The organism is Pseudomonas asplenii (genome assembly GCF_900105475.1).
GTDB classification, from domain to species: domain Bacteria; phylum Pseudomonadota; class Gammaproteobacteria; order Pseudomonadales; family Pseudomonadaceae; genus Aquipseudomonas; species Aquipseudomonas asplenii.
The window spans coordinates 2,287,627-3,210,372 of sequence record NZ_LT629777.1 but is presented as its reverse complement, the minus strand read 5'-3'; the positions used below and the strand labels follow the sequence as shown (position 1 = coordinate 3,210,372).

Here is a 922,746-nt window from a genome sequence, read left to right as displayed (position 1 = left end):
ACGGTCCTTGAGTTCGACCAGCAGACGCTCGGCGGTCTTCTTGCCCACGCCCGGAACCTTTACCAGCGCCGAGGTATCCTGGGCCGACACGCAACGCACCAGTTCATCGACTTCCAGGCTGGACATCAACGCCAGCGCCAGCTTGGGCCCAACGCCATTGAGCCGGATCAGCTCGCGGAAGAAGTCACGCTCACGCCGACCGACAAACCCATAGAGTAACTGGGCATCCTCGCGCACGACCAAATGTGTGTGCAGCGTCAGCGGTTCACCGACCGACGGCAGACGGTAGAGAGTGGTCATGGGGACCTCCACCTCGTAACCCAGGCCATTCACATCAAGGATAAGGTGCGGCGGCTGTTTTTCAGCCAGAGTGCCGCGCAAGCGTCCAATCACGTATCAGGTCCTTATTTTCGGCCAGGCCGATGGCTGATGAACAGAACGATAGACCCGCCATCATCCGGCAAGAGGCTCTATCGGCAAGCAAAATTGTTTAAGCTGATGATGCTATCAGAGGCGCAAGCGGCCGCCACGCGTCCTTGCCGCCCCCAATCCGTGGGGCAAAAGGCTGGAGCGCGTGTGAGCATGACACAGGGCAATCGCCAGGGCATCGGAGGCATCGACCTGGGGCTTGGCGGTCAATTTGAGCAGATGCATCACCATCATCATCACCTGCTCCTTGTTCGCCCCGCCGGTACCGGCAACCGCTTGCTTGACCTGCGTCGCGGTGTATTCGGCGATTTCCAGGTTTTCCTCGGCACCGGCGACAATCGCCGCGCCCCGGGCCTGACCGAGCTTGAGCGCCGAATCGGCGTTCTTCGCCATGAACACCTTTTCGATCCCCATCGTCACCGGGCCGTAGGTCTGAATCACCTCACGCACACTGCGGTAGACCACCTGCAAACGCTCATGCAGCTCGCCACTGCCGGTCCGGATACAGCCCGATGCCACATAGACGCAACCACGCCCGGTATCACGCACCACGCCGTAACCGGTGATCCGCGAACCTGGGTCGATACCAAGAATAAGAGTCATAACGCCTGCGGTTTGATCGGAGAAAGCCTGCCAATGGCGCGCAGTATCCACTGTATATGCATGCAGGTCGATAGAGTGCTGCCAGGAGGATATTAGCTCAACCCGCCATCAGCGCGAGTGAAGCCCCTGTAGCCCAGGGGCTTGCGTCGCTCAGCCGAGCTGTTCCAGCACTGCCTGAGGGATATCGGCGTTGGAATAGACGTTTTGTACATCGTCCAGGTCTTCGAGCATATCGATCAGTTTCAGGACTTTTTCCGCCCCATCGAGATCGAGTTCGGCACTGGTGGTCGGCAGCATGACGATTTCCGCATCACCGGCCTTGAAGCCTGAGGCTTCCAGGGCGTTACGCACGGCATAGAAACCGGCGAACGAGGTGAAGACATCGATGGAGCCGTCTTCGTTGGTCACCACGTCGTCGGCATCGGCTTCCATCGCCGCTTCCATGAGTAAATCCTCATCGATGCCTGGCGCAAAGGAAATCTGCCCCTTGCGCTCGAAGAGATAGGCCACCGAACCATCGGTACCGAGGTTGCCGCCACACTTGCTGAAGGCATGACGCACAGCAGCAGCGGTACGGTTGCGGTTGTCGGTCATGCACTCGACCATCACGGCGACGCCGCCCGGACCGTAGCCCTCGTAGCTCAGTTCGACCATATCGTCGGTGTCGGCGTTGCCGGCACCCCGGGCCACCGCGCGATCAATGATATCGCGGCTCATGTTGGCCCCCAGGGCCTTGTCCAATGCCAGACGCAGGCGCGGGTTGGAACCCGGATCTCCACCACCCTGGCGGGCGGCGACGGTCAGTTCACGAATCCACTTGGTGAAGATCTTGCCCTTCTTGGCATCCTGACGTTCTTTGCGGTGCTTGATGTTCGCCCACTTGGAATGACCCGCCATAACTCGCTCCGATGCTCTTTGAAATATTGCCGTAAAACATTGCCCGCCGCGCCGTCGGCGCCGACCGGCAAACAGAAATTTCGAACCGTATAAAAGAAAGGGCGCATCCGAGGATGCGCCCACCAGAACCGAGTTACTCGGCTTTGGGTGTTTCGCGCAGACGGATATGCAATTCGCGCAGTGCCTTGGCGTCCACCAGACCTGGCGCCTGGGTCATGACACAGGCCGCACTCTGGGTTTTCGGGAAGGCGATCACTTCACGGATCGACTGGGCGCCGGTCATCAGCATCACCAGGCGATCCAGACCGAAGGCCAGGCCACCATGGGGTGGAGCACCGTACTTCAGGGCGTCAAGCAGGAAGCCGAACTTCTCTTCCTGTTCCGCCTCGTTGATGCCCAGCAGACGGAACACAGCCTGTTGCATTTCCTTGCGGTGGATACGGATCGAACCACCACCCAGCTCGGTGCCGTTCAGCACCATGTCGTAGGCACGCGACAGGGCAGTGGCCGGGTTGGCCTCCAGCTCTTCAGGCGTGCACTTGGGTGCGGTGAACGGGTGGTGCAGCGCGCTGAAGCTGCCGTCGTCGTTCTCTTCGAACATCGGGAAGTCGACGACCCACATAGGCGCCCACTCGCAGGTCAGCAGGTTCAGGTCGTGACCGAGCTTGATGCGCAGCGCACCCAGAGCTTCGCTGACGATCTTGGCCTTGTCGGCACCAAAGAACACGATGTCGCCATCGACCGCACCGACGCGATCGAGGATCACGTTCAGGTTGGCTTCAGGGATATTCTTGACGATCGGCGATTGCAGACCGTCAACACCGGCCGCGCGCTCGTTGACCTTGATGTACGCCAGGCCCTTGGCACCGTAGATGCCGACGAACTTGGTGTAGTCGTCGATCTGCTTGCGCGGCATGCTCGCCCCGCCAGGAACGCGCAATGCGGCGATACGGCATTTCGGGTCGTTGGCCGGGCCGCTGAACACCTTGAATTCGACTTCCTTGAGTTGGTCGGCAACGTCAACCAGTTCCAGCGGGATACGCAGGTCAGGTTTGTCCGAACCGTAGCGACGCATCGCCTCTTCGAAGGTCATGTGCGGGAATTCGCCGAATTCCAGATCCAGCACTTCCTTGAACAGGTTGCGGATCATGCCTTCGGTCAGGCCCATGATGTCTTTTTCATCGAGGAAGCTGGTCTCGATGTCGATCTGGGTGAACTCAGGCTGGCGGTCGGCACGCAGGTCTTCGTCGCGGAAGCACTTGGCGATCTGGTAGTAACGGTCGAAACCGGCCACCATCAGCAGTTGCTTGAACAGTTGCGGCGATTGCGGCAGGGCGAAGAAGCTGCCGGCGTGGGTGCGGCTCGGCACCAGGTAATCGCGGGCGCCTTCCGGGGTCGCACGGGTCAGGATCGGCGTCTCGACATCGAGGAAGCCGTTCTCGTCCAGATAGCGACGAATGCTGGTGGTCATGCGCGAGCGCAGGCGCAGCTTCTCGGCCATTTCCGGGCGGCGCAGATCGATGAAACGATAGCGCAGGCGGGTTTCCTCGCCGACGTCGGAGTATTCGTTGAGCGGGAACGGCGGGGTTTCCGCTTCGTTCAGCACTTCCAGCTCATAACCGAGCACTTCGATGGCGCCGGATGCCATGTTGGCATTGCCGGCACCGGCCGGACGCAGGCGTACCTTACCGGTGATCTTCACCACGTACTCGCTGCGCACACGATCGGCAGCAGCGAAGGTGTCGGCGCGATCCGGGTCGAAAACCACCTGGGCCAGGCCTTCGCGATCACGGATATCGAGGAAAATCACCCCGCCATGGTCGCGACGACGGTGGACCCATCCGCAAAGGGTGACTTCCTGGCCTTCCAGGCTCTCGTTCAGTTGGCCGCAATAATGGCTGCGCATCATGGTCGTGGTTTCACTTCTCGTAATTCGAATTCGGTGGAGGTCTAGCACACCGCAGTGCCTTTGGCGTGCAGGAGCCCGCTCGTGTCGCTCATTTTCAGTCGGCTTTGTCGCCACCGGCCAGGTTTTTCTTGGCGCCGGTCTTGAAATCGGTTTCGTACCAGCCGGTACCGCTGAGGCGGAAGCCTGGCATCGACAGCATCTTTTTCAGCTCTGGCGCCTGGCAGGCAGGACAATCGACCAGAGGGGCGGCGCTGATTTTCTGAATGGCTTCCAATTGATGACCGCAGGAAGCGCATTGGTAGTCGTACATGGGCATGGGGCGTCTCGACAATCAGATAACGACATCACTGCTGCCCGAGCCCAGAGTCGGGCCATGCAGCAAAGAGCGGGATTATATCTGTTAAATCGAGGCTTTGCAGCCGTAGACCGGTCATCGCGCTCCCTTCAGTCGCCTGGCCCGCAACGACCCGCGACTGGCGGCCCGCGCAGCGCGCATTCAGGTCGAATGCCGCAAACCACCCAACGTCAGAAGATGCACCATGCAGACGACACGAATGAGACCACTGAAGTTCTTCACCCCTCCGTAACGCAGATGCACCTCCATATCGACATTGGACAACAACGCATTGACGGTGCACTGGTTGATACCGGCCATATCGGCCAACACTTTCCAGTACACCTCTTCAAGGCGCAAGCAGGTTGCAAATCCGTTCAGACGAACAGACCGCGAAACCGGCTTGGCCAAGCCGATATCAAACTCCAGCAACATCGGCTCGGTCCTGGCCTTGCGAAATAGACCGGACTCGCCCAAACATTGATTCAACTGCACCATCTTCCTCGCACTCCGTCGCTGTACGCCCTTGAATAAGGCGCTCTTGGAAAATCTCGCTTACATAAAACCGTAAGCAAAATTCCTTATCCAGCAGACCGGACCATGGCCTGCGTAGGATGAAGCGACGAGAAAACGCGGAACGTCGGCGCAACGTAGCAAGAACCACTACTGCCGCGTGTCACGAGCACGCAGCACGGGGAATCGCACGAATGAGCCTGCGGCTCACCCGTACGCGCTCCATCACTCTTCCAGCAAGGCCCGCAGCATCCAGGCAGTTTTTTCATGAACCTGCATGCGCTGGGTCAGCAGGTCGGCGGTCGGCTCATCACTGACCTTGTCCAGCAACGGAAATATTCCACGCGCGGTACGCGTGACCGCCTCCTGTCCCTGCACCAGTTGCCGGATCATTTCCTCGGCACTCGGCACACCCTCTTCTTCCTTGATGGAAGACAGACGGGCATAGGTCGAATAGGTACCCGGAGCCGGAAAGCCAAGTGCCCTGATGCGTTCGGCAATCAGGTCCACGGCCAGCGCCAGCTCGTTGTACTGCTCTTCAAACATCAAGTGCAGCGTCCGAAACATCGGGCCACTGACGTTCCAGTGGAAGTTGTGGGTCTTCAGGTAAAGCACATAGGTATCCGACAACAGACGGGAAAGTCCTTCGACGATGGACTTGCGGTCTGCTTCGCTGATACCGATATCAATAGCCATATACATCCCCTTGACATGATTGAAGTCGCACCCGGAAGGTGTAGGACCACTCTAGCAAGACTCGTCGCCACATGCAGCATCGGGCACCCCGTCCCAGAGCCCTCGCCGAAACCCGCCGATACCGCTCAAGCCGTTGATTTGAGAAGGTCCCGGCTTTGCTGTTAAATAGAGGGCGTGTCGTCGCGACGAATATTGGCGCGGCGCATAGGCTGGTAGACACACGTGCCCAACGCCTCACTTTTTTCTCAGAAGCGAACCGTGGGTTGCCAGCTCTTCCTTGCTATCAATCTTGAGTGAGTCAATCAAAATGTTGAAAATCGTCCATCTGCTAACGGGCGCTGTCGCCCTGCTGCTCTCCTTTATACCTAGCCTGCGATCCGAAGCACTGCCTTACCTGCAACAACCCGATGCGCTTTACCTGGCATTCTTCGGCTTGCTCAACCTGATCCTCGCGCCAGTGATTCCCTACTGGAACAAAGGTCCTCGCCACCAACTGCAAAACCTGGTCAGTGCCCTGCTGATCGTCGCGGTCGCTCTACAGATCCTGGTGCTGCTTGCCCCCCTGTCAATGATCGCCGGCCAGCCTGCCGTCCTGCTGAGCCTGGCAGCCGCGGTGATCGCCGTGCTTGTGCATCTGGCGGTCAGCTTCTATAAATCCTCGCCATCCAGTGCTGTGCACAACTACGACATGAGCAACCGCGATACCGGCACCGTGAAGTGGTTCAACACCTCCAAGGGCTTCGGTTTTATCTCGCGCGATTCTGGCGATGATATTTTCGTGCACTTTCGCGCCATTCGTGGCGAGGGCCACCGCGTACTGGTCGAAGGCCAGCGTGTGGAGTTTTCGGTGATGAACCGGGACAAGGGCCTGCAGGCCGAAGACGTGGTTGCTGCATCGCCACGTCGCTGACAATTTTTGCCCGCTCGAAAAAAACCGCGATGCCGTCATACGGCTCGCGGTTTTTTCATGCCTGCACAGCAGCAGTCCGCCGTGTCAGTAGTGCGGCGGCGGCGCTTCATCCTCGGCGATGCCGAATTGCCCCATCATTTCCTCATGACGTTTGAGCAAGGCGGCCATCTGCAATTGCAGACGCTCCACTACCCGTTGCTGCCCGACCAGCACGTCGTTCAACGACTGGATAGTGTCATCCTGAAACGCCAGGCGGGTTTCCAGCTCGGTCACACGATCTTCAAGATTCATGACTGGGCCTGCACATAGGAAAAACCTTCGGCCAACACCGCGCCCAACTGTGCACGGATCACGGCGACCTCAGCCTCGCCATAAGGCTTGGCCGGATGCCTGCCCCAGACAGGAGCAGGCCAGGCCGCATCGCCCTGATGACGGGCAATCACATGCATGTGCAGTTGGGCAACCACATTCCCCAAGGTCGCGACATTCATCTTGTCCGCCTTGAAAGCCTGCTTGAGGGCGTGGGCCAGGCTACTGGTCTCATGCCACAACTGCGCCTGATCCGCTGCATCCAGTTCGAAGACCTCGCTGATACCGGCGCGCCGTGGCACCAGGATGAACCAGGGGTAGTTCGAATCGTTGGATAACAGCAGGCGACACAACGGAAAGTCGCCCATCGGCAAAGTGTCTTGTTGAAGACGCGAATCGAGAACGAACACCGTACACACTCCTGCTTGACTGATTTTCTCGTCCGGGCCGGCAGTTCGAAAACCCACACACCCGGAACAGACCAGGAGGATACCCGCCTTCGCCCTCCAGTTCACTGCACACCGGCAGACAGCAGCAAATGAACACGCCAAACCTGCGCCCCCTGGTCCGGACGAAAGCCCCCAGCCCCGCCTTGCACCATTACGGACGTGATCTGCACCGTTCTCACTCGGCGATGGGAAAAAACACCTGTGGATCATCAAAACGTCATCTTTTCCTGAAAACCTTGCCTGATGGGCAATGCCGCCCTCGTAAGGCCAGTCACCAGAAAGCACGTTTTTCAGGGCAAGTGTATGAGCCGCAACAGCGAGCCGACAGTTTTGCACCAAAACCGCCCAGAGCGACTACTCTTGGTGCACCTTTTATCCACCGGCTACCCAGAAAACGGTGTGAACCGGTAACGTTTTTGGCTTTTTTCAGGTAATCAAGGGATTAGCAGCACAAAGAAAAGTAATACGTCAACCCTCATGGGAGAAGCTGCCGACCCCAGATTTTATAAGGGTTTCAGCGTGACCAGGCAGTCACGGAAATATTTTCTGCCTATTTTCCCATTTTGTGCATGCTTGTTGCATTGCTTCACGGACAGTCGCCACAGAGGGCCTGATCGGACGCTGAAGCTCCGCGACACGGTAACAACGCAATACAGTGCAGCAATGAGCAGGTCGGTGCTTGAATATGGGGTTTTCTTATCTATGCTCAGGCGTTTCACCCCGATGCCGAAGTTGTACAGCCAATAAAAAAAGCTGTGTATTTGCGACATGGAGCGAGCTTTTTGCGACACGCTCGTAAAGAAGCCGCAAGGATAGGTGAGCAAGTATCGCCAAGTTTGTCAGCGTGATATAAGTTTGCGCCGACACAAAAAGAAAGAGCCGCCCAGATAAAAATACAGGTGGGACGGCAGTACTCTTCCTAAAAACCAAAGGAGCAAATCACGATGCGCGTGATGAAGTGGAGCATGATCGCCCTGGCCGTTTCGGCAGCAGGCACTCAATTGGCAATGGCCGAACCTTTCGTTACCGACCAGGCTGATGCCAAGGGTTTCGTTGAAGGCGCTTCGGCAGGTGTGGTTCTGAAGAACTACTACTTCAACCGTGACAAGAAAGGTGCAGGTAACAACGACTCGATCGACTGGACCCAAGGTGTTCTTGGCAAGTTCAGCTCGGGCTACACCCAAGGTCAGGTTGGTGTGAAGGTCGAAGGTTTCGGCGATGCCGGCTTTAAGCTTGACGGTACCGACGACCAGGCAGGCTCTCAGAACCTGAGCCGCAAAGCCAACGGCGACAACAACAACAGTTTTGGTAAAGCAGGCGCTGCAGTTGCTGTCCGCATTTCCAAAACCGAGCTGAAGTTCGGCGACCAGACCCCTAGCACTTCTCCTGTATTTGCAGTGGGCGGTAGCCGCCTGTTCCAACAGACCGCTCGTGGTTTCCAACTGCAAAGCAGCGAAATCAAAGACCTGGATCTTGAAGCAGGTCACTTCTACGCTGGCAGTAGCCAGGACCAAACGGCAATGGATCAGCAACTGCGCGCCGCCTATGCCAGCAAGCTCGGCCTTGGTAAGGCAAACGCAGGTGCAAACCTTGATGTCAAGAGCGCCGACTACCTGGGTGGTAGGTACTCCATCAACCCAGACCTGACAGTTTCGCTCTACGGTGCCAAATTCGAGGATCTGTGGAATCAGTACTACGCCAACGCAAACTACACCCTGGCGATGGCTGACAAGCAATCCCTGAACTTCGATTTCAACATCTACCGCACAACCGATACCGGCTCTGCGCTGGCTGGCGACATCGCCAACACCACCTACTCGTTCGCGACCGCCTACTCCTTCCTGAACGCCCACACCATTACTCTGGCCTACCAGAAAGTGCATGGCGACACGCCGTTCGACTACGTCGGCGTCGGCAATCGCGTCGACCGTGGCGGCGACTCCATCCTGCTCGCCAACTCGATCCAATACTCCGACTTCAACGGTCCTGGCGAGAAATCCTGGCAAGTACGTTACGACCTGAAAATGGCCGAATACGGTATCCCAGGTCTGAGCTTCATGGCTCGTAACATCCATGGCTCGGGCATCGACGGCACCCACGCCGATCCTAATGGCTCCTACGCTGGCATGTACGGCAAAGATGGTCGTCACTTCGAGACCAACCTTGAAGCCAAGTACGTTGTTCAAGCTGGTCCTCTGAAGGACCTGTCCTTCCGTGCTCGTCAAGCATGGCACCGTGCTAACGGTGACGAAGGCGAAGGTAACATCAACGAGTTCCGCCTGATCACCGAGTACCCACTCGACCTGATGGCTATCGCGAAGAAGTAATTAGCGATACTCGTTTGAAGAAAGGCCCATCCTCGGATGGGCCTTTTTTATTGCGTTAAAGCAAAAAAACCATCGCCAGCTACTTAGTAGCCAGCTAACAAAATAGTCCATTGAATCCAAAGGCAATTCCACTATTGTCATGCAACTGATACAAATCAGCGCCAACTACTACCGCTCCTGACATGATTAAAATACTGACAATAAAAAAGGGACCCTCTCAGGCCCCTCTTATTGATATCTGACTGTTTGGACAGATATCGATCGACTTACTTCGTCGGTGTCTCCTGCATTACCCGGATCACCCGCTGTGGAAACGGAATATCGATTCCAGCCTCCTTGAGACGATCCCGGGCATGCTCATTGAACTTGAACATCAGGTCCCAGTAATCGGCAGTCTTCACCCACACCCGCAGGGAAACCGTGATCGAACTGTCGCCCAGTGCCGAAACCACGGCAGCCGGTGCCGGATCGGCGAGCACCCGCTCATCCTTGGCCAGCTCCAGCAGCACCTCGCGAGCCTTCTGCAGATCAGCCTCGTAGTCCACCCCTACATCGAACACCAATTTACGCGTTGCCTGGCGGTTGATGTTGGTGATGATCCCGTTCGACAGGTTGCCGTTGGGCATGATCACCGTCTGGTTGTCGCCGGTCCGCAGGATGGTGTGAAAGATCTGGATGCTGTCGACCGTACCGGTAACGCCTTGTGCGGTGATCGTGTCACCGATGCGGAACGGCCGGAACATCAGGATCAACACGCCACCGGCGAAGTTCGCCAGGCTGCCCTGCAACGCCAGGCCGATGGCCAGACCCGCGGCACCGATGGCGGCGACGAAAGACGTGGTCGCCACACCGATCATCGACGCGACGCTGATGCTCAGCATCACCTTGAGGGCAATGTTCAAAAGGCTGCTGATAAAACCCTGCAACGCCAGATCCGCATTGCGCAAGGCCAGCAACTTGCCCAGCTTACCGGTCAGCTTGTTGATCAGCCACCAGCCGACGGCCAGGGTGACGACCGCCAGCAGTACCCGGCTGCCGTATTCCATGATCATCGGAATCCAGGCCTGGGAGGCCTTGATGAGATGATCCATTTCTGCGTTCAGGTCCATTGTTCTCTCCTGTTATCGTGCGATTGCCCGGCGAAACGATCATTGCCCGTGAGTTCAATCGTTTCTGCCGCGCCTGGGCCCTCCGACGCCGATAACTTCCAGAGGTTCCCTGGCGGACCGGATCAGTCGCGGAAGTTGTTGAATTGCAGCGGCATGTCGAACTCCTTGGCCCGCAGGTTGGCAATTGCCTCCTGCAGATCGTCACGCTTCTTGCCCGTGACACGGACCTGCTCACCCTGGATGGCCGCCTGCACTTTCAGTTTGGCCTCCTTGATATGCGCAACGATCTTCTTCGCCATTTCCTTGTCGATCCCTTCCTTGAAGGTCGCTTCCTGCTTCATCAGCTTGCCGGAAGCATAGGCATCCTTGACCTCAAGGCATTTCGCGTCGATCTTGCGCTTGACCAGGGCCATACGCAGGATCTCCAGCATCGCTTCCAGCTGGAACTCGGCCTCGGCGGTCATGTTGACGGTCAGGTCCTTGAACTCGAAGGAACCCTTGCCCTTCAGGTCATAACGACGGTCCAGCTCCTTGACGGCGTTCTCGACGGCGTTGGTGACTTCATGTTTGTCCAGCTCGGATACCACGTCGAACGACGGCATGTGATTTCTCCAAATTTAATCTTGGCGCCCCCGATACCGATGGAGCGCGCCTGGTTTGACGGTTAAAATCCGCCAGCATTATAACGGTTCTTACCACTCATTCACTGACGAGCCCCCCATGCCTAACCCGGATCTGAGCATTTTGCTGGTGAGTGATGGCCATCTGGTGAGCAGCGCCTTTGGCAGCAGCCTCCAGCGCGCGGGATATCAGGACATACGCCAGGCCAACGATGCCGTCCTGGCACTCGAGCAAATCGACCAGCGGGCCGCCAGTGTGGTGGTTTGCGCAGGAGAGGCCGGACTGAAGCTGGCGGAAAAGGTCAGACAACGCGACGAGATGAACGATCACTACACCTATATGTTGCTGATCAGTGCGGAACCGCCGCTTAGCCTGCTCGACGATGCTTCGCACAATGATATCGACGACCTGATCGCTCCCGAAGATCTCGAACGCCTGCTGTTGACCCGGGTGCTGGCCGCCGACCGTCAATCCCGCACGCAGCAGCGGATGCGCCAGGAAAACCGCCTGCTGCGCCAGAACATCGCCAGCCTCGAACAGCGCAACCTCGTCGACTCCTTGACCGGCCTGGGCAACTCCCGCTACCTGCGCCAGAAACTGACCGACAGCCTGCGCCAGGTCCAGGCACGTGGTGGCGCCATCTGCTACCTGTTGATCGGGGTACAACAGGCAAACGAGTTGCAGCGCGAATACGGCAACGACTTCTACGACGAACTGCTGCAAGGCGTCGCCCGTCGCCTGCAGCAACTGGTACGGCCACTGGATGTGTTGGCACGCCTGGACGACCAGCATTTCGTGCTGATGACCATGCCCCCCGACCTGCGGGATTGCGCCCCCAGCAGCTTCAAGCGCCTGTATGAAGGCTTGAACCTAAAACCCTTCATGACCAATGCCGGGCCCATCGAACTGAAGGCCGGCATCAGCCTGGTGGGACTGGACAGTAAATGCCTGCCACTGGACCAGCAGACCCTGTTCGATGAAGCCGCTCAACTGCTGGCCCAGTCCTACTCCGATGGCGTAGTCAGCGCCAAGCGCCTGCCGGCCCGTAGCTGATGAGCAGCACCTGGCATGTCCTCGGCGCCGGTAGCCTGGGTAGCCTGTGGGCTACGCGCCTGGCACGGGCCGGGCTACCCGTCAGGTTGATCCTGCGGGACTCGGCCCGGCTGGCAGCCTACGAAGCCGGCGGTGGGCTGACCCTGGTCGAGCAGGATCAGGAACAGCGCTTCGCCATCCCCGCGCAGACCTTCGATGCCCACGAGCCCATCAACCGCCTGCTGGTCGCTTGCAAGGCCTATGATGCGCAGGCCGCTGTAGCCCGACTGCTGCCACGGCTGAGCGATGACGCGCAACTGATCCTGCTGCAGAACGGTCTGGGCAGCCAGGACGCCGTCGCGGCATTGGCTCCTGGAAAGCGCTGCATCTTCGCCTCCAGTACCGAAGGTGCGTTTCGCCAGGACGACTGGCGCGTGGTGTTCGCCGGGCACGGATTTACCTGGCTGGGTGATATCGTTCGTCCCCAGCCACCCGCCTGGCTGGAAGATCTGACCCGCGCGGGCATTCCCCACGAATGGAACACCCAGATCCTGACACGCTTGTGGCGCAAACTGGCGTTGAACTGTGCCATCAATCCACTCACGGTCCTGTATGGCTGCCGTAACGGTGGCTTGACCGAGCACCACAGCGAAGTCGCCACCCTGTGCGCCGAATTGACGCAGCTGCTGGAATGCTGTGGCCAGCCCGCGGCCGCCGAGGATCTGCACAGCGAAGTGCAACGGGTGATACAGGCCACGGCTGCGAACTACTCCTCCATGTATCAGGACGTCGCCCAAGGCCGGCGTACCGAAATCAGCTACCTGTTGGGCTACGCCTGCGCAGCGGCGACCCGTCATCAGTTGAACCTGCCGCATCTCGAGCAATTGCGCGAACGACTGGTCACGCACCTCGCGACCCTCGGTTTGCCAAGCGACTGATTAGATCGAGACTGATAGATCGATGATCTCCCTGGCTGCACCTGCCGGTGCGGTCTGTCGAACGCAACTCACCTTACCCGCTCAACTGGCACTCCTTGGCAAAAGCCCGCGGTATAAATCGACGGTTTGATACACTCAGTCACGACGGTGGCCGATCGCGATCCGCCGCTCTTCCTACCCAGCCAGACAGGACCCGTGATGCCCCTGCGCCAGCGCCTAGAAAATCTCCCGGTCGGTCAGAAACTCCTCGCAGCGCTGCTGGTCCTGCTGGTTACCGTGATGCTGGTAGCCAACCTGACCTTTATCAGTGCGGCCTACTGGATCTCCCAGGAAAGCATGGCACCGCAGGCCCTGCAGACCATCGGTCGCCTGGTGTCGAATCCAAACCTGGCCAGCCAGGCCCTGGAATCACCGGAAAACGCCGAAAACCTGCTCAAGGAACTCAACACCTATTCGCCCCTGCGGGCCGCTGCCATCTATGACGGTAGAGGCGAACGGCTGGCCCAGCTGCAGCACAGCGACCGCCTGAAACTGCCGGAACGCTACCGGCACATCGAGGCCTGGCGGCTGACCGAATTTCGCAGCAACCAGGTCATCGACATGCCGCATCCCGGACAAGCGCCCGGGCACTTGCTGCTGGTAGCCAGCAGTGAACTGCCGGTGGCGTTCTACACCGGAACCTTTACCGCCAGCCTGGGCATCCTGATCTTCAGCATCCTGCTGTGGCTGATCATCGCCCGGCAGATCAAGCGACTGATCACCCGGCCCATCCATGAGCTCGAGGAGCTGTCGCGCCAGGTCACCCGCGAGGAAAACTATTCGCTGCGCGCTTCCCGAGGCAATCACGACGAGATCGGTAGCCTGGCTGAAGCCTTCAACACCATGCTCTCGCGCATCGAAGCCCGCGAACAACAGCTCAAGCGCGCGCGCGACGAATCTCAGGCGGCTTATGACCAGGCCCAGGGGCTGGCCGAGGAGACCCGGCATACCAACCGCAAGCTCGAACTGGAAGTTCAGGTGCGCAGCAAGATCGAGAAAAAACTCACCGGTTTCCAGAACTACCTCAACAGCATCATCGACTCCATGCCGTCGGCGCTGATCGCCCTCGACGAGCAGTTGTACGTTACCCAGTGGAACCAGGAGGCCAGCGCTCTTTCCGGGACCCGCCTGGACGAGGCACTGAACCAACCGATATTCCTCGCCTTCGAACCGCTCAAACCCTTCCTGCCGCAGCTCAAGGACACTGTCGAACAACACAGTGTGGCGAAGATCGAGCGCGTCACCTGGGTCAAGGACGATGAAGCCCGTCACTACGCGCTGACTTTCTACCCGCTGATGGGCGGCGCCGGGCGCGGCGTGGTGATCCGGATCGACGACATCACCCAACGCCTGTCCCTGGAAGAGATGATGGTGCAGTCGGAAAAGATGCTCTCGGTGGGTGGGCTGGCCGCCGGCATGGCCCACGAAATCAACAACCCGCTGGGCGCGATCCTGCACAACGTACAGAACATCCGCCGCCGGTTGTCCTCGGAGTTGCCAAAGAACCTCGAATACGCCGAACAGGCCGGCATCGACCTCAACACCGTCAACCAGTACCTCAAGAGCCGCGAAGTACCGCAGTTGCTCGATGGCATCCAGCAGGCCGGCGCCCGGGCAGCGAAGATCGTCACCCACATGCTCAGTTTCAGCCGGCGCAGCAAACGGGAAATGGCCCCCTGCGACCTGCCGGCCCTGATCGACCAGGCCGTGGAGATCGCCGGCAACGACTTCGACCTGGCCATCGGCTTCGACTTCAAGGGCCAGGCCATCATTCGCCAGTTCGATCCGTTGCTCGGTCCGGTTCCCGGCACCGCCAACGAGCTGGAGCAGGTCTTGCTGAACCTGCTGAAGAACGCCGCCCAGGCCATCCACCAGCGTAACGACGACCGTGAACCCGGGCGCATCACCTTGCGTACCCGGCTGAACCCGCCATGGGCGGAAATCCAGGTCGAGGACAATGGCATCGGCATGTCCGAAAGTATCCGCAAGCGCACCTTCGAACCGTTCTTCACCACCAAGGAGATTGGCCAGGGCACAGGACTGGGGCTGTCGGTGTCCTATTTCATCATCACCAACAACCACAAGGGCCAGATGGAAGTGCAGTCGACTCTCGGCCAGGGTACTTGCTTTACCCTGCGCCTGCCGTTGGCCAGCAACCAGGCCCAGCTTCCCGAACTCAATAAAATGGAGCCGTAACCATGGGTTTTCGCCTGTCGAAGATTTACACAAGGACCGGTGACACCGGTGAAACCGGGCTGGGCGACGGTCGTCGCGTGCCCAAGGACCACCCACGGATCGAAGCCATCGGCGAGGTCGACAGCCTCAACAGCCAGTTGGGCCTGCTCCTGGCGGGACTCGCGGAACTGGTGGTGATCCATCCGGAACTGGAAGAAGTGATCGAGGTGCTTTCACCTTGCCAACACCGCTTGTTCGACCTCGGTGGCGAGTTGGCCATGCCGGAGTACCAGGCGCTGGATAAAAGCGAAATCGAACGATTGGAAACGGCTATCGACCGCTGGAACGAAGAACTCGGCCCCTTGGAAAATTTCATCCTGCCGGGTGGTTCGATGCTGATAGCCCAGGCCCATATCTGCCGCAGCACGGCACGCAGCGCCGAACGCCGCTGCCAGCAACTCAATGCCGTGGAACCGTTGGGTAGCGTGGGACTGGCCTATATCAATCGACTGTCGGATCTGTTTTTCGTGACGGCCAGGCTGATTGCACGGCGCGAGAAGATTGCCGAGATATTGTGGGAAGCGGCCAAAAAGCCGGTCTCCCACTGACCTCCGTCTGCCTGCTTCTCCTGTAGGAGCCGGGCTTGCCCGCGAAGCTTTATAGTGGCCACACTGCCGCCCTCGCAGGCAAGCCTTGCTCCTACAGGGGCTTGTGCCCACACTACCTCGCTGTGGAAGCCATCAGCTCGGCCAGAACGCCCGAATACCGGCCACACCTTGCGCCCCGGTTTCCCAGGCACGCGACAACTCGGCAGGCCCTACCCCGCCCAACAGGTACACCGGCTTGTTGAAACCGGTCATCAACTGCTCGGCCTGTTCCCAGCCCAGGGGCTGCGCATCCGGGTGAGTCTGGGTCGGTTGCACCGGCGACAGGGTGACAAAATCCACCCCCATCTGCTCAGCCAGCGCCAGTTCCTCGGCATCATGGCAGGACGCAGCCAACCAACGCTCCCTAGGGAGCGGACGACCGGCGCTGGCGTATTTGCGCAGTTGCGCCGCAGTGATATGCCAACCGGCCGAAGGGAAATCCCCCAGCCATTCGAACGGCCCCTTGAGCATCAGTTGCGCCTTGCCGGCACACAACCCGACCGCATCGACCGCCAGGTCGCGGTACTTCGGATCGAAACCATTCGGTGCCCGCAGCTGGACCAGCTTGATACCGCCAGCAATCGCCTTCTGGATACCTTGCAACAACTGCGCAGTTTCCAGTCCCTCCGGGGTGATCAGGTATTCGCCCGGCAAGCGGGCAGCAGCGATGATCGGCTGATTGGCCGCAGGGAATTCATAGTTCACCAACTCCCGCGCCGTGACCCACGCCAGCGGCTGGCCTTCAGCACCATGAGGCTCGCCGGTAAACGCAGAAACCTCCCAGACATCCAGCAACACCTGCTTGTCCGAGTAGTCATGCCGCACCTTGATCAACGGGCGAGCCTGAGTAACCACGATGCCCAACTCTTCCTGCAGCTCGCGAGCCAGTGCCACCGGGACGGCTTCACCCTCCTCGACCTTGCCGCCGGGGAATTCCCAGAGGCCGCCCTGGTGCTGGGAGTCGGCACGCCGGGCAATCAGAATCCGCCCGTCGCTGCCTCGAATAACGGCCGCAGCTACATGTACGCGTTTCACGCTGAAAGCTCCTTTAAATCTGCCGTTGGTCACGGACACCCAGCCTGGACTCGGTGTCCGTGACAACCCCGGCTGAGGGTACTTACGTACGGTATTCCGCGTTGATCTTCACGTATTCGTGGGACAGATCGGTGGTCCAGATGGTTTCGCTGCAATCGCCGCGACCCAGCTCGATACGGATAGTGATTTCTTCGCGGGACATCACCGCCGATCCCTGCTCTTCGGTGTAGGTCGAAGCACGGGCGCCACGGCTGGCAATGCACACCTCGCCGAGGAACACATCGATCTTGCTCACGTCCAGGTTCGGCACGCCAGCACGCCCCACCGCCGCGAGGATACGTCCCCAGTTCGGGTCGGAAGCGAACAGCGCCGTCTTGATCAGCGGCGAGTGCGCGACGGTGTAACCCACGTCCAGGCATTCCTGGTGCGTACCGCCACCATTGACTTCGACGGTGACAAATTTGGTCGCGCCTTCGCCATCACGGACGATGGCCTGGGCCACTTCCATGCAGACCTCGAACACCGCCTGTTTCAACGCGTTGAACAGCGGGCCGCTGGCTTCGCTGATTTCCGGCAGATTGGCCTGGCCGGTAGCGATCAGCATGCAGCAGTCGTTGGTCGAGGTGTCGCCGTCGATGGTGATACGGTTGAACGACTTGTTGGCGCCGTCGAGCATCAGGTTCTGCAGCACTTCGCGAGAAACCTTGGCATCGGTGGCGATGTAGCCAAGCATGGTCGCCATGTTCGGCCGGATCATCCCGGCGCCCTTGCTGATGCCGGTCACGGTGACGGTCACGCCATCATGCTGGAACTGACGGCTGGCGCCCTTGGGCAGGGTGTCGGTGGTCATGATGCCGGTGGCGGCGGCTGCCCAGTTATCCACAGACAGATCGTCCAGTGCCGCCTGCAAGGCGCCTTCGATCTTCTCGACCGGCAGCGGCTCGCCGATCACGCCAGTGGAATATGGCAACACGACATCCGCCTCGACGCCCGCCAGCTCAGCCAGCTTGGCACAGGTGCGTGCAGCGGCGACCAGGCCAGGCTCGCCGGTGCCGGCGTTGGCGTTGCCGGTGTTGGTCAGCAGGTAACGCACCGGTCCTTGCACACGTTGCTTGGCGAGGATAACCGGCGCCGCACAGAAGGCATTCAGGGTGAACACGCCGGCCACCGTGGAGCCTTCGGCGCAACGCATCACGACCACATCCTTGCGCCCGGGGCGCTTGATTCCGGCCGAGGCAATACCGAGTTCAAAACCGGCAACCGGGTGCAACGTTGGCAAAGGACCAAGACCAACAGCCATGAATGCGCTCCTCTCAAAGGGATATCCACTGTCGCCACAACGGACAGTGTTTCAAATGGAAAAACGCCGCGACGGCTGATGCCGGTCGCGGCGCAGGTGTTTCAGTGTCCGGCAGAAACCTTAGCTGATCTGCCCGTGACAGTGCTTGTACTTCTTGCCCGAACCGCAGTAGCACAGTTCGTTGCGACCCAGTTTCTGTTCATTGCGAACCGGAACGCCGGCCAGAGCGACATCGACCTCTTCACCCTGCGGCTCGCTGTCCGACGCTTCCAGACCAGGGGCCTCGGCGTGCTCGAAGTGCATGCGCTGAGCCAGGGCCTCGGCCTCTTGACGCAGACGGGCTTCCTCTTCTACCGGGTCTTCGCGGCGAACCTGAACATGAGACAGCACGCGGATCGAGTCGCGCTTGATCGAATCCAGCAGTTCGGAGAACAGCGTGAACGACTCGCGCTTGTACTCCTGTTTCGGGTTCTTCTGTGCATAACCACGCAGGTGGATACCGTGGCGCAGGTGGTCCATGGTCGACAGGTGGTCTTTCCACAGGTCATCCAGGACACGCAGCACGATCTGCTTCTCGAAGGTGCGCAGGGCTTCGGCACTGGCCTGCTCTTCCTTCTCGTTGTAGGCCGCCAGCAGCTCGTTGAGCAGCTTCTCGCGCAGGGTTTCCTCGTACAGGTGATCGTCTTCGTCGAGCCACTGCTGAATCGGCAGTTTCACACCGAAATCGTTCTCGATGGCCGATTCCAGGCCCGCCACATCCCACTGCTCCGGCAGCGACTGTGGAGGAATATGGGCACTGACCGTGGCGTTGAGCACGTCCTGGCGGAAGTCGGCGATGGTCTCGCCAATATTGTCGGCAGCCAACAACGTGTTACGCATGTGATAGATCACTTTACGCTGTTCGTTGTTGACGTCGTCGAACTCGAGCAGTTGCTTGCGGATATCGAAGTTGCGACCTTCGACCTTGCGCTGGGCCTTTTCGATGGCGTTGGTCACCATGCGGTGCTCGATCGCCTCGCCCGGCTGCATACCCAGGGCCTTCATGAAGTTCTTCACCCGATCGGAGGCGAAGATACGCATCAGGCTGTCTTCCAGCGACAGGTAGAAGCGGCTGGAACCGGCGTCACCCTGGCGACCGGCACGACCGCGCAGTTGGTTGTCGATACGGCGCGATTCGTGACGCTCGGAAGCGATCACCTGCAGGCCACCCGATTCGAGCACTTGCTGGTGACGCTTCTGCCAGTCGGCCTTGATCTGGGCGATCTGCTCCGGTGTCGGATTTTCCAGAGAGGCGACTTCAACTTCCCAGTTACCCCCCAACAGGATGTCGGTACCGCGACCAGCCATGTTGGTGGCGATGGTCAGCGCACCCGGACGACCGGCCTGGGCGATGATTTCCGCTTCCTTCTCGTGGAACTTGGCGTTCAGGACCTTGTGCTCGATGCCCTTCTGCTTAAGCAGGTTGGACATGTGCTCGGAGGTCTCGATGGTCGCGGTACCCACCAGCACCGGACGGCCCTGCTTGAGCGACTCCTCGATGTCGGCAATGATCGCCGCGTACTTCTCCTCGGCGGTCAGGAACACCAGGTCGTTGTAGTCCTTGCGCGCCAGTGGCTTGTTCGGCGGGATCACCATCACCGACAGACCGTAGATCTGATGGAACTCGAACGCTTCGGTATCGGCCGTACCGGTCATGCCGGACAGCTTATCGTAGAGGCGGAAGTAGTTCTGGAAGGTGGTCGAAGCCAGTGTCTGGCTTTCGGCCTGGATATTGAGGTTTTCCTTGGCTTCGATGGCCTGGTGCAGGCCCTCGGACAGGCGACGACCCGGCATGGTACGGCCGGTATGTTCGTCGACCAGAACCACCTGGCCGTCCTGCACGATGTATTCGACGTTGCGGTTGAACAGTTTGTGCGCACGCAGACCAGCGTAAACGTGGGTCAGCAGGCCCAGGTTGTGCGCCGAATAGAGGCTCTCGCCCTCGGCCAGCAGGCCGACCTGGGTGAGCATTTCCTCGATGTACTGGTGACCGGCTTCGTTCAGTTCGACCTGACGGGTCTTCTCGTCGACGGTGAAATGACCTTCTTTGGTCACCACGCCCTCGACTTCCTCGACGTGCTGGGTCAGGCGCGGGATCAGCTTGTTGATCTCGGTGTACAGGCGCGAGCTGTCCTCGGCCTGGCCGGAGATGATCAGCGGCGTACGGGCTTCGTCGATCAGGATGGAGTCGACTTCGTCGATCACTGCGAAGTTCAGCTCACGCTGGAACTTCTCTTCCACGCTGAACGCCATGTTGTCGCGCAGGTAGTCGAAACCGAATTCGTTGTTGGTGCCGTAGGTGATATCGGCAGCGTAGGCGGCACGCTTCTCTTCCGGCGGCTGGAACGGCGTGACCACGCCGACCGTCAGGCCGAGGAACTCATACAGCGGACGCATCCAGTTGGCGTCGCGACGGGCGAGGTAGTCGTTCACCGTCACCACGTGCACGCCCTTGCCGGACAGGGCATTGAGGTAGACGCCCAGGGTTGCCACCAGGGTCTTGCCTTCACCGGTACGCATTTCGGCAATCTGGCCTTCGTGCAAGGTCATGCCGCCAATCAACTGCACGTCGAAGTGGCGCATGCCCATGACACGCTTGCCGGCCTCACGGGCCACGGCGAAAGCCTCAGGCAGAAGCTTGTCGAGGGTTTCACCTTTGGCTATGCGGGCCTTGAACTCTCCGGTCTTGGCGCGCAACTGCTCATCCGAAAGGGCCACCATTTGCTCTTCGAAGGCATTGACGATCTGTACCGTCTTGAGCATGCGTTTGACTTCACGCTCGTTCTTGCTTCCAAAAAGTTTCTTTAACAAAGGCGCAAACATATCGGCAGGTTCTTCCACACATAGGGATGGAGGGCGGCCCCAAGAGTCGCCCGAGCAGCCCTCATGGCCGCATGCGAACGAGTATTCTACCCGGAAACGGTGGTGAGAAAAGTGGCGTTATTCCACGATGCTGGCACAGCGCTTTTACGGGGCCACTCTAAAATAAGGTCTTTTTCCCGAACTTCAAGCCATCAAGCCCGGAACTAGGGTGCAGACTTTAGGGGCAAAGGCGGCCCGCATCAATGGGGACCGGCTGTGGCGATGGTTTCTGCTACCATGGCAGCTCTGTTACCTAAGGTGTCTGAATCATGGCATTTCGCCCCCTCCCAGCCCGGGCGCCCGCCGTCCTGCTTCGCGAAGCCAAGCCACTGAAGGCGATTTTCAGCCACGCCCAGCGCCTGGCGCACCTGCAGCGCCTGGTCGATAGCCAGTTGCAACCCGCCGCCCGCGAACACTGTCACGTGGCCTCGTGGCGTGAAGGCAGCCTGCTGCTGATCGTCACCGACGGGCACTGGGCGACACGCCTGCGCTATCAGCAAAAACGCCTGCAACGGCAATTGCAGGCATTCGAGGTGTTCAGCGGCCTGACCCGCATTCTGTTCAAGGTGCAGCCGCCGACGGTCAGACAAGGAGCGGTGGGCCACACCATGGACCTGTCCGTGAATGCCGCACAGACCATTCAGGAAACGGCCGAAGGCATCAGCGACCCGAAACTGCGTGCCGCCCTCGAACGCCTCGCCAGCCACGCCCGCCCCAAGACCTGAGACCTCAGCGCCGCTTGCTGCCGCCGAGCAGCGACCCCATCAGGCCGCGCACCAGTTGCCGCCCCAACTGATTGGCGGCCTGACGCACGACGGACTTGAGCGCCTGCCCGGCCGCCGAACCGAGAAACTCCCCGGCCTTGTCCGCCAGGCTCGGCTCTTCGGCTGCCGGCGTGCCGGCAGGAGATTGCGGCTCGTCAACCGGAGCCTTGCGAGCCAGCAGGATCTCATAGGCCGACTCACGGTCGATGGGCTTGTCATAACGCCCCAGTAACGGCGAACCGGCGATCAGCGCGGCGCGCTCGGTCTCGCTCAACGGACCTATCCGTGATTGCGGCGGCGCGATCAGCACCCGCCTGACCATTTCCGGCGTGCCCTTGTCCTGCAAGGTGCCCACCAGCGCCTCACCAATCCCCAGTTGGGTCAGGACCGACAAGGTATCGAACGCCGGATTGGGACGAAATCCTTCGGCGACTGCCCGCAGCGACTTCTGCTCCCGCGCGGTGAACGCGCGCAAACCGTGCTGAATACGCAACCCCAACTGCGCCAGGATGCTGTCCGGCAGATCACCGGGTGACTGAGTGACGAAGTACACCCCGACGCCCTTCGAGCGAATCAACCGGACCACCTGTTCCAGACGCTCCTGCAAGGCTCTCGGGGTGCCGGCGAACAGCAGGTGTGCTTCGTCGAAGAATAGTGCCAGCAACGGTTTGTCGGCGTCGCCACGCTCGGGCAACTGCTCGAACAACTCGGCCAGCAGCCACAGCAGGAACGTCGCATAGACCTTGGGCGCCTCATGCACCAGACGACTGGCATCGAGCAGATGAATCCGCCCACGACCGTCGGCGGCCGGTTGCAGGATATCCTCCAGTTGCAACGCGGGCTCGCCGAACAACGCCTCGGCGCCCTGCTGTTCCAGAGTTGCCAGGCGTCGCAGCAGTGCCTGGCTGGAGCCGGTAGTCATCAGGGCCGCATCCTCACCCAACAGTTGCGGGTGATCCTTCAGATGATTGAGCAGTGCCTTGAGGTCCTTCAGATCCAGCAACAACAACCCTTCGCGATCGGCCACTTTAAAGGCCGCATACAAGGCCGCCTGCTGGCTGTCCGTCAGTTCCAGCAATGCACCGATCAGCAACGGCCCCATTTCGCTCAAGGTCGTGCGCAGCGGATGACCGGACTGCCCGTGGATATCCCACAAGGTAATCGGATAGCCCCTAGACTGATAGTCAAGCCAAGGCATTCCAGCGATCCGTTCGGCAATCTTGCCCTGCGGATTGCCCGCCGCCCCGAGGCCGCAGAGATCGCCCTTGATATCGGCTGCGAACACCGCGACGCCGGCCTCGCTGAACGCCTCCGCGAGCCGCTGCAGGGTAACGGTCTTGCCGGTTCCGGTCGCACCGGCGATAAGCCCGTGACGATTGGCCAGGCGCAAGGCCTGAGCAACGGCCAGACCGTCCGGGCCGGCACCCAGCACAAGTTGTGAAAGATCGTTCATGTCATCTCCCCCGGTTGATTGTCGAGCCTGCCCAACTGAAAGCGAGGGGTGCCGATCCGGGCAGTCATCTACACCGCGACCCGGTCTTCCCCTGGGGAGCAAAGGCATTATCAGCTTAGGCTCAATCTCGCCCGGTGCACGCAACCTTCCATCGCCCGCCGGGGCACTGCAAGCTCAACGGGAACCTGCATCGCACCCGGCTCCCGGACACGACAAAGCGCCACGCCTTGGCCTGGGGTAATTAAAAGAGGCATATCGGGGGAATGTCGGGAGGCCACGCAACCGCGTTCAAGGCTTGGGCTTTTGCGCCTCAGGCTCTTCCTGCAGTTGCTGCCACAGCTCGGCGGCACCGGGAAACTCGGTGCCATCCTCGCTGCTCATGGCGTCGGGGTCATAACGGCTGAGACAGCCTTCGCCTACGGTGGGCGGTGCCTTGGAGGTTGCCTTGTCGAGTGGATCGCTCATCACCAAACCTCCAGGCCCGCCTGCGGGCTATCAGAACACCACAGTCTTGTTGCCGTGCACCAGCACACGGTCTTCCAGGTGGTAACGCAAGCCACGAGCCAGCACCATCTTCTCGACATCACGACCGAAACGCACCATGTCCTCGATGCTATCACTGTGGCTGACCCGAACCACGTCCTGCTCGATGATCGGACCGGCATCCAGCTCTTCGGTCACGTAGTGGCAGGTTGCACCAATCAGTTTCACCCCACGCATCGAGGCCTGATGATAGGGCTTGGCACCGACGAACGACGGCAGGAAGCTGTGGTGGATGTTGATCACTTTGTGGGCATATTCCTGGCACAACTGGGGTGGCAGGATCTGCATGTAGCGCGCCAGCACCACGACGTCAGCGGTGTGCTGCTTGACCAGGCGAGAGACTTCGGCAAATGCCACAGCCTTGTCCTGCGGATTCACCGGTACATGGTAATAAGGAATACCGTGCCATTCGACCATGCTGCGCAGGTCGTCATGGTTGGAAATCACACAGGCGATATCGCAGTCCAGTTCATCGCTGTGCCAGCGGTGCAGCAGGTCGGCCAGGCAGTGGGATTCGCGACTGGCCATCAACACCACGCGTTTTTTCTGCTCGGTGTCGGTGATGCGCCAGGTCATGGAAAACTCTTCGGCGATCGGGGCAAATGCCTCGCGAAAAGCCTCCAGGCCAAAGGGCAGGCTGTCGGCACGAATTTCGTGACGCATGAAGAACCAGCCACTCTGATTGTCGGAATGATGGCTCGCTTCGGTGATCCAGCCGTTGTAAGACGCCAGAAAATTACTGACTTTGGCAACGATGCCAACGCGGTCGGGGCAAGCAATCACCAGCCGGAAAGTGCGCATGAGGGGGAAACTCCAGAACTTCGCAAAGGCCGCCATTCTAGCGAGTACGCAACAAAACTGCAGTATTCCTTGCAAGACCGCCCCAACCCGACACGAGCCAGGCCCGGCCTGAGACACTCGCGAACACTGCGCACGGCAGTTGCGATAGTTTGCCAGGCCGGACGTGCGACTGTTTTCAAGGCACTCAGGCACAACATCTAAAACGGACACATCGGCATTCGAAAAGTTTAAAAAACCAAATGCAACAAACATTATCTTAATTGTTTACTTGTACAGTTTGTCTGACTATTATTAGAGCACTGTCCTGTCATACACGAATCACATAAGGTAGTCCTCATGTCTCTGATCAACAAATATCGCGCCACAGAAGAAGCTATCAAAGAACTGCAAGCCCAGATGGCTGCGATGGAAAAAGACGGCGCCCTGAAAAAAGAAATGGAATTCGAAGAGCAACTGCGCGCCCTGCTGGCCAAGCACGGCAAATCGCTGCGCGATTGCCAACTGATCCTCGACCCGCACGCCAAGGAAAAAGCCCCACGTGGCGCCGCAGTGAAAACTACCGGCACCAAACGTGCGCGCAAGGTCAAACAATACAAGAACCCGCACAACGGCGAAGTCATCGAAACCAAAGGTGGCAACCACAAAACTCTGAAAGAGTGGAAAGCCAAGTGGGGTGGTGATGTGGTTGAAAGCTGGGCCACTCTGCTGGGCTAAGCGAAACACCCGTCGCAGCGCTTTGCGCGACCTTCAAAAAACGCCAGTTCGCTGGCGTTTTTTTATTACCTAAGATTTCTCCTCCCGCGTGTTCAATCCAGCTGAATGTTAAAGCGGGCGCACAAATACTGTGCATGCTGCTGCCATTCCCCCAGCACTTGCGCCTGCTCGGGCGTGGCATTGGGGAAACTGCTGGCGAGTGCTTCGTGAAATTGCGCCAGGGTATTCGGTGCCCCCCAGCTCGCCTCACTCAAGCGCTGCCGGCAAAATTTCCGCCAGCGTTCTTGCTCTTCTTCACTCAAGCTCTCGGGAAAGTTACGGGCCCGATAACGGAAGAGTAATTCAGGCAGGCGCTCATCATCGAAAGGCCACGGCTCCCGAGCCAGTTGCTCCGGTCCACAATTGCGGACTTGTTCACATAACCGACGATCCCGATCGCCGAGAAAACCGTCGTATAACTGCTGCTCCGGGTCTTCGCTGGGAGTGAAGTCCTGCGCCGCATAAATCGCCTGGACTTTATCCCGCCAAACTTCCTGTGCGTCATTGAGTCGCAGGCGATGCGCTTCATAAAGCGCCATGTCCAGGTGCAGACGCTGCTGATCTGGCTCGCGCAAAACATTCATCGGCGCCACCACCGGGCAGCGGTTGACGTGAATCAACTTGAGGGGCACCGGCAATTGCCCATCGGCCATATCCTCGCGGCGCGTGTAGAGATGCCGGCGCAGCGATTCGGCATCGAGTTCCAACAGTGGCTGCGGATCCTCATGCAGGTCGCAGACAATCAGTGCATTGCGGTTGCTCGGATGCCAGGCCAGTGGCAAGACCACTCCCAGGTAATGACGGGCGGCGGAAAAACGCCCGGAAATATGCACCATGGGTTGTAGCAGGCGAATCTGGTCGAGCACCCTCTGCTTGCTGCGCAACTGGAACAGCCACTCATACAACCGCGGCTGGCGCTCACGAATCAGCCGCGCCAGGGCGATGGTCGCCCGAACATCGGACAAGGCTTCGTGGGCGTGACCATGATCGATGCCATTGGCTGCGGTCAGTCGCTCCAGCCTGAGCGTCACCCGCCCATCCTCCTCGGGCCAGACGATCCCCTCCGGCCGCAGAGCGTAGGCGGCGCGCACCACGTCGATCAGATCCCAGCGACTGTTACCGCCCTGCCATTCACGGGCATAAGGGTCGAAGAAGTTGCGATACAGACTGTAGCGCGTCACCTCATCGTCGAAACGCAAGGTGTTGTAACCGGCACCGCAGGTACCCGGCTGCGCCAGTTGGGCGTGCACCCGAGTCATGAAATCGGCCTCATCCAGCCCCTGACTGGCCAGTAGCCCCGGAGTGATACCGGTAATCATGCAGGCTGCCGGGTGAGGGAGAATGTCCTCGCTGGGCCGGCAATAGAGGTTGATCGGTTCGTCGATTTCGTTGAGTTCGACATCGGTACGGATGCCAGCCACCTGCAGGGCGCGATCGCTGCGCGGATTGATCCCGGTGGTTTCGTAGTCGTACCAGAAGAGGGAGGTCACGGCGGACTCCTGAATACCTGAATAAAAGACCGGAGCAGTCTAGGCGCTCGACCACCCCTCGGGCCAGACGCCCGCCATAACTTATCGATGCAACCGGTTACAGGGCTCGGCGAGCAGAGTTCGGTTGCGTCGCCTCGCTGTGCTGGCTAGGATCAGGCGATCATGTGCCAGATCTCACGCCAGACAAGGAATGCAGCGCTGCAAACACCACTGGACACCCGCTACCAGATTGAAACCCCGGAAGGCATCGACCTGCCCCTGCGCCCGGCCGGACTGCCGGTGAGGGCAGTTGCCTTCGCCATCGACCTGGGCGTGCGCGGCATGATACTCGGTGTCCTGCTGTCGTTGCTGGCGCTATTGGACAAGCTCGGCGCCGGACTCGGTTCGATCCTGATGTTCCTGGTCAGTTGGTGGTACATGGTGCTGTTCGAAGTGCTCAATCAAGGTCGTTCGCCCGGCAAGCAACTGATGGGGCTGCGCGTGGTGCATGACGACGGCACGCCGATCGGCTGGTCCGCCTCGCTGACCCGCAATCTTCTACGCTTCGTCGACATGCTGCCGTTCGGCTATTGCCTGGGGGCACTCAGTTGCCTGCAACATCCAACCTTCAAGCGCCTGGGCGACCTGGCTGGCGGTACCCTGGTGATCTACCGCGAACAGGCGGTGACACGCCCCGTCCTGCCTGACGCCACGCCACGTACCGCCGTATTCGCCCTGCGCCTGAACGAGCAGCGCGCCGTGCTGAGCTTTGCCGAGCGCCAGGGCGAACTGTCCGCCGAGCGGGTCGACGAACTGGCTGGCCTGCTGGCACCGGCGCTGCGAGTGCCGCCCTCCCTGGCAGTCACCGAACTGAATGGTATCGCCCGTGGCCTGTTGGGGCCGACATGAAACAGGGTCTTTTCGAAAGCCGCCACCAGCCGGAGTGGCAACGTTTTGGCGAGTTGCTCGAGCAGCTTGAACGCGGCAAGGCCAAGGCCGATGCGAGCACGGAATTTCCCGCGGCCTACCGGCGGCTGTGCAATCAACTGGCTCTGGCTCAGGAACGCGGCTACAGCAGTCATCTGGTCGACCCGTTGCAACAGCTTGCCCTGCGCGGCCATCAGCAGCTTTACCGGCACCGCAGTCGCCTGGGCAGCCAGTTGCTGGGCTTCATCCTGGCCGGTTTTCCCCGTCTGGTACGCCAGCAATGGCCGTTCGTCGTCGCGGCCAGCCTGCTGTTTTTCGGCAGCCTGTTGCTGACCGGCGTGCTGGTCTACCTGTTTCCCGATCTGGTCTACAGCATCGTCAGCCCGCAACAGGTGGCCGATATGCAAAGCATGTACGACCCAGACGCCAGTCGACTGGGGCGCACTGCCGCCAGAGCCTCTAGCGAAGACTGGGCGATGTTCGGCTACTACATCATGAACAACATCGGCATTGCCTTCCAGACCTTTGCCGGAGGCTTGTTGTTCGGCCTGGGCAGTGTGTTCTTCCTGCTGTTCAACGGCCTGACGATCGGTGCGGTGGCCGGCCACCTGACCCAGATCGGCTTCGGCCAGACCTTCTGGTCGTTCGTCATCGGCCATGGCGCTTTCGAGCTGACCGCCATCGCGCTGGCCGGTGCCGCAGGACTGCAGTTGGGCTGGGCGCTGCTGGCACCCGGTCGCCTGACTCGCGGTGAAGCCCTGCGCCTGGCGGCGAAGGCCAGCATCCGCATGATCGTCGGCGTCATCCTGTTGCTGCTGATCGCCGCGTTCATCGAAGCCTACTGGTCATCCATGGTGCGACCGAGCCACCCGGTCAAATACCTGGTGGGCGGCGGCCTTTGGCTACTGGTCATCGGCTACCTGGTCTTTGCCGGACGGAACCGCAATGCGCCTGACTGACGCCAGTGTCGCGATCCGCCCACGCAGCACCTGGGAAGCTATGGACCTGGGCATCCTGCTCGCACGGCAGCACCGTGGCTTGCTGATGACCAGTTGGGCGATTGTCACCCTGCCGGTTTTTGCCTTGCTCAGCCTGCTGCTCTGGGAACACCCGTCGATCGCCATGCTGCTGTTCTGGTGGCTGAAACCGGCCTTCGAACGCCTGCCCCTGCACATCCTCTCCAAGGCCCTGTTCGGCGACACCCCCACGTTGAAACAGGCGCTGCTGGCCTGGCCACGCCTGCTCAAGCCACAACTGCTGGCAAGTCTGACCTGGCGCCGACTGAGCATGAGCCGTAGCTTCACCCTGCCCGTGCAGCAATTGGAAGGACTCGCCGGACAGGCCCGTCAGCAGCGCCTGCAAGTACTGCTGCCGCAGGCGAGCCGCGGTGCCCACTGGTTGACGCTGATCGGCGTGCATCTGGAGTCGGTGCTGTGGATCGGCTGCATGGCACTGTTCTATCTGCTCCTGCCGCGCCAGGTCGAACTCGACTGGGACTGGCAAAAGGTGGTGTTCGCAGCCCAGCACGACTGGTGGTGGCTGGAGCACCTGACCAATCTGTTCTACGCCCTGGTCCTGGTTGCCTGGGAGCCGATTTATGTGGCCTGCGGCTTCAGCCTTTACCTCAACCGACGCACGGTACTGGAGGCGTGGGACATCGAATTGATCTTCCGCCAACTGCACCAGCGTCTGTTGCCGGTCCTGGCCTGCCTGATGATCGCCACCCTGCTGCTCGGCGGCTCCGCCACGAGCATGGCTGCCGAGCCGCCAGCACCGAACAGCCCACGCCTGCTGCAGCAACCGTTGACTAGCCAGCAGGCCCACGACTCGATCAGGACGCTGCTGGATTCGCCACCGTTCAAGAACCGCGAAACCATCACCCGCTGGCGCTTGGCCCAAGCTCCCGAAACACAACCACAAAAGACCGCACCCGGCTGGCTGCAGACGCTGCTCGGCCAACTCGACAATCGCGTCTTCGGCCGGCTGGCCGATGGCCTGTCGGTACTGCTCTGGGGCCTGATGTTTGGCCTGATCGCCTGGCTGGCCTGGCGCTACCGCGACTGGCTACAGACCTTTGTCAGCCGACGACCGAATACGCCGGCAACACCGCGCGCCGATGCCCCGGCCCAACTGTTCGGACTCGACCTGGGCGCCGACAGCCTGCCCGTTGATATCGCCGCCAGCGCCGAAGCGCTCTGGTCCAGCCAGCCGCGCGAGGCCATGAGCCTGCTCTATCGCGGCCTGCTGAGTCGCCTGTTGCATGATTTCCAACTGCCGCTGAAAAGTGCCGATACCGAGGGCCAGGTCCTGGCGCGGATCGCCCACCTGCAGCATCCAGAACTCCAGGTCTTCAGCCAGCACCTCACCCACTACTGGCAGGACCTTGCCTACGGCCACCGTCTGCCACCCGCGCACGTGCAACAGACGTTGTGCGATGACTGGCGCCAGTTGTTCGGTCCAGAGGTGCACCGATGAAGCGCCGCCCGATCGTACTCGGTGCCCTGTTGGCAAGCGTTCTGCTGCTCGGCCTGGGTGTCTACCTCTATCGTCTGGCCGAGCCCTATCCGGTGGTCATCGATCATGGACCTTCGCCCGAGGCCCGTGCCTACCCCTATCTCGCGGCGGAAAACTTTCTACGCGAACGCGGCCTTGAGATCAGGCACACCAACGACCTGCGCATTCTGACCACGCTGGATCCCCGTCACCAGACCCTGATGCTGCTCGGCGAACGCTCGCGCATGACCCCACGCCAGGCCGACCAGTTGCTCAACTGGGCCAGGGCGGGTGGACGCCTGCTGTTTGTCGCCGAAGCCCTCTGGGACCCCAAACAGGGGCGTAGCGGCGACCTGCTGCTGGACCGCGTGCAACTGCGCCAGTCGCTGAGCAAGAACCTCAAGGGTGACGGCCCGGAACCCGAAGACAAGTACTACCCGCAACTGACCCGGATGTACCTGGAGGATGAAGAAGCCCCCGCCTACTTCAGCTTCGACACCGCCTTTCATCTGTCCGACCCGAAGAATCTGGTGCAGTCCTGGGCCAACAGCGCCACCTCCACCCACCTGATGCAGATGAACTACGGACTGGGCTCGATCACTGTGCTGACCGACGCCGAACTCTGGACCAACGCCGCCATCGGTCGCTACGACAACGCCTGGCTGCTCTGGTATCTGAGCCAGGACAGTGCTGTCACCCTGGTATTCAACACCGCCCACGACAGTCTGCTCAGCCTGTTGCTGCGTTATTTCCCCCAAGCGCTGGCCGCGTTAGCCGCGCTGATCGCATTGTGGTCATGGCATGTCGGCCTGCGCCACGGCCCGCTGCAGGCGCCAGCCCCGAAAGCCCGCCGGCAACTGCAGGAACACCTGCGCGCCAGTGCCGACTTCCTGTTGCGCCGCAGTGGTCAGCAGGCCTTGCTGCGGGCCTTGCAACAGGACATCCTGCGCCGTGCCCGCCGACGTCATCCCGGTTTCGAAAAGCTGGCTGTCGCCGACCAATGGCAGGTACTCGCCCGCCTGACGCGCCAACCCACCAGCGCCATCAGCCAGGCCTTGCACCCACGCCCCAAACGGCGACTGTCCAGTGCTGACTTCAGCCGCCAGGTCGCCCACCTGCAAACTCTCAGGAATGCCCTATGAGCGAACACCCAACGGAACCGTCGCCGGCGGTCGAAGTCGACGCCCAAGCCCACGCCCAGCAGCAACGTCAGCGCGCCAGCCAACTGGTCCAGACGGTGCGCCATGAGCTGCAAAGAGCCCTGATTGGCCAGGATGCGGTGATCGACGATGTGCTCACGGCGCTGATCGCCGGCGGCCATGTCCTGCTCGAAGGCGTTCCCGGGCTGGGCAAGACCCTGCTGGTGCGTGCGCTGGCCCGCTGTTTCGGCGGCGAATTCGCGCGGATCCAGTTCACCCCGGACCTGATGCCCAGCGACGTCACCGGGCATGCTGTCTACGATCTGCAGACCGAGCAGTTCAAACTGCGCAAGGGGCCGTTGTTCACCAACCTGTTGCTGGCGGACGAGATCAACCGGGCACCGGCGAAAACCCAGGCAGCCCTGCTCGAAGCCATGCAGGAGCGCCAGGTCACCCTGGAGGGACGCGCCCTGCCCATCGCCCAGCCGTTCATGGTGCTGGCGACACAGAACCCGATCGAACAGGAAGGCACCTACCCCCTACCGGAGGCCGAACTGGACCGTTTCATGCTCAAACTGCGCATGGACTATCCCGCCGCCGAGCAGGAGTTGGACATGGTCCGCCAGGTCACCCGCTCGACCAAAGCCGATATGCTCGACGTGCAACCGTTGCGCAGCGTGCTGCAAGCCAAGGATGTACTGGTCATACAACGGATTGCCAGCGACCTGCCGCTGGACGAGCAGGTCCTCGATTATGCCGTGCGCCTGGCCCGGGCGACCCGCAGCTGGCCTGGCCTGACGCTCGGTGCCGGTCCTCGCGCCTCGATCGCCCTGGTGCGCGGAGCCCGTGCCCGTGCGTTGTTGCGCGGTGGCGAGTTCGTGATCCCGGACGACGTCAAGGGCTGTGCCCTGGCCGTGTTGCGCCATCGTGTGCGTCTTTCCCCGGAACTGGATATAGAAGGCCTGTCGGTCGAGCAGGTGCTGCGGCAATTGCTCGACCAGGTCCCGGCACCACGCCTGTGAGCGGACTCGCGCGATGAAACCTTCACGGTTGCTGCTGGCCTGGCTGGGCGCTTTGCTCGGGCTCGGCATTCTGCTCGGAGCACTCAAGGCGCTGAACGTCGGGCTGCCAGACAGCCTCGATTCGATTGGCTGGGGCCTGCTGCTGGCACTGTTGCTGCTGGCCGCGCTGGATGCGGTCCGTTTGCAGCGCCTGCCTTCGCCCCGCCTGCAACGGCGGGTACCCACCAGCCTGGCGCTGGGCCGCTGGGGTGAGGTGCGCATCGAGTTGCAGCACGATTACCCGAGCGAACTGCGCCTACAGGTGTTCGACCACGTCCCCGAGGGTCTCGGGTTCGAGCACCTGCCGCAAGCCATCGCCTTGCAGCCCGGAGAAAAGGCCGAGCTGGGCTACCGCGTCCGCCCCGTACGCCGTGGACACTTCAGCTTCGAGCGCTGCGAGGTCGAATTGCCGAGCCCGTTGGGCCTCTGGTCCGGGCGGCGTTACCTGACGCTCAGCGATACGAGCCGGGTCTACCCGGATTTCGCCCGTTTCTACGGGGCCCGCTTGCTGGCTGTGGATAACTGGCTCAGCCAGCTCGGTGTACGCCAACGCCAGCGGCGCGGTCTGGGACTGGAGTTCAACCAGTTGCGCGAGTTTCGCGAGGGCGACAGCCTGCGCCAGATCGACTGGAAAGCCACCGCCCGGCAACGCACGCCGATTGCTCGCGAATATCAGGATGAACGCGATCAGCAGATCATCTTCATGCTCGATTGCGGACGCCGGATGCGCAGCCAGGATGGTGAACTGGCGCATTTCGACCACGCGCTCAATGCCTGCCTGCTGTTGAGTTATGTAGCCCTGCGCCAGGGCGACGCGGTCGGTCTGAGCACCGTTGCCAGCGATCAGCCGCGTTTCCTCGCGCCGCTCAAGGGCCAAGGCCTGCTCAACGTCCTGCTCAATGCCGTCTACGACCTGGACAGCAGCCAGCGACCAGCGGATTACCAGGCGGCAGCCAGCCAGGTACTGGCCCGACAAAAACGCCGCGCCCTGGTGGTGCTGGTCACCAATCTGCGCGATGATGACGATGAAGAATTGCTCACAGCGGTCAAGCGCCTGGGCCGCCAACACCGGGTGCTGGTGGCCAGCCTGCGCGAGGAAATCCTCGACCAGCTATGCCAGAGCCCGGTCCAGACACTGGCCGAGGCCCTCGCCTACTGTGGCACGGTCGACTACCTGAATGCCCGGGCCAGCCTGCACGAACGCCTGGTCGCCCACGGCGTCCCGGTACTCGACACCCGCCCGAGCGAACTCGGCGCCGAGCTGGTCAGCCGTTACCTGAGCTGGAAAAAGGCCGGCACCCTCTGAGGCGGGACGGCTACGCCGAGGCCTCCAGCGGGTAGAAGCTGAAGTAGTGCTGCAACGCCTCCACCAGCTTGTGATACGCCTCGGGCGGTTCGTGCAGGACGAAACCGGAGTCGTAATAACAGGGCGTCGCCTCTTCATGGGACCACAGGCAACGGGCATTCAGGTCGATGAACTGAATAGTGTCGTCAGGGCCGGGAAGTTTCAGTTGCAGTTCAAAATCCGCATTCACCAACAACGGCAATTGGCTGATCAGCATCAGCCCCTTGTCAGAAACATTGCCCAGATAACCAATGGGCTTGTCGGTGAAACGGTTGAACACCTTGAGGAAGTACGGCAATTGGTGCCGCTCGATTCGACGGTCGGTAGGCATGTTGATAATCGCTATACAAGACCATTAAGCATGGCCGCGCTAGTGCTTCGGAACAGGACTGACAGGCCCTGCTCTCCCTTGGCCTCGGCGCGACGGCAGTCTATCGCTGCTTCGCATAACCTCTACCGAGCCATGGTTTTCAATTCAAACGAATTGATAAAACTGAAACCATACCCTCGAACTTTAGCTGAAAGCTGGCAGAGAGCCAGTTCTTATTTCATTTGTCATCACAATGGCGCCGGACGCGCCTGCGCGGGTACCGCAGCATCGGTATGCCCCAACTGGCGCAGCGTTTCCAGGCGAGCCTGGGCACGGTAGGCGTACTCGCTGTACGGGTACTGGGTAATGATGAAGCGATAGGTCTGTACCGCGTCGACGAACAACTTCTGGCGCTCCAGGCACTGGCCGCGCAGCATCGACACTTCCGGCTGCACATACTGCCGGGTACGGCTTTCGCGGTCCACCTGGGACAACTGCAGCATCACGTCTTCGCAATTGCCACGGTCATAGGAACGGTAGGCATTGTTCAGGTGGCTGTTCATCGACCAGCGGGTGCAACCGACAACACTGGCTGCCAAGGCTAAAACGAGCAAAATTCGCATGGGTATCTCCTGTTCTTGGCAGTGTATCGACCCGTTGGCGAAAATCTTCAGAGTGTTCGCCAAACAACATATCCGAAAAAAACTTCTTCGCTGAAAAGTAGTGCAAATGAACAATGACTACAGCACGGGACCATAGTAGCCTCTCGTTGCGCTTGAACTCAGGAGTCTCTGCATGTCCGTTCGTCGTACAAAAATCGTCGCCACACTGGGCCCGGCCAGCAACTCGCCGGAAATTCTGGAACAGCTGATTCTGGCTGGCCTGGACGTCGCCCGCCTGAACTTCTCCCACGGCACCCCAGACGAGCACAAGGCTCGCGCCAAGCTGGTCCGCGATCTCGCCGCCAAGCATGGGCGCTTCGTCGCGCTCCTGGGTGACCTGCAGGGTCCGAAGATCCGTATCGCCAAATTCGCCAACAAGCGTATCGAGCTGAAGATCGGTGATCAATTCACCTTTTCCACCAGCCATCCGTTGACCGAAGGCAACCAGCAGGTCGTCGGTATCGACTACCCGGATCTGGTCAAGGACTGCGGCGTGGGTGACGAACTGCTGCTCGACGACGGTCGCGTGGTCATGCGTGTCGAGACTGCGACCGAGACTGAACTGCGCTGCATCGTGACCATCGGCGGCCCGCTGTCGGATCACAAGGGCATCAACCGTCGTGGTGGCGGCCTGACCGCTCCAGCCCTGACCGAAAAGGACAAGGCCGACATCAAGCTCGCCGCCGAAATGGAAGTGGACTACCTCGCAGTGTCCTTCCCACGTGACGCCGCCGACATGGAATACGCCCGCAAGCTGCGCGACGAAGCCGGCGGTACCGCCTGGCTGGTGGCGAAGATCGAACGCGCCGAAGCCGTGGCCGACGACGAAACCCTCGACGGCCTGATCCAGGCCAGTGATGCCGTGATGGTTGCCCGTGGCGACCTCGGCGTGGAAATCGGCGACGCCGAACTGGTGGGTATCCAGAAGAAGATCATTCTGCACGCACGCCGCCACAACAAGGCAGTGATCGTCGCGACCCAGATGATGGAGTCGATGATCCAGAATCCGATGCCGACCCGTGCCGAAGTGTCCGACGTCTCCAACGCCGTGCTGGACTACACCGATGCGGTCATGCTGTCGGCCGAAAGCGCCGCAGGCGCCTACCCGCTCGAAGCGGTGCAGGCCATGGCGCGCATCTGTGTCGGCGCGGAAAAACACCCGACCAGCAAGAGCTCCAGCCACCGCATCGGCAAGGTCTTCGAGCGTTGCGACCAGAGCATCGCGCTGGCGGCCATGTACACCGCCAACCACTTCCCGGGGGTCAAGGCGATCATCGCCCTGACTGAAAGCGGCTACACGCCGTTGATCATGTCGCGGATCCGCTCCTCCGTACCGATCTACGCATTCTCCCCGCACCGTGAAACCCAGGCCCGCGCGGCGATGTTCCGTGGTGTCTACACCGTACCGTTCGATCCGGCTTCGCTGCCACCCGAGCAGGTCAGCCAGGCAGCAGTCGACGAATTGCTCAAGCGCGGCGTTGTCGAACAAGGCGACTGGGTGATCCTGACCAAGGGCGACAGCTACCACACCATCGGTGGCACCAACGGCATGAAGATCCTGCATGTCGGCGATCCGATGGTCTGATTGACCTCACGCAGCACCCAAGCCTCGCCGCATTCTGCCGCGAGGCTTTTTTATTCCCGGTGTGACGCCGGCCAAGCTGCTCAGGCAAATCCTGTAGGCTTTTTCTCTTTTCCCTGTACTGCCCACACACAGCCCTCCAGGCAGGTTAGCCTTGTTCTCAGCAACGATCTGGCAACCAGAATGCAACAGAGAGAGCACACTCATGAAGGATCGAAACAGCCATACCCTGGCCCGCCCCTCCCTGGACCGCCTCATGGACCCGCGCATGATTGGCCCGACGCTGGGCGGCGCCTGTCTGGCCAACATGCTCTTTCCAGGCCTGGTAAGCGCCTTGGCAGGCGCACTGGTGGGAGCATTTGCCGCCTTTCAGACAACCGCAACGCTCTGATCACCCTACCCAAGGAAGGGTTATATGCCATTGGACCAGACCCGCTGCTCGATCCTCATCGGACTGACTTTCATCGCCCTCTATCTGGGACACGCACTTTACCATCGACGACCGGCAGACCTGATCCATGCCGTGATCATCATGACCGCCTCGTCAGGCGTGGTCAGCGCCTTCATTCTGGGGACGCTGGGTTTCTTTTCCAGCAGGGAGGAGTTGGGCATCCTGCAGGAACAGAAAGGCAATCTGTTTGTCGGTGCCCTGGCACTGACCTGGGTCTCGGTCACCTCGACCTATTCAAGTGTCATGCAGCCCAGGCGCCAGGCAAAGTCTCCCAAGCCAAACTGACAAGCGGTCTCAGCGTCTGATCAAGAACCCTGAAAGCGCCGCAGTCGCGCCTGTCATATCGACTTTCTGGTCATGGGCTCTGCACTCGCGCAGAGCGGACGATGCAAGGCAGGACTCAACCGCGCTGCACGAACACGTCGGCCAATAGCTGATTACGCGGCAACCCAGCCAGGTACAGACGCCGGGCAAAGGCTTCGACACTGGCCGGAGCACCACAGAGCAGAGCCAGGGTTTGCCGGGAGGCGACCCGCAGTTTCGCCAGAAATTCCGGCAGCTCGGTAGCACTCAGGCACTCGACCGTCAGATTGGCATGGCTAGCGGCCAAGGCCGCCAGCTCGGTAGCCAGGTAATGCTCGCTACGGTCATGAGCCAGGTGTACCAGCCGCAAAGGCCCGCCATGTCCCTGCCGCAAAGCCTCACGCAGCACGCCCCACAACGGCCCAAGACCGGTACCGGCCGCCAGCAGCCATAGTGGCCTGGCGTGCCAGTCGGGGTCGTAGTGCAAGGCACCACCACGCAACTCCCCGAGACGAATCACTTCACCCACACTGAAACGCCGGGCCGCGTCGCAGAATTCGCCGGGCTGGCGGCAATCGAGATGGAATTCCAGATAACGATCTTCCTGCGGCAGGCTCGCCAACGAGTAGGGACGCGCCACGCCCTGTGGCGTCCACAGCACCAGGTGCTGACCAGCACGATAACGCAAGGCATGTTCCGCAAGAACGCGCAGGCGCAGTACCGTCGGACTCAGCCAGTCGACCCCTGTGATATGGGCCAACATACCGTCACGCCGGGGATCGAAGACTTCCAGATGCAAGTCCTCATGCACCTGACACTGACAGGCCAGACGCCAACCACGCTCACGCTGCTCAAAGCCGAGGGCATCGGGCTGACGATCCTGCGGCTCACCCCGCAGGCAGTGGACCAGGCAGGCGTGACAACTCCCGGCCCGGCAACTGTAGGGAACGCTGACCCCGGCCTGATTGAGGGCATCGAGCAGATTGCTGCCCGCAGCCACCGACCAGACCCGCTCGCCAACACGCAACTCAGGCATCGCTGAGTTCCCAGGCGGCACAACAATGATTGCGGCCATCGCGCTTGGCGCGATAGAGCGCCTGGTCGGCACGCTGCAAGGCAGCGTCGAGATCGTCGCCCTCGCAGATCAACGTCATGCCCACCGACAGGCTCAGGTTGCCCACCGCCAGTTCCCCCAGATCGACCTGGCTAAAAGCCTGGCGCAAGCGTTCACAACAAGCGGTCAGGCGATCCGGATCGGCGTTGGGCAGCAATAGCACGAACTCCTCTCCCCCGTAACGCGCCAGCACATCGCCCTCGCGCACGCAGCCACCGGCCACACGGGCAAAAGCCTGCAATACCTGATCGCCAGCCGCATGCCCGTGGACATCATTGATACGCTTGAAGTGATCGAGGTCGATCAACGCCAGGCCATGTACCGTGTCTGGCTTCATCAATTCCAGCTCGCGGGACGCCAGGCGCAGGAAATGCCGACGGTTGTACAGGCCGGTCAACTCATCGGTGGCCACCAGGTCTTCCAACTGGCGCATCATGCCGCGCAAGGTGTCCTGGTGCGCCTGCAAGGCGAAGCGCCGCTGACGCATGCGCAGACGCGACGCCTGCACGTAGCTCGCATACAGGCACAACCAGGCCAGCACCACGAACAGCACGCCCACCTGCAACGCCGCCAGCCCCGGATCAGGCAGGCGCAACTGATAACCTTCCCAGAGATTGAGTGCGGCAAAACTGAAGAACACCAGCACCGCACAGCGCACAAATTTGCGCCGAGGCAGATGAAACAGGCCGAACAACAAGACCAATGGATAGAACACCAGGAACGTGCCGCGCGCATGCTCAAGACTGGCCATCATCCAGGTCTGCCAAGCGAGCCCCAGCAGCACCTGGAATTCGGTCAGGCTGGGGTCACGAAAACGCAGGTTGCGACCGCTGAAAAACAGCCAGCCGAGCACAACCTGACTGGCCACCACCAAACCGGTAGTGACCAGACCCATGGTCACGCTGGCACGGTAGTAGCCGGCAAGAATCGCCGCCCAGACCAAAAGCAATGCCAGCACGTAGGTGCCGGCAGCCAGGCCAAAACGTTTGCGTAAAAGACTCTGTATGGCTTTATGGGTCAATCTATGACTCACCGTGCGCTGAGGGCTCATGGGACTTCCTTCCCGTACAGGCCACTTGCCACTCTAGTGATCCGGATCAAAAATGACCATTCAATTTTCCAACTTATACAGCCTTTATCATACGTCCACGCAAGAACGGTGCCGACGATCACCCGACCATGGTTTGTCCACGGACGGATGTGCCCGACAGCCTGGCAGGTTATACTGCCGCGCCTTTTTTGTGCCGGTCACGCGTGTCCGGCTTGCCTCAAAAGATGTTTTCGACAGACCAGATGTAAAAGGTCGCAAACACCTTACTTAAATGTTCCCGTCTTTATAGAGGAGCGCGACCCATGACCGTGATCAAGCAAGACGACCTGATACAGAGCGTTGCTGACGCCCTTCAGTTCATTTCCTACTACCATCCCGTGGATTTCATCCAGGCCATGCACGAGGCCTACCTGCGGGAAGAGTCGCCAGCCGCCCGTGACTCCATGGCGCAGATCCTGATCAACTCGCGCATGTGCGCCACCGGACACCGGCCAATCTGCCAGGATACGGGGATTGTCACCGTATTCGTCCGCGTCGGCATGGACGTGCGCTGGGACGGTGCCACCATGGGCCTGGACGACATGATCAACGAAGGCGTGCGTCGCGCCTACAACCTGCCGGAAAACGTCCTGCGCGCCTCGATCCTGGCCGACCCGGCCGGCAGCCGCAAGAACACCAAGGACAACACCCCGGCGGTCATCCACTATTCCATCGTCCCGGGCAACACCGTGGAAGTGGACGTGGCGGCCAAGGGCGGCGGTTCCGAGAACAAGTCGAAGATGGCCATGCTCAACCCGTCCGACTCGATCGTCGACTGGGTCCTCAAAACCGTCCCGACCATGGGTGCCGGCTGGTGCCCACCGGGCATGCTGGGCATCGGCATCGGCGGTACTGCCGAGAAGGCGGCGGTGATGGCCAAGGAAGTGTTGATGGAGTCCATCGACATCCATGAACTGAAAAAACGTGGCCCGTCCAATCGCATCGAAGAAATGCGCCTGGAACTGTTCGAGAAGGTCAACCAACTGGGCATCGGCGCCCAGGGCCTGGGTGGCCTGACTACCGTGCTCGACGTCAAGATCATGGACTACCCGACCCACGCCGCGTCCCTGCCGGTGTGCATGATCCCCAACTGCGCCGCCACCCGCCATGCGCACTTCGTACTCGACGGCTCCGGCCCCGCCGTGCTGGAAGCACCACCGCTGGATGCCTACCCGGAAATTGTCTGGGAAGCCGGCCCGTCGGCTCGTCGCGTCAACCTCGACACCCTGACGCCGGAAGACGTACAGAGCTGGAAGCCGGGCGAAACCGTCCTGCTCAACGGCAAGATGCTCACCGGTCGCGACGCCGCGCACAAGCGCATGGTCGAAATGCTCAACAAGGGCGAAACCCTGCCGGTGGACCTCAAGGGTCGTTTCATCTACTACGTCGGCCCGGTTGACCCGGTGCGTGAAGAAGTCGTCGGCCCTGCCGGTCCGACCACCGCCACGCGCATGGACAAGTTCACCCGCCAGATCCTCGACCAGACCGGCCTGCTCGGCATGATCGGCAAGTCCGAACGTGGCCCGACCGCCATCGAGGCGATCAAGGAACACAAGGCCGTCTACCTGATGGCCGTGGGTGGCGCTGCCTACCTGGTGGCCCAGGCGATCAAGAAATCCAAGGTCGTCGCCTTTGCCGAACTGGGCATGGAAGCGATCTACGAGTTCGAGGTCAAGGATATGCCGGTGACCGTCGCCGTCGATGCCAAGGGCGAGTCGGTGCACATCACCGGCCCGGCGATCTGGCAGAAGAAGATCAGCGACAGCCTGGCAGTGGAAGTGCAATAAGCCCTTTCGTTGCAGGTATGAAAACGGCCCGGTTGATCCGGGCCGTTTTTTTGCCCGGAAAAAGATTCCGGGCAACGACCAGTGGCCTGTACAAAACAGCCACACCGGCCACTAGAACGCGTTGCGGAAGATCTCCTCGATCTGCCGCTGATCCGCCACCCGCGGGTTGGTCAGGCCGCAGGCATCCTTGAGAGCATTGGTCGCCAGTACCGGGATGTCTGGCAACTTGGCACCCAGCTCGCGCAGGCCGGCAGGGATTTCCACATCCCTGGACAGGGAACGAATCGCCACGATGGCAGCCTGGGCGCCCTCCTCCGGGCTCAACCCGGCAACGTCGGAGCCCAGCGCCCTGGCCACATCGCTCAGGCGTTGCGGGCAGACCGAGGCGTTGAACGTCTGCACATGGGGCAACAGCACGGCATTGCACACACCATGGGGCAAGTCATAGAAACCGCCCAACTGATGCGCCATGGCATGCACATACCCCAGGGAGGCGTTGTTGAACGCCATGCCCGCGAGGAACTGCGCATAGGCCATGTTTTCCCGAGCCTTCAGGTCGGCACCGTCGCGCACCGCCAGCCGCAGGTTGGCGCTGATCAGCTCGATGGCCTTGATCGCGCAGGCATCGGTGATCGGCGTCGCCGCCGTCGACACGTAAGCCTCGATCGCATGGGTCAGCGCATCCATGCCGGTCGCCGCCGTCAGGCCCTTGGGCATGGCAACCATCAGCGCCGGATCGTTGACCGACATCAGCGGCGTGACATTGCGGTCGACGATAGCCATTTTCACGTGGCGCGACTCGTCGGTAATGATGCAAAAACGGGTCATCTCGCTGGCGGTACCGGCGGTGGTATTGATCGCCACCAACGGCAACTGGGGTTTGGCCGAGCGGTCGACACCCTCATAGTCACGGATGTGCCCGCCGTTGGTGGCACACAGGGCGATACCCTTGGCACAGTCGTGGGGCGAGCCACCACCCAGCGACACCACGAAATCACATTTGCCCTCCTTGAGGGCCGCCAGGCCCTGCTCGACATTGGCAATGCTCGGGTTGGGCTTGGCGCCGTCGAAGATCAGCGAATCGATATCGCGTACCGCCAGGGCATCGGCGATGCGTGCCGCCACACCCGCCTTCGCCAGTCCGTTATCGGTCACGATCAATGCCTTGCGAAATCCCTGGTTGCGGATAGCGTCCATCGCTTCGTCCAGGCAATCGATGCCCATGATATTCACGGCCGGAATGAAAAATGTACTGCTCATGGCGAATCCTCTTGGCATTGACCGGGGCTGCCTGCCCCGCGATGAGCACAGCATCGACCGCCTGCCTCATCGTGTTGTTGATCTGGCTCAATGCCCGGTCGTGATAAAGTCGCCGTCTGTCCACCTTCTGCCTTGAGACGACGAATAGCGATTATGGAATTCCAGGAATTTGACGGCGAACTTGAAGACTGGAACGCCATGCGTGCCGACACCCCGTTCACCGGCCTGTTGATCGGCAACGGCGCAAGCCTGGCGGTGTGGCCCGGTTTTTCCTATGACTCCTTGTTCGAGAACGCCCAGCACACGAAAAATCGTCCGCTGGGGCTGAGCGAACTGGCCGTATTCAAGGCCCTGGAAACCAGTAACTTCGAACAGGCGCTCAGCGCACTGAAGAGCACCATCAAGGTCAACGCCGCGCTGTCCATCAGTTCGTCGTCGCCGCGCAATCGCTACTTCGCCATCAAGGAAGCGCTGATCCATGCCGTGCGCGCGGTACACATTCCCTGGAAGCGGGTGCGGCCCGAAAGCCTGGCGCTGATCAACACCGAACTGGGTCACTACCGTACGCTCTATTCCAGCAACTACGACCTGCTCAACTATTGGGCGATCATGCAGGCCCCCCAGGCGTTCCAGGATCTGTTCTCGAGCGACGAGGCGACGTTCGACCTGGGCCACACCGAGACCCAGGGGACGCGGATTCTGTACCTGCACGGCGGCTTGCACCTGGTGAAGAACCTCGATGGCAGCACGCGCAAGCTGCTGTCGTCGGAAAGCACCCTGCTGGGCAGCTTCGCAGTCAACGCCCTGGGCGACGTACCGTTGTTCGTCAGTGAGGGCAACGCCGAAGACAAACTCAAGGCGATCCGTCACTCGGACTACCTGTCGTACTGCTACGGCCAGCTATGCCAACATCAGGGCGCCCTGTGCATTTTCGGCCACAGCCTTGGCGAGCAGGACCGGCATATCGTCCAGGCCCTGCGCGACGCAGGCATCAAGACCCTGGCGATCTCGATCTACCCACGCAGCCAGGCATTCGTCCAGCACCAGAAGCGCCACTTCGCGAAACTGTTCGCCGGCCATGGGGTGACCTTGCGCTTCTTCGATGCCAAGAGCCACCCACTGGGCAGCCCCGAACTATTGGTCACGCCTGAAGACTGAAGCGAGCCCCACAAGGGTCAGACCAGGGACTCGTCGATCACCAGCACCAGCTTGCCCGCCACCTGGTTGCCGGCCAGTTCGGTGAACGCCTGCTCGGCATCGCGGACCGCAAACACCTTGGCCAATTGCGGGCTGAGGCGCTTATCGGTAAACAGCGGCCAGACATGCTGATTCAGATCGCTGAGCAGATCGGCCTTGAATTGCGCGTCGCGACTACGCAAGGTCGAGCCCAGCAACTGGATACGCTTGGCCAGGATCTTCGCCAGATCGAGCTGGGTTTCCCGCCCGCCCATCAGGCCAATCAGTACCCACCGCCCGTCAGCTGACAAAAGTTTCACGTTGAGGTCGGCGTAGTTCGCGCCCACCGGATCGAGGATCACATCGAACGGCGCGAAATCGTTCAGGCCATCGATATCGTCACCGCGTATCGCCCCACCCTGGGCGCCCAGCGCCTCGCAATAGGCCAGCCGCTCAGCCGACCCGACGCTGACCCAGCAGGGGTTGCCGAAGGCCTTGCACAACTGGATAGCCGCCGAGCCGACACCGCTGGCACCGGCATGCAACAGCACTTTTTCACCCGGCTTGAGCCCCGCCAGTTGGAACAGATTCAGCCACGCCGTGGCGTAGACCTCAGGCAGTGCGGCCGCTTCGACCAGGCTCAGGCCCTCGGGCACCGGCAGCACATGGCGACCGTCGACCACCACTTCCTCGGCCATGCCGCCACCGGCAAGCAGCGCACAGACCCGATCGCCGACCTGCCAGGACGAACCGGCGCCCACTTCGACAATCACCCCGGAACACTCCAGGCCCAGCACCTGGCTGGCACCCGGCGGGGGCGGATAGAGCCCGGCCTTCTGCAACAGATCGGCCCGATTCAGCCCCGCAGCCGCCACGCGAATGCGCACTTGTCCCACATCACAGCCCGGATTCGGCTCTTCAAGCCACTCCACCTGACCTTCAACGCCTTGCAATGCTTTCACAGTGCCTCCATAGTGAGTCTGGACTGAGCCCGGAGCAGTAGCACCGGGCTTTCTTGCATTATGCGACCGGTCCGAGGTCCGTGCGAAACCCACAAAAGCGGTTTGGCACGTAGTCCCACGGAACCGGCGACTTTAAAGACGGCCTAATATGCGTGATCAATTGTCCCCGCGTCGACTCAGCATGAAGCATTTGTTCCCCGGCACTGCACTTGCCCTTTTCATCGGCCTTGGCGTTTCCACGTTCTCGGGCAACACGTTCGCAGCCAATAGCTGGGACAATCTTCAGCCCGACCGTGACGAGGTGATTGCCAGCCTGAACGTCGTCGAATTGCTCAAGCGCCATCACTACAGCAAGCCGCCGCTCGACGCCGCACGCTCAGTGATCATCTACGACAGCTATATCAAGTTGCTCGACCCGTCGCGCAGCTACTTCCTGGCCAGTGACATCGCCGAGTTCGACAAGTGGAAGAGCCAGTTTGGCGACTTCCTCAAGAGCGGCGACCTCAATGCCGGTTTCACCATCTACAAGCGCTACCTGGATCGGGTCAAGGGTCGCCTGGACTTCGCCCTCGCCGAACTGAACAAGGGCGTCGACAAGATCGACTTCAATACCCACGAGACCCTGCTGATCGATCGCAAGGATGCTCCGTGGCTCAAGAGCACCGCCGAACTCGACGACCTCTGGCGCAAACGCGTCAAGGACGAGGTACTGCGCCTGAAGATCGCCGGCAAGGACTCCAAGGCGATCCAGGAACTGCTGGTCAAGCGCTACAAGAACCAGCTGGCGCGCCTGGATCAGACCCGTGCCGAGGATATCTTCCAGGCCTACATCAACACTTTCGCGATGTCCTACGATCCGCACACCAACTATCTGTCTCCAGATAGCGCGGAAAACTTCGACATCAACATGAGCCTGTCCCTTGAAGGCATCGGCGCCGTGCTGCAAAGCGACAACGACCAGGTCAAGGTCGTACGCCTCGTGCCATCGGGCCCGGCCGACAAGACCAAGCAGGTTTCGCCGTCCGACAAGATCATTGGTGTTGCCCAGGGTAACAAGGAAATGGTCGACGTGGTCGGCTGGCGCCTGGATGAAGTGGTCAAGCTGATCCGCGGTCCGAAGGGCTCCGTGGTCCGCCTGGAGATCATTCCGGCGAGCAACGCACCGAACGACCTGACCAGCAAGATCGTCTCCATCACCCGCGAAGCGGTCAAGCTCGAGGACCAGGCCGCGAGCAAGTCGATCCTGCACCTCAAGCAGGATGGCAAGGACTACAAGCTCGGGGTGATCGACATTCCAGCCTTCTACCTGGACTTCAAGGCGTTCCGTGCTGGCGATCCGAACTACAAGAGCACTACCCGCGACGTCAAGAAACTGCTCGGTGAGCTGCAGAAGGAAGGCGTCGATGGCGTGGTCATCGACCTGCGCAACAACGGCGGCGGCTCCCTGCAGGAAGCCACCGAGCTGACCAGCCTGTTCATCGACAAGGGCCCGACCGTGCTGGTGCGTAACGCCGACGGCAAGGTCGACGTGCTGGAAGACGAAAACCCCGGTGCCTTCTACAAAGGCCCGATGGCGCTGCTGGTCAACCGCCTGTCCGCCTCGGCCTCGGAAATTTTCGCCGGCGCCATGCAGGACTACCATCGTGCCTTGATCATCGGTGGCCAGACCTTCGGCAAGGGCACCGTGCAGACCATTCAGCCGCTCAACCATGGCGAACTGAAACTGACCCTGGCCAAGTTCTATCGCGTATCCGGGCAGAGCACCCAGCACCAGGGCGTACTGCCGGACGTGGATTTCCCATCGATCATCGACACCAAGGAAATCGGCGAGAGCGCACTGCCGGAAGCCATGCCGTGGGACACCATCCGTCCTTCGATCAAGCCGACAGCAGATCCGTTCAAGCCATTCCTGGCGCAGCTCAAGGCTGATCATGAAGCCCGTGCGTCGAAGGATGCGGAGTTCATCTTCATCCGTGACAAGCTGGCACTGGCCGAGAAGTTGCTGAAGGAAAAGACCGTGAGCCTGAACGAGGCCGAACGTCGCGCCCAGCGCAACGATATCGATGCCAAGCAACTGGCCATGGAAAACGCCCGTCGCAAGGCCAAGGGTGAAGATGCGCTCAAGGAACTCAAGAAAGAGGACGAAGACGCTCTGCCACCGGACCCGGACAAGAAAACCAAGCCGGAAGACGACGCCTACCTGAGCGAAACCGGGCGTATCCTGCTGGATTATCTGCGTCTGAGCAGTGCAGTGGCCAAGCATTAAAAGATGATCGCAATTTAGTTTGATTGCTCTTCGGAGCGTCATCAAACAGTCATCATTCTGTCGTGAAATAAAGGACTGGGCGCGTTTTCCAAACCGGGAATCGCCTCCGGTCCTTTTTCATTGACAGAGACTGCCATGACCATGACCGAACAGCTGAACGCCTTGAGTTCAATCCTGGCTCAGAGTGGTCTGCACAGTCTGTTCCAACCGATCATTTCGCTGTCCGAGAGACGTATCGTCGGCTATGAGGCACTCAGCCGCGGGCCCTCCAACAGCCCCCTGCACTCGCCCATCAGCCTGTTCGCCGTAGCCCGCCAGGCCGGCCGCCTGAGCGAACTGGAAATGACCTGCCGACTCAGCGCCTGCCGTCGTTTCAGCGAGCAGAAACTGCCTGGCAAGCTGTTCCTCAACGTCTCCCCCGAATCCCTGCTGGAACCGACCCACCAACCGGGCCGCACGCTCCAATTGCTGCAGGATTTCGGTATCAATCCCAGCAACGTGGTCATCGAACTGACCGAGCAAACCCCCACCGACGATTTCCAGATGCTGCAGAACGCCCTGCATCACTACCGCGACATGGGCTTCTCGATCGCCCTGGACGACCTGGGTGCCGGTTACTCCAGCCTGCGTCTGTGGTCGGAACTGCGCCCGGACTACGTCAAGATCGACCGACACTTCATCGACGGTATTCATCAGGACGGGCTCAAGCGCGAGTTCGTCGGCTCCATTCTGCAAATCGCAAAAGCCTCACGGGCTCAGGTGATCGCCGAAGGCATCGAACTGCCGGAAGAACTCGCGGTACTGACCGAGATGGGCGTCGACCTGGTCCAGGGCTACCTGCTCTGCCGCCCCCAGGAACAACCGCCGCAGGATGCCCATGCGCTGCTGCCCAAGTTGGAAAACACCTCCATTGCCCTCGGTGAAGATGGCAGCGACCTCAGTGCCTTGCTCAAGGAACAACCGGCGGTGACGCAGAACACCGCCACGGCAGCGGTACTGGAAGCCTTCCGGCGCCAGGCCAACCTCAACTCCCTGGCCGTGCTGGACGAACAGAATCGCCCCTGTGGCATCGTGCACCGCCATTCGTTGTCGGATGCACTGCTCAAGCCGTTCGCCACCGATCTGTTCGCCCGCAAGCCCATCAGCCGGTTGATGAGCGATGACTTCCTGGCCGTGGAGCAGAGCCAGTCGCTGCAACAGGTCAGCCGGCTGCTGACCAGCCGTGCCCGGCAACGCATCGAGGAAGACTTCATCATCACCCACAATGGCTGCTACCTGGGCCTGGGACGGGTGATCGACGTACTGAAGCTGATTACCGAGCTGAAGATCCAACAGGCCCGCTACGCCAACCCGCTGACCCTGCTGCCCGGCAACGTGCCGATCCAGCAGTGCCTGGCGCGCCTGCTGCAACAACAGCGCGAGGCGGTGATCTGTTATGTGGATATCGACAGTTTCAAGCCCTTCAACGACATCTACGGCTATGGCCGGGGCGATGAGGTGTTGTTGTGCCTGGCGCAATGCCTGAACGAACGGGTCGATCCGAGCCGTGATTTCGTCGGTCACATCGGGGGCGATGACTTCCTGCTGGTGCTTGGCTCGGAGGATTGGCAAAAGCGCCTGAATCACCTGATCGATGACTTCCAGAACCAGTGCCGACGCTTCTATCGTGCCGAACACCTGGAAGCCGGCTGTTTCATTGCGTCAAACCGCCAGGGCTTGCGCCAGGAATTTGCCTTGCTGTCGCTGTCCATCGGTGCAGTGCACCTGAAGCCGCAGTCCTGCAGTCTGCTGGATGCCAGCCAACTGGCGGAACTGGCCTCCCAGGCCAAGCACCACGCCAAGAACGTACCGGGCTACAGCATCCATGTGATCGACAGCAGCGAAATCACCTCGCTGGATGACAGCGCCTAAAGCCTCCTGGTACACGAGCCCGTCGCGACAAGATCAGGCCTCGGCCGACTCGGGATAATCGTACTCGAACACCCGTACCACTTCCGAAGCATGCCAGGACGCCGCCGCCACACCATCGGAGGGACCGGAAAAACGTCCCAGGCGCTCGACACATTCGAAGAACCCCGTGCGCGGCAGGCGGCTGGCACCCTGGCTGATCACCAGGGAACTGCGCAGCGGCTGCTCGGCCTTGGCATCCAGGGCGGCCAGGTGCTCCAGTGCCGCCGTCAGGGTCTGCATGGCCGGGCTGGGCAACTGCAGGCGCTCTAGCAACGCCCTATAGGTCAAAAGATGGCGCTGCCGGCGGGCCTGGTCGAGTTCTCCCAACAGGCCCTCCCAATGCTGACGACTGATGCGCACGCTCACGATGCATCCCTCCACCCGGCGACACCCAACTCCCAGGCCAGGCTGCGGCGAATCGCTGCATCCGGCTCACGTTCACCACTTTCGATCAGTCCCAGGTAAGAAGGACTGATACCGACGGTCCTGGCCAGTACCTCGATCGCCAGCCCCTTGGCTTCGCGCAGGCTGCGCAACTGATCGAACGTCGGCATGTCGGCAGACGCTTGCGCAGGAGGCGTATCGGAGGAGGTTGGCGAGGGGGATTGGCCATGCAAGCCGGCAGCCTTGAGCAAACTCTGGTACTGAGCCCAGGGCAGAACCGCATATTCCGGTTCGCCGTCGCGTGTAATTATTTGAAGATCCATTACTACACCCCGTAGGACGATTACACATAGCGAGTCAGCACTTTCCTAGTAACTGCATATTAACAGCCGCCAGGGTCGCTAGTGTGCTTGATCTTCGAACAGGGGGGACTCAGGTCAACTTTTATCGTCGCGCTCGAGCTGCAACTGCTCTGCGGTATCCGGCAGACGCTCGACCACCACCAGATGCTCGGGCACCTGACGTTCACGCCAGGCGCGAAACGCATTCAACTCCTGGTCCAGAGCGTTCATCACCCAAGCCAGTACCGCGATATCGTCGAGCATGCCGAACACCGGGATAAAATCCGGGATCGCGTCGATCGGACTGAGGAAATACATCAGGCCCGCCACCACGACGACCATCGACTTGGCGCTGATCGCACGGTACTCGCCGCGCCAGTAAGCCAGACAGAGTACCTGCAAGAGTTTCAGGTCCTCCTTGAGCTTGCCTAACCGCCCCCCTTGCCGGGCACTCTTGCTCGCAACCGCGAACAACAGCGTAGGCAGACGCCCACGAAGCAGCAAACGCTGGGCCAGGGGGAGGAAACGCGCGAAATTCCAGGGTGCTTTCATCATCACTCCAGCAATCGGACGTACAAGGTTATCCACACAAATTGTGGATAACCTTGTGAACAGAGCCGCATTTCACAGCTGAAAGCCCCGTAGCACAAGGGCCAGACTCAGATCGGGCGTTTTTTACTCACTAAAAAAACCCATTATTTCATTGACTTGGCGACAGTCTACCCATACGCCTATTAGCTCAATGTTAAGACTGTTGCCGACAGTGTATGTTCGATTTGTTGCAGGTGATCATGCCCTGAAACGACAACGCCCCGTAGGACGGGGCGTTGGGATCAGCAAGCGCAGGATTACTTCGCGGCTTTCTCGGCCGGCTTGACTGCAGGTTTTGCTGCATCATCAGCCTTGGTCGGATCCTTGATCGCCAACAGTTCCAGGTCGAACACCAGAACCGAGTTGGCCGGAATGGCCGGGCTCGGGCTCTGTGCGCCGTAGGCCAGGTCAGCCGGGATGAACAGCTTGTATTTCTCGCCCACGTGCATCAGTTGCAGACCTTCGACCCAACCTGGGATCACACCGCTCACCGGCAGGTCGATCGGGCTGCCGCGATCCACGGAACTGTCGAAGGTGGTGCCATTGGTCAGCTTGCCGGTGTAGTGAACGGTCACCACGTCGGTAGGCTTGGGCTGAGGGCCGTCAGCTTTCTTGACGACTTCATACTGCAGGCCGGAAGCGGTGGTCACGACGCCAGGCTTCTTGCCGTTTTCCTCGAGGAATTTCTTGCCGGCAGCTGCCGACTCTTCGCTCAGCTTGGCCATGCGCTCTTCGGCACGCTTCTGCAGCGCGGCGAACGCCTCGACCAGATCTTCGTCCTTGAGCTTCTGTTCTTTCTTGCCGATGGCATCTTCGATACCTTGGGCCACGGCCTTGGAGTCCAGGTCGTCCATACCTTCCTGAGCCAGGCTCTTGCCCATGTTCAGGCCGATACCGTAGGAAGCTTTTTGCGCCGGGGTTTTCAGCTCTACGCTGGAGTGCGAATCGCAGCCCGCGAGTACCAGGCTAACCAGGGCCACCGCCGCCGCCAACCGATGCTGTTTCATGCTATTTCCTTGTTCATGCGCCTAAAGGGCGATCGAATAAAGTCGCGAGCTTATCAGGCGGCCGCGACCAATGGCTACCGGCATCAGAGCCGAAAACCGTCGATAAGTTCAGGTCAGCAAAGCATTTTACACAGCCCTGACAGTCTGTTTACGTCCAGCAGAACCGGCTTTGCGCCAATCGGGCCAGCATGGCCGGCCATCACGGCTACTTGATGCCGGGCAACAGCTCAGGCATAAGAGCATGACAACTCGACAGGGATCGTTATCTTGCGCATTTTTTACCGTGTGTTACTGGCTCTGATATTGCTGCTTGGCTTAGGCCTCGCGGTGATCCTCTACTACATCGCCAACCCGAAACTGCCGGCATACAGACCGGCCGAACAGGTGCATTACCTGGAGCAGTGGAGCGCGGCCGATCGCCAGACCTTCTACTACACGCCCCAGGGTACGCAGGTCAAAGGCCTGCGCTACGAGTGGTTCACCGCACTGGAACTGCCCTTCTCCGAGCAACGCTTCGCCGCGCCGGAATATCTGGGACGTTTCGGCTTCCTGGTCGATCCCCGTCAGCAGGCCACGGCGGACAACCCCGGCAATCTGCCGGTCGGCTTTACCCGCCACCAGAACCCCGGGAGCGGCGAACAGTACCTGGATATCACCTGCGCCGCCTGCCACACCGGCGAACTGCGCTACAAGGGCCAGGCCCTGAGGATCGACGGCGGTTCAGCCCAGCATGTGCTGCCCTCCAGCGTACCGACGGTACGTGGCGGCAGTTTCGGCCAGGCGCTGGTCGCCAGCCTCGCCGCCACCTATTACAACCCGTGGAAATTCGAGCGCTTCGCCCGCAAGGTCCTGGGCAACGAATATGACGCCCGCCACGCTGAACTGCGGGTCGCGGTGAAACAGTCGCTCGATACCTTCCTCCATGTCGCCTGGAACGATACCCATCGCGGCCTCTATCCGACCCTGGAAGGTCCGGGTCGCACGGACGCCTTCGGCCGGATCGCCAACGCCAGTTTCGGCGACGCCATTTCCGACAAGAACTATCGGGTCGCCAACGCCCCCGTGGACTATCCGCAACTGTGGGACATCTGGACATTCGACTGGGTCCAGTGGACCGCCTCGGCTCAGCAGCCCATGGCCCGTAATGTCGGCGAAGCGCTGGGCGTCGGCGCCACCCTGAATTTCTTCGATGCCAACGGCCAGCCGCTCCAGGGGGATGCCCGCTACCCATCCAGCGTACGGGTGCGCGATCTGCACAAGATCGAAGAAACCCTGCAACGCCTCAAGCCACCGACCTGGCCCGAGGCACTGTTCGGCAAGGTCGACCTGGCCCGAGCCGCCCAGGGCCGTGCGCTGTTTGGCGAAAACTGCGCCGGTTGCCACGTCCCCTCGGTCAGCGAGGAAAACGGCCGGCCAGTACAACACCTGACCAGCATCCCGCTGGCCACGATCGGCACCGACCCGAACACCGCAAACAACATCGCCGACCATCGTTATGATCTGAGCGCACTGCAATGGGATCCGGCGGAACTGGCCACGCTGCCGGTCGAGCTGCATCCAAAGACGGACCAGCCGCTGGACCTGACGCAACTGTCGGTCGCCAAGGGTCTGGCCTATGTCACCGCATTCGTCGAAGCGCGTGCCTATCGCGATGCCGGGGTGACGCCGGCCGAACGCCCGCAACTGGATGGATTCGGCCTGCCGATCGGCGTACTCGAACAACGCGCCTACAAGGCACGGCCACTGGCCGGCGTGTGGGCCACGCCGCCGTACCTGCACAACGGCTCGGTGCCAAGCCTCTACCAGTTGTTGTCGCCGCAGGATGAACGCTCCAGCACCTTCTATCGAGGCACCTTCGAATACGATCCACGCCACCTCGGTTATCGCCAGAAGGCTTTCGAGAACGGCTTCCTGTTCGACACCCGAATCAGCGGCAACCACAACAGTGGTCATGAATTCCGTGCCGGCAAGCGCGGCAATGGCGTGATCGGCCGGCTGCTGCAACCCGAGGAGCGCTGGGCTCTGCTCGAATACCTGAAAGTGCTGGGCGGCCCGCTGGAGCAACAGTTGCCATGAACCCTTGCCCTGACGACCCGATTGAAAGGAAATTTCCATGCTGAAGCGACTCTGGCTGCGCCTCGGCGCCTTTCTCGGCAAGAGCCTGCTGCTCCTGGTTGGCCTCGGCCTGCTGGGCTGGGCCATCGCCACTGGCTGGTACGCCTGGCGTCATAGCGGGCCGGTGTCGACGGTCGAACAGGTACCAAGCGATGAAGCGGCCAGGACCCAGGACATCATCCAGACCGCCGTACGCATCGTCGACCAGCACCGTGAAGGCACCCGCTACCTGCGCGATGCCCACGCCAAGGCCCATGGCTGTGTGAATGCCGAAGTACAGGTCCTCGATGGCCTGGGCAGCGATCTGCGCCAGGGCGTGTTCGCCGAACCGGGCAAGACCTGGCAGGCGCTGATTCGCCTGTCCAACGGCAACGCCTACCCGCAGTTCGACAGCATTCGCGATGCCCGTGGCATGGCGATCAAGCTGATGGATGTGCCCGGCAAACAGTTGCTGACCGGGCAACAGGGTCGCCACGAACAGGACTTCGTGATGTTCAACCATCCGAACTTCTTCGTCAGCGACGTCGCCGAATACCAGCAGAACATCGCGGCCCAGGCCGACGGCAAGAAGGTCCTGGCATTCTTCCCCAGTTGGAATCCCACCGGCTGGCAGATTCGCCACCTGTTCATTGCCCTGGCCACCCTGGCCCCGGCGCCGAAAACACCGATGCAGACGACCTACTTTTCCGTATCGCCCTACAAGTTCGGCAGCGCCAATGCCAAGTTCCGGGTCGCGCCCGACCCACAGAACTGCCCACCGTACGAGTTGCCCAAGCAGAACGAAGACCTGCCGAATTTCCTGCGCTCCGCACTGGTCCAGCAGTTATCCACAGATCGGGTACCCGCCTGCTTCGTACTGCAGGTCCAGCGCCAGAACGCCAACCACTACATGCCGATCGAAGACACCAGTGTCGAATGGAAAGAAAGCGACGCGCCCTTCGAGACCGTGGCGCACATCCGCATCCCGGCGCAGGACTTCGACACGCTGGAACAGAACATCGCTTGTGACAACCAGTCATTCAGTCCGTGGCACGGCCTGGAGGCCCATCGACCGATTGGCGGGATCAACCGCCTGCGCAAGGCGGTGTATGACGCGGTCAGCGATTACCGGCATAGCCGTAACGCCGAGCGATAGGATTAAGGCTGGGCGGTCCGTGGTGCTCACATCACGCCGCTCAATGGCGCAGCAATTTGCGCAGCGGCACGCCATCCTTGAGCACCGGTGATTTGATCACGATGTAGCTGAAATACTTGGAGATACCGATATTCTTGTCCAGGAGGCTTTCGACCACTTCCTGGTAGTGCTGGATGCTGCGGGTCATGAAGCGCACCAGGTAGTCGTAGCCGCCACTGATCAGGTGACATTCCAGCACTTCGTCCACCAGGCGGATATTGGACTCGAACTTGGCGAAGTCTTCGCGCTTGTGGTCACTGAGGGTGATTTCGGTAAACACCGTGACCGAGTCGGTGATCTTCGCCAGATTCAAGTGCGCCTTGTAGCTGGAGATATACCCGGCCGACTCCAGCCGCTTGACCCGTTGCAGGCAGGGGCTGGCCGACAGGCCCACGGCGTCGGCGAGACTGACATTGGTCATCCGGCCGTCTTTTTGCAGTTCAACCAGAATGCTGATATCGATCCGGTCGAGTTTGACTTGTCCTTCCATCGCGTACCTCTTGACTGCCGTTTGCCAGACAATCTTCTAGCAAATTCAGCGCCGTAAAGACAACTGATGCTGTGCAACCAGATCCGCCATGCTGTTGATGCAATACTGCGCCGCGCAAGGTGAAGGCTGCCGAGCCTGTTGGCGACCGATCAGACAGCGATCCAGCGTCCCGATTACGCCGACCGACGATCGGGTCACATGCAGCACCGGCTGCAGATCCTGCGCCTGCGTGTTCAGCCATTGCGGGTCTTCGGCCAGGGAAATGAAATCTTCTGGTGCAATCCCCAGCCGTTCGCACAACACGCTGCGATCCTGCGCATCCCGGTCGCCACGCACCAGCAAGCGATAGAACTTGCGCAGATACAGCATAGCCCCCGGTGCGTCCTCGAACAGCGACCAATTGCCCGCCGATCGGGCAAAGCTCATGCCCTCCTCCCAACTGGCGTGCACGCCCCAGCGTTCGGCGAGCTGGCGATGGGCGAAACACAGCACGCCACTCAAGCCCAATTCCGCAAAGCGCGGGTAGAGTGCGGCGATCACGGTGCTGTATTCATCCAGCACCTGCTCCCTGGAGGCCTGCCCGCCACGGCTGTCGAGCAGCGGTTGCAAGGCGGCCCATACCCCCGAATCGCGGTCTACCAGCACTTCATCGCAATCAATCAGCAACGTTCGGTAATCTGTCAGTCCCATGCGGGTCAAGCCTCCAATGATGCAGTTCACCCTGAACAGGCACAGGCTCAGTTCAAGACCCGTGCCAAGGCCGCGTCCAGAATCTTCACGGCTTCGTCGACCTGGGCCTCGGTGGTCACCAATGGGGCGAGGAAGCGCAGTACGTTGCGGTACACACCGCATTTGATCACCAGCAAACCACCGGCGCGGGCTTCGTCGATCACCCGTTGGTTGAGGTCGGCATCCGGCGTGTGCGCCGGGTCATCCTTGACCATCTCGATCGCCAGCATGAAGCCGGTGCCGCGTACGTCGCCGATGCGCGGGTAGCGTGCCTGCAAACCGAGCAGCCCCTGACGCAGGCGTTCGCCGAGCACTTGGCTGCGCGCCAGCAACTGCTCCTGTTCGAACGCCTCGATCACTGCCAATGCCGCCGCGCACGCCAAGGCATTACCGCCATAGGTGCCGCCCAGGCCGCCGGGCAATGGCGCATCCATGATGTGGGCCTTGCCAACCACACCGGACAATGGCAAGCCACCCGCCAGGCTCTTGGCCACGGTGACCAGATCCGGCTGGATATCCGCGTGCTGGAAGCCGAACCAATTGCCGGTACGACCGAAACCGGTCTGGATTTCATCGAGGATCAACACGATGCCGTGTTTGTCGGCCAATGCACGCAGGGCCTGAAGAAACTCGCGCGGCGCGCTGAGAAAACCGCCATCGCCCTGCACCGGCTCAATGATGATCGCCGCTACCCGCTCCGGCGCCACCTGGGTCGCGAACAACTCATCCAGGGCCTTGAGGGCCAGCTCGCTGGTCACACCACGATAGGCGTTCGGGTACGGCGTGTGGAACACCTCCGGCGCAAACGGCCCGAAGTTCTGCTTGTAGGGTTGGCTCATGCCGGTGAGCGTGGTGCCCAACAGCGTGCGGCCGTGAAAACCACCCCGAAAGGCGATCACCGCCGAGCGGTTGGTGTGGGCACGGGCAATCTTCACCGCATTTTCCACCGCTTCGGCGCCAGAGGTGAAGAACGCCGCTTTATAGGCCTCCTGCCCACCGATCATTGCACACAGACGCTGTGCCAGGTCGAGGTAAGGCTGGTAGGCCACCACCTGGAAGCATGCGTGGGAGACCTTCTGCAACTGGGCCTGTACCGCTGCCACCACCTTGGGATGGTTGTGACCGATGTTCAACACGCCGATGCCGCCGACAAAGTCCAGGTAGCGCTTGCCATCCACATCCCACAACTCGGTGCCCTGGGCACGGTCGATCACCAGCGGATGCGCGGTAACCAGCCCACGGGGTACGAATTGCTCACGCTGACGGAGCAAATGAGGGGTTTCGTCGACTTTGCTGTTCATGGTTTTTCCCATCGTGAGTGCGGCAACCCAGAGGTGGTTGCGATGCTGTCCAGAGTACGGTGTGCGAGCAATCAACTACGCCGAACTTGGCCCGTGAGAAATGCGGATCGACTGTTTTGCACGCGCCTTTCAACAGATCCTGCGCCGGGCTTTGGGCGATCATGAGCATCTCCTTTCATCCAGCAGGAAATGCCCATGGCCTTGCTCTACAAAGCTGACCCGGTGCGCGGCCAACACTGGCAGGCACTGTTTGCCGAACACGCGCCCGATATCGAATGGCGCGCCTGGCCGGACATCGGCAACCCCGATGACATCGAGTACCTGGCGGCCTGGCAGGCACCGGATGATCTGCAGCGCGTGCTGCCCAACCTCAAGGTGTTGTTTGCGCTGTCGGCCGGGGTCGACCAATTGGACCTGTCGCGCCTGCCGCCAGAACTGCCGGTGGTGCGCCTGCTCGATCCTGGCATCACCCGTGGCATGTGCGAGTACGCCAGTTGGGCGGTGCTCAGCCTGCACCGGGACATGCTGCGCTACCGCCAGCAGCAGGTTGCACGCTGCTGGCAAGCGCACCTGTTGCAGCCGGCGATGAACCGACGCGTGGGAGTGATGGGCCTGGGCACACAGGCCCAGCAGATTCTGGCGACCCTGGCACCACTGGGGTTTGCCTTGTCGGGCTGGGCGCGCAGTGCCCATCAGTTGGCGGGCGTGGACTGCTACGCGGGCACGGCGCAACTGCCGGCGTTTCTCAGCCAGTGCGACATTCTGCTGTGCGTGCTGCCGTTGACCGAGCAGACCCAGGGGATTCTGAATCGCCAGTTGTTTGCACAACTGCCGCAGGGCGCGGCACTGATCAACATGGGTCGTGGCGGGCATCTGGTGGAAGAGGATCTGCTCGACGCACTGGACAGCGGCCAACTCAGTGGTGCCGTGCTCGATGTACTGCAAGAAGAACCGGCGCCAACAGAGCATCCGTTCTGGGCGCACCCGCAGATTGTGTTGACGCCGCATATTGCCGCGATGACCCAACCGGCGAGTGCCTTCGGGGTGCTACTGGAAAATATTCGACGCTTTGAGCGGGGTGAACCCATGACGGGTGAAGTGGATCGCCACAAGGGTTATTGAGGCAGGGGAATCTCAACGTGGGAGCCATCGCTCCCACCTTGAGAAGGTGCTCGCTCTAGCGCGGGAGCCTTTCGCTAATCGCCTGTCCCACCTCTTGTGTAGAGCGCTGTCCCCCCAGATCCGGCGTCACCACCCCGTCTGCAATCACGACTTCGATCGCCCGCAGAATCCCATCATGGGCCGCGCGATAGCGCTCATCTCCATTGCCCAAAAAGTCCAGCATCAAAGCCCCCGACCAGATCATCGCAATCGGGTTGGCGATGTTCTGTCCATAAATATCCGGTGCCGAACCATGCACCGGCTCGAACAACGACGGAAAACGCCGCTCGGGATCAAGATTGGCTGACGGGGCAATGCCAATGGTGCCCGCACAGGCCGGCCCCAGGTCGGACAGGATGTCGCCAAACAGATTCGACGCCACCACCACGTCGAAGCGATCCGGTTGCAACACAAAACGTGCGCACAGGATGTCGATGTGCTGCTTGTCCCAGCTCACGTCGGGATAGTTCGCCGCCATCAGTGCGGTGCGTTCGTCCCAGTACGGCATGCTGATGGAAATCCCGTTGGACTTGGTCGCCGCCGTCAGCTTTTTACGCGGGCGGGTCTGGGCCAGCTCGAAGGCAAACTTGAGGATGCGGTCCACACCACGCCGGCTGAACACCGACTCCTGCAGCACGATCTCATGCTCGGTGCCTTCGAACATCTTGCCGCCCACCGACGAGTATTCGCCTTCCGTGTTCTCGCGAATCACCATGAAGTCGATGTCTCCCGGCTCACGCCCGGCCAGCGGACAGGGCACGCCCGGGAACAGCCGCACCGGGCGGATATTCACGTACTGGTCGAAGTCGCGGCGGAACTTGAGCAGCGAGCCCCACAGGGAAATATGATCCGGCACCTTGTCCGGCCAACCGACAGCCCCGAAGTAGATGGCATCGAAGCCCTTGAGCTGCTCGAACCAGTCGTCGGGCATCATCTGCCCGTGTTCCAGGTAGTAATCGCAGTGAGCCCAGTCGAGCACTTCGATGCTCAGATTCAGGCCCCAGATTTTTGCCGCCTGTTCCAGGACCCGCAGCCCTTCGGGCAACACTTCCTTGCCAATGCCATCACCGGCAATCGCGGCGATTCTGAATGCTTTGCTCATGGTACCTCCCCGCTAGTTCAAACCGCCAATGTGGAAAGCCTTGACCTCAAGGTACTCATCCAGCCCGTACTTGCTGCCCTCACGTCCCAGGCCTGACTGTTTGATGCCGCCAAAGGGCGCCACTTCCATGGAGATAATTCCGGTGTTGAGCCCGACCATGCCGAATTCCAGGGCCTCACCGAAGCGCCACGAACGTTGCAAGTCCTGAGTGAAGTAGTAGGCACCCAGGCCATATGGCGTGGCATTGGCCAGGGCCAGCGCCTCGGCCTCATCAGTGAAGCGCATCAGCGGCGCCACCGGGCCGAAGGTTTCTTCATTGGCCAGCAGCATGCCGGCGTGGCAGTCGCCCAGCACCGTGGGCTGGACAAGCTGGCTGTCACCTGCGGGGATTGCGCCGCACAGTAACGTCGCACCCTGGCCCAGGGCATCATCGATATGCCGAGCCACCTTGCTCACCGCCGCCGGGTTGATCAACGGGCCGATCGTCACGCCCTCTTCCAGGCCGTTACCGACCTTGAGCTTGCCCACCTCTTGCACCAACCGTGCGGCGAAACGTTCGTAGATACCCGCCTGCACCAGGATGCGGTTGGCGCACACACAGGTTTGCCCGGCGTTGCGAAACTTGCTGAGCATCACCCCGGCCACCGCCTGCTCCAGGTCGGCATCGTCAAACACGATAAACGGCGCATTGCCGCCCAGCTCCAGGCTCAGGCGCTTGATATGCTCGGCACTCTGGCGCATCAGCAGGCGGCCGACCGCAGTGGAACCGGTAAAGGAAATCTTGCGCACCGCCGGGTTGCCGGTCAGCTCCTCGCCAATGCCGGCCGGCAACCCGGTGACGACATTGAACACCCCGGCCGGAATGCCGACGCGCTCAGCCAGCACGGCCAGGGCCAGGGCCGACAGCGGCGTGAGGTCCGAGGGTTTGACGATGATCGGGCAACCGGCGGCCAGGGCCGGAGCACACTTGCGGGTGATCATCGCGTTGGGGAAATTCCACGGCGTGATGGCCGCACACACGCCCACCGGTTGCTTGAGGGTCAGCAGGCGGCGATCACCACTGGGCGCCGGCATGGTTTCACCATAGATCCGTCGTGCTTCCTCGGCAAACCATTTGACGAAGCCGGCGCCGTAGCGCACTTCGCCCTTGGCTTCATTGAGCGGCTTGCCCTGCTCCCAGGTCATGATCAGCGCGAGGTCGTCGAGGTTGTCGAGCATCGCCTGGTACCAGCGCTCCAGCAACGCCGCGCGTTCGGCGGCCGGGCGAGCGCGCCAGGCGGGCCAGGCCCGTTCGGCGGCCTGGATGGCACGACGGGTATCCGTAGCGTCCATGGCCGGCACCCGGGCCAACAGGTGGCCGGTGGCGGGATCGTGGATGTCCAGGGTCGCGCCGCTGTCGGCGGCGATCCACTGGCCATCTACATAGGCGAGTTCAGCCAACAGGCTGGGGTCTTGCAAGCGAGTCGTGAGCATGGTCGAGATCCTGATCCGAGACACGCTCCAGTCTAGGGAGGTGCCACGGACGAGGATGCCGAAAGCACGGTTACAGCAGCGTGCCGTGCTGAAATCCGCCGCAGGACGGCAGGCTCTGCTAGGCCTTCAGCGAACCCAGCAAACCGTGCAAAAAGCGTTCGCCGGCCTCCATCTGGCTGATCTCGATAAACTCATCGGGTTTGTGCGCCTGCTCGATGGAACCCGGTCCGCACACCACTACCGGTACATCCAGGCGCTGCTTGAACAGACCGCCTTCGGTGCCGAACGAGACCTTGGAAGTGCCGGTGCCCGGCGCGGCGAACTGCTTGAGAAAACGTACGGCTTCGACGCTGGGGTGGGTATCGAGGCCCGGATAGACATTCACGGTTTCGATCTCGATGGCCGCCACACTGGACAGTTTCTGCGCCTCCCGCACGATCGTCTCAGCGCGTTCGCGCATCTGTTCCAGGAACTGGTCCAGGTCATCGGCCGGCAGGTTGCGCACTTCAAAATCCAGGGTGCACAGGTTGGGCACGATATTCAGCGCCTTGCCGCCGACAATCTTCCCCACATGCACGGTGCTGTAGGGCACGTCATAGTCGTTGTCCTGAGCGCCATGGTGTTGCAATTGCTGCTGGCTCTCGCGCAGGGCGGCGATAAAGTCGCAGGCCACGTGGATGGCGTTGACCGAACGCGGTGCCAGCGACGAATGAGCCTCCAGGCCCCGACAATAGGTACGGTATGAGCCCTTGCCCTTGTGGCCCAGCACAAACTGCATGTTGGTCGGCTCACCGATCACACACAGAAACGGCCGCACGGGCGCCAGGTGCAGCACGTCGAGCAGGCGCCGCACGCCGACACAACCGATCTCCTCATCGTGGGACAACGCCAGTTGCAGCGGGCGGTTCAGCGTGTGCTCGGCTGCATCGAGCATGGCGTCGATGGCCAGGGCGATAAAACCCTTCATGTCACAGCTGCCACGCCCGTAGATGCGTCCGTCCTGCACGGTCGCGGCGAACGCGGGAAAGGTCCACGCCTGCCCCGCCGCCGGCACGACGTCGGTGTGCCCGGAGAGCAAGACGCCGGGCTGGTTCTTGGGACCGGTGCTGGCGAACAGGTTGGCCTTGTGGCCGCTCTCGTCCTTGACGATCAGCGACTCGATACCGTGGCTCAGCAGCAGGTCGCGCACGTACTCGATCAAGGCCATGTTCGACTCGGACGACACCGTGTCGAACGCCATCAGTTTTTTCAGGATTTCCAGTACACGGGGTTTCATGAGGCCTGGCTCCATTGGGCGGCAGAAAGGGCAAAGCGCGTGATGGAAAATGGCGCGATCGGCGTGCTGGTGCTGCCGGTGGTGAGCAGTTCGGCCATCACATCCCCGACCCCGGGGCCGAGCTGAAAGCCGTGACCGCAAAAACCAAAGGCATAGAACAATCCATCGACCTTGCCGCTGGCGCCCATCACCGGCAGCGAGTCCGGCAGGTAGCCTTCGATGCCGCTCCACACACGGATGATATTGAGGTTCCCCACGCCCGGCAGCAGGCGGCGCATCTGGCTGATCTGGTTGAGGATGCTGCGGGGTTCCACGTAGGCACGACGGTTGAGCATGTCCGGTTTGCTGCGGTAACCGCCGCCAATCACGATATTGCCCCGGGGAATCTGGCGGAAGTAGATCACCTCTTCAGGGATCTTGGTGTACACACCGATGACCGTCGGCAACGCGTAGGGTACCGGCTCGGTCACCGCCATCTGCGGGCCGTGGGTGTCCAGGGGCACGGGCTCGCCGAACTGTGCCGAGAGTTTCTGGCCCCAGGCGCCGGCGGTGATCAACAGCTGTGCGGCCTGGAACTGGCGGCCATCGGTGGTGGTGACGTGAAACTGCCCATCGACCTTTTGCACCTCGGCCACTTCGGTGCGCTCTTCAATCCGTGCCCCCAGGCGAATGGCGGCACGGGCAAAGGCCGGCGCTGCCAGGCGCGGGTTGGCATGGCCGTCATGGGGGGCGTAGGAGCCGCCCTTGACGTCCGGGCCGAGGAAGCCGAAGCGTTGATGCAGCTCGGCGCCGCTATAGATTTGCAGGTCCAGTTGCTCCGCCTCCGGGGCGGCGGCGTAGGCTTGCAGTTCAGCGATTTCATCTTCGCGATAACACACGCGCATGTGCCCGCTGGGGATGAACTCCAGATCGTCGTCGATCAGCTCCGGCAGGCGCTTCCACAACGCCCAGGAGCGGTTGGCCAGAGCCAGTTGACCGAGAAAGCGACCTTGCCGCCGCACGTTGCCGAAGTTGACGCCGCTGGCGTACTGGCCGATCTGATCGCGCTCCAGCAAGATCACCGACTGGCCGCGCCGACGCAGGAAAAACGCGGTGGCCGCGCCCATCAGCCCGCCGCCAACAATCACCACATCTGCTTTTTGCACGCTCATGAGCCTGCCTCCTCGGTGAGCATCGACAAGGGTTTGACCGGTGCCTGGCCGCGCTGGCGGCCCACCTCCTGCACCGGTACGCCGGCTTCGGCGGCAATCACTTCGGCGCCGGCCTGGGAACAATAACGCCCCTGGCAACGGCCCATGCCGACCCGGCTGAATGCCTTGGCGCGGTTGACTTCGCAGGCCCCCTTCTCGTTCACGGTACGGCGCAATTCACCGGCGCTGATCATCTCGCAGCGGCACACAATGGCGCTGTCGGGCAGCGCCTTGGCCTGCTCGCCGGGCCATGGGAATGCCTGGGCCAGGCCGAGACGAAACTGGTCCATTACCGCCAGAGCCTGTTGCTGTTCATCCCGCAGGCCGGTGTCCAGCGGTTGCTCAAGGTCTTCCAGCAGCGCCAACGCCACCAGACGCCCAGCATGCTCGGCGGCATCGGCACCGCGAATCTTCGCGCCATCACCGGCCGCATACACGCCCTTCACCGACGTGCGGCCGACGTCATCGGTGGCCAGCCACCATTGGCTGGAGGCCTGATCGAACGCCATGGCGCAGCCGGCCAGATCCCCCAGTTGGGTTTCCGGACGCAGGTGATAACCCAGCGCCACGGCGTCGGCCTGTACCGTCTCGGTCCGTCCGTTGCCGGTGCTGAACCGAACGCCCATCACGCCGTTGCTCGCATCACCCATCACCTGCAACGGTTTGATCCCCAGGTGCACCGCGACCTTGGCGCGGTACAACTGAGCCAGCAGCCTGATTCCGGTGAACAGCACACCCGGACGCGCCAGCAGCTTGGGCAAGGCTTTGATGCGCAGGCTCAAGGGCGAGGTATCGAGCACCGCCGCCACGTTCGCGCCGGCCTTCACGTATTGGCTGGCGACCAGGTACAGCAACGGCCCGCTGCCCATGAAGAGCACCCGATGGCCGATGGAAACGGCCTGGTTTTTCAAGGCGATCTGCGCCCCGCCCAGGCTGTAGGTACCTGCCAGTTGCCAGCCGTCAATGGGCATCAGGCGGTCGGTGGCACCGGTGCAGAGGATCAGCGCATCGTAGTCCACCGTAGTGTGACGGCCCTGGCTCACACAGCACAGTTGCCCTGGCGTGAGGTTCCACACCAAGGTGTCGGGGCGGTAGTCGATGGCTGCGCGCAGGCGGTCGAAACTGCGGTGCAGGTCATGGGCCTTGGCGGCTTCGCTGCCGTAAAGGGTCGCGTAGTCGCGGGTAAAACCTTCGGGCTGACGACGGTAGATCTGGCCACCGTCGCGGCGGTTTTCATCAATCAGGATCGGTTTGATCCCGGCCGCCAGCAAGGTTTCGGCGCAACGCACACCCGCAGGCCCTGCGCCCACGATCACTACCCGTGCAGTGGCCATGTTGCCTCCGGTTGTGTGGTTACGATGTCCAGCCCGTCACGGACTTCATTGGAACAGGCGCGCAGACGTTCGCCGCTGCGGGTCCACACCCAGCAGTCCTGGCACGCGCCCATCAGGCAGAAACCGGCGCGACGCCCACTGTCGAATTCCGACTGGCGCAGCGCATTGCCCTGGGTCAGCAGGGCGACCATCAGGGTGTCGCCCTGCAGGGCTTCGACGGCTGCGCCATCCACGGTCAGGCTGACCTTCGGCCGGCCCTGTTCGGCCAGCCTCACAAAACGCCCTTTCATGCATAGGCTCCCAGGGTCATGGCATCAACGCCCTGCTGGGTATTCAGCAAGTTGGCGCTGTCGTGGTGACAGAGGATTTCACTGCCGTTGTCCAGACGGCGCCGGGTCGGCGCGGTGCGGTTGCACAGGCCGTCGACGCGCACCGGGCAGCGATTGAGGAAGGTACAGAGTTCCGGCACATTGGCCCGCTCGCCTATCGCTGGCAGCGAGTCGCCTGCCGTGCCACAGGTTTCCAGCCAGCCTTGGCGCAACTCGGGCACCGAGTGAATCAACAGGTCGGTGTAGGGGTGGTACGGTGGCTCGGCAAACGACTCCCGGCTACCGGCCTGCACCTTGTGGCCGCTGTACATCACCACAATGTCATCGCACAGTGCGCGCACGGTGGAGATGTCATGGCTGATAAACAGGTACGACACCCCCAGTTGCTGACGCAGGTCGCGCAGCAGTTCGAGGATCGCCGCACCCACCACGGTGTCGAGGGCTGAAGTCACTTCATCGCACAGGATCAGGTCGGGCTTGGCCGCCAGGGCCCGGGCCAGGTTGACCCGCTGCTTTTGCCCACCGGACAGTTCATTCGGGCGCCGTTCGGCGAGGTTGCGTGGCAGGCGTACCAGGTCGAGCAGTTCGCCAATGCGCGTTTGCAGCGCCGCGCCTTTGAGGCCGAAATACATTTTCAACGGCCGACTGATGATGTTCGCCACGCTGTGCATGGGGTTGAGCGCGGTGTCGGCGTTCTGGAACACCATCTGGATGCGGCGAAATTGTTCCGGGGTCCGCTCGGAGAGGCTGCCGCCCAGCGGCTGGCCGTCGAAGGTCAGCCCGCCGAGAGCCGGGGTCAGCAGTCCGGCCACTACACGCGCCAAGGTGGACTTACCAGAGCCCGACTCGCCGATCACGCCAATGGCCTGACCACGGCGCACAGTGAGGTCGATGTCTTCAAGGACCCGAATCAACGGCATGCCTTGCAGATTCTTGTTGCCGTAGCCGGCAGTGAGGCCGGTGATGGTCAGTAGCGGTACATCTTCGGCGATGCCGCAGGGCGGACGAATGCTGGTGTCCGGCCGGGCGGCAGCCAGCAGACTACTGGTGTAGGCGTGGCTTGGGGCCTTGAGCAGCGACGCCGTGGCGCTTTGTTCGAGGATCTGCCCGCCATTGAGCACCACGATCTGGTCGGCCATTTGGGCCACCACCGCCAGGTCATGGGAGACATACACCGCCGTGGCGCCGCGTTCGCGTACCACACGCTTGAAGGCGCGCAGTACGTCGATCTGGGTGGTCACGTCCAGCGCGGTGGTCGGTTCGTCGAGTATCACCAGCAGCGGGTCGCTGATCAGCGCCATGGCCGCCATCACCCGTTGCAGTTGGCCGCCGGAGACCTGATGCGGGTAGCGGCGGGCGATACGTTCGGGGTCGGGCAGGGCCAGGTCGCGAAACAGTCCGATGGCCTTGGCCTGCAGCTCGGCGCGGCTGCCCAGGCCATGGATCAACGCGCCCTCAATCACCTGGTCGATCAGCCTTTTGGCCGGATTGAATGCCGCCGCCGCGCTTTGCGCGATATAGGACACGCGGTTACCGCGCAGACCCTGCAGTTGGTTTTCGCTCAACGCGAGCATGTCGTGCTCGCCAACCTGCACCACCCCGCCAGACAAACGACAGCCGCGCCGTGCATAGCCCAGCAATGCCAGGGCAATGGTGGTCTTGCCCGAACCGGACTCCCCGATCAATGCCAGCACTTCACCTTTTTCCAGGGAAAAGCTCACACCCTTGACGATTTCCACCTCGCCGCGCTCACCACAGGCGACCACGCGCAAGTCTTCGACGCGAATCAACTCAGTCATTTCAATGGCCTCCCGTGCGTCGACTACGTCGGGTCGACAAATAGTCGATCAGCAGATTCACGCTGATGGTCAACGTACCGATGGCAAGCGCCGGAATGATGATGGCCAGCGCACCCTGGTTGAGGCCGCCAATATTTTCCCGTACCAGTGAGCCGAGGTCGGCATCCGGCGGTTGTACGCCGAGACCGAGAAAACTCATGCCGCTGAGCAACAGCACGATGTAGCCGAACCGCAGGCCCAGGTCGGTCAATACCGGGTTGAGCATATTCGGCAGGATTTCCACGCACGCCACATACAACCGGCGCTCGCCACGGGTACGTGCGACCTGCACGTACTCCAGGGCTTCGATGTTGACCGCCATGCTGCGGGCAACGCGGAACGAACCGGGGATATAACTGATGACGGCCGTACAGATCAGCAACGTCACCGATGAGCCGAAGGCCGAGACCATGATCAGCGCCAGCATCTTGCTGGGGATCGAGATGAAGGCGTCCATGATGCGGCTGATGATTTCGTCCAGCCACTTGGGCGAGACCACCGACAACAGCGCACAGCCAGTCCCGAAGGTGCTGGCCAGCAACGCTGCCACCAGCGACAGGCCGACGGTGAAGCGCGCGCCGACCATGACCCGGCTGAGCATGTCACGGCCCAGGTAGTCGGTGCCGAACGGATGCGCGAGGCTGAAGCCTTCGAAGATGTTATCGGACACCACTTCGCCCACCGGATGGGGCGCCAGCCAGGGACCGAACAACGCCACCAGCAGCCAGACGACGCATACCACGCCACCCAGCAGACCCAGCCAGGAAGGACCACTGGATACCTTGGCAAGTGCCAGGGCGGAGGAAACAGGCTTGGACTTCGCAATGAGAGGGTTCATTGGTTTCTCAGCCTCGGATTGGACAGGATCGCGCACAGGTCGGCGAGCAGCACCAGACCCAGGTAGGCCGCACAGAACAACATGGTGCATGCCTGCACCAGCGCCATGTCGCGGTTGGTCACGGCATCGACCATCAAGCTGGCGATGCCGGGGTAGTTGAAGATGGTTTCAACGATCACCACCCCGCCCAACAGGTACGACAGACTCAGGGCGATGGCGTTGGCAATCGGCCCGATCGCATTGGGCAAGGCATGACGCAGCACTATGCGGATCGGGCTGACGCCTTTGAGGCGGGCCATTTCCACATAAGGGCTGTCGAGCTGGTCGATCACGGCGGCACGTGTCATGCGCGCCATTTGCGCGACGATGACACAGCACAACGTCATTACCGGCAAGGCATAGGTACGCAGAAACTCCAGCGGTGAGCTGACGTCGCTGGCATACGACAGCGCCGACAACCAGCCGAGGTTGACGGCGAAAATCAGCACCGCCAGGGTCGCCACCAGAAACTCCGGCACCGCGACCATGGCCAGGGTGATAAAACTCAGGCAACTGTCGATGCGCCCGCCTCGGCCCATGGCCGAGCCGATGCCGAGTACCAGTGCCACCGGCACCGACACCAGCGCGGTGACACCCGCCAGCATCAGGGTATTGGGCATCCGGCCCGCCATCAGTTCACCCACCGGCATGGCGTTGGATACCGACACGCCCATATCGCCGGTGAGCAGGCTCATCAACCAGTGCAAGTAACGCAACACACCGGGCTGGTCCAACCCCAGTTTCAGGCGCAGCGCCGCCACCTGTTCAGGGGTCGCGAACTGGCCAAGGGATTGTTGCGCCGCGTCCCCCGGCAGTACCGCCGTGATCGCGAACACGACCATGGACACGATCAACAAGGTCACGGCACCGGCGCCGAGGCGCCGGCCGATCAACCACAGTGTATTGCTATTCATCGCACCGCCCTCCTCACGCGTCCAACCAGACCTGCTCGGCGAACATGTAGCCCATGAAGCCGCCCAGCGGGTTACTGTCGTAGCCCTTGATGCGTTGGTCTACGCCGTCGATGTTGCTGATGAACACCGGGATACCGATACCGGCGTGGTCATGCACCAGGGTCTGCATGTCGGCGTACATTTTGGCGCGTTTGGCGTCGTCGGTTTCACCGCGTGCCAGCATCAGCAACTGGTCGAACTGATCGTTCTGCCAGCCGGACTCGTTCCACGGCGCCTTGGATTGGAAGAACTGCGAGAACATCACGTCGGCGTTCGGCCGTGGGTTGATGTTGCCGAAGCTCAACGGGTGCTTCATCCAGTGGTTGGACCAGTAGCCGTCGCTGGGCAGTCGATTCACATCCAGCTTGAGCCCGGCCTGTTTCGCCGATTGCTGCATGAGCACGGCGATATCCACCGAACCGGTCGCGGCGGGTGACGCCATCAGCGGCATGGTGATGCTTTCCATGCCGGCTTTTTTCAGCAGGAACTTGGCTTTTTCCGGGTCGTAGACCGTCTGCGGCAGGTCGGTGTTGAAGTAGCGCGAACCGGGGGCAATCGGTTGGTCGTTGCCGACCACGGCAAAGCCACGGAACACCGCAGACTTGACCTGTTCACGGTCCAGCAGCAACTTCATGGCCTGAGTGAATTCCGGGCTCTTGCCAGGCAACTGGTCCTGGCGAATGATCAAGTCAGTGTAGTTGCCCGAGGGAGCATCGACGACACGGTGTTTGGCACTGGCCTTGATCCGCGTGGTGGAGCGCGGGTTGACCTCGTTGATCATGTGCACGTCGCCCGACAGCAGCGCATTGACACGCGATGGCTCGTCGGCAATGGCGATGAATTCGATTTCATCGAGGTACGGCAGGCCCGGCTTCCAGTAATTCTTGTTGCGCACCGCAATCGAACGCACACCGGGCTTGAATTCGCCGACGGTGAACGGCCCGGTGCCGATGCCTTTGTTGAAGTCGGTCGTGCCCTCGGGAACGATCAACAGGTGCGATACCGCGAGAATCGACGGCAGCTCGGCGTTGGGGGCGCTGAGACGGATCTGCACTTCGTTGGGTCCGCTCGCCTTGATCTCGACGAACTGCTCAAGCAGCGCCATGACTTTTGAGCCGGTAAGCGGATCCTTCTGGCGACTCAGGGAGAACACCACGTCGGCAGCGGTCAACGGCTTGCCATTGTGGAAAGTCACGTCCTTGCGCAGGGTGATGGTCCACAAGGTGGCGTCGCTGTTGTCGATGCGCTCGGCCAATTCCAGTTGCGGCACCAGATGCTTGTCGAAGCGAGTCAGGCCGTTGTAGAACATGAAGTGGCGCACGTAATCGGTGGACAGCGCGCCCTTGGCCGGGTCGAGGGTATCGGCGGTGGAGCTGGACATGCCGGCCACGCGGATCTTGCCCCCAGGCTTGCCCTTGCCCGTCGTGGCGGCTTCATCGGCAAACAGCTTGCCGGCAGCGCCGAACAGGCTGCCCGCACCGGCGGCGGCTACACCGGCAATGCCGAGCATTTGCAGGGCGTTGCGGCGCGACATACCACGGTTGAGACCCTCGAATACTCGCAGGCTTTCCTGGCCGGAGATAAGCTCGGGGGTGTTTTTATTGTCAGTCATAAAGGCTACCTGTCGATAATCGGAAGAATCGAGTGCTCACGGATGTCCGGAGCGTCCTGGAAACACAAACGACGGTGACGCAACAACGGCAACTCAGTGCAAATAGTCCTGGAATCGATAGTAGGCGCCCACAAACGGCAGGAACCAGGGTTTGCCGAAATGCCCGGGAATCGCCGGCCACTCCAGTTCGCGCCAGGGGTTCGCCGCTGCATTACCGGCCATCACCTCGGCCATCACCTGGCCCATGTGCACCGACATCTGCACGCCATGGCCGCTGTAGCCCATGGAGTGGAATACGCCGCCCTGCTGGCCGGCGCGGGGCAGGCGGTCGGACGTCATGTCCACCAGACCACCCCAGCAATAGTCGATCTTCACCTCCGCCAATTGCGGGAACATGTTCAGCATCGCCGCTTGCAGCACCTTGCCGCTTTTGACATCGGAAACGCTGTCGGACATGGCAAACCGCGCACGTCCGCCAAAGAGCAGGCGGTTGTCCGGGGTCAGGCGAAAGTAGTTGCCGATGATGCGGCTGGTCACATAGGCGCGCCGCTGCGGCAACAACTGGTCGATCAGCGCCTGGGGCAAGACTTCGGTGGCGATGACAAAACTGCCCACCGGCACGATACGTCGGCGATACCAGCCGAGGTCGCCATGCTGGCAGGCGCCGGTGGCCAGCAACACTTGCCCGGCATGCAGCGAGCCCTTGGCGGTGTTGACCTGATAGCCGCCAGCCTGGGCCTTCCAGTCCTTGACCTGGGTATGTTCGTAAATCATCGCGCCCCGCCGTGCCGCCACTTCGGCCAAGCCGACTCCAAAACGGCCGACATGCATCTGCACGCCGTTGCGTTGCAGCAAGCCGCCATGGAACTGCGTCGAGTTGACTTCCGCATGGGTCTGTTCAGCGCTGAGCAATTCGACGTTGGCATCCACCTCCTGGCGGATCAGCTCACAGGTGCGGGCCAGGCCTTCGTAATGCATCGGCTTGGCGGCGAGCTTGAGCTTGCCGTTGCGTACCATGTCGCAGGCAATGCCCTCCTGCTCGACCAGCGAAACCACCGTTTGCACGGCACTTTCATAGGCCTGGTAATAGGCACGCGCCTTGGCCGCACCGAGGCTGGCGTGCAACCCGGCGTAATCCTGGGCGACGCCGGTATTGCACTGCCCACCGTTGCGTCCCGAGGCTTCACCGATCACCCGGCCGGCGTCGAGTACCACCACACTGGCCCCCTTGAGCGCCAACGCCCGCGCCGCCGCCAGGCCGGTAAATCCGCCGCCGACCACCGCCACATCGACCTGCCTGGGCAAGTCGCCCAACTGGGCACCGGTAAACACCGGTGCGGTGTCGAGCCAATAGGATTCGCTGCCCATGTCCTGCCCCTTGTGTGCGTTACAGACCGACCAGCGCCGGCAGCCCACCGATATCGGTGATCTGCTGGTAACCGTAGAAGGCATTGCCCGGCACTTCATGGCCGCGGGCAACGAACGCCTTGTTTTTGATCTTCATGTCATGGGCCGGCATCAGGTCATAACGAAAGCTTGAAGACACATGCAAGATGTCTTCCGGGCCGCAACCCAGATTGTCGAGCATGAATTCGAAGGCTGCCAGGCGCGGCTTGTAGGCCTGGGCCTGCTGAGCGGTGAACACCTTGTGGAACGGCGCGCCGAGCTTTTCAACGTTGGACATGATCTGTGCGTCCATGGCGTTGGAAAAAATCACCAGGGGAATCTTGTCGGCAATCTTCGAAAGACCGGCCGGCACATCCGCATGGGGACCCCAGGTCGGCACGGCGTCGTAATACAGCTGACCTTCCTCGCGGTAATCGATACCCCAGCGTTTGCAGGTACGGGCCAGGGCGGTCTTGAGGATTTCGTCGTACGGGCGCCAGTCACCCATGACCTGGTCGAGACGGTAGGCCGAGAAGTCCTTGACGAACTGGTCCATCTGTTCAGGCTTGATGCGATCGGCGAACAGCTCGCGGGTCATCGTGCCCATATGGAAATTGGTCAGCGTGCCGTAGCAGTCGAACGTAATGAATTTGGGACGAAGAAAGCTCATTGAATGCGGTCCTGAAGTTCGTTGAGTGTGACAAGCGTTCGCTGCCCTGGCGGTGCACCGGCCTCGTTGCAGCACGAGTTCATTACACCACTGTGAAATCAGCATATGCCGTCTAAAAAGACCTGCACTCAATACAAACCACCGTTTTGATGACCGGGCTCAGCAGACTTTGCGGTGCGCGCCAGGCTTGGGCAGGGCCAATGTTTGTGCGCGTTAACAGGGCTTTTACGGCCGGGAGGCTCAAGGATGAGGGATGTGGGCGGCAGAAAGTTTGGCTGGGGGGGAGCCCAACCCCTGCCCGCTATTCAGGTCATTGAGAGGGGCTCAAAACGCCCCTGGCATTTGCTGCTGCCCCTCCCCCCCAATTAAGTAGTAACTGTGGCCCCTCCCCCTCGCTGTCCGAGGAATCTACCGAATATCCATGCCCCCCTTGCCAGCCTTTAAAGCAGATGGGATACAACCCTCCTCGCGCTGAAAAACGACGCTCTCTGGAGGTTCGCCATGCCCGCTCTGCCACACCCTTCTTATATCTATCGCCCAATGACCGTCGCCGACCTGCCCGCCGCTCACGACCTGTCGGTGCAACTCAAATGGCCCCACCGTCTGGAAGACTGGGCGATGTTGCAGCAGGTCAGTGAGGGGTTCGTGGTGCTGGATGGCGAGCGGCTGATCGGCAGCGCGTTCACCTGCCCCCAAGGCGACTACGCCACCATTGGCCTGGTGATCGTCAGCAATGATTATCAAGGCCAGGGCATCGGCCGCCGCTTGATGGAAATGGCCATTGCCGCCTGCGAGTCACGCACGCCGATCCTCAATGCGACCCTCGCCGGTGCGCCACTGTATGCCAGCCAAGGCTTTGTCGAGTTCGGTCACGTGCAACAACATCAGGGCCAAGTGCGGGTACCCGCACTGCCGGCGCTGGCCGAGGGCGAAACCTGCCACGTGCTTGACGCCAACGAGCCCACGGCGCTGCTCGCGCTCGCCAACGCGGCCAGCGGGCTGGACCGCCGCGAGGTGTTGCGCAACCTGCCGGTAGAGCACGCCGTGGGTATCGAGCGCGACGGCCAGCTACGCGGCTTCGCGCTGTTGCGCCCGTTTGGGCGTGGACGCTGCATCGGCCCGGTAGTGGCCGAAAACATCGAGCAGGCCAAACACCTGATCGCTCTATTGCTGGCCCAACTGCCGGACGCCTTTGTCCGCATCGATATTCCCGTCGCCTGCGGCCTCAGCGACTGGCTCGAACACGCCGGCCTCAAGCACGTCGACACCGTCGCGCAGATGGCCCTGGGCACACCGCCCCAGGCCAGCCAAGGCGTCCACCCCTTTGCCTTGATCACCCAGGCGATCGGCTGATTTTCCTACTGGAGCACTCCCCCATGTCATCTCCCCGTATCCTGCTGTTGGCACGCGCCGACGGCAGCCACGTTGCCACTTCCTTCAACACCCGCGCCTTGAGCGTCCTGGACCCGTTCGGCGACACCCGTCAACTCGCCTGGCTGGGCGACGATGGCGTATCTGCAGGACTTGTGCGGTTCAGCGGGGAAACCGTGATCGAAGACTTTCCCCACAGCGAAACACTGGTGGTTCACGCAGGGCATGTGGTGCTCAGCAGCACAGACCAGACAGTGCAATTGGATGTCGGCAGCAGCGCGGTGATCGGCCGTGGTACACGACTCACGGTGCAGGCGAGCGCAGGCAGCGAATGGGCCTTCTGCGCAGTCGACCAGGCCAATGCCCCCGTCTGTCCGGGTCTGACCCCACTCGATCCGCACACCCGGCTCAACCCTTCCGCCGCGCCGGAACCGCAGATCCTGATCGGACCCACTCCACAGTGCCGCGCGTTCAACCTGTTCGACGATGCAGTGACCGAGCTGCGGGTCGGCATCTGGGACTCGACGCCCTACGCCCGACACGGCCGTCCGCACAAACTGCATGAATTGATGCACCTGCTCGAAGGCAGCGTCACCCTGCAAGACAACGAGGGTCAAGCAGTCACGGTCAATCGCGGGGACACGGTGTTCGTGGCCAAGGGCGCGCCGTGCGCCTGGATCAGCACGGTCTATGTACGCAAGGTCTACGCAGTGAAATAAACGCCCGATCAGGCTTTCAGCGCCTCTTCCAGAAACGCCACCAACGCCTCTACACGCGGGCTGCGTAGTTTGCGCGACGGCACCAGCAGGATGACCGGGGCGCTGTCAAAGCTCCAATCGGCCAACACGCGCACCAGGCTGCCGTTGGCCACGGCGTCGCTCACATCCCACTGCGAACGCAGCACCAACCCCAAGCCTTGCTCGGCCCAGCGCCGGGCAACGCTGCCGTCGTTGCTCAACAACGCGGGCTCCACGCGCAGCGTCTTGCGGCCCTGGCCCTTGCGCAGGTGCCACAGCGTGACGTCTTCATCATTTTCGCGGATGCAAATGCAGCGATGGGAGACCAACTGCTCCGGCGAGGAAGGCACACCGTGCACTTGCAGATAGGCCGGGCTGGCGCACAACCAGCGCTCGTTTGGCGTGAGTGGCCGCGCGGTCCACAGGCTGTCATTGAGATGACCGATGTGAATCACCGCATCGCTGTCATGACGATCAGGCCAGGGCGTCTCGCGCAAATCCAGATGCAGGCGCAGTTGTGGATGCATTTTGGCAAACCGCGCCAACAGTGGTGCGATGCGCTGGCGACCAAAACCAAATGGCGCCGCCAATCTCAAGGTGCCCGTCAGCGTCTCGTCCTTTCGCCTGAACGAATCCGGCAGCGCCTCCAACTGCTCCAGCAACAGCGCACTTTCTCGCGAGAACCGCTCACCATCGGCCGTAAGGCTGAGCCGCCGGGCATCACGATTGGCCAGGGTCAGCCCCAGCAATGTTTCCAGTTTGCGCAGGCGCATGGAGAGCGCCGGCGGCGAGACATTCAGGGTCCTGGCAGCGGCACTCAATGATTCGGAGCGGGACAAGGCGACAGCCAGACGCAGGTCTTCGATAGAAATCATTCAGTTTTACTTAATGATTGATTCGCTTTGATTTAACCACAAGTTAAAGACCGCTGAGTAGAGTGCAGCCTGTCCCCAGCCCTGCGAGTTCTGCCATGTCCACGCCGATTGCTTGCCTCGACACACCTGCCGCCCTCGTCGATATCCCCCGAATGCAGCGCAACATCCAGCGAATGCAACAGCGCATGAAAGACCTGGGCGTACGTTTGCGCCCGCACATCAAGACCAGCAAATGCCTGCCGGTGATCCACGCACAAATGGCCGCAGGCGCCAGCGGCGTCACGGTTTCCACCCTTAAAGAAGCCGAGCATTGCTTCGCCGCCGGCATCGCCGATGTGTTCTATGCCGTTGCCATGGTACCGGGCAAACTCCCCCAGGCCCTGGCCCTGAGACGTAAAGGCTGCAACCTCAGCCTGCTGACCGACAGCGTTGCAGGGGCCGAGGCCATCGTCGCGTTCGCACGCCTGCACGACGAGCGCTTCGAGGTATGGATTGAAATCGATTGTGACGGCCATCGTTCCGGCCTGGCCGCGCAAGCCCCTGCACTGCTCGACGTCGCGCGTATCCTCGACGGCGGCGGCCTGCAACTGCGCGGCGTGATGACCCACGCCGGCTCCAGTTACGAGTTGGACAGCCTTGAACCCCTGCAGGCGCTGGCGGAACAGGAACGCATGCTCTGCGTAAGCGCCGCAGAAAACATCCGCGCCATCGGGCTGGCGTGCCCCGAGGTCAGTATCGGCTCAACCCCCACCGCCCTCTCGGCGCTGAACCTTGCGGGCGTCACCGAAGTACGTGCGGGCGTGTATGTGTTCTTCGACCTGGTCATGCGCAACATTGGCGTGTGCCAGGCCGACGAGTTGGCGCTGAGTGTACTGACCACGGTCATCGGCCATCAGCAGGACAAAGGCTGGATCATCACCGACGCCGGCTGGATGGCCATGAGCCGTGACCGCGGCACGCAACGCCAGCGCCAGGACTTCGGTTATGGCCAAGTGTGTACCGAAGCGGGCGCCTGGATCGACGGAGCGCTGGTCACCGGAGCCAATCAGGAACACGGCATCATCAGCATGGAGGCTGCCCAAGGTGAAGCGCTTGCCACACGTTTTCCCATCGGCAGTCGGCTGCGCATCCTGCCCAACCATGCCTGTGCCACCGGCGCGCAGTTCCCGGACTATCATGCCGTGGATGCCGATGGCACGGTCCACACCTGGAGTCGCCTGCATGGCTGGTAATCACATCCACTCGATTTTCAGCCCCCACGCGGCACCACCGGGCGGGCACTATGCCCAGGCGGTCGCACACGGGGGCGTGTTGTATGTGTCAGGACAACTGCCGGTACGCGCCAATGGCGAGCACAGCAACGGTGAGCCGTTCGAGGTTCAGGCTTCGATTGCCCTGGATAACCTGATGGCGATCCTCGGTGAAGCGGGCCTGAGTCAGCGTGACCTGCTCAAAGTGACGGTGTACGTCGTCGGGATAGAACACTGGCCCGCCTTCGATCAGATTTACGCGCGCTACCTGGGTGAACATAAACCGGCGCGCGCCGTGGTGCCCGTGCCGGTGCTGCATCATGGTTACCTGATCGAAATCGAAGCGGTGGCCCGTGTCGCCCAGGAGCAACCTTCATGATCCCGCAAAAAAGCGACGTGCTGATCATCGGCGGCGGCATCATGGGCGCATCGTCGGCGTTTTTCCTGCGCCGACGCGGTTGCTCGGTCACCCTGCTGGAACGCGACCAGATCGGCCAGTACGCCAGCGGTGTCAATTTCGGCAACGTACGCCGCCAAGGCCGCTACCTGGGGCAACTGGAACTGGCCAATCGTTCGTGGGCGCTATGGAAACGCCTGCCGGAACTGATCGACGATGACCTGGAATTTATCCCCAGCGGCCACATGCGCGTGTGTTATCGCGATGATGAAATCGCCGAACTCGAAGCCTACGCCGCCGCGCCGGAAGCCGCGCAACTGGACCTGAAAATCTATCGCGGCGCCGAGTTGCACCGACGCTTCGGTTTCCTCGGCTCAGAGGTGCGAGGCGGCTCCTATGCGCCCCATGACGGCCATGCCAACCCCCGCCTGGCCGCACCAGCGTTTGCCCGCGCCGCCCGGCGCCTCGGCGCACGAATCGAGGAAAAAACCGAAGTCGCGGACGTGGAAAAGGTCAATGGCCTGTTCCACGTCACCACCACCGACGGACAACTGTTCGCCGCAGAGCAACTGTTGATTACTGCCGGCGCCTGGGCCGCCCGCTTGTCCGAGCGCTTTGGCGAACCGGTGCCGCTGGAGCCCAACGGCCCGCAGATGTCGGTCACTGAACCGGTGCCCTATGCCTTGCCCACCGTGATCGGCGTGTTCACCAAAATCAAGGAAGAGGTCATCTACTTCCGTCAGATCCCGCGCGGCAACATCATCATCGGCGGCGGCAACCGCTGCACGCCGGACATGGTCAACCGACGGGCGTATTTCAAACCCGAAAGCCTGCTCAACCAGATGCGTCAGATGAAGCGCCTGCTACCGGGGGCCGAGAAACTGAACATCATCCGCGTGTGGAGCGGCATCGAAAGCTACACCCCCGATTCCCTGCCGGTCATGGGCCCCAGCGGCAGCGTGGACGGGCTGTTTTATGCCTTCGGTTTTTGCGGCCACGGCTTCCAGCTAGGCCCGGGCGTGGGGGATGTGATGGCCGAACTGATCAGTACCGGGAGCACCAGCACCTTGATCAGTCCGTTCGATATCCGGCGGTTTACCCAACCCTCGATGGTCACTGCCAACCTCCCCACTACAGGAAAACTGATATGAGCCACCCATACGTGTATCGCAAGGTCAGCGCCGCCGACATGCCTGCTGCCCACGCACTCTCCATGCACCTGAAATGGCCTCACCGCGAGGAAGACTGGGCCATGGTACAGCGCACGTCCGAAGGCTTCGTCGCCGAACATGACGGTGCCTTGGTAGGCGTCGCGTTCGCCTGCCATCAGGGGGCCTATTCTTCGATTGGTCTGGTGATCGTGAGTGATCAGCACCAGGGCAAAGGTATCGGACGCCGCCTGATGAACCTGTGCCTGGATGCCGTGGCCCCGCGCACGCCCCTCCTCAATGCCACCGAGTCAGGTGCGCCGTTGTACATCAGCATGGGTTTCGTCGAGTTTGCACGCATCCAGCAACATCAGGGCGTGCCGCAGGCGCCTGCGCCCATCCCCTCGACACCTCACACAGCGTGTCGCGTATTGAGCCCGGCCGATTATCCGAAGGTGATCGAACTGGCCAAAGCCGGCAGCGGCCTGGACCGCACCGGGGTACTCAATGACCTGCTGCCGGCGGCCGAGCAGGTGGTCGGCATAGAGGTAGAAGGACACCTCAAAGGATGCGCCCTGCTGCGCCGATTTGGTCGTGGTCATCTTATTGGCCCCGTGGTTGCACAAGACCAGGACCAGGCCCGACAGTTGATTACCCATCTGCTGCAGTCGATCCCCGGCGCCTTCGTGCGCTTCGACATCCCCACCGAGTGCGGGTTGGCCGAATGGCTGGAGAGCCTGGGACTGCCGTGCGTGGATAAAGCGCCACGGATGGTGCGGGGTATGCCGCCGCAACCCAGCGACGGCATCAACCAGTTTGCGCTGGTGACGCAAGCCATCGGCTAACGGCCAGATTCAGCAGATTATCCCTTGCAGGGTTGAAGAACGGCATCTTTGGGCTGGCACCTTTTGCTAGGTTAGCGATACATCGGGCCGTGCTGTACGCAACGCCTATTTACGCTCCAGGGAGCCAGTTGGATGACCACACACACATCGATCAACGACAGCCTTGATCCGCAAACGTCTCAGCAGTTTTACATCGATGGCCGCTGGGTGAACCCGGCCATTTCGGCCAGTTTGCCGGTGGTCAATCCGGCCAGTGAAAAGGTGGTTGCCCAGGTGGCGTGCGGGTCTGCCGAGGATGTCGACCGGGCCGTGGCTGCCGCACGGGCGGCGTTGGCCGGTTGGTCTGCGACCCCTGCCGAGTCAAGAGCGCAGGTGCTGGGAAAAATCCACGAACTGATCATCGAGCGCAAAGAGCAGCTTGCGCAGGCGCTCAGCCTGGAAATGGGCGCGGCCATCAGCTTCGCGCGAGCGATGCAAGTGCCGCTGGCGGCCGAACATGTCCGGGTTGCCCGTGACCTGCTGTCCACTTATCGCTTCCAGACCCTTGAAGGCAGCACCGCAATCGAGCGCGAGCCTATCGGCGTGTGCGGTCTTATCACACCGTGGAACTGGCCGCTGTATCAAATCACCGCGAAAGTGGCCCCGGCCATCGCCGCCGGTTGCACCGTGGTATTGAAACCCAGCGAACTGTCACCGCTGAGCGCCCTGCTGTTTGCCCAACTGGTGCATGACGCCGGCCTGCCGCCCGGCGTGTTCAACCTGGTGAACGGCAGTGGGGCCGAGGTCGGTGCCGCCATGGCGGCACACCCGGATATCGACATGATTTCAATCACCGGCTCCAACCGTGCAGGCGCGCTGGTTGCACAAGCCGCCGCCCCGACGGTGAAACGCGTCACCCAGGAGCTGGGGGGCAAGTCCCCGAATGTAATGCTGCCTGATGCCGACTTCGCCAAAGCCGTGCCGCTGGGAGTGATGTCGGCGTTTCGCAACGTAGGGCAATCGTGCAGTGCGCCAACCCGCATGATCGTGCCCAAAAGCCGCCTGGCCGAGGTCGAAGCCCTGGCTGCCGCCACGGCGAATGCACTCATCGTCGGCGACCCGCAATCGGAAGCCACCCAGTTGGGCCCGATTGCCAACGAAGCCCAGTTCAATCGCGTCCAGGCGATGATCCAGGCAGGCCTCGACGAAGGCGCCAAACTGGTCTGCGGTGGTCCCGGACGGGCGTCCGGTTTTGACACCGGCTTCTATACCCGGCCGACCGTTTTTTCCGAAGTGAGCAGCACCATGCGCATTGCCCAGGAGGAAATCTTTGGCCCGGTGCTGTGCATCATTGCCTATGAGACGCTGGATGAAGCGGTCGCCATCGCCAACGATACCGTGTATGGGCTCGGCGCCCATGTCCAGACACAGGATCTGGCGCTTGCCCGTGCCGTCGCTTCGCGTATTCGCGCAGGGCAAGTGCACCTGAACTATCCCGCCTGGGACCCGATGGCGCCCTTCGGTGGTTACAAACGTTCGGGTAATGGCCGCGAGTACGGCGTGCATGGCTTTGAAGAGTTTCTGGAAACCAAGGCCATCGTTGGCTTTGGTCGATAGAGTACAAAGGCCGTTGCATGCGGCAATGGCCTGCACGCAACGGCCTCGGCTTCAGCTCAAAAATCTGCCACTTTGCCCCAAGCGGACATTTGAAAACGGTCCGGATGATAGGGCAGTGGGTCCACGATGGGGGTCATGCCGCTGACGATATCGGCAATCAGATGGCCCGCACCGGGACCGATACCGAAGCCATGTCCACTGAACCCGGCCGCCAGTACCAGCCCAGGCAGGCTGGCCATCTCACCGATGCCTGGAACACCATCCGGGGTACTGTCGACATAACCGGCCCAGGCCGCCTTGATCGACGTGCCGCTCAACGCGGGCATCAGTTCCACCGCGCGCTTATAGGTCAAGGCAACGGTCGAGGCGTCAGCGGCAGGATCGAGAATTCGCATTTTTTCCATCGGCGTGGGCTGGTCAAGACGCCAGCGCTTCCAGCTTTCGTGGCCGGCACGCCAGCCATCCAGGCCACCAGGTGCAAGGTTGCGCCAGCGGCGTTGAAACATCGGCAGAAATTGCATGGAAAAACCCAGCAACTGCGGGGTGATGTCGACCCGGCCGCGGCCGCTGATCGCCAGCGTGTAGCCGCCGTCGGAGCGACGGGTCATGGACGCGCTCGTGGTGTGCAGAGCACTGGGAAGTTCCTGGCTGGGGGCCGTGACCGAAAGTACGGTCTGACGAATCGTCGCCTGCGGAAAACGAATACCGTACTGGCGACAGAACGACGATGCCCAGGCGCCTGCGGCAAGCACCGCGATCCTGGTACGAATGGTGCCTTTTTCGGTCACCACCGCCGACAATCGACCGCCTTCGGTCTCCACGCCACGCACCGCGCAATCCTGATGCACGCTGCTGCCCAGCGCCATAATCGCGCGCGCGACGGCCGGTGCCGCATGGGAGGGGAAGGCGATACCGTCGGTGGGTGCGAACACCCCGCCTTTCCAGGGTTTGCCGGTTGCCTTGCCGCGCTCGGCGGCTTGTTCGGCGGTGAGCATCTGGGTCGGGACATTGACCGTGCGCGCAAACTCGCCCCAGCGCGCCCACCCTTCCAGTTCCTGATCGTTGTTGCTCAGGTAGAGCAAGCCGCACCGCGTAAAACCGGTATCTTCACCGGTTTGCTTGGCGAACTGCTCCCACAGTTCCAGGCTTTTGGTGGCCATCGGCAACTCACGCGCATCGCGGTTCTGCTGACGGCACCACCCCCAGTTACGGCTTGATTGCTCGGCGCCTATGCGGCCCTTTTCAACCAACGCGACCTTCATGCCGCGCCTGGCCAGGTAATAGGCGGTAAATGAGCCGATGATGCCGCCGCCGATCACGACCACATCGGCCTGCGCCGGCAGGTCGGCGCAGGTTTGCACGGAAATTAAAGGTGCTGGCATGTTCTAGGTATCCATAGGGGTCAGACGTGACCTGAGACTAAAGCGATAGGCCGCCTGGTCCTTGATGAACGGCTCCATTCGCTCAACCGGTACGCCATCGGCAAACAGCTCGCACGTCAGGGCTGCGGTTTTGAAAGGGGTCAGCGTGCCGTAGCAGTCGAAGGTCATGTACCTGGGGCGAAAAAAGCTCATGAAGGCGGTCCTGAATGAGTAATGAGGTCATGACGGCGTAAGCCGCTGCCGTGTGCCTGGCATCGCCTCCTCATGGATTTATTACACCACCATGAAGCCGTGCATAAACGGGTAAAACAGAGGGTCACTGGGTACAAACCACCGTTTAACAGGCCCGCCCCGGCAGACTTTGCCGAAGGCCGCCGGGGGCGCAGAGTTGCCGTCGCAACAATCCTGCGATGAGGACCCCAAGCCAAGCGTCGCCGACCATGAGCACTTGATCGTGTGTCTGCGCAGCCGTGACGTTGAAACAGCCCGCACAGCCGTTGTAGAACATTGGGAGGATTCAAGCAGCAAGTGGCTACGCGCACAGTTCGAACGGCAACCATCGCGGTGAGCGGCGTGAAACCGCTCTCTGGCGACATGACTGCAAACGGCTCAAGGCGGTGCCAGCGGCGTACTTGAATGTGTACTTGAAACCGTGGCGGGAGATGGATTCCAGCAGAATCCAGAAACGCAAAAAGCGGCACAAGGCCGCTTTTTGCGTGGCTTCCAGGCGTTCAGTAGGCCTTGGAAGCAAATATGGCGCAGCGGACGGGACTCGAACCCGCGACCCCCGGCGTGACAGGCCGGTATTCTAACCGACTGAACTACCGCTGCGCGTAACACTGAAACGAATGGTGGGTGATGACGGGATCGAACCGCCGACCCTCTGCTTGTAAGGCAGATGCTCTCCCGGCTGAGCTAATCACCCTTCGCTTCCGGTGTGGGCGCATTATGCCACAAAAAAACCATAAAGCACTGATTTAAATAAAAAAATTTAAATTCTGGATTTCCTGCACACCAGACAGCAAAAAGCCCGCACTGGGCGGGCTTTCCGTGATGACCTGGCGTTCAGTGGTCCAGATCATCGAATATGGCGCAGCGGACGGGACTCGAACCCGCGACCCCCGGCGTGACAGGCCGGTATTCTAACCGACTGAACTACCGCTGCGCGTAACACTGATAACGAATGGTGGGTGATGACGGGATCGAACCGCCGACCCTCTGCTTGTAAGGCAGATGCTCTCCCGGCTGAGCTAATCACCCTTCGCTTTCGGTGTGGCGCGCATTCTACGGAGCACTCCCCTCTCTGGCAAGCACTTTCTTTAATATTTTTTTCAGGCCTTCCAAAGACTTAGCAGAGGGTTGGCCTATCGGGCCACGAAGAGAATAATGCCCTCCTTTGTCTAAAGGAGAGATTCGCCCCATGTGGTTCAAGAACCTGCTGATCTACCGCCTGACCCAGGATCTGCCCTTTGACGCCGAGGCCCTGGAGGCCGCGCTGGCGACCAAACCGGCCCGCCCCTGCGCAAGCCAGGAGTTGACCACCTATGGCTTCGTCGCGCCATTCGGCAAGGGTGAAGACGCTCCACTGGTACATGTCAGTGGCGATTTCCTGCTGGTTTCGGCCCGCAAGGAAGAACGTATCCTGCCGGGTAGCGTGGTGCGTGATGCCCTGAAGGAAAAGGTCGAAGAGATCGAAGCCGAACAGATGCGCAAGGTCTACAAGAAGGAGCGCGACCAGCTCAAGGATGAAATCATCCAGGCTTTCCTGCCTCGCGCCTTCATCCGTCGCTCGGCGACCTTCGCCGCGATCGCCCCGAAACAGGGCCTGATCCTGGTCAACTCGGCCAGCCCGAAACGCGCCGAAGACCTGTTGTCGACCTTGCGCGAAGTACTCGGCACCCTGCCGGTACGCCCTCTGACCGTGAAGATCGCACCGACCGCAGTGATGACCGACTGGGTCAAGACCCTCAAGGCAGCCGAGCACTTCTTCGTCCTCGACGAGTGCGAACTGCGCGACACCCAGGAAGACGGCGGCATCGTCCGCTGCAAGCGCCAGGACCTGACCGGCGAAGAAATCCAGTTGCACCTGAGCACCGGCAAGATGGTCACTCAACTGGCTCTGGCCTGGCAGGACAAGCTGTCCTTCGTGCTCGACGACAAGATGGTGGTCAAGCGCCTGAAGTTCGAGGACCTGCTGCAGGACCAGGCCGAACAGGACGGCGGCGACGAGGCCCTGGGCCAACTGGATGCCAGCTTCACCCTGATGATGCTGACCTTCGGCGAGTTCCTGCCGCAGTTGTTCGACGCCCTGGGCGGCGAGGAAATCCCGCAGGGGATCTGACCTCTGCCCGGTAGACGCCAGCCGGGCGGCGCTCCGCTGGCTGGCGATGGCGGTGCCCTGTAGGCGCCTGGCTTGCCAGCGAAGCTTTTCAGCGACCTCACGGGCCCCTTCGCCGGCAAGCCGGGCGCCTACAGGTACATTGCACATAACAAGGAAAACACCATGCGCGCACTGGCCGCCCTGAGCCGTTTTGTCGGTAATACCTTCGCCTACTGGGTGCTGATTTTCGCCGTGTTGGCGTTTCTGCTGCCCGGCGGGTTCATCAACCTGAAAGTCGCCATCGTGCCCCTGCTCGGCCTGGTGATGTTCGGCATGGGCCTGACCCTCAAACTCGAAGACTTCGCCGCAGTCGCCCGCCATCCCTGGCGTGTGGCCCTGGGCGTGGTCGCCCACTTCATCATCATGCCCGGCATGGCCTGGCTGCTCTGCCAGATCTTCCACCTGCCGGCGGAAATCGCCGTCGGCGTGATCCTGGTAGGCTGTTGCCCGAGCGGTACCTCCTCCAACGTGATGACCTGGCTGGCCCGTGGCGACCTGGCGTTGTCGGTGGCGATTGCCGCCGTCACCACCCTGCTCGCGCCACTGCTGACGCCTGCGCTGATCTGGCTGCTGGCCTCGGCCTGGTTGCCGGTGTCGTTCATGGAGCTGTTCTGGTCGATCCTGCAGGTGGTCTTGCTGCCGATCGTGCTGGGTGTGGTTGCCCAACGCCTGCTGGGTGAGCGGGTGCGTCACGCGGTCGAGGTGTTGCCACTGGTTTCAGTGGTCAGCATCGTGATCATCGTCGCAGCGGTGGTTGCCGCCAGCCAGGCGAAGATCGCCGAGTCGGGGCTGCTGATCATGGCGGTGGTGATGCTGCACAACAGTTTCGGCTATCTGCTGGGCTATTTCACCGGACGCCTGTTCAAGCTCCCCCTGGCCCAGCGCAAGTCGCTGGCCCTGGAAGTCGGCATGCAGAACTCCGGGCTCGGCGCGGCCCTGGCCAGTGCGCACTTCTCGCCACTGGCGGCGGTGCCGAGCGCGCTGTTCAGCGTGTGGCACAACATCTCCGGCGCACTCTTGTCGAGCTGGTTCCGCCGGATGAGCGACGGCCAGGAGCGCCAAGCAGCCGACTGAGAGAGACTTGTTCCCCGGATGGAGAGTGTGCAATAAAATGCGCAAGGCAGGGACGACCTTGCGGCTCACTCGAGCAATTCAATCCGGGGACGGCCCCATCAACTGATGGAGGCTCACATGTCCTGGATCATTCTGTTTTGCGCCGGTCTGTTTGAAATCGGCTGGGCCGTTGGCCTGAAATACACCGATGGCTTCAGCCGTCCGCTCCCCACCGTGCTCACCATTGGCGCCATGGCGATCAGCCTGGGCCTGCTCGGCCTGGCCTTGAAAGAGCTGCCGCTGGGCACCGCTTATGCGGTGTGGACCGGTGTCGGTGCGGTGGGCACGGTAATCGCCGGGATCATTCTGTTTGGCGAATCCATGGCCCTGATGCGCTTGGCGAGCGTGACCCTGATCCTCGCCGGACTGATCGGCCTGAAGGTCTCCGCTTCCTGACACATCGCCCTGTAGGAGCCTGGCTTGCCAGCGAAGAGGCCGGCAAGATCGCTGAAAGCTTCGAGGCGCTGCCGCGTCCCGACAAGCCCCGCTCCTACAGGCCCCCTACCTCCCTCTAGCGACGGGCCATCCCCCGCAACTGCAACACCTGCTCACGCAGCTTCGACGGCAGCGCCGATTCGGCAGCCACCGCCGGCCCGGCCACCAGCGTCACCCGCGACCACAGGCGCCGGAAGAAACCCTTCTGCGGGTCCCGGCTGAAGAAGCTGCCCCACAGCCCCTGCAGCGCCAGAGGGATCACCGGCACCGGAGTTTCCTCGAGCACGCGCATCGTGCCGCCCTTGAACTCATTGATCTCACCGTCGCTGGTCAGCTTGCCCTCGGGGAAGATGCACACCAGTTCACCGTCCTTGAGGTACTCGGCGATTTTCCTGAAGGCCTGCTCATAAATCTCCTGGTCCTCGCCACGTCCGGCAATCGGAATGGCGCCCGCGGTGCGGAAGATGAAATTGAGCACCGGCAACTTGTAGATTTTGTAGTACATCACGAAACGGATCGGCCGCCGCACCGCGCCGCCGATCAGCAGCGCATCGACGAACGACACGTGGTTGCACACCAGCAACGCCGCGCCTTCGTCGGGAATCAGCTCGAGGTTTTTGTGCTCGACCCGGTACATGGAATGGCTGAGCAGCCAGATCATGAAGCGCATGCTGAACTCGGGGACGATCTTGAAGATGTAGGTGTTGACCGCGATGTTCATCAGCGACACCACCAGGAACAGCTCCGGAATCGACAGCTTCGCCACGCTCAGCAGCAGGATCGAGACAATCGCCGAGACCACCATGAACAGCGCGTTGAGAATGTTGTTCGCGGCAATCACCCGGGCCCGCTCGTTTTGCGCGGTACGCGACTGGATCAACGCATACAGCGGCACGATATAGAACCCGCCGAAGACACCCAGTCCCAGGATATCGAGCAGCACCCACCAGGCCTGATGGTGATGCAGCAATGCCAGCCAGTCATTGGCCTGGACGTTCTGCGGCAGATTGCCCGAGTGCCACCACAGCAGCAGCCCGAACAGGGTCAGGCCGAACGAGCCGAACGGTACCAGACCGATTTCCACCTTGCGCCCGGACAGGCGCTCACACAGCATCGAGCCGGTGGCGATGCCCACCGAGAACACGGTGAGAATCAGCGTCACCACGCTTTCATCACCGTACATCCACTCCTTGGCATAGGCGGGAATCTGCGTCAGGTAGATCGCGCCGACGAACCAGAACCAGGAGTTGCCGACGATCGAGCGCGAAACCGCCGGGGTCTGCCCCAATCCCAGACGCAGGGTGGCCCAGGACTGGCTGAAGATATTCCAGTCCAGGCGCAGTTCCGGGCTGGCCGCCGCCGCCCGAGGAATGCTACGGCTGGCCAGATAGCCGAATACCGCTACCAGCACAATGGCAGCGGAAACGAGGGTCGCGTAGTGCGCCGAGGACATCATGACCCCAGCGCTGATAGTCCCGGCCAGGATCGCCAGGAAGGTGCCCATTTCCACCAGGCCGTTACCGCCGACCAGTTCGTCCTCATGCAACGCCTGGGGCAGAATCGAATACTTCACCGGGCCGAACAACGCCGAATGGGTGCCCATGGCGAACAGCGTCAGCAGCATCAATGACAGGTGATCGAACAGGAACCCCACCGCACCGATCGCCATGATGGCGATCTCCGCGAGCTTGATCACGCGGATCAGCGAATCCTTGGCAAACTTCTCGCCAAACTGCCCGGCCAGGGCCGAAAACAGGAAAAACGGCAGGATGAACAGCAAGGCGCAGAGGTTGACCCATATGCCTCGCTCACCGTCGATGCTCAGTTTGTAGAGGATGGCGAGAATCAGCGACTGTTTGAAAACGTTGTCGTTGAACGCGCCGAGCGACTGGGTCACGAAGAACGGCAGAAAACGCCGGGTACGCAACAGACTGAACTGCGAGGGGTGACTCATCTTCCAGGGTCCTGAGTGGCGCCGAGAGCGGCTTTCTTATTGAGAGGCGGATCACCGCTCCAGGCCACAACCTTACCTAATCCTGAAGATTTATTTCACCATTCCTGCAATACAAGGCGAGACAAACAGCTCGCCTCTATAAGCCCCCCGCAGTGTCCGCGTACCCACGATCAGCCACAAAACAGTGAGCAACCCCACCAGCAGCAGGCCAAAACCGTTGAAAAAGCCCAGGTGCAGGCTGCTGCCCAGCTTCAGGGTCGCCAAGGAGTAGACGCCCAGGGGAAAGGTGAATCCCCACCAGCCGAGATTGAACGGAATGCCGCCGCGCAGGTAACGCAAGGTGATCAACAGCGCCATCAGCATCCACCACAGGCCAAAGCCCCAGAGGATGATCCCGGCGACCAGCCCCAGGCCACCGGCGATCTCCCCCACGCCCGGCAACCCATTGGCGGCAAACACCGCCGACGAGTCTGCCCCCAGCAACAGCATGCCCAACGCGCCAGTGCCGATCGGCCCCAAGGCCAGCCAGCTCGACGCCGCCATGCTTTCATGGGGCAGTTTGTGCAATGCCATGCGCAACAGCAGGATGGCGAGGATGCTGAAGGCCACAGGCACCGAAAAGGCCCAGAGCACGTAGCTGGTGATCAGCACCTTGAACTGCAGCGCCGTGTCGCTCAGATGCGGTGCCAGCAGCGCGCCACTGGCCGCCGCCACTTCCGCCGCCACCACCGGCAACAGCCAGACCGCCGTCATCTGGTCGATACTGTGCTCCTGGCGAGTGAACATCAGGTAGGGAATCAGTACCCCGCAGGCCAGGGACATCGCCACATCAATCCACCACAGCAGCTGGGCGATGCGTACCGCCTCCTCGCCCCACTGCGGCACACCGAACAGCAGGAAGCCGTTGATGATGGTTGCCAGCCCCATGGGAATGGTGCCGAAAAACATCGAGACCGTTGAGTGACCGAAGATCCGCCGAGCCTCATCGAAGAACAACACCCAACGTGCGCCATAGAGCATGCTGAACACCCCGAACAGCAGGATGTTGAACAGCCACAGGCCCTCGGCCACAGCATGCAGGCCCGGTACCTCGATGGGCAGTTGCGCCAGAGCCAGGGCCAACACCCCGGTGCCCATGGTTGCGGCGAACCAGTTGGGGGTGAACTGGCGAATGACTTCAAGGGGGTGCGGTAAATGGCTCAAGGGCCGCAGTCCGGGTTTGACGCTGTGGGTACAGATTTGCATGGCTGGCTCCTGTCCTCAGGTGAGGTTGAAGCCATCATAGAACCGCATCGAATATCTATATAACGGGTATTATCTCTATAACTTATCTATTTTAAAGATATTAATCAGAGACTCCCTTCGCTTTCGACCACCAACACCCGCGCCGGCCCCTGCGGCTCGGCCAGATGTTCGCAACCGATAGCCGCGTAAAAGATATCGCCGCTTTCCAGCATTACGGCTTGCTCGACGCCGTCCTGGCGATAGCGCATGCGCACCCGGCCATCCAGCACCACGAACACTTCCTGACCCTCGTTGACGTGCCAGATATAAGGCTGGTCGGTCCAATGCAAGCGCGTACTGATGCCATTCATGCTGGCAATATCCAGCGCCGCCCAGGGACGCTCGCCAGTGAACTCACGACTGCGGATGACCTTCATGGCTGCAGCCTCGCTTGCTGGTTGGACGCCGGAATCGACGAACGGGACAAGGACACGCCCTGCGCCACCGCCGATAACCACTGCGCCGTACTGACGACGGCGGCGAAGCGGCTATGGAACACCACACTGAAGACCCGATGGATTTCCTCGGCGCTGGCCCGCCCCGCTTCGTTGGCGTAGGGCAACGAGCCGGTGGCATCCGAGAGGAACTCGACTGCCAGACCACGGTGAGTGGCCTCGAAGACGGTCGAGGCGTTGCAGTTGTGGGTCATGTAGCCGACCACGCTCAGGGTGTCGATCTCATGTTGCGCCAGCCACTGGGCCAGGTCGGTGCCGGCAAAGGCGCTGGGCAGGGTCTTGTTCACCCGATGCTCATGCCGGCGCGAGGCAACCACCGAATGCAGCTCCCAGCCCGGCGAACCGATCGCGAACAACGGCGACGTCGCCGGCGTATCGTTCTGCACGACCACCACCGGAATGCCTGCGGCATTGGCCGCATCGATGGCCATGCCGATATTGGCCAGTGATTCGCTGACCGGCGGATATTCGATCAGCAGGTTGCCGCTGACGTATTCGTTCTGCACATCGATGACGATCAGCGCACGACGGGGGGCTTGGGACATGGCTCTCACCTGGTAACGGGTTCGGGAGCCCATGATTGCGCGCCCCCGTGAAACGCATAAGTGGCCTGAAAGACAATATTCGATAAGATCAGGCCAAACCTGTTCAGTCGAGAACACTTCGATGACCACGATCCATATCGCCGTGATCGCCTTCAACGGCATCAGCCCTTTCCATCTGTCCGTGCCGACTCTGGTGTTCGCCGAGCAACGCGAAGGCATCGACATGCCGCGCTTTTCCCTCAAAGTCTGCGGATTCGAGGACGGCCCCCTCAGTACCGCCGCAGGTTTCGATATCCAGGTACACCACGGGCTCGAAGTGCTGGAACAGGCGGACGTGATCATCATGCCGTCCTGGCGCGACACCGAGGAGCGGCCACCCGAGCCCCTGCTCGAAGCCTTGCGCCAGGCAGACGCCAAAGGTACGCGGATCGTCGGCCTGTGCCTGGGGGCCTTCGTACTGGCCGAGGCCGGGCTGCTGGACGGACGCAAGGCCACCACCCATTGGAATTGGGCGGCGGCCTTTACCCGACGCTACCCACGGGTGCTGCTCGATGCCGATGTGCTGTATGCCGAATCCGCTCATCTGCTGACCTCGGCCGGCACTGCCGCCGGCCTCGACTGCTGCCTGTACCTGATGCAGCAACTGTGCGGTGCCGAAGTCACGCACAAGGTGGCTCGCAGACTGGTGGTCGCGCCTCACCGTTCAGGTGGCCAGGCCCAGTTCATCGAACGCCCCATCGCCCTGGCCGGCGAGCAGCACCGCATCGGCCAACTGCTGCAATGGCTGGGAGAGCATTTCACCCATGACCACTCCCTCGACGAGCTGGCGGAACGCGCGGCCATGAGCCGCCGCTCACTGACCCGGCACTTCCGGCAAATAACCGGAACCACCATTGGCCAGTGGCTGCTGGCGCAACGTTTGAGCCACGCCCAGCGTCTGCTGGAGAGCAGTGCCCAAAGCATCGAAACCATCGCCCTGGAAGCCGGGTTCGGCAGCGCCCTGTCGTTGCGCCAGCACTTCAATGCGTCACTGCGTATTTCACCGTCGGCCTATCGGGCACAATTTGTCGGGCGCTGATCCAGGACGTTGCGGTTTCCACCGGAGGCTCGACCGCGCCGGACAAACCGCGAGAAAGATCCCACTGGTATTCCCCGCGCAGCCAGGCGACATCCAGCACCGGCTCCATACCCGGCAGCGCTCGCCTGATGTCGTCGCCACGTAGCAACAGATTACGCATGATCGCGAAACGCGCCCGGCTGATATGCCCGCCAGAACCATAAAAGGCGGGCCTGCCGAGCCTCGCCGCGACACCGGTGTCCCCCCCGAACCAGCCGACGGCGATACCCAGGCGCGCCATGATGAAAGGGTGATCCCTGAGAATCGAGGCACAGACCTCTACCAGTGCGATAAAACCCTGCACCGCCAGGTCCATGGACTCCAGGCCATGGAGTACGGCGATACGCCAGCCGATAGAGGCTCTGCGCCGACCGCTCAACAGGCAGTCGATGCATTCATGGGCCAGCAATACCCGCCGCCGCGGGTCCGGCTCCAGCAGCATGGCTTCGCGCAGGGTATGGAAGGCGTAGGCCAGCGGCACAGCCCCGCGTGGCCGCATCGCCGCCGAGGGCAGGACATGCCGCAATTGCCGACTGATACCCGGCAGCACACCGGCGCCCAGCAGCAACACCGCCTGCCGAGGCAAGGGTTGCGCGGCGATCTCAAGGACCAGGGTGAAGGTTTGCGAAAGATCCGCGCCAGCGAACTGGCGCGCAAAGTGATCGGCGTTCAGCGGGAACGTCCGGGAGGTGGAGGCAGACATGAGCGTCCTGAAGCATACGGATAATGGATCTGCCACAGGATGACCGGGCCCTGCTACCCACGACTTTCAATTAGCGCTCATCGCCCCGCTGCTCAGAGGTTGTCGTTTCAGGCAACACAGGTCCTGGTCGAACGTTGCAAACGCAACGCCAACAGGGCACCCAGTGACAGCAGGATCAGTACAGCGCCATACCCTTGCGTCGTGACGATCAGGCCCAGACTGCGACTGAGATTGCCCGCAAGGAACGCCGGCATGCAGAAGGCCAGATAGCTGAGCACATAAAACGTCGACATCAGCCCCGCCCGCTCATGGGGCAGAGCCAGCGGCACGACACTGCGTAGCGCCCCCAGAAAACCGGCGCCGAAACCACTGCCGGTGATCAGCGTAGCGACGAAGAACAATGACAGGCTCGCCTCATGCACCGCGAACAGCACCAGCATCACCCCCACCGCCAACAGGCCCGCCCCCAGTTGCAGAATGGTCTGCGCTGCCCGTTCACGCAGACTGTAAATGGCCAGGGCACCGCTCAGGGTAAGCATCGCCACCAGGCCACCACCGACCAGGTTCGAAGTCGAACCGGTGACCGTCCGCACCAATGAGGGCGCCAATGATGAATAGAAACCACCGACCATCCATACCGCGATATCGACCGGCAACGACAACCACAGGGCCCGCCGGGCCTGTGGGGGCACTTGCAGGGTCGGCCGCAGGGACGCCAGCGCCCCCGGCTGGGCGCTGACGCTTTCCGAAAGGCGCCAGACATACAGGGCCTGGAACACCAACAAGGCAAGCAGCAACTCATACACCAACTGCATCGGTCGTGGGCAAAACTCCACCAGCAGACTCGCCCCCAGGCCTCCACAGGCCATGCCCAGCAATGGGGCCAGGCTATTGACCAACGGTCCCCTGCGGTTATCACGATCCAGCAGGGCCGCGCCGAGTACGCTCGTCGCCATGCCCGTGGCAAAGCCTTGCAATACTCGGGCGGCGATCAACAGCGGTATGCTGTCGGCGACGATAAACAGCCCCATGGCAATGATTTCCAGCAGCAGCGCTCCGAAGATGACCGGCCTGCGCCCCAGGTAATCGGACAGGGAACCGACTGTCAGCAAGGCTGCCAGCAAGCTCAATGCATAGACGCCGAAAATCAGGGTCAGGGTCGCGGCCGAAAACTCCATCGCCTCCTGATACAAGTGATACAACGGGGTCGGCGCGCTGGACGCGGCGAGAAACGTCAGCAAGACCATCGACAGGAAAACCAGGCCGGACCGGTTTGAGACAGACGCGTCAGCAGGGTTGGACATGCACACACTCCACAAAAGCTAATATTTTGCTTTTGTTCAGTGTGCTATCGGATTCCGCTTAAAGCAAATTCTTTGTGTTAAGGTTTTATCCATGGCGATAAAAGAAAGCATCCGCCCCGGTGGCCGCAGTGCCCGGGTACAGGAATCGATTCATGCGGCCGTCCGTATGCTTCTGGAAGAACAGGAGCGTTCCAGCATCACCGTTCCACAAATCGCCAGTCGGGCCGGCGTCACTCCCTCGACCATCTATCGACGCTGGGGCGATCTCTCTGAACTGCTGGCCGACGTCGCCCTGGCACGCATGCAACCGGATCGCCCGCCGCTGGATACCGGCAGCCTGCTCGGCGACCTGCGCGCCTGGGCCGAACAGTATCTGGATGAAATCAATTCACAGCCTGGACGCACCATGATGCGCGACGTGCAGAACAGCGCGTCCAGCCCCTGTTATTGCGTGGAAATTCTCAGCAGTCAGTTGCAGGTCATCCTCGACCGCTACCGACAGGACGGCCAGCCCCACCCCACGGTCGATCAGTTGATCAACCTGATCGTCGCCCCGACGGTGTTTCGCGTTCTGTTTTCCGATACACCGCTGAGCGTCGAACAATTGCACCAGCAGATCGACATCGCTCTCGGCGGCTGAGCGGCAAACTGCGACACTCGGCCACGCTGCGACCTTGGTCGACACTGACGCCGTCCGGGCATCGTGCGAGACTGTGATCCCGGGGCCGGACCGCCCTCGGGATGTCTTTTGCCGGGAGTTTCCATGTCGTTGTCCAGCGGGCTGATCGCCGCCGTCGCCCTGGCCTATATGGCCATCATGTTTGCCATTGCCTTTTATGGCGATCGCCGTAGCGCGCCATTGCCGCCACGGATGCGCGCCTGGGTGTATAGCCTGTCGCTGGCGGTCTACTGCACCAGTTGGACCTTCTTCGGCGCGGTCGGCCAGGCCGCCGACCAGCTCTGGGCCTTCTTGCCGATCTATCTGGGCCCGCTGCTGTTACTGGTGTTCGCGCCCTGGGTCCTGCAGAAGATGGTGCTGATCAGCAAGCAGGAAAACATCACCTCGATCGCCGACTTCATCGCCGCCCGCTACGGCAAATCGCAATCGCTGGCGGTGGTGGTGGCGCTGATCTGCCTGGTCGGGGTACTGCCCTACATTGCTCTGCAGCTCAAGGCGATCGTCCTCGGGGTCAACCTGCTGATCGGTGCCGGGGCCGATGCCATGGGCGTGCGGGCACAGGATACGGCGCTGATCGTCTCGCTGGTGCTGGCCCTGTTCACCATCCTCTTCGGCACCCGCAACCTCGACGCCACGGAACACCACCGCGGCATGGTGCTGGCGATCGCCTTCGAATCCCTGGTCAAGCTGATGGCCTTTCTCGCCGTCGGCGCCTATATCACTTACGGCGTCTACGACGGTTTCGACGACCTGTTCGACCAGGCCAGGACCTCGGCGCTGCTGGCCGAGTACTGGAAGGAAACGGTCAACTGGCCGTCCATGGTGGTGCAGACCGGTGTGGCGATGATGGCGATCATCTGCCTGCCTCGGCAGTTCCACGTGACCGTTGTGGAAAACATCGACCCCCAGGACCTGCGGCTGGCCAAGTGGGTGTTCCCCGCCTACCTGATTCTCGCGGCGCTGTTCGTGGTGCCGATTGCCCTGGCTGGGCGGATGATGCTGCCGGCCGAGGTCCTGCGCGACTCCTATGTGATCAGCCTGCCACTGGCCCAGGCGCACCCTTCCCTGGCGTTGCTGGCGTTCATCGGCGGCGCCTCGGCAGCCACAGGGATGGTGATCGTCGCCAGCGTCGCGCTGTCGACCATGGTCTCCAACGACATGCTGTTGCCCTGGCTGCTGCGCCGGACCAACTCCGAGCGGCCGTTCGAAGTCTTCCGCCACTGGATGCTGTCGGTGCGCCGAGTGAGCATTGTCGTCATCCTGCTGTTGGCTTATGTCAGCTACCGGCTGCTGGGTTCCACCGCCAGTCTGGCGACCATCGGCCAGATCGCCTTTGCCGCCGTCACGCAACTGGCGCCGGCGATGCTCGGCGCGCTGTACTGGAAACAGGCCAACCGCCGCGGGGTGTTCGCCGGGATCGCCGGCGGTACCTTCATCTGGTTCTACACCCTGGTCCTGCCGATTGCCGCCCACAGCATGGGCTGGTCGCTGAGCAGTTTTCCGGGCCTGGCCTGGCTGCATGGCAACCCGTTGGGCGTGCCGATTTCGCCACTGACTCAGGGTGTGGTGCTGTCGCTGGCCGGCAACTTCACCCTGTTCGCCTGGGTCTCGCTGCTCTCGCGCACCCGCGTCTCGGAGCACTGGCAGGCAGGGCGCTTCATCGGTCAGGAAATCAGCGCCCGCCCCGGCGCGCGCCCGATGCTCGCGGTGCAGATCGAAGATCTGCTGACCCTCGCCGCGCGCTTCGTCGGTGAGGAGCGGGCACGCCAGAGCTTCATCCGCTTCGCCTATCGCCAGGGCAAGGGCTTCAACCCGAATCAGAACGCTGACAGCGACTGGATTGCCCACACCGAAAGACTGCTGGCCGGTGTACTGGGCGCCTCCTCGACCCGCGCGGTGGTCAAGGCGGCCATCGAGGGCCGGGACATGCAGCTCGAAGACGTCGTACGGATCGCCGACGAGGCCTCCGAGGTGCTGCAGTTCAACCGTGCGCTGCTGCAAGGCGCCATCGAGAACATCACCCAGGGCATCAGCGTGGTCGACCAGTCGTTGAAACTGGTGGCCTGGAACCGCCGTTACCTGGAACTGTTCAATTACCCGGACGGGCTGATCAGCGTCGGCCGGCCGATCGCCGATATCATCCGTTACAACGCCGAACGCGGCCTCTGCGGCCCGGGCGAGGCCGAGGTCCACGTCGCCCGCCGCCTGCACTGGATGCGCCAGGGCCGCGCCCACACCTCCGAGCGGCTGTTTCCCAACGGCCGGGTCATCGAACTGATCGGCAACCCGATGCCGGGCGGGGGTTTTGTCATGAGTTTCACTGACATCACCGCGTTCCGCGAGGCCGAAAAGGCCCTGACCGCCGCCAACGAAGGCCTGGAGCAACGGGTGGCCGAACGCACCCATGAACTGTCGCAACTCAACCAGGCACTGACCGAGGCCAAGGGCAACGCCGAGTCGGCGAACCAGTCCAAGACCCGCTTTCTCGCGGCGGTCAGCCACGATCTGATGCAGCCTCTGAACGCTGCCCGCCTGTTTTCCGCTGCGCTGTCGCATCAGGAGGACAGCCTGTCCGACGAAGCCCAGCAACTGGTACAACACCTGGACAGCTCGCTACGCTCGGCCGAAGACCTGATCAGCGACCTGCTGGATATCTCGCGCCTGGAAAACGGCAAGATCACCCCGGACTCGAAGCCATTCGCGCTCAACGATCTGTTCGACACCCTGGGCGCGGAATTCAAACTGCTGGCCCAGGAACAGGGCATCAAGTTCCGGGTTCGCGGCAGCCGCCTGCTGATCGACAGCGATATCAAGCTGCTGCGACGAATCCTGCAGAATTTCCTGACCAATGCCTTCCGCTACGCCAGGGGACCGGTGCTGCTTGGCGTGCGCCGGCGCGGCGAGCAGTTATTGCTGGAAGTCTGGGACCGAGGCCCGGGTATTCCCGAGGACAAGCGTCAGGTGATCTTCGAGGAATTCAAGCGCCTGGACAGCCACCAGACCCGCGCAGAAAAAGGCCTGGGGCTGGGCCTGGCGATCGCCGATGGCCTGTGCCGGGTGCTCGGGCACCGGTTGCAGGTGCGCTCCTGGCCAGGTCGTGGCAGCGTCTTCAGCGTCAGCGTACCGCTGGTGCGGCAACCGCTGGCGGCAGCTGACAGCCGTGCGCAAACCCCGCCCCAACCCATGAGCGGTGCGCAGGTACTGTGTATCGACAACGAGGACAGCATCCTGATCGGCATGCACAGCCTGCTCAGTCGCTGGGGTTGCCAGGTGTGGACCGCACGCAACCGCGAAGAATGCGAGGGATTGCTGAAACAGGGTATTCGCCCGCAACTGGCGCTGGTGGACTATCACCTCGATGACGGCGAGACCGGCACCGAGTTGATGGCCTGGCTGCGCACACGGTTGAACCAACCGTTGCCCGGCGTGGTGATCAGTGCCGATGGCCGGCCGGAAACCGTCGCGCGGGTGCATGGGGTCGGGCTGGATTATCTGGCCAAGCCGGTAAAACCGGCGGCCCTGAGAGCACTGCTGAGCCGGCACCTGACGCTTTAAGCCGGCCCGCCTTCCCCCCCATCGTCGGCATCGGTCATCGCCCGCTCCAGCAGGTCGGCGGGCAGGCTCTTGCTCGCACGGGCGCCCAGCAGCTTGAGCTGTTCGCTACGACTGATCAGATTACCGCGTCCTTCTGTCAGCTTGTTGCGCGCCGCCGCGTAGGCCTTGTCCAACTGCTGAAGACGGTTGCCGACCTCGTCCAGGTCCTGGATGAACAACACGAACTTGTCATACAGCCAACCGGCCCGCTCGGCGATTTCCCGGGCGTTCTGGCTCTGGCGCTCCTGTTTCCACAGACTGTCGATCACCCGCAGGGTCGCGAGCAAGGTAGTCGGGCTGACAATCACGATCTGTCGGTCGAACGCCTCCTGAAACAGGTTCGGCTCGGCTTGCAAGGCCGCCGAGAAAGCCGCCTCGATCGGCACGAACAGCAGAACGAAATCCAGGCTGTGCAGGCCCTCCAGGCGCTTGTAGTCCTTGCCGGACAGGCCTTTGACATGATTACGCAGCGATAGCACATGCTGCTTGAGCGCAGCCTGGCCGATCACCTCGTCAGTCGCGCCGACATACTGCTGATAGGCCGTCAGGCTGACCTTGGAGTCCACCACCACCTGCTTGTCCCCTGGCAGCAGGATCAGCACGTCCGGCTGGAAACGCTCGCCATCGGGGCCCTTGAGGCTGACCTGGGTCTGGTACTCGCGGCCTTTTTCCAGGCCGGCATGCTCGAGTACCCGCTCCAGAATCAGCTCGCCCCAGTTGCCCTGGGTTTTCTGGCCCTTGAGCGCCTGGGTCAGGTTGGTGGCTTCATCACTCAGGCGCAGGTTCAACTGCTGCAGGCGTTCCAGTTCCTTGCCCAGGGAAAAACGCTCACGGGCCTCGGCCTGATAACTTTCCTCAACACGCTTTTCAAAGGACAGGATGCGCTCCTTCAACGGATCGAGCAGTTGCCCGAGTCGCTCCTGACTGCTTTGCGCGAAACGCGCCTCGCGCTCATCGAAGATCTTCCCGGCCATCTCGGCGAACTGGGCCCGCAATTCATCCCGCGAGCCTTGCAGATCGTCGAGCCGCTGCTGGTGGCTCTCTTGCTGCTCACGCAGTTCGGCGCTCAGCGACGCCACCTGCACATCGAGACGGCGCAGCTCGACTTCCTTGCCGTTACGTTCGAGATTCCAGGCGTGGGCAGCGTCCCGGGCATTGTCGCGCTCGATCTGCAACAACTCGACCTCACGTCGCAGCGCCGCCAGTTCCGCCTGCTTGGCGGCATTGGCCTGCCCGAGGTCACTGACTTCGTCGCGGCAGGCATCCAACTGGGCATTGAGCCCGTCCTGGGCCATTTGTGCGTTGGCCAGACGCTCCTCCTGCATCGCCTGCTCGGCCTGCGCCGCACTGCTGCGCCGCTGCAACTGCCAGGCGAACGCCAGCAAGGGCAACGCCGCCCCGGCCAAACCGAGCAACAGACTGGTCAGATCCAACGCCATCAAGAACTCCCGCCCAACACCGGACTAAAGGGTCAAGGGTAGCGAACGCGCCACCCCAGGGACAGCTCAGTCTTCGAGCAGACCCAGTTCGCGCCGTGCCACCGGATCACCAGCGCGAGCCGCCTGACGCAACAGGTCGTGACCAATACGCCGCTCGCGGGAACTGCCGCAATCACGACACATCAACTGCCCCAGGCGCCGCTGGGCCAGGACCACGCCCTGACGCGCCGGTTGTTTCAGCAGGCGTCCGGCGAAATGCTTGACGCTGGGGTTTTCGCCCAGGCTCGGGCTGTCCAGCAACCAGAGCGCCACGCGCAGCGAAAAGCGCTTGGGCGTGGTTGCAATCGTATTGGACGAAGATGGAGAGGATGAGGTCGAACGAAACTTCATATCAGGTAGTAGGGCAAATCGCAGGGCGCGCCACTCTACTCTTTTTTCGACGAAGGTAAAGTCGAAAAAACGTCACATGCCCGAGCTAGAGCAAGCGCTTGGGACAATCCACAGAAGCTGTGGATAACTCAGTGGACAACCCCCCTTTAAGCCTCGCAAAGCCCCATGGAACGGGGCCCGCAGTCAAACTGTCGATTTTTTCACCAATAAAAAAAGACGATATTTTTCATTGACTTGTATTTCCAATACAGGCATTCACGGGCCCGGAGAACGAGATGAGCACGAGGAGACAAGCCGGTCCAATAATGTGCACAAGTGAAGCGTGCACCGTTATATCCGCGCACCTTTTTTGCACAAGCAGAGGAAACAGGGCCTGGCGACAAACAGAATGCCCAGCGCCAAATGCCTCCCTATCGAGCAGATCGCCAACCACAGGGCAGCCACCTGGGGATCGACCACGATCTTCCGTTTTTTTTCAAATCCCTCTTCCCTTTCAATGCTCAACAAGCTACTATCCGCCTCGTTAGTACCAAGCTGAAAGTCAATTCTGGTCGAATAAATCCCTTGATCTGCCCCTTCAAAGAAGCCGGCGACTGAAAACAGGGAACGACCACCTCGATGGTTTCCAGGTAAAACTTGCGCGAACACAGCCTTTGACTCAATAGCAAAGGGTGTTGCCAATAATTTTTCTCTGACCGAACCAACCTGCAAATTGATCAGGATCTTCACCCCGGGCCCAGAACCTTTGCCCGTGTCGTGATTGCCTGCCCTCCTGAGTACCTACCTGCCAGCCGCGCCACTTATATTTCAAGCGCTGCAAACTGGCTGCCTTGTTCCAGTCAGGTTCTTTTTCCGGCCAATGGTGGCCCGGCATTACTGGAACGTTTTAATGTTGCACGGTTCAGATACCGTGTCATTTGTAGGAACACCAATAATTATGTCGACTCAAATTCACACCCAAGACGCCATTCGCACACTGGCCGACGCCTTTGCTCCAATGAACTGCCTGATCATGGCCGCCCGCAAAGGCTGCTTCAGCTTCACACTGGTCAACGAACACGGGATCGCTCGCCACAGCGAACGTCTTTATCCTGACCAGTACTCGAGCGCCGAACCCCTGCAGGCGGTAATCGAACGCACCCGCCAGGCCTTGATTGCCTGAGTTTCGGACGAACGGCAAGACATCAGCCCCGCCCTACAAGCGGGGCTTTTTATTGTCTGAAATTTCGCAATTTTGCTGACCAGCCTAATCGCCAATAAATATATGAGTTTTAAGTGCGAGTTTTAAATATTTTAAAAACAGGCCTTTACAGCAAAGATATGACACTACACTTCAACTCAAGCGACCCGGGTCGCTTCCGGCAGACCTGATCGATCCACTGCTGCCAAGCGCCAGGTCTCGCCGGCCGACTACCAGATAACGAGCAGTCTTGAGGGTGCCATGGGTATTGCCGCGAGGGAATTGCGCCTCTATGTGATTCGCCCGACCCTGATGTACCTGGGTCGTCACAGTCAATGCGCAGAAGCCCTGCTGCTGGGCATCGCCGCCAGCCAATCGGACCTGGGCTCGGCCCTGCACAATCGCAGCGGTCACGGCCTGTATCGAATCGGCGAACGCCGCCACGCCGAACTCTGGGACCACTACCTGGCCCAAGACCCGGAACTGGCCAGCCTGGTGCGCGGCCTGGCCAGCCAACATGCCTTTCTGAGCAGCCCGCATCTCGAACTGACCGTCAACCTGCGCTATGCCACCGCCATTGCCTGGCTGCTGATCGAACAACAGCAACTGCGACTGCCGGCCATAGACGACCTGATCGGAATGGCGCGGATCTGGCGACAGACTTTCCAGCCACAGGGACGTTTACGCGACTTCACCCAGGCCTGGAAAAATTGTGACTCATCGGTCAATTTTGTCGCTTGCTAGTCATTCAACATCGAATTCAGAAAAACCTGACGATTCTGGTTGGATTGTCCTACAAAACCGCTCTATCTCCTGCGATACAGCCTATAGCGCCAAAGCAAAAATGTTGGTAATTTTCGCCTCGGTGATCACCACGGAGTTCTAATAATGAAAAAAGTAATGCTCAAGACCACACTCAGCCTCGCCGTTACCCTGGCATCCACCCAACTGTTCGCGAGCGGCTTTGCTCTCAACGAACAGAGTATCAGCGGGATGGGTACTGGTTTTGCGGGTCGATCGTCCGCTGCCGATGATGCAAGCACTGTCTATGGCAACCCTGCCGGTATGTCCCGTCTTGCGGGCCAGCAAATTACTGTCGGCGCTGCGTCCATTGATGCAACCACCGATATCAAGGATGCAAGCGGCCGCTACAGCGGCACCAACAAGGGCGACATGGTGCCGTTCACCACGGTTCCAATGCTGTTTTACACAAACCGCCTCAACGACAACTGGGCAGTCGGTTTCGGTGCCTATGCACCGTTCGGCCTGGTAACCAACTACGAAAGCAACTTCCAGGGCCGCGCTTTTGGTAGCAAGAGCGAAGTCAAGGTCGTCACCTTGCAGCCAACCATCAGCTACGCCTTCAACGACAAGGTGTCGATCGGTTTCGGTCCGACCATCAACCGTATCTCCGGTGAGCTACAATCGGATATTAGGCTCAGCCCATTCCTGCCGAACGACACCAATGTCAAGATCAAGGGTGATGACACAGCTCTGGGCTTCAACGCAGGTATTCTGGTCCAGGCGACCGATACCACCCGCGTAGGCCTGACCTATCACTCGAAGGTGAAGTACAAGCTTGAAGGGCATACTGACATTACTCCAGGTGCCGGTACTCCAGGTGCTCTTCTACAAAGTGCTCGCTATGACGCTTCGCTGAAAATCGAAACGCCTGAATCGTACGATCTGTCGGTCACCCAGGATATGAACGATGCCTGGAAGCTATATGCAGGTGCCACTTGGACTCGCTGGAGTCGTCTGAAAGACATCACCGTCAACAATGAAGGTGTCACCGCAGCCTCCCCGGTTGGAGTGGCACCAGCACTGTTCGGCTCTATCAGCGAGCCACAGAATTGGCACGATACCTGGGCTTATGCCGTAGGCACTTCGTACCAGTTGAACAAGCAATGGGTAGTTCGTACTGGTCTGACCTTCGACCAGTCGCCAACCAACAACACTGATCGTTCGCCACGCATTCCGACCGGCGATCGCACCATCCTCAGTGCGGGCCTGGGGTACGCCATTAGCGATAACCTGACCATTGATGCAGCGGTCTCCTACCTGAAGGAAGAAGATGTTACCGTCAACAAGAGCAACACTCTGAACAACTACAGCGCCAAGTACGAAAACAGCGCGTGGGGCTATGGCCTGGGCGCAACGTACAAGTTCTGATCCGCAGAGAGCCTGAACGGCTTATCGGTTAAACAGAAAAAAACCCGCCTCGGCGGGTTTTTTAATGGCTGTGTTCTCAGGGTTTCGAAGCAATCGCCTTTTCCACCGCCTCGATCAACTCCGGACTATCCGGCTTGGTCAGGCTGGAAAAATGCGCGATCAACTTGCCCTGGCGATCCACCACATACTTGTAGAAATTCCACTTCGGCGCCCCGCCCTGCTCGCCCAGGACCTTGAACAGATGCACCGCATTCTCGCCCCTGACCACCTGCGGCTCGGTCATGGTGAAGGTGACACCGTAGTTCACGTAGCAGACCTTGGCCGTCTCGGCACCGTCCTTGGACTCCTGCTTGAAGTCATCGGACGGCACACCGATCAATTCCAGCCCCTGCCCCTTGTAGCGCTGATACAGCGCCTCCAGCCCCTTGAACTGAGGTGCGAAGCCGCAGAAGCTGGCGGTATTGACGATCACCAGCGGCTTGCCGGCGAACTTCTGGCACAGATCGATGGACTCCTTGGCTCGCAACTTGGGTAACTGTCCCTGCAACAACGCGGGACAATCGGCCGCTGCGGCAGCCCCCGAAAAAGCCAGCAAAACCGTAGGCACCAGTAACCAGCGCATCGCCATATCCTGCATCCTCAGGTAAAGAACTCACTCTACGACGTTACTCGCCTGCGCGCTGCCCTAGCAAGCCTCCCCTAACAAACGCCCATGCCCAGTTGCATCAGCGCCAGGCCGCCACGATGCCAGCCCCACCAGGCGAGTACCAGCAAGAGCGCCAGAACGGCCAGGGCCAACACCTTCGACCACAGCGAACTCACGCCGCCCCCGCTTGCGCCTGAAGACGCGCCACTGGCCGCTCGCGGACCGGCCAATTCAGGGCCGCCGCCAACAGGCTCAGGAGAATTGCCACCTGCCAGATCAGGTCGTAGCTGCCCATGCGGTCATACACCACACCGCCCAGCCAGCCGCCGAGGAAGGAGCCCAACTGGTGGAACAGGAAAACTATCCCACCCAACATGGAAAGGTTTCGTACCCCAAAAAGGGTCGCCACGGTACCGTTGGTCAACGGTACGGTCGATAGCCAGAGAAAGCCCATGGCCATGCCGAACAGATAGACACTGGTCTGGGTTACCGGCAGCCAGAGAAACAGCCCGATCACCGCTGCCCGGGCCAGATACAGGGCGGTCAGCAGGCGCGGCTTGGACATCCGTCCGCCAAGCCAGCCGGCGGTGTAGGTCCCGAAGATGTTGAACAGGCCAATCAGTGCCAGCACCGTGGTCCCGACACTGGCCGGCAGATGCTGGTCCACCAGATAAGCCGGCAGGTGCACACCAATGAACACCACCTGGAAGCCACAGACGAAAAATCCGAATGCCAGCAACCAGAAGCCAGGATGCGCACAGGCTTCGCGTAACGCCTCAGCCAGCGTCTGCTCGCCGGCCAGGACCGGCAGTGGCTGGTCCTTGAGCATGGCCACCAGTGGCACGATCAGCGCCACCAGCACACCGAGTACCAACAAGGCCGACGACCAGCCCAGCCAGCCGATCAGTCCCAGGGTGCCCGGCAACATCGCAAACTGGCCGAACGAGCCGGCAGCACTGGCAATGCCCATGGCAATGCTGCGCTGCTCGGGTGCGACAGCCCTTCCGACCACGCCGAGAATCACCGAGAAGGAAGTCCCCGAGAGGCCGACGCCAATCAGCAGGCCGGCGCTCAGCGACAGGCTCAAGGCCGAATCGGACAGCCCCATGAACACCAGCCCAAGGGCGTACAGCAGGCCGCCGACCAGCACCACCCTGGCCGCGCCGAAACGGTCGGCCAGCGCCCCGGTAAAGGGCTGTGCCAGCCCCCAGATCAGGTTCTGCAAGGCAATGGCAAAGGCAAACACCTCACGCCCCCAGCCGAACTGTGCACTCATCGGCGGCAGGAACAGGCCGAAGCCATGCCGTACCCCCAGCGATAACGCCAGAATCAGCGCACTCCCGAGAAGAATCCAGCCGCTGCTACGCCAGAGCGATGTCATTATTGTTCTCCGATAACGGGTATATACCCGCTTTGATTCAAATGAAGGCGATTACTCGCCATCTGCCAGTTCATCCAACAACGCCAGCAAGGCGGCGCGCTTTTCATCACCGAGCCGCTCGGCCAGGCGCTGCTGCGCCGCCTCCCAGGCGGGAAAGGCCTCATCCAGCCGCTGAGCCCCCAATGCCGTCAGACAGACCAGGCGATTACGCTGGTCCGAGCCCTCGCTCATCTTCACCAGGCCCTCGCCTTCGAGTACCCGCAGATTACGGCCCAGGGTGCTGCGGTCCAGCCCCATCGCCTCGGCCAGTCCTGAAATACTCGGTTTATCCAGACGCCGGAGATTGCACAGCAAAGAATACTGCGCAACGTTGATCCCGAAGCCGTCAAGAGCGCCGTCGTAATGCCTGCTGACGCCACGAGCGGCGCGACGCAGGCTGATGCATAAGCAGTCTGTGGATAACATGATGCGTGTATATACCCGTTACTTTTGAAATACAAGTTCAATCAATACTCACAGGCACCCGGGACGTCTCTCAGAGCAGTGCCAACCCGACCAGCACCGTCATCTCCAGCAATTCCAGCAGCGCTCCGGCGGTATCGCCGGTCGTACCGCCCAAGCGCCGCATCATCAGGTGTCGCAACCAGCAGAAACACCCCGTCGCCAACAACAGCGCAACCGCCCCGTGCCATCCTGCCAGCACCAGACAGGCCAGGGCGCTCACCAGCAACACCTGCCAACCGGTACGCCGCGGCAGATGATCGGCCAGTGCCTGGCCCAATCCGCCAGAGCGCACATACGGCGTCACCAGGAACAGGCCCAACAACGCAGTGCGCCCGATCAGCGGGGCCAGGATCAGGGCGAAGGTCTGCTGTTGCTCGATCAGCGCCAGCAAGGCACAGAACTTCAACAGCAGGACCAGGACCAGCGTCACCACGGCAATCGGCCCACTGCGCGGGTCCTTCATGATCGTCAGCGTCCGCTCCCGATCACCAAAACCGCCCAACCAGGCATCGGCGCTGTCAGCCAGCCCATCCAGGTGCAGACCGCCGCTGAACAGCACCCAAAGCGTCAGCAGCAAGGCGGCATGCAGCATGGGTGGTGCTGCCGACAACAGCCAGTCGACCCCGTACAGGCCGCTGCCCAGCAGCAGGCCAACCAGTGGATACCAGAGCAACGAACGCCCCAACTCCTGGGGTTGCGGCATGCCTGGCAAGCGAATCGGCAGACTGCTGAGAAACTGCAGGGCAATCCAGAACGGCAGCAGACTCACTGCAGCTCCTCCAGCCGACCCTCAACCGACACCTGCAAGGTGAACATCGCACCGTGTGCCACTTCGACCTGCAGCAGTTGCTCGCGAGGCAATCTCCGGGCCTGGGCCAGCAGCAGCTTCATCACCCCACCATGACTGATGAGCAATACCCGTTCGCCCGCGTAGCGCTGCTGCAAACGTGCCACTGCCGCCAGCACCCGCTCGGCAAATTGCGATACCGGCTCACCTTCCGGCGGAGTGAACCCATAAGGGTCAGTCCAGAAGCGCCCCAGGGCTTCGGCATCGGTCTGCATCAACGCCGCCGCGCTCTGTCCTTCCCAGGTTCCAAAATGCAGCTCCTGCAGATCCCTTTCCAGCTCGACGGGCAACCTGAGCCGTTCGCCCAGTTCCTCGGCAAACCGGGCACAACGCTGCAGGGGCGAACTCACCAATCGGCGCCAGGGACCACGCCCCAACACCGCCTGACGCATCTGCTCCCAGCCCTGGTCGGTCAGGGCATCGTCCAGGCTGCCGCGCAGGCCACCGCCTTGTTCGGTTTCGCCATGGCGCAGCAGGTCCAGATGCAGCGTGGTCATGCCGGCCGATCCGCCACTGCCGCTTCGGCAAAGGTCGCCATCTGGCCGTGCAGGTCACAGGCCAGGCGCACCAGTGGCACCGCCAACGCCGCGCCGCTGCCTTCCCCCAGGCGCAAGTCCAATTCCAGCAACGGCTCGGCCAACAGGGTTTCCAACACATGCCGATGACCCAGCTCTGCGCCACGATGACCAAAAATCAGCCAGTCGCGGCAGCCAGGATTCAGCCGCACCGCGACCATCGCCGCCACGCTGCAGATGAAACCGTCGACCAGTGCCGCCACGCCTTCCTGGGCACAGGCCAGATAAGCCCCGGTCAATGCCGCGATCTCGAAGCCACCGAAGCGCAACAGGGCCTGCAAAGGCTCGCTGGCCTGCCCGGCATGCAACGCCAGCGCCCGCTCGATCACCTGCGTCTTGCGACTGATCCCCGCCGCATCCAAACCGGTGCCCGGACCGGCAAGCAGGCTCGCCGGGCAGCCGAGCAAGGCGCACGCCACCGCGCTCGCCGAGGTGGTATTGCCGATACCCATTTCACCGCCGATGAACAGCTCGCTCCCGGCCGCCACGGCACGCCGCACGCTGTCACGCCCGGCCTCCAGCGCAAGCCGGCCCTGGGCCTCGGTCATCGCCGGTCCCTGGGTGAAGTTCGCGGTACCCGCACCGATCTGCAAATGACGCACGCCCGGCAGATTGAGCATCGGCGTGACAGTACCGAGGTCATTCACATCCAACTGCGCCCCCAACTGCCGCGCCAACACGCTGATCGCCGCACCGCCGGCAACAAAATTGGCCAGCATCTGCCCGGTGACTTCCTGCGGGTAGGCCGATACGCCCTCCGCGACCACGCCATGGTCACCGGCGAAAATCGCGATCCACAAGTGGTCAACACGCGGCTTGAGCCGACCCTGCAAACCGGCCAGCTGTACCGCCACCTGCTCCAGCAGGCCGAGCGAACCGGTGGGTTTGGTCAACTGCTGCTGACGCTCGAACGCCGCGTCCCGGGCTTGCCCGTCGATTGCCTTGCATGGGTCCAGCCACCACGATTGATTCATAACGCAGGTCCTTTCAAAGTCAGGGGCAGGCCGGCAACGGTCAGTACGACACGCTGACAACGTTCGGCCAGGGCTTGATGCAGCCAACCGGCTTCATCGACATAGCGGCGAGTCAATTCGCCCAGCGGCACGACACCCAGACCGGTCTCGTTGCTGACAAACAGTATTTCGCCCGACAGATGTGCCAGGCAGTCCAACAGGGCGTCGCGCTCGGCCGACAGGCGCGATGCATCATCCAGCATCAGCAGGTTGGTCAGCCACAAGGTCAGGCAGTCCACCAGCAGACAGGTATCGGCAGCAGCGTTGTCGCGCAAAACCCGCGCCAGTTGCAGCGGCTCCTCGATGAGTTGCCAATGGGCAGGCCGGCGCTGGCGGTGCAAGGCAATCCGCTCACTCAACTCGCCATCCAGCGGTTGGCTGGTGGCGACATAGATCACCTGTAGCCCGCTCTCCTGCGCCAGGCGCTCGGCCAGGCGGCTCTTGCCGGAACGGGCTCCGCCCAGAATCAGTTGCTGCATATTCAATCGACCCGCTTAATCAAGACCGCACAGCTCACGCAGACGAGCCGTGTCCAGATGCCGCTCGACCAGATCGGCCAGGCGTTCGATATCCCGCTCGCGCAGGGCGTGATAATCCACCTCCTGTACCGCTTCCAGCCCGGCCCAGCGCAGCAGCGCCGCACAGGAATCGGGCGACTCGAACAGGCCGTGCAGGTAGGTCCCGAGGATCTGCCCATCGGCACTGCAGGCGCCGTCGCAACGCCCGTCTTCCAGCAGTACCGCCGGCCGCTCCAACGCCGCGCCGGTGGTCACGCCAGCATGAATCTCGTAACCGCTGATCTCGGCGTTCTCCAGCGACAGATGCCCACGCACATTGCGCAACTGCTTCTCGCGCTCAAGCGCGGTGCTGAACGCCAGCAGGCCGAAACCGGCACTGGAGCCCGCCGGGCCTTCGAGCCCCAGTGGATCGTGTACCTGCTCGCCGAGCATCTGCAAGCCACCACAAATGCCCAGCACCTTGCCACCGTAGCGCAGGTGCCGGTTGATCGCGGTTTCCCAGCCATTCTGGCGCAGATAGGTCAAGTCGCTGCGTACGCTTTTCGAACCGGGCAGGATGATCAGATCCGCCGCCGGGATCGCCTCGCCGGGGCCGACGAACTGCAGGTCGACCTGGGGATGCAGGCGCAACGGATCAAAGTCGGTATGGTTGCTGATGCGCGGCAACACCGGCACCACCACCTTCAGGACCTGGTCGAGCTTTTCGATCTGGCGCCGGTCCAGACCATCCTCGGCCTCCAGGTGCAGGTCCATGACATAGGGCAGCACGCCGATCACCGGCTTGCCGGTGCGGGCCTCCAGCCAATCCAGCCCAGGCTGCAGCAAGGCGATATCGCCCCGAAAACGGTTGATGATGAAGCCCTTCACCCGGGCCTGCTCGCTCGGCGACAACAGCTCCAGGGTGCCCACCAGATGAGCGAAAACGCCGCCGCGATTGATGTCGGCAATCAGCAACACCGGACAATCCACCGCCTCGGCAAAACCCATGTTGGCAATATCGCCAGCCCGCAGGTTGATCTCTGCCGGGGAACCAGCGCCCTCGACCATCACCACCGGATAGTCGCGGCTCAGACGCTGGTGGGACGCCAGCACCGCCTGCATGGCGATGGCCTTGTAGTCGTGATAGGCGACAGCATTCATGGTGGTGACTGCGCGGCCATGGACGATCACCTGGGCCCCGGTGTCACTGTTGGGCTTGAGCAGTACCGGGTTCATGTCGGTGTGCGGTTGCAGCCCGGCCGCCTGGGCCTGGACCGCCTGGGCCCGGCCGATCTCGCCGCCGTCGGCGGTCACCGCGCTGTTGAGCGCCATGTTCTGGGGTTTGAACGGCACCACGCGGATGCCCTGGCGAGTCAGCCAGCGGCACAGCGCCGTCACCAGCGTGCTCTTGCCGGCATCCGAGGTGGTGCCCTGGACCATCAGGGTGCTCATGGGTGCTCCTCGTTATAAGCCTTGAACGCCTGCTCCAGGCGCAACCAACCGACTTCGTCCGGCGGCAGGCCAAACCGCAGACTGCTGTTCTGGGCAAACAGCCGCAGCAGGATCCCGCGCTGTGCCATGAATTCGTGCAGGTGTTCGGCGCGGTTGCTGATCAGCCATTGGAACAACGCACAGCCGCCCTGGGGGGCGAATCCATGGTTTGCCAGCAAGGTTTCCAGGCGCTGGCTGGCCTCTTCGCTGCGTTGTCGCTGCCGGGCGTGGCCGGCGCTGTCGGCCAGGCAGACCTGGCCCAGCACCCGCGTCGGTCCCGCCACCGCCCAGGGACCAATCTGCTCGGCCAACAGCTTGAGCAGCTTGCGCTCGGCCAGGACGAACCCCAGGCGTACACCGGCCAGGCCAAAGAACTTGCCGAACGAACGCAGCACGATCAATCCGACCTTGTGGGTGTGCGCAGCCAGGCTCTGTTGCGGGGTGTTGTCCATGAACGCTTCGTCGACCACCAGCCAGCCACCGCGCTGAGCCAGCCGAGCATGCCACTCCAACAGTTGTTCGGGCGACAGCTTCAGGCCCGTGGGGTTGTTCGGGTTGACCACCACCAGCACGTCGAGGCTGTCGAGAAAGAAATCGATCTCGTGCTCCAGCACTTCACGCACGATGTAACCGTTGCGGCGCCAGGCCTCGGCATGTTCGGCATAACACGGCGAGAGCACCCCGACCTTGCCTGCCCGACGCACTTGCGGCAAGGCTTGAATCGCCGCCTGGGAACCGGGTACCGGCAAGGCCAGCGGCGCACCGTAGTAGGCACAGGCGGCGCGTTCCAGGCCATCATCGGTTTCCGGCAGACGCGCCCAGGCGCGCTCGGGAATCGCGGGGATCGGCCAGGGCCAAGGCGCCAGGCCGCTGGACAGGTCCAGCCAATCCGCCTCGGCAATCGCGTAGTGTTCCACCGCCTTGCGCAACCGCCCGCCGTGCTCAAGCATAAAACTCAGCTCCCAGACAGAGAATCAGCAACCACAGCCATACCCCACGCTGCACCAATTGCCAGCCGCGATCGATCGCGTCGGCGTCGGCAGCCGGCCCCTCGCCCAATTGCGGACGCTGGTGCAACTCGCCGTGGTAGATAGCCTCACCGCCCAGTTCGACGCCAAGGGCGCCAGCGCCGGCGGCCATCACCGGCCCGGCGTTCGGACTGTCCCAGGTGGGTCCCTGGGTAAACCAGCACCTCAGCGCCAGCCGAGTGTTGCCCAGCAGAGCGTAGGTCAAGGCCACCAGTCGGGCAGGAACATAGTTGAGCAGATCGTCGATCTTAGCCGCTGCCCAGCCGAAACGTTCGAACCGTTCGTTACGATAGCCCCACATCGCGTCAAGAGTATTACTCAGCCGGTACAGCACCACCCCGGGTACCCCGGCAACGGCAAACCAGAACAGCGCGGCGAAAATCGCATCGCTGCCATTCTCCAGCACCGACTCGGTCGCGGCTCGGGCCACTGCGGACTCATCCAGCTCCGAGGTCTGGCGGCTGACCAGGTAACCCACGCGCTGGCGCGCCAGCTCCAGATCGCCACTGCGCAGCGCCTGGGCCACCGGCACCACGTGCTCGCCCAGGCTGCGCATGCCCAGGGCCGCATAGAGAAACAGGATCTCGATGAGCCAGCCAATATAGGGCGCCCACGACAGGGCCGTGGCCAGCAGCGTCAGCGGCACCACCGCCAGCACCCAGGCCGTCACGCCATGGCTGCGCCAGCCTCGGCCGCCCGCGTTGAAGCGTTGCTCGATGCGATCGGCCAGACGACCGAACGCCACCAGCGGATGCCAGCGTTTGGGTTCGCCCAGCAGCGCATCCAGCGCAACGCCGGCGACACTCAACAACGCCACACTCATTGACTCACTCCCCAGAAATTTTCGTACAACAACTCACTCAACGGTCGCGGTTGCGCCCAGCCCTCCAGCACCAGCATCGGCGCCGGGTAGAATGCCTTGACCGGCCCCAGGCACAGCACCGCCACGGGCTTGGCTCCCGCTGGCAGCTCCAGCAGTTCGGCCAACGCATGCGGTTCGAACAACGATACCCAGCCCATGCCCAGGCCCTCGGCTCGCGAGGCCAGCCAGAGGTTCTGGATCGCGCAGGATAACGACGCCATGTCCATCTCCGGCAACGTCCGACGACCGAAGATGTGCCGTTCGCGCCCGTCCATCAGCGCCGCCACCAGCACCTCGGCACAATCGTTGATGCCCTCGACCTTCAACTTCATGAACTCATCGGAGCGCTCGCCCAAGGCCTCGGCGGTACGCACCCGCTCCTCTTCCACCAACTGCTGGATCTGCCCGCGCAGCGCACGATCGCTGATCCGGATGAACCGCCAGGGTTGCATCAGACCCACGCTGGGCGCCTGATGCGCCGCCTCCAGCAGCCGTGCCAACAACGCTGGCGCCACCGTACCTCCGGCAAAGTGACGCATATCGCGACGCTCCGCGATGGCTCGGTAGATTGCCTCGCGTTCCTCCAGGGAAAAAACCTTGTCTGTCATGGCCTCTTCGCAGCGTTCCGGCATCCCGGTCAGCCTGCGTCCACATCAAAAGCGCCGGCCTTGGCAGGATCAGAAGGGCAATCCCCGGATTGCGGCGCCAGCAACGCGGCAACCGCCCGAGGATTGGACGGAAAATAAAAGTGCACATACGAAGCGGTCGTGCGCTCCGCGCGGTAGACCGCCTCCGCGCCACGCCCACCATTGGGGCTCATTCCCCGGGCAATCGGCGTCAGTTCGGTGGTGGTCAACGAATGGTGGTAGGTATGCCCGCGCAACACACCTTCCGGCAGATCCACGGCTTGCAAGGCCAGGGCAGCCAGGCGTTTCTGCATCACCGCCTCGCCCGCCAGCAAGCCGAGCAATTCGGCACGTTGGCCGTCGACATCGGTCAACGCATCGAGCAGATAGAGCATGCCGCCGCACTCGGCGAGCAGCGGCTTGCCTGCGGCGTGGTGCGCACGGATCGCCGCCAGCATCGGCTGGTTCTGCGCCAGCGTCAGGTGGTGCAGTTCCGGATAGCCGCCCGGCAGATAAAGGCTATCGGCCTGCGGCAGCTCGCGGTCATGAATCGGCGAAAAGAAGCACAGTTCGGCACCCAGCGCACGCAGCAGATCCAGGTTGGCACCATAGATGAAGGCAAAGGCCTCGTCATGGGCCACCGCGATACGCACACCGGCCAGCAGTGGCTCGAGAGTGACGGCTTGCGGCGCGGCAAATTCGACCGGCGGCGGCAATGCGACTTCACAACTGGAACCCAGGGCTTGGGCGGCATCATCGAGACGCCGGTCCAGGTCGTTCAGCTCGCTGGCCTGGACCAGCCCGAGGTGACGGCTCGGCAGCTCGATCCCGGTCTCGCGGGAAAGCGCGCCGTACCAGCGCAGGCCTTCGGTCAGGCTGCCTTCGAGCAGTTGGGCATGACGCTGGGTGCCGACCCGGTTGGCCAGTACACCGGCAAACGGCAGGTCCGGCTGGTAGCGCGCCAGGCCCAGGGCCAATGCACCGAATGTCTGGGCCATGGCCGTACCATCGATCACCGCCAGCACCGGTACGCCAAAGTGCCGTGCCAGATCAGCGCTCGATGGCGTACCGTCGAAGAGCCCCATGACGCCCTCGATCAGGATCAGATCGGCCTCGCCAGCGGCTTCCCAGAGCAGCCGGCGGCTCTCCTCGGCCCCCACCATCCACAGGTCGAGCTGGTACACCGGCGCACCACTGGCACGCTCGTGAATCATCGGGTCGAGAAAGTCCGGGCCACACTTGAACACCCGGACCTTGCGCCCCTGGCTACGGTGCAACCGCGCCAGGGCCGCCGTCACCGTGGTCTTGCCCTGGCCGGAAGCCGGCGCGGCGATCAGCACCGCCGGGCAATGACGCGCTTGACTCATAGTTCGATGCCTTTCTGCGCCTTGATCCCGGCCTGGAATGCATGCTTGAGCAGGCCCATTTCGGTGACGGTATCAGCCAGCTCGATCAGTTCCGGCCTGGCCCCACGCCCGGTGACCAGCACGTGCTGCATCGGTGGCCGGGCCTGCAGATCGCCGAGGACCTGGTCCAGGTCCAGATAGCCGTGCTTGAGGGCGATGTTCAACTCGTCGAGCACCACCAGACCGATCTGCGGATTGGCGAGCATTTCCCGCGAGACCGCCCAGGCAGCTTCGGCGGCGGCGATGTCACGCTGGCGGTCCTGGGTTTCCCAGGTAAAGCCCTCGCCCATCACATGAAAACGCACCTGCTCGGGGAAGCGGCGGAAAAACAGCTCTTCCCCCGTACTGTTACGCCCCTTGATGAACTGCACCACGCCACACTGCATGCCATGGCCCATGGCTCGGGCGAGCATGCCAAACGCCGAACTGCTCTTGCCCTTGCCGTTGCCGGTCAGTACCAGCAGCAGACCACATTCGTTCGGGGCGTTGGCGATACGCTCGTCGATCACCGCCTTCTTGCGCTGCATACGCGCCAAGTGGCGCTCGTCTCGATCGGGGGATTCGTTCATGGCAGCTCTCCGTTGGGGCTGAATAAGGCAAACGGCGGGCAGACACAGGCACGGCCGAAGCCGTCCAGCATCGCCCGCCGTGACGCTGTGGGATGGATCAGGCCGGTCTCCGGGCTCATGAGTGGCGCGAACGCGGGACCACGCGCCTTCCCATGCCGTCGGCACAGTGGCGAAAAGCGCAGTCTTGACTCATTTACCGTTGCGGGGGCAGCGCCGGGATCGCACCTGTCTGAGGGCTCACCGGCTTCCCTGTTTCACTCTGTCGACGGATCGCCACAGAGCACCTGAAACAATCGGCGAAGGTTAGAGGGTTGGGGGTGGAGCGTCAAATAAAGCCGAGGAGTGCGCCGTTGATCAAAAGACGACGCGGATCAATAAACCGGCGCCAGAATTTGTGTCACACTGAAAAAAAGTGATATCAAATAGCCATAACCCGATCAATAACAACAAGGGGTGAGCAGCATGCAAGGCTTGACGATCAGCAACCCGAAACTGGAATTCCTGCGCCCCGCCCTGGAACGTTGGTCAGACTGCATTGACCGCTATAACCAGATACTTGGCGACGGCCAGGCGCCTTACTGGTTCAACGAGCGCGCCAGCCTGGGCTTGCTGTCAGCCGCAGCCTGGGCGGCCGAGATGGTGACCCTGGAGCATTTCCAGACCCGCAAGCAGGCCGAAGAGGATGATCGCAACGGACGCTGCGACCTGCATATCGCCACGCCGGACGCCTCGGCGTATATCCGGGCCAGCCAGCGCTGGCCGCGGTTCAACAACCTGAACCTGATGCCGGCCCTGCTCGATGTGGCCAGTGATGCGAAAAAGGTCAGCTATCCCCATCACCTGAAGCTCGGCTGCCTGTTCGTCTCGCCCTTCAAACCCCAGCAGAGCCCGAGCCCGGAAGACATGCAGGATATGGTCGACGACCTGCAAAAGGCCAACAGCTGCGCCGTGGCCTGGTACTTTCCCTATCCCTACCGCAAGCTGCACAACGAGGCCGGTCACTACCATCCCGGCATCGCCATGCTGTTCAAGGAGGCCTGAGCAAAACGATTGAACCTGCGCCGACTACGCTTCTCTACTTCTAGACCAGCGTAAGCATCGACGGAGATTCAGCATGTTCCAGCAGAAACACGCCCTGATCATTCTGCTCGCCAGTGGATTGGCTGCTTGCGGCGAAAGCTCCACCCTGTCGGTGTCCGATGGCACCGGCCCTTCGCCCAAGCTCCCGGAACCGAACAAGACCCTCCTTCCCACGGTCAACATCGCCCCCGCCGTCGGCTGGCCACAGGGCAGCAAACCTGTAGCCGCGAACGGCACTCAGGTCAGTGCATTTGCCGAAGGCCTGGATCATCCACGCTGGCTGTATGTACTGCCCAACGGTGATGTCCTGGTGGCCGAAACCAACTCGCCCGCCAAGCCCGATGACAGCCGGGGTATCAAGGGCTGGATTGCCGGCAAGGTCATGGACAAGGCAGGGGCCGGGGTACCCAGCGCGAATCGCATCACCCTGCTGCGCGACGGCGATCACGACGGGGTCGCGGAAACACGCACAACCTTTATCGAAGGGCTCAACTCGCCGTTCGGCATGACGCTGGTGGGCAATGACCTGTATGTCGCCGACACCGACGCCCTCCTGCGCTTCCACTACCAGCCGGATGAAACCGCGATCAGGGAACAACCGGTGAAGGTGATCGACTTGCCCGGCGGCACACTCAATCACCACTGGACAAAGAATGTCATCGCCAGCCAGGACGGTAAAAGGCTCTATGTCACCGTCGGTTCCAACAGCAATGTCGGCGAAAACGGCCTGGACAAGGAGGAAGGTCGCGCCGCGATCTGGGAGGTCGATCCGGCCACTCGCAGCCACCGGATCTTTGCCTCCGGCCTGCGCAATCCCAACGGCCTCGCCTGGGAACCACAGAGCGGCAAACTGTGGACCGCGGTGAACGAGCGCGACGAGATCGGCAGCGATCTGGTGCCGGACTACATCACCTCGGTGAAGGACGGTGGGTTCTACGGCTGGCCCTACAGCTACTATGGCCAGCATGTGGATGTGCGGGTGTCGCCTTCGGACCCGGCGATGATCGCCAAGGCCATCGCCCCCGACTACGCCGTCGGGCCGCATACAGCCTCACTGGGACTGGCCTTTGCCAAGGGCAGCAAGCTCCCGGCGCCGTTCACCCAGGGGGCCTTTATCGGCCAGCACGGCTCATGGAATCGCAAGCCCCACAGTGGCTACAAGGTGATCTTCGTACCTTTCGCCGACGGCAAGCCGAATGGCCAGCCGATAGATGTGCTGACGGGTTTTCTCGACAAGGATGAAAACGCCATGGGCCGGCCGGTCGGGGTCGTGATCGACCAGCAAGGCGGCCTGCTGGTGGCAGACGATGTGGGCAACAAGATCTGGCGGGTGTCCGCCAGCAAGTGACCCGTCGCCCGCGATCCCGATGAAGAATCAGGCCGGGCAACCTGGAACGGGCGGGAGATCAGACCACCTCGTGGATGCCTCCCGTCCTGATCCCCTTGTTCCACAACTGGCTGGTCAGCCAGCCGTCCTTCGCGCCTTTTGATCGCGGGTCCGCCGCCACCGCCCCCAGGTCGATGATGCCGCCGAAGTTGGTCTTGTCGAGGAAATAGGTAGCACCCAGCATGCGGGGGCCCTTCTGGTCTTCGTTCACGTAATCGATGGCGCTGTTCATGTACTGGTGGGCGGCATTTTTCAGCGAGTTCGAGTTATTCATCAGCTCGTTGAGCTGATCCATGTCGTCCTGACTGAGGGCGCCGTGGGTATTGAGAACCCGCAACAGGCCGTCAGCATCCACGGTAAAACCGAAGGCCTTGCCTGCCAGGTTCTCGTCCAGCGAACTCTTGAAGTCATTGAACACCGATCGCAGCCCGACGGTGGCGGTACTCAATTGTCCCTGCGCCCGCAAGAATGCCTCGGAGTGGTTGTTGAGCTGAGCCAACTGCTCATCGATATTGGCCTTGATCCGCGCCTGGGTCTCGGCCTCTTCCGCAGCCGTGGGCGGCACACGGACCAGCGCGACGGACTCGCGCGGTACATCAGTGGCGGCAAGAGGCCTGGCAGCCAACGGCGCCATTGCGATAGGCGAACTGCCCGGGATACCGATAGCCATACGCCACATCCATGTCGTCAGGTGATACTCCTTGTAACGGCAGCGATACAAACAACTTGAACGACCGGTCTGGCGCCATTGGGCAACGCCTGGGTGTCGTCCCGCAGGCGCTTGAGCAATGGTGTCTCGCACAGGGAAACGCCCAGCAGGTAGCCGTAGAGCTTGAGGGTGCGAGCGGTCATGACCAGCTCGCGATATCAGACTAGGGATTGCGTGCCAGGTGCTCGGTCGGCAGTACGCGCTTGGCGTTCAGGTAGGCGCGCTGCCAGTAGGCCTTGGACAGGCTGTCCAGCTTGACCGTACCGCCGGTGGCCGGGGCATGGACGAACCGGCCTTCGCCGACGTAGATGCCGGCATGGCTGACCTGGGAACCACCATTGGTGGCGAAGAAGATCAGGTCGCCGGTCTGCAAGGCATCCTGCGGCACGTTCGGTGCACGCATCACGATCATTTCACGAGTGGAGCGCGGCAGGTTGATACCGGCCATGTCGCGATACACGTAGCCGATCAGACCGCTGCAATCAAAACCGGAATCCGGTGTGTTGCCACCCCAGCGATACGGCGTGCCGACCAGGCCCAATGCGCGAAACAACACGTCTTCAGCTTCTGGCGAGGTCGGTTGCGGTGAGGCGAACACCACGGGACGAGCCACCGGCGCCGGAGGGGGCGGCGGACGGCTGGCACAGGCACCGAGCAATGCGGTGAGGGCAACAAGGGCGATGCGGGCCGAGATCGACATATGCAGAAATCCTGACTGAATGCGGCTTGCTCTGCCGTGGCGTGGAGAAACCAAAACCGCGCAAGCAAGGCTTGCACGGTCAGGCACTCAACAATAAGTCAGGATTCTAGCGGTTACGCGCCAAACTTCAAGTATCACTTTAACTTCGGACGTTTTTTGTACAATTCTGCTATCCGTGAAGCTTAGCAGTTCGCACATCAGCCATGATTGCTGGCACTTAAACGTCCGAATCTTTACTTGTTGCTGGCTGTGACCGTGGTAGGAGCCATCGCCAGGGCGCGCTTGGCTTCAATGAAGGTCTTGCTCCAGTAGCTGTCACCCAGGCTGTCGACCCGCACACCGCCACTACGACGGCTGCTGGAGTGGATGAACTGGTCATCGCCCAGGTAAATGCCGGCGTGGCTGACACGACCGCGGCGACCGTTGGTAGCGAAGAACAGCAGATCACCCGGCTTGAGCTTGTTACGGGCAACCAGTGGCGCTTTCAGATTGATCATCTCACGCGTCGAACGAGGCAGGTCCAGACCTGCTTCCTCACGGAACAGATAACCGATGAAACCGCTGCAATCAAAACCGGAATTCTCATTGGTACCGCCGAAACGGTAACGGGTACCGATCAGGGACATACCACGCTCAAGAATGCTGTCGGCCAGCACGGGCAACTGGTAAGGCTTGCTGTCGGAGAACTCGGCGAGTTCTTTTTCGGTGGCCAGCTCATCGTCCAGTACGGTCGAAGATTTGACACCAGAAACCGAAGTGGTTTTGACCGAATTATCTACCTGCTGTTGCGAAACCGGCGTATGTGCCGCGCAACCAAAAAGCAAGGTAACGAGTGCGAGAGGCACGAGGGGTGCGAAGCGATTTAGCATGGGCACGACCGTGGCTGAGTTTTTTAGAAGACGCGACTATGCCCTCTATCATCCTCATTTGCAAATTTTATGAGGCAAAATGTGACCCGGCTGTATCTTGAAAACATCTAACGCCTTAATACCCGAACGTCTCGCACGCGCCTGAAAACTGCCTTCAGCGTAGGTTTCGTGACGTCTGGAATTTGGCGAAAATCCCCTGCTGCCCTCGATAAGAGGGGGCTTTGCCGGTGTTTTACCAGCCCAGGGTTTCCTTCAGGAAGGGGATGGTCAGCTTGCGCTGCGCCTGCAAGGAGGCCTGATCAAGACGTTCGAGCAATTCGAACAATGCGCTCATGCTGCGAGTGCCACGAGTCAGGATGAAATGTCCTACTTCATCGGTCAGATGCAACCCACGTCTTGAAGCACGCAGTTGCAAAGCACGCAGTTTGTCTTCATCGGAAAGCGGGCGCATCTGGAAAATCAACGCCAGGGTCAGCCGCGACTTGAGATCAGCCAGTTTCACCGGCAACTCACGGGGTGAGGTAGAGGCGGCAATCAACAAACGCCGACCGCTATCGCGCAAGCGATTGAACAGATGGAACAGCGCTTCTTCCCAATCAGCACGGCCAGCCACCACCTGCAGGTCGTCGAGACAGACCAGTTCGTACTGCTCGAGGTTATCCAGCAGTTCGACGCCACGATCCATCAACTCGGCCAGCGGCAGGTAGACCGCCGTTTCGCCCAACTGCTCGAAACGCAGGCACGCCGCCTGCAGCAGGTGGGTACGCCCCACGCCGTGCTTGCCCCAGAGATAGATCAGGCTTTCGGTCCATCCGGCGTCGGCTTCGCATAGCCGCTCGACATAGCCGAGTGCAGCGGCATTGGCGCCTGGATAGTAGTTGATGAAGGTAGCGTCATCCCGTAGACGCACACCTAGGGGCAGCTGAATCGGTTTCATGCTGACTGAACAGTTCCCGGGAACCGTTAGTGGCCTCTGTATAAAGTGTGCAAAGTTTATACCCGTGACGCCGGGCGCACAATGCAGCAGACCATAAGCAAAATCAAAGGTTTGCGTTAATCAAAGCAAAGCTTCGGGAAAACTCGCGCACCATCGTCGGGAGCAGGCTTGCTGGCGACAGTGTCCGCAAGCCCGGCATCGACCTTGCGGACAGTCTTGTCAGGATAGACCGAGTCGGCGAACGACTGAATTACAACTCAGGATCCTCACGCCCCTCATACATATCCGATTCCTTGTACAGATCATGAACATGCCGCACCAGCACCATGATCACCGCAGCCACCGGCAACGCCAGCAGCACACCGGTAAAACCGAACAGCTCGCCACCGGCCAGGATCGCGAAAATCACCGCAACCGGATGCAGACCGATACGGTCCCCCACCAGCAGGGGCGTCAGCACCATCCCTTCCAGGGCCTGGCCGACCATGAAGACCACAACGATGCCGATCATCGGATACAGCTCGCCGCCAAACTGGAACAATCCAGCCGTGATCGCCGCGCCAATCCCGATCACGAAGCCCATGTAAGGCACGATGGCCGCCAAGCCCGCCAACAGGCCGATCAACAGCCCCAGCTCCAATCCGACCAGCATCAGGCCGCCAGCATAGATCACACCGAGCGCCAGCATCACCAGCAACTGTCCGCGCACGAAAGCTCCCAGCACGCCGTGACACTCATCGGCCAATGCGACAATGCGCCCTTCCTGTTGGCGCGGCAGCAGGCTGCGGATCTTCGCCATCATCAGGTCCCAGTCCCGCAACAGGTAGAAGCTGACCACCGGGATCAACACCAGGTTGGCCAGCCAGCCCATCAACGCCAGGCCCGAGGCGGTAGCCTGGGACAGGACCACACCGACGATATCGGTGGTCTGGCCCATATGCTCGCTGATAGCCGCCTTGACCTTGTCGAACTTCCAGAAGCCGTCCGCCAGGCCGAACTTGTGCTGCGCCCAAGGCATCGCGGTGTGCTGCACCCAGTCGAGCACCTGCGGCGCCAACTCATAGAGCCGCACCAGTTGCTTGGCGAGCATCGGCACCAGCACCAGCAGCAAGGTCATCAGAATCAGGGTAAACAGGGCAAAGACCGTGACCACGCCCCAGGTCCGCGACAGACCGAATTTTTCCAGGCGGTCGACCAACGGGTCGAACAGGTAGGCCAACAGAATACCCACCAGGAAAGGCGACAAGATCGGGTGTAACAAGTACACCAGCAAACACAGCAGAAACGCCGCACCCAGCCAAACCCATCGACGAACGTCGGTCATGGACGATTCCCGCCTTATATATAGAAAGAAAAAAGTTGAGTTACCAACGGAAGCGCAACTGCGGGGTTGCAGCTGGAGCCGTCGCTGGCGTTACAGCCGGCGCCGTATTGGCCGCCGCCGGAGCCGGTGCGGGCGCCGCATCCGGCGCAACCTCCTGCAACTTTGCCAGCCCCAACTGTGCCCGCAACTGCTGCGCGCTACCACTGACCTGATAGACGATGCGATCGCCATCCACACTCAATGGCCGGCCACCGAACGGCTCAAGCAACCGCTCCAGCGCCGCATAGCGCTCAAGGGTCATGCCCTGCACTTCCAGCAACTGCTCCGTGGCGACGCCGGGCTTGACGGCGAAACGCGGCGCCAGGCGCTCGCTCACCGCCAGCAGCACGGCATCGGCCAGCGCTGCCGTATCAGCACCCTGTACCGTGCCCTGCTCTTTCTGATCCCCCAGCCACAGGCGCCACTTGGCTTCCCACTGGGCGCCGTTCTGACGGGCATGCACCGCCAGCAGGGCATCGGCGCCGTAACGCTCGGACGCCGCCTGCAACGGCGAGGCATCGGAGCCCTCAAGATTCTTCGCGGTGGCGACAATCTGCTCTTCGAGGTCAGCCAACGGCAGACGCAATGGCAGGCCGCGATGCTGCGCTGCGCGACGCAACGGCTGCGCCGCCGGCTGACCATCGCCGACCAGGCTCGATCCTTCGGTGGAATCGTTCAGCCACCAGCCGAGAATCGCTGGCCGATTGCTGCCCCATAGCGACAATCCGGCGCCACGCAAAGCACGTTCGGTCGCGACGGGATCGAAATCCACCTGCAGGCTTTCCGGCGGTCCGGCGTCATAGCCATATTGACTGATGATCTGCTGCGGATCCTTGCGCACCTCGGCCAACCCTGCACTCTGCAAGGCCTTGGGGTCGCCGGTCAGACGCAACACCAGAGTCTCCAGCGCGCGCTGGGTGGCCTGGTTGCGCTCATCGGGGGACTGGCTGCTGACCGGTTCGCGCACCTGATACAGACCGTTGAGGGTTTCGGCATGGATCGCCAGGCTCAATAACGACAGGCAACCGGCACTCAGTAATTTGAACAAACGCATGGAAAATTCCCGACAGGCAGAAACGGCTTGAAAGACCGCATGAATACAAAGGGACAGGCGTGTGACCACAGCGCAGTGCCATTATTCATACCATCACGAAAGTTTTTCCGCTGTCATAAAGATAGCGGCTGATGAGGCTATACCTTATACAGCCGCGCCCGATGCAGCCAGCGTCGCCATCGAGGGATTTTTTCGCGGATATCGCCCTGCCCGTCGGCCCGAGGATGGCCGCTGCTGCTCAAGCCTGATAAAATCGCGCGCCTTCGCAGACCGGCAATGGCCGGACAACTGAAAAGCCGACTTGCGTTCGTCTTTGCGGTAGTCCCGTCTTCCCCGGTCGATACCCAAGAATCCCCCCTATAGGCCTGGATCATGAGCAAGCAACCCTCCCTGAGCTACAAGGACGCCGGTGTAGACATCGACGCCGGTGAAGCATTGGTCGAACGCATCAAAGGCGTGGCCAAGCGCACTGCGCGTCCGGAAGTCATGGGCGGCCTGGGCGGTTTCGGCGCCCTCTGCGAGATCCCGGCCGGTTACAAGCAGCCGGTTCTGGTCTCCGGCACCGACGGCGTCGGCACCAAGCTGCGCCTGGCACTGAACCTGAACAAACACGACAGCATCGGCATCGACCTGGTGGCCATGTGCGTGAACGACCTGGTGGTCTGCGGCGCCGAGCCACTGTTCTTCCTCGACTACTACGCCACCGGCAAGCTCAATGTCGACACCGCCGCCCAGGTGGTCACCGGCATCGGTACCGGCTGCGAATTGTCCGGCTGCTCCCTGGTCGGCGGCGAAACCGCTGAAATGCCAGGCATGTACGAAGGCGAAGACTACGACCTGGCCGGTTTCTGCGTCGGCGTGGTGGAAAAATCGGAAATCATCGATGGTTCGAAAGTAGCCACCGGCGACGCACTGATCGCCCTGCCTTCTTCCGGCCCGCACTCCAACGGCTACTCGCTGATCCGCAAAATCATCGAAGTCTCCGGTGCCGATATCGAGAACACCCAGCTCGACGGCAAGCCGCTGAGCGACCTGCTGATGGCGCCGACCCGCATCTACGTCAAGCCGCTGCTCAAGCTGATCAAGGACACCGGCGCGGTCAAGGCCATGGCCCACATCACCGGTGGCGGCCTGCTGGACAATATCCCGCGCGTTCTGCCGGCAGGCGCCCAGGCAGTCGTCGACGTGGCCAGCTGGCAGCGCCCAGCGGTTTTCGACTGGCTGCAGGAAAAAGGCAACGTCGACGAAACCGAAATGCACCGCGTGCTGAACTGCGGCGTCGGCATGGTCATCTGCGTGGCCCAGGAACACGTTGAAAGCGCCCTGAAAGTCCTCCGTGAAGCCGGCGAACAGCCATGGGTCATCGGCCAGATCGCCGTGGCCGCCGAAGGCGCTGCCCAGGTCGAGCTGAAAAACCTCAAGGCTCACTGATGTCCGAGCCGATAAGCCCGACCTGCAGCGTCGTGGTGTTGCTGTCGGGCTCCGGCAGCAACTTGCAGGCCCTGATCGATGACGTACGGACCGGGGACAACCCGGCCCATATCGCTGCGGTGATCTCCAACCGCACCGACGCCTATGGCCTGCAACGTGCCAGGGACGCGGGTATCGAAACCCGCACCCTGGATCACAAGGCCTTCGAAGGCCGTGAAGCCTTCGATGCCGCCCTGATCGAACTGATCGACGCCTTCAATCCGCAACTGGTGGTTCTGGCCGGCTTCATGCGCATTCTCAGCGCGGAATTCGTCCGGCACTATCAGGGACGCCTGCTCAATATCCACCCTTCGCTATTGCCCAAGTACAAGGGCCTGCACACTCACCAGCGGGCTCTGGACGCCGGCGATAGCGAGCACGGCTGCAGCGTACACTTCGTCACCGAGGAACTCGATGGCGGATCTCTGGTCGTACAGGCTGTGGTTACGGTAGAGTCTGGTGATTCGGCGCAGAGTCTGGCGCAACGGGTTCATACCCAGGAACACAGGATTTACCCCCTGGCGGTACGCTGGTTCGCCGAAGGACGCTTGTCCCTTGGCGAACAGGGTGCCTTGCTGGACGGCCAATTACTCGCGGCCAGCGGCCATTCGATTCGAACCTAGGAGATTTTATGCGTCGCGCTTTGCTCTTCGCTCTTACCCTGCTCGCCCTGCCCATGGTGCAGGCAGCGGATCTTCAGCCGTTCTCCGCCAGCTACACCGCAGACTGGAAACAGCTGCCCATGAGCGGTTCGGCCGAACGCAGCCTGACGAAAAACGCCAACGGCACCTGGACCCTGAGCTTCAAGGCCTCCATGATGATCGCCAGCCTGACCGAGGAAAGCACCCTGCGCCTCGAGAAGGACAAGCTGCAGCCACAGACCTATACCTTCGAGCGTGGCGGACTGGGCAAGGCCAAGAAAATCAACCTGGACTTCGACTGGGCGAACAACAAGGTCACCGGATTCGAAGGCAAGGACTCGGTCAACCTGCCCCTGGAAAGCGGCATGCTGGACAAGTCCACCTATCAGTTGGCCCTGCAGCGTGACGTGGCGGCCGGCAAGAAAAGCATGAGCTACCGGGTTGCCGAAGGCACCGATACCGACACCTACGACTTTCGCGTAATCGGCCCGGAAAAGGTCCAGACCAAGGCCGGTACGATCGACGCAATCAAGGTCGAGCGCGTGCGTGATCCGACGCAGAGCAAACGCATCACGCAGATGTGGTTCGCCAAGGACTGGGGTTACATCCTGGTCGCCCTGCGCCAGGTCGAGACCGACGGCAAGGAGTACAACATCATGCTCCAGGACGGCACCGTCGACGGCAAGGCGGTCAAGGGCAACTGAGCCGCCGCAACGCCATGAACAAGCCCCGCCTTATGCGGGGCTTTTCGTTTGCGGGATTCAGACCGCAGGGCCTGAACGGCTCTCGTCGAATGTCCCGCTGTCCAGCGCAAGAACCTTGTCCAGTATCTCTTGCGGGCTGCCCTGGCCTTCGACGGTGTGGGTCTTGTAGTTGAAATCGAGGGCGATCCAGGCCTGCAGCTTGGCTTCATAGCTGTTCGGGTACTGAGCCTGTTCGATCGCCGGCAGGTCCTTGTAGTGATCGAGCGCCGAGGTGAAGAACTTGCTCAGTTTGCCCGTGTCGTTGTACTCGGCCATTGCACCGGCCACGGCTTTCTGGCGCCAGGCATATTCCTGGTCGGAAGACTCGCTCCAGGCCGCGCGCCGCTCGTTGGCGGTAAAATTGCCACTGTCATCGTAGATGATCAGGGAAAGCTGATCCTGCGACATACCGGCAAAGGGATTGCGACCACTGCCATTGACGAACTGCGTGGCATTACGCGCCCGCGCCAGCAAATCGGGATCATCGGTGGCGGGCACTTCGGCATCGTTGGCCGCCTTGTTGGCGAAATAGCCATCACCGCTGATCTGGCTGAGCAGTTCGGTGGCCTTGGCCCCCAACTCCTTTCTGCTCAGGCTGGCATCCCTGGCTGCGGCACTGGCAGCACTCTCGCTCAGTTGCCGAGAGAGTGGGGAAAGAAGACTGGTATCCTTCTGCCCGGCGCTTGCGGGAGCTGCCGCCGAGCCGGCCTTGACCGAATCGCCCGGTACGGACGGAGCACTGACGAGCTGGGCGCCGGACAGTGAATTGGAATTGATAGAACCTACCAAGATAAAACCCTCCCTGTTAGTGGCCACCCTTGAAACCTTGGCCTATCAAACGTTATCGGCCCCGCTTCAAGAAACTTGACCGCACACGACGGGCGGCAAGACAGCGGAGCCCGCAGGCTCCGCCACCAGCTTACTTCATGGTGAATTCGACCGACCAGGCATAGGTCGAGATATTGGTCGACGTCACTTTAGCCGTACACACCGCGCCACCGCTCGGAGTCGCGGTGTTGTTCCATTTAGGCGTGGTCGAGCCCAATGGACCCGCCATCGCGACATAGGTGGCCAGGAAGGTGCAGGTCTTGCTGCCAATGGTGTAGCGCAGGTTGGCGTAGTTGGCGAGCGGGCTGATGTTGCTCTGGACGACGTACGTGTCCGCCCCGCCAGCCTTGACCGTGGTCACCGGCTTTGGCACCGCATTGACGCTGGTAGTGGCTTCATTGCTGGTGATGATCGTATAGGTGGCATCGGCGGTACCGAGGTTCTTGAAATTCACGGACACCGGCGGCCCGGCGAATGCCGATCCGGCAGTCAAGGTAGCCAGGGCAACTACCGAAAATACCGATTTGAACAGCTTCATGCTTCTACTCCTGTGTGGGTTGGATTCCCTGTCCACGCTCTTTCCGACGCCCCGGGAAAATCGACCCCGGTATGGCCCAAGCCGACGGCAGAACATCGAAAGACATGGAAAACACAGGCCCCGCTCACGACACAGACAGCAACTGTCGTCTCGCCGAGCGATAGCTATGAACGGTGCAGGTGGCAGCTCGATGCTGCCGGGTGAATGCAGGCGTTGACTGTGGCTTCCATGCCGAACGGTTTTTCTCCATCGATCCGGCCGCCTGGCCGGAAATGTCGCGAAACTTCAGGGCACCCCAATATTCCTGGGGCGCAGGTATTTAGCACAAAAAGTTGTAAAAATGGAAGCTCAAATAACCGCCGGGACGGTTTGCCTTTACCTGATGAATCTCCGTCATCGAATGCGATTTCGCTGCTCTAGCCCGCGTCTCCCGCTGACAGAACATGAAACTTTTGTCAGGAAACCACTGACTTGAAACGTAAAAGCCAGTAAATCCGGGCCTCGGCAGATTAATGCAGATTCTGTAAAGGTTAATTTCATTTCCCAACAATTTACGTAGGAAGCTAATGAGTCATATAACAGAGGCCTGCGACGCGTTGCCGCAGTTCAACAGAGACTGGAGCTTGCAGATGACTGTAAAAGTGACCGAACGCGATGATGCACACATGTCCCATGAAGGCCTGGCCGCCGGCATCCGGATCTGGGATGTCCATCAACAGGACCTGCTGGTAGGCATGTTTCACAACGAGGCCGACGCTCAACAATACAAGAGCGAACTGGAAAACCTCGAAATGAAGCGCCAGCCACAACACTCCTGAAGCCCTCGTTCAAACGCTGGCGCCGGCCCACGCAGCCGGTGCCGCCAAAAACACAAACCCCGCCTTTCGAGCGGGGTTTGTTGTTATCACCAGACCAGAGTTACCACATCAGATCGTCAGGGATCTGGTAGGCCGCGTACGGATCGTCCTCATCCGGCACTTGGGTCTCGCTCAGGACATTGAGCTGGACGATGCGCTCCGGGGCACGCTCCTGGATTTTCAGCGCCGCCTCGCGTGGGATCACCTCGTACCCACCACCGTGATGAACGATCGCCAACGAGCCATTGCTGAGCTTGTTGCGCATCAGGTTGTTCACCGACAGGCGCTTGACCTTCTTGTCGTCGACGAAGTTGTAATAGTCCTCGGTGGTCAGCTTGGGCAGGCGCGAACTCTCGATCAGTTGCTTGACCTGGGCTGTTCGAGCCTTGGCTTCGGCCTTTTCCTGCTGCTGACGGTTCAGTTCCTGGTCGCGCTTGACCTTCTCGGCCTGCGCTTCCTGGGCCAGGCGCACCTGGGTGTCGTCAACCTCGGCCTGGCCCTTGTGGACCAGCCGCTGGTGTTTCTGTTTATCCTTGCTGACCTGCTTGGCCTGCTTTTGATTGACCAGACCTGCCTTGAGCAACTGGTCGCGAAGGGAAAGGCTCATGATGCTTACTCACTTGGGTCAACGACTCAGCCGCAGCTGGGTGCATTCTGTTCCTGGCGCTTGGCTTCGCCCCACAAGGCGTCCAATTCTTCAAGGGTGCAATCTTCCATGGGACGGTGGGTATTGCGCAATGCCTGTTCGACAAATCGGAAGCGCCGGTCGAATTTACCATTGGCGCCCCGCAGGGCATTTTCCGGGTCGATCTTGAGATGGCGAGCCAGGTTGACCACGCTGAACAGCAGGTCGCCGATCTCGTCGGCCATGGCCGCCGGGTCGTTGTCCGCCATGGCTTCAAGCACTTCGTCGAGCTCTTCGCGGATCTTGTCCACCACCGGTAACGCCGCCGGCCAGTCGAAACCGACCTGGGCTGCGCGCTTCTGCAGTTTTGCCGCACGGGACAGCGCCGGCAACGCGGCAGGCACGTCATCGAGCAGCGATAGCTGCTCAGGCGCGCGGTGATTCTCGGCGCGCTCCTCGGCCTTGATCTCTTCCCAGCGCTGCTTGACCTGCTCTTCACTCAGGCGTGGCTGATCCATCGACGCATAGAGATCGCCGGTAGGGAAAACATGCGGGTGGCGCCGAATCAGCTTGCGGGTGATGCCATCAACCACGCCATCGAACTCGAAGCGCCCCTCTTCCCGGGCCAGTTGGCTGTAATAGACCACCTGGAACAGCAGGTCGCCCAATTCACCCTGCAGGTGCTCGAAGTCCTCGCGCTCGATGGCGTCGGCGACCTCGTAGGCCTCCTCAAGGGTGTGAGGCACGATGGTGGCGTAGCTTTGCTTGATGTCCCAGGGGCAACCATATTGCGGATCGCGCAACCGGGCCATCAGGTGCAACAGGTCTTGAAGGCTGTACATCGAGGGTTCTCGGGTTGTTGGACGAGACAGTGAGTTGCAGGAGCGGGCTGGCCCGCGAAGCCTTTAGCGACTTCACGGACCTCTTCACGGGCAAGCCCGCTCCTGCAAGGGTCCTGTTTCACATACAGGCCATCTGCCAATCAGGTCGTTCGGTTGCGGCGGGTTTCGATGATGTTCGGTAACTGGGAAATCCGTCCCAGCAACCGCCCCAGCGCGTCCAGTCCCGGGATCTCGATGGTCAGGGACATCAACGCGGTGTTGTCCTCCTTGTTCGAGCGGGTATTGACCGCCAGCACGTTGATCCGCTCGTTGAGCAGTACCTGGGACACGTCACGCAGCAGGCCGGAACGGTCGTAGGCGCGGATAATGATATCCACCGGGTAGGTCGAGACCGGCACCGGGCCCCAACTGACCTGGATGATCCGCTCCGGCTCGCGTCCACTCAGTTGCAGCACCGAGGCACAGTCCTGACGGTGAATACTCACTCCACGGCCCTGGGTGATGTAACCGACGATGGCGTCCCCAGGCAGCGGCTGGCAGCAGCCGGCCATCTGGGTCATCAGGTTGCCGACGCCCTGGATCTGGATGTCCCCACGCTTGCCTGGCTTGTAGCCGGCGGACTTGCGCGGAATCAGCTCCAACTGCTCGTTGCCACGCTCGGGCTCGACCAGTTGCTGTGCGGTGTTGACCAGTTGTGCCAGGCGCAGGTCGCCGGCACCGAGGGCCGCAAACATGTCCTCGGAGGTCTTCATGTTGGCCTTGTCGGCCAGCTTGTCGAAGTCCACCTGCGGCAGGTCCAGACGCGTCAACTCGCGCTCGAGCAGGGTCCTGCCGGCCGCGACGTTCTGGTCACGGGCCTGCAGCTTGAACCAGTGGACGATCTTCGCCCGCGCCCGCGAGGTGGTCACGTAGCCCAGGTTCGAGTTCAGCCAGTCACGGCTCGGCGTACCGTGCTTGCTGGTGATGATCTCCACCTGCTCGCCAGTCTGCAGGCTGTAATTGAGCGGCACGATACGCCCGTTGATCTTCGCACCACGGCAGTTGTGACCGATCTCGGTGTGTACCCGATAGGCGAAATCGAGCGGCGTGGCGCCCTTGGGCAGATCGATCGCATGCCCGTCCGGCGTGAACACGTAGACCCGGTCCGGCTCGATATCGACCCGCAGTTGATCCGCCAGGCCACCGATATCCCCCAGTTCCTCGTGCCATTCGAGCACTTGGCGCAACCAGGAGATTTTCTCTTCGTAGTGATTGGAACCGGACTTGACGTCGGTGCCCTTGTATTTCCAGTGCGCACAGACCCCGAGTTCAGCCTCCTCGTGCATGGCGTGGGTGCGGATCTGTACTTCCAGCACCTTGCCTTCCGGCCCGATCACCGCGGTGTGCAACGAGCGGTAGCCGTTTTCCTTGGGGTTGGCGATGTAGTCGTCGAACTCCTTGGGAATATGCCGCCACAGGGTGTGGACGATCCCCAGCGCGGTGTAGCAGTCGCGCATTTCCGGCACCAGCACACGCACGGCACGCACGTCGTAGATCTGGCTGAATTCCAGGCCCTTGCGCTGCATTTTGCGCCAGATCGAGTAGATGTGCTTGGCCCGGCCGCTGATATCGGCCTTGACCCCGGTGGCCAGCAGTTCGTTCTCCAGCTGGCACATCACTTCGCTGATGAAACGCTCGCGATCCAGCCGCCGCTCATGCAACAGCTTGGCGATCTGCTTGTACTGATCGGGCTCCAGGTAGCGGAAGGACAGGTCCTCCAGCTCCCACTTGATGTGACCGATGCCAAGGCGATGGGCCAGCGGCGCGTAAATGTCGAACACCTCGCGAGCCACGCGGTTGCGCTTCTCCTCGTCGGCGTTCTTCACCGCACGGATCGCGCAGGTACGCTCGGCCAGCTTGATCAACGCGACACGTACATCGTCGACCATCGCCACGAGCATCTTGCGCAGGTTTTCCACCTGCACCTGCGACCCCATCACCTGGGACTGGCGCGGGCTGAGACTGGCACTGATCGCCGCCATGCGCTGCACGCCGTCGATCAGCTTGGCCACCACCGGGCCGAATTTCTGGCTGACCGCCTGCAGTTGGACCTGCCCCTGGCGCACGCCACGGTACAACACGGCGGCGACCAGGGAATCCTGGTCGAGCTTGAGGTCGGCGAGGATATCGGCGATCTCGAGCCCGGTACTGAAACTTCCCCCTTCCGGCCACGTGTCACGGGTCGGCAGGGTCTGTTGTTCGGCCAGCAGTGCGTATTCGCAGGCTTGCTTCAATGCTTCACGGTCCAGCGCCGGATCGACGCTCACCGTGTGGTCGAGCCATGCCTCGAGATTGATACTGCCGTCGGTGTTGATCGGCTGGTGCGCTCTCACCTGTACCATCTTGCTTACCTTCCCTACGACGCAGATTCAATGCGTCAGAATCGCTGGCCGTCTATCGTCCCCTGCACTCCGGCAAGGCTGGTCGGAATACGGGGCGGCCAGTCAGACTAGACGAGCATCCTGGCTCGCTTCAAATAACGCCATGGCCTCGACATGCGCGGTTTGCGGAAACATATCGAGGATCCCGGCACGTTTTAACCGGTAGCCCTGCTTGATCAATTCGACCGTGTCACGCGCCAGAGTCGCGGGGTTGCATGACACGTACACCAGACGCCTGGCACCCAATCCGGCCAGCTTGCCGACCATATCGAAAGCACCATCACGTGGTGGGTCCAAGAGTACAGCAGAAAAGCCTGCTTTGGCCCAACCGGCATCGTTCAGTGGCTGGGATAAATCGGCCTGAAAAAAGCTCGCGTTATGCAGATTGTTCTCGGCGGCATTCGCGGCAGCCCGCTCGACCATGGTCTGCACGCCTTCCACCGCGACCACCTCGCGTACCTGGCGAGCCAGTGGCAAGGCGAAATTGCCCAGGCCGCAAAACAGATCAAGCACCCGCTCATCGGCGGCAGGCTGGAGCCAATCCAGGGCCTGGGCCACCATCGCCTCGTTGACCCCGGCATTGACTTGGACGAAGTCACCTGGCCGATAGGCCAGTTCAAGGTTCCACTGTTCCAGCTGATAGCCCAGCGACTGCGTGGCATCCACCGGCTGTGGACCGTCTTCACCCTGGAGCCAGAGCTGCGCGCCATGCTGCTCGCAGAAGCTGCGCAGGATCTGCAGGTCATCTGCCGACAACGGGGCCATATGACGCAGCAAGACGGCCACGGCCGAGCCGCTGAACAACTCGACATGCCCCAGCGACTGGGGTTTGCCCAGACGCCGGAGCATCGCCGGCAAACCGTTCATGATCGGTTGCAGGGACGGGACCAGCACCGGGCAGTCATCGATGCCGACGATGTCCTGACTGGCCGCCGCACGAAAGCCGACCTCCAGCGTCTTTGCCTTGGCGTCCCAACGCACCGCCACCCGAGCCCGTCGACGATAGCCAAACTCGGGACCGGTCAGGGGCGCCGCCCACTCTTCGGGCTCGACACCACCAACCCGCGACAATTGCTCGGCGAGCATGCGCTGCTTCAACGCGAGTTGATCGGTGTGAGGCATATGCTGGATGCTGCAACCCCCGCAGCGCCCGGCATGGGCACAAGGCGCCGGGCGGCGCAGGTCGCTGGCGAGCAGCACCCGTTCGCTACGGGCCTCGACCACCTTGCCATGGGCACCCAGTACGCGCGCATCGACTTCCTCACCGGCCAGGGCGCCAGCGACGAACCAGGTACGACCTTCGCTGAAGGCGATCCCGCGACCGTCGTTGGACAGGCGCTCGATGGTCAGACGCTGCTTCTTGCCCACCGGCACTTGTGGTGCCCGGCTGCCGCCACTGGGCTGAAAGCGCAGGCCTTTATGCTGTCTGGCCATCAGTTGGGAGAGTCGTAGATGCCGGTCGACAGGTAGCGGTCGCCACGATCACAGATGATCGCGACCATTACCGCATTCTCGACCTCACGCGACAGGCGCAACATCGCTGCCACCGCGCCACCGGAGGACACACCACAGAAAACGCCTTCCTCACGAGCCAGGCGGCGCATCACGTCTTCCGCCTCCTCCTGGCCCATGTCGACGATGCGGTCGACCCGCTCGGACTGGAAAATCCTTGGCAGGTATTCATGGGGCCAGCGGCGGATACCCGGGATGGTCGCGCCTTCCATCGGTTGCAGACCAACGATCTGCACATCGGGATTCTGCTCCTTCAGATAGCGTGATACGCCCATGATGGTCCCGGTGGTGCCCATGGAACTGACGAAATGGGTAACGGTGCCCTGGGTCTGTCGCCAGATTTCCGGACCGGTACTGGTGTAATGCGCCTCGGGGTTGTCGCCGTTGGCAAACTGGTCGAGGACCTTGCCGCGGCCTTCGGCCTGCATCCGCTCGGCCAGGTCACGAGCCCCCTCCATGCCCTCCTCGCGGCTGACCAGAATCAGTTCGGCACCATAGGCGGTCATCGCCGCCTTGCGCTCGGCAGTGGAGTTGTCGGGCATGATCAGGACCATCTTGTAACCCTTGATCGCCGCAGCCATGGCCAGGGCGATCCCGGTGTTGCCCGAGGTCGCTTCGATCAGCGTGTCGCCGGCCTGGATCTGCCCACGCAATTCGGCGCGGGTGATCATCGACAGTGCCGGGCGGTCCTTCACAGAGCCCGCAGGGTTGTTCCCTTCAAGCTTGAGCAGCAGGGTGTTGCTGGTCGCTCCAGGCAAGCGTTGCAGGCGAACCAGAGGCGTGTTGCCGATGCAATCGGCGATCGTGGGGTACTGCAAGGTCATGGCGTATTCACAATCCAGACTGCGGGGGGCGCCTATCATACCGGCAAACGTCTGCGGCCCATATCACGCAAAGTGCGGTGCTTATGGCTTATCGCTATAAGCGACCGACAGAGCCCGATTGCCCGGGACCTGTCCGGGTCGCTGGCAACGCCACCAACTTTGCGAGATTTCCCCCACCTCATATGGCTAAACTGCGCAGGTGGAGCGAGCGCAGGAAGCGCACGCCAGGAATAGAAGATCGCCGTGTCTGCCAAACGCCGTATCTGATGGAGAGTATGCGTGCTTAAAAACCTGGGCATCAAAGGCCGTGTCCTACTGCTCACCCTGCTGCCAACCACGCTGATGGCCCTGGTGCTGGGCGGGTATTTCACCTGGTTGCAGCAATCGGAACTGCAAAGCCAGTTACTGCAGCGTGGGGAAATGATCGCCGAGCAATTAGCACCGCTGGTGGCCCCGGCGCTGAGTCGCAATGACAGCGATCAACTGGAACGCGTCGCCACCCAGGCCCTGGAGCAGACCGACGTACGCGCCGTATCGTTCCTCGGCGCCAACCGCGAGCAACTGGCCCATGCCGGCCCCAGCATGCTCAACCAGCCGCCCACCGGCAACAGCAGCCACATGCTGCAACGCAGCGGCAACGACGCGACACGCTACCTGCTGCCGGTGTTCGGTCGGCACCGCAATATGGCCGGCGAGCCGGTCCCTGACGAGGCCGACCGGCTGCTCGGCTGGGTCGAACTGGAACTGTCCCACAACGGCATGCTGCTACGCGGCTACCGCAGCCTGTTCGCCAGCCTGCTGCTGATCGCCACCGGTCTGCTCGGTACCGCGCTGCTGGCGCTGCGCATGAGCCGCACCATCAACACCCCGATCAGCAAGATCAAGCAGGCCGTGGCCCAGCTCAAGGACGGTAACCTGGAAACCCGCCTGCCGCCGCTCGGCAGCCAGGAACTGGATCAGTTGGCCTCGGGCATCAACCGTATGGCCGAAACCCTGCAGAATGCCCAGGAAGAGCTGCAGCACAGTATCGACCAGGCCACCGAAGACGTCCGCCAGAACCTGGAAACCATCGAGATCCAGAACATCGAGCTGGACCTGGCGCGCAAGGAAGCCCTGGAAGCCAGCCGGATCAAATCCGAATTCCTCGCCAACATGAACCACGAGATCCGCACGCCGCTCAATGGCATCCTCGGTTTCACCCATCTGCTGCAGAAAAGCGAACTGACCCCGCGCCAGCTGGATTACCTGGGCACCATCGAAAAATCCGCCGACAGCCTGCTGGGCATCATCAACGAGATCCTCGACTTCTCGAAGATCGAGGCCGGCAAGCTGGTGCTCGACAGCATTCCGTTCAACCTGCGTGACCTGCTGCAGGACACCCTGACCATCCTCGCCCCGGCGGCCCACGCCAAGCAGTTGGAACTGGTCAGCCTGGTCTATCGCGACACCCCGCTGTCGCTGATCGGCGATCCGTTGCGGCTCAAGCAGATCCTCACCAACCTGGTGAGCAACGCGATCAAGTTCACCCGCGAAGGCACCATCGTCGCGCGGGCCATGCTCGAGGAAGAGCATGAAGACAGTGTGCAACTGCGCATCAGCGTGCAGGACACCGGTATCGGCCTGTCGAGCCAGGATGTACGGGCGCTGTTCCAGGCCTTCAGCCAGGCCGACAACTCGTTGTCCCGGCAACCGGGCGGCACCGGCCTGGGCCTGGTGATTTCCAAACGCCTGATCGAGCAGATGGGTGGCGAGATCGGCGTCGACAGCACGCCGGGCGAAGGCTCCGAATTCTGGATCAGCCTGAGCCTGCCCAAGACCCGCGATGACATCGAGGACTTGCCCGCCGCGCCGCTGCTCGGTCGGCGCGTCGCCGTGCTGGAAAACCACGAACTGGCACGTCAGGCCCTGCAGCACCAACTGGAAGACTGCGGCCTCGAGGTGATTCCGTTCAACAGCCTGCCCGGGCTGGCCAACGGCGTGACCGGCGCCCACCAGACCGAACAGGCCATCGACCTGGCGGTACTCGGTGTCACCGCCCAGGACATGCCGCCGGAGCGCCTGAACCAGCATATCTGGGACCTCGAACACCTCGGCTGCCGGGTGTTGGTGCTGTGCCCGACCACCGAACAGACGCTGTTCCATCTTTCGGTGCCCAACCCGCACAACCAGCTCCAGGCCAAGCCGGCCTGCACGCGCAAGCTACGGCGGGCGCTGTCGGACCTGATCGCCCCGCGTCCGGTCCGACAGGAGCCCAGCGAACCCCTGGGCAGCAGGGCCCCACGGGTACTCTGCGTGGACGACAACCCGGCCAACCTGCTGCTGGTCCAGACCCTGCTCGAAGACATGGGCGCCGATGTCATGGCGTTGGACAGCGGCTACGCGGCGATCGAAGCGGTGCAGCAGACCAATTTCGACCTGATACTGATGGATGTGCAGATGCCTGGCATGGATGGCCGCCAGGCCACCGAAGCGATTCGCCAGTGGGAAAACGAACGGCAAAGCGCCGCGCTGCCCATCGTCGCCCTGACCGCCCACGCCATGGCCAACGAAAAGCGTGCCCTGCTGCAAAGCGGTATGGACGACTACCTGACCAAACCCATCAGCGAACGCCAATTGGCTCAGGTGGTACTGAAATGGACCGGCCTGGCACTGCGCAACCAGAGCCAGGAGCGCGGCGCCGAGACCAGCAACACCACCACCGAGCTGCTGGTACTCGACCCGGAAGAAGGCCTGCGCCTGGCCGCCGGCAAGGCCGACCTGGCTGCCGACATGCTGGCAATGCTGCTGGCCTCGCTCGACGCCGATCGTGAGGCGATCCGCTCGGCGCGCGAAGCCCATGACAACAATGGCCTGATCGAACGAGTCCACCGCCTGCACGGCGCCACCCGTTACTGTGGCGTTCCGCAATTGCGCGCGGCCTGCCAGCGCAGCGAGACGCTGCTCAAGCAGGACGACGCCAACGCCCACCAGGCCCTTGACCAGTTGGACATGGCGATTGCCCGCCTTGCCATCGAAGCCCGGGTCAGCGCCTGATCCACGACAATACCCGCCCAGGAGACCGGCGCTAAGCTGCCGGTCAGTCTCACACGGAAGACCTCACATGCGTGGCATACTCTTCAGCAGCCAGACCTACGACCGCGACAGTTTCCTCGCCATCACCCCGCACGCCGACCTCGAACTGCACTTCCAGCCCGCTCGCCTGAGCCTGGATACCGCCGCCCTGGCCGAGCAACACGAGGTGGTCTGTGCCTTCATCAATGATGACCTGAGCGCCCCGGTACTGGAACAACTGGCCGCCGGCGGCACGCGCCTGATCGCCCTGCGCTCGGCCGGTTACAACCACGTCGACCTGAACGCCGCCCGGCGCCTGGGACTGAGCGCGGTGCGCGTACCCGCCTATTCGCCGCATGCCGTAGCCGAACACGCGGTAGCCCTGATCCAGGCCCTCAACCGCCGCCTGCACCGCGCCTACAACCGCACCCGCGAGGGCGATTTCAGCCTGCACGGGCTGACCGGATTCGACCTGTTCGGCAAGACCGTCGGCGTGGTCGGCACCGGGCAGATCGGTGCGACCTTCGCCCGGATCATGGCCGGTTTCGGCTGCCAGTTGCTTGCCTACGATCCCTACCCCAATCCAGAGGTGCTGGCTCTCGGCGCGCGCTATCTGGAACTGCCGGAACTGCTCGCCCAAGCGAGGATCATCAGCCTGCATTGCCCACTGAACAGCGATACACGCCACCTGATCAACCGCGACACGCTGGCCCACTTGCAGCCTGGCGCCATGCTGATCAATACCGGACGCGGCGGCCTGGTCGATACCCCGGCACTGATCGATGCACTCAAGGACGGCCAGCTCGGTTACCTCGGGCTGGATGTGTATGAGGAAGAAGCGCAACTGTTTTTCGAGGACCGCTCCGACCTGCCGTTGCAGGATGACGTCCTGGCGCGACTGCTGACCTTTCCCAACGTGATCGTCACTGCGCACCAGGCGTTCCTGACTCAAGAGGCTCTGGCGGCGATCGCCACGACGACCCTGGACAACATCACCGCCTGGCGAGCCGGTCGGCCGCAGAACCTGGTGGAAGGCTGATCGGACGCAAAAGCCCGACCAACCGGATCGAAGGTTACATGCGGCAGCTATCGATCAGTCCTCTGCGTGCTAGCATATCGGCCATATTTGGAGGATCCATGGTCGAACACGATTTCCGCTACAACCTGATGAACCCGCAACACACCCTGACCGAATGCCGCGCCCTGGTGCCGGGTCGCTACCAGGTCACCGGCAACGGTGGCTCGATCCGCATCGACGACGTGCTGCTGGTCACCCTCAAGGGCAGCAAGGACCTGTCCATGCGCCTGACCGTCGAGACCGTACGTCATCTGATCAACCCACCGGGCCAGTGGACCGCCATGGCCCGCGGGCCGGTATTTGGCGAACTGGCGATTCACCAGTGGCAGGTCAACTGCGACAGCTGCGCCAAGCAACTGGACTTCGAATTCGCCGTGGATGCCAAGCTCGGTACTCCGGCCCAGAAACCCGCTGCCACGGCGCGTATTGCCGAACTGGGCTGGACCACACAGGGCGAGAAACATCTCTGCCCGAAATGCCAGGAGGCAGCAGCATGAAAAAAGCGGTGATTCTGGGAATGCTGGCCATCAGCCTGCTGGGCTGTGCTGGCGACCGTGTGCAACTGCAGCAGGATCACAGCTATGTGCTGGAGTGGATCGGCGAGCGTCCTTTAATCGACAACAGCCACCTGACCGTCACCCTGGGTCATGACGGCCGGGCGTATGGCAATGGCGGTTGCAACCACTGGTTCGCGCCCTACACCCTGGACGGCGACACCCTCAGCTTCGGCAAGGTCGGCAGTACCCGCAAGCTCTGCGCCCCGGCGCTGATGGAGCAGGAGAAACGCTTCCTGCAGGCACTGGAAAACGTCCAGCGCTGGGATATCTCTGCGGTCGAGCAGGTACGTTTCTGGCCGGCAGAGGGTCAACCGCTGCGCTTGTGGTCGGAAGAAGGCTGACGGTGACAGCGGCCCACGGCGCCTTCCCCCAAGGTGCCGTGAGCCTGCTCAACGCAACACTCAGCCCTTGAGGGCCTTGAGTTTCGCCAGCACACCGGCTGCGGTCTGCTCGCCCATCAGTTGCTCGCGGACCTTGCCCTTGTCGTCGATGATGTAGGTCACCGGCAACGCCTCGCTACGCGGCAGCTCGAACAGCTCCGCAGGGTCCTGCGCCAGCACCGTGAACCTGATCCCCAGCGCCTCGGCGGCCTTGGCCAGATCATCGCCCTGCAAACCGTCGAAATTGACCCCGAACACCCCCACCGACTGCTCCTTGAGCTGTTCGGACAACGCGTTGAGTTCGGGAATCTCGGTGCGGCACGGACCACACCACTCCGCCCAGTAGTTGACCACTTTCCAGTGCTTGTCCAGTCGCTCGGCCGCCACCTTCTGCCCGTGCTGGTCAACCCCATAATCGTTGCCGCAACCGCTGAGCAGCAGCGCGCCCATCATCGCCAGTAAGGCTGCCAATCGCCTTGCCATGTGCTATCCCCCATCAAATGAGTCATCGACTGCGACCATTTACCTCGTACGGTTCAGGAGCGCTCGCCAGACGGGTAGAATACCCGCCACCTTACGCAAGATGCGACCCGCATATGACCGACCTGACGCTTTATCACAATCCGCGCTGCTCGAAATCCCGTGCTGCGCTGGAACTGCTCGAAGCCCGTGGCCTTGCCCCGACCGTGGTGCGTTATCTGGATACCCCGCTCGACGCGGTTCAATTACGCACCCTGCTGAACAAGCTCGAGATCGGCGCCCGGCAACTGCTGCGCAGTGGTGAAGACGAATATCAGAGCCTGAACCTGGCCGACAGCCAACTCAGCGAAGAGCAACTGATCGATGCCATCGCCGCTCACCCGAAACTCATGGAACGACCGATTCTGGTAGCCGGTGACAAGGCGATCATCGGTCGTCCGCCGGAAAAAATCCTGGAGATCCTGCCGTGAGCGAACCGTACGTTCTGGTGTTGTTCTACAGCCGCAACGGTTCCACTCGCGAAATGGCCCGGCAGATTGCCCGGGGCGTCGAGCAGGCCGGCCTGGAGGCACGCCTGCGCACCGTTCCGGCGATCTCCAGCGAGTGCGAAGCCGTCGCGCCGGCCATCCCCGAAGAAGGTGCGCTGTATGCCAGCCTCGACGACCTGAAGCACTGCTCGGCCCTGGCCCTGGGCAGTCCGACCCGTTTCGGCAACATGGCGGCGCCACTGAAGTATTTTATCGATGGCACCAGCAACCTGTGGCTGACCGGCGCCCTGGTCGGCAAGCCGGGTGCGGTGTTCACCTCGACGTCCAGCCTGCATGGCGGTCAGGAAAGCACCCTGCTGTCGATGCTGCTGCCGCTGCTGCACCACGGCATGCTGGTCACCGGCCTGCCCTACAGCGAATCGGCGCTGCTCGACACCCGTGGCGGCGGCACGCCCTACGGCGCCAGCCACCACACCGGCAGCGATGGCAAACGCCCGCTGGACGAACATGAAATCGCCCTGTGCCGCGCCCTCGGCCAGCGCCTGGCGAGCACCGCACTGCAATTGGAGAAAGGCCGTGGCTAGGAAGCCCAAGGTGCTGCCCAGTCAGGAGTGGCTGGAGCCGCGCGTCACCTTCAGCCGCTGGCTGGCCCTGGCGTGCTTTTTCGGCCTGATCGGCCTGCTTTGCGCGTACTACCTGATATTCGCCGACCTGCACGGGGCCCGCCCCTGGGTGATCCTGCTGATCGAACTGGTGCCCCTGCTGCCGTTGGTGCCCGGGATGCTGAAGGGGAGCCCGCGCGGTCACTCGTTCACCTGCTATGTGGTGAACCTGTACTTCATCAAGGGCGCATTGGCAGCCTTCGACCCGAATCGGCAGGTGTTCGGTGTACTAGAGATAGCCGCGAGCCTGGCGGTGTTCTGCAGCGCAATGCTCTATGTGCGCTGGCGTCATCAGTTGAATCGGCGCCTGGCCGGTGAAGGCCAGGCGCAAACCGCCTGAGCGTCGAGAATCAGTGGTTGACGGTGAACGCCAGCATCATCGATAGCTGGCACATCGGCCGACCGCTCTCGGCATGCCACTGGTTGAAAGCGTCCTGAACGATCGCCAGATCGCGCAGGCTGGTCGGCACCTTGTCGATGATGTCCTGGGCGTTGAGCGCCGCTACCACGTCATCGCTCGGGACGAAAGTGTCCTTGCCGACCATGCGCAATAGACGCGGTGCCGACAAACCACCGAGCTGATGCCCATGCTTGGCCAGGTACTTCCACAGAGCGGTGATTTCGGTCACCGGCCAGTCGGCGATCAGTTGGCCGAAACTGCCCTTCTCCTTCGCCACGTCCAGCACCATCTGCGCGTTGCGCGGCACGCTCTTGAGCTTGCCCAGGTGACGGATGATCCGCGTGTCCTGCATCAGCCGCTCCAGGTGCTCGGCGCCCATCAGCACCACCTTCTGCGGATCGAAACCGAAGAACACCTGCTCGAAGGCCGGCCACTTGGCATCCACCAGGCTGTGCTTGAGCCCGGCCCGGAAGACCCGCAGGGCAATCATCGACAGGTAGCGATCATCGCCGAACGCCCGCAGTTGCTCCGGCGTGCGGGGCACCGGCAGATGCGCCTCCAGCACCGCCGCCGAACCGAAGCGGTTCAGGCAATACTCGTGCAGCCACTTGTAGTCGCGCATGTCGCTGCCCTTACAGGTTCACGACATTGACGAAACGCGAAGCCGCCGTTTCATCGATACGCAGGCTGGTGAAGTCGAACAGGTTGCGGTCGGCCAGTTGCGACGGGATGACGTTCTGCAGGCCACGGAAGATGCTCTCGGTACGCCCCGGATTCTTGCGCTCCCACTCCAGCAGCATTTCCTTGACCACCTGGCGCTGCAGGTTCTCCTGGGAGCCACAGAGGTTGCACGGGATGATCGGGAATTGCTTGAGGTCCGAATAGGCCTGGATGTCCTTTTCACTGCAGTACGCCAGTGGCCGGATCACCACGTTGCGACCATCGTCGGCCAGCAGCTTGGGCGGCATGGCCTTGAGCGAACCGTTGTAGAACATGTTGAGGAAGAAGGTTTCGACGATATCGTCGCGATGGTGCCCCAGGGCCATCTTGGTCGCACCGATTTCGTCGGCGAAGGTATACAGCGTGCCGCGACGCAGACGCGAGCACAGCGAGCAGGTGGTCTTGCCTTCCGGCACCAGCTCCTTGACCACCGAGTAGGTGTCCTTCTCGACGATGTGGTACTCCACGCCCAGCTCTTTCAGATAGGCGGGCAGCACGTGCTCGGGAAAGCCGGGCTGCTTCTGGTCCATGTTCACGGCGACGATGTCGAACTTGATTGGCGCCACTTTCTGCAGGTGCATCAGAACGTCGAGCATGGTGTAGCTGTCCTTGCCACCCGACAGGCAGACCATCACCTTGTCACCATCCTCGATCATGTTGAAGTCGGCGACCGCCTCGCCCGCCTGCCGACGGAGGCGTTTCTGCAGTTTGTTCTGATTGACCGAAAGAGTGCCCATAGCCCTTGAAATCCGCGCGGTATGTCGAAAAGGCGGCCATTTTACGCACAAACCCGGCGTGGTGGGAGTGGAGCAGATAGACGCGGATTTGCCGGCAAGGCTTTGGGCGACCTTGAGGCCTGATTTGCAGACAAGCCTGCGTCCTACAGCAACCCACGAAGACGGTTCCTTCAGCTAATTCGCGGCAAATGCTCCAACGCGATTACCGCCCCCCTGGACAGTGCAATTTGCTCTAAAAGCCCGGTTCTGTTGGCCCCAGCCCTTCCTATACTGCGACATAAGGTCGCAGACATATCCAGACCTCCGATTACTCTGGCCGTCTGTCCCGGCGCTCCACATGGGGGGCGATGGTAATAACGAAAGGAGTGACTGACATGATCCATCACGTAGTGGGACTGTTCACCCACCCTGATCAGGAATGGCGGGAAATCCGTGGCGACGCCGAGGAAAGCATCAGCCACATGTACCTCACCCATACCCTGATTCTCGCCGCGATCCCTGCGGTTTCCGCCTTTATCGGCACTACCCGGATCGGCTGGGTCATCGGCAACCGCGCGCCGGTCATGCTGACCCAGGACAGCGCGATCTGGATGTCGCTCCTGTCCTACCTGGCCATGCTCGGCGGCGTCGCGGTGATGGGCGCGTTCATCCACTGGATGGCCCGCACCTACGATGCCAACCCCAGCCTGCCACGTTGTATCGCCTTTGCCACCTATACGGCCACCCCGCTGTTCATCGGTGGCCTGGCGGCGCTCTACCCACACATGTGGCTGGGCATGCTGGTCGGCACGGCAGCGATCTGCTACACGGTCTATCTGCTGTATGTCGGCTTGCCGACGTTCATGAACATACCTTCGGATGAAGGTTTCCTGTTCTCCAGTTCGGTACTGGCCGTTGGGCTGGTCGTACTGGTGGCGATCATGGCGTTCACCGTGATCGTCTGGGGCCTGGGAGTCGGCCCGATCTACACCAGTTGAATAACCACAAAACTGCCGACACGGGCCGCCGCCAGGCGGCCTCTTTCATGTCTGCACGACCATTCGGCACCTGATGGATTCGGAATGGCCAGGGTTTGCGGCATACTCGGCGTCTCTGGAGAGACGTACAGCATGTCCGAACCACTCAACACCCGCGTCGAAGACTGTTTTCTGCAAGCCGAATCCTTTTTCAAACGACCGTTCAAGCGCCCGACCATCAGCCTCAAGCTGCGTGGACAGAAGGCCGGTGTCGCCCACCTGCACGAGAACCTCCTGCGCTTCAACCCACAGTTGTATCGGGAAAACAGCGAAGACTTCCTGCGTCAGACCGTGCCCCATGAAGTTGCCCACTTGATCGCCCATCAACTGTTCGGCGACCGTATCCAGCCCCACGGTGAGGAATGGCAACTGATCATGCGCGGCGTCTATGAACTGCCGCCCAACCGCTGCCACACCTATGAGGTGCAGCGGCGCAGCGTGACGCGTTATATCTACCGCTGCCCCTGTGCCAACAGCGACTTCCCGTTCTCGGCCCAACGTCATCGACTGGTCAGCCAGGGGCGGCGGTACCTGTGCCGCCGGTGTCGACAGACACTGGTGTTCAGCGGTGAAGTGCGGGTCGAGTAGACAGCCCAGCAGCCGCTGGCAAGGGCAGCCACAGGCGGTACAACGGCAGCAGAAGCTCGCCAGCAGGCATAAAAAAACCCATCCGAAGATGGGTTTTTTCAACTGAAGCAGACGCTTACTTGATGTTTGGCGCCTGGCCTTCGGCCACGCCCAGATCGTCGAGGATCCGTCCATCTTCGATAGCGCGACCGCCGGAAGCCAGTTCCGCGTGCAGCTTGTCTTCGTCCAACTCCTTGACCCACTTGGCCACGACCACGGTCGCTACCGCGTTACCCACCAGATTGGTCAGCGCGCGGGCTTCGGACATGAAGCGGTCAATACCCAGGATCAGCGCCAGGCCGGCAACCGGCAGATGGCCGACAGCCGACAGGGTCGCAGCCAGAACGATGAAGCCACTACCGGTCACGCCCGCAGCGCCTTTGGAGGACAGCAGCAGCACCAGCAGCAGAGTGATCTGGTGAGTGATGTCCATGTGGGTATCGGTCGCCTGGGCGATGAACACAGCCGCCATGGTCAGGTAGATCGAGGTACCGTCGAGGTTGAACGAGTAGCCGGTTGGAATCACCAGGCCCACGACCGATTTCTTCGCACCCAGGCGTTCCATCTTCACCAGCATGCGTGGCAGAGCGGATTCCGAGGAGGAAGTACCCAGTACGATCAGCAGTTCTTCACGGATGTAGCGAACCAGCTTCAGGACGCTGAAACCGTGAGCACGGCAGATGGCGCCCAGCACCACCACCACGAACAGCACGCAGGTGATGTAGAAGCAGATCATCAACTGGCCGAGTTGCACCAGCGAGCCCACGCCGTAGGCGCCGATGGTGAAGGCCATGGCACCCAGCGCACCCAGGGGCGCCAGTTTCATGATCATGTTGATGATGTTGAACATCGCGTGAGCGAAGCGATCGATCAGGTCCAGCAGCGGACGACCGTAGTCGCCCAGGCGATGCAGGGCGAAACCGAAGATCACCGAGAACATCAGCACTTGCAGGATATCGCCGTTGGCGAAGGCACCGACGATGGTGTTCGGGATCACGTTGAGGATGAAACCGACGACGCTCTGGTCGGCACCGGCAGTCACGTAGGCTGCGACTTTCTTGGCATCCAGGGTGGCGACGTCGATGTGCATGCCGCTGCCCGGCTGAACCACGTTGACCACGATCAGACCGATCAGCAGTGCGAGGGTCGAAACGATTTCGAAGTACAGAAGTGCATAACCACCGGTCTTGCCGACCGACTTCATGCTTTGCATGCCAGCGATACCGCTGACCACGGTGCAGAAGATGATGGGCGCGATGACCATTTTGATCAGCTTGATAAAGCCGTCACCCAGTGGCTTGAGGGCCACGCCGGTCTGTGGGTAGAAATGGCCAATCAGAATACCGAGAGTGATCGCTACGATCACCTGGAAATACAGCGATTTGTACAGTGGCTGACGAGTCGTCATTGCAAAGTTCCTCAAGAGATCACGCAACTGTCATTCATCTGACAGATGCCCAACCTGAAGCACGAACCCTCCTGCACCGGAGGGATTTGTTGTTTGTCGAACTGCGTGGGCAGACTACTCTCCTAACGCAAAGCACGTGCCATATTCGGGAAATCCAGTAAAAGCCTTTAGCCATCAGGCTTCCCGTGCTTCTCTGTCAGCTCACTCCATAGAGAATAGATGGCGGATTTCCGCCCTTCCACTCTCGACAGCCATAGATTTTGGCGGATATCCGCCTTGTTCCGGATCAGGGTCCCTGACTAAGATCCGCCATCAATGGACATGGAACGCCCCATGCGTGAACGCAGCATCGCCAGCCATTTCGCCAATGCCGCCCTGGAGGGCGCACGCCGCAGGGGATTTGTCTACTCGGGCCTGCTGCAGCGCCTGGGCATCGCTCCCGAGCTGTTGAGCGAACCCAGGGCACGCCTGGCCCCGGAGCAGTTCACTCAGCTCTTGCAGGGGCTCTGGCTGGAGCTGGATGACGAGTACCTGGGCTTCGGCCAGAGCCGTAGCCATCGCGGCACCTTCGCGATGATGTGCCACGCGCTGATCCATTGCAGTAACCTGGAAAAGGCGCTGCATCGCGGCCTGATGTTCTACCGGCTGTTTCCCGATGGCCCACGCTTGAACCTCGAGCGCGAGGGCGACAAGGTGCGCCTGAGCCTGGATGCGTCGAATCTCTGGGACCCGGATCATTTCCTGTGCGAATGCCTGCTGGTGATCTGGCATCGTCTCGGCAGTTGGCTGGTCGGTCAGCGCATACGCCTTGAACAGGCCACCTTCCACTACCCGCGCCCCGCACATGCCGACGAGTACGATCTGCTGTTTCCTTGCCCACTGGCGTTCTGCGCCAACACCAGCAGCCTGCTGTTCAGTTGCCGTTATCTGGGTATGCCACTGCTGCAGGATGAACGGACGCTCAAGCAGTTTCTGCGACGGGCACCGGCCGACCTGTTGGCCCGCCCCGATGATGGTGACAGCCTGAGCAGCCAACTGCGCCGCCTGCTCAGCCGCGACGCCAGCCGCTGGCCGGACCTGGAAGCCGTCGCCCAGCACCTGCACATCAGCGCCCAGACCCTGCGGCGGCATCTGCGCGAGGAAGGCACCAGCTTCCAGGCACTCAAGGATCAGTTGCGGCGGGATATCGCCATCTATCATCTGGGCCGCAACGACCTGTCCCTGCAACAGATCGCCGAACAACTGGGTTTCTCCGAACCCTCGGCGTTTCACCGGGCATTCAAGAAGTGGACCGGGCTGACCCCGGGCGCCTATCGCGCCCAGGAGCTGTAGGCCCTCAGGGGGCCGGGAAGTGAATGCGGAACGACGCGCCACCGAGCGGCGAATCGCCCAGAGTCAGCTCGGCGTCGTAACTTTCGATGATGTCCTTGACCACCGCCAGGCCGATCCCCTGCCCCGGATGCTGGCGATCCAGCCGTTCGCCGCGCTGGAGAATCCGCGCCCGTTGATCAGGCGGCACCCCGGGACCATCGTCTTCGACATACACCTCGATGCCCTGCAAGCCACGGCGCAGGCTGATACGTACCTGGCTCAGGCACAGCCGGTAAGCGTTCTCCAGCAAGTTGCCGAGCAATTCCAACAGAGCGCCCTGCTCGATCGGCACATGACTGAACTCGGGCACATCGATAGCGACCCGCACCTGCTTGTCGCGATAGACCTTGTCCAGGGTACTGCAGAGGCTGTCGAGCACCGGCTGCAACTCGACCTGATGGCGTACCAGGCCGCTCTTGCGCAGGCTCGCGCGCTGCAATTGGTAGCTGATCTGCTGATTCATGCGCTCGATCTGGCTTTGCAGGATCCATGCCTGGTCGCGCTCCTGCGGTCGCTGCGCCATGCCTTCGCTGACACCCTGCAAAACCGCCAGCGGGGTTTTCAAACTATGGGCCAGGTCATCCAGGGAATCACGATAGCGGCTGCGCTGGTCGCGCTCGCTGCGCAACAGGCGGTTGAGCGATCCGGTCAGGCGCAGCAGCTCGCGCGGGTGTTCTTCGCTGAGACTTTGCAGGTCGCCACTTTCGATCGCGTCCAGTTCCTGGCTCAGTCGGCGCAACGCCCGCAGACCCCAGGTCAGGCCGATCCAGAGCAGCAACAGCAGTACCGAAAGCGCCGCGCCGAAGCCCAGGTAAAGCTTCTCGCGCAGACCGGCCAGGGTCATCTTGTACTCGCGCATCGGTTGCAGGGCGACAAAGCTGTAGGCCGCGCTCTTGCCGCCCAGCAGCTTGACCTCGACGTCGTAGACGAAAAACTCGTTGCCGTTGTCTTCGCGAATCTTCGCGAACTCGTTGCCACGCCCGTCATAACGCGGCTTGTAGTTGATGTTCTCTTCCTGGGTCGCACGCGAGCGCCAGACCAGGCGACCGTCGCGGTCGAAGATATACCCGAGCAGACGACTGTCCGGCAGGTTGAACTGCTCGTCAGGGAGCAGATTGGGCATTTGCAATTGCTTCTTGCTGTCCACTCGTGCGGCGGAAATCAGCGTGGTCACATCAGAGGCCAGCCGTTGTTCGATAGCATCCTGCAGGGCCAGGCTGAAGGCGCCCTGCATGGCCGGCAGCAGCGCGAGCATGAACAGAATCGCCAGGGTGGTGGCGGCCAGCATCAGCCGCACCCGCAGCGAACGAATCATCGGCAGCGCTCGTTGAACATGTAGCCCAGGCCACGCACGGTATCGATCGGCTTGAAGCCGACCGGGCCCTCCAGCTTGCGCCGCAGACGCCCGACCAGCACTTCGATCACATTCGGATCACGCTCGTCATCATCGGGATACAACTGTTCCATCAGGCGGTCCTTGGCAACCACTTGCTGATGATGGCGCATCAGATATTCGAGTATCCGGTACTCATAGGCAGTCAGAGCCAACGGCTGCTCTTCGAGCGAGGCCTGCTTGCGATTGAGATCGAGCAGCAGCGGCCCGGCGGTAATCGTCGACTGGATAAAGCCGCTGGAACGACGCAACAACGCGTTCATCCGCGCCTCCAGTTCCTCGAACTGGAAAGGCTTGACCACATAGTCATCGGCACCGGCAGCCAGCCCCTCGACCTTGTCCTGCCAATTGCCGCGAGCGGTCAGGATCAGGATCGGGAACGCCTTGCCCCGGGCGCGCAACTGACGAATCAGGTCGAGCCCACCCACACCGGGCAACCCCAGGTCGACCACCGCCAGGTCGTGGTTGAACTGATCGCTCTGGTACAGCGCCTCTTCGGCATTGCCCACCGCCTCGACCACATGGCCGCTGTCGCTCAGCCGGGTTTGCAAGTGATGACGCAACAGCGCCTCATCTTCTACCACCAGCAATTTCATAACGCTCTCCAACGATACGGGCATCGCTTCACCACTAACGGTAACTCAGTTCTGCCAAAGTGTTTCGTAAAAGATACGGCCAACCAGCACGTACAGACCCGGCGCATCATCACCGTCACAGAGTACCCAGGCGGCCCTGAACTCCCCCTGAACACAGGCCTGATCGAATTCGCCACTATCCAGCTACGTTCCGAATCGGCAAAATATCCGGCATGAACCTGCCCCACAACCTCCCCGCCTGCTGCACACCACTCGACGAGCATTGGCCCTTGCCGCTGGCCGTGCCCCATAGTGTGCTGCTGGGCACCCAGTTCGATCCGGCGCAACTGGCGCCGGACGATTTCCAACGCAGCCGGATCGCAGCACCGGCGAGCATCCAGCGTTCAGTCGCCAAGCGTCAGGCCGAATTTCTCGCCGGTCGGTTCTGTGCCCGCGCCGCGCTCCTGAAGCTGGACGGCACCGACTGCGTACCCGCCATCGGCGAGGATCGTGCGCCCATCTGGCCAGGCCATGTCTGCGGCTCGATCACCCACGGTACCGGCCGAGCTGCTGCCATCGTCGCCGACAAACAACACTGGCGCAGCCTGGGGATGGACCTGGAAAACCTGCTGCCCCACGAGCGCGCCGAGCGCCTGGCCGCTGAAATTCTCACTCCAGACGAACTGCAGCGCCTGGCCGCAGGCCCCGTCGAACAGATCGCCCTGGCGGTGACCCTGACCTTTTCGGTCAAGGAAAGCCTGTTCAAGGCGCTCTACCCGCTGGTGTTGCAGCGCTTCTATTTCGAGCATGCCGAGGTACTGGCGTGGGATGCGCAGGGGCATGTGCGGGTGCGCCTGCTGACCGACCTGTCGAACGAATGGTGTCATGGTGTCGAACTGGACGCCCAGTATGTCGCGCAGGGAGAACATCTGCTGAGCCTGGTCAGCATTTCTGCCTGACTCTGGTGCTGTTTTCAGGTTGCTAAAAGCTTCGCGGATAAACCCAAAGGGGTCTCTGTGGGCATCGGCCCCATCCGCGAACAGGGACCTCAGGCTTTCTCCTGATGGCGCGGCCAACTCAGGCTGAAACAGGCACCGCCCAGGTTCTTGCTCTTGCCGATCAGCGCCCGGCCATCGTGCCAGTGAATGATCCGCCGCACGATGGATAATCCCAATCCATGCCCACCCGAAGCCCGCGTACGGCTGTTGTCCAGCCGCATGAATGGCGTGAAGATCCGCTCCCAGGCACTCTCCGGCACACCAGGGCCGTCGTCCTCGACATCGATCCGACAACGCAACTGACCCACCTGGTAACTGATGGTGACCTGCGACTGCGCATGGCGCATGGCATTGCTGACCAGGTTCTGCAAGGCCCGGTGCAGGTAGCGCGGCTCGGCCTCGACCCAGGCATCGTCGCAATCGGCCGCAGACAGACAGATCCCCCGCGACACCCGGACCTCGGCGCGCAACGGTGCCAGCTCGCCGATCACCTGGTTGACCAAGGCATCGAGGTCGATTCGCTGGAAGTTCAGCGCCGGCGAGCCCTGTTCCAGCCGTGCATAGGTGAGCATTTCATCCACCAGGCGGTCGAGGTCCTGGATATCGTTGTCCATGCCCTCCATATATTTGGCGCGGGCCTGGGGACTGGTCGCATCACCGATCATCTCCAGGCCGAAACGCAGCCGCGCCACCGGCGTGCGCAGTTCATGGGATACCGCCCGGACCAGTTCGCGCTGGATCATCAACGATCGCTGCAGGTGCTCGGCCATGTCATTGAAAGCACCGGCCAACCGCCCGATGGAGTCCGCACCTCCGGCCGGGACGCGGGTTTCCAGGCTGCCCTGGGCGATCCGCGTGGCGGCTGAAGCCAACCCCCGCAGGCGCCGCTCCAGTTGGCGAACCAACAGATAGACGATCAGCCCGATCAGGCTCAGCCCCAGCACTGCGATCAGCACCAGCCACTGCGGCGGATAAGGGTTCATCTGGTACAGCGGACCGATTTCCAGGACCCAGGGCGTGCCTGCCACCCCGGCGAATACCCGGATCGAGTCGCCGCCCTTGCCTAACGCCATCACCGTATCGCCTTCGCTGATGCGCCGACGCTGGTCCTCATCCATGTCTGCCCGTTCAAGAGCCACCAGGCGCATGTCGAAACCGAAGCCCTTGTCCTGCTTCAATGCGGCGAGCCGGGCCGGCTGCTCGGCCACCGGGTAACGCACCAGTTCGTCGGCCAGCAGGTAGATGGTCGCCCGCGCCAGTTGCTCGCTGATCTGCTGGACGTCCCCGGCCAGCAACAGTTGCTCGCGTTCGCTGATCAATCGGTAGACCCGCGCAGCGTAAGGCCCACTCTGCACCACCAGGGCCTGGCCCCGCAGGACCCGGGTGCGCTGCCCGAGATCCAGCCCGGCGGCACTGATCGATTGCAGTGACAGCGGAATCCCCAGCAGACGCTCCCAGAGCACCAGGGCCCGACGGCGCTCGATGTCGGCCATCGGTTGCAGGTTGTCGGCCATCAGCGAAAAAGTGCCGTGGGCCAGTCGTTCGCGGTACTGCTCGCCACGCACCTCATTGAGCAGATGCAACGCCAGCACGCCGAGCAGTGCCACCAGCACCAAGGCAGCACACATGCCGCCATAGATGCGCAGGAAGATCGAGTTCACGGGAGCATTTCTGCCGCCGCTTCCGGCACGAACAGATAGCCCTTGCTGCGAATGGTCTTGATCAGACGCGGATGCTCGGGGTCGTCGCCGATCTTCGGCCGGATGCGCGAGATACGCACATCGATGGAGCGGTCCTGGCCGTCGTAGCCGATGCCCCTCAGGGCGGTGAAGATCTCCTCCCGGGAAAGAATCCGCCCGGCGTTGAGCACCAGCAGCCAGAGCAAATCGAATTCGGCACTGGTCAGTTCGATGCCCGCGTCGTTCAACCAGGCTTCGCGCAGGGCTTCATCGATCACCAGCGGTCCGAACTGCAGTCGACGGACAGGCTGTGCGGCGCTCTCGAGCGGCTCACTACGGCGCAGCAGCGCCTGGATCCGCGCCAGCAGCAGGCGTGGGCGCACCGGCTTGCAGACATAGTCATCGGCACCCAGGTCCAGGCCCTGGATCTGATCGAGGTCATCGGTACGCGCCGTGAGCATGAGAATGGCGCCATCATACCCAGAGCGGACCCTGCTGCAGATACTCAAGCCATCCTCGCCCGGCAACATCAGGTCGAGAATCACCAGGTCCGGCTGTTCGCGCAGGATACGCTCGGCCGCCAGGGCGCCGTTGCCCTCGATGGAAACCCGCAAACCATTGCTTTCAAGGTACTCGCGGGTCAGTTCGGCCAAACGCTCGTCATCCTCGACTATCAGTACCTGCCAGGCCTCTTGCTCCACGGACTACCTCTACGGACGAAGATCGGTTGGGAAAGGCTCCACTCGTCTTTTTGTAATGATTCGAGCGAATGATGAACGCCTGTGACCGGCCGATTGTAGCAACGGTGCGGCAATAGCACACAGGCCAGGATTGGCACTCGGTGGCAGACATTTTCTGTGATAGGGTTCGCGCCCGCAAAAATCCGCACCAGGCATGTTTCATGCGGTAGAAAACAGTGACAAACGGTCCAATCCAGTACCGCTGCGGCCTACGCGCGACTTCAGGCTTTCATACACAAATTACGCACAGTCTTATCCACAGGTAGTACGTTGCAATCCCCCCCAAAAACGCATTATCTTGTAGCCCGGCGGAAAAAAAACCCTACATGTAGGGTTTTCCACCCAAAACCCCAAACACATTTCGGACGAGAAACTCAAGCTTTTTTCTTGCTCCCGTGGGGTTGAACTAAACAGATTTCCAGAAGACCAAACCGCGCCTGCGGTTGGCAGCCTTTTCCCCCTGCTGCGAGGGAAAACGGTACGGGTGTTGCAGTAGCAGACTGTCACCCACCAGAAATTCGGCAGCGGGCTCCTGACCCGCCGCCCGTGAAACTTCGGCAAGGAAGCGGCGCTACAAGCCCCCTTCCCCCTGTCAAGAAGTGGTTATGTCCGACGACACTCGTCGGTTGTAGTGCTTCAGGACGGAACGGTGGGCACCTTCGTGGTGCCCAAACAAACATAAAGAACGTGGAGACACCCATGCAAACCGACACAACTCGCGAGAACCCGCAGGGCTCCGTGCCGCAGGCTTCCGATTCGAACCTGGATCTGTCTGCTACCGCGCCGGGCCAACTGCGTGTGATCAAGCGTAACGGCACTGTCGTTCCTTACACCGATGACAAGATCACCGTCGCCATCACCAAAGCGTTCCTTGCAGTTGAAGGCGGCACCGCCGCTGCCTCGTCGCGCATTCACGACACCGTCGCGCGCCTGACCGAACAGGTCACCGCGACCTTCAAGCGGCGCATGCCTTCGGGCGGCACCATCCACATCGAGGAAATCCAGGACCAGGTCGAACTGGCCCTGATGCGTGCCGGCGAGCAGAAAGTTGCCCGCGACTACGTGATCTACCGTGACTCGCGCGCCAAGGAGCGTGCTACCCGCGCACCAGCCGACGAGCCGGTCAACGCTCACCCGTCGATTCGCATCACTCGCACCGACGGCAGTGTCGCGCCGCTGGACATGGGCCGCCTGAACACCATCGTCAGCGAAGCCTGCGAAGGCCTGGAAGAAGTCGACGGCGACCTGATCCAGCGCGAAACCCTGAAGAACCTCTACGACGGCGTGGCCCTGAAAGACGTCAACACCGCTCTGGTGATGACCGCCCGGACCCTGGTTGAGCGTGAGCCGAACTACTCGTTCGTGACCGCCCGCCTGCTGATGGACACCCTGCGCGCCGAAGGTCTGAGCTTCCTCGCCGTGGCCGAAAGTGCCACCCACCACGAAATGGCCGACCTCTACGCCAAAGCCTTGCCGGCTTACGTCGCCAAGGGTATCGAGTTCGAACTGCTGAACCCGGTCCTGGCCGAGTTCGACCTGGAAAAACTGGGCAAGGCGATCAACCACGAGCGCGACCAGCAGTTCACCTACCTGGGCCTGCAGACCCTGTACGACCGCTACTTCATCCACAAGGACGGTATCCGCTTCGAACTGCCGCAGATCTTCTTCATGCGCGTGGCCATGGGCCTGGCGATCGAAGAGAAACAGCGTGAAGAGCGCGCCATCGAGTTCTACAACCTGTTGTCGTCCTTCGACTACATGGCGTCGACTCCAACGCTGTTCAACGCCGGTACCCTGCGTCCACAGCTGTCCAGCTGCTACCTGACCACCGTGCCGGACGACCTGTCGGGCATCTACGGCGCGATCCACGACAACGCCATGCTGTCGAAATTCGCCGGCGGCCTGGGCAACGACTGGACGCCGGTCCGCGCACTGGGTTCGTACATCAAGGGCACCAACGGCAAATCCCAGGGCGTCGTACCGTTCCTGAAAGTGGTCAACGACACCGCCGTGGCGGTCAACCAGGGCGGCAAGCGCAAGGGCGCGGTCTGTGCCTACCTGGAAACCTGGCACATGGACATCGAAGAGTTCATCGAGCTGCGCAAGAACACCGGTGACGATCGTCGTCGTACCCACGACATGAACACCGCCAACTGGATCCCCGACCTGTTCATGAAGCGTGTCTTCGATGACGGCAAGTGGACCCTGTTCTCGCCCTCGGAAGTGCCAGACCTGCACGACCTGACCGGCAAGGCCTTCGAAGAGCGCTACGAGTATTACGAAGCGCTGACCGAGTACAACAAGATCAAGCTGTTCAAGGTGGTCCAGGCCAAGGACCTGTGGCGCAAGATGCTCTCGATGCTGTTCGAGACCGGCCACCCATGGCTGACCTTCAAGGACCCGTGCAACCTGCGCAGCCCGCAGCAGCACGTGGGCGTCGTGCACAGCTCGAACCTGTGCACCGAGATCACCCTGAACACCAACAAGGACGAAATCGCCGTCTGCAACCTGGGCTCGATCAACCTGCCGAACCACATCGTCAACGGCCAGTTGGACACCGCCAAGCTGCAACGCACCGTGAACACCGCCGTACGCATGCTCGATAACGTCATCGACATCAACTACTACTCGGTTCCACAGGCGAAGAACTCCAACTTCAAGCACCGTCCCGTCGGCCTCGGCATCATGGGTTTCCAGGACGCACTGTACCTGCAACACATCGCCTACGGTTCCGACGCCGCCGTCGAGTTCGCCGACAAGTCCATGGAAGCGGTCAGCTACTACGCGATCCAGGCTTCCTGCGACCTGGCCGACGAGCGTGGCGCCTACGAGACCTTCCAGGGTTCGCTGTGGTCCAAGGGCATCCTGCCACTGGACTCGCAACAGATCCTGATCGAGGCCCGTGGTCAGAAGTACATCGATGTCGACCTGAACGAAACCCTGGACTGGGCACCGGTTCGCGCCCGTGTACAGAAAGGCATTCGTAACTCCAACATCATGGCCATCGCACCGACCGCGACCATCGCCAACATCACCGGCGTATCGCAGTCGATCGAACCGACCTACCAGAACCTGTACGTGAAATCGAACCTGTCGGGCGAATTCACCGTGATCAACCCGTACCTGGTCCGAGACCTGAAGGCCCGCGGCCTGTGGGACTCGGTCATGATCAACGACCTGAAGTACTACGACGGTTCGGTACAGCAGATCGAGCGTATCCCGCAAGAACTCAAAGAGCTCTATGCGACCGCGTTCGAAGTGGAAACCAAGTGGATCGTCGACGCTGCCAGCCGTCGTCAGAAGTGGATCGACCAGGCTCAGTCGCTGAACCTGTACATCGCCGGCGCTTCGGGCAAGAAGCTGGACGTGACCTACCGCATGGCCTGGTACCGTGGCCTGAAAACCACCTACTACCTCCGTGCCCTGGCTGCGACCAGCACCGAGAAGTCGACCATCAACACCGGTAAGCTGAACGCGGTTTCCAGCGGCGGCAACCACGGCGACGACTCGGTCCTGGCGGCTCCTGCCGCAGCCGCGCCAGCCGGCCCGGCTCCAGTGCCGAAGGCTTGCGCCATCGACGAGCCGGATTGCGAAGCTTGCCAATAAGCTGAGCCGGTGAGCGCCTAGCGGTGCAAGCCTGAGAAACCCCCGCCAGGTCCTGGATCTGGCGGGGGTTTCTTTTTGCCCATTGGAAAATTTTCGCGCGCCATGAAAAACGGCACCCCGACTCAAAAACCGGGGTGCCGTTTTCGTCATATCGGCAAAGCTCCTGACACCGGGCTTCGCCTATCCACTATCAGGCTGGAAGGGTGAACGAGTCTCCGTTGTTGGTGTAGAACAGCTCGATAGTATTGCTGCCGTTGTACCAGTCCTTCAGGAACACACCCGAGTCCAGGTTGCCATTCTTCACGTCGGTCGCCGAGAAGATGTAGGCCCCCAGGTCCGTCCTGATAACCTGCACGTCACTGACACTCTGGATGTTTTTCAAGGTCACCGTATCGACACCTGTCGTACCGGTATCCAGGATGGCCACCATGGTTTTCGAGTAGACGATGTAGGCATCCCCACCTTCGCCACCATAAGCATCCCCCGAGTTGTAGAGGTTGAGCGTGTCAAAGCCGTCCTCGCCATGAAGCTCATAGCCATAACCGAGACCTGTCAGGGTGTCGCTGCCATCACCACCAACAGCCGTGCCAGAGTACACCGTGAGGTTGTCGTTCCCGGCTTCGCCATAGAGGATGCTTCCAGTGTCATTGGTGCTGCTGACCATGGTGTCATTGCCGTTGCCGCCGTAGAGCATGTCGGCTTGGGCAACATTCAGCCCCGATGCCGGTTTCACCGCAGAGGTATCGCTGCTGCTACCACCATAGATGAAGTCGTTACCGTCCCCGCCGTAGATAATGTCGTTACCGGCGCCGCCTTCCAACCTGTTGGAGTAGGCGTTGCCGGTCAGCGTGTCATCGAAGTCCGACCCCATCAGGTTATCGATGTTGTTGAGGACATCGCCTTGGGCATCACCACCGGTGGCCGTGCCATTTTGCAGGTCGACCTGGACTCCATCGCTACTGGTCAGGTACCAGGCACCATCGCCTCGCCCCATACCGTTGAAGGTATCGGCACCCAGTCCACCTATGAAGTTTTCGGTATTGGCAAGGCTGCCCGTGAAGGTGTCGGCCTGGTCAGTCCCCTGGAAAATCTCGATGGAGGTGTAGGTGTCGCCTGCGACAATACCGGTCAGCACAGAGCTGCTCAGATCAAGGACGATACCGGAGGTTTCGCTAGCGAAGCTCAGCATGTCCATGCCGGCGCCGCCGTCGAAGCGATCAGCCCCCGCACCACCGACAAAGACATCACCATAGCTGGAGCCCTGGATCACTTCGATGCTGTCATAAGTATCGCCAGCTGCAATCCCGCTGTTGATCCCCGTCTTGGTATTGATCGTAACACCCTGGCTGCTGTCGCCATAACTGACCGTATCAGTCCCGATACCACCGATAAAGTGGTCGGCACCGGCACCGCCGTAGAGCAGGTCGTTGCCGACACCGCCAGTAATGATGTTGTCCGAGGCGTTGCCACGGCCGGTGAAGTTACCAGTACCGTTATAGGTCAGGCGTTCGACGTTGGCTGCCAAGGTCAGACTGCTCAAAGTGGTCTTGACCTCATCGTCACCACCACCGGCTGACTCGACAACATTCACTCCGGTACCGTTGACAAAGTAGGTGTCATTACCTTGACCACCCGCAAGGTTGTGCCCGGAAGTCTGTGCCGTCAGCGTGTCGTCAAAGGCCGAGCCGATTACCCACTCGAAGTTGGTCAGCCGGTCGCCTTGCGCATCACCACCCGCGCCGACCGAACCATTGACCAGGCTTACCGTCACCGCTTCCGAGGAACCCGAATAGTCGATGGTGTCGATACCGCCGGCACCGTCAAACTGGTCTGCCGTCGCGCCACTGACAAACGTGTCGCCGTAGCCGGAGCCCTGGATCATCTCGATCCCGACATAGGTATCGCCTTCGGCGATACCCGTGTTGACCCCGGTCTTGGTGTTGATCAGCACCGCGTTGCCGCTGTCGCCGTAGCTGGCGATATCAACGCCCGCGCCACCGATGAACTGGTCCGCCCCACCACCGCCAAAGAGGGTGTCGTTGCCGGCACCGCCGGTAATGATGTTGTCCGAGGCGTTGCCACGGCCGGTGAAGTTACCAGTACCGGTATAGGTCAGGCGTTCGACGTTGGCTGCCAAGGTCAGGCTGCTCAAAGTAGTCTTGACCTCATCGTCACCACCACCGGCTGACTCGACAACATTCACTCCGGTGCCGTTGACAAAGTAGGTGTCATTACCTTGACCACCCGCAAGGTTGTGCCCGGAAGTCTGTGCCGTCAGCGTGTCGTCAAAGGCCGAGCCGATTACCCACTCGAAGTTGGTCAGCCGGTCGCCTTGTGCATCCCCGCCCGCGCCGACCGAACCGTTGACCAGGCTTACCGTCACCGCTTCCGAGGAACCCGAGTAGTCGATGATGTCGATACCGCCGGCACCGTCGAACTGGTCTGCCGCCGCACCACTGACAAACGTGTCGCCGTAGCCGGAGCCCTGGATCATCTCGATCCCGACATAGGTATCGCCTTCGGCGATACCCGTGTTGACCCCGGTCTTGGTGTTGATCAGCACCGCGTTGCCGCTGTCGCCGTAGCTGGCGATATCAACGCCCGCGCCACCGATGAACTGGTCCGCCCCACCACCACCAAAGAGGGTGTCGTTGCCGGCACCGCCGGTAATGACGTTGTCCGAGGCATTGCCATAACCGACGAAGTTACCCGTACCGGTATAGGTCAGGCGCTCGACGTTGGTTGCCAGGGTCAGGCTTGTCAGCGTGGTCTTGATCTCGTCATCACCCTCACCGGCGACTTCAACCACCGAGACACCGCTGCCATTGACGAAGTAAGTGTCGTTACCTTGACCACCCACCAGGGTATGCCCAGAGGTTTGTGCCACCAACGTGTCGTCATACGCCGAGCCGATCACCCGCTCGAAGTTGGTCAGTCGGTCACCTTGCGCATCCCCGCCCGCGCCGACCGCACCGTTGACCAGGCTTACTGTCACCGCAGCCGAAGAACCCGAGTAGTCGATGGTATCGATACCGCCGGCACCGTCGAACTGGTCTGCCGCCGCACCACTGACAAACGTGTCGCCGTAGCCGGAGCCCTGGATCATCTCGATCCCGACATAGGTATCGCCTTCGGCGATACCCGTGTTGACCCCGGTCTTGGTGTTGATCAGCACCGCGCTGCCGCTGTCGCCGTAGCTGGCGGTATCCACGCCTGCACCACCGATGAACTGGTCCGCCCCACCACCACCAAAGAGGGTGTCGTTGCCGGCACCGCCGGTAATGACGTTGTCCGAGGCATTGCCATAACCGACGAAGTTACCCGTACCGGTATAGGTCAGGCGCTCGACGTTGGTTGCCAGGGTCAGGCTTGTCAGCGTGGTCTTGATCTCGTCATCACCTTCACCGGCGACTTCAACCACCGAGACACCGCTGCCATTGACGAAGTAAGTGTCGTTACCTTGACCACCCACCAGGGTATGCCCAGAGGTTTGTGCCACCAACGTGTCGTCATACGCCGAGCCGATCACCCGCTCGAAGTTGGTCAGTCGGTCACCTTGCGCATCCCCGCCCGCGCCGACCGCACCGTTGACCAGGCTTACTGTCACCGCAGCCGAAGAACCCGAGTAGTCGATGGTGTCGATACCGCCGGCACCGTCAAACTGGTCTGCCGCCGCACCACTGACAAACGTGTCGCCGTAGCCGGAGCCCTGGATCATCTCGATCCCGACATAGGTATCGCCTTCGGCGATACCCGTGTTGACCCCGGTCTTGGTGTTGATCAGCACCGCGCTGCCGCTGTCGCCGTAGCTGGCGGTATCCACGCCTGCACCACCGATGAACTGGTCCGCCCCACCACCACCAAAGAGGGTGTCGTTGCCGGCACCGCCGGTAATGACGTTGTCCGAGGCATTGCCATAACCGACGAAGTTACCCGTACCGGTATAGGTCAGGCGCTCGACGTTGGTTGCCAGGGTCAGGCTTGTCAGTGTGGTCTTGATCTCGTCATCACCTTCACCGGCGACTTCAACCACCGAGACACCGCTGCCATTGATGAAGTAGGTGTCGTTACCTTGACCACCCACCAGGGTATGCCCAGAGGTTTGTGCCACCAACGTGTCGTCATACGCCGAGCCGATCACCCGCTCGAAGTTGGTCAGTCGGTCACCTTGCGCATCCCCGCCCGCGCCGACCGCACCGTTGACCAGGCTTACTGTCACCGCTTCCGAGGAACCCGAGTAGTCGATGGTATCGATACCGCCGGCACCGTCGAACTGGTCTGCCGCCGCACCACTGACAAACGTGTCGCCGTAGCCGGAGCCCTGGATCATCTCGATCCCGACATAGGTATCGCCTTCGGCGATACCCGTGTTGACCCCGGTCTTGGTGTTGATCAGTACCGCGCTGCCGCTGTCACCGTAGCTGGCGGTATCCACGCCCGCCCCACCGATGAACTGGTCAGCTCCACCACCGCCAAAGAGGGTGTCGTTGCCGGCACCGCCGGTAATGACGTTGTCCGAGGCATTGCCATAACCGACGAAGTTACCCGTACCGGTATAGGTCAGGCGCTCGACGTTGGTTGCCAGGGTCAGGCTTGTCAGCGTGGTCTTGATCTCGTCATCACCTTCACCGGCGACTTCAACCACCGAGACACCGCTGCCATTGACGAAGTAAGTGTCGTTACCTTGACCACCCACCAGGGTATGCCCAGAGGTTTGTGCCACCAACGTGTCGTCATACGCCGAGCCGATCACCCGCTCGAAGTTGGTCAGTCGGTCACCTTGCGCATCCCCGCCCGCGCCGACCGCACCGTTGACCAGGCTTACTGTCACCGCAGCCGAAGAACCCGAGTAGTCGATGGTGTCGATACCGCCGGCACCGTCAAACTGGTCTGCCGCCGCACCACTGACAAACGTGTCGCCGTAGCCGGAGCCCTGGATCATCTCGATCCCGACATAGGTATCGCCTTCGGCGATACCCGTGTTGACCCCGGTCTTGGTGTTGATCAGTACCGCGCTGCCGCTGTCGCCGTAGCTGGCGGTATCCACGCCTGCACCACCGATGAACTGGTCCGCCCCACCACCACCAAAGAGGGTGTCGTTGCCGGCACCGCCGGTAATGACGTTGTCCGAGGCATTGCCATAACCGACGAAGTTACCCGTACCGGTATAGGTCAGGCGCTCGACGTTGGTTGCCAGGGTCAGGCTTGTCAGCGTGGTCTTGATCTCGTCATCACCCTCACCGGCGACTTCAACCACCGAGACACCGCTGCCATTGACGAAGTAAGTGTCGTTACCTTGACCACCCACCAGGGTATGCCCAGAGGTTTGTGCCACCAACGTGTCGTCATACGCCGAGCCGATCACCCGCTCGAAGTTGGTCAGTCGGTCACCTTGCGCATCCCCGCCCGCGCCGACCGCACCGTTGACCAGGCTTACTGTCACCGCAGCCGAAGAACCCGAGTAGTCGATGGTGTCGATACCGCCGGCACCGTCAAACTGGTCTGCCGCCGCACCACTGACAAACGTGTCGCCGTAGCCGGAGCCCTGGATCATCTCGATCCCGACATAGGTATCGCCTTCGGCGATACCCGTGTTGACCCCGGTCTTGGTGTTGATCAGCACCGCGCTGCCGCTGTCGCCGTAGCTGGCGGTATCCACGCCTGCACCACCGATGAACTGGTCCGCCCCACCACCACCAAAGAGGGTGTCGTTGCCGGCACCGCCGGTAATGACGTTGTCCGAGGCATTGCCATAACCGACGAAGTTACCCGTACCGGTATAGGTCAGGCGCTCGACGTTGGTTGCCAGGGTCAGGCTTGTCAGTGTGGTCTTGATCTCGTCATCACCTTCACCGGCGACTTCAACCACCGAGACACCGCTGCCATTGATGAAGTAGGTGTCGTTACCTTGACCACCCACCAGGGTATGCCCAGAGGTTTGTGCCACCAACGTGTCGTCATACGCCGAGCCGATCACCCGCTCGAAGTTGGTCAGTCGGTCACCTTGCGCATCCCCGCCCGCGCCGACCGCACCGTTGACCAGGCTTACTGTCACCGCTTCCGAGGAACCCGAGTAGTCGATGGTATCGATACCGCCGGCACCGTCGAACTGGTCTGCCGCCGCACCACTGACAAACGTGTCGCCGTAGCCGGAGCCCTGGATCATCTCGATCCCGACATAGGTATCGCCTTCGGCGATACCCGTGTTGACCCCGGTCTTGGTGTTGATCAGTACCGCGCTGCCGCTGTCACCGTAGCTGGCGGTATCCACGCCCGCCCCACCGATGAACTGGTCAGCTCCACCACCGCCAAAGAGGGTGTCGTTGCCGGCACCGCCGGTAATGACGTTGTCCGAGGCATTGCCATAACCGACGAAGTTACCCGTACCGGTATAGGTCAGGCGCTCGACGTTGGTTGCCAGGGTCAGGCTTGTCAGCGTGGTCTTGATCTCGTCATCACCTTCACCGGCGACTTCAACCACCGAGACACCGCTGCCATTGACGAAGTAAGTGTCGTTACCTTGACCACCCACCAGGGTATGCCCAGAGGTTTGTGCCACCAACGTGTCGTCATACGCCGAGCCGATCACCCGCTCGAAGTTGGTCAGTCGGTCACCTTGCGCATCCCCGCCCGCGCCGACCGCACCGTTGACCAGGCTTACTGTCACCGCAGCCGAAGAACCCGAGTAGTCGATGGTGTCGATACCGCCGGCACCGTCAAACTGGTCTGCCGCCGCACCACTGACAAACGTGTCGCCGTAGCCGGAGCCCTGGATCATCTCGATCCCGACATAGGTATCGCCTTCGGCGATACCCGTGTTGACCCCGGTCTTGGTGTTGATCAGTACCGCGCTGCCGCTGTCGCCGTAGCTGGCGGTATCCACGCCTGCACCACCGATGAACTGGTCCGCCCCACCACCACCAAAGAGGGTGTCGTTGCCGGCACCGCCGGTAATGACGTTGTCCGAGGCATTGCCATAACCGACGAAGTTACCCGTACCGGTATAGGTCAGGCGCTCGACGTTGGTTGCCAGGGTCAGGCTTGTCAGCGTGGTCTTGATCTCGTCATCACCCTCACCGGCGACTTCAACCACCGAGACACCGCTGCCATTGATGAAGTAGGTGTCGTTACCCTGACCGCCCATCAGGATGTTCCCGGACGTCTGCGCCGTGAACGTATCGTTGAACGCGGATCCCACCACTCCCTCGATGCCAGTCAGCGTATCGCCCTGCGCATCACCGCCAACTCCTGTCCCGGTGACCAGATTGACCGTAACCCCGGCCGTAGACTTGGCATAAGTGACGGTATCGGTTCCGGCCCCGCCATTGAGCACATCCGCTCCAGCCCCCCCATCGAGCAGATCATTTCCCGCCCCACCATCCAGCGAGTCGTTCCCGGCAAAGCCATAAAGCTCATCGGCCCCCGTCGTACCTACCAGCGTATCCGCTCCTGATGTTCCGTTGATCACTGCCATTTTTCGTCCTTGCTCCTTATTGAGTCATGGGTACCACGGTGAACTCGCTTGTTCTTCATCCTTCGCGAAGTGCGCGCTGGGCATGATCGCTGATCGGTTTGAGCAGATAGGAAATGACACTGCGTGTCCCGGTACGAATCATCGACTCAACCGGCATCCCCGGTACCAGGGTGAGCCCTTGCAGTTGCGCCATCTCGCTGTGCGGTATTTTTATTCCGGCCCGATAGAAACCCAGACCGGTGCGCTCGTCCTGAACCAGATCCGCCGACAGCCTGACCACCTGCCCCTTCAACTCCGGGGTCGTACTGCGATTGAAGGCGCTGAGCCGCAAGACCGCCTCCTGCCCAAGCGATACCTGGTCAATGTCCTGGGCACTGATCCGCGCCTCCACCAGCAGTTCGTCATCGACCGGTACGATCTGCATCAGGTTTTCCGCTGGCGAAATCACCCCACCCAGGGTGTGCACGGCCAATTGCTGAACCCGCCCGGAAACCGGAGCAGTAATGTCGATACGCCTGAGTTGGTCATTGGCGGCAATATCACGCTCGACCAACTCGCCCTGCCGGGCCTCAAGCTCACGTAGTTCCAGAGAGACCTCGCTACGAAAACTCTGGTCGATCTGCAGGCGCTGCAACTCGGTTTCGGCAATCTTGCCCCGCGCTTCGGCAATGGAAGCAATCAACTGCCCGCGCTCTCCGCGCAAACGGGCTATACCGCGGGCCAGGGCATTGACCCGATCGATCGTCATCATCCCTTTCTCGAAGAGCTTGTTGACGGCCTGGTACTCCTTGTCGATCAACTCGATTTCTTCAGTCTTGGTCTTTTGCTGGAGGTCATGGCCAGCAATCGTCTCGTTGAGTTGTCGGATCCGCTCGCGTAATTGCTTTTTCTGCCCTTCGCGAGACGAGCGCCGATCCTGGAACAACCGTTGTTCACTGTTCATCAGTGCCTGCGCGGCATCGGCGCCAAGGCGTGTGATCAGCGAGGCCGGCGTCACCAGCTCGGCCGCCCCATCTCGTTCAGCCTCCAGCCGTGCCTGACGTGCCAGAGCCTGGCTCAGCGACTTGGACACGATGGCTTCACCGACTTTGGGCAGCGTCGCATCGAGCCTGATCAGCACATCACCGGCTGCAACCTGCTGGCCCTCGCTGACCAGTAGCTCAGCGACGATGCCTCCCGTGGGGTGCTGAACTTTCTTGATACTGCCTTCGACCGCCACACTACCGGTCGCGATCACCGCACTGGACAGGTCGGTGCCGACAGCCCAACCCAATCCGCCGCCCAGGAGTACCAGCAGGCTGACAGCCCCAAGCCTGAGATGTCGGTTCAGCGAAGCGACCAAGCTGTTTTCCTGATCATGAACAGTCATTGGCCAACTCCCATTTCCACGACGCTGGTAGCCGGCCGAGGCACCTGGGCCGGCGGTTTTCTGAGAACCGCATCCTTGGCGCCGAAGGCCGCCTGATGTCCATGCTCCAGGATCAATACCTGGTCGATGACCGATAGAATGCTGGTGCGATGAGCAATAACCACCGCGATCCCTCCACGCGCCTTGATCGACAGGATCGCCCGCGCCAACGCCTGCTCGCCCTCGGCATCGAGATTGGAATTGGGTTCATCCAGCACCACCAGAAAAGGATCGCCGAACAGCGCACGAGCCAAGGCTATCCGCTGTCGTTGTCCCGCCGAGAGGTTGAGCCCGCCCTCGCCCACCTGGGTTTGGTATCCGTCGGGCAACTGCAGGATCAGTTCGTGGACACCCGCCAGTTGCGCGGCCACTACAATGGCCCGGTCATCGGCCTGGCTGTCCAGCCGCGCGATGTTCTGCGCAACGGTACCGCTGAACAGCCCAACGCTCTGTGGCAGGTAGCCGATGAGCTTGCCCCTGGACTGCTCGCTCAGCAGATCCAATGGCGCGCCGTCCAGCTTGACCTGCCCACGAACAGACGACCAGGAGCCGACCAGAACCCGTGCCAGCGATGATTTACCAGAAGCGCTCGAGCCCACGACCCCCACCGCGCTACCTGCGGCAACCGTGAAATTGACGTTCTGTAAAGTGAGTCGCTGACTGCCCGGGGGCGAGACAAAGAGGCCATCGACCTGAAGTGTCCGATGCGCCGCCGGCAACTCGGTTCTGCTCTGCTCCTCAGGGAACAGGGCAAACACTTCCAATAGCCGTTTCCAGGCAAGATGAGCGCCCAGCAGGCTGCGCCAGGTAGCAATCACCTGCTCGGCCGGCGCCAGGGTTCGTGAGACAATGATCGAGGCCGCGACGATGGTGCCACCACTCAGATCCCCCTGAATCACCAGATAAGCACCCAACGCCAGCGAACCGGATTGAACAAGATGGCGCAGGGCCCTGGAAATCCCGCCGAAGAAAGAGCCGATATCGATGCTCTGGCGCTGCAATGTGGTGTAGCTCGAATGGTGCTCCTGCCAGAGTAATGCCGCTCGCTGCGTCATGCCCATGGCTGCCAGGGCTTCGGCATTCTGATAAGCCTGGTGTCCCAGGTAATTGCGTTTGTTCTGGGCCTCGGCACAGGCCGGCGTCAGTTGTCGTGACTGCCGATCGGTGATGAAGGTCAGTGCCACCAACACGATCATCAACCCACTCGTCAGCAGGCCGAACAAGGGATGGATGTAGAAACAGACGGCCAGGTACACCGGCATCCAGGGCAAGTCAAAAAACGCCACCAGGCCTGGGCCACCGATGAACCCACGAATCTGATCCAGCTCGTGGGCAGGCTTCAGTGCATCCCCTGTAATCGCCGTTTTCAGCGAGACCCCGGCAATGACCTTGAACACCCTGGGTGACAAGGCCAGATCAAAGGTAGAGGCAATCCGCACCATCAAGCGCGAGCGGACAATATCCAACAAGCCCGAGAACCCATATATCCCCAGCACCAACAACGCCAGGGCTACCAACGTCGGGATGCTCCTGCTGGGAATGACCCGATCGTAGACTTCCAGCATGAACAGCGGGCCGACCAGTGCCAGGATATTGATGACCCCCGAGAACAGCGCAGCACCGATCAGGCTTTTACGCAGAAGGGTTTTCAACGGCGCCGAAACGACAGGCGTATTGAGGGCGTTACTTTTCTTCAATTCGTGTTCCGTCCCTGTGAGCTTGCATAGCGTCCATGCAGTCAGAACGAAAGCTCTGCCCGGATGATGCTGATATAACGAAAAGTTGACACCATTCGTTAGCGCAGCCTGTGCGAGCAAGTTCTACACCAATTTTTCGGGCTACGCTGACGAAACGCGCCGAAAGCCGAATCGACTCAACCATCAGGCAAAAAAAATCCGGCGCCCAAGGGCGCCGGATTTTTGAAGTGCGAGAAGCGCTATCAGGTCATCTGGATGATGGTCTGCATGATAGTGCTCTGGGTGGAGATGGTCTTGGCGTTGGCCTGGTAGTAGCTCTGCCCCTTGATCAAATCCACCAGCTCGCTGGTCAGATCGACGTTGGAACCTTCCAGGGAGCCGGAAACGATAGAACCATTGGTGCCGATCTCACCGCCGTCATAGGCTGGCTGGCCCGAAGCGAAGGTCTGTTTCCAGTTGGTGCCACCGGAAGGCTGCAGGCCCTGTTCGTTGGTGAAACTGGCTACCGCCACCTGGCCGATCGCCTTGTGCTGGTTGTTGCTGAAGTTGGCAAAAATGATGCCGGTGCCATCGATACTGATGTCGGTGATCTGGCCGGTAGCGTAACCGTCGCTGATGATGGCTGCACGGGAGGTATCGGCGTTGAACTGGGTGGTTTTCGACCAGTCGGTAAGAATGCCGGCAGTGTTGGCAGATGCGCCGTTGGCCGCCCACACGCCATTGGTCACAACACCTGGAACCCAGCCAGTGATGGTGATACTGGTCTTGCCGGTAGTACCACCTATAGAGGTGAGTTTGCCGCTGGAGTCAAAGACCATTGACACAGGAACTGGATCAGTCGCTGCCGCAGGAACCGTTGGGGGTACAGTCGCCACAGTAGGCGCAGTACCATTCGGGTTACGTCCATCAATCAAGGTATAGACGTTCCAGGTGTTGCCACCGGTCTTGACCAGATACTGGTCCAGCGAGTGCTTGTTGCCCTGGGTATCGTAGATATCCGAGCTGAATGGCGTGGTGTAGCTGGCCGTGTTCGATGGATCGAACGGAGTGGTTGCCTGATTGATCACCGCAGAGGTGGAGTTCAGGTTGATCGTCGCACCAACGCTGGTGGTGGTCTGTGGCGGCAGGTTCGAGACGTCGATACGCAGATCGGTCAGCACACCCGGAATGATGTTGCCTTTGGAGTCTGCGGCAAAACCCTGCAGACGCGCAGTGCCGTCGGAGTTGGTGACGTAACCGTCCTTGTCGGTCTTGAAGGTACCGGCGCGGGTGTAGCTCAGGGAACCGTTGGTGCTCAGGGTGAAGAAGCCGTTACCCTGGATACCCATGTCCAGCGCGTTGCCAGTGACGTTCATGCCACCGTTGCCGAAGTTCTGCGAAACGTTGGCCAGCCGCACGCCGTTGCCGATGGTCTTGGACGATACGCCGAGCTTGGTCGCCGAGTAGACGTCTTCGAATTCCGCACGGGACGATTTGAAGCCGGTGGTGTTGACGTTGGCAATGTTGTTGCCGGTAACGTCGAGCTGTTTCTGGGCCGCATTGAGACCGCTCAAACCGATATTAAAAGACATGCTTCTCTCCTTTGTTTCGCGTTGGTCGGCTCTTACAGGCCAATGGTCTGAACTTTGGACAGAGCAATACTGCCCAGGCCAGCCAGGTTGAGCATCATTTCACCGCCATTCTGAGCCAGGCTTACGCTGCTGACGGTCGCTGGCAGGTTGGTCACCAGGGCTGTCGAGTCCGTGGAGCCCTTGAGGTTGGCAGTCGCACTGAAGGTATAGGTACCACTCGCGAGCAAGGTCCCGGAGTCGTCCTTGCCATCCCACGCGAAGGCGGCATTGCTGGTCCCGGTCTGGGCACCCAGGTCGATGGTACGGACCACTTTTCCGGTGGAGTCGCTGATCTTCAGCGTCGTGCTATCAGTGGCACCGGTAATCACGGCGGTGCCGGTAAAGCTCTTGCTGGTATCGACCACTGCCTGACTGGTCGGCACGATGACCGAGCGGCCGACCAGCGACGAGGCCTGCAAGGCCTGGGACGACTGAAACGCACTGGTAATGTTGTTGACGCTGGAGTTGAGCGTGGTGATGCCTTCCAGGCTGCTGAACTGGGCCAACTGTGCAACGAAGGCACTGTTGTCCTGCGGGTCCAGCGGGTTCTGGTTCTTGAGCTGGGTCACCAGCAGTTGCAGGAACGCATCCTTGCCCAGGGCCTGACCACCGGAGGCACTGCTGATCGCGTTGCCCAGCGAGTCGGTGCTGGTCTTGTTCGCGACCTTGGCGTTGGAAGCCGCCAGGATGTCGTTGAGAGCGGAGCTACTGGTGGAGTTGGTAACACTCATGTCTATCGCCCCTTATCACTGACCGAGGGTCAGGACCTTCTGCATCATGGTTTTGGCGGTGTTCATCATTTCCGCGTTGGTCTGGAACGAACGGCTGGCAGAAATCATGTCGGCCATTTCCTCGACCACGTTGACGTTCGGGTAGTAAACGTAACCCTTGGCATCGGCTGCCGGGTGGTTCGGCTCGTAGCGGGCCTCGAGGTTGCTCTGGTCTTCGACCACACCCAGCACCTGCACGCCCTGGCCTGCTGCGCCCTGGTCCTGGAACAGCGAGTCACTGCCGCCGGCCTGGCCGTTCTGGAACATGGTGGCGAAGACCGGGTGACGTGCACGGTAGGTCTTGTCGATGCTCGACGAAACGGTTTCGGCGTTGGCGATGTTACTGGCGACGGTGTTCAGCCGAGTGGTCTGAGCACTCATGCCACTACCGGCAATGTTGAAAACACTGGCAAGGGACATGGCTTACTCTCCACGAAGGGCTGAAACCAGCCCTTTGAATTTACTGTTGAGCAGGGTGAAGCTGGCCTGGAAATCGACCGCGTTCTGCGCATAGTTCGATTGTTCGATCTGCGCATCCACGGTGTTCTGGTCGATCGACGGCTGCATCGGCGTACGGTATTGCAATCCAGCATCGCCATTGCTCAGCCCCTGGGCTTCGATATGGCGGCTGTTGGTGGTATTGAGAGCGAAGCTGCCGTTCTTGGCCTTTTCGCTCTGCTCGGCGAGCACGGAGGAAAAATCCATGTCCCGAGCCTTGTAGTTCGGGGTATCGGCGTTGGCGATGTTGTTGGCCAGAACTTCAGCACGCTGGGCGCGGAAGCTCAGGGCCTGTTCGTGGATACCGAGCGCTTTGTCGAAACTGATGCTCATGCCGGGAAACCTTCAAGAGTTGACCTGATCGTCGGAACAGGCTTTTCGTTGACAAAGCAATAGCAAGCCGCGTGCCACTTTTTAAAACCCCCGTAAACCCGGGCTTTTGGGGTGGTGGTGCCGCTGGCAATGCCAGAAAAGCGGCAAAGCATTTCCGCCGGGCGTCAGCAAAGCGGCAAGGGTGGCGGCAAAAAAAACGGGAGCCTGATGGGCTCCCGCTGGGATGTCGAACCGTTGGCTACTTGGCCTTGTAGATAATGCCCGGGCTGCATTGCACCATCTGGTAGTGGTCCGGCAGACCGTTGAGGGCTTCGGAAGCTCCCAGGAACAGATAGCCACCCGGCTTGAGACTGCCGTGGATGCGCATCAGGATGTCCTTCTTCACTTCAGCCGAGAAGTAGATCAGCACATTGCGGCAAAACACGATGTCGAACTTGCCCAGACTGGCATAGCTGTCCAGCAGGTTGAACGAGCGGAACTCGACCCGATTGCGTATCGGCGCCTTGACCGCCCAGCGGCCCGGACCCTTGGTATCGAAGTAGCGCTGCAGGCGATCGGGCGAGAGGCCGCGACCAATGGCCAGGCTGTCGTACTCGCCGGTCTTGCAGTTGTTCAGCATCAGTCCCGACAGGTCGGTGGCGACAATCTGCACGCCGGACTTCAATTGGCCCATGTTGGTCCGCTCGAACTCGTCGATCGACATCGAGATCGAGTAGGGCTCCTGCCCCGATGAACAGGCGGCCGACCAGATGCGCAGGCGCTGCCCAGGGCTGGCCTTGATCGCCTCGGGCAATACCTTGTTCTTGAGCACCTCAAACGGATAGGTATCACGAAACCACAGGGTTTCGTTGGTCGTCATGGCATCCACCACCTGCTCGCGCAAGCCGCTACGTGGCTGGGTCTGGATCCTCTGGATCAACTCGCCCAGGGATTTGATGCCATTCTGCTCCATCAGCTTGTTGAGACGGCTGGAAACCAGATATTGCTTGTTTTCACCGAGCAGAATGCCACAGGCCTTTTCCAGGAAGACCCGGAACTGTTCGAAATCCAAATTACCCGTAGACAATGATGCCGCCTCTTAAATCATGTGTACCGCCAGGGACCGTCGGTCCCCGGCTGTTAACCTGCAGCCTTGATCCGGTCAACCACCCGGGCTGCCAGGTCATCAGGTCGAAACTTGGCAAGGAAGTCATCGGCACCGACCTTCTTCACCATCGCCTGGTTGAATACCCCTGACAACGAAGTATGCAGAGTGATGTGCAGTTTTTGCATGCGCGGATCGCTGCGAATCTCAGCAGTAAGGGTATAGCCGTCCATCTCGGGCATTTCAATGTCGGAGATCATCATCAGGAATTCCTCCTCCGGCTTCTTGCCCTCCTCGACCAGCTTGCGCAGGTAGTCCAGCGCCTGCCGACCGTCGTTCAACGCCACCACCTCGACGCCGACCGTCTGCAGGCAACGCGTGACCTGCTTGCGCGCCACCGACGAATCGTCGACGGTGAGTACCCGCAACGACACGGCCTTGGATTGCGTCTCGACATCCACCACACCATGGGAAACCGACTCGGACATGGGCGAAACCTCAGCGAGGATTTTCTCCACGTCGATGATTTCCACCAACTGGTTGTCGAGCCGAGTCACCGCCGTCAGGTAGTGATCGCGCCCGGTCCCCTTGGGTGGCGGATGGATCTCTTCCCAATTCATGTTGACGATGCGCTCCACCGATTTCACCAGGAACCCCTGGGTCTTGGTGTTGTACTCCGTAATGATCACGAACGGATTGCTCTGATCCTTGAGTGCACCGGCTCCCGTGGCCATCGCCAGGTCGAGGATCGGAATCGTTGCCCCACGAATGTTCGCTACACCGCACACCACCGGATTGGACTTGGGCATCAAGGTCAGCTTGGGGCATTGCAGCACCTCGCGCACCTTGAATACGTTGATCCCATAGAGCTGCGGTCCGTCGAGACGGAACAACAACAGCTCAAGGCGATTCTGCCCCACCAGTTGTGTACGCTGGTTCACCGAATCCATCACACCAGCCATGACTGCCCTCTCTGATCAAAGACTCACGATCCGACGCCTCTTGTGGCGCAAACGGCACGGGCCTTGCTTTTTATATCGTTATGAAAGCACAAACGACATTTTTACGACGCCTGACATCACAGTACCGCAGTTTTCTCGCGGTGGTGTCGGTTTTATGCTGTCTGAGCCCCGGCAACCCTGCCCTTGCGGAATCGGCTACCCTGCCTGACCAGCTTATCGGCGTGACCCAAGGCTTTCTTGAATTCACGGTAGAAGACTATCTGGCTACCAGTCAAACCGAAGGTCGCTATGAGATCCAGGTCAACCAGCTGGACCCGCGTCTGCGCATGGCCGCTTGCGACAAGGAATTGACAGCCAGCCTGGAGAGCCCGGCGACGCCAATCGGCCGGGTTACGGTGAAAATCCGCTGCGAAGGCAGCTCGCCGTGGACCGTATTCGTGCCGGCCCAGGTCAAGCTGTTCCGCGATGTAGTGGTGACCACCCGTCCGCTCAAGCGTGCCGGAATCATCGAACCGGGCGACGTGGTACTGCGCGAGCGGGATATCAGTCTCATCAACCAGGGTTTCCTGACTTCGCCGGATCAGGCGATTGGACAAAAACTTGTCCGACCAATGGTCATCGACCAAGTCATCACTCTGGTTCACCTGGAACAGGCGGAAGTGGTGCGCAAGGGCGATCAGGTGGTCATCAGTGCGACAAGCGGCGGCCTGGTGGTGAAGATGCCCGGGGAAGCCCTGTCCGACGGTGGCCTGAACGAGCAGATCCGCATCAAGAACCTCAATTCGCAGCGCGTCATCAAGGCCAGGGTCACCGCACCTGGGCAGGTAGAGGTCGCCTTATAGGTAAAAAACCGTCTTGTAGATAACTGGCGCCAGGCCGCCACTTTTTCTAAACTGTGGCCCTGAGTGGGCTACAGCCGAGATGCGAACTCATTTCAAGATGAGGCTAAAGTTTTTCCGGGTATGGCCGAAAACAAGTCAAGCGTCCAAATACCCAGAGGTTTTCTTATCATGGTCATCGATTTCAGTCGTTTGAATAACGCCCCATCACTGACAGGCAGCACGCGCACCAGCGCCAACAAGGAAGCCGACGGCGCCGGCAAGTCCGCCGCAGTCAATAGCCAGACCGAATCGGTCAGCCAGAGCGGGGAATCGGTACACCTCAGTAATGAGGCTCAACAGTTGCAAAAGATCACTGACAAGCTGCAGCAGCAGCCGGTAGTCAACAACGACCGCGTGGCCGAGTTGAAACAGGCAATTGCCGATGGCAGCTACAAGGTCGATAGCAACCGAGTCGCCAGTAAACTGCTCAACTTCGAAGCCCAGCGCTAGGCTAAAGCCAGCGCGAGGCTTTTGGACGCTTAAAACCCAAGGCCAGCCATGCACGACACCACTTTACTGCAACTGATCACTGAAGACTTTGCTCCAGCTCAGGATCTGCTTGAGCTACTGCGTGCAGAATCGTTGGCGCTCCATGGTCGCAACATGGTCGAGCTGGAAGATATTCTGGCGCGCAAGCAGGCGTTGATCATTCTGCTGGAACAGCATGGCCGCAAACGTAGCCAGATTCTTGCCAGCCTCAACCTGCCCACCGATCACAACGGCCTCGAACAACTGGCCGCACAATCGAGCCTGGGCGCCGAGTTGCTGAGCCAGAGCGAAGTACTTACCCGGTTGCTGGCAGATTGCCAGGCCGCCAACGAACTCAATGGGCGCAACATCCAGGTTCAGCAAGCAACTACCGCAAATCAGTTGAAGATCCTGACCGGCGGCGAGCCACCCGCACTTTATGATGCCCGTGGCTCGACGGCGAGGCTTGCGAAGCCACGCCCGCTGAGTCAGGCTTGACCCCGAACTGTTGCGCGCTCTATCCAAGGCGCGCAACATGCTGGCAAAATGCTGGCTTTGCGTGTAGTCGTATTTTGTCTGGAGATTGATGAACCGTGTCCAATGCCCCAAGCGCGGACGATGCTCCGCAGCCACCCAAGGTGCTAACCACGCCCCTGGAAATTGCCGCCAACCTGCGGATGCTGCAGGATAGCCATGACCCGTTGATCATCACGTTCCATGAACGCAGCCAACGCTTCCAGAGCTTTGTGATTGATGTCGACCGGGACGCTGGTACCTTGGCTCTGGACGAAATGATACCGCGTGACGGCGAACGCTTCCTCTCTGCCGGCGAAGCCTTCCGTGTCGAAGGCTTTCATGAAGGTGTGCGCATCACCTGGGAACAGCCCCAGCCGATGACCATCGACGAAACCAACGGCTGCTACCGTGGTTCGATTCCCGAAGAAGTGGTCTATCACCAGCGGCGCAATGCATTCCGCGCGGCCCTGAAGCTTACCGCACTGGTGAGCATCGAACTGGGCGGCGACAAGCTCAAGGCTCCGGTCAAAGGCAAGCTGCTGGACATCTCCGCCAGCGGCTGCAAGCTGCGCTTCGAGGGTGATATCTCCGATCGCCTGCAATTGGGCCAGGTCTACGAGCGTTTTATCGCCGCCCTGCCTTTCGGCCCCATGACTGCACCTGTGGAACTGCGCCATCTGCACTTCGAAGAGAGGATCAACACCACTTTCGCCGGGGTACGCTTCCACAACATGAGCGGGCTGGTGCAGCGCCAGGTCGAACGTTTCGTCTACCAGTTGCAACGTGAAGCACGGCGTTTCGACAAGGATGACGACTACTGAGTCTGACGCGTCCTTCCCCTCAGAAAATGGCCACCCTCATCAGGTGGCCATTTTTTTATCCGCGTGTCAGTTGCTCGACTTGTACGCAGGCTCAGAATCCGACTCGTCGACCTCGACGCTCGCCTCGGACGTATCCACCTCGGCCGCTGACGGCGGTACCGTGTTGTCACACATCTGGTCCAGCACAACCTGTTCGTCGACCCGTGGATCGAGTGCCGCGCCAAGGGGCGACATCGCCTCGGGCATGACCACGTGCTGCAGGGGCGCGTCCTCGACCTGGTGCAGGTTGGTCACTGCCTTAGGCCGGATACGCAATACCAGGATCAACGCGAAGAAACTGAAGAACGCGTAAAGCATATGGCTGCCGAACAGCTTCATCAGCACCCCCGCCGCCAACGGCCCCATGCTCGCGCCAATGCCATAGGTCATCAGCAGCATGGCGGTCAGTGAAACCCGACGTTCGCCCTCGATATGGTCATTGGAAAACGCCACCGCCAACGGATACAGGCAGAACTGCAACAGCGACACCACAAAGCCCGAGACGAACAGCACTTCCAGTGGTACTGCGGAGAAGATCGCCAGCGGCAGGGATGCCAGCATCAGCAGCAAGGCAACACTACGGATCAGCACGGCCCGGTCGTAACGATCGGACAGCCAGCCCAACGGCCACTGCACCAGGAAGCCAGCAAAGATGCAGCAACCCATGAACAGACCGACCTGCTCGGTGGAAAGCCCCTGCTGGGACGCATAGAGCGGCGCCAGGCCATAGAACGAGCCGACGATGAGCCCTGCCCCCAGCACCGTGGTCAGCGACTGTGGCACGCGCGTCATGAAAAAACGCGGTTCCAGCGGGGCCGGATGCAAGGGCGCCGGGTGAATCCGTCGAGTCATGGCCACCGGCACCAGGCACAGTGCGAAACACAGCGCGACCAGCATCAGCAACTCAAGGCCCAGGGCCGGATGCATGACCAGAATCAGTTGCCCCAGAACCAGCCCGAGATACGATGCGATCATGTAGCCACTAAAGACCAGGCCCCGCTGCTTGGCCTCGGCCTGCTCGTTGAGCCAGCTCTCGATGACCATGTACTGGCACATCATCCCCAGGCCGACAATCATCCGCAGCAACAGCCAGCCAGGCAGCCAGTTGATCAAGCCATGGCCGAGCACTGCAGCGCCAACGATCCCGGCGCAAGTGGCGTAGGCACGAATGTGTCCGACCCGTGCGATCAACCGGTGACCGATCTTGCCGCCCAGCACCAGGCCGAAGTAGTTGGCAGCCATCAGAGCCCCCACCCACAGGCCGTCGACATGGTCGGCCGCCAGACGCAAGGCAAGGTAGGTACTCAAAAGACCCGAGCCGATCAACATCATCAGTGAAGCGAAATACAGCGCTCGAAAGGATTTCCAGATTTTGCGCATTGACGTTCCTGCAGCTCTTTGGGTGAGGTCTCGGGCTACCGCGAAGATAGCCCGAATGCGGACGTTACGTCTAAGCCTGGGCGGCCAGAACCCGGCGCTCCCAGGGGCTGATTTCATCGAGGAAGCTGGTCAGTTCCAGGGTCTTCGAAGCGATGTAGCCTTCGATGAACTCGCGGCCAAACAGTTCCTGCGCCACCCGGCTGCGCTTCAGCCGCTCCAGGGCCGCATGCAATGTGCAAGGCAGCGACAAAGCATCCGGCACCTCGAATTCGCCCTGGATGGCAGGCGTCGGCTCAAGCCCTTGTTCGATACCGTAGAGCCCTGCCGCCAGGCTGGCGGCAATCGCCAGATAAGGGTTGGCGTCCGCTCCCGGCAGGCGGTTTTCCACCCGTCGCGCGACTGGCGAACTGGCCGGAATACGCAGGCCAGCCGCACGGTTGTCATGGGACCAACAGGCATTGTTCGGCGACGCATACGGATGACACAGGCGCTGATAGGAGTTGACGTTCGGTGCGAACAGCGCGGTGAAATCCGCCATGCACGCCTGCTGCCCGCCGATGAAATGATGAAACATTGCGGTCGGCTCACCCGCGGCATCACTGAAGACATTTTTTCCACTGCCGATCTCCACCACGCTCTGGTGAATATGCATCGAACTGCCGGGGGTCTTCGCCAGCGGCTTGGCCATGCAGACCACGCTCAAACCATGCTTGAGCGCCACTTCCTTGAGCAGATGCTTGAAGAGAAACGTCTGGTCGGCCAGCAGCAGCGGATCACCGTGCAGCAGGTTGATCTCGAACTGGCTGACGCCCATCTCGTGCATGAAGGTATCGCGCGGCAAGCCGAGCGCCGCCATGCTCGCGTAGACCTCGCTGAAAAACGGGCGCAGGCCATTATTGGAACTGACGCTGAAGGCCGAATAGCCCTCCTCGCGACGTCCATCAAGGCCCACGGGGGGCTGGAAGGGCTGAGTCGGATCGACATTGGGCGCAAAGACGAAGAACTCAAGCTCAGTCGCCACCACCGGCGCCAGGCCACGCTCCGCATAGCGGCCGATAATCGCCTTGAGCTGTCCACGGGTGGAGAGGCTGGAGCTTTCCCCGGTCAGCTCATGCGCATCGCAGATCGCCAATGCACGGGGTTGCGTGCTCCACGGCAGACGATGGATCTGCTGCGGGTCGGCATTGAGGGCAAGGTCGCCATCATCACTGCCATAGAAGCGCGCCGGCGGATACCCACCCATGATGCATTGCAGCAGCACTCCACGAGCCAACTGCAAGCGCCGTCCCTCGAGGAAACCTTCGGCGGTCATTACCTTGCCACGTGGTACGCCATTGAGGTCAGGTGTAACACATTCAATCTCATCAATGCCGGTCAATCGCTGCGCTAGCGAGTTCTGGCCATCGGTCGTCATGACTCAATCCTTGTTGTTGTAGAGGCCGCGAACGGCGGCCCGTACAAAATACGCACCAGCTGTTCGGGATTTCAAGCAGGGATGAGGAAAAAGCCTGGATCACGGTAGATAGAGAGCGAACAACGCACCGCCCAGGGTGCCCCCGTTGCTGATTTCGATACGTCCGCGTACACCGTTACGCTCGTGCAGAGCGGCAATTCGCGCGGCGAAATACAGGCCCAGGCCGGTGCTTCCCGTCGCCGGGTTGATACCCTGCACGTAGTCCGTCTGGCGCTCGAGCATCTGCGCGGGGAAACCGGGGCCATCGTCATTGATGGTCAACACCAGTTGCTCACTTTCGTCACGCACACTGATCAGCAATGCATGACAGGCAAACCGAATGGCATTGGTGACGATATTACCCACCACCGAACCGATCAGTTCACGATCGAAAAACCCCAGGGGACTGAAGTCATCGATTTCATAGCTGGCAACGATCCCGCGGCTGGTCAAGACCTCCTGACGGCATGCCAGTTGCGCACCAATGAAATCATCCATGTCGTGATAGTCGGGCCGTAGAGGCAACTGGTTGACACCCAGCTTGTACAAGCCCAGCAACTGCACCAGCATGCTGTTGAGGTGGGCGAATTCATACTCGATCACCGCACGCTCGGGGTTATCCTGTTGCGTTTCAGGCAAGCGTCCCTGCCACTGGCCGTGAGCCTGTATCAGCATCGCCAGTGAGTTTTTCATGTCATGGACGGTCGAGGCGATCACCGTGGAAAAATCCAGCCCCTGCTCGTTGTCACTCATTCGCCAAACGCCCGGCTGCGCAATTTCTGATACCTCTCATAACGTGGGTCGCTGTCGGGCATCTTGCCAACCATTTTCAGGCAAGCCCGACACTCTTCAAGGGCCGCCGCATTGGAAGTCTTCTGCGCGGTCACCAGCAGGGCCTGCGCTGCATTGAGGGCGATACTGATATTCTTTGGCTGCAGAGCCAATGCCTTGCGGAAAAGATCCTGTGCCTCCTCCAGGTTGCCACTCTTGTAACTGCGTACGCCCTGGACGTTGAGGTCAATGGCGGCCTTGCCACTGCCCAGGATCTCCGGATCGTCGGTCAATTTGGCAATGTTTTTCATCACCGCCGGATCGTCGCCGTAGATCTCCACGCAGTTCTTCAGCATCGAGGCACCGGCATCAGCCTGCCCCAACTGTTGCAGTTGCTTGGCCACCAGCAAGGCGGCTTCGGCACTCATGAAGTTCTCCATACCTTCAAGTCGGGCCATTGCCTGCTCGGTGAGCTTGTCGGCGGTTTCGGCATCATTGAGCAGCAGGCTGGTAGCCTTCATCAGCCTGGCGCGCACCTGCAATCCGGGGTCATTGGCGTTTTCCTTGGCAACCGCACTGAGCGTCTGGTTGATCTCCAGGCGCGTACGGGTATCCAGGCCACGCTCACTGCCCTTGCTGATCAAGGCATGGGCCAGGCCCAGATTGATTTCCGGATCCTTGTGCCGCGATTGCTCGCCCTGGGAAACCGCCTGGCGATAGGCCTTGGAGGCCCCCTCGAAATCCTCGTTGGCCAAGGCCAACTTTCCGAGCAACGACTGACGGCGTACCGCCAGGGGCGACAAACGTACAGCCTCCTCCAGAACACTCTGGGCCCTCTTGGTCTCACCCTGCTGGACCAACACATCAGCGAGCCCATCATAGAGCGCCGGCATCATTGGAAAGGCCTTGAGCGCGGTCTCGTACAGATCCTTGGCCTGACTGAGCTGACCACGCTTGTAGAGCAATTGCCCGAGCATCGCGTAAGCCCATGGCAACGGGCGATCGTTCAGGATGCCATTGAGAAAGCGCTCCAGCGGCTCGGCCTGGTTTAGGGCACGCATCGCGTCGGCACGATAACGCAGGCAGAGCGGTGCGAAGCGGGTGTCCTGCTGAGTAAGCTTGGCACAGGCGGCCAATACCTCAACCGGCTTGTCGCGATCGAGCGCCTGCATGATCGGCTTGAGCAGATTCTTTCGTTGAACCAGCTTTTCCAGACGCTGAGCCAGGCTGGCGCGGTTGAACGGTTTGGTCAGGTAGCCGTCGGGCTCGTGCTCCAGAGCGCTGAGCACCATCGCCTGGCTGCTTTCGGCGGTGACCATGACAAAGATGCTTTCATGGCTGATCAGCTTGTCACTCATCAGGTCTTCGAGCACCTGCTGACCGTTCTTGCGACCGTCGCCAAGATGGTAATCGTGCAGGATAAAGTCGTAGCGCTTCTGCGCGCACATGCGCAGCGCCTGCTCGCCGGTATCGGCGGTGTCTACTTCCTTGACGCCCAACTCTCGCAGCATGGACCTGACTGAACTGCGAAAATCGGAGAAATCGTCGACGATCAGAAAGCTTTTTTGGTGATACGCCAGCATCGAGATTCCTGTCATGGGAAATAGAAGATGAGACCGAGGGCTATAGCAAGCACGGCCCGAACTTCACTATCGCTCTCGCGAACAGATAATAACTAAAGGCAAATTGCCATTAGCCGATTTTACACCAAGCCATCATCTCATTGAGCGGCCCTTGGGCCGATATTCGATCCAAGAATAGCTGATGTACAGAAGGTGTTTTCCATAAAGGCTCCAGAGATAACGCGAGGCAGAGAGCCCTTGCGCAACCTGCAGCTATCGTTAATCAGGATATCGCCCGCAGCTGGCCAAACCTGAGGGCTGCCGTGTGGAATTTGCAGCCCAGCGGGGGCGAGCCCCTCGCCACAGAGTCCTTCGCCACAGGTCGGGATTGTGCTCAAGCCCCAAAAACAAAACCCCAACTGCTTTCGCAATTGGGGTTTCGGAATTTAATCTTGACGATGACCTACTCTCACATGGGGAAACCCCACACTACCATCGGCGATGCATCGTTTCACTGCTGAGTTCGGGATGGGATCAGGTGGTTCCAATGCTCTATGGTCGTCAAGAAATTCTGGTACCGAACCGAGGCCTGTGGCCGCGCTTCAGCAAATTGGGTATGTGACAGTTTTCGGTGTGGTGAGTCGCAAACTTTCGGTTCACTTCGTCTTCATACACCGCAATCTGGCCTTTCGACTCAAATTGCTTGGGTGTTATATGGTCAAGCCTCACGGGCAATTAGTATGGGTTAGCTCAACGCCTCACAGCGCTTACACACCCCACCTATCAACGTCGTAGTCTTCGACGGCCCTTCAGGGAACTCAAGGTTCCAGTGAGATCTCATCTTGAGGCTAGTTTCCCGCTTAGATGCTTTCAGCGGTTATCTATTCCGAACATAGCTACCCGGCAATGCCACTGGCGTGACAACCGGAACACCAGAGGTTCGTCCACTCCGGTCCTCTCGTACTAGGAGCAGCCCCTCTCAAATCTCAAACGTCCACGGCAGATAGGGACCGAACTGTCTCACGACGTTCTAAACCCAGCTCGCGTACCACTTTAAATGGCGAACAGCCATACCCTTGGGACCGGCTTCAGCCCCAGGATGTGATGAGCCGACATCGAGGTGCCAAACACCGCCGTCGATATGAACTCTTGGGCGGTATCAGCCTGTTATCCCCGGAGTACCTTTTATCCGTTGAGCGATGGCCCTTCCATACAGAACCACCGGATCACTAAGACCTACTTTCGTACCTGCTCGACGTGTCTGTCTCGCAGTCAAGCGCGCTTTTGCCTTTATACTCTACGACCGATTTCCGACCGGTCTGAGCGCACCTTCGTACTCCTCCGTTACTCTTTAGGAGGAGACCGCCCCAGTCAAACTACCCACCATACACTGTCCTCGATCCGGATAACGGACCTGAGTTAGAACCTCAAAGTTGCCAGGGTGGTATTTCAAGGATGGCTCCACGCAGACTGGCGTCCACGCTTCAAAGCCTCCCACCTATCCTACACAAGCAAATTCAAAGTCCAGTGCAAAGCTATAGTAAAGGTTCACGGGGTCTTTCCGTCTAGCCGCGGATACACTGCATCTTCACAGCGATTTCAATTTCACTGAGTCTCGGGTGGAGACAGCGCCGCCATCGTTACGCCATTCGTGCAGGTCGGAACTTACCCGACAAGGAATTTCGCTACCTTAGGACCGTTATAGTTACGGCCGCCGTTTACCGGGGCTTCGATCAAGAGCTTCGCGTTAGCTAACCCCATCAATTAACCTTCCGGCACCGGGCAGGCGTCACACCCTATACGTCCACTTTCGTGTTTGCAGAGTGCTGTGTTTTTAATAAACAGTCGCAGCGGCCTGGTATCTTCGACCGGCATGGGCTTACGGAGCAAGTCCTTCACCCTCACCGGCGCACCTTCTCCCGAAGTTACGGTGCCATTTTGCCTAGTTCCTTCACCCGAGTTCTCTCAAGCGCCTTGGTATTCTCTACCTAACCACCTGTGTCGGTTTGGGGTACGGTTCCTGATTATCTGAAGCTTAGAAGCTTTTCTTGGAAGCATGGCATCAACCACTTCGCGTCCTAAAGGACACTCGTCATCAGCTCTCGGCCTTAAGATCCCGGATTTACCTAAGATCTCAGCCTACCACCTTAAACTTGGACAACCAACGCCAAGCTGGCCTAGCCTTCTCCGTCCCTCCATCGCAATAACCAGAAGTACAGGAATATTAACCTGTTTTCCATCGACTACGCTTTTCAGCCTCGCCTTAGGGACCGACTAACCCTGCGTCGATTAACGTTGCGCAGGAAACCTTGGTCTTTCGGCGTGGGTGTTTTTCACACCCATTGTCGTTACTCATGTCAGCATTCGCACTTCTGATACCTCCAGCAAGCTTCTCAACTCACCTTCACAGGCTTACAGAACGCTCCTCTACCGCATCACTTACGTGATACCCGTAGCTTCGGTGCATGGTTTGAGCCCCGTTACATCTTCCGCGCAGGCCGACTCGACTAGTGAGCTATTACGCTTTCTTTAAAGGGTGGCTGCTTCTAAGCCAACCTCCTAGCTGTCTAAGCCTTCCCACATCGTTTCCCACTTAACCATGACTTTGGGACCTTAGCTGACGGTCTGGGTTGTTTCCCTTTTCACGACGGACGTTAGCACCCGCCGTGTGTCTCCCATGCTCGGCACTTGTAGGTATTCGGAGTTTGCATCGGTTTGGTAAGTCGGGATGACCCCCTAGCCGAAACAGTGCTCTACCCCCTACAGTGATACATGAGGCGCTACCTAAATAGCTTTCGAGGAGAACCAGCTATCTCCGAGCTTGATTAGCCTTTCACTCCGATCCACAGGTCATCCGCTAACTTTTCAACGGTAGTCGGTTCGGTCCTCCAGTCAGTGTTACCTAACCTTCAACCTGCCCATGGATAGATCGCCCGGTTTCGGGTCTATACCCAGCGACTAAACGCCCTATTAAGACTCGCTTTCGCTACGCCTCCCCTATTCGGTTAAGCTCGCCACTGAATATAAGTCGCTGACCCATTATACAAAAGGTACGCAGTCACAGAACAAAGTCTGCTCCCACTGCTTGTACGCATACGGTTTCAGGATCTATTTCACTCCCCTCTCCGGGGTTCTTTTCGCCTTTCCCTCACGGTACTAGTTCACTATCGGTCAGTCAGTAGTATTTAGCCTTGGAGGATGGTCCCCCCATATTCAGACAAGGTTTCTCGTGCCCCGTCCTACTCGATTTCATGACTAAGAGACTTTCGCGTACAGGGCTATCACCCACTATGGCCGCACTTTCCAGAGCGTTCCGCTAATCTCAAAGCCACTTAAGGGCTGGTCCCCGTTCGCTCGCCACTACTAAGGGAATCTCGGTTGATTTCTTTTCCTCAGGGTACTTAGATGTTTCAGTTCCCCTGGTTCGCCTCTTGCACCTATGTATTCAGTACAAGATAACCATCTTATGATGGCTGGGTTCCCCCATTCAGACATCTCCGGATCAAAGTCTGTTTGCCGACTCCCCGAAGCTTTTCGCAGGCTACCACGTCTTTCATCGCCTCTGACTGCCAAGGCATCCACCGTATGCGCTTCTTCACTTGACCATATAACCCCAAGCAATCTGGTTATACTATGAAGACGACATTCGCCGAAAATTTGCAATTACTCACAAATTTTACCTTAGCCTGATCCGTTACCAGTGAAAGTAACGTTCAGTCTATCTTTCTATCACATACCCAAATTTTTAAAGAACGATCTAATCAAAGACTAGAAATCAACATTCACCATCACAACGATGGAATGCTCATTTCTAAGCTTTAACGCAGAAACAGTTAACCGCAGTAAATGGTGGAGCCAAACGGGATCGAACCGTTGACCTCCTGCGTGCAAGGCAGGCGCTCTCCCAGCTGAGCTATGGCCCCGTATCGCTACAGGTTCCTACAACTTCCCACCTAAACTGGTGGGTCTGGGCAGATTCGAACTGCCGACCTCACCCTTATCAGGGGTGCGCTCTAACCAACTGAGCTACAGACCCAATATCGGGCTGCTTCTATCGTCTTCTTCAATGAATCAAGCAATTCGTGTGGGAACTTATGGTGCAGCTGATGTCGTCGATTAAGGAGGTGATCCAGCCGCAGGTTCCCCTACGGCTACCTTGTTACGACTTCACCCCAGTCATGAATCACACCGTGGTAACCGTCCTCCCGAAGGTTAGACTAGCTACTTCTGGTGCAACCCACTCCCATGGTGTGACGGGCGGTGTGTACAAGGCCCGGGAACGTATTCACCGCGACATTCTGATTCGCGATTACTAGCGATTCCGACTTCACGCAGTCGAGTTGCAGACTGCGATCCGGACTACGATCGGTTTTGTGGGATTAGCTCCACCTCGCGGCTTGGCAACCCTCTGTACCGACCATTGTAGCACGTGTGTAGCCCAGGCCGTAAGGGCCATGATGACTTGACGTCATCCCCACCTTCCTCCGGTTTGTCACCGGCAGTCTCCTTAGAGTGCCCACCATGACGTGCTGGTAACTAAGGACAAGGGTTGCGCTCGTTACGGGACTTAACCCAACATCTCACGACACGAGCTGACGACAGCCATGCAGCACCTGTGTCAGAGTTCCCGAAGGCACCAATCCATCTCTGGAAAGTTCTCTGCATGTCAAGGCCTGGTAAGGTTCTTCGCGTTGCTTCGAATTAAACCACATGCTCCACCGCTTGTGCGGGCCCCCGTCAATTCATTTGAGTTTTAACCTTGCGGCCGTACTCCCCAGGCGGTCAACTTAATGCGTTAGCTGCGCCACTAAGAACTCAAGGTTCCCAACGGCTAGTTGACATCGTTTACGGCGTGGACTACCAGGGTATCTAATCCTGTTTGCTCCCCACGCTTTCGCACCTCAGTGTCAGTATGAGTCCAGGTGGTCGCCTTCGCCACTGGTGTTCCTTCCTATATCTACGCATTTCACCGCTACACAGGAAATTCCACCACCCTCTACCCTACTCTAGCTCGCCAGTTTTGGATGCAGTTCCCAGGTTGAGCCCGGGGATTTCACATCCAACTTAACGAACCACCTACGCGCGCTTTACGCCCAGTAATTCCGATTAACGCTTGCACCCTCTGTATTACCGCGGCTGCTGGCACAGAGTTAGCCGGTGCTTATTCTGTCGGTAACGTCAAAACACTAACGTATTAGGTTAATGCCCTTCCTCCCAACTTAAAGTGCTTTACAATCCGAAGACCTTCTTCACACACGCGGCATGGCTGGATCAGGCTTTCGCCCATTGTCCAATATTCCCCACTGCTGCCTCCCGTAGGAGTCTGGACCGTGTCTCAGTTCCAGTGTGACTGATCATCCTCTCAGACCAGTTACGGATCGTCGCCTTGGTGAGCCATTACCTCACCAACTAGCTAATCCGACCTAGGCTCATCTGATAGCGCAAGGCCCGAAGGTCCCCTGCTTTCTCCCGTAGGACGTATGCGGTATTAGCGTTCCTTTCGAAACGTTGTCCCCCACTACCAGGCAGATTCCTAGGCATTACTCACCCGTCCGCCGCTGAATCGAAGAGCAAGCTCTTCTCATCCGCTCGACTTGCATGTGTTAGGCCTGCCGCCAGCGTTCAATCTGAGCCATGATCAAACTCTTCAGTTCAATACTGCTTGGGTTTTGAGAAAACCCTAAACTTGGCTCAGCAATCGTTGGTTACATCTTTGATTTCTCGCGGAGTAACTTGCGTTGCTGATAATCTAGTGACTATTCAGTCTGACACCACAAGCACCCACACGAATTGCTTGATTCAGTTGTTAAAGAGCGGTGGGTGAGCTGTTCGCTCAACCGAGGCGCGCATTCTACAGCAGCCTCATTTGCTGTCAAGTGATTATTTTCAGAAGTTTCAGAATTTCCTCTTCAACTTCAACCACTTGCGCTTCCGATCTCTCGTCAGCGGGAGGCGAATTCTACAGCATTACACGCTGCTGTCAACACCTCTTTTACAGCTTGTTCCGTGCTTCGATGATCTGAAGCTGCACCGTCTGAAACTAGATAACTCGTTGAATTTCAAGGAGTTTTCCGTTCTGGCTGCGCCGGAAGTGGGGCGAATTATAGGCCCCTGACAGCGAGCGTCAACCGTTATTTTCAGATTTCTGTCATAACGGTCGAAAAGCCCTTAAAAGCAGAAGGCCGGCCCCAAGGGGCCGGCCTTCTCTCACTGCTACAGTCTTCTCGCCGCTACACCGACCATTAAACGATCTTCAGCGCCTTTAGAATGACCAGCGACTTATCTCCGAATGCCTCGGCCTGCGCCAGCAACTCGGCAGTATTTTCCTCGGCAGTGGTAAGAGCCCTACCCTCCTTGACGATACCTTCCCCCTGCGAACTGATGATGCCCCACGCAAATTGCGCCCATTCAGCCGGATGTTTTTTGCCCTGCATGATCGATATCAGGAACAACTGCCCGAAACGACTGATCGGCACACCACCACCCGTCACCGGGCTGGCCAAGGTCTGCACATGACTGTTGAACAGCGAACGCTTGCACAGGTACAGATTGAGTGCACTGCAATTTGCCTGAACCAGCTTTTCGGCGGCCTCACCCTGGCAGGGTGCCGCTACCCCCATGCCAACCAGTACCGTTATCGCCTGCTCCAAATCGCCATAAGCCATTGAAGGCAAAGCCCCCAACAACTGCCGCAAGGTTTTCGGCACATAAGCCTTCGCCGCCAATGCTTCAAGCACAGGGCTATAGACCTCTGCCTGCAATGCCGCCTCACCTGCCGGCCCCTTGACGACACCCGGAACGCTTTCCGCTGCCTGCAACAAGACAAAACGGGTATTGAGCATGCCTTCGCGCTGTTCCGCGGCAGACAATCGAATGGCACCACGCTGATACAGGTCTCGCCGGAAATGCTGATTGACGAAATAGTCACGTGCCTGCTCACGCATGACCGGCTGCTCGATCCCCTCGAGGAAATCCATGCCTTCACTGGTCAGGTTGAGCGGATCAACCGAGTCGAGCGGCACGGCCGTCGCTGCATAGTCGAGCTTGGCAGCAGACAGGGCATCGACCACGTCGGTGAAATACATGCAGTTCCAGTCGCGATTGAAATACTCATGGGCAACGTATTGGCGATTCTGCCCCTTGACGCTCTGCAGCTTGGCGCCGACGTTCGGAGCCGCATCGGCGTACAGGGGATTCGCCGCCAACAACGCCTCTGAGAATTGCAGTGCAGCATCTATACGCTCGGCCGGCGGCATCGAGGCATTGGAAACAAACCGATCGTGAAGAGTGAACAACTGACGCAGCGGTGCCGAAGGCGACCACCCCGGGAAACAGTTGTAGCTGACATACAGCAAACCACCTGGTTTGAGATGCCGCCTGGCGAACTCGACAATCAGCTTCTGGTTATCGCGACTGACCCAGGTCCAGATCCCGTGCAAGCTGATACTGTCGAATTGCGGCAGATCGTTACGGGCCAATAACTGTTCGAAGCTGTCGTCATAGAGCTGGGCATTGCTGCCACTGGCCGCCGCCAGCGTATTGGCATGGGCAGCCTGCGCCGGATGGAAATCGGTACCGACATAGCGACCCGGATTGGCTGCCGCATGGATGTTGATGGAAACGCCCTGGCCAAAACCAAGTTCACAGTGATAGGCATTGGCGCTCTCCAGGGTTGCGAAGCCGCGCAACAACAGGCAGTAACGCTGGAAGACCGGGTTGATTTCCCGGCTATAGCCGTAGGTATAACCTTCATCGGTGAAATAGCCTTGGTTCCACGCCTCACTCATGGCTTGCTTCCTTTCTTGTCATAGATAGCAGAGAGCACCTCTTATAAAGGGTAGCCGCTGCACATCACAAGCAGAAACCTTCAGGGGATAGCCTTGGGGGCAAGCTTTCCCTGACTGTAAACCAGCACAAGCGCTCATGAGTCTTTTACTCACATCGCATGGAAGGCTGGAAGCGCGGAATATATGGTGTCCCAGGGCAGGTTCGAACTGCCAACCTTCCCCTTAGGAGGGGGATGCTCTATCCAATTGAGCTACTGAGACAAGATGCGCCTAACCAGACAGGCGGCGCGAAGGACGGCGTGCATGTTAACGGGCAGGCCACCGTTTGTCATGTCATCCATGGGCTTTTTAGCAGTAGGTACGTTTCGCGCAGCACACCAGGCAAAGAGACAACTTTCCCTGCGCCCCGAATATCCAGGGTAGCACTCCATGCCCAGCGCCGTTCAGCGGTCGGAAAACTCATTGGCATCCCGTATCGCACCGTTCGTCCACTAGAAAACCGACTATTTGCCACTATGCTTCAACAATAGAGGCAAAAGGCCAGATCACCGCGTAGCATATGCAAGTGGACGGCTTTTCGCCTCCAGACGGGCTTGGGATGGCCGATCAGGCTGCTGCGCTGGGAAAAATTTTCAAACCAGCGCGCATTTCTGATAATTGGTGCTGGCATATCGCCTTTATCCAGTTCAATATTTGTCACAGAATTGACGCCAATGATCTGGCAAATTTGAGGCATGATGCGGGCCTCATCTCAATTCAGGTTGAACATTTGGCAAAGCATGCTGTCTTACTGACATCCTGCGGCCAATTCCGAGAACCGCTCCCCTGAACTAACCGGTTTAAAACTATGCGCCCATTGAAACAGGCAATTTATTCCAGCCGTACAGCTGACAAATTCGTCGTGCGTCTGCCCGATGGAATGCGGGAACGCATCGCCGACGTGGCTCGTAACCATCACCGCAGCATGAACTCCGAAATCATCGCACGCCTGGAGCAGAGTCTTATTCAGGAAGGTGCCTTGGGCGACGAGCTCAGCATGCGCCTGGACAGCCCAGAACTGTCCTTGCATGAGCGCGAGCTGCTGCAGCGCTTCCGTCAACTGTCTCATCGTCAACAGAACGCCCTGGTGTCGCTGATCGCACACGACGCCGAAATGGCCGCAGACGCCAACTGATTCATCCCTGAAAGCTCAAGCCGGCCTAGTGCTGGCTTTTTTTTGCGTTGAATTCGGGAAGAAGCCCCAGGAAAGCTTCCCGGGAACAGAAAGAAGTGACGCAGCCCATGGGCTGCGCCTGGAGACTCAGAGCAGGAATACCGTTGCCAGTCCGAGAAAGATGAAGAAACCGCCGCTATCGGTTACAGCGGTAATCATGACACTGGAGCCCATCGCCGGATCACGCCCCAGACGCACCAGCGTCATCGGGATCAGTACGCCCATCAAGGCCGCCAGCAGCAGATTCAAGGTCATCGCAGCCGTCATGACCACACCCAGCGACCAACTGCCATAAAGCACATAGGCCACGACCCCGATCACCCCACCCCATATCAGGCCATTGAGCAGTGCCACGCCCAGTTCCTTGCGTACCAGGCGTGACGTATTGCCGGTACTGACCTGATCCAGCGCCATCGCCCGAACAATCATGGTAATCGTCTGGTTGCCGGAGTTGCCACCAATCCCGGCGACGATCGGCATCAATGCTGCCAAGGCCACCAGTTTCTCGATAGAACCTTCGAAGAGACCGATCACCCGCGAGGCGATAAAAGCCGTGATCAGGTTGATCGCCAGCCACGCCCAACGGTTACGCAAGGACTTCCAGACCGACGCAAAGATATCCTCCTCTTCCCGCAGACCCGCCATATTGAGGACTTCGCTCTCGCTCTCCTCACGGATCAGGTCGACCATCTCGTCGATGGTCAAACGACCAATCAACTTGCCGTTCTTGTCGACCACCGGTGCCGAGATCAAGTCATAGCGCTCGAAGGCCTGAGCCGCGTCGTAGGCATCTTCATCCGGGTGAAAACTGACCGGATCGCTGGCCATGACATCAGCCACCTGCTTCTCGGGGTCATTGACCAGCAATCGCTTGATCGGCAGCACACCCTTGAGCACACCGTCGTAGTCCACGACAAACAGCTTGTCGGTATGCCCAGGCAATTCCTTGAGACGGCGCAGATAGCGCAATACCACTTCCAGACTGACGTCTTCGCGGATGGTGACCATCTCGAAGTCCATCAGCGCACCGACCTGCTCCTCGTCATAGGACAATGCAGAGCGAACACGTTCACGCTGCTGACCGTCGAGAGCCTCCATCAGCTCATGCACGACATCTCGCGGCAATTCGGGCGCCAAGTCAGCCAGCTCGTCGGCATCCATCTCCTTGGCCGCAGCGAGGAGCTCATGATCGTCCATGTCGGCGATCAGCGTTTCACGTACGGAATCGGATACTTCGAGCAGAATGTCGCCATCGCGCTCGGCCTTGACCAACTGCCAGACCGTCAGACGGTCATCCAGGGGCAAGGCTTCAAGAATGTGTGCAACGTCGGCGGAGTGCAGATCATCGAGCTTGCGTTGCAGCTCGACGAGATTCTGCCGGTGAACCAGGTTTTCCACCCGATCCTGATGATGACCTTCCTGACGATGCGTCAGGTCTTCGACCACCCGCTGGCGATGCAGCAGCTCCACGACTTGAGCCAGGCGGTCTTGCAGGCTTTCTTGAGATTTCTTTACTTCGATTTCAGTCATAGGCGAACTCCACTCCCAGCAGTGGAGCACGCCGGAAGGATCAATCAGTCAATTCTTGATTGGTAAAGCGAAATACTGAGGCACTACTGGGTAAGTCCATGGAGGTTTTCCACAAGCCCCGGCGGGGCTGACGGGCGCAATCATACACTGCCTTAGACGCTTTAACGGCAAAAATCTTGGCAAGAACAAGCGCTTGCGAGAAAAGCCGGAGATTCTTCAGCTGCTTTTCAATTCGACGACGCATCCCGAAAAGAAAACACACGCCCGCCACAAACGTCCACGACTAGGCTTGAGTAACGACCGCCATGGAGGGCCGCCAATGCCACCAAGAACCTGCTGCCTGCTGATACCCCTCGCGCTATATCTGCCATCCGGTGCAACCGCCGCAGTGGTGCAACGCTGCGAAGACGCCAGCGGCCATATCACCTTCACCACACTGGGTTGCCCAACTGACGCCCTCCCCCGAATACAGCGAGCGGACAACCCGCCGCCGGGAGGTAGGCGCACCCCCATCAAACGACAGGCAGCCTCTCGAGAAATTCTCTCAAGACCCCGGGAATTGATCGTAGTGGGCGAACATGACGATGGATGTGGCAATCAGCTCGATGCACGCTCGCGCCGCCAAGCCGTCATCCAACAGCAGGTGCGCCCAGGCATGAATCGTGAGGAAGTGGAAAGTGCCCTGGGCAAACCGGACAGGATCAGTACCAGCAACAACACCACGCGTTATCACTACAACCTGAAGAAAGGTCGCAGCAGCCTGGTACAGTTCGATGAGAAAGGATGTGTCAAAAGGTAGAAAGCAAAAAGCCCGCAACAGGTGCGGGCTTCTTGGTGTATGGTGCACTCGACAGGATTCGAACCTGTGACCGCTCGGTTCGTAGCCGAGTACTCTATCCAGCTGAGCTACGAGTGCATTTGTGTTTTTAGACCAGACCACAACTGGCTGAAACCACGTTACCTGTATTGCTACCGATGACGCTTAAATGGTGCACTCGACAGGATTCGAACCTGTGACCGCTCGGTTCGTAGCCGAGTACTCTATCCAGCTGAGCTACGAGTGCATTTGTTGCCGCGCATTATAGGTCGTCAAATCTTTTTGTAAAGCACTTTTTCTAGTAATTTCAACAACTTACCGAAGAAGCCAGATCGTAACGCACTAAACAAATAATGGCGGAGAACGGGGGATTCGAACCCCCGACACCCTTTTGAGGTGTACTCCCTTAGCAGGGGAGCGCCTTCGGCCACTCGGCCAGCTCTCCGCAACACGGGGCGTATATTAACCAGCTTTCTCCCCGTTTGCAAACAAAAAAAACGAGAAAAATTAATGGCTTGGTTCTTCGTCCTTCTCTTTCTTGATCCGCAGGTAAATTTCCTCACGGTGGACGGCCACTTCCTTGGGGGCGTTGACACCAATACGCACTTGATTTCCTTTAACGCCGAGCACGGTCACAGTGATTTCGCCATCACCAATGATCAGGCTTTCTGCGCACCGACGAGTCAGAATCAACATACCTATCTCCTCACGCATTTCAGTTCAGGGACAACACAGTCTGCAAAAAAAGGGCTTCGGACTACACGCACGATAGCCATAGCCCTACGCCCCTAAGTATTGACGAGAGCGGGCAAAAAAACAGCGCTTGCCCACACTTATCAAAAAATACAAAGGGCGCGGTTCAACCGCGCCCTTTGGGGTAACACCATTACTCGCCCTGGCGGGCTGCGTCCAGTTCAAACGCCGTGTGCAAGGCACGCACGGCCAACTCCAGGTACTTCTCCTCGATAACCACCGAAACCTTGATTTCGGAAGTCGAGATCATCTGGATATTGATGCTTTCCTTGGCCAGCGCTTCGAACATGCGGCTCGCTACGCCCGCATGGGAGCGCATGCCGACACCAACGATCGAGACCTTGGCAATCTTGGTATCGCCAATCACTTCCCGGGCGCCGATTTCGCGCGCGGTGTTCTCCAGTACGTTCTGCGCCGACTGGTAGTCGTTGCGGTGTACGGTGAAGGTGAAGTCGGTGGTGTTATCATGCGAAACATTCTGCACGATCATGTCGACTTCGATATTGGCGGCACTGATAGGGCCGAGAATCTTGAAGGCCACGCCCGGATTATCGGGCACGCCACGGATGGTCAGCTTGGCTTCATCGCGGTTGAAGGCGATGCCGGAAATGATCGGCTGTTCCATGGATTCCTCTTCATCAATAGTAATGAGGGTACCCGGACCCTCCTTAAAGCTGTGCAGAACGCGCAGCGGAACGTTGTACTTGCCGGCGAACTCGACTGCACGGATCTGCAGGACCTTGGAGCCGAGGCTGGCCATTTCCAGCATTTCTTCAAAAGTGATCTTGTCCAGGCGCTGAGCCGACGCAACGACACGCGGATCGGTGGTGTAGACACCATCGACATCGGTATAGATCTGGCACTCATCGGCTTTCAGGGCCGCCGCCAGCGCTACACCGGTGGTGTCGGAACCGCCACGACCGAGGGTGGTGATATTGCCGTCCTCGTCGACACCTTGGAAACCGGCGACGACTACAACACGACCTTCCTTCAGATCACCACGAATTTTCTGATCGTCAATCTGCAGGATCCGCGCTTTATTGTGAGCGCTGTCCGTCAGAATCCGCACCTGGTTACCGGTGTACGACACGGCAGGCACACCACGCTTGATCAGCGCCATGGCCAGCAACGCGATGGTCACCTGCTCACCCGTGGACACGATCACATCCAGTTCACGGGGAACCGGCTGATTCTCGCCACTGACTTGCTTGGCCAGATCGATCAGGCGATTGGTTTCGCCGCTCATGGCAGACAGCACCACCACCAGGTCGTCGCCCGCTTCGCGGAATTTCTTAACCTTGTCGGCGACCTGCTCGATTCTCTCGACGGTGCCGACTGAGGTACCTCCAAATTTCTGTACGATCAAAGCCATTTCTAAGCCGCCTCAGCCCGTAAAGGGGCGCCCAATAATCATTCAAACCACAGCCTCGCTGCCTATCACTAGACGATAGGCATTGACGCGAAGCCTTAAACGCCTTGCTCGACGAATGGCGTGGTCAGGGCCAGTGCGGCATCCAGCGCCGAGGCGTCGGTACCACCACCCTGAGCCATGTCAGGACGACCACCGCCCTTGCCACCCACCGCAGCAGCGGCTTGTTTCATCAGATCACCGGCTTTGAGTTGGCCGGTCAGGTCCTTGGTCACGCCAGCAACCAGCACGACCTTTTCCTCATGGACACTGCCGAGCAGGATCACTGCGCGACCGAGTTTGTTTTTCAGTTGATCGACCAGCGCCAGCAGGGCCTTGCCATCCTGACCGTCCAGGCGTGCGGTCAGCACTTTCACACCCTTGACGTCCTGGGCCTGGGCCGACAGGTCGTCACCCGCAGCGCTCGCGGCCTTCGCCTGCAATTGCTCGAGTTGTTTTTCCAGCAGGCGATTGCGCTCCAGCACAGCCGACAGCTTGTCGATCAGGTTGTCGCGATTGCCCTTGATCAGGTTCGCGGCTTCCTTGAGTTGCTCTTCGGCGGCGTTCAGATAGGCCAACGCCGCAGCACCGGTCACGGCCTCGATACGCCGCACACCCGAGGCCACACCACCCTCACTGATGATCTTCAGCAGGCTGATGTCGCCGGTCCGGTTAGCATGAATACCACCGCACAACTCGACAGAGAAGTCCCCGCCCATACTCAGCACGCGAACGGTGTCCCCGTATTTCTCCCCGAACAGAGCCATCGCGCCTTTCTTCTTGGCGGTGTCGATGTCGGTCTCTTCGGTTTCCACCGCCGAGTTCTTGCGAATTTCGGCGTTGACGATATCTTCCAGGGCCTTGATCTGTTCCGGCTTGATGGCTTCGAAGTGACTGAAATCGAAGCGCAGGCGCTGGCTATCGACCAGCGAACCTTTCTGTTGTACGTGCTCGCCCAATACCTGGCGTAGCGCGGCGTGCAGCAGGTGAGTCGCCGAATGGTTCAACGACGTGGCATGACGCACCTCGGCAGCAACCTGAGCCTCGATCTGGGCCCCCACCAGCAGGCTGCCCTGAGCCAACACGCCGTGGTGCAGGAACGCTCCGCCGGTCTTGGTGGTATCGCGTACATCGAAGCGACCGGCAGCCGCCTTGAGGTAACCGCAATCACCCACCTGCCCACCCGACTCTGCGTAGAACGGCGTCTGGTCCAGGACCACAACGCCCTCCTCGCCTTCATTCAAGACGTCGACCGACTGTCCTTCTTTATAGAGCGCGACCACTTTCGCCGAACCAGCAGTGGCGCTGTAGCCGGTGAACTCGGTTGCCACGTCGACCTTGACCAGGCTGTTGTAGTCCATGCCGAAGGCGCTGGCGGAACGCGCACGCTCGCGCTGGGCTTGCATCTCGCGCTCGAAACCGGCCTCGTCGAGGGTCAGATTACGCTCGCGGGCGATATCGCCGGTCAGGTCCATCGGGAAACCGTAGGTGTCATACAGCTTGAACACCACGTCACCGGGAACGATGCTGCCCTTGAGCTCGGCCAGGTCCTGCTCAAGGATTTTCAGGCCCTGCTCCAGGGTCTTGGCGAACTGCTCTTCTTCCGCCTTGAGCACGCGCTCGATATGCGCCTGCTGGGATTTCAGCTCAGGGAAGGCTTCGCCCATCTCGGCCACCAGCGCGGCGACGATCTGGTAGAAGAAGCTGCCCTTGGCGCCCAGCTTGTTGCCATGGCGGCAGGCACGACGAATGATCCGACGCAGTACATAACCGCGACCTTCGTTGGACGGCAGTACGCCGTCAGCGATCAGGAAGCCGCAGGAACGGATGTGGTCGGCCACCACTTTCAGCGAAGCCTGGTTGTCGTTATCGCAACCGATGGCCTGGGCCGAAGCACTGAGCAGGCTCTGGAACAGGTCGATCTCATAGTTGGAGTGAACGTGCTGCAGCACGGCACTGATCCGCTCCAGGCCCATGCCGGTATCCACCGAAGGGGCAGGCAGCGGGTGCAGGACGCCGTCGGCGGTGCGGTTGAACTGCATGAACACATTGTTCCAGATCTCGATATAACGGTCGCCGTCCTCTTCCGGCGAGCCGGGCGGGCCACCCCAGATGTCGGCGCCATGATCGTAGAAGATCTCGGTGCAAGGGCCGCACGGGCCGGTATCGCCCATGGTCCAGAAGTTGTCGGAAGCGTACGGCGCGCCCTTGTTGTCACCGATACGGACCATGCGTTCGGCGGGGACACCGACTTCCTTGGTCCAGATATCGTAGGCTTCGTCATCACTGGCGTAGACCGTGACCCAGAGCTTTTCCTTGGGCAGATTCAGCCACTTTTCAGAGGTCAGGAAAGTCCAGGCAAAGGTGATCGCGTCGCGCTTGAAATAGTCGCCGAAGCTGAAGTTGCCCAGCATTTCGAAGAACGTATGGTGACGAGCGGTATAACCGACGTTTTCCAGGTCGTTGTGCTTGCCGCCGGCGCGAACGCACTTCTGGCTGCTGACGGCACGGGTATAGGCGCGTTTTTCCTGCCCCAGGAAACAGTCCTTGAACTGGTTCATCCCTGCGTTGGTGAACAACAGGGTCGGGTCGTTGCCCGGAATCAAAGAGCTGGAGGCAACACGGGTGTGGCCTTGCTCTTCGAAGAAGCGAAGGAAGGCTTCACGGATTTCTGCGCTTTTCATAGGTTCTTCCACGGAGTCTGCAGCCGGAGGCAAGTGCATCACGTCTGAATGGATTTGCGACTTGCAAAGGGCCGCATTATATCGGCCCTGAGCCCTGGGTACAGTGTGTTTATACGATAGAAACCGTCAATTGGACGGCCTGCAGGCTCATTGGCGATTAAATTCGGCGAATACCGAAACCACCTGCTCGATTTGTGTACGGCTGACGTCCATGTGCGTCACCATCCGCAAGCGTGGCGCAGCACTCAGGCGCACACCACGCTCGGCGGCAAAGACCTTGAGCGCTTCGGCTCGCTCCCCCAGATCGGCGTAGACCATGTTGGTCTGCACCGGCTCGATGCGATAGCCGGCATCGCGCAACCCATCCGCCAGGTGCAGCGCATGGGCATGATCGTCAGCCAGGCGCTCGACCTGATGATCGAGGGCATAGAGTCCCGCCGCCGCCAGCAGTCCGGCCTGACGCATGCCGCCACCAAGCATCTTGCGCAGCCGCCGCGCACTGCCGATCAATTCTTCGCTACCGCACAGCACCGAGCCGACTGGCGCCCCCAGGCCCTTGGACAGGCAAACCGACACCGAATCGAAATGCCCGGTGATCTGCCGGGCGTCAACTCCGAGCTTGACCGCCGCGTTATACAGACGGGCGCCATCCAGATGCAGCGCCAGGCCCTGCTCGCGCGTCAGACGGCGGGCCGCCTCAAGGTACTCCAACGGCAGGACCTTACCCTGCATGGTGTTCTCCAATGCCAGCAGGCGGGTCCGGGCAAAGTGGAAATCATCGGGTTTGATCGCTGCCCGGACCTGCTCAAGATCCAGCGAACCATCTGCCTGGACCTCCAGCGGCTGCGGCTGGATCGAACCCAGTACCGCCGCACCACCGCCTTCGTATTTATAGGTATGGCATTGCTGGCCGACGATGTACTCGTCGCCCCGGGCGCAGTGAGCCATCAGACCGAGCAGATTGCTCATGGTCCCGGAGGGCACGAACAACCCGCAAGCGAAACCCAGCCTGCCGGCCAGCTCGCTTTGCAGTCGGTTGACCGTCGGGTCCTCGCCATACACATCATCGCCCAGGGGCGCATTCGCCATGGCGGCGCGCATCCCATCGCTGGGCTGGGTAACCGTGTCGCTGCGAAGATCGATAACCGTCATGAAGCAAGCCTCGTCAGGGAATAGTGATGTCGAGAACAAACATTCGAATGTCATTACTGCGGTCATCGGCAACGATAATCAAGCGCCATGTCAATCAATGTTGGAGCAGGCAAAAAACACTCGATCGTTATTATCGAAATGTCGCCGGTGCAGACCTTGGAAATATATGGTAAAAAAACCCGCTGCCAGAAGACTGGTGGCAACGTTCTCAGGGCGGGGTGCAATTCCCCACCGGCGGTAATGACGCGCAACGCGTTTAGCCCGCGAGCGCTTGATGAAACGGACGGTATCGATCGACCACTTCGTCAAGGACAGCAGACCCGGTGTGATTCCGGGGCCGACGGTCATAGTCCGGATGAAGAGAGAACGGGATTGACACCCAAGGGCCGATCCCAGGGGATTACCATGTGGTTGCCTGTAAAGCTACGCATGCCGACCTGGACGTACCCTTAATCCCATTCGATTCATAACGCCCTGTTTTTCATACAAACAGGAGTCAGAACAGATGCAACCTACCGCTATCCACCACAACCAGCGTATTGCTTTCATCCAGGCCTGCTGGCACAAGGACATTGTCGATCAGGCTCGTCATGGGTTTGTCAGTGAAATCGCCAAATTGGGCTATCAGGAAAGCGATATCGACTTCTTCGAAGTCGGCGGCGCCTTCGAAATCCCCCTGCATGCCAAGCTGCTGGCCAAGTCCGGTCGTTATGCCGGCGTTGTCGCTGCCGGTCTGGTGGTCGACGGCGGGATCTATCGTCACGACTTCGTCGCCACGGCGGTGATCGATGGCCTGATGCAGGTGCAACTGGACACCGAGATTCCGGTGTTTTCGGTGGTCCTGACCCCACACCATTTCCACGCGGGTGAAGAGCATCAGAAATTCTTCTTCGACCACTTCGTGCACAAGGGTCAAGAGGCAGCGAAAACCTGCGCCGACACCCTGAACAAGCTACGTGCCCTGCCACGTCCCGTTCCGCAGAAACTCGCAGTCTGAGGTCGCCACGGCCTGCCCCGCCAGGGTCAGGCCAGTTGTTCGCTACCGGACGGCACCACCAGAATCCCCGCCCGAAGGCCGTTTTTCACTTTCGGGTTGGGGAAGATGATCCGCGCATCGTCCTCTTCCACCACCCAGCGGCTGCTCGCGAGATCCTCGGCCAGCAGATAGCCTTTGGGCAGCGGTGAAAAATTCTCGATATCCGCCGGCAGGTGCAGCAGGAACGCATCGCTGTGCTTGATGACTTCCCGTGCGACGCTGAACAGTTGCAAGCCCTCGAGCCCCTGCTCGGTCACCGGCTCACTCCCTTCGATCAACTGTTTGAGGCGCAATTCGAGACGTGACACATCCACGCACTGATTCTGCCCGAAGGGTCGGGCCTTGCCCAATTCGAGAGTGAAAGCCTCCGCCCCGAGCTTGTCGTAGGTGTAGCTGCTGAAAACGATGGAAGGCTTGTTCTGCAACAGCACCGCCGTAATCCCGGCTGCCTGCAAGCGCGCCAGTTCGTGCCGCGAGTGGGTGCGCCCTTCCTTGTAGGGATAAAGCGCGAACTGCTCGATCTTCGAACCGCGAATCGCCGTATGCAGGTCATAGTGCAGGCGACTGCGATCGGCCACACTGAAGAAACTTGCGGCCAAACGCTCCAGCTCGCAGGCGCGCAAGGCCTCGTTGCCGCTGCTTTGCTCATGGCGACCGTTGAACAGCCGATTGATGTCCTGCTCGATGTAACGCTCGCCGCGACGCATCGCCTCGGGGTTGCCGAACAGGAACAGAATACGTGCCCGCGGCTTGAGGTCGCCGCGCGCGATGTCATGCAACAGGCGATCGAGCAGTTCGATCGGCGCTGTCTCGTTGCCGTGGATACCGGCGGAAAGCAACAGGTCCAGCCCGTTGTCCCGCGCCTGAGGAGGCCGCACTTCCAGCGCACCCTCACTCAGCCAGCGCATCCGCACGCCTTCGACCGTCAGTTGAGTCTTCTCCGCCGGTTCACGACCGGCGAGGGTCAGTTCAAGCAGTTTGCCGAGGGCGAGCATAGCGCGGTATTCCTTGATCAGTGATCGTGATTGCAGTCCGGGCCGTGCACATGATCGTCGTCGCCAACGTCGGCCGGCTCCATTTCCAGTTGCAGACTGACAAGGTTAGTCGCCAATGGCCGTAGCAGCAGGTTGGCATACTCGGCATCGTCTTCCTCGACATCGACGCCGATCAGCAACTGGCCACGACCATCCTGCTGGATCCACACTTCCTTGCCCTGCCAGATCACGGCAAAACGCGTGCAGGAAGTTTGCAGTTGAGTGCCATCGGTGTCTTCGAGAATCAGTTGCAGGGGGGAATCGCTCATGTTCGTGCTCTCATCTGGGGAAAAATCGCACGCCCGACCGTCAGGAAAAGACCGGGCTGACGCTTTCAATTGATCTGGAATGGATAAACCGAACCCAGTTTAAGGATCTGCGTCAGTTCATCCAACGCCGTCCGGCACTCGAGCAGCAACTGCGGGTCGGCCAAATCGCTTTCGCGCAGGGCATCGCGGTAGTGCCTTTGGACCCATTGGGTCAGCGTGTCGTACAACGGCACGGTCATGATAACCCCTGGGTTGACCGCCGCCAGCTCGGATTCATTCAATGCCACACGCAGACGCAGGCACGCCGGACCACCACCATTCTGCATGCTTTGCTTGAGGTCGAAGACTTTCACCTCACGAACTTTCCCGCCGCGAGCGGTCAGGCTCTGCAGATACTGCCAGACGCGCTCGTTCTTGCGGCACTCCTCCGGTACGATCAGCAGCATGCTGCCATCTTCACGGCTGAGCAGTTGGCTGTTGAAGAGGTAGGAACGCACCGCATCGTCCACCGTCACCTGGGCGCGTGGCACACAGATCGCCTGGAAGTTGCCGCCGCGCCGGGCCAGCTTGTCGCGCAGCTCGGCCAGGACCCGCTCGGTGTCGAGGAACGCATCCTCGTGATAGAACAGCACCTCGCCGTTGCCCACCGCAATCACATCGTTGTGGAAGACGCCCTGGTCGATCACCGCAGGATTCTGCTGGGCATAGACCACGCCGTCGTCACTCAGGCCGTGCAGACGGGCAACCGCCTGCGAGGCTTCGAGGGTCTGGCGTGCCGGGTATTTCTGTGGCGCCGGATAGCGGGTGTCGAACGCACTGCGGCCGAACACGAAGAACTCGACGCCAGCAGCCCCATACTCATGACAGAAACGCGTATGGTTGGCCGCGCCCTCGTCGCCAAACTGGGCGACGGCAGGCAAGGCTGCGTGGTGGGCGAAGTACTGGTCATCGGCGAACATCGCCCCGAGCACACGGCTGGTGGTCGGGTGCTCGATACTGCGGTGGTACTTGCAGTTCAGGTTGGCCGCCGTGAAGTGCACACGGCCATCGTCGGTGTCCGCGCTCGGGCTGACAGTACCGGCATTGGCGACCCACATGCTCGATGCCGAACAACTGGCGACCAGCAGCGGCATTGCCTGTTTCGCAGCCTGCTCGATCACCTGGGCATCACTGCCGACAAAGCCGAGCCGGCGCAGGGCAGCCACGTCCGGACGCTCCTGGGGGGCGAATACGCCCTGGACGAAGCCCATTTCCATCAATGCCTTCATCTTCGCCAAGCCTTGCAGCGCCGCTTCCCGGGGATTGGAAGCCTGCTGACTGTTGCTCTGCGAGGCGACATTGCCGTAGGACAGACCGCCGTAGTTGTGGGTCGGGCCTACAAGACCGTCAAAATTGACTTCAAAGGATTTCATCGGCGAGGTTCCAGGAAAATCTATTGTTATAGGCATCAGGTTTTAAAGTTTCACACCCGGCGTCAGGCTCGCCGGCACCACCAGGCTAGGCGTCTCCAACGAAGCCACCGGGTAGGCGCAATAGTCTGCCGCGTAATAGGCACTGGCGCGATGGTTACCCGAAGCCCCTACCCCGCCGAACGGCGCACTGCTCGCGGCGCCGGTCAGCTGTTTGTTCCAGTTGACGATACCGGCCCGGCTCTGCAGCCAGAACTGCCGATAACGCGCTTCGGAGTCGGACAACAGGCCAGCGGCCAAGCCATATTGAGTGTTGTTCGCCTCGGCGATCGCAGCGTCGAAACCGGCATAACGAATCACCTGGAGCAACGGTCCGAAGAACTCTTCGTCCGGACGTCCGCTCACTGCCGTTACGTCGATGATCCCCGGAGTCAGCAAGGCGGCGGTGGCCTGGGGCTGGGTCATCGGCAACAGCGCCACGGCACCGCGCCCCAGCAGGTTCGCCTGGGCTTGCATCAACGCCTGCGCCGCCGCCAGGGAAATCACCGAACCCATGAATGGCGCCGGCTGCTGGTCGAATGCGCCGACCGCAATGTTCGCACTGATCTCGACCAACCGCTCCAGCAGTCGATCGCCCCAGGCCCCCTCCGGCACCAGCAGGCGACGGGCACAGGTGCAGCGCTGGCCAGCCGAAATGAAGGCCGACTGGATGATGGTGTAGACGGCCGCGTCCAGGTCTGCGACCTGGTCCACCACCAATGGATTGTTACCGCCCATTTCCAGGGCGAGAATCTTCTCCGGGCGACCGGCGAACTGCTGATGCAGGTGATTGCCGGTGCGGCTCGAACCTGTGAAGAACAGGCCATCGATCGCCGGGTTGCCCGCCAGGGCGATACCGGTTTCCCGCGCGCCCTGCAGCAGGCTCAGCACGCCGGACGGCAGCCCGGCCTCGATCCAGCACTTGACGGTCAGCTCGGCGACTTTGGGCGTCAGCTCGCTGGGTTTGAACAGCACGCTGTTACCGGCCAGCAGTGCCGGGACGATATGCCCATTCGGCAGGTGCCCCGGGAAGTTGTAGGGACCGAACACCGCCACCACGCCGTGTGGCTTGTGACGCAACACCGCACTGGCGTCTCCCAGCGGACCGCTCTTCTCGCCGGTACGCTCGCGGTAGCTCTGGATGGAAATAGCGATCTTGTTGACCATGCTGGTCACTTCGGTAGCCGACTCCCAGAGAGGCTTTCCGGTCTCCTCACCGATGCAATGAGCCAGCTCGTCGGCATGGCTTTTCAGGCTGGCGGCAAAGGCTTCGAGCAGCGAGATACGCTCGTCCAGGCTACGCTGCGCCCAGGCCGGAAAAGCCTCGCGGGCCGCCTGCACAGCCTGCTCGACCTGCGCCGCACTGGCGCCGTTGCCGCGCCACAGCACTTGCTGGGTCACCGGGTTCAACGACTCGAGGGCCTCCCCCTGACCCGCGTGCCATTCGCCAGCAATATAAAGCGTGCTCATTATTTCGACTCCCGGGAAGCAGACAACGGGACGGCGCGGACCTGATCACCGGCACTCAACTGAAGACGCTTGGCGGTCAGTGGATCGACCACCAGCGTCCCCGCCGCGAACCGTGCGGGAGCGGCAGTGATACGGCAGTTTTCGCACTGGCGGTTGTGGATCAGGAACGGCGTGGCGTCATCACCCGGCGTACCGATGGCCAGCACCAACGCCTGGCTATCGCGCACCGCACGGATCTTGCCGGTTTCGCACTCCACCGCCGGGCCGGCGTCGAAGATGTCGACATAACCCTGGTAGCTGAAACCTTCGCTCCTGAGCATCGACAGGGCCGGTTCGGTATCGGTGTGCACCTTGCCGATCACCGCCCGGGCACCTTCGGAAAGGAAGCAGGTGTACAGCGGGAATTTCGGCATCAGCTCGGCAATGAACGCCTTGTTGCCGACCCCCGTCAGGTAGTCGGCCTGGCTGAACTCCATCTTGAAAAAATGCCGCCCCAGGCTTTCCCAGAACGGCGAGCGGCCAGCTTCGTCGGACATGCCGCGCATCTCGGCAATGATCTTCTGACCGAACAGTTGCGGGAACTCGGCGATGAACAGCATCCGCGCCTTGGCCAGCATGCGGCCATTGAGGCCACTGCGATAATCGGCATGTAGGAACAGCGAGCACAGCTCGGAGTTGCCGGTCAGGTCGTTGGCCAGGAACAGCGTCGGGATCTCGCGGTAGATGTTCAGCTCCTGCGACGCGCTGACGGTCAGGCCGACCCGGAAGTTGTACCAGGGCTCGCGCAGGCCGACAGCTCCGGCGATCGCCGAGATACCGACCACACGACCATTGTCGTCTTCGAGCACGAACAGGTAGTCCGCATCGCCACGCCCGGCTTCGCCACGGAAGGTTTTTTCCGCCCAGCCGACACGGTGGGCCAGTCGCGCCTCGTTGGCCGGCAAGGTGGTCAGGCCGGTGCCGGTGCTGCGGGCCAGGTCGATCAGAGCGGGTAAATCGCTGCTGCGTACGGGACGAACGATCATGCTATCTCCTCAAACGGGCACCGCCTGGCGGCTCCCGCGAAACTCGCTGTAAGGCTGCTTTCGATACCGGCGTCAGACCGCCACCAGGCGCACACTCGCACCCTCGCCCACTCCCAGGGCTTCGGCCGCATCCTTGTCCAGGGTCACGGGCTTGCCGGGTGCATAGTCGAGTTCCAGCAAGACCGCGCGATAGTCCTGGAGTTGGCCGTTGGAAACCAGGTATTGGCGCACGGCATTGCCGGTTTCGCCGACCTTCACCGGCACCACGCGGCTCTGGGCAATCGAACGAATGCCGCTGACCCGCGCATGCAGGGTCGGGCCACCGTCGAAGATATCGATGTAGTGATCGGTCTCGAAACCTTCGCGCATCAGAATGTCGAAGGTGATCTGTGCCCGCGGGTGCACCTGACCCATGGCTTCTTGGGCGGCATCCGGCAGCAGCGGCACATAGATCGGGTAATGCGGCATCAGTTCGGCGAGAAAGGTCCGGCTCTTGAGGCCACAGAGGCGTTCAGCCTCGGCATAGTTCAGGTCGAAGAAATTGCGACCGATGGCATCCCAGAACGGCGAGTCGCCCTGCTCATCGCTGTAGCCGACGATCTCGGTCACCACCGAGTCGGCGAAACGCTCAGGATGGCTGGCTACGAACAACAGGCGGCCGCGGGAATTGAGTTCCGACCAGGCCGAACCCACCAGTTCGGGCACTACGTAGAAGCTGGTCAGCAGGCTATTACCGGTCAGGTCGTGGCACTGGGAAAGCACATGGATCTTGTTGTGGATCTTCAGCTCGCGGGAGGCGTGCACGAAGGTCTCGTTGCGAAAACTGTAGAAAGGCTCCGAATAACCGGCCGAGGCGACGATCGCCGAACAACCGGCGAGCTTGCCGGTGGCGGTGTCCTCGAGCACGAAGAAATAGCTTTCCTCGCCGTTGAAACTGACTTCGGCGGCAAACGACGCTTCGCTGGCAGCGATCTTGTCGCGCAGCCGATCCTCGTCATCCGGCAGGGAAGTGACACCAATAGGGCTGTCGGCGGCCAGACGCCGTACCTCGTCCAGATCAGCCATTTGCGCGGGGCGCATCACCAGCATGGTGCCACTCCTTAAAAACAGGTCGACCACATCGCCGACACAGGGGAAAAAATGCCGGGCATGCCCGGCACAGAAATAATCTGTCCGTCGTCGGCCAACAGGCTCGACGACGCACATGACAGCTGTCAGCCGATCAAGCCTGAGTCAGCTTGACCACTGCACGCTCGAAACGATCCAGGCCGTCCTGGATGTCGGCGTCCTCGACCACCAGGCTTGGCGCGAAACGGATCACGTCGGGACCGGCCTGCAGAATCATCAGGTTTTCCTGCTCGGCAGCGTTGAACACGTCCTTGGCCTTGCCTTTCCAGGCGTCGCTCAGCACGCAGCCGAGCAGCAGGCCCATGCCACGTACCTGAGTGAACAGGCCGTACTTGGCGCCGATCTGCTCCAGGCGGGTCTTGAACGCGTCGTGCTTGACTGCGACACCGTTCATGACTTCCGGGGTATTGATCACATCGAACACCGCATTACCGACCGCGCACGCCAGCGGGTTACCGCCGTAGGTGGTGCCGTGGGTACCGACCACCAGGTGCTTGGCCAGCGCTTCGGTGGTGAGCATCGCGGCAATCGGGAAGCCACCACCCAGGCTCTTGGCGCTGGTAAGGATGTCCGGGGTCACGCCATAGTTCATGTAGGCGAACAACTTGCCGGTACGGCCCATGCCGCTCTGCACTTCGTCGAACACCAGCAGCGCATTGTGCTGGTCACACAGCTCGCGAGCGCCCTGCAGGTAGGCCAGCTCGGCCGGCAACACACCGCCCTCGCCCTGGATCGGCTCCAGGACCACGGCACAGGTCTTGTCCGAAACCGCAGCCTTCAGTGCAGCCAGGTCGTTGTACGGCACATGGGTGATGCCGGTGATCTTCGGACCGAAGCCATCGGAGTATTTCGACTGGCCACCGACGTTCACGGTGAACAGAGTGCGGCCATGGAAGCTGTTGAGCGCCGCGATGATTTCGTACTTCTCTTCACCGAAACGGTCAAATGCCACGCGACGGGCGAGCTTGAAGGCGGCCTCGTTGGCTTCGGCGCCGGAGTTGCAGAAGAACACGCGCTCGGCAAAGGTCGCGTCCACCAGTTTCTTGGCCAGGCGCAGAGCCGGCTCGTTGGTGAAAACGTTGGACACATGCCACAGGTTGTTGGCCTGCTCGGTCAGGGCCCCCACCAGGGCAGGATGAGCGTGCCCCAGGACGTTCACCGCAATGCCGCCGGCAAAATCGATCAGCTCGCGACCGGACTGGTCCCAGACTCGGGAGCCGGCGCCACGCACGGGGATAAAGGCCGCAGGTGCGTAGTTGGGAACCATTACCTGGTCGAAATCGGCGCGTTGCACCGGAGCTTGCTCAACGGACATCGGAGTCTCCTGAAGAGGAACGCCTGCCTGAAACTGGCGAGCGATGGGGGGATTGTAAGGACAGAACTCGGTCTGGCCTTGTCGCCAAGCGACAACTTCTTATAGCGCCAAACCGGCTTTTGCCGGGGTTTTCGGCAATGCGACAAATAGCATCGCAAAGGCGCAGTTTAAACGGTGAAAGGCTTTTCATGCAGAGTGGCGGCGATGAGATTTTCGACTGACGAACATCGCCGGGTGAATTTCAGGGAAATGCCGTGAATCCAAAGACAAGGCCAGACTGCCGCTCACTCGGATGGCGATGCCTGGCGTGGGGGAGCTAACCGCGCTCGGAAGGTACCGAGGACAGCTCGAACGGGCTGCTGCTACGTCGCTGATTGCGGTCTTCGCGGGGCGTGGCGCCGAAGAAATTGCGGTAGGCGCTGGAAAAATGCGGCCCCGAGGAGAAGCCGCAGGACAGGCCGATCTGAATGATCGACTTGCTGGTCTGCATCAGCATCTGCCGCGCCTTGTTCAAACGCAGCTCAAGGTAGTACTGGCTGGGCACACGATTGAGATACTGCTTGAAGATCCGCTCCAGTTGCCGCCGGGAAACACAGACATGCTGGGCTATTTCATCAGTGGTCAGTGGCTCCTCGATATTGGCCTCCATCAACAACACCGCCTGGGTCAGCTTCGGATGACTGGAGCCCAGACGATTCTGCAGCGGAATACGCTGGCGCTCCCCGCCTTCGCGGATGCGCTCGACCACCAACTCCTCGGACACCGCCCCCGCCAGCTCGGCACCGTGATCACGGGCCAGCACCGCCAGCAGCAGGTCCAGCACCGACATCCCACCACAGGCCGTCAGGCGATCACGATCCCAGTCGAACAGATGGCTGGTGGCGATCACCTTGGGGAAGCGCTCGGCGAAATCGTCTTGCCAGCGCCAGTGCACGGCGGCGCGATAACCATCGAGCAAGCCCAGTTGGGCAAGCGGATAGACGCCTGCGGACAACCCGCCGATCATGCAGCCGGCCCGCACCAATTGCTTGAGCGCGCTACCCAGCGCCGGTGCCAACAACGTCGGCGGTTCGTCGGCCAAAAGGAACAGTTTCTGACAGCCTTCGAGCTTGCCCGCCCAGGGCTCACCCGGCAGTTGCCAGGCCGTCGAAGCGGCCTCTTCACCCGGCGCTTCCGCCTGCAGGAACGACAATTCGTAAACGACTTCCGGATGCACCCGCTGAGCAACACGCAAGGCCTCCTCGGCCAGCGCCAGCGTCAAGGCTTTAGTGCTGGGCCAAATCAGGAAACCAATTCGATGGGCAGTCATGGCGTGCAATCCGAAAGCAGAACAGGGTTAAAGGCCGAAAGCGACCTCATCAAAGTAGACCAGGTCGCGCACGGCACGCAGGATGACCTATTTTGGTGCGCAGCGGCAGCAGAAAAAGCGACGACTATTTCAGGCTGCCCGACAGAAACTGTTGCAGGCGCTCGGATTGCGGATTGACCAGCACTTCACGAGGATTACCACGCTCCTCCACCACCCCCTTGTGCAGGAATACCAACTGGTTGGAGACTTCGCGGGCAAAGCCCATTTCGTGGGTCACCACCACCATGGTACGACCTTCCTGGGCCAGCGACTGCATGACCTTGAGCACATCGCCGACCAGCTCCGGGTCGAGGGCCGAGGTCGGCTCGTCGAACAACATGACTTCCGGCTCCATGGCCAGCGCCCGGGCAATCGCCACGCGCTGCTGCTCACCACCGGACATATGCCCCGGATAGGCGTCCTTGCGATGGGCCACGCCGACCTTGTTCAGATAGTGCTCGGCCTTTTCCAGGGCTTCCTTCTTCGATACACCCAGTACGTGCACGGGCGCTTCGATAATGTTCTCCAGCGCAGTCATGTGCGACCACAGATTGAAATGCTGGAACACCATCGACAGCCGCGAGCGCATGCGCTGCAACTGCTTGGGATCGGCGGCCCTCATGGCGCCATCCTTGTTCGCGACGAGCTTGAGCTCTTCGTTATTGAGCAGGATCCGTCCAGCGTGCGGCTGCTCCAGCAGGTTGATGCAGCGCAGGAAGGTACTCTTGCCGGAGCCACTGGAGCCGATGATGCTGATCACATCACCGGCCTGGGCGGCCAGGGAAACGCCCTTGAGCACCTCATGACTGCCATAGCGTTTATGCAGGTCTTGGACTTCAAGCTTGTACATGCGGTCGGTTCTCACAAAAACAGTCAGGTCAGTCGCTGAGCAGGCGCCCGTGGCGCAGGGGCTCACGCCCCGCCACCTTGGCCAGCCAGATCGCGGGTTGGGCGTAACGCAGCCGTTCGACGGCAAACAACACACCGGCAGTGCCGGCACAGATGGTGCTGGCCCGGTCGGACAAGGGATCGATCACCTCGAACAGCGGCTCGCCGGGCTCGACCCAACTGCCCACCGGACACAAGTAGCTGACCACCCCGGCATGGGGTGCATAGAGCAACTCGGTACCCTCGAACGGCATGGCCTCGCAGACCTCGTGTAGCGCCGCCGGCCATTCGCCGTCGATCAGCCCCTGCTCGGCGAGGAATGCCAGGATGCCTTCGGCATGGGCCACCGCCGCATCGCGACCGGTATCGGCCTGCCCACCCAACTCGATGGTGGTGGACATTCCCGCCAGGGGAATCGAGGCCTGCGGGAAGCGCTGGGACAACCGCAGCCAGGGCAACGAACAGGCCTCGTCGAACGAGGTACCGCCGGAGTCCTCTGCCACCAGAGCCACCCGAACACCCAGGTGCGCCGCCAGGGAGCGCCATTGTGGCCAGTGCTGCGGCAACGCATACAGGTGCAGCGCCGCTTCGCAGTCGCAGTGCAGATCCAGGACGATATCGGCGTCGCAGGCGTGGCCAAGCAGAATCCGCTGCATACCCTGCAACGGACTGACGGCCGGCGGCAACGCAGCCAGCACCTCGCGCATGGCCTGACGAATCAGTTGCACGTTGGCATGGGGGTCATCCCCCAGCCGGCCCTCGACCCGTGCCGCGACCGGCTCGCTCAGCTCGACGAAATCGCGGTTGAAGTTCTTGCCGCTGGCATATTCGAAACGCCCCTGGTGATTGCCTTGCAGCAATTGTCCAAGACCAATCGGGTTGGCGACCGGAACCAGTTCGACGACACCTTTCAGCGCGCCACGGGCCTCAAGCTCGGTCAGGCGTTTCTTCAACTCCCAGGCGGTACGCATGCCCGGCAACTCGTCGGCATGCAGACTGGACTGGATATAGGCCTTGCGCTCACCGCTGCCGAAACGAAATACCGACAACTGGCGCTCGGTGCCCAGGCTGCCCCAGGGCAGGGAATGATCGATACGTTCCATTTCAATGCTTCCGTGGAGCCAGGTAGCTCAGCCAGCGGCGCTCGGCCAGCTTGAACAGGCGTACCAGGATGAAGGTCAGGCACAGGTAAAACGCGCCGGCGGTGATATAGGCCTCGAACGGCAGGTAATACTGCGCGTTGACGGTACGGGCGGCTCCGGTGATGTCGATCAGGGTCACGATGGAGGCCAGGCTGGTGGTCTGCAACATCATGATCACTTCGTTGCTGTATTGCGGCAGCGCCCGACGCAGGGCCGACGGCAGCAGAATGCGCCGGTACATCTTGTAACGCGACATGCCCATCGCCTTGGCGGCCTCGATCTCGCCATGGGGTGTGGCCTTGAGGCTGCCGGCGATGATTTCGGCGGTGTAGGCACTGGTGTTGATGGCGAAAGCCAGGCAGGCGCAGAACGTCGCGCTCGACAGCCAGGGCCAGAGGACACTCTCACGCACCACCTCGAACTGGGCCAGACCGTAATAGATCAGGAACAGTTGCACCAGCATCGGCGTACCACGAATCACATAGGTATAGAGCCATGCCGAGCCGTTCACCAGCGGCTGCCTGGACACCCGCATCAGGCCCAGCGGCAATGCCGCCAGCAGGCCGAACAACAGCGACAGGGCCAACAGTTTCAGAGTGGTCAGCAGACCGCCGAGGTACAGCGGCATGGCTTCCCAGACGACGTTGTAGTCGAAGATCATAGCTCAGCCGCCTTGACGCCTACCGAGTAGCGCTTCTCGAGGTGACGCAATGCCAGCAACGAAACACTGGTGATCACCAGGTACATCGCCGCCACTGCAAGGAAGAAGGTGAAAGGCTCGCGGGTGGCATCGGCCGCCTGCTTGGCCTTGAACATCATGTCTTGCAGACCGACCACGGAAATCAGTGCGGTGGCCTTGGTCAGCACCAACCAGTTGTTGGTGAAACCGGGGATTGCCAGGCGGATCATCTGCGGCACCAGCACCCGGAAAAACACCTGCAGGCTGCTCATCCCATAGGCCATGCCGGCTTCAGCCTGCCCCTTGGGAATTGCCATGAAGGCACCCCGGAAGGTTTCCGACAGGTAGGCGCCAAAAATGAAGCCCAGGGTGCCGATACCGGCCGCCAGCGGATTGAGATCGATGTAGTCGTCATAACCGAGCAACGGCGCAACGCGGTTGATCAGATCCTGACCGCCGTAGAAGATCAGCAGGATCAGAACCAGGTCGGGGATGCCGCGGATCACGGTGGCATACACATCACCAAGCCAGGCCAGCCAACGCACCGGCGACAGGCGTAGCGCCACGCCGATCAGACCCAGAACAATGGCCAGGGCCATGGACGACAAGGCGAGCTGAAGCGTCAGCCAAGCGCCATCGAGGATGACAGCCCCGTAGCCTTTCAACATGATTCAGGTCCTCGAAAGTTGGGATGAAAAAATGGCGCAAACCGCAGGGATCCTGGTGCTTGCGCCATTTCGGACGAGCTTGCGAGATTTACTTGCCGTAAATATCGAAATCGAAGTACTTGTCCTGGATTTGCTTGTATTTACCGTTGGCACGGATCGCGGCGATAGCGGCGTTGATCTTGTCCAGGTCGGCCTTGTCACCCTTGCGCACGGCGATCCCTACGCCGTCACCGAAGTATTTGACGTCGGTGAATTGTGGCCCCACGAAGCCGAAACCCTTGCCAGCGTCGGTTTTCAGGAAACCGTCCTGCAGCAGGGTCGCGTCAGCCACGGTGCCATCCAGACGACCGGCCTCCAGATCCAGATAGATCTCGTTCTGCGAACCGTAAGGCTTGACCTCGGCGCCCAATGGCTTGAGCACTTCCTCGGCGAAACGGTTGTGAATCGAACCCCGCTGCACGCCGATCTTCTTGCCCTTGAGTTCGACCAGGCTGTCGCTGACCGCGAAGCCTTCCTTCATGACCAGACGAGCCGGGGTGTTGTAGTACTTGTTGGTGAAGTCGACAGACTTCTTGCGGTCTTCGGTGATCGACATGGAGGACAGGATCGCGTCGATCTTGCGGACCTTCAGCGCCGGGATCAGGCCATCGAACTCCTGCTCGACCCAGACACATTTGACCTTCATCTCTTCGCACAGGGCGTTGCCAATGTCGTAGTCGAAACCAACGATGCTGCCATCCGGGGCCTTCGACGCGAACGGTGGGTAGGCCGCCTCGATACCAATCTTCAGCGGTTTTTCATCGGCGAATGTAGGCAGCGACAGCACGGACAGTGCCAGGGCACCCAGAAGCACAAGTTTCTTCATCGTAGGACTCCATCGGTAAAGGGCAAAAACGGCAGAGTGAGCGCGAGCCCAATATGCGAAGGGTGGACAGGGATCAGGGCGCCGCGTCCTGCGGGGGCCGGTTAGGCGGCGGTCCATGCACAACGACCAGCGAGTGATCGGCATTCTAACGACAGGCCCGAAGTCGATATTTCCTCAATGCGACAAGTAATTACAGAAGCATCGAGAATGTCGAAGCGGCACATTGACAGCCCCTGAAATTCATGCAGAGGCAAAAGGAAGGTAACCGATCAACTCTGCAAATTGCGGGCCTATTATTCGCAAAGCCTTCTATTACGGCAAGTCCAGTGTGCTGCGAGGCCTTTTTCGACAGAGATCGTCACCTGAAAGCGCGCAAAAGCGTTTCTCTATGCCCCGATTCAGAGCCGCGGGTGACATCTCTGGTTACTTCATCGCATCAGAGTAACAATCAGAAACATCCCACCTCCAAAATCGATATTTATCTCTTTTCAGGAGCCCAGCCATAAGGCTGGGCGACTCCCTCCTGAATAAAAAAACCCCGCCCGGCGCAAGGCCGGGCGGGGCTCGATACGACCAGACAGCCTCAGGCGGCGGTCATGGTCTTGTGGGTATCAATCAGGTGCTGCACCACTCCAGGGTCAGCCAGGGTCGAGATATCTCCCAGTCCGTCATATTCCGCCGTGGCGATCTTGCGCAGGATACGCCGCATGATTTTCCCCGAACGGGTTTTGGGCAGACCCGGTGCCCACTGGATGACATCCGGCGAGGCGATCGGACCAATCTCCCGGCGTACCCAGTTCTTCAGCTCCTGACGCAGCGCTTCACTGGGCTCCTCACCACTGTTGAGGGTGACATAGACATAGATGCCCTGCCCCTTGATATCGTGCGGCACCCCGACCACAGCGGCCTCGGCCACTTTCGGGTGGGCGACCATGGCACTTTCGATCTCGGCGGTGCCCATGCGGTGACCGGAGACGTTGAGCACGTCATCGACACGGCCGGTGATCCAGTAGTAGCCATCTTCGTCACGGCGAGCGCCGTCGCCGGTGAAGTACATGCCACGGAAGGTCTTGAAGTAAGTGTCGACGAAACGGTCATGGTCGCCGTAGAGGGTACGTGCCTGGCCTGGCCACGAGTCGAGGATCACCAGGTTGCCTTCGGCCGCCCCTTCGATGATGTTGCCCAGGTTGTCCACCAGCGCCGGCACCACACCGAAGAACGGACGGGTGGCCGAACCCGGCTTGAGGGCATGAGCCCCCGGCAGCGGACTCATCATGTTGCCGCCAGTCTCGGTTTGCCACCAGGTATCGACGATCGGGCAACGCGATTTGCCGACATTCTTGTAGTACCAGTCCCAGGCTTCCGGGTTGATCGGCTCACCGACCGAGCCGAGCAGGCGCAGGCTGCTGCCGTCGGCCCCTTCGACTGCCGCAGTGCCCTGGGCCATCATGGCGCGGATGGCCGTCGGCGCGGTGTAGAGGATATTGACCTTGTGCTTGTCGACGATCTTCGCCACCCGGGTAATGTCCGGATAGTTCGGCACGCCCTCGAACAGCACGGTGGTCGCGCCGTTGGCCAGCGGTCCGTAGACGATGTAACTGTGGCCGGTAACCCAACCGACGTCGGCAGTGCACCAGTAGACCTCACCGGGGCGATAGTCGAACACTCGCTCGTGAGTCAGTGCCGCATACAACAGGTAACCCGCCGTGGTGTGCTGCACGCCCTTGGGCTTGCCGGTGGAACCGGAGGTATAAAGAATGAACAGGGCTTCTTCGGCGCCCATCTCTTTGGGTGCACAAACGCTGCCGGCTACTTTCATCAGGTCTTCGAACCAGATGTCGCGATGCTGGTTCCACTTGATCTCACCACCGGTGCGCTTGCACACGATGACTTTCTGGATGCTGTTGGTTTCCGGGTTGGTCAGGGCGTCGTCGACGTTGGCCTTGAGCGGGATTTTCTTGCCAGCGCGAACACCCTCGTCAGCGGTAATCACCACTTTCGAACGGCAATCGATAATCCGCCCAGCCAGCGCCTCGGGCGAGAAACCACCGAACACCACCGAGTGGATCGCGCCGATCCGGGCACACGCCAGCATGGCAACCACGGCTTCGGGAATCATCGGCATATAGATGGTCACCACGTCGCCGCGATGAACATCCTGGCCGCGCAGGGCGTTGGCGAACTTGCAGACCTGCTCGTGCAACTCGCGAAAGGTGATATTGCGCGAGTCGGCAGGGTCGTCACCTTCCCAGATGATCGCGATCTGGTCGCCACGCTCGGCCAGATGACGGTCCAGGCAGTTATAGGAAACGTTCAAGGTGCCGTCGGCAAACCATTTGATATCGACGTGATGATCGTCGAAGGACGTCTGTTTGACCGTGGTGAAAGGCTTGATCCAGTCGAGACGCTTGGCCTGTTCGCGCCAGAAACCATCAGGGTTGACGACCGACTGCTGGTACATCGCCTTGTAGGTCGCCTCGTCAGTCAGCGTATTGGCCAGAACCTCAGGGCGAACGGGGTACAGGGAAGCCGCACTCATCTTTCTTACCTCGGTGACATAGTTGTTGTTTTATGGCCCTGTTGTAGCCGGGCTGAGGCTGCTGGACCATTCGACGATGGTAGTAACAAAACCCTACAAAACCTCGTATTGACCGCCAGCAGGGCTCAAGCACGCTGCCCGTGACGCTTTCCAGCTTATCGAAAATAACTCGGGGCAAGACGTTTTTTGACGATTGTTACAGATTTTGTCAATAGTCTTTATCAAAAGACGACCTGTATGAATGTTTTGCGCACTCTTAAAATCAACTTCGCCAACTAAGGCAACGAGTTAACCCAGCGACAGCCCCCACGAAGGCCGTTAATTCGAATTCAAACTTTCCGAGTTTCACACGCGGTCCCACAAGGGCCGCGAGCTCCCACACGACCGTCAATAGGTGAACCGATGAAACTTTTTGCCGCTTTAGTCCTCAGCAGCCTGTGTGCGACCGCCATGGCCGACGAGGCGGCGACCGATGTAGCCAGCCAGAACCTGCCGGTAGAAGAATATACTTACTCCTTGCACCCGGACATTCAGAAAGTTATTTCAATCAGTCCGACTCCGGAAGTGTGCGAAGTTGTACCGGCCCGTATGATTTATGAAGATTCCCAAGGTCATCGGCATATCATGGAATATCGTGTAATGGGCAATGGTTGTTCCAATGGCTGACAGTCTGAACTGATAACCGCCGGCCGCAGGAAGTGATTCTTGCGGCTGCCGCAAAGGTTGATCGGCACCACGACCGACTCCGGGCCGAGCGCTCAGACCAGCCCCCTTCCCCAGCCGCAAACCACTCGTCGCAAACACGCCCTTCGGACAAAAAAATCTTTTGCCAGCAAAGCCCTGCAAACCAGACTCGAGCTCTGAAAAGCATACGCAAGGGCAGAATCCGTCACACCACTGACCGCAAAAAGCCCTTATAATGGCCGGGTAAAACGGGCTCGCAACACTCCCTTGCAGGGTAGCGTTCTCACGCTGGCATCGCTGCTGGAACAGGCGTCATCCCCTGCGCCATCCGCCCCTCGAGGGCCCCGTACGAATTTCCGTTGTTTGCCTGCACTGCCAGAGCAAGAAACGATTCCTTTATCCAACGCGGCCATCGTGCCGTGTGCAAAACCGACCATCAGTGTTTTCACACGGGCGCCAGGCCCTCACGCAGGAGACGACACGTCATGCTGAGCTGGGACGAATTCGACAAAGAAGACGGCGAAGTAGCCGAGAAAGAGAGCAAGAGCGGCCAGGCCAGCGAAGCCACCCTCGATCGCCTGGACAGCGCCGGTGGCGCCGCCGCCCTCGAAGCCCGTGCCGTGACCGCCAGCGACTCCGCCGCGATCATCCGTGCCAAGGCCGCCCTCGATGCACTCGACGTCGCCGAAGGCCTGGCTGAACTCGAAGGCGCCTCGGCCCGTGTCGCGGTCGATGAAAAGCGCATGATCAACTGCCGCGCCGACCTCAACCAGCTCGTCCCCTTCAAGTACGACTGGGCCTGGCAGAAATACCTCGACGGCTGCGCCAACCACTGGATGCCGCAAGAGGTCAACATGACCGCCGACATCGCCCTGTGGAAAGACCCCGAAGGCCTGACCGACGACGAACGTCGCATCGTCATGCGCAACCTGGGCTTCTTCTCCACCGCCGACTCCCTGGTGGCCAACAACCTGGTGCTGGCCGTCTACCGCCTGATCACCAACCCCGAGTGCCGCCAGTACATCCTGCGCCAGGCCTTCGAAGAGGCGATCCACACCCACGCCTATCAGTACTGCATCGAATCGCTGGCCATGGATGAAGGCGAGATCTTCAACATGTACCACGAGATTCCATCGGTCGCGAAGAAGGCGACCTGGGGACTGAAGTACACCCGTTCGATCTCCGATCCGAAGTTCAATACCGGCACCGTCGAAACCGACAAGGAACTGCTGCGTAACCTGATCGCCTACTACTGCGTGCTGGAAGGCATCTTCTTCTACTGCGGCTTCACCCAGATCCTGTCCATGGGCCGCCGCAACAAGATGACCGGCGTGGCCGAGCAGTTCCAGTACATCCTGCGCGACGAATCCATGCACCTGAACTTCGGTATCGATGTGATCAACCAGATCAAGATCGAGAACCCGCACCTGTGGGATGCCGAAATGAAGGAAGAAGCCACCCAGATGATCCTGCAAGGGACTCAACTGGAGATCGAATATGCGCGTGACACCATGCCTCGCGGGGTGTTGGGCATGAACGCGGCGATGATGGAGGATTACCTGAAGTTCATCGCCAACCGTCGCCTGTCGCAGATTGGTCTGAAGGAAGAGTATCCAGGGACAACCAACCCGTTCCCGTGGATGAGCGAGATCATGGACTTGAAGAAGGAGAAGAACTTCTTTGAGACCCGTGTGATCGAGTATCAGACCGGTGGTGCGTTGAGCTGGGACTGATTCGTTCTTTTACGAGTAGATCGCGGTAATGGAAGCCCTGACTTGGTCAGGGCTTTTTTGTTTCAGCGGTGTGCGTATCCGTTGGCGCGTTTTGATGATGGGTTGATTTCGCCCCTTTAGGGCGTGCAGGCCGGCTACCGATAGTCGGATTGCCGAAAAAGCCTTTGATCCAGCTTGAAAACAACTGTACAAAAACACAGTATTTTAAAATCAGCCGATCACTTCTGGAGAGCGCCATGTCCAGCCACGCCGCCTGTCACATGATGAGTACCACCGTTGAACGCATGGTTCTGCATCAATTCACCCCACTGCACTGTTTGCAGGCCCGGGTCATGCTGGGCTGGAGTCGAGAGCATCTGAGCCGCGAGTCTGGCGTCTCGGTCGCCGCCATCCAACGCTTCGAGACCGGGGCAATGCTCAGAGATGTCACCCGCCTGGCACTGGCCTTTCGCCTTGAGGCCGAAGGCCTGGTATTTTTCCCAGGCTTCGCGCCTGGACGCGGGATGAATATCCGCGGGACCACACCAGACCCGATCGAACGGCTGGATTACGAACTGATCGAATAAGCACCCGTTCATATTCATCGGAAGTCCGGAGACTGCAAGGCACTGGAGCCCTGTTCATAGCCATAGGCGATTGCCAGCAGTTCGGCGTCGCTCCAACGGGGACCGAAGAAACTCACCGCTGTGGGCAAACCGTCGGCGTCCATCCCTGAAGGCACGGTAACGGCCGGATAACCCGCAAAGACTGCCGTTCCCAACTCCAGCACCGCGTAGGGATGAGGATCACCCAATAACGCATCCAGCCTGTGGCCCGCCAGCAAGCGGTCCATATTGCGCCGGGCCTCATCGCGCAGTTCGTCGGACAGCCTCTGGTATTCGTCCTCATCAAATACCAGGGCGTTGGCCCGCTTGAGCAGGTCCTGATTGTGCCCCTCCTCATCCGAGTATTTTTCGTTGTAATCGATCAGATCCTGCAAGGTTACGACCGGGGAACCTGGACGCTGGGCCAAATAGCCAGGCAGTACCCGCTTGATCGTCATGTCGAACAGGCGTGATATTCGAACATCATCGTTTTCGCTCCAGTCAGTCGACTTCAGGTCGACCGCAATCAGTTCGGCGCCGCCACGACGCAGGGCATCCAGAGCCTGGGAGAACTGCGGGTGTTCGTCCAGGTCCTTGCTGCCCGGTTTGAAGCGACTGGGGTAACCGATGGTTTTTCCCTGCAGCGCATCAACCTTCAATTTTTGCGTATAGTCCTTGATGACCGGAACCTGCGCCGTCGCCAGATCCTGCGGGTCGAGAACTGCCAGGACATTGAGGAGCAAGGCGCTATCACGTACCATGCGGGTAATCGGTCCGGCAGTATCGAGTTCATGTGAAGCAGGAATGATTCCATTACGACTCAGCAGCCCCACCGTGGGTCTCATGCCCACCACGCCATTTCTCGACGCAGGACAAAGCACCGAGCCGAATGTGTCGGTCCCCAAGGACAAGGGCGCATACCCCGCCGCGACCGCAACCGCAGAGCCTGAACTGGAACCGCAGACATCACCGTCCAGTGCGTGAGGATTCCTCGTCTGCCCACCACGACCGCTCCAGCCATCGGGCAAGCCGTCACCGCGAAAGTTCGCCCATTCGCTCATGTTGGTCTTGCCCAGAATAATGGCACCCTGCTCGCGAAGCCTTTGCACGATGAACGCATCCTCGACCACCATCGCCTCGATCATGGCCAGTGAACCCGCTGCCGTATGCATCTGGTCGGCGGTGTGAATATTGTCCTTGAGCAATACCGGGATGCCATGCAGCGGACCACGAACCTTGCCCGCCTGGCGTTCCTCATCCAGCGTCCGGGCAATCGCCAGTGCGTCGGGATTGAATTCGATCACGGCGTTGAGCGCTGGACCAAACGAATCCAGATCGACCGCCCGTGAAATGAGATAGCTGACCAGTTCCAACGAGGTGAAACGCCGCTCAGCCAACGCCGCAGCCAACTCCTCGGCACTCGCATAGACCATGCCGGACAAAGCCCTGTTTTCGGCTGCGCTCAGCACAGTGGCTTCGGACAGGCCGCTGCGGCTCAGGGGTTTGGCCTGTAAGCTCAGGGAAAGAGTATTCAGCAAGGCAACACCCGTGAGCGCCAAGGCACACCGGGGAAGGGTTCGACTCATTGATCGTGTCCTGATAAATCAAACGCCAGCGATCCATTTCACCGGCGACGACCATACTAATAAGTGCCCGCAGCAGCGGCGGCGAGCCTAAATCGCTTCAGAACGGCGGAAAAATCAATGAAACCCGTGAGGCGGGAGGCAAAACGGCAGATCAGGTCTGATCGGCAGGCGACGACAAGCAGGGCCGGCGACCGATAACGCCGGGCATACGCACAAGTCACTAGCGAACAGTGATGGGCGTATCGATCTTTTCCGTCTGCTCCACTTCCAGCCACCAGGCGCGGCCACGATGGGGCTGCATCAGGTTGAAGGCTTCCCCAATGGCCGGCGTGGTGATGGATACGTTGCGTTCCCAGGCCAGCGCCATGATGCGCTCGAAGGGTTCGTACCAGGCATGGAACGACAGATCGAACGTGCCGTTGTGGATCGGCAACAGCCATCGTCCCTGAAGATCCAGATGCGCCTGCAGGCTCTGTTCAGGCTGCATGTGCACATGGGGCCAGTCGACGTTATAGGCTCCGGTTTCCATCAGGGTCAGGTCGAACGGTCCATAGTGTTCACCGATCTGCTTGAAGCCGTCGAAGTAACCGCTGTCGCCGCTGAAGAAAATTCGCACATCACCAGCGATCATCACCCAGGAGGCCCACAAGGTCTGGTTGTTGTCGAACAGCGTCCTTCCGGAAAAGTGCTGCGACGGCGTGGCAGCAAAGCGAATGCCGTCGACCGAGGTTTCCTCCCACCAGTCCAGTTGCTGCACTTTCTGCGGCGCAACGCCCCATTTGACCAGCAGGTCGCCCACCCCCAGCGGTGCCAGGAAGTGTTGGGTCTTGGCTGCCAGCGCCAGCACAGCCTTGCGGTCCAGATGGTCGTAATGATTGTGGGAAAGAATCACCGCCTCGATCGGCGGCAATTCTTCCAGTCTGATGGGCGGTTGATGAAAACGCTTCGGTCCGGCCCACTGCACAGGTGACGCACGTTCGGAGAATACCGGGTCGGTCAGCCAGAACTTGCCGTGCAGCTTGAGCAGCAGAGTCGAATGCCCCAGGCGGAACACGCTGAAATCGGCGGCGGCGAGCAGTTGCTCACGGCTCAGAGCCTGGACCGGCACGCTGCCCACCGGCCGGGTATTACGCGGTTTCTGGAAGGTCATTCGCCAAAAGATGCCCAGTGTCTTACCCAGGCCGCCGTGGGGTGTCGGCGCCAGATTGCGAAAGGCGCCCTGCTCTTTCAAGGACGAAGGTTTATCGACAATGCGCGAACGAATGGCCATGACAGGGTGACTCCCAGGAACCCGGAGGAGTTCCCACGCTCAGGGGCTGAATGATCGCTGGCTGCTGCTGGCAAACCTTGATCGGATAATGTTGCAGAAAAGAACTACACTACACAGTGTAGTTTCTAGCTTGCGCCAAAGCACTCGACAAGTAAACTGCCGAGTGTAACTTTTATTAACCTGCCGAAGCCTGCCCATGACCGCCCCCCTGCGCCTCACCGACCGTAAACGCGAAGCAATCATCCAGGCGGCCATATCCGCCTTTCGCGCCGACGGTTTCGAGGTGACCAGCATGGATCGGATCGCGGCCAAGGCCGAAGTCTCCAAGCGCACGGTGTACAACCACTTCCAGAGCAAGGAAGACCTGTTTGCCGAAATCCTCCATCGCCTGTGGGCCAGCAGTGCCGCGCAGATGGACATGACCTATGACTCACGGCGGCCCTTGCGGGAACAACTGCGGGAATTGCTCATGCGCAAGATGCGTCTGTTCAACGATAGCAATTTCCTCGATCTGGCGCGGGTGGCAATCGCCGCCACCATCCATGTACCGGAACGTGCGCAAGATATGGTCTCGCGCCTGGCCAACCAGGAGGAAGGTTTCAAACAGTGGATTCGCGACGCCCAGGCCGACGGCAAACTCAAGACGGTCGACCCCGAATTCGCCACCCAGCAGCTTCACTGCCTGCTCAAGGCATTCGCCTTCTGGCCACAGATTACCCTTGGCCAACCGCTGCTGGATGCTCCGACACAGACGCGCGTCATAGAGTCGGCGCTGGATCTGTTCCTTTGCGGCTACGAAATCGTCAAATAACCGACGAAAACTGCGAAGCCTCCCTTCAGACCCTCGAAATGGCCTGGAAGGACACTGATTATTCTTTACGGAATCCTCGACAATATTCATCCTGTTTATCGGACGAACAGCCATTGCGTCCCGAACACAGTGCCTTTGTTCAGAATAAAGAAATTAGTGACGCAGAGACCTATGGAAATCCATCGCGGCAAAGGGCAATCATTTGCCAGACGCATCTACTTGCCCCGCATGGTAGGTGTTGGCATCGGCTGCTTCAGCATAATCGCCGCGCTTGCCCCCTTGTCGATGCCGATGTGGATCTGGGGCCTGCTGATAGTCAATGCAGCCATCTGGCCGCATTTCGCCTACCGGGTCGCTCGGCGCTCCGACTTTCCCTACCAGACGGAACGACGCAATATCCTGATCGACTCGCTGATGGGTGGTTTCTGGGCCGCGACCATCCAGTTCAACATACTCGTCACCGTCACGATGCTCTCCTTGATGACCATGCATAACGTCGCTGCCGGCGGCCCGCGATTGATGCTCAAGGGCTTCGTCGCCCAATTGTTGGGAATCATCGTCTCCTGGCTGATCTTCACCCCGGCCTTCAACGGAGTGACGACCCAGATGCAGATCTACGCCTGCCTGCCGGTGCTGATCCTGTATCCCATGGTCATTGGCATGGGCAGCTTCAAGGTGGCGATCAAGCTCGCCGACCACAAACGCGCCCTGAGTGCCTTGAGTCGCACAGACAGCCTGACCGGACTACTCAACCACGGTACCTGGAAGGATCTGCTGCAAGTCAAGTTTCACAAATGTCGACAAACACAGTGCCAGGCGGCAATTGCGCTGATCGACATCGACCACTTCAAGACCATCAATGACAGCTATGGCCACCTGATCGGCGACAGCGTGCTGCGCCAGTTGAGCCGCGACCTGCGTGCCAACCTGCGCGAACATGACCTGGCCGGACGCTATGGCGGGGACGAGTTCTGCGTGATCCTGCCGGGCATGTCGCTGGCCCAGGCCGGCGAGATCATGGAACGGCTGCGCCAGGTCTTCAGCAATTACCGCAGTGAGGAAATACCGGATCTTCGTGTCACCCTGAGCATCGGCCTGGCCCCCTGCCGCGCGATTTTCAAGGATGCTGGCGCCTGGCTGAACGAGGCTGACAAGGCCCTGTACATGGCCAAGAACACCGGGCGCAACAAGGTCAACAGCGCCGCCGACGAAAACTCCAGCGAGTACCTGGCCACTTCAGCCTGACACCCACTGACTGAGGCGACGAACCGCACGGCAAAATCTTGTACAAACAAAAACGATCTTGTATAAGTATTTCGAGGCAAATTGCCATCTATGGAACGCTGGCTACCGGCGCACTCGCAGACCGCAGTCTGCCGGGCCTCGAAAGGGATTGATTTCCCACTCTCTCCGAGTTGAAACCATGTTTTTTGCCGCCCATAAAAAAACCTGCACGACCTGCAACAGACCATCAACGAACAGGCCTGCCTACTCTCCGCTATCGATCGCTCCATGGCCGTCATCGAGTTCGACCTCAACGGTACGGTCCTACGGGCCAACGACAACTTTCTCAAGACCATGGGTTATCGCCAGGAGCAAGTGCTTGGTCAGCCCCATCGCATGTTCTGTCCCCCGGACTATGCCCGCAGTGCCGAATACAGTCAGCTCTGGTCACGCCTCAAGGCTGGACAATTCGAGTCCGGCACCTTCGAACGGGTCGCCGCCGACGGCCGAAGTATCTGGCTGGAAGCCAACTACAACCCGATCCGTGATGAAAGCGGCAAGACTGTGAAAGTCGTCAAGTACGCGATGGACGTCACCGCCAAGATCCAGCAGGAAAGCGAAGCGAGCAGCAAACTGCAGGCCATCGACCGGGCCATGGCCGCCATCGAATTCACCCCTGATGGCAATGTCATCTGCGCCAACCAGAACTTCCTCAACCTGATGGGCTACAGCCTGGCCGAAATCCAGGGCAAGCACCACCGGACCTTCTGCATCCCGGCGACCACCGGCAGTAGCGAATACCAGGACTTCTGGCGACGGCTGAACCAGGGCGAGTTCTTCAACGGTCAGTTCGAACGCTTGACCAAGCGTGGCCAAAGCGTCTGGCTGGAAGCCAGCTATAACCCGGTCTACGACGCCAGCGGCAAGTTGTGCAAAGTGGTCAAATTCGCCTCGGATGTGACCCAACGGGAAGAAAAGCATGCCCAGGACGCCATGAGTGCGAGCAAGGCCTATCACATCTCGGTGGAGACTCGTAAGGTCGCCGAGCAAGGCACGGAGGTGATCCAGCAGGCAGCCACCGAGATGCGCGAGATCGCCTCGAACATCGAAGGTTCTTCCACGCTGATCGCCAAGCTGGGCGAACGTTCGGAACAGATTACCGCCATCGTCAACACCATTCGCGGCATTGCCGACCAGACCAACCTGCTGGCACTCAATGCCGCGATCGAAGCCGCCAGGGCTGGTGAACAGGGTCGCGGTTTCGCCGTAGTGGCCGACGAGGTCCGCCTGCTCGCAGCGCGCACCAGCGGCTCGACCGCCGAAATTTCCAGCATGATCGGCATGATCCAGAACGAAACCCAGCAGGCCATTCAAAGCATGAACAGCACCCGCGACCGCGCGTCCAAGGGCGTCGGGCTGGCGGACGAGGCTGGCACGGTGATCCTGCAGATCCGCGACGGTGCGAGCAATGCCGTACAGGCGGTCAGCATGTTTGCCAACGACAAGGTACATTGACCCGGAGCAGACTCCGCAGCCCTCAGGAGAACATTGCCCTACGGCATTGCTCACTTGAACGAATATCTATTTTGTTTGCGAAAACGCAGATCTATAGTTCAGCGCAGAGACTGACAAGCCGGAGGAAAACCCTATGGATCTGCGCCCTGCCCTGAAGAATGCCCTGGTCGGCGATCACACCCCCAAGTGATCGCCCCCGTTGCCCTGCAACTGGCAGCCGATTACGTCAACCAGGCAACACCTGACGCAGCGCGGCGATCTGGGGAATCTCCGCCCGTCGCATGTAGACCCGCAACGGCTCGGTGATATTGATCCGCTCGTCGATGTTCTGGTCCAGCAGCAGTTGGATCCGCTCCCGGGCCAGGCACATGGCCTCCTGCTCAGCCGGCAGCCAGACGAATTCGCTGGCTGGAATGATCCCGTCGTCGGCCACATCCATGCCGAAGGAATCTTCACTGAAACGGACGATGTACTGGCCGGTCTTGCGATTCAGGCCCACGAAGCCCTTGAGCTGGTCGGCGGCCTGACAGATGAGTTCGGAAGTGATGCGCATGGTAAACCTCACTGAAGAGCCTGAAGGCCCATGGGTTGATGGTTTACACACAAGGTAGGAATACGTTCCCTCTGCTGGGGAAACTATCGCTCAAGCCTACTGCAAAATCCGCCCGGGTTGTGTCGAAAAAACGACACATCCAGATCTCGACACCATTTCGCGATAGCACTTGAAGCATTCAGTTGTTAAAAGGGGCCTTCACTTCCCACGAAAGGAATTCGAAATGCCTGTCGCCTTCAGCGCCACCACCTTCAAGAAAAGTGCTCTGCTCATGAGCCTGCTGCTGGCCATGGGGCTGGACACCGCACAGGCCAGTACTGCCCCGGCCGAACTCGCCGCCAGGGCGGGGATTCCGTACCCGGCGGTGATCGCCCACCGTGGCGCGTCCTACGACGCTCCCGAATCCACCGCAGCCTCCTATACCCTGGCCCGCGACCTCGGCGCCGATTACCTGGAAATGGACCTGCAGCGCAGCAAGGACGGTGTGATCTTCGCCCTGCACGACAACAATCTGTCGCGCACCACCGACGTCGCCAGCAAGTTCCCCGAGCGCAAGGACAGCCCGGCCAACGCGTTCACCTGGGCCGAGTTGCAAAGCCTGGACGCTGGCAGTTGGTTCAACAAGGCCTATCCCGAGCGCGCACGGCCATCTTATGTCGGCCTGAAGATCCTAAGCCTGGACCAGATCATCGACATCGCCCAGGCCAACCCCAAGCACCGCCCCGGCCTGTACATCGAGACCAAGGAGCCCAAGCAGTTCCCCGGCATCGAGCATGACCTGAAAAACAAGCTGCAGGAACGCGGCCTGCTCGGCCCGGAAAAGATCTACTCCAAGGAGCAGCCGCAGGTTGGCCAGGGCCCCGGCAAGGTGATCCTGCAGACCTTCGAGAAGAGCAGCCTGGAACTGCTGCAAAAGGAAATGCCGGACACGCCGAAGATCCTCCTGCTGTGGGTCGGTGAAGGCAGCATCGAGCCCAAGTCGACGGTCAGCTTCGCCGACTCCGGCGAGAAGACCAAGGCTGCCTATTACGCCAGGCAGGAACCGAAGGACAAGGCCGAGTTCATCAAGTGGATCGACTTCGCCAAGGAGCACGGCGCCATCGGCACCGGTCCATCGGCTGAGCTGACCCATGGCGGCGACCAGAGCTACTCGGACCTGGTCAGGCCGTGGATGAACCAAGTGACCCACGACAAGGGCCTGCTGGTCCATGTCTATACCGTCGACGAGCCGGTGGACTTCAAGAAGGTCATGGACGCCGGCGTCGATGGCATCTTCACCAACCGCACCAGCGAACTGCTCAAGTACTTCAAGCGCGCAGCGCCGCAAACCGTGCCGCAGATCCTCAAGGCCAACGGCTACTGAGTGAACGAGTGGGGCGCATCCCGTCCAGCCCAAGCCGGCTGGACGGCGATTGCACAAACGGCGCAATCGCCAGTCAGGAAGCACGGGTTCAATTTAAGGGTGAATTAAGTTGCAACACTTAGTCTGATCCCACTGAAATCGTCCAGACAAGGAATCACCCATGAAAACGTTCACAACCCTGCTGACCGCCACCGCCCTGACCCTCGCCGCCGGTTTCGCCTCGGCCGACGTCCGGCCGGACCATATTCCCGGGCTGCTGAAATCCGGAACGATCACCGACTTCGACAAACTCAACCAGGCGGCCCTGGCCAAGTATCCTGGCGCGACCATCACCGACACCGAGCTGGACCATGCCGCCAGCGGCGGGTATGTCTATGAAGTCGAACTCAAGGCTGCCGACGGTGTGAAATGGGAGGTCAAGCTCGACGCCAAGAGCGCCGCCGTGCTGCAGGAAAAGCGCGACAATTGATTCGACCGGCATAAACCACAAGCCGCACGCGCCACAAGGAACGTGCGGCTTGCCTGTTTTTACCGGCAGTAGCGCGACACCAGCACTCAGGCCGTGGTGTTGACGGTACCGCCCGAAGTGCTGCTGCCGGAGTCCTGCAGCGCCTGGGTCAAGGCTGCGGTAATCGTCTGGATCGAGGCGGAAATCGTCGCCACCTGGGCTGAGGCAGTTGCCACAGCGGTAGCCTTGGCTTCGTCGCTGTCATTGCTGGCCTGAGCTTTCTGCAACTGCTGCTCCTGTTCCTGCAACTGCTTCTGCAATTCGGCCAGTTGCTTGCGCAGTTCCTTGACGGTATCGGATTCCGAGCTGGAACTGTCACTGCTGCCTGCGGCGCCACCGCCTGCCGCTGCCTGGGTCCCACCAGCCTTGGTGGAATCGGTGGCGGTAGCAGCGACGGTGCCGCTGGCCGTGGTGTCGTCGCTGCTCGCCGCTTTGGTAGCGGTGCTGGTGGACAGGCTTGGAGTGATGCTGACCGAAGTGATGCTGACCATGGGAAACGTCCTATTCAGGTGGTGATCCCCCAATCATCGACATAACCTTGGCCGTCTTGAGACCTATCCTGTATCGCGTTGGTCAGCATCTCGATACATACACACGGGAGTTGGCGGCAGAATTTTGCGAGCGGCTTTTTTCATGGAGCCGACTCCATCCCAAACTGTAACAAAAACGTCAAAAAGCCCTGAGATGATGCCCTTCAAGCGAACCTGTAAAAGAATGTTTCGGGCGCTTCATTTCAGCGAGACTCCATGAACCACAGCCTTGACCAAAGTCACCGCGATCCCGACCTGTTCGGCCTGCTTTACGGTTTTCGCTTTCGCGCAGGCGAACGCGGGGAGGAAATCGACTCCGCCACCGCCCTGCGCTATCTGCAACAGCCCGAAGATTCCGAGCAGTTTCTCTGGCTGCACCTGAACCTCGCTCACGCAGCCTGCGAACGCTGGATGAAGACCCACTTGTCGTTGCCTGAGGAGTTCTTCGAGGCTCTGCACGAAGGTTCGCGCTCGACCCGCATCGAGCATGTCGACAACGCCTTGCTGGCAGTGGTCAACGACGTGGTGTTCAACCTCGGTAACCTGGTGTCATCGGATGTTTCCACACTCTGGGTCTGTGCCCGCAGCAAGCTGCTGATCAGCGCGCGCCTGCAACCGCTGCATTCGGTGGACAAGCTGCGTTCCTCGGTCAAGGCCGGTGAACACTTTCGCTCGCCGCTGGAACTGCTGGTGCATCTGCTGCGTGATCAAGGCGAAGTGCTGACGCAGATCGTGCGCAAGACCACCCTCAGCGTCGACCAGATCGAAGACCAGTTGCTGGCACTGCGCCTGAGCAACAACCGCTCGGAACTGGGCGCCATGCGCCGGGTGCTGGTGCGCCTGCAACGGCTGCTGGCACTGGAACCGGGTTCGCTACTGCGGTTGCTCAACCGCCCGCCGCAGTGGTTGCAGAAGGAAGACGTCAAGGAACTGCGCAAGTCCACCGAAGAGTTCTCGTTGATTCTCAGCGACCTCGAAGCCCTGGGCGAACGGATCAAGCTGCTGCAGGAAGAAATCGCTGCCAACGTCAACGAACAGACCAACCGAACCCTGTTCACCCTGACCGTGGTCACGGTGCTGGCGCTGCCGATCAATATCATCGCCGGCTTCTTCGGCATGAACGTCGGCGGCATTCCGCTGGCCGGTGACCCGGAAGGTTTCTGGATTCTGGTGGCGCTGGTGGCGACCTTTACCGTGCTGGCCGGACGCTGGGCCTTTCGCAAGCGCCAGGATTACTGAAGGGTCAAGTCAACCTTGTGGCGAACCCGTCAGACCACCGGCACAGTAAAATCTATGGATAATGATCTGGAGCAGCCTTTCTGTAACATTTTGCAATGATCATGACCGATATCCGTTCCCAAACAGGATTTCAGGCATGGCTACTCCTTCATTGACTGCTTCGTCCGCCGCTGTCGACGGCAGGCCACAGCTGGAAAGTAAACCTCGCGTTTTTACCGCGGTCCTTTTCTTTGCAGTGCTGGCCATCGGTCTATTGTTCACCGCCTACAGCTTGCTGCACGACATGCACGAGTTCGGCACTGTCGTCACCACCTGGACACCCTTTCTGCTCCTGGGCGTAGCCTTGCTGATTGCCCTGGGCTTCGAATTCGTCAACGGCTTCCACGATACTGCCAACGCCGTGGCCACCGTGATCTACACCCACTCACTGCCGCCGCATTTCGCCGTGGTCTGGTCCGGTTGCTTCAACTTCCTTGGCGTGCTTTTGTCCAGCGGCGCGGTGGCCTTCGGCATCATCGCTCTGCTGCCGGTAGAGCTGATCCTGCAAGTGGGTTCGTCATCGGGCTTTGCGATGATCTTCGCCCTGCTGATCGCCGCTATCCTGTGGAACCTCGGTACCTGGTGGCTGGGTCTGCCGGCCTCGTCGTCGCACACCCTGATCGGCTCGATCATCGGTGTCGGCGTGGCCAACGCCCTGATGCACGGTCGCGATGGCACCAGCGGTGTGGACTGGAGCCAAGTGACCAAGATCGGCTACGCCCTGCTGTTCTCCCCCCTCATCGGCTTCGCAATGGCGGCTCTGCTGTTGGTGGCGCTGCGTCTGTTCGTGAAAAACCGCGCGCTGTACAAGGCCCCCAAGGGCAACCAGCCACCACCGCTGTGGATCCGTGGTCTGCTGATCCTGACCTGCACCGGCGTGTCCTTTGCCCACGGTTCCAACGACGGACAAAAAGGCATGGGCCTGATCATGCTGATCCTGGTCGGAACCCTGCCAATGGCCTACGCGCTGAACCGCACCATGCCGGCCGAACAGGCCCTGCAATTCGCCGCCGTGGCCGAAGTCACCCAGGCTGCGCTGGTCAAGGCCGCTCCGCTACCGGCCCCGGCCGATCCGCGCCCGGTACTCACCGTGTACATTCGTACACAGCAGGCAACCCCGGAACTGATCCCAGCCCTGGCTGCACTGACCGGCCATATCGGTGACGAAGTGAAGGGCTATGGTTCGCTGGCCAAGGTGCCGGCCGAAGCCATGGGTAACGTACGCAACGACATGTACCTGAGTTCCGAAGCCATTCGTCTGATGGACAAGAACAAGGTCGGCAACTTCGACAGCGATACCCAAGGCAAGCTGCAACTGTTCAAGCAACAGATCGACAACGCCACACGCTTCATTCCATTGTGGGTAAAAATCGCCGTGGCCATCGCCCTCGGCCTGGGCACCATGGTCGGCTGGAAACGGATCGTGGTGACCGTTGGCGAGAAGATCGGCAAGAGCCACCTGACCTACGCCCAGGGTGCCTCGGCGGAAATGGTCGCCATGCTGACCATCGGTGCGGCGGACATGTACGGGCTGCCGGTGTCGACCACCCACGTGCTGTCCTCGGGTGTGGCCGGGACCATGGTCGCCAACGGCGGCGGCCTGCAGATGAAGACCATCCGTAACCTGGCGATGGCCTGGGTCCTGACCTTGCCGGCCGCGATCCTGCTGTCGGGCAGCCTGTACTGGTTGTTCACCAAGCTGTTCTGAAGCAGGTGCTGGACGATACGGACAAACCCCACCCCAGGGTGGGGTTTGTCGTTTCAGCCCGTTACCCGTTTCAGGGGCATCTGCCGGTTCACCGGGGATGACATCCTCAGGCCACTCGCCGCTGCAGCAACCGCTCACGCAGCAGGTCATAGCTCCAGTGATAAACATAGGTATACGGCAGAAAAAACAGCAGTACACCGATATCCAGCAACAACGCCGACAACAAGCTCAGCTCCAGCCACCAGGCTACCAGCGGCACACTCACCACGATCAACCCGCCTTCGAACAGCACCGCGTGCAATAGCCGGGTCCAGCCATTGTGCGCCAGTGCCAGACGCTCGCGCAGCCGGTCGAACAGGCCGTTGAATACGACGTTCCAAGCCAGGGCGATAAAGCAGTTGGCAACCGTGACCACCCCCATATCCAGCAGCGGTTTACTCATCACCCAGGCAAACAGCGGTGTGCACAACAACACCGCGAAAAACTCGAAGCCGATGGCCTGGAAAACACGTTCGGTAAAGGATTTGCGGATGTTCATGGCGGGCTCTCCCGATATGTCGAGGCTTGTGATTATCGCCACCAATCCAGATACTAAAAGTCGATTACCATCGATCGAGACGATAGTTCATGGCCTCCAACGAAGTACTCCAGGCCTTTGTCCAGGCCGCTACCCTTGGCTCCTTTTCCGCCGCTGCCCGCAAGCTGGGCAAGAGCCAGTCGACCATCAGCGCGGCGGTGGCCGGGCTGGAAATCGATCTGGGCTTCGAATTGTTCGACCGTAGCACCCGCAAGCCAGGCTTGACCGCCGCCGGCCATGTGATGCTGCGCAAGGCCGAGGACATACTCGCCGCCAACAACCGCCTGGAAATGGCCGCCAGCCAGTTGGCACAGGGGCTTGAGGCCAAGCTCACTGTAGTGATTTCCGACACCTATCAGTCCGATCGCTTCGAAGCGGCGCTCAGCGGATTCGCTAAGCGTTATCCGGACCTGGAGCTGGAGTGCCTGATCGCCGAATGCGCCGACCTGGTGGAACTGGTGCAGCAGGGCCGGGCTCAACTGGCCTTCGCCGAAAGGCAGGACAGCTACCCGCCGGACCTGAGCAGTGCCACCGTGGACGAGCGCACCGAATTCGCCGTGTTCGTCCACCCCGAACATCCCCTGGCCAACCTGGCAAAGATCGACCAGACGGACCTGCAGCAACACCGTGAGTTGCGTCTGGCGACCATCGTCAACCCTTACGAAAGCCGCGCCCAGGGGCGGATCTGGTCGGCATCGAGCTACCTGATGTTACTGGAAATGGCCCAGCGCGGCTTCGGCTGGGCACCGTTGCCGCGCTGGTTGGTGGAACGTTTTGCCGGTGGTTCGCTGGTGCAGTTGCAAGTGCGTGGCTGGCCCAGACCGGTGGCGGTCGATGCCCTTTGGTCGCGCCTGCATCCACCGGGACCAGCGGGCAGTTGGTTGCTGACAAAGATGCTGGAGTGAGTAGCCAAATGGACCGACAAGTGCCTGAAAAACAGTGCATTGGCCGCTTCGAGGGAATATTCCTTCCCCTATACTCCAATAGCGTCCTACTTGGCGATCAGAGTGGCCATATATATGAGATCAGTTGCTCATCAATGGTAAAACTTGAACACTAGGCAAACTTTCCTTTCAGTCATTAAATAAGTCCGAGCCTGCAGTTTTTTAAGAACAGCAGACTCCTCGATTAATTTTTTGAAAGGATTCAATAATAAATGGACATGAAAAACCGGATATCCAACGCAACGCCACCCGTTTCTTCAACCAACGTTCCCGACACCTCGCAACGCCCCGGCACACTGGACCTTGAGTTCGGTGAGTACCAGGACGGCATGGTGATCTTCTCCGAAGCCGGCCCTGGTTTCGTCGGCCCTTCACTCTTACAAAAAGAGGGACGGCATCTGTTTATCGGCGTTCATGACGCATCGTCCAACAGCATGATGCTGGCCGACTTCGTAGCCGAAGGTTTTTATTACAATCATTTCACTTCGTCCTTTCCAGGACCGAGCCGTACATTGATCAATGCGTCACTGGATAATGAACAGAACCTGGTGATACTGGGCAACTTCCGCGCCGATGAACAGGCCTTTTGCACGCGACTGACGACAACCGGCGAACGGGACCTGGCCTTTGGCGACCAGGGTGAAGTCCGACTGCCCTATCGGGCGCCCTGGACAGGCCGGGGGCATCGGATCACCCTGCAGACGGACGGTCATATCCTCATGCTGCTGAAAAAAACCGCCAAGGACGAACCGGAAAGGGACGTCATTGTGCGCCTGGACCGCAGCGGACACCTCGACCACGGCTTCGGTACCTGTGGCGTGGTCACCGCGCAGGAACCCGACATCGCCTTCGAGGCGCTTGCACTGCAGGCGGACGGCAAGCTGGTGGTCGCCGGCAGTCGCGGCCGCCGGGCTGTGCTGATGCGTTACGACAGTACCGGCCTGCCGGACGCCAGCTTCGGCAACGCGGGATATCTGGAGTTCGAGTCGATCAGCGAAGGCAACGCGACGCTGTTTGCCGTTGCCGTGCAACAAGACCAGAAAATCGTCGCCGCAGGTTCAGCGAACCTCCCACGCAATGTCGCACTACTGGTTCGCAGCACCGAGGAAGGCAGGCTCGATCCCGAGTTCAACACCGGCAGTCCGCTCGCCTTCCCTGGCATCGGCATATGCCTGGCAACCGTCATCCAGGAAGACGGCAGAATCGTCAGTGTGGGTCATATCGATAACGGCAGCCAGACCTGGCTGATGCGCCATCTGGGCAATGGCGAGGTGGACCGTGAGTTTGGCGACAAGGGGATCAGTCGCGTCAACCGTATCCCCGGTGACACCAGTTACTTCTCCCACCTGGAGCTGCAACCCGATGGCAAGATCCTGATTTCCGGGCGCTATGCCAGCCACTCGGCGGTGATCCGCTGTCACGGTAGTTAAAACCGTCGTGCGGGCGCCCTCACGGCGCCCGTCGTTTATCGACAGATCGGCAGCCAGACTTCGACTTTGCCGGTGCCCTGTTGCGGGTTGAAATCGGCACTGTAGCGCTCGAACTCCGGTGCATCGGCAGCCGTATGACCTGAGGTGGGCAACCACTCCTTCCAGATCGCCTCGAAGGTCTGCTTGAGAGTATCGAGTGACCCCTGATGCTCGAACACCGCATAGTGCTGCGGCTGTACCTCAACCCAGCGATACAGTTCGGGCAGGTCGTCGAGCTTGCTGATAGCGACTCCCGCAATGTACTCAAAACCGCCCTTACCGTCAGGATTACAGCAGATACCGTACGTTTCATCGCCCAACTGGCCCGGTACCTTTCCGATATGCGGTACGAAGGCATCCCACAGATCGGGGATGGCTGACGAAGTATCGGCGGTGAAACGTCCGCCCAGGCCGGCGATCAATTGAAAGTGACCGTGCTCGAAGCGCGGGGAGGCCAATACAGAGTGTGATGTGTCGTCCATGGTTACGAATCTCCGAAAGAGAAAAGAATCCGCGTCGCAGTATAGAAGTAAAAAAGACTCTGGACAGACGGCCATCAGCGCCATTATCTTCTGCGGCGCAGGCCACCGCAGTGGCCAACGTCGCTCGGACGGTTCCGGGCGCTTACGTATCAGAGGCCTCCATGGCAGACCAAGGTTCGCCGCGCCGCTTTGCGCGCATCGATCGACTCCCCCCCTATGTGTTCAATATCACTGCCGAGCTGAAGATGGCCGCCCGTCGTCGTGGCGAAGACATCATCGACTTGAGCATGGGTAATCCCGACGGTGCGACGCCGCCGCATATCGTCGAGAAACTGGTGACCGTCGCCCAGCGCGAAGATACCCATGGCTACTCCACCTCCAAGGGCATCCCACGACTGCGCCGGGCAATTTCCCACTGGTACAAGGATCGCTACGACGTCGAAATCGACCCGGAAAGCGAAGCCATCGTCACCATCGGTTCGAAAGAGGGTCTGGCGCACCTGATGCTCGCCACGCTCGACCAGGGCGATACCGTCCTGGTACCCAACCCCAGCTATCCGATTCATATCTACGGTGCAGTGATCGCCGGCGCCCAGGTGCGTTCGGTACCGCTGGTGCCAGGCGTGGACTTCTTCGCTGAACTGGAGCGGGCCATCCGCGGCTCGATCCCCAAGCCGAAGATGATGATCCTCGGTTTCCCGTCGAATCCGACCGCACAGTGTGTCGAGCTGGATTTCTTCGAACGGGTGATTGCCCTGGCCAAGCAGTACGACGTACTGGTGATCCACGATCTGGCCTACGCCGATATCGTCTACGACGGTTGGAAAGCCCCGTCGATCATGCAGGTGCCGGGTGCCAAGGATATCGCGGTGGAGTTCTTCACCCTGTCCAAGAGCTACAACATGGCCGGCTGGCGGATCGGCTTCATGGTCGGCAACCCGGAACTGGTCAACGCCCTGGCACGGATCAAGAGCTACCACGACTACGGTACCTTCACCCCCTTGCAGGTGGCGGCCATCGCGGCCCTGGAAGGCGATCAGCAGTGCGTGCGAGATATCGCCGAACAGTATCGGCAACGCCGCAATGTACTGGTCAAGGGTCTGCATGAACTGGGCTGGATGGTCGAGAACCCCAAGGCCTCGATGTATGTCTGGGCGAAGATTCCCGAGGCCTATGCACACCTGGGCTCACTGGAGTTCGCCAAGAAGCTGCTGGCCGAGGCCAAGGTCTGCGTCTCACCGGGCTTGGGCTTTGGTGAGTACGGCGACGACCATGTACGGTTCGCGCTGATCGAGAACCAGGACCGTATTCGCCAGGCGGTACGTGGCATTCGCAGCATGTTCCGCGCCGATGGCCTGGTGAAGAAAACCGCCGAGGGCTGATCCGCCTCTTTGCAGCAGCCAGCTTACTGGCGATGACGTCCGTGAGGTCGATACAAGACCCACTGCCCTCATCGCCAGCAAGCAGGCGCCTACAAGAATCAGACCACCAGCGACAGCAACAGAATAAACACCAGCCCCACCACCGACAGGATGGTCTCCATCGCGGTCCAGGTCTTGAAGGTCTCGGCCACGGTCATGTTGAAGTACTGCTTGACCAGCCAGAACCCCGCATCGTTGACGTGAGACAGAATCAGCGAGCCCGCTCCCGTCGCCAACACCAGCAATTCACGGTTCACCCCGGGAATCAGGTCCACCACCGGCATCACGATCCCGGCACCGGTAATGGTCGCCACCGTCGCCGACCCCGTCGCCACGCGGATCACCGCCGCCACCAGCCACGCCAGCAGGATCGGCGAGATCTGCGCATTCACCGCGATATGGCCAATCACATCACCCACGCCGCTGGTCACCAGCATCTGCTTGAAGCCGCCCCCGGCACCGATGATCAGAATGATTGCCGCGGTCGGCGCCAGGCTCGCATCCAGCAGTTTGAGGATACGCTTGGAGTCCATGCCCTGGCGCTTGCCGAAGGTGTACAGCGCCAGCAGCAGGGCCAGCAGCAAGGCACTGATCGGGTGGCCGATCATGTCCATCCAGATGCGGAAGAAATGCCCGTCCGGTAAAACGACATCGGCGAAGGTCTTGAGCAGCATCAAAAACACCGGCAACAGCACGGTCACCAGGGTCACGCCGAAGCTGGGCAGGCTGCCAGACTCAGGCTCCCGAGCCAGTTGATCCACCAGTTCCTGCGAAGGATTACCAGGAATGTAGCGCGCAATGAAGGTGCCATAGATCGGACCGGCGATGATCGCGGTCGGCAGGGCAACGATCAATCCGTAGAGAATGGTCTTGCCGATGTCGGCGTTGAATACGCCGATCGCCAGCAGCGGTCCCGGATGCGGCGGCACCAGGCCATGCACTGCCGACAGCCCGGCCAGCAACGGGATACCGATCTTGATCAGCGACACACCGGTTCGCCGGGCAACGATGAACACCAGCGGGATCAGCAGCACGAAGCCGATTTCGAAGAACAGCGGAATCCCCACCAGGAACGCCGCGAACATCATTGCCCACTGCACCCGCTCCTTGCCGAAGGCACGGATCAGGGTCTGGGCGATCTGATCGGCACCACCCGAATCCGACATCATCTTGCCGAGCATGGTCCCCAACGCCAGGATGATGCCGACGAACCCCAGCACCCCGCCGAAACCGTCCTGGAACGCCTTGATGATCTTGTCCGCCGGCATGCCCGAGGTCAGGCCGAGAAACGCCGAGGAAATGATCAGGGCGATGAAGGGATGGATCTTGAACCGGGTGATCAGCACGATCAGCCCGATGATGGTGACCACTGCATCGAGCAGCAGATAGGTGTTGTGGGACAGTCCGAACATGAGGTGTCTCCTGGTTGTTGTTCTTATCGTATTCGTCAGTGAACGATAGCCTGGGGACAGCGCTATCTTTTCCAGTCGTTTTTTTCAGGACCTGATATCAGGCGCTTCGTTCCAGGCCGTTGGCCTGCCACCAGCGATTGGCCGATTGGGCCAATTGTTCGACGTCGCGGGTCGCATCGAGCGTCAAGGTCAGCGGCTCGTCCCGCGGTGATTCCAGCGCGGCGAACTGGCTGTCGATCAGGGTACCGGGCATGAAATGCCCAGGACGGTGGTTGACCCGCTCGGCAGCGACCGTCGGGGTCAGTTCGAGAAATACGAAGCCCAGTCCCGGTACGGCACGGCGCAGGCGTTCGCGATAGCGCAACTTCAATGCCGAGCAGGTCAGCACCGGATGTTCGCCAGTCGCCACGATCCGACGCAGCTCATCACACAGGGTGTCGAGCCAGCCGGCACGGTCTTCATCGGTAAGGGGGATACCGGCGCTCATCTTGGTGATGTTCGCCGCAGGGTGAAAGCTGTCGCCTTCGATCAGGGTTGCCGCGCCGAGCCGGCAGATAGCCTCGCCCACGCTGGACTTGCCGCAACCGGAAACGCCCATGATGACCAGGGCAGTGATGGGTTGACTCATCTAACACCTCAGCACGAAGACAGCGCTGTCTTTGTCAGAGCTTCCGATACAGCAAAAGCAAAGCACAAAACACGCGTTGCCGACGTCTTCTTGTCGTTTTTATCGAGTGCCGCGCTACAGCTTGCAGGCGTTACCAGGCGAGTTCAGGCAAACCGCACCCAGGCAATTGCAGGCCCATCGAGACAGCGCTACCTTAGTACCTCGAATTTTGTTTGGCAAGCCGTCCGATGACCTCGACCAAGAACGACAAGAACCCCCGCACGACGGGCCGCCCTACCCTCAACGAAGTCGCACGCCTGGCCGGTGTCAGCCCGATCACCGCGTCCCGTGCGCTGCGCGGCATCAGCAGCGTGGCCACGGATCTGGTGGAAAAGGTCCGACGGGCGGCCGAAGAATTGAACTACGTGGTCAACCCAGCGGCCAGGGCCCTGGCTTCGGCCCAGAGTCATTCGGTGGTGGTGCTGGTGCCGTCGCTGTCCAACCTGCTGTTCATCGATACCCTCGAAGCGATTCACAAGGTACTGCGGCCACGCGGTTTCGAAGTGCTGATCGGCAACTGCCACTATTCCCGCGACGAAGAGGAAAACCTGCTGCGCAACTACCTGGCCTACCAGCCGCGTGGCCTGCTGCTGACCGGTTTCGATCGTTCGGAAAGTGCCCGACGGATGATCGAAACGAGCAATGTGCCGTGTGTCTACATGATGGACCTTGATCCCGGCGCGGGAGTGAATTGCGTGGGCTTCTCGCAACAACGCGCCGGGGCCACCGCCGCCGAGCACCTGATTTCCCGGGGCCGACGCAACCTGGCCTACATCGGCGCGCAGTTGGACCAGCGCACCCTGCTGCGCGGCGAAGGCTTTCGCCAGGCGTTGCAACAGGCTGGCCTCTACAATCCGGACCTGGAGTTACTGACACCTCGGCCGTCATCGGTAGGGCTCGGCGGTGAACTGTTTCTACAGATGATGAACAGCCACCCGCAGGTCGACGGGATTTTCTTCGGCAATGACGACCTGGCACAGGGCGCCTTGCTCGAAGCGATGCGCTGCGGCATCAAGATACCGGAGCAGGTGGCGGTCCTGGGCTTCAACGACTTGCCGGTATCGGCCTTCATGGTCCCGCGCCTGAGCAGCATCCGCACCCCACGCGAAGCCATCGGGCAGCGCGCGGCGGAACAGTTGCTGAACCTGATGGCGGGCAACGCCGTACCCCAGCCGGTGGTGGACATGGGTTTCGAACTGATGGTGCGCGAGAGCAGTTGAGCCGCGCACCGACTTTGCAGGTCACGCGCCCCTGCCCGTGAATCGTCAGGAGCTGACGCTTCACAAGCAGGCGGCAAGTATCGCGGCCATCCCTGCGGATGGCCGGCCACTCACAGCGAGTTGACGTACACCGATTTCGCCACCAGGTACGGTTCCAGCGCCTCCGGTCCCCCTTCGGAACCGTAGCCGGAATCCTTCACCCCGCCAAACGGCATCTCAGCCCAAGGCGTCATCGCCTGGTTGATCCACAGCATGCCGGCCTCGACCCGCTGGGTCAGCCGGTGCACGTTGGCGAACGAACGGGTGAAGGCATAGGCGGCCAGGCCATAGGGCAAGCGGTTGGCTTCGGCGATGGCCTCGTCGAGCGAGTCGAAACCCCGTACGGCGGCAACCGGACCGAACGGTTCATTGTTGAACACATCCGCATCCAGAGGCACACCGGACAGGATGGTCGGGGCGAAGAAGTTACCGGTGTTGCCGATCCGTTCGCCACCGGTTTCCAGACGCGCACCACTGGCCAGCGCGCTCTCGACCACCTGGCTCATCGCACTCAGGCGCCGACCGTTGGCCAGCGCGCCGAGGGTGGTGTCGGCGTCCAGGCCATTGCCGACCTTGAGCGACTCGGCATAACGAACCATCTCCCGGGTGAACTCCTCACGGATGCTGTTGTGCACCAGAAACCGCGTCGGCGAAATGCACACCTGTCCGGCATTGCGGAACTTGGCGCCGGCCATGGCCTTGACCGCCGCCTCGACATCGGCGTCCTCGGCGATAATCACCGGCGCATGCCCGCCCAGTTCCATCGTCGCCCGCTTCATGTGCTGACCGGCCAGCGCCGCCAGGTGCTTGCCCACCGGAGTCGAGCCGGTGAACGTGACCTTGCGCACCACCGGGTGGGCAATCAGGTAGGAGGAAATCTGTGCCGGATCGCCGAATACCAGCCCGACCACCCCCGGTGGCACGCCGGCATCGACAAACGCCCGCAGCAAGGCGGCTGGCGACGCAGGGGTTTCCTCGGGTGCCTTGACCAGGAAGGAACAGCCGGTGGCCAGTGCGGCACACAGCTTGCGCACCACCTGGTTGACCGGGAAGTTCCACGGGGTGAACGCCGCGACCGGGCCAACCGGCTCTCGCACCACGGTCTGCTGCACGGCAACGTTGCGCGATGGGACGACTCGACCATAGACCCGCCGCCCTTCGTCGGCGAACCATTCGATGATATCGGCGGCGGAGTTGACCTCCACCCGCGACTCGGCAATCGGCTTGCCCTGCTCCAGAGTCAGCAACTGCGCGATGCCTTCGGCACGCTCGCGAACCAACTGCGCCGCCTTGCGCATGATCTGCGCCCGCTCGTTGGCCGGCACCCAGCGCCACACGTCAAAGCCGCGTTGCAGGGCCGCCAGGGCCCGGTCCAGATCGGCGATATCGGCATGGGCAACCTGGCCGATGACCAGGCCGGTGGCCGGGTTCAGCACATCGATCGTCTTGCCGCTCTGCGCATCGCTCCATACACCATCGATCAGCAGTTGCGTATTCACATAATTCGCATCGGTCATCGGTACTCTCCCAAATAATCCTTCACGGCGTCGACGGCAGACCACTGAACGCGCGATTGCCCAGGGCTGCAAGTAAACGTTCAAAATGCCAGTGCGGCAAACCCGGCGGCAAGAATTGTCCGCTTTCCGGCCAGAGGCTGCAGGTCTGTATCGCGCCAAGCGCATCAAATCGGGCTTTGTAGCAACCGGCATACAAATTGCTCAGACCTCAAGGTCTTTTTAACACTCAGGTATTTATCCCATGTTGGTCAATGCCCGTCATACGCCGGTGATCCAGCCCACCTACCGTTCGGACCTGGACCCGACCACCGTCGCCAACAACGCGCTGTCCAGCGGTTTCGTCCAAACCGCCCAGGCTGCGGCCGGCCTCACCTCGGGTGCAACCACCCAGAGTGCCGCCGACAAGGTGGCCGACAACGTCAGTGCCGCGTTCGCCAAGACCCGCGTACACCTGCAAGCCAAGGTACCGGACGTGGCCGCTGCAGCCACCCTCACCGCCACACCACCGAGCACCCGCACCGCGCCCACCGCCACCAGTACCGACAGCGATGCGATGAAAGAATTCAAGGACTTCATGAACAAGTCGCCGACCGAACGCCTGCGCGACCAGTTGCTCAAGGATCAGGGGCTGACCGAGGCAAGCTTCCAGCAGTTGCCACCCGAACAGCAGCAGGCGATCAACAACCAGATCGCCGAACGCATCAAGGAACAACTCAACGCACAGAACGCAAAGAACAGCCCTGATCCGGTCGAGCAGCAGACCGCCAGCGCGTTCCTCACCAGCCCTACCTGACCGGTGGGATCAGCGATACGACGCGCCCACCGGGCCAGGCAGGTCGCCAGTCATATGGCCGACTGATCCAGCATCTCGAACAACGCCGCCACTGCCGCGCGCTGGCTGGCCGCGGGACAAGCCACCAGGGCAAACCGACGCTCGACGGGGATATCCAGGGGCAGCACCCGCAGGCCCCTGCGCTCTGGCGGCAAGGTCAGCTCCGGCACCAGGCTCACACCAAGGTTCTCCCGTACCAGGGCGAAAGCGCTGCTCCACTCGCGCACCTCGACCCGCACATCCGCAAGTTGCAGACCAGCCTCGGCAGCGAGGCTGCGGGCGTTGACCGTACAGCCGCCGGTCGCCAGCACAAAGGGCTCGGCCACCAGTTCCGCGAGGCTGACCCGTCCCTCAAGGCCACGAGCCGCCAGATGATGTCCCAAAGGCAGCACCGCCACCCAGCGATCGCGCCCCAGCTCACGGGCTGCACGCCCCGGCTCCGGGTTGAGCACCACCCCGACATCCACCAGGTTACCGGCGAGCATCGCCTCGACCTCATGATCGCTGACCTCCAGCGCGATCACCTCGATACCGGGATAGCGCTGGCGAAAACGCTGCAGCAACGGCGGCAACAAAGTGCTCAGGACCATGGGGAAACTCGCCAGCCGGATCGTACCGCGTGCCAGGCCCTTGGCGCTGTCGACCCGCTGACGAATGTTCTGCAGCGCACCGAGCATCAACCGCGCCTGCTCCAGCACGTGCAACCCGACAGCCGTCGGCACCGCCTGGCGCGCCTCGCGGACGAACAACTGCACGCCGAGTGTTTCTTCCATCCCGGCCAGGGCCTGGCTGGCGGCCGACTGAGTCATGCCGACCTGCTCGGCGGCGCGAGTGATAGTGCCACTGTCGAGGATCGCCACCAGCAGACGCCAGTGCATCAGGTTCATCATTCCAGTAGCTGTCCTTATGGCAGGTTTCTGAAGGATTAATTTTACGCAAACTGGATGCGAATACGAGACTCTCGGTTCTGTGTTTTTGCCTCTGGAGTCCGTCGACCATGAAGTTGTATTACGCCCCTGAAACCTGCTCTCTGTCTCCTCACATCGTGCTGCGCGAACTCGACTTGCCGTTCGAAGGGGTTCGGGTCGACAACCGCAGTAAAATCACCGAGCACGGCGACGATTTCCGAAGCATCAACCCCAAGGGCTATGTCGCCGCGCTGCAACTGGACAATGGCGAGGTGCTGACCGAGGGCGCGGCCATCCTGCAGTTTCTCGCCGACCTCAAGCCATCGGCCGGACTGGCTCCGGCCAATGGCAGCTGGCAACGGGTGCGTCTGCAAGAGTGGCTTAATTTTCTTGGCAGCGAAGTGCACGCAACGATGGGACCGTTGTTCAACGCGGCGATCCCCGAGGAGGTCAAGGCAATCTTCCGCACGCGGCTGTTCCAGCGCTTCGCGTTGCTGGAAAGCACCCTGGCGCGGCAGGACTATCTGCTGGAGGGCGGCTTCAGCGTGGCGGATGTGTACCTGTTCACGGTAATGCGCTGGAACCGTTTCTTCGCTATCGACCTGGCGCCCTGGCCGGCGCTGGTGCGCTTCATGGCCCGCATCGGCGCACGACCGAGCGTGATCAGGGCGCTGGAGGCCGAATCGGCGCACGACCGAGCGTGATCAGGGCGCTGGAGGCCGAATCGGCTCAGTGAAGCCCCCCCACAGCCCGCAAGGGTGTTCGCAGGCCAGGACCATACCCACGGAGCTTTTCTGATAACCGCCCATACGCCTACAACCCAAACAACGCCAAGACTTTTATAATCACGCCCCCCAACCGCCCTCCCAAGCCCCATGCCCGATCTCGACTACAGCCCCCTCCCCCAATCACTGCGTCCCTTGCTCGACAAGTTTTACCGGGCGCACGGCTCTTCCATGCGCGCCAGCGGCGAAGGGCAATTGTGGGTGGCCCGCGATGGCGGGATCATCGCCGGTCTGTCTTTAACCGCGGTCATGGAAGGTTTCTGGCTCACCGGCCTGTTCGTCGAACCGCGCTGGCGTGGCCGGGGTGTGGCCGGGGAACTGATCGCCAACGCCCTGGCGACAGTTGCAGGACCCACCTGGCTGTTCTGCCATCCAGACCTGAGGGGGTTCTACGAGAAACTCGGCTTCAGCCACGCCACTCGACTGCCCCAGGCCCTGGCAGACCGGTTGGTCCGCTACTCACGCAACAAGTCGCTGATTGCCTTGGGCATCAGCTCGGCGGCGAAAAATGAGTGATCAGCCGCCGTTGGCTGCGTGACAGGTGTTCAGTCGTCGGCGGTCGGATCGAGATCGGGAAACAGCACCTGGGTAAAGCCGAACTTGCTGAAGTCGGTGATCCGCGACGGGTACAGACGTCCGATCAGGTGATCGCACTCATGCTGCACCACCCGCGCATGAAACCCTTCGGCGACCCGCACCAGCGGCTCGCCCTTGGGCGTGAAACCCTCATAGCGGATACGCCTGTAGCGCTCCACCGCGCCGCGCAGTCCCGGCACCGACAGACAACCTTCCCAGCCCTCTTCCAGTTCCGGCCCCAGGGGGGTGATCAGCGGATTGATCAGGATCGTCTGCGACACCGCCTCGGCTTCTGGATAACGCTCGCTGCGCTCGAAGCCGAAGATCACCAGTTGCAGGTCGACCCCGATCTGCGGCGCAGCCAGGCCAACCCCGCCGACATGCTCCATGGTCTGGAACATGTCGTCGATCAGTTGCCAGAGTTCCGGGCTGTCGAACATCTCGGGAGGAACCGGCGGCGCCACGCGCAACAGGCGTGCATCACCCATTTTCAGGATTTCACGGATCATGATCAGGCTTCGTCAGTAGTCGATTTGAGAGAGTGCTCGCGGCCGAGGCCATGGATCGGCGCCCGGTCGTCCTGCCCGTGGAAATCCTTCTCGCCGGGATTCTTGCCTTCGGACGACATGTGCTCGATCACCGCATTCATTTCCGCGCCCAGCAGCAGCACCGCCGCCGAGATATAGAAATACAGGAGCAACACGATGATCGCGCCGATACTGCCATACATCGCGTTGTAGTCGGCAAAGGTTTTCACGTAGTAGCCAAAGCCCAGGGAGGCAACGATCCACACCACCACCGCGAGCACCGACCCCGGGGTGATGAACACGAACTTCTGCTTCACATCCGGCATCACGTAGTACATCAGCGCCACGGCGAACATCAGCAGCAGCACGATCACCGGCCAGCGCAGGATGGTCCAGAGCGTCACGACGAACTCCTCCATACCGATCTGCCCGGCCAGCCAACTCATCACCTGCGGCCCGAGGACCATCAGCGCGGCGGCCGCGAGCAGCATGCCAGCGATGCCCACGGTATAGAAAATCGACAACGGCAGGCGTTTCCAGATCGGCCGACCCTCGGCTACATCGTAAGCGGCGTTCATCGCACTCATCATCAGCCGCACACCCGACGAGGCGGTCCACAGGGCGATGACGATACCCACCGAAAGCAGGCCGCCCTTGGATTGCTGCAACTGGTCGATCACCGGGTTGACCTGGTCCAGTGCCTGGGGCGGCAGCACCAGTTCCGACTGCATGCGCAACCAGCTGAAGAAGTCCGGCAGGTGCAGGAAGCCGATCAGGGCAATCAGGAACAGCAGGAAGGGGAACAGCGAAAACAGCATCTGGTAGGCCAGTGCCGACGCATAAGTCGACATCTCGTCGTCGACGAACTCCTTGACCGTACGGATCAATACACGGTGCAAGGGCAGACCACGCAAGTCCGGAAAAATCATAGGGTCTCCTTTCGCCGCAATCATGGAGTCAGTCAGCAGGCGACTCAAGGGTGGGTTTCCTGTTCACGGTAGCGCAGTTGGCAAGCGGTAAACAATTTCCGGGTTTGATACCCGCTTGCCGAGACAGCAGAACGGCCATCCTGGGATGGCCGCTCGGTCGATCATCGGTCGGTGTTTCAGGCCCGATCGATACCTTTCTTGATGGTTTCCTTGACGTTGCCCTTGGCTTTCTGGGCTTCGCCCTTCAGCTCCTGGGCTTTGCCTTCGGCACGCAGCCGATCATTGTCGGTGGCCTTGCCGATGGCTTGCTTGATGTTACCGACCGCTTCGTTCGCCGTGCCTTTGATCTTATCGCCAGTGCTGCTCATGATATTTCTCCGTTGGGAAATGCGGGGTATCCATATCGCTACACAAAATTGACCTTGTGGCGTTGCCAGGAGTTTCATTTTTTTCAGGAGGTTTTTTACAGAAGCCTTCAGAGGGGTTTTCACACAAGCCTGGTCAGCTCTTTCATCGCCGCAGACAGGTTTACCTTTATGTTTGCCGAGCAACCCCCGAGAATAGGCGGCAGATTCAGGCTACGGCGCTGAAGATCGATAACGGTGGGAAAGTAATGAAACTCGACAAAAAGCAGGCTATTGCCCGCAGGAACCAGGAACTGGGCGGTGCGGTGCTGGGTACGAACAACTGCCATTTCACCGAGCTGAGCCGCAACCGGAACATCTGGTGGTTCGACCTCCCGCTGGGACGCTTGGCTATCGGCCAGTACGAATGGGTGCATCTGCTGCTGCACACGCCCAGTACCGACCAGTTGCTGCACCTTAAGGTGCCAACGGTGTTCCTGCGCGAGAAGCTTGAAGGCCTGGAGGTGCGTAACGCCGGCAAGCGCAAGCCGACGCTGAGCCTGGAACTGAGCGCGGACAAGGACGCGTTTCTCCAGGATGTGCGGCCAAACGGTACCGGCGTGAATTTTGCGCAATTCCAGCAGTAAACCCAGGCTACTGAACGGACGTGTGTTGTCTGTAGGCCTGTGTGGTTTGAGAGCTTATGTGGCGAGCGGGCTTGCCCGCGCTGGGGCGCGAGACGGCCCTAAAACGGCAAAGCCCGCTCACCACCACATCAAAAACCGCCCGCAGAGCGCCCCGGAAAAAACAGAGCCCCGCAATGCGGGGCTCTGTTTTTTCGGCACAAGCGTCAGGCCGTCTTCTTCAGGCCGAGCTTCTTCAACTCTTCATCACGCAGCTCGCGGCGCAGGATCTTGCCAACGTTGGTGGTCGGCAGCGCATCGCGGAACTCGACGAACCGAGGCACCTTGTAGCCCGTGACATTGGCCCGCATGTGCTCCATCACCTGCTCCTTGGTCAGGGTCACACCCGGTTTGACGACGATGAAGATCTTGATCAGTTCGCCCGATTTCTCGTCCGGCACACCGATGGCCGCGCATTGCAGCACACCCGGCAACGTCGCCAGTACGTCCTCCAGTTCGTTCGGATAGACGTTGAAGCCCGATACCAGAATCATGTCCTTCTTGCGGTCGACAATCCGCATGTAGCCGTCCGGCTGGATGATCGCGATATCGCCAGTCTTCAACCAGCCTTCGCTGTCGAGGATCTCGTCGGTGGCATCCTGGCGCTGCCAGTAACCCTTCATCACCTGCGGGCCCTTGATGCACAGCTCACCGACTTCACCCAACGGCAGCTCGACACCTTCGTCGTTGATTACCTTGCACAAGGTCGATGGCACCGGGACACCAATGGTGCCCTGCTGGATATTCTGGCTCGGGTTGACCGACGCCACCGGGCTGGTTTCGGTCATGCCATAACCTTCGCAGATGGAACAGCCGGTCACGGCCTTCCAACGCTCGGATGCCGCCAGTTGCAAGGCCATGCCACCGGACAGAGTAACCTTGAGCGCGGAGAAGTCCAGCTTGCGGAACGCCTCGTTGTTGCACAGCGAAACAAACAGGGTATTGAGACCGACAAAGGCACTGAACTTCCACTTCGACAGTTCCTTGACCATCGCCGGCAGGTCGCGCGGGTTGCTGATCAGGATGTTGTGGTTGCCCAGCAGCATCACCGCCATGCAGTGAAAAGTGAAGGCATAGATATGGTAGAGCGGCAACGGCGTGATGACGATCTCACAGCCTTCCTTGAGTTCAGAACCCATCAGCGCTCTGCACTGCAACATGTTCGCCACCAGGTTGCGGTGGGTCAGCATCGCACCCTTGGCCACGCCGGTGGTGCCGCCGGTGTACTGCAACACCGCCACATCACCGCTGGCCGGATTGGCTTCCTGGACGGGTTGGCCAAGGCCCTTGCTCAGTACGTCGTTGAACCTGACGGCCTTGGGCAGGTGATAGGCCGGCACCATCTTCTTCACGTACTTGATGACACTGTTGATCAGCAGGCGCTTGAGCGGCGGCAACATGTCGGCCACTTCGGTGACGATGACATGCCGAACGCCGGTCTTGGGTACCACCGCCTCGGCCAGATGCGCCATGTTCGCCAGGCACACCAGCGCCTTGGCGCCGGAATCGTTGAACTGGTGTTCCATTTCCCGCGCGGTGTACAGCGGGTTGGTGTTGACCACGATCAGGCCGGCGCGAATGGCACCGAACACGGCAATCGGGTATTGCAGCAGATTCGGCAACTGCAAGGCGATCCGATCGCCCGGCTGCAGGTCCGTGTGCTGTTGCAGGTAGGCAGCGAAAGCCCCGGACAACTCATACAGCTCACCATAGGTAAGCGTCTTGCCGAGGTTGCTGAAGGCAGGCTTGCTGGCGAATCGTTGGCAAGACTGTTTCAATACCGTCTGAACATTCGGGTACTCATCTGGATTGATCTCGGCAGCAATCCCAGCTGGGTACTTATCCTTCCAAAAGTCTTCGATCATGGAAGCCCACTCCTCAGCAACGCGAATTCAGCACCGCATTTGATGCGATTATTATTTGTCTGTGTTTGTTATTGGGTGATCTGGCTTTAACCTACGCCGAGAAGTCACAAAGCGCGCCGAGAGTAGCAGCTTTGCCGAGGGTCGACTAGAGCCAAGCACGGCCCCTACAGTCATAAACATGACTGAAGAATAGCTATCAGTCATTTTAGAGCAAACAATCTATTTCTCGACTTACCCCTCTAGAGCAGGGTTTTCAGCCGTAAATGCTTCGCGGGCAAGCCCTGCTCCTACAGTTCTATGTCGTACATAAGTCACAAGTACGATACCGAACTGCAGGAGCGTGGCTTGCCCGCGAATAGGCCCGCAAGACCATCGCAAATCAACCCCTTAGGCGATATCGCGCAACTCCCGCCGCAGGATCTTGCCCACCGGCGTCATCGGCAGCGAATCTCGCAGCACGATATGCTTCGGTATCTTGTAGCCTGTGAAGTTCTCCTTGCAGTAGGCCTTGAGCTCCTCGACGCTCACTCCGGCCTCCCGCGCCACCACGAAGAGCTTCACCGCCTCGCCGGAACGCTCGTCCGGGACGCCGATTACCGCGCAATTGGCAACTTTCGGATGAGCCATCACCACGTCTTCGATTTCATTGGGATACACGTTGAAACCGGAGACGATGATCATGTCCTTCTTGCGATCGACGATGCGGACAAAACCATCCGTGTCGATCACTGCGATATCGCCGGTCTTGAACCAGCCCTCGTCATCGAGCACCTCAGCCGTTGCCTGCGGTTGCTGCCAGTAGCCCTTCATCACCTGCGGCCCCTTGATGCACAATTCGCCACGCTGCCCCAGCGGCTGCTCGACGCCATTGTCATCGGTGATTTTCAAGGCGGTACCCGGCAGCGGAAGGCCGACCGTACCCAGACGACCCAGTTCGCCATAGGGGTTGGTACACGCCACGGGAGAGGTTTCGGTCAGCCCGTAACCCTCGGTGATGCGACAGCCCGTGGTTTTCTGCCAGCGATCGGCGGTAGCCTTGACCAACGCAGTGCCACCGGAATTGGTGAGTTTGAGGGCGGAAAAATCCAGACTCTTGAACTGCGGGTGCTCCATCAGCGCAACAAATAGAGTGTTGAGCCCCAGCAGCGCGGAAAAACGCCACTTTTTCAGCTCCTTGACGAAGCCGTCGATGTCCCGTGGATTGCCGATCAGTACGTTATGGTTGCCGGTGACCATCATGCACATGCAGTGCGCGGTGAATGCATAGATGTGGTACAGCGGCAGCGGCGCGATGATCACCTCCTGGCCTTCCTTGAGCAACGGATGACCATCGGCGCCGATCTGGGACATGCAGGCTCGTGCCTGCTGCATGTTCGCCACCAGGTTGCCATGGGTCAGCATCGCCCCCTTGGCCAGGCCCGTGGTACCACCGGTGTACTGCAGTACCGCGACATCGTCGAGGCTGACCTGCAACGGCTGAATGTCCCGGCCACGTCCCAGGTGCAAGGCACTCTTGAACGAGATCGCCCGGGGCAGTTGGTAAGGCGGCACCAGCTTCTTCACCTTGTCGACCACCAGGTTGGTCAGCCAACCCTTGGCCGGCGACATCAGGTCGCCCATCTTCGCTTCGATCAGGAACTCGATGCCGGTATCGGGCAGCACCTCCTGAACCCGCGAGCCGAACAGGTTGAGGTATACCAGCGCACGGGCGCCGGAGTCCTTGAACTGATGGCGCATCTCGCGCACGGTATAAAGCGGGTTGGTGTTGACCACGATCAGCCCCGCCCGCATCGCACCAAACACCGCAATCGGATAGTGCAGCACATTGGGCAGTTGGACCGCGATGCGATCGCCGGGGCGCAGGTCGGTATGGGCTTGCAGGTAGCCGGCGAAGGCCGCGCTGTAACGCTCCAGTTCGGCGTAGCTGAGGGTCACGCCCATGCAGCTGAAAGCTGGGCGATCGGCGAATTTCTTGCAGGAACGCTCGAACACTTCGACCACCGACTTGTAGGCCCCCACCTCAATGTCCAGGGGCACGCCAGCCGGGCGTTTATCATTCCAGAAATCAGGTTGCATTATTCTTGTCCTCTTGCCTGAGCCTATCCGGAGCCGCCTTCGCCGAAACGAAAAAGGCGCTTCAGCGGACGGTAGCAGCAATGGGGAATCAGGCAAATATGCCGGACACACTCATTAACATCATGAATCTTGCTGCCAATGTGCAGCTTGGTCTGCTCCCGCGACGTGGATGCGCTATACAATGGGGCGACTGCGCATTGCCTCATCTGCCTCGTTTCATCCCGTGCAAAGGAACCGCCATGATCCATGACAGCTTCTGGCTGACCGCGAGTGACCACAGCCGCCTTTACGTCAATCGCTGGTTGCCGCAGGGTGAGCCCGTGGCGGTGATCATGCTGTCCCATGGCATGGCCGAGCACAGCGGGCGTTATGCCCGCCTGGCCGGGGCGTTGTGCGCGGCAGGATACGGGCTGTACGCCCCCGACCAGCGCGGCCATGGCAAAAGCGCCGAACATGCGGTGCTCGGGCACTATGCCGACCAGGACGGCTGGAGCGCCGTGGTCAGCGACCTGGCGAGCCTCGACCAATACATCGGCGAACAGCACCCTGGAAAGCCCATCATCCTGCTCGGCCACAGCATGGGCAGCTACATCGCCCAGGCCTACCTGCTGCATCACAGTGCCAGCCTGCAGGGCGCAATACTCAGCGGCTCGAACTTCCAGCCTGTTGCGCTCTACCGCGCAGCCCGCGCCATCGCCCGATTCGAGCGCTGGCGCCAGGGGCCGACCGGCCGCAGTGCGCTGATCGACTGGCTGTCGTTCGGCGCCTTCAACAAGGCCTTCAAGCCCAACCGTACGGCCTTCGACTGGCTCAGCCGCGATCCGGAGGAAGTCGACAAGTACATCGCCGACCCGCTCTGCGGCTTCCGTTGTACCAACCAGATGTGGATCGACATGCTCGGCGGCCTGCAGCAGATCAGCAAGCCCGGCAACCTCGCGCAGATAGACCCCGGCCTGCCGTTGCTGGTGATCGGTGGCGAACATGATCCGGTCAGCGAGGGCAAGCGTCTGAAGGATCTTGCCGACGCATTGCGCAATGCAGGTAGCCAGAACCTGCAATTGAGCGTCTACCCACAGGCGCGGCATGAACTCTTCAATGAAACCAACCGCGATGAAGTGACCCACGACGTGCTGCAGTGGCTGGAGCAGACCCTGGCGCATCGTCGCCCGGTGCATGCCGAATAATTTTTATCGTTTAAAATCAATAGCTTGATTTTAAAAGTATCTTCACAGGACAGGTATCAGATGACCCAGGTGACCAACACACCTTACGAAACCCTCGAAGTCGGCCAGACCGCTACCTACAGCAAGACCGTGGAAGAGCGCGACATCCAGCTGTTCGCTGCAATGTCCGGCGACCACAACCCGGTGCACCTGGATGCCGAGTTCGCCGCTGCGAGCATGTTCAAGGAACGCATCGCCCACGGCATGTTCAGCGGCGCGCTGATCAGCGCGGCGGTCGCTTGCGAACTGCCTGGGCCTGGCACTATTTACCTGGGTCAGCAAATGAGCTTCCAGAAACCGGTGAAGATCGGCGACACGTTGACCGTACGCCTGGAAATCCTCGAGAAGCTGCCCAAGTTTCGGGTGCGTATCGCCACCCGCGTGTTCAACCAGCGCGATGAGCTGGTAGTTGATGGCGAGGCGGAAATCCTTGCGCCCCGCAAACAGCAGACCGTGACCCTGACCAGCCCGCCACCGATCACCATCGGCGGCGTCTGAAGGTCAGACAGCGGTTGTACACATGCATAAAAAAACGCCGGCTGAACCGGCGTTTTTTCATTCACTCACTCAATCAGCTGGCGCGAGCAATGTTGCGTAGCGCCTTGACCTGGTCATGGTTGCGCAGCACACCCTGATACTGGCGATCGACCACATCGCGCAGGCCCAGCATATTGTGCTTGGCCAGCTTCTCCAGAGCTTCGCGATACTCCTTCTTGGCATGGTCTTCACCACGCTCGGCCTCGTTTAGCACTGCCTCTTCACCCTTACCGGTAAACAGCGACTTCACATCGACCCAACGACGATGCAGGTCGCCGGCGACACTGGTGGAAGTCTCCGGATCGCCACCGAGCTTACGCACTTCGGCCTGCAGTTCTGCAGCCGCAGCCGCACACTCGCTCGAACGTTTGGCGAACAGCGCCTTGAGTTCGGGATGCTTGATATCCTCGGCACAGGTCTTGAAGCCTTCCTGGCCGTCCTTGCTGACTTCGATCAGGTGGTTGAGGATCGAAATGGCTTCTTTATTCACATCGGTCATGACTCAATTCCTTCTGGTGGTGGAAGTTGAGTAGAACATTGCACTCGCCATGCCAGCCTGAAATATAGAATTTTTACCTTTAATTTCAATAACTTAAAAATATACGAAAAAACTGTATCACGGTTATTTGCATGATCTGTCAATTGGCCTGCATGCAGAATGCCGGTATTTTCCACCTTGCGTGAACACCTGAGGCAAGCCCCCGCATGAATCCTGAGAAACTCGAACTGCTGGTCACCCGTGAAATGCCCTTCGGCAAATACAAGGGGCGAATTCTCGCCGACCTGCCCGGCACCTACCTGAACTGGTTCGCCCGCGAAGGCTTCCCTCACGGTGAACTCGGTGGTCTGCTGGCGTTGATGCAGGAGATCGACCACAACGGACTCTCCGATCTGCTTGACCCGCTGCGCGCCAAACACGGCAAACCCAAACCCCGTCACTGACAGAAGGAAAGGCCCCGCCATGCCAGGGAATGAAGACAACGCCCGCAACGAGCACTTCTGGCAAGCCGTAGCCCAGCGCTACGACGTCGAGCCGGGTCCGATCAACCTGGAGAACGGCTACTTCGGCCGCATGAGCCGCAGGGTAATCGAGCACTACCAACACAATATCGACTTCATCAACCGCAGCAACTCGGTGCATGTGCGTCAGCATTTCGACCAGACCGGCATCGTCGAGATTCGTGCCGACCTCGCCGAACTCATGGGCCTCAGCGATCAATCGATCACCTTCAGCCCTAACGCCACCGCCTCCCTGCAAACGCTGATCCGCAACTACAACCGGCTGCAACCGGGTGACCAGGTGCTCTACAGCGATCTGGAATACGAGACGGTCAAGGGTGCACTGAACTGGCTGGAACGTTATCGCGGCGTGCAGGTGATCCGTATCGAGCACGCCCACCCGGCCAGCTTCGATTCGTTGCTGACGAGCTATCGCGAGGCGTTCGAACGCTACCCACGCCTGAAGCTGATGGCGTTGACCCATGTCACCCACCGTACCGGCCTGGTGATGCCGGTACAGGCCATCGTCGAGGCGGCCACCGAGCATGGCATCGAGGTGATTCTCGACGGCGCCCATGCGCTCGGACAAATCGACTTCGACTTGCAGAAACTGGGCGTGATGTTTGCCGGTTTCAACCTGCAGAAGTGGATCGGTGCCCCGCTGAGCCTGGGGGTGACCTACATCGCTCCCGAACGCCTGGCGGACATTGACCCGGACATGGGCGAGAGCCACTTTCCGCTGAGCGACATACGCTCGCGCACGCCCCACAGCACACCGAATATTCCGGCACTGATGACCCTGCCGACGGTGTTCGCCGAACATCGGGAAATCGGCGGTGCGGCGGCCAAGGGCGCGCGCCTGAACTATCTGCGCGACCTGTGGGTGAGCGAGGCACGCAGGATGCCCGGGATCGAGGTGGTCACCCCGGACGATCCACGCTTGTACGGCGCGATCACCTCGCTGCGCTTCACCCGCCACGCAGACCAGCAAGCGATGGTCGAGCGGCTGCTCAACGACTACAACCTGTTCACCGTGACCCGCAGCGGCTCGGCTTGTGGGCCATGTATTCGGGTCACGCCCGGGTTTACCACTTCGGTGCAGGACATTGACCAGTTGATCAAGGCGCTGGCTGAACTGAGTCGCTGAACACATTTTCTGCAGGCGAAAAAAAACGGTGCGCCGACCAAGCGCACCGTAAAGCCGTACAACACACAACGAATTCGGTAAGGCTGAATCAGTCCAGCAGGGCCAGCGCCTCGGCGGTGCACTCCTGGATACGGCTCCAGTCGCCGTTCTTGATCCACTCCGGGTCGAGCATCCAGCTGCCACCCACGCACATGACGTTTTTCAGCGCCATGTAGCTCTTGATATTGCCCGGACCGACACCGCCGGTCGGGCAGAATTTCACTTCGCCAAACGGACCACCGAGCGCCTTGATCGCCGCCACACCACCGCTCACTTCGGCCGGGAACAGCTTGAAGCGGCGATAGCCGAGGGCATAACCCTCCATGATTCCGGAGGCGTTGCTGATGCCCGGCAACAGGGGAATCGGGCTGTCGACACTCGCCTCGAGCAGATCGCGGGTAATGCCCGGGGTGACGATGAACTGCGAACCTGCCGCCTCTGCCGCCGCCAGCATCTGCCGATCGAGCACGGTACCGGCACCGGTCACCAGTTCCGGACGCTGTTCGCGCAGGATCTCGATGGCCTTGAGGCCGAACTGCGAACGCAGGGTTACTTCCAGCGCAGTCAGACCGCCGGCGGCCAGGGCATCGGCCAGTGGCAGCACGTCCTGTTCGCGAGCGATGGTAATGACCGGCAGGATCCTGGCGCGGGTGCACAACTCATCGATCAGGGCGACCTTGTCTACCATGGAGACGGTCGGGGCATTTTTTGTCATAGCGGCTGATCCTTGGCTCATGGGCACCAGTAAATCTCTAGGGGGGGTTGCAGAAACGCGCGAACCGGCATGGCGGCGAAGTCGTCGCCCGCCAACGCAGCGTTCAGGGTGGTCAGTTTCGACTGACCGGAAATTGCCAATACGGTAAAGGTCGCCGAAGCCAACAGGGCCCGACTCATGCTCAGCCGCTGGTGGGGCACGGTCGGCGCCAGCATCGGCCAGACTCGCCGGCTGCCGTCCACCTGCAACGCAGCCGACAGGTTCGGGCTGTCCGGGAACAGCGAAGCGGTATGGCCGTCATCGCCCATGCCCAGTACCAGCACGTCGATGTCCGGCAATTCGGCCAGGAACTGATCGGCATGCTGCGCCGCTTCGTCCAGATTGGCCGCGGCGTTGTACAAACCGATAAAGCGCGCCTTGGCGGCCGGTCCCTGCAGCAGATAGCGCTTGAGCAGCCCGGCATTGCTGTCGGCATGCTCGACCGGAACCCAGCGCTCGTCAGCCAGGCTGATCACGACCTTGCTCCAGTCCAGGTCCTGTTTCGCCAGGTTCTGGAAAAACGCCACCGGACTGCGCCCGCCGGAGACCACCAGGGTTGCCACGCCACGCGCGGCAATCGCCGTGCGCAACTGCTGCGCGACCGCCTGGGCCTGGCCTTCGGCCAACAGCGTCGGCGTGCGGAACTCGCGTACCGTCACGCCCTCGGGCAGTTTCAACTCAGATATCGCCATACCACGACCTCCCATCCCGCGTGATCAGTGCAATAGAGCTCATCGGCCCCCAGGACCCGGCAGCGTACGGCTTGGGCGCATCGCCCGACTTTTTCCAGCCAGCGATCAACTGGTCGCACCACTTCCACGCGGCTTCGATCTCGTCTTTACGAACAAACAGGTTCTGGTTGCCGTGCATCACTTCCAGCAGTAGACGCTCGTAGGCATCCGGAATCCGTGCACTGTGGTAGGTGTCGGAGAAATTCAGTTGCAACGGCCCACTGCGCAGTTGCATGCCCTTGTCCAGGCCCTGGTCCTTGGTCATCACCCGCAGGGAAATACCTTCGTCCGGTTGCAGGCGGATGATCAGCTTGTTGCTGATCTGCAGGCGTTGCTCAGGGGCGAAAATGTAGTGCGACGGTTCCTTGAAGTGGATGACGATCTGCGACAACTTCTGCGGCATGCGTTTGCCGGTGCGCAGATAGAACGGCACACCGGCCCAGCGCCAGTTGCGGATGTCGGCACGCAGCGCGACGAAGGTTTCGGTGTCGCTCTGGGTGTTGGAGTTCTCTTCTTCCAGGTAGCCCGGCACGGACTTGCCTTCGCTGTGTCCGGCAATGTACTGGCCACGCACCACCTGGGTGGTCAAACCTTCCGGACTGATCGGCGCCAGGGCCTTGAGCACCTTGACCTTCTCGTCGCGGATGCTGTCGGCGGAAAGATCCGCCGGTGGGTCCATGGCGATCAGACACAGCAGTTGCAGCAAGTGGTTCTGGATCATGTCGCGCAACTGGCCGGCCTTGTCGAAATAGCCCCAGCGGCCTTCGATGCCGACCTTCTCGGCAACGGTGATTTCCACGTGGGAAATATAGTGCTGGTTCCACTGGGTCTCGAACAGGCTGTTGGCGAAACGCAAGGCGATCAGGTTTTGCACGGTCTCCTTGCCCAGGTAGTGGTCGATGCGATAGGTGCGGTTCTCCGGGAAGAACTGCGCCACCGCGTCGTTGACCTTGCGCGAGGATTCCAGGTCCGAGCCGATCGGCTTCTCCAGGACCACTCGGGTATTTTCGGCCAGGCCGACCTTCGCCAGGTTCTCGCAGATCGCGCCGTACACCGCTGCCGGTGTGGCGAAATAGGCAATCAGCTGTTCGTTACGACCGACGGTATCGGCCAAGGCCACGTAATCGTCGGCCTTGAGGAAGTCCACGTGCAGGTAGCTCAGGCGCCCGAGGAAACGCTCGACAACCGCCTCGTCGATTTCCTTCGCCTCGACGAACTCACGCAGCTCGCTGGCAATGGTTGCCAGGTGCTCGTCGACACTGCCGGCTTCGCGGGCCAGGGCGAGAATTCGCGTGTCCTCGTGCAGCAGACCCGCGCCATCCAGGTGATACAAGGCAGGAAACAGCTTGCGCAGGGCGAGGTCGCCAAGGGCGCCGAACAAGGCAAAGGTGCACGGTTCAACCGTTATCGAAGGCATGATGTTTGTTCTTTTATCAAGTTAAACGATAAATACCTTTTTTCTAGGCATCACTCAAGGAAAAAATGTAGTAATAACTACAACATTTCTTCAAAATCACGATTGCGAGTGGTGGTCCACAAGCACCATCAGTAGGATAGGCCACCGCCGAGAGCTGCCAAAGCACGTTCTCCCTAGCATCGCAGAACCAAGGAACACCCACATGGACCGCGTGCGAAATTTGCTGGAACAGATCCAGAACCGCCTCGAAGACCTGAACAAGGCCGAGCGCAAAGTCGCCGAAGTCATCCTGCTCAACCCACAGCAGGCGACCCGCTACAGCATCGCCGCCCTCGCCCAGGCGGCCTCGGTCAGCGAACCGACGGTCAACCGTTTCTGTCGTTCGTTCGATGTCAGCGGCTATCCGGAACTCAAGCTGCAACTGGCGCAGAGCCTGGCCAGCGGCGCGGCGTATGTCAGCCGTGCGGTGGAGGCCGATGACGCCGCCGACGCCTACACACAGAAAATCTTCGCCAGCGCCATCACCTCACTGGACAGCGTCTGCAAGGTGCTGGACCCGGATCTGGTCAATCGCGCCGTCGACCTGTTGACCCAGGCCCGACAGATCCACTTCTTCGGCCTCGGTGCCTCTGCGCCGGTGGCCATGGACGCCCTGCACAAGTTCTTCCGTTTCAACATTTCGGTCACGGCCCATGCCGACGTGCTGATGCAACGGATGATCGCCTCGGTGGCCCATACCGGCGAACTGTTCGTGATCATTTCCTACACCGGCCGCACGCGCGAACTGGTGGAGGTGGCGCGCATCGCCCGGGCCAACGGCGCTTCCGTACTCGGGCTGACGGCGGCCGGTTCGCCCCTGGCCAAGGCCAGCACCCTGAGCCTGAACATTCCGCTGCCCGAAGACACCGACATCTACATGCCGATGACTTCGCGAATCGTCCAGTTGACCGTGCTCGACGTACTGGCAACCGGCATGACCCTGCGCCGTGGCGTGGATTTCCAGCCACACCTGCGCAAGATCAAGGAAAGCCTCAACGCCAGCCGTTATCCGGTAGGCGACGAGTACGACTGACCACTCTGCCGCGGGTCCCCTGGGTCACCTCACCGGGGCGAGCGGACTTATTGTGCTGAGCGGGCCTGCAGACTCAGGTGCGCCCGCTCTCCCGGGGCCAGGCACAGACTGTCGGTGCCGCCACTCGCCGCCTCGACGCAGACAAACCCCGTCACCTCGCTCCAACTCACCCCCAGCAATGGCCGCGGCCCCGGATGCCAGACCACGGTATCGGCGCTGTTACCGGTATCGATGCACAACTCACGCTGCCAGGCATGATCCTTGAGGTGCAACTCGCCCTCATGCTGGAACACCCGCTGACAGCCCCCCTCGACCCGCAACTCGCCCTGCTGTTGGCAAACCTGGCGGTTCAACTGGTCGTACCCCTGGGCGCCATCCAGCCCAGACAGCGCTACCTCACCCACGTCACCAATACGCCAATAGGCGTGCAAGGCATGACTCAACTGGCAAGGTTCACTGTCCTGGTGCTCGGTGCTCAAGCGCAGATCCATGCTTTCACCGAGGCAGGCGTGCAGGTCGACCTGCCAATCGCACAATTGCAAGCGCCAGTGCAGGCTGACCCCTTGTTCATCGGAACTGCTCTGCAACAGCTTCCAGTCGATCAGCCGCGCCCAACCATGGGACGGCCAGGCATTCTCGCTTGGATGACGGCCATACCACGGCCAGCACACCGGTACGCCACCGCGAATCGCCCCGACCTGCGGCCACTTCGCCGCACACCACAACCAGGGCTTCTGCCCGCGAGGTTGAAAATGCAGCAATTGCGCGCCCTGGCGGCTGAACACCGCCTGACACAGCGGGTGGTCGATCACCAGCACTTCGCGCTGTTGAAAGCGCTCCCACTGGAACACCGGCTGTTCGCGCCGGGATTTGAAGAAACGTTGTAACGGTTGTTCGTGCATGTGCCGCGAATCCTGGAATCTCTATCGTCGGGAAGCCAACGCCTCCACAGGCGCAAAAAAAAGCGGACGGTCAGGTCGACCATCCGCAAGATGCGCACATAGAGAGAGAGCTTATCAGCCGAGGTCTCAGAAGACCGACTGAATTTTCAGACCAGCCACCAGGGCGTTGTCGACTTGATCCACACCACCAGGATGGGTGATGTACTGCAGGTTCGGACGCACGGTCAGCCAGTTGGTGACATGGAAGCCGTAGTTGATTTCGTAGTTGTACTCGGTGTCGCGCAGTGGCGAGTACAGCGGGTTGTCGTAGTCACTGACACCAATGGCTGCGTTGGCCAGCTCGGCATTTTTCTTCACGTCATCGTTGACATGGATACGGGCGAAACCGATACCGATGTCATCCTTGGGACGTGCGTCGAACGGCCCCTTGTACACGAACATCAGCGACTGGTAGTTGTCGACGACGTTGGTGTCCTTGTCGTGGAAGGTCGCGTTGGCCGCAACGTTCAGACCGCGCGAAGCATCGCCGTTGTGGGTGGTGAGCTGCTGTTGGGCAACGAACCAGTAGCCGTGCTTGCTGTCATGAACACGATAGGCACTGCCGCTCGACGCGGCATCGCCACCATTGACGTCCTCACGCACGTCGTTGGCTGGAGCGGTGCTCTTGTAGTAACCGACACGGTATTCGCCCGGCAGGTTGTTGACCTTCGGCGACCAGACCAGTTCGACCGGCAGCACGGTACCCTTGGTGCCACTGCCGCTGAGCTTGAAGCCGTTGCCATGTTCGAGTTGCGACGGGTTCTGGTTGTACGCACCGATCTGCGCATACAGCTCGGGGGTGATGTGATACTTCACGCGCAGAGCCGCCTGGCTGACCGGCCAGTTGTACCAGATGCCGGTGGCCCAGTTACCCGCTTGCGAGCCGCAGAACGCCAGGTTCTGGAATTCGCAGGGGAAGGTGTTGAAGTCTTCGCCTTCACCGAAGTAACCGGCCTTGACGTCCAGCTTGCCGTCGAGGAACTGGTGCTGAATCCACAATTGGGTCAGGCGGACCATGTGACCACGGCCGTAGACTTCCTGGGAAGAACTCAGGGTACCGGCACGCGGATCACCGACACGGTCGTTGGAGATGTTCTGGCCGTTACGGTTGGTCAGCTGGATCTTGGCCTGGGTGTTATCCCAGCCCCACAGTTTTTGCAGATCCAGCGCCACACCCAGACCAAACTGGTCGGCGTAACGCGCGGTCTTGTCGTTGTTGTAGCCACCGTGCAGGTTGCCACCGACTTCACCGACGTAGTCGGCCTTGATGTCGATACCTTGTTCGATGAGCTTGGTACGCTCACCCCCCCAGTCTCCGGTCATCCATTTGGAATCGGCGCTGAAGGCCTCGTCAGCCATGGCATGGCCTGCCATGACCAACGCTGCCGCCGCTGACAATTGGCAGATCAGACGGATATTCGTATTGCTCTTTTTCATCCCTACATCCTCGTCTTTATTTTTATTAACAGTTTTTATTGAACGTGGTTTACATCGATTGCGACGGGCGACGTAAGCCGCCCATCCTGAACTCAGCGGCCCTTGAACTGCGCCACGTTGTCACCGAGAGCCAAAGGCTGGGACTGCCCAGCCCGCCCCAGGCGTTCGCCGGTTGCGGCGTCGAACAGCAACACCTTGGCCGGGTCGAATTGCAGGGTCAGGGTCTCACCCACCTGTGGCGCCACGTCCGGCGCCAGGCGGCAACAGACCTTGCTGTCGTTGAGCGTGACGAAGACCAGGGTGTCGGGACCTGTCGGCTCGGTGACCTGGACCTCGGCACGAATGCTCGGCAGGCCGGTGTCGCCGCTGGCCAGCAAAATCTGTTCGGGACGCAGGCCCAGGACCACTTCACGGTCTTCGAGACCGGCATCGCTGGTGTTCAGCGGCAATTCGCAACGTGCCTGACCACTGTCGAGCAGCGCCACCAGGCGACCGTCCTTGCGCTGCAGGCGCAGCGGAATGAAGTTCATCGGCGGCGAGCCGATGAAGCTGGCAACGAACTGGTTGGCCGGGTCGTTGTAGATCTGCTTCGGGGTACCGAACTGCTGGATGATGCCGTCCTTCATCACCGCAACCTTGTCGCCCAGGGTCATTGCCTCGATCTGGTCGTGGGTGACGTAGACGGTGGTGGTTTTCAGGCGCTGATGCATCAGCTTCATTTCGGTACGCATCTCGACCCGCAGCTTGGCATCGAGGTTGGACAGCGGTTCGTCGAACAGGTAGATCTTCGGCCGCCGCGCCAACGCCCGGCCCATTGCCACGCGCTGCTGCTGTCCACCGGAGAGCTGGCCCGGCTTGCGGTTGAGCAGGTGTTCGATCTGCAACAGCTTGGCGACACGCGCCACTTCCTCGTCGATGGCCGACTGGCTCATCTTGCGGATTTTCAGGCCGAATTCGATGTTCTCGCGCACGCTCATGGTCGGGTACAGCGCATAGGACTGGAACACCATGGCGATGTCACGATCCTTGGGGCTCATGCCGCTGACGTCCTGGTCGCCGATCATGATCGCGCCGCCGGTGATGCTCTCAAGACCGGCGATGCAGTTCATCAGGGTCGACTTGCCACAACCCGAAGGCCCGACAAGGATCAGGAACTCACCGTCCTTGATCGACAGTTCGATGTTCTTCAGGGTGTCCGGCAGGCCGGCGCCATAGGTCTTGTTTACGTTGCGAAGTTCGAGCGTTGCCATGATTACCCCTTGACTGCGCCGGCCGTCAGCCCGCGCACGAAATACTTGCCTGCGACCACATAGACCAGCAGGGTCGGCAGCCCGGCGATCATCGCCGCCGCCATATCAACGTTGTATTCCTTGACCCCGGTGCTGGTGTTGACCAGGTTGTTCAGCGCCACCGTGATCGGCTGCGAATCACCGCTGGAGAACACCACGCCGAACAGGAAGTCGTTCCAGATCTGAGTGAACTGCCAGATCAGGCAGACCATGATGATCGGGGTCGACATCGGCAGGATGATCCGCCGGAAGATGGTGAAAAAGCCCGCGCCGTCCAGGCGTGCCGCCTTGACCAAGGCATCGGGGATGCTCACGTAGTAGTTGCGGAAGAACAGCGTGGTGAAGGCCAGGCCATACACCACGTGAACGAACACCAGGCCGCTGGTGGTGCTGGCCAGACCCATCTTGCCGAGGGTGAACGAGGCCGGCAGCAACACGGTCTGGAACGGCAGGAAGCAGCCGAACAGCAGCAGCCCGAAGAACAGCTGCGAACCGCGAAAGCGCCACATCGACAGCACATAGCCGTTCAACGCACCGATGGCAGTAGAAATCAGCACCGCCGGGACGGTGATCTTGATCGAGTTCCAGAAGTAGCCGTTGACCGTGGCCCAGGCCTTGATCCAGCCGATGTCGGTGAACACCGTCGGCCAGCTCAGCAGGTTGCCGGTGCTGATGTCGTCCGGCGACTTGAAGCTGGTCAGCAGCATCACCACCAGCGGCACCAGGTACAGCAGCACGGCGATGATCAGCACCGCGTAGATAGCAATGCGGCTCAGGCTGAGGGAAGGTTTGGCGGTGAGACTAGTCATGACGCTTGGTCCTCAGCTCGGAGTACAGGTAAGGCACGATGATCGCGAGAATCGCACCGAGCATCAGAATCGCACTGGCCGAGCCCATGCCCATCTGGCCGCGACTGAAGGTGAAGGAATACATGAACATCGCCGGCAGGTCGGACGAGTAGCCAGGACCGCCAGCGGTCATCGCCGCCACCAGGTCGAAGCTCTTGATCGCGATGTGCGCCAGGATCATCACCGCACTGAAGAACACCGGACGCAGGCTGGGCAGCACCACTTTCCAGTAGATCTTCGGCATGCTCGCGCCATCGATCTGGGCCGCACGGATGATCGACTGATCGACCCCGCGCAGACCGGCGAGGAACATCGCCATGATGAAGCCCGAGGCCTGCCAGACCGCAGCGATCACCAGGCAGTAGACGACACGGTCGGGGTCGATCAGCCAGTCCAGGCGGAAGCCTTCCCAGCCCCAGTCGCGCAGCAGTTTGTCCAGGCCCATGCCCGGGTTGAGCAACCACTTCCAGGCGGTACCGGTGACGATCATCGACAGCGCCATCGGATACAGGTAGATGGTGCGGATGAAACCTTCGCGGCGGATACGCTGGTCGAGGAACACCGCCAGCATCACACCAATCACCAGGGTGATGCCAATGAACATGCCACCGAACAGCGCGAGGTTCTTGCTCGCCACCCACCAGCGGTCGTTGTCGAACAGCCGCGCATATTGCGCCAGACCCACCCATTTGTAGGTCGGCAGGAAAGTCGAGTTGGTGAACGACAGGATGAACGTCCACAGGATGTAGCCGTAGAAACCCACCAGCACGATGAACATGCTCGGCGCCAGCACCAGCTTGGGTAGCCAGCGTTGCAGGAAATCGAACGGCGAGGCCTTGCTGAACGTAGCAACAGAGCTCATGGGAAAATCCAGTACAAGAAATAGGAACTACATCAACCTCTCTCTGCAGGAGCAGGGCTTGCCCGCGAAAGCGCCGGATCAGACGACTCACTCGTTGACTGACATACCGCTTTCACGGGCAAGCCACGCCCCTACAAAGGTGGGCGTTTACTTGGCGGACTTGACCGCCGCACCGAGTTTCTTCGCCGCATCAGCCGGATCGGCTTTCGGGTCGTTGATGTAGTTGGTCACGACGTCGAAGAACGCACCCTGTACGGCCAGCGTGGTCGCCATGTTGTGCGCCATGCTCGGCTGCAGGCCGCCATTCTTGGCATCCGCCAGGAAGTCCTTGGCAGCGGTCTGCGCGCAGGAGTCGAAGCCATACTTGGTCATGTCGGCCAGCATGTCGTTACGCACCGGGATCGAGCCCTTGTTGATGCTGAAGACCTTCTGGAAGTTCTCGCCCAGTACAATCTTGGCGATGTCCTGCTGGCCGGCAGCCGTACCTTTGTCCTTCTGCTTGAACACCGCCAGGGAGTCGATGTTGTAGGTGAAGGCCTTGTCGGTACCCGGGAAGGCAACGCACTGGTAATCCTTGCCGGCGACTTTCTTGGCGGCGGTCCATTCGCTCTTGGCCCAGTCACCCATGATCTGCATGCCGGCCTTGCCGTTGATGACCTTGGCCGCTTCCAGGTTCCAGTCCTGGCCCTTGCCGTCGACGTCCATATAGGTCGCGACTTTCTTCAGTTCGGTCAGCGCCTTGACCATTTGCGGGCCGGTCAGGGTTGCGTTGTCCAGGTCAACCAGGGCTTTCTTGTAACCGTCGACGCCCATCACGGAAAGCACCACCGCTTCGAACACGGTGCTGTCCTGCCAAGGCTGGCCACCATGGGCCAGAGGAATGAAACCGGCAGCCTTGAGCTTGTCACCTGCGGCGTAGAATTCCTCGAGGGTGGTCGGTGCCTTCTCGATACCGGCTTTCTTGAAGACCTCGGGGTTGATCCACAGCCAGTTGACGCGGTGGATGTTCACCGGCACGGCTACGTAGTCGCCTTCATACTTCACGGTGTCGGAGACTTTCTTGTCGAGCAGGCTGTCCCACTTCTCTTGCTTGGCGACATCCTTGAGGACGTCGGTGTCGAGCAGGCCGGTGGATGCCCACTCCTGAATGTCGGGGCCCTTGATCTGGGCGACAGCAGGCGGGTTGCCGGCTACGGCGCGGCTCTTGAGTACGGTCATGGCTGTGGCACCGCCACCGCCGGCGACAGCGCCGTCTTTCCAGGTGAAACCGTCTTTTTCTACCTGGGCCTTGAGGACATCGACCGCAGCTTTTTCACCACCGGACGTCCACCAGTGAACCACTTCCACACTCCCTTTGGAGTCGGCAGCCAGTGCGCTGAGCGGGAACAACGAGGCGAGGGAAATCACTGCGGCGAGGCGAGAAATCGAATTCATCTGAAGTACCTTTCTTGTTGTTATGCATGCAAGTCTGGTGCTTGCGCTGCAACGGATTCTAGTAAAGGCGCATGCCTTCGCAGGTAACGAAGGGACGCGCGAATGTCACTGCATGGTTACATAGGCCAAGCCCATGGCTCAGACTCCGGCTTCCTCGGCAAAGTGCCGAGCCAGAGCGCTCGCCAGACTTGTCGCCAGTGGCATGCAGGGTAACAGGAGTGCCTGGTAGGCATGATAGAGGTCGGGCTTGCCGCCCCAGATCCTGGCGCTGGGCCGATTGTGCTCGTCCAGTTCGTGATGCCAGCTGCCGTATAGCCGGTCGATGAAATGCAGCTCGTTGAAGTCCCAGAAACGTCGGTACCAGGTTTCGTACTGCTGCTCTCGCGTGCGCCGCAACAGGGCTGCCGCCGTCGCGCTGGCTTCGCAATGCACCCAGTGCAGACGCTCGCGCACCACCGGGCGATTGTCCCAATCCAGGGTATAGACCAGCCCCGGTCGGCCATCGGCGTTCCAGGCATGGCAACAGGCACCGGCAAACAATTGGCGGGCGTCTTCCAGCAGCCAGTCTGGCGTGAGCAGTCCCACTGCATCGCGAGCCGCCTCGAGATGCAGCAGCAACCTGGCCCACTCGAAGGCGTGTCCCGGCGTCGTGCCGTAAGGACGGAAACCGTCCGCCGGGTTATCCTGGTTGTATTCGCGCAACGGCTGCCAATCCCGGTCGAAGTGCTCGATGACGGTGAAGCCGTTACCTCCCGCCTGCTGGTGAATCACCCGTTCGACGATACGCAATGCGCGATCCAGCCAGCGACTGTCGCCGGTGACATCGGCCAGGGCCAGGAATGCCTCGGTGCCATGCATGTTGCTGTTGGCACCGCGATAGGCTTCCTCGTTGCTCCAGTCACGCGCGAAGGACTCGCGTAGCGCGCCCTCCTCTTCGCTCCAGAAATGCGTGTCGATCACCCGGATCGCTTCGGCCAGCAGGTCTTGGGCTTGCGCGCAGCCGGCGACCACCGCCGAACTCGCGGCGAGGGCGACAAAGGCATGCAGATAGGCAGCCTTGCCACGGTTGCCATCACGGTGTTCCGGCGCCGCGTACCAGCCACCGAAGGTTGCATCACGCAGCGGGCCCCAGAGCGCGGCAACACCATGTTCGACCAGCGGCAGGCAGCCAGGAATGCCCTGGATATGGGCCATGGCAAAACAGTGGGTCATGCGGGCAGTATTCATGGTTTCGGCCATGGCCTGAGCGGGCAGGCGACCCTGCCCGTCGAGATTGCCGAACCCTTCATCGAGCCGGGCGGCCCTGGCGAACGCCAACAGGCGCTGTCCTTCGGCCATCAACCAGGCTCTGTGGGCAGAAGCGTTCAGCCAGCTGCCGAACGAAAATTCAAGGCTGTCGCCCGTCATGCTCTTCACCTTTATTGTTATTCAGGAGCGTATTCAGGAGCAGGTCACTGGCCTGTCGTGCTGCGGATTCTAACCAGCGCCCAGGCGGCGGCAGGTAACGAAGGCTGACGATAATGTCACCAGACAGTGACAATTAGAGCCCTCTGCAGCCGCGTTTTGATCAGGTTCTTTCATGAGCCAAAGTAGGAAAAATGCCGACTAGGCTGCTTCTCTTTTCCATGTAGGAGCTATCCCTAAAGCCTTTTCCCACATTGATGCGTCCCTTTGCCTGAGCGAATCTCGCTCACTGTCATCCCTGAAAGGCTCCATGAAAAACCGACGCCCACCCGAAGAGGCATACCCCATGGCAAACGACATTGCATATCCGGCCCGCCAATGCTGCATCTTTCCATTGCACCAGGAAAATCGGCAGTACGCCTGGAAGGTGGAAGTACGCCGGGGCGGCAAGCTGCTGAGCGAGGTATTCACCTTCGCGGAGCACGGCGGCGAACAGCCCGCACACCTGGCCGCCGAGTCGTGTCGCAATGCGCTGGTGCTGAAAATGCCGGCGGTGCAGACCTATGAAAGTCGCCAACGCCTGCTGCCCCACAACACCAGCGGGCATCCGGGAGTCATGAGGCTCGAAACCAACAACATCGGTTACTGGCGCGCCAGCACCCGCATCCATGGCTACAACCTGAGCCGCAGTTTCAGCGTCGAACGGTACGGTGAGCAGCAGGCCAAATGCCTGGCCCTGAATGAGCGCCAACAGCAACTGGCACTTTGCGAAGAACCCTACGAGCAGGCCATGCAGGCCTTGCAGCAGCATTTCAGCCAGAACAACACACGCATGCGCGAGCACCGTATCCAGGCAGCCATCGGCCAGGCCCGGTGTCGCCGCACCTCAGCAGACAGTCACCTGCCGGACGACCAGGGGCCGCCACTGAGCATCAGCCCGGAACAAGCCTCGTTGTCGATCAGTCGACATTTCGCGGCAAGCACAAAGTAACCCGCAAGCCACCTCCACGCAGGTTCTGCAGACTGACTTCCCCGCCATGGCTATGGGCGATGTTGCGGGCGATGCCCAGACCCAGGCCATAGCCCTGCTGGTGGCCGGACAGGCGAAAATGCGGCTCGAAAACCTGTTGCAGGCGCTGCTCGGGTACCCCCGGTCCTTCGTCGTCGACGTGCAGGACAAAAGCACTGTCATCGTCCTCGATGTGCAGGTGCGCCCGCTCACCATACTTGAGGGCATTGTCGATCAGATTGCCCATGCAGCGACGCAGGGCCAGCGGCTTGCCCGGATAACTTGCCTGCGCCCGCCCGTTGATACTGACCAGACCATTGCCGTTGGGCGACAGGTAACACTCGACCAAGGTATCAAGGGCCTGGTTGAGGTCCACCGGCTCGATATTCTCGTGAATATCGGTGTCCTTCACACATTGCAACGCGCCCTTGACCAACATCTCCAGCTCATCGAGATCGCGGCCGAATTTCAGTTGCAGTTGCTCATCCTCAAGCAACTCGACTCGCAGGCGCAGGCGGGTGATGGGCGTACGCAGGTCGTGGGAGATCGCACTGAACAACTGACTGCGCTCGGTCAGGTAGCGACTGATGCGCTCACGCATGGTGTTGAGCGCCCGCCCGACTTCCATCACTTCGCTGCCACCGCCCTCCATTACCGGACGCACCTCCTCCGCCCCCAGCGACATATCCCGTGCCGAACGGGCCAGGCGCTTGAGTGGCCGACTCTGCCAATGCACCAGCAGACCGATGAACAGCAAAAGGAAACCGCTGGTGAGCAGAATGAACCAGACCTGCTGGGACGGTAGCCCCTCCTCTTCCAGGCTGGTATAGGGTTCGGGCAACAACGAGGCGATATACAGCCATTCGCCGGGCGACATCTGGATCTGCGTGACCAGTACCGGCGGATTCACCGGTTCCAGGGTCAGCGCGTAGTGCGCCCAGGAACGCGGCAGTTCGTCGAGCTTCAGACCGCCGTTGAAGATCCGCAGATTGTCGGGGCTGACGAAGTTCACCGTGATATCGACGTCATTGCCCAGGGACTGGCGCAGCACCTCGTGGACCGCTTCGAGTACCGCCGTCTTGCGTGGGGTCGGGCCAAGCAGTTGCATGTCCAGCGGCTTGTCGTTGAGGGTCACGACGAATCGTGTCCCGCCCATGCTGCGCAACTGGTCGAGCACCAGTGGCCGATAGGCCAGGGGCAACGAGCGCAGGTAACTGACGCTGGCCGTCATCGAGTGGGCCAGGCTACGGGCACTGGTGACCAGCCCTTCGAGCTGGGTTGCACGCAATTGCGAAAGCCAGATGACACTGGACAGCGCCTGGGCCAACAGCACTGCAAGCAACGTCAGCAGCAGCATCCGCCCAAGCAGCGAGCGTGGCACCGGCAGACGCTGGCGCAGTTCAGAGAGCATTGGCGGCGGTGACGTTGGCAGCCAACTGGTAACCGCTGCCACGCACGGTGCGGATCAGCCGTGGAGGTTTCTCGGTATCGCGCAGGCGTTGGCGCAAGCGGCTGACCGCCATGTCGACGATCCGGTCCAGGGGCATCAGGTCGCGTCCACGGGTGGCATTGCCGATGGTGTCGCGATCGAGGATTTCCTGGGGATGGTCGAGAAACAGCTTGAGCAGGGCGAAGTCGGCACCGGAAAGAATCACCTCTTCACCGTCGACGTGGAACAAGCGGTGACTGACCGTGTCCAGGCGCCACTCGTCGAAGGCCAGCACTTCGCTGCCAGCGCGTTCCTGGCCGAATTGGGCACGGCGCAGCAGAGCCTTGATCCGGGCCTGCAACTCACGGGGACTGAAGGGTTTGCCGAGGTAATCGTCTGCGCCAAGCTCAAGACCAATCACCCGGTCTGCCTCGTCGGAACTGGCGGTCAGCATGATGATCGGAACGTGGGCCTGGCGCGGGTGCTGGCGGACCCAGCGGCAGAGGCTGAAGCCGTCTTCGTCGGGCAGCATCACATCGAGGATGACCAGGTCACTCGGCGCTTCATTGAGCGCCTGGCGAAAACCGGCGCCATCACCGACCGTGCGCACCTGAAAACCGGCACGACTGAGGTAGGTGTCCAGCAGTTCACGGATTTCCTGATCATCATCGACCAGGAGAATGGACTTACTGAATGCGCTCACGGGGGATGTCCCTGTTGTTGTGGTTAGGACCGAAACGCGGATTATGCCTCAATCGATTGAGCGGTGAAGATGTGTTGATCTTGAGGGCCTCTTCGCGGGCAAGCCCGCTCCTGCAAGGAATCGGTGGACCCAAGGGTTCCACCGTATCCGTGGGAGCGGGCTTGCCCACGAAGAAGCCAACACCGAATCAGTCGCAAAGCGCCTGCTGCAAGGCCACCCCCGCCCCGATCAGCCCGGAATACGGCGCCGTCACCAACCACACCGGAATGCCCTTGAAGTAATCGCTCATGCAGCCCTTGTCGGCAAAGCTTCTGGCGAAGCCGCTCTTGATGAAGAAATCGGCAAAACGCGGGATCACGCCACCGACGATATAAACCCCGCCACGCCCTCCGGTGGTCAGCACGTTGTTGCCCGCCACCCGACCCAGCCAGCAACTGAATTGCTCCAGCACTTCCTGCGCCACCGGGTCACCCGCGAGGCCGGCAGCGGTGATCGCCTCCGGCGTCTCCAGGACAGGCTGGTGCCCATCCACCGCGCAGATCGCCCGGTAGACCCGCGGCAGGCCGCCACCGCTAAGGGCGGTCTCGGCACTGACATGACCGATCTCGTCATGGATATGTCGCCACAGCTGGGTTTCACGGGGGCTGCTCAGGGGCAGGTCGACATGCCCACCTTCCCCCGGCAAGGCCATGAATCCACCCTCACCCAGGTTCAGCAGGGTGCCAACGCCCAAGCCGGTACCGGGGCCGATCACCACCGCCGGCCGGTGCGGTTCCGCCGTACCTTCGCAGACCACGCGAAACTCATCGGGCTCGAGACGAGTCATCCCCAGGGCCATGGCCGAGAAGTCGTTGACCAGCAGCAACTCGTCAACCTGCAGGGTCGCGCAGAACGCCTTGCGGCTCAGGCGCCAATGGTTATTGGTGAAACGGAACTCGTCGCCGCTCACCGGCCCCGCCACCGACAGACACACCGCGCCAACGGCCCCCAACGGCAGGCCCAGCCCATCCAGGTAGACCTTGATGGCGTCTTCCGGGCACACGTGATCGGCGGTGGCAAGCACCTTCACCGAGTCCAGGCCGTTGTCTTTCCACAGGGCGAAGCGGGCATTGGTGCCGCCGATATCGCCAACCAGGGCCAATTTCATTCAAGGGTCTCCAGGGCCGAAGTGAAGGCACTGGCCCCCTGCTCCGCCGAGCTGAAGGCCATGCGCATGAAGCCGAACAATTCGCGGCCACAGCCGACATTATTACCCAGCAGACCGACCGCCGGCTCGCGCGCTGCGAATTCCGCGTCATCGACCAGCACTTTCAGCGTCCCCTTCACCCCGTCGACACGGATCACATCGCCGTCCCGCACCCGCGCCAACGCGCCGCCCACATGGGCCTCGGGGCAGACATGGATCGCCGCCGGAATCTTGCCCGAAGCGCCGGACATACGGCCATCGGTCACCAGTGCAACCTTGAAGCCACGGTCCTGCAGGACGCCGAGGAACGGGGTCATCTTGTGCAGTTCCGGCATGCCGTTGGAACGTGGCCCCTGGAAGCGCATGACCGCCACGAAGTCTTTCTCCAGTTGGCCGGCCTTGAAGGCATCGGCCAGGTCCTGCTGGTCCTGGAACACCAGCGCCGGCGCTTCAACGACCTGATGCTCAGGCGCCACGGCGGAAACTTTCATCACCCCGCGCCCAAGGTTGCCTTCCATCACCCGCAGGCCACCTTCAGGCGAGAAGGCACGGGCCACCGGACGCAGGATGTTTTCATCAAGGCTTTCGATCGGCCCCTCGCGCCAGACCAGTTCGCCGTCCTGCAGGAACGGCTCGCGGGTGTAGAGGCTCAAGCCACGGCCGGCCACGGTGTTGACGTCTTCGTGCAACAGACCGGCCTCAAGCAGTTCGCGGATCAGGAACGACATGCCGCCTGCCGCCTGGAAGTGGTTGATGTCGGCCTTGCCGTTCGGGTAGACGTGGGACAGCGTCGGCACCACCTCGGAAAGATCGGCCATGTCCTGCCAGGTCAGTTGGATACCCGCCGCCTGGGCAATGGCCGGCATGTGCAGAGTGTGATTGGTCGAACCGCCGGTGGCATGCAGGGCAACGATGGAGTTGACCAGCGAGCGCTCATCGACGATCTCGCCGATCGGCATGAAGTTGCCGCTCTGCCTGGTCATGCGTGTGACCTGGAACGCCGCCTCGCGGGTCAGGGCATCGCGCAGCGGTGTATTCGGGTTGACGAAGGACGCGCCCGGCAAGTGCAGGCCCATGACCTCCATCAGCAACTGGTTGGTGTTGGCGGTGCCGTAGAAGGTGCAGGTGCCGGGGCTGTGGTAGGACTTCATCTCCGATTCCAGCAGTTCCTCACGGCTGGCCTTGCCTTCGGCGTAACGCTGGCGGACATCGGCTTTCTGCTTGTTGGAAATGCCCGAAAGCATCGGCCCACCGGGCACGAAGATAGTCGGCAGATGACCGAAACGCAGCGATCCCATCATCAGGCCCGGCACGATCTTGTCGCAGATGCCCAGCATCAGCGCCGCATCGAACATATTGTGCGACAGCGCCACCGCGGTCGACATCGCGATCACTTCGCGACTGGCGATCCCCAGTTCCATGCCCGGCTCGCCCTGGGTCACGCCGTCGCACATCGCTGGCACCCCCCCGGCGAACTGGCCGACCGAGCCGATCTCGCGCAGGGCCTGCTTGAGCTGCTCCGGGTAGGTCTCGTAAGGCTGATGCGCGGAGAGCATGTCGTTATAGGACGAAACAATCGCCACGTTGGCGGCATTCATCATCCGCAGGGTTTCCTTGTCCTGGCTGCCGCATCCGGCCACGCCATGGGCAAAGTTCGCGCATTGCAGCTTGCCGCGCACGGGGCCATCGCTGGCAGCACCGCGAATCAGTGCCAGATACGCCGCGCGGGTGGCGCGGCTGCGGGCGATAAGCCGTTCGGTGACCTCAAGAACGCGGGGATGCATGTGTAGAACTCCAGGCTAACGGATATGGCGACCTGTGTGCCCTGAAGTGAGCGAACGCCTCGGTTGACGGGGCTTTTCGTTCATCCGGACCCGTTGATTCAGGTCACTCGTTGTAGATAAAACAAAATATTGCCATTAAAAAGGCTTGTTTTCTATTTCTATGCGAATAATCTTGTAATTCCAACAACAAAATTACGACAGGCGCTTTTATCATGACGCTACGCATTGCAATCAACGGTTTTGGTCGTATCGGCCGCAACGTCCTCCGCGCACTCTATACCCAAGGTTACCGCCAGGACTTGCAGGTCGTCGCCATCAACGACCTCGGCGACAGCTCGATCAATGCCCACCTGCTCAAATACGACACTGTCCACGGCACCTTCGATGCCAGCGTAGAACATGACCACGAAAGCCTGACCGTCAACGGTGACCGTATTGCCGTCAGCGCGATCCGCAACCCGGCCGAGCTGCCCTGGGCAGCCGAGAAGATCGACGTGGTGTTCGAATGCACCGGTCTGTTCACCGACCGCGCCAAGGCCGCCGCGCACATCAGCGCCGGCGCGCGCAAGGTGATCATTTCCGCCCCGGCCAAGGGTGCCGATGCCACCGTGGTCTACGGGGTCAATCACGACATTCTGCGCCAGTCGCACGAGATCATCTCCAACGCCTCGTGCACCACCAACTGCCTGGCTCCGGTGGCCCAGGTGCTGCATCGCGAATTGGGCATCGAAAGCGGCCTGATGACCACTATCCACGCCTATACCAACGACCAGAACCTGACCGACGTCTACCATACCGACCCGTATCGCGCCCGCTCGGCGACCCAGAACATGATCCCGAGCAAGACCGGCGCGGCCGAAGCCGTCGGCCTGGTGCTGCCGACCCTGGCCGGCAAGCTGACGGGCATGGCCGTGCGTGTGCCGGTGATCAACGTGTCACTGGTCGACCTGACCGTACAGCTCAAGCGCGAAGCCAGTGCCGACGAAATCAACGCACTGTTCAAGGAAGCCAGCCAGCATTCGAAGATTCTCGGCTACAACACCCTGCCGCTGGTCTCCAGTGACTTCAACCACAATCCACTGTCATCGATCTTCGACGCCAACCACACCAAGGCCAGCGGCAAGCTGCTCAAGGTCCTGGCCTGGTATGACAACGAGTGGGGCTTCTCCAACCGCATGCTGGATAACTGCCTGGCGCTGTGCAACGCACAATGACGGCGCGCGTGCGCGCGAGCAGAAAAAGCCTCGTCGATCACGAGGCTTTCGAGGGAAGACCGGGGCTCAACTTTGCGGTTTGAGCCCCTGGGAAAGACCGAACACGAACAACAGCAGGTCGTGGGTGGGCTGGACATGGGCCGCCACCTTGGCCACCCGTGGCAAGGGACAACGCTCGCCCGCCTGGGCCATGCTCAGCACCTGAGGTTGAGGCTGTTCCCAGACCACCAGCGCCAGGGAAGCGACAGCCAATCCACCGAGTAAAAACAAACCTCTAGCCATTTCTAACTTCATCATCGTAAGCCTTTGATGGTGCTGCCAAACGCCATACTGTAAAAGTAGCTTAGCCGCTTCCAATCCGCTTCACTCCACGACGAATGGCGCCGCAGTTGTTTGAGGTCGTGCTGCGCCGCACGCCGGCGGCTCAAGCGCTGACGTGCCTTCTCGAAATCCAGCAGAGCCACTTCGACACTGGCCGACTCGCCTTCACCGACAACCCGGACGAACAGGTGCTTGATATACAGGCAACCATGCTGCCAGCGCCCACGGTGCATGCGGGCCAGCGTGTTGGCCAGTTCCTGCAGCAGACGATCGTGCACAACCTCGCCATGCCGCTCACGCCCACCGTCGGCGTACCACTGCTCGATCTCGCAGAACCCCTCCAGAGCAGCGGTCACCAGCAACGCCTGCCACTGCCCGCCGGTATCGCGACGCGCACCACAGAACACCAGTTCCGGTACGCCGACCTCAAGCATGCGCAGACTCTTCAGTGCGTCCTGCTCGCGCAGAACGGTCGGACGACCGAATGGGTGCAGCAGACTGCGATAGAGATGCCCCACCTGACGTTTCACATACAACAGTCGACCGGTTGTGCCCACTACGCGTTGCACCCCACTCTCGCCACCCCGACGCCGGTTGGGCTCTTCCACCCACTCACCTTTGCGCGTCCAGAAATGTTCGAAACGATCCGTGGTGGTTCCTGCCGCATACGAAGCGCATTCAACGGTCATCCTGCTACCTTTTGTGTGAGATACAATCCGCCACATGGCGTAAGGAAGGAAAAAGGTCTCGATATCGCTAGCCCGAAACCCACGCGTTTGAATTCTTATTCAATCTTCGCCGTCGGCAAAAACGTAATGATTCGGATATCCGCCTGGACAGGCCAACTGCCGCAGATTGTTGCCTGGGGAAAATGCTAGAGCGTCCCGAACCAACCATTACATTTTTTTACAGGTCGACGATAATAGCAGGGGGCCACATTCGTGAACCCCGTGCAAGTCTGTGCCCCCCCTGACAGGGAGACGGAAGGTCATCAGGTGCTGGAACGATCCAGATCCACCTGGAAACGGCAACCATTGGGCTCCATGGTCGTCAGGCTGACATGCCAGCCCTGGTTCTCGCAGATCCGCTGCACCAGCGAAAGGCCCAGGCCCAGGCCTTCTCCACGTTTTTCATCGCCGCGAACGAACGGCTGGAACATCGCTTCGCGTTTCTCCTCGGGAATCCCGACACCGCTGTCCTCGACCACGAAACCGGTCGGTTCCAGGGTCAGCCGGATAAACCCCTGCTCCGTATAGTGCAGGGCATTGCGCAACAGGTTGCCCATCACTGCGTGGAGGAACGTGGCGTTATAGCGCGTGCTCAGCGGGCTGCCCGGTTCGAAAATCAGCGTCAGGCCCTTCTCCTCGATCGGGGCACGCCATAGGCCAACCAGATCTTCAGCCACCACGCTCAACGAGACTTGCGGCGACATGCTGCCATCTTCCCGCTGGGCCCGGGCGAGCATCAGGAACGTCTGCACCAGTTCGCGCATTTCCCCACTGGCGCGGGCGATTCGTTCGACCTGATTGCGCCCGCGCGGATCGAGCGCCGGGTTTTCCAGCAACAGCTCGCAGGAACTGGCCAGGACCATCAGCGGCGTGCGCAACTCATGACTGACGTCACTGGTGAACAACCGCTCACGGGTCAACGCATCGCGCAGGCGCCCCAGCGTTGCGTCGAAGGCAACCGCCAGCTCGCCGACCTCGTCGGCCGCGTAGTCGGGCGCCAGCAGAGGCGCGAAACCAAGCAACTGGTCGCGATGGCGCACCTGGCGTGCCAGTCTCACCACCGGAGCCATCACTCGTCGCGCCAGGACCCAGCCCAGGAACACCGCCAGTACCAGGGCCAGAACGAACCCCACCAGCACCACGGCGAACAGCACCCGTTCGCGCTCCTCGAAATCACTCTGATCCTGCAGGAGCACATAACGCCGACCGTCGACCACCTCGACCATTGCGTGATAGGACAGTTGCTCGCGAAATACCTCGTGGAAACCCGGGTCGAGGTGCCGCAGGTCCTTGGGCAGCTCGAAATCGCCCTTGCCGCCGCTGTAATAGAACAGCTGATCGGGCTCGGGACGGTGACTCCAGTCGCTCACGTTATCCATCAGCAGCAGGCGCTGCAGGTCGCCGCCGAGCCCAGCGGAGATCAGCTTCTCCTCGACCAGATGGACCACCGCAATGATGCCCATGGCGAAGGTGCCCGCCACCAGCGCGCTCATCAAGGCAAAGGCGATGATGATGCGCTGGGCCAGACTCTGCTTAAACTCCATCACGCCCCTCGGCCAAGCGGTAACCGACACCGTGCACGGTGTGCAGCAACGGTTTGTCGAATGGCTTGTCGATCACCTGACGCAACTGATGCACGTGGCTGCGCAGGCTGTCACTGTCCGGGCAATCGTCACCCCACAACGCCTCTTCCAGCACTTCCCGGCGCAGCACGTGAGGGCTCTTCTGCATCAATACCGCCAGCAGCTTCAAACCGACTGGATTGAGTTTGAGCAGGCGTCCCTGACGCGTCACTTCGAGGGTATCGAGGTCATAGTTCAGATCACTGACCTGCAGAGCCCGCCGGCCGCCGCCCTGGGCACGCCGCAGGACAGCCTCGATACGCGCGGCCAGCTCGGACAGCGCAAAAGGCTTGAGCAGGTAGTCGTCGGCCCCCGACTTGAAACCCTGCAAGCGGTCATCGAGCTGATCGCGGGCGGTCAGCATGATCACGGGCGTGTCGCGCCGGGCATCCTCACGCAGGCGCTTGCAGAGGGTATAGCCATCGATCCCGGGCAGCATGATGTCGAGCACGATCAGGTCATAGTGCTCGGTGGCCGCCAGGTGCAAACCCGAGAGGCCGTCCTGCGCGCAATCGACGGTGTAGCCTTTAAGCCCCAGGTAGTCGGCCAGGTTGGCGAGGATATCGCGGTTGTCTTCAACCAGTAGAATTCGCATGGGTACTCTCTCCGTACGCGGTAACGACCGTCTTGCCCCGCGCAGCTTACGGTGTAGCTCAGCCTACGACTAGGGCGGGCAAATTTAATGTTTTTTTCACCCCTGGCTCACAGGCAGGAAACACCGCTCCCGGCAGAATCGCTTACCGCCCATGCCCTGCAGATGACTCAACGCGCTCGTACACGGCCTGGCGGCAGATCGCAGGCATAAAAAAGCCCCACACAAGGTGGGGCTTTTTTTCAGGCAGGTGCCGGGTGGCTTACATCATGCCGCCCATACCGCCCATACCACCCATGTCTGGCATGCCGCCAGCCGATGGAGCGTCTTTCTTCGGTGCTTCGGCGATCGCAGCTTCGGTGGTCAGGATCAGACCGCCGATGGAGGATGCAGCCTGCAGAGCCGAACGGGTGACCTTGGTTGGGTCCAGGATGCCCATCTCGATCATGTCGCCGTATTGGCCGCTGGCAGCGTTGTAACCGAAGTTACCCTTGCCGTTCTTGACTTCGTTGACCACGACGCTTGGCTCGTCACCGCTGTTGGCGGAGATCTGGCGCAGCGGCGCTTCAACGGCGCGACGCAGTACAGCGATACCGACGTCCTGATCGGCGTTTTCGCCTTTCAGGTCGCTGATGGCTTGCAGGGCACGGATCAGTGCCACGCCACCGCCAGGAACCACGCCTTCTTCCACAGCAGCGCGGGTAGCGTGCAGGGCGTCTTCAACGCGGGCCTTCTTCTCTTTCATTTCGACTTCGGAGCCGGCGCCAACCTTGATCACCGCAACGCCGCCGGACAGCTTGGCCAGACGCTCTTGCAGTTTTTCACGGTCGTAGTCGGAGGAAGTTTCAGCAACCTGGGCACGGATCTGAGCGATACGCGCTTCGATATCACCCTGCACGCCGGAACCGTCGACGATGATGGTGTTTTCCTTGGACAGGGTAACGCGCTTGGCGCTGCCCAGGTGCTCCAGGGTGGTGCTTTCCAGGCTCAGGCCAATCTCTTCGGAGATCACGGTACCGCCGGTCAGAACGGCGATGTCCTGCAGCATGGCCTTGCGACGGTCGCCGAAGCCTGGTGCCTTGACGGCAGCAACCTTGACGATACCACGCATGTTGTTCACAACCAGAGTCGCCAGGGCTTCGCCTTCGACGTCTTCAGCCACGATCAGCAGTGGGCGGCCGGCTTTGGCAACGGCTTCCAGCACAGGCAGCATTTCGCGGATGTTGGAGATTTTCTTGTCGACCAGCAGGATCAGCGGACCGTCCAGTTCGGCGGTCATGGTGTCCGGCTTGTTGACGAAGTAAGGGGACAGGTAGCCACGGTCGAACTGCATGCCTTCAACGACCGACAGTTCGTTTTCCAGGCCCGAGCCTTCTTCAACGGTGATCACGCCTTCTTTACCGACTTTTTCCATGGCTTCGGCAATGATGTCACCGATGGAGCTGTCGGAGTTGGCGGAGATGGTGCCGACCTGAGCGATGGCCTTGGTGTCCGCGCATGGCTTGGACATTGCCTTCAGCTCTTTGACGACGGCGATGGTCGCCTTGTCGATACCGCGCTTGAGGTCCATCGGGTTCATGCCGGCAGCAACGGCTTTCAGGCCTTCGTTGACGATCGACTGAGCCAGAACGGTGGCGGTGGTGGTGCCGTCGCCAGCGTCATCGTTGGCACGGGAGGCAACGTCCTTGACCAGCTGCGCGCCCATGTTCTCGAAACGGTCTTCCAGCTCGATTTCCTTGGCTACGGAAACGCCGTCCTTGGTGATGGTCGGAGCGCCGAAGCTCTTCTCGATGATCACGTTACGGCCTTTCGGGCCCAGGGTCGCTTTTACCGCGTCAGCCAGGACGTTGACGCCAGTCAGCATTTTTTTGCGGGCGGAGTCGCCGAATTTAACTTCTTTAGCAGCCATGATCGTTATTCCTTAAATACTTTGTAGTAACGGGAAGAATGAGCGGGGAATCAGCCTTCGATAACGGCGAGAATTTCGTTCTCGCTCATTACCAGCAGGTCTTCGCCGTCTACTTTCACAGTGTTGCTGCCGGAGTAAGGGCCGAATACGACCTTGTCACCCACCTTTACAGACAGCGCACGGACTTCACCATTGTCCAGCACACGGCCGGCACCTACAGCGAGAACTTCACCATGGTTGGCTTTTTCAGCAGCCGAACCTGGCAGCACGATGCCGCCGGCGGTTTTCTTTTCTTCTTCGCTGCGACGGATGACGACGCGGTCATGCAGAGGACGAAGCTTCATTGTCGATCTCTCCTAATTATGGTTTTCAGCGACCGGTATCAGTACCGGCCAATTAGCAAATCCGGCGTTGCCGGTGACGGCTCGGCAAGCGAACCGCGGAATACTGTCTGGCGATTTACGCCAAAAACCTTGCGGTGACCGTTACATAGGGGCGCCAATGGCGATTACAAGGGCGGCCGACGATTTTTTTTGCAACCCGGCGAGCGGCCAAAACAGACACGGCACCCGAAGGTGCCGTGTCTGTTTTGCTGAATCACTCAGGAATCGCGGTGCTCGAACTCACCTTCGATCACTTGCGGCTGACGACCATTGGCCGGCGCTGCAGCGGACTGGCCACGGGCATGCAGGTCATCGGCGAAAGCCCGTTGACGCAAGGCCTGCTCCTCGGCGCGCCGACGCATGCGGTCGGCCGCCAGACGGCGCGTCATCGGCAGCAGCAACAGCAGGCCGAAAACATCGCTGATAAAGCCCGGCAACAGCAGCAGGCCGCCAGCCAAGGCGAGCATCAGGCCTTCCAGCATGGTTTGCGCTGGCAGCTCGCCACGACTCAGGCTTTCACGAGCGCGCAAGGCCGTCGTCAGGCCGGCGACTCGCAACACCAGCACACCGATCGCCGAGCCGAGAATGATCAACGCCAACGCTGGGAAGAACCCGATGGCCGTGCTGACCTGGAAAAATACGTACAGCTCCAACACTGGAAACAGTAGAAAGAGCAACAAAAAAGCGCGCATCGAATAAGTCCTCTACGGAAGAAGTCCTTCCAGTCAATAACAGATGACGTCGATGTCTCGTGAATTCAACCCTCAACGGCCTGCTTTTTCGGCCATTGTTCAGCGCGAGCCAGAGAAACCAGGGCTGCACGGACCTCTGCTGGCGTATTGCAAGGTGTTTCGAAGCCCAGCCAGTAAAGCCCCTGGCCAATCCGCAGGTGCATGCCCTCGGTGTCGATTCCCGCCAGTTGTGCCGGCACGCCAGCGGGCAGCCCGGCCAATTTCACGTAGTGGCCGATGGCATTGGCATGGTCACTGTTCATGTGCTCGACCATGCTCGCCTCGGCCTTGCCGGCAAACGGATTGGCCAGTGTTATCTGATCCAGCCAGTGGATCGCGCCGAACCCGCCAATGTAGCGATGGCGCACCGGCTTGAGGACCCAGAAGTCGAAGTCATGGGCTTTGTGGTAGTTCTGCGAGTCCGGAAAATAGCGATAGTAACGCTCGGCGGCAGCTTCAATGGCCTCTGGTTCGGCGAGCTTTTGCGCTTCGGCGAGGTAAGTGAGCCGACCGACCGCCTGGACGTCCTCGGCTTCACGCTCGCCCACCAGCAGCGAACATTTCGGATCTTTCTGCAGGTTGTGCGTGTGCTGGGCGATACGGCTGATCAGGATCAGCGGGCGCCCCTGCTCATCCAGGCAATAAGGCACCACGGAGCCAAACGGAAAACCGGGCATGGCCTTGGAGTGCGTCGACAATACCCCCCGATACTCCTTGAGCAACAACTCGCGCGCATTCTTGGCTACTTCAACGCTCACCTTATGACTCCTGATTGGCAACTCAGTGACAAGGTAATCATTATCAGCGACGGTTGCCAGCAGCCAGGCCGGCAGGGGCAGCGCGCCCGACGACCAGAGACCGCCGAACAGCGGTCTTGCAGGAAAGAAGGAATTACCAGGCCACACCGAAGCCGACGGTGTAGCGGGTCTTGTTCAGGCTGGTTTCGTCGTCGCCATTGATAATGTCGCGTTCAGCCTTGAGGTTGAGCGAGGCCCATTCGGTGACCTTGTAGCGCAGGCCAAGCTGGGCATCGAGGGAATACTTCGAAGGACCACTCAGCGGCCGACCGACTTCACCGTTGGTGAACAGCTCGACGGTTTTGCCGACCAGGTAGCGGTTGTAATCCCACTTCATACCCAATGAATAGAAGTTCTTCTTCTCGCCGTCGGAATACTCATAATCGGTGTTGTTGACCAGCGAGCCGAGGGAAAACGCGCCCAACTCGTCATCCCAGAACTGATAACCGGGACCGGTACCGACGGTACGCTGACGCGAAAGGTCCTCGACCCGGTCGCGCTTGTAGGTCAGGCGCCCCTGCCAGAACCATTTTTCGGTGAGAAAGCGGTCGAGGGCATACTCAACGCCCCAGTTGTCCGTGGTCACCACATTATCCTGGAACTCGCGGTTGTACTCGCCTTCGGCGTGGTGGCGCCAGGCGCCATGACGGGCCGTGGTCTTGAAGTCGATGTCGTAGTCATCGGTGTCCTTTTCCGCGCGCTTGTAGTCCATGGCCAAGTCGACATTGCCCTTCCAGACCAGATCCTCGATCAGCGGCTTGGGTTTGACGATCTGCTGGATACTGGCCAGATCCACGGTTTTAGGTGCCTCGCCGTTGGCCAAGGTCACCTTGCCGGCATCGGCCGCCTGCAAGGACTTGGCCTTCTCGCCGCTGTAGGCATCCTGCTTGACCAGCAGCTCCTGATCGCTTTCCAGGGTCTTGACCTGGGACCAGTCCAACGCAACGTTGCCAGCATAGGTGGTCTGAACCACCAATTTACCGCCATCGAACAATTTGATCTTGCCGCTCAGGCGGTCACCGTTCTTCAACCAGACGGTATCGGCCAGCAGGGGCGTGGAGGCACTGAAAACAGCGAGACACAGCAGGGTTCTGGAAAACATGGGCAACACAGGACTCGGGTTTGCAAGAAAAAACCGGCATTATCGCGCTGGATGCCGCCTGAGCAAGCACTGACCAGCCAACCGGCATCGAGTTCAATGACGCAGCCCGATAAACAGAAACCGCCTACTTGAAAGGCGATAATTCCCTACAGGAACGGCCGTGTGAGCGACGCAAGCGCCAGCGAAACCCCCGCCCAGATGCGCCGTACGGCCCTCTATCTGACCCTGGCCCAGGTTCCCGAGGGCAAAGTGGTCACCTACGGCCAGCTCGCCGAACTGGCCGGTCTCGGCCGGGCCGCCCGCTGGGTCGGGCGCACCTTGAGTCAACTGCCGGCCGACACCCGTCTGCCCTGGCACCGGGTGCTGGGCGCCGGCGGTCGGATCAGCCTGCCCGCTGGCAGCCCGTCCGGCGACGAGCAACGCGCCCGGCTGCGCACCGAAGGCCTCAGCGTCCTGAACAATCGCGTCGATATCAAGCGTCATGGCTGGCGCCCGATAGAGCACAGCGGTTAGAGTGCGCGCTTTGTTTCCGTCAACCCTGAGGCAGATTCCAGCCCATGCCCCGTAAAACCTGGCGCGCCGCGCTCGCTGCCTATGCCAGCCCGTCGACATTAGTGTTGCTGCTGCTCGGTTTCGCTGCCGGTCTGCCTTACATGTTGGTGTTTTCAACGCTATCGGTCTGGTTGCGCGAAGCCGGCGTGGCCCGAGAAACCATTGGCTATGCCAGCCTGATCGGCCTGGCCTATGCCTTCAAGTGGGTCTGGTCGCCCTTGCTCGACCAATGGCGCCTGCCGCTACTGGGCAAACTGGGACGCCGCCGCTCGTGGCTGGTGCTGGCACAGACACTGATCGTTCTCGGCCTGGTCGGCATGGGTTTCTGCGACCCGCAAAAGCACCTGTCCTGGCTGATCGCGATTGCCGTGATCGTCGCCTTCGCGTCCGCCACCCAGGACATCGCGGTCGACGCCTACCGCCTGGAAATCGCCAACGACAGCCAGCAGGCTGCCCTCGCCGCCAGCTATATGTCTGGTTATCGGGTCGCGGCACTGCTGGCGACGGCTGGTGCGCTGTTCTTCGCCGAAGGTTTCGGCTCTACCGGCTTCAGCTACAAGCACTCGGCGTGGACCGGCACCTACGTGCTGTTCGGCGTACTGATGATCCCGGCGCTGATCACCACCCTGCTCATGCGCGAACCACCGGTACCGCTGCGTACGCAATTGTCGGCTGGACGCTACAGCTTCGTGCATCAGTTGGCCTCGGTCTTCGTCCTGATCATCCTGCTGGTCTCGGTACCGGCGATGTTCACCCAGTTGTACAACACCAATTTCGCCAGCGTGCTGTTCCACGGCGTCAGCCTGCTCGACCTGCTGCTAGAAGACCGCGCCTTCCTGCGCGCGATCCTCTACACCACCCTGACCGCACTCTGCCTGTCGAGCATGGGCCGACGTGGTCTGGCACCAGTCCTGACACCGGTCAACGACTTCATCCTGCGCTATCGCTGGCAGGCGCTGCTGCTGCTCGGACTGATCGCCACCTATCGGATGTCGGACACGGTGATGGGGGTCATGGCCAACGTTTTCTACATCGACCAGGGTTTCACCAAGGACCAGATCGCCGGCGTCAGCAAGATCTTCGGCCTGATCATGACCCTGCTCGGCGCCGGCATGGGCGGCCTGCTGATCGTACGCTTCGGTATCCTGCCGATTCTGTTCATCGGCGGCGCCGCCTCGGCCGCGACCAACCTGCTGTTCATGTTGCTGGCCGACATGGGGCCGAACCTGAAGATGCTGATCGTCACCATCTCTCTGGACAACTTCAGTTCGGGGCTGGCGACTTCGGCATTCGTCGCCTACCTGTCGAGCCTGACCAACCTGAAGTTCTCCGCCACCCAGTACGCCCTGCTCAGCTCGATCATGCTGTTGCTGCCAAGACTGATCGGCGGTTACTCGGGTGTGATGGTGGAGAAACTCGGTTATCACCAGTTCTTCGTCGTGACCGCAATAATGGGCATTCCGACCCTGCTGCTGATCGCCCTGCACTGGTATCAGGAGGCTCGCCGCGGTGGCACCACGCCTTCTTCGACCGGGGAAACCCAGGAAGGCCAATAAATACAGGGGGGGGAGCAGCACTCCCCCGTGTCAGACCCGCCACATGCCTGTACGTCGCCGGATCACGCCCGTACAATGTCCCGCTATTTCCTGTCATAAGCACCGACAACGGCCAATTCATGCGCACCAGTCAATATTTGCTCGCCACACTGAAAGAAACGCCTTCCGATGCGGTCGTGATCAGCCACCAGCTGATGCTGCGCGCCGGGATGATCCGCAAACTCGCCTCCGGCCTGTACACCTGGCTGCCGATGGGCCTGCGCGTGATGCGCAAGGTTGAAGCCATCGTGCGCGAGGAAATGGACGCAGCCGGCGCCCTGGAAGTGTTGATGCCGGGCATCCAGCCGGCCGAGCTGTGGCAGGAATCCGGTCGTTGGGAACAATACGGCCCCGAACTGCTGCGCCTGAAGGATCGCCATGATCGCGACTTCTGCGCCGGCCCGACCCATGAAGAAGTGATCACCGATCTGTGCCGCAACGAATTGAGCAGCTACAAGCAGCTGCCCATCAACCTGTACCAGATCCAGACCAAATTCCGTGACGAGATCCGCCCACGCTTCGGTCTGATGCGCGGTCGCGAATTCATCATGAAGGACGCCTACTCCTTCCACGCCGACCAGGCGTCGCTGCAGGTCACCTACGACCGCATGCACCAGGCCTACTGCAACATTTTCACCCGCCTGGGCCTGCGTTTCCGTCCGGTGGAAGCCGACAACGGCTCGATCGGCGGTGCCGGCTCCCATGAGTTCCACGTGCTGGCCGAATCCGGCGAAGACGATATCGCCTTCAGCAACGGCTCCGACTACGCGGCCAACATCGAGAAGGCCGAAGCGGTGCCGCGCGAAACCTCGCGCCCTGCGCCGACCGAGGAACTGCGCCTGGTCGATACCCCTGACGCGAAAACCATCGCGCAACTGGTCGAAGGCTACAACCTGGCGATCGAAAAGACCGTCAAGACCCTGATCGTTCACGCCGAGGAAGAGGGCAAGCTGATCGCCCTGATCGTCCGTGGCGACCATGAGCTGAACGAAATCAAGGCCGCCCAGCAACCTGGCGTAGCCAACCCACTGGTGATGGCTTCCGACGCCGAACTGCGCGACGCCATTGGCGCCGGCGCTGGCTCCCTCGGTCCGCTGAACCTGCCACTGCCGATCATCATCGACCGTTCGGTCGCCCTGATGAGCGACTTCAGCATCGGCGCGAACATCGACGACAAGCACTATTTCGGCGTGAACTGGGAACGTGACCTGCCCGTACCGACCGTCGCCGACCTGCGCAACGTCGTGGCCGGCGATCCTAGCCCGGACGGCAAAGGCACCCTGGAAATCAAGCGCGGCATCGAAGTCGGGCATATCTTCCAACTGGGTACCAAGTACAGCGAAGCGATGAAGTGCCAGGTCCTGGGTGAAAACGGCAAGCCGGTCATCCTGACCATGGGTTGCTACGGCATCGGTGTTTCCCGCGTGGTGGCTGCGGCCATCGAGCAGAACAACGATGAAAACGGCATCATCTGGAGCGACAGCCTCGCACCGTTCCAGATTGCCCTGGTACCGCTGCGCTACGAAACCGAGCAGGTTCGCGAAGCCACCGACAAACTCTACGCGGAACTGACCGCCGCCGGTTTCGAAGTGCTGCTGGACGACCGTGACAAGAAAACCAGCCCGGGTATCAAGTTCGCAGACATGGAACTGATCGGTATCCCTCACCGGATCGTGGTCAGCGACCGCGGCCTGGCCGAAGGCAACCTGGAATACAAGAGCCGTACCGAAAGCGAGGCGCAAGCGCTGCCGGTTGCCGATGTACTGTCGTTCCTCCAGGCCCGTATCCGTCGCTGAGCCCAGATAGAAACCTCATGTCCAATCGAAGTACCTTGACCCTCGGGGGCGCCGCCTTGTGCGGCGCCCTGCTGCTCGGCGGCTGTGCCAATCCGATGTCACAGCGCAGCGAGCACGAGGAACGCGTCGAGCGAAAACTGCTCGAGCATAGCCTGCAGATCGATGTCGGCGACCCGAAAACCCTCGAGCTGCCACAGCGCCGCGTACGGATTCACGAGCAGAAGACGTTCGAAGTCACCGAGTTCGATGTCACCCGTCGCTACGACCGCTATACCCCCTACCAGCCCTGGCGCAAGGCCTACGAGATACCGCTGGGCGCCGTCGCCCTGGTCGGAGGCATCGGCGCCAATGTCGTCAACGTGTTCGCGCTCGGCTCCTTGCCCACCAGCGTGACCCACGACTGGCTCAGTTATGGCGTGGATGGCCTCAATCCGTTCATGAACATGCAGTCACACGGCCGGGCGCAGCAAAACCTGGCGGGCATCGAGGAGGTCCAGCGCGACAAGCGCGTGGAATATTCCAGCCTGCCCTGGGCCGAACGACCGGTGCAAGTGCTTGCCGGTCAGCAGACCTACGAGCTGACCACCGATCGTCATGGTGTCCTGCGCCTGAACCTGCTGGACAGCCCGTTTGCCGAACAGGACCTGAACCACATCAGCAACCTGACCATTCGTGTCGAGGACGCCCAGGACGAGATTCATTCGGACTCCAGCCTGTCGATCAGCAGCAAGCTGCGCGGCAAGCTGGTCGAGGCTCATGCCCTGATCTACGACGATCTCGAGGGCGATGATGTCGGCCAGTGGGTGCATCGGGTCAAGCGCCTGTCGGAACTGGGCCTGGAAGAGGAAGCCAGCGAACTGGAACAGAGCCTGATCGAACTGACCCGCAACGATCCCGAGTTGCAGCGTGAGTTCCTCAAGTCGCTGACCAGGAATGCAGGGCGCCTGGTGGCTGACCCAGGGGCAAGCTGAATCACTCTCACCTGTGGCTAGAGGCTTGCCCCTAGCCACCAGTGGCCCCGCCCTTTCGCTGCATTAAAGACGGCTGAACAACTCCAACTGTTCATGCCCACCGCGCAAGTCCTGCAGACGCACCCCGATTCCCAGCAAACGCACGGGCTTGCCACCCCGGGCGAACGCCTGGCTGAGCAACTGCCGATAACTCTCCAGATCCCGCGCCGCGCCCGCCTGCTCCAGGGTGGTCTGGCTAAAGTCATGGAACTTGACCTTGACGAACGGCTTGCCGGGTCGATAACTGCTGTCCAGCCGAGCAATGCGCCCAGCCAGGGTTTCCATCAGTTCAGGAAGCTTTTCCAGGCAACTTTCAAGGTCGGGCAAATCGGTGTCATAGGTATTTTCCACACTGACCGACTGCCGCCGACTGTCGTTCTGTACCAGTCGCTCATCAATCCCACGCGCCAGCCCCCACAAGCGCTCGCCGAAGCTGCCGAACTCACGCACCAGCGAGAGTTTGTTCCACTCGCGCAACTGCAAGCAGTCGACAATGCCCAGGCGCCCGAGCTTGTCCGCCGTGACCTTGCCGACACCGTGCAACTTGCTGACCGGCAAGCCAGAGACAAAGTCCTCCACCTGATCCGGAGTGATCACAAACAGTCCATCGGGCTTTTTCCAGTCGCTGGCGATCTTCGCCAGGAACTTGTTCGGGGCTACCCCCGCCGAGACCGTGATATGCAACTGCCTGGAGACACGACGCCGGATATCCTGGGCGATACGTGTGGCACTGCCGGCGAAGTGCGGGCTATCGGAAACGTCGAGATACGCCTCATCCAGCGAAAGGGGCTCGATCAGTTCGGTATAGTCACGAAAGATCGCCTGGATTTCCTTCGAGACCTCTTTATAGACATCCATCCGCGGCTTGACGATCACCAGATCCGGGCACAGGTTCAACGCGTGCCGCGAGGACATCGCGGAACGCACGCCAAATGCCCGAGCCTCATAATTGCAGGTGGCGATCACCCCACGCCGATCCGCCGACCCGCCCACCGCCATTGGCCGACCGGCCAGGTTCGGATCGTCGCGCATCTCGATGGCGGCATAGAAGCAATCACAATCGACATGGATGATTTTGCGTTGCGTCATGTAGGACAGGTTCTTAAGACAAGTACGTCATGTGTAATCAGTATCGCACCCCTTACTGTATATAGCACCAGTGCTTTGAATCCTCGATGGGGAGGAGCGCAGATCGCCAATGTGAATTTATTTTTTCAATCGAACCCCTGAGCGCAATAGAGCTGAAAGCCTTGCCTGGCATAGCCTCGAGCCCCCCGAGGGATCCTAGGTTGGGTCTAAGCATTTGAACAATAAAGAGGTTTTTTAGATTTAGGGTTTGACAGCCTCGCGGATCTCTGTAGAATTCACCCCATCAGACGCGGGATGGAGCAGCCTGGTAGCTCGTCGGGCTCATAACCCGAAGGTCGTCGGTTCAAATCCGGCTCCCGCAACCAAACATCAGAAAAGGTCATTCGAAAGAATGGCCTTTTTTGTTGCCTATTGTTTCTACTCGACCTCCCTCCCCTCTCGATCACCTCCCCACTCAAAAAACCTTGTGTGCCTGGGACTTACGGAAACAGAGCGGTCATTTTCAACTATTTTGCATTTTTTTGACCACACGGACCATTAACGGTTGACACTACGTCATTGGGCTGTAGAATGCCGCCTCACAGACGCGGGATGGAGCAGCCTGGTAGCTCGTCGGGCTCATAACCCGAAGGTCGTCGGTTCAAATCCGGCTCCCGCAACCAAACAGCAGAAAAGGCTACTCGAAAGAGTGGCCTTTTTTGTATCCGCAGAAAAAGCCCTATCTACAAACAGCGCGAACCCTCGACGCAAATCAGAGTCAATGGCTGCACAGGCTATGCTGAATTCGCAACAAACTTCCTCTACAAAAGCCCCGGGGCGTGGGTCGCCGCAAAGCGGCGAGACGCGTTAATATCTGTAATTATTTGTCCATAGGGATTGGTAACTTGGCTGGATACCCCCATCCTGTCGCGCACAATCCTAGAGGTGATTGATGCGCGCCAACTCGTCTGAACCACAAGACTCCGTCACAGCGATACCACCGATTGCAGCCACTCGTTTGCGCTGGCTGGATCTGTTGAGCAAATATCGCCAATCCGTCGGTCTGGCAATCACTCTGCTGCTGTTTGCCATTGCCCTGATCGCCTGCCGTCATCTATTGATGGAGCTCGATCTGGATGCCCTGCACGACTCGATCCTCAGCGTACCCAAGCCCGCTCTGGGGGGGGCGGTAGCGGCAACAGTCATCGGTTTCATCATTCTACTGGGCTACGAGTGGTCAGCCAGCCGCTACGCGAATGTCCAGCTACCGGCCAAGACATTGATGCTCGGTGGCTTCACCGCTTTCGCCATTGGCAATGCGATTGGCCTGTCCCTGCTTTCCGGCGGCTCGGTGCGTTATCGTCTCTACGCCCGCAACGGCCTGGGCGCCTCCGAAGTCGCACGAATGACCCTGTTCGCCAGCCTGTCGCTGGGTTGCGCACTGCCGCCACTTGCGGCTCTTGCTACCCTGAGCAACCTGCCCGCAGCTGCCGAAGCCCTGCATCTGCACGCCTATCTGCTGGGCGGCATCGCGATCGTGATCCTGGGCTTGTCCGGCCTGCTGGCACTGGGTATCTATCGTCGGCGCCTGCCGGAACAACCGATCCCGAACAACCTGCTGGTCAAGGTCGGCCGCCGCACCCTGCGCTTGCCCAGCGCCCGCCTGACCCTGCTGCAACTGGTCATCACCGCGCTGGATGTGGCGGCCGCAGCCACCGTACTTTACCTGCTGCTGCCGGAAGCTCCACCGTTCGGCGCCTTCCTGCTGGTCTATCTGCTGGCCCTGGCGGCCGGGGTGCTGAGCCATGTGCCCGGCGGCGTCGGGGTGTTCGAAGCGATTCTGCTGGCCGCCTTTACCAATGAACTGGGTGCCGCGCCACTGGCCGCCGCACTGCTGCTGTATCGCCTGATCTATGTACTGCTGCCGTTGCTGCTGGCTTGCCTTGCGCTGCTGAGCACCGAGGCCCAGCGCCTGATCGCCTCGCGCCAGAGCATGCGAGTAGCTTCCGGCATGGCCGCGCCGATCCTCGCGGTGCTGGTATTCCTCTCCGGTGTGGCGCTGCTGTTCTCCGGTGCCACTCCGGAAATCGACACCCGCCTGGAAGGTATCGACTTCCTGGTGCCGGATCGCCTGATCGATGCCTCGCACTTCGGCGCCAGCCTGGTCGGTGTCCTGTGCCTGCTGCTGGCACAAGGCTTGCGCCGACGCCTGTCGGCCGCCTGGATGTTGACCATGATCCTGCTGCTGGTCGGCGCCCTGCTCTCGCTGCTCAAGGGGTTCGACTGGGAAGAAGCCAGCATGCTGACGGCCACTGCCTGTCTGCTGGGGGTTTTCCGACGTTCCTTCTACCGTCCGAGCCGTCTGACCGAACTGCCGTTCTCGCCGCTGTATCTGGTGGCCAGCCTGTGCGTGCTGGGCGCCTCGGTGTGGCTGCTGCTGTTCGCCTACCAGGACGTTCCCTACAGCCACGAACTCTGGTGGCAGTTCGCACTGGACGGTGACGCCCCGCGTGGCCTGCGCTCGCTGCTGGGAGCTGCGGTGCTGCTGGTGGTGGTCTCGCTGACCTGGCTGCTGCGCACCGAACGCCCGGTGATCCATCAGCCCAATCATGAAGAACTCGAGCGCGCCCAAAAGATCCTGCTGGCTTCCGACCAGCCCGATGGCGGCCTGGCACTGACCGGCGACAAGGCGTTCCTGTTCCACCCCACCGATACCGCGTTCCTGATGTATGCCCGCCGCGGCCGCAGCCTGGTGGCGCTGTACGACCCGATCGGTCCGGCACGTCAGCGTGCCGAACTGATCTGGCAGTTCCGCGACCTGTGCGACACCCACCATGCCCGTCCGGTGTTCTACCAGGTACGCGCCGAAAACCTGCCGTACTACATGGATATCGGCCTGACCGCCATCAAGCTCGGCGAAGAAGCACGGGTCGACCTCAAGCGCTTTGACCTTGAGTCCAAGGGCAAGGAGATGAAGGACCTGCGCTACACTTGGAACCGTGGCAGCCGCGACGGCCTGTCCCTGGAGATCTACGAGCCAGGGCAAGCTCCGATGGATGAGCTCAAGGCAATCTCCGACGCCTGGCTGACCGGCAAGAACGTTCGCGAGAAAGGTTTCTCCCTGGGCCGCTTCAGCACGGACTACATCAACCACTTCCGTGTCGCGATCATCCACTTCGAAGGTCGTCCGGTGGCGTTCGCCAACCTGCTCGAGACCCACAGCCATGAACTGGCCAGCCTCGACCTGATGCGTTCGCACCCCGATGCACCGAAGCTGACCATGGAGTTCCTGATGGTCGGCCTGATTCAACATTACAAGCATCAAGGCTATGCCCGCTTCAGCCTCGGCATGGTGCCACTTTCCGGCTTGCAACCCCGGCGCGGGGCCCCACTGACCCAGCGCCTGGGCTCGATGGTGTTCCAACGCGGCGAGCAGCTCTACAACTTCCAGGGGCTGCGTCGCTTCAAAGACAAATTCCAGCCTGACTGGGAACCCCGTTACATGGCTGTGCCAGCCGGACTCGATCCGCTGGTAGCCCTGGCCGATACCGCCGCCCTGATCGCGGGCGGCTTGACTGGATTGGTGAAACGCTGATGATTCGACGCTCCTGGCGGTTGTTACTGATAATCGTGGTGGTACTGGTCGCGCTCGCGGGCGCCGGCTACTGGTTCTGGAACCGTCCCGCGCCGGAACCCACCCTCGAACACCTGAGCCAGGCTGATGGCTCGCCCCTCACCCGGCTGATCCCGGGTACCTCGCCCAAGGCGCAGGTCATCGTCGCCACCCTCGCCGAAGACGCCCTGAGCGACAAACAACTGGCAGCCCTGAGTCGTGGCGGCTCGGCACAGATCGTCCAGGTGATCCTGCCCAAGGACGACTGCAAACTGCAGCAGGCGGCACTCGATGCGGCCATGCAGCAATTGAAGGGCCCGGCGACCGTGGTCACCGGCATTGGCCCGGGGGCGTCCCTGGCCTGGAACTGGCTGGCTACGCAGACTAACGACAAGGCCCAGGCCATCTCGGTCGGTTTCACCCTCGAGCAGCCGGGCTGCAGCACACCGGTACCGAAGTCGGCAGCCCATGGGCACTGGCTGGTGGCCTGGAACGACGGCCCGGACGATCCAAGTGCGGCCTTCGTACGCGATCAACCCAACGCCGAGACCAGCATCAGTGACTACGACATTCATCTGCCGCAGGTACTGAACAACGAACTGCGCAAGATGCTGGTGGGCAACGAGAACGGTGGCCTGGGCATCCCGGTGGTCGAAGTCCCTGCCGGTCAAACCACCGATACCGTGACCCTGTTCCTCTCTGGCGACGGTGGCTGGCGCGATCTGGACCGCGATGTCGCCGGTGAAATGGCGAAGATGGGCTACCCGGTGGTCGGCATCGACACCCTGCGCTACTACTGGCAGCACAAGAGCCCGGAACAGAGCGCCGTCGACCTGACCGAACTGATGCAGCACTATCGGCAGAAATGGGGCACCAAGCGCTTCGTCCTGACCGGTTACTCCTTTGGCGCGGACGTCCTGCCGGCGATCTACAATCACCTGCCGGAAGCCGAGCAACAACGGGTCGACGCGATCATCCTGCTGGCCTTCGCCCGCAGCGGCAGCTTCGAGATCCATGTCGACGGTTGGCTGGGCAAGGCTGGCATGGAACTGGATACCGGTCCTGACATGGCCAAACTGCCAGCGGCCAAGGTGCTGTGTATCTACGGCAAGGAAGAGATCGACGAAAGTGGTTGCACCACCAAGACCGCTGTCGGCGAGGCGCTGCAATTGCCTGGCGGCCATCACTTCGACGAGAACTACCCGGCGCTGGCCAAGCGCCTGATCGATGCGATCGACAAGCGCCAGAACAAGGCCAAGGCTGAATAAGCCAACGCCCACCCACTAAAAAGCCCCCGCTGCCGCAAGGCAACGGGGGCTTTTTCATACTCGGGGCATTATATCTCGATCTGGGTACCCAGCTCGATCACCCGGTTGACCGGCAGCTTGAAGAAACGCAGGTTGCCGTTGGCATTCTTCAGCATGAAAGCGAACAACATCTCACGCCAGCGCGCCATGCCAACGATCTTCGACGCGATCACGGTTTCGCGACTGAGGAAGTAGGTGGTACGCATCGGACTGAAATCCAGCTCGTCGAGATGGCACAGCTTCAACGCTTGCGGTACGTCCGGCTCATCGGTGAAACCAAAGTGCAGGATCACCCGGAAGAAGCCCTCACCGTAGGCATCCACCTCGAAACGGCGCTGGGCCGGAACCCGGGGAATGTCCTCGTAGACCACCGTGAGCAACACCACCTGCTCGTGCAGCACCTGGTTGTGCAACAGGTTATGCAGCAGGGCATGGGGCACCGCATCCGGACGCGCGGTGAGGAACACCGCCGTTCCCTGCACACGATGAGGCGGCTGCACACGGATACTGCCGATAAAGATCGGCAGTGGCAGGCCCCCTTCGTCAAGGCGATCGACCAGCAGCTCCTTGCCGCGTTTCCAGGTGGTCATGAGCACGAACAACACGATCCCCGCCAGTACCGGGAACGCGCCGCCCTGAACGATCTTCGGCACGTTGGCGGCGAAGAACAGCCCATCCACCAGCAGGAAGCCGATCAGAATCGGAACAGTGAGAATCGGTGGCCACTTCCACAGCAGCAACATCACCGCCGACACCAGGATGCTGGTGATCAGCATGGTGCCGGTCACCGCAACGCCGTAGGCCGAAGCCAGTGCGTTGGACGATTCGAAGCCGAGCACCAGCAGGATCACCCCGACCATCAGCGTCCAGTTCACCGCACCGATGTAGATTTGCCCTTGCTCGGCGCTGGACGTGTGCTGGATGTACATGCGTGGTATGTAGCCAAGCTGGATCGCCTGACGCGTCAGCGAGAAGGCACCGGAGATCACCGCCTGGGAGGCGATCACCGTGGCCAGGGTCGACAACGCCACCAGCGGGATCAGCGCCCAGGACGGCGCCAGCAGGTAGAACGGGTTGCGCGCGGCCTCAGGGTCCTCCAGCAACAAGGCGCCCTGGCCAAAGTAGTTCAGCACCAGCGCCGGCAATACCAGGGCGAACCAGGCGCGAGCGATCGGCTTGCGACCGAAGTGCCCCATGTCGGCGTACAGTGCCTCGGCACCGGTCAACGCCAGCACCACCGCGCCCAGAATCGCCACGCCCATGCCGGGGTGCACGACGAAGAAACGCACACCCCACATCGGGTTCAGCGCATTGAGCACCTCGGGATGCTGAGTGATGCCATGCACACCGAGAAGCCCCAGCACCAGGAACCAGGCCACCATCACCGGCCCAAACAGCTTGCCGATACTCGCCGTACCGTGTTTCTGGATCAGGAACAGCCCCACCAGCACCACCAGCGACAACGGCACCACCCAATGCTCCAGGCCGTCGAAGGCCAGCTCCAAGCCCTCCACCGCCGACAGTACCGAGATCGCTGGCGTGATCATGCTGTCGCCGTAAAACAGCGCCGCGCCGATCAGCCCGAGAATGACCAGTACCGAGCGCAACCGCGGATAGGACGACGATGCGCGTCGCGCCAGCGCCGTCAGCGCCATGATCCCGCCCTCGCCCTGGTTATCCGCCCGCAGGATGAACAACACGTACTTGATCGAGACCACCCAGATCAGCGACCAGAAAATCAGGGCGAGGATTCCGAAGACCCCATCGTGATTGACCTGAACCCCATAACCACCGGTGAACACCTCTTTGAGGGTGTACAACGGGCTGGTGCCGATATCGCCGTACACCACCCCCACAGCGGCAACCAGCATGCCCAGTGGTTTTGCCACCGAGTGCCCGGCTTGTGCCTGACTCACTGCCTGACCCATCAACTACTCCCCCACAACTCGGACCGGGGCTTCTTCAAAGAAGCACTATTCTTTTTTCAGTTCAGCATGTCACAGCAGCATGCGCTGATTTTCTTACAGTTGCAGATGCTCAATCTTTTGTCGGTAATTTGAAACAAAAAGTGACACCAAACCGCAACGCGGCGAAGCATAGCGCAGCACTCGTCGCATTTCCCTGCATAAAGCTGTTCAAGTGCTTCGCTCGCCGCTAGAATTGCGCACTTTTTGATCAGAGGCGCGCCAAGCGCCCGTCGTCGCCGATTGACAAAGTCGCCGAACGACCTGACACACCAACCGAGGTTAGACATGTCCACCCCCACCGCGCCGGCCAATCCCAAGGTCGGATTCGTAAGTCTTGGTTGCCCGAAGGCTCTGGTTGACTCCGAGCGCATCCTCACGCAACTGCGCATGGAAGGCTATGACGTCGTCTCTACCTACCAGGACGCCGATGTCGTGGTGGTCAACACCTGCGGTTTCATCGACAGCGCCAAGGCCGAGTCACTGGAAGTGATCGGTGAAGCGATCAAGGAAAACGGCAAGGTCATCGTCACCGGCTGCATGGGTGTGGAAGAAGGCAATATCCGCGACGTGCACCCGAGCGTACTGGCGGTGACCGGCCCGCAGCAATACGAACAGGTGGTCAACGCGGTGCACGAAGTGGTGCCACCACGCCAGGACCACAACCCGCTGATCGACCTGGTGCCACCGCAAGGCATCAAGCTGACTCCGCGCCACTACGCCTACCTGAAGATTTCCGAAGGCTGCAACCACAGCTGCAGCTTCTGCATCATTCCGTCGATGCGCGGCAAGCTGGTCAGCCGCCCGGTTGGCGATGTGCTCGACGAGGCCCAGCGCCTGGTCAAGGCCGGCGTCAAGGAACTGCTGGTGATATCCCAGGACACCAGCGCCTATGGCGTCGACGTGAAATACCGCACCGGTTTCTGGAACGGCGCACCGGTCAAGACCCGCATGACCGAACTGTGCGAGGCCCTCAGCACCCTCGGCGTCTGGGTGCGCCTGCACTACGTCTATCCGTACCCACACGTCGACGAGTTGATCCCGCTGATGGCCGCCGGCAAGATCCTGCCGTACCTGGACATCCCGTTCCAGCACGCCAGCCCGAAAGTGCTCAAGTCCATGAAGCGCCCGGCGTTCGAGGACAAGACCCTGGCACGGATCAAGAACTGGCGCGAGATCTGCCCGGAACTGATCATCCGTTCGACCTTCATCGTCGGCTTCCCCGGCGAAACCGAGGAAGACTTCCAGTACCTGCTCGAATGGCTGACCGAAGCCCAGCTCGACCGCGTTGGCTGCTTCCAGTACTCGCCGGTCGAAGGCGCCCCGGCCAATGACCTGGGCCTGGACGTGGTACCGGACGACGTCAAGCAGGACCGCTGGGAGCGCTTCATGGCGCACCAGCAGGCCATCAGTTCGGCCCGCCTGCAACAGCGCATCGGCAAGGAAATCGAAGTGCTGATCGACGAAGTCGACGAGAATGGCGCCGTGGGCCGCTGCTTCTTCGACGCACCGGAAATCGACGGTAACGTCTTCATCGACGGTGCTGGCGACCTCAAGCCGGGCGACAAGATCTGGTGCCGGGTGACCGATGCCGACGAATACGACCTCTGGGCCGAAGCCCTGTAAGCCGTATAAAGTCAAAAAGCCCCGCTCGTTCCACCCGATGCGGGGCTTTTTTACGACTATCGTTTGGCTGAACCACAAGCCACGCGCCAGACGAGGAACGGCGACATGCACCAGCACTCCGCGATTTACACCCCAAGACCCAACGACTACCCGGAACTGACCGAGGTTTGGGAAGCATCCGTACGTGCCACCCACACCTTCCTTCCGGACAGCTACATCGCACAACTGAAAAACCTGCTGCTGACCCGCTACCTGGACGCGGTGATGCTGATCTGCACTCGCGACGCCCGCCAGCGGATCAGCGGTTTTGCCGGGGTCGCAGCAGGCAAGGTGGAGATGCTGTTCATCGCCCCGGAGCAACGCGGGCAGGGCTTGGGCAAGCAGTTGTTGTGGTACGCGATCGACCACCTGAACGCCGACAGACTGGACGTCAACGAACAGAACCCGCAAGCCATCGGTTTCTATTTCAAACAGGGTTTCGAGGTGGTCGGGCGTTCGGAGCACGATGGCCTGGGCCAGCCCTATCCGTTACTGCATCTGCAGCTCAAGCGCTGAGCCAGAAACAGCAATGCTCTGTGTAGGAGACGTCTCCCGCCCACCAGGGAGGCCAACGACAACAAATGTTGCCGGACGCGAGCGGCGCCAGGCAGGTACAATAAGCCCCCCTTTTCGTTACGGCCGCAGTCATGTCTGAACCCATTCGCCTTTCCAAACGCCTTATCGAGCTGGTCGGCTGTTCGCGCCGCGAGGCCGAGCTGTTCATCGAGGGCGGTTGGGTCACGGTCGACGGCGAGGTCATCGACGAGCCGCAGTTCAAAGTCGACAGCCAAAAGGTCGAGCTGGACCCGAATGCCAAGGCCACCGCTCCCGAGCCGGTGACCCTGCTGTTGAACCAGCCAGCCGGTCTCGATACGGACAGCGCACGCCAGTTGCTGAGCGCTGCCAGCCTCTGCGAGGAACACAGCTTTGGCAAGCGACCGTTGCGTGGACATTTCCTGCGCCTGAACTCGGCAGCCGAACTGCAGGCCAACGCCAGCGGCCTGCTGGTCTTTACCCAGGACTGGAAAGTACTGCGCAAGCTGACCGAAGACGCCGCCAAGATCGAGCAGGAATACGTCGTCGAGGTCGCCGGCCAGATGATCGAACATGGCCTTGAGCGGATCGGCCGCGGTCTCACCATCAAGGGCCGCGAACTGCCGGCGGCCAAGGTCAGCTGGCAGAGCGAAAACCGTCTGCGCTTTGCACTGAAAAATCCGCAGCCGGGGCTGATTGCCCAACTCTGCACAGCTGTCGGCCTCAAAGTCGTGGCCATCCGCCGGATTCGCATTGGCGGTGTGTCCATCGGCAAGGTGCCGGTCGGCCAATGGCGCTACCTGTCGCCCAAGGAAAAGTTTTAATTTCAACGCCGCCATCCAGACGCGGCGTTTACCACCCAGGACTGTCTACATGATTCACAACGACGTAATGCGCAGCGTGCGCTACATGCTCGATATCAGCGATGCCAAGGTCGCCGACATCATCAAGCTGACCGGTTTCGAAGCCTCACGGAACGATATCGTCAGTTACCTGAAAAAGGACGAGGAAGAAGGCTTCCTGCACTGCCCTGACGAGGTCATTGCCTATTTCCTCGATGGCCTGGTGATCTTCAAGCGCGGCAAGGACGACAGCCGTCCGCCGCTGCCAGTCGAGTTGCCGGTGACCAACAACATCATCCTGAAGAAGCTGCGGGTAGCCTTCGAACTCAAGGAAGACGACCTGCATGCGATTCTCAAGTCCGTCGACTTCCCGGTTTCCAAGCCGGAGCTGAGCGCGCTATTCCGCAAGGTCGGCCATAACAACTATCGGCCGTGTGGCGACCAGTTGCTGCGCAACTTCCTCAAGGGCCTGACCCTGCGCGTTCGCCACTAAGCCCCAGGCAGACAAGCGAACGCTTGTGGCGAACGGGCTTGCCCGCGCTGGGGCACACAGTGCCCCCAAACCCGCCGCCAGCACCACAAGTCCCTTGGCTTACTGCGACAAAAGCCCGCCAACCCGCGGGCTGCCCACTCAGATTCGCGCGCGCAATACACTCTCGGGCAACGCCTCGCCCCGCTCGACACTGGCCGCCACCTGCCCGATCAACTCATCCAGCTCATAGCCCTGGGCCCTGAGCCACGCGTCGTCGTAGTAGGTCGTGGCATAACGCTCGCCACCATCGCAGAGAATTGCCACGATAGAACCGCTCTCGCCCGCCTCGACCATCTGCCGCGCCGCCATCAGCGCACCGACCAGGTTGGTCCCGCTCGACCCGCCAACCCGCCGTCCCAGGCGGCGTGCCAGATAGTGCATGGCCGCGAGCGACAAGGCATCAGGCACCTTGACCATCGCGTCGATGACCTTGGGCAGGAAAGATGCCTCGACCCGTGGCCGACCAATACCCTCGATCCGCGAACCGCACTCCAGGCGCAGACTGGCATCTCCCGTCTGGTAGTACTCGAAGAACACCGAGCGCTCGGCATCGGCGCACAGCACCCGGGTCGCATGCTGACGGTAACGCACATAACGTCCCAGGGTCGCCGTGGTGCCGCCGGTGCCGGGACTGGAGATCAGCCAGCTCGGCTCCGGATGCCGTTCGAAACGCAGTTGCTGGAAAATCGATTCGGCGATGTTGTTGTTCGCCCGCCAGTCGGTCGCCCGCTCGGCATAGGTGAACTGATCCATGAAATGACCGCCACTTTCCCGTGCCAGACGCTCGGACTCGGCATAGATCTGCGTCGGGTCCTGTACCAGATGACTCTTGCCGCCGTAGAAAGCGATCTGCGCAATCTTCTCCTGCGAGGTGGTCGCCGGCATCACCGCGATGAACGGCAGCCCCAGCAAGCGGGCGAAGTAGGCCTCGGAAATGGCCGTGGAGCCGCTGGACGCTTCGATCACCGGTGCGCCCGGCTTCAACCAGCCGTTACACAGCGCATAGAGGAACAGCGAACGCGCCAGCCGATGCTTCAGACTGCCCGTGGGATGACTGGACTCGTCCTTGAAATACAACTCGATGCCCGGCAACCCCGGCAATGGCAGGGGAATCAGGTGGGTATCGGCACTACGCTGGAAATCGGCCTCGATGATCCGGATCGCTTCCCGGGCCCACTGTCGGTTATCGCTCATGATGAATACTCATTGTAACGGGCGCACGCAGGCGCTGGCGGAGGGGTGAAGCAATAACTGAGAAACCACGACAAGAACAAGCCGAAAGGCCCGCTCGACAGCAACTATAGGAATTTTCCTACCCGGTGCACAGATACAGTGACCAGCCATTTGGAGAGACAACTGCTAGGCTCCCATGGACTGATCCTCCTATCTCCTGCTTATAACAAATAAGAATATAATTTTTGTTTTAACACCTAACAGTACGGGTTAGGGTGTCCCACCTTTTGACTTTCACTCATGGAGAGCAAACCTTGCCTCTGCGTAGCACTTTCACACGGTTCTTTCAGTTGGAAGCTGCCAGCGGTCTGTTATTGATTGCCGCAGCAGCCCTGGCCCTGATTATCAACAATTCACCGCTGTCGTACCTGTACAACGGCCTGCTGGAGGTTCCGGTGGTCGCCCAGGTCGGCGCCTTGAAAATCGCCAAACCCCTGTTGCTGTGGATCAACGACGGCCTGATGGCCCTGTTCTTCCTGCTGATCGGCCTGGAGGTCAAGCGCGAGGTGCTCGAAGGCCACCTATCCAAGCCTTCGCAGGTGATCCTGCCGGGCGCGGCGGCGATCGGCGGGATGCTGGTGCCGGCGCTGGTCTACTGGTTCCTGAACCGGGACGATCCGACCGCACTGGGCGGCTGGGCAATCCCCATGGCCACCGATATCGCCTTTGCCCTCGGGGTGCTGGCCCTGCTGGGCAAGCGGGTACCGGTGTCGCTGAAGCTGTTCCTGATGACCCTGGCGATCATCGACGACCTCGGGGCGATCATCGTCATCGCGATGTTCTATTCCGGCGAACTGTCGGGGCTCTCGCTATTGCTGGCCGGTGCCTGCCTGCTCGCACTGATCGCCATGAATCGGCTGGGCGTGATCAAGCTCGCCCCCTACCTGATCGTCGGCCTGATTCTCTGGGTCTGTGTACTCAAGAGCGGCGTACATGCGACGCTGGCGGGCGTCACCCTGGCATTCTGCATTCCGCTGCGCACGAAGAACGCCGAGCCGTCGCCGTTATTGAGCCTGGAGCATGCGCTACATCCCTGGGTGGCCTACGGTATCCTGCCGCTGTTCGCCTTCGCCAACGCCGGTGTGTCGTTGACGGGCGTCACCCTGGAGAGCTTCACCCATCATGTGCCGCTGGGCATTGCCGCCGGTCTGCTGATCGGCAAGACCGTCGGAGTCTTTGGCCTGACCTGGCTCGCGATCAAGGTGGGCATGGCGACGCTGCCCCAGGGTGCCAACTGGGGCCAGGTGTTTGGCGTGGCGATCCTCTGCGGAATCGGCTTCACCATGAGCCTGTTCGTCGGATCCCTGGCCTTCGTAGCGGGCAGCAGCGATTACGTTGGCATGGACCGCATGGGTATCCTCACCGGCTCGATTCTCGCGGCGCTGATCGGCTACGCGGTCATGACCATTGCCAGCCGGCGGAAAGTCCAGCACTAGAGGTATCCCATCGTCTGTTCCGGCAAAAAGAAAACCCCGGCCAGTTCCCTGGCCGGGGTTTTCTTTTACAGGCTGATCGCAGAAATCAGTGAGAAACGCGGCTGGTCCCACCGACGGTGGAGATACGTACGCGCTCACCGACACGGAAGATTTCGTTCGGCGCCACTTCCTGAACGTAGGCGCGCAGGCTGCCGTCGTCTTCACGCACGGTGATTTCTACACCCTGGGTCTTGGTCAGGCCTTTTTCAGCCATGTTGCCCAGTACACCACCCGCCACCGCACCGATCACAGCAGTGACGATGCTGCCACGGCCGCCACCGATAGCGCTGCCACCGACGCCGCCGACGATCGCACCGGCACCCGCACCGATTGGCGAGTTGGTGCCTTCGATCTGTACCGGACGCAGGGATTCGATGGTACCCAGGCGGATGGTCTGTACGCGACGGGCCTCATCGCGGGAATAGGTATCGCCGGTCAGGCTGTTGGTGCAGCCACCGAGCAGCATGGCCATAGTGGAGAAGGAAGCAATCAACAAAACAGACTTACGCATGGGGGCAGCTCCAAAAGGACATGGTTCAATTAAACTCCGTGGCTTGACCTCTGTCACGGCAGCCTGCGGATAAAATAGCTTTTATTCAGCACCAGTACAGACTCGGCGCACATCAGAACAGAGACAGGGTAGCGCTTGTAAAGCACCCTCCCCGCCCAGCACAAGGACCGTCATGGATTACTTCATCATTGTCATCACCACCGCCGCCGGTTTGTATTTCCACGGGTGGCTGTATGTGAAAACCAGACGCTGGATGGACCGCGACCTCGCATTATCGCTAGCGGGAGACAACGAGGCACGGAAAAAGTTCATGCTGCAGCGTCTCGAGGACGCCCGGGCGCAGAAGGTCAAGCGTCGGGATCTGCAGCGTTGGCTGGAGGCCGCCGCCGCAGAGTTTCCCGTTTAGGGAGCCAGGCGCGAGCGGTTCCAGCCATTGCCCGCCAGGCGATAGTCGAGTCGATCGTGCAGACGACTGGCGCGGCCCTGCCAGAATTCGATGCGCTCAGGCAGCAGACGATAACCCCCCCAATGCTCCGGGCAGTCCGGCTGCGTATCGCTGAAGCGTGCCTCGGTGGCCTTGAGCAACGCCTCCAACTCGCCGCGATCGGCAATCACCCGGCTCTGCGGTGAAGCCCAGGCGCCCAGGCGGCTGCCCAGCGGGCGGACCTGGAAGTAGGCATCCGACTCTTGTGCCGACACCTTGACCACCCGCCCCTCGATGCGCACCTGGCGCTCCAGGCTTGGCCAGAAGAACGTCATGGCGGCGAATGGCCGAGCCGCCAGTTGCCGGCCCTTGTCGCTTTCGTAGTTGGTGAAAAAGGTAAAACCTTGCTCGTCCAACCCCTTGAGCAACAGGATACGGCAATGCGGGCGACCCTCTTCATCGACGGTTGCCAGGGTCATGGCGTTGGCTTCCACCGGGGCCTGTTCGGTTTTCACCGCATCGGCGAACCATTGATGGAACAACGCGAACGGCTCGGTCGGGGCCTGAGCCTCGGTGAGGCCGTCGCGGGTGTAGTCACGGCGCATATCGGCAAGAGCTTGAGTCATGGCGCGTTCCCTTTCACGCCCGGGGCAGTCAGCCCCGGGTCAATCAATCACGGATCAGTTCTTGGCCGAGTTGTCGGCCGCCGCATCCTTCTTCGCCACCGTGGCCTTGGCTGGTGTGGCCTTGGCTGGCGCCGCCTTCTTGACCGGAGCCTTTTTAGCCGGAGCCTTGGCTGGAGCCTTCTTCGCCGACGCAGCCTTGCCCTTGGCGGCTACCGCTTTCTTCGCCGCAGGAGCCGGCGCTGCGGGCTGGACGTCCTTGGCCGCCACCAGGGTCGCAGGGACCGGCGCAGGCGCAGGAATGCTGTATTTGCTCAGCAGGGCCACCATGGTGTTCTGCGGCGTCAGGATGATTTCCACGCGACGGTTCAACGCCCGCCCTTCGCTGCTGTCGTTGGCAGCGCGCGGCATCACCGAGCCCATGCCGCGCAGGATCAGACGATCACGCTGCAGACCGCTGAGGCGGAAAATCGCCGCAACCGACTGGGCACGCTGCTGGCTCAGGGCCTGGGCTGCATCGGCAGCCATGCTGTTATCGCCGTGGCCGAGCACCAGTACTGCAGTTTTCGGATCAGATTCGAGCGTCTTGGCAACCTTGGAGAAAGGACCGAGGGTCACCGGCAGCAGCATTTCCGGGCGCTTGGGGTTGTAGAAGCCGTCGATAGGCGCAATGACCACCAGCACGTTCTCGCGGCGCTCCAACTTCAGCGAGGTGTCCTGGATCGCTGCACGCAGGCGCGGTTCGTGTTCATCGAGCCAGGCCTGGGTGACTTTCGGGTCAGGCATCGGCACCGGGCTGACCGCGGGCTGGGCGGCATCCTTGGCCTTGTCCGAACCGCCAAACGGCCACCACCAGTGGGTTTCCTTTGGCGGGGTCGGGTTGGTCGCCGCGGCGACCGCGACGGCCAGGGGTACGGGTTTTTCCTCAGCCTTGGCAGCGGCAGGTGCGGCAGCAGGTGCGGCGTCCTTGGCGGCAGGTGCGGGGCTAGCGGCCGCGGCGTTCGGCGCCGCCGGGGTATCCTTTTCGGCAACCTTGTCAGACGAGCCGAACGACCACCAGTGGCCGCCCTCTGCACTTTGTGGAGTTTGTGCGCAACCGGTGATGGTCAGGCAAATGGCCAGGGCGAGGGACTTGTTAGATGACATTGGAGATCCACAAATGAGATAGAAAGTACAAGGGCCCTGAGGCCGTATAAACAGATGCTTTGAAAACACAAAAGCCACAGGGTTCCGGCCTGGGGCTTATCGCGGGCATTCTACAGACAGCCGGCCAGAATCCGTACAAGCTTCTGAGCCCGCGGATCCATCAGGACATACGGCCCAAGGGTATTTGTCACGAAACCGAAGGCGACATCGTGCTCTGGATCAGCAAAACCGACCGAACCGCCCGCCCCCGGATGTCCGAAAGCCCTGGCGCCAAGGCCGAACGTGGCGTTGGCGAGGTCTGGCTGGTCCAGCATGCAGCCCAGCCCGAAGCGGGTCTGGGTCAGCAGGGTCTTGTCCATCCCCAGGCTGTGCTCACGAGTCAATTCGTCGAGCATTTCCCCTTCCAGCAGGCTGCCATCGAGCAGACCACTGTAGAAACCCGCCAGGCTGCGCGCATTGCCATGCCCGTTGGCCGCAGGCTGCTGCATGCGCCGCCACTCCGGCTTATTGGTGCTGGTCATGATCGACGGCGGATTGGTGAATGCGCGGGTGGTCATCGCCGTCGGCTCACGCATGGTCACTTGCAGCAGGCGCTGGGCCGCCGCATCGCCGATATTGCCCTTGCCACGGGCAATATGCGCTACTCGATGGAATTCCTCATCCGCCAGGCCGACATGGAAATCCAGCCCCAACGGACGAGAGATCCGCGCGGCAATGGACTCACCCGGCCCACGACCATCAACCCGGCGCAGCAATTCGCCGATCAGCCAGCCATAGGTGATGGCCGCATAACCATGGCCATCACCAGGCGTCCACCAGGGCGTTTCGGCGGCCAGGGCATCGACCATCACTTGCCAGTCATAAAGTGCTTCGGGGGGCAGCAGCTCACGCAGGGCCGGCAAGCCGGCCTGATGGCAGAGCAATTGACGCAAGGTGATGCGCTCTTTCCCTGCTGCCGCGAATTCCGGCCAGTAACGCGCGACCGGAACGTCGAGTTGCAACTTGCCCTCGGCCACCAGTTGCAGGGCGGCAACGGCAGTGAAGGTTTTGGTGCAGGAAAACAGGTTGGCGATGGTATCGGTGTGCCAGGCCTCGGCACCGTCCTTGTCGGCGGTACCAGCCCAGAGATCGACCACGGTTTCCCCGCCGATCCGGATGCAAAGCGCGGCGCCGCGCTCCTGGGGATCGTCGAAGAGGGCCGCGAACGCCTCGCGAACCGCCTCGAATTGAAGCTCGAAATGACCCTGAATCTGCACCCTTGAATTCCCCCGGGCAAACGCCTGACAAAGTGGAGTGCATTGTTTCAGCGATTATCCGGTTTGGGAACAGACACAGGTCGGACGATTCCTATTCTCACCCTGTAGGAAAAGACGCTACAGGGTGAGTGCAAAACGCTCGACTTGATCAGTGGCCGTTGCCGGAATGCCCACCGGCATGCCCTGAAGCCTCCCCTCCAGCGCTGCCGGCACGGCCCTTGCCACCCGCGTCATCGCGATCGATGCCCTTGGCCGCCTTCTGCTGTGCATCCACCTTGGCTTTCTCGGCGGCCTTGCCCAACAACTCGATGGCCTGCAGGTTGCTCTTGCGCACGCTCTCGACAAAGCCCTGGAACGGCACGTCGGTGATACCGACCAGGCCAAAGTGACCATTTTCGCCATCAAGCAGGCGACCGGTGGCCGGCTGGTCGAGATACTGGAACCAGTGCACCCCGACGATCGACGGCTCGTTCACCGCCTGTTTGAGGAAGTTCGCGTACGCCGGACCGCGATCCTCTTCCCGGGCGACTTCGGTCACACCGCCCCAGAACGGGCCACGGTCACGCGAACCGAAGTTGAACTCGGTGATCAGGACCGGCTTGTCCAGTGTATGCAACTGGTCGAAGTCGTAGCCGTCCTGGGGTTGCAGGGTATAGAAGTTGAAACTCAGTACGTCGCAATACTGCGCGCAGGACGCCACCGCCTCCGGTGTACTGATAGCAAAACGCCCGCCCAGCAACAGATGATTCGGCGCATGCCATTTCAGCGAATCGGAGATGGTCTTGAAGTAGGTATCGGCAAAGACCTTCTGGAAATACTGGAGGTCCGCCTCGATTTGCGGATGCTCCGGATTCGGCAACGGCGCCTCGAAACCCGGGTCCTCCATCTGCTCCCAGGTCGGGATATCCACACCCCAGGCCTTCGATAACCCCTGCTGGTTGCGATACTTGTCACGCAACTGCTTGAGAAAGGCGCGCTTGGCCGCCACGTCGGTAGTCATGCGCAACGTGCCGTAGGCCAATGCATAACGGGATTTGGGATCATCACCGGGACCGGCCCAGGCCAGTTCGTTGTCGGCGAAATAGCCCACCAGCCACGGATCGTCGCGGTGATCGCGGGCGGCGATGGCGACCGCGCGCTCGGTGGCCATGGCAAAACGCGGGTCGAACGGGTCGGGCATGCCGCCCCACCAATCGCTGCCGGTGCTGATACTGGAATAATCACCCACGATCGACAGCGGCAAGGTATAGGGCACCCGCTCGTTCAGATCCAGGGTCGAATCGCTCCAGTTGCCGAGGGTGTTGAAACCCCAGGCCTGCAGCCGGTCGAGGGTATGTGTCTGCCAGCGCTTGGCGTCGAAACCCTCGACACACGGCGGCTTCGGCTCGCCCTCCTTGGGCTCGGCGCAAGGCTTGCCGTAGGTACGCTGCAGGTTGGCGCCATAGAAATCGAACCAGCGGCCACTGCTGAATGCACGCCCGGCGTTGGAAGCCAGTGCCACGCTGTTATCGCCCTTGCCGTAGTAGGCGGCCAACGGCTCACCGTCCTTGGGCAACTCGCCGAACATCCATTCTCGCCCCTCGACGTAGGTCTGCTGGTCGTGGGCGCTCACGGTATTGACCCCGAGCGAATAGAACGGGTGGCCTTCGGGCGTCACCAGATACCAGCGGCCATCCTGTTTTTCAGTGCGGAAAAAACCGCTGGCCTCGAAGCTCGGACCCTTGGTCCAGCCACCGAACTTGTCCAGGCCGCTGCGCTCACGCTCGGCCAGCCAGCCCTTGAGCTGTTGCCCCTCGCGGCTGGCAGCGCTCTTGAGTTGTTCGTCGGAGCTGACCTTCTCCGGCCACTTGGCCCGGTTGGACTGACCATAACCATCGACCAGCGAGCTGTAGGCGGCCTTGATCACATCATCACCGTTCTGCACGCCAAACCGTTCCAACAGAATGTTCTGCGCGACTTTCGGCTTGTCCATGGACAAGGTCACCGAAACCACCTGCTTGCGATCCAGATCCCCCACGCTGCTGGCCAGCAGCACCCGCTGGCCGTCCACGGTCAACGGCATCGGCGGACCGGCGCGCATCCCCTGGCTCAGTGGGGAAAAGGCTTGCAACGGCACCAGCAGGGTCTGTGCCGGGCCGGCCGGCAGGTCAACGCGACTGGTCAGCGTCTTGCCGTCGTTGCTCTGGATCGTCACGTTGAGGGTCAGGGCCCAATCCATCGCACTCTGGATCCGCAGGCTCATCACCCCGGACTGCGACCAATCCCAGGCGCCGCTCTGTGGCGTCAGGCGCAGGCTCGGTTGAGTCGTAGGCGTGAAGGTGACACGACGCAGCACCTCGCCCTCTGCAGTCTGTTCGGCGTTGGATTGTGGTAGATCCGTACCATTGGTCACCACCTGCACCACATCGGCAGGACGGACGAAGTTGAACAGCGTCTGCTGGCCGGCAGGCGCAGCCAGCAATGGCGCGGCGAACAACAGAGCAAAAACGGTGGGCAGTGTGCGGCGAATCATGTGAATCCAGTTCTCCCTATCGGCCAGTCAAAGGCCTACGTGGCGCCGGGCCTGCACGAAAGCGCCTGAGCGATATGCGTGCGGCCCTCGAAAGCGCCATCCATAGACAACGAAATAGGCGATTTAACCTACCTCACATCAAGAAATTTCCCGCCGGAATGGCGGTAAGGCATTGAGGATAGCCTTCCCGTAGCGCTGGGTGACCAGGCGTCGGTCAAGCAAGGTGATGATCCCACGGTCCGCCTCGGTGCGTAGCAGGCGGCCACAGGCCTGCACCAGCTTGAGCGAGGCGTCCGGTACGGCGATTTCCATGAACGGGTTGCCGCCACGGGCCTCGATCCACTCGGCCAGTGCCGCCTCGACCGGGTCGTCCGGCACGGCGAAGGGGATCTTGGCGATGACTACGTGTTCGCAATAGGCGCCAGGCAGGTCGACACCCTCGGCAAAACTCGCCAGGCCGAACAGCACGCTGGAATCGCCGCCATCGACCCGCGCCTTGTGTTTGTTGAGGGTTTCCTGCTTGGACAGGTTGCCCTGGATGAACACCTGCCTGCGCCAGTCGCGGTCCAGGCCGTCGAACACGTCCTGCATCTGCTTGCGCGAGGAAAACAGCACCAGCGACCCGCGCGAGCCTTCGACCAGTTCCGGCAGGTCACGGATGATCGCCGCCGTGTGGGCACTGGCATCGCGGGGATCGGCCTTGAGATCCGGCACCCGCAGCACACCGGCATCGGCATGGTGGAACGGGCTGGGGACCACGGCCGTCACCGCGGTTTTCGGCAGGCCGGCGCGCATGCGGAAGCGATCGAAGGTGCCCAGGGCGGTCAGGGTCGCCGAGGTCACCAGGGCCCCGTAGGCCACATTCCACAGGTTGCGTCGGAGCATATCGGCAGCAAGGATCGGGCTGGCATTGACTTCGATATCGAACAGCGCACCACTTTCGGCCAGGGTCAGCCAACGCGCCATCGGTGGGTTGTCCTCGGGGTCCTCGACGGTGAACGCGGTCCACAGCTCCCAATTGCCCTGAGCCCGGGATAGCAGGCTGCCGAACAACGGGTACCACTCCTCGGCCTGGCTGCTGGTGATACCGATGCTGACTTCACCATCCATGCCTTCCTTGAGCAGGTCGGTCAGGCGGGTAAACAGATCATTGAGGCGCGAGAAGCCCTTTTTCAACTCGATACCGATTTCCCGTATGTGCTCCGGGATCACTCCGCCGACAAAACGATGGCGCGGCCGCTCGCGACCTTCCATATCCTCGCCGCTGCGGAAATCGGCCAACTGCTCGCAGGCGCTGAACATGAACTGCTGCTGGGTCTTGATCTCCCGCGCCAGCTCCGGCACCTGTTCGATCCACTTGCCCAGGTCGCCCGGCAGCGGGTGTTGGGCCAGCAGCTTGGTCAGGTTCTTGGCGGTCTGCTCCAGCCAGTCGGCAGTCGAGCGCAAGCGGGTGTAATGGGCGAAGTGGCCGATGGCCTTGTCCGGCAGGTGATGGCCTTCGTCGAACACGTACAGGGTATCGCGCGGATCCGGCAGTACCGCACCGCCGCCCAGGGCCAGATCGGCGAGGACCATGTCATGGTTGGTGACGATCACGTCGACCTTGCCCATGCCCTCACGCGCCTTGTAGAACGAGCACTGACCGAAGTTCGGGCAATGGCGGTTGGTGCATTGGCTATGGTCGGTGGTCAGGCGCGCCCAGTCGGCGTCTTCCAGGGCGGTGGGCCAACTGTCACGGTCGCCGTCCCATTTGTTCCCGGCCAGTTTCTCGATCATGCTGGTAAACAGCTTCTGGCTGGCCTCATCGACTTCGATCTTGAAGCCTTCTTCCTCGAACAGCTGCGCCGTGGCGGTCTGTGCGTGGCCTTCCTGCAGCAGCATGTCCAGCTTGGACAGGCACATGTAGCGCCCACGCCCCTTGGCCAGGGCAAAGCTGAAGTTCAGCCCGCTGTTGCGCATCAGGTCCGGCAGGTCCTTGTAGACGATCTGCTCCTGCAGCGCGACGGTCGCGGTGGCAATCACCAGACGCTTGCCCGCCGCCTTCGCGGTGGGAATCGCCGCCAGGCTGTAGGCGACGGTCTTGCCGGTACCGGTGCCGGCCTCGACGGCGACCACCGCCGGTTCGCCATCACGGCGGCCTTCGTCATCGGTGTCGATATCACCGAGCACCTTCGCCACTTCGGCGATCATCAGACGCTGGCCGTAACGCGGCTTGAGGCTCTTGGCTTCGAGGAAACGCGAATAGGCGCCCTGGATCGTGGTTTTGAGTTCGGTGCTGATCATGAGTCTTCAGGCGCGAAAAACGCTGGATAAATTTTCAGTGGTTCGAATGGCCGCTATCATACCCCGCTAATTCATCCCGCGCCGAACGGAGTACCCGAATGACCGTTTTTGCCCTCGTCTACACCCTGCATCTGCTCGCCGCCCTGATCTGGGTCGGCGGCATGTTCTTCGCCTGGATGATCCTGCGTCCGGCCGCCATGGCCGCGCTTGAAGGGCCGGCCCGTCTGAAGTTGTGGCTCCAGGTGTTTCAGCGATTCTTCGTCTGGGTCTGGATCGCGGTGGTGATCCTGCCGATCAGCGGTGTCGGCCTGCTACAACTGCGTTTCAGCGGGTTCGAGACGGCGCCCCGCTATGTGCAGATCATGATGGGGCTGTACGTCGTGATGTTGGCACTGTTTCTTCGTATCCAGTCGTTGCAACTGCCAGAGTTGCGCGCGGCAGTCGAAGCACAAGAATGGGCCGAAGGCGCTGCCGTGCTGGGAAGGATTCGCCGCCTGGTGGGGGTCAATCTGTTGATCGGGCTGGCGTTGGTGGCAATCGTGGCGGCGCGGCCGATGTTCTGAACAGCCAGGGGCCGCACCGCCACGCAGATTACAGGCGCTGGATGGTCACGCTGCCCGCCTCGCCCTGAGGTCCGGGCTGTCCGACCAATCCAGGTCGGCCGGATTTGCCGCCAGCAGTATCGTAGATAAAGCAGCCCTTGGACCTGCCTCCGGCTCCCGGCCGTCCCGCTGCGCCCGCTGCCCCACCGGCGCCACCATCGACCTGAACCTTGATCTGCTCGGACGGATAGTCCCGAGGCAGTTCCAGCCGGACCTGCGCCCCTGGCGCACCCTGCCGACCATTACCCCCATTGTCGCCATCGGCACCACGCCCGGCCTGGCCCCAGGTGCAGCCCGGCTCCTCACCGTTGGCGCCGTCCAGCCCGACATAACCCGGCACACCGGTCCCGCCACGAGCGTCCACCGACAACAACGGCCCGCTCAGCGCGTTGATCCGCACGTTCAGGTTACGTCCCGGCAAGGGCGCCTTCTGGTAGCTACCGGGCGCGCCACGGGCGGTAATCTGGCTGCCGCTGTCCAGCTCGGCGCGCTCGACCTTGAGTTCGAAAGCCTGTTCACTGGGCACGATAGCGATACGCGCTTCATGCCCGAGGTGCAGTTGCCCCACGTCGAGCCGGGTGATGCCTGCCGGGACCAACAGAGTGCCATTGTCCGCCACGTCCAGGCGCTCCAGTTGCAACGAACTGGTGTTGCCGGGCAGGCGCAATACCGAATGCGGCTCAACGGTGACCACCTGGGCAACCGCCAGGGGACTGCACAGTGCCGCCAACAGACACAGACTACGCATGGCTGACCTCCTCACGCGACGGCAGCGGCAGCATCTGCACATGGAATATGCCAAATACCAGGATCCGCGCCCGATCCTGCCAGGGATGGGCACGCTCGCGCACGCTGCCGTTGAACAGCAGCACTTCCAGCAGATGCGTCAACAACAGCAGGCTCCCGGCCAGATTCACCAGCAGATGGAACGGACTGATCAGTGGGGTCACCAGGTTAACCAACACCACCAGCCAGAACAGCAGCGTCAGGACCTTCCCCAACCCCCAAAGCACCTTCATACCCGCCCCTCGTGTTTTTTTCTTTGGGCGCACAGTAACGGCTTGCACGGGCAATTTGCCAGTGGCCGGGAGAAATTATTCTCCAACGGTCGGTTTGCCTGCCGGTTCGACGAAATTCGTTGATCCAGAGCCACACGCGCCACTAGGCCAGACCCGTCGGGCAGGCTAGTCTTTGCAGTTCTGATTGAGGATTTTCGATGACCGAAAGCATTTCTTCCCGCACGCCCCAGCAAGCGTTGGCGGCACTCCTGGACCGTTACGCCCCGCAGAGCCTGCTGCTGGTGGGCGCGAGCAGCTTTCCGGCGCTTGAGGCTTTCCAGGCCGCGCACCCGCAAACCCAGGTCGCCTTCGCCGAACCGGGGCCACTGCCGGCTGAACTGGCGGCCCGGCGCTTCGACCTGGCGCTGGTGGTCGATTGCCTCGAACACCTGCCCAAACGCGCTGGTCGGGAACTGCTCGGCGGCATCCGCAACCTCAATGCCAGCCGCATCGCCGTATTGGTAGACATGGCGGCCGCCGACTGGCAGGACAGCGACTTCTTCGCCCTGGCTCTGCAGAGCAGTGAGCGTTTCCAACGTGATCAGCAGGTGCTGACACTGTTCACCTACGACCTGCGCGAATACAAACAGGTCCCGGACTGGCTCAACGCCAAGTTCTGGGCCAACCCGGAAAACTTCGGCAAATACTGGTGGTAATTCCCGTGAGCGTACCCATTTGCCCCTGCGGCAGCGGCAATCAGTTGGACAACTGCTGCGGCCCTTACCACGCAGGCCATCCCGCCCCCTGCGCCGAAGCGCTGATGCGCTCGCGCTACAGCGCTTATGTGCTGGGCCTGGTCGACTACCTGGTAACGACGACCCTGCCGGCCCAGCAGAGCGGCCTGAACCGCCAGTCCATTACCGACTGGAGTGCGCAAAGCACCTGGTTGGGTCTGGAGGTGGAAGGCTCACAAGTGCTGGGCGGCCAACCCGAACATGCCTTCGTCACCTTTACCGCCCGTTGGCACGACCACGGCGGCGAGCATAGCCATCGCGAGCGCTCCGCCTTCGTGCAGAACGCCGGGCGCTGGTACTTCATCGACCCGACCGTGGCGCTCAAGGCCGGGCGCAACGACGCCTGCCCCTGTGGCAGCGGGCAGAAATACAAGAAGTGCTGTTCGAGCTACCTGGCCGGCTGAGGCCGCTCAGCAAAGCTTCAGATGAGAGGTATCGGGGACTGCGGGCGCGGCGGGCTCTGGAATCTGCCCCATATCGCTGCCCACCGGCGCAACACTGAACGCCGACAGGTCGAGAACCGGCGCGAGTGGCGCCGACCTGGGGTCCTGCACATCGCTATCGGCATCAGCGATACCATAGTCCGGCGCATCGACCTCACTGAAAGCCGCCATATAGGCATCACGCGGCACCACCTGAGCCCGTCCGACGGGTTCGGGAACAGCGCTCATCTCGATCTCCTCCATCGGCATTGCCACCACCTCGACCACCGCCCCCGCTCGCTCGATGGTCCCGCGGTACTTCTCGGCGGCAGCCGCATCGAGGTTGTGTTTCAACACCAGCCGGCGTCCGGAGAACAGCAGTTCGATCCTCTGGGCATCGGCCTGGAACAACCGGGCCAGGTTGCTGCGGACCTGTTCGACCGGGGCACTCGGCACCAGCTCACCGCTGAAAACAATCTCGTAAAGGCGCATGACCACGCTCCTGTGTGCCGACTCGATCCATTGCTTGGCGATCTCAGTATCGCCCAGGTGGTTTTCTCGCCACAACCCACGGGGGCCGCGTTAGACTGGCCGTCGAGAGGAGGCTCACCATGCGCTCACGAATACTCGGTACGCTCACCCTGCTGGTCATCCTGGCGTTGTCCGGCTGCGCCTCCTGGCTCGATGCCGGGCCACAAGACCCGGTGGTGAGCCTGGTACGGGTGGAATTGGTCAAGGCCGGCCTCCTGCAACAGAAGTTCAAGTTGCACTTTCGCCTCGACAACCCCAACGACAACACCCTGACCGTGCGCGCGCTGCACTATCGGATCTACCTCGACCAGTGGCTGCTGGCCGAAGGTGAATCCGATCAGTGGCTGACCGTGGAGCCCAACAGCCGGATGTTTTTTGTGGTGCCGGTACGGACCAACCTCTGGCAACACGTGAAGCCGCTGGCCAAACGCCTGGAAAAACCTGGCCGACCGATTCCCTATCGCCTGGAGGGCACCCTGGAAACCGGATTATTCATCGGCTATGACGTGCACCTGGAGCACAAAGGCGAGATAATTCCCCGCAATCTTATTTCGGAGTAGTTCCAGCATGACTCAGCAACCTCACGTCCATGGCCCTGATTGCAATCACGACCATGATCACGCCCATCACGATCACGGCCACGTTCACGGCCCGAACTGCGGCCACGCGCACCAGGAACCGGTACGCAATGCATTGAAAGACGTGGGCCGCAACGATCCGTGCCCCTGCGGCAACGGCAAGAAATTCAAGAAGTGCCACGGCGCCTGACGTCCTCCTGTTTTGGGAGCCGGCTTGCTGGCGATAGCAGTCGTTGGGAATCAAGCGAATGGCCGCCTTCGGCGGATCTCCAGCAAGCCGGCTCCCACAAATGACCCTGCAGCTCCTGTAGAAACAGCCAGTGCGGCCACGTGGCACTAGTCCTCGCGCCGCTCGAAAGCCAGCGTCACCTCCAGCCCACCGCCCTCACGATTACGCAAGGTCATCCGGCCGCCGTGAGCGGCAGCGATGGTATGGGCGATGCTCAACCCCAGACCATAGCCGCCGGTTTTCGCATTGCGTGAGCCCTCGACCCGATAGAACGGCTCCACCACCTGCTCCAGCAGGGCCTCGGGAATCCCCGGCCCACGATCGCTGATGACGATCCGCAGTTGCTGCGGCTGGTCTTCGACCCGTACAACCACTTCACGGCCATAACGCACTGCGTTTTCCAGCAGATTCTGTACGCAACGCTTGAGGCTGCGGGCATAACCCGACAAGGGCCGTTGCGCCCGGCCCTCGACGCTGATGGGTTCGCCGATATCCTCCAGGTCCGCCTGCAAGCTGCGCAGCAGCGCATTGATATCGATGCTCTGGCGTTCTTCGTTCACCTCTCCGCTGCTGACGAAATCCAGGGTGCTGGAAACCATGTGTTCCATGTCCTCCAGGTCCGTGCGAAAGCGCTCCTTGATCTGGTTGTCTTCCAGCAGCTCGGTGCGCAGGCGCAGCCGGGTGATCGGCGAGCGCAGATCATGGGAAATGGCGGCGAAGAATCTCGTCCGTTCGCCAATGCTGGCGATCAATTGCTGCTGCATCACATTGAAGGCCTGGGCCGCCCGACGAACCTCGGTGGGCCCATCCAGTGGCAATGGCGGGCGCCGGATGTCCCGACCCAGTGCCTCGGCTGCCTTGGCCAGGGCGTTCAGTGGACGAATCGCCAGGCGCACTGCGAGCAGCGCGATGATCACAACCACGATGATCCGCAACAGGTAGATGCGCATCACGTAGTCGAACAGCAGGTCCAGCGGCGAGGTGCTGGTCCAGCCCTGCTCCTCGCGGGCCTCCACCTGCAGCCAGCGACCGTCCGGCAAACGCAGCTCGATAAGGAATTGACCGATGGCCGGGCTGGTACCAAACAGGGTCGGCAGCCCGGCCACCTGGCCCTGCTGATCCACCAGCGACAGTTGCAGCAAACGGAGGGACTGCGAATAGCCGGTCTTTTCCGACAGCACCTTGTGCAGCAATCGCTCGGTCCCCAGGTCCTGTTCGCTCAGCTTACTGGGCACAGTGCTGGCCTGGTCACTCAGGGTCAGGTGAAAGTTCGGCGAATCGATCAGTTCGATCAGGCTGTCCACCCGATGCGGGTCAAGATGGGAGAGGCGCACGATATTGGCCAGCCGGGTGGCGATCAGCCGAGTGGGAATCTCCAGTACCTGACTGTGGCGCACGTCGTACCAGATGCTGCTGGTCAGAATCTGCGCCGCGAGCATGCCGCTGACCAGGATGAGTACCAGTCGGCCGAACAGCGAACGCGGCCACAGCCTCACGACTGGGGGTCCACATCGGTGGCGGTCAACATGTAGCCTTCGTTGCGTACCGTCTTGATCAGGCTAGGGTCCAACTGCTGGCGCAGGCGGCTGATACACACATCAATCGAGCGGTCGAACGGCGTACTGTCCTTTTCAAACACGTGATTGAGCAGAAAATCCCGGCTCAACGGCCGATTTGGGTGCTGCAGCAACAGACGCAACACCCGAAAATCGGTATTTCCCAGGCTGATCACCAGCCCCTGCGGGGACAACAGTTGACGGGCACGGGTATCCAGTTGCCAGCCGGCAAAGCGAATGGTCGGCACATCGTCGATCCGCGCGCGCTCGGGAAAACTCTGAGCCCGACGCAACACCACCTTGATGCGTACCAGCAACTCCCGGGGGTCGAACGGTTTGGGCAGGTAATCGTCGGCGCCCAATTCGAGACCGAGGATGCGGTCCACCAGGGTGCCGCGGGCGGTGAGCATGATCACCGGGGTGTTGGAAGTCACCCGCAGCTCTCGGCACAGGCTCAGCCCATCCTCCCCTGGCAACATCAGGTCGAGGACGATCAGGTCGATGACATTCAGTTCCAGGCGCCGGCGCATTTCCTTGCCATCACAGGCCGTGGAGGTCTGGTAGCCGGCATTGCTCAGGTACTCGGACAGCAACTGACGAATTTCCGGATCGTCATCGACGATCAGCAGGTGATCTGGCTTGGTCATGGGAAAGGTCGTTATCCGCAAAATGACGAGATAGCCGAAAGCGTTCGGCCTGTAAAAGTTAAATGTAATGGAATGTGTTGATACGCGTTTTCATGCGTTTCCAATACAAAGCGCGACCTGTGCGCCGGAGCGGGCTCTTTAGACTACCGAATCTAAATAAGATTGATTTTAATTTATTACAAATTGCCCCGCATGCCATCGTCGCCCCAGCCCTCCCCTTCACGTCTGTAAAGACTGGCCCTGACCTGCACCCTGGCCACTTATTCGGCCTCATGGCCCTCGGTGCGCTGGAGTGACGTCTGATGCGCCGCCTGTCCCTGGAGAAATCGTGATGATCCAACCCCGTGCGTTACTGCGCCTGAGCGCGCTGTTCACCGTTCTGTTGCTTGGCCCCGTTGCGGCGGCCTCGGCCCATGAAGTCACCGACGTGCTAGGCCGCAAGGTCGATGTGCCGGACCAGGTCCAGCGCGTGGTGCTCGGTGAAGGCCGACTGATTTCCGCCTTCGCCCTGCTCGACCGCGAAGCCCCGTTCCAGCGGATCGTCGGCTGGCAGAACGACCTGCGCCTGCTCGACCCGCACACCTATGCGGCGTACACGGCCAAGTTCCCCAAGGTCAAGGACATCCCGTTGATCGGCCAGGCCTCGGAGCAGAGCGTCAGCGCCGAGGAAATCCTCAGCCTCAAGCCGGACCTGGCGGTGTTCAGCATCTCCGGCCACGGACCGACCGAACACAGCCCGGTCGCCGATGTACTCGCCAAAGCCGGTATCGCGGTGCTGTTCGTCGACTTCCGGATCAACCCGATCAAGGGCACCCACGTCAGCCTCGACGCGCTCGGCCAGGCCCTCGGTCGCCAGGCGCAGGCCAAGGCCTACCTGGAGTTCTACGATCAACACGTGAAAGCCATTACCGACAAGGTCGGCAACCTGCCGGACAACCAGCGACCCAAGGTCTTCCTCGAACTGCTGGCCGGCGCCTGGCAGGCTCCGGGACACACCACCGGCAAGAGCGGCATGGGTGAAGTGATCCGCACCGTCGGCGGGGTGAACATTGCCGAAGGCGTAGTGCCCGGGGCGCTGGGGGATATCAGCGTCGAATACGCGCTCAAGGCCGACCCGGACGTATACGTCGCCACCGGCAACCACAAGCCAGGCCTGATCCTCGGTGCCGGGGTCAGCCAGAACGAAGCCCGCGAGGCATTCGATAATGTGCTCGCGCGTCCCGAGTTCAAGAACCTGCGGGCGATCCGCAGCAGCAACGCCCATGGCCTGTGGCATGACTTCTACAACTCGCCCTACAACCTGCTGGCGATCGAAGCCCTGGCCAAGTGGATTCATCCAGAGCTGTTCGCCCAGTTGAACCCACAGGCGACCATGGATGCCATGAACCAGCAGTTCCTCGATACGCCGCTCAAGGGCGCGTACTGGATCGATGCGCAAGCCAAGTAACCTCCTTCAACCCTGAGGAAAGGGCTGCCGGAACGGCTGTGATACTGATCCCATGTGCGGAGCGGGCTTGCCCGTGCTCGGCTGCCAGGCAGCCGTAAAACCAGAGAACTCGGTCTATCGGATAGACCGGGTTTTCGGGTTTCAGGGGAACTGCGTTCCCCAGCGGGCAAGCCCCCTCGCCACACAGTCAGCGAATAGCCAAACATCCGCGCAGCGCCCACGTGACCGTGATGACCCCATCTTCAAACGCTGTGCCCCTGGATCTGGCCGCCGCCAGCCAGGGTTATCGCCGCCTGCTGTTGCGCCGCCTGTGGTTGCTGGTGCTGCTCGGTGCTGCCCTGTTGTGCGCGATGCTCGTCGATCTCGCCAGCGGGCCTTCCGGCATGGGCCTGCCAGCGCTGCTCGACGGCCTGTTGCACCCCGACCACCTGAGCCTGACCGACCAAGTGATTATCTGGAACGTGCGCCTGCCCTACACCCTGATGGCCGTGCTGGTCGGCTGCGCACTGTCGTTGGCCGGCGCGGAAATGCAGGCGATCCTCAACAACCCGCTGGCCAGCCCCTTCACCCTTGGCGTGTCGTCGGCGGCTGCGCTGGGCGCCTCGCTGGTGATCGTGTTTCCGGTGACCAGCGCCTGGCTGTCGAACAACACGGCGATATCCCTTTCGGCTTTCATCTTCGCCGCCGCCTCGGTGTTCCTGCTGCAAGCCATGTCGCGGCTGCGCGGCGCAGGGGTAGAAAGCCTGGTGCTGTTCGGTATCGCCCTGGTCTTCAGTTGCAACGCCGTGGTGGCGCTGCTGCAACTGGTCGCCACCGAGGACGTGCTGCAACAACTGGTGTTCTGGACACTGGGCAGCGTGACCCGGGCCAACTGGGACAAGCTGGGCATTCTTGCGCTGGTGATCGCCCTGGTCATGCCGTTCTCCTTCGCCGCCGCACCGCGCCTGACGTTGCTGCGCATGGGCGAGGATCGCGCCATGAGCTTCGGTGTCGATGTGAAGCGCCTGCGCTTCGCCTCGTTGCTGCGCATCAGCCTGCTGTCTGCGACAGCGGTGGCGTTTGTCGGCACCATCGGTTTCATCGGCCTGGTCGGCCCGCATATCGCCCGCATCCTCGTCGGTGAAGACCAGCGTTTCCTGCTGCCCGCCAGCGCCCTGGTCGGCGCCCTGCTGCTGGGATTGTCGTCGATCGCCAGCAAGCTGATCATGCCCGGCGTAGTAGTGCCGGTGGGGATCGTCACGGCACTGGTCGGTGTACCGATTTTCGTCCTGCTGGTGTTCAAGCGTGGGAGGCAACTATGAGCGAGCGAGCACAGGGCCTGATGGTCGAACATGCGGTGATCGGCTATGGCCGGCGCCATGTGGTCCGCGACCTGACCCTGCCGGTCCTGCAACCGGGCACCCTGACCGCCCTGATCGGCCCCAACGGCGCTGGCAAATCGACCTTGCTGCGCGGTATCGCCGGCCTGGAAAAGATGAGCGGCACGGTACGCCTGCACGGTGAAGACCTGGCTCGCCTGTCGGTGGCGGAACGGGCCCGAAGGGTGACCTACATGCCACAGAATCTGCCGCCGGGCCTGAGCCTGAGCGTGATGGAAAGCGTGGTCGCGGCCTTGCGCGTTGGCCGGTTGTCGAATCAGGAATGCCTGGATGAAGCGTTCAACGCCTTGCAACGCATCGGTATCACTCATCTGGCGGACCAGTGGCTGAGCAGCCTGTCCGGTGGTCAGCGCCAACTGGTCAGCCTGGCGCAACTGATCGCCCGCCGGCCGCGGGTGATGCTGCTGGACGAACCCACCAGCGCGCTGGACCTCAATTACCAGTTGAAGGTGATGGCCTGTGTGCAGTCGCTGGTCCGTGAACACCAGTTGATCGCCGTGGTGGTGCTACACGACATCAACCTCGCCGCGCGTTATGCCGACAATCTCGCAGTGCTGCGCCAGGGGCAATTGTTCGCCAGCGGCGCGCCGCAGGCGATCCTCGATACGCAGTTGTTCGCCGAGGTCTATGGCGTGTCGGCACGGATCGAGCGCTGCTCGCGGCAGACCCTGCAGATACTGGTGGATGAGGCGGTGGGCTGATCCTGTGCCCAGCGTTTCCCAGGCATAAGGCCTCCTGAAACCTGCGCTGTTCTCGTGGGAGCCGGCTTGCTGGCGATAGCGGTGTATCAGTCAGCAAAGATGTCGGCTGAAAGATCGCAATCGCCAGCAAGCTGGCTCTCTCAAACGCCATGTGTTGTCCCCAGGAACCTCTATTGCCCCAACACCTCGGCGGCAGACAACACCGTCGCGTATTCGCCATGCAGATTACCCAGGGACATGGCGTGTACCTCCTGGGCGGTACGCAGTTGGCCGAAGTAGTCCGCCTTGTCGAAGGTGTAGCAGGCATCCTCCACCACCCACGTGACAAAACCGAGGTTGCCGGCGCTCCGCGCCGTCGCCTCCACCGAATTGTTGGTCGATACGCCCACAATCACCAACCGGCTGACTCCCGCCGCCTGCAAACGGTCTTGCAAGCCGGTCGCGCAAAAGGCATCCGGCACCTCTTTCTGAATCAGCCACTCTCCCGGCAACGGGCGGAACCGCTCCTGAAATTCGACCCCCGACTGGCCGGGCCAGAACACCGATTCCGACGAACGGGACAGGTGCTGCACGTGGACCACTGGCCAGCCCTGGTCACGCCAATGCTGGAGCAGTTCGGCGATACGCTCCTCGGCTGCGGGATTGTTGCGTGGCCCGAGCCGGGGTTGAAGAATGCCCTGCTGTTGGTCAATCACGATCAGTACCGCATGAACCCCGGTTGCCATGATTTTTTTCGCTCCCTTTGCGACAAGAATCGCCAGGATCGCACAAAACCGCAAAATAACCGCAGCCCCTGTCTTGCGCGGCTTGGTCCCGCTCACTAACGTAGCGCCTTTATTGACGCTACCCCCGCAGGAGCCTTGCCATGGCCTCGCCAGCCTACCCTCACTTTTTCAAAAAATGTGGCGTCGCCGCCGCCGTGGCGGGTCTGCTCGGCCTGGCCGGCTGCCAGGCCTGGAACACCCAGGACAGCCTGCCGCCGACCTCCGGTGTACAACCGATCAAGGGGCTGGCCCAGAACGTGTCGGTGCGCCGCAATAGCCTGGGCATGCCGCTGATCGAGAGCAACAGCTTCCATGACGCGCTGTTCACCCTGGGTTATGTCCACGCCAGCGACCGCATTACCCAGATGGTCACTCTGCGCCTGCTGGCCCAAGGCCGCCTGGCTGAAATGAACGGTGCCGAAGCCCTCGACACCGACCGGTTCATGCGCGCGGTCAACCTGAAGAAAAGCGCCGGCGAGCTGTACAACGCCGCCTCGCCACGCCTCAAGCGTTTCTTCGAGGTCTACGCCCGGGGCGTCAACGCCTACCTGTTCCGCTACCGCGACAAGCTGCCGCCGGACCTGGCTCGTACCGGCTACCTGCCGGAATACTGGAAACCGGAAGATTCCGCGCTGGTTTTCTGCCTGCTGAACTTCCAACTGTCGGCCAACCTGCCGGAAGAGATTTCGTCGCTGGTCATCGCCCAGAAAGTCGGGGTCGACAAGCTCGCCTGGCTGACGCCGACCGCTCCCGACGAACCGCTGCCACAAGCCGATGCGGACAAGCTCAAGGGCGTGGCGCTGAGCCAGATCGCCGGGCTGACCGCAGTCGACAAGGCTTCCGCACAGGTCTCGGCCCTGAACGGCTTAGGTGCCGGCACCTCGACCAACTGGGCCATCGGGCCGCAGCGCAGTCGTAACGGCAAGAGCTTGCTGGCCGCTGACCTGCAGCAACCGACCAGCGCCCCGGCCGCCTGGAACTACGTGCAGATCCGTGCACCGAAGTACCAGGCCGCCGGGCTCTCGGTCGCCGGTCTGCCGGCTATTCTTTCCGGTTTCAACGGCAAGGTCGCCTGGAGCCTGGCATCTGTGCCCGGCGACAGCCAGGATCTGTTCCTGGAGAAGCTCAAGCGCCAGGGCAACGCCCTGTACTACGAGGCCGACGGCAAATGGCTGCCGGCCAGCGTGCGCAACGAGACCTATTTCATCAAGGGCCAGCGTTCAATACGCGAGACCGTCTTCGAGACCCGCCATGGTCCGCTGCTCAACAGTGCCCTGGGTGACACGCCATTGGCTGGCGGTTATGGCCTGGCCCTGCAGATGCCCTCGCTCAAGGACGACAAGAGCCTCGATGCGTTCTTCGACCTGTCCCGTGCCCAGAACGCCGAGAAGGCCTCGGACGCCAGCCGGGAAATCCGCGCTATCGCCCTGAACCTGGTTTTCGCCGACGCCAGCAATATCGGCTGGCAGGTCACCGGTCGCTACCCCAATCGTCGTGAAGGCGAAGGCCTGTTCCCCTCGCCGGGCTGGGACAGCCGCTTCGACTGGGACGGTTATGCCGACGCGATGCTCCACCCCTACGACCAGACCCCGCCCCAGGGCTGGCTCGGCACCGCCAACCAGCGTACGGCAGCCAAGGGCTACGGCATGCAACTGTCCAACTCCTGGTACTACCCGGAGCGTGGCGAACGCCTGGCGCAGTTGGCCAGCGCCGGCAAGCAGGACACTCGCAGCATGATTGCCATGCAGTACGACCAGAGCACCACATTCGCCGACAAGCTGAAGAAGATGTTCGAGGCGCCGGGCATGGCTCAGCCGCTCAAGCAGGCCATCGACGCGCTGCCCGAGGCCGAACGTGCCAAGGCGCGGGAAGCACTCAGCCGGCTGATGGCATTCGATGGCAAGCTCAGCCCGACCTCGGCCGACGCTGCGCTGTATGAACTGTTCCTGCAGGAAAGCATGAAGCAGATCTTCCTCGACAAGCTCGGCCCGGAAAACGGTCCGGTATGGCAGGCGTTCATCGCCAACGGCCGGTTGTCTTATTCGGCCCAGGCCGATCATTTGCTGGGGCGCGAGGACAGCCCGTTCTGGGATGACAGCCGCACCCCGCAGAAAGAAGACAAGCCATCGATCCTCGCCCGCAGCCTGGCCGCGGCGATCAGCGCAGGCGACAGCCAACTGGGCGGCGATCACAAGGCCTGGCAGTGGGGCAAACTGCATCTACTGGAATGGAAGAGCGCCAGCGGCCAGAGCCTGCGCGGCCCGATCCAGGTCGGTGGCGATCACACCACCCTGAACACTACGGCCTACCTGTGGGGCGGCAATAACTTCGAAACGATCCTGGCGCCAGCCGTGCGGATGATCGTCGACTTCGGCCAGCCCGAACCGTTGATGGGCCAGCAGAGCCCGGGCCAGTCCGGCAATCCGGCGAGCCCGTACTATGCCAATGGTATCGACGGCTGGCTGAAGGCCCAGTACGTCAGCTTCCCGATGCAGCCGCAGAACCTCGACAAGGCCTACGGCACCAGCCGATTGACCCTGACACCGGGTAAATAGCTCCCGCGCGAGCGAAGCAGGGGTTGTGAGTTGTGATGGTCACTGGTCCAGATCACACACGCCAACCCCACCCACCCTCTCATCCCGATAAATTTTCGCACCATTAATGAGCACCTGTTTCTTGATGCACGATTTCGGGCATGATCAGCTGGCTTGTAGCCATATTCCTACCTTTTAAAACGTCTGTTCGGGACTATGGTTCGGAAATTGCTACCTTTATCCGGTCATACGCGTTCCAGTAACAGTACTTCGTGCGCCACAAGCGCTCATTTTGGTCTTCAGAGATTAAATAATGAAAAAAGCATTGCTGACTCTTTCCGCATTGGCTCTGTGCATGGCCGCCGGCTCCGCCATGGCCAAGGAATACAAGGAATTGCGCTTTGGCGTGGACCCGTCCTACGCGCCCTTCGAGTCCAAGGCCGCCGACGGCAGCCTGGTCGGCTTCGACATCGACCTGGGCAACGCCATCTGCGCCGAGCTGAAAGTCAAATGCAAATGGGTTGAAAGCGACTTCGACGGCATGATTCCAGGGCTCAATGCCAACAAGTTCGACGGCGTGATCTCCTCGATGACCGTGACCGAAGCCCGTCAGAAGGCGATCGACTTCTCCAGCGAGCTGTTCTCCGGCCCGACTTCCCTGGTGTTCAAAAAAGGCGCGAACTACTCCACTCCTGAGTCCCTCAAGGGCAAGAGCGTGGGCTACGAACAAGGCACCATCCAGGAAGCCTACGCCAAGGCAGTGCTGGACAAGGCAGGTGTGATCACCAAGGCCTACGCCAACCAGGACCAGGTCTATGCCGACCTGACCTCCGGTCGTCTCGACGCCTCGGTGCAGGACATGCTCCAGGCCGAACTGGGCTTCCTCAAGTCGCCAGCCGGTACCGGCTACGAAGTCAGCAAGGCGATCGACGATCCGCTGCTGCCTGCTAAAACCGCGGTCGGTATCAAAAAAGGTAACAAAGACCTCAAGGCTCTGCTGGACAAAGGTATCGAAGCGTTACACAAGGACGGCAAGTACGCCGAAATCCAGAAAAAGCATTTTGGCGACCTGAATCTGTATAGCGGGAAGTGATCCCCTGGGCGCCCCCTTACAAAGGGGGCGCTTTCTTGACAGCCAAAGGCACACTTTCATGTTCGACAACCTCCTGCAAACTCTGGGGCTATCCGCCTTCAGCCTGAAGGGCTTTGGCCCGATTCTGCTGGAAGGTACATGGATGACCATCCAATTATCGATACTGTCGCTGCTGGTGAGCGTACTGCTCGGCCTGCTCGGCGCCAGTGCCAAGCTTTCCAGCCTAAGGCTGCTGCGCCTGCCCGCGCAGATCTACACCACACTGATCCGGGGCGTCCCCGACCTGGTGCTGATGCTGCTGATTTTCTACAGCCTGCAAACATGGCTCTCCAGCCTGACCGACGCCATGGACTGGGACTACATCGAGATCGACCCTTTCGCTGCCGGGGTCATCACCCTGGGCTTTATCTACGGTGCCTATTTCACCGAAACCTTTCGTGGCGCGATCCTCGCCGTGCCACGCGGGCAGCTCGAAGCCGCTACCGCCTATGGGCTTACCCGCGCCCAGCGTTTTCGCTTCGTGATCTTCCCGCAGATGATGCGCTTCGCCCTGCCGGGTATCGGCAACAACTGGATGGTGATCCTCAAGGCCACCGCGCTGGTCTCGATCATCGGCCTGGCCGATCTGGTCAAGGCCGCCCAGGACGCGGGCAAGAGTACCTATCAACTGTTCTATTTCCTGGTGCTCGCCGCCTTGATCTACCTACTTATCACCAGCGCCTCGAACGCTGTGCTGCGCTGGCTCGAACGGCGTTATGCCGCAGGTAGCCGGGAGGCCGTACGATGATCGAACTGCTCGAACAATACTGGCGCCCATTCCTCTACAGCGATGGGCAGCACATCACCGGCCTGGCGATGACCCTGTGGCTGCTCAGTGCCTCGATCTTCTTCGGGTTCCTGGTCTCGGTGCCGCTGTCGATCGCTCGGGTCTCGCCCAAGCGCCGTATCCGCTGGCCGGTGGAGTTCTACACCTACCTGTTCCGCGGCACGCCGCTGTATATCCAGTTGCTGATCTGCTACACGGGGATCTACAGCCTGGAAGCGGTGCGTGAGCAGCCGTTGCTCAACTCGTTCTTTCGCGATGCGATGAACTGCACCATCCTCGCCTTTGCCCTGAACACCTGCGCCTATACCACGGAGATCTTCGCCGGGGCGATCCGCAGCATGAACCATGGCGAGGTCGAAGCGGCCAAGGCCTACGGGCTCAACGGCTGGAAACTCTATGCCTACGTGATCATGCCGTCGGCCCTGCGCCGCTCGCTGCCGTACTACAGCAACGAAGTGATCCTGATGCTGCACTCGACCACCGTGGCCTTCACCGCGACCATTCCGGACATCCTCAAGGTTGCTCGGGACGCCAACTCGGCGACCTACATGACCTTCCAGTCGTTCGGTATCGCCGCGCTGATCTACCTGGCGATCACCTTCACCCTGGTCGGTCTGTTCCGGTTGGCCGAACGCCGCTGGCTGGCCTTCCTCGGCCCGGCTCACTAGGACTTGCCCATGCGTCATGTCAGTCACGACCTGCTGGCACCCGTACCGGGCACCGCACGTCAGATCCACAGTTTTCACTTCGGTCCGGAGCAGGCCGAACGCAAGGTCTATATCCAGTCGTCACTGCATGCCGACGAGTTGCCCGGCATGCTGGTCGCCTGGCACCTGAAGCAGCGCCTGGCCCAACTGGAACAGGCTGGCCGCCTGCGCGGCGAAGTCGTGCTGGTGCCGGTGGCCAACCCGATCGGTCTGGAACAGGTGCTGATGGACGTGCCCCTGGGCCGTTACGAACTGGAAAGCGGGCAGAACTTCAACCGCTGGTTCGTCGACCTCAGCGAAGAAATCGGCAACCGCATCGAACACCAGCTCAACGATGATTCGCGGCACAACCTGTTGCTGGTCCGGCGCGAACTGAAGGCGGCACTGGCGGCGGAAGTTCCGGCGACCCAGCTGCAATCCCAGCGTCTGGCACTGCAACGAATCGCCTGCGACGCCGACATGGTGCTCGACCTGCATTGCGACTTCGAGGCCGTGACCCACCTGTACACCACGCCCGAGGCCTGGCCGCAGGTCGAGCCGCTGGCCCGCTACATCGGTTCCGAGGCCAGCCTGCTGGCGACCGACTCCGGCGGCCAGTCGTTCGACGAATGTTTTACCCTGCTCTGGCTGGACCTGCGACAACGCTTCGGCGAGCGCTTCGCGATGCCCATGGGCAGTTTCTCGGTGACCGTCGAGCTGCGCGGCCAGGGCGATGTCACACATCCGCTGGCAAGCCAGGACTGCCAGGCGATTCTCGACTACCTGACCCAGTTCGGAGTGATCGATGGCGAGATCGCACTGCCCCCGGCCCTGCGTTATCCGGCAACACCGCTGGCCGGGGTCGAACCGGTCGCAACGCCGTTCGGCGGCCTGCTGGTGTTCCACGCGATGCCAGGAGAATACCTGGAGGCCGGGCAACTGATCGCCGAAGTCATCGACCCGATCAGCGACCGGGTAACCCCTGTCCATAGCAGCGCCGCGGGCCTGCTCTATGCCCGCTCGCTGCGCCGCATGGCGACCGCCGGCATGGTCATCGCCCACGTCGCCGGCCGCGAAGCCTATCGCAGCGGCTATCTACTTTCTCCTTGAGGTACCCATGTACAAACTGACCATTGAAGGCCTGCACAAGAGCTATGGCGACCACGCGGTGCTCAAGGGCGTCTCGCTCAAGGCCAAGACCGGTGATGTGATCAGCCTGATCGGTGCCAGTGGCTCGGGCAAGAGCACCTTCCTGCGCTGCATCAATTTCCTGGAAACGCCCAACGACGGCGCCATGAGCCTCGATGGCAAGGCGATCCGCATGGTCAGCGACAGGCACGGCATGCGCGTGGCCGACGAAGCCGAGTTGCAGCGCATCCGTACCCGCCTGGCCATGGTGTTCCAGCACTTCAACCTGTGGAGCCACATGAGCGTGCTGGAAAACATCACCATGGCGCCGCGCCGGGTGCTGGGAGTCGATCGCAAGGAAGCCGAAGATCGTGCCCGCCGTTATCTGGACAAAGTCGGCCTGCCGGCGCGGGTCGCCGAGCAGTACCCGGCGTTTCTTTCCGGTGGCCAGCAGCAGCGGGTGGCGATTGCCCGGGCCCTGGCGATGGAGCCGGAAGTGATGCTGTTCGACGAACCGACCTCGGCGCTCGACCCGGAACTGGTGGGTGAAGTGCTCAAGGTGATCCAGGGCCTGGCCGAGGAAGGCCGGACGATGATCATGGTGACCCACGAAATGAGCTTCGCCCGCAAGGTGTCGAGCCAAGTGCTGTTCCTGCATCAGGGGCTGGTGGAAGAACAGGGTGCGCCGGAGGACGTGCTGGGCAACCCGCAAAGCGAGCGGCTGCGGCAGTTCCTCAGCGGCAACCTCAAGTAATTGGGCAGGGCCTACTGGCCTCTTCGCGGGCAAGCCACGCGCCTACAGGTTCGTGGCCTTGCTCGTCATTGTGCTCGGCACAAAACCGCAGGAACGTGGCTTGCCCGCGAAAGGGCCTTCAAGCCCGGCATCAGTTATGGGCAGCCTGCCACGGATAGGCCAGCCACTTCTGCATGCGCTTGGCAAACCGCCCGCTTTCCATGTCCTGATGCAGCCACTGGTCGACATACTGCTTGAGCACGATGTCACGCGGCAGCAACACGGCCTTCTCGGAAAAATCGAACGGCTGATCCGGGTGCACCGCACAGAGTTGCGGATGCAGCTTCTCCTGCAGGCGCGTTTCCACCGCGTCAGTCATCATCAGGTCGGCCTTGCCGTCGACGATCTGCTGGAAGATGGTGACATTGTCCTGATGCACGACGATCCGCGCCTGCTTCAGGTTGGCCCGGGCGAACTTCTCGTTGGTACCGCCGGGATTGACGATGGCCGTTACCTGCGGCTGGTCGATCTGCTCCAGGGTCTGGAAGTCCTGCTGCCGTGAGCAGAGGGTGATCGGGGTCTTGCCGTCACGTTGGTAGGGCTGCGAGAAAAACGCCTGCCTCTGGCGCTCCATGTTCACCGAAATACCACTGATCGCCAGGTCGAAGCGGTCCGCCTGCAAATCGTTCATCAGCGTCGGCCAGGTCGTCGGCACCAGTTGCAGCTTAGCCCCCATCGATTGCGCCAGCTCCTGTGCCAGCTCGATGTCCAGGCCGATGAATTGTTCGCCACTCTTGTAGCTGAAGGGCTTGTAGTCACCGGTGGTACCCACTCGCAGCACACCTTGCTGGATGATCCGGTCGAGCCGGCCGACCACTTGCATCGGTGCAGCCCCCTGCGGCAGCTCGGCCGCCTCGACCAGCGGGGTAGCAACCAGCAGCGCCGAGAGCAGGAGTTGGGAAAACCTCAGGGGAATGGAAAACGTCATAGGCAGCCCTTTTTATTCTCTGGTGTCCGTGAGTGCGCGTAAATGGCACTGCGGCAGACTACCTGCAAGGGCTGGGACAAGCGACCCCCGGACGGCAGGACGCCATCCGGGCAAGGGCAAATCAGGCGACCGGAGCCGGAGGCGGCTCGTCGGGCAGCACCGGCTCACCAGGTTCGGTGGGCTGTTCGTTGGGGCTGTCGGGCTCGGGTTGGCCGGGAATACCACCGACCAGACTCTGAGGCTGGGCGAGCAACGACCAGGCCAGCAAGCCCACTTGATTGGGTTCCAGTTTCGCCAGTTGAGCGCTGATACTTGGATCGATCTTCATGGGATGACTCCTGAGCGTTGTGGCCCGGCCGGCATGGCGCCAACCGGATCGGTACACCCAATAGAGTGCCCGTACGCCCAGGAATTCCCTCGGATCAGCCGCCCTTCGTCAGGTGCGCGGCAGAGTCACACCACGCTGGCCCTGATACTTGCCGCCACGATCCTTATAGGAGACTTCGCACTCTTCGTCGGACTCCAGGAACAACATCTGTGCCACGCCTTCGTTGGCATAGATCTTCGCCGGCAAGGTGGTGGTGTTGGAGAACTCGAGGGTCACATGACCTTCCCACTCCGGTTCCAGCGGGGTCACGTTGACGATGATCCCGCAGCGGGCGTAGGTGCTCTTGCCCAGGCAGATGGTCAGCACGTTGCGCGGAATGCGGAAATACTCGACGGTACGGGCCAGGGCGAAGGAGTTCGGCGGAATGATGCAGACATCGCTCTTGATGTCGACGAAACTGCCGGCATCGAAGTTTTTCGGATCGACGGTCGCCGAATTGATGTTGGTGAACACCTTGAACTCGTCGGCGCAACGCACGTCGTAGCCGTAGCTCGACACCCCGAAGGAAATCAGCCGGTCGGCGCCTTCGCCACGCATCTGGCGCTCGACGAAGGGTTCGATCATGCCGTGTTCTTGCGCCATGCGGCGAATCCACTTGTCCGATTTGATGCTCATGGCGGGTGTCCTGAATAGCGAGGTGGAGAAATTCTGACCGGCATCTTACCGGGGCGCATCGCCGGGTTCAAAGTCCAGGGTCGATTTGCGCCAAAATAGCTGTCCCACAGCCACCGGCCAAACCCACAGAAAGCTCTTGCAGCGGGCGCCTGCAGGCCAGATGGATGTCCGTCAGTCACGAAATAGGCAAAACCTTGGCAAAGACCATTGGCACGTTCTGGAAAAAGGGTTAAGGTGACGTCACTGTGTTGCTTGTGTCACTGAGAATCTCTACACGATGTTGAATTTCGATCCAACCATCTCCAAGAATTTTTCCTGCTCTTTGCACTCAGTCTCGTTCAGGGCTTTTCCTGAATCGCAGTTAACTTTGTCCAAGGAGACTTCAAATGTCTAATCGCCAAACCGGTACCGTCAAGTGGTTCAACGATGAAAAAGGCTTCGGCTTCATCACCCCACAATCCGGTGACGACCTGTTCGTACACTTCAAAGCCATCCAGGCTGACGGTTTCAAAACCCTGAAAGAAGGCCAGCAGGTTTCTTTCGTCGCTACTCGCGGCCAGAAAGGCATGCAAGCTGAAGAAGTTCAAGTTATCTAACTTGTCCTGATCCAGCAAAAAGCCCCGCTCTCTCACGAGATGCGGGGCTTTTTTATGCCTGGGTGTTTTCCACCTTGGCCAGTGATGCGTTTTTGTAGTGAGCCCGCTTTTGTGTTGAGCGGGCTTTTGTGTTGAGCGGGCTTTTGTGGTGAGCAGGCAGAACAAACCCGGTCGGTCAGTCGTCGCTGATGGTGATATTCGGCAGCGCCTGGCTCGCCGCTTCCTGCAGCACGATCCGCGCACCGACATGGCGAGCCAGTTCCTGGTAGACCATGGCAATCTGCCCGTCCGGCTCAGCGGCGACGGTCGGCTTGCCGCCGTCGGCCTGTTCACGAATGACCAGCGACAGCGGCAACGAGGCCAGCAGCTCGACACCATACTGCGAAGCCAGCTTCTCGCCGCCGCCCTCGCCGAACAGGTGCTCGGCATGGCCGCAGTTCGAGCAGATATGCACCGCCATGTTTTCCACCACGCCCAGCACCGGGATGTTTACCTTGCGGAACATCTCCACGCCCTTCCTCGCATCGAGCAGGGCCAGATCCTGTGGAGTGGTAACGATCACCGAGCCGGCCACCGGGACTTTCTGCGCCAGGGTCAGCTGGATATCGCCCGTGCCGGGCGGCATGTCGATCACCAGGTAATCCAGGTTGCCCCAATCGGTCTGGGTCACCAGTTGCAACAACGCGCCGGACACCATCGGCCCACGCCAGACCATCGGCGTGTTGTCGTCGGTCAGGAAGGCCATCGACATGACTTCCACGCCCAGGGACTCGATCGGCACGAACCATTTCTGATCCTTGATCTTCGGCCGCGTGCCTTCGGCGATCCCGAACATCACCCCCTGGCTCGGGCCATAGATGTCCGCGTCGAGAATCCCCACTTTCGCCCCTTCGCGGGCCAGCGCCAGCGCCAGGTTGGCCGCGGTGGTCGACTTGCCCACGCCGCCCTTGCCGGAAGCCACCGCTACCACGTTCTTCACGTTGGCCAACCCGGGAATCTGAGCCTGGGCCTTGTGCGCGGTGATCACACAATCGATGTCGACTTTGGCCGAGGCCACGCCATCCAGCCCTTCGATGGCCAGTTGCAGCATCTGCGCCCAGCCGTTCTTGAACAGCCCGGCGGCATACCCCAGTTCGAGACGGACGCTGACCTGGTCGGCCTGGATATCGATGGCCTTCACGCAGCCGGCGCTGAGTGGATCCTGGTTCAGATAAGGATCGGTGTACTGGCGAAGGACAGCCTCCACCGCTGCGCGATTGACTGCGCTCATGAGCAACTCCCGAAAAAGACTGAGTGAAACAGGCAGCTATCGTACCCGTTCTGACGCACGCAGGCATGCCTGCCACTAAGGGATGAATTATGTGCGCAGGGGCTTTATAGTGTCCGGTCTCCGTTTCACTTCAAGTAGCCGAGTCCCATGTCCGAGCCACGCCAGATTCTCGTCACCAGCGCCCTGCCCTATGCCAATGGTTCCATCCACCTCGGCCACATGGTCGAGTATGTCCAGACCGACATGTGGGTGCGTTTCCAGAAGCACCGTGGCAACCAATGCATCTATGTCTGCGCTGACGACGCCCATGGCTCGGCCATCATGTTGCGCGCCGAGAAAGAAGGCATCACCCCGGAACAACTGATCGCCAACGTCCAGCTCGAGCACAGCAGCGACTTCGCCGATTTCCTGGTGGAATTCGACAATTTCCACTCGACCCACGCCGAGGAAAACCGCGAGCTGTCGACGCAGATCTACCTGCGCCTGCGCGACGCAGGGCATATCGCCAACCGGGCGATCACCCAGTATTTCGACCCGGAAAAGCAGATGTTCCTGGCCGACCGGTTCATCAAGGGCACCTGCCCGAAATGCGGCACCGAAGACCAGTACGGCGACAACTGCGAAAAATGCGGTGCCACCTACGCGCCGACCGACCTGAAAGATCCGAAGTCGGCGATTTCCGGTGCCACGCCGGTACTCAAGGAGTCCCAGCACTTCTTCTTCAAGCTGCCGGACTTCCAGGCCATGCTGCAAGGCTGGACCCGCAGCGGCACATTGCAGGACGCCGTGGCGAACAAGATCGCCGAATGGCTGGACAGCGGCCTGCAGGAGTGGGACATCTCCCGCGACGCGCCGTACTTCGGCTTCGAGATCCCGGATGAACCGGGCAAGTATTTCTACGTCTGGCTGGACGCACCAATCGGCTACATGGCCAGCTTCAAGAACCTCTGCGCGCGCCGTCCGGAGCTGGATTTCGACGCGTTCTGGAACAAGGACTCCACTGCCGAGCTGTACCACTTCATCGGCAAGGACATCGTCAATTTCCACGCCCTGTTCTGGCCGGCGATGCTCGAAGGCGCGGGCTACCGCAAGCCAACCGGGATCAACGTGCACGGCTACCTGACCGTCAACGGCCAGAAGATGTCCAAGTCCCGTGGCACCTTCATCAAGGCGCGCACCTACCTTGACCACCTGTCGCCCGAGTACCTGCGTTACTACTACGCATCCAAGCTGGGCAAGGGTGTTGACGACCTCGACCTGAACCTTGACGACTTCATACAGAAGGTCAACTCGGACCTGGTCGGCAAGGTGGTCAACATCGCCAGCCGTTGCGCCGGTTTCATCCACAAGGGCAATGCCGGGCTGCTGGTCGCAGGCGACGCTGCCCCTGAACTGACCGAGGCATTCCGCGCGGCCGCCCCAAGCATCGCCGATGCCTACGAGGGCCGCGACTTTGCCCGTGCCATGCGCGAAATCATGGCCCTGGCCGACCGCGCCAACGCCTGGATCGCCGACAAGGCGCCCTGGTCCCTGGCCAAGCAGGAAGGCAAGCAGGATGAAGTCCAGGCCGTCTGCGCTGCAGGCATCAACCTGTTCCGCCAACTGATCATCTTCCTCAAGCCGGTACTGCCACTGCTGGCTGCCGACGCCGAGGCGTTCCTCAATGTCGCCCCATTGACCTGGAACGATCACACCAGCCTGCTCGGCAACCATCAGTTGAATGAATTCAAACCACTGATGACCCGCATCGACCCGGTGAAAGTACAGGCCATGACCGACGCGTCGAAGGAAGACCTCGCCGCCAGCCAGACCGACACCGGCAGCGCCGCGCCCAAAGGCAATGGCGAGCTGGCCAAGGATCCGCTGTCGCCGGAGATCGATTTCGACGCCTTTGCCGCCGTCGATCTGCGTGTGGCACTGATCCTCAAGGCCGAGGCGGTCGAGGGCGCGGACAAACTGCTGCGCCTGACCCTGGATATCGGTGACGAGCAACGCAACGTGTTCTCCGGGATCAAGAGCGCCTACCCGAACCCGGCCGAGCTGGAAGGTCGCCTGACCATGATGATCGCCAACCTCAAGCCGCGCAAAATGCGCTTCGGCATCTCCGAAGGCATGGTCATGGCGGCAGGCCCCGGCGGCGAGGAAATCTACCTGCTGAGCCCGGACAGCGGCGCCAAGCCGGGCCAGCGGATCAAGTAACGCTGCCCTGCCTTGCCTCGCGGGCCACGATCTTCGTGGCCCGCGACGTTTCATAACTAGTACAGCCCGTTCGCTTGCCGGATAATTCAGCCTACACGTTTGCCCGGCACGCCCATGACCGACCTCCTTCCAACCCTCGTCAGCGCCGCCCTGATCAACAACGTCGTGTTGCACTGGCCGCTGGGCGTCGATCCGCTGCTGCAAAGCGCCCAGGTCGAACGGCGTCTGTTGCATGCCGTGGGCATTGCCACCACCTGGGTGATGCTGGTCGCTACCCTGCTGAACTACGGCCTCTACCATCTGCTACTGCTGCCGCTGCAACTGGCGGCCTTGCAACTGCTGGTGTTCCTGCCTCTGTGCATTGCGCTGATCGGCCCGAGCCTGAAGCTGCTGGCGCGCTGCCTGCCCGGGCTGTCATTCGACCGGCTCTGGCCGCTGCTAGTGACCAACGCCGGCATTCTCGGCCTGGCCCTGATCGCCACGCAGGACGACCGCGGCCCGACACATGCGGCCCTGTCGAGCCTGGGTGGCGGGCTGGGGTTCTGGCTGGTCCTGGTGCTGTTCAACGACCTGCGCCAGCGTACCTACCCTGAAGAAGTGCCCCTGCCGTTTCGCGGGCTGCCAATCGAACTGATCAGCGCCGGCCTCATGGCCCTGGCCTTCCTCGGTTTCAACGGACTGTTCAAACCATGAGTCTGATTCAACACATCGACGCGCTGCTGCCGCAAACCCAGTGCGGCAAATGCGGTCATCAGGGCTGCAAACCCTACGCCGAAGGTATCGCCAACGGCGAAGCCATCAACAAGTGCCCGCCAGGCGGCAGCGAAACCATCACGGCCCTGGCCGGGCTGTTACGCGTGCCGGTTCTCGAACTGGACCCGGAGCGCGGTACAGCGCCGGCCCAGGTGGCCTTTATCCGCGAAGCCGAGTGCATCGGCTGCACCAAGTGCATCCAGGCCTGTCCGGTGGACGCCATCGTCGGGGCCGCCAAGTTGATGCACACGGTCATCATCGACGAATGCACCGGCTGTGACCTGTGTGTCGCGCCCTGCCCGGTGGACTGCATCGAGATGCAGCCATTGCCGGCCGCTGTCGTACCGATTGTCGGCGGACTGGCTCACAACGCCGGGCAGCAGCAGGCGCGTAGCGAAAAGCGCGCACGCGCGCGTCGCCGTTTCGACCGGCACAACGCCCGTTTGCACGGCGAAGAGCAACGTCGGCAGGCCGAACGCCAGGCCAGGGCCACACGGACGACACAGGCGGACGCCCCCGCGAATGACCCGGTAAAGGCAGCATTGGAACGGGTCAAGGCGCAAAAGGCGCTCGACTCCGATGCCGCGCTGAAAAAGGCCAAGATCGACCTGGCGATGAGCCGTGCGCAGTTGAACAAATCCCTGAAAGCCTTCGGCCATCCACCGACTGCCGAGAAAGCCGCGCAGTTGGTGGTTCTCCAGCGGCAGTTCGAGACCGCAGAACAGGCTCTCGCCCGCCTGGAAAGTGCTGCACCGGGCAACCCGCACCCTGCCGCGCCGGGAGATGCCGAACTCAAGCGCGCCAAGATCCAGCTGGCGATGCGCCGCGCCGAACTGAAAAAAGCCGAGGCGAACGCGGCCCCCCTCGAGCAGGTTGCGCTTCTGCAGACAGCTCTCGAACAAGCCGAACGGGACTTGCACGCCGCCGAGGACGCCTGCGGGAAGCCGGCCCCGGAACTGGTCCGCCGTGAAAAGAGGCCCATCGACCAACAGCTCAGAACGCTGAAGACCGAACTGGCCTACGCCCGTGCCGAACTCGGCAAACTGCAGCGAAATCCCGAAACCCAGGCCCACGAACTGACCACAGCCCAGCACCGGCTCGAGGAAGCCCAACGCCAGGTCGATGCCCATGTCGCGCCCTGAACTGCCGGACAACCGCGCCCAGCGAGCCATGCAATGGCTGCTGCTGGCGACGTTGCCCGGCCTTCTGGTGCTGTTCGGGTTATACGGCTGGGGAGTGTTGATCAACCTGCTGTTGTGCGCGAGCACCGCGCTGCTGAGCGAAGCCGGCGTCCTGCACCTGCGCGCCCGCCCCGTCCAGCCTGCGTTGAAGGACTGCAGCGCGCTGGTCAGCGCCACCCTGCTGGGGCTCGCCCTACCGCCCTATGCGCCATGGTGGTTGGCGGTATTTGCCAGCGCCAGCGCCCTGCTGGCAGGCAAACATCTGTATGGCGGGATCGGCAGGAATCCCTTCAACCCGGCAATGCTCGGGTATGCGCTGGCGCTGGTGAGCTTCCCACAACCGATGACCCACTGGCCGGCGTCCCATGGGCTGGATCTGCTGGGTGGGCTGCAGCAGGTATTCGGCCTGCATCTATCCGGGCAGCCGGATGCCTGGGCCCAGGCAACTGCCCTCGATACCCTGCGGATCAATAAAAGCCTGACCATGGAAGAGCTGTTCGCCAGTCATGCTGCTTTCGGTCACTGGGGTGGCAAGGGGGCAGAGTGGGTCAACCTGGCCTTTCTGGCCGGCGGTCTGCTTCTGCTGAAACAGAACGTCATCCGCTGGCATGCGCCGCTGGGCATGCTGGCCGGTCTATTCCTCGCCAGCCTGATCGGCTGGAACGGCAGCGGTTCGGATTCCCATGGTTCTCCGCTGTTTCACCTGCTGAGCGGCGCGACGATGCTCGGAGCATTCTTTATCGTCACCGAGCCCGTCTCAGGCCCTACAAGTGCAAGGGCCTGCGTGCTGTTCGGTGCCGGTGTCGGGCTGCTCACCTACATCATCCGAACCTGGGGTGGCTACCCCGATGGCGTGGCCTTCGCGGTGCTGCTGATGAACCTGACGGTGCCGGCCCTCGAACGTTGGTCGATACGCCGCACAGAGCCCATGACGCCATGAACAGAGCCCGCTCGCTGGTGACCCTGATCGCCCTGGCCACACTGGTTGCCGGCCTGACTTGGGCACTGCAACGACAGGCGGCGCCGCGTATCCAGGCGCAACAGTTGGCGATCCAGGCACGCACGCTCAATCAAGTGCTGCCGCCCGGTGAATATGAACACCAGCCGCTTGCCCTGAGTGACGCCGAGCTGAACCATAGCCGCCTGGTGCAGGGTTATCGCATGCTCCGACAGGGACAGCCGGCGGCAGTGATCCTGCAAAGCCTGACGCAGGGTTATGGCGGCCCGCTGCAATTGCTGATCGCTATCGGGGCGAACGGCAAACTGCTGGGCGTGAAGACCCTGTCACAGCAGGAAACACCCGGGCTGGGCGCAAGAATCGCCGAAGAAGGCGCTGGCTGGCTGAGCGGCTTTCTCGGTCAATCCCGCTCAGAGACATCCGACACCGCCTGGAACCTGAAACAGGACGGCGGGCAATTCGACCAGATGGCCGGGGCCACGATTACCTCACGGGCGGCGGTCGAGGCGATCCACGATGCCCTGCGCTACTTCGACGAGCACCGGGAACACTTGCTGGGAGCACCAGCCCATGAATAGAAACACGCTGCTGGGCACCCTGATGCTCACGCCCTTGCTCGGCGTCAGTGACTCGTTCGTCAAGGCCGTATCACTGTGGCTGGCCGGCCTGCTCGTAGTCGGGCTATACGGCGCATCGAGCCGCGCCCTGAGCCCCAAGCTAGGCACTGTCATGAGGTGGCCTGCGCAAATCGTACTCGCGGCAGGCAGTGCCAGCCTGGTTTCGCTGGGGCTGCAAGTCTGGTCCTGGGAATTGCAGCAGGCTCTGGGCATCTACCTGGCTCTGCTGAGCGTGCAATGCCTGGCGCTTGAACAGTTGGGCTTTTTCCGCAAAGGTGAGCTGAGAGAGAATATTCGTCTGTTCACAAGCTTCGGCGCTCTGCTGACCTGCCTTGGCCTGTTGCGCGAAGTGCTGGCGGACGGGACGCTGTTTGACCACCTGCAGTGGTGGACCGGTTCCGCTGCCCCTGGGCCCCTCAGGTTCTTCGCCGCAGAAAGCGGGTTGCGCCTGGCCGGACTGCTGCCGGGCGGCTTTATCCTGCTCGGTCTGCTGCTGGCTGGGAAACAAGCCTGGACCCTGCGTTCAACTTCACACCGAGTGCTTCAAAGGAAATGACTGTCCCATGAATGCCGCTAAACGCCTGGAAATTTTCCGTCGGCTCCACGAAGACAACCCGGAACCCAAGACCGAACTGGCTTACTCGTCACCGTTCGAGCTGCTGATTGCCGTGATTCTTTCCGCCCAGGCCACCGACGTCGGCGTGAACAAGGCCACGGCGCGTCTCTATCCGGTCGCCAACACCCCCGAGGCGATCTATGCATTGGGCGTCGAAGGGCTGTCCGAGTACATCAAGACCATCGGGCTCTATAACAGCAAGGCGAAAAACGTCATCGAAACCTGCCGCCTGCTGATCGAACTGCATGGCAGTGAAGTGCCGCAAACCCGAGAAGCACTGGAAGCCTTGCCCGGCGTTGGCCGCAAGACCGCCAACGTGGTGCTCAATACCGCGTTCCGGCAACTGACCATGGCCGTCGATACGCATATCTTTCGGGTCAGTAACCGGACGGGGCTCGCGCCAGGGAAGAATGTGCTGGAGGTGGAAAAGCAATTGATGAAATTCGTGCCAAAACAATACCTGCTCGACTCGCATCACTGGCTGATCCTGCTCGGACGCTACGTCTGCCAGGCGCGCAAGCCGCGTTGCGGCAGTTGCCGGATCGAAGACCTGTGCGAATACAAGCACAAGACCTCCGACGATTGAGCCATTATTAATATTACTGATGGGTCGATTGAAAAAATCTTTTTTACCCGACAGGTAATTATCGATATAAGGAGCGCCAACGGCAGTCTTAGCCCGGAGTTGACTTTATGAGTACCGATAAAGAAGCACTGGATATAGAGGACGACCTGATACAGGTCGATTCGGACGAAACGGAACCTCCGGTCGAGGTGGCGAAGACCAATCTGAGCAAACGTCGCACCATCGACAACATGCTGGAAGAACGCCGCTTGCAAAAGCAGTTGGCTGATTACGATTTCGACCTGTAACTGAGTTGACCATCCCACCAGCGGCCCATCAAAAGCCTCCTGTCCGGAGGCTTTTGGGCTGTGACGACAAGCTTGTCGCCCTGCCCTCATCATTCTGACCTTGCCAACACTTCCCATACAGCGCTTGAACGACGTTCAGACCAGCCCGTTACGCTGAGCGAGTTCGATCAGGTCGACCAGGGAACGGGCGTTCAGTTTCAATAGCAGGCGTGTCTTGTAGGTACTGACGGTCTTGTTGCTGAGGAACATGCCATCGGCAATTTCCTTGTTGCTTTTCCCCCTGGCCAGTTGCTGCAGCACCATCATTTCGCGACCGGAAAGGCGGTTGACCATATCCGCTTCACTGGCATTGCCCATGCTGGACCGCACGGTATGCAGGGCCTGGTTGGGGAAATAGCTGTAGCCGGAAAGGACAGCCTTTATGGCACTGAGCATCTCGGTAAGGTCCTGCTGCTTGCATACATAACCGGCCGCCCCTGCCTGCATGCAGCGCATGGAGAAATGACCGGGAGCCTGGGAAGTCAGTACCAGTACCTTGAAAGACAGTCCCATGGAAGTTAGACGGGCAATTACTTCAAGCCCGTCCAGCTTGGGAATTCCTATATCGAGTATAACAATGTCCGGGGTATGCTCCCGGGCCAGTTGCAAGGCGTCCACGCCGTTGTCCGTCTCCGCGATGACCTCGTAGCCATGCCGTTCCATCAGCATACGTACGGCAAGACGAATGACGGGATGATCATCCACGATCAGCACTTTATTCATGGGCAAGTCCAATTTTCGCTGTTCGAATTTTCAGAATCAGCACAATAGCCTAGTCACAACCTCCTGGGCATAGCACCTACCCCGGGCAGTATCAGCCAAAGACCTTCCCTACAAACAACAAGGAATTACCCTACAAAAAAAGCACTACAAGAAAAGTACCGTTTGAGAAACAAGGTGATGACCAGGCCGAGTCACAACCTGGGATTTGATCCCGCGAAGCGCCAGGCTCGCTACGTGAATACCACCTCATGACGCAGGCGAACGTATCGATAAACAAAATGAACAAGAATGCAACTCACAACAGCTTGTTCATTACACATCAACCATAAAGATGCCAAGCACTCGATGTCTAATAGTTTTCTGCAACAAGAAATAACCCAGGACCCGTCACCCAGCCGGAACCCTGCTGCCGTTTCCTGATACCGCCCATCATCGAGCATTGGCAGAAAACAAGGTCCCCGCTGGCGCAAGATCAGCCATGACAACGGCTCCCCAAGCAACGGACTAACAGGTCAGCACGGATCGGGGACAGCCGATCACCCCGCAAACATGTTTATCATTTCATTACACAAGGCCCGCCAAAAGAGGCTTATCTAGCCGAGAAACACCCAATACGGCAAACATTGAAAAGCCGGCAACGACAACACCTGTCCCCGGTATCAAATAAATCTGCGTCCAGGGAGGCTCTCAAAACATTAAAGATAAAAAGTCAAAATGCCTGCTGAGAATATAAAAGCCCACATCGACTCAAACTCCAGGAAACGGACTACGCAGCATAAAGAACAATTACCAGAATATTAAAACTTTCCAACCAGAAGAAAACCTGACAACTGATCGATAGGCTTTCTCCTTGCAAACCCCAACGTCTCCCGCTAGCTTTTTTTGAATACAGGAGCCACCCCATAGCATTTTTCCCATACGAAAACTTCCATTACAGCCTATCCCCCTTCACGAGCAGGCTATTACCCATGAAAAACATCAAGATAAACAAAGAGAATAATCATTGCAAACCTCACGACCTGGACTTGGCCATCACCGAGTTCATCAATCGTGGCGGCACAATAGAGATGGCCAGTAAAAAAGAACCAGACACCCATCACGCCCCAACACCAACGCCATCGGAAAAGACACTGCAAACAGCAGAGGAATACACAAGAAAAGTTGAACTTCTGAAAGATCTGATAACGAAAGGAGCAGGAATATCTGCCTTGCAGTATTCGTTGAAGATGAATAAAGACGAAATAAAAAGAATGGCTCGGGAGCAAGGACTGAAAATCGCCCACCGACGCCCTCTGTGTCCCGCCAGGAAATATCGCAACACCCCACCGGCCCCTGGCAGCCCGCAGGATGATGACGTGATCGCAGGACACGCCATGCACTACGCGGCATTGGGTTACACCGCCCAGGAGATTGCGCAGACGCTGGAATTGAGCGTGCGCCAGGTGTGGGAACTGGCGAAAAACTACCGATTCGAACTCGGACATCAGCACCAGGAGAGCACGGATTGAAACAGGTGGCTGGTTTTCGCACCGCTCAAAAAAAACCCGGCCTGCATGGCCGGGTCCTTTCATCCAGCTCGCCAAATCAGAACAGCTTGCGGCCCTTGTTCGCAGCAATGCGCATACGCAGTGCATTGAGCTTGATGAAGCCGGCAGCATCGGCCTGGTTGTAGGCGCCGCCATCTTCTTCGAAGGTCGCGATGTTGGCATCGAACAGCGACTCGTCGGACTTGCGCCCGGTGACGATCACGTTGCCTTTGTACAGTTTCAGACGTACCACACCGTTCACATGAGCCTGCGAAGCATCGATCATCTGTTGCAGCATCAGACGCTCAGGGCTCCACCAGTAGCCGGTGTAGATCAGGCTGGCGTACTTGGCCATCAGCTCATCCTTGAGGTGAGCGACTTCACGGTCCAGGGTGATCGACTCGATCGCCCGGTGCGCGCGCAGCATGATGGTACCGCCAGGCGTTTCGTAGCAACCGCGGGACTTCATGCCCACATAACGGTTTTCGACGATATCCAGGCGACCGATACCGTGTGCACCACCGATACGGTTCAGGGTCGCCAGCACAGTGGCCGGAGTCATCTCGACGCCGTCCAGTGCCACGATGTCGCCGTTGCGATAGGTCAGTTCCAGGTATTGCGGCTTGTCAGGCGCGTTCTCTGGCGAGACGGTCCAACGCCACATGTCTTCTTCGTGCTCGGTCCAGGTGTCTTCCAGCACGCCGCCTTCATAGGAGATGTGCAGCAGGTTGGCGTCCATCGAGTACGGGGACTTCTTCTTGCCGTGACGCTCGATCGGGATCGCATGCTTTTCGGCGTAGTCCATCAGCTTTTCACGGGACAGCAGGTCCCACTCGCGCCACGGAGCGATCACTTTCACCCCCGGCTTGAGCGCATAGGCACCCAGTTCGAAACGCACCTGGTCGTTACCCTTGCCGGTGGCGCCATGGGAAATGGCATCGGCGCCGGTTTCGTTGGCGATCTCGATCAGACGCTTGGCGATCAGCGGACGTGCGATGGAAGTACCCAGCAGGTACTCGCCTTCGTAGACGGTATTGGCACGGAACATCGGGAACACGAAATCACGGACGAACTCTTCGCGCAGGTCGTCGATGTAGATCTCTTTGACGCCCATGGCCTGGGCCTTGGCACGAGCAGGCTCGACCTCTTCGCCCTGACCCAGATCAGCGGTGAAGGTCACCACTTCACAGTTATAAGTATCCTGCAGCCACTTGAGGATCACCGAAGTGTCCAGGCCGCCGGAATACGCGAGAACGACCTTGTTTACGTCGGCCATGCCATCACTCCACGGGGGTTGTACGGAAAGCGCCGATTCTACCGGCCAACACCGTGGATTTACAGAGGCGCGACAGCGAGGGACGGCAAAGCGACAGATAATGTCGAGCGCGCGACGATAACAGCCGTTTCAGGAGGTCGTTGCCGCGCTCCCGGCCGCCGCCGTGGGAGCCGGTTTGTCGGCAGCCGGGGCAGCCGGAGCACGCTCGAGATGGATGTTGACCCGACGATTCTTCGCCCGGTTGCCAGGATTGGTGTTGGGCACCAGTGGATACCGCTCGCCATGGAAACGCATGACGATCTGCGACTCCGGAATACCGCCAGCCTTGAAGAAGTCCATCACCGCCAGGGCGCGACGGCGCGACAGGTCACGGTTGGTCAGACGGTTGCCGCTATTGTCCGAATGCCCATCGAGTTCGATGTGGTTGACGGTCGGATCAGCCTTCATGAAGTCCAGCATACCCTGCAACTGGGCCTTGGCCTGGGCGTTGAGTTCGATGCCTCCATCCGGGAAGCCGACTTCGGCCTGCTTGATCTGCTCGAAGTTCTTCGGCAGCAGTTTGGCGGTACAGCTCTGGAAATCGCTGTAGGCCTGGTTGAATTTCACCGGCAGCAGGCGCACTTCGGAAACCCCGCCCTCGCGGGAATAGTGGCGGACCAATGGGCTACGACCTTCGAGCAGACCATGGAACAGGCTGCCGGCCTGCCCCTGCGAGCTGTTGAACAGCACATCACCATTGCCGACTTTCACCGAACCCAGGTTGATGTCGCCGCGTCCGGGCTGCCAAGGCGCCGCCGCCGCCAACAAGGTCGCCGAACCGCTGCCCAGCACGTGGTTATTGGACTTGAGTCGGAAAATTGCCTGTTCGCCCGCACGACGCACGAACTCGCCGGCACCGAAATCGGTGATCGGCTGAGTCAGCCGACACTCGAATTTGTCCCCTTCCACCTTCCACTCGATGCTCTCCAGACGGGTCTGGAAAGTCAATGCCATGGCCGGCAGGCTGGCAAACATACTGAGCAAGGCTAAATAACGCTGGCGCACGGGAGGCTCCAATGGTTCCACGACTTTGAGACTGACGTACCGGTTCTACGCCATACCTTCGGGCTATCGGTTGCATTCGGCAAAACTTGATAGCGAGTGCCTGAGAGAGTCTTTTCCGGTAGCATTCCCCTGAGTTCGACCCGCCTGGAATCCCCAATGTCCGACCGCCTGACCCTGCTGCGTCCCGACGACTGGCATATCCATCTTCGCGATGGTGCTGCGTTACCCCACACTGTTGCAGATGTTGCGCGCACCTTTGGTCGCGCCATCATCATGCCTAATCTGGTGCCTCCGGTACGCAACGCCGCCGAAGCCGATGCCTATCGCCAGCGCATTCTCGCGGCGCGGCCGGCCGGCAGCCGTTTCGAACCCCTGATGGTGCTCTACCTCACCGATCGCACACAGCCCGAGGAAATCCACGCGGCCAAGGCCAGTGGTTTCGTCTACGCGGCCAAACTGTATCCGGCCGGGGCAACCACCAACTCGGACTCCGGCGTGACCAGCGTCGACAAGATCTTCGACGTTCTGCAAGCCATGGCCGAAGTCGGCATGCCCCTGCTGGTGCATGGTGAAGTGACCCGCAGCGAGGTCGACGTGTTCGACCGCGAGAAGCAGTTCATCGACGAACACATGCGTCGTGTGGTCGAACGCTTCCCGACGCTGAAAGTGGTGTTCGAACACATCACCACTGCCGATGCCGTACAGTTCGTCAACGAGGCTTCGGCCAACGTCGGCGCGACCATCACCGCGCATCACCTGCTGTACAACCGCAACCACATGCTGGTAGGCGGTATCCGACCGCACTTCTACTGCCTGCCGATCCTCAAGCGCAACACCCACCAGTCGGCACTGCTCGACGCCGCCACCAGCGGCAGCGAGAAGTTCTTCCTCGGTACCGACTCGGCGCCCCACGCCCAGCACGCCAAGGAAGCAGCCTGCGGCTGCGCCGGCTGCTACACCGCCTATGCGGCCATCGAGCTGTATGCCGAGGCGTTCGAGCAGCGCAATGCCCTGGACAAACTCGAAGGTTTTGCCAGCCTGCACGGCCCGCGCTTCTATGGCTTGGCGCCGAACAGCGAGCGCATCACCCTGGTTCGCGAAGAATGGACCGCCCCCGCCAGCCTGCCCTTTGGCGAGCTGTCCGTCATCCCGCTGCGCGCCGGTGAAAAACTGCGCTGGCGCCTGCTGGAGGAAACCCTGTGAGTGAAGATCATTTCGACGACGAACTGGAAGGCAACGGCGCCTCTAGCGGCCCCCGCCATCCGATGGCGGCACGCTTTCGCGGCTACCTGCCGGTTGTCGTCGACGTAGAAACCGGTGGCTTCAACGCGGCCACCGATGCCTTGCTGGAAATCGCCGCGACCACCATCGGCATGGACGAAGATGGTTTCGTGTTCCCCGAGCACACCTACTTCTTCCGGGTCGAACCGTTCGAAGGTGCCAACGTCGAGGCGGCAGCCCTGGAATTCACCGGTATCAAGCTCGATCACCCGCTGCGCATGGCCGTCAGCGAGGAAACCGCGCTGACCGACATCTTCCGTGGCGTGCGCAAGGCGCTCAAGGCCAACGGCTGCAAGCGGGCGATCCTGGTCGGCCACAACAGCAGCTTCGACCTCGGCTTCCTCAACGCCGCCGTGGCGCGCCTGGACATGAAACGCAACCCGTTTCACCCGTTCTCCAGCTTCGACACCGCCAGCCTTGCCGGCCTGGCCTATGGCCAGACCGTTCTGGCCAAAGCCTGCCAGGCCGCCGGGATCGACTTCGACGGTCGCGAGGCGCACTCGGCACGCTATGACACCGAGAAGACCGCCGAGCTGTTCTGCGGCATCGTCAACCGCTGGAAAGAAATGGGTGGCTGGGAAGACTTCAACGACTGATCCCGTCCGATTGAATCGCGCCCATGAAAAAACCGGCCCTGTAGGCCGGTTTTTTTGTCCGTGAAACGGCGGCTTACAGCTTGCCGGCGTTCTCGGTCAGGTAGGCAGCAACGCCTTCTGGCGAAGCGTTCATCCCCTTGTCGCCTTTTTTCCAGTTGGCAGGGCAGACTTCGCCGTGCTCTTCGTGGAATTGCAGCGCGTCGACCAGGCGGATCAGCTCTTCCATGTTACGGCCCAGTGGCAGGTCGTTGATGATCTGCGAACGGACAACGCCCTTGTCGTCGATCAGGAACGCGCCACGGAAAGCCACGCCGCCTTCGGATTCGACATCGTAAGCCTTGGCGATTTCGTGCTTCATGTCGGCCGCCATGGTGTACTTGACCTTGCCGATGCCGCCATCGTTGATGGCGGTGTTGCGCCAGGCGTTGTGGGTGAAGTGCGAGTCGATGGAAACGGCAATCACTTCAACGTTACGCGCCTTGAAGTCGTCCATGCGGTGGTCCAGGGCGATCAGCTCGGACGGGCAGACGAAGGTGAAGTCCAGCGGGTAGAAGAACACCAGGCCGTATTTGCCCTTGATGGCCGAGGACAGGGTGAAGCTGTCGACGATTTCGCCATTGCCCAGTACAGCCGGCACGGTGAAGTCGGGGGCTTGTTTGCCTACGAGTACGCTCATTGGATATCTCCTGGTGTTTTACGGGTGTAATAACGTTCAGAACGAGGTCAGTGCAGCATGCCCCCTCAAGGCGACAAGCCTGTGACGCAACCTCGTGTCCCTTGAACCGACCATCATACACCGCGTTTTTTGACCTTCCTAAACGGTTTTTGCAACGACGAGCCGATACCGTTCATCCGCCATTCGTCAGACCGTGCCCGCAGCGATGGAAAGTCAACCCAAACCACTTTGACAATCATTCTCGTTAACATTAAGATCAAGGCCAATCGAGTTCTAACCAGCGACGGTTCTCATCTTATGTATGTCTGCCTCTGCACTGGCGTCACCGACGGACAAATCCGCGATGCAATCCTCGAAGGCTGCTGCAGCTATCGTGAAGTCCGTCAGGCTACCGGCGTTGCCAGCCAATGCGGTAAATGTGCCTGCCTGGCCAAGCAGGTGGTACGCGAAACATTGACCGAACTGCAAAGCAGTCAGGCTGCCCTGCCTTACGCAGTAGAATTTTCAGCGGCGTAAAACAGCGAATTTTAAAGAGCCGGACTCAGTGTCCGGTTTTTTTATGCCTGCAATTCAATCGCTTACATACAAAATGCGGAATACAAACATTCTTATTCCGATTAATTTTCATATATTATTCAATAACTTAGGTTTGACACTCGAAGTTGTCGGGATCAAACTCCGCCCATAGACAGCGATTACAGGGCAGGCCCCATCATGAAAGGCGACAAATCAGTCATCCAGCATCTCAACAAGATCCTTGCCAATGAGCTGATCGCGATCAACCAATACTTCCTGCATGCACGCATGTATGAAGACTGGGGCCTGAACAAGCTGGGCAAACTCGAGTACCGCGAGTCCATCCACGCGATGAAGGACGCGGACAAGCTGATCAAGCGCATCCTGTTCCTGGAAGGCCTGCCGAATGTGCAGGACCTGGGCAAGCTGCATATCGGCGAAAATACCAGGGAAATGCTTGAGTGCGACCTGAAGATCGAAAGAACCAGCCACAAGGATCTGAAGGAAGCCATTGCCCATTGCGAAAAGGCCGGTGACTTTGGCAGCCGCGAGTTGCTGGAAGATATTCTCGAGTCCGAAGAAGAACATATCGACTGGCTGGAAACCCAATCGGGCCTGATCGACAAGGTTGGCATCGAAAACTATCTGCAATCGCAGATGGGCGACGAATAACCGTCTCCCACTAAAAAGCCCCGCCCTCTTGTCGAGAGGCGGGGCTTTTTTATGCGCCCGCTGCCGGAGGGGAAGCGGGCGTCGAATGCGCAGATCAGGCTTCGGTCTTGGCCGCAGCTTTCTGGGCAGCGTCCTTGACCAGGGTCTGCAGCTCACCATTGGCGAACATCTCAGCCATGATGTCGCTGCCGCCGACCAGTTCACCGGCAACCCACAGTTGCGGGAAAGTCGGCCAGTTGGCGTATTTGGGCAGGTTGGCGCGAATTTCCGGGTTCTGCAGGATGTCGACGTAGGCGAACTTCTCGCCACAGCCCATCACAGCTTGAGCAGCTTTCGCAGAGAAGCCGCACTGCGGGGCATTCGGCGAGCCTTTCATGTAAAGCAGAATGGTGTTGTTGGCAATCTGCTCTTTAATCGTTTCGATGATATCCATGGAACACCTCGGCTAAAACTTTCCGACTCGGTTGTCGGCACGGTGAGGCATTGTATCGGAAAGCCGGGCACGCTGCTCGGTCTCCCCGTTGATAATCGCAGGAGCAGGCTGCCGGCAGCGGTTCGCGGGCAAGCCACGCGGCCGCCCAGTGCGCGTGTCGCGTGTGAGAGCCTCAGGCCGCCACCACCCGTACCGGCACCCCGTTCAACGCCGCATTGCCCGAGACCCGGTCCACCTGGCGCTCATCGGTCAGGTCGTTGGCACTGGAGCCCGGCTGGCCGCTGGCGATTTCCATCCGTACCCCAGGCCTTGCATGTCCCCAACCATGGGGCAGGCTCACCACTCCCGGCATCATCTCCAGGCTGGCAAGCACCTCGACTTCGATCGCGCCCACTCGCGAACTGACTCGCACCCGCTGCCCGTCATCCAGCCCACGGCTGGCCAGGTCGTCGGGATGCATCAACAGTTGATGACGCGGCTTGCCCTTCACCAGGCGATGGTAGTTGTGCATCCAGGAATTGTTGCTGCGCACATGCCGGCGACCGATCATCACCAACTCCCCCGCCTGCGGCAGTCGTTGCGCGGCAAAACGCTCGAGGTCAGCGAGAATTTCCCTCGGTGCGGCCTGGATACGCTGGCCGGGTGTCTTCAGTCGCTTGCCGAGATTGGGCGCGAGCGCCCCGAGATCGAGACCATGAGGATGCTCCGCCAGCTTCTGCACCGACAGCTTGTGCTCGGACGCATCGCCATAGCGCCCCAGACGCAAGCCCATGTCGATCATCTGCGCTGGCGGCATCGTCGGTTTCAACTCCTTGCCGGTCTGGGCCGCAAATGCCCGGGCCAGGCCGACAAAGATCTCCCAGTCATGCAGGGCCCCCTCCGGCTTGGCCAGGATCGCCCGATTGAAGCGGGTGACATTACGCACCGCGAACAGGTTGAAGGTCGTGTCGTAGTGATCGTTTTCCAGCGCCGAGGTCGACGGCAGGATCAGGTCGGCGTAGCGGGTCGTCTCGTTGATATACAGGTCGATGCTGACCATGAACTCCAGACCGTCGAGCGCCTGCTCCAACTGGCGCCCGTTGGGTGTCGACAACACCGGGTTGCCCGCCACCGTGACCAGCGCCCTGACCTGCCCCTCTCCGGCATTGAGCATTTCCTCGGCCAGTGCCGATACAGGCAACTCGCCGCCGTATTCCGGCAGACCGGAGATCCGGCTCTGCCAGCGATTGAAATGCCCACCGCCCGTGGATGCCACCAGATCCAGCGCCGGCTCGGTGCACAGTGCGCCACCGACCCGATCCAGATTGCCGGTCACCAGGTTGAGCAATTGCACCAACCAATGGCAGAGCGTGCCGAACGCCTGGGTGGAAACCCCCATCCGGCCATAACAGACCGCCTTGTCCGCCGCCGCGAAGTCCCGCGCCAGCTGGCGGATCTGTTCAGCGGGAATGGCGCACAGCGGGCTCATGGACTCGGCCGTGAACCCCGCCACCGCCGTCCGGACTTCGTCCAGGCCGTCCACCGGCAAGTGACTTGCACGGGTAAGGCCCTCCTCGAACAGCGTGTTGAGCAGGCCAAAGAGCAATGCCGCATCCCCACCCGGGCGCACGAACAGGTGCTGGTCGGCCATGGCTGCAGTTTCGCTACGCCGTGGATCGACCACCACCAGCTTGCCACCACGCGCCTGGATCGCCTTGAGGCGTTTCTCGACGTCGGGCACGGTCATGATGCTGCCATTGGACGCCAGCGGGTTGCCGCCCAGGATCAGCATGAAGTCGGTGTGATCGATATCGGGAATCGGCAACAGCAGCCCGTGACCGTACATCAGGTAACTGCTCAGGTGCTGCGGCAACTGGTCGACCGAGGTCGCGGAAAAGCGGTTGCGAGTCTTCAGTAGCCCAAGGAAATAGTTGCTGTGGGTCATCAGCCCGTAGTTATGCACGCTGGGGTTGCCCTGGTAGATCGCCACGGCATTCTGCCCATGCCGCTGCTGGATCGCCGCCAGCCGCTCGGCCACCAGCGCAAAGGCCTCTTCCCAGCCGATCGGCTGCCATTGCTCGCCGACCCGCCGCATGGGCTGGCGCAGGCGATCGGGATCGTTCTGGATATCCTGCAGGGCCACCGCCTTGGGGCAAATGTGACCGCGGCTGAAACTGTCCTGGGCATCGCCCTTGATCGAGGTGATCTGTACCCGATCTTGCGTGGCGGTGGTTTCGATGGTCAGGCCGCAAATGGCCTCGCACAGATGGCAGGCACGGTGATGAAGAGTCTTGGTCATGGCCAGTCTCTGTCTTGTTCTAGGCAGCCCGGACAGGCTGCGGAGAGAGAACTATGGCCCGTGGCAGAGAGCCCCGCCAGCGACGTTCGTCTTGTGAATCGAGGGTTATCAGGCGAGCCGATGACGACCGCGAAGATCAGGCCAGCGGGAGTCTTGGGGCCGCTTTCATCTGGATTTCCTGAACAGTCTGGACCTGTTCATGGGAAACCTGGACACCGGTCAGTTCACCGATCAACCGCCAATGCTCATCGAGGCCGGAACTGATGGTCGCCATGCGATCGATCATGCGTCGCCCCGATGACCGTGTGACCTCGTCGTCGCTGCGCAACAATTCGAAAGACATTGCGGTCACAGAGGCGGTCATGTGCGTCAGCGCCTGTGCAGTCAGCTTTAGCAATTCCATGAGCTGTTGCTCTTTCGATTCCATTCCAAAGCCTCTGTATGTCTGCAATGACACATTTATAAACTAGCCACATAGTTTAGGAAATGTTTCCACTTTTGCACGGCACCACCAGCATGCCGACAAAAAACCCGACAGCCCATTCGGAAAACGACCCGCAGCCGCCTGCCGCCGCCCGGTGAATTGCCAAAGGCGGTCGCGCCAGTGTACAACTGGCACAGTGCAATTATCGGTACAGGCTTGGAAAACTGTAGCAAAAAGTGCGGAAATCTCATTCGCATCGTCGCTCCGGTACGTCGAAACGAAGCCTGCTATTGGTATCACGCGACATTTTCTTATACGATCGCGTCTCCCCCTATTTCGTCGCCCCGTGCGGCTTACGCCGCAGGTCTCACCCGTTTTTCCGAAAAACCCGGTTTTGAGCATCTGCGGTCTGTTGCAAAAAGGTAGTCAATGATGAGCGCAAGGAACTTTCTCTCCCTGATGGATTGCACGCCCGCAGAACTGACCGGGCTGATTCGTCGAGGCATCGAGCTGAAGAACCTGCGTGACCGAAGCGTGCTGTTCGAGCCACTCAAGGGCCGGATTCTCGGCATGATCTTCGAGAAATCCTCCACGCGCACCCGCGTGTCGTTCGAAGCCGGCATGATCCAGCTGGGCGGCCAGGCGATTTTCCTGTCGCCGCGCGATACCCAACTGGGCCGTGGCGAGCCGATCGGTGATAGCGCCATCGTCCTGTCGAGCATGCTCGACGTGGTCATGCTGCGTACGTTCAAACACAGCACCCTGACCGAGTTTGCCGCCAACTCCCGGGTACCGGTGATCAACGGCCTGTCCGATGAACTGCACCCGTGCCAGTTGCTCGCGGACATGCAGACGTTCCTCGAACATCGCGGTTCGATCCAGGGCAAGACCGTGACCTGGATCGGCGACGGCAACAACATGTGCAACAGCTATATCGAGGCAGCCATCCAGTTCGACTTCCAACTGCGCGTCAGTTGCCCGGAAGGCTACGACCCTAGCCCGGCGCTGCTGGCCCAGGCGGGCGAGCGGGTACGCCTGGTCCGAGACCCACGGGAAGCGGTACGCGGCGCCCACCTGGTGAGTACCGATGTCTGGACCTCCATGGGCCAGGAAGAGGAAACCGCCAAGCGCCTGGAGCTGTTCGCGCCCCTGCAGGTCACCCGTGAACTGCTCGACCTGGCCGCTCCGGACGTCGTGTTCATGCATTGCCTGCCCGCCCACCGTGGCGAGGAAATCAGCCTCGACCTGCTCGACGACAAGCGCTCGGTCGCCTGGGACCAGGCCGAGAACCGCCTGCATGCGCAAAAGGCCCTGCTGGAGTTCCTGGTGAAGCCGGCGTACCGCCCGGCATGAGCCATTCGCTCCTGCTGAACCTGCACGACCTGGCTTGCGGTTATCAGGACCAACGGGTGGTGCGCAATCTCAACCTGCACCTCAATGCCGGTGATATCGGTTGCCTGCTGGGGCCGTCGGGTTGCGGCAAGACCACCACCCTGCGGGCCATCGCCGGGTTCGAGCCGGTCCATGAGGGCGAGATCCAACTGGCCGGCGAAATCATCTCCAGGGCCGGGTTCACTCTGGCCCCGGAGAAACGTCGGATCGGCATGGTGTTCCAGGACTACGCACTGTTTCCCCACCTGAGCGTCACGCAGAACATCGCCTTCGGCATTCGCCAGCACCCGCAACAGGGGCGTATCACCGACGAATTGCTGGAACTGGTGAACCTCAAGGGCCTCGGCCAGCGTTATCCCCATGAACTGTCCGGTGGTCAGCAGCAACGCGTGGCCCTGGCTCGGGCCCTGGCGCCGGAGCCGCAATTGCTGCTGCTCGACGAACCCTTCTCCAATCTCGACGGCGAATTGCGGCGCAAGCTCAGCCATGAGGTCCGTGACATTCTCAAGCTGCGTGGCACCAGCGCGATTCTGGTCACCCATGATCAGGAAGAAGCCTTCGCGGTCAGCGATCATGTCGGCGTCTTCAGGGAGGGCCGGCTGGAGCAGTGGGACACGCCTTACAACCTCTATCACGAACCGGCGACGCCGTTTGTCGCCAGCTTCATCGGCCAGGGCTATTTCATTCGTGGTCAATTGAGCACGCCCGAATCGGTACAGACCGAGCTGGGTGTGCTGCGTGGCAATCGTGCCTATGCCTGGGCGAAGGGCAGTTCGGTCGATGTACTGCTGCGCCCGGACGATATCGTCCCCGCACCGGACAGTCCGCTGAGGGCGCGGGTCACCAGCAAGACCTTCCTCGGTGCCGCAACGCTTTATCGCCTGCAATTGCCCAGTGGCAGCCCGTTGGAGTCGATCTTCCCCAGCCATGCCGATCACCAGCCAGGTGAGGAAGTCGGAATTCGCGTGGCAGCCGAGCACCTGGTGTTGTTCCAGGCGTAGGCCAGATCAGGGCTCTTCGCGACACCATCGGGTTGCGAAAAGCCCCTGCAGGCACAACGCCAGGCTATCGGCTCAATCCAACAACAGCCGCCCGCTGGCCACCAGGGTTGCCTGGCCACCGATCTTCACCCGGTCGCCTTCCAGCCGGCAGAACAACTCCCCGCCCCGCGATGAACACTGATAAGCGGTCAACCCGGTTTTCCCCAGGCGCTGCGCCCAGTAGGGAATCAGTGCGCAATGGGTCGAGCCGGTCACCGGGTCCTCGTTGATGCCGATAGCCGGGGCAAAATAGCGTGAAACAAAATCATGCCGCTCACCCGGTGCAGTGACAATCACCCCCGGCCAGGGCAACTTCGCCACAGCCGCCCAATCGGGCGTGCAGGCGCGTACCGCCTGTTCCGATGCCAACACCACGAACAGTTCGTTGGCCCCGCGCACCTCGAGCACCCGCGTGCCCAGCGCACGCTCGACTTCCAGCGTCACGTCCATCTCGCTCGGCACGCGCGCCGGAAAGTCCAGCCACAACCGATCAGCCTCCCGGCTGACGCTCAACGCACCGGACTTGCAGACGAAATCGATCGTGTCCACCTGCTCGCCATACACCTCGAACAACACGAAAGCACTGGCCAAGGTGGCATGACCGCAGAGCGCAACTTCGGTGATGGGGGTGAACCAACGGATATGCCAGCCAGCGCCCTCGCGGACCAGAAACGCGGTTTCCGCCAGATTGTGCTCGGCGGCGATCTGCTGCATCTGCTCATCGGCCAGCCAGGCGTCGAGCCGGTACACCATCGCCGGATTACCGCTGAAAGGTCGCTCGCTGAAAGCATCGACCTGGTGAAATTCAAGCTGCATGACGTCCTCTCTCCTTAGTCCAAGTCAGCCAGTGTGCTCGCGCCGACGTGTGGACTCCCAGTGACAGAACCGCTGAATTTGCACCATACAGACCACTCAGGCCCGGCCGATGTCCGCGAACGTCGCCTGGGTATGCTCGGCCAGTACCGCCGGGGCCAGTTCCACCTCCAGACCACGGCGCCCGGCGCTGACAAAAATCGTCGCGAAGGGTTGGGCACTCTGGTCGATAAACGTGCGCAGGCGCTTCTTCTGCCCCAGTGGACTGATGCCCCCCAGCAGATAGCCAGTCGCCCGCTGCGCGGCGGCCGGATCGGCCATTTCGACTTTCTTCACTCCGGCGGCGTGGGCCAGGGCCTTGAGATCCAAACTTCCGACGACCGGTACCACTGCAACCAGCAACTCGGCCTTTTCACTGCTCGCCAACAATGTCTTGAACACCTGCGCCGGCGCGAGCCCCAATTTTTCCGCGGCCTCCAGGCCATAGGAAGCCGCTTTCGGATCATGTTCGTAACTGTGTACACGATGTTCGGCACGAACTTTTTTCAGCAGATCCAAAGCAGGCGTCATGGTCACTCCTGGCAGGCGGGAAGGTATGCGCGAATTCTAGGTCATCACAGGGAAAAAGGCTCTAGGACCGACAAGAAAGCGTATACGTCAAGGCCGGAAACACGTTAACGAAAACGTCTGGAAGGCACAGATCCCACAGACAAACCCCCGCCATTCACTCAATCAATACTCAGAATGTGGATGACAGTTCACTTTCGACCTTTGACAGCAGTGTTTCTTGTCTATATTTTTTCGAATCTGAAGATCATAGTCCTACTCCAGCAACACCCAGCGGTAAATCGACTTCAGGGATGGGGATCCCCGACAGTCGATGCAAGGCCACGCCAACCATCGGGTCTGGCGTCACACAACAACAAAAATCGAGGTGTCCAATGACTACCGCTCTGAAACAACCATCGCTCTCGGGACAATGCATCGCCGAGTTTCTCGGCACCGCGCTACTGATTTTCTTCGGTACGGGCTGCGTTGCCGCGCTCAAGGTCGCGGGCGCCAGTTTTGGTCTGTGGGAAATCAGCATCATCTGGGGCATGGGTGTGAGCATGGCGATCTACGTGACCGCCGGCGTCTCCGGCGCCCACCTCAATCCAGCCGTCAGCATTGCCTTGTGCCTGTTCGCCGACTTCGAAAAACGCAAACTGCCGTTCTACATTCTCGCCCAGGTCGCCGGTGCCTTCTGCGCCGCCGCGTTGGTTTACACGCTCTACAGCAATCTTTTCTTCGATTTCGAACAGGCGCACCACATGGTACGCGGTTCACAGGCCAGTCTGGAACTGGCCTCGGTGTTCTCTACCTACCCGAATGCTGCACTGACTACCGCCCAGGCGTTCCTGGTCGAAGTGGTGATCACCGCGATTCTGATGGGCGTGATCATGTCCCTGACCGACGACAACAATGGCCTGCCCAACGGCCCGCTGGCGCCGCTGCTGATTGGCCTGCTGATCGCCGTCATCGGTAGCGCGATGGGCCCGCTGACCGGCTTCGCGATGAATCCGGCACGGGATTTCGGTCCCAAGCTGATGACTTTCTTCGCTGGCTGGGGTGAAGTTGCCTTTACCGGCGGACGCGACATTCCGTACTTCCTGGTTCCGATTTTTGCACCGATCCTCGGTGCCAGCCTCGGCGCCGCGCTGTATCGCGGGATGATTGCCCGCCATCTGCCCAGCGCCACCGTCGTAGAGGAAGAACCCAAGGCCGCTGCCAAGAAGGTCCAGGCTTCCTGAGTCACTGCAACACGCAAGGCCCGGCGGGGCACACCTCTCCTGAGATCCCTCGCCGCCCATTTATTTCTACTTCAGTCCAAGGCAATCGAAAATGACCGACATTCAGAATAAGAACTACATCATTGCCCTTGATCAGGGTACGACCAGCTCCCGGGCGATCATCTTCGACCGCGATGCCAACGTGGTCTGCACCGCCCAACGCGAATTCCAGCAACACTATCCACAAGCCGGCTGGGTCGAACATGATCCGATGGAAATCTTCGCCACCCAGAGCGCGGTAATGGTCGAGGCTCTGGCACAAGCCGGCCTGCATCATGACCAGGTTGCGGCCATCGGCATCACCAACCAGCGTGAAACCACCGTCGTCTGGGACAAGACCACCGGCCGCCCCATCTACAATGCCATCGTCTGGCAATGCCGCCGCAGCACCGAGATCTGCCAGCAGCTCAAGCGCGACGGACACGAAGACTACATCCGCGAAACCACCGGCCTGGTCACCGACCCGTACTTCTCCGGCACCAAGCTCAAGTGGATCCTCGACAACGTCGAAGGCAGCCGCGAGCGTGCCCGCAATGGCGAGCTGCTGTTCGGCACCGTCGACAGCTGGCTGATCTGGAAATTCACCGGCGGCAAAACCCACGTCACCGACTACACCAACGCCTCGCGCACCCTGCTCTTCAACATCCACTCCCTGGATTGGGATTCGAAGATGCTGGAAATCCTCGACATTCCTCGGGAGATGCTGCCTGAAGTGAAGTCGTCCTCGGAAATCTATGGTCGCACCAAGAGCGGGATCGCCATCGGCGGCATCGCCGGCGACCAGCAGGCCGCGCTGTTCGGCCAGATGTGCGTGGAGCCGGGCCAGGCCAAGAACACCTACGGTACCGGCTGTTTCCTGCTGATGAACACCGGCACCAAGGCCGTGAAATCCAAGCACGGCATGCTCACCACCATCGCTTGCGGTCCACGTGGCGAAGTCGCCTACGCACTGGAAGGTGCGGTGTTCAACGGCGGTTCCACCGTCCAATGGCTGCGTGACGAACTGAAAATCGTCAACGACGCCCACGACACCGAATACTTCGCCAACAAGGTCAAGGACAGCAACGGCGTCTACCTGGTGCCAGCCTTCACCGGCCTGGGCGCACCGTACTGGGACCCCTATGCCCGTGGCGCGCTGTTCGGTCTGACCCGCGGCGTGAAAGCGGACCACATCATCCGTGCCGCGCTGGAATCGATCGCCTACCAGACCCGCGACGTGCTGGACGCCATGCAGAACGACGCTGGCGAGCGTCTCAAGGCTCTGCGCGTGGATGGCGGTGCGGTCGCCAACAACTTCCTGATGCAGTTCCAGGCCGACATCCTCGGCACCCAGGTCGAGCGCCCGCAAATGCGCGAGACCACGGCTCTTGGCGCCGCCTACCTGGCGGGCCTGGCTTGTGGTTTCTGGGGCAGCCTGGAAGAGCTGCGCGGCAAGGCAGTGATCGAGCGCGAGTTCGAGCCGCAACTGGCCGAAGCCGAAAAGGAAAAGCTCTACAGTGGCTGGAAAAAAGCCGTGAGCCGCACCCGCGATTGGGAACCGCACGAAGGCAACAGCTAATAAGCGGCGCTTGAGCAGGGCTTGGGGCCCTATTCGCGGGCAAGCCCTGCTCCTACAGAGCCGGTGTCGTACATCAACCTTGCGTACGACACACATCCTGTAGGAGCAGGGCTTGCCCGCGAAGGGGCCCTCAAGCCTGCCCCACCCAGCCGAACCGTCTCCAGTCACTCACCTCAAGCGACCGGCACCGGCCCGGTTTACGACCTGAGAATCGTTTCAGCGGTCCTGCAAGTGGCAGACAGGTTGTTCCTGCGGCATCATGGTGGAATTTGTACGGCAGCCCAAAGGACGCCCCATGAATCTGCCTCCCCGCCAGCAGCAAATCCTCGAACTGGTCCGCGAACGCGGCTATGTCAGCATCGAGGAAATGGCCCAGTTATTCGTCGTGACACCGCAAACCATCCGCCGCGATATCAACCAGTTGGCGGACTCCAATCTGCTGCGACGCTACCATGGCGGCGCGGCCTATGACTCCAGCGTGGAAAACACTGCCTACGCCATGCGTGCCGACCAGATGCGCGACGAAAAGCAGCGTATCGCCGAATCCATCGCCCAGCAGATCCCCGATCACGCCTCGCTGTTCATCAATATCGGCACCACCACCGAATCGATCGCCCGCGCCCTGCTCAATCACAACCATCTGAAAATCATCACCAACAATCTGCACGTGGCCTCGATCCTCAGCGCCAAGGACGATTTCGAAGTGCAACTGGCCGGCGGCAATGTCCGCCGCGACGGCGGCGTGGTGGGCCAGGCGAGTGTCGACTTCATCAATCAGTTCAAGGTCGACTTCGCCCTGGTGGGCATCAGCGGCATCGACGAAGACGGCAGCCTGCTGGATTTCGATTATCAGGAAGTGCGGGTTTCCCAGGCGATCATCGCCAATGCCCGCCAGGTGATCCTCGCTGCCGATTCAAGCAAGTTCGGGCGCAACGCCATGGTACGCCTGGGGCCGATCACCCTGATCGACTGCCTGGTGACCGACCAGGCGCCGGTGCCCGCCCTGGCGCAACTGCTCAACCAGCACAAGATCCGCCTCGAAGTGGTCTGAGCCGACACTTCGGGGCCTTGTGGCGGCGGCCTGTAGGAGCGGCCGGCCGCCCTGCAGGCAGACCCCAAAGGCACCTCGCACCGCTCCAATGTTCGATAATTTTCCTTTCAGCCAGTCTTGATGAATTTTTTCAATCAAGAGCGGGTGGCTGTGGGCGCGCTTATCCGCTAATATTTTCGAAAGTGAACATAAATGTTCGAATTCAAATATAGAAATTCTTGCGAGGCCACCGATGACGTCCACCACCTTGCCTGCACCACCCCTTGCCGAGATCTATGACATCGCCGTGATTGGCGGTGGTATCAATGGAGTCGGGATTGCCGCGGACGCAGCAGGTCGCGGTCTTTCGGTGTTCCTTTGCGAAAAGGACGATCTGGCCAGCCATACCTCCTCGGCCAGCAGCAAGCTGATCCACGGTGGCCTGCGCTACCTGGAACACTACGAATTCCGCCTGGTACGCGAAGCCCTGGCCGAGCGTGAGGTGTTGCTGGCCAAGGCTCCGCACATCGTCAAGCCGATGCGTTTCGTCTTGCCCCATCGCCCGCATCTGCGTCCGGCCTGGATGATTCGCGCCGGTCTGTTCCTCTACGACCATCTGGGCAAACGCGAAAAGCTTGCCGGCTCGCGTAGCCTCAAGTTCGGTGCCGACAGCCCGCTCAAGGCCGAAATAGGCCGGGGTTTCGAATACTCCGACTGCTGGGTCGACGACGCGCGCCTGGTGGTGCTCAATGCCATGGCCGCCCGGGAAAACGGGGCGCATATCCATACCCGCACCCGTTGCACCAGCGCCCGCCGGGCCAAGGGCTTGTGGCAGTTGGAGATGGAACGTGCCGATGGTGCACGCTTCTCGATCCAGGCCAAGGCTCTGGTGAACGCGGCCGGCCCGTGGGTTGCCAAGTTCATCAAGGATGACCTGAAACTCGACTCGCCCTACGGCATCCGTCTGATCCAGGGCAGCCACCTGGTCGTGCCACGACTGTATGAAGGCGAACACGCGCACATCCTGCAGAACGAGGACCAGCGCATCGTGTTCACGATCCCATACCTGGATCGCTTCACCCTGATCGGCACCACCGACCGCGAATATCAAGGTGATCCGGCCAAGGTGACGATCACCGAGGCGGAAACCGATTACCTGCTCAAGGTGGTCAATGCGCACTTCAAGAAACAGTTGAGCCACGGCGACATCCTGCACAGCTACTCCGGCGTTCGCCCGCTGTGCAACGACGAGTCAGACAATCCGTCGGCGGTGACCCGCGACTACACCCTGGCATTGTCGGCCAATGCCGAAGAAGCACCGTTGCTGTCGGTATTCGGTGGCAAGCTGACCACCTACCGTAAACTGGCAGAGTCGGCGATGGCCCAACTGGCGCCGTTCTTCACCCAGATGCGTCCCAGCTGGACCGCCACCTCGACCCTGCCAGGCGGCGAAAGCATGAGCACTGCGCAGGCTTTGGCCCAGGAGATCCGCAGCCGCTTCGATTGGGTACCGAACGACATCGCCCAGCGCTGGGCCGGTACCTACGGCAGCCGCACCTGGCGCCTGCTCGAAAGCGTCCAGGGCCTCGTCGACCTCGGCGAGCACCTGGGTGGCGGTCTCTACACCCGTGAAGTCGACTACCTGTGCAGCGAAGAGTGGGCGATGGCCGCCCAGGACATTCTCTGGCGGCGCAGCAAGCTGGGCCTGTTCACCAGTCCTGAACAGCAGCAGAAGCTGCAGGACTATCTGGACAAGTCCGAGCAGAGTCGCGGTAAAACCGAAGCGGCCTGAGTCCCCTACTGCCAAACAATATCTTTGTAGGAGCCGGCTTGCTGGCGAGAGCGGTCTGACATTCACCGTCCATGGTGTCTGACACACTGCCATCGCCAGCACGTCGGCCCCCTGCAAGACTGCACCCTCCTCTTTATCCCCTCATTCGGTTTTCCGAACAGCCAGTCGGCTTTCATTCGGTGAACCGGACGCCAGTTGCCTCAACTCCCACCGCAAAAACACAAAAAACCCTTATAAATCAATAGAAAAACCCTACGCACCGAGTGTGGCACGAGTCGTGCTCTCTACTCCTGTTACCGAATGCTCACTCAGCCCCTGGGGCCCTGCGAGCGGGTCGCGTTACCCGAGAGCCGACAGAACGGCTCCATAAGAAAAACAATCTCGAGGAAAGTCACTGATGCGTATCGTTCCCCACATCCTGGGCGCAGCCATCGCTGCCGCTCTGATCAGCACTCCAGTTTCCGCCGCCGAACTGATCGGCACCCTGAAGAAGATCAAAGAGTCCGGGACCATCACCCTCGGCCATCGCGACAGCTCCATTCCGTTTTCCTACATCGCGGATGCATCCGGCAAACCGGTCGGTTACTCCCATGATATCCAGCTGGCCATCGTCGAAGGCATCAAGAAAGACCTGAACCTGCCCGACCTGAAGATCAAGTACAACCTGGTCACCTCCCAGACCCGTATCCCGCTGGTGCAGAACGGCACCGTCGACGTCGAATGTGGCTCGACCACCAACAACGCCGAACGCGCCCAGCAGGTCGATTTCTCGGTCGGGATCTTCGAAGTCGGTACCCGCCTGCTGTCCAAGAAGGACTCCGAGTACAAGGACTTCGACAATCTCAAGGGCAAGAACGTCGTGACCACCGCCGGCACCACGTCCGAGCGCATCCTCAAGGCCATGAACGCCGACAAGCAGATGGGCATGAACGTCATCTCCGCCAAGGACCATGGCGAGTCCTTCCAGATGCTCGAAAGCGGCCGTGCGGTCGCCTTCATGATGGACGACGCGCTGCTGGCCGGTGAAATGGCCAAGGCCAAGAAACCGACCGACTGGGCCGTGACCGGCACCGCGCAATCCTACGAAATCTACGGCTGCATGGTTCGCAAGGACGACGCGGCCTTCAAGAAAGCCGTGGATGAGGCCATCGTCGGCCTGTACAAGTCGGGCGAGATCAACAAGATCTACGACAAGTGGTTCACCCAGCCGATTCCACCAAAAGGCCTGAACCTGCAGTTCCCGATGAGCGACAAGCTCAAGACCCTGATCGCCAATCCAACCGACAAGCCAGCCCCGGACGTCAAGATCTGAGTCACGGCTGACCTTGCTTCCCGAAACCGCCAAGGCGGTCCGGGAAGTCTGTTGCACACCTGCTGTACTGGCTTCTTTTGATCGTTACAGGAACAACACTCGGACCGCGAGCGGTACCGGTGTGCCCGACAGACACTGGCGGGCGGGGCGGAGTCCCGGGAAGCACGTGCTTGTACATCGATCGACCTGAGGGGAGACCCGAATGAATTACAACTGGGATTGGGGCGTGTTCTTCAAGACCACCGGCGTGGGCAGCGAGACGTATCTCGACTGGTTCATCTCCGGGCTGGGCTGGACCATCGCGATCGCCATCGTGGGCTGGATCATCGCATTGACCCTGGGTTCGATACTCGGCGTGATGCGCACCGTACCCAACCGCCTGGTAGCCGGTATCGCCACCTGCTACGTGGAACTGTTTCGCAACGTGCCGTTGCTGGTGCAACTGTTCATCTGGTACTTCCTGATACCCGACCTGCTGCCACAGAACCTGCAGGACTGGTACAAGCAGGACCTGAACCCGACCACCTCGGCCTATCTCAGCGTAGTGATCTGCCTCGGCCTGTTCACCGCCGCACGGGTCTGCGAACAGGTGCGTACCGGTATCCAGGCACTGCCACGCGGCCAGGAATCGGCAGCGCGCGCCATGGGCTTCAAACTGCCGCAGATCTACTGGAACGTACTGCTGCCACAAGCCTATCGGATCATCATTCCGCCGCTGACTTCGGAATTCCTCAACATCTTCAAGAACTCGTCCGTGGCCTCGCTGATCGGCCTGATGGAACTGCTCGCGCAGACCAAGCAGACCGCAGAGTTCTCCGCCAACCTGTTCGAAGCCTTCACCCTGGCGACGCTGATCTACTTCACCCTGAACATGAGCCTGATGCTGCTCATGCGCCTGGTCGAGAAGAAAGTCGCGGTGCCCGGCCTGATCTCCGTGGGGGGTAAATAATGGAACTCGACTTCAGTGACATCGTCCCGGCCATCCCCGGCCTGTGGAACGGCATGCTGATGACCCTGCAGTTGATGGTCCTCGGCGTCGTCGGCGGGATCATCCTCGGCACCCTCCTGGCGCTCATGCGGCTGTCTCACAACAAGCTGCTGTCGGGCATCGCCGGTGCCTACGTCAACTACTTCCGTTCGATCCCACTGCTGCTGGTGATCACCTGGTTCTACCTGGCGGTCCCGTTCGTACTGCGCTGGATCACTGGCGAAGACACACCGATCGGCGCCTTCACCTCCTGCATCGTGGCCTTCATGATGTTCGAAGCGGCGTACTTCTGTGAGATCGTCCGGGCCGGCGTGCAGGCGATTCCCAAGGGCCAGATGGGCGCCGCCCAGGCACTGGGCATGAGCTACGGTCAGACCATGCGCATGATCATCCTGCCCCAGGCGTTCCGCAAGATGACCCCACTGCTGCTGCAGCAAAGTATCATCCTGTTCCAGGACACCTCGCTGGTCTACACCGTGGGCCTGGTGGACTTCCTCAACTCAGCGCGCTCGAGCGGCGATATCGTTGGCCGTTCCAACGAGTTCCTGATCTTCGCCGGTCTGGCCTACTTCACCATCAGCTTTGCCGCCTCGGTGCTGGTCAAGCGTCTGCAAAAAAGGTTTGCCGTATGATCTCTATCAAGAACGTCAACAAATGGTATGGCGACTTCCAGGTGCTGACCGACTGCAGCACCGAAGTCAAAAAGGGTGAGGTGGTGGTGGTCTGCGGCCCTTCGGGCTCGGGCAAATCGACCCTGATCAAGTGCGTGAACGCCCTGGAACCGTTCCAGAAAGGCGACATCGTGGTCGATGGCACCTCCATCGCCGACCCGAAGACCGACCTGCCGAAACTGCGTTCGCGGGTGGGCATGGTGTTCCAGCACTTCGAGCTGTTCCCGCACCTGACCATCACCGAGAACCTGACCATCGCACAGATCAAGGTGCTGGGCCGTAGCAAGGAAGAAGCGACCAAGAAAGGCCTGCAACTGCTCGATCGCGTCGGCCTGTCGGCGCATGCACACAAGCATCCCGGGCAGCTCTCCGGCGGGCAGCAGCAGCGTGTGGCCATTGCCCGGGCACTGGCGATGGACCCGATCGTCATGCTGTTCGACGAACCAACCTCGGCCCTCGACCCGGAAATGGTCAACGAAGTGCTCGACGTGATGGTCCAACTGGCCCAGGAAGGCATGACCATGATGTGCGTGACCCACGAGATGGGCTTTGCACGCAAGGTCGCTAGCCGCGTGATCTTCATGGACCAGGGCAAAATCATCGAAGACTGCAACAAGGAAGAGTTCTTCGGCGATATCAATGCCCGCTCCGACCGTGCGCAGCACTTCCTCGAAAAAATCCTGCAGCACTGACAGAGCTGCTGCGCAGTCTTTGTGGGCGCGGCGTGCGGCGCGCCCACAAAGACAATCTGGTTGACCCAAGGCATCTGTGATGAAATGCGACACCCATCTCTATCGTGCGACGCCGCCATCACTTGCCGTGAAACCCCGCCTGATCCGCCACCTGTTCCTGCCGCCCCTGATCATCCTGTTGATGATCGGCCTGGGTTACGTCGGCTATCTGATCAGCGAGCACTACGGCATCCGTACCCTCAGCGAAAACGGCGAACGGGCGCTGGAGCTGCATGCGCGCACTGTCGAGAGCGAGATCAGCAAGTACACCTACCTGCCCAGCCTGCTGGAGCTTGAATCCAGCGTCTCGGATCTCCTGCACGATCCGGACGCAGAACACCGCCAGACCGTCAACCAATACCTCGAAGGGCTCAACCGCCGCAGCCGCAGCCGGGCCATCTACGTGCTGGATACCACCGGCCGGGTTCTGGCTACCAGCAACTGGCGCGACGCCGACAGTTACCTGGGCGAAGACCTGTCGTTCCGTGCCTATTTCCAGGACGCCGTACGCGGCCAGCCGGGGCGGTTCTACGGCATTGGCAGCACACTCGGCGAATCCGGCTACTACCTGGCCCATGGCCTTGAGGACCAGGGCAAGATCATCGGCGTGGCGGTCATCAAGGTGCGCCTCGAAGCGCTGGAAGAGCGCTGGCAGCGCGCCCGCCTGGAAGCCTTCGTCAGCGACGAGAACGGCATCATCATTCTTTCCAGCGACCCCAGCCGGCGTCTCAAGTCGGTCCGGCCGCTGACACCGGAAATCAAGGACCGCCTGGCCCGCAGCCTGCAATATTACTGGTGGCCGCTCAACGAACTGCAGCCGCTGGCGCGCGAACGCCTGGGCGATGGCGTCGAGACCCTGACCTTCCCCGCCAATCCGGAACTGGTCAAGGATGGCGACAATGTCAGCTACCTGGCCCAGACGCGCCGCCTGGTCGACACGCCGTGGAATTTCACGCTGCTCACGCCCTTGCAGGACCTGCGTCGGGAAGCCGCCAATCAGGGCGTCCTGGTCGCGGTGGCCTTTGCCCTGGTGGCGTTCCTGCTGATCGCCTGGAATGAGCGCCGCAAAGTGCTCGCCACCCGCCTCGCGGCGCGGGAAGCCCTGCAGGAAGCCAACAACCAGTTGGAGCGGCGCATCAGCGAACGCACTACCGACCTGCGCGCCAGTAATGACCGGCTCAAGGACCAGATCCGCGAACGACGCCAAGCCGAGGAAACCTTGCGCCGCGCCCAGGACGAACTGGTCCAGGCCGGCAAGCTGGCCGCCATCGGCCAGATGTCCACCAGCATCGCCCATGAACTGAACCAGCCATTGGCGGCCTTGCGCACGCTGTCGGGCAACACCGTTCGGTTTCTCGAACGTGGCGAGCTGGACGTGGCCAGCGCCAACCTGCGGACCATCAACGACCTGATCGACCGCATGGGCCGCATCACCGCCAGCCTGCGCGCCTTCGCCCGCCGCGGCGACGACAAGGGCGAGGCCAGCCTGGGCAAGTCCATCGATGCCGCGCTGCAGTTGCTGGGCAGCCGTATCGACGCCATGCACCTGAAAATCCATCGCGAGCATGATGACGTCCAATTGGCGATCGACCAGACCCGCCTGGAGCAGATCCTGGTCAACCTGCTCGGCAATGCGCTGGACGCCATGCAGTCACAACCGCTGCCGGAGCTGTGGCTGGAAGGCGACTTCGCCGAAGACAAGTATCGCCTGCAAGTGCGCGACAACGGCCATGGCATTGGCCTGGAAGCCCGCAAACACCTGTTCGAACCCTTTTTCACCACCAAGCCCGGCGCACAAGGTCTAGGATTGGGCCTGACCCTCTCGGCGAGCCTAGCGGCCGCCGCCGGCGGCAATATGGGCGTGGAACATCCGGCCGGCGGCGGCACCGCTTTCGTCCTCCATTTACCGCGGGTCAATCCTGCCAAGGCCGAGCCGATATGAACAACGACCTGACCGTCCTGATCGTCGAAGACGATCCCCATGTGCTGCTGGGTTGCCAGCAGGCATTGTCCCTCGAAGACATTCCCTGCGAAGGCGTCGCCAGCGCCGAAGCCGCCCTGGAACGGATCGGCGACAATTTCCCCGGCATCGTCATCAGCGATATCCGCCTGCCGGGCATCGACGGCCTGGAACTGCTGACGCGCCTCAAGGCCCGTGACCGCAGCCTGCCGGTGGTGCTGATTACAGGCCACGGCGATATCTCGATGGCCGTCGGCGCGATGCGCGCCGGTGCCTACGATTTCATGGAAAAGCCCTTCTCGCCCGAACGTCTGGTCGAGGTCGCCCGTCGTGCCCTCGAGCAACGCGGATTGGCGCGGGAAGTCTGGGCGCTGCGCCGACAACTGGCCGAGCGCGACAGCCTGGAAGGACGGATCATCGGCCGGTCGCCGGCCATGCAGAACCTGCGGGAGTTGATCGCCAACGTTGCCGACACCTCGGCCAACGTGCTGATCGAAGGCGAGACTGGCACCGGCAAGGAACTGGTCGCCCGCTGCCTGCACGACTTCAGCCGACGCCAGTCACAACAGTTCGTTGCGCTCAACTGCGGCGGCCTGCCGGAAAACCTTTTCGAAAGCGAGATCTTCGGCCACGAGGCCAACGCCTTCACCGGCGCTGGCAAGCGACGGATCGGCAAGATCGAACACGCCCATGGCGGCACGCTGTTTCTCGACGAAGTCGAAAGCATGCCAATCCCGCTGCAGATCAAACTGCTGCGGGTCCTGCAGGAGCGCACCCTGGAGCGCCTGGGCTCGAACCAGAGCGTCGCCGTGGACTGCCGGGTGATCGCCGCGACCAAGTCCGACCTGGACGAACTGGGCAAGGCCGGCGAGTTTCGCAGCGATCTGTATTACCGTCTGAACGTGGTGACCCTGGAGTTGCCCCCGTTGCGCGAGCGGCGCGAAGATATCCTGCAACTGTTCGAGCATTTCCTGCAGCAGTCGTCACTGCGCTTCGATCGCGCCGCGCCGGAACTGGACAACCAGACCCTGTCGAGCCTGATGAGCCACGATTGGCCAGGTAACGTGCGTGAATTGCGCAACGTCGCCGAACGTTTCGCCCTCGGCCTGCCGGCCTTCAAGAAATCCGGTGCACAAAGCACCGGCGGCCTGGGTTTCGCCGAAGCGGTCGAGGCTTTCGAACGCAACCTGCTCAACGACGCCCTGCAGCGCAGCCGCGGCAACCTCACCCAGGCCAGCCAGGAACTGGGCATGGCCAAGACCACCCTGTTCGACAAGGTAAAAAAGTACGGCTTGAGCCACTGACGTGGATCTGTGGGGCGTTACCCATGCTCCGCGTGGACTCCGTGACTTACACCAATCCTGTAGGAACAGGCGGTGCGGCGATCCGACTTGCCTGCGAAGGCTGAAGTCGGGGCGCTGCAAGGCTTGAGGGCCTATTCGCGGGCAAGCCCGGTTCCTACAGGACCGATACTGCAAGTGAAGCGGATGTATGACGCCACTGGTGTGGCCCGCCCTTTGCATTTACCTGCCAAAGCCCGAATTGCCTGACCTCCAGCCTGGAGAGGCAACCTGACATGCGGGCGCTGCCATGGGTAAATCACCGTTTTGAACATCTTAGATCTCGACCACAGCCTGACGGCCCAGGCGCCGATCCGCAGCCTGCTCGACAGCGGTCGCGCCACGCTGCTGGACCTGCTCGACCTGGGTCCGAAACTGCGTCTATGGACCACCGAACGCCAGTACCGACGCTTTACCGAACGCCTGCGCCAGCTCATTGCGCCGGCGGCGGGCCGACCGCAGATCATCTTTGTCGGCTCCGGTGATTACCATCACCTGACCCCGGCGTTTCTCGGCAACCTGCCGGAACCGATCAGCCTGATCCACTTCGACAACCATCCCGACTGGGTCCACCTGGCCCCACGCCGGCATTGCGGCTCGTGGGTCAACCGCGCGCTGAAGTTGCCGAACGTCCGGCGCATCGTCACCCTCGGCCCGTGCAGCGAAGACCTCGACACCCCGCAACTGCGCGGCGGCAATCTTGGCGCCTTGCGCCGTGGCGACCTGCAACTGTTTCCCTGGCAACACGCGCCCTCCAAGGTCTGGGGGCGGGTCGGCGACGGTGCGGGGCACCAGCAGCAGGAAAACCATCTGCACTGGCGCAACCTCGCCGACGAGCACTGGCCCAGCTTTCTCGAACAACTGATCCAGGGCCTGCCCACCGAGGCGATCTGGATCACCATCGACAAGGACGTACTGGCCAGCGAGGATGCCGCGACCAACTGGGACCAGGGCGGCATGCGCCTAAGCCACCTGCTCGAGGCCATCCGCGCCCTGGCCACGCACAAACGCGTGCTGGGCATCGATATCTGCGGCGAATTCGCCCAACCGGCCTTCAGCAACGCCTTCAAGCGCTGGGAAGCCAAGTCCGATCAACCGCCGGCCGAACGCTGGAGCGCTGCCGATCTGCAACGCAACGCGACCACCAACCAGGCGTTGATCTCACTGTTCGAGGAGCTGTTCCCGTGACCCTGACCGTTGTTCTACTGGTAGCCTTTTCCATTGTCCTGGACGTGGTCGGCCAACTCTGTTTCAAGATCGGCCTGGACCGTCTGCCAGAGCTTGAAGGCGGTTTTCGCCTGAATGCCTTCTGGGGCCAGGTGTTCAACGCGCCGCTGCTGTGGTGCGGCATCGGTGCCTATGCCGTGGAGTTCCTGGTCTGGCTCGAAGCCCTGTCGCGGGCGCCGTTGAGCCTGCTGTTCCCGGCTGCCGCGCTGGCTTATTGCGGGGTGGTGCTGGCGGGCAAGGTGGTGCTGGGGGAAAACGTCAGCCGTCGGCGCTGGATGGGCACTCTGGTGATCACCCTGGGCGTCATGCTGGTTGCCCTCTCGGGCAGTTGAGAATCAAGGAATCTATCTATGAGTCATGCAAAACACATCGACTGGCTTCACGGACGCCTGGGCACCATCGTCCTCTGGGCCTTGCTGATTCTCTTCGAAAGCGCCGGACAGATCGCCACCAAGGTCGGCGGTGACCAACTGGGCCAGGTGGATTTCAATCTGCAATGGCTCACTGCCGTACTCGCCAATCCGGGAGTCTGGGTGGCAATTGCCTGCTACATCGGCGCCTTTTTCGTCTGGATGCTGATCCTGCGGCGCAGCAGCCTGTCCCTGGCATTCCCCTTGAGTTCACTGGTCTTTGTCGCCGTGCTGCTCGGCTCGTGGCTGGGCTTGGGCGAACAGATCAGTACGCTGCACTGGGTCGGCGTGCTGGTAATCATCGGCGGCATCGCCTTGCTCGCCGAAGGCGAGGAGAACTGAGTGATGGCGAGGGGGCTATGCCCCCGCTGGGCCGCAGAGCAGCCCCAAAACCACCACCGCCGATCCTTCAGACAGAACGTATTGGCCGGTCTGCGGCTGCTTCGCAGCCGATCGGGGACAAGCCCCCTCGCCACAAAATCGGGTTTGAGGACTACCTGTTGTGTTTCAGCAGAAAGCCCAGCCCGTGGGACACCGGAATAACCTTCACGCCGGCCTCGCGCTGCTGCTCCCTGATCTGTGCATGAAACGCCTTGACCTTGGTCCAGTGCATCTTCGGCCGGTAGTGGTGCTCGGCGTGGTAGCCGTTGTTCATCCAGATCAGGTTGTAGAGCGTGCTGTAGGAGCTCACGCCCCAGGCGATCGGCAGGTCCGGATTGCCGCCCAGGTGCTCGTAGTAGCCATTGAGCGAAGACAGCGACTGCCCCAGGTACCAGAACGGCAGCAGCACCAGCACCGCATGCCAGTCATAGGCCGCCAGCGCCAGGTAGAACGCCACCGTCGCATAGATCTCGACCTTGACCCAGCGCGCATCCGCCGGATGCTTGCGCTTCATTTCTTCGTAGTAGGCCTTGGGATCATCACGGAAGAAACTCAGGAAGGCGTAGGCCCAGACGTTATCCGGCTGGCCGTCCTTGCCATGCAGGTAGATCGACAGCGGGTCGACGGTGGTGCCGTCCGCACCCGGCAGGTCGGAGTTGCCGCGATGGTGACGGTTGTGGATATCACGGTACATCGTCTGGGAAAACCCGATGGTCAGCGACAACAGCAGGTCGAAGCCGCGATTGAGCCAGAGTGGGGTGAAATAGGGATTGTGGATCTGGTTGTGGGAGATGCTGTTGATGCTCCACGACAGGCTGACGGCATAGAGCAACGCCGTCGGGATGATCAGCCACCAGGTGTGGTCGTGAAAGCCCAGCACCAGCCACAGTACGAAGGCGAAATGAGCCAGCGCCATGACAATGGGCACCAGGTCCCAGAGCGAATAGGCCAACAGGCGATAAGCAGGACGAGCCATCTGAAAGTTTCCCGGACAGTGATTACCGGGCCATCCTTTGCAAACGGCAGACCAGTTTTGCCAGCGCGGCTAAAACTCGCCTGCTCGCCAGGCGCCGTCAGAACTTGTAGCTGATCGCAGTCTGGACCTGGCCCTGGTTGTTATCGCCACGTTCCCTGACGATGCTGCTGTCAGCCGCGTTGCCCACCAGGTGAATCCAGCTGGCGCTGGTCATCAGCGACCAACTGCCACCCAACGGGATCGCAAGGTTCTGGGTCAGGGTGATGTTCTGCAGGCCGCCACCCGGCTTGTACTGCTCGATCCCGGAAGCCTGAGCCTCCTCGGCCGTCACACCGAAGAAGGTCCGGGTCTGCCGGGCATCGGCGAAATGCGCACTCAGGTTGCTGCTGCCGATGATACCCATGCCCAGCGGATACCCCAGCTCGCCACCGACCTTGCCCAACAGACCACCCTGGGCGTTGCCCGCACCGACTGCACTGCCGATCTGCACAAAGACCCGCCAGAAATCATCCGGCGCGTACTGCACATAACCGCCGACCTGAGCCATGTCCGGAACATTGCGCAAACCGCGCAGGTCGCCATTGGCGTTGCGCCCCGACAGATAGTTGATGAACGGTCCTGCTGTGAACCCGCTGTTCTTGACGGCATCCCAGGTCAGGCCATCGTCGCCATCGAGGCTGACGTCCCCCCAATCCAGGTCGAGATAGGGCAACGGCACCGTGTCGTAACGACTGCCCGAGGGGTCGTGGGGTTGATAACCGATACCGGCACCGATCTGCCCGCTGAGCCCTTCCTCGGCCAGCGCACTGGTGCTCAAGCCGCCCAGGGACAACAAACCGGCAAGCAGCACTGAGGGGGTAAACCTGGCCATGACACATTTCCTTGTTCTGAACATGCGCGCATCAATCACCAAAGCGGGGGTTGTAGGCAAGCACTTATCTTGTTTGTAGCAAACTACAAAAATTGTAGCTTCTCGTAGAAAAATTCATACCGCCATCACGCAAACCCCGTGAATAAAGGGCCTCCAGCGGTTTGGCACGCTCCGTGCTCTAGCCCTGATATGCGCAAGGTGCGCTCTCCATTCAACAGGTAACTGCAGATGATGCACTGGCATATCGTGTGTGACTTCGACGGGACCATTTCCCGCACTGACGCGATCGACAACATCCTGGAGCGTTTCGCCGACCCGAGCTGGGAAGCGATCGAGCAGGAATGGCTGGACGGTCATATCGGTTCGCGTGAATGCCTCAGCCGCCAACTGGCCCTGGTCAAGGCCACCCCAGCCCAATTGCTGGCCTACTTCGACACCATCGATATCGACCCGGACTTCCCCGACTTCGTCGACCATGTGACGAGCCTGGGCGCGACCATCGAAGTGGTCAGCGATGGTATCGAACAGGGTATCGCAAGGATTCTGTCGCGCAACTACGTGACTCTGATCCCGATCCTGGCCAACCGCCTGCGCCAGGTCGACCAGACCAGCTGGCGCATCGATTTCCCGTATTCCAGCGATGCCTGCCGCGCCGCCTCCGGCAACTGCAAGTGCAAATCCACGCCCAAGGGCAAACGCGTGCTGGTGATCGGCGACGGTCAATCGGACATGTGCGTGGCCTCTACCGCTGACTTCGTGTTCGCCAAGGACCGCCTGGCCGACCACTGCGAACGTAACGGCATCCCACACAAGCGTTTCGAATCGTTCGCCGAACTTCCCGCCTTGCTGGCTCTGCTGCCATCCAGCGAAGCCGCCAACGCCACCGCTTTCGCGCTCGACAGCGCCGAAAACTCCTCACAAACTCAGGAACTCTTCCACCATGTCTGAGATTCGCATCGCTACCGCCGAAGACCAGGTGCTTCTGGAAAAAGAAGCCAAGTACTGCTCCTACGGCGATACCGTTCACTACATCGAACCACCGCGCATTTTCAGCCGCTGCGAAGGCTCCTACGTCTGGGACACCGAAGACCAGGCCTACCTCGACCTGCAGATGTGGTACTCGGCCGTCAACTTCGGCTATGCCAACCCACGTCTGAACAACGCCCTCAAGCAGCAGATCGATACCCTGCCGCAGATCGCCAGCCAGTACCTGCACAAGGGCAAGATCGAGCTGTCGGAAATGATCGCGGTCGACGCCAAGAAGAAATTCGGCCTCGACGGTCGCGTGCATTTCAACGTCGGCGGTTCGCAGTCCATCGAAGACTCGCTGAAAGTCGTGCGTAACGCCACCAACGGCAAGAGCCTGATGTTCGCCTTCGAAGGCGGCTACCACGGCCGTACCCTGGGCGCTTCCTCGATCACTTCGAGCTACCGCTACCGTCGCCGCTACGGCCACTTCGGCGAGCGCGCGCAGTTCATCCCGTTCCCGTATCACTTCCGCGGCCCGAAAGGCATGACCAAGGAAGAATACGGCAGCTACTGCGTGCAGCAGTTCGCCCGTCTGTTCGAAACTGAATACAACGGCGTCTGGGACCCGAAAGTCGGCGCCAGCGAATACGCGGCGTTCTACGTCGAGCCGATCCAGGGCACCGGCGGCTACGTGATCCCGCCAATGAACTTCTACAGCGAGCTGAAGAAGGTCCTCGACCAGCACGGCATCCTGATGGTCGTCGACGAAATCCAGATGGGCTTCTGGCGTACCGGCAAGCTGTGGTCGATCGAACACTTCGACGTCAAGCCGGACGTGATCGTCTTCGGCAAGGCGCTGACCAACGGCCTGAACCCCCTGGGCGGCATCTGGGCTCGCGAAGAGTTGATCAACCCGAAAGTCTTCCCACCAGGTTCGACCCACTCCACCTTCGCCTCCAACCCACTGGGCACGGCGGTAGGCCTGGAAATGTTCAAGATGACCAGCGAAGTCGACTACGGCGCCATGGTCATGGCCAAGGGCAAGTATTTCCTCGAAGGCCTGCAAGACCTGCAGAAACGCTTCCCGATCATCGGCGACGTCGATGGCCTGGGCCTGGCCCTGCGCTGCGAAATCTGCGGTCCGGACGGTTTCACGCCAGACAAGGCGACCCTTGACTACATGGTCGAAGAAGGCATGAAGGGCGACATGGTGGTTGACGGTCAGAAACTCGGCCTGATCCTCGACGTCGGTGGCTACTACAAGAACGTGATCACCCTGGCGCCGTCGCTGGAAATCAGTTACCCGGAAATCGACCTGGGTCTGAAGCTGCTCGAACAGCTGCTGAACCGGGCCATGAAACGGTGAACATGGCCGAGATCGATCTGGGCGAAGGCGATGCCGGCTTCGTTCTCGGCGACGGTCAGGTCGGGGTCTTGCTGATCCACGGCCTGACCGGCACGCCGACAGAACTGCGCAAGGTCGCCCAGGGGCTGGTCAAGGACGGTACGTGCACCGTGTACGTACCCACCCTGCCCGGTCATTGCGGCGGCAATGCCGACCTGCAGGCGACCGGTTGGCAGGACTGGTACGAAGGCGTGCGCAAGACCTTCGTCGGCGTGAAGCAGCGCCACGCGCAGGTGTTCGTCGGCGGCTTGTCGATGGGCGCAGTGATGTCCATGTACCTGGCCTCCGAGTTCCCCGGCCAGGTTGCCGGGTTGTTGATGTATTCGACGACCCTGCGCTACGACGGCTGGAGCATCAGCAAATTTGCGTTCCTGACGCCGTTGCTGATGAGGATTCCGTTCGGTGTGCATGTCTGTCGGTTCGAGGAGAAGCCGCCGTACGGCATCAAGAACGAGCGTCTGCGGGCGATTGTCGAGCGCCAGATGAAGGCCGGCCAGAGCAGCGATGCCGGGCTGTTGACCATGGAAGGCATCACGGTGCGCGAACTGCATCGGATGAATGCCGTGGTCATGCGCCGCATGCCGGCGATCAAGACTCCGGCGCTGGTGATCCACTCCGTCGAGGACGACATCACCAGCCCGTGGAACGCCAATTACGTCGAGAAGCACCTGGGTGGCCCCGTCACCAAGGTGCTTCTCGACAATTGCTACCACATGATCACCGTCGACCTGCAGTACCGCGAAGTGATCGCCTTGAGCGCCGGTTTCATCGAGCGCCTGAGCGGCGTTTCGAGCCTCCGCGAAGACTATCGGCAACGGGCCTAAAGGACAGACCACGTGATTGACGCCCAAGCCTTCTCCAGCATCGAGGCGATTGACCGTGCAGCCTGGAATGACTGCTTTCCGGGCGCGCTGGAAAATTGGGAGTATTACCTGGCTGTGGAAAAGGCCGGCATCGACGACTTCGAATGGCGCTACCTGGCGTTGTTCGAAGACGGCCGCCTGCTGGCCGTCGCCCCCGCCTTCATCACCCGCTACAAACTCGACACCACGATGCAGGGGGTGGCCAAACGCGTGACCGGCTGGCTCAACCGGGCATTGCCAGGCCTTCTCGAATTGGGACTCTACGCCATTGGTTCGCCCGTGTCGGAGCAGTGCCATGCCGGCATCGCCAGCCAGGTGCCAGCGCAACGACGCCAGGCATTGCTGGAGCGCCTGTTGCGACTCGCGCGGGAAGATGCCGCCAGTCTGAAAATCAGCCTCACAGCAGTCAAGGACGCCCCCAGCGCCGACAACGACTGGACCAGCAGTTGCAAGGCCGCCGGCTTCCAGCAATTGCCCAGCCTGCCCGGATCGACGCTACCGGTGCCCTTCGGCTCGCTCGACGCCTACCTCGGCTCCCTGGGCAAATCCACTCGCAAGGACCTGCGGCGCAAGCTACGCACACCCGGGCCACGGATCGAGTGGCGGCGCAACATCGATGATGTACTGCCGCAGGTCATGCGTCTGTACGAGTCGACCCTGGCGCGCAGCGAAACCCAGTTCGAACGCCTGCCGGCGGACTATTTCACCGGTGTGCTCGAACAACTGGACGAACGCGCTGCCTGCGTTCTCTACTGGATCGACGATCGGTTAGTGGCGTTCAACCTGATCCTGCTGGATCAGGATCGGCTGATCGATAAATTTTTCGGTCACGACCTGAACGAAACCCGTCAGCACAACCTCTATTTCCGTAGCTGGATGGCCAATGTCGAGTACTGTATCAAGCAGGGCATCGCCCGGTACGAATGCGGTCAGGCCGGTTATGCCAGCAAGATCCGCCTGGGCTGCACGTTCCAGGGCAACAACCTGTTCTTTCACCATCGAAACCGGCTGGTCAACAACCTCCTGAAACTGGTCAAATTGATTGTCCGCCCGGATCGATTCGACCCTGCCATGGCTGCCGCGATAAGCGAAACCTGATGACTCCTACCCCAGAACGCCGCCGTAAACGCCGCCCCTTCTCGATATCGCGCTGGAGTGTGCAGCGCAAACTGTTGCTGGCGTTCTGGCTGGTCAGCGTCGTGCCGACCATGATCGCCGCCGAACTGGCGGCGACCACCCTGTCGCAGATTTTCGACAGTAATGTGCGCATCTGGCTGCAGGAGTCGACCAAGATCGTCAAGGACGAGATCAGCGAGATCCAGCGTGACAACGCGCGGGTCGCGCAATTGTTCCTGCTCTACACCAGACCGCCGACTTCGCGCCAGGCGGCCAAGCATGACAAGCTGACCGCCGATATCGCCGATGCGATGGGCATCGACATCGTCGCGCTGATCCGCACGCAGGATCACAAGGTGGTGTTCAGCACCGCCTCCGACGATATCGTCGAACAGGTCAGCACCGCGCCCAATGCCGTGCTGCAGACCATCAAGGTCGCGGGCGTACCGACCGGCGTGGTGGTCTCGATGTTCCCCAGTACCCAGGAAGGCGTCGACTATCAACTGATGATCGCCACTTATCTGGACAGCAGCTTCCTCAACAGCGTCGCCGATGTCCATTCCCTCGACCTGCGCCTGTACCTGGCGAACGCCAAGGGGTTCGCCGAAATCTTCTCGACCCAGCGCTTCGACGATCATCCGCTGCAGATCCCGACGAAAATCGAAAAAAACCTGCGCGACACCCGACTGCCGAGCGAACTCTTCACCAGCCGCTACAGTGGCCTGTACTGGCCGATTTTCAACGATACCGGTGACCTGCAGGGCGTCATTTTCAGCGGCCTGTTGCGCCACAACAGCCTGGTCGGCCTGGTCAACCAGAGCAACCTGTTCATCCTGATTTTCCTCGTGGGCTCGGCACTGTCCCTGAGCGTCGGCTGGCTGGTCTCGCAACGCCTGACCCGACCGTTGCGGGGGCTTGCCGAAGGGGTCGGAGCGGTCATCTCCGGCAACTACAACAAGCATGTCCCGGTGATCGGCAGCGATGAACTGGCCGAACTCAGCCATACCTTCAACCACATGACCGAACGCCTGGGTGAACTGCATCACCTGGAAGCACAACTGCGCCGCCGTGATCGCCTGCACGCGCTGGGCGAAGTCGCCATGGGCCTGGCCCACGAAATCCGCAATCCGCTGGGCATCATCAAGACCGCGACGCAACTGCTGCACCGTCGGGCCAACCTGCCGGACACCGACAAGCGCCACCTGGAATACGTGATCAGCGAAGTGTCGCGGATCAATGACCTGATCACCGAGTTTCTCGATTTCGCCAAGCCGAACGCACCGATTCGGGTTCTGCAGCCCGCTCGGGCCCTGGCCGAAGAAATTCTCGGTTTCTGTGCCCCGGAGCTGACGACCCACAACATCGATGCGCACATCGACGAGCAGGCCCCCGGGGCCACGCTGTACGCCGATACCGGCCAACTGAAACAGGCCTGCCTGAACCTGATCCTCAACGCCATCGACGCCATGCCCAACGGCGGTCGCCTGACGCTCGGCATCGATATGGACCAGCACTACACCGTCATCAGCGTCACCGACACCGGCCAGGGTATCGAGGCGGACATGATCGAGCGGATCTTCACGCCGTTTGTCACCACCAAGGCCTCGGGCACCGGCCTGGGCCTGGCCAAGGTTTTCTCGATCATGGAAAACCATGATGGGCGGATCGAATGCATCAGCGAGAAAGATGCAGGCGCCTGCTTCAAGCTGTACATTCCGGCCCATGGCGAAGACCTGGACGCCGAGGATGACGAGGAACATGACGATGACGCATAAGGTCCTGGTGGTCGATGACGAGCCCAAACTCTGCGACCTGCTCAGTTCGGCCCTGAGCCATAACGATATCCAGGTGTTCACCGCCGGCAACGGCCTGCAGGCGCTGGTGGTGCTGGACCAGGAAGAGATCGACCTGGTCATCAGCGACTGGCGCATGCCCGGCATGGATGGTCCGCAGTTGCTGGCCGAGATCAAGTCGCGCTTCCCGCAATTGCCGGTCATCGTGATGACCGCCTACAGCACGGTGAAAAACGCCGTGCAATCGATGCGCAACGGCGCCTTCGACTACATTGCCAAGCCGTTCGACATCGACGAGCTGGACATCACCGTCAGCAAGGCATTGCAGTTTCGCGACATCCTGCGCGACAACGCGCGGATGCGCGCCGAGCTGGACGAACACCAGCAGATCGACAGCCTGGTGGGCGACAGCCCGACCTTTCGCCGGGTGCTGCAGGCGGTCGATTCGGTACGCGAGAGCAACGCGACCATCCTGCTGACCGGCGAGAGCGGCACCGGCAAGGAGATGGTCGCCCGGGCGATCCACCAGCACGGCAACCGCGCCGACAAACCCTTTGTCGCGGTCAACTGCGCGGCGATCCCCGAAGGGCTGCTGGAAAGCGAAATGTTCGGCCACCGCAAGGGGGCCTTTACCGGCGCCGTCTCGGATCGGGTCGGGCGCTTCATGCAGGCGGACAAGGGCACGTTGTTCCTCGACGAGGTCGGCGACATGCCGCTGGCTCTGCAGGCGAAGATTCTGCGTGCGCTGCAGGAGCGGGTGATCGAGCCGGTAGGCGACACGCGCGAACGCAAGGTCGATGTGCGGGTGATCGCCGCGACCAACAAGAACCTGCTCGAAGCGGTGGCGAACAAGGAGTTTCGTGAAGACCTCTACTATCGCCTGAACGTCTTTCCGATTCCCTTGCCGGCCCTGCGCGAGCGGGCCGAGGACATCGCTCCACTGGCCCGGCATTTCGCCCGTTCCCTGGGTGCCAGCGCCGGCAAGCGCATCACTGGGTTCAGCCCGCAGGCGCTACAGGCGATGGCCAACTACAACTGGCCGGGCAATATTCGCGAACTGCAGAACTGCGTGGAACGCGCGACCATCGTCGCCGCGAACCCGGTGATCGAAGAAAGCGACCTGCCCGCGTACCTGTTCAGCCCATCGCAGACGGAACCGGGCAACCCGACCGTGGCGCTCAATGCCGGCCCGGCGATCCCCAAGGACCTCGACGCGGCACTGGCGGAAGTGGAAAAGGGCTACATCCTGGCGGCCTTGCAGGAAACCAATGGGGTCCAGGCCGCCGCCGCGCAGATGATCGGGATCTCCGAGCGCAGCTTCTGGTATCGCCTGAAGAAGCTGGCGATCCAGGTAGAAAAGATCATCCGCTGACCCCCACGACACATCCTGCGGCGCATCGCCCCCCTGTAGGAGCGCGCTGACTTCATGGCCTGAAGCCCATTCCCATCAAAGCTGCGCGACGTGGCTGACATCCTGCTGATGCGCCCGCAGATAAGGCAGCACCGCCGCCAGCAACGGGGCCTTGAACGCCTCCTGGAACCGATGGGCCAGCCCCGGGATCAGCACCAGTTGGCTGCCCTGGATATGCGCCGCCAGGTGCACCCCATGCATCACCGGCAATAACGGATCGGCGGTGCCATGCACCACCAGGGTCGGCACGCGTAACTGGTTGAGCAGCGGCACCCGGCTAGGCTCGGCCAGTATCGCCATGATCTGGCGCTTCACCCCTTCCGGATTGAACGCCCGATCATAAGAGGCCGCGGCCTGGCGCAGCAGCTTGTTCCGATCGTCCTTGACCTGCGGACTGCCCAGCGCCGCCAACAGGTCGGCCTGCTGCTCGATGGCCACCTGGCGATTGGGCGCACTGCGCCGCGACAGCAACTGCACCAACGCCGCACTCGGCGCCGGCAAACCTTCGGCACCGGAGCTGGTCATCACCAGCGTCAGACTCTCGACCCGCTGCGGAGCCATGGCCGCCACACGCTGGGCGATCATCCCGCCCATGCTGGCACCGAGCACATGAAACTGCTCGACGTGCAGTGCATCCATCAGCCCCAACGCATCGCCGGCCATGTCGGTCAGGCTGTAGGGCGCCGATACCGGCAAACCGAGCTTGTAGCGCAGCACTTCGAAGGTCAGGTTGGCACTCGCCGGTGCATGGCGCCAGGTCGACAGACCGACGTCGCGGTTGTCGTAGCGAATCACCCGGAAACCCTGCTGGCACAAGGCGACCACCACTTCGTCCGGCCAATGGATCAACTGACCGCCCAGGCCCATGATCAGCAGCAGCGCCGGGTCCGAGGCACGGCCGATGCTCTGGTAGGCCAGGCTGACCTGATCCAGATCGACATGCTCGGTGGGAACATTGACATCGCAGCGGCCAGCGGCAAATGCCGGCAAGCCGAACAGCAAGGCGGCCAGCAGAACTGCCGCAGAAAGAAAACGTACATGCATGAAAAAATACCGAAACGCAGAACCCCAGTGGAGCGCGAGTCTGATGATATTTGTTGCAGCGCGCTGCCACAGTTCAATGACAGTTTGATGAAGATTGCATCGGCGGTATCGGCCTATCGGACAAGTCACACGTCTATCGCCAGAGGCGGCAGTCGACAGCCGCGTCATCATGAGACAAACTCACGCTTCTAGCGTCCTTTGCCAAAAATTGCTCATGGAGCCTCTGGTGCTCGAAATCCGTCACTTGAAAACCCTGCATGCCCTGCGTGAGGCCGACAGCCTGGTGGAAGCCGCCGAGCGCCTGCACCTGACGCAGTCGGCCCTCTCCCACCAGTTCAAGGAACTGGAGGAGCGCCTGGGCATGACGTTGTTCGTGCGCAAGACCAAACCGGTACGGTTCACCAGCGCCGGCCTGCGTCTGCTGCAACTGGCGGATGCCACCTTGCCGCTGCTGCGCGCGACGGAACGGGATATCTCCCGGCTGGCCGGTGGTACCGCAGGTCGACTGCACATGGCGATCGAATGCCACAGTTGCTTCCAGTGGCTGATGCCGACCATCGACCAGTTCCGCGATGCCTGGCCGGAAGTCGAACTGGACCTGGCCTCCGGCTTCTCCTTTGCACCGCTGCCGGCCCTGGCCCGAGGCGACCTGGACCTGGTGGTCACCTCCGACCCACTGGACCTGGCGGGCATCACCTACGTGCCGCTGTTCACCTACGAGGCAATGCTCGCCGTCGCCAACCAGCACGCCCTGGCGAGCAAACCGTATATCGTGCCCGAGGATCTGGCCCGGGAAACCCTGATCACCTACCCGGTGGAACGCGACCGCCTGGACATCTTCACCCGATTCCTGGAACCGGCCGATATCGAACCAGCGCAGGTGCGGACCTCGGAACTGACCGTGATGATGATGCAGTTGGTGGCCAGCGGCCGCGGTGTCTGCGGCATGCCGCACTGGGCGCTGCACGAATACAGCTCGCGCGGTTACGTGAAAGCCAAGCGGCTGGGCGAGAAAGGCCTGTTTGCCACACTGTACGCGGCGATTCGCACCGACATGCTGGAGGTGCCCTATATGCGCGACTTTCTGCTGACGGCCAAGGACACCTCGTTCTCCACCCTCGATGGCGTCAGCGCGGTACGCTGACGCGACCTTCTCAGGCGGCCCGGCGTTGTTCGAGCATCAGCCGCAGCGCCAGGCCGCCCAGCACGAAGCCCATGACATAACGTTGCACAGCCAGCCAGCGCGGGTTGTGCATGAACCAACTGGCCAGACCGCCGGCAAACAGCGCGATCAGCAGGTTGACGGTGAAGCTCACGCTGATCTGGGTGACGCCAAGGGTCAGGCTCTGGGCGAACACCGAGCCGTGCTCCGGGGTGATGAACTGCGGAAACACCGAAAGGTAGAACACCGCGATCTTCGGATTCAGGGCACTGGTGAGAAAGCCCATGGTGATCAACCGCGCGGACGAATCAGGCGGCAACTGCCGAGGCTCGAACGGCGACCGTGCCCCAGGCTTGAGCGCCTGCCAGGCCAGCCACAGCAGGTACAGTGCACCGGCCCACTTGAGCAACTCATAAGCCAGCGGCACGGCCATGAACACGGCGGTCAGGCCCAGCGCGGCAGCAAACAGATGGACGAAGAAACCGCCCACCACCCCCAGCAACGACACCACACCGGCCTTGGGGCCCTGGCAGATCGAACGGGAAATCAGGTAGATCATGTTCGGTCCCGGCGTCAGGACCATCAACAGTGAAGCGGCGGCGAAGATCAGCAGGTCTTGAACGGGGATCATGGACGGTCCTCGGGAGGTTTCGCTCAGGCGTCGGGTGCAAGCGAAGCACGATAGAACGGCAGGATCAGGTCCCGTGTCAACGGCGCCAGACACAGATTGCCGTCGGACGCCGGATCGATCCACACCACTTCCTCGATCTCGGCAGCCGGCTCGACCGCTTCGGCGATCTGCAGCAGAAACAGTTCGGCCTGTACCTCGAAGCCCGGCTCGTTGGCAGCCGGTGCGGAAAATTTTCCGAGGTAGCGGGCAGCGGCAGGATCGACCCGCAGCCCCAGTTCTTCCTCAAGTTCGCGGGTCAGGGCGTGCACCGGCTGCTCATGGGGTTCGATCTTGCCGCCGGGTTGCATGAAGGCCAGGGTGCCGCGTTTGCGGACCAGCAGAGTACGGCCATCGGGGCCGATCAGCAGGGCTGCGGCAATACGAATCGTCCTGGAGACAGTAGAAAGAGTCATGGCGTCAATGCAATCCCGGCAAAGGGCGCCAGGATCACACTCGCCGGGACAACAGGCAAGCCCGCCAAAGGTAGGCTTGTCTGGCTGAACTCAGGTCACCTGCTCCAGCGGCGTGACCTCTTCCGGCACCTTGACGAACACGCTGTACTTGGCCCCCTCCATCGCCTCGAAACCGATCAGTTTTTCCACCAACGGCCCACTCAAGACCTTGCCGGCATTGAGCAGCAGCATGCCATTGTCGGCATTGAGGTTGCGTGCCAGGACCATGCCTGCCGCCAGCTCGCGGGTGCTCAGGACCTTCACCGTCGGGTCGCCGGCGGTGACATCGCTCAGGTGCTCGGCGCAGACCTTGATAAAGGGTTCCACCAGCTCGGGATCATAGAGACGCCCGGCATACTTGCGGATGAACAGCAGGGCTTCGTCACTGTTCAACCGTCGTTCGAGAATCAGCCCATGCTGCAACTCGATGAAATCGACGGCCAGCTTCAACACCCGTGAACCCAGGGGAATCGCCTCGCCCTTGAGATGATCGGGGAAACCGCTGCCGTCCCAACGCTCCTGATGATGCAGGATCAGCCGCGCCGCATCCTGCATCGGTTCCAGCGTCATCAGCAACGACTCGCTCTGCTTGGGATAACCGCGATAACGCTCGCGCTCGGTATGGTGCAACTGATCGGCCGGAGCGCCCATCATGCCGTCCGTCCAGCCCATCTTGCCGATGTTGTGCAAGGCCGCGGCCATCGCCAGGTTACGGCTGTCGGCCTCGTCCAGCGCGTTGGCCTTGCTCCAGGCACGGACCAGGTCGATCACCGCCCGGTTGGTCTGCTTGTCCTTGGGCAAGCGCCACTCGACCATCCGCGAAAACACCTCGGCGGTCACCGCGTAGCTGCGCTTGAGCTCTTCGTAGGCCAGGTCGAGCATATCGGCGGTCTGCTGGACCTCGCTGGTTCGCGCCAACACCCGTTTTTCCAGCGTCTCGTTGAGCTGCTGCAACTGTTGGTTCTGTTCCCGGGCCAACACCTGCAGGCGCTGTCGTTCGCGCTCCGAATGCTGGTAGGCCAACGCCTGACGCACCGTCAGTCCCAGTTCTTCGTCGTTCCAGGGCTTGCTGAGATAGCGATAGATCCGCCCTTCGTTGATCGCCTTGGTGATCATGTCCAGGTCGGCATAACCGGTCAGCAGGATCCGCAGGGTCGAGGGGTACAGCTCGTGGATGCGCGCCAGCAGGGTCGCGCCATCCATGTTCGGCATGCGTGCATCGCTGATCACCAAGTCGACGGGCTGCTCGGCCAGGATCTCCAGCGCCCGAGCCCCGCTGTCGGCCAGAACCACCTCATAGGGCTGGCTACGCAGCAGTCGCCGCAGGCTGTTGAGAATCGACTCTTCGTCATCGACCAGCAGAATACGGGGCCTGGTCGGGGAACCGACGGCGGATTCATCCATGGCGCACCTCATGTCGTCGTGGGCTTCAGATTACGGGACCGCGAATAGCCGGCAATCCCTGTCCTCGCCCTAAGGGTAGATGCTTTTACGCCGGATGAATGGTAAACGCCCTCTCTTCGCCAGCACTTGAAGAAAACTGCATCTATGCTGCAAGCAGTCGAGCGCGCATTCGCTGTGCACCTGGGGGAAAGGACTCTTTGTATGCGTTCAATGCATTTCCATCGACCAGCAAGGGCATCACGATGAAAGGTGTATCGGCACGGATCAATCGCCGCATCCTGATCATCGACGACACGAACTCCATCCATGAGGATTTTCGCAAGATCCTCTGCCCCACGGGGGTCGTGGACGACCTGCAATCGGCCGAGCAAGCCCTGTTCGGCGATACGGTCACGGTCAGCCATGCGGAGCAGGTTTTCGAACTGGACTCGGCCTTCCAGGGCCGTGAAGGCCTGGCCAGGGTCGAGCAGGCGCTGATCGAGGGTCGGCCGTATGCCATGGCCTTCATCGACATGCGCATGCCCCCGGGTTGGGACGGCCTGGAGACCATCGAACGGCTCTGGCAAGTCGACCCCAAGCTGCAAGTCGCCCTGTGTACCGCCTATTCCGACTACTCACTGGAGGACATGAACGAACGTATCGAGATGGGCGACCGTCTGCTGATCCTGAAAAAACCCTTCGATGCGATCGAGATTCGCCAGTTGGCCAATGCCCTGACCGTCAAATGGCAGATGACCGAAGAGGCTGCCCTGAAGATGGATCTGCTCGAACAGGCCGTCGAAGAACGCACCCGTGAGCTGTCCGACGCCAACATCATCGTCCAGAACAGCCCGACCATTCTCTACCGCCTGCGCGGTGAGCCGTCGTTCCCACTGATGTACATCTCCCATAACATCACCAAGTTCGGCCATGTCGCCAAGGACCTGATGGCCTCAAGCGACTGGGCCAAGGAACTGATTCACCAGGAAGATCAGCCCAAGGTCGACGCCGCCATGGCGCGGGTGCTGGACAAGGATGCCCAGGGCGCTTCCATCGAGTTTCGTCTGCGTACCGGCGATGGCCAATGGCGCTGGGTGGAGAACCGCTACGTACCGGTGCGCGATGCCGAAGGGCGCCTGCTCGAGGTCGAGGGTATTATCATCGACATCACCGAGCGCAAGGCCGCCGAAGAAAAGATCGCCCTGCTCGCCCGTACCGACGGACTCACAGGGCTGGCCAACCGCTCGACCATGATCGAACGCCTGCACCAGAGCTTTGCCGCCGCCCAGCGCGGGGCCTTGCCGTTCGCGGTGTTCTATCTGGACCTCGACCACTTCAAGCGGATCAACGACACCCTCGGCCATCCGATCGGCGACCTGCTGCTCCAGGAAGTGTCACAACGTATCAGGGACTGCACCCGCGAGGGCGACCTGGTGGCGCGACTGGGTGGCGATGAGTTCGCGATCCTGCAAGCGGAAATGAGCGACCCCTCCATCTGCGGCGCGCTGGCGGCAAAAATCCGCAATGCCCTGGTCGAGCCTTATAGCCTCGATGGCAATGAAGTGCGGATTTCCGTGAGCATCGGCATCAGTACCTACGCAACAGACAGCGATAGTGCCGACACCCTGCTGGTTCAGGCCGATATGGCGCTGTACCGCTCCAAGGAAAAGGGTCGCAACCAGTATCACTTCCATTCTGACGAGATCAACCAGGGGGTCAGCGAGCGGGTAGCGATCGCCAACGACCTGAAAGAAGCCATCTCGCAAAACCAGCTGGAACTGCACTACTTGCCGGAAGTCGACCTCACCAGCGGCAGGATTCTCGGCATGGAGGCGTTGGTACGCTGGAACCATCCTACACGTGGCCTGCTTGGCGCCGATGTGTTCATTCCTGCTGCGGAAAAAACCGGCACCATCGTTGCCCTCGGCCACTGGGTGCTGGACCGGGCCTGCCAGCAGATGCGCCAGTGGCGCGACGAGGGCATGGCGCCGACGGTGATTGCGATCAATCTGTCGCTGGCCCAGCTCAAGAGCGGTACCGAACTGCTCAAGGATGTCATTGAGACCACCAGCCGCTGGGACCTTTCGCCATCGGATCTGCAATTCGATGTCACCGAGGCGACGCTGGCCCAGACCAAATGGACACAGAACGACGTACTGCCACGCCTGCGGGAGCTCGGGGTCAGGATCGCCATCGACGACTTCGGTACCGACTACTCGTCCTTCGACTATCTCAAGACCTATCGGGTCAACAACTTGAAGCTGGCGCAATCGTTCATCAACCACGCCACCGAGGACGCCGACAGCGCCACCACACTCAAGGCAATCATCAACTTCGCCCGCGAAGTGGGGATCGGCATCATTGCCGAGGGTGTGGAAACCCTGGAACAACGCAGTTCGCTGATTTCCACCGGCTCGCCGATGACGGCTCAGGGCTATTATTTCAGCAAGGCCGTCGACAGCCAGCAGGCAGCCCTGCTGCTGCAACGGGGCACCCTCACCCCACAGGCCCTGTCAGAGCCCGAGAGGTCGCGATGAACGCCCGGGTCGGCGCCGCCAACCGGCGCATCCTGCTGATCGACGACACCGCATCGATTCATCAGGACTACCGCAAAATCCTCGGCCCCGAAGAAGAGGATGAGTTGAGCCTGGAGTCGACCGAAACCCTGCTGTTCGGTGTCAGCCAGCCGCAGCGCCAGGTGTTCGAACTGGATTCGGCCTATCAGGGCCAGGAAGCCCTGGAGCTGGTACGGCTGGCTCTGGCTGCCAAACGGCCGTATGCCATGGCCTTCATCGACATGCGCATGCCACCCGGCTGGGACGGCCTGGAAACCATCGAGCAACTGTGGAAGGTCGACCCCGCCCTGCAAATCGCCCTGTGCACCGCCTATTCGGACTACTCCTGGGAATCCATGGCCGATCGCCTGGCGTTCAGCGACCAGTTGCTGATCCTGAAGAAACCCTTCGACAGCCTGGAAATCCGCCAGATGGCCAGTGCATTGACCTGGAAATGGCAACTGGCGCAGGACATGGCGACCCGCATGGCCGACCTGGAACGGACCATCGAGGAGCGGGTTCAGGAACTCTTGCACGTCTCGCGCCTGCTGCAGTTCGATGTCCTCACCGAACTGCCCAACAGCACCCTGCTCGTCGATCGGCTCAGCCAGGCGATCGCCCTGGCCAGGCGGCATGACGAGCAGACAGCGATCATGTTCATCGGCCTGGACCGCTTCAAGCGCATCAACAATGCACTGGGGCATCCGGCGGGCGACGAAATGCTCAAGCATGTGGCGCACAGCCTGATCGGCGCGCTGCGCCAGTCCGACTCGGTGTTTCGTTATGGCTCCGACGAATTTGTCCTGGTGCTGCCCGATATCGCCCACCCGCACCAGACCCACGGTATCGCGCAAAAGGTTCTGAGCGCCATCAACACGCCGCTGGAAGTGGCCGGACACGCCCTGCGGGTCACCGCGAGCCTGGGCATCAGCCTGTATCCCGGCGACGGCGAGGACGCACTGGGCCTGGTCAAGAAAGCCGAAACGGCCATGCGCAACGTCAAGGAACAGGGCCCGGGCCATTTCGGTTTCTTCGTCGAGGACATGAACCTGCACGCACGCCGGCAGCAGTCCATCGAATCAGGCATTCGCCTGGCCCTGGAGCGTGGCGAGTTCGTGCTGCACTACCAACCCAAGCTGGACCTCAGTCGCGGTACGGTGGTCGGCGCGGAGGCGCTGATTCGCTGGCAGCATCCAGAGCGTGGCTGGATCTTCCCCAGTGACTTCATCCCGGTGGCCGAGGACAGCGGACTGATCGTTCCGCTGAGCCGCTGGGTGGTGCAACAGGCCTGCCGCCAGGCCAAGGCCTGGCAGGCACAGGGACTGGGCAATCTGGTCATGTCGGTGAATGTCTCGGCCATCGACTTCCGCCAACGGAACTACCTCGCCGGCATCCGCCAGGTGCTGGAGGAAACCGGGCTGGAGCCGCACTATCTCGAACTGGAAATCACCGAAAGCATCCTGATGCAGAACATCGACGCCACTCTCGAGGTATTACATGCGCTCAAAGCCCTGGGTATTCGCCTGGCGATCGACGATTTCGGCACTGGTTACTCCAGCCTCAGTTACCTGCGGCGCTTTCCCATCGATGTGCTGAAAATCGATCAGTCGTTCGTACGCAACCTCGGCGGTGATAACAACGACGCGGCGCTGGTCAGCGCGATCATCAGCCTGGGCAAGAGCCTGAACCTCACGACCATTGCCGAAGGTGTCGAAACCCGCGAACAGTTGGAGTTCCTCAAGGCCCACGCCTGTGGAGAAGTCCAGGGCTACTACTTCAGCAGGGCCGTCGCAGCCGACGCGTTCGCCAGCCTGTTGCAGGACTGGCGAGAAAAAGCCCCGGGACAGGATTGAACGCCCCCACGACCGTCAACAGCCAGGAAAACGTGCAATGTCATTTCGCCGATTGCTTGTGCTGCTACTGCTCGCCAACGCCTGGGGCCCGCCCGCACAGGCGGTGCCACTGGACGAGCCGCTCAAGCCGCTGCCGGATATCGCCGAACAGGACCCGCGCCAGGTCGAACTGGGTCGCCAACTGTTCAACGAAAAACGCCTGTCGATCAACAACAGCGTGTCCTGCGCCACCTGTCATCAACTGGACAAGGGCGGGGTCGACGACAAACCGCTGTCCATCGGTTTCCATGGCGAAACCGTCGCCGTCAACACACCGACAGTGTTCAACGCGGCGCTGAACTTCAAGCAGTTCTGGAATGGTCGTGCCGACACCCTGGAAGACCAGGCCGGCGAGGTGCTCAAGAGCCCCATCGAAATGGGCAACGACTGGCCGAACATCATCGATACCCTGGTCAAGGACCCCGCCTACAAGGCCGCCTTCAGCGCGGCCTACCGTGATGGCGTGACCGCCGCCAACGTGCGCAGCGCCCTGGCCACCTACGAACGCACGCTGCTGACCCCCGACTCGCGCTTCGACCAGTACCTCAAGGGCAACACCGACATACTCAGTCTCGACGAGAAGTATGGCTATCAGCGCTTCAAGGACTATGGCTGCATCGCCTGCCACCAGGGCGTGAACATCGGTGGCAACATGTTCCAGAAGTTCGGCGTGATGGGCGACTATTTCAAGGCCCGTGGCAACCCGACCGACGCCGACCAGGGACGCTTCCTGGTCACCGGGGACGAGGACGACCGGCATGTCTTCAAGGTACCCAGCCTGCGCAACGTGGCCCTCACCGCGCCGTACTTCCACGACGGCTCGGCCAAGACCCTCGAGGACGCGGTCGACGTGATGTTCACCTATCAACTGGGACGAATTGCCTCGGCCGAGGACAAGCGCCTGATCGTGCTGTTTCTCAAGACGCTGACCGGTGAACGGGGAGACAAGCCACTATGACACCGACCCGGCGTCTGCTGAACCGGATACTGCTGCCACTGCTGACCTCGGTACTGGCGGCGGTGCTGGTGTTTCTCTATGTCATGTCGCGCAGCGACCTGTCCCAGGTGTACGCCCAGGCACGCGACATGATTGGCCAGATCAAGCAACTCGATGCGCAATGGGACACCGAAATTCTCAAGGCCAGGATCACCGTGGCGCGTAACTACGACCCGCTGATCAAACCCCAGGTGGGCATGCACAGCCACTGGCAAAACTTTCAGACCCTGCCGGTGAGCCAGACGCACGACACTTCGGAAGCCTGGAAGGACCGCCGCGCAACGCTGGCCCAGGCCCTGCGGGAGAAAGAGCGGCTGGTCGAACAGTTCAAATCGCGCAACGCGATACTGCGCAACTCACTGGCCTTCCTGCCCACCGCCGAGGACGACATCCAGCGCCAGCTCGGTACGCTGCAAGATGTCGACAAATTGATGCTGCAGTCGACCTCCAACGATATCTACGACCTGCTGCTCAGCACCCTCGAATTCGCCCAGACCACCACCGACGAACGCGCCAGCGACATCCTGCTGGGTATCAACCAGTTGACGGTCGACCAGCAACGGCTGCCGCCGGCCTTCAAGACCCCGATGGACATTCTGCTCAACCACGTGCAGTTGATCCTGCGCGAGCAGCCCAACGTCAATACGCTGCTGGACGAAATTACCGCCGTACCGGTTTCCGAAAGCCTCGATGCCATCACCGACCAGTTGAACCAGGACCAGCAGAGCGCTGAAGGCATCGACCAGCAATATCATCTGTACCTGCTGATCTTTTCTGCGTTGATGGCCGTGCTGCTGCTGTACCTGGGCAGCCGTCTGGCCCGCAGCTATGCGCAGATCAACCAGATCAACCGGGCCCTGCAGACTGCCAACGAACATCTGGAGCAACGGGTCGAGGAACGCACCCGCGAACTGCGCGATGCCCAGAGCGAACTGATGGAAACCGCCCGCCACGCCGGCATGGCCGAGATCGCCACCAACGTGTTGCACAACGTCGGCAACGTACTCAACAGCGTGAACATTTCCGCCGATCTGGTCGCCCGCAAGTTGCGCAACAGCAAGGCGTTGGGGTTGGGCAAGGCGGTCGGGCTGATGAACGAACACCCCGACGACCTCGGCGAATTCCTCACCCACGACGCCAAGGGCAAGCTGTTGCCCGGGTATCTGAATCAACTGGTAGAAGCCATCGCCGCGGAACAGCAAGGCATGAGCGAGGAACTCGGCCAACTGAGCAAGAGCGTCGACCACATCAAGGAAATCGTCTCGACCCAGCAATCCTACGCGGGAGCCTCGAGCCTGGAGGAAGCCCTGCACCTCGGCGACCTGCTCGAGGACGCCCTGCGCATGAATTCCGGCGCCCTGACCCGGCACAACGTCGTCGTGATCCGAGACTACGACAATACGCTGCGGATCATGGGCGACAAGCACCGTCTGCTGCTGATTCTGATCAACCTCATCAGCAACGCCAAGCAGGCGATGTCCAGCCTTTCTGACCGGGCCCGCCAGGTCACCCTGCAGGTGCGGGTGATCGATGACAGTATCTTGCGGATCAGCGTCAAGGACGACGGCGAAGGCATCCTGCCGGAAAACATGACGCGGATCTTCGCCCATGGTTTCACCACTCGCAAGGACGGCCATGGCTTTGGCCTGCACAGTTGCGCCCTGGCGGCGATGGAGATGAACGGACACCTGAGCGCCCATAGCGACGGCCCCGGCCAGGGGGCTGTCTTCACACTCGAACTGCCTTTGAAAACCGTCGAGGAAGCTCCATGAACATACCGCCGAACCGCCGCATCCTGCTGGTGGACGATACGCCGTCGATCCACGACGACTTTCGCAAGATATTGCTGCCGGCCCAGGACGAGAGCCCGGACCTCGACCTGATGGAGGCGGCGCTGTTCGGCCACGAGACCAAGGCCCGCAGCAGCCCGTCTTTCGAGCTCGACTCCGCCTATGGCGGACAGGAAGGCCTGTCGTTGATCGAGCAGGCCCTGGCCGCCGAACGCCCCTATGCCCTGGCCTTCGTCGACATGCGCATGCCCCAGGGCTGGGATGGCGTCGAGACCATCGAACACCTGTGGCAAGCCGATCCGCTGCTGCAGATCGTGGTGTGTACCGCCTACACCGACTACTCCTGGGAAGACCTGCTGGAGCGCCTGCAGGGGCATGACCGGCTGTTGATCCTGAAAAAACCCTTCGACAATATCGAGGTCCAGCAACTGGCCAATACCTTGACCACCAAATGGGAGATGACCCGCCGTGCCAACCTGCAAATGCATCACCTTGAGGATCTGGTCGAACAGCGCACCCAGGCACTGACCCAGGCGAGTCTGGCCTTGCAGCATGAAATCGATGAACGCAAGCAACTCGAAAGCCAGCTGGTGCAATCGGAGAAACTCGCCTCCCTGGGCCAACTGGCCGCCGGGGTAGCCCATGAAATCAACAACCCGATTGGCTTCATCGGCTCCAACCTCGGTACCCTCGACGGCTATTTCAACCAGTTGCGGGAAATGCTCGATGCCTACCGCAGCGCCGAGGAAGGCATCACCTCGCCCGAACTGCTCGGACACCTGCAGGCGGTGCGCGACAGGATCGAGCTGGACTTCCTCAAGGACGACATACCGCTGCTGATCAAGGAATCAAAGGACGGCATTGCCCGGGTCGGGCAGATCGTCAAGGACCTGAAAAACTTCTCCCGGGTCGACTCGAACCAGGAGTGGCAGTGGAGCAATCTGCAGCAAGGCATCGATTCAACCCTGAACATCGTTGCCAACGAAATCAAGTACAAGGCCGATGTGATCAAGGACTACGCCGAACTGCCGGAAGTCGAATGCCTGCCCTCACAGATCAACCAGGTGATCATGAACCTGGTGGTCAACGCCGCCCAGGCCATGGGGCCGGAACGCGGTACCATCAGCCTGCGCGGCGGCAGGGTGGGAGAGAAGGTCTGGCTGGAGGTGGCCGACAACGGCTCGGGCATGCCCCCCCAGACCCTGCAGAAAATCTTCGATCCGTTCTTCACCACCAAACCGGTCGGCAAGGGCACGGGGCTGGGATTGTCGCTGTCCTACGGCATCGTGCAAAAACATGCCGGGCAGATCACGGTCAATAGCGAGGTAGGAGTCGGTACGACGTTCAGGATAGAGTTGCCTATCCGTCAGAACAAAGCCGCCTCCTGAAACAACCTTGTCGAAGGCAGCTGTCTGGTCCTTCCAGAGCCCTCCTGCGTCCCCCTTGAATCACCTCGCATACAGCGACGCGGCCCTCGCCTCCTCGGCGTAGAGCTGCGGCTCGCTCATTTCCCATCGTTACGTCTGATACCGAACTGATCCTGAGCTGATACCGCAGTGGCCTGTCGCCATGAACGCCGCAGCGCCATATTGGCTCTCCCCGATAAGGCCAACACGAAACTGCATAACGGAACTATTCATTAACCCCTTATTGGGCAGGAGCAGATCATGAATGACAAAATGGACATAACAGGCGCCCTCCAAGCCACGGATTACCCGGAGCTCAACGGCGATCTCGGCTATGGTCGAAACCGCCGCATCGCGGGCCGAACAACGAATGAGCCCGTATTTGATCCTGCATCCGGCATTACGCGGCATACGGATACACGACGCGAAGAACACTCATCGCTCTTCAAGTCGGTGCTGGATTATCGCCGCCAAACAAAAGCCGAATTCAACGCCACTGCCAGCTATGGTGCATTCTCTGCCGAATTCCACCTCAGCTTTGAAAATAGATATACCTCCCGCCAAGACAATACGGCCGCTTTGCGGACACTGCGTGTCGTCTTCGGCGGCGCGAAGCTCAAATCGACCTCGGCCGCGACGCTCTCAAGCAAGTTCAAGGAAGAAGTCGAACGTCTACCCAAGAAGTTCACCCCAAAGGACGCAAACAAGTTCTATAGGTTCTTCGACATGTTCGGAACCGATGTGGTGACCGAGATCAAGCTGGGAGGCAACCTGTATTTCCACACCCTGGTGCAGAAATCCAAAGTGACGAATTTCGAAAAAATCAAGGCCTCGCTGGAGGCCGAGTACGGCGCCTTCTTCAAGGCTGATGGTTCGATCGAAGATACGGTCGAGCGCAAGGAATACCGGAAAAGTCGCGAAGCCTCGGTCACCACTGAAGGTGGCGACAACAATATTCTCTCCAACGCCCTCTTCACGCAACCGAACAAGTACAACAAAGATACGAACGAATGGATTACTTCCGTCGGAAAAAAACCGATCGTCGTGGAACGGGAATTCACCGATATCTACAAATTCATTGCCGACGACGAGCAGCGCGCCGCGACAGAGAAGGCCTTGGATAACTATCTCGGTCGTTATCTGAGTGTCCATTCGACCTGGCAATACAGCAGCCTGACCGTCGGCCGCATGAAGCAACAAGAGCGGTCAGCCGGTGCCGTCGGCAATCCCGCTATCAAGGTGCGCGTGATCGACCGCAACACGCTGGAGGGACGTGAAGAATATTTCACGGCCCCCGTTATCGGTAGCGCCGCGTCCGAAATCAACCAGTTCTGGAATACGTTCAAGTCCCGTGTCGAGTCCATGGGACTGGAGCACGCCATCGTACTGCTCGCGACGGAATTCTGGCCGCGTGAAAGTCGCTACAGCCCACCGGATCACATCATCGATTTCCTGAAACATCGATGCGGTGGCTCGGAGGCAACACTGCATCGCTGGCGCGATGACTCCCGTCGCTGCGTGCCATGCCCCTATGCTGGCATCAGCTATGGGCTGATCGGCTACGGCAACGGCGCGCACCATGACCAGGGCAAGGATGTCTATGTGATCGGTTTCGGTGATCCGCAGAGTACGTTGCGGCCGGAACTTGAGATTTTCGCCGACCTCTATACCACTGAAGACGACACGGCAAAGTTCGTTTGCAATGACAGCTTCGAGGGGGAAGCGATCTCCTTCCTGAAGTTCAGCAGCCACCATTGGAACACATGGCAGATCGCCGCCGACCCGCAAGTTCCAGAGCGAGTCACCCTGGTAGACAATAGCGTGGGCGATGCCTCAAAAGTACTGTGGTATGCGCAGCCGGCGGGGCCAAAATACGACATGCAACCTTTCTATCTGATCAACGCCCTGACCTGCGGCGTTCTGCAATGGAACAGCGGCGGCGCAGCCCAGGAGAAGGAAGTAGTACTGAAGCCCTTCGCCCCCAATCTCGACATCAACCTCTGGGACCTGCGCTACCCCTACATCATGAGCCTGTCCTATCAACCGAATTGGGACCTGCGTGCCTTTGAAGATCGCCGCGTGGTCGTGGCGTCGTACCGTAGCCGGGATACGGAACTGCGCTGGTCGGAAAATAAAGTCAGTTGTGTGCTCTGACCCCCGACTTGAACTGCCCATTCTCTGAAAAGGAATATTGAAATGGCTAAGGGATACCAATCGTTTCTGCAGAAATCGACTCGCACCACCTACTGCAGCAGTGAGAAGTTCGCCAATCACGAGCTTGCTGCAACATGGGTCGCCGCTGCCTTGAGGCACTTTAAGATCCAGGCCGGGGACACCAAGGACTACAAGTACCCTCTCGACAGCCAGCCGGCCCGAGCCACAATCTGGGCGGGCTAATCGCAAGCGCTCGCTGGTGCCGTGAAGGACGGCGCCAGCGAGCCACCGCGTCGACAGACGAGGATGTAAAACCCATGCCAGTCAGCTTAACGGACTGGCATTAGCAGTTGAGTGAGCGGCAAGCTGATTGCCGGACTCGAACTCAATGTGCAGGCCGATTGGCCCAGGCTCTCAAGCAGCATCCTCTCCCGGTAATGCGTCGAAGCTATCCGCCCGCGCAGCCTTCCACATGCGCTCATAAAACACCCCACTGACGGCCCCCTCCAGCAGCTCACCAGGCTTGAGGAAGACATGCATCTGGGAAAACAGCTTCACTTCAGTGGCCGACATTCGACGAACCAAGTGACGAGCCGTCAACTGAGACGGATGACTCAGACCGGCAGCCGCCAACATCTCTGCCAACGCCTTCAAAGTACTTCTGTGGAAGTTGTAAACCCGCGTCGCCTTATCCTCGACGACCAGCGCTCTCTGACGCAGAGGGTCCTGTGTCGCAACGCCGGTGGGACATTTGTTCGTATGGCACGATTGGGACTGAATGCATCCAATGGCGAACATGAAACCGCGCGCCGCATTCGTCCAGTCAGCACCAATTGCAAGAACACTCGCAATATCGAATGCACTGATGATCTTGCCACTGGCCCCGATCTTGATCTTGTCACGCAGATTGATGCCTACCAGGGTGTTGTGAACAAACAAAAGCCCTTCTCTCATGGGCACGCCGAGGTGATCCGTAAACTCGACCGGCGCGGCGCCAGTTCCACCCTCGGCCCCATCGACGACGATGAAGTCAGGCAGTATGCCTGTCTCGAGCATTGCCTTGGCGATGCCCATGAATTCCCAGGGGTGGCCCAGACACAGCTTGAAACCCACGGGTTTGCCGCCACAAAGCTCACGTAATTGAGCGATGAATTGCATCAGTTCCAAGGGCGTGTTGAACGAACTGTGCCGAGACGGGGAAATGCAATCTTCGCCCATCGGAACGCCACGGGTGGTCGCGATTTCCTGAGTGACCTTGTGCTTGGGCAGAATTCCCCCATGTCCAGGCTTGGCACCTTGACTGAGCTTGATCTCGATCATCTTCACCTGCGGGTCACTTGCCTGCTTGGCGAACTTCTGCGCATCGAACTGCCCATCACTTGTACGGCAACCGAAATATCCACTCCCCAATTCCCACACCAGGTCTCCGCCGTGCTCGCGGTGGTACGGGCTGATACTCCCCTCCCCTGTATCATGGGAAAAATTGCCCATCCTGGCCCCTTTGTTGAGAGCACGGATGGCGTTTGCGCTAAGTGAGCCGAAGCTCATGGCAGACACGTTGAAGACCGACGCCGAATAGGGCTGTGTACATTGCGGGCCCCCGACCTCGACGCGAAAGCTTTCCGGGTCGGATAAGGGCGCTGGACGCATGGAATGACTGATGAACTCATAGCCAGTCTGGTAGACATTCATCAGCGTACCGAAGGGCTTGTCCGATGCCTCGCTCTTCGCTCGAGCATACACCAGAGCTCTTTGCGCGCGAGAAAACGGGGTGGCTTCATCGTCGGCTTCAAGCAGGTATTGGCGAATCTCAGGTCGGATTCCTTCAATGAGGTAACGGATGTTGCCAAGAATCGGATAGTTGCGTCGCACGGCGTGGCGCGACTGCAGCAGGTCAAAAACCCCCAGAAGGCTTAAAAACCCAACCACCAGAGTGAACGGCCAAAGCCACTCATGCTGGTTTATGAAAGGGAGCGTGGCCAGGGTAAACAGTACGCAACAAACGAAAAATGCATAACGACTCAGCAGGGATAAACTCATGGGATTTCCTTCTGGCATGGCACGGTTTGCTCAACATACCAATAAATTTCCGAATATTACGAATTCAGGGTGCCAGACAAGACTGAAGTGTCCGAATGCCCCATAGCCTGCGCCATAACATAGAGATGTGACATTCAGTAATACCCCGCCTTTGCAATTCCCTGCGATTCACGCCACCCTGCGCGCCGCCGACCGTGCAGTGCAATTTCCGACAGCCGTCACGGTCAAATTCAACATTCGCCCACAGAGCCCGCTGCCATGCTGAACGGACGCGACCCGCGTATCGATTTTTTTCGGGGACTGGCGCTGATCTTCATTTTCTGGGATCACGTGCCCCACAACCCACTCGGCCAGATCACCCTGCGTAACATCGGTTTCAGCGATGCGGCAGAGGTCTTCGTGTTCCTGGCCGGCTACGCGGCGATCCTCGCCTACGGAAAAATCCTGCAACGCGACGGCTACCTGATCGCCTGCGTAAAAATCCTCCGCCGTGCCTGGGTACTCTATGTGGTGCACATCTTCCTGCTGGCGATGCTGATGGGCATCGTGTTCTTCGCCAACAGCCATGTGGAAACCCGCGACCTGATCCAGGAAATGGGCCTGCAACACTTTGTCAGCCATCCCGAGCAAGCCCTGACGGATGAGTTGCTGTTGCGCTTCAAGCCGAACCTGATGGACCCGCTGCCCCTGTACATCGTGCTGCTGCTCGGCCTGCCGCTGGTACTGCCGCTGTTGCTGCGCCAGCCAATGGCGGTGGTCGCGGCCTCGTTGACGGTGTACCTGTTGGCGCCACTGCTGGGCTGGAACCTGGCGGCAATCGGCGACGGCGTGTGGTACTTCAACCCCGTCACCTGGCAACTGTTATTCATTCTCGGCGGTGCCGCTGCACTCCACAGCCAACGCCCACAGCTGCCGGACAACCGGCCGCTGGCACGCCAGCCACTGTTCGTCGTGGCGGCCACCTACGCGCTGGTCGCCGGGGTGCTGACCGTGTCCTGGCGCTGGCCACAGATCCATGACGCGCTGATGCCAGCCACGCTGGGCAACTGGCTGTATCCCATCAGCAAGACCGATCTTTCGCCCGTGCGTCTGCTGCATTTCCTGGCACTGGCCTACGTCACCGCGAAGCTGCTGCCCACCGGCAACTGGACACACCACTGGCTGGCAAGACAGACCTGCCGCATGGGGCGCTACTCGCTCGAAGTGTTCTGCCTCGGCGTCCTGCTGGCACCGCTGGCGGACATGGTCAATGCCATTGCCGACGATGCCTTCGCCATGCAGGTCTGCACCGCCCTGGCGGGTGCCGGGTTAATGGCCCTGCTGGGCGCCTGGCTGGATTTCAACAAGCGCCTGGACCAACCGATGCGGGCCATTCCCGCCTGAAGCGTGCACCGCACAAACCCAAAAGCCTCGGTCTGAAAACCGGGGCTTTGCTTTTCCAACCGACGTTTACCGAACCGGGTCAGCGACCGGTGACAGGTCGTTCGGTTGCAGCTTGAACACATGGAACCACAGCACCCGCCACATCAGGAACGTCGAGTTCCCGACACCCTCCTGACGAATAGCCCCTGAAAGTAGGAAATACCTGACCGCATTAACAAAATTTTCGCAGCTCTTTTGCAGCGTCTAAGCTTCAGGCAAGTGCGATCAATCTGCGTGAATGGATGAATCGACTATGGGCGCTCTGCGGGACTCCAATCCGAACAGGACTGTGACAGCAACCGATAGTCCGGATGAAGCGCCTGTACCGAAAAGACCCCGCAGGCGGCGAGGCTGGTGGCGTCTGTTCTGGCTGGTGCTGCTGATCGCGGTGATTCTGCTCGGCGTTGCCGCTTCCCGGGAAATGCGCAACGCCAAACTCCAGGCCCGGGAAATCAGTCGCTTTGCCAGCGATCTGGACTACTCCATGGCCAAGGGCCCCAGCGACTCGATGCTCTATCCCGGCGCCGGACCTTTCGACAAGCGTCTGGGCTACAGCGACCTGGGTCTTTTCCTCGGCCGGCTGACCAAGCGCGGCTACCTGATCGAGGCGCAGGCACGCTTCTCCCCCGCGCTGCTCGACTACAGCAAAGCCGGCTTCTTCGTACCCTACGCGGAAAAAATCCAGGCCGGCCTGTCGATCACCGACTGTCGTGGCACCGACCTCTACCAGTACAACTATCCACAGCAACTCTATGCGAGCTTCTCGGCCATTCCGCCGGCCGTGGTCAACAGCCTGCTGTTCATCGAGAACCGCGACCTGCTCGACCCCAACCAGCCCCAGGCCAACCCGGCCGTGGACTGGCCGCGCTTCGGCAAGGCGGTGCTGTCGCAGATTGCCAAGGCCCTGCATATCGGCGGGCAGAGCGCCGGCGGCAGTACTCTGGCGACGCAACTGGAGAAGTATCGACACTCGCCCGATGGCCTGACCCTGTCCGGCGGCGAGAAGATCCGCCAGATGATTTCCGCCAGCGTGCGCGCCTACCTGGGCGGGCCGCAGACCCTGGAGGTGCGGCAGAATGTGGTCCGCGACTACCTCAATAGCGTGCCCCTGTCGGCGGTGCCGGGACACGGTGAGGTCCATGGCCTGGCCGAGGGCCTGCGGGTCTGGTACGGCGCGGACTTCGCCGAGGTCAACACCCAGTTGCACAGCACCGCCGAAGACCCGCAAAGCCTCGCCAAACGTGGCCTGGCGCTACGCGAAGTGCTCTCGCTGATGATCGCCCAGCGCCGCCCTTCACACTATCTGGCCCGCGGCCGCGACGAACTGGCTGAACTGACCGACAGCCACCTGCGGCTGCTGGCGCAGAACGCGGTCATCGATGCACCGTTGGCTGCCGCAGCGCTGGCCAGCAAGGTCAACTACCGCGACTGGCAGCAGGAACCAACGATCCAGCCGATCGAATCGAACAAGGGCATCAGCGTCACCCGCAGTCGCCTGGCGGCGATGCTTGATCGCCCGCTGTATGACCTCGACCGTCTCGACCTGTCGGCCACCAGTACCCTGCAGGCGGATCTGCAGGGCCAGGTCAGCGACTACCTCAAGCGCCTGGCGAACCCGGAATTCGCCAACTCCATCGGCCTGCTCGGCGAACGCCTGCTGACGGCCAGCAGCACCCAGCAGGTGCGCTACAGCTTCACCCTGTTCGAACTGACCCCGGACAGCTACCGGGTGCGGGTGCAGACCGACAGCACCGACCAGCCCTTCGATATCAACGAGGGCAGCAAGCTGGAACTGGGCTCCACCGCCAAGCTGCGGGTATTGACCACCTACCTGCAGGTCATTGCCGAGCTGCATGATCGTTATGGCGATCAATCTGCGGCGCAGTTGAAGAAGGTCGAGGTCGACGAACAGGACCGGATCACCCGCTGGGCCCTGGACTACCTGGCCCGCAACAGCGACCGCAACCTGCCCGCCATGCTCGATGCAGCGCTGCACCGGCAGTATTCGGCGAGCCCCGGCGAAAGCTTCTTCACCGGCGGCGGCCTGCATCGTTTCCACAACTTTCGCAACGAAGACAATGGCCGCAACCCGACTTTGCTCGAAGCCTTGCGCGAGTCGATCAACCTGCCGTTCATCCGCCTGATGCGCGATCTGGTGCGCTACAGCACCTATCAGGGGCCGAACAACAGCGCCGAACTGCTCAAGGACGACGACGACCCCCGCCGCCAGGAATACCTGGCACGCTTCGCCGATCGGGAAGGCACGGCGTTCATGTTGCGGTTCTGGAAAAAATATCGGAACAAAGACTCGCAGGCGCGCCTGGACACCTTTCTCGACAGCATGCACCCCACCCCGATCCGCTTGGCGGCGGTGCATCGCTACCTGCTGCCGGACGCACCGCAGAAGGCTTTCGATACCTTCGTGCGGGCCCACCTGAAAACCGAGAAAGTCAGCGACGAACGCCTCGCCAAACTCTACAAGAGCTACGGCCCGGGCGCCTACGACCTGCCGGACCAGGGCTATATCGCCAAGGTCCATCCGCTCGACCTATGGCTACTGGGCTACCTGCTGAAAAATCCTCAGGCCCGGTTCAGCCAGGCAGTGGCCGACAGTGAGTTCGAGCGCCAGGAAGTCTACGGCTGGCTGTTCAAGAGCCGGCACAAGAGCGCCCGCGACAGCCGCATCCGGGTGATGGTCGAGATCGAGGCGTTCCTCGATATCCATCGCCGCTGGCAGCAGGTCGGCTACCCGTTCGACCACCTGGTACCTTCGCTGGCGACCGCTATCGGCAGCTCCGGCGACCGGCCGGCGGCACTGGCCGAACTGATCGGCATCATCCTCAACGACGGCATGCGCCTGCCGACCCTGCGTATCGACAGCCTGCACTTCGCCGCGCATACTCCGTACGAAACGCAGTTGACCAACGATCCGGACAAGGGCAAGCGGGTCATGCCCTCGGAAGTCGCCACGGCGCTGCGCGAAGCCCTATCGCAAGTGGTGGATGCGGGCACCGCCCGACGCGTGTCCGGCAGCTTCAGGCAGCCCGACGGCACGCCACTGGCCATGGGCGGCAAGACCGGGACTGGCGATAACCGGATAGAAAGCATCGGCAGCGGCGGACGGGTGCTCAGTTCCAAATCGATCAATCGCACCGCGACCTTCGTCTTCTACATCGGCGCTCATCATTTCGGCACCTTGACCGCCTTCGTCCCCGGACGCTCGGCGGAAAACTTCAGATTCACCTCGGCCTTGCCGGTGCAGGTGCTCAAGGGCATGGCGCCGATTCTGACCGATTATCTGCAGCCGGACAGCCATACGCTGTGTCGACCGCAGAGCGTTGCGGCATCGCACCTTTAGCGCAGGTGCGACACCTGCGCCCAATCAGTTGCTGGCGTGGAAACGCTTGGCCAGGGTGTAGCTCTTTTTCCAATACGCATTGCTCAACGAGTCGATGCGCACGCTCTTGCCGCTACGGGGCGAGTGAATGAACTTGCCCCCACCCACATACAACCCGACATGGCTCACATTGCCCTGCCCATTACGATTGAAAAACACCGCATCGCCGGGCTTCAGGCTGCCACGCTGGATGGTCCTGGCGCTGGAACGACGCATGCCCACCGTGGTTCGCGGCAGCTTGATATCGGCCTCGTTCTGGAACAGATAGACCAGCAGCCCACTGCAATCGAAACCCTTGACCGACATGCCGCCCCAACGATAGGGCGTGCCGATCAACTGATGGGCACGGTCGATGACATTGTCGATGGACGCGTCTCCCCTGCCATCGCCTGCCCGAGTCTGGGCGACCTTGGCCGGGGAGCTTTTCGCTGAATTGAGATTCGCATGGGCCGACCAGGAGCCCGCCAGCACCCACAGCGACAGTACCGCCGAGATTAACCTGGACATGATAAACACCGCCTTTCTGAAACTTGGCGGCATGGTACGGAGCGGTCCCACGCTTGCTCAGAGTGCTTTTCGTAGTTTTACGTAGGAAACATCTCTTACGAACACAAGAAAAACCCACAACTCCTGCTGGCTTCTCTCCGCGCGCCTCCAGTCGGTCTTCTTCGGACCGCTTACGCGCCTGTCGCACGTTCGTCGCTTTTTCTTGCACAGTATTAAGATATATCTTACGGTATATCTTAAGACAAACGGAGAAAGAGAAAATGAGAGAGCATCATCCTCCCCATCATCGCGAATTCGGTGATGGTCATGACGGTTTCGAACGCCGCCCCGGTCGCGAGCGTGGCGGACGTGGCCCACGGGTGTTCGCCCCGGGCGACCTGAAACTGCTGTTGCTGGCACTGATCGCCGAACAGCCCTGCCATGGCTACGACCTGATCCGCCAGATCGAAGGCATGTTCGACGGCGCCTACAGCCCGAGCCCCGGCGTGATCTACCCGACCCTGACCTTCCTTGAGGAAAGCGAGCTGATCAGCGGCGACGCCGAGGGTGGGAAAAAACGCTACGGCGTGACCGACAGCGGTCGCGAGTTCCTGCTGGAACAGGCGGTCGCCCTGGATGGCGTACGCATGCGCATCGATGTCAGCAAGCGCTCCCTGCGCGGCCATGACCGGCCGCCGGAAATCCACGAGGCTGTGCACAACTTGCGCCACGCCCTGCAAATGCACCACGGGCGCTGGAATCCGGAGGAAATCCTGCGGGTCCGCGACCTGTTGAACAACACCGCCAAGGCTATCGTCGATGGCCCTGCGTCTGCCCAATCCCGTTCGGAGAAAGCGCAATGAATGAGGTCAATCAGCAAGTCATTCATCGAGTCATGCACGAGATCAAACGTCGTCGCCTGCAAGTGCTGCGAGTGCAGGATCTGACCCCACGTATGCGCCGTATCACCCTCGGTGGTCCGGAACTGGCGGGTTTTATCAGCCTGGGCACTGACGATCACATCAAACTGTTCTTCCCACAGACCGCCGCCGAGCAGACAGCCCTGGAAACCCTGGTCATCGGCACCAAGGACAGTGGCCCGATGCCTGCCATGCGCGACTACACGCCACGGCGCTACGACCTGGAACGGGGTGAGCTGGATATCGATTTTGTCCTGCACGGCGACGGCCCTGCCGCGAGCTGGGCGGAACAGGCTGCCCCCGGCCAGTTCCTCAATATCGGCGGGCCACGGGGCTCGATGGTAGTCCCGGATATTTTCGACAGCTACCTGCTGATCGGCGACGAAACCGCCCTGCCGGCCATCGCCCGACGCCTGGAAGGTCTGGCGGCCAACCGGCGGGCGCTGGTGGTGATTGAGGTGGAAAATGCGGCGGAGCAGCAGACATTGCACAGTCCGGCGCAGGTCGAGGTGATCTGGGTACGACGCGACGCGCCGGAGCAGGACCTGCTGCACACCGTCGAACAACTGACCCCGCCGGCCGGCAGCCTGTACGCCTGGGTCGCTACCGAGGCGGCGCTATCGCGCAAGGTACGCCGGGTACTGCTCGACACTCACGGTCTGGATGAGGAGTTCGTCAAAGCCGCGGGCTACTGGCGACTGGACGACAGCGCCGAAGACTGAGCCACGCCAGCAGGCCTGCTCTGGAGGGTGGGCTGACGACTGAGGTAGGCTGCTCCCTGTGGCGAGCGGGCCACATCAAACCGTCCGCCGCCCTCGCCAACGATCCACACCAATCAGCACCAGCGCCACCAGTACGAACCCCAGCAGGATCTGCCCGGCATTGACGAACACCTGGGGATAACTCAGCCGATCAACATCGATGAAGGGATACGGATACGCGCCGATCAGGTGTCCGCGCAGCAGCACATAACCGAAATACACCAGCGGATAGACCAACCACGGCAAGACCTGCCAGAGCCGCAAGGTCCCCTTGGGCACGCAGCCCCACCAATAGATCACGAACAGCACCGGCATCACGTCGTGCAGCAACTCATCCGCCAGCCACTGAAAGCCCTGGGGATGCCACAACGGCCGCAGCAGCAGGCTGTAGCCCAGCCCCACCACGACGATGTTGGCAACGATCGCCGTGCGCACCGATGGTCTGAGAAAAAAACGTCGCCACGCCGAATCCCGCGAGGTCACTTCACAGGTCAGCACCACCGCCACCAGGGTGTTGGTCAGCACGGTAAAAAAACTGAAGAAGGTCACCAGCCCGCCCAGCAGGCTCGCCCCGGTCTGCCAGCGGGCAATCAGGATCAGGTACATCTGCATGCTCAGGCCGCTCCAGCCCAATGCCGCCGCCGTCAGCAACACCGCATGCGAGCAGGCACAGCGCAGGCGTTGATGGCCGGGCACGCCCTTCGATTCCACGGCCAGACCTCAGCGCTTGGTACGCATCAACTTCACGTACAACCGCTCGACCTTCTCCCGTGCCCACGGGGTCTTGCGCAGGAACGTCAGGCTCGACTTGATGCTCGGGTCGCTCTTGAAGCAACGGATATCGATGCGCTCGGCCAGGCCCGACCATTCGTAATGGGCCACCAGGGCATTGAGGATCTGCTCCAGGGTCACCCCATGCAGCGGGTTGTTGGATGTTTCGGTCATGCCGAACCTTCAGTGAGGAAAGGGAACAAGGCGCGCACCTTAGCCGAGCCCTTCGCCAGGGGGAAGAGCTGCGACACGCCAGACCAGCATCGAATGACACAACGACCGCCCATTGAGTCTAGTGGCCTGCACCGGTAATTCGAATACTTGAATTCGAGTCCAGGAGGTTGCCAGACAAATCGAGGTGGCAGGTTTCAGGACCGCTACGCGGCCCCGCGCGGGCAAGCCTGCTCGCCACAGGAGTGTCCGCTCACTGTCCTCAAGCTGATTGCCAGGAAGCCGCCGCTGCTCGATTGCATTCGCGTCGCCGTCCGGTGACTGTTACAGAATCTGAAATGCTCCATGTCAGGGAACGCCCTGTTTCCATTGCCAACCCGGATTTATCCTTCGGTGGCTGACAACTGAATCGTTTAATCCGCACCCTTCCTGCTGATAACGCCCCAGTTCCCAACCTCGAATTCCCATCTGCGCATTCCGGCCCTGCCTGCCGCAGAAGTCGTTTCTGGGTAATTCATCTGAACCAAGTCCGCGCCAGATCGTCATCTACAGTGAATACAGCGCGGTACACTTCAACGTCACGGAGAAAACACACCATGAGCACTGACCGTGCTTCGAATCGAAGCCGCCTGCTACCGAGTCTGCTCGGTATCGTGCTGCTATTGATGGGCCTGGCCCTGCTGGCCGGAGGCATCAAACTGAGCCTGCTGGGCGGCTCGCTGTACTACCTGCTGGCCGGCATCGGCCTGCTGCTGACGGGCGGCCTGTTGCTCGCTGCCCGTCGTACCGCCCTGGGTGTCTACGCCCTGGTGCTGTTCGCCAGTACGCTGTGGGCCCTCTGGGAAGTCGGCCTGGACTGGTGGCAACTGGTACCGCGCCTGGCCCTGCTGTTTGCCCTGGGCATCGTCATGCTGCTGCCGTGGTTCCGCCGGCCGTTGCTGCACAGCGGCGCCGCACCGATGGGCACCCGCGCACTCGGCGTGGCCGTGGTCCTGGCCGGTGCCACTGCCGTCGCCAGCCAGTTCACCAACCCTGGAGAAATCAAGGGCCAGCTCGACCGCGACAGCGTCCCCGGCATGAGCAACACCGCACCGGCCACGGCCGATGGCGACTGGGATTCCTACGGCCGCACTGCCCATGGTGACCGCTACTCGCCACTGGCGCAGATCACCCCGCAGAACGCGCACAAGCTGGTACCGGCCTGGACCTATCGCACCGGCGATATCCCGGGGCCGAACGATCCCGGTGAAACCACGGCGGAAAACACCCCGCTGAAGGTCAACGGCATGCTCTACGTGTGCACGCCCCACAGCCAGGTGATCGCCCTCGACCCGGATACCGGCAAGGAGATCTGGCGCTTCGACCCGAAACTCTCCACGCAGAAGGCCGCGAACTTCAAGGGCTGGGCGCACATGACCTGCCGTGGCGTGGCGTATCATGATGAAAACGCCTACATCGCCCAAGCCACGCCGTCGACCACCGACGCGTCGGCCACCGCCTCGCTGGCAGCCGACAACGCGCCAACCGGCCGCCTGGTTGCCAACGGCCAGGAAAACCAGTGCCCACGGCGGATCTTCCTGCCCACTGCCGATACCCGCCTGATCGCCCTGAACGCCGACACCGGCAAGATGTGCGAAGACTTCGGCGACAAGGGCCAGATCGACCTCGGTGCCAACATCGGCACCTTCGCTCCCGGTGGCTACTATTCCACCTCGCCACCGGCGGTCACCCGCAACCTGGTGGTGATCGGCGGTCATGTCACCGACAACGTCTCCACCGACGAGCCAAGCGGCGTGATCCGTGCCTTCGACGTGCAAACCGGCAAGCTGGTGTGGAACTGGGATAGCGGCAACCCGGACGACACCACCCCGATCGCCCCGGGCAAGACCTACACCCGCAATTCGCCGAACATGTGGTCGATGTTCGCCGTCGATGAAAAACTCGGCATGCTCTACCTGCCGATGGGCAACCAGACACCGGACCAGTTCGGTGGCGCCCGCACGCCCGACTCGGAGAAATACGCCGCCGGCCTGACCGCCCTGGATATCAACACCGGCCATGTGCGCTGGACCTACCAGTTCACCCACCACGACCTGTGGGACATGGACGTTGGCGGCCAGCCAACCCTGATGGACCTCAAGACCGCCGATGGCGTGAAACCGGCTGTTCTGGCTTCGACCAAGCAGGGCAGCATCTACGTGCTCGACCGCAGGAACGGCCAGCCGATCGTGCCGATCAACGAGATTCCGGTGCCACAGGGCGCAGTCGCCGGCGACCATACCTCGCCAACCCAACCCAAATCCGACCTCAACTTCATGCCGCCGCCGCTGAAAGAACGCGACATGTGGGGCGTGACGCCGTTCGACCAGATGCTCTGCCGGATCGACTTCAAGTCGCTGCGTTATGACGGCCCGTTCACCCCGCCTTCGTTGCAGGGCTCGATCGTCTACCCCGGCAACTTCGGTGTGTTCGACTGGGGCGGTATCTCGGTAGACCCGGTGCGCCAGATCGCCTTCGTCAACCCGAGCTACATGGCCTTCCGCTCCAAGCTGATTCCGGCGGCGGAAATTGCCGCACAGGGCCCACGCAAGAGCGAAACCGAGGGCGTACAGCCGAACAAGGGCGCGCCCTACGGCGTGATCCTCGAAGCGCTGCTGTCACCGCTGGGCCTGCCGTGCCAGGCACCCGCCTGGGGTTACGTGGCAGCGGTCGACCTGACCACCCACAAGACCCTGTGGATGCACAAGAACGGCACAGTGCGCGACAGTTCGCCCGTGCCGATTCCGCTGAGCATGGGCGTACCGAGCCTGGGTGGGACCTTCACTACCGCTGGCGGCGTGGCGTTCCTCAGCGGCACCCTGGACCAGTACCTGCGCGCCTATGACGTGAAGAACGGCAAGCAGCTCTGGGAAGGCCGCCTGCCAGCAGGCGCTCAGACCACGCCGATGACCTACACCGGCAAGGATGGCAAGCAGTACGTACTGGTGATGGCCGGTGGGCATGGCTCGCTGGGCACCAAGCAGGGTGACTACGTGCTGGCGTACAAACTGTCCGAGTAAACCTGAAGCAATTGAAAAAGGCGGCTCTCCAGGAGGCCGCCTTTTTCATGCATGTTGTTCCGTCCTGAATAAGGTTTACACCTTCTGAGGGGCCGGCATGACAGCACCTACGGCCCGATATTAGCCCACTACAACCTACCGCCGCTGGATCCACCCGAACCCTGCAAAGCGCCGACAAGCCTGTAACAGATCCGCGCGGATGCGCGGTCAGAGTGTCGGGGCGCCGAACCGCCGCGAAAGGGCCAGCAGCCCCAACACCCTCAACTCGGCCTAGTGCTCGATCACCTCACCACGCATCGGCGCCAGCCGCACGATCAGGCGGTTCTGCACCCGTACCGGAATGCCCTGTTCATCCATCGCGGCGATCAGGTCTTCTACCAGCGCATTGAAATCGCTGCGGCTGACGTTCTGGCCCTTGTGGCTGTCGGCCATGGTATCGCCGGTATAGACACACGGCCCGCCCGCCTCCACGCAGAACTGCTCGACCAGCTTGTTGCGCAGGCGCACGATGTCGATCTTGCGAAAACGCTCGGAAATCCGTGGGTCGTGGGCGATTTTCAGCAACATGCCCTCGACGATCCGGGTGATCCCCGCGCGTTCGCCAAGGTCACGGTAAAGGCTGTCATCCTTGGGTGGCTGCTGGGCGCACCCGGCCAACAGGAAAGCCACCAGCAACAGTTTCAGAGCCCGCATCAGAAACTCCCCTGGACGGACAGATAGGTGCCGTTCTGGTTATCCAGCGTGGCGATTTCGCCCAGCCGGGCATAGGCCAGGACAAAGGACACATGTTTGTTCGGAAAGTAGCCGATGAACACGTCGGCCCAATCGCTTTCCCCAGCGAATGAAAGGTTGTCCGGCTTCTCGCGGTATTCCACCCCCAGCGCCCAGCGCGGGTTGAACAGCACGGCCACGGAGCCTTCCTTGAGCACGCTGCGGGTGTCGCGACGATCACCGCCAAAACCCATCAGCCCCAGCTCGTTGGCTCGGCTGTAGCGCAGGCCGCCGTTGACCAGCACGTTGTAGCCAAAGGCCGCGCCCATGAACAGGCGGCTGGCGGCCAGGTAACCCTCGACATCCTGGTCACGCTTGGCACCGACCAGTTCGGGAATGTCGAAGTTGGTCTGGTGCTTGTACTCCAGCCCCAGCGACACCTGCGGCAGGGTGTCGTAGATCAGGTCGCCGAACAGCCGGACCTTGAGCCCGATGATGTCCTGTCCCAGGTGGTCCTCGGGCAGGTTGAGCTTGTGCACCAGCGACCCCAGGTCGAAGCGCTGGCGGGCGAAAGACACTTCCACCCGGTTGTCATAGGAGGCCGCCAGCCCGGCCACATCCAGCCGGTAGTCGGGGATATTGACCGTGGTGGCGAATGCCGTGGCGCTCCACTCGTTCTTTTCGCCATAGCCGGTCAGCACCGCCCAGGGCGTGATACCACCGCCCGCCGTACCTTCGAGGCTACTGGCGCCGCCGGTGGCGATCAGGCGACCGTTATCGGCCTCGGCAACATTGATTCCCAGGCCGATCAGACCCAGCAGGCACATCAGGGAATAACGACGTTTCATAACAATCAGTGAACCATGGCGGACGGTGAATTCAGGGGTTGTGCGATCCAGCTCTCGAACGCCGCCGCACTCAGCGGACGGCTGATCAGGTAACCCTGGGCAGTATCGCAATGCCAACGCTCCAACAAGCGTAGGCTGTGTTCGTACTCGACGCCCTCGGCGACCACCTTCAGCCCCAGGTTGTGGCTCATTTCGATGGTCGAACGGACGATCACCGCGTCCTCGCTGGTTTCATCCAGATCGCGCACAAAGGACTGGTCAATCTTCAGTTCCTGCACCGGCAGGCGCTTGAGGTGCGCCAAGGAAGAATAGCCGGTGCCGAAGTCGTCCACCGACAGGCTGATGCCACAGGCCCGCAAGCGCAGCAGAACCTCAAGCGCCAGCTCCGGTTCACGCATCACCGCGCTTTCGGTGATTTCAAAGATCAGCTGTTCGGCCGGCAGGTCGTACACCTTGAGCAAGGCCGATACCCGTTCGGACAAGTCCCCGGAAAGCAGGTCTTCGGCGGAAATATTCAGCGACAACTGCAGGCGCAAACCGCGCTGGTTCCACTCCGCCAGTTGGCGCATGCCTTCTTCGATCACCCAGCGGGTAAGCAGCTGGATGCTGCCGGTCCGTTCGGCGAGGGTGATGAATTCAGCCGGCGAGACCATGCCGAAGTGCGGATGCTGCCAACGCAGCAAGGCTTCGGCCTGGCGTACCACGCCCTGGCGGATATCCAGTTTTGGCTGGTAGTGCAGCAGCAGTTCGCCATTACCTGCGGCATGGCGTAGGTCGCGGATCAGGGTGATCTGCCGGCGGTGGGCCAGGTCTCGCCCCTGCTCGTAGATCTGCAGACGCCCAGGCATCTGCGCGGCATCCTTCATGGCGATGGCGGCACGGTCAAGCAGTTGCTCCACCTCCTGGCCGTCTTTCGGAAACGCGGCGATGCCCATCCGGCAATCCAGTGCCAGGTCATGGTCATTGATGCGTTGGGGCTTGAGCAACAGTTGCTGGATCTGGTCGGCTACCGCTACCGCACCATCGCTGCCGACGTTTTGCAGCAACAGGAGAAACTCGCCGGAAATCAGGTGCGCGACCGTATCGCCCGCCCGCAGATTCGCCTGAAGACGCTTGCTGACACTCTGCAACACCTGATCGACCGCGCCAGGACCGCCGGTCTCGTTGATGGTGCGCAGGTTATCGATGTCCAGGTAGACCACCGCCACCGGCCGCCCGGCGGCGATCGCACTGCCCAGCCGCTCGGTTGCCAGTGCCCGGTTGGGCAGGCCGGTGAGGCGATCGTGCAAGGCGTAGTGGGCCAATTGCTGCTCACGTTCGGCGATGGCGCCCTGCATGGTATTGAACACCCTGGCCAGCAGCCCCAGTTCATCGCTGCGCCGCAAGACCACCGGGGTCTGGTAGTCGCCCTGGGCGATACGTTCGGCGGCCTGGGCCAGCGCGCGCACCGGCTGCGAGACCCCGCGTGCCAGCAGCAAGGCACCGACCAGCGAGGCCAGCAACGAGATCAGCGCAACCACCAGAATTTTCTCATCCAGTGGTGCAAACGCCTGCATTGCGGCATCCAGCGGGCTCTGCAACAGGGCGATGACCTGGCTGTCGTTGCTATCGCTGGCACTGGCCAGCCGGAGCGACTGGCTGAGGAAGTTCTGGCTGAGGTGTTCGGTCATCTGCATCTGATGGCCGGAGGAAGCTTCGAGCATCAGCGGAATGATGCTCGAAGCCAGCGAGGCCGGCTGGGTGCTGACCAGTTCGCCCGCTTGCTGGTGGTCGACCGTGAGGAACGACACCTCAAGGTTGGTCAATGAGCGCAGTTGCGAGGCAAAGGCGTTGTCCATGGAAAAACCCATCACCACCCGGGCAATCGGCAGTGGCGCCAAAACCTGCGCCTCGACCAGCAGGTGCGGCTTGCCCAGCAACGGCACGATCACGGCCGATTGCCGGTTGCGCCGGGCATCGCGCAGGGCCTGATCGAAGCGGAACGGCGTGCCGTCGGGCGTATCGCTGAGCGTACTGGCCATGACCGTGCCGTCCATGCTCAACAGGATCATGTCGCTGGCGTTGATGCGTTTACCGTGATTGATCAGTACCGAACGAATGGTCGCCGAGTCGCCACTGGAGACTGCATCGCGGAAACCGAAATCCGCCGCCAGCAGTTGCACACCGTCACCCAGGCGCCGGCTTTGCACGTCCAGCAGCCGTTCGAAAACCCGTGTACCGACGGCCAACTGCGTGCGCGCCTGGCTCTGCACCGCTTCGTTGGTGGCCACCTTGACACTTAAGTACAAGGCACCCACCACCACCAGCAACAGCAGGGTAATGACGACGGCGATCCGCGCCTGAAAACTACTGCGCAGGTTCACTGATAGCTTTATTGAAAGCATCACCAAAGGCACTCGGTGCTGGCGCCGACGGAGCATCCGGCGAGAGCGGTTGGATCGTCAGGCTGAAGCGCTGCTTGAGGCCCGTAGCCGGCACATCGATTTCACCGCCCGATTGCGGCTGCATATCCGCCACCTGCGGATGCCAGAGGGTCACGCGGTAATGACCGGCGGGCAGCTTGTCGACGACGATCCCCCCACTGTCGTTGCTGGTCGCAAACCAGGGGTCATCGGTGACGTAGATGTAACCGAGCATCCAGTCGTGAATATTGCAGCCCAGCACGACCACACCGGGCTTGTCGAACAGCACCGGATCCGACGGTGTGCCTTCATACAGGCGCAGTTCAAAGCGCTTGGGTTGCGAGAAAGAATAGACCTGATGGCGGATGTTGTCGCTGTTGGGAAACTTGACCTGGGTCCCGGTGTGCACCGCCAGGACATGGGGCACGTACTGCTTGTCGCGCTGGTCCATGTCGGCCTTCAGGTTGTAGGCCACCGACGAGGCGTTCCCCTGCAAAGTCAGTACCGCCCCCACCAACGGCTTGCCCTGTTGGTCGACGATCTCGGCCTGCAGATCGGCGGCGTAACTCGGGTTGCTGGAGAACAATCCGGCAACACATAGAAACAATACAGATAGGGAGGTCTGGCGGGCCATGCAGCAACTACTCATAAGTTCGTTCAAAAATGGCCTGCCCTGACACACAGGGATCAGCAAGTGCAGATTACCGGGGTGCGGGCAGAAGATCACGACAAAAATAAGGCATTTGGCCACTATTTATGGCGCACCGACTCACGGCTCGCACCTGTGAAAAACTTCTACATAAAAACAAATTATGTACAGGTCTATTGTCGAGCTATCGGCCGATTTGACCAAAGCTATAGCAGCGGACCATTGAAACCGCCACTCGATCTCCCCATCTAACTTGCATACTCCACTGTGCAGGTGCCCCAATGAGCAACCAGCAAGAATTCCCCGATCACCCGACCCAGCAAGCCGACGCACAAGACCATCACGATGCCGCACACGACGATGGCAAGCCTTCCGGCACCAGCCTCGCCCTGCCCGGACAGAACCTGCCGGACACGGTCTACATCATCCCGATCCACAATCGTCCGTTCTTCCCGGCACAGGTACTGCCGGTCATCGTCAATGAGGAACCCTGGGCCGAAACCCTGGAGCTGGTGAGCAAGTCCGAGCATCATTCCCTGGCACTGTTCTTCGTCGACACCCCGACCGAAGACACCCGCCACTTCGATACCAAGAGCCTGCCGGAGTACGGCACCCTGGTGAAGGTGCACCATGCCAGCCGCGAGAGCGGCAAGCTGCAGTTCGTGGCCCAGGGCCTGACCCGCGTGCGTATCCGCACCTGGCTCAAGCACCATCGCCCACCGTATCTGGTGGAACTGGAATACCCGCACCAGCCGAGCGAGCCGACCGACGAAGTGAAGGCCTACGGCATGGCCCTGATCAATGCGATCAAGGAACTGCTGCCACTCAATCCGCTGTACAGCGAAGAGCTGAAGAACTACCTCAACCGCTTCAGCCCCAACGATCCGTCGCCGCTGACCGACTTCGCCGCCGCCCTCACCTCGGCCACCGGCAATGAGTTGCAGGAAGTCCTCGACTGCGTGCCGATGCTCAAGCGCATGGAGAAAGTTCTGCCGATGCTGCGCAAGGAGGTCGAGGTCGCGCGCCTGCAGAAAGAAATCTCTGCCGAGGTGAACCGCAAGATCGGCGAGCACCAGCGCGAGTTCTTCCTCAAGGAACAACTCAAGGTCATCCAGCAGGAACTGGGCCTTACCAAGGACGACCGCAGCGCCGACATCGAACAGTTCAAGCAACGCCTGGAAGGCAAGACCCTGCCGGCCCATGCGCAAAAGCGCATCACCGAGGAAATGGGCAAGCTGGCGATCCTCGAAACCGGCTCGCCGGAATACGCCGTCACCCGCAATTACCTGGAGTGGGCTACCGCCGTGCCCTGGGGCGTGTACGGCGAAGACAAACTGGACCTCAAGCACGCGCGCAAGGTGTTGGACCAGCATCACGCCGGCCTGGATGACATCAAGTCGCGGATTCTCGAATTCCTCGCCGTCGGCGCCTACAAGGGCGAGATCAGCGGCTCCATCGTGCTGCTGGTGGGCCCGCCCGGCGTGGGCAAGACCAGTGTCGGCAAATCCATCGCCGAATCCCTCGGCCGGCCGTTCTACCGTTTCAGCGTCGGCGGCATGCGCGACGAGGCAGAGATCAAGGGGCATCGGCGCACCTACATCGGCGCCCAGCCGGGCAAGCTGGTGCAGGCGTTGAAGGACGTCGAGGTGATGAACCCGGTGATCATGCTCGACGAGATCGACAAGATGGGCCAGAGTTACCAGGGCGACCCGGCCTCGGCTCTGCTGGAAACCCTCGATCCGGAGCAGAACGTCGACTTCCTCGATCATTACCTGGACCTGCGCCTGGACCTGTCGAAAGTACTGTTCGTCTGCACCGCCAACACCCTGGACTCGATACCCGGGCCGTTGCTCGACCGCATGGAAGTGATTCGTCTGTCGGGTTACATCACCGAGGAAAAACTGGCGATCGCCAAACGCCACCTGTGGCCCAAGCAACTGGAAAAGGCCGGCGTGGCGAAAAGCAGCCTGTCCATCAGCGATGGCGCCCTGCGCGCGGTGATCGAGGGCTACGCCCGCGAAGCCGGTGTGCGTCAGTTGGAAAAACAGCTGGGCAAGCTGGTGCGCAAGTCGGTGGTCAAACTGCTGGATGCGCGCGACAGCGTCATCAAGATCGGCCACAAGGACCTCGAAGCCTCACTGGGCATGCCGGTGTTTCGCAACGAACAGGTACTCAGTGGCACCGGTGTGATCACTGGCCTGGCCTGGACCAGCATGGGCGGTGCCACCTTGCCGATCGAAGCGACGCGCATCCATACCCTCAATCGCGGCTTCAAGCTGACCGGGCAATTGGGCGATGTCATGAAAGAGTCGGCGGAAATCGCCTACAGCTACGTCGGTTCGCACCTCAAGCAGTTCGGTGGTGATCCGCGCTTCTTCGACGAGGCTTTCGTCCACCTGCATGTGCCGGAAGGTGCCACGCCCAAGGACGGCCCCAGTGCCGGGGTAACCATGGCCAGCGCCCTGCTGTCCCTGGCCCGCAACCAGCCGCCGAAAAAAGGCGTGGCCATGACCGGCGAACTGACCCTGACCGGGCATGTGCTGCCCATCGGTGGCGTGCGCGAGAAAGTCATCGCGGCACGCCGGCAGAAGATCCATGAGCTGATCCTGCCGGAAGCCAACCGGGGCCACTTCGAGGAGTTGCCGGACTACCTCAAGGAAGGCATGACCGTACATTTCGCCAAGCGTTTTGCCGACGTAGCAAAAGTACTGTTCTGACGCCTGCGCCAGGGTAGCGAACGGTTTCGCCGTGGGTTCTTCGCCCGCGGCGAGGCCGTTGGCCACGATGGCATCCGTCGCTTCTTGGGTTATGCTCCAGCATCGCTGTAATGATTGGAGACACTATGACCGCGACTCGTTTGTTGCTTCCGTTAAGCCTTGTGCTACTCACCGCCTGCGTGCAGCAACCGCGCCAGAACGTGACCCTGGAAAACCAGAGCGAATGCCCGATGCAGCTCAAGACCGGGCAGAACATGATCCTCAGCCTGCCGAGCAATCCCACCACAGGTTATCGCTGGGCCATCCAGGACTCCGCTGGCGGCGTGCTGAAAAGCCTGGGCCCGGAGGTCTACCACACCCCGGAAAACAGCGATGTGATCGGCGCCGCCGGCCAATCGACCTGGCGCTTCCAGGCCTTCGCCAGCGGCACCGGCCGCCTGCGCCTGACCTATCAGCAACCCTGGGAACCGGAAGTCCCGCCAGCGGAAAGTTTCGACTGCCCTATCGTGGTGAACTGACAGGCCGTGGTTGATTCAAGGCAGCAATGCCCATCACAGCGCTTTATCCGACAAACCGCGCATCCCGGCGCCAACTTGGCTAAAATGCCGACCCTTTTTCGATTGTCGCCGGAATCGCCGTGAGCAAAGACCCCGATCGCCTTTTCGCCCAGCCCCTGGCCCAGGTGCCGGACTTCGCCTTCAACGAAGATGTGGTGCGGGTGTTCCCGGACATGATCAAGCGTTCCGTTCCCGGTTACCCGACCATCGTCGAGAACCTCGGTGTGCTCGCTGCCGAGTTCGCCCAGCCGGGCAGCGTGCTCTACGATCTGGGCAGCTCCCTCGGCGCGGTGACCCAGGCGCTACGCCGGCATGTGCGCAGCGACGGCTGCAGGGTGATCGCAGTGGATAACTCCGCGGCGATGGTCGAGCGCTGCCGCCAATACCTCAACGGCCAGGACTCGATGTTCCAGGAATTGTTGCCGGTGGAGGTGATCGAAGGCGATATCCTTGCCCTGGAGTTCCAGCCGGCCTCGGTGGTGGCGCTGAACTTCACCCTGCAGTTCATCGCGCCCGAACAGCGCCTGGCACTGCTCGGCCGCATCCGCCAGGCGCTGCTGCCCGGTGGTGCATTGATCCTCTCGGAGAAGCTGCGCTTCAACGATGCCGAGGAACACACACTGCTCACCGACCTGCATATCGCCTTCAAGCGTGCCAACGGCTACAGCGAACTGGAGATCGCCCAGAAACGCAGTGCCATCGAAAACGTGATGAAACCCGACAGCCTCGAAGAACACCGCGAACGCCTGCTGGCGGCGGGTTTCTCGAAAGTCGTGCCCTGGTTCCAGTGTCTTAACTTTGCCTCGTTGATTGCCCTGCCATGATTGATCTGTCCCCCCTCGCCAGCCGTCTGGCACGTACTCCCCTGGCCGAATGGGCCAACAGCCTGCAAGCCCGGCTCGATACCCGGCTGGAAAAAGGCCACGGCGACCTGGAGCGCTGGCAGGGTGCTCTCGATGCGCTGCCGCCATTGACGCCGACGACAATCGACCTGTTGAACGGCCTGACCCTGGACAGCGACTGTGACGACGCGACCCGGGCCCAGGTGCGCAGCGCACTGATGGGGCTGAGCCCGTGGCGCAAGGGACCGTTCGACCTGTTCGGGGTGCATGTCGACACCGAATGGCGTTCGGACTGGAAGTGGTCACGGGTCGCCCCGCATCTGGACCTCAAGGGCAAGCGTATCCTCGATGTCGGTTGCGGCAACGGCTACTACATGTGGCGCATGCTCGGTGCCGGTGCCGACACGGTGATCGGCGTCGACCCGAACTGGCTGTTCTTCTGTCAGTTCCAGGCGGTGCAGCGCTACCTGGCGCAGAGCGCAGCCTGGCACCTGCCGTTCCCGTTCGAGGACCTGCCGGCCAACCTGGAAGGTTTCGACACGGTGTTTTCCATGGGGGTGTTCTACCATCGGCGTTCGCCCATCGAACACCTGCTGGCGTTGAAGGACTGCCTGGTCAAAGGTGGCGAACTGGTATTGGAGACCCTGGTGATTGGTGGCGATGTGAACCAGGTGCTGGTGCCCGAGGACCGCTACGCGCAGATGCGTAATGTCTGGTTCCTGCCGTCGGTCCCGGCACTGGAACGCTGGTTGCGGCGGGCCGGGTTCAGCGAGGTGCGCTGCGTGGACGTGAGCGTCACCAGCGTCGAGGAACAGCGCGGGACCGAGTGGATGAAGTACCAGTCCTTGAGCGACTTCCTTGATCCAACCGACCATAGCAAGACCATCGAAGGCTTGCCGGCGCCGATGCGCGCGGTGATCGTCGCCCGCAAGTAGGCCTGTGGCCGGCTGGTTTGTGTGACAAATGGGCTTGTCTGCCAACCAGGCTCATAGGCAACTGAGCCCGCTCGCCACGCAAGCACAGTTGCCACAAGGGCCAGTCAGGCCTTGCTGCGACGAGCCTTGAAGAATTCGCTGAGAAGGGTCCCGCACTCCTCGCCAAGCACCCCACCCTCGAACAGCACCCGGTGGTTGAGAAAGCCCTGGGTGAAGAACTGCCCCTGACTCTGCACCACCCCGGCCTTGGGCTCCAGAGCACCGTAGACCACCCTGGCGATCCGCGAATGGACAATCAGCCCGGCGCACATGCTGCACGGTTCCAGGGTCACGTAGAGCGTGCTGCCCGGCAGCCGGTAGTTGCTCGCGGCCTGCGCCGCCGCACGGATGGCGACCATCTCGGCATGGGCGCTCGGGTCGCTGCCGCTGATCGGACAATTGAAGCCCCGTCCAATGATCTCACCGCCCTGGACCAGCACTGCGCCCACCGGCACTTCACCCAGCGCTGCGCCCTGGGCCGCCAGCGTCAATGCCTCGCGCATGAAGTCCTGGTCGCGGCTGCGATCGATGATCGCGGCGGGACGAATCTGCCGCATCACGCCACCTCGATGGCGGCCATCAGGCCGGTTTCCATATGATCGATCACATGGCAATGGAACATCCACACACCCGGGTTATCGGCCACCAGGGCGACCTGGGCGCGTTCGTTCTTGCCCAGCAGAAAGGTGTCGGTAAAGTACGGGATGATCGTCCGACGGTTCGAGGCAAGCACCTTGAAACTCATGCCGTGCAAGTGGATCGGATGTTGGTACTGGGTCATGTTCTTCAGTTCGAAAATGTAGCTCTTGCCCTTCTCCAGCTTGGCGATGGGCCGATCGGCGCAGGTCTTGTCGGTGATGTCCCAGGCCTTGCCGTTGATCTGCCAGAGGCTGGGCGGCTTGCCATTATCGACGTTCACCGAAACCGAGCCAACCCATTCGAAATTGAAGTTGAGCTTTTCGGCATTGGCCAGGTCCGGCTCGGCAATCGGATTGGGCAGCAACGCCGGCGGCCATGGGCTCGGCGCGTCGGTATTGGCCACCGAGCGGAAAGTGCCGAGCCGAACCGGACCGTTGCGCAGGGCCAGTTCTTCGCCCGCCGCCGGTGCCTTGATCGCCAGGCAGATGCGCATACCGGGACCAAGCCAATATTCCTTGCCCAAGGGCCTAGGTTCGACGGGGTTGCCGTCCAGGGCATAGATCTGCGCCTCGGCATCAGGAATGTTGATGCGGTAGGTCACGGTGTTATCGAGATTGAGCAGACGCACGCGGGTAATCTGCCCGGCCGGCAGGTCGACCACGGCCTGCGGCACACCATTGATCGTCGACAGGCGTCCCGCCGTGCCGCCACGAGCGGCCTCGCGGGGGATGCTGAACGGCACGAAGGCGCCCTCTTCGTCGACATGCCAGCTTTTCAGGCTGACGGTACGCTCGTAACGAAAACCGGTGGGTTCGCGCTCCTCGATGATCAGCGGCCCGACCAGCCCACGGCCCAACTCCTCGCTACTGCTGACATGCGGGTGGTACCAGTAGCTGCCGGCATCCGGCACGCGGAATTTGTAGTCGAAATACTCGCCGGGTAACACCGGTAGTTGCGAAACGTACGGGACGCCGTCCATCTCCAGTGGCAGGCGGATGCCGTGCCAGTGAATGGTGGTCGCCACCGGCAGATGGTTGATGAACCGCACCCGCAACCATTCACCCTGGCGCACCCGCAGTTCGGTGCCCGGTGCCGTAGGCCCGAAGGCCCAGGCCGGGGTCTGGTGTCCGGCTACCAGCTCGACGTCCAGCGGTGCGGCGATCAGTTCATAGTCATGCCCGGCCTCGGCATCGGCCATTTTCCCGAGCCAGTAGCGCGAAGCCCCACCGGCTCCTACACCCACTCCCGCAAGGCCGACCAGGCCACCGAGTATTTGTCGACGGGAAAAAGACATGAACCCAACCACCTCACCGAATCAGCCGCAAGCCCACGGCCCGCAAAAGGCGAATACGATACACCCGCAGTTGGGAAACGGTAAGGCCGGGGCGGCAATGAGCCGCAAGACCCAAGCGTCAACCCAGCCCCACCAATAGATGAACCACGCCACCGGACAAGGCCATTACCCCCGGTACGCCCGCGCTACGCAGCGCCGCCTGATCGATCTGCCGGGCATCGTGCAGCTCGATTCGCCAGCGCGTCAGCGCGACTCGCTGAAGGGACTTGAGATTGTCCTGACCACCCAGCGCCGCCAGGACCGGCTCAGCCAGTGCCGCAGTTGGCGGCGCCGCGTCGGGCCTGGTCACGGCCACCGGCGGCTCGGCGACCAGGTCCGGGGTCAGCGCCTTCCAGAATGCCCGCGTGAATGTTTCGAACATGTTCAGTGCTCCAGGACCGGCACACCTGCCGTCGATTGTTGATGATGACGCAGCAGTTCGCGGACCTGCTCCGCGCTTTCCTGAGCGAGAATTCGCTGCGCCAGCGCCTGGCACTCTTGCAATCTGACCTCACGTATCGCCGCCTTGATCGACGGGATCAACGGCACGCTGACCGACAGTTCATCTACCCCCAGTCCGAGCAGCGCCGGCACCGCCAGCACCTCGGAGGCCAGTGCGCCACAAACGCCCACCCACTTGCCATGGGCATGGGCGGCCTTGACGGTACCGGCGACCAGCCGCAGCACCGCCGGGTGCAGGCTGTCGGCCTGGCAGGCCAGTTGCGGATGATCGCGGTCCATCGCCAGGGTGTATTGGGTCAGGTCATTGGTGCCGATGGAAAAGAAGTCCACCTCGGGGGCGAACAGATCGGCCATCAGCGCCGCCGCAGGCACCTCGATCATGATGCCCAGCTTCGGCGGTTCGGCGATGCCCAACGCTCGGGCCTCTTCGGCCAGCAGCAGACGGGCCTGACGCAACTCGGCCAACTGGGTGATCATCGGCAACATGATATGCAGCCGGGCATGCCCGGCACAGGCGAGAATCGCCCGCAATTGCTGACGCAGCAGCTCGGGGCGCTGCAGGCACAAGCGAATGCCGCGCATGCCGAGAAACGGGTTGGCTTCACTCTCCATCGGCACATAGGCCAGGGGTTTGTCGCCCCCGACGTCGAGGGTGCGCACCACCAGGTTACGCGCCGGTCCCAGGGCCCGGGCAATCGCCGAGTAGGTCGTCCCTTGCTCCTCGACACTCGGCGCGTGGCTGCGCTCCAGATAGAGGAATTCCGAGCGCAACAAACCGACGCCTTCGCCGCCAAGCGCCAGGGACTGTTCGACCTCCTCCAGCGAGGCGACATTGGCCGTCACCTCGATCTGTCGACCGTCGCGAGTGAAGGCTGGCTGATGGGACAGCTCACTGTCGCGCTGACGGCGTTCACGCTGCTGCTGACGCTTGACCAGCAGTTGCTGGACGTCCGCCTCCTCGGGCTTGAGGTGCAACTGTCCGAGATCGGCGTCGAGCAATACCTGGGTGCCATTGGCGACATCCAGCACCTGCGCCGGCAGCCCACACAACGCCGGCAGACCGGAGGCCCGGGCGAGGATCGCGACATGGCTGGTGGCACCCCCGCCGACCGTGGCGAAGCCCAGTACCCGACGGGTATCCAGGCCAGCGGTCTGTGACGGGGTGAGCTGGTCGGCGATCAGGATGCTATCGTCCGGCAGTTCCGCTACACGTTCCTCGACACCCAGTATCACCCTGAGCACCCGCAGGCCGACATCCACCAGGTCCAGGGCGCGCTCGACGAGCAAGTCATTGCCAAGCAGCCGGAACAAGTCCGCCGTTTCATCGGTGGCGGTACGCCAGGCAAACGCCGCGCTCTTGCCCTGCGCCAGCAACGAGCGGGCCCGCTCCAACAGTTCCGGGTCTTCCAGCAACTCCTGGTGAGCCTGGAAGATGCCGAGCTGAGCACTGTCCACCGCGCAGTCGCGCAACGCCTGCAAGGCCAGGGTTGCCTGTTCCAACGCATGGTCCAGAAGCGCAGTCTCATGAGCCACGCCATTCCCCGCTTCCTGAATACTCAGCGGCGGTTCGGACAGTTGCACGACACGGCCGAACGCCGCCCCCGGCGAAGCGCAGACACCCCGCAGCAAGGTCAGAGCCGCCTCCTCGGGAGCACTGAAGGTTTCCAGGACCGTGTCGGCCGTGATGGTTTCGCCGCAACCGTCGACAATCAGCGGCACCAACGCATCGATAGCGGCCTGTGCGTCCTCACCCACCGCACTGATCTGCAAGGCATCACCCAGGGCGGTCTGCAAGGCCATGATCGCCACCAGCGACTTTGCATTGGCGCTGGTCGGCCCCTTGTGCAACTGAATACTGGCGCGAAAACCTTTCGCGGCCTGCGCCAACACCGCTGCCGGGCGGGCATGCAGGCCATTGGCATTGAGCAGGATCAGCACCCTGGAAAACAGCGCCTCGCCCTGCTCCTGCGGCAACGGTTCGTCAGTGGGCGCCGATAGCCCCAGGTGCAGCAGCGGCTGACCATTGTCGACCGTATCCTGCAGCGTGTCCGCCAGCGTGAAGGGTTCGCCACTGACCACCAGCACCAGCGTCAACAGGCTGCGGGCATGCAATGCCAGGTAGTCGGCATCGAATTCGATCAGGGCCTGTCCCGTCTCGACCCGCTCGCCTTGAGCAACCTTGGCAGTAAAACCCTTGCCCGCCAGATTCACGGTGTCCAGGCCAATATGCATCAACACCTGCACGCCGCGCTCGTCGGTAATGCTGATGGCGTGCCCGCTGTCCTGGAGATTGCTGACCACCCCGGCCAGGGGCGCACAGAGCACACTGGACGTCGGATCAATGCACACACCATCGCCGATCAGCCGGCCGGAGAATACCGGATCAGGCACCTGGTCCAGTCGCATCAGCACCCCGGACAGCGGTGCAAGCAGCTCCAGGGAAGGGGTTGTGGTCATGACATCACCTTTTATCGTTATTCTCAGACGTGCCAAGGAGACGCTCGCCCCCACGGCATGGACTTACTTCCACCAGTACTCGACCTGCACACCGACGTTGGAGCCGTGCAGCGCATTGCCGAATGCCCCGCTGTCGGACAGTGCGGAACCGGCCGCAAGCTCGTTGGCGGCGCGTCTTGCCGCTTCGTTCCAACGGGCGTAGGTGTAGTAGAGGCGAACCTCGGGGCGTGCCCAGAAATCCGGGCCCTTGGGCGACCAGGTGGGCGCGAAGGTGAACTTGCTGAGCTTGCGGGTACCGCCTGGCGCCTCGATCTGATCGTGCCCCAGCTCGGTGACCAGCTTGAACTGCTCGGTGAGCGCATAGGCCGGACGTATTCCCAGGGAAATCCAGTTCTGATCCTGGCCGTCGGGACGGATGTCCTTCTGGTACACCGCCTCGACCTGACCGCCAAAACGCGGCGTCAGTTGCCAGTCGAAGAACTCCACCGCCCGGTAGCTCTTGCTGCTGGTGTCCAGCCGTGGGTCGCCGGTATAACCCAGGCCGGTCCCCGGCCCCTCACCGTATTGCAGGGCGAACTTGTTCTTGCCACCCAGGAAATTCGCCTGCACGTGTTGCGCGGTGACCGCCCAGCCCTGGTGGGTATCGCTGCGCCGAGGCGCATCGATGTAGCTGAAACCGAACTCCAGCTCGCCATCGAGATTGCTCTTGAAACCCGCGACGTTGAAGTCATGGCGATTGAGGTAGTCCTTCTGGTACAGGTTGTCCTTGCGCGAGAAGGCATAGCTGTACTTGAGATCGCCGATCCGCACATCCTCGATGCCGCCACCGGTGGCGCTCTGGTTCCAGTAGTAGAAGTCGGAAATATGGATGTCGTTGCGTTTGTAGTAGCGCCGCCCGGCCCACAACGAGCCGCCATTGAGCGACGGCAGATTGGACCACTGGGCATACATCTGCGGCATACGTGCCGAGCCGTTCTCGCCATCGAAGCTCAGGTTGCGGCCATAACGGTTGTACAGCGAGGCCATGGCGTCGACACTCAATACCGAGCCGTCATCAAGGGTCAGCAGGTCCTGACGCAGTTCCAGTTCGGCATACTGTTCGCATTCGTTGCCCAGGCGGTACTTGGAGGGTGCCCCCGGCAACTGGAAACAGCTTTGCTGGCCGCCACTGGTCGAGCCGCCAATCCCGCTGCGCAGGTATCCGGCGAACTCCAGGGCTTGAGCCGGAAACGGCAGCCCGAGACAGACACAGGACACCAACAGACCTCTATTTATTATTGTTTTCATGAATCCCCCGTTCCCATTGTTTTTATTGTGATCCGTGCTCGATTGTCGGGTGCGACCTGCCGCGATACGACCTACTGAAAACTGCAGTTGATGAACGACGTTTCCTATTTTTCTGACAGATACAACGCAAAAGACTCATAGGGCCGCAGGAACATTTCCCGCCCGCGGACCGGACAATCCGCGTAGTTGCCGATCAACAGGCGCTGCTGCCCTGCCCCGAAAATTCCCGTCGGCAGAACGATCTCGCAGCTGTCGGCGTAGAAGTTGTTGACCACCAGCAGACGCTCGCACCGGCCTTCGCGCACATAGGCCCAGACCTGCGGATGCTCAGGTAGCAGTTGGCGGTAGACGCCTTCGACCATCAGTGCCTCGCTGCGCCGCAACGCCACCAGGCGGCGGTAGTGATGCAGCACCGAATCCGGATCCTCAAGCTGCTGCTCGACATTGATCCAGGCTGCATTCGAGGGCACGCCGATCCACGGCTGCGCCGTACTGAAGCCGGCATTCGGACCGGCATTCCATTGCATCGGCGTACGAGCGTTATCACGGGACTTCTGCATGATCGCCGCCATGCTCTGCTCCGGCGATTGGCCAGCCTCGCGCTGGATGCGATGAATATTCAGGGTCTCGACGTCGCGGTACTGGTCGATGTGTTCGAAACCCGGGTTGGTCATGCCCAGTTCTTCGCCCTGATAGATGTAGGGCGTGCCCTGGAGAAAGTGCAGCGCGGTGGCAAGCATCTTGGCCGAACGCACGCGATACTCGCCGTCGTCGCCAAAGCGAGAGACCACTCGCGGCTGGTCGTGGTTACACCAGAACAAGGCGTTCCAACCGCCACCAGCCTGCATGCCCAGTTGCCAATCGGAGAGGATGCGCTTGAGTTCGAGAAAGTCGAAATCGGCCCGCACCCACTTTTCCATGTTCGGGTAATCGACCTTCAGGTGATGGAAGTTGAAGGTCATCGACAACTCTTGCGACTCCGGTCGCGAGTAGCGGATGCAGTGCTCCAGGCTGGTGGAGGACATTTCGCCGACATTGATCAGGTCATGGCCGGCAAACACTTCCCGGTGCATTTGCTGCAGATACCGGTGAACGTTCGGCCCATCGGTATAGAAGCGCCGCCCATCGGAGGCATCTTCGGGAAAGTCCGCTGGCTTGGAGATCAGGTTGATCACGTCCAGGCGGAAACCGCCCACACCCTTGTCGCGCCAGAAGCGCATCATCCTGAAGACCTCTTCGCGCACCCTGGGATTGTCCCAGTTCAGGTCAGCCTGGGTGTGATCGAACAGGTGCAGGTAGTACTGGCCGGTTTGTGCCTCGTACTCCCAGGCATTGCCACCGAACTTCGATTGCCAGTTGTTCGGCTGGTCGCGCCAGATGTAGAAGTCGCGATACGGGTTGTCCAGGCTGCTGCGGGCCTGCTGGAACCAGGCATGCTCGATGGAGGTGTGGTTGACCACGATGTCGAGCATCAGCCGGATCCCGCGCTGGCCGGCCTCGGCTATAAGCAACTCGCAATCGGCCATGGTCCCGTAGATCGGGTCTACGGCATAGTAATCGCTGATGTCATAACCATTATCGCGCTGCGGCGAGCGCAGGAACGGCGTGAGCCACAGGCAGTCGACACCCAGCCACCGCAGGTAGTCGAGTTTGTCGACCACCCCCAACAGATCGCCAGTCGCCAAACCTGCATGGCTGTGAAAGCTCTTCGGGTAGATCTGGTAGATCACCGAACGTTGCCAGTCTTGCATGGAGATTCCCTTGTCGTCGGTAGAGTGGGTATCAGGCGACGCGATAGCCTGGCCGCACGATTTTCAGGCTCAACGCACAGGTGAGCGCAAAGGGCACGAGCATCGCGACAGCCATGCCGACGATGAATACCGTGATGGAGTGCGGGACGATCGAGATGAATCCCGGCAAGCCACCAACCCCGATGGCCGAGGCCAGGACCTTGTTCAGAGACAGGAACACGCAGGCGATCGCCGAGCCGGCCAATGCGGCATAGAAGGGGAATTTGTAGCGCAGGTTGACGCCAAACATCGCCGGCTCCGTGATGCCGAAGTAGGCGGAAATCGCCGAGGTCGAGGCCATGCTGCGATCTCGTGCATTGCGGCTCATGTAGAACACCGCGAGGGCCGCGCTGCCCTGTGCCAGGTTGGACATCACGATCATTGGCCAGATGAAGGTACCGCCATGACCGGAGATCAGTTGCAGGTCCACCGCAAGAAACATGTGATGCATGCCCGTGATCACCAGCGGCGCATACAACAGGCCGAACACCGCACCACCCAGCGCCGGGGCCACATCGAACAGCCAGACCATGCCTTCAGTGATCAGAATACCCAGGTGACGGGTCACCGGACCGATGATCGCCAGGGCCAGGACGCCAGTGACGACAATGGTGGTGATCGGTACCACCAGCAGTTGAATGGCATTCGGTACCCGTGCCCGCAGCCATTTCTCGATCACGCTCATGACGTACGCAGCCATGAGAATCGGCAGGATCTGCCCCTGGTAGCCGACCTTCTCGATCCGGAACCAGCCGAAGATATCGAAGTACGGCAGGCTCTGGCCGTCGAGGCCGGCGACCGCCTTGCCGTAGTTCCAGGCGTTGAGCAGATCAGGGTGGACCAGCATCAGGCCGAGCACGATACCGAGGATCTCACTGCCGCCGAAACGCTTGGCTGCCGACCAGCCGACCAGCGCCGGCAGGAACACGAAGGCGGTGTTGGCCATGAGGTTGATCAGGCTCCACAGCCCCTCCAGCGACGGGTAGGCCTCAAGCAGCGTCTTGCCCTCGATGAACATGCCACTGGCGCCCATGAGGTTGTTCACCCCCATCAGCAGGCCGGCGATGATCAGCGCCGGCAGGATCGGCATGAACACATCGGAGAACACCCGCACCAGGCGTTGCAAAGCGTTGCTCTTGTCGACCCCGGCCTGCTTCACGTCGGCGATGGTCGACGCCGCCAGACCGGTGACCTCACGCAGCGCGGCGTAAACCCTTTCCACCTCGCCTGGGCCGATGACGATCTGGAACAGGCCGCCGGTGAAGAATGAGCCCTTGACCAGATCGATCGCCGACAGGGCGCTCTTGTCGACCTTGTTCGGGTCCTTGAGCGCCAGCCGCAAACGGGTGACACAGTGGGCGGCCTGTTCGAGGTTGTCGGCACCGCCGAGGCTCTGCAGCAGCTCGCGGGCGATATTCGGATAGTCGTGGCTCATGGTTTCTCTTCCGCGCTGATTGTTATTGGAGGTTGTCGCAGCACAGGACAGAAAATACTCGTCTGTACGAGTTAAGGCAACAACTCGTACAGACGAGTCTGCGATATATTGTTAAAAGATTCGACAAATAGACAAAGCCTCGACCTGCCCTTAAGGTTCCATCCCTTGGGCTCCCCCGTTCGCTACGCTGTTAGCGGACGAACTCCGATCCAGAGCGAACACCATGAGCAAATACAACCAGATCTATAGCGATCTGCTTGCCAGCATCACCACCGAGCAATTGGAAAAAGGTGCACGACTCCCCTCCGAAACCGAGTTGATGGACCGCTACCAGGCCAGCCGCGGCACCGTACGCAAGGCCATCGAGCAGTTGCAGGAACGGGGTTTCGCCCAGAAGATCCACGGCAAGGGGACGTTCGTGCTGTCCCGCAGCCCGATCGAATTCCAACTCGGCGGCATCGTCAGTTTCCAGGAAGCCCATTCGAGCATGGGCGGCAGCACCGGCACGGAAGTCGTGGAGTTCAGTGACATTCCCTTGGAAGGTGGCCTGCAGGAGCGTCTACTGGGCGAGCCAGGCAGCCGGGTGATCTGCATCAAGCGGGTACGGCGGCTCGATGGCAAGCGGATCATCCTCGACATCAACCACTTCCTCGTCGACCTGATCCCCGGCCTGACCCGCGAGATCGCCGAGCATTCGATCTACGCCTATATCGAGCAGACCCTGCAACTGAACATCAGCTTCGCCCAGCGCACCATCGAGGCAATGCGATGTGGCAAGGATGACCAGGAACATCTGGATCTGGACGGTGCCAGTCACGTGATCGTGGTGAAGAACCAGACCTTCCTGCAGGATGGCCGGCAGTTCGAGTACACCGAATCGCGGCATACGTTGGACAAGTTCTACTTTTCCGATGTGGCGCGACGCTGAGGCGCTGCCAACCCATCATTCACAACACAAGGGCCAGCAACTCGGGGCTCACCGTGCCGAGCTTGCTGGCGGCCTTGGTGAGGTTCACCTGCTGGGCGGCGCGTGCAGTCTCCAGCAGCCTGGGTTGCAGTTCATAACCCCGGCCATCCAGCCACTCCAGTACCTGCGCCAGATGCCAGACCGATGGACTGCCTTCGTGGACCGCCAGCGGGAAGGTGCTCGAATGGTTGAGCATGAGCTTGCGGATGTTCTGCCGGGACACCCCGGCGATCTCGGCAATGTCAGTGAGCCCGACCAGGTCAGGCACCACTTCGATCAGCCGCGCATCGGGAATGGCCCGCTTGACGTCCTGCAAGGCACTGAGCAGCGCCTGGACGGCGCTTGCGGCGTCCCGGGAAAACGCCAGGGCCAACCGCCCCGGGACTCCGCTGCCGATCAGCGAATCATCACAACCCCATTCGTACAGGCGCTCGATCAGTGCATCCTGGTCATTGTTGTGTTCCGAAAGCTGGTATCTCAGCGTGAATTCATATTCCACGGTGCTACTCCTTGGGTGATGCGGCCAGGGGAACGCCAGCAACACGGTTCATGACACAACCATCCACCACCTGACGCAACCTGCGGGCATGGCTGAAGGCATTACGCGGAGTACAGAAAACACTACTGATGCAGTGATCCTGGCATCGAAACTGCTGGCTGTTGAGTGGGCAATACATCTTTCCCCAGACATGTGAGCCCCCCACACTGATTCGCCACCCTTGTTCCTCCGCGTGCTGCAGAGCCTCCTCGATCGCCTTGATCGCCTTGATCGCCTTGATCGGGTGCCTTGTTCTAGCCATCCATAGCCTCCAGTCTCTCTCTCGCAGGTAAGGTTGTCAATTGACAACTGATCCAGCTTATCGACAAAAAATGACGCAGCCAGCGCGTCAACCCGCGCGGGCTTCGTGAGTGTAGGAAGAGGAAAGAAGCTGGAGGGATCAATGTATTTTCGGGGTATTTCGGAGAATAACAGTGGTAACTTTTCCTACTTAAAAAACTGAAAACAACATGGCATCAGCGTGCTGCCGACTTACGGTTGAGTACCGCATTCTCACAAGACCAACGCACGCCGCGTCCACGGTTCGGCGACAACGATCAGGCGAGGATTATTGCCACCGATATGGACACATGCGCGCCAACAGTTTAAGGCCTGGTAGAGATACCCGTTCGGCTCTGCAGACCGATAACCCGCTCTTCATTATCGAAAAGAAAGTTGTAATGCATAAAGGGCAAGTACCCCGAATTAATATAAGGCTTTGCCTCCGCCGCTTTGAGCGGACGAGTAGAAACGACCTCCGGTCTATAAAGCAACACGTCATGTCCGCCTTTCGCGCCAACCTTTTCAGAAAGGAATTTAAATATCACTTTCGAATCTGTACTGCCTGTGTCGGACAGAACCAGTGCCATCGCTTTTCCCGAGGTGAACACACGCTGCTCGACATCACGCGAGAACACAAAAACATGAGGATCACCGCTGTCGAGAACGGTCGAAGAACACGCGACCTCGGCACCACCCCGCACATTAAGACAGCCGGCCACGGTGCCATTCTTGTCCACTTTCAGACGAGTAAAACCTTTCAACTCGGCCATCGAGGGATCGAGGGTCAACGCGCCAGGCTGATCATCCGCAATAGGGAGTTGCACCACCCAGCGTTCAAACCCAGCAGCAACAAGCGGATTGGGTACCCATTTACCCGCTTGATCAAACAGCCGAATCCCCATGATTGCACCAAACTCCTCGCTGCTGCGGCCATCCACACCTTTTACAAAAGGCGTTGCAGGGTCGAGTTGGGCAACAGGACAGTTCGGCGTGTTCTTGGTACAGAGCAATGTATTGACCACCTGCACAGGGACCGTTCCCAGTGAGCGGCCACCTGCACTGAGGCTTTCGTTTGCCAGGGTGCCCTGCAATTCGCTGCCGCTCTCAAAACTGTAAACCAGCTTTCTGCCGGAAGTGTTCGAGTGGGGGACGACAGCAGAAACAGCCCGTAAACCATTGGAACCCGTATCAAGAATGACATTGGTTTCAGGCCCATCACCTATCCGTAGGCGAACATAGAAAAATCGGTTCCCGGCCACGACCTTGGTCATTACCGGAATAGACAACCCCGAACTGAACGTGACGGTCCCGCTGGAGGGCTCGGTCTGGTCAGACACTCCAACTGCGCGGGTGCCATAACTGGCGCAGCCTGACAAAACAGCGAAAATGGAAAGTATGCCCAGTAACCTCAACATCGCTTTCGCTCCGCTGGAACAACCGAAGAAATGTTATAACACTATCCATTATTGAATATAGAGACTTGATGGGCTGCGAATTTTTCTATAGCCAAAAACGACAATGGCGGTCGACACCAAGGCATCGACCGCCATTGCTTTAGCGTTTTTCGCTTATATCAGGCTGGGATCATTCCCACTCAATAGTCGCCGGCGGCTTGCTCGACACGTCGTAGGTTACGCGGGAAATACCCTCGATCTCGTTGATGATCCGGCCACTGACGGTTTCCAGCAGTTCGTAAGGCAGGTGTGCCCAACGCGCGGTCATGAAGTCGATGGTTTCTACGGCACGCAGGGCCACGACCCAGGCGTAACGACGGCCGTCACCGACCACGCCCACCGATTTCACCGGCTGGAACACCACGAAGGCCTGGCTGACCTTGTGGTACCAGTCGGCCTTGCGCAGTTCCTCGATGAAGATATGGTCGGCGCGACGCAGCAGGTCGGCGTATTCCTTCTTCACTTCGCCCAGGATCCGCACGCCCAGGCCCGGGCCCGGGAACGGGTGACGGTAGACCATGTCGTACGGCAGGCCGAGTTCCAGGCCAAGGCGACGAACCTCGTCCTTGAACAGCTCGCGCAGCGGCTCGACCAGCTTGAGGTTCATCTCTTCCGGCAAGCCACCAACGTTGTGGTGAGACTTGATCACGTGGGCCTTGCCGCTTTTCGCGCCAGCCGACTCGATCACGTCCGGATAGATGGTGCCCTGGGCCAGGTACTTGATGTTGTTCAGCTTGCAGGATTCGGCATCGAACACGTCGATGAAAGTACGGCCGATGATCTTGCGCTTCTTCTCCGGGTCGGCTTCGCCGGCCAGGTTGCTCAGGAACTGCTCTTCGGCGTTGGCACGGATCACCTTGACGCCCATGTTCTCGGCGAACATGGCCATTACCTGCTCACCTTCGTGCAGGCGGAGCAGGCCGTTGTCAACGAAGACGCAGGTCAGTTGATCGCCGATGGCCTTGTGCAGCAGCGCTGCGACCACCGAGGAGTCGACACCGCCGGACAGACCCAGCAGCACGTTGTCGGTACCGACCTGCGCACGGATCTGGGCAATCGCGTCTTCGGCAATTTTCGACGGCGTCCACAACGCTTCGCAGCCACAGATGTCGAGAATGAAGCGCGACAGGATGCGTCCGCCCTGCTTGGTGTGGGTCACTTCCGGGTGGAACTGCACGCCGTAGTAACGCAGGTCGTCGTTGAACATGCCGGCAATCGGGCAGCTCGGGGTGCTGGCCAGGATGTGGAAGTCTTCCGGCATGCGGGTGACCTTGTCACCGTGGCTCATCCACACATCGAGACCGAACAGGCCGTCGGCATCGACGTGGTCTTCGATGCCATCGAGCAGACGGCTCTTGCCGACCACATCGACACGGGCATAACCGAATTCACGCAGCTCGGAACCTTCGACCTTGCCGCCCATCTGTTCGGCCATGGTCTGCATGCCATAGCAGATACCGAAGACCGGTACGCCCAGGTCAAACACCGCCTGCGGGCAGCGTGGGCTGTTGGCTTCATGTACCGACTCGGGGCCGCCGGCGAGGATCACGCCTTTGGGAGCGAATTCGCGAATCGCTTCGTCGTCCATGTCGAACGGATGCAGTTCGCAGTACACGCCGATCTCACGCACGCGGCGGGCGATCAGTTGGGTGTACTGGGAACCGAAGTCGAGGATCAGGATGCGGTGGGCGTGAATGTCGAGGGCCATGGCTCATTCTCGTCTGTGAAATCAGAAACAACACGGGGCTGTCATCAACAGCCCCGGTTCAAATTCGTCAATCGCCTCCCGACCAGCGCCAGGAGGCGATCACTATCAACCTACGCGATAGTTTGGAGCTTCCTTGGTGATCTGCACGTCGTGAACGTGAGATTCGGCCATGCCGGCACCGGTGATACGCACGAACTCAGGCTTGGTGCGCATTTCTTCGATGTTGGCACTGCCGGTGTACCCCATCGAGGAACGCAGGCCGCCCATCAGTTGGTGAACGATGGCGGTCAGGCTGCCCTTGTACGGTACGCGACCTTCGATGCCTTCCGGTACCAGCTTCTCGGCACCTGCGGAGGAGTCCTGGAAGTAGCGGTCGGAGGAACCCTGGGACTGCGCCATCGCACCCAGCGAGCCCATACCGCGGTAGGCCTTGTAGGAACGGCCCTGGAACAGTTCGACTTCGCCCGGCGCTTCTTCGGTACCGGCGAACATCGAGCCCATCATCACGCAGGAGGCACCGGCCACGATGGCCTTGGACAGGTCACCGGAGAAACGGATGCCGCCGTCGGCGATCAACGGTACGCCAGTGCCTTCAAGGGCGGCGGCGACGTTGGCGATGGCGCTGATCTGCGGCACACCGACACCGGCAACGATACGGGTGGTGCAGATGGAGCCAGGGCCGATACCGACCTTGACTGCATCCGCGCCCGCTTCAGCCAAAGCCTTGGCCGCAGCGCCGGTGGCGATGTTGCCGCCGATCACCTGCACTTGCGGGAAGGTTTCCTTGACCCAGCGTACACGGTCGATCACACCCTTGGAGTGACCGTGGGCGGTGTCGACCACCACGACGTCGACGCCGGCATTGACCAGCGCAGTGACGCGATCGCCAGTGTCCTTACCCGTGCCGACCGCGGCACCGACGCGCAGACGACCCTGGTCGTCCTTGCTGGCCAGCGGGTAGGCCCTGGATTTTTCGATGTCCTTGACGGTCATCATGCCCTTGAGGGCGAACTTGTCGTCGACGATCAGGACTTTTTCCAGGCGGAACTTGTGCAGCAGCGCGCGGACTTCGTGCTTGTCGGCGCCTTCGCGAACGGTGACCAGACGCTCTTTGGGGGTCATCACTTCGCGGACCGGGACATCCAGGCGGGTTTCGAAACGCACGTCACGGGAGGTGACGATGCCCACCAGGTCGCCATCGTGCAGCACCGGTACACCGGAGATGTTGTGCATACGGGTCAGTTCGAGCAGGTCACGAACCGAGGCGTCGGCCTCGATGGTGATCGGGTCCTTGACCACACCGGCTTCGAACTTCTTGACCTTGCGCACTTCGGCAGCCTGCTGCTCGATGGTCATGTTCTTGTGGATGATGCCGATCCCACCTTCCTGCGCCATGGCAATCGCCAGACGGGCTTCGGTGACGGTATCCATGGCAGCGGAAACCAGCGGAATATTCAGCTCGATGCCACGGGTAAGACGGGTTTTGAGACTGACTTCGTTGGGCAGTACCTCGGAATAACCGGGCACAAGGAGAATGTCGTCGAAAGTCAGGGCTTCTTGGCTGATACGCAGCATCGCGGGGGCTCCCGGGCGGGAAAATGGAAGCGCGCCATTATACTGATACAAGGCCTGCGGCTCAATGTAAACCTTGGCCTATTTACAGCTCGACCTGAACCCAGGCGACGGGCTGATCCAGCCAATCGGCAAATTCGTCGAGAAACTCCTGCCTGAAGCCGGCTTCGAGCCAGTTATTGAAGATAAAACCGAGGTTGGAAAACGCGCAGGACTGAAGGAACAGGAAACCGTTGATGTCATCCTCATGCCCGCACAATGGGCAGATGAAATTCTCGGTGCGCCCCGGCATCCAGTCTTCCAGGCTGTCGAACAGCGCCTCGCCGACTTCCCGGCGGCATTCGGCGCAACCGGCTTCCTCGACAAAGCCCTTGGACGGGGTGTAGATGCAGCGCTTGGTGACGATCTCCAGGCCGTTGATCGGCTCGCCGAACGGCAGCGCTTCCGGCCGCAGAACCACATTCGCCGCCCCCGGAGCGATGGCATGGGCCATGCGGTTGCCGGTGCGACCGCAGGTGCTCAGTTGCTCCTCGACGATGTTCTTGCGCACCAGCCAGCGCAGGATCGCCCGGGCACGGGGTTCATGGACCGGCAGGGTGGAGATTTTCGGGACGATGATGCTTTGGGTGTTCATGCTTCGGGACTTCATGGCTACGGACTGGAACGCCGAGAGAGCACAGCGCTGTGCTGAAAAGCTTCGCGGGCAAGCCCGCGCCCCACAGGATCGCGAAGCTTTTTCGGCAATCCGGCGCAGCAGCTTAATCCCCTGCTCCATCAGGTCAAGTGCTGAAGTACCGGCTGATCAGGGCAATCCCGCTGGCCAGCACCAACCAGGTCACCAGGCGCACGAAGGCTTCACGGGACAATCTCGCCGTCAGCCGACGACCGATCCACAGCCCCAACGCCATCGCTGGCAGCAGGCACAGCGCCAACAGTAATAAGGGTAGCTCCGCGTAGACCCCGGCGATGACGAACAGCGACAGCCGTACCACCGTGCTGCAACTGATCAGCGCACTTTGCGTGGCTCGGGCCGCGTCCTTGGGCAACCGGCTGTTGAGGTAGATCGCATAGAGAAAGCCGCCACTGCCGAACAGCGCCCCGAACAGCCCGCCCACCGTGCCCATGGGCACCGCCCAACCGGCCTTCAACTGCGCCGGCCGAACCCTGATCAGCAGGCTATAGAGGGCATAGGCGCTGATGAACAGGCCCATCAGCAATAGCAGGATGTCGGATTTGAGATTGAGCAGGAACACTACGCCCAGCGTACAGCCCACCGCCATGCAGGGCAGCAGCCGCAGCAGTTCCGCGCGGGCGACATCCCTGCGCGACGGCAACAGGTTGCCGAAGGCCGCGACAAAATCCAGCAGCACCAGCAACGGCACGATCTTCGACAGCGGCATGAACAGGATCAGGATCGGCCCGGCCACCAGCGCCGTGCCGAAACCGGCCACGCCAAAGACGATATAGGCCAGGGCCACACCCAGCTCCACCACCAGCCAGTCGGAGGCACTGAACGGCCACTGGTTCAACAACGCGACAAGACTCATGACACACGACTTCCACAATGGGTTCGCTTGACTTTAGCCACTGGCGAGCCTTGCGACTAATATGTTCAAAGCCCGTCACTCATCTCGAAAAGGCATGACTTGTGATTTCCACCCGCCAGTTGCGTTATTTCGTCGAAATCGCCGACGCCGGCAGTTTCAGTGCCGCCGCCGAGCGCCTGTTCATCGCCCAGTCGGCCTTGAGCCGGCAGATAAAGGAACTGGAACGTCACCTGCAGACACCGCTGTTCGAACGCACGGCGCGCCAGCCAAGGCTGACCGCCGCCGGAGAGGCCTTTTATCCACGGGCGAGGAACCTGCTGAACGAGCTGAACAAGGCCAGCGAACTGGCGACCCGGGTCGGCCATGGCCAATCGGGCACATTGCGCCTGAGCCACTCCAGCACCGTGCCGATGAGCGGGAGGCTGTTGCGGGCGATCGCTCACTATCTGGAGCAGACGCCGGGGGCGTCGATGGACATCGCCAAGTTGTCCTCGGAGGCCCAGCTTGAGGAACTGGCCGAGGGCCGGCTGGATGTGGGCCTGTTGCGCCTGCCGGTGCTGCGCCAGCGCGAGGGCGTGCAGATCCTGCCGTTGTTCAGCGAGCGCCTGCTGCTCGCCGTACCACCGAACCATGCCCTGGCAGGGTCGACCGAAGGCGTCGACCTGGCGCGACTCAAGGACGAAGCCTTCATCTCGATTCCCCACCCACAACGGGGCGGCTTGAGCTATCTCTCGGCCGAACTGTGCATGCGCCAGGGTTTCTTTCCAAAGGCGGCGCGGGTGGTGTCACGCAAGACTACCCAGTTGCAGTTGATCCAGGCCGGATTCGGTATCGCCCTCTTACCCGAGTCGATGCGGGACATCGCCCCGAGCAACCTCCACTTCCTGCCGCTCAAGGACCCGGACTGCCACAGCACCCTGGCCCTGGCCTGCCGCCAGGAGCCGACACCGTTGGTGGCACAGTTCGTCGAGCGTTTTCAGGAGTACCTGCAAATCTGATCCGCCAGGCGCTGGCGATATCCCACCATAGACATGGTGGTCGGCAACCAAATGCCTTTATCATGCCCACCATGATCAAAGACCCCTTTTCACGCCTGGGCCTCGACCGCGAGGTTCTTACTGTCAGCCAGCTCAACGGCCGCGCGCGGGTGTTGCTGGAGGACGTGTTCAGCAATATCTGGGTCGAAGGCGAAATCTCCAACCTCGCCCGCCCGGCCTCCGGCCATGTCTATTTCACCCTCAAGGACAGCGGCGCCCAGGTTCGCTGCGCGCTGTTCAGGCAGAACGCCGCCCGCATACGCCAGGCCTTGAAGGATGGCCTGGCGGTCAAGGTGCGCGGCAAGGTCTCGCTGTTCGAAGGCCGTGGCGACTACCAACTGATTCTCGACACGGTCGAACCGGCCGGCGATGGCGCCCTGCGCCTGGCCTTCGAGGCGCTGAAGGAAAAGCTCGGCGCCGAAGGCCTGTTCAGCGCCGAACGCAAGGTGCCGTTGCCGGCGCATCCGCAACGGATCGGTATCGTCAGTTCGCCGACCGGGGCGGTGATCCGCGACATCATCAGCGTGTTCCGTCGGCGCTCTCCGCAGGTCGAACTGACCCTGATTCCCACGGCGGTCCAGGGCCGCGATGCCACCGCGCAGATCGTCCGCGCGCTGAAGATCGCCGATGCCAAGGGTTTCGACGCCCTGATCCTGGCCCGCGGCGGCGGCTCGCTGGAAGACCTCTGGTGCTTCAACGAAGAAGCGGTCGCCCGCGCCGTGGATGCCTGCGTGACGCCGATTGTCAGCGCCATCGGCCATGAAACCGATGTATCCATCAGCGATTTCGTCGCCGATGTCCGCGCGCCAACGCCTTCGGCCGCCGCCGAACTGCTGGCCCCCGACTCCAGCGACCTGCAACGCCGAGTCGAAAGCCTGCAGCGCCGCCTGCTGATGCGCATGCGTGACCGGCTGGCGCGCGAGCGCCTGCGCCTGGATGGCCTGGCCCGACGCCTGCGCCATCCCGGAGAACGCCTGCGCCAACAAGCGCAGCGCCTGGATGACCTGGATATGCGCATGCGCCGGGCCTTCGAGCGCCAACTCGATAACCGTCGACAAAAACTCCTGCGCCTGGAAACCCGCCTCTCGGGCCAACACCCGGGCCGCCAACTGGCCCTGTTGCGCCAGCGCCTGGACAGCCTCGCCGAGCGCCTGCCCCGGGCGATGCGCGAAGGCCTGAAGGCCCGCCGCCTGCAACTGCAAAGCCAGATGCAGACACTGCACGTGGTCAGCCCACTGGCAACCCTCGGCCGTGGCTACAGCATCCTGCTGGACGAACGCGGCCAGGCGATTCGCAACGCCGAACAGACGCGCCCCGGCCAACGACTGAAAGCGAAACTGGCCGAGGGCGAGTTGCAGGTGCGCGTCGAGGACAATCACCTGACGCCCGTGACCCTCTCGCTACTGGACTGACTTGCAAAGGATTTGACCATGCCACGTTTTCTTGCTGCCCTGCTGCTTCTGGGCCTGGCCTGTCACGCCCACGCCGACAGCTACATCACCCGGCTGCTGAACAAACCGGTGCCCGGCGGCGTCGCCGTGGTTGACCTCGGTACGGCAGCCCAGGCGCCCAAGGCCAGTTATCAGGGTAACCCGGTGCTGGTGGTCAGGGAGCAGAACAACTGGCTGGCGATCGTCGGCATCCCTCTGAGCGTGAAACCCGGCAGCCAGCAGATCAGTTCGGGCAATCGCAGCCTGAGCTTCAGTGTCGGCACCAAGAAGTACCCGGAGCAGCACATCACGCTGAAGAACACCCGCCAGGTCAATCCCAACCCGGCCGATCTCAAGCGCATTGATGAAGAATTGGCGCTGCAACTGCGCGCCTATCGCAGCTTCAGCCCCGGTACACCGAGCAACCTGCTACTGGACAAGCCGGTGAACGGGCCGCTGTCGAGCCGCTTCGGCGTGCGCCGGTTCTTCAATGGCGAGGAGCGCAACCCGCATGCCGGGCTGGACTTCGCGGTGCCGGCCGGCACGCCGATCAAGACACCGGCTGCCGGCAAGGTGATCCTCACCGGCAATTACTTCTTCAACGGCAACACCGTATTCGTCGATCACGGTCAGGGCTTCATCAGCATGTTCTGCCATATGTCGAAGATCGATGTGCAGGTCGGCCAGAGCCTGGCCCGCGGTGCCGTGGTCGGCAAGGTCGGCTCCACCGGCCGCGCCACCGGGCCCCACATGCACTGGAATATCAGCCTGAACGATGCGCGGGTCGACCCGGCGATCTTCATCGGCGCGTTCCAGCCCTGAGCAGGCGAATGTGGGACAATGCCGGTCAATTGAGCCTTACCTGAATCGACCCTACCCATGAACGCCCCCAGCAAACCCATACCTGCGCGTAAAAAACCCGCCAAAGCCGCCCCGGCCAAGGCGGCAGCGCCGCGCGAAAAAGCCGCCCTGCATCCCCGCAACCGCCATCAGGGACGTTACGACTTCCCACAACTGATCAAGGGCTGCCCGGAACTCGGCCAGTTCGTGATCATCAATCCCTACGGCAAGGAAAGCATCGACTTTGCCGACCCGGCGGCCGTACGCGTATTCAACCGGGCGCTGCTCAAGGCGTTCTACGGCATTGCCCACTGGGACATCCCGGCGGATTTCCTCTGCCCGCCAGTGCCGGGCCGGGCCGACTACGTGCATTTTCTCGCCGACCTGCTGGCAAACCACAATGACGGCGTGATTCCTCGCGGCGCCGCCGTGCGGGTGCTGGATATTGGCGTCGGCGCCAACTGCATCTATCCGCTGATTGGCCATGGCGACTATCGCTGGCAGTTCCTCGGCTCCGACATCAACCCGACGGCGCTGGCCGCCGCCAAGGCGATCGTCCAGTCCAACGGTTTGAACAAGGTCATCAGCCTGCGCCAACAGGACAATCCGAAACATATTCTCGCCGGCCTGCTGGAAAGCACCGAGCGCTTCGATCTGACGATGTGCAATCCGCCATTCCACGCCTCTCTCGACGAAGCCCAGAGCGGCAGTCGCCGCAAATGGCGCGCCTTGGGCAAGGCCGATCCCAAGCGCAAACTGCCGGTGCTGAACTTTGGCGGGCAGGCTGCGGAGTTGTGGTGTGAAGGCGGCGAAGCACGATTCGTGACGCAGTTGATCAACGAAAGCCCGTCCTTGGCGAATCAGGTCTTGTGGTTCAGCACGCTGGTATCGAAGGCGTCCAACCTGCCAGCCATCGAGGCGGCGCTGAAAAAGGCCGGTGTCCTGGAAAGCCGGGTCGTGGAGATGTCCCAGGGCCAGAAGCAGAGCCGCTTCGTCGCCTGGACCTTCCAGGACAAGGCCCGGCAACAGGCCTGGCGCCAGGAGCGCTGGGCACGCTCCCACGACTCAAGCCAGGGATAAATCGAACAACGTTCGCCTGGCGATCGCCAGATGACGACATTTCGCAGGCGAAAAAAAACCGTGCCCGGATCGCTCCGCAGCACGGTTTCACTGCATCTTACTTGTTGACAGCGTCGGTCAGAGCCTTGGCTACAACCAGCTTGATCACTTTCTTGGCAGCGATTTCGATGGCAGCGCCAGTCGATGGGTTACGGCCAGTACGGGCAGGACGCTCGGTCACTTTCAGTTTGCCAACGCCTGGCAGAGTGATTTCGCCGCCATTTTCCAGCTGATCAGCAACGATGTCGGTCAGTTGCTCGAGAACCTTGCGCACTTCAGTCTTCTGCAGAGCGGTAGCTTCGGCGATATCGGCGATCAGTTGGTCTTTAGTAATAGCCATTGAGATGTTCCTTCCCTATCAAATTCATTTGGATTGCAGAGTGCAGTGCCAGACGTCGGGTCAAGCCTCATGGACCTGACACCCCGCTGATAAACCACGACGGATCGCGGATGTAGATAGCAAAAATGGGGTTTGGTTCGACCTGGCACCTGCTGAAAACACGCTTTGCGCGGTTACCTTGCGCAAGACGGGGCAAAGCTAGCACAGAGACGGGGAAATATCCGCTTCCCCCTAGCCATTTGGTCAGCTTTTGCGCTCGTTTTCGAAAAAAAACTGCCAGAAACCGCTGATTGGTCGAGTTTGACCCGGCAAACGCGGATTCAGCGCCGCTGTACGGTACACTGGCAATTTTTCCGGGGAGTCACGCCGCTCCCCCTGACAATCAGCCGAGAAGCCCATGCCGATCCGTCATTGTATCGTCCACCTGATCGACAAGAAACCCGATGGCACGCCCGCCGTGCTCCACGCCCGCGACTCGGAACTGAGCGAGTCCCAGGCCATCGAGCACCTGCTGGCCGACCTCAATGAAAGCTACAACGCCAAGCAAGGCAAGGCCTGGGGACTTTTCCACAGCGAATCGGGCGCCTACCCGTTCAGCGGCTGGCTGAAGGAATACCTGGACGGCGGCAAGGACTTCACCGCGTTCAGCCGGGTAGCGGTCGAACACCTGCAGAAGCTGATGGAGGAATCCAACCTCTCCACCGGCGGCCATGTACTGTTCGCCCACTACCAGCAAGGCATGACCGACTACCTGGCCATCGCCCTGCTGCACCACAGCGAAGGCGTGGCGGTGAACGCCGAACTGGACGTCACCCCGTCCCGTCACCTGGATCTGGCGCAACTGCACCTGGCCGCACGGATCAACATTTCCGAGTGGCAGAACAACAAGCAATCCAAGCAGTACATCTCCTTCATCAAGGGCAAGAACGGCAAGAAGGTTTCAGAATACTTCCGCGACTTCATTGGCTGCCAGGAAGGCGTCGACGGCCCGGGCGAGACCCGCACCCTGCTCAAGGCCTTCAGCGACTTCGTCGAAAGCGAGGACCTGCCCGAAGACGATGCCCGCGAGAAAACCAAGACCCTGGTCGACTACGCCAGCAGCCAGGCGAAACTGGGCGAGCCGGTGGCCCTCGAAGAACTCTCGGGACTGATCGACGAAGACCGCCCACGGGCGTTCTACGAACATATCCGCAACAAGGACTATGGCCTGTCTCCGGAGATCCCGGCGGACAAGCGCACCCTGAACCAGTTCCGCCGCTTCACCGGCCGTGCCGAAGGCCTGTCCATCAGCTTTGAGGCGCACCTGCTGGGCTCGAAGATCGAGTATGACGAGGAAGCCGGCACCCTGATCATCAAGGGTTTGCCGACCCAGCTCACCGACCAGCTCAAGCGCCGCAAGGACTGATCGATGCTCGGTGGCGTGCTGAAGAAGTTCCTGCTGATCCTGCTGGTGGTCGTGGCTTACCAGAACTGGGGCAAGATCGAACGGGTGTTCCACCCGGACTCGGTGGTGTCCGAGCAGACCCGAAGCCAGGCCCGGGTCGTACTCTATGCCACCGACTGGTGTGGCTACTGCAAGGCGACCCGGCGCTTTCTCGACCAGAAAGGCATTCCATTCAAGGAATTCGATATCGAAAAGGACGCCGACGCGCGCAAAGCCTATCAGGCGCTGGGCGGCGGCGGGATCCCGATACTCGACGTCAACGGCACGCTGATTCGCGGTTACCAGCCGGACGAGATCCTCAAGGCTCTGTAAGAGCAGGCGGTGCGGCGTCCGACTTGCCCACGAATAGGCCCGTGCAGCCGCTAAAAGCTTCGCGGGCAAGCCCTGCTTCTACAAGATTGCCGTGTGCACGCGATAGACTTGGCTCATTATCCGCAGGGCCCCTTCAGGACGCCTCGATGCGGAAGCCAAGACGCGGGAAGTGCACATGCACCACGCCCACGCGCTCATCTTCACGTCGCAGGATCAGTTCCTCGCTACCGACAAATACCAACTCGCCGGCTACCGGGTCTACCCCATAGTCGGTCGCCGCAATCACTACCTGTTGACCCACCGTGAAACCGTTCGGGTCGACGAAGCGCTCCTCGGGCAGCGCTGCCGGCACCGTATCCCGAGCCACCTGCACCGCCTCTTCGGACGTCATGTCCTTCGACGCACCGTGTCCAAATCCCAAAACCCGGCCCAGCCAGGCCGAAACCGCAGGGTAGTCGTCGACCAACGGCGAGGTCACCGGCGTGGCCTTGAGGAACCAGAGGATATGCGCCATCGAGAAGTCGGCGATGGAGGGCTCGCCGAACAGGAAATCGCCTTCCTCGCGCTGCAGTTGCTGCTCCAGCCGGGCCATGAGGGTCGGCCAGGAATGCCTGGCTTCTTCCAGGGGAACACGGGTGGCCGAACCACCGCTGAATAACCCGGCCCGATCGGCCATGAACGCCTTGGCCTGCTCCGGGGAAAACCGGGCGAAACGCACCGCAGCCGATTCCGGCTGGAACACCAGGGCGACCGCGAGCCTGAACACCACCGAATCGGCCCAGGCGGCGAAGGTTGCCGCGACCATCTCGCGACCTTCGGGGAACAGCGTCGGCGACACCTTTTCCTGCTCCAGGCGACGGGCAATCAGCGCCGTGTCGCAATAGATATCCGCCCCCACCTGCAACACCGGCGTCTTGCGATAGCCGCCGGTCAGCGCCGTGAGGTCAGGTTTGGGCATCATCGGCGGGATAGTCACGGAGCGCCAGGACAGCCCCTTGAACCCCAGAAGCAACCGGGCCTTTTCGGCAAAAGGAGAAGTGGGGTAGTGGTGAAGAATCAGCTCAGACATGCTGGAGTCCGCCGTACGGATGGGAGTCCGCAGCTTAGCCTGCAAATCGACAGCAGCCTACCCGGGTAGGCTGATACCCGCTTATCAGGGTCGTTGATGGGCGAATGCGAGAGCGGTTTTCGAGACATGACGCTGGCGCCGAAAGGCACGGCCGTTCATGTTCGTGCGGCCGAAAACGCCTCCAGGCAGAAGCTCGCCGCCAACGCTTCCTTGGCGCTCTTGCGCAACTTCTTGATCAGCCGCTCCTGGCGCAAGGCTTCGCCCTTATCGCCACAGGCCTCGACATACACCAGTGCCACCGCCGGGCTCGAGTGAAAGAAGCGCGCGCCCTTACCACTCTGGTGCGAGGCGAAACGCCGTTGCGGATCATCGCTGATACCGCAATACAACGAGCCATTGGCCGCCCGAACCAGGTAGACGTACCAGGATTTGGCCGTCGGAAGCCTGTTATCGGTGGTGGCAACGGGCGCTTGAGGGGTGTTCACGTGGCGAGTGGCTTGGTCAGAAACGGGAACACCAGTTTAACAGACCTCAGCGGCCCGCCTGGAACGCCTTGAAGCCCTTGAGCGCCTGGGCCCGTACGGCGTTCTTCACCAGCGGCGTCCAACCCAGCAGCAGGCCCTTGGTCCCCAGTGCCTGACGCGCCCAGCGCCACAGGTCGAAGTGATCGTGGTGCTCGCAGATCTTGCCATCGCGAAATACGAAGCGGGCCTGGATATCGTTGACCACGATATTGCCGGTCTGGCTGAACAGGTAAGTCGCGACCCAATGCGCCCCGCCGCTACGCTCGTCGGCGCGGATGTTGTCGAACGTCAGGCTGAAGTCCTTCGCACGAGTGGTCAGCATCCGCCACATGTCGCCAGCATCGCGACCGCGCAATTCACCGAAAGCCGGATCGCTGAAGACCACATCCTCGGTATAGCAGGCGCTCATCGCCTCGGCATCCAGCCGCTGGAAGGCCTTGTAGAACTCGGTAATCAACGCGCTGTGGACATCACTCATGAACGGGCTCCGTGCAGGTAAAAGAATTGCCTGCACGATAGTCCGCAAATGCGCCGCTGACTATCGTCATTCGCCATTCGAATAGGAGAAGTACGCAACACTTCAGCGTTTTTCGCTGCTGACCTGTACATAGAGCGCTCGCCCTGCCCCCAACCCGGCGATGATCGCGCCCAGGCCGATCACTGCGAAAATCCAGCCCAAGGCCTGCCATCCGCCGGTAAGATCATGGACCAACCCGACCGCGAACGGGCCCATCGACGCCAGGGTGTAGCCGATGCCCTGGGCCATACTCGACAGGTTGGCCGCCACATGGGCATCGCGCGAACGCAACACGATCAGCGTCAACGCCAGGCTGAACGTGCCGCCCTGCCCCAACCCCAGCAGGATCGCCCAGCCCCACAGGCCCTCGATAGGTGCGTACAGGCAACCGAACAGACCGCCCAGGGTCAGCAGCATGACCACCAGGATCGCCAACCGCTGATCCTTGCCCCGGGTCGCCAGCCAGGGCGCCGCCAGTGAGCTGGCCAACTGGACCAGGATCGAACCGGAGAGCACGATCCCCGCCTGGGTCGGTGTCAGGCCACGGCCGATCAATACCGAAGGCAGCCAGCCGAACACGATATAGGCCAGCGACGATTGCAGGCCCATGTACAGGGTCACCTGCCAGGCCAGGGGATCACGCAATAGACCACGCACGCGATAGGCCGCCTGGTGTGCGCCCTGCCTGCTGCCTACCTGCGGCAACCACACCAAGGCCGCGACCAACGCCGGAACCACCCAGAATCCCAGTCCCATCGCCCAGCTGTTACCGAAGTGCTGGCTGAGCGGCACCGTCGAGCCTGCCGCCATGGCCGCCCCCATGCACAGGGCCATGGTGTAGACCCCGGTCATGGCTCCGGCGTGTTTGGCAAAGTCGCGTTTGACGATGCCCGGCAACAACACGCCGATCACGCCAATGCTCGCGCCGGCCAGGATGCTGCCGGCAAACAGTCCGAACTCGCCGAGGGAACTGCGCAGGATCATGCCGCCTGCCAGGGTCAGGAGAATCCCCAGCACCACCCGCTCACTGCCAAAACGCCGGGCCAGCAGCGGCGCCAGCGGAGCGAACAACCCCAGGCAAAGCACCGGCAAGGTCGTCAGCAGACCGGCCTTGGCCGCCGACAGGCCCAGGCTGCGGGATACCTCGCTGAGCATCGGAGCCATGCTCGACAGCGCCGGGCGCAGGTTCAGCGCCACCAGCACCAGCCCCAGCAGCAATAGCCAGGGACGATGCAGCACCGGCTGGGCCTGCTGGACAATGGCATCGTCGGCCTCGGCATCAATCAGCAACGGCTCGAGGTCGTTTGGCCGGGTTGGGGTCGAGGCGCTAGCCTCGGAAGTGGAACGGGGCATGGTGGTCTCGGATTCAAGGTTCATTGATCAGGGTCCGGCACAGGGCCTTGGCGCGCTCCGGGTCACGTTGCTCGACCGCATCGAGCAAGGCCACGTGCAGATCGAACACCGACTGGCGACGAGGCGTGATGTCGAGAGTCTGGCGCAGAGCGGCGGCGATCATGCTGGAAAAGTAACGATACAGCTCACTGAGCATCGGGTTGTGCGCGGCGTCGATCAGGCGCTGGTGAAACACCAGGTCGCAGGAGATGAAACAGTCGAGATCACCGTGATAGTGATTGCTGCTGGCTTCCAGGGCTTCGCGCAAACCCTTGAGGTCCTCGTCGGTGCGGCGCAGCGCCGCCAGGCCAATCGCCTCGACTTCAAAGCTGTGCCGCGTCTCGCGCGCCTGATCCAGAGAACAGCGCGACAATGCCTGCATGGTCGCCAGCGGATCGGTGGTGGCTCGCAGATAACTGCCGTCGCCCTGGCGAATCTCGATCAATCCGGAAAACGCCAGCACGCGCATCGCCTCGCGCATGGTATTGCGGCTGATCCCCAACTCGGCCGCCAGCTCAGGCTCGGTCGGCAGGCGCTCACCCACCGCCCAGGTGCCATGGGTAATGCGTTCGCGTAGCTGCTCCAGAGCCTGGTCGACCAGGGAGCGCTTGATCAGGGGAATACTGGGTGACATGGCTTCGCCTTAACATCCAATCATAGGATGAATTTTCAGTAGCCTATCCCAGAGGTCAGCAAAAGCTCAAGAAACAAAAACTCCCACAGGCTCAAGAGACGCAGCCGCCTATCCAGAAAAACCCCTTAAAGGGTAATTTTCAGGCTTACTATGGCAAGGGTGTCTTATGGAAAAGAAAACACCTCACTACGATCTGTCGGTCATCAAGGCCGATGTGATCAGGCTTGGCGCTGCTGCGTTCACCCTCAGTGCCAGGGATGGCGCCAGAGGGATGGGACTGACCCTCATGGAGATGCTGCGGATCATCAGATCACTGGAAAGGAGGATGCTTTATAAATCGATGACAACCGATGCCAATCACCGTATCTGGCAAGACGTTTATCACTATCCGTATGCAGACGGGTGGATCTACATAAAGGTGAGTTACCGCCCGGCTGGTGGGCCACCTGTCATCTCCTTCAAGGAGAAAGAATCATGAGACGACAAGACTGCGTCAGTTGCGGCGCAAGCAATAGCATGCAGCACTTTGAGAAACGGGATGTCGAGGTCGACTTCAAGGCGCTGAAACAAACCGTGTCCGGGCTTTGCGGTTGGGAATGCACAGAGTGCGGGGAAATCGAACTGGCCCCTGAAAGTGCCCAGCGGTACTCGGATGCGAGCGATCAACTGATCCTTGAACACAGGCATCAGGTAGCAACCGAGATGCGGCGCATCCGGCGCAAGCTGCATTTCACCCAACGCACGGCAGTAGAGCTGCTTTCGGGCGGCGGGCACAACGCGTTCTCCCGTTATGAAAGAGCGGAAGTCGAGCCGCCAAAACCGCTGCTCGTATTGATGCATCTACTGGACCGATATCCCGAACTGATCGAGGACATCAAGGCCATCAACGCAGACAACAGCCCTGCGCAGCGAACGCCAGGCGCAAGAGCGTCGATCTGATCCCCATAAAAAAACCCGGACCAGGTCCGGGTTTTTCATTCAACGCCTGTCGATCAATGCAGGATCTGGCTCAAGAACAACTTGGTCCGCTCGTTCTGCGGATTGTCGAAGAAGTCGTTCGGCGCAGCCTGCTCGACGATCTCGCCCTTGTCCATGAAGATCACACGGTTCGCCACGGTGCGGGCAAAGCCCATTTCGTGGGTGACGCAGAGCATGGTCATGCCGTCTTCGGCCAGGCCGATCATGGTGTCCAATACCTCTTTCACCATTTCCGGGTCGAGTGCCGAAGTCGGCTCGTCGAACAGCATGATTTTCGGTTTCATGCACAGGGCACGGGCAATCGCCACGCGCTGCTGCTGACCACCGGACAGTTGCCCAGGGAACTTGTGGGCCTGCTCCGGAATACGCACGCGCTCCAGATAGTGCATGGCGATTTCTTCCGCCTTGCGCTTGGGCATCTTGCGCACCCACATCGGGGCCAACGTGCAGTTCTGCAGGATGGTCAGGTGCGGGAACAGGTTGAAATGCTGGAACACCATGCCGACTTCACGGCGGATCGCCTCGATCTGCTTGAGGTCGTTGGTCAGCTCCACGCCATCGACCACGATGCGGCCCTGCTGGTGCTCTTCCAGACGGTTGAGGCAGCGGATGGTGGTGGACTTGCCCGAACCCGACGGACCGCACAGGACGATACGCTCACCCTGCTTGACGTTCAGATTGATGTCTTTGAGTACGTGGAACTGCCCGTACCACTTGTTCACGCCCTGCATCTGAATAATGCCTTCAGGACTCACAGGCTGTTTGATCGCTTCGCTCATCACCTAACTCCTAACGCTTGTGGCCTGTGTCCAGCTTGCGCTCCAGATGCATGGAGTAGCGGGACATACCAAAACAGAAAATCCAGAACACCAGGGCGGCGAATACATAGCCCTCGGTAGCCATGCCCAACCATTTCGGGTCGGCGGCAGCCTGCTTGACGCTGTTGAGCAGGTCGAACAGGCCGATGATGATCACCAGGCTCGTATCCTTGAACAGTGCGATCAGCGTGTTGACGATACCGGGAATCACCAGCTTCAGGGCTTGCGGCAGAATCACCAGGCCCATGCTGCGCCAGTAGCCCAGGCCCATCGCGGCCGCAGCTTCGTACTGACCTTTTGGAATCGCCTGCAGGCCACCGCGGACCACTTCGGCGACATAGGCCGACTGGAACAGGATCACCCCGATCAAGGCTCGCAGCAGCTTGTCGAAGTTCATGCCCTCAGGCAGGAACAACGGCAGCATCACCGAAGACATGAACAGCACGGTGATCAACGGCACGCCGCGCCAGAACTCGATGAAGGTCACGCAGACCACCCGGATCGCCGGCAGGTTCGAACGACGCCCCAGCGCCAGCAGGATCCCCAGCGGCAAGGCGCCGGCGATACCGACGGTGGCGATCACCAGGGTCAGCATCAGGCCGCCCCATTGGCTGGTCGCCACGCTTTCCAGGCCGAAACCGCCGTGCAACAGGACGTAGGCGACGATCGGGAACACCACCAGGAAGCTCAGGCCGTAGATCGCCTTGCGCGGGAAGCGCGGGATGAACAACGGCGCGGCACCGATGATCGCCAGCCACACGGTGGAGTCCACACGCCAGCGCAGTGCCTGCGGGTAGTAGCCGTACATGAACTGACCGAAACGCTGCTGAATGAACACCCAGCAGGCGCCTTCCTTGGTGCAGTCGGCACGCGTGGTGCCGACCCAGTTGGCGTCGAGGATCGCCCAATGCAGGATCGGCGGCACGATCAGGTAGATCAGGTAGAAAGCGAACAGGGTCAGCAGCGTGTTGATCCAGCTGGAGAACATGTTGGCCCGTATCCATGCCATCGGGCCGAAGACCTTGGCCGGCGGTGGCATATCGGGTTTGAAAGTATGGGAACTCATGGGCGTTTCCTCACCGCTCGATCAGCGCAATGCGCTTGTTGTACCAGTTCATCAGCAGGGAAATGCTGATACTGATCGCCAGGTACACGCTCATGGTGATGGCAATGACTTCGATGGCCTGCCCGGTCTGGTTGAGCACCGTACCGGCAAACAGCGAGACCATTTCCGGGTAACCGATACCGGCCGCCAGGGACGAGTTTTTCGCCAGGTTCAGGTATTGGCTGGTCAGCGGTGGAATGATCACACGCAGGGCCTGCGGGATGATCACCTTGCGCAGGGTCGGACCGTTGCGCAGACCCAGGGAGCGCGCCGCTTCAGTCTGACCATGGCTGACCGACTTGATCCCGGAGCGCACGATCTCGGCGATGAACGCCGCGGTGTACACCGTCAGGGCCAGGGTCAACGCCAGCAGTTCAGGAATCAGTACCCAGCCGCCAACGAAGTTGAAGCCTTGCAGCTTGGGCATTTCCCAATGCACCGGAGCACCGAAAACCAGTGCGCAGAGCAGCGGGATGACGATGAACAGCCCAAGGCCGGCCCAGAACTTGTGGAACGGCACACCGGTTTCTTCGAAGCGGCGGTTCGCCCAGCGGCACATCAGGAAGATCGCGACGATGGCCAGCACCACGCTGATCACGAACGGCCAGAAACCCGGTGCAGCAATGGCTGCCGGCATGTTCAGGCCACGGCTGCTGACGAAGAAGGTGTCGCCGAAGTTATGGCTGTTGCGCGGCCCCGGCATGGTCAGGAACACCGCGAAATACCAGAACAGAATCTGCAGCAATGGCGGGATGTTACGGAACACCTCGACATAGATCGTCGCCAGCTTGTTGATGATCCAGTTCGACGACAGACGCGCAACGCCGATGACGAAACCCAGCAAGGTCGCCAGGATCACGCCGATGAAGGTCACCAGCAGGGTGTTGAGCAGGCCGATGACGAAGACACGCGCGTAGCTGTCCGATTCGGTGTAGTCGATCAGGTGCTGAGCGATACCGAAACCGGCACTGCGTTCGAGAAAACTGAAGCCCGAGGTAATGCCCCGGTGCTGCAGGTTGGTCTGGGTATTGTGAAACAGATACCAGCCCAAGGTGATCACCGCGACAACCGTGATGACCTGAAATAACCACGCACGCACTCGCGGATCGCTGAGGCTGAGCCTCTGCTTTGGTGCGCCGACTTGATTTTGCATGAAGTGCCCCAGAAAAAACGGAACAGGGAAGATCGCCCGGCAGTTGGCCCGCCGGGCGACAGGTCAATCAGCGCACAGGAGGTGCGTATTGAATACCGCCGTTGTTCCATAGGGCGTTCAGGCCACGGTCGATTTCCAGAGGAGTACCCTTGCCGAGGTTCTTCTCGAAGATTTCGCCGTAGTTACCGACTTGCTTGACAATCTGCACAACCCAATCCTTGCGCAGTTTGAGGTCCTTGCCGTATTCACCGTCGCCACCCAACAGACGGGCAACGTCAGGGTTCTTGGTCGACTTGGCTTCGGCCTCGACGTTTTTCGAGGTGACGCCAGCTTCCTCGGCGTTGAGCATCGCGTAGCCTACCCAACGCACGATGGCCAACCACTCGTCGTCGCCGTTACGCACGACCGGGCCCAGAGGCTCCTTGGAAATGGTTTCCGGCAGTACCACGTAGTCCTTCGGTGCAGCCAGCTTGCTGCGCTGGGCGAACAGCTGGGACTTGTCCGAGGTCAGCACGTCGCAACGACCGGATTCCAGCGACTTGGCGCTTTCATCGGAGGTGTCGAAGGTGATCGGGGTGTACTTCAGGCCATTGGCGCGGAAGTAGTCGGAAACGTTCAGCTCGGTGGTGGTACCGGCCTGGATACAGATGGTCGCGCCGTCCAGTTCCTTGGCACTTTTCACGCCCAGCTTGTTGTTGGCCAGGAAGCCCACGCCGTCGTAATAGGTGATGAAGCCAGGGAATTTCAGACCCATGCCCGCATCGCGGGAGCTGGTCATGGTGGTGTTACGCGAGAGGATGTCGATTTCGCCGGACTGCAGAGCGGTGAAACGCTCCTTGGCGTTCAACTGGCTGAACTTGACCTTGGTCGCATCGCCGAACACAGCAGCAGCAACGGCACGGCAGACGTCGGCATCGATACCGATGATCTTGCCGCTGGCGTCAGGCACCGAGAAGCCTGGCAGACCGTCACTCACGCCGCACTGTATGAAACCCTTCTTCTGTACCGCATCAAGGGTTGCACCGGCTTGGGCGAAACCACTTACACCCAGAATGGCGGCGGCAGTCACGACTGCCAGGGTGGACTTCAACATCTTCATTCAAACCTCCAGTTGCTCTTGTTGTGTCGGAGCTAGAGTCCCGCCGCACCCTTATGAGGCACTTCTGACCCGGGTTGGCTTATTTTTGGGTCAGCGGCAAAGACTTTGAGCCATGAGTCTAGTGAGGGAAATCCCTCGGGGGGCACTCATTGCTCACCAATCGGCCAAACGGCTTACGCTTTATTGTTCGCGAAGCCTTCCCGGCCGCTGGCGAACATCAATCTGAATCCGTTAACCGGATTCGTGCTATCCCACTACCGACGCTAGCCTGATAGTGTTACCGACAGAGGGGAAAGCACACACTCAAGTCTCCCATAGCAAAGCCCGTACCACAGTGAGGGCTAAAGCGGTTCAGCGATAGGTCAACCGGAAAACGTTCAAAGTTGCGACATCTTGTTAACAGATAAACCACCTGCGCACTGCAATAACGCACTCAATCGGAGCGCGCGCACATTAATGGAGCAGATATGACCACCCCCCTGATCATTCACCCCGCCAAGACCGCCGATGCCTGTGTTATCTGGCTTCACGGCCTCGGTGCCGACCGCTACGACTTCCTGTCCGTGGCCGAGACCCTGCAGGAACGCCTGCCCAGCACGCGGTTCGTGCTGCCCCAGGCTCCGACCCGCGCCGTGACGATCAACGGCGGCTATGCCATGCCCAGTTGGTACGACATCCTGGCGATGAGCCCGGCGCGCTCCATCAGCCACGAAGAACTCGAAGCCTCCGCGGCGACCGTCATCGAACTGATCGAAGCCCAGCGGGCCGAGGGGATCGACCCTTCACGGATCTTCCTGGCCGGCTTCTCGCAAGGTGGCGCGGTGGTCCTGCACACCGCCTTCCTGAGGTGGCAGGGCGCACTGGGCGGCGTGCTGGCCCTGTCGACCTACGCCCCGACCTTCAGTGACGAACTGCAACTTTCGGCCAGCCAGCAGCGAATTCCGGCCTACTGCCTGCATGGTCACTACGATGAAGTGGTACAGAACGCCATGGGGCGCACGGCCTACGAACACCTGAAGCGCCGTGATGTCACCGTGACATGGCAGGAATACCCAATGGGCCACGAAGTGTTACCGGAGGAAATCCACGACATCGGCACCTGGCTGGCCGAACGTTTGCGCTGATCTCCGTAACACACTACGCCGCGCCCGATTCTTGCATTACACTGGCCGGCGTACATTCCTTAACCAATTGATGAGACGACCGTGCTCAAAGCACTCAAAAAAATATTCGGTAAAGGCGAGGCTGAGCAGCTCGCATCAGGCTCTGGCACTCCGACCCCCAACCCGGAAAGCCGCCTGACCGGCCAGTCGTCGGAACACGCCGAGCCCGCGACAAAACCGAAAAGCCAACCGGCAGCCGCACAAGATCTATCCAGCCAAACCCGCGTCGAGCCGCCCAAAACCACGCCAGCACGCCGCGAACGGGCACCGAAGCCAAAACCGCTGCCGTGGAAACTCGAGGACTTCGTCGTCGAGCCCCAGGAGGGCAAGACCCGTTTCCACGACTTCAAGTTGTCGCCGGAACTGATGCATGCCATTCAGGATCTCGGCTTCCCCTACTGCACGCCGATCCAGGCGCAGGTATTGGGTTACACCCTGGCCGGCAAGGATGCGATCGGTCGCGCCCAGACCGGCACCGGCAAGACCGCCGCCTTCCTGATCTCGACCATTACCCAACTGCTGCAGACGCCACCGCCGGCCGAGCGTTACATGGGCGAACCACGGGCACTGATCATCGCGCCAACCCGCGAACTGGTGGTACAGATCGCCAAGGACGCCGCCGACCTCACCAAATACACCGGCCTCAACGTCATGCAGTTCGTCGGCGGCATGGACTTCGACAAGCAGCTCAAGCAACTTGAAGCCCGCCATTGCGACATTCTCGTCGCGACGCCAGGCCGCCTGCTGGACTTCAACCAGCGTGGCGAAGTGCACCTGGACATGGTCGAGGTGATGGTGCTGGACGAAGCCGACCGCATGCTCGATATGGGCTTCATCCCACAAGTACGCCAGATCATTCGCCAGACCCCGCCGAAAAGCGAGCGCCAGACCCTGCTGTTCTCGGCAACCTTCACCGAGGATGTGATGAACCTTGCCCGGCAATGGACCACCGACCCTGCGATCGTCGAGATCGAAGCGCAGAACGTCGCCAACCAGAACGTCGAGCAGCACATCTACGCCGTGGCCTCGGCCGACAAGTACAAGCTGCTGTACAACTTGGTCAACGACAACGGCTGGGAGCGGGTGATGGTCTTCGCCAACCGCAAGGACGAAGTACGGCGCATCGAGGAACGACTGGTACGTGATGGCGTGAATGCCGCGCAACTGTCCGGCGACGTGCCGCAGCACAAGCGCATCAAGACCCTGGAAGGTTTCCGCGAAGGCAAGATCCGCGTACTGGTGGCCACCGATGTCGCCGGTCGCGGGATTCATATCGACGGTATCAGCCACGTGATCAACTTCACCCTGCCGGAAGTGCCGGATGACTATGTACACCGCATCGGGCGTACCGGTCGTGCCGGGGCCGATGGGGTGTCCATCAGTTTCGCCGGTGAGGATGACTCCTACCAGTTGCCGTCGATCGAGGAACTGCTGGGGCGCAAGATCAGTTGCGAGATGCCCCCCACGGAATTGCTGCGACCGGTAGTCCGTCAGCGCCCCTGATGCGGACGGCCCCGACTACGCGGGGCCCTGTTCGCGGATGAAGCGGGGCGCCGGCCCCAGAGTGGGAACGATCAATTCGCGTTCGCCACGGCCCCTGTAGGAGCAGGACTTGCCCGCGAATGGGCCCGCAAGGTCACCTGAACCCTCACTCCCAGCGCTCGACCGCGGCCTGGTCGCTGGCCCGCCCTTCGACCCAGCGCGGGCCTTCGTCGGTGTGTTCCTTCTTCCAGAACGGCGCCCGGGTCTTGAGATAGTCCATGACGAAGTTGCAGGCGTCGAACGCCGCCTGACGATGGGCACTGGCCACCCCGACGAATACGATCGGCTCCCCCGGTTCCAGCGCACCAACCCGGTGCAGCACCTCCAGCCGCAGCAGCGGCCAGCGTTGATCGGCCTGCGCGACGATCTTGCCCAGCGCCTTCTCGGTCATGCCAGGGTAATGTTCAAGAAACATCCCGGCCACATCACGCCCGTCATTGAAGTCGCGCACATAACCGACAAAGCTGACCACCGCGCCAATCCCGAGATTGGCCGCATGCAACGCATTGACCTCGGCCCCCGGATCGAAAGCCCCGGCCTGGATACGAACCGCCATCTCAACCCCCGGTCACGGTAGGGAAAAACGCCACTTCATCGCCATCGACCAGCGCGTCATCAAGGCCGCACAACTCCTGGTTGCGTGCGCACATCAGGCTCTGTTCAGCCAACACCTGCCAAGCCTCGCCACGTTGCAGCAAGTGCTGGCGCAACTGTTCGATATCGGCAAAATCGCCCTCGATCTGCTCGGCATCCACCCCCAGCACTTCGCGGTAGCGGGCAAAAAACTGCACATCGAGTTTCATGAGGCATCCGCCTGGTAGTGACCACTCTTGCCGCCGAGCTTCTCCAGCAGCCGCACATTCTCGATGATCATGCCGCGATCCACCGCCTTGCACATGTCATAGATCGTCAACGCCGCGACACTGGCCGCCGTCAGTGCTTCCATTTCCACTCCGGTCTGCCCGGAGAGCTTGCAGCGCGCCACGATACGCACCGCATCCTCTCCCTCGGCGCTCAGCTCGACCTTGACGCTGGTCAACATCAGCGGGTGGCAGAGCGGGATCAGATCGGACGTCTTTTTCGCCGCCTGGATGCCAGCGATCCGCGCCACGGCGAACACATCCCCCTTCGGGTGGCCCCCGCTGACGATCATGTGCAGGGTTTGCGGCAGCATGCGCACCCGCGCTTCGGCCACCGCTTCGCGAAAGGTCACGGCCTTGTCGGTAACGTCGACCATATTGGCGCGACCTTGGGAATCGAGATGAGTCAGCACAGCGATACTCCTGATCAGGAGCGTCGATTGTAAACCCGTGGGTCAGTTTTCCGCACGCGTGACACGCGTGAACGAAAGCAGGCCGGGCGGCACGAGGCCGCCCGGATCGCGATTACAGGTGGGATTCGGCGTATTCGGCCAGGACCGAACGCGGCACGCCCTGCAGGGTGATGTGCACGCCGTTCGGGAAGTCCTTGAAGCGTTCGGTCAGGTAGGTCAGCCCGGAGCTGGTCGCGGACAGGTAGGGGGTATCGATCTGCGCCAGGTTACCCAGGCACACCACTTTGGAACCTGCGCCGGCACGGGTGATGATGGTTTTCATCTGGTGTGGCGTGAGGTTCTGGCACTCGTCGATCAGGATCAGGCTCTGCTGGAAGCTGCGACCTCGGATGTAGTTGAGGGATTTGAACTGCAACGGCACCTTGCTGAGGATGTAGTCGACGCTGCCATGGGTGCTTTCGTCATCCATGTGCAAGGCTTCAAGGTTGTCGGTGATCGCCCCCAGCCAAGGCTCCATCTTCTCCGCCTCGGTACCAGGCAGGAAACCGATTTCCTGGTCCAGGCCCTGCACGCTGCGGGTCGCGATGATGCGCCGATAACGCTTGCTGACCATGGTCTGTTCGATGGCTGCCGCCAGGGCCAGGATGGTCTTGCCGGAACCGGCGGCACCGGTCAGGTTGACCAGGTGAATGTCCGGATCGAGCAAGGCGTACAGCGCCAGGCTCTGGTAGATGTCGCGGGGTTTCAGGCCCCAGGCTTCCTGATGCAGCAACGGTTCCTGATGCAGGTCGAGGATCAGCAGCACGTTGGCACTGATCTCTTTCACCCAGCCGACAAAACCCTGGTCATCGATGATGAACTCGTTGACGTGTACGGCCGGCAGATTGTCGGTCATCTGCACCTGATGCCAGGTGCGACCATGCCCCTGGCGCGTCTCGACCTTGCTGACACGGTCCCAGAATGAACCCGGAACGTTGTGGAAGCCCTTGGGCAGCAGATCGACGTCATCGACCAACTGGTCGGTGCTGTAGTCCTCGGACGCGATACCGCAGGCACGCGCCTTGAGGCGCATGTTGATGTCCTTGGTCACCAGCACCAGGCGCAGCCCCTTGTCGCGCGCGTGCAGATCGACCAACTGGTTGATGATGATGTTGTCGTTGAGGTTTTCCGGCAGCAGCAGGTTGGGTTCGTTGCGCTTGCTCATCAGGATCGACAGCAGGCCCTTGGGCCCACTCTTGCCCCGCTGGATCGGCACACCCAGCTCGACATCCTCAGGGCTGGCATCGCCCAGAGTCTTGTCGATCAGACGGATCGCCTGACGACATTCGGACGCCACGCTGTGGTGACCACTCTTGAGCTTGTCGAGTTCCTCCAGGACGGTCATCGGGATGGCGACATGATGTTCTTCGAAGTTCAGTAATGCGTTGGGGTCGTGGATCAGTACGTTGGTATCGAGCACGTAAAGGATTGGCTGGTTGGAAGAAGGAGTGCGTCCGTGATCATCCATACTCGGTCACCTTTGTGAGAGCCAGTCGACGCGGCGCCTGAGCGGCGTCGCGCCTCGAAGTGACCGCCGAATTCGCCCGTGAAGGGGCAGGCGTTCTGTGCACAAGGTGGGGTCTTGGGAGACGCCACCTGTGTTGCAGGTTTCGGCGGTCTGACTCCGTAATACCGCAAAACCTGTGACAGGAAAAAGCACTTTGACGCTTTTTTGAAGTTTATTTTTCAGAGTGACGAATAGCCCTTGGCGAGTTGGCCCGACACCGCTAAAGTCGAAAGTCCGCCTGCCTTGAATCCTCTGGGAAATTTCCTACATTTCAGCTCTTTTGGCTTTGCCGAAGCCGCTCTTCGCCCCACGTTTACGGGCATTATCTGAACGCGTCGTTGCAATCGCGCCACCCCAAACCGCTCTCGGCCGTCTGCCGCAGCAGCCAGGGCAATGCAGCCAGGGCCTTGTCCTGGGAATCGTGGAACACGATTACCCCCCGGCGCCATAACAGCATCAGGGTCATCACCCGCTGGGCCGACTGCTCGGCGGTCAGCTTGCCGGTCGCGTCGGCCGAATCGATATCCCACAACACCACCTGCAGCCCCTGCTTCGTGAAAAACGCCCCGCTGTCCGGTTGGCGCTGGCCGTAGGGGGGACGGAACAACGGCAGATAGTTGTCCGGCAACACGCTCTGCGCCAACGCAGCGCTACGCTGGACCGAATCCTGCCAGTCCTGCCAGTGACTGTGAGAACGGTACTGCCAGCCCTCGACGCCCACGCACTGCTCTTTATAGAGATCGCGCACAGCCATGATCGAGCTTTTGTCCACCCGCGCCTGCAGAGCGCCACCCAGGACGAAAAACAGGCCATTCATTTTCTGTCGGCGCAGGTACTCGGCCAACTCGCCAGTGCTGTCCAACGGCGCGCTCGGACCGCCATCGAACGTCAGCAGGAACAGCCGGTCGTGGAACGCCTCACCATTACGCTCGGGCTCGCCGAACAAGGCAATCTCGCTGCTGGTCTGGGGAAACAGCGCGGCCATGCGCAACAGTTCGTCCAGGTAGCGCTCATGAAACACCCGGCTCGGCTCGGCCCAACGCATATAGAAGGAGTCTTCCGGCACCCGGAACTTGCCGGCCTGCTCACGCAGGCTGTCCATGTCCTCGACGTAATAACAGAACGATGCGTCCTGCTCGCAACTCTGCTGGGCAAAGTTGTAGTTCTGCAGCAGACGCAGCCAGAGACGCGCACGCACCCGGTTGATCGAGGCCAGGTTGATCTGTTTGAGCCCCAGACGCTGCTTGAGCGCCGCCTCGTCAGTCATTTCACTGACCAGCAAGGCATGGGCAAAGGTGAGGATTTCCGCCCGCGAGGCAACATCGAACAGGGCCGGGCTGCTCAGTTGCTCGGGCCAGGTGCTGCGGTCCAGCGTCGCAACGTCGTTCGGCGCCGCCGTCGCGCTCAGACAGGCCAACAGGGCCGAACATAAAAGAAGAAAACGCAAAAGGGATATCTCCATGACAGGAACCCGCGCGCACTATAGCCGATCTGGGAGCCGGCCCCCCCTTGTAGCGCTCGTTCCGGCCCATTCGCGGGCAAGCCCGGCTCCTACAGGACCGAGCCGTACGAAAATTTTGCATACGACGATACCCTTGCAGGAGCAGGCGGTGCGGCGACCGGGCTTGCCCGCGAATGGGCCGGCAAAATCACTACAACTCCCAGAGCCTACCACCCAGCGACTATCAGCATCATAGGTGGAGCCAAACCGCCCAACCCCCTAGAATCCCCTGACGATTACAGGAGACGACTTCATGCTGATGGTGATTTCCCCCGCCAAGACCCTCGATTTCGAAACACCACCGGTGACGAAACGCTACAGCCAGCCACAATACCTCGATCATTCCCAGGAACTGATCGAACAACTGCGCCTGCTGAGCCCGGCACAGATCAGCGAGCTGATGCATGTTTCCGACAAGATCGGCGGCCTCAACGCCGCACGCTTCGGCAGTTGGACCCCGGCCTTCAGCCCGGAAAACGCCAAGCAGGCCCTGCTGGCCTTCAAGGGCGATGTCTACACGGGCCTCAACGCCGAGGATTTCAGCGATGCCGATTTCGACTTCGCCCAGACGCACCTGCGCATGCTTTCCGGCCTCTACGGCCTGCTGCGCCCCCTGGACCTGATGCAACCCTACCGCCTGGAAATGGGCACCAGGTTCGCCAACGGCCGGGGCAAGGACCTCTATGCCTTCTGGGGTACGCGCATCAGCGAATGGCTCAATGAAGCCCTGAGCGCACAAGGGGATGATGTGCTGCTGAACCTGGCGTCGAACGAGTACTTCTCGGCAGTCAAACGCACAGCGCTGAATGCCCGCATCATCAACACCGAATTCCGCGACCAGAAGAACGGCCAGTACAAGATCATCAGCTTCTACGCGAAAAAGGCTCGCGGCATGATGGCCCGTTTCGTGATTCGTGAACGCATCACCCATCCAGATCAACTGAAGGCGTTCGACGAACAAGGCTACTGCTTCAGCGCAGAACTCTCCCAACCGGATAACCTGGTGTTTCTGCGCGATCAGCCGCCGCAATAACGCCACGCTGCCGGTTCAGAGCGTAGGAAGGCCTCCCCAAGGCCGCCGTTCGTCCCCCCTATTAGTGGAAGCGGGTAAACCCGCTTCCACCTACTCCAGGCCGGCCGATGGAAAATGGCGGTCGAATCAGGGACGAGTTTTCTGTTACCCTGCCCCACCCCGGTGCACAGCATGCAAGGTGCCGTACCGTCGATTTGCCCTCCCGCCCTCCGTGCAACACCCCAAAAAACCATTTATTTGACGTCAAAAAACCGCCTGTAACAACAATGAAAATTTCTTCACTCGACTTTTTTAATTTTTTTTCGTAGTGGCACCAAAAAAATTTTCTCATGCTAGCAATCAGACATCACTGCATTTTTCGCCCCCGTAATTAAAGGGCGAAACGAGAAGTGCTATCAATATGAAAGCAGTGCCATCCCTATCCATATTTCAAGATTTTGCGGAAAACAGGATGGGCGGACCGGAACTTATGTTACCCAGCATTGCTCATACCACCCGTGATGACTCTCAACGGTTTTGTAAGAGATGACTTACAGATAGCCTGGAGAACTTGTTTAAGTTTGAACCTGAAACTTAGGAAAGAGCCCAGCCAACCGAACATGATCAAAGGACAGGAGATACGCACCATGAATATCCCCTATAAGGCCAGGGTGGCCATTCAGACAACGCACCAGTCAGACACTTGCAGGCTATTGACCCGAAAGGCTCTACAACGGGCATAAGCGAACTGCAAGCCTGCTGACACGCGCCGTCGTGCTGACGGCTGGCCACATTAAAGGGCATGACCCTCACAACAAGGCCAAGTTGCGCACGGCTTGAGTGCAATTATTTAGCCACTCAATATTTATATGCCTGCACTTGATAGAACCGCCTCATGTGGCGGAACTTTCGAGCGCACTACGACTATTGACCACACTAACTTTCGCCTGTTGAGGGCGTAATTAAGATAGAGGTAAATGAAATGCGCATTAGCATATTCGGTTTGGGTTACGTCGGTGCAGTCTGTGCCGGTTGCCTATCTGCACGCGGTCATGATGTCGTTGGCGTTGATATTTCCAAGGACAAGATCGACCTGATCAACAACGGCAAATCGCCGATTGTCGAGCCGGGCCTGGAAGAGCTGTTGGCTCAGGGCATTGCCAGCGGTCGCCTGCGTGGTACCACCGATTTCGCCGAGGCGATTCGGACCACCGACGTGTCGATGCTGTGCGTCGGCACACCGAGCAAGAAAAACGGTGATCTGGAACTGAACTACATCGAATCGGTGTGCCGTGAAATCGGTTTCGTCCTGCGTGACAAGACCACCCGCCACACCATCGTCGTGCGCAGCACCGTGCTGCCAGGTACCGTGAAGAACGTGGTGATCCCGATTCTCGAGGACTGCTCGGGCAAGAAGGCCGGCGTCGACTTCGGCGTCGCGGTCAACCCCGAGTTCCTGCGTGAAAGTACCGCGATCAAAGACTACGACTTCCCTCCGATGACCGTCATCGGCGAACTCGACAGCGCCTCCGGCGATGTCCTGCAAGCCCTCTACGAAGAACTCGACGCACCGATCATCCGCAAGGACATCGAAGTGGCCGAGATGATCAAGTACACCTGCAACGTCTGGCACGCCACCAAGGTGACCTTCGCCAACGAGATCGGCAACATCGCCAAGGCTGTCGGCGTCGATGGCCGTGAAGTGATGGACGTGGTCTGCCAGGACAAGACCCTCAACCTGTCCCAGTACTACATGCGCCCCGGCTTCGCCTTCGGCGGCTCCTGCCTGCCCAAGGACGTCCGCGCCCTGACCTACCGCGCCAGCTCCCTGGACGTCGAATCGCCACTGCTCAACTCGCTGATGCGCAGCAACGAAAGCCAGGTACAGAACGCCTTCGACATCGTCGCCAGCCATGAAAAACGCAAGGTCGCCCTGCTCGGCCTGAGCTTCAAGGCCGGCACCGATGACCTGCGCGAAAGCCCGCTGGTGGAACTGGCGGAAATGCTGATCGGCAAGGGTTTCGACCTGAGCATCTACGACAAGAACGTCGAGTACGCCCGTGTTCACGGCGCGAACAAGGACTACATCGAGTCGAAAATCCCTCACGTGTCGTCCCTGCTCAATGCCGACTTCGAGTCGGTGATCGACAACAGCGACGTGATCATCCTCGGTAACCGCGACGAGAAGTTCCGCGAACTGGCCGAAAAGGCACCGCACGGCAAGCAGGTCATCGACCTGGTCGGCTTCATGTCCAGACCGAGCAGCGCCAGTAGCCACGCCGAAGGGATCTGCTGGTAACCCCCGCGGTCGAGCGTTGACAGACCGGCCCTCACGGGTCCCTCCCCTCCCTGTAGGGGCCGGTTTGCTGACGAAGGCACCCCTCGGGGCGCCTACACCCAGGATTACTAAAGACCCCCTCGGGCCCAGCCCGAGACACAGATGGATGCAGATTATGCACAGGCTGAAACATGGCCTTCTCCAGGCCGCCGGTTGGCTGTTCTACCTGACGTTGCTGATGGGCCTGGCCTCACTGCTGCCCACCTCGACCTTCGATGCCGAATCCAAGGACTTCATCTTCCTGATCGGTGCCGTGGGTATCTGGCGCTATTCCATGGGCGCCACCCATTTCGTGCGCGGGATGATTTTTCTCTACATCGTCTACCCGTACCTACGGCGCAAATTGCGCAAGCTGGGCAAGGCCGCAGATCCCTCCCATGTGTTCCTGATGGTCACCAGCTTTCGTATCGATGCCCACACTACGGCCCAGGTCTACCAGTCGGTGATCCGCGAAGCCATCGACTGTGGTTTCCCTACCACCGTGGTCTGCTCGCTGGTGGAGATGTCCGATGAACTGCTAGTCAAGAGCCTCTGGGCACGGATGAACCCACCGGAACGGGTCAAACTCGACTTCGTCCGTATCGCCGGTACCGGCAAACGCGACGGCCTGGCTTTCGGCTTCCGGGCGATCTCCAGGCACCTGCCGGACAGTCGTGCGGTCGTTGCGGTGATCGACGGCGACACCGTACTCAGCGAAGGCGTGGTACGCCGGACCGTGCCGTGGTTCCACCTGTTCGACAATGTCGGCGGGCTGACCACCAACGAGTTCTGCGAAGTCCGCGGCGGCTACGTGATGAGCGAGTGGCACAAGCTGCGCTTCGCCCAGCGGCACATCAACATGTGCTCCATGGCCCTGTCCAAACGGGTGCTGACCATGACCGGCCGCATGTCGGTGTTCCGTGCCGAAGTGGTCACCGACCCGGGGTTCATCGCCGACGTCGAGAACGACTCGCTGGAACACTGGCGCCTGGGCCGCTTCAAGTTTCTCACCGGTGACGACAAGTCCAGCTGGTACAGCCTGATGCGCCTGGGCTACGACACCTTCTACGTGCCTGACGCGGCGATCCACACCGTCGAGCACCCACCGGAAAAGAGCTTCATCAAGTCCAGCCGCAAGCTGATGTATCGCTGGTATGGCAACAACCTGCGGCAGAACTCCAGGGCCCTGGGCCTGGGTATCCGTCGCCTCGGCCTGTTCACCAGCGTGGTGCTGTTCGACCAGCGCGTGTCGATGTGGACCTCGCTGCTGGGACTGACCGTGGCACTGATCGCCAGCTTCAAGTACGGCATCGAGTTCGTCCTCGCCTACCTGCTGTGGATCGGTATCACCCGTCTGATCCTGACGATCCTGCTGGCCTGTTCGGGCCACAGCATCGGCCCGGCCTACCCGGTGATTCTCTATTACAACCAGATCGTCGGCGCCCTGATGAAGATCTACGTGTTCTTCCGTCTGGACCGCCAGTCCTGGACCCGCCAGGACACCAAATTGAGCCGCGACCTCGCCAGTTTTCAAGGTTGGTTCAACACCTGGTCGTCCCGGACCATGACCTTCTCGGCCGGCAGCATTTTCATTGCCGTGCTGATGACGATGGTCTGACCCGACTCGCCTGAATTAGCCAATTGGAGCTTTAACTCATGAACTCTAAAGTCAACGCCAACGTCGTCCACGAATCCGAAGCGCAGCGCCAGCATGCGCGCGTCAAGATCCCGGCCAAGCTGCGATTCTTCGGTAACGAGGGCAAGCCGCTCGAAGTGCGCCTGCACGACCTGTCCGCCGGCGGCCTGAGCTTCAACCTGCCACAACAACAGGAACTGACCCCCGGTGAAGTGCACAAGGGCCGCCTGCAATTCGTCATCGACAACCTGGGCCTGGCCATGGATGTCGAACTGCAGATCCGTTCCTACGATCGCCAGAACGGCCGGGTCGGCTGCCAGTTCCAGAACCTGGAACCGCAGGACATCGCCACCCTGCGCCACCTGATCACCTCGCACCTGGCCGGCGACATCGTCAGCATGGGCGACGTGCTCGCCACCCTGCAACGCGACAACTTCACCAAGGCCCGCCGCAAGAAGGACGACGGTGGCGGCCTGAGCCCGCTTGGTCGGGTGCGTGCGGTGACCTTCAGCCTCGGCGTGTTCGCCATCGGTCTCGCGGCATTCGGCTTCGTACTCAAGTCGGTCTACGGCATGTACTTCGTCAGCCACGCCCAGGCCGGCCTGGTCAGCGTACCGGGCCTGAACGTCACCATGCCGCGCGACGGCACCGTGCAGAGCCTGCTCAAGGAAGACGGCATCGCCGCCAAGGGCGCGCCACTGGCGAGCTTCAGCACCAGCATGCTCGACGTGCTCAAGGGCCACCTGGACGAAGACCAGTTGCAGCCAGCCAAGGTCGAGGAACTGTTCGGCAAGCAGATGACCGGCACCCTGACCTCGCCTTGCGACTGCATCGTGGCGCAACAACTGGTCGCCAACGGCCAGTACGCCAGCAAGGGCGACGTGATCTTCCAACTGGTACCACGCAACAGCGTCGCCAATGTCGAGGCACGTTTCTCCTATCGCCAGTTCGGTGAAGTGCGTCCCGGCACTCGCGTGAGCTTCCAGGTCGCCGGCGAGGAACAGGTACGCCAGGGCAAGATCGTCAGCAGCTCCAGCTTGAAGAGCGATGACCTGTCCTCCGATATCCGCGTGCTGATCAAGCCGGACGAAGCCCTCGACAGCACCCTGGCTGGCCGCCCGGTGGAAGTGAACAGCGACCGTGGCCCGAGCCTGAGCTGGCTGATCGACAAAGCCACGGCTGCTGGCCGGTAAGCAGAGGACATGTCTGTGACGACCTTACGCACACTGCCCCTACCGCTGACATTGGCCATGACCATCGGCCTGGCCGGTTGCGCCGGCCTGCCCGACCAGCGCCTGGCGAATGAAGCGCTCAAGCGTGGCGACACCGCACTGGCCGAGCAGAACTATCGCAAGCTGGCAGACCTGGGCTACAGCGAGGCACAGGTCGGCCTGGCCGATATCCAGGTGGAAAGCCGCGACCCCGCGCAGATCCGGCAAGCCGAGGCGACCTACCGCGCCGCCGCCGACACCTCGCCCCGTGCCCAGGCACGGCTGGGACGCCTGCTGGTGGCCAAGCCCGGCGCGACCGAAGCCGAGCACCATGAAGCCGAGGCCCTGTTGAAAAAAGCCTTCGCCAACGGTGAAGGCAACACGTTGATCCCGCTGGCGATGCTCTACCTGCAATTCCCGCAGAGCTTCCCCGAGGTCAACGCCCAGCGGCAGATCGACCAGTGGCGCGCAGCCGGTTACCCGGAGGCGGGCCTGGCCCAGGTGCTGCTCTACCGGACCCAGAACACCTACGACCAGCACCTGGACGAGGTCGAGAAAATCTGCAAGGCCGCGCTCAACAGCACCGACATCTGCTACGTCGAGCTGGCCACCGTGTACCAGAAGCGTGCCCAGCCGGAACAGCAGGCCGAACTGCTCAAGCAGTTGCAGGCGGCCTACAAGCGCGGCAGCGTGGGCGCCCAGCGCGTGGACAGCGTGGCCCGCGTGCTGGCCGACTCGAGCCTCGGCCAGCCGGATGCGAAAACCGCGCAAGAGCTGTTGGAACAGGTCGCCCCCGGCTACCCGGCCTCCTGGGTCAGCCTGGCCCAACTGCTCTACGACTTCCCCGACCTGGGTAACGTCGACCAGATGATGGAGTACCTGGACAACGGCCGCGCCGCCGATCAGCCACGTGCCGAGCTGCTGCTGGGCAAACTCTACTACGAGGGCAAGTGGGTGCCGGCCGATGCGAAACAGGCCGAGGCCCACTTTCAGAAAGCGCTCGGTCGGGAAGTCGCCGCCGACTACTACCTGGGACAGATCTATCGCCGTGGCTACCTCGGCCAGGTCTATCCACAGAAGGCCCTCGACCACCTGCTCACGGCCGCCCGCAACGGCCAGAACAGCGCCGACTTCGCCATCGCCCAGCTGTTTTCCCAGGGGCGCGGGACCAAGCCCGACCCGCTCAACGCCTATGTCTTCAGCCAACTGGCGAAGGCCCAGGACACCCCGCAAGCCAATGAGCTGGCCCAGCAACTCGACGAACAACTGCCGCCTGCCCAGCGCGCCGACGCCCAGCGCCTGTTGCAGCAGGAACAGCGCCTGCGCGGCACCCTGAGCCGCAACGCACTGGACCTGCAACAAGTCCTGCAGGAAGGCGACAGCGAGGAAAAGACCCTATGACACTCAATCCTTTCGTGAAGGCCGGCATCGGCCTGAGCTTTGCCCTGGCCTGGTCGACGCCGACCCTGGCGGCATTCACCGAGACCCGGAACTTCGGCCTGGAAGTGAAGATCACCGCGCAGTCGGAAGACGACCGCGACCTCGGTACCCTCAAGGGTGGCGACGCCAACGGCGTCGGCCTCGACCTGCGTCCCTGGGTCTACGGTGAAAGCGGTAACTGGAGCGCCTACGCCATGGGCCAGGCCGTGACCGCCACCGACATCATCGAAACCGACACCCTGCAACAAGCCAACGGCGACCAGGAAAGTTCAAGCAACGACGCCCGCAAGGCGGACAAGAGCTACCTGGCCCTGCGCGAATTCTGGGTCGGCTACCAGGGCCTCACCGCCTACCCCGGCGAGATCCTCAAGTTCGGTCGCCAACGCCTGCGCAACGACGACGGGCAGTGGCGCGACACCAACATCGAGGCGCTGAACTGGACCTTCGACACCACCCTGCTGCGCGCCAATGTCGGCGCGGCCGAGCGTTTCAGCGAGTACCGTACCGACCTCACCGAACTGGCCCCCAAGGACAAGGACCGCCTGCACATCTACGGCGATGTCGCCTACCAGTGGACCCCAGGACAGTGGGTCGGCCTGCGCGCCCATCACACGCACGACGACGGCAAGCTCGACTACCCGACGCCAGGTGTCGCAAGCGACCCGCTGGACAAAAAGGAAAACGGCAACCTGACCTGGCTCGGCCTGGAAGCCAACAGCGATGCCTACAACTTCCGCAACACCAACACCGTCAACTACTGGGCCAGCCTGACCGGCATGAGCGGCCACCGCGATACGGTCAACCCGCTAAACGCCGACGGCAGCCGGCCGGCCGAAGCCAAGCATGGCGAAAGCATCAATGGCTGGGCCACTGACCTCGGTGTGCGCCTGCGCCTCGATCCGAACTGGCAGGTCGGTGCCGCCTACGCCCGTGCCAGCGGTGACTACGAACAGAACGGCCTGGAGAGCAACCGCTCGAACTTCACCGGTACCCGTTCGCGCATGCACCGCTTCGGCGAAGCCTTCCGCGGCGAGATGAACAACCTGCAGACCGCCACCCTGTTCGGCTCCTGGCAACTGCGCGAGGACTACGACGCCAGCCTGGTCTACCACAAGTTCTGGCGCGTCGACGGCAACAAGGACGTCGGCAGCAACGGCATCAATGCCGCGCAGAACACCTACGACGACACCACCGGCGCCCTGCTCTCCAGCACTTCGTTGCCACTGCAGGACGGCAAGAAGGACATGGGCCAGGAAATGGATCTGGTGGTCACCAAGTACTTCAAACAGGGCCTGCTGCCAGCAGCCCTGAGCCAATCGATCGACGAGCCTTCGGCGCTGGTGCGCTTTCGTGGCGGCGTGTTCAAGCCGGGCAGCGCCTACGGCCACGACGTCGATTCCTACATGCACCGCGCGTTCATCGACGTGATCTGGCGCTTCTGATGCAGGCCGCGAAGGGAGTTTCCGAGATGAATCACATCGCCATGCAAGGCTCGCTCAGCGTCCTCGCCGCTGCCCTGCTGCTGGTCGGCAGCACGGCCCTGGCCAGCGTCGAGAAGCCGGCCGGCAACGGCCAGGCGCCGATCATTGCCAAGGAACTGCAACAGGCCAAGAGCTACACCGTCAGCAGCGCGCCGATCGAGCCACTGCACCTGGATAAACCCAAGCTGCCGGACCTCGGCGGCTACACCGCCGAAGCCGTCGCGGCGAAGATCGTGCGCAGCCAGCCGGGCAAGATCAGCGTGCGCCGGATGATGCAGGAAGACGCCCTCAAGGACTTCATCGGCGGCGACAACAAGATGGCCGAATGGGTGGTGCGCCAGCACGGTATCCCCCAGGCGATCTTCATCGACGACGGTTACCTGAACCTCAAGGACCTGGTCAAGAAGCTGCCGGCCAAATACATCAGTGAAACCTCGCCGGGGGTGTTCCTGGCCAGGATACCGATCGTGGTCGGGCGCAAGGGCATCCTCGAAATCGACCAGCAGACCCAGGAACTGCGGCTGTCCCAGGAAGGCGGTGCGTTCCTGGTCAACGACGGGCAACTGTTCGTGCGCGATACCAGGATCACCGGTTGGCGCGAGGCTGACAACGGCCCGGCAACGTTCCGTTCACCCAAGGAGTTCCGCCCGTTCCTGCTGTCCTGGGGGGGCACCGAGACCTACATCGTCAATAGCAGGATGGCCAGCTTCGGCTACTCCAACAGTAAGTCCTATGGCGTGAGTATTTCCCAATACACGCCGAACATGGCCAAGGTGCTCAAGCGCCCCGAACCGACCGGCTGGATCATCGGCTCGGAGTTCAGCGACATGTGGTACGGCTTCTACTGCTACGAAACCCGCGACTTCGTGCTCAAGGGCAATACCTACCGCGACAACATCGTCTACGGCATCGACCCCCACGACCGTTCGCACCGGCTGATCATCGCCGACAACACCGTGCACGGCACGAAGAAGAAGCACGGCATCATCATTTCCCGGGAAGTGAACGACAGCTTCATCTTCAACAACCGCAGCTACGACAACCACCTCTCGGGGCTGGTGATCGACCGCAACAGTGTCAACAACCTGATCGCCTACAACGAGATCTACAAGAACCACACCGACGGCATCACCCTCTACGAGAGCGCCGACAACCTGATCTACGCCAACCGGGTGATCGGCAACAAGCGCCACGGCATCCGCATTCGCAACAGCGTCAACGTGCGCCTGTACGAGAACCTGGCGATGGCCAACGGCCTGACCGGCATCTACGGCCACATCAAGGACCTGAGCAACACCGACCGCGACATCCGGCTCGACCCGTTCGACGCCGAAGTCTCGCTGATCGTGGTCGGCGGCGAGCTGGCTGGCAACGGCAGCGGCCCGCTGTCCATCGACTCGCCACTGAGCCTGGAACTGTACCGGGTGTCGATGCTCGCTCCGACCAAGAACAGCGGTATCAGCTTCACCGGCGTGCTCGGCGATCGCCAGGATGAAATTCTCGACCTGCTGGTGCGCCAGCAGAAAGCCGTGCTGATCGACCCCGTCGAACGCCAGACCGAAATGCGCGATTGAGGATGACCTTAATGAACCCACACCTGCTCAAACTGCTCGGCCTGTCCACCCTGGCCACCGCGATCCTCGCCGCCAGCGGCAATCTGCGGGCCGAGGAAGTCCAGGCACCGAAATTCACGGCAGAACCGTGCTGCAGCCTCTGCCCGGCAGCCCACGATGCCAAGAACTACGTGACCCGCTACCAGCAGAACTTCACCACCCTGGTACAAGCCCAGGGCGACTGGCTGTTCCGTACCCAGGAAGACCTGCGTACCGAGTTCGACACCACGCCAGCCGGCTACAAGCGCCTGCAACAACTGCATGATGCGTTCAAGAGCAAGGGCGTCGAACTGGTGGTGGTCTACCAGCCGACCCGTGGCCTGGTGAACCGCAACAAGCTGTTCCCCGCCGAACGCGACAAGTTCGATTACCAGAAGGCCCTGCACAACTACCAGACAATGCTCGGCCGCTTCGCGAAAATGGGTTATCACGTGCCCGACCTGTCGCCGTTGACCAACGAGCAGCAGGCCCACGATTTCTACTTCCGCGGCGACCAGCACTGGACGCCGTACGGTGCCGAGCGCACGGCAAAAATCGTCGCTGAAACCGTCAAGCAGGTGCCCGGCTTCGCCGACATTCCCCATCGCGATTTCGAGACACATGTCTCCGGGCGCATGGGCAAGACCGGCACCCTGCACAACATGGCCGGCCAGTTGTGCGGCACCAGCTACGCGATCCAGTACATGGAACAGTTCAGCACCGAGCCCAAGGGCGAGGCGGCAGACGGCGACCTGTTCGGCGATTCCGGCAACCCGCAGATCACCCTGGTCGGCACCAGCCACAGCGGCAAGAACTACAACTTCGCCGGCTTCCTGCAACAGTACATCGGCGCCGACATCCTCAACGTCGCCTTCCCTGGCGGCGGTCTGGAAGGCTCGATGCTGCAGTACCTGGGTAGCGAGGAGTTCCAGAAGACCCCGCCGAAGATCCTCATCTGGGAGTTCTCGCCGCTCTATCGCCTGGATCAGGAAACCATCTACCGGCAAATGATGTCATTACTCGACAACGGCTGCGAAGGCAAAACCGCTGACATGAGTGCCAGCACCACGGTCAAACCGGGCAAGAACGAACTACTGGTCAACAGCAATAACCGCGACCTGCGCAACAGCGGTCACCAGGTCGACATCCGCTTCGCCGACACCTCGGTGAAAACCCTGCAAGCCACCCTCTGGTACATGAACGGACGCCACGAGGACATCAAGATCGAGAAACCTGAAACATCCGACACCGACGGACGTTTCGCCTTCGAACTGCGTACCGACGAGGACTGGGCCAACCAGAACCTGCTGGCCATCGAGGTCCAGGGCCCGGAAGCCGGCACGGCACCGCAGAAGGTCGAAACGAAGATCTGCAAACGCAACGTATTCCCCAGCGCCGAGCCCCATCGGGCCCAGGCCGGGTTATGAGGTGCCTGAAGATGACTATCCGCACACTGCTCGTTCCTTCACTCCTGGGCCTGGCGATCTTCGCCGGGGCCGCCCAGGCCGCCGCGCCCTTGCGCCCACCGCAGGGTTATTTCGCCGCCGTCGACAAGGTCAAGAGCGGCGACAGCAGCGAAGGCTGTGACGCCATGCCCCAGCCCTACACCGGCCAGTTGCAGTTCCGCAGCAAATACGAAGGCTCCGACAAGGCGCGGGCGACCCTCAACGTCCAGTCGGAACAGGCCTTTCGCAACAGCACTTCCGACATCACCAGCATGGAGCGTGGCACCAGCAAGCAGGTGATGCAGTTCATGCGCGATGGCCGCCCGCAGGAATTGAGCTGCACGCTCAACTGGCTGACTGCCTGGGCCCAGGCCGACGCGCTGACCTCCAAAGACTTCAACCATACCGGCAAGTCCATGCGCAAATGGGCCCTGGGCAGCATGGCCGCGTCCTATATCCGCCTGAAGTTCTCCGACTCGCGCCCCCTGGCCACCCACCAGAAAGAGGCACAGCAGATCGAGGCCTGGTTCGGCAAGCTGGCCGACCAGGTGGTCAGCGACTGGGACAACCTGCCCCTGGATAAAACCAACAACCACTCGTACTGGGCCGCCTGGGCAGTCATGGCGACCGCCATCGCCACCGACCGCCGCGACCTGTTCGACTGGGCAGTGAAGGAATACAAGGTCGGCGCCAACCAGGTCGATGCGCAGGGTTTCCTGCCCAACGAACTCAAGCGCCAGCAACGCGCCCTGGCCTACCACAACTACGCGCTGCCGCCGCTGGCAATGATCGCCAGTTTCGCCCTGGCCAACGGCGTCGACCTGCGCCAGGAAAACAACGGTGCGCTCAAGCGCCTGGGCGACCGGGTGCTGGCCGGGGTCAAGGACCCCGAGCAGTTCCAGGCCCGTAACGGCCGCGAACAGGACATGACCGACCTCAAGGTCGACAGCAAATTCGCCTGGCTGGAACCCTACTGCACGCTCTACACCTGCCCGGACGATGTGCTGCAACGCAAGCACGGAATGCAGCCGTTCAAGGCGTTCCGCCTCGGTGGTGACCTGACCAAGGTCTACGACCCGGCGCACGAGAAGGGTAACCGCTAGCACGATTGAAACACCTTGTGGCGAGCGGGCTTGCCCACTCGCCACAAAAACCGGGCCACAAAAACCGGTGTACAGCCCCTCATTTTTTACGGGGGGTTTGGGGGGGCTTTGGCCCTGGACTGTTGACTCAGACAAGGAGAGATCAGGATGGTCTTCTCATCCAATGTGTTCCTGTTCCTGTTCCTGCCGATCTTTCTCGGCTTGTATTACCTGAGCGGGCAACGCTATCGCAACCTGCTGTTGCTGGCCGCCAGCTACGTGTTCTATGCCTGGTGGCGGGTGGACTTCCTGGCGCTGTTCGCCGGCGTGACCCTGTGGAACTACTGGATCGGTCTGAAAGTCGGCGCCGCCGGCGTACGCAGCAAACCGGCCCAGCGCTGGCTGCTGCTCGGCGTGGCGGTCGACCTGTGCATCCTCGGCTACTTCAAGTACGCCAACTTCGGCGTCGACAGCCTCAACGCGATCATGACCTCGTTCGGCCTCGAGCCGTTCATCCTGACCCACGTGCTGCTGCCGATCGGAATCTCGTTCTACATCTTCGAGTCCATCAGCTACATCATCGACGTCTATCGCGGCGACACCCCGGCCACCCGCAACCTGATCGACTTCGCGGCTTTCGTGGCGATCTTCCCGCACCTGATCGCCGGTCCCGTGCTGCGCTTTCGTGACCTGGCCGACCAGTTCAACCACCGCACCCACACCCTCGACAAATTCTCCGAGGGTGCCACGCGGTTCATGCAGGGTTTCATCAAGAAGGTATTTATCGCCGACACCCTGGCAGTGGTCGCCGACCATTGCTTCGCCCTGCAAAACCCGACCACCGGCGATGCCTGGCTCGGCGCCCTGGCCTACACCGCGCAACTGTATTTCGACTTCTCCGGCTACAGCGACATGGCCATCGGCCTGGGCCTGATGATGGGCTTCCGCTTCATGGAGAACTTCAAGCAGCCGTACATCAGCCAGTCGATCACCGAGTTCTGGCGGCGCTGGCACATCAGCCTGTCGACCTGGCTGCGCGACTACCTGTACATCACCCTCGGCGGCAACCGTCGCGGCACCCTGATCACCTACCGCAACCTGTTCCTGACCATGCTGCTCGGTGGCCTGTGGCACGGTGCGAACATCACCTACATCGTCTGGGGTGCCTGGCATGGCATGTGGCTGGCGATCGAAAAGGCCCTGGGCATCAACACCACGCCGCGCAGCCTGAACCCGATCCGCTGGGCGCTGACCTTCCTGCTGGTGATCATGGGCTGGGTGATCTTCCGTGCCGAGAACCTGCATGTGGCCGGCCGCATGTACGGCGCCATGTTCAGCTTCGGCGACTGGTCGCTGTCGGAACTCAATCGCGCCAGCCTCACCGGCCTGCAAGTGGCAACCCTGGTGGTGGCCTACGCGACCCTGGCGTTCTTCGGCCTGCGTGACCTGTACCGCAACCCACCCGCCAGCAAGGCAAAAGCCCAGCCGGCCGATGGCCCGGGTGCGGCACAACCCGGCCTGATCAAAGCCGCCCCCGGCGAATCGGCCGGCAGTATCCACGAGCCCGGCTACACCGTCGGCGTCGAGGCCCAGGTGCAACCGGCGTATTGGGTCGCCGACTGGCCGCGCTACGTGATGCGCGCCCTGGTACTGCTGCTGTTCATCGCCTCGATTCTCAAACTCTCGGCGCAAAGCTTCTCGCCGTTCCTCTACTTCCAATTCTGAGGGAGCCGACCATGACCCGCTCATTACGCATCCTCTACATCGCGCTGTTCCTCGTCCTGCTGCTGGTGCTGGGCCTGTGGTCCCTGCGCAGCTTCATCGGGTTCAGCACCAACCCCGACGCAACCGTGCTCAACGGGCGCTGGGCCAAGGCCATCGAGACCCACTACGACGACGAGTTCCCGATCAAGCGCCTGGGCACCAACCTCTGGGCTGCGCTGGACTTCAAGCTGTTCAACGAAGGCCGTCCGGGCGTGGTGCTGGGCCGTGACCAATGGCTGTATAGCGACGAGGAATTCAAACCGGTCGCCGGCCAGCAGCAGAACCTGCAAGGCAACTACGCGCTGGTCGAAGGCGTACGCAAGACCCTCAAGGACAAGGGCGTGAATCTGGTTCTGGCGATCGTCCCGGCCAAGGTCCGGTTGTACCCGGAACACCTCGGTGACGAGCGCCCGGCCAGCATCCATGCCGACCTCTACCGTGACTTCCACGCCCGCGCCGCCGCCGAGCACATCCTCGCTCCCGACCTGCTCGGCCCACTGCAACAAGCCAAGCAGAACGGCCAGCAGGTATTCCTGCGGACCGACACCCACTGGACTCCGGACGGAGCCCAGGTTGCCGCGAACCAGCTGGCCAAGGCGATTGCCCAGGCCATGCCGCTCAGTGGCCAGCCGCAGCGCTTTGTCACCGAGGCCGAGAAGACCGAAACGCACAAGGGCGACCTGCGCCTGTTCCTGCCGCTGGACCCTCTGTTCGAGAACCTGATGCCGGCGAAGGAACCGCTGGAGAAACGCGTGACCCGTGCTGTCGAAACCCCGGCGGCCGGCGACGACGCCCTGTTCGCCGACAACGAGGTGCCGGTGGCACTGATCGGCACCAGCTACAGCGCCAACCCGAACTGGAACTTCGTCGGCGCGCTGAAGCAGGCCCTGCACAGCGACGTGGTCAATTACGCCGAAGACGGGCATGGCCCGATCCTGCCGATGCTCGCCTACCTGAAAAGCGATGCTTTCAAGAACAACCCACCTCAGGTGCTGATCTGGGAATTCCCGGAGCGCTATCTGCCGGTCAACAACGAAATCGGCGATGCCGACCCACAGTGGGTCGCGCAGTTGAAAGCCGCTGGTAACCGCCAACAGAACCTGGTTCTGAACACAAACCGATCCAAGTCGCCTGAACAGGCACAAAACTGAAAAGAGGTATGCACCATGACTTTTACTAAAACTGGTAGAAACGCCCACGGCCGTACCGTCAAGACCCTGGCCATGGCCGCTGGCCTCAGCCTGCTCTCGCTGCAGGCGTGGGCCGCCGGCGACGCCGCCCTGTACGGCCCGACCGCACCGAAAGGCTCGAGCTTCGTACGCCTGTACAACGCCAGCAACCAGGAGGTCAGCGCCACCGTCGGCGCCACTGCGCTCAACGACATCGCACCGTTGGCCAGCAGCGACTTCAGCTTCATGCCCGGCGGCGACTACAGCGCCAAGGTCGGCAGCCAGAGCCTGCCGGTGAAACTTGCCCCCGACCACTATTACACCCTGGTCAACAACGCCAGCGGCCAGCCGCAGTTGATCGAGGAGCCGCCTTTCAAGAACAAGCAGAAATCGCTGGTGCGCGTACAGAACCTCAGTGACAAGGCGCTGACCCTCAAGACCGCCGACGGCAAGACCGACGTGGTCCAGTCGGTGGCCGCCAAGGGCCGTGGCGAACGCGAGATCAACCCGGTGAAAGTCAGCTTCGCCCTGTACGACGGCAACCAGAAGGTCAGCGACCTCAAGCCGGTCGCCCTGGAGCGCGGCGAAGCGGCAGTGCTCTACGTCACCGGCAGTGGCAGCAGCCTGTCGCCAGTCTGGGTCAAGCGCCCGGTGTCGACCCGCTGATGAACTCGCCGGACGAACAATCCCATGAGCACCTGCTCCTACAGGCAGGTGCCACCCCGGGAAGTCGTCCGGCACGAAACAACAACAAGACAGCCCACAGTAGCTCTGAACCCAATATCGTTTAAAGGAGTAACAGCATGATCCCGGTAATCCTCTCTGGTGGTAGCGGCTCCCGTCTCTGGCCACTGTCGCGCAAGCAGTTTCCCAAACAATTCCTCGCCCTCACCGGCGAACAGACGCTGTTCCAACAAACCATCGAACGCCTGGTGTTCGAAGGCATGGATACACCGATCGTGGTCTGTAACAAGGATCACCGTTTCATCGTCAACGAGCAGTTGCAGAGCCGCAATCTCGAAGCCCAGCGCCTGCTGATGGAACCCTTCGGCCGCAACACCGCCCCAGCCGTGGCGCTGACCGCGATGATGCTGGTCAACGAAGGCCGTGACGAACTGATGCTGGTCCTGCCGGCCGACCATGTGCTGGAAGACCAGAAAGGCCTGCAGCGCGCCCTGGCCCTGGCCACCGTGGCCGCCGAGCGCGGCGAGATGGTGCTGTTCGGCGTACCGGCGACCAAGCCGGAAACCGGCTACGGCTACATCAAGTCGAGCAACGATGCGCTGCTGCCGGAAGGCGTCAGCCGGGTTTCGCAGTTCGTCGAGAAGCCCGATGAAAAACGCGCCGTCGAGTTCGTCGAGGCCGGCGGTTATTTCTGGAACAGCGGCATGTTCCTGTTCCGCGCCAGCCGCTTCCTCGAAGAGCTGAAAAAGCACGATCCGGACATCTATGACACCTGCCTGCTGACCCTCGAACGCAGCCAGCAGGACGCCGACAGCGTGATCCTCGACGAAGCCACCTTCGCCCAGTGCCCGGACAACTCCATCGACTACGCAGTAATGGAAAAGACCCAACGCGCCTGCGTGGTGCCGCTGACCGCCGGCTGGAGCGATGTAGGCTGCTGGTCGTCGCTGTGGGACGTGCATGAAAAGGACGAGAACGGCAACGTCAGCAAGGGCGACGTGGTGATCCAGGACAGCCGCAACTGCATGATCCACGGCAACGGCAAGCTGGTGTCGGTGATCGGCCTGGAGAACATTGTCGTGGTCGAGACCAAGGATGCGATGATGATCGCCCACAAGGACAAGGTCCAGGGCGTGAAACAACTGGTCAACACCCTCAACGAACAGGGCCGCAGCGAAACCCAGAACCACTGCGAAGTGTACCGGCCATGGGGTTCCTATGACTCGGTGGACATGGGCGGGCGTTTCCAGGTCAAGCACATCTCGGTCAAGCCGGGCGCGTGCCTGTCGCTGCAGATGCACCACCACCGCGCCGAACACTGGATCGTGGTCAGCGGCACCGCCGAAGTGACCTGCGACGAGAACGTGTTCCTGCTCTGCGAGAACCAGTCCACCTACATCCCGATCGCCTCGGTGCACCGCCTGCGCAACCCGGGCAAGATCCCGCTGGAGATCATCGAAGTGCAATCGGGCAGCTACCTGGGCGAAGACGACATCGAGCGCTTCGAAGATATCTACGGTCGTTCGACGCCGGTTGAGCGGGGTGTATCAGTGAAGACCATCGCCCAGTAATTTCCGCGTTCCACCACCTTTGCCCTGCCAACCACGTCCCCTATCCGTGGCTGGCAGGGCCGGGGTGTCCCCCCGCCCTGAATGCATGGCAATCGCCAAAGTGAATCTACGCCACCTACACTGTTAGGATGAGGCTTCCCGCATTTTCGAGGCATCTCTTCATGTTCATCGGCGTCCTGCTGATCGTCACCTGGCTGATCCTGCTATTGCGCTACCCCGCCAAGGCCTTGCCGGTGTCCATGGCTGCCTTGGCCGGGCTCGGGTTGGTGGCCGCCTGGGTCGCCTGGATGGATACTCGCGAAGCCCGACAACTGGCGCGCCTGGAGATGCGTATCAGCTACGCCGCCGAGCACTGTCCCGCTGACCGGCCACTGCAACTGAAAATGAAAAACGACAATGACGTGCCCCTGGTCGAACTACGCTGGCGCATCGCCGCCTACGCGCCGGGCGATACCGTCAACCTCGCCGAAAACAGCTATGCCGCGCCACGCTATCGTGGCCCCGGCGAACTGCAGCCTGCCAGCGCCTGGGAAGATTGCCTGCCGATGCCGCCGTTGCGCCCCGGCTACCGTCCACAGACCCTGGAATTTCGTGCCGAGCATCTGCAAGGCAGTTTTTCCGGCTGAAATTCGCAGTAGTGGCACATCGCCACCTGTCATTTATGACAGGTTACAACCTCCTGAAATTGACGTTGAATACCCCCTGTCCGCGCAACCAGCCAGCAGGGGGCCCGAATGAAGAGCAACACCACCGTCATCGAGATCAAGACCCGGCGCGCCTTCCGCAGCGAGTTGGGCAGCCTGGAGGTGCCGCTGATCCGCCCCAAGCCCTCGGTGATCCTGGTCTACGGCTATGGCTGCCCGCCATGCGACCAACTCAAGCCGAAGATTGCCGCGCTGGCCGCCGGGCCCTATCGGGACAAGGTGGCGTTTTTCCAGCTCAGCATCCCGATCTTCAGGTTGCTGCAACCGAATCTCGAGATCCAGTACGTCCCCACTCTGTTTTTTCTCGATGGCCATGGCGGCCAGACCCGCATGCATGGCACCAACCGGGAAAAGATCAAACAGGGGCTCGATGCACTCTTTTTTGTACCGGACAAGGTATTCTCGGAGGTCTTCGACTCCCAGTCCTCATAAGGATGTGCCATGCCCGTCACCTTGATCACCGGATGCTCCAGCGGTATCGGCCGCGCCCTGGCCGATGCGTTCCGACAAGCCGGTCATGAAGTCTGGGCCACCGCACGCAAGTCCGAAGATGTCGCCGCGCTGGCCGCCGCCGGGTTCACCGCCGTGCAATTGGATGTCAACGATGGCGATGCGCTGCAACAGTTGGCCAAGCGTATCGAACAGCATCCGGCGGGCCTGGACATCCTGATCAACAACGCCGGCTACGGCGCCATGGGGCCGCTGCTCGATGGCGGTGTCGAGGCCCTGCAGCGGCAGTTCGAAACCAACGTCTTCGCCGTCGTCGGCGTCACCCGCGCCCTGCTCCCGGCGCTGCGCCGCAGCCGTGGGTTGGTGGTGAACATCGGCAGTGTGTCGGGTGTGCTGGTCACGCCGTTTGCCGGTGCCTATTGCGCGTCCAAGGCGGCGGTGCATGCCCTGAGCGATGCGCTGCGCATGGAACTGGCGCCGTTTGGGGTAAGAGTGATGGAAGTACAACCCGGAGCCATCGATACCCACTTCGCCAAAAATGCCAGCCATGAGGCCGAGCAACTGATTGCCGAAGAGTCGCCCTGGTGGCCGTTGCGCGATGGCATTCGCGCCAGGGCCAACGCCTCGCAGGACCGTCCAACTCCGGCGATCGAGTTTGCCGCCGGCTTGCTCAAGGCCACCCGTCAGGCAAAACCACCGCGTCTGCTGCGCCTGGGCAACGGCAGCCGGGCCCTGCCGCTGCTGGCGAACCTGCTGCCCAAGGGCTTGCTGGAGAAAGTGCTGATGAAGAAGTTCGGCTTGGGTACCCGCCTCTGATCAGGCCTGTTCCTTCATGAAATCGATGAACAACCGCACCTTCAACGGAAGGTGCCGGGTGTTCGGGTACAACGCATAGACCCCCTGTTCGGCAAACTCGAAATCGCTCATCAGCCGACACAGGCGCCCCGTCTCCAGGTCCTCCTGCACCAGCCAGTCCGGCAGAATCGCCACGCCCTGCCCGGCCAGGGCAAAACCGCGCAGCACCGACGAGTTGTCCGCAACGATCCGTGACTGCTCAGTCCGCGGCCGGAAGACAAACCGCTCGCCACTCGACACATGGGTCAGCGCCAAGTCGCCCAGGCGGCCATGGACCAGGCTCTGCGCCTGCTGCAACGCGGCAAAGGTCGGCAGGTCGGCGCCGGGCAGCCCAGCGACGAATCCCGGTGCGGCCACGGCGAAAATGCGGAAGGTCGCCAACTGCGTGGCCCGGTGATTGGAGTCGGATACCTGTCCCAGGCGAATCGCCACGTCGAAACGCTCCGAGATCAAGTCGGCATGGGTCGACGACGTCGACAGATGTACCTTCAACGCCGGGTGTAACTGGCGAAATCGCTCCAGCGCCGGCACCACTTTGGCCAGTGCGTATTCCACCGTGGTGGTGATGCGCAGCATGCCGCGCAACTGCGTGTGCTCCGAACGAGCCTCGTCGATGGCCAACCGCGCCTCTTCGAGCATGCTCAGGCAGCGCCCGTAGAAGCGCTCGCCGGCTTCGGTCAGGGCCAGGCGCCGGGTGTTGCGGGTCAGCAGGGTCACGCCCAGCTCAGCTTCCAGACGCTTGATGTTGAAGCTGACCACCGCCCGGGTCTGCCCCAGCAGTTCGGCCGCGGCTGTCAGCGAACCGGCCTCGACCACGGCCTTGAAAGTATCGAATCGATCCAGGCTGACCATGGGTGCTCCGGCTGATTGTCAAAATATCTTTGACAAACTAGCAGCGAAATCACGGTTTCCCAAGGCCAGGGGCGCGCATAACCTGTCTTCATCAATCGATGGAGCCCGCCATGAGCTATCGCTCGAAAATCGCGCTGGTGTACTTGCTGGGTTTTTCCCTGGACCTGGTGAACAGGTTCGTCGCCCTGCGCCTCGATACGCCAGCGGTGCTGGCCCTGCTGACTACCCCACAAGGAAAACCCGCATGAACGACAAGACGCCTTATCTCGATCAAGTGATCGAAACCCACGAGATCATCGAGCAATGGTTTGCCGGCAAGGTGACGAAGGCCGTTCTGGAACCGCTGCTGGCAAGGTTCTCGCCGGAATTTTCGATGGTGACTCCGGCGGGCAGGCAACTGGACAAATCGGGGTTGGCCGAATTGTTCGCCAGTGCGGGTGGACGTCGGTCGGGATGCCGTATCACCCTGGGTGAACTGGAAGTAGTCGCCCTGCACGATGCAGGTGCCACCCTGCATTACCGTGAGTGGCAGGCTGATGACTCCGGAACAAAGACCGATCGCCTCTCGACCGTCGTGTTTGAAAAAACCGCGGACGGCCGGGTGCTATGGCGTCACCTGCATGAGACCTTCACTCAAGGCTGAAACGCTTTTCTCGTTGTGATCATGGACAAGTCTCGGGGGCCTCTTCGCGGGCAAGCCCTGCTCCTTGTATGTTGTGTACAGGCGAGCCTTGTGGGAGCGGGCTTGCTCGCGAAGAGGCCGGTGAGTCATGCCCCCAGTCACTCCGCCGTCGGCTTGACCACCACCGTGCAGGTGATCCCCGCCGCCAACAACACACCGTCCGGCACCTCATCGATGTGAATCCGCACCGGCACCCGCTGGGCCAGACGCACCCAGTTGAAGGTCGGGTTGACGTCGGCGATCAGCTCGCGGCTCTCGGGATTGTCGCGGTCGTAGATGCCTCGCGAGATGCTCTCCACATGGCCCTTGAGCACCTGCCCGCTCATCAGTTGCAAGTCCGCCGGATCACCGACCTTCACATGGGGCAGCTTGGTCTCTTCGAAGAAGCCATAGACCCAGAACGAGTTCATGTCGACCACCGCCATCTTCGCCTCGCCCATGCGTGCATAGTCGCCGCGGTGCACGTTGAGGTTGGTGACGTAACCGTCCACTGCCGCCCGCACCTGGGTCCGCGCCAGGTTCAGTTGTGCCGCTTCCAGTTGCGCCTGGGCCTGCTGGTAGTCGGCCAGGGCCGCATCGGCGAGGTTGCCGGCGTCGTCACGGCTTTCCCTGGAAATCACCAGGCTGTCCAGGTCGGCACGGCGATGGGCGTTGACCTTGCGCATCTCCCAGGTGGCCTTGCGCGAATCCACCAGCGATTGCGCCTGCTTGACGGCGATGCGGTAGTGCTCGGGGTCGATCTGCATCAGCAGGTCACCCTTCTTCACGATCTGGTTGTCGCGCACCGGCACGTCCACCACCTCGCCGGTGACGTCTGCCGCGACGTTGATGATGTCGGCGCGCACCCGGCCGTCACGGGTCCAGGGAGTTTCCATGTACTGCACCCACAGCAACCGGCCGATCCAGATCGCGAGGGCCAGGACCAGCAAGGTGGCGAGCAGGCTGAAAAGCTTTTTCATCAGATCGTTCTCAACGGTAAACAGTGAGCGCCAGGGCGCCGAAGATGCAGCTGAACAGGCTCAGACGCAGCAGCGCCGGATGCCAGAAAAAGCGGTACAGGTCATGGCTGGCGATAAAACGGTCGAGCGCCCAGCCGACGCCTGCGGCGACCAGGAACACCAGGGTCACAGTCGGTAGGTAGAGGCCGTGGAAGGCTATTTCACGCAGCATGGAAGTTTCCTTGTGGGCGGCCCAGGGCTGCCAGCGGCGAATGCGGGTCCAGCAGTGAGGTGCGGATGAAGTGCAGGTAGCTCAGCACCCGGCGCAGCACCGAGGTGTCGAAATGCGGGGCAAAAGGTTCGTCGCTGGCCTGGGCCCGGCTGATGGCGTGATCCACCGCCACCAGCGCACGCTCCAGGTTGCTGGCGCTGGGCTGGATGAACAGGCGCATCAGCGAACGACCCATGACCCGGATCGACTGGCGCCACGGCTGGGATTCGGCGTAGGCCGGATGCACCGGCAAAATCGCCTGCTCCTTGCGCAACTCGATGACCGCGTGGCCGACCTCCAGCACCACGAACATCCAGCGCAGCAGCGCACTCTGTACCTGCGGCTGGCCCGCAGCGAAACCGTAGGCCTGGTGCAGCAGGTCGCGGGTGCCGCTCTCGAACGCCGAACCGAGGCCCTTGAGCTTGCCGCTGATGGCGAACACTACCTGCTCGCGCAGGTCCTGCTCCAGCCGGCGCCATAGCCAGCGGCTGTTGGGCGGCAGGATGATCGCCCCCGCCGCCGCACACACCAGCATGCCCATGACCATGCCGAGGTAGTCGTTGATGAAGGTGTAGGGGTTGTAGATCGTCAGGTTGTCCGGCACCGAGCCGGTGCTGAAGAAGATCAGCAGGCCCACCCCCACGCCCATGTAGGCCGGACGCGACGCAAGGAACGCGCCGAACACGAACACCGGCGCGAGCACCAGGCACAACAATGGGAAGCCGTCGATCCAGGGGAACACGAAGAACATTTCGCCAAAACCGATCAGCGCACCGAGAAAGGTCCCGCAGGCCATCTGGAACGACATGCGCTTGGGGTTCGGCGTCGCCGCCGACAGGCCGACCGTGGCGGCGGCGATCAGAGTCATGGTCGCCCCGCTCGGCCAGGCGGTAGCGACCCAATAGCTGCCCAGCACCAACAGGATGAACGCGGCACGGATACCCGACGCCGAGGCCGCCAGCCAGTTGGTCTTGGGCACGTAGGGCTCATCCCACTGCTCGCGTTCATGGCGGTGCTCGGCCAGGGACGCGTGGGTCAGCGCATAGCTGTGCAATTCCTCGACGAAGCGGTAGAGCAGTTCGAAGGCGGTGTGGAAATCCAGCAGGTCGGCTTCGTCCGGCTCGCTTTCCAGGAACGCCGAGCGCAGGCTGCGGACCTGTTCCGGCAGGCTCGCCTTGTAGTCGGCCAAGTGCTGCGCCAGGCGTGCGGCATCGGCGTCGGTCAGACCCCGCTCGGCAAAGCCGTCGAGCCGTTCGGCGAGGCCCTGGAAGCCCGGCTCGATGGTGGCGAAGACCCTCGACGCCTGGTCACCGTGCAAGCGTTCAATCAGTTGATGCAAGGCATTGAAGCGGGTGGTCAGGGTCATGAACTCGCTGTTGAGCCGGTTCAGGCGACCATTGCGCCGACGCATGTGCGGGTCTTCGAACACGGTGACGCTGCGCAGGCCTTCGATGCCCACGGCCTGGGCGATGAAGCCGAGGTTCGCGGTCTCGAATGCCGCGCTGGCATGCGGGCCACGCAAGCCGCTGCTGACAAATCCGGCAAAGGCGCCAAAACGCTGGTAGAGCGCATTGCGCATGGCCGCGCTGGCACTCTGCGGGAGAATCGCGGCGCTGACGAAGGTCGAGCAGACCAGCCCCAGGGAAATCTCCAGCACCCGCCACACTGCCGCCATGAACGCCCCTTCCGGGTGCGCCAGGGCCGGCAGGCCGACCATCGCCGCGGTGTAGCCGGCAAGCACAAAACCGTAGGCGCGAAAATTGCGGTTGCGCGCCGCACCCGCCGAGCAGACGCCGACCCAGATCGCCAAAGCACCGAGAAACAGCTCGGTGTTTTGCGCGAACAGGGCGATCAGCAGCACCATCACTGCCGAGCCGGCCAGGGTGCCGAGCAGGCGGTAGAAGCTCTTGGCGAACACGTGGCCGCTCTGCGGCTGCATGACGATGAACACGGTGATCATCGCCGTGCGCGGTTGCGGCAGCTCCAGGCGCATGGCCAGCCAGAGGGTCAGGAAGGCGGCAGTGAGAACCTTGAAAATGTAGACCCAGGTCACGCCATCACTACGCGCCCAGTCAAAGAAACCGCGACGCCATTCGAGGGAATACAGCCAGCGCACCGGGGCGGGCAAGGGAGTCATGGGGGAAGTCTCAGTGATCGAAGGCGGCCATCACGGCGGGTGGTTTGGACGGCACGCCAAGCTCCGCTGCCGGCACATCGTTGCCCGCGCCGAGGCCGCCGCCGAGGGCGGTGACCAGTTCGGCGTGGGCACTCAGGCGGGCGGCCTGGACTTGCTGTTCGAGCTGTTGCTGGTGGAACAGCAGGGTCTGGGCATTGAGCACATTGAGGTAATCGGTGAGGCCACGCTGGTAGGCGATCATCGCCAGATCGTAGGTCTTCTGCGCCGCCGCCACCGACTCGGCGGCAAACACCTGCTGCTTGTCCAGCGACTCGCGGCGGATCAGCCGGTCGGAGATACCCTTGAGCGCATTGATCAGAGTCTGGTTGTAGTGGGCCACCGCAATGTCGTAACCGGCGGCCGCTTCACCCAGTTCGGCGCGCAGGCGACCGCCATCGAAGATCGGCAGGGAGATCGCCGGGCCAACGCTGTAGTTGAATTTCTTGCCGGCGAGAAATTCCAGCATGCCACCGCCGGTAGCCATGTAGCCGAGGCTGCCGACCAGGTCGACATTGGGGTAGAAACCGGCGTGGGCGACATCGATACCCCGGGCCTGGGCCGCGACCTGCCAGCGGCTGGCAACCACATCGGGGCGCTGGCCGAGCAGCTCGACCGGCAACGCCGACGGTAGTTTCAGTGCGCTGCGCAGGGACAGCGTAGGACGCTTGAGACGGGCACCCTCACCCGGGCCGAAACCGGCCAGGGCCGCCAGTTGGTTGCGGGTCAGGGCGATTTCCTCGTCCAGCGCATCGAGTTGCCGGTGGGTTTCCGGCAAGGGCGCCTGGGCCTGGCTGACTTCGAACTGGGTACCGATACCACCGGCCAGACGCCGCTGCGCCAAGTCGAAAATCTGCGTCTGCTGGGCCAGGGTCGCCTCGACGATATCGCGCTGGGCATAGTGCAGCGACAGCTGGATGTAGGCGCGGACGATGTTGTCCTGCAGCTCGAGCCGAGCCTGACGCTCTTCGGCGGCGCTCATGTGCGCCAGGTCCACGGCGCGCTCGCTGGCATTGCGCTCGCGTCCCCAGAGGTCGAGGGAATAACTCAGGCCCAGCGCCGCATTGTTGTCCCAGGTGTTGGAACCGGCCAGTTCGCCGGGACCATAGAACTGATCCGTGGCCCATTTATGGCGCTTGAGGCTCGACTCGCCGTTGACCTGCAGCGACTCGGCCGCTTCGGCCAGGCCGGCCATGGCCCTGGCCTGGCGCACCCGGGCAGCGGCCATGGCCAGGCTCGGGCTGCCTTGCAGGGCCTGGTCTAGCCATTGATCGAGTTGCGGGTCGCCGTACGCCTGCCACCAGCGGGCCGTCGGCCAATGCGCGTCGCGAGCGGCGCTCTGGATCGCTTCGTCGGTGGCCAGGGTATTGGCGGCGAGCCTCTTGCCTTGGGGGACAATACCTCCGGTTCCGATGCAGCCGCCGATTGCCAAGGATAAAACCCAAACACTGAGAGTCTTCAACTCTCTGTTGATGCGACGCGGCACTGCTGCGAATTCCCGACGTGGATGAAGAAGCTTTGGAGCGGCAATTCTAGGGGGCGCCCGGCACGGCGATAAGCGTGGATTCCTGCGAATATTTGTTACCGTTCCCGCGATAATCCGTTGCCTGCCGTGGCGAAAAAACAGGCCGAAGCCAGCGGGTCGATGAGCGAATTGTGATATTGGCGGCCCGACCGCCATGCCAGTCTGAATCCACACCGACGTTGTCACCAGACTGACAATAAAAATCACCAGTCAGAGGCGTCCCATGAACCTGTCTCTCGAACTGCACAGACGCCGTAGTCTTTGCGCCAACCTGCTCACCCCGGCGCCCCTCGAACCCTTGAGTGCATTGCAGCAATGCCTGGCCGGCGACCTGCGGATTGCGGTCCGCCGGCAGGATGACCGCTTGCACCTGCGCACCCTCGATGGCGACCCGTGCACCCTCGAATACGCCGACGGCTACCGGATCAACCGCCTACTGCGAGGCCTCGAACATGTCACGGCCCAGCACTGGCAGAAGCTGAACCTGAGCCTGTGCCGCAACTACATGAGTATCGACTGCGGGGACGCCACGCCGGTGGTCAGGGGCCTGATCAGCGCCAGCCTCTGCCAGCAGCAGGTCCTGCAAGACCTGACCGCCTTTTTCAACCTTTCCTCCGCCGCCAAACAGACTGTCTACTGACACAGGACCTCGGCCATGTCCGAAGCCATCCGTGATGACCTGATCCGCCTTCTGCATAACCAATTGCCGGACCACCCGGCCGATTACTTCCAACTGAGCACCGAGCTGAACCAACACCAGCTGTGGCTGGAGTACAACCGGCCCACGCTGCTGCTGATGCTGGCCCGCCCCGGCGCGCAGAGCGCTGGCGGCTCGACGGACTTCATCGCCCGCGGTCCCGGTGAGCCGGTGATGCTGCTGTTCGATACCTGGTTCCGTGAGCAGGCGGCCAGGGCCCTGTTCGTCGAGCCCTGTAGCGGCGAAAGAGCCAGCATCCTCGCCACCTGCACTGTTTTCCTGCAGCGCTGTGCGAGCGCACACCAGGTCCAGGAGTGAACTACCATGGAACTCGTCCTGAACCCGCGCAGCCATCACGCGTTCTACCCCGAGCTGCCTGCAACCCCGGTGCTGTGCAGCTACAAGCCCAGTGACTCCTATTATAATGAAGCCGTTGCGCTGAGCCCTGACACGCTGGATCTGGTCGACCACCTGCAAGGTTCGGCTCCGCCCCTTGAGGAAGGTGATCGCGCCACCGTGGGCGACCTCTCCAGGTTCGTCCTGGATAAACTGGCGGACAGTCCCTCGCCCCCGCCCGCCTCCCTGCAAAAGCTTCACCGGCAGTTACTGTTGTTGAGCATCACGGCCAAGGAACCGGGCAATCTCGACAAAAAAGAGGCGCAGGCCTGCTACGAGTACTTCAAGACCGCCCAGCACACCTTCGACGAGCATGCACGGTCCTGCAGCGCCCCGCAGCAGACCGAATACCAGCAATTGCGCGATCTGTGCCGAATGCTCAAATGGCAGTTTCGCGCCAGCCGCGATCAGCGCACCAAGAGCGTACTCGACCAGGCCCTGGCCAAGAGCCGGGCAGAGGTGGCCGAAGGTGGCTCGCTGGGCAACCGCGCCAAGCTGGGTATCGGTGCCACGGCACTGGGAGGCGCCAGTATCGTGCCGAGCCTGGAGCTGTCGACAAAACTGGAAACCACCCAGGGCCGCATTATCAAGGACACCACCAGCGTCAGTGCCGGCGTGACGGCACAGGTGTCGCTGGCTAACCTCGCCTCATCGCGTATAAGCGCACAGGTGGAGAAGTCCACCACCCGCAAGTACGGCGACATCGACAGTTACGCCAATGCCCGGAGCCTGTCGAAATGGACCTGGTGGAATGGCTCCAAGCGCGACCTGCTCACCCAGAGTCGAACCCTGTTCGCCAGTTGCAACAATTACAAGAGGAACATCCGCCTCGCCGCCCAAAGCCGCCCCTATCTCGAAAGTAGACTGCGTGAAAACGGTCTGGTCCCGCCGAACTTCGAGCATCACGCACCGCAGGCACAACCCTTCCAGGTCGAACGCGGCCAGCGGGTCGCGTTGACGGCGCAGGCCCAGTTCGATGGTCTGGGAATCGTCAACGCCGGTGCGCAAGCCAAGACGGATCTGCTGCGCACCACGAAAAACAAGGCGCTGGACATCATCGGGGTGTACGACTGGTCGAAGGATTTCGCCCGGCAGTGCCTGGGCAGCCCGCGCGACTACGACACCAGCGTGCCGCAGTTGCTCAGCGACCTGCATGCGCATATCGCCGACAGCAGCCAGCAGTTGAGCCGCGCCGTCCTGCGCAACGAAAGTCCACAACGGCTGCGCCAGCTCGGCGAGGAGATCGACCACCGTTCCCGGCAGTTGGCCAACGACTACATACACCTCAAGCTTCAGGGCGCCATCGCCGATGACTCGGCGCATGACGAGAGCATCCGCCAACTGTTCAAGGAACACGCGCTGCTGCTGCGACCCGACAGCCTGAAGCTCTACACGGCAAAGACCGACACCGAGACCCGGACCATTGCCGTCGAGTCGAAACTCAAGCTCGCTGCGGGCGCCAGCGCGCAAGCCAGCGCGAACATCAGCCTGTCGTCCGTCGTCGAAGATGACCCACACCTGAGCGGCACCTACCTGGACATTACACTCCAGGGCCAGTTCAACACCCTGGAAACCCTGCAGAACCTGATTTCCAGCGGCTTGGCCCAGGCCGGCGTCAGTGGTTTCGACCCGGCACCGATCATCGCGCTGATCGCCGGTACCGTGCTTTACCAGTCCCATGGTGGCTCGGCGAAGTTCACGCTGAAGATCAAGGACGGTAAACCGGTATTGCTGCTGAGCCAGCAGTTCCTCACGCAAAGCGATGACTTCAACCAGACCGTGACCGCAGCGACCCCGCTGGCACTCGAAGTAGGCATTGGCAGTCATGTGCACAACCTCGCGGCGGAACAGTTGGGCAGCCAGTCACTGGACCTGGTCCTGCCAATCGCCCTGGGCAAGCTGGACAAGGGCACGCAGGCCGACCTGGAGGCATGGGACAACTACGTCAACAAACACGCCCAGGCCTTCGACAGGTTGCTCAACAACATCGCCAATCGTCGCGACCATCCACTGCTCGACAAGGAACTGACGCAAATCGGCAAGCACCTGAGCCCCGCTGGACGGCAGGCCATGGAGACGTTGGAGCAAGCAGCCCGCAAAGCCCGTGATGAACCCACCCAGCAGACCTTGCTGGCGGCACGGGAAGCGTTCAAGGCAACGCTCCTGGCCTACATCGACGACTACTATGAGGCAAAGGTCATGAGCGCCTGGCGAATCGAATGAGGCCAATGCCGCAGGAGCCCGGTGACCCGACGGCGACAAGCTGCACATCGCATTGTTACTTCGTGTCACAATTTGTCATTGCCCCAGAGAGAGCCCCATGGACACTTTGCAAAACATGCGCGCCTTCAGTTGCGTGGCCGAAGCCGGGAGTTTCACCGCCGCCGCCGTGCAACTGGACACCACCACGGCCAACGTCTCGCGCGCGGTCTCCAACCTGGAGGCCCACCTGCAAACCCGCCTGCTCAACCGCACCACCCGGCGTATCGCCCTGACCGAGGCCGGCAAACGCTACCTGCTGCGCTGCGAGCAGATCCTGGCCTATGTCGAGGAAGCCGAGGCCGAGGCCAGCGATGCCCATGCGCGCCCGGCCGGCCTGCTGAAAGTGCACACCATGACCGGGGTCGGCCAGCATTTCGTGATCGACGCGATTGCCCGCTACCGCAAGACCCACCCGGACGTGACCTTCGACCTGACCCTGGCCAACCGCGTGCCGGACCTGCTCGACGAGGGCTACGACGTGTCTATCGTGCTGGCCAAGGAGTTGCCCGATTCCGGCTTCGTCTCGCAGCGCCTGGGCATCACCTACAGCATCGTCTGCGCCTCGCCCGACTACGTGAAGGCCAACGGCTGCGCGCGCAAGCCCAGCGAACTGCTCAACCACGCCTGCCTGCGCCTGGTCAGCCCGGTGACGGCGCTGGACAACTGGATTTTCAACGGCCCCGACGGCCAGGAGGCAGTGACGCTGTCCAGTTCACCGTTCCTGGTGAATTCGGCCGATGCGATGAAAACCGCGATCACCAGCGGCATGGGCGTCGGTGTGCTGCCGGTGTACGCGGCCATCGAAGGCCTGCGCAACGGCAGCCTGGTGCGCATGATGCCCAACTATCGTTCCCAGGAACTGAACCTGTATGCGATCTATCCGTCGCGCCAGTACCTGGATGCGAAGATCAAGACCTGGGTCGAATACCTGCGAGGCTCACTGCCGGAAATTCTCGCCGCTCACCAGGCCGAGCTGGCAGCCTATGAACTGAACCACGTGCGCCTGGCGACCTGATTTCATGGAAGCGGTAGCAGCAACGCCCGGCGAAAAATGATAGCGTGCTTGCTATTCCCGCCGTTCGATGAGCTTCGCGATGAAAAAAACCGTACTTGCCTTCAGCCGCATCACCCCAGCCATGGCCGATCAATTGCGCCAGGATTTCGAAGTGATCGTCCCGGACCCCAAGCTCGGCGACCTCAATGCCCAGTTCAACGAAGCCCTGCCCCATGTCCATGGCCTGATCGGCGTCGGGCGCAAGCTGGGTGCCGCCCAACTGGACAACGCAGGCAAGCTCGAAGTGGTTTCCAGCGTCTCGGTCGGCTACGACAACTATGACGTGGCCTACCTCAGCGAACGCGGGATCATGCTCACCAACACCCCCGACGTGCTCACCGAAAGCACCGCCGACACCGGCTTCGCCCTGTTGATGAGCGCCGCGCGCCGGGTCGCCGAGCTGGATGCCTGGACCAAGGCCGGTCAGTGGAAAGCCAGCGTCGGCCCGGACCTGTTCGGCACCGATGTGCACGGCAAGACCCTGGGCATCGTCGGCCTGGGCAATATCGGCGCCGCCGTCGCCCGCCGTGGCCACTTCGGCTTCGACATGCCAATCCTCTACAGTGGCAACAGCCGCAAGCCGGAACTGGAACAACAGCTTGGTGCCCAGTACTGCAGCCTCGACGCCCTGCTGGCCGAGGCCGACTTCGTGGTGCTGGTGGTGCCCCTGAGCGAGAAGACCCGTCACCTGATCGGCGCGCGCGAGCTGGGCCTGATGAAGCCGGGGGCAATCCTGGTGAACATCTCCCGTGGCCCGGTGGTCGACGAACCGGCGCTGATCCAGGCACTGCAGGCCGGTACCATCCGCGGCGCCGGGCTGGACGTGTACGAGAAGGAGCCGCTGACCGAATCACCGCTGTTCCAGTTGAAGAACGCGGTGACCCTGCCGCACATCGGTTCGGCCACCCATGAAACCCGCGAGGCCATGGCCAACCGCGCGTTGGCCAACCTGCGCAGCGCCCTGCTCGGCGAGCGGCCACGCGACCTGGTCAACCCGCAGGTCTGGAAAGGCTGACTCCGCCCTCAGGCGTTGCCCAAGGGCGGATTTCCCTCCTTGAGCAACGCCCTGATGGTCCAGTAACGCAGCCAGGCCGTACGCCTGGCGTTGTACTGGAACTGGTTCATGCGGGTACGCCAGAGCAGGCGGTACTCGCTGTCGCCAGGATGGCTGTCGAACGCCAGCAGCTTGCCGAAGACCCGTTGAAAATCGGCTTCATGGGCGCGGATCAGAAAGTTGCTCCAGAGCTCGTTGGCCACCAGGAACCTGATCAGCGGCGAAACATCGTCCTCGGTAGGGACCGCTGCGGGCTCCTGCGGTAATTGCTCGGGTAAGACCTTGGGCGGCTCCGGCGGGATTTCCTCAGGCAAGGGCTCGATCACCTGCGCGAGCAATACCCGGGACGGATCGATGGCGGGCGATTGCGGTGATTGCACGACCAGTTCCTGCTTCAGGACCCGCGCCCTCATATCACCGATCTGTTGCCGGTCGATACTGGCCTGGCTGATGGCGAACAAGCCATTGAAATGATCAGGCAAGCCCAATTGCTGCGCCAGGGCATCATAGTAGGCCCGATACCAGAAGCTCGTCTGCTCCGGGTGCAGGATGCCAACCGCCAGACGCATCGCCTCCAGGCGAAACTGCCCTCGCAAGAGGGTCAACAGCCGTGACTCCACGTCCGCCTGGTCCGCCAGTTTCAACGCTTCATGACAACCCACGAGCAACTCCAGCCGACTGAAGATCTGGTAGCTGGTCGAGCCGGTGTAGCGCAATTGCGCCTCCAGACTGAACAATCTCTCACACAGGCCGGGGTTTTCCGCTGCGGCCTCGAGCAGGCGCCAGACTCGTGCGGTCAAGTCCGTGCGTGCCCCACGATAGTGGGTATTGAAAAAGGTCAGCGGGGAACTCATGCGTTCGAACAGCAGGAAGAACACATCTGCATTCGGCTGATCCCTGACCTGCTGCCAGAGGGCGATCCTGTGCGGGGTCTTTTCCTTGCCCACCGCCCAGCGATCGAGCCCGAGCACAGACGAAAGCGGCAGGTTATCCAGGCCGAAGTCTATCTGAAGCTGCTCATGTCCACGGCGGTAGTTGAGGATCGAGCTCAGGGCCTGCGAAGACAGTGGATTACCCGACAGATCGATACCCTGACAAAGCCGGTCGTGCCCCATGAACAGTTGCACCGGCAGATCGCTGAGCGTATTCCCCCGCAACTCCAGCCAGACCAGGTCCGTGAGTTCGAGCACCCCCACCGGCCATTCGGTGATCCCGGTATGGCTGAGCCGCAGTCTCTGCAAGCGTTGCAACGGAGAAAAGTCAGGCAATACCCCCACGGGATTACCATTGAGGTTGAGCTCCAACAGCCCCTCCAGTCCTGCCAACTCCCTGGCCGTGCCCTGGATCAATCGCAAGCGATTGTTCTCCAGCGAAAGCACCTGCAACGTCTGCATCTGAGCGATGCCATTGGGCAGGCTCCTCAGGCCGTTACGCTCCAGCGCCAAGGTGACCAGGTGGGTGAACCCGCGCAGGAATACACTCAGGTAGCGGGCATTACCCAGCTCCATGCTGTTCATCGACAGCAGGGAGACATGGCTGAAATCCGCCTGCAGCTCGGGCAGGTCCTGCACCTCCAGACCGTCGAGGACCAACACATGCGACAAGGTGCTCGGTCCCTGCACAACGCTCTGGCGGCGCCAGCAACGCCGGATCCGCCTGGCGACTTCCCGGCGCCGGGTCATGCGGCTATCGACATGGAACATTTCGATTTCATGCACATGCGGTGCATCCACCCAGACAGCGAGGTCGCGCTTGAGCTGACGATACTCCTCCTGCAAACCTGTCACCGCCAGGGTGCGCGCTTCGGTGGTACTGCCCAGGCCCGCCAGGATGCTGAACAGTTGTGCATCGGTACAACCGCGATAGAGCCTTTTCAGCTTCCGGAACAACCCCGGTGGATAGTCCTGCGTGCTGGCCCGCCCACTCAGTGGATAACCCAGTGCCCCACTGGCACGCCGCGTCAGGCGCTGCGGCAGGCGGGTCCAGGGCATCACCGCAGGCTGCCCGAGCAAGCGCCGCAGACGATTGCGCTCACCCGCCACGCTCTGGAACATCACTCGCTTGAGGTCCTGCTCGACCGTTTCCCCCACATGGCTGATCCCCAGGGTGGTTTGCCGCAGTTGCGGCAAGGCCAGCAGCATGGCGACGAAGGGATCCGTCTGGATGCCGGCCAGGCTGCGCGCCCCACTATTTTCCAGGACGAACGGCTCATAGCCCTCATCACTCTTGACCAGTACCCGATGAACGCTGGCCGTATCGACGCCGACACTGGCGATCAACGGGCCGGAACTGGTATCACGGCGCAATTCGATTCGCAGGCTTTGCTCCCAACCGGGCAAGCGGTCCAACAGCTGCAACAGCAAGCTATCGTTAAGGTCGCTTCTGGCCGCCGGCAGGCACAGGCTTTCGTACAAACGGCACACCTGCATTTCCTCACTCAGATACCGTGCTTCCTGCGACAACGTCAGGGATAGACGCTTGAAGTCGCGAATCTGCCTAAGTTCAGACGAGTCCGCGCCTTCGAGCAGGTCCTGCGCCAGCTCGCTGCTCAGTAACGGAAACTGCTGCCGGACAAACGTCACCAGGGGCAGCAGTTCGGCGGGCGGCTCAGCGGAAATCGCCCCCTGGGACTGACTGAAGTGGCGCATTACCTCACTCGGCAGCAGTGCCAATGGCTGGTTTTCGAACAACAGCCGGGCGGGCAGGCGGTCGTCCACACCACTGATCGCCAGGACCTGGCGAGCCAACCCATCGGACAATCCTTGCTCGCTTGCGGCCAGGCGCCGCAGCGCCCGGACAGCGTCCCAGTTCCACGGCTGCTCGAATTCATGCCACCAGCCACCGTGGCCATTGTGTTCCAGCAGAGGCCCATAGGCGCCCATGACCGTCGGATGACGACCTCGCCATTCATCGAATCGACCATCCCATTCGACCTCATGAAAGCGCTGTTCCAGACGTATCAGCCAACGCCCATCCAGCGAATAAAGACCGCGCGAGTCCGGCGCCGCAAGGGTTTCGGGCAGGACCTGCCGCTCGTACCGCTCCAGCCCCAGACGCAGACTGCCATCGGCCTGACGCAAGGCCAGCATATAAGCGGCGATGCCATTGCGCAGCGGCTGCAGGTCGGTCGCCGAAGACATGCCCAGCACGCCCTGTTCCTGATCCGACAGGGACGCGGCCAGCGCCCGGTAGAAACTCTGCGCCGGCGATGCCAGGTCGACACTCGGCTGCCTTCGAACCTCCAGGGTGCTGTAGATGCCTTGGCCGTATCGGCGCAACAACAATTGCCCCGATATGGGCAACGCGGCTTCCTCGCCTTCGACCCAGATCAGCGGCTTGCCCAAGCGCTCGCGGAGAAAATCACTGGCGATGCATTGCACCCAGGCATCGGTCGGTTCGTGGAACCTGCGGACCTGATAGGTGCCATCGAGCACGCATCCCAGGGCGCTGAACTGCTGCTCGCGGTCCAGGGCATAACGCAGGCGATAGGGCACCCGTCGATACTCCAGCAGTTCCCTGGCCTGACTCGACGACAGCGGATTGTCCCGCAGGAAATGCGCCAGTCGGGACAACGACAGGTGCGGATAGAGCGAGCGCAGTGTCACCACGGCCTTCGGAATGCCCCTGACGAACACGGGCAGGTAGCTCAGCACCTCTGAGCCCGAGGCGTTGGTAGCGGCATCGAGCTTCAGCCGGCCTGAATGAATCCCGAGCGCCTCGAACACCTCTGTCGAATGCGTCATGGCCAGCGCCCCCAACTGCTGGCGAGCCGCCTTGAGCCAGGCGCGACGGACCGCCGGGTCACGTGCCGAAGGCTGCGAATCGCCGGGTAACAGGCCAAGGATCAGGTCAAGTACACCGGCCTCATGGGCCTGGGTGGTCGACGTATCCGAGAGCGTCTCGGTCTGCTCGACAAAGCCACCCCACGCCAGTTGCCGGATACTCACCGAACGCTTGAACAGGCCCAGTTGCTGGCGCCGACCATAGACCTGGTGCAGTTCACCATCGGCATCGTGTACCCGTAGGCAGAGGTCCTCGGGCCAGTGCCCCAGATGGGGCACCAGACAGAACAGCACACGCTGGGTATCGGGTGATAGCAGGCGATCTTCCTTCTGGGTGGCCGCGACTTCGGCAAGCCCGAGTTCGACCTTGAAGCGCTCCAGCGCCTCGACCAGCGACGCTGGCGGTAGCCCACCAGACCAGATTTCATCCAGATGCGCGCGGGTTATGCCACTGATTTCCAGGACCCGTCGCAACTGCGCGGGCCTGCCCCCTCTGAGGGTGACCATGCGCTCCAGCAAACGGACGTCCGAGAGTCTGTGGCTGTCGTCCAGCGACAGCGCCCAGAGCCGCGCCCCGGGATCGTAGGCCATCGGCGGCTGGAACTGCGCAGGGTCGGGATGAACTGCGCGATACTGCTCCAGGCTCTTGTCGTATTCGAGTTCGAGCGTCAGGTCCTGCCCCTGCTCCCTGGCCAGACCGTACAGCTTGCCGCCCTGGGCGCCCAGCCCGCGATCATCGAATACCGTTGCCAGTTCCAGGCGTTTGCGTGCATACGGCAGCAGGCTCGGTTTCCACAGATGGGCGCCCACGCCCGCCGATTGAACCAGGCGGTATTTGGCCAGGCGCGCGAACTCGTTGCCGATGCGCCGGGACGCCAGGCGCCCGGCATAGCCATGCAAACCGCCCATCAGCAGCATGTTACCGACCTCCAGCATGGCCTGGAGCAGCCCCTCCGGATGCCCTCGACCGGCTTGCTCGAGCCCTTCGTACAGCTCCAGCGCCAGGTTCACACCCAGCGCCGCCATGACCACCCGACCGATACTGCCCAGGCCGCCGGGCACCGGGGTCAGCAGCAAGTCCAGCAATTGGTGCATGACGGTGACGATCCCCTCCTTGACCGCACGCCAGTCCTGCTGCCCCTTGGGTACCGCGATCGCCTCGACATTGACGCGAAAACGCCAGCGGTAGAAGGCGCTCAGCGAGGCTTGCGGGTCCTGCCCGGTGTGCTGGTAGGCAAACTCCAGGTCATCCAGGGTCTGAACCGGAAACACCCAGTGAAAGGCATCGTAGAGTTTTCCCGCCGCCCAGTTCAGGCCTTCCGGTCGGTGTTCCGGATCAAGCAGTTGCCAGAGCCTGCCCTGCTGCTCGAAAGACAGCGACGCGATCAGCCAGCCCAGTGCCTTGCGCGAGTTGTCGACCTTGAGCAGAGCCTTGAACTCATGCTCGAAGGCCGCCTGCGACACGTGATGGCGCAACGCCCCTCCAGGGCGCTCGGCGCAGTAACTGTATACGCCGGCAACACCGGAGACCCGCATGAGCAGCGCGGGAAGATGAATGCGTCCGCGCTCCGAGGGTTTCCAGGTAAACAACTGCAGGGCCGCGTCCTCGATAGCGAACTCGACACGGGCGATATTACCCAGCAACGAGTCAGGAAGTTTGAGCGATAGGTGCTCGACCTTCAGCCAGGGCGCTGCGCGCACCCGTGCATCACGCAGCGAGTCGAACAGTGCCCGGGTCATACCGCTATTGTTGGTATTGCGCGGGGCGTCATAGAGGTTGAAACGAAACAGGTCGTCCATGTGTGCGCTGATCCGACGGCTCAGCGGTGCATCGGGCGCCAGCGCCTGCTCGACCCGAGTGCGCAGGTCGGCGCCCAGGTTGAGCTCACGCACGATGCCGATAAAATCGTCCGCGTCGACCAGCCCCGGCTCGTCGATATCCGCCACGCCCCGGGAACGGCTGATCCAGCGCCGCTTCACCTCGGAGAAGTCGAAGAAGGCAAAGTTCAGGCAGGCCGCCTCCCACAACGACAGGGTCGCCACATCCACGGCAGTCCCGCGGCTGGTATCCAGAGCACGCCCGGTCCGCGAGCCGATGGCATAGGCGGTATGCAGGTAGGTGGTGCCGGGGTCCAGGTCGAGGTTGGCGAGCAGCCTGATGCGCCGGCGCAGCTTGAGCATACCGGCCTGCTGGAAAGCCTCGATCACCTGTCGGCTCTCGCTATCCATCTCACTGCGAGTGGTACTCAATGAGCTGAACAGGCCGACCCAGGTCCGCTGTTCCATCTCGTTGAGCGGGCTCATCGACGCCTGGAACGACTCGGTGAGATGATCGAGGACCTGCTGTTGGGCCCAACTGTCGCGCGAATGCAGCTCCGTGTGCTGACGCGCGACGAAGGCGCCCAGTTGCGGATCGATATCCCCATCGGCAGCCGGTGGGGGCGACGCGATGGTTTTGGGGTGTGATTCTGGCGGGCTCATGCGGCCTCCCTGGCAAGCGTTGAAAGCGCCAGCCTAGGAGGCCCGGACGAACCCGGGGCATTAGCCGGGTATCGCCTGCCGGCTCAGGCCGTCCTCGCCGCAGCCGGCCGCAGGTGCGTACCGGGTTTGCGGAACACCAACACATTGCCCGCCATGACCGCGACCATCCCCAGCAGTGCTGACGCGCTCCATTGATACCCCTCGGCATAGGCCGAGACGTTCAGCGCCACCAGTGGGAACAGCACTGTGCAATAGGCAGCACGCTCCGGTCCCATACGCCCCACCAGGGTCAGGTAGGCGGTAAAGCCGATCACCGAACCCGGAATCACCAGGTACAGCAGTGAACCGAGATAGCGGGTGTTCCACTCCAGGGTGAACGGTATGCCGCTGAGCAGACAATACAGCGCCAGCATCGACGCCCCGTAGAACATGCCCCAGGCGTTGGTGCTCAGCGGTTTGAGACCGGCCTTCTGTTGCAGGCTGGAGAGCAGGTTGCCGGCGGAGAAACACAGGGTACCCAGTAGCGCCAGACCCAGGCCCAGCAGGGTATTCGGCCCGGCGGTATGTCCCGTCAGTTCAGGCCAGAACAGCAGCCCCAGGCCCAACAGCCCCAGGGCGCCGCCCATCAGCACGTTGCGAGCGATCCGCTGCTTGAAGAACAGTCGCGCGTTCAGCGCATTCCACAAGGTCGCGGTGGAAAACACCACCGCCACCAGGCCGCTGGGCACCCACTGGCTGGCAGTGAGGAAACACATGAAGTTCAGGCAGAACAGGCACAGCCCCTGGGCCAGGCAGATCAGGTGGCCACGCCGGTTCATCGGTTGCAGGCGACGGCTGAGCAACAGCATCACGAACAGCACCAGCGCCGCCAGGCCGAAGCGGTAGACGATCGACACCGGGATCGCCACCACGCCCAATTGCAGTTTCAGGGCGATCCAGGTGGTGCCCCAGATCAGTACGGTGAGCAGGTAGAGAAAGAGGTTCATGCGGCGGGCTCCAGAAGGTCGAGCCCAGTGTGCAATCCCGGCGAAACCCGGCGCTTGCATAATCTTGCGCTTTTATCGCAACAGGGCTGGCAGCCGGCCCGCGAGGGAGTAGCATGCGAGACGTTGGAGAACAGACCATGTCCGAACTGGATTCCCTGCAAGTCTTTCAAGCCCTCAGCCGCTCGCCCCATTCGCGCCTGGAACACAGCGCCGACCTGGGGGATGGGCTGTCGGCCGCCGTGTGGAGCAACCATCACGACGCCCAGGACTACCAAGCACCCGGCCATCACACCCTGTCCTGCTACCTCGCTGGCGGCACCGGCACCTTTCGCCGTGGCAGGCCCGACAACAAGGGTGGCCCGGGCAAGCTGTGCATCCTGCCCGCCGAACACCAGTCCGGCTGGGTGATCAACGGTAGCATCCGCCTGGCGCACCTGTACTTCAGCCCGGAGCAGTTCGCCCTCGGCTGCGTGACCCTGCTGGACCGCGAACCACGCGAACTGCAACTGCAGGAACACACCTTTCTCGACGATCCGCAGCAGGCCCGGCGCTTTCGCCAACTGATCGAACTGAACTGGGACGAACCGGCGGAGCGCCTGCTCGGCAGCAGCCTGGCTCATGAACTGCGCAACCATGCCCTGCTCAACCAGGTCGGCCTGCGTCAGGGGCTGAGATTGAAGGGCGGGCTGGCGGCACATCAGCGACGGCTACTGGTGGACTACATCGAGCAGCGGCTGGAGCAGCCATTGAGCCTGGGTGAGCTGGCGGGGTTATGTGCACTGTCCGAATATCACTTCGCACGGATGTTCCGCCACAGCTTCGGCCTGCCGCCGCACCAGTATGTCCTGGCACGACGCCTGGAGCGAGCGCGGACGCTGTTGCGCGCCAGCGCCGAACCATTGGGGGAGATCGCCCTGGCGTGCGGTTTCGCCAGTGCCAGCCATTTCAGCAATCGCTTCCGCCAGGCACTGGGCGCCACACCGGGCCAATACCGGCAGGCCTTTCTATAGCGCCCTGTTCGCCGCGGTGCGGCGTTGCGACATGCCCAATTACTCTGACGAGGGGCTTGCCTCCGCTGGGCTGCACAGCAGCCCCAGGACCTGCCACCGCGCCCATCAGCAAGCGCGCAGCAGACGGTCTACAGCAGCTTCGCCACCGAGCGCGGCAAGCTCGCTCGCCACAGGAGATCAGGCTCAATCGGTCTTGTTGGCCAACGCCGTTACCACCTGATTCTCGATGTCCTTGATCGCCCAGCCACCCACCCGGTAGTTGTTGGTCAGCATCGCGAACACCAGCGGCTGCCCGGTGGCACTGGTGACATAACCGGCCAATGAAGACACGCCCCGCATGCTGCCGGTCTTGGCGTGTACATTGTTGGCCGCCGCCGTCCCGCGCAGGCGTTTGCGCATCGTGCCGCCCACCATCCGCTCGGAATTGCCAGCCACCGGCAACGCGGCATACCAGGCGTTGAACCACGGCCGGGTGCGCACCGCCAGCAGCAGATCGCTGAGGGCCCGTGCCGAAATCTGGTTACGCCGCGACAGTCCGGAACCGTCGAACTGCTGCAGACCGGCCGGCGATACACCCTGGCGCTGCAGGAAGCCACTCACCGCCGCCGCTCCCGCCACTGCCGTGCCCGCATTGGCGGTCTTGCGCCCCATGGCTTTGAGCAGAACTTCAGCCATGTTGTTGTTCGACAGTTTGAGCAACGGCGCCATCAGGTCCGCCAGTACCGGCGACTGATGTTCCACCAATGGCCGGGCCTGCGGCGGCGTGGCCAGACCCAGCACACTCCCCCCTTCGACCACGATGCCGCGCTGGAGCAGCGCCGTACGGAATATATCGGCCACCAGTCCGGTCGGCTCCCAGACACTGAGCTGGATCACCCGCTCGGCGCCCTTGGGCAGTGCGCCGTTGATCCGCAGCAGGTTGCCACCGGAGGCACGGCTGACCACCAGCGGACCACCGCGCCCGGTGGTGGCGCCGTTGGCCAGACTCATGTAGCGATTCTCTGGCGTGAAGCTGATGCGGGGCGGCTGACGCACGCCAGCGGCCCGCACATTGACCAGGATCGAGCCGGCATCGAAGTCGGCATTCGGCGACACGCTCAGCGCGGAAATCTGCGCGGCGAAATACTGCTGCTCATCCGCCGGGTCCCAATCGAGCCCGAGCCGCTGGCGATCGAACGCGGTGTCGTCGAGGATCAGCCGACCACGCACACGGGTGATGCCCTTGCGGGCCAGGTCTGCAGCCAGGGCCTGGTAGTCTTCCTGGCGCATGCTCGGGTCACCGCTGCCACGCAGGTACAGATCCCCCACCAACAGGCCACCCTGCTGCACACCCGTGGTCAACACAGTGGTGGAAAAACGGAAGTCGGCACCCAGCACGTCCATCGCTGCCGCCGTGGTCACCAGTTTCAGGCTGGAGGCCGGCACCAGCCGACTTTGCGCGTTGTATTCGCAGACCAGCTTGCCGCTGCCGGCTTCACGCACCACCAGCGAGGTCACCGCGCCCTGCATCACCGGACTGCGCAGGGTGCTGTCGAGACCGGCGCAAAAATTCGAACGGGGCAGCGGCAGTGGTAATTGCGCCGCCTGCAGGATAACCGTGCGCACCGGCTCGGGTGCTCGCGGTGTCTTGCTGGAACAGGCGCCGAGCAACGCGCAGAAAACGACCACGACGCCCCTGCCGGTGAAACCTTGTAGCCAATTCATCCAATGCCCCAACTTCAACTGACACACATACAGAAGAGCCGCGCATCAAGGCGCGGCCCATCACTCAACGAGGCACGCAGAAAAAAGGTACTTATCGAGCCAACGAGGGGAATTATGCGGTAACAGTGCCCCGGGAATCCATGCAGGATAGCCGGCTTTCCCGGGACATGAAGCGCTCAGACAGCTGCCGTTAAGGCGCCAGGGTGGTCACCGAGAAGGTCCCGGCATGAAAGATCGGATCGGCCTTGGGTTCTCCCTTGGCACTCGCGGGCAAGGTGAAGTCCATCGCCGGCAGGTAGACCTTGCGGCTCTGCGGGTCGAAGGCCATGTTGTAGGCCATCGGCAAGGTGCCGACACTGCCCAGCACCGCGTAATGATCGGCATCCTCCTGGCGCACCAGGGTGAGGTTGGCATCCACTCCGCTGGGAACCAGCAGTCGTCGGCCGACGCTGTCGTAGGCCAGGGCATTGACGTCGCGGGTGATCGGCAGGCTGGCCTTGACCACGCCGCTATCGAGGTCGGCGACGATCAGCCGTGGCTGGTCGCCCCGGCAAGCGACGAACAGGCGCCGCCGCTCGCTATCCTGGGCCAGGGTACTGGGCTTGGCACAGCCGTCGAACTGCCAGCTGTCGAGGACTTCGAAACTGCTCGCCGACAGCCGGGCGACCTTGCCCTCATCGCGCATGGGCAGGAAGAAACTGCCATCGCCCTTGACCAGCAGCGGGTCGATCTTCTTCACGTCCAGTTCATGGGCGGCGCTGATCCGCTCCTGCCGGGGATCGAAAACGAACAGACTGGAACGGTCGGCACGCCGCCCGCTGACGATGATCACCTGGCCGGTCGTGGGTTCGTACACCGCGCTGTTGAGGTTGCTTCGGGCCACGGCAATTCGCTTGAGCACCTTGAGGCTTGTGCGGTCGACCACGGCGAGGCTACCGTCCGTATTGAGCACGAACAGCCGGTCCAGGCCGGGCACGAACACCACGCCGTTGGCCCCGGCAGAGCCTGGCACGGTCTTGACCAGGCGCTGGCGCTTGATGTCGAACACGCTCAGGCCGTTCTCGCGCCGCGCCAGGTACAGATAGGGCCGCGCCGGATCGAGCGCGGCAAAGCCCCAGCTGTCACCGCTACCCGGCAGGCGGACCTGCTGCTCGCGGTGATACAGCAAGTCGTCCGCCGGCTCGGCCAAGGCTGCGGCAGACAGGCCCAGGGTCATGCCCAGGGCCAGGAACACGCGGGCTGGACGCATCCTCAGAACTCCAGGGTGCTGGACAGCGAGACCTGCCGCGCATCACCCATGGAGACGAACACCCGGCTGACCGAAGAGGTGTAGTAGGTCTTGTCGAACAGGTTCTTCACGTTGAGCTGGAACTTGACCTTCTGCCCTTCGACCTTGGTGTCGTAGGTGGCGAAGGCATCGGCCACGGTGTAGCCCGGCAGATCGAAGGTGTTGGCCGCATCGCCGGCACGCTCGCCGACATAACGGGCACCGGCACCGACGCGCAACTGGTCGCCACCGAAGAGGCTGCCGAAGTCGTACACCGCCGACAGCGAGCCGCTGTTCTTCGCCACGTTCTGCAACTCGTTGCCCTGATAGTTGGCGTCCTTGGTCACCTGCGCATCGGTGTAGGCATAGCTGCCGATCACACTCCAGCGATCGCTCAACTGACCGCTGACGTCCATTTCCAGGCCACGGGAACGCACTTCACCGGCGACGCTGTAGACATTGGTCAGGCCCTCGGCGACGGTCACCAGCACGTTGCGCTTGTGGATATCGAACAACGCCGCGCTGGCAGTCACACGCCCCGGCATATCGAGCTTGGCGCCCAGTTCCCAGGATTTGGACTCTTCCGGTTCGATCGAGCCATCGAGGATCAGGCGTTGGCTGCCGGTGGTGGCCAGCGGGGCGATGGTCGAGTTGGGCTTGAAGGACTCGGTATAGCTGCCATAGAACGACAGTTCATCCGTGTAGCGGTAGACCAGACCATAACGCGGCGAGAACTTCTGCCCGTTGGTGTTGGTGTTGACCTGGAATGGACGGCCCTTGCCGGCATATTCGTCGAAGGTTTCGAAACGCCCGCCGGCCACCAGAATCCACTGGTCATCGAGGTGGATCGAGTCCTGCAGGAAAGCCGCATCACTGCGCAGCAGGTCGGTCTGGGCGCTGTCCTTGGCGCTGACGGTGGAGCCGGCCACTTCACGGCCATACACCGGATCGAGGTAATTGAAGACACTGCGCTGGCTCTGGCGGATCAGGTCGGCACGGTAGACCTTGCGGTACTCGTCATCCAGGCCGAACACCAGGTCATGCTGCATACCGGCGAGCTGGACCTTGCCTTCGAGGCTGGCAGTGGTGAAGCGGTCGGTGGTCAGCGCCCCTTGGGTGCCGTCCATGCTGCGAGTCAGGGTGCCGTTGGCGTTGACCGATACGGTACGCACCTGGCTGGCGTCATAGGTTTCGCGGTTCCAGCTGTAACCGAAGTGGGCTTTCCAGTTCTCGTTCAGATCGTGGTCGGCCTCGAAGTGGTAGAGGTCGGAGCGGCCTTCCATGTTGTTGAACGGCTCGTCCAGGCGGCGGCCGGCGGGGATGTCCAGCGGGTGGTTGGTCTTCGGATCGATCGCGGTACCCCGATCGAACGGGGTGAGGAATTCGCGGTGCTCATAGGCGAACAGCAGCTTGGTGTTGTCGCCGAACCAGGCCAGCGACGGCGCGATCAGGGTTTCGCGATGGGTACCGAAGTCGCGCCAGTAATCCTCGTCTTCGTGATCGACGATCATCCGGTAGGCCAGGTTGCTGTCGCCGATCGCCCCGGTACTGTCGAGGCTGCCACCGCTGCCGTTCTTGCCGGAACCGTAGCTGGAACCGCGAATCGTCACCGCGTTGTACTGTTCCAGTTGGGGCTTCTTGCTGACCAGGTTGACCACCCCGCCCGGGTCCTGGATACCGTACAGCAACGAGGCCGGGCCCTTGAGCACCTCGACCCGCTCGGTGGTGGCGTTCAAGGCACGGCCCTGCACCACCGGCATGCTGTCGCGCATGATCGAACCGTTACGGTTGTCGCCAAAACCGCGAATCATCACCGCATCCTGAGTGCTGCCCAGGGTGTTGGCCTGGGTGATGCCGCTGATGTTCTTCAGCGCGTCATCCAGGTTGCGGGGTGTCTGGTCGCGGATGACCTGGGCCGGGACCACGTTGATGGTCTGCGGAATCTCCTGCAGCGAGGCGCTGGAGCGGGCAATCGAAGTGACCTGCGGCGGCTGGTAGCTGGTGCTTTCGACCTCGCGGCTGCCGCTGATCGTGGTCGCGCCGAGATTCAGCGCGCCATCGGTCGGCAGCGGTTCAAGGGCCAGGGTGTGTGCGTCGGTACGGCGGAAGGTGAAACCGGAATTGCCGAGCAGGCGCTGCATGGCCTGCTCGGCACTCAGTTGACCGCTGACCGCCGGGGCCTGCAGACCATAGGGCGCCTCATCGGTGTAAATCACGCTCAGGCCGGTGACCCGGCTGAAATCGTTCAAGGCTTGGGGCAGCGGCTTGGCGGCGATGGAAAAGTTGAAGAGCGCGCTCTGCTGCGTGCTCGACTCGGCCGCCTGGGCGACGCTCAGCGGCAACAGGGCCAGCCCCGAAACCGCCAGCGCAGATGCGCCGAGCCACTGTTTGACCGAATTGCCTGCCACCGATTTTGCCCTGGACTTCATGCTGGAGACCCGTGTGTAGATAAACCATTAATGCGAATGCATCGCACTTTCACCCACTACACGGATGGCGTTCGGGTTTACCTCACTTCTTTTTTGAAAATATTTTCAGGCGTGTCTTAGTCAACGCAGGACGATCACTCGCCCTAGCAGATTATGCTGCTCGAAGCCCAACACCCCGCGCAACGAATCCAGCACCGCTTGCGGGTCCTTGTTCGGGAAACTGCCGCTGACCCGCCGCGCCGCCAGAGCATCGTTGAATAGCAGGATGCGCCCTGGATAGTAACGCCGCAGGTCATCGACCACCTCGACCAGCGAGGCTTTCGAATAATTCAGCCAGCCCTGGCGCCAGGCCAGTTGCAGGTCGCTGTCCACCGTGTGCATCGGCTGCGCCGTGCCATCGGCATAAGCCTGCTGCTGGTTGGCGGTCAGCACCTGCTGCGCCGCGCCCTTGCCTGGCGTGACCCCGACCCGCCCGGACAGCACGGTGACCCGCGCGCCCTCGTCCTGCAGACGGACTTCGAACTGGGTACCGAGCACCCGCGCCTCGCCGCCCCTGGCATCCACCACGAACGGCTCGCCGGTGTGGCTGACCATGAAGAACGCTGAGCCACGGCGCAGCCGCACATGGCGCTCGCCACCGCTGAAATCCACGGCGATGGCGCTATCGGTATCCAGCGTCACCTCGGAACGATCGGCCAACGTCACCGTGCGCACCTGTCCTGGAGCCGACACATAGTCCGCGCCCAGATCATCGAACCAGCGCTGCGGCTGCCAACCGCCACCGACCGCAACCATCAACAACAGGCAGGCAGCCATCGCCAACGGCGCGCAATACCGGCGCAACGCACTCCGGCGCGGACGCTCCATCGCCCGGAGCAATCCTTGCAAAGCCAAGGCGTCTTCCTGCGCCAGCCGACTCGCCGGTTCCTCGCTCAGTTCCCAGAGTACCTGGGCCTGGGAATACGCTTGGGCATGGGCCGGATCGGCCTGCAGCCAACGGCTGAACCGTGCCTGGTCGACACGGCTCGGCTGGTCGTGCAACCGGCTCAACCAGGCCAGTGCGGCCTGTTCCTGAGCGGGCGTCACCTGGACGCTGGAGCTGTTCATTTCGGTGCATTCCCTGGCGTACGCGGTGTCTGGGGGTCACGAAGGCTGGCCTTGCAGGCTTCGAGGGCGCGCATCATATGTTTTTCCACGGCGCTTTGGGACAGGTCCATGGCTTTGGCGATTTCGGCGTACTTGCGCCCATGAATCCGGTTAAGCAGGAAAATCTGCCGCGTGCGCTCCGGCAGCGCCCGCAGTGCCGCCTCGACATGCCGCAGGTCATTGCCGGCCGCCAGCGCTGCATCGGGTTCGAGGCTCTCGTTGTGCTGCTCGGGCAACCACCCCTCATTGACTCGCACACGGGCGCCCTCGCTGCGCAAGTGATCGATGGCGATGTTGCCGGCGCAACGCAACAGATAGGTGCTCAATTCCTCCACCTGCACAAGGGGGCGCCGCCAGAAGCGCAGGAACAGCTCCTGTACCAGATCGGCAGCCGTGGCCCGGCAACCGACGCGGCGGCTGACCAGCGCCTCCATCTGTGACCGTTGGGAGAGGAACACCCGCAGGAAATGCGCGCGCCCGGTACCGCTGTCCGACTCATGGGTTTGCGGCGATTCGGGCGGTGTCAGCATCAGGCTCAAGACAGCACCACCGCAGCCACCGACATGGATAACCGGCTCAACGTCGCCCACGCCAGCGCCAGACGCGAACGGCAGGACTGCAAAACCGGCAGCCATACACGCCGGTCAACCAGACGATAGGAGACGGACAGCCCGTCAGCGCTGCTTTTCATGGACCAACCTTGGGGAAGGAAAGAGGCGAACGGCGATAACAGGAAATCGCCCTACCCGCCGATGAGAATAATCACGCGATATTAATGATAAATATTCTCATACGCAAAAAGTGCCGACGAATCTCCCCGACGAGTGGGCTGCCCAATCAGGGCAAGTACGTGGGTGGGCCGCTTACGGTCTGATCCCCGTCGCGTTCTGAACCTGGATGACCGTGCAAAAAAACGGGCCTGCAATGCAGGCCCGTTTTTCCTTCAGCGTGGACGATCAGCCATTGGCGGCCAGGCGTACACGCTCTTTTTCTTCGAACTCCTCTTCCAGGAGAGCATCCCCCAGGTCGCGGCGCTCGCCTCTGACGACCTCTGCACGTTTGGCCTGCAGCTTGCCAAACAGATGTTCCAGGGCATGTTCAAGTTTGGTCGACGCCCCATCGATCGCCTGTTCCAGCGTATCGGCTTTGTGGGTGACCGAAATCGGTTGATGGCCTTTTGGCCGGGCTTCGATCTGGCAACGAATGTCGTGAGGACCGGGCTTTTCGCCGTTCTCATCTCTCAGGTGGACCTCGACACGGGTCAGGTCTTCTTCGTAGCGTTCGAGCGTGCTCTCAATGGTAGTACGTACCCACTCCTCCAGTCGGTTGCTGCTTTGAATATGGTTATCACTATTGACTTGGATTTGCATAGTTCTTCCCTTATTTCAGCTAGCTCGCAAGAGACTCACCGCACCGCTGGAGGCAGTGCGAAACGTCGCCTCTTGTCTACAGAGTTGGGCAGCTGGAAAAACAATTCAAGCCTTTTGAAAAGATAAATTTTTTTCGACAAAAAAGCCGGACAAGCCATAAAAGCACTGGTATGGTCGGGAATTGGGTCAGGGCTATACGCTGTAATTTCCTGATACAAACTCCGCTGAACCCCCTGCCTGGATCAACCTTCCTCTCTCTTTTGAGCGCTGCGCCATAAACCGGCACAGGGCTTGCTTTGCCATTCCAGAGTTCGGCGGTTACGGGCATGAGGCCAGTGCCGCCGGGCTGCCGACGGTCCGGAATAACGAACCAATCCGGATCTCACGCAGTCAATGTCTTCATGTTTCGATCAGAGCGGTGAAAACCATGGACAATCCCTTTCAGTTGATCAACGACGCCTTCCAGCCCGAGTACCGGGTCAACCTGAGCCTGCAAGGCCTGGATGGCAGCATTCTGCTGACCCTCTCCAATGCCGGCGGTGTCGTGGCCAAACGGATGATCAGCCCCGCACAACGAAATGACCCCCAGCGCCTGAAGCGCTTGATCCAGAGCGTGCAGTTCGGCATTGCCATCGAGCAGGGCCACAGTGCCCTGGATATCCTCACCGCCATGACCGACGACGACAGCCTGAAACTGCTCGCCCGCCCCTCTCCAGGCATCCGGCCGGCACTCGGTTATCTGGCGATCTAGTCGCCACACGGGCTACTAGACCAACTGCAACCCATTGGGGCGCGCACCGGGGAAAACGACCTGCAATTGCGCGGTTGATAATCCCCAGGTCCGCCCCAGCAGGCCGCCCAGCAGGTCACGATAATTATTGAGCACCGGGTAATCGCGGTTCTGCAGCAGGCTGGACGCGTTTACCACCACCTGCTCGCCGACGATCCGTCCGCCGCGCACGCTGCCACCCAGCACCCAATACACCGTGCCATGTCCGTGATCGGTGCCCCGATTGCCGTTCTCGCGAAAGGTCCGGCCAAACTCAGAAACCACCACCACCGTGGTGTTTTTCCACTGGTCGCCCATCGCCTCGGCAAACGCCGCCAGGCCCTGGCCGAGATTGGCCAGGTTGTTCGACAGTGGCCCATGGGCACCGCCCTGATTGACGTGGGTGTCCCAGCCCCCCACGTCGACAAAGCCCAGGCGGTACTGATCGCGCAGCAAGGTGGCGATGCGCCGGGTTTCCTCCGCGAAGCTCCTGGCCGTCGGCGCGCCACGTCCGGCTTTCTGCATTTCGTCCTGCAGATCCCTGGACACCTGCTGGCGCAATTCCAGGCCGTCGGCGACCGGCGCCGCCAGCGGTGTGCCCTGGTACATCGAGGCGAGAATCGTCGACTGGCGTTCATCGAACACCGGCTTGGAGACGCCGCGCAGCGACAGGTTGGGGATATCCCGAGCGCCCTGGAAACTCGGCGGCAAGGCGTCGGTAAAGGCAATCGGGGCACTGCCGGGAACGGCGCCCGCCAGACGGGCGAGAAAACCCGAGCCGTAATGACCAGCCTGTGCGCGGGGCTGACCGGCCTCGATATTGTCCTGGGTTTCGAAATGACTGCGGGACAGGTCGTCGGTCCCGGCGAACGGCACGAAGGCGATCTGCTTGCGCTGCCACAGCGGATAAAGAGAGTCGCGCAGCAACGGGTTCAGCCCCCAGTGACCGTCCAGGGCAATGGCGCTGTCGGCATTGCGTGAATCCGGACGGGCAATCGCCAGGTTCGGGCGCGACTCGTAGTAGAAGTCACTGCCATACGGCACCAGCAGGTTGTTGCAATCGTAGCCGCCGCGCAGGAATACCATCAGAAAACGCGGAGCCGACGCCGGTGCGGCGAACAATCGTGTGGAAAACGACAAGCCCGGCAGGGTCACCGCGGTTGCCGCACAAGCCTGCAGAAAATCTCGACGATTCATCAGGACACCCTAGCGATGGTTGAAGTCGGGTGAAGACAACAGAAAAGTGTTCCATTCCTGCGGCGACCGAGCCTGATTCAGCGCCGCAGTGGTAGCCGCCGACAGATGCGGACCAATGGCGTCGTAGTAAAGCGGCGTGGTGATCAGCGGGAAACCGGGGCCGACGGTCTGGCTGCCTTCCGGTGTGAACAGCTGGTTACTGCCCACGCCGATGGCCCGGGCGATTTCAAAACGCTTGGACATCTGCCCCGAACTGGCCCAGCCGGCGGCGTCCAGTGGCCAACCATCGGGCGTCAGGCGACCGAACAACGGCTCGCCCAACTGGTTCAGCCAATTGAGCAGCGGACGCGGATTGGCGATCGGTTTGCCATCGTAGGCCAGGCGCACCGACGAAACCACGAACTGCATGGGGTCCTTGAACTTCTGGCCAGCGCTCTGCAGCAACTCCGGAGACTCGAACAATGTGCCCATGACCTGGGCAATGTCGCCATCGGTGCGCTGAAAAGTCGCGCTCATCCGTTCCACCAAGGCCGGCGGCGGCTGATCGGCGACGAAATACTCGGCCAGTTTGCGCGAGATGAACCGGGCGCAGGCTTTCTGTCGGGTGATCAACTCCACCGCGCGGGTGATCTCGTCGAAACCGCTGCCGGGGATCACTTGCCCCAACAGCACCTTGTCGCTGAAGTCATGGCGGTTGGGATTGAACTGGAACAGGCCGTCGCGCACCACCAGTGGCGCCACGCGGGGAGCGAACTTCTGCACCCGACCGTCCAGCGGCACGATGCCGGCCCCGGTGAGGATCAGGGCCAGTTGCTGGACATCCTGCTGGGTATAACCGGATCCCACTCCCAGCGTATGCAGTTCCATCAGCTCACGGGCGTAGTTCTCGTTGACCTTGCCCTTGGCGTTCTGCGCATTGTCCAGGAACTCGAGCATCGCCGGACTTTTCAACGTTGCCAACACCAGGTCCTTGAACTTGCCCAGGGCATGGGGGCGGATCACCCGCTCCTCATAGTCCGTCGCCATCAGGCGTACCGAGCCCTTGCCGGAGAACACACTGAAGTGATTGAGCCAGAACCACACCAGTTGTTCCTTGAGCTGATTGCTGCCATAGACCGCACGCAGCAGGACGATCTGCCGGGCCTGGTCGGCGGCGTCGTTGGCCTGCCGCTGCAAGGCCTGCTTCGCGGCGACCTGAGGATCGCCATCGGGCATTGACTTGACCTGCTCCTGGGCCTGCCTGAACGCCAGCAAAGTCGCCTGCAACGGTGCGGCCAGGGTCGGATAGGCCTGCAACTGGGCCTCGATGCTGGGCGGCAGCGAATCATGGAGACGCTCGCTCAATTGCGCCTGCAGAAGCCCGGAACGCCCCATGGCCCGCAAACGCGCGACATTCGCTGCATCCAGGTCGAAACCATCGCGCCGCAACCAGGCCGCATCGGCCTGACTCAGGGGTACCGGGGCCGCCATGGCCGTAACCGGCAACAACCCTGCGATCAATACCCAACAAGACAGCGGTCGAGCAACAGCGCGAACAAACGACATGCGGGAGGCTTCCTGGCTGAGGTGAAAAAGCTGTCCACAACAAGCGCAGTTTCTACTCGGCTGCCTGTATGGATGCTGACAGACCGACACTCATAGCCCCGACTGAAGCACTCCGAAACGGCCCGGCCATTACTGCCCGACAGACGGTGCGTAGCACTGCACAAAGAACCTTCGGGTTCAGCCAAGGGACAGATACATGCTGTTACAACCTATCCAGAGGCCGCACTATGACGGCCCTGCCGCTCCACTACCGACATGCCATGTCAGGAAGAGTCCGAGGAGGTCTGATGTTTTTTCGTTATGCCGTATTGGTCGTCGCTGTCGCCGCCGCATCGGGCTGTGTGCAGGAACGGGTGGTGCATGAACGGCCAGTGATCGTCGAACGGCCGGCACCTGCCCGATACGTCGAAGTGGTCGCGCCACAGCCGCCGCCACAGGAAGTCATCGAAGTCGAACCGGCCTATCGCCCGGGCTTCGTCTGGGCACGCGGCTACTGGCATTGGGATGGGCACCGCTACGTGGCGATGCACGGTCACTGGGAACCGGTGCGTCCCGGCTACCGCTACGTGCACCCGCATTGGGAACAACATAGCGATGGCTGGCACCTGCGGGCCGGGATGTGGATCAACTGATCGGATAACCGTGGCAAGCAGGCTTGCCACGGATCCTGAAGGCGGGTCCTCAGAGCTCGCCCTTCTCCACTTCCGGATGCTCGCTTGAGCCCTCGCCGACCTTGCGCTGCGAGTGCTCGATCTTCACCGAGGGGAACTGCGACGAAGCGTAGCGCACCACCAGGATCGCGAACGCCAGCAGCAGAATCGCCCCGGACAGATACACCACGCCCATATCCGGTGGATTGTGGTGCGACACATTGGAGATCAGCAACCGGGTCAGCGCGGTGATCGCCACGTAGATCAGGAACCGCACCGGCATGTGGTTGGTCTTGAAATAGATCCCGACCATCGCCCCCAGCTCCAGGTAGATGAACAGCAGCAGGATGTCATCGATCTTGATGTGCCCCTCCTCGATCATCACCAGGAACTCCATCACCGCCGCCCAGGCCGTGACCCCGCCAATGGCGAACAGCGCCAGGTAATGGAACGACTCGACGAACAGATTGCCCAGGGACTCGGCGACCTGATGCACGTTTTGCCGCAGTTTCTCGGCCCAATTGATTTTCACGGTGCACGTTCCTTAGATCGGCTCGATCGGATGATGCGGGTTGAAGATGACTGTTTCACTGCATGCAACCCCATGCAGAAAAAAGGCCAGAGGCCGCCATGAGATGGTCGCCGCGATCCTTGAGACACGCTCGCACTCCTGGTGGGAGCCGGCTTGCTGGCGATCTGCCGCAGGCGGCCAGCCCCAACATCTGCATAGCCTGTCAGATCGCTATCGCCAGCAAGCCGGCTCCCACAGGATTATCCCGGGGCCCTGACAAAACTCGAAACCGGTCTACATTAAAAAGCCACTATTCAAAGCATCAGGATTCGCTTATGCTTTTAGCTGTATATAAATACAGTAATCGCAAAAGACAACCTATCGTGAAGGCATGTGAGGTGGTAAATGGCCGTCGAAGTGGTATACCGCAGCAGCCGAGATCTGGAGCGCCTGTTCATGGATAAAGCCGAAGCTGATCGTCATGACAAGATGCTCGAACTCGCCGAATTGCTGGCTGAAGTCCTGCAAAAAGCCGTGCCCTCGCTGAGCGAGCAGCAGGTGGAAGAAGCCGGCATCTACATGGCGAAGAACCGCGATGTATTCGCCAAGGCATTCAAGAGCCAACCGGACGCCCTCGCCGAGCTGCTGTCAGCTCCGGCAGACGCCGAGTAAGCCGGCGCTCAGCGGTACAGCAGGCGCTCCGCCAGTTCGTCTGCTACCCGCGCCGGTGAGCGCTTTTCTGCCTGGGCATGGGCAAAGACTTCGGTCAGTCGCACACCGATGCGTGACAGGTGCGCGGTGATATCCGACAGAGATTCGCCCTGATGCCTGAGCGCCACATAGATCAGTCCTCCGGAATTGATCACGTAATCCGGCGCGTAAAGAATTCCGCGTTTTTCCAGTTGATCGGCGACGTTCAAGCTGGTCAATTGCGTATTGGCGGAGCCGGCAACGGCCGCGCAACGCAATTGCATCACGCTCTGGCTGGTCAGGATATTGCCCAGGCCGCAAGGGGCGAAGATATCGCAGGGGGTGCTGATCAGTGCCTCGGGCGCTATCGGATGGGCGCCCAATTGCTCCATCGCCAGTTGTACCTTGCCCCGATCGTTATCGCTGACCAGCAGTTCCGCACCGGCCGCGTGCAACTGTTCGGCCAGCGCATACCCCACATTGCCAAGCCCCTGGACCGCCACGCGCAAACCTTCAAGATTGTCGCTGCCCAGACGTGCCATGGCCGTGGTGCGGATGCCGCTGAACACCCCCAGCGCCGCGTAAGGCGACGGGTCGCCCGCGCTGGTGGTGCTGGTGACATGCCGGGTGTATTGGGCGATGCAATCCATGTCGGTCGTTGAGGTACCACTGTCGATCGCGGTGATGTAGCGGCCGTCGAGTTGCTCGATGCAGCGGCCAAAAGCCTCGAACAGCGCCGCACGACTCTCGACGTGGACGGGCCGGATGATCACCGCCGTGCCACCGCCCACCGGCAACCCGGCGAGGGCCGCCTTGTAGCTCATGCCCTGGGCCAGGCGGATGGCATCGACTATCGCGCTTTCATCGTCAGGGTAGACCAGGTAACGACAGCCCCCTAGCGCTGGCCCGAGGCGACGGTTATGGATGGCAATCACCGCCTTCAACCCGGTCACCGGATCGACGCTCAGGTGCAGCGATTCAAGGCGAGTGCTTTGCATGAGAGCAAACATCGAATAGCCCCCCTGATCACTTCTTGTACACAGCGAGTATAGGCTTCGCCGCAAAAAACGCTGAACTACAGCAGAATAAGCCGCCGCGCGTTAAAGGCTTTATGACATAACCTGCCAGGACCACCAAAGCCACTGGACGAAATCCCGCCACGGCGCTAAAACGGAATCTCTGCCGGAGATTTCAATGAATTCCCGCCAAGCCTTTTTTGCCTGCCTGGAGCGTACACCGCCTGCGGTGTTCGAGGCGGCGCTCTGGATCGCTGCCGAACACGACCCCAAGGTGCAACCCGAAAGCCTGCTGCGCGACTTCAAGGATCTGCAACAACGGGTCAGCGCGGGATTGCCGATGCTACCGGTCAGCGAGTTGGCGCAACCGCTGCTGCGACGCATGAACGAACTGGGCTTCCAGCAGGACGAGTTCACGCCCCTGCGGCCCCATGCCGCGCTGCTGGACAAGGTCCTGCAACGTCGACGCGGGCAACCGCTGGTGCTGGCGCTGATAGCCTTGGAGCTGGCCCGCGGCCTGGAGATTCCACTGGTGGGGGTGAATTTTCCCGGACACTTCCTGCTGCGGGTGCCCGGCGCGGACCACCTGCTCGATCCCTGCGGCGGTCGCCGTCTCTATCCCAACGATTGCCGGGAGTTGCTGAGCCGGCAATACGGCCCTGGCATGCCCCTGAGCGCCGAGCACATGCAAACGGCCACGCCGCTGGAAATGCTCCAGCGCCTGTCACGCAACCTGCGGCAACTGCACCTGGCCAACGATGACTTCCTGGCCGGCCTGCGCGATGCCGAGCGGGTCCTGGAACTGGGTCAGGGCAATGCCAGCGATTACCTGGCCCGCGCCAGCCTGTACCAGAAGCTGGAGTGCCCGAGCGCCGAGCGCCACGACCTGGAGCGGGCCCTGCTGCTCAGCGACGATCCGATCCAGTGCCTGCGCCTGACAGAACGGCTGGGGCGGCTGCCACCGGATACGGTCGTGCATTAGCCAGATGCACGCTGCAGAGCCATCACTGTCATTGCACCGTTCATGAACACACAGCAACCTCACCATTTCATTTTTCCGTCTTATTGAAATGCTCCATGCTCATCGCTATGCTCATTTCAAATTGGAGATTTTTTGAAATGAGCACGATCAAGGCTCCACCACCGACTCTCCTGAGCCCCTATACCACGATCATCGAGAAGCACATGGGGATGTTCGAGGTGTATCTGGAACTGGCACAGGCGATCGATATCAAGGGACGCTACCAGCATTTCGACGAACTTCGTTTTCGCTGGCCCAAGGGGGTGGATCCACAACTGGCCTGGGCTGTCGTCAAAGCAGAACGCCAAAAACAACAAAGGCCGCTGCTATCGCTAGGCGCCCCTGCACTTCCTTGCCCCCTTCTCTATACACCGGCGATGCATATCGCCATTTCCGCCTGCGATCAGCACACGACTACCGCCGCCTTGGAATGGATGTGCTCTAGAATTGGCGAGGAAAAGCACCTGCAGTACCTGCTCAAGGACCTTATTGAAGACGAGGCAATCAGCAGCAGCCAACTGGAAGGCGCCGCGACCACGACCAAGGCGGCCAAGGAGCTGTTGAAGCGGGTACGAGGCGCCAGGACGCCTGATGAAAAGATGATCATCGGCAATTTCAAGATGATGAAGCTGGCCTGGGAATGCCGGGATCGTGAACTGTCGCTGGAGCTGATTAACGAGCTGCACCAGGCCGGAGTCGAAGGCATCGATGATGAACACTACCGTCCCGGAGCCCTCAGGAATGACGATAGCGTGGTCATCGAGGATGGTCGGGGCGATGTGGTCCATCAACCACCACCTGCAAAAAATCTTGAGGGGCGTCTTCGCTTGATCTGCGAATGGATCAACACCAACCATTCAGACATGAACAACCTCAACTATATTCACCCGCTGGTGAAGGCGATCATTCTCCATTTCGCAATCGGCTTCGAGCATCCGTTCCATGATGGCAACGGCCGCGTCGCCCGCTCGTTGTTCTACTGGTATCTGTTCAAAAGAGGCTTTGGGGCCTTCCGCTACATCGCCATCAGCACCTTGCTGAAAACGGCCCCCATTCAATATGGAAAGAGCTACCTGTACACAGAAACAGACGATATGGACCTCACCTATTTCGTTGACTACCAGTGCCGAGTCATCACCCGCGCCATCAGTGAATTCAAGAAAACCTACGAAGCCACAGTCGAGTCAATGACTCGGTTCAACACATTCCTGTATGAATCCGGCCTCTACTCAACGCTCTCGGAAAAGCAGCGCGTCATTTTTAATGTCGCAAAATACGGTGCTGCGCAGCAATTCACCGTCACGGGCGTAAAAGACAATCTCGGTTGCGCCTACAACACGGCGGCGACGGTATTGAGCGGCCTGGTCGACTTGAATCTGTTCAGGAAGCGCAAGGTGGGTAATGAATGGATCTATGAAATGATGGACACAACATCCATCCAGAAAAACTGTAAGGCCTGAAGTGGCCACGACCAGGAACGGCGGGCCCCTCAGGTAGCAGTCTTCACGCCGGAGTATCCGGCTGGTTCGCCGGATGAGCCTCAAGGAACGCCGGATGCTGCTGTGCCAGCGCTGCGACCCGGCGAATTCGCGGATAGGCCTCCAAGGAAATCTTGAAGCGCTCGGCCGCATACAACTGCGGAACAAGATAGACATCGGCCAACCCCGGCTCGCTGCCGAAGCAGTAGCCGACGTCGCCGATCAACTGCTCGACCGCCGCCAGCCCCTGGCTGACCCAATGCCCGATCCAGGCCTGAACCTGCTGTTCGTCATGTCCCCACTGACGCAGCAGGTTGAGCACGCTGACGTTGTGCAGCGGATGGATATCGCAACCGATCAACGCCGCCACCGCCCGCTCCTGCGCCCGGGTCGACAGATCGCGGGACAACAGCGGCACCTGGGGATAACGCTCGTCCAGGAACTCGATGATCGCCGGCGACTGGGTCAGCAGGTGACCGGTATCGGTACGCAACGCCGGTACGCGCCCCTGCGGATTGAGCGCCAGGTAGACCGGCTGTCGATGCTCACCGCCGCCCTCGGCGATCAGGTTGATCGGCTGCGCATGGTAGTCCAGGCCCTTGAGCGCCAGGGCGATGCGTACCCGGTAGGACGAGGTCGAGCGGTAGTAGGTGTAGAGTTCCATGGCGGATTCCTCTCAACGGGCCGACTGGATCTTGCCGCGACACTCGCCAAAACCGATGGACGCGAAACCTTCGCGGCGGCAACGAGCACGCAGGATGATTTCGTCGCCATCTTCAAGGAATCGGCGCAGTTCGCCCGAAGGCAGTTCCACCGGTTTCTTGCCGCCCTCGGTGATCTCCAGCAGGCTGCCGAACTGACCGGCCTCGGGACCGGACAAGGTACCCGAACCGAACAGGTCGCCGGCCTGCAACTGGCAGCCGTTGACACTGTGGTGTGCAACCATCTGCGCCACGGTCCAGTACATATGGAGAGTGTTGCTCAAGGTCAGGCGCTGGGGCGGCAGTTGCTGCTCGCGCATCGCTTCGGTCTGCAACAGCACTTCCAGTTCGATGTCGAAGGCACCGGATGCCTGGTCCCGCTCATCGAACAGGTACGGCAGCGGTTGCGGATCGCCCGCCGGACGCGCTGGCTGGGCCTTGCGGAACGGCTCCAGGGCCTCGGCGGTCACCACCCAGGGCGAGATGCTGGTGATGAAGCTCTTGGACAGGAACGGCCCCAGCGGCTGGTATTCCCAGGCCTGCACGTCGCGCGCCGACCAATCGTTGAGCAGGCAATAGCCGGCAATGTGATCGGCCGCATCGGCAATGGCAATGGTGTCGCCCATGGCATTGCCCGGGCCGATCCAGATCCCCAGTTCCAACTCGTAATCCAGGCGCGCGCAAGGGCCGAACACCGGCTCGCTTTGTCCGGCTGGCAGGGCCTGCCCCTTGGGCCGGCGCACCTCGGTGCCGGAGGGGCGTACGGTCGAAGCCCGGCCGTGGTAGCCGACCGGCACATATTTGTAGTTGGGCAGCAGCGGGTTGTCGGGACGGAACAGCTTGCCGATGTTCTGCGCATGCTCGATGCCGACGTAGAAGTCGGTGTAATCACCGATCTTCGCCGGCAGGTGCATGACGCAATCCGCCGCCAGCGGCAGCAACTTCGCTCCCAGGGCTTCGATCCGGTCACGCAGGCGGCTGTTTTCCTCGAACAGTTCCAGCAAGCGTTGGCGCAAGGCCTGGCGCGCGCCGCGGCCGAGTTCGAAGAAGGCGTTCAGTTGTCCGCAACGGGTGGCTTCGACCGCCGTTGCGGCCGCACCGTCGAACAGACCGGCGTCCAGCGCCGCCTGCAGGTCGAAGATATGCTCGCCGATCGCCACGCCACTGCGTGGGGCCGAGCCCTGATAGCTGAAGATGCCCAGGGGCAGGTTCTGCAACGGGAAATCGAGGTGCCCGTTGGCGGACGCGACCCAGCTGCACGCAAGGTTTGGTTGACTCATGGGTTATCTCCGATCCGGGGTGAAGGTGTTGGGCAGGCTGGCCCAGCAGGCGTCGTAGTCATTCTGCAACTGCGGGCAGTCCAGGGCGAAGCGGCTCGGACGCAGCACCTGGCTGGTCTCGAACATGAAAGCCATGGTGTTGTCGATCTTGCTCGGCGCCAGCTCGGCGGCGATCGCCTTGCTGCAGGTTTCGCCGTCCGGGCCATGGGCGCTCATGCAACTGTGCAGGGACGCACCGCCCGGCAGGAAACCTTCGGCCTTGGCATCGTAGGCGCCCTGGATCAGCCCCATGAATTCGTTCATCAGGTTGCGGTGGAACCAGGGCGGACGGAAGGTGTTTTCGGCAACCATCCAGCGCGGCGGGAAGATCACGAAGTCGAGGTTGGCCATGCCCGGCACGCTGGTCGGCGAGGTCAGCACAGTGAAGATCGACGGGTCGGGATGATCGAAACTGACGGTACCGATCGTGTTGAAACGCCGCAGGTCGTATTTGTATGGCACGTTGTTACCGTGCCAGGCGACCACGTTCAGCGGCGAGTGATCCAGCTCGCAACCCCACAGTTCGCCGAGGAATTTCTGCACCAGGGTGGTCGGCTGCCGGCGCTCTTCGTAATGCGCCACGGGCGTGAGAAAATCACGTGGGTTGGCCAGGCCATTGCTGCCGATCGGCCCCAGGTCCGGCAGGCGCAGCGGCGCACCATGGTTTTCGGCGACATAACCTCGGGCCTGGGCATCGAGCAGTTCGACGCGGAATTTCAGGCCACGGGGCAACACGGCGATTTCCAGCGGTTCGAGTTCCAGGACACCCAGTTCGGTGGCGATGCGCAAGCGTCCCTGTTCCGGCACCAGCAGCAGCTCGCCGTCGGCATTGAAGAACACCCGCTCCATCGAGCGGTTGGCGCGGTAGCCGTAGATGCTGATGCCGGCCGGTTTATCCGCCGCCGAGTTGGCGACCATGCTCACCAGGCCATCGATGAAATCCGTGGGTTGCTGCGGAATCGGCAGAGGGTTCCAGCGCAGACGGTTGGGAGTCACCTCGCCCAGCGGGCCACCCGCCAACTGCCGTTCGAGCTTGGCGAACGCCGGGTGATTGGCCGAGGGCTGGATGCGGTATAGCCAGGTCCGGCGGGCTTCGCTGCGGGACATGGTGAACGCAGTGCCGGACAACAGTTCGGTGTAGAGCCCATAAGGCGCTTTCTGTGGCGAGTTCTGGCCCACAGGCAGCGCACCGGGCAACGCCTCGCTGCTGAATTCATTACCGAAGCCGGACTGATAGGCCAGCGTCGTCGAGTCGGGATGCATGGCGCCTCCTGGTGGAGTGGACCCGTGGCCGGCGACCCGATCACGGACGCGCAGCAAGGTCGGTTGTTTTTATTGAGCCGAAATTATGAATTGCGTAATTCGATTGTGCAAAACGTAATTTGATTGCCTATGCGCGTCAAGCTATAAAGACGGCCATTCGTCCCGGGATCACATTGCCTCCATGGAAAAGCCGCGCAGCAGCGACAGCAACGCCAAACAGAAAGTCCGCTCGGCCGAGGTCGGTACCGACATCCTCAAGGCCCTCGCCGAGCTGTCGCCGAGCACCTCGCTGTCGCGCCTGGCCGAGCACGTGCAGATGCCGGCGAGCAAGGTGCATCGTTACCTGCAGGCGCTGATCGCCAGCGGTTTCGCCGAACAGAACGTGGCCACCAACCATTACGGCCTCGGGCGCGAGGCCTTGCGGGTCGGCCTGGCCGCGCTCAACAGCATGGACGTGCTGCAAGTGGCGGCCATGCCCGTGGCGGAGTTGCGCGATGACCTGAATGAAAGCTGCTTCCTGGCGGTCTGGGGCAATCACGGCGCGACCGTGGTGCATATCGAGCCGGCAGTGCGCGCGGTGACGGTGGTGACGCAACTGGGCTCGGTGCTGCCGTTGCTCAGTTCCTCCACCGGATTGGTGTTCAACGCCTTTCTCCCGGATCGCGAGACCATCGACCTGCGCGAAGCCGAACTCAAGGCCGGCCATCCGCACCCGCTGGCCGATGCCGCCACCTATGCGGCGACCTGCGAACAGATCCGCCGACGTGGACTGCATTTCGTCAATGGTCTGCTGATGCCGGGGGTCGATGCCTTGTCGGCGCCGGTGTTCAATGCCCTGGGGCAGGTGGCAGCCGTGTTGACGGTGGTCGGCCCGACGTCGTTGTTCCCTGCCGATGAAAAAGGCCCGGCAGCCCAGCGCCTGCTGGCGGCCAGCGAAGCGATCAGTTGGCGGATGGGCTACCAGAAAAACTGAAGCGGCAGCGCCTGCAGGAGCCGGGTTGCTGGCGATAGCACTGCATCGGGTACTACTGATCCCACTGAACGCGCAGCAAACCGACTCCCACACAAGCCGAGCGGCGTTGTGCCTAGCCCATCAGGCCCAGCGCCTTGGCCTTGGCCACCGCCTGGGTGCGCCGCTCGACGCCGAGCTTGCTGTGAATCCTGCGCGCATGGGTTTTCACCGTGTGCAGCGAGATGAACAACTGGTCGGCGATCTGCAGGTTGGAACTGCCCTGGGCGATCAGCTTGAGCACTTCCAGTTCGCGCTGGCTCAGCGGATTATCACCACTGGCGACCAGCTCCTCCTCGACGCCCAGTGCCGACAGCATGCCCGGTTGACGCAGGCGCAACTCCCGCAGCGCCTGCTGCAGATTGCAGCGGCCGACCAGTGCCAAGCCCTCGCCGAGATGGCTCTTGGCCAAGGCGCCATCGCCCTCCAGGAAGGCCACTTCCGCCAAGGCCAGGCGGATCTCCGTTTCGATGCCTTGCATGCCCCGGCGCTGCGCCTGCTCCAGTTGCCGCGCCAATGACTCCAGCGCAGCGACCGGCTTGCGCTGGTAGACCTGGGCCAGGACCAGCAGGTATTCGAGGCGCGGAACCAACTCCAGGCTCGCTGGCGGCGCCTGTATCGCATTGGGTCCGTGATAGTGGCGCAACACCCGGGTCAGCGCCTCGTCCGCCAATTCGGGACGTCCCTGCTGCAACCAGAAATGGCTGCTGATCAACAGCAGCACCGCGCGGTAGACCGTGTCGGGAATATGCCGCTGTTGCATCAACCGTTCGGCGTCGCGCAGACGGACGAAAGCCTGTGGATAGTTGCCGTGGTTGGCATCCAGCAGCGCCAGCCCCAGAAACCCATAGAGCGCCTGTTTATCGTGACAGCGCAGGCATTCGTCGAGCCCGGCCTGGAAATATTCGGCAGCTTGCAGGTCCTGCCCCTGACGCAAGGCCAGACGACCTTGGCGCAGGGCCACGCGACCGCGCAACGGGCCGGTGAGGTAGTGCTTGGCGACCAGCAAGGCCTGGATATTGTCCAGTAACGCCGCACTGCGATGCAGTGCGCCGCGCTGCTCCAACAACTGTGCATGGTCGAGTTCCAGCAGCGCCTCGAACAACAGCGAACCTTGCGCACGCGCCAGGCACAGGGCCTCCCGGCTCAAGGCGTGGGCCTGTTCCAGCTCACCATTGAGCAGGGCCTGCTGGGTCAACCCGGACAGACAGAACAGTCGAGCCGGCCAGGCCGCCGGCGGCAATTCCTGGAGCGCATCGAGAAAATGCTCGCGAGCCGGCCCCGTCCGGCCCTGCAAATGCAGCAGCCACCCCTGCTGCGCCTGCCAGCGCGCCACCAGGTGCCGCTGCGCCACCAACGACGGTTGTGGTGCGAAGCGGGCCATCTGCTCGATGCTGCGCGTCGCGTCGTCGAAACGCCCGGCAAACAACAGCGCAGTGGTAATCAGCCCAAGCAGGTGTGGCGTGCCAAACAACAGCTCGTCCGGACGCTGCTCATGCAGGCGCAGCAACAACGGGACGTTCTGCCCCTCGAACAGGTAGTCGAAACTGAAGTTGTGCAACAGGCTCGCGGCGACTTCCAGTTCTTCGGCAGCCAGGGCCTGCTCCACCGCCGCCTGCCAATCGCCCCGGGCACTGAACCACTGACAGGCGCGACGATGCCAGGAGCGCGCAGCCGGCCAGGGTTCGTCACGCAGCAGCAGGGTCAGCGGGGCAAATATGCGCAACCATTCGGTGGAGTCCTCCCAGGGTTCGACAAAGCACCCCAGTTCCTGCAGGGTACGCATCCACTGGGCGCCCTCCCCGGCCCCGAACAGATGCTCACAGAGGTCAGCGTTGAACCGTGGCAGGTGCGCCAGAACCCGCCAGGCCTCGGCCAACTCGGGCGCCAGCACATCGAACAGTTCGTGCTGCAGGTAATCGAGCAGGGTCGCCGAGCGTCGCGAGCCGGCTTCCGGATCGTTGGCGAGCCAGGCTGGCGCTTCCAGCAGCGCGACCCGTACACCGGCGCACCAGCCACCGGTGTACTGGCTGATCCGCTCGATGCACTGGGGCGATACCTCGACCGTCGGATTGACCACCAAACGTTCGATCTCGCTACGCTCGAAGGCCAGTTGCACCGCACCGACCTCATGGAGTTCGCCCTCCAGCAACAACCGTGGCCAGTTGCAGTGTGGGCGCCGCCGTCCGCCCAGCCACCAGCTCAGCATCGGACTGCTGACCGCCAGCAGACGGTCGAGCAGTTGATCCAGCGCCGGGTCGGGCAGGCGACAATAGTCGTCGAGGAAGATCCAGGTCGGCGTGGTCCAACGGGCCAGCCGCGCCAGCAGACTCGGCTCGTCCCATGTCCCTTCCAGGCCCAGCGCTTCGGCCAGGATCGCGCAGAAGGCATCGGGCGCCAGATTCGCACCGGCCAGGGGCAGCCAACATACGCCACAGTCGGCGGGCGCCTTCAGCAAGCATTCGGCCAGCAGTGCGCTCTTGCCGCTGCCGGCGGGAGCGCACAGCAGACGGACCCGAGCCTGGGACTCGATCAGCGGGACACTCAAGCGTGGGCGCGATACATGGCGGGAGGACAGGCGAGGCAGGAACCCGGGACGATCCAGACGCGGGGTCATGGCGGTCATTGCGGCAGCCTTTCTTGGTTTTATCCGCCTACCCTATTCCTGTTCGAGCCCTGCCATGAACAAGTATTCAGGAAGCTTATCGGACCCCATAAAAAAGATTCAGGAGAGCCCTCCACACCATGGAAACCGGCGTGCCGGCGATAGCGGCGGGTCAGTCAATGAATGCGTTGAATGACCGATCGCAATCGCCGGCAAGCCGGCTTCCACAAGGGGTCTCAGCGTACCCCGCTGGCCCGCAGTGCCGCCGGAGTGTAGTCCGCAGCCTTGCCGACGAAGCCGAACTGGAAGCTGTGCTTCTCCTCGTTCTTCATGCCCAGGGCGATGTAGCGACCGGCAATCAGGTCATACAGGGTTTCAACGGTATAGGCCGGCACCTGGTGGTCATAGTAGAACTGCGCATGCCCCTCAGCCACCCGCCACAGTTGGCCGCGACCATCGTAGTGATCCACCAGCGCGATCTGCCAGCTGTCCTCGTCGATATACATGTGGCGCTTGGCGTAGATATGTCGCTCGCTCGGCTTGACCGTACCCTCGATTTCCCAGACCCGGTGCAGCTCGTAGCGGGTCAGGTCCTGGTTGATATGACCGGCCTTGATCACGTCGGTGTACTTGAGGTTCGGCGAATCGAGTTTGTAACTGTTGTAGGGAATGTACATCTCCTTCTTGCCGATCAGTTTCCAGTCGTAACGATCCGGGGCGCCGGAGAACATGTCGAAGTTGTCCGAGGTGCGCAGACCATCGGAGGCGGTGCCCGGACCGTCATAGGCGACTTGCGGCGCGCGACGCACACGGCGTTGGCCGGCGTTGTAGACCCAGGCCAGGCGTGGTTCCTTCACCTGGTCGAGGGTTTCGTGCACCAGCAGCACGTTACCCGCCAGGCGCGCTGGTGCGGTGACTTCCTGTTTGAAGAAGGTCAGCACGTTGGCGCCCTTGTCCGGTGCCAGGTCCGGGATTTCCGAAGGCACAGCCGCTTCTTCCTCGAAAGTGATCGGGGTGAAGGAGCCGTTGGTCTGCGGCGTCGCCTGGGTGATGGTGCGCCGCAGGTTGCCGCCGTGATAACGGGTGATATGGTTCCACAGCACTTCCACGCCGTTCTTTGGAATCGGGAAGGCGTAGTAGCGGTTGCCGGTAAAATTCGCCAGGCCGTTGCCGTCGTTGATCGCGGTGACGTTGAGGGCGCTGCGCTTGGCCGACTCAAGGACCGCCGGTGGCAGGGCGACAGTACGATGGGTCGGATAAACCGGGATCGTGTAGGTTTGCGGATAACGTTTGAACATCGCCATCTGGCCGTCGGAGAGCTTGGCCTTGTACTGGTCGGCGTTGGCCGCGGTGATCACGAACAGCGGCTTTTCATTGGCGAACGGATCGGCGAGGAAGCCCTTGGCGTCCACCGCGCCGGCGTTTTTCGGGATACCGCCGGTGTAGGCCGGGATCGAGCCGTCGGCATTGCCGGCCTTTTCCGCACCGATCGGGGTCAGAGTGGTGCCGAGCTTGGCCGCTTCCTCTGGAGAAACCGCCGCCATCACGTTGGCGGCCAGCAGGCTCAGGGCCAGGGCGCCGCATTGCAGAATCATCTTGCGCATAAAGTAGTCCTTATTCAGCCTTGATCAGAAGTTCGCGCCGACACTGAGTGCCAGGAAGTCGCGATCAATCAGGGTGTTGTAGCGGCCACCGAAAAAGTCGGTGTAACTGAGGCTGGCGGTGTAGGTGTTGCGGTAGTCGGCATCCACGCCGATGCTGACCGCCTTCGCCCCCTCGTTGAACAGGCCGTTGGGGCCGTAGCCCTTGACGTCGTGGGACCAGGACAGGTTGGGCTTGAGGTTGATCCCGGCAAACACGTTGCTGTAGTCGAGGATCGCCCGGGCGCGGTAGCCCCAGGAAGTGGCGGTGACGTAGCCACCGGTGTCGCCCTGGAAGCCGTAGGCGCCATAGACCGAGTCACGCCCGTAGCGCAGCGTGTCCTTGGACTCCAGGCCACCGACGTAGGTGATCCCGGCCTCACCCACCAGAGTCAGGCGATCGGCGCCCAGGACCTGGTCGAAGAACTGGGTAAGGGTAGTTTGCGCCTGGGTGATTTCCTTGCGGCGGTAGCCGACGTTGTCGGATCCGGCCGTGGTACGGATCGGTGAGGCCGCGCCACCGGCAATCGGATTGAGCAGGGCCAGGGTCAGGTCGGTGGTGTTGAGCTGTACCGGGGCGTTGGGACGATAGCTGATCTCGCCGCTCCAGGCGGTCCCGGTGGGCAAGGTGGTGGAGAAACTCGCCCCGTAGAGACGGATATCCTCCGGGTATTCCAGGTAGTACTGGCCACGTCCCAGCATGATGCTCTGGGCCAGACCGGTGCGGAAGGCGGCGGGGGTCAGCGGCAGGATGCTGCCAAGCGCGTTGATGGTGCCCTGGCCCGCCGTGGTGGTACCGACCGTCGGGGTCCGGCTGTGATAGTTCATGAAATAGAGGCCGTATTCGGTGTCATCGCCCAGCCAGCGCAGGGCAATACCGAACTGTCCGCCATCCCGCGCCTCCCGATCCTTGCTGCGTTGCACGACAACGCCTTCGGAGGTGACTTCAAAACCCTGGCCAAAGGCAGCAGCCAGTGGTTGCAACGGCGCAATGGCCGGGCTGCCGACGGTGTAGTTGTTGTTGCAGCCGTGTTGCACCACGTCGTTGGCGAAGAAGGTGCCGCAGTTATCGACAACCGTGTTCTCCCAGTTCAACTGGTAGAACCCCTCGACCGTCAGTGCATCGGTCAGGCTCTGGGAAGCGAAGAGCATGTTGACCGGAATCAGGCCTTCCTTGATCTCGGCTCCAGGCCGGCGGAAGGCCGAAACGTCGATCGGGTTGATGCTGTTGATCGAGTTGCCGATGAAGGTGCTCTCGCCCCAACTGACCACCTGCTTGCCCAGGCGCACGGTGCCCGGCAGGTCGGCAATCGAGTAGTTGTGATAGACAAAGGCATCGAGCAGTTCGATGCCGGAGGAGCGGGCGCCCTCATCGCGGTGATGATCGCTGAGGTCCTTGAACTGGCGATCGCCGTCCGCCAGTTCGAAGTCGTACCAGTACTTGCCACGCACGAACACGCCGGTGTCGCCGTATTTGAGCTCCAGATCATGGATGCCCTTGACGATCTTCGAGAAGGTCTCGCCCTTCTTGAAGTTCAAGCGTCCGTCATCACCCGTGGAAGCCTGGCCAGTACCACCATTGGGGGTCCCGACCAGCGACTTGTCGGCATCACGCATGCCCCAGCTCGCACCGACCGACAGGGACGAGTCGAATTTGCCCTCGATCTCCCCGATATTGAACGAAACCGCGTTGGCCTGGGCGCTCGCTCCCAGTGCCACGGCAACCGCCAGCGCCTGTGGCGTGAAGATGGCGCGCATTGTTGTTTTTGTCATGCGTCTTCCCCGGTGTGTGACAGAAGGCTTCACCCTACGCACCGCCAGCGGGAGCGATAAGCGCACCAAGGAGGTATTTTCGTTGTACCTCCAAAGGATGAATGGCCGCACGGGCATGGGCTCGCAAGGCACTATCGAGGGGCTGGATAACGCGCCATAGCGCCCATGGATGGAACCCGTCGACGCGACAGGCGACCTCGGCACCGCCCCGGATGACTGTTACGTCTGGTGCAACAGTGATTGTCATGAGACGCACTGTTTCAGGGCGCGGCAATTCCCTATTCTTGCCGGGCGTTCAAGGGGAATCGTTCGCAGGGTCAACGCTTCGGGAGAGGTTCCAGCAGCGAGTCATCGACTCTGCACCGAGGGCGCTCAAGGCCATTGCGGCCATCCCGGTTTCGATATCGGCCCGGATGCGAGCCGATCGTCAAGCGCTTCACTGATGGTGTTTTACCGACGTTGATTTATCGCTCCTTGATCAAACGTCTTCCCTTGGCCGCTGCGTTGACAGCGGCCTTTTTTATGGCCGGCGTTATCCAGCCACAGGGTCTGTCAGCCGCTGTATTTTTGCAGGTTGGCCATCATTTGCTGCAGCGACTCGGGCGTATCGTCGGGATGCACGGCATTGTCGAAATCGCAGATCTTCTGCCAGTTGGCAGCCACCTCATCGACCCCGAAGCCGTTGTGCGGATCGAAACCGACCCCCAGGCTACGCTCCCAGCGGGTCTTGCCGATCCAGCCGCCACCGACTTCGAACAGGCCGGAGGTTTCCTCGCACTGCTCGCTGCCGAGGAACACCACCAGGGGACTGATCAGTTCCGGCTTGAGCAGTTCGAACACCTGCGGCGGGATCAGGCCTTCGGTCATGCGCGTGCCGCCCGTGGGCGCAATGGCATTGACCAGAATGTTGTTCTTGCGCCCCTCGATCGCCAGGGTCCGGGTGAGCCCGTAGAGCCCGAGCTTGGCCATACCGTAGTTGGACTGGCCGAAGTTGCCATAGATACCGGAAGTCGAGGAGGTGAAAATCACCCGACCATAGTTCTGCTCCCGCAGGTGCGGCCAGGCGGCGCGGGTCACCTTGTAGGCACCTTCGACATGCACCCGGTAGACCAGCTCCCAGTCGGTATCCTCCATCTTGAGGAAGGACTTGTCCCGCAGGATCCCGGCGTTGTTCACCACCACATCGACGCGGCCGAAGGCGTCCAGAGCGTTCTGCACGATCTTGTCGCCATCGGTCACCGAATCATGGTTGGCGACGGCAGTGCCGCCAGCCTCACGGATCTGTGCCACCACCTGATCCGCCGCCGAGGCACTGGCACCTTCGCCATGGCTCGAACCGCCGAGATCGTTGACCACCACCCGCGCACCGTGGCGGGCGAACAGCAATGCATGGGCACGCCCCAGGCCACCGCCGGCTCCGGTGACGATCACCACTTTATCTTCGAAGCGCACAGACTCACTCATACAGGTCTCCAGCCAGGGGCAATGGGATACAGAGCCTGAGTGTCGGACACGGGGCATCGGGTCACAATAAATACGGTTGGGGGTGAATGGTGCGCAATAAGGCAGAGGGATAGTCCGCACGCCCCTGCCGCCGACTCAGATCAGCATCGCCAGCAAGGGCGCGGCAAACAGGTTCAGCAGACCGGTCAGGACCATCACCAGACCGGCGACCGTGCCCTCCTCGCCGCCGGCTTCGCGGGCCCGACTGACCCCGGCGCCATGGGCACCGATGCCTAACAGCGCACCCCGCGCCAGACTGCTGCGCAACGGCAGCCATTTGAGCAAGACACCACCGACCATCGCGCCGAACACGCCGGTGATCAGCACGAACACCGCCGTCAGTTCGGGCACGCCGCCCAGATCCCGAGCCAGGGGCATGGCGAAGGGGGTCGTGATCGAACGCGGTACCAGCGACAAGGTCAAGGCACTGTCCAGCGACAGGGCGCGGGCCAATCCGTAGGAGCTGCCGATGGAAGCCACGCTGCCGGCCAGCATGCCCAGCAACAATGCCGGCCAATGACGCACGATCAGGCCCCGCTGCTGCCAGATCGGCACCGCAAAAGCGACGGTAGCGGGCCCCAATACCAGGATCAGCCAATGGGTATCACGCGAATATTCGGCATAGGCGGTATGCAGCGGAATGGCTACCGCCAGCAGGATGACCGGCACCAGGATCAGCGGCGACAACAGGTAACGTCCCGTGCGACGGTAGCTCCAGCGGCTGAAGACATAAGCCGCCAGGGTCAGCGCCAGCCAGAACAGCGACATCCACTCAAGCTTCATGACGGCTGCTCCAACGGCAAACGAATTCGACGGTGAAGGCCGTCGCCAGCATGACCAGCAGGGTACTGCACATGATCACCAGCAGGATCCGCCAACCGTCCTGGCGCAACATCGCGCCATAGTCCAGCAGGCTCATCAGCGCCGGGATGAAGAACAGCAGCATTTCCGCCATCAGCCAGCCAGCGCCCAACTGCAGCGTGGCCGGGTTGACCCGGCCCGAAGCGAAGGCCAGCAACAGCAGCGCCAACCCGATCACCCCAGCGGGAATCGGCCAGCCGGTCCAGGCTGCCACCTGGTCACCGAGCAGATAGAGGCCGCACAGCACCGACAGTTCGGCGAGCAGGCGAGCGGTTTTTTTCAGCAGTGATCTGTTCATCGGATTCAGGCCCTCAATGACGAAAATTCTAGAGCCGGACCTTTCATCCCAAAAGCGAATTGTTAGACTTCCATCCATTCCAAATTGGAATTTGCTTATGGAATTCAAACAACTGCGCAGTTTTGTCGAAGTGGTTCACCAGGGCGGATTCACCCAGGCCGCCAAGACCTTGCACATCAGTCAGTCGGCGGTAAGCAAGCAGGTCGCCCAACTGGAGCACAGCCTCGGGGTCACGCTGCTGGATCGCCAAGGGCCGAAGGTGCTGCCAACCGCCGCCGGTCGGGTGGTATTACAGCGGGCCGAAGAAATGCTGCGCCTGCGCAGCGGGCTGCTGCACGAGCTTGACGATCTGAGCCAGTTGGCCCGGGGAGAATTGCGCCTGGGTCTGCCACAACTGGGTGGCGATACCGTGTTCGCCGGGCTGTTCGCCGAGTATCGACGGCGCTACCCGAATATCTCGATCCAGTTGCTCGAAGGCGGCAGCCTGAGCATCGAGCCGGCGGTGTTGAGTGGTGAACTGGAGTTGGGCGCCGGCCTCACCCCGAACAATCCGGCGTTCGACTGCCAACCGTTCTGCGACGAGCCGCTGGATGTACTGCTGGCGATCGACCATCCGCTGGCCGAGGAAGGCTCGATTCGCCTGGAGCAACTGGCCGATACGCCGTTCCTGCTCTATCAGCGCAGTTTCGTGCTCACTCACCGCCTGATCCAGGCCTGCGAACGGCTGGGGTTCACGCCCAAGGAGAGCGGGCGTAGCGGCCAGGCGGACTTTCTCGCCGCACTGGTGGCCGCAGGACAAGGCGTCGCCCTGATGCCCAGCGTGGTCGCGCGTTCCCTGGTACGCCCTGGCGTGGTCCGCCTCAGCTTGAGTTCGCCCACCGACCTGCGCTGGGATATTGCCTTCATCTGGCGCCGGGGTGCCTATCTCTCGCAAGCCGCCCAGGCCTGGCTGGCACTACTGCGCGAACGGCCAATCAGCCTTTCAGTGCGCTGATGAATTCGGCCAGCCAGGGCTCGGCATCGGTCTCCGGCGTGACCGTTTCGCTGGCGTCCAGGCGCAGCATCGGCTGGAGCTCACGCAGGCCGAGTTCGGCGAACAGTTCACGCAACTGCTCGCCGCCCCCGCAGAAGGTGTCGCCATAACTCGAATCGCCGAGGGCGATCACCGCACCCGGCAGGCCGCGCCAAGCCGCCGGCAACTGATCGCGAATGGCGTAGTAGAGCGGCTGGATATTGTCCGGCAGTTCCCCCATACCGGTGGTGGAGGTCACCGCCAGGAATGCCTCGGGAGCGAACGCCTGGAGGTCGGCCAGGGTGGCGCGTGGATCATGCCAGGCCTCTAGGCCGGCCTTATCGAGAATCCGCTTGGCGTGACGGGCAACTTCTTCGGCGGTGCCATAGACCGAACCGGAAAGAATGGCGACTTTCATCAATCTCATCCTGGAGCTGAGTAAAAGCCTGGGATACTAACAGATGAGAAATATTCTTACTGAAATTACCGCTGCAGGTCGCGGTGAGCATTGACCATTCGAGACATTTTCTTACACTGGTATCGTATGACAATGGACTGCGGACTATTCCAACAATGATCAATCCGAAACTGCTGCAACTGGTCATCAATGCTTCCAACGAAGGTATCGTCGTGGCCGAGCAGGAAGGCGAAGACAACATCCTGATCTACGCCAACCCGGCCTTCGAGCGCCTGACCGGCTACAGCAACGAAGAAATTCTCTATCAGGACTGCCGCTTCCTGCAGTCCGGCGACCGCGACCAGCCAGCGATGGAACTGATCCGCGAGGCCTTGCGGACCCGCACACCGTGCCGTCATATACTGCGCAACTACCGTAAGGACGGCACGCATTTCTGGAACGAACTGTCGATTTCGCCCGTGTTCAATGAAACCGACCAACTGACCTATTTTGTCGGCGTGCAGAAGGACGTGACTGCCCAGGTCAAGGCCCAGCAACGGGTGGCACAGCTGGAGGCACAATTGGCCGAGACCCGGGCAGAACTCGAAGCCCTGAAGGCGACCAACGGAATCAACCCATGACGCCACCCGTTGTCTTAAACGGCGCGCCCCGTCTACTTATGCACGTTTTACCCTGTCGAGCCCGATCATGCCGCGTACTGCCCTTCTGACTCAGGATGAGTTGGATTTCATACAGAACATGCAGCACAACCCCCAGCTCAACAAGCGCGATGCTTCGTCGAGCCTGCTGGTCAATGGCGTGTCGCAAATCCGCGACCTGCTGACCCGATTGGCGGCCCATGAGCAGGTCACCCTTCAGGCCAGTTTCGAAAACCAGAAAATCAGCTTCCCGCTGCATCTGGTGGAAGACGAATTTCATGCCCAGCATCTGCGTCTGGGCGTGCCGAGCATTTTCGAAGATGGCCCCCGGGTTCGCCCCTGGCGTCTGGCACTGGAGGCTCCGGTCTTCCTCGAAAACGTCCGCGGCCGGCAGGGCGCCCTGGCGGTGCGCGAAATTTCGTTCAAGGGGGTGTTGCTGGAAAGTCGCAAGGGCCTCAAGCCGCCCAGGCAGTTCAACCAGTGGTTCAGTCCGTCAGGCTATGAACGAATCGCCCTGCAGGGGTGCTTCGAGCGCGAAACCGAACAGGGCCTGTACGCCTACCGGCTCAAGCAGAACAACCCCGACGAAACCCAGCGCCTGCGCCAGTACATCCTGCAACAGCACCGCCTGGCTCACCCGGAGCTTCACGTCGCCGGGGCCCCGTGGCCAGTCTAGGTGTCGAGCCTGCCGGACAACAGTTGTAGCAGGCGTTGGCGCATCGACTGCCCCTCATGACCCAGGCAACCGATGCTGCTGCCTTCCAGCGCATCCTGCAGCACGTCCGAGACATCGCCGGCCAACATGAGCGGGCACTCCACCGCCAGCGCCAGACGATTCAGCCGCCGAGGCATATCCGAGGCCGGTGAACGATTGGAATACAGCACCAGCGCCCGGGGCCGGGCCTTTTCACAGATCAGTGGCAACTCATCGAGCGGCTGCCCGATGGCCAGCACGCTGACCGGGCACTCGCCATTACCGAGCAACAGCCCGGCGACCAGCAGCTCAAGCTCGCGACAATCGCCCGGCAACGCGGCCAGAAAGATCCGCTGCGAGGCAATGCCCCGGACCGATTGCAGCCGCTGCAACACCCGACCACGCAGGAAACTGTCGAGGAACAACCATTCGCTGGTATGGCCGAAATTGTCCCGCTGGCCACGCAACTCCTGCCAGAGCGGCATCAGGATATTCTGGAAAACCACCGTCAGCGGGTAACTGGAAAAGATCTGCCCATACAAGCGCTCCAGAGCCAGCTCGTCGAAGTTGCCGACAGCACTGCACAGTTGCGACTGGCAGTTGCTCCAGTCCTCGTGCAGAAACGGCAGCGGTCTGTCGGTAGCCAGTACTCGTACCGCAGCGCTTTTCGCCAGCAGCTTGCCAACCTTGCTGACCGCCACGCCGCGCTCGATCCAGCCGAGGATACTGCGCACCGTCTCGATATCGCTCATGGCGTAGAGCCGATGCCCACTTTCGGTGCGGGTGGGCTGGATCAGACCATAGCGTCGCTCCCATGCCCGCAACGTGACCGGATTAACGCCGGTCAGGCGCGAAACCTCCCGGATAGGGAACAGCTCTTCCTGCGTGAACGCAGGTAACGGCAGTTCTATTGCGGCACGTTCGGTGATCACGGTCATGTGGGTTTCACATCAATGTGTATAACTTTATCGATATTCTAGCCTAATACACCCTGCTTTCTTCAAATCTGAAACAACACGTTTAAAAACCTTGAGGTGTATTTCCGGCAAGGGAATGATTCTTGCATAATCTTACCACGCAGCCCATCACCCCGGTGCTGCGTTTCGCAACTGCCTTACCCAGGCAGCCTGCTCGTCTTGTGGAGATACATGATGTCTACCTCACCCGTCACCATGATGGTGGCCCGCCGCGTCGCCGACGGCCATTATCAGGACATGCTCGTCTGGCTCCAGGAGGGCGAACAACTGGCCACCGACTTCCCCGGTTATCTGGGCTCCGGTGTGCTCGCACCGCCTCCCGGCGACAACGAATTCCAGATGATCTTCCGCTTCAGCAATCCCGCGACCCTTCATGCCTGGGAACACTCCGCCTCGCGCAAGGCCTGGCTCGAACGTGGCAGCGACCTGTTCGCGCGGCCCTCAGAGCATCGCGTCAGCGGCCTTGAAGGCTGGTTCGGCCATGCCGACCAGCGCCCGCCACGCTGGAAACAGAGCGTGGCGATCTGGCTGGCGTTCTTCCCGGTCTCATTGCTGTTCAACTTCGTCCTGGGGCCATTGCTGGCCGAACTGGAACTGGTGCCACGCATTCTCGTCAGTACCCTGATGCTGACGCCGCTGATGGTCTACTTTTTCATTCCACTGTCCACCCGCCTGCTGGCAGGCTGGCTGCGCGGTACGACACCCCAGTCGTTGCCGGGCACGGCAGCGAACCGGGGACACTGAGTTCGGCGCAAGCTCGCAGCATGGTTGTCGAAGGCGTGTGGCTGGTATAGTTTGACCGTAACGTCAATCGACACCCCTTCATGGCCTTGCCGCGAGCCTTCGATGCCTTCGTCCACCGCCCCGATCCTGATCACTGGCGCCAGCCAGCGTGTCGGCCTGCATTGCGCAGAGCGGCTGTTGGCCGATGGCTGCCCGGTGATCGTCAGCTACCGCAGCGAACGCCCGGGCCTGCAGGCCCTGCGCGAGCAAGGTGCGATCACCCTGTTCGCCGACTTCGCCAGCGAGGCCGGCATCCTGGCCTTTATCGATAGCCTCAGGCAACACACCCGCAGCCTGCGGGCGATCGTCCACAACGCGTCGGCATGGCTCGCCGAAGCACCCGGAGACGAAAGCGAGGCCTTCACCCGGATGTTCAGCATCCACATGCTCGCGCCCTACTTGATCAACCTGCATTGCGCCGAACTGTTGCACCGCTCGCCCACAGCCGACATCGTGCATATCAGCGACGACGTGACCCGCAAGGGCAGCAGCAAGCACATTGCCTATTGCGCCAGCAAGGCCGGACTGGACAACCTGACCCTGTCCTTCGCCGCCAAGTACGCACCGCGGATCAAGGTCAACGGCATCGCCCCGGCCCTGCTGATGTTCAATCCTGACGACGACGCGGCGTACCGCGCCAAGACCCTGGCCAAGTCGGCCATGGGCATCGAGCCCGGTGCCGAGGTGATCTACCAGAGCCTGCGCTACCTGCTGGACAATCCCTATGTCACCGGCACAACCTTGACCGTCAACGGCGGCCGGCACATCAAGTAAGCCGCCCCGCGAGGAAACACTGCAATGAGCGCATCACTGCCCGAGCATTACCGCGAGATCCTCCAGGGTCTTGGCGAAGACCCTGATCGCGAGGGTCTGCTGGACACCCCGAAACGGGCAGCCAAGGCCATGCAATACCTGTGTCACGGCTACGCCGAAAGTATCGAAAGCGTGGTCAACGGTGCACTGTTCGCCTCGGATAACGACGAGATGGTGATCGTCAAGGACATCGAGTTGTACTCGTTGTGCGAACATCATCTGCTGCCCTTCATCGGCAAGGCCCATGTCGCCTACATTCCAACCGGCAAGGTGCTGGGGCTGTCGAAGGTCGCCCGGATCGTCGACATGTTCGCACGGCGCCTGCAGATCCAGGAAAATCTCACCCGGGAAATCGCCGAGGCGATCCAGCAGGTGACCCACGCCGCCGGCGTCGCGGTGGTGATCGAAGCGCAGCACATGTGCATGATGATGCGCGGCGTGGAAAAACAGAATTCGACCATGAACACCTCGGTGATGCTCGGCGCCTTCCGCGACTCGAGCACCACCCGCATGGAGTTCCTGCAACTGATCGGACGGAGCAAGTAAATGCCACAACTTCAACCGGGAATGGCCAGGATCCGGGTCAAGGACCTGCGCCTGCGCACCTTTATCGGGATCAACGAGGACGAGATCCTCAACAAGCAGGATGTGCTGATCAACCTGACCATCCTGTATGCCGCCCAGGAAGCGGTGCGCGACAACGATATCGACCACGCGCTGAACTACCGCACCATCACCAAAGCGATCATCCAGCATGTGGAGGGCAACCGTTTTGCCTTGCTTGAACGCATGACCCAGGAGCTGCTGGACCTGGTGATGAACAACGAAGCGGTGCTGTACGCCGAGGTCGAAGTCGACAAGCCGCACGCGCTGCGGTTCGCCGAATCGGTGTCGATCACCCTCGCGGCCAGCCGCTGACGCCTTGCCTGGCGCTCGCCGCGCCAGGCTTTTATCATCGCGCCCCACGTTCCCCCAGCACAGAGCCCATCATGACCGAGCAAGAACGCCTCGAACTCGAAGCCGCCGCCTTTCGCCGACTGGTTGCCCACCTGGACAACCGCAAGGATGTGCAGAACATCGACCTGATGAACCTCGCCGGGTTCTGCCGCAACTGCCTGTCCAAGTGGTACAAGGCCGAAGCCGATGAACGCCAGATCGAACTGAGCCTCGACGAGGCCCGCGAAGTGGTCTACGGGATGCCTTACGCGGAGTGGAAAGCCCTGCATCAGAAAGAAGCCAATGCCGAACAACAGGCGGCATTCGCCAAAGGAAAACCCCATGACTGATCTGAACACCCTGCGCGCCAGCCTCGACAGCGGCGAACACGTCTTTGCCGACACCCTGACCTTTATCGCCGCCGGCTACGATTACCAGCCCCAGGCCTTCAACAACGGTGGCGTGGAAAATGCCGCCGGGCAGAACGAAGGCTCGTGCAAGACCCTGGGTCTGGCCCTGCTCGAGGGCCTGAGCGACCAGCAGGCGCTGCTGGCCTTTGGCGAGCATTATCGTTCGGTACTGGCGACGCCCGAAGGCAGCGACCACGGCAATATCCGCGCGCTGATCAAGCACGGCCTGGCTGGGGTGAAGTTCACCGCGCAGCCACTGACACGCCGCTGAGCAAGACACGCCGTCGACTCCCACGACAGGCATAAAAAAACCGGCCCAAAGGCCGGTTTTTTTATTGAAGGCTCACTCAGAACGAAGCGTTCTGCAGGCCATCGAGGTAGCGCTCGGTGTCCAGTGCCGCCATGCAGCCGGCGCCGGCCGAAGTGATCGCCTGGCGGTAGACATGGTCAGCCACGTCGCCGGCAGCGAAGATACCTTCGACACTGGTCGCGGTCGCATTGCCTTCACGACCACCCTGCACCACCAGATAACCATCTTTCAGTGTCAGTTGACCTTCGAACAGCGAAGTGTTCGGGGTATGGCCGATTGCGATGAACACACCGTCGACCTTGATTTCGTCGAAGCTGCCGTCGTTGTTCTTCAGGCGGGCACCGGTCACACCCATGTTGTCACCCAGGACTTCGTCCAGGTTGGCGTTCAACTTGAGGATGATCTTGCCTTCAGCAACACGGGCATGCAGCTTGTCGATCAGGATCTTCTCGGCGCGGAAGGTTTCGCGGCGGTGGATCAGGGTCACGGTGCTGGCGATGTTGGCCAGGTACAGCGCCTCTTCCACGGCGGTGTTGCCGCCACCGACCACGGCGACCGGCTTGTTGCGATAGAAGAAACCGTCGCAGGTCGCGCAGGCCGAAACGCCCTTGCCCATGAACGTCTCTTCCGACGGCAGGCCCAGGTAGCGGGCGCTGGCGCCCGTGGCGATGATCAGGGCATCGCAGGTGAAGGTGCCGCTGTCGCCGACCAGGGTGTAGGGCTTCTTGGAGAAGTCCACCGCATTGATGTGGTCGAAGACGATTTCGGTTTCGAAACGCTCGGCGTGTTCGCGCATACGCTCCATCAGTGCCGGGCCGGTCAGGCCATGCACGTCACCAGGCCAATTGTCGACTTCGGTGGTGGTGGTCAGTTGGCCACCGGCCTGCATGCCGGTGATCAGCAGTGGCTTGAGGTTGGCGCGAGCCGCATAGACCGCAGCACTGTAACCGGCAGGGCCGGAACCGAGAATAATCACTCGCGAATGACGTACTTCAGACATGACTCACTCCTGTCGACCGCCCGTATGACACGGGGACGGAACGCCGGCATACCGGCTGGAATAAAAAAGGACTGCGAAAGCGCTTGGGGAAGGCTTGTAGCACACAGTCCTGAAAAATAATGTTGTGCAGCGTATAGAGGGGTCAAAGATTAAGGAAATACGCATTAACAATCCAGCTCATAGCAGGTCTCTATCCATAAGGACGTTTTGCAAGACGCCTTTGTTACCGTAAATGTCGACACTTTCACCGCCTCTGCAAAGCCGGTAAGGTCGGCGCGTTTTCCCACGTATCGGAGTCCGTTATGCCCGCACCCGTGATGTCCGGCCCACAATACCTGCGTGAGGGCCTGAAGCTGGTCCTCAGTCCAGGGCTGCGCCTGTTTGTCCTGCTGCCACTGCTGGTCAACCTGGTGCTGTTCTTCGGGCTGATCTATTTTGCCGGTCACCAGTTCAGCCTCTGGGTCGACCACCTGATGCCGACCCTGCCGGGCTGGCTGAGCTTTCTCAACTACCTTCTCTGGCCGCTGTTCGTGGTGCTGGTGATCCTGATGGTGTTCTTCAGCTTCACGATGCTCGCCAACATCATCGCCTCACCGTTCAACGGTTTTCTCGCGGAAAAGGTCGAGGTGGTGGTTCGCGGCAACGACAACTTCCCCGAATTCAGTTGGAGCGAACTGCTGGCGATGGTGCCACGGACCCTGGGCCGGGAAATGCGCAAGCTGGGTTACTTCCTGCCCAGGGCCATCGGACTGTTCATCCTGTCGTTCATCCCGGTGGTGAACATTATCGCCGCACCGCTGTGGCTGCTCTTCGGAGTGTGGATGATGGCAATCCAGTACATCGACTACCCGGCAGACAACCACAAGATGAGCTGGCAGGACATGCTCGCCTGGCTGCGCGCCAAGCGCTGGCAGAGCCTGGGCTTTGGTGGCTCGGTGTACCTGGTACTGCTGATCCCGTTCGTGAACATCCTGATGATGCCGGCGGCGATTGCCGGGGCGACTCTGTTCTGGGTACGCGAACGTGGGGATGAGGCGCTGGTGCCGACTTCGCGCTGATGCCCACTGTTGCATGGCGCCGGGTCCGCAATGGACCCGGCACGCCGCTCTAAGCCCAGGCAAGCCGCCAGACGATAGCGCTGATAACGCTTCAGTGACCCGGATATCGAGGACACAGCGGGCAGCGCGGAGCCTTCGTCATAAATCCATCACCCAAATGCCACAAGGCCGCAACGGGGAGGGATCGATACTGCAACCATGACGACAGCTCTGCATATCACCCTGATCACCGAAACCTTCCCACCCGAAATCAACGGCGTGGCCAATACCCTTGGCCGTCTGTGTGAAGGTCTGCGCGCCCGTGGTCATCAGATCGAACTGGTGCGCCCGCGCCAAGGCTGCGACCAGACCCGCCCCAGCGACACCGAGCTGCTGCTGTGCCGTGGCTGGCCGTTGCCGGGTTATCCGGGCCTGCAATGGGGGCAGTCGTCGATGCACAAGCTGTTGCGGCGCTGGAAACGCCAGCGTCCGGATGTCCTGTATATCGCCACCGAAGGTCCACTGGGGCTTTCAGCACTGCGCGCAGCGCGACGCCTGGGCATCTCTGTGGTCAGCGGTTTCCACACCAACTTCCAGCAATATTCGCATCAGTACGGCCTGGGGATGCTGACACGGTTGCTAACCCATTACCTGCGCTGGTTCCACAACCGCTCCAAACTGACCCTGGTACCCAGTGTCAGCCAGCGCGTGGAGCTGGAGCGCCGACACTTCGAACGCCTCGAACTGCTGTCGCGGGGCGTCGACAGTCAATTGTTCCACCCCGCCAAGCGCCAGAATGCCCTGCGCGAAAGCTGGGGATTGGCACAAGAGGATATTGCCGTGCTGTACGTCGGCCGGCTGGCCACAGAGAAGAACCTCGGCCTGCTCGTCCGAACCTTCCAGGCCTTGCAGGCGACTTATCCACAGCGGGTGATGAAATTGATCGTGGTCGGCGACGGCCCGCAACGCCCGGCGCTGGAAAAGCACCTACCCGAGGCGATCTTCTGCGGTACCCAGCGTGGCGAGGCCCTCGCGACGCACTACGCCTGCGGCGACCTGTTCGTGTTTCCCAGCCTGACCGAAACCTTCGGCAATGTGGTACTCGAAGCCCTGGCTTCGGGCCTGGCGGTGGTCGCCTACGATCAGGCAGCCGCCGCCCAGCACATTCGCCATGGCTACAACGGCGTGCTGGCGATGCCAGGCGATGAGGATGCCTTCCGGGATGCCGCCTGCTGGCTGCTCGAAGGCGGCGAAACCTTGCGCAATGTACGCCTGAACGCACGTCAGCATGCCAGCCGCCAGAGTTGGGGAGCGATCGTCGAACAGTTCGAGATGCAGTTGCGCGGGGCCTGCGAAACGCAACAGGGGACAGCACACGTATCCCCTGCCCCGAAAACCGCCCCGATAAGCCTCAGATCAGACTGGTCAAAGCCTCGCGGCTGAACGGCAGAATTTCCTGCTCACGACCATCGCGCACTTTCACCGCCCAATCCGGGTCGACCAGCAGCGCCCGACCGACCGCCACCAGATCGAACTCATCGTTGTTCAGGCGCTCCAGCAGATTCTCCAGGCTGGCCGGCTGGGCCACCTTGTCGGTATTGACCATGAATTGCAGGAACTCGCCATCCAGGCCGACGCTGCCGACGGTGATGGTTGGCTTGCCGGTCAGTTGACGGGTCCAGCCGGCCAGGTTGAGTGTCGAGCCTTCGAACTCCGGCTCCCAGAAACGCCGCGTGGAGCAATGGAAAATATCCACGCCGGCCTCGGACAACGGCTTGAGGAATTCACCCAGCGCCTCCGGCGTCTGTACCAGGCGCGCGGTATAGTCCTGCTGCTTCCACTGGGAGAACCGGAAGATGATCGGGAAATCCGCGCCAACGGCGGCGCGCACGGCCTGGATCAGCTCGATGGCAAAGCGCGAACGATTGGCCAGACTGCCGCCGTACTCGTCAGTGCGCTGGTTGCTGCCTTCCCAGAAGAACTGGTCGATCAGGTAGCCGTGGGCGCCGTGGATCTCGACGCCGTCCATGCCGATCTCGCGGGCATCCTTCGCCGCCTGGGCGAACGCGGCGATCACGTCCTGGATGTCCTGGTGAGTCATGCCATGGACCACGACCTGACCATCCTTGAGTTTCCCGCTCGGACCGTAGCCGGGAACGCTGGCGTCCGGCTCAGTGCCCAGGCGTCGCACATTGCCCACATGCCAGAGCTGCGGAACGATCTTGCCGCCCTCGGCATGCACCGCCTCGACCACTTTTTTCCAGCCGGCCAGGGCAGCTTCGCCATAGAAATGCGGCACGTTCGGATAACCGTTGGCCGCTGGATGACCGACCGTGGTGCCTTCGGTGACGATCAGGCCCACACCCGCCGCCGCACGCTTGCGGTAGTACTCGATGACTTTCGAATTGGGCATGCCACCTGGCGAGAACGAACGCGTCATCGGTGCCATCACCACGCGGGTCGGCAGTTCCAGGGCACCAAGGTGGAAGGGCTTGAACAGGGCTTGGACCGACATGGAGGTACTCCGCAACTGAAGGGGAATTTATGATCGGGATAATATTCCGCCCTCAGGCCAGCGCCCAGCACTATTGATCTGAGTGATCAAGCTCGAAAAGTATCAGGGGTAGCCCACCTTTAACGCGGGCAGGCCCCTACAGAAATGCTCAGGCGAGTGCCTTCTCGATGGCCTGGACTACCGCCGGATCGTCCGGGGCGGTACGCGGCGAGAAACGTGCCAGCACGCGACCGTCCTTGCCCACCAGGAATTTTTCGAAGTTCCAGGTGATATCCCCGGGAAACTCGGCGCCCTCGCCCGCCAGCAGCCGATACAGCTGATGACGCTCATGGCCGTTGACTTCCAGCTTGCGGCTCAATGGAAAGGTCACCCCGTAGTTGAGGCTGCAGAATTCGCGGATGTCCTCCTCGGAGCCCGGTTCCTGACCGGCAAACTGGTTGCACGGCAGGCCCAGGACACTGAAGCCCTGGCCCTTGTATTGCTGGTAGAGGTTCTCCAATGCTGCGTACTGCGGCGTCAGCCCACACTTGGAGGCGACATTGACCACCAGCACGACACGCCCCTTGAAAGGCGCGAGGGGTAGGTCCTGGCCATCCAGCGCTACTAGCGTAAGGTCGTGAAAAGCACTCATGACGAACTCCCGATAATCCCGTGTAACGTCTCGACATTGTCGCCCGACACCACGACCGGTTTCCAGGCATGAAACCGCGGCGGACTAAAAAAGGCGCCCGTGGGCGCCTTCCTACAACCAGAGCTTAGCAGCAGAACTCAGTGGTGATGGCCGCCTTCGCCATGGATGTGACCATGGGCGATTTCTTCCTGGCTGGCGTCACGAACGCTGACAACCTTGACCTTGAAGTTCAGGCGCTGGCCAGCCAGCGGATGGTTGCCGTCGACGGTGACGTCGTCGCCGTCCAGGTCGCGGATGGTGACGATCTGCATCTGGCCGTCCGGAGCGGAGGCGTGGAACTGCATGCCCACTTCCAGCTCATCGACGCCTTCGAACATGCTGCGGCTCAGGGTGCTGACCAGTTCGGCAGCGTATTCGCCGTAGGCGTCTTCAGGCTCGACGGTAACGTTCAGCTCGTCGTCGACGGCCTTGCCTTCCAGAGCTTTTTCCAGACCTGGAATGATGTTGCCTGCACCTTGCAGGTAAACCAGCGGTGCGCCGCCGGCAGAGCTGTCGATGACCTCACCAGCGTCGTTGGTGAGGGTATAGTCGATGGACACAGCCTTGTTGGCGGCGATCAGCATGGGGCGAGACCTTTGCAGAAGAATGAAGAGCGGATAAGTCTAAACAAGGATTCGTCCGAAAGCGAACGGAACCCGGACAGACGGGGTGAAACGCCCCCCTCCTTCATCCTCGGTTTCCACCTGGATGAGGACGGCCACTGGGTCGTCGAGCTGTCCTGCGGCCACACCCAGCACCTGCGCCACCAGCCGCCCTGGCAGTCACGCGCCTGGGTGCTGGAGCCGGCACAGCGTTCGGCCAGAATCGGCCAGCCCTTTGAATGTGGTTGGTGCGCACAGGGCTCGGTTAGCGCTAACCTTGGCGTCTGAATATCGCAGAGGATCAACCATCGGTCCTCGAAGTTGCGCTCCACAAGAGACTACGCATGCAAACTTTCTTTATAGCACCCACCGATTTCGGTGTGGGTCTGACCTCGATCAGCCTCGGGCTGGTTCGGACGCTGGAACGCGCCGGCCTGCAAGTCGGTTTCTTCAAGCCCATCGCCCAGCCGCATCCGGGTGATACCGGCCCGGAACGCTCGACCGAGCTGGTGGCCCGTACCCATGGTCTGAAACCGCCGCAACCACTGGGCCTGGCCCACGTCGAGCGGATGCTCGGCGACGGTCAGCTCGACGAGTTGCTGGAAGAAATCATCGCCCTGTATCAGCAGGCTGCGGTCGGCAAGGATGTGTTGGTGGTCGAAGGCATGGTCCCGACCCGCAGCGCCAGCTATGCCGCACGGGTCAACCTGCACCTGGCAAAAAGCCTGGATGCCGAGGTGATCCTGGTCTCGGCACCGGAAAACGAAGTACTGACCGAGTTGTCCGGCCGGGTCGAGTTGCAGGCGCAACTGTTTGGCGGCCCCAAGGACCCCAAGGTCCTCGGCGTGATCCTCAACAAGGTGCGTACCGACGAAAGCATGGAGGCCTTCGCCGCCCGCCTCAAGGAACACTCGCCGCTGTTGCGCAGTGGCGACTTCCGTCTGCTGGGCTGCATTCCGTACCAACCGGAACTCAATGCCCCACGTACCCGCGACGTTGCCGAGTTGCTGGGCGCTCAGGTGCTCAATGCCGGCGACTATGAAACCCGACGCATGTCGAAGATCATCCTTTGCGCCCGCACCGTGCTGAACACCCTGCAACTGCTCAAGCCGGGCGTGCTGGTGGTGACCCCCGGCGACCGCGACGACATTATCCTCGCCGTCAGCCTGGCAGCACTCAACGGCGTGCCCCTGGCAGGCCTGCTGCTGACCAGCGATACCAAGCCCGACCCACGCCTGATGGAGTTGTGTCGCGGCGCGCTGCAGGCCGGCCTGCCGGTACTGTCGGTGAGCACCGGTTCCTACGACACCGCCAACCAGCTCAACAGCCTGAACAAGGAAATTCCGATCGATGACCGCGAGCGGGCGGAAATCATCACTGATTTCGTCGCCAGCCACCTCGATGCCCAATGGCTGCACCAGCGCTGCGGCACGCCACGGGAAATGCGTCTGACGCCAGCGGTGTTCCGCTATCAGTTGATCCAGCGTGCCCAACAAGCCAACAAGCGTATCGTCCTGCCCGAAGGCAGCGAGCCGCTGACCGTCCAGGCCGCAGCGATCTGCCAGGCACGCGGCATCGCCCGTTGCGTGCTGCTGGCCAAGCCGGCGGATGTCGAGGCGGTCGCCAAGGCCCATGGTTTCGAGCTGCCACCAGGGCTTGAGATTCTCGACCCGGACCAGATTCGCGGACGCTACGCCGAGCCGATGGTGGCCCTGCGCAAGAACAAGAGCCTCAACACGCCGATGGCCGAGCAGCAACTGGAAGACACGGTGGTGATCGGCACCATGATGCTGGCGCTGGACGAAGTCGATGGTCTGGTCTCCGGGGTGATCCACTCCACCGCCAATACCATCCGCCCGGCGCTGCAACTGATCAAGACCGCACCGGGCTGCACCCTGGTCTCATCGGTGTTCTTCATGCTGTTCCCCGAGCAGGTGCTGGTCTATGGCGACTGCGTGATGAATCCACACCCGTCGGCCACCGAACTGGCGGAAATCGCCCTGCAAAGTGCCGACTCGGCCCAGGCATTCGGCATCGCGCCACGGGTGGCGATGATCAGCTACTCCAGCGGCGAATCGGCCAGCGGCGAGGAAGTGGAGAAAGTCCGCGAAGCCACCCTGCTGGCCCACGAAGCCCAGCGCGAACTGCTGATCGACGGCCCGTTGCAGTACGACGCCGCCGCCAACGAAAACGTCGCCCGGCAACTGGCGCCCAACAGCCAGGTCGCTGGTCGGGCCACGGTGTTCGTGTTCCCCGACCTGAATACCGGCAACACCACCCACAAGGCGGTGCAACGCAGCGCCGACTGCGTGAGCCTGGGGCCAATGCTGCAAGGCCTGCGCAAGCCGGTCAACGACCTGCCACGCGGCGCCCAGGTCGACGACATCGTCTATACCATCGCCCTTACCGCGATCCAGGCCGCCAACCGACCCGTGGATATCTGAAATATCTGAAGTAGCTGCACGATACTGCCGGTGTCCGTTACCCTCATGCCATAAGGCGTGAGGGCTACGACCGCTCGCTCAAACAAGAACGCACTTTCGAGAAAGGACACCATGCTCGACTTCCTCCCGGCCCCGTTGCGTGGCCTGCTCGCCTCGCTGCTGCTGGCCTTGAACACCCTGCTGCTGTGCTCGCTCCTGTTCTGCGTGGCACTGCTCAAGGTCCTGCCCTTCAACTTGACCGAGCGCTTCAGCCACTGGCTGATGAACCATATCCATGAGGCCTGGATCAGCAACAACAAGGCCTGGATGCACCTGGTCCGCAAGACCCGCTGGCACCTCAGCGGCCTTGAGGGGCTGGACTATCAGCACTCCTACTTGGTCACCAGCAATCACCAGAGCTGGGTCGACATCCTGGTCCTGCAGTACGTGCTCAACCGGCGCATTCGCCCCCTGAAATTCTTTCTCAAGCAGGAGTTGATCTGGGTCCCGGTGATCGGCCTGGCCTGGTGGGCACTGGGCTTTCCGTTCATGAAACGCTACTCGAAGGCGTACCTGGAAAAACACCCGGAAAAGAAAGGCAAGGACCTGGAAACCACCCGCAAGACCTGCGCGAAATTTCGCAAAAACCCTGTGGGCATCTTCAACTTCGCCGAAGGCACACGTTTCACCCCGGGCAAACATGCACAGCAGCAGTCGCCGTTCCGCTACCTGCTCAAGCCCAAGGCCGGTGGCATTGCCTTCGTGCTGGATGCCATGGGCGAGCAGTTGGAGTCGATCGTCAACGTGACCATCCACTATCCGGGCGGACGGCCGGGATTCTGGAACCTGTTGTGCGGCGACATGCGCGAGGTCGTGGTGCATTTCGAAGAATTGCAGATTCCGCCCCAGTTCATTGGCCGCAACTATGAGCAGGACGCCGAGTACCGCCAGGCATTCCAGACCTGGATCAACCAGCTATGGGCAGACAAGGATGCCTTGCTGGCGCGCTTGCACAGCGAGTACCCCGCCAAGTCCTGAGGTGCCCGCGAAGGCGATCTTAGCCACCCAACGATCTGATGGCCCATGAAAAAGCCCGCGACCGAGTGATCGGTCGCGGGCTTTTCTGTTGCCGGCGAGGCTTAGATCGCGCCGCGCTGACGCAGCAGATCCAGCACCTGCTTGACGCTGTCTTCCAGCGACAAGGCTTGCGTGTCGACGACCAGGTCGGCATTGAGCGGCACATCGTACGGGAAGGACTCACCCGGGATGTTGTCGCCACCCGCCGCGTACAGCCCTTGCGGGTCACGCTCACGGCAGACCAATGGCGAGGCCTGGACGTAAACGGTGACCAGACGCTCAGCACCGATCAACACCTTGGCCTGCTCGCGACCTTCGGCATCCGGCGCCACGAACGCGGCCAGGGTCAGCAGGCCGGCTTCGTTGAACTGGCGCGCCACCTGGGCGGCACGCCGCCAATTTTCGGTGCGACCGGCGCGATCCTGCGCCAGCCCCTTGTTCAGGTCGTGGCGCAGGTTCTGACCATCCAGGACGAACACCGCACGGCCCATATCGAACAGCTTGCGCTCCACGGCATAGGCCAGGGTGCTCTTGCCAGCGCCCGAAAGGCCAGTGAACAGCACGGTGGCCGGTTGCTGACCGAAACGCTGGGCGCGTTCTTCGGTCGCGACATGCGCCAGCTTGCCATGGTGAGTGGCACCGCCATGGGCCAGCGGCTGGGCGACGATCATGCCGGCGCCGACGGTGCCGTTGGTCAGGCGGTCGATGACGATGAACGCGCCAGTAGTGCGGTTGCTGTCGTAACCATCCAGGGCGATTGGCGTATCCAGGGCAATCTTGACCTTGCCAATCTCGTTCAGTTGCAGGGCACTGGCCGAGCCTTCTTCCAGGGTGTTGACGTCGACCCGATGGACGATGCTGGCAATCGAGCCCGGCACATAGCTGGTGGCACGCTTGATGTCGTATTTCTTGCCCGGCAGCATCGGTTCTTCGGCCATCCAGACCAGCATGGCCTCGAAGCTGTCGGTCACCGGTGGCACGCTGTCGGCATGGACCAGCAGGTCGCCACGGGAGATGTCGATCTCGTCTTCCATGGTCAGGGTCACGGCCTGGCCGGGACCTGCGTGTTCCAACTCACCTTCGTAGGTAACGATGGATTTCACGCGGCTGCTCTTGCCCGACGGCAGAACCACCACTTCGTCGCCTTTCTTCACGATGCCGCTGGCGAGGGTGCCGGCAAAGCCGCGGAAGTTCAGGTTCGGACGGTTGACGTACTGCACCGGGAAACGCAGGTCGGTGAGATTGCGGTCGCCCGCCACTTCCACGGTCTCGAGGATTTCCATCAGCGACTGGCCGGTGTACCAGGGCGAACGCTCGCTCTTGTTCACCACGTTGTCGCCCTTGAGCGCCGACATCGGCACGAAGTGCATGCTCGAAGGTTTCATCTTCAGGCCTTCGGCGAACTTCAGGTAGTCGGCCTTGATCGACTCGAACACGCCCTGGTCGAAGTCCTTGAGGTCCATCTTGTTGATGGCGACGACGATGTGTTTGATGCCCAACAGGGAGGCGATGAAGCTGTGGCGACGGGTCTGGGTCTGCACACCGTAGCGGGCATCGACCAGGATGATCGCCAGGTCACAGGTAGAGGCACCCGTAGCCATGTTGCGGGTGTACTGCTCATGGCCGGGAGTATCGGCGATGATGAATTTGCGCTTGGCGGTGGAGAAATAGCGGTAGGCGACATCGATGGTGATGCCCTGCTCGCGCTCGGCCTGCAGGCCGTCGACCAGCAGTGCCAGGTCGATGTCGTCACCGGTGGTGCCGACTTTCTTCGAATCACGGGTGATGGCTTCCAGATGGTCTTCGTAAATCATCTTGGAGTCGTGCAGCAGGCGCCCGATCAGGGTGCTCTTGCCGTCGTCGACGTTGCCGCAGGTCAGGAAACGCAGCAGTTCCTTGCGTTCGTGCTGGCCCAGGTAGGCGAGGATGTCCTCGCTGATCAGATCGGATTGATGCGACATGCTGAAAAACCCTGTTTAGAAGTAGCCCTGACGTTTCTTGTCTTCCATCGAACCGGCACCATCGTGGTCGATGACCCGGCCCTGGCGCTCGGAAGTACGCGTCAGGAGCATTTCCTGAATGATGTCCGTGAGGGTTTCGGCCTCGGACTCCACCGCGCCCGTCAACGGGTAGCAGCCAAGGGTACGGAAACGCACCTTCTTCTTGACGATACGGGCTTTTTCCTCGTCGGACAGGTGCTCGAGGATGCGATCGTCGTCGATCATGATCAGGGTGCCGTTCTTCTCGATGACTTCACGCTCGGCGGCGAAATACAGCGGCACGATCGGAATGCCTTCGAGGTAGATGTACTGCCAGATGTCCAGCTCGGTCCAGTTCGACAATGGGAAGACGCGGATCGACTCGCCCTTGTTGACCTTGCCGTTGTACACGTTCCACAGTTCCGGACGCTGGTTCTTCGGATCCCAGCGGTGCTTGCTGTCGCGGAAGGAATACACACGCTCCTTGGCACGGGATTTTTCTTCGTCACGTCGGGCGCCTCCGAAAGCAGCGTCGAAACCATGTTTGTCCAGCGCCTGTTTGAGGCCCTGGGTCTTCATGATATCGGTGTGCTTGGAACTACCGTGGGTGAACGGGTTGATGCCCTGCGCCACACCTTCCGGGTTGACGTGGGTGATCAGGTCCAGGCCCATTTCCGCGACCATGCGATCACGGAATTTGTACATTTCCTGGAATTTCCACTGGGTATCGACATGCATCACCGGAAACGGCAGCTTGCCGGGGAAAAACGCCTTGCGTGCCAGGTGCAGCATCACGGCGGAATCTTTACCGATGGAGTACAGCATCACCGGGTTGTCGAACTCGGCGGCCACCTCGCGGATGATGTGGATGCTTTCCGCCTCCAGCTGTTTCAGATGCGTCAGTTTGTCGACCATGGCTACTCACGAAAAGCGTTCTTGTGGACGGCCTGCGGGCCGTGTTCGAGCGGGGCATGCTAGCACAGCGACCTATTCTATTGATTAGCTCAGATAGATCGAAACGATATAAGAATATATCGCCCTGTTTGGCAGCCCCCACCCCTGAAAGCGGACGGGATCGCGCCTAGATCGGATTCGGGCAGTCGATGAACAGGTGCTCCAGGGCAAACCGCCGGGCCAGGTATTCACCCAGGGCCTGCACGCCATAGCGTTCGGTCGCATGGTGGCCGGCAGCAATGAAACTGACGCCGTTTTCCTGCGCGCTGTGGAAGGTCTGTTCGGACGCTTCGCCGCTGAGGTACAGATCGACCCCGGCCAACACCGCCTGATCAATGTAACCCTGGCCACCGCCCGTACACCAGCCGACCCGTCGGATCATCTCGCTGCCCTCGATCAGCAACGGTTCGCGCCCCAGCGCCTGCTGGACCTTGCGGGCGAAGTCGCGCGCGGTCATCGGTTCGTTGAGGGAGCCGACCAGCCCCACCACCTTGGGATTCTCGGGGTCCAGCGGACCTTCCACGGTGATATCCAACTGGCGGGCAAGCTGCACGTTATTGCCGACTTCCGGGTGCAGGTCCAGTGGCAGGTGGTAGGCCAACAGGCTGATGTCGTGCTTGAGCAGGGTTTTCAGTCGACGCTGCTTCATCCCCACGACGCAGGGATCCTCGCCTTTCCAGAAATAGCCGTGATGCACCAGCACCAGATCGGCCCCGGCCTCCACCGCCGCATCGAGCAGCGCCTGGCTGGCGGTGACCCCGCTGACGATCCGGGTGACCTGCGGCCGGCCTTCGACCTGCAGGCCGTTGGGGCAATAATCGGCAATTCGCGAACTGCCCAGAAAGCGGTCCGCCTCCTCGACCAGGGTACTCAGTGCAACGGCCATAAAAACTCCTCAATATCCCGTCCCGAGGCGCTCGCAGCCTCGTATAATGCGCGACATTATGGGCCGTCCAAGATGGCCTGCAACCTCCCAGGACTTGTTCAATGCTCAAGGCTCTGCGTTTTTTCGGCTGGCCGCTGCTGGTCGGCGTGCTGGTCGCTCTGTTGATTATCCAGCGTTACCCTCAATGGGTCGGCCTGCCTGATCTGGATGTGAACCTGCAACAAGCCCCGCAGACCGCGACCATCCAGCAGGGCCCGGTGTCCTATGCTGATGCGGTGGACCTCGCCGCACCGGCGGTGGCCAACCTGTACACCACCAAGATGGTCAACAAGAACAGCCATCCGCTGTTCGAGGACCCGCAGTTCCGACGCTTTTTCGGCGACAACCTGCCCAAGCAGAAACGCATGGAGTCGAGCCTGGGCTCGGCGGTGATCATGAGTTCCACCGGCTACCTGCTGACCAACAACCACGTGACCGCCGGCGCCGACCAGATCGTCGTGGCGCTCAAGGATGGCCGCGAGACCCTGGCACGGGTGATCGGCAGCGACCCGGAAACCGACCTGGCGGTGCTCAAGATCGATCTGCCGAACCTGCCGTCGATCACCATCGGGCGCTCGGACAAGATCCGCATCGGTGACATCGCCCTGGCGATCGGCAACCCGTTCGGCGTCGGCCAGACCACCACCATGGGCATCATCAGCGCCACCGGCCGCAACCAGCTGGGCCTGAACAACTACGAAGACTTCATCCAGACCGATGCGGCCATCAACCCCGGCAACTCCGGCGGCGCACTGGTCGACGCCAACGGCAACCTGACCGGCATCAACACTGCGATTTTCTCCAAGTCCGGTGGTTCCCAGGGCATCGGCTTCGCGATCCCGATCAATCTGGCGGTCGAAGTGATGAAGGCAATCATCGAGCACGGCCAGGTGATTCGTGGCTGGCTGGGCATCGAAGTGCAGCCGCTGACCCAGGAACTGGCGGAGTCGTTCGGTCTGAGCGGGCGCCCAGGCATCGTGGTGGCGGGAATTTTCCGCGACGGACCGGCACAACGGGCCGGCCTGCAGTTGGGTGACGTGATCCTGAGCATCAATGGTGAGCCGGCCAATGACGGGCGCCGGTCGATGAATCAGGTGGCGCGGATCAAACCGACCGAAAAGGTGGTGATCCAGGTGCTGCGCAACGGCAAGGAGCTCAAGCTGACCGCCGAGATCGGCTTGCGTCCGCCACAGCAGACCGCGCAGAAGGAAGAGGAGTAAGACCGGGTTCAGCGGCGGCGGCCAGGACGCTATTGCCAGCAAGCCGGCTCCCACGAAACCTGTCTGACACGATTTGTGGGAACCTCAGAGCCCGGACTGCCCCAAGAAGCTGGACACTGATCCAACCCGTGGGAGACGGCCGGGCGGCGCTCCGCTTGCTGGCGATGAATTCAGCGCCGCCCACCCGGCTCCCGCAAGATCAGGCGATCAAAGCTCGCCCAAGGCCTCGATCAACGCCTGGTTCTGCTCGGGCGTACCGATGGTGATGCGCAGGAACTGCGCGATCCGCTCCTGCTTGAAGTGACGCACGATCACCCCCTGCTCCCGCACCTTGGCCGCCAGCGTCGCGGCGTCATGCCGGGGATGCCGGGCGAAGATGAAGTTCGCGGCCGAAGGCAATACGTCAAAACCCTTGGCCTGCAATTGCGCCACCAGCCGCTCCCGGCTTTCGATGACCTGGCGACAGGTTTGCTCGAAGTACGCCCGATCCTCGAACGCCGCCGCTGCGCCAGCAATCGCCATGCGATCGAGCGGGTAGGAGTTGAAGCTGTTCTTGATCCGCTCCAGCGCCTCGATCAGGTCCGGATGGCCGACCGCCAACCCAACCCGCAGACCCGCCAGGGAGCGGGATTTGGACAGGGTCTGGGTCACCAGCAGGTTTGGATAACGGTCGACCAGGCTGATGGCCGTTTCGCCACCGAAGTCGATATAGGCCTCGTCGACCACTACCACCGAATCCGGGCTGGCCTTGAGGATCTGCTCGACCGCATCCAGCGCCAGCAGGCAGCCGGTCGGTGCATTCGGGTTGGGGAAGATGATCCCGCCATTGGGCCGAGCGTAGTCGGCCACACGGATCTGGAACTGCTCGTCCAGCGCCAGCGCCTCGAAACCGATGCCGTACAGGCCGCAGTAGACCGGATAGAAGCTGTAGCTGATATCCGGGAACAGCAGCGGCCGATCCTGCTGGAACAGGCCATGGAAGATATGCGCCAGGACTTCGTCGGAACCGTTGCCGAGGAACACCTGGTTACTCCGCACACCGTAGTACTCGGCCACGGCCTGCTTGAGCCGGTCGCCATTGGGATCGGGATACAGGCGCAGGTTGTCGTTGACCTCGGCCTGCATCGCCGCCAGGGCCTTGGGCGAAGGACCGTAGGGGTTTTCATTGGTGTTGAGCTTGACCAGTTTGGTCAGCTTGGGTTGCTCACCCGGCACGTAGGGCACCAGGTCCTTGACGAATTTGCTCCAGAACTTGCTCATGCTTTTCCCCTTATTCCTGGTCTTCGGCGACGATCCGGTATTCCGCACTGCGGGCATGGGCGCTCAGCGACTCGCCACGGGCCAGCACCGAGGCGGTCTTGCCCAGCTCGGACGCCCCCTGTTCGGAGCAGAAGATGATCGACGAACGCTTCTGGAAGTCATACACCCCCAGCGGCGACGAGAAGCGTGCGGTACCGGAGGTCGGCAGCACGTGGTTGGGACCTGCGCAGTAGTCGCCCAGGGCCTCGGAGGTGTGACGGCCCATGAAGATCGCACCGGCGTGGCGGATCTGCGGCAGCCAGGCCTGCGGGTCGGCGACCGACAGCTCCAGGTGTTCCGGGGCGATACGGTTGGCGACTTCGATTGCCTGTTGCATGTCACGGACCTGAATCAGCGCGCCGCGACCGTTGATCGAGGTCTCGATGATCGGCGCGCGGTCCATGGTCGGCAGCAGTTTGTCGATGCTCGCCGCCACCCGATCGAGGAACGCCGCGTCCGGGCTGACCAGGATCGCCTGGGCGTCCTCGTCGTGCTCGGCCTGGGAGAACAGGTCCATGGCGATCCAGTCCGGATCGGTCTGGCCATCGCAGACCACCAGGATCTCCGAAGGGCCGGCAATCATGTCGATACCCACCTGGCCGAACACATGGCGCTTGGCGGTGGCGACATAGATGTTGCCCGGACCGACCACCTTGTCGACCTTGGGCACACTCTCGGTGCCGTAGGCCAGTGCTGCGACCGCCTGGGCACCACCGATGGTGAACACCCGGTCGACACCGGCGACACAGGCCGCCGCCAGCACCAGCTCGTTGACCTCGCCACGCGGGGTCGGCACCACCATCACCACTTCACCGACGCCGGCCACCTTGGCCGGAATCGCGTTCATCAATACCGACGACGGGTAGGACGCCTTGCCACCAGGCACATACAGGCCGGCGCGGTCCAGCGGGGTGACCTTCTGGCCCAGCACCGTGCCATCGGCCTCGGTGTAGCTCCAGGAATCCTGCTTCTGCCGTTCGTGGTAGCTGCGCACCCGATCGGCAGCCTTTTCCAGGGCTTCGCGCTGGACATCGGTGATGCGGGTCAGGGCCAGTTCCAGGCGCTCGCGTGGCAGGATCAGGTCCGCCATCGAAGCCGCTTCCAGGCCATCGAAACGCTGGGTGAACTCGACCACGGCGGCATCGCCCCGCTCGCGCACAGCCTTGATGATATCCAGCACCCGCTGGTTGACCGAGTCATCGGACACGCTTTCCCAGCTCAGCAGATGATCCAGATGATGGGCGAAATCAGGATCGGCAGCGTTGAGTCGGCGAATGGCGGTGGACGTAGTCATAGCGAGGGCCTCAATAATTGGCGAATGCTTGGGAACAGCAAATCTCAGGCGCCGCAAGACTACCAAGCCATCCGCGTGGGCACCTGAGAATTCTGGCTATGACACGGATAGATGGGCGCGGCTCAAGGCCGCGCGTGTGAGTCAGCTACGGTGTCGCGACTCCACTGCCTTGCGCAGGGTGTCGATCAGGGACTGGATACGGGCGTGCTGCATCTTCATCGATGCCTTGTTCACCACCAGGCGGGAGCTGATGGTCGCAATCATTTCCTGGGGTTCCAGGCCGTTGGCACGCAGGGTGTTACCGGTGTCGACGACGTCGATGATCTTGTCGGCCAGACCGATCAGCGGTGCCAGTTCCATCGAGCCATACAGCTTGATGATATCGACCTGGCGACCCTGCTCGGCATAGTAACGCTTGGCGACATTGACGAACTTGGTCGCAACCCGCAGCCGGCCCTTGGGCTCCACCGCGCCAACGGCACCGGCGGTCATCAGCTTGCAACAGGCGATCTTCAGGTCCAGCGGCTCGTAAAGGCCCTGGCCGCCGTATTCCATCAGCACATCCTTGCCGGCGACACCGAGGTCGGCCGCGCCATGCTCGACATAGGTCGGCACGTCGGTGGCACGAACGATCAGCAGGCGAACGTCGTCCTGGGTCGTCGGAATGATCAGCTTGCGGCTCTTGTCCGGATTCTCGGTGGGCACGATACCCGCTTCGGCGAGCAAAGGCAGAGTATCGTCGAGAATGCGGCCCTTGGACAGTGCAATGGTCAGCATGGGAAAACCTAGGTCCTTCAATTCAGGATATTGCAGCACTCTAACAGACCGGCTCGTCTTTCCTGGAGCCGGCTTGCAGGCGATTGCTATCGGTCAGTCAACATCTGTGCTGCCTGACACAGCGCTATCGCCAGCAAGCCGGCCCCCGCACACTAGCCCGGAACGCGACGGATCTTGGCACCGAGCATCTGCAGCTTCTCTTCGATGCACTCATACCCACGGTCGATATGGTAGATCCGGTCGATCAGCGTGTCGCCTTCGGCGGCCAGCGCCGAAATCACCAGACTGGCCGAGGCCCGCAGGTCGGTGGCCATGACCGGAGCGCCCTTGAGGATCTCGGTGCCGGTGACGATCGCGGTGTTACCTTCGACCTGGATCTTGGCGCCCATGCGATGCAACTCGTACACGTGCATGAAGCGGTTTTCGAAGATGGTCTCGATCACCGCTCCAGTGCCTTCGGCAATCGCGTTGAGGGAGATGAACTGGGCCTGCATGTCGGTCGGGAACGCCGGGTACGGCGCAGTACGCACGTTGACCGCCTTGGGCCGCTTGCCGTGCATGTCCAGTTCGATCCAGTCTTCGCCGGTGGTCACGGACGCGCCGGACTCCTTGAGCTTTTCCAGTACCGCTTCGAGAATGGTCGGATCGGTATCCTTGACCTTGACCCGACCGCCAGTGACGGCAGCGGCCACCAGGTAGGTGCCGGTCTCGATACGGTCAGGCATGACCTTGTAGTGGGCCGAATGCAGGCGTTCGACACCGTCGATGGTGATGGTGTCGGAACCGGCACCGGAGATCTTCGCGCCCATGGCGTTGAGGAAGTTCGCCAGGTCGACCACTTCCGGCTCGCGCGCGGCGTTCTGCAGCACGCTGCGACCACGGGCCAGGGCTGCGGCCATCATGATGTTCTCGGTACCGGTCACGGAGACGGTATCGAAGAAGAAGTTGGCGCCACGCAGGCCGCCTTCCGGTGCCTTGGCCTTGATGTAGCCGCCCTCGACATCGATCACCGCACCCATGGCTTCGAGACCACGAATGTGCAGGTCGACCGGACGCGAACCGATGGCGCAGCCACCCGGCAGGGCCACTTCGGCCTCACCGAAACGGGCAACCATCGGGCCCAGCACCAGGATCGACGCACGCATGGTTTTCACCAGCTCGTACGGCGCCACCAGGGTCTTGATGGTGCGCGGGTCGATTTCCACGGAGAGTTTTTCGTCGATCACAGGCTCGATGCCCATGCGCCCGAACAACTCGATCATGGTGGTGATGTCGTGCAGGTGCGGCAGGTTGGCCACGGTGACCGGGCCATCGCACAGCAAGGTGGCCGCCAGAATCGGCAGGGCGGAGTTTTTTGCCCCGGAGATGCGGATTTCGCCATCAAGACGAACGCCGCCAGTAATAATCAGTTTATCCATAGGAATCTCGACGCCAGTTCAGGCTCAGGTGCGCTCGGCCCAGGCCGCGCTGCTGAAAAATTTCATGGTGACCGCATGGATGCTGCCATCGGCAATCCATGGGTTCAAATGGGCATAGATGCTTTGCTGACGCTTCACCGGGCTCAAGGCTGCCAGTTCGTCGCTGATCACATTCAACTGGAAGTTGCAGCCTTGGCCCTCAACTTCAACCTGAGTTCCTGGCAGCTTTCCTTCAAGGAAGCTCTTTACTTCGGTGGCCTGCATGCTCAACCTCGATCGGCGCCCAACGCGCGCGGGTCGACCATGATACAAAAAAGCCCCGCGCCTGCGAACCCCGCATTCGCAGGACTCTGACGGGGGGCTTGCGATTTGAGTCGATCACTGCACGCCCAACAGCTCCGTCAGCTCGGAAACTTCGGCGATTTCGCGCATTTCCCGGGACATGCCACGAATGCTGAAGGATTTGCCGAGCTGCGCCGCATCGCGCATGAACGCCAGCAGCAGGGCCAGGCCGACGCTGCTGGATTTCTCCACCGACGAACAATCAACCACCAGGGCCGTCGCGCTGCTTGACTTGATCAGCGCCTGGCCCTGCTTGCGCAAGGCCGCGCCCGTGCTGTAGTCGAGCACGCCGGCCAGGTGCAGCTCACCTGCTTCGCCCAGGCGAACGCTGGCCTCACTCACCGCCACTGGCCTTCTGCGGGTTTTTCTCGGACTCGGCCTTGGCCTTCTCCACTTCGCCCGCCCAACCGTCGATGGTCTTGTCCAGGTTGTTGCCGTTGCGTTGCATCGCATCGGCGAACTGGTCACGGAACAGCTTGCCGATGTTGATGCCGTTGATGATCACGTTACGCAGTTTCCATTCACCGTTGATTTTCTCAAGGGTGTAGGAAACCGGATAGATCGCGCCGTTATTGCCCTTGACGGTCATGCCGACGCTGGTGCGGTCGCCCGACTCATCCTTCGGCGCATCGACGGTGATGCCCTGGTTGTTGTACTCCAGCAGTGCGTTGCCGTAGAACTGGAACAGGCCGCGCTTGAAGTTTTCCTGGAAGCGGGTCATCTGCTCGGGCGTGGCCTTGCGCGAGTACTTGACGGTCATGATGCTTTTGGAAATGCCTTCTGCATCCACCACCGGACCGACGATGGTATTGAGCGAATTGTAGAACTCCGTCGGATTCTGCTTGTACTTCTCCCGGTTCGCCGTCAGGTCGGCGAGCATCCGGTTGGTGGTGTCCTGCACTAGATCGTGGGCAGTAGGAGCGGCCAGCGCATTGCCCATCAGCGGCATCGCCGCGAGCAGCACCAACAGACTACGGCGCAAAATAGAGATCATGGAAAAACTCCTCATTTGGCGTCTTTGTTAACGGTGTTGAGCAGGAATTTACCGATCAGGTCTTCCAGCACCAGCGACGACTGGGTGTCATGAATGGTCCCGCCATCCTTGAGCAACGCGTCGTCGCCACCGACGCTGATACCGATGTACTTCTCACCGAGCAGTCCCGCCGTGAGAATCGACGCAGTCGAGTCGGTCGGCAGGTTGTTCACGTTTTTCTCGATTTGCATGGTCACCCGGCCAGTGAAGTGGTCGCGGTCAAGATCGATCGCAGTGACCTTGCCGATGGTCACACCGGCCATGGTCACCTTGGCTCTGACAGTCAAACCGGCGATATTGTCGAAGTAGGCGTAAAGTTTATAGGTTTCGGTATTCGCCGTCGGGGACAGTCCACTGACCCGCAACGCCAGCAACAGCAAAGCCAGGATGCCAGCCAGCAAGAAAAGGCCGACACCGATTTCCAGGGTGCGGTTTTGCATCAGAAATCTCCAAACATCAAGGCGGTCAGAATAAAGTCCAGGCCGAGGACTGCCAGTGAGGCATAAACCACGGTCTTGGTGGTGGCACGACTGATCCCTTCCGAAGTGGGCTCACAGTCATAACCTTGAAAAACGGCAATCCAGGTCACCACGAAGGCGAACGCGATGCTCTTGATAACACCCTTCAGTACATCACCATTGAAGGTCACGCTGTTCTGCATGTTGGCCCAGTACGAGCCGTCGTAGACGCCCAGCCAGTCGACCGCGACCCACGAACCACCCCAGATACCGACCACACTGAAGATCACCGCCAGCAGCGGCAGGGAAATGAAGCCGGCCCACAATCGTGGCGCAACAATATACTTGAGCGGGTCGACACCGATCATCTCCAGGCTGGAAAGCTGCTCGGTGGACTTCATGTTGCCGATTTCCGCAGTCAACGCCGAACCGGCACGCCCGGCGAACAGCAAGGCGGTCACCACCGGGCCCAGCTCACGCAGCAACGTCAGGGCAACCATCTGCCCCACAGCCTGCTCGGAACCATAGCTGGAAAGAATATTGAACCCCTGCAGCGCCAGCACCATGCCGATGAAGATCCCGGAGACGACGATGATCACCAGCGACATCACCCCCACGGCATGCAATTGCTTGACCAGCAGGCCGAAGCCACCGCCGATGCCGCCGCGGCCGAACAGTACGTGAAACAGAAACAGCGTCGAACGCCCGAGCACCGCGAGCACGTCGATGCCCGAACGCCCGAACAGACGAATTCTCTCGATCAATGAATGCTTGCGCATCAGCGCTTCCCCAACAGATCTGCGCGGTAATCCGGCGCCGGGTAATGAAACGGCACCGGACCATCCGGATTGCCGGTCATGAACTGGCGAATGCGCGGATTATCGGCATTCATCAACTCTTCGGGCGTGCCCTGCCCCAGCACCTGCCCATCACCCACCACATAGAGGTAATCGGCGATGCTCGCGGTTTCCGCCAGGTCATGGGAGACGACGATGCTGGTGATACCCAGTGCATCATTGAGCAGGCGGATCAGGCGCACCAGCACACCCATGGCGATCGGGTCCTGACCGACGAACGGTTCGTCATACATGAGAATCTGCGGATCCAGCGCAATCGCCCGTGCCAGGGCCACGCGCCGTTTCATGCCACCGGAAAGTTCGTCGGGCATCAGGTCGACCGCACCGCGCAGGCCAACGGCCTGCAGCTTCAGCAGGACGATGTCGCGAATCATCTCTTCCGGCAGCTCGGTGTGTACCCGCAGCGGAAAGGCAACGTTCTCGAAGACATCCAGGTCGGTGAACAACGCGCCACTCTGGAACAGCACGCCCATGTGCTTGCGTGCGTCGAACAGGGCGCCGCGCGATAGCGCCGGCAGGTTCTGACCATTGACCCAGACTTCGCCACTGCTGGGGCGCAACTGGGCTCCCATCAGCCGCAACAGGGTCGTCTTGCCACACCCGGAGGGCCCCATGATGCCGGTGACCTTGCCGCGCGGAATACGAATATCGACATTGTTGAAAATGCTGCGCGCGCCGCGCTTGAAGGTGACACCCTTCAGCTCGACCGCGTAGGCGTTATCGGCGCTCATCTAAACTCCTTGCGATGCAGCCTCTGACTCGGACACCAGGCCTCTGGTAAAAGAGATGCGCACTTCCTGAGCGGGCCGAACTGGTCGCGAACTATATCACTGCTGATACGAGCCGCCCAAGGCCGAAAGCCGTGCTTGTTCAGGATAGGGACAGTCGGTTTTGACGCACAGATGGGCGAAAACCGACAGCCGACTCCCACGCTCGTGGTGTAAAGAGCAACGATCGAGCGTGAGGGAATTGCTCATTACCGCTATAATCGCGCCTTTTCATCGGGCTATACGATTTCTGACATGAGCCAATCCAGCGACCTGATTCAATCGGCACAACGCACCATCCGCCTCGAAGTAGAAGCCGTAGAAGGCTTGTTGACCCATATCGACGCAGATTTCGTACGCGCTTGCGAGATGATTCTGGCCAGCAAGGGCCGCGTGGTCGTGCTCGGCATGGGCAAGTCCGGGCACATTGGCAACAAGATTGCCGCAACCCTGGCAAGCACCGGCACCCCGGCCTTCTTCGTCCACCCGGCGGAAGCCAGCCATGGCGACATGGGCATGATTACCCGGGACGACGTCATCCTGGCCCTGTCGAACTCCGGTTCGACCTCGGAAATAGTCACCCTGCTGCCGCTGATCAAGCGCCTGGGCATCCAGTTGATCAGCCTGACCGGCAACCCCGAGTCGCCGCTGGCCAAGGCCGCCGAGGTCAACCTCAACGCACGCATCGAGCATGAAGCCTGCCCGCTGAACCTGGCCCCGACGTCGTCGACCACCGCGGCACTGGTGATGGGCGACGCCCTCGCCGTTGCCCTGCTCGAAGCACGCGGTTTCACTGCGGAAGATTTCGCCTTTTCCCACCCAGGCGGTGCCCTGGGGCGGCGCCTGCTGCTGAAAGTGGAGCACGTCATGCACGCCGGCGACGAGTTGCCACAGGTGCTGCGCGGCACACTGTTGAAAAACGCGCTGATGGAAATGACTCGCAAGGGCCTGGGCATGACCGTGGTCGTGGAAGCCGACGGCCGTCTCGCCGGAATCTTCACCGATGGCGATCTGCGCCGCACCCTGGATCGCACCATCGATATCCACAGCGCCCTGATCGAAGACGTCATGACCCCTCACGGCAAGACCGCACGGGCCGAGATGCTCGCCGCCGAGGCCCTGAAGATCATGGAAGACCATAAAATCAGCGCACTGGTGGTGGTCGATGACGAGGATCGCCCCGTCGGCGCCTTGAACATGCACGACCTGCTGCGCGCCGGAGTCATCTGAATGAGCACTGATCTGCTGCAACGCGGTAAGAACATCAAGCTGGCAGTCTTCGACGTCGACGGCGTATTGACCGACGGTCGCCTGTATTTCCTCGAGGATGGCAGCGAATTCAAATCGTTCAGCACACTGGACGGCCAGGGCATCAAGATGCTGATGGCGGCGGGTGTACAAACCGCTATCATCAGCGGCCGAAAGACCGTACTGGTCGAACGCCGAGCCAAAAACCTGGGAATCCCTCACGTATTCCAGGGCCGTGAAGATAAACTGGTGGTGCTCGACGCCCTGCTCGCTCAACTGGGCCTAAGCTATGAGCAGGTGGCCTACCTGGGCGACGACCTGCCCGACCTGCCGGTGATCCGTCGCGTCGGCCTGGGCATGGCCGTGGCCAATGCCGCAAGCTTCGTCCGCGAACACGCCCATGGCGTCACCCAGGCCCGCGGTGGCGAAGGTGCCGCCCGCGAGTTCTGCGAGCTGATCCTGCGCGCCCAAGACAGCCTCGAAGCGGCCCACGCCGCCTACCTGTAGAGCCTTTTATGCTGAGCAAGAAGATTCGCAACATTCTGCTGTTTGGAGTCATTGCCGCCCTGTTCGGGGCCGTTGGCTACTGGAACATCAGCCCGGAACGTTTCCTGGAGCAGACCGCCGCCCCCGTGGACAACACCGCCATCGACTACTATGCGATCAACGCCCACAGCATTCAGTACATGCCCGACGGCAAGATTCAGTACGACATGACCGGCGACAAGGTCGAGCACCTCAAGGTGTCCGATGTCACTCTGGTGACCAAGCCGGACCTGCAGATCTACCGTGGCACCGCCTTCCCCTGGCATGTCCAGAGCGAACGCGCCGAGGTCAACCCGGACGGCACCGAAGTCGAGCTGATCGATTCGGTACGGGTCGCCCGCACCGACGAAAAACAGCGCAATGTGCTTATTACTACAACACGGATGACAGTATTCCCACAGAAGCAATATGCGCAGACCGAGCAAGCCGTTAGAATCGACGGCCCCAACGGCGTGACCACGGGCAAAGGCATGAAAGCCTATCTGGAAGAAAGCAGGATGCACCTGCTATCGAACGTAAGAGGACAGTATGAGTCTCGTTAAAACCCTCCCTATTTTGCTCAGCCTGGGCGCAGCACTGGGAAGCGTGAGCGCCTGGGCTCTGCCGAACGACAGCGAGCAGCCCATCCGCGTTCAAGCTGACGATGCTCAACTGGATGACAAACAAGGCATCGCCACCTACAAGGGCGACGTCATCATCACTCAAGGTTCGATGATCGTTAAGGGCAACACCGTGACGCTCACCCGGACCAAGGACGGCGCCATCGACGTGGTGACCTCCGTGGGCAACCTGGCCTACTTCGAACAGAAGCAGAAAGCCACCGACCCACAGCCGGTCAAGGGTTATGGCAAGACCATCCAGTACCACGCCCAGCAGAACCGCATCGTCCTGATCGACCAGGCCAAGGTGATCAACGAAGGCAACACCACCGAAGGCGAGAAGATCGTCTATGACACGGTGAAACAGGTGGCGACCGCCGGTCGTGCCAACGGCACTCCGATCACCACGCCGCGCCAGCGCATCGACATGGTGATCCAGCCGAAAAAGAAAACCGACGAGCAAAAGGCCCAGTAATGGCAACTTTGAAAGCCCAGCATCTGGCCAAAGCCTACAAGAGTCGCCAGGTGGTGCGTGACGTCAGCCTGTCGATCGAAAGCGGCCAGATCGTCGGTCTGCTCGGCCCCAACGGTGCCGGCAAGACCACCTGCTTCTACATGATCGTCGGGCTGGTCCAGGCCGATCAGGGCCGCGTGCTGATCGACGAGCAGGACGTCAGCCACCAGCCGATGCACGGCCGCGCGCGCGCCGGGATCGGTTATCTGCCACAGGAAGCCTCGATCTTTCGCAAGCTGTCGGTGGCCGACAACATCATGGCAATCCTGGAAACACGCAAGGAACTCGACAAGGCCGCTCGCCGCCAGGAGCTGGAGAGCCTGCTGCAGGAGTTCCATATCAGCCACATCCGCGACAACCTCGGCATGAGCCTGTCCGGTGGTGAGCGGCGCCGCGTGGAAATCGCCCGCGCCCTGGCCACCGCGCCGAAGTTCATCCTGCTCGATGAGCCCTTCGCTGGCGTCGACCCGATTTCCGTGGGCGACATCAAGCAGATCATCCACCACCTCAAGGCCAAGGGCATCGGTGTACTGATCACCGACCACAACGTCCGCGAGACCCTGGATATCTGCGAAACCGCCTATATCGTCAACGATGGGCAGCTGATCGCCGAAGGCGATTCGGCCACTATCCTGGCCAACGAACTGGTCAAGGAAGTCTATCTGGGCCACGAGTTCCGCCTGTAAGCATCTGGATGCCCAATACTCGCCTGAGCGCATGAATGTTCGATAAAAACCACTGTTTTATTGTTACAGCGCTCTAGGCAAACACTCGGATTTCAGGCATATAATTTGCTTATGTTTGGCGCTCCGGCGCCCTGTAGTGGATGGCGCATGCGCGCCGGCGAATAAGGTGTTAAGCCCCTGCCATGAAACCATCGCTCGTCCTTAAAATGGGCCAGCAGCTGACGATGACACCGCAGCTGCAACAGGCCATCCGCCTGCTCCAATTGTCGACTCTGGATCTTCAGCAGGAAATCCAGGAGGCCCTGGAATCCAATCCGATGCTCGAACGCCAGGAAGAAGGCGACGACTTCGATAACAGCGATCCACTGGCCGACAACGCCGAGCAAAAGACTACTGCCGAAGTTCCGGAAACCTCCTATCAGCAGGAAACCGCACCCACCGTCGACAACATCGACGAAGGTGAATGGAACGAACGCATTCCCAACGAACTCCCGGTCGATACCGCCTGGGAAGACGTTTACCAGACCAGCGCCAGCAGCCTGCCCGGCAACGATGACGACGAGTGGGACTTCACCACCCGTACTTCCGTCGGTGAAAGCCTGCAAAGCCACCTGCTGTGGCAACTGAACCTGGCACCGATGTCCGACACCGATCGCCTGATCGCCGTGACGCTGATCGATTGCATCAACAACCAGGGCTACCTGGACGAGACCCTTGAGGAAATCCTCGAAGCGTTCGACCCGGAACTGGACATCGAACTCGACGAAATCGAAGCCGTCCTGCACCGCATCCAGCAATTCGAGCCAGCCGGTATCGGCGCGCGCAACCTCGGTGAATGCCTGTTGCTGCAACTGCGCCAATTGTCAGCCAAGACCCCGTGGCTGAACGAGGCCAAGCGTCTGGTCACCGATTACATCGACCTGCTGGGCAGCCGCGACTACAGCCAGTTGATGCGGCGCATGAAACTCAAGGAAGACGAACTTCGCCAGGTCATCGAACTGGTGCAGAGTCTCAACCCGCGCCCGGGCTCGCAGATCGAGTCGACCGAAGCCGAATACGTGGTGCCCGACGTGATCGTGCGCAAGGACAACGAGCGCTGGCTGGTGGAGCTGAACCAGGAATCGGTGCCACGCTTGCGGGTCAACCCACAATACGCCGGCTTTGTCCGCCGCGCCGACACCAGCGCCGACAACACCTTCATGCGCAACCAGTTGCAGGAGGCGCGCTGGTTCATCAAGAGCCTGCAGAGCCGCAACGAGACGTTGATGAAGGTAGCCACCCAGATCGTCGAGCACCAGCGCGGCTTCCTGGAGTACGGCGACGAAGCGATGAAGCCACTGGTGCTGCACGACATCGCCGAAGCCGTGGGCATGCATGAATCGACCATTTCCCGGGTCACCACCCAGAAATTCATGCATACCCCGCGTGGTATCTACGAACTGAAATACTTTTTCTCGAGCCATGTCAGCACCTCCGAAGGCGGTGAATGCTCGTCCACGGCGATCCGCGCGATCATCAAGAAACTGGTTGCAGCGGAAAATCAGAAAAAGCCGTTGAGCGACAGCAAGATCGCTGGTTTACTGGAGGCACAAGGCATTCAGGTCGCCCGTCGTACCGTCGCCAAGTACCGCGAGTCCCTCGGGATCGCGCCTTCCAGCGAACGGAAGCGGTTGATGTAACCGCCGGGCGTGCCACAGCGTTCCAGTGGCAAGCCACCAGGCTTGCCGCTTTATGCACTGGCAACGAAGGAGAAGCTGTATGCAAGTCAATATCAGTGGACACCAACTGGAAGTGACCGAACCACTGCGGGCCTATATCGGCGAAAAGCTCAACCGATTGGAACGCCATTTCGACAAGATCACCAATGTACAGGTGACAATGGCCGTCGAAAAACTGAAGCAGAAAATCGAAGCCACTTTGCACATCCACGGTGGTGAGGTCGTCGCCAATGCAGAACATGATGATATGTATGCAGCCATCGACCTGCTGACCGACAAGCTGGACCGCCAACTGAAAAAGCATAAGGAAAAGAACCTGCACCTGCTCCAAGGTACGGGTCGTTAACTCCCTCCCATGATTCGACTTGAAAACATCCTGACCCCCGGCCGTTCCCTGGTGAACGTGCCGGGTGGCAGTAAGAAGCGTGCCCTCGAACAAATTGCCAACCTGATCAGCCGTGAAGTGCCAGATCTGGAAATGCAGGATGTCTACGAGAGCCTGATTGCCCGTGAAAAACTCGGCTCCACCGGTTTTGGCAACGGCATCGCCATTCCCCACTGCCGCCTCAAAGGCTGTGAGGCGCCCATCAGTGCCCTGATGCACCTGGACGCCCCCATCGATTTCGACGCCATCGACGGTGCCCCGGTAGACCTGCTGTTCGTATTGCTGGTCCCGCAGGCCGCCACCGATGCCCACCTGGAATTGCTCAGGCAGATAGCCAGCATGCTGGATCGCAAGGAAGTGCGTGACCGCCTGCGTAGCGCACCGAGCAACGAGGCCCTGTATCGGGTTGTCCTGGACGTACAAAACGGTCAGTAAACATGCGCTTGATCATCGTCAGCGGCCGCTCCGGCTCAGGTAAAAGCACCGCCCTCGATGTACTCGAGGACAGCGGCTATTACTGCATCGACAACCTGCCGGCCGGACTCTTGCCGGAACTGGCCGAACGGGCACTGATCAATACCGAGCTGGCACAGCCGCTGGTCGCCGTGTCCATCGACGCACGCAACCTGCCGAGTCACCTGTCACGCTTTCCCGAACTGCTGAACGAAGTCCGCGGCCGGCATATCCAGTGCGACGTCCTGTACCTGGATGCCGACGAGGAAACCCTGCTCAAGCGCTTCTCCGAGACACGCAGGCGCCACCCCCTGAGCAGTGCCAATCGCTCGCTGGCCGAGGCCATACGCGACGAGACCAACCTGCTGGGACCGATTGCCGATCTGGCCGACCTCAAGGTCAACACCACCCATCTGAATCTCTACCAGTTGCGTGACACCATCAAGCTGCGTCTGCTGAACCAGCCGGAACCGGGCACCGCGTTTCTGATAGAATCGTTCGGCTTCAAGCGCGGCATGCCGGTGGACGCCGACCTGGTGTTCGACGTGCGCTGCCTGCCCAATCCGTATTGGAAACCCGAGTTGCGCGAGCAGTCCGGACTCGACCAGCCAGTGGCCGATTACCTTGCCGCGCAACCGGATGTCGAGGAAATGTTCCAGGACATTTCCAGCTACCTGCTCAAATGGTTGCCACGCTTCGCTGCCAGCAACCGTGCGTATGTCACTATTGCCATTGGCTGCACCGGCGGGCATCACCGCTCCGTCTATCTGACCGAGCGTCTGGGTCGGCTCTTGCAACAATCCCTGAAGAACGTCCAGGTCCGCCACCGCGACCTTAGCTGAAAGGATCACCATCGCGATGCCCGCTCTGGAAATCGAAATCATCAACAAACTGGGCCTGCACGCCCGCGCTTCCGCGAAGTTCGTCGGCGTTGCCGGTCAGTACCCTTGCCAGATCCGGGTAGGACGCACCCCCGAGAGCATGGTCGATGGCAAGAGCATCATGGCCATGATGATGCTGGCTGCCGGCAAGGGCACCAAGATTCACATGAAAACCGAAGGCGAGCAGGAAAACGAGGCGATGGAAGCGCTGGTGGCACTGATCAACAACTATTTCGACGAAGGCGAGTAAACACTCGCCCCACACTGCAGGCCAGCCCCACACCAAGCAGTGGGGAGCCAGCTTGCCATCGATCGTTTCACCACCGTCGCCCCTGCTATCAACCGCCTCCCGCCCCGCCGAACAGCCGCGCAACAAGCAATACCACTCCCGCCAGCAACAACAGCAAGCCTACTCCCTGGCGAAATCGTCGCCCTGTGCTCATTGCCACGGTTTCAGTCTCCATCATCGGCTTTGGATCTTGTGGGTCATATGGTTCATGCCAGGGCAGCGAGATAACGCCGTTCGACTTCCGGCCAATTGATCACGTTATAGAAGGCGTTGATGTATTCCGGCCGACGGTTCTGGTACAGCAGGTAATAGGCGTGCTCCCAGACATCCAGGCCGAGGATCGGCGTATTGCCATTCATCAGCGGGCTGTCCTGGTTGCCACTGCTCTCGACCACCAGTTTTTTCTGCGGGGTCACGCTGAGCCAGGCCCAGCCGCTGCCGAAACGCGTCAATGCGGCTTTGGTAAAGGCGTCCTTGAAGGCTTCGAAACCCCCCAGTTGCTCATCGAGAGCCTGCCCCAGCGCCGCCTCAGGCTCACCACCGCCCAGTGGGCTCATCACTGCCCAGAACAACGAATGGTTGGCATGACCACCGCCATGGTTGATCACTGCCGGACGCATTTTTTCCGGCAGTTGCCCGACACCAGCCACCAGCGCCTCGACTGACCAGTCGGCCCATTGCGAACCCCCGACGGCTGCATTGAGGTTGGTGACGTAGGTCTGGTGGTGCGTGGTGTAGTGGATCTCCATGGTTTTGGCATCGATATGCGGCTCCAGGGCGTCGTAACTGTAAGGCAGCGCAGGCAAGGTGTAGGGCATTTCAATGAACTCCATGTTGATGACTCGACGGGACCGTGCCCGAGGAGGCCGTCTGGCTGTGGAGCAGACGGCTGGTGCGGGGGTATTCGCCGTATTCGCTGATGAAGGCCAGCAGTTCGACGTAGGTTTTGCTGCTCTGATGCAACGCCGCTTCACGCAGTGCGGGAGCGAGTCGGGTGTCCTGCATCGCCTGCAACAGGCGCTGGTGAACGGCACACAGGTACTCGACGCTCTCTTCTGGCTGGTTGAGGCGCAGGTGCAGGTCCGCCAGGTTATGGTGGGAAATCACGCAGGCGGCCACCGCCTCCTCGGCATCCGGCCAGCGCTCGAACAGCACCTGCGCCAGGGCCAGCGCCTGCAGGTAGTGTTCGCGGGCATCAACCAGCTCGCCCAGGTTGAAATGGCGGTTGGCCCTTTCGATCGTGCGTCTCCAGTGTTCCATGACGAACCTCCAGACAATCCAGTGGGTTACACGCCGCCAGCCGTGAGCTTTTCCGGATCCAGCAGGGTTTCCAGTTGGCTACGGGGCAGATCGGTATGTTCGAGCGCGACATCAATGATCGGTCGGCCCTGCTGATAAGCCTTCTTGGCTATCTCGGCGGCCTTCTGATAACCGATGATCGGGTTCAGCGCAGTGACCAGGATCGGGTTGCGCGACAGCGCTTCCTTGAGCTTGGCCTCGTTGACCTTGAAGCTGGCGATCGCCTTGTCGGCCAGCAGGCGGCTGACATTGGCCAGCAGTTCGATGCTGCTCAACAGGTTCTGGGCGATGATCGGCAACATCACGTTCAGTTCGAAATTGCCCGACTGGCCGGCCACGGCAATCGTGCCGTCATTGCCGATCACTTGGGCAGCAACCATGGCGGTGGCTTCGGGAATCACCGGATTGACCTTGCCCGGCATGATCGACGAACCGGGCTGCAAGGCCTCCAGTTCGATCTCGCCCAGGCCAGCCAGTGGCCCGGAGTTCATCCAGCGCAGGTCGTTGGCGATTTTCATCAACGACACCGCAGTGGTCTTCAACTGACCGGAAACGGCGACCGCAGTGTCCTGGGAGCCGATCAGCGCGAACAGATTGCTGCCAGGCGTGAACGGCACCCGGGTCAAGGCACTCAGTTGACGACTGAACAGCTCGGCGAATTGTGGGTGCGCGTTGATCCCGGTACCCACCGCAGTGCCGCCCTGCGCCAGGGATTGCAGGCTGGGGAGCAGGTTCTGCAGGTGCACAACGTTAGCCTTGAGCTGAGCCGCCCAGCCATTGAGGACCTGGCTAAGACGCACCGGCATGGCATCCATCAGGTGGGTGCGACCGGTCTTGATGAACGGGTGGACCTGCACCGCCTTGGCCTCGGTGACCTGCACCAGATGCGCCAGGGCTGGCAACAATTGCTCATGCAAGGCCAACGCGGCACTGACATGAATGGTGGTGGGAATGATGTCGTTACTGCTTTGCCCACAGTTGACGTGGTCGTTGGGGTTGACCGGCTCGCCCAACAGACGGCTGGCAAGGGTCGCGATCACCTCGTTGGCGTTCATGTTCGAGCTGGTACCGGAACCGGTCTGGTAGATATCCACCGGGAAATGCGCCATGAAATCGCCTTCAAGCAGCCCCTGGCAGGCATCGAAGATGGCCTTGCCCTGGGCTGCACTCACTTGCTTGAGTTCGACGTTGGCCTGGGCGGCAGCAGCCTTGGCCAGGATCAGCGCACGAATGAACTGCGCCGGCATACGCTGGTGGCTGATGGGAAAGTTATTCACGGCGCGCTGGGTCTGGGCGCCATACAGGGCGTTCGCCGGCACCTGCAGTTCGCCCATGCTGTCGCGTTCGATACGGGTATTACTCATCGGGAAATCCTTGCACCAGTTCAGTCAGGGGAATGGAAGGCAGCAGCGAACAGTTCGCCAATTGCCAGGCAAAGCGTTGCCAGCGCCGCCGCCGACAGTTGCATAACGCCAGGCGCTCCAGGTCACGCAGCGGTCGCCAGGCCTGGTCCAGGCATAACGAACGCCAGTGCCAGGGCAACGCGGTGTCGGTGGCTGTGTCGAGCAACAGGCGCAAGGCGGTTTCGGCGATGGTCCAGGGCGAAGTGGGTGTGCAGCAGGCCAGATAGCGGCCTTCGGCGAGGTAATGATCGATCAGCCGGGGCTCGTCCGGCAGCAGCGCACAGCGGACCTGGCGACTCATCCAGCGCCAGCTGTCCAGATAGGGTTGCTCATGCAAGACAGAACTCATGACCCAGGCTCATTCGATAATGAGATTTATTATTATCCGATATTGATAATCAAAACAATCTTTCTGAACCAGGCACAAAAAAAGGCGTGCCGCTCAACGCGGCACGCCTTTCGTTCGGGTAACGGGGTGAATCAGCTACCGGCGACGGTCATCCGTTCGATCAGCACCGAGCCGGTGCGGATATTGCTGCGCAGTTCGAGATCGCTGCCAACGGCGACGATCTGCTTGAACATGTCGCGCATGTTGCCGGCAATGGTCACTTCCTGGACCGGGAACTGGATCTCGCCATTCTCGACCCAGAAACCTGCCGCACCGCGCGAGTAATCGCCGGTCACCATGTTCAGACCATGGCCCATCAGTTCAGTCACCAGCAGGCCGCGTCCCATCCGGCGGATCAGCGCATCCTGGTCCTCGACCCCGTGGGTGACGAACAGGTTGTGCACGCCGCCGGCGTTGGCGGTACTCGGCAGCCCCAACTTGCGCCCCGAATAGGTCCCCAGAATATAGGACACCAGCGTGCCGTTCTCGACGAACGGCTTGGCATAGGTGGCCAGACCATCGCTATCGAAGGACGAACTGCTCATGGCGCGCATCAGGTGCGGGCGCTCATCGATGGTCAGCCACTCCGGGAACAACCGCTGCCCCAGCGCCCCCTCGAGGAACGAAGACTTGCGGTACAGGTTGCCGCCGGAAATCGCCGACAGGAAGCTACCGAACAGGCCTCCGGCCAGTTCCGCCGAAAACAGCACCGGCACTTCGCAGGTCGGAACCGGGCGCGCGCCCAGGCGGCTGGCCGCCCGCTGCGCGGCCTTGCGACCAATACTGACAGCATCGACCAGCAACTCGCCCTGGCGATTGACGTCGTACCAGTAGTCACGCTGCATCTGCCCCTCACCTTCGGCGATCATCACGCAACTGAGGCTGTGGCGCGTCGACGCGGACCCGGCGATGAAACCATGGCTGTTACCGTAGACCCGGCACCCTTGGGAGGTGCTCAGGGTGGTGCCGTCGGCGTTCTTGATCCGGCTGTCAGCCTCGAAAGCCGCCGCCTCGCAAATCAGTGCCCGCTCGATGGCCTGCTCGGGGGTGATGTTCCATTCATGGAACAGGTCGAAATCCTTGATCTCCTTGGCCATCAGGGCTGCATCGGCCAACCCGGAACACTCATCCTCGGACGTGTGCCGAGCGATAGCCAACGCAGCGGCAACGGTCTCGCGAATGGCTTCGGCGCCGCTGGCCGAAGTGCTGGCCGAGCCCTTGCGTTGCCCGAGATACAAGGTGATGCCAAAACCCTGGTCACGGTTGAACTCGACCGTTTCCACTTCCCGCTGGCGTACCGACGTCGACAGCCCCTGCTCCACGGACACCGCCACCTCACAGGCACTGGCCCCCTGGCGCCTGGCTTCGGCAAGAATCTGCTCGACCTGCTCCTGCAGGACCGGCAGAGCCTGCGGGCCAACGCTTTGTGCTGCGCTCATGGTCTTCTCCACTCAGCTTTCTCCACTCAAATGCAGCTTTCAGTCACGCCCATTGAGCGACCGGGCCGGACAAGCGGCCCCCGACTGGTTATCATGGCGGCGTTTCTTTGCGGACTGCCACCATGGTTGATTCTTACGACGACTCCCTCGATGGGGAGAAAAGCAAATCCCAGGTCAAACGCGAGCTGCATGCTCTGGTTGATCTCGGCGAGCGACTTACCACACTCAAGCCTGACCTGCTGGCAAAACTGCCACTGACCGACGGCTTGCGCCGTGCCTTGGCCGATGCGCCGAAGCACACCGCGAACATCGCGCGTAAACGGCACATCCTGTTCATCGGCAAGCTGATGCGCGACCAGGACATCGACGCCATCCAGGTGGTCCTCGACCAGGTCGACGCGTCCACCAAGCAGTACAACGAACGCTTCCACAACCTCGAGCGCTGGCGTGATCGCCTGATCACCGGCAACGACGATGTGCTGGAAAAGTTCGTCGGCGAATATCCCGAAGCGGACCGCCAGCAACTGCGCTCTCTGATCCGTCAGGCCCAGCACGAGCTGGCACACAACAAGCCACCGGCTTCCAGCCGTAAAGTCTTCAAGTACATCCGGGATCTGGACGATACCCACCGCGGTCTGCGTTGAGTGTCGCCAGGGGTGGGCCGGCATTCGGCTCACCCGTGCCCCCTTCCCTTACGCGCCCGTGCCACCCACGGTGATCGCGTCGATCTTCAGGGTCGGTTGGCCGACACCCACCGGCACCGACTGCCCATCCTTGCCACACGTCCCCACACCACTGTCCAACGCCAGATCGTTACCAACCATCGAAACCCGGCTCATGGCTTCCGGGCCGTTGCCGATCAGCGTCGCGCCCTTGACCGGCGCGGTAATCTTGCCGTCTTCTATCAGGTAGGCCTCGCTGGTGGAGAACACGAATTTGCCACTGGTGATATCGACCTGACCGCCCCCCAGGTTGGCGCAGTAGATGCCTTTCTTCACCGACGCGATGATTTCCGCCGGATCGCTCTCGCCACCGAGCATGTAGGTGTTGGTCATGCGTGGCATCGGCAGGTGCGCGTAGGATTCACGGCGGCCGTTACCGGTCCGGGCCACGCCCATCAGACGGGCATTGAGTTTGTCCTGCATGTAGCCCTTGAGCACACCGTTCTCGATCAGCGTGGTGCACTCGGTCGGGGTGCCTTCGTCATCGACACTCAGCGAACCGCGACGACCAGCCAGGGTGCCATCGTCGACGATGGTGCACAGGCTCGAAGCAACCCGTTCACCCATCCGGCCGCTGTAGGCCGAACTGCCCTTGCGGTTGAAATCGCCCTCCAGGCCGTGCCCGACCGCTTCATGCAGCAGCACCCCGGACCAACCGGAACCGAGCACCACCGGCAGCGTACCAGCCGGGGCGGGAACCGCTTCGAGGTTGACCAGCGCCTGGCGCAAGGCCTCGCGGGCATAACCCATGGCGCGGTCCTCGCTGAGGAAATAGCGATAGTCGGTACGTCCGCCACCACCATGCCCACCGCGTTCGCGGCGACCGTTCTGCTCGACGATCACGCTGACGTTGAATCGCACCAGCGGGCGCACATCCGCCGCCAGGCCACCGTCGGTGGAAGCCACCAGGATGCGTTCCCAGACACCTGCCATGCTCACCGAAACCTGCTGGATACGCGGATCCAGGGCACGAGTGGCAACGTCGATACGCTTGAGCAACTCGACCTTTTCCGCGCGGCTCATGACATCCAGCGGGTTGTCCGGCGCATAGAGTTGCGCCACATCCCGGGAAGTGAACGCCTGCACCCGACCGTTCTGCCCGGCACGGGAAATCGAGCGGGCCGCGCGTGCGGCTGCGCCCAGCGCTTCGAGAGTGATCGCGTTGCTGTAGGCGAAACCGGTTTTTTCACCGGACTGCGCCCGCACGCCGACACCCTGGTCAAGGTTGAAGCTGCCTTCCTTGACGATGCCGTCTTCAAGCGCCCAGGACTCGGAAATCTGTCCCTGGAAATACAGGTCGGCGGCGTCGATGCCAGGCCCGGCCAGGTCACCCAGGACCGATTGAAGGTTTTCGATGGTCACGCCACCCGGCGCCAACAGGTGTTCGCTGACTGAGGACAACAACTCGCTCATAGGTTTTGCGCCTTATTTCGTCATTGCGATGCAGGTCGCTGCGCGCCCTGCGAGAAAAAGCGCCGGTGATTGGCCACCGGCATTCGCGCCCGGATAGACGCCTGTTCATTGCTGTCGCGCTCGGCCAGCAGCACCGCTTCGCCTTGATCGCGTTCGGCGACGATACGTCCCCACGGATCGACAATCGCCGCATGCCCGAAGGTCTCGCGTGGTCCGGGGTGCACGCCACCCTGGGCCGCCGCCAGCAGGTAACACTGGGTCTCGATGGCCCGGGCACGAATCAGCACTTCCCAATGCGCAGCGCCGGTCACCGAGGTGAAAGCCGAGGGCGCGGTGATCAGTTCGGCACCGGCCCGCCGCAGTTCGCTGTACAACTCGGGAAAGCGCAGGTCGTAGCATACGCTCAGGCCCAGGCGCCCCACCGGCGTATCGGCGACCACCACCCGGCTACCATGAGCATAGTCGTCGGATTCACGATAACGACCCCGATTGTCCGCCACGTCCACATCGAACAGGTGCAGCTTGTCGTAACGGGCGACCGTCTCGCCCTGGTCATCGACCAGCAACGAGCAAGCGTTGGCCTTGGCATCCGGCTGATCGCTCGGTGGCAAAGGCAGGGTACCCGCCACGATCCATAACCTGAGGTCGCGGGCGACCTGTTTCAACCATGGCAGAATCGGCCCTTCGCCCAGCGCTTCGGCCCGACCGATCGCCGCAACATCACGGCGGCCCATGGCCGCGAAGTTTTCCGGCAACACCGCCAACCGTGCGCCCCCTTCGGCGGCCTGCTCAAGCAGGCGGCGAGCCTGGGTCAGGTTGGCCAGAACCTCGTCCTGGCTGACCATCTGGATGACGGATAAAGTCATGGCACACTCCTTGGAAGACCAGCCACCATGCTACTCCATGGGGCGCTACTTGGATTTTTCAAAAGGCTTTTCGAAGGTGATTTTCGGTTCTTTCCACGGCCCGGTGACGCTGTACCTCACACTGGCAAACCGTGCGACGCGGTCACCGATCAGCTTGTCGATGAGGAACAGGGCACCACCGATGGCCGGCGCTCCGACGATCAGCGCAGCGATCGGCAGGTTGTTGGTCACCGGCAGGGTCACCAGCAACTTGGCATCGACACGGTCAGCGACCATGTCCAAGGTGCCATTGAGTTCAAGGTTGCTCGATGGCCCGGTCAGCACGATCGGCTCGCGGGTCACGTACACACCGTCACTGGCCACCAGCAACCCCTTGACCCGGTCATAGCTCAGGCCTTTCCCGAGCAAGTCGGAAAAGTCCAGGCGCAGGCGGCGACCAATGGAGTTGAAGTTCAGCAGACCGAATACCCGCAGCGCCTGGGCGCCGCCCTCGACCTCGACGAACTGTCCCTTGCGCAGGGTGGCATCCAGGTTGCCGGAGAACCGTTTGAGCCCGACCCAGGCCGGCGAGCCGGGCCAGCGACCGTCGACATCGAGGTGGAAATCATCACTGGTCACGGTCGGCGCGAAACTCCAGGCCTTGAGCACGTCAGCCAGGTTCTTGCCTTCCAGGCGTCCGTTGAGCCAACTGCCACTGCTGCCGGGCGCCCCCTCCCAGCCGCCATTACCCTGCAACTGCATGCCCTTGAGGCCCAGGTTGAGATCATTGAGCTGAATACCTTTGGGCGTCGGGCGGACTTTCAGCGACCAGGCACCCACCAGGTCCTGGCCCTGGAACAATTGATCGACGCTGATATCCAGCGCCGGAATCTGCCGCGGGTCCACCGAGGCCAAGGGGTCCGGGGCATTCTCGTCGGCGACCACGCTCGGGTCCGGGGCCGGCAGCCGGACATAAGCCAGCTTGACGCCGATGGGAGCGCCCTTGGTATCCGGCAGGGTCACGCTGCCCTTGGCCTGCTGGCTGTCGATCAACAATCCCCAGGCCGTCGCACTACGGGCCATCTGCAGGCTCACCTGATCGAACCGGGTACCGAAACCGCTGAGCGTGCCCACCCGGAAGTCCGCACTGCTGAGCAATTGCCTGGCATTGCCGCCCGGGTCCTGGCCGGCATAACGGTCGACCACCGCCTTCCACGGCTCCAGATCCAGCTCGGAGAGCACGCCACGCACGCGCAGCCCCTTGATCGTCGGCAACTGTGCATCGCCATCGCCGAGGAACAGTTCGCCGCGACCGTCTGCCAGCTTGCCGCTCGGCGCGGCGAAGGTGAAGTTCGCCAACTCGCCATAACCGAACCAGTAACGTCGCTCGGCGCCCTGCAGGGTCATGCGGAACACGCTGTCACGCCCCTGGCTCGCCGGCATGCCGAAGGGGGCAGGCAGGTCGACTGCAACACCCTTGAGGTTGGAGTTGATCATCAGTTGGCTGTCGGCGCCATTGAGGTTCAACTGCAACTGATAAGGCAGGTCGCCGGAAACCGGCAGCGGCTGGCTGACACCCAGCCAATCGGAAAGCTTCTTGATTGCCACCTGCCCCTTGGCAGTCACCCGGGTGCTGAGGTTGCCAGGCTTGCCGTCGGCGCTGATCTGCGCGGTGATCGGTCGGTCGAACACCTGGGCGCTGATCCCGTCGCCACTGAGGCCCTTGTCGCTGTCAAAGCGGAAATTGCCCTTGAGCTGAGTCAGGTCCAGGCTCGGGTCGGCCAGTTTCAGGTGCGCCTGATCAGTGGCGAAATCCACCAACACCTTGGGCTCGTCACCCTTTTCCAGCGGAACATCCAGTTTTACCTTGCCCTGCAGGTTGCCGTCGCCCTGCCAGCCGGCAAAGGTCGGACCGGTGCCGATCGGTGCCTCCTGGAGAATCTTCAGGCCATCGCCGAGGCTACCGGCAAAATTGCCGTCGAGGTGCAGGTGCGGCGCCTTGCCTGCGGTCGAGTGCGGGATGTTGACCATCACGTCGCTGACGGCGGTGTCGAGCAACTGTCCTTTGCTGGCGTTGATCCGCACCCCGCTGTCCTCGATGAAGACATCACCGTTGACCTTGCTGACATGCGGCCAGCCCGGCTGGAAGGCCAGCTCGGCGTCGTGCACCTTGAAGAACAGGCTGATGTTGCGCGCAGCGGCCAGGGCATCGTGATTCAACGAGCCCTGGTACTGGAAGAAACCCTGGTCGACGGCGCCGTGGAGGATCGCGGTACGCAGCCATTCGTCGAGGGACGGGCTCAGGACCGCCGGCAGGTACTTGGGCGTGAAGCGACCGTCACCGTCAACCAGGCCGACACGCAGGTCCATGTAGTCTTCCTGCTCCTGGGCAAAATGCAGGCGGATCAGGAAGTCGGCGGCGATCTTGCCCTCCTCGCCCAACACCTTGATGTACGGCGCGATCAGGGTGAAACCCTGCTGGTCGAGCTTCCAGGTCAGCCGGGCATTGGCCTGCAGGTACTGCCAGGGCTTGTTGAAGATCGGGTACAGGAACAGCGAGAAGTCCTTGCTGTCCATGCGCAGCTCACCCTGGCCCAGGTCGCCGCTGATGCTTCCGGTGACGTTTCGCGCCGCAGGCGCGCCATGGTAGGCATCGAAGCCGACACGCTCCAGGTTGGCCTCGAAGCTCAGGCGGCGGTCGCCGGTTTCCTGTGGACGGTAATCGAGCAGTACATTGCGCAAGGCACCGGTGACCTTCAGATGGTCGATCACGGTCGCCAGCCCCTCCGGCAACGGCGCCAGGCTGTCGAGCAGTGGCGTGATCGGCGTCAGGTCCAGGCGATCGGCCTGCACGTGCCACACCTCAGCACTTTTGTCAGTCGCGGCACTCTGCTGCAACTGCAGATGAGACTCCCAGCGAGTCTGCCCCAGGTTCATCGCCAACGAATCGAGCAACAGGCTGAAGCCCTGTTCATTGCGCTGCAGATAGGCGTTGAGCGCCAGGTTCTCGATCTTCGCCGGCTTGCGATCGGCGTAACCGCCGCGAAATTGCGGGGCATTGAGTCGCGCTACAGCGCTTTGCACCGTGCCGTCGGCCCACTTCAACCAGAATTCGCCGCCGGCCTTGAACTCGGCAATCTTCCATTGGCCGATCAGGCTCGCCGGCAACCAGCGTGACCAGTCACTCTGCGGCAGGCTCAGATAGGCATCGGCCGAAGCATTGCGCCAGTCACTGGGCCGAAGGCGGGTCGTCAGGTTCAGCGCCAACGGCTGGCCGTCGGGCAGGGTCAGACGCAGGTCGAGGCGCTGGCGACTCGGGCCGGTGCGCAGGTTCAGACCGACATAGGTCAGGGTCAACGGCGACTCGCCATACGGTTCGAGGGTCAACTGGCTGTCGAGCACCGACAGTTGCGCGACCATCTGCAGGCGCGTGAGCAACTGCTCGGGGTCCAGCGGCTGATCGTCCTGGCGCGGCAGTCCTTCGAGGGCCCATTGCCCATCCTCACCCTGCCTGAGATCGAGCTTCAACCCACCGACCTCAAGACGAGCGATCCGCAGTTCACGGGCCAGCAGGCTGGCGCGGATATCCGGGATCACCTCTACATGGTCCAGACGCAGGGCCGATGGGCCAGCACCGACCATCACATCATGGGCCGACAACACCGGTGCCAAGCCGCTCCAGCGCCCCTCAAGGCTACCGATGGACAATGGCATGCCCAGGGCGGCCTGTGCCTTGGCTTCGACATCGGCGCGATATTCGGCTATCAGCGGGACGAATTGCCGCCCCAGGCTGACGTACAAGGCCAGCAGCACCAGCAGCAACCCACAGCTACCCAAGCCCCAACGGGTCAACGCGGCAACAAAGCGCGACAAACGCTCCATGTCAGTGGCCCCTCAGGCAAAAGTCGATGAAAAGGCCAGCGTCAGCCAGTGCGGACAATCTGTGTTCAGAACAGGAAATCAGAGCAGCACCACGTCGTATTGTTCCTGGGAATACATGGTTTCGACCTGGAAACGGATGGTACGCCCGATGAAGGCTTCCAGCTCCGCGACATTACCCGACTCTTCGTCCAGCAGGCGGTCAACGACTTTCTGGTTGGCCAATACTCTATAACCTTCGGCCTGGTAGGCACGGGCCTCACGGAGGATTTCGCGGAAAATCTCGTAACAAACCGTCTCTGGCGTTTTCAGCTTGCCGCGCCCGTGGCAACTGCTGCAGGGCTCGCAAAGCACCTGTTCCAGGCTTTCACGGGTGCGCTTGCGCGTCATCTGCACCAACCCCAGTTCGGTGATGCCGATGATGTTGGTCTTGGCGTGATCACGCTCCAACTGCTTCTCCAGGGTCCGCAGCACCTGGCGCTGATGCTCTTCGTCTTCCATGTCGATGAAGTCGATGATGATGATCCCGCCCAGGTTACGCAGGCGCAACTGACGGGCAATCGCGGTGGCCGCCTCGAGATTGGTCTTGAAGATGGTTTCTTCGAGGTTGCGATGCCCGACGAATGCCCCGGTGTTGACGTCGATGGTGCTCATGGCTTCCGCCGGGTCGACCACCAGATAACCACCGGACTTGAGCGGCACCTTGCGTTCCAGCGCCTTCTGGATTTCATCCTCGACACCGTACAGGTCGAAGATCGGCCGTTCGCCGGGATAGTGTTCCAGGCGATCGGCGATTTCCGGCATCAGTTCGGCGACGAACTGCGTGGTTCTCTGAAAGGTTTCCCGCGAGTCGATACGGATCTTCTCGATCTTCGGGCTGACCAGGTCACGCAGGGTCCGCAATGCCAGGCCGAGATCCTCGTAGATCACATTGGGCGCGCCGATGGTCTTGATCTGCGCGCCGATCTGATCCCACAGCCGCCGCAGATAACGGATGTCCATCATGATTTCTTCAGCGCCGGCACCCTCGGCGGCAGTGCGCAGGATAAATCCGCCCGCTTCCTTGATGCCTTCCTGGGCGACGCAATCGCTGACCACCTTCTTCAGGCGTTCACGCTCGGCTTCGTCCTCGATCTTCAGCGAAATGCCGACATGCGCGGTGCGTGGCATGTACACCAGGTAGCGTGAGGGAATCGACAGTTGCGTGGTCAGCCGGGCACCCTTGGTACCGATGGGATCCTTGGTGACCTGCACCACCAGGCTCTGCCCTTCGTGAACCAGGGCACTGATGCTTTCCACAGCCGGGCCTTCGCGCATGGAGATTTCCGAGGCATGGATGAAGGCCGCCCGGTCCAGACCGATATCGACGAACGCCGCCTGCATGCCCGGCAGCACGCGCACCACCTTGCCTTTGTAGATATTGCCGACGATACCGCGCTTCTGCGTGCGCTCGACATGAACCTCTTGCAACACACCGTTCTCTACCACCGCCACGCGCGACTCCATCGGCGTGATGTTGATCAGGATCTCTTCACTCATGGCTGCGTCTCGTTCAGGTGTGCTCACAATTATTGCCGTTCACTGAGGTGCGGCAATCAGCGCACAATAAGGTTTTGCCAACAGGGTATGTCGAAACGGCCAAGCAGTTCTGCGGTTTCGCAGACAGGTAAACCGACAACAGCCGAATAGCTACCGTTCAGGCTTTCCACGAAAACGGCCGCCAAGCCTTGAATGGCATAGCTCCCAGCCTTGTCCCGCGGCTCGCCGCTGGCCCAGTAGGTGTATGCCTCTTCTGTTTTGATAGTACGAAATTTCACGAGACTACGAACCACCCGCGACTCGCATCGTGTCCCGTCCAGCAGTGCAATGGCTGTCAGCACCTCATGTTCGCGTCCGGACAGCGCCAGCAGGGTGGCAACTGCATCGGCCTCGTCCAGCGGTTTGCCGAGGATTCGCCCGTCGAGCACCACCGCAGTATCGGCACCGAGCACGCAGCCTGCGGTAGCTTGGCCCAATACGGCACGTCCGGCCGCAGCCTTGCCACGCGCCAGGCGCTCGACATAGGCCAGCGGGAATTCGTCGCTCAGGGGAGTTTCATCGATGTCCGCGCTGATCGCGGTGAAGGGCACGCCGATCTGAGTCAGCAGTTCACGTCGCCGCGGCGAGCCGGAGGCCAGGTAGAGCGGGGTCATCAAGACATCTCCTTGTCGGGACTCTTCGTACAGATCATCCGGCACCGGGAAATGGCCGACGATTCAGTCAGTTGATCTTGTAGCGTCGGCGCAGTCCGCGCAGCCCGAAGCTGACCCATGGCCAGAGCAGCGCACTGACCAGCGCCGGCAGGACCAGCGCCAGGGTTGGCTGACGATTGCCAGTCAAGGCACTCAGCCACAACTGGACCAACTGCGCCAGACCGAAGATCACCAGAATCACCAGGCTCTGCTGCCACATCGGAAACATCCGCAGACGCTGTTGCAGCGACAGCACCAGGAACGTGATCAGCGTCAGGATCAACGCACTTTGCCCCAGCAGGGTGCCGTAGAGCACATCCTCGGCCAGCCCGAGCAGGAACGCAGTGACCATACCGATCTTGTGCGGCAGATACAGCGACCAGAAGGCCAGCAGCAGCGCCAGCCAGAGCGGGCGCAGGATTTCCATGAACTGCGGCAACGGCGAAACGCTGAGCAACAGACCGATCGAAAAGGTCAGCCAGACGATCCAGCCATTACGCGAAAGAGTAGCGCCGGCCATCATTCCTCCTGCCGTTGAGTGGCCGCCGGCGGCTTGCTGGCTGGCTTGGCGGCGGGTTTGACGGTGCTTGGCTTGACCGCCGGCGTGCTGTTGGCCGCACCATGGGCCGGGGCCACGGCACCATGCGCCGCCGGCTTGACTGCCGGAGTCGTGGTGGCGGGGCTGGCCGGGGTTGTCTGGGTTGCCGCGGGCTTGGGCACGGTCGCCGGGACCGGTGCAGCGCCATCACCCTGCTTGTCGGCCTCCTGGGCCTGCGCCGCTTCATTGGCCCGCTCTTCCGGCGTGCGGCTGTCGCTGAACACCAGCAGCAGATAACGGCTGCGGTTCAAGGCGGCAGTCGGCACCGCACGCACGATCGCGAACGGCTGACCGGAGTCGTGGATCACTTCCTTGACCGTCGCTACCGGATAGCCAGCCGGGAAGCGCTGGCCCAGACCGGAACTGACCAGCAGATCGCCTTCCTTGATATCTGCGGTGTCAGCCACATGCCGCAACTCCAGGCGCTCGGGATTGCCGGTGCCGCTGGCAATCGCCCGCAGGCCGTTGCGGTTGACCTGCACCGGAATGCTGTGGGTGGTATCGGTCAGCAGCAGCACACGGGAGGTGTACGGCATCAACTCGACCACCTGGCCCATCAGGCCACGGGCATCGAGCACCGGCTGGCCGAGCACCACGCCATCGCGCTCACCCTTGTTGATGATGATGCGATGGGTGAAGGGATTGGGGTCCATGCCGATCAGTTCGGCGACTTCGACCTTTTCGTTGACCAGCGCGGAGGAGTTCAACAACTCGCGCAGGCGCACGTTCTGCTCGGTCAGGGCAGCCAGCTTTTGCAGGCGCCCCTGCAGCAGCAGGTTCTCGGTCTGGAGTTTCTCGTTTTCGGCGACCAGCTCGGTACGGCTACCGAACTGGCTGGCCACGCCTTGCCACAGCCGCTGCGGCAGGTCGGTGATCCAGTACGATTGCATCAGCACCAGCGAGGCCTGGCTACGAATCGGCTTGAGCACCGTGAAGCGGGCATCGACCACCATCAGTGCAACCGATAGCACGACCAGCACCAGCAGGCGCACGCCCAATGAGGGGCCTTTGGCGAAAAGCGGTTTAATGAGCCGCTCCTCCCAGGCAAATAGACATTTTATTCATACGGCATCAAACCGGCCCGGATGCAGATTGACAGAAGATAAACGCAACAGGCAGCACTGCAAAGTGCTGCCTGATAATGGACCGTCATAACGTCTGCCAGCGAACTTACTCGCTGGAGAGCAGATCCATGGTGTGCTTGTCCATCATTTCCAGAGCACGGCCACCACCACGCGCCACACAGGTCAGCGGGTCTTCGGCAACGATCACCGGCAGACCGGTTTCCTGGGCCAGCAGCTTGTCGAGGTCACGCAACAACGCACCACCACCGGTCAGCACCAGGCCGCGCTCGGCGATGTCCGAAGCCAGTTCCGGAGGCGACTGCTCCAGCGCGCTCTTGACTGCCTGGACGATGGTCGCCAGGGATTCCTGCAGCGCTTCGAGCACCTCGTTGGAATTGAGGGTAAAGGCACGTGGCACACCTTCGGCCAGGTTACGGCCGCGCACGTCGACTTCACGAACTTCGCCGCCTGGGTAGGCTGTGCCGATTTCCTGCTTGATACGCTCGGCGGTGGATTCACCGATCAGGCTGCCGTAATTGCGGCGCACGTAGGTGATGATCGCTTCGTCGAAACGGTCGCCGCCAACGCGTACGGATTCGGCGTAGACCACACCGTTCAGCGAGATCAGCGCGATTTCCGTGGTACCGCCACCGATATCGACAACCATCGAGCCACGGGCTTCCTCGACCGGCAGACCGGCACCGATCGCGGCGGCCATCGGCTCCTCGATCAGGAACACTTCACGGGCACCAGCACCCAGTGCCGATTCACGGATGGCACGACGCTCGACCTGGGTCGACTTGCACGGCACGCAGATCAGCACACGTGGGCTGGGCTGCAGGAAGCTGTTTTCGTGAACCTTGTTGATAAAGTACTGCAGCATCTTTTCACAGACGCTGAAGTCGGCGATCACGCCATCCTTCATCGGACGAATGGCAGCAATGTTGCCCGGTGTACGACCTAGCATGCGCTTGGCTTCGGTGCCGACGGCGACGACACTTTTCTGATTGCCATGGGTGCGAATCGCAACAACCGATGGCTCATTCAGGACGATACCGCGCTCGCGCACGTAAATAAGGGTGTTGGCTGTACCCAGGTCGATGGAAAGATCGCTGGAAAACATGCCACGCAGTTTCTTGAACATTGGAAAGGGACCCTGGGCAACGCGTGGGTAAAAAAGTGCGGCAAACTCTAACAACGACGGGGATTTTGGGCAAGGCGCCAATATGTTAAATTAGGCGTTTTTCCGAGCACCATCCCATACAATCGCGGCCATGTGACCGTAGAAATGCGGTAGTGTTCCGACAATTTAACACACGGACAGCTTCCATTCTGTTTTCCACTGGAGATTCCCATGGCGCTTGACCGCTCCGACGTGGAAAAAATCGCTCACCTGGCCCGCCTGGACCTGGTCGTAGACGATATTCCACGCACCACTGAAGCTCTGAACAGCATTCTGGGTCTGGTCGACCAGATGCAGGCTGTCGATACCGACGGTATCGAACCCCTTGCCCACCCACTGGAAGCGAGCCAGCGCCTGCGCGCCGACGCCGTGACCGAGCGCAATAACCGCGAGGCCTATCAGTCCATCGCACCAGCGGTCGAAAACGGCCTGTACCTGGTTCCGAAAGTCATCGACTAAAGGGAAAGAGCCTGCAATGCATCAAATGACTCTGGCCGAGATCGCCCGCGGACTCGCCGACAAGAAGTTTTCCGCCGAAGAACTGACCCGCACCCTGCTGGCGCGCATTGCCCAGCTCGACCCGCAGATCAACAGCTTCATCAGCCTCACCGAGGAACTGGCCCTGCAACAGGCCAAGGCCGCCGACGTGCGTCGCGCCAATGGCGAAAGCGGTGCCCTGCTCGGCGCACCGATCGGCCACAAGGACCTGTTCTGCACCCAGGGCGTGCGCACCAGCTGCGGCTCGAAGATGCTCGACAACTTCAAGGCGCCCTACGATGCCACCGTGGTGGCCAAACTCGCCGCTGCCGGCGCGGTGACCCTGGGCAAGACCAACATGGACGAATTCGCCATGGGCTCGGCCAACGAATCGAGCCACTACGGCAAGGTCAAGAACCCGTGGAACCTGGAGCACGTGCCGGGCGGTTCGTCCGGCGGTTCGGCTGCGGCCGTTGCCGCGCGCCTGCTGCCTGCGGCCACCGCGACCGACACCGGCGGCTCGATCCGCCAGCCTGCTGCGTTCACCAACCTCACCGGCCTGAAGCCGACCTACGGTCGTGTCTCGCGCTGGGGCATGATCGCCTATGCCTCCAGCCTCGACCAGGGTGGCCCTCTGGCCCGCACCGCCGAAGACTGCGCACTGCTGCTGCAAGGCATGGCCGGTTTCGACCCGCAGGACTCCACCAGCATCGATGAGCCGGTGCCGGACTACAGCGCCAGCCTGAACGACTCGCTGCAGGGCCTGCGCATCGGCGTGCCGAAGGAATACTTCAGCGCCGGTCTCGACCCGCGCATCGCCGAGCGGGTGCACGCCAGCATCAAGGAGCTGGAAAAGCTCGGCGCGGTGATCAAGGAGATCAGCCTGCCGAACAACCAGCACGCGATCCCTGCCTACTACGTGATCGCACCGGCCGAGGCCTCGTCCAACCTGTCGCGTTTCGACGGCGTGCGCTTCGGCCATCGCTGCGAAAACCCGAAAGACCTCACCGACCTGTACAAGCGCTCCCGTGGCGAAGGTTTCGGCGCCGAAGTGCAGCGCCGGATCATGGTCGGCACCTACGCCCTGTCGGCCGGCTATTACGATGCCTACTACCTCAAGGCGCAGAAGATCCGCCGCCTGATCAAGAACGACTTCATGAACGCCTTCAAGGAAGTCGACGTCATTCTCGGCCCGACCACGCCCAACCCGGCCTGGAAGATCGGCGCCAAGAACAACGATCCGGTCGCCGAGTATCTGGAAGACTTCTACACCATCACCGCCAACCTCGCGGGTCTGCCGGGCTTGTCCATGCCAGCGGGTTTCGTCGACGGCTTGCCGGTCGGCGTGCAATTGCTTGCCCCGTATTTCCAGGAAGGCCGCTTGCTCAACGTTGCGCACCAGTATCAGTTACACACTGACTGGCACACCCGCACCCCCCAGGGGTTTTGAAGCGACTGCGCTCGGCAAGGCTGCGTTGAAAGCTGACTCGTAATGCTCATTGACTAATGTCAACTCCGCTTACTCGTCAGCTTTCGCCTTGCCTTACCTTCGCTCGTAACGCTTCAAAAGTCCCCTGGAACGATTTCGAGGAGAAACACCATGCAATGGGAAGTCGTGATCGGGCTGGAGATTCACACCCAGCTCGCCACCCAATCGAAGATTTTCTCCGGCAGCTCGACCACTTTCGGCTCCGAACCCAACACCCAGGCCAGCCTGGTTGACCTGGGCATGCCTGGCGTACTGCCGGTGCTGAACCAGGAAGCGGTACACATGGCGGTGAAGTTCGGCCTGGCGATCGACGCCGAGATCGGCCAGCACAACGTGTTCGCCCGCAAGAACTACTTCTACCCGGACCTGCCCAAGGGCTACCAGATCAGCCAGATGGAACTGCCGATCGTCGGCAAGGGCCACCTGGACATTACCCTGGAAGACGGCACGGTCAAACGTATCGGCGTGACCCGCGCGCACCTGGAAGAGGATGCCGGCAAGAGCCTGCACGAAGACTTCAGCGGCGCCACCGGCATCGACCTGAACCGTGCGGGCACCCCGCTGCTGGAAATCGTCTCCGAACCGGACATGCGCAGCGCCAAGGAGGCCGTGGCCTACGTCAAGGCGATCCACGCACTGGTGCGCTACCTGGGCATCTGCGACGGCAACATGGCCGAAGGCTCGCTGCGCTGCGACTGCAACGTCTCGATCCGCCCCAAGGGCCAGGTCGAGTTCGGCACCCGCTGCGAGATCAAGAACGTCAACTCGTTCCGTTTCATCGAGAAGGCGATCAACAGCGAAGTACAGCGCCAGATCGAGCTGATCGAGGACGGTGGCAAGGTTATCCAGCAAACCCGCCTGTACGATCCGAACAAGGACGAAACCCGCGCCATGCGCAGCAAGGAGGAAGCCAACGACTATCGTTACTTCCCCGATCCAGACCTGCTGCCGGTGGTCATCGAGGACTCGTTCCTGGCTGACGTACGTGCCAACCTGCCGGAACTGCCGCCGCAGAAACGCGAGCGCTTCCAGTCGCAGTACGGTCTGTCGCTGTACGACGCCAGCGTCCTGGCCTCGAGCCGCGAGCAGGCGGAATACTTCGAACAGGTGGTCGCCATCAGCACCGACGCCAAGCTGGCGGCCAACTGGGTCATGGTCGAGCTGGGCAGCCTGCTGAACAAGCTGGGCGTGGAAATCGACCAGGCGCCGGTCACCGCCGAGCAACTGGGCGGCATGCTGCTGCGGATCAAGGACAACACCATCTCCGGCAAGATCGCCAAGACCGTGTTCGAGGCCATGGCCAACGGCGAAGGCAGCGCCGATCAGGTGATCGAGGCCCGTGGCCTGAAACAGGTCACCGACACCGGCGCGATCGAGAAGGTACTGGACGAAGTGCTGGCGGCCAACGCCGAGCAGGTCGAGCAGTACCGTGCAGCGGATGAGGCCAAGCGCGGCAAGATGTTCGGCTTCTTCGTCGGCCAGGCGATGAAGGCGTCCAAGGGCAAGGCCAACCCGCAACAGGTGAACGAGCTGCTCAAGAGCAAGCTCGAAGGCTGATAGCACCCACGTGTGCGGGCAACCCCGGGGTGAGGAGGCACGTCTCCTCACCCCAACCGCCTGGCAAGGCACCACCGAGGACATCCCATGAAGCGTCTGCTTGCCGCCTTTGCCTTCCTCTCTCTGCTGGCCGGTTGCGCCACCCACGATATCGACCCGCGCGGCTACGACGAAACCGGTACGGCGTCCTATTACGGTCGCAAGCATCACGGCAAGCGCACCGCCAGCGGCGAGACCTTCGACCAGAACGCACTGACCGCCGCCCACCGCCAATTGCCCTTCGGCACCCGGGTGAAAATTACCAACCTCGCCAACGACCGAAGCGTCGTGGTCCGTATCAATGATCGCGGCCCGCACACCCGTGGGCGCCTGATCGATGTTTCCCGACAAGCCGCCGAACAGTTGGGCATGCTACAAAGTGGCACCGCACGCGTGCGCGTCCAGAGCCTCAACGACTGATTCCGGGAGCCCCGCCATTTTCGGATTGACCCAACTGCCGATCCTGAGCCTGATCCAACTGCTCGGCGGCCTGTTACTGCTGATCATCGGCGCCGAATTGCTGGTGCGCGCGGCCGTCCGCCTGGCCGCCAGCGTGCGGGTACGCCCGTTGCTGATCGGCCTGACCATCGTCGCCTTCGGCAGCAGCGCGCCACAAATGGCCGTCAGCCTGCAGGCGGCCTTCCAGGAAAACGCCGATATCGCGGTCGGCAGCGTGATTGGCAGTAACATCTTCAATACGCTGGTGACCCTGGGCCTCTCGGCGCTGATCATTCCCTTGCGGGTGTCGCGCCAACTGGTGCGCCTGGATATCCCGCTGATGATCGTCGCCAGTCTGCTGATCTTCGGCCTGGCCTTCAATGAAGAATTGGGTCGTCTCGACGGCATGCTGATGCTGCTGATATTTGCGCTGTACCTGGGATTACTCCTGCGCACTTCGCAAAACAGCCAGACGCCCCATACCCAGGCGCCGCAAACGCATCGCCGGCGCGCACCCTGGGTCAGCAGCGTCTTCTGGATGCTGCTCGGCCTGGCCCTGCTGACCCTCGCCGGGCGCTTGCTGCTCGACGCCGCCGTGGAGGTGGCCACGGAACTGGGCTTGTCGGAACGGATCATCGGCCTGACAGTGGTTGCGGTCGGCACCTCGCTGCCCCAGTTGGCCACGTCGCTGATCGCCGCCCTGCGCGGTCAACGGGATATCGCTGTCGGCAACGTGATCGGCGGCAACCTGTTCAACCTGCTGGGGGTACTCGGAGTGACCGCACTGATCGCCCCCGAGCCGCTATCGGTATCCCCCAATGCGCTGTCGTTCGACCTGCCGGTGATGCTCGGCGTCGCGTTACTGTGCTGGCCGGTGTTCTACTCCGGTTATCGCATCACCCGCGCCGAGGGCCTGCTGTTTCTCGGCCTTTACCTGGCCTACGGACTGCACGTGGTGTGGTTCACCACCGGCATGCCAATGGCGGTGCGCCTGGAACACCTGATGCTGTTTTTCGTCTTGCCGGCGCTGGGGGCGTACCTGCTGTTCAGCACGCTCAGAGCCTGGCGGCGCCAACATTCCTAGGAGTCACTGCAATGACCGATCAGAAAAAACCCGGCGTCGAGATGCGTCGCCAGGTCATGGGCGATGCATTCGTCGACCGCGCCCTGGGCAATGCCACCGAGTTCAGCCAGCCGCTGCAGGATTTCGTCAATGAACATGCCTGGGGCAGTGTCTGGAATCGTGAGGGGCTACCGCTCAAGACCCGCAGCCTGATCACCCTGGCCGCGCTGACCGCCCTCAAGTGCCCGCAGGAACTCAAGGGCCACGTACGCGGTGCGCTGAACAACGGCTGCACCGTGGAGGAAATCCGCGAGGCGCTGCTACATTGCGCGGTGTATGCCGGCGTGCCGGCGGCGATCGACGCCTTCCGTGCCGCCCAGGAAGTCATCGACACCTACCAGCAAGCCGACTGACTCGCCACAAGGGCCGCTTAGATCCAGCCGCCCCACTGCAGGACGAAAATGCCGATATTGGTGGTCAGTGCCGCCATCAGCGTGGTGATCACGATGATCGCGGCGGCCAGCTCATGATTGCCATTGGCCGCACGGGCCATGACAAAACTGGCCGCCGCCGTGGGACTGGCGAAGTACAGGAACAGGATACCCAGTTCCGCACCACGAAAACCGCAGAGCCAGGCACCCAGGGTGGAGAACAGCGGCATGCCGACCATTTTCACCAGGCTGGCGCTCAACGCCATGTCACCACTCTTGCGCAGCGCCGCCAGAGACAAGGTGCCGCCAATGCAGATCAGTGCCAATGGCAGGGTCATCTGCGCCAGGTAGTTGCCGGAAGTCTCCAGCCAGCCGGGCAGGCCGATCTGGAAATAGGCAAAGGGCGCCGCCGCGATCACACTGATGATCAGCGGGTTGCTCAGCACGCTCTTGCTGATACTCCAGGGATCGGATTTGATCACCGGACTGTAGACCGCCAGAACGATGGTCGACAGGGTGTTGTAGAACAGGATCACCAGCGCCGCGAGAATAGCCCCGAGGGAAATCCCGTAGTCGCCATACATGCTGGCGGCCAGCGCCAGGCCGATCACCCCGTTGTTGCCACGAAAGGCCCCCTGGGTATAAATCCCACGGTCCTCTCTGGGACAACGCCAGATGGCCCAGCCCCAGGCCCCGGCGAATGACACCAGGGTAGCAACGGCAAAATAGCCCAGCACCGCAGGCTTGAGCGCCGAATGCAGATCGGCGTGAATAATGCCGAGGAACAACAGCGCCGGCATGGTGACGTTGAACACCAACGCCGAAGCGGTGTGGATGAAGTTGTCGTTGATCCAGCCCACCCGCTTGAGCGCCACGCCCAGGAACAACATGGCGAAAACCGGCGCAGTGATGGTCAATGTACCGAGAAAGATGGCCAGCATGCCCTGAAAACCCGTTGCCTGTCGTTAGGGGGCTAATGATACGGCAAAGTCGCCCATCTTTCTGTGCAAGCTGTTCAGTCGAACTGCGCGCGCATCCAGGCCTGATAGTCGGCAACGCCCGCCTCGCCTTCACGCGGGGCCCAGGCCGCCAGTTCGCCCTCACCCACGGGGCGATAGGGGCCGGCTTTGCACTCGAACATCACCGTATCGGGTTCAAGCACCACCAAACCGTGGAATACCCCGGCCGGCAGATCCACCGCCGGGCACTCGCCACCCGCCTGCAGGACGCGCCGTACCAGCACCTGACCGTGCTCGTCGAACACCAGCAGACCCAGGCTGCCTCTGAGCACCAACAGGGTTTCCGCCTTGTCCGCACTCAGGTGTCGATGGGGCGGCACATAGGTACTCGGCTGCAAGCCAACTGCCATGCGGTGGCATGGCTCGTCCATCTGATGGAAGTTGTGGTGCGTACGCCCACGCGGACTGGCCGCAGCCTTCGCGGCCAGGTCGGCAAACAACGTCGAATCGAGAAAGCTGGGCGCAGCCATGGGTTACAGGCCCTTGACCGCAAAGATGCCGGCAGCGTTACGCCAGTAACCCTTGTAGTCCATGCCATAACCGAAGATGTAACGGTCTATGCACGGCAGGCCGACGTAATCGGCCTTGAGGTCCGGACGGGCCTTGCGGTCGTGCTCCTTGTCGATCAGCACGGCAGTGTGCACCTGGCGGGCACCGGCGTGCTTGCAGAAGTCGATGATCGCGCCGAGGGTGTGACCTTCGTCGAGGATGTCATCGATGATCAGGACGTCGCGGTCGATGAACGACACTTCCGGCTTGGCCTTCCAGAACAGCTCGCCGCCGCTGGTTTCGTTGCGGTAACGGGTGGCGTGCAGGTAAGAGGCTTCCAGCGGGAAGTCGAGACAAGTCAGCAGTTTGCCGGCGAAAATCAGGCCGCCGTTCATCACGCAGAACACCACCGGGTTGCGCTCGGCCAACTCGGCATTGATCTGCGCGCCGACACGGGCAATCGCCGCCTCGACTTCAGCGTTGGTGTACAGACAGTCGGCTTCGCGCATGACTTGACGGATATGCTCGAGATCAGCGGACATGGCGCTCTCCAAAAGGGACTCAAATGGAACTTGTGCAGAGGGCTGCGCAAGAAAAGCGGGCAAAGGTACGCACCCGCGCAGGCCAGATCAAGCGTTTCTGGACTAACGTACTACGGGTCTATAGGACATAAACCCCGGATAGATTAATCTAGACCGGTTTTTTTGCCCGCCGTCGGAGCCTTTCCCTATGCCCATCCGTGAGATCCGCCATCCGCTGATCCGTCACAAGCTCGGTCTCATGCGCCGCGCAGACATTAGCACGAAGAACTTCCGTGAGCTTGCCCAGGAAGTCGGAGCGTTGCTGACCTACGAAGCAACCAAGGATCTGCCCCTCGAAACCTATGACATCGAAGGCTGGTGCGGCACCGTCCAAGTCGAGAAGATCGCCGGTAAGAAAATTACCGTTGTTCCGATCCTGCGGGCCGGCATCGGCATGCTCGAAGGCGTACTCAGCCTGATTCCAGGTGCCAAGGTCAGCGCCGTGGGCGTGGCCCGCAACGAGGAAACCCTCGAAGCCCATACCTACCTGGAAAAACTGGTGCCGGAAATCGACGAGCGCCTGGCGATGATCATCGATCCGATGCTCGCCACCGGTGGTTCAATGGTCGCCACCATCGACCTGCTGAAGAAAGCCGGTTGCAAGGATATCTGCGCCATGGTGCTGGTCGCTGCGCCGGAAGGTATCGCCGTGGTCGAAAAAGCCCACCCGGACGTCACCCTCTACACCGCCTCCATCGACGAAAAACTGAATGAGCACGGCTACATCATTCCGGGCCTCGGCGATGCGGGCGACAAGATCTTCGGCACCAAGCAGAAGGACGCCTGAACATGCAGGATGAGTTCAACGACCCGCTCTGGCGCACGGTGCTGTCGGGCGCACAGATGCTCTTCGTAGCCTTCGGCGCGCTGGTGCTGATGCCGCTGATTACCGGGCTGGACCCGAATGTCGCGCTGTTCACGGCGGGCCTTGGGACTCTGCTGTTCCAATTGGTCACCGGCCGCCAGGTACCGGTGTTCCTGGCATCGAGCTTTGCCTTCATCACCCCGATCATTCTCGCCAAGGGCCAGTTCGGCCTCGCCGCGACCATGGGGGGGGTGATGGCGGCAGGCTTCGTCTACACCTTCCTCGGCCTGGCCGTGAAGATCAAGGGCACCGGTTTCATCGACCGCCTGCTGCCGCCCGTGGTGATTGGCCCGGTGGTCATCTCCATTGGCCTGGCGATGGCGCCGATTGCCGCGAACATGGCGATGGGCAAGGCCGGCGACGGCAGCGAACTGATCCCCTACCGCACGGCGATGCTGATTTCCATGCCGGCCCTGCTGACCACCCTGATTGTCGCGGTGTTCGGCAAGGGGATTTTCCGTCTGGTACCAATCATTTCCGGGGTACTGGTGGGCTTTGCCATGTCGTTCTACTTCGGCGTGGTCGACACCGCGAAGATCGCTGCGGCGCCTTGGCTGGCACTGCCGCACTTTACCGCTCCGGAGTTCAACTGGCAGGCGATCCTGTTCATCGTGCCGGTGGCGCTGGCGCCGGCCATCGAGCATATCGGTGGGGTGATCGCGGTCGGTAGCGTGACCGGTCGCGACTACCTGAAGAAGCCCGGCCTGCATCGCACCCTGCTCGGTGACGGCATCGCCACCACGGCGGCCGGCCTGTTCGGTGGCCCGCCCAACACCACCTATGCCGAAGTCACCGGCGCGGTGATGCTGACCAAGAACTACAACCCGAAAATCATGACCTGGGCGGCGATCTTCGCCATCAGCCTGGCGTTCATCGGCAAGTTCGGTGCGCTGCTGCAGAGCATTCCGGTGCCGGTGATGGGCGGGATTCTGTGCCTGCTGTTCGGCTCTATCGCGGCGGTGGGCATGAACACCCTGATTCGCCACAAGATCGACCTGGGCGAAGCGCGCAATCTGGTGATCGTCTCGGTGACGCTGGTGTTTGGCATCGGCGGCGTACTGGTGGGCAGTGGCACCGGCCCCGACGATTTCGGCCTCAAGGGCATAGCCCTGTGTGCGGTGGTCGCGATTGCGCTGAACCTGATCCTGCCGGGTAACGATGGCTGGAAGAAGAAGACCGACGAACCGCTGGTGTAATCACTGCCGCTCGCCACAAGGCCAACCCTTGTGGCGAGCGGGCAAGCCCGCTCACCACACAAGCCTATGAAACCAACGGCGCTCGCTCACAGAGCGTGTTCAGCGCCACCGCCCACTGCGGCTCATCATTCAGGCAGGGCACCAGCACCAACTCCTCGCCCCCGGCCTCGATGAACTGCTCGCGCCCGCGATCACCAATTTCTTCGAGCGTCTCGATGCAGTCGGCGACAAACGCCGGGCACATCACCAGCAGTTTCTTCACGCCGGCCTTGGCCAACTCATCCAGGCGCGCCTCGGTATAGGGCTCAATCCACTTCGCCCGCCCCAGCCGGGACTGGAACGATACCGACCACTGCCCATCCGCCAGGCCCATGTGCTCGGCAAACGCCGCTGCGGTACGCAGGCATTGGGCGCGATAGCAGGTAGCAAGCACGGCGGGTGAAGCATTTCGACAGCAGTCTGCATCCTTGAGGCAGTGGCTGCCGGTAGGATCGAGCTTGGTCAAGTGACGCTCCGGCAAGCCGTGGAAACTCAACAGCAAATGATCGAAACCCTGCTCCAGGTGCGGCTTGGCACTGGCGACAAGCGCCTCGATATATTCCGGCTGATCGTAGAACGGTTGCAGGAGGGAGAACTGCACATTCAGCCGCCGCTCCTTGACCACCCGCCGCGCCTCTTCGATCACCGTGGTCACCGTGCTGTCGGCAAACTGCGGATACAACGGCGCCAATGTCACCTTGCGAATGCCCTGCGCCGACAGCCGGGTCAGCACCGACTCAAGCGACGGCTCGCCATAACGCATCGCCAGTTCCACAGGCCCCTGGGTCCACTGGGCCGTCATCTGCTGCTGCAGGCGCCGACTCAGCACCACCAAAGGCGAACCCTCCTCCCACCAGATCGAGGCATAGGCATGGGCCGACTGCTCGGGTCGCTTGATCAGGATCAGCGACACCAACAGACGACGAACCGGCCAGGGCAGGTCGATCACATACGGATCCATGAGGAACTGATTGAGATAGCTGCGCACATCGGCCACCGAAGTAGAAGCCGGCGAACCCAGGTTGACCAGTAGCAGCGCGTGATCGGTCATGCAATGTCCTATGTCAGAGGCGACCCGACAAATCGTCGAGGGCCGCGGGCAGATCGGTAAACTGAAATACGAAGCCGGCATCCAGCAAGCGCTTGGGCACCGCACGCTGACCACCGAGCAATAATTGCGACAACTCGCCAAGGCCAACCCGCAGGATCAGGGCCGGCAGCGGGATCAGCGCCGGACGCCGCAGCACCCGGCCCAACGCCTTGGCGAAGGCACGATTGCGCACCGGCTTGGGCGCGCAGGCATTATAAGGACCGCTGGCGTCACTGCGGTTAAGAAGAAAATCAATCAGGGCGATTTGATCCTGCAGGTGAATCCAGGGCATCCACTGCCGGCCATTGCCAATCGGGCCGCCCAGGCACAGTTTGAACGGCAGCAACAGCCGCGACAAAAAGCCGCCTTCGGCCGCCAGCACCAGCCCCGTGCGCAATAACACCACACGCATGCCCAGCGCCTGCGCACGCTGCGCGGTTTCCTCCCAGGCGATACACAACCGGCTGGCGAAATCCTCGCTGACCGGGGGCGAATCCTCGCTCAGTTCACGCTCCCCACCGTCGCCATACCACCCCACCGCCGACCCGGAAATCAACACCGCCGGACGTTGCTCAAGGCCTTCGAGCCAACTCAGCAGGGTTTCCGTCAGCTGGATGCGACTGCTCCAGAGCAGCGCCTTGCGCCGGTGGGTCCAGGGCCGTTCGGCAATCGGTGCGCCGGCCAGATTGACCACCGCATCCAGCGGCTCGCCAGCAAGATCTTCCAGATCTCGCACACCCCGTACCTGATCCCCACACAGCCGGGCGACATCCTCGGGCCGGCGACTCCAGACCGTCAGGCGATGGCCCTGCGCCAACCAGTGTGCGCACAAGCGACGCCCGATCAAACCAGTACCGCCTGTCAGCAATATGTGCATGAAAGCGTCCTCGTGTAACATTTTGCCAAGTGCGTTAGTCTACTTTTATAAGCAGGAATGTTTTCTTCTCGACTGTTTTAACCATAGGACAGCTTGGCATGACAGGCAGGTCGTAACTTATACCTAAAAATAATATTGTACAGGTTTTGCCGACGGCGTAGTCTGTGCAAACAGGTAACGAGGTCCCAATGACTGTACCTATCGCAATAATTGGTGCCGGTATCGCCGGACTCTCAGCCGCCCGCGCGTTGCAAGCTGCGGGGCATGCCATCGAATTGTTCGACAAGAGCCGCGGCAGCGGCGGACGGATGTCGAGCAAGCGCAGCGACGCCGGCTCGCTGGACATGGGCGCTCAATACTTCACCGCCCGCGACCGCCGCTTCGTCAACGAAGTGCAGCGCTGGCAGGCCCAGGGCTGGGTCGCCGAGTGGGATCCCAAGCTCTACACCTGGCAGAACGGCCAGCTCAATCTCTCGCCGGACGAGCAGACACGCTGGGTCGGCACACCGCGCATGAGTGCGATTACCCGCGGCCTGCTGGGCGAACTGTCCAGCCACTTCAGTTGCCGTATCACCGAAGTCTTCCGCGGCGAACAGCACTGGCACCTGCAGGATTCCGAAGGCGTCACATACGGCCCGTTCAGCCATGTCGTCATCGCCACGCCAGCCCCCCAGGCCACCGCCCTGCTCGCCGCCGCGCCGAAACTCGCGGGGGCTGCTGCCGGCGTGCAGATGGAACCGACCTGGGCGGTCGCCCTGGCATTCGAGACCGCACTGCAAACGCCAATGGAAGGCTGCTTCGTGCAAGACAGCCCCCTCGACTGGCTAGCCCGCAACCGCAGCAAACCGGGGCGCGACAATCATCTCGACACCTGGGTCCTGCACGCCACCAGCAGTTGGAGCAAGCAGCATCTGGACCTGCCCAAGGAGGCGGTGATCGAGCATCTGCACGGCGCCTTCGCCGAACTGCTGCACATCACCATGCCCGCGCCCACCTTCACCCTCGCCCACCGCTGGCTCTATGCGCGGCCGGCCGGAGCCCGCGAATGGGGCGCCCTGGCCGACGCCGACCTGGGCTTGTACGTCTGTGGCGACTGGTGCCTGTCCGGCCGGGTCGAAGGGGCCTGGCTCAGCGGCCAAGAGGCGTCCCGTCGCTTGCTGGAGCACCTTGAGTGAACCGCATCAACCCCCATAAGCTGCTGCTGTCGAAATGGACAGCAGCCCAACCGGAAAACCGTGAAAAACACTTCCTGGTCACCGAGCTGTTCCATGATGAAACCGGCACACTGGTGCTGGAGCTGGAACTGCAAGCAGTGCTGACGCGACGCAACCAACGCATCCCCTGGCAAAACCTGCAGAACGCCGAACGATGGCGCATGGGCTGGCGATAGCCGAGCCGAGCAACCCTGTACAAAGAAATTGACTTGTACAAGATAGAACCTATGATGACACTCAGTTGTACAAGAAAAAACGCTTGTACAAGTAAATCGTCGAGGTTCCTCCATGCCCATGCCCAGCGACCCCGTCCTCAAACCAAAGATTGCCATCAGTGCCTGCCTGATGGGCGCTGAAGTGCGCTACAACGGCGGACACAAGCAATCGCAATTGTGCCGACACAGCCTCAGCGAGCATTTCGACTTTATACCGATCTGCCCGGAAGTAGCGATCGGCCTGGGCACACCTCGCGAACCGATCCGCCTGGTGGGGGATCCACAGCAGCCCAGGGCGGTGGGCACCGTGCATGCGGAGCATGACGTCAGCCAGGCGCTGGCCGACTACGGCACGCGCATGGCGGGCGAACTGACGGATATCTGCGGCTACATCTTCATGCAGAAATCACCCTCCTGCGGACTGGAACGGGTCAAGGTCTATCAGGACCGTGGACGCCCCGCCGAACATGCCGGACGTGGCCTGTTCGCCGCCGCCTTCTGCTCTTTGCAACCTGATCTGCCGGTTGAGGAAGAGGGGCGCCTGAATGACCCGGTACTGCGTGAAAACTTCCTGACCCGGGTGTTGGCTTACGCCGACTGGCAGCAATTGCTTGCCAACGGCCTTACCCGCCGCACTCTCACCGACTTCCACTCGCGCTACAAATATCTGCTGATGGCCCACAACCCGGTGCAATACAAGGTGCTGGGCCATCTGCTGGGCAGCATGGGCAAGGCGGATGCACACGAGATCGGCCCGCGCTATTTCAGCGAGCTGATGAGCGCCCTGAAAAAATGTGCCACCCGTCGCACCCACACAAATGTCCTGCAGCACCTCAGCGGCTACCTGAAGCAATCCATCAGCAGCGAAGACAAAGAGGAAATGCAGCAGTTGATCGGCCAGTACCGTCAAGGCATCGTTCCGCTGGTGGTACCGCTGACTCTGCTCAAGCACCACTTTCGCCAATACCCCGATCCCTACGTGGGACTGCAGGTCTACCTGCAACCCCATCCGGAAAACCTCAGCCTGCGAAACTCGATCTGATCATGCCCAAACCGCTCCCCGAAGACGATGAATCCCATCCCGATTATGTCAATGCGCTGGCCGCCGGCTGGTTGCCGATTCGCGAAGTGGCCCGACAGACCGGGGTCAATGCGGTCACCTTGCGCGCATGGGAGCGCCGTTATGGCCTGATCGTGCCGCATCGCACGGCCAAGGGCCACCGGCTCTTCTCCGCCGAGCATGTGCAGCGTATCCAGGCGATCCTGACCTGGTTGAATCGCGGGGTGGCGGTACGGCAGGTCAAACAGTTGCTCGACGCCCCTCAGCCCCCTGCCGAAGCGCCGGAAAACGACTGGCATCGCTTGCACCATGACCTGGTCCAGGCCATTGGCCGCCTGGACGAGCGCCAGGTCGACGACCGCTTCAACCAGGCGATGTCGCTGTACCCACCGCGTACCGTCTGCGAGCAGTTGCTCATCCCCCTGCTGGCCGAACTTGAGCAACGCTGGCAAGGTCAGTTCGGCGGACAGATGGAGCGGACGTTCTTCTATTCCTGGCTGCGCAGCAAGCTGGGCGCGCGGATCTATCACAACAACCGCCAACTCAAGGGCGCGCCTCTGTTGCTGGTCAATCAGTCAGACCTGCCGCTCGAACCGCACCTGTGGCTGACCGCCTGGCTGGCCAGCAGCGCCGATTGTCCGGTGGAAGTCTTCGACTGGCCGCTGCCGCCCGGCGAACTGGCCCTGGCCCTCGAACACCTCAAGGCGCGCGCACTGCTCCTCTACTCCAGCAAGACCCTGAACCTGACGGCCCTGCCCAAGCTACTGAGCGGCATCGAACACCCCGTACTGATCGCCGGCGCTTCGGTGTGCATTCATGCAGCCGAGCTGCAGGCCTGTACCGACGAGTTCCCCGGACTGAGCCTCGTCCAGGATCCGTTGTCGGCCTGCCAGAGCCTGACCCGGCTTGGCCTGCTCTGACGCGCCCTGGCCCCAAGGAATGACTATGCAATTGTTCTGGCTGCGCACCGACTTGCGCCTGCATGACAACACCGCACTCAGCGCCGCCGCCCGCAGTGGACCGACAGTGGCGATGTTCCTGCTTACTCCCGGGCAGTGGCTGGCCCACGACGATGCACCGTGCAAGATCGACTTCTGGCTGCGCAACCTGCGCGAGCTGAGCCAGACACTGGCCGAACTGAACATCCCGCTATTGATTCGCCAGGCGGACACCTGGGATCAGGCCCCTGCCGTGCTGCTCGACCTGTGCCAGACCCTCGCCATCGACGCCGTGCACGTCAACGAAGAATACGGCGTGCACGAAACCCGTCGCGACCAGGCCGTGGCCAAGGCCCTCGAAAGCCACGGGGTCGATTTCCACAGCCACCTCGATCAGTTGTTCTTCCGTCCCGGCAGCGTGCTGACCCGCACCGGCGGCTACTTCCAGGTCTTCAGTCAGTTCCGCAAGGTCTGCTACAGCCGCCTGCACGGAGCCTTGCCAGCCTTGGTCGCGGCGCCTGCCATTCAAGCGCCGCTACCGCTGAGCAGCGACCCGATTCCCAGCGCGGTCGACGGCTTTGCCAGCCCCACCCAGTCCCTGCGAGACCGCTGGCCTGCCGGTGAAAAAGAAGCCCGGCGACGCCTGGAAAGCTTTGCCGACCAGCAGATCGACTACTACCAGAGCGAACGGGACTTCCCGGCCAAGCCAGGTACCAGCCAGCTTTCCACCTACCTCGCCGCAGGTGTGGTGTCGCCGCGCCAATGCCTGCATGCGGCACTGCAAAGCAACCAGGGCGAGTTCGACAGCGGCAACGTCGGCGCCGTCACCTGGATCAACGAGTTGCTCTGGCGCGAGTTCTACAAACATATCCTGGTGGGCTACCCACGGGTTTCGCGGCATCGCGCGTTCCGCCCGGAGACCGAAGCCGTCGCCTGGCGCAACGCCCCGCGCGATCTGGAAGCCTGGCAGCAAGGCCGCACCGGCCTGCCGATCATCGATGCGGCAATGCGCCAACTGCTCGCCACCGGCTGGATGCATAACCGCCTGCGCATGGTGGTGGCGATGTTCCTGACCAAGAACCTGTTGATCGACTGGCGCGAAGGCGAGCGCTTCTTCATGCGCCACCTGATGGACGGCGACCTAGCGGCCAACAACGGCGGCTGGCAATGGAGTTCCTCCACCGGCACCGATTCGGCGCCCTACTTCCGTATCTTCAACCCGATCAGTCAGTCGGAAAAATTCGACAGCGAAGGCCTGTTCATCAAGCACTGGTTGCCGGAGCTGGCGGCGTTGAACAAGAAGGACGTGCATAACCCCGCAGCGCTTGGCGGCCTGTTCGGCGTTGCCGACTACCCCCAGCCGATCGTCGATCTGGCCAGTAGCCGCGAACGTGCCCTGGCCGCCTTCAAGAGCCTGGCGCCACGCCTCGGCCCCGGAGGCCCGCATGAGTGAATTCCTGTGTGACTTCGCCCGGCGCTTTTGCGAGCTGGACAAGAACAACCTGGCGCTGCTCGACGAACTCTACAGCGAGGACGTGCAGTTCACCGACCCGCTGCACCAGGTCCACGGCCTGCCGGCGTTGCGCAATTATTTCGCCGACCTTTACAGCAATGTCAGTGAGCTGGGGTTCGACTTCCACGGTTTCGACCAGGTTCGCGAAGGCGAAGGCTACCTGCGCTGGACCATGAGCTATCGCCACCCCCGCCTCGCCAAGGGTCAGCCGATTCATGTCGAGGGCTGTTCGCATCTGCTCTGGCTCAACAAGGTCTACCGCCATCGCGACTATTTCGATGCCGGAGCCCTGCTCTACGACCACCTGCCGGTACTGGGCTGGGCCACTGCATGGCTGAAAAGGAGAATGGCATGAGTACGAAATCCCCCCGCAGGATCTGGCTGACCGGTGCCAGCAGTGGTATCGGTGCGGCCATGGCCGAAGTGCTGCTCAAGGGCGGCGCCCAACTGGCCGTCAGTGCGCGTAACAGCGAAGCCCTCGAAGCCCTCGCCGAACGTTATCCGGGCCAGGTCCTGGCGGTCCCGGGTGACCTGACCGACAGCCAACAGGTACGCGAGATCGGTGAACGTATCCGCCAGGCCTGGGGCGCGCTCGACAGCGTGATTCTCAATGCCGGTACCTGCGAATACGTCGATGCCCGAGAGTTCGACGCCGCCGTCGTCGAACGGGTGGTGCGCACCAACCTGCTTGCCAGCAGCTACTGCATCGAGACCGCCCTGCCGCTGCTGCGAGCCGGAATCCGACCGCATCTGGTGGGCATCGCCAGCGCCGTGACCTTCCTGCCCTTGCCGCGCGCCGAAGCCTACGGCGCCTCGAAAGCCGGCATGCGCTATCTGTTCGAATCGCTGCGTATCGACCTGGCCCACGAGGATATCGCCGTCACTGTCGTCAGCCCCGGTTTCGTCGATACGCCGCTGACCCGCAAAAACGACTTTCCCATGCCGCTGAGCTGGCCGGCCGAAAAGGCCGCCGAACATATCTGTGAACGGCTGCCAAAACGACCACTGGAAATCGCCTTTCCGGCGCTGTTCATGGCCGGGCTCTGGCCGTTGTCTTGGCTGCCCCGGCGCCTGCAACTGGCGATCGGCAAGCGCATGGCGCGTAATGGCCAGCAGAACGAGGAGCGCTCATGAAAGTCGCCCTGATCGGCAGCGGCATCTCCGGACTGACCTGCGCCTACCTGCTCAACCGCCAGCACTCGATCACACTCTTCGAAGCGGCCGACTGGATCGGCGGTCATACCCACACCGTCGACGTCACGGTCAATGGCCAGAGCCATGCGATCGACACCGGGTTCATCGTTTTCAACGACTGGACCTACCCGAACTTCATTCGTCTGCTTGGCCAGCTCGGGGTCAGCCACAAACCCACCGAGATGAGTTTTTCGGTGCATGATCCGGCCACCCGACTGGAATACAACGGCAACACACTCAACAGCCTGTTCGCCCAGCGCAGCAACCTGCTGTCGCCGGCTTTTTGGGGCATGTTGCGCGATATCCTGCGTTTCAACCGCCAGGCCATCGACGACCTCGAGCAGCAGCGCATCGCCGCCGACACCACCCTCGGCGCCTACCTGCGCGATGGCCGCTACGGCGAGCGCTTCATCCAGCACTACATTGTGCCGATGGGCGCGGCGATCTGGTCGATGTCATTGACGGACATGCTCGGTTTCCCCCTGCAATTCTTCGTCCGCTTCTTCAAGAACCACGGCCTGCTGTCGGTCAGCGACCGTCCACAATGGCGAGTGATCGAAGGCGGTTCGAGCCGCTACGTGGAGCCGCTGACGGCCAGCTTTCGCCAGCACATCCGCTTGAATTGCCCGGTGAGCCGAGTCGAACGCGACGACCAGGGCGTACTGATCCACAGCGCCAGCGGCAGCGAACGCTTCGACAAGGTGATATTCGCCTGCCACAGCGACCAGGCGCTCAAGCTGCTGGCCGAACCGAGCGACGCCGAACGACAGATCCTCGGCGCCCTGCATTACGCCGACAACGAAGTGGTGCTGCACACCGATACCCGACTGCTGCCGGACCGAGAGCTGGCCTGGGCCAGTTGGAACTATCGCCTAGGCGGACAGCGCCAGGCGGCGGTGACCTACAACATGAACATCCTCCAGGGCATCGCCAGTGACACCACCTTCTGCGTCAGCCTCAACCAGAGCGCCGAGATCGACCCGCGCAAGGTTCTGGCCCGCTACACCTACGCCCACCCGCAATACAACCTGGCCGCCATCGCCGCACAACAACGTTGGGAGGAGTTGTATGGCAATCAGCATACCTATTACTGCGGGGCCTACTGGGCCAACGGTTTCCACGAAGATGGCGTGAACAGCGCCCTGCGGGTAGCCGGTGCCTTTGGGGAACAATTGTGAACAGCGCCCTGTACAGCGGCTGGATCAGTCATCGACGCTTTGCGCCGCGGCGTCATGCGTTCCGTTACCGGATCGGCCTGCTGTATCTGGACCTCGATGAACGGGACAGCGTCCTCGGCCTGTCGCCACTGGCCGGCCACAGCCGCTTCGCGCCCTTTGCCTGGCGCGAGACCGATTACCTGCGCGCCTGGACACGCCAGGGCATGCCGCTGATCGATGCGGTGCGCCAACAGGTCGCCCTGGCCCTCGGCGAGGCGCCGCAAGGTGCCGTGCGCCTGCTGACCCAGGCACGCAGTTGGGGGTTGTCGTTCAACCCGGTGAGCTTCTTCTATTGCTTCGACAGTGACGACCGCCTGGCGGCGATTCTCTGTGAGGTGACCAATACGCCCTGGGGCGAGCGCTACCACTATGTGCTCGCTGCCAACGGCGAGGGCCATCAGCATGTCACGGCCGCCAAGTCGTTCCATGTTTCGCCGTTTTTACCCCGCGACCTGCAATACCGCATGAGCTTCAGCCAGCCCGGCGAACGGCTCGGCGTACACATGGCCGACTGGCAGGGCGAACTGAAACTCTTCGATGCCACGCTCGACCTGCAACGCCAGGCCCTGAGCCGCGCCAGCCTGCACCGCTACCTCTGGCACTTCCCCTGGATGAGCGCCAAGACCTGCCTGTCGATCTACTGGCAGGCCCTGCGCCTGCTGCTCAAACGAACGCCCATTTTCTCCCACCAGGCTGCCGATGGCGCCTTCGGCATTGCTACCGCGCATAACAAGGAGCAGCACCATGAAAAGTTCTAGCCTGGTGAACAGGAGCACTCTGTTTAGCGCCAACCACCTGAGCACCGGCCTGCTGCGTCGGGGAGTGCTGCGTCAACTGCGTTCGCTGCGCCACGGTCAATTGCTGCTGGTCGAAGACGGCGAGCAGCAACTGTTCGGCACACCCGGCACCGGCCTGCTGGGAGAAATTCACATCCAGGACCCGGCGACTTGGGGCCTGGTGGCCGGCAACGGTTCGATCGGTGCCGGCGAGGCGTTCATACACGGTTACTGGACCAGCCCGGACCTGACCGCAGTGGTCCGTGTGTTCGTCAGCAACCTGGACGTGCTCGATGCCATGGAAGGCGGTCTGGCTCGCCTCGGCCGGCCCTTCGTCCAGGCCTTGCACTGGCTCAATCGCAATACCCGCGAAGGCTCACGCAAAAACATCGCGGCTCATTATGACCTGGGCAACGAGCTGTTCGAGCAGTTTCTCGACCCGACCATGATGTACTCGGCGGCGCAGTTCCTCAGCCCCGAAGACAGCCTGGAACAGGCCCAGTTGAACAAGCTGGAGCGGATCTGCCAGAAACTCGCACTGAAACCGGACGACCACCTGCTGGAGATCGGCACCGGCTGGGGCAGCATGGCCATCCATGCCGCCCAGCACTACGGCTGCAAGGTCACCACGACCACGCTGTCACGTGAGCAACTGGCCTATACCCGCCAGCGTGTCGAGGCGCTGGGTCTGCAGGACCGGGTGACCCTGCTGCTCGAAGACTACCGGGATCTCACCGGGCAGTACGACAAGCTGGTCTCCATCGAAATGATCGAAGCCGTCGGCCATCGCTTCCTGCCCGGCTACTTCCAGCAATGTGCCCACCTGCTCAAGGACGATGGGCTGATGCTGCTGCAGTCCATCACCATCCGCGAGCAACGCTATGAACAGGCCAGGAATAGCGTCGATTTCATCCAGCGCTATATCTTTCCGGGCGGTGCATTGCCCAGTGTGCAGAAACTGCTCGATGTCGTCGGCCAACACACCGACATGAACCTGCTGCACATGGAGGACTTCGGTCTGCACTATGCGCGCACCCTGCGCCTGTGGCACGAAAACTTCCAACGGGCCAATGCCCGCATCGGCGAATTGGGCTACGACGAGCATTTTCGGCGTTTGTGGGAGTTCTACCTGTGTTACTGCGAAGGCGGTTTTCTCGAGCGCGCGCTGGGCACCGCGCAACTGCTGCTGGCCAAACCGGCGGCGCGGCCACAGCCGTTGCTCGGGCGTTTCGAGGGCTGAGCGCAGCGGCCTAGCGCGTGAAGCGGTCCACGCCGCCAGGCTTGCTCCATAACAGGGGCAGGATTTTTTCAAGGTGACGGGGCTCGGCACTGGTCCAGAACCGCGCCTCACGCGCAGCTCCCCCAGACAGCAGGTCGCGGGCATCCAGCAGGCGCTGGAGCTGCCGCGCAACGGCGGCACCGGTGTCGATCAAGCTGATGGAAGCGGGAATCATCTGCTGCAGCAACGGCTTGAGGAACGGATAGTGGGTGCAGCCGAGGATGATCGTGTCGCAACCGGCTGCCAGCAAGGGTTCGACATAGCCTTCCAATAATTGGCGCAGGGCCGCGCTGTGCAAGTCGCCCGCCTCGATCATCTCCACCAGGCCCGGACACGGCTGGGTGACCACCCTCACATCGCTGGCAAAACGGTCGAGCAAGGCAGCGAACTTGGCGCTCTGCAGCGTGCCGGTGGTGGCCAACACCCCGACCACTCCGCTGCGGGTGGCGGCAGCGGCCGGTTTGACCGCCGGTTCCATGCCCACCAGCGGCCAGTCCGGATAACGCTGACGCAGGTCGGCGACACCGGCAACGGTCGCGGTATTGCAGGCAATCACCAGCGCTTTGGCCCCCTGCCCGCGCAGGAAGTCGGCAATCACCTCACAGCGTTGGCGAATGTAGTCCGGGCTCTTTTCGCCATAGGGGATATGCCCGCAATCGGCGACATACAACAGCGATTCGTTGGGCAGCAAGGCATGTATTTCATTGAGCACCGACAGGCCGCCAACACCGGAGTCGAATACCCCGATCGGTGCCTCACTCATGGCGGTTGCCACAAACTGCGCACTGCGGGTCGCGCTTGACCCGCAGCTCGCGGAATTTCGTGCCCAGGGCATCGACCAGCAACAGACGCCCCACCAGCGGTTCGCCAAAACCGGCGAGCAATTTCAACGCTTCCAGGGCCTGCAGGCTGCCGATCAGGCCTACCAACGGGCCGATCACCCCAGCCTCGCTGCACGTCAGTTCGGCTTCGCTGCCATGGCCGTACAGGCAGTGATAGCACGGGCTCTCGGCACGTCGCGGGTCGAACACAGACAGTTGGCCCTCGAGACGAATCGCCGCGCCGCTGACCAATGGCTTGCCGGCGGCTACGCTGGCGGCGTTGACGGCTTCGCGGGTGGCAAAGTTGTCAGAACAGTCGAGCACCAGGTCGACGCCTGCGACGGCCAGGCCCAGGCTGTCTGCATCGAGAGCCTGGCGGTGAGCGACCAGGCCCACTTCGGGGTTGAGCGCCGTCAGCCGGCGCAGAGCCGAATCGACCTTGGTCGAGCCGACGCTGTCGGTCTCGTGGATGATCTGGCGCTGCAGGTTGGTCAGGTCGACACTGTCGAAATCCGCCAGGTGCAACTCACCAACACCCGCAGCAGCCAGGTACAGGGCGACCGGGGCCCCGAGACCACCAAGACCGACGATCAGCACCCGACTGTGTTTCAGACGCAACTGGCCGTCGATATCGACCTGCCGCAACAGGATCTGCCGGCTATAGCGCAACAGCTCCTGATCATTCAGCACGATAGCCGCCCCAGGCTGATACGTTGATGGCCGCCCAGGTCGGTGCGGCTGTGCACTTCGCTGAAACCTTGCGCCGCCAGCAGCTCGCGCACCGCCTCGGCCTGGTCGTAGCCGTGCTCGAGCAGCAACCAGCCACCGGTGTCCAGATGCGCAGCTGCCTGGGCGATGATCGTGCGCAGGTCATCGAGACCGTCGGCACCGGCAACCAGGGCACTGGCCGGTTCGAAGCGGACATCGCCCTGAACCAGATGCGGGTCGGCTGCGGCGATATACGGCGGGTTACTGATGATCAGTTGAAAACGCTGGCCTTGCAGGGCACTGAACCAGTGGCTGTGCAGCACCGTGGCATTGTCCAGGCCCAGACGCTGGCGATTGCGCTCGGCCAGAGCCACTGCCTCGGGCACGCGATCCACTGCGGTGACCTGCCAGCCCGGATGTTCGTTGGCCAGGGCCAGGGCGATCGCACCGGTGCCGGTGCCAAGATCGAGCACCTTCACCGGGCTGGTCGGCAGCAGCTCGAGGGCGGCCTCCACCAGCAGTTCGGTATCCGGCCGGGGAATCAGGGTATGGGGGGCGACTTCCAGGTCGAGCTTCCAGAAGCCCTGCTGACCGAGGATGTAGGCCACCGGCTCACCACCACGACGACGCTGAAGGAAGTCGGCGAAGGTCAGCGCGTCTTCGCTGCTGACGATCTTTTCCGGCCAGGTGTGCAGGTAACTGCGGGATTTGCCCAGGGCTGCCGCCAGCAGCAACTCGGCGTCCAGACGCGCGGAGGGTGAGTCAGGCAGTTCAGCGGCGCGCAGCAGGCTGGCAATAATAGTCATTCAATCCCCCAGTGCCGCCAGTTGATCGGCCTGGTATTCGGCCAGCAGCGGTTCGATCACCGCTTCAACACCACCTGCCATGATTTCGTCAAGGGAGTACAGGGTCAGGTTGACGCGATGGTCGGTGACCCGGCCCTGCGGGAAGTTGTAGGTACGGATACGCTCGGAACGATCGCCCGAGCCCACCAGCAGCTTGCGCTCACTGGCAATCGCGTTGGCCGCAGCGCTGGTCTGCTGGTCGTTGAGCTTGGCCGACAGCCAGGACATGGCCCGCGCCCGATTCTTGTGCTGGGAGCGCTCTTCCTGGCACTCGACCACGATCCCGGAAGGAATGTGGGTAATGCGGATCGCCGAATCGGTCTTGTTCACGTGCTGCCCGCCCGCACCCGAGGAACGATAGGTGTCGATGCGCAGGTCCGCCGGGTTGATCTCGATGGCTTCCTGTTCGTCCGGCTCGGGCAACACGGCCACGGTGCAGGCCGAGGTGTGGATACGGCCCTGGGATTCGGTGGCCGGTACGCGCTGGACGCGATGGGCGCCCGATTCGAACTTCAGCTTGCCATAGACGCTCTCGCCCTCGACCCGGGCGATGACTTCCTTATAACCGCCATGCTCGCCCTCGCTTTCCGAGAGAATCTCCACCCGCCAGCCACGTTTCTCGGCATAACGCGAGTACATGCGGAACAGGTCGCCGGAGAAGATCGCCGCCTCGTCGCCGCCGGTCCCGGCACGGATTTCGAGGAACACGTTGCGCCCATCATTGGGATCCTTGGGCAACAGCATGCGCTGCAGAGTGGACTCCAGCTCGACCAGTTGCTCCTTGGCTTCACGGGCTTCCTCGACCGCCATCTCGCGCATGTCCGGGTCGCTGTCCTTGAGCAGCGCCTGGGCGCCTTCAAGGTCCGACTGAACCTTCAACACCTGTAGATAGGCGGCGACGATCGGTTCGACCTCGGCGTATTCCTTGGAGTAGGCCCGGAACTTGGCCTGGTCGGAAATGACTTCGCCATCGCCCAGCAAGGCGGTCAGTTCCTCGAAACGGTCCTGGAGGATGTCCAGTTTTTTCAGCAGTGACGCTTTCATTGCGGTTTTTTATCCGAAAAGCTATCCGATGAGCCCTCACCGAGGGCAAAGAGTTCCTGCGCCATGGCCAGCGCATCGAGACGGCCTTCGGCGGACAACTTCTTCAGTTGCACACTGGGCGCATGCATCAATTTGTTGGTCAGGCCACGGGCCAGTTGCATCAGCACCTCCTCGGCGCTGTTGCCGTTGGCCAGCAGACGCTGGGCCTTTTGCAATTCTTCGTCACGCAGGCGTTCGCTCTGCTGGCGGTAGGCGCGCAACACATCCACGGCGGCCAGCTCGCGCAGGCGTGCCATGAAATCGGCAACGCCACTGCTCACCAGCTCTTCGGCGGCTTGCGCGGCGCCCTGGCGACTCTTGAGGTTCTCGGCGACCACTTCGTGAAGATCGTCGACGCTATAGAGGTAAACGTCGTCCAACTCGCCGACTTCCGGTTCGATATCGCGTGGAACGGCGATATCGACCATGAAGATCGGCTTGTGTTTGCGCAGCTTCAGGGCGCTTTCAACCGCACCCTTGCCGAGAATCGGCAGTTGGCTGGCGGTCGAGCTGATCACGATGTCGCTGTGTACCAGCTCCTGGGGAATGTCGGCCAGCAACACCGCGTGGGCACCGAACTCCTCGGCGAGGATCTTGGCTCGCTCCAAGGTCCGGTTGGCAACCACGATACGCTGCACGCCCTGCTCGTGCAGGTGACGGGCGACCAGCGTGATGGTTTCGCCGGCACCGATCAGCAAGGCGCTGCTACGCTGCAGGTCGCTGAAAATCTGTTTCGCCAGGCTGACGGCGGCAAACGCCACCGAGACCGGGTTCTCGCCAATCGCGGTATCGGTGCGCACCTGCTTGGCGGCGCTGAAGGTGGCCTGGAACAGGCGGCCGAGCAACGGCCCGACGGTGCCGGCTTCGCGCGCCACGGCATAGGCCGACTTCATCTGGCCGAGAATCTGCGGTTCGCCCAGCACCAGCGAATCCAGCCCGGAAGCCACACGCATCATGTGACGAACGGCCGCATCATCTTCATGCACATAGGCACTGGCGCGCAGTTCATCCAGACTCAAGTGATGATAATCGGCAAGCCAGCGCAGTACCGTGTCCGCCGCCAGGTGATCCTGCTCTATATACAGTTCACTGCGATTGCAGGTGGAGAGGATTGCGGCTTCCCGGCTGTCGGTCAGACGGCAGAGCTGCTGCAGCGCCTCCACCAATTGCTCGGGAGTGAACGCCACGCGCTCGCGCACGTCTACGGAGGCCGTCTTGTGGTTGATGCCGAGTGCGAGGAAGGCCATTCAAGGTCGCTGATGATGTCGAGAAGCCGACAATTGTCCTACTTCACCCGGTTCAGAACAACCACCGCCGACTATTGTCATAGTGGAACATTGCTATTAATGCCCCCGGTGAGCGGTCTCGGGTATGGTTCTGCCCACCGCTTGTGTCATGATGGCCCGACCGCAGGTTAGTTGCCCTTCTCCTATATGAATAGATCGTCCGCGTTGCTTCTTGCTTTTGTCTTCCTCAGCGGCTGCCAGGCCTTGGCTCCCGTGTCGCCGGGCCATACGTCACCGGCCGAGGAAACCACGGCGGCCCCGGAAAAGCCCAAGGTCTACGGCTCCTTCAGTGAAGACACGGTCTTCAGCCTGCTGAGCGCGGAGCTGGCCGGCCAGCGAAATCGCTTCGATATCGCTCTGGATAACTACGTCACCCAGGCGATCAACACCCAGGACCCGGGCATTTCCGAGCGGGCCTTCCGCATCGCCGAATACCTGGGCGCCGACCAGGCGGCCCTCGATACCTCGCTGATCTGGGCGAAAAACGCCCCGGACGACCTGGAAGCCCAGCGTGCCGCCGCGATCCAGCTGGCGCGCAGCGGGCGTTATGACGACTCCATGGTCTACATGGAGAAAGTCCTGCAAGGCAAGGGCGATACCCATTTCGACTTCCTCGCCCTGTCGGCGGCCGATACCGACCAGGACACCCGCAACGGTCTGATGAAAAGTTTCGACCGGCTGCTGGCCCGTCACCCGAAGAACAGCCAGCTGATTTTCGGCAAGGCCCTGCTGCTGCAACAGGACGGTGACAACCAGGGCGCCCTGACGCTGCTGGAGAACAACCCTCCGGAAGATGGCGAAATCGCGCCCCTGCTACTGCGTGCCCGCCTGCTGCAAAACCTCAATCGCGGCAAGGAAGCGATTCCGCTGCTGGAAAAAAGCATCAAGAAGTACCCGGATGACAAGCGCCTGCGCCTGACCTATGCGCGCATGCTGGTCGAACAGGACCGCATGGACGATGCCAAGGTGCAGTTTTCCAACCTGGTGCAGCAATATCCGGAAGACGACGAGCTGCGTTTCTCTCTGGCACTGGTCTGCCTGGAAGCCAAGGCCTGGGACGAGGCCAAGGGTTATCTCGAGGAACTGATCGCCCGTGACAGCCACGTCGACTCGGCCCATCTGAACCTGGGACGCATCGCCGAGGAGAAGAACGACCCGCAGGGCGCCCTGGAAGAATACGAACAGGTCGGCGCAGGCAATGACTACCTGCCGGCCCAACTGCGCCAGACCGACATCCTGGTCACCAGCGGACGGGGGGCCGAGGCCTCGAAACGCCTCGCTGCCGCCCGTGATGAACAGCCGGACTACGCGATTCAGCTGTACCTGATCGAGGCCGAGATCTTCTCCGCCAACAATCAGGGCGAGCAAGCCTGGAAAGTGCTGCAACAGGCCCTGTTGCAGTATCCGGACGATCTCAATCTGCTCTATACCCGCGCCATGCAAGCGGAGAAACGCAACGATCTGGCGCAGATGGAAAAGGATCTGCGGGCGATTCTCAAGCGCGATCCGGACAACGCCATGGCACTCAACGCCCTGGGCTACACGCTGTCGGATCGTACGACCCGTTATGCCGAAGCCAAGGAACTGATTGAAAAAGCCCACCAGTTGAACCCGGATGACCCCGCCGTGCTCGACAGCCTCGGCTGGGTCAATTTCCGCCTGGGCAACCTCGACGAGGCCGAGCGCCTGCTGCGTCAGGCCCTGGAGCGTTTCCCCGACCAGGAGGTTGCGGCGCACCTGGGCGAAGTCCTGTGGGCCAACGGCAAACAGGGCGAAGCCCGAAAAATCTGGGGCAAGTTCCTCAAGGATCAACCCGACAGCCCCCTCCTGCGTAGCACCATCAAACGCCTGACCGGTTCCGAGACTCTGTAAGCTTATGTTCCTGCGCCACCTCGTTGTTTTCAGCCTGATCGCCCTGCTCGCCGGTTGTGCGGGCTTCGGCGCCCGTGAGTCCGTCGAGGGCCACGGCGACCCGGCCCAATGGGCCAGCCACAAACAGCAGTTGAGCAGCCTCGACGGCTGGCAGATCAACGGCAAGGTTGGCATCCGCGCGCCCAAGGATTCCGGTAGCGGCACCCTGTTCTGGCTGCAGCGCCAGGACTATTACGACATCCGCCTCTCCGGCCCGCTGGGTCGGGGTGCCGCACGTCTGACCGGGCGTCCTGGCCAGGTGTCGCTGGAAGTCGCCAATCAGGGCCGCTACGAAGCGCAGAGCCCCGAAGCCCTGCTGGAAGAGCAACTGGGCTGGAAACTGCCGGTCTCCCATCTGGTCTGGTGGGTTCGCGGCCTGCCCGCGCCCGACAGCAAAAGCCGCCTGGGCCTGGACAACGACAGCCGGCTCGCCACCCTGGAGCAGGATGGCTGGCAGGTCGAATACCTGAGCTATACCGAACAGAACGGCTACTGGCTGCCCGAGCGCTTGAAGCTGCATGGGCAGGATCTCGACGTCACCCTGGTGATCAAGGAATGGCAGCCACGCCGGCTGGGTCAATGACATGAGCGCCAGCACACTGACCTTGCCCTCGCCGGCCAAGCTGAACCTGATGCTGCATATCCTCGGTCGCCGAGCCGACGGTTATCACGAATTGCAGACGCTGTTTCAATTTCTCGATTATGGCGACGAATTGCGCTTCGCCCTGCGCGATGACGGCGTGATTCACCTGCACACCGCGTTCGAAGGCGTCCCCCACGACAGTAACCTGATCGTACGCGCCGCCAAAAAACTTCAGGAACAGTCCGCATCGACGCTCGGCGCGGACATCTGGATCGACAAGGTCCTGCCCATCGGCGGCGGCATCGGCGGTGGCAGCTCGAATGCCGCGACCACCCTGCTCGGCCTGAACCACCTCTGGCAACTGAACTGGGACGAGGATCGCCTGGCGACCCTGGGCCTGAGCCTGGGTGCCGACGTGCCGGTTTTCGTCCGCGGCCACGCGGCTTTTGCCGAGGGTGTCGGGGAAAAACTCACTCCGGTCGACCCGGAGGAACCGTGGTATGTCGTGCTGGTCCCGCAAGTCTCTGTAAGTACAGCAGAAATTTTTTCGGATCCGCTGTTGACACGTGACTCCGCGCCCATTAAAGTGCGCCCCGTTCCCGAGGGAAACAGTCGAAATGACTGCTTGCCGGTTGTTGCAAGGCGTTATCCGGATGTACGTAATGCCTTGAGTTCGCTAGGTAAATTTACCGAAGCGAAATTGACCGGAACTGGAAGTTGTGTGTTTGGGGCCTTCCCAAGCAAAGCTGAAGCTGATAAAGTCTCGGCCCTTCTTACAGAGACCCATACAGGGTTTGTCGCAAAGGGTAGCAACGTCTCGATGTTGCATCGCAAGCTGCAAAGTCTGCTCTAGGAATTCGAGTACCCAGTACTCGTAGCAACAGATACAGGGGCGTCGCCAAGCGGTAAGGCAGCAGGTTTTGATCCTGCCATGCGTTGGTTCGAATCCAGCCGCCCCTGCCATTTTCTAATACTCATCCAGGTTACCCTCAGCCTTCAGGTACTGCGCGTGTCCAAGATGATGGTCTTTACGGGGAATGCCAACCCCGATCTGGCTCGGCGTGTCGTACGTCAGCTGCATATCCCACTCGGTGACATCTCTGTCGGAAAATTCTCCGACGGCGAGATTACCGCTGAGATCAATGAAAACGTCCGCGGTAAAGACGTCTTCATCATTCAGCCGACTTGCGCTCCGACCAACGATAACCTGATGGAACTCGTCGTGATGGCAGATGCCTTCCGCCGTTCCTCAGCTACCCGAATCACTGCGGTGATCCCTTACTTTGGTTACGCCCGTCAGGATCGCCGTCCGCGTTCCGCACGTGTGGCTATCAGCGCGAAAGTCGTGGCTGACATGCTCACCGTGGTAGGCATCGATCGTGTACTCACGGTTGACCTGCACGCCGACCAGATCCAGGGTTTCTTCGATATTCCTGTAGATAACATCTACGGCTCCCCCGTTCTGGTGGATGACATCGAAGACCAGCGTTTCGAAAATCTGATGATCGTGTCTCCGGACATTGGTGGCGTCGTGCGTGCACGTGCTGTTGCCAAGTCGCTGGGTGTGGATCTGGGCATCATCGACAAACGTCGTGAGAAGGCCAACCACTCCGAAGTGATGCACATCATCGGTGATGTCGAAGGCCGCACCTGCATTCTCGTCGACGACATGGTCGACACCGCCGGCACCTTGTACCACGCGGCGAAAGCCCTCAAGGAACATGGCGCTGCCAAGGTCTTTGCCTACTGCACACACCCTGTGCTGTCGGGTCGGGCAATCGAGAACATTGAAAATTCCGTGCTGGACGAACTGGTGGTGACCAACACCATCCCGTTGTCCGCAGCAGCACAAGCCTGTGCGCGTATCCGCCAACTGGATATCGCACCGGTGGTCGCCGAAGCGGTTCGCCGCATCAGCAATGAAGAATCGATCAGCGCGATGTTCCGCTAAGGGCCAAGCCCCGCGAACACCTCGTTGACGTAAAGCGCCCCGCCCCAACACTCATGTTGGGGCGGGGCTTTTTTGCCCATACCGCTCACGTCGGTCGCAGACGTGCTCGGAAGATGGCTATTTTGGAGATACAACATGACTAATTTTACCCTGAACGCCGAAGCGCGTAACGACCTGGGGAAAGGTGCGAGCCGCCGCCTGCGTCGTCTCGCCAGCCAGGTTCCTGCCGTTGTATACGGTGGCGACAAGGCTCCTGAGTCCATCACCATCCTGGCGAAAGAAATCGCCAAGTTGTTCGAAGACGAGGCTGCTTTCAGCCACGTGATCGAACTGAACGTCGGTGGCACCAAGCAAAACGTGATCGTCAAGGCTCTGCAACGTCACCCAGCCAAGCAGTTCATCCTGCACGCTGACTTCGTGCGCGTTGTTGCCGGCAAGAAACTGACCGCTACCGTTCCTGTGCACTTCATCAACGAAGCTGCTCCAGTGAAGAAAGGCGGCGAGATCTCCCACGTTGTGAACGAGATCGAAGTTTCCTGCGAAGCCAAGGACCTGCCTGAATTCATCGAAGTCGACCTGGCCAACGCCGAAGTCGGTTCGATCATTCACCTGTCCGACCTGAAAGCACCGAAAGGCGTTGAGTTCGTCGCTCTGGCTCACGGTGACGACAAGGCTGTTGCCAACGTTCACGCTCCACGCGTTGCACCAGAAGAAGGCGCTGCAGAGTAATTTCACTCTGACGCCGGAGTGACTGGAAACATCGCGGACTGGAACGTAGCGAGAAAGCGGGCGAGAATGCGAAGTTACCATCATGGTAAATGAGCATTTTTCGTCCACTTTCACCGCCGATTTCACCAGTTGCGGCGTTGTTATCCACCATTCCACAGAAGGGCCCCTGTCGTGACTGCCATCAAACTGATCGTTGGCCTGGGTAATCCAGGCACCGAATACGAACAGACCCGGCATAACGCGGGGGCCCTTTTTGTTGAGCGCATCGCCTCGGCACAAGGCATCAACCTCGTGGCCGATCGCAAATATTTCGGCCTGACCGGGCGCTTCAGTCACCAGGGTCAGGATGTTCGTCTGCTGATTCCCACCACCTACATGAACCGTAGCGGCCAGGCTGTTTCGGCATTGGCTGGATTCTTCCGAATCAAACCCGAAGAGATCCTCGTGGCGCATGACGAACTCGACCTGCCACCCGGCATTGCCAAGCTCAAGCAAGGCGGCGGGCACGGCGGTCATAACGGTCTGCGTGACATCATCGCGCAGCTCGGCAATCAGAATACCTTTCACCGCTTGCGGCTCGGCATTGGCCACCCGGGCGTTGCAAGCATGGTTTCAAATTTTGTCCTGGGTCGTGCGCCACGCGCCGAACAGGAAAAACTCGATGCCAGCATCGATTTTGCCCTCGGCGTGCTGCCGGATATCCTCGCCGGTGAATGGAACCGCGCGATGAAAAACCTGCACACCCAGAAGGCCTGACTCTTACCCGAGGGGAAACACTATGGGATTCAACTGCGGCATCGTCGGCTTGCCCAACGTCGGCAAATCCACCCTGTTCAACGCCCTGACCAAATCCGGCATCGCGGCGGAAAACTTCCCCTTCTGCACCATCGAGCCGAACAGCGGCATCGTGCCGATGCCGGATCCGCGCCTGCAGGCGTTGGCCGAAATCGTCAATCCCAAGCGCATCCTGCCGACCACCATGGAATTCGTCGACATCGCAGGCCTCGTGGCCGGTGCCTCGAAGGGCGAAGGCCTGGGCAACAAGTTCCTGGCCAACATCCGTGAAACCGATGCCATCGCCCACGTGGTCCGCTGTTTCGAAGACGAGAACGTGATTCACGTCGCCAACAGCGTCGACCCGAAACGCGACATCGAGATCATCGACCTGGAACTGATCTTCGCCGACCTCGAAAGCTGCGAGAAGCAACTGCAGAAGGTCGCGCGCAACGCCAAGGGCGGCGACAAGGAAGCCGTGGTCCAGAAAGGCCTGCTGGAGCAGTTGATCACCCACTTCACCGAAGGCAAGCCGGCACGCAGCCTGATGAAGAACATGAGCGTGGACGAGAAAGCCGTGATCCGCGGCTTCCACCTGCTGACCACCAAGCCGGTGATGTACATCGCCAACGTTGCCGAAGACGGCTTCGAAAACAACCCACTGCTGGACGTGGTGAAAGCCATTGCCGCCGAGGAAGGCGCAGTCGTGGTACCGGTGTGCAACAAGATCGAAGCGGAAATCGCCGAGCTGGACGACGGTGAAGAGAAAGACATGTTCCTCGAAGCCCTGGGCCTCGAAGAGCCTGGTCTGAACCGCGTGATCCGCGCCGGTTACGAAATGCTCAACCTGCAGACCTACTTCACCGCCGGTGTCGAAGAAGTCCGCGCCTGGACCGTGCGCGTCGGCGCCACCGCCCCACAAGCCGCTGGCGTGATCCATACCGACTTCGAAAAAGGTTTCATCCGTGCCGAAGTGATCGCCTACAACGACTTCATCCAGTACAAGGGCGAAGCGGGCACCAAGGAAGCCGGTAAATGGCGCCTGGAAGGCAAGGAGTACATCGTCAAGGACGGTGATGTGATGCACTTCCGCTTCAACGTGTAACCCACGACACTCCCTCTGGAACGAAAACGCCGCGTTGATCGCGGCGTTTTCGTATCTGACTGTACGCAACAGGGGCTAGGAAACAGCCTGCCCAACAGACAGGCAACCCTGGCGAATCAGGTAATCCACCACATGAGTGGCCGCTTCCTGCGCACTCATGTGCACTGTTTCGATACGGATGTCAGGGCTTTCAGGCGCTTCGTAGACCGAATCGATGCCAGTGAAACTCTTGAGCTGGCCGCTTCGCGCCTTCTTGTACAGCCCCTTGGGATCACGCTCCTCGGCAACCGCCAACGGCGTGTCGATGAATATCTCGTAGAATTCGTGCTCTTCGAACAAAGCCCGAGCCATTACCCGCTCGGCACGAAAAGGCGAGATGAACGAGACCAACGTGATCAATCCCGCATCCACCATCAATTTCGCGACATGCGCAACGCGGCGAATGTTCTCCGCCCGGTCCTCATCGCTGAATCCAAGATCGGCATTCAGCCCTTGGCGTACATTATCGCCATCGAGCAGATAACTATGCCTTCCCAGCGCATGAAGACGTTTTTCCACCAGGTTGGCGACGGTGGTTTTACCCGCGGCGGAGAGCCCGGTAAACCACAATACGACAGGTTTTTGCCCCATGAGAGTAGCGTGGGCACTCTTGTCGATCTCGATCGACTGCCAGTAAAGATCGCGCTCCGCCGGTTCGGACAGACGTCTGGTTTCGTCACTGCTCATCAATTGCTTCTCCAGCATTGAACCCGACAGGTGCACAGCACCCGTTTCGTAACGGAATCAAAAAGCTCACCCTTTGACAAAGTGTCTCAGTAGACCATGTGCCGCCGAATGGCGCAGGGTGAACCAGATCCATAAATAGGTGCGCCAACGCAACGGCAATTGCCGGTCAAGAAAGATTTTCCTGAAGTAGAAAAACACGGCCCCCCGCTCCTTCGCAGGCTCCTCCCCGGACGCGCCACTCAAAACCGCCTCGCCCACAGACTCCCCGCGTAACGCACGAACGACGCGCCTGGCGGCGTCGCGTCGATTGTCGCTCAAGGTGATAAAAATGGGATCATCCTTGAAGCGCCCACGTTTGCTGTAGGTTTCGTCGAACTCAGCCTTGCCCGTCCGATAATGCAGATGTTCAAAAATCACGTCGTCCAGATAGACAATGCGGTCAAAACCCTCATGCTGAATGCGCTTGAAGATATCGAACAGATGAAAGTCAATGAATGCGCCAGCATAGGCTGCCGGGTAAGGGTCGACCAGTAATTCGCAGGTCGTACGCGAGAGAATGGGGAACGTGGCCAAACCGCCCTTTTTCAAAAGGTCGTTGCAGTAGCCGAGATAGACCCGGTCCGCGAAGCGTTTGTCCAAGGCCCTGAGTTCCCGATCCCAGCCCGGAGTACGCATGACCATGTCATCGTTGACCAATACGATGATCTGCCCGCGAGAGGCACGCAGACAAGCGGTGTTATAAGCACCCATGGACTGGTTGGGGCCTATCAGCCGCACCGTATGCACTGCATCGCAATGCAGATGGTGACTCCCGGGATCATCCTCGTCCACACAAAGGATAACCTCCACTGCAGCCAGACACTCGGCCGTGGCAACCACGCTCGCAAAAAAACGCTCGACCAACTCCGGGCGACCACGGGTCGGCAGCAGCAGGGAGATCAACAAATCCTGTTCCTGTGCCTCGGATACGGGAGCCACCACCGTGGCAGGTATGACAGTACGCTTCATTGTGGATAACTCTGCGTCCATCTTTCATCTCCACTTCCGGAATAAGGCACACGATCAATCATTTGCCAGTAATCGAAGAGATCATGCGGAAAAGGGTGCTCCAGCATGAACCTCGCCGCCATGGCCTCATACTCTGCATGCATACGGACATACAGAGCATCCGTGCCTTCCACATGATCACGCAGAACCTGGAGCCAGTCGGGTTGCTCCAGATTGATTTGAGGGCAGCAGGCGGCAATCTGCGAGGTATCGGCCGTGCCCAGGGAAACCGTCACCTTCCCCACCCTGAGGGCGGCGATAATACGCATCAGTGACAACCAGCGCCAATCCAGACGCTGAGGAATATTGAGAACCAACCGGGCCGAGCGGTTCAGGGCATCGCGTTGGCCACGGGAAACGAAACGTTCCGGACAAGCGATCGAGAAGCCTTCGCCGCGCAACATGTCGAGCATGCGACCCCGATAATCGGTAACGGCTCCAGTAAACAAAAGATCGCTCTGTGCGGAAACGGCCGGATCGGGAGCGACTTTCGGTAGCGAAGGGAAACCGATCGCACGGACAGGTACACCAGGCAACAACCGGTCCATGTTGATCAGTTGGGGAAGGTCCCCCAACATCAGAAAAGCACAGATATGCGGCAGGCACTCGAACAGATGCTGGATACGAGCCACCTGCACGGCCGGATGCATATAGTCATTGTTATTCCAGAGCGGGTCGCCGTGGATCAGTATCTGATTGTCCACGAAGTCGAGGTGTTCGGTCATGATGACGGCCACGCGCTTGCCACGCGCTTCACAGAAATCGATGAGGGTGTCCCGGGTGCTCTCGGAAAAGTTCTCGATGACGATGTTCAAGCGACTGTCGCTGGGGCGCTTGCCGACGCTGACCGGATAACCCTGTTGCTGCAATGCCATCACCAGAAAATCGACCTGGTCGCTGATACCGTAGAAGGAGTGGTTATAGACCCAGAGATGAACCGGTGGCTTTGCATTGAACGGTGCCATGTTCAACTCCTGTGTGCCGCAGACGATGGATTCTCAGGAGCCTCGCACGCTGCCTCGGCGGCCAGATTGGCGATCACCGACTGCTCGACAGCCTGCAAGTCCACACCACTGTGGTATCGGCTGTAACGCGAAGTCCCCAGATGCTCGGGCTCGAAAGCGCCGTCACTTTGCAAGATGGCGTGAAAGCGCTTTGCGTAGCGGATGATGTTGTAACCATGGAAGCCTTCCACGACCAGATGAGGCTGCTCTGCCGCGGCCTGCGGATGAGGGAGGCTGGTCATTTGCGACTGCTGCGCACGACGATAACGACGCAGCCATTGCGAGCATTGACTATGCAGGCGGGGAAAAGGCATCAGCCATCTCGACAGCATCTTCACCAGTGCCGACGGTTCGGGCTGGTCGATCCTCCCCTCCTGTGGCAGATAGGCTCCTGCCAGCTCAAGCAGGCTGTTGGCCCATACAACGGATGGTGCCTGAGTCCGAGTGTACTGGGCCAGTATCGACCAGTCAGGAGGCTGCGAGGAGGAGTTCCCTTCCATCAGCACGAAACACCCGCCCACGGACCAGACACTGCGCAGCCCGGTGTTGATCCTCAACCGTGGGCGCGCGTCCAGGCGGAATACACGTGTCAGGCCCGCCTCATCGAGTAGCCCGCCCTCGATGAGCGGCGTAATCGAACCATTCGCAGAAGGGGACGTCATCACGCGTTCCGCGTAAAGCTGACGGACCCGCGCCCAGAATGTCTCGGCAAACGCCGGCCCGGAATGCTGCGTAACAGCCTTGCGATGACCACAGGCCTGCAACGCCAGGTAAGTCTGCGGCAGCAACAAGCCCGGAACACGAGCCAGCAGCTCATCGACAAGTGAGGCTTCCTCGTGCGCCTGGCGCACGGGATACAGCCATGGCTCCGGCACTTCGGGCTCGACACCAATGCACAAACCGTCCTGGCCGTCCTGCAGATACTGATCCAGCCCGCGAAGCGCGGCGACGACAGGGACGCACCCCAGGCTCATGGCTTGGAGCATATCGAACAAACACGGTACATCGGCTGGTTGCAGGAGAACGTGCGAACCCGCCATCAAGGCCTCGATATCTACCTGCGAAGGGCTGGCCCAAATGATGCTTCGACCGGTCTCCTGTTCTACAAATGCCAGATCCACGCCCGAGGCCGCCAGGGCCTGGGCGTCCGGGCGCTCGCAAGCCATGCTGAGCAAACCGCTGTGACCGGCAGCGCAGAATGCCTTCCAGAAACGCAGGACACGGTGTCCACCGCCAATAAAAAAGTCACTTTCGTGATCCGCAACCGATACGAACAGAAATCGCGGATGAACAAGCTCAGGTTTCTCGGGAAGCCTGCTGCGAGCCTGGGCCGTGGAAACGGGCAAACCGATAGGGGAGTGGAACAACCTTGACTCCAACTTCGGCAACCCCAGGAAATCCTTCAGCGCTGCGAGCGTATTCGGCTGCGAAGAAAAAACCCCCAGGCACAATGGCCCTCCCAGCAATGCACGGTAATGCTCACGAATAAGCGGCAATTGCTCGCGCAGAGTAGCTGGCGACGCAGCCCACGGCGCAAACAGCCCCCGTAACGACTCGCAATGCAAGACAAAGGGCCGGGTCAGGCTGGGAAACGCAATAGAATGAAAAAACTCGATATGACCCGGCAGCGCCTGCGTCAGCAAGCGGTTTTCAGGATCGAAGTGAGTCATGTAGGGCTTGGGCCACTGTTTATGGTGCTGGCTCGCCAACCCCGCCAGCAAACGCTGGCGAACCTGCACGGACTGCTCCAACTGATGCCGCAAGGCAACGTTGTCCCAGAGGCTGACGCTCACTGCTTCGGGCATCGACTCGAACAGCGCACGATACATCGGATGGCACCCACGCCAGGGAATATAGTGACTCTGGTTCCAGGGAACGGCCACTGACAATTGACTCATGATTGCCCTCCTGGCTTGCTGGTGAGTCGGTTCCACAGGCGCTGCCACCAAGGTTGGTTCAGACGACGCAGAATCTGTTCCATTGTGTCGAGACGCGCGTTGGCCCGCGCCAACTGGTCCGCAAGTTCACGACTGGTATGGAGTGCCTGTCCCTGCTGGACAATCCCGTCCTCTTTCAGGGATTCGTAGCTGCACATCAACGGTTCCATCGCGTCGATACGCGCATTGGTATGCGCTAACTGATCCACCCATTCATGGCCGCTATTCTGCACCTGTTCCTGCAACTCTCTGTGCGCGTCGTACCAACGCATCACCATGGATAAGCCATCGATGTGCTCGGCCAACTCCTCCTGCGTTCTGGCGACCAGCAAGTCGCTGCCCGGATAGCGCTTGAGCAGGGTTTGCAAACTGCCGGAAAGATCCATGGGGCCAGCGGCCTGGCGTAGCCCGACGAAACGCTGCTGCATCCTGAACACATTGAAGCCGTTATAGGCCGACACAAGCACCGGCCCCTCCTCAGGCTCGACAGGACGCCCAGCCAGTAGACGGGATATTTCCTGCAGAACGGTCTGCCGCTCCTGGAAAGCGCTCCGGCCCAGAAACAGCAAGGCCTTGAGCTCGCCAATCGACGCCGCCGAAGGCAAGGTTTCCAGTTGCGCCTCGGTCCAGTTGCGCAAATCAACAGCCCCACCCTGCAAAGGCAGGGCATACAGGCGTCGCCTGAAGCGCACCAGATTGCACCCGAAAAAATCACCCTCCAACAGAATAGGTGTCTCGTCGAACCGCTCGGCCGCATAACGTAGCGGCAAAGACTGGCGTTTGCGCCGGTTGGCCGGCAAGTCCATGGTGCCGTCGAGGGGATATCCCAGGGTTGCCAGCAGGTCCTGGTTATGCTCGACGAAGCGGGCAATATCCGCCACAGCCATCTCTCGCTGAAATCCGCCAATCTGGCCCGAACGGAACGTGGCGGATTGCGGATTGAACAGCCTTGCGGCAATAGTTGCCGGCGAGCCGGGAGCCTGGAGCTTGAGCTGGATAGACCAGATCAGGCGCAGTTGATCCGCTTCTCGCCCGCCACCGGCGGCACCGATCAGTTCCTCGAAGGAAAGCGAGGCGACATTGGGGAAGTCCAGCCACGGCAGGAAACCACCCACCCGCTGTCGAAGCGAACCCAGCAACCAGTTGTCGTCCAGCAGGCGGGTTATCCGCCCAGCCACATCGAGCCCACTCAGCCAGCCGGCAAACGTAGTCTTGCCTTCACGCTCATAGTAATTGGCCTCGGACACCAGGATATCCAGAGGATGTCGGTACATGAACAGTGCCGGCGAAGACAGGAATGCATGGTGGCGATTGCCGAAGCTGGAACGCCGCACGCTGTCGACGAAGAAATCGGCCGCGACCGTATGCGAATTACTGTACTCGACGCAGTACCAGGTTTGCGGCTTGGGAAACTCCGGCAATACCACGCCTTCCTGATACCCCAGGGCCCGGGCCAGTTCATAGAGCAGGTGGGTACCCGATTTCGGGATGGAAACCAGGAACAGTGGACGGCGGCTGAAATGGTGATCGGTGATGGGTGCCAGAAGGGAAACATCGCTCATACCGACACAGGAGAGCAGTTGTTCAGCCAGGCGCTGGCCGTCATTTTCAGTGAAGATGATCTGCTGCGGTCCAGCGGATATTTCGTCCCCTCGGGGCAACTCGCGCAACAGCCGGATGCCCTGAGCCTGCGCAGCATCAGCCAGATCCCTGGCCAGGCTATTGTCACCGATCAGCCGAACGGTCAGATCCTGGTTCGACCATGAGGGCGTCAGCCACTCGAGAAAAGCATCAAGTCGAGAAGCACAAAATTGCAGGTTGTTCATTGATGTTTAATCCGTGCAAGCAGGTTCGCCAGTCGCTCATCGACCTGGACACCCGGCAATTGCCTGATATCGCTCGAGAAATCCAATGCGCCCAATGCCTGCGGCAACCCGTAATAGTGACCGCCATAGGCGACGATGTTTGTCGTGCCAATACTTTCGAGCAACAGCGGCGTGCCCAGGCTTGTCGACGGCCCAACCGCGCACTGTGCATTTCCCGCCGCCAGCAGCTGCTCACGATAACCATCAAGCGTCTGCGTGCCGATGCGCAGCGGCTCGAGCGCACGGATCACCCGCTCCACCCGCTCACTGACATCAGCCAGACCGTTGTCCAGCCAACTGGTCAACGCAGCATTGATCACCTCGCAGGTCTCCTCGGCACAATCGGAGACTTGCGCCACCAACTCGTCGTCAGGACAGGTGGAACGCTCGATCTGAGTATGTTTTTTCCACGCAAAGCGTTTGAATGCAAACCGCTCGAGATCCAGATTCGATTTATTGAACGCAAACCCGAACAGATCCTCATCACCATAGTCACGAAATATCTCGCGACGCTCCAACAACCCTGCCAGCTCACGCTGGAATGGCGTATAGGCGCTCTCATCGAAGGTCCCGAAAGCTCCGTACCCATAACGTTGCGCCACACTCTCGAGACCGTAGTCACGTAAAATGTTCAGATGGGTATTGGTCAGCCAGTTCCTCCAGCCGCCCACGACACCCTGCCCCTGCCGCAGGTTGTGCCGATGCGCACCGGTCAGATTGACATGATCAAGACGTTGCCAGATGGCAGCCGCCTGTTGTGCATCGAGGAAAACCCCTTGAACTTCGGCCAGCCCCAGGATGGTCGGGATCGGTGCCTGGATGAGATCCTCCCAGCGCATGATGTGATACTCGCTGGCGTACTCTTCGAACACCCGCATATAGGCCTGAAGCGGTCCGACCAGCGCTTCGAAGAAGTTCAGGTCGGAAAGTTTGTACAATGCGATGCGCTGGCGTAGTTCGTCGTTGTCCTGCTCGGGGGGAATGAAACGCTGAATGTACTCGCTGGCCAGCGCGTTGAACGAAAAACAGGCCGACGTCACGGTTCCAGCAGGATTTCGCAAAGATGAAAAACGCTGGTGCCCAGCGAAAGCCGGGTGGGCCGGCCAGGTATCCGGGCCCACGTGAGAATGGGCAGTCTCGTAGACGGACAGAATCTCCACCGGGTGCGAAGTGATCAGGGTGAAGTCTCCCGCCCCCCGGATGCCTATGTACTTGCGAAAGCAGGCGGTTTGCGGTGCATCGCCTTTCACCCACTTCGGCCCCCCTGGCAGGTACCTGAAGTTGTCGTTGTAGATCAGCGCCTGCGCCAATCCTCGCCGTTCGAAAATACCCTGTATGCGCAAGGCAATCTGTTGGCCCACCGACTGACAGAACGCCTGCAGGAACGCACCACCTGGTGCCGGATCGCTGAGCCCGGTCACACGGCGTATTTCTGCGATGACACTGAGCAACAGCGTGAAACCACTTCTCGGATAGCCGAGGACAAGAGGTTGCTTCAATTTCATGAAAAGGCCTCCTCCAGGCCGGACAATGACAAGACTTCGTGCCTGACCTGCAAATCCACAAACCCGGTTATGCCCGGTGTACCGGCAAAGGTGAGCCGGGTTACCGAACGTCGTACGTCCAGGAAACGGTCGGACTCTGCGGTGATTTGCGAGCAACCGACATTAAGGAAATATTCGCCGCCGACCAAGCGGGCCTGCCAATCGAACCTGATCACCAGACACTCACCGGCATCCGCCGACAGCAAAGGCGCGCCCTGCATATGCAGGTTGGTTCCAAAAACGTAGGTACCGTCGAGCGAGACAATGCCAAAGCCGACCGAAACCCCCTCCACTGCCTCACGAAAAAGCAGCTTGACCAACAGTTCCACAGGCTGATTCGCCGGGATCCGTGGTGGATCAGAACGCCCATCGGCCAGAATTTCGATGTCGATGACCTGCACCTGGCCACTGCCAAGGCGCGTCTCGTGATCATTGTAGAAAGGCCGATCAGCGACGACATCCGTACACCCGGTCCCCAATAGCCGAGCCTGCTCGACATGTGACGACTCCTGCTCGTCGAGACTCGGAGGTTCGTCTGCCGGTGCCCCGAACAAGAGATTCTGGTAGATGTTCACCGCTGTCGTGATCGGGCCGTCGTAAGACAGGCTGCCATGATCGATCACCAGCCCGCGCTTGCATAAACGAAGCATCGTATCGACGCTGTGGGACACGAACAGGATGGTCTTGCCCTGTTCGACAAACTCGCGAATACGCTGGAAACAGCGATGCTGAAACGCCGCATCACCGACACTCAGCGCTTCGTCAATGATCAGGATCTCCGGATCGACGTGGATCGCCGCAGCAAATGCGACCCGTACGAACATCCCTGAGGAGTAGGTCTTCACCGGCTGATCGAAGTGCTCACCAATCTCGGCGAACGCCTCGATGGCTGGCATCCTTTCGATCATCTCACTGCGGGAAAAGCCCATGATGGCGCCATTGAGAATCACATTCTCGCGCCCGCTGAACTCAGGGTTGAAGCCCGCTCCCAGTTCCAGCAAGGCAGAGATCTTGCCATTGACCTGCACACTGCCGGTGGTTGCCTGCATCACCTCGCAAATGATCTGCAGAAGCGTCGACTTGCCCGAACCATTACGCCCAAGCACCCCGATGATCTCCCCCTTCATCACGTCGAAGGAGACCTCGCGCAATGCCCAGAACTCCCGGTGATACTGCTTGCGCAAAGGGTGCAACGCCTCGACAAGACGCTCACGGGGTGAAGCGAACAACCTGAATTTCTTCGAGACATGCGTCACGGAGATGGCGATATCGTTCTGCATGGCTATTAGAGAACATCCGCGAATTCCGGCTTCAGCCGGCGAAAAATGGCTGAGCCGAGGAAAAACAGACCGAGGCTCACGCCCCAGAAAACCAGTGTCTGGCTCATCGGTGGCCAAGAGACCGTTTGAAAGATCAAAAGCCCGCGATAACCCTGAACGATGTAATAGATCGGGTTGTAGACCGCCCATTCCCTGATGGCCGCAGGCATGATCTGTAACGACCACACGATCGGAGTGCTCCAGAACCACAGGTTGAGCAGAATCGTCAGAGCCTGGCCGATATCCCGATAGAACACCTGCAAGGCCGCCAACAACCAGCCCAGCCCCAGCAGCAGGACACTCATACAGAGCAGGAAATAGACAAACAGCAGCCGTTCCCAGAAAAAAGCCACGTCGTAAAACAGCATCATTCCCGCCAAAACGACCAGGAATACCCCATGGGGGACAAGCCCGGACGCCAGGTGGACCACCGGCAGAACCTCCGTCGGAAAGACGGTTTTTTTCACCAGGTGGTCGTTACGGGTGATCGAATGGGTAATGGACTGCAGCGCTTCACTGAAGAAGAACCACGGCACCAGACCACAAACGAACCAGAGGATGAAAGGAGTCCCCACCGGCCCCTGGGCGCGAAAGCCCACCGCGAAGACGAAATAGAACACCACGACGACAGCAAGCGGATGCAGGAAGGCCCATAGCATCCCGCCCAGGGTACCTGCATAACGGTTCTGCAGATCGCGGACTGCCAGCGCCTGAATCATGGAGCGATGGCGAATCACATTGCGCAGTAGATGTTGCCGCGAAGGGTTCTTGAGCAAACGACGATCCTTTCATTCAACCTGGGAACGCGAGAACGTCAGACGTTACCGTAAGCCGAGTTTTTGATCATGGTGAACCCCTTGATCAGATCCCGGATACCGTCGTCCAGCGACATGATAGGTCGGAAGCCGGTCGCTTCCACCTTGGCATTGGAAACCACGTAGTTGCGCTGGTCCTGGTCCTTGCCCACCGGAGCCTCAAGAAACACGAAATCCGGAATGTGGGCCTGAATCCGCTCGCACAGCTCCCGCTTGGAAATGTTCGCGTCCGACAAGCCGACGTTATAGACCTCGCCCTTCATGGACGAAAAGTTTTCCAGGCCATGCTGGAAGACTCGCGCAACATCACGCACGTGGATGTAATTGCGCTTGAACGAACTTTCGAACAGCACCACGAAACGGTCGTACACCGCACGATAGGTGAAGTCATTGACCAGCAGATCCGTGCGCATCCGCGGCGACATACCAAAGACGGTTGCCAGACGGAAGCTGATCGCGTTCTCACGCTGCATCAGATGCTTTTCGACTTCGACCTTTTCCTTGGCGTATTGGGAAATAGGCCGCAGCGGGGAGTCCTCGTTGCAGAAATTGTCGGCATCGCCGGTGCCGTAGGCACTGTTGGTGGTCGGCATGAGCACGATTTGCTCAGGCGACATCAGGCGCAGCATCAATTTGATCGCATCGTGGTTGATGCTCGAGGCGCCTACCGGATCGGCGTTGCAGATCGGTGCACCCACCAGAGCGGCCAGGGGAATGACCACATCGGCCTTGCTCAACAGAGGAGCCATGACACTCTCAAGGCGGATGTCACCCTTCACCACCGTGAAGTTGGGATCATGGCACACATGATTAAGGCTGGCCTGCTTGAACAGAAAGTTATCCAGTACCGTCACCTTGTGACCAGCCGCCAACAGCGCGGGGACAAGTGTGGAGCCCAGATAGCCGGCACCGCCGGTCACGAGAATATTGAGACTCATCGTCTGCTTCCTTTTTCGAGTGAGTAAGAAATGTAAATACCGTAGCAACTCAATGCATGCACCATGCCCAAGTACATCAACCGTATTTCTGCGGGTTGATCAGCACTTGTGCGGCACGCAGGTAATCATGAGGAATACCGATATCGATAAATGACCCCTCGGCGGCGAACCCTGAGATACAGGCTCCACGCTCCAACAGCGTCGGCAGAAGCTCATCCTCCAGTGATACGCTGTGCCCAGCCGCGAACGGCAAGCCGGCGAGGCTTTCCCGACGTACCCAGTAGACGCCACCATTGGCGAGGCAACCCGGTAAACCACGCTGCGATGCCAGTGACAGAATCCGCTGCTCAGAGGTCAGCTCGAGGCCCATGTAACGGTTCGCCTCCTGCGCCCGAAAAAGCGACAGGGCCCAGTCCGAACCGGCCTTGCGGGCAAAGCCATCGAGCGACGCCAGTTCGACGGCAAAGAACGTATCGCCGTTGAGCAGTACGAACGCGTCTTCATCCTTGAGCATTGCCGTCGCCAACAGCAGGCCTCCGCCAGTGCCCAGGCGTTCATGCTCGATTGCATACTCTACTTCGGCGGTACGATAGTGCCCGCCGAAGTGCTCGGTAATGATCGTGCACTGATACCCGACCGACAGGATGAAGCGCGAGATGCCCTGCTCGATCCAATAGTCGAGCAGGTACTCGAGAAACGGCCGGCCATTGATCGGCGCCATCGGTTTGGGGACGCTGGAGACGACACTGCGCAGTCGGGTACCAAGCCCCCCGGCGAGGATAATCGCGGTACGGACTGTCATGGCTTAGACGTCATTGAGATAACGGCACAACTCATCGATTTCCTCATCACGCAAGTCGGGGAAATTACCGATGTAGAAACCGTAGAAATGGACATGCTCGGTTTCGGGGAATTCGCGATAGTAGCCGTCCGGTACGATGCCCTTCAGGTAAGGCTGGCGCAGTTGATTGCCGCCGCCGGCACTGCCCCTGCGGAACTCGATACCGCCCTCACGCATGTGAACCATGAGCCGCTCTACCAACTCGTCATCGGGCTCGCGCAGGATCAGGTTGAACGCATAGTTGCTCGAACCTTCCAACTTGAAATCGGTACGGTACTTGTGCGGATCGATCTGGCTGAGGAAGCGACGCAGGTTCTGCGTACGACGATCGACGTTGGCCGACAAGCGCTTGAGCTGCTTGCGCCCGAGAATCCCGCCGATCTCGGTGTTGCGGGTGTTGAAGGCGGGAAACGCAAAGATGAAGTCAGGGTTGAGCTCGGGGTTGGCGGCCCGGTATTCGGCCTGCGTCTGCGGATCATTGGCCTCTCGCACCATGCCATGGGAGCGCAGCATGCGAGCCTGCTGGTAGACGAGCGGATCATTGGTACAAATCATCCCCCCCTCGATGGTGCTCATGTGGTGGGCATAATAGAACGAGAAGTTCGACACCCAGCCGATGCTGCCCAAACGTTGCCCTGCATGCTCGGCACCGTGCGACTCGCACACATCCTCGATCAGCGGAATGCCACGTCGATCGAGCTCTGCCAGCACCTCGTCATCGATACCGTCGAAACCCTGCACATGAGTCAAGAACACCGCCCGGGTGTGCTCGCTCAGTTTGTCCAGAATCTGTTTGGGATCCATGGAGAGGGTACGCGGATCGATATCGGTGAAGACCGGAGTAAAACCGTTCTGCAGAACGCTGGCGATATCCGAGACCCAGGTCAGAGAAGGCACGATCACCTCCCCGCCCTGCGGGTAGCGCAACTTCAGCAAAGCCATGGTCAGCAGGTTCGACGAGGCACCAGAGTTGACGAAAACGCTGTACTTGACCCCAAGCCACTGCGACCACTCCGCTTCGAAGGCTTTCACATGCTCGCCGTGGGTCAGCTTGGGATCATCCTGACGCAGATGGTCGATGACCGCGTCCAGGTCTTCACGCAGAATGTTGTTGCGCATCAAAGGGTATTTCATGATCGAAGATTGCTCCGTCTTGCTACTGGGCATGGAATCAAAGAGAGAGTGAAGCGTGAAAATCGCGGACTTTGTGGATGACCGCGTCGACCCCGATACCGACCTGCTCATGCAGGACAGCCCGCTCACCCAGTTCGAATCGATACTGAGGCGTCACACCCACATTGAACAAGCGCGTTTCGGGCAGACGCCGAGCCAGCAGATTGAAGAGCAACGCGTCCAGACCACCGCGTCCTTCGAACCCCTCCTCCAGCGAAACGACACCGCGGAACCTGGCGAACAGGGCAATCAACGCCTGCTCGTCAAAACCACTCAGGTCGAACAGGTCGACCACGGTGACAGGCAAACCATCGGCAGTCAGACGCTCGGCGGCCTTGAGAGCTGTCTGGGTCATATAGCCGGTCGACACCAGGCAGAGCGCCTCACCCTCGCAATGGATGTGAAAGCCACGCTGGATGTCCGGCAAGCCCTGTGTGTACAGCACAGGCAGAACCTGGGCATCCAGACGCAGGTACTTGATGCCCGGACGCTCCAGGCATCGTGACGCCAAGGCTGCCGACGTCACCTGGTCGGCAGGCGAAAGTACCTGCATGTTCGGCAGGCTGCGCATCAGCGTGAGATCCTCGTAACACTGATGCGTCGGACCGGAAACCACATAGCTGTAGCCCGCTCCGACCCCGATCAGGTTCACGTTCATGGGCCGCACGGTGGAAAGCAGTGCCAGATTCACGCGAATCTGCTCGAAGCAACGCATGGTGATAAAGGGCGCGATCGCATACGCGAATACCTTGAACCCTTCGAGGGCCAAGCCCGCCGAAACATTGATCAGGTTCTGCTCGGCGATCCCGACATTGACGAATCGATGTGGATAACGCTCGCGGATCTGATCGAGCACCGGAGAACCAAAGTCGGCGGTGGCGAAGAAAATGTCATCATCGACCGCCATGGCCTCAACGATGGACGAAAGCAACGTGTCACGCATCGCCCGCGGCTTTATCGACTGCAGCGTGTCACTCATGATTCGACTCCCAGCAACTGATCAATCAACTGCGGCGCAATCGCGGTGATGTGCGACAACGGCGCATTTTCCAGGCCTGGCACCCGATGGCCCTTGCGGGTATTGACGATGATCGCCCGGGGTTGCGGCTCGCCCGAGGCCCGACTGGCACTCAGCGCATCGGCAATGGCCTGGGGGGAATGGCCATCATCCACGATTTGTACCTGCCAGCCGAAAGCTGTGAACTTGGCACTCAGATCACGATGGGAAACGATGCTGTCCGTAGGGCCGAGCATGCTGATCTGGTTGTTGTCGACAATCACCGTGAGATTATCCAGCCGGTGTTGCGCAGCAAACATGAAGGCTTCCCAGTTCGAGCCCTCGTGCAACTCTCCGTCGCCTGTGACCACATAGACCTGCTGGTCCTGACCCCGTCGTTTCAAACCCAGGGCCATGCCGGCGCCTACACCGGTACCGTGCCCCAGCGAACCATTGACTGTTTCATAGCCAGGTATCACCGGATCGGGGATCCCGCCGAGGAAACTGCCCTCCTGGCACACACGCTCGAGTTCGGCAGCCGGGAAATAGCCAAGGTCGGCAAGAATCGGGTACATGCACAACGAACCGTGACCCTTGCTGATAATGCAGCGGTCACGCCCGGGCCAGAGCGGTTCGGCCGGGTTCTGCCGCAGGAAACCTCCATAGTAGAGCACCACGAAAATTTCGATCGGCGATAACGACGAGGCGACCCGAGTCTCCGGCGTATGCCGATGAATCTTCAAGGTTTCCCGCCAGACCCAATGTGCTTTCTCTTGCAGATAAGTGGCGAGAGCGGGTTCAGGTTCATGCATGGCTGCTCTCCAGAAAAGATGCGTAGGTTCGGCGGATGCCCGCCTCCAGGGAAATCGACGGCTGCCAACCCAGTTCAAGAATGCGCGAACTGTCCAGCAACTTGCGCAATGTGCCATCAGGTCGCTGGGTATCCCAGGCGATATCCCCACGATAGCCGACGACATCCGAGATCAACTCGGCTAACTCGCGAATCGACAGGTCATGCCCTGAACCGATATTGATCGGCAGTTCCACCGTCGAAAGATCCGCCTCCAGCAATACATGGCAGGCTGCGGCCAGATCATCGGCACAGAGAAACTCACGTCGCGGGGTACCTGTGCCCCACAACGTGGTGAGCGGCTCCTGCGTCTTGTGAGCGGTATGGAAGCGACTGATCAACGCTGAAAGCACATGTCCGGACTGGGGGTCGAAGTTGTCGTTCTCGCCATAGACACTGTTCGGAATCACAGGAATGAAACGTTGCTCGCCGTACTGCCGGTTGTAGGCCAGGCACATATGCACACCTGCCAGCTTTGCCATCGCATAGGCGATGCTGGTCATCTCCGGCTTGCCGCTCAACAGCGCATCTTCAGCCATCGGCTGCGGGCATTCCCGGGGGTACATGCAGGATGAACCAAAGAACACGAGCCGCCGCACACCATGGTGGTGGGCGCTCTGGATGACATTGGCCTGGATTTCCAGGTTACGGGTGATGAAATCGGCCGGGTAACTGACGTTATCGACGATACCGCCCACCTTGCCCGCTGCAAGAATGACAATTTCGGGACGATGTTCGGCGAAAAAAGCATCGACTGCCAACTTGTCGGTTAGCTCAAGCTGGTTGTGCTCACGCAGAATCAGATCGGTGAAACCGGCCGCAGTGAAATGCCTGGCAAATGCTGAGCCAATCATTCCACTGTGACCCGCGATGTATATTCGCGAATGCCTTGAGAGACGCTGTGACATGCTTAAAGTCCGTTAGGCTGATAAAGAACTACCCGGCTACCGGAACTCTCGAACTGGAAAGGCACATGAATGAGGGCCTTCAAGCGCTCGCGAACCCGCAACTGCAGTTCCGGCTTGACAAAAAACAGCATGAAACCACCGCCGCCCGCACCCAGCAACTTCCCGCCAGTCGCACCGGCCGACCGGGCGGCTTCATAGATAGCGTCCAGGTCAGAGTTGCTGACCCGATCCGACAGGCCTTTCTTCAGCTTCCACCCTTCATGCAGCAGCGTGCCGAACTCCTCCAGCGAACTCGTCGCCTGGAGAATGGACAAGGACTCATCGGCCATCTGCATGATCTGCGTCAGCTCACTATGACGCGCGGATATATTCTGGATCTGTGATTGCGCGATCTCCGCTGCTATTCGGGAAAATCCAGTGAAGAACAGCATGAGGTGATTCTGCAAATGGCGCAGTCGCGACTCGGGCAGGATCACCGGAGACACCTTGAAATTGCCATCACGCATAAAGTCGATGCGATTGAAACCGCCATAAGCTGCGGCAATCTGATCCTGCGAGCCGACACTCTCCTTGATGACATTCTGTTCGACATGAATGGCCAGCTTGGCCAGAGAGTCCTGGGAAATCTGTTTCCCATCGAGCGCTTTCAGAGCATGCAGCAAACCCACGGTAAACGACGAACTGGACCCCAGCCCCGAGCGCGCCGGAAGATCACCATCATGATGTATCTCCAAGCCACGGTCACACTCCATGTGCTGAAGCACGGCACGCACCGCAGGGTGCTGGATTTCGCTCGGATCCATCACGTTTTCGATCGTCGAATAGACAATCCGGTATTTGTGATCGAAGAACGGTGGCAGGTGACGACAACTGATGTAGCAGTATTTGTCGATGGACGTGGAAATCACCGAGCCACCTTGCTCGCGAAACCAACCTGGGTAATCGGTGCCACCACCAAAAAAAGAAATACGATAGGGTGTACGCGTTACGATCACAGGCTAGTCTCCCAGCAATTTCCGCCGTAGCTTGATACGTGTCATGTCTTCGATATTCAGGCGTTGCGTGGCCCCAAACTTTTTCTCGACAAGACTCAAGTAGGTTGGATTGGTGAAATAACGTTGCCAGGCCTCATCCCTGAACTTCAGTACCTGTGCCGCGGACAGATGCTTGGTCGGTAAAGGCTCGCATTCATAAGACAGAAAGGCATACCCCTCATAGCTTGAGGGCAGCTTCCAGCCTTCCTCCCGGGCTATGCGGTTCATCGGACTGCCCGGCAGTGCCTGGCAGGGATACATGTTGGCCATCTCACAGTTCAATTCGATGGCCAGATCCAGGGTTTCCTGCATCGTGTCCAACGTATCGTCGGGAAAGCCAAAAATGAAATTGCTGATCACATTGATGTCGGTCTGCCGGATCACATCGCAGACATCACGAATGTTGACCTCTTTGAAGGACCCCTTGGACACCTCCTGCCGAACCATCTGGTTACCGGCCTCGACGCCAAGCGCCAACCAGTTGACCCCTGCCTGCTTGAACAGCTCCAGAGCATCACGACGCACCGTATCGACCCGCGAGTAGGTCCACATATTGAAATCGAATTCGCGCTCGATCACCTGGCGCAGGATCGGCTCATAGAATTTGCGATTGAGGAAAAACATCTCATCGCTGATGCGCAATGTGTGCACGCCGAGCTTTGCCAGTTTCTCCATTTCGCGCATCACCCAAGCTGGGCTCCAGAAGCGCATCCCCCGGAAACTGGCGGCGTCCGCAGCCTCGGAGTTGTCAGTCCGGTTGACGATGTTGATCATGCAGAAATTGCAACCGAAGTTGCAGCCCAGAGACGTATAGATCGCCGCAAAGGGGGTACGTTGGGCATGATCGAAGCCGGCGTGCCAGAAGTGCGCCCGATACAGGTCCAGGGGGCGCACCTTGTAGGGCAGAAGATCCCAGGCATACCCAGGCATGTCGATGTCCATGCGCTCCTGGGGGACCAGTCGCTCCGGAGGATTGAGCACCGGCATAGGAAAGTTCGCCGGGCCGCGCTGCTTGTAACCGATACCCTTGATCGTGGACAGATCATCGCCCAGATTGCTGGCGAGCAACGAATGCAGGGCATAGACACCCTCGTTGAGCAGCACCAGGTCAACACAGGCATGCGCCAGAACCTCTCTGGGCAAGGCACTGATGTGGGAACCGACGAAGCAGATCTTGAACAGGGGAGACTGCTCTTTGAGAGCTGCGGCCAGGTCCAGGGCACCAATCATGCTGGTCGTGCCGGAGTTGGGATTCTGTCCGTAGACAACGAATACCACCAGCCTTGGCTGATGCGATTCGACACGCAGAACCGCCTGTTCAAGGCTCAGCTTCTCGGCATCGCAATCCAGGATACCGACCCCGAATCCCTTGCTGCGGCAGGACTCAGCCAAGAGCAGCGACCATGTCGGTGGCTCTATCGCCGAATATACGCTTGCCAGTCCCTGATAGGCCTTCGCCGAAGAATCAGGTGTTACAAATAGTGCATCCATAGGTGCTTTTCTTCCGTTTCCTGCTGCCCGAGGCTCCAAGCCATGAAAAACAAACTGACGCCAACAAGTACCGCAACACGGGGAGACTCACATGCCCAAGGCATGAAAGAACTCGATTAAAGCATAATTTTCGAGAAAGTCTAACGCCCTTTTCTTACAGCATTAAGTCCTTGACTTTTATTAAATTATTAAAATAACCCACGAAAACAACAAGCAAAAAAACCTTTTCCCATCAAAGTAAATGATGGCATTGTGGAATTCCGACAGGCTCTTCAAGCCTGTTTAAAGACGATATAAAAACCAGGAAACAGCTACAGACACGCCGCACACAGTGACAAGCCCTTAGCCATTATCCTTCAGCAAAAGTTTACTCCCTCACACTCCCCTCGCCATCGCTGAAGCATTGGCATGCTACTACTCAATCAACTTCAGCAGTCAAGATACAAACAACCGCCGCGCGCGACATACAACGACACGCCAGTCAAAATAAATTCTTTTAAATCAACAAATTAAAATGTACCGAGACTGATACCAAGTTTCATACATGGGTCATGTTCAGTCGATAATGCGCGCAGTTGCCCCCCTTGAGCCAGCTCATCAGCAAGGGACGTAACAGCTCGCTCGCGCCTATACCAGAAGTCAGCCAATCCAATCTCGCCATGAAGAGGCAGCGCACAGGACTGCGGCATCCTTGCAGCGTCAAATCCCAAAATATGGGATGTTAATTTATATATTGAGATTTACCGCACACTAGGCCTATAGTCTTCTCCATCAGCTCCACGCACTCACTGTCCAAAAACAACTTTCAGGTGACGCGATGCAGGCGCAATTGATCGCGCTCGATTGGGGGACCACCTCCCTTCGGGCCTACAGACTCGCGGCTGGCGGCCAGGTGCTCGAACAGCGCTCACTGTCGTCAGGCATCATGCAGTTGCCCAGCGTGCCGCGGATGATCGCCGGCCAGCTGTGCGCCGATGGCTTTGAACTGGCCTTCGACGAGGCCTGTGGTGATTGGCTCGATGCTCAACCCGGGCTGGCGGTGATTGCCTGCGGTATGGTCGGCAGCGCCCAGGGTTGGACTGAAGCCGCTTATCGTGACACCCCGGCGAATGTCGCCACCCTGGGCCAGTCCTTGAGCACCGTGCGCAGCTTGCGCGGTGTCGATGTGCATATCGTGCCCGGCGTGATCGAGCGTTCGCGCTTACCGAATGTGATGCGCGGCGAAGAGACCCAGGTTCTCGGCGTGCTGCCAAGCCTGTCGGCGGATACCGGCGGTCACCTGCTGATCGGCCTGCCGGGCAGCCATTCGAAATGGGTTGAGGTGGCCGATGATTGCATCGTCCATTTCGACACCTTCATGACCGGCGAACTGTTCGCCGTGCTCAGTGAACACAGCATCCTGGGACGTACACAGCAGCGCGGTGCGCCGTTCGAGGGCGAGGCGTTCGATCGCGGCGTTCAGGTGGCACTGTCCTGCGAGGGTGAAAACGGCCCTCTCTCTACCGTATTCAGCGCACGCACCCTTGGCCTGGCGGGTGAGCTGAATCCGGCCGAACAGACCGACTATCTGTCGGGCCTGTTGATAGGTCATGAACTTGCCGCCCTCGCCGACGTTCAGCGCCGTCGACGCAACAGCACCGACTTGCCGTCGATCCTGCTGATCGGCAATGCCCAACTCTGTGTTCGTTACCGCCGGGCGCTCGATCGCTGCGGTTTTGCCCGGGTGAGCCTGGCCGAACACGCCACCGAACGCGGTTTATGGCACCTGGCCGAAGCAGCCGGGCTGATCGGCCTAGCGCCTGCGGCCAACTAGAAGCGCCTGCGCTCAACCAGACAAGAGGTCCAACATGCTCAAGCAAGCACTGGCGAAAAACGGCCTGATCGCGATCCTTCGCGGCCTGCGTCCGCAAGAGGCGGCGGCCATCGGCGAGGTGTTGTACCAGGCCGGTTTCCGCGTCATCGAAGTACCACTCAACTCTCCCGAACCGTATGAAAGCATCCGCATCCTGCGCAACCTTTTACCCGCCGATTGCCTGATCGGTGCCGGGACGGTGTTGACCCCGGAGCAGGTCGAGCAGGTGAAGGCCGCAGGTGGACAGGTGATCGTCATGCCCCACAGCGATCCCCGGGTCTTGCGCGCGGCCAGGGCGGCGGGTCTGTATTTGTCGCCGGGCGTCGCCACGCCGACCGAGGCCTTTGCCGCGTTGGCCGAAGGTGCCGATGTATTGAAGATGTTCCCGGCCGAGCAAATGGGGCCGGCGGTGGTCAAGGCCTGGTTGGCGGTACTGCCGGCAGGGACGCTGCTGATTCCGGTCGGCGGGATTACCCCGGACAACATGCGACCCTTCGTCGAAGCGGGCGTCAGTGGTTTCGGCCTGGGTTCCGGGCTGTTCAAGCCGGGGCTGGGCGCTGATGAGACAGCGCTGCGCGCCAAGGCTTATGTGCAGGCATGGAACGCATTGCGTTAAGACTTTTTGGCGCCCTGTGGGGTGCATCCCAACAAGAGAGACAACACGATGAAAATCACCAAGCTGACGACCTTTATCGTTCCGCCACGCTGGCTGTTCCTCAAGGTCGAAACCGATGAAGGCGTGACCGGCTGGGGCGAGCCCGTGGTCGAAGGCCGGGCCCACACGGTCGCGGCGGCAGTCGATGAGTTGTCGGATTACCTGATCGGCAAGGATCCGCGCAATATCGAGGACATCTGGACGGTGCTCTATCGCGGCGGTTTCTACCGTGGCGGCGCCGTGCACATGAGCGCCCTCGCCGGGATCGACCAGGCGCTGTGGGATATCAAGGGCAAGGCTCTGGGAGTATCGGTCAGCGATCTGCTGGGCGGCCAGGTGCGTGACCGTATCCGCGTGTACTCGTGGATCGGCGGTGACCGTCCGGCTGACACCGCCCGGGCTGCCAGGGAGGCGGTTGGCCGTGGTTTCACCGCGGTGAAGATGAACGGCACCGAAGAGCTGCAATTCGTCGACAGCTTCGAAAAGGTCGATCTGGCCCTGGCCAACGTCGCCGCCGTGCGCGATGCGGTGGGGCCGAACGTCGGTATTGGCGTGGACTTCCATGGGCGGGTTCACAAGCCCATGGCCAAGGTGCTGATGAAGGAACTCGACGCCTACAAACTGATGTTCATCGAAGAGCCGGTGCTCAGCGAAAACTACGAGGCACTCAAGGAGCTGGCACCGCTGACCAGTACGCCGATCGCCCTGGGCGAGCGTTTGTTCTCGCGCTGGGATTTCAAGCGGGTGCTCAGCGAAGGCTACGTCGACATCATCCAGCCGGATGCCTCCCATGCCGGCGGCATCACCGAAACCCGCAAGATCGCCAACATGGCCGAAGCCTACGACGTGGCGCTGGCGTTGCATTGTCCGCTGGGTCCGATTGCCCTGGCGGCTTGCCTGCAACTGGACGCGGTTTGCTACAACGCCTTTATCCAGGAGCAGAGCCTGGGCATCCATTACAACGAAAGCAATGACCTGCTCGATTACGTCAAGGACCCACGGGTGTTCGACTACGACCAGGGCTTCGTGAAGATCCCGAACGGCCCGGGGCTGGGCATCGAGATCAACGAGGCATACGTGACTGAGCGCGCCGCCATCGGTCACCGCTGGCGCAACCCGATCTGGCGCCATGCCGATGGCAGTTTTGCCGAATGGTGATCCCTGGCTGACTCACTCAGGGAGGTCCGTACCCGGACAACGGCATCGTTGCGAATAAACGCCCTCAATAACCATAAGAAGAGGCAAGCCCCATGCAACCGGAAGTCTTTACCGGGCCAGCGTCCTTGCTGACGCCGAGCCGCAAGCGCTTTTTCATCATGGTGCTGCTGTTCATCACCGTGGTGATCAACTATCTGGATCGCAGCAACCTGTCGATCGCGGCGCCCGCGCTGACCAGCGAACTGGGGATCGATCCGATTCATGTCGGGCTGATCTTCTCGGCGTTCGGCTGGACCTACGCAGCCATGCAGATCCCCGGCGGCTGGCTGGTGGATCGGGTGCCGCCACGCCTGCTCTACAGCCTCGCGCTGCTGCTGTGGTCGGTGGCGACGGTACTGCTCGGTTTCGCCGCCAGCTTTATCGCGCTGTTCGTTTTGCGCATGGCCGTGGGGGCGCTGGAAGCACCGGCCTATCCGATCAACAGCCGTGTGGTGACCTGCTGGTTTCCCGAGCGTGAGCGGGCGACCGCCATCGGTTTCTATACGTCCGGGCAGTTTGTCGGGCTGGCGTTTCTGACGCCGCTATTGGCCTGGCTGCAACATGAATACGGCTGGCACATGGTGTTTATCAGCACGGGTGTGGTGGGGATTATCTGGGCGTTCATCTGGTACGCGGTGTATCGCGAGCCACGGGATTTCAAGGGCATCAACCAGGCGGAAATCGAGCTGATCCGCGAGGGCGGCGGGTTGGTCGATATCCAGGCCGAAACTGCCAGGCGCAAGGCACCGTTCAGTTGGACGGACCTGGGCATCGTCTTGAGCCAACGCAAGTTGTGGGGTATCTACCTCGGGCAGTTCTGCCTCAACTCGACCCTGTGGTTTTTCCTGACCTGGTTTCCGACCTATCTGGTGAAATATCGCGGCATGGATTTCATCAAATCCGGCCTGCTGGCCTCGGTGCCGTTTCTCGCCGCTTTCGTCGGCGTGCTGTGCTCGGGCCTGTTCTCCGACTGGCTACTGCGCCGTGGCGCGACGATCGGTGTTGCCCGCAAGTTGCCGATCATCGGCGGCTTGCTGATTTCCACCTCGATCATCGGGGCCAACTTCGTCGAGTCGACACCGTGGGTCATCGCCTGTCTGGCGTTGGCGTTTTTCGGCAACGGGATGGCCTCGATCAGTTGGTCGCTGGTCTCGACCCTGGCGCCAGCTCGGCTGCTGGGGCTGACGGGCGGTGTGTTCAACTGCATCGGCAATCTGGCGGCGATCGCCACGCCGATCGTGATCGGGTTTCTGGTCAGCGGCGACTCCTTCGCCCCGGCAATCACCTACATCGCCGTGCTGGCGTTGATCGGTGCGCTGTCCTATGTCGTGCTGGTGGGCAAGGTGGCACGGATAGAACTCTAGTGGCCTGTGTGACGGATTCACACAGACCGCCAGGCTGGCAAGCGCAAGACCGGGCGACCATAATGCCGCCCGTTCTCTCGCTCATTGTTGAAGGCCGTATATGCAGGAAGATGCCGCAAAAAACGCCGCCGCACCGACGGGGACACAGACGCTGCTGCGCGGTCTTGCCGTGGTTCAGGCGGTGGCCGGTGGGGCCCGCGACCTCAAGGAGATCGCCCGGCTGATTGGCACCACCCGCAGCACCACCCATCGTCTGGCCAGTTGCCTGGTGGAGGAGCGCTATTTGCGGGTTGTGCCGCAACTCGGTTATCTGCTCGGCCCCAAGCTGATCGAACTGGGCTTTCAGGCGCGTGAAGCCCTGCCATTGGTGACCCTGGCCGGGCCTTATCTGGATGAGTTGTCGGCGCTGACCGGCGATACCATTCACCTGGCGATCCGCGAAGACGATGACGTGCTGTACCTGCACAAGAATCCCGGGCGCAATGGCCCGGAAATGCGCTCGCGGGTCGGACACCGCATGCCGCTGGCGCGCACCGGGATCGGCAAGGCGCTGTTGCTCGATGGCTCGCCACAGGAGTGGCAGCGTCTGTATCGGGTCAGTTTGCCGGTGGACGGGAAGAACCGTGCATGGCCGTCACACCCGGAGTCATCCTGGGAGCAGTTTGAGCAGCGTATGCTGGAGTATGTGGCGGGTGGCTACGCTTTTGACCTGGAAGACAATGAGCCGTCGATCCGCTGTGTCGCGGCGCCGATACGCGATGCCAGCCAGCAGATCGTCGCCGGAATCAGTATCGCCAGTACCGTGCCCTATATGCCGCTGGAGAAAATGGCCGAGCTGGTCCCGTTGATCAAACAGGTCGCCGCCCGGCTGTCAGCGGAGTTGGGGGCCAAGGCCTGAGCCTTATAGCGGGGTAAGGATATTCATCACGGTATCCAGGGCGACCCGGGTATCGTCGAGCTGCACCAGCGAGGCATGTCGGGCGCCGAGGGCGTCGCGATTCCGGATGGCGGTCAGTATCGCCTTGTGCCGGGGCAGGCTGAGCCCTTGAATATCGGGGCGGCGGTTGGTGATGCTGATGGATTCGCGCAGCGGCAACGACAGCATGTTGCACATATAGGCGAGCAAATCGTTGCGGGTGGCGTCGGCAATCGCCCGGTGAAAGTCCAGGTCCGCCTGCAGGAGCTTCTCGTGGGTCTGCGCCGACTCCATGGCCTGATAGGCTTTTTCGATGCTCGCAATGTCTTCGTCGGTCGCCGTGGTGGCGGCCATGGCGGCGATTTCCGGCTCAAGGATCCGGCGCACACCGGCCAAGGTGTTGAAAAACTCGCTGTGGGGCGTCGACTGCATCAGCCAGGCCAGCACGTCGGGATCGAGCAGGTGCCATTTCAAGCGTGGACGCACCACCGCGCCGACCCGTGGCTTGGAGTACACCAGGCCCTTGGCGCTCAGCACCCGGGTGGCTTCGCGCAGCACCGAACGACTGACCTGGTACTCCTCGCACAGCGTCGCCTCCATGGGCAAGCGCTCTTCCGGCTTGAAGCGTCCGGAGACAATCTGCATACCCAGTTCCTGAACGATCTTGGTATGCATGCTCTTGCGCGGAGTGTTCTTGGTTGGCTTAGAGGACTGCTGATCCATAACCGGGACGTTGCTCTGATGAAATAGTTGCATCATAACATCGCTCCCGGCTCCATCAGGTGCTCGCGCACCTGAACCGCTGGGCGATGACGCCATATCATGCCATTCAGTGGGAATGGCGCGGGATCTCGGCACCCCGGCAACCTACCAGGAAGTCGAAGTCGCAGCCCTGATCGGCTTGTAGTACATGGTCGATGTACAACTGACGGTAGCCGCCCAGGATCGGTTGTTGCGGTGCCTGCAGATCGGCCATGCGAGCGGCCAGTTCGGCGTCCGTGATGTCCAGGTGCAGACGTCCACTGGCACAGTCGAGTTCGATCCAGTCTCCCTCTTTTACACAGGCCAAGGGCCCACCGGCAGCGGCCTCAGGCGCGACGTGCAGCACCACCGTACCGTATGCCGTGCCGCTCATGCGGGCGTCGGAAATCCGCACCATGTCGGTGACGCCCTGGGCCAGCAGCTTGGCCGGCAAGCCCATGTTGCCCACTTCCGCCATGCCGGGGTAACCCTTGGGACCGCAGTTCTTCATGACCAGGATCGAACTGGCGTCGACCTCCAGTTCCGGGTCGTTGATCCGCGCCTTGTATTGGTCGAAGTTCTCGAACACCACTGCCCGGCCACGGTGTTGCATCAGTTCGGGGGTCGCGGCCGAAGGCTTGAGCACCGCACCGAGAGGCGCCAGGTTGCCACGCAGCACGCAGATACCGCCGTCCGCCCGCAGTGGGTTGGAGAGCGGGCGAATCACTTCGTCCTGGCCGTAGATCGGTGCGTCCTTGGTGTTGTCGCCGATCGACTTGCCATTCACGGTCAGGGCATTGGGATGAGGTATCAGGTTGGCTTCGCCGAGGCGGCGCAGCACCGCCGGCAGGCCGCCGGCATAGTAGAACTCTTCCATCAGGAAGCGCCCGGACGGTTGCAGGTCGACGATGGTCGGCATGCCGCGGCCGATACGGGTCCAGTCATCCAGATCCAGTTCGACGCCGATGCGCCCGGCGATGGCCTTGAGGTGAATCACCGCGTTGGTCGAACCGCCGATGGCGGCGTTGACGCGGATGGCATTTTCGAAGGCCTCCTTGGTGAGAATCTTCGACAGTTTCAAGTCTTCGCGGACCATCTCCACCGCGCGCATGCCGGACATGTGCGCCAGGACATAACGCCGCGCATCGACCGCCGGAATCGCCGCGTTGTGAGGCAGGGAGGTGCCCAGCGCTTCGGCCATGCAGGCCATCGTCGAGGCGGTGCCCATGGTATTGCAGGTGCCCGCCGAGCGCGACATGCCGCCCTCGGCCGCGAGGAAGTCGTCGAGGCTGATGGTGCCCGCCTTGACCTGTTCGCTGAGTTGCCAGACCACGGTGCCCGAGCCGATGTCCTGGCCCTTGTGCTTGCCGTTGAGCATCGGCCCGCCGGTGACGACGATGGCCGGTACGTCGCAACTGGCGGCACCCATCAGCAGTGCCGGTGTGGTCTTGTCGCAGCCGGTCAGCAATACCACGCCATCGATCGGGTTGCCGCGAATGGCTTCCTCGACGTCCATGCTGGCCAGGTTGCGGGTGAGCATGGCGGTCGGGCGCAGGTTCGACTCACCGTTGGAAAACACTGGAAACTCCACGGGAAAGCCACCGGCCTCGATCACTCCACGTTTGACATGCTCGGCAATCTGGCGGAAGTGCGCGTTGCAGGGGGTCAGTTCCGACCAGGTATTGCAGATCCCGATGATGGGCTTGCCATGGAACTGATGGTCGGCGATGCCCTGGTTCTTCATCCAGCTGCGGTACATGAAGCCGTTTTTGTCAGCGGTACCAAACCAGTGGGCGGAGCGCAGGTCGAGTTTTTTATCAGACATGGTCAGCTCTCTTATTCGTAAGACTATATTGTTCTTCCCGAGGGGTAAAATAAGCGCAAAATCTCCTGTTTGGAAGTGTTGTTGAGTAAATAGTAATACTATATAGTCGATTTCAACTGAGGTAGGTCACTGCAATTTTGCGCCGATACCCGCGGTGGCACTCATGCTTGATAGGCAATCAGGAGAAGCTTCATGCGTTTGGTTCAGTTCGAATTGAGCAACGGCGAGCGTCGGGTGGGAGTGGTCGAGGATGGCCAGGTCCGCGAGGTGCAATCGGCACACACGGTGCGTGAGTTGGCCTTGGCCGCCATCGAGGCGGGCGTCGATCTGCGGCGGCAGGTGGAGAGTCTCGGCCTGGGCGTCAGCCATGACTACACCACACTGCTGGCTGAACTGAGGGTGTTGCCGCCACTGGATCACCCCGACCCGGCGCATATGCTGGTCACTGGCACCGGCCTGACCCACCTGGGCAGTGCAGCGGCGCGGGACAAGATGCATCAGCAGGCCGGTGACGAAAGCGCGATGACCGACAGCCTGCGGATCTTCAAATGGGGCGTGGACGGCGGCAAACCCGCCTCCGGTCAGGCCGGCGTACAACCGGAATGGTTCTACAAGGGCGACGGCAGCATCGTCGTGCGCCCGGGCCAGGCCTTTGCCGTGCCAGCGTTTGCCGAAGATGCCGGCGAAGAACCGGAAATCGGCGGGCTGTATGTCATTGGTCATGATGGCAAGCCTTATCGTCTAGGCTTTGCCGTGGGCAACGAGTTCTCCGATCACGTGATGGAGCGCAAGAACTACCTCTACCTGGCCCACTCAAAACTGCGCAATTGCAGTTATGGTCCCGAGTTGCGGGTCGGTGAGTTACCCCAGCACCTGGTGGGCAGCAGTCGCATTTTGCGTGATGGCAAGGTCGTCTGGCAGGGCGAATTCCTCAGTGGCGAAGCCAATATGTGCCACAGCCTGGAAAACCTTGAGTATCACCACTTCAAGTACAGTCAGTTTTTGCGCCCGGGGGATGTGCACATTCATTTCTTCGGCACCGCGACCCTGTCTTTCGCGGACGGCATGCGCACGCAACCGGGCGATGTGTTCGAGATCAGCCAGGCGGACTTCGGTGCGCCCTTGATCAATGGAATTGCCGTGGTCGACGCGGTATTGGTACCCGGAACCGTAGGAATGCTCTAAGAAAGCGACACGTGACTGTAGGAGCAGAGCTTGCTCGCGAAGGGGCCCTCAAGATCGCCAAAAGCTTCGCGAGCCAGCTCTGCTCCTACAGGGATCGTGTTCCGCCAGTGCCCTTGTCCTGGGCATTGGCATCTGAAAACAACAGTCGGCCAGGAGGCTTCATGTCGTGGACCGCAGTGACCGAACATCGTGCGCAATTGGGCGAAGGCCCGTTTTGGGATGCGCCCGAGCAGGCCCTGTATTGGGTCGATATCGCCGGCCGGCAGGCGCTGCGCCTGACGGGTACCGGCCTGCAGACCTGGCAATTGCCGGAGCCGGTGTCGGCGTTCATCCCTTGTGAAAACGGCGATGCGTTGGTGACATTGAGCAGCGGCGTGTATCGGCTGGACCTCAGCAGCGCATCCCAGGCGCCACGTCTGACACTGCTGTGTGTCGCCGATCCGCAACCGGGCAATCGGGCCAACGAGGCCCGCTGTGATGCCCAAGGTCGGCTGTGGCTGGGCACCATGCAGAACAACATCGGTGAGCAGGGCGAAGATATTCCGGTAAGGCACCGTCACGGTGGTCTGTTTCGGATCGATGCCGATGCGCGTGTAACACCTCTGGCGCGTGGCCTGGGGATTCCCAATACCTTGCTGTGGAGTGAGGACGGCACGCAGCTGTATTTTGGCGACAGCCTGGACGGTACGTTGTATCAGTACGTGATCGCCAGCGACGGCCAACTCGAATCGCCGCAGGCGTGGTTCGGGCCACACCCGCGCGGCGTACCGGACGGTTCGGCGATGGACGCCGAAGGCTATATCTGGAATGCCCGTTGGGATGGCGGGTGCCTGCTTCGGCTGGCGCCCAATGGCGAGGTCGACCGGGTGATCGAACTGCCCGTCAGCCGGCCCACCAGTTGCGTGTTCGGTGGTCCGCAACTTCGCACCTTGTACATCACCAGCGCCGCCAGCCCGCTCGATCACCCGTTGGATGGGGCGGTGCTGACCATCGAGGTGGATACCCCGGGGACACGCTGTCATCGATTTGCAGGATAACGTTCACGCATCAGGTTGTACTCGTTCCAACTCGTTCTCATGAAAAGACACAACAAAAACAAGGAGTCACCTTATGAGTCGTCATCGCGGTATTCGTTCTCTGTGCTGCGCCGCTCTGGCGGTATCGGCCTTCGGCTTGAGCAGCTTGTTGCAGGCCGCTGAGCCTGTGAAGATCGGTTTTCTGGTCAAACAGGCGGAAGAGCCCTGGTTCCAGACCGAATGGGCTTTCGCTGAAAAGGCCAGCAAGGACAAGGGTTTTACCCTGATCAAGATCGCCGTGCCGGACGGGGAGAAAACCCTCTCGGCCATCGACAGCCTTGCCGCCAACGGCGCCAAGGGCTTCGTGATCTGCCCGCCGGACGTGTCCCTGGGCCCGGCGATCGTCGCCAAAGCCAAGGCCAACGGTTTGAAAGTGATCGCTGTGGATGATCGCTTTGTCGATGCCAGCGGCAAGTTCATGGAGGACGTGCCCTACCTCGGTATGGCCGCGTATGAAGTGGGCCAGAAGCAGGGTGACGCCATGGCTGCCGAAGCGAAGAAGCGCGGCTGGGACTGGAAGGACACCTACGCGGTGATCAATACCTACAACGAACTCGACACCGGTAAGAAACGTACCGACGGCTCGGTCAAATCCCTTGAGGCCGCCGGCCTGCCGAAAGAGCACATCCTGTTTGCGCCGCTCAAGACCCTCGACGTGCCGGGCAGCATGGACTCTACCAGTTCGGCCCTGGTGAAACTGCCGAGTACGGCGAAAAACCTGATCATTGGCGGCATGAACGACAACACCGTGCTGGGCGGCGTACGCGCCACCGAAAGCGCCGGCTTTGCCGCGGCCAATGTCATCGGTGTCGGGATCAATGGCACCGATGCCATCGGTGAATTGAAAAAGCCCAACAGCGGCTTCTTCGGCTCGATGCTGCCCAGCCCGCACCTTGAGGGCTACAACACTGCAAGCATGATGTTCGACTGGATCACCACCGGCAAGGAACCGCCGAAGTACACCGCGATGGACGAGGTGACGCTGATCACGCGTGACAACTTCAAACAGGAACTGGAAAAGATCGGACTGTGGAAGTGACAGTCGGTTTTGCTCGGCAGCCTTGGCGACGAGGCTGCCCGGTCGGTGTGATGAGGTGGTTATGCACGCGCAATTGAACAGACAACAGCACAGTGTCGGCGCCAGTTTGTGTTTCAACGGGATCGGCAAGACCTTCCCCGGGGTCAAGGCGCTGGACGGTATCAGTTTCACTGCCCGGCCAGGGCAGGTCCATGCCCTGATGGGGGAAAACGGCGCCGGCAAATCGACCCTGCTCAAGATTCTCGGTGGCGCCTACAGCCCCAGCAGTGGCCATTTGCAGATCGGCGAGCAGACGATGCTCTTCAAGTGCGCAGCCGACAGCATTGCCTGCGGCGTGGCGGTCATCCACCAGGAGTTGCACCTGGTACCGGAAATGACCGTGGCGGAGAATCTGTTCCTCGGGCATTTGCCGAGCCGTTTGGGCGTGATCAACCGCAGTGCATTGCGCCAGCATGCATTGGCGTGTCTCAAGGGGCTGGCCGACGAGATCGACCCTGGGCAAAAGCTGGGTCGCCTGTCTCTGGGGCAACGGCAACTGGTGGAAATCGCCAAGGCCTTGTCCCGTGGTGCCCACGTGATTGCCTTCGATGAGCCGACCAGCAGCCTGTCGGCCCGGGAAATCGAGCGTTTGATGGCGATCATCGAGCGCCTGCGGGACGAGGGCAAAGTGGTGCTCTATGTTTCCCATCGCATGGAAGAAGTGTTCCGTATCTGCGATGCGGTGACGGTGTTCAAGGACGGTCGCTACGTGCGTACCTTTGAGGACATGAGCGCCCTGACCCATGATCAGTTGGTCACCTGCATGGTCGGTCGCGACATTCAGGACATTTACAATTACCGCCCTCGGCCACGGGGCCAGGTGGCGCTCAAGGTCGATGGCCTGTTGGGGCCCGGGTTGCGCGAACCGGTGAGTTTCGAGGCCTGCAAGGGCGAGATTCTTGGCCTGTTCGGTCTGGTCGGCGCGGGGCGCACCGAGCTGTTGCGCCTGCTGGGCGGCCTTGAGCGGAGCACCGCCGGAAGCCTGCAACTGTGCGATGAGGCACTGCGCCTGCGCTCGCCACGCGACGCCATCGCCGCCGGTGTCCTGCTGTGCCCCGAAGACCGCAAAAAAGAGGGCATCATGCCGCTCTCCAGCGTTGCCGAGAACATCAACATCAGTGCCCGCAGTGCCCATTCGACCTTTGGCTGGCTGTTGCGTGACGGTTGGGAGAAGGGCAATGCCGAGAAGCAGATCAAGGCGCTGAAAGTCAAAACGCCCAGTCCGGCGCAGAAAATCCTCTACCTGTCGGGCGGCAATCAGCAGAAGGCCATTCTGGGTCGCTGGCTGTCGATGCCGATGAAAGTCCTGCTGCTCGACGAGCCGACGCGTGGCATCGATATCGGTGCAAAGGCCGAGATCTACCAGATCATCCATGACTTGGCCGCCAGCGGGGTTGCGGTGATTGTGGTGTCCAGCGACCTGATGGAAGTGATGGGCATTTCCGACCGCATCCTGGTGCTGTGCGAAGGCGCGATGCGTGGCGAAAAACGCCGCGAAGAGGCCAATGAATCCAACCTGCTGCAACTGGCTTTGCCGCGCCAACGCGCCGACGCCCTGGAGAATTGAGAGGTGAGCATGACAAGCCAAAACAATGCGTTGCCAACGACCCGCAAGCCCCTGGACCTGCGCAGCATTCTGGATAACTGGGCGATGCTGCTGGCAGCGGTGGGGATCTTCGTACTCTGCACCCTGCTGATCGACAACTTCCTGTCGCCATTGAACATGCGCGGCCTCGGCCTGGCGATTTCCACCACCGGTATTGCCGCGTGCACCATGTTGTATTGCCTGGCGTCCGGGCATTTCGACTTGTCGGTGGGCTCGGTGATCGCCTGTGCCGGGGTCGTTGCGGCGGTGGTGATGCGCGACACCGACAGCGTGTTTCTCGGTATCGCTGCAGCGCTGCTAATGGGACTGGTGGTCGGATTGATCAACGGGATCGTGATTGCCAAGCTACGGGTCAACGCGCTGATCACCACGTTGGCGACCATGCAGATCGTGCGGGGCCTGGCCTATATCTTTGCCAACGGTAAGGCGGTTGGCGTGTCCCAGGATCAGTTTTTCGTCTACGGCAATGGCCAGTTGTTCGGTGTGCCGGTGCCGATCCTGATCACCATTGGCTGCTTCCTGTTTTTTGGCTGGCTGCTCAACTACACCACTTACGGCCGCAACACCATGGCCATTGGCGGTAACCAGGAAGCGGCGTTGCTGGCTGGGGTCAATGTCGACCGGACCAAGATCATCATCTTTGCCGTGCACGGGTTGATTGGCGCATTGGCCGGGGTGGTGCTGGCTTCGCGCATGACCTCCGGTCAGCCGATGATCGGCCAGGGTTTCGAACTGACGGTGATTTCCGCCTGCGTGCTCGGTGGGGTTTCGTTGAGCGGTGGGGTCGGCATGATTCGGCACGTGATTGCCGGGGTGCTGATTCTGGCGATCATCGAGAACGCGATGAACCTGAAGAACATCGACACGTTTTACCAGTACGTGATTCGCGGTTCGATCCTGTTGCTGGCTGTGGTGATCGACCGCCTGAAGCAACGCTGATTCCGACGGAGCCGGGGGCTCACTACGCCGCCCCCACGTTCCTCCGCGCCAACCGCGTTCACCGGGCGCCTTGTGTTCCCCATGCCCACCGCGTTCATTGTAGGAGCTGTCGAGCCTTGGCGAGGCTCGACAGCTCCTACAGGTGATGGGTTATCGGTTTCAGTTGGCCGAGAACTTCAGGATGGTCTTCTGGGCATACGTCTGCCCTGGATCCAGCCGCGTTGTCGGGAAACTCGGCTGGTTCGGCGAGTCGGGGTAGTGCTGGGTCTCCAGAGTGAACGCTCCCCAATGCGCATAGGTCTTGCCCGCCTTGCCCTTGACCGTGCCGTCGAGGAAGTTGCTGGTGTAGAACTGTACCCCGGGCTCGCTGGTGTAGAGCTGCAAGCGGCGACCGGACTGCGGGTCGCGCACGTCGGCGGCGAGTTTGCTTACGTCGCCCTTGGCATCCAGAACCCAGTTGTGGTCGAAACCGCCCTGTTTCGGCTCGGCGAATTTGAGCTGCGGGTGGTCGTCCTTGATGTGTTGACCGATGGCGGTCGGCTGCCGGAAGTCAAAAGGTGTTCCCGTCACCGGAGCCAGTTCTCCGGTGGGGATCAAGGTGCTGTTGACGGGGGTGTACTGGCTGGCGTGCAAGGTCGCGAGCTGCTTGAGCACATCACCGTTACCGGCACCGGCGAGATTGAAGTAACTGTGGTTGGTGAGGTTCAACACCGTGGGCTGATCCGTGGAGGCCTTGTACTCGATGCGAAGCTCGTTGTTGTCGTTGAGGCTATAGGTGACCTCGACGTTGAGATTGCCGGGAAAGCCCATTTCCCCCGCCTTCGACAGGTAACTCAACTTCACGCCGACCGAATCCTTGCTTTTGACCGGCTGCGCTTTCCAGACCCGCTTGTCAAAACCCTGGGCACCGCCGTGCAGCGCGTTGGGGCCGTCGTTAAGCGGTACCTGATAACGCTTGCCGTCCAGTTCGAACGCACCTTTGGCCAGGCGGTTACCGTAGCGACCGATGGTGGCGCCGAAGAAGGCGGTGCCGTTCTGGTAGCCCTGGACATCGTCAAAGCCCAGGACCACGTCTTCGAACTTGCCGTTTTTATCGGGCACTTTCAACGATTGCAGGATGCCGCCGTAGGTAATGACCGTGGCCTGCAGACCATGGCTGTTGCGCAGCACATATTGCTCGATGGCGGTTCCATCCTGGGTCTTGCCAAAGGCCTTGTGTTCGCTGGACAGGCTACTCGCCTGGAGGCCTTGACTGGCAATCATCAGGGAAAGACCGAGGCCGTAAAGCGGGTGTCGGGAGTGCAGCATGGTCGAACCTCTATTTATTGTTTGAGTTGAATAGTTCTACTAATTTGCGATATTTTGTCGTTACAGCCTTAGATTTATAGTCTTTTATGTAGGATTTTCAATATAAAATAAGACTAATTGAGCTGGCAGGTAAAATAATTCCTTGATACCCAAGCATCCTCCGAGCTCAACTGCCTGAAGCCAGGTGCCTACCGTGGAGTAACCGTCATATGAGTCATGAAACAGCCGCCGGCCCGCAGGCCGTTTACCCGGATCTGAAAAATAAAACCGTACTGATTTCCGGGGGCGCTTCAGGGATTGGTGAGGCCATGGTGTGTGCTTTTGCACGACAGGGGGCCAAGGTCGCCTTTGTGGATATGGCCAAGAGCCAAGGTGAGCGACTAGTGGCCCGCCTGACGGCCGAGGGACATCGTGTTGAATTCGCTCACTGTGACATCACTGACGAGATCGCCTATAGAGTGGCGATTGAAGGCTTTGCCCAGACACTGGGGCCGGTGACCGTCCTGGTGAACAATGCCGCCAACGATGTACGCCACACCTTGGATGAGGTGGACTCGGCGACCTTCGAGAAGCTGATTTCGGTCAATCTGAAGCATGCCTTTTTCGCCAGTCGGGCGGTGGTGCCGATGATGAAGGCTGCGGGAAAGGGCGCGATCATCAATCTGGGCTCCATCGGCTGGATGATGGCCTCCAGCGGCTACCCGGTTTACGCGGCCAGTAAAGCGGCGACCCATGGCATGACCCGGGGCTTGGCCCGTGAGTTGGGGCCTTGGGGTATCAGGGTCAACACCCTGGTGCCGGGTTGGGTGATGACCGAAAAGCAGCTCGCGCTCTGGGTGGATGATGCCGCCAGGGAACTGATCAGTCGCAGCCAATGCCTGCCCGGTAGCGTGGAGCCGTTCCATATCGCGAACATGGCGCTTTTCCTGGCCTCCGAGGTGTCAGCCATGTGTTCGGCGCAGAACTTCATCGTCGATGGTGGTTGGGTATAAGGCACAAAGCACACAGCCGGTATCGTTGAGCGACGAAACCGGCTGAGCGAAAGCGCGGCACCTTCCACTTCAGGAAAGCGCCTTATCCCTCAGGACTTGAAGCGCCCTACCAAACCATTCAATTCAGCCGAAAGATCCGACAGTCGCCCCGAGTCTTCACGCGCCGAACTCGCCAGACTTTCGACCAGTCGCGCCTCGTCATAGATCTGCTGGATATGCCGGTTGATCTCTTCGGCCACGCTGTGCTGCTCTTCCGCCGCCGCCGAGATCTGCAGGTTCTGGTCGCGGATTTCGTTGACCGACAACTGGATGCCTTCGAAGCTGTCCCGAGCGTTCTCGATGGAGGAAACGCTGGCCCGCGAGAGGTCCAGGCAGCTTTCCATTTTCTGCGAAACCTCCTGGGTCTTGCTGCCCAGGGTATTGAGCAACTGGTCGATTTCGCCAGTGGAGTCCGAGGTGCGCTTGGCCAGCGCCCGCACTTCATCGGCCACCACGGCAAAGCCACGGCCCTGATCGCCCGCACGCGCGGCTTCGATCGCCGCGTTCAGTGCCAGCAGGTTGGTCTGCTCGGCGATGGCGCGGATGGTGCCGAGGATCTGGTTGATGCTGCGACTGCCCTCCTCCAGCTCGACCATGGCCTGGGACGACTCGGTCAGGCGACTGCCGAGGCGATTGACGTTCTCGGTGGTCAGCTCGATCTGCTGCTTGCCCTCGGCCACTCGGCGATGCCCGCTCTCGGCGGAGCTGGCCGCCGTGCTGCACGAGCGGGCGACTTCGTTGGCGGTGGCGACCATTTCATTGAATGCCGTGGATACCAGTTCCACCGCCTCACGCTGGCGCCCAGCCGCCTCGTTCATGTTGCCGGCCACTTCGCTGTTGGTCCGCGAAGCATCCTGCAGGTTGGTCGAAGCCGCGCCGATGTGCTGGATCAACTGGCGAATGGCGGCCAGGAACTTGTTGAACCAGCCAGCAAGCTCAGCGGTTTCATCCTTGCCCTGCACATCGAGATCGCGACGCAGATCGCCCTCACCCTCGGCAATCGACTGCAATCCGGTGCTGACCTGGCCGATCGGCTTGACGATCACCTTGGCGAACGCTGCGGCGAGCAAGGCGAAAAGCAAGGCCAGCACCACCACGATGCATGCCGTCAGGTAGGTCATGCGGGTAGCACCAGCCATGACTTCGTCGTACTTGATCAGGCCGATATAGCGCCAGCCAAGGCCCGGCGAAGTCCAGATATTGGCCATGTACCTGACCCCATCGATCTGCACTTCGGTGAAGCCCTGGCCGGTAGCGGCCAGCTTGGCATAGGGCTCACCCAAATCCTTGAGCTGCTTGAAACCGTGTGCGGCATCACGGGGGTCGACCAGGACCGTACCGTCTTCGACCAGCATCACGTAGCCGCTCTCGCCAAGCTTGATGCTCTTGACCAGTTCAGTGAGGTTTTTCAGCGAAACACTGACGACAAATACTCCCTTGGGTTTGCCGGAGGCATCGAGCATCGCCCTGGCACTCCCGACCAACGCCACCGCATCCTTGTCGTAGTAGTAAGCGGGAGTCCGCACCGACTTGCCGGGGCTGGCCATGGCCGCCTTGTACCAGGGACGCACACGCGGATCGTAGTTAGCCAGTTGCGGATCATCCGGCCATTTGGCATAGGTGCCATCTTCCAGCCCGATGGACAGGATCGCCGCCGCCGGGTGCGTCGCGCCATAACGCGCAAAGGCATCGATGACCTGTTTCGCTGCCGGCGGCAACGGCCGGCTGGCGGCGTCGGCGGTTTCGTAGTGTTTGAGGCTGTCAACCGAGGTGTATACAGGATCAGTAGCCATCTGATCGACGTTCTGCTGCGTGCCGTCGAAAAACTGCCGGATATTACCGTCGATCTGGCGTATTTCACGGGTGCTGCCATCGATGAACTGATCGGACGCCTCGGTCCGGATATTCACCACGGATATCACGGCGACCAGGCTCACCGGGATGAAGGCCACCAGCACAAAGGCCAAGACGAGCTTGTTTTTGATTTTCATTGCGATGGTCACCATCCGGGGGAGTGAGATGCAAAAGAGCTGAGCCAGGGGGGGGGTTATGGCTCGTTGCTATTAAGCCTGTTTCGGCGGGGTAGTCAAAATCTTTATCGCTTTAATCGTGCACAATAAAATCAGAAATTGTCCCGATTTTTTGAGCAGGTCATCCATCTCCCATCAGTCCGGTCGGCCGCCCATTCTGGATACAGGCGGCCGTCCTCAGGCATCAGGCCTTTTTCGTCTTCGGCAGCAAGACCGCCAACACACCGAACAGCGGCAGGAACGAGCACAGCGTATACACGTACTCGATACCCTGAATGTCCGCCAGATGCCCCAGCAATGCCGCGCCAATCCCACCGAAACCGAACATCAGGCCGAAGAACACCCCGGCGATCATGCCGACATTACCCGGCACCAACTCCTGGGCAAACACCACAATTGCCGAGAACGCCGAAGCCAGGATAAAACCGATCACGACGCTGAGGACGGTGGTCCAGAACAGATCGACATAAGGCAGCGCCAGGGTGAATGGCGCCACACCGAGGATCGAAAACCAGATCACCGCCTTGCGTCCGATCTTGTCGCCGATGGGGCCGCCGGCAAAGGTTCCCGCCGCCACCGCACCAAGAAACAGGAACAGGTGCAGTTGCGAACTGGCCACCGACAACTGGAATTTCTCGATCAGATAGAACGTGAAATAGCTGGTGAAACTGGCCATGTAGAAGTACTTGGAGAACACCAGCAGGCCAAGCACCACCAAGGCACTCAACACTCGCCCTTTGGACAGTCCATGAGTAGCCTTTTGGCCCTGCTTGAGCTTGAACAGGTTCAGGTGAGCGCGGTACCAGCGGCTGATGCCGTAAAGCACGCCCAAGGCAAACAGGGCTAACAAGCCGAACCAGGCGACGTGGCCCTGGCCGAACGGAATGATGATCGCCGCCGCCAGCAACGGGCCGAAGGCCGAACCGGCGTTACCGCCTACCTGAAAGGACGACTGTGCCAGCCCGTAGCGCCCGCCCGAGGCCAGCCGCGCCACACGCGAAGCTTCCGGGTGAAAGGTCGACGAGCCTACGCCGATCAGCGCCGAGGCCAGCAGAATCAAGGGGAAGCTGCCAACCTGGGACAGCATGAGGATACCGATCAGCGTACAGATCATCCCCGCCGGCAGCAGCAACGGTTTGGGATGCCGGTCGGTGTAGAAGCCGACCCACGGCTGCAGCAGCGATGCGGTCACCTGGAATGTCAGGGTAATCAGCCCGACCTGGGTAAAGGTCAGTCCGTAGTTGGCCTTGAGCATCGGATAAATCGACGGCAGGACCGACTGGATCAGGTCGTTGATCAGGTGAGCCAGCGCCACGGCGCCGATGATACGCATCACCAAAGGGCTGGCTTGCGCAGGCGCCGACGCCAGGGTCGGGCCGGAAGAGGTTTCAGTGAGTGCCATGAGGTATTCCGGGATGCGGATGGATGCACAGTTGCAGGTGCGTCAATGTGCCATTTTTTAGTGCAACAAGACCAGATACTTGTTGAGCTAACGATCAGTCCCATCCGACGAATGATCATTGATAGCTCTTTGCTACTGGTCTGAATCTTGCGTACCTTGATTCCTACAGCGCGTCTCCTTACAAAGGGCCGCGAGAATGGGAAGATTCGCTACAGCGGCCGGTGATAACGCCCTCACTGGCGAGCTTTCCGAGGTCTTTAACGACGGCATCCATCATGACCTACCCGTCATGACTGCACTTGAATGGTGCTGGATGCCTAGAGGAGTGGTCGGTAATGCACGCTTTTTTATCACCCGGAATGCGACTGCTCGGACGATTCGGTTTTGCCCGCAAATTTCAGGTGCTGTTCCTGCTGTTTATCGTCCCGCTGATGGCTAGCCTGTATATGATCGGCCAGGATTACCGGGGCAAACTGGCGCTGATCGGCGAGGAACGGGCCGGCGTCCGCCAGTTGCTGGCCCTGGACACCCTCGACAACCTGCTCTCCGCCCAGCGCGACCGGGCCGCCCGCTGGAAAGCCACGGAAACCAATCGCCAGCCGACCCCCGCCACCATCGCTGCCATGGCCCTGCTGGACAAGGCCCAGCCGGACATCAACCAGGCCCTCGAACAATTGGGCCAGACGCTGCAACACGAAGGTGCCGACGCCGAAACCCTGAAGCGTTACCAGGCCCTGCAAGCCACCCTCTCCGGCCTCGACTCGGCCAGCTTGAGCAAGGTCGGCTGGTGGCCCGACGGCTATGATCGTTTCACCGCCGCGCTGAGCGCCCTGCAAAGCCTGCGGGAGCAGATCGCCATGGACAGCCGGCTGATCCTGGCTTCCTGGATGGAAACCTACCTGCTGACCCAGATATCCACTCAACACGCTCCGGACCTGATCGAACGGGTCGGTCGCCTGGCCAGCGTCGGTCAGGCTTCGGTGGTCTCCGGCCAGTTCAGCCTGCAAAGCCGCCTGCAACTCAAGGACCTGCGCAGCCGCATTGGCGACGCCCGCGACCAACTGATCAAAACCGGCGCCCAATTGGAGACCCGCCTGCCGCCCGCACAGCAGGACTGGGCAGGACGCTACCAGGAAAGCCTCAAACATCTGGATGAAGGCCTCAAGTCCCTGGACGACGGCATGTTCGGCGGTAGCATCACGTTCAAGCCCGAAGGTTTCGAACAGACCCTCGACACCCTGCTCGATCAATTGGCCAACCTGCGCCAGGCCTCTCTGAACACCCTCGACAGCCGCCTGGACTACTACCACGGCTCGGCCATTCGCCAGTTCAGCCTGGTGGCGGCGATCTTCGGCTGCCTGCTGCTGGCCGCCCTGTACCTGTTCATCTGCCTGCAGGCCTCGATCCGGCGCAGCGCCAGCGGCATAACCCTGCTGGCCGAATCGCTGCGTGACGGCAACCTGTGCCTGCAAGTGCCGGTGGAAGGCCGCGACGAGTTGGCCATCATCAGCACCGCACTGAACGTCGCAGTGGTGCAACTGCGTACCAGCCTGCAAGGCGTCGATCACGAAACCCTGCAACTGAGCGACGCCGTGCGTGCGCTCAACAGCCATTCCAGCGGCGCACTCAACGAGGTCGAGGCACAGCAGCAACAGATCAGCCAGATCGCGGCAGCGGCCACGCAACTGGCGGCCACGTCCCAAGGTGTCGCCCAGAGTTGCGAACAGGCTTCCGGCAGCGCCCAGAACACCCGGCGCATTGCCTCGGACAGCAGTCGCGACAGCCAGCGCACCACCGCCAGCATCCAGCAACTCAACCAGCGCCTGAACGAAACCGCCACGGCGTTGGGCCGGGTCAGCGAACAGGGCCAGCAGATCCAGTTGGTGGTCGATACCATCCGCGGCGTGGCCGAACAGACCAACCTGCTCGCCCTCAACGCCGCCATCGAAGCGGCGCGGGCAGGAGAACAGGGACGCGGCTTTGCAGTGGTGGCGGACGAAGTACGCAGCCTGTCGCAACGGACCCAGAGTTCCACCGCGCAGATCGCCAGCACCGTCGACAGCCTGCGCACTACCGTGAGCCAAGCGGTGACGCTGATGGAAGCGGCCTGCGTCCAGGCGCAAACTGACGCCGAATCGGTGACCGGTTTGGGCCAGCGTCTGGTGGAAATCGCCAGCGCGGTGCAGAGCGTCACCGACACCCTGGCACAGATCGCCACGGCGGTGGATGAGCAAGCCAGCACCGCAGACGAGGTCAGCGGCAATATCCAGCAGGTCGATCAGGCCGCGGTACGCTTGCTCGAAGGCGCGCGTGCGGTGAACCGCGCGGCGGACACCCTGAGCGAAGGCAGCAAGGCCCTGAGCGACAATACCGGACGCTTCCGCCTGAACTGAGACGAACAACGCTCACGGTTTTCGCGGTTGGGCGTTAAGTTTTTGATAGCGTAGAGAAAATTTTCAGATATTTGCTTGACACATCATCGCTCTCAGCGAATAATGCGCGCCACTTGGCTACATAGCTCAGTTGGTTAGAGCATAGCATTCATAATGCTGGGGTCCGGGGTTCAAGTCCCTGTGTAGCCACCAAGTACCGATGCATAGATGTCTACAGCAGTCTATGAATCACCTCAAGAAGCCCGCCTAGTGCGGGCTTTCTTGTTTCTGGCTGTATCTTCTTGTATCCCCCATACCTAGCCTGCATGTATCCTTTTGAAATAATTGAGCTGAGGGATACAAGCCGTGAAAAGATCCAAAACCAAGCGCCGCCCCTCTCCGACACGGCCCAGCGCCGGGCTTTTCGTATCTGCCCTAACCCAGTCGCCTCATCGATAATTCCATCTTACCCATAAGGTCTCTCTGCTCTCTCAGCGAGAGCACCAACCTGGCTATGGATCTGCTGGTAGAAAGCTCGGACAAAGGCATGTTTGCTACATACAGCTCGATATCGCCTGATGCGGGATTGATGAGCTTCACCGAGAAGCTGTCATTCGCACCGATGAGACATTCGCACCTCGAGGGTAAAAACGCTGTTTCAAGAACTCGCTGGATATCTGGTTTTGAATGCATCGTGCGTCCTCCGCTGCCCAATAGTTTAAACAAGAATAGACAGCCCTACGCCGATTGGTTGCAGATCCATGCCCGTCCTGGCGCCGTTTTTTTCGTTCCAAGCCTGCGGCATCGGCGTGGTTCCGCTCAGAGACAAGTTCCAGGCAACACTCAATTACCCCCAACGTAACTGAATCAGCACCACCCGTCCTCCCATGAAGTCCTGCCCGTCCTCGATGCCATAGGGCACGAATCCCAACGTCGGATAGAACAACAGCCCCGCCAGGTTCTGGTTGAAACAGGACAGGCACATCGGCAATCCGGATCATCCAGGGGTAAAGCGCCCCCCTTTACCTCAGCGGCTGTTGCTCAACCCACGCCGTGCTTCGTGCCGCTCCAGCGCCAGCTCGATCAGGCGGCTGACCAGTTCGCTGTAGGTCATCCCCGCCGCCTGCCACAGCTTGGGATACATGCTGATACGGGTGAAGCCCGGCAGTGAATTGACCTCGTTGATCAGCACTTCGCCGCTGTCGGTGAGGAACACATCGACACGAGCAAGGCCCGAGCAGCCGAGGACCTGGAACGCTTCGAGCGCGACGCTGCGGATGCACTCACTGGCCCCCTCGCTGATAGCCGCCGGCACCACCACTTCGGCTGCCTCGGCATCGATGTATTTGCTGTCGTAGGAGTAGAAACCACTGCGCACGACGATTTCACCGCAGCCACTGGCGACCGGCTGGTCGTTGCCCAGAATCGCGCACTCGATCTCCCGGCCGCTGACCGCCGACTCCACCAGCACCTTGTCGTCGAAGCCCAGGGCCAGCGCCATGGCCGCCTGGAACTGCTCGGCGCTCTCGACCTTGCTCACCCCCACCGACGAACCCTGGTTCGCCGGCTTGATGAACAGCGGCAGACCGAGCTTCGCCCGTGCCTGCTCGAAATCCAGTCGCGCGGCGGTGGCGCGGTTGACGGTAAGGAACGGCGTGACCGCCAGGCCCGCGTCACGCAGCAGGCGCTTGCTGATGTCCTTGTCCATGCACACCGCCGAACCCAGGACATCGGAGCCGACAAACGGCAGGTCCGCCATGCGCAACAGCCCCTGCAGGCAGCCGTCTTCGCCGAGGGTGCCGTGGACGATCGGGAAGATCACGTCGACCTGGTCCAGCAAACTCTGGCTACCGGTCTCGACCAGTTGCTGGCCAGCCTTGCCCGGCACCACCGCCAGTTCGCGGTTGGACTGGTTCAACGCGATCAGCGTCGGATTCTCGGCATTGAGCAGGAAGTCGGAACTGTCGTTGAGGTGCCAACGGCCCTGCTTGTCGATACCGACGAGCACTGGCTCGAAGCGCTCGCGGTCCAGTGCATCGACCACGTTTTTTGCCGATTGCAGCGACACCTCATGTTCCGCACCCAGCCCACCGAAAATAATCCCGACTCGCAACTTGCCCATCATCCAGCCTCGTTTCCAAAATTCGTTGGCGGGAGCCTCCTCCCTAATGTGCGCAGCCTATTCGCAAGCCGCGAAATTCGCATCCCCAAAATCGCCGATCCGGTTATGCTGCCGACATTCGAGTGCTACGCGGAGCAGCCCCAGTGAGTGAGTATGCCAGCAACCTCAGCCAGATCCCGGGGATCCGCCACGGTTTCCTCAACCAGGCCAACGAGGGGCTGCCGGACGGGGTGTTCACCTGCAAGCAGATCCACAGTGCGACGCTGATCGAAGCACCAGACAACCTGCCCGCCGGCTCGCTGCAAGGCGACGCGGTGTACACCGATGGCCCACGGCCGATCGCCGTGATTACCGCCGACTGTCTACCCTTGCTGGTGGCTGCCGAGGACGGCTCGCTGGCGGCGGCGATCCATGGCGGCTGGAAAGGCCTGCGCGGCGGCATCATCGGCAATGCCATCGCGCGCTTCGAGGCGCTGGAGATTCCCCGGCAGTCCCTGCGTATCGCCATCGGCCCATCGATCCGGCCCTGTTGCTACGAGGTCAGCCAGGCGTTCGTCAGCGAGTTGCAGGAGAGCCAGGGGCAACTCTGGGCCGATGGCGCGCCGCCCTGGACGCGCCAGCAGCCGGCGCCACTGTCGCCGCCCCAGCTTGCACCGCCAGCACCGAGACAAACAGACAGCTTCTGGTTCGACCTGCAAGGTTATGCACAACGGCTGCTGCGGGCCGCGGGAATTGCCGACTGGCAGGTGGAAACAAGCCCGGTATGCACCTACTGCTCGTCACCTGCGTTCTCCAGCTACCGACGTCGAACCCATGAGACCGACCCGAACAAGACCTTCCAGTATTCCTGGATCAGCCGAAGCTGAGTCTGCCATCACCATGCCCGGGGCTCGGCACCGGGCGTCTTTCTTCACACGAATGGGAACAGCTCGGCTCAATCGGCCAGCAGCACGCTCAGATCCAGATGCCCATCCTTCACCGGCGGGCACCAGTAGTAGCCACCGGTGATCGGCCGACTGAAGCGGTAGAGGGCGTCGGTAATGCCGTCTTCCTGTCCGCTCATACGCCGTAACTGGGCTTCGAAGGCATCGAGGGTGCAACCGAACGCGGTGAACATCAGACCAGCGCCCTGCTCGTTCGACCATGGCATGGAACGGCGCACGACGAACGCCTCGGGGGCGAAGCTTTCCTGGGCGGTGCGCTTGACATGGGCCGACTCCGGCGCATCGTCCAGCTCTTCGTTGTCACTTTTGCGACGGCCCATGATGTTGTCCTGCTCATGGGAAGGCAGGGCGGCAAAACCATCCAGGTCGTGCTGCCACTGCTGAATCGCGACAAAGCTGCCACCGCGCAGGCCAGCGACGTCGCCTGAAACGATCCCGGCCTCGAGGGCCGCTTCGTCCACCGGGTTCTCGGTGCCGTCCTCATAGCCGGTCAGGTCGTGGCCGGTCTTGTGACGGAAGGCCTCGGTCATCTGCACCCGCTTCAACGCTGGCGCCAGCGCCAGTTCCAGCTCACGACTGCGGTGCAGCAGCTCGCCGCGGTCCTCGCCATGCAGCCAGCACCAAAGCGCCTGCTGGGTCGAAGGGTTGTCCACGCCCGGGCCACTGACCACCGGGAATGTCCGCAATCCCTCGACCCGCGCCCCCAGGGCCTGAACCAGCGACTCGCCAAAACCGACCACGGCGTTTTTCCCATCCACCAGCCGAACCAGGTTGTCGAGCGCAGCCGGCAGGGCCGCAGCGGATTCCAGGGCGAAAAACAGATGGCGTGCCTGCAGGGGCACAGGCTTGGCGAGGATGCCGGGCTGGTAGTGACTCATGGGAACTCCTTTGGGAAAGGCACAAGTTTACCTGTGTTGCACCAACCGCGCTTGCGTGGAATCGCCGACTTGATCGTGATTTCTCCTACGGCAAATACCGACATCGCCCGCTCATCACACAAACAGATCCCATTCATAAATATAGGCAATTTGCCTATATTTTTTCCATGAAATCCGTATTCTTCGAAACATCAAACTTCACCGCCACCCTAGGTCATTACCTTGCGGATGACGAATATCGACAACTTCAGTTGGAGATGCAGACCAACCCTCAAGTCGGGTACCTGATGCCCCGAACAGGCGGTTTTCGCAAAATGCGCTGGCCCGACTCACGTCGGCACAAGGGTAAACGTGGCGGATTGCGAATCATCTATTACTGGCTACTGAGCAGCGGCCAGTTCTGGATGTTTGCCATCTACGACAAAGACGAACTTGAAAACCTGACATCGGATCAGGAAAACATGCTCAAAGCAGCAATCGAGGCTGAGTTGAAGCAACGAGGTAAAGCATGAAAAAACGCGATCTGTTTACCGAGCTGATGCAGGGCGTGACAGAGATGGCTGAGCACCGCGAAGGCAAGATTACCCTGCGCCGTTACGAGTTGGAGGCCCTGCCGCCGCCGATGGTTACAGCAGAGGAAATCGTGGCGCTGCGGGAGAAACTCCATATGTCGCAGCCCGTTTTCGCCAACCGGATTCGAACCAGCCCCGATACCCTCAAGAACTGGGAACAGGCCAAGTCCAGACCCAACGCACAGGCTGCCCTGCTGATCAAACTCGTGGAGCGCTTCCCTGACATGATTGAGCGCCTGAGAGCCGTGTGATTTGATGCATGCCGGGGTTGATCGGCCCCACCCACCCTTATCAGGAAGATAACGATGCCGCACTCAAGACACGAACGCTTTGCCCAGATCGCCGATCAACTCGGCTACAGCTTCGACGGTGAAATGAAAATTGGCGGCAATTATGTGCCGGCAGTGCAGAACGATCTCGAAATCTACGTCAGTGGGCAGATTCCGCGGGTCGACAACACGGTGATGGTGACCGGCCGCGTCGGTGCACAGACCAGCCTGGAACAGGCCCGGCACGGCGCCCGGATCAGCACCATGCGCGCCCTGGCCATTCTGCGGCAGATGCTCGATGGCGACCTGGAACGGATCCGGAAGATCCTGCGCATCAACGTCTACGTACAGAGCGCCGAAGACTTCACGCAACAGAGCGAAGTCGCCGACGGTGCTTCAGAGGTGCTCTACAGCGTCTTCGGCGAAGCCGGGGTACACACGCGAACCTCGGTCGGCGTATTCCAACTGCCGAAAAACGCTTCGGTCGAGATCGACATGACCGTGGCGCTCAAGCCATAGGAAGAAAACGCCACGTTGGCGGCTCAACCGCCAACTGGCCTGGACGCCGGCCTCAGGTGCTCAACTGGTTGGCGAACTGCCCGACCGCATTGACCACCCGCTGAGCGCCGTCCTGGATCTCGACGATCACCGTACCGGCCTCGGCCGCCAGCGCCAAGCCTTCCTCGGCCTGGGTCTTGCCACTGTTCATCAGCGATACCGCATCGCGGGCCATGTCCTGGTTCTGGCGCACCACAGTGACAATCTCATCGGTCGCCTGGCTGGTTCGCGAGGCCAGTTGACGGACCTCATCGGCCACCACCGCAAAACCGCGTCCCTGCTCACCGGCACGCGCCGCCTCGATGGCCGCGTTCAGTGCCAGCAGGTTGGTCTGCTCGGCAATCGCGCTGATGGTTTTGACGATCGTACCGATCACTTGCGACTGAGCGTTGAGCGCCTCGATCCCCTCGCCAGCATGCTGCATGTGCTGGGCCAGATCGCGCATCACCTCGACCGCCTGGGTCACGACGGTGGTGCCACGCTGGGCGCTGGAGTCAGTCTGCAACGACGTGCTGTAGGCGATATTCGCCGCCTCGGCCACGGCCTGCTCCTGATTCACCTGGTCGGTGATCACAGTGGCGAACTTCACCACCTTGTACAGCCGCTCGTTGGAATCGAGCACCGGATTGTAGGAGGCCTCCAGCCAGACCACACGACCATGACTGTCCACACGTTTGAACCGTCCGGCGATGAACTCGCCTGCGTTCAGGCGCTTCCAGAACACCTGGTACTCGGCGCTGTGCACTTCAGCCGGATCACAGAAAATACTGTGATGCTTGCCCTTGATCTGCGCCAGGCTGTAGCCCATGCCATTGAGGAAGCGGTCATTAGCGGTCAGCACGTCACCGGCCAGGTTGAATTCGATGACGGCAGTGGAACGCAGTAATGCACCGATCAGGTTTTCGTGTTCGCGTGAGTTCTCGATGGTGCGGGTCAGGTCGTTGGAACAGATCGAGATATGTTTGACCCGGCCATCGGCACCACGGACCGGCTGGACAATAGAACGCAGCCAGGCCTCCTCGCCCGTGCCCCGTAACAGACGCACTGCTCCGCTGAAATGTTCGGCGCGAGTCAGGGCATTCTTGAAGCGCTGGTGAAATTCCGAGTTTTTCAGATACGCCGGCACGAACTCATCGATATGACGCCCCACCAGAGCACTGCTCTGATAACGCATCTCCTGAGTAAAGTTATGGTTGACTGACTGGATACGGCCATCGGCGTCCAGAATGAGCACCAGCATTTCCTGCTCAAGGCTCTCCCTGACCTGCTGGAGACTGGACAATTCCTCGCGAAGAGCCGACAGCTCCTGCTTCAAGCGTTTGTTGAACATGCTGTACACCAATGCAGAGATGAAATTCAGCTATCGCTCTTGCCATCGGCTATCAGGTTTTTTTCTGAAGGACTATTCCGAGTTAATGCCTGCGAGCAACCGCTCGGCTGATCGATGGAATTTTTCCAACACCGGCGACTCACTCTCAGAACAACAGGGAGGAGTTTCAGATCCATGAGCACGGCAAAGCTATTCGTTATTGACTACACACTGCACGGCACCCGCAAGTCCTTCATCATCCGCAGCGAGCGCATGGACAACGCCGAGGCTTGGCACTGGGCCAGTTGTGACGCCGGCGTCGGCCGGATCGGCAGGTTCGGGCGTGAACAGGTGAAAAAGACCAGCCAACCGATTGCCGAGAAGTTCGGCATCGAGGCAGTCAGTTGGCGTCAGGCCTGATGAGGCTCAGGCTATCGAGTTCCACCAGCGTGAAACAACCACTGCCCCACCCCGCCGTGTCGATGTGATAGACGTTGCCCAGCACGGTGGGCTGGTGCTGCGCAGTGTGTCCGACCATCATCGCCCGCACCTCGCGAATACCGCTGACGTCATGGTTTTTCAGGCGGGTACGTGACCATTGGCAGACCGTCTCGACCGCAATCTGCACCTCGCTGTGGCCCAGCAGGTAGTCACGCAAGTCACTCCATGCCGCAAAAGGACTGTCGGCATGGACCATCCCCACCAGTCCGAGTCGGGTCTCGACCTCCAGCGCAATCGGCAGTTGTGCAAAGCGTGTGGCGAACAGGCGCTGTTGCTGCGCACTGCTGTCGATAAACCAACCGCCGCCACTGGCGCGGTACAGGTCGAGGTCGGGTACCCGGCCCTGCACATGCTGGATCGCCAGCGCTTCGTGGTTGCCCTGGACCGCAGCGAACCACGGACGCGCCAGCCACTCCAGAGCCTGCTCACTCTGTGGGCCACGATCGACCAGGTCACCGACGCTGAACAGGCGGTCACGCTCGGGATTGAAATCCAGCCGATCCAGCGCTGCCTGCAATCGAGAAAAATGCCCATGGATATCACCCACGGCGAAATCCCGGCCACGGGTGTTGAGCGGATAGTGTGCAAATCCAGCCATGCCCCGTTCCTCCTGTGCCAGTAGAACAACGCCGAAATCAGTAGCGACTTCGCGACCTCATCGTTTGAGTAAAACCGATGTCCGCCGGCTCATTCCGGTTTGAGCAACGCCTCATAGTCCGGGCTGATCTCCGCGAGAATCATCAACGCCGCCGCCCCCAACGCCACCGCATCGTGTCCGGCGGTGCCAAGCTGGATGCGTGGGTATTCACGATCCGAGCGGCTGCTGATGGAGCGATGCAACGGTTCCAGCCGAGCCACCAGCCGGGCCAGGATCGCCTCCGGGAGGAAACCGCTGATCAGGATAGTCTGTGGATCGAGCAGCGATTCAAGGATGTTGATCGCCTGGCGCAATGCCGGTGCGGCTTCGTCCAGCCAGGAGTCGACACCGGCCTTGAAACGCGGATCGTCGATACTCCAGGCCGCCAGGTCCTGGTCGCCGGATTGTCCCAGGTGCTCCAGCAATGCGGCAATCGAGATATAGCGCTCAAGACAGCCCTGATTGCCGCAATGGCAGGCCTTGCCACCGGGCACCACCGTCATGTGGCCGATTTCCCCGGCGTTGTGCCAGTGCCCGGAATACAAGCGGTTACCCAGGTACAGGCCCGCCCCGAGGCCGCTGCCGATAAACAGGTGGACGAAGTGGTGCAGGTCACTGGCAATCCCGTACAGCCGTTCGCCCATGGTCGCCGCCGTGGCGTCGTTCTCGATCAGTACCGGCAAGCCGACTGCCTGCTGCAGGCGCGTCGGAATCTGCGGGTCATCCCAGCCGGACATGGCCGTCGGCCCCACGGAGGTCATGCCTTCGACGCTGAACGGCCCGGGCAGAGCCACCCCCACCCCGAGAAAACGCCCATCAGGGCGCAGCGCCCGAAACTGCCGCACGGTATCGAGCAACAGCGGCAGCGCATCGTCGAAGCTCGGATAGCTGACCGCGAGGGTAACCTGGGCCTGAGCGTCGCCCAGCAGGTCGAGCAGCACGCCGATGATCGAATGCTGCTCGACATGAAAGCCGATGGAGTAACCGCCCTGCGGGTTGATCGACAGCGGCACCGGCGGCTGGCCACGACCGATCTTCTCGGCGGCATGCACCCGCAGCACGCCCTCTTCCTGCAGTTCGGTGACGATGTTCGAAACCGTCTGCGCCGTCAGCGAGGTCAGCCGTGTGAGATCGGCGCGGGTCAGGCGCCCGCCCAGACGAATCGCTTCGAGAATCACCCGGCGGTTGTGCAGGCGGGCGTGTTCGGCGTTGGTACCGGTGGTGACCGTACGGGTGTGCTGTGGATTTTTCATGGGCCGATGATGGTTGTCGCTAATTAATTAAATCAAGTTGAATTAATAGTCGTGACGTGTTTTTCTACACATCGATCGGTCGCGGTCGCTTCATGGGCGACCATCCCCATAACAATAACGATACCGAGTCGATGGAAGCCCTCGCCGACGCGCAGCACCCTTGCCACCTGCCCTCCACCTCCCGTCACTCGCACAAGAGGTCGTCACAGCATGAGCACAAGCACTCCCACCGGGCAGGGTTCGTCCGGCATCAAGCGCAAGATCGGTCTGTTTCCCGCCACGGCCCTGAACATGAGCCAGATGTGCGGCGTGGGTCCCTTTATTACCATTCCCACCATGATCGTCATCATGGGCGGTCCGCAGGCTTACCTCGGCTGGATCCTCGGTGCCTTGCTGGCGCTGTGCGACGGCCTGGTCTGGGCCGAACTCGGTGCTTCGCTGCCTGGCGCCGGCGGGACCTACGTTTACCTGCGCGAAGCCTTCGGCAAACGTACCGGCAAGCTATTGCCCTTCCTGTTCGTGTGGACCGCGATGCTGTTCATCCCGCTGATCATGTCCACCGGGATCATCGGCTTCGTGCAATACCTCACCTGGTTCTGGCCGGACATGAGCCAGACCGCCGGCAACCTGGTCGGCCTGGTGCTGATCTGGGGCATCATCTTCATGCTCTGGCGCAAGATCGAGTCGATCGCCCGTTTGAGCATCGCGCTTTGGGTGATCATGCTGATCAGTATCGGCGCGCTGATTCTCGCCGCCCTCAGCCACTTCCATGCCGACCTGGCCTTCAGCTTCCCGGAAGGGGCGTTCAACCTCGGTGACAGCAGCTTCTGGTTCGGCATGGCCGGCGGCCTGACCATCGGCATTTACGATTACCTGGGCTATAACACCTCGGCCTATCTGGCCGGTGAAGTGGAACAGCCGGGTCGGGTGATTCCCAAGTCGATCGTGCTGTCGATCGTCGGCATCCTCGCGGTCTACCTGCTGATGCAGGTCGGTGTGTTGGGTGTGGTCGACTGGCACCGCATGCTCGACCCGGACTCGGCGGCCTACAAGTCCGTGGCCTCGGTGGTGCTGAGCGAAACCTGGGGCAGCACCGCCGCCGGCGTGGTCACCGTGTTGATCCTGATCACCGCCGTCGCCTCGGTATTCGCCGGTTTGCTGGGCGGTTCGCGGGTGCCGTTCGAAGCGGCGAAGGACAACGTGTTCTTCAATGCCTTCAGCGTCACTCACGCCAAGCATGACTTCCCCGTCTACGGCATCCTGAGCATGGGCGTGCTGACCTCGGTCGGCTTCATGATCGGCCGTCTCACCGACCTCACCACGCTGATCCAGTTGCTGACCACGGTGATGATCCTGGTGCAGTCGGTGGCCCAGATCATTTCGCTGTTCGTGCTGCGCAAGACCAAGCCGCACCTTGAGCGTCCCTACAAGATGTGGCTTTACCCGATCCCGGCGGTCATCGCGCTGGTGGGTTGGATCTATATCTACTTAGCTTCCAACCACAACGCCCCCGGCGCCTACCCGATCCAATGGTCGCTGGTATGGGTCGCCGCAGGTTGCGTGGCCTATCTGTTCTGGGCACGGGCACACCGGCTCTGGCCTTTCAACAAGAAGTGATAGCGACGATGTTCGAGCCGTTGAATACCCCGGGCGCCAAGGCGCCCACCCAAGGCGTGCTGCTGGCGATCGATGTGGGCGGTACCAAGACCCAGGTCGCCTGTTATGACCCGTCGAGCCAACACCTGAGTACACGCAGGCTGGCAACCCACGCCGCTGGCCTGCGGGGCAAGCCCGCGCTGGAGCGCATCCTTCAGGCCGCCCGTGAGTGTGCCGCCGACTTTGGCGATGTGCCGGTAGCCAGCGTGGCCGCCGTGTTTCCCGGCGTGGTGCGCGACAGCCGGCTGTTGATGGCGCCGAATACGCCGGGGTTCGAAGCGCTCGATCTGCCGGCACTGCTCGGCAGCGGCCTGGGCACCGAAGCGGTGATGCTCGACAACGATGTCAAGGCCGGGGCCCTGGCGGAAGCGCGCTGGGGTTCGCTGGTGGGGATCGACGATGCGATCTACCTCAACCTCGGCACCGGGCTCGCCGCGGCCGCCATTGCCAACGGTCGTCTGATTCGTGGCCATAACGGCGCGGCCATGGAGATCGGCTACATGCTGGAGCCTTTTCTCGACCCGCTACGCGCCGATCAGTGGCGAACCCACGAAAAAGGTGCGGCGCCCCTGGAGGAATTCTTCTCGGGCACCGCCCTGAGCCAACTGGCCAACGAAATGCTCGGCCATGGGCACCACGCCCTGGACCTGTTCACCAGCGCCGACCGCGCCGTGCGCCAGGCCCTGGAGCAGCGAATCGCCGGCATGGCGGTACAGGTGGCCAACCTCGCGGTGGCGCTGGATGTCAGCCGCATCGCGATTGGCGGCGGCCTGTTCCACCAGTCGTCGACCCTGGCCCCGGTGCTCGAACAACTGATTCGCCAGGCGGTACCCTTTCCACCGCAGATCGTCGCCGCCCATTTCACCCATGATGCGCCGCTCTGGGGCGCGCTGAGCATGGCCATGGACGCCGCCGGGTTGAGTTTCATTCCCGGCGACCTTCTTTCCCTACCCGACAGCCCGCGTGGCTGAAACACTCAGGTAATGCTGTTATGTCGCTGATGCGCCAAGAAACCCTGTCGATTCCCGCCGTCGTGCAACACATGCTCGACCAGGACAGCGCGATCAATTCACTCGCCGACCAACTGGCCGCCGACTTGCCGGAGCTGATCATCAGTGTCGCCCGTGGCAGCTCGGATCATGCCGCCGCTTTCTTCGGCTACGTCATGATGAGCCAGTTGGGCATTCCCTGGCTGTCGATCCCGCTATCGCTGGTCAGCCTGCAACAACCACCGCTGCGCCTGAAGAAATGCTGGGTGGCGGCCCTGTCCCAATCAGGCAAGAGCCCGGACCTGATCGCCAGTGCCGCCTACCTCAAGCAACGGGGCGCCAGCGTCGCGGCCTTCGTCAACACTGCCGACTCGCCACTGGCCGCCGCCAGTGATGCCGAGGTGCTGTTGCCAGCCGGCCTGGAACAGAGCGTGGCGGCGACCAAGAGTTACGTCGCCATGCTGATGGCCGGCGTGCAGACCGTCGCGGCCCTGGGTGCCCGGCAAGGCAACGACAGCGGTTTGCGCGAAGCCCTGCAAAGCCTGCCTGCGGCCCTGGCCGAGGTGGCAAACGAGGAATGGGCGCTGGCGCTGAACGTCTTGCAGTCTGCCGACAAGATGATCGTCATCGGACGCGGCCCGGCGCTGCCGATTGCCCAGGAAGCCGCGCTGAAACTCAAGGAGACGTCGGGCATCCAGGCCGAAGCCTTTTCCAGCGCCGAAGTGCGCCACGGGCCGATGGAAATTATCGAGGCCGGTTATCCGGTGCTGGTGTTCGCCCCCTCCGGACCTGAGCAGGCCGGCACCCTGGCCTTCGCCGACGATATGCGCCTGCGCGGGGCCCAGGTCATGGTGGTCGCCCCGCGCGGCACACCCGGCGTGGAGTTGCCCAGCGTTGCCACGGCCCATCCGTTGCTGGAGCCGTTCACCATGATCCAGGGCTTCTATCTGATGGCGGCGAAACTGGCCGAGTTGCGCGGGCGCAACCCGGATCAACCGCGCTTTCTGAAAAAGGTCACGGAAACGCGCTGAGTTGGCTTGAAGTGATCGTCAAGGGTCAGTGCCCGATACAGGGTTGCGAATCGGCGCTCATCGCGATCCGCCCGCCAAAAAATAGCGCCGTCAGCACCCCGACCGTGCCCATCACCAGGCAATAACCCACGCAAACCCAGGGGCTCCAGGGCATCAGGCCAATCAGCAGCAACGGCGTGGTACTCGCCCAGAGCGCATAGGCAATATTGTAGGTAAACGAAATGCCGGACACGCGGATCCGGCTCGGAAACAACCCGACCATCACCGACGGCACCGCACCGACCACCCCACAGGCCAGCCCGGCCACGGCATAGGCCAGGTTGATCCAGGCTCCGCCCGTGATCAGGCAGGCATACAACAGGCCGATCCCCACCGGCAGCAGTAGGCTGTAGAGCAGCACCGCGCGCCAGGCGCCGATACGATCCACAAGCAGGCCGGCGAGTACACAACCGATATTCAGGAACACGATACCCAGGCTGCTTAGGGCAAAGGTATGGCTGGTACTCATGCCGAAGCTTTTCTGCATCACGGTCGGCGTAATCACCACCAACACCACCACCGCCGACGTGAGCACGCAGGTCAGCAGCATCGCCGGAACAATCGAGCGGCGATGATCACGCAGCACCGCCCCTAAAGGCAGTTCAGCGCCGGCCTCACGTCGGGCCTGCAAGGCCATGAAAACCGGGGTTTCGCTGAGCCAGCGGCGCAACCAGACCCCGATCACCCCGAACACCCCGCCGAGCAGGAAGGGAAAGCGCCAGGCGAAATCGAGAATCTCCGCCGGGCTGTAGACCCGCGCCAGCCAGGTGGCTGTCAGCGCGCCCAGCAGGTAACCGAACGTCAGCCCAGCCTGCAATACACCGAGGGCATAACCACGATGCCCCGGCGGCGCATGCTCGGCCACGAATACCCACGCGCTCGGCACCTCGCCGCCCACCGCTGCGCCTTGCAGCACCCGCAGGCCCAGCAGCAACAGCGGCGCCCAGTAACCGATCTGGGCGTAGGTTGGCATCACCCCGATCAGCAGGCAGGGCAAGGCCATCATCAGGATACTCAGGCTGAACACACGCTTGCGCCCCAGGCGATCGGCAAAGTGCGCCATCAGGATGCCGCCCAGTGGGCGCGCCAGGTAACCGGTGACGAAAATCCCGAAGCTCTGCAACAGCCGCAACCACTCGGGCATTTCCGGCGGGAAGAACAGCTGGCTGAGGGTCAGGGCGAAAAACACGAAGATGATGAAATCGTAGATTTCCAGCGCACCGCCCAATGCCGCCAAGCCCAGGGTCTTGTAGTCGGACCGGGAGAAACGACGGTTTCGCGGGTATGAATCAACGGTCATAAGGAACTCGGAATAGCGTATTCGGGGACAACCAGAGGGGCTGCCCAACCGGTACAAAAAACAGACAAGCGCCAGCTCATCACTCGACACGCAAGGGGCAAAGATTAGTGCACTGAGCGCAGCTCACAATCTCCAACCCGCCATCGGGTCACTTTTTAGCAGAAATGGTCGTGGCGGGTTCCGTTTTTCGACAACCTGCGTCTATCCGTGCACATGCCGAGAAGCCTTTGCAGCAGACGATGAATACCGCATTCTTGCGCGGTTCCGGTCGCCTCCATCGGGGCGACTGTCCTCCCTACAATCATAAAAATCCGAGGTACTGTCATGGCTGCCGATATCGATGAAAGCCGCTATGCCCGCTTTGCCCTGCGCTGCTCGAACTGGGCCGAGCGCTGGTTTCCCGACTCCTGGGTGTTTGCCGCACTGGCAGTGATCGTCGTCGCCCTGGGCACCCTGGCCATGGGCGCCAAGCCGACCGATGCGGCGGTGGCATTCGGCGATGGCTTCTGGAGCCTGATCCCGTTCACCCTGCAAATGGCCTTCGTGGTTATCGGTGGTTATGTGGTCGCCAGCTCGCCGCCCGCCGTGAAACTGATCGACCGCCTGGCGCGGATTCCGAAAAACGGCCGCTCTGCGGTGGCCTGGGTAGCCTTGATTTCCATGGTCGCGTCGCTGCTCAACTGGGGCCTGTCGCTGGTGTTCGGCGGCCTGCTGGTCCGCGCCCTCGCCCGGCGCACCGATCTGCGCATGGACTACCGTGCCGCCGGCGCCGCCGCCTACCTCGGCCTCGGCGCGGTATGGGCCCTGGGCCTGTCGTCGTCCGCCGCGCAATTGCAGGCCAACCCGGCCAGCCTGCCGCCGTCGATCCTGTCGATCACCGGCGTCATTCCCTTCACCCAGACTATTTTTCTCTGGCAATCCGGGGCATTGCTGCTGGCGCTGATCGTGGTCTCGCTGGTGGTTGCCTACGCCACCGCCCCCGGCCCGAACTCGGCACGAGATGCCAAGGCCTGTGGAGTCGATCCGAGCTTCAACCTGCCACCGCTGAGCCCGCGCACCCGGCCTGGCGAATGGCTGGAGCACAGCCCACTGCTGACCCTGTTGCTGGCACTGCTGGCCGCCGGCTGGCTGTTCCACGAGTTCTCGACCAAGCCGGCGATCAGCGCCATCTCCGGCCTGAACACCTACAACTTCCTGTTCCTGATGGTCGGTGCCCTGCTGCACTGGCGCCCGCGCAGTTTCCTCGACGCAGTGTCGCGAGCCGTGCCGACCACCACCGGGGTGCTGATCCAGTTTCCGCTGTACGGCTCCATCGCGGCACTGATGACCACGGTCAAGGGCACCGACGCCCAGACTCTGGCGCACCACATCTCGACCCTCTTCACCCAGGTCGCCTCCCATGACACCTATGCCCTGTTGATGGGCGTGTACTCGGCGGTACTGGGTTTCTTCATCCCGTCCGGCGGTGGCAAATGGATCATCGAGGCACCCTACGTGATGCAGGTCGCCAACGACCTCAAGTACCACCTGGGCTGGGCCGTACAGATCTACAACGCGGCCGAAGCCCTGCCGAACCTGATCAACCCGTTCTACATGCTGCCGTTGCTCGGCGTGCTGGGCCTGAAGGCACGGGACCTGATCGGCTTTTCCTTCGTGCAGTTGCTGGTGCATGCACCGTTGGTGCTGTTCCTGCTGTGGGCGCTGGGGACGACCCTGGCCTATAGCGGGCCGGTGATGCCGTAGACCCACCCTGGCTGATCATCAGGTCATGGTCAGCCAGCCCCCGCCCCCTCGGCATAAAGCCACCACTTTCCTCGCCCTCGACAATAGGCATACTGCAAGGCCCGACGCAGAGCGGCCGTCGTCGTTCTGTCATATTGCATTGCTAGCGTGCGATGCGAAATATTTTGTTACGTCCAACCCAGCCAGCAGGAATCCAGGATGAGTGACGAGAAAGACCTCGAGCAGTCGCCGACCGCCGATGCCGATACCCCGACCAATACCAGCCGCCGCCGTTTCCTCGGCGGCGTCGCCGTGCTGGGGGCCGGCGCGACCCTGAGTGCCTGTGGCTCGCCAAACGAGCCGGGCAAGCCGGCCGAGGTCAAGGAACTGTCCGGAGCCGCGCTGGACAAGGCGCTGCAGGAGCAGGTCAAGACCGTGGTGGTGATCTACGCCGAGAACCGTAGCTTCAACAACCTGTTCGGCGACTTCCCCGGCGTCGAGAAACCGCTGTCGGCACTCAAACCGGCCGACTATCAGCAATACGATCGCGACGGCAGCCTGCTGCAGACCCTGCCTCCGGTCTGGGGCGGTGTGCTGCAGGTCGGCCCGCAGAGCCTCGATGGCGTGACCTACCCGGTGGCCACCCAGTTTCAGGAAAACCTGCCCAACGCGCCCTACGCCCTCAAGGGCCCGAACGCTGAAGACCTGCCCCTGGGCCTGGTCACCCGCGACCTGTGGCATGTGTTCTACCAGAACCAGATGCAGATCAACGGCGGCAAGAACGATCGTTTCGTCGCCTGGGCCGACTCCGGCGGCCTGACCATGGGCTACTACGCCCAAACCCGCTATTCGCTGCGTCTGTGGGATGTGGCCAGGGAGTTCGTACTCTGCGACAACTTCTTCCAGGGAGCCTTTGGCGGCTCATTCCTCAACCACCAGTACCTGATCAGCGCCAAGGTGCCGTTCTACCCGGATGCCGCCAACTCGGTGGCCAAACCGCAGATCGCCAAGGTGCAGAGCGACGACCCGACCGATCCACGCCTGGCACCGCTGGAGCAATCCCCGGCCAGTGCCATGAGCGGCCCGCCACAGTTCGGCCCGAGCGCGCTGACCCCCGACGGTTACGCGGTGAACACCATGGCGCCCCCCTACTGGCCGACCTGGATCCGCGACCCCGAGCGTCCGGACTACGCCAAGCCGGACCTGCCCACCGTGCTGGTGCCGCAGACCCACGAGCACATCGGCGACAAGCTGTCGAAGAAGAACATCGACTGGGCCTGGTACGCCGGCGCCTGGCAGGTAACGCTGGAGCAGTTCAAGGACTCGGGCGGCATTCCGAAGATTCCGAACTTCCAGTATCACCACCAGCCGTTCAACTACTTCACCCGCCAGGGCCCGGAAAACCCCACCGAACGCACCAGGCGCCTGCGTGATGGTGGGCTCGGTGATGAGACCAGTACCAACAAGTTCCTCGCCGATGCCGCAGCCGGCAAGCTGCCAGCCGTGACCTTCTACAAACCCCAGGGCAACCTCAACATGCACGCCGGTTATGCCGACGTGGCCGCTGGCGACCGGCATATCGTCCGGACCTTGAAAGTCCTGCGCGAGAGTCCGCAGTGGCAGAACATGGTGGTGGTGGTCACGGTCGACGAAAACGGCGGCTGGTGGGACCATGTTGCACCGCCCAAAGGCGACCGCTGGGGCCCGGGTACACGGGTTCCGGCACTGGTGGTCTCGCCGTTCGCGCGCAAGGGCACGGTGGACCACACGGTGTATGACACCGCCTCTATCCTGCGTCTGATCACCCGGGTATTCCAGTTGGAGAAGCTCGACGGCCTCAAGGAGCGCGATGAGGCGATGAGTGCGCGGGGGCAGCAACCCATGGGTGACCTGACCAACGCCCTGCGTTTTACCGCCTGATCACTTCTCCTGGTGGGAACGGCTTGCTGGCGATAGCGCCCTTGGCAGCGCCAGAATCTTCTGGATGGCCGCCTTTGGCGGATCGCCAGCAAGCCGCCCACCACAGGTACGGTCATTTAGCGCCCATTGACGCTGTGCCAAGCGCTATCACCCTCGGCCGATAATAGCCAACTGCCACCCACCCCTTTACCCCCTGCTCACTCAGGTAATATCCTGAGCGGATATTTCTGTTTCAGCCTTTTACAGATCGCAAAGGGAGTTCAGCGCAATGATCGTAGGGATCGACCTGGGAACCACCAACAGCCTCGTCGCGGTCTGGCGCGAAGAGGCCAGCGAATTGGTGCCCAATGCACTCGGCCAGTTCCTCACGCCGAGCGTGGTCGGTCTCGACGACGAAGGGCGGGTCCTCGTCGGCCAGGCCGCCAAGGAGCGCCTGCATACCCATCCGCGCAGCACCACCGCGCTGTTCAAGCGCCACATGGGCAGCGCCCAGGAAGTCCGCCTGGGTGAGCGTCTGTTCCGCCCCGAAGAACTTTCCGCGCTGGTGCTCAAGAGCCTCAAGGAAGACGTCGAACGCGCCTACGGCGAAACCGTGCACGAAGCGGTGATCAGCGTCCCGGCCTATTTCAGCGATGCCCAGCGCAAGGCCACACGGATCGCCGGCGAACTGGCCGGCCTCAAGGTCGACAAGCTGATCAACGAACCCACCGCTGCCGCCCTCGCCTATGGCCTGCACCAACGGGACAAGGAAACCTCGTTCCTGGTCTTCGACCTCGGCGGCGGGACCTTCGACGTGTCGATTCTGGAGCTGTTCGACGGGGTGATGGAGGTCCGCGCCAGCGCCGGCGACAACTTCCTCGGCGGCGAGGATTTCGACGCTGTCCTGCTCGAGCGTTTTATCGACAGCCAGCGCAATGCGACGGACTTTCCTGATAGCAACAGCGTGATCCAACCCCTGCGCCGCGAGGCCGAGCGGGTGCGCAAGGTCCTCGGCCAGGAACAGAGCAGCGAATTCACCTTGCGCATCGATGGCCGCCAATGGAGCCATACCTTCACCCAGCAGCAACTGGCCGATCTCTATGCGCCCCTGCTGGAGCGTCTGCGCGGGCCGATCGAGCGCGCCCTGCGCGATGCACGTATTCGCGTCAGCGACCTCGATGAAATTCTCCTGGTCGGCGGCACCACCCGCATGCCACTGGTGCGCAAGCTGGCGGCCGGACTGTTCGGGCGCTTCCCGTCCATCAGCCTCAACCCCGATGAAGTGGTGGCCCATGGCGCAGCCATCCAGGCCGCACTCAAGGCCCGCTCGGCCGCCCTTGAGGAAGTGGTGCTGACCGATGTCTGCTCCTACACCCTGGGGATCGAGACTTCCCAGCAATACGGCCAGCAGATCGAAAGCGGACATTACCTGCCGATCATCGAACGCAACAGCATCGTCCCGGTCAGTCGGGTCAAGAGTGTCTATACCCTGCACGACAACCAGGAAGTGGTGAAGCTGAAGATCTACCAGGGCGAAAGCCGTCTGGTACGTGACAACGTCTTCCTCGGCGAACTGGAAATGCCGGTCCCCAAACGCAAGGCCGGCGAGATCTCGCTGGATGTGCGCTTCACCTACGATAACAATGGTCTGCTCGAAGCCCAGGTCACCGTGCCACTGACCGGCGAACAACATTCGCTGGTGATCGAGAACAACCCCGGCGTGCTATCCCCGGAGGAAATCCAGCAGCGCCTGCAGGCCCTGAGCCTGCTCAAGGTGCACCCGCGCGACCAGCAGGTGAATACCGTGCTGACCGCTCGTCTGGAACGGCTCTACCAGGAAAGCCTGGGCGAGTTGCGCGAGCGTATCGGTCAGTGGGCCGGGCAGTTCCAGCAGGTGCTGGAAACCCAGGACGAACGGCAGATCCGCGAAGCACGCAGCGAGCTGACCAGGCACCTCGACAGACTCGACAGTGGCATCTGGCATTAAGGGAGTGGTGACATGGATTGTTGGTCGATACTGCAACTGACCGAAGATGCCGATCAGCGCAGCATCAAGCGCAGCTATGCGCGACTGCTGAAAACCACTCGGCCGGACGAGGATGCCGAAGCTTTCCAGCAACTGCGCGAGTCCTATGAGCAGGCATTGGAGATTGCCCGTTGGCGCGATGAGGATGACGACGCCGAGGCGCCACGGGACATCCTCGTCGCTGCACCGGCCGAACGGGACAGGCCCGCGTCCACCGGCCTGCTCGACGCCCAACCCGCAGCCCAGCTTGCCATGGACCGTGCCCAGGCGCTGGTGGCGGGCCTCACCGAACAGAATCTGCCCCAGCGCTGGGAACAGGCCCGGCAACAGGATTGTGCCGAAGCCTTTCAGCAGACGCTGCTACGCCTGTGTTTCGAACAACCGGGACTGCGTAACACGATCACCGCGTGGGCGGTGCAACAACTGGAGTGGCTGACGCCCTGGCAGGCCGTCGTCATGACCCCGTCACAGGAAGAAGCGCTGTCCAACGGCTTGCTGCAGGAATACCGTCAGGGCCTTCAGGATCTGCTGGAGGCCGGACAGGAGCGCGAGTTCGTCAATCGTTTGAAAGACTACGGCGAACAGCCCTGGCTGAAAGTCTTCGACCGGCGGCGGGAGTGGCAACCTATTATCCTGCAACTGCTGCATGAAACCCGCTGGAGCCTGCCGCTGTTCGACCGGGTCTGCCAACTGTTCGACTGGGATGAGCGCAAGGGCAATACGCCGGAACCCGAGTGGACCTGGCGGGCCTTGATAGAGCGTTGCGAGCAGGAAGGTTTTTATCAGCAACAGCTGGCCAAGGCACAGATCCCGCGCCCCTGGAGCGCCGACCAACTGGCCGCGCAACTGCTGCTGACGCCACTGACCAGCAAGCAGCAAATGGCTCTCTACCAGCGTTTCGAGGCCGCCGAATGGCAAGCCTGCCAGCAACTGGCCGAGACCCTCGCCTACCAGTATCCGGCCCTGCTCGAGCGCCTGCCCGAGCCGGACGTGTTCTTCTGGTGGAAATTCACTCCACGCCCGGTTCCGAGCAATAGTTGGAGCTGGTTGTGGGCCGCCTCGGCACTGACCCTGCTCCTGCATTTTCTACCGCAATTGATGCACAAGGTCCTGCGCAATGACCCGATCTGGATCACCCTCTTCCTGGCCGGCACCTGGGCGCTGATTCCGGTCTGGGCCGGTCGCTTCCTGATGCCCCGCTGGCTGACCCTGTGCTCGAAGTTCTTCGTCATGGATGCGCAACTGAGCCAACACCTGCTGCCGCAACGGATCAATCCCAATGGGTACTGGCTGGTACTGCGCCATGGTGTTCCGCAGGCAATCCTCGGCCTGTGCTTCTGGACCGCACTGGGCGCCCTCGGGCTCGCCACCTTTGTCGGCGTCGGCCTGATCGGCTTGCTCGATCAGCGACGACGCGGTGCCGAGAAACCGGCATCCGGCTGGAAGCAGCCGTTACAGGCGATCTTGCACTGGACGCACTGGAGCCCACTGCAACTGGGCTTTTTCGTGATCATGCTGGCCGTGACCGTGACCTGTATTTTCGCTTATCCGGGTTTTCCACTGACACGTCCGACCTAGTGGGATCGACCTCACGGGGCGGCGCCCGCAGCAAATCTGTACCAGTATGTACCTACCCCCGATCAAGGGGCCTCACGCTGAAAAGGATCTGAGCATGTCAAAACTCGCAGTGACCCTCACTCTCGTCGCCCTCGGTCTGGGCACGAGCGCCGCACACGCCGATGTCGACCTGAAACTGGGCAGCACCGAACGCGTCACCCAGCTCTTCGCCTATCCCAACAACTGCAACGTGATCTGCTACCGCAACTGGACGCTGGAGCAGACCGCCGAACACTACCTGAACCAGAGCGTACAACGCGACGGCTACAAGGACGCCAAGGTGACGGTGAAAAACGACAATGGTCAGTTGTACGCCCATTTCAGCGGTGTACCGGACGGCTACGACAAACCGCTGGCGGCGCTGCTGGATGCCGGCGACCTGGCCTACAAGGGCGCCTCGAAACTCAACGCCGATGGTAAATGGGAATACAGCTGGTACCTGTTCCTGCCGCTGGGCATGGCCCTGGACAACCGCAAGAGTGTCGAACTGCTGCATTTCCCACCGGATTACTCGCTGACCCAGGCCCAGGACTACCTGGAGTCGAAAACCACCGACCGCTGGGCCGAGTTGCTGACCGACAACGGTATCCCCGCCGAGCAGACCCCGGCCTACCAGACCATCGTCGACATCGCCCCGATTGCCGCGCCGTCCAACGCCGGCAGCACGCTGGAAGGGGTCTACAGCTACTTCACCGACTACCAGACCACCATGGTCAAGGAAGTCAGTGTGACCGCCAAGGGCACTGCGCTGCCGATGGTGGCCTTCGGTGCCCCCGTGCGTAACTGGATCAAGCAGCAATATGGCGCCACGGTCGCGGTGCTCGGCCTGGCCGAGATCAGCCCAAGCGCGGGCGTGAAAGTGCCGGTACTGGGCTCCAACCACCCGAGCTATATCTGGTATGCGGCGGACCCGGCCAGCTACGGTGGCGACCAGGCCAAGGCCGATGCGGCAGGTCTGAAGGTCATGGGCCAGGATCTGAGCGCAGCCTGCTGGCAGGCGGGAATGGGGCAGAAGCCGGACAGCGATCCGTCGGCGCAGCTCACCCGTTGCACCCAGAACTGGCAGGTGACCAACAAGGAGAAGACCTGCGAGCTGTTCTATGTCTCGGTGCGCAACCTGAGCGAGGCCGATGCGCAGAAGAAATGCGCGGCCCCGGCGATCAAGACCCAGCTCAAGCAACTGCGTGAGCCGGCACCGAAGCCGACCACCGAAACGCCACACATCTGACCCTGAAAAAGCAAACGGGGGGAGCCAGTGGCTGGCTCCCCCCGTTGTCACAAGCGCCTGCCGGGATTCGGCAGCAGCGAATCAGGGCGCGCCGACCGGCCGCAGGCGATACTGCGGTGGCAGTTGTTCGAAGCCGCTGATGGTGGTGTCCAGACTTTTCCAGCGACCATCCTTGATCCCGTAGATGCAACCATGCACCGACAGGCTCTGCCCGCGATGCCAGGCGTTCTGGACAATGCTGGTGTGGGCGACGTTGGCCACCTGCTGGATCACATTGAGTTCGCACATGCGATCGACCTGCTCTTCCTCGGTCGACAATTTCGCCAGCACTTCGCGGTTCTCGTAGTAGAGATCGCGAATCGAGCGCAGCCAGCCATCGATCAGACCGAACTGGCGGTCTTGCATCGACGCGCGCACACCACCACACCCGTAGTGACCGGTGACCAGGATATGCTTGACCTTGAGCACGTCCACCGCGTACTGGATTACCGACAGGCAGTTGAGGTCGGTGTGCAGCACCACGTTGGCGACGTTGCGGTGGACGAACAGGTCGCCTGGCAACATGCCAACGATCTCGTTGGCCGGTACACGGGCATCGGAACAGCCGATCCAGAGGAATTCCGGCGTCTGTTGGCGGGCCAGCTTGGCGAAGAACTCCGGGTCCTCTTCCTTGATCGAAGCGGCCCAGCGCTCGTTGTTATCAATCAGGTCTTGTAGTTCGTTCATGCTGTGGAGCCTCGAGATTGGTGCACTGTTCTCTGACAACCAACCTGCGCTCGGGGTCACGCCACTGCCTACCACACATTCAGGCCGTAGTGGATCAGTCGATCAGCGTCGCCGCCATCACCAGCGCATCCTCGCGCCCACCGACCGCCGGATAGTAGTCACGACGACGTCCGACCTCGTTGAAACCATAACGTTCATACAACCGGTACGCCGACCGATTGCTGTCACGCACTTCCAGGAAACACTCGCGGGCGCCCATGCCATAGGCCTGCGCCATCAACTCTTCCAGCAGCCGCAGGCCCAGGCCACGGCCCTGGCTTTCCGGCTTGACGGTGATGTTCAGCAAGTGCGCCTCATCGATGATCACCTGGATCACCCCATGCCCCACCTGCTGGCCGCCTTCGAACATCAGCCAGACCTTGTAGGACTTCAGGGCATCGGTGAAGATGCCGCGCGTCCAGGGATGGCTGAATGCCGCGTATTCGACCTTCAGGATGGCATCGAGGTCCGCCTCGGTAGCCAGACGAAAACTTACCGCATCACTCATCGTTGTGTTTCCAGCGCGCCATCAGCCGACGCATGGCTTGCCAGACATCCGCCTTGCGCTGCGGCTCGTCCATCAGTAATTCCAGGCCAGGCAGCGCCCAGGCCGAGCCCAGGCCTTCGACCTGCAGCTCGCGGTTATAGGATTGCGCATCGGCCTCACCGGCGAAACGCACCGCCGGCAAGCCGATCAGCCACAGACAGGCGCACTCCTCCTCTTCCAGCCGCGCCTGGACAAAGCCCTGGACGAATTCACGGGCGACATCCGGTCCCTGATCCAGGTTGCCGCGCGCCAGCAATGGCCAACGCACCGGCTCGCCGATGATCTGCGGGGCATCCGGCAGGCCGGCGGCGCGCAGCATGTCCTTGAGCAGCAGGTAGGAAGGATCGCGGCTCTGGAACGGCTGCCCGGTCACCAGTTCGACCAGCAGCAGGCAACGTCCGGCCCGCAGCAATTGCAGGGCGAAACGCGGTGGCGGCACCGGCGGCGCCTTGACCGGCGCAGGGGCCTCCTGCTCTTCGACCGACGGTTTGCTGTCGGCACGGGTGCCGGACGACGGCCGGGGCACTTCGATTTTCGGCCGTTCGGCGGGCCGGGCTGCAAGCTCTGCAGACTTGCGCGCCTCAGGCGTCGCCGCTGCTGGCGCAGTCGGTGCCTCGACCAGCGGCTCAGGCTCGACAAACAGTTCCGGGCGCGACGGCGCGGCGAACGGCAGTTCGGTGCGGGGCAGCCAATGGACCACCTGCATGGCGGTCAGATAGGCGCGGCGACGGGACTCGATCAACAAGGGGCGGCCATCTGTGGATAAGTTCAAGGCACTGATTCTACCGCCCTTCGGCCAAGATCGCCCGCAGTTGATCGCAATAACCGCGTGTCGCTGATCGCCTGCGGGTCAACAGGCCGCTTCATGCAGTACAATCTCCCCCTTTTTCAATTTGCCAATCAGTCAGCCATTCCCATGATCGAACCCAAGCGCGTCTTGCGCGCCCTCGCCGAACACTGGGCACTCCTGGAGCCTCTGTGCGAACACTTCGACCAAGGCACCCTGAGCCTTGGCGAACTGCGTCAACAGTTGGCTACCCAGCAACTGGAAAGTACACCCCAGGACATCACCAGCCTGCTGGACGTGTGGATTCGCCTCGACATCCTGGTGCCGGTGGCGAAAAGCCCGAACCGCTTCGAACTGAACGCGCAGATCCACGATTTCCTGGCCTACCTGCGGCGCGAGCACCGCCTCGGCCTGTGCCTGGAGATCGAAGCCTACCTGCGCCACCTCGAACGCCTGGCCGGCTATATTCAGGATGCCTTCGAAATCCGCGATGGCAACGACCTGGCGCGCCAGTTGCGACTGCTCGACATGCGCGTGCGCGACGTGCTGAAAAAGCTCGCCAATGACGAGCAGGCGCTGGTGGCCGTGGCCGAACGGGCCAAGACCAGCGACCGGCAGATTCCGCTACGCCAGCGCTATGCCGAGGTCCTGGCGACCTGGGACGAATACGTCGAGCCGATGATCCAGTTGGTGAACGCCGATGGCGCCTTCGAACAGGGCGTGCGCAAGGTCGAAAACGTCCTGCTGCGCATGCTCAGCGAACAGCAGCGCCTGGGGCATCTGGTCGACGACGACATGCTGCTGCGCACCCACGCGCGGATCCTGGAAATGCAGACCAGTGCCCAACTGACCCTGCGCCACGCCCGCGAACTGCTGTTGCCGCTGCGCGAAGAAGCCCGCCGGCATAACGCCGTGACCCGTGGCGCGGCGCTGGCGCTGTCGGTGATCCGCCGCAAGGGCATCGATGCCGTGCCACAGGCGGCCATGCCGATGTTTACCCGTCCACAGAGCACCTTTCTCGGCAGTTCCGGCCAGGTCGAAGCCTACGTTTACGCCCTGGCACGCTTTGAAGCCAAGCCGTCGCGCTTCCCCAAGGCCCACAAGACCTCCCGCGGCGGCGAGTCGCCAAGGGCACCGCGCACGGTCAAGGAAATGCTCGAGCGCTGTACCGATGCCCTGCCGATGCCGGACCTGATGAACTGGCTGCTGGAGCAGGAGCCGGACGGCGCCACCGACGAATTGCTCTACTGGTTCTCGCGCCTGTCGCGGGAGAAGCGTTTCCAGCGCGAGCGTCTCGAACGCCGCGACTACTACACACAGGAGCACCTGGTCAGCCTGCGCTCCTTCGCCCTGCTCTCGCGTGTTGAAGACAGCACCGAGAATTCCGCGAGCACCCCTCATGCATCTTGATCTTTCCGAACTGTCCCAGCTGGCGCCGATCTTTCGCGAGCTGTTCAAGGGTTACCACATCAGCCGTCGCGACCCGGAGCTGTACGCTCAACTGTCGAACTGCCAGGACCAGTACCGCACGCTGTTCAAGGCGCTCGGTTTCGAGCTGGTCTGCGACACCCGCGGCTTCTACTACTTCGTCCCGGACAACGCCAACGCGCAGGTGAACAAGACCGCCCAGCGCCTGGCGCTGTTCACCTTCATCCTGGTCGAACACCTGGCCGACCAGGGCCGCGACCCGATTGCCGTGCTCGATGGCGGCAGTCTCGGCCGTGACGAACTGCCGTCGCTGCTGGAGAAATACCGCGACCTGTTCGTCCAGGCCGAAGTCACCACCCAGGACGAGTTGGAGGAAAAGATCATGCGCCGCATGACTCAACTCGGCTTCGCCCTTGAGGAGCCGGGCCTGTTCCGCTTCCTGCCGCCGATGCACCGTTTCCTCGATGTCTGCCTGTCGGTCCAGCAGGACCGCGAAATGGCCGCCAGCCTGCACAGCGTATTGCCGCTGCCGACGCCGGTGATCGTGGACAAGGACAGCGACGAAAAACTCCTGCAGACCGACGACCCGCTGGACCTCAGCGAATTCGACCCGGAGCAGGCGGAAAGTGAAGAAGACGCCCTGGCCCGGGCCATTGCCGACGAACAGCAGGAGATGGATGCATGAGCCAGGAACGCTACGGCATTCGCCGCTTCGCCCTGTTGAACACCGCCGGCTACAGCCTCGGGCTGTTCCCGCTGGAAAACCCGCTGTCGGTCTACGGGGCGAACAACCTCGGCAAGTCGGCCTCGATCAACGCCCTGCAGTTCCCGATCCTGGCACGCATGTCGGACATGAGCTTCGGCAAGTACAGCCTGGAACAGTCGCGCCGCTTCTACTTCGCCAGCGACACCAGCTACATCCTCGTGGAAGTCTCGCTGCCCCACGGACCGCATGTGATCGGCGTGGTCGGGCGCGGCCCGGGCGGCGGTTTCGGTCACCAGTTCTTCGCCTATGCCGGACAACTGGACCTGGCGCACTACCAGAAGGACGACACCTGCCTGCGCCAGAAGGAGCTGTTCAACAACCTCGAGCGCAACGGCCTGAAAGCCTACGAACTCAAGCCCGATGAACTGCGTCGGTTGCTGGTCGGTGGGCATACGTCGATTCCGCTGGACCTGACCCTGATCCCGCTGCGTTCCACCAGCGAGCAGAGCCTGAAGACCTTCCGCGCACTGTTCATCAACCTGCTGCACATGCGCGAAATCACTGCGGCCAAGCTCAAGCAGTTGTTCCTCGATGCCTTCGAACACAGCCTGCGTTCCGGCAGCGTCGACTACATCGCCGCCTGCGAGGAAGCGTTCCGCGACGTACGACGCATGGAACAGGACTACAACGCGCTGGTCGCCGCCGGTCCGCTGGTCGAGGCCCTGGCTGCCGGGGTGCGCCAGCGCGACGTGTTGCGCGGCAAGCTGCACCGCATCTCGCCATTGCTCGATTCGCTGCTGGGCACCTGGTCGGACTACGCCAGTGCGCGCAAGGAAGAGCTGCTGATCCAATCCGAGCACTACCGCAACGAACAGGACGCACTGCAGAACGACCAGCGCGGCAGCACCCAGGAACTGATGCGCCTGGAACGGGAAATCAGCGGTATCCAGCGCTGGCTCGGCGAGCTCTCGGTACTCAAGCATCGCTTTGCCCTGGTCGACGACGTCAAGGTACTGGAGCAGCAACTGCTGGCCGCCAAGGATGCCCACGACGAACTCGCCGGTGCCCTGGCGCAGTCCCGGCAGTTCACTGCCGAGGACCTGGAAGAACGTCTGCGCGATCTGGAAAAACGCCTGAAATCGGTCAGACAGCAGCTCGACCACGCCGACAACAACAGCTATGCGCGCCTGCGCGAAGAGTTCTCGCAGCAGGACGTCGAGCGCCTGATGCGCCTGTTCAACAGCGCGCTGTTCAGCCTGCCGCTGGGTGAACATGGCATTGTTCTGGACGACGATGGCGAGTGGGTCAAGTCACTGGAACTGATCCTCGACGGTTTCAAGGGTGAGCGTTTCATTGTTCCAGGTCTGTCCATCGACCTCTCACACATCGAACCGCCGGCCTTGCAGGCCCTGGCCGACCGCGCTGCCCTGCGCGATCAGAAGGAGCGCCTGGAAAAGGAACTCAAGCAGCTCAAGACCCAGCAGGCCGTCGCCGCCGACCGCGCGGCGAGCAAGTCGCAGACCGAAGCGCTGTACCAGCAGGTGCTCGATGCGCAGAAGGCCCTGGAAGACTTCCGCCGGGCCGAGACCCTGAGCGCCGAGGAAGGCGACAAGCTCGAACAACTGGCACAGATGGAAGCCGCCCAGGACGAACTCAAGCGTTCCAGTGATGCCTTCACCGAACGCGTCCAGCAACTGTCGGCCAAGCTGCAACTGGTCGGACGGCAGATCGGCGACATGGAGGCCAAGCAACGCACCCTCGACGATGCCCTGCGTCGTCGACAACTGCTGCCGGCGGACCTGCCGTTCGGTACGCCGTTCATGGACCCGGTCGACGATTCCATGGACAACCTGTTGCCACTGCTCAACGATTACCAGGACAGCTGGCAGGGCCTGCAGCGGGTCGATGGGCAGATCGAGGCGCTGTATGCCCAGGTCCGCCTCAAGGGCGTAGCCAAGTTCGACAGCGAAGACGATGTCGAGCGCCGCCTGCAACTGCTGATCAACGCCTATGATCACCGCAGCGATGAAGCCCTGACCCTGGGCAAGGCCCGTCGTGCGGCAGTCACCGATATCGCCCGGACCCTGCGCAACATCCGCAGCGACTACGACAGCCTCGAACACCAACTGGCGCTGTTCAACCGTGAAATCAACAAACGCCAGGTCTCCAACCTGCAGAGCTTCCGCATCGTCCTGGCGCCGAACAAGGAAGCGCTCAAGCACATCGACCAGATCATCCACAGCGCTGGCCAGTACGAGGAAGGCGAGACATTGTCGGTGTTCGACCTGAGCCAGAGCGCCGAGCAGGACAACAAGAACGAAGAGGCCAAGGAATACCTGGCACGACTGGTGGCAGCCAACCACAACCAGTTGGGCCTGAAGGACCTGTTCGAACTGGCGTTCGAGATCACCAAGGTCAATGGTCAGCCGGTGATCCACACCGACATCGATGGCGCGGCCTCCAACGGCACCACCATGACCATCAAGGCGCTGACCAACATGTACCTGTTGCTGCACCTGATGGATCGTGACCTGGCCGGTCGTGTACGCCTGCCGTACTACCTCGATGAGGCGGCGGACATCGACGAACGAAACCAGGCGGCACTCTTGGAAACCAGCCTGCAACTGGGCTTCGTGCCGATTCTGGCGAGCGTGAAACCACAGGTCTCGGCCCATGTCGCCATCGACCTGGAAGGCGGCAGCGGACCGAACGGTATCTATATCGACGAGGCAGACTGGAAGTACATCCGTCGCCTGGATCAGGTCAAGGCTACGCAGAACCGCGAAGCTGCGGAGCCGGAACTGGACGAAGCCTGATTCCACGGGCCGCAAACAAAAACGCCGCAATCAGCCGATCGCGGCGTTTTTGTTTGCCTTGGATTTATGGTGGATTCTTCGCGGATGAATCGGGGCGCCGGCCCCCACAAGGTTCAGCGGCTGCCACAAGAGCTGTAGGCACCACCAAACAGTAGGAGCTGGGCTTGCCCGCGAAGCTTTCAGTGGCCGTACAGACCTCTTCGCAGGCCGCAGGCAAGCCTTGCTCAGGCTTGTATCCACCTGACCGGTTATTTGCCCAACGGGATCTTCGGCGCCCAGGTCAGCCATTCATCCTCGGACTTGTCGAACAGCGCGAAGGTCTGCTGTGGCCGTGCCGCCGCGCCCATCTGCTCACCGTCCGGCGTGGCAAAGGAAATACCGCCCTGAATCAGGGTTTCCAGCGATTCGGTGCGTATCGTCGCGCCCTTGAACAGGCTGACATCGAAACCGAAACCACTGCTGTTCCAGAACCGGCTGCCGCTACGCACCAGGGGTGCATAACGCGGCTCGATCAGAATGTGGATCAGCACCCGGTCGCCTGTTGTACCCAACTCGTACCCGGTGACCTTGCCCACCGCCACTTCACGATAGGTCACTGGCACGCCTTCCTTCAGCGACCCGCGACGCGGGGCACTCAGGGTCAGCCTCAGGCCGGCTTCGGCCACCGGCATATCCGGCGGCTGCTTGAGCGCGACGAAACGGGTCTGCGCGCCCTGCTGCTTCGCTGCGGGTTGCACTTCGAGGTACTGACCCGTCACCAGAGTTTCCAGGTTGGCGGTCTTGATCAGGCCCAACTCCGGTTTGACCACCCAGAATTGAGATCCCACCCGGGCGATCTTTTCCGGCACTTCGGTGATGCGGGCCGAGAGCAGCACCGATTGCAGATCATCACTGAGGTCGACACTCTCGATCTTGCCCACATCCAGCCCCCTGAAGCGGACCGGTGTACCCGGGCGCAGGCCGTCGGCGCGATCGACGCGAATGGTGATCAGGGTGCCTTGCTGCTCGGCCGCGTCATGATTGGCGAACAGACGGAAACGTGGAATACGCCGTTTCAGCGGCGCCTTCTCGCTCAGGGTTTCGAAAGCGATACCGCCGGCGATCAAGGTCTGCAACGACTCGCTCTTGACCTGGATACCGCCGGTCAGGCCGCCGCTCAGGGTGATGCCGCTGACATTCCAGAAGCGTGTCGAGGCGTTGACCAGGCCCTCGTACTCTTTTTCGATATGGACACCGATCACCACCTGCTTGCGGTCACGGGAGAACTGATAGCTCTGCACCGAACCGACCTTGACCTGCTTGTAGAGGATCGGACTGCCCACTTCCAGCGAACCGAGGTTGTCGGTAAACAGCACCAGGTGCAGACCAGGAGAGCGCAGGTCGAGCGGCGGCGCCTTGGCCCGGGCCTCGAACTCGCGCTTCGGATGACCGCCCTTGTCACCCGGCCGGACTGCGATGTAGTTACCCTTTACCAGTGCCTCCAGGCCCGTGATACCGGCCAGGGAAATCGAAGGTTTGACCACCCAGAACTGGGTGCCATCCACCAGGTAGTCCTCGGCCAGTGGGTCGAGGGTCAGTTCGGCATTGGCGCTGGTGAGGTCCGGATCGATCTTCAGGCTCTTCAGGCTGCCGACCTGGATGCCCTTGTACATCACCGGCGTGCGCCCGGCCTGCAGGCCTTCGAAATCGGTGAGTTTCACCTTCACCCGAATACCCGCCTGGGCCGCGTCGAAGTCTTCGTAGAGACGGAAGGGCAGGCTCGGATCGGTGGGCGGACTGTCCTTGCGATTTTCCGGGGTGGCGAAGGCGATACCACCGGCAACGATGCTGGCCAGGGACTCGCTACGCAGCTTCACCCCCGACAGGTTGGCGTCGATGCTGATGCCGCTGGCATTCCAGAACCGCGTGTGCTTGCGCACCAGGTTGGCATAGGCCGGCTCGATGAACACCTTCAGCTCGACCATGTTCTGGTCCGGGGACAAGGCATAGCTTTTGATCTGGCCCACCTGGATCTGCTTGTAGAACACCGGGCTGCCACGATTCAGCGAGCCCAGCCGGTCGGCCTTGATGGTGATGTGCAGACCGGGCTTGAGGTCCGAGAGCGGCGGCTCCTCGGACAGTGCCTTGAACTTGCGCGCAGGCTCGCCGTCGCCAGGGCTGACGGCAATGTAGTTACCCGAGACCAGGGTTTCCAGGCCAGTGATACCGGCCAGGGACACGTTCGGCTTGACCAGCCAGAAGCGGGTATTGGTACGCAGGGACGACTCGACGTCCTTGTTCATCTCGATGGTGACGTTGACACCCTTGGTGGAGCCTTCGGTGTCCAGGGCCAAGGCCTTGACCTTGCCGATGGGCATGCCCTTGTAGACCACGACGGTCTTGTTGGCCTCGATGCCCTGGCCGCTTTCGAAACGTACCTGGATCTCGATACCGGTCTGGTTGTAGGCCCTCCAGCCGAGCCAGCCGCCAATGATCAGGGCAATCAGTGGCAGAACCCAGATGGCCGACCAGTTCGATGCCGGGCGGGTTTTGGCTTTTGGCAAATCACTCATTGTCGTCGTCCGACTCCGTGTTGTCCCAAATCAGTCGGGGGTCAAAGGTTATTGCAGCAAGCATCGTCAATATCACCACACTGGCAAAGGCCACCGCGCCGAGGTTGGCCTCGACGCTGGCAATTCGGCCGAAGTTGACGATCGCCACCAAAATGGCGATCACGAAAATATCCAGCATTGACCAGCGGCCAATGAATTCGATGAAACGGTACATGATGATCCGCTGCCGAGCCGACATCGGCTGATGCCGCTGTACCGAGAACAGTAGCAGGCCGATGCCCACCAGTTTGAACGTTGGTACCAGAATACTGGCGACAAAAACCACAGCGGCAATCGGAAACATGCCATGTTGCACCAGGGTGATGACGCCCGACATGATCGTATCCGGGTCGCCCTTGCCCAGGGAACTGACGGTCATGATCGGCAGCATGTTGGCCGGGATGTAGAGAATGGCCGACGTCAGCAGCAACGCCCAGGTGCGCATCAGGCTGTTCGGCCGGCGCGGGTGTACCAGTGCACCGCAACGGGTGCAGAGCTGTCCATCGGTATCCGCTTCGTGCCGGTTCAACTCATGGCATTCCGTGCAGATCAGGATACCTGCATCAATCGCCCGCATGTTCATCTTCTCCCGACAGCGCCTGCCAGATCTGATGGGGCGACATCACCACCTCCAAGAGTATCTGTAGCAACAACAGACCGACAAAACAGCCAAGACCCAGCCCCAGACTCAACTCCGCGAGGTCCGCCAATTTCACGATGGCGACCAGCACGCCCATCAGATAGACCTCGAGCATGCCCCAGTCACGCAGGTGATGGTAAATGCGATACAGAAGCAGGCCATAGCTGCGACCGATATCCCAGCGGATGCTCAGCAACACCGCCAATTGGCACAGGAGCTTGAGCAGGGGTATGCCCATGCTGCACAGGAACACCACGACAGCGATGCCGGTCATGCCGGAGTGATGCAGGCCCAGCACACCGCTCCACACCGTATCGTCAGAGGTACGGCCCAGAAGATTGAGTTGCATGATGGGTAAAAAGTTCGCAGGGACATACAACAACAGGGCCGCGATCACCAGGGCCAGGCTGCGTTCGACGACATTGTGGCGGTGCGCATAGAGTTCGTAACCACAGCGCGGGCACTGGGCCTTTTCCCCCAGGCCGAGCTGGGGCTTGCGCATCAGCAGGTCGCACTCGTGACAAGCCACCAGCTCGTCCAGGGGCAGTTCCGACACCTGTGGGGTGTCAACCGGATCCGGCATAGATAGAAGCTCTGGCTCTGTAGAGAATGGGCCTATTCTAGTGGGCTGGCTCGAAAATAACTGTGCAAATTTTTCGGGGCCGTGGGGCTGTGAAGCGGAACATCATGGGATGCATGTCCACGCGGAGCCGGAGAATGATCGCTCGGTGAAACGCCGAAAAAACAAAACCCCAACTGCTTTCGCAATTGGGGTTTCGGAATTTAATCTTGACGATGACCTACTCTCACATGGGGAAACCCCACACTACCATCGGCGATGCATCGTTTCACTGCTGAGTTCGGGATGGGATCAGGTGGTTCCAATGCTCTATGGTCGTCAAGAAATTCTGGTACCGAACCGAGGCCTGTGGCCGCGCTTCAGCAAATTGGGTATGTGACAGTTTTCGGTGTGGTGAGTCGCAAACTTTCGGTTCACTTCGTCTTCATACACCGCAATCTGGCCTTTCGACTCAAATTGCTTGGGTGTTATATGGTCAAGCCTCACGGGCAATTAGTATGGGTTAGCTCAACGCCTCACAGCGCTTACACACCCCACCTATCAACGTCGTAGTCTTCGACGGCCCTTCAGGGAACTCAAGGTTCCAGTGAGATCTCATCTTGAGGCTAGTTTCCCGCTTAGATGCTTTCAGCGGTTATCTATTCCGAACATAGCTACCCGGCAATGCCACTGGCGTGACAACCGGAACACCAGAGGTTCGTCCACTCCGGTCCTCTCGTACTAGGAGCAGCCCCTCTCAAATCTCAAACGTCCACGGCAGATAGGGACCGAACTGTCTCACGACGTTCTAAACCCAGCTCGCGTACCACTTTAAATGGCGAACAGCCATACCCTTGGGACCGGCTTCAGCCCCAGGATGTGATGAGCCGACATCGAGGTGCCAAACACCGCCGTCGATATGAACTCTTGGGCGGTATCAGCCTGTTATCCCCGGAGTACCTTTTATCCGTTGAGCGATGGCCCTTCCATACAGAACCACCGGATCACTAAGACCTACTTTCGTACCTGCTCGACGTGTCTGTCTCGCAGTCAAGCGCGCTTTTGCCTTTATACTCTACGACCGATTTCCGACCGGTCTGAGCGCACCTTCGTACTCCTCCGTTACTCTTTAGGAGGAGACCGCCCCAGTCAAACTACCCACCATACACTGTCCTCGATCCGGATAACGGACCTGAGTTAGAACCTCAAAGTTGCCAGGGTGGTATTTCAAGGATGGCTCCACGCAGACTGGCGTCCACGCTTCAAAGCCTCCCACCTATCCTACACAAGCAAATTCAAAGTCCAGTGCAAAGCTATAGTAAAGGTTCACGGGGTCTTTCCGTCTAGCCGCGGATACACTGCATCTTCACAGCGATTTCAATTTCACTGAGTCTCGGGTGGAGACAGCGCCGCCATCGTTACGCCATTCGTGCAGGTCGGAACTTACCCGACAAGGAATTTCGCTACCTTAGGACCGTTATAGTTACGGCCGCCGTTTACCGGGGCTTCGATCAAGAGCTTCGCGTTAGCTAACCCCATCAATTAACCTTCCGGCACCGGGCAGGCGTCACACCCTATACGTCCACTTTCGTGTTTGCAGAGTGCTGTGTTTTTAATAAACAGTCGCAGCGGCCTGGTATCTTCGACCGGCATGGGCTTACGGAGCAAGTCCTTCACCCTCACCGGCGCACCTTCTCCCGAAGTTACGGTGCCATTTTGCCTAGTTCCTTCACCCGAGTTCTCTCAAGCGCCTTGGTATTCTCTACCTAACCACCTGTGTCGGTTTGGGGTACGGTTCCTGATTATCTGAAGCTTAGAAGCTTTTCTTGGAAGCATGGCATCAACCACTTCGCGTCCTAAAGGACACTCGTCATCAGCTCTCGGCCTTAAGATCCCGGATTTACCTAAGATCTCAGCCTACCACCTTAAACTTGGACAACCAACGCCAAGCTGGCCTAGCCTTCTCCGTCCCTCCATCGCAATAACCAGAAGTACAGGAATATTAACCTGTTTTCCATCGACTACGCTTTTCAGCCTCGCCTTAGGGACCGACTAACCCTGCGTCGATTAACGTTGCGCAGGAAACCTTGGTCTTTCGGCGTGGGTGTTTTTCACACCCATTGTCGTTACTCATGTCAGCATTCGCACTTCTGATACCTCCAGCAAGCTTCTCAACTCACCTTCACAGGCTTACAGAACGCTCCTCTACCGCATCACTTACGTGATACCCGTAGCTTCGGTGCATGGTTTGAGCCCCGTTACATCTTCCGCGCAGGCCGACTCGACTAGTGAGCTATTACGCTTTCTTTAAAGGGTGGCTGCTTCTAAGCCAACCTCCTAGCTGTCTAAGCCTTCCCACATCGTTTCCCACTTAACCATGACTTTGGGACCTTAGCTGACGGTCTGGGTTGTTTCCCTTTTCACGACGGACGTTAGCACCCGCCGTGTGTCTCCCATGCTCGGCACTTGTAGGTATTCGGAGTTTGCATCGGTTTGGTAAGTCGGGATGACCCCCTAGCCGAAACAGTGCTCTACCCCCTACAGTGATACATGAGGCGCTACCTAAATAGCTTTCGAGGAGAACCAGCTATCTCCGAGCTTGATTAGCCTTTCACTCCGATCCACAGGTCATCCGCTAACTTTTCAACGGTAGTCGGTTCGGTCCTCCAGTCAGTGTTACCTAACCTTCAACCTGCCCATGGATAGATCGCCCGGTTTCGGGTCTATACCCAGCGACTAAACGCCCTATTAAGACTCGCTTTCGCTACGCCTCCCCTATTCGGTTAAGCTCGCCACTGAATATAAGTCGCTGACCCATTATACAAAAGGTACGCAGTCACAGAACAAAGTCTGCTCCCACTGCTTGTACGCATACGGTTTCAGGATCTATTTCACTCCCCTCTCCGGGGTTCTTTTCGCCTTTCCCTCACGGTACTAGTTCACTATCGGTCAGTCAGTAGTATTTAGCCTTGGAGGATGGTCCCCCCATATTCAGACAAGGTTTCTCGTGCCCCGTCCTACTCGATTTCATGACTAAGAGACTTTCGCGTACAGGGCTATCACCCACTATGGCCGCACTTTCCAGAGCGTTCCGCTAATCTCAAAGCCACTTAAGGGCTGGTCCCCGTTCGCTCGCCACTACTAAGGGAATCTCGGTTGATTTCTTTTCCTCAGGGTACTTAGATGTTTCAGTTCCCCTGGTTCGCCTCTTGCACCTATGTATTCAGTACAAGATAACCATCTTATGATGGCTGGGTTCCCCCATTCAGACATCTCCGGATCAAAGTCTGTTTGCCGACTCCCCGAAGCTTTTCGCAGGCTACCACGTCTTTCATCGCCTCTGACTGCCAAGGCATCCACCGTATGCGCTTCTTCACTTGACCATATAACCCCAAGCAATCTGGTTATACTATGAAGACGACATTCGCCGAAAATTTGCAATTACTCACAAATTTTACCTTAGCCTGATCCGTTACCAGTGAAAGTAACGTTCAGTCTATCTTTCTATCACATACCCAAATTTTTAAAGAACGATCTAATCAAAGACTAGAAATCAACATTCACCATCACAACGATGGAATGCTCATTTCTAAGCTTTAACGCAGAAACAGTTAACCGCAGTAAATGGTGGAGCCAAACGGGATCGAACCGTTGACCTCCTGCGTGCAAGGCAGGCGCTCTCCCAGCTGAGCTATGGCCCCGTATCGCTACAGGTTCCTACAACTTCCCACCTAAACTGGTGGGTCTGGGCAGATTCGAACTGCCGACCTCACCCTTATCAGGGGTGCGCTCTAACCAACTGAGCTACAGACCCAATATCGGGCTGCTTCTATCGTCTTCTTCAATGAATCAAGCAATTCGTGTGGGAACTTATGGTGCAGCTGATGTCGTCGATTAAGGAGGTGATCCAGCCGCAGGTTCCCCTACGGCTACCTTGTTACGACTTCACCCCAGTCATGAATCACACCGTGGTAACCGTCCTCCCGAAGGTTAGACTAGCTACTTCTGGTGCAACCCACTCCCATGGTGTGACGGGCGGTGTGTACAAGGCCCGGGAACGTATTCACCGCGACATTCTGATTCGCGATTACTAGCGATTCCGACTTCACGCAGTCGAGTTGCAGACTGCGATCCGGACTACGATCGGTTTTGTGGGATTAGCTCCACCTCGCGGCTTGGCAACCCTCTGTACCGACCATTGTAGCACGTGTGTAGCCCAGGCCGTAAGGGCCATGATGACTTGACGTCATCCCCACCTTCCTCCGGTTTGTCACCGGCAGTCTCCTTAGAGTGCCCACCATGACGTGCTGGTAACTAAGGACAAGGGTTGCGCTCGTTACGGGACTTAACCCAACATCTCACGACACGAGCTGACGACAGCCATGCAGCACCTGTGTCAGAGTTCCCGAAGGCACCAATCCATCTCTGGAAAGTTCTCTGCATGTCAAGGCCTGGTAAGGTTCTTCGCGTTGCTTCGAATTAAACCACATGCTCCACCGCTTGTGCGGGCCCCCGTCAATTCATTTGAGTTTTAACCTTGCGGCCGTACTCCCCAGGCGGTCAACTTAATGCGTTAGCTGCGCCACTAAGAACTCAAGGTTCCCAACGGCTAGTTGACATCGTTTACGGCGTGGACTACCAGGGTATCTAATCCTGTTTGCTCCCCACGCTTTCGCACCTCAGTGTCAGTATGAGTCCAGGTGGTCGCCTTCGCCACTGGTGTTCCTTCCTATATCTACGCATTTCACCGCTACACAGGAAATTCCACCACCCTCTACCCTACTCTAGCTCGCCAGTTTTGGATGCAGTTCCCAGGTTGAGCCCGGGGATTTCACATCCAACTTAACGAACCACCTACGCGCGCTTTACGCCCAGTAATTCCGATTAACGCTTGCACCCTCTGTATTACCGCGGCTGCTGGCACAGAGTTAGCCGGTGCTTATTCTGTCGGTAACGTCAAAACACTAACGTATTAGGTTAATGCCCTTCCTCCCAACTTAAAGTGCTTTACAATCCGAAGACCTTCTTCACACACGCGGCATGGCTGGATCAGGCTTTCGCCCATTGTCCAATATTCCCCACTGCTGCCTCCCGTAGGAGTCTGGACCGTGTCTCAGTTCCAGTGTGACTGATCATCCTCTCAGACCAGTTACGGATCGTCGCCTTGGTGAGCCATTACCTCACCAACTAGCTAATCCGACCTAGGCTCATCTGATAGCGCAAGGCCCGAAGGTCCCCTGCTTTCTCCCGTAGGACGTATGCGGTATTAGCGTTCCTTTCGAAACGTTGTCCCCCACTACCAGGCAGATTCCTAGGCATTACTCACCCGTCCGCCGCTGAATCGAAGAGCAAGCTCTTCTCATCCGCTCGACTTGCATGTGTTAGGCCTGCCGCCAGCGTTCAATCTGAGCCATGATCAAACTCTTCAGTTCAATACTGCTTGGGTTTTGAGAAAACCCTAAACTTGGCTCAGCAATCGTTGGTTACATCTTTGATTTCTCGCGGAGTAACTTGCGTTGCTGATAATCTAGTGACTATTCAGTCTGACACCACAAGCACCCACACGAATTGCTTGATTCAGTTGTTAAAGAGCGGTGGGTGAGCTGTTCGCTCAACCGAGGCGCGCATTCTACAGCAGCCTCATTTGCTGTCAAGTGATTATTTTCAGAAGTTTCAGAATTTCCTCTTCAACTTCAACCACTTGCGCTTCCGATCTCTCGTCAGCGGGAGGCGAATTCTACAGCGTTACACGCTGCTGTCAACACCTCTTTTACAGCTTGTTCCGTGCTTCGATGATCTGAAGCTGCACCGCCTGAAACTAGATAACTCGTTGAATTTCAAAGAGTTTTCCGTTCTGGCTGCGCCGGAAGTGGGGCGAATTATAGGCCCCTGACAGCGAGCGTCAACCGTTATTTTCAGATTTCTGTCATAAAGGCCAGAAACCCTATGCCCCTTCCTTATAGGAGCCAGCGGTGCGGCGATCCGACTTGCGCGCGAATAAGCCCGCCACGGCGATGCAAGGCTCAAGGCCCCCTTCGCGGGCAAGCCGGAACGCCGGCTCCTACAGGGAGGGGGTTGTCGGTCTTTTTGCGGCAAGGCGTGGAATCCGCCGCGCTATCACCGGGATACGCAAGAGTAGTAGCAAAGCACCGATACCGGCATATACCGACCACTCCTTCAGATCCGCCCTCACGATCCACAGCATGTGCAGCAGCCCCAGCCCCAGAATCACATAGGCCAGGCGATGCAGCTTCTTCCAGGTCTTGCCCAGACGGCGCTGGCTATAGCGATTCGACGTAACGGAAAGCGCCAACAGACCGAGAAAGCCCAAGGCACCCACAATGATGTAGGGCCGTTTGCTCAGCTCCACGCCCAACTGCGACCAGTCCAACCCCAGCACAAAGACCAGATACGCCACCAGATGCAGCACTACATAGGCAAAACACCAGAGACCCAACTGCCGGCGCACCGCTATCCAGCCAGGCCAACCGCTCAACTTCTGCAGCGGCGTCATTCCCAGCGTGATCAACAACAGAATCAATGTCCCCAATCCCAACCGATCAACCAGCACCTTGCCCGGATCCGGCCCAAGGGCAAAGATCCAGGCCTGATACAGCCACAGCAGCGGCCAAATCGCCACGACGACAAACACACTCAAGCGCCAGAACAGATATCGCATCAATAGTTCTTCCGCAGATCCATACCGGTATACAAGGAAGCCACCTCCTCGGCGTAACCATTGAACATCTGCGTCTCCCGCACATTCGGACTGAACAGCCCGCTCGGCAGGCGCCGTTCACGGGCCTGAGTCCAACGCGGATGGTCGACCGTCGGATTGACGTTGGCATAGAAGCCGTACTCATCCGCCGCAATGCTCTGCCAGGTGGTTTTCGGCTGCTGCTCCACCAGACTGATGCGCACAATGGATTTGACGCTCTTGAAGCCATATTTCCACGGCACGACAAGACGCAATGGCGCGCCATTCTGGTTCGGCAACTCCCGCCCATACATGCCCACGGCCAGAATCGCCAAGGGGTTCATCGCTTCATCCAGGCGCAACCCCTCGACATAAGGCCAGTCGATCAGGGCGAAACCGGAACGCTGCCCCGGCATGCTCTTGGGATCCTGCAGGGTTTCGAAACGAATGTACTTGGCCTTGGAGGTCGGCTCGACCTGCTTGAGCAACGCCGAGATCGGAAAACCTATCCACGGGATCACCATCGACCAGGCCTCGACGCAACGCAAGCGATAGATCCGCTCTTCCAACTGATAGGGCTTCATGAAGTCTTCGAGGGCATAACGCCCTGGCTTGCCGACCTCACCATCGATCACCACCGACCAGGGCTCGGTCTTCAACGACCCGGCATTCTGCGCCGGGTCGCCCTTGTCGGTGCCGAACTCATAGAAGTTGTTGTAGTGCGTCGCATCCTTGTACGGGGTAATGCTTTCATCCCCGGCCGTGATCGCCCCCCAACGGGTATCCGGCAGCTTGCCGGTAAACCAGGCCGGTGCGTTTCCCGCCTCGACATCGGCGTAATGCGCGGCTGGCCCGGCACTGGCCCAACGCGGCAGGCTACCGAGCGCCAACGCACCCAACGAACCGCCCAGCAGGCTGCGGCGAGAGAGATATAGTGCCTCGGGAGTGACCTCCGACTCCCGGGAGTCAGAGGTCTTGGGAAGCTTGATCAGCATGATGACTCCGCAGAACTGGATGACAGATGCACCAATAGACTACGGAGTCTGGGGGAAATTACATCACTTGTTCCGGCGCAAGTGTAACAAGTACTGAATCGGGCCCGACGCCGCGTAAGCGAGGAAGATCAGCAACAGGATACGTGGCGGATCGCTGAAGACCACGGCAAACACCAGCACCACCGCGAGAATCGCCACGAACGGCACGCGCCCCTTGAGGTCCAGCTCCTTGAAGCTGTTGTACTTGATATTGCTGACCATCAGCATGCCGGCCGCCGCCACCAGCAGGGCCACCAGGAATGACATCTTCGAACCCTGGATACCGTAGTCGCTGAACGCCCAGACCGTACCGGCCACCACACCGGCAGCCGCCGGACTGGCCAGACCGATGAAGTAGCGCTTGTCGGCAGTGCCGACCTGGGTGTTGAACCTCGCCAGACGCAAGGCAGCGCCCGCTACATAGATGAAGGCCACCATCCAGCCGACCTTGCCCATGTCACCCAGCGCCCAGCCAAAAGCCAGCAGCGCCGGAGCGACACCAAACGCGACCATATCGGACAGCGAATCATATTCGGCACCGAAGGCACTCTGGGTATTGGTCATCCGGGCAACCCGCCCGTCCAGGCCATCCAGCACCATGGCGACGAAGATTGCAATCGCGGAAAATGCGAAATACTTGCTCGCCCCGGCCGGATCACCGGCGCTGGCGGCGCTCTGTGCGCTCATTGCACTGATGATGGCGTAGAAGCCGGCGAACAGGTTCGCGGTGGTGAAGAGGTTCGGCAGCAGATAGATACCACGATGCCGGACCTTACGGCCTTCGGCGTCATGCCCTTCTTCGACATGTTCATCGATCGGCAGCAGGCTTTCGGCGTCAGGAGCCTGGTTCGGCTCTTCGGGACGTTCGCTCATGGACAGTACCTTGCAACGGTGAAAAAGAATTCGACAGAAGTTCGCGACCGGCATTCGACCGCGAAACGATGCAGCTTTATACCAGAAGCCGCCCCCTAAACGAAAAAACGCGGCCTAAGCCGCGTTTTTCCAGACAGGCTTCGAACTTAGTTCTTGGCTTTGTCGACGATCTTGTTCGCACTGATCCACGGCATCATCGAGCGCAGTTGCTCGCCGATGATTTCGATGCCGTGAGCGGCGTTGTTACGACGCTTGGCGGTCATCGATGGATAGTTGGTCGCGCCTTCGGCGATGAACATCTTCGCGTATTCGCCGTCCTGGATGCGCTTCAGAGCGTTGCGCATGGCCTGACGGGATTCGGCGTTGATGACTTCCGGACCGGTCACGTACTCGCCGTACTCGGCGTTGTTGGAGATCGAGTAGTTCATGTTGGCGATACCGCCTTCGTACATGAGGTCAACGATCAGCTTCAGTTCGTGCAGGCACTCGAAGTAGGCCATTTCTGGCGCGTAGCCCGCTTCAACCAGGGTTTCGAAACCGGCCTTGACCAGCTCGACGGTACCGCCACACAGAACGGCCTGCTCGCCGAACAGGTCGGTTTCGGTTTCGTCCTTGAAGGTGGTTTCGATGATGCCGGTACGACCACCGCCCACGCCAGCGGCGTAGGACAGCGCGACGTTCTTGGCGTTGCCCGAAGCGTCCTGGTAGATCGCGATCAGGTCAGGGATACCGCCGCCCTTGACGAACTCGGAACGCACGGTGTGGCCTGGAGCCTTCGGCGCGATCATGATCACGTCGAGGTCGCCACGTGGCACGACCTGGTTGTAGTGGATCGAGAAACCGTGGGAGAAGGCCAGGGTAGCGCCCTTCTTGATGTTCGGCTCGATTTCGTTCTTGTACAGCTGGCCCTGGAACTCGTCCGGAGTCAGGATCATGACCAGGTCGGCAGCGGCAACGGCGGTGGCAACGTCAGCCACTTTCAGGCCATGGGCCTCAGCCTTGGCAACGGTGGCCGAACCTTTACGCAGGCCAACGGTAACGTCGACGCCGGAGTCTTTCAGGTTGCAGGCTTGCGCGTGACCCTGGGAACCGTAACCGATGATGGCGACTTTCTTACCCTGGATGATCGACAGGTCGCAGTCTTTATCGTAGAAAACTTTCATGAAATACCCCTTTATATCCAGGCCATCAGGCCATTCGCTAAATTAATTTAGATTAGATGCTCAGTACTTTGTCGCCACGGGCAATCCCGGTGACGCCACTGCGTACGGTTTCCAGAATCGAGGCCGTCCCGATCGCCTGGATGAAGCTGTCCAGCTTGTCGCTCGTACCGGTCAGTTGCACGGTATAGACGCTGGCGCTCACATCGACGATCTGCCCGCGATAAATATCGGTGGTGCGCTTGATCTCGGCGCGCTGGGCGCCGGTAGCCTTGACCTTGACCAGCATCAGCTCGCGCTCGATATGAGCACTTTCCGACAGGTCGACCAGCTTGACCACTTCAACCAGCTTGTTCAGGTTCTTGGTGATCTGCTCGATGACCTCATCATGCCCGACAGTGGTCAGCGTCAGACGCGACAGGGTCGGGTCTTCGGTCGGCGCCACGGTCAGGCTTTCGATGTTGTAGTTGCGCTGCGAAAACAGCCCCACTACACGGGACAGCGCACCGGGTTCGTTTTCCAGAAGCAGGGAAATGATATGCCGCATGTTAGGTACGCTCCGTCTTGCTCAGCCACATATCGCGCATGGAGCCGTCTTTGATCTGCATCGGATAGACGTGCTCGCTGGTATCGACCTGGATATCGAGGAATACCAGACGATCCTTCATGGCGAACGCTTCTTCCATCTTCGGCTTGAGGTCTTTCAGATCCGTGATACGGATACCGACATGACCATAGGCCTCGACCAGCTTGACGAAGTCAGGCAGCGATTCCATGTACGAGTGCGAGTGACGGCTGCCGTAGCTCATGTCCTGCCATTGGCGGACCATGCCGAGCACACCGTTGTTGAGACTGACGATCTTCACCGGCAGGCCGTACTGCAGGCAGGTCGACAGTTCCTGGATGTTCATCTGGATACTGCCTTCGCCCGTGACGCAGGCAACATCCACATCCGGGAAGTTCAGCTTGACGCCCATGGCCGCCGGGAAACCGAAGCCCATGGTGCCCAGGCCACCGGAGTTGATCCAGCGGTTGGGCTTGTTGAACTTGTAGTACTGCGCCGCGAACATCTGGTGCTGACCGACGTCGGAGGTGACGAAAGCGTCCCCCTTGGTCACTTCGCACAAGGTTTCGATCACGGTCTGTGGCTTGATGATGCTGCCGTCGCCCTTGTCGTAAGGGAACAGGCCACGATCACCGCGCCATTCGTCGATCTGCTTCCACCAACTGGCGACCGACTCCTTGTTCGGAGTCTCGCCGATGTCCTTGAGGGCAGCGACCATTTCGGTCAGCACGCTCTCCACGGGACCCACGATAGGCACGTCTGCCTTGATGGTCTTGGAGATCGATGCCGGGTCGATGTCGACATGGATGATCTTGGCGTTAGGGCAGAATTTCGGTGCACCGTTGATGACACGGTCATCGAAACGCGCGCCCACGGCCAGGATCACATCGGCGTGGTGCATGGTCAGGTTGGCGGTGTAGCTGCCGTGCATGCCGAGCATGCCGACGAACTGACGATCGGTGCCCGGGTAGCCGCCCAACCCCATCAGGGTATTGGTGACTGGCAGGTTGAGCATTTTCGCCAGTTCGGTCAACGGTGCAGAACCGCCGCCGAGGATCACGCCACCACCGGAGTAGAGCACTGGACGCTTGGCAGCCAGGAGCATCTCGGCCGCCTTGCGGATCTGGCCGGAATGACCGCGTACCGCCGGGCTGTAGGAGCGCAGCTTGGCTTTTTTCGGAAAGACGTATTCGAACTTCTCGGCCGGGTTGGTCATGTCTTTCGGGACATCGACAACGACAGGACCAGGACGGCCGGATTGCGCCAGGTAGAACGCCTTCTTCAAGACCTCCGGGATTTCCGAAGCGTGCTTGACCATGAAGCTGTGCTTCACGATCGGCCGGGAGATACCGATCATGTCGGTTTCCTGGAACGCGTCGGTACCGACCAGCGTGCTCGGCACCTGACCGGAGATGATCACCATCGGAATGGAGTCCATGTAGGCCGTAGCAATACCGGTGATGGCGTTGGTCGCGCCAGGGCCGGAAGTCACCAGCACCACGCCGGCCTTGCCGGTGGCACGGGCGTAGCCGTCAGCCATATGGGTAGCCGCCTGCTCGTGGCGAACCAGGATATGGGTTACATCCGGCTCTTTGAACAGGGCATCGTAGACATGAAGAAGAGCACCACCCGGGTACCCGTAGATATATTTGACGCCTTCGTCACGCAAGAAGCGGACGAGCATCTCACCGCCAGATAAAAGCTCCACGTTGTTCACCTCTAAAACGCCAGAATACCGCCCACACACACTGAGGACGGGTCTTAATAGGTTTACTTCTCGACAGAGCATGAGCGACGGTGGTCGCCGACTACGTCAGCACTGACTGAGCAAGTATTGGGAGTGCCCCTAGTGTTGCGGGGGTTTCCCACCCAGCGCGAGGTAACGCGTTGCGGGTGTAACAGGTCGGCGCGGATGTGCGCCTCATGATCTGCCGAGTGGGCCTGCTTCTGGCAGTCCCTCTACAGCGGACTTTGGATTGTTGTGATTCGCCCCGCTCAAGTCAAGTCATCTGTGCGCTTTCTTCCAACTAAGGGCATGACAAAGCAGAAGAAAACCTTTGCAGAAGGAATATGCTAGGTTGCTGATTGAACTGCCTGACAAGGAAACATGATGCGTACGAGCATTCTCATGGCCAGCCTGCTGTTTGCCTTGAGCCCGCTGTGCCTGGCCAGCCCGATCTACAAATGGGTGGATGCCCAGGGCATCACTCATTTCGACGCCATGCCGCCTCCCGGGCAGACAGCCACTGTGGTCACTCCGGCGATCGGCAACCCGATGCCGCCCAAGACTGCGACGCCCACCAGCACGCCGGTGGGCGACCAGAATGCCGTGGATGCCAAGGTCAAGAAACAGGTGGCAGAACAGGAGGCTGCACGCAAAGTGTTCTGCGAAAAGGCCAGGACCAACCTGGCGCAGTTGCAGAACGACCCGCGGGTTCGCGAGGAGGTGGACGGGGAATTGCGTCGCCTGAGCGATGAGGAACGACAGACTCGGGTGATCGAGACCCGCAAGTTGATCGAGGAGCACTGCTCCTGAGCCCTGCACAGAAGAAAACCGGTGGCGAGGGGGCAAGCCCCTCACCACAGATCAGCGTGACTCGCTGATCAATCGATCGAACTGCGCCAGCAACGCCTGTAACTTCACGCCCTCCCCCGGACGCTGGGCGTAGACCATTTCAGCCATGGCCAGGATGCCCGAGGCATTGGGCAGCGGCAGATCCTCTTCGAGGATAACTTTCATCTTCGGCAGGAAAATCCACTGCAGCCACTGCTCGAAATCCAGCGTATCGACACTGAACGGCTCGACGCTCGATAGCGCCTGCTCACTGGGTGGCACCTCGGCCCACCAGCCCTGGGCACGCAACTCGCGCTCGATCAGCAGCAACTGATCGGCAATCAACGGCAGGCGGTGATCCATCAGAGATTGACCCTGGCTTTCTGACGAGCCTGGGCGGCACCCGCAGCATCACCCTGTTTCTCCCGCGCCTGGGCGATCAGCTCCCAGAGGCTGGCCTGCAGGTCAGGACGGCCATTGGCGAACCCCAGGCCACGCCGTGCCAGTTGCTCGGCCTGGGGCGCATCGCCCTGGGCCATGCGCACCTGCGCCAGACGGTAGAGTACTTGCGGCTCACGGGGTGCCACGCGCTGGGCACGCTCCAGGCTCGACGATGCACCGTTGAGGTCACCACTGGACTGTTGCTGCTGCGCCGTGGTCAACAGCGCCAGCACCGGACCATCCAGTTGCTCGTCCGCCGACAGCCCGCCGCCATTACCCGACGGGATGCCGGTGGGTTGCGGCATGCTGTAGCTGCCCTGATTGATCGACGACGTCTGGATCGGCGTACTGTCGACCGGCCCAGGAGTGATCGGCCCGGTCGTGGAAGGACCCGGACTCCAGGGTTCGCTGCTGACCGGGGCGGAAGTCGCTGCACCACCGCCCGGCACCATCACCACCACACCGGAATCCTGCGGAACGGCCTGGGCCTGGTTCGGCATGGCGCGCTTGATGGTGGTCTGGCGGAAGCCGCCATTGGCAGAAATCCGATCATTGTTGGAGACGGCGGTCCCGGAATCGACAACCGGGATCGAACCACGGGGTACGCTCGAGCAACCGCCAAGCAAAACCAGAGCTGTAAAAGCTGGAAACCACCACTTGTTCACTGCAAACCCTCTTCGCTTAATTCAACCAGCCCTTGACCCAATCCATCACTTCGCTGGCCGGCGCTGGCGCCGACCCACCGCAAGCCACTCCGGGCGCGGGCTCGCTGCCGCGAATATACGGCATCTGTACTGCACCTGGGCAATTGGCATCGGAGCCCTGCCCGGTGTGCGGATCGATCCACGCCTGGACAATGTTATCCGGTTGCGGCATGTCCAGGGGCAACGGGTCGGATTTCTTCATGAAACTGGTCCAGACCTGCAATGCCCCAGTGGCGCCGGTAAACGGCGTCTTGCCGTTGTCGTCGCGACCGAGCCAGACCACCGCCAGCAGATCCTGGCTGAAGCCGGCGAACCAACTGTCGCGGGAATCGTTACTGGTGCCGGACTTACCCGCCAGCGTCAGGGTCTTGGGCAGCACATTGTAGGCACTGGCACCGGTACCCTCGCGCATCACCCGCTGCATCGCCGCCTGGATCAGGTAGATCGAGCCCGGATCGAAGCGTTGCTGGACCTGGAACGGATAACGCTTGAGCGGTTCGCCCTCAGCCGTCAGAACGCTGCGAATACCGCGCATCGGTGTATTGAAACCACCATTGGCAAGCGTCTGGTACATGGTCGCCACTTCGATCGGCGTCATGCCACCGGCACCCAGCAGGATCGCCGGATAGGCAGGGAATTCGCGGGTGATCCCCAGGCGAGCGACCGTCTTGAGCACATTCGGAACACCCACTTCCAGGCCCAGACGTGCCGTCGACAGGTTGTAGGAGTGCGCGAGGCCCTGATAGAGGAAGATCGTGCCGTGGGAGCGGCGATCGAAGTTCTGGGGTTTCCAGACCTGCCCATCCGCGCCTTTCACCGAGAAGGGTTCGTCCGACAGCCAACTGGTCAGCGTGTACTGGCTCGGTTTTTCCAGTGCCGTCAGGTAAACCGCCGGCTTGATCAGCGAGCCGATGTTGCGCACGGCATCCAGGGCGCGGTTGAATCCGGCAAAACCAGGCTGGCGACTGCCGATCATGGCCTGGACCTCACCGGTTTCCGGGTTGGTCACCACCATCGCGGCCTCCACGTCCTCGGCACCCTTGCGACTATCAAGACGCTTGAAGGTGTCATTGACCGAGGCCTCGGCCTTCATCTGCAGAATCGGGTCGAAACTGGTGAAAATCCGCAGACCCTCTTCGGTCAAGTCTTCGTCACGATAGTCTTCGCGCAACTGACGCTTGACCAGATCGAGGAAGCCGGGGAACGAACTGTCGGCCAGGCTGCCACGCTTGGTCACGCCCAGCGGCATCTTCTTCGCCGCCTCGGCCTGCTCGGTAGTCACAACGCCCTGCTGGGCCAGCAGATCGAGGACCAGATTACGCCGTTCCAGCGCCCGATCGGGATAACGCCGTGGGTTGTAGTAGGACGGCCCCTTGACCATGCCCACCAGCAACGCCACCTGGTGCAACTTCAGCTCCGACAGCGGCTGGCTGAAGAAGAACTGGCTCGCCAGACCGAAACCGTGCACGGCACGCTGGCCGTCCTGACCGATGAAGACCTCGTTGAGGTAGGCCTCGAGAATCTCCTGCTTGCTGTAATGCATCTCCAGCAGCAGGGACATCATGGCTTCGGTGAGTTTGCGACTCAGGCTGCGCTCGTTGGTCAGGAAGAAGTTCTTCACCAACTGCTGGGTCAGGGTACTGCCGCCCTGGCGCATCTGCCCGGACGAAGTATTGACCCAGATCGCTCGGGCAATCGACTTCGGCGACACCCCGAAGTGATGATAGAAGTCCCGATCCTCAACGGTCACCAGGGTCTCGAGCAGATACGGCGGCACCTGGTCGAGCTTGATCAGGATCCGATCCTCGAGGTTTTTCGGGTACAGCCCACCGATCAACAGCGGTTCGAGACGGACCACCGAGAGTTTCGAACCATTGACGCCAGACAGCTCGGCCACATAGTCGCCGGAAAAACGCACACGCACCGGCTGAGCGGCCTCCATGCCCTCATAGAACTGGAAGCCACGGGTGTTCAGGTCAACCGTGTTGCCATTGACCGACGCCGCACCCGGTCCGTTGACCACAGGCTCGCGACGATAGCCCAGGGCATCGAGTTCGGTCAGGAAGTCGTCCTTGCTCAGCTTCTGGCCGACGAACAACTCCAGCGGCCGGGCATAGACCTTGGCCGGAATGGTCCAGCGCTTGCCGGAGAATTTCTCCTGCACCACGGCATCGAGGTAGACGGCGAAGCCGGCCAGCACCACGAGACCGACCAGACTGAGCTTGAGTGCCCAGCCGAGCCAGGGACGCAGGCCACCGGAAGGAGGTTTGGGTTTGGAGCGAGGGGATCGGGTACGAGTCATGGGCGCGGATTATACGCACTTTATTCATGATCAACATGCACACCCGCCGGTTTGCACTCCCCTCCTTAGCGGCCATAATGACGCCCTTGAATTTCTGACCCTTGAAGGATCGCTCGTGAGCCAGTCCCTGATCGCCGCCCTGCAAAACCCGGCCCTCTACCCGCACCCGGTAGAAGGATTCCAGCTCATCGAAACCCACATTTCCTGGGTGCTGCTCACCGGCTCCTACGCCTACAAGATCAAGAAACCGATGAACTTCGGCTTTCTGGACTTCACCGAACTGCCCGCCCGTGGGCATTTCTGCAATGAAGAGTTACGCCTGAACCAGCGCCTGACCGACGACCTGTATCTGGAAGTCCTGCCCATCACCGGCAGCGCCGAGGCACCACAACTGGGCGGCGACGGCCCGGCCATCGAATACGCCCTGAAAATGCGCCAGTTCCCGCAGAGCCAGTTGCTCAGCACCCTGCAGGCCAACGGCGAACTGAGCGCCTGGCACATCGACGAGATGGCCCAGCAGATCGCGCATTTCCACCAAAACGCCCCGCAAGTGCCCAAGGAACACTACCAGGGTACTCCGGAAGCGGTCATGGAGCCGGTCCGACAGAACTTCGAACAGATTCGTCCCTTCCTGCAGGACAAGGCCGACCTGCTGCAACTCGATGCCTTGCAAGCCTGGGCCGAGTCCAGCTTCGAACGCCTCAAGCCGCTGTTCAGCCAGCGCAAGGCCGACGGTTTCATCCGCGAATGCCACGGTGACATCCACCTGGGCAACGCCACCGTCATCGACGGCAAGGTGGTGATTTTCGACTGCATCGAATTCAACGAGCCGTTCCGCTTCACCGATGTCTACGCCGACATCGGCTTCCTCGCCATGGATCTGGAAGACCGTGGCCTGAAGAGCCTGGCACGACGCTTCATCAGCCAGTACCTGGAACTGACCGGCGACTACCAGGGCCTGGAAGTCCTGAACTTCTACAAGGCCTATCGCGCCCTGGTCCGGGCCAAGGTTGCGCTGTTCAGCCTGTCGCCCGAGGCCACTGCGGTACAACGCGCGACCACCCTGCGCCAATACCGCAACTACGCCAACCTGGCGGAAAGCTACAGCACCATTCCATCGCGTTTCCTGGCGATCACCCATGGTGTCTCGGCGGTCGGCAAGAGCCATGTGGCCCAACGTCTGGTCGAGGCGCTCGGCGCCGTGCGTCTGCGTTCGGACGTGGAACGCAAACGCCTGTTCGGCAAACAGCAGAACACCCATGACGTCGGCGCCGGCATCTATAGCCAGGATTCCAGCGCACAGACCTACCAGCGCCTGCACGAAATCGCCGACATCATCCTGCGTGCCGGCTTCCCGGTAGTGATCGACGCCACCTATCTCAAGCGCGACCAGCGTGACGCCGCCGCCAAAGTGGCCGAAGCCACCGGCGCACCTTGCCTGATCATCGATTGCGATGCCCCACAGGCCGTCATCGAGAGCTGGCTGGCACAGCGTCAGGCCGATGCTGTCGACCCTTCCGATGCGACTCTGGAGGTCATTGCGGCGCAACAGGCCACTCGCGAAGCACTGGGTGCCGATGAGATCCTGCACACCAAGCGTGTCCAGACCAACGAAAGCGGCAGCCTTGACACGCTGATCGCGCAAATTCGCCTGCGTCTGCCTAACCTGTAAAAACTATTTCAGCCGTGAAGCCACAACCGCTTCACGGCTGAAACATAGTGGCATTATAATGGCGTCATAAATCCAACGGGAGATGCCCCATGAGCCAGCCCAAGCTTCTTGACTCTGCCCTGTATGCCTTGCTGCATAAAGATGATATCGCCGGCTTCAACAAGGCCCGCCCCAAGGACGGCCCCATCGATATGCGCGGCGGCGACTTTCGCGGCCTCGACCTGCGCGAACTGAATGCCGAGGGAGTCGACTTCACTGACGCCTACTTCCGCTCTGCCGACCTGCGCGGAGTCGACTTTCAGAACTCTCGGCTCGAAGGTGCCAGCGTGGCCCACGCGCAGATCTCCGGTGCCTACTTTCCCGTGCAGTTGAAAGCGGCCGAGATCCTGATGTCCGTACAGTTCGGCACCCGGATGCGCTACGAACCCGAGTAACAATTCGGGTATCACCGTAGTCGCCGGCGCAGGCCCCATCAGAACCCTGCGCTGCGGCAGTTCGCTCTTTTTCTGTGCCTGGCTCCTCTGGGCCAGTATGCGATCGCGCTGGCTCTTAGAAGCTTTTGCGCCCAAACCGACCAACGAACCACGCTTTTCCTACTGACCGCTACACTCCTTTCAGGCTTGCCTATTCTCGTCACCGCAGCGTTCGGCCATCGCAAGGAGGCTTGATGAACGATGAACTGCAACATCTGAAAAACCTGGGCAAGACATCAGCACAATGGCTGCACGCGGTGGGTATCCACAGCGCATCCGATTTGCGTCGCCTCGGGGCAGTGGACGCCTATCGCGCAGTGAGAACCCGTGGATTCAGAGCCTCGAAGGTGCTGCTGTACGCGATTGAGGGGGCATTGATGGACATTCACTGGAATGACATCCCACTGGAACGCAAAGAAGCCTTGAATAAACAATTGGAAGCGATATCGTCACGCCATAAGAATTGATTGTGCAGGTTTGTCATGTATCTACTCGGGGAGCAACCCGCCTACGCCGATGAATTGATCAGTCGGCTACAGAGCATTCCCACTCGACTACTGGACGGCTTGTCCCCTTGTGACGAAGCCATCGAGTTCGAACAGACTGCCGACCTGGCTCCCCTGCTGGCCGACGATCGGGTCTTCCTGATCGAAAGCGGTTTATTGCATGCCAGGGTCGACGAGCGCCCCCTCTTCTATCTGTATGAAGGCGACCTGGTCGGACTGCGCCAAGGCATCGACTGGCCACGCTGCCTGCTGAGCTGCGACAGTCCGCTTCGCCTGCTGCCCTACCAGCGACGCGAAGTATTTCAGCATATATATGCCGACGAAGCCCGTAGCGAATTGCTGCTGCGTTACCTGATGGGCCAGACCGCACTGCTGTCGGATGCCGTCACCCGTCTCAAACAACCGGAATTCCGCAGCAGCAACGGCTTCCAGAAAGTCGCGGCGGGCGACGTACTGATCCGCCAGGGCGATGATGCCGATCATGTCTTCATCATCACCGAAGGGCATGCCGAAGCCTTCGTCGACGGACACAAGGTCGGTGATGTGCCCAAGGATGAGATTTTCGGGGCCATGGCGGTATTCACCGGCGAAAAACGCAGTGCCAGCGTGATCGCCAGCCAGCCCTGTTCGGTCATGCTGATCCCCAAGGATCAGTTCCTCAATCTCGCCCAGAGCAACCCGCGTATCGCCCACAGCCTGATCCAGAGCATGGCACGCCGGATCGACCTGCTGAACAAGGAGGTTACCCGCCTGAACGTTGCCAACGCGCCACGTTGAGCGGACAAAAGCACTGGCGACGAGCGGTCGCGAAAAAGCTGTTGACTTAGAAATGAGAATCGTTATGATTATCACAACTGATCGCGAGATCGGTTGGATTCTCTGGAGGCCCTTGGTTCGGACTCTTCAGATTATCTCCTCATCAGGCTAATCACGGTTATTGACCCGGCTTTTTGCCGGGTCTTTTTTTTGCCTGAAACACGCTCATTGTCAACCACCCGGACTGATCGAGCCCCCGGTCGCCCACTCCAGCTGCGCCAACAACTCGTCCAGCAGCCCCGAGGCACCGAGACGCAGGTGATCGGCGTCGACCCAGGCGGCGCCGAAGCGGGACTTGGCCAGCTCGATATAGGTTCGTGCATCGGCGAAGGTGCGAATTCCACCCGCCGCTTTCAACCCGACCAGCCCGCCTCGCTCGGCGATGGCTTCGAGCATGATGCGCACCGCCTGCTCAGTGGCGTTGATCAGTACCTTGCCCGTGCTGGTCTTGAGAAAATCGGCACCGGCAGCGATTGCATCCTGACTGGCCTGGCGAATCATCTGCGGGTCACGCAATTCGCCGGTTTCCAGGATCACCTTGAGTCTGGCCCGCCCCCTGCACAGCTCGCGACAGGCCGACACCATGGCCTGGCCCGTCTGGGTATCGCCCATCAGCAGCGAGCGATAGGGATAGACCAGATCCACTTCGTTCGCCCCGGCCCTGAGCACGGCTTCCGTCTCCGAGACCGCTGACGCCACGTTCGGCCCGCCATAAGGAAAATTGACCACTGTGGCCACCCGGACCACCTGCGCGCCCAGGCTGTCGAGCGTCTGCCGGGCCAGAGTGACGAAGCGCGGAAAGACACACACCGCAGCGACCGGCCCGAAAGGCGTCATGGCCCGCCGACAGAGGGAGACGATGCGCTCGGCGTCGTCGTCATTGCTCAACGAGGTCAGGTCGAGCAGGCCGATGGCCTGATGGGCCAACTGCTGGTCTGTCTGATTGATCTGTTTCATGTTTGCTCTCCCATCCGATCATTGCACCCACGCGACAAGCATCTGCGGCCGAAACGCCAGACGACACTGAAGGCGCGCTGTGGACACAACAATAAAGGAGTCATTCGGGGGAAATCAGGGCGAGCTCAGGACAAAGAGCTGGACGACACAAGAACAAGACTCATCTTCGCCTAACAGTCCATAAGTCTTACAAACCACAGCTTGTCGACTCGCATAGATGTTATTTCCGACTCGACCTACAACCGACGGATGAATCCACTGACGAGTCCATACCCCCGCGTCATCTCAGCGGGCAATGATCAGCGGGTGTCCACGTTCAGGGTACAGCAGCACCAGTACCTCAAGGCCGAACACCGCCTTGAGCCTGCAAGACCTGCTCCGAGCCTGCCAGCGCACCGGAACATCCCTTGTCACAGGTTTCCTGCAATCGCGTCGGTTGCCTTATCCTTGTTCTATAAAGGCAAGATTGGCCTGCAAGGGATCGACATGAAATTTCTCTGTGCTTCACACACCCTCGCCGACAACAGCAGCCGAGGCTTCGAACTTGAGGGCCGCCCAGTGTTGGCCGTGCGGCGTGAAGGTCGAGTGTATGTCTATCACAACCGCTGCCCGCATCGAGGCATTGCCCTGCAATGGCAGCCCGACCAGTTTCTCGATGCCAGCGCCAGCCTGATCCAGTGCGCCAGCCATGGCGCACTGTTCCTGATCGAAAGTGGCGAATGCGTGGCCGGCCCCTGCGCCGGTCAATCACTGACGGCGCTGGCCTGCCGGGAAGACGCTGAAGGCGTCTGGGTCGGGGATTGCTAGAGCTGTACCGGCAAGCGCCGATCCAGGCGGATTTCCTCGACATTCAAGCTGACACCATAGGCAAGGACCTCGACGCCTGCCGCCACCGCCTCACGTAGCGCCTGGGCATAAGCGCCATCGATTTCCTGCGCCGGACGCACCGCTTCGATCCCCGTCAGGTTCACACAGTACAACTGCACCGCTCGTATGCCTTCCCGGGCCAGCGCAGCCAGTTCTCGCAGATGCTTGGCGCCACGCTGGGTCACCGCATCCGGAAACGCCGCCACCGACGTGCCATCAAAACCGAGGGTGACACTTTTCACCTCGACGAACGCCGGCCCTGTCGGATAGTCCAGGCGGAAATCGATCCGACTGTTTTCCTGGCCATAGGCAACTTCGCGTTTCAACCCGGTGAAACCGTCGAGTTCGCTGATCAGCCCGGCACGCAAGGCTTCCTCGACCAGCGGGTTGGCGCGCGCCGTGTTGATGCAGGCCAACCGCCCCTGAGGGGTCTCGCCGATTTCCCAGGTACCGGGCAGTTTGCGCCTGGGGTCGTTGGAGCGACTGAACCAGACCTGCCCTCCCTCGACCATACAGTTGAGCATCGAACCGGTATTGGGGCAGTGGATGGTCAGCAACTCGCCCGTGGTGGTCTCGATATCCGCCAGGAAACGCTTGTAGCGCTTGATCAGCCGTCCTTCTTCGAGTGCAGGAGAAAAGCGCATCAGCCTTGCCAGCTCCGCAGGCCACGGGCAATCCGCTCCACCGCTTCCTGCAAGCGCGGCAGACTCTGGGTGTAGGCGAACCGCACATGCTGACTGGCCAGGTGATGGCCGAAATCCAGGCCAGGGGTGAAGGCCACGTGTTCGGTTTCCAGGAAGTGTTGGCAGAACGCGAAGGCATCGCCGCCGAACGCGCTGATATCCGCATACAGGTAGAACGCCCCTTCGGGCTCAACCGCGATGCCGAAACCCAGCTCGCGTAATGCCGGCAGAAGGAAATCCCGGCGACGGGCAAACTCGGCCCGACGCTCTTCGAGAATGCTCAGGGTCTGAGGTTCGAAACACGCCAACGCAGCATACTGGGCCATGCTCGGGGCACTGATATAGAGGTTCTGGGCCAGCTTCTCCAATTCGGCCACCGCCTCAGGGGGCGCCACCAGCCACCCCAGGCGCCAGCCGGTCATGCCGAAATACTTGGAAAAGCTATTCAGGACAAAAGCACTGTCATCGACTTCCAGCACACTGGTGGCGTCGCAACCGTAGGTCAGTCCATGGTAGATCTCGTCGACCACCAGATGACCGCCGTGAGCCTTGACCGCCCTCGACAGCCCGGCCAGTTCGTCACGCTTGAGCAAGGTTCCCGTCGGGTTCGCCGGTGACGCCACAAGGGCACCGACACTGTCCTGGTTCCAATGGCGATCCACCAATTCGGCGGTCAGTTGGTAACGCACATCCGGTCCGACCGGTACTAACTGCGCAGCACCTTCCACCAGACGCAGGAAATGGCGATTGCAGGGATAACCCGGGTCGGCCAGCAACCAGTGCTTGCCCGGGTCCACCAGCAGGCTGCTGGCCAGCAGCAAAGCCCCGGAGCCCCCGGGCGTGACGAGGATGCGCTGCGGATCGACATCCAGACCATAACGCTGCCGATAAAAACCGGCGATCGCTTCGCGCAACTCCGGCAAGCCGCGAGCCGCTGTGTAACGTGTCTTGCCTGCGGCCAGGGCCGCCTGGCCCGCCTGGATGATCGGCTCGGCGGTGGTGAAATCCGGCTCGCCGATTTCCAGGTGGATCACATCGTGTCCGGCAGCCTGCAACTCGTTGGCGCGCGCCAGCAAAGCCATCACGTGGAACGGTTCGATCGCGCGACTGCGCGCACTATAAGACTGAGCCATTGGCCTTCCTTGCATTCGTGTAGGCAAAATCGGGTTGGGCAAAATCCGATTTTACCCGACCGCCGTCCACCGGGAACCTTTAAAACGTCGCCGAAGTCCATGAAGACCGGTAACGATGCATTCCCGCATCATGCCCAGGATTGACTAAAATGAAATATCAGCCACTGCATTCTGCCAGGCTCGACAACCGGGAGTAGCGCGCCCCGATTTGATCTGGTAAGTTCGCCCGCTTGCAGCCGCGGGGCCGGCAGGTGTCGGTGACGTTGAAATCCTGCGCAATGGATTAGAAGAGTAGAGGCGGTCCATTCATGCCCACCCAAGCAAAGCAGCAAAACATTCAGTCGATCAGCGGCTTCGAACCCTATGTTGAAAGCAAGGGTGAAGAGTACATGGGTGAGCCCATGCGCAAGCACTTCACCAAGATCCTGCAGAAGTGGAAGCAGGACCTGATGCAGGAAGTCGACCGTACCGTTGACCACATGAAAGACGAAGCGGCCAACTTTCCTGATCCCGCCGACCGTGCCAGCCAGGAAGAGGAATTCAGCCTCGAACTGCGCGCCCGTGACCGCGAGCGCAAGCTGATCAAGAAAATCGACAAGACCCTGCAACTCATCGAAGACGAAGAGTACGGCTGGTGCGAGTCCTGTGGCGTCGAGATCGGTATCCGCCGACTGGAAGCCCGCCCGACCGCCGACATGTGCGTCGACTGCAAGACGCTTGCAGAAATCAAGGAAAAACAGGTCGGCAAGTAACCCTCGCCGAAATGAACGAACGGAGCGTGCGAACGCTCCGTTTTCGTTTCTGCGTTTGCTGGCACCACCGGCGAATTCTCCAGTACCCTGCGCCCCATGACTACCCTTACCGCTTCTCCCGCCTATATCGGGCGCTTCGCCCCCACCCCCAGTGGCCAACTGCATTTCGGCTCGCTGGTCGCGGCGCTGGCCTCCTACCTGGACGCCCGTTCGGTTGGCGGACGCTGGCTACTGCGCATGGAAGACCTCGATCCCCCCCGAGAGGAACCTGGCGCCCAGGTTGCAATCCTGGATGCGCTGCAACGTTACGGTTTCGAATGGGACGGTGAACTGGTCCGCCAGAGCGACCGCCACGAAGCCTACGCCCAGGTTCTGGAACGGCTTTTCAGCCAGGGCCTGGCCTACGCCTGCACCTGCTCACGCAAGGAGCTGGAGGCCTACCACGGTATCTATCCGGGCCTGTGCCGCAACCTTGGCCACGCGAGCCAGAACGCCGCCATCCGCCTGCGGGTGCCGGAACTCAGCTACAGCTTCCAGGATCGGGTACAGGGTGAATTTCGCCAGCACCTGGGACGCGAGGCCGGCGACTTCGTCATCCGCCGGCGCGACGGTCTCTATGCCTATCAACTGGCGGTGGTGCTCGACGATGCCTGGCAAGGGGTGACCGATGTCGTGCGTGGCGCCGACCTGCTGGATTCGACGCCACGCCAGCTCTACCTGCAGGAATTGCTCGGGCTGCCGCAACCGCGCTACCTGCATGTGCCACTGATCACCCAGCCGGACGGCAACAAGCTCGGCAAGTCCTACCGTTCCGCGCCACTGACCGCTGACCATGCCACACCGTTGCTGCTGCGCGCCTTGCGCACGCTGGGCCAGAAACCACCTGCAGAGCTGCAACAGGCCATGCCACGGGAAGTGCTCGACTGGGGGATTGGTCATTGGGATGCCACACTGATTCCCCGGGTAGCGACCCTGGCCGAAGCGCAATTGCACTGACGCCCCTTGCAGGTTGGCGCCCATCCGTTACCATCGGCGCACGTTTTCGGGCACGTCACAAAAAAGAGAGGCCAGGATGTACATCTATCGCTTGGTCCTGCTCCTGGTAGTCGGGATTTACCTGTTCTCGCCAGCGATCATGGATTGGTGGATCGACGCGACAGGCGCCTGGTATCGGCCTTATCTGCTCTGGCTGATCCTGATCGTCGTGACCTTCATCCTGCAGAGCCAAAAAGATGCCGATGAGCTTTAGCCTGACCCAGATGCTGCTGATCAGCGCCTTGTACATGTTGGCGCTGTTCGGCGTGGCCTGGATCAGCGAACGGGGCGTGATTCCACGTTCGATCATTCGTCACCCGCTGACCTACACACTGTCGTTGGGTGTCTACGCCAGTGCCTGGGCCTTCTACGGCACGGTGGGCCTGGCGTATCAGTATGGCTACGGCTTTCTTTCCAGCTACCTGGGTGTCTCCGGGGCGTTCCTGCTGGCACCGGTGCTGCTGTACCCGATCCTGAAGATCACCCGCACCTACCAGCTGTCATCGCTGGCCGACCTGTTCGCCTTCCGCTTTCGCAGCACCTGGGCCGGAGCGCTGACTACGGTGTTCATGTTGATCGGCGTCCTGCCGCTGCTGGCGCTGCAGATCCAGGCAGTGGCCGACTCCATCGGTATCCTCACCCGTGAGCCGGTCCAACATCGCGTGGCCCTGAGCTTCTGTGCACTGGTCACGCTGTTCACCATTTTCTTCGGTTCCCGGCACATCGCAACCCGTGAAAAACACCAGGGTCTGGTGTTCGCGATCGCCTTCGAGTCGGTGATCAAGCTGGTCGCCATCGGCGGTGTCGGCCTCTATGCTCTTTATGGCGTATTCGACGGCCCACAGCAGCTCGAGTTGTGGCTGCTGCAGAACCAGACCGCCCTCGCCGCCCTGCACACGCCGCTGCAGGAAGGTCCCTGGCGGACCTTGCTGCTGGTGTTCTTCGCCTCGGCTATCGTGATGCCGCACATGTATCACATGGCCTTTACCGAGAACCTCAACCCGCGTTCCCTGGTCAGCGCCAGTTGGGGCCTGCCGCTGTTCCTGCTGCTGATGAGCCTGGCGGTACCACTGATTCTCTGGGCCGGCCTGAAGCTTGGGGCAACCACTAACCCGGAATACTTCACCCTCGGTATCGGCATTGCCGCGAATAACCCGGCCCTGGCCCTGCTGGCCTATGTCGGCGGGCTCTCGGCGGCCACCGGACTGATCATCGTCACCACCCTGGCCCTCTCCGGCATGGCCCTGAACCACCTGGTACTGCCGCTCTACCAGCCGCCGGCTGAAGGCAACATCTACCGCTGGCTGAAGTGGACCCGCCGCGCCCTGATCGTCGCGATCATCATGGCCGGCTATGGCTTCTACCTGCTGCTGGGGGCCGAGCAGGACCTGGCCAACCTGGGCATCGTCGCCTTCGTCGCCACCCTGCAATTCCTGCCTGGGGTCCTGTCGGTGCTGTACTGGCCGACCGCCAATCGGCGCGGCTTCATCGCCGGCCTGCTGGCTGGGGTACTGGTCTGGATAGTGACCATGATGTTGCCGCTGGTCGGCAACCTGCAGGGTTTCTATATTCCACTGCTGAACATGATCTACGTACTGGACGACACCAGTTGGCATATGGCGGCCATCGCCTCGCTGGCGGCCAACGTGCTGATGTTCACCCTGGTCTCGCTGTTCAGTAACGCCAGTGCCGAGGAAGCCAGCGCCGCCGAGGCCTGTGCGGTCGACAACGTCCGCCGTCCGCAGCGCCGCGAGCTGCATGCGGCCTCGCCACAGGAGTTCGCCACGCAACTGGCCAAGCCACTGGGCGCCAAGGCCGCGCAGAAGGAAGTCGAGCAGGCCCTGCGCGATCTCTACCTGCCGTTCGACGAGCGACGCCCCTATGCCCTGCGGCGCCTGCGTGACCGGATCGAAGCCAACCTGTCCGGCCTGATGGGACCGAGCGTGGCCCAGGACATGGTCGAAACCTTCCTGCCCTACAAGGTCGGCGGAGAAAGCTATGTCACCGAGGACATCCACTTCATCGAGAGCCGCCTCGAGGATTACCACTCGCGCCTGACGGGCCTCGCGGCCGAACTCGATGCCCTGCGCCGCTACCATCGCCAGACCTTGCAGGAACTGCCGATGGGGGTCTGCTCGCTGGCCAAGGATCAGGAAATCCTGATGTGGAACCGAGCAATGGAAGAACTCACCGGCGTCGCCGCGCAACGGGTGGTCGGCTCGCGCCTGGCGACACTGGGCGAGCCCTGGAAAGAACTGTTACAAGGTTTTATCAACCTGCCCGACGAACACTTGCACAAACAGCGCCTGGCCCTCGATGGCCAGACCCGCTGGCTCAACCTGCACAAGGCAGCAATCGACGAACCGCTGGCGCCCGGCAACAGCGGGCTGGTCCTGCTGGTCGAGGACCTGACCGAAACCCAGATGCTCGAAGACAAACTCGTGCACTCCGAGCGCCTGGCGAGTATCGGCCGTCTGGCGGCCGGGGTCGCCCATGAAATCGGCAACCCGATCACCGGTATCGCCTGCCTGGCGCAGAACCTGCGCGAAGAGCGTGAGGAAGATGGCGAAATCATCGAAATCAGCAGCCAGATCCTCGAACAGACCAAACGCGTATCACGCATCGTCCAGTCGCTGATGAGCTTTGCCCATGCCGGCAGCCACCAGCACAACGACGAAGCGGTGTGCCTGGCCGAAGTCGCACAGGATGCCATTGGTCTGCTGGCGCTGAATCGGCGCAATTTCGAAGTACAGTTCTTCAACCTCTGCGACCCGGAACATTATGCCGAAGGCGATCCACAGCGCCTGGCACAAGTGCTGATCAACCTGCTGTCCAATGCCCGTGACGCGTCGCCTGCCGGCAGCGCGGTGCGGGTCAAGAGCGAAGCCTTCGAACATACCGTCGATCTGATCGTCGAAGATGAAGGCAGTGGTATCCCGAAGAACATCATGGATCGATTGTTCGAACCCTTCTTCACCACCAAGGACCCTGGCGAAGGTACCGGACTGGGCCTTGCGCTGGTCTATTCCATCGTTGAAGAGCATTATGGACAAATCACCATCGACAGCCCGGCTGACACCGAAAGCCAACGTGGCACCCGTATCCGGATAACGTTGCCCCGTCATGTCGAAGCGACGTCCGCTGTGAACTGAGACCGTCGAGAGAACCGAATCAATGCCGCACATTTTGATCGTCGAAGACGAAACCATTATCCGCTCAGCACTGCGTCGCCTGCTGGAGCGCAATCAGTACCAGGTCAGCGAAGCCGGCTCGGTACAGGAAGCCCAGGAGCGCTTCAGCATTCCCTCGTTCGACCTGATCGTCAGCGACCTGCGCCTGCCCGGCGCGCCGGGCACCGAACTGATCAAGCTGGGCCAAGGCACCCCGGTGCTGATCATGACCAGCTACGCCAGCCTGCGCTCGGCGGTCGACTCGATGAAGATGGGCGCGGTGGATTACATCGCCAAACCGTTCGACCACGACGAGATGCTCCAGGCCGTGGCCCGCATCCTGCGTGATCGCCAGAGCGGCCAGGGCGCTCCCGCCGAGCGCAGCGCGCCGAAAAGCGGTGGTGCGGCGGACAAATCCGCGAGCGGTAACAGTAACGGCGAGATCGGTATCATCGGCTCCTGCCCACCGATGCAGGACCTCTATGGCAAGATCCGCAAGGTCGCGCCCACCGACTCCAATGTACTGATCCAGGGCGAGTCGGGCACCGGCAAGGAACTGGTCGCCCGCGCCCTGCACAACCTGTCCAAGCGGGCCAAGGCACCGATGATTTCGGTGAACTGCGCGGCCATTCCGGAAACGCTGATCGAATCCGAGCTGTTCGGCCACGAGAAAGGCGCATTCACCGGCGCCAGCGCGGGTCGTGCCGGCCTGGTGGAGGCCGCCGACGGTGGAACCTTGTTCCTCGACGAAATCGGCGAACTGCCGCTGGAGGCCCAGGCCCGCCTGCTGCGCGTGCTGCAGGAGGGTGAGATCCGCCGGGTCGGCTCGGTGCAGTCGCAGAAAGTCGACGTACGGCTGATCGCCGCGACACACCGCGACCTCAAGAGCCTGGCCAAGATCGGCCAGTTCCGCGAAGACCTGTATTACCGCCTGCACGTGATCGCCCTGAAACTGCCGGCCCTGCGCGAGCGGGGTGCGGACGTCAACGAGATCGCCAATGCCTTCCTCGCCCGCCAGAGTGCACGCATCGGCCGCAACGACCTCAAGTTCGCCGCAGATGCCGAACAGGCCATCCGTCACTACTCCTGGCCGGGTAACGTCCGCGAGCTGGAGAATGCGGTCGAGCGCGCCGTGATCCTGTGTGAAAACCCGGAGATCTCGGCCGACCTGCTGGGTATCGACATCGAGCTGAGCGACCTGGAGGAAGAGGACTTCCTGGGCCTTGCGCCGGCGTCTGGCAGCACGGCCAATACCAGTCACGAGCCGACCGAGGACCTGTCACTGGAGGACTACTTCCAGCATTTCGTCCTGGAGCATCAGGACCACATGACCGAAACCGAACTGGCCCGCAAGCTCGGCGTCAGCCGCAAGTGCCTGTGGGAGCGACGCCAGCGCCTGGGTATTCCACGGCGTAAAACCGGAGTGATCAGCGAGAGCTGAGCCACAGTCCAGCCTCCCAGGTAACACCCTGGAATGTGAAAAAACTGTTACCTCGGATTTTTCACGTAACAAAAGCCGGGTCTATCGGTAACGAAGACCCGGCTTTTTTTCGGCCACGAAAAACCGAAAAGCCCTCGAACCCCCGGTTTTACTGGGAATCGCAAAAGTTGGCACGACACCTGCTATATCTCTGGTACAAGAACAATAACAAGCAATGTACAAGACAATAAAAATAAGACGAATCGACTCACGCATAACAAAAACAACACGGCGGAGGCGCAGCTAACTGATTCTTTTGGAGAGGCGTTGTATTTGGGGCTTGCCCCATGACCAGGCCGAGAACAACAAAAACTGCACTCAAAGCAGAGCCTGAACTGGTTAGATCCTCGGATCATGACAACACAGCGACCAAAGCAATCCGTTTGCTCTTGACTCCCGATTGGGAGACGTCACAAGGGTAAAAACTTGTGACACAGGGCGATCAACAAAAACAAAAAGCCCGCGACCATAATAAAAAAGAGCACGCAACTACTTCTGGGGGAGCTTCGGCTCCCCTTGTAGTTTCCGCAATTCCCCTTCCCAGGCCCGCCCCACAAGGCCTTGAGCAATCCTTGGACTCTCACTCTGCAGCGTCCTACACCATCCCTCGACTAAATGCTAGAATCACCGCCCATCATGCGGCCATTCTCCGTGCTCGCCGAATATTCCTTCAAACAGTGCATCCCATGCTGAAGAAGCTGTTCCAGTCATTCCGTTCCCCCTTGCGTAGACCGCAACATAAGCGCAGCACGCCTGAAGTGCTCAACAGCAGCCAGCATTCGCTGCAAAAGGCCCAGTTCAGCCGGTATGCGGTGAATATCGTCGAGCGCCTGCAGAACGCCGGCTACCAGGCATACCTGGTCGGTGGTTGTGTGCGCGACATGCTGCTGGGCATCACGCCCAAGGACTTCGACGTCGCCACCAGCGCCACGCCGGAACAGATCCGTGCCGAGTTCCGCAACGCTCGCATCATCGGTCGGCGGTTCAAGCTGGTGCACATTCATTTCGGCCGCGAAATCATCGAAGTCGCGACCTTTCGCGCCAATCATCCGCAGGATGAGGACGAGGAAGACAGCAACCAGTCCTCGCGCAACGAAAGCGGGCGCATCCTGCGCGACAACGTTTATGGCACCCTTGAAGACGATGCCCAGCGTCGTGACTTCACGATCAATGCCCTGTACTACGATCCCGTCAGCGAGCGCATTCTCGATTACGCCAATGGCGTACACGACATCCGCAATCGGTTGATCCGCCTGATCGGCGACCCGACCCGACGCTACCAGGAAGACCCGGTGCGGATGCTGCGCGCGGTCCGTTTCGCCGCCAAGCTCGATTTCGGCATCGAACGGCACACGGTCGCGCCGATCCGCGACCTGGCAGCGCTGCTGCGCGAGATCCCTTCGGCGCGACTGTTCGAGGAAGTGCTCAAGCTGTTCCTCTCCGGCCATGCCGCAGACACCTTCGAGATGCTCGTCGACCTGAACCTGTTCGAGCCGCTGTTCCCGGCCAGTTTCGAGGCCCTGGAACACAACCCGAGCTACACCCACACGCTGATCAGCCAGGCACTGGTCAACACCGACCTGCGCATCAAGCAGAACAAGCCGGTCACCCCGGCATTCCTGTTCGCGGCCCTGCTGTGGCCAGCGCTGCCGGCGCGGGTGTTGCGCCTGCAGTCGCGCGGCATGCCGCCGATTCCAGCGATGCAGGAAGCGGCTCACGAACTGATCAGCGAACAGTGCCAGCGCATTGCGATTCCCAAGCGCTTCACTATGCCGATCCGCGAGATCTGGGACATGCAGGAGCGTCTGCCACGCCGCAGCGGCAAACGCGCCGACCAGTTGCTGGACAACCCGCGCTTCCGCGCCGGTTACGACTTCCTGCTGCTGCGCGAGACCGCAGGCGAGCAGACCGATGGCCTGGGTGAGTGGTGGACCGATTACCAGGACGCCAACGATGCCGGCCGCCGCGACATGATTCGTGGCCTCAGCGGCAAGGACGAGGCCACTGGCGCCCCGCGCAAACGTCGGCGCAGCAGTACCGGCAAGCGTAAACGCACCGCCGGTTCGGACGAGTAAACTGATGGAACGCATCTATATCGGCCTGGGCAGCAATCTGGCTGAGCCGGCCGAACAGTTGCGTCACGCGGTCCAGGCCCTGGCACAACTGCCGGACAGCGCACTGGCAGGCGTTTCCGCGTTCTACCAGAGCGACTCGCTACTCCCGGGCCAACCGCGCTACACCAATGCAGTGGTGGCACTCGACAGTCACCTGGCGCCACTGGAGTTGCTCGATGCCCTGCAACGCATCGAAATCGACCAGGGTCGCGAACGCCATGAGCGCTGGGGGCCACGCACGCTGGACCTGGATATCCTGTTGTTCGGCGAGCGTCTGATCGACGAACCGCGCCTGAAGGTCCCGCACTATCACATGCACGCCCGTGCGTTTGTGTTGTATCCGCTGGCGGAACTGGCCCCGACCGATCTGCAATTGGCCGATGGCCGCAGCCTGCAGACCCTGCTTGCCCAGTGCCCGTTCGTCGGCCTGGAACGTCTCGCCCCGTAACCCAGCAGGAACGCGGCTTGCCCGCGAATGGGGCCTTGAGGTCGCCAGAAGCTTCGCGGGCAAGCCACGCTCCTATAGAGGATCGTTCTGCCCCAGCCCGGTTAACGCCTGCTGAATCGCATCAGTCAGATGCGGTAACACTCCCCCAGTAACATTGCGGTAACACACACGATTGACTTCCCCAGTTCTCCTCACGACTATAGGCGTCCCGTTGCCGCCCCGGCGGCGTTAAAGGGCGCAATCCAGGCTTTATAAGCACGACAAAAGAACGTGCGCCTGTATAAATGACGAATCACGCGCGTTACTCGCAGTAATTTGCACAGCGCCTGAAGAGGACTTTTCCATGCCAGACATTACCCTGACCACCTTGCAAAGCCTCAAGCAAAAAGGTGAGAAAATCACCATGCTGACCTGCTATGACGCCACCTTCGCCCAGGCCAGCTGTGAAGCCGGCGTCGAAGTGCTGCTGATTGGCGACTCGCTGGGCATGGTGTCCCAAGGGCATGACAGCACACTGCCCGTGACCGTGGCCGAAGTCGCGTATCACACCGCCAGCGTCAAGCGTGGTAACCAGGGTGCCTTCATTGTCGCCGACCTGCCATTCATGGCCTATGCCACCGTCGAACAAACCCTGCACAACAGTGCCCAACTGATGCAGGCCGGCGCCAACATGGTCAAGGTCGAGGGCGCCGCCTGGCTCGCCGAATCCATTCGCCTGCTGGCCGAGCGTGGTGTACCGGTCTGTGCACACATGGGCCTGACGCCGCAATCGGTGAACCTCTTCGGTGGCTACAAGGTCCAGGGCCGTGGCGAAGCCCAGGCGCGGCAGATGCGTGCCGATGCCATCGCCCTGGAACAGGCCGGTGCCGCGATGATCCTGCTCGAATGCGTACCGAGCGATCTGGCTGCGGAGATCACCCAGGCGGTCAAGGTGCCGGTCATCGGCATCGGTGCTGGCAGTGCGACCGACGGCCAGGTACTGGTGCTGCACGACATGCTCGGCCTGTCCATCAGCGGTCGGGTGCCCAAGTTCGTGAAAAACTTCATGGCCGGCCAGACCAGTATCCAGGCCGCTCTGGGCGCCTACGTCAGCGAAGTCAAGGCCGTCACCTTCCCCGGCACCGAACACGGGTTTTCGGCATGAATACAGTCAAGACCGTCCGCGAACTGCGCGCCGCCGTAGGGCGGGCCCGCAGCGAAGGTAAACGCATCGGTTTCGTACCGACCATGGGCAACCTGCATGCCGGTCACGCCGCTCTGGTGACCAAGGCCGCACAGCGGGTGGATTTCGTGGTGGCGAGCATCTTCGTCAACCCGCTGCAGTTCGGCGCCAACGAAGACCTCGACAAGTACCCTCGGACCCTCGCCGCCGACCAGGAGAAGCTGCTGGAAGCCGGCTGTCATCTGCTGTTCGCGCCAACCGTGGAAGAGATGTACCCCGACGGCATGGCCGGGCAGACCCGCGTCAGTGTCCCGCAACTGTCCGAAGGCTTGTGCGGCGCCAGCCGTCCCGGGCACTTCGAGGGCGTGGCGACCGTGGTCAGCAAGCTGTTCAACATGGTCCAGCCGGACCTGGCGGTATTCGGCCAAAAAGACTTTCAGCAACTGGCGGTGATTCGCGCCCTGGTCCATGACCTGAACATGCCGGTCCAGATCATCGGCGAACCGACGGTGCGCGCCGCCGACGGCCTGGCCCTGTCCTCACGCAACGGTTTCCTCAGCGAGCAGGATCGTGCCGCCGCCCCTGCGCTGTATCGCAGCCTGAGCCAGATCGCCACGGCCATCGAGCAGGGCGAACGTGATTATGCAAAGTTGCTCGCCGAACAGGCCAAGCTGATCGAAAGCGCCGGTTTTCGGGTCGATTACCTGGAAATCCGCCACGCCCTGAACCTGCGCACGGCCACCGCGCAGGACCGCGACCTGGTGATTCTGGTCGCCGCCTTCCTCGGTAGCACCCGCCTGATCGACAACCTGCACCTGAACCTCGACGCCCCCGCCTGAGCAGCGATTGCCCGAGCCCCAGGCTTCGGGCAAACTGCCGCCGCACGTGGCCCTCTATATCACTTCAGGGCTGTTCGCCTGCTTACCAAAACCTGGGTGAGTGCGAAAAAGTACCGGGAAAAGGTCAGACAAAGCCAAGACAGATGCCAGCGCGAGGTTTACTGTAATCGCGCTGCGTCTCCCAACCGTGCCGACGCAGGTTGCCGGACACTGCCACCGATAAAGCAGGACGTTCCGGCGTTTCTGGTGTCCAAAAAGCCAAATGTCCAAAAGGCAGTTCTCGTAAAAGGAAATCCGCAGCGATGGCGTACTACCGCACTCCTCACGACGTGACCGCTCTGCCCGCCTGGCAGGCGCTGAATCAACACCGCGAAAACATGCACAACTTCAGCATGCGCGAAGCCTTTAATGCCGATCCGCAGCGCTTCAATCAATTCACCCTCAGCAGCTGCGGGTTGTTTCTCGACTACTCCAAGAACCTGATCACCAGCGAAACCCGCAACCTGCTGGTCGGCCTGGCCAACGAAGTCGACCTGCAAGGTGCCATCAAGGCGCTGTTCGCCGGCGAGCCGGTCAACTCCTCCGAAGGCCGCCCGGCACTGCATACCGCACTGCGCCGACCGGTTGGCGACAAGCTGCTGGTCAACGGCGCCAACGTGATGCCGGATGTGCACAAGGTGCTGAACCAGATCACCGAGCTGGTCGGGCGCATCCACGACGGCCTGTGGCGCGGCTACACCGAAAAACCGATCACCGACGTGGTGAACATCGGTATCGGTGGCTCGTTCCTCGGCCCGGAGCTGGTTTCCGAAGCCCTGCTGTCCTACACCCACAAGGGCGTGCGCTGCCACTACCTGGCGAACATCGACGGCAGTGAGTTCCATGAGCTGTCGGCGAAGATCCGCGCCGAGACCACCCTGTTCATCGTCTCGTCGAAATCCTTCAATACCCTCGAAACCCTCAAGAACGCCCAGGCCGCGCGTGCCTGGTACCTGGCCCAGGGCGGTTCCGAGGCCGAGCTGTACAAGCACTTCATCGCTGTGTCGAGTAACAACGCCGCCGCCGTGGCCTTCGGCATCCGCGAAGAGAACATCTTCCCGATGTGGGACTGGGTAGGCGGCCGTTACTCGCTGTGGTCGGCTATCGGTCTGCCGATCGCCCTGGCCATCGGCATGTCGAACTTCAAGGAGCTGCTGTCCGGTGCCTACACCATGGACCAGCACTTCCAGAACGCGCCGTTCGAACAGAACATGCCGGTACTGCTGGCATTGCTGGGCGTCTGGTACGGCAACTTCTGGGGCGCGCAGAGCCATGCGATCCTGCCGTACGACCACTACCTGCGCAACATCACCAAGCACCTGCAACAGCTGGACATGGAATCCAACGGCAAGAGCGTGCGCCAGGACGGCACGCCGGTGTCGACCGATACCGGCCCGGTGATCTGGGGCGGCGTCGGCTGCAACGGTCAGCACGCCTACCACCAGTTGCTGCATCAAGGTACCCAGTTGATCCCGGCCGACTTCATCGTGCCGATCGTCAGCTTCAACCCGGTCGCCGACCATCACCAGTGGCTGTATGCCAACTGCCTGTCGCAGAGCCAGGCGCTGATGCTCGGCAAGACCCGCAGCGAGGCGGAATCCGAGCTGCGTGAAAAAGGCATGAGCGAAGCCGACGTGCAAAAGCTCGCCCCGCACAAGGTGATCCCGGGCAACCGCCCGAGCAACACCCTGGTGGTCGAGCGCATCAGCCCGCGTCGTCTTGGCGCCCTGGTAGCGATGTACGAACACAAGGTGTTCGTGCAGAGCGTCATCTGGGGCATCAACGCCTTCGACCAGTGGGGTGTGGAGCTGGGCAAGGAACTGGGCAAGGGCGTTTACAACCGCCTGACCGGCAGTGAAGAGTCCGCTGCCGAGGACGCCTCGACCCAGGGCCTGATCAACTACTTCCGCGGCCGCCATCGCGGCTGACCCCGACGGCGGCCGCGCTTGGGCACGGCCGCCGCCTCCCTACCCGCCCAGCGGGAACGGAAAAGGCTGGGGCTGCAAAAGACTGGTAGAATTACGCGCCAATTCCGACCCAAGGCGCGCTCCATGTCTTGCTTGAACCAGGCGCTGCGCGCCGCCCTCGACCAACGCCAGGATCTGCTGGCCGAACTGCATGCCCAGGGCACCGACTGCTACCGACTGTTCCACGGCAGCCAGGAGGGTATCGGCGGCCTCACCATCGACCGCTACGGCCCGCAACTGCTGGTACAGAGCTTCCACCAGTCGCTGGACCGCGAAGCACTGCTGAGCGCCCATGAAACCGTCAACCAGGCTTTGGGCTTGAACACCCTGCTGGTCTACAACGACCGCTCGCGGGGCAATTCGCGAATCGACCGGGAAGACTCCATCTACCGCGCCGAGGAAGACGCCCTCGCCGATCTGGTCGGCCACGAGTGGGGCCTCAACTATCGGGTCCGCGGCCGTCACGCCGGACAAGACCCGCTACTGTTCCTCGACCTGCGCAATGCCCGTGGCTGGGTCAAGCAAAACAGCCTCGACAAAAGCGTACTCAACCTGTTCGCCTATACCTGTGGTGTCGGTCTGAGTGCCGCTGCCGGCGGTGCGCGGGAGGTCTGCAACCTCGATTTCGCCGAAGGTAACCTCGCAGTGGGCCGGGAGAACGGCCAGCTCAATCCGCAACTGCCGACCATGCAGTTCGTCCAGTCCGACTATTTCCCGGCCATCCGCCAACTGGCCGGACTACCGATTGCCCAGCGCCGGGGCCAGAAGCTGCCGAGCTATCCACGTCTGGAACAGCGCCAGTACGACCTGGTGCTGCTCGACCCTCCGGCCTGGGCCAAGAGCGCCTTCGGTACGGTCGATCTGCTGCGCGATTATCAGAGCCTGCTCAAGCCCGCGCTGCTGGCCACCGCCGACAATGGCGTGCTGATCTGCTGCAACAACCTGGCAAAAGTCGGTATGGATGATTGGCGCGAACAGGTCCTGCGCTGCGCGGAAAAAGCCGGCAGGCCGGTACGCGACTGGCAGGTGCTCAAACCGGCCGGGGACTTCCCCTCCCAGGACGGCCAGCCACCGCTGAAGACCCTGATCCTGCAACTCTAGAAATGACGCCAGAAAACCGTAGGTTGCGAAGAAAAAAGGCGATTGCTTCGCAACCATAAACGCGTGCCATACTCCAAGGCATCTTCGACTGAGAAAGACGACGCATCACATGTCCAAAGGATTGAAACGCGCCCTCGGCGCCTTGCTGACCGTCCTCGCGCTCTACACCGTGCTGGGCTTTTTCATCCTCCCGGGCGTAGCGCTGCGTATCGCCAATCAGCAACTGGCGAACTACGCCACGGTTCCCGCCAAGCTCCAGCGCCTGGAGCTCAATCCCTTCAGCCTGGAAGTCACGCTGTGGGGTCTGAACATCGGCGAGCCGGGCAAGGAACAGGTCTCGTTCGAGCGCCTGTATGCCAACCTGCAGATCGACAGCCTGTGGACCCACGCGCTGCACCTGGCTGAAATCCAGCTGGTCAAACCTCACACCGAAGTGTCCTTCAGCAAGGACGGAACCCTGAACCTGGCTCAGTTGTTCAAGCTGCCGGCCAGCGAGCCGACGCCGGCCGACCCGAATGCCAAGCCGTTTCCGCTGCGTATCGACCAGATCAGCCTGGCCGACGGTTACCTGCACTTCCAGGACCTGCGCCCCAGCGAGCCCATCGAGTTCCTCTACGACAAGATGGACCTGCAACTGAAAAACCTCAGCACCCTGCCCGACGACAGTGCCGACATGGTCCTGGTGGCCGCCGGCCCGCAAGGCGGTCGAATCGACTGGAAAGGCAACTTCAGCCTGACGCCGATCGCCTCCGAAGGATCGCTGAAAGTCACCGACGGCAAGATGAAGCTCTGGTGGCCCTATGTCCGTGACGCGCTGCCGCTGGAGCTGGAAAACGGCGTCGTGAACCTCAGCACCGATTACAAACTCGGTCTCGCCAAAGAGACCGAGATGCTGCTGAGCAACGTATCGGTCAGTGTGGCGCCGTTCGCCATCAAGGCGCCAGATGGCCGCCCACTGGCGCGCCTGGAACGCCTGGACGTGAGCGAAACCTCCGTCGACCTGGCCAAACAACAGGTGGTGGTCGGCAAGATCCACAGCAACAAGCTGGAAACCTGGGCCGCCCGTGAAGCCGACGGTCAACTGGACTGGCAAAAGCTGTTCGCCAGCCAGCCAGCCAAATCCACGAAGGAGGCCAGGAAGCCGGCGCCGGCGACCGCCGATGCTCCGCCGCCTGCCCCGGCGGCACCGAGCAAACCGTGGCAAGTCCTGCTCAAGGATGTGCAACTGCGTGACTACCGCGTCCACCTCGCCGACCGGGCCAACAAGACCCCGGTCGCGCTCGATCTCGGCCCGTTGAACCTGGACCTGCAGAACTTCGACAGCCTCAACCACTCCCCCTTCACCCTCAAGCTCGACAGCGGGCTGGGCAAGCAGGGCAAGGTCCTCGCCAGCGGTGAAGTCAACCTGAGCCCCGTCAGTGCCAAACTGAAGGTCAGCACCCAGGACATCGACCTGCGGGTAGCCCAGGCCTATGTCGAACCGTTCATCCGCCTGGAAGTGCGCAGCGGCATGCTCGGCAGCGATCTCGACGTCAATCTCAAGAGTGTCGAGCCGCTGGCCTTCACCGTCACCGGCAAGGCCCGGGTCGATCAGTTGCATACGCTCGACACCCTCAAGAGCCGGGACTTCGTGAAATGGCAGAAGCTGCAGATCGACGGCCTGAGCTATCAGCACGGTGAGAGCCTGTCGATCGACAAGGTCAGCCTGTTCCAGCCCTACGCGCGCTTCATGATCAACGATGATCGCACCACCAACGTCGATGACCTGCTGATCCCACAGCCCGCCAGCGATGGCAAGAAGTCCGCCGCCAAGCCTGCTGCGTCGAACAGCAAACCGTTGGGTATTCATATCGGCGGCATTGCTATCAATGATGGCTCGGCCAACTTCGCCGACTTCAGTTTGACCCCCAACTTCGCCACCGCCGTCCAGCAGCTCAACGGGCAGATCGGCACCATCGACAGCCGCCAGGCAAAACCTGCCGATATCGACGTCAAGGGCAAGGTCGACCGTTATGCACCCGTGACCATCAAGGGCGCGCTGAACCCCTTCGACCCGATGGCCAGCCTGGATATCGCCACCAGTTTCAAACGCGTCGAACTGACCACCCTGACGCCCTACTCCGGCAAGTTCGCCGGCTATCGCATCCGCAAGGGTCGGCTCAACCTCGATCTGCATTACCTGATCACCAAGGGCCAGCTCAAGGCCGAGAACAAGCTGGTGGTCGAGCAATTGCAACTGGGCGAGAAAGTCGACAGCCCGGACGCCGTCGACCTGCCGATCAAGCTGGCGATTGCCTTGCTCAAGGATACCGATGGCAAGATCTCCATCGAGCTGCCGGTCTCCGGTGACCTGAACAACCCGCAGTTCAGCGTGATGCCAATCGTCTGGCAGACCTTGCGCAATCTGGTCCTGCGAGCAGCGACGGCCCCCTTCAAGTTCATCGGCGGCCTGATTTCCGGTGGCGATGCCCAGGACCTGAGCAATGTGTCGTTCGCACCGGGCTCCAGTGATTTGAGCAAGGACGCCGAGTCCTCACTGACCAAACTGGCGGCAGCCCTCAAGGAGCGCCCCAACCTGCGCCTGGAAATCGAAGGCACCAGCGCCCAGAGCAGCGACGGCATGCTGATCGCCCAACAGCGCCTGGAACGCGAGTATCAGGCTACCTACTACAAAATGCTCCAGCGCCGTGGCGACAAGGTCCCCGCCCAGGCGGCCCAACTGCAAGTGCCCGAGGATGAGAAGGCCCCCATGCTGGAAGGCATCTACCGGAACCTGATCAAGCAACAGCCACCGGCCGAATGGGCACAGTTGAGCCGCGACGAACGTACCGCCAAGCTACGCGACGCAGTGCTCAAGAACTGGAGCGGCAATGCCGTGCTGCTGCGCAAACTGGGTCAGGATCGAGCCAGCAGCATCAAGGACTTCCTGGTGGACAAGGGACAACTGGAAGATGATCGCGTGTACTTCATCGATGCCACGCTCGGCGAAGCCGAAGGCGATGGCCGTGTCATCACTCCATTGCACCTGGACAGCGAATAATCATGTCGAAACGCGTCATCTTCAGTCTGGCGGCTGTCTTGTTGATGGCCGCCCAGGCCCAGGCCACAACCCTGCGCTGCGAGAAAGGCCTGATCAGCTATGGCGACAGCAGCTATGACGTGACGCAGAAATGCGGTCAGCCCGTTGCCGTGATCGACAAGGGTTATCTCGAAATACGCCGTGGCAACCGCAGAGACGGGGTCAAGGTCGAGGAATGGATCTACACCCCCAGCGGCGGCATGAAACAGTCGCTGCGCTTCGAGGGTGGCCAACTGATGGATATCCGCAGCACCCGCAGCCCTTAAAGCTTGCCCGCGAAGCCTTTATTTAATAGCTCCCCATAAAATAGAACAGGCCCCGACGCAATGCGCCGGGGCCTGTAATGGTCACGTCCCTGTGACCTGTCGCATGAACCTCATGGGCTCACCGGATGGATGACAGACTCATCCGTTACACCCGACTGCCGGTCCTGGCGAAACTACTCCGTCAGGATTACTCGGTTTTCAGGGCTTCAGCAGTAACGCCTTTGACACCCTTGATGTTCTTCGCGATGTGTACCGCGGTTTCTTTCTGGGCGGCGGTCACCTTGGTGTCAGACGACAGTGCCACTACCCCCTTCTCGGTTTCAACCTTGATATCGCTGCCTGGAATGCCTTTTTCGGTGAGCAGATCGGCTTTGACCTTGGTGGTGATCCAGGTATCGGAGGTCTCATCCTTGACCTTGGTGACTTCACCAGCGGCGAGCATCATCGGCTTGGACGCCTGAGTCTGTTCAGCTGCGAAGGCAGCATTGGCCAGAGTCAGAGTCAGGGCAGTAGCAGCTGCGGTAGCGATAGCGAACTTTTTCATACGAGTCACTCCTGTTCTTCTGGAAAGTCTGCTGCCGTGTCCTGGCAGCAGGGTTACCTGAATATTGCAGGCGCTGTGCCAATCCGAAGAAAGATATAAAAACATTAAAAATCAATAGCTTACACAAACAAGCGAAACGCATGATCGTGCAGATTGCATGACCGACCCTTGTCGGTGCATGCAAGTTGCAGCATCTTTATGCCAGCAAGCCGCTGAAATACCGCTACTTTTCAGCGCCCATTAAAAAAGGACCCCAAAGGGTCCTTTTTTCAACACAAGCCGCCGGGTCGATTAAACGCCCGATGCCTTGGCCGCAGCGACGTCCTTGATGGACAGCTTGATGCGACCGCGGTTGTCCACGTCCAGCACCAGCACTTCAACTTCCTGGCCTTCCTTCAGGATATCGGTGACTTTCTCTACGCGAGCGTCGCTCAGCATCGAGATGTGCACCAGACCATCCTTGCCTGGCAGGATGTTGACGAACGCACCGAAGTCGACGATACGCTCTACCTTGCCCAGGTAGATCTTGCCGATCTCGGCCTCGGCAGTGATGCCCAGGACGCGCTGGCGAGCTGCCTCGGCCGCTTCCTTGGTTTCACCGAAGATCTTGATCGAGCCATCGTCTTCGATATCGATCGAAGCCTTGGTTTCTTCGCAGATCGCACGGATGGTCGCGCCACCTTTACCGATCACGTCACGGATCTTGTCGGTGTCGATCTTCATCGAGATCATGGTCGGAGCATTGGACGACAGTTCGCTACGGGACTGGCCAATGACCTGGTTCATCTGACCGAGGATGTTCAGGCGCGCTTCCAGGGCCTGGCCCAGAGCGATTTCCATGATCTCTTCGGTGATGCCCTTGATCTTGATGTCCATCTGCAGCGCGGTGACGCCCTTGGCGGTACCGGCTACCTTGAAGTCCATGTCGCCCAGGTGGTCTTCATCGCCCAGGATGTCGGTCAGGACGGCGAATTTCTCACCTTCCTTCACCAGACCCATGGCGATACCGGCCACTGGCGCCTTCATCGGTACACCGGCATCCATCAGGGCCAGGGAAGCACCGCAGACCGAAGCCATGGAGCTGGAGCCGTTGGACTCGGTGATTTCCGATACCACACGGATGGTGTACGGGAATTCGCTGTCGCTTGGCAGCATGGCCTGGACCGAACGACGGGCCAGACGGCCGTGACCGATTTCACGACGACCGGCACCACCCATGCGGCCACACTCGCCCACCGAGAACGGCGGGAAGTTGTAGTGCAGCATGAAGGGGTCTTTTTTCTCGCCTTCCAGGGTGTCCAGCAACTGCGCATCGCGAGCGGTACCCAGAGTGGCAACGACCAGAGCCTGGGTTTCGCCACGGGTGAACAGCGACGAACCGTGGGTCTTCGGCAGGACACCGACTTCGATGTTCAGCGGACGTACAGTGCGGTTGTCGCGACCGTCGATACGTGGCTTGCCGTTGACGATGTTTTCGCGAACGGTGCGGTATTCGATTTCGCCAAAGGCGGCTTTCACGTCGGCAGCCGAAGGCTGGCCTTCTTCACCCGACAGCTTGGCAACCACCTGGTCTTTCAACTCGCCCAGACGAGCGTAACGGTCGGCCTTGACGGTGATGGTGTAGGCCTGGGAGATCGCTTCGCCGAATTCGGCGCGGATAGCACTCAGCAGTTCGGTGGCTTCTGCCTGTGGAGCCCAGCTCCAGGTTGGCTTGGCAGCTTCGGCGGCCAGCTCTTTGACGGCCTGGATAACGGACTGGAATTCGTCGTGGGCGAACAGTACCGCGCCCAGCATCTGGTCTTCGGTCAGTTCCTTGGCTTCCGACTCAACCATCAGTACCGCTTCGGCGGTACCGGCGACGACCATGTCCAGGCTCGACGCTTTCAGTTGCTCGTAAGTGGGGTTCAGCAGGTAACCGGTGCTTTCGTGGAAGGCCACGCGAGCGGCGCCAATCGGGCCATCGAACGGAATACCGGAAATGGCCAGGGCAGCCGAGGTACCGATCATCGCAGCGATGTCCGGATCGGTCTTCTTGCTGGTGGAGACGACGGTGCAGACAACCTGCACTTCGTTCATGAAACCTTCAGGGAACAGCGGGCGGATCGGACGGTCGATCAGGCGCGAAGTCAGGGTTTCTTTTTCGGAAGGACGGCCTTCACGCTTGAAGAAGCCGCCAGGGATCTTGCCGGCAGCGTAGGTCTTTTCCTGGTAGTGCACGGACAGTGGGAAGAAACCCTTGCCCGGATCGGCTTGCTTGGCACCGACAACGGTCACCAATACGCTGACGTCGTCGTCAACGGTGACCAGCACTGCGCCGGAGGCCTGGCGAGCGATGCGACCAGTCTCGAGGGTAACGGTCGACTGACCGAACTGGAATTTTTTGATTACCGGGTTCACGGTGTCCTACCTTCTTTGTGGCTCTTGGGGGAACTGGCTTCTTGCGAAATCCTTGGCCAGTAGCGGGCATCTACCCGACTCTGGGTCATTACGAAAACGGCCTGCGTGGCGAGCTTTCGTAATGATCCGGCAGTCCAGATAAAACTTGAGGCTGGGAGCCTGCCCCATGCCCGTGGAAATCCACGAACACAGGACAGACAACCAACCTCTCGCGCAATCGCTGAATTAGCGACGCAGGCCCAGACGACCGATCAGGGTGCTGTAACGGGTCACGTCCTTGCCTTTGAGGTAGTCCAGCAGCTTACGACGCTGGTTTACCATGCGGATCAGACCACGACGGGAGTGGTGGTCTTTACCGTTGGCCTTGAAGTGACCTTGCAGTTTGTTGATGTTGGCGGTCAGCAGTGCAACTTGCACTTCTGGCGAACCAGTGTCACCAACAGCTTGCTGGTAGTCGGTTACGATCTGAGCTTTTTCTTCAACGCTGAGTGCCATGTGGGCAATCCTTATATCAGGAAACCGTCCAGGAACGGTTTCAACAGGCCGAGGACAAATCCCCGTATCTATAAAAGAGTAGTGACCGTGCCTGTTGACAGCCACCCTCGTCCGGTCATTCTGACCGAATCAGTCGACGCGGCGCGATGCGCCCGTCTTCGCTCACTTCACCGATACCGATGAAGCGACCATTATGATCCTGTACCCGAACCATGCCGTACTTCGGCGCGTCCGGGGCACGTACTGGCTGGCCGTTGAGCCAGTAGAACGCACTGTGCTCGGAAAACTTGAGCAGAGGCCAATCCAGCAACCCGCTGTCCGATGGCATCAGGAAGCGGTCGACCGCTTCATTACCACCTTCGGCATGGACGGCTTCCAGCTCTTCGAGCGTCACCGTCTGGGCCAGGCTGAAAGGTCCGGCCTGGGTCCGACGCAGTTCGGCGACGTACGCACCGCAACCGAGCCGCTCACCGATATCCTCCACCAGGGTACGAATATAGGTGCCCTTGCTGCAGTCCACCGCCAGTCGGGCAGTATCGCCTTCGCTGGCCAGCAATTCCAAGCGCGCAATAGTAACAGAACGCGGTTCGCGCTCCACTACTTCCCCTGCACGCGCCAACTTGTAAAGCGGTTGCCCATCGCGCTTGAGTGCCGAGTACATCGGGGGTATCTGACTGATTTCCCCACGAAAATCCGGCAGGACCGCTTCGATATCGGCACGACCAACGGTCACAGGACGGGTCTGCAGAACCTCACCTTCGGCGTCGGCCGTGGTGGTGGTCTTGCCCAACTGCATGAGGGTTTCATAACCCTTGTCGGAATCGAGCAGGTACTGCGAGAACTTGGTGGCCTCGCCAAAGCACAGCGGCAGCACGCCGGTAGCCAACGGATCGAGGCTGCCGGTATGACCGGCCTTCTCGGCGTTGAGCAGCCAGCGGACCTTCTGCAACGCCGCGTTGGAGGTGAACCCCAGCGGCTTGTCCAGCAGGATGATGCCGCTGACGTTGCGACGAATACGTTTGACCTGAGCCACCGATTACTCCCGGCCGTCTGCTGGAGAGGCAGCTTGAGGCTCGCTGTCCTCGCCATGCTGGCTGTCTTCGGCCACTGCACGCTCGATCAATGCCGACAGATGGGCACCACGGGCGACGCTCTCATCGTAGTGGAAATGCAACTGCGGCACGCTGCGCAGCTTCATCTCGCGAGCCAACTGCATGCGCAGGAAGCCGGCTGCCGAATTGAGCACCTTGATGCTCTGAGTGATGTCTTCCTGGCTGTCCTGGCCCATCACGGTGATGAAAACCTTCGCGTGGCCGACGTCACGGCTGACATCGACAGCGGTGATGGTGACCAGGCCGACGCGCGGGTCCTTGACTTCACGACGGATCAACTGTGCCAGCTCGCGCTGCATCTGATCGCCGATACGTTGGGTACGGCTGTATTCTTTTGCCATGTCTTGTTACCTGTTACTGCCCCGAGGTGAAACCCTCGAGGTCTGAAAGCGGCAAACGCCCGGCCTGGCAGAAGCCGGACCGGGCGTTGCGTTTAGAGTCCGCTCGACGGCCTGTGCAGCATGCTGCGCCAGGCCGTGGCGGCTCTTGAAGCTTGCGAGTCAGAGGCTGCGAGCAACCTGAACCTTCTCGAATACTTCGATCTTGTCGCCGACCTTGACGTCGTTGTAGCTCTTCACGCCGATACCGCATTCCATGCCGGCACGCACTTCGGAAGCGTCATCCTTGAAGCGGCGCAGGGATTCCAGCTCGCCTTCGAAGATCACGATGTCTTCACGCAGCACGCGGATCGGACGGTTACGGTGCACGCTACCCTCGATCACCATGCAGCCGGCAATGGCGCCGAACTTAGGCGAACGGAATACGTCGCGGACTTCGGCCACGCCCAGGATGTTCTCCCGCACGTCGCTGCCCAGCATACCGGTCAGAGCTTTCTTGACGTCTTCGATGATGTCGTAGATCACGTTGTAGTAACGCATATCCAGACCTTCCTGCTCGACGATCTTGCGAGCGCCGGCATCGGCACGCACGTTGAAGCCGAACAGTACAGCGCTGGAGGCCAGTGCCAGGTTGGCGTCGGACTCGGTGATACCACCGACACCGCCACCGACGACGCGCACTTGCACTTCATCGTTACCCAAACCGTTGAGCGCACCTTGCAGTGCTTCCAACGAACCACGGACATCGGACTTGAGGACGATATTGAGCGTCTTCTTCTCTTCCTGGCCCATGTTTTCGAAGATGTTTTCCAGCTTGCCAGCATGTGCGCGAGCCAGTTTGACTTCGCGGAACTTGCCTTGGCGGAACAGCGCGACTTCACGAGCTTTCTTCTCGTCAGCCACAACGCTCATCTCGTCGCCAGCATCCGGGGTACCGTCCAGGCCGAGAATCTCGACCGGAATCGCCGGACCGGCTTCCTTGATAGGCTTGCCGTTTTCGTCGAGCATGGCGCGCACGCGGCCATAGTTCGAGCCGACCAGCACCATGTCGCCTTGACGCAGCGTACCGTCCTGTACCAGCACGGTAGCCACCGGGCCACGGCCCTTGTCCAGACGGGACTCGACAACCACACCACGACCCGGAGCCGAAGGGGTGGCAGTCAGTTCCAGTACTTCGGCCTGCAGCAGGACCGCTTCGAGCAATTCGTCGACGCCGGTACCCATCTTCGCGGAAACCGGGACGAATGGCGTGTCGCCACCCCACTCCTCGGAAGTCACACCGTGAACCGACAGTTCGCTACGGATGCGATCGAGATCAGCGCCCGGCTTGTCGATCTTGTTCACCGCGACCACCAGAGGAACGCCAGCCGCCTTGGCATGCTGAACGGCCTCGATGGTTTGCGGCATCACGCCGTCGTCCGCCGCAACCACCAGGATCACGATGTCGGTCGCCTTGGCACCACGGGCACGCATTGCGGTAAACGCGGCGTGACCCGGGGTATCGAGGAAGGTGACCATGCCGCGATCGGTTTCCACGTGGTAGGCACCGATGTGCTGGGTAATGCCACCGGCTTCGCCAGCAGCAACCTTCGCACGACGGATGTAGTCGAGCAGCGACGTCTTACCGTGGTCAACGTGACCCATTACGGTCACAACCGGCGCACGGGAAACCGCTTCACCTTCGAACTTCAGGGACTCGGCCAGGGAATCTTCCAGGGCGGTGTCGCTGATCAGGGTCACTTTGTGGCCCAGTTCTTCAGCAACCAGCTGGGCAGTTTCCTGATCCAGAACCTGGTTGATGGTGGCTGGTGTACCCAGCTTGAACATGAACTTGATGATCTCGGCCGCCTTGACCGACATCTGCTGGGCAAGATCGCCAACCGTAATGGTCTCGCCGATTTTCACATCACGCACGAGCGGGCCGGTAGGGCTCTGGAAACCGTGGGCGTTGCGTTTTTTCGGCTTGCCTTTACCGCGACCGCCACGACGGAAACCATCGCTCTCTTCGTCGGTAGTGCGCGGGGCAACACGTGGGGCCGGAGCCTTTTCCTTGACCGAAGCACGATGCGGAGCATTTTTGCGCTCGCCATCACCACCACTGCCGCGACGATTGCTATCGTCGGCACGTGGTTTGTCCGGACGACGCGGCTCTTCGCGCTTGCGAGCGTCGGCCGCCGGTGCTGGAGCGGAAACCGCTGCTTCACGCACAGGCTCGACCGCCGCCACAGGGGCTGCGACCACTTCAGCTGCCACAGCGGCAGCCGGTTCGGCAGCCGGAGCTGGCTGGCGACGTGCGTCATCTTCGCCGCGACGCCTGGCTTCTTCTTCCGCCTTCTGACGGGCCGCATTTTCTACGGCACGGCGTTCTTCCTGCTCACGCTTGCGCTCGGCTTCGATTTCTTCCGGGCTGCGCTGTACGAAGACTTTCTTCTTGCGTACTTCAACACTGATGCTCTTGCTGCCGGCAACACGCAGGGTGCTGGTGGTTTTGCGCTGCAAGGTAATCTTGCGCGGTTCTTCCACTTTCGCCTTGTGACTGCTCTTCAAATGAGTCAGCAGCGATTGTTTCTCGCTGTCGCTCACCTTTTCTTCGGCGGCGGTGTGCGGCAGACCTGCCTCACGCATCTGCTGCAACAGGCGCTCCACCGGTGTTTTGACCTCATCGGCCAGTTGTTTCACCGTGACTTGCGTCATGCACTTCTCTCCTCAGGCCGCGCCTAATTACTCGAACCAGTGGGCTCGGGCGGCCATGATCAACTTGCCGGCACGATCATCGTCGATGCCGTCGATGTCGAGCAGGTCATCAATCGACTGCTCGGCCAGGTCTTCGCGGGTAATTACGCCGCGCACCGCCAGTTCCACCGCCAAATCCTTGTCCATACCCTCAAGCGAGAGCAGGTCTTCGGCCGGATGGGCGTCTGCCAGCTTTTCCTCTGTAGCGATGGCTTTGGTCAACAAGCGATCCTTGGCACGAGCGCGAAGCTCGTTGACGATGTCCTCGTCAAAGCCGTCGATGTTGAGCATTTCTTCCAACGGTACGTAGGCAATCTCTTCCAGGCTGGTGAAACCTTCATCGACCAGCACCTGTGCCAGCTCTTCGTCGACTTCCAGCTCGTCGATGAAGTTGCGCAGGATGTCACCGGTTTCTGCCTGTTGCTTAGCCTGGATGTCCGACTCGGTCATCACGTTCAGGGTCCAGCCGGTCAACTGACTGGCCAGGCGTACGTTCTGACCACCACGGCCAATCGCCTGGGCCAGGTTGTCGGCACCCACGGCGATGTCCATCGCGTGGGCATCTTCGTCAACGATGATCGCCGCGACTTCAGCCGGCGACATGGCGTTGATCACGAACTGCGCCGGGTTATCATCCCACAGCACGATGTCGACACGCTCGCCACCCAGCTCGCCGGAGACGGCCTGGACACGCGAACCGCGCATGCCGATGCATGCACCTTGTGGATCGATACGCTTGTCCTTGGAGCGGACCGCGATCTTGGCGCGCGAACCCGGATCACGGGACGCTGCCATTACTTCGATCAGGCCTTCGGCGATCTCGGGCACTTCGATACGGAACAGCTCGATCAGCATTTCCGGCGCGGTACGCGACAGGATCAGCTGAGGACCACGGTTCTCGGTACGAATTTCCTTGAGCAGCGCACGAAGCCGTACACCGACCCGGAACGTCTCGCGAGAAATGATATCTTCGCGAGCCAGCAGCGCCTCGGCGTTGTTACCCAGGTCAACGATAACGTTGTCGCGGGTGACCTTCTTCACGGTACCGGAGATGATTTCACCCAGACGCTCGCGGTAGGCATCGACCACCTGCGCACGCTCGGCTTCGCGAACCTTCTGCACAATGACTTGCTTGGCGGTCTGCGCGGCGATACGACCGAATTCGATGGACTCGATCTTCTCCTCGACAACTTCGCCAACCTTGGCACCCGGATGGGTTTGCGCCACTTTGCTCGGCCAGGTCTCGATCGCCGGATCGTCAAGATCGTCTTCCTCGACGACGGTCCAGCGACGGAAAGTCTCATAGGAACCGGTGTGGCGGTTGATTTCCACACGCAGGTCAACTTCGTCTTCAAAGCGCTTCTTGGTAGCGGTCGCCAGAGCAATCTCCAGCGCCTCAAAAATCACGCTTGCCGGTACACCCTTTTCATTGGATACCGACTCAACAACCAGCAATACTTCTTTGCTCATCGTACGCCTCGCCTTTCGCAAGCCATTGGATCCGCGGGATCCGCGTCTCAGTCAAAACTGGGAATAATGTTGGCCTTGTCGATCAAATCGATCGGCAACAGGAATTCATGGTCATCCACCTGCACCACGATGTCCTGCTCTTCCACTCCACGCAGAAGGCCCTGAAAGTTGCGTCGACCTTCGAAAGGCGAACGCAGCCTTATTTTCACTTGTTCGCCGGCATGCGAGGCAAACTGTTCAAGGGTGAACAGCGGGCGTTCCATGCCAGGAGAGGAAACTTCAAGGGTGTATTCAGTGGAGATCGGATCTTCGACATCCAGCACACCACTGATCTGGCGACTGACAATGGCGCAGTCATCCACCAGAACACCACCTTCCTTATCGATATAAACGCGCAACACGGAATGGCGGCCTTGAGCAGAAAACTCGATACCCCAGCATTCATAGCCCAGGGCCACGACCACCGGGGCCAACAAGGCCTGCAACTGTTCTAGCTTGCTCGACACCTGAACCCCCTCGTGCATGATGTGCATGCGATTTAAGAAAACAAAAAATGGGCGAATCGCCCATCCCTGAAATGCCGTCAAACGCGGCATCAATTGTGTCCAGCTAACAAAAAGCCCCTGAAAAGGGGCTCCGCTAAAACTGGTTGCGGGGGCCGGATTTGAACCGACGACCTTCGGGTTATGAGCCCGACGAGCTACCAGGCTGCTCCACCCCGCGACAAAGCTGGGGCGAAAGTATACGACCGATCCCTTTTTGGGTCAATGTAACATTCCACCTACAAGAAAGCCCGCAACAGCGGGCTCTCCTGATAATTGGTACCGAGAAGGGGACTCGAACCCCTACACCCTATGGGCACAACCACCTCAAGGTTGCGTGTCTACCAATTCCACCACCTCGGCAATACAACATTTACAGCATGAAACCCGTTTTACTTCTTCTCTGGAGCTTGAGGTACATCACCTGCCGTATTGGCCGGCTTTTGCTCCTGGAGAACCGGTACATCATCAGATGCCGGCTTTTGCTTTGGCGCTTCCAACACTGCCGGGCTTGGCAGACCTGCTTGAGTCAGCTGGTGAGCTTTCTCTTTAGCAAAGTAACCTAACCCTAAGCTGGTTATGAAGAAACCTGCGGCAAGTATAGCAGTAAACTTACTAAGAAAGGTAGAGGAACCTTGGCTTCCGAACACAGTATTTGAAGCACCTGCGCCGAAAGATGCACCAGCTTCCGCACCTTTACCCTGTTGCAGCAATACCAGAGCAACAACGCCCAGTGCAGCCAACAGATGAAGAACGACTACGATCGTTTCCAGCATTTTATCAGTTTCCCGCGGCGCGACAGATCGCACCGAAATCATCTGCATTCAGGGAAGCCCCACCAATGAGGCCCCCATCGATATCCGGCATGCCGAACAGTTCGACCGCATTGGCCGCCTTCACGCTGCCGCCGTATAGAAGTCGCACACCTTGAGCGACTTCAGAATTCTCTGCCGACAACTGCGCGCGAATGGCTGCATGCACATCCTGCGCTTGTTGCGGCGATGCTGTCAGCCCGGTACCAATGGCCCAGACCGGCTCGTAAGCGATCACAGCCTTGGCAAAAACATCGACACCCAACTCTTCGATGATACTGCCCAACTGACGCGAAACCACTTCCAGCGTCTTGCCGGCTTCACGCTGCGCCAGGGTCTCCCCTACACACAACACCGGAATCAACCCACAAGCTTGCGCGGCGGCGAACTTGCGATTGAGCGTGGCATCCGCCTCACCCAGGATCAGGCGACGCTCGGAATGCCCGATCAGTACCAGGGAGCAACCTGCATCGACCAGTTGGCTCGATGCGATCTCACCCGTCAAGGCGCCCTGCATGGATTCAACTGCGCAGTTCTGCGCGCCGACCGAAATCGACTTGCCCTTCAAACCATCAATCACTTGATTGATATGCAAGCAAGGCGGGAATACCGCAACATCAACACCGCTCGGCAGGGCCAGATTCCGCAGCCCCTCGATCAGCTCAGCGACGCTGGCGCGGGTACCGTTCATTTTCCAGTTACCAGCTACCATGGGGCGACGCATGCTCTACCTCGCGGGTCAAAGTGGGCGCAGATATTACCCAACCAGATCATCACTGGCAAGCCGAATTCAGGCACAAACTTCAGCAACCAGTTTTGCCAGCCCTTCGGCATGCTCACGAACCGAAGCTTCATCCTCACCCTCGACCATCACCCGCACCAGCGGCTCGGTCCCCGACTTGCGCAACAGCACACGACCACGACCGTTCATGGCCGCAGTCACACGCTCGCACTCGGCCACCACCTGCGGGTGCTTGACCGGATCGACACCGCCACCGAAACGCACGTTGAGCAACACCTGAGGACACTTGCGCAGAGCTTGACGCGCCTGGGCCAGCGTCTCGCCACGACGACGCAACGCCAACAGAACCTGCAGTGCCGCGATGATCGCGTCGCCAGTGGTGTTGTGGCTCAGGCAGAGGATATGACCCGAGTTTTCCCCACCTACCAGCCAGTTACGTTCGAGCAGTTCGGCAATCACATAGCGGTCACCGACATTGGCACGCACGAAGGGAATATCCAGCTCGTTCAGCGCCAGCTCCATCCCCAGATTGCTCATCAGGGTTCCGACCACACCACCGTTGAGCTTGCCCCGCTCGGCAAGGTCACGCGCGATGATGAATACCAGTTCGTCACCATCGACCACCGCTCCCGTGTGATCAACCATCAACACCCGGTCACCATCACCGTCGAAGGCGATTCCCAGGTCGGCCTGCTCAGCCAACACCGCAGCCTGCAGCGGCTTGATGTGCGTCGACCCGCAATTGTCGTTGATGTTCAGCCCGTTGGGCTGCACGGACAACGCGGTGACCTGTGCGCCCAGCTCACGAAAGACACTGGGTGCGACCTTGTAGGTCGCGCCGTGCGCACAATCGAGTACCACCTTGAGATTGGACAGCTTGGTGCCGGTCGGCACGCTGCCCTTGCAGAACTCGATGTAGCGACCAGCCGCGTCATTGATCCGCGAGACCTTGCCCAACCTTTGCGAATCGACAACCGTCATCGGCGCATCGAGCAACTCTTCGATCATCAGCTCGACTTCATCCGGCAGCTTGGTGCCTTCACCGGAGAAAAACTTGATGCCGTTGTCGTCGTGCGGATTGTGGGACGCACTGATGACGATCCCGGCCTCGGCATGAAAAGTACGGGTCAGATAGGCAATGGCCGGGGTCGGCATCGGCCCCAGCAGCATCACGTCAGCCCCTGCTGCGGACAACCCGGCCTCCAGGGCAGACTCGAACATGTAGCCGGAGATACGTGTGTCCTTGCCGACCAACACACGACAGTTGCCCAACTTGCGGAACGCCATGCCGGCAGCCCAGCCCAGTTTAAGCATGAAATCAGGGGTGATCGGGTACTGCCCGACCCGGCCACGAATACCGTCGGTGCCGAAATATTTCTTCTTCATAAGTGCTCCATCATTCTTATTCAGCCGTCGCAACGGCAGCGAGCATATTGACGACGTCGACCGTCTCGGCCACATCATGCACACGCAGAATCCGCGCGCCCTTGCTCACCGCCAGCGCTGCCAGCGCCAGACTGCCGTACAGGCGCTCACCCACCGGGCGCCCGAGTGCCTGACCTATCATGCTCTTTCGCGAAACGCCGACCAATAGTGGCCGTCCAAGGGCATGCAACTGCTCCATATGCTTGAACAGGCTCAGGTTGTGCTGCAGATTTTTTGCAAAGCCGAACCCCGGGTCCAGAATGATCCGCTCAGCGGGAATACCCACCGCCTCACACTCCGCCATGCGCTCGACAAGAAACGCCTGCACCTGCTGCGTGACATTCTCGTACTGCGGATTGTCCTGCATGTCGCCAGGCTCGCCGAGCATGTGCATCAGGCAGACCGGCAAGCCGGTGGCCGCAGCCGCATCCAGCGCGCCATCGCGCCGCAGCGAACGCACATCGTTGATCAGGCCGGCACCAAGGCGCGCCGTCTCACGCATTACCGCCGGCGTCGAGGTATCCACCGAAATGATTACATCCAGCTCACGATGAATGCGCTCGACGACAGGTGCCACCCGCTCAAGCTCCTCCAGCGGCGACACGACTCGCGCGCCAGGCCGGGTCGACTCACCGCCAACATCGATCAGGGTCGCGCCAGCCTGCACCATGCCTTCGGCATGCCGCAGCGCCCCATCCAGCTCGCTGAAGCGTCCACCATCGGAAAAGGAATCAGGGGTAACGTTGAGAATGCCCATGACATGCGTCCGGGCCAAATCAAGAACCCGGTTGCCGCAAGGCAACCGGGTCGAGGACTGAACAGAAGTCATTTCAAACCTTAGTGATCAGCCGCAGGGCCACCAATCGGAGCTTCGGGACGTTCATCCTTCACCACCGGCGGCGTTGTGCCCGAGCTGCCCGAACCACCCCAGTCACGCGGCTCGCGCGGTGGGCGACCGGCCATGATGTCGTCGATCTGGTCGGCGTCGATGGTCTCGTATTTCATCAGCGCATCGGCCATGGCATCGAGCTTGTCGCGGTGGTCCGTGAGGATCTGCTTGGCCGTGCCGTAGCAGTGGTCAATGATGCTGCGCACCTCGGAGTCGATCAGCTTGGCGGTTTCACCCGAGAAGCTGGAGTTCTGACCGCCACCGCCACGCCCCAGGAACACTTCCTGATCTTCTTCGGCATACATCAACGGCCCCAGCTTCTCGGACAGACCCCATTTGGTCACCATGTTCCGGGCAATCTGGCTGGCGCGCATGATGTCGTTGGAGGCACCTGTGGTGACACCATCGAAACCCAGGGTCATCTCTTCGGCGATACGGCCACCGTACAGCGAGCAGATCTGGCTGATCAACGCGCGCTTGGAGAGGCTGTAGCGATCCTCTTCCGGCAGGAACATGGTCACACCCAGCGCACGACCGCGCGGAATGATCGAAACCTTGTAGACCGGATCATGCTCGGGCACGACACGCCCCACGATCGCGTGACCGGCTTCGTGATAAGCGGTGTTCTGCTTCTCCTTCTCGGACATGACCATGGTCTTGCGCTCGGCGCCCATCATGATCTTGTCCTTGGCCAGCTCGAACTCCTTCATTTCGACCACGCGCTTGCCAGCACGAGCGGCGAACAGCGAAGCCTCGTTGACCAGGTTGGCAAGGTCCGCACCGGAGAAACCGGGAGTACCACGGGCAATCACCGCGGGAGCCACGTCGTCACCGACCGGCACCTTGCGGATATGCACCTTGAGAATCTGCTCACGACCACGAATGTCCGGCAAGCCCACCACCACCTGGCGGTCGAAACGGCCAGGGCGCAGCAGCGCCGGGTCGAGGACGTCGGGACGGTTGGTCGCGGCGATGACGATGATGCCATCGTTCATCTCGAAGCCGTCCATCTCCACCAGCAACTGGTTGAGGGTCTGCTCGCGCTCGTCATGACCGCCGCCCATGCCGGCGCCACGGTGACGACCGACCGCATCGATTTCGTCGATGAAGATGATGCACGGTGCGTGCTTCTTGGCCTGTTCGAACATGTCACGAACACGGCTGGCACCGACACCGACGAACATCTCGACGAAGTCGGAACCGGAAATGGTGAAGAACGGCACTTTCGCCTCACCGGCGATGGCCTTGGCCAACAGGGTCTTACCGGTACCCGGAGGGCCGACCATCAGCACGCCGCGAGGAATGCGACCACCCAGGCGCTGGAACTTGCCCGGATCGCGCAGGAACTCAACCAGTTCACCCACTTCTTCCTTGGCCTCGTCGCAGCCGGCGACGTCGGACAGGGTGGTTTTCACCTGATCCTCGGAAAGCAGACGCGCCTTGCTCTTGCCAAAGCTCATCGGGCCACCCTTGCCGCCCGCACCGCCCTGCATCTGGCGCATGAAGAACATGAACACCGCAATGATCACCAGGATCGGAAAGCTGGCCACCAGCAACTGGGTCCAGATGCTCTGATGTTCCGGCTGCTTGCCTTCGACTACGACGTGGTTGTCCACCAGATCGCCAATCAGGCCGTTGTCCGGGATCCCCGGACGAATGGTCTTGAAGCTGTCGCCATCGTTGCGTTTGCCGGTGATCACAGGGCCGTCCACGACCACGCGCTCGACCTTGCCATCCTTCACTTGCTGGATGAAGTCGGAATAGTTGAGGGTCTGCGGCTCGTTAGGGCTGGAGAAGTTGTTCATCACCGTCACCAGGACAGCCGCGATGATCAACCACAGGATCAGATTCTTTGCCATATCGTTCAATTAACTACCCTCTGAAGCTTGCTCCGTTCGTGGTGCGCGCTTCGCATGATATTCACCGGCATAACTTACTACATTACCTACAGCTTCGCAGGCGCCGTCTGTAACCCTTTGTGAAACATTGACTACACAATATTCACTTATGTTCACGAGGCGAAATGCGAATTTCCTATCGCCCCCTTCAAAAACCTTGCTTTACTCAGTCCTCCCACGGAAACCGCGACCCAGCAGATACTGCTCACGGGAGCGATCGCGGGATGACACCGGCTTGCGTGTCTGGACCTTGTCGAACTGCTTGCGGAAATTCTTGTGGTACTCGTCGAAACCTTCGCCCTGGAAAATCTTGATCAGGAAATCCCCGCCAGGACGCAACACCCGACCTGCCAGATCCAGTGCCAGCTCGCACAGGAACATCGAGCGCGGCATATCGACTGCGGGCGTACCACTCATATTGGGGGCCATATCGGAAATCACAAGGTCTACCTCTGAATTTCCGAGCGCCTCGAGGATCTGCGCCAGTACCGCGTCCTCGGTGAAGTCACCCTTGATGAAGGTCACATCCGGGATGCTGTCCATATCCAGGATATCGGAAGCGATCAGACGCCCCTTGCCACCAATCAGACGACTGGTCACCTGCGACCAACCACCGGGCGCCGCGCCCAGGTCGACCACGGTCATGCCGGGACGGATCAGCTTGTCCTTCTCCTGAATCTCCAGCAGCTTGTAGCTGGCACGGGAGCGGTACCCATCTTTTTGCGCCATTTTGACGAATGGGTCGTTGAAATGCTCTTTCAGCCAGTTTTGGCTGGTCTTGGAACGGGCCACGGGCCACCTCGAAAAATAGTCGAATCGCGATTAACTGGGCGGTCCCGGACTCGCTCGGGTAAACTAGCCGCCATTTTTTACAAGATCAGACGCAGGGGTCAGATTATGCCGCTCACTCAAGAGCAGAAGAAACAGTACAAATCCATTGGCCACCATCTGAAACCAGTATTGACTGTGGCTGACAACGGTTTGACTGAAGGTGTGCTAGCCGAACTCGAGCGCGCACTGAACGATCACGAACTGATCAAGGTCAAGCTCAACATCCTCGACCGCGAGCAGCGCCTGGCGCACATCGCGCAGCTGTGCAAGACCGGCAAGGCAGACCTGGTACAGGTCATCGGCAAGATGGCGCTGATCTATCGCCGCAACTTCGACGTCAACAAGCAACTGTCGAACGTTCATCGCTTCAAGTGATCACGACACCGGTCAAGGGTACGCTTCGCGTGCCCTGCCATCCTCGCCCGGAACGGACTGCAGCACCAGCACCAGGCCCGACAGGCCGAGCACCAGGTAACTGAACAACTGCCAGCGCAAGGCTTGCGGTTGCCAGTAGCGTACCGCGAAATACATCGCGCACGCGTACAACGCCATCAACAGCAACTGCCCGCGAGTATCGCGCCAAAGGCTCGTACGACCTTCGGACAGCAGCAGCACCAGGACCTGCACGATCACGCAGATCGCTGCAAATCCCACCAATAAGGCGCCTAGCTGAGCGCTGATCTCTTCGATCAGCAGCGGTGCCAGGCCGATTTGCGTGAGGACTGGCAACAGCCCCACATGCAATAACCACAAGCCGCCGACCCAGAGCATCTGGGCCAGTTGCCAGAGCATGGCGCCCGCGCGTAGCGGGCGCCTGCGTTCAGATGTGACGGACTGCGACAATCTCGTACTCGATCACGCCACCAGGCGTCTTGACGGTCACGACATCGCCTTCATCCTTGGCGATCAGGGCGCGAGCGATGGGCGAACCCACCGAAATCTTGCCCTGTTTGATATCAGCCTCATCCTCACCCACGATGTGATAGGTCACGCTTTCGTCGGTTTCGACGTTGGCGATCTCCACCGTGGTGCCGAAAATCACCTTGCCGGTGTGCGGGATGGTCGTGACATCGATGACCACCGAGTTCTGCAAACGGCCTTCGATATCGCGGATCCGCGCCTCGACCATACCCTGCTGCTCGCGGGCAGCATGGTATTCGGCGTTTTCCTTCAGGTCGCCCAACTCACGGGCCGTGCCGATATCCTGGCTCAGCTTGGGACGGACGACCTTGGTCAGGTGAGCGTGCTCATCTTCCAGGGCCTTGGCACCCTGAACAGTCATGGGGTACTTGGTTATGCTCATGCCTTCAATCCTGCGTGTAGATCCTGCAAGCGACGGACGGTCTTCTCGGGACCGAACTTGAGCGCTTCGCAAATAGCTTCGCCAGCAGCAATGGTGGTTGTGCAGTAGATCTTGTGCTGCAGCGCATTACGACGAATGGAGTACGAGTCGGCAATCGACTGGCGACCTTCGGTCGTGTTGATGATCAGGGTGACTTCGTCATTCTTGATCATGTCGACAACGTGCGGACGACCTTCGGTCACCTTGTTGACCCGGCGCACTTTCAGGCCTGCCGCTTCGATCAGCTTGGCGGTACCGGCGGTCGCAACCACTTCGAAGCCCAAGTTGATCAGATCACGGGCCACGCCCGCAACCAGTGGCTTGTCGTCGTCACGCACGCTGATGAACGCTGTACCGCCAGTCGGCAAGACTTCGCTGGCACCCATCTGCGCCTTGGCGAAGGCTTCACCGAAGGTGTCGCCCACACCCATCACTTCACCCGTGGACTTCATCTCTGGGCCAAGGATCGGGTCGACGCCAGGGAATTTGGCGAATGGGAACACCGCCTCTTTCACGCTGTAGAAGTTCGGAATGATTTCCTTGGTGAAGCCCAGTTCCTTCAGGGTCTTACCGGCCATCACGCGGGCAGCGATCATGGCCAGGGACACACCGATGCACTTCGACACGAACGGCACGGTACGCGAAGCACGCGGGTTCACTTCGATGACGTAGATGTCTTCGCCCTGCAGAGCCAACTGCACGTTCATCAGGCCGATAACGCCCAGCTCCAGGGCCATTTTCTTGACCTGCTCGCGCATCTCGTCCTGGATGTGCGCCGGCAGCGAGTACGGTGGCAGCGAGCACGCCGAGTCACCGGAGTGAACACCCGCCTGCTCGATGTGCTGCATGATCGCGCCGATCACCACGTCGGTGCCGTCACTGACCGCATCCACGTCCATCTCGATGGCGCAGTTGAGGAAGTGATCCAGCAGCACCGGACTGTCGTTCGACACCTGGACCGCTTCGCGCAGATAGCGCTTGAGTTCTTCTTCCTTGTAGACGATTTCCATCGCCCGGCCGCCCAGCACGTAGGACGGACGCACCACCAGCGGGTAACCGATCTTGCCCGCCGCACGCACGGCTTCGTCTTCGCTGCGCACAGTGGCGTTCGGCGGTTGACGCAGGTTCAGGCGCTCGACCATCTGCTGGAAGCGCTCGCGGTCTTCGGCACGGTCGATGGCGTCAGGGCTGGTACCGATGATCGGTACGCCGGCCGCTTCCAGGGCACGCGCCAGTTTCAGCGGGGTCTGGCCGCCGTACTGGACGATCACACCCTTGGGCTTCTCGACGCGGACGATTTCCAGCACGTCTTCCAGGGTCACTGGCTCGAAGTACAGGCGATCGGAAGTGTCGTAGTCGGTGGAGACGGTTTCCGGGTTGCAGTTGACCATGATGGTCTCGTAGCCGTCATCGCGCAGTGCCAGTGCCGCATGCACGCAGCAGTAGTCGAACTCGATGCCCTGGCCGATACGGTTCGGACCGCCACCCAGGATCATGATCTTGTCGCGAGTCGACGGGTTGGCCTCGCACTCTTCCTCGTAGGTCGAGTACAGGTAGGCGGTGTCGGTGGCGAACTCGGCCGCGCAAGTATCGACGCGCTTGTAGACCGGGAACACTTCCAGCTTCTGGCGATGGGTACGCAGGTTCTTCTCGGTCACACCCAGCAGCTTGGCCAGACGTTGGTCGGAGAAACCCTTGCGCTTGAGGCGGAACATCAGGTCGCGGTCAATGGAGGACAGACCGAGGGTCTTGACGCGCTCTTCTTCCTTGACCAGGTCTTCGATCTGCACCAGGAACCAGGGGTCGATCATGTTCATGCCGAAGATTTCTTCGACGCTCAGGCCGGCGCGGAAGGCGTCCGCCACGTACCAGATACGCTCGGCGCCCGGCACGGTCAGTTCGCGCTTGAGCACGCCCATGCTTTCCGGGTTGCTCAGGTCGACCTTCTCGTCCAGACCGCAAACGCCCACTTCCAGACCGCGCAGGGCTTTCTGCAGGGACTCCTGGAAGGTCCGGCCGATAGCCATCACTTCACCCACCGACTTCATCTGAGTGGTCAGGCGCGCATCAGCCTGGCCGAACTTCTCGAAGGCAAAGCGTGGCAGCTTGGTCACAACGTAGTCGATGGACGGTTCGAAGGACGCCGGGGTCTTGCCGCCAGTGATGTCGTTCGACAGCTCGTCCAGGGTGTAACCCACGGCCAGTTTGGCAGCGACCTTGGCAATCGGGAAACCGGTGGCTTTCGAAGCCAGGGCCGAGGAACGGGATACCCGCGGGTTCATCTCGATGACGACCATGCGGCCGGTGTCCGGGCAGATACCGAACTGCACGTTGGAACCGCCGGTTTCCACGCCGATCTCGCGCAGTACCGCCAGGGAGGCGTTACGCAGGATCTGATATTCCTTGTCGGTCAGGGTCTGTGCCGGAGCAACGGTGATCGAGTCACCGGTGTGCACGCCCATCGGGTCGAAGTTCTCGATGGAGCAGACGATGATGCAGTTGTCCTTTTTGTCGCGGACAACTTCCATTTCGTATTCTTTCCAGCCGATCAGCGATTCGTCGATCAGCAGTTCCTTGGTCGGCGACAGGTCCAGACCACGGGCACAGATTTCTTCGAACTCTTCACGGTTGTAGGCGATGCCGCCGCCGGTGCCGCCCATGGTGAAGGACGGACGGATGATGCATGGGAAGCCGAGCTTCTCGAGAACCGCATTGGCCTCTTCCATGCTGTGGGCGATACCCGAGCGCGGGCACGCCAGGCCGATGGACTTCATGGCCTTGTCGAAACGCGAGCGGTCTTCGGCCTTGTCGATGGTGTCGGCGTTGGCACCGATCATCTCTACGCCGAACTTTTCCAGGATGCCTTCGCGCTCCAGGTCCAGGGCGCAGTTCAGGGCAGTCTGGCCACCCATGGTCGGCAGCAGGGCGTCTGGACGCTCCTTCTCGATGATCTTGGCGACGGTGCGCCATTTGATCGGTTCGATGTAGGTCGCATCCGCCATGGCCGGGTCAGTCATGATGGTCGCCGGGTTGGAGTTCACCAGGATGACGCGGTAACCCTCTTCGCGCAGGGCTTTACAGGCCTGGGCGCCGGAGTAGTCGAATTCGCAGGCCTGGCCGATGACGATCGGGCCAGCACCAAGAATCAGGATGCTTTTAATGTCTGTACGTTTTGGCATGGGTTTGTCACTCAAATCCGCGGGTCAGTCGGCAAGCCGTTGAACAATCCTTGAAGTTGCCAGGGGGCCGCCGCCATGCGGGGCCGCCCTGGGCATTCAGGCAATCAACGGCGCTTGGCCATCTCATTGATGAAGCGATCGAACAGCGGTGCCACGTCATTCGGGCCCGGGCTGGCCTCAGGGTGGCCCTGGAAGCTGAACGCGCTCTTGTCGGTGCGCTCGATGCCTTGCAGCGAACCGTCGAACAGCGACTTGTGGATCGCCCGGACGTTGCCTGGCAGGGTCGCTTCATCCACGGCGAAACCGTGGTTCTGGCTGGTGATCATGACGACACCGGAGTCCAGATCCTGTACCGGGTGGTTGGCACCGTGGTGGCCGTGACCCATCTTGATGGTCTTGGCGCCGGACGCCAGGGCCAGCAGTTGGTGACCCAGGCAGATACCGAACACCGGAATCTCGGTCTCGAGGACTTCCCTGATCGCCTGAATGGCGTAGTCGCAAGGCTCCGGATCGCCAGGGCCGTTGGACAGGAACACGCCGTCCGGCTTGAGCGCCAGGGCTTCGCTCGCTGGCGCCTGGGCCGGCAGCACGGTGACGCGGCAGCCGCGCTCGACCAGCATGCGCAGGATGTTCGACTTGATCCCGTAGTCGTAGGCGACCACATGGTAAGGCAGATCAGCGGCATCGATGGTCGCGTGACTGTCGGTTTTCAGGTCCCAGACCGTCGAACGCCACTCGTAGGATTTCTCGGTGCTGACGACTTTCGCCAGGTCCATGCCCTTCAGACCAGGGAAACCACGCGCTGCGGCGATGGCCGCTTCCTCGGTAATGTTGTCGCCGGCCAGGATGCAACCGTTCTGCGAGCCTTTTTCGCGCAGGATGCGGGTCAGGCGACGGGTGTCGATACCGGCGATGGCAACAACGTTGTTGGCCTTCAGGTAATCCGACAGGGACAGGGTGTTCCGCCAGTTGCTCGCCACCAGCGGCAAGTCGCGGATGACCAGGCCAGCCGACCACACACGGTTGGACTCGGCGTCTTCCGGCGTGGTGCCGGTATTGCCGATGTGCGGGTAAGTCAGGGTAACGATCTGTTGGGCATAGGAAGGATCGGTAAGGATTTCCTGATAGCCGGTCATTGCGGTGTTGAACACCACCTCACCAACGGTCTGGCCGTCGGCTCCAATGGCTTCGCCGCGAAAAATGCTGCCATCAGCAAGGGCGAGTATGGCTGGCTTAGTCAAGAAGACCTCCCGTAAATAAAGCCTGAAAGGGCGATCGCAGGTTGTAAAAAAGCGGAGTGACGTATGGACACGTCACCCCGCTTTTTTCACTGAATTATTCTGCGCGCTTTTAGTGGACACACTAAAGCTGTAGCTTACAGAAAAAGGCTTTTTTAATCCACCGCTAATGAGCCTTGAAGGCCAGGAAATGCGACAGGACGTCGCGAAGCGGTTTGAAAGGCATGCAACACAATAAGCAATGCACTCACGTGCTTACTGCACGCGCCAACATTCTACTGCATGCATCACGACTGCAGGAGCAGGCGCACCAGAAACAGGTGCGCCACTTACCTCAATGCAGGTCAAGCACATCCTGCATGTCGTACAGGCCGGCCGCCTTGCCATCCAGCCAAAGCGCCGCACGTACGGCACCCTTGGCGAAGGTCATGCGACTCGAGGCCTTGTGGGTGATTTCCAGACGCTCACCCTCGGTAGCGAACAAGACGGTGTGATCACCCACCACGTCACCACCGCGCACGGTGGCAAAGCCGATGGTGTCACGTGCCCGCGCACCGACATGCCCTTCACGGCCATAGACCGCAACCTTCTGCAGATCACGCTCCAGCGTATCGGCAATCACCTCGCCCATACGCATGGCGGTACCCGAAGGCGAATCGACCTTGTGCCGGTGATGCGCCTCGATGATCTCGATATCCGCATCCTCACCCAGCACCCGAGCGGTCAACTCAAGCAGTTTCAGCGACAGATTGACACCGACACTGAAGTTGGCAGCGAAGACAATCGGAATATCCTTGCCCGCCTCCACCAGCAACTGCTTCTGCTCGGCATTCAAACCGGTCGTACCGATCACCATGGCCTTGCCAACCTTGCGGCAGAACGCCAGGTTCTTCAGCATCACTTCCGGCAGAGTGAAGTCGATCAACACGTCGAACTCTTCAGCCACCTTGTCCAATGCATCGGACAACGGCACGCCGATCCGCCCCAGCGAAGCCAACTCACCGGCGTCGGCACCGACCAGCGAACTCCCCGGGCGAACCACGGCAGCCGTCAGACCGGCAACCGGCACCTGCTGCTGCACCGCCTCGATCAGAATCTTGCCCATGCGCCCGGCGGCGCCCATCACAGCTATACGTCGCATGCCACGCTCCTTACAGGTCGCCGAAGAAGCGCTTCATACCCTCGAACCAACCGCTGGCCTTGGGCGAGTGGGAACTGTCGACATCCAGCGAGGCACGGAACTCTTCCAGCAACTCACGCTGACGACGACTCAGGTTCACCGGCGTTTCGACAGCCACCCGGCACATCAGATCACCCGCACCACCGCCACGCACCGGAGCAACACCCTTGCCGCGCAGACGGAACTGCTTGCCGGTCTGGGTACCTTCCGGAATTTTCAGCTTGACCCGGCCATCAAGGGTCGGCACTTCCAGCTCACCACCGAGGGCGGCATCGACGAAGCTGATCGGTACTTCGCAGTACAGGTGCTTGCCGTCGCGCTGGAAAATATCGTGCTCACGTACGTTGATCACCACATACAGGTCGCCGGTCGGGCCACCCTGGGTGCCCGCCTCGCCTTCGCCCGACAGACGAATGCGGTCGCCGGTATCGACGCCCGACGGCACCTTGACCGACAGCGTCTTGTACTCTTCCACACGACCCTGACCATTGCAGGAATCGCACGGATCGGAAATGATCTTGCCCTGACCATGACAGCGCGGGCAGGTCTGCTGCACCGAGAAGAAACCCTGCTGCATGCGCACCTGACCAATACCACCACAGGTCGGACAGGTCACCGGCGAAGAACCCTTCTTCGCGCCGGAACCGTCGCACGGCTTGCAGTTGACCAGGGTCGGAACACGGATATTCACGGTGGTGCCGCGAACCGCTTCTTCCAGGTTCAGTTCCAGGGTGTAGCGCAGGTCACTGCCGCGCTGAGCACCGCCACGGGAACCGCCGCGACCGCCACCGAAGAAATCGCTGAACACGTCGCCGAAGATATCGGAGAAGTTCTGCCCGCCGAAGCCGGCACCACCGCCACCCATGCTCGGATCGACACCGGCATGCCCATACTGATCGTATGCCGCACGCTTGCTGGAGTCGGACAGCACTTCATAGGCCTCGTTGGCCTCCTTGAATTGCTCTTCCGCAGCCTTGTCATCCGGATTGCGGTCCGGGTGATATTTCATCGCAAGACGACGATAAGCCTTTTTCAGCTCCGCCTCGCTGGAGCCACGCTCGACCCCCAATACCTCGTAATAGTCACGCTTTGCCATAAATTGCCCCTGAGGCCAGCACCCGAGCGTTGTCGCATGCTGTAAAAATTTGCGTACTCCAGACACGCCAACGCGGGAGCAAGCTCCCGCGCGGCGACATCCTACCAGTCACCGCTTAAATGCAGTCAACCGGCCGACCAACAAGCAGAATTACTTGTGGTCTTTGACTTCTTCGAACTCGGCATCGACGACGTCATCCTTGTGCGCTTCTTCCTGGGCAGGCTGCGCACCGGCTTCAGGCTTGGCACCCTGTTCGGCGTACATCTTCTGCGCCACAGGCGCGGACACCTTGGACAACTCCTCGACCTTGGCGTCGATGGCAGCCTTGTCGTCGCCCTTCACGGCGGCTTCCAGGGCAACCACGGCCGCCTCGATCGCGGTTTTCTCTTCCGCGGTCACTTTGTCGCCAGCGTCGGCCACCATTTTACGAGTCGAGTGCACCAGTGCGTCGCCCTGGTTGCGCGCGGCAGCCAGCTCTTCGAACTTGCGGTCTTCCTCGGCATTCAGTTCGGCATCGCGAACCATTTGCTGGATTTCTTCATCCGACAGACCCGAGTTGGCCTTGATGGTGATCTTCTGCTCTTTGCCAGTGGCCTTGTCCTTCGCACCAACGTGCAGGATGCCGTTGGCGTCGATGTCGAAGGTCACTTCGATCTGCGGCACGCCACGTGGCGCTGGCGGGATCTCGGACAGGTCGAACTTGCCCAGCGACTTGTTCTGCGCGGCTTGCTTGCGCTCACCCTGCAGGACGTGGATGGTCACGGCGCCCTGGTTGTCGTCGGCAGTCGAGAACACTTGCGACTTCTTGGTCGGAATAGTGGTGTTCTTCTCGATCAGCGCGGTCATCACGCCACCCATGGTTTCGATACCCAGGGTCAGCGGGCTGACGTCCAGCAGCAGAACGTCCTTCACGTCACCGGCCAGTACCGCGCCCTGGATAGCCGCGCCCATGGCGACAGCTTCGTCAGGGTTGACGTCCTTGCGAGCTTCCTTGCCGAAGAATTCGGTCACCAGCTTCTGCACCAGTGGCATACGGGTCTGACCGCCGACCAGGATCACGTCGTTGATCGAACCGACGTCGATACCGGCGTCCTTCAGAGCAATACGGCAAGGCTCGATGGTGCGCTGAACCAGGTCTTCCACCAGCGACTCCAGCTTGGCGCGGGAGATCTTCACATTCAGGTGCTTCGGACCGCTCGCATCGGCAGTGATGTAAGGCAGATTGACGTCGGTCGACTGCGCGGACGACAGCTCGATCTTGGCCTTTTCAGCCGCCTCTTTCAGGCGCTGCATTGCCAGCGGGTCACCCTTGAGGTTCATGCCGCTTTCTTTCTTGAATTCGTCGACGAGGTAGTCGATCAGACGGATGTCGAAGTCTTCACCACCGAGGAAGGTGTCGCCGTTGGTGGCCAACACTTCAAACTGGTGCTCACCATCGACTTCAGCGATCTCGATCACGGAAACGTCAAAGGTACCGCCACCCAGGTCATACACGATGACGGTGTGGTCGCCCTTGGCCTTGTCCATACCGTAAGCCAGAGCAGCTGCGGTCGGTTCGTTGATGATGCGCTTGACGTCCAGACCGGCGATACGACCGGCGTCCTTGGTGGCCTGACGCTGGCTGTCGTTGAAGTAGGCCGGAACGGTGATCACCGCCTCGGTCACGGACTCGCCGAGGTAATCTTCGGCGGTCTTCTTCATCTTCTTCAGGATTTCAGCCGAAATCTGTGGCGGTGCCATCTTCTGGCCGTTCACTTCGACCCAGGCATCACCGTTATCAGCCTTGGCGATCTTGTACGGAACCATCTTGATGTCTTTCTGTACGACTTCTTCGTCGAACTTGCGACCGATCAGACGCTTTACCGCGTACAGGGTGTTGTGCGGATTGGTCACTGCCTGACGCTTGGCCGACTGACCGACCAGGATTTCGCCATCGTTGGCGTATGCAATGATCGACGGCGTGGTCCGAGCGCCTTCGGCGTTCTCGATCACCTTGACGTTGCCGTTTTCCAGAATGGAGACGCAGGAGTTGGTAGTCCCCAGGTCGATACCGATGATTTTGCCCATTTCACTCTCCCGAAACTTGGATTTTTTTGCCGCAGTGGTTATGGCCAACTGTGGTAGCACTTAAACGCTTGACTTATAGATGGGGTCGCTACGACCGATTTCAAGCCTGCTCGTCGATAGTCGGCGAAACCGGTGCAACCGCCTTGCTCACCACGACCATGGCCGGGCGCAGCAGACGACCGTTGAGCTGGTAACCCTTCTGGAACACCTTCAATACGCTGTTGGGCTCGACGTCGGCGCTTTCCTGCATGGCCATTGCCTGGTGCAGCGAAGCATTGAAGGGTTCGCCATGGGGATCGATGGCTTCCAACTGGTGACGCTTGAAGGTGTCCTGGAACATCTTCAGGGTCAGCTCGATACCTTCGCGCATCGGACGGATGCTCTCGTCATCCGGGTTGGACAGTTCCAGACCGCGCTCCAGACTGTCGAGGATCGGCAGCAGGTCACCGGCAAATTTTTCCAGCGCGAACTTGTGCGCCTTCTCGACATCCTGCTCGGCACGGCGGCGAACGTTCTGCAGGTCGGCAGCTACGCGCAAGCTCTGATCCTGTGCGGCGGACAGTTGCTCTTCGAGTGCCTGCACGCGGCTTGCCAAGTCATCGCTCGAAGCGTCGGCAGCCTGAGTGGCTTCTTGATTTTGCGCATCCAGATTCTGTTCGTCAGCCATAAAAACCTCCTTTCAATATCGTCCGCGAGCGTGGCTCACGCTTCTGCCCCCGTATATGGGGCCGCATTTTCCAGGTTCAAGTGGCGAGAAATGCAGCCACGCCGATCGAAGGACAGATACATCGCCGATCGCGCTAAAAAAACCGGACATTCAAGCGAATCGAACTAAGGCCAGGCATTGTCAGGCAAACCGAAACCACTGTATAAATAACCATATCCAACCCTGGGAGCGGCCTTCATGCTGGTGCACCTGTCCGTACACAATTACGCAATCGTCGAGCACCTCGATCTGGAACTGGATCGCGGGATGAGCGTCATCACCGGCGAAACCGGTGCCGGCAAGTCGATCATGCTCGATGCTCTCGGCCTGACCCTGGGTGATCGTGCCGACAGCGGTGTGGTGCGCCCCGGGGCGGACAAGGCCGACATCCTGGCCACCTTCGACCTGCAGGACATCCCGGAAGCGCGCCACTGGCTCGTCGAACGCGACCTGGACAACGAAGGCCCCTGCATCCTGCGCCGGGTCATCACCGCCGAAGGACGCTCGCGTGGCTATATCAATGGCTCGCCCTGCCCCCTTGGCGACCTCAAGGCCCTCGGCGAACTGCTGATCGACATTCACAGCCAGCACGAACACCAGTCCCTGCTCAAGACCGACACCCACCGCCGTCTGCTCGACGAGTACGCCGGCGCGACCGACCTCGCCCGCCAGGTACAGCTCGCCGCCCAGCGCTGGCGCCAGACCCGCCAGGAGCTTGAACGCCTGTCCAACTCCAGCGACGAACAACGCGCCCGCCACCAGCTGCTCAGCTACCAGTTGGAAGAACTGGAAAACCTCTCCCTCGGTGAAAACGAACTGGAGGATCTGGAGCAGGAACACAAGAACCTGACCAACGCCGAAACCCTGCTCGGCGTTTGCCGGCAAGTGGTCGAGCAATGCAGTGAAAGCGATTCGGGCAACGTACTCAATGCTCTCACCACCTGCCTGAATCGCCTGACCAGCGTCAGCAACGGCTCCGGTGCACTGGGCGAAGCCGCCAACCTGCTGGCCAGCGCGCAGATCCAAGTAGAAGAAGCGGTTGGCGAACTGAACCGTTTCGTCGATCACTTCGATGCCGATCAGGGTCGCCTGCAGCAACTCGAAGAGCGCCTGGATGCGATCTACACCCTGGCCCGCAAGCATCGTATCCAGCCGACCGAAGTGGCGACCCTGCAGCAGAAACTGCTGGACGAGATCGAAACCATGAACGCCAACGACGAAGCCGTCGAGCGCCTTGGCGAAGAACTGGCCGCCTATGCCCGACACTATCAGGAACGCGCCCAGGAACTCAGCGAGCTGCGCCGACAGGCCGCCACCGGCCTGGCCAGCGCGGTCGAACAGGAAATCCAGCGGCTGGGGATGCCCGGCGGTCGCTTCAACATCGAACTGCACGCCAATGCCAGTGACGAACCGCTGCCTTATGGGCTGGAGCAGGTCGAACTGCTGGTCAGCGCCAACCCGGGCCAACCACTGAAAGCCCTGGCAAAGGTCGCCTCGGGCGGTGAGCTGTCACGTATCAGCCTGGCCATCCAGGTGATCACCGCGCAGACCTCACGCATCCCGACCCTGGTCTTCGACGAAGTGGACGTCGGTATCGGCGGCCCGACCGCAGAAATCGTCGGCCAACTGCTGCGACGCCTCGGCGACCGCGGACAGGTACTGACCGTTACCCACCTGCCGCAAGTTGCCGCCCAGGGCCATCACCACCTGTTCGTACACAAGGTGCGCGGTAGCGATGCAACGCATACGGCAGTGTCCAAGCTGGGCAAGACCGAACGGGTCGAAGAGGTTGCCCGCATGCTCGGCGGCATCGACCTCACCAAGGAATCCCTGGCTCACGCGAAGAAGATGGTGGTGACCGCCAAAAGCTGAGCGACAACCCGAATCCGAACCAGAACATTTCATGTAACAAAAAAACGAAGGCGACCCTGCGGTCGCCTTCGATCGTTTCACCGGACCTGAATCCGTACGCCAGAATTACCTCTTCTTGCGTACGTACAGCACCAGGTTGTGATCCACCAGCTCATAGCCATGCTGCTCGGCGATAGCGTGTTGGAGCTTCTCGATTTCCGGGTTGATGAACTCGATGACCTCACCGGAATCCACGTTGACCATATGGTCGTGGTGGCCGCCGTCCGCCAGCTCGAATACCGCATGCCCCCCATCGAAGTTGTGACGGACTACCAGCCCGGCCGCTTCGAATTGGGTCAATACACGGTAAACCGTCGCCAGACCGACATCCTCGCCAGCCTCCATCAACGCCTTGTAGACATCCTCGGCGCTCATGTGACGCTGCTCGGCAGAATCGAGCATCTGTAGAATCTTGACCCGTGGCAGAGTCACTTTTAAGCCAGCTTTGCGTAGTTCGCTATTTTCAACCATGGTCAGCTTTCTCGCGGATGCTGCTTCGCAGCTTCTCTTAATGCGGGTATGATCGGGGTTTACGTTGTCCCAGCCAAGATAGTGGAAGTCGCCCACCGATGCAAAACACCAAGCTCTTGCTAACCAGTTTCACCTTAGTGGGACTGCTCGCACTCGCCGGTTGTTCATTCCCCGGGGTTTACAAAATCGACATCCAGCAGGGCAATGTCGTCACGCAGGACATGATAGACCAGTTACGTCCCGGAATGACCCGGCGGCAAGTACGGTTTATCATGGGCAACCCTCTGTTGACCGACACGTTCCACGCCAATCGCTGGGATTATTTGTACAGCCTGCAACCCGGTGGCGGTGAACGCCAACAGGAACGTGTCAGCCTGATTTTCAGTAATGATGACAAACTCATGAGTCTGGCCGGCGATTTCATGCCTGGCGTGAGTCGTGACGAAGCCATCCTCGGCAAGGACAGCGGCACCACCGTCGATGCGCCTGCCCAGAATGCTGAAAAACCCAAGGCAGACAAGCCAGCCAAACCAGGCTCGCTGCTCGACCAGATCCAGAAAGACGTCGATGGCGTCAAAGCCGTGCCGGTTCCGACACCAGAACCACTGGACACCTCGCCGCAGTAATATCGCCACACAACAAAAAGCCCGGCATGCCGGGCTTTTTGTTGCCTGTAAATTTGCCACAGCCAAGCGCACAACATTTTTTGTGGGAGCCGGCTTGCTGGCGATGACAACCGAACAAGCAACGCGAGACTCACGGCCCCATCACCAGCAAGCCTCCCCCACAAGCACTATGGGTTCTGCAGACGAGCCTGGGCCGCTTTCTGTGCCCGCAACCGCCTCACCTCTTTCGGGTCCGCCAGCAACGGTCGATAAATCTCGATCCGATCCCCTTCAGCCACAACCCTGACCTCAGGATCATTGACCACCTTGCCGAAAACCCCCAACGGGCAAGCCGACAGATCAGCCTCGGGAAACTGCTCTGCCATCCCCGACAATCCAACCGCAGCCCGCAACGTCGTCCCCGCCGGTACCGAAACGTCCAGCAGGCACTGACGCCCAACCTCGGCGTACACCACCTCGATGGCAACCGACGACTCAGCCATTCAGCTGCTTCGCCCGCTGACAGAACGCATCCACCAGGGTATTGGCCGCCTGATTGAACAGCGGGCCGAGGGTTGCCCGTACGACCGGCCCGGCGTAATCGAAGGTCAGGTCCAGGCTGATCTTGCAGGCCTTCTCCCCCAGCGCCTTGAACACCCACACGCCATGCAACTGAGTGAACGGCCCTTCCTCGAGATTCATCTCGATCGACTGTCCTGGCACCAGGGTATTGCGCGTCACGAACTGCTGGCTCAGCCCAGCCTTGGCCACCGATAACGTGGCGCGCATCAGTACGTCCGAGCTTTCCAGCACCTGGGAGGCCGAGCACCACGGCAGGAATTCCGGATAACGTGCGACGTCGTTCACCAGGTCATAAAGCGCCTGTGCCGGATAAGGCAGCAAGGCCGAACGTTGAATATGGGTCGTCATGTCAGCGTTGATTCCACGGCTGGGCAGCAAACAAAAGAGGGCGCATTGTCCGGGATTCATCCTACGCGCTCAAGCACGCAGCTTCACCGTAGCCGACGGACGCGCAACCCCCTATAATGCCGCCCCTATGGCTAAACAGAAGAAACACCCCACAGGGACCATCGCGCAAAACAAAAAGGCGCGCCACGATTACTTCGTCGAACAACGGTTCGAGGCTGGCCTGGTCCTGGCCGGTTGGGAAGTCAAAAGCTTGCGGGCAGGCAAGGCACAACTGGTCGACAGTTATGTCCTGCTCAAGGATGGCGAAGCCTGGCTGTTTGGCAGCCACTTCACACCGCTGACCACCGCCAGCACCCACGTCATTGCCGACCCGACGCGCACGCGCAAGCTGCTGCTCAACCAGCGCGAGCTGGAAAAGATCTTCGCCGGCGTGCAGCAGAAGGGCTACACGTGCGTCTGCCTCTCGCTGTACTGGAGCAAGCATCTGGTCAAATGCGAGATTGCCCTGGGCAAGGGCAAGAAGGAATACGACAAGCGCGATACCGAACGCGAACGCGACGCCGGTCGCGAACTGCAGCGTGCGGTGCGCAACAAGGGCAAGGAAGACTAAGCCCGGACACCGGACCGGCGTAGGAGCCGGGCTTGCCCGCGAAGAGGTCCTCAAGACCGCCAAAAGCTTCGCGGGCAAGCCACGCTCCTACAACGCTTACGCACATTCAGCTCAAATGCCTTTGCGCCGCTCCGCCCGCGCCAACCGCTGCACCTCCTGCCGAACCTCCTCCAGCACCTCCTGCACATACAGGATATGCCGGCTCGACACCTCCCGCGCCTGCTCCGCCCGCCCCTCGATAATCGCCAGGTACAACTCCCGATGCTGACTGATCAGCATGTCGCGAGTCTCCGTACGCTGCTTGTACATCCCGCCAATATTCGTCACCACATTACGCTTGAGCAGATCGAACAACCCACGAATGGTATGCAGCAACACCGCGTTATGACTGGCCTCGGCAATCGCCAGGTGGAAGTTCGCATCCGCCTCGCCCTCCTCCGCGCGGCTCACCTCGCCCGCCCGCGAATAACAGCTCTGCAGTAACTCGAACGCCACCCGCAGCCGCTCCCGATCCACCTCGGTGGCGCGCAGCGCCGCGTAATAGGCACAGGACGCCTCCAACGTATGCCGAAACTCCAGCAGATCACGTTGAGCTTCCGGATTGTTTTCCAGCAGGTGCAACAAAGGATCGCTGAACGTCGAGCCCAGCGTCTCCACCACATAGTTGCCACCGCCCTGCCGGCTGACCAGCAACCCCTTGGCCACCAGCTTCTGGATAGCCTCGCGCAACGACGGACGCGAGACGCCAAACTGCTCGGCCAGCGCACGCTCGGCCGGCAGGCGCTCACCGGGTTTGAGCGTGCCTTCGAGAATCATCCCCTCGAGCCGCTCGATAATATCGTCAGACAAACGGCGCTGACGAATCTGATCAAACCCCATCACTTACTCCTCACGCTCCCGAACCCTTGCCGGGGCCGCCTATTCTGGCCTATTGGCGCCGCGCCAGCACCCACCAGACAGCGCATAAATCACCTGATCAGCCGCTTTCCCGAGCCCCTCTGCGACGAAAGTTTCAGGGCGGCAAATTGACACACCCCCTACAAGGCTTTTAACCTAGCCCACAGCGATTGTAAATTGGTATTACCAATTATCCAAATCAGCTCATCAGCGCCTGACCAACAACAATTAGGGGCCACCCCATATGCAAACTTGGCAACAGCTCTACAGCCCACTCGGCAGCCTTGGCCTGTCCGCTCTCGCGGCCGTTATTCCCATCGTGTTCTTCTTCCTGGCCCTGGCGGTGTTCCGCCTCAAAGGGCACGTGGCGGGCAGCATCACTCTGGCGCTGGCGATCCTGGTGGCGATCTTCGCTTTCAAGATGCCGGTGGACATGGCACTGGCAGCAGCAGGCTACGGCTTCGCTTATGGCCTCTGGCCGATTGCCTGGATCATCGTGGCCGCAGTGTTCCTCTACAAACTGACGGTCAAGAGCGGTCAGTTCGAAATCATCCGCAGCTCGGTACTGTCGATTACCGACGACCAACGCTTGCAGGTGCTGCTGATCGGCTTCTGTTTCGGCGCCTTCCTCGAAGGTGCCGCCGGCTTCGGCGCCCCCGTGGCAATCACCGCTGCGCTGCTGGTGGGCCTGGGCTTCAATCCGCTGTACGCCGCTGGCTTGTGCCTGATCGCCAACACCGCCCCCGTGGCGTTCGGCGCCCTGGGCATTCCGATCATCGTCGCGGGCCAGGTCACCGGCATCGACGCATTCAAGATCGGCGCCATGACCGGTCGCCAACTGCCGCTGCTGTCGCTGTTCGTGCCATTCTGGCTGGTGTTCATGATGGACGGCCTGCGCGGCGTACGGGAAACCTGGCCGGCCGCACTGGTCGCGGGCCTGAGCTTCGCCATCACCCAGTACTTCACCTCGAACTTCATCGGTCCGGAACTGCCGGACATCACCTCGGCGCTGGCCAGCCTGATCTGCCTGACCCTGTTCCTGAAAGTCTGGCAGCCGCGCCGTAGTGCCGGTGCACAAATCGCTGGCGTCACCGCCGGTGCCGCGATCACCGCCAGCGTCGGCGGCTTCGGCCAGCCACGTAGCGCCCAGGCATCGCCCTACAGCCTGGGGCAGATTTTCAAGGCCTGGTCACCGTTCCTGATCCTCACCGTGCTGGTGACCATCTGGACCCTCAAGTCGTTCAAGGCGATGTTCGCCACTGGCGGCGCGATGTACAGCAGCGTGTTCAACTTCGCCATCCCGCACCTGGATCAACTGGTGATCAAGACCGCGCCGATCGTCGCCAACCCGACCGCCATCCCGGCCGTGTTCAAGCTCGACCCGATCTCCGCCACCGGCACGGCGATCTTCTTCTCCGCGCTGATCTCGATGCTGGTCCTCAAGATCAATGCAAAAACTGGTCTGACCACTTTTAAAGAGACGCTCTACGAACTGCGCTGGCCAATCCTGTCCATCGGCATGGTGCTGGCCTTCGCCTTCGTCACCAACTACTCGGGCATGTCCTCGACCATGGCCCTGGTGCTCGCGGCTACCGGCGCTGCGTTTCCGTTCTTCTCGCCGTTCCTCGGCTGGCTGGGCGTGTTCCTGACCGGTTCGGACACCTCGTCGAACGCCCTGTTCAGCTCGCTGCAGGCCACCACCGCACACCAGATCGGCGTCAACGACACCCTGCTGGTCGCGGCCAATACCAGCGGCGGCGTGACCGGCAAGATGATCTCGCCACAATCGATCGCCGTGGCCTGCGCCGCCACCGGACTGGTGGGCAAGGAATCCGACCTGTTCCGCTTCACGCTCAAGCACAGTCTGTTCTTCGCTACCATCGTCGGCCTGATCACCCTGGCCCAGGCCTACGTGTTCACCGGCATGCTGGTGCATTAACGTGATGCGCTGATACGAGAGCGCCGGGGTCCGTAAACGGCCCCGGCAACCGTTCCCAGTCAACCAAAGCTGCGAGTTCCCATGATCATTTCTGCCTCTACCGACTACCGCGCAGCCGCCCAACGCAAGCTGCCACCGTTCCTGTTCCACTATGCCGACGGCGGTGCCTACGCCGAGCACACCCTGCGCCATAACGTCGAGGACCTGGCCAGCATCGCCCTGCGCCAGCGCGTGCTGAAGAACATGTCCGAACTGAGCCTGGAAACCCGGCTGTTCAACGAAACCCTGAGCATGCCGGTGGCCCTGGCCCCGGTCGGCCTGACCGGCATGTACGCCCGCCGCGGTGAAGTCCAGGCCGCCCGCGCAGCCGCCGCCCACGGTATTCCGTTCACGATGTCGACGGTGTCGGTGTGTCCGATCGAGGAAGTGGCCCCGGCCATCGACCGGCCGATGTGGTTCCAACTCTATGTCCTGAAAGATCGCGGCTTCATGCGCAACGCCCTGGAACGGGCCAAGGCTGCTGGCGTGACCACCCTGGTATTCACCGTGGACATGCCGGTACCCGGCGCCCGCTACCGCGACGCCCACTCCGGCATGAGCGGCCCGAACGCCCCGCTGCGGCGGATGTGGCAAGCCATGACCCACCCGCGCTGGGCCCTGGACGTCGGCCTGCTGGGCAAGCCCCATGACCTGGGCAACATCTCCCGCTATCGCGGCAACCCGACGGGCCTCGCCGACTACATTGGCTGGCTGGGCGCCAACTTCGACCCGTCGATTTCCTGGAAAGACCTGGAGTGGATCCGCGAATTCTGGGACGGCCCGATGGTCATCAAGGGCATCCTCGACCCACAGGACGCCAAGGACGCCGTGAAATTCGGAGCCGACGGTATCGTCGTCTCCAACCACGGCGGACGCCAGCTCGATGGCGTGCTGTCCAGCGCCCGCGCGCTGCCGGCCATCGCCGACGCGGTGAAGGGTGATTTGAAGATCCTCGCCGACTCCGGCATCCGCAGCGGCCTCGATGTGGTCCGCATGATCGCCCTCGGCGCCGACACCGTGCTGATCGGCCGCGCGTTCCTCTATGCCCTTGCCACCGCCGGCGAAGCAGGCGTGAAAAACCTGCTGGAACTGTTCGAGAAGGAAATGCGCGTTGCCATGGTGCTCACCGGCGCCAAATCCATCAGCGAGATCAACCGTGATTCGCTGGTCCGTGAACTGGGCGCCTGAGCCGCGCCCGCACGACTTACCGCCTGATTGAATGGGGCCGCCCAGGGCACGCCAGATGCCACGGCCTCGTGAGGAGTTTGCATGAGCCTGCCCACCCCGTTCCTCCGCTCGGTAGAACAACTGATTCCCCGCGAACGGCGCTTTGACGATGCGCTCTCGACCCTGGCCTTCGGCACCGACGCCAGCTTCTACCGGCTGATCCCGCAACTGGTGATCCGCGTCGAATCCGAAGACGAAGTGGTCGCACTGCTGCAGTTGGCCGGCCGCGACCAGGTTCCGGTGACCTTTCGCGCCGCCGGCACGAGCCTGTCCGGTCAGGCCATCAGCGACTCGGTGCTGATCGTCCTCGGCGACCAGTGGAACGGCCGCGAGATTCGCCAGCAGGGCCAGCAGATCCGCCTGCAACCCGGGGTGATCGGCGCCCAGGCCAACGCCTGGCTGGCTCCGTTCGGTCGCAAGATCGGACCGGACCCGGCCTCGATCAACGCCTGCAAGATCGGCGGCATCGTCGCCAACAACGCCAGCGGCATGTGTTGCGGTACCGCGCAGAACACCTACCACACCCTGGCCGGGATCCGCCTGGTGCTGGCCGACGGCAGCCGCCTGGACACCGAAGACCCGACCAGCGTCGCCACCTTCCGCCAGAGCCATGGCGAACTGCTCGAGCAACTGGCGACCCTCGCCCGCGAAACCCGCGCCAACAGCGAACTGGCGACGAAGATCCGCCACAAGTACCGCCTGAAAAACACCACCGGCCTGTCCCTCAACGCCCTGGTGGATTTCGACGAGCCGCTGGATATCCTCAGCCACCTGCTGGTCGGCTCCGAAGGCACCCTCGGCTTCATCAGCGCCGTCACTTACAACACCGTGATCGACCACCCGCACAAGGCCTCGGCGCTGATCGTCTTCCCCGACGTGGAAACCTGCTGCACCGCCGTCACCGTGCTCAAGCGCCAACCGGTGTCCGCCGTCGAACTGCTCGACCGCCGCAGCCTGCGCTCGGTACAGGACAAACCCGGCATGCCGGCCTTCGTTCGCGAACTGTCGGACAACGCCTGTGCCCTGCTGATTGAATCACGCGCCGCCAGCTCGTCGCTGCTGCATGAACAACGGGCGCAGATCATGGCCTCGCTGGCCCGCTTCCCGGTGGAAAAACAAGTCGACTTCACCGAAGATCCGACGGAAAACGCCAAGCTCTGGGCGATCCGCAAGGACACCTTTCCAGCGGTCGGCGCCGTGCGCCAGACCGGCACCACGGTGATCATCGAGGACGTGACCTTCCCGGTCGAACAACTGGCCATCGGCGTCAACCGCCTGATCGAGCTGTTCGACAAGCACCACTACGACGAAGCGATCCTGTTCGGCCATGCCCTGGAAGGCAACCTGCACTTCGTCTTCACCCAAGGCTTCAACAGCGCCGCCGAAGTCGCCCGTTATCAGGCGTTCATGGATGACGTGGCGCACCTGGTGGCCGTGGAGTTCGGCGGCTCGCTCAAGGCCGAGCACGGCACCGGGCGTAACATGGCGCCCTTCGTCGAAAAGGAATGGGGCAGCGACGCCTACCAACTGATGTGGGCCATCAAACGCCTGCTCGACCCTCAAGGTATTCTCAACCCGGACGTGGTGCTCAGCGACGATCCGCAGATCCACCTCAAGCACCTCAAGCCGCTGCCGGCCGCCGACGAAATCATCGACAAGTGCATCGAGTGCGGCTTCTGCGAACCGGTCTGCCCCTCCAAGGGACTGACCCTCAGCCCACGCCAACGCATCGTCATCTGGCGCGACATCCAGGCGAAAAAACGCGCCGGCGTCGACACCAGCGAACTGGAGGCCGCCTACCACTACCAGGGCATCGACACCTGCGCCGCCACCGGCCTGTGCGCCCAGCGCTGCCCGGTGGGCATCAACACCGGCGAACTGGTGAAAAAGCTGCGCGGCCGCGAAGCCACCCACGTGAAGCGCGCCGACTGGCTGGCCACGAACTTCGCCAGCACCTTGCAGGGCGTCCGTTTCACCCTGCATGTCGCCAATGGCGCCCGCATGCTGCTCGGCGCGCCACGCCTGGCTCGGCTGTCGGCAGGGCTGACGCGGCTGTCCAAAGGTCGCTTGCCCCAGTGGACCAACGCCATGCCACAACCCGAACGCGCGGTGCGCTTCAGCCCGGCTGTCACCGATGAACGCCCACGCGTGGTCTACCTGGCCGCCTGCGTCTCGCGGGTGATGGGCCCGGCGGCCGGCGACAAGGAACAGATGTCACTGCTCGACAAGACCCGCGCGTTGCTGGAAAAGGCCGGCTACCAGGTGGTCTTCCCGGACAACACCGACCAACTGTGCTGCGGCCAGCCATTCGCCTCCAAGGGTTACGTCGAGCAGGCCGAACACAAGCGCCAGGAACTGATCGGCGCACTGCTGCACGCCAGCCGCGGTGGCCTTGATCCGATCTACTGCGACACCAGCCCCTGCACCCTGCGCCTGGTCCAGGACCTGGGCGACAGCCGCCTCGACCTCTACGACCCGGTGCGTTTCATTCGCACACACCTTATGGATAAGTTGACCTTCACCCCGCAGGACGCACCAATTGCCGTGCACGTGACCTGCAGCACCCAGCACCTGGGCGAAAGCCAGGCGCTGATCGACCTGGCGCGGCGTTGCAGCAACACCGTGGTGATCCCCGAAGGCATCCACTGCTGTGGCTTCGCTGGCGACAAGGGCTTCACCACCCCGGAGCTGAACGCCCACTCGCTGCGCACGCTCAAGGATGCCGTGCAGCACTGCGAAGAAGGCATCTCCACCAGCCGCACCTGCGAAATCGGCCTGAGCCAGCACGGCGACATCGACTACCACGGCCTGGTCTACCTGGTCGACCGCGTCACCCAAGCCAAACCTCTCAAAACCCCACCGCCCAACTGAACACCAACGCCCAACTGTAGGAGCGTGGCTTGCCCGCGAAGCTTTTGGCGATTTTGAGGACGCCTTCGCGGGCAACCGAGCATCGGCCGGCCGCTCCTGTAGTCCCCAACCGCTCTCAACAAAAACAGAACCTTGCACACCCCGTGCAGTCTATTAAGCAAGTCCCACCAACCGGGCCCCATCTGCCGCTTCGGCAACCTCGCTGCCTGAACCCAGGTTCAAGGAGATCCCCATGAAACGTTCCATACTGCCCGGCCTGTTCGTTGTCACCGCACTGCTTGCCGCACCGGCCTTCGCCGACGGCGAAAAAGACCTGTGCGCCAGCAACCTGCAAACCATCAGCAGCGCCAAGACCACTATCATCGCCGCCGACCTCCAGGGCGAGATCGAGAACAGCGTCCAGCAGGCCAGGGCGGCCCAGGCGCAAAACACACAGGAAGGCACCAGGAACTGCATCTCCATCACCCAACGCGCGATCCAGCAAATCCAGAACAGCCAGAAAGGCGGTTAGTCAAAAAACCGCACGCCACGCTTTGGGATGGCCTTTCGAGCCACGTTGGCGTACACTGAACCTACCTGCTGGAAAGCACAGCAGGTTCGGGGCCGTTTTGGATTCGACGCCGGTTGCGAAACTTTAGGTGCATGCCGAGTTGGTAACAGAACTCGTAAATCCACTGTTGCAACTTCCTATAGTTGCCAATGACGACCAATACGGTGCTGCTCTCGCTGCTTAATTGCAGCTGACATGCACTCCTGGTACCTTCGGGTCCAGCAATCATCAGGGGATGTCTGTAAACCCAAAATGATTGTCATATAGAACAGAATCGCCGTGCAGTACGTTGTGGACGAAGCGGCTAAAACTTACACAACTCGCCCAAAGCACCCTGCCCGTCGGGTCGCTGAGGGTTAACTCAATAGACACGGCTACGCATGTAGGACCGACAGCGGAGTACTGGCGGACGGGGGTTCAAATCCCCCCGGCTCCACCAAATGATCAAAAAAAGACGTCCAAGGGCGTCTTTTTTTGTGCCTGCGACTCAGTAAACACGCGGCCTCCAGCGCTTTTACGGTCTTTTGAGAGTTTTTGAGTTCCAGCGGTTGGGGTATTCCATACGGTATTCCAGCTCACCCGATGCTAATCTTTGGAATACCGAATCAGTGCCTGAGGAGAAACTCATGCCTGCTCAAAACCTCCGTCTCTCCGATCGACAGCTCAAGGGAGTCAAACCCGCGTCCAAGGATTACGTCCTCACTGACGGTGACGGTTTGCAGCTCCGAGTACGCAGCAACGGCTCGTTGCTGTGGAATTTCAACTACCGCGACCCGGTGACCAAGAAGCGCATCAACATCGGCTTCGGGACCTATCCCGAACTGTCGCTGGCGAACGCACGTAAGCTGGCAGTCGATGCGCGCGAGCTGCTTGCCCAAGGCATCGATCCGAAGGTGCGGCGCAATACGCTGAATGAAGCCAAGCGCGCAGAAACGGAACACACCTTCGAGAACGTGGCCACCGCCTGGTTCGAGCTCAAGAAAGACTCGGTCACTCCTGCTTACGCCGAGGACATCTGGCGGTCGCTCACGCTGCACGTGCTCCCCGATTTGAAGACGACCCCACTCGCGAAAATCACCGCGCCGATGGTGATCGGACTGCTTCGCCCAATCGAAGCGAAAGGCAGCCTGGAGACGGTCAAGCGTCTCAGCCAGCGGTTAAACGAGATCATGACCTACGGCGTCAACTCCGGCCTGGTCTTCGCCAACCCACTCACCGGCATCAGGGCAGTATTCAAGAAGCCCAAGAAAGAGAACATGGCCGCGCTTCCACCCGAAGAACTTCCCGAGCTCATGCTGGAGATCGCGAACGCCAGTATCAAACGTACGACCCGCTGCCTGATCGAATGGCAGTTACACACGATGACTCGCCCCGCAGAGGCGGCGACCACTCGCTGGGCAGACATCGACTTTGAAAGGCGTGTCTGGACTATCCCTCCTGAGCGGATGAAGAAGCGCCGCCCGCATAGCATCCCGTTGAGCGATCACGCTGTCGCACTGTTGGAGTCACTGAAGACTCACAGCGGCCATCGCGAATACGTCTTCCCAGCAGACAGAAATCCGCGCACCCACGCCAATAGCCAAACCGCCAACATGGCGTTGAAACGCATGGGCTTCCAGGATCGGTTGGTCAGCCACGGCATGCGCTCGATGGCCAGCACCATCTTGAATGAGCATGGCTGGGACCCGGAACTCATTGAGGTCGCCCTGGCGCACGTCGACAAGGATGATGTGCGCAGTGCCTACAACCGAGCCGACTACATCGAGCGACGGCGGCCGATGATGGCCTGGTGGAGTGAGTACATCCAGAAAGCCGCCACCGGCAGCCTGCTCGCTTCAGCGTACGGCCAAGTCAGAGACAAGAACGTGGTGCCGATTCGCTAGCGCTGTGCAGGCGCAAGAATTGCGGCAACAACTGAACGTTCAAGATTCGGGGCAAGCAGCCTCGCTTATCCGCTTCTCAGCGCGGGTCCATCCAAACAGGGCTGCAAAGCCGCCCTGTTTGGATGGACCTCATTTTGAAGAGCTAAAAGCCACGACGTTGTCCGGGATTTACCACGGAATTCCACCGGTGGATAACGGCTTTTCACGTCACCAAGAGCGCTGAATTTCGGCCCTTGACCGGGTTTATCCACAGGCGTAGAACTGGTCGTGCAAAGGCTGTCGATGACAGCACCCCAGGTGACCCGAACCTTAAAGGTCACGCCGCTCCCGCGGTGGTTCTCCCCAAGGGCGATTCGCATCCGGCAGCTCGCCCGGTCACTACCCATGTGATGGATGCTCTTACACATATAGCGCTCGTGCGCCAGCTACACCGTACCTCGCTGCCCTGCAGCAACCTATCCGATTGGCCGAATGTTGCGCCAACCTGTGCCCGTCTCTTTCTTCGGAAAGAGACGGGCACTTTTACCATTGCTGCAGCCCTGATCGCACATGGCTTTGCGGCAATCCCCCTCGTGACAATCGGCGTGACAAACGCCGATGTCACCAGCAACAGCACTGCAGATGATGGTGCCGCAGACCAGGAATGGACTGCACCTGACTGACAGTCAGGCATGCCCCGGTCATCGCACCGCTGCGTACACCCGGCTCAGGATCTTCAGGCGCTGGTCTCGTCAGCCAATGCAGCCTCCACCCGCCCACCGGTAATGGTGTTGAGGAGGCCAGATCATGAGATGCCCTTGCTCCCGGTCGTAAGGAGCCGCCAGTCCCGCGTTAGAGGACATCCCCACAGGTCGCAGGGGCCTTGATCCCTGATAACACTCAGCATTCTTGGCGGGATGACGTGGGGCGAGGATCGGAGAGCGGCTGATGAGGTGACCGACATGGCATTGGTAGGTAGACGCGATGGCCGTAATTTCGGCTACGGCAGGCAATTGAGCTACGCAGGTCCGCAGGCGCTCAAAGACATGTTCGGCGGCGGTCACTACGGCACGGTGAGGGCACACTGTGATCGGTGGCAGGCATTCGTGAAGTGGTGCCGCTCCGAACAAGGGCCCGGTCTCAATGATGCGCGGCTTATTGATCGGGAGGTGCTGGCCGACTATGCGGCGTATCTGCGCGACATGGTTAGCCGCGGTGATCTCGCCGTCAGCACCGCACAAAACCGACTATCCAGCGTTAACAGGACTATGGCGGCGCTTCGTGGTGATCAGTGCGTGAAGTTGCCAAGCCCGAGCAAGGCGCTGGCTATGCAGCGCACCGGGGTTCGACAGTCGGTGCCGCAGGGCCAAGACCGCGAACAGGTTAAGCAAATCGTCGATGCGCTTTGCAGTCTTGACCAGAGACGGGTCGCAGCGATCGTCTTGTTGGCGCGAGCCACCGGCATGCGCTTGCGTGAGGCCATCTTGGCCGACCTGCCGCGGCTTATCCGTGAGTGCGAGCAACACGGGAAGATCAACATCCAGGACGGCACCAAAGGAGGCCGCTCTGGTGCGTCGGCGCCACGCTGGATTACGGTAGATGATCGTATCCGTGACGCCCTGAAGTTTTGCGAGCTGTTCTCGCCCAAGGGTAGCCGCAACCTGCTTGCAGCGAGCGAAAGTTACTCCGACTTCTTGCAGGGAGTCGTCCGGCCCGTACGAGACATCCTCCGTACGCAGTACCTCAAAGGCTTCCATGAATTGAGGGCGGCCTATGCCTGCGAACGCTACGAACAAATTACCCATCATCCCGCGCCGGTGAACGGCGGTATGTGCTATCGAATAAATCGACAGCTCGATCAAGAAGCCCGAAAGCAAGTTAGCTATGAGTTGGGGCATGGCCGTGTTGAGGTGGTAGCGGCGTACATCGGGGGAAGAACATGACCAGGCCCTTTGATATGGAGCTGTTCTTGTCGGGTGTTTTGACGGGATCATGCGCTACGCGCCAACGCCATCTGCGTCAGGCGAAGGTGATCCAATCCGCAATCGCTGAGCGATGGCAATGCGACAATCCGTGGGCTTGGCAGAGGAAACACCTTGCCTGGTTTCTCAATCATCACCTGAAGCAGCGCAGTGGCGCGACACGCTATTACTACTTACTGACCGCACGGTTGCTCATTTCTAGACTGGGAAAATTATGGTTGCTCACCTACTGAGCCGAGGGTCGGAACACGGCTAGAAGCGGCCCCCCGTCAACGGAAGAACTCTGTCAGCACCGGTGCGTTGAGGAGTCTTCAAAACGTAGGTGATCTACCCGCCACAACATGATGGCATGTTGACTCTTATCTCAAACTAATGCCAGAATCGACGCATGCCTCTTGGGGGTGAGCGGGTGCCCTAAAGCTCTGGATTTAGCTATCAGAGAGATGTGCAGCAGAAGTAGAGAAAGCCTCGAAACTGCTGGATTTAGCGATTTATTTTTGCGTGGTTGCATCCGTGGGAAAAAGCTCAGCATTCGTGTTGGGCTTTTTTTTGATCTAGAGGGATCTATGATATTAGAAAAGCAACTCCTCAAATTTATCCAAGCTGAGGCGGAAAAGCTAAGTGATCGTCATCACGCTTACCACAACTCGGTTGACTTAGAATATGAGCGTAGATCTAGAAGATTGTTGGACCCAGGAGAAAAACTTGTCACCTTGCCACCACAATGGAGCGTGGATAAAAAATTCAACCCGTTTTACGTAAATAAAAATCGCAAGAAAATCGCGCACTCAATATCGCGAAAAATACTTTTGGGTACCTACATCCCAAATCCGCCTACACATATGAACGTTCGCAAGCCATCTGGCGGGTATCGCACAGTATCAATTTATCAAATTCCAGATGCTGCGGTATCAGCTTTATTTTATCACCAATTACTGAAGAAGAATAAACATAGGTTAAGCTCGTTTGCTTACGCTTATAGAGATGACCGTAATGCTCACTTTGCAATTCAAGACATATCACTTGAACTAGGTCAAGTTCCTAGGATATTTGTTGCAGAGTTCGACTTTTCAAAGTTTTTCGATAACATTCGTCACGACTATCTATTTCAGCAGTTTGACCAAAACGGATTTTCAATCAGCGAAAGCGAACGAAAAGTAATAAGGGCTTTTTTAGGGGCATCCGGCAAAGGCATACCACAGGGCACGTCAATATCCTTATTCTTAGCGAATCTAGTCTGCTGGCAGCTTGACAAGAAGCTTGAGCTCGCGGGATTAAGATTCGCTCGATATGCAGACGACACGATTATTTGGGCAAATGATTACCAAAAAATCAACGTAGCCTATGAGATTGTTTATAAGTTTTCGGCTGAGACTGGCGTCGCGATAAACTTGGAAAAATCTGAGGGCATAAGTTTGTTGTGCCCTAAAGATCATAAAAGCGAATTCGCACAATGTAAAGATTCTGTAGACTTCTTAGGATACAAACTATCCAAAGAGAAAATATCAATAAAAGACAAATCCGTAGCACATATCAAAAAAGAAATAAGCTATATATTGTACAAGCACCTAATCCAACCGCTTAAGCCTTCCACCCTTAGATCCGTGAGCATCCCCGCAAATAACAAAGACGCTGATCTGTTACGAGCAATTTCCGAAATAAGAAGATTTCTTTACGGAGATTTGACTGATGAAATGATATCTAACTATATCAATGGCGCCAGCAATCGAATTTTCTTTAAAGGTACAATGAGCTTCTATCCGCTCCTCAATGACGAATCACAACTACGCCAGCTCGATACATGGCTGGTATTAGCAGTTTTCAAATCTATTAAGCTCCGCAAAAGCCTTCTTTCTAAACACGGTTATAATAGAAGCCATTCAAGCCCGTTCAACATACGCAAAAAAGATATCGCGTCCACATTGCGCAAACAGAAAGTAGACGGAAAGAAAAGACTACAACTTCCAAGCTTCTTTTTCATATATCAAGCATTGAAAAAAGGGTTATCTGATATGGGCGTTGAAGGCGTCATGAATCCAAAGTCAAACATGTATAACTATTAAATTTACTCTAAAGTTTAGAATATCTATAGAAGAGATAGTTTTACGCTGTTGCACCATTGGTACAGCCTGAGCGCCCGGGTTAAATCTCAACGAGGCCGCAGCGACGTCTCAGCACTACGCAACTCTATCGTACCATCAGTTGAAATTTCGGTAGATTGTGGATGGATAAGGATTTCTAAAAGGTTGAAAAATGGACTTGCCCCCTATCATCCCCCAAACAGTGGGTAAGCCAAGCCGGACGTTGCCGGTTGCCCGGCTCAATCCGCTAGCCCAAGACTATCACGACAAATATTCGACGCGGCGGCTCGCCCGAAAGCTGGTCCGGCGCACCTATCGCTACCTGCACTACCTCACTATCGATACGTCTGGCAGCACCAAGCAAATCCACCAATTTGGTGGAGCGACCTGGGGCATGGCAGCGTTACCTTTATTACATAGCTCGCAAACCTGGACTAAAAAAATGCTTCCAGTTGAAATAAAGCTAATATCCCCAACGCACGAACTACATGTCTTTAACATAGAGTCCTTAGACACCAAGATAACCAAATGCCTTGATGATTTCTTGGTATCAATATGTGAAGGAAGCTCCGATAGTGAATTAGATTTAGTTAAACTAAGACTTAGGAAATTTCTTGAAGATAAAGATGAAAAAACTCGTATGGGAGCAGCCGCAGAGCTCTTTGCGCACTTATATTTAAGAACAGCCGGATACAAACAGGAATTTCTATTCTTCAATCTAGAAGAAGGCTCAATAAAAAAAGGGTTTGATGGCTTTTTCTCTAAGGACGCGGAAACCTATCTACTCGAAAGCAAATCCGGTTCCATTTCTAGTAAAAAAATCAGTCACAAAGACAAGCTAAAACATGCCTATTCCGACTTAGAAAAGTACGTTTCCGGGAAAAGCGAGAAAGGTAAAAATAATCCATGGAAGAATGCCTACAATCATGCTTCCCACATAGATGTAGGGACGGAAAAATCAATTAGAAAGAAAATAAAACTTCTTCAGGACATGTTCGACAAAGGCACCTTTAGTAAGATAACAGAATTCAACATTATTACTTACTCAACTATTTTTTTAAATGGGTCATGGGATTCAACAGCGAGCTCTGAAATCTTAACTGATAATAGCTTCGTACTGGGATTTAACGGAAAAACGATCAAAGCTATGTGCTTGACAAAATCGAGCTTAGATAGCTTTATCAAATACCTGGAGAAGTAAAATGGCAATTAGCCTGACTTGGCTCAAGAACAACAAATTATTCTCAGAAGTCATGAAAAAGACATCTCTAAATATTCAGCTTGATGATAGAGAGCTCGAGTTTATCCTAAGCTGTGCAATTATATTTTTTAACGAATACAGTGGCGACAAAAGAAAATCAACCTACTTTGAAATTGCATACTACATAACCTTGAAGTGCGCAATAAACAACAATTATTATCAGCCACTATTAGACGCAAGCTCGAACTTCGGGATCTATCCGATAGCGCAATACATATCAAAAAACAAATTAACGGAAAACTTAACCAGCACAAATTTCACCTTAGAGTACCAGCTAGAGAAATTCCTGAACAATGATATAACCGAAACCTACGAGCAGAAAAAATATCGGGAGCACATAATTGACAGCAATAGCAAGGAAAACTGTTACATTGCACCAACCTCATTTGGGAAAAGCACATTAATTGTTGACATAATAAAATCAAGGAATCCCAAGACAACCGCAATCATCGTCCCAACAAAGTCACTTCTAATTCAAACTTACAAACTAATCAAAGCAAATTTCCCGCTTCGCCACATTATATTCCATGATGAAATGTATGATGGCGCAGGGGATTTTATTTCCATATTTACTCAAGAACGCGCCCTTAGACTTTTAAAAAATACCAGTATATCTTTTGACCTGCTGGTGATTGATGAGGCCCACAACCTCTTCGAAATGGACGCAAGAAGCATTCTGCTGACAAGGCTGATACGTAGGAATAGGCTCCGAAACCCGGAATCGATAAACTACTACCTGTCGCCACTGATCTCTGAAACTGAAAACCTCAAAACGTATGAAAGCCAGAAAATTTTCGAGAGGCGCATTGCGAGCAATATCAAAGAGCCGGACATATATGAATTAAAAACAAATGGAGAGCAACACGCTTACAACAGATTCATGAACGAATTTTATCACTTAGAAAACGAGTCGAGTTTCGTTAATTACATAATCAAGAATAAAAAAGAAAAAAACTTCCTATACCTCAGAGCACCCAAAAAAGTTGAAGAGCTTTCCATGCTTGTAAGCCAGAAGCTGGCTTATATGGAATCAATAGCTCTCAACGACCTATCTCAAACAATTTCGAACAACGTTCACACCGATTTCTATTGTGTGGACCACATAAAAAAGGGATTGATCTATTTGCATGGAAAGCTCCCGGACTTAATAAAAGAATACTTGGAGCACAAATTTTCGCAAACCAAAGAACTTAAGTACATGGTCGCGAACTCAGTGATTCTTGAGGGAGTCAACCTACCGATCGACAACCTTTACATTCTTAATACTTACGACCTAGATGGAAAATCACTAACCAACCTGATTGGCAGGGTAAATAGGCTTAACGAAGTTTTCGACGACAGCAGAAAATCTCTCGAAAGGCTTCTTCCACCTATACACTTTGTAAACTCAGACGAGTTTAACCGGAAAGGTGGAAAAATGGAAAACAAAATAAGACTTCTGAAAAACGGTACATTTAAAGACAAGATAGAAAACCCGCTACTGCTGAATTTCGACCTAGACCGGATAACTAAGGATTTGGAGATAGCACGCGAGAGCACCGATCAAGAAAGCTTAGATGATCTAGAGCAAAAAATTAGCAAACTGGAATATCTTCGGAGCAAAGAGGATTTCCTGATATACAGTGATGGGGTCGAGTCTAGCAAGGTAAAGCATACTCTGATGGAGTCAGGAATTTCATCCGTATATTATAATCCTGAGTCAGTCTTTGGATTACTTGAAGGGCGTCTCGACACAATTTTTTCAAGCGAGGAGTGGGTCACATCTGACGTAATCGATAAGGTGCATTTGTTTTTTATCAAGACCCTTGAGAATCAGATTTCAGACGCTGCGTTTCTTCGCCTTCAGCACCCAAAAGCCAGGGACTTCTACAAATTATTCACGAGAAATCTACACCGTTTGAACCTTAAGGACCATTTGTCAGAAACGGTGGGGTATTTTCAGAGCATTAAATTTACTGATAGTGGAAAAGAGTTTTTCATTGGAAGTTCCTATGGAGAGATAGCCAAAAATAGGGTCGATGGCGTGCACGGAAATAATGTATATATAGATCTATCAAAAAAAACAGACAAAGAACTGGTAAACTTGGCACTTGTGAAAATCAAGATAGAAAGTGACTTTGTTTCTTATAGTTTAAATGAGTACGTGAAAGCCCTGTATGACTTACGCCTTCTTACTGAAAATGAGTACAACCTGCATATTTACGGGACCACAAAAAAAATGAATGCCGAGTTTGTCAAAATGGGCATTAGCGGATCTTTGGTTAACAAACTGGAACGTGACAAGCAGACGGGGAATATTTCAATAAGTGAATTGGGCGAGGTTAAATACAATAGCGAATTTTCTAAGTATATAAAGTCGCAAGATGATCTTGTTCAGTTTGAAATAAGGAAGTACATAGATATTCAATAGGGTATTTTTTGACGGCAATAATCCAATGATGTCGCCCCATTTTTTCACTAGATCCTAGATCTATGACTAAGGGGCGACTAGAACACACTCTAAGATACGTAAATTATGAAAGCGCCCATACGGTTGACTATATGCGACGATAATCGCGTCTTCGCCCAGTCGATATGTCACTACGCTTAACTGAGCACTAACGTCTTTGTAAATCCCACGTTCTCCACTTGAGAACGGCGAGTCGCTAGCACTGATACTCTTGATTCTACATCGCTCTCCGCCAGACGCTTATCTTGGGCGACATCAGACATCCGCAAACTAAAACTTGCACCCTTACCAAGTGGACATCGCCCCCGCTCGAGAAACCAAAGGGCACAACTCTGTGCCACCGTACGCGCCTCCGATTCGATTCCGCCCAGCAATCTGGCAGCAGTTGGACAGCGTCAGTCCCCATTGGAAAGCGCTGCTGCTCTATCTGCAAACAAACGAACTGGGTGAAGAAAAGGACGCTGGTCGGTGGGCACGATCGTCGTCGCGGCCAACTGAGCTACGCCCGCCGACAGGCACTGGAAGATCTGTTTGTTGACGGCACACTTCGCCACGCTCAAAGCAAATAGCGAACGCTGGCAAGGAATTCGGCCGGCAGACAGCGCGTGAGAGAAACACACAAAAAACCTGCGCAAACAGCGAAAACCCTTACAATCCAATGCCGGATTTCCTACACATTTCTTGCCCCCCACTGATATCCAAGAGATAGCCCCGTGAGTGACTCAGACAGCTCATCCGCGACACTGGTTGACGTAGTGAAGCTTGCCGCATCCCTTCAGCGTTTCGCAGATGATCGCGACTGGCAACAGTTCCACTCCCCCAAAAATCTCATCCTGGCTCTCACTGGCGAGGTAGGAGAGCTGTGCGAGATTTTCCAATGGATGAGCGATGCCGATTCGCTCTCCGCCGCAAAAAGCCCCGAAATGGGCCAAGCCGTCAAGGACGAATTGGCGGACGTACTAATGTACCTGGTTCGCCTGAGCAGCGTACTCGGCGTTGATCTCAACGAAGCGGTGACACGGAAACTCGCCTCGAACGGCCAGAAATACCCCGTGGATAAAGCCAAAAGCAGCAGCAAAAAGTACGACCGACTCTGATCAACCCGAATCTAAGGACAACCCGTGATCGTTTACGCTGCGACCAAACAGCAATTTCTAAAAGACAACGATAACGATGACATCGAGGACGTGATCCTCAGGCATTACAAGGAGGCCACCGGCAAGACCGTTGGCAGGTCGGAAATCAGGTCGTGGCAAGGATCGCTAACGTACATGGCCAAGGTCCTTAGGGATGAAGGCCTGCCGAGCGACGCGGGCCTGGCCATTGAGTTACACATTCCGCAGTCGTCGAAGCGAATCGATTTTCTGCTCACCGGTCGCGACGAAAATCAGGCAAAAAAAGCCGTCTTGATCGAATTGAAGCAATGGAGCAAGGCCAACGCCACCACCAAGGATGCCATCGTCAAAACGGCATTGGGTGGCGGCCTCGTTGAGACCATTCACCCGTCCTATCAGGTATGGTCATACGCCGCGCTGCTGGAGGGCTTCAACGAGGCGGTGTATGACAAAAGCATCGAGATCCGTCCGTGTGCCTACCTTCATAACTACGTCAGCGACGGCATCATCGACTCAGCTCACTACGAGCCCCACATCAGCAAAGCCCCACTGTTCCTGAAAGGGCCGGACGAGCTCACCAAACTCAGAAGCTTCCTGAAAAAGCATATTGCTCAGGGCGACAACAAAGAGGTTCTCTACGAACTGTCCGATGGGAAAATCCGCCCGTCCAAAGCGCTAGCCGAAGCCCTTGAAGGGCTGATGACAGGCAAGCCAGAGTTCGTATTGATAGACGATCAGAAAGCAATTTTTGAGTCGGCGCTTGCGGCAGCAAGCGAAGCCTCGGACCAGGCACCAAAGGTGCTGATCATTGAAGGGGGGCCGGGCACCGGGAAAACTGTTCTGGCTATCAATTTGCTGGTGAGGCTCACAGAATTGAGGCTGTTAAGCAAATATGTCTCGAAGAATGCCGCCCCACGCAAGGTCTACGAAAGCAAACTGGTTGGCACCATCAAACGCAGCCATTTCTCGAATTTCTTTTCAGGCTCTGGGGCGTTCATCGACACTGAGCCCAACACATTCGATGCGCTTATCGTGGACGAAGCTCACCGGCTGAATGAGAAAAGCGGGCTTTATGGGAACCTTGGCGAAAACCAGATCAAGGAGCTGATTGAATCAGCGAAATGCTCAATTTTCTTCATCGATGAAGACCAACGTGTGACCCTGAGCGACATAGGCAGCAAGCAGGCGATACGCGCCTTTGCCAAAGCCAAGGGGGCTGTGGTCGAGGAATATGTGCTGTCTTCACAGTTCCGCTGCAGTGGTTCTGACGGTTACATGGCATGGCTGGATGACGTCCTTGGCATTCGCTCGACAGCAAATCCGACGCTCGACACCTCGGAGTACGAGTTCAAGGTGTTCGACTCGCCTCAGGCGCTGCATGACGCCATCGACGAGAAAAACCATGGAAACAAGGCTCGCGTAGTCGCGGGCTACTGTTGGCCTTGGTTGAGCAAGAAAGCCCCCAACGCTGCCGATATCGTCATCGGTGACTACACGCGACAATGGAACCTGGATCAGGATGGCAGCCTTTGGATCATCGCTGAGAACTCCATCGAGCAGGTTGGCTGCATTCATACCTGCCAAGGTCTGGAAGTCGACTATATCGGAGTCATTATCGGGCCAGACCTGGTCGTACGTGATGGCAACGTTGTGACATCCCCGAATGAGCGCGACAAACACGATAAATCGATTCGCGGCTGGAAAAAAATGATGAAGGAGCAACCTGCTCTGGCGAAAAAAGAAACTGACCTGATCATCAAAAATACGTACCGAACCTTGATGACTCGCGGGATGAAGGGTTGCTACCTGTACTGCACCGATAAAGAGACTGCGCAATTCTTCAAGAGCCGACTTAGTCAACACAGCAGTCACTGACGGAATCGTTTGCTAGGAGCCTCTGTACCTACGAGTGGAGCATCGTACGCGCAGGGGCCATGATCATCAGCAGTTGGTCACCAGCCATAGCTAGTGTTTACACGGCCATTTGCTTGATAGATTCGATGCCGACTCATTAATGGCGTGGTGGAAAAAGCACCGTCCATCGGAATCCAGACCACGCAGCGTTCCAACTGGTATTCCAAGCAAGTTGACCAATAAATTATTAACCAGAAAAAACCGATAGATACCGACTTGTTTCAAATTACCCCGGCCCACCAAACAAAACCCGCCTTGTTCGGGTTTTGTTGTTTCTGGCGTTTGCATTTCGCCAGGTGCTGCATGACCGCCAGTACCTCGACAGCGAGAACATCGACGGCAACCTGCAAGAGCAGTAGCGACGCAGCCTGGCCTTCATCAAACGCAATCTGCACCATCTGCACCATCTGCAGCTCCAGCAGGGCTTCAACACCCTCGGCGAGTTGGAAGTGCCAGAAGAAGTGTTCGAAGAACTGCTGGTCAATGCACTGATCCACCGCGACTACTTTGTCAACGCCTCCATCCGGATCATGATCTTCGCCGACCACATCGAACGGATCAGCTCTGGGCACCTGCCTGACGTGCTCGATACCGATAAAATTCAATTCGGCCTGTCCAACCGTCGTAACCCGACGCTCACCTCCCATGCTGTGCACATTCTCCCCCTATCGCGGTTTGGGCACCGGTATCCCTCGCGCTATCGATGCTTGGCAAATGATCAGGTTGGGGAAATGGGGGAAATGGGGACGAATTTAATTCTTCATTTCCAGCCTTGCTCAAGCAGGTCATGCTGAAACATAGTCGACAATTTCCCTCACACTCCAAAGAAATGTCGCACGCACTTCCTCATATCAACCGTAGGAAGTATGGTATCGAGCATCCGTACTAAATCCCCCCCGGCCTTGCCTGCTCGACACCACAGGACACCTCCGTGACCACGCCCACCCACGCCTCTGCCCAGCTCGTCGAGACCACCCGACTCGCTCAAGCTCTCGAAAAATTCGCCAGCGACCGTAACTGGGCCCAGTTCCACTCCCCCAAGAACCTGGTCATGGCCCTGAGCGGCGAAGTCGGCGAACTGACCGAAATCTTCCAGTGGCTGACCGAAGACGCCTCCAAGTCCGCCGCTCGCACGCCCGAAACAGCCCAAGCCGTCGAGGAAGAGCTGGCTGACGTGCTCATGTACCTGGTGCGCCTGGCCTCGGTGCTTGGCGTCGATCTGAACGCCGCGGCCCAACGCAAGCTGCAACTCAACGGCGAGAAGTACCCGGTCGAGAAGGCTCGGAACAGCGCAAAGAAATACGACCAACTCTGATTGCCCGGCTTCAGTAAGGAAGAAGGACCTTGATCGTTTACGAAGCGACCAAACAGCAGTTTCAGAAAGACAACGATAACGACGACATCGAGGACGTGATCCTCCGTAGTTTCGAGTCAGCCACCGGCCGAATCGTCGCAGCCGCAGAAATGAACGCCTGGAAGAATTCTCTCGGAGCCATGTCACGGGTGTTGCGCGACGAAGAAATCCCCAATGACATCGGCGTGGCCATTGAGCTGCACATCCCACAGACCTCAAAGCGTATCGATATCACCCTGACCGGCATGGATGCCAGCGGCAAGCAAAACGTGGTGCTGGTTGAGCTGAAACAATGGGCTGAAGCCAGTGCCACATTCAAGGACGCCATTGTCAAAACCCTCCTAGGTCGCAAGATCCGGGAAACCGTACATCCGTCCTATCAGGCGTGGTCGTACGCCTCGCTGCTGGAAGGATTCAACGAGGCTGTGTATTCCGGCGGCATCCAAGTGCATGCCTGCGCCTATCTGCATAACTATATGCCAGATAACGTCATCGACGGACCTCACTACCAGGCCTACATCAGCAAGGCCCCGCTGTTCATGAAGGGCAAAGATGAACTGGCCCGTATGCGGGCGTTCATAAAGCAGCACATCGCCAAGGGCGATGAAAAGCGCGTGCTACATGAACTGATGGCCAGCCCCATCCGCCCATCGAAGGCTCTAGCCGACTCGCTGGTCAAACTGCTGAAGAAGCAGGCCGAGTTCGTCCTTATCGACGACCAGAAAGAGATCCATGAGAGCTGCATGGCCGCCGCGACAAGCGCTTCAACGGAGCGCCCGAAAGTGGTGATCATCGAGGGCGGGCCAGGCACCGGTAAATCCGTGGTGGCGCTCAACCTGCTGGTCAACCTCACTAGTCGCGGACTGGTGGGAAAATACGTCTCGAAGAACTCCGCCCCTCGGCAGGTGTACGAAAGTAAGCTGACCGGCGCACTGCCCCGCAGCCATTTTTCACAGCTGTTCACCGGCTCTGGCTCGTTCATGGAATCGCCCACCGATACATTCGATTTCCTGGTGGTAGACGAAGCCCATCGCCTGACCGAGAAAAGCGATCTCTACGGCCAAAAAGGCGACAACCAGATCAAGGAGCTGATCAACGCTGCGCGCTGCACGATCTTCTTCATCGACGAGGACCAGCGCGTCACCCTGAAAGATATCGGCAATCGCGACGCCATCCGTGCGTTTGCCAAGGCACGCGGTGCCGAAATCGAGGAATACGTCCTCACCTCACAATTCCGTTGCAGCGGCTCGGATGGCTACCTGGCCTGGCTCGATAACGTACTTCAAGTGCGAGAAACAGCAAACCACCATCTCAATACCGACGAATACGAGTTCAAGGTGTTCGACACGCCGCAAGCCATGCATGCCGCGATCGAGAGCAAGAACGGCAACAACAAGGCCCGCGTTGTCGCCGGTTACTGCTGGCCCTGGAACAGCAAGAAGCGAGCAACCGAAGACGATATCGTCATTGGTGAGCACTACCGTCGCCAGTGGAACCTGGAGGAAGACGAGAAGCGGTGGATCATCGCGCAGAACTCTGTCGAACAGGTGGGCTGCATCCACACCTGCCAGGGACTGGAGGTGGACTACATCGGCGTGATCATCGGCCCCGACATGATCATACGGGATGGCAGCGTGGTTACAGTCCCGGAGCAACGCGACAAGAATGATCGCTCGGTCTTCGGCTACAAGAAACTCATGAAAGCCGAGCCGGACAAGATGCGGCAACTACTCGACCTGATCATCAAGAACACCTACAGGACCCTGATGACCCGCGGAATGAAGGGTTGCTACCTGTACTGCACAGATGAAGAAACGGCCCAGTACTTCCGCGAACGCTTGCTCGTGCGCAAGGCAAATGCTCCCGCTCTTTCCGAGCCACTATTGGCCTAGTGCAGTAGCTCTCATTGGGCCCCTTGGGCCCAATGACTTCCCCCTTCAATCATTAACGAAAATTCGTACACACTTCCTCATCTTGCCTGTAGGAAGTATGGTGTCGAGCATCTGGAATAAAGGCGAAATGGTGGCCACCACCTTCTCGCCTGCTCAACACCACAGGAATCTTCGTGACCATTACTGCCACCTCCCAGCACCTCGAAACCAGCCGCCTAGCCCTTGAGCAATTAACCAGCAATCTGGACTGGCACCAACTTCGTGCGCCTGACGCATTGGCGCTGGGTCATGAATTCGGCATGGGGTGGTGACAATGGCGGCTCTTGCGACCCTCAAGATCGAAGACTTCTGCTTGGAAGCAGCAAAGCCGGAGTTTATCGAAAGGCTGTGCAAGGACTTCGCCCTGACATTTCCCGATTCGGAACTATCGGCATCCGAAACCCGCTCCTGGAGGAACTCCCTTCCTGAACTCGCCAAGTTGCTCCTACAACAGCAACCGCCACTCCAAGGTCATATCCTGATCGAGTACCCGATGCCGATTGGCTCTGAACGTGCCGATTGCATCCTGATAGGCGAGAGCGAATCGGGACTGGAAATCATCGTCATCGAGTTGAAGCAATGGACACAAGGCTCCGTGAAATTGCGCGCCAATCACGGCCTGACCTGGCTTGAAGTCGCGGCCTCCGAGCCCTACACAAGCAAACACCCCTGTGAGCAAGTGAATATCTACCGATCGGCGCTGGAACATGCGCTCAACTTCGGAGACTTCAAACCCATCATTAACACGCTGGTTTTTCTTCATAACTACCAGGAAAAACCGAAAGAGGAAGTGTTGCGTGCCAATGAGTTCAGCTCACATGTCAGCAGTTCCTTGCTCCGCTCTCTAAACCATGGAGAACAGGATGCCGCGCTGCTGCTATCCCGACTTAAGCGTCCGACACAGGCACTTGCGCACCTGACCTCGCCACAGAGAAAGTACTCGGACGCATTTATCCTGAACTTCAGCGAAAAACTCAATTGCAGTGACCTCTTCAAGGCGACTGGTCAGCAAACGCATGCTTTCAAAAAGATTGCGCCACTGGTGCAACAGGTTCAGACGAACACTTGCGTAATCATCCACGGATTGGTCGGCACCGGAAAAACCGTTCTTGCCATGAAGCTTGTGCAGCACCTCATGAAGCTGGGCAAGAATCCGAAGTATTACGTCAAGTCAGCCGCTATCGGCCAGTGCATAAAAGGCTTGGACTTCGCGGTAAATGGCAGGGCGGTCACTCCTTATCTGGTCGTTGATGAAGCCCATCGCCTGACAAAAGCAACAGCCGCAGGCTTGATGGACAACAAGCACCTCATTGTCTTTTTCATCGATGATTCTCAGTGGATCAGTCCAGATGAGAACTGCCGCAGCAATGACATCCAGCAAATGGCCCATGCACGTGGTTACCACGTGATAACCCATGTACTGGACGAGCAGTTGAGATGTCGTGGTGCCAACAGCTATGTGGATTGGGTCTACGACCTAGTGTTCGGCGCAGCAACCCAGGCGTATTCATCAGTCCCGGAATTCTCAGTGCAGTTGGCTGAATCCCCCCAAGCCATGGAGGACCACCTGAGAGAGCAGGCCCAAGGCAATGCATCAGGCCGAATCGTGGCGGGTTACTGCTGGCACTGGCAGACGGAGCGCACTCCCGGGGTCGGCACAGACATCCATATTGGGCCATGGCAGGCTCGTTGGAACCAGAAAATGGCATTCAAGGAGTGGAATCAACTCGTCGGATACCATGAGGAAGTCGGTGCCATTTATACGGTACAAGGGTTTGAGTATGACTATGTGGGAGTCATTCTTGGGCCGGACATCGTCCTGAGAAATGGTCGAATCGAAATTGACCCAAGCTGCAATGCGGACAGGAGACTAAGCAATATGCGAACAGATCCTGCCGTACGCGAACAAGTCATTCGCAACATCTATTACGTACTTCTCACAAGGGCTCGTCGAGGGGTTGTGCTGTACGCGGTCGATCCGGCGCTGCAGCAGTTTCTGCTCACAAACGTCAACGGCGAAGGTTAGAAGTCACTGGCAAACGCCCTATGACAGTTGCGACGAAGAAGCCGCCCTAATGAGGCGGCTTCATGCTTACGTTGATAAATCAAACATCCAGCGGCGGCGGCGCCCCCTCAAGCAACGCATCCACCACAGCCTTCGCCACCTCCACCGAATGCAACATGCCCCAGAACAACGTCCGTTCCACCGGATTTTCATGCAAGCTGATCTCATCACCGTTCAGCTCAGCAACCTCCAGCAATTTCGACACGTAGCTCAACGCATCATGAGCCGTGACACCAGGCTGGATAGCAAAAATCGTAGGACAGAGCGGGTCAGCGTGATTGACGGTTTTGGAGAGGGTCAACGCGAGGGTATCAAGCAAACGAGCCGCATCCGGCCGTATTGGATTCACAGGATCGTCGGAGCTGGGAGGTGGATCAGGGGTGATCTTCTTAACCATGGTAAATCTCCTAACACTCATACCGAGGGAGAGATCGCCACGAACTTGCTGCGAGACAAGGGTGGCGAACTGTACGCAGGTTCGCAGACCGGTTAGTTAGGATCCCGGCAGGCATAAGCCTCCTGCGCACAGCCCGCCATAACGCAGACATGAAAATGCCGCTTGCGCGGCGCTGTGCGCCTAACTAAACGGGCTGCGAAACCCATATCGCTGAATTTGCAGCGACATTGAGAATGTAGGCACGGTCATTGGCGCACACAACATTCTCCCACGCCTAAATCACGTAGGAAAAGTAAGTTCATTTTGAAAGCTATTTCTGTTCATTACGAGACGCCGACAAGCCATAGGTGAGAAGGGAAAACCTCCCACCTATCCACTCGAAAACGACGACATCCGCCGGGACAAAAATCGGAGAAAGTCCTCACCCCACCCTCTCCCCCACCAACCGCTCCAAACTGATCTCCCGCATCCGAAACTTCTGCACCTTCCCCGTCACCGTCATCGGAAACGCCTCCACAAACAGGAAATGCCTCGGCACCTTGAAGTGCGCAATCTTGCCCTTGCAGAACACCTTCAACTCTTCTTCATCAGCGTCATGCCCCGGATGACACTTCACCCACGCCACAATCTCCTCCCCATACCGCTCATCCGGGATCCCGATCACCTGCACATCCGCCACCGCCGGATGCCGGAACAGAAACTCCTCGATCTCCCGCGGATACACGTTCTCGCCGCCGCGAATGATCATGTCCTTGTTGCGCCCGACGATGCTCACGTACCCCGCCTCGTCCATCACTGCCAAATCACCGGTGTGCATCCAGCGCGCGCCGTCGAGGGCTTCGGCGGTGGCTTCGGGGTTGTTCCAGTAGCCGAGCATCACGCTGTAGCCACGGGTGCACAGTTCACCGATCTCCCCGCGCGGCACGATGCGCCCGGCCTCGTCGATGATCTTGCTCTCCAGGTGCGGCTGGGTGCGGCCGACGCTGGCCACTCGGCGTTCCAGGTCGTCATCCGCAGCGGTCTGGGTGGAGACCGGGCTGGTCTCGGTCATGCCGTAGGCAATCTGTACCTCGGCCATGTGCATCTCGCCGATCACCCGTTTCATCACTTCGATCGGGCAGGTGGCGCCGGCCATGATGCCGGTGCGCAGGGTGGACAGGTCGAACTCGGCGCGGTGCGGGTGATCCAGTTCGGCGATGAACATGGTCGGTACGCCGTAGAGCACCGTGGCGCGCTCTTCGGCCACCGCTTGCAGGGCGGTCAGCGGGTCGAAGGCATCGCTCGGGTAGATCAGGGTGCTGCCGTGGGTCAGGCAGCCGAGGTTGCCCATCACCATGCCGAAGCAGTGGTACAGCGGCACCGGGATCACCAGGCGGTCGTGTTCGGTCAGGCCCAGGCTTTCGCCGACGAAGTAGCCGTTATTGAGGATGTTGTAGTGGCTGAGGGTCGCGCCCTTAGGGAAGCCGGTGGTGCCGGAGGTGTACTGGATGTTGATCGGTTCGTCGAACTGCAATTGGGCACTGCAGGCGCGCAATTGCTCGGCGCTCACCGCCTCGGCCCGTTCCAGCAACTCGGCCCAGCCGAGCATGCCGGCGGCCGGGGTGCGGCCCAGGCTGATGACGCCGCGCAGTTCCGGCAGCAGGTGGCTGTGCAAGTGGCCCAGGGTGCTGTCGGCCAGTTCCGGTAGCAGTTCGCCGAGCATGGCGTGGTAGTCGCTGGTCTTGAACGCGTCGGCGCAGATCAGCCAGCGGCAGCCGGCGTGCTTGAGCGCGTACTCCAGTTCGCTGACGCGGTAGGCCGGGTTGATGTTGACCAGGATGACGCCGACCTTGGCGCTGGCGAACTGGGTGATGCACCACTCGGCGCAGTTCGGCGCCCAGATGCCGAGGCGCTCGCCCGGTTGCATGCCGATGGCCAGCAGCGCGCGGGCGCAGCGGTCGACCTGTTCGGCCAGTTGCGCCCAGCTGTAGCGCAGGTGTTGGTGACGGACCACCAGCGCTTCGCGCTCGGCGTAGCGCGCGACGGTCTGGTCGAAGGCGGCGCCGATGGTCATGGCGAGCAATGGTTTGTCCTGCGGGCCACGGGTGTAGCTGGGTAACGTCATGGTGTCCCCTCGATCTTGTAGTTGTAGGCCGGCCTGGCGGAGAGGCCTGTCGGCGACTGCCAACCAGTGAAGTACAAAACCGTGAAGGGCGCGAAATCCACCCTCGAAATCCAGAGGACAGCCGCAGTAAAAAGATTACCCAACGGTAATGGGGACGGTCACCGAAACGTTACGCAATAGTGGCATAATGCGCGCCGCCCACGGGTCCACGGAACACATCGGTCAAACATCCATGAAACACAATTCAGCACAGTCCGGTTTCACCCTGGTGGAACTGATGGTCACCGTCGTCGTGGTCGCCATCCTGGCCGCCGTCGCTCTGCCGGCCTATAGCAGCTATATCAGCAAGAGCAGTCTCAAGGCAGCCCAGGCCGACCTGGTTGCTCTGAGCCTGAACCTGGAAAATACCTACCAGAAGCAACTGGTCTATCCGACCGCCACCGCTAGCGGCGTCACTCAGATCCAGTGCGTGCTGACCGGCAGCGCATCGTCCTGCACCACCAATCCGTCGTCGGGGTGGAAACCCAGCCAGCAGGACAAATTCACCTACTCGCTGACCTCAACAGCCACCACCTATACCGTGACCGCGACCGGCATCAACGGCGACCTGAGCAATTGCACGATTACGCTGGGCCAAGCCACCGGCAAACCCACCACCAACTCCTCGTGCTCTTACAATTAAAGGTAACCCGTTGTAATGCGCAGCCGTGGCTTCACCCTGATCGAATTGATGATCACCATCGCCCTGTTCGGTCTCATCTTGTTAGTCGGTGTGCCGTTGACCCAATCCTGGACCAACAGCAGCTACCAGCGCGATACCGCCGGCCTGCTCAAGCAGGGGATCAGTCGCGCCAAGGCGACGGCCCTGCGCAACCAGGGCGCCGTGCAGGACACCGCTCCCGCTGCCGTGCTGTGCCGCTCCGGGCCAAATCTCATGCTCTTCCGTCTCAATGCCGGGCAATCCATCGACTGCACCACGGCCAACACACCGGTCTGGACCAGCACGATCCCGGCCGCCGCCGGAATCAAGGTCGGCGGTATCGACATGACCTGCGTGGCCTTCAGCAACCGTGGCCTGGCGGTCAGCGGCAGCCCGTGCACCACCGGCACGCTGCAGGTCACCGCAGGTAGCGAGAGTTCAGTCGATGTTCCGCTCATATAAGCTGCCGGCGCGCCAGCGCGGCGATGTCCTGCTCGAGTCGCTGATCGGCATCCTGCTGATGTCGATCATCGGCCTGGGTATCACCTACGCCTCATCGCGAGCGGCAGTCAGCCAGCGCGACATGAAGCTGCAGAACATCGTGGTCAACCAGATGCGCAGCCTGCTGGAGCAGAACGGTGCGCTGCTGTGTTCAAGCAAGGCCGCGCTGCTGGTGGTATCCATTCCCACCCAGACTGACACCGTGCCGATCACTGCGACCTGTACCAGCGCGCCGGCCATGACCGTCGGCACCAGCACGATCACCGGCGGCACGCCGCAAAGCTCGGTGGTGCTCACCACCCGTTCCCAGGACAGCGCCCTGTTTGGCGGCATCATCCGGGTCGGAGACGAGTCGTGAACCGCGAGCCGCGCGGCTTCACGCTGATCAGCCTATTGATCGGCACGACCATTTCCCTGATCAGCATCCTGGCCATGCTCTCGCTGTACAAAAACGTGGTCTACAACTCGCTGACCTCGATCCAGAGCTCCCGGCAGGACGGCCAGGTGGCCTCAGCGCTGATCACCGCCCAGCGCGAGCTGATGAACGCCGGTTTCTGGAGCGGGAGCGCCACGGCGCGGGCCACTTCCGATATCGACAACAACTTCATCCTGCTGTCCGGTGCCCTGCTGAGCAACGGCACCCTGAGCGGTAGCGCCACCGCCCAGACCAGTTTCCCCACCTTGACCAGCTCTGCGCCGAACGGTATCAGCGGCAATGCGATCGTCTGGTCCTACCAGACCAGTGCGACCGCCACCGCCAGTTGTGCAGGGTTGCTGATCAGCAATGGCGCGTTGCTCAGCCTCAAGGCAGCGACCAGTTGCACCCAGGCCTCGACGCAGTGGAACAACACCACCTGGACCAGCACCCCACTGATCGAAACCGGCCAGGGCAGTGCCTCGTTGTCGGTCGGCTTCGCCACCTGCTGGCCCTATGGCCGCACCACCGACACCACCAATAGCGCCTATCGCCTGCAAGTCAGCCTGAGCGCCAACAACAGCACGCTCGACCCCAACAGCACCGATCCCCAGCCCGCCTATGTCAAAAGCAAGGCCACGGCGTGCCTGATCAACTTCGAAAAACCCACTTCCTGACCGAGCGTCCGATGCCCGCACCTGCGTTTTACAGATCGATGCGCGCCTCGCAACGCGGCATGGCCGCGACGCTGATGATCCTGTTCGTCGGCATGGCTGTGAGCGTGACGGCGCTGAGCATGATGTACGGCATCGGCGGTGCTCAGCAGCAGCAGATGGCCGCTCACGCGACTTCGCCAGCCGAGTCGCGGGTGTGGAGCGGCGTGGAATGGGTGCGCCTGTATCTGCAGGGGCAAATGACCCAGGACAGCACCCTGGCCAACATCACCGTGGGCAACCTGCCCATCAGCGCCACCGGTCTCAGCGTGCAGATCGCCTCCAAGGTCCCCAGCGGCAGCAGCACCCTGGTCACCACGACCATCACCGCGACCAACAACCTGGCCACCAATACCCTGCAAGTGGTCTACGTGCTGACGCCAGCCAGCACCACGGCACCGGCAACCAGCGCCGCCCCCCTTCCGGCCCTGCAGTTCAACGGCGACTTCAACTACAGCGGCGGCAGCCTGTCGATCACCAACGGCACGGCCCTGGCGAACATTGTCGTTAACGGCGTGCTGACCATCTCCAATGGCGCCAAGGCCTATGTCTCCGGCTGTGCAAAAGCGGGTATCAACCTCAGTGGCGGCGGCATCGCGGACAACTCGACGCTCAATACCGAGGGGACTTTTTCCATGAGTTCCAGCAGCGCGCCGGTCAACCTGACGGTGGGCGCCAAGTCGATCAACATCACTCAGTCCGGCGGCAGCTACGTGTCGATCCAGGCCGGAGCGTTCCGGGCCAACGTGCTGTCGGGCGGATCGACCATCGGCACCGCCCTGGTAGGCGGCACGAAGAACACCGACAACACGATCACCGCCGCCAGCACCGGCACCGCGTTGATCACCCTGACTTCCGGCGCGGTCTACACCCTGGACCTGAGCAAGGCCACACAATCGGCCGGGGCCCTGAGCACCAGCGGCGCGCAACTGATCTCCGGCACCGGCACCCTGCCTGCCAGCATCTCGCTGAGCTACAACTCGGTCTACGGCGGCGACATCAACTTCCTCACTGGCACCGTCGGTACGTTCTGGGGCAACACCATGGCGCTGAGCGGCTACAGCGCCACCTACAACACACTCAAGGCCAACAGTGACGTCTCGATCATCACCGCCAACGTCGGCAAGTTTCAGGGCGGCGGCAACCTCAGCGTGACGCAATGGAACACACCGACGTTCAGCACCGCCAGCCAGATCGCTGGCAAAGTGCTCAACCAGGACGGAACGCCCTATACCGGCAACACCATCGCCAACCTGACCCCGAACATCGCCGGCTCCTCCCCCGGCCTGCCGGGCGTGCCGTACTGCAACGTCAGCGCCACAACGGTGGATGTCACGCCGCTGAAAAGCCAGGCCAACTACGTGTTCTCGTTCTCCGGGAACACGCCGATGCTGACCATCCAGAACGTCAAGACCGCGGCTGGCACCACAGTGTCCGCCGGCCCCTACAACCTGGCGACCACCGACCTGCGCACCCTGCTGGGCGCCAACTTCATGATCTGCAATTACGGCAACAGCACCTGCGGCAACGGTGCCACACCGAGCGGCGGCTGGAACCTGACCGGCATCACCGCGTTTCCACCCGGGGTGTTGTGGTTCGACGGCAGTGTCACCTTCAACGGCGTGCAGAACATGAGCCGCCTGACCAACACCGTGCTGACTACCGGTAACGTGACCCTGACCAGCAGCGGCATGGTGCCGCTGTACTCGCCGAACTTCTCCGGTTACTCGAACCTGTGCACCGGCTCGTTCTACCCGACCAACCTATGCAACAAGAGCGCTTCGCCACCGGGCCTGGCGACCTGGACCGACTCATCCAACGTCAGCCACAGTGGCCTGCCGATCGGCAACATCGCGATCGAGGCGAACGGCGGGTTGTCCACCAGTGGCTGGACGCTCTACGGCAACGTCATCCTCGGTGGTCTGGTCAACACCTCGGGTGCCACCACCAACATCAAGGGCTCGCTCACCACCGGCAACAACGGCTCAAGCACGACCACCATTTCCCAGGGCGGCATCGCCATCGATGTATCGGGGGTGACCACCGACCAGAGCATCACCAACCCGCCGACGACCAGCACGGGCAGCACGAGCGGCAGTGGCAGCTCGACCCAGGCGACGACCAGGGTGCGGTGGGTGCGGGCCTACTGAGGACAAGGCAGCCCGTTCCTTTATGTCGGTAAAAATTGACAATTACCGACATAAAGGAACAGGCTCCTGTTATGAAAAACGCACATCAGCAGATTCTCGATCTAGCCGCCCGTAACGGCCTCATCCGCTCGCGAGATGCCGTTGTGCAAGGGCTCCCCCGCGTAGCCTTGACTCGACTGGTCCGGCAGGGCCTGTTGCAACGAATAAGTCACGGCCTCTATGCGCTGCCACAGCATGAAATTTCCGAGCACGTTGCACTGGCCGAGGCGGCCAGCAGATGCCCGGCAGGAGTAATCTGCCTGCTTTCTGCCTTGAGAGTGCATGGACTCACCACTCAGGCCCCTTTCGAAGTCTGGCTGGCCATTCCAAACAAGACTCGCGCTCCGAAACCCGACTACCCCCCGATACGTATAGTCCGCTTCTCGGAAGCGGCGCTCAACGAAGGTCTTGAAAACCACGATATCGATGGTGTGACCATACGAGTGACCAACGTCGCTCGTACGGTCGTTGACTGCTTCAAGTTTCGTAACAAGATTGGGCTGGATGTAGCGCTGGAAGCCCTGTCTGATGCCTGGCACTCCAAACGTACGAACATGGACGAGCTATGGCGTTACGCCACTCTCTGTCGGGTGGCCAACGTGATGCGTCCCTACATGGAAAGCCTGGCGACTTCGTACTTGAAGGGGATTTCGGCGTGATTTGTGTAACGACCGATAGGGTTGAACCCATCGCAGCTCGAGTTTGATTTCCTGCACAGGACTTAAGTGACTTGCAGTGCGACGGCGAACTCGCGCCGTCGGCTTACCCGCCGCTTTCAACAACCGCGCATCAACCCCGCCACAACGTCTTGCCAAAGAACGTCAGCGTGCGATCCCAAGCCAATTGCGACCAGACCGGGTCGAACTGGGTACCGGCGATGCGGCCACTGCCCACTGCCGTTTCGTTGGCGAAAGCGTGGTGCGCCAGGTAGCGGTGGAACGTGGCATCAACGCCCGCTTCATGCAGCTTGGCTTCCAGGGCATCGACGGTTTCGATGGCGAAGAACAGGTCCTGGGTGCCCCAGTGGCCAAGCAGTGGCGCCTTGATCGCCGAGGCGTCGAGGTATTCCAGTGGTGGGAAGCCGTACCAGACCACACCGGCGGTCAGTTCCAGGATCGCGTTCAGCGACAGCAGGGTCAGCGCGCCGCCCATGCAGAAGCCGGTGATGCCGATGTTCTTCGTGTAGCCGCCGAGGTACTGCACCGCCCCACGGATGTCCTGGGCGACCGCTTCGGCGAAGTCGAGTTTGCTCATCAGGTGATGGGCTTCTTCCTCTTCCACCGTGGACTCGCCACGGTACAGGTCCGGCACCAACGCCAGGTAGCCGCTGGCGGCCAGGCGATCGGCCACGCCACGGATCTGGTCGTTGAGGCCCCACCACTCCTGGATGACCACGATGGCCGGAGCACCTTCCAGTTTGGCCGGGCGGGCCAGGTAGCCGCTGACCTCACGGCCATCCGGACGTTTGAAGCTGACCAGGTTGTTTGCTTGGGACATGGGCTCGTCACCTCGAATCGGATTGAATGGAATCGGATCCGATTAAAGCCTCATGCCCAGGCCTTGGCGAGCGCTATTTGAACGTCGGCAAGGCCTCACTTCACCCACTCACTTCAATTCGAATACCAGGCAAGGATTGCCATTGAACCGCCCTTCGAACACCGGCGTCGCCTTTTCCAACGAGGTGCCTGCCAACAGCGCCTGCGCCTTGCGCGACAGGATTACCCAGGCCGGGCGTGGCAACGAGTCCAGGCGGGCGGCGTCCTTCCCGGCAACGAACAGCGGTTTCTCGTCGTGGTCCAGGTTCATCATGTAGCGCACTGCCCAGGTGTCCTGTCCCATATCGAGGAACACCAGCGGCCCAGGATTCACCGCACGCAGGCGCTCCACCGGCTCGACAAACCCCCGCGTGTCGAACTCCAGGTCCTGGGCCGGCTCCACCACCTTGACCAGCAGCAGCCACTGGGTCGCCAGGGCGATCAGGCTCAGCAGCACCAGACGCCGCCCCAGCTCGCCGGATGGCTTCAACCAGAGATTGGCGGCGATCACCTGCAAGACCACCAACGCGCCGACCAACAACGGCAACGACACCTGCGGCCAGAACCCATGCTTGAGCCAGGTGTGGCGCAAGACGAACACCACGATAATCCCGAGCCCCGGCAGCAACGCCACGAGTCCGCTGTAGAAACGCCGCACACCCACCAGCCAACCTTGTGCATGCAGCAGCCCATAGGCCGCCACCGCCGCGAACATCGGCACCATCGGCAAGATGTAGTAGGCACGTTTGAAGTGCGGTACCGACAATCCCAACAGGATCATCAAGCCACAGGCACCGAGCCGCAGAACCAGTTGCACCTCACTGTCACGATCACGCAGCGACCACTTGTGGCGCAACGCGATCAACGTCGCCAGCGCCAGTGGCACCACCGGGAAGTAGCGGTAGAGACTGAGCTGGAAGTAGAAGTAGAACGGCTCGCCACTTTCGCCCAGGCGACCGCCAATCTGCATGGTGTAGACCTGTTTGGCGAAATCCTCACCACCACTCAGACGCGCCAGGCTTATCAACGCCCACCAGCCGGCAGCCAGCAACAGCAGACCGACCAAGCCGTAACCCAGCACCCTGCGCACTATTTGCAGCGTCTCGGCCCGCGAGCGGGCAACGCCCATGGCCCAGTAGACACAGGCCACGCCACAGACTTCGATCAACCCCAACGGCCCGCGAATGACAAACCCCAGTGCGAACAGGGGAAACACCGCATATTGCCGCAGCTTCGACCCCAGACGCTCGCCCGTGTGCAGCAGATAGAAACAGGCCAGGCACAACAACGACGTCATCTGATCCAGGCACACCGAACGGGACTTTTCGAGCAGTTGCGTCGTCAGTGCGGTCAGCAGCACGGTCAGCAACGCCCAGGTGCGGCTCGACGGTGCCAGCAGCCGATAGATCATTGCCAGCACGCCCGCCGAGGCCAGCGCTGTCGGCAGGATATTGGCCAGGTGGTTCGGCGCCCCCAGCAACCGGGCGAACAGGTAACTCAGAAACGTCGCGGTTCCCGGGTAATCGGGATAGGGCTCGCCGTAGGTCGTGGCAAAAAAGCCCGGGCCGTGGCGGAACATTTCCTCAAGGAACAGCCACCAGCGGCCATCGAAACCCTGGGCGGTCTGATCCCAGATACCCAGCGTGAAGAGCAACAGCGCAAGCAGGAAGATAGACAGGGACTGCCTGCCAAGGTGTTTTTCGTTGACCATCGTTCTACGACTCGAAACAGGTTGGGCGGGCAAACCTGCATGGTGTCGTTCAGAGCACTGAATATTTCCTGAACGAATGGGAAAAACCGATCGACTGAGAGAGTTTCCCGACAAGCGCGCAGGCACCGCAACCGCGTATTTGCCCGACCTGCCTCGCCTTTTCTGGCCGGGATAAGGCTCGATCAGGAGCACGCCGTGTTGTTCCTGCCTCCCGCCACCCTCTATAGTCCCAGGTCAGTCCAAGGTAGGAGCCTACGCCGTGCACTCCCGAAACCCGTCCCGTCACCCCGTCCTGCGCAACCTGACCCTCGCCCTCTCGCTGGCGCTCTGCAGCGTCCCCAGTCACGCCAAGCCCGCCATGCCCGACGCCCCGGAGATCGGCTCTGGGTATCGCAGCGGCATGCTCACCCAGCACGCGACCCGGCACATGGCCGCCGCCGCCAACCCGCTGGCCGCCGAAGCTGGACGAGAGATGCTGCGCCAGGGCGGTTCCGCCGTGGATGCGGCGATCGCGATGCAGGCGGTGCTGACCCTGGTCGAACCGCAAGCCACCGGCATCGGCGGCGGCGCTTTCATCATGGTCTGGGATGGCAAACAGGTGCATGCCTACGACGGTCGCGAAACCGCCCCGGCCGGCGCCAGCGAAAAGCTGTTCCTGAACGCCGACGGCACCCCGATAGCCTTCACCCAGGCGCAGATCGGCGGCCGCTCGGTCGGTACGCCCGGAGTGATGCACGCCCTGGAGCTGGCCCACCGCAGCAACGGCCGGCTACCCTGGGCCAAGCTGTTCGAGCCGGCGATCCGCCTGGCCGAGCAGGGTTTTCCGATTTCGCCACGCTTGCACAAACAGATTGCCGCCAGCCCGTTTCTGCCGAAATCGCCGGCCATGGCCGCCTACTTCCTCGAACCTGACGGTCGCCCCAAAGCGGTCGGCACGCTGTTGAAAAACCCGGCACTGGCCGCCGTGCTCAAGCGCATCGCCAACGAAGGCAGCGACGCGCTGTATAAAGGTAGCATCGCCCGGGAAATCGTCGCCGCCGTCAATGGCAGCGCCAACCCCGGCAGCCTGTCGCTGGCCGACCTGCTGGGCTACCAGGCCAAGGAACGTACGCCGATCTGCTCCGACTACAAGCAATGGAAGCTCTGCGGCATGCCGCCACCCTCCTCCGGTGCGATCGCCATCGCGCAGATATTCGGCACCCTGCAGGCGCTGGAAGCGCGCAACAAACACTGGGCACTCCCGGCGCTGCCGCCGCTCAAGACCACGACGGCCGCCGGCCTGGAACCACGCCCGGAGGCCGTGCACCTGATCGCCGAGGCCGAGCGGCTGGCCTATGCCGACCGCGGCCTGTACGTGGCCGACAGTGATTTTGTGCCGGTGCCGGTAGCCGGCCTGATCGACCCGGCATACCAGGCCGAACGCGCCCGACTGATCAGCGAACGCAGCCTGGGCAAGGCCGAACCCGGCGTACCGGCCGGCCTGCAGGTCGCCCTCGCCCCCGACCGCTCGCCGATGCGTATCTCCACTTCGCAGATCGTCGCGGTGGACGACCAGGGCAGCGCGGTGTCCATGACCACCACGGTGGAAAGCTCGTTCGGTTCACACTTGATGGTCGAGGGTTTCATGCTCAACAACCAGCTGACCGACTTTTCCTTTATCCCCAGCGAAAACGGCAAACCGGTGGCCAACCGCGTCGAGCCGGGCAAACGCCCACGCTCGTCGATGGCACCGACCCTGGTGTTCGACCGCCAGAACGGCGAGTTCCTCGGTACCGTCGGCTCACCGGGCGGCTCGCAGATCATCGAGTACGTGGCCAAGACCCTGGTTGGCCTATTGGACTGGAACCTCGACCCGCAGGCGGCGATCAACCTGCCCAACTTCGGCAGCCGCAACGGCCCGACCGAGCTGGAGCCCGGCTTGTTTTCCGCACCGACCATCGACACGCTGAAGCAGCAGGGGCATGAGATCAACGAACTGGAAATGACCAGCGGCACCCAGGCGATCATGCGGGTGCGCGATGCGCAGGGCCGCATGTCGTGGGCCGGAGGTGCCGATCCCCGGCGCGAAGGCGAAGCCCTCGGCGACTGATCGGCAAGGGCGGTGGCGAGTCTGCTCGCCACCGCTGCCGGGCAAGCCCAGCCGGATAACAGTCATTCACAATTTATTAAGATCTTCCCCCGTATAGTGCTGGGTTACTGTGAAGCCCCAGGGCTGAATTTCCTCTTGCCGGTATTTCCATGCGAACGATACGTCCCGTTATCTTGCTGTGCCTGCTTGGCTGTCTCGTCTTCTTCTTTGCCCTCGGCAACCATGAGTTACAGGGCTCCACCGAGTCCCGGGTGGCCGGGATCGCCATGGAAATGCAGCTGAACGGCGACTGGATCACTCCCCGTCTACTGGGCGATGCGTTTCTGGAGAAACCGCCGCTGAGCCTCTGGCTCGATGCCACCGCCATCAAGCTGGTGGGTGCCACGCCACTGGCCGTGCGCCTGGCCTCGGCATTCGCCGGGCTGTTCACGGTGCTCGCCCTTTACGGTTTCATGCGCAGGATCGGCCGACCGACCCTGCTGGCCTGGACCGCCGCCGCCCTGCTGATGACCATGGCCAGCTACCTGGGCAACGCACGCCAGGTCGGTGAGGACGCCATCCTCAGCCTCGGTGTGTCCCTGGCGCTGTTCGCTTTCTTCCACGCCAACGAGCAACGCAGGCGACAAGCCGCCACCTTGGGTGGCTGGCTGGTGTTCGCCGTGGGGATCGCCATTGCGACCCTGACCAAGGGCGTACTGGGACTGGCGCTGCCGGGGATCGTGATTTTCTTCTACCTGCTCAGCGAGAGCCTGATCGACAAGCGCTTGAGCGTCGGCAACTGGCTACGCCCGGCGCTGTTCACCCTGGTCGGACTGATCCCGCTGCTGATCTGGCTGAAACTGCTGTACGGACAGGGCGGTTCGGATGCGGTCAGGGAAGTGCTCTGGGCCAACAGCGTGGGTCGCTTCAGCGGCTCCTTCACCGCCGCCGGTCACTACGAGCCTTTCTACTATTACTTCACCAAGTTGCCGGAGGCCTTTCTGCCCTGGAACCTGCTGGTGTACCTGGGGCTCTGGCACCTGCGCAAGGAACTGGCACGCAAGCGCCACCTGCTGTTAGCCAGCATCTGGCTCCTCGCCCAGTTCACCCTGCTGACACTGGCTTCGAGCAAACGCATGGTCTACATGGTGTCGATGGCACCGGCTGCCGCCATCATCGCCGCCGAATACAGCGTCGTGCTGCTCGACTGGCTGCGTCGGCGATCCGCCACGTCGACGTTCAGCCGCCAACTGGTCGAGCGTCGTCGCCCCCTGGCCGCCACGTTGTTGGCGGTGGTCGTCTGTGGTTACCTGGTAGCCGCCTGGCGCGCGCCGTTGGCCGACCGCAACACTTCGTTCAAGCCGGTAACCGACCAAATCATCGCGCTACAGACCAGCGGCAAGCAGGTCGCGCTGTATCAGCCGGACGAACGCCTGGCCTCGACGGTGTTCTACACCCAGCGCCAACAACAGGTGGTGCAAACCCCGGAGCAGCTGGATACCTTCCTGCGCGCCTCATCGGACAATGTCGCCGTCGTCCAGAACCAGGAGCCCGACGCTTCACACACGATCCTGGCGACCGTCACCATCGGCGGCAAACGCACCTACTACTTCTACACTCGCTGAGCCCCCGGCTTCGGGCATAAAAAAACGGCGCTCCAGGAGCGCCGTTTTTTTCGGGCGGGTACTTACTGAGCTTTCTTCAGCTTGACCACGTCGCCGGACACTTTGGTGGTGTAACCGGTCAGGACCCAGGCCCAGAACCAGTTTTCCTGGATCTGGGTATTGATCAGTGCGTCGCCGCCCTTGGCCTGAATAGCAGCGGTCTGGGCACGGACGAAACGGTCGTTCTGGCGGATCGGGATAACCCCGAACAGCAGCATGCCGGTGGCGGTCGCTTCGCTGTGACCGATCACGGTGTACTGGTTGCTGTCCAATTGCTGGGTTTTCATCGCGGTGCCGGTGCAACCACCCAGAGCCAGGGTGAACAGCAGGGAAGCAGCGATTTTGCTCGCGTATTTCAAGGGATAACTCCATAGGCAAACACCCCGGGATTCATTTCCCGAGGAGCGCGTACTGTAAAGCGGATGACGACAAACTCAAATGAAAGATCGTCTGCCCTGTGGCCGCCCTTCAGACGCGCGCTCAGCGAAACCCGCCTACGGCTTGAACACCTGCGACCAGTCCGAGGCGTCAAGATAACCGATGACCTTGGGGGGCGTGCTCGTCGCAGGCTCGCTCAGGAACAGCGCAGAACCATAGCCGGGAGACGGAATGGAGACGTTCAGCATCTGTTCCAGTGCGTTCATGCATTCGCTGTGGGTGACCAGTACCAGGTTGCGCCCATGCACCTTGTAGCGGCGGATATCGCGCAGCATGGTCTTTCGGCAGTTGAACAGCCAGTCCTGGGTACTGCTGGCCTGGTTGAACATGTAGGTGGAGGTCTGGACCGCACGGGTCAACGGGCTGTTGTAGATATCGGTCCTGGCCAGGCCGAGCCGCTCAAAACGCGCCCCCAGTCCCACTGCCACATCGCGGGCCCGATCAGTGATGCCATCCGGCTCCGCCAGGCATTGAGCCTTGGAGCGGTCACACCGCTCGACATGACGCACCAGCACCACCATCTCGCCCTTTTTCCAGGCGGTAGTGAGGGTAATGGCACTGCTCTCCCCCCCGCGCGCAAGGTCGGCAACGACCGTCGGTCGCAGAATCGACAGGACAAGCAGAATGACGAGGAGCGCTGCGAGCAGGATTGCCAGCACGATCTTATACTTGGCCAAGCGGCTCGATTCGAACGAGCGCCGCACCCAGCCATACGCCAGTCTTGATTCCACGTTTGGGCTGCCCCTACGACAAAGGCTGGTTGAGTAAGTGATACCGGTGACGCTACAGAGCAAAAATGACAACTGAGCATCAGGCGTCACTGCCGCGGGAGAAAGCACTCCGCTCCCGGCTCCCCACTCATCCGGATCCAGAGCCTAGGTCTGCGCCGGTCGTCCTGCGGTGAAAGGAATGTGAAAAATTCCTTAACCCCCAAGCCAGCTCAAAGCCAGGTGAAAGCATCCCGACGAAACGTGCATTCGCCCGGACCGTCTGAATCACCTGCAAGGAGTCAGCTTTCGTGAAACATCTTCCCAAAGAAAAAACCTTTCAGCTATCGGCCCCGCCGCCGATACCCCCCTACGAACAAATTTTGCTGGCACCAATAACAAGACCTTCCAGCCACCCAACGAACACGCAACACAAAGTTACTGGAGGAATTCGATGAATAGCTGGTTTGGCAACATCAGCGTCAATATGAAACTGGGCCTGGGCTTCGGCCTGGTCCTGGCACTTACCACGATCCTGGCGTTGACCGGCTGGACCAGCCTGGGCGGTCTGATCGACCGCAGCAACTGGATGAGTGACATCACCCAACTCAATGCCTCGCTGACCAAACTGCGCGTGGCGCGACTGCAATACATGATGACCAATGGCGACGAAACTGCCGCACAGAACGTCCAGGTCAACCTCGATGCGTTCATCGCCTTGCAACAGAAACTGCTCAACAGTTTCAAGAGCCCGGACAACCTCAAGCTGCTCAAGGAGCAGGCTGCCACCATCAGCGCCTACCAGCAGTCGCTGAACAAGATGCGTGAGGCCTATCGCACCGGTAACAGTGCTCGCAAGGATATGGGCGACACCGCCGAAGTCGTACAGAAGCAGATCAACACCCTCCACGACAACGTGCTGCAGATGGCCCCCGGCGAGGAAAACCGTTTCGAACGGTTCGAGGCCATCACCCAGTCCAAGGAACAGTTTCAACTGACCCGCTACGAAGTGCGTGGCTACACCGCAAACAGTAACCCGGAAACCGAACAGAAGGCTGTCAACCAACTGAATGAAGCGATTGCCAGCCTCAAACAACTGGCGCAGCACTTCAGCAACACCCAGCAAAACGAACTGCAACAACTGGAAGCCGGCCTGCTCAACTACCGCACGGCCTTACAGGCGTACAAAAAAGCCAACGGCGATATCGTGCAGGCACGCAAGGAAATGACCGATCAGGGCACGGACATCGTCTCGCGCAGCGACGACCTGTACCAGATCCAGCTGGACCGCCGTGACAAGGAAAGCGCCCAGGCCCGTAGCCTGCAATTGGGCAGCACCCTGCTCGCGTTGCTGGTCGGCATCCTCGCCGCCGTCGTCATCACGCGCCAGATCACCCGCCCGATCCAGGAAACCCTGAACGTGGTGGAACGCATTGCCTCCGGCGACCTGACACACAGCCTGGTCATCACCCGCCGTGACGAACTGGGTGTGCTGCAACAAGGCATCCAGCGCATGGGCAGTACCCTGCGCGACCTGATCAGCGGCATCCGCGACGGTGTGACCCAGATCGCCAGCGCTGCCGAAGAACTCTCGGCCGTCACTGGCCAGACCAGCGCCGGGGTCAACAGCCAGAAGATCGAGACCGACCAGGTAGCCACCGCCATGCACGAAATGACCGCAACCGTTCAGGAGGTTGCGCGCAACGCCGAAGAAGCGTCGCGGGCCGCCGCTGCTGCGGATGGCGAAGCCCGTGCCGGCGACCGGGTGGTGGGCGAAGCCATTGCCCAGATCGAACGTCTGGCCAGCGAAGTGGTGCGTTCGACCGAAGCCATGAGCGTGCTGCAAAAGGAAAGCGACAAGATCGGCAGCGTCATGGACGTGATCAAGGCCGTGGCCGAACAGACCAACCTGCTGGCGCTCAACGCCGCCATCGAGGCAGCCCGTGCCGGTGAGGCCGGTCGTGGTTTCGCCGTGGTGGCCGATGAAGTCCGTGGCCTGGCCCAGCGGACCCAGAAGTCCACCGAGGAGATCGAAGGCCTGGTCGCGGCGCTGCAGAACGGCACACAGCAGGTGGCGACGGTGATGAACAACAGCCGCTCACTGACCGACAGCAGCGTCGAGCTGACCCGCAAGGCCGGGGTCTCGCTGGAAAACATCACCCGCACGGTATCGAACATCCAGTCGATGAACCAGCAGATCGCCGCCGCCGCCGAGGAGCAGAGCGCGGTGGCCGAAGAGATCAGCCGCAGCATCATCAATGTTCGCGACGTGTGCGAACAGACCGCGGCGGCCAGCGATGATACCGCGGCGTCGAGCGTCGAACTGGCACGCCTGGGCAGCCAGTTGCAGACGATGGTCAGCCACTTCCGGGTGTGACCTGATCGGGCTTGTGCCTGACGGGGTGTCAGTGGTTGGCTACAGGGCTCTCGGCCAGGCTTGAGGGCCCCTTCGCGGGCAAGCCACGCTCCTACAGGAGGGCGTCGTACATCAGATGGGCGAAGTACAAAACTCTGTAGGCGCGTGGCTTGCCCGCGAAGAGGCCGGCCAATTCTGTGCAAATCACGAGACTGTCGAATGGGTGTTCACAGCGTCTGCGCCTAGCGGGCAATCCCGTGCTTGCGCAGCTTCCTGTAAAGGGTGTTGCGACTGACCCCCAACTGCCCCGCCGTGTTGGTCATGTGCCAACGCTGCTGCTCCAGCGCATTGAGCAACGCCACGCGCTCGGCATCTTCCAGCGGATGCGCCTCAATCGGCTCAACCACCACTGCCTCGACCACCGGACGAGCCTGACGAATCATCGCTGGCAGATCCGCAATCCCGATCCGCCCGTCCTCACACAACGCCACCAGGGTACGCAGCACCGTGCGCAACTGCCGGACATTCCCCGGCCAGGCGAACCCCAACAGGGCCTGACGCGCCGCCGCCTCGATCGACACCACCTGCCCCGCCGCCTCCTGCGCCAACAGAAAATCCAGCAACCGCGATTTGTCGCTGCGCTCGCGCAAAGCCGGCAGGGCGATCTCCAGCCCATTGAGCCGGTAATACAGATCCTCGCGGAAACGGCCGTCCTGCACCCGCTCCAGCAGATGACGGTGGGTCGCACTGATGATCCGCACGTTGACCGCCTCGGGCTCGCCACCGATCGGCACCACCTGCCGATCCTCCAGCACCCTCAGCAAGCGGGTCTGCAAGGCCAGCGGCATGTCGCCGATCTCATCGAGAAACAGTGTGCCGCCATCGGCCTGCTGCAACTTGCCGCGCATCCCTTCCTTGCGGGCGCCAGTAAAGCTGCCGCCGCGATAACCGAACAATTCGCTTTCGATCAGGCTTTCGGGGATCGCTGCACAGTTGAGGGCGACAAAGGGCTTTTGCGCGCGCTGGCTGGACTGGTGCACCGCCTTGGCAAAGGCTTCCTTGCCCGAGCCGGTTTCGCCGTTGATCAATAACGGCACATCGCGCTCGAAGACCCGCAAGGCCTTGCGAAAGTCATTTTGCAGCGCCTGGTCATCCAGGCAAATGTCCGCCTGGACGCTCCCCACACCCGGTACCAACAGGGGCGCCGGCACCAGCGGCTTGGGCACGCTGCGCGGCTGACCACGCAACACGGCGAACAGGCTGCGCCCATCGCGGGTACGCAACGGCCAACTGGCGCTGGCCTGGGCACTGGCCCGACCGAGCAGCTCATCCAGCGCACAATCGAAGAACGCCTCTACCGGCTGCCCGAGCAGGCTGCCACGGCCCAGCCCCAGCAGGTTCAGGGCACTCTGGTTGACCGCACAGACCCGTCCTTCGCCATCGAACGCCAGCAACCCCTCGCTGAACAGGCCAACGGATTCGGCCTGCAAATGGAAACGCAACAGCCAGTGCTGGTCGTAATGGCGCAGGAAATAGCAGCTCTCGATCATCTTCGCCGACAGGTTCACCAGCGCCATGGTATGGAACTGACTCTGCCGGGACATTTCCGGACGGGCCGAGGAAACATCCAGCACCGCCAGCAACTCACCCTGGGGATCGAACACCGGGCTGGCGGAGCAGGTCAGGCCGGTATGGCGGCCACGAAAGTGTTCGCCCTGGTGGATGGTCAGCGCCTGCCGTTCAACCAGGCAGGTGCCGATACCGTTGGTGCCTTCGCACGCTTCGCTCCAGTCCGCACCGAGCCAGAGCCCGGCACGTTCGAAGATCTTGCGCTCGGCGGGCGCGGTGACACAGTTGAGGATCACCCCACGGGCATCGGTCAGCAGCACGGCATGGCCGGCGCCAGACAACTGCTGGTGCAGGCTGGTCATCTCGTTGCCGGCAATCTGCAACACCTGGCGCAGACGCTCGCGGCTTTCCAGCAGGCGACCGTGTTCAAGCACGGTCGGTGCAATGCTCAACGAGGGGTCGAGGTGGTAGTCCTCCAGGCAGCGCAGCCAGGAACGGGCAATCGACGGATCACTGCCCGGACCGCCGCTCAAGGCCTTGCCCTGGGTCACGGTGAGCACCTGCTGGGCGTGACGACTCAGATGGTTGTTGTGCATTTCTTATTGTTCTCCCCCTTTGCAGGGACGGCTGGCCATCCCCACAGAAGTTCTGGTGTGTTCGACTTCACCTGAACCGCCAGCATCCTCCTGCACGGCGAGCATTGCAATCACCCCACGACCGATGAGTCACGGACTGCGCCGAAAGCGTTACAAAGTGTCACCCCCGGCTGTACCACCGTTGTCACAGCCCACCCGCCTGCGTCTCGCCCCCACCAGGCGAGGCCCCGTCATAGAGGGCTTGCAACGCACTGGCCCGACCTTTGCTCTACGCTTGTCAGACGCTCAACCGCGTACTCCCTAATAAGCACAAAAGCCAAGGAGACACTCACCATGCGTTACGCCCACCCTGGTACTGCCGGCGCCATCGTTTCGTTCAAGGCCAAGTACGGCAACTACATCAATGGCGAATTCGTCGCACCCGTCGACGGCCAGTACTTCACCAACACCTCGCCGGTCAACGGCAAGCCCATCGCCGAATTCCCCCGTTCCAACGCCAAGGACATCGACAAGGCGCTCGACGCTGCCCATGCCGCCGCCGACGCCTGGGGCAGCACCTCGGTGCAGGCCCGTTCGCTGATTCTGCTGAAGATCGCCGACCGTATCGAACAGAACCTGGAAACCCTGGCGATCACCGAAACCTGGGACAACGGCAAAGCCGTACGCGAAACCCTCAACGCCGACATCCCGCTGGCTGCCGACCACTTCCGCTACTTCGCCGGTTGCCTGCGCGCCCAGGAAGGCAGCGCCGCCGAAATCGACGGCAACACCGTGGCCTATCACATCCATGAACCGCTGGGCGTGGTCGGCCAGATCATCCCGTGGAACTTCCCGCTGCTGATGGCCGCGTGGAAACTCGCTCCGGCCCTGGCCGCCGGCAACTGTGTGGTGCTCAAGCCTGCCGAGCAGACCCCGCTAGGCATCTGCGTGCTGATGGAACTGATCGGCGACCTGCTGCCGCCCGGCGTACTGAACGTGGTGCACGGTTTCGGCAAGGAAGCCGGCGAAGCCCTGGCCACCAGCAAGCGCATCGCCAAGATCGCCTTCACCGGCTCGACCCCGGTCGGCTCGCACATCATGAAATGCGCCGCCGAGAACATCATCCCTTCCACCGTGGAACTGGGCGGCAAGTCGCCGAACATCTTCTTCGAAGACATCATGCAGGCCGAGCCGAGTTTCATCGAAAAGGCCGCCGAAGGCCTGGTGCTGGCGTTCTTCAACCAGGGTGAAGTGTGCACCTGCCCATCCCGCGCCCTGGTGCAGGAGTCGATCTACGACGAATTCATGCAGGCAGTGATGAAGAAGGTCGAACAGATCAAGCGTGGCGACCCGCTGGACACCGACACCATGGTCGGCGCCCAGGCCTCCGAGCAGCAGTTCGACAAGATCCTCTCGTACCTGGAAATCGCCAAGCAGGAAGGCGCACAACTGCTGACCGGCGGCCAGGTGCAGAAACTCGACGGTGATCTGTCCAGCGGCTATTACATCCAGCCGACGCTGCTCAAGGGCAACAACAAGATGCGCGTGTTCCAGGAAGAGATCTTCGGCCCGGTGGTGAGCATCACCACCTTCAAGGACGAAGCCGAAGCCCTGGCGATTGCCAACGACACCGAGTTCGGCCTCGGTGCCGGCCTGTGGACGCGCGACATCAACCGCGCCTACCGCGTTGGCCGGGCGATCAAGGCCGGTCGCGTGTGGACCAACTGCTACCACCTGTACCCGGCGCATGCCGCGTTCGGTGGCTACAAGAAGTCCGGTGTAGGCCGTGAAACCCACAAGATGATGCTCGACCACTACCAGCAGACCAAGAACCTGCTGGTGAGCTACGACATCAATCCGCTCGGGTTCTTCTAACTCCTGAAAGCCCATTCGCGGGCTTGCCCGCGAATGGGCCCATCCTGCCCCCAACATAACGCCTGGCCACACCGGCACGGGCTCTGCGTGCACGCTGTACAGCAAATCGACACCCGAAAGTCCAACAACCAAACAATAAGAAAGACAAGCGAGGACTTATGACAACCCAAACCGAACTCAAACCGACCCTCGGTACCCTGCACCTGTGGGGTATCGCGGTCGGCCTGGTGATCTCCGGTGAATACTTTGGCTGGAGTTATGGCTGGGGCACCGCCGGGACCCTGGGGTTCCTCGTCACCGCCTTGATGGTGGCGACCATGTACACCTGTTTCATCTTCAGTTTCACCGAACTCACCACCGCTATTCCCCACGCTGGCGGCCCCTTTGCCTACAGCCGTCGTGCCTTCGGCGAAAAAGGCGGCCTGATCGCCGGGATCGCCACCCTGATCGAATTCGTCTTCGCCCCACCGGCAATTGCCATGGCCATTGGCGCCTATCTCAATGTGCAGTATCCCGGCCTCGATCCGAAGATCGCCGCCGTGGGCGCCTATATCGTCTTCATGACCCTGAACATCCTCGGCGTCAGCATCGCCGCGACCTTCGAGCTGGTGGTCACCGTGCTGGCGGTGGCCGAGCTGCTGGTCTTCATGGGCGTGGTCGCGCCGGGCTTCAGCTTCAGCAACTTCGTGCTCAATGGCTGGTCGGGGTCGAGCACCTTCAGCCTGGACGCGATCCCCGGTATCTTCGCCGCCATCCCCTTCGCCATCTGGTTCTTCCTCGCCATCGAAGGCGCGGCCATGGCCGCCGAAGAAGCCAAGGACCCCAAACGCACCATTCCCAAGGCCTATGTCAGCGGCATCCTGACCCTGGTGTTCCTGGCCATCGGCGTGATGGTGATGGCCGGTGGCGTCGGCGACTGGCGCCAACTGTCGAACATCAACGACCCGCTGCCCCAGGCCATGAAAGCGGTGGTCGGCAACAACTCGAGCTGGATGCACATGCTGGTGTGGATCGGCCTGTTCGGCCTGGTGGCGAGCTTCCACGGGATCATTCTCGGCTACTCGCGTCAGTTCTTCGCACTCGCCCGGGCCGGCTACCTGCCGCAGTCGCTGGCCAAGCTCTCGCGTTTTCGTACCCCGCACCGGGCAATCCTCGTGGGTGGGGTGATCGGCATCGCGGCGATCTACAGCGACGGCCTGGTCAACCTGCAGGGCATGAGCCTGACGGCGGCGATGATCACCATGTCGGTATTCGGTGCGATCGTCATGTACATCATCAGTATGCTGAGCCTGTTCAAGCTGCGGCGCAGCGAGCCGAACCTGGAGCGTACCTTCCGCGCGCCGGGTTATCCGATCGTGCCCGGCATCGCCCTTGCATTGGCCCTGGTCTGCCTGGTGGCGATGGCCTGGTTCAACACCCTGATCGGCCTGATTTTCCTGGGTTTCATGGTGGCGGGCTTCATCTACTTCCAGTTGACCGCCAGCCAGCGCTCGCAGGCGCCGGCAGACGCTATGCTGACCGGTGACTGAATTGCACCAGCGCAGGGCGTACCACGCCCTGCCCCGGAACACCGAACACCGAACACCGAACACCGAACACGAAACATAGGAACACGGAACACCTCGGGACTGTAGGAGCGTCGCACGCCCGTTTTGTGCACGACACTCCGCTGTCCGCGAACGGCCGGCCGCTCCCACAAGATAGCGTTATCGCCACCCCAGATTCAGGAGGACACCGCCCATGGCCACATTCGCCCATTCCGTCGGCGCCCAGACCTATCGCTTCGACAGCCTCAAGGAGGTCATGGCCAAGGCCAGTCCCGCCCGTTCCGGCGATTTTCTCGCTGGCGTCGCCGCACAGAACGACGGCGAACGGGTCGCAGCCCAGATGACCTTGGCCAATATTCCCCTCAAGCATTTCCTCGAGGAAATGCTGATTCCCTATGAATCCGACGAAGTCACCCGGCTGATCGTCGACACCCACGACAAGCAGGCCTTCGCTGCCGTCAGCCACCTGACCGTCGGCGGCCTGCGCGACTGGCTGCTCAGCGACGCCGCCGACGAACAGAGCCTGCGCGCCCTCGCCCCTGGACTGACCCCGGAAATGGCCGCTGCGGTCTCCAAGATCATGCGCGTCCAGGACCTGGTGCTGGTGGCGCAGAAGATCCGCGTGGTGACGAAATTCCGTGGCACCCTGGGTCTGCGCGGGCGACTGTCGACCCGCCTGCAACCCAACCATCCGACCGACGATCCGGCCGGCATCGCAGCCAGCGTTCTCGACGGCCTGCTCTACGGCAACGGCGACGCGATGATCGGCATCAACCCGGCCACCGACAGCCTGAGTTCGATCTGCGATCTGCTGCAGATGCTCGACGCGGTGATCAAACGCTACGAAATCCCGACTCAAGCCTGCGTGCTGACCCACGTCACCACCTCCATCGAGGCGATCAACCGAGGCGTGCCGCTGGACCTGGTGTTCCAATCCATCGCCGGCACCGAGGCGGCCAACGCCAGTTTCGGCATCAGTTTGAAGATCCTCCAGGAAGGCTACGACGCCGGCCTGAGCCTCAATCGCGGCACCCTCGGCCAGAACCTGATGTATTTCGAGACCGGCCAGGGCAGCGCGTTGTCGGCCAACGCCCACTTCGGCGTCGACCAACAGACCTGCGAAACTCGCGCCTACGCCGTGGCCCGGCACTTCAAGCCATTTCTGGTCAACACCGTGGTCGGCTTCATCGGCCCGGAATATCTGTACAACGGCAAACAGATTATCCGCGCCGGCCTGGAAGACCACTTCTGTGGCAAGTTGCTGGGCGTGCCCATGGGCTGCGATATCTGCTACACCAACCATGCCGAAGCCGACCAGGACGACATGGATACCCTGCTGACCCTGCTCGGCGTGGCCGGGATCAACTTCATCATGGGGATTCCCGGCTCCGACGACATCATGCTCAACTACCAGACCACCTCGTTCCACGATGCCCTTTATGCCCGCCAGACCCTGGGCCTGAAGCCGGCGCCGGAGTTCGAGCAGTGGTTGGCGAAGATGGGGATTTTCACCCAGGCCGATGGCAAGGTGCATTTCGGCAGTAACCTGCCGCCGGCGTTCCGCCAGGCCCTGGAGCAGCTAGGATGAATGACATGGCCAACGAGATCGACAACGACAACCCCTGGTTGCAACTGCGCCGCCTGACCCCGGCGCGTATCGCCCTGGGCCGGACCGGCACCAGCCTGCCGACCCGCGCGCAACTGGACTTCCAGTTCGCCCACGCCCAGGCCCGCGATGCGGTGCACCTGCCGTTCGACCACGCCGGTCTCGCCAGCCAACTGGCCGAGCGTGGGCGGGACACCCTGTTGCTGCACAGCGCCGCCGATGACCGCCACAGCTACCTGCAACGCCCGGACCTGGGGCGCAAGCTCAATGAGGTCTCGGCCCAACGGCTGCGCGAATATGCGCAGGCCCACCCAGGCGGGGTCGACCTGGCGATTGTCGTCGCCGACGGGCTGTCGGCGCTGGCCGTGCATCGACATACCGTGCCGTTCCTGGCCCGCCTGGAAGAACAAATCGAAGCCGAAGGCTGGTCGCGGTCGCCGGTGATCCTGGTGGAACAGGGACGCGTCGCCGTCGCCGACGAGATCGGCGAACTGCTGGGCGCAAAAATGGTGGTGATCCTGATCGGCGAACGCCCGGGTTTGAGCTCGCCGGACAGCCTGGGCTTGTATTTCACCTATAATCCCAGGGTCGGCCTGACCGACGCTTATCGCAACTGCATTTCCAACGTGCGGCTGGAAGGGATGAGTTACGGCCTGGCCGCCCACAAGTTGCTGTATCTGATGAAAGAAGCCTGCCGCCGACAGTTGTCGGGGGTCAATCTCAAGGACGAGGCCCAAGTGCAAACACTGGAAAGCGAATCGGATGTCCACTCGAGCGGCAACTTCCTGCTGGGTTCGCCCAAAGGCTGACGGCCATCCGGATTGCTCTTTTCCTACGCTTTGGGCAGCATCGGCGTTGCGGCTGCCCGAGTGAGTGAACCGTTTGCCGTCATATCCACGAAGTTGAGGCCTGATCTATGCGGATTACTCAAGCGACCCTGGAACATCTGGACCTGTTGACGCCCCTGTTCGTCAAATACCGCGAATTCTATGGCGCCTTGCCCCTGCCGGATTCGTCCCGCAACTTTCTGGAAAAACGCCTGCGCCGCAAGGAGTCGGTGATCTACCTGGCCCTGGCGGATGATGACGACAAGAAGCTGCTGGGTTTCTGCCAGCTCTATCCAAGTTTCTCCTCACTGTCGCTCAAGCGCGTGTGGATCCTCAACGACATCTACGTCGCCGAAGACGCCCGGCGCCAGTTGGTCGCAGACAACCTGATGCGCACGGCAAAGAAAATGGCCCGGGAAACCCACGCGGTGCGACTGCGGGTGTCTACCAGCAGCGACAACCAGGTGGCACAGAAGACCTACGAATCCATCGGTTTTCGCGAAGACACCGAGTTCAAGAACTACGTGCTGCCGATCAGCGATGACTGACCGGCGCCCTCTTCGCGGGGGCCGACGCATCGGTGAATCCCGCATCCACAAGGGGCGGCGGCGAACACAGAGGGGGTGAGTGCCGCCCAACCTGGTGGAAGGACGAGTCACCGATGCGTCGGCCCCTCGCGAAGACAGACTCAAACCCACCACCGGGTAACTGCCCGCATTTGCAAGGGGCCCGCGACACTCTTCGCTACAAACTCTGCAAGCAGAATCCTCTCCAGCTCTTATAATCCCGATTTCATATCAATGTACGAAAAAACTACATCCAATGTAGTTAACTACGCGTCCATTTTTTGCGCAGGTCTGCCGAGCCGGACCGTCAACACAGGTGCCACCCATGGATTTCAACCCGCTGGACTTAATCCTGCATCTCGATGTGTATCTCGACATGTTGGTGAACAATTACGGGCCATGGATCTATGCCATCCTGTTTCTGGTGATCTTCTGTGAAACCGGCCTGGTGGTGATGCCGTTCCTGCCGGGCGACTCGTTGCTATTCATCGCTGGCGCCGTCGCTGCCGGTGGTGGCATGGACCCGGTGCTGCTGGGCGGGCTGCTGATGCTGGCGGCGATCCTCGGTGACAGCACCAACTACATCATCGGCCGCACGGCGGGCGAGAAACTGTTCAGCAACCCGAACTCGAAGATCTTCCGCCGCGACTATCTGCAGAAAACCCACGACTTCTACGATCGCCACGGCGGCAAGACCGTGACGCTGGCGCGCTTTCTGCCGATCCTGCGGACCTTCGCCCCGTTCGTCGCCGGCGTTGGCCGCATGCCCTACCCGCGCTTTTTCATGTTCAGCGTGCTGGGGACCGTGCTCTGGGTCGGCGGCCTGGTGACCCTCGGCTACTTCTTCGGCAACGTCCCGTTCATCAAGAAAAACCTGTCGTTGCTGGTGGTCTTCATCATCGTCCTGTCGCTGGTGCCGATGATCATCGGCGTGCTGCGCAGCCGTTTTGCCGGTGCGTCCAAAGCCGAGACCCACTGAAACCGTGTGGTCGTTGAGTGCCTGGCGGCGCCGCCGAACCCTGGCCCGCCATCCCGTCGCCGGTGAAACCTGGCAGCGGGTGCGCGAACACCTGAGTTTCCTCGATGGCCTGAGCGAAGCAGAAGATCGCTGGCTGCTGGAGCACAGCGTGCTGTTCCTCGCCGACAAGCATCTGAGCGCCCTGCCGGGAGTCGAGCTGGATCAGTACAGCCGCCTGCTGCTGGCCGCCCAGGCGCAACTGCCGTTGCTGCACCTGGGCGACCTGGAATGGTATGCCGGCTTTCATGAAATCGTGCTGTACCCGGACGACTTCCTCAGCCCCCAGCGTCATCGCGATGCCAGCGGGGTCGAGCACGAGTGGGATGCCGAACACAGCGGCGAAGCCTGGCACCGTGGCCCGGTCATTCTCGCCTGGCCCGGCGTACTCGCCAGTGGCGCCTGGGAAGGCTACAACCTGGTGATCCACGAACTGGCGCACAAGCTCGACATGCTCAACGGCGATGCCAATGGCCTGCCGCCGCTGCACAGCGACATGCGGATCGGCGACTGGGCCACGGCGATGCAACACGCCTATGACGACCTCAATCGCCAACTGGACCATGACCCCGACGCCGAAACCGCGATCGACCCCTATGCCGCGGAAAACCCGGCGGAATTCTTCGCGGTGACCAGCGAATACTTCTTCAGTGCCCCGGATTTGCTGGACACCGCCTACCCGAAGGTCTACGAGCAACTGCGTGCGTTCTACCGCCAGGACCCGCTGGCGCGCCTGCGCAAGCTGCAGGAACACGACCCGCACTATCAGTCTGCCGGCTGATCGCGCGCCGGGGCCGCACGTCCTGCAATACGTGGCATCCACCCCGGAATGTGCCTATAATCGCCGCCACTTTTTGGTCATTCCAACCAGATTTCTGGTCAACTAACGGGAGCATCGCCCAATGAGCTACAGCAAGATTCCGGCTGGTAAAGACCTGCCGAACGACATCTACGTCGCGATCGAAATCCCGGCCAACCACGCGCCGATCAAATACGAAATCGACAAAGACAGCGACTGCCTGTTCGTTGACCGTTTCATGGCCACCCCGATGTTCTACCCGGCCAACTACGGTTTCATCCCAAACACCCTGGCCGACGACGGTGATCCCCTCGACGTGCTGGTCGTGACCCCTTACCCGGTTACCCCAGGTTCGGTGATCCGTGCCCGTCCGGTCGGCATCCTGCACATGACCGACGACGGCGGCGGCGATGCCAAGGTCATCGCAGTCCCTCACGACAAGCTGTCCCAGCTGTACGTCGACGTGAAGGAATACACCGACCTGCCGGCACTGCTGCTGGAGCAGATCAAGCACTTCTTCGAGAACTACAAGGATCTCGAGAAAGGCAAGTGGGTGAAGATCGAAGGCTGGGGCAATGCTGACGCTGCCCGCGCCGAAATCACCAAATCGGTGGCCGCCTACAAGGGCTGATTCATCCACCGATCCGTGCTGATAAAGAACCCCGGTCCGCCGGGGTTTTTTATGCCTGCTTTACCTGAAAACAGAGGGAGCGTTTAATGGATAAACATTCACCCTTGCCTAAACAGGCACTGGCGTAGGAATAGTCAACGAAATCAATCACCTTGTGTGCTTTTTCAGACCATTTTTGAACACCTCGTTTATTTAAACGGATGTGACGCGCCAGTAAACTCTGTGTTCATGAATACATCAGGTGATCGCTTAAGAGCTCTCCTGCGGGAGTGCCATCTTTCCGCTTCGGACTTCGCTGCCAACCGGCAAGTGACGCCGCAGCACGTCAATAATTGGTTCAAGCGTGGTATCCCGATGGCACGCATGGATGAGATCGCGGAGTTGCTGTGCGTCAACAGCCGCTGGCTGCGTACGGGCGACGGTCCGAAGCATCCCGGTACCAATACCAGCGAAACGGAAGACGAACTGCCCGCTGGCGAAAAAGAGCCCTACTCGGCCCGGGATAACCTGGCCACCACCGAAGGCAACGACGTCCAGCTCCCGCTCTACAAGGAAACCCCCACGGGACCCGGTTCCAGGCGCACTCAGGTGGCCGTCGTCCCCGGGCGCAAGGTGCGTCTGCCGTATCGCATCCTGCAGGCCATGGGCGTCGAACCGGACCAGGCCATCTGTGCGCCAATGACCGGTAACGGCATGGCTGAAAAGATCGAGGACGGCTCCACCATCGCCATCGACCGCAGCCTGACCCAGGTGGTGGATGGCGAGATCTATGCGCTGGAGCACGACGGCATGCTGCGGGTGAAGTACGTCTACCGCCTGCCGGCCGGCGCGTTACGGCTGCGTAGCCACAACAGCGAAGAATACCCTGACGAAGTGTTCAGCGCCGATGAGATCGAGCGCCAGGGCATCCAGATCCTCGGCTGGGTATTCTGGTGGTCGACCCTGAACAAACGCCGCCCGCCCGTACCGTTCAAATAGTTTCGAAATGCTGCTTTTTCTAAAAACGACCGCTCTACGTGGCGGTTTTCGCTGGGCAGATGTCGCAAATGTGGGTATCCTGCGCCCCACACTCGGGCAGCGCCCCGCAAAAGCAGGTCAGCGCTCCCACAGACACTGTGCAAGACTCATGCACAGCGTACTCCGCTCAGACATTGCAGTTTTTTTGCATGTACCTTTTGAAGGCGGGCGAGGCTTACCAAAAATGAGCCAAACCCGTCCCCGAGAAGCCGGCCACAAGCCGGCTTTTTAATGCCTGTTGAAAAGTCATCCTCAAACGGCCCAGCCCAGTAGCGATAAGGAAGAGCATGATCCTCATGCCTTTGCTGGCTGTATGCATGGGAGTTCGTGATAATACGCGAGGCCGCTCCAAGACCGTATTGGGATATCAAGAATAGGTCCGGGTCGTGTATCAGGTTGATCTGGAACCCAGTTTCAATGCCGATAAGCACCCAACTGACTTATACGCTGGAGAGAAAGGATGCAAGACGGTAAATGGCGTGATGACACATTCGCCAATGAGCTTGAAGCACTGGTCGAGGAGCAACCTTCTTTTGAAGGCAGCAATCCCCCCATCGGTGTCGTCATCCATGCGTACTACCCTGAAGTGCTAAAAAGCATTTTGCTGCGTTTGGCTGAGTTGCATGAACGTCTGCACCTGTACGTAACCTGCGTCGCCGGCCATGAAGAGAAGGTACGCAACCTGCTGGCCGCCAGCGGGCTCGGTCACTCACTGTACCGAGTGCCCAACCAGGGCAGAGATGTTTTGCCATTTCTACGGCTGCTGCCGCTTCTGCGTGCCGATAAGATCCACACGCTGCTCAAGCTGCATACCAAGCGTTCCACACACCCGGGGAAAAGCAATTCCTGGTCCGATGAGCTTTTCGATTACCTGCTGGACCCTGTGCGGTTCCGTCGCTCAGTGGAACATCTTTGCGACCCGACGCATCATCCAATGCTCGGCCACGAGGGATACCGGCTTCCCGTCACCAAACAACTCGATGAAAGCAACCGCCTGCACTTGGTCGCCCTGGCCAAGCGGGCCGACATCGATCCCCGGCAAATCGAAGAGGCGGATTTTTTTGCCGGCACCATGTTCTTCGTACGCACCGAAGCTTTGCTCCTACTGGAACGAATGCACCTGACGAACAAGGACTTCGAAGCTGAACGCGACCAGCTCAACGGCACTCTGGCACACGCCCTCGAACGCTTTTTCGGTGTGCTGGCCAATATCGGCAAGCAACAGCGCCATATCGAACAGTACCAACGCTGGCTGGACTCCCGCCAACTGTCTCCCGCCGAACTCGAAAACTTGCCAGCGCGCCTGGCGAGTTGGCCACGGCAACCGGATATTTTGTTGGTAGTGACCGATACCACCGGTGACATTACGCAGTTGCGCTCCTGTCTGGAAAGCATTGACCGTCAGCTTTATCGAGCGGCAGCCATCGCGGTGCTGTCGGACGCCGAACCGCTAGGGGCGCCGCCGGCCGACAATCTGATCTGGTTACCACGGGCTGAGTCCTGGCCGAGCCAGCTCAATGAGCTGCTGCAGGAGATTCAGGTCGACTGGTGCTATCTGCTAAGGGGCGGCGACCAACTCGATCCCCACGCATTATTGCTGCTGGCCGAGAGTATCGCCCTGAATCCCGGCATCAGCGCTTGCTACAGCGATGAAGACTCACTGACCGCAGCGGGTTGCCAGAACCCGGTTTTCAAGCCGGACCTGAACCTGGACCTGTTGCGCAGTTATCCGTATGTCGGCCGAGCCCTGGCCTTCAGCCGGGAAGCCGCACTGGGTGCCGATGGTTTCGATCCCGCCTTCACCGAACTGGCGCCCCATGACCTGCTCTATCGGCTGCTCGAAACTCACGGGTTGGGCACCGTCAGGCACCTCGCTGACGTGCTGGTGCATCAGACCATCAGCCTTGGCCTGTGGCTCGGCGAGCCACAGGTTATCGCCCACAGCGGATCGATCGTCCAAGCACACCTGCAGCGCCTGGATGTGGCCCATGAGTTGAGCCCAGGGCCTTTGCCGATGATCAACCGGGTAACCTACCAACACATCGGCGAGCCATTGGTGTCCATCGTGATTCCCACCAAGGATCAACTGCCGATGCTGATGCGCTGCATCGAAAGCCTGATGGAGAAAACCCGCTACCCGAACTACGAACTGCTCATCGTCGACAACAACAGTGAAACCGCCGAAGCCCGGACCTGGTTCGGGGAAATGGAGCGTCTGAACGCGTCCCAGGTACGCATCCTGCGTTACCCTCATCCATTCAACTATTCGGCAATCAATAATTTTGCCGTCAGCCAGGCCCGTGGCGATTACCTGGTGCTGCTCAACAATGACACCGCAGTCATTGATGGGGGCTGGCTTGACGCACTGCTGCAGCATGCCCGACGACCGGAAGTAGGCATCGCTGGTGCAAAATTGTTATACCCCAACGGGACTATCCAGCACGCAGGCGTGGTACTGGGATTGCGCAGCGTGGCAGACCATCCCTTCATCGGCGACCCGATGCAGTCCAATGGCTACCTTCACCGTCTGCAGGTTGATCAGAACTATAGTGCGGTGACCGCAGCCTGCCTGATGATCCGCACCGACCTCTACCGCCAGGTGGGCGGCATGGACGAGGCCGGTCTGCAGGTGTCCTATAACGACGTGGATCTGTGCCTGAAGGTCGGCCAGACAGGCCACTTGATCGTCTGGACACCCTATGCACTGCTCATGCACGAAGCCAGCGTGAGCCAGAACAAGGTCGACACAACCACGCTGCAAGCCAAGCGCGAGCGCTTCAAGCGCGAACAATCAGTCATGTACCGACGTTGGCTGCCGCTGCTCACCAACGATCCGGCCTACAACCGCAACCTGACCCTGGAGGGTAACGGCTTCGCCCACGAATACTGCAGCGATACCGGCTGGCAGGCATTCAGCAGTCGCTCCCTGCCTTATGCGCTGTGCTACCCGGGCGATGCGTTTGGCAGCGGTCATTATCGCGTGCACCAGCCTCTAGAGGCCCTGAAAGCAGCGCACCTGATCGAGGGCACGGAGAGCAAGCGAATGCTTCAACCGGTACAACTGGAGCGCCTGGCACCGGATACGATCATTTTCCAGCGGCAGTTTACGACGCCTCAGTTGGAAATCATTCAGAACACCCAGGCCTTCTCCAAGGCCTTCAAGGTTTACGAGTTGGATGATTATGTACTCGACGTACCCGCCAGCCACGCAAGCCGTGAACGGCTTCCCAGGGACATCGCCCTGCGTCTCAGGGAAGCGGTGGGCCTGTGCGACCGTCTAGTGGTCTCGACCGAGCCGCTGGCCGAGGCCCTGAAGGGTTTCAACAGCGACATCCGCGTGGTCGAGAATCGCCTGCCTGCCCAGTGGTGGGGCGGCCTGACCAGCCATCGCCGACAAGGCCGCAAGCCTCGGGTCGGCTGGGCTGGCGGCTCGACCCATGAGAGCGACTTGCAAGTCATCGCCGAAGTGGTTCGTGAACTGGCAAGGGAAGTGGAATGGGTCTTCCTGGGCATGTGCCCACCGACACTGCGCGCTTATGTCCATGAGTTCCATGCAGGCGTGAGTATCGAGCAATACCCGGAAAAACTGGCCAGCTTGAACCTGGATCTGGCCTTGGCTCCCCTGGAAGATCATTTTTTCAACGCGTGCAAAAGCAATTTACGCTTATTGGAATACGGTGCCTGTGGCTTCCCGGTGATCTGTTCGGACATTCCTTGTTATCGCGGTGACTTGCCGGTGACCCGGGTCCGGAACAAGCCAGAAGACTGGATTGCCGCTATTGGCGAACATCTCTCTGAACCCGACGCCAGCGCCGAGGCCGGAGATGCGCTGCGCAGCCTGGTGCTCGATAACTGGATGCTCAGGGATGCCAACCTGTTGACATGGCGACAAGCCTGGCTGGCGGATTGAATGATCCGCCTGGCAGTTCTTCACTCTGTCCAGTCCTGAAAAGGTTTACTGCGGTTTCAGGACTGGCTACGCCACTCACCTTCTCTCGCGCCAACCCGGCCTTTTATCGAAGCACGCATCCACCACCGTTGATCGTCTCTCATTCTCTAAACCCTCCAAAAGCCATACGCCCCCTCCAGAACTCGCCCACTCAGCCGAAACAGAGTAAAGCCGGCACAGATCGGCCTGCGCGCACCTGAACTTCATAATGAGGCATGTGCGAAGCTGCTTTTACGCAGAAGGAGCTGTATCGACCACGACCACAGAGGGTCTTGTGCTAATGCCAGGTCCATTCAAGAAACTTCAGATTCTCATGTCTCTGCCCCTGGATAACCCACGGCTGCTCAAGGCCCAGTACATCGCGCTGGCTCGTCAACTGCCGCTGATGTATTTCATCCTGATCGTCAATACCTGGGCCCTGGTCGCGACCCACGTGGAGAGCGCGCCACTCTGGCTTTCCCTCTACATCCCCGTGGCCATGACCCTGATCTGCGGTATCCGCGGCACCATGTGGTGGCGCATGCGTCATCATCCGCCCGCGCCCGAGCTGATCCTGCGCGCACTGGTTCGCACCACCCTCCTCGCTCCGCCGATTGCGACAGCCTTTGCCCTGTGGTCGGTGGCCCTGTTCCCCTATGGCGACATCTACGCGCAATCCCACGTTGCCTTCTACATGGCGATCACCGTGATCGGGGTGATCTTCAGCATGATGCACCTGCGTCCAGCCGCGCAGAGTACCGCGCTGATCGTCAACCTGGTCTTCGTGGTGTTTTTCTCGACGATGGGCAACAGCGCGTTCCTCGCCACTGCACTGAACGTGGTGCTGGTCTCCATCACCATGCTGGTGATCCTCAACAACCATTACCGGGCCTTTACCCGGCTGGTCGACGCCCAGGCCCAGGCCGAACAACTGAGCGATGAAAACCTCAGGCTGGCCAACGAAGACAGCCTGACCGGGCTGCCCAATCGCCGGCAGTTCTTCACGACCCTCGACACCGAAATGGCCAAGGCCCAAGCCAGCGGTTCGCGCCTGGCAGTGGGCATCATCGACCTCGACGGTTTCAAGCCGGTCAACGACCAGTTCGGCCACAGCGTCGGCGACCGCCTGCTGGCCCAGGTCGGCCAACGCCTGAACGGTCTGCTGGAAGACAACATGCACCTGGCGCGCCTGGGCGGCGACGAGTTCGCGCTGATCCTGAGCAACGATGCCAGCGACCAGACATTGGTCTCATTCGGCCAGCGGGTTTGCGAAGCCCTCGCCACGCCGTTCCTGCTGACCGACCTGCCGGTGCAGATCGGCGGTTCCCTGGGCATGGCGACCTTCCCGGACATGGCGACCAACGCCATCGAGGCATTCGAATACGCCGACTACGCGCTCTATCACAGCAAGCGAACCAGCCGCGGCTCGATGTCGATGTTCACCGCCAGTCACCATCAGCAACTGCTGCATGAAGGCGTGACCGAACAGGCCCTGCGCCGGGCGGATATCGAGCAGGAATTCCATCTGGTGTTCCAGCCGGTGATCGATCTGCGCACCCGCCGCACTGTCTCCTTTGAAGCACTGGCTCGCTGGCACAGCCCCAAGCTGGGTGACGTGTCGCCCTACCGCTTCATCCCCGTGGCCGAGCGGATCGGCCTGATCAACCGCCTGACGCCGCCGCTGCTGCGCAAGGCCCTGGCGACGGCCAACGGTTGGCCGGCCGACATTCGCCTCTCGTTCAACCTCTCGGCCCATGACTGCGCCTCCGACGAGGTGGCGCAACAGATCGTCGAAGTGATCGTGGCGAGCGGTTTCGATCCCCGCCGGCTGGACCTGGAAATCACCGAGACGGCGACCATGCAGGACATCCCCCAGGTGCAACGGACCATCGATGGCTTCCGGCGGCTGGGCTGTGGCATTTCCCTCGACGACTTCGGCACCGGTTACTCCAGCCTCAGCCAATTGCACTCGCTGGCCTTCACCAAGATCAAGATCGATCGCAGTTTCGTCACCGGCTTGCATGAAAAGCCGGCCAGCTACAAGATCGTCAAATCGCTGGTGGCGCTGAGCCTGGACATGCAGTTGGAATGCATTGTCGAAGGCGTGGAAACCCGCCATGAACTGGATGCCCTGATCAGCCTGGGCTGCTCGCTGGTACAGGGTTATTTCTATTCCAAGCCGATGTCGCCGGCATCGGTCGATGCCTGGCTCGACCAGGAAAATACGACGGAACGCGTAGAGTGCTGAATCCCCACCGCAAAGCCCTGATGGACCGACTGGCTGCCGCACCCGACGATATTGCGACACGTGCAGCGCTGTATCGCGATCTGCTCGACACCGCCGACATCGCCCTGGATGGCTTGCGCGTAGCGGCTGGCCTCGGTGATCCGGCCGCTCTGGCGCTGGTTGCCGAGTTGAAGGCCAGGCCACACGCCAACCGCCCCAGAGCCTGGCTGCCGCAGCTTCGCGGGCTGCCGGTCGACCGACTGGAACTGAGCGACGCCGAACCGGACTGGCTGAATGCCCTGGCCGGACTGCCACTGCGTACGCTGCTACTCGACAGCCCCAACTTCAGCTGTGATCAGGAGCTGTGGCGCCGCTTGCCCGCCCTGGCGCTGGAGACGCTGGAGATCAGTGGTTTTGCACGCACGGACAACGAGACCTGCCTGCCGTCACTCGAGCGGCTGCGTCGGCTGAAGCTGGCAACCTACGGTGATGATTTCGACGACGATTTGCTCCAGCGCCTGGGCAACAGTGCGTTGCAGGCACTGTCGCTGAACCGTTGTGATGAAGTCACCGATGCCGGCCTGCTCGAACTTTCCAGGCTGCCATTGCGCTCACTGGAACTGGAGCGTATCGAACAGCTCACCTGGCGTGGCATGGCGCACCTGTCCAGGCACCCACTCGAACGCCTGTCGCTCGGCAAGGGGCGTCTCGCCCTACTGGAAAACACGGACTGGCTACAAAGCCTGACGGCCTTGCGCTCGCTGAGCCTCGATGACTGTTACGCCAACGAGTCCACCCTGCAGGCTATCCGCGAGCTGCCGATCGAGCGACTGTCACTGCAGTCCGCATCGGTCAGCGAGGAGGACATTGCCGAGCTGGAAGGCATGCCGCTCGCCGATCTGGACCTGAAAGCCTCGCGGGTAATGATCGAGCGACTCGATACCCTGCACGGCTTCCCCCTCAAGCGGCTGGGGCTTTGCGACGTGCAGGGCATCAGTGCAGACACGCTGGCCGACCTGCGCGGCCTGGCGCTGGAATCGCTGGACCTGTCCTTGAACGAGATCACCCACAAGGAACTGGAACAACTGGCCGGCCTGCCGCTGAAACGGCTGAGCCTCAACTTCTGCAATGGCGTCGACGGCAAGGCTCTGCGAACACTGGTCGAACTGGGTCTGCCATTGGAAGAGCTTGAAATCGGCGGCCTGAACCTGCGCGATGCCGACCTGGCCTGCCTACGCGGTCTGCCACTGCAACGCCTCGGCCTGTATGACAGTCCCTGGCTCACCGACGACGGCGTCGCCCACCTCGCACACCTGCCGCTGCAAAGCCTGACGCTTACGAGCGGCCCGGGAGAGTCACAGATCACTACGGCCGCAGTGTCCGTACTGGAGGCGTTGCCGTTGCAAAGGCTGTTACTGCAAAACTGCACCGGGATCGACGCCGACGGCTGGGATCGGTTGGCCAAGCTGCCCGCGCGAGTGATCGGCCCGGGGATCTGAAGCTCAGCCGGCTTCCAGCGAGTGCGCAGAGTTGCAGTGTTCTCTCGGGCCCTTTCGCGGGCAAGCCCGGCGCCTACCGTGCGATGTCGTTCACAGATGTTGTGTACGACGCAGTACTTGTAGGAGCCGGGCTTGCCCGCGAAGAGGCCCTCAAGCCTTGCTCATCAACCGGGAACCGCAGCGGTCTCAGGGATAACTGAACTTGCGCACCAACGTCAGCTCACCTGGCGCGCGCATCGGGACGATGAAGGACTCCATCTTCTCGTTCACCGTGCCCTCTTCCGTGATCAGCGTGATCTTCGCCGTGGTCAGCGCCTGTACGGCATTTTCCTGGCCGCCGTCCTCGTCATCATCGCTGCGGTAGCCGCCGCCGTAGTAGTTCACGTAGATCAGGTACTGGCCCTTGATCGGCGCCGGCATGGAGAAGATCTCCGGGCCGTAGCCAGTGGTCACGTCGACATCCAGCGAACCGCCGTTGGGCGCGGTGCGGTCGCCGTACCAGATGTGCGCGCCGTCCGGCGTGACCACGTGCAGGTCGAGGTCGGTGTGGTCGCTGTCCCAGGACAGCAGAATGCGCAGCTTGGCCTTGGTCGCACCGCCGGAATTGAGGAACTGCACGCGCTTGCGCTGCTGGCCGTCGGGGCTGCGGACTTCGACGCTGTTGGTGCCATTGGGGAATGCGAAGGGCCGATCGAAGTTACCCGACGCATCGAGTTTGAGCGGCATGCTCACGCCATTGACGATCAGGTTGCCCGGCTCACGGGCGTTCTTCGGCGCACCCTTGATCTGGCCCATGATTCGCGCCGTGTCAGCCTGGCCCAGCGGCGTGTTGACCGAGGAGGCCGGGTAGTTGACGGTCTGGCTGTAGTTCTCACCGTCCGGCGAGCCCTGGCGCCAGCCACCGCGTGGGGTGTCGAGCTTGATGCCGCTGTCGGCAGACGCCGTGTTCAGCACAGCCAGGGCGGCGAGGAACAGGGCTAGGGTGGAGGTGCGCAATATCATGACCTATTCCAGTAACAGGTGGCGGGCAAGCCCTTCGATGTAGTCTTCGTCCTGACCGTTCGGGTGGGCCTCGAACGCCAGGTGCAGGTATTCATGGGTGAGGTCGAGACGGTCCTGCTGGGTCAGCACGCCGCGCACGTAGATGCGCTGGCGCTCGCGGTCGACGTAAGGCCGGCCGAACGACACACGGCAGACGGCGAACCGGCTCAGTTCGTTATAGCCGACCTCCCGGTCCAGCCGCTGGCGCCAGACCCGGCGCTGTTTGAGCAGCCATTCCTGGGCCGCAGGCAAGGGGTCGCAGGAGGCCACCGGGTTGTCCCAGCGACTCAGGCTCGCCCGGGGGTAGGCGTGCTGGAGAATCTGGTCGAAGCGCGCGCCATTGTTGGCCTGCTCCACCGCCTGCTGCCAGGACAGCTTGTCCGGGCCCGTCTGGTCGGAGTGGTAGGTCACCGGGCTGCCGGCCAGCACCAGGTCGCTGGTCCAGGCCGCAATCCCCCGGGCCTCGGCCGTGGCGGGACGCGGGGCGACGCGTTGACGGCTGCTGCTGTCGTCGATGCTCAGGCAATCGCCGCTGCGCCCGGCGTTCTGCAACAGGTAGCTGCGGATCGCCACGGCCAGGGCCTTGGCGGCTTCGATCGGCTCACTCTTGGCCTCACGCTGCAACACCCGGGCGACGTACTCCTCGCGATCGAGCCGGGCCACCAGTTGCGGCTGGCCGGCGTTCTGCAACAGGAACAGTTCACCGGCACTTTCGATGTCCAGTTGGTTGCCGTTGGCGAAGTCCACCCGGTAGTGACCTTGCAGCGCCCCCTGCGCGGCGGCCTGGCCATCGGCACGACTGACGCCCTTGAGTGGATAACGCGAGAACAGTTCGACCTGTACGCAACGCCCGGCATCCTCCGCCTGCGGCGCGGGCAGGAAAGTACCGAGTACGTCCGAGTAGTGCCGCAGCACCATCTGACTGGTACCGCGACCTCCGCCCCAGAGCGGCGTCCCATCCGCCAGCCAGCCGGCGAAACCGCCCTGGCGCGACTGCGGATCCTGGTCGCCGAGCCAACTCCAGGTCTTGATCCGCAAGCGCCCGCCCAGCACCGCCACGGCCTGGCCGTCGGCGGCGTTGAGCACCACATCGAGCAGCAGCCTGCGCGCCGTGTCCTGGGCCGGCAACGTGCGCAGCACCTCCAGCAGTTGTGCCACGGGGACGCGGGTCTGCGGTTGCAGTTGATCGAGACCGAGCAGCCAGGCAGGTGCCCGACGCGCCTGCCAGTAATCACGCCACCGGCCGGCATCGATATTCAGGCGTTTGGGGTCGAAGTACAGGCCACAGGAACGGACCAGCGCCGCATCGCGGGCGATGCTGCCGCCCGCGGTGCAACAATAGACTTCCTCGCGGTCCTGGCCGTGGCAGTCGTAGGCCGGCTCCTGCTGGTCGGTGTCCACCAGCCAGGCGTAGACGAACAGTTTCCACAGGCTGCCCAGCGGCGTTTGCAGGTCTGCCGGCAGCGGCTCGCGGTTGAGCACCTGGGTAGTGTTCAGGTGCACCAGTTCGTAGCCGTCAGCGGTTTTCCAGGCCAGGCGCAACGGTGCCTCCTCTGCCGTCGCCAGCAGAGGCAGGATGCACAGCAGTAGCCAGGTCAGCGTTCGGGTCATGTCATTCGACCGTGACTTGTCCGAGGGCTGCTTTTTGTTCCTGGGCCTGGAACTGCGGCGCATAGATCTGGCTGAAGCGCGCCGGCGGCAGTTTGAACTGGCCTTTCTGCGAGAAGCGGATCAGGTGGCGCACGCGCACTTCGCCATTGAGGCTGTTGACCGGCACGCCATAGGCCATCTGCCCCGGCTCGAAATGCGCCTTCTCCAGCGGCGTGGCTTCCTCGCCGGCCAATCCGGCGAGGTTGACGCCCCAGGTGGTGCGTTCGACATCCGCACCCGGCGGCAGTGGCAGTTCGAGCATGCCGTAGCGCACGGGCTTGGCGGCCTTGCTGGTGAGGATCACTTCATCCAGGTAGAGGCTGTCGCTGGACAACGGCTTGTCACCCACGGCCTTGAGGCTGAAGGTGTTGGCGTCACCATCCGGCACCAGTTCCAGCAGACGGCGCTTGATCTGCACCGGCAGGTCGGCGGCGGCCTTGTCCTGGCTGAGGTAGCTCAGGTTGGCCCGCAGCGGACGCTCCTGCGCACCGCTCAGGGTCAACACACTCGGCACGCCCGAACCTTGCCACTGCCAGTAGACCTCACCGGCACCGCCCTGGCGGACCTGCCAGCCTTCGCCCGGAGTCAGGTTGACCATTTTCGGCGTCTGCTCGACGCTGCGTTGCAGCCAGGTCAGGGCCAGTGCCCGTTCCAGGGTCGATTGCTGCGGCAGCAGGCGCTGCAGCAGTGCCTGGGCCTGCTCGGCATTGAACGGTTTGAGCGACAGGCTCAGGGCCGTGGCGAACGGCTGCGAGCTGGCGCCGAGGCGCTGTTCGGCGGCCGGCAATTGCTTGCTGAACGCATCCGGCAAGGCCACCTTGCTCTGCCGGGCCAGTGCGGCGGTCAGCACCCGTGCGCTGGCCAGGCCCAAGGCCGAGTCCGGCGCGCCCATTACCACGCTGTCTTCACCGTCATCCAGCAGATTGGCGTTGTCGCCCTCGCCAGCTTTCGCCAGCTCCTCCATCAGCCCGCTGAGCAAGGTATTGACCGGCAGTTGCATGTCCTTGGCGAACGACAGCACCAGTGCCCGTTGCAGCAACGGCGTGGCGGCGGCCTGCTTGCCATAGACGTCCAGCACCCGCTGCCAGTGCTCCGGCGGCAGGCTCACACCCAGGGCCTTGCTGGCGTACCAGTCGGCGTAATAGGCGTAGCCGGTGAGGAACGCATCCGGCGTGACGTCTTCACCCCACCAGGTGAACCAGGCATCGGGACCTGCCATCGACACCAGGCGCAGGCGACTGTTCTGCAGGATCAGGCGCAGGCGATCACGGATCTGCGCGTTACCCGACAGCGCCGGGTAGGCAATGCTCAGCGGCAGCAGCTGGCTGGCGGTCTGTTCAACGCCACCGTAGGGGTAGCTGAGCAGGTCGTCGAGGCTAGCGCGGAACAGCGCTTGCGGGCTGTCGTCGAGGCGCAGACGAATGTCGCGGGCATCGGCCGGCAGGCTCAACGGGGTATCGCCGCTGGCTAAGCTGAGGCTCTGACTCTGGGTCACTTGCCAGCCATCACCCACTGCGGTGAGGTGCACGGCCAGGGTGTCCTGGGCCTTGCCGTTCTGTTGCAGCTCGGCGGTCCAGTCGCCGCTGCTCAGGGCAACCGCCGGCAGCGGGATGTAGTTGATGCCCTTGTTCAGCGACAGCGGCAGGCGCTGCTCCTGGCCGGCGTAGCGGATCAGCAGTTCGGCCTTGGCCGGCTTGTCGTCCTGGCTGAAGGCAAACAGGCCGAGCTTGGGCTGGTCGCCGTTGCGGAAGTGGGTCGGACCACTCCATTTCAGGTACAGCGGCTTGTCGGAACGGATGAACTGGTTGCGTTGGCCCACCTGGCCGCTATCGGCGATGGCGCGGGCGGTGATGCGCCAGCGGGTCAGCGAGTCGGGCATGCGGAAGGTGAAGCGCACCTTGCCGTTGGCGTCGGTGACCAGCTCCGGCTGCCAGGCGGCGGTGTCGACGTCTTCGCGACGCGGCCGCTCCAGCACCTTCACCCCGCGCTCACTGCGGTTGGCCTTGCCTGGTGCACCCGGACTGCCCGGCAGGGCCACGTCGTAGCTGATGAACGACAGACTGGCGCTGGTACGCACGTTGTTGCGGCGTGGGTGATAGAAGAACTGGTCGATGCTCGGCGCCACTTCCGGCTGCAGCGCGTAGATCATTTCATCCACCACGCTGACGGTCAGGTGCGCCGGGATCGGCTTGCCGGCGAACTGGGTGGTCAGGTCCACCGAGACGGTATCACCCGGCTGGTAGCTTTCCTTGTCGGTGGCAATGGCCACGTCGATCTGCGGCGTGGCGACCTTGAGGCCGGCGTTCTGGAAGCTGTATTCGCCGCCCTTGGTGTAGAGCACCGAGAAGGTCAGGTTGGGGGCGAAGTTGTCCTTCACCGGGATCCGCGCGCGGTACTGGTTGTCACTGATTTTTTCCAGGCGCAGCCAGTCGGCGCCCTTGGACAGCAGCGCGGTGGCCTCGACCTTGTCGCGCTCCAACGACAGCAATGCGTCGTTGACCGGCTCCGGGAAAGTGATCAATGCCACGGCTTCGTCGCCGGCGTGGTACTCGGGTTTGTCGAGCAGGATTTCCACGGTGCCGGGCACGGCTTTCACGCCGTCGCCGGTCACCGAGTGGCCGGTGGCGCCGAGGATGCGCTCGTGTTCGTCCTTGAGCGACAGGTTGTAGGTACCGGGACGGTCGAAGGTGATGCTGAAACCTTTGTCACCCGCCGCCAGCTTGCCGCCGCCGGTGGACTGGTCTTCCAGGCGCACCCAGCTATAGCTGCTCGGTTTGCCGGCGTTGGCTTGCACCACGGCGGACTCGTTGGCGTAGCTGAACGCGACCTTCTCACCGCTGGCGCTGAACCGCTGCGGCGCCGACAGGCGATAACGCGAGGCGCCACGCTCGATGAGGATTTCCTTGGTGGTCTTGACCCGGTACGCGGCGCCATCGCTGGCGAACACGGTGAGCATGTAGCGGCTCGGTTTCTCCGCCGCCGGCAGGTCGAGCACCGCCTCGCCCTTGTCATCAGTGGTCAGTTCGGCGCTGGTCAGTTCCACCGGGAATTGCCCGAGGTACTGCAGCTCGTTATCGACCATCGACAGTTGCTGGGCACGCAGGGTCAGTTGCACACGGGCATCGGTCACCGGCTTGCCGTCCGGGTAGAGCAGCAGCAACTTGCCCTTGACCGGCTCGCCGGTACGGAAGTCCTGCTTGGCCAGGTCGAGGGAGATTTCGAAGTGCGGCTTGATGTACTCGGCGACGCGGAAGGCGCTGCTGTAGGTCTGGTCGCGGTAATTGAAACGCAGCTCATAACCGCCGGCCACGGCATTGTCCGGCAGTTGGAAACGGCCCTGGGTACCGGCCTTGCCGTCCAGGTTCAGGTCCAGGGTCTGCAGTGTGGTGCCGGTGGCATCCAGCACGCTGACCCGCACCGGCGCGCCGGTGGGGTTGACCGAGTCGCGGGCGTTCTTGAATTCGCGACCGACGATCTTCAGCGAGACCCAATCACCCGGCCGGTACAACGGCCGGTCGGTGAAGGCGTAGAGCTTGGTGTCGTAGATTTCACTGTCGTAGTAGAAGTTCTCGGAGACGAACACCCCGCCCTCGTCATCCTCGCCGATCATGAACGAGCGCTCCGGGCTGACGTGCTTGAGGCGCAGCAGGCCATCGGCATCGGTCTCGCCGCTGCTCATCACGCCCAGGCCGTCGGTCCACAGCACCTTGACCTTGGGCACCGAGCTGCCTTCGTGCTTGCGCGCGGCCCAGACCAGCAGTTCGTCACCGGCGATCTTGCTGACGGCCACGGTGTTGGAGACGAACACCACGGTGGTCGCGCGGTATTTGCCGACCAGCGCTTCGACCAGGTACAGACCCGGTTTGAGCTTGCCCAACGGGATGTAGACGTTGCCGGGGGCGACATTGACGAATTGGCTGGAAGAACCGGCCAGGTCGACGCCTTTGGGCGGCTGGATCGGCTTGGCCTCCCACAGCGGGTAGCGGAACTGGGTGACCAGCGGCAGGCCCGGCAGCGGCGCGTATTGCGGCGGGTTGTCGTAGGGGGTCGGCCGGTTGAAGCTGTCGCCCATCTTCAGCTCCGGGACTTCCTCGGTCACCTGCTTGCGCGACTCGTAGGAGAACGCACGCTGCATCACCCGGCGGGATTTGCGGTACCAGTTGTCCCACAGATAGGCCAGGGTGTTGGACAGCCCCTCGCCCTTGAACTGACCGTCGCTGACCACCCGGTGCAGGTTCTTCTGGCGCTTGAGGAACTCCAGCGGCTGATCGATGCGGTACACGCGGATGTCCGCACCGCCATAAGGCTCCATGCGGAAACGCCGGTAGTCGCGGCCCGGAGCTTCCAGGCGAACCAGCGCCTGTTCATCGCTGGCGAAACTGCTGTCGGCGAGCAGGAAGAAGCTCTCGCCGGCAATCGGCTCGTAGTTGCTCGGCGCCACCGAGTCATCGGCGGCACCTGCGGCGACCGGCAACAGCACGGCCAGGACGAAAACCATTCGGGATAACAGACGCATCATGGAAGACCCGTTCATCGAGAGAGGAAGTTCAGCCGGTAGACGCCGATGAAGTTGGGGTTCGTTGCATCGGGTATCCATCGGGTGTCCTTCCATGTCATGAGTTGCTGCACGCTGGCGGAGCGCATGCCGTTGTCGGTGGGGGTGGTGGTGCCGGTGTGATAGGCGATGTTGCGGCCCATCCAGATCATCAGGTGCTGGTCGTCGCCCTGGTCGAAGAACAGCAGGTCGCCGGGCCGCGCCTGGTTGAGATCGCGGCTGACCAGTTGGCTGTTGAACTGGATCAGCTTGATCGCATTGACGTACGGTCCGACCTTGCCGCCGCCCTGCTGCCATTGCTGGGCCAGGCTGCGCTGGGACTCGCTCAGGGTCAGCTCGGGCGGCAGATAGCGGTTGGACAGGCCATTGGCCCGCAACCACTTGTCATCGTGTTTCTTCAGCGCTTCGTTGGCGGCGAAACGCACCAGGCCCGCGCAGTCCTGCTGGTACCAGCGCGGACTCGGGCCCTGGGTCAGTTGCTCTTGGGCGATGCGCACGAACCAGGCGCGAAACACCTGGGACTGCTCGACATCCAGGGGCGGCGTTTCAACAGCGAACGTCGGCGCACTGAATAGCAGTGCCAGTGCGCACAGGCGCCCCCTCGTGGCGAAGCGTTGCCGGGAGAAACTGAGCATAGGCGTCACATCGCCCGCCATTGCAGAGGCAGCCACTGCCAGTGGCCGTCAGGATCGGTACCTTCGGGCAGGGTCAGGGCGTATTTGCCGAAACCGGCGAGCTTCTGCAGCTTGGGAATCAGATGAGTCTGCGCGGCGTTGCGAAACACCGGTTCCATGTCCTGGGGCAGGCTGTCGAGGGTTTCCTGCTTCATCAGTTGCGCCAGGGAGTCCGGGCCGAGGTAGACCGGCATCAGCGCATCCTTGGGCACCACATCGGCCAACGGCGGGAAGTGCTTGTCGAGGGTGCCGATAGCCTTGTCCACCAGCTTGTCGTCCAGGGAGAACAGCAGGGTCGAGCCATGTCGCGCCAGACTCACGCGGAAAAAGCCGCGGCCAGTGATGGAATCGGGGTTCTCGGCTTCCTTGGCAGCGTACTGGCCGAAGGTGGAGCTGACCACGCGCTTCCATTGATGGAGGTTGTCTTTCTTCTGCTCGTCGATCGGGAACAGCCCGCCTTCGACGTTGCTTTCCCGGGTCCCGACCATGGAGCCGAACAGCTTGCCAAGGTCAGCATCGACGCTGTCGTTGTCCTTGTTCAAGTTCGCCACCAGCAACGGTGTGTAGAGGCGCGAATCGGCGTACCAGCACAGACCGGCGGCGCCACTCATGTGTTCGGTAAGTTTCTGCGCGGTGGCCGCATCGGCCCCCAGCTTGACCAGCAGCGGTTGTTGCTGCTCGGCCGCCAGCGGCAGGGCGACGCAGGCGCTGGCCCCCACCGGCATGGCCTGCCAGATCGGCTTGAAGTCGTAGTCGACGGACTTGTTCTGCTCGTCGAGCGCGAGGAAGCTGTGCCAGCCCTTGTCATCCATGTCCAGGCGCAGGCCGGCGAAGCTCGGGATAAAGCGCTGGTAACCCATGGCCAGGACGCTGGAGGCGACCGAGATACGCTGCTTGACGGTCGCCTCGCGCGGCTTGAGGCCAAACGCCTCGGGGAACAGCTTGTCGCCGCCGAGCAGCGCCGCCAGGGCCTGGGTCGACACCTCGCCAGGCGCCACGTCGCTGGCATCGCTGGTCTGCTCGTAGAGCCGGTCCGGGTTGGACAGCACCACCAGCTTGTCGCCACGGGAAGCGAACAGCAGCGCCTTGCTGGCGTTGTAGGCCAGGCGGTAGAGCGCCACGTTGTCGCCGGACACCTTCAGTTCACCGACCTTGGTCAGTTGAGTGTCATCCAAGGCAACGTGCGCCAGCGGCTCGAGCAGCTTGGCCAGGCCGCCACGATCCATCACCAGCAGGAAATCCTTGAGGCGGCCATCGGCACCACGCCACAGGGCGATGTCGGCCGGCTGGTCGAACAGTTGCTCGATCAGATTGTCCTGCAGCTTGAGATCATGCTCGTAGATGATCCGCCGCAGACTGCCGATCAGGCCCAGGCGATCGCCATGAGTCTCGTAGTAGAAGACGAAGTCCTCGGTGAGGGTATCGCGCAGGAACGGCACGCTGAGCAGGTCCTTGGGCAACTGGCTCAGCGAGGCGGTTTCCAGCAGTGCGTCCGGACGGCTGACACCGAGTTTTTCCAGGGCCAGTTCCGGCACCGGGGCCACCGGCTTGTGGTGGAAAAACCAGCCCAGGCCACCGACTACCGCACCACTCACGCACAGACCGAGCACGAGGCCCAGCCAACGGCGCGAACCGGTGGATGGAGAAGTGGCCGGCGCGGCGGCGGCCGGGGAAGCAGTGTTATCGCTCATGTTCGCAAAGCCCATTCATCCGTGGAGCGGGATGTTCAATAGTTGAAGGTCTTGACCAGCAGCAGGTCGCCGATGGCGCGCAGCGGTACGGTGAAGCTCTCGCGCTTTTCATTGACGGTATTTTCGTTGAGCACCAGGTTGATCTGCGAGGTGATGACCTCGTTCTGGTTGGCGCCCTCGGTAAAGTTGTAGCCGTCGCCCGCACTGTAGTTGCCCCAGTAGTTCACATAGACCAGGTAGGTGCCGTGCAGCGGCGCGGTCATGGTGAACATTTCCGGGCCGGGGCCGTCGACGCCATCCGGGTCGAGGCCGCCGCCGTTGCTCAGGCGCGGATTGGCATAGAAGGCATGCTGGCCGTCGGGGGTGATGATGTGCAGATCAAGTTCGGCCTTGGGGTCATCCCAGCCGAGCACCACGCGGATACGCGCCGGGGTGATCTGCTGGTTGGCTTCGTAGAACTGCACACGCTTGAGCGACTTGCCCTGCGAGCTGCGCACTTCGACGCTGTTGGAGCCGGCCCCGAACGCATACGGGCGGACGAATCGGCCGTTGTCGTCGGTGTAGAGGTTCAGAGGGTTGCCGTTGACCGACAGGGTATGCGGCTCACGCGGACCGGACGGCGGGTTGATCCGGCCTTCGATTGGCGTGCGGCTGCGCTGGATGCCACGGTCGATGGGCGGCGTCGGATAGGCCACCTGCGGCGCATCACTGCGATCGAGCAGGCCCGAATAGCGCCAACCGCCGGTCGGTTCCTGAAGCTCGGCCGAGGGCTCGGCCCAGGCGGTCGCGGCCCAGAGGGCGATCAGGAGAGGGAATAACCGGCGCATCAACAGCCTCCTTGCCATGCATCACGAAGCCCTGCGCCCGGTCCAGACCAGGCACACCACTGAAACACGAAAATCAGAAAAGAACCTGGCGAGACAGGTCGGGAAGTCGCAGAGGTTAGCGATTCAGATCTTGTTACACAATGGCGAAAAACGGGTATTTACACGGGCAATCAGCAAATGAGAGATCGTGCACACTCAGTGGCCTGGAGGCCCCGTAAAACAAGGCAAAAAGCCATCACTCAGACCGTCATACAGACTGAAGATCGCGCAGCACTTCAGGGTGCTGGCTGGCTACCAGCAGAAGAGTCCGGGCAGCTCCCGTAGGTTGTCGACGCCCCTGCTCCCAATCCTGCAGAGTCCGCAAGCTCACACCCAACAGCTGGGCAAAATCATTCTGGGACAGGCCGACCTTGGTCCGGGCTTCTGCCGCTGCGGTCAGGGTGACGTTGGTAATCCGTGCAGCCTTGCCCGCTTTCATCTGGCGCACGGAGGTCAGTAAATCCTTCTGGAATTGCTCCAGTTCGTCATCCATCACTGAGTTCCTCCTTCAATTGCTTCAAAAAGGCGGCAGGCAGATTGTCGAACCTGGCTTTTGTGTAGGCAATCAGCAGCCAGATACAACCATCGGCAAGCAGGTTGTAGTAAATAACGCGAGTGCCGCCCTGCTTGCCCATGCCCATACGGTACCTGCGAACCTTGCGCAGCCCGCCACTTCCCGGAATGACATCACCGCCTAGCGGATTGCCAGCGATCCAGGTAATGAATTCATGACGCTCGCCTTCATCCCAGATGGGCTCGGCGCTGCGCTTGAAGACTTCGGTCTCGATAATCGTATACATGGGCAAAAAATACGGCAATGCCGTATATACGAGCAATCATACACCTGTATCACGGGATGACAACAATTGCTGTATCGATGCCGGATGCAACCTCAGCGGAAAATCCTCGCCAACCGTCTGAAAACGTTCCTGACAAAAGCCACCAGCGGTGATTGGCAACCCCTCGCATTTGCCCCGAAACCCGCTGTCTGCTAGTGTCGCGCCCGTTAAAACGCCTACCGAGATCGCCGACATGGCCCGCAAAAAAGTTTCCCTGGATTTCGAACAATCCCTCGCTGATCTGCAAACGCTGGTCGAGCGCCTGGAGAACGGCGAGCTGTCGTTGGAAGATTCGTTGACCGCCTTCGAACAAGGTATCCGCCTGACCCGTGACTGCCAGGGCGCCCTGGCCCAGGCCGAGCAGAAGGTGCAGATCCTGCTGGAACGCGATGGCGAACTGGCCGAAGAACCCTTCGACCCGGAACAGCCAGAATGATCAAGACCTATCAGGCCGCGAGCCAGAAGCGGGTCAACGCCGCCCTGGATACCCTGTTCGTGGCGCCCAGCGCCGGACTCGCCCGGCTCTACGAGGCCATGCGCTACAGCGTGATGAACGGCGGCAAGCGCGTGCGCCCGCTGCTCGTCTACGCGGCCTGCGAAGCCCTCGGCGGCAAGCCGGAACAGGCCAACGGCGCCGCCTGCGCGGTCGAGCTGATCCATGCCTACTCGCTGGTCCACGACGATTTGCCGGCCATGGACGACGACGATCTGCGCCGTGGCCAGCCGACCACCCACAAGGCGTTCGATGAAGCTTGCGCGATCCTCGCTGGCGACGGCCTGCAGAGCCTGGCTTTCAGTGCCTTGCTTGACCCGCGCCTGAGTGACCTGAGCGCCGAGATCCGCCTGTCCATGGTCAGCACCCTGGCCCAGGCCGCAGGGCCTGCGGGCATGGTCGGCGGCCAGGCCATCGACCTCGGCTCGGTGGGCCTAAAGCTCGACCAGAAAGCCCTGGAAACCATGCACCGGCACAAGACCGGCGCCCTGATCGAGGCCAGCGTCACCCTCGGCGCCCTGGCCAGCACCGGCGCACAGAAAGACGAGCTCAAGTCGCTGCAGACCTATGCCCAGGCCATCGGCCTGGCCTTCCAGGTGCAGGACGACATCCTTGATGTCGAAAGCGATACCGCCACCCTCGGCAAACGCCAGGGCGCCGACATTGCCCGCGACAAGCCGACCTACCCCGCTCTGCTCGGCCTGGAAGCCGCCAAGGCCTACGCCCTGGAACTGCGCGATCAGGCACTGCATGCGCTGCGACCGTTTGACGCAGCCGCCGAGCCCTTGCGCGAGCTGGCGCGCTACATCGTCGAACGCCGCAGCTGACCGAGCGGTCATGCTGGCCTTTCGCACAATCGAACGGCCAGCCTCCGACCCGCTGATGCGACATCGCGTGGGCAGCGTGCGCTCCATAAGGTAAACTGCCGCGTCCTCATACCTATAACGATTCGCCTGATGCCCACGACGTTCCATGAGATTCCCCGCAAGCGCCCGACCACGCCCCTGCTGGACCGCGCCGACACGCCGGCCGGCCTGCGCCGGTTAGGTGAAGCCGAGCTGGAAACCCTGGCCGATGAACTGCGCCAGGAATTGCTCTATTCGGTCGGCCAGACCGGCGGGCACTTCGGTGCCGGCCTCGGCGTCATCGAGCTGACTATCGCGCTGCACTACGTCTTCGACACCCCGGACGACCGGCTGGTGTGGGACGTGGGCCACCAGGCTTATCCACACAAGATCCTCACCGGTCGTCGCGAGCGCATGCACACCCTGCGCCAGAAGGATGGCCTGGCCGCCTTTCCGCGTCGCTCGGAGAGCGAGTACGACACCTTTGGCGTCGGTCACTCCAGCACCTCCATCAGTGCCGCCCTGGGCATGGCCATCGCCGCGCGCCTGCAGAACAGCGACCGCAAGGCGATCGCGGTGATCGGCGACGGCGCACTGACTGCGGGCATGGCCTTCGAGGCGTTGAACCACGCGCCGGAAGTCGACGCCAACATGCTGGTGATCCTCAACGACAACGACATGTCGATCTCGCGCAACGTCGGCGGGCTGTCGAACTACCTGGCGAAGATTCTCTCCAGCCGCACCTATGCGAGCATGCGCGAAGGCAGCAAGAAAGTGCTGTCGCGCCTGCCTGGCGCCTGGGAAATCGCCCGCCGCACCGAAGAATACGCCAAGGGCATGCTGGTGCCCGGCACCCTGTTCGAAGAGCTGGGCTGGAACTACATCGGCCCGATCGACGGGCACGACCTGCCGACACTGATTGCCACCCTGCGCAACATGCGCGATCTCAAGGGGCCGCAGTTCCTACACGTGGTCACCAAGAAGGGCAAGGGTTTCGCTCCGGCGGAAGTCGATCCGATCGGTTATCACGCGATCACCAAGCTCGAACCGCTGGATGCTCCCGCCGCCGCGCCGAAAAAGGCCAGCGGACCGAAGTACTCCGCCGTATTCGGCGAATGGCTGTGCGACATGGCCGCCGCTGACCCCCGGCTGGTGGGTATCACCCCGGCGATGAAGGAAGGTTCCGACCTGGTGGCCTTCAGCGAGCGTTTCCCGCTGCGCTACTTCGACGTGGCGATTGCCGAACAGCATGCGGTGACCTTCGCCGCCGGCATGGCCTGCGAAGGCGCCAAGCCGGTGGTAGCGATCTACTCCACTTTCCTGCAACGCGGTTATGACCAGTTGGTACATGACGTGGCGGTGCAGAACCTCGACGTGCTGTTCGCCATCGACCGCGCCGGCCTGGTCGGTGAAGACGGCCCGACCCACGCGGGTAGCTTCGACCTGTCATACCTGCGCTGCATCCCCGGCATGCTGGTGATGACCCCGAGCGACGAGAACGAACTGCGCAAGATGCTCAGCACCGGCCACCGCTATAACGGCCCGGCAGCCGTGCGCTACCCACGTGGCAGCGGACCGAACGCGCCGATCGAGAAGAACCTGGAGCCGATCGAGATTGGCAAGGGCGTGGTTCGCCGTCAGGGCAGCAAGGTCGCCCTGCTGGTATTCGGCGTACAACTGGCCGAAGCGCTGGTGGTGGCCGAAAAACTGGATGCGACCGTGGTCGACATGCGTTTCGTCAAACCCCTGGACGAAGCCCTGGTCCGCGAGATTGCCGGTAGCCATGAGTTGCTGGTGACCATCGAGGAAAACGCCATCATGGGTGGCGCCGGTGCCGCGGTCAGCGAGTTCCTGGCGCAAGACAACCTGCTCAAGCCGATTCTGCACCTGGGCTTGCCGGATGCGTACGTCGAACATGCCAAGCCGGCGCAGATGCTGGCCGAGTGCGGGCTGGATGTGGCAGGGATCGAGGCGTCGGTGACTGCGCGGATGAAGCTGCTCGGTCTGTAGATCAGTGAAATGGCGGGCGGCCCCTTCGCGGGCAAGCCCGCTCCCACAGAAAAGCCCTGCGGCTTCAGCCCCTTCTTATCCCCAGGCACTGCCTCACCTTGTGGGAGCGGGCTTGCCCGCGAATAAAGCCACCGAGCTCTACGACCCGCCAGTGCCTCATCAGCCGAGCTGGCGCGGAATCCGGTAGAGGTAGAACAGCACCACGGTGGACAGCACCAACAGGAACAACGGCACCGCCTCCAGGCCAACGAACACCGCCAGGGTACCGATCCAGGTCGGCAGGGCCGCGATCACCAGCGCCTTGCGCCGGACATTGGCCAGTGTGATCCAGGCTGCCGGTTCCTCGGGCGTATCCAACGCTTTCTCGGTCGCGATCAGCGCATGCTTGTAGCCACCGAAAAACCGCAGGGTGAGGAACATCGAAGCGATACCGGCAATGAACAACGGCATCGCCAGCACCGGCAACACCGGCTCCGTCTGGCCAAAGGTCCAACTGGCCACGAACAGCGGCAGGACGCTCAGCAGCAGTTGCTTGTACCAGCCAACCGCCAAGCGGCGCTTCACCTGGCCCCGGGTCACGCCGGGTCGGCCTCGTTCTGGTGCTCGTTGCCCATCATGTGGCCGAGCTTGCCCGCCTTGGTAGCCAGGTAAAGCTTGTTATGTGGATTGTGTCCGGTGTGCAGCGGCACGCGCTCGGCCACGGTGATGCCCATGTCGGTCAGCGCCTTGACCTTGCGCGGATTGTTGGTCATCAGTCGCAGGGACTGGATGCCCAGGTGCTCAAGCATCGGCAGGCAGATCGCGTAATCACGCTGGTCGGCTGCAAAGCCCAGGCGCTCATTGGCCTCGACCGTGTCGGCACCACCATCCTGCAACTCGTAGGCGCGGATCTTGTTCATCAGGCCGATGCCACGACCTTCCTGGCGCAGATACAGCAAGACGCCACGCCCCTCACGGGCAATGGCCTGCAAGGCCGCTTCCAGTTGCGAACCACAGTCGCAACGCTGGCTGAACAAGGCATCGCCGGTCAGGCACTCGGAATGCACACGGCCCAGCACCGGTGCGCCATCAGCCACATTCCCGAGCGTCAACACGACGTGTTCACGACCGGTGGCTTGCTCGAAAAAGCCGTTCATGGTGAAGGTCGCAAAGGGGGTAGGCAGCTTGGAGGCAGCGACGAAAACGACAGGCACCGTGTGCTCCTGATCAGTATGAAGACTGGAAATTCGCGGGAGCCGCATTGTAACAGGCCGTCCCTATAGACGCTTAGGCCGATTTGCTCATGATAACTATCAATAAGTTTGATCGGTCAGGCGCGCAAATTTCCCGTTTTCGAACAGACAAGGCTGTTTGCCATGTTCGAATATTCTGCGCAGCCGATACCGAGCTTGCTCCCGCGAGGCGCGCCGATTGCTCAGGCGAAGAAATGCACCAACCCCTGCATGGCAAGCCAGGCGAATACCCCGGCCAGCACGTCGTCGAGCATGATCCCGACGCCGCCGTGCACATGCCGATCGATCCAGCGGATCGGCCAGGGTTTGAGGATGTCGAAAAAGCGGAACATCAGGAACCCCGCCAGGAGCCAGTACCAGCCTTGCGGCACCAGCCACAGGGTGATCCACATGCCGACCATTTCATCCCAGACGATACCTTCGTGGTCATGCACCCGCAGGTCATCGGCGACCTTGCCGCACAACCAGAAGCCGAACAACATGGTGATGCCGAGCATCAACCAGTATCCCCAGTCCGGCAACATCTGCCACAACGGGATAAACGGTAGCGCAACCAGCGAACCCCAGGTACCCGGCGCCTTGGGCAAGGTCCCGGAGCCGAAACCGAACGCCAGGAAATGCCACGGATTACGCCACACCGACGGCGGCACGAACTCGGCGGGAACCTGCTTGGGATGATCTGTCACGGCGTCTCCGGAAAATGTTGATAACCGCGCACTCGCGGTGTGATGTCCTGACCGTCGGCAGCCAGCAACGCAACGCCCTGCCCGGCGACCACCTGCCCGACCACCCGGACCGAGCCATGGGCGAGCAACAGTGCGGGCAGTTCGGCCGCAGGCAGGGTGAACGCCAGGACATAGTCGTCACCGCCACTGAGCGCCGCGTCCCAGGCTGAAGCCTGACCGAGAAAGCCCAGCAATGCCGGGGACAATGGCAGCTTTTCCCGCTCGACCAGCAAACGTACCCCGGAGGCTGCCGCAATATGCCCGCAATCGGCCAGCAGGCCATCGGAAATATCCAGCGCCGCCGTTGCCTTGCCACGCAATGCCAACCCCAGCGCAAACTGCGGCTTGGGCGACCAATAGTGGGCCAGTAGCGGTTCAGCCAATACGGGCTCGGCCGTACGCTGACCCAACACCAGCGGCAAGGCACCAGCGGCATTGCCCAGGTCACCGCCGACACACAGCAGATCACCCACTTGCGCGCCGCTACGGGTCAGCGCCTGCCCGGCAGGCACGCGGCCGAACACCGTCAGCGTCAGGCTCAGAGGTCCGCGGGTAGTATCACCACCCACCAGGCGCAAGGCACAGTGCCGAGCCATCTGGTCCAGGCCACGGGCAAAGGCCTGCAGCCAGTCGGCATCACTGTGCGCCAGGGTCAGGGCCAGGGTAAAGGCCACCGGCGTCGCGCCCATGGCGGCCAGATCGCTGGCGGCCACGGCCAGCGCACGCTGGCCGAGCAGGAACGGATCGCAGGGGTCGGCAAAATGCACACCGGCCACCAGGGTGTCGGTGGATATCGCCAACTGCTGCCCGGCAGGCACATCAAGCAGAGCGCAGTCGTCGCCAATCCCCAGTGCAACACCTTCACCGGCCTGCGCACACGACGCGGCGGCAAAGAAATGGCGGATCAGCTCGAACTCACCCATGGGAAGGACAAGCGCCGGTCAGCGCTTGAACGCCTTCACTTCGGCTTCGCGCAGATTCGGTGCCAGCTTGTCGAGCACACCGTTGACGAACTTGTGACCGTCGGTGGAACCGTAGACCTTCGCCAGTTCGATGCCTTCGTTGATCACCACGCGATACGGAACGTCGACGCGCTTGAGCAGTTCCCAGGTGGACAAACGCAGGACCGCCAGTTCGACCGGGTCCAGTTCGTCGATCTCGATGTCCAGGCACGGCTTGAGTGCGCTGTCGATCTCGCTCTTGAACTGTGGAACCCCATGAAGAATTTCACGGAAGTACGCACCGTCGACATCACTGAAGTCGTTGTCGACACGGAATTGCGCTTCGATTTCGTTCAGCGACTGCTTGGCCATGTGCCATTGATAGAGCGCCTGGGTCGCGAGCTGACGGGCTTCGCGACGCTTGGCACTCTTGGACGGCTTGCCGGCGCTTTCAGGGCGTGGCTCGCGCGGGTTGAAACGATCGCTGTCGTCGTTAATCACTTGGCCTCCAACTGCGCCAGCAGACTGACCATTTCCAGGGCGGACAGGGCGGCTTCGGCACCCTTGTTGCCGGCCTTGGTGCCGGAACGCTCGATGGCTTGTTCGATGGAGTCGACGGTCAGCACGCCAAAGGCAACCGGTACGCCGAACTCCATGGACACCTGGGCCAGGCCCTTGGTGCATTCGCCCGCGACGTATTCGAAGTGCGGAGTACCGCCACGAATGACCGCGCCCAGGGCGATGATCGCCGCGTACTCGCTACGCTGGGCAACTTTCTGGGCCACCAGCGGGATTTCGAAGGCGCCTGGCGCACGGATGATGGTGATATCGCTTTCGCTCACGCCATGACGAACCAGGGCGTCAACGGCGCCGCTGACCAGGCTTTCGACGACGAAGCTGTTGAAACGGCCGACCACCAGGGCATAGCGGCCTTTGGGGGCGATGAAGGTACCTTCGATGGTCTTCAGGGTCATTCGACAATTCTCTTAAAGAGCCGGGACGCGTCTGCTACGCGCCCCTCAGGGATATTTGTACCGCGAATCAAGGGCGAAAACAGCCGGCCTTTTATTCGGAGGGCACGTATTCTACTACTTCCAGGTCGAAACCGGATATCGCGTTGAACTTCATCGGTGCACTCATCAGGCGCATCTTGCGTACACCCAGGTCGCGTAGGATCTGCGAACCGGCACCGACGATGCTGTAGGTGGTCGGCTTTTTCACCGGCGTATGCTCGACCGTCTCGCGGATATGCGCCAGCAGCACGTCGCCATCCAGCGGGTGACCGAGCAACAGCACCACGCCACTGCCGGCCTCGGCCACTGTGCTCATCGCCGCGCGCAGGCTCCAGCGTCCGGGTTGCTTGACCATCAATAGGTCGCGCAGCGGGTCCATGTTGTGGACACGCACCAGGGTCGGTTCTTCGGCGCAGACCTTGCCCAGGGTCAGGGCCATGTGCACGTCGCCTTCCACCGAATCACGATAGGTCACCAGGGTGAACTGGCCCAGTTCGCTGTCCAGCGGCTGCTCGGCAATCCGCTGAACGGTGCTCTCGTGGATCATCCGGTAATGGATCAGGTCGGCGATGGTGCCGATCTTGATGTTGTGTTCGGCAGCGAAGGCTTCCAGTTCGGCGCGACGGGACATGGTGCCGTCATCGTTCATCACTTCGCAGATCACCCCGCTCGGCTCGAAACCGGCCATGCGCGCCAGGTCGCAGGCAGCTTCGGTATGGCCGGCACGGGCCAGGGTACCGCCCGGCTGGGCCATCAGCGGGAAGATGTGGCCGGGGCTGACGATATCTTCGGCCTTGGCGTCCTTGGCGGCAGCGGCCTGCACCGTACGCGCACGGTCGGCGGCGGAGATGCCGGTGGTCACCCCTTCGGTGGCCTCGATGGACACGGTGAACTTGGTGCCGAAACCGGAGCCATTGCGCGGCGCCATCAGCGGCAGCTTGAGCAGTTCGCAGCGCTCGCGGCTCATCGGCATGCAGATCAGGCCGCGGGCGTGCTTGGCCATGAAGTTGATGTGCTCGGCCCTGCAGCACTCGGCGGCCATGATCAGGTCGCCTTCGTTTTCGCGGTCTTCGTCATCCATGAGGATGACCATCTTGCCCTGGCGAATGTCTTCGACCAGTTCTTCAATCGTGTTGAGCGCCACGCGGCACCCCCTTGTTTCAGGATTTGAGGTAGCCGTTGGCGGCCAGGAAACTTTCGGTAATGCCGCCACTGGTCGGCTCTGCGGCCTTTTCGCCGAGCAGCAGGCGCTCCAGGTAACGGGCCAGCAGATCGACCTCGAGGTTGACCCGGCGACCGGGGCGATAGTCGGCCATGATGGTTTCGGCCAAGGTATGCGGAACGATGGTCAGTTCAAACTCGGCGCCATGCACCGCATTGACCGTCAGGCTGGTGCCGTCGACGGTGATCGAACCCTTGTGGGCGATGTACTTGGCCAGGTCTTTCGGTGCACGGATGCGGAACTGGATGGCCCGGGCATTCTCTTCGCGAGCGATGACTTCACCGACGCCATCGACATGCCCGCTGACCAGGTGACCGCCCAGGCGGGTAGTCGGCGTCAGGGCTTTTTCCAGGTTGACCCGGCTGCCCGACTTGAGGTCGTTGAAGGCGGTGCAATCCAGGGTTTCGCGGCTGACGTCAGCCCAGAACCCGTCGCCCGGAAGTTCGACGGCCGTCAGGCAGACGCCATTGACCGCGATGCTGTCACCCAGCTTGACGTCGCCCAGATCGAGCTTGCCGGTTTCTACATAGACGCGCACGTCGCCGCCTTTCGGGCTCAGCGCGCGGATGCTGCCGATGGATTCGATGATGCCGGTAAACATGAAGTACTCCTCGAAAACGAGCCAGCGCCTGGCGCTGGTCGCGAATTATACGCCGGGTGCCGGGTCAGGTATTGCACTGACTCGCCAGTCATCACCGACCGCACGCATTTCAGTGATTTTCAGCCGTGGTGCCTCGCTCATCAGCTCCAACGGCCAGTCCAGCAGCGGCCGCGCAGTGGAGCCGAGGAACCTGCCGGCGATAAATATCTGGTATTCGTCCACCAACCCCTGGCGGGCAAAGGCGCCGGCCAGACGCGGGCCGGCTTCGACCAGCAGGTCATTGACGCCGCGGGTTGCCAGTTGCTCGAGCAAACGACGCAGATCGACCTGGCCGTCGCTGCCGGGCAAGCTCAGCACTTCATGGCCGGCAGCCTGGTAAGCGCTACCAAGGGTGCTGGTGCAAGTCACCACCAACGCCGGGCCGGCTTGGAAAAAGGCCGCGTCCAACGGCACCCGCAGACGTCCGTCGATCAACACCCGCAGCGGCGGCCGGCTCTCGGCCAGGGCCGTCAGCTCAGGGTCCAGGCCCAGCTCGGCGGGGCGCACAGTCAGCCGGGCGCTGTCGGCCAGCACCGTATCGGCGCCGGTGAGCACTACGCTGGACTCGGCGCGCAGGCGCTGCACCGCGGAGCGTGCGGCCGGACCGGTGATCCATTGGCTCTCGCCACTGGCCATCGCGGTACGACCGTCCAGGCTCATTGCCAGCTTGATCCGTACGAACGGCAGGCCGTGCTCCATGCGCTTGAGGAAACCACGGTTGATCGCCCGCGCTTCGCCTTCAAGCACTCCGCTGTGCACGGCGATCCCGGCATCAGACAAGCGCTTGAGGCCACGTCCGGCGACCTGCGGGTTGGGGTCCTGCATGGCTGCGACGACCCGGCCTACGCACGCCTTGACCAACGCTTCGGCACAAGGCGGCGTCCGCCCGAAGTGACTGCAGGGCTCCAGGGTCACGTAGGCCGTGGCGCCGCGAGCCTGTTCGCCCGCTTCACGCAAGGCATGCACCTCGGCATGGGGCTCACCGGCGCGTACGTGCCAGCCTTCACCGACCACCACCCCGTCGCGCACGATAACGCAACCGACCCGTGGGTTCGGATGGGTCGAGTAGCGTCCCTTGCGCGCCAACTCCAGGGCACGGGCCATGTAGTGGGCGTCGAGAATCGCCTGCTCGGCTGGAAGGTTCATTCCTTGACGGGCTCCCGGGCGAGGCGGTCGATTTCCTCGCGGAACTCGTCCAGATCCTGGAACCGGCGATAGACCGAAGCAAAACGGATGTAGGCGACTTCATCGAGTTTCTGCAACTCGATCATCACCATTTCGCCCACGACCAGCGACTTGACCTCACGCTCGCCGGTAGCCCGCAGCTTGTGCTTGATATGCGCCAGCGCGGCTTCCAGGCGCTCGACACTCACCGGCCGCTTCTCCAGGGCCCGCTGCATGCCGGCGCGCAGTTTTTCTTCGTCGAAGGGTTGCCGGCTGCCGTCCTGCTTGATCAGGCGCGGCAAAACCAGTTCGGCGGTTTCAAAGGTGGTGAAACGCTCACCGCACGCGACGCATTCGCGCCGGCGGCGCACCTGCTCGCCCTCGGCGACCAGACGCGAGTCGATGACTTTGGTGTCGTTGGCACCGCAGAAGGGACAGTGCATGGTGGCAGGCAACAAAAAATGGGAGGGCCATGGTAGCGCATCTCTGTGGCAAGACAAGCCATAGGGTTTGCGGTATACAGTCGGCGGACTAACGTTATCCCATCAGAACCGTTGATTTTCGCCCCAGTTGGAGCTGTAGATGTCAGTACGACCGCTTGTTTTGCTCAGCCTCGCCGGCCTGCTGCTCGCTTGCAGCAGCGCACCCAAGCCCGTGCCGACGCCACCACCGCAGCAGCAGGTGAAAAAACCGCTGAGCGCATATGAAGAACTCGGCCCCCTGCCCGCCTACCAGCGCGAGCTGAGCGGCACCTTGCTGGGCGTGCCGACCAATGCCGAGGTCGAACTGGCCTTGCTGGTGATCGACGAGCGCGGCCGTCCGCGACAATTGCTCGCCAGCAGCAAGATCAACGGTTCCGGCCAGCCGCTGGCGTTCCGCCTGCGTTTCAATCCGGACGTGTTCCCGGTCGGCGGACGTGTCGAGTTGCGCGGGCGGGCCACCCAGTCCGGGCAATTGATCCTGCATCTGCCCTCGGTGACGGTGACACAACCGACCACCCAGGCCATGGGCCAACTGCAATTTGTCACCGCCCCATGATCGTCCCGCTCGACCTGCAGCGGGCCCTCGCCACGCTGCTCGGCGATGCCCGGCTGACGGCCTGTGCCTTGCCAGAGACCGACCTCAAACTGTGGCTGATCGACGCCGAGAACATGGACCGCGCCTTCACCTCGGAAGAAACCCGGCGGATCCTGCAGGAGCCGCCCTACTGGAGTTTCTGCTGGGCCAGCGGCCTGGCCATGGCTCGTTACCTGGCTGAACGACCGCAGTGGGTGGCGGGCAAGCGCGTGCTGGATTTCGGTGCCGGCTCCGGTATCGCGGGGATTGCGGCGGCCAGGGCCGGCGCACTGGAAGTGGTGGCCTGCGACCTCGACCCACTGGCGCTGGCCGCCTGCCAGGCGAATGCCGCACTCAATGGCGTGACGTTGAACTACAGCGCGGACTTTTTCGCCGAAAGCGACCGTTTCGACCTGATTCTGGTCGCCGATGTGCTGTATGACCGGGAAAACCTGCCGCTGCTGGATCAGTTCCTCAGTCGTGGCCGGGAGGCGCTGGTGGCCGACTCACGGGTGCGGGATTTCCGCCATCCGCAGTACCAACGCCTCGAGATCCTCCAGGCCCTGACCTTGCCCGACCTGATGGAACCGCAAGAGTTTCGCCAGGTCAGCCTCTATCACGCCAGCCGGCCCTGAGCCGGCGCACCCGCCAACTCCTGCGCGCACCCGCTTCCGGCCAACCCGCCCAAGCCTTATAGTTGCGCAATATCCCGCTCTTCGAGACTCCCGATGACCCAGGACACGCCCTACATCTTCGACGCCACCGCCCTGAACTTCGACCAGGCGGTGATCCAGAACTCTTTCCACAAGCCGGTGCTGGTGGACTTCTGGGCGGAATGGTGCGCACCCTGCAAGGCGCTGATGCCGATGCTGCAACAGATCGCCGAGAGCTATCAGGGCGAGCTGCTGCTGGCCAAGGTCGATTGCGATGCCGAGCAGGACATCGTCGCCCGTTTCGGCATCCGCAGCTTGCCGACCGTAGTGCTGTTCAAGGACGGCCAGCCGGTGGATGGCTTTGCCGGAGCCCAGCCGGAATCGGCGGTGCGGGCCATGCTCGAACCCCATGTGCAGATGCCTCCGCCCGCCGCTGCCGACCCCTTCGAGCAGGCCCAGACGCTGTTCGCCGAAGGCCGCGTCGCCGAGGCCGAAGCCACTCTTGTGGCCCTGCTGGGAGAAGACAACAGCAACGCCAAGGCGCTGATCCTGTACGCGCGCTGCCTCGCCGAGCGCGGCGAGCTGGGTGAAGCCCAGAGCGTGCTCGATGCGGTCAAGGGCGACGAACACAAGGCCGCCCTGGCCGGCGCCAAGGCGCAGTTGACCTTCCTGCGCCAAGCGGCCGACCTGCCGGATGCCGCCGACCTCAAGGCGCGTCTGGCACAAGACCCGCAGGACGACAAAGCGACCTACCAATTGGCAATCCAGCAACTGGCCCGTCAGCAGTACGAAGCCGCGCTGGATGCCCTGCTCAAGCTGTTCACCCGCAATCGCGGCTACAGCGAGGGCCTGCCGCACAAGACCCTGCTGCAGGTGTTCGAGCTGCTGGGCAACGACCACCCGCTGGTGACCACCTACCGTCGCAAGCTGTTCGCCGCGCTGTACTGAGATTTTCTGGCAGGGTTTGCTGGCCTCTTCGCGGCGGTGCGGCGCGAAGAGGGCCTCAGGTCATGCACCTGCGGGAAGGCGTCTTATTCGATTTCGAACAGGCCGTTACCGACCGAACCGGCACTCAGCCGCTCGCGCACATCGTCATCGATGCGCGGATCATCCGGGCGGTACAGTTTGACCTGGCGAAAGGCATTGATGCGGTTGATCTCTTCCCCCAGGAACTCCCAGACCACGCGGGTACACGCCGGATTACGTCGGTCGCCGCTGGAGACACCGGTCTTCAGGCCATTGAGACGGGTAATGCGGCTCTTGAAGCTGGGAATGAGGATGGTCTGACTCATTTCATTGAGCGTCAACGACTCGTAGTCGATCAGAAACAGCCGATCCTGTAGTTGAAAGGCCGCCCCCAGATAACGACAACGCACCTCGGCATGTCCGTCGTTGGCAGTGCTGCGCTCCTGGCGCTCCTGGCGTTCGAAGAGAAAACGGCCACGTTCCTCGCGCAGGTGCACCAGCGACACCAGGATAGAACCGGGTATCGACATGCAGTTGGAATATTCGAAGTAGTAACCGCAATAACGCGACAGATTGCCCGACTCCTCATGCAACGGCTTGAACAACTCGCTGATCGGGTCGTTCTGCTGCTCGGCCCGCAGGGCCGGGTTGCGTGCACCGATCAGACGGGAAAATTGCTCCGGCGGCAGACCCAACTCGTAATCCTCCACACCGAAGAAGTCACCGATGCGCTTGAGGTTGTAGTTCGTCGGATGGCTCTGGCCGCTCAGGTACTTGTTGAACTGCGCGCGGTTGATCGACAGCTGCCGGCAAACCTCCGAAATAGAGCGGTAATGGCTGCAGGCCAGCTTGAGATTGATCGCGAAATTATCGCTCATGACGATGAACCTGGATGGTGCGAGTGATGCAATTCTAGCATCAACTCGCGTCAAAGCAGAGCAACCCGCGAAATTGTCACCACACCGGCCATGACCAAACATGCGCCCAACGGATAGCAGTGCGCCTGCCGCCTGTTGCTCTTTTCATTCAAAGAATAAGAATCGAGGTCATTCTCCCATGCTAGAAGCACTCAATGATTTCCTCTCGGGGAAACTGCTCATCGTGCTCATCGTCGGGCTCGGCAGTTACTTCACGATCCGTTCGCGGTTCGTCCAGTTCCGCCATTTCGGCCACATGTTCGGTGTGTTCAAGGAATCCCTGCGCGGCCAGGCAGGCCAACTCAGCTCGTTCCAGGCCCTGATGCTCAGCCTCGCCGGCCGCGTCGGTGCCGGTAACATTGCCGGTGTCGGTATCGCCGTGACCCTGGGTGGCCCGGGCGCCGTGTTCTGGATGTGGGTAACCGCTCTGGTCGGCATGTCCAGCAGCTTCTTCGAATGTACCCTGGCCCAGGTCTACAAGCGCGCCGATGGCGATGGCCTGTACCGTGGCGGTCCGGCCTACTACATCCAGCATGGCCTGAAGCTCAAGGGCATGGCGGTGGTGTTCTCGATCCTGCTGCTGGTCACCTACGGCTTCGCCTTCAACGGCCTGCAGTCGTACACCGTGACCCACTCGCTGCAAAACGCCTTCGGTTTCGATCCAAGCCACACCGGTATCGCCCTCGCCGTCTTGCTGGCCATCGTGTTCCTCGGCGGCATCAAGCGGATCGCCTCGGTGTCCGACCTGCTGGTTCCGGTGAAAACCCTGGCCTACATCGGCGTGACCCTGTACGTGATCGGCACCCAGATCGAACACGTCCCGGCCATGCTCGAAACCATCTTCAAGAGCGCCTTCGGCCTTGACCCGGCCTTCGGCGGCCTGCTCGGCAGCGCCATCGTCATGGGCGTCAAGCGCGGCGTGTTCGCCAACGAAGCCGGTCTGGGCAGTGCCCCGAACGTCGCTGCGGTCGCCGCCGTGAAACACCCGGGCGCACAAGGCGTGGTCCAGGCGTTCAGCGTGTTCCTCGACACCTTCGTCATCTGCACCTGCACCGCGCTGCTGATCCTGCTGTCGGGTTTCTACACCCCGGGCTTCGAAGGTGACGGCATCGTCCTGACCCAGAACTCCCTGGCGGCGGTCGTCGGTGACTGGGGTCGTCTGTTCGTCAGCGTTGCCCTGTCGCTGTTCGTCTTCACCTGCATCCTCTACAACTACTATCTGGGCGAAACCAGCCTGCAGTTCCTCAGCCGCAACCGCGCGGTGCTGATGACCTACCGTGCACTGGTGCTGGCACTGATCGTCTGGGGTTCGACGCAGAACCTGTCGACCGTGTTCGCCTTCGCCGACATCACCATGACCTGCCTCGCGTTCGTCAACCTGATCGCCCTGACCCTGCTGTTCAAGATCGGCCTGCGGGTAATGCGCGACTACGACGAGCAGCGTCGTGCCGGCGTCAAGCAGCCGGTGTTCGACTCCAGCAAGTTCGCCGACCTGGATCTGGACCGCGCTGCATGGCCTGCCAACCCACAAGTTGAAACAGTTGCTGACAACGCCGCCGCCCAAGCGCAGCCGCAACGCTGATATTCTCCTTGTGCCAGCCGCCCCGTTCGTGGGCGGCTGTCTTTTTTCTACTCCTCGTTACGGAATGCTCCCATGGGTGCAGTCAAGAATCTTCTCGTCCTCTATACCGGCGGCACCATCGGCATGCTGCAAACCGCCGCAGGCCTGGCCCCGGCCGGTGGCTTCGAGGCACGGATGCGCGAATACCTCGCCGGACGCGCCGATGCGCCACAGGTAAAGTGGTCGCTGCGTGAACTCAATCCGCTGATCGACAGCGCCAACATGCAACAGGCCAACTGGCTGGCCATGCGTGACGCCATCGTCGAAGCCGTCGAACAGCAAGGCCATGACGGCATCCTGGTGCTGCACGGTACCGACACCCTGGCCTACAGCGCTGCGGCCTTGTCGTTCCTGCTGCTCGGCCTGCCGGTACCGGTGCTGCTGACCGGCTCCATGCTGCCCGCCGGTGCACCTGACAGCGACGCCTGGGACAACCTCATCGGTGCCCTGAAGCATTTCGAACACGGTCTGGCGGACGGCGTGCAGTTGTTCTTCCATGACCAGTTGCTACACGGCTGCCGTGTCTCGAAGCTGCGCAGCGAGGCGTTCGACGCCTTCACTACCCTGCCGCGCCATCGCGAAGGCGAACGGGCGACCGCGATTCCGGACCGGCTGGATTACCGTCAGCCACGTGTACCGGTCAACCTGGCCGTACTGCCGGTATTCCCCGGCCTGCAGGCGGCGCATCTGCGCGGGCTGTTCGACAGCGGCATCCAGGGTCTGGTACTGGAATGCTACGGCAGTGGCACCGGCCCATCCGATGATCAGGCGCTGCTCGACGTGCTGCAGACCGCCCGTCAGCGCGGTGTGGCAATCGTCGCCATCAGCCAGTGCCCGGAAGGTTCGGTGGTCTTCGACACCTATGCCGCCGGCAGCCGCTTGCGCGATACCGGCCTGGTCAGCGGCGGCGGCATGACCCGCGAAGCGGCGCTGGGCAAGCTGTTCGCATTGCTCGGTGCAGGTCTGGACGTACAGGCAGCCGAGCAGTGGTTTGCGCTGGACCTGTGTGGGGAGCGCGCGTAAGCGCTGCGCTCAAGCGACTTCGAGCAAGTCGACTCGAAGCGGTACAAGTCTCGGGCCATCAAACGGGGGTGGGATTATTCTCATCCTCTTTTCGATGGGCCGACGCCCACGGAACACGCGCATACAATCAGCCCGCTCAGTCCCCCATCCAGCTGTAAAGCGGCGAATCCACGCCACTCTCAACCTTGACCTCATTGCTGTGACGTAGCCGCACCAGCAGCCGCTTGCCCGCTGCCGTGCTGCCGGTCAGCGCTTCCAATTGCTCCAGCAATTGCGGCCCGCTCAGTTGGCCAGCCTGGCGCAGCAGATCCCGGGCCAGTTGCCATTGGCTGTCGTCCTGGCTCACCGGTTTGCTCGCCACCGTGGGGGCCGTCGCCTGCGGCGGTTTTACGCCCTGCCATTGCGCGCCCAGCCGGGCCCACTCGCTGTCGTCCAGTTCCAGCGTCAAATCCACCGGCCACTCGCCGACGGTCCCCCGAATCCTCACCATGTACCGATCCTCGATCATCTGTGCGCCACATGCTCCCACGCGTCAGCAGGATAGCCAAGCGGGTGGCCGAAACCGCCAGAAACGTTATAAGATCACATAACAAAATTCCCTTTCGCCGTTTCCGGAGAAACCCATGCGCCGCCTGCTTCTCGCCCTGCCTTTCGCCTTGCTGCCCCTGGTCGCCGCCCAGGCCCATGAAAAAGAACACGGCAGCCTCGGTGCCCACGAACACGGCGTGGGCCGCCTGAACGCGGTGCTGGATGCCCAGACCCTGGAGCTGGAACTGCAAAGCCCGGCGATGAACCTGGTGGGCTTCGAGCATGCCGCCACCAGCGATGCCGACAAGGCCAAGGTCGCCGCCGTGCGTGCGCTGCTCGACAAGCCGCTGGAACTGTTCAACCTGCCCAAGGGCGCCGGCTGCGTGATCGCCAACCAGGAACTGGAAAGCCCGCTGTTCGGCGACCAGGCGCCGGAAGATGCCGACCACGACGACGATGATGATGACCATGCCCAGGGCGACGAGCACGAACATCATCACAACCACAGCGAGATCCACGCGCACTATCAGTTCACCTGCAACACGCCGGCAGCACTGAAGCAGCTCGACCTGAGCCAGGTCTTCAAAACCTTCCCCGCCACGCAGAAAATCCAGGTACAACTGATCTCGCCAAGCGGTCAGCAGGGTGTTGATGCGACACCGAAGGCCGCTACCCTGAAGTTCTGACATAACGCCCGTTGTAAGAGCTGGCAGTGCGTCGATACGACTTGTCCGCGAATGCGCCCTTGAGAACGCCAAGAGCTTCGCGGGCAACCGAGCGTCGGCCGACCGCTCCTACAGACCCGTGGCGATCCCAGGCCAACCGGCAAGGCCAGAGAATCCATACACTGTGAATCGGTTTCCATGACCCAAGCACTTATCGAACTGTCTGACCTGGGCTTCAACTGGCCCGGCCATCCGCAGTTGCTGGATATTCCGACGTTCCGTCTGGAGCCCGGCGAAACCCTGTTCCTCAAGGGCCCCAGCGGCAGCGGCAAGACCACTCTGCTCGGCCTGCTCGGCGGCGTGCAGAAACCCAGCCGTGGCAGCATTCGCCTGCTCGGCCAGGAACTGAGTGAACTGGGTGCCGGTGCGCGCGATCGTTTTCGCGTCGATCACACCGGCTACATTTTCCAGCAGTTCAACCTGCTGCCGTTTCTCTCGGTGCGCGAGAACGTCGAACTGCCCTGTCACTTCTCCAGGCTGCGTGCCAGCCGCGCCATGCAGCGTCATGGCAGCGTCGATCAGGCTGCCGCGACCCTGCTCGCCCATTTGGGTCTCAAGGATCCGGCGCTGCTGGAGAGACGTGCCGACTCGCTGTCCATCGGCCAACAGCAGCGGGTCGCCGCTGCCCGTGCACTGATCGGGCAACCCGAGCTGGTGATCGCCGACGAGCCGACCTCGGCCCTCGACTACGACGCCCGTGAAGCCTTCCTCCAACTGCTGTTTGCCGAATGCCGCGACGCCGGCTCCAGCCTGCTGTTCGTCAGCCATGACCAGAGCCTGGCGCCGCTGTTCGACCGGCACCTGTCCCTGGCCGAACTCAATCGCGCGGCCGCGCCCGCGGAGGTTTGAGATGTATCTGTTACGACTGGCCCTGGCCAGCCTGGCCAACCGCCGTTTCACCGCCCTGCTCACGGCCTTCGCCATTGCCCTGTCGGTCTGTCTGCTGCTGGCGGTGGAGCGGGTGCGCACCGAAGCCCGTGCCAGTTTCGCCAGCACCATCAGCGGCACCGACCTGATCGTCGGCGCCCGCTCCGGTTCGGTGAACCTGCTGCTGTACTCGGTGTTCCGCATCGGCAATGCCACCAACAACATTCGCTGGGACAGCTTCCAGCACTTCGCCAACGACCCACGGGTGAAATGGGCGATCCCGATGTCACTCGGCGACTCCCATCGCGGCTACCGGGTGCTGGGTACCAACGAGTCGTACTTCGAGCACTACCAGTACGGCCACCAGCAAAACCTGGAGCTGGCCAGCGGCCGTGCCTTCGCCAGCGATCCGTTCGAGGTGGTGCTCGGCGCCGAAGTCGCCGAGGCCCTGCATTACAAGCTGGGTGACAAGCTGGTGCTGGCCCACGGCGTGGCGGCGATCAGCCTGGTCAAGCACGACGACAAGCCGTTCACCGTGGTCGGTATCCTCAAGCGCACCGGCACGCCGGTGGACCGCACGCTGCACATCAGCCTCGGCGGCATGGAGGCGATCCACATCGACTGGCACAACGGCGTCCCGGCCCACGGTGCCGGACGAATCAGCGCCGACCAGGCGCGCAACATGGACCTCACGCCGCAGGCAATCACCGCCTTCATGCTCGGCCTCAAGAGCAAGATTTCGACCTTTGCCCTGCAACGGGAGATCAACGAATTCCGTGGCGAACCGATGCTGGCGATCCTTCCCGGTGTGGCCCTGCAGGAACTCTGGAGCCTGATGGGCACGGCGGAAAAGGCCTTGTTCGTGGTCTCGCTGTTCGTGGTGCTGACCGGTCTGATCGGCATGCTCACAGCGATCCTCACCAGCCTCAACGAACGCCGTCGCGAGATGGCGATCTTGCGCTCGGTCGGCGCGCGGCCTTGGCATATCGCCAACCTGCTGGTGCTGGAAGCCTTCACCCTGGCGCTGACCGGCGTGATGGCCGGGCTTGGCCTGTTGTATCTGGGCATCGCCCTGGCGCAGGGCTACGTGCAGTCCAACTACGGTCTTTATCTGCCGCTGTCCTGGCCGAGCGAATATGAATGGACGCTGCTCGGCGGTATCCTCGTCGCCGCCCTGTTGATGGGCAGCGTGCCGGCCTGGCGCGCCTATCGACAGTCCCTGGCCGACGGCCTGTCCATTCGTTTATGAGTCTGCGTGCGATGAAGAAAGCCCTATTGTCCCACGTCCTGCTGGCGCTGCTGTTGCTGATGGCGCAGCCCTCCTGGGCCAAGGACACCATCCGTGAGCTGGTCTGGCAGGAGATGATCCCGCCGGACGCACCGCCGGAAGTCCCCGACATGCGTCCGCTGCACGACCTGTCGCAACTGGGCAACATGGACCCCGAGGCCGCTCCGGCGGCCAGGCAATCGTTGCCCAACGCACCGGTGGTCAAGGCCCTCGATGGCCAGCATGTGCGTCTGCCCGGCTACATCGTGCCGTTGGAAGTGAGCGAGGAAGGCCGGACTACCGAGTTCCTGCTGGTACCGTATTTCGGCGCCTGCATCCACGTACCGCCACCGCCGTCGAACCAGATCGTGCATGTGACCAGCGAGCTGGGAGTCAAGCTCGATGAGCTGTATCAGCCGTACTGGATCGAGGGCACGTTGCAGGTCAAGCCGAGCAGCAGTGAACTGGCGGATGCCGGGTACAGCATGGAGGCACAGAAGATCTACGTGTATGAACTGCCAGACTGAGGGAGTGTTCGGCAGGGGGTAGCCCCTTCGCGGATAAATCCACGGAGGGCACACAAAAAATCCTCAAGGCCGCCTACATTGGCCTTTCATTGAGCTGAGTCAAGGACCCGATCAGTCCGCTGCTTACCATTGGCACCAGTGAACTCGAAACATCCTCTGGAGCCCTCCCATGCACAAGTCCCTGCTCAGCGCCTCCCTCGTCGCGCTCGCCTTTGCCGCACCACTTGCCCACGCTCACGACGCCGGTGACATCATCGTTCGCGCCGGTGCGATCACGGTCAATCCAAAAGCCGACAGCTCCAGCGTCAAGGTCGATCGCGGCCCACTGGCCGGCGCCGACCTGGGCGGCAAGGCCACCATGAGCAGCGACACCCAACTGGGTCTGAACTTCGCCTACATGGTCACCGACCACCTCGGTATCGAGCTGCTGGCGGCGTCGCCCTTCGAGCATGATGTGAAGCTCAAGAACACCGCGCTGGGCGCCGCCAACGGCAAGCTCGGTACCCTCAAGCACCTGCCGCCGACACTGAGCCTGGTGTACTACCCACTCGACGCCAAGTCGGCCTTCCAGCCTTACCTGGGCGCGGGTATCAACTACACCTGGATCTACGACGAACACGTGGGCAGCGAAGCGAGTGCCGCCGGCTTCGACAACTTCCGTGCGAAGAATTCCTGGGGCGTGGCCTGGCAGGTCGGTGCCGACTACATGCTGACCGATAAACTGATGCTCAACGCCCAGATCCGCTACATCGATATCGACACCACCGCCTACGTCGACAACAACGCCGTGGCCGGCGGCACCCGGGCCAAGGTCAATGTCGATGTGGACCCGATGGTCTACATGGTCGGCCTGGGCTACAAGTTCTGACCCAGTCCCACGAAAAAAGGCGCCTCCCGAGGCGCCTTTTTCATGTGTGCCACTTGGCCTCAGCGGCCTAGCAAGCGAGCCAGTCCCACGCTCATCGGCGTCGGTTCGGGGAAGGAAAACCGCTCCAGCAGACGCTGGTTGTTCGCTCGCGAATGACGGATATCGCCAGAGCGGGCCGCCGCATAATTCACGGGCGGCAGGGGGCCGACCACTTCGGACAGCGCCTGCAGCATCTGCTTGAGAGTGGTCGAACGGTTCAGGCCAACGTTGATCGCACCCTCCTCAGCGCGTGGCGCTTCGAGCGCCTGCACCAGCACATCCACCAGATCGCCCACATAGATGAAATCCCGGGTCTGCTCGCCATCACCGAACACGGTAATCGGCAAGCCCTTCTCGGCGCGCTCACTGAAGATGCTGATGACCCCGGAGTATGGCGAGGACGGATCCTGGCGGGGTCCGAAGACATTGAAGAAACGGAAGATCACCGGTTCCAGGCCATGCTGGCGACGGTAGAAATCGAAATAGTATTCACTGGCCAGCTTGTCCGACGCGTAAGGCGTCAGCGGTGCCTTGGGCGTGTCCTCGACGATCGACTCACCTTCGCCATTGTTGCCGTACACGGCGGCACTGGAGGCGAACAGCACCCGTTTGACCCCGGCCTGACGCATGGCTTCGCAGACGTTCAGGGTGCCGATGAAGTTGCTCTGGTGGGTGCGCACCGGATCGTCCACCGAGGCCTGCACCGAAGCGACTGCCGCCAGGTGCACCACCGCCTGGCAGCCGATCATGCTCTGGGCGACGAGCGTGGCATCGGCCACATCGCCTTCGATCAGTTCGACCCGTGGATCGTCCAGCGCCAGGTTGCTGCGTTTGCCGGTAGACAGGTCGTCCAGCACACGAACCGAATAACCCTTGGCCAGCAACAGCTCGACCAGGTTGGAACCGATAAAGCCGGCGCCACCGGTGATCAGAATGGGGGCATCAGCCATGACGATAGAACCTGTCCAGTAAAGCCGGCAGCCCGGCGCGCCAGGCGCGGGGCTTGATGCCGAAGGTGTGAAGGATTTTCTTGCAGGCCAGCACCGCATGTTGGGGCTCTTCGGCGGCATCCGGACGGGCCGCGTGGGCCTGCGCGGTCGGCGCCTCGACCGCCAGCGAACGGTAGCTGCGAGCCTCGCCGAGAACTGCCTGGCCCAGTGCCAGAGGCGTGGTCGCCTCATGGCCGGCGTAGTGATAGGTGCCCCACAGCGGCGCCGCGCAATCGAGTTGCTTGAGCACCGAGATGATCACGCGCGCGGCGTCGTCCACCGGCGTCGGATTACCGCGGCGGTCGTCAGCCAGCAACAGTTCCTCGGGCCGCTCGGCACGCGCCAGGAAGCGCCCCAGCGAACCGTCGACGCTGTCATCGAGCAGCCATCCGAAACGCAACAGCACGTGCTGCGGACAAGTCGCCCGCACGCTCTGCTCGATGCGCCACAAGGCCTGGCCACGCAGGCCAAGAGGCACCGGCTCGTCCTTTTCGCTATAGGCAGTCGCCCGCGAGCCATCGAAGACCCGGTAGCTGGACGGCTGGACGAGGATGATATTGTGATGTTGGCACAGTTCGGCCAGACGCTCGACCGCATGCTCCTGGCCGGCCAGGCGCGTTTCGCTGACCGCCTCGGCCTGGAACCAGTCGAAATAGTAGGCGAGGTTGATCAACGCACCTGGACGGGTATCGTCAAGCAGTTGCGTCAGGCTCGCGGCGTCCCAGCCGTCCTGCGGCGGGCGGGGGGCGAGGAAACTGATGTCTTCCTCCGCACCCAGGCGAATCAGCGCCTGCCCGAGGGCATTCCCGCCGCCCAATAACATAAGGCGCATTCGCATAGAGTCAGCTGGCCCAGAATCAGTTCAGAACGATGATGGAGTACGGAAAACCAGGGTTTTCCCCATTGGCAATAACCGTAATCGTTGCATTTTGCGGGTTTTGGATGCAACCGTCACGGAGAAAGTGCCAGCCCTGGTTCGCACAGGTCGGTTCATGGGGTCTGCATCCGCTCCCCGGGCAACACGACCGAACGCTGCTCAGCCTCTTTCTGTCCCTCCTCCACCACCGGAGTCCGATTCGGCAACAGCACCTGCTGTGGATAAGTCTGCGCGAAGTGCACCCACGGGCTCTGGTCCACCAGCTTCTTCAGGCGCTCATTGAACGCCCGACTCACGGCATACTGCCCGCCGGACACCGTGCGGAACTGCGCCGTCAGCACCACGCCGTTGAGGTCCATCCGATCCACACCGAACACCTCCAGCGGCCCTTGCAGGTTGAACTTGAGAAAACTGTCTTCGCTGATCATCTGCCCAGCTTCGCGAATCAGCGCGGTGGCCTTGTCGACATCGGTGTCATAGGTGAACTGCACCGAGAAGAACGCAAAGGCAAACTGCCGCGACTGGTTGGTGACCGCCTTGATCTGACCAAACGGTACCGAATGCACGAAGCCCTTGCCGTCACGCAAACGCAGGGTGCGAATGGTCAGCCCTTCCACGGTGCCGGCGTGGCCGGAGTCGAGGACCACCCAGTCGCCGATGGACAGGGTGTCTTCGATGATGATGAACAGGCCGGTGATCACATCCTGTACCAGTTGCTGTGAGCCGAAACCGATCGCCAGCCCGACCACCCCGGCACCCGCCAGCAGCGGTGCGACATTGATGCCCAGGTTGGCCATGGTGGTGATGGTGCAGATCACCACCAGGATGATCTTCACCGCATTGCGCAGCAGCGGCAGGATGGTTTTCACCCGCATACTCGGCTGGCGCGCGGAACGTGGGTTGATCGGTGGTTTCAGGGCTTCCTGGATCGCCGTGTCGAGCACCACCCAGAGCAGCCAGGTGGCCAGCAGGATCAGGCCGATACGGCTGAGGGCATCGCTGATGGCCCGGCCTACGGTGTTCTGGACGGCGAACTCGTAGAGCGACAGACCCCAGATCCGCCCCAGCAGCTCAATGAAGGCCACCGCCAGGACGATCCGCAACAATGCATGCAACAGGCTCAGCAGGCGCTCCTTGTACACGCTGCTGCGCAGTATCGCGTCGGCACTGCGGGCTTTGAACAGGTGCTGGATGACCGTGCTGAGAAACACCGTGCCGATCAGCAGCACGGTGGTCAGCAAGGCACAGCGCAGGGCTTTCTGGCTGTCTTCACCGGCACCGATCAGATTGATCGCCGATACCAGCACCATCAACAGGATCGGCCAGTACCACAGGCCGGAAAAAATCCGTAGCGACTCCTGCAAGGCCGGCTGACGCAGGCGCTGGGAGAGCGAGCGATTGCGGATCAGGTGGGCCACAGGCCGACGCAGGCGCAACACCAGCACGCCGAACAGGATCGAGGCGAACAGCCCGGTGAACACAGCGACACTGCTGGTGATATTGCCGCCCAATTGCCGGGCGATCTGCGCACTGGTGAGCGCATCGCTGAGGGCCGCCAGGAAGCCGATCAGGAACAGCGGGCGCGGGCTGTATTCACGGATAATCCGCACCGCCCGACGCTTGTGACCGAGATCGAACAGTACGCTCAGGCACAGCAGCAGCCCGGTGGAAAAAATCCCACTGCTGGTCGCATAGGCCAGGCACAGGGCCAGGGCGCGCCCCACCGAGACCGGCAGCAGGTGGCTGGCATAAAGGGTCAGCGGCAGGCTGACCAGGGCCGGCAGCATGTAGGGCAGGACGTAGCCCAACAGTGAACGACCACGTTCTCGATGCAGTAGAAACCGTTGCCGCCCGAGCCGGCGGACGGCAAATCGACCCAGCAGACTCAGCCCGGCGAAGCTGCCGAGCCAGACCAGCGATAACAGCAGGAAATCGGCGGCCACGCTCCACGGCGAGCGCTCGACGGTCTGGTCGACCAGCCGGTCCATCTCGTCGGCGGCGCGGTCGGCGCGCAGGCGCCAGGCATCGAGCAGGTTGTCGTTGAGGTCGAGCTTGTCCTGTACCCCTTCGATACTCGAACTCAGGGCACCGAGCAGACCGCCCTGCACCAACGGTTGGGGCGGTGCCTGGGACGCGTCGGCGGCAGCGGCGCCAACACCACAACTGACGGATAACAGGAAGATCGACAATACGATAGCCAGCTTGACTCTGGGCACGGGCGTAATACCTCTTCGGCGGTCTCTGTAAGGAACTGAGTCCCGCGATGCCAGCAAAGTTCGGTGGTTTTTACACAAAGGCCATCGGCAGGCGGGGTGCAATCCAGCCACACAGCGCATGGGCCGCGTGGGTTCGAAATGCTGGAGGTGCCGGATGCAGCGGTTTGGCAGTCAGGCCGAAGCGTCCAGGTGACTGGACAACAGAGGCATGGTCGCCACGAACCCGAGCGGTTCGCCATCGCGGCGGATTGCCCGCAATGCTTGGGCACTGGCCGGGTCAGCCGTTCGCAACCATTGTTCTGCCGCGCCGATCAGACGCACATGGTGGCGGACCCAGGCACAGGATGCGGACTCCGGGAGCAGCGTCATCTGTTGCCCATGCGCGATCGCCGACTCGAAGTCTCCCGCCAGCAGGCAGACCTCTGCCGCGCTCACCCGAAAACGCAAGGTATTGTGTGCCAGGCACGCCTGGCCCAGCAGCACCTCGCCGCGCTGTAATGCCTGGTGCTTGAGCGTCTTATCATCGAGCAGCAGCGCCAGGCTGCCATAGATCCATGGCCCGATGTAACGCTGCAGGTCGAAACGCTCGACCCGCTCCACCGCCGCCATGATCAGTGTTTGGGCATGCTCGCGCTCACCCCGGCTCAGAGCGGCCCGCGCCAGCCCTTCCAACAGGATCGCCTCAAAACGGTTGGCTCCCAGACTGCTCGCCAGTTCAAGGGCCTCGGACAATTCCTGCTGTGCCGTCCCCCCCTCACCCGAGGCCAACAGCACCCAGGCCGCGGTCAACCGGGAAAACACCTCGGCGCGATGATTGCCGATCCGGCGGCTGCTGACGACAGCCTGCATGGCGTCCTGCAAGGCCTGTTCGGGCTGACCGAGGTAAAACCAAGCGGAACCGCGGGCACTGCGATTGGCCGCCTCCACCTGCACCAGCTCATGGCGTTCGCACAGGCGAACGCACTGATCGAATACTTCGCAGGCAGTCTGCATGCTGCCCTGGGCGTAGTAGGAATCGCCGATACCGCTGAGGGCCTTGGCCTGGGTTTCGAGATGACTGCCGATCCGGGCGAAAGACAGCGACTCCTCGTGCAGGCGCCGACACTCGGCATAGTCGCCACGCGGGAAGTAGATATTGCCGCGCAAGTGATACAGCCGGGCGAGCGCGGTATGGGCGCGCAGGTCGTGGGCAAGGGGCAGTGTCTGTTCGATCAGGTGCTCCTCTTCTTCCAGGCAGTCGAGGGTGTTCAACACCACCGCCAAGCCCAGCGCCGCCTCGATACGTTCTTCGCCCTGGGCCGCCAGCATCAGTGCCTGCTGGAAATGCTCGCGTGCCTGCACCGTCCGCCCCAGCCCCGAACAGGCTTGGGCACACGCGTGGGCCAGGTCGAAGCTGGCCTCGGCGCGCGCGCCCAGGCTCGCCGCCTGCTGGCCGAGGGCGAGGACGCTGTCGTACTGGCAGTTCTGCAGTTTTTCCGCCATGGCGACTAGCAGAGCATCAAATGCCTGCGGCGCATTCGCCCGCAACAGATGCTGCGCACACAGTGCCGGGTCGCGCGTGCGGTAGAGCGACGCCACCTCACGGTGCAGTTGTTCGCGCAGGGCCTGCGGCATTGCATCGTAAAGGCAATGCATGACCAGGTCGTGGACGAACAGGTAGCTGCCCGGCTCGACTTCCCGCAACAGGCTCTGACGCCACTGCGCCTCGGGCACGTAGTCAGGCTGACCGAGCGCCTCGCGCCAGAGCGCCAGCTCAAAACGATTGCCGAACACTGCGGCGTAATGCAGTGCCCGGCGCTGTGGCGCGGTGAAACGCTCAACCCGCGTCTGCACCAGATGCCGCAGGCTGTCGGGGACAATCCCCTCCTGGCTGGACAACAATTGCGTGAGGTACAGCGGATTGCCCTGGGCACGGACCACGCAGTCGGCACGGTAGGCCGGATCGACCTCGCTGAACTGCTCAGCCAGCAGCGTCGCCTCGCGTGCCCGGATCGGGGCGAGGTCGAGCAGGCTCATGGGGCTGGCACAGCGTGGGCGCAGCTCGCTTTCCAGCGGATCACCCTCGGGACGGGAGGTCAGCAGCCAGACGATCGGCGCTTCGCTGCTGGCATCGAGCAACCGGCCGAGCATCGCGAAGAGCCCGCTGTCGCCCCAGTGCAGGTCTTCCATGATGACCAACAACGGCTGCTGTACCGCAACCCGCAGCAACAGTTGCAACAATGCGCTGAACAAGCCTTGCGTGCGGGCCTCGCCACTCATCGCCGCGTACAGCGCCTGCTGCGCCTTGAACGCGCGATCGGCGCCCTGCACGCCCGTCAGCATCTGCAGGAATATCAGCGAGGGCTCCGTCATTTTCAGGCGGCTCGCCGCAGCCTCCAGCGCCTGTGCCGACACCGGCGTCGAGGTGCCCAAGCCCAGCAGGCTGAGCGCCAATTGGCCGAAAGGCCAGAGGCCATGGTCCATGCCGAAATCCAGCACATCGCCACGGTGGCAGGCGAACCCGCCCTGCCGGGCCATCTCGAAGAATTCGCTGACCAGACGGCTCTTGCCGATACCCGCCATGCCCCGCAGATACACCACGTGGCCGTCCTGACACTCCTCGGTGGCCTCGATCACGCCCTTGAACTGCAGCAGCTCTATCGCCCGGCCCACCAGCGGCCGTGGGGTGTTTTCATCGAGGCTGAGCACTCGCAGGCACTTTTGATAGCTGGGCAGCACCGGGTCGGCTGCGGCGAACTCGAAGCGCTGCGACAGTGGCTCGATCAGGTTTTGAGCGACATAAACCGGAGCATGGCCGTGCAGGCTGGGAAACGCGTGATGGGCCAGGGCAGAGACCTCAAGCGGCATCGCCTCGCCCTCGCGCACCAGCCGCAACACGACCCCATCTCCCGACCGGACATACTGTTCACGACTCAATGCCAGGGCACACAGCAGACCCCGCTCGCTGTCGCTGCGATAGGCCCGGGGTGAGCCGAACCGAGCAATGACCAGACCTTGGGCATTTTCGACGCTGACACCACCAAACTGCTGGATCAGACGCTCGATGCCTTCGACCAGGGAAGCGCAGAACGCCCCCTCATCCATCACGAAGCACAACTCCAGCACGTAACGCGTCACCCCATACTCAGGGACTGGGAACACGCGTTCGTGCAGTTCGGCGAGAGTCGCCTCGACTTCGGCCAGCGCCTCGGTGACCAACTGCCCAAGCAGCGTACTGACATCGACGCCGAAGGCCGTCGCCAGGTGGCGAGCCGTACGATAAAGCACCGGTTTACCGGTTTCAGCGCGCTTGATGGAAGCGATGGACACGCAAAGCTGGCGGTTCAGGCAGGCTTCGGCGAGGGTTTCCTGGCTCAGGCCGTGCTGTTTGCGCAGCGCTTTGAGCAAACCACTGTCGAGCAGGACCCGGCCATCGGAAAGCGTCGGTTCGGCGCGGAGCACGGCGGAAAGCGGAAGATCTCTGGTATCCATGTCGATAGCCCTGGCCGCCCCGTCACTCTGGGCTGACATACCAATGAAGGCGCCAGGAGATACGCGAAGAGGCAATGCCAAGTTGCTATCATCCGGCTGTCGCAGGAGTTTACCCCAGCGCCGCCACCGCGTTAACCCGCAGCCGAGACTGTTTGGTCAACTAACTGATACCAAACTGATACCGTACTGAGACCGCTCTGAACTGTCTCGACTGCTCCCTTCTCCCGATACTGGCGCCAACTCGGTTGAGCGAGATTGACTCAATCTGGACGAAGGGAGCCCGCAATGAACAACGAATTGACGGCTATCGGTGGCTCACAGTTGTTGGGGCTCGGCCTGAACAAACTGGATTGGGCCAGCGAAAGTCGGAAGTGCCAGAAGGTCGGCGACACCGAGATCGGCAAGCATCCGATTACGTGCCAAGGCCGCTCCTACAACATGGGCCAACACGTCACGCTTGACCTGGTGACCAGGGAAGACTCTCTCATCGAGAGTTTTTCCTCCCCTGAGGAATACGAACAGCACACCCTGTCAAACCTCGAGACCAAAGGTAGCTACGGCGCCTTCTCGGCCGGCTTCAAGGCCACCTTCGGCAGCGATATCTCGCAACTCCAGGACCACGAAGTCGCCCTCTACAGCCACACGGTGCGCCTGTGGAAACTGAGCCTGGCGGTCACCCCCGACAACGCCACCGAGGTGTTCAAAAGCCGGGTGAATGAACTGCCCGAGGCATTCGATCCGACAAACGCCAAGACATTCTTCGATTTCTTCGTCGATTTCGGCGCCGATATCGTCAAGGAAGTGGTGGTCGGCGGCTCGCTGAACTACGCCATGACCGCCGCCAAGAGCTACCTGAGCGCCAAGGCCAGCCTCAAGGCAATGGTCGAGGCTGAGTATGAGGCGTTTGTCAGCGCCACGGCCTCGACCTCGGTCACCGAAAGGGTCAAGCGCCATATCGCCAACCGCCAAAGCCGACTGACCACCTGGGGTGGCACCCACGCCATCAACTTCAGCTCGACCACCCCACAGAACTACCAGCCGGAATTTGCCCTGTGGCGCCAATCCCTGCCCGATAGCCCAGAGGTGGTGGAGTTGAAACTCACTCCGGTGTATGGCTTCGTCCAGGAAGGACCGGCCCGTACTGCGCTGGAAGCTGCCTATCAGTGGTACACCGGCTATAAGGCCGAGATCGATGCAACCTGGGCCAGTTCGGTGATGGTGCTGGGTCGTGACAGTCGCCGCAGCTCGTTCAATGCCGCCGTCAACGGCCCGGCACTGCGCACGGTATTCATCGACAACAAGAGCAAGCAGACCAACGAAAGCTACCATTACCCCCCGGCCGGCGATGCTACGCCCAAAGCTTTCGAGCAGTTCTGGGATGCCATGGCGCTGTTGCTGAACGCCAAGTCCGAGCACAAATTGTTGCTGACCACCGAGCGCTGGCCACGCGACAAGCGTTACTGTCCGAACATTACTATGCGTGAAGCGCTGCTGAACCACGGCGCCAGCGACAACAGCCTGACCCGTTGGGATAGCCTGACCAGGAACATGCAACCCAATCCCGAATCCGGCCTGACCTACGCATTAGCCGGCAATAACCTGGAAGGTACCGGTGTGGATGGCGTGATCGCAGGTTTCGGCCAGCCGGGACAGAATCTCAAGCCTCGCGTGAAAATCAGCGCGCGACTGTGCCATGACTCCTTCGGCCGGGTGAAAATGGTCCAGACCGCCAAGGTACTGGAAGACACCCAAACCATTCTCTATCTGATACGCAACAACACCGGCGACAACCCGGCACTGACCGCCGACCCGCAAAACAAGAGTCGGCTTGCCCTGCAGAAACCGGATGCACGCTATTCAGGACAACTCTGGTACATGCCGGAGCTGGAGCCCCACCCGGACCTCAACCATCCGACCCTGCTGATCAACTACGAAACCGGTACTCTCCTGCAAGGCATGCAGGACCTTAGTGACAGCCGGCTGCATCCCATAAAGCCAGGTCCCCTGGAGGCCGATGTGATCTGGGACCGGCGTGGCGATGACATCTTTCATCTGCTGATGGCCCAGCAGCACAAGACCGGCCTGTGCCTGACCCAGGTCGAAAAACGCGCCACCGTGCGTCGCTGGCGCGAGCCCCATGGCATGGACTGGTTCCGGGTACAGCAGCAGCCGCAACGTTAAGCAGCAAACGGACTGATCTGGCGCTGTCGCCGGATCGGTCCTTTAATCAACCGGCCTCTTCCTAGCCACTGACCTGGATGGTCCTTGTCATGATGCAGTTCTTCAACAGCATTTCCTTTATCGAAGATGGCGCCCAGCAGCCGCTCGATACCCACAAGTTCCCGTTCCTGTACAACGACCAGGGCCTGGCCGTTCCCTGCAGCGAACCGCGGGGCAAGTTGATCGAGCTGGCCCCCACCAGACCGGAGCTGTCGCTCGGCAAAAGGTACGAAGGCATCAGCGAGAAGAAGCGCCAGGTACAGACTGCCTGCAGTTCCTATCAAATCACCGAGTTCGACTTCCATGCGAAGGAGGTCTACTACCAGCCGCTGTGGGCCACGGAAGAAACGGCCCAGGCTTTCGGCATGACCCTGCTCAGGAGTGGCGAATGCATCCGCTTCGAATACGAGCAATTGATGATTGCGCAATACACCTACGGCAAGTGGGCGGGTCATCAATCGCCCTATCTCGGGCCGGCGCGCCAGCGCGAGTTGCTCAATTACAACCCGACCGACCTTGAGTACCACAACTTCGCCCACGTGTTTCTGGCCCGCTATACCCGACTGCCGTTGGTCATTAGCGTGGCTCGCTGGCGCCCCTACGTGAACCAGATCGAGCTGGCCGACCTCTGGGTCAAACCGGGCGATGCGTTGGTGTTGCCGCCCAAGACATGCCCCATCGACCCGAAAGACCCGGCCAAAAGGTACCTGACCGTCGTCGACATGCATGGCAACCGCAACTCGGCGCTGGCCTGCTGGTTCCAGGGTGAAGAGGATTGCCTGCTGACCGAAACCATCCTCGCCACCCCAGAATTCATGGAGTCCAAGACGGGCCGTCCGCACTACCACGAAGAGAAGACGCCGACGCGGCATGAGTCGTTGTTGTAGGTATCGCCAATACCCTCAACCTTCAAGCGATCAGTGTTTTTGTCGCAGGCAATAAAAAAGCGAAGCCCGGTCAGTGGCTTCGCTTTTCAGGTTCTCAGCGCTGGGAAAGCAGCGACTTAGAACGGGATATCGTCATCAAAGCTGTCGAAATCCGGAGCCGGCTGCGGTGCGGCCTGCTGTGGTGCCGGACGCGATTGTTGCGGTGCCGACTGCTGTGGACGTTGAGCTTGTTGGCGAGGCGCTTGCTGGCGCGGCGCGGACTGATCGTAGCCGCCCTGTTGGTCGCCCTGTTGTGGACGGCCACCCAGCAACTGCATGGTGCCCTGCATGTCGACGACGATTTCGGTGGTGTAGCGCTTGATACCGTCCTTTTCCCACTCGCGAGTCTGCAGCTTGCCCTCGATGTAGACCTGCGAACCCTTGCGCAGGTATTCGCCGGCGATCTCGGCAACCTTGCCGAACATCGAGACACGGTGCCATTCGGTCTTTTCGACTTTCTGGCCGGTCTGCTTGTCGGTCCACTGCTCGCTGGTGGCCAGACTCAGGTTGGTCACGGCGTTGCCATTAGGCAGGTAGCGAACTTCGGGATCCTGGCCGCAAGTGCCGACCAATATGACTTTGTTAACCCCACGGGCCATAACGTTCTCCTAGGCTTCGCACGCTTGCGAGGCTGGCTCATTGACCAGACGCTCAAGGGTGGTGCGATCCAACAATTCGGTGTCCAGTTTGATGTAGATGGCGGCCTCTTCGGCGACGACGACTGCATCGGTTACCCCTACGACGGCCTTCAGGCGCTCGACCAGGCCCGCTTCGCGGATCGCCTCAGGCGATAACGGCAAGCGCAGGCTCGTCACATAGGGAGGTTCACGCATGGTAACAGCAAAGGCCAGCCAGAGGGCAGCCAGTGCCGCGCATCCGAGGAATACCGCCGACAGACCGCCATGCTGAAACATCCAGCCACCCAGAATACCGCCGAGGGCCGAGCCGAGGAACTGACTGGTGGAATACACCCCCATCGCCGTGCCCTTGCCACCAGCCGGTGAAACCTTGCTGATCAGCGACGGCAGCGACGCCTCCAGCAGATTGAAGGCGGTGAAGAACACCACCGTACCGATCACCAGAGGCCGCAAACCATCACCGAACTTCCAGAAGAATAGCTCAGTGAGCATCAGCGTCGTCACCGCGCCGAGTAAAACTCGTTTCATTTTGCGTTTTTTCTCGCCATAGATGATGAACGGGATCATGGCGAAGAAAGAAATCAGCAAGGCGGTCAGGTACACCCACCAGTGTTGTTCCTTGGGCAGATGGGCCTTTTCCACGAAGGCCAGCGGCAAGGCGACGAAGCTCGACATCAGCATCGCGTGCAACACAAAGATGCCCAGGTCCAGGCGCAGCAGGTCCGGGTGCTTGAGCGTCGGCAGCAACGCCTGGCGCGCGACCCCGGACTCGCGGTGCTGCAATGGACTGGTGGCCCTGGGCACCATCAGGGCGATGATCAGGATGCCGATGAGCGCCATGCCACCGGTCGCCAGGAACAACCCGGACAGGCCGAAGGCACGGGTCAGCAGCGGCCCGACCACCATCGCCACTGCGAACGACAGACCGATGGTCATGCCGATCATCGCCATGGCCTTGGTACGGTGCTGCTCACGGGTCAGGTCCGAGAGCAGTGCCATGACCGCTGCGGAAATCGCCCCGGCGCCCTGCAGGACCCGTCCGGCAATGACGCCCCAGATCGAATCGGCGTTGGCCGCCAGCAGGCTGCCGAGGGCAAAGACGATCAGGCCGAGGTAGATCACCGGACGGCGGCCGATACGGTCGGAGATGATCCCGAACGGAATCTGGAACAGCGCCTGGGTCAGGCCGTAGGCACCAATGGCCAGGCCGATCAGAGCCGGTGTCGCGCCGGCCAGATCCATCCCGTAGGTCGCCAGGACCGGCAACACCATGAACATGCCAAGCATACGGAACGCGAACACCAGGGCCAGGCCGCTTGCCGCGCGGGTCTCGCCGCCACTCATGCGTTCGCTGTGGGGATCGTGCATGGATAAACCTCGTGTGAACCGGCGGCGATTCTATCAGTCCCATCGTTTGAGCGGGTATAGGGTGACGCTTTGTCACTCACTCGTTCAGCATCCTGTCATGCAAGGCTGTAACGTCGTGTCGCGATAGTGTGCATCCATCCAGTATTTAGTTTTATACTCCTGCCTTTACCGCCCGCCGTGCGAGGCCACTTTGGACAAGATCCTGATTCGTGGGGCTCGAACCCACAACCTGAAGAACATCGACCTGACCCTGCCTCGGGACAAGCTGATCGTCATCACCGGCCTGTCCGGGTCCGGCAAGTCTTCCCTGGCGTTCGACACGCTGTATGCCGAAGGCCAGCGCCGCTACGTCGAATCGCTGTCGGCCTATGCCCGGCAGTTCCTGTCGATGATGGAAAAACCCGACGTCGACACCATCGAAGGCCTGTCGCCGGCGATTTCCATCGAACAGAAGTCGACCTCGCACAACCCGCGCTCGACGGTCGGCACCATTACCGAAATCTACGACTACCTGCGCCTGCTGTACGCCCGAGTGGGGACGCCGCGCTGCCCGGATCACGATATCCCGCTGGAGGCGCAGACCGTCAGCCAGATGGTCGATCTGGTACTGGCCCAACCCGAAGGCGCCAAGCTGATGCTGCTGGCGCCGGTGATCCGTGAGCGCAAGGGCGAGCATCTGTCGGTGTTCGAAGAGTTGCGGGCCCAGGGCTTCGTCCGCGCGCGGGTCAATGGCAAGCTGTACGAGTTGGACGAAGTCCCCAAGCTCGATAAGCAGAAGAAGCACTCGATCGATGTCGTGGTCGACCGTTTCAAGGTCCGCGCCGACCTGCAACAGCGCCTGGCGGAATCCTTCGAGACCGCGCTGAAACTGGCCGATGGCATTGCCCTGGTCGCGCCAATGGACGACGAGCCGGGCGAGGAGATGATTTTCTCTGCGCGCTTCGCCTGCCCGATCTGCGGCCACGCCATCAGCGAGCTGGAACCCAAGCTGTTCTCCTTCAACAACCCGGCCGGTGCCTGCCCGACCTGTGATGGCCTGGGCGTGAAGCAGTTCTTCGACATCAAGCGCCTGGTCAATGGCGACCTGACCCTGGCCGAAGGGGCGATACGCGGTTGGGACCGGCGCAACGTCTATTACTTCCAGATGCTCGGCTCGCTGGCCGCGCACTACGGCTTCAGCCTGGAAGTGCCGTTCAACACCCTGCCGGCGGATCAGCAGAAGGTCATTCTCAGCGGCAGCGGCAACCAGAACGTCGACTTCAAGTACCTCAACGACCGTGGCGACATCGTCAAACGTTCGCACCCCTTCGAAGGCATCGTGCCGAACCTGGAGCGCCGCTACCGCGAGACCGAGTCGGCCACCGTGCGCGAGGAACTGGCCAAGTTTCTCAGCACCCAGCCGTGTCCGGATTGTCGTGGCACACGCCTGCGTCGTGAGGCGCGACATGTGTGGGTGGGTGAGAAGACTCTGCCGGCGGTCACCAACCTGCCGATTGGCGATGCCACCGACTATTTCTCGGGGTTGAAGCTGACCGGGCGCCGTGGCGAGATCGCCGACAAGATCCTCAAGGAGATCTGCGAACGCCTGCAGTTCCTGGTCAACGTAGGCCTCGACTATCTGACCCTGGATCGCAGCGCCGATACCCTGTCCGGCGGCGAAGCCCAGCGCATCCGCCTGGCCAGCCAGATCGGCGCCGGGCTGGTCGGAGTGATGTACATTCTCGACGAGCCGTCCATCGGCCTGCACCAGCGCGACAACGATCGCCTGCTCGGTACCCTCAAGCATCTGCGGGACATCGGCAACACGGTGATCGTCGTCGAGCACGACGAGGACGCAATCCGCCTGGCCGACTATGTGGTGGATATCGGCCCCGGCGCCGGCGTGCATGGTGGCAACATCGTTGCCCAGGGCACGGCGGCCGAGGTCATGGCCCACCCGGACTCGCTGACCGGCAAATACCTCTCGGGACGCGTGAAGATCGAGGTGCCAGCCAAACGCACCCCACGCAACAAGAAGCTGTCGCTAACGCTCAAGGGTGCGCGCGGCAACAACCTGCGCAATGTCGACCTGGAGATTCCGATCGGACTGCTGACCTGCGTGACCGGCGTATCCGGCTCGGGCAAGTCGACCCTGATCAACAACACCCTGTTCCCCTTGAGCGCCACCGCGCTCAACGGCGCGACCACCCTGGAAGCGGCGGCCCACGACAGCATCAACGGCCTGCAGCATCTGGACAAGGTGGTGGATATCGACCAGAGCCCGATCGGTCGGACCCCACGCTCGAACCCGGCGACCTACACCGGCCTGTTCACGCCCATCCGTGAGTTGTTCTCCGGCGTGCCCGAATCGCGCTCACGCGGCTACGGCCCGGGGCGCTTCTCGTTCAACGTCAAGGGCGGTCGCTGTGAAGCCTGCCAGGGCGATGGCCTGATCAAGGTGGAGATGCACTTCCTGCCGGATATCTATGTGCCGTGCGACGTGTGCAAGAGCAAGCGCTACAACCGCGAGACCCTGGAGATCAAGTACAAGGGCAAGAACATCCACGAAGTGCTGGAAATGACTATCGAGGAGGCGCGGGAGTTCTTCGATGCGGTGCCGGCACTGGCGCGCAAGCTACAGACGCTGATGGATGTGGGGCTGTCCTATATCAAGCTGGGACAGTCGGCAACCACCCTGTCCGGCGGCGAGGCACAGCGGGTCAAACTGTCTCGCGAGCTGTCAAAGCGCGACACCGGCAAAACCCTGTACATCCTCGACGAACCGACCACCGGCCTGCACTTCGCGGATATCCAGCAGTTACTCGACGTGCTGCACCGCCTGCGGGACCACGGCAACACCGTGGTGGTGATCGAGCACAACCTGGATGTCATCAAGACCGCCGACTGGCTGGTCGACCTGGGCCCTGAAGGCGGCTCCAAGGGTGGCCAGATCATCGCGGTGGGTACGCCGGAGCAGGTGGCGGAAATGCCACAGTCGCATACCGGGCATTACCTGAAACCCCTGTTGATTCGCGACCGGGCGTAAGCGGCAGGAATGAAAAAGCCCCGGTCATCGTGTGATGACCGGGGCTTTTTTGTGCGGCTGAAATGGCCTTCGTTGGCAAGCCTAGCGCCTACAGGATCGCGTCGCGCTCCGATGAGGGGTACGCCGTTGCCCTTGTAAGAGCCTGGCTTGCCAGCGAACCGGTGCATAGCACCGGCCACTTACCTCAGAACTGCGACTGCAGGTAATTCTCCAGCCCAACGGACTTGATCAGACCCAACTGCTTCTCCAGCCAGTAGGTGTGATCTTCCTCGGTATCGGCCAGTTGCTGACGCAGGATATCGCGGGAGACGTAGTCCTTGTGCTGCTCGCAGAGTTCGATGCCCTTGCACAGCGCAGCGCGCACCTTGTACTCCAGGCGCAGGTCGGCGGCGAACATGTCCGGCACGGTAGCGCCGACATCAAGGTCGTCCGGGCGCATGCGCGGGGTGCCTTCGAGCATCAGGATCCGACGGATCAGCGCATCGGCGTGCTGCGCCTCTTCCTCACTCTCGTGGTTGATGCGCTCGTAGAGCTTGCTCAAGCCCCAGTCCTCATACATCCGAGAATGGATCAGATATTGGTCACGGGCTGCCAATTCACCGGTCAGCAACGTGTTGAGGTAATCGATTACGTCCGGGTGACCTTGCATCGCCCTACATCTCCCTGCTTGAAAGTCTGTATTTTGAACCAAGCTGACCGGAAGGTCACGGTCAAAACAGCAAAAAAGTGAGAAATAGCAGAGAAAAATCACCGATCTGAAGCGAAAAACCGCCCAAATGAGGGCGGTTCTGCTTCTCGTTTAGACTTACTTCAGCACTACTCCCAGCACCTTCGCGATGCCTTCGCCGTAAGCCGGGTCGGCTTTGACGAAATACTGCAGTTGGCGCTGCACCACATCATCGGAAACACCTGTCATCGCGCCGGCGATGTTGTTGATCAACAGTGCCTTCTGCTCGTCGTTCATCAGGCGGAACAGCGCACCTGCATGGCTGAAATAGTCGCTATCTTCGCGGTGATCGTAGCGATCCGCCGCGCCACTGAGAGCCAGGGCCGGCTCAGCGTAGCGAGGAGCCTGTTTCGGCGCATCGGCGTAGCTGTTCGGCTCGTAGTTCGGCGCCGCACCACCGTTGCTGCCAAAAGCCATGGCGCCGTCGCGCTGGTAGCTGTTGACCGCACTGCGTGGCGCGTTCACTGGCAGTTGCTGGTGGTTGGTGCCGACACGGTAGCGGTGGGCATCAGCGTAGGCGAATACACGACCTTGCAGCATGCGGTCTGGGGACAGACCGACACCTGGCACCATGTTGCTCGGACCAAAGGCCGCCTGCTCGACTTCAGCGAAGTAGTTCAGCGGATTACGATTGAGCTCCAGCTCGCCCACCTCGATCAGCGGGAACTCTTTCTGCGACCAGGTTTTGGTTACGTCGAACGGGTTCTCGTAGTGCGCAGCAGCCTGGGCCTCGGTCATGATCTGGATGCACACGCTCCATTTCGGGAAATCGCCGCGCTCGATGGCATTAAACAGGTCACGCTGGGCGTAATCCGGGTCAGTGCCTGCCAGGCGTGCCGCTTCGGCCGGCGCCAGGTTCTTGATGCCTTGCTTGGTCTTGTAGTGCCACTTGACCCAATGACGCTCGCCCTTGGCATTGATCAGGCTGTAGGTGTGACTGCCAAAGCCATGCATGTGGCGATAGCCGTCCGGAATCCCACGGTCAGAGAACAGGATGGTGATCTGGTGCAGCGCCTCAGGCGAGTGCGACCAGAAGTCCCACATCATTTGCGCACTTTTCAGGTTGCTTTGCGGCAGACGTTTCTGGGTGTGGATAAAGTCCGGAAACTTCAACGGGTCACGGATGAAGAACACCGGAGTGTTGTTGCCAACGATGTCCCAATTGCCTTCCTCGGTGTAGAACTTGAGGGCAAAACCCCGTGGGTCCCGCTCGGTGTCTGCCGAACCGCGTTCACCACCCACAGTGGAGAAACGCAGGAAGGTCTCGGTCTTTTTGCCCACCGAATCGAACAGTTTGGCGCTGGTGTACTGGGTAATGTCCCGGGTGACGGTGAAAGTTCCGTAGGCGCCCGACCCCTTGGCATGTACGCGCCGCTCAGGGATGTTTTCACGGTTGAAGTGGGCAAGCTTCTCGATCAGGTGAAAGTCGTCGAGCAGCAGCGGGCCACGCGGGCCAGCGGAACGGGAATTCTGGTTATCTGCGACAGGAGCGCCGCTGGCGGTCGTCAGCGTTTTGTTCTGGCTCATATTCATCCTTCCTCTCAGGGTCTCGGTGCTGCCGGCTAATCGGCTGAGAAGGAGTATTAACCAGGAAGGTGACAGGCACAAATTCATTACGCGTTGCGGAGCGATAGTTAACAACTATTAACAGTTGTCACTTTAATAGCAGGCACAAAAAACCGGGCACTAGGCCCGGTTCCTTGTTTCAGACTGACGTCTTACTCGGCAGATACAGCTTCGCCAGCAGTAGCACGATCAACCAACTCGACGTACGCCATAGGAGCGTTGTCGCCAGCGCGGAAACCGCACTTCAGGATGCGCAGGTAGCCACCCTGACGGGTAGCGTAACGCTTGCCCAGGTCGTTGAAGAGCTTACCAACCATAGCTTTCGAACGAGTACGGTCGAAAGCCAGACGGCGGTTAGCAACGCTGTCTACTTTGGCCAGGGTGATCAGCGGCTCGGCAACGCGGCGCAGTTCCTTGGCTTTTGGCAGAGTCGTTTTGATCAGCTCGTGCTCGAACAGCGACACTGCCATGTTTTGAAACATGGCCTTGCGGTGCGAGCTGGTGCGGCTCAGGTGACGACCACTTTTACGATGACGCATGGTTCATTCCTTACCAAACACTACGTTCGGTGATTACGACGATCAGGCAGTCGCCTTGTCGTCCTTCTTAAGACTTGCAGGCGGCCAGTTATCGAGGCGCATGCCGAGGGACAGACCGCGGGAGGCCAGAACATCCTTGATTTCAGTCAGGGACTTCTTGCCCAGGTTCGGAGTCTTCAACAGCTCTACTTCGGTACGCTGAATCAGGTCGCCGATGTAGTAGATGTTTTCCGCCTTAAGGCAGTTAGCCGAACGTACAGTCAGTTCCAGATCGTCAACCGGGCGAAGCAGGATCGGATCGATCTCGTCTTCCTGCTCGACAACCACTGGCTCACTGTCACCCTTGAGGTCGACGAACGCAGCCAACTGCTGTTGCAGGATGGTTGCAGCACGACGGATAGCCTCTTCAGGATCCAGAGTACCGTTGGTTTCCAGATCAATAACCAGTTTGTCCAGGTTGGTACGCTGTTCGACACGGGCGTTTTCCACCACGTAAGCGATACGGCGAACCGGGCTGAACGAAGAGTCGAGCTGCAAGCGACCGATGCTGCGGCTTTCGTCTTCATCGCTCTGACGCGAGTCGGCTGGTTCATAGCCACGACCACGAGCTACAGTGAGCTTCATGTTCAAGGCGCCATTCGACGCCAGGTTGGCGATTACGTGATCGGGATTGACGATCTCGACATCATGATCCAGCTGAATATCGGCAGCGGTAACCACCCCCGAACCCTTCTTCGACAAGGTCAGCGTAACTTCGTCACGGCCGTGCAGCTTGATAGCCAGACCTTTAAGGTTCAACAGGATTTCAATGACATCTTCCTGTACACCTTCGATGGCGCTGTACTCGTGGAGCACACCGTCAATCTCGGCCTCGACTACTGCACAGCCTGGCATTGAGGACAACAGGATGCGGCGCAGCGCGTTGCCCAGGGTGTGGCCAAAACCACGCTCGAGAGGCTCGAGAGTGATTTTAGCGCGGGTTGGACTGACAACCTGCACGTCGATATGACGGGGTGTCAGGAACTCATTTACCGAAATCTGCATGGATGCACCTATTTTCTAGCCCTTACTTGGAGTAGAGCTCGACAATCAGGCTTTCGTTGATGTCGGCGGAGAGGTCACTGCGAGCAGGAACGTTCTTGAAAACGCCCGACTTCTTCTCAGCGTCCACTTCTACCCATTCTACGCGGCCACGCTGGGCACACAGTTCGAGAGCCTGGACAATGCGCAGTTGATTCTTTGCTTTCTCACGAATAGCAACCACGTCACCAGCACGAACCTGGTAGGACGGGACGTTTACGGTTTTGCCGTTAACGCTGATCGACTTGTGCGATACCAGTTGACGGGATTCGGCACGAGTAGAACCAAAGCCCATACGGTATACAACGTTGTCCAGACGGCATTCGAGCAGTTGCAGCAGGTTTTCACCGGTTGCACCTTTCTTGCCAGCAGCTTGCTTATAGTAGCCGCTGAACTGACGCTCAAGAACGCCATAGATACGACGAACCTTCTGCTTTTCACGCAGTTGGGTGCCGTAGTCGGACTGGCGACCGCGGCGTTGGCCGTGGATACCAGGTGCTGCTTCGATGTTGCACTTGGATTCGATAGCGCGCACGCCGCTCTTCAGGAAGAGATCGGTGCCTTCGCGACGAGCCAGTTTGCATTTTGGACCAATGTAACGAGCCATTCTTTACAATCTCCTGGATTACACGCGGCGCTTCTTCGGCGGACGGCACCCGTTGTGCGGGATAGGCGTCACGTCGGTGATGCTGGCGATCTTATAGCCACAGCTGTTCAATGCACGGACAGCGGACTCACGACCTGGACCTGGACCCTTGACGTTGACGTCGAGGTTTTTCAGGCCGTATTCCAGCGCAGCTTGACCAGCACGTTCAGCAGCTACCTGAGCAGCGAACGGAGTGGACTTACGCGAACCGCGGAAACCCGAACCACCGGAGGTTGCCCAGGAAAGAGCGTTACCTTGACGGTCGGTGATGGTCACGATGGTGTTGTTGAAAGACGCGTGGATGTGGGCGATGCCATCAACCACTGTCTTTTTGATTTTCTTACGAGGACGAGCAGCAGGTTTTGCCATGACTAAATTCCTGTCGATGCGCTGGTGCGATTACTTGCGGATCGGCTTACGCGGACCTTTGCGAGTACGCGCGTTGGTCTTGGTACGCTGACCGCGTACTGGAAGACCTTTACGATGACGCAGACCGCGGTAGCAGCCCAGGTCCATCAAGCGCTTGATTTTCATGTTGATTTCGCGACGCAGGTCACCTTCAGTGGTGAACTTCGCCACTTCGCCACGCAGCTGTTCAATCTGCTCGTCGCTCAGATCCTTGATCTTTGCGGCTGGGTTGACCCCAGTCACCGCACAAATTTTCTGTGCAGTAGTGCGACCAACACCATAGATGTAGGTCAGCGAGATAACAGTGTGCTTGTTATCTGGAATGTTAACGCCTGCAATACGGGCCATTCAGTGGGACTCCAATTGACAGCTACCTACGCCCCGGAAGCCAAGAAATAGGGCGCGAGATAATATCGCTGTAATAACAAATAATCAACCCAGCAGCGCACTAGCTGCTGGGCTTCAAGCAGATCACACTCAGCCTTGGCGCTGTTTGTGACGCGGTTCCGCGCTGCAAATTACTCGAACCACACCTTCGCGGCGAATAATCTTGCAGTTACGGCACAGCTTTTTCACCGATGCACGAACTTTCATCACCAACTCCTCGAACCTTATGGGTGCTTCAGCGCAGCATGCCGCTGCCGTAGCCCTTCAGGTTGGCTTTCTTCATCAGGGATTCGTACTGGTGCGAAACGAGGTGAGATTGCACTTGAGACATGAAGTCCATCACAACCACGACCACGATCAGCAACGAGGTCCCGCCAAGGTAGAACGGAACGTTTGCTGCAACCACCAGGAACTGGGGCAACAGGCACACGGCCGTCATATATAGAGCACCGAACATGGTCAAACGGGTCAGAACGCCATCAATGTAGCGTGCCGACTGCTCGCCTGGACGGATACCCGGAATAAAGGCACCGGACTTCTTCAGGTTTTCCGCTACGTCTTTCGGATTGAACATCAACGCCGTATAGAAGAAGCAGAAGAAAATAATCCCTGCACTAAACAGCAGAATATTCAACGGCTGACCAGGAGCGATCGACTGCGAGATGTCCTGCAACCAGCCCATACCTTCAGACTGACCGAACCAGGCACCCAACGAAGCCGGAAACAGCAAGATGCTGCTCGCGAAGATAGCTGGAATCACACCGGCCATATTCACTTTCAGCGGCAAGTGGCTGGTCTGCGCAGCGAAGACCTTACGGCCCTGCTGACGCTTGGCGTAATGAACAGCAATACGACGCTGACCACGCTCAATGAACACCACAAAACCGATAATCGCTACTGCCAGCAAACCGATGGCAACCAGGGCGAAGATATTGATATCACCCTGACGCGCAGACTCGAAAGACTGCCCGATCGCTCTCGGAAGACCGGCGACGATACCCGAAAAAATCAGCATCGAGATACCGTTGCCAACACCGCGCTCTGTAATCTGCTCACCCAGCCACATCATGAACATTGCGCCGGCCACGAACGTGGACACCGCAACGAAATGGAAGCCGAAATCAGCAGAAAAAGCTACGCCCTGACCAGCCAGACCAATGGACATGCCAATGGCTTGAACAAGTGCCAGGACGACGGTGCCATAGCGGGTGTATTGACTGATCTTGCGACGACCAGCCTCACCTTCCTTCTTCAACTGCTCCAGCTGCGGGCTGATAGCGGTCATCAGCTGCATGATGATCGATGCCGAAATGTACGGCATGATCCCCAGTGCAAAGATACTCATCCGCTCCAGCGCGCCGCCGGAAAACATGTTGAACAAGCTAAGAATGGTCCCCTCATTCTGTCGAAACAGGTCCGCCAGCCGGTCCGGGTTGATGCCTGGAACTGGGATGTGCGCGCCTATCCGATAGACGATAATCGCCAGGAACAGGAAACGCAGTCGAGCCCAGAGCTCGGACAACCCGCCTTTGCTGAGCGCTGAGAGAGCACCTTGCTTAGCCATTTATTCCTCGAACTTGCCGCCAGCTGCTTCGATAGCCGCACGCGCACCTTTGGTGGCGGCGATGCCCTTGATAGTTACAGCGCGAGTCACTTCGCCCGACAGCATGATTTTCACACGCTGTACGTTCTGGTTGATCACGTTGGCATCTTTCAGGGACTGCACGGTTACGACATCGCCTTCCACCTTGGCCAGCTCGGACAGACGCACTTCTGCGCGATCCATGGCTTTCAGGGAAACGAAACCGAACTTCGGCAGGCGACGATGCAGCGGCTGTTGACCGCCTTCAAAGCCTGGAGCAATGGTGCCACCGGAACGGGAGGTCTGACCTTTGTGACCACGGCCACCAGTCTTACCCAAACCACTACCGATACCACGGCCCGGACGATGCTTTTCGCGACGGGAACCCGGCGCTGGACTCAGATCATTGAGTTTCATCGATTAACCCTCGACACGCAGCATGTAGTAAGCCTTGTTGATCATCCCGCGATTCTCGGGAGTATCCTGGACTTCTACAGTGTGACCGATGCGACGCAGACCCAGACCCTTAACGCACAGTTTGTGGTTAGGGATGCGGCCGGTCATGCTTTTGATCAGCGTTACTTTTACGGTTGCCATGATCACAGGATCTCCGCTGCAGTTTTGCCGCGCTTGGCAGCAATGGACTCAGGGGATTGCATGGCTTTCAGACCCTTGAAAGTGGCGTGAACCACGTTTACCGGGTTGGTCGAGCCGTAGCACTTGGCCAGAACGTTCTGAACGCCAGCAACTTCGAGGACAGCACGCATGGCGCCGCCAGCGATGATACCGGTACCTTCAGATGCAGGCTGCATGTAAACCTTCGAAGCGCCGTGGGCGGACTTCATGGCGTACTGCAGAGTGGTGCCGTTCAGGTCCACCTGGATCATGTTGCGGCGAGCAGCTTCCATAGCCTTCTGGATCGCAGCAGGCACTTCACGCGACTTGCCACGGCCGAAGCCTACACGGCCCTTACCATCACCCACCACGGTCAACGCGGTGAAAGTGAAGATACGGCCGCCTTTAACGGTTTTGGCTACGCGGTTAACTTGAACCAGCTTCTCGATGTAGCCTTCGTCGCGCTTTTGGTCGTTATTTGACATAACTTAGAACTCCAGCCCAGCTTCACGAGCAGCATCAGCCAGCGCCTTGACGCGGCCGTGGTACTTGAAGCCAGAGCGGTCGAAAGCCACCTGCGAGACGCCTGCGGCTTTAGCACGCGAAGCGACCAGCTGGCCAACCTTAGTGGCCGCGTCGATGTTGCCAGTGGCACCATCACGCAGTTCTTTATCCAAAGTCGAGGCGCTGGCCAAGACCTTGTTGCCGTCGGCCGAAATGACCTGGGCGTAGATGTGCTGCGAAGAGCGGAACACGCAGAGACGCACGACTTCGAGTTCGTGCATTTTCAGGCGTGCTTTGCGAGCGCGACGCAGTCGAGTAACTTTTTTGTCGGTCATTTGCTATGCCCTACTTCTTCTTGGCTTCTTTACGACGGACGACTTCGTCCGCGTAGCGCACACCTTTACCTTTATAAGGCTCTGGTGGACGGAAGTCGCGGATCTCGGCGGCCACCTGACCTACCAGCTGCTTATCGATACCCTTGATCAGGATGTCGGTCTGGCTAGGAGTTTCAGCGGTGATGCCTTCCGGCAGTTCGTAATCCACTGGATGCGAGAAGCCAAGTGCCAGGTTCAGGACCGAGCCTTTTGCTTGCGCTTTGTAACCAACACCGACCAGCTGGAGCTTGCGCTCGAAGCCTTGGCTTACGCCTTGGACCATGTTGTTTACCAACGCACGAGTGGTACCGGCCATTGCGCGAGTTTGTTGATCGCCATTGCGAGCAGCGAAACGCAGCTCACCAGCTTCTTCAACAATCTCAACAGACGAATGGACGTTCAGTTCGAGAGTGCCCTTGGCACCCTTCACCGAAAGCTGTTGGCCGGCGAATTTTACTTCGACGCCAGCTGGCAGCTTAACGGGGTTCTTAGCGACGCGAGACATGCTTATCCCCCCTTAGAACACTGTGCAAAGAACTTCGCCGCCGACACCGGCAGCGCGCGCAGCACGATCAGTCATCACACCTTTGTTGGTGGAGACGATAGACACGCCCAGACCGCCACGTACTTTCGGCAGATCTTCGACGGACTTGTACTGACGCAGGCCAGGACGGCTAACGCGCTTCACTTCCTCGATGACCGGACGGCCTTCGAAGTACTTCAGCTCGATGGACAGCGACGGCTTGGCGTCGGTAGTTACCTGAAAACCCGCGATGTAACCTTCGTCCTTCAGGACTTTTGCTACAGCCACCTTCAACGTGGAAGACGGCATGCTTACGACGGACTTTTCAGCCATCTGGGCATTACGGATTCGAGTTAGCATGTCCGCTAACGGGTCCTGCATACTCATGGGCTAGATGCTCCTGATACAAAAAAAATGAGCCTTGCGGCTACAACTAACTGTCGCCGAGGTACTCCACACATAAAAAGCGCGGGCTCAGGCGAGCCGGTCATTCTAGACACACCCCAGAAATGAATCAAGCCCCAAAAGGGGCTTGATTCAATCTCCAGGTCACCACTGGTCAGTATCTTGCGAAACAGACCAGGGCAACTCAGGAAGTGCGGCTTACCAGCTGGCTTTAACCAGACCTGGTACGTCACCACGCATGGCAGCTTCACGCAGCTTGTTACGGCCCAGGCCGAACTTGCGGTAAACGCCGTGCGGACGACCGGTCAGGCGGCAGCGGTTACGCAGGCGCGAAGCGCTGGCGTCACGTGGCTGCTTCTGCAGAGCTACCGAAGCTTCCCAACGCGCTTCTGGACTTGCGTTCAGATCGACGATGGTTGCTTTGAGCGCTGCACGCTTGGCGGCGTATTTGGCAACGGTGAGCTGACGCTTCAGCTCACGGTTTTTCATGCTCTTCTTGGCCATTTTCCTACTCCAATCAGTTGCGGAACGGGAATTTGAAAGCACGCAGCAGTGCGCGACCTTCTTCATCCGTCTTGGCAGTGGTGGTCAGGGTAATGTCCAGACCGCGCAGAGCATCGATCTTGTCGTAGTCGATTTCCGGGAAGATGATCTGCTCTTTAACGCCCATGCTGTAGTTGCCACGACCATCGAAGGACTTGGCATTCAGGCCGCGGAAGTCGCGAACCCGAGGCAGGGAGATCGACAGCAGACGATCCAGGAACTCGTACATACGATCGCGACGCAGGGTCACTTTGACACCGATCGGCCAACCTTCGCGGACTTTGAAGCCTGCGATGGATTTGCGAGCGTGAGTCACAACGACTTTCTGGCCGGTGATCTTTTCCAGGTCGGCAACAGCGTGCTCGATGACTTTTTTGTCGCCGATCGCTTCGCCCAGACCCATGTTCAGGGTGATCTTGGTAATGCGCGGAACTTCCATCACGTTCGCCAGCTTAAGTTCTTCCTTAAGCTTCGGAGCGATTTCCTTCCGGTAAATCTCTTTCAGTCGTGCCATGGTCTTCTACCTAGCAGTGTTCAAGCATCAACCGCTTTTTGGGTCGACTTGAAGACACGAATTTTCTTGCCGTCTTCTACTTTGAAACCAACGCGGTCAGCCTTGTTGGTTTCGCTGTTGAAAATGGCGACGTTGGAAGCGTGCAGTGGCGCTTCTTTCTCGACGATACCGCCCTGTACGCCCGACATCGGGTTAGGCTTGGTATGACGCTTGACCAGATTCAGGCCACCGACGACCAGACGGTCATCAGCCAGAACCTTAAGCACCTTACCGCGCTTACCTTTGTCTTTGCCGGCGATCACGATGATCTCGTCATCACGACGAATCTTTTGCATGTCGGATCTCCTTACAGCACTTCTGGGGCGAGCGAGACGATCTTCATGAACTTCTCATTACGAAGTTCACGGGTCACTGGCCCAAAGATACGGGTGCCGATTGGCTCTTGCTTGTTGTTCAGCAGAACAGCAGCGTTGCCATCAAAGCGAATGATCGAACCATCGGCACGGCGTACGCCGTGACGGGTGCGGACTACAACAGCAGTCATCACCTGGCCTTTTTTCACCTTACCGCGAGGAATTGCTTCCTTGACGGTAACTTTGATGATGTCACCAATTGCAGCGTAACGACGATGGGAGCCACCCAGCACCTTGATGCACATAACGCGACGAGCGCCGCTGTTATCGGCCACATCGAGCATGGATTGAGTCTGAATCATATAATTTCTCCGACCCCTAGTCCTTAGACTTCCACAGCGCGTTCGATAACATCAACCAGCGCCCAAGACTTGGTCTTGGCCAGCGGACGGGTCTCACGAATGGTGACCTTGTCGCCGATGTGGCACTGGTTGGTTTCGTCGTGCGCGTGCAGCTTAGTCGAACGCTTAACGTATTTACCGTAGATCGGGTGCTTTACGCGACGCTCGATCAGAACGGTGATGGTCTTGTCCATTTTGTCGCTGACAACACGGCCAGTCAGCGTACGGACGGTCTTTTCGGCTTCAGCCATGATCACTTACCTGCCTGCTGGTTGAGCACAGTTTTCACACGAGCGATGTCGCGCTTAACTTGCGAGAGCAGGTGAGACTGCCCCAACTGGCCAGTTGCTTTCTGCATACGCAGATTGAACTGGTCGCGCAGCAGGCCGAGCAGTTGCTCGTTCAGCTGCTGTGCGGATTTTTCACGAAGTTCATTCGCTTTCATCACATCACCGTCCGTTTAACAAAGGAGGTGGCGAGCGGCAGCTTTGCAGCAGCCAGGGCGAAAGCCTCACGCGCCAGCTCTTCAGAAACACCCTCGATTTCATACAGGACTTTGCCTGGCTGAATCTGGGCAACCCAGTATTCGACGTTACCCTTACCTTTACCCATACGAACTTCGAGGGGCTTTTTGGAGATAGGCTTGTCCGGGAATACACGGATCCAGATCTTGCCGCCACGTTTTACGTGACGGGTCAGAGCACGACGTGCCGACTCGATCTGACGGGCGGTGAGACGACCGCGAGCAACAGACTTCAGCGCGAACTCGCCGAAGCTGACTTTGCTACCGCGCAGTGCCAGACCACGGTTGTGGCCGGTCATCTGCTTGCGGAACTTCGTACGCTTTGGTTGCAACATTTGGCGTACCCCTTACTTAGCAGCTTTTTTACGAGGCGCTGGTGCTTGTGGTTTCAGTTCTTCTTGGCGACCACCAATTACTTCGCCTTTGAAAATCCAAACCTTCACACCGATCACACCATAAGTGGTGTGAGCTTCGTAGGTGGCATAGTCGATATCGGCACGCAGGGTGTGCAGTGGCACACGACCTTCGCGATACCATTCAGTACGTGCGATCTCAGCACCGCCGAGACGACCGCTCACCTGGATCTTGATGCCCTTGGCACCAATACGCATGGCGTTCTGTACGGCGCGCTTCATGGCGCGACGGAACATTACGCGACGTTCCAGCTGCTGAGCTACGCTCTGCGCAACCAGCATACCGTCGAGCTCCGGCTTGCGGATCTCTTCGATATTGATGTGCACAGGCACACCCATTTGCTTGGTCAGGTCCTGACGCAGCTTCTCAACATCTTCACCTTTCTTCCCGATAACGATACCTGGACGAGCGGTGTGGATGGTGATGCGTGCGGTTTGAGCCGGGCGATGGATATCGATACGGCTTACGGACGCGCTTTTTAATTTGTCTTGGAGGTATGCACGCACGTTCAGATCTGCAAGCAGATAGTCCGCGTAAGTGCGACCGTCTGCGTACCAGACGGAGGTGTGCTCCTTGACGATTCCCAGGCGAATGCCAATGGGATGTACTTTCTGACCCATCTCTTCGACTCCGTTACTTGTCAGCAACCTTGACAGTGATATGGCAAGACCGCTTGACGATGCGATCAGCACGGCCTTTGGCACGTGGCATGATGCGCTTCAGCGAACGCCCTTCGTTGACGAAAACGGTGCTGACCTTCAGGTCATCAACGTCTGCGCCTTCGTTATGCTCGGCGTTGGCTACGGCCGACTCCAGCACTTTTTTAATGATCTCAGCGGCTTTCTTACTGCTGAAAGCCAGCAGGTTGAGCGCTTCGCCCACCTTCTTCCCGCGGATCTGGTCGGCGACCAAGCGGGCTTTCTGGGCGGAGATTCGAGCGCCCGACAACTTAGCGGCTACTTCCATTTCCTAACCCCTTAACGCTTGGCTTTCTTGTCGGCCACGTGACCACGATAGGTACGGGTGCCGGCAAATTCGCCCAGTTTGTGACCGACCATGTCTTCGTTCACGAGAACTGGAACATGTTGACGACCGTTATGCACAGCGATGGTCAGACCGACCATTTGTGGCAGGATCATCGAACGACGCGACCAGGTTTTAACTGGTTTGCGATCGTTCTTTTCCGCCGCCACTTCGATCTTCTTCAGTAGGTGAAGATCGATAAAAGGACCTTTTTTCAGAGAACGTGGCACTGTCGTATCCCTCTATTTACTTGCGACGACGGACGATCATTTTGTCGGTACGCTTATTACCACGAGTCTTCGCGCCCTTAGTCGGGAAGCCCCACGGCGATACCGGATGACGACCACCGGAGGTACGACCTTCACCACCACCATGCGGGTGGTCAACCGGGTTCATGGCAACACCACGAACGGTTGGGCGAACGCCACGCCAGCGTTTGGCACCGGCTTTACCCAGGGAACGCAGGCTATGCTCGGAGTTCGAGACTTCGCCCAACGTTGCACGGCATTCCGACAGCACTTTACGCATTTCACCGGAACGCAGACGCAGGGTAACGTAGACACCTTCACGAGCGATCAGCTGAGCCGAAGCACCAGCGGAACGAGCGATCTGAGCACCCTTGCCTGGTTTCAGTTCGATACCGTGTACGGTCGAACCCACTGGGATGTTGCGCAGCTGCAGGGTGTTGCCTGGCTTGATTGGAGCCAGAGCGCCCGCGATCAGCTGGTCGCCAGCACTCACGCCTTTAGGCGCGATGATGTAGCGACGCTCGCCGTCTGCGTACAGCAGCAGAGCGATGTGAGCAGTACGGTTTGGATCGTATTCGATACGCTCGACAGTGGCAGCGATGCCATCTTTGTCGTTGCGACGGAAGTCGACCAGACGATAATGCTGCTTATGACCACCACCCACGTGACGTGTAGTGATACGGCCATTGTTGTTACGACCACCAGACTTCGATTTTTTCTCGAGCAGCGGTGCGTGAGGAGCGCCTTTATGCAGCTCCTGGTTGACCACCTTGACCACAAAACGGCGGCCAGGGGAAGTCGGTTTGCATTTAACGATTGCCATGATGCACCCCTTCCTTACTCAGCACTGCTGCTGAAATCGAGATCTTGGCCTGGCTGAAGGGAGATAACTGCCTTCTTCCAGTCATTGCGCTTGCCCAGACCGCGAGCGGTACGCTTGCTCTTACCCAGAACATTCAGGGTAGTCACGCGCTCTACTTTCACGCTGAACAGGCTTTCGACGGCCTTCTTGATTTCCAGCTTGGTTGCGTCGGTAGCAACCTTGAAAACGAACTGACCTTTTTTGTCTGCCAGAACCGTAGCCTTCTCGGAAACGTGCGGGCCAAGCAGAACTTTAAATACGCGTTCCTGGTTCATCCCAGCAGCTCCTCGAATTTCTTCACGGCCGACACGGTGATCAACACCTTGTCGTATGCGATCAGACTGACCGGATCGGAACCCTGCACGTCACGAACATCGACGTGTGGCAGGTTGCGAGCAGCCAGGTACAGGTTCTGGTCAACAGCGTCAGACACGATCAGAACATCGGTCAGACTCATGCCAGTCAGTTTGCTCAGCAGGTCTTTGGTTTTCGGGGTTTCAACAGCGAAATCCTGAACAACCACCAGACGATCAGTACGCACCAGCTCAGCAAGGATGGAACGCATTGCTGCGCGATACATCTTCTTGTTCAGCTTCTGGGAGTGATCCTGAGGACGAGCTGCGAAAGTGGTACCGCCGCCACGCCAGATTGGGCTACGGATAGTACCGGCACGAGCACGACCAGTACCTTTCTGACGCCATGGGCGCTTGCCGCCACCGGAAACGTCGGAACGGGTCTTCTGCTGCTTGCTACCTTGACGGCCGCCAGCCATGTAGGCCACGACTGCTTGGTGAACCAGCGTCTCGTTGAATTCGCCGCCAAATGTCAGTTCGGAAACTTCGATCGCTTGAGCGTCATTTACATTTAATTGCATGTCAGCTTCCCCTTAACCGCGAGCCTTGGCTGCTGGACGTACAACCACGTTGCCGCCAGTAGCGCCAGGAACAGCGCCCTTGACCAACAACAGATTGCGTTCAGCGTCCACGCGCACTACTTCCAGGGACTGCACGGTCACGCGCTCTGCGCCCATATGACCGGACATTTTTTTGCCCTTGAATACACGACCAGGAGTCTGGCACTGGCCGATAGAGCCTGGAACGCGGTGGGATACGGAGTTACCGTGGGTGTTATCTTGCCCGCGGAAATTCCAACGCTTGATCGTACCGGCGAAACCCTTACCTTTGGACTGACCGGTTACATCAACCAGTTGACCAGCAGCGAAGATTTCAGCGTTGATCAGATCGCCAGCCTTGTATTCGCCTTCTTCAAGACGGAATTCCAGGACAGTGCGACCAGCGGCAACGTTCGCCTTGGCGAAGTGACCAGCTTGAGCAGCTGTAACACGCGAAGCGCGACGCTCGCCGACAGTGACTTGCACTGCACGGTAGCCATCGGTCTCTTCAGTTTTGAACTGGGTGACGCGATTCGGCTCGATCTCAATGACCGTAACCGGAATGGAGACACCTTCTTCGGTGAAAATACGGGTCATACCGCATTTACGACCGACTACACCAATAGTCATGTTGTAAACCTCATGAGTGTACGGGGCTTTCACCCGCTATGGCCGCCCATTTCAGAGCGTTACACGACTAAGAACAGAGTCTTAGCCGAGGCTGATCTGCACTTCCACACCTGCCGCAAGATCGAGCTTCATAAGCGCGTCAACGGTTTTATCCGTTGGCTGGACGATGTCCAGAACGCGCTTGTGAGTACGGATCTCGTACTGGTCACGCGCGTCTTTGTTGACGTGCGGGGAGACCAGAACGGTGAACCGCTCTTTGCGAGTAGGCAGTGGAATTGGACCACGCACTTGAGCACCAGTACGTTTCGCGGTTTCCACGATTTCCTGGGTTGATTGGTCGATCAGGCGATGGTCAAAAGCCTTCAACCTGATACGGATTTGCTGATTTTGCATTGGATTTCAGACTCCGGCTGCTATTCCCACCGGGCGCAATACGCCCGTTAAAAGGAGGCGCAATTCTATAGACGCCCCAGATAGGTGTCAACCCAATAAAAAAGCCCCCGCTAAGCGGGGGCCCTTTCAAAGCATCAAGCAGACTCTATAAAAGAGGCTTACTCGATGATTTTAGCTACGACGCCAGCACCAACGGTACGGCCGCCTTCACGGATTGCGAAACGCAGACCGTCTTCCATCGCGATGGTTTTGATCAGGGTAACAACCATTTGGATGTTGTCACCTGGCATTACCATTTCAACGCCTTCTGGCAGTTCGCAGTTACCGGTCACGTCAGTAGTACGGAAGTAGAACTGTGGACGGTAGCCTTTGAAGAACGGAGTGTGACGACCGCCTTCTTCCTTGCTCAGAACGTAGACTTCTGCGGTGAACTTGGTGTGCGGCTTGACCGAACCTGGCTTGACCAGAACCTGGCCACGCTCAACGTCGTCACGCTTGGTACCACGCAGCAGAACGCCGCAGTTCTCGCCAGCACGACCTTCGTCGAGCAGTTTGCGGAACATTTCAACACCAGTACAGGTAGTGGTGGTGGTGTCACGCAGACCAACGATTTCCAGCGCGTCTTGAACCTTGACGATACCACGCTCGATACGGCCAGTTACCACGGTACCGCGACCGGAGATCGAGAATACGTCTTCGATTGGCATCAGGAACGGCTTGTCGATAGCACGCTCTGGCTCTGGGATGTAGCTGTCCAGAGTTTCTACCAGCTTCTTGACAGCGGTAGTACCCATTTCGTTGTCGTCTTTGCCTTCCAGCGCCATACGAGCCGAACCGATGATGATTGGAGTGTCATCACCTGGGAAGTCGTAGGTGCTCAGCAGGTCGCGAACTTCCATCTCGACCAGTTCCAGCAGCTCAGCGTCGTCAACCAGGTCAGCCTTGTTCAGGAAGACCACGATGTACGGAACGCCTACCTGACGGGACAGCAGGATGTGCTCACGGGTTTGTGGCATCGGACCATCGGCAGCCGAGCAAACCAGGATCGCGCCGTCCATCTGGGCAGCACCGGTGATCATGTTCTTCACGTAGTCAGCGTGACCTGGGCAGTCAACGTGAGCGTAGTGACGAATGTTCGAGTTGTACTCGACGTGCGCGGTGTTGATGGTGATACCGCGAGCTTTCTCTTCTGGAGCGCTGTCGATCTTGTCGAATTCAACGATTGCGGAACCGAAAACTTCGGAGCAAACGCGGGTCAGCGCAGCGGTCAGAGTGGTTTTACCGTGGTCAACGTGACCGATGGTGCCAACGTTGACGTGCGGTAGGGAACGATCAAATTTTTCTTTAGCCACGACAATTAACTCCTTGCCTAAAGGACTGAATCAGCCTTGTTTTTTGGTTACAGTTTCGACGATGTGCGACGGAGCTGTATTGTATTTTTTGAATTCCATAGAGTAGCTTGCGCGACCCTGAGACATGGAACGAACGTCGGTCGCATAACCGAACATTTCACCCAGCGGAACTTCGGCACGAATTACTTTGCCGGAGACCGTGTCTTCCATACCCAAGATCATGCCGCGACGACGGTTAAGGTCGCCCATCACGTCACCCATATAGTCTTCAGGCGTAACAACCTCTACCGCCATGATCGGCTCGAGCAACTCACCACCGCCCTTCTGGGCCAGTTGCTTGGTCGCCATGGAGGCAGCCACCTTAAACGCCATCTCGTTAGAGTCGACGTCGTGGTAAGAACCATCAAACACGGTAGCCTTCAGGCCGATCAGCGGATAGCCGGCAACAACGCCGTTCTTCATCTGCTCTTCGATGCCCTTCTGGATAGCCGGGATGTATTCCTTAGGAACCACACCACCCACTACTTCGTTCAGGAATTGCAGACCTTCCTGACCTTCGTCAGCAGGTGCAAAACGGATCCAGCAATGGCCGAACTGACCACGACCACCGGACTGACGAACGAACTTGCCTTCGATTTCACAGTTCTTCGTGATGCGCTCACGATAGGAAACCTGAGGCTTACCGATGTTGGCTTCGACGTTGAACTCACGGCGCATCCGGTCAACCAGGATGTCCAGGTGCAGCTCGCCCATGCCAGAGATGATCGTTTGACCAGTCTCTTCATCAGTTTTGACGCGGAAAGATGGGTCTTCCTGAGCAAGTTTGCCCAGAGCGATACCCATTTTTTCCTGGTCATCCTTGGTCTTAGGCTCTACGGCAACCGAAATAACCGGCTCCGGGAAGTCCATGCGAACCAGGATGATTGGCTTATCAGCGTTGCACAAGGTTTCACCAGTGGTGACGTCCTTCATGCCGATCAAGGCCGCGATGTCACCAGCGCGTACTTCCTTGATTTCTTCACGGGCGTTTGCGTGCATTTGCACCATACGACCCACGCGCTCTTTCTTGCCTTTGACCGAGTTGATCACGCCGTCGCCGGAGGCCAACACGCCCGAGTAAACTCGAACGAAGGTCAAGGTACCCACGAATGGGTCGGTAGCGATCTTGAACGCCAGAGCCGAGAACGGCTCGTTGTCGTCTGCATGACGCTCCATCTGAACTTCTTCGTCATCCGGGTCGGTACCCTTGATGGCTGGAATGTCAGTGGGTGCAGGCAGGTAGTCGATAACGGCATCGAGAACCAGGGGAACACCCTTGTTCTTGAAGGAAGAACCGCAAACAGCCAGGACGATTTCACCAGCGATGGTACGCTGACGCAGAGCACCCTTGATTTCCTCGATGGTAAGTTCTTCACCTTCGAGGTACTTGTTCATCAGCTCTTCGCTGGCTTCGGCCGCAGCCTCAACCATGTTGCTGCGCCACTCTTCAGCCAGCTCCTGCAATTCAGCAGGGATAGCTTCGCGACGTGGAGTCATACCCTTGTCAGCATCGTTCCAGTAAACGGCTTCCATGGTCATCAGATCGATCTGACCCTGGAAGTTGTCTTCGGAACCGATAGCCAACTGGATAGGCACCGGAGTGTGACCCAGGCGCTGCTTGATCTGAGCGATCACGCGCAGGAAGTTCGCACCGGCACGGTCCATTTTGTTCACGTAAACGATACGTGGAACGCCGTACTTGTTGGCTTGACGCCATACGGTTTCGGACTGAGGCTCAACGCCGGAAGTACCGCAGAACACAACGACCGCGCCGTCGAGTACACGCAGGGAACGTTCTACTTCAATAGTGAAGTCTACGTGGCCCGGGGTATCGATGACGTTGAAGCGGTATTGGTCCTTGTGCTGCTTCGCAGAACCCTGCCAGAAAGCGGTAATGGCAGCAGAAGTAATGGTAATACCACGCTCCTGCTCCTGAACCATCCAGTCTGTGGTCGCGGCGCCGTCATGCACCTCGCCCATTTTGTGACTTTTGCCAGTGTAAAAAAGGACGCGCTCGGTGGTGGTGGTTTTACCAGCATCCACGTGAGCAACGATACCAATGTTACGGTAGCGATTAATCGGTGTTGTACGAGCCATAAAGCCCTCGCAAAATGAGTGACGCTAAAATTAGAAGCGGTAGTGCGAGAAAGCCTTGTTAGCTTCAGCCATACGATGCACGTCTTCACGCTTCTTAACTGCAGCACCTTTGCCTTCGGCGGCATCCAACAGCTCGCCAGCCAAACGCAGAGCCATAGACTTCTCGCCGCGCTTACGGGCGAAGTCTACCAACCAGCGCATTGCCAGAGCGTTACGACGGGACGGACGAACTTCAACCGGAACCTGGTAAGTAGCACCGCCTACACGGCGCGACTTTACTTCGACCAGCGGAGCGATGGCGTCGAGAGCTTTCTCGAAGATTTCCAGGGGGTCGCTGTTCTTGCGTTCTTTAACCTTTTCCAGCGCGCCATAAACGATACGCTCGGCAACGGCTTTCTTGCCGCTTTCCATCACGTGGTTCATGAACTTGGCCAGGATTTGGCTTCCGTATTTTGGATCGTCAAGCACTTCGCGCTTGGCTGCTACGCGTCTTCTTGGCATGGATAAGCCCTCAAACGGTCTTCAGGTTCGCTCGGAATCGGCGCCGGTTACGGCACGCCTCCGACCTTACTCTTATCGACTCAGAAAAATAGAAATCAGTTTTTTGCAGCAAGCGACCATTACTTCGGACGCTTGGTACCGTACTTCGAACGACCCTGGTTACGACCTTTAACGCCGGAGGTATCCAGAGAGCCGCGAACGGTGTGGTAACGAACACCTGGCAAGTCTTTTACACGACCGCCGCGGATCAGTACCACGCTGTGCTCTTGCAGGTTGTGGCCTTCACCACCGATGTACGAGGAAACCTCGAAACCGTTGGTCAGACGCACACGGCATACTTTACGCAGTGCCGAGTTAGGTTTTTTCGGCGTGGTGGTGTACACACGGGTGCACACGCCACGACGTTGCGGGCAGTTCTGCAGCGCAGGCACGTCGGATTTCTCGACGATACGCTTACGCGGCTGACGTACCAGCTGGTTGATAGTTGCCATCTACTAGCTCCACTGTTGTCTTGCGACGCTATTGTCTTACAAGAAAAGCAAAATGGCAGGAACGAGTTCCCGCCAAATTTAGGGGTACAAGAGTCTAAAGAGGATCTTGTCCCCAGTCAAGGCAAGGCCCCGACCTCTCCACGCATCGAACCTCGACAAATTGTCTCGATTCGATGAACGGAGCGACCAGGGCCTTACGCTCATTTACCGCAGAACTCAGTTACCGCTCGAGTTCAGCGCTTCGGTCAGTGCAGCTTCCACTTCACTGGCGCTCACGCGCAACGGCTTGTCTGCATCACGGCGACGCTTACGCTCGCTGTGGTAGGCCAGGCCGGTACCGGCCGGGATCAAACGACCCACGACCACGTTTTCTTTCAGGCCGCGCAGGTAGTCGCGCTTGCCGGTTACCGCCGCTTCGGTCAGTACGCGGGTGGTTTCCTGGAAGGAAGCCGCCGAGATGAACGATTCGGTGGACAACGACGCCTTGGTGATACCCAGCAGAACGCGAGTGAACTTGGAGACAAACTTGTCTTCGGCGCTCAAACGCTCGTTCTCTACCAGAACGTGAGTCAATTCCATCTGGTCGCCCTTGATGAAACTGGAATCGCCGGATTCAGCGATTTCAACTTTACGCAGCATCTGACGCAGGATGGTCTCGATGTGCTTGTCGTTGATCTTCACGCCTTGCAGACGGTAAACGTCCTGGATCTCGTTAACGATGTACTTGGCCAGCGCGCTCACACCCAGCAGACGCAGGATGTCGTGTGGATCGCTCGGGCCGTCGGAGATAACTTCGCCGCGGTTGACCTGTTCGCCTTCGAACACGTTCAGGTGACGCCACTTCGGAATCAGCTCTTCATACGGATCGCTACCGTCGTTCGGAGTGATAACCAGACGGCGCTTGCCCTTGGTCTCCTTACCGAACGCGATGGTGCCGCTGACTTCAGCCAGAATCGACGCTTCTTTCGGACGACGAGCTTCGAACAAGTCGGCAACACGCGGCAGACCACCGGTGATGTCACGGGTCTTCGAGGTTTCTTGCGGGATACGAGCGATAACATCACCGATCGCAATCTTCGCACCGTCCGCTACACCGACCAGGGCGTTAGCTGGCAGGAAGTACTGAGCAATAACGTCAGTGCCTGGCAGCAACAGATCTTTGCCATTGTCGTCGACCATCTTCACGGCAGGACGGATGTCCTTACCAGCAGCTGGACGATCCTTGGCGTCAAGGACTTCAATGTTGGTCATACCGGTCAATTCGTCAGTCTGACGCTTGATCGTGATGCCTTCTTCCATGCCCACGTAGGTCACGGTACCTTTCATTTCGGTAACGATTGGGTGAGTGTGCGGATCCCACTTGGCCACGATTGCGCCAGCGTCGACCTTGTCACCCTCTTTAACCGAAATCACAGCACCGTACGGCAGCTTGTAACGCTCACGCTCACGACCGAAGTCATCAGCAATGGCCAGCTCACCGGAACGGGACACAGCAACCAGGTGACCATCCACGCGCTCAACGTGCTTCAGGTTATGCAGACGGACGGTACCGCCATTCTTCACCTGAACGCTGTCAGCTGCGGAGGTCCGGCTTGCCGCACCACCGATGTGGAACGTACGCATCGTCAGCTGGGTACCCGGCTCACCGATGGACTGGGCAGCGATTACGCCGACCGCTTCACCGATGTTCACCTGGTGACCACGAGCCAGGTCACGACCGTAGCACTTGGCGCAGATGCCGTAGCGGGTTTCACAGCTGATCGGCGAACGCACGATCACTTCGTCGATGCTGTTCAGCTCGATGAACTCGACCCACTTCTCGTCAACCAGGGTGCCGGCAGGAACGATAACGTCCTCGGTACCCGGCTTGAACACGTCACGGGCGATCACACGACCCAACACGCGCTCACCCAGCGGCTCTACGACGTCACCGCCTTCAATGTGCGGAGTCATCAGCAGGCCATGCTCGGTACCGCAATCGATCTCGGTCACGACCAGGTCTTGCGCCACGTCTACCAGACGACGAGTCAGGTAACCGGAGTTGGCGGTTTTCAACGCGGTATCCGCAAGACCCTTACGAGCACCGTGAGTCGAGATGAAGTACTGGAGTACGCTCAAACCTTCACGGAAGTTCGCGGTGATCGGCGTCTCAATGATGGAACCGTCCGGCTTGGCCATCAGGCCACGCATACCGGCGAGCTGACGGATCTGCGCAGCAGAACCCCGTGCACCCGAGTCGGCCATCATGTACATCGAGTTGAAGGACTCCTGGTCGACTTCGACACCATGACGGTCGATGACTTTCTCTTTCGAGAGGTTGGCCATCATCGCCTTGGAGACTTCGTCGTTCGCCTTGGACCACAAGTCGATAACCTTGTTGTACTTCTCGCCCTGGGTAACCAGGCCGGAGGCGTACTGGCTCTCGATCTCTTTCACTTCGTCGGTGGCAGCACCGATGATGCGGGCTTTTTCATCCGGGATAACGAAGTCGTTAACACCGATGGAAACGCCGGAGATAGTCGAGTAGGCAAAACCGGTGTACATCAACTGGTCAGCGAAGATCACGGTCTCTTTCAGACCCACCACGCGGTAGCACTGGTTGATCAGCTTGGAGATCGCCTTTTTCTTCATCGGCAGGTTGACGACGTCGAACGACAGACCCGCCGGAACCACCTGGAACAACAGCGCACGGCCGACAGTGGTGTCGACGATACGGGTGTTCTTGACGCTGTTGCCGTCACGGTCGTTCACGGTTTCGTTGATACGAACCTTGATCTTGGCGTGCAGCGCAGCTTCGCCGGCGCGGAATACGCGGTCGACTTCCTGCAGGTCGGCAAACACACGACCTTCGCCCTTGGCGTTGATCGCTTCGCGGGTCATGTAGTACAGACCCAGTACCACGTCCTGCGAAGGAACGATGATCGGCTCACCGTTGGCTGGGGACAGGATGTTGTTGGTCGACATCATCAGCGCGCGCGCTTCCAGCTGGGCTTCCAGCGTCAGCGGCACGTGCACGGCCATTTGGTCACCGTCGAAGTCGGCGTTGTACGCAGCACAGACCAGAGGGTGCAGCTGGATAGCCTTACCTTCGATCAGTACCGGTTCAAAAGCCTGGATACCCAGACGGTGAAGGGTCGGTGCACGGTTGAGCAGTACGGGGTGTTCGCGAATCACTTCGGCGAGAACGTCCCACACCTCTGGCAGCTCGCGCTCGACCATCTTCTTGGCGGCCTTGATGGTAGTCGCCAGACCACGCATTTCCAGCTTGCCGAAAATGAACGGCTTGAACAGCTCGAGAGCCATTTTCTTCGGCAGACCGCACTGGTGCAGACGCAGGGTCGGACCTACGGTAATTACCGAACGACCGGAGTAGTCAACGCGCTTACCGAGCAGGTTCTGACGGAAACGACCTTGCTTACCCTTGATCATGTCAGCCAGGGATTTCAGAGGACGCTTGTTCGAACCGGTAATGGCGCGACCGCGACGACCGTTGTCCAGCAGGGCGTCAACAGCTTCCTGCAGCATGCGCTTTTCGTTGCGCACGATGATGTCAGGCGCGGACAGATCCAGCAGACGCTTGAGACGGTTGTTACGGTTGATCACCCGACGATACAGATCGTTGAGGTCGGAAGTCGCAAAGCGACCGCCATCCAGCGGGACCAGTGGACGCAGATCTGGCGGCAGAACCGGCAGAACGGTCAACACCATCCACTCTGGCAGGTTGCCGGAACCCTGGAAGGCTTCCATCAACTTCAGACGCTTGGACAGCTTCTTGATCTTGGTTTCCGAGTTGGTTTGCGGAATCTCTTCGCGCAGACGGCCAATCTCGTGCTCCAGGTCGATCGCGTGCAGCAGCTCGCGGACCGCCTCGGCACCCATGCGGGCGTCGAAGTCGTCACCGAACTCTTCGAGGGCTTCGAAGTACTGCTCGTCGTTCAGCAGTTGGCCTTTTTCCAGGGTGGTCATGCCCGGGTCGATAACGACATAGCTCTCGAAGTAGAGAACGCGTTCGATATCACGCAGGGTCATGTCCATCAGCAAGCCGATACGGGACGGCAGGGACTTCAGGAACCAGATGTGGGCAACCGGCGAAGCCAGTTCGATGTGCGCCATGCGCTCACGACGAACCTTGGCCAGAGCGACTTCAACGCCGCACTTCTCACAGATCACACCACGATGCTTCAAGCGCTTGTACTTACCGCACAGGCACTCGTAATCCTTGACCGGGCCAAAGATCTTGGCGCAGAACAGGCCGTCACGCTCAGGTTTGAACGTACGGTAGTTGATGGTTTCCGGCTTTTTAACTTCACCGAACGACCACGAACGGATCATCTCAGGCGAGGCCAATCCGATACGGATGGCGTCAAACTCTTCGACTTGACCCTGGTTTTTCAGCAAATTCAGTAGGTCTTTCAAGGCCTTTCCTCCTGGCGGAGCAGAGAGCGGGCAGTACCGCCCCGCTCTCGATCGCGTCACGTGTTATTCGGTTTCCAGATCGATATCGATGCCGAGGGAACGAATTTCCTTGATCAACACGTTGAAGGACTCGGGCATGCCCGGCTCCATACGGTGATCGCCGTCCACGATGTTTTTGTACATCTTGGTCCGACCGTTCACATCGTCCGACTTCACTGTGAGCATTTCTTGCAGAGTGTATGCAGCACCGTATGCTTCCAGTGCCCAGACCTCCATCTCCCCGAAACGCTGACCACCGAACTGCGCCTTACCACCCAGCGGCTGCTGGGTAACCAGGCTGTACGAACCGGTAGAACGAGCGTGCATCTTGTCGTCTACCAAGTGGTTCAGCTTCAGCATGTACATGTAGCCAACGGTAACCGGACGCTCGAACTTGTTGCCGGTACGACCGTCGAACAGCTGCATCTGGCCGCTTTCTGGCAGGTCAGCCAGTTTCAGCATCGCCTTGATCTCAACTTCCTTGGCGCCGTCGAACACAGGGGTGGCCATTGGAACGCCGCCCTTGAGGTTCTTCGCCAGGTCCAGGATTTCCTGATCGGAGAAGCTGTCCAGCTCTTCGTTGCGACCGCCGATCTCGTTGTAGATCTCGTGCAGGAACTTGCGCAGGTCAGCGACCTTGCGCTGCTCTTCGAGCATGCGGTTGATCTTCTCGCCCAAGCCCTTGGCCGCGAGGCCCAGGTGGGTTTCGAGGATCTGACCGACGTTCATACGCGAAGGTACGCCCAACGGGTTGAGAACCACGTCGACCGGAGTACCGTTGGCGTCGTGCGGCATGTCTTCGACCGGCATGATCACGGAGACCACACCCTTGTTACCGTGACGACCGGCCATCTTGTCGCCCGGCTGGATGCGACGACGGATTGCCAGGTAGACCTTGACGATCTTCAGTACGCCCGGAGCCAGGTCATCGCCCTGCTGCAGCTTGCGCTTCTTGTCTTCGAACTTGTCGTCCAGCAGACGGCGGCGATCAACGATGTAGGCCTGAGCCTTCTCGAGTTGCTCGTTCAGCGCGTCTTCGGTCATGCGCAGTTTGAACCACTGACCATGCTCGAGACCGTCGAGAACTTCGTTGGTGATCTCCTGACCTTTCTTCAGGCCAGCGCCGCCTTCGACGGTGTGACCGACCAGCGCCGAACGCAGACGCTCGAAGGTCGCGCCTTCAACGATACGGAACTCCTCGTTGAGGTCCTTGCGGATCTCGTCGAGCTGGCTCTTCTCGATGGACAGGGCACGGCTGTCACGCTCAACACCATCACGGGTGAAGACCTGGACGTCGATAACGGTACCCTTGGTGCCAGTCGGCACACGCAGGGAGGTGTCCTTAACGTCGCTGGCCTTCTCACCGAAGATCGCGCGAAGCAGTTTTTCTTCCGGAGTCAGTTGGGTCTCGCCTTTCGGAGTGACCTTGCCGACCAGGATGTCGCCCGGGCCAACTTCGGCACCGACGTAGACGATACCGGCTTCGTCCAGCTTGTTCAGCGCAGCTTCACCCACGTTCGGGATGTCTGCGGTGATTTCCTCTGGGCCAAGCTTGGTGTCACGGGCCACACAGGTCAGTTCCTGGATGTGGATCGTGGTGAAACGGTCTTCCTGAACAACGCGTTCCGACAGGCAGATGGAGTCTTCGAAGTTGAAGCCGTTCCATGCCATGAAGGCGATGCGCATGTTCTGACCCAGCGCCAGTTCACCCATGTCGGTGGACGGGCCGTCGGCCATGATGTCGCTACGCTGAACGCGATCACCCTTGCTCACCAGCGGACGCTGGTTGATGCAGGTGTTCTGGTTCGAACGGGTGTACTTGGTCAGGTTGTAGATGTCGACACCGGCTTCGCCCGGTTCAACTTCGTCATCGGCAACACGAACCACGATACGGCTGGCATCTACAGAGTCGATCACGCCACCACGACGAGCCACGACGCAAACGCCGGAGTCACGGGCAACGTTACGCTCCATGCCGGTACCGACCAGCGGCTTGTCGGCACGCAGGGTAGGTACAGCCTGACGCTGCATGTTCGAACCCATCAACGCACGGTTGGCGTCGTCGTGTTCAAGGAACGGAATCAGCGACGCTGCAACCGAAACAACCTGCTTCGGCGAAACGTCCATCAGGGTGACGTCTTCCGGCGCCTTGACGGTGAATTCGTTCAGGTGACGAACCGCTACCAGCTCGTCGACCAGCACTTTCTGTTCGTTCATGGTCGCCGAAGCCTGCGCGATCACGTGATCGGCTTCTTCGATAGCGGACAGGAACACGATGTCGTCGGTGACCACACCCTCTTTAACCACGCGGTACGGGCTCTCGAGGAAGCCGTACTGGTTGGTGCGGGCATAGGCCGCCAAGGAGTTGATCAGACCGATGTTCGGACCTTCCGGCGTTTCGATCGGGCAAACACGACCGTAGTGGGTCGGGTGTACGTCACGAACTTCAAAGCCGGCGCGCTCACGGGTCAGACCACCTGGGCCGAGTGCGGAAACACGGCGCTTGTGGGTAATCTCGGAGAGCGGGTTGTTCTGGTCCATGAACTGCGACAGCTGGCTGGAACCGAAGAACTCTTTCACCGCCGCAGCCACTGGCTTGGCGTTGATCAGGTCTTGCGGCATCAGGCCTTCGCTTTCGGCCATCGACAGACGTTCCTTGACCGCACGCTCAACGCGCACCAGGCCAACACGGAACTGGTTCTCGGCCATCTCGCCGACGCAACGGACGCGACGGTTACCCAGGTGGTCGATGTCGTCGACGATGCCTTTGCCGTTACGGATGTCGACCAGGGTCTTGAGAACCTCGACGATATCTTCCTTGCACAGCACGCCCGAACCTTCGATCTCGGTACGACCGATACGACGGTTGAACTTCATGCGGCCGACTGCGGACAGGTCGTAACGCTCGGCGCTGAAGAACAGGTTGTTGAACAGGGTCTCGGCAGCATCCTTGGTTGGCGGCTCGCCAGGACGCATCATGCGATAGATCTCGACCAGCGCTTCCAGTTGGTTGCTGGTGGAGTCGATCTTCAGGGTGTCGGAGATGAACGGACCGCAGTCGATGTCGTTGGTGTACAACGTTTCGATGCGAACAACCTGGGCCTTGGCCATCTTGGCCAGCAGCTCGCTGTTCAGCTCGGTGTTGCATTCAGCCAGGATTTCGCCGGTAGCCGGGTGCACGATGACCTTGGCGGTCGTACGGCCCAGGACGTAGTCCAGCGGTACTTCCAGCTCCTTGACACCGGCTTTTTCCAACTGGTTGATGTGACGAGCGGTGATACGACGACCCTGCTCGACAATAACCTTGCCGTTGCCATCCTGGATGTCGAGAACAGCGATTTCACCACGCAGGCGCTGAGGCACCAGTTCCAGGCTCAGGGTCTCGCCCTTAACGTGGAAGACGTTGGTGGTGTAGAACGCGTCGAGTACTTCTTCGGTGCTGTAGCCCAGCGCGCGCAGCAGCACGGAAGCCGGCAGCTTGCGACGACGGTCGATACGCACGAAGACGCAGTCTTTCGGGTCGAACTCGAAGTCCAGCCACGAACCGCGGTAAGGAATGATACGCGCGGAGTACAGCAGTTTGCCGGAGCTGTGCGTCTTGCCGCGGTCGTGATCGAAGAACACGCCCGGGGAACGGTGCAGCTGGGAAACGATTACGCGCTCGGTACCGTTGATAACGAAGGTACCGTTCTCAGTCATCAGGGGAATTTCACCCATGTAGACTTCTTGCTCTTTGATGTCCTTGATCGCTTTGTTCGACGATTCTTTGTCGAAAATGATCAGGCGCACTTTCACCCGCAGCGGAACCGCGTAGGTCACACCGCGCAATACGCATTCCTTGACATCAAAGGCCGGTTCGCCCAGACGATAACCAACGTACTCCAGAGCAGCGTTGCCGGAGTAGCTGATGATCGGGAAAACGGATTTGAAGGCCGCATGCAGACCGACGTCACGGAACTGGTCCTTGGTCGCGCCCGCCTGCAAGAATTCGCGATACGAATCCAGCTGGATAGCCAAGAGGTACGGTACGTCCATGACGTCCGGCAACTTGCTAAAGTCCTTGCGGATACGTTTTTTCTCAGTATATGAGTAAGCCATCAGCGTTCCCCAGCTTGGTCACCTGCTTGTTTGGCCTCTCCCGACGGGAGCAGCCAGAAAATCGTGCAGACCCCATGGTCTGCGCCACCACATAGGGTGGATGAAGCACGTTAGAGGCGCCGACCGAGCCGGCTGCCAATAACGGAAAAAGGCCGGTGGCATAAGCCACCAGCCATCAGCCTTTCGCTTAACGCTTGGGCCGGAGACGCAAGGTCTGAGCTTACTTGAGCTCGACTTTGGCGCCTGCTTCTTCCAGCTTCTTCTTGGCGTCTTCAGCAGCTTCTTTCGAAACGCCTTCAGCAACGACCTGAGGAGCGCCGTCAACTTTCTCTTTGGCTTCTTTCAGGCCCAGACCGGTCAGTTCACGTACAGCCTTGATGACGTTGACTTTCTTCTCGCCAGCTTCAAGCAGGACAACGTTGAACTCGGTTTGCTCTTCAACAACAGCGGCAGCAACAGCTGGACCAGCCGAAGCAGCAGCAGCGGTAACGCCGAAGGTTTCTTCCATCGCCTTGATCAGCTCAACGATTTCCACTACGGATTTCTGGCCGATCGCTTCGATGATTTGTTCGTTAGTCAGAGACATGACTCAATTCCTGAATTGGGGGACAGCCTGCAAGGCCATCGAAATAAACAAAAATACGCGAGAGAGGAAGTGCTCAGCCTCAGGCTGCTGCAGCTTCTTTCTGGTCGCGAATTGCCGCCAGAGTACGAGCCAATTTGCTGGTAGCGCCTTGAATCACGCTCATCAGCTGAGAAATTGCTTCGTCACGGGTCGGCAGAGTTGCCAGTACGTCGATCTGATTCGCTGCGAGGAACTTGCCCTCGAACGCAGCTGCCTTGATCTCGAACTTGTCCTGACCCTTGGCAAACTCTTTGAAGATACGGGCAGCAGCGCCCGGATGTTCGTTGGAGAATGCGATCAGGGTCGGGCCGGTGAACACGTCGTTGAGGACACTGTATTGAGTGTCAGCAACGGCGCGCTTGAGCAGGGTGTTACGTACGACACGTACGTATACGCCAGCTTCACGAGCCTCTTTACGGAGTCCGGTCATTGCGCCTACTGTTACGCCACGGGCATCAGCCACGACAGCGGACAGAGCGACTTTGGCAGCCTCGTTGACTTCAGCGACGATGGCCTTCTTGTCTTCGAGATTAATTGCCACGGGTTTAACTCCTGCTTGTTACCGTTTCATCAGGCCAGGCCCGATGTCGTTTTGGTGTCTGATTCGGTAAGGAACCGGGAGCACCATCTGCGTAGGCTTGAGGTTTAAGACTTGCGCCGCCTACGGTCTTGGATAGCCCCCGCCAGGCAGGGACCCCAATTTTTCAATGGATGCAATCGCTTGCATCCATGCTTGTCTTACGCGTCCAGCGAGCTCTGGTCGATGACCAGACCTGGGCCCATGGTGGTGCTCAGGGTAACGCGCTTGACGTAGATGCCTTTCGAGGAAGCCGGCTTGATACGCTTCAGGTCAGCGATCAGGGCTTCAACGTTTTCCTTCAGCTTGACGGCGTCGAAGCCGACCTTGCCAACGGAAGTGTGGATGATGCCGTTTTTGTCGGTGCGATAACGAACCTGACCAGCCTTGGCGTTTTTGACCGCGTTGGCGACGTCTGGAGTTACGGTACCGACTTTAGGGTTAGGCATCAGGCCGCGTGGACCCAGAACCTGACCCAGTTGACCTACAACACGCATTGCATCCGGGGAAGCAATAACGACGTCATAGTTCAGGTCGCCGCCTTTCATTTCGGCAGCCAGATCGTCCATACCAACGCGATCGGCGCCAGCAGCCAGAGCAGCTTCAGCAGCTGGACCCTGGGTGAACACTGCAACGCGAACGGTTTTGCCAGTGCCGTGTGGCAGCACGGTAGCGCTACGTACGACCTGGTCGGATTTACGTGGGTCAACGCCCAGGTTTACAGCAACGTCAACGGACTCGCTGAACTTGACAGTCGACAGCTCGGTCAGCAGAGCAGCAGCGTCTACAAAGCTGTAGGCCTTGCCTGCTTCGATTTTGCCGGCAATAGCCTTTTGGCGTTTGGTCAGCTTAGCCATTACACACCCTCCACGTTAAGGCCCATGCTACGGGCAGAACCGGCGATGGTACGCACGGCTGCATCCATATCAGCTGCAGTCAGATCGGCGTTTTTGGTTTTCGCGATCTCTTCCAACTGAGCACGAGTCACAGTGCCAACCTTAACAGTGTTAGGACGAGCGGAACCGCTGGTCAGGCCAGCTGCTTTCTTCAGCAGAACCGAAGCCGGAGTCGACTTGGTTTCGAAAGTGAAGCTACGGTCGCTGTAGACAGTGATGATCACTGGAGTCGGCAGGCCTGGCTCGATACCTTGGGTACGGGCGTTGAAAGCCTTGCAGAATTCCATGATGTTCACGCCGTGCTGACCCAGAGCTGGACCGACGGGTGGGCTTGGGTTGGCCTGGGCGGCCTTCACTTGCAGCTTGATGTAAGCGGTAATCTTCTTGGCCATGAGGCACTCCAATTACGGGTTCGAACGCCTCGAGAGGCTCCCCGGTTACTTGCGCGTTTATCCCAGTGACGACAAAACCCCACAGCTTTTGACTGTGGGGTTGGGATGCTTGTCCAGCTAGACCTTTTCGACCTGACTGAACTCCAGCTCCACCGGAGTAGAGCGACCGAAAATGAGCACTGCGACCTGGATCCGGCTCTTTTCGTAGTTAACTTCTTCGACAGTACCGTTGAAATCTGCGAACGGACCATCAGTAACGCGTACCACTTCACCCGGCTCGAACAAGGTCTTCGGCTTGGGCTTGTCGCTACCATCAGCGACACGACGCAGAATGGCCTCGGCCTCTTTGTCGGTGATAGGCGCCGGCTTATCGGCAGTACCGCCGATGAAACCCATGACGCGAGGTGTATCCTTGACCAAGTGCCAAGTACCCTCGTTCATATCCATCTGTACCAGCACATAACCAGGGAAGAACTTCCGCTCGCTTTTGCGCTTCTGGCCATTACGCATTTCCACTACTTCTTCAGTAGGGACCAGAATTTCGCCGAAGCCATCTTCCATGCCTGCCAGCTTTACTCGCTCGATCAACGAGCGCATGACATGCTTCTCGTAACCCGAGTAAGCATGCACAACGTACCAACGCTTAGCCACGGGACACCCTTAGCCAACAATCAAGGAAACAATCCAGCCGAGCAGGGAGTCGAGACCCCACAGCAGCAACGCCATAACCAGAACAACAGCCACTACAATGAGAGTGGTCTGAGTGGTTTCTTGGCGAGTCGGCCATACGACTTTACGAATCTCGGTGCGGGCTTCCTTGAGCAGTACGAAGAACGACTTGCCCTTGGCAGTCTGCAGACCTACATAGGCAGCGACAGCAGCAATGACGAGCAGCGCAAGTACGCGATACAGGACTGGCGAACCAGCGTAGTACTGATTACCTACCACACCGACAACCACCAGCGCGACTACAACGAGCCACTTGAGAAGATCTAAGCGAGAGCCTTGGGCTTCAGTGTTGGTGGTCATCTACGAGGATCCTGTGAGAAGAAAGCCAGACACATCGAGTGAATCTGGCAGGTCAGGAGGGAATCGAACCCCCAACCTACGGTTTTGGAGACCGTCGCTCTGCCAATTGAGCTACTGACCTAAAACTTGAATCAGGCCGACCATTATGCCGACCCGAAAGAGAGATTGCAACCACAACCACTTAAAACAAAGGCGGATATTTGCATATCCGCCTTGTTATATGGAGCTCTTGAGCGGATTTGAACCGCTGACCTCACCCTTACCAAGGGTGTGCTCTACCAACTGAGCTACAAGAGCGAAACACCGTGCAAAATCAGCAAACTTGGAGCGGGTAGCGGGAATCGAACCCGCATCATCAGCTTGGAAGGCTGAGGTTCTACCACTAAACTATACCCGCGGAGCTTGCTGCTTCCGCTAAAATTATGGTGGAGGGAGAAGGATTCGAACCTTCGAAGTCTGAGACGTCAGATTTACAGTCTGATCCCTTTGGCCGCTCGGGAACCCCTCCAATGTGAGGCGCATTCTACATCATGCTGAACCTCTGTCAAGCAATTTCTCATTTAAAATTATGAGGTTAGTTGCATTGACGTCGCTTCGTAGCTAATCCCTCAAGAGGTCTTCGCTGCAGAGCGGGCGCCATTCTATGCAAACTATTCAGCCCCTGCAATACCCTCGCACAACATTATTTTATGTTTTAACTCATTGAATTCTTTAGCAAGATTCTGCAACTGAGCATCGTCAAGCAAACGCCGGCTTTCGGGCGCGATACGAACCCAGTAACCAGGAGCATCGGGAATGTTCACACGCTGCACCCGCGCCTTGACATCGATACCCTGCAGGCGCTGCTGGATCGACTGAGCAAGCTCCTGGCGCGGCACACCACCCAGGTAAAGGCATTCAGACTCGCTTTCCTGATCCTTCGCCGCCGTTTTGCGAGCCCCGGCGTTGTCCGACTCGCTCAGCAACTGGATATCGTGATGAGCGCTGCGATAGAGCGACAAGGGTGCAACCTCTTTCGCCTTCAGAGGCGCTTCCTGCTGATGCCAGACGTAATAGACACCATTGAGCACCAACAACAGCAAAAACAACCAACGCATAGACACCTCAACTCAACGGGCAGGCTATCGCCAGGCCGAAAAATACCAGATACGGCACCCATCGGGCGTCAGGCATCGACGCACTGACCAGCGTCGCATCAGCTCCGGCAAGCAGGTCCTGAAAGCTTGTTCGGGCAACTCGCCACCGGATGAAGTTATTGCCGCAATCGAGTTCAAACATCATCGCGCAACCTCAGACTGAGCTCACCACCATTGAAGACCTTTTCGACACCGTCGACCTCCAGACGTAGCGCACCCTGCTGGTCGACACCCAAAACGGTGCCATGGATGCTGTTGATACCAGCAACCAAAGACACCTCGCGCCCCTGCCAGAGATGATGCTGCTGCCACTCTGCCTGTAGAGCGGCAAAACCCGCCTCACGGTGCAGCTCCAGGTACTCCTGCAGCTTTTTACCCAGGGAGGAGACCAGGTGGTTGCGATCTACCGCACTCCCCAGCTCCGCCCGTACCGATGTCCATGGTTGATCGATCTGTTCGGCAACCTGCATGTTCGCGTTGATGCCAATCCCCAGCACCACGTGACAGACATCCGCCGGATCACCCACAAGCTCCAGGAGAATACCGGCAATCTTCTTGCGCCCGACCAGAACATCGTTGGGCCACTTCAACCCCACCCCCGGCAACCCGTGATCCCGCAGGACACGCAACACCGCCAGGCCAACCACAAGACTCAAGCCTTCGAGCTGACGCATGCCGCCATCGATCCTGAGCAGCAGGCTGTAGTAGATATTTTCCGCGAACGGACTGACCCACTGGCGACCGCGACGACCGCGACCCGAGGTCTGTCGCTCGGCGACCACAATGAAAGGTGCTGGAGCTCCCTGCGCAACCAGTCGCAGCGCTTCGGCATTGGTCGAATCAATCGAGTCGTAGACATGCACAGGCCAGGAGGGAGAAGGCCCATTTGCAACGATTGACTGCTCATCGAGCAGAACCAGGGGAGAAGACAGTTGATAACCGCGGCCACGAACCTTGTGGATCGACAGCCCGAGTTCGGCCTCCAACTGCTGAAGCTGCTTCCACACAGCGCTGCGACTGACGCCCAACGCAGCCCCAAGTGCCTCTCCGGAATGAAACCGGCCGTCTTTCAGGAGTTTTAACAAGGTCAGCATGCAGATCTCGCCTCACAATGAGGCAGGCATGATAGCCATGAGCCGGTTCATTGCATAGAAAACATGGGAAGACCCCAAAAACAAAACCCCTACCTGCATAAGCAGATAGGGGTTTCGGAATTTAATCTTGACGATGACCTACTCTCACATGGGGAAACCCCACACTACCATCGGCGATGCATCGTTTCACTGCTGAGTTCGGGATGGGATCAGGTGGTTCCAATGCTCTATGGTCGTCAAGAAATTCGGGTACCGAATCGAGGCCGTTGGCCGCGCTTCAGCAAATTGGGTATGTGACAGCTTTTGGTGTTGTGAGTCGCAAACTTTCGGTTCACTTCGTCTTCATACACCGCAATCTGGCCTTTCGACTCAAATTGCTTGGGTGTTATATGGTCAAGCCTCACGGGCAATTAGTATGGGTTAGCTCAACGCCTCACAGCGCTTACACACCCCACCTATCAACGTCGTAGTCTTCGACGGCCCTTCAGGGAACTCAAGGTTCCAGTGAGATCTCATCTTGAGGCTAGTTTCCCGCTTAGATGCTTTCAGCGGTTATCTATTCCGAACATAGCTACCCGGCAATGCCACTGGCGTGACAACCGGAACACCAGAGGTTCGTCCACTCCGGTCCTCTCGTACTAGGAGCAGCCCCTCTCAAATCTCAAACGTCCACGGCAGATAGGGACCGAACTGTCTCACGACGTTCTAAACCCAGCTCGCGTACCACTTTAAATGGCGAACAGCCATACCCTTGGGACCGGCTTCAGCCCCAGGATGTGATGAGCCGACATCGAGGTGCCAAACACCGCCGTCGATATGAACTCTTGGGCGGTATCAGCCTGTTATCCCCGGAGTACCTTTTATCCGTTGAGCGATGGCCCTTCCATACAGAACCACCGGATCACTAAGACCTACTTTCGTACCTGCTCGACGTGTCTGTCTCGCAGTCAAGCGCGCTTTTGCCTTTATACTCTACGACCGATTTCCGACCGGTCTGAGCGCACCTTCGTACTCCTCCGTTACTCTTTAGGAGGAGACCGCCCCAGTCAAACTACCCACCATACACTGTCCTCGATCCGGATAACGGACCTGAGTTAGAACCTCAAAGTTGCCAGGGTGGTATTTCAAGGATGGCTCCACGCAGACTGGCGTCCACGCTTCAAAGCCTCCCACCTATCCTACACAAGCAAATTCAAAGTCCAGTGCAAAGCTATAGTAAAGGTTCACGGGGTCTTTCCGTCTAGCCGCGGATACACTGCATCTTCACAGCGATTTCAATTTCACTGAGTCTCGGGTGGAGACAGCGCCGCCATCGTTACGCCATTCGTGCAGGTCGGAACTTACCCGACAAGGAATTTCGCTACCTTAGGACCGTTATAGTTACGGCCGCCGTTTACCGGGGCTTCGATCAAGAGCTTCGCGTTAGCTAACCCCATCAATTAACCTTCCGGCACCGGGCAGGCGTCACACCCTATACGTCCACTTTCGTGTTTGCAGAGTGCTGTGTTTTTAATAAACAGTCGCAGCGGCCTGGTATCTTCGACCGGCATGGGCTTACGGAGCAAGTCCTTCACCCTCACCGGCGCACCTTCTCCCGAAGTTACGGTGCCATTTTGCCTAGTTCCTTCACCCGAGTTCTCTCAAGCGCCTTGGTATTCTCTACCTAACCACCTGTGTCGGTTTGGGGTACGGTTCCTGATTATCTGAAGCTTAGAAGCTTTTCTTGGAAGCATGGCATCAACCACTTCGCGTCCTAAAGGACACTCGTCATCAGCTCTCGGCCTTAAGATCCCGGATTTACCTAAGATCTCAGCCTACCACCTTAAACTTGGACAACCAACGCCAAGCTGGCCTAGCCTTCTCCGTCCCTCCATCGCAATAACCAGAAGTACAGGAATATTAACCTGTTTTCCATCGACTACGCTTTTCAGCCTCGCCTTAGGGACCGACTAACCCTGCGTCGATTAACGTTGCGCAGGAAACCTTGGTCTTTCGGCGTGGGTGTTTTTCACACCCATTGTCGTTACTCATGTCAGCATTCGCACTTCTGATACCTCCAGCAAGCTTCTCAACTCACCTTCACAGGCTTACAGAACGCTCCTCTACCGCATCACTTGCGTGATACCCGTAGCTTCGGTGCATGGTTTGAGCCCCGTTACATCTTCCGCGCAGGCCGACTCGACTAGTGAGCTATTACGCTTTCTTTAAAGGGTGGCTGCTTCTAAGCCAACCTCCTAGCTGTCTAAGCCTTCCCACATCGTTTCCCACTTAACCATGACTTTGGGACCTTAGCTGACGGTCTGGGTTGTTTCCCTTTTCACGACGGACGTTAGCACCCGCCGTGTGTCTCCCATGCTCGGCACTTGTAGGTATTCGGAGTTTGCATCGGTTTGGTAAGTCGGGATGACCCCCTAGCCGAAACAGTGCTCTACCCCCTACAGTGATACATGAGGCGCTACCTAAATAGCTTTCGAGGAGAACCAGCTATCTCCGAGCTTGATTAGCCTTTCACTCCGATCCACAGGTCATCCGCTAACTTTTCAACGGTAGTCGGTTCGGTCCTCCAGTCAGTGTTACCTAACCTTCAACCTGCCCATGGATAGATCGCCCGGTTTCGGGTCTATACCCAGCGACTAAACGCCCTATTAAGACTCGCTTTCGCTACGCCTCCCCTATTCGGTTAAGCTCGCCACTGAATATAAGTCGCTGACCCATTATACAAAAGGTACGCAGTCACAGAACAAAGTCTGCTCCCACTGCTTGTACGCATACGGTTTCAGGATCTATTTCACTCCCCTCTCCGGGGTTCTTTTCGCCTTTCCCTCACGGTACTAGTTCACTATCGGTCAGTCAGTAGTATTTAGCCTTGGAGGATGGTCCCCCCATATTCAGACAAGGTTTCTCGTGCCCCGTCCTACTCGATTTCATGACTAAGAGACTTTCGCGTACAGGGCTATCACCCACTATGGCCGCACTTTCCAGAGCGTTCCGCTAATCTCAAAGCCACTTAAGGGCTGGTCCCCGTTCGCTCGCCACTACTAAGGGAATCTCGGTTGATTTCTTTTCCTCAGGGTACTTAGATGTTTCAGTTCCCCTGGTTCGCCTCTTGCACCTATGTATTCAGTACAAGATAACCATCTTGTGATGGCTGGGTTCCCCCATTCAGACATCTCCGGATCAAAGTCTGTTTGCCGACTCCCCGAAGCTTTTCGCAGGCTACCACGTCTTTCATCGCCTCTGACTGCCAAGGCATCCACCGTATGCGCTTCTTCACTTGACCATATAACCCCAAGCAATCTGGTTATACTATGAAGACGACATTCGCCGAAAATTTGCAATTGCTCACAAATTTTACCTTAGCCTGATCCGTTACCAGTGAAAGTAACGTTCAGTCTATCTTTCTATCACATACCCAAATTTTTAAAGAACGATCTAATCAAAGACTAGAAATCAACATTCACCATCACAACGATGGAATGCTCATTTCTAAGCTTTAACGCAGAAACAGCTAACCGCAGTAAATGGTGGAGCCAAACGGGATCGAACCGTTGACCTCCTGCGTGCAAGGCAGGCGCTCTCCCAGCTGAGCTATGGCCCCGTATCGCTACAGGTTCCTACAACTTCCCACCTAAACTGGTGGGTCTGGGCAGATTCGAACTGCCGACCTCACCCTTATCAGGGGTGCGCTCTAACCAACTGAGCTACAGACCCAATATCGGGCTGCTTCTATCGTCTTCTTCAATGAATCAAGCAATTCGTGTGGGAACTTATGGTGCAGCTGATGTCGTCGATTAAGGAGGTGATCCAGCCGCAGGTTCCCCTACGGCTACCTTGTTACGACTTCACCCCAGTCATGAATCACACCGTGGTAACCGTCCTCCCGAAGGTTAGACTAGCTACTTCTGGTGCAACCCACTCCCATGGTGTGACGGGCGGTGTGTACAAGGCCCGGGAACGTATTCACCGCGACATTCTGATTCGCGATTACTAGCGATTCCGACTTCACGCAGTCGAGTTGCAGACTGCGATCCGGACTACGATCGGTTTTGTGGGATTAGCTCCACCTCGCGGCTTGGCAACCCTCTGTACCGACCATTGTAGCACGTGTGTAGCCCAGGCCGTAAGGGCCATGATGACTTGACGTCATCCCCACCTTCCTCCGGTTTGTCACCGGCAGTCTCCTTAGAGTGCCCACCATGACGTGCTGGTAACTAAGGACAAGGGTTGCGCTCGTTACGGGACTTAACCCAACATCTCACGACACGAGCTGACGACAGCCATGCAGCACCTGTGTCAGAGTTCCCGAAGGCACCAATCCATCTCTGGAAAGTTCTCTGCATGTCAAGGCCTGGTAAGGTTCTTCGCGTTGCTTCGAATTAAACCACATGCTCCACCGCTTGTGCGGGCCCCCGTCAATTCATTTGAGTTTTAACCTTGCGGCCGTACTCCCCAGGCGGTCAACTTAATGCGTTAGCTGCGCCACTAAGAACTCAAGGTTCCCAACGGCTAGTTGACATCGTTTACGGCGTGGACTACCAGGGTATCTAATCCTGTTTGCTCCCCACGCTTTCGCACCTCAGTGTCAGTATGAGTCCAGGTGGTCGCCTTCGCCACTGGTGTTCCTTCCTATATCTACGCATTTCACCGCTACACAGGAAATTCCACCACCCTCTACCCTACTCTAGCTCGCCAGTTTTGGATGCAGTTCCCAGGTTGAGCCCGGGGATTTCACATCCAACTTAACGAACCACCTACGCGCGCTTTACGCCCAGTAATTCCGATTAACGCTTGCACCCTCTGTATTACCGCGGCTGCTGGCACAGAGTTAGCCGGTGCTTATTCTGTCGGTAACGTCAAAACACTAACGTATTAGGTTAATGCCCTTCCTCCCAACTTAAAGTGCTTTACAATCCGAAGACCTTCTTCACACACGCGGCATGGCTGGATCAGGCTTTCGCCCATTGTCCAATATTCCCCACTGCTGCCTCCCGTAGGAGTCTGGACCGTGTCTCAGTTCCAGTGTGACTGATCATCCTCTCAGACCAGTTACGGATCGTCGCCTTGGTGAGCCATTACCTCACCAACTAGCTAATCCGACCTAGGCTCATCTGATAGCGCAAGGCCCGAAGGTCCCCTGCTTTCTCCCGTAGGACGTATGCGGTATTAGCGTTCCTTTCGAAACGTTGTCCCCCACTACCAGGCAGATTCCTAGGCATTACTCACCCGTCCGCCGCTGAATCGAAGAGCAAGCTCTTCTCATCCGCTCGACTTGCATGTGTTAGGCCTGCCGCCAGCGTTCAATCTGAGCCATGATCAAACTCTTCAGTTCAATACTGCTTGGGTTTTGAGAAAACCCTAAACTTGGCTCAGCAATCGTTGGTTACATCTTTGATTTCTCGCGGAGTAACTTGCGTTGCTGATAATCTAGTGACTATTCAGTCTGACACCACAAGCACCCACACGAATTGCTTGATTCAGTTGTTAAAGAGCGGTGGGTGAGCTGTTCGCTCAACCGAGGCGCGCATTCTACAGCAGCCTCATTTGCTGTCAAGTGATTATTTTCAGAAGTTTCAGAATTTCCTCTTCAACTTCAACCACTTGCGCTTCCGATCTCTCGTCAGCGGGAGGCGAATTCTACAGCGTTACACGCTGCTGTCAACACCTCTTTTACAGCTTGTTCCGTGCTTCGATGATCTGAAGCTGCACCGCCTGAAACTAGATAACTCATTGAATCTCAAGGAGTTTTCCGTTCTGGCTGCGCCGGAAGTGGGGCGAATTATAGGCCCCTGACAGCGAGCGTCAACCGTTATTTTCAGATTTCTGTCATAACGGTCGAAAAGCCCTTAAAAGCAGAAGGCCGGCCCCAAGGGGCCGGCCTTCTTATATAGCTCGCAACCCTGGTTACTCAGCTTTCAGAGTGACCCGAGCAAATGCCTTCTTGCCAGCCTGACAAACATGAGTGGCGCCCAGCTTGAAGATAAAGGCACGATCAACCGCCTCACCATCCACGCGCACACCACCGGAACCCAGCAAATCACGAGCAACCGCCGAATTCTTGACCAGACCTGCCTTATTAAGGATCGCCGCGATCGGCATATCTTCGGCAGCAGTCAGCTCGACCTCCGGCAAATCGTCCGGCAGCTCGCCATCCTTCATGCGGTTACCCGCACCACGATGGGCATTGGCCGCCGCCTCTTCACCATGGAAACGGGCAACGATCTCTTCGGCCAGCAGAATCTTGATGTCCCGCGGATTGGCACCCGCCTCGACATCCTTGCGCAACTGATTGATCTCATCCATCGAACGGAAGCTCAGCAATTCGAAGTAGCGCCACATCAGCGCATCGGGAATCGAAACCAGCTTGCCGTACATCACGCCCGGCGCCTCCTGGATACCCACATAGTTACCCAGGGACTTGGACATCTTCTTCACACCATCCAGGCCTTCGAGCAACGGCATGGTGAGAATGCACTGTGCTTCCTGCCCATAGGCGCGCTGCAACTCACGCCCCATCAGCAGGTTGAATTTCTGGTCGGTACCGCCCAGCTCGATATCGGCACGCAATGCCACCGAGTCGTAGCCTTGCACCAGGGGATAAAGGAACTCATGGATCGCAATCGGCTGATTCGAGCTGTAGCGCTTATCGAAGTCATCCCGCTCGAGCATCCGTGCCACGGTGTATTGCGAAGTCAGGCGAATGAAATCCGCCGGTCCCATCTGGTCCATCCAGGTGGAGTTGAACGCCACCTCGGTCTTGGCCGGATCGAGAATCTTGAATACCTGGGTCTTGTAGGTCTCGGCGTTGTCGAGCACCTGCTCACGCGTCAACGGTGGACGCGTTGCACTCTTGCCGCTCGGATCACCGATCATGCCGGTGAAGTCGCCTATAAGGAAAATGACCTGATGCCCCAGATCCTGGAACTGGCGCAGCTTATTGATAAGCACCGTATGACCCAGGTGCAGGTCCGGCGCCGTCGGATCGAAGCCAGCCTTGATACGCAGCGGCTGGCCGCGCTTGAGCTTCTCGACCAACTCCGACTCGACCAACAACTCTTCCGCACCACGCTTGATCAGCGCTAGCTGCTCTTCAACCGACTTCATAACCAACCTGCAAGGCTCAGATTCAAAGGGATCCAACCATACAAGATCGCAGCCCAATTACAAGTTTTGCCCGGCGTACGGCCAAGATCGGGCCCGCCGACACATGACAGACTTGCTTCAATGATGTTTTGGTTATATTTTATACAGTTATTTCATCTTCATCATGTCATTCATCTTTTCCAATTCATCTTTTTCAAAGTCAAATTACTCATGAGCACAGAACCGACTAAAGCGCCGCCGCTTTATCCGAAGACCCACCTGCTGGCCGCCAGTGGTATCGCAGCCCTTCTCAGCCTGGCCCTGCTGGTCTTTCCTTCCAGCGATGTCGAAGCCAAAAAAACCACCCTGAGCCTTGAACTGGAAACACCTGCGGCTCAACTGACACAAGACAATGACGCTGCAGAGCTCGATCAGGCCACAAATGAAGGCAACCCATCGCCTTTCGCCCAGATCGAAAACAGCGACGACGAGAGCAAAAACACCGCAAAAAGCGACCCGGCGCCAGTTGCACCAGAGAAAAAGGCCCCCGGCCACCGCGAAGTGACCGTAACCCGTGGCGATACACTCTCCACCCTGTTCGAAAAGGTCGGACTGCCTGCCGGCGCCGTGCATGAAGTACTGGCAAGCGATAAGCAGGCCAAACAGTTTTCGCAGCTCAAGCACGGCCAGAAACTGGAGTTCGAACTGAGCCCGGATGGCCAGTTGAACAACCTGCACAGTCGGATCAGCGACCTGGAAACCATCACCCTGACCAAGGGCCCGAAAGGCTTTACCTTCAATCGCGTGGTCACCAAGCCAACCGTCCAGTCGGCTTATGTACACGGCGTGATCAATAGTTCCCTGTCTCTCTCCGCCCAGCGCGCCGGCATGCCCCACAGCCTGACCCGCGAGATGGCCAGCGTATTCGGCTACGACATCGATTTCGCCCAGGACATTCGCCCAGGCGACGAATTCGAAGTCATCTACGAACAGAAAGTGCTCAACGGCAAGACTGTCGGTACCGGCAATATCCTTTCCGCACGCTTCACCAACCGCGGCAAGGTCTATACCGCCGTGCGCTACACCAACAAGCAAGGTACTAGCAACTACTACACCGCTGACGGCAACAGCATGCGCAAGGCCTTCATCCGTACCCCGGTGGACTTCGCCCGCATCAGCTCGCGCTTCTCCATGGGCCGCAAACACCCGATCCTGAACAAGATCCGCGCCCACAAAGGTGTCGACTACGCCGCCCCACGCGGCACGCCGATCAAGGCTGCCGGCGACGGCAAGGTGATCCTGGCTGGCCGCCGCGGCGGTTACGGCAACACAGTGATCATCCAGCACGGCAATACTTACCGCACCCTCTACGGTCATATGCAAGGTTTCGCCAAAGGCGTCCAGACCGGCAGCAACGTCAAGCAGGGCCAGGTGATCGGTTATATCGGCACCACCGGCCTGTCGACCGGCCCGCATTTGCACTACGAGTTCCAGGTCAACGGCGTTCACGTCGACCCGCTGAGCCAGAAACTGCCCATGGCCGACCCAATTGCCAAATCCGAGCGCACCCGCTTCCTGCAACAGAGCCAGCCACTGATGGCGCGCATGGACCAGGAAAAAGGCACCAAGCTCGCTTCGGCCAAGCGCTAAGCCATGGCGCTCTATATCGGCGTGATGTCCGGCACCAGCCTCGATGGGCTGGATATCGCGCTGATCGAGCTGAACAGCGGTATCAAGCTGCAGGCCACCCACTACATTCCCATGCCTGAAGCGCTGCGGGCCGAATTGCTCGGTCTCTGCGCCAGCGGCCCGGATGAAATCGCCCGGGCCGCGATAGCGGAACACAACTGGGCGACCCTGGCCGCTCAGGGCGTCAACACCCTCCTCGGTCGCCAGTCACTCGCCGCAGAATCGATTCGTGCCATCGGCAGCCATGGCCAGACAATTCGCCACGAACCGGCCCGCGGCTTCACCGTACAGATCGGCAACCCGGCACTGCTGGCCGAACTGACCGGAATCAGCGTTGTCGGTGATTTCCGTCGGCGTGATGTGGCGGCTGGCGGCCAGGGCGCACCGCTGGTTCCGGCCTTCCATGAAGCCTTGTTCGAGAAACGCAGCGCGAACTGTGCGGTGTTGAATATCGGCGGTTTCAGCAATCTGAGCCTGATCGAGCCGGATAAGCCCGTCTCGGGTTTCGACTGCGGCCCCGGCAACGTGTTGCTGGACGCCTGGATTCACGATCAGCGCGGCGAGATCTACGACCGCAGCGGTCAATGGGCAGCCAGCGGCCAGGTCGAGCCACAGTTGCTGCAGACCCTGCTGAGCGATCCGTTCTTCCAGACCACCGGTCCCAAAAGCACCGGACGGGAAGTGTTCAACCTGAACTGGCTCAAGCAGCACCTGGGGCGTCTGCCCACCTACCGCGCCGAGAACGTGCAAGCCACCCTGCTCGAACTGACCGCGCAAAGTATTATCGAGTCACTGACCCAGGCCCAGACGGGCACCGAAGAGCTGCTGGTCTGCGGTGGTGGCGCCCATAACACGACGCTGATGGCACGCCTGGGCCAACTGCTGCCAGGGGCCAAAGTCGCCAGCACCGCAACCCATGGCGTCGATCCCGACTGGGTGGAAGCCATGGCCTTCGCCTGGCTGGCCCACTGCTGCCTTGCAGGCATCCCGACCAATCGCCCCAGCGTGACCGGCGCCCGCGGCCTGAGGGTACTGGGCGCGATCTACCCGGCCTGAACCCCACACAGCAAGACGCCGCGAACATTCGCGGCGTTTTGCTCAAGCGTTCACTGATCTGTCAGATCGAGAACGACGAACCGCAACCACAGGTCGTGGTGGCATTCGGGTTCTTGATCACAAACCGCGAACCTTCCAGACCTTCCTGGTAATCGACCTCCGCACCGGCCAGGTACTGGAAGCTCATCGGATCGACCACCAGGCTGACGCCTTCGCGCTCAACGATGGTGTCGTCTTCGGCCACATCCTCATCGAAGGTGAAACCGTACTGAAACCCTGAACAACCACCGCCCGTAACGAATACGCGCAGCTTCAAGCGATCATTACCCTCTTCATCGACCAGGCTCTTCACCTTGTGCGCGGCACCTTGGGTGAATTGCAAAGCCGTGGGGGTGAAGGATTCGACGCTCATGCTGACTATCTCCCGGCGTTACGCCGCCATTGCGTGATGGCGTGCATTATCCGCTTCTCCTAGAAAAGCGGTCAACTATTGTTAGGGTATATCAATAAACCGGCAGCACACTGCACAATGCAAAAAGGCCCGCATCGCGGGCCTTCCTGGTCAGCCGTTAACGGCTGTTACGGCAACATGCCGGCATGGGAGAGACCCAACCGCTCGTCCAGGCCGAACAGAATGTTCAGGTTCTGCACCGCCTGGCCCGAAGCGCCCTTGACCAGGTTGTCGATCACCGACAATACCACTACCAGATCACCGTCCTGCGGCCGGTGCACGGCGATCCGGCACACGTTCGCGCCACGAACGCTGCGGGTTTCCGGGTGGCTGCCAGCCGGCATCACATCCACGAACGGCTCGTTGGCATAACGTTTTTCGAACAATGCCTGCAGATCGACAGAACGATCGACCACGGTCGCGTACAGAGTGGAATGAATGCCACGGATCATCGGCGTCAGGTGTGGAACGAAGGTCAGACCGACATCCTTGCCAGCGGCACGGCGCAGGCCCTGGCGAATTTCCGGCAGATGACGGTGGCCCTTGACGGCATAGGCCTTGAAGCTCTCCGAGGTCTCGGAATACAGCGAGCCAACACTGGCACCACGACCGGCACCGCTGATACCGGACTTGCAGTCGGCGATCAACCGCGAAGCATCGGCCAGGCCGGCCTCCAGCAGCGGCAGGAAACCCAGTTGGGTCGCGGTTGGATAGCAACCCGGTACGGCGATCAGACGCGCCTGGCGAATCTTCTCGCGGTTCACTTCCGGCAGGCCATAGACCGCCTCGTCCAGCAGCGCTGGCGCGCCGTGCGGCTGACCGTACCACTTGGCCCATTCATCGGCGTCCTGCAGACGGAAGTCGGCGGACAGGTCGATAACCTTGGTCCCGGCGGACAGCAACTCGCCAGCCAGGGCATGGGCAACACCGTGCGGCGTGGCAAAGAACACCACATCACAGGCACCCAGAGTCTGGACATCCGGCACGCTGAACTTGAGGCCATCGTAATGACCGCGCAGGTTCGGATACATATCGGCCACGGCAAGCCCGGCCTCGGATCGGGAGGTAATGACCACCACCTCTGCCTGCGGGTGCTGCGCCAACAGACGCAGCAATTCGACACCGGTGTAACCCGTGCCGCCGACGATACCGACCTTGACCATGACCTGCCCCTCAACGAACCCACTGGAAAGCCAACGATAATAGGACGCGCGCAAGCCTGCGACAACCGCCAACGTGACGCGCGCACGCTCAAACCACTACTATTTGATCCACCGTGAACCTGGAAATAATCAAAATGCTCTATCTGTGGCTCAAAGCGTTTCACATCGTCAGTGTCGTCTGCTGGTTTGCCGGCCTGTTCTACCTGCCGCGACTGTTCGTCTATCACGCCCAGAGCGAGGACACCATCAGCAAGGAACGCTTCAGTGTCATGGAGCGCAAGCTGTACCGCGGCATCATGGGGCCGGCGATGATCGCCACGTTGATCTTCGGCGGCTGGCTGATCAGCCTCAATCCCGGCGCCTACTTCAGCCAAGGCGGCTGGATGCATGCCAAACTGACACTGGTGGTCCTGCTGATCGGTTACCACCATATGTGCGGCGCCCAGGTGAAGCGCTTTGCCCGAGGCGAGAACACCCGCAGTCATGTCTTTTATCGCTGGTTCAATGAAGTGCCGGTGGTGATATTGCTGGCCATTGTCATTCTGGTCGTGGTCAGACCGTTTTAAGGCAACAAGCTGCCACTCCCGAGGCATCGACGAGGTCGCTGCCCCTGCTGCTGGAACAACGACGGCGCCGTCTCTCGTGACGCCGTCGTTGTTCCCGCTCGCCGACCCGCACTGATCCTGGCAGGCAGGCATCTCGCGAGCCTACACTACGCGTTATCCATCAGAGCCGTGACAGGGATGCCTCAATGAGCAACACCCGCTTCAAAATCGTATTCGACGGCACCTTGCTGCCTGGCGTGGAACAGACCACCGCCCAGTTCAACCTGGCCGAACTGTTCAAGAGCGACGTCGCCTCCGTGGAGAAACTCTTCAATGGCCAACCGATTGCGCTCAAGCGCGATCTTTCAGCCAGCGAGGCGCAGAGCTATCTCGAAGCCCTGCGCAACACAGGGGTCGATGCACGCATCGTCGAGGAAACACCGACTGGCGAACTGAGCCTGGCTGATGTCAACGAACTGCCCGCCAGTGTGCCACCTCAAGCCATCGGCGAGTCCCATTCGTCTTACGCTCCACCGCCGGCCAGCAGTGAGGCGTATTCACCGTATGCGCCACCTGCCGCCAAGGTCGCTGAAATGCTGCCTACCTTTGGACCGCTAAAGGTATTCACCCTCAACGGCCGGATCGGGCGGCTGCGCTACCTGGCCTGGAGCATGACGGCAGCGCTGGCGACACTCGTGCTGATAATGCTGTTGGTCAGCGTCCTGAGAGGTTTTGCGGTCGTGAGCGGCCTGGCAATCATCGTCGCCGTGGCCTTCTACATACTGCTGACCATCCAGATCGCCGTGCAACGCCTGCACGATATCGGCTGGTCCGGCTGGCTCTGGCTGCTCACGCTGGTACCCATCGCTGGTTATGTGCTCCCCTTCGTCCTGATGTTCTATCCAGGTAATGTTTCGGCCAACAGGTACGGTGCTCCGCCGCCGCCCAACAGCAAGGCGGTCAAGGTGCTTTCGATTGTGGCAACCTTCTTCGTCTTCCTGATCGGCGTGTTGTTCGCGCTGGGTACCGCCCTCGTCAAGCACACCTAGGCCGGCCTGGTCGAGAGCAGCGCCAAGTCACCTTGGCCCCTGTAGACTGTCGACAAAACAAACAGCGCTGACCTTGCGACCTACCGGCCCCGAGGCTGCGCGCCGTTGCCATGGAGAACTGCATGACCCGTTACGCCCTGATCACCGGCGCCTCCAGCGGTATCGGCCTGGCCCTGGCCGAAGCCCTGGCGCGCCGCGGTCGCAACCTGATCCTGGTTGCCCGTCAACGTGATCGGCTGGAAAGCATTGCCATCGAACTGACCCAGCGCTTCGGCGTCGAGGTGCTGTTCCGCGCCTGTGACCTGAGCGAACCGCTGCGCCTGTCCGGTTTCCTGCTGGAACTGGAAGAAGGCACGCATCCGATCGACCTGCTGGTCAATTGCGCCGGCATCGGCACCTGCGGCCCATTCCTCGCCCAGGACTGGGGCACCGAGCAGGACCTGATCGAAGTGAATGTCCTCGCCCTCACGCGCCTGTGCCACTCCCTCGGCAACCTGATGGCGATACAGGGCGGCGGGCAGATCCTCAACGTTGCCTCGATCGCCGCGTTCCACCCGGCGCCGTGGATGAGCAGCTATTACGCCAGCAAGGCTTATGTCCTGCACTTCAGTGAAGGGCTGCGCGAAGAACTGAAGAAAACCGGGATCAAGGTTTCAGTGCTCTGCCCCGGCCTGACCCGTACCGCCTTCTTTGATACCGCCCAATTGCAAACCGACAAGCTCAAGCACAGCAAGCTGATGATGAGCCCCGAGGAAGTTGCGCTGTACACGGTACGTGCCCTGGACAAGAACCGCGCGATCATCATCCCCGGTTGGCGCAATCGCTGGCTGACCCGTTTGCCCCGCCTGGGCAGTCGCTGGATGATCCGCAAGCTGGCCGGCCTGATTACCCGGACATACTGCCCACGCTGACACTTGAACTCGCAGGCCGCAGCAGACAGACTCCGGCCCATCCCACCCAAATGGAGAAACCGTTGTGGATACTCTGTTCACCAAGATCATCAACCGGGAAATACCCGCGAAGATCATCTACGAAGACGACCAGGTCCTGGCGTTTCACGATATTGCCCCGCAAGCACCGGTGCATTTCCTGGTCATTCCGAAGAAGCCGATTGCGACCCTCAATGACCTGACCGAGGAAGACAAGGCATTGGCCGGGCATATCCTGTTCACGGCCCAACGCCTGGCCCTGGAGCAGGGTTGCAAGGAAGGCTTTCGCGTGGTGATGAACTGCAACGAGAAGGGTGGCCAGACGGTTTACCACATTCACATGCATGTGCTGGGTCAGCGCCAGATGAACTGGCCGCCGGGCTGATACGCCGATTTCAGGAGCAGACTGGGTGGCGCTGCGCTTGCGGGTGATAGCGCCCGCCCATCCTGCCGATGACCCAGCTCAAACCTTCCGCTACGGATTGGGGTAAACTGCCGACAGAGATTCTTCTGGAGGTCAGCATGACTACCCAACGTCACTACTCGCCGATTGACCGCCTGCTGCTGCAAGCCGATGCCGCCATGCGCACCTTGCTCCCGTTCAGCGGCCAGCCCTATCGACCCTCGCCGGCGATCGTCCAGCCCGAAGCGCAGATGAGCGAGGAAGATACCCGCCATGTTGCCGGTCTGATGCGCATCAACCATACCGGCGAAGTCTGTGCCCAGGCGCTGTACCAGGGCCAGGCGCTGACCGCCAAGCTGCCCCACGTACGCGCGGCCATGGAGCACGCAGCCGAAGAAGAAATCGATCATCTGGCCTGGTGCGAACAACGTATCCGCCAACTGGGCAGCAGTCCGAGTGTGCTCAATCCAATGTTCTATGGCCTGTCATTCGGCATCGGTGCGGTGGCCGGACTGATCAGCGACAAGGTCAGCCTCGGATTCGTCGCCGCGACCGAAGATCAGGTCTGCAAGCACCTGAACGAACACCTCGAGCAATTGCCTGCCGAAGACGAAAAATCCCGGGCGATTCTTGAACAGATGCGTATCGACGAGGAACATCATGCCGAAGTGGCGCTCGACGCAGGCGGCTTCCGTTTCCCGGCACCCGTGAAATTCGGCATGAGCCTGCTGGCCAAGGTCATGACCAAGAGCACCTATCGTATCTGAAACCGCAGGCCTTGATTGAAGTGGCCACCTGTTCGCGGCGATATGCCTTGGATGTGAATCCCCCTTGTGGGAGCAGGACTCATCCGCGAACAAGGCCCACGGTGATCTCAGCCGAGTTCGACGATCTCGTAGTCATGACTGATAGCAACCCCGGCAGCGCCGAGCATGATCGAGGCCGAACAGTACTTCTCGGCAGACAGTTCGATCGCCCGCTTGACCTGGGTTTCCTTCAGGCCACGGCCCTTGACCACGAAATGCAGGTGGATCTTGGTGAACACTTTCGGATCTTCACTGGCCCGTTCGGCTTCGAGGAAAGCCTCACAGCTCTCGACCGGCTGGCGCGCCTTCTTCAGAATGCTGACCACATCGAAGTTGCTGCAACCGCCCAACCCCAGCAAGACCATTTCCATGGGGCGCACACCCAGATTACGGCCACCGCTTTCCGGCGGACCGTCCATTACCACCACATGCCCGCTACCCGACTCTCCGAGGAACATGGCTTCGCCAGCCCATTGGATGCGTGCCTTCATCGCCAAGACTCCACTGATAAAAAAGGGCTATCAGCTTAGCACAGCGCCAGACAAGCTCAGGCGACGACTGGTTGGCCGGCGCGTTAAATTCCGTCATCACGGGACAACGCGTCTGTTAAGCTGACGCCAAATCGCTGGCGTTATGCCAGCTTTTTTTGGTTACGACAAAAAATCAAATCAAACCGCGCAGTCTTTCCGGGATACAAACATGGTTGCTCTGGCTTCCACCTCCAAGATCAAGAACCTCGACAAACTGCTGGCGCACTGCCAACGCCGTCGCCACCAGGCAAAGAGCAACATCATCTGCGCCGGGGATCGTTCGCAAACCCTGTTTTTCATCCTCAAGGGCTCGGTCACCATCCTCATCGAAGACGATGACGGACGAGAAATGATCATTGCCTATCTCAACGCCGGAGACTTTTTCGGTGAACTGGGACTGTTCGAGCAGGCCGGGCAGGAACAGGAGCGCAGTGCCTGGGTACGTGCCAAGGTCGAGTGTGAAGTGGCGGAAATCAGCTACGGCAAATTCCGCGAACTGGCCCAGCAGGACCCGGACATCCTCTATGCACTCAGCGGGCAGATGGCTCAGCGCTTGCGCAATACCACCCGCAAGGTCGGTGACCTGGCGTTCTTCGACGTCACAGGGCGTGTCGCTCGCTGCCTGCTGGACCTGTGCAAGCAACCGGACGCCATGACCCACCCGGACGGCATGCAGATAAAGATCACCCGCCAGGAGATCGGTCGCATCGTCGGTTGCTCACGGGAAATGGTTGGCCGGGTACTCAAGGATCTGGAAGAGCAGAGCCTGGTAAACGTCAAAGGCAAGACCATGGTGGTCTTCGGCACTCGCTAGGCCTTGAGCAAATCGGCCAGCAACTGCTGGTACGAGCCGGCCAACCGCTCAAGGAATAGCGGTGCCGGATAAACCTCATGCAAGGCAATATGGCTCGCGGCACGAACCCGCTGCTCCAGCTCACACGCCTGATTGAACCGATTGACCGCCGCAGCCATCGACTCACGCTCGTCGTCGATCAGCATCGCCCCATGCACCAACCCCACCGGACGCGTTCCCCCCCGACTCTGCCGCCAACGCTGAGCCGTGCCGACCAGTTTGCGGCCATTGAGGTTGACGTTGTAACGGCCATCGCAGAACGCCCCTTCGATTTCGCCCAGCGACGCGACGCCTCCCAGCTCATCCAGCGCAGCGCAGATCGGCTGACACAGACGCAGATAACCGGTTTCGATACGGTTCTGGTCTCCCTCGCTGCGCGGCGGCGCATAGACCAGGGCAATATTGACCGTCGACGACGACTGCGGAACCGGCTCGCCACCGGTTTCACGCAGTAGAACCGGCCAGCCGCTGGCGGCCAGCGCTTCACTGGCCTGTTCGAAGCCCGACAACCGACTCAAGCGCCGCGGCATGACCAGGGCGCGGTCGCTGGGTTGCCAGAACAGCAGCCCCCCATCGCGCTCACCGGCACACACCTCGGCCAGCAGATCCTGTTCGGCACGCAGGCCGACTTCGACGGTAAGTACAACAGGCAGAGTCATGGCAAAAAAATCCGTTTAATCGTGGCCATGAAAAAGCCGGCAACGCCGGCTTGTTCGAACAACAGGTTTCAATCGAGAGTGGAGCCGCTAATCACCGGCGTCCCGCGCTCAGGGAAAAACAGCCGCTGCAGTTCATCACCCGGGCTCTGTGCGCGCATGAACGCTTCACCGACCAGGAACGAGTACACCTGACTGATTTCCATCAGTTCGACATCGGCGCGATTGAGGATGCCGCTCTCGGTGATCACCAGACGGTCGCGGGGTACCATCGGCAACAAATCGAGAGTGGTTTCCAGGCTGACGTCGAAGGTATGCAGGTTGCGGTTGTTGATACCGATCAGCGGCGTATCCAGATGCTTCAGTGCCCGCTCCAGTTCGGCGGCGTCGTGGGACTCCACCAGCACATCGAGCCCGACATCCTTGGCCAGCGAGGCCAGCTCGGCCATCTGCCCGTCTTCCAGCGCGGCGACGATCAGCAGAATGCAATCGGCGCCCATGGCCCGGGCTTCGACGATCTGATACGGATCGACCATGAAATCCTTGCGGATCACCGGCAGTTTGCAGGCGGCACGAGCTTGTTGCAGGTACAGGTCCGAGCCCTGGAAATAATCCACGTCAGTCAATACCGACAGGCAGGTCGCCCCACCCTTCTCATAACTGCTGGCGATCTCGGACGGAACGAAGTGTTCGCGGATCACGCCTTTGCTTGGCGAGGCTTTCTTGATTTCGGCAATCACTGCCGGCTGCTTCAGCTTGGCCTGCTCAAGCAACGCCCGGGCAAAGCCACGCGGGGCATCGGCAGCACGGGCCAGTTTTTCCAACTCGGCCAAGCTCAGGCGAGCACTGCGCTCGGCAACTTCCTGCGCCTTGCGGGCGAGGATTTTCTCCAGAACGGTTGGCACACTCATGCTTCATTCTCCTGCTTGAATACCGCGGTGAACGCGCCCAGCTCTTCGAGTTTTTCTCGAGCAAGGCCGGTATGCAAGGCGTCATGGGCCAGGGCCACGCCTTCCTTGAGACTGCTGGCATGGTCAGCGGCATACAGCGCGGCGCCAGCGTTGAGCACGATCATTTCCGCAGCCTTCTGGCCATTTTCGGTCTTGCGGCGCCCCAGTGCGTCACGAATCAGCTCCAGGGAAGCCGCCGGGCTTTCCACCACCAAGCCAAACAGACTCTGACTCTTTATACCCAAGTCTTCGGGCTGAACCCAATACTCGGTTATTGCACCATTTTTCAGTTCGGCCACGTAGGTCGGCGCCGCCAGGCTGAATTCGTCCAGACCGTCCTGGGAATGCACCACCAGCACATGCTTGCTGCCCAGGCGATGCAGCACCTCCGCCAATGGTCGGCAAAGTGCCTGAGTGAACACGCCGACCACCTGATGCTTCACGCCAGCCGGATTCGTAAGCGGGCCAAGCATGTTGAACAGGGTGCGCAGGCCCAGATCGCGACGCGGACCGGCGGCATATTTCATCGCACTGTGATGGGTCTGGGCGAACATGAAACCGATGCCGACGTTATCGATGCAGCGTGCCACTTGAACCGGCGTCAGATTGAGATAGACACCCGCCGCCTCCAGCAGATCGGCACTGCCGCTCTTGCCCGATACGGCGCGGTTGCCGTGCTTGGCGACCGTACAGCCAGCCGCCGCGACCACGAAGGCCGATGCCGTGGAAACGTTGAAAATATTCGCGCCATCGCCGCCGGTGCCAACCACGTCGACCACGCCGTCAAGGCTCTTCAACTCGACCTTGTCCGCCAACTCGCGCATGACCGAGACCGCGCCGACGATCTCGTCGATGCTTTCACTCTTCATGCGCATGGCCATCATGAAGGCGCCGATCTGCGCCTCGGTGCATTGCCCAGTCATGATTTCACGCATGACATCACTCATCTCGGTGGTGCTCAGATCCAGATGG

Annotated in this window: 830 protein-coding genes, 24 tRNA genes, 9 rRNA genes, 1 other RNA gene, 7 pseudogenes and 2 riboswitches (2 of these 873 cut by a window edge); of the genes and pseudogenes, 378 read left to right on the top strand and 493 right to left on the bottom strand. The window is 60.7% G+C overall.

Translation table 11 applies throughout. From position 1 onward, the window contains the following. The 7 genes from ruvA to BLU37_RS14700 all read right to left on the bottom strand — a co-directional run. A protein-coding gene (gene ruvA, locus BLU37_RS14730; protein WP_019362041.1) for a Holliday junction branch migration protein RuvA crosses the window boundary here: on the bottom strand, positions 1 to 393 show its 5' portion. The gene continues 222 nt to the left of window position 1, outside the view; 393 of the gene's 615 nt are visible here — the first part of the coding sequence; the start codon lies at positions 391 to 393; its stop codon lies off the left edge, out of view. A 114-nt stretch (positions 394 to 507) separates the two neighbouring features. Then, entirely contained in the window at positions 508 to 1,032 is a 525-nt protein-coding gene (gene ruvC / locus BLU37_RS14725) for a crossover junction endodeoxyribonuclease RuvC (protein WP_010444254.1), read from the bottom strand. 150 nt (positions 1,033 to 1,182) lie between these two features. Further along, positions 1,183 to 1,929 carry a YebC/PmpR family DNA-binding transcriptional regulator gene (locus BLU37_RS14720; RefSeq protein WP_090205969.1) on the bottom strand — a complete coding sequence of 249 codons (747 nt, stop codon included), beginning with the start codon at positions 1,927 to 1,929 and terminating at the stop codon, positions 1,183 to 1,185. Positions 1,930 to 2,062: 133 nt separating this feature from the next. Further along, positions 2,063 to 3,838, bottom strand: coding sequence for an aspartate--tRNA ligase (aspS, locus tag BLU37_RS14715; RefSeq protein WP_019362042.1), 1,776 nt, complete (start codon positions 3,836 to 3,838; stop codon positions 2,063 to 2,065). Positions 3,839 to 3,932: 94 nt separating this feature from the next. Further along, complete coding sequence (locus BLU37_RS14710) at positions 3,933 to 4,154, bottom strand: FmdB family zinc ribbon protein (protein ID WP_010444257.1); 222 nt, start codon at positions 4,152 to 4,154, stop codon at positions 3,933 to 3,935. Positions 4,155 to 4,334: 180 nt separating this feature from the next. Continuing rightward, a complete protein-coding gene (locus tag BLU37_RS14705; RefSeq protein WP_010444258.1) occupies positions 4,335 to 4,670 on the bottom strand; it encodes a ribbon-helix-helix domain-containing protein in 336 nt (111 codons plus the stop codon). A gap of 240 nt (positions 4,671 to 4,910) precedes the next feature. Next, positions 4,911 to 5,381: a Dps family protein gene (locus tag BLU37_RS14700; protein WP_010444259.1), complete on the bottom strand. Its 471-nt coding sequence runs from the start codon at positions 5,379 to 5,381 to the stop codon at positions 4,911 to 4,913. Between the two features lie 307 nt (positions 5,382 to 5,688). Here BLU37_RS14700 and BLU37_RS29675 point away from each other — a divergent pair, with 307 nt between their 5' ends. Then, the gene (locus tag BLU37_RS29675; protein ID WP_090205966.1) at positions 5,689 to 6,291 is read left to right on the top strand and encodes a cold-shock protein; all 603 of its coding nucleotides are present in this window, start codon (positions 5,689 to 5,691) and stop codon (positions 6,289 to 6,291) included. A gap of 84 nt (positions 6,292 to 6,375) precedes the next feature. On the opposite strand, the gene BLU37_RS14690 is transcribed toward BLU37_RS29675, so the two are convergent. Continuing rightward, entirely contained in the window at positions 6,376 to 6,582 is a 207-nt protein-coding gene (locus BLU37_RS14690) for a SlyX family protein (RefSeq protein ID WP_010444261.1), read from the bottom strand. Further along, the gene (locus BLU37_RS14685) at positions 6,579 to 7,010 is read right to left on the bottom strand and encodes an HIT domain-containing protein (RefSeq protein WP_090205963.1); all 432 of its coding nucleotides are present in this window, start codon (positions 7,008 to 7,010) and stop codon (positions 6,579 to 6,581) included. Before BLU37_RS14685 ends, BLU37_RS14690 begins: the two co-directional genes overlap by 4 nt. A 983-nt stretch (positions 7,011 to 7,993) precedes the next feature. Here BLU37_RS14685 and BLU37_RS14680 point away from each other — a divergent pair. Next, positions 7,994 to 9,376: an OprD family porin gene (locus BLU37_RS14680; protein WP_090205960.1), complete on the top strand. Its 1,383-nt coding sequence runs from the start codon at positions 7,994 to 7,996 to the stop codon at positions 9,374 to 9,376. 266 nt (positions 9,377 to 9,642) lie between these two features. Here the strand turns inward: BLU37_RS14680 and BLU37_RS14675 are convergent, their stop codons facing one another. Continuing rightward, a complete protein-coding gene (locus tag BLU37_RS14675; RefSeq protein ID WP_090205957.1) occupies positions 9,643 to 10,485 on the bottom strand; it encodes a mechanosensitive ion channel family protein in 843 nt (280 codons plus the stop codon). A gap of 122 nt (positions 10,486 to 10,607) precedes the next feature. Next, a complete protein-coding gene (locus BLU37_RS14670) occupies positions 10,608 to 11,087 on the bottom strand; it encodes a YajQ family cyclic di-GMP-binding protein (RefSeq protein ID WP_010444265.1) in 480 nt (159 codons plus the stop codon). 118 nt (positions 11,088 to 11,205) lie between these two features. Here BLU37_RS14670 and BLU37_RS14665 point away from each other — a divergent pair, with 118 nt between their 5' ends. The 4 genes from BLU37_RS14665 to BLU37_RS14650 all read left to right on the top strand — a co-directional run bounded on the left by BLU37_RS14665 (position 11,206) and on the right by BLU37_RS14650 (position 15,898). Then, on the top strand, positions 11,206 to 12,159 hold the full coding sequence (locus tag BLU37_RS14665) for a GGDEF domain-containing protein (RefSeq protein ID WP_019362048.1): 954 nt from the start codon (positions 11,206 to 11,208) through the stop codon (positions 12,157 to 12,159). Then, positions 12,159 to 13,076, top strand: coding sequence for a putative 2-dehydropantoate 2-reductase (locus tag BLU37_RS14660; RefSeq protein ID WP_090205953.1), 918 nt, complete (start codon positions 12,159 to 12,161; stop codon positions 13,074 to 13,076). Before BLU37_RS14665 ends, BLU37_RS14660 begins: the two co-directional genes overlap by 1 nt. Positions 13,077 to 13,274: 198 nt before the next feature. Next, the gene (locus BLU37_RS14655; protein WP_090205950.1) at positions 13,275 to 15,311 is read left to right on the top strand and encodes a sensor histidine kinase; all 2,037 of its coding nucleotides are present in this window, start codon (positions 13,275 to 13,277) and stop codon (positions 15,309 to 15,311) included. A gap of 2 nt (positions 15,312 to 15,313) precedes the next feature. Beyond that, positions 15,314 to 15,898 (top strand): cob(I)yrinic acid a,c-diamide adenosyltransferase, encoded by a 585-nt coding sequence (locus BLU37_RS14650; protein WP_010444269.1) that lies wholly within the window; start codon positions 15,314 to 15,316, stop codon positions 15,896 to 15,898. A 132-nt stretch (positions 15,899 to 16,030) separates the two neighbouring features. On the opposite strand, the gene BLU37_RS14645 is transcribed toward BLU37_RS14650, so the two are convergent. The 3 genes from BLU37_RS14645 to secA all read right to left on the bottom strand — a co-directional run bounded on the left by BLU37_RS14645 (position 16,031) and on the right by secA (position 21,134). Continuing rightward, positions 16,031 to 16,972: a Nudix family hydrolase gene (locus BLU37_RS14645; RefSeq protein ID WP_090205947.1), complete on the bottom strand. Its 942-nt coding sequence runs from the start codon at positions 16,970 to 16,972 to the stop codon at positions 16,031 to 16,033. 82 nt (positions 16,973 to 17,054) lie between these two features. Continuing rightward, positions 17,055 to 18,272, bottom strand: coding sequence for a bifunctional glutamate N-acetyltransferase/amino-acid acetyltransferase ArgJ (argJ, locus tag BLU37_RS14640; RefSeq protein ID WP_090205945.1), 1,218 nt, complete (start codon positions 18,270 to 18,272; stop codon positions 17,055 to 17,057). A 120-nt stretch (positions 18,273 to 18,392) separates the two neighbouring features. Beyond that, positions 18,393 to 21,134, bottom strand: a complete 2,742-nt coding sequence (secA, locus tag BLU37_RS14635) for a preprotein translocase subunit SecA (protein ID WP_090205941.1) — start codon at positions 21,132 to 21,134, stop codon at positions 18,393 to 18,395. Between the two features lie 308 nt (positions 21,135 to 21,442). Between secA and BLU37_RS14630 the strand changes: the two genes are divergently transcribed. Beyond that, positions 21,443 to 21,898: a DUF721 domain-containing protein gene (locus tag BLU37_RS14630; RefSeq protein WP_010449344.1), complete on the top strand. Its 456-nt coding sequence runs from the start codon at positions 21,443 to 21,445 to the stop codon at positions 21,896 to 21,898. A gap of 4 nt (positions 21,899 to 21,902) precedes the next feature. On the opposite strand, the gene BLU37_RS14625 is transcribed toward BLU37_RS14630, so the two are convergent. The 3 genes from BLU37_RS14625 to purU form a co-directional block, all read right to left on the bottom strand. Then, positions 21,903 to 23,390, bottom strand: coding sequence for a helicase HerA-like domain-containing protein (locus BLU37_RS14625; RefSeq protein WP_090205938.1), 1,488 nt, complete (start codon positions 23,388 to 23,390; stop codon positions 21,903 to 21,905). A 288-nt stretch (positions 23,391 to 23,678) separates the two neighbouring features. After that, positions 23,679 to 23,855, bottom strand: a complete 177-nt coding sequence (locus BLU37_RS29230; protein ID WP_010449341.1) for a hypothetical protein — start codon at positions 23,853 to 23,855, stop codon at positions 23,679 to 23,681. Positions 23,856 to 23,885: 30 nt separating this feature from the next. Next, positions 23,886 to 24,734, bottom strand: a complete 849-nt coding sequence (gene purU, locus BLU37_RS14620) for a formyltetrahydrofolate deformylase (protein WP_010449339.1) — start codon at positions 24,732 to 24,734, stop codon at positions 23,886 to 23,888. 336 nt (positions 24,735 to 25,070) lie between these two features. On the opposite strand from purU, the gene mvaT reads away from it, so the two are divergent. Beyond that, complete coding sequence (gene mvaT, locus BLU37_RS14615; RefSeq protein ID WP_010449337.1) at positions 25,071 to 25,448, top strand: histone-like nucleoid-structuring protein MvaT; 378 nt, start codon at positions 25,071 to 25,073, stop codon at positions 25,446 to 25,448. A 92-nt stretch (positions 25,449 to 25,540) separates the two neighbouring features. Here the strand turns inward: mvaT and sbcB are convergent, their stop codons facing one another. Beyond that, entirely contained in the window at positions 25,541 to 26,977 is a 1,437-nt protein-coding gene (sbcB, locus tag BLU37_RS14610; protein ID WP_090205935.1) for an exodeoxyribonuclease I, read from the bottom strand. A gap of 162 nt (positions 26,978 to 27,139) precedes the next feature. On the opposite strand from sbcB, the gene BLU37_RS14605 reads away from it, so the two are divergent. The 6 genes from BLU37_RS14605 to BLU37_RS14580 are packed head-to-tail and all read left to right on the top strand — an operon-like array spanning position 27,140 to position 33,882. Further along, positions 27,140 to 27,865: an RDD family protein gene (locus BLU37_RS14605; protein ID WP_090205933.1), complete on the top strand. Its 726-nt coding sequence runs from the start codon at positions 27,140 to 27,142 to the stop codon at positions 27,863 to 27,865. After that, positions 27,862 to 28,842 (top strand): stage II sporulation protein M, encoded by a 981-nt coding sequence (locus tag BLU37_RS14600; RefSeq protein WP_090205929.1) that lies wholly within the window; start codon positions 27,862 to 27,864, stop codon positions 28,840 to 28,842. The genes BLU37_RS14605 and BLU37_RS14600 overlap by 4 nt, the downstream gene beginning before the upstream one ends. After that, entirely contained in the window at positions 28,829 to 30,358 is a 1,530-nt protein-coding gene (locus tag BLU37_RS14595) for a DUF4129 domain-containing protein (RefSeq protein ID WP_090205926.1), read from the top strand. Before BLU37_RS14600 ends, BLU37_RS14595 begins: the two co-directional genes overlap by 14 nt. Next, entirely contained in the window at positions 30,355 to 31,518 is a 1,164-nt protein-coding gene (locus tag BLU37_RS14590) for a DUF4350 domain-containing protein (protein ID WP_090205924.1), read from the top strand. Before BLU37_RS14595 ends, BLU37_RS14590 begins: the two co-directional genes overlap by 4 nt. Beyond that, complete coding sequence (locus BLU37_RS14585) at positions 31,515 to 32,537, top strand: AAA family ATPase (protein WP_010449326.1); 1,023 nt, start codon at positions 31,515 to 31,517, stop codon at positions 32,535 to 32,537. The genes BLU37_RS14590 and BLU37_RS14585 overlap by 4 nt, the downstream gene beginning before the upstream one ends. Positions 32,538 to 32,550: 13 nt before the next feature. Next, on the top strand, positions 32,551 to 33,882 hold the full coding sequence (locus BLU37_RS14580; protein WP_090205921.1) for a DUF58 domain-containing protein: 1,332 nt from the start codon (positions 32,551 to 32,553) through the stop codon (positions 33,880 to 33,882). Positions 33,883 to 33,892: 10 nt separating this feature from the next. On the opposite strand, the gene BLU37_RS14575 is transcribed toward BLU37_RS14580, so the two are convergent. Beyond that, positions 33,893 to 34,252: a PilZ domain-containing protein gene (locus BLU37_RS14575; protein WP_010449322.1), complete on the bottom strand. Its 360-nt coding sequence runs from the start codon at positions 34,250 to 34,252 to the stop codon at positions 33,893 to 33,895. A 227-nt stretch (positions 34,253 to 34,479) separates the two neighbouring features. After that, positions 34,480 to 34,854: a tetratricopeptide repeat protein gene (locus tag BLU37_RS14570; RefSeq protein ID WP_010449320.1), complete on the bottom strand. Its 375-nt coding sequence runs from the start codon at positions 34,852 to 34,854 to the stop codon at positions 34,480 to 34,482. A gap of 172 nt (positions 34,855 to 35,026) precedes the next feature. On the opposite strand from BLU37_RS14570, the gene pyk reads away from it, so the two are divergent. From pyk to BLU37_RS14555, 3 genes are all read left to right on the top strand, one after another. Further along, on the top strand, positions 35,027 to 36,478 hold the full coding sequence (pyk, locus tag BLU37_RS14565; RefSeq protein WP_090205918.1) for a pyruvate kinase: 1,452 nt from the start codon (positions 35,027 to 35,029) through the stop codon (positions 36,476 to 36,478). Positions 36,479 to 36,680: 202 nt separating this feature from the next. Beyond that, a complete protein-coding gene (locus tag BLU37_RS14560) occupies positions 36,681 to 36,866 on the top strand; it encodes a hypothetical protein (RefSeq protein WP_090205915.1) in 186 nt (61 codons plus the stop codon). 24 nt (positions 36,867 to 36,890) lie between these two features. After that, the gene (locus BLU37_RS14555; protein ID WP_019362714.1) at positions 36,891 to 37,211 is read left to right on the top strand and encodes a hypothetical protein; all 321 of its coding nucleotides are present in this window, start codon (positions 36,891 to 36,893) and stop codon (positions 37,209 to 37,211) included. Positions 37,212 to 37,326: 115 nt separating this feature from the next. Here BLU37_RS14555 and BLU37_RS14550 read toward each other — a convergent pair whose 3' ends face one another. Both BLU37_RS14550 and BLU37_RS14545 read right to left on the bottom strand, forming a co-directional pair. Further along, positions 37,327 to 38,265, bottom strand: coding sequence for an iron-sulfur-binding ferredoxin reductase (locus tag BLU37_RS14550; RefSeq protein WP_019362715.1), 939 nt, complete (start codon positions 38,263 to 38,265; stop codon positions 37,327 to 37,329). Further along, positions 38,258 to 39,364 (bottom strand): GGDEF domain-containing protein, encoded by a 1,107-nt coding sequence (locus tag BLU37_RS14545; protein WP_090210945.1) that lies wholly within the window; start codon positions 39,362 to 39,364, stop codon positions 38,258 to 38,260. The genes BLU37_RS14550 and BLU37_RS14545 overlap by 8 nt, the downstream gene beginning before the upstream one ends. Before the next feature lie 332 nt (positions 39,365 to 39,696). On the opposite strand from BLU37_RS14545, the gene BLU37_RS14540 reads away from it, so the two are divergent. After that, complete coding sequence (locus BLU37_RS14540; RefSeq protein WP_010449308.1) at positions 39,697 to 41,220, top strand: fumarate hydratase; 1,524 nt, start codon at positions 39,697 to 39,699, stop codon at positions 41,218 to 41,220. 111 nt (positions 41,221 to 41,331) lie between these two features. Here BLU37_RS14540 and yiaY read toward each other — a convergent pair whose 3' ends face one another. After that, complete coding sequence (gene yiaY, locus BLU37_RS14535; protein ID WP_010449307.1) at positions 41,332 to 42,480, bottom strand: L-threonine dehydrogenase; 1,149 nt, start codon at positions 42,478 to 42,480, stop codon at positions 41,332 to 41,334. Between the two features lie 153 nt (positions 42,481 to 42,633). Between yiaY and BLU37_RS14530 the strand changes: the two genes are divergently transcribed. Continuing rightward, entirely contained in the window at positions 42,634 to 43,638 is a 1,005-nt protein-coding gene (locus tag BLU37_RS14530; protein WP_090205912.1) for a DUF4917 family protein, read from the top strand. Between the two features lie 17 nt (positions 43,639 to 43,655). Here the strand turns inward: BLU37_RS14530 and BLU37_RS14525 are convergent, their stop codons facing one another. Next, entirely contained in the window at positions 43,656 to 44,618 is a 963-nt protein-coding gene (locus BLU37_RS14525) for an NAD(P)H-quinone oxidoreductase (RefSeq protein ID WP_090205909.1), read from the bottom strand. A gap of 181 nt (positions 44,619 to 44,799) precedes the next feature. On the opposite strand from BLU37_RS14525, the gene BLU37_RS14520 reads away from it, so the two are divergent. Together BLU37_RS14520 and BLU37_RS14515 are read left to right on the top strand one after the other, a co-directional pair. After that, on the top strand, positions 44,800 to 46,884 hold the full coding sequence (locus BLU37_RS14520) for a carboxy terminal-processing peptidase (protein ID WP_172833021.1): 2,085 nt from the start codon (positions 44,800 to 44,802) through the stop codon (positions 46,882 to 46,884). Between the two features lie 135 nt (positions 46,885 to 47,019). After that, entirely contained in the window at positions 47,020 to 48,795 is a 1,776-nt protein-coding gene (locus tag BLU37_RS14515) for a bifunctional diguanylate cyclase/phosphodiesterase (RefSeq protein ID WP_010449302.1), read from the top strand. A gap of 33 nt (positions 48,796 to 48,828) precedes the next feature. On the opposite strand, the gene BLU37_RS14510 is transcribed toward BLU37_RS14515, so the two are convergent. From BLU37_RS14510 to BLU37_RS14495, 4 genes are all read right to left on the bottom strand, one after another. Continuing rightward, the gene (locus tag BLU37_RS14510; RefSeq protein ID WP_010449300.1) at positions 48,829 to 49,200 is read right to left on the bottom strand and encodes a hypothetical protein; all 372 of its coding nucleotides are present in this window, start codon (positions 49,198 to 49,200) and stop codon (positions 48,829 to 48,831) included. Then, positions 49,197 to 49,541, bottom strand: a complete 345-nt coding sequence (locus BLU37_RS14505; RefSeq protein WP_026007747.1) for a helix-turn-helix domain-containing protein — start codon at positions 49,539 to 49,541, stop codon at positions 49,197 to 49,199. Before BLU37_RS14505 ends, BLU37_RS14510 begins: the two co-directional genes overlap by 4 nt. A gap of 114 nt (positions 49,542 to 49,655) precedes the next feature. Then, a complete protein-coding gene (locus BLU37_RS14500; RefSeq protein WP_090205906.1) occupies positions 49,656 to 50,111 on the bottom strand; it encodes a YkvA family protein in 456 nt (151 codons plus the stop codon). A gap of 296 nt (positions 50,112 to 50,407) precedes the next feature. After that, positions 50,408 to 51,157: an FKBP-type peptidyl-prolyl cis-trans isomerase gene (locus BLU37_RS14495; protein WP_010449295.1), complete on the bottom strand. Its 750-nt coding sequence runs from the start codon at positions 51,155 to 51,157 to the stop codon at positions 50,408 to 50,410. Positions 51,158 to 51,424: 267 nt separating this feature from the next. Between BLU37_RS14495 and BLU37_RS14490 the strand changes: the two genes are divergently transcribed. Beyond that, complete coding sequence (locus tag BLU37_RS14490) at positions 51,425 to 53,233, top strand: di-heme-cytochrome C peroxidase (protein WP_010449294.1); 1,809 nt, start codon at positions 51,425 to 51,427, stop codon at positions 53,231 to 53,233. A gap of 37 nt (positions 53,234 to 53,270) precedes the next feature. Beyond that, positions 53,271 to 54,407 carry a catalase family protein gene (locus BLU37_RS14485; protein ID WP_090205903.1) on the top strand — a complete coding sequence of 379 codons (1,137 nt, stop codon included), beginning with the start codon at positions 53,271 to 53,273 and terminating at the stop codon, positions 54,405 to 54,407. Between the two features lie 40 nt (positions 54,408 to 54,447). Here BLU37_RS14485 and BLU37_RS14480 read toward each other — a convergent pair whose 3' ends face one another. Genes BLU37_RS14480 through gabT form a run of 3 tightly spaced genes read right to left on the bottom strand, consistent with a single transcriptional unit; the run spans position 54,448 to position 56,966 of the window. Beyond that, entirely contained in the window at positions 54,448 to 54,936 is a 489-nt protein-coding gene (locus BLU37_RS14480; RefSeq protein WP_010449292.1) for an Lrp/AsnC family transcriptional regulator, read from the bottom strand. A 45-nt stretch (positions 54,937 to 54,981) separates the two neighbouring features. After that, positions 54,982 to 55,626 (bottom strand): HAD family hydrolase, encoded by a 645-nt coding sequence (locus BLU37_RS14475; protein ID WP_090205901.1) that lies wholly within the window; start codon positions 55,624 to 55,626, stop codon positions 54,982 to 54,984. Between the two features lie 47 nt (positions 55,627 to 55,673). Continuing rightward, positions 55,674 to 56,966 (bottom strand): 4-aminobutyrate--2-oxoglutarate transaminase, encoded by a 1,293-nt coding sequence (gabT, locus tag BLU37_RS14470; RefSeq protein ID WP_090205898.1) that lies wholly within the window; start codon positions 56,964 to 56,966, stop codon positions 55,674 to 55,676. A 195-nt stretch (positions 56,967 to 57,161) separates the two neighbouring features. On the opposite strand from gabT, the gene BLU37_RS14465 reads away from it, so the two are divergent. Further along, positions 57,162 to 58,088 (top strand): 2-hydroxyacid dehydrogenase, encoded by a 927-nt coding sequence (locus BLU37_RS14465; protein ID WP_090205895.1) that lies wholly within the window; start codon positions 57,162 to 57,164, stop codon positions 58,086 to 58,088. Positions 58,089 to 58,143: 55 nt separating this feature from the next. Here the strand turns inward: BLU37_RS14465 and BLU37_RS14460 are convergent, their stop codons facing one another. The 12 genes from BLU37_RS14460 to BLU37_RS14405 all read right to left on the bottom strand — a co-directional run bounded on the left by BLU37_RS14460 (position 58,144) and on the right by BLU37_RS14405 (position 72,167). Further along, on the bottom strand, positions 58,144 to 59,229 hold the full coding sequence (locus BLU37_RS14460; RefSeq protein ID WP_090205892.1) for a tartrate dehydrogenase: 1,086 nt from the start codon (positions 59,227 to 59,229) through the stop codon (positions 58,144 to 58,146). A gap of 12 nt (positions 59,230 to 59,241) precedes the next feature. Beyond that, a complete protein-coding gene (locus BLU37_RS14455; RefSeq protein ID WP_010449287.1) occupies positions 59,242 to 60,702 on the bottom strand; it encodes an NAD-dependent succinate-semialdehyde dehydrogenase in 1,461 nt (486 codons plus the stop codon). Positions 60,703 to 60,820: 118 nt separating this feature from the next. Further along, positions 60,821 to 61,978, bottom strand: coding sequence for an acetylornithine deacetylase (gene argE, locus BLU37_RS14450; RefSeq protein ID WP_090205890.1), 1,158 nt, complete (start codon positions 61,976 to 61,978; stop codon positions 60,821 to 60,823). Beyond that, positions 61,975 to 63,129, bottom strand: a complete 1,155-nt coding sequence (locus tag BLU37_RS14445) for an NAD(P)/FAD-dependent oxidoreductase (protein WP_090205887.1) — start codon at positions 63,127 to 63,129, stop codon at positions 61,975 to 61,977. The genes argE and BLU37_RS14445 overlap by 4 nt, the downstream gene beginning before the upstream one ends. Then, entirely contained in the window at positions 63,126 to 64,502 is a 1,377-nt protein-coding gene (locus BLU37_RS14440) for an FAD/NAD(P)-dependent oxidoreductase (protein ID WP_090205884.1), read from the bottom strand. Before BLU37_RS14440 ends, BLU37_RS14445 begins: the two co-directional genes overlap by 4 nt. After that, on the bottom strand, positions 64,484 to 64,792 hold the full coding sequence (locus BLU37_RS14435) for a (2Fe-2S)-binding protein (RefSeq protein ID WP_010449283.1): 309 nt from the start codon (positions 64,790 to 64,792) through the stop codon (positions 64,484 to 64,486). Before BLU37_RS14435 ends, BLU37_RS14440 begins: the two co-directional genes overlap by 19 nt. Further along, positions 64,789 to 66,630: an ABC transporter ATP-binding protein gene (locus BLU37_RS14430; RefSeq protein ID WP_090205881.1), complete on the bottom strand. Its 1,842-nt coding sequence runs from the start codon at positions 66,628 to 66,630 to the stop codon at positions 64,789 to 64,791. The genes BLU37_RS14435 and BLU37_RS14430 overlap by 4 nt, the downstream gene beginning before the upstream one ends. A 1-nt stretch (position 66,631) precedes the next feature. Next, positions 66,632 to 67,507, bottom strand: a complete 876-nt coding sequence (locus tag BLU37_RS14425; RefSeq protein ID WP_090205878.1) for an ABC transporter permease — start codon at positions 67,505 to 67,507, stop codon at positions 66,632 to 66,634. Further along, positions 67,504 to 68,460 (bottom strand): ABC transporter permease, encoded by a 957-nt coding sequence (locus BLU37_RS14420; protein ID WP_010449280.1) that lies wholly within the window; start codon positions 68,458 to 68,460, stop codon positions 67,504 to 67,506. The genes BLU37_RS14425 and BLU37_RS14420 overlap by 4 nt, the downstream gene beginning before the upstream one ends. A 13-nt stretch (positions 68,461 to 68,473) precedes the next feature. After that, positions 68,474 to 70,111: an ABC transporter substrate-binding protein gene (locus tag BLU37_RS14415; RefSeq protein WP_010449279.1), complete on the bottom strand. Its 1,638-nt coding sequence runs from the start codon at positions 70,109 to 70,111 to the stop codon at positions 68,474 to 68,476. Between the two features lie 93 nt (positions 70,112 to 70,204). Then, entirely contained in the window at positions 70,205 to 71,479 is a 1,275-nt protein-coding gene (locus BLU37_RS14410) for an NAD(P)/FAD-dependent oxidoreductase (RefSeq protein ID WP_090205875.1), read from the bottom strand. 19 nt (positions 71,480 to 71,498) lie between these two features. Then, positions 71,499 to 72,167 carry a haloacid dehalogenase type II gene (locus BLU37_RS14405; RefSeq protein ID WP_010449276.1) on the bottom strand — a complete coding sequence of 223 codons (669 nt, stop codon included), beginning with the start codon at positions 72,165 to 72,167 and terminating at the stop codon, positions 71,499 to 71,501. 501 nt (positions 72,168 to 72,668) lie between these two features. Between BLU37_RS14405 and BLU37_RS14400 the strand changes: the two genes are divergently transcribed. Next, complete coding sequence (locus tag BLU37_RS14400; protein ID WP_090205871.1) at positions 72,669 to 73,520, top strand: GNAT family N-acetyltransferase; 852 nt, start codon at positions 72,669 to 72,671, stop codon at positions 73,518 to 73,520. 23 nt (positions 73,521 to 73,543) lie between these two features. Next, positions 73,544 to 74,257 carry a cupin domain-containing protein gene (locus BLU37_RS14395; protein WP_090205868.1) on the top strand — a complete coding sequence of 238 codons (714 nt, stop codon included), beginning with the start codon at positions 73,544 to 73,546 and terminating at the stop codon, positions 74,255 to 74,257. A gap of 8 nt (positions 74,258 to 74,265) precedes the next feature. Here the strand turns inward: BLU37_RS14395 and BLU37_RS14390 are convergent, their stop codons facing one another. Further along, positions 74,266 to 75,150 (bottom strand): LysR family transcriptional regulator, encoded by an 885-nt coding sequence (locus BLU37_RS14390; protein ID WP_090205865.1) that lies wholly within the window; start codon positions 75,148 to 75,150, stop codon positions 74,266 to 74,268. A gap of 95 nt (positions 75,151 to 75,245) precedes the next feature. On the opposite strand from BLU37_RS14390, the gene BLU37_RS14385 reads away from it, so the two are divergent. The 5 genes from BLU37_RS14385 to BLU37_RS14365 all read left to right on the top strand — a co-directional run bounded on the left by BLU37_RS14385 (position 75,246) and on the right by BLU37_RS14365 (position 80,386). Further along, positions 75,246 to 76,382 carry a DSD1 family PLP-dependent enzyme gene (locus BLU37_RS14385; RefSeq protein ID WP_090205862.1) on the top strand — a complete coding sequence of 379 codons (1,137 nt, stop codon included), beginning with the start codon at positions 75,246 to 75,248 and terminating at the stop codon, positions 76,380 to 76,382. Next, positions 76,372 to 76,779 carry a RidA family protein gene (locus BLU37_RS14380; RefSeq protein WP_090205858.1) on the top strand — a complete coding sequence of 136 codons (408 nt, stop codon included), beginning with the start codon at positions 76,372 to 76,374 and terminating at the stop codon, positions 76,777 to 76,779. The genes BLU37_RS14385 and BLU37_RS14380 overlap by 11 nt, the downstream gene beginning before the upstream one ends. Further along, on the top strand, positions 76,776 to 77,948 hold the full coding sequence (locus tag BLU37_RS14375; protein ID WP_010449264.1) for an NAD(P)/FAD-dependent oxidoreductase: 1,173 nt from the start codon (positions 76,776 to 76,778) through the stop codon (positions 77,946 to 77,948). The genes BLU37_RS14380 and BLU37_RS14375 overlap by 4 nt, the downstream gene beginning before the upstream one ends. After that, positions 77,945 to 78,790, top strand: coding sequence for a GNAT family N-acetyltransferase (locus BLU37_RS14370; RefSeq protein WP_090205855.1), 846 nt, complete (start codon positions 77,945 to 77,947; stop codon positions 78,788 to 78,790). Before BLU37_RS14375 ends, BLU37_RS14370 begins: the two co-directional genes overlap by 4 nt. Before the next feature lie 132 nt (positions 78,791 to 78,922). Continuing rightward, complete coding sequence (locus tag BLU37_RS14365; RefSeq protein WP_090205853.1) at positions 78,923 to 80,386, top strand: aldehyde dehydrogenase family protein; 1,464 nt, start codon at positions 78,923 to 78,925, stop codon at positions 80,384 to 80,386. 56 nt (positions 80,387 to 80,442) lie between these two features. Here BLU37_RS14365 and BLU37_RS14360 read toward each other — a convergent pair whose 3' ends face one another. The 6 genes and pseudogenes from BLU37_RS14360 to BLU37_RS14330 all read right to left on the bottom strand — a co-directional run bounded on the left by BLU37_RS14360 (position 80,443) and on the right by BLU37_RS14330 (position 83,028). After that, complete coding sequence (locus tag BLU37_RS14360; RefSeq protein WP_090205850.1) at positions 80,443 to 81,768, bottom strand: NAD(P)/FAD-dependent oxidoreductase; 1,326 nt, start codon at positions 81,766 to 81,768, stop codon at positions 80,443 to 80,445. A 42-nt stretch (positions 81,769 to 81,810) separates the two neighbouring features. Beyond that, a pseudogene (locus BLU37_RS14355) lies at positions 81,811 to 81,960 on the bottom strand (haloacid dehalogenase); the annotation flags it as partial. Positions 81,961 to 82,522: 562 nt separating this feature from the next. Continuing rightward, positions 82,523 to 82,599 (bottom strand) — tRNA-Asp (locus BLU37_RS14345). An 18-nt stretch (positions 82,600 to 82,617) separates the two neighbouring features. Then, positions 82,618 to 82,693: transfer RNA gene (locus BLU37_RS14340), tRNA-Val, on the bottom strand. 163 nt (positions 82,694 to 82,856) lie between these two features. Next, positions 82,857 to 82,933, bottom strand: a tRNA-Asp gene (locus tag BLU37_RS14335). A 19-nt stretch (positions 82,934 to 82,952) separates the two neighbouring features. Continuing rightward, a tRNA-Val gene (locus BLU37_RS14330) sits at positions 82,953 to 83,028 on the bottom strand. A gap of 160 nt (positions 83,029 to 83,188) precedes the next feature. On the opposite strand from BLU37_RS14330, the gene rdgC reads away from it, so the two are divergent. From rdgC to sugE, 3 genes are all read left to right on the top strand, one after another. Continuing rightward, positions 83,189 to 84,109, top strand: coding sequence for a recombination-associated protein RdgC (gene rdgC, locus BLU37_RS14325; protein WP_019363681.1), 921 nt, complete (start codon positions 83,189 to 83,191; stop codon positions 84,107 to 84,109). A 162-nt stretch (positions 84,110 to 84,271) separates the two neighbouring features. Further along, the gene (locus tag BLU37_RS14320) at positions 84,272 to 85,222 is read left to right on the top strand and encodes a bile acid:sodium symporter family protein (RefSeq protein WP_010449251.1); all 951 of its coding nucleotides are present in this window, start codon (positions 84,272 to 84,274) and stop codon (positions 85,220 to 85,222) included. Positions 85,223 to 85,339: 117 nt separating this feature from the next. Beyond that, the gene (gene sugE / locus BLU37_RS14315) at positions 85,340 to 85,657 is read left to right on the top strand and encodes a quaternary ammonium compound efflux SMR transporter SugE (RefSeq protein WP_019363682.1); all 318 of its coding nucleotides are present in this window, start codon (positions 85,340 to 85,342) and stop codon (positions 85,655 to 85,657) included. Between the two features lie 115 nt (positions 85,658 to 85,772). Here sugE and BLU37_RS14310 read toward each other — a convergent pair whose 3' ends face one another. The 4 genes from BLU37_RS14310 to BLU37_RS14295 form a co-directional block, all read right to left on the bottom strand. Beyond that, a complete protein-coding gene (locus BLU37_RS14310) occupies positions 85,773 to 87,650 on the bottom strand; it encodes an MFS transporter (protein ID WP_090205844.1) in 1,878 nt (625 codons plus the stop codon). Positions 87,651 to 87,740: 90 nt separating this feature from the next. After that, positions 87,741 to 88,895, bottom strand: a complete 1,155-nt coding sequence (locus BLU37_RS14305; protein WP_090205840.1) for a TDT family transporter — start codon at positions 88,893 to 88,895, stop codon at positions 87,741 to 87,743. Between the two features lie 104 nt (positions 88,896 to 88,999). Further along, complete coding sequence (locus tag BLU37_RS14300) at positions 89,000 to 89,311, bottom strand: cupin domain-containing protein (RefSeq protein WP_010448064.1); 312 nt, start codon at positions 89,309 to 89,311, stop codon at positions 89,000 to 89,002. Further along, positions 89,308 to 89,934 carry a cysteine hydrolase family protein gene (locus tag BLU37_RS14295; RefSeq protein ID WP_090205837.1) on the bottom strand — a complete coding sequence of 209 codons (627 nt, stop codon included), beginning with the start codon at positions 89,932 to 89,934 and terminating at the stop codon, positions 89,308 to 89,310. The genes BLU37_RS14300 and BLU37_RS14295 overlap by 4 nt, the downstream gene beginning before the upstream one ends. Before the next feature lie 121 nt (positions 89,935 to 90,055). Between BLU37_RS14295 and BLU37_RS14290 the strand changes: the two genes are divergently transcribed. Next, on the top strand, positions 90,056 to 91,012 hold the full coding sequence (locus BLU37_RS14290; protein WP_090205835.1) for a helix-turn-helix domain-containing protein: 957 nt from the start codon (positions 90,056 to 90,058) through the stop codon (positions 91,010 to 91,012). Here BLU37_RS14290 and BLU37_RS14285 read toward each other — a convergent pair. Together BLU37_RS14285 and BLU37_RS14280 are read right to left on the bottom strand one after the other, a co-directional pair. Then, positions 90,954 to 91,754: a hypothetical protein gene (locus tag BLU37_RS14285; RefSeq protein ID WP_090205832.1), complete on the bottom strand. Its 801-nt coding sequence runs from the start codon at positions 91,752 to 91,754 to the stop codon at positions 90,954 to 90,956. The two genes, BLU37_RS14290 and BLU37_RS14285, sit on opposite strands and share 59 nt — an antisense overlap. Before the next feature lie 107 nt (positions 91,755 to 91,861). Then, a complete protein-coding gene (locus tag BLU37_RS14280; RefSeq protein ID WP_090205829.1) occupies positions 91,862 to 93,058 on the bottom strand; it encodes an MFS transporter in 1,197 nt (398 codons plus the stop codon). Positions 93,059 to 93,149: 91 nt separating this feature from the next. On the opposite strand from BLU37_RS14280, the gene BLU37_RS14275 reads away from it, so the two are divergent. Both BLU37_RS14275 and BLU37_RS14270 read left to right on the top strand, forming a co-directional pair. Then, a complete protein-coding gene (locus BLU37_RS14275) occupies positions 93,150 to 93,698 on the top strand; it encodes a TetR/AcrR family transcriptional regulator (RefSeq protein ID WP_026007824.1) in 549 nt (182 codons plus the stop codon). A gap of 123 nt (positions 93,699 to 93,821) precedes the next feature. Then, positions 93,822 to 97,292 carry a hybrid sensor histidine kinase/response regulator gene (locus BLU37_RS14270; protein WP_090205826.1) on the top strand — a complete coding sequence of 1,157 codons (3,471 nt, stop codon included), beginning with the start codon at positions 93,822 to 93,824 and terminating at the stop codon, positions 97,290 to 97,292. On the opposite strand, the gene rmuC is transcribed toward BLU37_RS14270, so the two are convergent. The 3 genes from rmuC to BLU37_RS14255 all read right to left on the bottom strand — a co-directional run bounded on the left by rmuC (position 97,289) and on the right by BLU37_RS14255 (position 99,889). Then, on the bottom strand, positions 97,289 to 98,656 hold the full coding sequence (gene rmuC, locus BLU37_RS14265; protein ID WP_172833107.1) for a DNA recombination protein RmuC: 1,368 nt from the start codon (positions 98,654 to 98,656) through the stop codon (positions 97,289 to 97,291). The two genes, BLU37_RS14270 and rmuC, sit on opposite strands and share 4 nt — an antisense overlap. 180 nt (positions 98,657 to 98,836) lie before the next feature. Continuing rightward, positions 98,837 to 99,160 carry an SEL1-like repeat protein gene (locus BLU37_RS14260; protein WP_036998690.1) on the bottom strand — a complete coding sequence of 108 codons (324 nt, stop codon included), beginning with the start codon at positions 99,158 to 99,160 and terminating at the stop codon, positions 98,837 to 98,839. Positions 99,161 to 99,490: 330 nt separating this feature from the next. Continuing rightward, entirely contained in the window at positions 99,491 to 99,889 is a 399-nt protein-coding gene (locus tag BLU37_RS14255; protein ID WP_090205820.1) for a hypothetical protein, read from the bottom strand. A 208-nt stretch (positions 99,890 to 100,097) separates the two neighbouring features. Between BLU37_RS14255 and BLU37_RS14250 the strand changes: the two genes are divergently transcribed. From BLU37_RS14250 to BLU37_RS14240, 3 genes are all read left to right on the top strand, one after another. After that, positions 100,098 to 100,322: a hypothetical protein gene (locus tag BLU37_RS14250; protein WP_010448046.1), complete on the top strand. Its 225-nt coding sequence runs from the start codon at positions 100,098 to 100,100 to the stop codon at positions 100,320 to 100,322. A 279-nt stretch (positions 100,323 to 100,601) separates the two neighbouring features. Next, positions 100,602 to 101,084: a hypothetical protein gene (locus tag BLU37_RS14245; protein WP_090205818.1), complete on the top strand. Its 483-nt coding sequence runs from the start codon at positions 100,602 to 100,604 to the stop codon at positions 101,082 to 101,084. 144 nt (positions 101,085 to 101,228) lie between these two features. Further along, a complete protein-coding gene (locus BLU37_RS14240; protein WP_090205815.1) occupies positions 101,229 to 102,512 on the top strand; it encodes an OmpP1/FadL family transporter in 1,284 nt (427 codons plus the stop codon). A 76-nt stretch (positions 102,513 to 102,588) separates the two neighbouring features. Here the strand turns inward: BLU37_RS14240 and BLU37_RS14235 are convergent, their stop codons facing one another. From BLU37_RS14235 to cobO, 14 genes are all read right to left on the bottom strand, one after another. Continuing rightward, positions 102,589 to 103,140 carry a glutathione peroxidase gene (locus tag BLU37_RS14235; RefSeq protein ID WP_090205812.1) on the bottom strand — a complete coding sequence of 184 codons (552 nt, stop codon included), beginning with the start codon at positions 103,138 to 103,140 and terminating at the stop codon, positions 102,589 to 102,591. A 71-nt stretch (positions 103,141 to 103,211) separates the two neighbouring features. Beyond that, positions 103,212 to 103,334, bottom strand: coding sequence for a hypothetical protein (locus BLU37_RS29670; RefSeq protein WP_019363163.1), 123 nt, complete (start codon positions 103,332 to 103,334; stop codon positions 103,212 to 103,214). Next, the gene (locus BLU37_RS14230) at positions 103,331 to 104,539 is read right to left on the bottom strand and encodes an MFS transporter (RefSeq protein WP_090205808.1); all 1,209 of its coding nucleotides are present in this window, start codon (positions 104,537 to 104,539) and stop codon (positions 103,331 to 103,333) included. Before BLU37_RS14230 ends, BLU37_RS29670 begins: the two co-directional genes overlap by 4 nt. 51 nt (positions 104,540 to 104,590) lie before the next feature. Next, positions 104,591 to 105,004 carry a MarR family winged helix-turn-helix transcriptional regulator gene (locus BLU37_RS14225; RefSeq protein WP_010448035.1) on the bottom strand — a complete coding sequence of 138 codons (414 nt, stop codon included), beginning with the start codon at positions 105,002 to 105,004 and terminating at the stop codon, positions 104,591 to 104,593. A gap of 70 nt (positions 105,005 to 105,074) precedes the next feature. Further along, positions 105,075 to 105,806: an adenosylcobinamide-GDP ribazoletransferase gene (locus BLU37_RS14220; RefSeq protein ID WP_090210944.1), complete on the bottom strand. Its 732-nt coding sequence runs from the start codon at positions 105,804 to 105,806 to the stop codon at positions 105,075 to 105,077. A gap of 2 nt (positions 105,807 to 105,808) precedes the next feature. Beyond that, positions 105,809 to 106,387, bottom strand: a complete 579-nt coding sequence (gene cobC / locus BLU37_RS14215) for an alpha-ribazole phosphatase family protein (RefSeq protein ID WP_090205806.1) — start codon at positions 106,385 to 106,387, stop codon at positions 105,809 to 105,811. Next, entirely contained in the window at positions 106,384 to 107,439 is a 1,056-nt protein-coding gene (gene cobT / locus BLU37_RS14210; protein WP_010448029.1) for a nicotinate-nucleotide--dimethylbenzimidazole phosphoribosyltransferase, read from the bottom strand. The genes cobC and cobT overlap by 4 nt, the downstream gene beginning before the upstream one ends. Further along, positions 107,436 to 107,957, bottom strand: a complete 522-nt coding sequence (cobU, locus tag BLU37_RS14205; RefSeq protein ID WP_090205804.1) for a bifunctional adenosylcobinamide kinase/adenosylcobinamide-phosphate guanylyltransferase — start codon at positions 107,955 to 107,957, stop codon at positions 107,436 to 107,438. The genes cobT and cobU overlap by 4 nt, the downstream gene beginning before the upstream one ends. 15 nt (positions 107,958 to 107,972) lie before the next feature. Continuing rightward, positions 107,973 to 109,427, bottom strand: coding sequence for a cobyric acid synthase (locus BLU37_RS14200; protein ID WP_090205801.1), 1,455 nt, complete (start codon positions 109,425 to 109,427; stop codon positions 107,973 to 107,975). Continuing rightward, positions 109,424 to 110,416: a threonine-phosphate decarboxylase CobD gene (cobD, locus tag BLU37_RS14195; RefSeq protein WP_090205798.1), complete on the bottom strand. Its 993-nt coding sequence runs from the start codon at positions 110,414 to 110,416 to the stop codon at positions 109,424 to 109,426. The genes BLU37_RS14200 and cobD overlap by 4 nt, the downstream gene beginning before the upstream one ends. Next, positions 110,409 to 111,317 (bottom strand): adenosylcobinamide-phosphate synthase CbiB, encoded by a 909-nt coding sequence (gene cbiB, locus BLU37_RS14190; RefSeq protein WP_090205796.1) that lies wholly within the window; start codon positions 111,315 to 111,317, stop codon positions 110,409 to 110,411. The genes cobD and cbiB overlap by 8 nt, the downstream gene beginning before the upstream one ends. Next, positions 111,314 to 111,964, bottom strand: coding sequence for a 5,6-dimethylbenzimidazole synthase (gene bluB, locus BLU37_RS14185; RefSeq protein WP_090210943.1), 651 nt, complete (start codon positions 111,962 to 111,964; stop codon positions 111,314 to 111,316). Before bluB ends, cbiB begins: the two co-directional genes overlap by 4 nt. 29 nt (positions 111,965 to 111,993) lie before the next feature. Next, positions 111,994 to 113,349 (bottom strand): cobyrinate a,c-diamide synthase, encoded by a 1,356-nt coding sequence (locus BLU37_RS14180; RefSeq protein ID WP_090205793.1) that lies wholly within the window; start codon positions 113,347 to 113,349, stop codon positions 111,994 to 111,996. Next, entirely contained in the window at positions 113,346 to 113,957 is a 612-nt protein-coding gene (cobO, locus tag BLU37_RS14175; protein ID WP_029533259.1) for a cob(I)yrinic acid a,c-diamide adenosyltransferase, read from the bottom strand. Before cobO ends, BLU37_RS14180 begins: the two co-directional genes overlap by 4 nt. A gap of 83 nt (positions 113,958 to 114,040) precedes the next feature. Beyond that, a riboswitch (cobalamin riboswitch) is annotated at positions 114,041 to 114,260 on the bottom strand. Between the two features lie 159 nt (positions 114,261 to 114,419). On the opposite strand from cobO, the gene BLU37_RS14170 reads away from it, so the two are divergent. Together BLU37_RS14170 and BLU37_RS14165 are read left to right on the top strand one after the other, a co-directional pair. Further along, positions 114,420 to 114,998 (top strand): hypothetical protein, encoded by a 579-nt coding sequence (locus tag BLU37_RS14170; RefSeq protein ID WP_090205790.1) that lies wholly within the window; start codon positions 114,420 to 114,422, stop codon positions 114,996 to 114,998. Positions 114,999 to 115,071: 73 nt separating this feature from the next. Further along, the gene (locus BLU37_RS14165) at positions 115,072 to 116,385 is read left to right on the top strand and encodes a PQQ-dependent sugar dehydrogenase (protein WP_090205788.1); all 1,314 of its coding nucleotides are present in this window, start codon (positions 115,072 to 115,074) and stop codon (positions 116,383 to 116,385) included. Between the two features lie 58 nt (positions 116,386 to 116,443). On the opposite strand, the gene BLU37_RS14160 is transcribed toward BLU37_RS14165, so the two are convergent. From BLU37_RS14160 to BLU37_RS14135, 7 genes and pseudogenes are all read right to left on the bottom strand, one after another. Then, a complete protein-coding gene (locus BLU37_RS14160; protein WP_090205785.1) occupies positions 116,444 to 117,094 on the bottom strand; it encodes a hypothetical protein in 651 nt (216 codons plus the stop codon). An 80-nt stretch (positions 117,095 to 117,174) separates the two neighbouring features. After that, positions 117,175 to 117,276, bottom strand: a pseudogene (locus BLU37_RS29015) (SAM-dependent methyltransferase); the annotation flags it as partial. 20 nt (positions 117,277 to 117,296) lie between these two features. Beyond that, positions 117,297 to 117,833, bottom strand: coding sequence for a C40 family peptidase (locus BLU37_RS14155; RefSeq protein WP_010448009.1), 537 nt, complete (start codon positions 117,831 to 117,833; stop codon positions 117,297 to 117,299). Positions 117,834 to 118,066: 233 nt separating this feature from the next. After that, a complete protein-coding gene (locus BLU37_RS14150; RefSeq protein WP_026007407.1) occupies positions 118,067 to 118,702 on the bottom strand; it encodes a C40 family peptidase in 636 nt (211 codons plus the stop codon). Positions 118,703 to 118,934: 232 nt separating this feature from the next. Beyond that, positions 118,935 to 119,639 carry a DnaA regulatory inactivator Hda gene (gene hda / locus BLU37_RS14145; RefSeq protein ID WP_010448006.1) on the bottom strand — a complete coding sequence of 235 codons (705 nt, stop codon included), beginning with the start codon at positions 119,637 to 119,639 and terminating at the stop codon, positions 118,935 to 118,937. Positions 119,640 to 119,889: 250 nt separating this feature from the next. Beyond that, on the bottom strand, positions 119,890 to 120,963 hold the full coding sequence (locus BLU37_RS14140; protein WP_010448004.1) for an AI-2E family transporter: 1,074 nt from the start codon (positions 120,961 to 120,963) through the stop codon (positions 119,890 to 119,892). Positions 120,964 to 121,003: 40 nt separating this feature from the next. Next, positions 121,004 to 122,056, bottom strand: a complete 1,053-nt coding sequence (locus BLU37_RS14135; RefSeq protein ID WP_090205782.1) for a DUF2066 domain-containing protein — start codon at positions 122,054 to 122,056, stop codon at positions 121,004 to 121,006. A gap of 372 nt (positions 122,057 to 122,428) precedes the next feature. Here BLU37_RS14135 and purM point away from each other — a divergent pair, with 372 nt between their 5' ends. From purM to BLU37_RS14120, 3 genes are read left to right on the top strand one after another with little or no spacing between them, the layout of a single operon-like run. Continuing rightward, entirely contained in the window at positions 122,429 to 123,487 is a 1,059-nt protein-coding gene (purM, locus tag BLU37_RS14130) for a phosphoribosylformylglycinamidine cyclo-ligase (RefSeq protein WP_090205780.1), read from the top strand. After that, entirely contained in the window at positions 123,487 to 124,149 is a 663-nt protein-coding gene (gene purN, locus BLU37_RS14125) for a phosphoribosylglycinamide formyltransferase (protein WP_090205777.1), read from the top strand. Before purM ends, purN begins: the two co-directional genes overlap by 1 nt. An 8-nt stretch (positions 124,150 to 124,157) precedes the next feature. Beyond that, complete coding sequence (locus BLU37_RS14120) at positions 124,158 to 124,871, top strand: DUF3108 domain-containing protein (protein ID WP_010447997.1); 714 nt, start codon at positions 124,158 to 124,160, stop codon at positions 124,869 to 124,871. A gap of 57 nt (positions 124,872 to 124,928) precedes the next feature. Here the strand turns inward: BLU37_RS14120 and BLU37_RS14115 are convergent, their stop codons facing one another. Further along, on the bottom strand, positions 124,929 to 125,699 hold the full coding sequence (locus BLU37_RS14115; protein WP_050978713.1) for a hypothetical protein: 771 nt from the start codon (positions 125,697 to 125,699) through the stop codon (positions 124,929 to 124,931). A gap of 130 nt (positions 125,700 to 125,829) precedes the next feature. Next, complete coding sequence (locus BLU37_RS14110; protein ID WP_010447993.1) at positions 125,830 to 126,276, bottom strand: hypothetical protein; 447 nt, start codon at positions 126,274 to 126,276, stop codon at positions 125,830 to 125,832. 629 nt (positions 126,277 to 126,905) lie between these two features. Between BLU37_RS14110 and BLU37_RS14105 the strand changes: the two genes are divergently transcribed. Continuing rightward, positions 126,906 to 127,094 carry a hypothetical protein gene (locus tag BLU37_RS14105; protein WP_010447991.1) on the top strand — a complete coding sequence of 63 codons (189 nt, stop codon included), beginning with the start codon at positions 126,906 to 126,908 and terminating at the stop codon, positions 127,092 to 127,094. Between the two features lie 100 nt (positions 127,095 to 127,194). Here the strand turns inward: BLU37_RS14105 and BLU37_RS14100 are convergent, their stop codons facing one another. The 5 genes from BLU37_RS14100 to cysM all read right to left on the bottom strand — a co-directional run bounded on the left by BLU37_RS14100 (position 127,195) and on the right by cysM (position 133,356). Beyond that, positions 127,195 to 127,740, bottom strand: coding sequence for a DUF2058 domain-containing protein (locus BLU37_RS14100; protein ID WP_010447990.1), 546 nt, complete (start codon positions 127,738 to 127,740; stop codon positions 127,195 to 127,197). Between the two features lie 26 nt (positions 127,741 to 127,766). Beyond that, positions 127,767 to 128,600, bottom strand: a complete 834-nt coding sequence (mazG, locus tag BLU37_RS14095; protein WP_090205774.1) for a nucleoside triphosphate pyrophosphohydrolase — start codon at positions 128,598 to 128,600, stop codon at positions 127,767 to 127,769. Positions 128,601 to 128,740: 140 nt separating this feature from the next. Further along, positions 128,741 to 130,981, bottom strand: coding sequence for a GTP diphosphokinase (relA, locus tag BLU37_RS14090; RefSeq protein ID WP_010447986.1), 2,241 nt, complete (start codon positions 130,979 to 130,981; stop codon positions 128,741 to 128,743). Between the two features lie 102 nt (positions 130,982 to 131,083). Further along, entirely contained in the window at positions 131,084 to 132,454 is a 1,371-nt protein-coding gene (rlmD, locus tag BLU37_RS14085) for a 23S rRNA (uracil(1939)-C(5))-methyltransferase RlmD (RefSeq protein WP_090205772.1), read from the bottom strand. After that, entirely contained in the window at positions 132,454 to 133,356 is a 903-nt protein-coding gene (cysM, locus tag BLU37_RS14080) for a cysteine synthase CysM (protein ID WP_019360688.1), read from the bottom strand. The genes rlmD and cysM overlap by 1 nt, the downstream gene beginning before the upstream one ends. Before the next feature lie 279 nt (positions 133,357 to 133,635). On the opposite strand from cysM, the gene BLU37_RS14075 reads away from it, so the two are divergent. The 4 genes from BLU37_RS14075 (at position 133,636) to BLU37_RS14060 (ending at position 138,383) form a co-directional block, all read left to right on the top strand. Beyond that, a complete protein-coding gene (locus BLU37_RS14075) occupies positions 133,636 to 136,389 on the top strand; it encodes a response regulator (protein ID WP_090205769.1) in 2,754 nt (917 codons plus the stop codon). A gap of 67 nt (positions 136,390 to 136,456) precedes the next feature. Next, positions 136,457 to 137,446 carry a 2-hydroxyacid dehydrogenase gene (locus BLU37_RS14070; protein ID WP_090205766.1) on the top strand — a complete coding sequence of 330 codons (990 nt, stop codon included), beginning with the start codon at positions 136,457 to 136,459 and terminating at the stop codon, positions 137,444 to 137,446. A 98-nt stretch (positions 137,447 to 137,544) separates the two neighbouring features. Then, positions 137,545 to 137,982, top strand: coding sequence for a hypothetical protein (locus BLU37_RS14065; protein WP_010447976.1), 438 nt, complete (start codon positions 137,545 to 137,547; stop codon positions 137,980 to 137,982). Then, the gene (locus tag BLU37_RS14060; RefSeq protein WP_090205762.1) at positions 137,979 to 138,383 is read left to right on the top strand and encodes an META domain-containing protein; all 405 of its coding nucleotides are present in this window, start codon (positions 137,979 to 137,981) and stop codon (positions 138,381 to 138,383) included. The genes BLU37_RS14065 and BLU37_RS14060 overlap by 4 nt, the downstream gene beginning before the upstream one ends. 60 nt (positions 138,384 to 138,443) lie before the next feature. Here BLU37_RS14060 and BLU37_RS14055 read toward each other — a convergent pair whose 3' ends face one another. Beyond that, entirely contained in the window at positions 138,444 to 138,905 is a 462-nt protein-coding gene (locus tag BLU37_RS14055) for a TlpA disulfide reductase family protein (RefSeq protein WP_010447973.1), read from the bottom strand. 113 nt (positions 138,906 to 139,018) lie between these two features. On the opposite strand from BLU37_RS14055, the gene arsC reads away from it, so the two are divergent. The 3 genes from arsC to BLU37_RS14040 are packed head-to-tail and all read left to right on the top strand — an operon-like array spanning position 139,019 to position 140,392. Then, positions 139,019 to 139,372, top strand: coding sequence for an arsenate reductase (glutaredoxin) (gene arsC / locus BLU37_RS14050; RefSeq protein WP_010447970.1), 354 nt, complete (start codon positions 139,019 to 139,021; stop codon positions 139,370 to 139,372). Then, on the top strand, positions 139,369 to 139,974 hold the full coding sequence (gene wrbA, locus BLU37_RS14045) for an NAD(P)H:quinone oxidoreductase (protein WP_010447968.1): 606 nt from the start codon (positions 139,369 to 139,371) through the stop codon (positions 139,972 to 139,974). The genes arsC and wrbA overlap by 4 nt, the downstream gene beginning before the upstream one ends. Further along, positions 139,967 to 140,392, top strand: a complete 426-nt coding sequence (locus BLU37_RS14040) for a DUF2069 domain-containing protein (protein ID WP_010447966.1) — start codon at positions 139,967 to 139,969, stop codon at positions 140,390 to 140,392. Before wrbA ends, BLU37_RS14040 begins: the two co-directional genes overlap by 8 nt. A gap of 10 nt (positions 140,393 to 140,402) precedes the next feature. Here the strand turns inward: BLU37_RS14040 and BLU37_RS14035 are convergent, their stop codons facing one another. After that, the gene (locus tag BLU37_RS14035; protein WP_090205759.1) at positions 140,403 to 141,074 is read right to left on the bottom strand and encodes a DNA-3-methyladenine glycosylase I; all 672 of its coding nucleotides are present in this window, start codon (positions 141,072 to 141,074) and stop codon (positions 140,403 to 140,405) included. 10 nt (positions 141,075 to 141,084) lie between these two features. Beyond that, complete coding sequence (gene ttcA, locus BLU37_RS14030; RefSeq protein WP_010447962.1) at positions 141,085 to 141,909, bottom strand: tRNA 2-thiocytidine(32) synthetase TtcA; 825 nt, start codon at positions 141,907 to 141,909, stop codon at positions 141,085 to 141,087. 374 nt (positions 141,910 to 142,283) lie between these two features. Between ttcA and BLU37_RS14025 the strand changes: the two genes are divergently transcribed. After that, positions 142,284 to 142,886: a Yip1 family protein gene (locus tag BLU37_RS14025; RefSeq protein WP_010447960.1), complete on the top strand. Its 603-nt coding sequence runs from the start codon at positions 142,284 to 142,286 to the stop codon at positions 142,884 to 142,886. 132 nt (positions 142,887 to 143,018) lie between these two features. Further along, positions 143,019 to 143,513, top strand: a complete 495-nt coding sequence (locus tag BLU37_RS14020) for a SprT family zinc-dependent metalloprotease (protein WP_010447958.1) — start codon at positions 143,019 to 143,021, stop codon at positions 143,511 to 143,513. A 115-nt stretch (positions 143,514 to 143,628) separates the two neighbouring features. Here BLU37_RS14020 and BLU37_RS14015 read toward each other — a convergent pair whose 3' ends face one another. Continuing rightward, positions 143,629 to 144,960, bottom strand: a complete 1,332-nt coding sequence (locus tag BLU37_RS14015) for a dicarboxylate/amino acid:cation symporter (protein ID WP_010447957.1) — start codon at positions 144,958 to 144,960, stop codon at positions 143,629 to 143,631. A gap of 333 nt (positions 144,961 to 145,293) precedes the next feature. On the opposite strand from BLU37_RS14015, the gene BLU37_RS14010 reads away from it, so the two are divergent. Then, complete coding sequence (locus tag BLU37_RS14010; protein ID WP_010447956.1) at positions 145,294 to 146,292, top strand: AraC family transcriptional regulator; 999 nt, start codon at positions 145,294 to 145,296, stop codon at positions 146,290 to 146,292. A 4-nt stretch (positions 146,293 to 146,296) separates the two neighbouring features. Here BLU37_RS14010 and BLU37_RS14005 read toward each other — a convergent pair whose 3' ends face one another. Both BLU37_RS14005 and BLU37_RS14000 read right to left on the bottom strand, forming a co-directional pair. After that, complete coding sequence (locus tag BLU37_RS14005) at positions 146,297 to 147,646, bottom strand: ATP-binding protein (RefSeq protein ID WP_010447955.1); 1,350 nt, start codon at positions 147,644 to 147,646, stop codon at positions 146,297 to 146,299. Next, positions 147,643 to 148,320, bottom strand: a complete 678-nt coding sequence (locus tag BLU37_RS14000) for a response regulator (protein ID WP_010447954.1) — start codon at positions 148,318 to 148,320, stop codon at positions 147,643 to 147,645. The genes BLU37_RS14005 and BLU37_RS14000 overlap by 4 nt, the downstream gene beginning before the upstream one ends. Positions 148,321 to 148,532: 212 nt before the next feature. Between BLU37_RS14000 and BLU37_RS13995 the strand changes: the two genes are divergently transcribed. Beyond that, positions 148,533 to 149,258 (top strand): 4'-phosphopantetheinyl transferase family protein, encoded by a 726-nt coding sequence (locus BLU37_RS13995; RefSeq protein ID WP_090205756.1) that lies wholly within the window; start codon positions 148,533 to 148,535, stop codon positions 149,256 to 149,258. 89 nt (positions 149,259 to 149,347) lie between these two features. Here the strand turns inward: BLU37_RS13995 and BLU37_RS13990 are convergent, their stop codons facing one another. Next, the gene (locus BLU37_RS13990) at positions 149,348 to 150,958 is read right to left on the bottom strand and encodes an ATP-binding protein (RefSeq protein WP_010447952.1); all 1,611 of its coding nucleotides are present in this window, start codon (positions 150,956 to 150,958) and stop codon (positions 149,348 to 149,350) included. Then, positions 150,955 to 151,677 (bottom strand): response regulator, encoded by a 723-nt coding sequence (locus BLU37_RS13985; protein ID WP_019360699.1) that lies wholly within the window; start codon positions 151,675 to 151,677, stop codon positions 150,955 to 150,957. Before BLU37_RS13985 ends, BLU37_RS13990 begins: the two co-directional genes overlap by 4 nt. A gap of 738 nt (positions 151,678 to 152,415) precedes the next feature. Between BLU37_RS13985 and BLU37_RS13980 the strand changes: the two genes are divergently transcribed. Then, complete coding sequence (locus tag BLU37_RS13980; protein WP_010447950.1) at positions 152,416 to 155,322, top strand: ribonucleoside-diphosphate reductase subunit alpha; 2,907 nt, start codon at positions 152,416 to 152,418, stop codon at positions 155,320 to 155,322. A 190-nt stretch (positions 155,323 to 155,512) separates the two neighbouring features. On the opposite strand, the gene BLU37_RS29225 is transcribed toward BLU37_RS13980, so the two are convergent. The 9 genes from BLU37_RS29225 to BLU37_RS13930 form a co-directional block, all read right to left on the bottom strand. Beyond that, on the bottom strand, positions 155,513 to 162,790 hold the full coding sequence (locus BLU37_RS29225; RefSeq protein ID WP_456239033.1) for a hypothetical protein: 7,278 nt from the start codon (positions 162,788 to 162,790) through the stop codon (positions 155,513 to 155,515). Between the two features lie 61 nt (positions 162,791 to 162,851). Then, positions 162,852 to 164,165 (bottom strand): HlyD family type I secretion periplasmic adaptor subunit, encoded by a 1,314-nt coding sequence (locus BLU37_RS13965; protein WP_090205751.1) that lies wholly within the window; start codon positions 164,163 to 164,165, stop codon positions 162,852 to 162,854. Then, positions 164,162 to 165,901, bottom strand: a complete 1,740-nt coding sequence (locus BLU37_RS13960; RefSeq protein ID WP_090205748.1) for a type I secretion system permease/ATPase — start codon at positions 165,899 to 165,901, stop codon at positions 164,162 to 164,164. Before BLU37_RS13960 ends, BLU37_RS13965 begins: the two co-directional genes overlap by 4 nt. 242 nt (positions 165,902 to 166,143) lie before the next feature. Continuing rightward, on the bottom strand, positions 166,144 to 167,472 hold the full coding sequence (gene flgE / locus BLU37_RS13955; protein ID WP_010444008.1) for a flagellar hook protein FlgE: 1,329 nt from the start codon (positions 167,470 to 167,472) through the stop codon (positions 166,144 to 166,146). A 32-nt stretch (positions 167,473 to 167,504) separates the two neighbouring features. Continuing rightward, the gene (locus BLU37_RS13950; RefSeq protein WP_090205745.1) at positions 167,505 to 168,242 is read right to left on the bottom strand and encodes a flagellar hook assembly protein FlgD; all 738 of its coding nucleotides are present in this window, start codon (positions 168,240 to 168,242) and stop codon (positions 167,505 to 167,507) included. A 15-nt stretch (positions 168,243 to 168,257) separates the two neighbouring features. After that, positions 168,258 to 168,701 carry a flagellar basal body rod protein FlgC gene (flgC, locus tag BLU37_RS13945; RefSeq protein WP_010444005.1) on the bottom strand — a complete coding sequence of 148 codons (444 nt, stop codon included), beginning with the start codon at positions 168,699 to 168,701 and terminating at the stop codon, positions 168,258 to 168,260. Between the two features lie 3 nt (positions 168,702 to 168,704). Further along, the gene (gene flgB, locus BLU37_RS13940; protein WP_010444003.1) at positions 168,705 to 169,112 is read right to left on the bottom strand and encodes a flagellar basal body rod protein FlgB; all 408 of its coding nucleotides are present in this window, start codon (positions 169,110 to 169,112) and stop codon (positions 168,705 to 168,707) included. 238 nt (positions 169,113 to 169,350) lie between these two features. Further along, complete coding sequence (cheR, locus tag BLU37_RS13935; protein WP_010444001.1) at positions 169,351 to 170,178, bottom strand: protein-glutamate O-methyltransferase CheR; 828 nt, start codon at positions 170,176 to 170,178, stop codon at positions 169,351 to 169,353. A gap of 53 nt (positions 170,179 to 170,231) precedes the next feature. Beyond that, entirely contained in the window at positions 170,232 to 171,158 is a 927-nt protein-coding gene (locus BLU37_RS13930; RefSeq protein ID WP_010443998.1) for a chemotaxis protein CheV, read from the bottom strand. Positions 171,159 to 171,238: 80 nt separating this feature from the next. Here BLU37_RS13930 and flgA point away from each other — a divergent pair, with 80 nt between their 5' ends. The 4 genes from flgA to BLU37_RS13910 all read left to right on the top strand — a co-directional run bounded on the left by flgA (position 171,239) and on the right by BLU37_RS13910 (position 173,844). Continuing rightward, a complete protein-coding gene (gene flgA / locus BLU37_RS13925) occupies positions 171,239 to 172,000 on the top strand; it encodes a flagellar basal body P-ring formation chaperone FlgA (RefSeq protein WP_090205742.1) in 762 nt (253 codons plus the stop codon). 168 nt (positions 172,001 to 172,168) lie between these two features. Next, positions 172,169 to 172,489 (top strand): flagellar biosynthesis anti-sigma factor FlgM, encoded by a 321-nt coding sequence (gene flgM, locus BLU37_RS13920; protein ID WP_010443994.1) that lies wholly within the window; start codon positions 172,169 to 172,171, stop codon positions 172,487 to 172,489. Between the two features lie 48 nt (positions 172,490 to 172,537). Further along, a complete protein-coding gene (locus tag BLU37_RS13915) occupies positions 172,538 to 173,005 on the top strand; it encodes a flagella synthesis protein FlgN (RefSeq protein ID WP_090205739.1) in 468 nt (155 codons plus the stop codon). A gap of 95 nt (positions 173,006 to 173,100) precedes the next feature. Beyond that, positions 173,101 to 173,844: a flagellar brake protein gene (locus tag BLU37_RS13910; protein WP_090205737.1), complete on the top strand. Its 744-nt coding sequence runs from the start codon at positions 173,101 to 173,103 to the stop codon at positions 173,842 to 173,844. Positions 173,845 to 173,910: 66 nt separating this feature from the next. Here the strand turns inward: BLU37_RS13910 and BLU37_RS13905 are convergent, their stop codons facing one another. The 12 genes from BLU37_RS13905 to BLU37_RS13845 form a co-directional block, all read right to left on the bottom strand. Further along, complete coding sequence (locus tag BLU37_RS13905) at positions 173,911 to 175,263, bottom strand: MFS transporter (RefSeq protein WP_019360706.1); 1,353 nt, start codon at positions 175,261 to 175,263, stop codon at positions 173,911 to 173,913. A gap of 70 nt (positions 175,264 to 175,333) precedes the next feature. Beyond that, the gene (locus tag BLU37_RS13900) at positions 175,334 to 176,575 is read right to left on the bottom strand and encodes a glutamine synthetase family protein (protein WP_172833105.1); all 1,242 of its coding nucleotides are present in this window, start codon (positions 176,573 to 176,575) and stop codon (positions 175,334 to 175,336) included. Between the two features lie 201 nt (positions 176,576 to 176,776). Further along, positions 176,777 to 177,469: a sensor histidine kinase gene (locus BLU37_RS13895; protein ID WP_019360707.1), complete on the bottom strand. Its 693-nt coding sequence runs from the start codon at positions 177,467 to 177,469 to the stop codon at positions 176,777 to 176,779. Further along, positions 177,466 to 179,070: a tetratricopeptide repeat-containing response regulator gene (locus BLU37_RS13890; RefSeq protein ID WP_090205731.1), complete on the bottom strand. Its 1,605-nt coding sequence runs from the start codon at positions 179,068 to 179,070 to the stop codon at positions 177,466 to 177,468. Before BLU37_RS13890 ends, BLU37_RS13895 begins: the two co-directional genes overlap by 4 nt. A gap of 429 nt (positions 179,071 to 179,499) precedes the next feature. Further along, a 5S ribosomal RNA gene (gene rrf / locus BLU37_RS13885) occupies positions 179,500 to 179,615 on the bottom strand. A gap of 148 nt (positions 179,616 to 179,763) precedes the next feature. Next, a 23S ribosomal RNA gene (locus tag BLU37_RS13880) occupies positions 179,764 to 182,654 on the bottom strand. A gap of 242 nt (positions 182,655 to 182,896) precedes the next feature. Next, a tRNA-Ala gene (locus BLU37_RS13875) sits at positions 182,897 to 182,972 on the bottom strand. A 36-nt stretch (positions 182,973 to 183,008) separates the two neighbouring features. Continuing rightward, positions 183,009 to 183,085: transfer RNA gene (locus BLU37_RS13870), tRNA-Ile, on the bottom strand. An 81-nt stretch (positions 183,086 to 183,166) separates the two neighbouring features. Further along, positions 183,167 to 184,703 (bottom strand): 16S ribosomal RNA (locus tag BLU37_RS13865). Together the 16S, 23S and 5S rRNA genes with 2 tRNA genes alongside form the textbook arrangement of a ribosomal RNA operon. A 588-nt stretch (positions 184,704 to 185,291) precedes the next feature. Then, complete coding sequence (locus tag BLU37_RS13855; RefSeq protein WP_090205728.1) at positions 185,292 to 186,836, bottom strand: class I SAM-dependent methyltransferase; 1,545 nt, start codon at positions 186,834 to 186,836, stop codon at positions 185,292 to 185,294. 184 nt (positions 186,837 to 187,020) lie between these two features. Further along, positions 187,021 to 187,097 (bottom strand) — tRNA-Arg (locus BLU37_RS13850). 259 nt (positions 187,098 to 187,356) lie between these two features. Next, a complete protein-coding gene (locus BLU37_RS13845; protein WP_090205725.1) occupies positions 187,357 to 187,572 on the bottom strand; it encodes a hypothetical protein in 216 nt (71 codons plus the stop codon). 111 nt (positions 187,573 to 187,683) lie between these two features. On the opposite strand from BLU37_RS13845, the gene BLU37_RS13840 reads away from it, so the two are divergent. Then, positions 187,684 to 188,010, top strand: coding sequence for an Arc family DNA-binding protein (locus BLU37_RS13840; protein WP_010452248.1), 327 nt, complete (start codon positions 187,684 to 187,686; stop codon positions 188,008 to 188,010). A gap of 126 nt (positions 188,011 to 188,136) precedes the next feature. Here the strand turns inward: BLU37_RS13840 and mgtE are convergent, their stop codons facing one another. Beyond that, positions 188,137 to 189,579: a magnesium transporter gene (mgtE, locus tag BLU37_RS13835; protein WP_010452250.1), complete on the bottom strand. Its 1,443-nt coding sequence runs from the start codon at positions 189,577 to 189,579 to the stop codon at positions 188,137 to 188,139. Between the two features lie 319 nt (positions 189,580 to 189,898). On the opposite strand from mgtE, the gene bamE reads away from it, so the two are divergent. Beyond that, positions 189,899 to 190,378: an outer membrane protein assembly factor BamE domain-containing protein gene (gene bamE, locus BLU37_RS29220; protein ID WP_029530809.1), complete on the top strand. Its 480-nt coding sequence runs from the start codon at positions 189,899 to 189,901 to the stop codon at positions 190,376 to 190,378. Positions 190,379 to 190,418: 40 nt separating this feature from the next. On the opposite strand, the gene BLU37_RS13825 is transcribed toward bamE, so the two are convergent. From BLU37_RS13825 to ltaE, 7 genes are all read right to left on the bottom strand, one after another. Further along, positions 190,419 to 190,495 (bottom strand) — tRNA-Arg (locus tag BLU37_RS13825). 71 nt (positions 190,496 to 190,566) lie between these two features. Continuing rightward, positions 190,567 to 190,643: transfer RNA gene (locus BLU37_RS13820), tRNA-Arg, on the bottom strand. A gap of 107 nt (positions 190,644 to 190,750) precedes the next feature. Next, positions 190,751 to 190,841 (bottom strand) — tRNA-Ser (locus BLU37_RS13815). A 62-nt stretch (positions 190,842 to 190,903) separates the two neighbouring features. Further along, positions 190,904 to 191,092: a carbon storage regulator CsrA gene (gene csrA / locus BLU37_RS13810; protein ID WP_002554426.1), complete on the bottom strand. Its 189-nt coding sequence runs from the start codon at positions 191,090 to 191,092 to the stop codon at positions 190,904 to 190,906. 190 nt (positions 191,093 to 191,282) lie between these two features. Continuing rightward, complete coding sequence (locus tag BLU37_RS13805; RefSeq protein WP_010445470.1) at positions 191,283 to 192,521, bottom strand: aspartate kinase; 1,239 nt, start codon at positions 192,519 to 192,521, stop codon at positions 191,283 to 191,285. A 95-nt stretch (positions 192,522 to 192,616) separates the two neighbouring features. Beyond that, positions 192,617 to 195,241 (bottom strand): alanine--tRNA ligase, encoded by a 2,625-nt coding sequence (gene alaS / locus BLU37_RS13800; RefSeq protein WP_090205722.1) that lies wholly within the window; start codon positions 195,239 to 195,241, stop codon positions 192,617 to 192,619. Between the two features lie 147 nt (positions 195,242 to 195,388). Beyond that, positions 195,389 to 196,393, bottom strand: a complete 1,005-nt coding sequence (ltaE, locus tag BLU37_RS13795) for a low-specificity L-threonine aldolase (RefSeq protein WP_090205719.1) — start codon at positions 196,391 to 196,393, stop codon at positions 195,389 to 195,391. A 200-nt stretch (positions 196,394 to 196,593) separates the two neighbouring features. Beyond that, a riboswitch (FMN riboswitch) is annotated at positions 196,594 to 196,765 on the top strand. Between the two features lie 133 nt (positions 196,766 to 196,898). Here ltaE and BLU37_RS13790 point away from each other — a divergent pair. Continuing rightward, positions 196,899 to 197,390 carry a 6,7-dimethyl-8-ribityllumazine synthase gene (locus BLU37_RS13790; protein WP_010445473.1) on the top strand — a complete coding sequence of 164 codons (492 nt, stop codon included), beginning with the start codon at positions 196,899 to 196,901 and terminating at the stop codon, positions 197,388 to 197,390. A 26-nt stretch (positions 197,391 to 197,416) separates the two neighbouring features. On the opposite strand, the gene astE is transcribed toward BLU37_RS13790, so the two are convergent. The 14 genes from astE to acs all read right to left on the bottom strand — a co-directional run bounded on the left by astE (position 197,417) and on the right by acs (position 213,247). Beyond that, entirely contained in the window at positions 197,417 to 198,424 is a 1,008-nt protein-coding gene (gene astE / locus BLU37_RS13785; protein ID WP_090205716.1) for a succinylglutamate desuccinylase, read from the bottom strand. A gap of 17 nt (positions 198,425 to 198,441) precedes the next feature. After that, positions 198,442 to 198,732, bottom strand: a complete 291-nt coding sequence (locus BLU37_RS13780; protein ID WP_010445475.1) for a hypothetical protein — start codon at positions 198,730 to 198,732, stop codon at positions 198,442 to 198,444. A gap of 65 nt (positions 198,733 to 198,797) precedes the next feature. Then, positions 198,798 to 200,144, bottom strand: a complete 1,347-nt coding sequence (gene astB, locus BLU37_RS13775) for an N-succinylarginine dihydrolase (protein WP_090205714.1) — start codon at positions 200,142 to 200,144, stop codon at positions 198,798 to 198,800. A 42-nt stretch (positions 200,145 to 200,186) separates the two neighbouring features. Beyond that, on the bottom strand, positions 200,187 to 201,653 hold the full coding sequence (gene astD / locus BLU37_RS13770) for a succinylglutamate-semialdehyde dehydrogenase (RefSeq protein WP_172833104.1): 1,467 nt from the start codon (positions 201,651 to 201,653) through the stop codon (positions 200,187 to 200,189). Beyond that, entirely contained in the window at positions 201,650 to 202,675 is a 1,026-nt protein-coding gene (gene astA / locus BLU37_RS13765) for an arginine N-succinyltransferase (RefSeq protein ID WP_010445478.1), read from the bottom strand. The genes astD and astA overlap by 4 nt, the downstream gene beginning before the upstream one ends. Positions 202,676 to 202,747: 72 nt before the next feature. Further along, complete coding sequence (gene aruF / locus BLU37_RS13760; protein ID WP_010445479.1) at positions 202,748 to 203,764, bottom strand: arginine/ornithine succinyltransferase subunit alpha; 1,017 nt, start codon at positions 203,762 to 203,764, stop codon at positions 202,748 to 202,750. 133 nt (positions 203,765 to 203,897) lie between these two features. Continuing rightward, positions 203,898 to 205,118, bottom strand: coding sequence for an aspartate aminotransferase family protein (locus tag BLU37_RS13755; protein WP_090205709.1), 1,221 nt, complete (start codon positions 205,116 to 205,118; stop codon positions 203,898 to 203,900). A gap of 316 nt (positions 205,119 to 205,434) precedes the next feature. After that, the gene (argR, locus tag BLU37_RS13750; RefSeq protein ID WP_010445481.1) at positions 205,435 to 206,427 is read right to left on the bottom strand and encodes a transcriptional regulator ArgR; all 993 of its coding nucleotides are present in this window, start codon (positions 206,425 to 206,427) and stop codon (positions 205,435 to 205,437) included. A gap of 124 nt (positions 206,428 to 206,551) precedes the next feature. After that, on the bottom strand, positions 206,552 to 207,316 hold the full coding sequence (locus BLU37_RS13745) for an ABC transporter ATP-binding protein (RefSeq protein WP_019362651.1): 765 nt from the start codon (positions 207,314 to 207,316) through the stop codon (positions 206,552 to 206,554). A 28-nt stretch (positions 207,317 to 207,344) separates the two neighbouring features. Then, positions 207,345 to 208,457, bottom strand: coding sequence for a succinylglutamate desuccinylase/aspartoacylase family protein (locus tag BLU37_RS13740; protein WP_090205706.1), 1,113 nt, complete (start codon positions 208,455 to 208,457; stop codon positions 207,345 to 207,347). 1 nt (position 208,458) lies between these two features. Further along, the gene (locus BLU37_RS13735) at positions 208,459 to 209,157 is read right to left on the bottom strand and encodes an ABC transporter permease (RefSeq protein ID WP_090205703.1); all 699 of its coding nucleotides are present in this window, start codon (positions 209,155 to 209,157) and stop codon (positions 208,459 to 208,461) included. After that, positions 209,154 to 209,843 (bottom strand): ABC transporter permease, encoded by a 690-nt coding sequence (locus BLU37_RS13730; RefSeq protein WP_010445485.1) that lies wholly within the window; start codon positions 209,841 to 209,843, stop codon positions 209,154 to 209,156. The genes BLU37_RS13735 and BLU37_RS13730 overlap by 4 nt, the downstream gene beginning before the upstream one ends. A gap of 88 nt (positions 209,844 to 209,931) precedes the next feature. Beyond that, on the bottom strand, positions 209,932 to 210,708 hold the full coding sequence (locus BLU37_RS13725; protein WP_010445486.1) for an ABC transporter substrate-binding protein: 777 nt from the start codon (positions 210,706 to 210,708) through the stop codon (positions 209,932 to 209,934). A 583-nt stretch (positions 210,709 to 211,291) separates the two neighbouring features. Continuing rightward, positions 211,292 to 213,247, bottom strand: coding sequence for an acetate--CoA ligase (gene acs / locus BLU37_RS13720; RefSeq protein ID WP_010445487.1), 1,956 nt, complete (start codon positions 213,245 to 213,247; stop codon positions 211,292 to 211,294). Positions 213,248 to 213,649: 402 nt separating this feature from the next. On the opposite strand from acs, the gene BLU37_RS13715 reads away from it, so the two are divergent. The 3 genes from BLU37_RS13715 (at position 213,650) to BLU37_RS13705 (ending at position 216,230) form a co-directional block, all read left to right on the top strand. Further along, positions 213,650 to 213,913 (top strand): DUF2790 domain-containing protein, encoded by a 264-nt coding sequence (locus tag BLU37_RS13715; RefSeq protein ID WP_010445488.1) that lies wholly within the window; start codon positions 213,650 to 213,652, stop codon positions 213,911 to 213,913. Positions 213,914 to 214,416: 503 nt separating this feature from the next. Continuing rightward, positions 214,417 to 215,664: a ribonucleotide-diphosphate reductase subunit beta gene (locus tag BLU37_RS13710; RefSeq protein ID WP_090205700.1), complete on the top strand. Its 1,248-nt coding sequence runs from the start codon at positions 214,417 to 214,419 to the stop codon at positions 215,662 to 215,664. Between the two features lie 236 nt (positions 215,665 to 215,900). Further along, positions 215,901 to 216,230 (top strand): helix-turn-helix domain-containing protein, encoded by a 330-nt coding sequence (locus BLU37_RS13705; RefSeq protein ID WP_090205697.1) that lies wholly within the window; start codon positions 215,901 to 215,903, stop codon positions 216,228 to 216,230. Between the two features lie 14 nt (positions 216,231 to 216,244). Here BLU37_RS13705 and BLU37_RS13700 read toward each other — a convergent pair whose 3' ends face one another. Together BLU37_RS13700 and BLU37_RS13695 are read right to left on the bottom strand one after the other, a co-directional pair. Further along, positions 216,245 to 217,834, bottom strand: coding sequence for an amidase family protein (locus tag BLU37_RS13700; RefSeq protein WP_232000501.1), 1,590 nt, complete (start codon positions 217,832 to 217,834; stop codon positions 216,245 to 216,247). Between the two features lie 220 nt (positions 217,835 to 218,054). Then, positions 218,055 to 219,104 carry an MBL fold metallo-hydrolase gene (locus tag BLU37_RS13695; protein ID WP_090205692.1) on the bottom strand — a complete coding sequence of 350 codons (1,050 nt, stop codon included), beginning with the start codon at positions 219,102 to 219,104 and terminating at the stop codon, positions 218,055 to 218,057. 196 nt (positions 219,105 to 219,300) lie between these two features. Between BLU37_RS13695 and BLU37_RS13690 the strand changes: the two genes are divergently transcribed. The 4 genes and pseudogenes from BLU37_RS13690 to BLU37_RS29920 all read left to right on the top strand — a co-directional run bounded on the left by BLU37_RS13690 (position 219,301) and on the right by BLU37_RS29920 (position 222,654). Beyond that, entirely contained in the window at positions 219,301 to 219,915 is a 615-nt protein-coding gene (locus BLU37_RS13690; RefSeq protein ID WP_029532560.1) for a TetR/AcrR family transcriptional regulator, read from the top strand. A gap of 171 nt (positions 219,916 to 220,086) precedes the next feature. Then, complete coding sequence (locus BLU37_RS13685) at positions 220,087 to 221,160, top strand: diguanylate cyclase (RefSeq protein ID WP_090205689.1); 1,074 nt, start codon at positions 220,087 to 220,089, stop codon at positions 221,158 to 221,160. Between the two features lie 267 nt (positions 221,161 to 221,427). Then, positions 221,428 to 222,057: pseudogene (locus BLU37_RS29925) on the top strand (PAS domain-containing protein); the annotation flags it as partial. Positions 222,058 to 222,132: 75 nt separating this feature from the next. Beyond that, a complete protein-coding gene (locus BLU37_RS29920) occupies positions 222,133 to 222,654 on the top strand; it encodes a methyl-accepting chemotaxis protein (RefSeq protein WP_397428754.1) in 522 nt (173 codons plus the stop codon). Positions 222,655 to 222,880: 226 nt separating this feature from the next. Here BLU37_RS29920 and BLU37_RS13675 read toward each other — a convergent pair whose 3' ends face one another. After that, on the bottom strand, positions 222,881 to 223,207 hold the full coding sequence (locus tag BLU37_RS13675) for a DUF2025 family protein (RefSeq protein ID WP_090205683.1): 327 nt from the start codon (positions 223,205 to 223,207) through the stop codon (positions 222,881 to 222,883). Between the two features lie 223 nt (positions 223,208 to 223,430). On the opposite strand from BLU37_RS13675, the gene BLU37_RS13670 reads away from it, so the two are divergent. After that, positions 223,431 to 224,570 (top strand): glycerophosphodiester phosphodiesterase, encoded by a 1,140-nt coding sequence (locus BLU37_RS13670; protein ID WP_090205680.1) that lies wholly within the window; start codon positions 223,431 to 223,433, stop codon positions 224,568 to 224,570. 160 nt (positions 224,571 to 224,730) lie between these two features. Further along, the gene (locus BLU37_RS13665; RefSeq protein WP_090205678.1) at positions 224,731 to 225,039 is read left to right on the top strand and encodes a PepSY domain-containing protein; all 309 of its coding nucleotides are present in this window, start codon (positions 224,731 to 224,733) and stop codon (positions 225,037 to 225,039) included. Between the two features lie 86 nt (positions 225,040 to 225,125). Here the strand turns inward: BLU37_RS13665 and BLU37_RS13660 are convergent, their stop codons facing one another. Then, positions 225,126 to 225,569 carry a hypothetical protein gene (locus BLU37_RS13660; protein ID WP_090205676.1) on the bottom strand — a complete coding sequence of 148 codons (444 nt, stop codon included), beginning with the start codon at positions 225,567 to 225,569 and terminating at the stop codon, positions 225,126 to 225,128. 255 nt (positions 225,570 to 225,824) lie between these two features. Here BLU37_RS13660 and BLU37_RS13655 point away from each other — a divergent pair, with 255 nt between their 5' ends. Further along, a complete protein-coding gene (locus tag BLU37_RS13655) occupies positions 225,825 to 226,847 on the top strand; it encodes a transporter (protein ID WP_010445500.1) in 1,023 nt (340 codons plus the stop codon). 136 nt (positions 226,848 to 226,983) lie between these two features. Then, a complete protein-coding gene (locus tag BLU37_RS13650; RefSeq protein WP_090205673.1) occupies positions 226,984 to 228,594 on the top strand; it encodes an inorganic phosphate transporter in 1,611 nt (536 codons plus the stop codon). A 106-nt stretch (positions 228,595 to 228,700) separates the two neighbouring features. Here the strand turns inward: BLU37_RS13650 and BLU37_RS13645 are convergent, their stop codons facing one another. Further along, entirely contained in the window at positions 228,701 to 229,132 is a 432-nt protein-coding gene (locus tag BLU37_RS13645) for a multidrug/biocide efflux PACE transporter (RefSeq protein ID WP_090205669.1), read from the bottom strand. Between the two features lie 89 nt (positions 229,133 to 229,221). Between BLU37_RS13645 and BLU37_RS13640 the strand changes: the two genes are divergently transcribed. Both BLU37_RS13640 and BLU37_RS13635 read left to right on the top strand, forming a co-directional pair. After that, a complete protein-coding gene (locus BLU37_RS13640; protein ID WP_090205665.1) occupies positions 229,222 to 230,076 on the top strand; it encodes a LysR family transcriptional regulator in 855 nt (284 codons plus the stop codon). Positions 230,077 to 230,327: 251 nt separating this feature from the next. Further along, on the top strand, positions 230,328 to 231,545 hold the full coding sequence (locus BLU37_RS13635; protein WP_090205662.1) for an NHL repeat-containing protein: 1,218 nt from the start codon (positions 230,328 to 230,330) through the stop codon (positions 231,543 to 231,545). A gap of 35 nt (positions 231,546 to 231,580) precedes the next feature. On the opposite strand, the gene BLU37_RS13630 is transcribed toward BLU37_RS13635, so the two are convergent. Further along, positions 231,581 to 232,066: a GyrI-like domain-containing protein gene (locus BLU37_RS13630; protein WP_010445505.1), complete on the bottom strand. Its 486-nt coding sequence runs from the start codon at positions 232,064 to 232,066 to the stop codon at positions 231,581 to 231,583. Positions 232,067 to 232,227: 161 nt separating this feature from the next. Here BLU37_RS13630 and alaC point away from each other — a divergent pair, with 161 nt between their 5' ends. After that, on the top strand, positions 232,228 to 233,448 hold the full coding sequence (gene alaC, locus BLU37_RS13625; protein ID WP_090205660.1) for an alanine transaminase: 1,221 nt from the start codon (positions 232,228 to 232,230) through the stop codon (positions 233,446 to 233,448). Between the two features lie 98 nt (positions 233,449 to 233,546). Here alaC and BLU37_RS13620 read toward each other — a convergent pair whose 3' ends face one another. Then, complete coding sequence (locus BLU37_RS13620) at positions 233,547 to 234,899, bottom strand: GntP family permease (RefSeq protein ID WP_081354358.1); 1,353 nt, start codon at positions 234,897 to 234,899, stop codon at positions 233,547 to 233,549. A gap of 97 nt (positions 234,900 to 234,996) precedes the next feature. Next, on the bottom strand, positions 234,997 to 235,527 hold the full coding sequence (locus BLU37_RS13615; RefSeq protein WP_090205657.1) for a gluconokinase: 531 nt from the start codon (positions 235,525 to 235,527) through the stop codon (positions 234,997 to 234,999). 227 nt (positions 235,528 to 235,754) lie between these two features. Here BLU37_RS13615 and gntR point away from each other — a divergent pair, with 227 nt between their 5' ends. Continuing rightward, on the top strand, positions 235,755 to 236,786 hold the full coding sequence (gene gntR / locus BLU37_RS13610) for an HTH-type transcriptional regulator GntR (protein ID WP_090205654.1): 1,032 nt from the start codon (positions 235,755 to 235,757) through the stop codon (positions 236,784 to 236,786). A 110-nt stretch (positions 236,787 to 236,896) separates the two neighbouring features. Here gntR and BLU37_RS13605 read toward each other — a convergent pair whose 3' ends face one another. After that, positions 236,897 to 238,342, bottom strand: coding sequence for an NAD-dependent succinate-semialdehyde dehydrogenase (locus tag BLU37_RS13605; RefSeq protein WP_090205652.1), 1,446 nt, complete (start codon positions 238,340 to 238,342; stop codon positions 236,897 to 236,899). Between the two features lie 241 nt (positions 238,343 to 238,583). On the opposite strand from BLU37_RS13605, the gene BLU37_RS13600 reads away from it, so the two are divergent. Continuing rightward, positions 238,584 to 239,135, top strand: a complete 552-nt coding sequence (locus BLU37_RS13600) for a hypothetical protein (protein ID WP_090205648.1) — start codon at positions 238,584 to 238,586, stop codon at positions 239,133 to 239,135. Positions 239,136 to 239,185: 50 nt separating this feature from the next. On the opposite strand, the gene BLU37_RS13595 is transcribed toward BLU37_RS13600, so the two are convergent. Then, positions 239,186 to 240,064 carry a LysR family transcriptional regulator gene (locus BLU37_RS13595; RefSeq protein WP_090205642.1) on the bottom strand — a complete coding sequence of 293 codons (879 nt, stop codon included), beginning with the start codon at positions 240,062 to 240,064 and terminating at the stop codon, positions 239,186 to 239,188. Positions 240,065 to 240,171: 107 nt separating this feature from the next. Between BLU37_RS13595 and gstA the strand changes: the two genes are divergently transcribed. Further along, a complete protein-coding gene (gene gstA / locus BLU37_RS13590) occupies positions 240,172 to 240,786 on the top strand; it encodes a glutathione transferase GstA (RefSeq protein WP_090205639.1) in 615 nt (204 codons plus the stop codon). Positions 240,787 to 240,957: 171 nt separating this feature from the next. Continuing rightward, positions 240,958 to 241,383, top strand: coding sequence for a GNAT family N-acetyltransferase (locus tag BLU37_RS13585; RefSeq protein ID WP_090205636.1), 426 nt, complete (start codon positions 240,958 to 240,960; stop codon positions 241,381 to 241,383). A 29-nt stretch (positions 241,384 to 241,412) separates the two neighbouring features. Here the strand turns inward: BLU37_RS13585 and def are convergent, their stop codons facing one another. The 3 genes from def to BLU37_RS13570 all read right to left on the bottom strand — a co-directional run bounded on the left by def (position 241,413) and on the right by BLU37_RS13570 (position 243,267). Beyond that, positions 241,413 to 241,952, bottom strand: a complete 540-nt coding sequence (gene def / locus BLU37_RS13580; RefSeq protein ID WP_090205633.1) for a peptide deformylase — start codon at positions 241,950 to 241,952, stop codon at positions 241,413 to 241,415. Between the two features lie 2 nt (positions 241,953 to 241,954). Beyond that, positions 241,955 to 242,899, bottom strand: coding sequence for a YihY/virulence factor BrkB family protein (locus BLU37_RS13575; protein ID WP_090205630.1), 945 nt, complete (start codon positions 242,897 to 242,899; stop codon positions 241,955 to 241,957). Positions 242,900 to 243,075: 176 nt separating this feature from the next. After that, positions 243,076 to 243,267, bottom strand: coding sequence for a CsbD family protein (locus BLU37_RS13570; RefSeq protein ID WP_010445517.1), 192 nt, complete (start codon positions 243,265 to 243,267; stop codon positions 243,076 to 243,078). 245 nt (positions 243,268 to 243,512) lie between these two features. On the opposite strand from BLU37_RS13570, the gene BLU37_RS13565 reads away from it, so the two are divergent. Then, positions 243,513 to 243,890, top strand: coding sequence for a hypothetical protein (locus BLU37_RS13565; RefSeq protein WP_010445518.1), 378 nt, complete (start codon positions 243,513 to 243,515; stop codon positions 243,888 to 243,890). Between the two features lie 203 nt (positions 243,891 to 244,093). Here BLU37_RS13565 and fadD1 read toward each other — a convergent pair whose 3' ends face one another. Next, positions 244,094 to 245,791, bottom strand: coding sequence for a long-chain-fatty-acid--CoA ligase FadD1 (gene fadD1 / locus BLU37_RS13560; RefSeq protein ID WP_010448665.1), 1,698 nt, complete (start codon positions 245,789 to 245,791; stop codon positions 244,094 to 244,096). Between the two features lie 387 nt (positions 245,792 to 246,178). Beyond that, entirely contained in the window at positions 246,179 to 247,867 is a 1,689-nt protein-coding gene (fadD2, locus tag BLU37_RS13555; RefSeq protein WP_090205627.1) for a long-chain-fatty-acid--CoA ligase FadD2, read from the bottom strand. Positions 247,868 to 248,106: 239 nt separating this feature from the next. On the opposite strand from fadD2, the gene BLU37_RS13550 reads away from it, so the two are divergent. Beyond that, positions 248,107 to 249,051, top strand: coding sequence for an alpha/beta hydrolase (locus BLU37_RS13550; RefSeq protein ID WP_019363396.1), 945 nt, complete (start codon positions 248,107 to 248,109; stop codon positions 249,049 to 249,051). A 60-nt stretch (positions 249,052 to 249,111) separates the two neighbouring features. Next, the gene (locus BLU37_RS13545) at positions 249,112 to 249,588 is read left to right on the top strand and encodes a MaoC family dehydratase (RefSeq protein ID WP_010448668.1); all 477 of its coding nucleotides are present in this window, start codon (positions 249,112 to 249,114) and stop codon (positions 249,586 to 249,588) included. A 73-nt stretch (positions 249,589 to 249,661) separates the two neighbouring features. Here the strand turns inward: BLU37_RS13545 and BLU37_RS13540 are convergent, their stop codons facing one another. Then, positions 249,662 to 250,126: a PA2169 family four-helix-bundle protein gene (locus BLU37_RS13540; RefSeq protein ID WP_010448670.1), complete on the bottom strand. Its 465-nt coding sequence runs from the start codon at positions 250,124 to 250,126 to the stop codon at positions 249,662 to 249,664. 206 nt (positions 250,127 to 250,332) lie between these two features. Here BLU37_RS13540 and BLU37_RS13535 point away from each other — a divergent pair, with 206 nt between their 5' ends. Further along, on the top strand, positions 250,333 to 250,569 hold the full coding sequence (locus tag BLU37_RS13535) for a DUF3820 family protein (protein ID WP_090205624.1): 237 nt from the start codon (positions 250,333 to 250,335) through the stop codon (positions 250,567 to 250,569). A 19-nt stretch (positions 250,570 to 250,588) separates the two neighbouring features. Further along, entirely contained in the window at positions 250,589 to 251,773 is a 1,185-nt protein-coding gene (locus BLU37_RS13530; RefSeq protein WP_090205621.1) for an aminotransferase class V-fold PLP-dependent enzyme, read from the top strand. Between the two features lie 88 nt (positions 251,774 to 251,861). Here BLU37_RS13530 and BLU37_RS13525 read toward each other — a convergent pair whose 3' ends face one another. Genes BLU37_RS13525 through zwf form a run of 3 tightly spaced genes read right to left on the bottom strand, consistent with a single transcriptional unit; the run spans position 251,862 to position 254,714 of the window. After that, positions 251,862 to 252,527, bottom strand: coding sequence for a bifunctional 4-hydroxy-2-oxoglutarate aldolase/2-dehydro-3-deoxy-phosphogluconate aldolase (locus tag BLU37_RS13525; RefSeq protein ID WP_090205618.1), 666 nt, complete (start codon positions 252,525 to 252,527; stop codon positions 251,862 to 251,864). Positions 252,528 to 252,544: 17 nt separating this feature from the next. Next, on the bottom strand, positions 252,545 to 253,258 hold the full coding sequence (gene pgl, locus BLU37_RS13520) for a 6-phosphogluconolactonase (protein ID WP_090205615.1): 714 nt from the start codon (positions 253,256 to 253,258) through the stop codon (positions 252,545 to 252,547). After that, positions 253,245 to 254,714, bottom strand: coding sequence for a glucose-6-phosphate dehydrogenase (zwf, locus tag BLU37_RS13515; protein ID WP_010448678.1), 1,470 nt, complete (start codon positions 254,712 to 254,714; stop codon positions 253,245 to 253,247). The genes pgl and zwf overlap by 14 nt, the downstream gene beginning before the upstream one ends. 211 nt (positions 254,715 to 254,925) lie before the next feature. Here zwf and BLU37_RS13510 point away from each other — a divergent pair, with 211 nt between their 5' ends. Beyond that, positions 254,926 to 255,786, top strand: a complete 861-nt coding sequence (locus BLU37_RS13510) for a MurR/RpiR family transcriptional regulator (protein ID WP_172833103.1) — start codon at positions 254,926 to 254,928, stop codon at positions 255,784 to 255,786. 47 nt (positions 255,787 to 255,833) lie between these two features. Here the strand turns inward: BLU37_RS13510 and BLU37_RS13505 are convergent, their stop codons facing one another. From BLU37_RS13505 to BLU37_RS13475, 7 genes are all read right to left on the bottom strand, one after another. After that, a complete protein-coding gene (locus tag BLU37_RS13505; RefSeq protein ID WP_090205608.1) occupies positions 255,834 to 256,688 on the bottom strand; it encodes a D-hexose-6-phosphate mutarotase in 855 nt (284 codons plus the stop codon). A 126-nt stretch (positions 256,689 to 256,814) separates the two neighbouring features. Continuing rightward, complete coding sequence (locus BLU37_RS13500) at positions 256,815 to 258,164, bottom strand: carbohydrate porin (RefSeq protein ID WP_010448683.1); 1,350 nt, start codon at positions 258,162 to 258,164, stop codon at positions 256,815 to 256,817. Between the two features lie 92 nt (positions 258,165 to 258,256). Further along, the gene (locus BLU37_RS13495; protein WP_090205604.1) at positions 258,257 to 259,414 is read right to left on the bottom strand and encodes an ABC transporter ATP-binding protein; all 1,158 of its coding nucleotides are present in this window, start codon (positions 259,412 to 259,414) and stop codon (positions 258,257 to 258,259) included. 2 nt (positions 259,415 to 259,416) lie between these two features. Continuing rightward, on the bottom strand, positions 259,417 to 260,262 hold the full coding sequence (locus BLU37_RS13490) for a carbohydrate ABC transporter permease (RefSeq protein ID WP_090205602.1): 846 nt from the start codon (positions 260,260 to 260,262) through the stop codon (positions 259,417 to 259,419). After that, positions 260,255 to 261,163 (bottom strand): carbohydrate ABC transporter permease, encoded by a 909-nt coding sequence (locus BLU37_RS13485; protein WP_010448688.1) that lies wholly within the window; start codon positions 261,161 to 261,163, stop codon positions 260,255 to 260,257. Before BLU37_RS13485 ends, BLU37_RS13490 begins: the two co-directional genes overlap by 8 nt. 147 nt (positions 261,164 to 261,310) lie before the next feature. Continuing rightward, a complete protein-coding gene (locus tag BLU37_RS13480) occupies positions 261,311 to 262,597 on the bottom strand; it encodes an ABC transporter substrate-binding protein (RefSeq protein ID WP_010448691.1) in 1,287 nt (428 codons plus the stop codon). Positions 262,598 to 262,735: 138 nt separating this feature from the next. Further along, complete coding sequence (locus tag BLU37_RS13475; RefSeq protein ID WP_090205599.1) at positions 262,736 to 264,004, bottom strand: D-mannose isomerase; 1,269 nt, start codon at positions 264,002 to 264,004, stop codon at positions 262,736 to 262,738. A 343-nt stretch (positions 264,005 to 264,347) separates the two neighbouring features. Here BLU37_RS13475 and BLU37_RS13470 point away from each other — a divergent pair, with 343 nt between their 5' ends. After that, the gene (locus BLU37_RS13470) at positions 264,348 to 264,992 is read left to right on the top strand and encodes an AP2 domain-containing protein (RefSeq protein WP_090205596.1); all 645 of its coding nucleotides are present in this window, start codon (positions 264,348 to 264,350) and stop codon (positions 264,990 to 264,992) included. Here BLU37_RS13470 and BLU37_RS13465 read toward each other — a convergent pair. The 4 genes from BLU37_RS13465 to edd all read right to left on the bottom strand — a co-directional run bounded on the left by BLU37_RS13465 (position 264,961) and on the right by edd (position 270,112). Next, a complete protein-coding gene (locus BLU37_RS13465; protein ID WP_090205594.1) occupies positions 264,961 to 266,421 on the bottom strand; it encodes a HAMP domain-containing sensor histidine kinase in 1,461 nt (486 codons plus the stop codon). The genes BLU37_RS13470 and BLU37_RS13465 overlap by 32 nt on opposite strands. Next, the gene (locus BLU37_RS13460) at positions 266,411 to 267,142 is read right to left on the bottom strand and encodes a response regulator (RefSeq protein WP_090205591.1); all 732 of its coding nucleotides are present in this window, start codon (positions 267,140 to 267,142) and stop codon (positions 266,411 to 266,413) included. Before BLU37_RS13460 ends, BLU37_RS13465 begins: the two co-directional genes overlap by 11 nt. 187 nt (positions 267,143 to 267,329) lie before the next feature. Beyond that, on the bottom strand, positions 267,330 to 268,289 hold the full coding sequence (locus BLU37_RS13455; RefSeq protein ID WP_090205588.1) for a glucokinase: 960 nt from the start codon (positions 268,287 to 268,289) through the stop codon (positions 267,330 to 267,332). Next, positions 268,286 to 270,112 (bottom strand): phosphogluconate dehydratase, encoded by a 1,827-nt coding sequence (gene edd, locus BLU37_RS13450; protein WP_090205586.1) that lies wholly within the window; start codon positions 270,110 to 270,112, stop codon positions 268,286 to 268,288. Before edd ends, BLU37_RS13455 begins: the two co-directional genes overlap by 4 nt. 212 nt (positions 270,113 to 270,324) lie before the next feature. Here edd and gap point away from each other — a divergent pair, with 212 nt between their 5' ends. After that, positions 270,325 to 271,326, top strand: coding sequence for a type I glyceraldehyde-3-phosphate dehydrogenase (gene gap, locus BLU37_RS13445; protein ID WP_010448638.1), 1,002 nt, complete (start codon positions 270,325 to 270,327; stop codon positions 271,324 to 271,326). 66 nt (positions 271,327 to 271,392) lie between these two features. Here gap and BLU37_RS13440 read toward each other — a convergent pair whose 3' ends face one another. From BLU37_RS13440 to BLU37_RS13400, 9 genes are all read right to left on the bottom strand, one after another. Further along, positions 271,393 to 271,620 (bottom strand): hypothetical protein, encoded by a 228-nt coding sequence (locus BLU37_RS13440; RefSeq protein ID WP_029379500.1) that lies wholly within the window; start codon positions 271,618 to 271,620, stop codon positions 271,393 to 271,395. Further along, on the bottom strand, positions 271,620 to 272,336 hold the full coding sequence (locus tag BLU37_RS13435) for a lipopolysaccharide kinase InaA family protein (RefSeq protein ID WP_019363534.1): 717 nt from the start codon (positions 272,334 to 272,336) through the stop codon (positions 271,620 to 271,622). The genes BLU37_RS13440 and BLU37_RS13435 overlap by 1 nt, the downstream gene beginning before the upstream one ends. Before the next feature lie 302 nt (positions 272,337 to 272,638). After that, entirely contained in the window at positions 272,639 to 273,919 is a 1,281-nt protein-coding gene (locus BLU37_RS13430) for a sensor histidine kinase (protein WP_090205583.1), read from the bottom strand. After that, on the bottom strand, positions 273,909 to 274,592 hold the full coding sequence (gene colR / locus BLU37_RS13425) for a two-component system response regulator ColR (RefSeq protein ID WP_090205581.1): 684 nt from the start codon (positions 274,590 to 274,592) through the stop codon (positions 273,909 to 273,911). The genes BLU37_RS13430 and colR overlap by 11 nt, the downstream gene beginning before the upstream one ends. 259 nt (positions 274,593 to 274,851) lie before the next feature. Beyond that, positions 274,852 to 276,498, bottom strand: coding sequence for a chaperonin GroEL (groL, locus tag BLU37_RS13420; RefSeq protein WP_010448648.1), 1,647 nt, complete (start codon positions 276,496 to 276,498; stop codon positions 274,852 to 274,854). A gap of 50 nt (positions 276,499 to 276,548) precedes the next feature. After that, entirely contained in the window at positions 276,549 to 276,842 is a 294-nt protein-coding gene (locus BLU37_RS13415) for a co-chaperone GroES (protein WP_010448650.1), read from the bottom strand. A gap of 257 nt (positions 276,843 to 277,099) precedes the next feature. Continuing rightward, positions 277,100 to 277,573, bottom strand: a complete 474-nt coding sequence (locus BLU37_RS13410) for an FxsA family protein (RefSeq protein WP_090205578.1) — start codon at positions 277,571 to 277,573, stop codon at positions 277,100 to 277,102. Between the two features lie 65 nt (positions 277,574 to 277,638). Further along, positions 277,639 to 278,370: a HugZ family pyridoxamine 5'-phosphate oxidase gene (locus BLU37_RS13405; RefSeq protein WP_090205575.1), complete on the bottom strand. Its 732-nt coding sequence runs from the start codon at positions 278,368 to 278,370 to the stop codon at positions 277,639 to 277,641. A 133-nt stretch (positions 278,371 to 278,503) separates the two neighbouring features. Continuing rightward, positions 278,504 to 279,511, bottom strand: coding sequence for a DUF481 domain-containing protein (locus BLU37_RS13400; RefSeq protein ID WP_010448655.1), 1,008 nt, complete (start codon positions 279,509 to 279,511; stop codon positions 278,504 to 278,506). A gap of 198 nt (positions 279,512 to 279,709) precedes the next feature. Between BLU37_RS13400 and BLU37_RS13395 the strand changes: the two genes are divergently transcribed. From BLU37_RS13395 to BLU37_RS13380, 4 genes are all read left to right on the top strand, one after another. Further along, positions 279,710 to 280,024 carry an MGMT family protein gene (locus tag BLU37_RS13395; protein ID WP_231986212.1) on the top strand — a complete coding sequence of 105 codons (315 nt, stop codon included), beginning with the start codon at positions 279,710 to 279,712 and terminating at the stop codon, positions 280,022 to 280,024. Between the two features lie 44 nt (positions 280,025 to 280,068). After that, positions 280,069 to 281,619, top strand: coding sequence for an AmpG family muropeptide MFS transporter (locus BLU37_RS13390; RefSeq protein ID WP_081354357.1), 1,551 nt, complete (start codon positions 280,069 to 280,071; stop codon positions 281,617 to 281,619). A 119-nt stretch (positions 281,620 to 281,738) separates the two neighbouring features. Further along, positions 281,739 to 283,454, top strand: coding sequence for a proline--tRNA ligase (locus tag BLU37_RS13385; RefSeq protein WP_010448658.1), 1,716 nt, complete (start codon positions 281,739 to 281,741; stop codon positions 283,452 to 283,454). A gap of 17 nt (positions 283,455 to 283,471) precedes the next feature. Continuing rightward, positions 283,472 to 284,425 carry a hypothetical protein gene (locus BLU37_RS13380; protein WP_010448659.1) on the top strand — a complete coding sequence of 318 codons (954 nt, stop codon included), beginning with the start codon at positions 283,472 to 283,474 and terminating at the stop codon, positions 284,423 to 284,425. Positions 284,426 to 284,488: 63 nt separating this feature from the next. Here BLU37_RS13380 and dinB read toward each other — a convergent pair whose 3' ends face one another. Continuing rightward, on the bottom strand, positions 284,489 to 285,553 hold the full coding sequence (gene dinB, locus BLU37_RS13375; RefSeq protein WP_019361289.1) for a DNA polymerase IV: 1,065 nt from the start codon (positions 285,551 to 285,553) through the stop codon (positions 284,489 to 284,491). Positions 285,554 to 285,841: 288 nt separating this feature from the next. On the opposite strand from dinB, the gene BLU37_RS13370 reads away from it, so the two are divergent. The 4 genes from BLU37_RS13370 to BLU37_RS13355 all read left to right on the top strand — a co-directional run bounded on the left by BLU37_RS13370 (position 285,842) and on the right by BLU37_RS13355 (position 290,413). Then, positions 285,842 to 285,918 (top strand) — tRNA-Met (locus BLU37_RS13370). A 220-nt stretch (positions 285,919 to 286,138) separates the two neighbouring features. Continuing rightward, positions 286,139 to 286,215, top strand: a tRNA-Met gene (locus tag BLU37_RS13365). Between the two features lie 269 nt (positions 286,216 to 286,484). Next, positions 286,485 to 289,127, top strand: a complete 2,643-nt coding sequence (gene mprF, locus BLU37_RS13360) for a bifunctional lysylphosphatidylglycerol flippase/synthetase MprF (RefSeq protein WP_090205572.1) — start codon at positions 286,485 to 286,487, stop codon at positions 289,125 to 289,127. Beyond that, a complete protein-coding gene (locus BLU37_RS13355) occupies positions 289,127 to 290,413 on the top strand; it encodes a virulence factor family protein (protein ID WP_090205569.1) in 1,287 nt (428 codons plus the stop codon). The genes mprF and BLU37_RS13355 overlap by 1 nt, the downstream gene beginning before the upstream one ends. Before the next feature lie 68 nt (positions 290,414 to 290,481). On the opposite strand, the gene BLU37_RS13350 is transcribed toward BLU37_RS13355, so the two are convergent. Then, entirely contained in the window at positions 290,482 to 292,380 is a 1,899-nt protein-coding gene (locus tag BLU37_RS13350) for a potassium transporter Kup (RefSeq protein WP_010448663.1), read from the bottom strand. A 324-nt stretch (positions 292,381 to 292,704) separates the two neighbouring features. On the opposite strand from BLU37_RS13350, the gene rimO reads away from it, so the two are divergent. The 4 genes from rimO to BLU37_RS13325 all read left to right on the top strand — a co-directional run bounded on the left by rimO (position 292,705) and on the right by BLU37_RS13325 (position 295,950). After that, a complete protein-coding gene (gene rimO, locus BLU37_RS13340; RefSeq protein WP_090205563.1) occupies positions 292,705 to 294,042 on the top strand; it encodes a 30S ribosomal protein S12 methylthiotransferase RimO in 1,338 nt (445 codons plus the stop codon). Positions 294,043 to 294,147: 105 nt separating this feature from the next. Beyond that, on the top strand, positions 294,148 to 294,597 hold the full coding sequence (locus tag BLU37_RS13335; protein WP_090205561.1) for a GNAT family N-acetyltransferase: 450 nt from the start codon (positions 294,148 to 294,150) through the stop codon (positions 294,595 to 294,597). A gap of 131 nt (positions 294,598 to 294,728) precedes the next feature. Beyond that, complete coding sequence (locus BLU37_RS13330) at positions 294,729 to 295,439, top strand: rRNA pseudouridine synthase (protein ID WP_090205558.1); 711 nt, start codon at positions 294,729 to 294,731, stop codon at positions 295,437 to 295,439. 49 nt (positions 295,440 to 295,488) lie between these two features. Then, positions 295,489 to 295,950, top strand: coding sequence for a YehS family protein (locus tag BLU37_RS13325; protein ID WP_090205556.1), 462 nt, complete (start codon positions 295,489 to 295,491; stop codon positions 295,948 to 295,950). Between the two features lie 138 nt (positions 295,951 to 296,088). On the opposite strand, the gene BLU37_RS13320 is transcribed toward BLU37_RS13325, so the two are convergent. After that, complete coding sequence (locus tag BLU37_RS13320; protein ID WP_172833102.1) at positions 296,089 to 297,186, bottom strand: PLP-dependent cysteine synthase family protein; 1,098 nt, start codon at positions 297,184 to 297,186, stop codon at positions 296,089 to 296,091. Positions 297,187 to 297,476: 290 nt separating this feature from the next. On the opposite strand from BLU37_RS13320, the gene nhaA reads away from it, so the two are divergent. After that, on the top strand, positions 297,477 to 298,658 hold the full coding sequence (nhaA, locus tag BLU37_RS13315; RefSeq protein WP_090205550.1) for a Na+/H+ antiporter NhaA: 1,182 nt from the start codon (positions 297,477 to 297,479) through the stop codon (positions 298,656 to 298,658). A gap of 85 nt (positions 298,659 to 298,743) precedes the next feature. On the opposite strand, the gene BLU37_RS13310 is transcribed toward nhaA, so the two are convergent. Then, positions 298,744 to 299,208, bottom strand: coding sequence for an outer membrane lipoprotein (locus tag BLU37_RS13310; RefSeq protein WP_010450521.1), 465 nt, complete (start codon positions 299,206 to 299,208; stop codon positions 298,744 to 298,746). 172 nt (positions 299,209 to 299,380) lie between these two features. Here BLU37_RS13310 and BLU37_RS13305 point away from each other — a divergent pair, with 172 nt between their 5' ends. Then, positions 299,381 to 299,614: a hypothetical protein gene (locus tag BLU37_RS13305; RefSeq protein ID WP_029533505.1), complete on the top strand. Its 234-nt coding sequence runs from the start codon at positions 299,381 to 299,383 to the stop codon at positions 299,612 to 299,614. On the opposite strand, the gene pdxH is transcribed toward BLU37_RS13305, so the two are convergent. From pdxH to dinG, 5 genes are all read right to left on the bottom strand, one after another. Next, positions 299,611 to 300,258, bottom strand: a complete 648-nt coding sequence (gene pdxH / locus BLU37_RS13300; RefSeq protein ID WP_090205547.1) for a pyridoxamine 5'-phosphate oxidase — start codon at positions 300,256 to 300,258, stop codon at positions 299,611 to 299,613. The genes BLU37_RS13305 and pdxH overlap by 4 nt on opposite strands. Positions 300,259 to 300,312: 54 nt before the next feature. Then, positions 300,313 to 301,401: an OmpA family protein gene (locus BLU37_RS13295; RefSeq protein WP_090205543.1), complete on the bottom strand. Its 1,089-nt coding sequence runs from the start codon at positions 301,399 to 301,401 to the stop codon at positions 300,313 to 300,315. A 110-nt stretch (positions 301,402 to 301,511) separates the two neighbouring features. Then, positions 301,512 to 302,657, bottom strand: coding sequence for an EstA family serine hydrolase (locus BLU37_RS13290; protein WP_010450525.1), 1,146 nt, complete (start codon positions 302,655 to 302,657; stop codon positions 301,512 to 301,514). Positions 302,658 to 302,805: 148 nt separating this feature from the next. After that, positions 302,806 to 305,169: a beta-galactosidase gene (locus BLU37_RS13285; RefSeq protein ID WP_090205540.1), complete on the bottom strand. Its 2,364-nt coding sequence runs from the start codon at positions 305,167 to 305,169 to the stop codon at positions 302,806 to 302,808. Between the two features lie 138 nt (positions 305,170 to 305,307). Further along, positions 305,308 to 307,452, bottom strand: a complete 2,145-nt coding sequence (gene dinG, locus BLU37_RS13280) for an ATP-dependent DNA helicase DinG (protein WP_019361293.1) — start codon at positions 307,450 to 307,452, stop codon at positions 305,308 to 305,310. A gap of 98 nt (positions 307,453 to 307,550) precedes the next feature. On the opposite strand from dinG, the gene BLU37_RS13275 reads away from it, so the two are divergent. Next, the gene (locus BLU37_RS13275) at positions 307,551 to 308,015 is read left to right on the top strand and encodes a CopD family protein (protein ID WP_090205537.1); all 465 of its coding nucleotides are present in this window, start codon (positions 307,551 to 307,553) and stop codon (positions 308,013 to 308,015) included. 28 nt (positions 308,016 to 308,043) lie between these two features. Here the strand turns inward: BLU37_RS13275 and BLU37_RS13270 are convergent, their stop codons facing one another. Beyond that, on the bottom strand, positions 308,044 to 308,802 hold the full coding sequence (locus BLU37_RS13270; RefSeq protein ID WP_090205534.1) for a hypothetical protein: 759 nt from the start codon (positions 308,800 to 308,802) through the stop codon (positions 308,044 to 308,046). Beyond that, entirely contained in the window at positions 308,795 to 309,073 is a 279-nt protein-coding gene (locus BLU37_RS13265) for a DUF1145 domain-containing protein (protein WP_010450531.1), read from the bottom strand. The genes BLU37_RS13270 and BLU37_RS13265 overlap by 8 nt, the downstream gene beginning before the upstream one ends. Positions 309,074 to 309,270: 197 nt before the next feature. Between BLU37_RS13265 and BLU37_RS13260 the strand changes: the two genes are divergently transcribed. Next, a complete protein-coding gene (locus BLU37_RS13260; protein WP_090205531.1) occupies positions 309,271 to 309,768 on the top strand; it encodes a DUF6231 family protein in 498 nt (165 codons plus the stop codon). A 5-nt stretch (positions 309,769 to 309,773) separates the two neighbouring features. Then, positions 309,774 to 310,250 carry a YchJ family protein gene (locus tag BLU37_RS13255; RefSeq protein WP_090205528.1) on the top strand — a complete coding sequence of 159 codons (477 nt, stop codon included), beginning with the start codon at positions 309,774 to 309,776 and terminating at the stop codon, positions 310,248 to 310,250. Between the two features lie 6 nt (positions 310,251 to 310,256). On the opposite strand, the gene BLU37_RS13250 is transcribed toward BLU37_RS13255, so the two are convergent. After that, a complete protein-coding gene (locus tag BLU37_RS13250; RefSeq protein ID WP_090205526.1) occupies positions 310,257 to 310,760 on the bottom strand; it encodes a hypothetical protein in 504 nt (167 codons plus the stop codon). A gap of 119 nt (positions 310,761 to 310,879) precedes the next feature. Here BLU37_RS13250 and BLU37_RS13245 point away from each other — a divergent pair, with 119 nt between their 5' ends. Both BLU37_RS13245 and BLU37_RS13240 read left to right on the top strand, forming a co-directional pair. Then, positions 310,880 to 311,359, top strand: a complete 480-nt coding sequence (locus tag BLU37_RS13245) for an LEA type 2 family protein (RefSeq protein ID WP_010450535.1) — start codon at positions 310,880 to 310,882, stop codon at positions 311,357 to 311,359. A 7-nt stretch (positions 311,360 to 311,366) separates the two neighbouring features. After that, complete coding sequence (locus tag BLU37_RS13240; protein ID WP_010450536.1) at positions 311,367 to 311,567, top strand: SEC-C metal-binding domain-containing protein; 201 nt, start codon at positions 311,367 to 311,369, stop codon at positions 311,565 to 311,567. 146 nt (positions 311,568 to 311,713) lie between these two features. On the opposite strand, the gene BLU37_RS13235 is transcribed toward BLU37_RS13240, so the two are convergent. Both BLU37_RS13235 and BLU37_RS13230 read right to left on the bottom strand, forming a co-directional pair. After that, positions 311,714 to 313,102 carry an ATP-binding protein gene (locus tag BLU37_RS13235; protein WP_090205523.1) on the bottom strand — a complete coding sequence of 463 codons (1,389 nt, stop codon included), beginning with the start codon at positions 313,100 to 313,102 and terminating at the stop codon, positions 311,714 to 311,716. Then, positions 313,099 to 313,809 carry a response regulator gene (locus tag BLU37_RS13230; RefSeq protein ID WP_010450539.1) on the bottom strand — a complete coding sequence of 237 codons (711 nt, stop codon included), beginning with the start codon at positions 313,807 to 313,809 and terminating at the stop codon, positions 313,099 to 313,101. Before BLU37_RS13230 ends, BLU37_RS13235 begins: the two co-directional genes overlap by 4 nt. 331 nt (positions 313,810 to 314,140) lie before the next feature. On the opposite strand from BLU37_RS13230, the gene BLU37_RS13225 reads away from it, so the two are divergent. The 3 genes from BLU37_RS13225 (at position 314,141) to BLU37_RS13215 (ending at position 317,336) form a co-directional block, all read left to right on the top strand. Next, on the top strand, positions 314,141 to 315,256 hold the full coding sequence (locus BLU37_RS13225; protein ID WP_090205520.1) for an ABC transporter substrate-binding protein: 1,116 nt from the start codon (positions 314,141 to 314,143) through the stop codon (positions 315,254 to 315,256). 230 nt (positions 315,257 to 315,486) lie between these two features. After that, positions 315,487 to 316,557 (top strand): FecCD family ABC transporter permease, encoded by a 1,071-nt coding sequence (locus tag BLU37_RS13220; RefSeq protein ID WP_090205517.1) that lies wholly within the window; start codon positions 315,487 to 315,489, stop codon positions 316,555 to 316,557. Continuing rightward, positions 316,554 to 317,336 carry an ABC transporter ATP-binding protein gene (locus tag BLU37_RS13215; protein WP_090205515.1) on the top strand — a complete coding sequence of 261 codons (783 nt, stop codon included), beginning with the start codon at positions 316,554 to 316,556 and terminating at the stop codon, positions 317,334 to 317,336. Before BLU37_RS13220 ends, BLU37_RS13215 begins: the two co-directional genes overlap by 4 nt. A gap of 170 nt (positions 317,337 to 317,506) precedes the next feature. Here the strand turns inward: BLU37_RS13215 and BLU37_RS13210 are convergent, their stop codons facing one another. Continuing rightward, positions 317,507 to 318,061: a cysteine hydrolase family protein gene (locus BLU37_RS13210; protein WP_090205512.1), complete on the bottom strand. Its 555-nt coding sequence runs from the start codon at positions 318,059 to 318,061 to the stop codon at positions 317,507 to 317,509. 140 nt (positions 318,062 to 318,201) lie between these two features. Between BLU37_RS13210 and BLU37_RS13205 the strand changes: the two genes are divergently transcribed. The 6 genes from BLU37_RS13205 (at position 318,202) to BLU37_RS13180 (ending at position 325,121) form a co-directional block, all read left to right on the top strand. Then, the gene (locus BLU37_RS13205; protein ID WP_090205510.1) at positions 318,202 to 320,655 is read left to right on the top strand and encodes a penicillin acylase family protein; all 2,454 of its coding nucleotides are present in this window, start codon (positions 318,202 to 318,204) and stop codon (positions 320,653 to 320,655) included. Between the two features lie 292 nt (positions 320,656 to 320,947). Further along, complete coding sequence (locus BLU37_RS13200; RefSeq protein WP_090205508.1) at positions 320,948 to 321,727, top strand: transporter substrate-binding domain-containing protein; 780 nt, start codon at positions 320,948 to 320,950, stop codon at positions 321,725 to 321,727. Between the two features lie 58 nt (positions 321,728 to 321,785). Next, complete coding sequence (locus BLU37_RS13195) at positions 321,786 to 322,514, top strand: ABC transporter permease (protein ID WP_010450550.1); 729 nt, start codon at positions 321,786 to 321,788, stop codon at positions 322,512 to 322,514. Next, on the top strand, positions 322,511 to 323,221 hold the full coding sequence (locus BLU37_RS13190) for an ABC transporter permease (RefSeq protein WP_090205505.1): 711 nt from the start codon (positions 322,511 to 322,513) through the stop codon (positions 323,219 to 323,221). Before BLU37_RS13195 ends, BLU37_RS13190 begins: the two co-directional genes overlap by 4 nt. A 9-nt stretch (positions 323,222 to 323,230) precedes the next feature. Beyond that, positions 323,231 to 324,349: a succinylglutamate desuccinylase/aspartoacylase family protein gene (locus BLU37_RS13185; RefSeq protein WP_090205502.1), complete on the top strand. Its 1,119-nt coding sequence runs from the start codon at positions 323,231 to 323,233 to the stop codon at positions 324,347 to 324,349. Positions 324,350 to 324,356: 7 nt separating this feature from the next. Next, entirely contained in the window at positions 324,357 to 325,121 is a 765-nt protein-coding gene (locus BLU37_RS13180) for an ABC transporter ATP-binding protein (RefSeq protein ID WP_029532620.1), read from the top strand. A gap of 130 nt (positions 325,122 to 325,251) precedes the next feature. On the opposite strand, the gene BLU37_RS13175 is transcribed toward BLU37_RS13180, so the two are convergent. The 3 genes from BLU37_RS13175 to dcd all read right to left on the bottom strand — a co-directional run bounded on the left by BLU37_RS13175 (position 325,252) and on the right by dcd (position 327,091). After that, positions 325,252 to 326,088: a transporter substrate-binding domain-containing protein gene (locus BLU37_RS13175; protein WP_090205499.1), complete on the bottom strand. Its 837-nt coding sequence runs from the start codon at positions 326,086 to 326,088 to the stop codon at positions 325,252 to 325,254. A 121-nt stretch (positions 326,089 to 326,209) separates the two neighbouring features. Beyond that, complete coding sequence (locus BLU37_RS13170) at positions 326,210 to 326,416, bottom strand: hypothetical protein (protein ID WP_010445011.1); 207 nt, start codon at positions 326,414 to 326,416, stop codon at positions 326,210 to 326,212. 108 nt (positions 326,417 to 326,524) lie between these two features. Next, positions 326,525 to 327,091: a dCTP deaminase gene (dcd, locus tag BLU37_RS13165; RefSeq protein ID WP_010445012.1), complete on the bottom strand. Its 567-nt coding sequence runs from the start codon at positions 327,089 to 327,091 to the stop codon at positions 326,525 to 326,527. 386 nt (positions 327,092 to 327,477) lie between these two features. Between dcd and BLU37_RS13160 the strand changes: the two genes are divergently transcribed. Further along, a complete protein-coding gene (locus BLU37_RS13160) occupies positions 327,478 to 327,687 on the top strand; it encodes a cold-shock protein (RefSeq protein ID WP_010445013.1) in 210 nt (69 codons plus the stop codon). A 175-nt stretch (positions 327,688 to 327,862) separates the two neighbouring features. Here the strand turns inward: BLU37_RS13160 and apbC are convergent, their stop codons facing one another. Beyond that, positions 327,863 to 328,957: an iron-sulfur cluster carrier protein ApbC gene (gene apbC / locus BLU37_RS13155; protein WP_090205496.1), complete on the bottom strand. Its 1,095-nt coding sequence runs from the start codon at positions 328,955 to 328,957 to the stop codon at positions 327,863 to 327,865. Positions 328,958 to 329,104: 147 nt separating this feature from the next. Here apbC and metG point away from each other — a divergent pair, with 147 nt between their 5' ends. From metG to BLU37_RS13115, 8 genes are all read left to right on the top strand, one after another. Next, the gene (metG, locus tag BLU37_RS13150) at positions 329,105 to 331,156 is read left to right on the top strand and encodes a methionine--tRNA ligase (protein ID WP_090205493.1); all 2,052 of its coding nucleotides are present in this window, start codon (positions 329,105 to 329,107) and stop codon (positions 331,154 to 331,156) included. A gap of 114 nt (positions 331,157 to 331,270) precedes the next feature. After that, the gene (locus BLU37_RS13145; RefSeq protein ID WP_090205490.1) at positions 331,271 to 331,849 is read left to right on the top strand and encodes an Rnf-Nqr domain containing protein; all 579 of its coding nucleotides are present in this window, start codon (positions 331,271 to 331,273) and stop codon (positions 331,847 to 331,849) included. Next, positions 331,846 to 333,051 carry an electron transport complex subunit RsxB gene (rsxB, locus tag BLU37_RS13140; protein ID WP_090205487.1) on the top strand — a complete coding sequence of 402 codons (1,206 nt, stop codon included), beginning with the start codon at positions 331,846 to 331,848 and terminating at the stop codon, positions 333,049 to 333,051. The genes BLU37_RS13145 and rsxB overlap by 4 nt, the downstream gene beginning before the upstream one ends. Beyond that, positions 333,038 to 334,030: an RnfABCDGE type electron transport complex subunit D gene (locus tag BLU37_RS13135; protein WP_090205485.1), complete on the top strand. Its 993-nt coding sequence runs from the start codon at positions 333,038 to 333,040 to the stop codon at positions 334,028 to 334,030. The genes rsxB and BLU37_RS13135 overlap by 14 nt, the downstream gene beginning before the upstream one ends. Beyond that, positions 334,027 to 334,626, top strand: a complete 600-nt coding sequence (locus BLU37_RS13130) for an RnfABCDGE type electron transport complex subunit G (protein WP_090205482.1) — start codon at positions 334,027 to 334,029, stop codon at positions 334,624 to 334,626. The genes BLU37_RS13135 and BLU37_RS13130 overlap by 4 nt, the downstream gene beginning before the upstream one ends. Beyond that, positions 334,619 to 335,221, top strand: coding sequence for an Rnf-Nqr domain containing protein (locus BLU37_RS13125; RefSeq protein ID WP_090205478.1), 603 nt, complete (start codon positions 334,619 to 334,621; stop codon positions 335,219 to 335,221). The genes BLU37_RS13130 and BLU37_RS13125 overlap by 8 nt, the downstream gene beginning before the upstream one ends. Positions 335,222 to 335,228: 7 nt before the next feature. Further along, the gene (gene nth / locus BLU37_RS13120; RefSeq protein WP_010445026.1) at positions 335,229 to 335,867 is read left to right on the top strand and encodes an endonuclease III; all 639 of its coding nucleotides are present in this window, start codon (positions 335,229 to 335,231) and stop codon (positions 335,865 to 335,867) included. A 107-nt stretch (positions 335,868 to 335,974) separates the two neighbouring features. Further along, positions 335,975 to 336,154, top strand: coding sequence for a PA3496 family putative envelope integrity protein (locus BLU37_RS13115; RefSeq protein WP_010445028.1), 180 nt, complete (start codon positions 335,975 to 335,977; stop codon positions 336,152 to 336,154). Positions 336,155 to 336,289: 135 nt separating this feature from the next. Here the strand turns inward: BLU37_RS13115 and BLU37_RS13110 are convergent, their stop codons facing one another. Next, the gene (locus BLU37_RS13110; protein ID WP_010445030.1) at positions 336,290 to 336,916 is read right to left on the bottom strand and encodes a response regulator transcription factor; all 627 of its coding nucleotides are present in this window, start codon (positions 336,914 to 336,916) and stop codon (positions 336,290 to 336,292) included. A gap of 968 nt (positions 336,917 to 337,884) precedes the next feature. On the opposite strand from BLU37_RS13110, the gene BLU37_RS13105 reads away from it, so the two are divergent. Continuing rightward, entirely contained in the window at positions 337,885 to 338,424 is a 540-nt protein-coding gene (locus tag BLU37_RS13105; RefSeq protein ID WP_090205475.1) for a hypothetical protein, read from the top strand. 76 nt (positions 338,425 to 338,500) lie between these two features. On the opposite strand, the gene BLU37_RS13100 is transcribed toward BLU37_RS13105, so the two are convergent. Both BLU37_RS13100 and BLU37_RS13095 read right to left on the bottom strand, forming a co-directional pair. Beyond that, a complete protein-coding gene (locus tag BLU37_RS13100) occupies positions 338,501 to 339,718 on the bottom strand; it encodes an argininosuccinate synthase (RefSeq protein WP_010445034.1) in 1,218 nt (405 codons plus the stop codon). 129 nt (positions 339,719 to 339,847) lie between these two features. Further along, positions 339,848 to 340,762, bottom strand: a complete 915-nt coding sequence (locus BLU37_RS13095; RefSeq protein ID WP_090205472.1) for a flagellar protein MotY — start codon at positions 340,760 to 340,762, stop codon at positions 339,848 to 339,850. 156 nt (positions 340,763 to 340,918) lie between these two features. On the opposite strand from BLU37_RS13095, the gene pyrC reads away from it, so the two are divergent. Both pyrC and rnt read left to right on the top strand, forming a co-directional pair. Next, positions 340,919 to 341,965, top strand: coding sequence for a dihydroorotase (pyrC, locus tag BLU37_RS13090; RefSeq protein ID WP_029532631.1), 1,047 nt, complete (start codon positions 340,919 to 340,921; stop codon positions 341,963 to 341,965). Further along, positions 341,962 to 342,639: a ribonuclease T gene (gene rnt / locus BLU37_RS13085; protein ID WP_090205469.1), complete on the top strand. Its 678-nt coding sequence runs from the start codon at positions 341,962 to 341,964 to the stop codon at positions 342,637 to 342,639. Before pyrC ends, rnt begins: the two co-directional genes overlap by 4 nt. A gap of 73 nt (positions 342,640 to 342,712) precedes the next feature. Here rnt and BLU37_RS13080 read toward each other — a convergent pair whose 3' ends face one another. Continuing rightward, positions 342,713 to 343,315, bottom strand: a complete 603-nt coding sequence (locus BLU37_RS13080) for a peroxiredoxin (RefSeq protein ID WP_010445039.1) — start codon at positions 343,313 to 343,315, stop codon at positions 342,713 to 342,715. 297 nt (positions 343,316 to 343,612) lie between these two features. On the opposite strand from BLU37_RS13080, the gene BLU37_RS13075 reads away from it, so the two are divergent. Together BLU37_RS13075 and bfr (BLU37_RS13070) are read left to right on the top strand one after the other, a co-directional pair. Continuing rightward, the gene (locus tag BLU37_RS13075; protein ID WP_090205466.1) at positions 343,613 to 343,831 is read left to right on the top strand and encodes a bacterioferritin-associated ferredoxin; all 219 of its coding nucleotides are present in this window, start codon (positions 343,613 to 343,615) and stop codon (positions 343,829 to 343,831) included. A gap of 198 nt (positions 343,832 to 344,029) precedes the next feature. After that, positions 344,030 to 344,503 (top strand): bacterioferritin, encoded by a 474-nt coding sequence (gene bfr / locus BLU37_RS13070; protein WP_010445041.1) that lies wholly within the window; start codon positions 344,030 to 344,032, stop codon positions 344,501 to 344,503. A gap of 94 nt (positions 344,504 to 344,597) precedes the next feature. Here the strand turns inward: bfr (BLU37_RS13070) and grxD are convergent, their stop codons facing one another. The 3 genes from grxD to BLU37_RS13055 form a co-directional block, all read right to left on the bottom strand. Beyond that, positions 344,598 to 344,936, bottom strand: a complete 339-nt coding sequence (gene grxD / locus BLU37_RS13065) for a Grx4 family monothiol glutaredoxin (RefSeq protein WP_010445042.1) — start codon at positions 344,934 to 344,936, stop codon at positions 344,598 to 344,600. Positions 344,937 to 345,108: 172 nt separating this feature from the next. Beyond that, on the bottom strand, positions 345,109 to 347,214 hold the full coding sequence (locus tag BLU37_RS13060) for a molybdopterin oxidoreductase family protein (protein WP_090205463.1): 2,106 nt from the start codon (positions 347,212 to 347,214) through the stop codon (positions 345,109 to 345,111). 136 nt (positions 347,215 to 347,350) lie between these two features. After that, positions 347,351 to 347,641 carry a hypothetical protein gene (locus tag BLU37_RS13055; protein ID WP_010445044.1) on the bottom strand — a complete coding sequence of 97 codons (291 nt, stop codon included), beginning with the start codon at positions 347,639 to 347,641 and terminating at the stop codon, positions 347,351 to 347,353. A gap of 429 nt (positions 347,642 to 348,070) precedes the next feature. On the opposite strand from BLU37_RS13055, the gene argF reads away from it, so the two are divergent. Continuing rightward, positions 348,071 to 348,991, top strand: a complete 921-nt coding sequence (gene argF / locus BLU37_RS13050; RefSeq protein WP_026007843.1) for an ornithine carbamoyltransferase — start codon at positions 348,071 to 348,073, stop codon at positions 348,989 to 348,991. After that, entirely contained in the window at positions 348,988 to 350,031 is a 1,044-nt protein-coding gene (locus BLU37_RS13045) for an ABC transporter ATP-binding protein (protein ID WP_090205460.1), read from the top strand. The genes argF and BLU37_RS13045 overlap by 4 nt, the downstream gene beginning before the upstream one ends. A 72-nt stretch (positions 350,032 to 350,103) precedes the next feature. Here BLU37_RS13045 and BLU37_RS13040 read toward each other — a convergent pair whose 3' ends face one another. After that, complete coding sequence (locus tag BLU37_RS13040) at positions 350,104 to 350,886, bottom strand: PhzF family phenazine biosynthesis protein (RefSeq protein WP_090205457.1); 783 nt, start codon at positions 350,884 to 350,886, stop codon at positions 350,104 to 350,106. A 96-nt stretch (positions 350,887 to 350,982) separates the two neighbouring features. Further along, a complete protein-coding gene (ybaK, locus tag BLU37_RS13035) occupies positions 350,983 to 351,453 on the bottom strand; it encodes a Cys-tRNA(Pro) deacylase (RefSeq protein ID WP_090205454.1) in 471 nt (156 codons plus the stop codon). Between the two features lie 371 nt (positions 351,454 to 351,824). On the opposite strand from ybaK, the gene BLU37_RS13030 reads away from it, so the two are divergent. From BLU37_RS13030 to BLU37_RS12970, 13 genes are all read left to right on the top strand, one after another. After that, complete coding sequence (locus BLU37_RS13030; protein ID WP_090205451.1) at positions 351,825 to 352,673, top strand: MIP/aquaporin family protein; 849 nt, start codon at positions 351,825 to 351,827, stop codon at positions 352,671 to 352,673. A 91-nt stretch (positions 352,674 to 352,764) separates the two neighbouring features. Further along, the gene (gene glpK / locus BLU37_RS13025) at positions 352,765 to 354,270 is read left to right on the top strand and encodes a glycerol kinase GlpK (RefSeq protein WP_090205448.1); all 1,506 of its coding nucleotides are present in this window, start codon (positions 352,765 to 352,767) and stop codon (positions 354,268 to 354,270) included. Positions 354,271 to 354,565: 295 nt separating this feature from the next. Next, entirely contained in the window at positions 354,566 to 355,321 is a 756-nt protein-coding gene (locus BLU37_RS13020) for a DeoR/GlpR family transcriptional regulator (RefSeq protein WP_090205447.1), read from the top strand. Between the two features lie 232 nt (positions 355,322 to 355,553). Further along, entirely contained in the window at positions 355,554 to 357,092 is a 1,539-nt protein-coding gene (gene glpD / locus BLU37_RS13015) for a glycerol-3-phosphate dehydrogenase (RefSeq protein WP_090205444.1), read from the top strand. Between the two features lie 397 nt (positions 357,093 to 357,489). After that, entirely contained in the window at positions 357,490 to 358,404 is a 915-nt protein-coding gene (locus BLU37_RS13010; RefSeq protein ID WP_090205442.1) for a glutamate/aspartate ABC transporter substrate-binding protein, read from the top strand. 202 nt (positions 358,405 to 358,606) lie between these two features. Next, positions 358,607 to 359,353: an amino acid ABC transporter permease gene (locus BLU37_RS13005; protein ID WP_010450339.1), complete on the top strand. Its 747-nt coding sequence runs from the start codon at positions 358,607 to 358,609 to the stop codon at positions 359,351 to 359,353. Continuing rightward, positions 359,353 to 360,024, top strand: coding sequence for an amino acid ABC transporter permease (locus tag BLU37_RS13000; RefSeq protein WP_090205438.1), 672 nt, complete (start codon positions 359,353 to 359,355; stop codon positions 360,022 to 360,024). Before BLU37_RS13005 ends, BLU37_RS13000 begins: the two co-directional genes overlap by 1 nt. Continuing rightward, positions 360,021 to 360,755: an amino acid ABC transporter ATP-binding protein gene (locus tag BLU37_RS12995; protein WP_090205434.1), complete on the top strand. Its 735-nt coding sequence runs from the start codon at positions 360,021 to 360,023 to the stop codon at positions 360,753 to 360,755. The genes BLU37_RS13000 and BLU37_RS12995 overlap by 4 nt, the downstream gene beginning before the upstream one ends. A gap of 79 nt (positions 360,756 to 360,834) precedes the next feature. After that, positions 360,835 to 362,736 (top strand): two-component sensor histidine kinase AauS, encoded by a 1,902-nt coding sequence (gene aauS / locus BLU37_RS12990; RefSeq protein WP_090205431.1) that lies wholly within the window; start codon positions 360,835 to 360,837, stop codon positions 362,734 to 362,736. Positions 362,737 to 362,780: 44 nt separating this feature from the next. After that, the gene (gene aauR, locus BLU37_RS12985) at positions 362,781 to 364,058 is read left to right on the top strand and encodes a two-component response regulator AauR (RefSeq protein ID WP_232000512.1); all 1,278 of its coding nucleotides are present in this window, start codon (positions 362,781 to 362,783) and stop codon (positions 364,056 to 364,058) included. 303 nt (positions 364,059 to 364,361) lie between these two features. Next, positions 364,362 to 365,282 (top strand): arginase family protein, encoded by a 921-nt coding sequence (locus BLU37_RS12980; protein WP_019360122.1) that lies wholly within the window; start codon positions 364,362 to 364,364, stop codon positions 365,280 to 365,282. Then, the gene (locus tag BLU37_RS12975; protein WP_010450327.1) at positions 365,279 to 365,653 is read left to right on the top strand and encodes a DMT family transporter; all 375 of its coding nucleotides are present in this window, start codon (positions 365,279 to 365,281) and stop codon (positions 365,651 to 365,653) included. Before BLU37_RS12980 ends, BLU37_RS12975 begins: the two co-directional genes overlap by 4 nt. Before the next feature lie 18 nt (positions 365,654 to 365,671). Continuing rightward, positions 365,672 to 366,073, top strand: coding sequence for a DMT family transporter (locus BLU37_RS12970; RefSeq protein ID WP_010450325.1), 402 nt, complete (start codon positions 365,672 to 365,674; stop codon positions 366,071 to 366,073). A 151-nt stretch (positions 366,074 to 366,224) separates the two neighbouring features. Here the strand turns inward: BLU37_RS12970 and BLU37_RS12965 are convergent, their stop codons facing one another. Together BLU37_RS12965 and BLU37_RS12960 are read right to left on the bottom strand one after the other, a co-directional pair. Further along, entirely contained in the window at positions 366,225 to 367,088 is an 864-nt protein-coding gene (locus tag BLU37_RS12965) for a fatty acid desaturase family protein (protein ID WP_090205426.1), read from the bottom strand. Between the two features lie 97 nt (positions 367,089 to 367,185). After that, positions 367,186 to 367,959: a MipA/OmpV family protein gene (locus BLU37_RS12960; protein WP_010450321.1), complete on the bottom strand. Its 774-nt coding sequence runs from the start codon at positions 367,957 to 367,959 to the stop codon at positions 367,186 to 367,188. Between the two features lie 228 nt (positions 367,960 to 368,187). Here BLU37_RS12960 and BLU37_RS12955 point away from each other — a divergent pair, with 228 nt between their 5' ends. From BLU37_RS12955 to BLU37_RS12930, 6 genes are read left to right on the top strand one after another with little or no spacing between them, the layout of a single operon-like run. Beyond that, the gene (locus BLU37_RS12955; protein ID WP_010450319.1) at positions 368,188 to 368,907 is read left to right on the top strand and encodes an MtnX-like HAD-IB family phosphatase; all 720 of its coding nucleotides are present in this window, start codon (positions 368,188 to 368,190) and stop codon (positions 368,905 to 368,907) included. Further along, positions 368,900 to 370,294, top strand: coding sequence for an aspartate aminotransferase family protein (locus BLU37_RS12950; RefSeq protein WP_010450317.1), 1,395 nt, complete (start codon positions 368,900 to 368,902; stop codon positions 370,292 to 370,294). Before BLU37_RS12955 ends, BLU37_RS12950 begins: the two co-directional genes overlap by 8 nt. Beyond that, positions 370,291 to 371,157, top strand: a complete 867-nt coding sequence (locus BLU37_RS12945; protein WP_090205424.1) for an alpha/beta hydrolase — start codon at positions 370,291 to 370,293, stop codon at positions 371,155 to 371,157. Before BLU37_RS12950 ends, BLU37_RS12945 begins: the two co-directional genes overlap by 4 nt. A gap of 12 nt (positions 371,158 to 371,169) precedes the next feature. Next, positions 371,170 to 372,294 carry a GNAT family N-acetyltransferase gene (locus tag BLU37_RS12940; protein ID WP_090205422.1) on the top strand — a complete coding sequence of 375 codons (1,125 nt, stop codon included), beginning with the start codon at positions 371,170 to 371,172 and terminating at the stop codon, positions 372,292 to 372,294. After that, a complete protein-coding gene (locus tag BLU37_RS12935) occupies positions 372,294 to 374,087 on the top strand; it encodes a sensor histidine kinase (protein ID WP_090205417.1) in 1,794 nt (597 codons plus the stop codon). Before BLU37_RS12940 ends, BLU37_RS12935 begins: the two co-directional genes overlap by 1 nt. Then, a complete protein-coding gene (locus tag BLU37_RS12930; RefSeq protein ID WP_026007324.1) occupies positions 374,077 to 375,477 on the top strand; it encodes a sigma-54-dependent transcriptional regulator in 1,401 nt (466 codons plus the stop codon). Before BLU37_RS12935 ends, BLU37_RS12930 begins: the two co-directional genes overlap by 11 nt. Positions 375,478 to 375,552: 75 nt before the next feature. Here the strand turns inward: BLU37_RS12930 and BLU37_RS12925 are convergent, their stop codons facing one another. Beyond that, positions 375,553 to 376,560 carry an alpha/beta fold hydrolase gene (locus tag BLU37_RS12925; RefSeq protein ID WP_090205414.1) on the bottom strand — a complete coding sequence of 336 codons (1,008 nt, stop codon included), beginning with the start codon at positions 376,558 to 376,560 and terminating at the stop codon, positions 375,553 to 375,555. A gap of 226 nt (positions 376,561 to 376,786) precedes the next feature. On the opposite strand from BLU37_RS12925, the gene metR reads away from it, so the two are divergent. Beyond that, positions 376,787 to 377,704, top strand: a complete 918-nt coding sequence (metR, locus tag BLU37_RS12920) for a transcriptional regulator MetR (RefSeq protein ID WP_090205411.1) — start codon at positions 376,787 to 376,789, stop codon at positions 377,702 to 377,704. Positions 377,705 to 377,714: 10 nt separating this feature from the next. Here metR and BLU37_RS12915 read toward each other — a convergent pair whose 3' ends face one another. The 3 genes from BLU37_RS12915 to BLU37_RS12905 form a co-directional block, all read right to left on the bottom strand. Next, positions 377,715 to 378,353, bottom strand: a complete 639-nt coding sequence (locus tag BLU37_RS12915) for a LysE family translocator (protein ID WP_090205408.1) — start codon at positions 378,351 to 378,353, stop codon at positions 377,715 to 377,717. Positions 378,354 to 378,376: 23 nt separating this feature from the next. Further along, complete coding sequence (locus BLU37_RS12910) at positions 378,377 to 378,805, bottom strand: NUDIX hydrolase (RefSeq protein ID WP_090205405.1); 429 nt, start codon at positions 378,803 to 378,805, stop codon at positions 378,377 to 378,379. 90 nt (positions 378,806 to 378,895) lie between these two features. After that, positions 378,896 to 380,248, bottom strand: a complete 1,353-nt coding sequence (locus BLU37_RS12905) for an HD domain-containing phosphohydrolase (protein ID WP_010450301.1) — start codon at positions 380,246 to 380,248, stop codon at positions 378,896 to 378,898. 242 nt (positions 380,249 to 380,490) lie between these two features. Between BLU37_RS12905 and BLU37_RS12900 the strand changes: the two genes are divergently transcribed. From BLU37_RS12900 to BLU37_RS12875, 6 genes are all read left to right on the top strand, one after another. Beyond that, positions 380,491 to 382,764, top strand: coding sequence for a putative bifunctional diguanylate cyclase/phosphodiesterase (locus BLU37_RS12900; RefSeq protein WP_408003664.1), 2,274 nt, complete (start codon positions 380,491 to 380,493; stop codon positions 382,762 to 382,764). Continuing rightward, positions 382,761 to 384,635: a putative bifunctional diguanylate cyclase/phosphodiesterase gene (locus tag BLU37_RS12895; RefSeq protein ID WP_090205403.1), complete on the top strand. Its 1,875-nt coding sequence runs from the start codon at positions 382,761 to 382,763 to the stop codon at positions 384,633 to 384,635. The genes BLU37_RS12900 and BLU37_RS12895 overlap by 4 nt, the downstream gene beginning before the upstream one ends. Before the next feature lie 37 nt (positions 384,636 to 384,672). Then, a complete protein-coding gene (locus BLU37_RS12890; protein ID WP_010450295.1) occupies positions 384,673 to 385,632 on the top strand; it encodes a cytochrome-c peroxidase in 960 nt (319 codons plus the stop codon). Next, the gene (locus tag BLU37_RS12885; RefSeq protein WP_090205400.1) at positions 385,629 to 387,443 is read left to right on the top strand and encodes a DAHL domain-containing protein; all 1,815 of its coding nucleotides are present in this window, start codon (positions 385,629 to 385,631) and stop codon (positions 387,441 to 387,443) included. Before BLU37_RS12890 ends, BLU37_RS12885 begins: the two co-directional genes overlap by 4 nt. Beyond that, the gene (locus BLU37_RS12880; RefSeq protein WP_090205397.1) at positions 387,440 to 388,849 is read left to right on the top strand and encodes an ATP-binding protein; all 1,410 of its coding nucleotides are present in this window, start codon (positions 387,440 to 387,442) and stop codon (positions 388,847 to 388,849) included. Before BLU37_RS12885 ends, BLU37_RS12880 begins: the two co-directional genes overlap by 4 nt. Before the next feature lie 279 nt (positions 388,850 to 389,128). After that, positions 389,129 to 391,021 carry an MAC/perforin domain-containing protein gene (locus BLU37_RS12875; RefSeq protein WP_090205395.1) on the top strand — a complete coding sequence of 631 codons (1,893 nt, stop codon included), beginning with the start codon at positions 389,129 to 389,131 and terminating at the stop codon, positions 391,019 to 391,021. Between the two features lie 414 nt (positions 391,022 to 391,435). Here BLU37_RS12875 and BLU37_RS12865 read toward each other — a convergent pair whose 3' ends face one another. Continuing rightward, positions 391,436 to 393,061, bottom strand: a complete 1,626-nt coding sequence (locus tag BLU37_RS12865; RefSeq protein ID WP_090205389.1) for an FMN-binding glutamate synthase family protein — start codon at positions 393,059 to 393,061, stop codon at positions 391,436 to 391,438. Between the two features lie 258 nt (positions 393,062 to 393,319). On the opposite strand from BLU37_RS12865, the gene BLU37_RS12860 reads away from it, so the two are divergent. Together BLU37_RS12860 and BLU37_RS12855 are read left to right on the top strand one after the other, a co-directional pair. Beyond that, positions 393,320 to 394,444 carry an OpgC family protein gene (locus tag BLU37_RS12860; protein ID WP_090205386.1) on the top strand — a complete coding sequence of 375 codons (1,125 nt, stop codon included), beginning with the start codon at positions 393,320 to 393,322 and terminating at the stop codon, positions 394,442 to 394,444. A gap of 292 nt (positions 394,445 to 394,736) precedes the next feature. Then, positions 394,737 to 397,841 carry a transglycosylase domain-containing protein gene (locus BLU37_RS12855; protein WP_090205383.1) on the top strand — a complete coding sequence of 1,035 codons (3,105 nt, stop codon included), beginning with the start codon at positions 394,737 to 394,739 and terminating at the stop codon, positions 397,839 to 397,841. Between the two features lie 24 nt (positions 397,842 to 397,865). On the opposite strand, the gene BLU37_RS12850 is transcribed toward BLU37_RS12855, so the two are convergent. After that, positions 397,866 to 398,387, bottom strand: coding sequence for a C40 family peptidase (locus BLU37_RS12850; protein WP_029533853.1), 522 nt, complete (start codon positions 398,385 to 398,387; stop codon positions 397,866 to 397,868). Positions 398,388 to 398,647: 260 nt separating this feature from the next. Here BLU37_RS12850 and BLU37_RS12845 point away from each other — a divergent pair, with 260 nt between their 5' ends. After that, positions 398,648 to 399,229 (top strand): PadR family transcriptional regulator, encoded by a 582-nt coding sequence (locus BLU37_RS12845; RefSeq protein WP_010450280.1) that lies wholly within the window; start codon positions 398,648 to 398,650, stop codon positions 399,227 to 399,229. After that, positions 399,226 to 400,008 carry a siderophore-interacting protein gene (locus tag BLU37_RS12840; protein ID WP_090205380.1) on the top strand — a complete coding sequence of 261 codons (783 nt, stop codon included), beginning with the start codon at positions 399,226 to 399,228 and terminating at the stop codon, positions 400,006 to 400,008. The genes BLU37_RS12845 and BLU37_RS12840 overlap by 4 nt, the downstream gene beginning before the upstream one ends. A gap of 75 nt (positions 400,009 to 400,083) precedes the next feature. Here the strand turns inward: BLU37_RS12840 and BLU37_RS12835 are convergent, their stop codons facing one another. Next, positions 400,084 to 400,758 (bottom strand): Pr6Pr family membrane protein, encoded by a 675-nt coding sequence (locus tag BLU37_RS12835; protein WP_408003663.1) that lies wholly within the window; start codon positions 400,756 to 400,758, stop codon positions 400,084 to 400,086. 9 nt (positions 400,759 to 400,767) lie between these two features. Further along, positions 400,768 to 400,992 carry a VF530 family protein gene (locus BLU37_RS12830; protein WP_010450274.1) on the bottom strand — a complete coding sequence of 75 codons (225 nt, stop codon included), beginning with the start codon at positions 400,990 to 400,992 and terminating at the stop codon, positions 400,768 to 400,770. A gap of 593 nt (positions 400,993 to 401,585) precedes the next feature. Here BLU37_RS12830 and BLU37_RS12825 point away from each other — a divergent pair. Beyond that, positions 401,586 to 404,048, top strand: a complete 2,463-nt coding sequence (locus tag BLU37_RS12825) for a glucose/quinate/shikimate family membrane-bound PQQ-dependent dehydrogenase (RefSeq protein WP_090205377.1) — start codon at positions 401,586 to 401,588, stop codon at positions 404,046 to 404,048. Positions 404,049 to 404,318: 270 nt separating this feature from the next. Here the strand turns inward: BLU37_RS12825 and BLU37_RS12820 are convergent, their stop codons facing one another. From BLU37_RS12820 to BLU37_RS12805, 4 genes are read right to left on the bottom strand one after another with little or no spacing between them, the layout of a single operon-like run. Beyond that, positions 404,319 to 404,741 carry a group I truncated hemoglobin gene (locus BLU37_RS12820; RefSeq protein WP_090205374.1) on the bottom strand — a complete coding sequence of 141 codons (423 nt, stop codon included), beginning with the start codon at positions 404,739 to 404,741 and terminating at the stop codon, positions 404,319 to 404,321. Beyond that, positions 404,741 to 405,607: a DUF3034 family protein gene (locus tag BLU37_RS12815; RefSeq protein ID WP_090205372.1), complete on the bottom strand. Its 867-nt coding sequence runs from the start codon at positions 405,605 to 405,607 to the stop codon at positions 404,741 to 404,743. Before BLU37_RS12815 ends, BLU37_RS12820 begins: the two co-directional genes overlap by 1 nt. Before the next feature lie 5 nt (positions 405,608 to 405,612). Beyond that, the gene (locus BLU37_RS12810) at positions 405,613 to 407,970 is read right to left on the bottom strand and encodes a bifunctional diguanylate cyclase/phosphodiesterase (protein WP_090205369.1); all 2,358 of its coding nucleotides are present in this window, start codon (positions 407,968 to 407,970) and stop codon (positions 405,613 to 405,615) included. After that, the gene (locus BLU37_RS12805) at positions 407,954 to 408,643 is read right to left on the bottom strand and encodes a methylamine utilization protein (RefSeq protein ID WP_172833019.1); all 690 of its coding nucleotides are present in this window, start codon (positions 408,641 to 408,643) and stop codon (positions 407,954 to 407,956) included. Before BLU37_RS12805 ends, BLU37_RS12810 begins: the two co-directional genes overlap by 17 nt. 296 nt (positions 408,644 to 408,939) lie before the next feature. On the opposite strand from BLU37_RS12805, the gene lon reads away from it, so the two are divergent. From lon to cmoB, 4 genes are all read left to right on the top strand, one after another. Next, a complete protein-coding gene (gene lon, locus BLU37_RS12800; protein WP_081354352.1) occupies positions 408,940 to 411,375 on the top strand; it encodes an endopeptidase La in 2,436 nt (811 codons plus the stop codon). Positions 411,376 to 411,500: 125 nt separating this feature from the next. Continuing rightward, complete coding sequence (locus BLU37_RS12795; protein ID WP_090205365.1) at positions 411,501 to 411,893, top strand: protease inhibitor I42 family protein; 393 nt, start codon at positions 411,501 to 411,503, stop codon at positions 411,891 to 411,893. A 119-nt stretch (positions 411,894 to 412,012) separates the two neighbouring features. Beyond that, positions 412,013 to 412,756 carry a carboxy-S-adenosyl-L-methionine synthase CmoA gene (gene cmoA / locus BLU37_RS12790; RefSeq protein WP_090205362.1) on the top strand — a complete coding sequence of 248 codons (744 nt, stop codon included), beginning with the start codon at positions 412,013 to 412,015 and terminating at the stop codon, positions 412,754 to 412,756. Further along, positions 412,753 to 413,709, top strand: coding sequence for a tRNA 5-methoxyuridine(34)/uridine 5-oxyacetic acid(34) synthase CmoB (gene cmoB / locus BLU37_RS12785; protein WP_010450259.1), 957 nt, complete (start codon positions 412,753 to 412,755; stop codon positions 413,707 to 413,709). Before cmoA ends, cmoB begins: the two co-directional genes overlap by 4 nt. A gap of 104 nt (positions 413,710 to 413,813) precedes the next feature. Here the strand turns inward: cmoB and tadA are convergent, their stop codons facing one another. From tadA to treP, 7 genes are all read right to left on the bottom strand, one after another. After that, positions 413,814 to 414,305, bottom strand: coding sequence for a tRNA adenosine(34) deaminase TadA (tadA, locus tag BLU37_RS12780; protein WP_010450258.1), 492 nt, complete (start codon positions 414,303 to 414,305; stop codon positions 413,814 to 413,816). Next, the gene (locus BLU37_RS12775) at positions 414,305 to 415,681 is read right to left on the bottom strand and encodes a multicopper oxidase family protein (RefSeq protein ID WP_090205358.1); all 1,377 of its coding nucleotides are present in this window, start codon (positions 415,679 to 415,681) and stop codon (positions 414,305 to 414,307) included. The genes tadA and BLU37_RS12775 overlap by 1 nt, the downstream gene beginning before the upstream one ends. A gap of 118 nt (positions 415,682 to 415,799) precedes the next feature. Next, entirely contained in the window at positions 415,800 to 416,102 is a 303-nt protein-coding gene (locus tag BLU37_RS12770; protein WP_090205355.1) for a PTS transporter subunit EIIB, read from the bottom strand. A gap of 2 nt (positions 416,103 to 416,104) precedes the next feature. After that, on the bottom strand, positions 416,105 to 418,639 hold the full coding sequence (ptsP, locus tag BLU37_RS12765) for a phosphoenolpyruvate--protein phosphotransferase (RefSeq protein WP_090205352.1): 2,535 nt from the start codon (positions 418,637 to 418,639) through the stop codon (positions 416,105 to 416,107). A 63-nt stretch (positions 418,640 to 418,702) separates the two neighbouring features. After that, the gene (locus BLU37_RS12760; RefSeq protein WP_090205350.1) at positions 418,703 to 419,926 is read right to left on the bottom strand and encodes a maltoporin; all 1,224 of its coding nucleotides are present in this window, start codon (positions 419,924 to 419,926) and stop codon (positions 418,703 to 418,705) included. A 104-nt stretch (positions 419,927 to 420,030) separates the two neighbouring features. Beyond that, on the bottom strand, positions 420,031 to 421,677 hold the full coding sequence (treC, locus tag BLU37_RS12755) for an alpha,alpha-phosphotrehalase (protein WP_090205347.1): 1,647 nt from the start codon (positions 421,675 to 421,677) through the stop codon (positions 420,031 to 420,033). Positions 421,678 to 421,708: 31 nt separating this feature from the next. Further along, the gene (treP, locus tag BLU37_RS12750) at positions 421,709 to 423,151 is read right to left on the bottom strand and encodes a PTS system trehalose-specific EIIBC component (RefSeq protein WP_090205344.1); all 1,443 of its coding nucleotides are present in this window, start codon (positions 423,149 to 423,151) and stop codon (positions 421,709 to 421,711) included. 223 nt (positions 423,152 to 423,374) lie between these two features. On the opposite strand from treP, the gene treR reads away from it, so the two are divergent. Further along, positions 423,375 to 424,079 (top strand): trehalose operon repressor, encoded by a 705-nt coding sequence (treR, locus tag BLU37_RS12745; RefSeq protein WP_090205341.1) that lies wholly within the window; start codon positions 423,375 to 423,377, stop codon positions 424,077 to 424,079. A 19-nt stretch (positions 424,080 to 424,098) separates the two neighbouring features. On the opposite strand, the gene BLU37_RS12740 is transcribed toward treR, so the two are convergent. From BLU37_RS12740 to BLU37_RS12710, 6 genes are all read right to left on the bottom strand, one after another. Then, positions 424,099 to 424,617, bottom strand: a complete 519-nt coding sequence (locus tag BLU37_RS12740) for a helix-turn-helix transcriptional regulator (RefSeq protein WP_010450243.1) — start codon at positions 424,615 to 424,617, stop codon at positions 424,099 to 424,101. Between the two features lie 644 nt (positions 424,618 to 425,261). Further along, on the bottom strand, positions 425,262 to 426,353 hold the full coding sequence (locus BLU37_RS12730; RefSeq protein ID WP_090205336.1) for a hypothetical protein: 1,092 nt from the start codon (positions 426,351 to 426,353) through the stop codon (positions 425,262 to 425,264). Between the two features lie 169 nt (positions 426,354 to 426,522). Continuing rightward, on the bottom strand, positions 426,523 to 428,100 hold the full coding sequence (gene guaA / locus BLU37_RS12725) for a glutamine-hydrolyzing GMP synthase (protein WP_010445700.1): 1,578 nt from the start codon (positions 428,098 to 428,100) through the stop codon (positions 426,523 to 426,525). A 105-nt stretch (positions 428,101 to 428,205) separates the two neighbouring features. After that, positions 428,206 to 429,675 carry an IMP dehydrogenase gene (guaB, locus tag BLU37_RS12720; RefSeq protein WP_090205333.1) on the bottom strand — a complete coding sequence of 490 codons (1,470 nt, stop codon included), beginning with the start codon at positions 429,673 to 429,675 and terminating at the stop codon, positions 428,206 to 428,208. 82 nt (positions 429,676 to 429,757) lie between these two features. Continuing rightward, positions 429,758 to 430,306: a sugar ABC transporter ATPase gene (locus BLU37_RS12715; protein WP_090205331.1), complete on the bottom strand. Its 549-nt coding sequence runs from the start codon at positions 430,304 to 430,306 to the stop codon at positions 429,758 to 429,760. 145 nt (positions 430,307 to 430,451) lie between these two features. Beyond that, the gene (locus BLU37_RS12710; protein ID WP_090205328.1) at positions 430,452 to 431,219 is read right to left on the bottom strand and encodes a sulfite exporter TauE/SafE family protein; all 768 of its coding nucleotides are present in this window, start codon (positions 431,217 to 431,219) and stop codon (positions 430,452 to 430,454) included. A gap of 101 nt (positions 431,220 to 431,320) precedes the next feature. On the opposite strand from BLU37_RS12710, the gene BLU37_RS12705 reads away from it, so the two are divergent. The 4 genes from BLU37_RS12705 to rlmF all read left to right on the top strand — a co-directional run bounded on the left by BLU37_RS12705 (position 431,321) and on the right by rlmF (position 435,606). Next, positions 431,321 to 432,217 carry a LysR family transcriptional regulator gene (locus BLU37_RS12705; RefSeq protein WP_090205326.1) on the top strand — a complete coding sequence of 299 codons (897 nt, stop codon included), beginning with the start codon at positions 431,321 to 431,323 and terminating at the stop codon, positions 432,215 to 432,217. A 71-nt stretch (positions 432,218 to 432,288) separates the two neighbouring features. Then, positions 432,289 to 433,668 (top strand): exodeoxyribonuclease VII large subunit, encoded by a 1,380-nt coding sequence (xseA, locus tag BLU37_RS12700; protein ID WP_172833018.1) that lies wholly within the window; start codon positions 432,289 to 432,291, stop codon positions 433,666 to 433,668. Between the two features lie 18 nt (positions 433,669 to 433,686). After that, positions 433,687 to 434,508: a peptidoglycan DD-metalloendopeptidase family protein gene (locus tag BLU37_RS12695; RefSeq protein ID WP_090205319.1), complete on the top strand. Its 822-nt coding sequence runs from the start codon at positions 433,687 to 433,689 to the stop codon at positions 434,506 to 434,508. Positions 434,509 to 434,565: 57 nt separating this feature from the next. Then, positions 434,566 to 435,606: a 23S rRNA (adenine(1618)-N(6))-methyltransferase RlmF gene (gene rlmF, locus BLU37_RS12690; protein WP_090205315.1), complete on the top strand. Its 1,041-nt coding sequence runs from the start codon at positions 434,566 to 434,568 to the stop codon at positions 435,604 to 435,606. Positions 435,607 to 435,703: 97 nt separating this feature from the next. Here rlmF and BLU37_RS12685 read toward each other — a convergent pair whose 3' ends face one another. Further along, positions 435,704 to 435,985, bottom strand: a complete 282-nt coding sequence (locus BLU37_RS12685; protein WP_010445708.1) for an HU family DNA-binding protein — start codon at positions 435,983 to 435,985, stop codon at positions 435,704 to 435,706. A gap of 397 nt (positions 435,986 to 436,382) precedes the next feature. On the opposite strand from BLU37_RS12685, the gene yejK reads away from it, so the two are divergent. Both yejK and BLU37_RS12675 read left to right on the top strand, forming a co-directional pair. Continuing rightward, entirely contained in the window at positions 436,383 to 437,390 is a 1,008-nt protein-coding gene (gene yejK, locus BLU37_RS12680; protein WP_010445709.1) for a nucleoid-associated protein YejK, read from the top strand. A 3-nt stretch (positions 437,391 to 437,393) separates the two neighbouring features. Continuing rightward, positions 437,394 to 437,741, top strand: a complete 348-nt coding sequence (locus BLU37_RS12675) for a glutaredoxin family protein (protein WP_010445710.1) — start codon at positions 437,394 to 437,396, stop codon at positions 437,739 to 437,741. A gap of 133 nt (positions 437,742 to 437,874) precedes the next feature. Here the strand turns inward: BLU37_RS12675 and BLU37_RS12670 are convergent, their stop codons facing one another. The 5 genes from BLU37_RS12670 to BLU37_RS12650 form a co-directional block, all read right to left on the bottom strand. Continuing rightward, complete coding sequence (locus tag BLU37_RS12670; RefSeq protein ID WP_019360166.1) at positions 437,875 to 438,810, bottom strand: glutathione S-transferase family protein; 936 nt, start codon at positions 438,808 to 438,810, stop codon at positions 437,875 to 437,877. A 155-nt stretch (positions 438,811 to 438,965) separates the two neighbouring features. Then, complete coding sequence (locus BLU37_RS12665; RefSeq protein WP_090205313.1) at positions 438,966 to 439,295, bottom strand: GIY-YIG nuclease family protein; 330 nt, start codon at positions 439,293 to 439,295, stop codon at positions 438,966 to 438,968. A 46-nt stretch (positions 439,296 to 439,341) separates the two neighbouring features. Continuing rightward, positions 439,342 to 439,812, bottom strand: coding sequence for a nuclear transport factor 2 family protein (locus tag BLU37_RS12660; protein ID WP_090205310.1), 471 nt, complete (start codon positions 439,810 to 439,812; stop codon positions 439,342 to 439,344). Positions 439,813 to 439,914: 102 nt separating this feature from the next. Next, a complete protein-coding gene (locus tag BLU37_RS12655; protein WP_090205307.1) occupies positions 439,915 to 441,228 on the bottom strand; it encodes a CynX/NimT family MFS transporter in 1,314 nt (437 codons plus the stop codon). Further along, the gene (locus BLU37_RS12650; RefSeq protein WP_010444400.1) at positions 441,218 to 441,877 is read right to left on the bottom strand and encodes a FadR/GntR family transcriptional regulator; all 660 of its coding nucleotides are present in this window, start codon (positions 441,875 to 441,877) and stop codon (positions 441,218 to 441,220) included. Before BLU37_RS12650 ends, BLU37_RS12655 begins: the two co-directional genes overlap by 11 nt. 166 nt (positions 441,878 to 442,043) lie before the next feature. On the opposite strand from BLU37_RS12650, the gene BLU37_RS12645 reads away from it, so the two are divergent. Next, a complete protein-coding gene (locus BLU37_RS12645) occupies positions 442,044 to 442,355 on the top strand; it encodes a type II toxin-antitoxin system MqsR family toxin (RefSeq protein ID WP_090205304.1) in 312 nt (103 codons plus the stop codon). Beyond that, on the top strand, positions 442,352 to 442,816 hold the full coding sequence (locus BLU37_RS12640) for a type II toxin-antitoxin system MqsA family antitoxin (protein WP_090205302.1): 465 nt from the start codon (positions 442,352 to 442,354) through the stop codon (positions 442,814 to 442,816). The genes BLU37_RS12645 and BLU37_RS12640 overlap by 4 nt, the downstream gene beginning before the upstream one ends. 53 nt (positions 442,817 to 442,869) lie before the next feature. Here the strand turns inward: BLU37_RS12640 and BLU37_RS12635 are convergent, their stop codons facing one another. From BLU37_RS12635 to BLU37_RS12620, 4 genes are all read right to left on the bottom strand, one after another. Continuing rightward, positions 442,870 to 443,634 carry an amino acid ABC transporter ATP-binding protein gene (locus tag BLU37_RS12635; protein ID WP_010444394.1) on the bottom strand — a complete coding sequence of 255 codons (765 nt, stop codon included), beginning with the start codon at positions 443,632 to 443,634 and terminating at the stop codon, positions 442,870 to 442,872. Between the two features lie 10 nt (positions 443,635 to 443,644). Next, positions 443,645 to 444,739 carry an amino acid ABC transporter permease gene (locus tag BLU37_RS12630; protein ID WP_090205298.1) on the bottom strand — a complete coding sequence of 365 codons (1,095 nt, stop codon included), beginning with the start codon at positions 444,737 to 444,739 and terminating at the stop codon, positions 443,645 to 443,647. 10 nt (positions 444,740 to 444,749) lie between these two features. Beyond that, positions 444,750 to 445,931 (bottom strand): amino acid ABC transporter permease, encoded by a 1,182-nt coding sequence (locus BLU37_RS12625; protein WP_090205295.1) that lies wholly within the window; start codon positions 445,929 to 445,931, stop codon positions 444,750 to 444,752. Between the two features lie 67 nt (positions 445,932 to 445,998). After that, entirely contained in the window at positions 445,999 to 447,030 is a 1,032-nt protein-coding gene (locus BLU37_RS12620; RefSeq protein ID WP_090205293.1) for an amino acid ABC transporter substrate-binding protein, read from the bottom strand. Positions 447,031 to 447,497: 467 nt separating this feature from the next. Between BLU37_RS12620 and BLU37_RS12615 the strand changes: the two genes are divergently transcribed. Next, positions 447,498 to 448,154: an alpha/beta hydrolase gene (locus BLU37_RS12615; protein ID WP_010444385.1), complete on the top strand. Its 657-nt coding sequence runs from the start codon at positions 447,498 to 447,500 to the stop codon at positions 448,152 to 448,154. Between the two features lie 81 nt (positions 448,155 to 448,235). Then, the gene (rhlB, locus tag BLU37_RS12610; protein WP_090205290.1) at positions 448,236 to 449,696 is read left to right on the top strand and encodes an ATP-dependent RNA helicase RhlB; all 1,461 of its coding nucleotides are present in this window, start codon (positions 448,236 to 448,238) and stop codon (positions 449,694 to 449,696) included. Between the two features lie 145 nt (positions 449,697 to 449,841). On the opposite strand, the gene moaE is transcribed toward rhlB, so the two are convergent. The 5 genes from moaE to BLU37_RS12585 form a co-directional block, all read right to left on the bottom strand. Then, positions 449,842 to 450,291, bottom strand: coding sequence for a molybdopterin synthase catalytic subunit MoaE (moaE, locus tag BLU37_RS12605; RefSeq protein WP_090205287.1), 450 nt, complete (start codon positions 450,289 to 450,291; stop codon positions 449,842 to 449,844). Between the two features lies 1 nt (position 450,292). Next, entirely contained in the window at positions 450,293 to 450,538 is a 246-nt protein-coding gene (locus tag BLU37_RS12600; protein WP_090205284.1) for a MoaD/ThiS family protein, read from the bottom strand. Beyond that, on the bottom strand, positions 450,535 to 451,008 hold the full coding sequence (gene moaC, locus BLU37_RS12595; RefSeq protein ID WP_029530192.1) for a cyclic pyranopterin monophosphate synthase MoaC: 474 nt from the start codon (positions 451,006 to 451,008) through the stop codon (positions 450,535 to 450,537). Before moaC ends, BLU37_RS12600 begins: the two co-directional genes overlap by 4 nt. A gap of 112 nt (positions 451,009 to 451,120) precedes the next feature. After that, positions 451,121 to 452,515, bottom strand: a complete 1,395-nt coding sequence (locus tag BLU37_RS12590) for a PhoH family protein (RefSeq protein ID WP_010444380.1) — start codon at positions 452,513 to 452,515, stop codon at positions 451,121 to 451,123. A 361-nt stretch (positions 452,516 to 452,876) separates the two neighbouring features. Next, a complete protein-coding gene (locus BLU37_RS12585; protein WP_010444379.1) occupies positions 452,877 to 454,001 on the bottom strand; it encodes a polysaccharide deacetylase family protein in 1,125 nt (374 codons plus the stop codon). 307 nt (positions 454,002 to 454,308) lie between these two features. On the opposite strand from BLU37_RS12585, the gene yaaA reads away from it, so the two are divergent. The 16 genes from yaaA to BLU37_RS12500 all read left to right on the top strand — a co-directional run bounded on the left by yaaA (position 454,309) and on the right by BLU37_RS12500 (position 474,429). Further along, the gene (gene yaaA / locus BLU37_RS12580; protein WP_090205282.1) at positions 454,309 to 455,088 is read left to right on the top strand and encodes a peroxide stress protein YaaA; all 780 of its coding nucleotides are present in this window, start codon (positions 454,309 to 454,311) and stop codon (positions 455,086 to 455,088) included. A gap of 961 nt (positions 455,089 to 456,049) precedes the next feature. Next, positions 456,050 to 457,366, top strand: coding sequence for a nucleotide sugar dehydrogenase (locus BLU37_RS12575; RefSeq protein ID WP_090205278.1), 1,317 nt, complete (start codon positions 456,050 to 456,052; stop codon positions 457,364 to 457,366). Between the two features lie 154 nt (positions 457,367 to 457,520). Beyond that, the gene (gene alg8 / locus BLU37_RS12570; RefSeq protein ID WP_090205275.1) at positions 457,521 to 459,002 is read left to right on the top strand and encodes a mannuronan synthase; all 1,482 of its coding nucleotides are present in this window, start codon (positions 457,521 to 457,523) and stop codon (positions 459,000 to 459,002) included. Between the two features lie 38 nt (positions 459,003 to 459,040). Next, a complete protein-coding gene (locus BLU37_RS12560; RefSeq protein WP_090205272.1) occupies positions 459,041 to 460,213 on the top strand; it encodes an alginate biosynthesis protein Alg44 in 1,173 nt (390 codons plus the stop codon). Positions 460,214 to 460,222: 9 nt separating this feature from the next. After that, positions 460,223 to 461,632, top strand: a complete 1,410-nt coding sequence (algK, locus tag BLU37_RS12555) for an alginate biosynthesis TPR repeat lipoprotein AlgK (protein ID WP_090205269.1) — start codon at positions 460,223 to 460,225, stop codon at positions 461,630 to 461,632. Beyond that, positions 461,629 to 463,113: an alginate export family protein gene (locus BLU37_RS12550; RefSeq protein ID WP_090205266.1), complete on the top strand. Its 1,485-nt coding sequence runs from the start codon at positions 461,629 to 461,631 to the stop codon at positions 463,111 to 463,113. Before algK ends, BLU37_RS12550 begins: the two co-directional genes overlap by 4 nt. Before the next feature lie 26 nt (positions 463,114 to 463,139). Beyond that, positions 463,140 to 464,726: a mannuronan 5-epimerase AlgG gene (gene algG / locus BLU37_RS12545; RefSeq protein WP_090210939.1), complete on the top strand. Its 1,587-nt coding sequence runs from the start codon at positions 463,140 to 463,142 to the stop codon at positions 464,724 to 464,726. A gap of 11 nt (positions 464,727 to 464,737) precedes the next feature. Beyond that, positions 464,738 to 466,171: an alginate O-acetyltransferase gene (locus BLU37_RS12540; RefSeq protein ID WP_090205263.1), complete on the top strand. Its 1,434-nt coding sequence runs from the start codon at positions 464,738 to 464,740 to the stop codon at positions 466,169 to 466,171. A gap of 11 nt (positions 466,172 to 466,182) precedes the next feature. Beyond that, positions 466,183 to 467,292, top strand: a complete 1,110-nt coding sequence (locus tag BLU37_RS12535) for a mannuronate-specific alginate lyase (RefSeq protein WP_090205260.1) — start codon at positions 466,183 to 466,185, stop codon at positions 467,290 to 467,292. Positions 467,293 to 467,439: 147 nt separating this feature from the next. Continuing rightward, on the top strand, positions 467,440 to 468,996 hold the full coding sequence (locus BLU37_RS12530; RefSeq protein ID WP_090205258.1) for an MBOAT family O-acyltransferase: 1,557 nt from the start codon (positions 467,440 to 467,442) through the stop codon (positions 468,994 to 468,996). 11 nt (positions 468,997 to 469,007) lie between these two features. Next, positions 469,008 to 470,186, top strand: coding sequence for an alginate O-acetyltransferase (locus BLU37_RS12525; RefSeq protein ID WP_090205255.1), 1,179 nt, complete (start codon positions 469,008 to 469,010; stop codon positions 470,184 to 470,186). 15 nt (positions 470,187 to 470,201) lie between these two features. Next, the gene (locus BLU37_RS12520) at positions 470,202 to 470,870 is read left to right on the top strand and encodes an alginate O-acetyltransferase AlgF (protein WP_026007333.1); all 669 of its coding nucleotides are present in this window, start codon (positions 470,202 to 470,204) and stop codon (positions 470,868 to 470,870) included. Positions 470,871 to 471,007: 137 nt separating this feature from the next. After that, positions 471,008 to 472,459: a mannose-1-phosphate guanylyltransferase/mannose-6-phosphate isomerase gene (locus BLU37_RS12515; RefSeq protein ID WP_010445132.1), complete on the top strand. Its 1,452-nt coding sequence runs from the start codon at positions 471,008 to 471,010 to the stop codon at positions 472,457 to 472,459. Positions 472,460 to 472,620: 161 nt separating this feature from the next. Next, positions 472,621 to 473,085 (top strand): hypothetical protein, encoded by a 465-nt coding sequence (locus tag BLU37_RS12510; protein WP_029534126.1) that lies wholly within the window; start codon positions 472,621 to 472,623, stop codon positions 473,083 to 473,085. Positions 473,086 to 473,193: 108 nt separating this feature from the next. Beyond that, entirely contained in the window at positions 473,194 to 473,595 is a 402-nt protein-coding gene (locus BLU37_RS12505; protein WP_090205252.1) for a thioredoxin domain-containing protein, read from the top strand. A gap of 9 nt (positions 473,596 to 473,604) precedes the next feature. Continuing rightward, positions 473,605 to 474,429 carry an SDR family oxidoreductase gene (locus BLU37_RS12500; RefSeq protein WP_090205249.1) on the top strand — a complete coding sequence of 275 codons (825 nt, stop codon included), beginning with the start codon at positions 473,605 to 473,607 and terminating at the stop codon, positions 474,427 to 474,429. On the opposite strand, the gene BLU37_RS12495 is transcribed toward BLU37_RS12500, so the two are convergent. Further along, positions 474,430 to 475,320 (bottom strand): LysR family transcriptional regulator, encoded by an 891-nt coding sequence (locus tag BLU37_RS12495; protein ID WP_090205247.1) that lies wholly within the window; start codon positions 475,318 to 475,320, stop codon positions 474,430 to 474,432. It lies immediately after the preceding gene. Between the two features lie 110 nt (positions 475,321 to 475,430). Between BLU37_RS12495 and BLU37_RS29010 the strand changes: the two genes are divergently transcribed. Both BLU37_RS29010 and BLU37_RS12490 read left to right on the top strand, forming a co-directional pair. Continuing rightward, on the top strand, positions 475,431 to 475,568 hold the full coding sequence (locus BLU37_RS29010) for a hypothetical protein (RefSeq protein WP_157696376.1): 138 nt from the start codon (positions 475,431 to 475,433) through the stop codon (positions 475,566 to 475,568). Beyond that, a complete protein-coding gene (locus BLU37_RS12490) occupies positions 475,565 to 475,963 on the top strand; it encodes a DUF4440 domain-containing protein (protein WP_090205244.1) in 399 nt (132 codons plus the stop codon). Before BLU37_RS29010 ends, BLU37_RS12490 begins: the two co-directional genes overlap by 4 nt. 137 nt (positions 475,964 to 476,100) lie before the next feature. Here BLU37_RS12490 and BLU37_RS12485 read toward each other — a convergent pair whose 3' ends face one another. The 4 genes from BLU37_RS12485 to BLU37_RS12470 are packed head-to-tail and all read right to left on the bottom strand — an operon-like array spanning position 476,101 to position 480,870. Beyond that, positions 476,101 to 476,961 (bottom strand): efflux RND transporter periplasmic adaptor subunit, encoded by an 861-nt coding sequence (locus tag BLU37_RS12485; protein WP_090205241.1) that lies wholly within the window; start codon positions 476,959 to 476,961, stop codon positions 476,101 to 476,103. Positions 476,962 to 476,971: 10 nt separating this feature from the next. Further along, the gene (locus tag BLU37_RS12480) at positions 476,972 to 477,172 is read right to left on the bottom strand and encodes a DUF1656 domain-containing protein (RefSeq protein ID WP_010445139.1); all 201 of its coding nucleotides are present in this window, start codon (positions 477,170 to 477,172) and stop codon (positions 476,972 to 476,974) included. Continuing rightward, complete coding sequence (locus BLU37_RS12475; protein WP_090205238.1) at positions 477,162 to 479,348, bottom strand: FUSC family protein; 2,187 nt, start codon at positions 479,346 to 479,348, stop codon at positions 477,162 to 477,164. The genes BLU37_RS12480 and BLU37_RS12475 overlap by 11 nt, the downstream gene beginning before the upstream one ends. Before the next feature lie 10 nt (positions 479,349 to 479,358). Next, positions 479,359 to 480,870, bottom strand: a complete 1,512-nt coding sequence (locus tag BLU37_RS12470) for an efflux transporter outer membrane subunit (protein ID WP_090205236.1) — start codon at positions 480,868 to 480,870, stop codon at positions 479,359 to 479,361. A 262-nt stretch (positions 480,871 to 481,132) separates the two neighbouring features. On the opposite strand from BLU37_RS12470, the gene BLU37_RS12465 reads away from it, so the two are divergent. From BLU37_RS12465 to BLU37_RS12445, 5 genes are all read left to right on the top strand, one after another. After that, positions 481,133 to 481,549 carry a hypothetical protein gene (locus tag BLU37_RS12465; protein WP_090205233.1) on the top strand — a complete coding sequence of 139 codons (417 nt, stop codon included), beginning with the start codon at positions 481,133 to 481,135 and terminating at the stop codon, positions 481,547 to 481,549. Between the two features lie 15 nt (positions 481,550 to 481,564). Continuing rightward, the gene (locus BLU37_RS12460; protein ID WP_090205230.1) at positions 481,565 to 481,924 is read left to right on the top strand and encodes a hypothetical protein; all 360 of its coding nucleotides are present in this window, start codon (positions 481,565 to 481,567) and stop codon (positions 481,922 to 481,924) included. A gap of 6 nt (positions 481,925 to 481,930) precedes the next feature. Then, a complete protein-coding gene (locus BLU37_RS12455; RefSeq protein ID WP_232000500.1) occupies positions 481,931 to 484,225 on the top strand; it encodes a hypothetical protein in 2,295 nt (764 codons plus the stop codon). Positions 484,226 to 484,322: 97 nt separating this feature from the next. Continuing rightward, positions 484,323 to 485,279: a LysR family transcriptional regulator gene (locus BLU37_RS12450; RefSeq protein WP_090205227.1), complete on the top strand. Its 957-nt coding sequence runs from the start codon at positions 484,323 to 484,325 to the stop codon at positions 485,277 to 485,279. Positions 485,280 to 485,358: 79 nt separating this feature from the next. Continuing rightward, positions 485,359 to 486,333: a 2-hydroxyacid dehydrogenase gene (locus BLU37_RS12445; protein ID WP_090210937.1), complete on the top strand. Its 975-nt coding sequence runs from the start codon at positions 485,359 to 485,361 to the stop codon at positions 486,331 to 486,333. A gap of 8 nt (positions 486,334 to 486,341) precedes the next feature. Here the strand turns inward: BLU37_RS12445 and BLU37_RS12440 are convergent, their stop codons facing one another. Both BLU37_RS12440 and BLU37_RS12435 read right to left on the bottom strand, forming a co-directional pair. Then, positions 486,342 to 492,635 (bottom strand): NEL-type E3 ubiquitin ligase domain-containing protein, encoded by a 6,294-nt coding sequence (locus tag BLU37_RS12440; protein WP_090205224.1) that lies wholly within the window; start codon positions 492,633 to 492,635, stop codon positions 486,342 to 486,344. Positions 492,636 to 492,718: 83 nt separating this feature from the next. After that, entirely contained in the window at positions 492,719 to 493,621 is a 903-nt protein-coding gene (locus BLU37_RS12435; RefSeq protein ID WP_090205221.1) for a DMT family transporter, read from the bottom strand. 137 nt (positions 493,622 to 493,758) lie between these two features. Between BLU37_RS12435 and BLU37_RS12430 the strand changes: the two genes are divergently transcribed. Beyond that, a complete protein-coding gene (locus BLU37_RS12430) occupies positions 493,759 to 494,631 on the top strand; it encodes a helix-turn-helix domain-containing protein (protein ID WP_090205218.1) in 873 nt (290 codons plus the stop codon). A 183-nt stretch (positions 494,632 to 494,814) separates the two neighbouring features. On the opposite strand, the gene dacB is transcribed toward BLU37_RS12430, so the two are convergent. From dacB to BLU37_RS12400, 7 genes are all read right to left on the bottom strand, one after another. Next, positions 494,815 to 496,335, bottom strand: coding sequence for a D-alanyl-D-alanine carboxypeptidase/D-alanyl-D-alanine endopeptidase (gene dacB, locus BLU37_RS12425; RefSeq protein ID WP_090205215.1), 1,521 nt, complete (start codon positions 496,333 to 496,335; stop codon positions 494,815 to 494,817). A gap of 190 nt (positions 496,336 to 496,525) precedes the next feature. Continuing rightward, positions 496,526 to 497,584 carry a YncE family protein gene (locus BLU37_RS12420; protein WP_090205212.1) on the bottom strand — a complete coding sequence of 353 codons (1,059 nt, stop codon included), beginning with the start codon at positions 497,582 to 497,584 and terminating at the stop codon, positions 496,526 to 496,528. A 2-nt stretch (positions 497,585 to 497,586) separates the two neighbouring features. Next, positions 497,587 to 500,031 (bottom strand): TonB-dependent siderophore receptor, encoded by a 2,445-nt coding sequence (locus tag BLU37_RS12415; RefSeq protein WP_090205210.1) that lies wholly within the window; start codon positions 500,029 to 500,031, stop codon positions 497,587 to 497,589. A gap of 120 nt (positions 500,032 to 500,151) precedes the next feature. Continuing rightward, entirely contained in the window at positions 500,152 to 501,138 is a 987-nt protein-coding gene (locus BLU37_RS12410; protein WP_090205208.1) for a FecR family protein, read from the bottom strand. Beyond that, positions 501,135 to 501,710, bottom strand: a complete 576-nt coding sequence (locus BLU37_RS12405) for an RNA polymerase sigma factor (protein WP_026007335.1) — start codon at positions 501,708 to 501,710, stop codon at positions 501,135 to 501,137. Before BLU37_RS12405 ends, BLU37_RS12410 begins: the two co-directional genes overlap by 4 nt. A gap of 2 nt (positions 501,711 to 501,712) precedes the next feature. Next, complete coding sequence (locus BLU37_RS29005; RefSeq protein WP_155250507.1) at positions 501,713 to 501,868, bottom strand: hypothetical protein; 156 nt, start codon at positions 501,866 to 501,868, stop codon at positions 501,713 to 501,715. Between the two features lie 265 nt (positions 501,869 to 502,133). Beyond that, positions 502,134 to 502,547 carry an HPF/RaiA family ribosome-associated protein gene (locus BLU37_RS12400; protein WP_029532827.1) on the bottom strand — a complete coding sequence of 138 codons (414 nt, stop codon included), beginning with the start codon at positions 502,545 to 502,547 and terminating at the stop codon, positions 502,134 to 502,136. A 427-nt stretch (positions 502,548 to 502,974) separates the two neighbouring features. Here BLU37_RS12400 and BLU37_RS12395 point away from each other — a divergent pair, with 427 nt between their 5' ends. Further along, entirely contained in the window at positions 502,975 to 503,298 is a 324-nt protein-coding gene (locus BLU37_RS12395; RefSeq protein ID WP_010445161.1) for a DUF3509 domain-containing protein, read from the top strand. 15 nt (positions 503,299 to 503,313) lie between these two features. On the opposite strand, the gene BLU37_RS12390 is transcribed toward BLU37_RS12395, so the two are convergent. Beyond that, positions 503,314 to 504,513: a DUF1501 domain-containing protein gene (locus tag BLU37_RS12390; protein ID WP_090205201.1), complete on the bottom strand. Its 1,200-nt coding sequence runs from the start codon at positions 504,511 to 504,513 to the stop codon at positions 503,314 to 503,316. A 9-nt stretch (positions 504,514 to 504,522) separates the two neighbouring features. Further along, complete coding sequence (locus tag BLU37_RS12385; RefSeq protein ID WP_090205198.1) at positions 504,523 to 506,058, bottom strand: DUF1800 domain-containing protein; 1,536 nt, start codon at positions 506,056 to 506,058, stop codon at positions 504,523 to 504,525. Between the two features lie 287 nt (positions 506,059 to 506,345). Here BLU37_RS12385 and BLU37_RS12380 point away from each other — a divergent pair, with 287 nt between their 5' ends. Then, entirely contained in the window at positions 506,346 to 506,690 is a 345-nt protein-coding gene (locus BLU37_RS12380) for a YXWGXW repeat-containing protein (protein WP_010445166.1), read from the top strand. Between the two features lie 49 nt (positions 506,691 to 506,739). Here the strand turns inward: BLU37_RS12380 and BLU37_RS12375 are convergent, their stop codons facing one another. After that, entirely contained in the window at positions 506,740 to 507,240 is a 501-nt protein-coding gene (locus tag BLU37_RS12375; protein WP_010445167.1) for a phosphate-starvation-inducible protein PsiE, read from the bottom strand. A gap of 384 nt (positions 507,241 to 507,624) precedes the next feature. On the opposite strand from BLU37_RS12375, the gene BLU37_RS12370 reads away from it, so the two are divergent. Further along, entirely contained in the window at positions 507,625 to 507,891 is a 267-nt protein-coding gene (locus BLU37_RS12370) for a YebG family protein (RefSeq protein ID WP_010445169.1), read from the top strand. 8 nt (positions 507,892 to 507,899) lie between these two features. On the opposite strand, the gene BLU37_RS12365 is transcribed toward BLU37_RS12370, so the two are convergent. Continuing rightward, a complete protein-coding gene (locus BLU37_RS12365; protein ID WP_090205195.1) occupies positions 507,900 to 508,919 on the bottom strand; it encodes a Glu/Leu/Phe/Val dehydrogenase family protein in 1,020 nt (339 codons plus the stop codon). Between the two features lie 184 nt (positions 508,920 to 509,103). Between BLU37_RS12365 and BLU37_RS12360 the strand changes: the two genes are divergently transcribed. Further along, entirely contained in the window at positions 509,104 to 509,907 is an 804-nt protein-coding gene (locus BLU37_RS12360; RefSeq protein ID WP_090205192.1) for a SirB1 family protein, read from the top strand. Positions 509,908 to 510,044: 137 nt separating this feature from the next. Next, positions 510,045 to 511,406, top strand: coding sequence for a Fic family protein (locus BLU37_RS12355; protein ID WP_408003662.1), 1,362 nt, complete (start codon positions 510,045 to 510,047; stop codon positions 511,404 to 511,406). Between the two features lie 43 nt (positions 511,407 to 511,449). Here BLU37_RS12355 and maiA read toward each other — a convergent pair whose 3' ends face one another. From maiA to hmgA, 3 genes are read right to left on the bottom strand one after another with little or no spacing between them, the layout of a single operon-like run. Further along, entirely contained in the window at positions 511,450 to 512,088 is a 639-nt protein-coding gene (gene maiA / locus BLU37_RS12350; RefSeq protein WP_090205186.1) for a maleylacetoacetate isomerase, read from the bottom strand. 12 nt (positions 512,089 to 512,100) lie between these two features. Continuing rightward, a complete protein-coding gene (gene fahA, locus BLU37_RS12345; RefSeq protein WP_090205183.1) occupies positions 512,101 to 513,405 on the bottom strand; it encodes a fumarylacetoacetase in 1,305 nt (434 codons plus the stop codon). A gap of 3 nt (positions 513,406 to 513,408) precedes the next feature. Then, entirely contained in the window at positions 513,409 to 514,707 is a 1,299-nt protein-coding gene (hmgA, locus tag BLU37_RS12340; protein WP_019360205.1) for a homogentisate 1,2-dioxygenase, read from the bottom strand. Positions 514,708 to 514,888: 181 nt separating this feature from the next. Between hmgA and BLU37_RS12335 the strand changes: the two genes are divergently transcribed. Then, positions 514,889 to 515,680 (top strand): IclR family transcriptional regulator, encoded by a 792-nt coding sequence (locus BLU37_RS12335; RefSeq protein ID WP_090205180.1) that lies wholly within the window; start codon positions 514,889 to 514,891, stop codon positions 515,678 to 515,680. A gap of 112 nt (positions 515,681 to 515,792) precedes the next feature. On the opposite strand, the gene BLU37_RS12330 is transcribed toward BLU37_RS12335, so the two are convergent. From BLU37_RS12330 to BLU37_RS12305, 6 genes are all read right to left on the bottom strand, one after another. Continuing rightward, on the bottom strand, positions 515,793 to 518,342 hold the full coding sequence (locus BLU37_RS12330) for a LuxR C-terminal-related transcriptional regulator (protein ID WP_090205177.1): 2,550 nt from the start codon (positions 518,340 to 518,342) through the stop codon (positions 515,793 to 515,795). A 215-nt stretch (positions 518,343 to 518,557) separates the two neighbouring features. After that, positions 518,558 to 519,925 (bottom strand): DUF1329 domain-containing protein, encoded by a 1,368-nt coding sequence (locus BLU37_RS12325; protein ID WP_090205175.1) that lies wholly within the window; start codon positions 519,923 to 519,925, stop codon positions 518,558 to 518,560. Positions 519,926 to 519,949: 24 nt separating this feature from the next. Then, a complete protein-coding gene (locus BLU37_RS12320) occupies positions 519,950 to 521,734 on the bottom strand; it encodes a DUF1302 domain-containing protein (protein WP_090205172.1) in 1,785 nt (594 codons plus the stop codon). Positions 521,735 to 522,286: 552 nt separating this feature from the next. Continuing rightward, entirely contained in the window at positions 522,287 to 523,198 is a 912-nt protein-coding gene (locus tag BLU37_RS12315) for an SDR family oxidoreductase (RefSeq protein ID WP_090205169.1), read from the bottom strand. A gap of 135 nt (positions 523,199 to 523,333) precedes the next feature. Continuing rightward, on the bottom strand, positions 523,334 to 524,020 hold the full coding sequence (locus tag BLU37_RS12310) for an LrgB family protein (RefSeq protein ID WP_010445195.1): 687 nt from the start codon (positions 524,018 to 524,020) through the stop codon (positions 523,334 to 523,336). Then, positions 524,010 to 524,396 carry a CidA/LrgA family protein gene (locus BLU37_RS12305; protein WP_010445197.1) on the bottom strand — a complete coding sequence of 129 codons (387 nt, stop codon included), beginning with the start codon at positions 524,394 to 524,396 and terminating at the stop codon, positions 524,010 to 524,012. The genes BLU37_RS12310 and BLU37_RS12305 overlap by 11 nt, the downstream gene beginning before the upstream one ends. A gap of 97 nt (positions 524,397 to 524,493) precedes the next feature. On the opposite strand from BLU37_RS12305, the gene BLU37_RS12300 reads away from it, so the two are divergent. Next, on the top strand, positions 524,494 to 525,390 hold the full coding sequence (locus tag BLU37_RS12300; protein ID WP_090205167.1) for a LysR family transcriptional regulator: 897 nt from the start codon (positions 524,494 to 524,496) through the stop codon (positions 525,388 to 525,390). Here BLU37_RS12300 and BLU37_RS12295 read toward each other — a convergent pair. Continuing rightward, positions 525,371 to 525,826, bottom strand: a complete 456-nt coding sequence (locus BLU37_RS12295) for a flavodoxin (RefSeq protein ID WP_019360213.1) — start codon at positions 525,824 to 525,826, stop codon at positions 525,371 to 525,373. The two genes, BLU37_RS12300 and BLU37_RS12295, sit on opposite strands and share 20 nt — an antisense overlap. A 155-nt stretch (positions 525,827 to 525,981) precedes the next feature. Here BLU37_RS12295 and BLU37_RS12290 point away from each other — a divergent pair, with 155 nt between their 5' ends. Then, the gene (locus tag BLU37_RS12290) at positions 525,982 to 526,446 is read left to right on the top strand and encodes a PAS domain-containing protein (RefSeq protein WP_010445203.1); all 465 of its coding nucleotides are present in this window, start codon (positions 525,982 to 525,984) and stop codon (positions 526,444 to 526,446) included. Between the two features lie 67 nt (positions 526,447 to 526,513). Beyond that, the gene (locus tag BLU37_RS12285; RefSeq protein WP_090205164.1) at positions 526,514 to 527,140 is read left to right on the top strand and encodes a hypothetical protein; all 627 of its coding nucleotides are present in this window, start codon (positions 526,514 to 526,516) and stop codon (positions 527,138 to 527,140) included. Here BLU37_RS12285 and BLU37_RS12280 read toward each other — a convergent pair. Further along, positions 527,137 to 528,096 carry a MerR family transcriptional regulator gene (locus tag BLU37_RS12280; protein ID WP_090205161.1) on the bottom strand — a complete coding sequence of 320 codons (960 nt, stop codon included), beginning with the start codon at positions 528,094 to 528,096 and terminating at the stop codon, positions 527,137 to 527,139. The two genes, BLU37_RS12285 and BLU37_RS12280, sit on opposite strands and share 4 nt — an antisense overlap. A gap of 213 nt (positions 528,097 to 528,309) precedes the next feature. Here BLU37_RS12280 and BLU37_RS12275 point away from each other — a divergent pair, with 213 nt between their 5' ends. The 6 genes from BLU37_RS12275 (at position 528,310) to BLU37_RS12250 (ending at position 531,348) form a co-directional block, all read left to right on the top strand. Beyond that, positions 528,310 to 528,879 (top strand): antibiotic biosynthesis monooxygenase, encoded by a 570-nt coding sequence (locus BLU37_RS12275; RefSeq protein WP_029533718.1) that lies wholly within the window; start codon positions 528,310 to 528,312, stop codon positions 528,877 to 528,879. A gap of 102 nt (positions 528,880 to 528,981) precedes the next feature. Continuing rightward, on the top strand, positions 528,982 to 529,692 hold the full coding sequence (gene folM / locus BLU37_RS12270; protein ID WP_090205158.1) for a dihydromonapterin reductase: 711 nt from the start codon (positions 528,982 to 528,984) through the stop codon (positions 529,690 to 529,692). Between the two features lie 24 nt (positions 529,693 to 529,716). Next, the gene (folE, locus tag BLU37_RS12265) at positions 529,717 to 530,277 is read left to right on the top strand and encodes a GTP cyclohydrolase I FolE (RefSeq protein ID WP_090205155.1); all 561 of its coding nucleotides are present in this window, start codon (positions 529,717 to 529,719) and stop codon (positions 530,275 to 530,277) included. Further along, a complete protein-coding gene (gene folX, locus BLU37_RS12260; protein ID WP_090205153.1) occupies positions 530,278 to 530,649 on the top strand; it encodes a dihydroneopterin triphosphate 2'-epimerase in 372 nt (123 codons plus the stop codon). A gap of 71 nt (positions 530,650 to 530,720) precedes the next feature. Continuing rightward, positions 530,721 to 531,017 (top strand): DUF1244 domain-containing protein, encoded by a 297-nt coding sequence (locus BLU37_RS12255; protein WP_019360219.1) that lies wholly within the window; start codon positions 530,721 to 530,723, stop codon positions 531,015 to 531,017. Further along, on the top strand, positions 531,010 to 531,348 hold the full coding sequence (locus BLU37_RS12250; RefSeq protein WP_090205152.1) for a HopJ type III effector protein: 339 nt from the start codon (positions 531,010 to 531,012) through the stop codon (positions 531,346 to 531,348). Before BLU37_RS12255 ends, BLU37_RS12250 begins: the two co-directional genes overlap by 8 nt. Positions 531,349 to 531,424: 76 nt before the next feature. On the opposite strand, the gene trxB is transcribed toward BLU37_RS12250, so the two are convergent. Then, entirely contained in the window at positions 531,425 to 532,387 is a 963-nt protein-coding gene (trxB, locus tag BLU37_RS12245) for a thioredoxin-disulfide reductase (protein WP_090205149.1), read from the bottom strand. A 302-nt stretch (positions 532,388 to 532,689) separates the two neighbouring features. Here trxB and cysZ point away from each other — a divergent pair, with 302 nt between their 5' ends. Together cysZ and BLU37_RS12230 are read left to right on the top strand one after the other, a co-directional pair. Further along, complete coding sequence (gene cysZ / locus BLU37_RS12235; RefSeq protein WP_090205146.1) at positions 532,690 to 533,445, top strand: sulfate transporter CysZ; 756 nt, start codon at positions 532,690 to 532,692, stop codon at positions 533,443 to 533,445. Positions 533,446 to 533,643: 198 nt separating this feature from the next. After that, entirely contained in the window at positions 533,644 to 534,867 is a 1,224-nt protein-coding gene (locus tag BLU37_RS12230) for a glycosyltransferase family 4 protein (RefSeq protein ID WP_090205142.1), read from the top strand. Here BLU37_RS12230 and BLU37_RS12225 read toward each other — a convergent pair. From BLU37_RS12225 to BLU37_RS12215, 3 genes are all read right to left on the bottom strand, one after another. Beyond that, positions 534,836 to 535,939 (bottom strand): NADH:flavin oxidoreductase, encoded by a 1,104-nt coding sequence (locus tag BLU37_RS12225; RefSeq protein WP_090205139.1) that lies wholly within the window; start codon positions 535,937 to 535,939, stop codon positions 534,836 to 534,838. The two genes, BLU37_RS12230 and BLU37_RS12225, sit on opposite strands and share 32 nt — an antisense overlap. Positions 535,940 to 536,087: 148 nt before the next feature. Further along, on the bottom strand, positions 536,088 to 536,570 hold the full coding sequence (locus tag BLU37_RS12220; protein WP_010445229.1) for a glutathione peroxidase: 483 nt from the start codon (positions 536,568 to 536,570) through the stop codon (positions 536,088 to 536,090). A gap of 137 nt (positions 536,571 to 536,707) precedes the next feature. Next, a complete protein-coding gene (locus BLU37_RS12215) occupies positions 536,708 to 537,193 on the bottom strand; it encodes an FKBP-type peptidyl-prolyl cis-trans isomerase (protein ID WP_010445231.1) in 486 nt (161 codons plus the stop codon). Between BLU37_RS12215 and BLU37_RS12210 the strand changes: the two are divergent. From BLU37_RS12210 to BLU37_RS12200, 3 genes and pseudogenes are all read left to right on the top strand, one after another. Beyond that, a pseudogene (locus tag BLU37_RS12210) lies at positions 537,192 to 537,499 on the top strand (DUF3565 domain-containing protein). The gene BLU37_RS12215 and the pseudogene BLU37_RS12210 sit on opposite strands and share 2 nt — an antisense overlap. A 56-nt stretch (positions 537,500 to 537,555) precedes the next feature. Next, complete coding sequence (pta, locus tag BLU37_RS12205; RefSeq protein WP_010445235.1) at positions 537,556 to 539,655, top strand: phosphate acetyltransferase; 2,100 nt, start codon at positions 537,556 to 537,558, stop codon at positions 539,653 to 539,655. Between the two features lie 111 nt (positions 539,656 to 539,766). Continuing rightward, the gene (locus BLU37_RS12200; protein ID WP_090205136.1) at positions 539,767 to 540,672 is read left to right on the top strand and encodes an acyltransferase; all 906 of its coding nucleotides are present in this window, start codon (positions 539,767 to 539,769) and stop codon (positions 540,670 to 540,672) included. Between the two features lie 101 nt (positions 540,673 to 540,773). Here BLU37_RS12200 and cysN read toward each other — a convergent pair whose 3' ends face one another. From cysN to BLU37_RS12185, 3 genes are all read right to left on the bottom strand, one after another. Continuing rightward, on the bottom strand, positions 540,774 to 542,672 hold the full coding sequence (gene cysN, locus BLU37_RS12195; RefSeq protein WP_090205133.1) for a sulfate adenylyltransferase subunit CysN: 1,899 nt from the start codon (positions 542,670 to 542,672) through the stop codon (positions 540,774 to 540,776). A 15-nt stretch (positions 542,673 to 542,687) separates the two neighbouring features. Next, positions 542,688 to 543,605 carry a sulfate adenylyltransferase subunit CysD gene (gene cysD, locus BLU37_RS12190; protein WP_010445241.1) on the bottom strand — a complete coding sequence of 306 codons (918 nt, stop codon included), beginning with the start codon at positions 543,603 to 543,605 and terminating at the stop codon, positions 542,688 to 542,690. Positions 543,606 to 543,771: 166 nt separating this feature from the next. Beyond that, positions 543,772 to 544,530 carry a Nif3-like dinuclear metal center hexameric protein gene (locus BLU37_RS12185; protein WP_090205129.1) on the bottom strand — a complete coding sequence of 253 codons (759 nt, stop codon included), beginning with the start codon at positions 544,528 to 544,530 and terminating at the stop codon, positions 543,772 to 543,774. 101 nt (positions 544,531 to 544,631) lie between these two features. Between BLU37_RS12185 and algW the strand changes: the two genes are divergently transcribed. Beyond that, the gene (gene algW / locus BLU37_RS12180; RefSeq protein ID WP_010445245.1) at positions 544,632 to 545,789 is read left to right on the top strand and encodes a Do family serine endopeptidase AlgW; all 1,158 of its coding nucleotides are present in this window, start codon (positions 544,632 to 544,634) and stop codon (positions 545,787 to 545,789) included. 207 nt (positions 545,790 to 545,996) lie between these two features. Here the strand turns inward: algW and hisC are convergent, their stop codons facing one another. From hisC to BLU37_RS12130, 10 genes are all read right to left on the bottom strand, one after another. Next, a complete protein-coding gene (hisC, locus tag BLU37_RS12175) occupies positions 545,997 to 547,049 on the bottom strand; it encodes a histidinol-phosphate transaminase (RefSeq protein WP_090205127.1) in 1,053 nt (350 codons plus the stop codon). A 10-nt stretch (positions 547,050 to 547,059) separates the two neighbouring features. Beyond that, positions 547,060 to 548,382 (bottom strand): histidinol dehydrogenase, encoded by a 1,323-nt coding sequence (hisD, locus tag BLU37_RS12170; RefSeq protein WP_010445250.1) that lies wholly within the window; start codon positions 548,380 to 548,382, stop codon positions 547,060 to 547,062. A 141-nt stretch (positions 548,383 to 548,523) separates the two neighbouring features. Further along, on the bottom strand, positions 548,524 to 549,159 hold the full coding sequence (hisG, locus tag BLU37_RS12165; RefSeq protein ID WP_029532602.1) for an ATP phosphoribosyltransferase: 636 nt from the start codon (positions 549,157 to 549,159) through the stop codon (positions 548,524 to 548,526). A gap of 152 nt (positions 549,160 to 549,311) precedes the next feature. Continuing rightward, positions 549,312 to 550,577 (bottom strand): UDP-N-acetylglucosamine 1-carboxyvinyltransferase, encoded by a 1,266-nt coding sequence (gene murA / locus BLU37_RS12160; RefSeq protein WP_090205124.1) that lies wholly within the window; start codon positions 550,575 to 550,577, stop codon positions 549,312 to 549,314. Positions 550,578 to 550,601: 24 nt separating this feature from the next. Then, entirely contained in the window at positions 550,602 to 550,841 is a 240-nt protein-coding gene (locus tag BLU37_RS12155) for a BolA family protein (protein WP_010445256.1), read from the bottom strand. A 114-nt stretch (positions 550,842 to 550,955) separates the two neighbouring features. Next, entirely contained in the window at positions 550,956 to 551,261 is a 306-nt protein-coding gene (locus BLU37_RS12150; protein ID WP_090205121.1) for an STAS domain-containing protein, read from the bottom strand. Continuing rightward, the gene (locus BLU37_RS12145; RefSeq protein WP_090205118.1) at positions 551,254 to 551,913 is read right to left on the bottom strand and encodes an MlaC/ttg2D family ABC transporter substrate-binding protein; all 660 of its coding nucleotides are present in this window, start codon (positions 551,911 to 551,913) and stop codon (positions 551,254 to 551,256) included. Before BLU37_RS12145 ends, BLU37_RS12150 begins: the two co-directional genes overlap by 8 nt. Before the next feature lie 11 nt (positions 551,914 to 551,924). After that, positions 551,925 to 552,392: an outer membrane lipid asymmetry maintenance protein MlaD gene (gene mlaD, locus BLU37_RS12140; RefSeq protein ID WP_010445264.1), complete on the bottom strand. Its 468-nt coding sequence runs from the start codon at positions 552,390 to 552,392 to the stop codon at positions 551,925 to 551,927. Beyond that, positions 552,392 to 553,189 (bottom strand): lipid asymmetry maintenance ABC transporter permease subunit MlaE, encoded by a 798-nt coding sequence (gene mlaE / locus BLU37_RS12135; RefSeq protein WP_090205115.1) that lies wholly within the window; start codon positions 553,187 to 553,189, stop codon positions 552,392 to 552,394. Before mlaE ends, mlaD begins: the two co-directional genes overlap by 1 nt. Then, positions 553,189 to 553,998, bottom strand: coding sequence for an ATP-binding cassette domain-containing protein (locus BLU37_RS12130; protein WP_010445267.1), 810 nt, complete (start codon positions 553,996 to 553,998; stop codon positions 553,189 to 553,191). Before BLU37_RS12130 ends, mlaE begins: the two co-directional genes overlap by 1 nt. Before the next feature lie 291 nt (positions 553,999 to 554,289). Here BLU37_RS12130 and BLU37_RS12125 point away from each other — a divergent pair, with 291 nt between their 5' ends. From BLU37_RS12125 to BLU37_RS12080, 10 genes are all read left to right on the top strand, one after another. Beyond that, entirely contained in the window at positions 554,290 to 555,264 is a 975-nt protein-coding gene (locus BLU37_RS12125; protein WP_090205113.1) for a KpsF/GutQ family sugar-phosphate isomerase, read from the top strand. Continuing rightward, positions 555,265 to 555,789, top strand: coding sequence for a KdsC family phosphatase (locus BLU37_RS12120; protein ID WP_010445270.1), 525 nt, complete (start codon positions 555,265 to 555,267; stop codon positions 555,787 to 555,789). 8 nt (positions 555,790 to 555,797) lie between these two features. Continuing rightward, on the top strand, positions 555,798 to 556,370 hold the full coding sequence (lptC, locus tag BLU37_RS12115) for an LPS export ABC transporter periplasmic protein LptC (protein WP_029532607.1): 573 nt from the start codon (positions 555,798 to 555,800) through the stop codon (positions 556,368 to 556,370). Continuing rightward, the gene (gene lptA, locus BLU37_RS12110) at positions 556,357 to 556,902 is read left to right on the top strand and encodes a lipopolysaccharide transport periplasmic protein LptA (protein ID WP_090205110.1); all 546 of its coding nucleotides are present in this window, start codon (positions 556,357 to 556,359) and stop codon (positions 556,900 to 556,902) included. Before lptC ends, lptA begins: the two co-directional genes overlap by 14 nt. Beyond that, positions 556,902 to 557,627, top strand: a complete 726-nt coding sequence (gene lptB / locus BLU37_RS12105; RefSeq protein WP_010445275.1) for an LPS export ABC transporter ATP-binding protein — start codon at positions 556,902 to 556,904, stop codon at positions 557,625 to 557,627. The genes lptA and lptB overlap by 1 nt, the downstream gene beginning before the upstream one ends. A 182-nt stretch (positions 557,628 to 557,809) precedes the next feature. Next, complete coding sequence (locus BLU37_RS12100) at positions 557,810 to 559,306, top strand: RNA polymerase factor sigma-54 (RefSeq protein ID WP_010445277.1); 1,497 nt, start codon at positions 557,810 to 557,812, stop codon at positions 559,304 to 559,306. A 79-nt stretch (positions 559,307 to 559,385) separates the two neighbouring features. Then, positions 559,386 to 559,691 carry a ribosome hibernation-promoting factor, HPF/YfiA family gene (gene hpf, locus BLU37_RS12095; RefSeq protein WP_010445278.1) on the top strand — a complete coding sequence of 102 codons (306 nt, stop codon included), beginning with the start codon at positions 559,386 to 559,388 and terminating at the stop codon, positions 559,689 to 559,691. A gap of 9 nt (positions 559,692 to 559,700) precedes the next feature. Next, positions 559,701 to 560,165: a PTS IIA-like nitrogen regulatory protein PtsN gene (gene ptsN, locus BLU37_RS12090; protein WP_010445279.1), complete on the top strand. Its 465-nt coding sequence runs from the start codon at positions 559,701 to 559,703 to the stop codon at positions 560,163 to 560,165. A gap of 2 nt (positions 560,166 to 560,167) precedes the next feature. Further along, positions 560,168 to 561,025 carry an RNase adapter RapZ gene (gene rapZ, locus BLU37_RS12085; protein WP_010445280.1) on the top strand — a complete coding sequence of 286 codons (858 nt, stop codon included), beginning with the start codon at positions 560,168 to 560,170 and terminating at the stop codon, positions 561,023 to 561,025. A 16-nt stretch (positions 561,026 to 561,041) separates the two neighbouring features. Continuing rightward, complete coding sequence (locus BLU37_RS12080; RefSeq protein WP_090205107.1) at positions 561,042 to 561,314, top strand: HPr family phosphocarrier protein; 273 nt, start codon at positions 561,042 to 561,044, stop codon at positions 561,312 to 561,314. Between the two features lie 245 nt (positions 561,315 to 561,559). On the opposite strand, the gene BLU37_RS12075 is transcribed toward BLU37_RS12080, so the two are convergent. The 5 genes from BLU37_RS12075 to pmbA all read right to left on the bottom strand — a co-directional run bounded on the left by BLU37_RS12075 (position 561,560) and on the right by pmbA (position 565,882). Further along, entirely contained in the window at positions 561,560 to 562,171 is a 612-nt protein-coding gene (locus BLU37_RS12075; protein ID WP_090205104.1) for a superoxide dismutase, read from the bottom strand. A 1-nt stretch (position 562,172) separates the two neighbouring features. Further along, positions 562,173 to 562,613, bottom strand: coding sequence for a hypothetical protein (locus tag BLU37_RS12070; RefSeq protein ID WP_090205101.1), 441 nt, complete (start codon positions 562,611 to 562,613; stop codon positions 562,173 to 562,175). A gap of 26 nt (positions 562,614 to 562,639) precedes the next feature. Next, positions 562,640 to 564,016: a class II fumarate hydratase gene (locus BLU37_RS12065; protein WP_090205098.1), complete on the bottom strand. Its 1,377-nt coding sequence runs from the start codon at positions 564,014 to 564,016 to the stop codon at positions 562,640 to 562,642. Further along, positions 564,009 to 564,404 (bottom strand): FagA protein, encoded by a 396-nt coding sequence (locus tag BLU37_RS12060; RefSeq protein ID WP_090205095.1) that lies wholly within the window; start codon positions 564,402 to 564,404, stop codon positions 564,009 to 564,011. Before BLU37_RS12060 ends, BLU37_RS12065 begins: the two co-directional genes overlap by 8 nt. Before the next feature lie 131 nt (positions 564,405 to 564,535). Beyond that, complete coding sequence (gene pmbA, locus BLU37_RS12055) at positions 564,536 to 565,882, bottom strand: metalloprotease PmbA (protein WP_090205093.1); 1,347 nt, start codon at positions 565,880 to 565,882, stop codon at positions 564,536 to 564,538. A gap of 122 nt (positions 565,883 to 566,004) precedes the next feature. Here pmbA and yjgA point away from each other — a divergent pair, with 122 nt between their 5' ends. Next, positions 566,005 to 566,526 carry a ribosome biogenesis factor YjgA gene (yjgA, locus tag BLU37_RS12050; RefSeq protein WP_090205090.1) on the top strand — a complete coding sequence of 174 codons (522 nt, stop codon included), beginning with the start codon at positions 566,005 to 566,007 and terminating at the stop codon, positions 566,524 to 566,526. Between the two features lie 48 nt (positions 566,527 to 566,574). Here yjgA and tldD read toward each other — a convergent pair whose 3' ends face one another. The 8 genes from tldD to mreB form a co-directional block, all read right to left on the bottom strand. Next, positions 566,575 to 568,017: a metalloprotease TldD gene (gene tldD / locus BLU37_RS12045; RefSeq protein WP_019363541.1), complete on the bottom strand. Its 1,443-nt coding sequence runs from the start codon at positions 568,015 to 568,017 to the stop codon at positions 566,575 to 566,577. A gap of 20 nt (positions 568,018 to 568,037) precedes the next feature. After that, the gene (locus BLU37_RS12040; protein WP_090205088.1) at positions 568,038 to 568,883 is read right to left on the bottom strand and encodes a carbon-nitrogen hydrolase family protein; all 846 of its coding nucleotides are present in this window, start codon (positions 568,881 to 568,883) and stop codon (positions 568,038 to 568,040) included. A 45-nt stretch (positions 568,884 to 568,928) separates the two neighbouring features. Continuing rightward, positions 568,929 to 572,744, bottom strand: coding sequence for a YhdP family protein (locus tag BLU37_RS12035; protein WP_090205086.1), 3,816 nt, complete (start codon positions 572,742 to 572,744; stop codon positions 568,929 to 568,931). Positions 572,745 to 572,822: 78 nt separating this feature from the next. Beyond that, positions 572,823 to 574,280, bottom strand: coding sequence for a ribonuclease G (gene rng, locus BLU37_RS12030; RefSeq protein ID WP_090205083.1), 1,458 nt, complete (start codon positions 574,278 to 574,280; stop codon positions 572,823 to 572,825). 56 nt (positions 574,281 to 574,336) lie between these two features. Next, positions 574,337 to 574,933: a Maf family protein gene (locus BLU37_RS12025; RefSeq protein ID WP_090205080.1), complete on the bottom strand. Its 597-nt coding sequence runs from the start codon at positions 574,931 to 574,933 to the stop codon at positions 574,337 to 574,339. Between the two features lie 67 nt (positions 574,934 to 575,000). After that, on the bottom strand, positions 575,001 to 575,492 hold the full coding sequence (gene mreD / locus BLU37_RS12020) for a rod shape-determining protein MreD (RefSeq protein ID WP_010445296.1): 492 nt from the start codon (positions 575,490 to 575,492) through the stop codon (positions 575,001 to 575,003). Beyond that, a complete protein-coding gene (gene mreC / locus BLU37_RS12015) occupies positions 575,492 to 576,568 on the bottom strand; it encodes a rod shape-determining protein MreC (RefSeq protein WP_010445297.1) in 1,077 nt (358 codons plus the stop codon). Before mreC ends, mreD begins: the two co-directional genes overlap by 1 nt. A gap of 172 nt (positions 576,569 to 576,740) precedes the next feature. After that, positions 576,741 to 577,778 (bottom strand): rod shape-determining protein MreB, encoded by a 1,038-nt coding sequence (gene mreB / locus BLU37_RS12010; RefSeq protein WP_002555108.1) that lies wholly within the window; start codon positions 577,776 to 577,778, stop codon positions 576,741 to 576,743. A gap of 210 nt (positions 577,779 to 577,988) precedes the next feature. On the opposite strand from mreB, the gene gatC reads away from it, so the two are divergent. The 6 genes from gatC (at position 577,989) to BLU37_RS11980 (ending at position 583,293) form a co-directional block, all read left to right on the top strand. After that, entirely contained in the window at positions 577,989 to 578,276 is a 288-nt protein-coding gene (gene gatC / locus BLU37_RS12005; RefSeq protein ID WP_010445298.1) for an Asp-tRNA(Asn)/Glu-tRNA(Gln) amidotransferase subunit GatC, read from the top strand. A gap of 16 nt (positions 578,277 to 578,292) precedes the next feature. Continuing rightward, positions 578,293 to 579,744 (top strand): Asp-tRNA(Asn)/Glu-tRNA(Gln) amidotransferase subunit GatA, encoded by a 1,452-nt coding sequence (gene gatA, locus BLU37_RS12000; protein WP_090205077.1) that lies wholly within the window; start codon positions 578,293 to 578,295, stop codon positions 579,742 to 579,744. 150 nt (positions 579,745 to 579,894) lie between these two features. After that, positions 579,895 to 581,340 carry an Asp-tRNA(Asn)/Glu-tRNA(Gln) amidotransferase subunit GatB gene (gatB, locus tag BLU37_RS11995; RefSeq protein WP_090205074.1) on the top strand — a complete coding sequence of 482 codons (1,446 nt, stop codon included), beginning with the start codon at positions 579,895 to 579,897 and terminating at the stop codon, positions 581,338 to 581,340. An 87-nt stretch (positions 581,341 to 581,427) separates the two neighbouring features. Beyond that, positions 581,428 to 581,799: a septal ring lytic transglycosylase RlpA family protein gene (locus BLU37_RS11990; RefSeq protein WP_010445301.1), complete on the top strand. Its 372-nt coding sequence runs from the start codon at positions 581,428 to 581,430 to the stop codon at positions 581,797 to 581,799. Positions 581,800 to 581,848: 49 nt separating this feature from the next. Continuing rightward, positions 581,849 to 582,901 (top strand): calcium/sodium antiporter, encoded by a 1,053-nt coding sequence (locus BLU37_RS11985; RefSeq protein ID WP_090210935.1) that lies wholly within the window; start codon positions 581,849 to 581,851, stop codon positions 582,899 to 582,901. Positions 582,902 to 582,912: 11 nt separating this feature from the next. After that, a complete protein-coding gene (locus tag BLU37_RS11980) occupies positions 582,913 to 583,293 on the top strand; it encodes a carboxymuconolactone decarboxylase family protein (protein WP_010445303.1) in 381 nt (126 codons plus the stop codon). Positions 583,294 to 583,310: 17 nt separating this feature from the next. Here the strand turns inward: BLU37_RS11980 and BLU37_RS11975 are convergent, their stop codons facing one another. The 3 genes from BLU37_RS11975 to BLU37_RS11965 all read right to left on the bottom strand — a co-directional run bounded on the left by BLU37_RS11975 (position 583,311) and on the right by BLU37_RS11965 (position 585,361). Next, positions 583,311 to 584,252 carry an AEC family transporter gene (locus BLU37_RS11975; protein WP_010445304.1) on the bottom strand — a complete coding sequence of 314 codons (942 nt, stop codon included), beginning with the start codon at positions 584,250 to 584,252 and terminating at the stop codon, positions 583,311 to 583,313. A 74-nt stretch (positions 584,253 to 584,326) separates the two neighbouring features. Further along, positions 584,327 to 584,800, bottom strand: coding sequence for a WbuC family cupin fold metalloprotein (locus BLU37_RS11970; protein ID WP_090205071.1), 474 nt, complete (start codon positions 584,798 to 584,800; stop codon positions 584,327 to 584,329). 3 nt (positions 584,801 to 584,803) lie between these two features. Then, a complete protein-coding gene (locus BLU37_RS11965; protein ID WP_010445307.1) occupies positions 584,804 to 585,361 on the bottom strand; it encodes a hypoxanthine-guanine phosphoribosyltransferase in 558 nt (185 codons plus the stop codon). 187 nt (positions 585,362 to 585,548) lie between these two features. Here BLU37_RS11965 and upp point away from each other — a divergent pair, with 187 nt between their 5' ends. Next, on the top strand, positions 585,549 to 586,187 hold the full coding sequence (gene upp, locus BLU37_RS11960; protein ID WP_010445308.1) for a uracil phosphoribosyltransferase: 639 nt from the start codon (positions 585,549 to 585,551) through the stop codon (positions 586,185 to 586,187). Positions 586,188 to 586,189: 2 nt separating this feature from the next. Further along, positions 586,190 to 587,461, top strand: coding sequence for a uracil-xanthine permease family protein (locus BLU37_RS11955; RefSeq protein ID WP_019361979.1), 1,272 nt, complete (start codon positions 586,190 to 586,192; stop codon positions 587,459 to 587,461). Positions 587,462 to 587,525: 64 nt separating this feature from the next. Here BLU37_RS11955 and hemH read toward each other — a convergent pair whose 3' ends face one another. Both hemH and BLU37_RS11945 read right to left on the bottom strand, forming a co-directional pair. Then, positions 587,526 to 588,551, bottom strand: a complete 1,026-nt coding sequence (gene hemH / locus BLU37_RS11950) for a ferrochelatase (RefSeq protein WP_090205068.1) — start codon at positions 588,549 to 588,551, stop codon at positions 587,526 to 587,528. 13 nt (positions 588,552 to 588,564) lie between these two features. After that, the gene (locus BLU37_RS11945; RefSeq protein ID WP_010445312.1) at positions 588,565 to 589,467 is read right to left on the bottom strand and encodes a TIGR01777 family oxidoreductase; all 903 of its coding nucleotides are present in this window, start codon (positions 589,465 to 589,467) and stop codon (positions 588,565 to 588,567) included. Between the two features lie 188 nt (positions 589,468 to 589,655). On the opposite strand from BLU37_RS11945, the gene BLU37_RS11940 reads away from it, so the two are divergent. The 10 genes from BLU37_RS11940 (at position 589,656) to BLU37_RS11895 (ending at position 598,834) form a co-directional block, all read left to right on the top strand. Continuing rightward, positions 589,656 to 590,642, top strand: coding sequence for an NAD(P)/FAD-dependent oxidoreductase (locus BLU37_RS11940; RefSeq protein ID WP_090205065.1), 987 nt, complete (start codon positions 589,656 to 589,658; stop codon positions 590,640 to 590,642). Continuing rightward, complete coding sequence (locus BLU37_RS11935) at positions 590,639 to 590,857, top strand: TIGR02450 family Trp-rich protein (protein ID WP_090205062.1); 219 nt, start codon at positions 590,639 to 590,641, stop codon at positions 590,855 to 590,857. The genes BLU37_RS11940 and BLU37_RS11935 overlap by 4 nt, the downstream gene beginning before the upstream one ends. 118 nt (positions 590,858 to 590,975) lie before the next feature. Then, complete coding sequence (locus BLU37_RS11930) at positions 590,976 to 591,938, top strand: YbgA family protein (protein WP_172833099.1); 963 nt, start codon at positions 590,976 to 590,978, stop codon at positions 591,936 to 591,938. Between the two features lie 2 nt (positions 591,939 to 591,940). Beyond that, positions 591,941 to 592,876: a MerR family transcriptional regulator gene (locus tag BLU37_RS11925; RefSeq protein WP_090205057.1), complete on the top strand. Its 936-nt coding sequence runs from the start codon at positions 591,941 to 591,943 to the stop codon at positions 592,874 to 592,876. 25 nt (positions 592,877 to 592,901) lie between these two features. Beyond that, a complete protein-coding gene (gene phrB, locus BLU37_RS11920) occupies positions 592,902 to 594,347 on the top strand; it encodes a deoxyribodipyrimidine photo-lyase (RefSeq protein ID WP_090205054.1) in 1,446 nt (481 codons plus the stop codon). Next, positions 594,340 to 594,762: a nuclear transport factor 2 family protein gene (locus tag BLU37_RS11915; RefSeq protein ID WP_090205051.1), complete on the top strand. Its 423-nt coding sequence runs from the start codon at positions 594,340 to 594,342 to the stop codon at positions 594,760 to 594,762. Before phrB ends, BLU37_RS11915 begins: the two co-directional genes overlap by 8 nt. Beyond that, the gene (locus BLU37_RS11910) at positions 594,759 to 595,541 is read left to right on the top strand and encodes an SDR family NAD(P)-dependent oxidoreductase (protein WP_090205049.1); all 783 of its coding nucleotides are present in this window, start codon (positions 594,759 to 594,761) and stop codon (positions 595,539 to 595,541) included. Before BLU37_RS11915 ends, BLU37_RS11910 begins: the two co-directional genes overlap by 4 nt. After that, entirely contained in the window at positions 595,538 to 596,779 is a 1,242-nt protein-coding gene (locus BLU37_RS11905) for an NAD(P)/FAD-dependent oxidoreductase (protein ID WP_090205047.1), read from the top strand. Before BLU37_RS11910 ends, BLU37_RS11905 begins: the two co-directional genes overlap by 4 nt. Continuing rightward, entirely contained in the window at positions 596,776 to 597,576 is an 801-nt protein-coding gene (locus BLU37_RS11900) for a DUF1365 domain-containing protein (protein WP_090205044.1), read from the top strand. The genes BLU37_RS11905 and BLU37_RS11900 overlap by 4 nt, the downstream gene beginning before the upstream one ends. Beyond that, positions 597,563 to 598,834, top strand: coding sequence for an SAM-dependent methyltransferase (locus BLU37_RS11895; protein ID WP_090205041.1), 1,272 nt, complete (start codon positions 597,563 to 597,565; stop codon positions 598,832 to 598,834). The genes BLU37_RS11900 and BLU37_RS11895 overlap by 14 nt, the downstream gene beginning before the upstream one ends. A 10-nt stretch (positions 598,835 to 598,844) precedes the next feature. Here the strand turns inward: BLU37_RS11895 and murI are convergent, their stop codons facing one another. The 5 genes from murI to hemA are packed head-to-tail and all read right to left on the bottom strand — an operon-like array spanning position 598,845 to position 603,577. Next, the gene (gene murI, locus BLU37_RS11890) at positions 598,845 to 599,636 is read right to left on the bottom strand and encodes a glutamate racemase (protein ID WP_090205038.1); all 792 of its coding nucleotides are present in this window, start codon (positions 599,634 to 599,636) and stop codon (positions 598,845 to 598,847) included. Beyond that, positions 599,629 to 600,384: a molybdopterin-synthase adenylyltransferase MoeB gene (locus tag BLU37_RS11885; protein ID WP_090205034.1), complete on the bottom strand. Its 756-nt coding sequence runs from the start codon at positions 600,382 to 600,384 to the stop codon at positions 599,629 to 599,631. Before BLU37_RS11885 ends, murI begins: the two co-directional genes overlap by 8 nt. Next, on the bottom strand, positions 600,378 to 601,208 hold the full coding sequence (gene prmC / locus BLU37_RS11880; protein ID WP_090205030.1) for a peptide chain release factor N(5)-glutamine methyltransferase: 831 nt from the start codon (positions 601,206 to 601,208) through the stop codon (positions 600,378 to 600,380). The genes BLU37_RS11885 and prmC overlap by 7 nt, the downstream gene beginning before the upstream one ends. Next, on the bottom strand, positions 601,209 to 602,291 hold the full coding sequence (gene prfA, locus BLU37_RS11875) for a peptide chain release factor 1 (RefSeq protein WP_090205028.1): 1,083 nt from the start codon (positions 602,289 to 602,291) through the stop codon (positions 601,209 to 601,211). It abuts the gene before it with no gap. Then, positions 602,288 to 603,577 (bottom strand): glutamyl-tRNA reductase, encoded by a 1,290-nt coding sequence (hemA, locus tag BLU37_RS11870; protein WP_010445330.1) that lies wholly within the window; start codon positions 603,575 to 603,577, stop codon positions 602,288 to 602,290. The genes prfA and hemA overlap by 4 nt, the downstream gene beginning before the upstream one ends. Before the next feature lie 186 nt (positions 603,578 to 603,763). Here hemA and BLU37_RS11865 point away from each other — a divergent pair, with 186 nt between their 5' ends. From BLU37_RS11865 to ychF, 8 genes are all read left to right on the top strand, one after another. Then, a complete protein-coding gene (locus BLU37_RS11865) occupies positions 603,764 to 605,488 on the top strand; it encodes a tetratricopeptide repeat protein (RefSeq protein WP_090205026.1) in 1,725 nt (574 codons plus the stop codon). A gap of 4 nt (positions 605,489 to 605,492) precedes the next feature. Beyond that, a complete protein-coding gene (lolB, locus tag BLU37_RS11860) occupies positions 605,493 to 606,110 on the top strand; it encodes a lipoprotein insertase outer membrane protein LolB (RefSeq protein WP_019361993.1) in 618 nt (205 codons plus the stop codon). Position 606,111: 1 nt separating this feature from the next. Next, positions 606,112 to 606,963 (top strand): 4-(cytidine 5'-diphospho)-2-C-methyl-D-erythritol kinase, encoded by an 852-nt coding sequence (gene ispE / locus BLU37_RS11855; protein ID WP_090205023.1) that lies wholly within the window; start codon positions 606,112 to 606,114, stop codon positions 606,961 to 606,963. A 35-nt stretch (positions 606,964 to 606,998) separates the two neighbouring features. Further along, positions 606,999 to 607,073: transfer RNA gene (locus BLU37_RS11850), tRNA-Gln, on the top strand. A 46-nt stretch (positions 607,074 to 607,119) separates the two neighbouring features. Beyond that, complete coding sequence (locus tag BLU37_RS11845; RefSeq protein ID WP_090210934.1) at positions 607,120 to 608,061, top strand: ribose-phosphate pyrophosphokinase; 942 nt, start codon at positions 607,120 to 607,122, stop codon at positions 608,059 to 608,061. A gap of 135 nt (positions 608,062 to 608,196) precedes the next feature. Next, positions 608,197 to 608,790 carry a 50S ribosomal protein L25/general stress protein Ctc gene (locus tag BLU37_RS11840; RefSeq protein WP_019361995.1) on the top strand — a complete coding sequence of 198 codons (594 nt, stop codon included), beginning with the start codon at positions 608,197 to 608,199 and terminating at the stop codon, positions 608,788 to 608,790. Positions 608,791 to 608,961: 171 nt separating this feature from the next. After that, complete coding sequence (pth, locus tag BLU37_RS11835; RefSeq protein WP_010445336.1) at positions 608,962 to 609,546, top strand: aminoacyl-tRNA hydrolase; 585 nt, start codon at positions 608,962 to 608,964, stop codon at positions 609,544 to 609,546. A 22-nt stretch (positions 609,547 to 609,568) separates the two neighbouring features. Beyond that, entirely contained in the window at positions 609,569 to 610,669 is a 1,101-nt protein-coding gene (gene ychF / locus BLU37_RS11830; RefSeq protein WP_010445337.1) for a redox-regulated ATPase YchF, read from the top strand. 75 nt (positions 610,670 to 610,744) lie between these two features. Here ychF and cysC read toward each other — a convergent pair whose 3' ends face one another. From cysC to BLU37_RS11745, 16 genes are all read right to left on the bottom strand, one after another. Further along, complete coding sequence (gene cysC / locus BLU37_RS11825; RefSeq protein ID WP_232000499.1) at positions 610,745 to 611,395, bottom strand: adenylyl-sulfate kinase; 651 nt, start codon at positions 611,393 to 611,395, stop codon at positions 610,745 to 610,747. A 66-nt stretch (positions 611,396 to 611,461) separates the two neighbouring features. After that, on the bottom strand, positions 611,462 to 612,403 hold the full coding sequence (locus tag BLU37_RS11820) for a glycosyltransferase family 2 protein (protein WP_157696375.1): 942 nt from the start codon (positions 612,401 to 612,403) through the stop codon (positions 611,462 to 611,464). Continuing rightward, a complete protein-coding gene (locus BLU37_RS11815; RefSeq protein ID WP_090205015.1) occupies positions 612,400 to 613,407 on the bottom strand; it encodes a hypothetical protein in 1,008 nt (335 codons plus the stop codon). The genes BLU37_RS11820 and BLU37_RS11815 overlap by 4 nt, the downstream gene beginning before the upstream one ends. Positions 613,408 to 613,409: 2 nt before the next feature. After that, positions 613,410 to 615,344, bottom strand: a complete 1,935-nt coding sequence (locus tag BLU37_RS11810) for a glycosyltransferase (protein WP_090205013.1) — start codon at positions 615,342 to 615,344, stop codon at positions 613,410 to 613,412. Then, positions 615,341 to 617,209 (bottom strand): hypothetical protein, encoded by a 1,869-nt coding sequence (locus BLU37_RS11805; protein WP_157696374.1) that lies wholly within the window; start codon positions 617,207 to 617,209, stop codon positions 615,341 to 615,343. Before BLU37_RS11805 ends, BLU37_RS11810 begins: the two co-directional genes overlap by 4 nt. Beyond that, the gene (locus BLU37_RS11795) at positions 617,206 to 618,753 is read right to left on the bottom strand and encodes a hypothetical protein (protein ID WP_090205004.1); all 1,548 of its coding nucleotides are present in this window, start codon (positions 618,751 to 618,753) and stop codon (positions 617,206 to 617,208) included. Before BLU37_RS11795 ends, BLU37_RS11805 begins: the two co-directional genes overlap by 4 nt. Further along, on the bottom strand, positions 618,750 to 620,189 hold the full coding sequence (locus tag BLU37_RS11790; protein WP_172833017.1) for an ABC transporter ATP-binding protein: 1,440 nt from the start codon (positions 620,187 to 620,189) through the stop codon (positions 618,750 to 618,752). Before BLU37_RS11790 ends, BLU37_RS11795 begins: the two co-directional genes overlap by 4 nt. Then, complete coding sequence (locus tag BLU37_RS11785; RefSeq protein ID WP_157696373.1) at positions 620,078 to 620,830, bottom strand: ABC transporter permease; 753 nt, start codon at positions 620,828 to 620,830, stop codon at positions 620,078 to 620,080. Before BLU37_RS11785 ends, BLU37_RS11790 begins: the two co-directional genes overlap by 112 nt. Before the next feature lie 95 nt (positions 620,831 to 620,925). Further along, the gene (locus BLU37_RS11780; RefSeq protein WP_090204995.1) at positions 620,926 to 621,864 is read right to left on the bottom strand and encodes an NAD-dependent epimerase/dehydratase family protein; all 939 of its coding nucleotides are present in this window, start codon (positions 621,862 to 621,864) and stop codon (positions 620,926 to 620,928) included. A 76-nt stretch (positions 621,865 to 621,940) separates the two neighbouring features. Next, entirely contained in the window at positions 621,941 to 622,666 is a 726-nt protein-coding gene (locus tag BLU37_RS11775) for a sugar phosphate nucleotidyltransferase (protein WP_090204992.1), read from the bottom strand. 3 nt (positions 622,667 to 622,669) lie between these two features. Next, positions 622,670 to 623,839 carry a DegT/DnrJ/EryC1/StrS family aminotransferase gene (locus BLU37_RS11770; protein ID WP_197678405.1) on the bottom strand — a complete coding sequence of 390 codons (1,170 nt, stop codon included), beginning with the start codon at positions 623,837 to 623,839 and terminating at the stop codon, positions 622,670 to 622,672. Positions 623,840 to 623,876: 37 nt separating this feature from the next. Beyond that, positions 623,877 to 624,857 (bottom strand): transketolase family protein, encoded by a 981-nt coding sequence (locus tag BLU37_RS11765; RefSeq protein ID WP_090204985.1) that lies wholly within the window; start codon positions 624,855 to 624,857, stop codon positions 623,877 to 623,879. Continuing rightward, positions 624,854 to 625,687, bottom strand: coding sequence for a transketolase (locus BLU37_RS11760; RefSeq protein WP_090204982.1), 834 nt, complete (start codon positions 625,685 to 625,687; stop codon positions 624,854 to 624,856). Before BLU37_RS11760 ends, BLU37_RS11765 begins: the two co-directional genes overlap by 4 nt. Further along, complete coding sequence (locus tag BLU37_RS11755) at positions 625,680 to 626,633, bottom strand: GDP-L-fucose synthase family protein (RefSeq protein WP_090204980.1); 954 nt, start codon at positions 626,631 to 626,633, stop codon at positions 625,680 to 625,682. The genes BLU37_RS11760 and BLU37_RS11755 overlap by 8 nt, the downstream gene beginning before the upstream one ends. Before the next feature lie 2 nt (positions 626,634 to 626,635). Next, positions 626,636 to 627,628 (bottom strand): GHMP family kinase ATP-binding protein, encoded by a 993-nt coding sequence (locus BLU37_RS11750; protein WP_090204977.1) that lies wholly within the window; start codon positions 627,626 to 627,628, stop codon positions 626,636 to 626,638. A gap of 3 nt (positions 627,629 to 627,631) precedes the next feature. Continuing rightward, positions 627,632 to 629,158, bottom strand: coding sequence for a B12-binding domain-containing radical SAM protein (locus BLU37_RS11745; protein ID WP_090204974.1), 1,527 nt, complete (start codon positions 629,156 to 629,158; stop codon positions 627,632 to 627,634). A gap of 817 nt (positions 629,159 to 629,975) precedes the next feature. Between BLU37_RS11745 and BLU37_RS11740 the strand changes: the two genes are divergently transcribed. The 5 genes from BLU37_RS11740 (at position 629,976) to BLU37_RS11720 (ending at position 635,124) form a co-directional block, all read left to right on the top strand. Further along, a complete protein-coding gene (locus tag BLU37_RS11740) occupies positions 629,976 to 630,971 on the top strand; it encodes a 2-dehydro-3-deoxygalactonokinase (RefSeq protein ID WP_090204971.1) in 996 nt (331 codons plus the stop codon). Between the two features lie 34 nt (positions 630,972 to 631,005). Beyond that, a complete protein-coding gene (locus BLU37_RS11735; protein WP_090204968.1) occupies positions 631,006 to 631,626 on the top strand; it encodes a 2-dehydro-3-deoxy-6-phosphogalactonate aldolase in 621 nt (206 codons plus the stop codon). Positions 631,627 to 631,674: 48 nt separating this feature from the next. Next, a complete protein-coding gene (gene dgoD, locus BLU37_RS11730; RefSeq protein WP_010445349.1) occupies positions 631,675 to 632,823 on the top strand; it encodes a galactonate dehydratase in 1,149 nt (382 codons plus the stop codon). Positions 632,824 to 632,915: 92 nt separating this feature from the next. After that, positions 632,916 to 634,226, top strand: a complete 1,311-nt coding sequence (locus BLU37_RS11725; RefSeq protein ID WP_010445348.1) for an MFS transporter — start codon at positions 632,916 to 632,918, stop codon at positions 634,224 to 634,226. Between the two features lie 100 nt (positions 634,227 to 634,326). Continuing rightward, the gene (locus BLU37_RS11720; RefSeq protein WP_019361417.1) at positions 634,327 to 635,124 is read left to right on the top strand and encodes an IclR family transcriptional regulator; all 798 of its coding nucleotides are present in this window, start codon (positions 634,327 to 634,329) and stop codon (positions 635,122 to 635,124) included. Positions 635,125 to 635,127: 3 nt separating this feature from the next. On the opposite strand, the gene BLU37_RS11715 is transcribed toward BLU37_RS11720, so the two are convergent. Both BLU37_RS11715 and BLU37_RS11710 read right to left on the bottom strand, forming a co-directional pair. Next, on the bottom strand, positions 635,128 to 635,865 hold the full coding sequence (locus BLU37_RS11715; protein WP_090210933.1) for a FadR/GntR family transcriptional regulator: 738 nt from the start codon (positions 635,863 to 635,865) through the stop codon (positions 635,128 to 635,130). A gap of 106 nt (positions 635,866 to 635,971) precedes the next feature. Further along, positions 635,972 to 637,708, bottom strand: a complete 1,737-nt coding sequence (locus BLU37_RS11710; protein WP_029530537.1) for an IlvD/Edd family dehydratase — start codon at positions 637,706 to 637,708, stop codon at positions 635,972 to 635,974. A gap of 192 nt (positions 637,709 to 637,900) precedes the next feature. Here BLU37_RS11710 and araD1 point away from each other — a divergent pair, with 192 nt between their 5' ends. From araD1 to araH, 5 genes are all read left to right on the top strand, one after another. Beyond that, positions 637,901 to 638,893, top strand: a complete 993-nt coding sequence (gene araD1 / locus BLU37_RS11705) for an AraD1 family protein (RefSeq protein ID WP_090204963.1) — start codon at positions 637,901 to 637,903, stop codon at positions 638,891 to 638,893. 161 nt (positions 638,894 to 639,054) lie between these two features. Then, positions 639,055 to 639,930 carry an SMP-30/gluconolactonase/LRE family protein gene (locus BLU37_RS11700; protein WP_090204960.1) on the top strand — a complete coding sequence of 292 codons (876 nt, stop codon included), beginning with the start codon at positions 639,055 to 639,057 and terminating at the stop codon, positions 639,928 to 639,930. A gap of 73 nt (positions 639,931 to 640,003) precedes the next feature. Next, positions 640,004 to 641,008, top strand: coding sequence for a substrate-binding domain-containing protein (locus tag BLU37_RS11695; protein ID WP_090204958.1), 1,005 nt, complete (start codon positions 640,004 to 640,006; stop codon positions 641,006 to 641,008). 61 nt (positions 641,009 to 641,069) lie between these two features. Then, positions 641,070 to 642,614, top strand: coding sequence for an L-arabinose ABC transporter ATP-binding protein AraG (araG, locus tag BLU37_RS11690; RefSeq protein ID WP_090204955.1), 1,545 nt, complete (start codon positions 641,070 to 641,072; stop codon positions 642,612 to 642,614). 9 nt (positions 642,615 to 642,623) lie between these two features. Then, on the top strand, positions 642,624 to 643,592 hold the full coding sequence (gene araH / locus BLU37_RS11685; RefSeq protein WP_010445340.1) for an L-arabinose ABC transporter permease AraH: 969 nt from the start codon (positions 642,624 to 642,626) through the stop codon (positions 643,590 to 643,592). A gap of 159 nt (positions 643,593 to 643,751) precedes the next feature. Here the strand turns inward: araH and BLU37_RS11680 are convergent, their stop codons facing one another. Further along, a complete protein-coding gene (locus BLU37_RS11680) occupies positions 643,752 to 644,900 on the bottom strand; it encodes an aldose epimerase family protein (RefSeq protein ID WP_090204952.1) in 1,149 nt (382 codons plus the stop codon). Positions 644,901 to 645,109: 209 nt separating this feature from the next. Here BLU37_RS11680 and BLU37_RS11675 point away from each other — a divergent pair, with 209 nt between their 5' ends. Continuing rightward, complete coding sequence (locus BLU37_RS11675; protein ID WP_010445338.1) at positions 645,110 to 645,892, top strand: SDR family NAD(P)-dependent oxidoreductase; 783 nt, start codon at positions 645,110 to 645,112, stop codon at positions 645,890 to 645,892. Positions 645,893 to 645,981: 89 nt separating this feature from the next. On the opposite strand, the gene BLU37_RS29915 is transcribed toward BLU37_RS11675, so the two are convergent. The 3 genes and pseudogenes from BLU37_RS29915 to BLU37_RS11665 all read right to left on the bottom strand — a co-directional run bounded on the left by BLU37_RS29915 (position 645,982) and on the right by BLU37_RS11665 (position 649,363). After that, positions 645,982 to 646,749: a methyl-accepting chemotaxis protein gene (locus BLU37_RS29915; protein ID WP_408003676.1), complete on the bottom strand. Its 768-nt coding sequence runs from the start codon at positions 646,747 to 646,749 to the stop codon at positions 645,982 to 645,984. Between the two features lie 87 nt (positions 646,750 to 646,836). Next, positions 646,837 to 647,922, bottom strand: a pseudogene (locus BLU37_RS29910) (cache domain-containing protein); the annotation flags it as partial. A gap of 223 nt (positions 647,923 to 648,145) precedes the next feature. Next, entirely contained in the window at positions 648,146 to 649,363 is a 1,218-nt protein-coding gene (locus BLU37_RS11665; RefSeq protein ID WP_090204946.1) for an MFS transporter, read from the bottom strand. A 335-nt stretch (positions 649,364 to 649,698) separates the two neighbouring features. Here BLU37_RS11665 and BLU37_RS11660 point away from each other — a divergent pair, with 335 nt between their 5' ends. Together BLU37_RS11660 and BLU37_RS11655 are read left to right on the top strand one after the other, a co-directional pair. After that, positions 649,699 to 651,756 carry a methyl-accepting chemotaxis protein gene (locus BLU37_RS11660; protein WP_081354340.1) on the top strand — a complete coding sequence of 686 codons (2,058 nt, stop codon included), beginning with the start codon at positions 649,699 to 649,701 and terminating at the stop codon, positions 651,754 to 651,756. A 115-nt stretch (positions 651,757 to 651,871) separates the two neighbouring features. Continuing rightward, positions 651,872 to 651,948: transfer RNA gene (locus BLU37_RS11655), tRNA-Met, on the top strand. Positions 651,949 to 652,170: 222 nt separating this feature from the next. Here the strand turns inward: BLU37_RS11655 and BLU37_RS11650 are convergent. The 3 genes from BLU37_RS11650 to ddlA all read right to left on the bottom strand — a co-directional run bounded on the left by BLU37_RS11650 (position 652,171) and on the right by ddlA (position 653,857). Then, entirely contained in the window at positions 652,171 to 652,428 is a 258-nt protein-coding gene (locus tag BLU37_RS11650; RefSeq protein ID WP_090204944.1) for a DUF1652 domain-containing protein, read from the bottom strand. Between the two features lie 154 nt (positions 652,429 to 652,582). Further along, positions 652,583 to 652,720 carry a GNAT family acetyltransferase gene (locus BLU37_RS11645; RefSeq protein WP_232000497.1) on the bottom strand — a complete coding sequence of 46 codons (138 nt, stop codon included), beginning with the start codon at positions 652,718 to 652,720 and terminating at the stop codon, positions 652,583 to 652,585. A 42-nt stretch (positions 652,721 to 652,762) separates the two neighbouring features. Further along, positions 652,763 to 653,857: a D-alanine--D-alanine ligase gene (gene ddlA, locus BLU37_RS11640; RefSeq protein ID WP_090204941.1), complete on the bottom strand. Its 1,095-nt coding sequence runs from the start codon at positions 653,855 to 653,857 to the stop codon at positions 652,763 to 652,765. A gap of 143 nt (positions 653,858 to 654,000) precedes the next feature. Between ddlA and BLU37_RS11635 the strand changes: the two genes are divergently transcribed. Then, positions 654,001 to 654,723, top strand: coding sequence for a polyphenol oxidase family protein (locus BLU37_RS11635; protein WP_090204939.1), 723 nt, complete (start codon positions 654,001 to 654,003; stop codon positions 654,721 to 654,723). Between the two features lie 68 nt (positions 654,724 to 654,791). Here BLU37_RS11635 and BLU37_RS11630 read toward each other — a convergent pair whose 3' ends face one another. After that, positions 654,792 to 655,679 carry a Dyp-type peroxidase gene (locus tag BLU37_RS11630; RefSeq protein ID WP_090204937.1) on the bottom strand — a complete coding sequence of 296 codons (888 nt, stop codon included), beginning with the start codon at positions 655,677 to 655,679 and terminating at the stop codon, positions 654,792 to 654,794. 167 nt (positions 655,680 to 655,846) lie between these two features. On the opposite strand from BLU37_RS11630, the gene BLU37_RS11625 reads away from it, so the two are divergent. Genes BLU37_RS11625 through BLU37_RS11615 form a run of 3 tightly spaced genes read left to right on the top strand, consistent with a single transcriptional unit; the run spans position 655,847 to position 657,039 of the window. Then, positions 655,847 to 656,191 (top strand): toxin, encoded by a 345-nt coding sequence (locus tag BLU37_RS11625; RefSeq protein ID WP_090204934.1) that lies wholly within the window; start codon positions 655,847 to 655,849, stop codon positions 656,189 to 656,191. Continuing rightward, positions 656,188 to 656,502 (top strand): helix-turn-helix domain-containing protein, encoded by a 315-nt coding sequence (locus BLU37_RS11620; RefSeq protein WP_010445363.1) that lies wholly within the window; start codon positions 656,188 to 656,190, stop codon positions 656,500 to 656,502. Before BLU37_RS11625 ends, BLU37_RS11620 begins: the two co-directional genes overlap by 4 nt. A 54-nt stretch (positions 656,503 to 656,556) precedes the next feature. Continuing rightward, positions 656,557 to 657,039 (top strand): RidA family protein, encoded by a 483-nt coding sequence (locus tag BLU37_RS11615; RefSeq protein ID WP_010445364.1) that lies wholly within the window; start codon positions 656,557 to 656,559, stop codon positions 657,037 to 657,039. A 52-nt stretch (positions 657,040 to 657,091) separates the two neighbouring features. Here BLU37_RS11615 and BLU37_RS11610 read toward each other — a convergent pair whose 3' ends face one another. After that, a complete protein-coding gene (locus BLU37_RS11610; RefSeq protein ID WP_026007542.1) occupies positions 657,092 to 658,408 on the bottom strand; it encodes a methyl-accepting chemotaxis protein in 1,317 nt (438 codons plus the stop codon). A 174-nt stretch (positions 658,409 to 658,582) separates the two neighbouring features. Between BLU37_RS11610 and BLU37_RS11605 the strand changes: the two genes are divergently transcribed. Further along, positions 658,583 to 658,807, top strand: a complete 225-nt coding sequence (locus tag BLU37_RS11605) for a DUF6555 family protein (protein WP_019361436.1) — start codon at positions 658,583 to 658,585, stop codon at positions 658,805 to 658,807. On the opposite strand, the gene BLU37_RS11600 is transcribed toward BLU37_RS11605, so the two are convergent. Then, positions 658,788 to 659,486 carry a metallophosphoesterase gene (locus tag BLU37_RS11600; RefSeq protein WP_090204931.1) on the bottom strand — a complete coding sequence of 233 codons (699 nt, stop codon included), beginning with the start codon at positions 659,484 to 659,486 and terminating at the stop codon, positions 658,788 to 658,790. The genes BLU37_RS11605 and BLU37_RS11600 overlap by 20 nt on opposite strands. An 89-nt stretch (positions 659,487 to 659,575) precedes the next feature. Continuing rightward, on the bottom strand, positions 659,576 to 660,778 hold the full coding sequence (locus BLU37_RS11595; RefSeq protein WP_010445368.1) for an ROK family transcriptional regulator: 1,203 nt from the start codon (positions 660,776 to 660,778) through the stop codon (positions 659,576 to 659,578). Between the two features lie 210 nt (positions 660,779 to 660,988). Here BLU37_RS11595 and BLU37_RS11590 point away from each other — a divergent pair, with 210 nt between their 5' ends. The 3 genes from BLU37_RS11590 to BLU37_RS11580 are packed head-to-tail and all read left to right on the top strand — an operon-like array spanning position 660,989 to position 664,454. Beyond that, positions 660,989 to 662,395 (top strand): APC family permease, encoded by a 1,407-nt coding sequence (locus BLU37_RS11590; RefSeq protein WP_090204928.1) that lies wholly within the window; start codon positions 660,989 to 660,991, stop codon positions 662,393 to 662,395. An 8-nt stretch (positions 662,396 to 662,403) separates the two neighbouring features. Next, positions 662,404 to 663,405: an ROK family protein gene (locus BLU37_RS11585; RefSeq protein ID WP_090204925.1), complete on the top strand. Its 1,002-nt coding sequence runs from the start codon at positions 662,404 to 662,406 to the stop codon at positions 663,403 to 663,405. Positions 663,406 to 663,425: 20 nt separating this feature from the next. Further along, positions 663,426 to 664,454 (top strand): SIS domain-containing protein, encoded by a 1,029-nt coding sequence (locus BLU37_RS11580; RefSeq protein ID WP_090204923.1) that lies wholly within the window; start codon positions 663,426 to 663,428, stop codon positions 664,452 to 664,454. 25 nt (positions 664,455 to 664,479) lie between these two features. Here BLU37_RS11580 and BLU37_RS11575 read toward each other — a convergent pair whose 3' ends face one another. Next, positions 664,480 to 665,793, bottom strand: a complete 1,314-nt coding sequence (locus tag BLU37_RS11575) for an MFS transporter (RefSeq protein WP_090204920.1) — start codon at positions 665,791 to 665,793, stop codon at positions 664,480 to 664,482. Between the two features lie 324 nt (positions 665,794 to 666,117). Here BLU37_RS11575 and BLU37_RS11570 point away from each other — a divergent pair, with 324 nt between their 5' ends. The 5 genes from BLU37_RS11570 (at position 666,118) to BLU37_RS11550 (ending at position 674,285) form a co-directional block, all read left to right on the top strand. Further along, on the top strand, positions 666,118 to 667,536 hold the full coding sequence (locus BLU37_RS11570; RefSeq protein ID WP_090204918.1) for a short-chain fatty acid transporter: 1,419 nt from the start codon (positions 666,118 to 666,120) through the stop codon (positions 667,534 to 667,536). Positions 667,537 to 667,734: 198 nt separating this feature from the next. Then, positions 667,735 to 669,435 carry an acid phosphatase gene (acpA, locus tag BLU37_RS11565; protein WP_090204915.1) on the top strand — a complete coding sequence of 567 codons (1,701 nt, stop codon included), beginning with the start codon at positions 667,735 to 667,737 and terminating at the stop codon, positions 669,433 to 669,435. Between the two features lie 268 nt (positions 669,436 to 669,703). After that, the gene (locus tag BLU37_RS11560) at positions 669,704 to 671,401 is read left to right on the top strand and encodes a molecular chaperone HscC (RefSeq protein ID WP_090204912.1); all 1,698 of its coding nucleotides are present in this window, start codon (positions 669,704 to 669,706) and stop codon (positions 671,399 to 671,401) included. A gap of 12 nt (positions 671,402 to 671,413) precedes the next feature. Further along, the gene (locus tag BLU37_RS11555) at positions 671,414 to 673,018 is read left to right on the top strand and encodes a J domain-containing protein (RefSeq protein WP_090204909.1); all 1,605 of its coding nucleotides are present in this window, start codon (positions 671,414 to 671,416) and stop codon (positions 673,016 to 673,018) included. Positions 673,019 to 673,112: 94 nt separating this feature from the next. Then, the gene (locus BLU37_RS11550) at positions 673,113 to 674,285 is read left to right on the top strand and encodes a hypothetical protein (RefSeq protein ID WP_019361443.1); all 1,173 of its coding nucleotides are present in this window, start codon (positions 673,113 to 673,115) and stop codon (positions 674,283 to 674,285) included. Between the two features lie 81 nt (positions 674,286 to 674,366). Here BLU37_RS11550 and can read toward each other — a convergent pair whose 3' ends face one another. The 3 genes from can to BLU37_RS11535 form a co-directional block, all read right to left on the bottom strand. After that, entirely contained in the window at positions 674,367 to 675,011 is a 645-nt protein-coding gene (gene can / locus BLU37_RS11545; protein WP_010445379.1) for a carbonate dehydratase, read from the bottom strand. 94 nt (positions 675,012 to 675,105) lie between these two features. Beyond that, positions 675,106 to 675,558 carry a ribosomal protein S18-alanine N-acetyltransferase gene (rimI, locus tag BLU37_RS11540; RefSeq protein ID WP_010445380.1) on the bottom strand — a complete coding sequence of 151 codons (453 nt, stop codon included), beginning with the start codon at positions 675,556 to 675,558 and terminating at the stop codon, positions 675,106 to 675,108. After that, positions 675,551 to 676,342, bottom strand: a complete 792-nt coding sequence (locus BLU37_RS11535; protein ID WP_090204907.1) for an energy transducer TonB — start codon at positions 676,340 to 676,342, stop codon at positions 675,551 to 675,553. The genes rimI and BLU37_RS11535 overlap by 8 nt, the downstream gene beginning before the upstream one ends. Positions 676,343 to 676,513: 171 nt before the next feature. Here BLU37_RS11535 and mksB point away from each other — a divergent pair, with 171 nt between their 5' ends. From mksB to mksF, 3 genes are read left to right on the top strand one after another with little or no spacing between them, the layout of a single operon-like run. Further along, the gene (gene mksB, locus BLU37_RS11530) at positions 676,514 to 677,794 is read left to right on the top strand and encodes an Mks condensin complex protein MksB (RefSeq protein ID WP_090210932.1); all 1,281 of its coding nucleotides are present in this window, start codon (positions 676,514 to 676,516) and stop codon (positions 677,792 to 677,794) included. Then, complete coding sequence (mksE, locus tag BLU37_RS11525; RefSeq protein ID WP_090204904.1) at positions 677,784 to 678,497, top strand: Mks condensin complex protein MksE; 714 nt, start codon at positions 677,784 to 677,786, stop codon at positions 678,495 to 678,497. Before mksB ends, mksE begins: the two co-directional genes overlap by 11 nt. Beyond that, the gene (gene mksF / locus BLU37_RS11520; RefSeq protein ID WP_090204901.1) at positions 678,494 to 681,334 is read left to right on the top strand and encodes an Mks condensin complex protein MksF; all 2,841 of its coding nucleotides are present in this window, start codon (positions 678,494 to 678,496) and stop codon (positions 681,332 to 681,334) included. The genes mksE and mksF overlap by 4 nt, the downstream gene beginning before the upstream one ends. 248 nt (positions 681,335 to 681,582) lie before the next feature. Here the strand turns inward: mksF and BLU37_RS11515 are convergent, their stop codons facing one another. The 14 genes from BLU37_RS11515 to BLU37_RS11445 all read right to left on the bottom strand — a co-directional run bounded on the left by BLU37_RS11515 (position 681,583) and on the right by BLU37_RS11445 (position 697,161). Then, positions 681,583 to 683,886: a PqiB family protein gene (locus BLU37_RS11515; RefSeq protein ID WP_090204898.1), complete on the bottom strand. Its 2,304-nt coding sequence runs from the start codon at positions 683,884 to 683,886 to the stop codon at positions 681,583 to 681,585. Then, complete coding sequence (locus tag BLU37_RS11510; protein WP_010445388.1) at positions 683,879 to 684,502, bottom strand: paraquat-inducible protein A; 624 nt, start codon at positions 684,500 to 684,502, stop codon at positions 683,879 to 683,881. The genes BLU37_RS11515 and BLU37_RS11510 overlap by 8 nt, the downstream gene beginning before the upstream one ends. After that, positions 684,489 to 685,148 carry a paraquat-inducible protein A gene (locus BLU37_RS11505; protein WP_010445389.1) on the bottom strand — a complete coding sequence of 220 codons (660 nt, stop codon included), beginning with the start codon at positions 685,146 to 685,148 and terminating at the stop codon, positions 684,489 to 684,491. Before BLU37_RS11505 ends, BLU37_RS11510 begins: the two co-directional genes overlap by 14 nt. A gap of 204 nt (positions 685,149 to 685,352) precedes the next feature. Further along, positions 685,353 to 685,468, bottom strand: a 5S ribosomal RNA gene (rrf, locus tag BLU37_RS11500). A gap of 148 nt (positions 685,469 to 685,616) precedes the next feature. After that, positions 685,617 to 688,507: ribosomal RNA gene (locus tag BLU37_RS11495) — 23S ribosomal RNA — on the bottom strand. 242 nt (positions 688,508 to 688,749) lie between these two features. Then, a tRNA-Ala gene (locus BLU37_RS11490) sits at positions 688,750 to 688,825 on the bottom strand. 36 nt (positions 688,826 to 688,861) lie between these two features. Beyond that, positions 688,862 to 688,938, bottom strand: a tRNA-Ile gene (locus BLU37_RS11485). 81 nt (positions 688,939 to 689,019) lie between these two features. Continuing rightward, positions 689,020 to 690,556, bottom strand: a 16S ribosomal RNA gene (locus BLU37_RS11480). A 629-nt stretch (positions 690,557 to 691,185) separates the two neighbouring features. Then, positions 691,186 to 691,803, bottom strand: coding sequence for a protein-methionine-sulfoxide reductase heme-binding subunit MsrQ (gene msrQ, locus BLU37_RS11470; protein ID WP_090204896.1), 618 nt, complete (start codon positions 691,801 to 691,803; stop codon positions 691,186 to 691,188). After that, the gene (msrP, locus tag BLU37_RS11465; protein ID WP_090204893.1) at positions 691,803 to 692,816 is read right to left on the bottom strand and encodes a protein-methionine-sulfoxide reductase catalytic subunit MsrP; all 1,014 of its coding nucleotides are present in this window, start codon (positions 692,814 to 692,816) and stop codon (positions 691,803 to 691,805) included. Before msrP ends, msrQ begins: the two co-directional genes overlap by 1 nt. Positions 692,817 to 692,879: 63 nt before the next feature. Beyond that, a complete protein-coding gene (pssA, locus tag BLU37_RS11460) occupies positions 692,880 to 693,728 on the bottom strand; it encodes a CDP-diacylglycerol--serine O-phosphatidyltransferase (protein ID WP_010444109.1) in 849 nt (282 codons plus the stop codon). A 146-nt stretch (positions 693,729 to 693,874) separates the two neighbouring features. Further along, positions 693,875 to 694,891 (bottom strand): ketol-acid reductoisomerase, encoded by a 1,017-nt coding sequence (gene ilvC, locus BLU37_RS11455; RefSeq protein WP_010444111.1) that lies wholly within the window; start codon positions 694,889 to 694,891, stop codon positions 693,875 to 693,877. Positions 694,892 to 694,943: 52 nt separating this feature from the next. Further along, on the bottom strand, positions 694,944 to 695,435 hold the full coding sequence (gene ilvN / locus BLU37_RS11450; protein WP_042125802.1) for an acetolactate synthase small subunit: 492 nt from the start codon (positions 695,433 to 695,435) through the stop codon (positions 694,944 to 694,946). A gap of 1 nt (position 695,436) precedes the next feature. Further along, positions 695,437 to 697,161, bottom strand: coding sequence for an acetolactate synthase 3 large subunit (locus BLU37_RS11445; protein WP_010444115.1), 1,725 nt, complete (start codon positions 697,159 to 697,161; stop codon positions 695,437 to 695,439). A gap of 402 nt (positions 697,162 to 697,563) precedes the next feature. Here BLU37_RS11445 and BLU37_RS11440 point away from each other — a divergent pair, with 402 nt between their 5' ends. Further along, the gene (locus tag BLU37_RS11440; protein WP_090204890.1) at positions 697,564 to 697,989 is read left to right on the top strand and encodes a DUF4124 domain-containing protein; all 426 of its coding nucleotides are present in this window, start codon (positions 697,564 to 697,566) and stop codon (positions 697,987 to 697,989) included. Between the two features lie 51 nt (positions 697,990 to 698,040). Here BLU37_RS11440 and BLU37_RS11435 read toward each other — a convergent pair whose 3' ends face one another. The 3 genes from BLU37_RS11435 to mrcB are packed head-to-tail and all read right to left on the bottom strand — an operon-like array spanning position 698,041 to position 701,454. Beyond that, positions 698,041 to 698,370 carry a YqcC family protein gene (locus tag BLU37_RS11435; protein ID WP_090204888.1) on the bottom strand — a complete coding sequence of 110 codons (330 nt, stop codon included), beginning with the start codon at positions 698,368 to 698,370 and terminating at the stop codon, positions 698,041 to 698,043. Beyond that, entirely contained in the window at positions 698,370 to 699,113 is a 744-nt protein-coding gene (locus BLU37_RS11430) for a tetratricopeptide repeat protein (protein ID WP_010444121.1), read from the bottom strand. Before BLU37_RS11430 ends, BLU37_RS11435 begins: the two co-directional genes overlap by 1 nt. 16 nt (positions 699,114 to 699,129) lie before the next feature. Continuing rightward, entirely contained in the window at positions 699,130 to 701,454 is a 2,325-nt protein-coding gene (mrcB, locus tag BLU37_RS11425; RefSeq protein ID WP_081354339.1) for a penicillin-binding protein 1B, read from the bottom strand. A gap of 115 nt (positions 701,455 to 701,569) precedes the next feature. Between mrcB and BLU37_RS11420 the strand changes: the two genes are divergently transcribed. From BLU37_RS11420 to BLU37_RS11405, 4 genes are all read left to right on the top strand, one after another. After that, positions 701,570 to 703,126, top strand: a complete 1,557-nt coding sequence (locus BLU37_RS11420; protein ID WP_090204885.1) for a bifunctional aminoglycoside phosphotransferase/ATP-binding protein — start codon at positions 701,570 to 701,572, stop codon at positions 703,124 to 703,126. Between the two features lie 89 nt (positions 703,127 to 703,215). Further along, positions 703,216 to 703,560, top strand: coding sequence for a pentapeptide repeat-containing protein (locus BLU37_RS11415; RefSeq protein ID WP_010444125.1), 345 nt, complete (start codon positions 703,216 to 703,218; stop codon positions 703,558 to 703,560). Positions 703,561 to 703,793: 233 nt separating this feature from the next. Continuing rightward, a complete protein-coding gene (locus tag BLU37_RS11410) occupies positions 703,794 to 704,066 on the top strand; it encodes a TfoX/Sxy family protein (protein ID WP_010444127.1) in 273 nt (90 codons plus the stop codon). A 15-nt stretch (positions 704,067 to 704,081) separates the two neighbouring features. Next, complete coding sequence (locus BLU37_RS11405) at positions 704,082 to 704,882, top strand: Crp/Fnr family transcriptional regulator (protein WP_090204882.1); 801 nt, start codon at positions 704,082 to 704,084, stop codon at positions 704,880 to 704,882. Between the two features lie 210 nt (positions 704,883 to 705,092). On the opposite strand, the gene deoC is transcribed toward BLU37_RS11405, so the two are convergent. After that, complete coding sequence (gene deoC / locus BLU37_RS11400; RefSeq protein WP_090204880.1) at positions 705,093 to 705,878, bottom strand: deoxyribose-phosphate aldolase; 786 nt, start codon at positions 705,876 to 705,878, stop codon at positions 705,093 to 705,095. 285 nt (positions 705,879 to 706,163) lie between these two features. Continuing rightward, a pseudogene (locus tag BLU37_RS29445) lies at positions 706,164 to 706,241 on the bottom strand (hypothetical protein); the annotation flags it as partial. A 123-nt stretch (positions 706,242 to 706,364) separates the two neighbouring features. On the opposite strand from BLU37_RS29445, the gene BLU37_RS11395 reads away from it, so the two are divergent. Then, a complete protein-coding gene (locus BLU37_RS11395; RefSeq protein WP_090210931.1) occupies positions 706,365 to 706,685 on the top strand; it encodes a Rieske (2Fe-2S) protein in 321 nt (106 codons plus the stop codon). Here BLU37_RS11395 and sfsA read toward each other — a convergent pair. Continuing rightward, positions 706,682 to 707,389 carry a DNA/RNA nuclease SfsA gene (gene sfsA, locus BLU37_RS11390; protein ID WP_090204877.1) on the bottom strand — a complete coding sequence of 236 codons (708 nt, stop codon included), beginning with the start codon at positions 707,387 to 707,389 and terminating at the stop codon, positions 706,682 to 706,684. The two genes, BLU37_RS11395 and sfsA, sit on opposite strands and share 4 nt — an antisense overlap. Beyond that, the gene (locus BLU37_RS11385; protein WP_090204874.1) at positions 707,389 to 708,561 is read right to left on the bottom strand and encodes a pyridoxal phosphate-dependent aminotransferase; all 1,173 of its coding nucleotides are present in this window, start codon (positions 708,559 to 708,561) and stop codon (positions 707,389 to 707,391) included. The genes sfsA and BLU37_RS11385 overlap by 1 nt, the downstream gene beginning before the upstream one ends. Positions 708,562 to 708,869: 308 nt before the next feature. Here BLU37_RS11385 and dksA point away from each other — a divergent pair, with 308 nt between their 5' ends. The 13 genes from dksA (at position 708,870) to BLU37_RS11320 (ending at position 726,013) form a co-directional block, all read left to right on the top strand. Further along, positions 708,870 to 709,313 (top strand): RNA polymerase-binding protein DksA, encoded by a 444-nt coding sequence (gene dksA, locus BLU37_RS11380; protein WP_010444136.1) that lies wholly within the window; start codon positions 708,870 to 708,872, stop codon positions 709,311 to 709,313. 96 nt (positions 709,314 to 709,409) lie between these two features. Then, positions 709,410 to 710,309 (top strand): tRNA glutamyl-Q(34) synthetase GluQRS, encoded by a 900-nt coding sequence (gene gluQRS / locus BLU37_RS11375; RefSeq protein WP_090204871.1) that lies wholly within the window; start codon positions 709,410 to 709,412, stop codon positions 710,307 to 710,309. A gap of 76 nt (positions 710,310 to 710,385) precedes the next feature. Next, positions 710,386 to 710,562 (top strand): hypothetical protein, encoded by a 177-nt coding sequence (locus tag BLU37_RS11370; RefSeq protein WP_003176118.1) that lies wholly within the window; start codon positions 710,386 to 710,388, stop codon positions 710,560 to 710,562. Next, entirely contained in the window at positions 710,546 to 713,500 is a 2,955-nt protein-coding gene (locus tag BLU37_RS11365; protein ID WP_029379317.1) for a sensor histidine kinase, read from the top strand. Before BLU37_RS11370 ends, BLU37_RS11365 begins: the two co-directional genes overlap by 17 nt. A 22-nt stretch (positions 713,501 to 713,522) precedes the next feature. Continuing rightward, positions 713,523 to 714,959 carry a sigma-54-dependent transcriptional regulator gene (locus tag BLU37_RS11360; RefSeq protein WP_090204869.1) on the top strand — a complete coding sequence of 479 codons (1,437 nt, stop codon included), beginning with the start codon at positions 713,523 to 713,525 and terminating at the stop codon, positions 714,957 to 714,959. Positions 714,960 to 715,684: 725 nt separating this feature from the next. Next, positions 715,685 to 717,073, top strand: a complete 1,389-nt coding sequence (locus BLU37_RS11355) for a polynucleotide adenylyltransferase PcnB (protein ID WP_019363604.1) — start codon at positions 715,685 to 715,687, stop codon at positions 717,071 to 717,073. Positions 717,074 to 717,077: 4 nt separating this feature from the next. Further along, on the top strand, positions 717,078 to 717,560 hold the full coding sequence (folK, locus tag BLU37_RS11350) for a 2-amino-4-hydroxy-6-hydroxymethyldihydropteridine diphosphokinase (protein ID WP_019363605.1): 483 nt from the start codon (positions 717,078 to 717,080) through the stop codon (positions 717,558 to 717,560). Between the two features lie 343 nt (positions 717,561 to 717,903). Further along, complete coding sequence (panB, locus tag BLU37_RS11345; RefSeq protein ID WP_019363606.1) at positions 717,904 to 718,704, top strand: 3-methyl-2-oxobutanoate hydroxymethyltransferase; 801 nt, start codon at positions 717,904 to 717,906, stop codon at positions 718,702 to 718,704. Further along, a complete protein-coding gene (gene panC, locus BLU37_RS11340) occupies positions 718,701 to 719,561 on the top strand; it encodes a pantoate--beta-alanine ligase (RefSeq protein WP_090204866.1) in 861 nt (286 codons plus the stop codon). Before panB ends, panC begins: the two co-directional genes overlap by 4 nt. 302 nt (positions 719,562 to 719,863) lie before the next feature. Then, a complete protein-coding gene (pgi, locus tag BLU37_RS11335) occupies positions 719,864 to 721,528 on the top strand; it encodes a glucose-6-phosphate isomerase (RefSeq protein WP_010447221.1) in 1,665 nt (554 codons plus the stop codon). Positions 721,529 to 721,651: 123 nt separating this feature from the next. Then, positions 721,652 to 722,668, top strand: coding sequence for a class I SAM-dependent rRNA methyltransferase (locus BLU37_RS11330; protein ID WP_090204862.1), 1,017 nt, complete (start codon positions 721,652 to 721,654; stop codon positions 722,666 to 722,668). Between the two features lie 109 nt (positions 722,669 to 722,777). Next, positions 722,778 to 725,708 carry a DUF748 domain-containing protein gene (locus BLU37_RS11325; protein ID WP_090204860.1) on the top strand — a complete coding sequence of 977 codons (2,931 nt, stop codon included), beginning with the start codon at positions 722,778 to 722,780 and terminating at the stop codon, positions 725,706 to 725,708. A gap of 2 nt (positions 725,709 to 725,710) precedes the next feature. Then, positions 725,711 to 726,013, top strand: coding sequence for a DUF2845 domain-containing protein (locus tag BLU37_RS11320; protein ID WP_090204857.1), 303 nt, complete (start codon positions 725,711 to 725,713; stop codon positions 726,011 to 726,013). Between the two features lie 187 nt (positions 726,014 to 726,200). Here BLU37_RS11320 and BLU37_RS11315 read toward each other — a convergent pair whose 3' ends face one another. The 16 genes from BLU37_RS11315 to rlmE form a co-directional block, all read right to left on the bottom strand. Next, on the bottom strand, positions 726,201 to 726,557 hold the full coding sequence (locus tag BLU37_RS11315) for a BON domain-containing protein (RefSeq protein ID WP_090204854.1): 357 nt from the start codon (positions 726,555 to 726,557) through the stop codon (positions 726,201 to 726,203). A 291-nt stretch (positions 726,558 to 726,848) separates the two neighbouring features. Next, a complete protein-coding gene (gene pnp / locus BLU37_RS11310; RefSeq protein ID WP_090204852.1) occupies positions 726,849 to 728,954 on the bottom strand; it encodes a polyribonucleotide nucleotidyltransferase in 2,106 nt (701 codons plus the stop codon). A 225-nt stretch (positions 728,955 to 729,179) separates the two neighbouring features. Next, a complete protein-coding gene (gene rpsO, locus BLU37_RS11305; protein WP_010447232.1) occupies positions 729,180 to 729,449 on the bottom strand; it encodes a 30S ribosomal protein S15 in 270 nt (89 codons plus the stop codon). A 115-nt stretch (positions 729,450 to 729,564) separates the two neighbouring features. After that, positions 729,565 to 730,482, bottom strand: a complete 918-nt coding sequence (gene truB / locus BLU37_RS11300; protein WP_010447234.1) for a tRNA pseudouridine(55) synthase TruB — start codon at positions 730,480 to 730,482, stop codon at positions 729,565 to 729,567. Between the two features lie 3 nt (positions 730,483 to 730,485). Then, complete coding sequence (rbfA, locus tag BLU37_RS11295) at positions 730,486 to 730,902, bottom strand: 30S ribosome-binding factor RbfA (RefSeq protein ID WP_010447236.1); 417 nt, start codon at positions 730,900 to 730,902, stop codon at positions 730,486 to 730,488. Between the two features lie 159 nt (positions 730,903 to 731,061). Further along, positions 731,062 to 733,593 carry a translation initiation factor IF-2 gene (gene infB, locus BLU37_RS11290; protein WP_090204848.1) on the bottom strand — a complete coding sequence of 844 codons (2,532 nt, stop codon included), beginning with the start codon at positions 733,591 to 733,593 and terminating at the stop codon, positions 731,062 to 731,064. Positions 733,594 to 733,620: 27 nt separating this feature from the next. Continuing rightward, the gene (gene nusA, locus BLU37_RS11285; protein WP_010447240.1) at positions 733,621 to 735,102 is read right to left on the bottom strand and encodes a transcription termination factor NusA; all 1,482 of its coding nucleotides are present in this window, start codon (positions 735,100 to 735,102) and stop codon (positions 733,621 to 733,623) included. A 47-nt stretch (positions 735,103 to 735,149) separates the two neighbouring features. Further along, positions 735,150 to 735,608 (bottom strand): ribosome maturation factor RimP, encoded by a 459-nt coding sequence (rimP, locus tag BLU37_RS11280; protein WP_010447242.1) that lies wholly within the window; start codon positions 735,606 to 735,608, stop codon positions 735,150 to 735,152. Between the two features lie 140 nt (positions 735,609 to 735,748). Then, positions 735,749 to 735,825, bottom strand: a tRNA-Met gene (locus BLU37_RS11275). 96 nt (positions 735,826 to 735,921) lie between these two features. Next, positions 735,922 to 736,007 (bottom strand) — tRNA-Leu (locus BLU37_RS11270). Between the two features lie 29 nt (positions 736,008 to 736,036). Then, positions 736,037 to 736,420 (bottom strand): preprotein translocase subunit SecG, encoded by a 384-nt coding sequence (gene secG / locus BLU37_RS11265; RefSeq protein WP_010447244.1) that lies wholly within the window; start codon positions 736,418 to 736,420, stop codon positions 736,037 to 736,039. A 4-nt stretch (positions 736,421 to 736,424) separates the two neighbouring features. Next, positions 736,425 to 737,180, bottom strand: coding sequence for a triose-phosphate isomerase (gene tpiA / locus BLU37_RS11260; RefSeq protein WP_090204845.1), 756 nt, complete (start codon positions 737,178 to 737,180; stop codon positions 736,425 to 736,427). A 66-nt stretch (positions 737,181 to 737,246) separates the two neighbouring features. Further along, the gene (gene glmM / locus BLU37_RS11255; protein ID WP_090204842.1) at positions 737,247 to 738,584 is read right to left on the bottom strand and encodes a phosphoglucosamine mutase; all 1,338 of its coding nucleotides are present in this window, start codon (positions 738,582 to 738,584) and stop codon (positions 737,247 to 737,249) included. A gap of 16 nt (positions 738,585 to 738,600) precedes the next feature. Next, the gene (gene folP / locus BLU37_RS11250) at positions 738,601 to 739,452 is read right to left on the bottom strand and encodes a dihydropteroate synthase (protein ID WP_090204839.1); all 852 of its coding nucleotides are present in this window, start codon (positions 739,450 to 739,452) and stop codon (positions 738,601 to 738,603) included. 8 nt (positions 739,453 to 739,460) lie between these two features. Beyond that, positions 739,461 to 741,371 carry an ATP-dependent zinc metalloprotease FtsH gene (gene ftsH, locus BLU37_RS11245; RefSeq protein WP_090204835.1) on the bottom strand — a complete coding sequence of 637 codons (1,911 nt, stop codon included), beginning with the start codon at positions 741,369 to 741,371 and terminating at the stop codon, positions 739,461 to 739,463. Positions 741,372 to 741,572: 201 nt separating this feature from the next. Beyond that, a complete protein-coding gene (rlmE, locus tag BLU37_RS11240; RefSeq protein ID WP_090204832.1) occupies positions 741,573 to 742,202 on the bottom strand; it encodes a 23S rRNA (uridine(2552)-2'-O)-methyltransferase RlmE in 630 nt (209 codons plus the stop codon). A gap of 105 nt (positions 742,203 to 742,307) precedes the next feature. Between rlmE and BLU37_RS11235 the strand changes: the two genes are divergently transcribed. Next, a complete protein-coding gene (locus BLU37_RS11235; protein ID WP_010447256.1) occupies positions 742,308 to 742,616 on the top strand; it encodes a YhbY family RNA-binding protein in 309 nt (102 codons plus the stop codon). A 12-nt stretch (positions 742,617 to 742,628) separates the two neighbouring features. Here the strand turns inward: BLU37_RS11235 and BLU37_RS11230 are convergent, their stop codons facing one another. From BLU37_RS11230 to grpE, 8 genes are all read right to left on the bottom strand, one after another. After that, positions 742,629 to 743,033, bottom strand: coding sequence for an MFS transporter (locus BLU37_RS11230; protein ID WP_090204830.1), 405 nt, complete (start codon positions 743,031 to 743,033; stop codon positions 742,629 to 742,631). A gap of 28 nt (positions 743,034 to 743,061) precedes the next feature. Then, a complete protein-coding gene (greA, locus tag BLU37_RS11225; protein ID WP_026007528.1) occupies positions 743,062 to 743,538 on the bottom strand; it encodes a transcription elongation factor GreA in 477 nt (158 codons plus the stop codon). Between the two features lie 2 nt (positions 743,539 to 743,540). Beyond that, the gene (gene carB, locus BLU37_RS11220; RefSeq protein ID WP_010447262.1) at positions 743,541 to 746,762 is read right to left on the bottom strand and encodes a carbamoyl-phosphate synthase large subunit; all 3,222 of its coding nucleotides are present in this window, start codon (positions 746,760 to 746,762) and stop codon (positions 743,541 to 743,543) included. 104 nt (positions 746,763 to 746,866) lie between these two features. Beyond that, positions 746,867 to 748,003: a glutamine-hydrolyzing carbamoyl-phosphate synthase small subunit gene (gene carA, locus BLU37_RS11215; protein WP_019361323.1), complete on the bottom strand. Its 1,137-nt coding sequence runs from the start codon at positions 748,001 to 748,003 to the stop codon at positions 746,867 to 746,869. Between the two features lie 331 nt (positions 748,004 to 748,334). Then, on the bottom strand, positions 748,335 to 749,141 hold the full coding sequence (gene dapB / locus BLU37_RS11210; RefSeq protein WP_090204827.1) for a 4-hydroxy-tetrahydrodipicolinate reductase: 807 nt from the start codon (positions 749,139 to 749,141) through the stop codon (positions 748,335 to 748,337). A 10-nt stretch (positions 749,142 to 749,151) separates the two neighbouring features. Beyond that, positions 749,152 to 750,276, bottom strand: coding sequence for a molecular chaperone DnaJ (gene dnaJ, locus BLU37_RS11205; RefSeq protein ID WP_090204825.1), 1,125 nt, complete (start codon positions 750,274 to 750,276; stop codon positions 749,152 to 749,154). A 150-nt stretch (positions 750,277 to 750,426) separates the two neighbouring features. Continuing rightward, positions 750,427 to 752,343: a molecular chaperone DnaK gene (gene dnaK, locus BLU37_RS11200; protein ID WP_029532806.1), complete on the bottom strand. Its 1,917-nt coding sequence runs from the start codon at positions 752,341 to 752,343 to the stop codon at positions 750,427 to 750,429. A 100-nt stretch (positions 752,344 to 752,443) separates the two neighbouring features. Next, positions 752,444 to 753,010: a nucleotide exchange factor GrpE gene (gene grpE / locus BLU37_RS11195; protein WP_010447269.1), complete on the bottom strand. Its 567-nt coding sequence runs from the start codon at positions 753,008 to 753,010 to the stop codon at positions 752,444 to 752,446. Between the two features lie 237 nt (positions 753,011 to 753,247). On the opposite strand from grpE, the gene recN reads away from it, so the two are divergent. After that, entirely contained in the window at positions 753,248 to 754,921 is a 1,674-nt protein-coding gene (gene recN, locus BLU37_RS11190; RefSeq protein ID WP_090204823.1) for a DNA repair protein RecN, read from the top strand. A gap of 105 nt (positions 754,922 to 755,026) precedes the next feature. Here the strand turns inward: recN and fur are convergent, their stop codons facing one another. After that, the gene (fur, locus tag BLU37_RS11185) at positions 755,027 to 755,431 is read right to left on the bottom strand and encodes a ferric iron uptake transcriptional regulator (RefSeq protein ID WP_010447273.1); all 405 of its coding nucleotides are present in this window, start codon (positions 755,429 to 755,431) and stop codon (positions 755,027 to 755,029) included. Positions 755,432 to 755,529: 98 nt separating this feature from the next. Here fur and BLU37_RS11180 point away from each other — a divergent pair, with 98 nt between their 5' ends. After that, the gene (locus BLU37_RS11180; protein ID WP_010447276.1) at positions 755,530 to 756,057 is read left to right on the top strand and encodes an outer membrane protein assembly factor BamE; all 528 of its coding nucleotides are present in this window, start codon (positions 755,530 to 755,532) and stop codon (positions 756,055 to 756,057) included. A gap of 167 nt (positions 756,058 to 756,224) precedes the next feature. On the opposite strand, the gene BLU37_RS11175 is transcribed toward BLU37_RS11180, so the two are convergent. Further along, a complete protein-coding gene (locus tag BLU37_RS11175; protein ID WP_090204820.1) occupies positions 756,225 to 756,539 on the bottom strand; it encodes an RnfH family protein in 315 nt (104 codons plus the stop codon). Next, positions 756,532 to 756,966 (bottom strand): type II toxin-antitoxin system RatA family toxin, encoded by a 435-nt coding sequence (locus tag BLU37_RS11170; protein ID WP_010447281.1) that lies wholly within the window; start codon positions 756,964 to 756,966, stop codon positions 756,532 to 756,534. Before BLU37_RS11170 ends, BLU37_RS11175 begins: the two co-directional genes overlap by 8 nt. Positions 756,967 to 757,093: 127 nt before the next feature. On the opposite strand from BLU37_RS11170, the gene smpB reads away from it, so the two are divergent. Further along, positions 757,094 to 757,576, top strand: a complete 483-nt coding sequence (gene smpB / locus BLU37_RS11165) for an SsrA-binding protein SmpB (RefSeq protein WP_010447282.1) — start codon at positions 757,094 to 757,096, stop codon at positions 757,574 to 757,576. A gap of 111 nt (positions 757,577 to 757,687) precedes the next feature. Here smpB and BLU37_RS11160 read toward each other — a convergent pair whose 3' ends face one another. After that, a complete protein-coding gene (locus tag BLU37_RS11160; RefSeq protein WP_010447283.1) occupies positions 757,688 to 758,455 on the bottom strand; it encodes a GntR family transcriptional regulator in 768 nt (255 codons plus the stop codon). A 262-nt stretch (positions 758,456 to 758,717) separates the two neighbouring features. On the opposite strand from BLU37_RS11160, the gene BLU37_RS11155 reads away from it, so the two are divergent. The 13 genes from BLU37_RS11155 to BLU37_RS11085 all read left to right on the top strand — a co-directional run bounded on the left by BLU37_RS11155 (position 758,718) and on the right by BLU37_RS11085 (position 777,724). After that, positions 758,718 to 760,412, top strand: coding sequence for a lactate permease LctP family transporter (locus tag BLU37_RS11155; protein ID WP_090204816.1), 1,695 nt, complete (start codon positions 758,718 to 758,720; stop codon positions 760,410 to 760,412). An 81-nt stretch (positions 760,413 to 760,493) separates the two neighbouring features. Further along, entirely contained in the window at positions 760,494 to 761,639 is a 1,146-nt protein-coding gene (lldD, locus tag BLU37_RS11150) for an FMN-dependent L-lactate dehydrogenase LldD (protein ID WP_010447285.1), read from the top strand. 81 nt (positions 761,640 to 761,720) lie between these two features. Next, positions 761,721 to 764,549 carry an FAD-binding and (Fe-S)-binding domain-containing protein gene (locus BLU37_RS11145; protein WP_090204813.1) on the top strand — a complete coding sequence of 943 codons (2,829 nt, stop codon included), beginning with the start codon at positions 761,721 to 761,723 and terminating at the stop codon, positions 764,547 to 764,549. A 232-nt stretch (positions 764,550 to 764,781) separates the two neighbouring features. After that, on the top strand, positions 764,782 to 765,060 hold the full coding sequence (locus BLU37_RS11140; protein ID WP_010445540.1) for a hypothetical protein: 279 nt from the start codon (positions 764,782 to 764,784) through the stop codon (positions 765,058 to 765,060). Positions 765,061 to 765,148: 88 nt separating this feature from the next. Further along, positions 765,149 to 765,538, top strand: a transfer-messenger RNA (tmRNA) gene (ssrA, locus tag BLU37_RS11135). 187 nt (positions 765,539 to 765,725) lie between these two features. Then, complete coding sequence (locus BLU37_RS11130; RefSeq protein WP_090204810.1) at positions 765,726 to 766,982, top strand: integrase domain-containing protein; 1,257 nt, start codon at positions 765,726 to 765,728, stop codon at positions 766,980 to 766,982. A gap of 941 nt (positions 766,983 to 767,923) precedes the next feature. After that, positions 767,924 to 768,904: an integrase domain-containing protein gene (locus BLU37_RS11120; protein WP_090210930.1), complete on the top strand. Its 981-nt coding sequence runs from the start codon at positions 767,924 to 767,926 to the stop codon at positions 768,902 to 768,904. Continuing rightward, complete coding sequence (locus BLU37_RS29440; RefSeq protein WP_090204808.1) at positions 768,901 to 769,176, top strand: hypothetical protein; 276 nt, start codon at positions 768,901 to 768,903, stop codon at positions 769,174 to 769,176. Before BLU37_RS11120 ends, BLU37_RS29440 begins: the two co-directional genes overlap by 4 nt. A 210-nt stretch (positions 769,177 to 769,386) precedes the next feature. Next, positions 769,387 to 771,006, top strand: a complete 1,620-nt coding sequence (locus tag BLU37_RS11110; protein ID WP_232000496.1) for a reverse transcriptase domain-containing protein — start codon at positions 769,387 to 769,389, stop codon at positions 771,004 to 771,006. A gap of 190 nt (positions 771,007 to 771,196) precedes the next feature. Next, entirely contained in the window at positions 771,197 to 772,225 is a 1,029-nt protein-coding gene (locus BLU37_RS11105; RefSeq protein ID WP_232000495.1) for a hypothetical protein, read from the top strand. 1 nt (position 772,226) lies between these two features. Continuing rightward, entirely contained in the window at positions 772,227 to 774,695 is a 2,469-nt protein-coding gene (locus tag BLU37_RS11100; RefSeq protein WP_090204803.1) for a DEAD/DEAH box helicase, read from the top strand. 752 nt (positions 774,696 to 775,447) lie between these two features. After that, a complete protein-coding gene (locus BLU37_RS11090) occupies positions 775,448 to 775,831 on the top strand; it encodes a nucleotide pyrophosphohydrolase (protein ID WP_090204797.1) in 384 nt (127 codons plus the stop codon). 24 nt (positions 775,832 to 775,855) lie between these two features. After that, positions 775,856 to 777,724: a DUF2075 domain-containing protein gene (locus BLU37_RS11085; protein WP_090204794.1), complete on the top strand. Its 1,869-nt coding sequence runs from the start codon at positions 775,856 to 775,858 to the stop codon at positions 777,722 to 777,724. A gap of 260 nt (positions 777,725 to 777,984) precedes the next feature. Here the strand turns inward: BLU37_RS11085 and BLU37_RS29000 are convergent, their stop codons facing one another. After that, a complete protein-coding gene (locus tag BLU37_RS29000; protein ID WP_157696372.1) occupies positions 777,985 to 778,410 on the bottom strand; it encodes a hypothetical protein in 426 nt (141 codons plus the stop codon). Between the two features lie 284 nt (positions 778,411 to 778,694). Here BLU37_RS29000 and BLU37_RS11075 point away from each other — a divergent pair, with 284 nt between their 5' ends. From BLU37_RS11075 to BLU37_RS11065, 4 genes are all read left to right on the top strand, one after another. Next, positions 778,695 to 779,078, top strand: coding sequence for a nucleotide pyrophosphohydrolase (locus BLU37_RS11075; protein ID WP_090204791.1), 384 nt, complete (start codon positions 778,695 to 778,697; stop codon positions 779,076 to 779,078). A gap of 29 nt (positions 779,079 to 779,107) precedes the next feature. Continuing rightward, the gene (locus tag BLU37_RS11070; RefSeq protein WP_090204788.1) at positions 779,108 to 781,009 is read left to right on the top strand and encodes a DUF2075 domain-containing protein; all 1,902 of its coding nucleotides are present in this window, start codon (positions 779,108 to 779,110) and stop codon (positions 781,007 to 781,009) included. A 173-nt stretch (positions 781,010 to 781,182) separates the two neighbouring features. Then, on the top strand, positions 781,183 to 781,320 hold the full coding sequence (locus BLU37_RS28995) for a hypothetical protein (protein WP_157696371.1): 138 nt from the start codon (positions 781,183 to 781,185) through the stop codon (positions 781,318 to 781,320). Positions 781,321 to 781,322: 2 nt separating this feature from the next. Beyond that, on the top strand, positions 781,323 to 783,074 hold the full coding sequence (locus BLU37_RS11065; RefSeq protein ID WP_090204785.1) for a DNA/RNA helicase domain-containing protein: 1,752 nt from the start codon (positions 781,323 to 781,325) through the stop codon (positions 783,072 to 783,074). A gap of 79 nt (positions 783,075 to 783,153) precedes the next feature. On the opposite strand, the gene BLU37_RS11060 is transcribed toward BLU37_RS11065, so the two are convergent. After that, positions 783,154 to 783,510, bottom strand: coding sequence for a hypothetical protein (locus BLU37_RS11060; RefSeq protein WP_090204782.1), 357 nt, complete (start codon positions 783,508 to 783,510; stop codon positions 783,154 to 783,156). Between the two features lie 421 nt (positions 783,511 to 783,931). Continuing rightward, positions 783,932 to 785,614, bottom strand: coding sequence for an AMP-binding protein (locus BLU37_RS11055; RefSeq protein WP_090204779.1), 1,683 nt, complete (start codon positions 785,612 to 785,614; stop codon positions 783,932 to 783,934). 232 nt (positions 785,615 to 785,846) lie between these two features. Here BLU37_RS11055 and BLU37_RS11050 point away from each other — a divergent pair, with 232 nt between their 5' ends. The 6 genes from BLU37_RS11050 to BLU37_RS11025 all read left to right on the top strand — a co-directional run bounded on the left by BLU37_RS11050 (position 785,847) and on the right by BLU37_RS11025 (position 790,791). Further along, a complete protein-coding gene (locus tag BLU37_RS11050) occupies positions 785,847 to 786,296 on the top strand; it encodes a type IV pilin protein (RefSeq protein WP_090204776.1) in 450 nt (149 codons plus the stop codon). Between the two features lie 15 nt (positions 786,297 to 786,311). Then, positions 786,312 to 786,776: a pilus assembly FimT family protein gene (locus tag BLU37_RS11045; RefSeq protein WP_090204773.1), complete on the top strand. Its 465-nt coding sequence runs from the start codon at positions 786,312 to 786,314 to the stop codon at positions 786,774 to 786,776. Further along, complete coding sequence (locus BLU37_RS11040) at positions 786,760 to 787,173, top strand: type IV pilus modification PilV family protein (RefSeq protein WP_010449426.1); 414 nt, start codon at positions 786,760 to 786,762, stop codon at positions 787,171 to 787,173. Before BLU37_RS11045 ends, BLU37_RS11040 begins: the two co-directional genes overlap by 17 nt. Continuing rightward, positions 787,170 to 787,907: a PilW family protein gene (locus tag BLU37_RS11035; protein WP_090204770.1), complete on the top strand. Its 738-nt coding sequence runs from the start codon at positions 787,170 to 787,172 to the stop codon at positions 787,905 to 787,907. Before BLU37_RS11040 ends, BLU37_RS11035 begins: the two co-directional genes overlap by 4 nt. Next, the gene (locus BLU37_RS11030) at positions 787,874 to 790,093 is read left to right on the top strand and encodes a beta strand repeat-containing protein (RefSeq protein ID WP_232000494.1); all 2,220 of its coding nucleotides are present in this window, start codon (positions 787,874 to 787,876) and stop codon (positions 790,091 to 790,093) included. The genes BLU37_RS11035 and BLU37_RS11030 overlap by 34 nt, the downstream gene beginning before the upstream one ends. 71 nt (positions 790,094 to 790,164) lie before the next feature. Beyond that, positions 790,165 to 790,791 (top strand): type IV toxin-antitoxin system AbiEi family antitoxin domain-containing protein, encoded by a 627-nt coding sequence (locus BLU37_RS11025; protein ID WP_090204765.1) that lies wholly within the window; start codon positions 790,165 to 790,167, stop codon positions 790,789 to 790,791. A gap of 130 nt (positions 790,792 to 790,921) precedes the next feature. Here BLU37_RS11025 and BLU37_RS11020 read toward each other — a convergent pair whose 3' ends face one another. Beyond that, positions 790,922 to 791,629, bottom strand: a complete 708-nt coding sequence (locus tag BLU37_RS11020; protein ID WP_090204762.1) for a dienelactone hydrolase family protein — start codon at positions 791,627 to 791,629, stop codon at positions 790,922 to 790,924. A gap of 108 nt (positions 791,630 to 791,737) precedes the next feature. Continuing rightward, positions 791,738 to 793,378 carry a glycosyltransferase family 39 protein gene (locus tag BLU37_RS11015; RefSeq protein WP_090204759.1) on the bottom strand — a complete coding sequence of 547 codons (1,641 nt, stop codon included), beginning with the start codon at positions 793,376 to 793,378 and terminating at the stop codon, positions 791,738 to 791,740. 259 nt (positions 793,379 to 793,637) lie between these two features. On the opposite strand from BLU37_RS11015, the gene ggt reads away from it, so the two are divergent. Together ggt and BLU37_RS11005 are read left to right on the top strand one after the other, a co-directional pair. Beyond that, positions 793,638 to 795,467: a gamma-glutamyltransferase gene (ggt, locus tag BLU37_RS11010; protein ID WP_090204756.1), complete on the top strand. Its 1,830-nt coding sequence runs from the start codon at positions 793,638 to 793,640 to the stop codon at positions 795,465 to 795,467. Between the two features lie 149 nt (positions 795,468 to 795,616). Next, complete coding sequence (locus BLU37_RS11005) at positions 795,617 to 797,071, top strand: ArnT family glycosyltransferase (protein WP_090204753.1); 1,455 nt, start codon at positions 795,617 to 795,619, stop codon at positions 797,069 to 797,071. Between the two features lie 62 nt (positions 797,072 to 797,133). On the opposite strand, the gene BLU37_RS11000 is transcribed toward BLU37_RS11005, so the two are convergent. Both BLU37_RS11000 and pmrG read right to left on the bottom strand, forming a co-directional pair. Then, positions 797,134 to 797,469, bottom strand: a complete 336-nt coding sequence (locus tag BLU37_RS11000; protein WP_010449410.1) for a hypothetical protein — start codon at positions 797,467 to 797,469, stop codon at positions 797,134 to 797,136. 135 nt (positions 797,470 to 797,604) lie between these two features. Then, entirely contained in the window at positions 797,605 to 798,252 is a 648-nt protein-coding gene (gene pmrG / locus BLU37_RS10995; RefSeq protein ID WP_090204750.1) for a lipopolysaccharide core heptose(II)-phosphate phosphatase PmrG, read from the bottom strand. 457 nt (positions 798,253 to 798,709) lie between these two features. Here pmrG and BLU37_RS29905 point away from each other — a divergent pair. Together BLU37_RS29905 and BLU37_RS29900 are read left to right on the top strand one after the other, a co-directional pair. After that, a pseudogene (locus tag BLU37_RS29905) lies at positions 798,710 to 799,729 on the top strand (methyl-accepting chemotaxis protein); the annotation flags it as partial. Between the two features lie 39 nt (positions 799,730 to 799,768). Continuing rightward, positions 799,769 to 800,632 (top strand): methyl-accepting chemotaxis protein, encoded by an 864-nt coding sequence (locus BLU37_RS29900; RefSeq protein ID WP_408003675.1) that lies wholly within the window; start codon positions 799,769 to 799,771, stop codon positions 800,630 to 800,632. A 221-nt stretch (positions 800,633 to 800,853) separates the two neighbouring features. On the opposite strand, the gene BLU37_RS10985 is transcribed toward BLU37_RS29900, so the two are convergent. Then, positions 800,854 to 802,776: a sigma-54-dependent Fis family transcriptional regulator gene (locus tag BLU37_RS10985; protein ID WP_090204743.1), complete on the bottom strand. Its 1,923-nt coding sequence runs from the start codon at positions 802,774 to 802,776 to the stop codon at positions 800,854 to 800,856. Positions 802,777 to 803,109: 333 nt separating this feature from the next. Here BLU37_RS10985 and exaC point away from each other — a divergent pair, with 333 nt between their 5' ends. From exaC to BLU37_RS10925, 12 genes are all read left to right on the top strand, one after another. Next, positions 803,110 to 804,630 (top strand): acetaldehyde dehydrogenase ExaC, encoded by a 1,521-nt coding sequence (exaC, locus tag BLU37_RS10980; protein WP_010449402.1) that lies wholly within the window; start codon positions 803,110 to 803,112, stop codon positions 804,628 to 804,630. Positions 804,631 to 804,788: 158 nt separating this feature from the next. Next, the gene (eat, locus tag BLU37_RS10975; protein ID WP_010449401.1) at positions 804,789 to 806,159 is read left to right on the top strand and encodes an ethanolamine permease; all 1,371 of its coding nucleotides are present in this window, start codon (positions 804,789 to 804,791) and stop codon (positions 806,157 to 806,159) included. 211 nt (positions 806,160 to 806,370) lie between these two features. Continuing rightward, the gene (locus BLU37_RS10970; RefSeq protein ID WP_010449400.1) at positions 806,371 to 807,765 is read left to right on the top strand and encodes an ethanolamine ammonia-lyase subunit EutB; all 1,395 of its coding nucleotides are present in this window, start codon (positions 806,371 to 806,373) and stop codon (positions 807,763 to 807,765) included. After that, a complete protein-coding gene (gene eutC / locus BLU37_RS10965; RefSeq protein ID WP_090204740.1) occupies positions 807,762 to 808,592 on the top strand; it encodes an ethanolamine ammonia-lyase subunit EutC in 831 nt (276 codons plus the stop codon). The genes BLU37_RS10970 and eutC overlap by 4 nt, the downstream gene beginning before the upstream one ends. A gap of 107 nt (positions 808,593 to 808,699) precedes the next feature. After that, positions 808,700 to 809,158 (top strand): GNAT family N-acetyltransferase, encoded by a 459-nt coding sequence (locus BLU37_RS10960; RefSeq protein WP_010449398.1) that lies wholly within the window; start codon positions 808,700 to 808,702, stop codon positions 809,156 to 809,158. A gap of 343 nt (positions 809,159 to 809,501) precedes the next feature. Further along, positions 809,502 to 810,155 (top strand): DedA family protein, encoded by a 654-nt coding sequence (locus tag BLU37_RS10955; RefSeq protein WP_090204737.1) that lies wholly within the window; start codon positions 809,502 to 809,504, stop codon positions 810,153 to 810,155. A gap of 4 nt (positions 810,156 to 810,159) precedes the next feature. Beyond that, positions 810,160 to 810,972, top strand: a complete 813-nt coding sequence (locus tag BLU37_RS10950) for a M90 family metallopeptidase (protein WP_090204735.1) — start codon at positions 810,160 to 810,162, stop codon at positions 810,970 to 810,972. Positions 810,973 to 811,093: 121 nt separating this feature from the next. Continuing rightward, the gene (ppa, locus tag BLU37_RS10945) at positions 811,094 to 811,621 is read left to right on the top strand and encodes an inorganic diphosphatase (RefSeq protein WP_010449395.1); all 528 of its coding nucleotides are present in this window, start codon (positions 811,094 to 811,096) and stop codon (positions 811,619 to 811,621) included. Positions 811,622 to 811,849: 228 nt separating this feature from the next. Then, positions 811,850 to 812,599 carry a LexA family transcriptional regulator gene (locus BLU37_RS10940; protein WP_172833016.1) on the top strand — a complete coding sequence of 250 codons (750 nt, stop codon included), beginning with the start codon at positions 811,850 to 811,852 and terminating at the stop codon, positions 812,597 to 812,599. Between the two features lie 499 nt (positions 812,600 to 813,098). Then, positions 813,099 to 816,548, top strand: a complete 3,450-nt coding sequence (locus BLU37_RS10935; RefSeq protein ID WP_090204729.1) for a rhamnan synthesis F family protein — start codon at positions 813,099 to 813,101, stop codon at positions 816,546 to 816,548. A 352-nt stretch (positions 816,549 to 816,900) separates the two neighbouring features. Beyond that, positions 816,901 to 818,814, top strand: coding sequence for a putative bifunctional diguanylate cyclase/phosphodiesterase (locus tag BLU37_RS10930; RefSeq protein WP_090204726.1), 1,914 nt, complete (start codon positions 816,901 to 816,903; stop codon positions 818,812 to 818,814). Further along, positions 818,808 to 820,292, top strand: a complete 1,485-nt coding sequence (locus BLU37_RS10925) for a hypothetical protein (RefSeq protein WP_090204723.1) — start codon at positions 818,808 to 818,810, stop codon at positions 820,290 to 820,292. Before BLU37_RS10930 ends, BLU37_RS10925 begins: the two co-directional genes overlap by 7 nt. 186 nt (positions 820,293 to 820,478) lie before the next feature. Here BLU37_RS10925 and BLU37_RS10920 read toward each other — a convergent pair whose 3' ends face one another. The 8 genes from BLU37_RS10920 to BLU37_RS10885 form a co-directional block, all read right to left on the bottom strand. Continuing rightward, positions 820,479 to 821,294, bottom strand: coding sequence for a YfaP family protein (locus BLU37_RS10920; RefSeq protein WP_090204721.1), 816 nt, complete (start codon positions 821,292 to 821,294; stop codon positions 820,479 to 820,481). Between the two features lie 3 nt (positions 821,295 to 821,297). Continuing rightward, positions 821,298 to 822,944 carry a DUF2300 domain-containing protein gene (locus tag BLU37_RS10915; RefSeq protein WP_090204718.1) on the bottom strand — a complete coding sequence of 549 codons (1,647 nt, stop codon included), beginning with the start codon at positions 822,942 to 822,944 and terminating at the stop codon, positions 821,298 to 821,300. A gap of 1 nt (position 822,945) precedes the next feature. After that, positions 822,946 to 827,517, bottom strand: a complete 4,572-nt coding sequence (locus tag BLU37_RS10910) for an alpha-2-macroglobulin family protein (RefSeq protein ID WP_090204715.1) — start codon at positions 827,515 to 827,517, stop codon at positions 822,946 to 822,948. Continuing rightward, positions 827,514 to 828,173 carry a DUF1175 domain-containing protein gene (locus BLU37_RS10905; RefSeq protein ID WP_010449387.1) on the bottom strand — a complete coding sequence of 220 codons (660 nt, stop codon included), beginning with the start codon at positions 828,171 to 828,173 and terminating at the stop codon, positions 827,514 to 827,516. Before BLU37_RS10905 ends, BLU37_RS10910 begins: the two co-directional genes overlap by 4 nt. 5 nt (positions 828,174 to 828,178) lie before the next feature. Continuing rightward, positions 828,179 to 829,903, bottom strand: coding sequence for a DUF2138 domain-containing protein (locus BLU37_RS10900; RefSeq protein WP_090210928.1), 1,725 nt, complete (start codon positions 829,901 to 829,903; stop codon positions 828,179 to 828,181). A gap of 35 nt (positions 829,904 to 829,938) precedes the next feature. Continuing rightward, complete coding sequence (locus BLU37_RS10895) at positions 829,939 to 830,730, bottom strand: YfaP family protein (RefSeq protein WP_090204712.1); 792 nt, start codon at positions 830,728 to 830,730, stop codon at positions 829,939 to 829,941. A gap of 247 nt (positions 830,731 to 830,977) precedes the next feature. Further along, on the bottom strand, positions 830,978 to 831,262 hold the full coding sequence (locus BLU37_RS10890; RefSeq protein WP_172833015.1) for a helix-turn-helix domain-containing protein: 285 nt from the start codon (positions 831,260 to 831,262) through the stop codon (positions 830,978 to 830,980). Then, the gene (locus tag BLU37_RS10885) at positions 831,255 to 831,569 is read right to left on the bottom strand and encodes a transcriptional regulator (RefSeq protein ID WP_090204709.1); all 315 of its coding nucleotides are present in this window, start codon (positions 831,567 to 831,569) and stop codon (positions 831,255 to 831,257) included. The genes BLU37_RS10890 and BLU37_RS10885 overlap by 8 nt, the downstream gene beginning before the upstream one ends. Before the next feature lie 232 nt (positions 831,570 to 831,801). Here BLU37_RS10885 and BLU37_RS10880 point away from each other — a divergent pair, with 232 nt between their 5' ends. The 3 genes from BLU37_RS10880 to dxs all read left to right on the top strand — a co-directional run bounded on the left by BLU37_RS10880 (position 831,802) and on the right by dxs (position 834,956). Continuing rightward, complete coding sequence (locus BLU37_RS10880) at positions 831,802 to 832,044, top strand: exodeoxyribonuclease VII small subunit (RefSeq protein ID WP_010449377.1); 243 nt, start codon at positions 831,802 to 831,804, stop codon at positions 832,042 to 832,044. Then, positions 832,041 to 832,928, top strand: a complete 888-nt coding sequence (ispA, locus tag BLU37_RS10875) for a (2E,6E)-farnesyl diphosphate synthase (protein ID WP_090204707.1) — start codon at positions 832,041 to 832,043, stop codon at positions 832,926 to 832,928. The genes BLU37_RS10880 and ispA overlap by 4 nt, the downstream gene beginning before the upstream one ends. 129 nt (positions 832,929 to 833,057) lie before the next feature. Further along, a complete protein-coding gene (dxs, locus tag BLU37_RS10870; RefSeq protein WP_090204704.1) occupies positions 833,058 to 834,956 on the top strand; it encodes a 1-deoxy-D-xylulose-5-phosphate synthase in 1,899 nt (632 codons plus the stop codon). A gap of 159 nt (positions 834,957 to 835,115) precedes the next feature. Here dxs and BLU37_RS10865 read toward each other — a convergent pair whose 3' ends face one another. The 10 genes from BLU37_RS10865 to nrdR form a co-directional block, all read right to left on the bottom strand. Further along, entirely contained in the window at positions 835,116 to 835,535 is a 420-nt protein-coding gene (locus BLU37_RS10865) for a hypothetical protein (protein ID WP_010449373.1), read from the bottom strand. After that, complete coding sequence (gene ribA, locus BLU37_RS10860) at positions 835,532 to 836,149, bottom strand: GTP cyclohydrolase II (protein ID WP_172833014.1); 618 nt, start codon at positions 836,147 to 836,149, stop codon at positions 835,532 to 835,534. Before ribA ends, BLU37_RS10865 begins: the two co-directional genes overlap by 4 nt. A gap of 221 nt (positions 836,150 to 836,370) precedes the next feature. Further along, positions 836,371 to 836,874, bottom strand: a complete 504-nt coding sequence (locus BLU37_RS10855) for a phosphatidylglycerophosphatase A family protein (protein WP_010449370.1) — start codon at positions 836,872 to 836,874, stop codon at positions 836,371 to 836,373. After that, on the bottom strand, positions 836,871 to 837,836 hold the full coding sequence (thiL, locus tag BLU37_RS10850) for a thiamine-phosphate kinase (RefSeq protein WP_010449368.1): 966 nt from the start codon (positions 837,834 to 837,836) through the stop codon (positions 836,871 to 836,873). Before thiL ends, BLU37_RS10855 begins: the two co-directional genes overlap by 4 nt. A gap of 18 nt (positions 837,837 to 837,854) precedes the next feature. Further along, complete coding sequence (gene nusB, locus BLU37_RS10845) at positions 837,855 to 838,355, bottom strand: transcription antitermination factor NusB (protein WP_029532345.1); 501 nt, start codon at positions 838,353 to 838,355, stop codon at positions 837,855 to 837,857. Then, a complete protein-coding gene (gene ribH / locus BLU37_RS10840) occupies positions 838,352 to 838,828 on the bottom strand; it encodes a 6,7-dimethyl-8-ribityllumazine synthase (protein ID WP_010449364.1) in 477 nt (158 codons plus the stop codon). Before ribH ends, nusB begins: the two co-directional genes overlap by 4 nt. A gap of 91 nt (positions 838,829 to 838,919) precedes the next feature. Next, complete coding sequence (gene ribBA / locus BLU37_RS10835; RefSeq protein WP_090204699.1) at positions 838,920 to 840,011, bottom strand: bifunctional 3,4-dihydroxy-2-butanone-4-phosphate synthase/GTP cyclohydrolase II; 1,092 nt, start codon at positions 840,009 to 840,011, stop codon at positions 838,920 to 838,922. A 16-nt stretch (positions 840,012 to 840,027) separates the two neighbouring features. Next, positions 840,028 to 840,690, bottom strand: coding sequence for a riboflavin synthase (locus BLU37_RS10830; protein ID WP_019363626.1), 663 nt, complete (start codon positions 840,688 to 840,690; stop codon positions 840,028 to 840,030). A 45-nt stretch (positions 840,691 to 840,735) separates the two neighbouring features. Further along, complete coding sequence (gene ribD, locus BLU37_RS10825; protein ID WP_090204696.1) at positions 840,736 to 841,875, bottom strand: bifunctional diaminohydroxyphosphoribosylaminopyrimidine deaminase/5-amino-6-(5-phosphoribosylamino)uracil reductase RibD; 1,140 nt, start codon at positions 841,873 to 841,875, stop codon at positions 840,736 to 840,738. Beyond that, positions 841,872 to 842,336 (bottom strand): transcriptional regulator NrdR, encoded by a 465-nt coding sequence (nrdR, locus tag BLU37_RS10820; protein WP_010447746.1) that lies wholly within the window; start codon positions 842,334 to 842,336, stop codon positions 841,872 to 841,874. Before nrdR ends, ribD begins: the two co-directional genes overlap by 4 nt. Positions 842,337 to 842,475: 139 nt before the next feature. Between nrdR and BLU37_RS10815 the strand changes: the two genes are divergently transcribed. The 3 genes from BLU37_RS10815 (at position 842,476) to trxA (ending at position 844,550) form a co-directional block, all read left to right on the top strand. After that, positions 842,476 to 842,931, top strand: a complete 456-nt coding sequence (locus BLU37_RS10815; RefSeq protein ID WP_090204693.1) for a YbaY family lipoprotein — start codon at positions 842,476 to 842,478, stop codon at positions 842,929 to 842,931. Further along, positions 842,928 to 843,584, top strand: coding sequence for a class I SAM-dependent methyltransferase (locus BLU37_RS10810; protein WP_090204689.1), 657 nt, complete (start codon positions 842,928 to 842,930; stop codon positions 843,582 to 843,584). Before BLU37_RS10815 ends, BLU37_RS10810 begins: the two co-directional genes overlap by 4 nt. 93 nt (positions 843,585 to 843,677) lie before the next feature. Continuing rightward, positions 843,678 to 844,550, top strand: a complete 873-nt coding sequence (trxA, locus tag BLU37_RS10805) for a thioredoxin (protein ID WP_090204687.1) — start codon at positions 843,678 to 843,680, stop codon at positions 844,548 to 844,550. An 83-nt stretch (positions 844,551 to 844,633) separates the two neighbouring features. Here trxA and BLU37_RS10800 read toward each other — a convergent pair whose 3' ends face one another. Beyond that, the gene (locus tag BLU37_RS10800) at positions 844,634 to 845,446 is read right to left on the bottom strand and encodes a Cro/Cl family transcriptional regulator (RefSeq protein WP_019361263.1); all 813 of its coding nucleotides are present in this window, start codon (positions 845,444 to 845,446) and stop codon (positions 844,634 to 844,636) included. Between the two features lie 178 nt (positions 845,447 to 845,624). Here BLU37_RS10800 and BLU37_RS10795 point away from each other — a divergent pair, with 178 nt between their 5' ends. Both BLU37_RS10795 and BLU37_RS10790 read left to right on the top strand, forming a co-directional pair. Then, positions 845,625 to 847,067 carry an alanine/glycine:cation symporter family protein gene (locus BLU37_RS10795; RefSeq protein WP_090204684.1) on the top strand — a complete coding sequence of 481 codons (1,443 nt, stop codon included), beginning with the start codon at positions 845,625 to 845,627 and terminating at the stop codon, positions 847,065 to 847,067. A gap of 72 nt (positions 847,068 to 847,139) precedes the next feature. Then, positions 847,140 to 848,129, top strand: coding sequence for an asparaginase (locus BLU37_RS10790; protein ID WP_090204681.1), 990 nt, complete (start codon positions 847,140 to 847,142; stop codon positions 848,127 to 848,129). A 136-nt stretch (positions 848,130 to 848,265) separates the two neighbouring features. Here BLU37_RS10790 and BLU37_RS10785 read toward each other — a convergent pair whose 3' ends face one another. Continuing rightward, the gene (locus tag BLU37_RS10785; protein ID WP_172833013.1) at positions 848,266 to 848,619 is read right to left on the bottom strand and encodes a hypothetical protein; all 354 of its coding nucleotides are present in this window, start codon (positions 848,617 to 848,619) and stop codon (positions 848,266 to 848,268) included. A gap of 133 nt (positions 848,620 to 848,752) precedes the next feature. Here BLU37_RS10785 and BLU37_RS10780 point away from each other — a divergent pair, with 133 nt between their 5' ends. The 5 genes from BLU37_RS10780 (at position 848,753) to BLU37_RS10760 (ending at position 852,911) form a co-directional block, all read left to right on the top strand. Continuing rightward, a complete protein-coding gene (locus BLU37_RS10780; protein WP_090204676.1) occupies positions 848,753 to 849,343 on the top strand; it encodes a DUF2796 domain-containing protein in 591 nt (196 codons plus the stop codon). Positions 849,344 to 849,520: 177 nt separating this feature from the next. Next, positions 849,521 to 850,231, top strand: coding sequence for an ABC transporter ATP-binding protein (locus BLU37_RS10775; protein WP_090204673.1), 711 nt, complete (start codon positions 849,521 to 849,523; stop codon positions 850,229 to 850,231). A gap of 1 nt (position 850,232) precedes the next feature. Then, the gene (locus BLU37_RS10770; RefSeq protein WP_090204670.1) at positions 850,233 to 851,498 is read left to right on the top strand and encodes an ABC transporter permease; all 1,266 of its coding nucleotides are present in this window, start codon (positions 850,233 to 850,235) and stop codon (positions 851,496 to 851,498) included. Between the two features lie 11 nt (positions 851,499 to 851,509). Next, positions 851,510 to 852,043 carry a DUF3299 domain-containing protein gene (locus BLU37_RS10765; RefSeq protein WP_090204667.1) on the top strand — a complete coding sequence of 178 codons (534 nt, stop codon included), beginning with the start codon at positions 851,510 to 851,512 and terminating at the stop codon, positions 852,041 to 852,043. A 169-nt stretch (positions 852,044 to 852,212) separates the two neighbouring features. Beyond that, entirely contained in the window at positions 852,213 to 852,911 is a 699-nt protein-coding gene (locus BLU37_RS10760) for an OmpW/AlkL family protein (RefSeq protein WP_010443894.1), read from the top strand. Between the two features lie 59 nt (positions 852,912 to 852,970). On the opposite strand, the gene BLU37_RS10755 is transcribed toward BLU37_RS10760, so the two are convergent. The 4 genes from BLU37_RS10755 to BLU37_RS10740 form a co-directional block, all read right to left on the bottom strand. Then, entirely contained in the window at positions 852,971 to 853,900 is a 930-nt protein-coding gene (locus BLU37_RS10755) for an NAD-dependent epimerase/dehydratase family protein (RefSeq protein WP_010443895.1), read from the bottom strand. Beyond that, positions 853,893 to 854,777 (bottom strand): sugar nucleotide-binding protein, encoded by an 885-nt coding sequence (locus BLU37_RS10750; RefSeq protein WP_010443896.1) that lies wholly within the window; start codon positions 854,775 to 854,777, stop codon positions 853,893 to 853,895. Before BLU37_RS10750 ends, BLU37_RS10755 begins: the two co-directional genes overlap by 8 nt. A 152-nt stretch (positions 854,778 to 854,929) precedes the next feature. Beyond that, positions 854,930 to 857,032: a mechanosensitive ion channel family protein gene (locus BLU37_RS10745; protein WP_090204664.1), complete on the bottom strand. Its 2,103-nt coding sequence runs from the start codon at positions 857,030 to 857,032 to the stop codon at positions 854,930 to 854,932. Between the two features lie 171 nt (positions 857,033 to 857,203). Further along, positions 857,204 to 860,503 carry an ATP-binding protein gene (locus tag BLU37_RS10740; protein WP_090204661.1) on the bottom strand — a complete coding sequence of 1,100 codons (3,300 nt, stop codon included), beginning with the start codon at positions 860,501 to 860,503 and terminating at the stop codon, positions 857,204 to 857,206. Between the two features lie 285 nt (positions 860,504 to 860,788). Here BLU37_RS10740 and BLU37_RS10735 point away from each other — a divergent pair, with 285 nt between their 5' ends. Then, positions 860,789 to 862,684, top strand: a complete 1,896-nt coding sequence (locus BLU37_RS10735; protein ID WP_090204658.1) for an MAC/perforin domain-containing protein — start codon at positions 860,789 to 860,791, stop codon at positions 862,682 to 862,684. A gap of 89 nt (positions 862,685 to 862,773) precedes the next feature. Then, positions 862,774 to 863,610: a hypothetical protein gene (locus BLU37_RS10730; protein WP_232000493.1), complete on the top strand. Its 837-nt coding sequence runs from the start codon at positions 862,774 to 862,776 to the stop codon at positions 863,608 to 863,610. Between the two features lie 116 nt (positions 863,611 to 863,726). Here BLU37_RS10730 and BLU37_RS10725 read toward each other — a convergent pair whose 3' ends face one another. Both BLU37_RS10725 and BLU37_RS10720 read right to left on the bottom strand, forming a co-directional pair. Further along, positions 863,727 to 864,248 carry a single-stranded DNA-binding protein gene (locus tag BLU37_RS10725; protein WP_090204655.1) on the bottom strand — a complete coding sequence of 174 codons (522 nt, stop codon included), beginning with the start codon at positions 864,246 to 864,248 and terminating at the stop codon, positions 863,727 to 863,729. 9 nt (positions 864,249 to 864,257) lie between these two features. Beyond that, entirely contained in the window at positions 864,258 to 865,655 is a 1,398-nt protein-coding gene (locus tag BLU37_RS10720) for an MFS transporter (protein ID WP_010443907.1), read from the bottom strand. 190 nt (positions 865,656 to 865,845) lie between these two features. Here BLU37_RS10720 and uvrA point away from each other — a divergent pair, with 190 nt between their 5' ends. Next, positions 865,846 to 868,680, top strand: a complete 2,835-nt coding sequence (uvrA, locus tag BLU37_RS10715) for an excinuclease ABC subunit UvrA (RefSeq protein WP_010443908.1) — start codon at positions 865,846 to 865,848, stop codon at positions 868,678 to 868,680. 184 nt (positions 868,681 to 868,864) lie between these two features. On the opposite strand, the gene bfr (BLU37_RS10710) is transcribed toward uvrA, so the two are convergent. From bfr (BLU37_RS10710) to tyrS, 55 genes are all read right to left on the bottom strand, one after another. Next, positions 868,865 to 869,329 carry a bacterioferritin gene (bfr, locus tag BLU37_RS10710; protein WP_010443910.1) on the bottom strand — a complete coding sequence of 155 codons (465 nt, stop codon included), beginning with the start codon at positions 869,327 to 869,329 and terminating at the stop codon, positions 868,865 to 868,867. 156 nt (positions 869,330 to 869,485) lie between these two features. Continuing rightward, a complete protein-coding gene (locus BLU37_RS10705) occupies positions 869,486 to 870,934 on the bottom strand; it encodes a catalase (RefSeq protein WP_090204652.1) in 1,449 nt (482 codons plus the stop codon). Between the two features lie 191 nt (positions 870,935 to 871,125). Further along, a complete protein-coding gene (gene rplQ / locus BLU37_RS10700) occupies positions 871,126 to 871,512 on the bottom strand; it encodes a 50S ribosomal protein L17 (protein ID WP_090204649.1) in 387 nt (128 codons plus the stop codon). Positions 871,513 to 871,554: 42 nt separating this feature from the next. Continuing rightward, complete coding sequence (locus tag BLU37_RS10695; RefSeq protein ID WP_003186012.1) at positions 871,555 to 872,556, bottom strand: DNA-directed RNA polymerase subunit alpha; 1,002 nt, start codon at positions 872,554 to 872,556, stop codon at positions 871,555 to 871,557. 22 nt (positions 872,557 to 872,578) lie between these two features. Then, positions 872,579 to 873,199: a 30S ribosomal protein S4 gene (gene rpsD, locus BLU37_RS10690; RefSeq protein ID WP_010443914.1), complete on the bottom strand. Its 621-nt coding sequence runs from the start codon at positions 873,197 to 873,199 to the stop codon at positions 872,579 to 872,581. 18 nt (positions 873,200 to 873,217) lie between these two features. After that, positions 873,218 to 873,607 carry a 30S ribosomal protein S11 gene (gene rpsK / locus BLU37_RS10685; protein WP_010443915.1) on the bottom strand — a complete coding sequence of 130 codons (390 nt, stop codon included), beginning with the start codon at positions 873,605 to 873,607 and terminating at the stop codon, positions 873,218 to 873,220. Between the two features lie 30 nt (positions 873,608 to 873,637). Beyond that, positions 873,638 to 873,994, bottom strand: coding sequence for a 30S ribosomal protein S13 (gene rpsM / locus BLU37_RS10680; protein ID WP_010443916.1), 357 nt, complete (start codon positions 873,992 to 873,994; stop codon positions 873,638 to 873,640). A 129-nt stretch (positions 873,995 to 874,123) separates the two neighbouring features. Continuing rightward, positions 874,124 to 874,240: a 50S ribosomal protein L36 gene (gene rpmJ, locus BLU37_RS10675; RefSeq protein WP_002555468.1), complete on the bottom strand. Its 117-nt coding sequence runs from the start codon at positions 874,238 to 874,240 to the stop codon at positions 874,124 to 874,126. A 28-nt stretch (positions 874,241 to 874,268) separates the two neighbouring features. Beyond that, the gene (gene secY / locus BLU37_RS10670) at positions 874,269 to 875,597 is read right to left on the bottom strand and encodes a preprotein translocase subunit SecY (RefSeq protein ID WP_010443917.1); all 1,329 of its coding nucleotides are present in this window, start codon (positions 875,595 to 875,597) and stop codon (positions 874,269 to 874,271) included. Further along, positions 875,598 to 876,032 (bottom strand): 50S ribosomal protein L15, encoded by a 435-nt coding sequence (rplO, locus tag BLU37_RS10665; RefSeq protein ID WP_010220318.1) that lies wholly within the window; start codon positions 876,030 to 876,032, stop codon positions 875,598 to 875,600. Positions 876,033 to 876,035: 3 nt separating this feature from the next. Next, the gene (rpmD, locus tag BLU37_RS10660; protein WP_003176408.1) at positions 876,036 to 876,212 is read right to left on the bottom strand and encodes a 50S ribosomal protein L30; all 177 of its coding nucleotides are present in this window, start codon (positions 876,210 to 876,212) and stop codon (positions 876,036 to 876,038) included. A 2-nt stretch (positions 876,213 to 876,214) separates the two neighbouring features. After that, positions 876,215 to 876,715 (bottom strand): 30S ribosomal protein S5, encoded by a 501-nt coding sequence (gene rpsE, locus BLU37_RS10655; protein WP_010443918.1) that lies wholly within the window; start codon positions 876,713 to 876,715, stop codon positions 876,215 to 876,217. Positions 876,716 to 876,718: 3 nt separating this feature from the next. Then, complete coding sequence (gene rplR / locus BLU37_RS10650) at positions 876,719 to 877,069, bottom strand: 50S ribosomal protein L18 (RefSeq protein WP_010443919.1); 351 nt, start codon at positions 877,067 to 877,069, stop codon at positions 876,719 to 876,721. 10 nt (positions 877,070 to 877,079) lie between these two features. Beyond that, positions 877,080 to 877,613 (bottom strand): 50S ribosomal protein L6, encoded by a 534-nt coding sequence (gene rplF / locus BLU37_RS10645; RefSeq protein WP_010443920.1) that lies wholly within the window; start codon positions 877,611 to 877,613, stop codon positions 877,080 to 877,082. 12 nt (positions 877,614 to 877,625) lie between these two features. Beyond that, entirely contained in the window at positions 877,626 to 878,018 is a 393-nt protein-coding gene (gene rpsH, locus BLU37_RS10640) for a 30S ribosomal protein S8 (RefSeq protein ID WP_010443921.1), read from the bottom strand. A gap of 216 nt (positions 878,019 to 878,234) precedes the next feature. Continuing rightward, positions 878,235 to 878,540, bottom strand: coding sequence for a 30S ribosomal protein S14 (rpsN, locus tag BLU37_RS10635; protein WP_010443922.1), 306 nt, complete (start codon positions 878,538 to 878,540; stop codon positions 878,235 to 878,237). Positions 878,541 to 878,553: 13 nt separating this feature from the next. Further along, positions 878,554 to 879,093, bottom strand: a complete 540-nt coding sequence (rplE, locus tag BLU37_RS10630) for a 50S ribosomal protein L5 (RefSeq protein ID WP_010443923.1) — start codon at positions 879,091 to 879,093, stop codon at positions 878,554 to 878,556. Positions 879,094 to 879,113: 20 nt separating this feature from the next. Then, complete coding sequence (gene rplX / locus BLU37_RS10625) at positions 879,114 to 879,428, bottom strand: 50S ribosomal protein L24 (protein WP_010443924.1); 315 nt, start codon at positions 879,426 to 879,428, stop codon at positions 879,114 to 879,116. 11 nt (positions 879,429 to 879,439) lie between these two features. After that, positions 879,440 to 879,808 (bottom strand): 50S ribosomal protein L14, encoded by a 369-nt coding sequence (rplN, locus tag BLU37_RS10620; protein ID WP_010443925.1) that lies wholly within the window; start codon positions 879,806 to 879,808, stop codon positions 879,440 to 879,442. 23 nt (positions 879,809 to 879,831) lie between these two features. Then, positions 879,832 to 880,098, bottom strand: a complete 267-nt coding sequence (rpsQ, locus tag BLU37_RS10615; RefSeq protein ID WP_010443926.1) for a 30S ribosomal protein S17 — start codon at positions 880,096 to 880,098, stop codon at positions 879,832 to 879,834. A 2-nt stretch (positions 880,099 to 880,100) separates the two neighbouring features. Next, complete coding sequence (rpmC, locus tag BLU37_RS10610; protein WP_002555481.1) at positions 880,101 to 880,292, bottom strand: 50S ribosomal protein L29; 192 nt, start codon at positions 880,290 to 880,292, stop codon at positions 880,101 to 880,103. Next, positions 880,292 to 880,705: a 50S ribosomal protein L16 gene (rplP, locus tag BLU37_RS10605; protein ID WP_003228729.1), complete on the bottom strand. Its 414-nt coding sequence runs from the start codon at positions 880,703 to 880,705 to the stop codon at positions 880,292 to 880,294. Before rplP ends, rpmC begins: the two co-directional genes overlap by 1 nt. Positions 880,706 to 880,717: 12 nt before the next feature. Beyond that, complete coding sequence (gene rpsC, locus BLU37_RS10600; RefSeq protein WP_010443927.1) at positions 880,718 to 881,404, bottom strand: 30S ribosomal protein S3; 687 nt, start codon at positions 881,402 to 881,404, stop codon at positions 880,718 to 880,720. Positions 881,405 to 881,417: 13 nt separating this feature from the next. Beyond that, positions 881,418 to 881,750 carry a 50S ribosomal protein L22 gene (gene rplV / locus BLU37_RS10595; RefSeq protein WP_003210077.1) on the bottom strand — a complete coding sequence of 111 codons (333 nt, stop codon included), beginning with the start codon at positions 881,748 to 881,750 and terminating at the stop codon, positions 881,418 to 881,420. 11 nt (positions 881,751 to 881,761) lie between these two features. Next, positions 881,762 to 882,037, bottom strand: coding sequence for a 30S ribosomal protein S19 (rpsS, locus tag BLU37_RS10590; RefSeq protein WP_002555486.1), 276 nt, complete (start codon positions 882,035 to 882,037; stop codon positions 881,762 to 881,764). A 16-nt stretch (positions 882,038 to 882,053) separates the two neighbouring features. Next, positions 882,054 to 882,878 (bottom strand): 50S ribosomal protein L2, encoded by an 825-nt coding sequence (gene rplB / locus BLU37_RS10585; protein ID WP_010443948.1) that lies wholly within the window; start codon positions 882,876 to 882,878, stop codon positions 882,054 to 882,056. A 14-nt stretch (positions 882,879 to 882,892) separates the two neighbouring features. Beyond that, positions 882,893 to 883,192 carry a 50S ribosomal protein L23 gene (rplW, locus tag BLU37_RS10580; protein WP_002555488.1) on the bottom strand — a complete coding sequence of 100 codons (300 nt, stop codon included), beginning with the start codon at positions 883,190 to 883,192 and terminating at the stop codon, positions 882,893 to 882,895. Continuing rightward, positions 883,189 to 883,791: a 50S ribosomal protein L4 gene (gene rplD / locus BLU37_RS10575; protein WP_010443949.1), complete on the bottom strand. Its 603-nt coding sequence runs from the start codon at positions 883,789 to 883,791 to the stop codon at positions 883,189 to 883,191. The genes rplW and rplD overlap by 4 nt, the downstream gene beginning before the upstream one ends. Positions 883,792 to 883,803: 12 nt before the next feature. Continuing rightward, positions 883,804 to 884,439: a 50S ribosomal protein L3 gene (gene rplC / locus BLU37_RS10570; protein WP_010443950.1), complete on the bottom strand. Its 636-nt coding sequence runs from the start codon at positions 884,437 to 884,439 to the stop codon at positions 883,804 to 883,806. 81 nt (positions 884,440 to 884,520) lie between these two features. Continuing rightward, positions 884,521 to 884,832 carry a 30S ribosomal protein S10 gene (gene rpsJ / locus BLU37_RS10565; RefSeq protein WP_003186070.1) on the bottom strand — a complete coding sequence of 104 codons (312 nt, stop codon included), beginning with the start codon at positions 884,830 to 884,832 and terminating at the stop codon, positions 884,521 to 884,523. Positions 884,833 to 884,990: 158 nt separating this feature from the next. Continuing rightward, positions 884,991 to 886,184, bottom strand: coding sequence for an elongation factor Tu (gene tuf / locus BLU37_RS10560; RefSeq protein WP_090204646.1), 1,194 nt, complete (start codon positions 886,182 to 886,184; stop codon positions 884,991 to 884,993). A 30-nt stretch (positions 886,185 to 886,214) separates the two neighbouring features. Next, positions 886,215 to 888,320, bottom strand: coding sequence for an elongation factor G (gene fusA, locus BLU37_RS10555; protein WP_010443957.1), 2,106 nt, complete (start codon positions 888,318 to 888,320; stop codon positions 886,215 to 886,217). 30 nt (positions 888,321 to 888,350) lie between these two features. After that, a complete protein-coding gene (gene rpsG, locus BLU37_RS10550) occupies positions 888,351 to 888,821 on the bottom strand; it encodes a 30S ribosomal protein S7 (protein WP_002555493.1) in 471 nt (156 codons plus the stop codon). 119 nt (positions 888,822 to 888,940) lie between these two features. Continuing rightward, positions 888,941 to 889,312, bottom strand: coding sequence for a 30S ribosomal protein S12 (rpsL, locus tag BLU37_RS10545; protein WP_003186084.1), 372 nt, complete (start codon positions 889,310 to 889,312; stop codon positions 888,941 to 888,943). A 216-nt stretch (positions 889,313 to 889,528) separates the two neighbouring features. Then, positions 889,529 to 893,728 (bottom strand): DNA-directed RNA polymerase subunit beta', encoded by a 4,200-nt coding sequence (gene rpoC / locus BLU37_RS10540; RefSeq protein WP_010443960.1) that lies wholly within the window; start codon positions 893,726 to 893,728, stop codon positions 889,529 to 889,531. A gap of 63 nt (positions 893,729 to 893,791) precedes the next feature. Then, positions 893,792 to 897,865: a DNA-directed RNA polymerase subunit beta gene (gene rpoB / locus BLU37_RS10535; protein ID WP_010443962.1), complete on the bottom strand. Its 4,074-nt coding sequence runs from the start codon at positions 897,863 to 897,865 to the stop codon at positions 893,792 to 893,794. Between the two features lie 220 nt (positions 897,866 to 898,085). After that, on the bottom strand, positions 898,086 to 898,451 hold the full coding sequence (gene rplL / locus BLU37_RS10530; protein WP_010443964.1) for a 50S ribosomal protein L7/L12: 366 nt from the start codon (positions 898,449 to 898,451) through the stop codon (positions 898,086 to 898,088). A 79-nt stretch (positions 898,452 to 898,530) separates the two neighbouring features. Continuing rightward, the gene (rplJ, locus tag BLU37_RS10525; protein WP_010443966.1) at positions 898,531 to 899,031 is read right to left on the bottom strand and encodes a 50S ribosomal protein L10; all 501 of its coding nucleotides are present in this window, start codon (positions 899,029 to 899,031) and stop codon (positions 898,531 to 898,533) included. A gap of 197 nt (positions 899,032 to 899,228) precedes the next feature. Further along, complete coding sequence (rplA, locus tag BLU37_RS10520) at positions 899,229 to 899,924, bottom strand: 50S ribosomal protein L1 (protein WP_010443969.1); 696 nt, start codon at positions 899,922 to 899,924, stop codon at positions 899,229 to 899,231. Beyond that, positions 899,924 to 900,355 (bottom strand): 50S ribosomal protein L11, encoded by a 432-nt coding sequence (rplK, locus tag BLU37_RS10515; protein ID WP_003210097.1) that lies wholly within the window; start codon positions 900,353 to 900,355, stop codon positions 899,924 to 899,926. The genes rplA and rplK overlap by 1 nt, the downstream gene beginning before the upstream one ends. A 117-nt stretch (positions 900,356 to 900,472) precedes the next feature. Continuing rightward, on the bottom strand, positions 900,473 to 901,006 hold the full coding sequence (gene nusG, locus BLU37_RS10510) for a transcription termination/antitermination protein NusG (RefSeq protein WP_010443972.1): 534 nt from the start codon (positions 901,004 to 901,006) through the stop codon (positions 900,473 to 900,475). A gap of 9 nt (positions 901,007 to 901,015) precedes the next feature. Beyond that, a complete protein-coding gene (gene secE / locus BLU37_RS10505) occupies positions 901,016 to 901,384 on the bottom strand; it encodes a preprotein translocase subunit SecE (RefSeq protein WP_090204643.1) in 369 nt (122 codons plus the stop codon). A 45-nt stretch (positions 901,385 to 901,429) separates the two neighbouring features. Then, positions 901,430 to 901,505 (bottom strand) — tRNA-Trp (locus BLU37_RS10500). A gap of 100 nt (positions 901,506 to 901,605) precedes the next feature. Beyond that, positions 901,606 to 901,681 (bottom strand) — tRNA-Thr (locus BLU37_RS10495). 26 nt (positions 901,682 to 901,707) lie between these two features. Further along, a tRNA-Gly gene (locus BLU37_RS10490) sits at positions 901,708 to 901,781 on the bottom strand. 26 nt (positions 901,782 to 901,807) lie between these two features. Continuing rightward, positions 901,808 to 901,892: transfer RNA gene (locus BLU37_RS10485), tRNA-Tyr, on the bottom strand. 142 nt (positions 901,893 to 902,034) lie between these two features. Continuing rightward, positions 902,035 to 902,481 (bottom strand): hypothetical protein, encoded by a 447-nt coding sequence (locus BLU37_RS10480; protein WP_090204640.1) that lies wholly within the window; start codon positions 902,479 to 902,481, stop codon positions 902,035 to 902,037. Positions 902,482 to 902,488: 7 nt separating this feature from the next. Continuing rightward, positions 902,489 to 902,662: a hypothetical protein gene (locus BLU37_RS29895; protein WP_408003661.1), complete on the bottom strand. Its 174-nt coding sequence runs from the start codon at positions 902,660 to 902,662 to the stop codon at positions 902,489 to 902,491. Then, positions 902,655 to 903,614 carry a bifunctional biotin--[acetyl-CoA-carboxylase] ligase/biotin operon repressor BirA gene (gene birA, locus BLU37_RS10475; protein ID WP_090204637.1) on the bottom strand — a complete coding sequence of 320 codons (960 nt, stop codon included), beginning with the start codon at positions 903,612 to 903,614 and terminating at the stop codon, positions 902,655 to 902,657. Before birA ends, BLU37_RS29895 begins: the two co-directional genes overlap by 8 nt. A gap of 125 nt (positions 903,615 to 903,739) precedes the next feature. Beyond that, a 5S ribosomal RNA gene (rrf, locus tag BLU37_RS10470) occupies positions 903,740 to 903,855 on the bottom strand. Between the two features lie 148 nt (positions 903,856 to 904,003). Further along, positions 904,004 to 906,894: ribosomal RNA gene (locus BLU37_RS10465) — 23S ribosomal RNA — on the bottom strand. Between the two features lie 242 nt (positions 906,895 to 907,136). Further along, positions 907,137 to 907,212: transfer RNA gene (locus BLU37_RS10460), tRNA-Ala, on the bottom strand. A 36-nt stretch (positions 907,213 to 907,248) separates the two neighbouring features. Further along, a tRNA-Ile gene (locus BLU37_RS10455) sits at positions 907,249 to 907,325 on the bottom strand. 81 nt (positions 907,326 to 907,406) lie between these two features. Continuing rightward, a 16S ribosomal RNA gene (locus BLU37_RS10450) occupies positions 907,407 to 908,943 on the bottom strand. 572 nt (positions 908,944 to 909,515) lie between these two features. Then, on the bottom strand, positions 909,516 to 910,715 hold the full coding sequence (gene tyrS, locus BLU37_RS10440; protein ID WP_019360709.1) for a tyrosine--tRNA ligase: 1,200 nt from the start codon (positions 910,713 to 910,715) through the stop codon (positions 909,516 to 909,518). A gap of 210 nt (positions 910,716 to 910,925) precedes the next feature. Here tyrS and BLU37_RS10435 point away from each other — a divergent pair, with 210 nt between their 5' ends. Together BLU37_RS10435 and BLU37_RS10430 are read left to right on the top strand one after the other, a co-directional pair. Then, positions 910,926 to 912,344, top strand: coding sequence for a peptidoglycan DD-metalloendopeptidase family protein (locus tag BLU37_RS10435; protein ID WP_090204634.1), 1,419 nt, complete (start codon positions 910,926 to 910,928; stop codon positions 912,342 to 912,344). 3 nt (positions 912,345 to 912,347) lie between these two features. Continuing rightward, positions 912,348 to 913,439 carry an anhydro-N-acetylmuramic acid kinase gene (locus tag BLU37_RS10430; protein ID WP_090204631.1) on the top strand — a complete coding sequence of 364 codons (1,092 nt, stop codon included), beginning with the start codon at positions 912,348 to 912,350 and terminating at the stop codon, positions 913,437 to 913,439. Positions 913,440 to 913,500: 61 nt separating this feature from the next. Here the strand turns inward: BLU37_RS10430 and erpA are convergent, their stop codons facing one another. Beyond that, the gene (gene erpA / locus BLU37_RS10425; protein ID WP_003228776.1) at positions 913,501 to 913,851 is read right to left on the bottom strand and encodes an iron-sulfur cluster insertion protein ErpA; all 351 of its coding nucleotides are present in this window, start codon (positions 913,849 to 913,851) and stop codon (positions 913,501 to 913,503) included. 167 nt (positions 913,852 to 914,018) lie between these two features. Next, positions 914,019 to 915,053: an N-acetyl-gamma-glutamyl-phosphate reductase gene (gene argC, locus BLU37_RS10420; RefSeq protein WP_090204628.1), complete on the bottom strand. Its 1,035-nt coding sequence runs from the start codon at positions 915,051 to 915,053 to the stop codon at positions 914,019 to 914,021. Between the two features lie 134 nt (positions 915,054 to 915,187). Here argC and hemJ point away from each other — a divergent pair, with 134 nt between their 5' ends. The 5 genes from hemJ to coq7 all read left to right on the top strand — a co-directional run bounded on the left by hemJ (position 915,188) and on the right by coq7 (position 918,746). After that, complete coding sequence (hemJ, locus tag BLU37_RS10415) at positions 915,188 to 915,619, top strand: protoporphyrinogen oxidase HemJ (RefSeq protein ID WP_090204625.1); 432 nt, start codon at positions 915,188 to 915,190, stop codon at positions 915,617 to 915,619. A 185-nt stretch (positions 915,620 to 915,804) separates the two neighbouring features. Beyond that, positions 915,805 to 916,647, top strand: coding sequence for a DUF805 domain-containing protein (locus BLU37_RS10410; protein WP_090204623.1), 843 nt, complete (start codon positions 915,805 to 915,807; stop codon positions 916,645 to 916,647). Between the two features lie 122 nt (positions 916,648 to 916,769). Further along, positions 916,770 to 917,558, top strand: coding sequence for an SDR family NAD(P)-dependent oxidoreductase (locus BLU37_RS10405; RefSeq protein ID WP_090204620.1), 789 nt, complete (start codon positions 916,770 to 916,772; stop codon positions 917,556 to 917,558). A 64-nt stretch (positions 917,559 to 917,622) separates the two neighbouring features. After that, complete coding sequence (locus BLU37_RS10400; protein WP_090204618.1) at positions 917,623 to 917,961, top strand: histidine triad nucleotide-binding protein; 339 nt, start codon at positions 917,623 to 917,625, stop codon at positions 917,959 to 917,961. Between the two features lie 137 nt (positions 917,962 to 918,098). Continuing rightward, positions 918,099 to 918,746: a 2-polyprenyl-3-methyl-6-methoxy-1,4-benzoquinone monooxygenase gene (gene coq7 / locus BLU37_RS10395; protein ID WP_090204615.1), complete on the top strand. Its 648-nt coding sequence runs from the start codon at positions 918,099 to 918,101 to the stop codon at positions 918,744 to 918,746. Between the two features lie 107 nt (positions 918,747 to 918,853). Here coq7 and BLU37_RS10390 read toward each other — a convergent pair whose 3' ends face one another. Next, positions 918,854 to 919,276 carry an OsmC family protein gene (locus BLU37_RS10390; protein ID WP_010444163.1) on the bottom strand — a complete coding sequence of 141 codons (423 nt, stop codon included), beginning with the start codon at positions 919,274 to 919,276 and terminating at the stop codon, positions 918,854 to 918,856. 208 nt (positions 919,277 to 919,484) lie between these two features. Here BLU37_RS10390 and crp point away from each other — a divergent pair, with 208 nt between their 5' ends. Further along, a complete protein-coding gene (gene crp / locus BLU37_RS10385) occupies positions 919,485 to 920,129 on the top strand; it encodes a cAMP-activated global transcriptional regulator CRP (protein ID WP_010444164.1) in 645 nt (214 codons plus the stop codon). Here crp and BLU37_RS10380 read toward each other — a convergent pair. From BLU37_RS10380 to trpD, 3 genes are all read right to left on the bottom strand, one after another. Continuing rightward, complete coding sequence (locus BLU37_RS10380; protein WP_090204612.1) at positions 920,126 to 920,827, bottom strand: lipoate--protein ligase family protein; 702 nt, start codon at positions 920,825 to 920,827, stop codon at positions 920,126 to 920,128. The two genes, crp and BLU37_RS10380, sit on opposite strands and share 4 nt — an antisense overlap. Before the next feature lie 68 nt (positions 920,828 to 920,895). Next, positions 920,896 to 921,735, bottom strand: coding sequence for an indole-3-glycerol phosphate synthase TrpC (trpC, locus tag BLU37_RS10375; RefSeq protein ID WP_010444166.1), 840 nt, complete (start codon positions 921,733 to 921,735; stop codon positions 920,896 to 920,898). Beyond that, positions 921,732 to 922,746, bottom strand: the 3' portion of a protein-coding gene (trpD, locus tag BLU37_RS10370) for an anthranilate phosphoribosyltransferase (protein ID WP_019360713.1). The gene runs 35 nt beyond the window's last position; only the last 1,015 of its 1,050 coding nucleotides appear in the window; the start codon falls outside the window, past its right edge; its stop codon occupies positions 921,732 to 921,734. Before trpD ends, trpC begins: the two co-directional genes overlap by 4 nt.

Bases quoted from the DNA above. Each gene is read 5' to 3' on its own strand.
- ruvC (WP_010444254.1), bottom strand. From the start codon at position 1,032: ATGACTCTTATTCTTGGTATCGACCCAGGTTCGCGGATCACCGGTTAC.
- BLU37_RS14720 (WP_090205969.1), bottom strand. From the start codon at position 1,929: ATGGCGGGTCATTCCAAGTGGGCGAACATCAAGCACCGCAAAGAACGT.
- aspS (WP_019362042.1), bottom strand. From the start codon at position 3,838: ATGATGCGCAGCCATTATTGCGGCCAACTGAACGAGAGCCTGGAAGGC.
- BLU37_RS14710 (WP_010444257.1), bottom strand. From the start codon at position 4,154: ATGCCCATGTACGACTACCAATGCGCTTCCTGCGGTCATCAATTGGAA.
- BLU37_RS14705 (WP_010444258.1), bottom strand. From the start codon at position 4,670: ATGGTGCAGTTGAATCAATGTTTGGGCGAGTCCGGTCTATTTCGCAAG.
- BLU37_RS14700 (WP_010444259.1), bottom strand. From the start codon at position 5,381: ATGGCTATTGATATCGGTATCAGCGAAGCAGACCGCAAGTCCATCGTC.
- BLU37_RS29675 (WP_090205966.1), top strand. From the start codon at position 5,689: ATGTTGAAAATCGTCCATCTGCTAACGGGCGCTGTCGCCCTGCTGCTC.
- BLU37_RS14690 (WP_010444261.1), bottom strand. From the start codon at position 6,582: ATGAATCTTGAAGATCGTGTGACCGAGCTGGAAACCCGCCTGGCGTTT.
- BLU37_RS14680 (WP_090205960.1), top strand. From the start codon at position 7,994: ATGCGCGTGATGAAGTGGAGCATGATCGCCCTGGCCGTTTCGGCAGCA.
- BLU37_RS14675 (WP_090205957.1), bottom strand. From the start codon at position 10,485: ATGGACCTGAACGCAGAAATGGATCATCTCATCAAGGCCTCCCAGGCC.
- BLU37_RS14670 (WP_010444265.1), bottom strand. From the start codon at position 11,087: ATGCCGTCGTTCGACGTGGTATCCGAGCTGGACAAACATGAAGTCACC.
- BLU37_RS14665 (WP_019362048.1), top strand. From the start codon at position 11,206: ATGCCTAACCCGGATCTGAGCATTTTGCTGGTGAGTGATGGCCATCTG.
- BLU37_RS14660 (WP_090205953.1), top strand. From the start codon at position 12,159: ATGAGCAGCACCTGGCATGTCCTCGGCGCCGGTAGCCTGGGTAGCCTG.
- BLU37_RS14655 (WP_090205950.1), top strand. From the start codon at position 13,275: ATGCCCCTGCGCCAGCGCCTAGAAAATCTCCCGGTCGGTCAGAAACTC.
- BLU37_RS14650 (WP_010444269.1), top strand. From the start codon at position 15,314: ATGGGTTTTCGCCTGTCGAAGATTTACACAAGGACCGGTGACACCGGT.
- argJ (WP_090205945.1), bottom strand. From the start codon at position 18,272: ATGGCTGTTGGTCTTGGTCCTTTGCCAACGTTGCACCCGGTTGCCGGT.
- secA (WP_090205941.1), bottom strand. From the start codon at position 21,134: ATGTTTGCGCCTTTGTTAAAGAAACTTTTTGGAAGCAAGAACGAGCGT.
- BLU37_RS14630 (WP_010449344.1), top strand. From the start codon at position 21,443: ATGGCATTTCGCCCCCTCCCAGCCCGGGCGCCCGCCGTCCTGCTTCGC.
- BLU37_RS14625 (WP_090205938.1), bottom strand. From the start codon at position 23,390: ATGAACGATCTTTCACAACTTGTGCTGGGTGCCGGCCCGGACGGTCTG.
- BLU37_RS29230 (WP_010449341.1), bottom strand. From the start codon at position 23,855: ATGAGCGATCCACTCGACAAGGCAACCTCCAAGGCACCGCCCACCGTA.
- purU (WP_010449339.1), bottom strand. From the start codon at position 24,734: ATGCGCACTTTCCGGCTGGTGATTGCTTGCCCCGACCGCGTTGGCATC.
- mvaT (WP_010449337.1), top strand. From the start codon at position 25,071: ATGTCTCTGATCAACAAATATCGCGCCACAGAAGAAGCTATCAAAGAA.
- BLU37_RS14605 (WP_090205933.1), top strand. From the start codon at position 27,140: ATGTGCCAGATCTCACGCCAGACAAGGAATGCAGCGCTGCAAACACCA.
- BLU37_RS14600 (WP_090205929.1), top strand. From the start codon at position 27,862: ATGAAACAGGGTCTTTTCGAAAGCCGCCACCAGCCGGAGTGGCAACGT.
- BLU37_RS14595 (WP_090205926.1), top strand. From the start codon at position 28,829: ATGCGCCTGACTGACGCCAGTGTCGCGATCCGCCCACGCAGCACCTGG.
- BLU37_RS14590 (WP_090205924.1), top strand. From the start codon at position 30,355: ATGAAGCGCCGCCCGATCGTACTCGGTGCCCTGTTGGCAAGCGTTCTG.
- BLU37_RS14585 (WP_010449326.1), top strand. From the start codon at position 31,515: ATGAGCGAACACCCAACGGAACCGTCGCCGGCGGTCGAAGTCGACGCC.
- BLU37_RS14580 (WP_090205921.1), top strand. From the start codon at position 32,551: ATGAAACCTTCACGGTTGCTGCTGGCCTGGCTGGGCGCTTTGCTCGGG.
- BLU37_RS14575 (WP_010449322.1), bottom strand. From the start codon at position 34,252: ATGCCTACCGACCGTCGAATCGAGCGGCACCAATTGCCGTACTTCCTC.
- BLU37_RS14570 (WP_010449320.1), bottom strand. From the start codon at position 34,854: ATGCGAATTTTGCTCGTTTTAGCCTTGGCAGCCAGTGTTGTCGGTTGC.
- pyk (WP_090205918.1), top strand. From the start codon at position 35,027: ATGTCCGTTCGTCGTACAAAAATCGTCGCCACACTGGGCCCGGCCAGC.
- BLU37_RS14560 (WP_090205915.1), top strand. From the start codon at position 36,681: ATGAAGGATCGAAACAGCCATACCCTGGCCCGCCCCTCCCTGGACCGC.
- BLU37_RS14555 (WP_019362714.1), top strand. From the start codon at position 36,891: ATGCCATTGGACCAGACCCGCTGCTCGATCCTCATCGGACTGACTTTC.
- BLU37_RS14550 (WP_019362715.1), bottom strand. From the start codon at position 38,265: ATGCCTGAGTTGCGTGTTGGCGAGCGGGTCTGGTCGGTGGCTGCGGGC.
- BLU37_RS14540 (WP_010449308.1), top strand. From the start codon at position 39,697: ATGACCGTGATCAAGCAAGACGACCTGATACAGAGCGTTGCTGACGCC.
- yiaY (WP_010449307.1), bottom strand. From the start codon at position 42,480: ATGAGCAGTACATTTTTCATTCCGGCCGTGAATATCATGGGCATCGAT.
- BLU37_RS14530 (WP_090205912.1), top strand. From the start codon at position 42,634: ATGGAATTCCAGGAATTTGACGGCGAACTTGAAGACTGGAACGCCATG.
- BLU37_RS14520 (WP_172833021.1), top strand. From the start codon at position 44,800: ATGAAGCATTTGTTCCCCGGCACTGCACTTGCCCTTTTCATCGGCCTT.
- BLU37_RS14515 (WP_010449302.1), top strand. From the start codon at position 47,020: ATGACCATGACCGAACAGCTGAACGCCTTGAGTTCAATCCTGGCTCAG.
- BLU37_RS14505 (WP_026007747.1), bottom strand. From the start codon at position 49,541: ATGGATCTTCAAATAATTACACGCGACGGCGAACCGGAATATGCGGTT.
- BLU37_RS14500 (WP_090205906.1), bottom strand. From the start codon at position 50,111: ATGAAAGCACCCTGGAATTTCGCGCGTTTCCTCCCCCTGGCCCAGCGT.
- BLU37_RS14495 (WP_010449295.1), bottom strand. From the start codon at position 51,157: ATGAAACAGCATCGGTTGGCGGCGGCGGTGGCCCTGGTTAGCCTGGTA.
- BLU37_RS14485 (WP_090205903.1), top strand. From the start codon at position 53,271: ATGCTGAAGCGACTCTGGCTGCGCCTCGGCGCCTTTCTCGGCAAGAGC.
- BLU37_RS14480 (WP_010449292.1), bottom strand. From the start codon at position 54,936: ATGGAAGGACAAGTCAAACTCGACCGGATCGATATCAGCATTCTGGTT.
- BLU37_RS14475 (WP_090205901.1), bottom strand. From the start codon at position 55,626: ATGGGACTGACAGATTACCGAACGTTGCTGATTGATTGCGATGAAGTG.
- gabT (WP_090205898.1), bottom strand. From the start codon at position 56,966: ATGAACAGCAAAGTCGACGAAACCCCTCATTTGCTCCGTCAGCGTGAG.
- BLU37_RS14465 (WP_090205895.1), top strand. From the start codon at position 57,162: ATGGCCTTGCTCTACAAAGCTGACCCGGTGCGCGGCCAACACTGGCAG.
- BLU37_RS14460 (WP_090205892.1), bottom strand. From the start codon at position 59,229: ATGAGCAAAGCATTCAGAATCGCCGCGATTGCCGGTGATGGCATTGGC.
- BLU37_RS14455 (WP_010449287.1), bottom strand. From the start codon at position 60,702: ATGCTCACGACTCGCTTGCAAGACCCCAGCCTGTTGGCTGAACTCGCC.
- argE (WP_090205890.1), bottom strand. From the start codon at position 61,978: ATGAAACCCCGTGTACTGGAAATCCTGAAAAAACTGATGGCGTTCGAC.
- BLU37_RS14445 (WP_090205887.1), bottom strand. From the start codon at position 63,129: ATGAGCGTGCAAAAAGCAGATGTGGTGATTGTTGGCGGCGGGCTGATG.
- BLU37_RS14440 (WP_090205884.1), bottom strand. From the start codon at position 64,502: ATGGCCACTGCACGGGTAGTGATCGTGGGCGCAGGGCCTGCGGGTGTG.
- BLU37_RS14435 (WP_010449283.1), bottom strand. From the start codon at position 64,792: ATGAAAGGGCGTTTTGTGAGGCTGGCCGAACAGGGCCGGCCGAAGGTC.
- BLU37_RS14430 (WP_090205881.1), bottom strand. From the start codon at position 66,630: ATGACTGAGTTGATTCGCGTCGAAGACTTGCGCGTGGTCGCCTGTGGT.
- BLU37_RS14425 (WP_090205878.1), bottom strand. From the start codon at position 67,507: ATGAACCCTCTCATTGCGAAGTCCAAGCCTGTTTCCTCCGCCCTGGCA.
- BLU37_RS14420 (WP_010449280.1), bottom strand. From the start codon at position 68,460: ATGAATAGCAATACACTGTGGTTGATCGGCCGGCGCCTCGGCGCCGGT.
- BLU37_RS14415 (WP_010449279.1), bottom strand. From the start codon at position 70,111: ATGACTGACAATAAAAACACCCCCGAGCTTATCTCCGGCCAGGAAAGC.
- BLU37_RS14410 (WP_090205875.1), bottom strand. From the start codon at position 71,479: ATGGGCAGCGAATCCTATTGGCTCGACACCGCACCGGTGTTTACCGGT.
- BLU37_RS14405 (WP_010449276.1), bottom strand. From the start codon at position 72,167: ATGAGCTTTCTTCGTCCCAAATTCATTACGTTCGACTGCTACGGCACG.
- BLU37_RS14400 (WP_090205871.1), top strand. From the start codon at position 72,669: ATGCCCGCTCTGCCACACCCTTCTTATATCTATCGCCCAATGACCGTC.
- BLU37_RS14395 (WP_090205868.1), top strand. From the start codon at position 73,544: ATGTCATCTCCCCGTATCCTGCTGTTGGCACGCGCCGACGGCAGCCAC.
- BLU37_RS14390 (WP_090205865.1), bottom strand. From the start codon at position 75,150: ATGATTTCTATCGAAGACCTGCGTCTGGCTGTCGCCTTGTCCCGCTCC.
- BLU37_RS14385 (WP_090205862.1), top strand. From the start codon at position 75,246: ATGTCCACGCCGATTGCTTGCCTCGACACACCTGCCGCCCTCGTCGAT.
- BLU37_RS14380 (WP_090205858.1), top strand. From the start codon at position 76,372: ATGGCTGGTAATCACATCCACTCGATTTTCAGCCCCCACGCGGCACCA.
- BLU37_RS14375 (WP_010449264.1), top strand. From the start codon at position 76,776: ATGATCCCGCAAAAAAGCGACGTGCTGATCATCGGCGGCGGCATCATG.
- BLU37_RS14370 (WP_090205855.1), top strand. From the start codon at position 77,945: ATGAGCCACCCATACGTGTATCGCAAGGTCAGCGCCGCCGACATGCCT.
- BLU37_RS14365 (WP_090205853.1), top strand. From the start codon at position 78,923: ATGACCACACACACATCGATCAACGACAGCCTTGATCCGCAAACGTCT.
- BLU37_RS14360 (WP_090205850.1), bottom strand. From the start codon at position 81,768: ATGCCAGCACCTTTAATTTCCGTGCAAACCTGCGCCGACCTGCCGGCG.
- rdgC (WP_019363681.1), top strand. From the start codon at position 83,189: ATGTGGTTCAAGAACCTGCTGATCTACCGCCTGACCCAGGATCTGCCC.
- BLU37_RS14320 (WP_010449251.1), top strand. From the start codon at position 84,272: ATGCGCGCACTGGCCGCCCTGAGCCGTTTTGTCGGTAATACCTTCGCC.
- sugE (WP_019363682.1), top strand. From the start codon at position 85,340: ATGTCCTGGATCATTCTGTTTTGCGCCGGTCTGTTTGAAATCGGCTGG.
- BLU37_RS14310 (WP_090205844.1), bottom strand. From the start codon at position 87,650: ATGAGTCACCCCTCGCAGTTCAGTCTGTTGCGTACCCGGCGTTTTCTG.
- BLU37_RS14305 (WP_090205840.1), bottom strand. From the start codon at position 88,895: ATGCAAATCTGTACCCACAGCGTCAAACCCGGACTGCGGCCCTTGAGC.
- BLU37_RS14300 (WP_010448064.1), bottom strand. From the start codon at position 89,311: ATGAAGGTCATCCGCAGTCGTGAGTTCACTGGCGAGCGTCCCTGGGCG.
- BLU37_RS14295 (WP_090205837.1), bottom strand. From the start codon at position 89,934: ATGTCCCAAGCCCCCCGTCGTGCGCTGATCGTCATCGATGTGCAGAAC.
- BLU37_RS14290 (WP_090205835.1), top strand. From the start codon at position 90,056: ATGACCACGATCCATATCGCCGTGATCGCCTTCAACGGCATCAGCCCT.
- BLU37_RS14285 (WP_090205832.1), bottom strand. From the start codon at position 91,754: ATGTCTGCCTCCACCTCCCGGACGTTCCCGCTGAACGCCGATCACTTT.
- BLU37_RS14280 (WP_090205829.1), bottom strand. From the start codon at position 93,058: ATGTCCAACCCTGCTGACGCGTCTGTCTCAAACCGGTCCGGCCTGGTT.
- BLU37_RS14275 (WP_026007824.1), top strand. From the start codon at position 93,150: ATGGCGATAAAAGAAAGCATCCGCCCCGGTGGCCGCAGTGCCCGGGTA.
- BLU37_RS14270 (WP_090205826.1), top strand. From the start codon at position 93,822: ATGTCGTTGTCCAGCGGGCTGATCGCCGCCGTCGCCCTGGCCTATATG.
- rmuC (WP_172833107.1), bottom strand. From the start codon at position 98,656: ATGCAGGAGGAGCGTCTGGCCAACGCACAAATGGCCCAGGACGGGCTC.
- BLU37_RS14260 (WP_036998690.1), bottom strand. From the start codon at position 99,160: ATGAAGTTTCGTTCGACCTCATCCTCTCCATCTTCGTCCAATACGATT.
- BLU37_RS14250 (WP_010448046.1), top strand. From the start codon at position 100,098: ATGTCGACTCAAATTCACACCCAAGACGCCATTCGCACACTGGCCGAC.
- BLU37_RS14245 (WP_090205818.1), top strand. From the start codon at position 100,602: ATGGGTATTGCCGCGAGGGAATTGCGCCTCTATGTGATTCGCCCGACC.
- BLU37_RS14240 (WP_090205815.1), top strand. From the start codon at position 101,229: ATGAAAAAAGTAATGCTCAAGACCACACTCAGCCTCGCCGTTACCCTG.
- BLU37_RS14235 (WP_090205812.1), bottom strand. From the start codon at position 103,140: ATGGCGATGCGCTGGTTACTGGTGCCTACGGTTTTGCTGGCTTTTTCG.
- BLU37_RS14230 (WP_090205808.1), bottom strand. From the start codon at position 104,539: ATGACATCGCTCTGGCGTAGCAGCGGCTGGATTCTTCTCGGGAGTGCG.
- BLU37_RS14225 (WP_010448035.1), bottom strand. From the start codon at position 105,004: ATGTTATCCACAGACTGCTTATGCATCAGCCTGCGTCGCGCCGCTCGT.
- cobC (WP_090205806.1), bottom strand. From the start codon at position 106,387: ATGACCACGCTGCATCTGGACCTGCTGCGCCATGGCGAAACCGAACAA.
- cobT (WP_010448029.1), bottom strand. From the start codon at position 107,439: ATGAATCAATCGTGGTGGCTGGACCCATGCAAGGCAATCGACGGGCAA.
- cobU (WP_090205804.1), bottom strand. From the start codon at position 107,957: ATGCAGCAACTGATTCTGGGCGGAGCCCGTTCCGGCAAGAGCCGCCTG.
- BLU37_RS14200 (WP_090205801.1), bottom strand. From the start codon at position 109,427: ATGAGCACCCTGATGGTCCAGGGCACCACCTCGGATGCCGGCAAGAGC.
- cobD (WP_090205798.1), bottom strand. From the start codon at position 110,416: ATGCTTGAGCACGGCGGGCGGTTGCGCAAGGCGGTGGAACACTACGCG.
- cbiB (WP_090205796.1), bottom strand. From the start codon at position 111,317: ATGAGTGTGGCGTTGTTGAGTGTCGCCGGCGTTGCGCTGGATGCGCTG.
- bluB (WP_090210943.1), bottom strand. From the start codon at position 111,964: ATGACAGACAAGGTTTTTTCCCTGGAGGAACGCGAGGCAATCTACCGA.
- BLU37_RS14180 (WP_090205793.1), bottom strand. From the start codon at position 113,349: ATGAGTCAAGCGCGTCATTGCCCGGCGGTGCTGATCGCCGCGCCGGCT.
- cobO (WP_029533259.1), bottom strand. From the start codon at position 113,957: ATGAACGAATCCCCCGATCGAGACGAGCGCCACTTGGCGCGTATGCAG.
- BLU37_RS14170 (WP_090205790.1), top strand. From the start codon at position 114,420: ATGCAAGGCTTGACGATCAGCAACCCGAAACTGGAATTCCTGCGCCCC.
- BLU37_RS14165 (WP_090205788.1), top strand. From the start codon at position 115,072: ATGTTCCAGCAGAAACACGCCCTGATCATTCTGCTCGCCAGTGGATTG.
- BLU37_RS14160 (WP_090205785.1), bottom strand. From the start codon at position 117,094: ATGGCTATCGGTATCCCGGGCAGTTCGCCTATCGCAATGGCGCCGTTG.
- BLU37_RS14155 (WP_010448009.1), bottom strand. From the start codon at position 117,833: ATGTCGATCTCGGCCCGCATCGCCCTTGTTGCCCTCACCGCATTGCTC.
- BLU37_RS14150 (WP_026007407.1), bottom strand. From the start codon at position 118,702: ATGCTAAATCGCTTCGCACCCCTCGTGCCTCTCGCACTCGTTACCTTG.
- hda (WP_010448006.1), bottom strand. From the start codon at position 119,639: ATGAAACCGATTCAGCTGCCCCTAGGTGTGCGTCTACGGGATGACGCT.
- BLU37_RS14140 (WP_010448004.1), bottom strand. From the start codon at position 120,963: ATGACCGACGTTCGTCGATGGGTTTGGCTGGGTGCGGCGTTTCTGCTG.
- BLU37_RS14135 (WP_090205782.1), bottom strand. From the start codon at position 122,056: ATGCGTTTGTTCAAATTACTGAGTGCCGGTTGCCTGTCGTTATTGAGC.
- purM (WP_090205780.1), top strand. From the start codon at position 122,429: ATGAGCAAGCAACCCTCCCTGAGCTACAAGGACGCCGGTGTAGACATC.
- purN (WP_090205777.1), top strand. From the start codon at position 123,487: ATGTCCGAGCCGATAAGCCCGACCTGCAGCGTCGTGGTGTTGCTGTCG.
- BLU37_RS14120 (WP_010447997.1), top strand. From the start codon at position 124,158: ATGCGTCGCGCTTTGCTCTTCGCTCTTACCCTGCTCGCCCTGCCCATG.
- BLU37_RS14110 (WP_010447993.1), bottom strand. From the start codon at position 126,276: ATGAAGCTGTTCAAATCGGTATTTTCGGTAGTTGCCCTGGCTACCTTG.
- BLU37_RS14105 (WP_010447991.1), top strand. From the start codon at position 126,906: ATGACTGTAAAAGTGACCGAACGCGATGATGCACACATGTCCCATGAA.
- BLU37_RS14100 (WP_010447990.1), bottom strand. From the start codon at position 127,740: ATGAGCCTTTCCCTTCGCGACCAGTTGCTCAAGGCAGGTCTGGTCAAT.
- mazG (WP_090205774.1), bottom strand. From the start codon at position 128,600: ATGTACAGCCTTCAAGACCTGTTGCACCTGATGGCCCGGTTGCGCGAT.
- relA (WP_010447986.1), bottom strand. From the start codon at position 130,981: ATGGTACAGGTGAGAGCGCACCAGCCGATCAACACCGACGGCAGTATC.
- rlmD (WP_090205772.1), bottom strand. From the start codon at position 132,454: ATGGCCAGACAGCATAAAGGCCTGCGCTTTCAGCCCAGTGGCGGCAGC.
- cysM (WP_019360688.1), bottom strand. From the start codon at position 133,356: ATGACCTTGCAGTACCCCACGATCGCCGATTGCATCGGCAACACGCCT.
- BLU37_RS14070 (WP_090205766.1), top strand. From the start codon at position 136,457: ATGCGTGGCATACTCTTCAGCAGCCAGACCTACGACCGCGACAGTTTC.
- BLU37_RS14065 (WP_010447976.1), top strand. From the start codon at position 137,545: ATGGTCGAACACGATTTCCGCTACAACCTGATGAACCCGCAACACACC.
- BLU37_RS14060 (WP_090205762.1), top strand. From the start codon at position 137,979: ATGAAAAAAGCGGTGATTCTGGGAATGCTGGCCATCAGCCTGCTGGGC.
- BLU37_RS14055 (WP_010447973.1), bottom strand. From the start codon at position 138,905: ATGGCAAGGCGATTGGCAGCCTTACTGGCGATGATGGGCGCGCTGCTG.
- arsC (WP_010447970.1), top strand. From the start codon at position 139,019: ATGACCGACCTGACGCTTTATCACAATCCGCGCTGCTCGAAATCCCGT.
- BLU37_RS14035 (WP_090205759.1), bottom strand. From the start codon at position 141,074: ATGCGCGACTACAAGTGGCTGCACGAGTATTGCCTGAACCGCTTCGGT.
- ttcA (WP_010447962.1), bottom strand. From the start codon at position 141,909: ATGGGCACTCTTTCGGTCAATCAGAACAAACTGCAGAAACGCCTCCGT.
- BLU37_RS14025 (WP_010447960.1), top strand. From the start codon at position 142,284: ATGATCCATCACGTAGTGGGACTGTTCACCCACCCTGATCAGGAATGG.
- BLU37_RS14020 (WP_010447958.1), top strand. From the start codon at position 143,019: ATGTCCGAACCACTCAACACCCGCGTCGAAGACTGTTTTCTGCAAGCC.
- BLU37_RS14015 (WP_010447957.1), bottom strand. From the start codon at position 144,960: ATGACGACTCGTCAGCCACTGTACAAATCGCTGTATTTCCAGGTGATC.
- BLU37_RS14010 (WP_010447956.1), top strand. From the start codon at position 145,294: ATGCGTGAACGCAGCATCGCCAGCCATTTCGCCAATGCCGCCCTGGAG.
- BLU37_RS14005 (WP_010447955.1), bottom strand. From the start codon at position 147,646: ATGATTCGTTCGCTGCGGGTGCGGCTGATGCTGGCCGCCACCACCCTG.
- BLU37_RS14000 (WP_010447954.1), bottom strand. From the start codon at position 148,320: ATGAAATTGCTGGTGGTAGAAGATGAGGCGCTGTTGCGTCATCACTTG.
- BLU37_RS13995 (WP_090205756.1), top strand. From the start codon at position 148,533: ATGAACCTGCCCCACAACCTCCCCGCCTGCTGCACACCACTCGACGAG.
- BLU37_RS13980 (WP_010447950.1), top strand. From the start codon at position 152,416: ATGCAAACCGACACAACTCGCGAGAACCCGCAGGGCTCCGTGCCGCAG.
- BLU37_RS13965 (WP_090205751.1), bottom strand. From the start codon at position 164,165: ATGACTGTTCATGATCAGGAAAACAGCTTGGTCGCTTCGCTGAACCGA.
- flgE (WP_010444008.1), bottom strand. From the start codon at position 167,472: ATGTCTTTTAATATCGGTTTGAGCGGTCTCAATGCGGCCCAGAAACAG.
- BLU37_RS13950 (WP_090205745.1), bottom strand. From the start codon at position 168,242: ATGAGTGTTACCAACTCCACCAGTAGCTCCGCTCTCAACGACATCCTG.
- flgC (WP_010444005.1), bottom strand. From the start codon at position 168,701: ATGTCCCTTGCCAGTGTTTTCAACATTGCCGGTAGTGGCATGAGTGCT.
- flgB (WP_010444003.1), bottom strand. From the start codon at position 169,112: ATGAGCATCAGTTTCGACAAAGCGCTCGGTATCCACGAACAGGCCCTG.
- BLU37_RS13930 (WP_010443998.1), bottom strand. From the start codon at position 171,158: ATGGCTGGTGTGATGGATTCGGTGAACCAGCGTACACAACTGGTGGGG.
- flgA (WP_090205742.1), top strand. From the start codon at position 171,239: ATGAAAGCACAAACGACATTTTTACGACGCCTGACATCACAGTACCGC.
- flgM (WP_010443994.1), top strand. From the start codon at position 172,169: ATGGTCATCGATTTCAGTCGTTTGAATAACGCCCCATCACTGACAGGC.
- BLU37_RS13915 (WP_090205739.1), top strand. From the start codon at position 172,538: ATGCACGACACCACTTTACTGCAACTGATCACTGAAGACTTTGCTCCA.
- BLU37_RS13905 (WP_019360706.1), bottom strand. From the start codon at position 175,263: ATGCGCAAAATCTGGAAATCCTTTCGAGCGCTGTATTTCGCTTCACTG.
- BLU37_RS13900 (WP_172833105.1), bottom strand. From the start codon at position 176,575: ATGACCGCCGAAGGTTTCCTCGAGGGACGGCGCTTGCAGTTGGCTCGT.
- BLU37_RS13895 (WP_019360707.1), bottom strand. From the start codon at position 177,469: ATGAGTGACAACGAGCAGGGGCTGGATTTTTCCACGGTGATCGCCTCG.
- BLU37_RS13890 (WP_090205731.1), bottom strand. From the start codon at position 179,070: ATGCTGGCGTATCACCAAAAAAGCTTTCTGATCGTCGACGATTTCTCC.
- BLU37_RS13855 (WP_090205728.1), bottom strand. From the start codon at position 186,836: ATGAGTGAGGCGTGGAACCAAGGCTATTTCACCGATGAAGGTTATACC.
- BLU37_RS13845 (WP_090205725.1), bottom strand. From the start codon at position 187,572: ATGCCTCAAATTTGCCAGATCATTGGCGTCAATTCTGTGACAAATATT.
- BLU37_RS13840 (WP_010452248.1), top strand. From the start codon at position 187,684: ATGCGCCCATTGAAACAGGCAATTTATTCCAGCCGTACAGCTGACAAA.
- mgtE (WP_010452250.1), bottom strand. From the start codon at position 189,579: ATGACTGAAATCGAAGTAAAGAAATCTCAAGAAAGCCTGCAAGACCGC.
- bamE (WP_029530809.1), top strand. From the start codon at position 189,899: ATGCCACCAAGAACCTGCTGCCTGCTGATACCCCTCGCGCTATATCTG.
- csrA (WP_002554426.1), bottom strand. From the start codon at position 191,092: ATGTTGATTCTGACTCGTCGGTGCGCAGAAAGCCTGATCATTGGTGAT.
- BLU37_RS13805 (WP_010445470.1), bottom strand. From the start codon at position 192,521: ATGGCTTTGATCGTACAGAAATTTGGAGGTACCTCAGTCGGCACCGTC.
- alaS (WP_090205722.1), bottom strand. From the start codon at position 195,241: ATGAAAAGCGCAGAAATCCGTGAAGCCTTCCTTCGCTTCTTCGAAGAG.
- ltaE (WP_090205719.1), bottom strand. From the start codon at position 196,393: ATGACGGTTATCGATCTTCGCAGCGACACGGTTACCCAGCCCAGCGAT.
- BLU37_RS13790 (WP_010445473.1), top strand. From the start codon at position 196,899: ATGCAACCTACCGCTATCCACCACAACCAGCGTATTGCTTTCATCCAG.
- astE (WP_090205716.1), bottom strand. From the start codon at position 198,424: ATGCTCGCCCTCGGCAAACTGCTTGAACTGACCCTCGCCGGTCGTGAA.
- BLU37_RS13780 (WP_010445475.1), bottom strand. From the start codon at position 198,732: ATGAGCGATTCCCCCCTGCAACTGATTCTCGAAGACACCGATGGCACT.
- astB (WP_090205714.1), bottom strand. From the start codon at position 200,144: ATGAAATCCTTTGAAGTCAATTTTGACGGTCTTGTAGGCCCGACCCAC.
- astA (WP_010445478.1), bottom strand. From the start codon at position 202,675: ATGATCGTTCGTCCCGTACGCAGCAGCGATTTACCCGCTCTGATCGAC.
- aruF (WP_010445479.1), bottom strand. From the start codon at position 203,764: ATGCTGGTGATGCGCCCCGCGCAAATGGCTGATCTGGACGAGGTACGG.
- BLU37_RS13755 (WP_090205709.1), bottom strand. From the start codon at position 205,118: ATGTCCGTTGAGCAAGCTCCGGTGCAACGCGCCGATTTCGACCAGGTA.
- argR (WP_010445481.1), bottom strand. From the start codon at position 206,427: ATGACTGCCCATCGAATTGGTTTCCTGATTTGGCCCAGCACTAAAGCC.
- BLU37_RS13745 (WP_019362651.1), bottom strand. From the start codon at position 207,316: ATGTACAAGCTTGAAGTCCAAGACCTGCATAAACGCTATGGCAGTCAT.
- BLU37_RS13740 (WP_090205706.1), bottom strand. From the start codon at position 208,457: ATGGAACGTATCGATCATTCCCTGCCCTGGGGCAGCCTGGGCACCGAG.
- BLU37_RS13735 (WP_090205703.1), bottom strand. From the start codon at position 209,157: ATGATCTTCGACTACAACGTCGTCTGGGAAGCCATGCCGCTGTACCTC.
- BLU37_RS13730 (WP_010445485.1), bottom strand. From the start codon at position 209,843: ATGTTGAAAGGCTACGGGGCTGTCATCCTCGATGGCGCTTGGCTGACG.
- BLU37_RS13725 (WP_010445486.1), bottom strand. From the start codon at position 210,708: ATGAAGAAACTTGTGCTTCTGGGTGCCCTGGCACTGTCCGTGCTGTCG.
- acs (WP_010445487.1), bottom strand. From the start codon at position 213,247: ATGAGTGCGGCTTCCCTGTACCCCGTTCGCCCTGAGGTTCTGGCCAAT.
- BLU37_RS13715 (WP_010445488.1), top strand. From the start codon at position 213,650: ATGAAACTTTTTGCCGCTTTAGTCCTCAGCAGCCTGTGTGCGACCGCC.
- BLU37_RS13710 (WP_090205700.1), top strand. From the start codon at position 214,417: ATGCTGAGCTGGGACGAATTCGACAAAGAAGACGGCGAAGTAGCCGAG.
- BLU37_RS13705 (WP_090205697.1), top strand. From the start codon at position 215,901: ATGTCCAGCCACGCCGCCTGTCACATGATGAGTACCACCGTTGAACGC.
- BLU37_RS13700 (WP_232000501.1), bottom strand. From the start codon at position 217,834: ATGAGTCGAACCCTTCCCCGGTGTGCCTTGGCGCTCACGGGTGTTGCC.
- BLU37_RS13695 (WP_090205692.1), bottom strand. From the start codon at position 219,104: ATGGCCATTCGTTCGCGCATTGTCGATAAACCTTCGTCCTTGAAAGAG.
- BLU37_RS13690 (WP_029532560.1), top strand. From the start codon at position 219,301: ATGACCGCCCCCCTGCGCCTCACCGACCGTAAACGCGAAGCAATCATC.
- BLU37_RS13685 (WP_090205689.1), top strand. From the start codon at position 220,087: ATGGAAATCCATCGCGGCAAAGGGCAATCATTTGCCAGACGCATCTAC.
- BLU37_RS29920 (WP_397428754.1), top strand. From the start codon at position 222,133: ATGAGTGCGAGCAAGGCCTATCACATCTCGGTGGAGACTCGTAAGGTC.
- BLU37_RS13675 (WP_090205683.1), bottom strand. From the start codon at position 223,207: ATGCGCATCACTTCCGAACTCATCTGTCAGGCCGCCGACCAGCTCAAG.
- BLU37_RS13670 (WP_090205680.1), top strand. From the start codon at position 223,431: ATGCCTGTCGCCTTCAGCGCCACCACCTTCAAGAAAAGTGCTCTGCTC.
- BLU37_RS13665 (WP_090205678.1), top strand. From the start codon at position 224,731: ATGAAAACGTTCACAACCCTGCTGACCGCCACCGCCCTGACCCTCGCC.
- BLU37_RS13660 (WP_090205676.1), bottom strand. From the start codon at position 225,569: ATGGTCAGCATCACTTCGGTCAGCATCACTCCAAGCCTGTCCACCAGC.
- BLU37_RS13655 (WP_010445500.1), top strand. From the start codon at position 225,825: ATGAACCACAGCCTTGACCAAAGTCACCGCGATCCCGACCTGTTCGGC.
- BLU37_RS13650 (WP_090205673.1), top strand. From the start codon at position 226,984: ATGGCTACTCCTTCATTGACTGCTTCGTCCGCCGCTGTCGACGGCAGG.
- BLU37_RS13645 (WP_090205669.1), bottom strand. From the start codon at position 229,132: ATGAACATCCGCAAATCCTTTACCGAACGTGTTTTCCAGGCCATCGGC.
- BLU37_RS13640 (WP_090205665.1), top strand. From the start codon at position 229,222: ATGGCCTCCAACGAAGTACTCCAGGCCTTTGTCCAGGCCGCTACCCTT.
- BLU37_RS13635 (WP_090205662.1), top strand. From the start codon at position 230,328: ATGGACATGAAAAACCGGATATCCAACGCAACGCCACCCGTTTCTTCA.
- BLU37_RS13630 (WP_010445505.1), bottom strand. From the start codon at position 232,066: ATGGACGACACATCACACTCTGTATTGGCCTCCCCGCGCTTCGAGCAC.
- alaC (WP_090205660.1), top strand. From the start codon at position 232,228: ATGGCAGACCAAGGTTCGCCGCGCCGCTTTGCGCGCATCGATCGACTC.
- BLU37_RS13620 (WP_081354358.1), bottom strand. From the start codon at position 234,899: ATGTTCGGACTGTCCCACAACACCTATCTGCTGCTCGATGCAGTGGTC.
- BLU37_RS13615 (WP_090205657.1), bottom strand. From the start codon at position 235,527: ATGAGTCAACCCATCACTGCCCTGGTCATCATGGGCGTTTCCGGTTGC.
- gntR (WP_090205654.1), top strand. From the start codon at position 235,755: ATGACCTCGACCAAGAACGACAAGAACCCCCGCACGACGGGCCGCCCT.
- BLU37_RS13605 (WP_090205652.1), bottom strand. From the start codon at position 238,342: ATGACCGATGCGAATTATGTGAATACGCAACTGCTGATCGATGGTGTA.
- BLU37_RS13600 (WP_090205648.1), top strand. From the start codon at position 238,584: ATGTTGGTCAATGCCCGTCATACGCCGGTGATCCAGCCCACCTACCGT.
- BLU37_RS13595 (WP_090205642.1), bottom strand. From the start codon at position 240,064: ATGATGAACCTGATGCACTGGCGTCTGCTGGTGGCGATCCTCGACAGT.
- gstA (WP_090205639.1), top strand. From the start codon at position 240,172: ATGAAGTTGTATTACGCCCCTGAAACCTGCTCTCTGTCTCCTCACATC.
- BLU37_RS13585 (WP_090205636.1), top strand. From the start codon at position 240,958: ATGCCCGATCTCGACTACAGCCCCCTCCCCCAATCACTGCGTCCCTTG.
- def (WP_090205633.1), bottom strand. From the start codon at position 241,952: ATGATCCGTGAAATCCTGAAAATGGGTGATGCACGCCTGTTGCGCGTG.
- BLU37_RS13575 (WP_090205630.1), bottom strand. From the start codon at position 242,899: ATGATTTTTCCGGACTTGCGTGGTCTGCCCTTGCACCGTGTATTGATC.
- BLU37_RS13570 (WP_010445517.1), bottom strand. From the start codon at position 243,267: ATGAGCAGCACTGGCGATAAGATCAAAGGCACGGCGAACGAAGCGGTC.
- BLU37_RS13565 (WP_010445518.1), top strand. From the start codon at position 243,513: ATGAAACTCGACAAAAAGCAGGCTATTGCCCGCAGGAACCAGGAACTG.
- fadD1 (WP_010448665.1), bottom strand. From the start codon at position 245,791: ATGATCGAAGACTTTTGGAAGGATAAGTACCCAGCTGGGATTGCTGCC.
- fadD2 (WP_090205627.1), bottom strand. From the start codon at position 247,867: ATGCAACCTGATTTCTGGAATGATAAACGCCCGGCTGGCGTGCCCCTG.
- BLU37_RS13550 (WP_019363396.1), top strand. From the start codon at position 248,107: ATGATCCATGACAGCTTCTGGCTGACCGCGAGTGACCACAGCCGCCTT.
- BLU37_RS13545 (WP_010448668.1), top strand. From the start codon at position 249,112: ATGACCCAGGTGACCAACACACCTTACGAAACCCTCGAAGTCGGCCAG.
- BLU37_RS13540 (WP_010448670.1), bottom strand. From the start codon at position 250,126: ATGACCGATGTGAATAAAGAAGCCATTTCGATCCTCAACCACCTGATC.
- BLU37_RS13535 (WP_090205624.1), top strand. From the start codon at position 250,333: ATGAATCCTGAGAAACTCGAACTGCTGGTCACCCGTGAAATGCCCTTC.
- BLU37_RS13530 (WP_090205621.1), top strand. From the start codon at position 250,589: ATGCCAGGGAATGAAGACAACGCCCGCAACGAGCACTTCTGGCAAGCC.
- BLU37_RS13525 (WP_090205618.1), bottom strand. From the start codon at position 252,527: ATGACAAAAAATGCCCCGACCGTCTCCATGGTAGACAAGGTCGCCCTG.
- pgl (WP_090205615.1), bottom strand. From the start codon at position 253,258: ATGGCGATATCTGAGTTGAAACTGCCCGAGGGCGTGACGGTACGCGAG.
- zwf (WP_010448678.1), bottom strand. From the start codon at position 254,714: ATGCCTTCGATAACGGTTGAACCGTGCACCTTTGCCTTGTTCGGCGCC.
- BLU37_RS13505 (WP_090205608.1), bottom strand. From the start codon at position 256,688: ATGCACGAACAACCGTTACAACGTTTCTTCAAATCCCGGCGCGAACAG.
- BLU37_RS13500 (WP_010448683.1), bottom strand. From the start codon at position 258,164: ATGAAAAAGAGCAATACGAATATCCGTCTGATCTGCCAATTGTCAGCG.
- BLU37_RS13495 (WP_090205604.1), bottom strand. From the start codon at position 259,414: ATGGCAACGCTCGAACTTCGCAACGTAAACAAGACCTATGGCGCCGGC.
- BLU37_RS13490 (WP_090205602.1), bottom strand. From the start codon at position 260,262: ATGACTAGTCTCACCGCCAAACCTTCCCTCAGCCTGAGCCGCATTGCT.
- BLU37_RS13485 (WP_010448688.1), bottom strand. From the start codon at position 261,163: ATGAGCTCTGTTGCTACGTTCAGCAAGGCCTCGCCGTTCGATTTCCTG.
- BLU37_RS13480 (WP_010448691.1), bottom strand. From the start codon at position 262,597: ATGAATTCGATTTCTCGCCTCGCCGCAGTGATTTCCCTCGCCTCGTTG.
- BLU37_RS13475 (WP_090205599.1), bottom strand. From the start codon at position 264,004: ATGACGGGCGACAGCCTTGAATTTTCGTTCGGCAGCTGGCTGAACGCT.
- BLU37_RS13470 (WP_090205596.1), top strand. From the start codon at position 264,348: ATGGCAAACGACATTGCATATCCGGCCCGCCAATGCTGCATCTTTCCA.
- BLU37_RS13465 (WP_090205594.1), bottom strand. From the start codon at position 266,421: ATGCTCTCTGAACTGCGCCAGCGTCTGCCGGTGCCACGCTCGCTGCTT.
- BLU37_RS13455 (WP_090205588.1), bottom strand. From the start codon at position 268,289: ATGAAATTGGCCCTGGTTGGCGATATCGGCGGCACCAATGCCCGCTTC.
- edd (WP_090205586.1), bottom strand. From the start codon at position 270,112: ATGCATCCCCGCGTTCTTGAGGTCACCGAACGGCTTATCGCCCGCAGC.
- gap (WP_010448638.1), top strand. From the start codon at position 270,325: ATGACGCTACGCATTGCAATCAACGGTTTTGGTCGTATCGGCCGCAAC.
- BLU37_RS13440 (WP_029379500.1), bottom strand. From the start codon at position 271,620: ATGAAGTTAGAAATGGCTAGAGGTTTGTTTTTACTCGGTGGATTGGCT.
- BLU37_RS13435 (WP_019363534.1), bottom strand. From the start codon at position 272,336: ATGACCGTTGAATGCGCTTCGTATGCGGCAGGAACCACCACGGATCGT.
- BLU37_RS13430 (WP_090205583.1), bottom strand. From the start codon at position 273,919: ATGGAGTTTAAGCAGAGTCTGGCCCAGCGCATCATCATCGCCTTTGCC.
- colR (WP_090205581.1), bottom strand. From the start codon at position 274,592: ATGCGAATTCTACTGGTTGAAGACAACCGCGATATCCTCGCCAACCTG.
- groL (WP_010448648.1), bottom strand. From the start codon at position 276,498: ATGGCTGCTAAAGAAGTTAAATTCGGCGACTCCGCCCGCAAAAAAATG.
- BLU37_RS13415 (WP_010448650.1), bottom strand. From the start codon at position 276,842: ATGAAGCTTCGTCCTCTGCATGACCGCGTCGTCATCCGTCGCAGCGAA.
- BLU37_RS13410 (WP_090205578.1), bottom strand. From the start codon at position 277,573: ATGCGCGCTTTTTTGTTGCTCTTTCTACTGTTTCCAGTGTTGGAGCTG.
- BLU37_RS13400 (WP_010448655.1), bottom strand. From the start codon at position 279,511: ATGTTTTCCAGAACCCTGCTGTGTCTCGCTGTTTTCAGTGCCTCCACG.
- BLU37_RS13395 (WP_231986212.1), top strand. From the start codon at position 279,710: ATGCGCCGTACGGCCCTCTATCTGACCCTGGCCCAGGTTCCCGAGGGC.
- BLU37_RS13390 (WP_081354357.1), top strand. From the start codon at position 280,069: ATGCCCCGTAAAACCTGGCGCGCCGCGCTCGCTGCCTATGCCAGCCCG.
- BLU37_RS13385 (WP_010448658.1), top strand. From the start codon at position 281,739: ATGCGCACCAGTCAATATTTGCTCGCCACACTGAAAGAAACGCCTTCC.
- BLU37_RS13380 (WP_010448659.1), top strand. From the start codon at position 283,472: ATGTCCAATCGAAGTACCTTGACCCTCGGGGGCGCCGCCTTGTGCGGC.
- dinB (WP_019361289.1), bottom strand. From the start codon at position 285,553: ATGACGCAACGCAAAATCATCCATGTCGATTGTGATTGCTTCTATGCC.
- mprF (WP_090205572.1), top strand. From the start codon at position 286,485: ATGCGCGCCAACTCGTCTGAACCACAAGACTCCGTCACAGCGATACCA.
- BLU37_RS13355 (WP_090205569.1), top strand. From the start codon at position 289,127: ATGATTCGACGCTCCTGGCGGTTGTTACTGATAATCGTGGTGGTACTG.
- BLU37_RS13350 (WP_010448663.1), bottom strand. From the start codon at position 292,380: ATGGGTCAGGCAGTGAGTCAGGCACAAGCCGGGCACTCGGTGGCAAAA.
- rimO (WP_090205563.1), top strand. From the start codon at position 292,705: ATGTCCACCCCCACCGCGCCGGCCAATCCCAAGGTCGGATTCGTAAGT.
- BLU37_RS13335 (WP_090205561.1), top strand. From the start codon at position 294,148: ATGCACCAGCACTCCGCGATTTACACCCCAAGACCCAACGACTACCCG.
- BLU37_RS13330 (WP_090205558.1), top strand. From the start codon at position 294,729: ATGTCTGAACCCATTCGCCTTTCCAAACGCCTTATCGAGCTGGTCGGC.
- BLU37_RS13325 (WP_090205556.1), top strand. From the start codon at position 295,489: ATGATTCACAACGACGTAATGCGCAGCGTGCGCTACATGCTCGATATC.
- BLU37_RS13310 (WP_010450521.1), bottom strand. From the start codon at position 299,208: ATGCGTAAGTCTGTTTTGTTGATTGCTTCCTTCTCCACTATGGCCATG.
- BLU37_RS13305 (WP_029533505.1), top strand. From the start codon at position 299,381: ATGGATTACTTCATCATTGTCATCACCACCGCCGCCGGTTTGTATTTC.
- pdxH (WP_090205547.1), bottom strand. From the start codon at position 300,258: ATGACTCAAGCTCTTGCCGATATGCGCCGTGACTACACCCGCGACGGC.
- BLU37_RS13295 (WP_090205543.1), bottom strand. From the start codon at position 301,401: ATGTCATCTAACAAGTCCCTCGCCCTGGCCATTTGCCTGACCATCACC.
- BLU37_RS13285 (WP_090205540.1), bottom strand. From the start codon at position 305,169: ATGATTCGCCGCACACTGCCCACCGTTTTTGCTCTGTTGTTCGCCGCG.
- dinG (WP_019361293.1), bottom strand. From the start codon at position 307,452: ATGATCAGCACCGAACTCAAAACCACGATCCAGGGCGCCTATTCGCGT.
- BLU37_RS13275 (WP_090205537.1), top strand. From the start codon at position 307,551: ATGACCGTTTTTGCCCTCGTCTACACCCTGCATCTGCTCGCCGCCCTG.
- BLU37_RS13270 (WP_090205534.1), bottom strand. From the start codon at position 308,802: ATGCGTAGTCTGTGTCTGTTGGCGGCACTGTGCAGTCCCCTGGCGGTT.
- BLU37_RS13265 (WP_010450531.1), bottom strand. From the start codon at position 309,073: ATGAAGGTGCTTTGGGGGTTGGGGAAGGTCCTGACGCTGCTGTTCTGG.
- BLU37_RS13260 (WP_090205531.1), top strand. From the start codon at position 309,271: ATGACCGAAAGCATTTCTTCCCGCACGCCCCAGCAAGCGTTGGCGGCA.
- BLU37_RS13250 (WP_090205526.1), bottom strand. From the start codon at position 310,760: ATGCGCCTTTACGAGATTGTTTTCAGCGGTGAGCTGGTGCCGAGTGCC.
- BLU37_RS13245 (WP_010450535.1), top strand. From the start codon at position 310,880: ATGCGCTCACGAATACTCGGTACGCTCACCCTGCTGGTCATCCTGGCG.
- BLU37_RS13240 (WP_010450536.1), top strand. From the start codon at position 311,367: ATGACTCAGCAACCTCACGTCCATGGCCCTGATTGCAATCACGACCAT.
- BLU37_RS13230 (WP_010450539.1), bottom strand. From the start codon at position 313,809: ATGACCAAGCCAGATCACCTGCTGATCGTCGATGACGATCCGGAAATT.
- BLU37_RS13225 (WP_090205520.1), top strand. From the start codon at position 314,141: ATGATCCAACCCCGTGCGTTACTGCGCCTGAGCGCGCTGTTCACCGTT.
- BLU37_RS13220 (WP_090205517.1), top strand. From the start codon at position 315,487: ATGACCCCATCTTCAAACGCTGTGCCCCTGGATCTGGCCGCCGCCAGC.
- BLU37_RS13215 (WP_090205515.1), top strand. From the start codon at position 316,554: ATGAGCGAGCGAGCACAGGGCCTGATGGTCGAACATGCGGTGATCGGC.
- BLU37_RS13210 (WP_090205512.1), bottom strand. From the start codon at position 318,061: ATGGCAACCGGGGTTCATGCGGTACTGATCGTGATTGACCAACAGCAG.
- BLU37_RS13205 (WP_090205510.1), top strand. From the start codon at position 318,202: ATGGCCTCGCCAGCCTACCCTCACTTTTTCAAAAAATGTGGCGTCGCC.
- BLU37_RS13200 (WP_090205508.1), top strand. From the start codon at position 320,948: ATGAAAAAAGCATTGCTGACTCTTTCCGCATTGGCTCTGTGCATGGCC.
- BLU37_RS13195 (WP_010450550.1), top strand. From the start codon at position 321,786: ATGTTCGACAACCTCCTGCAAACTCTGGGGCTATCCGCCTTCAGCCTG.
- BLU37_RS13190 (WP_090205505.1), top strand. From the start codon at position 322,511: ATGATCGAACTGCTCGAACAATACTGGCGCCCATTCCTCTACAGCGAT.
- BLU37_RS13185 (WP_090205502.1), top strand. From the start codon at position 323,231: ATGCGTCATGTCAGTCACGACCTGCTGGCACCCGTACCGGGCACCGCA.
- BLU37_RS13180 (WP_029532620.1), top strand. From the start codon at position 324,357: ATGTACAAACTGACCATTGAAGGCCTGCACAAGAGCTATGGCGACCAC.
- BLU37_RS13175 (WP_090205499.1), bottom strand. From the start codon at position 326,088: ATGACGTTTTCCATTCCCCTGAGGTTTTCCCAACTCCTGCTCTCGGCG.
- BLU37_RS13170 (WP_010445011.1), bottom strand. From the start codon at position 326,416: ATGAAGATCGATCCAAGTATCAGCGCTCAACTGGCGAAACTGGAACCC.
- dcd (WP_010445012.1), bottom strand. From the start codon at position 327,091: ATGAGCATCAAATCGGACAAGTGGATTCGCCGCATGGCGCAAGAACAC.
- BLU37_RS13160 (WP_010445013.1), top strand. From the start codon at position 327,478: ATGTCTAATCGCCAAACCGGTACCGTCAAGTGGTTCAACGATGAAAAA.
- apbC (WP_090205496.1), bottom strand. From the start codon at position 328,957: ATGAGCGCAGTCAATCGCGCAGCGGTGGAGGCTGTCCTTCGCCAGTAC.
- metG (WP_090205493.1), top strand. From the start codon at position 329,105: ATGTCCGAGCCACGCCAGATTCTCGTCACCAGCGCCCTGCCCTATGCC.
- BLU37_RS13145 (WP_090205490.1), top strand. From the start codon at position 331,271: ATGACCGACCTCCTTCCAACCCTCGTCAGCGCCGCCCTGATCAACAAC.
- rsxB (WP_090205487.1), top strand. From the start codon at position 331,846: ATGAGTCTGATTCAACACATCGACGCGCTGCTGCCGCAAACCCAGTGC.
- BLU37_RS13135 (WP_090205485.1), top strand. From the start codon at position 333,038: ATGTCGCGCCCTGAACTGCCGGACAACCGCGCCCAGCGAGCCATGCAA.
- BLU37_RS13130 (WP_090205482.1), top strand. From the start codon at position 334,027: ATGAACAGAGCCCGCTCGCTGGTGACCCTGATCGCCCTGGCCACACTG.
- BLU37_RS13125 (WP_090205478.1), top strand. From the start codon at position 334,619: ATGAATAGAAACACGCTGCTGGGCACCCTGATGCTCACGCCCTTGCTC.
- nth (WP_010445026.1), top strand. From the start codon at position 335,229: ATGAATGCCGCTAAACGCCTGGAAATTTTCCGTCGGCTCCACGAAGAC.
- BLU37_RS13115 (WP_010445028.1), top strand. From the start codon at position 335,975: ATGAGTACCGATAAAGAAGCACTGGATATAGAGGACGACCTGATACAG.
- BLU37_RS13110 (WP_010445030.1), bottom strand. From the start codon at position 336,916: ATGAATAAAGTGCTGATCGTGGATGATCATCCCGTCATTCGTCTTGCC.
- BLU37_RS13105 (WP_090205475.1), top strand. From the start codon at position 337,885: ATGAAAAACATCAAGATAAACAAAGAGAATAATCATTGCAAACCTCAC.
- BLU37_RS13100 (WP_010445034.1), bottom strand. From the start codon at position 339,718: ATGGCCGACGTAAACAAGGTCGTTCTCGCGTATTCCGGCGGCCTGGAC.
- pyrC (WP_029532631.1), top strand. From the start codon at position 340,919: ATGTCCGACCGCCTGACCCTGCTGCGTCCCGACGACTGGCATATCCAT.
- BLU37_RS13080 (WP_010445039.1), bottom strand. From the start codon at position 343,315: ATGAGCGTACTCGTAGGCAAACAAGCCCCCGACTTCACCGTGCCGGCT.
- BLU37_RS13075 (WP_090205466.1), top strand. From the start codon at position 343,613: ATGTATGTCTGCCTCTGCACTGGCGTCACCGACGGACAAATCCGCGAT.
- bfr (WP_010445041.1), top strand. From the start codon at position 344,030: ATGAAAGGCGACAAATCAGTCATCCAGCATCTCAACAAGATCCTTGCC.
- grxD (WP_010445042.1), bottom strand. From the start codon at position 344,936: ATGGATATCATCGAAACGATTAAAGAGCAGATTGCCAACAACACCATT.
- BLU37_RS13060 (WP_090205463.1), bottom strand. From the start codon at position 347,214: ATGACCAAGACTCTTCATCACCGTGCCTGCCATCTGTGCGAGGCCATT.
- BLU37_RS13055 (WP_010445044.1), bottom strand. From the start codon at position 347,641: ATGGAATCGAAAGAGCAACAGCTCATGGAATTGCTAAAGCTGACTGCA.
- argF (WP_026007843.1), top strand. From the start codon at position 348,071: ATGAGCGCAAGGAACTTTCTCTCCCTGATGGATTGCACGCCCGCAGAA.
- BLU37_RS13045 (WP_090205460.1), top strand. From the start codon at position 348,988: ATGAGCCATTCGCTCCTGCTGAACCTGCACGACCTGGCTTGCGGTTAT.
- BLU37_RS13040 (WP_090205457.1), bottom strand. From the start codon at position 350,886: ATGCAGCTTGAATTTCACCAGGTCGATGCTTTCAGCGAGCGACCTTTC.
- ybaK (WP_090205454.1), bottom strand. From the start codon at position 351,453: ATGACGCCTGCTTTGGATCTGCTGAAAAAAGTTCGTGCCGAACATCGT.
- BLU37_RS13030 (WP_090205451.1), top strand. From the start codon at position 351,825: ATGACTACCGCTCTGAAACAACCATCGCTCTCGGGACAATGCATCGCC.
- glpK (WP_090205448.1), top strand. From the start codon at position 352,765: ATGACCGACATTCAGAATAAGAACTACATCATTGCCCTTGATCAGGGT.
- BLU37_RS13020 (WP_090205447.1), top strand. From the start codon at position 354,566: ATGAATCTGCCTCCCCGCCAGCAGCAAATCCTCGAACTGGTCCGCGAA.
- glpD (WP_090205444.1), top strand. From the start codon at position 355,554: ATGACGTCCACCACCTTGCCTGCACCACCCCTTGCCGAGATCTATGAC.
- BLU37_RS13010 (WP_090205442.1), top strand. From the start codon at position 357,490: ATGCGTATCGTTCCCCACATCCTGGGCGCAGCCATCGCTGCCGCTCTG.
- BLU37_RS13005 (WP_010450339.1), top strand. From the start codon at position 358,607: ATGAATTACAACTGGGATTGGGGCGTGTTCTTCAAGACCACCGGCGTG.
- BLU37_RS13000 (WP_090205438.1), top strand. From the start codon at position 359,353: ATGGAACTCGACTTCAGTGACATCGTCCCGGCCATCCCCGGCCTGTGG.
- BLU37_RS12995 (WP_090205434.1), top strand. From the start codon at position 360,021: ATGATCTCTATCAAGAACGTCAACAAATGGTATGGCGACTTCCAGGTG.
- aauS (WP_090205431.1), top strand. From the start codon at position 360,835: ATGAAATGCGACACCCATCTCTATCGTGCGACGCCGCCATCACTTGCC.
- BLU37_RS12970 (WP_010450325.1), top strand. From the start codon at position 365,672: ATGAGTCATGCAAAACACATCGACTGGCTTCACGGACGCCTGGGCACC.
- BLU37_RS12965 (WP_090205426.1), bottom strand. From the start codon at position 367,088: ATGGCTCGTCCTGCTTATCGCCTGTTGGCCTATTCGCTCTGGGACCTG.
- BLU37_RS12960 (WP_010450321.1), bottom strand. From the start codon at position 367,959: ATGGCCAGGTTTACCCCCTCAGTGCTGCTTGCCGGTTTGTTGTCCCTG.
- BLU37_RS12955 (WP_010450319.1), top strand. From the start codon at position 368,188: ATGATGCACTGGCATATCGTGTGTGACTTCGACGGGACCATTTCCCGC.
- BLU37_RS12950 (WP_010450317.1), top strand. From the start codon at position 368,900: ATGTCTGAGATTCGCATCGCTACCGCCGAAGACCAGGTGCTTCTGGAA.
- BLU37_RS12935 (WP_090205417.1), top strand. From the start codon at position 372,294: ATGACTCCTACCCCAGAACGCCGCCGTAAACGCCGCCCCTTCTCGATA.
- BLU37_RS12930 (WP_026007324.1), top strand. From the start codon at position 374,077: ATGACGCATAAGGTCCTGGTGGTCGATGACGAGCCCAAACTCTGCGAC.
- BLU37_RS12925 (WP_090205414.1), bottom strand. From the start codon at position 376,560: ATGCATGTACGTTTTCTTTCTGCGGCAGTTCTGCTGGCCGCCTTGCTG.
- BLU37_RS12915 (WP_090205408.1), bottom strand. From the start codon at position 378,353: ATGATCCCCGTTCAAGACCTGCTGATCTTCGCCGCCGCTTCACTGTTG.
- BLU37_RS12910 (WP_090205405.1), bottom strand. From the start codon at position 378,805: ATGACTCTTTCTACTGTCTCCAGGACGATTCGTATTGCCGCAGCCCTG.
- BLU37_RS12905 (WP_010450301.1), bottom strand. From the start codon at position 380,248: ATGGATGAATCCGCCGTCGGTTCCCCGACCAGGCCCCGTATTCTGCTG.
- BLU37_RS12900 (WP_408003664.1), top strand. From the start codon at position 380,491: ATGAAAGGTGTATCGGCACGGATCAATCGCCGCATCCTGATCATCGAC.
- BLU37_RS12895 (WP_090205403.1), top strand. From the start codon at position 382,761: ATGAACGCCCGGGTCGGCGCCGCCAACCGGCGCATCCTGCTGATCGAC.
- BLU37_RS12890 (WP_010450295.1), top strand. From the start codon at position 384,673: ATGTCATTTCGCCGATTGCTTGTGCTGCTACTGCTCGCCAACGCCTGG.
- BLU37_RS12885 (WP_090205400.1), top strand. From the start codon at position 385,629: ATGACACCGACCCGGCGTCTGCTGAACCGGATACTGCTGCCACTGCTG.
- BLU37_RS12880 (WP_090205397.1), top strand. From the start codon at position 387,440: ATGAACATACCGCCGAACCGCCGCATCCTGCTGGTGGACGATACGCCG.
- BLU37_RS12875 (WP_090205395.1), top strand. From the start codon at position 389,129: ATGAATGACAAAATGGACATAACAGGCGCCCTCCAAGCCACGGATTAC.
- BLU37_RS12865 (WP_090205389.1), bottom strand. From the start codon at position 393,061: ATGAGTTTATCCCTGCTGAGTCGTTATGCATTTTTCGTTTGTTGCGTA.
- BLU37_RS12860 (WP_090205386.1), top strand. From the start codon at position 393,320: ATGCTGAACGGACGCGACCCGCGTATCGATTTTTTTCGGGGACTGGCG.
- BLU37_RS12855 (WP_090205383.1), top strand. From the start codon at position 394,737: ATGGGCGCTCTGCGGGACTCCAATCCGAACAGGACTGTGACAGCAACC.
- BLU37_RS12850 (WP_029533853.1), bottom strand. From the start codon at position 398,387: ATGTCCAGGTTAATCTCGGCGGTACTGTCGCTGTGGGTGCTGGCGGGC.
- BLU37_RS12845 (WP_010450280.1), top strand. From the start codon at position 398,648: ATGAGAGAGCATCATCCTCCCCATCATCGCGAATTCGGTGATGGTCAT.
- BLU37_RS12840 (WP_090205380.1), top strand. From the start codon at position 399,226: ATGAATGAGGTCAATCAGCAAGTCATTCATCGAGTCATGCACGAGATC.
- BLU37_RS12830 (WP_010450274.1), bottom strand. From the start codon at position 400,992: ATGACCGAAACATCCAACAACCCGCTGCATGGGGTGACCCTGGAGCAG.
- BLU37_RS12825 (WP_090205377.1), top strand. From the start codon at position 401,586: ATGAGCACTGACCGTGCTTCGAATCGAAGCCGCCTGCTACCGAGTCTG.
- BLU37_RS12820 (WP_090205374.1), bottom strand. From the start codon at position 404,741: ATGCGGGCTCTGAAACTGTTGCTGGTGGCTTTCCTGTTGGCCGGGTGC.
- BLU37_RS12815 (WP_090205372.1), bottom strand. From the start codon at position 405,607: ATGAAACGTCGTTATTCCCTGATGTGCCTGCTGGGTCTGATCGGCCTG.
- BLU37_RS12805 (WP_172833019.1), bottom strand. From the start codon at position 408,643: ATGGCCCGCCAGACCTCCCTATCTGTATTGTTTCTATGTGTTGCCGGA.
- lon (WP_081354352.1), top strand. From the start codon at position 408,940: ATGAGCAACCAGCAAGAATTCCCCGATCACCCGACCCAGCAAGCCGAC.
- BLU37_RS12795 (WP_090205365.1), top strand. From the start codon at position 411,501: ATGACCGCGACTCGTTTGTTGCTTCCGTTAAGCCTTGTGCTACTCACC.
- cmoB (WP_010450259.1), top strand. From the start codon at position 412,753: ATGATTGATCTGTCCCCCCTCGCCAGCCGTCTGGCACGTACTCCCCTG.
- tadA (WP_010450258.1), bottom strand. From the start codon at position 414,305: ATGCGGCAGATTCGTCCCGCCGCGATCATCGATCGCAGCCGCGACCAG.
- BLU37_RS12775 (WP_090205358.1), bottom strand. From the start codon at position 415,681: ATGTCTTTTTCCCGTCGACAAATACTCGGTGGCCTGGTCGGCCTTGCG.
- BLU37_RS12770 (WP_090205355.1), bottom strand. From the start codon at position 416,102: ATGTTCGAAACATTCACGCGGGCATTCTGGAAGGCGCTGACCCCGGAC.
- ptsP (WP_090205352.1), bottom strand. From the start codon at position 418,639: ATGACCACAACCCCTTCCCTGGAGCTGCTTGCACCGCTGTCCGGGGTG.
- BLU37_RS12760 (WP_090205350.1), bottom strand. From the start codon at position 419,926: ATGAAAACAATAATAAATAGAGGTCTGTTGGTGTCCTGTGTCTGTCTC.
- treC (WP_090205347.1), bottom strand. From the start codon at position 421,677: ATGCAAGACTGGCAACGTTCGGTGATCTACCAGATCTACCCGAAGAGC.
- treP (WP_090205344.1), bottom strand. From the start codon at position 423,151: ATGAGCCACGACTATCCGAATATCGCCCGCGAGCTGCTGCAGAGCCTC.
- treR (WP_090205341.1), top strand. From the start codon at position 423,375: ATGAGCAAATACAACCAGATCTATAGCGATCTGCTTGCCAGCATCACC.
- BLU37_RS12730 (WP_090205336.1), bottom strand. From the start codon at position 426,353: ATGTTGAGGTTACTGGGCATACTTTCCATTTTCGCTGTTTTGTCAGGC.
- guaA (WP_010445700.1), bottom strand. From the start codon at position 428,100: ATGGCCCTCGACATTCACGCCCACCGCATCCTGATCCTCGACTTCGGT.
- guaB (WP_090205333.1), bottom strand. From the start codon at position 429,675: ATGCTGCGTATCAGCCAAGAAGCCCTGACTTTCGACGACATTCTCCTT.
- BLU37_RS12715 (WP_090205331.1), bottom strand. From the start codon at position 430,306: ATGAACACCCAAAGCATCATCGTCCCGAAAATCTCCACCCTGCCGGTC.
- BLU37_RS12710 (WP_090205328.1), bottom strand. From the start codon at position 431,219: ATGAGTCTTGTCGCGTTGTTGAACCAGTGGCCGTTCAGTGCCTCCGAC.
- xseA (WP_172833018.1), top strand. From the start codon at position 432,289: ATGATCAAAGACCCCTTTTCACGCCTGGGCCTCGACCGCGAGGTTCTT.
- BLU37_RS12695 (WP_090205319.1), top strand. From the start codon at position 433,687: ATGCCACGTTTTCTTGCTGCCCTGCTGCTTCTGGGCCTGGCCTGTCAC.
- rlmF (WP_090205315.1), top strand. From the start codon at position 434,566: ATGAACGCCCCCAGCAAACCCATACCTGCGCGTAAAAAACCCGCCAAA.
- BLU37_RS12685 (WP_010445708.1), bottom strand. From the start codon at position 435,985: ATGGCTATTACTAAAGACCAACTGATCGCCGATATCGCCGAAGCTACC.
- yejK (WP_010445709.1), top strand. From the start codon at position 436,383: ATGCCGATCCGTCATTGTATCGTCCACCTGATCGACAAGAAACCCGAT.
- BLU37_RS12675 (WP_010445710.1), top strand. From the start codon at position 437,394: ATGCTCGGTGGCGTGCTGAAGAAGTTCCTGCTGATCCTGCTGGTGGTC.
- BLU37_RS12670 (WP_019360166.1), bottom strand. From the start codon at position 438,810: ATGTCTGAGCTGATTCTTCACCACTACCCCACTTCTCCTTTTGCCGAA.
- BLU37_RS12660 (WP_090205310.1), bottom strand. From the start codon at position 439,812: ATGAGTGATGTCCACAGCGCGTTGATTACCGAGTTCTACAAGGCCTTC.
- BLU37_RS12655 (WP_090205307.1), bottom strand. From the start codon at position 441,228: ATGAACCTTGAATCCGAGACCACCATGCCCCGTTCCACTTCCGAGGCT.
- BLU37_RS12650 (WP_010444400.1), bottom strand. From the start codon at position 441,877: ATGTCACCCAGTATTCCCCTGATCAAGCGCTCCCTGGTCGACCAGGCT.
- BLU37_RS12645 (WP_090205304.1), top strand. From the start codon at position 442,044: ATGGAAAAGAAAACACCTCACTACGATCTGTCGGTCATCAAGGCCGAT.
- BLU37_RS12640 (WP_090205302.1), top strand. From the start codon at position 442,352: ATGAGACGACAAGACTGCGTCAGTTGCGGCGCAAGCAATAGCATGCAG.
- BLU37_RS12635 (WP_010444394.1), bottom strand. From the start codon at position 443,634: ATGAGCGAAGCGATCAAACAGCCTGTGAGTCCTGAAGGCATTATTCAG.
- BLU37_RS12630 (WP_090205298.1), bottom strand. From the start codon at position 444,739: ATGAGTTCCCATACTTTCAAACCCGATATGCCACCGCCGGCCAAGGTC.
- BLU37_RS12625 (WP_090205295.1), bottom strand. From the start codon at position 445,931: ATGCAAAATCAAGTCGGCGCACCAAAGCAGAGGCTCAGCCTCAGCGAT.
- BLU37_RS12620 (WP_090205293.1), bottom strand. From the start codon at position 447,030: ATGAAGATGTTGAAGTCCACCCTGGCAGTCGTGACTGCCGCCGCCATT.
- BLU37_RS12615 (WP_010444385.1), top strand. From the start codon at position 447,498: ATGACCACCCCCCTGATCATTCACCCCGCCAAGACCGCCGATGCCTGT.
- moaE (WP_090205287.1), bottom strand. From the start codon at position 450,291: ATGGCGGTTCGTATCCAGGCCGGGGCTTTCGATCCGGGGGCCGAGGTC.
- BLU37_RS12600 (WP_090205284.1), bottom strand. From the start codon at position 450,538: ATGAAACTCGATGTGCAGTTTTTTGCCCGCTACCGCGAAGTGCTGGGG.
- BLU37_RS12590 (WP_010444380.1), bottom strand. From the start codon at position 452,515: ATGGATGATCACGGACGCACTCCTTCTTCCAACCAGCCAATCCTTTAC.
- yaaA (WP_090205282.1), top strand. From the start codon at position 454,309: ATGCTGATGGTGATTTCCCCCGCCAAGACCCTCGATTTCGAAACACCA.
- BLU37_RS12575 (WP_090205278.1), top strand. From the start codon at position 456,050: ATGCGCATTAGCATATTCGGTTTGGGTTACGTCGGTGCAGTCTGTGCC.
- alg8 (WP_090205275.1), top strand. From the start codon at position 457,521: ATGCACAGGCTGAAACATGGCCTTCTCCAGGCCGCCGGTTGGCTGTTC.
- BLU37_RS12560 (WP_090205272.1), top strand. From the start codon at position 459,041: ATGAACTCTAAAGTCAACGCCAACGTCGTCCACGAATCCGAAGCGCAG.
- algK (WP_090205269.1), top strand. From the start codon at position 460,223: ATGTCTGTGACGACCTTACGCACACTGCCCCTACCGCTGACATTGGCC.
- BLU37_RS12550 (WP_090205266.1), top strand. From the start codon at position 461,629: ATGACACTCAATCCTTTCGTGAAGGCCGGCATCGGCCTGAGCTTTGCC.
- algG (WP_090210939.1), top strand. From the start codon at position 463,140: ATGAATCACATCGCCATGCAAGGCTCGCTCAGCGTCCTCGCCGCTGCC.
- BLU37_RS12540 (WP_090205263.1), top strand. From the start codon at position 464,738: ATGAACCCACACCTGCTCAAACTGCTCGGCCTGTCCACCCTGGCCACC.
- BLU37_RS12535 (WP_090205260.1), top strand. From the start codon at position 466,183: ATGACTATCCGCACACTGCTCGTTCCTTCACTCCTGGGCCTGGCGATC.
- BLU37_RS12530 (WP_090205258.1), top strand. From the start codon at position 467,440: ATGGTCTTCTCATCCAATGTGTTCCTGTTCCTGTTCCTGCCGATCTTT.
- BLU37_RS12525 (WP_090205255.1), top strand. From the start codon at position 469,008: ATGACCCGCTCATTACGCATCCTCTACATCGCGCTGTTCCTCGTCCTG.
- BLU37_RS12520 (WP_026007333.1), top strand. From the start codon at position 470,202: ATGACTTTTACTAAAACTGGTAGAAACGCCCACGGCCGTACCGTCAAG.
- BLU37_RS12515 (WP_010445132.1), top strand. From the start codon at position 471,008: ATGATCCCGGTAATCCTCTCTGGTGGTAGCGGCTCCCGTCTCTGGCCA.
- BLU37_RS12510 (WP_029534126.1), top strand. From the start codon at position 472,621: ATGTTCATCGGCGTCCTGCTGATCGTCACCTGGCTGATCCTGCTATTG.
- BLU37_RS12505 (WP_090205252.1), top strand. From the start codon at position 473,194: ATGAAGAGCAACACCACCGTCATCGAGATCAAGACCCGGCGCGCCTTC.
- BLU37_RS12500 (WP_090205249.1), top strand. From the start codon at position 473,605: ATGCCCGTCACCTTGATCACCGGATGCTCCAGCGGTATCGGCCGCGCC.
- BLU37_RS12495 (WP_090205247.1), bottom strand. From the start codon at position 475,320: ATGGTCAGCCTGGATCGATTCGATACTTTCAAGGCCGTGGTCGAGGCC.
- BLU37_RS29010 (WP_157696376.1), top strand. From the start codon at position 475,431: ATGAGCTATCGCTCGAAAATCGCGCTGGTGTACTTGCTGGGTTTTTCC.
- BLU37_RS12490 (WP_090205244.1), top strand. From the start codon at position 475,565: ATGAACGACAAGACGCCTTATCTCGATCAAGTGATCGAAACCCACGAG.
- BLU37_RS12485 (WP_090205241.1), bottom strand. From the start codon at position 476,961: ATGAAAAAGCTTTTCAGCCTGCTCGCCACCTTGCTGGTCCTGGCCCTC.
- BLU37_RS12480 (WP_010445139.1), bottom strand. From the start codon at position 477,172: ATGCTGCGTGAAATAGCCTTCCACGGCCTCTACCTACCGACTGTGACC.
- BLU37_RS12475 (WP_090205238.1), bottom strand. From the start codon at position 479,348: ATGACTCCCTTGCCCGCCCCGGTGCGCTGGCTGTATTCCCTCGAATGG.
- BLU37_RS12465 (WP_090205233.1), top strand. From the start codon at position 481,133: ATGAACCTGTCTCTCGAACTGCACAGACGCCGTAGTCTTTGCGCCAAC.
- BLU37_RS12460 (WP_090205230.1), top strand. From the start codon at position 481,565: ATGTCCGAAGCCATCCGTGATGACCTGATCCGCCTTCTGCATAACCAA.
- BLU37_RS12455 (WP_232000500.1), top strand. From the start codon at position 481,931: ATGGAACTCGTCCTGAACCCGCGCAGCCATCACGCGTTCTACCCCGAG.
- BLU37_RS12450 (WP_090205227.1), top strand. From the start codon at position 484,323: ATGGACACTTTGCAAAACATGCGCGCCTTCAGTTGCGTGGCCGAAGCC.
- BLU37_RS12445 (WP_090210937.1), top strand. From the start codon at position 485,359: ATGAAAAAAACCGTACTTGCCTTCAGCCGCATCACCCCAGCCATGGCC.
- BLU37_RS12440 (WP_090205224.1), bottom strand. From the start codon at position 492,635: ATGAGCCCGCCAGAATCACACCCCAAAACCATCGCGTCGCCCCCACCG.
- BLU37_RS12435 (WP_090205221.1), bottom strand. From the start codon at position 493,621: ATGAACCTCTTTCTCTACCTGCTCACCGTACTGATCTGGGGCACCACC.
- BLU37_RS12430 (WP_090205218.1), top strand. From the start codon at position 493,759: ATGTCCGAACTGGATTCCCTGCAAGTCTTTCAAGCCCTCAGCCGCTCG.
- dacB (WP_090205215.1), bottom strand. From the start codon at position 496,335: ATGAATTGGCTACAAGGTTTCACCGGCAGGGGCGTCGTGGTCGTTTTC.
- BLU37_RS12420 (WP_090205212.1), bottom strand. From the start codon at position 497,584: ATGCGTCCAGCCCGCGTGTTCCTGGCCCTGGGCATGACCCTGGGCCTG.
- BLU37_RS12415 (WP_090205210.1), bottom strand. From the start codon at position 500,031: ATGAAGTCCAGGGCAAAATCGGTGGCAGGCAATTCGGTCAAACAGTGG.
- BLU37_RS12410 (WP_090205208.1), bottom strand. From the start codon at position 501,138: ATGAACAGCTCCAGCGTCCAGGTGACGCCCGCTCAGGAACAGGCCGCA.
- BLU37_RS29005 (WP_155250507.1), bottom strand. From the start codon at position 501,868: ATGAAAAGCAGCGCTGACGGGCTGTCCGTCTCCTATCGTCTGGTTGAC.
- BLU37_RS12400 (WP_029532827.1), bottom strand. From the start codon at position 502,547: ATGCAAATCCAAGTCAATAGTGATAACCATATTCAAAGCAGCAACCGA.
- BLU37_RS12395 (WP_010445161.1), top strand. From the start codon at position 502,975: ATGGACAATCCCTTTCAGTTGATCAACGACGCCTTCCAGCCCGAGTAC.
- BLU37_RS12390 (WP_090205201.1), bottom strand. From the start codon at position 504,513: ATGAATCGTCGAGATTTTCTGCAGGCTTGTGCGGCAACCGCGGTGACC.
- BLU37_RS12385 (WP_090205198.1), bottom strand. From the start codon at position 506,058: ATGTCGTTTGTTCGCGCTGTTGCTCGACCGCTGTCTTGTTGGGTATTG.
- BLU37_RS12380 (WP_010445166.1), top strand. From the start codon at position 506,346: ATGTTTTTTCGTTATGCCGTATTGGTCGTCGCTGTCGCCGCCGCATCG.
- BLU37_RS12370 (WP_010445169.1), top strand. From the start codon at position 507,625: ATGGCCGTCGAAGTGGTATACCGCAGCAGCCGAGATCTGGAGCGCCTG.
- BLU37_RS12365 (WP_090205195.1), bottom strand. From the start codon at position 508,919: ATGTTTGCTCTCATGCAAAGCACTCGCCTTGAATCGCTGCACCTGAGC.
- BLU37_RS12360 (WP_090205192.1), top strand. From the start codon at position 509,104: ATGAATTCCCGCCAAGCCTTTTTTGCCTGCCTGGAGCGTACACCGCCT.
- BLU37_RS12355 (WP_408003662.1), top strand. From the start codon at position 510,045: ATGAGCACGATCAAGGCTCCACCACCGACTCTCCTGAGCCCCTATACC.
- maiA (WP_090205186.1), bottom strand. From the start codon at position 512,088: ATGGAACTCTACACCTACTACCGCTCGACCTCGTCCTACCGGGTACGC.
- fahA (WP_090205183.1), bottom strand. From the start codon at position 513,405: ATGAGTCAACCAAACCTTGCGTGCAGCTGGGTCGCGTCCGCCAACGGG.
- hmgA (WP_019360205.1), bottom strand. From the start codon at position 514,707: ATGCATCCCGACTCGACGACGCTGGCCTATCAGTCCGGCTTCGGTAAT.
- BLU37_RS12335 (WP_090205180.1), top strand. From the start codon at position 514,889: ATGGAAAAGCCGCGCAGCAGCGACAGCAACGCCAAACAGAAAGTCCGC.
- BLU37_RS12330 (WP_090205177.1), bottom strand. From the start codon at position 518,342: ATGACCGCCATGACCCCGCGTCTGGATCGTCCCGGGTTCCTGCCTCGC.
- BLU37_RS12325 (WP_090205175.1), bottom strand. From the start codon at position 519,925: ATGCGCAAGATGATTCTGCAATGCGGCGCCCTGGCCCTGAGCCTGCTG.
- BLU37_RS12320 (WP_090205172.1), bottom strand. From the start codon at position 521,734: ATGACAAAAACAACAATGCGCGCCATCTTCACGCCACAGGCGCTGGCG.
- BLU37_RS12315 (WP_090205169.1), bottom strand. From the start codon at position 523,198: ATGAGTGAGTCTGTGCGCTTCGAAGATAAAGTGGTGATCGTCACCGGA.
- BLU37_RS12310 (WP_010445195.1), bottom strand. From the start codon at position 524,020: ATGAAGCTTGAGTGGATGTCGCTGTTCTGGCTGGCGCTGACCCTGGCG.
- BLU37_RS12305 (WP_010445197.1), bottom strand. From the start codon at position 524,396: ATGAACAGATCACTGCTGAAAAAAACCGCTCGCCTGCTCGCCGAACTG.
- BLU37_RS12300 (WP_090205167.1), top strand. From the start codon at position 524,494: ATGGAATTCAAACAACTGCGCAGTTTTGTCGAAGTGGTTCACCAGGGC.
- BLU37_RS12295 (WP_019360213.1), bottom strand. From the start codon at position 525,826: ATGAAAGTCGCCATTCTTTCCGGTTCGGTCTATGGCACCGCCGAAGAA.
- BLU37_RS12290 (WP_010445203.1), top strand. From the start codon at position 525,982: ATGATCAATCCGAAACTGCTGCAACTGGTCATCAATGCTTCCAACGAA.
- BLU37_RS12285 (WP_090205164.1), top strand. From the start codon at position 526,514: ATGCCGCGTACTGCCCTTCTGACTCAGGATGAGTTGGATTTCATACAG.
- BLU37_RS12280 (WP_090205161.1), bottom strand. From the start codon at position 528,096: ATGACCGTGATCACCGAACGTGCCGCAATAGAACTGCCGTTACCTGCG.
- BLU37_RS12275 (WP_029533718.1), top strand. From the start codon at position 528,310: ATGTCTACCTCACCCGTCACCATGATGGTGGCCCGCCGCGTCGCCGAC.
- folM (WP_090205158.1), top strand. From the start codon at position 528,982: ATGCCTTCGTCCACCGCCCCGATCCTGATCACTGGCGCCAGCCAGCGT.
- folE (WP_090205155.1), top strand. From the start codon at position 529,717: ATGAGCGCATCACTGCCCGAGCATTACCGCGAGATCCTCCAGGGTCTT.
- folX (WP_090205153.1), top strand. From the start codon at position 530,278: ATGCCACAACTTCAACCGGGAATGGCCAGGATCCGGGTCAAGGACCTG.
- BLU37_RS12255 (WP_019360219.1), top strand. From the start codon at position 530,721: ATGACCGAGCAAGAACGCCTCGAACTCGAAGCCGCCGCCTTTCGCCGA.
- BLU37_RS12250 (WP_090205152.1), top strand. From the start codon at position 531,010: ATGACTGATCTGAACACCCTGCGCGCCAGCCTCGACAGCGGCGAACAC.
- trxB (WP_090205149.1), bottom strand. From the start codon at position 532,387: ATGTCTGAAGTACGTCATTCGCGAGTGATTATTCTCGGTTCCGGCCCT.
- cysZ (WP_090205146.1), top strand. From the start codon at position 532,690: ATGCCCGCACCCGTGATGTCCGGCCCACAATACCTGCGTGAGGGCCTG.
- BLU37_RS12230 (WP_090205142.1), top strand. From the start codon at position 533,644: ATGACGACAGCTCTGCATATCACCCTGATCACCGAAACCTTCCCACCC.
- BLU37_RS12225 (WP_090205139.1), bottom strand. From the start codon at position 535,939: ATGTCGGTCCAAGCCCTGTTCAAGCCCTTCCACCTTGGTGCCCTGGAA.
- BLU37_RS12220 (WP_010445229.1), bottom strand. From the start codon at position 536,570: ATGAGTGCTTTTCACGACCTTACGCTAGTAGCGCTGGATGGCCAGGAC.
- BLU37_RS12215 (WP_010445231.1), bottom strand. From the start codon at position 537,193: ATGCTGATCGCCGCCAACAAGGCTGTGTCCATCGACTATACCCTCACC.
- pta (WP_010445235.1), top strand. From the start codon at position 537,556: ATGCAAACTTTCTTTATAGCACCCACCGATTTCGGTGTGGGTCTGACC.
- BLU37_RS12200 (WP_090205136.1), top strand. From the start codon at position 539,767: ATGCTCGACTTCCTCCCGGCCCCGTTGCGTGGCCTGCTCGCCTCGCTG.
- cysN (WP_090205133.1), bottom strand. From the start codon at position 542,672: ATGTCGCATCAATCCGATCTGATCAGCGAGGACATCCTCGCCTACCTG.
- cysD (WP_010445241.1), bottom strand. From the start codon at position 543,605: ATGGTCGACAAACTGACGCATCTGAAACAGCTGGAGGCGGAAAGCATC.
- BLU37_RS12185 (WP_090205129.1), bottom strand. From the start codon at position 544,530: ATGGCCGTTGCACTGAGTACCCTGGTCGAGGAGGCGGACCGCTTTCTG.
- algW (WP_010445245.1), top strand. From the start codon at position 544,632: ATGCTCAAGGCTCTGCGTTTTTTCGGCTGGCCGCTGCTGGTCGGCGTG.
- hisC (WP_090205127.1), bottom strand. From the start codon at position 547,049: ATGAGCAAGTTCTGGAGCAAATTCGTCAAGGACCTGGTGCCCTACGTG.
- hisD (WP_010445250.1), bottom strand. From the start codon at position 548,382: ATGACTACGTCCACCGCCATTCGCCGACTCAACGCTGCCGATCCTGAT.
- hisG (WP_029532602.1), bottom strand. From the start codon at position 549,159: ATGCTGACCATTGCACTGTCCAAGGGCCGCATTCTCGACGATACTCTG.
- murA (WP_090205124.1), bottom strand. From the start codon at position 550,577: ATGGATAAACTGATTATTACTGGCGGCGTTCGTCTTGATGGCGAAATC.
- BLU37_RS12155 (WP_010445256.1), bottom strand. From the start codon at position 550,841: ATGCAGGCCACCGAAGTAAAGAGCTTCCTTGAAGGAAAGCTGCCAGGA.
- BLU37_RS12145 (WP_090205118.1), bottom strand. From the start codon at position 551,913: ATGATCTCTATTTTGCGCCGTAGTCTGTTGGTGCTGCTCGCGGCGATG.
- mlaD (WP_010445264.1), bottom strand. From the start codon at position 552,392: ATGCAAAACCGCACCCTGGAAATCGGTGTCGGCCTTTTCTTGCTGGCT.
- mlaE (WP_090205115.1), bottom strand. From the start codon at position 553,189: ATGCGCAAGCATTCATTGATCGAGAGAATTCGTCTGTTCGGGCGTTCG.
- BLU37_RS12130 (WP_010445267.1), bottom strand. From the start codon at position 553,998: ATGAGCGCCGATAACGCCTACGCGGTCGAGCTGAAGGGTGTCACCTTC.
- BLU37_RS12125 (WP_090205113.1), top strand. From the start codon at position 554,290: ATGAGCCAATCCAGCGACCTGATTCAATCGGCACAACGCACCATCCGC.
- BLU37_RS12120 (WP_010445270.1), top strand. From the start codon at position 555,265: ATGAGCACTGATCTGCTGCAACGCGGTAAGAACATCAAGCTGGCAGTC.
- lptC (WP_029532607.1), top strand. From the start codon at position 555,798: ATGCTGAGCAAGAAGATTCGCAACATTCTGCTGTTTGGAGTCATTGCC.
- lptA (WP_090205110.1), top strand. From the start codon at position 556,357: ATGAGTCTCGTTAAAACCCTCCCTATTTTGCTCAGCCTGGGCGCAGCA.
- lptB (WP_010445275.1), top strand. From the start codon at position 556,902: ATGGCAACTTTGAAAGCCCAGCATCTGGCCAAAGCCTACAAGAGTCGC.
- BLU37_RS12100 (WP_010445277.1), top strand. From the start codon at position 557,810: ATGAAACCATCGCTCGTCCTTAAAATGGGCCAGCAGCTGACGATGACA.
- hpf (WP_010445278.1), top strand. From the start codon at position 559,386: ATGCAAGTCAATATCAGTGGACACCAACTGGAAGTGACCGAACCACTG.
- ptsN (WP_010445279.1), top strand. From the start codon at position 559,701: ATGATTCGACTTGAAAACATCCTGACCCCCGGCCGTTCCCTGGTGAAC.
- rapZ (WP_010445280.1), top strand. From the start codon at position 560,168: ATGCGCTTGATCATCGTCAGCGGCCGCTCCGGCTCAGGTAAAAGCACC.
- BLU37_RS12080 (WP_090205107.1), top strand. From the start codon at position 561,042: ATGCCCGCTCTGGAAATCGAAATCATCAACAAACTGGGCCTGCACGCC.
- BLU37_RS12075 (WP_090205104.1), bottom strand. From the start codon at position 562,171: ATGCCCTACACCTTGCCTGCGCTGCCTTACAGTTACGACGCCCTGGAG.
- BLU37_RS12070 (WP_090205101.1), bottom strand. From the start codon at position 562,613: ATGGAACACTGGAGACGCACGATCGAAAGGGCCAACCGCCATTTCAAC.
- BLU37_RS12065 (WP_090205098.1), bottom strand. From the start codon at position 564,016: ATGAGTAATACCCGTATCGAACGCGACAGCATGGGCGAACTGCAGGTG.
- BLU37_RS12060 (WP_090205095.1), bottom strand. From the start codon at position 564,404: ATGAGTTCTGTCTTGCATGAGCAACCCTATCTGGACAGCTGGCGCTGG.
- pmbA (WP_090205093.1), bottom strand. From the start codon at position 565,882: ATGAGCGCAGCACAAAGCGTTGGCCCGCAGGCTCTGCCGGTCCTGCAG.
- yjgA (WP_090205090.1), top strand. From the start codon at position 566,005: ATGGTTGATTCTTACGACGACTCCCTCGATGGGGAGAAAAGCAAATCC.
- tldD (WP_019363541.1), bottom strand. From the start codon at position 568,017: ATGAGCGAGTTGTTGTCCTCAGTCAGCGAACACCTGTTGGCGCCGGGT.
- BLU37_RS12040 (WP_090205088.1), bottom strand. From the start codon at position 568,883: ATGACTTTATCCGTCATCCAGATGGTCAGCCAGGACGAGGTTCTGGCC.
- BLU37_RS12035 (WP_090205086.1), bottom strand. From the start codon at position 572,744: ATGGAGCGTTTGTCGCGCTTTGTTGCCGCGTTGACCCGTTGGGGCTTG.
- rng (WP_090205083.1), bottom strand. From the start codon at position 574,280: ATGAGTGAAGAGATCCTGATCAACATCACGCCGATGGAGTCGCGCGTG.
- BLU37_RS12025 (WP_090205080.1), bottom strand. From the start codon at position 574,933: ATGACCCCGCTCTACCTGGCCTCCGGCTCGCCGCGGCGACGTGAACTG.
- mreD (WP_010445296.1), bottom strand. From the start codon at position 575,492: ATGGCCGGCGCTACTCTTTCGCGTAATGGCTGGATCGTCTGGCTGACC.
- mreB (WP_002555108.1), bottom strand. From the start codon at position 577,778: ATGTTCAAGAAACTGCGTGGCATGTTTTCCAGCGATCTTTCCATCGAC.
- gatC (WP_010445298.1), top strand. From the start codon at position 577,989: ATGGCGCTTGACCGCTCCGACGTGGAAAAAATCGCTCACCTGGCCCGC.
- gatA (WP_090205077.1), top strand. From the start codon at position 578,293: ATGCATCAAATGACTCTGGCCGAGATCGCCCGCGGACTCGCCGACAAG.
- gatB (WP_090205074.1), top strand. From the start codon at position 579,895: ATGCAATGGGAAGTCGTGATCGGGCTGGAGATTCACACCCAGCTCGCC.
- BLU37_RS11990 (WP_010445301.1), top strand. From the start codon at position 581,428: ATGAAGCGTCTGCTTGCCGCCTTTGCCTTCCTCTCTCTGCTGGCCGGT.
- BLU37_RS11980 (WP_010445303.1), top strand. From the start codon at position 582,913: ATGACCGATCAGAAAAAACCCGGCGTCGAGATGCGTCGCCAGGTCATG.
- BLU37_RS11975 (WP_010445304.1), bottom strand. From the start codon at position 584,252: ATGCTGGCCATCTTTCTCGGTACATTGACCATCACTGCGCCGGTTTTC.
- BLU37_RS11970 (WP_090205071.1), bottom strand. From the start codon at position 584,800: ATGGCTGCGCCCAGCTTTCTCGATTCGACGTTGTTTGCCGACCTGGCC.
- BLU37_RS11965 (WP_010445307.1), bottom strand. From the start codon at position 585,361: ATGTCCGCTGATCTCGAGCATATCCGTCAAGTCATGCGCGAAGCCGAC.
- upp (WP_010445308.1), top strand. From the start codon at position 585,549: ATGCCCATCCGTGAGATCCGCCATCCGCTGATCCGTCACAAGCTCGGT.
- BLU37_RS11955 (WP_019361979.1), top strand. From the start codon at position 586,190: ATGCAGGATGAGTTCAACGACCCGCTCTGGCGCACGGTGCTGTCGGGC.
- hemH (WP_090205068.1), bottom strand. From the start codon at position 588,551: ATGACCGATCACGCGCTGCTACTGGTCAACCTGGGTTCGCCGGCTTCT.
- BLU37_RS11945 (WP_010445312.1), bottom strand. From the start codon at position 589,467: ATGCACATATTGCTGACAGGCGGTACTGGTTTGATCGGGCGTCGCTTG.
- BLU37_RS11940 (WP_090205065.1), top strand. From the start codon at position 589,656: ATGACTGTACCTATCGCAATAATTGGTGCCGGTATCGCCGGACTCTCA.
- BLU37_RS11930 (WP_172833099.1), top strand. From the start codon at position 590,976: ATGCCCAGCGACCCCGTCCTCAAACCAAAGATTGCCATCAGTGCCTGC.
- BLU37_RS11925 (WP_090205057.1), top strand. From the start codon at position 591,941: ATGCCCAAACCGCTCCCCGAAGACGATGAATCCCATCCCGATTATGTC.
- phrB (WP_090205054.1), top strand. From the start codon at position 592,902: ATGCAATTGTTCTGGCTGCGCACCGACTTGCGCCTGCATGACAACACC.
- BLU37_RS11915 (WP_090205051.1), top strand. From the start codon at position 594,340: ATGAGTGAATTCCTGTGTGACTTCGCCCGGCGCTTTTGCGAGCTGGAC.
- BLU37_RS11910 (WP_090205049.1), top strand. From the start codon at position 594,759: ATGAGTACGAAATCCCCCCGCAGGATCTGGCTGACCGGTGCCAGCAGT.
- BLU37_RS11905 (WP_090205047.1), top strand. From the start codon at position 595,538: ATGAAAGTCGCCCTGATCGGCAGCGGCATCTCCGGACTGACCTGCGCC.
- BLU37_RS11895 (WP_090205041.1), top strand. From the start codon at position 597,563: ATGAAAAGTTCTAGCCTGGTGAACAGGAGCACTCTGTTTAGCGCCAAC.
- murI (WP_090205038.1), bottom strand. From the start codon at position 599,636: ATGAGTGAGGCACCGATCGGGGTATTCGACTCCGGTGTTGGCGGCCTG.
- prmC (WP_090205030.1), bottom strand. From the start codon at position 601,208: ATGACTATTATTGCCAGCCTGCTGCGCGCCGCTGAACTGCCTGACTCA.
- prfA (WP_090205028.1), bottom strand. From the start codon at position 602,291: ATGAAAGCGTCACTGCTGAAAAAACTGGACATCCTCCAGGACCGTTTC.
- hemA (WP_010445330.1), bottom strand. From the start codon at position 603,577: ATGGCCTTCCTCGCACTCGGCATCAACCACAAGACGGCCTCCGTAGAC.
- BLU37_RS11865 (WP_090205026.1), top strand. From the start codon at position 603,764: ATGAATAGATCGTCCGCGTTGCTTCTTGCTTTTGTCTTCCTCAGCGGC.
- lolB (WP_019361993.1), top strand. From the start codon at position 605,493: ATGTTCCTGCGCCACCTCGTTGTTTTCAGCCTGATCGCCCTGCTCGCC.
- ispE (WP_090205023.1), top strand. From the start codon at position 606,112: ATGAGCGCCAGCACACTGACCTTGCCCTCGCCGGCCAAGCTGAACCTG.
- BLU37_RS11840 (WP_019361995.1), top strand. From the start codon at position 608,197: ATGACTAATTTTACCCTGAACGCCGAAGCGCGTAACGACCTGGGGAAA.
- ychF (WP_010445337.1), top strand. From the start codon at position 609,569: ATGGGATTCAACTGCGGCATCGTCGGCTTGCCCAACGTCGGCAAATCC.
- cysC (WP_232000499.1), bottom strand. From the start codon at position 611,395: ATGAGCAGTGACGAAACCAGACGTCTGTCCGAACCGGCGGAGCGCGAT.
- BLU37_RS11820 (WP_157696375.1), bottom strand. From the start codon at position 612,403: ATGAAGCGTACTGTCATACCTGCCACGGTGGTGGCTCCCGTATCCGAG.
- BLU37_RS11815 (WP_090205015.1), bottom strand. From the start codon at position 613,407: ATGGCACCGTTCAATGCAAAGCCACCGGTTCATCTCTGGGTCTATAAC.
- BLU37_RS11810 (WP_090205013.1), bottom strand. From the start codon at position 615,344: ATGAGTCAATTGTCAGTGGCCGTTCCCTGGAACCAGAGTCACTATATT.
- BLU37_RS11805 (WP_157696374.1), bottom strand. From the start codon at position 617,209: ATGAACAACCTGCAATTTTGTGCTTCTCGACTTGATGCTTTTCTCGAG.
- BLU37_RS11795 (WP_090205004.1), bottom strand. From the start codon at position 618,753: ATGAAATTGAAGCAACCTCTTGTCCTCGGCTATCCGAGAAGTGGTTTC.
- BLU37_RS11785 (WP_157696373.1), bottom strand. From the start codon at position 620,830: ATGATTCAGGCGCTGGCAGTCCGCGATCTGCAGAACCGTTATGCAGGT.
- BLU37_RS11780 (WP_090204995.1), bottom strand. From the start codon at position 621,864: ATGAGTCTCAATATTCTCGTGACCGGCGGTGCCGGCTATCTGGGCTCC.
- BLU37_RS11775 (WP_090204992.1), bottom strand. From the start codon at position 622,666: ATGACAGTCCGTACCGCGATTATCCTCGCCGGGGGGCTTGGTACCCGA.
- BLU37_RS11770 (WP_197678405.1), bottom strand. From the start codon at position 623,839: ATGAAATACCCTTTGATGCGCAACAACATTCTGCGTGAAGACCTGGAC.
- BLU37_RS11765 (WP_090204985.1), bottom strand. From the start codon at position 624,857: ATGAGTGACACGCTGCAGTCGATAAAGCCGCGGGCGATGCGTGACACG.
- BLU37_RS11760 (WP_090204982.1), bottom strand. From the start codon at position 625,687: ATGCATGAACCTGAACCCGCTCTCGCCACTTATCTGCAAGAGAAAGCA.
- BLU37_RS11755 (WP_090204980.1), bottom strand. From the start codon at position 626,633: ATGTCACAGCGTCTCTCAAGGCATTCGCGAATATACATCGCGGGTCAC.
- BLU37_RS11745 (WP_090204974.1), bottom strand. From the start codon at position 629,158: ATGGATGCACTATTTGTAACACCTGATTCTTCGGCGAAGGCCTATCAG.
- BLU37_RS11740 (WP_090204971.1), top strand. From the start codon at position 629,976: ATGCAGGCGCAATTGATCGCGCTCGATTGGGGGACCACCTCCCTTCGG.
- BLU37_RS11735 (WP_090204968.1), top strand. From the start codon at position 631,006: ATGCTCAAGCAAGCACTGGCGAAAAACGGCCTGATCGCGATCCTTCGC.
- dgoD (WP_010445349.1), top strand. From the start codon at position 631,675: ATGAAAATCACCAAGCTGACGACCTTTATCGTTCCGCCACGCTGGCTG.
- BLU37_RS11725 (WP_010445348.1), top strand. From the start codon at position 632,916: ATGCAACCGGAAGTCTTTACCGGGCCAGCGTCCTTGCTGACGCCGAGC.
- BLU37_RS11720 (WP_019361417.1), top strand. From the start codon at position 634,327: ATGCAGGAAGATGCCGCAAAAAACGCCGCCGCACCGACGGGGACACAG.
- BLU37_RS11715 (WP_090210933.1), bottom strand. From the start codon at position 635,865: ATGGATCAGCAGTCCTCTAAGCCAACCAAGAACACTCCGCGCAAGAGC.
- BLU37_RS11710 (WP_029530537.1), bottom strand. From the start codon at position 637,708: ATGTCTGATAAAAAACTCGACCTGCGCTCCGCCCACTGGTTTGGTACC.
- araD1 (WP_090204963.1), top strand. From the start codon at position 637,901: ATGCGTTTGGTTCAGTTCGAATTGAGCAACGGCGAGCGTCGGGTGGGA.
- BLU37_RS11700 (WP_090204960.1), top strand. From the start codon at position 639,055: ATGTCGTGGACCGCAGTGACCGAACATCGTGCGCAATTGGGCGAAGGC.
- BLU37_RS11695 (WP_090204958.1), top strand. From the start codon at position 640,004: ATGAGTCGTCATCGCGGTATTCGTTCTCTGTGCTGCGCCGCTCTGGCG.
- araG (WP_090204955.1), top strand. From the start codon at position 641,070: ATGCACGCGCAATTGAACAGACAACAGCACAGTGTCGGCGCCAGTTTG.
- araH (WP_010445340.1), top strand. From the start codon at position 642,624: ATGACAAGCCAAAACAATGCGTTGCCAACGACCCGCAAGCCCCTGGAC.
- BLU37_RS11680 (WP_090204952.1), bottom strand. From the start codon at position 644,900: ATGCTGCACTCCCGACACCCGCTTTACGGCCTCGGTCTTTCCCTGATG.
- BLU37_RS11675 (WP_010445338.1), top strand. From the start codon at position 645,110: ATGAGTCATGAAACAGCCGCCGGCCCGCAGGCCGTTTACCCGGATCTG.
- BLU37_RS29915 (WP_408003676.1), bottom strand. From the start codon at position 646,749: ATGAACGAGGCGGCTGGGCGCCAGCGTGAGGCGGTGGAACTGGTATCC.
- BLU37_RS11665 (WP_090204946.1), bottom strand. From the start codon at position 649,363: ATGGCACTCACTGAAACCTCTTCCGGCCCGACCCTGGCGTCGGCGCCT.
- BLU37_RS11660 (WP_081354340.1), top strand. From the start codon at position 649,699: ATGCACGCTTTTTTATCACCCGGAATGCGACTGCTCGGACGATTCGGT.
- BLU37_RS11650 (WP_090204944.1), bottom strand. From the start codon at position 652,428: ATGCATTCAAAACCAGATATCCAGCGAGTTCTTGAAACAGCGTTTTTA.
- BLU37_RS11645 (WP_232000497.1), bottom strand. From the start codon at position 652,720: ATGTGCCTGTCCTGTTTCAACCAGAACCTGGCGGGGCTGTTGTTCTAT.
- ddlA (WP_090204941.1), bottom strand. From the start codon at position 653,857: ATGGGCAAGTTGCGAGTCGGGATTATTTTCGGTGGGCTGGGTGCGGAA.
- BLU37_RS11630 (WP_090204937.1), bottom strand. From the start codon at position 655,679: ATGAGTCACTACCAGCCCGGCATCCTCGCCAAGCCTGTGCCCCTGCAG.
- BLU37_RS11625 (WP_090204934.1), top strand. From the start codon at position 655,847: ATGAAATCCGTATTCTTCGAAACATCAAACTTCACCGCCACCCTAGGT.
- BLU37_RS11620 (WP_010445363.1), top strand. From the start codon at position 656,188: ATGAAAAAACGCGATCTGTTTACCGAGCTGATGCAGGGCGTGACAGAG.
- BLU37_RS11615 (WP_010445364.1), top strand. From the start codon at position 656,557: ATGCCGCACTCAAGACACGAACGCTTTGCCCAGATCGCCGATCAACTC.
- BLU37_RS11610 (WP_026007542.1), bottom strand. From the start codon at position 658,408: ATGTTCAACAAACGCTTGAAGCAGGAGCTGTCGGCTCTTCGCGAGGAA.
- BLU37_RS11605 (WP_019361436.1), top strand. From the start codon at position 658,583: ATGAGCACGGCAAAGCTATTCGTTATTGACTACACACTGCACGGCACC.
- BLU37_RS11600 (WP_090204931.1), bottom strand. From the start codon at position 659,486: ATGGCTGGATTTGCACACTATCCGCTCAACACCCGTGGCCGGGATTTC.
- BLU37_RS11595 (WP_010445368.1), bottom strand. From the start codon at position 660,778: ATGAAAAATCCACAGCACACCCGTACGGTCACCACCGGTACCAACGCC.
- BLU37_RS11590 (WP_090204928.1), top strand. From the start codon at position 660,989: ATGAGCACAAGCACTCCCACCGGGCAGGGTTCGTCCGGCATCAAGCGC.
- BLU37_RS11585 (WP_090204925.1), top strand. From the start codon at position 662,404: ATGTTCGAGCCGTTGAATACCCCGGGCGCCAAGGCGCCCACCCAAGGC.
- BLU37_RS11580 (WP_090204923.1), top strand. From the start codon at position 663,426: ATGTCGCTGATGCGCCAAGAAACCCTGTCGATTCCCGCCGTCGTGCAA.
- BLU37_RS11575 (WP_090204920.1), bottom strand. From the start codon at position 665,793: ATGACCGTTGATTCATACCCGCGAAACCGTCGTTTCTCCCGGTCCGAC.
- BLU37_RS11570 (WP_090204918.1), top strand. From the start codon at position 666,118: ATGGCTGCCGATATCGATGAAAGCCGCTATGCCCGCTTTGCCCTGCGC.
- acpA (WP_090204915.1), top strand. From the start codon at position 667,735: ATGAGTGACGAGAAAGACCTCGAGCAGTCGCCGACCGCCGATGCCGAT.
- BLU37_RS11560 (WP_090204912.1), top strand. From the start codon at position 669,704: ATGATCGTAGGGATCGACCTGGGAACCACCAACAGCCTCGTCGCGGTC.
- BLU37_RS11555 (WP_090204909.1), top strand. From the start codon at position 671,414: ATGGATTGTTGGTCGATACTGCAACTGACCGAAGATGCCGATCAGCGC.
- BLU37_RS11550 (WP_019361443.1), top strand. From the start codon at position 673,113: ATGTCAAAACTCGCAGTGACCCTCACTCTCGTCGCCCTCGGTCTGGGC.
- can (WP_010445379.1), bottom strand. From the start codon at position 675,011: ATGAACGAACTACAAGACCTGATTGATAACAACGAGCGCTGGGCCGCT.
- rimI (WP_010445380.1), bottom strand. From the start codon at position 675,558: ATGAGTGATGCGGTAAGTTTTCGTCTGGCTACCGAGGCGGACCTCGAT.
- mksB (WP_090210932.1), top strand. From the start codon at position 676,514: ATGATCGAACCCAAGCGCGTCTTGCGCGCCCTCGCCGAACACTGGGCA.
- mksE (WP_090204904.1), top strand. From the start codon at position 677,784: ATGCATCTTGATCTTTCCGAACTGTCCCAGCTGGCGCCGATCTTTCGC.
- mksF (WP_090204901.1), top strand. From the start codon at position 678,494: ATGAGCCAGGAACGCTACGGCATTCGCCGCTTCGCCCTGTTGAACACC.
- BLU37_RS11515 (WP_090204898.1), bottom strand. From the start codon at position 683,886: ATGAGTGATTTGCCAAAAGCCAAAACCCGCCCGGCATCGAACTGGTCG.
- BLU37_RS11510 (WP_010445388.1), bottom strand. From the start codon at position 684,502: ATGCGGGCGATTGATGCAGGTATCCTGATCTGCACGGAATGCCATGAG.
- BLU37_RS11505 (WP_010445389.1), bottom strand. From the start codon at position 685,148: ATGCCGGATCCGGTTGACACCCCACAGGTGTCGGAACTGCCCCTGGAC.
- msrQ (WP_090204896.1), bottom strand. From the start codon at position 691,803: ATGCGATATCTGTTCTGGCGCTTGAGTGTGTTTGTCGTCGTGGCGATT.
- msrP (WP_090204893.1), bottom strand. From the start codon at position 692,816: ATGCTGATCAAGCTTCCCAAGACCTCTGACTCCCGGGAGTCGGAGGTC.
- pssA (WP_010444109.1), bottom strand. From the start codon at position 693,728: ATGAGCGAACGTCCCGAAGAGCCGAACCAGGCTCCTGACGCCGAAAGC.
- ilvC (WP_010444111.1), bottom strand. From the start codon at position 694,891: ATGAAAGTTTTCTACGATAAAGACTGCGACCTGTCGATCATCCAGGGT.
- ilvN (WP_042125802.1), bottom strand. From the start codon at position 695,435: ATGCGGCATATCATTTCCCTGCTTCTGGAAAACGAACCCGGTGCGCTG.
- BLU37_RS11440 (WP_090204890.1), top strand. From the start codon at position 697,564: ATGCGTACGAGCATTCTCATGGCCAGCCTGCTGTTTGCCTTGAGCCCG.
- BLU37_RS11435 (WP_090204888.1), bottom strand. From the start codon at position 698,370: ATGGATCACCGCCTGCCGTTGATTGCCGATCAGTTGCTGCTGATCGAG.
- mrcB (WP_081354339.1), bottom strand. From the start codon at position 701,454: ATGACTCGTACCCGATCCCCTCGCTCCAAACCCAAACCTCCTTCCGGT.
- BLU37_RS11415 (WP_010444125.1), top strand. From the start codon at position 703,216: ATGAGCCAGCCCAAGCTTCTTGACTCTGCCCTGTATGCCTTGCTGCAT.
- BLU37_RS11410 (WP_010444127.1), top strand. From the start codon at position 703,794: ATGAACGATGAACTGCAACATCTGAAAAACCTGGGCAAGACATCAGCA.
- BLU37_RS11405 (WP_090204882.1), top strand. From the start codon at position 704,082: ATGTATCTACTCGGGGAGCAACCCGCCTACGCCGATGAATTGATCAGT.
- deoC (WP_090204880.1), bottom strand. From the start codon at position 705,878: ATGAAACAGATCAATCAGACAGACCAGCAGTTGGCCCATCAGGCCATC.
- BLU37_RS11395 (WP_090210931.1), top strand. From the start codon at position 706,365: ATGAAATTTCTCTGTGCTTCACACACCCTCGCCGACAACAGCAGCCGA.
- sfsA (WP_090204877.1), bottom strand. From the start codon at position 707,389: ATGCGCTTTTCTCCTGCACTCGAAGAAGGACGGCTGATCAAGCGCTAC.
- BLU37_RS11385 (WP_090204874.1), bottom strand. From the start codon at position 708,561: ATGGCTCAGTCTTATAGTGCGCGCAGTCGCGCGATCGAACCGTTCCAC.
- dksA (WP_010444136.1), top strand. From the start codon at position 708,870: ATGCCCACCCAAGCAAAGCAGCAAAACATTCAGTCGATCAGCGGCTTC.
- gluQRS (WP_090204871.1), top strand. From the start codon at position 709,410: ATGACTACCCTTACCGCTTCTCCCGCCTATATCGGGCGCTTCGCCCCC.
- BLU37_RS11370 (WP_003176118.1), top strand. From the start codon at position 710,386: ATGTACATCTATCGCTTGGTCCTGCTCCTGGTAGTCGGGATTTACCTG.
- BLU37_RS11365 (WP_029379317.1), top strand. From the start codon at position 710,546: ATGCCGATGAGCTTTAGCCTGACCCAGATGCTGCTGATCAGCGCCTTG.
- BLU37_RS11360 (WP_090204869.1), top strand. From the start codon at position 713,523: ATGCCGCACATTTTGATCGTCGAAGACGAAACCATTATCCGCTCAGCA.
- BLU37_RS11355 (WP_019363604.1), top strand. From the start codon at position 715,685: ATGCTGAAGAAGCTGTTCCAGTCATTCCGTTCCCCCTTGCGTAGACCG.
- folK (WP_019363605.1), top strand. From the start codon at position 717,078: ATGGAACGCATCTATATCGGCCTGGGCAGCAATCTGGCTGAGCCGGCC.
- panB (WP_019363606.1), top strand. From the start codon at position 717,904: ATGCCAGACATTACCCTGACCACCTTGCAAAGCCTCAAGCAAAAAGGT.
- panC (WP_090204866.1), top strand. From the start codon at position 718,701: ATGAATACAGTCAAGACCGTCCGCGAACTGCGCGCCGCCGTAGGGCGG.
- pgi (WP_010447221.1), top strand. From the start codon at position 719,864: ATGGCGTACTACCGCACTCCTCACGACGTGACCGCTCTGCCCGCCTGG.
- BLU37_RS11330 (WP_090204862.1), top strand. From the start codon at position 721,652: ATGTCTTGCTTGAACCAGGCGCTGCGCGCCGCCCTCGACCAACGCCAG.
- BLU37_RS11325 (WP_090204860.1), top strand. From the start codon at position 722,778: ATGTCCAAAGGATTGAAACGCGCCCTCGGCGCCTTGCTGACCGTCCTC.
- BLU37_RS11320 (WP_090204857.1), top strand. From the start codon at position 725,711: ATGTCGAAACGCGTCATCTTCAGTCTGGCGGCTGTCTTGTTGATGGCC.
- BLU37_RS11315 (WP_090204854.1), bottom strand. From the start codon at position 726,557: ATGAAAAAGTTCGCTATCGCTACCGCAGCTGCTACTGCCCTGACTCTG.
- rpsO (WP_010447232.1), bottom strand. From the start codon at position 729,449: ATGGCACTCAGCGTTGAAGAAAAAGCTCAGATCGTAACCGACTACCAG.
- rbfA (WP_010447236.1), bottom strand. From the start codon at position 730,902: ATGGCAAAAGAATACAGCCGTACCCAACGTATCGGCGATCAGATGCAG.
- infB (WP_090204848.1), bottom strand. From the start codon at position 733,593: ATGACGCAAGTCACGGTGAAACAACTGGCCGATGAGGTCAAAACACCG.
- nusA (WP_010447240.1), bottom strand. From the start codon at position 735,102: ATGAGCAAAGAAGTATTGCTGGTTGTTGAGTCGGTATCCAATGAAAAG.
- secG (WP_010447244.1), bottom strand. From the start codon at position 736,420: ATGCTGGAAACGATCGTAGTCGTTCTTCATCTGTTGGCTGCACTGGGC.
- tpiA (WP_090204845.1), bottom strand. From the start codon at position 737,180: ATGCGTCGCCCCATGGTAGCTGGTAACTGGAAAATGAACGGTACCCGC.
- glmM (WP_090204842.1), bottom strand. From the start codon at position 738,584: ATGAAGAAGAAATATTTCGGCACCGACGGTATTCGTGGCCGGGTCGGG.
- folP (WP_090204839.1), bottom strand. From the start codon at position 739,452: ATGACTTCTGTTCAGTCCTCGACCCGGTTGCCTTGCGGCAACCGGGTT.
- ftsH (WP_090204835.1), bottom strand. From the start codon at position 741,371: ATGGCAAAGAATCTGATCCTGTGGTTGATCATCGCGGCTGTCCTGGTG.
- BLU37_RS11235 (WP_010447256.1), top strand. From the start codon at position 742,308: ATGCCGCTCACTCAAGAGCAGAAGAAACAGTACAAATCCATTGGCCAC.
- BLU37_RS11230 (WP_090204830.1), bottom strand. From the start codon at position 743,033: ATGCTCTGGCAACTGGCCCAGATGCTCTGGGTCGGCGGCTTGTGGTTA.
- carB (WP_010447262.1), bottom strand. From the start codon at position 746,762: ATGCCAAAACGTACAGACATTAAAAGCATCCTGATTCTTGGTGCTGGC.
- dapB (WP_090204827.1), bottom strand. From the start codon at position 749,141: ATGCGACGTATAGCTGTGATGGGCGCCGCCGGGCGCATGGGCAAGATT.
- dnaJ (WP_090204825.1), bottom strand. From the start codon at position 750,276: ATGGCAAAGCGTGACTATTACGAGGTATTGGGGGTCGAGCGTGGCTCC.
- dnaK (WP_029532806.1), bottom strand. From the start codon at position 752,343: ATGGGCAAAATCATCGGTATCGACCTGGGGACTACCAACTCCTGCGTC.
- grpE (WP_010447269.1), bottom strand. From the start codon at position 753,010: ATGGCTGACGAACAGAATCTGGATGCGCAAAATCAAGAAGCCACTCAG.
- recN (WP_090204823.1), top strand. From the start codon at position 753,248: ATGCTGGTGCACCTGTCCGTACACAATTACGCAATCGTCGAGCACCTC.
- fur (WP_010447273.1), bottom strand. From the start codon at position 755,431: ATGGTTGAAAATAGCGAACTACGCAAAGCTGGCTTAAAAGTGACTCTG.
- BLU37_RS11180 (WP_010447276.1), top strand. From the start codon at position 755,530: ATGCAAAACACCAAGCTCTTGCTAACCAGTTTCACCTTAGTGGGACTG.
- BLU37_RS11175 (WP_090204820.1), bottom strand. From the start codon at position 756,539: ATGGCTGAGTCGTCGGTTGCCATCGAGGTGGTGTACGCCGAGGTTGGG.
- BLU37_RS11170 (WP_010447281.1), bottom strand. From the start codon at position 756,966: ATGACGACCCATATTCAACGTTCGGCCTTGCTGCCTTATCCGGCACAG.
- smpB (WP_010447282.1), top strand. From the start codon at position 757,094: ATGGCTAAACAGAAGAAACACCCCACAGGGACCATCGCGCAAAACAAA.
- BLU37_RS11160 (WP_010447283.1), bottom strand. From the start codon at position 758,455: ATGGGGTTTGATCAGATTCGTCAGCGCCGTTTGTCTGACGATATTATC.
- BLU37_RS11155 (WP_090204816.1), top strand. From the start codon at position 758,718: ATGCAAACTTGGCAACAGCTCTACAGCCCACTCGGCAGCCTTGGCCTG.
- lldD (WP_010447285.1), top strand. From the start codon at position 760,494: ATGATCATTTCTGCCTCTACCGACTACCGCGCAGCCGCCCAACGCAAG.
- BLU37_RS11145 (WP_090204813.1), top strand. From the start codon at position 761,721: ATGAGCCTGCCCACCCCGTTCCTCCGCTCGGTAGAACAACTGATTCCC.
- BLU37_RS11140 (WP_010445540.1), top strand. From the start codon at position 764,782: ATGAAACGTTCCATACTGCCCGGCCTGTTCGTTGTCACCGCACTGCTT.
- BLU37_RS11130 (WP_090204810.1), top strand. From the start codon at position 765,726: ATGCCTGCTCAAAACCTCCGTCTCTCCGATCGACAGCTCAAGGGAGTC.
- BLU37_RS11120 (WP_090210930.1), top strand. From the start codon at position 767,924: ATGGCATTGGTAGGTAGACGCGATGGCCGTAATTTCGGCTACGGCAGG.
- BLU37_RS29440 (WP_090204808.1), top strand. From the start codon at position 768,901: ATGACCAGGCCCTTTGATATGGAGCTGTTCTTGTCGGGTGTTTTGACG.
- BLU37_RS11110 (WP_232000496.1), top strand. From the start codon at position 769,387: ATGTGCAGCAGAAGTAGAGAAAGCCTCGAAACTGCTGGATTTAGCGAT.
- BLU37_RS11105 (WP_232000495.1), top strand. From the start codon at position 771,197: ATGGACTTGCCCCCTATCATCCCCCAAACAGTGGGTAAGCCAAGCCGG.
- BLU37_RS11100 (WP_090204803.1), top strand. From the start codon at position 772,227: ATGGCAATTAGCCTGACTTGGCTCAAGAACAACAAATTATTCTCAGAA.
- BLU37_RS29000 (WP_157696372.1), bottom strand. From the start codon at position 778,410: ATGGGAGGTGAGCGTCGGGTTACGACGGTTGGACAGGCCGAATTGAAT.
- BLU37_RS11065 (WP_090204785.1), top strand. From the start codon at position 781,323: ATGGCGGCTCTTGCGACCCTCAAGATCGAAGACTTCTGCTTGGAAGCA.
- BLU37_RS11060 (WP_090204782.1), bottom strand. From the start codon at position 783,510: ATGGTTAAGAAGATCACCCCTGATCCACCTCCCAGCTCCGACGATCCT.
- BLU37_RS11055 (WP_090204779.1), bottom strand. From the start codon at position 785,614: ATGACGTTACCCAGCTACACCCGTGGCCCGCAGGACAAACCATTGCTC.
- BLU37_RS11050 (WP_090204776.1), top strand. From the start codon at position 785,847: ATGAAACACAATTCAGCACAGTCCGGTTTCACCCTGGTGGAACTGATG.
- BLU37_RS11045 (WP_090204773.1), top strand. From the start codon at position 786,312: ATGCGCAGCCGTGGCTTCACCCTGATCGAATTGATGATCACCATCGCC.
- BLU37_RS11040 (WP_010449426.1), top strand. From the start codon at position 786,760: ATGTTCCGCTCATATAAGCTGCCGGCGCGCCAGCGCGGCGATGTCCTG.
- BLU37_RS11025 (WP_090204765.1), top strand. From the start codon at position 790,165: ATGAAAAACGCACATCAGCAGATTCTCGATCTAGCCGCCCGTAACGGC.
- BLU37_RS11020 (WP_090204762.1), bottom strand. From the start codon at position 791,629: ATGTCCCAAGCAAACAACCTGGTCAGCTTCAAACGTCCGGATGGCCGT.
- BLU37_RS11015 (WP_090204759.1), bottom strand. From the start codon at position 793,378: ATGGTCAACGAAAAACACCTTGGCAGGCAGTCCCTGTCTATCTTCCTG.
- BLU37_RS11005 (WP_090204753.1), top strand. From the start codon at position 795,617: ATGCGAACGATACGTCCCGTTATCTTGCTGTGCCTGCTTGGCTGTCTC.
- BLU37_RS29900 (WP_408003675.1), top strand. From the start codon at position 799,769: ATGGGCAGTACCCTGCGCGACCTGATCAGCGGCATCCGCGACGGTGTG.
- BLU37_RS10985 (WP_090204743.1), bottom strand. From the start codon at position 802,776: ATGCACAACAACCATCTGAGTCGTCACGCCCAGCAGGTGCTCACCGTG.
- exaC (WP_010449402.1), top strand. From the start codon at position 803,110: ATGCGTTACGCCCACCCTGGTACTGCCGGCGCCATCGTTTCGTTCAAG.
- eat (WP_010449401.1), top strand. From the start codon at position 804,789: ATGACAACCCAAACCGAACTCAAACCGACCCTCGGTACCCTGCACCTG.
- BLU37_RS10970 (WP_010449400.1), top strand. From the start codon at position 806,371: ATGGCCACATTCGCCCATTCCGTCGGCGCCCAGACCTATCGCTTCGAC.
- eutC (WP_090204740.1), top strand. From the start codon at position 807,762: ATGAATGACATGGCCAACGAGATCGACAACGACAACCCCTGGTTGCAA.
- BLU37_RS10960 (WP_010449398.1), top strand. From the start codon at position 808,700: ATGCGGATTACTCAAGCGACCCTGGAACATCTGGACCTGTTGACGCCC.
- BLU37_RS10955 (WP_090204737.1), top strand. From the start codon at position 809,502: ATGGATTTCAACCCGCTGGACTTAATCCTGCATCTCGATGTGTATCTC.
- ppa (WP_010449395.1), top strand. From the start codon at position 811,094: ATGAGCTACAGCAAGATTCCGGCTGGTAAAGACCTGCCGAACGACATC.
- BLU37_RS10940 (WP_172833016.1), top strand. From the start codon at position 811,850: ATGAATACATCAGGTGATCGCTTAAGAGCTCTCCTGCGGGAGTGCCAT.
- BLU37_RS10935 (WP_090204729.1), top strand. From the start codon at position 813,099: ATGCAAGACGGTAAATGGCGTGATGACACATTCGCCAATGAGCTTGAA.
- BLU37_RS10930 (WP_090204726.1), top strand. From the start codon at position 816,901: ATGTCTCTGCCCCTGGATAACCCACGGCTGCTCAAGGCCCAGTACATC.
- BLU37_RS10920 (WP_090204721.1), bottom strand. From the start codon at position 821,294: ATGATATTGCGCACCTCCACCCTAGCCCTGTTCCTCGCCGCCCTGGCT.
- BLU37_RS10915 (WP_090204718.1), bottom strand. From the start codon at position 822,944: ATGACCCGAACGCTGACCTGGCTACTGCTGTGCATCCTGCCTCTGCTG.
- BLU37_RS10910 (WP_090204715.1), bottom strand. From the start codon at position 827,517: ATGAACGGGTCTTCCATGATGCGTCTGTTATCCCGAATGGTTTTCGTC.
- BLU37_RS10905 (WP_010449387.1), bottom strand. From the start codon at position 828,173: ATGCTCAGTTTCTCCCGGCAACGCTTCGCCACGAGGGGGCGCCTGTGC.
- BLU37_RS10900 (WP_090210928.1), bottom strand. From the start codon at position 829,903: ATGAGCGATAACACTGCTTCCCCGGCCGCCGCCGCGCCGGCCACTTCT.
- BLU37_RS10895 (WP_090204712.1), bottom strand. From the start codon at position 830,730: ATGCGCCGGTTATTCCCTCTCCTGATCGCCCTCTGGGCCGCGACCGCC.
- BLU37_RS10890 (WP_172833015.1), bottom strand. From the start codon at position 831,262: ATGGATGACGAACTGGAGCAATTCCAGAAGGATTTACTGACCTCCGTG.
- BLU37_RS10885 (WP_090204709.1), bottom strand. From the start codon at position 831,569: ATGTATACGATTATCGAGACCGAAGTCTTCAAGCGCAGCGCCGAGCCC.
- BLU37_RS10880 (WP_010449377.1), top strand. From the start codon at position 831,802: ATGGCCCGCAAAAAAGTTTCCCTGGATTTCGAACAATCCCTCGCTGAT.
- ispA (WP_090204707.1), top strand. From the start codon at position 832,041: ATGATCAAGACCTATCAGGCCGCGAGCCAGAAGCGGGTCAACGCCGCC.
- dxs (WP_090204704.1), top strand. From the start codon at position 833,058: ATGCCCACGACGTTCCATGAGATTCCCCGCAAGCGCCCGACCACGCCC.
- thiL (WP_010449368.1), bottom strand. From the start codon at position 837,836: ATGGGTGAGTTCGAGCTGATCCGCCATTTCTTTGCCGCCGCGTCGTGT.
- ribH (WP_010449364.1), bottom strand. From the start codon at position 838,828: ATGACCCTGAAGACCATCGAAGGTACCTTCATCGCCCCCAAAGGCCGC.
- BLU37_RS10830 (WP_019363626.1), bottom strand. From the start codon at position 840,690: ATGTTTACCGGCATCATCGAATCCATCGGCAGCATCCGCGCGCTGAGC.
- ribD (WP_090204696.1), bottom strand. From the start codon at position 841,875: ATGAACCTTCCAGCCGAGCAGGCGATTCTCGACGCCCACTACATGGCC.
- nrdR (WP_010447746.1), bottom strand. From the start codon at position 842,336: ATGCACTGTCCCTTCTGCGGTGCCAACGACACCAAAGTCATCGACTCG.
- BLU37_RS10815 (WP_090204693.1), top strand. From the start codon at position 842,476: ATGTCAGTACGACCGCTTGTTTTGCTCAGCCTCGCCGGCCTGCTGCTC.
- BLU37_RS10810 (WP_090204689.1), top strand. From the start codon at position 842,928: ATGATCGTCCCGCTCGACCTGCAGCGGGCCCTCGCCACGCTGCTCGGC.
- trxA (WP_090204687.1), top strand. From the start codon at position 843,678: ATGACCCAGGACACGCCCTACATCTTCGACGCCACCGCCCTGAACTTC.
- BLU37_RS10800 (WP_019361263.1), bottom strand. From the start codon at position 845,446: ATGAGCGATAATTTCGCGATCAATCTCAAGCTGGCCTGCAGCCATTAC.
- BLU37_RS10795 (WP_090204684.1), top strand. From the start codon at position 845,625: ATGCTAGAAGCACTCAATGATTTCCTCTCGGGGAAACTGCTCATCGTG.
- BLU37_RS10790 (WP_090204681.1), top strand. From the start codon at position 847,140: ATGGGTGCAGTCAAGAATCTTCTCGTCCTCTATACCGGCGGCACCATC.
- BLU37_RS10785 (WP_172833013.1), bottom strand. From the start codon at position 848,619: ATGGTGAGGATTCGGGGGACCGTCGGCGAGTGGCCGGTGGATTTGACG.
- BLU37_RS10780 (WP_090204676.1), top strand. From the start codon at position 848,753: ATGCGCCGCCTGCTTCTCGCCCTGCCTTTCGCCTTGCTGCCCCTGGTC.
- BLU37_RS10775 (WP_090204673.1), top strand. From the start codon at position 849,521: ATGACCCAAGCACTTATCGAACTGTCTGACCTGGGCTTCAACTGGCCC.
- BLU37_RS10770 (WP_090204670.1), top strand. From the start codon at position 850,233: ATGTATCTGTTACGACTGGCCCTGGCCAGCCTGGCCAACCGCCGTTTC.
- BLU37_RS10765 (WP_090204667.1), top strand. From the start codon at position 851,510: ATGAAGAAAGCCCTATTGTCCCACGTCCTGCTGGCGCTGCTGTTGCTG.
- BLU37_RS10760 (WP_010443894.1), top strand. From the start codon at position 852,213: ATGCACAAGTCCCTGCTCAGCGCCTCCCTCGTCGCGCTCGCCTTTGCC.
- BLU37_RS10755 (WP_010443895.1), bottom strand. From the start codon at position 853,900: ATGGCTGATGCCCCCATTCTGATCACCGGTGGCGCCGGCTTTATCGGT.
- BLU37_RS10750 (WP_010443896.1), bottom strand. From the start codon at position 854,777: ATGCGAATGCGCCTTATGTTATTGGGCGGCGGGAATGCCCTCGGGCAG.
- BLU37_RS10740 (WP_090204661.1), bottom strand. From the start codon at position 860,503: ATGGATACCAGAGATCTTCCGCTTTCCGCCGTGCTCCGCGCCGAACCG.
- BLU37_RS10735 (WP_090204658.1), top strand. From the start codon at position 860,789: ATGAACAACGAATTGACGGCTATCGGTGGCTCACAGTTGTTGGGGCTC.
- BLU37_RS10730 (WP_232000493.1), top strand. From the start codon at position 862,774: ATGATGCAGTTCTTCAACAGCATTTCCTTTATCGAAGATGGCGCCCAG.
- BLU37_RS10725 (WP_090204655.1), bottom strand. From the start codon at position 864,248: ATGGCCCGTGGGGTTAACAAAGTCATATTGGTCGGCACTTGCGGCCAG.
- BLU37_RS10720 (WP_010443907.1), bottom strand. From the start codon at position 865,655: ATGCACGATCCCCACAGCGAACGCATGAGTGGCGGCGAGACCCGCGCG.
- bfr (WP_010443910.1), bottom strand. From the start codon at position 869,329: ATGCAAGGTCACCCGGACGTAATCGATTACCTCAACACGTTGCTGACC.
- BLU37_RS10705 (WP_090204652.1), bottom strand. From the start codon at position 870,934: ATGAGCCAGAACAAAACGCTGACGACCGCCAGCGGCGCTCCTGTCGCA.
- rplQ (WP_090204649.1), bottom strand. From the start codon at position 871,512: ATGCGTCATCGTAAAAGTGGTCGTCACCTGAGCCGCACCAGCTCGCAC.
- BLU37_RS10695 (WP_003186012.1), bottom strand. From the start codon at position 872,556: ATGCAGATTTCGGTAAATGAGTTCCTGACACCCCGTCATATCGACGTG.
- rpsD (WP_010443914.1), bottom strand. From the start codon at position 873,199: ATGGCTCGTTACATTGGTCCAAAATGCAAACTGGCTCGTCGCGAAGGC.
- rpsK (WP_010443915.1), bottom strand. From the start codon at position 873,607: ATGGCAAAACCTGCTGCTCGTCCTCGTAAGAAAATCAAAAAGACAGTG.
- rpsM (WP_010443916.1), bottom strand. From the start codon at position 873,994: ATGGCCCGTATTGCAGGCGTTAACATTCCAGATAACAAGCACACTGTT.
- rpmJ (WP_002555468.1), bottom strand. From the start codon at position 874,240: ATGAAAGTTCGTGCATCGGTGAAAAAGCTGTGCCGTAACTGCAAGATT.
- secY (WP_010443917.1), bottom strand. From the start codon at position 875,597: ATGGCTAAGCAAGGTGCTCTCTCAGCGCTCAGCAAAGGCGGGTTGTCC.
- rplO (WP_010220318.1), bottom strand. From the start codon at position 876,032: ATGAAACTCAATGATCTGAGTCCAGCGCCGGGTTCCCGTCGCGAAAAG.
- rpmD (WP_003176408.1), bottom strand. From the start codon at position 876,212: ATGGCAACCGTAAAAGTAACGCTGATCAAAAGCATGACCGGCCGCATC.
- rpsE (WP_010443918.1), bottom strand. From the start codon at position 876,715: ATGTCAAATAACGACCAAAAGCGCGACGAAGGCTACATCGAGAAGCTG.
- rplR (WP_010443919.1), bottom strand. From the start codon at position 877,069: ATGACCGACAAAAAAGTTACTCGACTGCGTCGCGCTCGCAAAGCACGC.
- rplF (WP_010443920.1), bottom strand. From the start codon at position 877,613: ATGTCTCGCGTCGCTAAGAACCCCGTTAAGCTGCCAGCTGGCGTCGAA.
- rpsH (WP_010443921.1), bottom strand. From the start codon at position 878,018: ATGAGTATGCAGGACCCGTTAGCGGACATGCTAACTCGAATCCGTAAT.
- rpsN (WP_010443922.1), bottom strand. From the start codon at position 878,540: ATGGCCAAGAAGAGCATGAAAAACCGTGAGCTGAAGCGTCAGCTCACC.
- rplE (WP_010443923.1), bottom strand. From the start codon at position 879,093: ATGGCACGACTGAAAGAGATTTACCGGAAGGAAATCGCTCCGAAGCTT.
- rplX (WP_010443924.1), bottom strand. From the start codon at position 879,428: ATGCAAAAGATTCGTCGTGATGACGAGATCATCGTGATCGCCGGCAAA.
- rplN (WP_010443925.1), bottom strand. From the start codon at position 879,808: ATGATTCAGACTCAATCCATGCTCGATGTGGCCGATAACAGCGGCGCT.
- rpsQ (WP_010443926.1), bottom strand. From the start codon at position 880,098: ATGGCTGAAGCCGAAAAGACCGTCCGTACGCTGACTGGCCGTGTTGTC.
- rpmC (WP_002555481.1), bottom strand. From the start codon at position 880,292: ATGAAAGCGAATGAACTTCGTGAAAAATCCGCACAGCAGCTGAACGAG.
- rplP (WP_003228729.1), bottom strand. From the start codon at position 880,705: ATGTTGCAACCAAAGCGTACGAAGTTCCGCAAGCAGATGACCGGCCAC.
- rpsC (WP_010443927.1), bottom strand. From the start codon at position 881,404: ATGGGTCAGAAAGTACATCCCATTGGCATTCGCCTGGGAATCGTCAAG.
- rplV (WP_003210077.1), bottom strand. From the start codon at position 881,750: ATGGAAGTAGCCGCTAAGTTGTCGGGCGCTCGAATCTCCGCCCAGAAA.
- rplB (WP_010443948.1), bottom strand. From the start codon at position 882,878: ATGGCAATCGTTAAATGCAAACCGACTTCCCCTGGCCGCCGTTTTGTG.
- rplW (WP_002555488.1), bottom strand. From the start codon at position 883,192: ATGAACCAGGAACGCGTATTTAAAGTTCTGCTTGGCCCGCACGTTTCC.
- rplD (WP_010443949.1), bottom strand. From the start codon at position 883,791: ATGCAATTAAATGTAAATGACGCTCAAGCGATCGAAGTTTCCGAACTG.
- rplC (WP_010443950.1), bottom strand. From the start codon at position 884,439: ATGACTATTGGTGTAGTCGGTCGTAAATGCGGTATGACCCGTATTTTC.
- rpsJ (WP_003186070.1), bottom strand. From the start codon at position 884,832: ATGCAAAATCAGCAAATCCGTATCAGGTTGAAGGCTTTTGACCATCGC.
- fusA (WP_010443957.1), bottom strand. From the start codon at position 888,320: ATGGCTCGTACAACACCGATTAATCGCTACCGTAACATTGGTATCGTT.
- rpsG (WP_002555493.1), bottom strand. From the start codon at position 888,821: ATGCCAAGAAGACGCGTAGCAGCCAAGCGCGAAGTGCTTGACGATCCA.
- rpsL (WP_003186084.1), bottom strand. From the start codon at position 889,312: ATGGCAACTATCAACCAGCTGGTACGTCAGCCGCGTAAGCGTATCGTC.
- rpoB (WP_010443962.1), bottom strand. From the start codon at position 897,865: ATGGCTTACTCATATACTGAGAAAAAACGTATCCGCAAGGACTTTAGC.
- rplL (WP_010443964.1), bottom strand. From the start codon at position 898,451: ATGTCTCTGACTAACGAACAAATCATCGAAGCGATCGGCCAGAAATCC.
- rplA (WP_010443969.1), bottom strand. From the start codon at position 899,924: ATGGCTAAGCTGACCAAACGCCAAAAGGCTATTGCCGGCAAAATCGAA.
- rplK (WP_003210097.1), bottom strand. From the start codon at position 900,355: ATGGCCAAGAAGATTACCGCTTACATCAAGCTGCAAGTGAAGGCCGCC.
- secE (WP_090204643.1), bottom strand. From the start codon at position 901,384: ATGACCACCAACACTGAAGCCCAAGGCTCTCGCTTAGATCTTCTCAAG.
- BLU37_RS10480 (WP_090204640.1), bottom strand. From the start codon at position 902,481: ATGCGTTGGTTGTTTTTGCTGTTGTTGGTGCTCAATGGTGTCTATTAC.
- BLU37_RS29895 (WP_408003661.1), bottom strand. From the start codon at position 902,662: ATGTTTGAACTCGATTGCGGCAATAACTTCATCCGGTGGCGAGTTGCC.
- birA (WP_090204637.1), bottom strand. From the start codon at position 903,614: ATGCTGACCTTGTTAAAACTCCTGAAAGACGGCCGGTTTCATTCCGGA.
- tyrS (WP_019360709.1), bottom strand. From the start codon at position 910,715: ATGAAGTCGGTTGAAGAGCAGCTAGCGCTGATCAAGCGTGGTGCGGAA.
- BLU37_RS10435 (WP_090204634.1), top strand. From the start codon at position 910,926: ATGAGCACAGAACCGACTAAAGCGCCGCCGCTTTATCCGAAGACCCAC.
- BLU37_RS10430 (WP_090204631.1), top strand. From the start codon at position 912,348: ATGGCGCTCTATATCGGCGTGATGTCCGGCACCAGCCTCGATGGGCTG.
- erpA (WP_003228776.1), bottom strand. From the start codon at position 913,851: ATGAGCGTCGAATCCTTCACCCCCACGGCTTTGCAATTCACCCAAGGT.
- argC (WP_090204628.1), bottom strand. From the start codon at position 915,053: ATGGTCAAGGTCGGTATCGTCGGCGGCACGGGTTACACCGGTGTCGAA.
- hemJ (WP_090204625.1), top strand. From the start codon at position 915,188: ATGCTCTATCTGTGGCTCAAAGCGTTTCACATCGTCAGTGTCGTCTGC.
- BLU37_RS10410 (WP_090204623.1), top strand. From the start codon at position 915,805: ATGAGCAACACCCGCTTCAAAATCGTATTCGACGGCACCTTGCTGCCT.
- BLU37_RS10405 (WP_090204620.1), top strand. From the start codon at position 916,770: ATGACCCGTTACGCCCTGATCACCGGCGCCTCCAGCGGTATCGGCCTG.
- coq7 (WP_090204615.1), top strand. From the start codon at position 918,099: ATGACTACCCAACGTCACTACTCGCCGATTGACCGCCTGCTGCTGCAA.
- BLU37_RS10390 (WP_010444163.1), bottom strand. From the start codon at position 919,276: ATGAAGGCACGCATCCAATGGGCTGGCGAAGCCATGTTCCTCGGAGAG.
- crp (WP_010444164.1), top strand. From the start codon at position 919,485: ATGGTTGCTCTGGCTTCCACCTCCAAGATCAAGAACCTCGACAAACTG.
- BLU37_RS10380 (WP_090204612.1), bottom strand. From the start codon at position 920,827: ATGACTCTGCCTGTTGTACTTACCGTCGAAGTCGGCCTGCGTGCCGAA.
- trpC (WP_010444166.1), bottom strand. From the start codon at position 921,735: ATGAGTGTGCCAACCGTTCTGGAGAAAATCCTCGCCCGCAAGGCGCAG.